The following is a 922746-nucleotide window of genomic DNA, read 5'->3' as shown; positions in this document are numbered from 1 at the left end:
AACACGTTGCAGGACACCCCCATCCACGTCACCCAGGCGCGCAGCAATTTCACGCGGGGACTGTTTACCTGGAAAAATCACAGCGTGAGCTATTTAGACGAGGAGCTGCTGTTTCACACCCTAAATCGGAGGGTGCTCTAGGATGAGCGATCGCGATCTGAGTCGTCTTTCAATGCTCGAACTTTTCTGTATGGAGGTTCGGGCTCAAGTGGCCATGCTCAATGAGGGGCTGCTCACCCTGGAGAGTCAGCCGGCTGCTCCGGAGGTGCTGGCGTCGGTGATGCGAGCGGCCCACTCGATCAAGGGGGCGGCTCGCATGGTCCATGTCCAGGCGGCGGTGGCGATCGCCCACGGGATGGAGGACTGCCTGGTGGCGGCCCGCTCCGGCGCGATCGCCCTCACCTCGGCCCACATCGACGGCCTGCTCCAGGGAGCCGATCTGCTCCAGGCGATCGCTGAGCGCAGCCTCGCAGACCCAACCTATGGGATTGCTCCTGAAGATCCCGAGGTCCAGGGGGTGGTGGCGATGCTGAGCGCTTTGATACAGCCCGATCGGCCCCAATCTTCTGAGGCAGAGCCTCTCCCAGAGGCTTTGCCAGAGGCTCTGCCGGATTCTGGCTTATTTCCTGCGACAGAGCGACGGATAGAGCCGCCTCGGACCGACGAACGGGGGCCGAGGGCCGAGGCTCCGGCGCCCCTGGCGGCCTTGCCAGTAGAAGTGCTGTCTCCCGCCGCCCCCGTCTCGCTTGGGGGGCCGCCGAGGGAGACGGGGGCTGAGCGGACGCCCCTGACGCCTGAGGTTCTCTCGCGCAGCAGCGGCGATGCCAGCGGCGCGATCGCCAATCGCGTGGTGCGCGTCAGCGCCGAAAATCTCAACCGCCTGATGGGCCTGGCCGGAGAATCCCTGGTCGAGGCCAACTGGCTGGAGCCCTTCGCCGATTCTCTGCTCAAGCTCAAAGCTTCTCAGCAAGAGCTCTACAGCCATCTTGAGCAGCTCCAAGACATGCTGCGATCGCGCCAGAGCGATCCGCGCCTCGAGGAGCAGTGCAGCCTCACCCTCCAAAAAGCCAACGACTGCCGCCAGCTCCTGAGCGATCGCCAGAGTGAGCTGGATCTCTTTGCCCGCCGCTCCTCAAGCCTGGCCGATCGCCTCTACCGCGAAGTGATCTCGACCCACATGCGCCCCTTTGGCGACAGCGGCCAGGGGTTTCCGCGACTGGTGCGGGACCTGGCCAAGCGCCTCGGCAAACGCGTGCGCCTGGAGATGATCGGCAAGTCGGTCCTGGTCGATCGCGACATCCTGGAAAAACTCGAAGTCCCCCTGACCCACCTGCTCCAAAACGCCATCGACCACGGCGTCGAGCCCCCCGAGGTGCGCCTTGCCCACGGCAAGCCCGCCGAAGGCACCGTCCGCATCGAAGCGGTCCACCGGGCGGGAATGCTGTCGATCACCATCAGCGATGACGGCGGCGGGATCGATCTCGAGCGGCTCCGCGCCCAGGTGATCGCCCGAAACCTGACCGCCCCCGAGATGGCGGACCGGCTGAGCGAAACGGAACTCATGGAGTTTCTCTTTTTGCCGGGATTTTCGACGGTGCAGGCGGTCACCGATGTGTCGGGGCGGGGCGTGGGCCTGGACGTGGTGCAGAGCGTGGTGCAGGAGGTGGGCGGAACTCTGCGGGCCACCTCCCAGTTTGGTCAGGGGATGAGCTTTCATCTCCAGCTGCCCCTGACGCTGTCGGTGATTCGGACGCTGCTGGTCGAAATTTCGGGAGAACCCTACGCCTTCCCGCTCACCCGGATCGATCGCGTGCTGATGCTGTCGCGATCGGAGATTTCCCTCTCAGAAAATCACCCGTTTTTTGTGCTCAATCGCCAGTCCGTGGGCCTGGTGCCAGCCTACCAGGTGCTCCAGCTGCCGCCGCCCAGCGCAGAGACCGAGGTGCTGACGACGGTGGTGATCAGCGATCGCCTCAGCCGCTGCGGCCTAATCGTCGATCGCCTGCTGGGCGAGCACAGCCTGGTGGTGCGGCCCATCGACCCCCGCCTCGGCAAGGTCGCCAACATCAGCGCCGCCGCCCTCCTAGAAGACGGGTCGCCGGTCCTGATCGTCGATGTCGAGGACCTGGTGCGCTCCATCGACAATCTGCTGGTCAGCGGTAAGCTGGGCCAGATCAACCCCATGACCCACCCGGCGATCGCCAAAACCCACAAGCGCGTCCTGGTGGTGGATGACTCGATCACGGTGCGAGAAATGGAGCGCAAGCTGCTCGAGAACAAAGGCTACCAGGTCGAAGTGGCCGTCAACGGCATGGATGGCTGGAACGCCGTCCGGAGTGGCCATTATGATTTAGTGGTGACCGACATCGACATGCCGCGCATGAACGGCATCGAGCTGGTTAACCAAATCAAATCCCACGCCAACTTGAAGCAAACGCCTGTGATCATCGTTTCCTACAAAGACCGCGACGAAGACAAAGTCCTGGGCCTCGACGCGGGCGCTGACTACTACCTCACCAAAAGCAGCTTCCACGACGATACGCTGCTGCGCGCTGTGATTGATTTGATTGGAGAGGCGTAGTTGCTAAAAATTGCGATCGTTAATGACTCACCCATGGCTCTAGAAGTCTTGCGGCGCTTGGTGTCGCAAACGCCTCACTACCAAGTGAGTTGGACGGCCCAGGACGGTGCCGAAGCCGTGGCTCGCTGCGCCGCCGACCTGCCCGACTTGATCTTGATGGATGTTGTGATGCCCATCATGGACGGAGTGGAGGCAACCCGCCGCATCATGGCCTCGACGCCTTGTGCGATTTTGATGGTGACCGCCAGCGTCAATCGCTACGCCGCCGAGGTGTTCACGGCCATGGGCTACGGCGCGCTGGATGCCATCAATACGCCAGCCATCGGTCTCCAGTTCGCCTCCGAGGGCGGCAAAGGCCTGCTCAAGAAGATCAGCGCGATCGCCACGCTGATCGGCAAAGCACCCCGCCGCTCCCTGCTGCGCGATACGCCGCGTCCGGCCCTGGTTTCCCGGCGATCGCGATCGCCCCTGATCGCCATCGGCTCCTCCACCGGCGGTCCCCAGGCCCTCGCCAAAATTTTGTCCGCTCTCCCGGCCACCCTCGACGCCAGCATCGTTGTGGTTCAGCACGTCGATGAGCAGTTTGCCCCGGGGCTAGCCCACTGGCTCAACGATCAAACCCCCCTAACCGTCGACATTGCCCAGGAAGGACAGGCCCCGTCTCCCGGCCATGTATCGATCGCTGGCACCAACGACCACCTCTGTCTCTCTCCCAGCGGTAAGTTCACCTACTGCGCTGAGCCCCAGACCACCTACCGGCCATCCGTGGACGCTCTGTTTGCCAGCCTTGCCCAGCACTGGCCCCAGCCTGACATCGCCGTCATCCTCACCGGCATGGGCCAAGACGGCGCCCAGGGCCTCAAGCTCCTGCGGGACGCTGGCTGGCGCACGATCGCTCAGGACCGCAAAACCTCGGTAGTCTACGGAATGCCTCGGGCTGCCTTCGAGCTGGGGGCCGTAGAGTCCGTCTTGCCCCTAGAGGCGATCGCCCCTGCCTGTCTAGACCACCTCAGTAAAATCCCTTACTAAGCTCAGAGATTTTCCCAGTGCTCTGCCGCTCAGGGAAAATCTCCCAGGCAACTGAGAAGCCCCGCGATGCGCTAGAAGCTATCGGTGGATACAGGAATTCCTGTGACTGGTATCACACGTCAAGAATGCATCATCATTGATAATCAAACAGTCTTAAAATTCCCGAAGCCATCAGAAAAATTACGATAAAAAACTCACAACACGACTCAATCGCAAATTACAAACCTAGCTTCTCCAATCAAATACTTTCTCTAAGCAAGGCTCCTTCAGTACTTCTCTGTACATCCGTATTTCTTAAATAAGCCTTAAATAGAAATTCAATATCAAAAAACCCTTAAAGCTTTATTAGAAAAATCTATCTCTTCTTATGGGACTTAATCCGCCCTTAAGAGGATATTTTCCTGTTCTAGAAAAGAAGAAACTGAGTTTTAAAAGTTTAAAAAAATTCAAAAAAATTAAACGCTAGCAAAGTAAACCCTAAAAAATAGATAATCTCAAAAAATCGCAATAATTCAGAATTAAATCTAAAATTTTTGAAAAAATCAGCAATCTCACGGGAGAAATTTAGGGTTCTATCTCTTAATCTATTAAAGTTGGAATCACACTCAATTCGCCTATTGCATTGATATGATCCACGTCCGTTCCCTGGTCAATTTGATGTTCTAAAAACTGCCTCGCCTTCAGTCTATACACCACTCTAGAAAGCCCATAAAAGACTTTTAAAGTAGTGTTTAATACAGTCTATTCCTGCGAGGTGGCAAATACTGGAAAAATGCCATATGACTCCTGGAATGCAGATTTATACCGCAGCGGAAGACCTCAGATCTGAAGCTCCCGTGAAGGCCATGCGAGGAAGCTTTTCAGATGCGAATAGCGGGTCAAAAAATGAAGTCTTTAGTACTTGCAAAACCTCTGTTCTATTGATTGATGATCAGCCAATTATTGGAGAGGCGGTTCGTCGACTGATTGAAGAAGAATCAGATATCTCCTTCCACTTCTGTAGCGATCCAACCCAGGCAATCCAAATTGCCCTAGAGGTGAAGCCAACCGTCATCTTGCAAGATCTGGTCATGCCTGACATTGACGGCCTGATGCTGCTGCGGTGGTTTCGGTCCCACCCGGAAACGCGCGACGTGCCGGTGGTGGTGCTGTCGGCCAAAGAGGAGCCGGAGTTCAAGGCAGAGGCGTTTGCCCAGGGCGCGAATGACTACCTCATCAAGTTGCCGGATCCCATTGAGCTGATTGCGCGGATTCGCTACCATTCGCGGGCCTACAGCAACTTGCGGGCGCTGGTAGAGGCGACGACGGCGGCTCAGGTCCAAACCCAGAAGCTGGAGAAGGCGCTTCAGGATCTGCAGCAGACCCAGGCTCAGCTGATCCAGACAGAAAAGCTCTCGAGTCTGGGACAGATGCTGGCGGGCATCGCCCACGAGATCAACAATCCCGTGAACTTTTTGCACGGCAATCTCAAGCACGTGGACGAATATGTCCACGATCTGCTGGATATGCTGGGTGCTTACCAGGCTGCCTTCCCGGAGCCGCCTGAGTTGGTGCAGCAGAAAATGGATGCGATTGATCTGGAGTTTGTGGCGTCGGATTTGCCCAAGACGGTGGCGTCAATGAAGATTGGGACCGATCGCATTCGCGAGATTGTGCTCTCTTTGCGAAATTTCTCGCGACTGGACGGGTCGGAGTGCAAGGCGGTGAATATCCACGAGGGACTCGACAGCACGCTGCTGATTCTCAATCATCGGACCAAGGCGGGTATCTCCATCACGAAGGAGTATGGCGATCTGCCGCTGGTGGAGTGCTTCCCGTCGCAGCTCAATCAGGTCTTTATGAATATCCTGAACAACGCGATGGATGCGCTGCTGGAGCAGGAAGATGCGGAGCGATCGAAGACTATCTTGATCCGCACGATGGTGCTGGAGGGCGATCGCGTTCGGATCTCGATCAAGGACAATGGTCCTGGCATTCCAGAAGAGATCCGCGCTAAAGTCTTTGCGCCTTTCTTCACAACGAAGCCGATTAACCAAGGAACGGGTCTGGGTCTAGCAATCAGCCAGCAGATCATCGAGAAGCACCAAGGACAAATCCAGATCTGGTCGGAGCCCAATCAGGGAACGGAGTTCTGGATCGATCTCCAAACCCACCCAGCCCAGGTTTCTGCGGCGGCCTAGAAGACTTGCGGAGATATACTTCTAGCACCGTTTTGTAGAGAGGAAGCGTGTAATCCAATACTTATGGTGAAGGCAAGCACCGGAGTGCTTAATTCATCACCTGCGCTCTACTGAAAGTAAAAACTCTTCAGTCATCTGGATAGAAATCATGTGTGCCCTAACGTTTGCGCTCACCGGATTTAGACAATTTAACTCGCGGTATCCCAGTGCAGCGTTGCTTTTAGATATTCCTTTCGTCACTAGTAGAGACATCTACAAGGCGTTCATGCTCAGAAAGTAAAAACTTCATATAAGAGCGGATGAGGTTACAAAATAGATAACCTTCTGCTAAAGTGAGCGGTTTGCCATCTGTGAGATCGATACCATGTCGTACTCCTCCACCTGTTGGCGATGAGAGATAACCATGTAGCTGGCAAGCCCCATCTAGTACAAACTTAAGAGTCGTTCCTGGGTATGCTGTTTGGAGCTCTTTTGCAATTTTGTTAAAGTAGTTTGTCTTGATCGTGCCAGAAACTAAAGAAGTACCTTTAAATGCAGTCGCAATTGATTCTAAGAGCCAAAGTGTTTCTTGAACTGCTTCGCGCGGTCTTTTTTCTTCTAATAATTGTTCGGCGCGCTCTAACGATTTTTCAAGTAGTTGAACTGAGGATTCAGCAAATTTTTGTGATGCGTCTATTACTGAAATTACTTCTTGCCTTTTATCTAGCCTCTTTAACTCCGGCGGCACAATCTGATAATTGATGCCATGTTCACAGCAAATATTATTAATTAGCTCTACATCTGGCACATCATATTGAGTGTTGTAAAAACTCTGACAAGCATCATGAAAAGCTTCTAGAAAAAGAGGTGGATGCAATGCTAATTTCCTCATATAAGATAGTACTTCTTCTTCTAAAACTTCTGTTTCTATCCAATCTCTAGAAGACTTAAGGTGTTTTGTTGAGCCTGTCGCGTTAGCTAAAAATCCCTTGAAGCATGATAGAACTAACTGCGTATTTCCTTGAGCCCCAATCAAGCCGATGAGATTGTGGAAGTCAGCTATTGCTGAATCAGAAATGGCTTCTTCTTGTAGACGTGAAAAGCGCCACGCGCTTGGGTATCTCAAAGGCATTTTCTAAGTTGATAATGTGTTTGATAGCTGACGTTGTCAATTAGTTTGAGCTTGTATAAGCACTCGAAAATCAAACTCCTAACCACCAGTAGGCAGAAAATTTCCGTTAAGATCTCTAAAATGGCAGATAGGCAGAATAACCTCGAATGATATCCTAAAGTTATTGCTTAGGCAGCCCATTGTTGCATGATACGCTGTTGAAGTCAGATGATCAAAATATTTCCGCATATTTTTAAAGCTACTGCCCTCTGATTCATTATTTCTGCCATAAAACTTGCCAATTTTGAGAAAAACAACAACTAAAAAATCAAATGCATCAAGGCTTTTCTCTTTGATTGGAAAGCTGCGATCGCAGTCTGTTGCGTATCTACTTTTCACTTGAACCCTGACTTGTGAAAACTCGTTGTTCTTGGGTTTATGGCGTGGATCTGGATGAATACAGATCAGATCATATCCTTCATTGTTGGGTGGTGCTTTGTATGCCAGGATATTACGCCTCATCAAATATCCCATTGCAAGATACTCAGAACTGGCAGATACAATAGGTAATCTCAACCATTGCCGTTCATCTTGCATAACACCTCTAAATTATTTCCTGGCTAGGCTCTGCTTATTTCTACAATATCAAATAAAGATTAAGTGTCTTTGTTTTGCAACAAATTACAGCAACTTAAGTTGCTATACATGATTCCTCTGCGACAACAAAGTTTTGAAGGTTAACCAATGACCTTTATATACTGCTCGACTTGGAAGCAAAGCCAGCTAACGCTTCTGCTCACCGGACGCAGAGATTGTATGAGCTCTTAAAACTATTTGTACTCGTTCCGGTGCAGCGAATCTGTTAGACAGCGTCATTTGTTATCCAGATTTTGTAATCCACGAAGGCAAAGGTTCACAGGCGTCTCTCCAAACTACAGGAACTCCAGCCCGTCCTGTATAACAAGCCACAATACCTCCAACAATCGCGCAGGTCGTATCTATATCACCTAATCCCTTTGCCGTTAACCATAGGGCTTCCTCGTAGTTGCCCAACTGTTGGCTTGCACACCATAGGGTATACGGAACGGTGTCCTGCGCTGAAATTCTGGAGCCACTCCCCAGCTTGGCTGCAACCCGATAGACCGATGCCTCTGTTTCAAACTCACAGGCTCGAGCAACTTTTGCGGCTACCTCACTTGCTGGAATAAAGGGCAACACCCGTCTAAGAAAATCCCATGGCGGAGGAGGAGGGCTTCCACGTAACCGGGTTGCAATTGCTGCTGCTATGGCAACAGCAATTGCGCCTGCCACAGCTTCTTCGTGAGTGTGGGTCGTGAGTGCAGAGGCGCGGGACTGCTCTACAACGGTCGACAGATTAGCAGCGAAAAAAGCACCAAGTGGAGCAATTCGCATGGCAGCACCATTACCATAGGAACCTTGTCCACCAAATTGATTCTTCGCTGATTGCACTAACTCTAAACCACTACGCGTTTCACGCAATAGGCGATTCAGTGCTGGTCCATAATCACGACCGGAATCATAACGGTCAAGGAAATCCTGCGCTAAACGATCGGGATTAATATATCTATCTCGTTGTAGTACGGCATACACTGAGAGAGCCATATTGGTGTCGTCTGTCCAGCGCCAAGGCGCGGGGGGGACAATACGTTGTTCAGCTGGTGATTTGTAGTAAGCCAGAAGCCGAAAAAACTGCTCGCCAAAGGCATCACCAACTGACAAGCCGATCAGCGAGTCATAAGCTGCATCAAGTGCTTGAGAAATAGAATTGGGTTGTTGCATCTCTTACCTTGTCTGAGCAAGAATTTCTACTCTCATCAAAGCTGTCTAACGTTTTGCTTCACCCGTTGCTACTTGGTTGGCACATGCTCGATATCTGCCACAAGACCGTAATTCTTTGCAGACTCTAGCGTGATATCTGGAAGGTTACGAAGCATATCATCCCATGTAGTCTGTGCCTGTAAAGCTTCTACAACAATTTGCAGTGGCTCAGAAAGAATTGCATGAAAATCTGCTTCCTCAAGAAACTGAATCTTGAACGCTAACTGCTCTTGGGGAGGAGAAAATCGAGCGTCAACTCCCTCTTTGTTGCCTCTTGCGTCAACACGATACCAACCAATTTCTGGTAAATGAATGGCATTGAAACCGTGTAGGCTGTACGGCGCGCCTTGATCATCAATACTTAATCGCTGATAACAAAATCCCGCAGGAATTTTGTTTGCCCGGAGTAATGCTGCCAGCAAATGGCTCTTGGCATAACAATAACCCGTTTTGTATCTAAGAACATCAGAAGCGCGCCAAGTCACGGGGTTCATCCGGTAATCAAAGCTATGACAAATTTCATCTCGTACCCACTCGAAGCACGCTTTTGCGATCGCCGTTGATGTTCCATGACCTGATGCAATTTGATTGGCAAGCTCGATGATTTCGGGATGTTGCCAATCAATAACGTCACTAGCTCTTAAGTATTCTTCCACGTCAATTTCTACAAAGCTTGCAAGGCAATTCTAAGCGATTAACTGATAACTTCAAAGGACTGCCATCATCCAGAAACGAAGCCAGCTAACTATTAATAGACTGAAGTTTTCCGCCTAAAATCCCTAAATTGGCAGATATGCTGAATCGTTCTGCATAACGCCTCAAAGTTGCTGCTTATTCTAATCTATTCAGCTGATCGCTTCTCTTGAAGCTGCATCAAGATCTGCTGATAGCGATCGCGCACGATAAGGTAAATGTGCGCCAGTTACCCAATACATCAAACTATCGCGGTAACGCTACCTCCAGCAATTTGCCAACCGCTTTTGCCTTTGCGCCAAACTCTCATATAACGGTAATCACCTGCGAAGGCATTTCCCAAGTAGATACCGCTTAAAAAAATTCGGGCCGATGCGAGAACAAAATTCTCGCTCCAAACTTGTATTTCTAGCTCCTTGGGCACAAACTCATGAAACTGAGTGCCACCCGTACGGTGCAGGTCTAAGTCCATCGCTTTAGTTGCCAGCTCACCCGTTGGCCCAGCAAAAAGAAGATCATCGGCAATGAGCGCATCTAGTTCAGAAACCTCGGATGCTGACATGGCGGCATAAAGCCGCGCCTCACACTCGCGAATTTGAGCTTCAATCTCTGAATTCATGTTTCCCTCTATAGTTCTGATTACACCTGACTACGACTCATTATCGATCGTCCCATCCAGCTGTCTTCTGCGGCTGCTCGATGCTTTGTATGATATGGCTCTATCTCACTTGGTAGTGCAGTCGCGAAACTCCATTTCCGTAAATCTTGCTGCTGGTAAGCTCTAAAGCAGTTTGCTGAATTGTTCTAGAAAAAAGTGGAATGCCAGACCCCATTAAAAAAGGGTTGATCTTGAGAATTAGCTGGTCAATTAAGTTATGAGCAAAAAGCGTTGAAGCTAAATCAGCACCACCACATAGCCAAATTCCTTTGCCTTTTTCACTCTTCAAATACCTAACTAAATCAACAGCATTTTCCGAAATAAGTTCGACATGTTCATCGGGGCTCTCTTGCATACTGCGAGAAAAGACATACTGCTTCATGTGTGAGTAAGGACTAGTCACACCATCCTTTAAGCCTATCTCGTAGGTCTTCCGTCCCATGAGAACTGTATCAAACCACTGATTCTCAGCATTAATGCCCATGGCATCACGTAAATGAGATGGAACAGTTTCAGGGAAAGAGGAAAACAGGTCTGAAAAGTATTCGCTATCTTGGGAAAACCCATCATGGGAGCCATCGAGATGAGCGATAAATCCATCAACGCTACAAGCTATATAATAAGTTAGTTTTTGCATACTTCTCTCCTTAGTGCTCGATAAGCAATCAATTCATCTGTGCAAATTGTTCAGCGTGGCACGTCTATCTCAGAAGTGGAGCATTGAATGGTACTTTCTTCGATTGCCAAGCCGCTCTTATGAGCTAATTTCAGCGCTTCTTGCCGTGATCTTCTATTTTTGATCATGTCACTACAAGCGATCGCACACAAATATGAGCTTTGTTGAGTATACTACACTATACTACAAAGCTTCAACAGGTTGAAATTTAAACCCTCGTAAATAGCCTTTAGGCTACGTTCTTGTTCCAGACTGGGCTGTACAACGGCTAGCGCTGCTGGTGGCAGGCAGAATTTAAATGAAGCTAGAAGATTGATAGCCTGTCCGATATACGCAAGGGCTAGCGATCGCTGAAGTGAGTAAATCTAGTTTTCAGAAAAGGGCTAATTTCTTGTATTAAGCAAAGCGATGGGCAATTGATTAAAGGGAGTTGCCTTTACGTTACGGGATATAGAGGGAGTTTCTTTCTGTAGTTCTCAAGGGCGATCGCCTTGGTCTCTTGTGAAGCATTGGGATTGCAGCTTACGTTGTAAATGACATCCCTCTCGAGTGTTTGTATCTTCAGCTAAATTGATGAGCGTTTCTACTGATGTATTAAGGTTGCGAGCAACCCTCGAACGAATAGCCCAATCGCTATCTGTCGCTAAGCGTGCGAGTGCTTCTGATCAGTCTGGTGCATGTGAGAAGCTGCTGGGCTTATAAGCGCGGTGGAGCGGAGGGAGGACGACGGCTCCGGGTCAGCCGGACGAGTCCGAAACCCATCACGCCACCCCACAATGGGGCGCCGATATAAGGGGGTATCCATACGCCCGGTATTGTGAGCACTTGGGCCACCACATACCACCACGGCTTTGGTGCACCACGCATGCCCCAAGCGGCCATAATGAAAGCAAAGCAGAACAAGGTGTATATGAGCGCGCAGAGCGGGACAAATACCCAGTAAGGCCACCGCGATCGCCGTGGCAATGGAGATTGGGTGTTTGGAGGTTCGCTTTTGGGCATGGTTTTTGTTGACGTTCTAAGTAAGGGGGCGAGATGAAAACGTCTTCTAAAAGCCAGCGAATCATCTGAAGCGCTGATTTTGCCTGAGTGATAGGCTGATCAGCTCCCCTGGCTACCAGTCCTGCCTAAGCTAACAGAGCGCTGACCAGAGAGAGCGCGATCGTGGGCTGCTTGAGTGAGTCTAGTGCACGTGCTCCAAAAGTGAGGTATTGGGAGTGCTCGGCTCCAACCTTATTGTGATGCAGTTTTGAAGATACAGTCATTCATTGGCAAACGCTCGCAAAGGGACCAATACCTGAGTCTACTGGTGTCGTTGCTGCTGGTACCGAACATTGATAGGTCCCTATCAAGGCTTGACCGTTTTGATTGAATTGAAAATGACGAAGCTCAACGGGAGGGGGACTTGCCTCTAGCCTAAAGGCCTCCGACTTTAGATTTTCGAGCGTCGTCGTTATACAAAAACTACGATCAGGAATAGAGTTTGTAGCGCTCGGAAGTGTGAAAATGGACAGCCTTAACTGATTATCTCTAGCGTTGGGGCTTTGCCACTCGTACCACGCACGTGCTGTACCGTCTAAGTCATAAACACCACATGGAGTCCTCTCTCCTCTTCCGCGCAAATTCATGAAAAGCCATTGAAGATGCGTAGGGGTATAGGGTTGTTGCCATGCATTCTGAGGTGATACCTCAGCGACAGCAAATGGCTGTGATAAGGCTGAAAAAATCAGAATGGTAATGCCATAGAAGAAGGATAGCTTCTGCATAAGTTTCTATTAATTGCTCTGTTGATAAAAATTTATTATGAAACTTACTCAGGTCAGCTTTGAGAACTAGAATGAAAGCTAAATTTTGATCTCACACATCTAACTATATAACAATACCCATCAACTGCTGTAGATAGCCTCTACATGCTACCGACCGCAGAAAGTGGATCGGTAGCATGAGCATTGCTAGGTGAACTTTTGACCTATTGGCAAGTATTTGTTTGCTGTGCCCCGTAATACGCTTCGCTCTCGGTGTATCCGTCTCCAGCACTCGATGAAAGTTGATTAATGAGACCTGTGCACGAGAAACCCTGAAAACTGAGGTACTGCTGTGCAGATCTTGCCGCTTGCTGGTTCCAATCAATGTTCAAGCTATCCACTGCTACAGTGGCATCGGCAACGTCATAACCATCTCCATAAGTTGATGAGAGTTGCCGAATAAGCCCACTTCGCGAGAATCCCTGGAAATTAAGATACTGCTTTGCAGATCTAACGGCATTTTCCTGAGGCCCAGTTAAATTTGCTGCCCATGCAGGTGTTGAAACAAATAAAACAACAATTAAAGCAGCAATTATTGCTGATTTCAAAAACCTCATAGTACTTCTCCATGAGTAAAAGATGTGAACCTAACCATTAATAGGGGAACAGTTTCTGCCCGAGATTCCTAAAGTTGCAGATATGCCAAGTCATTCTGCCAATATTCCAAAGTTAGTGCTTAGGCAGATTGTTTTTTGCATAATACGATGTTGAAGCTAGATAGCCAGAATCTTTCCGCATATTTTTAGAGTTGACATTAAGTATTGGTAAGCTAATATAGTCATGATTCTCGCCCAAAATTTCTTAACTTAAGTTATGGCTTTGCTTATCTTCTCATTGGTTTTGAGAAGATCTATCTCATCACTATATGTCAGATAACTGGATGCTAAGCACTAGCAGGAAACTCGATTCTGTCGTTACCAGTGATAGACTCAGTAATATAATGGTTGTAGTCAGCCGTTTCTAATCCCGTGTCACTCAAGACTAGCGGTTTTCCTTAATTCACTGCACCGCAGTTGTTAGAGTGTCCTCAACAGAACAGCAACATCTTAATCATCTACCGTTCTGTGGCTTACATGATCACTCGGCTGTCGAGGTCTCCAATAGCGCTCTCGCTTATTCCATACAACTGTTTTTAGCGAAATACTTAGAAACTCCTTTAAAACCTCCCGCGAGATTGCAGAATTATGATTCTCATTTAAATAAATAAAACGGTCACCAAAATATTTTTTGATGTTCCAAACAGCATCACTTTGATAAAGCTTCTTCTTTGAGTTGACTTGATTTAACATCCAAGCAGCAACATCTTTAGTTGTTATACTCGAGTCTATTTCAGATATTAATTCTGGCTCATTATCATTCTCCTCATTATTCTGAATCAATTCAGATAAATCAATTTCCGACAAGCCAAAATTAAACTCTGAATCCGAAGATGATATATTTTCGAGTATTTTTCTTGCGTCTTCATCATCAAACAATATATTTGGAGAAGGCTGGTTGGCTTCTTTCAGTAATTTAATTATTTCAATATCAGAAAGCTCTGATTCCATGAAAAATTGATTGCTTAACTCTTCTAGAAACTCGAGGTTTACATCTTTAAAATTGAATCCATCATTCTCGCTTGAATTCATTTACTTGCTCCTGTATTTTGTTTGTCCGTAAAACACTTTAACAATTGATGATACTAAAATCTTCTGCCTAAAACTCCGAAATGAGTAGATAGGCATAGTGATTTGGTGTCGCATCCTGAAATTAGTGCTTTAGTGTATTTTATTTACATAATATCAAATACACTATTGAAGCTAGATAGCGAGTACCTTCCCGCACGATTTTAAATTTCTTATCCAGATCAGATAGATGCTTCATTGAATACATGGTGTATCTACCTAACTTTATACGTTTGTTTGCTAGAAAAGCATTAAACACGTGTGCTCCATTCTTAGTGGCTATCTTGAGAAAGAATGCGATCGCCCTCTAACTTTTTCTACTCTATTCAACCGATCGCTTCTCATGAAGCTGCATCAAGATCTGCTGATGGCGATCGCGGGTGATGGGGTAGAGATAGGCCAGGACTAATCCTCCGATCAGCACCACGCTGGGAATCGGTGCCACGAGCCAGCGGATCATTTGAAGGGCTGACTCTGGCTGAGTGACAGGCTGATCGGCTCCGCCGGTTACCAAGCCTGACCAAGCCAATAGAGTGCTGACCAGAAAGAGCGCGATCGCCGCCCCGATTTTTTTGAGCTGCACCACGAACCCGTAGAAAATACCTTCCCGGCGGTGCCCGGTCTGGAGCTCGTCGAGGTCCACCACATCCGGCAACATCGACCACGGCACCAGATAAGCCGTCGCCAACCCTGCACCCGCCAGCACTCCCACCGCGTACATCAGCGCCACCTGACCGGGTTGCAACAGAAACAGCCCAGCCTGGGCGATCAGCGTCAGGGGAATCCCCAAACAGTAAGTGGTGCGCTTGCCCAGCTTTCGTCCGAGCCATCCCCACAGAGGCATGGTGACGAGAGCCGTTCCCTGCACCGCCAGCGCCATTTGAGTGAAGTGCTGCTCGGGTAAACCCATCCAGTTGACCACGAAATAGGGAAGCATGGCCGCCGTGACCTGGAGCCCTACCCAAGAGCACATATAAATGCCAATCACATAGAGAAACGGACGGTTGCCAAAAGCAAGGCGAATTTGCTTCCAAAAAGGCGGCATGGTGGGCCTCTCTATCTGCGATCGCTCGGTCTCAATTTCTCGAAATCGCTGATAGGTTCCCCAGACGCAGAGAAAGGCCGCGATCGTCGCGATACCCCCGCAGATAGCACCCGTTGTGAGATATTTTCCGCGCGGGTCAGAGATAGCCGCAAAGATCAGCTGCGCCAGCACCAAGCCGACAATACTGCTGCCGATGCTGAAAGCGGCCTTATAGCTCACCAAACTGGTGCGCTCGTCATAGTGGCGGGTGAGCTCTGCGGCCAAGGTGGAGTAGGGCACAATCACCATGGTAGACGCCGCATAAAACAGAAAGGCGATCGCGCTGTAGTAGATAAAAAGTCCCGTTTGGCTCGAAGTTGGCGGCACCCACCACTGCAAAGCAAACACCAGCCCCATCGGCACCGCGCCCCACAGTATCCACGGATAGCGCCGCCCCAGGGGCGATCGCGTGCGATCGCTCAGCCAGCCGACCAGCGGGTCGTTGAGCGCATCCCACACCTTACCCACCAGCAGCGTAGCCCCCGCCAGGGTTGGATTGAGCCCCGCAACATTGGTTAAAAAGAACAGCAAGAAAAAGGTCAGAACGCTGCCCGGAACTTCGCTGGACATTTCCCCCACGCCATATCCCAATTTGGTCTGTAGATTGGGGGGCTGCTGCGCTTGGGTCGAGAGGAACGGGTTCTTCATGGTGGATGCGCTAAAACGCTGCCAAGCATCCTACCTTAAACAAAGTTGAAGTAAGTTAGGGTTTTTTCCTGGTCTAAAAAATTTTTTCTGACTTTTTGAAAAGAGCAGGGGAACTGTGCAACCTTGATTTTTGTCACAGAGTTTCCGGCTTTTTCTGCGTTTCTGTCTACAGTTTGTCTATACCGCCCAGTGAGAGTTTTGCGGGTGGTTTAAGGGGATTTTCTTCGGCAGCATTTTTGCTGGGGGCGATCGCCATTTTTTCTTGTAGGTAAACCAGTATGCAAGCTCAGTTAGTGCCGATGCAGCGGCTGCTGCCGGAGGATCGGGCGGGAATGTATGCCTTGCTAAATCAGCATTTCGTGGGGGTGCGCCCGGAGGTCTTTGCAGCGGATCTCCAGCAAAAAAACTGGGTGCTCTTGCTCAAGCAGGGCGAAACCCTGCAAGGGTTCTCAACGCTGCATTTTTATGAAACGACCTTTGAGGGAGAGGCGATCGCCGTGGTCTACTCCGGCGACACCATCGTGGACCCGGCGGCCTGGACCAGCTCCACCCTGCCCAAGGCGTGGATCCAGGCGATCGACTCCCTGCACCGCGCCCACCCCACCCGCAAGCTCTACTGGCTGCTGATCTGCTCGGGCTTTCGGACCTATCGCTTTTTGCCGGTGTTTTGGCAAGAATTTTATCCCCGCTACGATCGGCCGACGCCTGCGCGCGCCCAGGCCTTGCTGGATCAGCTGATCGCCGTAGAGGCCGGGAGTGATTACGATCCGGCGCGGGGAATTGTGCGATTTTCCCATCCCCATCAGCTGCGCGATCGCCTCCAGGGCATCCCAGTGGAGCGCCAAAACGATCCCCATATTCAGTTTTTTGCCCAGCGCAATCCTGGCCACGCAGCCGGAGATGAGCTGGTGTGTCTCACCGAGATTCACCCCGACAATCTCACCCGAGCGGGCCGCCGGGTCTGGCCGGTGGAGTCTCTCTGTTTGACGGCCTAGGGTGAGAGATTGCGAGGCTAATGATGTCTGAGCGAACGTTTAACCATGGTCGGCGGTTTGTGCAGGGGTGGTACTGGGCGCTGCCGTCGCGGGATCTGGGCTGGGGGCAAGCGGTGCCGCTGCGCCTGATGGGCCGAGATTTGGCGCTCTACCGGACCCTAGACGGGCGGGCGATCGCCCTGGATGCGGTATGTCCGCACATGGGCGCTTTGCTGAGTCAGGGGCGAGTGGCGGGCGATCGCCTGCTGTGTCCCCTGCACCGCTGGGCCTTTGACCCCCAGGGGCGATGCGCCCACATTCCCGCCCAGCCCGGGGTCGAGTCCCCGGGGGTGCGATCGTGGCCCACCGCTGAGCGCTACGGCCTGATCTGGATCTGGACCGGGGAAGGGGCGCCCCTGCCGCTGCCCTACGCGCCGGAGCTGCGGGACGAGCCCTGCGACGCCCGAGTCGGGCCAGCCTTTCACAAAAACTGCCACCCCAATGTGTTGCTGATCAATGCCATTGACGCCCACCATTTCAACTCGGTGCACAACTTGCCCCTAGACATCGTGTTTCGTACCGAGGGGCTGGCCGATGGGGCGATCGCCTTTCACAACACGACGCGCGGCGGGGACGAGTCCTGGCTGATTCGCCTGATTCGCCGCTTTTATCGCGAGGCCGTCACCTACAGCCTGTGCTACTGGTACGGCAGCAGCGGCACGGTCACCCTGGGGCCGGACTTTCTGCACTTCTATATCTTGTTTGCGCTGCGGCCCACCGAGGCAGGCCATACCGAGGGGCGGACGATTTTGCTGACCCGGCGGCGATCGCGCTGGTGGGGCAAAGCCTTTAATCAGCTGGTGCTGGGGCTGACGCAGCAGGTGGGCAACTATTTTGCCAAAGGGGATACCCAGGTGTTCCAGACCATTCAGTTTGATTTTCAGACGCCGCTCCAGGCCGATCGCTCGATTCTGGAGTTTGTGCAGCACGTGGAGCAGCAGCCCGCCCTGCACTGGCAGACCTGGCAGCCCGTGGAAACCTCGCCCGCGGTGATCCCAGCCAGCGCGCCAGCTCCTGGGGCGATCGCCGAGGTTCGCCAGGGGGTGACCCCATGACGCCGGATCTGGCGGGCCTGGGCCTGCCCGCCAGCGAGTCCCGGGCGCTCCACCACCTGCTGAATCAAGCCCTGCGCCGGACCGGGGGCGATCGCCCCCCCGTGGCGGCAGTTTTGCCCTGGAGCGCCCAGCACTTTGGGCTGAACCGGGTGCAGTGCTTTCGGGCCGCCGCGGAGGCGGATCAGCAGGCCATTCTCGCAGCGGCCAGCCGCGCCCTGCTAGAAGAGGCGTATTTCATCGAGAAGGCCGGCATGGGCTACATGGCCCGCATGGTGACCCTGGCAGACACCACCGAGGAGCGCATGCTCTACAGCCTGTTTGGGGCGGATGAGGCCCAGCACTTCGCGGCGATCCGGGGGCTGCTGCCGGAGGAGCCGGTGGGCAGCGAGGACCCGTTTCTGCGGCTGCTGGCCCAGGTGGTGGCGTCCGAGGACAAGCTGCTGCTGGTCTTTGTCCTTCAGGGGGTGCTGGAGGGCTGGGGCCTCACCCACTACCGCACCCTGGCCCACGACTGCCAGGACCCGGCCCTGGGATCGCTGCTGAAAGGGTTTTTGCAGGCGGAGTCCCAGCACCACGGTGCGGGCTGCGTGCTGTGCGAGGCGGCCACGCTCTCCCCGGCCACGGAAGCCGCGATCCTAGAAACTTTGGCGCCGTTTTTGCAGATGGTCCAGGTGGGTCCCCAGCGCGTCCTGGGGGCGATCGCCCAGCAGTTGGGCGATCTATCCCGCGCACAGCGCTGCCACGTCCTCGAAGAGCTCGACACCCTGACCCACAGCGGCACCCGCCTCCAGGTGCTCCGCCAGATCATTGCTCGTCTCCATCCGGCCTTGGGCGATCGCCTCGCCGAGGCCGGTCTCTTTACCCCCTTGCCCGCCCACCAATGCGTCTAACGACCCCTGACACTCCCACTCTCTCCTGGCCCCAAACCCATACCCTGGGCGAGCAGCCCCAGCTGCGCCGCAAGCTGGAGATCAACTACCGGCGCAACCGGCAGCAAGATCAAACGGCGGCCATCGATGCGGCGGCCCAGGCCTTTCGCTACGAAGACTGCCGCCAGGAATACTGGAACCCCGAGCCTTTTTCGCTGCTCTACGGCACGCCCCTGTGGGATCAAGCCAGTCCCAGCCAGCGCCTGGTGCTCAACCATCTCTACTGGGTGGCCTACTACTCCCAGATTATTTCGGCCGAGATCGCGACGATTTTTTTCAATCAAACCAGCGCTGCCGGTCTCTACGCCCAGGAAGACTTTCGCCTGATCTGCGACATGCTAGACCTGGAGTCGGCCCAAGAGCGCGCCCATATTCACGCCTTTCAGACCGTGGGGCGTCAAACGGAAGCCGCCCTGTTTGGCGAAGGGATTTTCAGCTATCCCCAGCGGGGGCCTTTCACCGAGACGATGGTCTTTGCGGACAGCGATCGCCTGCGCCGCGGGTGGAAGCAGCTTCAGCTGCGCAGCTTTGGCCTTCTGTCGGCGGGCAACACGTTCTTGGCCTGCCAATATTTCACGGTGCGGGGCGTGCGCACCCTCAACGGCAAGCTGGTCCAGCACAAGCTCAGCACCTACTACCAAAAGCACGCCGATCCCGACCGCGCTCCCATCCCCGCCAAGATTTCCTACTATCACTTTCTCGATGAGAGCTTCCATTTCAACAGCTCCACGCTCCTGTCCCACGAGGTGGTGAACTGCCTGCCGCCGCCCACGGCCTTCGAGCGCTGGGTAGCCAATCTGGGGCTGCGGGGCTGTCAGCGCGACCACTATCACTTCTCGGCGGCCATCAACGGCATTTTTTGGTATGACCCGGCGCTGTACCCGGCGATCTACCGAGTGCTGCGATCGCCGGTGTTTGGGCTGGAGGCGGTGGAGGCGCGCCAGATGATGATCCGCTGCTTCACGGAGGAGAGCGACGGGCTCCACCACAGCTACCAGACTCACCAGGAGGCCCTGGAGTCCTACCGCGCCTACGTGGCCAACCTCGGGTTTCTCTGGCCCAGCAATCGCGAGATGTCCCTGATGGCGGCCAACTCGATTCCGCGCTATCTCCAGCACCAGCGCAACAAACTAAGAAATTTCAAGTTTACTGGCCTTTTGGAGACTGAAATGGATCAATAAAAGCTGTTAATCCATTCAGCGACGCCTCAAACATTTTTCAGGCTCGGACACCTCTATTTTTGAAAGATAAAAATGTTCTTATAAGAACATTTTGTTTTGCCAAAAACCAGAGGTTGAAGACTTCTAAAGAGTGAGTTAAAGAAAGGGAGATTTTGGGAAACCCTTGGGCTTGAAGTCTGAATTGAAGTATCTACCTTAAACAGGCTCACTTGAATAGGCAATTTGCGGCTCAAGTCCTGGCTGAATTCAGTTTTCAACTCAGATGTCCATAAGCTTCTGGGATGCTGACTCAGAGAAATCGAGCCTTGCTTGAGCTGATACCAAAAATCTTTCAAAAGAAGCTCTGAATTTAGTCAAATTCAAGCCCTTCTCCCATCAACGCCAACCACGGGGCGATCGCTGAAAGGGTCCATTTTGGAACTTTGAGGTTCTCCTCATGACGAAGTCAAAAATCGCTTTTGCCTGCTATGGAACTGCCATTTTGATCATTGCGGCGATCGCCCTCACCTATCTGTTCACGCCGCGCCTGTTGCCCTACCAAGAAGTAGCCGTAGGGGCACCCTGGGATCAGCTTTCTGTGGGCCTTCAGACCCAGTTTCTCTCGCTGCTGAAGGTGGCGGGTGGTGGCTATCTCGCCACCGCGGTGGCGCTGTTTGTTCTGCTGTGGATTCCCTTTCGCCAGGGCGATCGCTGGGCTAGGACCGCGATTCCAGCCTTGGGAATTCCAGCAGTTTTGATCGTCAACTATGCGGGCCTGACGATTATGTTGAATACCCCCGGGAAGCCGCCGCTGATCGCCGGGCCGATGGTGATTTTGCTGATGATTGCGGGCTATGTGCTGTCGGCGGACAGCCACCGCCGACCCCAAAACTCTTCCATAGAATTTTAAGGGAGTTATCGATGCCAAAAAATCCCGAAACGCTGGAGATTTTCAATCGGCCTGAGGTGGTGGCCAAGGGCTGGTATCTGGTGTGTCCGAGTCGGGCGATCGCCCGGGGTCAGGCGCGATCGTTTCCCCTGTGCGGCCAGCACATCGTGGTGTTTCGGGGGGCCGATGGCCAGGTCCGCGCCCTGGAGGCCTACTGCCCCCACATGGGCACAGATCTGGGCATTGGCCAGGTGGAGGGTAACCAGATTCGCTGCTTTTTCCACCACTGGGCCTTTGATGGAGAGGGGCGCTGCCGCGATATTCCCTGTCAGGCGGCGATCCCCGGTCGGGCGCGGCTCCCGGCCTACGCCACCGAGGAGAAGTACGGCTTCATCTGGGTCTATCCAGAGGCGATCGCCCCCCAGGGCGTGGCGGAGTTTGACGAGCTGCGGGGCAAAGCCGTGATCGCCGTGGCCGATCGCCCCCTGGTTCGCCGCTGCCACCACCACATCTGCATGATGAACGGCATTGATGCCCAGCACCTGCAAACGGTCCACGGCCTGAATGTGGATTTGAGCCTGGAGCTGACGCCCCACACCGGCGGCACCCAAATTGACTTTGTGATGCGGGGCGAGTTTCCCCGCACGACTTGGCTAGAGCGCCTGGGCGATCGCCTGCTGGGGCCGCGCTACGCCTACGCCATGCGCTACGCCGACGCCTGCGTCGGTCTGCTCACCCTGATGAAGGACGTCCGGCGCCTGCCCCCCCTGCACATGATCTACGCCTACCGGCCCACCCCCGAGGGGGCCTGGGTGCAGCCGATCTACGTGACGGAGCGGCGATCGGGGCCGTGGGGCTGGCTGGTGTCCCACGCGCTGCTGCTGCTGACGCGGCTGTGCTACTACCGCCTGCGGGGCGAGGACGGCCAGATCTACGACAACATCCAGTTTCACGCTGACAATCTGCTGGCGATGGATCAGCCCATCGCCGCCTACATTCGCTACGTCAATGGGCTTGAGCCTTCGCGCTGGTCGGCGATCGCCCGTGATCCCGGCGAAGAGCCCAGCGCTGCCCCTGCGCCCAGAACCAGCGTTTCCCAGGTCTCCCCCCGATGACGGCCCCGCTCTGCACGATTCGCTTTCCCGGCACGGCCTACCTCCCGATCCAGGTGCCGCCCCACCAGCCTCTAGCTGAGGTGCTGACGGTGCGCAATTCGCCGATTCTGTTTGGCTGCCGGACGGGGCTCTGTGGCACCTGCCTGGTCCGCGCGGCTGGGGACATGGGGCCGCCGGATGAGGACGAGCAGGAAATGCTGGCGGTGCTGGCCCCCGACTGTCCGACGGCGCGGCTGGCCTGCCAGATTGACCTAACGGGTGACATTGCCATAGAGGAATGGGCGGATCCATGAACTGGTCTGGGGCGTTAAATCTCTAAAAAATTTTGGGAATATTGCAAGCGCTGTGAAGTTTGAAGACTTTTGGTATGTGGTGGCTCAGAGTCGGGAGCTCTCGGCGAATCAGGTGCTGAGCTGCACGGTATTGGGAGAGTGGCTGGCGGTGTTTCGCGACGAAGCAGGCCGGCCCGTGGCCCTGCGCGATCGCTGTCTGCACCGCAACAGTCGCCTCTCGCGGGGCCAGGTGCGCCAGGGCCAGATCCACTGTCCCTATCACGGCTGGGTGTACGACGGCCAGGGGGCGGTGGTGGCGGTCCCGGCGGAGGGTGAGACCTTTCGGCCAGCGGCTGCTCGCTGCGCGCGGGCCTACGAGACCTGCGAGCAGGATGGCTTTGTGTATGTGCGCCTGAGCCGCCCGGAGGAGGCGATCGCCCCCTTTGCGATGCCCCACTATGGCCAGCCCGGATGGCAGACGGTGCGCCTCGTTCACCGCTTCGCCAACAGCGTCACCAACTGCGCCGAAAACTTCATTGATATTCCCCATACGGTGTCTGTGCATCCTGGGATTTTTCGGTCGGCTCGCCAGCAGCAGCTCACCATGACGGTGAAGCGATCGCAAGGCTCGGTGATCGCCACCTATCACAACGAAACCACCAATTTGGGCTGGTATCGCCGCTTTCTCAATCCCCAGGGCGGCGAAATTGATCACACCGATGCGTTTCATATGCCCAATGTGACCAGCGTGGAATATCGAATGGGGCCGCATCGCCACTGCTTTATCACGAGCCAGTCGGTGCCGGAAACGGAGACTTCAACCCTGGTGTATACCGATGTCACCTTCAACTATGGCCTTTGGAGCTGGCTGGCGCGGCCCCTAGTGTACTGGACCGCTCGCCGCATCATTGCCCAGGACGTCGAGGCCTTGGCCCTGCAACAGTCGGTAATCGAAAAGTATGGGACGCAGTTTGCCCATACCCCGGTCGATGGGATCCACTGCTTTGTGGAGTCGATTCGAGAGGCGATCGCCGCTGGCCAGGATCCGCGATCGCTGCCCGATCGCACGGTAGAAGTGACGTTTTGGGTTTAGACCACCCAATCACCCTAAAAAATGCGTGACGCTTGAACTCCAACCGGAGCCAGCGTCTCAAGAATCTCAGTCATAGGAACAATGGGCGTATTTGTCATATTTGTCTTGCTGGTGGCCTGGACCGTGGCGAGATCTGACGGGCGGCGATCGCTGATGGTGCGATCGCCCGGAGACTGGCTGCTCGATCTCCTCGGCCTGAATGTCCAAGGGCTGGTGGTGCCGCTGGTGCAGAGCGTGCTGGCGATCCAGATGGGGCGCTGGCTCTGGCCTGCTGCCCAGAGGACGCTGGTGTTGCCGGGGGCGATCGCCTTTGGCCTGAGCTTCGTCGTGGTTGACTATCTCTACTACTGGAATCACCGCTGGCTCCACAGTCCCTGGGGATGGCCGCTCCACCAAGTCCACCACACTCTTACCCAGGTCGATGTTCTGGGCACCTCCCGAAATACCCTCTGGAGCAGCGTGTTTATTGTGTACTGGTGGATACACGGTCTCTTTCTCTACTGGCTGGCGGACCCCTGGGCCTATGGCCTGGGCATGACCCTCACGGCCATGCTGGATCTGTGGCGTCACAGCGGCGCAGATCTGCCGCCGTGGCTCACGCGGATACTATCCCCCTGGCTGATTTTGCCTGCCGATCACGCGCGGCACCATACAGGGGCGATCGCCGGCAACTACGGCGCCAACTTCAAGCTCTGGGACCGTCTCCACGGCACCTACCAGACCGCTACTCCCTCCGTACCTGTGACCTCAAAAAGCTCTCTCACCCTGGCCCAAAAACTACTGTGGCCTTTTCCTATGCCCTTCGCTCACCCAAAGTCCTATGACACTCCTTAGCCGCTTACTTGCTCTATTTCCTGCGCTGATGGTGCTCCTGACGCTGGGAGCGGTACTTTACCTGTGTTCTCACCCCGGTATCCCTGCGCTGGGCCTGCTGTTGGGCGTGATCTATGGCCTGCCGGTGCTGCTCCATCGTCTCCACCAGTGGCGCTATCCGGTCAAGGAAGGCATCAGCTATCTGCGCGGGACAGACTATTCGCCGTGGTGGGGCAGCCACCAGCTCCAGGTGATCTATATTGCTTTTCCAGCGCTGGAAACGGTGCTGCGCTTGATTCCGGGGGCCTTCTCGGCGTGGCTGCGGCTGTGGGGGGCCAAGGTGGGTCAGCAGGTCTACTGGACGCCCCGCCTCGAAATTGCCGATCGCGGTCTGCTGGAGATCGGCGATCGCGTGGTGGTGGGTCACGGGGTGGGCCTCTACAGCCACGCCATCAAGCCAAAACGAGAGAATTTGCTGCTCTACGTGAAGGTAATCAAGATCGGCAGTGATGTATTTATTGGAGGGGGATCTCGCTTGGCCCCGGGGAGTGAACTCGCCGACGGGAGCTATCTACCGGCCGATAGCGATCTCTACCCCAATCGAGAAATTTCTCCAGAGATCTTAGAGACTTCAGAGATCTCCGAGATCCTAGAGATGACAGATGAAAAACTGCCACCCCTCGAAACGGCGATCGCCCCTACGCTAGATACACTTTAATCAATTCCTCCAAGATCCCCTCATTCGCCTTTTTGCTGGAGTGATGCCAAATCCCCGTCGCTAATCCCCACGCCAGAATTTCTCTTCTTGTAGAATATGGCGCTGGGGCGAGAGCGATCGCGGCGAGAGTCTCCTGCCGAGACCCTGATATTTGAGAGTTTTTGAGTCTGTGTCAAGCGCGGTAGGAGATCTCTCCAGCCCTACGGATCTAAATTTTCCTAAATCTTGACCAAGAAGAAACGTGAGAGCGTGCCAGCGCGAGCATTGACTTTGTCTGGGAGACCCTCACAGCGGGCAGCCCCCGAGAGAAGCGACTTTCGGGAGAATGGGTAGAGACTCTCTCCGAAGCTCCAGCTGAATTAAAGCTAAAATGTCAGGATTTCCTGGAAATATGGCCAATTCTGAACATTGTAAAAAATGCCGCAATTTGTGTAAGTAATTGCTCTCAAAAATGCTGAGCATTCTAAACAATTGATCCGAGCAACAAACTACCTTGACAAAGATGAAAATTATTCAAAATTTCTGCCAATGATGTGGATTCACTAGAGGGGTTGAAGGAACTCTAACTAGAGATCAGCTGAATGTCAGCGAGCGAAGCAATGTCAGAAACCCACCGAAATTCCAGCCTCTTTTCCCGGACTCCCCATGCCCTTGCCTCTTATCATCCCAATGTTGCGCAGCCAGGCCGGTTCGTCATCGAGACGGCTGAGGAAACGTTCAACCCTACCCAGCTTCAGCACAAGGAAACAGTCTTCACGCTGAGCAATGGCTACTTGGGAACGCGCGGCACCTTTGAAGAAGGCTTTTTGGGGGCCTGTCCCGCGACGTTGATTAATGGCGTGTACGATCGCGCGCCGATCGTGTTTACAGAGTTGGCAAACTGTCCCGACTGGCTGCCGCTGACGCTATCTCTGGGGGGCGATCGCTTTCGCCTCGATCGCGGAGAGGTGCTGCGCTACCAGCGATCGCTCGACCTCGTTAGCGGGGTGCTGCGGCGGGATGTCCGCTGGCGCAGCCCGTCGGGGTATACCTTCGAGCTGCATTTTGAGCGCTTTGTGAGCTTGGCTGATGACCACGTGCTGGCCCTGCGCTGCCAGGTGACCTCGGTGGACTTTGCGGGGCCGGTGACGGTGCAGGCGGCGCTCAACGGCTACGCCGACAATGAAGGACTGCTGCACTGGAACTGGATCGATCAGGGTGGCGATGGGGCGGGGGCGTGGCTGCACATGCGCAGTCGCCACTCCCAGATCGACCTGGGCATGGCGATGCGGCTGCGGTTCCAGGGTGCAGAGGCGATCGCCCATCGGGCGGGCTTCCAGGGCTGCCCGACGGTGGAGATGTCTTTTGATTTGCAGCCAGACCAAACCGTGGCGGTGGACAAGTGCGTGACGATCTACACCTCCCGTGACGGCGTGGCGTCCCCGGTGGCGACGGCCCAGGAGGCGATCGCGACCTTGCCGAGCTATGGAGAACTGCTGGCAGCCCATGAGGCGGCCTGGGCGGCGGTGTGGCGCACCAATGATGTGGTGATCGAGGGCGACGATGCCGCCCAGCTAGCCATTCGCTACAACCTGTTTCAGCTCCTGTCGGCGGCGCCGCGCCACAATGACCGCGTCAGCATCCCGGCCAAGACCCTCTCGGGCTTTGCCTACCGGGGACACGTCTTTTGGGATACGGAGATTTTTGTGCTGCCGATGCTGACGCTGACGCAGCCGGCGATCGCCCGCAATTTGCTCACCTACCGCTACCACACCCTGGCCGGAGCCCGGGCCAAGGCCAAGGCCCTCGGCTACGAGGGCGCAATGTACGTCTGGGAGAGCGCCGACACCGGGGAGGAAGTGACGCCCACCTGGGTCCCCCACTTCAATGGCAAGGATCTGGTGCGGATCTGGTGCGGCGATCTGGAGGTGCACATCAGCACCGATGTGGCCTACGCGGCCTGGCAGTACTGGCAGGCCACGGGCGATCGCGACTGGCTGCTGCGGTGCGGGGCCGAGATGATTCTCGATACGGCGGTCTTTTGGGGCAGCCGGGCCCAGTGGAATGCGGCGGGCGATCGCTACGATGTGCGCGACGTGATCGGCCCGGACGAATACCACGATCGGGTAGACAACAACGCCTTCACCAACCGGATGGTGCAGTGGCACTTGCAGACGGCGCTGGATCTGCTGGACTGGCTGCGCACCGAGGATCCGGAGCGAGCAGCGGCCCTCACCGCTCAGCTCGATCTCTCGGCGGCCCGTCTGGCTCACTGGCGCGCTGTGATCGAGAAGCTGTGGATTGCCTACGATCCAGAAACCCGCTTGGTGGAGCAGTTTGAGGGATTCTTTGGCCTAGAAGAGATTGACCTAGCGAGCTACGAACCCCGCGATCGCTCCATGCAGGTGATCTTGGGGATCGAGGGGGCCAGCGATCGCCAGGTGCTCAAGCAGGCCGATGTCTTGATGATGCTGTACCTGCTGCGCCAGGTTGCCTGGCAGCAGTCGCCAGAGGCAACGGCGGGGCTGGTGGGCTGCGATCGCGCCACCCTCCAGGCCAACTGGGACTACTACGTCCCGCGCACCGACCACACCTACGGCTCCTCCCTTGGCCCGCCCATCCACGCCGTGCTGGCCTGCGACCTCGACCAGCCAGAGGCGGCCTACGAGCACTTCATGCGGGCGGCTCTGGTGGACTTGGCAGACGTCCGGGGCAACGCCCACGAAGGGATCCACGCCGCCTCTGCCGGTGGCGTCTGGCAGGCGGTGATCTTCGGCTTCGGCGGGGTGCAGTTCACCCCCCACGGCCCCATCGCCGCGCCCAAGCTCCCCGCTCACTGGAAGCGTCTGGCTTTCCAGCTCCAGTGGCAGGGCCAAACCTACACCTTCGATCTGCGGGCCGAGCCGATGCGCCAGATCCAGCCGTCGCTATTGCCCATTCAGGGCGTGATTTTTGATCTCGATGGCGTCCTGACGGATACCTCAGAGTTTCACTATCTCGGCTGGAAACGGCTGGCGGATGAAGAAGGCTTGGCCTTCGATCGCGAGGCCAATGAGGCGCTGCGGGGGGTCTCTCGCCGGGACTCGCTGCGCCGCCTGCTGGGCGATCGCACCGTCACCGAGGCGCAGTTCCAGGCCATGATGGATCGCAAAAATCAGTACTATCTGGAGCTGATTCGCACCATTACCCCCGAGCACCTGCTGCCCGGCGTGAAAAATCTCCTAGAGGAGCTGCGATCGGCGGGCCTGCGCGTTGCCATCGGCTCCGCCAGCAAGAACGCCCAGGAAGTGGTGCAGCGCCTCGGGATTAGTCACTACATTGACGCGATCGCCGATGGTCACTGCGTTCTCCACTCCAAGCCCGCTCCCGACGTCTTTCTCTATGCCGCCAACCAGCTGGGGCTGACCTCCGCAGCCTGTGTGGTGGTGGAGGACGCCGCCTCGGGCATCGAAGCGGCGCTGCGAGCGGATATGTGGGCGGTGGGCCTAGGCCCCGTCGATCGGGTGGGCGCGGCGCATGTCGTCTTGCCCAACCTGGCTGATATCCACTGGTCCGAGCTGCTGCGACGACTCTCCTGGGTGGCGCACCCCTCCGCTCAGGGCGTGACGCTCCAGCACCTCCAGCAGCGATCGGCCCTGGCCAGCTAGCGGCGATCGCCCCCGGCACCACGATCGCGAGACGGCTTCTCCCCTGGACGGGGCGGGGCCGTCCCGTCGATCTGGGCCAAAATCTTGCGGCACAGCGGACTCTCTTTTTCAGCAAAGCCGTAGATAGCCGTGAAATGGTTCAGCCCGGGCTGCGGCAAGTATTCTCCCGCCAAGCCGCGATCGCGCCACGCTGCCAAAAAGGTTTGGGACTGACGGTGAAATTCCGATGACTCATCGCCGCCGTAGGTGACAATCAGCGGCCCCGCCGTCTCGGGAATATGGTTCAAGGGACTATTGCGCCGCACCTCGGCCCAGGTGAGCTGGAGCGCTGGCTGGAGCCAGCTATAGGGGAAGGGCGCCAGATCGAATAGACCGCTAATGGCGCAGCCGCCTTTGATCACATTTTGGGGTAGACCATAGTCGCGCTCCCACGCCGTGGCCATCAGCATCGCCGTCAGCTGTCCCCCCGCCGAATGGCCCGATACATAGATCCGCTGGCGATCGCCCCCGAAACTCTCCGCGTGGCGGTAGATCCAGGCGATCGCCGCTCGATTTTGGCGCACAATTTCATCCATCGTCACTTTGGGGCACAGCTCGTAGTTGATCACCACGACGGTCACCCCCGCTGCCACTGGCCCCTGGGCCACAAAGCTAAACTCTTTGCTGCTGAGAAGCCGCCAATATCCCCCGTGAATAAACACTAAAATCGGCGCATTGGGCTGCTCGGCTGGAAAAATGTCGAGATGCTCAGCCAAGGTCGGGCCGTAGGGGATATCTAGGTGACATTCCAGCCCCGTGCGGGCCTTCTGGCTTTCCTGTTCATAGAAATCGGCATAGATCGAGAAATCTGGCACCGATTTTTCGACATCGTACTGGGCATCAATTTCCGCCTGAGTCGTAAATTCGCGGTAAAGCACAATCTTTCTGGGGTAAAGGGCAAGCGTCTTGGGGGGCCAATTCCAGAATCAATGACTCAACGTCACCTAAAATTCCGATAATTTTCCGATACAAGAGATACATCGAGACGACGGGCTTTTCGGCTGAGGTCTCGAAAAAGTCTCTGCAAATGCCCTAAAAACTGTGTTTCTGAACGCTTTTTGGGGTATTTGCAGCGCAGAAAGGTTGTTTTTCTCAGTTGGGCTGAGCCAACAGAGAATCGAGGAGCCCAATTTGTGACCGACGAAATCTAGAAGCCCAATTTCTTCCCTACCTACGTGAATCTGCTTTCTCTTCCCTGAGACTCTATTCCGAAATAGTGGAAATTCAAAAAATAGGACGTTCAATACATAGAAATCACCCTAGAAAATTATCCCTTTGGTGAATGAGGAGAAATATCTAAAAATGCTAAAAACCCTTGAAAATTGGCTTTTACAGGCATTTTCACCCAGTTTGAATCAGCTCTAAAACTAGGCGATCGCTTTTAGGGTGTGAACTTTTGTGGGTAAATTTCCATCGATTTTGTTGATTTTATCTCTTTTCTTTTTAGAATTAACATCTAGGAACTCTTGAACCTAAGGAATATAGATCTGTGGCAACTCTTACTGCTTCCGAGCATCTCTCCGATGCGACCCTCTCAAAATTGCTAGATGCAGATGCTGATTTAGCGAAGCAAGAATCTACGCTCCAGGGCCAGCTAGACGCGATTCAGCAAAAGCGTCAAAGCCTGAGAGTCGTGATTGATATGTTTAGTGCGGGTCAAGCGCCTCCGGCTGCTGTGACCGAAGGACTCTCTGGGGTGCAGCTCAACGGCGCGATCGCCGATGCTGCTCCCGAAAAGCAGTCTGCCAAGGCGACCCCTAAATCTGCGAAGACCGCTGAAGCGGCTCCCGCTCCCGCTCGCCGAGGCCGCAAACCCAAGGCAGCGGCCGCCGCGCCAGTATCTCCTGCTCCCCGCAAGTCTCGCATCAGCAAATCTCGCAAGACAGAAACCTCTCAGTATTACCTGCGGGATGACTTTGAGGGAGTGCCGCTGAGAACGGCGGTGGCGGCGGTGCTGCACCACCAGACAGATACGGTGATGGACGTTGCGTCCATCTTGAATGCGATCTTCCGGGAGGAGATGCCCAAGGATGTCCGCAACAAGGCCCGTAACCGGGTGCTGACCATTCTCTCCAATGGGGTAAAAGAGGGGGATTGGTATCGCGGTCGGACTGGTAAGTACAGCGCCTCTAAGGATGTGGCGCAGGCCAGTCTCGGGCGCTAGACCTGAGGCGGGGTTGGAACGCCCAGATGTCAGCGGAAGCCGATCGCCCCAATCTCTTCCCCAGAGATCATCCTTTTAGGGCGATCGCCTCCCCCAGGGACTCTCCTTCAGCGATTCTCTCCCAGTGACACTAGAGAGGGGCGATCGCGGATGCCCTGGTTTCCCCCAAGCTTCTTGAGCAGATTGGGATCAACCGATCTGAGTAGCTGTTCGAAACGCTGGACCTAGGGTTTACTGGTGGCAGTGATCTGCCCCATGCGTTTCTCTATGCGTTTTCTTTCTCTTTGGGACCAGCCGTCGCCCCTCCGGGTGGTGGTGGTCTATGCGTTTATCAGTAGTCTCTGGATTTTGCTGTCCGATCACCTCATCGATCAGTGGATTGATAGCGTTGCGCTGCTGACTCAGCTGCAAACGATCAAGGGATGGCTGTTTGTGCTGGTGACGAGCGGCATTATCTACGCGATGATTCAGCGAGAATGTCAGCGTCTCCAGCGCGCCAATGCGCTGCTCCAGGGGATTATCGAGAGTACGCCCGACGCTATTTTTGTGAAGGATCTCCAGGGGCGCTATGTGCTGTCAAATCAGGGAACGCTGCAGGCGCTCGGCCTCGGGGCAGAGACTCAGGTTCTGGGCTGTGTGGATGAAGATTTTTGGCCTCAAGAGGTGGCGGCTCAGCTGCGCGCTGACGATCGCTGGGTTCTCGAGCACCAGGATCTTTTGAAAATAGAAGAGGAGCTGGTGACGGCTCAGGGGCCGCGAGTCTTTTTGACCACAAAGACCCTGTGGCGCGATCGCCAGGGAGAGGCGGTAGGGGTGATCGGCGTGGCGCGGGACTTGACGGAGCGGGTAGCCGCCGAAAAGGCGCTGCGAGAGTCGGAAACGCGCTATCGGACCCTCAGTGAAACGCTGGAGCAGCGGGTGCAAGAGCGGACGCTGGAGCTAGAGCAGGGCCAGCAGCAGCTCACGCAGATCATGGCTGAGCTGAAGCGATCGAATCAAGAACTGGAGCAGTTTGCCTATATTGTTTCCCACGATTTGCAGGAGCCCCTGCGATCGGTGGAGAGCTACACCCGTCTGCTGGCTGAGAAGCTGGGCGATCGCCTCGATGAGCAGACCCAGACCTATCTGCACTTTGTGATAGATGGGGCAGAACGGATGCAGCAGCTGATTCGCGATCTGCTGGCCTATTCGCGGGTGGGGACGACGAATCGTGGCTTTGAGCGGACAGACTGCGCTGAGGTTTTGGCGCGGGTGCTGCGCGATCTGCGGGTGGCGATCGCCGAGAGCCAGGCCACAGTGACCTACGACAATCTCCCGGTTCTCTGCGTCGACAGCCTCCAGCTGGGCCAGCTCCTGCAAAATCTCCTGGCCAACGCCATCAAGTTTTGCCGCGATCGGCTGCCCCAGGTGCACATTCAGGCCCAGTCGATGCCCCTGGACGCTCTGCCCGCTGCTGCCCTCGGGCGGGACACCCACGAGACGGCCCCCCTCAAGGCGGATGACCCGGTGTGGCTATTTAGCGTGCGCGATAACGGCATCGGCATTCGCGATCGCTATCTGGATCGGATCTTTGTCATCTTCAAGCGGCTGCACACCCGGCGCGAATTTGAGGGGACTGGGGTCGGACTGGCCATCTGCCGCAAGATCGTCGAGCGCCACCAGGGCCGCATCTGGGCGGAGTCTGAGCCCGGCGTGGGCAGCACCTTTTACTTCTGGCTGCCCGAACAGCCCGCCGATCCCCTGCGCTGCCGCTTCTAGGGCGACTGCGGCCCGCGAAACAGCCACCGGCCCAGAAGTCCGTGCACCAAGAAATTCGCTGCGCAGGGCACGGCCCAGACCAGCCCGACAAATCCAAAGACCGTCGAGTTTAGCTCGGTAAACTGCAAGCCCGAAGTCGAGTAAAACATCCCGGCACCATTGGGCGGCAGCACGATCTGAGTCGCTCCCACGATCGCGACACTCCACAAAACCCAAAACAGAAAGCTGCTCACCAGCAGTCTGCTCCACCGGGGCATTCGCCCGCGCCCCGTCAGCCAGAAGCAGCCAAAATAGGCGATCGCCGCGATCGCAAATCCCGCATTTAGCAGCATCGGCAGAGGCTCAAACCGAGCTGGACTGCTCGAAGGCTCAGCAATCCGAAAAAACAGCCACTGAGCGACTACTAGAAAAAATAAATTAACGCTCATCCACCGCAAGGTCATAGGTTCAAACTGGATCTGCTAGAGTCTTGCCATCCTGACGTTCGCTGCTCTTTGATTGAGCCAATTGAATGAAACCATTACACTTTTTGCTCGTGACAGGCTTGAGTTTGATGGCTTTGGGCTCCTCGCCTGTTTCTGCTCAGCTCCCAGATTCTCCTGAGACCCAGAGCCAAGAGACGATTAAAGACCTGATGTGGCAAGGGGCTCAGGCCTCTCTGTTCAGTGACTATCGCAAGGCCGAAGCGCTCCTACGCCAAGCGCTGGCGCTAGAACCCAAAGATCTGCTGGACCGATTGGCTATCCTAAATAATCTTGGAAATGCCGTGAGCGGTCAGGGACGCTACGCCGAGGCAGAGCTCTACTACCGGCAGGCCATAAAACTGGCACCAGAGGATGGGCTGGCAGCCTCTAGCTTGGTCAATATGTATCTGAAGCAAAGTAATCTCTATCAGCGAGAGGAGCGCTACGACAAAGCAGAGGCGGTGCTGATGCGGCTTCGAGAGTTGGATAGCGATCGCATGAATCAAGCTTTGGCAGAGCTCTATTCTTTTCAAGGGGCTCGATATCGCGACCAAGGGCGCTACGAAGAGGCTGAGGCCACTTTGCTAAAAGGGCTAGAACTTGAAAATCCCCCTGCGCTGTCCTACGCCAGTTTGGGATACTTCTATCACGTACGCGATCGCTATGAAGAGTCGATCGCTGCCTATGAGCAAGCCCTCGAAATCGACCCAAACAACCCCAATATTCGTGGGGGCCTAGAGAACGTTCGCCAAGATCTCCAGTGGCGCGATCGCTCTTCGCCGTGACATACTCCTACGCTGATACTGACGTATGCAGCGTAGGCTTCTCAGTGACCCCTGGTATCCCATCGGGCGTTTCCTGAGCTTTATTGACGATACGGGATGCCCCACCGCACCGGAACAATACAAAGAGTGTTGTTCTCTCCTTGGTACTGCTGGAATTTTACCTGCCCACAGATGGGACGACGAATCGTCTGTTTCTAGGCAGAACCCCCTATTCCAGGTTGTCAAGGTTCAAGTTTCAGGGCGGCGATTAGCTCAAACCCTTACCCTGAGTCTATCACAGCCGTTTTGCATCATGAGAGATTTGCTCGTTTCCTCCATCTCCCCTGCTCGGGCCTGCGGCATAGGTCAGAGGAGTGTCGTTCGCTCGCTCGCATTCATCTCAACGCCAAATCAAAGATGATGGCGTGAGGCTTCTGCTGCTTTGGCTAATGCTTTCAGCAGCTTGTGCCTTGGAAAGATCCTGTCTTGCAGATAGTGAGGAGTGAGAAAATTTCACGCCTCACTATCGTTTATAAAAAGTGCCCTTCAGAGGGCGATCGCTACCGCAACAGCCCGATCAGCAGCGCAATGGGAGAGATGAGCAAGATCCACATCGCGCCTTCGAGCCCTATTTGCTGAGCAACCAGCCCCAAGACCAAAGGGGCTAACCCCCCAGCAATGCCAAAAATGTTGTTTAGGGTCATTACCGTTCCGCTTTGTCCCGGCATGGCGCTGTAGAGCTGCCCTTGCAAGATCGAGTACCAGCCTGCATTGAGGAAACCCAAGCCGCTCAAAATAATGAGCTTCAGCGTCAGGCTGGGAACGAGCAGAAACGCTGGATAAAGACACAAGACCAAGCTGGTGCTGATCCTGAGATATGCCAAGCCCCGCACTCGCTCCAAAAGAGGAATCAACAGAAAGTCTCCCAGCAAACCAAAGCTGAGCCAAAGCGCGATCGCAAAGCTTGCCTGGGCTGGCGTGGTACCCAGAACATCAACAAAATACAGAGCGATAAATCCCCGCAGGACATCCAGCATCAGATCAGAAAACTGGAGGAGAGTCAGCCACCGCAGGACCGCTGAACGCCTCAGAGCGGCGATCGCGCTGTGAATGCCGTCTCTGAAACTGGCGGTGGGTGGATCCTCGGCTAGATCACCCGTGAGATCGCTGGCTAGACCGCTGGTGGCAGAGGGAATTGGATAGTTCCAAAGCAGCGCCAAAACCCCGCCCGTCAGCGCCGCGAGGGCGAGAAAGGCTCCCCGCCAGCTTCCATGCCAGGCAATGGCCCCCACCAAAATCAGCGGACCGAGGACATTCCCTAGGGAACCCGCCAGCGCCCAGCGGGCCATATTTTGCTCGTGGCGAGTGGCGTCTAGATCCATCAGACTGGCCTGGGACAGGCTCACAAAGCTGCCCGACGCCGGATACAAGATCACAAAACCAGTGAGAAATAGCCCAAAATCCTGGCTCTGGGCAATCAGATATAGCGCGATCGCAAATCCAACGCCTCCCCCCAAAATCAGGTGTCGTCGCGGCCCAATATCACCCCAGATACCCAGCACCGGCTCGATCATGCTGGCAATCAAGCTGGGGAAGGTCAACACCAGCCCAATCTCGAAGTAAGAGAGATCCAAGTCCTGACGGATCAGAGGCCAAGCCGCACCCCGCACTCCGTCCACCAACTCGTCTAAAAGTTCAATCACCAAAAAGAGAATGGTCAGTCCCACCACTCTTTTGGCTGCTTTGCCCTTGTATGGCAACGCCATCACGAAATTCTCCCATCTCTAAATTTGATAACCAAACCGGGTGATCAAATTTGCGGCCCTGCGCAAATTCTTGACTGCGCTGGCCTGGGTGGGGGAATCCATGAGCAAAACTTCCACCTGACCCGTACCGTTGAAGCGGGTACGGGCAAGAGGTGCTGAGTTCTAGAAAGTTACCAGGGTGGAAAGATCATTGCGATCAAAGAGGCTTTACTAACTGTCTTGAAAGAAATTGTAGTCCGCAAAACCGTATTTTGGGTCGCAGGTTTCTTCACAGTCATCAATCAACGACCATAGAGCGCCAAATGTCTTTGGGCGATCGCCTTTTGCCCAGTTGTTACGTCAACTAATATGCCGACAAAAATAATCCTAAGATGAAGAATATAAAAAGTTTTGATGAAGTACCGTACTCACACGTAAGCCTTAATCGGCTTCAGGTTAAATTTTGGTTAACTAAAGGCTATATTTTGCCTTCAGTGGCGTCCTGTTAAAAATATGACTCCGTAAATCCCGCAATTCCCCATGGGTTGTTTTTGCTCAAGCCATTGCCAGAATTTAGGGAGTCTCGGCTGATTTTCCGTTGATCAAATGTGAATCTTTCTCGACCTAATTTTTGATTTTTTGACATTCATTTTTAGAAAAATCTTTGCTTTGCCTGAGCATTTCTCTGCACCATTTGCTGCCTTCAGGCAAAGAAATAATAGAGAGATTTTGAGATGAAACTAATTACTCGAAAAAACAAGAATTCTGTTGAAAATAGCAATGAAGATTCAAGCTTTTTAGGTTTAGACCTAGCCTTTTATTTGGTGCTAGTGGCTGCCATTACTCTGAGTTTGGCGATCGTGGATTTGGCATTTCCCAGCGTGGGAAAGATGCTGGTTTCCGAAGATCATCTGGTCGAAAATCTCACGGCGATCGCCGCTTTTACGGCCTTTGCGATCGCCTTGGGAAGATATTTCCAGCTTCACCAAGCCGTGAGCCGAAGGATTGCTCTCGCTTTGGCGGCGATCGCCCTCATCGTCTGTCTCGATGAGATCAGTTTTGGGCATCGGCTGATTGGATTTCATCTCCCGACAACCGAGGCTGGATTCCGGGTGGATGGCGTCCACGATGTGATTGTTTTGACCAAAAGCTGGATGAGCCAGGGCTTGGCGGTGCTCCGGCAGTCTCTCTCGCCTGCTCACTACGCTGGCATCGTCGCGGGCCTCAAAGGGGCGATCGCCTGTCTCTTTTTGGGAGGCTTCATCAAGCTACTGTGGGGCAGATATTCGCCCTTGATGAGACTTTTGCAGCGAGTCCGGCAGCAGCCTCTCTATCAAATTCTCTTCGCTGCGGCGGCTCTAGTGGCGATCGCTCAAATGGCCGATATCTTTGAGCTTCAGCAGTCATTTTTAGTCTTCTTGGAAGAGGTTTTGGAGCTCAATGCTGCCTTGGGATTAGTGGTTGCGTCGGTCAGGCTCCAACGCTACGATCGCCGCCAGCAGCAGCTTTGCCAGCCCCTTGCGGCGGTCCAAAAATCTTTTCGATGAAAGTTTAAACAGTTGTCACTTTCCTGTCATATTTGTCGCGAATACTGAAGGAGATGGGACCGTTACCAAGGTACAGGACGCACCTTGTCGGCAGTAGGCCACCCTTGGCCGTCGCGCTGCTGACAAGGTTTTTTTGTGTCTGGGAAGGGAGGGCGGCAGGAAAGCGCGGGCGTGCCTGCCTGCGATCTGACCTGGGCAGGGTGATGGGTGAGGTGCTTCTAGCTCTCCAGCAGCGGCTGAATATAGCGCTGATTGGCCCGCACCAGACAGGTTTCGTTCCCCGGGGTCTCGGTCTCAGACCATCGCTTGACCTTCAGCCAAGGACGTCCCTGGACATCTTGGAGTGTGACCAAGTTAGCGGCGTCGGGCTGGGTGAACAGGATTTCGTCGGTCTCAAAGCGCGCCACAACCGGCCACTGATCGACTTCGAGGCGGGGAAGCTGGGCCCCGGTGGCCTGCCAATCTGGGGGCATCTTCTCGGACCAGCGACAGTTTAGGCCAGCGGGGTCGGTATCGACCACTTTCCACTTGTCCTGCCACACAGGCCCCGCGAAGTCGCCAGCCTGGTTTGCTTGGGGAAGTACGGGCCGCACAAAGCGCTGATTGGCTCGCACCAGACAGATTTCGTCATTGTCCCCTAGGCTGACCTTGAGCCAGGGCTGCCTGTTTTCGTCAAAAAGGGCGCTGAAACCGGCGGGGGTAATATTGGCGCGGAGGATGGTCCCTGGGGCAAAGGTTTTGACGACGGGCCAGCTGCCTACGGTCATGGGCGGTAGCTGGGCATCGGGAGAGTACCACTCGACGGGCATTTCGTCGGACCAGCGGCAGTTTAGGCCAGCGGGGTCTGGATCGACGACTTCCCAGGTGAGGTGACTGGTGCGGCGATAGTTGCCCTGGTCGTCGGTGCCGATCGGGGCGGTGCGCAGGGCGATCGCGGAGGTCGGCTGCGGGTCGACTGCCTCTTGGGCGGGAGGCGGGGTCTCTGAGTCGACCACCGGCGAAGCGCTGGGAGAGGGAGTTGCCTGAGCACTAGGAGAGGCAGACGGAGCGGGAGGATTGGGGGGGCTTTCCGGAGTGCTCGGCTGGCTAGTGCAGCCGATGAGGCCTATGGAGAGCAGGGCAATGAGGCGAGGATAAAGGCGCATGGTGTGTTGACCGAAGATGAAGAGGTGCCAGCGAGGTGAGTGAGAGACGGACCGCGATCGCGGCAGAAACGGGGCGCTGGCTTGGGCTGGGCTCGCGGCCCTCAAGGCTGTTTTCGGGCGATCGCCCGCGAGATCCGGTCTCGCTGACGCATCAGCCCCACCCAGGGATCAACTGCACTGTCTGCCTGGCCAATTCCTGAAAAGCCGATCGCCTCGAGACTGCTGAAGGGCCGGTTAACTCAAGGTTGCCGCAGCCAGCCGCCAAAGTTTTCGTCGTCGGTGCCCAGGAGAATCCCGCCCTCAGGACCGGGCAGCAGCTCTAGGGCTTCGATTTTGTGGTGCTCGGACCGGTAGAGGGGCACGAGCTGATCGATCAAGTTGAACTGGAGATTGTAGGCGCTCAGCTGCATAGTGCCGATGATGTAGACCGCTGAGGCGAAGGGGCCATCGTTGCCTTGGTCCATGGCGGCTGATAGGTAGACCACGCCGCCGGAGTCCACCCGCAGGTCGGAGAGGTGGCGCACGTCGTTGGTGGGCCAGGGCACCTGAATCTGGGTGGAATTTTGGCGCTGGAGGGTGTAGGTTGCGGGGTCTAGCTCGCCCCAGTGCAGCGTGGCGAGGCGATCGTCTTGGCCGCGATCGCCCCAAAACATCCACAGCCGATTGCCAAACACCTGGAGAGACAGCCCCTCAAAGTTGGCCCCCCGCGCCACGCTGGGCAGCCGAAAAACCCGCCGCAGGCGCACGTCCTGCTGGGCGCTGACTTCGAGGTGATAGACCTCACCCTGGCTCGAAAGGGCCATGAATCCAGGGGTGGGCAGACCCGGAATCGGCGTCAGGGCCTCTAGATCGACGGGCTGGACCGTGTCGGGCCACGGGAGCGGCGTGTACTGGGGGCGATCGCCCAGGCGGATCACCGCTAGGCGCGGCTCCTTGGCATCCCCCTTGTTGTCGTGGACCACCAGCAGGGAGAGGGTTTCGGGCGTGTGCTCGAGGACCGCCATGCCGCTGATGCCGTGGTGAATCCCGGCTCGGACGGGTATCCAGTCCTCGGCGCTCAGGGGCAGGGCCGTTACCAGGACGGTGCCAGCGGCGATCGCCCCCCAAAGCCAGCGCCAGCGGGCTTTCCACCGACGAGGCCAGAACAGATCAGCCGCCTGATAAAACGAGCGGTAACGCATCACTCACCCTTTGAGAGTCGAAGGAAAACTGGAGCCGATCACGCCGGCGTAGATTGGCGCAATCGTGGAGAAACTGCTGCCAATATGCCCAAAACAATGGCCAAACCACCAGCCGTCAGCGGCACAACGGGCGTATCGCCATGGCGCAGGGCAATGGCCACAAGCGCCCAGATCGTCACCAGATTGTACGTTACATCGCCGTAGCGCACCGTCAGAAACCCCGCAATCCCGGCGGCGATCGCCATCATGATCACGGCCCAGACGGCAGGTGTGAGGGGCGTGCCGGTCCAGCTCACGCTATAGAACGTGACGGCCCAGTTCACTACCGTTGCGACGCTGATCCAGCCCAGATACAGGCTAAAAGGACGATCCACCAGCCACTTTTCGACGCGCGACGGGCGCTCTTGGGGCGATCGCAGGCGATGGTAGATCAGCATCAAGCAGACCAAAATTCCCATCATCAAGCCGCAGCTAATCCAGAACTGCCGCGCCTCAAACGTAAACACCCAGACGCTCTGGAACAGCGCCGCGAGGGGCAACAGATAGCCCAAGCGCCGCAGGCGGGGATTGGCCGCTTGGTCTGACCGAAACTGATAGATCGCAAAGGCGCCGAGCCCCACATAGATCAGGCCCCAGATGGCAAAGGCATAGTTGGCAGGCAGCACCAACACCTGAGTGAAAAAAGCATTCGCGATATCACCCACGGTCATGCCCCCAACGGGAGCCACATTGGACCAGGTGTTGGCCCCAAAGGACACCAAAACCGCCACGAGATTTGCCCCCTGACGCAGGCGATCGCGGCCTGGGTCCACTGTGCCGTCTTGCATCCTCAACCTCCGAAGAATAAATTCTTGCCCTGATTTCATGGGGTGAAACCCGGGTTTGTCCAGCTTTCAGCCTAGCGTTTCTGGGGGAGAGCGGAGCCCCCTGGCTCCGGCCCGAGCGCTAAAATAGGGCGTGCAGCCCCAGCCACTCTACCGCTATGCCCTGGATTTTGGTTAGCCTTGTGGTCCTGTTGTGGATCAGCTACGCTCCCCTGCCCGCTCTGGCCCAGCCTAGCGGCGATCGCCCTACTCCCAGTGCCGTTATGCAAGGTCGCTTTTCCCCCGAATCTGCCCTAGCGCGTCTTTTCACCGCGTCCAGCCTGGAATCCGCCTGGTTTTCAGACAATTTCTTGCAGCAGGTGCCCCTGAGCCAGGTGCAGCAGATTTTGGCGAGTCTACAGCAAGATTTGGGGGCCTACCAAGCGATCCAGACCGAAGGCCGCAACTATCGGGTCATCTTTGAGCGGGGGACGGTGCTGGCGTGGTTGGCGCTCAATACCGACGGCCGCATCGCGGGGCTGTTCTTCCAGACGCCCCAGGCCAAGGCTGTGGAGCTTTCGGAGGCGATCGGTCGGTTCCAGGAGCTCTCTGGCGAGGTGAGCTTCTCGGTCACGGACGGCACCCGCGAAATCGCCGCTCTCAACAGCGATCGCCCCTTGGCGGTGGGGTCGGCCTTCAAGCTGGCGGTCCTGGCTGAGCTGCGATCGCGCATTGTCCAGGGAGAGGCTGACTGGGACACCGTGATTGCGCTCACGCCCGAGGCCAAGAGCCTGCCCTCAGGATTTCTGCAAACCTGGCCCGACGGCTCGCGCCTCACCCTGGAGACCCTGGCCACGCTGATGATCTCCCAGAGCGACAACACGGCCACCGACCAGCTGATCCTCTGGCTGGGCCGCGACAGCCTCGCAGCCCGCTCCCCCCGCAACACGCCCTTTTTGACCACCCGCGAAGCCTTCGTTCTCAAGGACCCCGCCAACGCCAACCTGCTGCGGCGCTATCTCCAGGGGACGCCTGACCAGCGCCGAGCCCTGCTGGCCAATGACGTGGCGCGCTTGCCCCTGCCCGACGTCGCTAGCCTGGTGCAGCAGCCCCGCGCCCTGGAGGTGGAGTGGTTCTTCTCGGCGCGGGATCTGTGCGATCTGATGGGTCAGGTGGCGGACCTGCCGCTGATGGGCGTCAACCCAGGCCTGGCCAACCCCAAAGACTGGGCGCGGGTGGCCTTCAAAGGGGGCTCCGAGCCGGGGGTGATCAACCTGACCACCTGGCTGGAGGCGGTGGACGGTCGGCGCTACTGCGTGGCCGCCACCTGGAACAACCCCGAGCAGTCGGAGGAGGCGCGCTTTTCAACGCTCTATAGCGGCGTCCTCGAGGGCCTGAAAACGCTGGAGCGCTTCCCCGAAGAGAAGTAGAGGGCGATGGGCGATCGCCCGATCGGGGCGCGGAGCAGCCAGCGGGCGATCGCTCGCTGGCTGCTGGGTGTAGATGAGGGCGTTCACCAGGGTCAGCAGGGCCAAACCCGAAAATTTGGCGAAGAAAGCAGGGCGATCGCGCATAGGAGTCGGATGGTGTAGGGGGGCAACCTTGTGGGGAGTCTATCGCTTGGGCTGCCGGGAAGCGCCGATTTCCACACATTTTCTTTTCGTTCTGCCCCGGCGAATGCAATGCCCAACCGGCTTGAAAAAAATGCCGGTTTGTCGGCTCTGCGGCCGCTGGTGGGCGTCTATTTTGTTCTTGAGGGGCCATGCTCCATAGCTGTTTAGGCGATCGCTACGACCTTGAGCGCCTGCTAGGTGAGGCTCCCGGCCGCTTGACCTTTTTGGCCTGCGATCGCGCAGCGGATCGCGCGGTGGTGGTCAAGCTGCTGCGCTTTGGTCAGGGGACGCGCTGGGAAGACCTCCAGCGGTGCGAGCGGGAGGCCCAAACCCTGGCGGCCCTGGAGCATCCGGCGATTCCAAAACTGCTGGATCACTTCGAGGTCCAGCGAGCTGATTTTCGCGGCTTTGCCTGGGTCCAGGACTACGTGACCGGCGCGTCGCTGCGGGCCTGCCTGGCGGCGGGGGAGCGTTTTTCGCCGTCAGAGGTGATGCAGCTGGCGCGCCAGGTCCTGGAAATTTTGGACTATCTCCACGGGCGATCGCCGCCGGTCATTCACCGCGATATCAAGCCTGCGAATCTCTTGATTCAGCGGGACTCCGGCGCGATCGCCCGGGTGTTCTTGGTGGACTTTGGCGGGGTGCAGGTGCTCGGCGGCGGCCAGACCCGCACGGTGGTGGGCAGCTACGGCTACATGCCCCTGGAGCAGTTTGGCGGGCGATCGGTGCCAGCCTCGGATCTCTACGCCCTGGGGGCGACGCTGATCGAGGTGCTGACGGGGGTGCATCCAGCGGATCTGCCTCAGGTGGACTTTCGGCTGGACTTTGGGCAGGGAGTCCCGCTGGCCCTTGGCTGGCGGACCTGGCTGGAGCGTATGACAGCGCCCCAGGCCAGCGATCGCTTTTTGAGCGCTCGGGAGGCTCTGGCGGCCCTCGATCGCCTGGACGCGGGGCAAACTCTGGGGGACGCGCTGGCCCTGCCCAGTGGGCGAGTGGGCCTCCGGGAAACCGGGCGATCGCGCGCGCTCACCCTCCGCCCCGCTCCTCCCAAGGTCTGGCTGGGGGTCGGGGTGCCCTTTGTGCTGGCCTGGGACATTCTGCTGGCGTCCATTGTGCCGACGGCGATCGCCCAGTCGCCCCTGCACCAGGCGATTTTGGCGGGGTTTTTCCTGCCCTTTGCCCTGGCGGGCGGCGCTATGACCCTGGGCTTGCTGCTGCTCGTCTTGGGGCACCTGCACCTCGAAGTCACCCCCGACCAGCTGATCTGGGAATACCGCCTGGGCGGCTGGGCCTGCTTTCGGCGGCGGTGGCGGCGGCAGGAGCTCGAGGCGGTGGAGTGGCGATCGCCGGGAGTCGAAACCCGTGAAGGGGTCCCGGTCCAGGTGCCCGCCACCGTGATCCTGTGCACCCCACGTCAGCGCCACCCCCTGACCACTGGCCTAAATTTGTCGGGCGATGAGGCGCGCTGGCTCGCCGAAACCCTCGGCCAGAGCCTCCAGATCCCGCTGCGATCGCTGACATCTGAACCCTAGCTGAACTCTAAAAGCCCCCGCAGTGCCTAATGCTCCGAGGACGTTTCGCCCAGCACACTGGGCAGAGACGGCACCAGTTCTTTATTGAGCTGGCCTGCTTTGACGAATTCGGCGTAGGTTTCTGCCTCAACGGCCAGGAGTTCTTCCTGGATCTGCTCGATGGCAAAATCGCGCAGTTCGGGATGCTCCTGGGTGAGCTTTTTGAGATCTTGCTCAATGTCGGTTAGCTGCCCCTGAACCAGCGCCACCTGATAGCGATAAAACTCCGGTTCTACGAGCGGTCGCTTGTGAATTTCTTCGAGGCGCTCCAGGACTCGCTTGAGGGCGACTTGGCGGGCGATCGCCTCCAGATACTCCTGTTTCAGCGGCTGGTTGCCCAGGAGGCCCAAGACCTTGAGAAAAGGCTTGGTGGTCAATCCCTGGATCAGCAGGGTAAACAGCACCACGCCGAAGACTGTCGCAATGATTTCTTCGCGGCCCGACAGAGCAGCCGGTACGCTGAGGGCCAGGGCAATGGACACCGAGCCCCGCAGCCCGCCCCACCAAAGCGCCGTCTGCTCGGGGAGACTGATGCGAGAGCCGGCCAGGGCATTGCTGAGGGCGCCGAGGCCGTAGATGGCGATCGCCCGCGTCACCAGCATCGCCACCACGCTCACCGCGATGGAGTCGAGATTCTTAGCCAGGCTCTCGAAGTTAATTTGGTCACCAATCAGCAAAAAGACAATGGAGTTGACGAAAAAGGCAAGAAATTCCCAAAATTCGCTGACAATCACCCGCGTTCGGGGATTCATGCCGATGCGCGAGCCGAAATTCCCCAGGACGAGCCCGACCGTCACCACGCCGATCACCCCAGAACCGCCCAGTTCCTCAGTGATCAGGTAGGTGCCGTAGGCCGCCACCAAGGTCAGCGACTGCTCCACCAGGGGCAGGTCAAAGCGCTGGGTGAGATAGGACAATCCAAAACCAATCAGACTGCCAACGCCAATCCCAACGCCCACCACCACTAGAAATTCCAGCACCGTTGCCCGCAGCTCAAACTGCCCGAGACCCAGGGGAATCGCGACCAGCAGCCCAAAGGCGACAACGGCTACCCCATCGTTAAACAGGCTCTCGCCTTCCAGAAGGGTTTTAGGGCGATCGCCTACCCCTAATTCTCGAAAGAGGGCAATGACCGAAACGGGATCGGTGGCGGACAGACTCGCACCGACCAGCAGCGCGATCTCCAGGGACAACGACGTAAACTGCTGCAGCCCAAAGGCGATCCCCAGCACCGAGATCACAACCCCAAAAACGGCGTAGAGCCCGATGGGAACCAGATCCCGTTTGAGGTTAGACCATTTGAGGTTCCAGGCGGCTTCAAAGAGCAGCGGCGGCAAAAAGATGGAGAGAATCAATTCTGGGGATAAATTCACCAGCCGCACATCTACAAAGGCCAGACCCGCGCCCACAATCACGAGGAGCAGCGTATAAGGAATCTGGCGCATCCAGCCGAAGATCTGGGGCAGGGTGGCAACACTCAGGGAGACAGACAGGACGAGCAGAAAGCGCTCTAGGTTTGTCTGGATGGCTGCCTCAGATGCAATGCTCTCTAGGGCCATGACAATCACATCAGCGAGTCCAAAACGTCCCCCCCACTGTAACAACCCCAAATTTCGCCCCCGGCGCGATCGCACCACCTCCTTTACTCAAGGGAGCAGTTCACCTTAAGGGGCGATGACGCAGAGAGTTGTCTAAAAAGCAAAACCCACCCGTTTTGCGGGTGGGTAGTGATGGAGTGCTGTTTTGTCTAGAGGACTTTGAGGACCAAGAAGCCGAGGACGAGAACCACCAGGAAACCCCAAGCAACCCAGTCGAAATACTTTTCGATCCAGTCCTTGAGGCGATCGCCCCCCCAAAAGATCAGTCCACTCACAAGGAAAAAGCGGAAGTTTCGGCCAATCACAGAGGCTAGGACAAACTGTCCAAAGTTGAAGCTAAAGACCCCTGACGCAATCGTAAAAACTTTGTAGGGAATGGGCGTGATTGCCGCTGTCAGCACTCCCCAAAAGCCCCAGGTATCGTAGAGATTTTGGATTTGATTAAAGACTGCTTGGTTGGGGTCGTAGGCGTTGAGAATCGGCTGACCGATCGTCTCGAAGGCAAAGGCCCCAATGCCGTAGCCGAAGATGCCGCCGAGGACAGAGGCAACGCCACAAATGGCCGCGAAGTAGAACGAGCGCTTGGGCTGGCCGACGCAGAGCGCGATCAGCAAAACGTCCGGAGGGATCGGGAAAAACGAAGACTCTGCAAAGGACAAAACAAACAGTGCAAGGCCGCCGTAGCGCGATTCACTCCAACCCGTTACCCAGTTATAGGCCCGTCGCAGCATATAGTTTCTTGGGGTGCTTCAGTCACAGATTCCGACACAATGTAGCAGCTTTTGCGATCGCCGCGTAGCGCTAACTGGGATCTTTACCCGAGGTTTGCACACAGGTCTGGACGGTTTCATCGGGGTTTGGGGAGAGATTGGTGCCCAAAAGTAGGCCCTCCAGAGTTCCGAAAGGCTGGGTAAGCAAGGCTGAATGCTTTACATCGCCCCAGCGGGTGCTGTTCTGGGCGCGGGCGACGCTGAGGCGCTCGGCCATGTCGGCGGCGGCCGCTACGGCGACGGGGCCGAGCTGACCCAGCAGGCGGGCGTGGCGGTACTGGGGCGATCGCCCCAGAGCGGCCTCTAGTCGCTGGGCGATCGCCTCTGAATCCGGGGCCAAATCCAGCAGCAGCGCGTAGTGGGGCCGGGGCGTCAGGACCGGCGCGAGGCAGGCAAAGCGGGCCGGAGCCAGATCTAGATCTGCCAGCACCTGCGCGACAAAGGCCACGGTCAACTTTTCGCCGACCAGGTCGCTGGTATCGCGCGATCGCCCCAAAAATTCTAAACAGGGCGTCGATCGGTAAACGTGCGTCACCCGCACGCGATCGCCCATTCGGTAGCGATACAGCCCGCCCGATTGAGAAATAATGAGTTCATAGACTATTCCTGGCTGAATCTCCTGGATTTGCCAGATTTTTCCCGCTTCATCCTCAAATTCAAACAGGACAGTGTCGACAAGCGGCACGCAGCCCTGAGCCGCGATCAGCGGCACCGTCATGGGTGCTTCGGTGGCTAGCAGGCCCTTTCCCTGGACCAGCGCCCCGGGAAACAGCCGCCGCAGACCCTCTGCCGAGTCCGCCGCTGTGGCGCTGTCCCAGCAGGAAATCAGCCGCAGGTGAGGCCACAGGCGGTTCCAGGCAATCTCTGGCGCAGCCAGCAGGCGATCGCGCTCTGGGGAGAGCGTCCCGGCGAGGGCGCGGCGCAGCTCGTGCTGATGGGCCTGGATATAGTCCAGCTGGGCGCTCAGGAAGCTGGGACTCCACAAAGACAGGATCTCCAGACGCTCCTCCGCCAAAAGGGCGATCGCCAGTTGCCGCTTGAACTGGGCGACGGACTGGGGCCGGTGGGCCGCCTCCGGCAGCACCCAAAAAGGACGCAGCAGCCAGCGCAGCCACGGGTCGAGGTATTCCGAATCGTCCTGGAGCCCCTGGGGATCGGGATCGGCTTCTTGCAGCTTTGGAGAAATGCAAAAGTAAAACTTGCCGGAGCTGAAGCGGGGGCCGTGGCGCAGCAAGTCAAAGGCCCACACGCAAAACAGGTGATTGAAGGCGCGGCGCAGCGATCGCGTGTAGGGAATTTCTTTGGCGGGGCCGCTGCTGCCCGAGGTCCGCTCATAAAACAGCACCGGTTCGCGAGTCAGGAGCGATCGCCCTTCGGCGCGCTGCTGCGCGAGCCAGGGACGCAGATCGTCGTAGGTGACCACCGGCAGGCGCTCCCAGTCAGCGACCTGCCGCACGCCGTGGGCTCGGCCATAGTCGCTAGCGGTCACCTGGGCCACTAGACGTCGCTGTAGGCGAGCCTGGGCAGCCGCAGGCCGATCGAGCGATCGCCCAAAGCGAGCCGCCGCCGGGGCCAAAAGCAAACTCAACGCTGAAAGCACAAAACCCATAGCAGACCCAGAAACCCTGTCTCAAGTCTTGGAAGCCGAGCCAAAGAGCGATCGCCCCTGACGGCGCGAAGCGCCACCGGAGCCGATCAGGCCAGGATTAGCGCTTGGTTGGGTCCCGGCCTGATCGAGGCGTGACTTTAACCGTATCTAAGTGTCAAAGTTGGCGTCGAAGACCAAAGTGCCGTCGGTGGAAAGCACGACGTAGCGATAGTTGCGTGGGGCAGTTTGCCAGAACTTGGAAAGTTCCTGCAAGTTGTAGCTGTTGGGTACATTGATTTCGAAATAGCCGCGCTCTGGCACCCAGGCAATCCACATACCCTTGCTGACTTGGCTGTAGCCCATGCGCTTCCAGAACAGATTGCGAATGGACTGCTCCTGCTGCCGACCGATGGGCACCTGGACGAAGCGCCAAGTGGGTGTGCCGTAGTTGCGCAGGGCATCGCGCGGTGTGCTGCTCGGCAGCGATCGCCCGACCTCGTTGTAATACCAGCTATAGCGCGCCTTCTCCGTCAAGGTCTCAAAACGGGTGCAGCCGTCATAGACCGCTGACAGCAAGCGGCCATCACTGGCATAGACCCGGTGGGAAGAGTTGCCGAGCTGCAAGAGGTTAATTGCTTCTTGTTTTTGCGGGCCGCGCAGCTGGTCAAAGTTGGCGCTCAGCGTGATGCGATCGCCCTCTAGGCGCTCATAAATTCGCTGAGTTCCCCAAGGATAGGTTTTCATCTGCTGGAGTTTTTCCCAGTTTGCCTGGACCCGGGGCTGGCTCACTTCGAGCGGGGGCACGGCGCCGGGACAGTTGGCGAGGCTGGGGGGAACCGCAGCGGCGAGATTCAAGCAGGCGGCTAGGGGCAAAAGCCAAAGAACTTTGCGGTAGGACATGGGGAGTGAAACGAGATCGGGTGAGTGAAATGGATGAAAATCTGGCCAGGACTGGCCTGAGCCGATCTACAGTGTGAAGTCCTGACCTCGCGCAAAATTCAGTTGGAAGGACAGAATTTTTTCTGGTCTGCGGCGGGCTGATTGGCGGGGAGCCAAAATTAGGATCAGCCGCTGCGCCAAGCTGAGAAATCCCCCTAGGGCGCATGGCAAATTAAAGCTTTTTCGAGATAATAAAAAGGATCCCAATCCCACAGTGCACCACCAACGGTCAGAAAAGCGCTAAGACCGGCCGGATCACTGTGCTGCCTGGACAAGTTGTCTAAAGTAAGTGCTGGTTCCCTGTTGCCTGTTGCTGGCGCGGTGGTTTCTGGCGCACCCTCACAAACATTGAGCGATCGCCCAGGGAGTTTTGGTACTCTGCCGCTGCGTCCTGACCGATTTTGACCTTCTGGGCTTATCTGCTCCCATGAACATCCCTCAGTTCAACATTTTACTGGTCGAAGATAGCCCTGGCGATGCCCGGCTTCTGCACGAGATTCTCCATGGCGTACTGGGGCTTGAGCAGATCTGTCATGTGGAGTGCTTGGAGGAGGCGATCGCCGCCTGCGGCCGGTTCTCTTTCGATGTTGTCCTGCTGGATCTCTCGCTGCCGGACTCCGATGGCCTCGAGACCCTGATAGACCTTCAGGCGGCAGGCGTGCGATCGCCGGTCATCATCCTGACGGGGCTTGAAGATGAGCAAATGGCCCTCGCCTCTCTCAAGCTCGGTGCCCAGGACTATTTGTTCAAGGGGCGCATCGATCGCTGTCTGCTGATCAAGTCGATGCGCTATGCCGTTGAGCGTGCCCGCATTGCTGAGCAGCTCCGTCAAAGCGAAGAGGGCTACCGCCAGCTCGTAGATCTCTGCCCAGACGCGATTTTGATCGCAACCGATGAGCAGATCGTCTTTGGCAACAGCGCAGCAGTGGGACTTCTCCAGGCTTCTTCCCCAGAAGACCTCATCGGGCAGTCCATCCTAACCTACGTCTATCCAGAGGATCGGGCGATCGCACGGCGGTGGATGGAGCAGGTGAGCCAGCAAGGTCGTCCAGCTGTCCAAATCGAGCAGCGCTGGGTGATCGCCGGAGACACCGTGATCAACGTGGAGACAACCGCAGCCCCCTTCGTCTATCACAACCAAGCCGCGCAGCAAATTGTGATTCGCGATATCTCCCAGCGCAAACGCCTAGAGGAAGGAATGCTCTTGGCGCTTCAGCATGAGCGAGATCTCAACGATCTCAAATCTAATTTTGTCTCCATGGTCTCCCATGAATTTCGCAATCCTCTAGCGACGATTCGCACCTTTGTGGAGCTCTTTGAGGGATACTATCAAGACCTTTCTGAGGAGCGACGTAGCCAATATTTTCGCCTGATTAAAACAGAGATCGCCCACATGCTCCACCTGCTAGATGAGGTGCTGATCTTGGGACAGACAGAGTCTGGCGGACTCCGCTATGAACCGGAATTTGTGCTTTTAGGCGATCTGTGTCAGGAACTGGTAGAGTCTCTGAAACTGAGAGTAGATACGACGCATCAGGTTGTTTTTCAGTCGGATGACTTCTCTGCACCTGTCGAAATGGATGCAGTATTGTTGCGCCACATTTTAAGTAATCTGCTCTCCAATGCGGTCAAGTATTCACCAGAAAATAGCAAGATCTTTTTTCGAGTCTTCCATCAAGAAAGAAGCGTAATTTTTCAGGTGAAAGATCAAGGCATTGGCATTCCTCCTCAGGACTATCAACACCTTTTTGAAACCTTTTATCGGGCCAGCAATGTTGGCAAGATCCAGGGCACTGGTCTAGGCCTTGCGATCGTCAAGAAGTGTGTTGATCTGCACGGCGGCCTTATCCAGATAGATAGCGAAGTCGGTCGTGGGACAACGGTGACGGTGATGCTGCCGTGGCGAGAGGCGATCGCCCCGATGCCCCACGAAAACAGCCCTCGCGAATAGCTCTCGGGTCTTTACAAACTTAAGTGAAGGGTGATTTATTCCAGCTCTTCGGCTTGCTGACGCAAAGCTTCTTGGCCTGCGCCCAGCAGCAAACCAATCACGCCTCCCGCAATGGCGTAGTTAGGCGATGTCACAGGGTTGGCAACGTCAGCATTGAGTTGGGCAACGCCCATACCCACAATGGTGCCCATAGCGCAGGTGACTACGGCGGAAACCATTACGCAACGACGATTCATAATTTTTCCTCCCCCTTAAACCCCAAAAACGGAAATGTATCGGATACCTCCATTGTTGGAGGGGTGAAGGAGCCTGAAGCAGGGATGTTGGATTTTTTTAGACTTCTTTAGCTTTCAACACAGAGCGATCGCTCTGTGATTTTGAAAGCGATCGCTCCAAAGCAATCTTCAAAACGTTCTGGATAGGTTTGCTGCTGGTTTAACTGCGATCGCTCTGCACGCCTGTGTCTATGAAGCTTAAAGAAGCTTAAACAAAAAAAGTGCATCCCGGAGGATGCACTGTCGCTGTGCTCAAACTTGTGGGGGGCGATCGCCCCCAATGCTTGATCTAATAGCTTCGAGAAGAACTCTCGCTCTCTAGCTTTGGCTGCGCCCCATCGTCTTCAGTATGGCGCGGGCCTTGAGGACGCGTTGGCTCCGTCAGCGTCTTGATCACAATGTACAAAATCGGCACCAAAAAGAGACTGAGAAACGTTGCAATAAACATCCCGCCAAAGACCGCCGTTCCCAGCGACTGGCGGCTACCGGCACCAGCTCCCGTCGCGATCACCAGCGGGAAAATGCCCACCAGTGTCGAAATTGCCGTCATCAGAATCGGCCGCAGACGCTGTTGGGACGCTTCGAGAGCCGCGCTGGTGATCGAGAGTCCCTCTTCTCGCAGCTGGTTAGCAAACTCCACAATCAAAATTGCGTTCTTGCTCGCCAAGCCGATCAGCATCACCAGACCAATCTGGCAGTACACATCATTGGCAAATCCCCGCAGCATCTGGGCTGCCAGAGCGCCCATGATCGCCAGCGGCACCGACAGCATAATGATCGTCGGGTCAATGTAGCTCTCGTACTGAGCTGCCAGCACCAAGAACACAAACACCAGACCCAGGCCGAAGATCAGGGGTGCCTGACCGCCAGACTCGATCTCTTCTAGCGAAGTCCCCGACCACTCGTAGCCCACGCCAGTCGGTAAGACCTTAGCCGCTACCGACTCCATCGCGCGGATGGCGTCCCCAGAGCTAGCCCCCGGAGCAGGACTACCGCTGATTTCGATAGAGCGGAAAAGGTTGTAGTGATTGATCGTTTGGGCACCGGTGGCAGGAGTAACCGTCACCAAATTTCCCAGAGGGATCATCTGGTCTCGCTGCGATCGCACATAGAGCTGATCGATCGTGTCCGGATTCGTGCGGAACTGGGCGTCAGCCTGGACATAGACCCGATAGGTCCGCCGATCCAGGTTGAAATCATTCACGTACTGCGAACCGAGGTAAGTTTGCAGCGTCGCGAAAATATCATTAATGTTGACATCCAGCGCCTTCGCCTTATCCCGGTTTACCTCCACCAGCAGCTGAGGCGTACTGGCCGAATAGGTGCTAAATACCGCCCGCAGATCCGGATGCTGATTGGCAGCCCCCAGCATCTGACCCATGTACTGCACCAGCATATCCAGGTCGAGATTTCCTCGCTGATCCTGAAGCTGGAACTGGAAACCGCCAAAACTTCCCAAGCCCTGAATTGCCGGTGGATTCACCGGGAAAACTCGCGCCTCAGGAATCGACAAAAGCTGCCCCTGAATTCGGCCAATGATTGCCGGGGCCGACTGAGACGGATCTTTCCGCTCAGACCAGGGCTTCAGCGTCGTAAAGACCACGCCGCTATTGGCCGTGCTGCCACTAAAGCCAAACCCCCCCACCGCAAAGGTGGCATTCACCTCCGGCAGTCCCAGCATGATCTCCTCGACCTGGCGCATCACATCGCTGGTGTAGCTGATGGAAACCCCTTCCGGCCCTTGGATGAGGACAATCACATAGCCCTGGTCCTCCTCCGGCAGAAAGGCCGAGGGCACCGTTTGGTAAAGCCAGAACGTGAGAGCCAACAGCCCCGCAAATCCCGCCAGCACCAAGTACTTGACCTGGGTCAAGAAACCTAGGATCTGGCGATAGCGATTGCGAACCCAGTCTAGGAAACGATTGAAGACCCCAAAAATTTGCCCGAGCCAGCCGCCCACCTGAACATTGGCGCGCAAAAGCAGGCCCGACAGCGTTGGCGTCAGCGTCAGTGCAATAAAAGTCGAGATCGCGATCGAAAAGGCAATGGTCAAAGCAAACTGGCGATAGAGTGCCCCCGTCGTGCCTGGGAAAAAGGCAACCGGGATAAACACCGCCATCAGCACCAGCGAAGTCGCAATGACCGCTCCCGTCAGCTCCTGCATGGCAACGATCGCCGCCTGGCGTGGCTTGAGCCCCCGCTCCTGGATCTTGGTCGCGATGTCCTCCACCACCACGATGGCGTCATCCACCACCATCCCCGTGGCCAAGGTCAGACCAAACAGGGTCAGGCTGTTGATCGAGAAATCAAAGATCTTGATAAAGGCAAAGGTACCGACCAGCGATATCGGGATTGTCACCGCCGGAATAATCGTGGTTCGCCAGTCCTGCAAGAAAATGAAAATAATCAGGACCACCAGCAGCACCGACTGAATCAAGGTCAAAATAACCTCACTCAGCGACTGCTCCACATAGTCCGTGGTGTCAAAACCAATGTCGTACTTCATTCCTGGCGGAAAATCTTCGGCCAGCGTGGCCATCTCCGCTTTCACCGCCCGCGCCACATCAATGGCGTTGCTGCCTGGAATCTGGTTGATGCCCAGGCCCACCGCCGGTTTGCCGCGGAAGCGCAGGAAAGAACCGTAGTTTTCGGCCCCTAGCTCAGCTCGACCCACATCGCTTAGCTTCACCAGCGCGCCATTGTCGCCGGTGGTCACCACGATATCCTCGAACTCTGACACGTTCCGCAGACGGCTCACAGCCCGCAGGTCCACCTGATAGCGCTGATCATCGGGGACCGGCGGCTGACCGATGCGGCCTGCTCCTACCTGGATGTTTTGTTCTCGCAGGGCGTTGACCACGTCCTGGGCCGTGAGATTGCGGCTAGCGAGCTGATCGGGGTTCAGCCAGATCCGCATCGCGTAGGTCCGTTCCCCAAAGATCTGCACATTACCAACCCCCTCGACCCGCTTGAGGGCATTCACCAAGTAGAGATCGGCGTAGTTGCTGAGGAAAATGTCGTCGTACTCGTTGTTGTCGGTGTACAGACCAAAGCCCAGCAAAAGGCTGCTGGACTGCTTACTGACCGACACGCCGCTCCGAATCACCTCTTCGGGGAGTCGAGGCTCGGCGATCGAGACTCGGTTTTGGACATCGACCGCAGCGATGTCTTGGTCTCGGCTGGAGTCAAAGGTGACGGTGATAGCGCTGGTGCCGTCGTTGCTGCTGCTCGACGTGATGTAGCGCAGCCCTTCCACCCCGTTGATTTCCTGCTCCAGGATGGTGGTGACAGCGTTTTCGACGGTTTGGGCGTCTGCTCCCCCATAGTTGGTGGTGACTGTGACCTGCTTGGGGCTGATGTCAGGATACTGAGCGACTGGCAGCGCAGGAATGCTGACAATGCCAATGAGCAGGATGATCAGCGCACAGACGGTGGTGAAAACCGGTCGCTTAATGAAAAATTCAACAAACATACGCTCAGCCGTGGGCGATGGGACGAGGACAGGCGAGGCTTATTGGGCGGCGGCGCCAGGGGGTCCCCCAGCTTGCTGGCTGGGGTCCATTTCGATGACGGGAGCCCCGTCGGAGAGATTGAGAATGCCGGAAACCACCACGCGATCGCCCGCTTTCACTCCCTCAAGCACCTGATAGCTGTTGCCCTGGATTTCCCCCAGCTTGACAGAGGTCTGGCGGACCACCATGGCCGGCTGCTTGGTCTGGGGATTTTCGCCCTGCTCCACCACGTAGAGGAAGGTCTGGCCGCCCAGGCGCGAGACTGCCGCCGTGGGTACCAGTACCCCCGGATTTCGCTGCCAGATCACCCGGGCCTCGACCCGCTGACCGTCCTGGAGTCGGCTCCCCGGATTGGGGAAAGTGGCCTTGGCCAAAACCGTCTGGGTGCCAGCGTCTGCCTGGGGAGAGATGAAGCTAATGCGACCAGTGACCAAAGGCTGGTCGCCCTGGAAGAGCCGTAGCTCCACCGGCAGGCCGGAGCGCAGGTCGTTTTGGCGTTCTAGGGGAATGGGCAAATTGAGCTCTAGGGACTGGTTCTGGGTGATGTTGGTGATCACGTCCCCAGCGGTGATGTAGTCGCCTAGCTTGGCTTCGAGCTCGCCGACGACGCCGTCAATGGGAGCGGTGACGCGGGTGTCCTGTAAGTCCTCAACCACTGCCGCAGACTCTGCTTGGGCCTGCGCTAGTCCTGCATTGGCCTCATCGAGGCTGGCGCGGGCTGCGCGGATTTGGTCTTCGGCGGCGGCAAGGGCTGCGCGGGCGGCATTGCGATCGCGCTTCACCTGGTCTAGGCGCTGCTCCGGCAGCACCCCTTCAGCGACCAGCCCAGAGATCCGCTCGTACTCGGTTTCTTGCAGCTCCGCATCAGCGGCGGCTTCAATGCGCCGCGACTGGGCTGCCTGGAGCTGGGCTTGGGAGTTGTTGCGGGAGGCGCGGGCTGCGTTGGCGTTGGAGATGGCAGCGTTGACCTCCGCTTGGCGGCGATCGGGGCTGAGCTGCACAATGGGATCGCCCACGGCGACGGTATCTCCGGCCGAGACAAACACCTGGGTAATCCGACCCTCGGTTTTGGGCCGCAGCGCGATGCCCTGCTGGGCTTCTAGGGATCCGACAAATTTGGTGCTGTCTTCGACGGTGCTGGTTTCAACGACCTGGGTTTTCACCGGCATCCCCGGCGGACCGCTCATCTGCTCTTGGGCGGGGGCACTGCCCGGGGTGATCAGCCGCCACAGGGCGAAGCCGCCTCCAGCGAGAATCAAGAGCCCAAAGAGAATCCAGGCCCACAATCGCTTGCCGCCGGGGGATGGGCTGGCAGGACCGGGTGAAGATTCCGGAGCGGGGGTTTGGGAAGGAGAAATATCCATAGGCTGAGGGAGAGTCGCTTCAGTTGTCTTGACTGGATGGGTTAGGTCAGGGGCAGCAAAGCTGGCAATGGGGAAGGTAACCAGGATGGTGGTCCGGAGGTTGGCAGGAGGGTCCAAAAAAAACGCAGGTCACAGACAGAGGTCGGTGACGCTGGGTCGGTGGGGATCATCTGGCAGGCTGAGAGGTTGACAGCGAGCGCGAGATCAAGATACCGGTTGCTGCGCTCTAGGAATTGTGGAAACTAAGAAAAAATTTAGGCAAAAATTGCTCTTTTCGGGCAGAAATCTGGTCTTGGAGTTGCCAGATGCGATCGCCCATAGCGCTTATAAAATCCAGAAGTTGTTCATCAAAATTGCCTCTCGCATGATTACCTTGCGCTAAGTTGACGACAACTTCGTCGACACTAAACTGAACTAATTTAAAGCTGAGGAATGAGCCTTCTACGCTAATGCTATTCCTGCGGCACTGTTGTCCATCTTTTGAGATGTTTTTGAGCGATTTTGAGGGCTCTAGGAACTGCTTGAGAGATATGCTGAACGTTTGGATTGTACCCGCCAATGGTGAGATTCGCCTATCACCCAGTCGGATGATAGAAAGTCGCTCGAGGCGTGAAAGCCTGATGTTGTCTGGCTTGGTAGAAGAAGATGGCGCAGGGAGAGGGCGCTAGTCGGCGATCGCTTTGGAGAGAGAAATATCGATCGCTTTCTTTTTCTCTAGATGATAGAGAAATTGGTTGGAGGAGATCTGGAGGTGAAAATAGGAAGACATTGCAGGTGGTTGGGAGAGAGGCCTAAAGAATGGGGCTCAAAAAGATTTGTCATCGCTGGGGATTTCACGGGGCGCTGTTGCTGCTGTGGATCGCGGTAGGCGCGGTGCTGCGCTTCACGAACTTGGCGGCCAAGCCCCCCTGGAATGATGAACTGGCGACGATGGTGTTTAGCCTGGGCAATAGTTTCCAGGTCGTGCCCCTGGACCAGGCGATCGCCCTAGAGACGCTGCTGGCGCCCCTGCGGCCCAATGGGGCGGCGACGGTGGCGACGGTGGCGCAGCGCCTCTTTACCGAAAGCACCCATCCACCGGTCTACTTTGCCCTGACGCACCTGTGGCTCGATTGGCTGCCGCCGGATGGAGAGCTGGTGTCGGTGGGCGCTGCGCGATCGCTCTCGGCGCTGTTTGGGGTGATGGCGATTCCGGCGTGCTTTGGCCTGGGGTGGCGGCTATTTCGATCGCGGATGGTCGGCCACTGGAGCGCGGCCCTGATGGCGGTGTCGCCCTACGGGATCTACCAGGCCCAAGAAGCCCGCCACTATACGCTGGCGATTTTGTGCGTGCTGGCATCCCTGGGCTGCGCGGCGATCGCCCTTCGGCCAGACCGCGCCGGCAAGGGACTGCGGCCGCTGCCCTGGAGCGTGGTGCTCCTATGGATCGCGGTCCATGCTCTGGGCATTGCGGTGCACTATTTCTTTGCCCTGGCGATCGCGGCCGAGGCCCTGGCGATCGCGGCGCAGCTGCTGGTGTCCTGGCACCGGGGCCGAGGGGTGCCGCGACAAACCCTGATCGCCCTGGGACTCGTGGGCGCGGGAAGCCTGGTGGCGGGGCTGGTCTGGCTGCCCCTGGTTAACCAGATCCCGGATCATCAGCTCACCCAGTGGATTTTTGACGCCAATCCCCTGACCGAGAGTCTGGCGATCCTCGGGCGCACGGTGGGCTGGGTGGTGACCATGGTGGTGATGCTGCCGGTGGAGGGGGTGCCGACGGGGGTGGCGGTGGCCAGCGGGGCGATCGCCCTCGGCTTTTTGGGGTGGGCGCTGCCCCAGTGGATCGCGGGCGGCCGCCACTGGCTGGGGGTTCCCCGGACCAAGCCGCTGATCGCGCTGCTGGGCGGCTTCATCGTGGCGGTGCTGGGGCTGTTTGCCGTGATCACCTATGGCCTAGGAGCTGATATGTCGCTGGCGGCCCGCTATCACTTTGTCTATTTCCCGGCGCTGATGCTGCTGATGGGGGCAATCCTGGCGGCGAACTGGCGCGGTGAAGGGCGATCGCGGCCCATCGGGCGGCGAATTGCGGCCCTGACGCTGGTGCTGGGGCTGCTGGGCGGCCTGACGGTGGTGACCAACTACGGCTACCAAAAGCCCGATCGCCCTGATGCCTTGGTGCCGCTGATCCAGAGCGTCTCGGCCTCCAGGCCGGCGCTGATTGCCGGAGCCCACCAAAACTATGAGCAAACCCGCGAGCTGATGGGCTTGGCCCTTGAGTTTCGCCGCTTTCGTCGCCGTCAGGCAGCGGCGGGAGCGCCATTGCCCCCGGAGCCGCAGTTTTTGCTGGCCCACCACGATCGCCCAGATCAGCCCCGGACCGTGACGGTGCTGCAACAGGTGGTGGACGACTTTCCGAAGCCCTTTGATCTGTGGGTGGTGAACTTCTTCCCGACGCCGGAGCCGGAGATCCAGGGCTGCCAGCGATCGCGCGAGGCTTTGCCCAAGCTCAACGGCTACAAACACCGCCTCTACCACTGCTCCTGAACCCAGCCACAAAAAATCTCTGGGATTAAACAGTCATCCCAGAGAAAGTGCTAGCTGCGCGGTGCGTCTATGAGTCTACGCCGTTTGCAGCTCCAGCGTCGGATAGTCGATGTAGCCCCGCTCGTCTCCGCCGTAGAAGCTGGAGCGATCGTACTCATTGAGCTCTGCGTTGACGGCAAAGCGCTGGGGCAGGTCCGGGTTGGAGATAAACCAGCGGCCATAGGCGATCAGATCAGCATCACCGGCCTCTAGAACCTCGTTGCCAGAGTCGCGATCGTAGCCGCCCGCCGAGATGATCGTGCCCTCAAAGAGAGAGCGGAAGTAGCCGCTGGTCAGCTCCGGTGCCGGGGGATTGAGGTCGGCGCGGGGCTCCACTAGGTGCAGATAGGCCAGGCCAAAGCGATTGAGGGCCTGGACCGCGTAGCTGAAGGTTTCGGCCCGCTGGGAACCGGCCATGTCGTTGAAGGTGCCGGTGGGAGCCAGGCGCACCCCCACGCGATCGCCGCCCCACACGCTCACCACCGCCTCCGTCACCTCCAGCAAAAAGCGGGTGCGGTTCTCGATGGATCCGCCGTAGGCGTCGGTGCGCTGGTTGGTGCTGTCCTGCAAGAACTGGTCGATTAAGTAGCCATTGGCGGCGTGAATTTCGACCCCGTCAAAGCCCGCGTCCATGGCGTTTTGGGCGGCCTTGCGGTAGTCCTCGACGATGCCCGCAATCTCTTCAACTTCGAGGGCGTGCGGCGTCTCGAAGGGAGCCATGCCCTCGTAGGTGGCCGCTTCTCCCGCTGGGGCGATCGCGCTGGGAGCGACCGGCAGCGCTCCGCCAGGCTGGAGAGACGAGTGTGAAATGCGCCCCACGTGCCACAGCTGCAAGAAGATGCGGCCCCCCGCCTGATGAACGGCCTCGGTGACCAGCTTCCAGCCTTCCACCTGCTCGGCGGAATAGATGCCGGGGGTGTTGGGATAGCCCATGCCCTGGGGCGAAATTTGGCTGGCCTCTGAAATGATCAGGCCCGCAGAGGCTCGCTGGGTGTAATACTCCGCGTTTAGGGCTGTCGGCGCGAGGTTAGCACCGGCTCGGTTGCGGGTCAGGGGGGCCATAACGACGCGGTTGGGCAGGGTGTAGGGGCCAACCTGAACGGGGGTGAGTAAGCGTAGATCGGTCATCGGGTGTAAAGCTCCGAAATGCAGAACGATAATCGTCAGGGTTAGGGATATAAGCGCGATAAAGAGAAAAATCAGGAGCGATCGCCCAGGGTGCGTAGTTGAGCGATCGCCCAAAATCTGTCGCGCAAACTCTATGTTTAAGTAGTCAAACAAGTATTTAACTACAGATCCTAGGCAAGGCGTCTTTAGAAGTCAAGTAGTTATTTAACAATTTCACTAAGGACGACCAGTCCGTACAATGGAAACCAGAGACCCCGTGGGACACTGTCCTGTTGATGCCTTATGTCTGCCCTCGAAGAAAGCCAATCCCCGACTTCGGTTGACCTCAGCGACCTAGAGCAGCGCGCCAAAATCTTTGCGGCTCTGTCGGACCCGACGCGCCTGCGAATTGTGGAGCTGCTGACCACCCGGGCGGAGATGAGCGGCTCGGAGGTTGCCCACCACCTGGGCATCAGTCTGGCGCTGTTTTGCCACCACTCCAAGATTTTGGCAGAAGCCGGACTGCTCCAAATCCGCCGAGAGGGTCAAACCAAATTCAACTCTTTGAATGAGGCTCTGCTGCGGGAGTGCTTTGGGCGGCTGACGCTGTCCTAGGGGACTTGCGCAGGCTGTGAAGCTCGCGCTGGAGGGTGTCCCGCAGGGCCTGGGCGGCGTCGTAGGGGCGCGATCGCCCGTTACCCGTTTGAGCTTGAAGCTGGGGCGTGTACAGCGGCTGGACATAGTATCGCAGCTTGCTGCGCAAAGCCCAGACGCCCAGGGACGGAAACAGCAAAAAGAAAATCATGCCGGGAGAAAGCGGCAAAAAAGGCATGGCAAAGGGCTTGGCGAGCCAGGCCTGGTGCTCAGCCCAGGGATGCAAAAACTCATTGCCCAGGCACACCACCGGCAAGATCGGGATTTGGTAGCGATCGCTGAGGGTAATGAAGCTGGGATGAAAGGTCTGGATTTGGTAGCGCTGGGACCAGCCCTTGCGGGGGCCGCGCAAGCCCTCGGGAGCGTAGAGCAGAACGGCGTTGTGGGCGACGGCAGCCTCGAAGGCGTCGGCCTCGGCCCGCACCCCGCCCAGGGCCTGGGACCAGCCCGGCGGCAGCCACCACACCACCCAGGGATGCTCGAACAGGGAAACCCCCGCTAGGGGCTGGATGGTCCAGCCGCGCTCGTGGCCCAGCAGATAGGCCAAGCACAAAAAATCCCACGGGAAGCACATGCCCGCATGGTTCATGGTGATGATCAGCGGCTGGTCGGGCGGCAGGCGATCGCAGTGGTGCAGCTCTGCCCGAAAGTAGCGCGTAACGATGGGGCCGAGGATCTCTTCCCGAAAGGCTCGCTGATAGTCTGGGTGAAAGCTTTCAGGAGCGGCCTGGGGCGATCGCCCGAGGGATCGCAGCCAGCGCAGCAGCAGCGCCAGATAAAATCCCCCCGGCACCAAAAACAGCAAATACTCCAGCCAGTTCCATCCCGGCGTGTCGGGGTGGTAGTGCTGCCAGTGGCGATTAAACAAAATCAGCCAGCCCGGCGGATACCAGAGGCAAAATCGATCAAACCAGCCAAAGGAATAGGGCTCAGCCATGGGATTTGTTTGAGATTCTGCTTTCCCTTTTCCCTGAGTGTAGCGGCTCCCCCTCCCTTGGCGGTGCATGTCCCCAGAAGAGACGCTCTAGGCTTGATTGAGTTAGGGAGATCTTTCCGGTAGACTTGGCTGTCTGCCCTGATGCAGACCTGATGCAGAGATGGTGGCAGCGCGAAGGCGATCGCCCTGAGCCTTGGAACCAAAACAGGGGCGATAGTGCAAAGGAACGGCAGAAAGACCGTTGCGCAATAGGAGCGAGAATGAATCAGTATTTTGCAACGGTGGCGCGGGGACTAGAGGCGATCGCCGCCGAAGAGCTAGAGCAGCTAGGCGCCCAGGCCGTGAAACCAGAGTTTTGCGGCGTGAGCTTTGAGGGCGATCGCGCGTTGCTCTACCGCGTGAATTTGTGGGCTCGGCTGCCCTTTCGGATCCTCATGAAGATCCATCACTTTCCCTGCCAGGATGCCGAGGATCTCTATCGCGGGATCCACAGTATTGACTGGTTTGACTATTTGACGCCGGATCTGACCCTCGCCGTCAACGCCACCGGCAAAAACGATCGCCTCAACCACACCCACTTCACCGCCATCCAGGTCAAAAAGGCGATCGTCGAGCAGCAGCAAGAGCGAGCTGGAGAACGCTCCAATGTAGATACAGTGGCTCCGGATGTGCGGGTGAATGTGCACATCGATCGCAGCGGCTGCACCGTCAGCCTCGACAGCTCAGGCAACAGCCTCCACCGCCGGGGCTACCGGCCTGCCATGGGAGCCGCTCCCCTCAAGGAATCCCTGGCGGCCGCGCTGATTCAGCTTTCGGGCTGGCAGCCGGACCAGATGTTTTACGATCCCTTGTGCGGGTCAGGGACTTTGCCTCTGGAGGCCAGCCTCAGAGCGCTCAATATCGCGCCGGGCCTCTTTCGCGAGCGCTTTGGTTTTGAGACATGGCCAGACTTTGACCTGCCGCTGCTCGAAGATCTCCTGCAAGAAGCAGAAGACAGCCAAAAGCATGAGCTGCCAGCGCCGATTTGGGGGAGCGATCGCGATGAGAATGTCATCCGACAGGCGATCGCCAACGCCGAAAACTGCGGCGTCGAGGAGCATGTCTGGTTTTCTTGCACTGAGCTAGCGGACGTCGTCGCTCCCGCCGACAGCGGCATCCTGCTGTGCAACCCGCCCTACGGCGAGCGCATTGGCCGCATTGGCGAGATGGCCGCTTTCTACAAGCTCCTGGGAGATGTCCTCAAGCAGCGCTTCAAAGGCTGGACCGCCTTTATCCTCAGCGGCAATAAAGAGCTAGCGCAGTCCATCGGCCTCAAGTCCTCCCAGCGCATCCCGGTCTATAACGGCGCTCTGCCCTGTCAGCTCATGAAGTATGAGCTGTACTAAGCTGCGCAAATTCTCTATCTGTGCCTCAGAATCGAGGCACAGATAGAGTTTCGGCATTCATATAAAGTCTCTTTGAGATAAATTTTGATCAGGCGGCGATCGCCTCTAAGCACCTCTAACTATCTATCTAAAAGACTCTCTGAGAGATTTTAACCAGAGATCTTCTAATCAAACTCTCTAAATCAAAGATCTCAAAAAGCACCCGCCAGCAGCGATAGAAGCCACTGTGCGGACGTGGTTCCAGACAGTCCACCACACTAGATAGTGAGACCAGATCTTCGCCCCCTCGACACTTTGCGGATCTACGTTCGCCAGACCGTCATTGAGGGGCACATTGCAGGCGATCGTGACGCCAAAGCTACCGATCAGATAAAGTAAGCTCCCGGCCAGCCAATAGATCGCGTCTGCTTGGCCCCACTGCCGGATAGCGGCGATCGCCATGTAGAGGCTCAGCGCTGCTGTCCCCAAAAAGATGCCCATAAATCCGGAATTAATCACGGTGATATTGATGGCCTGCATGGCAGCAATGCCTTCAGGTGCTGGCAGTCGGCCCAGACCCCTCATGACAAAGTTAGAGAAAGCGAAGAAGACGCCTCCCACTAGGCCGCAACCCAACACTGCTAGTAATGAGCCCCAAAAAGTCGCTTGAAACGCCACGGCTTCTTACTCTCCCGTTGCTAGGACTAGCACCTTTCATCAAAATAATTCATCTTAAAAGAAAGTTGCTGCAACTTTCTGAAAATTTCTTGAGCGACCGTCGAGAGCTAGACCTTAAAGCTTTCTGGATCTTTGTGAGAGATTAGGACTTGCGGGCTGGGATCTTTGAAGAAGCGATGAATCGATTTGTGAAGGGAAAGGATTCAGAATTTTTGGGGATAAGTCTCAATTAAAAGCGTCTAAACTGATTGAAATCTTGGATTGCAGCGCTTGCCCTACAGAAGGACAGAAACGTGCTCAACAAAGATTCTTTCTGAAGATAGAAGTGAATTATTGAGGAATGGGCTGTGCTGGGAGGTAAGCTCTAGAAAAGTGTGCTGAGATGTATTGATTTTTGGAGAGATGGTGAATTCGGCGAAAAAGGTTGGAAAAACTGTAGGGCGATCGCCAAAAGGGAAGAAAACCTTAACTTCTGAGTGTTCGCTACAAACAGTTTGAAACCAAAGAAAACCTTAATTTTTGGAAGGCTTTTGTGTTGTAGGGCATGGGTTTTCAACAATTTATTGCGCTGCGTCACAAAATCTATAAGGCGACAAAAAAGTCTCAATTCATTGATAAATTTAAGGTCAAAGATCCCCCCCTTGGGGATTGAATTCACTTTGAATACTGAAGTTTACTAACACGTGCAATCTAAACTTTGAGGAACTGCATGGCTGACGCTTTCTTATTTCGCTTTCCAACGCTGCTAGAGTCTCAGTGGATCGTTCAGCCTCATCTAGCGCTGCATATCCCAGACGGATATCTCAGCTTGCCGGTGAGCGGGGCGTGCTGGGTCTTTGCGGTGGCGCTGGTCGTGCTGTCGCTGCGCCAGGTGCAGGCTGACTATCAAGAGCGGGCTGTCCCCCTGATGGGGGTGAGTGCGGCCTTTATCTTCGCGGCGCAGATGATTAACTTTCCCATTCCGGGGGGGACGTCGGGGCACCTGCTGGGCGGCACCCTGGCCGGGGTACTGCTGGGGCCGTGGGCCGGATCGCTGGTGATGACTGTGGTTTTCATCGTGCAGGCGGTCCTGTTCCAAGATGGTGGTCTCACGGTGCTGGGCGCTAATATCTTCAACATGGGCCTTATCGGAACCTTCGCAGGCTACTACCTCTACAAAGCTGTGCGATCGGCGCTGGGGTTCCATCGGTGGCGCAGCACGGCGATCGCGACGGTAGTCGCATCCTGGACGAGTGTCTTTGTGGCAGCGGTCTTGTGCGCGATCCAGCTAGCCCTCTCGGGCACGGTCTCGCTGAATTTGGCACTTTCGGCGATGGCGATTTGGCATTTCATGATTGGGGTGGGTGAGGCCATTATTACGGTGTTGGCCGTGAGCTTTGTCTGGCGTACACGACCCGAGATGATGTTTGATCCGCCTCGTCGCAGCAGCATGCGATCGCGCTCGGCCATGTAGGGCGATCGCCGACCGAGAATTCACGCTAGTTAAAAGGTACGCAGTCCCATCGTGTTTGCGTTTTGAGTTCGGTTCTTTTCGCGGGTGGAATGGCATGAGCAAAGTATCTCGTCAGCGCACGCAAGCGCTAGTCATCACAGGATTGGGAGTGGCGCTCCTTGTGGCAGTTTTTGTCTCTCCTTTCGCGAGCTCTGATCCTGATGGCCTCGATCGCGTGGCTCAGGATCTCGGATTTGAGGCAGCAGCGGTAGAAGACGCTCCCTCCCAAAAGCTTCCCTTCTACCGAGTGTTTGAGGAGTACTCGCTGCGAGGGGTGCCAGAAACGCTACAAACCCCCCTGGCAGGCTTGGTTGGCACGTTGGTTGCCTTTGGTTTGGCGTGGGGAATTGGCAAGCTGTCTGTCAAAGGAGCCTCTGTCTCCTCCACTGAGTCTGATTTATCCGATCGCCAATCTTAGGCGAATAAGAATCTATGGCACTGCTACATGTTGGAGTATTTCAGCTCGCCGTAGATAGTCGGGGTGAGAGTTTTTGGCACCGTCTAACCCCGCGCGCTCGGGTAGTCTGTATGGTGCTATTTGTCTTTGCGACAGCTCTCACCCCTAATGGTCGCTGGTGGACCTGGGCTGTCTATGGGGCGGGACTGGCGATCGCGCTGCTGCTGAGCCGCGTGACGCTGTGGACGCTGGCGCGTCGGGTGGCCGTGGAGTTTGTCTTCATTGGCATGATCCTGTTGGGAACGCTGTTTCAGGGGACAGGAGAGATCCTCTGGCAGTGGGGATTTCTCCAGATCACGACAGGCGGTCTAACGGTGCTGGGAAGCGTTGCCCTCAAGGCGCTTTTGTCTTTGATGATGGTCAATCTATTGGTTCTCACCACGCCGATTCCGGATCTGCTCCATGCCTTTCGGGCACTCCGGATGCCTCCTCTCTTGGTGGCAATTATGGCGGCGATGTATCGCTATATTGGCGTGCTGATAGATGAATTCAAGGCGATGCAGCGGGCGGCGCTCTCCCGCAATCTGCTGGGGCGGCGACACTGGCAGCGGATGGTGCTGGGAAATATGATTGGGGGACTTTTTATTCGCAGCTACGATCGGGGCGATCGCATTCACCAGGCGATGCTGGCGCGAGGATATACCGGCAGCCTGCCCCGCGAAAGCGTCCCCCAGGAGCGGCGTCTAGATATCGTCATGGTTACGCTGGTGGCCCTTCTTATGCTGGCTGGTCAGATGATTTATCTTTTTTAGGCTTTGGGGTCTTTGGGGAGTTCGGGTTCGAGTCTCTCTCTAGAGTGTTTCTAGGCTTTTGTTGCTCATCCATATTGCGGTCTTCGCATGCATCACAATCCCATTTCGATTCAGAATGTCTTCTATGCGTATCCGGACGGCACCAACGCCCTGAGCGATATCAATTTGGCGATCGCCGCCAGTGAAAAAGTGGCTCTAATTGGGGCCAACGGCTCAGGCAAATCAACCCTTCTCATGCATCTCAACGGGTTGCTGCTGCCCGAATCGGGAGAGATGGTGATTGGAGAGCAGATCGTTGAGCCTCGAAACCTCCAGGCCGTGCGCAATTTTGTGGGCCTGGTCTTTCAGAACCCAGACGATCAGCTTTTCATGCCGACGGTGTGGGAAGACATCACCTTCGGGCCGATGAATCAGGGACTCCGAGGAGATGCCCTCAAGCACCGCGCTCACCACGCCATGATGGCGGTGGGCCTCGACCCGGCCCACTACGGGCCTCGCTGCGCCAGCCACCTGTCGGGCGGTGAGAAAAAGCGGGTGGCGATCGCCGGAGTCTTGGCCATGCAGCCCCAGGTGTTGGTGCTCGATGAGCCGACGGCTCAGCTCGATCCGCGATCGCGCCGCCAGCTCATTCAGCTCCTGCGCCAGCTCCCCCTGACCCAGGTGGTTGCCACGCACGATCTCGACATGGCCCTGGAGCTGTGCGATCGCACGGTGGTCCTGAGCCGGGGCCACATCGTCTACGACGGCCCCACCGAAGCCATCATGACCAACGATGCCTTCCTCGAGGAGCACGCCCTAGAGCGTCCCCTGAGCTATTCGCGCCCCTACTGCCAGCTCGATCACCGCCCCGTCGATCGGCCGCACCCTGCTACCCTGCCGAGCCTCAGTCACTAGCTGCTTCCCCTCGCCTCTCCTGCTCTCTACAGCGCCAAGCCACGGGTCTGTGAACGGAGAATCTCCAGCTGTACGCGAAGCGTTAGCTGGATGAGCGTCGAAGCGCCAAAATACGGAGATGGTATCAGTCTAGCCTCCCAGTTTTTGCGGTCTTTGCGAGGCTGGCGGCTGACAATTTTTCCATCCCCCTTGCCGGAGACCGTAAAATTGACATGGCTTTATCCGGGGGCTGTTACCCGTGCCCTACGGAGGCTCTGGGAATTGCGGATCTCGCTTCAATTTAAGCCGCAAAACTCAAGAAAAACTTCTTGATAAAAGCCTTTCCCTTTGCAGAAGCTTCACGTCTGGACAGGGATGGGCAACTTATGCTGGATGTGTATAGAAATACAAAAATAGGGGTCATCTTCTACTGAGTCCATTGTAGGGCGATCGCTGCTGTCTGTTCCCAATCGCTGAGTTCTACGCTCACTCCTGCTGCGCGGCTCAAACAAATTTTGTCTAGATGGCTTGCGCGGTTTCTCATTGGCCCGTCAGAAACCTCTTGAGAGCTACTCTCCCAATTTCAACAGAGTTTTTTGGGCAACGCTTCAAGCAAGGATTCCTGGGTTCAGAAGACGGGCAACCAACACATCATCCTGAGAGGGACTGAAAATCATGCGTCAAGCGACATCGTTGTTGAAAGCTGCTCCCATTTGGCTAGGATCTGCTTTGCTGGCAGGAACTGCCGCTTTCGCTCCTGCCGCAGAAGCTGCTACGTTTACATGCCCTTCAAATCTTATGGGCCGAGTCTCCGGTGCTTCGGCGTGTGAATACAGCGACACAGCCAAGCAAGACTTTTTGAATACCAGTCCGATAACCGTCAATTCTGAAGCGTTCTTTGACTTCACGGACTGGTCCTTTGGCGGCAAAATCGGCGAAAACGCTGGCTACGCGGGCAAAGGCTCAGGCAAATCAGGAGCCTGGGATATCTCCAGCGTAGTGCAAAGTGCCTGGGATGACGTCATGCTGATCTTTAAGAGCGGCAATGGTACAACTTTGACCGGCTATATGCTGAAAGACGGCGTGACGTCTGGCACCTGGAATTCTCCCTTTGCCAAGGATGTTTCGCACATCAGCGTTTACTATCGGGATGTCCCTGAAAACAATCCTCCGGCCAGAGTTCCTGAGCCCGGTTTGATGACGGGGCTGTTGGTGGCGGGTGCTGCGGTCATCGCTCAGCGCCAGCGCAAGGACTCTAGCAAGGCTTAAGCCGGTTTGGGAGAGACACGTTGTTTCTACGGGAAACAATTTGCTGGGATTTATCCTAGGCCTTGAATTCTCTAGCTTTTAGCTATGGGTTCGGCTCGATCAAGTTTTGGCTGCCCATGGTTTCATGGGCAGCTTTTTGATGGGAGATTTCTTCAGAGGGTCTTAACAAAAGCGTTAACACGCCAGGCAGACTCTACCATGAATGGTTGATATAGCAGTTTGGCGATAGACCCGTGACGGTTCCCTTTGAGCGTCAGTTTCGTTTTGACCCCAGTGCCCCACAAAATCTGGGGTTGAGAAATATTCTTGACCGCCTTTCTCAGACGATTGAGCGAGATACGCTGGTGCAGCGCACGACCCAAGAGTTGTGTGAGGGGCTCCAGGTCGATCGGGTGGTGCTGTACTACTTTTATCAGCCGTGGCGGGGACAGGTGACTTTTGAGGCGCTGCGATCGCCTGACTGCTCAATTTTGGGCTCGACCGGACCAGATGACTGCTTCAATGGCGAGTATGCAGCGCTGTATTTGGCGGGCCGGGTGCGGGCGATCGCCGATATCGAGACTGAGCCGATTAATGATTGCCACCGCGACTTTTTGCGAGATCTGGGGGTGCGGGCCAATCTGGTGGTGCCGGTGCTGGTGGCCGGGAATCTCTGGGGGCTCCTGATCGCCCACCACAGCCAGGTGCGGCCCTGGCCTGCGGAGGACATTGAGCGGATGCGCCAGGGAGCCGAGACGCTGGCCCAGTCTCCGGCGATCGCTGAAGCGCTGTTTAAAGACTGATTTGAATCCCCGGTCAGGGAGCGGCGGGAATCCGGGCGATCCGGCGCGATCGCAGGGGGAGGGGCAGGTCGTAGGCGGGAACCATGCCGTCGGCCTTGTCCAGGTAGAGCTCAGCCGCGATCAGCAGGTCCTCGGCGCTGGTCTCGGGGGAGAGATCGCCAAACAGAAAGCTGGGCTTGTGGGTGCCGACGAAGGCGATGGCGCAGGGGCGATCGCACACGCACAGACAGCCGGTGGTTTCGAGATCCAGCTCTGCTCGGCGGGGCCACTGCTGATGCAGGACTTGGAGCTGTCGCATCAGGCGCTTGCCGGGGGTGTCTCCTGGGGTTTTTTTGTCGCTGCCGCAGGCTTCACAGACGATCAGGACATGCTGGGCCATCGAAATTGTGTCTCTTTCCCTTGCTTGAAATAACTGCTTAAAGCTCTGACTCTGCGGGCCACTGAGGGCGATCGCCCTTTGATCTCACAACTGAATTTCTCTGTTTGTCGGTGACCAGCAGGCACCAATTTGGGACAGTGGTTGAGTCCAAGCACTCCTTGACTACCAATCGAGCGCAGAACAAAGAGAGAGTTAGAGCTTGTCGTCGAAGCGCTGATACCAAACCCAGTTGCCGACGATGTTTGCTCCTAGGGCGATCCCGCCGCCAGCCCAGCCCAGAGTGGGGTTGTAGCCGCCGCGCCCCAGGTTCTCCATCCAGCGGTGGGTGAGCTCGGAGGAGACGATCCAGTCCGCCACTTGGGGAAAGAGATACATCATGGCGGCTCCGACGATGAGCCAGCCCACCATGGAGGTGAGAAGAAAGATAGTTTTGGCGGTGGATTGGCTACCCATGGGCGATCGCGTCTCAAAAACTACTGTCGAGATTACCATGGGCGATCGCGCTTCGAGGGCTACTCAAAATCAGCCTCAAAGCGGGCGACGCCGGTGGTGGGGTAGTAGTGGCTGAGAATCTGGTGATAGGAATAGCCGCCTTTCGCCAGGTCGAGCGCCCCGAGCTGGCTCATGCCCTTGCCCTCGAAGGCCTCCGCCACGATGTCATCGGAGGCTGCATAGAGAGACTCCACAATGCCGCCCCGATAGCTGACAAATTCGCCTGCGGTGGCGTCCACGGCGGCGCTGGTTTCGGGGGCTTCGCGACCGATGCCGCTATAGACCTGGTAATACTCATCGGAGCCCATGTGATAGAGACTGCTCACGGGCCGGAAATAGTAGGTGAGCGCGTAGGAGCGGGCCGCGACCGCCTGGGCCTTGAGGGCTTCGGCGGGCCAGCTGGGTGAGACTTCGCTGCCCACAACGCTGTGGAGATATTCGCGCAGATTGATATAGTTGACCGCCCAGATCTCGCCTTTGTGCACGGCTAGCATCAGGCTGCCGCGATAGAGGCGATCGCCCACTTGCAGCAGTCCCCCAAAGCTCGGCTCCAGCCACACAACGCTGGGGAGCTCCGTGGAGCCCAAAGCAATCCCTGACGCGCCCATTTGGGCAGTGTAGAGTTCTTTGGCGGGCATCTCGGCCAAGAGCGCGCCGCTCTCGTCGTGGAGGGTGGCCCCGTCTGGGCTGCCGACGGTGACCACGCTGCCAGAGGCGATCGCCACCTGCATTTCCACCATGCCATCGACGGACGGAATGGACTGCTTGAAGCGCCGCTTGGCCTGCTCATTGAGCGCCTTTTCTTCGGCGGTGTACTGAGCCGGATCGACGGGCTGGGGCTTGGCTGGGGCTGGAGATGCTGGGGCCTTGGGGCTGGGAGTGGGTGAGGGCGTCGCTGAGGGCGGAGCCGGTACGGCAGCCGGGGAAGCCACGGGGGCCGGAGTCGGCACGGCGACTGAGAGGGATGCCTGGGGAACTGCGGGCTCGACTTCGGCCAGGAGCGGCAGCTGGTGACGATAGTGAAAGGCCAGGGTGAGCACTAGAGACAGAATTCCGGCTGCCAGGGGCAGTAACCAGCGCAGATGGGGACGCAGCGTTTGCATGGGAGAGGGCAGTGACATCAGGAGGGATGGTGGGCTCCGAGGCCGATGGTGCCACGGGTGACGCCGAGCTGACTTTGCAGACGGAGCGATCGCCACAGTTGGGCACCGGTGATCTCCCCGCGCAGTAGTTGACGATAGCGGGCCAGGGTTTGGTCCACCTGGGCCGGACTCTCGTCTACAAACTCGACTCGGAAGTGGCGCACGCCTTGGTCAATTAGCCGCTGGGTGTATTCGGCTCCAGTTTGGGCGATGCCATTAAAGACGGTATTGCGACATCCCGCATCGGCCTGAAGGATGTGTTCGGTGCCGGCGCGGACGCCCTTGGGCCGAATTTCATTCACCCGCAGCTTCACCTCGTGCTTCTCGCAGGGGCGTCCGCAGTTGGTGTAGTCGGTGCCCTCGGAGAGAAACGCGCAAAAAACGCAGTGCTCCATATGGAACATGGGCATGTGCTGGTGAATGGTCACCTCAAACCAGCTGGGAGGGCAGCTTTGCAGCAGGGCGCTGAGCTGATCGATGTTGAGGTCGTAGGAGGCGGTGAGGCGCTCCAGGCCAAAGGTTTGCTGGAAGTAGGCGGCGGTGAGGGGGTTGGCGATATTAAGCGAAAAGTCCCCAAGACAGCGATCGCCCGCGAAAAAGGCCAGGTGATCGTAGTTGCGAACGAGGTAGCCGTCGGCGTTGCTCTGGCGCACCTGCTGCAAGATCCAGTTTTCGCCCGGCTTGGTGATCCGGGGCGGCGCGACCCAGACTTCGGCCTGGGGAGCGTGGTCGCGCACCCAGGCCACGGCGGCGCGGTAGGCCCGAGGATCTTCAAATTCGCAGTACACTCGCTCGATGCCCGCCGCGATCGCCCCCTGCAATTGATCAAAGCGCCGCACCAAAACGGTTAGCTCAGGTTCAGTGTCCGGAGCTGGCGGGCGAGCGGGCAGCAGGTCGCGGTAGGAGGCCTCGGGGCGAAGCTGCCAGCGCTGGGGCTGCGATCGCAGGGTTTCCAGGCGCTCCACCAGCGATCGCCGCAGGCGATTGAGCTCGCTGACCGGCAGCATCACCTCGCCGACCACCGCGCTGGTCAGGGCCGCCAAGCGAAAGGGCGTGTTGCCCAGGCGGCCAAATTGCTCCTGGAGTCGCTCGGCGGTGAGGGGCTTGGTGTGGGCCTCTACCAAGGCCATGGCGGACTCCACCTGGGCCAAGTGGCCCAGCTCGTCGCGGGCGATCGCCACCAGCGGCAGCCCCGCTTCGCCGTGGACCTCGATCTCGATGGGCCGCTGAAACTGAGGCGTGTCGCCGCTGTAGGTCTGGCGCAGCTGGCGATCGAGCTCGGGATCGCTGGTTTTCCAGAGGCGATCGCCCACCCGCACCCGGCGCAAATCCAGATCTCGCCGCCCAAAGGTCAGCACCGCCTCCCGGCCCTGGAGGTCCACGGTGTAGACCCGGCCGCCCTGCTCCGCCTCGGGATGGCCGCCGTCAAAAACCACCCCATCCCCGGCCTTGACCGGCACTTCTAGGCGCACCGTCACGCGATCGCCCTGGACCCGCGTCACCTCGCCCACGTAGACGCCCCGCTTTTTACCAAAGCGTCCGTGGACTAGCTGCTGATTGTCGATGCCCTCAAACCAGCCCGTATACAGCCCCCGCGAGAAGGCCATTTCCAGGGCATAGCGCTCCTCTTGGGCCGTTGCCGCTGGGGTGGGCAGCTCAGCCATTGCCCGATCGAGGGCCTGCCGGTACACCCGCGTCACGTTGGCCACATATTCCGCCGTCTTGAGCCGCCCTTCGATCTTGAGCGAGCAAATGCCCGCCTGCACCAGCTCCGGCAGCACCGCCAGCCCCGACAGATCCTGGGGACTCAGCAGATAGCGGCGATCGCCCAAATCCACCGCTTTCCCGTCGGCGATCAGCTCGTAGGGCATCCGGCAAGCCTGGGCGCACTCCCCGCGATTGGCCGATCGCCCGCCCAGGGCCTCGCTGGTCAGGCACTGGCCCGAGTAGGCCACACACAGCGCGCCGTGCACAAAAGCCTCCAGCGGCAGCGCCACCCCGCGATCGCGCGTCTGCTGCTGAATTTTGCGGATCTCTGCGAGGGAGCACTCCCGCGCCAGCACCACCAGCTGGCAGCCCAGGGACCGCGCAAACTCCACCCCCGCTGCGCTGGTCACGGTCATCTGGGTCGAAGCGTGAATGGGAAAATCCGGTGATAAGTGGCGAATCAGGCGACAAATGCCCACATCCTGGACGATCGCGGCATCTACGCCCGCCCCGATGATGCTGCGCAAGTAGCGCTCCGCCTCAGCGAGCTCCTGGGGAAACACCAACGTGTTGAGAGTCACGTAGCCCCGCAGGCCCCGGCGATGGAGATAGGCCATCAGCGCCGGCAAATCTCCCTCAGTAAAGTTCTCGGCCCGCATCCGCGCATTAAACCGCTCTAGCCCGAAGTAGATCGCGTCGGCCCCGTTTTCGACGGCGGCCTTGGCGCAGTCCCAGGACCCGGCGGGGGCCAGCAGTTCGGGGCGATCGCGAGAGGCTTTGGCCGCAGCGGAGCTCGGGGTCGGAGAAACGGTCATGGTGGGAAGCGCCCAGGGTCAGCAAAAGAAACCTTTCTATCATAGGGCGATCGCCCAGCCGCTGCCCTAGCCCCGGTTCCCCGCCGTGAAATCACCCCTTTTCGCACCCCCTGCCCCCAGAAATCCGTTTCGCCTGGGCTGGAGTACTCCCTAGCAACATTCACTCACTTCCTTTCAGGAGAAACACCATGACTGCTTTTACCTCCATCATCAGCCTCCCCTCCCTGCGCGAAGGCAACACTGGCGAAGCGGTACGCTTTTTGCAGCAAATCCTGATCCTGCGCTACGGCTTCTCGATCCCCTTCAATGCGGTGTTTGGCCCCGAGACCCGCAACGCGGTGCGGCTGTTCCAGTCCAACCACGGCCTGATTGACGATGGCATGGTCGGCCCCAAAACCTGGCGCGAGCTGGGCTCCCAGATTGCTTGCCCCGTGCCCGCTGCCTCGGTCGACGACTCTATGATCGATGACGGGCTGAATTAAAAAAGACTGCTGGCTTCGCTATCTCAATTTCTTAAAAACCTTTCAGGCCACCGATCGCGCGATCGGTGGCCTGAAAGGCTTTTGAGGGTTGCCTGGGAGCCGGTAGGGAGCGATCGCTCCCCACAAGTTCGGCTAACCATCGTATAAATCTCCTGCGAATGACTCGTTCGGGAAAGATAGGCTCGAGACTAAACTCGAAAATGGAGATCTATGTCTTGACGAAGTCTTGGCGAAAGAGAGCGCGGCCTAAGCGACTAAAATCAACAAAATTGAGCAAAGAAAGGTAAACAAAAGCTAGAAAAGCAGTTTGAACCTGCTTGCTGAAGACGACCGTCAAAAAGAACAGAATGAAAAGCTCACTGGCCTAGAGAGTGACGGACAAAGTCCAGCCGGTGTTGGCTCAAAAAGCCGTCTTTTGCTCGCTCAAATTACTCCTTCGTTAAGTTTCTTCTAGAAGAAAGAGGTCAATGATTTTACTGTAACTTGCAAAAGATCAAGAAAATCAGGCGATTAACCTACTTTGGGGGCTTGCTAAATTGTCCTCTTTGTGGAGCGTCCATTTAGCGAAAAAAATAGGCTACACCTAAAGTAGGAAATCTATCTTTTTCAAACAGTTAAACAGTGCTCTTCTCTAGACTGGGTACTCTGTATAGAGAGAATTTTTTGATCTGATAGTGTGGATTGCCTGTGTCCTAAGGTTATGCCAAACTCCTCTAATCTCTCTGAGCCATTTATTGACAAAATTATTCAGCGCCCTCTCCTCACCTGCGACGCCAAGACTTCTCTTCAGCAGGCGATCGCGGTGATGGAGGAGACGCAGCGCAATGTCATGCTGGTCACCCAGCACCGTCGCTTGGTGGGGCTGGTCACAGATACTGAAATTCTCCAGGCCATCAAGAAAAAACCCGCCTCTGCTCAAACCCTGCAAGACTGCCTGCTCCAGCCCGCGATCGCGATTTCTCTAGAAGAGGTCAAAAACCCCTTAACGGTCCTGAACCTGTTGCAGCAGTACAGTTTGTGGCACCTGCCCGTGGTCAATGCCCAGGGGCATCCCCTGGCGGTGGTTACCCTCGACGACCTGCGGACGGCCTTGTCGCCCATGGACTTGCTGCGCTATGGCCAAGTGCGCTTGGTGCGGCCTCGGCAGATGGTCCAGGCCTCCCCGTCGGTGAGTGTCGCCCAGGCCCTCCTGCTCATGGCAAGCTCAGCCGATCGCTGCCTGGTGCTGACGGAGGCCCAGCGCCCGGTCGGGCTGCTCACGCGCCAGGATGTTGCGCAGCTCCAAGCCCTCAATCTGGACCTCGAGAAGCTGACGGCCCAGGCGGTGATGAAGCGGCCGGTGGTGACGGCGGATCTGGAGACGTCTTTGCTGGTGGCTCTGGGGCAGATGCAGTCCCACAATGTCCGTCGCCTGGTGGTTGTGGATGCCCAAGAAGATCTGGTGGGGGTGGTGAGCCAGGGGGATATTTGGCAACTGCTGGGAACGGAGCGCTTGCAGGAGGTGTGGGAGGATCTGCAAAACGCGGTGACGGCTCTGGCGGAGCCGCAGCTCGCTGGGGCGACGGTGTGGGGAGATGAGGCTGGCTTGAGCCTGCGGGAGCAGCAGTATCGCCACATTTTGAACCGGGTTCCGGATTTTATCTGCTGCTTTCAGCCGGATGGCACGCTGACGTTCGTCAACCAGGCCTACTGCGATTATTTTGGGCGATCGCCGGAGGAGCTTTTGGGGCGCAGCTTTTTGGAGCTGATTCCGGAGGGCGATCGCGCGATTCCCCAGCAGCACATCGCGGCGCTGCTGGCGGGGCAAAACAGCATTACCTATGAGCACCAGGCGATCGCTGCAGATGGATCGGTGCGCTGGCAGCAGTGGACGGACCAGGCGATCCGCGATCGCCAGGGCAACGTGGCGGAGATCCAGTCTGTCGGGCGCGACATCACCGAGCGCAGGCTGGCGGAGCTGGCCCTGCAAAACTCGGAGTCGGAGCTGCGAGCCGTCTTTGCGGCCATGTCGGACCTGGTGGTGATCCTCGATCGCGAAGGCCGCTACCGCAAGGTCGTCACCAGCGATCCGCGCTACCTCTACGATCGCGCAGCGGCTCTGTCAGGGCTGGCCGTGGCGGACGTGATGCCTGCGGATGAGGCGAAGTACATTATCCAGGTGACGCAGCAGGCTTTGGACCTGGGCCAGACCATCCATACCGAGTATGCGCTGAACCTGCCGGATCGGGGCGAGCACTGGTTTTCGGCCAATGTCTCTCCCCTGGACGCTGAATCGGTGGTGTGGGTGGTGCGTGACATCACCGAGCGCAAGCGCCTAGAAGCAGAGCTCTACCAGTATCGCGATCGCCTACAGGACTTGGTCGATCAGCGCACTGTGGCCCTCATCGCAACCAATCAGCAGCTTGAGCAAGAAGTTTCGGAGCGCCAGCGGGCTGAGGCGGCCCTCCACTTCCAGGCGCGGCTGCTGCAGATGGTCGATCACGCGGTGATCGCCACGGATTTGGCGGGCGGCATTTTGTACTGGAATGACTTCGCGGCGCGGCTGTACGGCTGGACCTTTGAGGAAGTGCGCGATCGCAAGGTGCTAGAGCTGCTCCTGAGGCCGGAGGATCAAGCCGAGGCCGAGGGGCTGCTGCTGTCGATGGTTCAAGGCGAAAGCTGGACGGCCGAAAAGCAGCTGTTGCGACGCGATGGCAGCGTGTTTTGGGCCTTGGTGACCCATTCGCCCCTGTTCAACCAAGATCATGAGCTGGCGGGGATGATCTGCATCTCCATCGATATCACTGATCGCAAGGAGGCCGAAACGGCGTTGCAGCGGGCGATCGCCGAACTGGGGCTGACCGTCGAGGCCCAGACGCGCAACCTCGCTACGACCATTGAGCAGCTCCAGCAAGAGATCGCAGGCCGCAACCGAGCAGAGGCCGAGCTACGCCAGCGAGAGCGGGAATTTCGCGCCCTGGTGGAAAACTCCCCCGACATCATCGCCCGGATCGATCGCCAGATGCGATACGTCTACGTCAACCCCAGCCTGGAGCGTGAGACCGGCGTCTCGCCCGCTAGCTTGATGGGCCGGACCGATGAGCAGATGGGCCACTCTGCGGACAAGCTGACGCCTTGGTACCAAGCCGTGCGACGGGTGTTTGAGACGGGCCAAGAGCAGTCTTACGAGTTTGAGCTCTACTCTCCCCGCGGCATGCGAGAGTGGTCAGCGCGCCTGGTGCCGGAGTGGAAAGGGGACGGGACCGTGGACTCTGTGCTGATCGTCAGCCGGGACGTGACGGCTCTCAAGCAGGCTGAGCGAGTGCTGCGTCAGCAAGCCGAGCGGGAGCAGCTCGTGGGGGCGATCACCCAGCGCATCCACCAGTCTCTCAACCTCGAAGAGATCCTCGAAACGACGGTGGCCGATATCCGCGCGCTGCTCCATACCGATCGCGTGGTGATCTATCACTTCCAGCCGGACTGGAGTGGGGATGTGGTAGCGGAGTCTGTGATCTCTCCTGACCTGGCGATCATGGGCTGGACTATCCATGATCCCTGCTTTCGTCACAACTGGCATCTCTCCTATTTGCAGGGGCACGTCGGCGTTCTCAATGATGTCAATGCGCCCCACTTGCGCAGCTGCTATGTCGATCTGCTGAAAAATTTGCAGGTTCAGGCCAATTTGGTGGTGCCAATTCTCCAAGGCGATCGCCTTTGGGGGCTGCTGATCGCCCATCACTGCACCGCGCCGCGCAGCTGGCAGTCCTGGGAGGTCAATCTCATGAAGCAGCTCTCGGCCCAGGTGGCGATCGCCATCCAGCAGTCGGAGCTCTATGCCCAGGTACAGTCCCTCAACAGCACCCTGGAGCAGCAGGTCCAAGAGCGCACCGCCGAGCTAGAACAGTCTCTCTACTTTGAGTCTGTTCTCAAGGGAATTACGGACTCGGTGAGAGATTCCCTCGATGAAGACAAGATCCTCCAAACGGCGGTGGATGCCCTGGGCGCAACCCTGGGCATCGAGTGCTGCGACACGGCGCTCTACAACGCAGACTTCACGCTCTCCACGGTGACCCACGAATATAATGTCTCTCTGCCGACCTCCCTGGGCCGATCGTCTTCCCTCATCGATCCCATGGAGGCGCAGATCTATGAGCGGCTTCTGACGGGGCAGTGCTGCCAGTTTTGCTTCACCTCTGGGACGCTGCTGCGCGGCACCCTAGAGCGCTACGCCATTCTGGTATGCCCGATCTTCGACGATCGCGGCATCTTGGGAAATCTGTGGCTTTTCCGCTACAAGCAGGAGCGCTTTAGCGAGATGGAGGTGCGCCTCGTGGAGCAGGTGGCCAATCAGTGCGCGATCGCCCTCCGCCAGTCGCGCCTCTATCAGGCCGCCCAAAGCCAGGTCCGAGAACTGGAGCGTCTCAATCAGCTCAAAGATGACTTTTTGAGCACCGTTTCCCACGAGCTGCGCACGCCCATGGCGAATATCAAAATGGCCACTCAAATGCTAGAGCTGCAGCTCCAGTCTCTGGATGTGCTCAACATGGGAGATATCTCTCGCTACTTCCAGGTGCTCAAAGATGAAGGTCAGCGAGAAATTAATCTCATTAATGATCTGCTGGATCTCACTCGCCTCGATGCCGGAACGGAGCCGCTAATTGTGGGTACGATGGATCTGTGTATCTGGATTCCCCACGTGGCAGAGCCCTTTGCGGAGCGAATGCGGGCTCAGCACCAAGATCTGGTGCTGCGGTGTCCGGGCGATCGCCCGGTGAATATCTCAACGGATTTCTCCTATCTAGAGCGCATTCTCTCGGAGCTGCTCCACAACGCCTGCAAATATACGCCATCTCACCAAAGCATTACTCTGGGCGCCCAGATGCAGGGCGATCGCGTGGAAATTGAAATTAGCAATTCTGGGGTGACGATCCCGCCAGAAGAGTGCGATCGCATTTTCGATAAGTTCTATCGCATTCCCAATCAAGATCCCTGGAAATATGGCGGTACCGGGCTAGGACTGGCGCTGGTCAAGCGCTTCGTCGAACACCTCGGCGGCCATATTCGAGTTACCAGCGATGAAAACGCGACCCACTTTATCCTCAGCTTGCCCAACGAGATTGAGGAAAATTAAAAGTTCAGTTTATTACCACGACTCTTGTCATATACAGGCATAAAGACACCTCCACACCTAAATAAGAGGTGATCAAGTGCAAAACTTGAATGGCAAAAAATAGAAGTATGAGTTTTTAATGATTTTTCTAGATATTGATTGCTTACAGAATCAATATTTAAAATCAACATGAAAATTTAAATATTAGATGTAGTTAATTTGAGTTGGTCTTGCAGATTTCTTTAAATAAATTACAATAAAAAAGTCTTCTCAAAAATCAATTTGTTAACTATGTCTCCAATAAGCACGCCCAGATTTACTGAAAGAATTTTAACTCTGGAGACTTGTTTTGAGCCAGGATTAATGAATAAAGTTTGGCGAAAAATCGTTAAACAAGGCATGAGAAATCAAAATTTACTGTGCTTGCATGATTACTTTGACTATCAGAGAAACTATGCCGCTCTTAATTTAGTTATTAGGGATCAAATTCTACGGCATGAGTATAGGCCTAAACCCCCCCATGTGATCAGACTCGAGAAAAAATATGGTGTCTGTAGACATATTCAAATACCAGCTCCAAGTGACGCAGTAGTTTTGCAGACTCTTGTTGAGCGTCTTTCTTCCCATATTAAAAATAACCAGCCTTCTCCAAAAGCTTTTTATAGTAGAAGTCATAGCAACCTTAAAACAGAAGAGGATATAGATGATTCCTTTTCCTATCAATGGTGGGAGTTGTGGCCCGAATTTCAGAAAAAAATCTATGAGTTTTCTACTTCCTTCAACTACGTAGTTGTCACTGATGTGGCTAATTATTTTGATACCATTTCATTTGATCGCCTGAGAAATGTCTTAGCAAGCTACGCAAGGTTTGATGAATGCTTGCTGGATTTTCTGTTTTTTATGCTCGACTTTTTTATGTGGAAACCTGACTATTTACCATTGTCAGGTATCGGATTGCCGCAGATTAATTTTGATGCTCCACGATTGTTAGCCCATGCTTTTTTGTTTGAGATAGATAAATATCTTGATGGAGAGACTGATGGAAATTTTGTTCGCTGGATGGATGACATTGATTTTGGAGTCCAAGATATAGAGTCAGCGAAAAAAGTTTTGAGAGGGCTTGATGAACTGTTGCTTACAAGAGGTCTTAGATTGAATTTAGGGAAAACAAAAATTTTGTCCTCGGAAGATGCGAAAAAATACTTTCTTCCAAATGAAAATAGATATCTGACCATTATGTCGAAACGAATAAATGAACACTTAGAAAAAGAACTAAATATTGAAGATGAAAAGAGAAAGGTTCGAGGTAGATTTAAAAAATTTCTAGATTTATCTAATGCTGGTAGATGGGAGAAGGTCTACAAGCGATATTTCACCATTTCATGCAAGACCAAAGATGAATTTTTAGAAGAATATGTTCCTGATTTACTTGAGAGCAGTCCAGGCTTGAGAGAAAATATACTCCGCTATTATGCCAGTCTAGGAGTTAGTGAGAAGCGATTTCATCACCTAGAAAATTTTCTGGAAAGCTATCACTGCTTAGATGATGTTGCTCCATTTTCGGTTGCAAAGCTTCTTGTGGAGTGGAAAATAACGCCTAATTCTCTAATTAAAAATAAAATCGTTTCTTTAGCAATTAAAATTTCAAATCGCTCATCATCTCACTTACTTTCAAGTATTTGGTTGCTGGCAAAATATGGTAGTGAATCAGAATTGTGCAAAATTTTAGATGCCAATGTCAATGTCTGGAAATACTCTGGATTTCTTTCTAGGCAGGTTGCAGCAACTATTCCAAGAATTAGAGATTCAAAGTATAAGGATATGGAAAAAATATTCTCAGAGACCGGACAATTAGAATCTTTAAGAATTTTATACAACTTGAATGAAATTAGAGCAAGGCCTCTTTCAAAAGGTGATATTTTGTATATACTGCATCAATCCAAGAGCGAGCTATATCCTCTAAGCAAATTTTTGATTTTGATTGATATTTTAAACTCCGAAACAATTGACTCCTTGAATCTTAAATCATTAAAAAATGAATTGTTAAATAGAATCAAAGATCCTATCTACCTATGGTATTTGCAAAATCTAAAAATTTAAATATTTTTATATTCATCATGAAAGTCAAGATTGTTTATGAAAATTTTTGCCTGAAAGTAGATAGTTACTCTTTGTCTGATTGGTGAAAATTGACATAGGAAGCTTTGTCTTCTTATGTCAATTATTAAAAAAATCCTCAAATTTTTCTCAATGGCAAGATTTAACAATCTTCGTCTAGGTGGGCATAGCGGAAGCGCAGAACCAGGCCGAGGGTAATCTCTTTGAAAATCCAGTAGAGAATTGAGATCACCACAAAGATAATCACAATGACAAAGAGAGGACGCTTGGTGGTCAGGTCATCGAGGGCGCTCAGGAGGATATTGCCCGGATCGGTCACAAAGTCCCAGCTGTTGAAGCGGCGAAAGCGGCCCAGGTAAACGCCGATGGCGCATAGGCCGTGGGTCAGCAGCTCAGAGGCGAGAATATAGGGTTTAGCGCCCTGGCGGCGCAGATAGTGTCGCTGATTGATCAAAGAGATAACGTAGGCCTCGAAGCCGCTGAGAATTGCGAAAAGATGGAGCGGAATAAAAATAAGAGTGACGATCCAGGCAGAGTAGCCAGAGCGCACCACGCGAATCAGGTGAATGATGTCGGTGAGGAGATAGGGCGCATTGGGCAAAAAGGCGATGAATACCAAGAAGCCGAGCCACCAAAAGGGCGATCGCCGATCGCTGCGGCGTCGATAGAGCCAAAAGCTCAGCGCGAGAGGGATAAAAGCGAGAAAGAGATTCCAGACAATCCAGCCGCTGTGGCGGTCAAAGGACTGGAGGGCATCACCGAGAATCGATTCCATAGGGTTTGGTTGCTTACTGCGATCGCCGAATAGAGGGCTTGGGCCGAAGAGAGCGGCTCAAAGAGGCGACTTCACCACCAGCAGCAGGAATTCCGCTAGCGTCAAGAGAGCCATACAAAACAGGCAATATCACAGCGCAAGAGCTGCCTTGGAACCTCATCCCTAGGGACGAATCTGGAGCGAATCGAAAATAAGTCTGGTGAAATAAATCTGGTGAGAACTCAATTTGGCAGCAGCTAGGTGTGAAGACGTTCTGACCGAACGCCTTCACCCAAAAGCAACCTAGATCAGCTTGACAGCGCGCAGGCCAAAGAACAGGGTCACGGCCACACCGATCATGGCGCCGAAGAACAGGAAGTAGGTGATAATTCCGGACATACAGGTTTCCCTAACACTAGCTAACAGAACTATTGAATCATTTGCCGGGGTCGAATACAGCCCGCCTGGGGAAGTTCGCGCGATCGCCCACGTCCGAAAATCCCCGAGAATTCGGGCATTCCTGAAACGCACCAAACTCGATAGGCTGATGAAAAGGCTGTTGTTTTTGCGGTGTGTGCACCATGAAATCTGTCATTACGGTTCCCTTGCCCCAGCGGGCTTACAACATTGTGATTGCGCCCGGCGGCCTCGACTACCTGGGGGCCTGGATGACGGGCGAAGCAGAGGCGGCGGCCCCCCTCAAGCTGGGCAAAAAAGTCCTGCTCGTGTCCAATCCGGTCGTGTTTGGCCACTACGGTCAGCGGGCGATCGCCTCCCTGGAGCAGGCTGGCTTCGAGGTGGCCCATCACCTGGTGCCCGACGGCGAGCAGCACAAGACCCTTGAAACCCTCCAGACGATTTATGATGCGGCCTTGGCCCACCGCCTGGAGCGCTCTTCCTGCTTGGTGGCCCTGGGGGGTGGCGTGATTGGGGATATGACAGGCTTTGCGGCGGCGACCTGGATGCGCGGACTGGCCGTGGTGCAGGTGCCCACCACCCTGCTGGCCATGGTGGATGCCTCCATCGGCGGCAAAACCGGCGTGAACCATCCCCAGGGCAAAAACCTGATTGGTGCGTTTCATCAGCCCAGCCTGGTGCTGATCGATCCCCAGGTGCTGCGATCGCTGCCGGTGCGAGAGTTTCGGGCGGCCATGGCCGAAGTGATCAAGTACGGCGTGATTTGGGATCAGGGCCTGTTTGAGGCCCTCGAAGCCTGCGATCGCCTTGATGCCATCGAGCACCTGAGCGACGATCTGCTGCAAATGATCTTGACCCACTCCGCCCAGGCCAAGGCAGACGTGGTCGCCCAGGACGAGCGGGAGGGCAACCTGCGGGCCATTCTCAACTATGGCCACACGGTGGGCCACGCCGTCGAGAGCCTGACCGGCTACACCCAGGTCAACCACGGCGAAGCCGTCGCTATCGGCATGGTGGCCGCTGGGGAAGTGGCGGTCCGCCTGGGCTGGTGGTCTCAGGACGCGTGCGATCGCCAGCAGCGCCTGATCGAAAAAGCGGGCCTGCCGACCCGATTGCCCGCCGAGCTCGACCTGGACGCCGTGCTGGAGTCCTTGACCGCCGACAAAAAAGTCAAAGCTGGTAAAGTGCGGTTCGCGCTGCCCCAGGGCCTCGGCAAAGCCGAGATCACCGACCAGGTCACCCGCGAGGTCCTGCGGCCCGTCCTCGAAGCGCTACGCTGATCGCCTTACCGAGGCCGATCTGCGCCCTGGGAACCCTGCGCAGACGGCTTCCTGGCCACTGGCGAATTTGCTGGCGGCGGGCAGCAAACTGTCCCAAAAAATCCGCTTGTATTGCTCTGCCACCTCCCGCCAGCTCAGCAAAATTCCCTGAGCTTGGAGCTGGCCCCGGCGCACGTTGTCTTCCAGGCGATCGGCCATGGCGTGGAGGCGATCGCGGCTCGGCAGCGCGCAGAAAAATCGGCTGTAGGCCGCCACGCTGTTTTCCACCGGCCAGCCCCATCCTCGGGCCTCCAGGTCCGGCGCCAGCACATCCTCGGGGGTGCTGACCACGGGCCGACCGCACGCCAGCGCCTCCCGCAGCGTCTGGCTAGCCGTCGGCCAGCCAGCGTCGGCGCTCTGGGGCGCGAGGCACAGATCGGCGGCGGCCATGTAGCGAGCGGCATCGGCGGCTGGCAGTTCCCCGTGAAACACCACGGCGGACCCATAGTCCTGGGCCAGTTTCTCCAGGGCTGGGCGGGCTGCGCCGTCTCCCACCACGTGCAGCACCGCCTGGGCGGGCCGCGATCGCCCCAGAGCTTCGATCAGAGGAGCCGCTTCCTGGAAGTCGTCAAGCTGGCTAACGTACGTAAGGACGTACGTGCTTTCCGGGAGACCGAGATCAAGCCGACACGAAAGGCGATCGCGCACCTTGAAACTGTCAAAGTCCACCCCATCTGAGACAACGTGAATAGGTTTTGAAGCGGTCAATGGGTCCTGTTTCTGCACAGCCCGCCGCGCCTGCACCGACGACACCAAAATCCCCGTTGCTGACTCCCAACCCTTCGCTGGTAGCGGGTTCTGGGATTGGGGCTGATGCCGCGCCTTGAACCAGTCGAGAATTTTGCTAGAACGGGCTAGCGGGACGATAGAAGCGCTCTCGACGCCCTGATGAACCTCAGCGAGAGTGGGACACTGGATCGCTTGGAAAGCCTCAGCCACTAGCCCGCGCCAGAGCCAGTCTCGCTCCACAATGAGGTCAAACTGCTCAGAATTTTGGTTGGCAAACTGCTGAAGCTGGCGACGATACTTTGCCTCAAGTCTGGCCCTTTGAAAGGATGCTTTGGCCTTAGCAGCGGCGTTTTTTGCCCCCTTGGGCTCGCCTGAGAAGAGCGTGCGATCGCTATGAAACGAGCGATCGCTCCAGGTTCGCTCTGGCTGAACATCCCACAGCACCGTCAGATCAAAGTCCTCGGCCAGGTAGGGCAAAATCGGCGCGGTTCGAGACCAGTGGGGCGATCGCCCTTCAGCCAAGCTGCCCAACAGAGAAATACAAATGCGAGGCCTATGCCCTTGGATCATGGAAGTCTCCATCCCTCAGCAATAAGTGAATCCTGCACGTCAAAAATTCTGAATCTTCTAACGCTTTGATATCAGCGCTGCTTTGCCCAGGTTTACCTGAACGGCAAAAATTTTTGCGCTGTCCAAGCAATCGTTAATTGTGTCTTTTAAGTATGATTACAAGAATTCTGAATGCTGGCTATCTTGCCCTGTATGATGGTTCAGAATTCTAAAGCTTGATGTCTTAGCTTTAGCGAATCTCGTCACCTAAAAGTCGAGCGTTTCATCTATTAGGTAGAGAACATCAGAGTTCTTGATAGAAAAAATAAAATCGTCTAAAAAAATCGTCAATTCTCTAAAATTTCAGCAGCAATCTAGAGCCTAGAAATTCACAAGGCTAGCTTAATTTTTCTATCTAAATAAGAATATTGTTTTATCTTTTGCTTATAAAGTTCGGCTTCATCTTCATAGAAGCTTTATAAAAAGCGATCGCTACGGATACGGTAATTGCGTAGACCGGAGCAGGAAAAAGCACTAGCCGTACCCGTGGGAATCTCGCTAGCCCGCCTAGCCCAAGCCCCCACACAGCAAAAACCCCCCTTCCCGACCGGGAAGAGGGGCCAAAAGCTTTTGAGATAGGAATTTCTCTCTGGGCAGCCGTGGAAGAGAACCCGTCAAGTCGCCACGGGGAGAGCGCTCAGGCGCATCTAGCGGGTTCCTGAGCCCCGATAGATGCGTTCCCACTGATCGGGAGAGAGGCGGGCCGAGCGGCTGGGGCTCGGAGGCGTCGAGAAAGAGACGGTGGTGGGGATCGCATGGGGGAGACGCTCCTGGGCGGCGACATCTCCAATGCTGCTGCGGGGCGGCACAAAGCCATGGCTGGCTGGGTCGTAGGCCAGGACCTCGCCGGTTTCGATGTGGTAGATCCAGGTGGCGATCGTGAGTCGTCCCTGGTGGATCTTGGAGCGAATGGAGGGGTAGGTCCGCAGGTTCTCAACCTGGGTGAGGAGGTTCTCGGCGATCGCCACCTCCAGCAGCTCTTCGCCCGACAGGTGGCTGTAGTTTTCGTTTAGTAGGACCCGCGTGGCCTCGGTGTGCTTCAGCCAGTCGTAAACCAGGGGCATGCTTGCCTTGAGCGCCTCCACCTTCAGCAGGCCTTTCATCGCGCCGCAGTGGGAGTGGCCGCAGATGATCACTTGATCAATGTCGAGGTGATGCACGGCATACTCGATGGCGGCTCCCTCTCCCCCGTTGGCGGCTCCGAAAGGAGGCACGATATTCCCGGCGTTGCGGATCACGAAGAGTTCTCCGGGCTGGGCCTGGGTGATCAGGTTCGGGTCGACCCGCGAGTCCGAGCAGGTGATGAACAGGACCCGGGGGTTTTGCCCTTGGGAGAGCTCTTCGAACAGTGCCTGATGGGCTGTGAAATATCCGAGCCGGAAATCTTGCAGCCCTTTAATGAGTTTTTCCATGACCAAGCGGCCTACTAAGAGAGATGAAACCAGGGGATCCGGAGAAATTTACCCTTGCCGCCACCGAAGCGATCGATCCCTTGTCTATTGTCGGCAAAGGAGGACTCTATGGGATAGCGGCAAACAGTTTAATTTTTTGGGCGATCGCGATAGGAAAAACAAATCAGTCGAGCCTATTCTTCGACCCGGTAGCCCAGTTCTGAGAGGCGCAGCCGCGATTGCCGCCATTTGGGCTGCACTTTGACGAACAGCTCCAGATAGACCTTGCCTTCGATCAGCTTCTGAATTTGCTGGCGGGCCGCCGAGCCGATGGTTTTGAGCATGGCGCCGCCTTTGCCGATGACGATGCCCTTTTGGGAGGGACGCTCGACGTGAATGGTGGCCAGCACGCGGGTTAGGGCATCTTCTTCGGTCACCATATCAATGGCGATCGCCACCGAGTGGGGCACCTCTTCGCGGGTGTGCAGCAGAATCTGCTCGCGAATCAGCTCTCCCATGATGAAGCGCTCGGGCTGGTCGGTGACGAGGTCCGGCGGGTAGTAGTAAGGCCCGGGCTCTAGGTGATTGATTAATAATTCTTGAAGCTTATCGAGGCCTTGACCCGTTAGGGCTGAAAATTTCACGATGGGCCAACCGTGGGCCTGGGCAAGGGAATAATAAGAGTGATCAATCGCTTCACTTTCTGATGGCTGCTGGTCAATCTTGTTGAGTCCAACGATCACCGTTACCCCTTGTCCTTTCTGGGCGATCAACTCTTCGATGTAGCGATCGCCGCTGCCTGCCGCCACGGAGCCATCAACCACAAACAACAGGACATCGACAGACTGGATGGCAATTTGGGCATTTTGCACCAGCACTTCTCCCAGCCGATGGTGGGGTTTATGAATTCCCGGTGTGTCCACAAAAATCATCTGGGCCTGGGGCGTCGTCAAAATGCCCCGCAGTCGATTGCGCGTTGTTTGAGCAACGGGGGAGGTGATGGCAATTTTTTGACCCACCATTTGGTTCATCAGCGTTGACTTCCCCACATTTGGACGTCCCACCAATCCGACGAAACCGGCCCGAAACCCTTCGGGAGCCATGGGAATCATCGATTCTCCTAGGCCCAAAAACTCATTCTCATGCTCTGTCATCGTCGTTGCTATGCGTCCTTATGGTGTCGAGAAGCCTCTGGTGTCCAGGCGCTGCCAGCGTTGCGGTTTGTGCCTGATCCAGAAGGTGGGCGATCGCGCCCCGAGCCAAAGCTCCCCTGATTCAGTCTAGTCGAGGCTCTGACCTCCATACGCCCTATTCTAGAAACCTCCTATGGAAACACTAAAGCGCATCGGTATTCTCACCAGTGGCGGTGACTGCGCTGGCCTCAATGCCGCCATTCGAGCGGTGGTGCATCGCGCCACCGGCACCTACGGCTGGCAAGTGCTGGGGATTCGTCAGGCCACCCAGGGCCTGATGTGCCGCCCGCCAGCGGCCCAGATTTTGGAACCGGCTCTGGTCGATCATTTGCTGACGGCTGGAGGCACGATGCTGGGGACCACCAACAAGGGCAATCCGTTTGCTTTTCCGATGCCCGACGGCACCTTGGGCGATCGCTCCCAGGACATCATCGACGGCTACCGCGAGCTCGGCCTAGACGCCTTCATCGGCATTGGCGGGGACGGTAGCTTGGCCATTTTGCAGCGGATCGCTCGCCAGGGCGGCCTCAACTTCGTAGCCATCCCCAAGACCATTGACAACGATGTGGGCATCACCGAGCGGTCCATCGGCTTTGACACGGCGGTGAATATTGCCACCGAAGCGATCGATCGCCTCCACTTCACCGCCGCCAGCCACAACCGCGTGATGATCGTCGAGGTCATGGGCCGCGACGCTGGCCACATCGCGGTCAGCGCAGGCATCGCCGGGGGCGCAGACATCATCTTGATTCCCGAGATTCCCTACACCCTCGACAACATCGCCCAGGCTATTCGGCTCCAGCAGGAGCGCGGCAAGAAATACGCCATCGTCGTGGTGGCGGAGGCGGTGCGCACCGAAACCAACCAGCCGGTGGTCTGCACCGATCCGGCGGGCCAGTGTCGCTTTGGCGGCATCGGCCAGTACCTCTCAGAGCAGCTCTGTCGCGTCACGGGCGCCGAAACGCGGGTGACGGTCCTGGGCCATACCCAGCGAGGCGGCACGCCGTCTCCCCTCGATCGGCTGCTGGCGACGGCCTTTGGGGTGGCGGCGGTGGATCTGATCGCCGAGGGGCGGTTTGACCACATGGTGACGTGGCAGCAGCGCCAGGTTATCGGGGTGCCGATCTCCGAGGCGATCTCGCGCTACTGCGCCGTCGAGCCCGACGGCACGCTGGTGAAGACGGCGCGGGGCGTGGGAATTTGCTTTGGGGATGAGATCCCGGACGATCGCTCTGCCGAAGTGGTCGCCGAGTCTGTCGCGTGACATACTCCTACACCGATACTGACGTATCCGGTGTCGGCTTCTCAGTGACCCCTGGCAACCCATCGGGCGTTTCCTGAGCTTTATTGACGGAATGCCCTACCGCCAAATACTTGATGTTGATCGCTGCATCGTGGTCACGGTCAATCGTCAGCCCGCACTCAGGACAGGCGTGAACCCTGTCCTGAAGTGTTTTTGGCACCTTGACCCCGCAACCAGAGCAGTTCTGAGACGTACCGCTGGGATTCACCGCAATCGTCCACAACCCGGCTCTTTCAGCCTTGATTGCCAGAATTTGTAGGAACTGGCCCCAGCCAGCATCCTGGGTCGATTTTGCGAGTCGCGTTCTCGCAATACCTCGAATATTCAGCTTTTCATGGGCGACATGCTTCCCTTTGGATAAAAGCTTGTTTGCGACTTTGTGGTGAAAGTCCTTGCGCTGATTCGAGACTTTTAGATGCGCCTTGGCAACGCGTTTAACCGCCTTCTTCCGGCGATTCGACCCCTTCTTCTTTCTCGATAGACTGCGCTGCAACCGCTTCAGACGCTTTTCAGCTTTTCGGTAGTGCTGGGGGATGGGTTCCTCTTTCCCTGAGTCGTCCACTAGGAACGACTTCAAGCCCAGATCAATTCCAGTCGTGTTCTCAGTATTGGGGATGTCGGGAGTGAGAACGGGGATTGATGAATCCTCTAGGCTGAGAGTCACGTACCAGCCATCGACTTTGTAGCTGACGGTGGCGGTCTTGATCTTGAACCCTTCTGGTAAGGGGCGATGCTGGATCAGCTTCACCCAGCCAATCTTGGGCAGGTTGATCTGTTTGCCTTGGATACAGTCCTGTTTAACTTGCGGGAAAGTAAATGAGCGATATCGGTTTACTCCCTTAAACCGAGGCTTGCCGCTTCGCTTGCCGTTGCAGTCTCCTTTGAGCCAGCGGTCAAAGGTCTTCTTCACCCGGCCAATGCAGTCTTGCAGCACTTGAGAATGAATCTGCTGGTACTCCGGAAACAGAGCTTTGGAGTTCACCAGGTCTCGTTTTTGGGAGTAGAAGTCGGGATTCTCTCGCAGTTCTGGCAAGTGGCAAATTAGCGGGCAAGCGTTGATATCACAGCGGTTTTGCTCGTACCAAGAGAACCGCTCACCGAGACGGTAGTTGTACTGTCTGCGCAAGAGTTCCAGCCATTCGCTCATCAAGGCGACTTGACTGGAGGTTGGACGCAATCGGTACTGGTAGGCAGTTCTCATTTGAGCATTTTACTGGGTGCGATTTTTCAGCATCCGTTCCCTGAGCTGGAGAGTAGGACTTTCTGACTTGGGGCAGAAGAGGGGGTTCATGACGGGGCTGGTCGCCTCTCGCGTCAAACATGGTTCACTGACTGCCCCGCCATGAACGCGCCTTCCTCTCACGCCAAATCAGAGATTATGGACTTGAGGCTTCTGGCTGAACTAGCTAAAGCGATCGCACGCATTGCGTTTTGCCCGGAGACCCAGTATTCTCTTGCTGTCATCGGGCAAACCAGTGCTGGGGGTTTTTGGTTTTGTCCTGATGACCATCGAGAAGATCCGTAACAGGGAATAGAAACTCTGCTACGGACCTCTTCCCATGAGCACTCACGCTACCATCGCCCTGTCGAGCCTCCTGCTGCTGCTTACAGTTTTGGCTCCTTGGCAGCCCGAAGGTCGTCGGTCCCTCACTGCTTCGACTGATTCGGAGCAAATGGACCACCGCGGCAGCGGCCGCGTCAGCTCCTCGACCCCGTCTCACTATCTGGCCCTAAGCTAGCGATCGCCGGTGGACTGCGGCTATTAGCCACCTAGAGTCTCTTAAATCTTTCGGTATGGATGCTGAGGTTGAACCTAGGGTCAGCTCGATGTCACCATGTTTAGTCAAATTCGCAACATTTCTCTAGGCCGCTTACTTACAAAATAGGTCTCAGTCCTTCCAGCTTCTGGGTGATTCAGCTTGGTTCGCGATCGCTCTTCCAACAGCTCCACTCGCACTTTGCAGAGTGGAGCTGTTGTTGTCTGATTGATGTTCAAAGTGAATCGAAGTTTGCTGCGAATTGGCAGTTTCAAAGGAAAAATTAAGTTAGATTAGGTACATCTTTATTTCCGTAAGAATTGCGGATTCTCAAGTCGCTATTTAGCGGAAAACCGCAATTACCCCTTATACATCGTCAAATTGAGTGCTTTAATCTAGATGTGCTGTACTTCTGCTGATTTCAATGTTCTACACCTAGTTGGTTCTTGCATCTAGGGGACATTGCTGTCAGCAGCAAGTGTGTTTTTTTTCGAAGATTGTGTAGCAAGCCTGAGTCACAACATTCTAATGATGACCAATGACATCGATCTGATCAAACGCCTCAGCCCTAGCGCAATGGATCAGATCATGCTTTATCTGGCATTCAGCGCAATGCGCACTGGTGGTCATCGCCATGGTGCTTTTTTGGATGCAGCCGCGACGGCGGCCAAGTGCGCCATCTACATGACCTACCTGGAGCAGGGCCAAAACCTCCGCATGACGGGGCATCTGCACCACATCGAGCCTAAACGGGTCAAGGTCATTGTTGAGGAAGTTCGGCAGGCCCTGACGGAAGGCAAACTCCTAAAGATGCTGGGCTCCCAGGAGCCGCGCTATTTGATTCAGTTTCCCTATGTGTGGCTAGAGCAGTACCCCTGGATGCCGGGACGTCCCCGGATTCCGGGCACCAGCCTCACCTCCGAAGAAAAGCGGCAAATCGAGGAAAAGCTGCCCTCGCTGCTGCCGGATGCTCAGCTCATTAACTCGTTCCAGTTTTTGGAGCTGATTGAGTTTTTGCACGCGCGATCGCAGGAAGATGTGCCAGCGGAGCGCCGTCTGCCGCTCAGTGAGGCCCTTGCCGAGCATATCAAGCGGCGGCTGCTGTACTCGGGTACCGTGACCCGGATTGATTCGCCTTGGGGCATGCCTTTCTACGCGCTGACGCGCTCCTCCTACTCTCCGGCTGACGAAGAAGAGCGCACGTTCATCATGGTCGAGGATACGGCGCGCTATTTTCGGCTGATGCGGGCCTGGGCGGATAAAGAAGACCAGGTGATGCGGGTGCTAGAAGAGCTGGATGTCCCAGAGGAGCGGATCGATCAGGCGCTAGAAGAGCTCGATGAGGTGATTCGGGCCTGGGCCGATCGCTATCATCAGCCTGGTGGTCAGCCGATGGTGGTCCAGATGGTGGTGGGCAAGCCGGATGAGTCGGACTTGAGTGCTGCGGATTTCTAATGCTGGCCCTGCCCCGGTCCCAAGATTTATAACAAAAGCCCCAGGTTCTTCGCCTGGGGCTTTTGTGTTGCAAGGGTGCTTGAATCCTAGGTGTTGCTGCCCAGACGAGGGACGCTGATGCCCTCGACTTCCAGGCGGAACTGCTCCACTTTTTCGTTGTAGTCGATGGGCAGGACGCAGACCACGTTTTCGTGGGGCCGGGGGATGATCACCCAGGACTCGAGGGCGGCGCCGAAGGTCTTCTCGACGGCGTCAATCCCAGCGTCCATGGCTTGCTTGACTTCGGAGACATCGCCCCGAATCAGAACGGTGAATCGGGCACTTCCCACGCGGATATACCCAACCAGCGTGACGCGTCCGGCTTTCACCATGGCGTCGGCGGCTGCCAAAATTCCTGGAAAACCTTTTGTTTCAATTGCTCCAACCGCGGCTGGCATTGTGTTTCTCCTGCCTTGTTTCTGACATGTGCAAGTATTTTACGCAGTCTGGGGGCTGCGCGGACGGGATCGGCTACAGCCGGAACATTTCGACTTCTTCGGTGTAGCTGATCGGTAAGACGCTTTCGAGGTTTTCGGGAGGGTTGGGGACGGTATAGTGGGTGACCACTTCTCCTCCAAAGACTTCCTCGGCGGCCCGAATTCCGGCCTCCATGGCGGGCTTGACCTCGGAGATACTGCCTCGAATGGCGATAAAAAAGTGACCGCTTTCGGCGATGTCGTAGGAGACGAGCGTAACGCGTCCGGCTTTCACCATGGCGTCGGCAGCTGCCAGGATGGCTGGGAAGCCGATGGTTTGGATGACGCCAACGGCAACGGGCATAGAAGATCTCCTCGATCAACGGAAGGCACGACTGCTTATTGTACGAGGGTTTACGGTCCCAGCACTACTGGGGAATCCGAAGATTCTGGTCGGCGGATTCCGAAAAAGATGAGGAAATCTTCTTTGTCCTATTAGCCTGACTAGAGAATCTGAAGATTCTGGTTGGCAGATTCCAAATAAAGGGGAAGAAGTCTTCTTTCTCCACCAGCCGATTGAGGAATTCGAAGACTCTGGTTGGTCGACTTGCCCATCATTCTTACTGTGGAATCCGAAGATTCTCATGGGCGCTAGGCGAGGGGCGATCGCCCCCGGATGGGCCGCTGTGCCAGTGGGTGACGGGGGGCGTGGTTTCCACGAGCAGGCGACCGCGAGAGATCACGTGGGTGACGACGGGCCGCCGACCCAGGGCATCAAAGCGATCGCGGGCGTCTAGGGCAATCAGGTTGGCGGGTTTGCCGACCTCGAGGCCGTAGCGATCGCCCAAATGCAGCGTCTTGGCGCCGTTCCAGGTGACCATGTCATAGCAGGCGTCGATCTCGCTGGTGCCGGTCATGTGGCAGGCGTGCAGGGCCATGTGGGCGACATCGAGCATGTTGCCGGTGCCCAGGGGATACCAGGGGTCCTGGATGCAGTCATAGCCGAGGCTGACGTTGAGGCCGTGCTGCCAGAGCTCCTTGACCCGAGTGAGGCCCCGCCGCTTGGGGTAGGTGTCGGCGCGGCCCTGGAGGGTGAGGTTGATCAAGGGATTGGCAACGAAGTTGAGGCGCGATCGCCCGACGAGGCCCAGCAGCTTGGTGGCGTAGGCGTTGTTGTAGGAGCCAAAGGCGGTGGTGTGGCTGGCGGTGACGCGATCGCCCAGGCCCGAGCGCAGGGCGCAGGCGGCCACAACTTCGAGAAATCGGGACTGATCGTCATCGGTTTCGTCGCAGTGGATGTCGATCAGGCGATCATATTTTTGGGCCAGCTCAAAGATCCGATGAACGGAGTTGACGCCGTCTTCGCGGGTGAACTCGTAGTGAGGAATGCCCCCCACCGCGTCGGTCCCTAGCCTTAGGGCCTCTTCGATCAGCTCGACGTTGCGCGGACTGCCGTAGAAGCCGTCTTGGGGAAAGGCGACCAGTTGCAGGGTGATCCAGTCCTGGACTTGCTCGCGCACGGCCAGCAGCGCGTGGAGCGCGGTCAGGCTGGGCTCGCTGACGTCCACGTGGGAGCGAACAAACAGAACGCCTTGGGCAGCTTGCTGGCGGAGGGTGGCGATCGCCCGCTCTCGGATTTCTTCGGCGGACAGGTGCCGCTTGCGCTCGCCCCAAATCTCGATGCCCTCAAATAGGGTGCCGCTGAGGTTCCAGCGGGGCTCGCCCACGGTCATCGCCGAGTCGAGGTGAATGTGGGATTCCACAAAAGGAGGACTGACCAAGCGTCCCTGCAAGTCAAGCTCTTGGGAGGCTGTGTAGTCCAGGCGGGGGGCAATCGCCACCAGCTTGCCATCGGCGATCGCGATCTCGACTTCTTCTACTGCTACCGACGGGGCGGGGGATAACAGGCGACAGCGGCGCAGCAACAGATCACAAGAGGTCATAGCGTGACTCCCAGGGCCAAAAGTTTACATCAGAGTCGCCCTGGTGCCCATTGTGACAAATTCGCCCGCTAACGGCGCAGCTTCAGCAGCTCCTGGGGCGAGGCGAGGAGCTTGACCTGGACTGAGGCTAGGGCGCTCCTGGCAGAGACCACCTCAAAGATCCAGGCCACATTCACCTTGAACAGGCGCGTTTGAACCTTGCCCTGGATGGTGATTTCAGCGCCGTAAGCTGTGGAGGCGACAGTTCCCTGATCCGGCTGAAGGACCATGCCTCGGGCTTCCTGGCTCAGGTAGGCGGCGATCGCCTCGCGGCCCTGCACTGGCTGCTCAAAGGGCGCTCGCAGCACCCCAGCCTCCTCAAACAGGCTGGCCGCCTCCGGGTAAGTTTCCCCATTAAGCGCGTCAAAGTACTGCTGGATCACCGGAAACTGGGAGGCGACCGCCGAGAGCGGCTGGGTCACCGGCTGCTGGGGGACAAGGGACTGGGTCACGCGGGCGGCCTCTGGACAAACAACGCCCCCACTGTAGGCCACCCCCTTGCTCAGACACCTGCTTCTGGGGGGAGAATTTGGCTAGGCGAGAAGGAAGAAATCAGCGTGGGCACACTCACCGCAGCTCAGATCAAAGACCAGGCCCAGCGTCTGGGATTTCACAAAGTCGGTATCGCGCCCGTCGGCCCCTGGCAAGACGGGGCCGAAGCGCGTCTCCAGGCGTGGCTGGAGCAGGGCTATCAGGCGGATATGGCCTGGATGGCCGATCCGCGCCGCCAAGACATCACCCAAGTCCTCCCCAGCGCGCGATCGCTGATTTGTCTGGCCCTCAACTACTACACCCCCCACCCGCGCCCCCAGGGCCCTGAGTACGCCAAAATCTCTCGCTACGGCTGGGGCCGCGACTACCACCGGGTGCTCCAGCGCCGCCTCAAGGCCCTGACCCTCTGGCTCCAAGACCAAGCGCCAGAGGTCGAAGCTCGCTACTACGTGGACACCGGCCCCGTCCAGGACAAGGTCTGGGCTCAGCGGGCAGGCCTGGGCTGGATCGGCAAAAACGGCAATGTGATCACCCGTGAGTACGGCTCTTGGGTGTTTCTGGGCGAAATCGTCACAAACTTAGTGCTGGAGCCGGATAAACCGCACACGGACCACTGCGGCACCTGCGATCGCTGCTTGCAGGCCTGCCCTACCGGGGCGATCGCCGCGCCCTTCGTCGTCGACGCCAACCGCTGCATCGCCTACCACACCATCGAAAATCGCAGCCCCGCCCTGCCCGAGGCGATCGCCTCCCACCTCCAGGGGTGGGTCGCTGGGTGCGACATCTGCCAAGACGTGTGTCCCTGGAACCAACGCTTCGCAAAACCATCAGATATAGAGGATTTCCAACCCTATTCCTGGAATGTAGGGCCGACCCTGGCAGAACTGGCTCAGATCTCCGAGGACGATTGGCAAGCGCGATTTCCTGCCTCCGCCCTCCGGCGCATCAAGCCGGAAATGCTGCGGCGCAATGCCCAAGCCAGCCTCCCGGCGATCGCGGATTCTTGAGCTTCCCGCAATCCTTTAAGGAATCTTCCGCGCCAGACCCGCAATTTTTTGCCAGGATAGGGGTGCTGCGATCGCCGATCGCCAGCCAATCCAGCCCCAGCAAGGCGCAGTGGTGAACCTCCGCGAAACCTGCTGTAATTTGACTGAACAACCCCTCGTACTTGAAACGGAACGGTATTGTGTTCAAACGTCTCTCTTTTCTACCCCTTCTTGTGCTGCTGGGCCTGATGCCAGTTTCCCCAGTGTTGGCGCAGGCCGTGATCACGCACACCGCCCAGCCAGACTCTGCGGACTTGGAGCAGCGGGGGCTCATTTTGGCCCAAGAGGCGGCCCAACTGGCCCAGTTCCAGCAGTATGAGTTGGCGGTGCCGAGGGCCAAGCTGGCAACCCAGCTAGTCCCCCAAAACGCCGAAGTGTGGGCGCTCCTGGGCAGCTTGTATCTAGAAGAGAGCGAGTACGATGCGGGTATTGAAGCCCTAGAGCGATCGCGCGCCCTCGACCCCGAGGACTCTGCGGTGTGGTTTGCCCTGGGCTCGGCCTACTTCCAAAAAGAAGATTACTCCAAGACCATTGAGTATCTGGAGGCGGCCCTGAAACTCAAGCCCGATACCGCTGGCGGCTGGTTTGACCTCGGCAACGCCTACTACAAGCTCAATCAGTTTCCCAAGGCGATCGCCCAGTACGAGCGGGCGGTCAAAGAAGACGCCAAATTCTGGCCCGCCATCAATAACATTGGCCTGGTCCTGTACGAGCAGGGCAATGTCGAGGGTGCCCTCGCCCAGTGGCGCGAAGCGGTGCTCCTCGATCCCAAGGCGGCAGAGCCTCAACTGGCGATCGCCGTCGCGCTCTACGCCAAGGGCGATCGCGATCAGGGCCTCACCCTCGGCCAGACCGCCCTCGAACTCGATGGCCGCTACGGCAACCTGGAGTTTCTAGAAGAGAACCTCTGGGGCGCCAAGCTACTCAACCAGGCCAAGATGTTCCTCGACACGCCGAAAATGCAGGAAACCATGGCCCAGAGCCAAACGCAGCCCTCAACTGATAACTAAGTGCGAGAGCGAAGCGCGAGAGCGAATTGACAGCCACAGCATTTGCTAGATGGCATTGGTCGACATAAAAGCCATTGTGAGCAAACAGTCAAGAATCGCTGGCAGAGGCCCGGGGAATTCCTCGGGCCTCTGTGGTATCTGCGGCGGCGAAGTCCGGTAGCTGAGCGCCCTCCAGATCGGCCTTCCAGAAACAGGTGGCCGCGCGCCGATTGACCACGGTCCCAAGGTGACCGAAGGACTGCACGCTGGCCCAAAAGGCCACCCCTGCCGCCACCATCCAGCTGAGGGCGTTGCCGTCCAGCTGGGGGGTCAGGTGGGCGATCGCCCCCGACCCCAGCAAAAAGGCGAGGCCGTAGGCGCAGAGCGTGCTGGCCGTGAGCACCACTGTTTGAGTCAGGGGGCTAGCAGAATAGCTCGTCCAGCCGCCCGCCAGCAGTCCGCCCACCACGGCCCCGGCGATCGCCATTGTGGGAGAGTTGTCCGCCGCGCTGCCGCCGTGGAAGAACCCCAGCAGCGCCCCGGAGGCCGCCCCCGACAGGACCAGCAAGACTCGTCGCCAGCGGGGCGACTGACTGCCCAAAAAGGCAGGTGGCAGGCCAGCGATCGCCAGACTGCTGTACAACGCCGAGGCGTAGGCGGCGGCAGGCGCTTCCGGAGCGCTGCCCAGGACACCAAAAATCATGGGGCCGAGGGCTGCCACCATCACGCTCGTCGCAACAATCACCGGGGCGATCGCCCCCAGCCACCGCCGCCCGGTCGTTCCCAGACGCGCCCCAGTAAAATCGGCGTGGCGCAGATCGGCGTGGCTGAAATCACAGCCCCGCAGGTCTGCCTGGGTAAAAGTGGCAAAGGACAAATCCTGGCCCCGAAAGGAGCGGTTGCGGAGGTCTTGATGGGAAAAATCGCGAGAGTCAGCCATGGTCAGCACGCAAATAACCGGTGGCGCTGGGTCGGGGCGATCGCCGGTAGCCTGCCCCTGATCGCATACGGGGGCCTGCACTTCCAGCGGCCCGAGGTCACCCCGCAACAACGGGACCTGTTTCAGGGAATCCGCTACGAGCGCCGCATCCAGCCTGCGCCCCAGCCAGTCGTGATGCACATTGTAGCCGTGGATTTAGCGGCGGGGGTGCGTCCCTTCGTCACCCCGGGACAGCCAGGGACGCCTGAGCTCCAGGCCCGCACAACCCGAGATTTTGTTGAGACCTTCGACGTGCAGGTGGCGATCAACGGCAACTTTTTCTATCCCTTTCGGGCCGAGACCCCTTGGGACTACCGACCGCGCCCCGGAGAGGCCGTCAACGCGGTGGGTTTGGGAATGTCCAATGGGGTGCGCTACTCCGCGCCCGAGCCGAGCTGGCCTGCTCTGTGCTTTGACCCTAGCCATCGCGGGGCGATCGCCCCAGACGGAGACTGTCCAGCGGGGACCCAGCAGGCGATCGCCGGGGACGAGATCCTGCTGGCCCAGGGCATCGCGTCCCAGCTTGAAGACCGCACACGCTACGCCCGCACCGCCGCCGGCCTGAACGCAGCAGGCGATCGCCTGTGGCTCGTGGTCGTCGATCACCAGCAGCCCCGCTACAGCGAAGGAATCACCCTGGCAGATCTGGCCCAAGTGCTCAAAGATCTGGGCGCGACGGACGCCCTCAACCTCGACGGCGGCGGTTCCGCGACCCTGGCAGTAGCTACGCCCACCGGCCCCACCCTCCTCAACGCTCCCAATCACACCAAACTGCCCACCCGCGAGCGGCCCGTCGCCAATCATCTGGGATTTTACGCCCAGCCCCATGTTTCACATAATTAACTCTTATCAAGAACTGGATCGTTTAGCCCTTTGCCTGATGAGTTTGCCGAAAAGCGAGGCATCTTTAGGGTAGTGAGCATTTATCCCTAGAATCTGCGAGGGTTAGGGCCATGATTTTTCACATCTTCGACTTTGGTCCCATGAGCGCGATGGTGCAGGAATACGCCGACCAAACGGGCCGCATCCCGGGCTCCGAAGAAGAGCGCTGGCAGGACTACGAATGGCCGCGAGATCAGAAAAAAGCCTTTGCAAGCACGGGCACCGGGCAAGCCACTTGGGAAGAGTTTCGGCGCAGCGCGATCCAGACGACCCAGCGCGCGCTGAAAGCGCTAGATGAGCTGCAAAGCAACTGGTAGGCTTTACCCCAGCGCCAGGACTTTCCACCGGAAATTGCTAAACCAGATATTGCTGATTGGAAAATTGCGCCTTCCTAAAGTGAAAAGCCTCTCTCTGAGCGAGTTTTGGAGCGAGGCTTTTGGCTGTGGGCGGGAAAATGGCTGGCTGCGATCGCCCCTCCCCTTGCCCATCTCCCAACCGCTTTGCGGGGTCAGCGGCGCACGGCAACGGATCTTGTAGATTGGTAGAGACAGCGATCGCGCCCGCGATTCGGCGGAAAACTGGCATACTAGCTGTCTGTAGAGCGGCCTAGGGGCGATCGCCACCGCTGGCCCTCCCCCCCGTCCATCAGCGTTCAAGGAAGTGCGAATGAAGCGTCAACCATCCACGGCTTCGGCCCTATCACTGCGGAGCGGCCTGATTCTCTCGACCTTCCTGCTATCGTTTGGGCTGTCGGTGGGGGTAGGACGCGCTCAGACCGAAGACACCGAGACGCCGGAGACCGAAGCGCCCACTACCGAAGCCGTGGACGAAGCCCCGGCCTTGGGGGGAGACGAGCGCCAAGAGCTGGAGCGTCTGCGCAACGAGCAGCGAGTCCAGGCCCAGGTCCAGGCCCAGGCCAATCAGGCCTTTAGCCGGACGACCACGCTGTTTAACATCATGCTGGGGGTGCTGGCCCTGCTGCTGGCGGCTGCGATCGCGGCTCTGTACCTGCTGCGGCGAGCGGTGATCCACGAAGTCACCGACATCGTCAAAGCGCACCTCAACGAGCTGCACGACCTCGAAAACCGAATTACCAGCGCCAACACCGAGCTGCAGGCCATGCTGCGGGAAACCGAAGCCGCCACCGATGCGGTGGATCAAGAATCGGCTGCTTTCCGGCAGGTCGTCGGGGTGGAGCGCGAAACCCTGGAGCTAGTTGTCCAGGAGGTCCAGTCCACCAAGCAAGCCCAAATTGAGGCGCTGCAAGAAATCTTGGCCTCGGCGAAGGCTACGCTCGCGGAGCGGGAAGCCGCCTTCGCAGAAAAGTTGCGGGCCATCCAGGCGGACGCAGAGGCCCAGAAAGAAACCATTTTGGCCAGCGTGACGGCCCTGGCCTCGGACTTCCGGCCCCAGCTGTCGGATCTCCAAGACGAAGCGATCGAAGAAAAAACCAGCCTGCTAGAGAAGCTGCGGGCAGCCGAAGAGAGCTTTGGCAGCGAAATTGCGGCGCTGACGGCCATGGCCCAGGAGCGGCGGACGGTGGTCCTGGCGGAGCTGGAGCAGGTGCGGACCGACTTCGGGCCAGCGGTGGAGGCCCTGCGGACCGAAGTGGTGCAAGAAAAAGAGGCCACGGTGCGATCGCTGGCTGAAGCCGCCGCGGCCTTTGGCGCGCACCTGAAGACCCTGCGCAGCGACGCGGAGGGCGATCGCGCATCTACGATTCAGCATCTCAAGACCCTGGCCAATGACTTCTCGCCCCAGCTGGCGACGTTGCAGGCGGAAGTCGAGCGCCAGCAGGCCGTGATCTTGGAGGCGCTGGCCCAGACGGAGGCAGCCTTTGGGACGCGCCTAGCCGCCCTGGAGACGGAGGCAAAAGGCCGCCAGAGCGAGGTGTTGTCTGGCCTCGAAACGGCCCAGGCCGACTATCAGCAGCACCTGTCCGGCCTCGAAACCGGCGCTCTTGAGGCGCGCGAGGCCGCTGTGCAGCGCCTGCGGGAAGTGGAGGCTGGTTTTGCGCCGTCCCTGGCGGAGCTGGAGACCCAGGCCCGCGAAAAGGCGAGTGATGAGCAAAACCGCGTCCTGGGGAGCCTAGCGGCCCTCAGTCAGTCCCTCACGGAGCAGGCGACGGCGGATCGGGAGGCGATCGCCCAGGCGCGCGAGGCCCAGATTCAGCATCTGCAAACGGTCGCAGCGGAGTTTGCCGACCAAGTGAAGGCGGATCGAGAGGCGATCGCCCAGCAGCGCGAGGCCCATTCCCAGCACCTGGCCGATCTGCAAGCAGAATTTTCCGGCCAGATCGCGGGCTGGCGGGAAGCCCTGCAAGGGCAGCAAGGCGACGTTCTCAGCGGCCTCCAGCAGCTGGAGACGGACTACCGCGAGAAGCTGGCCGCCACCCAGGCCGACCTGCAGGGCCGCGCCGATCGCATTTATCAGGGCCTCGAAACCCTCAAAGCCGAAGTTTCGAACCAGTTTGAGACTCTGCAGCGATCGCTCACCGAGCGCCAAAGTGCTGCTCTGGACCAAGTAGAGACCCTGGAGACGGCAGCCACCCAGCAGCTGGGCGAGCTGCAAACCATGGTGCAGGCCCGCAAAGACGAGACCCTGCAAACCATTGAGCGGCTGGAGCAGACCCTGGCCGACCAGATGAAGCTGGTCCAAGAAGACGCCCAGGCCCAGAAAGCCGAAATCCTCGGCAAGCTGGCCGACATCACGCCCACGGCGATCGCCGCTGAGGCCATGGCCAATGTGCTGGAGCAGATTCAGGAGTTGTCGGAGCGCCTAGAGCGCCTGAGCACCAACCATCCAGAGCTGTTCTTGACGCCCGACGACCACATCACCGAGGCAGACGCCCTCTTCCTGGAGGGCCGCTTCGAGGAGGCGATCGCCCAGTACGATCAGGCCCTGGCGGTGCGATCGGACCTGCCCGAGGTTTGGCGGCAGCGCGGCGATGCCCTCTGGGAGCTCCAGCAGTACGAAGGCGCGATCGAGAGCTGGGACCAAGTCCTGGCGGCCGAGCCCGAGGACAGCCGCTGCTGGTTCCAGCGCGGCCTTGCCCTGCGGGAGCTGCGGCGCTACGAAGGCGCTCTGTCTGCCTTCAATCGGGTGGTCGAGCTGGAGCCCGAAAATGAGCGGGCCTGGTTCAATCGGGGCATGGCCCTGGGCCGCCTGCGCCAGCTCGAAGAGGCGGTCACGTCCTTTGACAAAGCGGTCGAGCTGAAGCCGGACTACCACGAAGCCTGGGTGGATCGGGGGGTGGCCCTCGGCAAGATGCAGCGCCACAAGGAAGCCTTTGAATCCTTTGATCAGGCGGTCCAGGTGACCCCTGGAGACGCGGTGGCCTGGCTCAACCGGGGACTGGCGCTGGAGGTTCTAGAGCGTTTTGACGACGCCATCGCGTCCTATGAGCAGGCCCTGACCGTGAACCCGGATCTGTACAAGGCCTGGAACTACAAGGGCTACTTGCTGGTGAAGCAGGAGAAAGATGACGAAGCGATCGCCTGCTTTGATCAGGCCCTGGCCATCCAACCAGACTACGCCGTCGCCCACTACAACAAAGCCGCCTGCTTTGGTCTCCAGGGCCGCCTGAAGCAGGCCCTCGAAAGCCTTTCCCAGGCGATCGCCCTCAACCCGCGCTACCGAGAAGAGGTCCGCAACGACCCCGACTTCGACGCCATCGCGGACGACGATCGCTTCTGGCAGCTCCTCGAGGGCTAGACTGCGGCGGTTGGAGGCGCTGGGACCTGCGGGTCAGGGCTTTGGGCGGGCGTAGCGGGCAGCCCCGGCAGGCCCATGACCAGGCGATCGAGCTCGGTTTGCATCTGGGTCAGCACCCGCCAGTAGCAGGCCTCCACGTAGGCGCGATCGCGCGCGGCCTCCGGGCCGTAGCGCTCAAACACGATCGGCGCGCACACCCGCGTGCGGATCTGGACCGGCAGCGGAATATTGGGCAGCGGCCCCACCGACAGCCCCCAGGGCAGCCCCAGATAAATCGGGAACACCTGGGGGTCCACATCAAACAGCCAGGGCATGCCCCAGGCGTGGAGCTGTTTGGCCCAGTCGTAGAGGTCCGTCAGCACGATCAGGGTATCGTGAGCCCCTACCGAAATCGCCGGCACAATGGGCACCTGCTCCCGCAGCGCCAGCTTGATAAATCCTTGGCGATCGGCGAAGTGAATCTTGAAGCGATCGTTGTGGGGCCGAAAGACGTCCTGCGGTCCGCCCGGATACACCAGCACGCTGGCCCCCTGGCGCAAGGCCGCGATCGCCATCTTGGGGTGGGCCATTACAGCGCCCAGCTTTTCGGTGAAGTGGGCCACGGGTGGCGCCACCTGCCACACCGTCGGGTGCATCAGCCCATAGACCGGACGCCGCGTACCAAAGCGCCGAAACCAGTCATACATCATCATGAACATGTCCGGCGCGGCCAGACCGCCATTGTGAGAGCCCACAAGCAGCACTTTCTCCTGGGACGAAACATGCTCCCAGCCGTCGGTCTCCACCCGGAAATAGTAACGATACAGCCATTCCCAAATGGGCATCAGCCGATCGATCACCTGGGGATCGCGCTCCGTCAGGGACCATCCCATCTTTGCAACACCATCAGCCATACATTTCCTCAGCACACGCCTACAGGAGCTTCTAAGCCATTATCAGCGCTGAGGGAATATCTCGCCCCCCTTTGCCTGGGGCGGTTGCCTGGGCTTTGGGCGATCGCGATCGCAGGCCCGAGAAAAAATTTCTGGCAGGAGTTGTCTAGGATCAAGCAAAAGTCCCCGTGCGATGTTGCTATGTCTCAGTCGACTTCTTCCCGTTGGGATTTGGGCCGCTTTTTCAAGACCATGGCCTACTTTGGCGCGATTCCGCTGCTCAGCGAGCTGGACTGGTTTCAGCAGTGGCTAGGCAGCCGCTCCCACCCCCGTTTGTCTGTTGATGATTTGGCTCCGGATTCTGCTATGACTGCGTCTTCTCAAGTGCTGCTACTGCTCAATGGCGCGACGCCCCTGGGCCATGCCCTGGCCCAAAGCGCCCTGGCGGCGGGCTACCAGGTGCGATCGCTAATCTCAGTCCACCAGGCCCCGACCCCCACCCTGCCAGCGGGAGTCACGGCCATCCCGGTGGATTTTCACAATCCCGACTCTTTGCCCAGTAGCCTGCTGGCCCAGGTGGATCACGTGATCGTCTGTGATGATGCGTTGCCGCCGGCCTTTCTTCAGGCGCTGCTGACCCACTGGACGCCCAAAACGCCCCAGCGATCGCTGTTTGACTTTGGGCAGCCGACGGGGAATCTGGCGGAGACCTGGGGAGCGATCGACGATGTGGTGATGGGCGGCGTCAGCGAAAGCGGCCTGCGCCTGGGACCGAATTCCGCCTTTTTCACAGGGGTCGTGTCCACCGCCAACTCGGGGGGCTTTGCGTCGGTGCGCACCCGCAACTTCGAGCCGCCCCTGAATCTGTCGCCCTACGACGGCGTGGCGCTGCGGGTGCGGGGAGACGGCCAGCGCTACAAGTTTATGCTGCGCACCGAGGGCGGCTGGGACAGCGTGGCCTACTGCGCGTCCTTTGATACGGTGGCGGGCCAGTGGTGCGAGGTGCGTCTGCCCTTTCGGGAACTGGTGCCGGTGTTTCGGGCCAAAACCCAGCCTCAGCTTGGGGCGCTTGCTGCCGATCGGGTGCGGGCCTTTCAGCTGATGCTGAGCAAGTTCGAGTATGACGGCGCCCTCAATCCGCACTTTTCGCCGGGGGCCTTTCAGCTCGAAATCGAGGCGATCGCCGCTTACCGGGCGTCCCACCCCGCTGCTTGCCTGGTTTTGACCGCTCAGCCTTCTAGCGCGATCGCAGACTGCGCCCAGGCTAGCCCGATTCCCTGCACCCTCGTTCCCGCCGCCGACCCCGACGCAGCTCTCCAGCGCTGCCTTGAGCTGCTGAAAGGGCGACCGGAATAGTTACGGCTCCAAGGCCGGGGCGAGGGGGAGCCGGACGCTGAAGGTGGCTCCCTGAGCGGGCTGGCTGTGGACCTGGAGAGTGCCGTGGTGCAGCTCGGTGATGGCGCGGGCGATCGCCAGCCCCAGGCCCGCGCCGCCGGTTTTGCGGGAGCGATCGCCCCCCACCCGATAGAACCGATCGAAGATGTGGGGCAGGTTCTCCGGGGCGATGCCGATGCCCGTATCGCGCACCTGCACCAGGGCGCAGGAGTCGAGGGTTTCGAGGCTGACCGTCACCTGGCCCCCCGGCGGCGTGTACTGAATGGCATTCACGATCAGGTTTGTAAACAGGCGATAGAGCTGATCGGCGCTGCCGATCACCACGGCCTCTGAAGTCTGGGACTGGAGCTGGAGCTCCACCTCAGCGGCGATCGCCATTTCGGCAAATTCTTCTACTAAATCAGCCAAAATCTCGGACAGATGGCACCGCTCTACCTTGACGGGCAGCCCCTGCAAATCCAGGCGCGATAGAAAAAGCAAATCCTGCACCAGCAGCGCCAAGCGTCGATTTTGGCGCTGGACCGTCTCGAGGGCGCTGCGGCTCTCCCCCGAAAGGTCGGGGGTCTGGAGCGTCGACTCCACCGTGGCGCGGATCGCGGCCAGGGGCGTGCGCAGCTCATGGGCCGCATCGGCTGTGAACTGCTGAATCTGCTCGTAGGAGCGATACACCGGCTGCATGGCCACCCGCGCCAGCCAGACGCTGGCGCTGCCGATCAGCAGCAGCCCCACTGGCAGACCCAGCAGCAGCCAAGTGCGCAGGGTGATAATGTCTCGCTCAACCTCAGCGAGGCTGCGGCCGACAACCATGTAGCCCCAAGATCGGCCAGTGCGCGTCTTGAGCAGCAGCGTCATCTGCCGGTAGCGATCGCCCCCAGCGGACCGCTGCATTTGCCAGCCAGTGTCGGGAGTCTGGACCGGCAGCTGTTCGCGAGTGAGACCGGCGATCGCCAGCAGCGCGCCCTGACGATCGAAAAATCGCACGTAGTACCCCTTTTGGGGCACCGTGCCCAAGATGTGAATGCGCTCGATGGCCGCAGGCTGGGGGCAGCCCGCCGCCACCACGCACAGCCCCGGCACCAGCGCGATTATCTCGGGTTCGAGGCGATCGGCCCGCTTCAGCAAAGGCTCGATGCTGTCGTGGAGGGTGCCAGCCACCGACGCGATCTCGCGATCGAGGGTCTGGTGGCGAGCGTAGGCCAGCCAGTGGTACAGCGTGACGCCGCAGCCCAGCAAAATCAGCGCCATCACGCCGGTATACAGCCCCGCCAGCCGCCAGTAGGTCCGGCGAAACAGCCTATGGCGATTCATGGAGAATCAGGCGGTAGCCCTGGCCATGGACAGTTTCGATCAGGGTTGGGCAGCCATATTCCGCCAGCTTGCGGCGCAGCAGGCGCACCTGGGCCGCCACCACGTTGCTCACGGTTTCCGCTTCCACGTCCCAGAGCTGGTTGAGCAGCTGATCGCGGGTCAAAATCTGCTGGGGATGGCGCAGGAAATATTCCAGGAGCTGAAACTCCTTGGAGGTCAGCGGAATCACCTGCTCCCCCTGGGGCGAGGGCAGAGTGACCGTGGAGCTACCGTACTCCAAGATGAGCTGGCCTACCTGAATGCGCGCTGGCTGAATTTGGGGCGATCGCCGCTGAAGCGCCCGCAGCCGGGCCAGCAGCTCCGCCATACCAAAAGGTTTAACCAGGTAGTCATCGGCCCCCGCATCCAGGCCGCGGACCTTGTCGGCCATGGCATCTTTGGCGGTCAGCATCAGCACCGGCAGCGTGCTCCCCGTCGCCCGCAGCTGCTCACACAGCGCCAGCCCCGACAAATTCGGCAGCAGCCAATCAAAAATCGCCAGCGTGTACTGGGTCCAGGGGTTGGTGAGGTAGTGCCAAGCCTCTTCCCCATCGAGGGTCCAGTCCACGATGTACTTTTCTCGGCGAAGCGTCTTCTGAATGGCTTCCCCCAAGTCGGGCTCATCTTCGACAAGCAGAATCCGCATACCGATGAGGCTGGGCTCCCTAGGGGCGATGGCTAAAGCTAAAGCGGCCGTTGACTTTTTCGCCGTTAACGTCGGACAGAATGGCGACTTTGTACTCTCCCAGCGGGGCGTCAGGAATCTCGGCGACGTAGTGGGCTCCCTGGCCATCGTAGGTCAGGGGCACGGATTTTTGGGAGCCGTTGGGAAACTGGAGCTCGGCGGTGACCGTGGCGTTGGGGATGGCCTCGTGGGTGTCCCCGCGCTGGAGATAAAAATCGAGGTGAATTTGCTCGGGCTCAGACAGCGGCACCAGCTCTAGGTGGTAGGGGCCGGACTCGATGACCTGGCCGCCGTGCTGGGGCTGGCTGTGGTCGTCGGGGGCGGGGCTAGAGGCGATCGCGCTGGCCTCGGGAGCCGCGGGGGCCGCGCCGCTCTCTGGGGTCGAGGCGGTGGGGGCGCTGCTGCACGCCGCCAGCAGAAGGGCGATCGCCCCTGCCCAGGAGACGTTGAAAACAGTTTTGCCCATCCCGGATTTTGGCATCACAAAGTTTCGCATCACAGACATCCTCATCAAAAAAACTGGCAAGTCGAAGGGGTTAAAAAGAGGTCTCAGGCACGGAGGCGCTGCGGGTGTCGATCTCAACGGTCGATCGCTGGGGCATCAGCCAGCGGCCAAACCGCGCGTACAGAGCAGGCAGGACCAGCAGCGTGAGGGCCGTTGAGGTAAATAGGCCCCCCAAGACGACCACCGCCAGGGGCTGCAAAATTTCCTTGCCGGCTCCCGTGCCCAGCACCAGGGGCGCCATGCCCAGGGCTGAGGTCAGGGCCGTCATCAAGATGGCCGCCAGCCGCTCCATGGAGCCTTCGGTAATCACCTCGTGCAGGGAGAGGCCCTGGGCAATTTTGCTGTTGTAGTTGTCGACGAGCAACAGGCCATTGCGCACGGCCACCCCAAACAGGGTGATGAAGCCCACCAGAGAGGCCACCGACAGAATGCCGCCCCCCACCGCCACGGAGACAATGCCCCCCACAATGGCCAGGGGCAGGTTGAGCAGAATCATGATCGTGGCCGGGACTGATTTGACGGCGAAGTACATCATGACGCCAATCACGGCGATCGCCATCCCGCCGAAGAGCAGCAGGTTTTGGGTGGCCCGCTGCTCCGACTCGAACTGCCCCCCGTACTGAATGAAGTAGCCCGGCGGCAGGCTGATGCTGCTCTGGAGGCGATCGCGCAGCGCATCGACCACCGACCCCAGATCGCGCCCCGCCACGTTGGCCGACACCACGATCAGGCGCGAGACATTTTCCCGGTTGATCGTGTTGGGGCCGGTGCCGTAGCGGATCTGGGCGAGCTGGCCGAGGGGGATTTTGGGACCGGCGGGCGTGTCCACCAGCAGGTTGCGGATGGTGTCCAGGTCGCGGCGGGCCTCGGGCTCCAGCCACACGACCAGGTCAAAAAGCTGCTGCTCCTCGAGCACCTGGGAGACGACGCGGCCATTGAGGGCGGTCTCGACCACCTCCGCTAGCTCTCCGACACTGAGGCCGTAGCGGGCGGCGGCGTCTCGCTCGAACTGGATTTGCACCTGCCGGATGGGTACCTGGGGCTCGAGCTGAAGGTCGACGATGCCCTCGAGATCTGCCATGGCGGCCTGGACGCTCTGGCCCAGGCGGCGTAGCTCCGGCAGCTCCGGCCCGAAGATCTTGACGGCGATCGCGCTGCGCACCCCCGAGAGCACTTCGTCCATACGGTGGCTGATGAAGCCGCCGATGCTGGGAGCGACCCCTGGCAGCTTGGCGAACTCCGCCCGCAGCTTGGCAATGCTGCCTTCGCGGTCGGCGATGCCGACGTCGCTCAGCTCCACATCCAGGTGCCCGAGGTTCACACCGCCCGCGTCCGCGTCCCCCGGTGCCCGCCCGGATCGGAGCTGGACCGAGCTAAAGCGCGGATCGTCTTTCAGGGCGGCTTGCAGTGCTAGGCCCGCCCGGTTGGTGGTCTCCAGAGACACGCCCGGATACAGCAGCATGGCGTTGACCAGCGATCGCTCCTGGAACTCGGGCAGAAAGACGCGGCCCAGGGAGGGCAGCAGGACCAGGGACGCCACCAGAGCGCCCCCGGCGATCGCCAGAATCAGGGAAGGCCGCCCCACCGCTAAGCCCAGCGCGGGCCGGTAGAGGCGCTGGGCCAGGGCGGTGACCCAGGTTTCATCGGTGGGCAGCGATCGCCGCGTCAGCAAAATCGAGCACAGGGCCGGAGACAGGGTGAGGGCCACCAGGGTCGAAGCGAAAATCGACACCAGGTAGGCCACACCCATGGGGGCGAAAATCCGGCCCTCGATCCCCGTCAGCGTGAAGATCGGCGCAAACACCACCCCAATAATCACCGTGGAAAACAGGACGCTGACCCGCACCTCCACCGAGGTGTCGTAGACCACCTGGTCCGGCGGCAGGGGATTGTCCGCAAGCTGGTTGCGCCGCAGGCCCCGGTAGGCGTTCTCCACGTCCACGATCGAGTCGTCCACCACCGAGCCGATCGCCACCGCCAGACCGCCCAGGGTCATGGTGTTGATGCCCAGCCCAAAGGCCTTGAGAATCATCAGGCCGATCAGCAGCGATAAGGGGATCGCGCACAGGCTGATCAAAGCGGTGCGCCAATTCATCAGAAACAGCAGCAAAACCACTGACACGATCACGATGCCGTCGCGCAGGGAGTCGCGGACATTGGCGATCGCCGCATCGATGAAGTCGCTCTGGCGAAAGGTGACCGCGACCTGGACGTCCTCAGGCAGACTCGCCGTTAGCGCTTCCATGGCCGCCTCGACCGCCCGAGTCACGGTGGGCGTATCGGCGTCGGGCTGCTTGTTGACCATGACGGCGATCGCCCGCTGACCATTCCAGCTCGCGTCTCCCCGGGGCAAAGCAGCGCCCTGGGTGACCGTGGCCACATCGGCTAGGCGTACCGGCACGCCATTGCGAGCCGTCACCGCCGACTGGGCCAGATCGTCGAGGGACTCCAGCCGCCCAATGCCGCGAATAATCAGCTCCTGGTCCGGCCCGGTCAAAAAGCCGCCAGCCGCGTTCACGTTTGCGCCGGCGGCGGCCTCCGTGACCTCTTGCAAGGACACATCGAAGGCCACGAGCTTCGCCGGATCGACCAAGACCTGATACTGCTGCACATCGCCGCCGTAGGCGATCACCTGGGAAACCCCCGGCACCGCCAGCAGGCGATTGGTGATGTCGCGGTCCACGATCCGTCGCACCGTCATCAGCGAGGTCTCCTCGGCGGTGAAGGCGTACTGCAAAATAGTGCCGATGGGGGAGGAGACGGGTGACAAGAGGGGCGGCGCGACGCCCTCAGGCAGCTTTTCGCGGGCCTCCTGCAAGCGCTCGGTGACCAGCTGGCGGGCCTGATAGACGTCGGTGCCCCACCGAAAAATCACCTTGACGACAGACAGGCCGACCGCCGAGCTCGAGCGCACGGTTTCGACGCCGGGAGTGCCATTGACAGCGCTCTCGATGGGCAAGGTGACCAGAGACTCCACCTCCTCCGGGGCAAAGCCCGGCGCTTCGGTCTGGATCTCCACTTGGGGCGGCGCAAAGTCGGGGAAAACGTCCAGGGGCATGCGCTGTAGGGAATAAAAGCCCAGCAGCGTGACGACGATCGCCCCGATGACCACCAGCCAGCGCTGAAGGATGGACCACTTCAGAAGGGTGTTGAGCATTGCGGTTGTTGGGCGGTGGCCTTAGGGAATGCGGGAGGACAGGTCTTGGGGGCGGGGCTCGGCGGCGTCGAGGGCGTGCTGAACGGCGATCGCCCGCTGAATGGCGCTGCGCCGACCCACCCAGAAGGCCAGGGCAAGGCCGCCGAGGGCGATCGCCCCCAGCCCAAAGGGCTGCGATCGCGCGATCCAGCGAGGGGCTGGGGTTTCTGGCGGGTGATCGTGGGCTTCCTCGAGGGCGGTGCCGCCCCGCAAAGACTGGGCATAGAGCAGCGGTGCGCCTTGGGTCACCACGCGATCGCCCTCGAACAGGCCCTCCGTAATCTCCACTTGCTCTCCCGATTCGCGCCCCAGGGTGACGCTCACCGGCTCGAAGCTCTGGCCATTCTGGACATACACCGTCGGCTGGCCATTGGCGTCCACGATCGCCGCTCTCGGCAGGGCGATCACGGCCCGAGGCGTTGGGTCCGTGAGGATTTCCAGCGTCACAAACTGGCCTGGCTTGAGCAGGCCCGCGTCATCGCTCAGGGCGACCCGCACTGGCACCGTGCGCGTGTCGGCCACAACGGCGCCGATCAGGTCAATGCGCCCGTTCAGAACCTGGCTGCTGCCGCTGGCAGGGCGGACCCGCACGGCCTGACCCACCGAGAGCTGAGCGAGATCTTGCTCGTAGACGTTGGCGGTGACGCTGACGGCGCTGCCGTTGACCAGGGTCAATAGGACGGTCCCCGCATCCTCGACGGAGGAGCCCAGGGACACCGCCTGGTCGGCAACGGTGCCGCTGATCGGGGCAGTGAGGGTGAGGGTGCCGTCGGCGTTGGCGCTGGCCCCGAGCTGCTCGAGGCGCAGCTGATAGGCGGCGTCGCTGAGCACCCTGCGATCGCGCGCCACCTGCATATCTGAGCGGGCCCGCTGCACTTGGGTCTCGGCTTCGAGGACTTCCAGGCGGCTGCTGGCTTTGGTAAGGGCGGCCTGGGCTTGGGTGTAGGCGGACTCGGACTCGAGATACTGACGCCGGGCGATCGCGCCGCTGTCGAGCAGTTCGCGATCGCGCTCGTAGCGGTCCTGGGCGGTCCGGAGGGCGCTCTGGGCCTCCCGCAGCTCGGCGGTGGCCACCTGGCGCTGGCGATCGAGATTATTCTCGGCCAGCCGCATTTCTGCTTCAGCTTGACGCACGTCGGCCTCGGCCTCGGCCCGCTTTTCTAGAGAGTTGACTCGCAGCTCGGCCAGTTCGGGGCTGGACATCACCAGCAGCCCCTGACCCGCCACCACGGTGTCTCCGGGCTGCACCAGCAGTCGCACCACGCTGCCCTGGACGGGGTTGGTCACGTTGACGGTTTCGTTGGGCAGCGTCTCCACCTGGCCGGTGGCCTGGAGCCCCACCGGCATCGGACGGCGAGTTACGCTTTCGATCTGGATGCCGAGGCGCTCAGCGGTGGTCTCATCCACCGCGATCGCCGAGGAGCTAGCCGCTGGAGCGCTTTGAAATTCATTCCCGTGTCCCGCGTGGGCGATCGCCCTTTGGGGAGCGCCGATCGCGAGCAAGCTTGCTAAGACCCAGCTAGAAACTATCAGGGGCCGTCGATGCACAGACATGAGCGTCACACCAAGCCATAACCAACGTTTTTCGGCGCAACGGGAAGCGAAAGCAACTGCTCAAGCGCCGTTGGCCTTGTCGCCAGCATGGCACTGCGCGATGAAACCAGGATGAAATTTCTGAGCGATCGCCCTCTCAGTTTTCTGAATCTTAATTCTGTTGGTCCTTGAAAAATCTATGAAGGATTGATTGGGTTGCTTGGCGCAAATCTCTCTTGGTTTGCCCTGGGTCGAACTCCTGCCAACAGGAGATAATCTGAGAGTCCCTCCGGGCGATCGCGCCATGTCTTCCCTCACCACAGCCCTAGAAGAAATCCGCGCTTGGCTCCTCGAGCATGCTCCCCAACAGGCCAGCAGCTTGGCGCCAGGTCTCTCCCTGACAGAAATTCAATCACACTTGCGATCTTTTCCCTTTGCGCTGCCCCAAGAAGTCTATGACCTATATCTCTGGCGCAACGGCTCCGGTGAAGAAGCGGGCCTCTTTGTCTATCACCATTTTTTAGATCTTGATCTTGCCCTCACCGATGCGGCCTTGCTCAACGATGACGTTTGGGTCCAGGCCCGCACCCAGGAACAGCAGCCCGCCCACGTGTTCCCGCTGTTTGACTTTGATGGAGAATACTTTGTGGTGCCGGTGACAGAGACTGCGGTGCCAGCAGCGCCGGTCTTTCACGTGGGCTGCGATGACGGGGCGCTAACGCGAGCGTTTTCCAGCCTGACGGCGATGATGCAGGCGATCGCCGCTAGCTACCAGGCGGGTCTCTACGCCCTCGATGCCGAAGGATATCTCCATCTCACAGACCCCCAAAAATTCAGTGAAATTCGTCGTCGATACAACCCGGACACCGCGCCTAGACTCTATGCCGAGGGCTGGTGAAATCTATTTCTATCGCTTGGGGCTTTGCAGTTTTAAATAACTTTGAGACATGCCAAACAAGATAGAGGCGGCACGATGATCAAAGGCGTGGTGATTCTCCTGGGGGTTCTTTGGGGATGGCTGGCGATCGCCCTGCCGCTCCAGGCCGCCCCAATTCTGTGCCGCACCCTTGAGGGCCATCAAATTTGTGTCCTGAGCCTCAAGCGCAGCGCCAAGTATTTTTGGGAATATCGAGCAAAGGTAAGGGTCGATGGAAAAGAACGCCCCATCGAGATCTACAACTGCCGCGATCGCCTCTGGACGCGGGCTGACGGCAAGCAGATTTCCTTTGAGACACCTGAAATACCAAACGGCGGCAACTTGATCTGTCAATTGTTCCGTCGCTAGCCCCTCCGCTGACCCTAAAAAGTCGATCGAGAAACTTAAGGAGACAGATTGGCTCAAGCCTTGCTACCCAAAGTTCTAATTTTTCGCTCTAGAAAATTGGATTGAAAATTTTATGAATTCGTCTTTAAAAAGACTATCAGCTAGCTGGTTATAGGCTTGAGATGAGTCTCAGATCAACCAGAAGATCGCAAAATTATTAATCGCTTCATAATAAGTTCATTAACTGGAATATTAATAAATTCTGATTGGCGATCAACGCTAACCTCATTAGCGGCGATCGCGATTTTCCCCGAAGCTGCTTAGGGTCTAGCCTTCTCCTAGTTGCCCAAAATCTCGACGAAAAGCCTCTCCAATCGGTCATTTTGAATTTTGTGCTCAAGCTTAAATCGGTAAAAACTCGCTTGTTTTCTTCTTAGAGAGTTTCGACTATGGGCTAATCGCTGACCAAAAGCGGTAGACTCCCAGCAATGGTCATGCAACTGTCGTGATAGGTTAATCAAAAACTTTAGCAACGTACGCTAGGTAAGTGATATATGAGTTGACGGGGCTTAAACACTGAAATTTTCGGAGCGACTCAGGAGCGATCGCCCACTCATGAGCCATAACCGGCGATCGCCGCCTTTGGTTTCGTTCTCAATGCGTCTCTGCTGAAATTTTCCAAGACTCTTCGTTTGTGTTCCCCATGGTTGTCCCGGATATTTCTCGCCAGCAGAGCCCCAGCACTCCCTCTCTGTCTAGCTGGGCTGGGGCGCGATCGCCTTTTTACCGGCGTCAAATCACCCGATTGACCCTTGGCCTCTTTAGCGTCGTCATTGGCCTTGCAGCCTACGGTAGCTATCAGGTTGTGCGTAATCTGATGCTCGACAGCCTCAAGCAAAACGCCTTTTTGGAGGTGGAGCAGGGCAGTCAAACCGTTGAGCGCTGGCTAGTGGTGCTGCTCGAAGACATGGAGTCGCTCGCCCAAATTTTAACCACGCGGCCTCTAGATGCCGAAGTGCAGGCCGACTATCTTCGCAGCGAAACCGTCCGGCTCAAAGGCCTTTCGTCTCTCACCATTACGCCCCGTCAAGGCCCCAGCTTTAGCACCCATCGTGACAGCCTCAGCCTGCGGACCTACGGTTTTTTTCAGCAGGCGATCGCCGGTCAGCGAAATATTAGTAACCCCGTCGCCTTTCCGGGGCACAGCAGCCCAATTATCTTTGTGTCGGTGCCGCTCCAGGCGCGCTGGGATGTCGAGAGCGACCCCGCTGCTGTCCTCAGCGGCACCGTGCGCCTCAACTATCTACAGGCGGTGGTGGATGGCTTGAGCTACGGCCCAAACAGCTATGCCTTTGCCCTCGACGCCACGGGCCGCGCGATCGCCCATCCCAATCGCGATCTCCTCGCGACGATCACAGATGAGGACAAAAGCTGGCTCGACTCAGAAAATCCAGAGCTAGTGGCGATCGCCCAGCATATCGAACACCATCAGCGGGGCATCGATCTCCTGGACCTCGACGGCAAAAAGCAATACGTCGCCTATCTCCCGGTTCCCCAAACCAACTGGTCCATGGCCATGGTGATTCCCCGGGAAAATATCGAGAATAAGCTGCGCCTCCTCGATGGGATTGCCGCCATGGTGGTGGGTCTGTCTCTGGCGATGCTGGCGATGCTGTGGCAGTTTCACACTACAGAGCAGCTTCAGCTCCGCAAATCCAAGGAAGCGGCCGATCAGGCGAAAGAAGCCGCCGACGCCGCTAACCAGGCAAAGAGCGAATTTCTGGCCAATATCAGTCACGAGCTGCGGACCCCCCTCAATGGCGTGCTGGGATATGCCCAGATCCTCAGCCGATCCCAGAGCTGGGGCGAGAAGGAGCGCAAGGGGATTCAGGTGATTTATCAGTGCGGTTCTCACCTGCTAACGCTCATTAATGATGTGCTCGATCTCTCCAAGATTGAGGCGCGCAAGCTCGAGCTATCTCCCCATCCGGTGCATATGCTCTCTTTTTTGCAGAGCATTGTGGAGATGATCCGCATTCGGGCTGATCAAAAGGGGCTGCGCTTTATATATGACGTCGATCAGGAGATGCCCGAGAGCCTAGAACTCGATGAAAAGCGGCTGCGCCAGGTCTTGGTCAATCTGCTGGGCAATGCCGTCAAGTTTACGGATGAAGGCAGCGTTTCGCTGTCGGTGAAGGTGAGCGATCGCAGCTCGACATCCTACCGCCTGCATTTCCAGGTGGCCGACACGGGGATTGGCATTCCGGCGGAGTCCCTCCAGACGATTTTTCAGCCCTTTGAGCAGGGGGGCGATCGCCGCCATCAGCGAGAAGGCACGGGGCTAGGACTGGCCATCACCGATCGCATTTTGGCCCTGATGCAGAGCCGCCTTCAGGTCGAGAGTCAGGTGGGCGTAGGCAGTACCTTTTTCTTCGAAATCAGCGCCGCTGCGGTGGAAAACTGGCACTATGCCGTGGCGACGCTATCGGGTCACCAGGTGGTTGGCTATCAGGGATCCCGGCGCACGCTGCTGATCGTGGATGACAAGTGGGAAAATCGCTCGGTGCTGGCCCACCTCCTCACGCCGCTGGGCTTCGAGATCCTAGAGGCTGAAAATGGTCAAATAGCCCTCAAAATCCTTCAAAATCAGGCTGTCGACCTGATAATTACGGATTTGCTAATGCCCGTTCTCGATGGTTATGCTTTGATGACGCAAATTCGCGCTGAGCCTGAATGGGCGTCAGTGCGTATTATCGTTTCTTCAGCTTCGGTGTCAGAGGCCGATCAGCAACAGAGTTTGGAGGCGGGGGGAGACGCGTTTTTGCCCAAGCCGGTCCAGGCTGAGGAATTGTTTCGGCTACTTGCCAAACAGCTGCAATTGGAGTGGCGGCTGGAAGCGGAAGCCGAAAGGGCGATCGCCTCGGAGGTTCCTGCTACCCCTGCTTGCATCATTGCGCCCCCGCCCGAAGATCTCTCCCCTCTCTTAGAGCTGTTGCAGCAGGGACGCCTCAAGCGTCTGCGGGAGGCGGCTCAGCAAATCGCGGCTCGAGATTCTCAATATCTCGCTTTCACCGAAGAGATCCAGCGCCTCGCCAAAGGCTTCCAAGTCGAGCAGATCGAACGCTTTATCCGACAATATACCCGCTGAAAAGGACGATAACCGATGAGAGACGCCGAATTGATTCTGGTGGTGGATGATACCCCAGCCAACCTAGACGTCATGTCTGAGGTACTTGAGGATGCTGGATTTGAAGTGGCGATCGCAACGACGGGCGAGGGAGCACTCAAGCTGATGCCCAATATCCAGCCAAGCTTGATCTTGCTGGATGTCATGATGCCGGGAATCGACGGCTTTGAGACCTGTCGCCGCCTGAAAGCATCTCCCTCGACTGCCGAAGTTCCCATTGTCTTTATGACGGCGCTCTCAGAGGTGAGCGATCGCGTCAAAGGCTTTGATCTAGGAGCAGTGGACTATATCACCAAGCCCTTTCAGGAGCAGGAAGTCTTGGCGCGGGTCCACACCCATTTGCGGCTGCGCAACCAGAGCAAAGCCCTAGAGGCGCGCGTCGCCGAGCGCACGGCTGCTCTCATGAGCGCCCTTGAGCAGCTCAAACACTCCCAACTCCAGCTCGTTCAGCGAGAAAAAATGTCGGTATTGGGAGAGCTAGTCGCGGGGATTGCCCACGAGCTCAACAACCCCATCGGCTGTCTAGTGGGCAATATTCAGCCCGCCCAGGACTATGTTGGCGATCTCTTTCACCTGATCTCTCTCTACGAAAAACACTATCCTCAGCCGGACCCAGAGATCGACGATGAGCGCGACGCGATCGATCTAGACTATGTCCGCACCGATCTTCCTAAGCTTTTAAACTCAATGCGCGAGAGCGTGAACCGCATCTGTAATCTGAGTAATGGTCTACGCAGTTTCTCCCGCGCAGATAATGACCAGAGCGTTATTTGTGATCTTCACGAAAGTATTGACAGCACGATTTTAATTTTGGGCCACCGCCTCAAGGCAAAACCCAATCATCCCGCGATTTTGGTGGAAAAACGATACGGTGATTTGCCGCTGGTGGAGTGCTTTCCTGGCTCTTTGAACCAGGTATTTATGAATCTCCTCGCGAATGCCATTGACTCTATTGAGGAGGCCAATCGCGATCGCAGCTATCAGGCGATCGCGGCGAACCCAGGCCAGATCACCATCACTACCCAAGCCCTGGAGCAAGATCGCCAGGTTCTAATTCGCATTCAAGATAACGGTGCTGGCATGTCCAGTGAGGTCAGAGAACGAATTTTTGATCATCTTTTTACGACTAAGCCCATCGGTCAGGGGACCGGTATTGGTCTCTCGATCGTTCGCCAAATTGTGCTGGAAAAGCACGGCGGTATGCTCAATGTCTACTCCCAGCCAGGAGAGGGAGCAACCTTTGAGATCTCGCTTCCCATTCGCGCTGGCGTCCCGGCGGGCGTGTGCTGACGCTTAGTCATGCTGAGAGAGATTTGCCCTGGGAGTATTACCCTTGAGAGATGGCTATGAATCGACGTTTCTTCTTGCAGGCGGGGGGCACGACGGCACTGGCACTGCTGACTCACAGCTGTAGGCGATCGCCCGCTACCTCGGTCTACCGCAGCTCTCTCAAGGCGATTAAAGCGCGAGGCTACATGGTGGTGGCCACCGAAAATCACTATCCTCCCTTTGAGTTCTTGGTCAACGATCGCCCGACGGGGTATGACTATGATCTCCTAGAGCTGCTGCGCAAGGTCGCACCCTTTGAGATTCGTCAGGAGATCTTGCCTTGGCAGGAGATCTTGCCGGGGGTTGAGTCAGGACGCTTTGATCTGGCTCTCAGCGCCGTTGGTATTACCGATGAGCGGGCAACTACCCTAGATTTCACGATGCCGATCGCCGAGTCCTCGATCGCCTACGTCAAGCGCAAAGCCGATGCGTCGATTCGCAATCTTCAGGATCTAGCTGGCAAGCGCATTGGGGTGCAGCAGGGAGGTCTATCTCTCGCGACGGTGCCGGAGCTCCAGAAGTATCTACAAAGCCAAAATCGGGCTTTGGTAGAGATTCGGCAATATCGAGATTTTGACGCGGCCTATCTAGATCTAATTCATAGCCAGATCGACGCGGTTCTCCATAATGTTGTCTCTTTGTCCGTCTTGGTAGACGAAAAGCTCGATCTCTTTGAGATGGGCGATCGCGTGGGGCGCCGCTCCTACGCCGCCTGGGCCGTTCGCAAGGGAAATGCAGATCTGCTGGCCTTCCTCAATGAGTTCTTGGTAACGGTCCGCCGCACAGGCCAGATGGCCCAGCTTCAGGAAAAGTGGCTGCGCATCGTTTTCGAAGATCTGCCGACCCAGCCCCTGCTACCGGGCGATCGCGATCTCCTAAAGTAGGGTTTAATGGTTGCCACCCGAAATATGCAGATAAATTCTTAAATCGCTGCTTGGACAGTGAGAGCGGCTCAGGAAAAAGTAAAGTTTTGAGACTGAACGTACTGAATCAGCCCTGAGAAAAAAGACTTGACTTTCGAGCGATAATAAGCGTAAGTAGGAAATGAAACCCACTTCTTTAGCTTGGTCAGCTAAAAGAGGTGAAGCAGCCGCAAGGCTGAAAAAGGAGGACCACACAATATGACGTCCCAAGAACGGGGTGCCAGCATTCAGGCACCTTCCCTCAAGCCGTCTGTAGATTTAGCAAAGCTCGTTGGTCTGTTGGCAGAGGCTGTCGAAAATAGCCAGACGCCTTCTGATTCTAGAACCATCAAAGAGCGCTCCCTTTTCTGGTTTGACTCTGAAAGAAGCCGCTTAAGGATTTGTACCTCAGCAGTGCTGATTCGGCTCTTCTCTTCCCCAGGCTTTCAAGCTTTCAAGACTGACGCTTCTAGTAGTTTTATTCGAGACTTCGAGTCTCCCCCCTTTGGCCTCAGAGCTAAGCTAGGCGGGCAACTGACAGAAGGAAACCCTTCCCATTTGCCCACCGATGTTGACAAACTCATGGAGGCAATCAACCAAGCATTAGACCAGGCTCTGCCAACTCCGGAATCCTTATCTACTCTGCTGCTCAACGATCCGGCTCAGCATCTGACAAAGTTGGCTAAAGCTGCCGGTGCAACGTTCAAGGACCAGGCTTTTCAAGCGAATCTTCAGCCTCTCGCCTTTGACTCTAGCGCTCCCAGCAAATCAGAGCCAAAAACAGCTGTTGCCAAGGTGTTGGCCGCTGTTGAACAGGTGGAAGTAAACGACTACTTCCAGCACATGATCGATGCTGTTGGGACTCACCTAGAAAATCGAGATTGTGATGAAGATGATATAGATGATGCCATCAAGAGTCTTGAAGAGGAGCATCACCGAGCCGATAGCCAAATCAATCGCTTCCTCCGCTTTCTCGATGATGAAGCGCTATCTCGGGTCAGGCTCAGTGTGACCTTCCGCATCATGGAGGCGATCGCAGAAAATGCCCGCAGCAGTACCCAAGCTGAAAATCAGCGGTTGGTAGAATATGTAGACCGGGTATTGGCCCTGCTAAAGGCCGCCAAAACTGGAAACCTGTATGTTGATCTAACTGCTCACTACGGCCAGAATGCGGAATTTGACTTGTTAGATTATCTAAACAAAGCCACTTTCTTCTCCTGTCTGTCAGTTTGGCCAGATTGGCAAACCCAAATTTTTGAAGAAAAGGTGCGGGACCAGAATAGCTATGGAGTGAAGCGGGAAGTCAGCTATCGCTTTCGCATCAATGGTAAGAATCCTGAGCACAGCAAGCCCGCTTATGAAGCCCGGCTGGATGTGATTGAAGAAATACTTCTACAAGACGACGATTCTGGACCGCCCCCATCAGGACTTTATCGACGTTTGGCCGAACTGATCGTCTTGGATGTAGTTGTGCCGTCTCTCTCTGGTTCTGCGGAGTCTATTTCTCCTGAACAACTCTCTACAACTATTCAGGCCCGTACTGAAGCGTTGCGCCATCAAGGAAAGCCCGGGATTCAACAGTTAATCCAGTCATTGCGAGAGCGATCCCACGTTATGCAGAGTATCGCTGATGCTCTGGTTAACCTACTCAAACGCAAAGGCACCCAGATTTTCGCTCAGGCCCAACGGCGCACTGCTCAGCAGTTCATTTGCGTAAAGCGAGATATCGTGGCCTGGTCACGCCTAGAGCATGCAGCTCCCGGTGTCAAAGACCTGCTGGTCGGGTCTCAAAACAAGTCCCGAGAACAGGTGGAGTGGTTTCAGCACATTGAAATTGCTGATTCACCCGATGTTCCTAAACTCTTGTTTTCTGTGAAGGTCACTACCTATTTGACAGAGTATGACCTGGTGCTGAAGGAGACGGGGGGGCGATCGCTTCAAGCACAAAGACTATACCAGGGCAAGCTGCTACAAGTCATTTGGGTTCCCCATCAATCCGAAAAAGATCAGTTATACAAGCCCTCTGAGTCTGCAATTCAAATGAGATCGTGGGCCTTACCATCGGCCATTCAGCTAGAGTATGAAACCCGCACTCTAACTCGACGACAGGAAAAAGGTGACGATAGCACCAGGCAGTTGCACGCTGCTGCCATAACAGCCTTTACGATTCTGGCTTATTGCTGCCTATGGGCCATTATCAAACGGCTGAAAAGCCTGGATGATAAAGCGGCTGTTGACTTCACTACCTTGATACTTCGTCTCCAGGAAACTGGCAAAAATAGCAAAAGTGCGGGAGATGATTGTGTCTATGCTGCTTCCCAATCCATTGAAGCGATCCTGGCACAGGATACCTCTGTACATATGCAAGGTATTGCCTTAGACAATTTAGCTCCTAGCAACCGCTCCACCCCGTGGGTAAAGTCAGGCACCTTTGATGCGCTGGTGAGTGCCTTCCCTCTGGTGATTCAAACCGATCGTTCCCCTGATATTAAGCGAATTGGACTGATATCCTATGCTACTCGTCCTGCTGATGAGATACCAGGGCTAGATCCGGACGATCGCAATACCCTATTTCTTACCCAAAGCTATATTGCCTCAGCCGTTAGTCAACCGCTCTCAGGATATGAGCTAAGAGCTGAGCGGACTCAGTCCGATATTGTGACCTCCCCAGATGATCTACAAAAACAAAGAATTGTTCGAGAAGAAATTGGTTACCTAAAGCGCCAGGGATGTCAGCACATTATTTTGTTGTCTCACTCCTATGGCAGCCGCCATTTCAACCGCACTGCTGATCACAACTCGGCACTCGCCCCCGCCAATTTTCTAGAAGAAGTCTTTCAAACATTCCCAGATCTGACGATTTATCCTCTCTTGCGGGATGTATTTCCGGCAACGCGATTTCGCAAACGGAAAACAGGAGAAACTGCGTTTGAAATTGCCAGTGCTGGTGACCACAGTACGTTTCTGCGTAATACAGGTATGGAGCAGGTGCGGGACATTATTCCGGTTTACACCTTTGCCACCCTCCATGTTGTAGAAGAAGATAAACAGCCCCAATCGGGCTTTTGTATGTACTTCTTGGTTTCAGATCAGAGAGTAACTAACATTAACTGGACTGAACGGGCTCGCCAACATTTGCTCAACCCCCAAGGGCAATCTCCAGAACACTCATGTTTGCTGACAGTGCTTAGAGGGCTACACTTCATTGAAGCTGAACGGGGTGTCAAGAACGGACAGCTGATTCCTGTTCTAGATCCATTCAGCTGGATTTCCCCTACAACAAAAGAAGCTGCGGGAGAAATCGAAATTTTTCATTCCCGGCGGCGGGGGCGAGTCCATCTCATCTATCCAGCTGTCCTGACCCATATTGCTCAAGTGCTGCACAGGAGAAATTTGCATGGAAGATAACTTCCTTGTGCAAGCGTCCACTTGGGGGCGAATCTTTGAAATTGCTGTACAGCGGGGAGTAATTGCCCAACTGATTTATCAGAAACTTCTGTCTCCGGCCCATCCTGCCTTGGAGCCCTGGCATACTGGCCGAGTCTCTGATGTCACCAAAGGAGCTTTGAAAGCTCTATCGGTTACGGATGACAATGTCAGAGACTGGCTGGAATCCGGAGTCCGCCATCTATTGATATTTGGCTATGGATTGGGCTGGACGACGATGCGGGAGTGCTTGAAGCACGATGCCCCGAAAAACCCTAAGCTTGAAGCCCTTTGGTGCCCTCTGACTTTACCGGGTAAGGAAGATAAGTTTGAAGAGGAACAGGAAAAAACTGCGATCGCATTCCACCAAGCCTTTCAGCTTTCCGGACCCCCGGATGCAGTTACCCAAAAGGGCAGTCCGGGCAAAGCTGACTTTCTGTTGTGGCTTAAGTCAGATGCCACTGATCGGCGACGCAGTAAACGGTCCAAAGATTTTTTGCTGTGTCTAGAGTTTTCCTACAACGCCCCGGCAAAACTAGCTGACTTCAAGACTGAAGCCCCTCACTGCGCTGAGGTCAATCGCTACGCCCGATATCTCGATTCCCGCGGAGTCTTTGCACGAGTGTGCGCCGAAGTGGAAGGCGAAACATTGACCCTGAGCCATAAACTGGCTGATCACTTAGTGGCTTTTAGTGGCTCTGACAAACCACTTTATAAACTCTGTCAAGCTGCCTCCTACACAGAGAAGCTAGTACGCCAACTGTCAGCAATGGGACGATTTTCCCAGGGATGTAATGTTCGAGCGATCGCGGTTACCTCCAACGGTTTAGAAAGCCTAGCGGCTCACTTCAACGGCCAGAAGCCTGAACCAGATCCGCGAGCCCGGTTGATGACTACTTTGGGTCAAGCCTATCGGAAGGCTCGGAGCCTCTCCGATGATGCCCCGGATGCTTTGAAGCAGGAGATCCAGCTGGTCTTTCGGAAACTGCTTGGATCCTTGCCGACTGAGTTGAAAAACCAGGTCAAACCTCTTCTTAAAAGCCCAGATCCAGGCCAGCTGCTACATTTCAATTTTCAGGAACAGATTGGAGACTTCTCGAATCCCACGCAGCTTTTTTCGGTAGAAGATGTTATCTCAGGAGTACAGCTAAGCGATGAGTTCATCGAATTACTTGGCAACGCCCCTGAAGCTAATCTACGTCAGGCTCTTATTTCGCGACAGGATTCACAAGAACAGGTGACCTTGCGAGATGCTCACGCCGCCGCTGTGGTGGCAGGCTTGAAAGCGGCTCAGCCCGGTCGCCTCAATGTGCTTGCCCTAGAAGGTAACCCCGGTATTGGTAAGACGACGGCAGTCACTCAATTTCTGGCTCAACAGGAGGGTTACTGCTTTCTCTATGTCAGCCCTCGAGTTGTGATTAACCGAGATGTTACCAACAAGTTGGCGCGAGACAAAGGCAGACCCACCGGCATTTTGACCATGACATCTAATGCCAAACTAATTGATGCGGCTCCTGAATGGTATGACCAACAATCAGCCCAGTCTGGACAGAAATCGCGTCGGGTTGACAGTGCGGTGGTGGTTGATGGTATCTCAAACTTGGTTTATCCCACCTGCAACACTATCTTTGTATCACCCGAAGATGAACAAAACATTGATACCAGTATTGTCACCTCCCGTCGATACAAGCGCTCCCGCAATGAACGGGAAGATAGCGTTCAGTCCCAAATTCGACCAGGGGTTTTGAGAACTTTAGCAACCTCCGCTCGTAAGCTGTTGGAACATAATCCAGCCATTAACCGAATTGTGATGACAGCGGCGATTCAGGGCTATCGTGGTGTTCAAAACCGGACAACGATTGATGCTCTCAGCAATCTCTTTACTAAAAAGGCCAATCTCCAGGAGGGTAAGCGAGAACGGCAAATCTTCGCCCAAAAGATTCCCACTATTATTGCCATGGTCGATGAGGTGGCTGGCGATGGCGCAGGGGCTCTATTTTGTCATCGGTTAGCCGAATGGCTCCATCAGCAATTTCTTGAGCCGTTTGAAGGAGAGCCTTGTCCGTTTCGAGTAGTGCTTATTATTTCAGATGCCTCTCTCAGCAATGAGGTGGTATTGAACAGCTACTTGAATTCAGGTGAACGGGCTCCAGACAAAGTTCTCATCAGCCCTACTCAGGGCAATTCAGCTTTTCGCGTTACTGGCACTCGGATGAAAGTAGGGCCAGGGAGACATCCGGTGCTGCATGTTATGACGAATAGCTACCCAGCATCTCAGCTCAAAGTTGACTACAGTGTTCGACTGGCTCCTATCACTCCTGGCTTAACCAGCGATGGATTACCCCAATCCATTCGACAAGCGATACGAGATCAATCAGCGGAAAAGCTGCTGAACAATGCTCGGATAGAAATTGAGCGAGGTTTGGCTAATGGAGCAGAACAACTCATCTTTTTTGCTCAAGATAAAGCTTTTTTGCGACAGCTCTGCCAAAACTTGACTTTGGGAGATCGGCCTGTACTTGCTCCTGAAAAAGTCAAAGTGATCGACCAGAGTGTTCCTGAAGCAGAGCGATTAAAGTTGGTTCAAGAACCTCAGCGAGATCAGGTGCGTGTCTTCCTAATGACCTCTTCTGGAGCAAGAGGTGTTTCCTTCCCCAAAACGGATTGGATTATCGCATCTATTCCTCGCTTCAACATTGAAGCAGCTTTGATGGAGGTTGCCCAACTCATTTATCGGGGTCGGGGTTCGTATACCGATGCAACGACGGGCGAGCCAGTTCCTGGAGATAATAAGTCCAGGCAACTGGTCATGCTGATCAATGATTTTGTTATCGATGAGGGGACTGATGATAGGGACCGCCGCTGGTTACGCCAAGCCAGCGACCTTTTGACGCTGCTGCTCATGTTGCGGTCTACGATTCACACTCGCATCAAGGGAGATGCCGGTCTCAGACGTCAGCGAATAGCCTTTGTCCCAGTTGGCTTTGTCGGTGATGAAGAACTGCTCAGCTTGATGTCTGGCGACCTGCGTGATTTTTTGCGAGAAGCTCAAGTATTTATTTGTGACGCCCAGCACCCAGACGATAAAGCCTTGGTTGCGAAAGCTGCTCAGCTGACAGAGCGCCTCTTTGGCCACTTTAATCTCCGAGGCATGTCGCCTGAGAGAGGTGCGATCTCCTACGTAGACTATGGCACTACTGAAAGATTAGCAAAGGCGCTTACTCGGCCTGCCAGTCGTTTGTTGGCTCTATCTACTCCAACAGAAATGGAGACATTGGTCATTCCAGAAAAAGTAACGTGTATTGGTCCCTTTTGGATGGAAGACTGGAAGGGTCGTAATTCTGAAGAGAAGTTTAGTTTCGAAACCTGGCGAAAAGGAGTAAAAGAAGGCAGTAGTAGTTTGCTTGAGATTTTTCAGAGAATAAAGAAGAATAAAGCTTTGCCATCTAAGCTTAGACGTCCAGCACAAGAGTTATACCGATTGCTTATCCGTGAAAAGGATGCCGCTACGCGAGAATATTCTACTTTGCAAGATACTCGCACAGATAATCTTGTGATTGCCCTGCCTCTGGACTATCCTCACTTTTGGCAAAAGAGTCTAGAGGACGGAATCAGACAACAAGAAGTTGAGGATCCAAATACTTGGCGCGATGCTCTAGGACGTGCCCTGGCTTCCCAAGGAACGGTCATGCCGGTTGTTGCCAAGTACCAGGATTTTCCATGGGCAGCGGTTGTTGGACAACGAACGATGAGTCAGCTAGATCTCATTTTTGATAATCGCTATTTTATGGCGTCCAGTGAGATGAACTTGTTAAATACTCTTTTGCTGGAAGATGATTAACTCTTTTATATGGGAGAGTGTTAGCTCTTTAAGAGAGTGGAGAATAGGCAATTTGAACTCCTAACTTTTGATCGCAGGTATCTAAGCTCCATCACTCTTATTTCAAACGGGGTGCAGGCTTTTCCCAAATGCTTCCTATGAGTTCGCTAGTCAGCGCGCTCTAAAAACTGCTTGCCACAGTCCTTGCATAGATAGCGTTGCCTGTTGTAGCGATGCCCGTTCTTCGACAAGCGGTCAGAGTGACAGTAATGACACTTCATTACTTTTGTTGCTTTTTCATCCATTGACTTTGGTTCTACATGGGGGGCTAGATAGGCGACTAGCAAAGCCTTGAGCTCTTCGTAGCGCGATCGCCGTTGATGTTCCTCTCCCCTCAACGCCTGCAGCAGTAGGGCGTTGTAGCACTGATGAACCGTTTCAGCGAGGCGCTCGCTCTTCTCGATGGGCAATGCTGGATTCCACTGTCGCAAGAAGCTCGCGTATTGCTCAATCAACTGACGATTAAACGTCTCGTCAAACAGCATAAATAGCTGAGGCGCCACAAAATACTGAATGTAGACCACCTGGGGAATCGGGTCTTGGAAATAGGCAACATGCGCTTCTACCAGGCGATCGACAAACTCCGCAAACGGTCGCTTCAGATCCGCAGACTGCAATAGTTCCTGGTTAAGGACCGTCACGTTTTCCATGTGACGGGCTTCTAAAGCGTGAAAAACGGCAAGTTTATCGGGAAAAAACTGGTAAAGCGAGCCGATCGCCGTTTTTGCCCTGGCAGCAATCATGTGAGTGGTTGCGGCTTCGTAGCCGACCTCTACAAACACCTCGGCTGCGGATCGCAAAATTTGCTCAACCCGCTTTTGGCTGCGCTGCTGCTTGGGCTGTCGTCTCAGGGGCATAGAAGGCGGCTGTGGTTTGACCATGGGTGACTAAAAGACGTCTTGACAAAGATGAATAATCCGTCGTATTTTCAAAATCGAATATGAAAGTTTCGTCATAATTTTACTATGTCATTCATCCTTCCGGGCGCACCGTGGCTGATCGCTCATCGATCCATGCTGGGCATTAATCGACCCTACAAACTCTCTTTGAATGGCCAGGACTACGTCCTCTGGCAGAATTCTCAAGGGGAGGTCTTTTCCCTCAATAATGTATGTCCTCACCTGCAGGCTCCGCTGTCGGAGGGCTGGGTTTGTCAGGAGCGAAATACCATTACCTGTCCGTTTCATGCGCTGGAGTTTGATGGACAGGGACGGCTGCATCAAGCCGGAAAAGTGGGAGCGCAGCCGCTCATCGCTCCGCTGAAACTCGTGATTCAGGGGGATTGTATCTGGACGTACGGCGGCATGGATGCCAAAACTCCGGTTTCTGACTTGATTGAACGAGTGAGTCAGGACATGACCTTTGTCGGCGTTGCTGGAGAAAAAAGCATCCGGGGTCCCTTTCTGCATAATCTGCTGATCAATTACGATTACAACCATCAGAACGGGACTCACAGAGAGCTATTTGGCATCAAAGCCAATCGCATTCCTGTCTTTGAAAAGGAGGGTTACTGGGCAAAGGTTGTGCAGGAAATCGATCGCAATGATCCGACCTTTGCAGATATTTGTCGCAACCCGGTGATTCTTTCCGCACCCAAGACTTACACGAGCACATTAGAGTATGCGTTTCCATCTCTGACGACCTTTAAAACTCGCTTTGCATTGGGCGAAATTTTGCAGGTACACGTGCTGTATCCGGAAACCGAGACCCATACAAAAGCCTTCGTTTTGGTTTTTGCCCAATTGAATTATCCCGTATTGAAACCGCTGCTAAAACGATCGATATTGAGTGCGGTGGCAACGGTTGTGGAACAGGATACGCGATCGATCGAAACGTCTTATCCGCGCCAGCCTGCGAAGATTCGCTTACCCAACGAGGAGATCATGGTTCATGCGGAAAAACTCTACCGGGAATGGTGAGGCTGGTGGGTGGCGGATGAACTTCCGATGGCAATCGGGGGAAGGGATACCGAAGACCTGGGTAGTCGCTGATAACCCAAATGACTATGAAAAAGATGGCACCCCCCGCCGCTAGAAGCTAGGCAACGCCCTGAGTGTCCTGGTGAATAGGTGATCTAATTCCTAACTTGATGGCTTTGAGAGAATGGAGAATAGGGGATTCGAACCCCTGACCTCTGCGGTGCGATCGCAGCACTCTACCAGCTGAGCTAATTCCCCTGGAACGAACTATAGGATAACGCTGGAGTCGAGCCAGCGTCAACGATATCAGCCTGATGCTGTCGATTGCGCCAGCTCCTCGGCCACAATGTGCACGAGCTTAGTGACGGCGCCGGACTGACCCCACACCTGGAGAAGCCGATCGCGCATGGTGGCTAGGGTTTCTGGGTGCGAAAGATAGTGCGCTGCTTTGGCCGCGACTTCTTCGGCTTTGAGCTCTCCCAGGAGTTCTGGCACGATCTCTTCGCTGGCCAGGATATTGGGCCAGGCGAGCAGGCGCGATCGCCGCAGAAACCAGCGATTGATCAAAACGGCAAAGAGGGTGCCGACTCCTGGCAGATTCGCCAACAGGCCCGGTAGCCCATCCCAAGAGCGCATAGCGTCGATCTGCTGGGTGGGCAGCAGCACCATCATTGGCACGCCGAGGGACCCGAGCTCTGCGGTATTGGCGCCGACGGTGGTCAGACAAAGACGACAATTGGCCAAGACATCGTAGGCGGGGGAGGTGGTCCACAGCTCGACTTCCAGGCCGTTTTCGGTTCTCAGTCGGGGGCGATCGCCGCTGCCCTCCGGCGGCAAGATGAGCTGGGCTGATGAGCCTGCAATGAGCTTCACGATAGGGTTTTGCTGAGGATCGGCGAAGCGGGCGAGCTCTGGCAGGCTGAGGGTCGGGGCGACCGGCAGCACGAAGCGAGTCTGAGGGCGATCGCGGTGGAGATGCTCGGCGATCGCCAGCACCAGCGGCACGCCCTGGGCCAGCTTCGCTGCCTTGGACCCCGGCAGCAGCCCGATCCACTCAGCCTCTGGAGAAAGGGGAGACTCGGACTGATCACGCAGGACGGCTGCGGCGTCACTCATTAGGTTGCCGATCACCTGATACTTGTGGCGATAAGCTTTGGGCGCGCGGGCGGCGATGTCTTCCCGAGCTACGCCGAAGCGATCGACCCAGCGAGGCCAGCGCGCATCCCACTCGCCGTAAATCACGATGCGGTAGCCCAGACGCTTGCCAATCACCACCGGAAAGAACTGGTCGCCGCCCAAAAACAGCACAACGCCGCGATCGCGCCAGTCCCAGCTCTCGGCGGTTTTGCCTGCCAGCAGAAAGGGAAAAAAGTGCTCGGCTCCCTGGACGCGATCGACTTCGGGAAAGCGACGGGCGATCGCGGCTTCTTGGCCACTGGCGTTGTTGCAGGGAGCGAGAATCACCGAAATGCGCAGGCGATCGCGATCGTCTCCCAGCTGTCGCCGCAGCTCTCGCACCACGGGCCGCACCCAGGTAGTCACTTCCCCTGGCCCATTCGACAAAATCAGCACGTCCATTGCTGCGCTTTTCTCCGCCACCATCTCGTCTCCTCTGGGCGATCGCTCGCTACTCCGCTCCCAGCTTCACTATGCAGCGCCTTGAGCTTGCAGACAATGCCCCAGAATTTCCTTGCGAAATTTGAACAAATCTCAACAAATGTGCTATTCTAGCCTGGTAAAGCGCAAGCAACGGGATGTAGCGCAGCTTGGTAGCGCACTTCGTTCGGGACGAAGGGGCCGCTGGTTCGAATCCAGTCATCCCGATTTTTCAAACCCTATCAAAGACACCTCACCAAATGGGTTTTAGTTCAGCGAGCTAAACTCTGAGGCCAACGCTTAGATATGTGTCTTTCAATCAAGTCTTAATGACAGATCAGTAGCGGCTTCGCTGAAGCTTTGCCTAGATATAGTACATATCACTTAGGCGCTGCCGAATATCTCGCTGGCTACAGAGATCCTGGAGGGTATGACGGCGCAGCACCTCCCGAGCTTCATGGTGGGCCTGCTGCCATATCTCTCGTACGATGGCGCGATCGCCTGGCTCTATGTCTTGTCTGCTCTTATTATGTCCATGATCTTCTAGTGCATCTAGGATCTCGATCAAAGCGAGCTGCCATGCTTCCCGCGCCAGTAGGTATCCCCCTTTATTGCCGCGCTGACTCTGAATCAGGCCTGCGTGACGCAGCGCCGCAAAGATTTGCTCTAGATAGCGATCGGGAATTCCTTGGCGAGCAGCAATTTGCTTGACTTGTACTGGTTCACCGCGATCGCTGCCTTTTGATAGCTCCATCAGCGCGATCAGCGCATATTCGACCTTTGAAGAGAGTTCCATGAGCATCGGGTTATATTGTTCGGCTCAATATATACCGGTTTTCCGCCCAGATTATGTGTGATTAACAACGATCGCCGAGAAGTTGGAGGATTGAACCCTACCTTTTAGTAGTGCCAGCTGTCACCGTCGGGATTTGCCTTGCCCATGATGCCCAGATGGAGCGATCGCAATTCTTCCAGTCCTGCCCGAATTTGCTCCACGCTACCCCGCAGCTCTAGATCAAAAATGCCAGGGCGGGATGAGGGGTCAAGCGCTGCGGCCAGAATATTAAACGTGAGGCCATGGCGCAGGGCAAGACGAGCGAGAATTGGCTCACCTCGATAGTCCGTAGGAATGTGCACTTGTACGCGGACTTGGGTGCGAGAAACGATTGGGAAAACCATGTGCAGTCTCCTGCGGAAGTCAAAGCGAACACAGGAAAAATTAGGGTTTAATTAAGGTCTAATTTAGAAGCTAAACTTCAAAACCCTAACTCAGGGGCTAGATTTCGTAGTGCCAGAAGGGGGTGCGATCGGGCCGTACGACGATCTGTCGCTGGTGTCGGTGGATGAAACCCTGGCGCTCGAGGGTGCTGAGTAGCTTCGTGACCGTGACGCGCGTGGAGCCGACTAGATCGGCCAGCTCTTGGTGGGTGATCCGGAGCGCGATGCGGCGGCCATGGTCGTGCTCGTTGCCGAAGCGCTGGGCTAGCCAGTTCAGCACTTGGATCAGCGTTGCTTGGACAGGGCCCGATCGCACCATGCTCAGCAGCTCCTCGGTTTGGCGGGCGTGGCGGAGCAGGGCGTCGGTCACCTGGGGCCAATCCTGCGGCTGGAGCGAGCGAGCGACCACCTCTGTTACGCATTCGGCCTGGAGCGGATCGGCGCTCGAAAGAGGAATTCCCAACACGTCTCCCGGCCCCCAAAGACCAAGGGTGACGACCTCGCCTGCTTCGGTCCAGGTGAGGGTGCGGACGACTCCGCTGTGAATCTGCCAGAGCTGATTGGGCAGGAGGGGCAGGTTAGAGCGGCGAGCAAAAGTGCGGACGGGGGGTGCGATCGCGCCTTGAGTGGTTGCGAGGGAAAGCAGCATGGCAAAATTCGCCCCTAGGGGAGCGCTGAGGAGAGAATTGTAAAATACGGTATCTTGATAGACTAACCGTGGTTTAACGAGAAATCAAGCAATTCCTGCGATCGCCCTCTTGTTCTTTTTGTAGGCTGAGAACCTATGACGTCCCCGCATGCGCCTGCTTCACTTCCTTTTGCTAAGCTGCCGCCCGCCGAGCAGCGCCAGCGTTTGCGAGATCTGGCGATCGTGTTTCTCAAGCTAGGGGCGATCGCCTTTGGCGGGCCGGCGGCCCACACTGCCCTCATCCAGGATGAGGTCGTCACTCGCCGAGGGTGGCTGACCAGCGAAGCGCTGCTGGATCTGATCGGCGTCACGAACCTGATCCCAGGCCCTAACTCCACTGAGCTAGCGATTCACATCGGCTATGAGCGCGGCGGCTGGCGGGGACTGGCGATCGCCGGGGTGTGCTTCATCCTGCCAGCGGCCCTGATCGTGTGGGTTTTGGCGATGGTGTATGTCCGCTACCAGAGCGTGCCTGCCCTGGGCTGGCTAATGTACGGCATCAAGCCGGTGATTATCGCGATCATCGTGCAGGCTCTGGGGAAACTGGGGCGAAAGGCGGCCAAGGACTGGCCGACGACTCTGGCGGGCGTGGCTGTGATGGTGGCGTTTTTTGTCCAGATCGATGAGATTTTGCTGCTGGTGCTGGCGGGGTTGGCGGTCATGGTGATCAAAAATCGCCGGTTGCCGGGGAGCTTTTCGGGGCTGCTCTGGCTGCCGCTGCCCTTGGCCCAAATGACGGCGAGCAGCGAAGCTCTGGCGATCGCCTGGCACCAGGTGTTTTGGTTTTTTCTGAAAATCGGCTCGGTGCTCTACGGGGGTGGCTACGTGCTGCTGGCCTTTTTGCAGCGGGATTTGGTGGAGCGCTCCCAGTGGCTGACCTCCCAGCAGCTGCTAGACGCGATCGCCATTGGCCAGGTGACGCCGGGGCCGCTTTTTACAACGGCGACTTTTGTGGGGTATGTGCTGGCGGGCCACCGCGGGGCGATCGCGGCGACGGTGGGCATTTTTCTGCCGGGATTCCTGCTGGTGGGCCTGGTCAATCCCTGGGTGCCCAAACTGCGGCGATCGCCCTGGGTGAGCAGTTTTCTAGATGGCGTCAATGCCGCTTCATTGGGCCTGATGGCGACGGTGACCTACACCCTGGGCCGAGCGGCGCTGGTGGATGGCCTAACGATCGCCCTGGCAATCCTCAGCACCGTGCTGGTCTTTCGCTTCAAAATCAACGCGGTCTGGCTGGTATTGGCCGGTGGGCTGATCGGGTTTCTGAGCCAAAGCTTCTAGGCAAAGGGCGATCGCCTACAAGTAAATCTCCGGTTGATGGCCGAGGATGAGGGTGAAAAGACTCTTTGAGGGCGACCAGCGATCGCCCAGATGCCTGAGCTGATCAGGCTTTGACGGTTTTAGGTAAAATTAAACTCCTAAAAACTCATCGGGTTACTGTACTTTTTGAAAAACTTCGGATATCGTGATTCCTCATACGTCGGTTAACTCCATTAACTTGATCGGTTTACCGTAGATTTGTGAGGCAGCTTCCGTGATTGATCTCCTGAAACCCAAACCCTTTCAGCGTTTCGTTACCTTTTTTGTGTTTGGCGCGGCCCTAAGCGGGGCGATCGCCGCCTGCTCCGGGCCAGCCACGCCCCCCGAAGCCTCCGCCAGCGGCAGCTCCTCAGCCGCCGCTCCCGAAAAAGTCCAGCTCACCCTGGTGTCCTACGCCGTCACCCAATCGGCCTACGAAAAAATCATTCCTAAGTTCGCGGCCAAGTGGAAAGCCGAGCGCGGCCAAGAGGTAGAGTTTAACCAAAGCTATGGCGGCTCCGGCTCCCAGACCCGCGCCGTGATCGACGGCCTCGAAGCCGACGTCGTCGCCCTAGCTCTGGCCCTCGACACCCAAAAAATCGAGAAAGCGGGCCTGATCGAGCCGGGCTGGGAAACAGAAGCTCCCAACGACTCCATTGTTCACTCGTCGGTCGCCGCCCTCGTCACCCGAGAAGGCAACCCCAAAAACATCAAAGACTGGTCGGATCTATCGCGCGATGACGTCAGCGTGATCACCGCCAACCCCAAGACCTCCGGCGGCGCCCGCTGGAACTTCCTGGCGCTCTGGGGCGCGATCACCCAAAACGGCGGCAACGAAACGGCAGCCCTCGACTACGCAACCCGCGTGATCCAAAACGTCCCCATCTTGCCGAAGGATGCTCGGGAATCCACCGATGTTTTCTTCAAGCAAGGTCAGGGTGATGTCTTGATTAACTACGAAAACGAAGTCATTTTGGCCAATCAAAAGGGCGAAAACCTGCCCTACGTGGTCCCTGGCGTCAATATCTCCATTGATAACCCCGTGGCTGTCGTGGATAAGAATGTCGATAAGAACGGCACGCGGGAAGTTGCCGAAGCCTTTGTGCAGTTCCTGTTTACCCCAGAGGCCCAGCGGGAGTTTGCGGCGGTAGGCTTCCGGCCCGTGGACGCCTCGGTGCAGCAAGAAGTCGCCAATAAGTTCCCCAAAATCGCCAAGCTCTACACGGTGCAGGATCTGGGGGGCTGGGACAAGGTACAGCAGCAGTTCTTTGATGATGGGGCGCTGTTTGACCAGATTCAGGCCAAGCAATAAGCCTGCGATCGCCCTTTTTCTTCCCTGTTGCGCATCGCCCCTCGACTCTGAACCAGAGAAATAACGCCCATGACCCACGCTTCAACCGCGAGCGCGTCGCCGCCCAGCGCGATCGCGCGGAAATTCTCGCTCTCCTGGCCCTGGCAGGTGACCGGCTTCTACCTGACGGTGATGCTGCTGGTGCCCCTGACCGCCATGCTGATCAAGGCCAGCACCCTCCCCCCTGCCCAGATCTGGCGCATCGCTACAGATCCGATCGCCCTATCTGCCTACGAAGTCACCTTTGTTACCGCCCTAGTCACCGCCTTGATCAATGGCGTGGCCGGAGTCGCGGTGGCCTGGGTGCTGGTGCGCTATGACTTTCCTCTGCGCCGCATTTTGGATGCTGCGATTGACCTGCCCTTTGCCTTGCCGACGGCGGTGGCGGGCCTGACCCTGGCCACGGTCTACAGCGACAATGGCTGGATCGGCTCCCTGCTTGCGCCCCTCGGGATCAAGGTGGCATTTAGTCGCTTGGGGGTGGGCGTCGCGATGATCTTTATCTCGCTGCCCTTTGTGGTGCGGACGGTGCAGCCCGTGCTCCAGGAACTGGAGGCCGAAATTGAAGAGGCGGCCTGGTGCCTGGGAGCGTCTCGGGGTCAGACCTTTTGGCGCGTGATCTTGCCGCCGCTGATGCCCGCCATTTTGACCGGGGTGGCCCTCGGTTTCTCCCGCGCCGTCGGGGAATACGGCTCCATCGTGATCGTTGCGGCCAACCTTCCCTTCAAAGATTTGATTGCGCCGGTGCTGATTTTCCAGCGGCTTGAGCAGTATGACTACGCGGGGGCGACGGTGATTGGCTCGGTGATGCTCCTAGTGTCGCTGGTGGTGCTGGTGGGAATTAATTTGCTGCAAGCTTGGGGACGACGCTATGACGCCTAGAGAATTTCGGCGCGGCTCGCTGACTCAGCCGCCAGAGACCGCGACCTGGATCAAGCCCGCTCTGATCATCGGAGTGGTGCTGTACTTGGGACTTGTGCTCTTTGTACCAGCGCTCAATGTGTTTGTGGAGGCGTTTCGTGGCGGGGTTGGGCCGTTTCTGGAGACGCTGCGCCACCGCAACTTCGCGATCGCCGTTCAGCTGACGGTCTTGATGGCGGCGATCGCCGTCCCCCTAAACGCCGTCTTTGGGCTGTGCGCGGCCTGGGCCTTGGCCCGCCACCGCTTTCCCGGCCGTGCCCTGCTGATCAGCGTGATCGACCTGCCTTTCTCGGTGTCTCCGGTGGTGGCGGGCCTGATGCTGGTGCTGCTCTACGGCCGCAACGGCTGGTTTGGCCCATTCCTCGACGAGGCAGGCGTGCGCATTATCTTTGCGCTGCCGGGGATGGTGCTGGCGACGTCCTTTGTCAGCTTGCCTTTCGTGGCGCGGGAGGTGCTGCCCGTCCTCGAAGAGATCGGCCACGACCAAGAGGAAGCTGCCAAAACCCTAGGAGCCAGCGACTGGCAGACCTTTTGGCGCGTGACGCTACCCTCGATCCGCTGGAGTCTCCTCTACGGGCTGATTTTGACCAATGCCCGCGCCATGGGGGAGTTTGGGGCGGTGGCGGTGGTATCGGGCAGCATCTCCGGCAAAACCCAAACGCTGCCACTGTATGTGGAGGAAGCCTACAAACAATACCAAACCCAGTCTGCCTACGCGGCGGCGGTGCTGCTGGCGCTGCTGGCGGTGGTAACGCTGGTCCTCAAGGAAATCCTCGAACGCAAAACTCGGATCAATGATGTCGAATAAGCCTAATGGAGGCCCCTATGTCTTTTTCCGCAGAAACCCATCGCCACGGTCATACCCGCATTCGGCTGCGCATTCCCAAGCAGTATCAGCAGGAGCCCATTATTTCCAATCTGATTACCCAGCACGGTTTGACGGTGAATATTGCGGCGGCGCTGCTCAGCTCCAATGCGCGAGATGACGGATGGTTTGATCTAGAACTGAACGGCACGGTTGATCAAATTCAGGGTGGATTGCTCTATTTAAATGATCTAGATCTAGAGATCTGGCGAGAGTCGGCGGGAGCAGAGGAGACTTGGTGATGCTCGGGCGTGCTGTCAGATCGCGTTGAAGATCCTGCAGCACGCCTCGGAGTGATACTCGATACTCTGCCTTCTATGCTGGATCTACACTGCGCCGTGGCTGCGCGCCGGGCCAAGGGCACATTCGATATGATATGCCTCTAGACTCCAGCTCAAAGTCTAAATCTCGACTACAGGCTGCTAGTTAAGATTATTCTCTCAGTAGCGCCTGAAATCGCTCATCTTCTCGGATGGCATCAAAGTCACTATCGGTTCTTGCCATCTCTTTATATTTAGTGTCGAGGGCGATCGCTTTTTGTAGAGAGGCGATCGCCAAATCAGCCTGAGCTTGCAATCCATGGCAGCCAGCCTTTAAAAACCAAATTGGGTGAAAGTCTGGATCTAATTCAAGAGATCTCTCGTAACTACTAATTGCATCGTCATAATGACCTAGATTGTCAAATGAAATTCCCCGGCCGATCCAGGCCATGTGGAAATCTGATTTAATTTTCAAAGCACTATCAAGGCTAAAAATCGCATCCTCATAATATCCTAATGTATCAAGAGAAATTCCTCGAATAGTCCAGGCTAGATAGTCATTTGAATTCAGGCGTAATGTATCGTCAAAACTAATAACTGCATCTTCATAGCGGTCTAGTCTGTAAAGCGAAAACCCTCGATTGAACCAAGCTGCGCTATCATTCGGGTCCAGTTTTATGGCTTTATCAAAGCTGATAAGTGCATCTTCATATCGGCCTAAATGGCTAAGGGCAACTCCTTGATTGAAGCAAGCTGCGCTATCATGAGAGTCTAGCTTTATAGCTTTACCAAAGCTAACAAGTGCATCTTCATACTGACCTAAATAGCTAAAAGCAACTCCTCGATTGATCCAAGCTAAATAAGAGTTTGGATTCAAATGCAAAACTTTATTTAGACTAGTAATTACGCTCTTATAATCTCCTTCTAGCATAAAGAGATGACTGAGATCAAATGCAATATCGACCTGGTAATCTAGTGTAGGAAGTAATGATATGCTTTGAGTTGTTGGGGCTCTATCTGATAAATCTTCTAGGGCTTGCAAAGAGGTTTTGAGTTCCAAGGTTTTAGCAACTCGTTCTTGAAAACTCAGCTTAAAGTATTGTTCAAAATCATGCTCATCAACTAAAAATTTAGCTTCTTTCAGGACGTCTTGGGGATCGCGGGGAAAGCGAAAAAGGCCCGATCGCCAGTCCAGAAAATCCGCAGCGCGCTGGATGAAATAGTCCACCACAAAAGGCGGCACTAAGAAAACAAAGCGCGCTGGAAACTCATCGCGTAGACGTTCGCGCTGCTGGTTCAGGTGGTTCAAAATTTGGGGAACCCCTTTCCAGCTGTAGTTATAAATTTCGCTGCTGCTCCAGCCGCTAAAGCGCTTTGTATCTTCGTAGGCGTAGAGAGAATGTTGCAGCCCCTCCACGATCAGCACATCAAAGGGCTGGGCTTTCCACAGAGCAGTCAACCGATCATAGAGGGTCAAAACCTCACCCTCGAGGTGCATCTCCTCGATCCGCTGCTGGGCTAAGTCTCGACGCAGATTCGCAACGATTTTTTTGCCTTGGGCTGGGGTGCACTGCACAAAAAACAGGCCAAAACCCTGCTTGCGACGCAGTGCCCGCAGCAGTGCTCGATAGACCTCCTCCTCAGTCTCCGGAGGCAGCTCATCATCCCAGTCAAAGGAATCTGTCGTCATGCTTTTAGTTTAGCGAGTTCCTCCGCGAACCTGGGTAGCTTGTATATCAGCGGATGGGCGTCATACCACGTTAGGATTTCGCCCTCCTCGTCCAGACAGCGATACTCCAGAATGCAGCGCCGCTGGAGCAGGCCGCGATGCTCATTGTCATTGGGGATTTTGTGGCTGAGGGCAACTTGGGCGAGGCGCTCCCACTCCGACTCCTCCACAGCCCGCTGATAGACTTGGCGCAATTCCGCGATCGCCCGTTGCACCGCCTTTGCCGTGATAGGCAGCTCATCGATCCGGTTGACCGCCTCCTGCATCATCTGCATCAGCTCCCGGATGTGGCCGCCGCAGGCCAGACAAAGCCGCTCCAGCGTTTCTGCACTGTCGAAAACCTCCGTTTCCAGGTCGAGATCGGCGGCGTGGGGCTGCACCCGCACCTGAATCGCCTCTCGCAGCTTGCCCAAGCCCACTGAGTGCGGGCCGCCCGTGAGATGCTGGACCATCACCATCGGGAGAACCAGGGTTTTGCCGTAGATAGTTTGTACGTCGTTGGCCCAGCGGGAGTAGACCAGAGCAATGGGGACCGTGTAGACCATGTGGCAGTCCAGGCCCCGGAGCTGCTCGCTGCGATCGAGAAAGATCTCTTCATGATTGCTGCGGCCATTGTCCCGAAAATCAATGGGGATTCGGTCGAGGTTATCGACGATCATGGCTAGCTTTGTCTTGCCGTTGGGGAGATGCTGGCGCGCATCGGCAATAAATTCATTCAGGGCCGCTAACAGAGTCGTGGTGTGGGGATTCACCTTTTCGCGGATCTTGCTGCGCTGGGAGGGCTCGGCGCGAATGCTGGCGGTGAGCTTGGTGAAGACCGAGAGCGCCTGATCGAGGCTGATTTTTTCGACCGATAGCTCCATCTGGGCCAGATCTTTGAGCTCTTGCCAGCGGTCTTGGAGCCAGCGCCGGATGGGGCCAGCATCACCGAGGGTGTGCATCTCCTTGAGAAATCGGCGGGTGCAGGCCAGCAAAATATCGATATATTCGACATTCTGGGGATCAATATCTTCTTCGTCTGCCTCGAAATACACCACAAAGAACCCGTGCTCTTCGAGGCTTTTTTGCAGGCGTCGCAGCTCGGTAGACTTGCCGCTGCCTCGGTGACCGGTGTAGAGCTGGTAGGTCATCTGGTCTGAGTTGCGGATGCGCTTCCCGAGGTCGCTGACAATGTCTTCGTCGCCCCGCACCTCGCGGCAGTCGATGTACTGGGGGTCGCCAGCGGGCAGGGGACGAGATGGATCGAAGGAGTTGTAGATCCGGGTTAGGCGATCGCTCACTAGAGATATTCCTCACGCTGAAGTCTATTCTAGGGCCGCTGCTGGGCTAGAGGCAGACCTCGGCGGCGCGGTGCCGTCTGACACCGTGAAAACCCGTATTCTTACGATTAATTACTGGTTTATACGCAAAGAAGCTGTCAACTTCTTTGAAAAATCTTGGCAGGATTTGCAGAAGACGTAGGAATACGGATTTTTTCTTCGAACTCCGGACAATTTCTGTCGTCTTCGTAAGGGTAGCTAGCAACCTCAATGTTCAGCACCCAGCACCCGATGAACTCCTATCCTTCCACCCACTTCGTCTTTGTTGATGCGGCCCTTGACGCTCCTCAGCATTTGGTCGAGGGACTCTTGCCCAAGGGCCATGTGACATTTTTGACGCCCGATCGCGATGGTGTTGAGCAGATTGCGGAGGTCCTCGACCAGGCGGAGCGGGTCGAGGCTGTGCATATCTTTTCCCACGGAGCACCGGGGCGGCTGTTCTTGGGGACGTCGGTCCTGAGCCTGGAGAATGAAGCGTTCTGGGGCGATCGCCTGCGGCGGAGCTTCGAGCGGGCGACGGCCTCAGCGGTCCTGGTGCTGTACGGCTGCAACGTGGCGGCGACGGCCCTCGGTTCGGCCTTTGTGCAGGAGTTGCGATCGCGCCTCGGCGTGCAGGTCTTTGCGTCTACGAGCCCGACGGGCAGCGCAGCGCGCGGCGGCAACTGGGACCTCGAAGATCGTCTCTCGGGGGCGATCGCCCCTCAGATTCTCCGGCCCGAAGCGATGGCCAGCTATCCGGGTCTGATGGCGGTGCTGACGGTGACCAGCACCGCAGACAGCGGTCCGGGCTCTCTGCGAGACACCCTGGCGATCGCCCAGTCCGGCGACACCATCCAGTTTGCTCCGGCCCTGGCCAACCAGACCATCACCCTGACCAGCGGCCAGCTCACGATTAATAAAACCCTCACCCTAGACGGCGCTGGCGCTCCGGGCCTGACCATCAGCGGCAACAACGCCAGCCGCGTCTTCCAGATCACGGGCGGCACCACCGCCACCCTGCGCAACCTGATCGTGGCCAATGGCCGAGTCAGCGGCGCTGATGAAGCGACGGGTGCGGGCGGCGGCATCTGGACCGGCGAAAACGCTGTGCTCACCCTCGAAAACACCCAGGTCAACAACAGCTCGGCGGGCTTTGGCGGCGGTGTGTACATCAGCTTCCGCACCCAGGCGACCATCATCAACAGCCAGTTCACCGGCAACGATGGCTCCTTGGCGAACCTGGAGCGGGGCGGCGGGGCGATCGCCACCGACAGCCAGTGCATTCTCACCGTCCAGGGCAGCACCTTCACCCGCAACCGCGGCATCAACGGCGGCGCCATCAACTCCGTCAGTAGCCAGCTGCTGATCGAGGGCTCCACGTTTCTGGCCAATGACACCACCCCCGGTGCCGCAGGGGCCGCCACCAGCGGCTACGGCGGCGCCGTCTTCACCGACGGGGCTAACGTAGCAGCGCCCGTGGGCTCCATTGGCCGCACCATCACCATTCGCACCAGCCGCTTCGAGGACAACATCGGCGCGGGCCAGGGCGGCGGCCTGTTTCTCTACGCCTACCTGCCCGATCGCATCACCGTCGAAGACAGCGTCATCGTGGGCAACACCGTCGTGCGCAACGCCAGCGGGGACGCCCTAGGCGGCGGCCTGCGCCACGGCAACAGCGAACTCATCCTGCGCAACACGGTCTTTTCCCAAAACTTGGCCCTCCAGCAAGGCGGCGGTCTGTGGCTCGGCGAAGCCTCCCCCGTCACCATCAGCGGCAGCACCTTTTCTGAAAATCGGGCGGACGACTCGGCGGGTGGCGGCCTCGGAGGCGGCATCTTCGTGGCGACCAGCACTTATCCGGTCAACATCAGCGACACCGACGTCATCTACAACCAAGCAGGAGCCTACGGGGGCGGCTTCGCGGCGGGCTCCCAGGCGATCACCCTGGCAGGGTCCGTCGTGGCCTACAACACGGCGAATAATCCCTACAACGTCCAGCAGCAAACCACGCGCCAACTGCTGGAGGGCGGCGGCAATATCCAGTTCCCCGGACCGCTGACCAACGATCCCAATGACGTGGCCCGCATCACCGCCAGCGCTGAAATTCGCGATCCGGGCCTGCTGCCCTACCAGGATCTGGGGAGCTTGCCGGGGCCTTCGCCGCTGCCGACTCCCTTGCCGACCCCTGGGGCGACGCCCTTGGTGAGTGGCTTTTTCAACTATGTTCAGCACACCCAGTTTTTCAACCTGGGCGGGGCGAATGTTAACTTCGAGCAGTCCTTCTTCCAGACGCAGTACCTGGGGGTGACCCAGACGACGGAAACCACTGCTCCGGTGAGCTTCCGAGATTTGGTGCTGTTTGGCACTAATTTTGGTGCGCCCCAGGTCACCCAAACGACCACGACGACCACCACCACGACGGTGCTGCCCAACCCGGCGACGCCGCTGCCTTTGCTGAAGCTGTTTGACGAAACGTTTTATTTGTCCGGCAATCCAGACGTGGCGGCCGCGGTGGGGGCCGGGACGTTTCGCAGTGGCTATGAGCATTTTGTGCTGTTTGGGCAGCGGGAGGGCCGCGATCCGAGCGTTCTCTATGATGAGGACTACTACCTGAGCCAAAACCCGGATATCGCAGCGGGGGTGGCCAGCGGCGCGATCGAGAGCGGCTTCCAGCACTATCTCTACTTCGGCCAGACAGAAGGCCGCGATCCCAGCGCGGTGTTTGATGAGCAGACCTATCTCGCGGCCAACCCAGACGTGGCGGATGCGGTGACGGGAGGCGTGTTTGTCAGCGGCTTCCAGCACTATCTCCAGTTCGGCCAGGCAGAAGGGCGCGGTCCCCAGGTGATGCTCTTTGACGAGGCGTACTACCTGGGCGCTTACCGAGATGTGGCGGTGGCAATCTTGGGTGGCGTGTTCGAGAACGCCCTCGAGCACTACGTGGAGTTTGGTCAGTACGAGGGCCGCAATCCCAGCGCGGGCTTTAGTGAGGCGGATTATCTCCAGCGCTATGGGGATGTGGCGGCGGCGGTGGACGGCGGCGCGTTTGCCAGCGGCTTCCAGCACTATCTTCAGTTTGGTCGCGTGGAGGGCCGAGTCACGATCGCCTCTGCCTAGCGCGCCTGGGCAGCGTCTCTGGAGGGTTTGGGCGACGGCTGCGCACAGCGGCTGAAGGAGAACAAACCAAAAAAGCGGTTCAGCGTGCGGTCGCTGGGCCGCTTTTGCTAGGAGCGCAGGGATCGATCGCCTGGACTCTTTGTGCAAGATGACCGGATCGATCCCTGGGTGCGGACTCGTTAGCCGGGAGTCACTTGCACAATCAGAGCGCGTTTATCAAGAGATTGCACCTTGCCGGCGGGACCGAGGTCGGCCACCACCCGGTCGAGCAGCTCGGCTGCGCGATCGCGGTGCTGGTGCTCGCGGCCTCGCAGACGAATCTGGAATTTCACAGAGTCGCCTTTGCCCAACCACTCCACAGCCCGGTTGATGCGAAGGCTATAGTCAGATTCACCGACGTTGGGTCGCAGCTTCACTTCTTTGACAGTGGGCTGCGAGGTTTGGCGCTGACGTTTCTTTTGTTGATATTGATGTTTGCCGTAGTCCAGGATCTTTACAACGGGCACTTCTTTGCCGTCTGAGACGACGACCAAATCAAGTCCCACTTCCTCGGCAAGCTGAAGCGCGTCGCGGGTATCGGTCAGGCCACGATTGTTGTTTTCGTGATCGATCAAAAGAACCTGAGGAGATTTGATTTGTCGATTAATCAGTTGTTTCTTAGCGATAATCTTGTCCTCTTGTTGAATTCGATAGGGTTTGTGGATGGGTCCTGGGCTGCAAGGGGCGATCGCCGCTTTGGGGGCAATCCCGGGACTGAGTGTAACTCCATATCTCCTAGGGTAGCGTAGTGCCTGCCAACTCGCACCTGCTTCGCTTTGAGATGTGTTAAGGACGCTGGTCGCGGGGGCGATCGCTCTTCAGTCTTCACTCTAAAGCTCAAGAGCGAGACTGTAATGCCAAAATGCGATCGCCTTCTCGCAGGCCCGACAGGTAGGCTCCGTGCACGGTGGCAGCAAAATCGCCGGATGTGGCCTCTCCGGCGAAGAAAAGGCGATCGCCCACGGGCGCTGCTAGCGTGTCGTAGTCCGCTGGCGCTGCACCAGCGGCAATGAAGGAATAGGCGCCCAAGCTCCAGGGGTCCTGGGTCCAGCGGGCAATCTGCCAACCGACGGGATCGGGAACGCTGGGACCAAAAATTTGGCGCAGCGTTTGCATCACCTGGGTGAGAATTTCCCCGTCGGGCAAAAGCTCTATCTCCCGGGCCGCCGATCCAGCATTAAACGCCAGCAGAATGGGGGCGTGGTGGGTAAAGCTATAAAACTCACTCCAAACCCCTTTGCGCGCAGAGACATACCCCAAAAGCTCTGCTTTTTTGGGCCAGAAACGCTGAGGAAAGCGCAGGGCAACGGCGTTGAGGGTGCCCATGCCGAGCTTGGCGATCGCCTGCTGCTTCTCCGGCGGCAGGGGCGGCGAGAAGGCCACCGATCCGCGCTTGAGAACGCCGAGAGGCAGCGTCACCACCGCGCGATCGCCCGCAAACTCTCCCTGATCGGTGATCGCTCTAATGCCCTGAGACTCGCCTTTGATTTCCCGTACCGGATGAGAGAGATGGATCTCTAACCCGGCTGAGAGGCGATCGCAGAGAGCGTCATATCCCTGGAGAAAAAAGCGATCGCTGCCGCGAAATTCCCGCCCGCTGTCCCAGTACCAGGGAGAGAGCTCGGTGATATCTGCGCCGTATTCCTGCTCGATTTCGGAGTGGATGAGATAGTTGATCTGCTTCTGCTCCTGGGGGGTGAGATGCCAGCTTTGGAGAATTGGGGTGAGACCCTCACTCAGCGTGGCGATCGCGGGCGATCGCTCGTACTGGCGCGCTTCCCAGAGCTCGAGAAGATCTTCAAACCTCGCTTCTAGGGCGTCATGATCGCGATCGCTGATCAGCGTGCCGTCGGTGTTGTAGAGCCAGTGCTGCTCCTCGTCTATTTTTTGCGTGGCAAGATGCCACTGCTTGGCCAGCGCTGTTAGGGGATTGTCTTTGGCGCCGTGGATCCAGACAGCCCCTAGCTCTACCGGTGCCCCTGGCCAATACCGGCTCGTGAAAATGCGTCCTCCCACGCGATCGCGCGCCTCTAAAACAATGACCGATTGCCCTTGATCTTGGAGATGGCGGGCTGCGGCCAAACCGGCGATGCCTGCCCCGACTACGATGATGGTTTCACGCATTTTCTTGGAGAGATATTCTGGTTTTTTGATTTCTAAGTCAAATCATTAAAATGCTGAATGATATCTTGTTTGACACTGTCCGTGGATGTTATCTGTATTTTTAATATATTAAGAGAGAGTCCATAAAGAGACTTATTTCGAGTCCGATCTCCTTGCAGTATCTATGATGATATTAAGAAGATTAAGGAGAGTCAATCTCGAAGCTTCTAAGAGATCGAAAAATGACTTTGTTTATATTAAGAGTTCACTGAATGGATTCTGATCTTTGAAGAAGTTATCTGATCAGAACAGAAAATATGAGCTGTAATTATATTGTATCTTCTTATGAAAACGAGTCTAAGAGGCGATGAAACCGTAATGCTGCTTTGAGAGATGTTTTTGATTTTTGAACTATTCCTTTGAATTGTTTTGTGGATGGCTGGTAAGTCAACGTCATTCTTGCAAAACATGACTAATGCTAAACTGCAAGAAATAACGACCAGCCCTCGATCGCTCAAAAATCTGTATGAATCTATACAAAAGAACTCTCGTAAAACCGCTCTAATGATTTTCCACGGATTTTTTCTGAATTTATGAGCAGAGTTTGCGTGGTTTGAGCAAGAGCTGACAAATAGAGAAGGTATGATGGCAGTCTTGGGTTGGCAATTAGAAGCGTTGGTGAGGAGTATTTGATGTCTATTCCTGAAATTACCGAGAAGCTGCTAGCGGCTAAGAAAGCAAAGGATATGACTTTTGCCGATCTTGAGCAGATTCTCGGTCGAGATGAGGTGTGGATCGCGTCGGTAATCTATCGTCAGGCCAGCGCCTCGGAAGAAGAAGCGCAGAAGATCGTAGAGGCGCTGGGACTGGGGCCAGAGGTGGCGATCGCGCTGACGGATTTCCCAGTGAAGGGCTCGCTCGATCCGGTGATTCCGACAGATCCGCTGATCTATCGCTTTTATGAAATCATGCAGGTCTATGGCATGCCGATGAAGGCGGTAATCCACGAAAAGTTTGGCGATGGCATTATGAGCGCGATCGACTTCACCTTGGATATCGAGAAAGAAGAAGATCCCAAGGGCGATCGCGTGAAGGTAACCATGTGCGGCAAGTTCTTGCCTTACAAGAAGTGGTAAGAGGGATTTTTGGGAATTTAACCCGACTCTCTAACCCTTCTGTGGCACTAACTTGATATCAAGAAAGGGGCGCGATCGCGCCCCTTTTGTATAGAAGAGGAGAGATCTGGCCAGATCTCGGACTAGTGAGAGATGGTGGCGAGCCAATCGAGAATGAGAGGATTGACGATCTCGGGGCGCTCGTCGTGGGGACAGTGGCCGGTTTTGGGCAGCGCCACGAACCGCAGCAGATCGCGATCGCCCACAAATTCCTCGTAGATGCGGCCTCGCTTGATGGGCGTCCAGGGATCATCTTCTCCCCACAGCACCAGCAGAGGGCGCTCGGCCTTGGGCAAGAGATCTTCGGGGCGGGGGCCGGGCGGCGCTGCCAAGATAGACGCAAAGACTTTTTGGGCGCCGTCGTGACAGGAGGGCTCGTAGAGCAGATCGACGAGCTCGTCGGTGATGGCGCTGGGGTTGCGGTAGACCTGGCGCAGCGTGTTGCGGATGCGGTGCTTTTTGCGAACTTGATTGAACAAAAAGGGACCAATGGCTTCTGAGTTGACGAGGCCTGCGAAGCTGCCCATGATGGCCCGCAGCGGCAGGCTCAGCTCTTCGGGGCGGTGATTGAGACCGCCAGCGCAGTTGAGCAGGACCCCGCCGGTGGCGGTCTCGGGATGCTCGACCACCATCATCAAGCTCAAGAGGGCGCCGATAGAGTTGCCAATAAAGACCGTGGGAGCCTGGATGTGCTCGGTCCAGAAGTCATAGAGCAGCGATCGCCACAGGTCAAGGGAGTAGGCCTCGGGAGGCTTGGCAGAGTCACCGAACCCCAGCAGATCCAGGGCATAGACGCGATATCCCCGCTCTGCGAGCACCGGGATATTCTTTCGCCAGTGGCCGATGGAGGCGCCAAAGCCGTGGACCAGCACCAGCGGACTCCCTTCCCCCTGGATGGTGTACTTGATGCGGTGGCCGTTCCAGAGCCAGTCGTGTTTTTCGATGGATGCTGAGAGGACGGTTGATACGGCGGTCATAGTGTTCTATGAAAACTTTTGTCTTGTTTAATCATTATGAGTGGGAAAGCTATGACGCTGAAGCCTGACGCTGAGGCAATTTGGAGCCATCCTGAGGTGGTGGCGTGGACTGAGCACCTGCTGCGGAGCTATCGGCGCTGGGTGGGCCGAGATCTAATGGCTCCCCAAAAAGACGCGATCGCCCAGTCCCAGGCGCTTTTTTTGGCTCCCTTTGTGGTGGTTTCCCACGGGACCCAGGCCAGCCCGATTTTTAACTACGGCAATCAAACGGCTCTGGATTTGTGGGAAGTCCCTTGGGAGGACTTTGTGCAGATGCCGTCAAATCAAAGCGTCGAGCCCGATCGCCGAGCCGAGCGCCAGCAGATGCTGGAGGCGTGCCAAAAGCAGGGCTTTTTTGAGAACTATCGGGGCATTCGCGTTACCCGGACGGGGCGGCGCTTTGGGATTGAGCGAGTGCTGATTTGGAATGTGGTGGACGAAGGGGGCGATCGCCTCGGGCAGGCTGCGACCTTTGCGAACTGGACATTTTTGCCCGAGAGAGAGGCTCTGTCGGAGGAACTTTCTTAAAGTTCTGAAACGCGATCGCCCTGCGCGAAATTTCCCTCGGTACTCTGAAAAAAGGGCTCGTAGTTGCACATTCGCACCTCGTATTTGAGGTCATGATTTGAGGAAATGCTATGGCGAAGAAAATTTTGATGTTGGTGGGTGACTTCGTCGAAGACTATGAGGTGATGGTCCCCTTCCAGGCGCTGCAAATGGTGGGTTATACGGTCCATGCGGTCTGTCCAGACAAGCGATCGGGGCAGTTTGTGCGGACGGCGGTCCATGACTTCGAAGGAGATCAGACCTACAGCGAGAAGCCGGGCCACAACTTCACCTTGAACGCGACCTTTGCAGAGATCTCGGCCGCAGACTATGACGCTTTGGTGATTCCGGGAGGACGGGCGCCCGAGTATATCCGCCTGAATGGAGCGGTGATCGCCATCGTGCAGCATTTTGCCCAGGCGAATAAGCCGATCGCGTCCATCTGCCACGGGGCCCAGCTGCTGGCGGCGGCGGATGTGCTGCGGGGCAAGCGCTGCTCGGCCTATCCGGCCTGTGCGCCGGAGGTGAAGGCGGCGGGCGGAGAATATGTGGATATTCCGGTGACGGAGGCGATCGCCGATGGCAACTTGGTGACGGCTCCGGCTTGGCCGGCCCATCCGCGCTGGCTAGCGGAGTTTTTGCAGGTGATGGGCACCAAAGTCGAGCATCTGGCGGCAGCTCAGGTCTAGCGATCGCCTTTGCCAGTGAAATCGGAGCCGAAACCTCTAGCGATCTGCTGGGGGTTTTTGTGTTTGGCTGCCAAACTCGCCCGCCGAACCCTTTATTAAAGACGGATTAAAAAATGGTAAGTTTACGTTTTTCGTTGAAAACCAGATTAATCTTTAATGAATTGTTAAACAAACGTTGTTCTGGACTTGATCTCTGTCTTCTAGGCTGAGCCCTTGGGAAACGTCTTGCTCGGCTTTTGTCAGCAGCGAAGACGCCGATCCTTGTGAGTCTAGTGAGTCCAGAGAACCATGTCTTTTTCTCGTCGCCGCTTCTTTGCGATCGCCGGTGCCACCACCGCTTCTGTGATCCTTGCCGATCCTCTCCGCAAGCTCTACGCCCGGGAAGCCCAGGGCCTTCCCACGCGGGGCGCTGGCTATGGTCCCCTACAGCCCGATCCTAAGGGCCTGCTCGAGCTGCCACGGGGATTTCAGTATCGCGCCTTCTCTCGCACTAAAGATCTGATGAGTGACGGCACGCCAGCGCCCAGCAACCACGACGGTATGGCGGCTTTCGAAGGCTCTCAGGGCAACACGATCCTGGTGCGCAACCACGAGCTGGGCACCAGCGCCAGCGCCCCTGTGATCGCGACCAACCAATACGACCCGGCCTGTATGGGCGGTACGACCACCCTCGTGGTCGGCCCGAACCGGGAACTGGTGCGCCACTATGTCTCCTTGGCCGGGACCTTCCGCAACTGCGCTGGCGGCGCTACTCCCTGGGGAAGCTGGATTAGCTGCGAAGAAGACGTTTCCACCCCCCAAACCAACCCCCGCGTCACCAAGCGCCACGGCTACAACTTTGAAGTTCCGGCAACGGCGACCGGTCCGGTAACCCCGGTGCCCCTGGTGGCCATGGGCCGCTTCAACCACGAGGCGATCGCCGTGGATCCTCGCACCGGCATCATTTACCAAACCGAAGACCGGGGCGACAGCCTGTTCTATCGCTTCTTGCCCAACCGGTCCAGCGTCCTGACCGAAGGCGGCGTCCTCGAAGCCCTCAAGATCCAAGGCAGCGGCAGCGTCAACACCGCTCGCGGCTTCAGCATCGGCCAGCGCCTGCCCGTCGAGTGGGTGCGCATCGACGAAGTCGACCCCGCTCAGGACACCGTCCGCTACGAAGGCATCTCCAAAGGAGCAGCCACCTTTGCTCGCGGTGAGGGCATCGCCTACGGCAACGGTGAAATCTACTTTGCCTGCACCAGCGGTGGACCGCTGGGCAAGGGCCAGGTGTGGCGCTATATTCCCGGACGGATCGCCCAGGAAGGCGGCTATCTGGAGCTCTTCGCGGAGCCCAACGACGCCTCGGTGCTGGAAAACCCCGACAACGTGATCGTGTCTCCCTTCGGCGATGTCTTCCTGTGCGAAGACGGCGACGGCTCGAACTACGTGGTCGGCGTCAATGCTCGGGGCGAGCTTTACCCCTTTGCCCGCAACGCCATCAACGACTCAGAGGTGGCTGGCGTTTGCTTCTCGCCCTCGGGCCGCACCATGTTTGTGAACATTCAAAATCCTGGAATTACCTTCGCGATCTGGGGTCCCTGGTCGACGCAGCGCGGCTAAGCGCTCGATCGCTGAAGTTTCAGCGCTTCCAACAGTATTGGATCTTGCAACCGTAAAGATTGATCTTGAACGCTTGATCTTGAATGGTTGATCTTTAACTGCGCGATCGCGCAGTTGTTGCGATCGCAACAATCCTCAGCTTCAGAGTCCGGCAGGGTGCTTATCCCTGCCGGTTTTTGTCTTGCAGGGCTGTTTTTCAGGACCGTTGTTCAGCCCTGTACGGTGCCGTCTGGCATTGTGGCTCCCTGGAGATCGGCGCCTTCTAGAAGGGTGCCGGTGAGATCCGCGCCCCGCAGATCAGCCTCGTGCAGGGCGGCCCCCCGCAGGTCCGCGTAGCTGAGATCGGCGTGACGCAGGCAGGCGTGGCTGAGATCGGTGACGACGTCTCCCCACTGCGATCGCCGGCTGAGGTTGGCGCGGCACAGCTTGGCGTGGGTGAGGTTGGCGTGGCGCAGGGTGGCGGCTCCCAGGTCCGCGTAGCTGAGGTCGGCGCGGGTGAGGTCCGCCCAGCCCAGGTCGGTGCGCTGATCGGAGCTCGGGCGCAGATCGGCGTGGATCAGCATGGCCTGGGCGAGCTTGGCGCGGGTGAGGTTGGCGCCGCCCAGACTGGCCTTGAGCAGGACAGCCTCATCAAGACGGGCCTGGACCAGCTTGGCGCCGGTCAGGTCGGCTTCGCGCAGCACGGCCTGGTAGAGGTCGGCTTCGCTGAGGTCGGTCCCCCACAAAATGGCTTCGCTGAGGTCCGTTTGGCGGAGAGAGGCGCGGCTGAGGTTGGCTTTGCCGATGCGGATGTGGCGCAGGTCTCCATAGCTCAGGTCGATGCCGCCGAGGGCGACATTCATCAGTTCGGCTTCCCGCAAGGCTGCGCCCCAAAAGCGTCGTTTGCCTTGAAGGTATTGCTGCAAGAGTTCTTCGATCGTCACGGTGATTTCTGCGGGTCGTCGGGGTGCAAGGGGACTAGGAATGGACGCACAAGTCGGCGGGGCGGGTGAGCTCGGTCATCAGCTCGGCGACCGAGAGCAGGCGATCGCTCCCTTTGATGGCGGCCCCGGCGAAGATGAGGCCGTTCTCGATGTCTCCCTGGGCGGCGATCGCCAAGGCCTGGAGCAGACAGTAGGTCTGGCGGTGGTCGCGGCACAAACACGATTCTAAACAGTTGGCGATGCAGCGCTGCTCTTGGCGAAGAGAACCGGCGATCGCCCGCTCGGCGAAGGCATTGCGCAGGGCGCGGCCCGGTTTGCCGACGGGGCTGGGCACCACCATCACGTCCTGCCCCTGGGCCTGGAGGTGAAAGGCCTTGTAGCGGGGGTGGGCGTCGCACTCGTGGGTGGTGATGAAGCGGCTGCCGATCTGGACGCCGTCGGCGCCGAGGGCGAGGGCGTGGCGGAGGTCGCTGTGGTCCCAGATGCCCCCCGCCGCGATCAGGGGCAGCGTTACCTTGAGCTCGGTGAGGGCGGCCCGGACCTGGGCGATCGCCACCTGGAGGGGCTGGGCCTGGTCGTCGAGGTGCTCGCACTGGCTGAAGTGCCCGCCAATGGTGCGGCAGTTCTCGACAATGAGGGCGTCGGGGAGGCGCTGATAGCGCTGCTGCCAGGTCTGGCAGAGGGTGCGGGCGGCGGCGGCGTTGGACACCATGGGCACCAGGGCGACCTGGGGATAGTCGGCCAAATGCTCTGGCAGATCCAGGGGCAGACCGGCCCCGATGATGATCACGTCAGCGCCAGCGGCGGCGGCGGTGCGGGCGATCGCCCGGTAGCCTCGGGCGGCGGCCAGGACATTCACCCCCAGCACGCCCTGGGGACTCTGGGCACGGGCCTTGGCCAGCTCGGCGACCAGAGCGGCCTGGGTGGCCTCCCCAAAGGACCCTCCCTGGGGCGATCGCCCGCGAGGCGTCAGCCCCAGCCCAAAGGCAGAGATCACCCCCACTCCTCCCGCCTCGGCCACGGCGGCGGCCAGATTGGCCCCGGAGACGCGCACCGCCATGGCTCCCTGGAGAATTGGATAGCGGACGCGGTGGGGGCCAATTTGGAGAGAGGGGAGGAGATCAATCATTGGAAAATCGCGATCTTAACTAAATAGCGATAAAGCAGTATTTAGTATGGCAGGTTTGATTTTTGAATTAAACCAAACCTTTGTCGAGAAACTTTGAATTTCGACTGACAAAATCAAAACTTCATAACCTTGAATCTATGGAGCGATCGCCCTTGGTCCTGGCCAGGGCCAGAGCGGGCGCAAATCCCCCCTGGGAGAACTTGCAGCGCCAAAAGAAGTTGCGCAAAATCGAGACATCTGAGGGTTTTCCTCGCTGCTGCTTCGTTTCTCGGGAACTTGCTCCATGGCCTGGACTCCGTTGCGCGATCGCCTCTCGACCCTGCCGCTGGTCTTGACGGGACCGGTTCTCCGTCGGGTCGAGCCGGATGCTGTGACTGTATGGCTAGTGCTGCGGGAGCCCCACGAGGTCCGGCTGAGCGTGCTGGCCACCGAGGCGGGCCAGGGCATCGTGCCCCAAGCCGTCGTGCTGGAGGGAACGCAGACCACGACGGCGCTGGGGCCGTACTTGCATCTGGTGGCGGTGACGGCGCGGCCCCGGGGAGAGCAGGTTTTGGCCCCGGACCAGGTCTATGCCTATGATCTGACCTTTGGCGATCGCGACCTGATCACGGCTCTGACGCCCCCCCAGGAAACCAATCCCCTGCCGCCTGCACCCATCAGCTACTTTGACCACCAGCTGCCCACCTTTAGCCTGCCGCCTGGGGATCTTGACGACCTGTGCATTGTGCATGGCTCCTGTCGCAAGCCCCACGGAGAAGGCCGGGATGCGCTGGTGATGCTGGATGACTTCATTGGTCACCACGCGACGAGCGGGCGCAGTCGTCCCCACCAGCTCTTTTTGACCGGCGACCAGATCTACGGCGACGACGTCGCGGACCCGCTGCTGTGGATGCTCACCGATGCGGGAGAGACGCTGCTGGGCTGGCAGGAGGTGCTGCCGCTGCTGCCCAGCGATCGCCATCCCGAGGAGACCCTTTTGGCCTCGCAGATCCTGCCGGGGGAGCGGTGCGCGATCGCCGAACGTCAGGCGGGCTTCACGGCCATGGCCCACGGCAACGAAGAAAAGGCCAAAAGCCATCTGCTGTCCCTGGCCGAATACCTGGCCATGTACCTGTTTGTCTGGTCGCCGGTGCTGTGGCCGGAGGATCTGCCGCCTTTTTTAGATATTCGTCAGGCCAGCTCCCAGCGCGCCAAGCGCTGGACCAAGGAAAGCCGCTTGCTCAAGGACTTTTACCGCGATCTGGGGCGGGTGCGACGGGCCTTGGCCAATGTCCCCACCTACATGATTTGCGATGACCACGACGTCACCGATGACTGGTATCTGAATCGGGAATGGTGCGATCGCGTTTTGAGCAAGCCCCTGGGGCGGCGGGTGCTGACCAACGCCATCTTGGGCTACGCGCTGTGCCAGGCCTGGGGCAACACGCCAAGCCAGTTTGAAGCGGGTCAACCGGGCGATCGCCTGCTGGACCTGGTGCGCCATTGGTCGGCGAGCTGCGGCACCCGCCCCGAGCTGCTCCAGGACATCAGCCAGATCCTGGGCCTGCCACCGACGGTCACCGCCGACAGCGTCACAGAGCGCGATCGCGCTTTTCATGCCCAGACCTACATCACCGACGAAGCGGTCGAAATTCTGCGCCGCCCCCCGATCGCCGACCATGCGGTGCTCAACTGGCACTACACCGTTCGCGGCCCGCGCCACGAAGTGCTGGTGCTGGACACGCGCACCTGGCGCGGCTACCCCACCGACGGCGACGGCTTCAGCCCGCCGCGCCTGCTCAGCCCCACGGCCTTTGGGCAGCAGCTCCAGGACCCCCTCGCCCAGACACCCCCCGCGATCGCGCTGACCCTGGTGGTGCTGCCTACCAATTTGATCAGCCTGGAGCTAATTGACCAAATCCAGCTATTTGCCCTCGACCAGGGCCGGGGCTTCAGCACCGACGCTGGGGACTCCTGGAACCTGAACGCGGCGGCCTTTAGCCGGCTGCTAACGGAGCTCTTTCGCCAGCGCGATCGCGTCGTGATCCTCACCGGCGACATCCACTACAGCAGCGCCGTGCTCCTCCACTACTGGTCCTACGAAAACCGCCACTCTCCCCGCGCCTGCGTCCTTGCCCAGCTCACGGCCAGCGCCTACAAAAACGCCGAGACCAAAACGCGCCTGGTCCACACCAAGCTAAAGGCGCTCGTCCCCGAAGTGCCCCAGCAGTGGGCGGGCTGGCACCGGCCCCCCCGTCTGGTCGAGGTGCAAATTTCCCCCGAGGGCGTGCGCTATCTCAAGGCCGACCTGCCCGCAGAAGGGCCGATCCTGCGCCAGATCCATCGCTTTCGGGGCAATGAAACCCTGGCCTGGGCGATCGCCATTCAGGACCCCGACTCTCTCCCCGACTGGCAGTACCAGTTCGAGTGGATTCCCCGCCCCCCGGCCCAAGACGTCCCCTGGATGCGCTGGCCCCTCACCCAAAAGCCCTCTCGCTTGCGCCAGTGGCTCACCTGGCCCTGGCGCAACCGCTGGTTCCAGGAGGGCCGAGAAGTCGTCGGCCTCAACAACATCAGCATCGTCACCGTCCGCTGGCCCGCCGAGGGCGAAAAAGCCGTTTGCCAAGACGTCTACTGGCAGACTCCCTGGCAGCTCGATCATCTGGTGTACACCCGCTACGTGGTGCCCCTGACCCCAGCGCCCCCGCCGCCCCTGCTCAAGCTCTACGATGAGCCGGTCACGGACGAGGTGCCTGCCTTGCCCTAGGCTCGCCATAAAAAATCCCCCGTCCCCCCGTCCCCACGTAGACCCGGCCAAACACCCGGCGATCGCCCTCCAAAAATTTCACCTTGCTCAGGGTCTGCTCGGTGGTGGAAATGCGCCGCCAGGTCGCCCCGGTGGCGGGACCCGGCAGACTGGTCGCGTCGTCGGAGCGAAACAGGCCCTCCTGGCCGTTGATGATGCCGTAGACAAAGATCGTCGGGTTGGTGCGTCCGGGGGCAGGTCCGCCAAAGGCGAACTTATCGGCCTCGGCGATCTGGGCCACTTTCTCGAAGGTCTCACCAGCGTCGGTGGAGCGGTACAGCGCCTCCCCCTCGAAGCTCAGCCACAGATCGCCCCGCTGGCCGGGTCGGGCCTGCAAATGGTGCTTGTGCGAATCGGGCAAACCCTTGGCCACGGGTCGCCAGGTCGCGCCGCTGTCGTCGCTGCGGTACATGGTGCCGCCCTGGCCGTAGTGATAGAGGTAAAACACCTGGCCGTCTACCCGGTCCGAGGCGATCGCCTGACTGGGAAACCAGAGCTGGAGGGTGGTGCGGTTGGGAGCGCCCTTCACCGGCTGCCAGGTGCGGCCGCCGTCGAGGGATCGGTGGGGATACACGTCGTCCTGGGGCGCCCAGACCATCACCGGCTTGCCGTTGGCCTGGAGCGTCGCCGAAAGGGCGATTTTGCCATTGACCGCGCCGGGGGGCGGCTGCTCGAAGGGCGTCCAGGTGCGGCCATTGTCCGAGGAGTAGGCGCCGCGAGACTGGCTGTCTTCGCGGCCGCCGGGGCCTGGGAAGCTGCCGACGCGGGCCACGATCCGGGGATCGGCTTCCGAAAAGTCCAGCCCCGTCGTATCGCCAAACGTGCCGCGATCGTAGGTGTGGGTGGGCTGGCGATCGCGGGATAGGTGGCGAAAGCCGTCCATGTCCGCGACCCCGCTCAGCAGATCAGCGCCGCCGGGGACCGGCGGGCTCTTGATCACGAAGGTGACTAGCTCCTCAAGGCCCTGCATGATCGGCTGCCAGGCCCGGCGAGGCTGAGTAATATCCTCGGTCCGCAAAACCCCAAAGCCATTGGTCAGCCACACGCGCTGGGGCCGCTGGGGATCAATGGCGAGCCCGCCCATCAGGGTGTACAGGTGCCAGTCAGGCCACCAAGCGACCCGCTCGGCCTGGAGCGCGACGGGCTGCCAGGAGTCGCCGCCGTCCTGGGAGCGGTGGAGGGCCTTGGGGCTGAGGGGAAACTGGGACACCAGCAGGGTTTGGGGATTGGTGGGGTCGAGGGCGATCGCCCCGTAGTCCTTGTTGGCTTTGGGCGTGATGTCCTGCCAGCGGTCCTGGCGATAGCGCCACACGCCGCCCCCCCGATCCTTGCGCTGAAAGAACGTCACGTAGAGCGTCCCATCAGGGGCGATCGCGCTTTGCTGGGGGCGCTGGGGCTCGGGAGGACCGCCAGCGAGGCGCTGCCAAGTCTGGCCGTCGTCGCGACTGGCGTAGATCCCTTGGTTGATCACCCCCACGTAGAGAACCTCGGGTCCCACCTCCACAAAGGCGATTTGCGCTTTTTCGTCCAGGGCCGGAAAACCGGTTAGGGCCTGCCAGGAGTCGCCGCCGTTGGTGCTGCGGTAGAGGCCATCGAGGCGCGAGCCGAAGTAGATCTTTTGGGAATTTTGGGGATCGACGGCCAGCCGCTCTCCGGCCCAGCGCCACTCTTCGTTGCCGCCCATGCGGACAGGCTTTCCTGTGGGCGATCGCAGGCCAGCAGCCTCCCAGGTGCGGCCGCCGTCGCGGGACCGCAAAATATCGCTGGTGTCCTGGCGCAGGTACATGCCCGCCGCCACGTAAACCGTCTGGGGATCGGTGGGGTCGAGGGCCACGCTCTCGATGCCATAGCGCGATCGCTGCGATCGCGGCAGGCCGTCCATCAGGGCGACCCAGCGCTGCTCCCCCTCCTCCCAGCGAAACAGGCCGCCCACGTCGGTGCGGGCGTACACCACCTCTGGATCCTGGGGATGGATCACAATGCCCGTCACAAAGCCCATGCCGCCAATGGCCACGTTGCGCCATTCGTAGGGGGCCTGCACGAGATCGCGGCTGACGGGCGAAGACGCCTGGGAGGCTTCTGGTGGGCGACTTTCAGCCCAAACCTGCCAGGTTCCGCACCCCGCCAGCCCCAAAGCAGCGATCGCGCCCCAAAGCGCTTTTGATCTAGCCATCAGCTTGCCAGCAGCCGCTGAAGCTCGTGGCGCAGCTCCCCAGGGTCAATGGTCATGTCGTGGTACTGGTAGACGAAATGCTCGGAGGCATTGGAGCGATCGAGCACGCAGCCGTAGTCCAAATCCAGCAGCTTGCACAGGTAGTAGTAGCCCGCCTTTTTGTAGCCGCCGTAGAAAAGCTCCAGCACCTTCGTTCCCGGCTGGCACCACATCAGGTTGGTCAGACCAGCGCCGTGGGGAGCCACGACAAAGGCCGCCTCCTGAAACAGGCGAATCTGCTCATCCACGGTGCGCCGCCGATCGTCCACCACCTCAAACCCGAAGGACTCCAGCACCTCCCAGACGGCGTCCTGGTTGGTGATCACGCGCTTTCCCCGTCGCGGAAAAAAGAGCCGCCGCGTTCCCTGCTGGACCCCCGGCAGGCAAAAGCGCGATCGCACCAGGGCCACGTCCTCGGGGCTGACGCGATTCACCTTGGTCTGGCTGTTGGCCAGAATTAGCTGACGCGCCCGGATCTGCACGCCCTGTTGGCGGGTGTCCACGATCGCCTCCGCCGGAATCCCCAGCTTGGCCAGGTATTCCCGCTCGTAGGCCGTGTTGAACAGCGGATAGCAAACCTTGGCCTGCTGCCAAATCTCCGGCCCCAGGGCCTTCTCGATCCGGCACAGCTTGCCTAGCACCAGCGCCACGAAACCGTAGTAGGCAAAGGACGTCAGGTGGGTCCAGGGCGCGACCACCAGGGGGTACTCGACGATCTGGCGTTTGAAGGGCGATTCCTTGAAGCCGGCCACGTTGCCGAAGTCCAGATCCAGCAGCAAGCGCTGGTTGATCAGGGCGATGCCGGAGCGCGTGAGCGCCAAGCTGCGGTGGCGATCGCCCGTGGTCAAGCGCCACACCGAGTCCGGCTCAAAATAAATATCCTCTTCCCCGAGGTGCTCGGGGTTTTGCAAGTCTTCTAGGGTCAGCGAAACCTGCCGGTCCTCGGACCAAAACGGCACCGTGTCCACCGGGGTCGGCTGGACCTGATAGACCGTGTCGGGCTGCAGCAGCGCCATAGAAGCCGAGCGATCGAGAGCCTTGCGCCAGACCAGACTGGCGAGCCAGCGGGCGCTTCGCAGGGCGTATACCTTAACCCAAAAAAGTTTTTCTCTCAGGTTGTCTTTGAGGGAGACAGAGGCTCGGGGGGCTGCCTTGACTGCTCTGGCCATAGTTTGGAGAATCCTTGCCGCTTAATAGATCGATGCTGCCTTCGCCAGAACTAGGACAGCTGGGAAGAAGGCCGAAACTGGCGATCGCCTTCCCGAGAGAGTTCCCCCAGGGCCTGGAAGACAATCACCAAATCCAGCAGAAAAGCCGCCAAAACCACCGGAAACAGGGCGATCGCCAGGGGCAGCGATCGGTTTTGCAGGCTGCGGAAGCGCCGAAATACCAGCGATCGCGGAATCACCCGCCACCGCCGACTTTCTACGGCGGCCTGGGTCAGCTCGGCCACCCAGCGGGGATTGTCGCGGTTGCGCTGGGCGACGTAGGCCCCGGCAGGCTGATCCTGGCCGACGGCCCGCTGAATCTCTTCATAGATCAGGGAATTAATCGTGTTGCCGACGATCTGCCAGCGCTCGTGCTTGAAGAGGCCCTCTAGGCCGGTGTAGGCCTCAAACTGGTGAGAGGCGCGATCGGCGCGGCGCACCCGGCGGAGGTCGGTGGGCGATCGCAGGCCGTCGGTGACGACCATCATCCACAAAAAGCCATCCTCCACCCGGATGTCCAGGGGCATCCAGATCCGGCGCAGTACCTCCGCCCGCCCGCCGTAGAGCTGGCCACAAATCCAAGAAGCATTGCCGCCAGAGACGCGAGACGCCGCCATAGACAGGCGATCGCTCCAGGTTTTCTGGGCCTTGAAAAAGACATCTTTGACCGGCCGATCCGTCGAGACCCAGGCCTCGGGGGTCGTCTCCAGAGTGCCGATCACGTTCTCCAGGGTCTCCGGCTCGATGAAGAGAATATCGGCATCCATCAGCAGCAGGTACTGGGCCGCCGGGTCCGAGAACTCGTGAACAAACAAATTCCAGGCGTTGGATTTGCCGGGGCGCGTCACCTCGCACACCCGCGCCGTGACGCGGCCATGGCCCAAGCTGGTGGTGAGCTGAGCTAGCAGCCCCTCGGAGACCGTCGCCGTGGCGTCTCGGCAGCCGTTGGGCACCACCACCACCTCCACTTGCCAGGGGTGGCTCGGATCGGTGAGCAGGCTTTGGGAAAAGAGCGATCGCAGCGTCGGGGCGATGGTGTCGGCCTCGTTGTAGGCCAAAATGCCAATGCTAATTTTCAAGGGTCTGCTCCTGGATCAGTTCGTCGGCTAGCAGGTCCAGCTCGTGGCCCCGGTACACCACAAAGTCCCGCGATCCCTGGTAGCTGATCACCTTGGCCGGAATGCCCACGGCGACCGCATTGTCAGGGATGTCCTTGGTCACGACGGCGTTGGCTCCGATGGCTACGTCATTGCCGATCCGGATCGCCCCAAAAATCTTCGCGCCCGGCCCCACATAGACGCGATCGCCCAAGACCGGTGTGCCCCGCTTGTCCCCCCGACCGCCGACCCCAATGGTGACATCATGACCGAGGTTGCAGTTCTCCCCCAGCACTGCATTGCAGTGTAAAAAGATACCGTGACCGTGGGAGATCAGCAGCCCGCCGCCGATGGCCGCTCGGTTAGGCATTTCGCTGGAGGTGACAATCTCAATCACCTTTTGCCAGATCGCACAGAAAACTTTCATCAAAGGCCGCACCACCGGCACCTTGAGATGGTGATGGACCCAGTAGCTGAAGCGGTACTGGGTGCTCATCCACATGCCCTGGTCGGTGAGCACGATCAGCAGCGGGGGATATTTGCCCCCGGCTATGTAGACGTAGCGATCGAGGTCTGCCTGCCAGGCGTGCCAGATCTCAGCGGGGCTCTGAATTTTTACGGGGCTGTTCATAGATAGTTGCAGCAATAAAAGCAGCTCGGGGCCGAGGAGGGACAATCCGTAAAATCGCCCACATCCTAGCGTAAAATCACACCGAAGACTCTCCGAAAATTCTCAGATATTCCGTCACGGCGCGATCGAGAGAAAAGGTCATGGCGTGGGCCTTCAGGCGCTCGGGCGGGTCAGGCGTGGCCAGGGTGAGGGCGATCGCCTGGGCCATGGCGTCCGCGTCGCCCACCGGCACCAGTCGGCCATACTCTCCCCCCGCCAAAATCTCCGCCGGGCCGCTCTCGCAGTCCGTGGAGACCACCGGCGTGCCCGCCACCATTGCCTCCACCAGCACATTGCCAAAGCCTTCCCAGGCCGAAGACAGGACCAGCACCCCAGCGTCTCGCATGTAGATGTAGGGGTTCTCGACAAAGCCGGGCAGGGCGACGGCCTCGGTCAGGCCCAGCTGCGCAATTAGGGCCTCCAGGCGCGATCGCTCGTCTCCCTCGCCCAGGATCATCAGCCGACAGGGCCGCTGCGGGTGCACCTGCGCAAAGGCCCGCACCAGCGTATCGAAGTCCTTTTGGGCCTCCAGGCGGCCCACCGCCAGGATCACCGGTGGCTCCCCCGCCCCAAACCACGGATGATCCAGGGGCGCGTGGACTTGCTCTAGCACCTCCGGGGTCACGATGGGATTGTAGATGGCGATCGCCCGCCGGAGGCCCATCTGGCGCAGGTCCGCGGCCACCCCTTCGGAGACCCCCACCACCGCCTTGGCCCAGGGATAGAACCAGCGAGCCAGGGTCGGGGCCAGCCGTCGCTTCAGCTGGGTCGAGCTGCGCGCCTCCCGAGACAGCGTGTTGTGGACTGTCACCACCACCTCGGTGCGCACCCGCGCCAGCCGCTGAGCCCATAGGGCGATGATATTGGTGTCCTCCAGGGCCGAGATCAGCGCCGCTGGCCGCTCCCGCCGCAGATAGTTGGCCAGGGCGAACACGCTCAGCAGCAGCCGCCGGGCCTCCAGGCGCACCACCTTCACCTGGGGCGGGACCTGGCTCAGATACGGCCCCTCCGCCCGCACCAAGACCAGATGGACCTCATGGCCGCGATCGCCGAAGCCCCGGGCCAGATTCAGCATCACCCGCTCCGCGCCGCCACCCCGCAGATCCATCAAGAAAAACGCAAACTTTGCCATGGGCCTCCCCCCACCGGTGTTCTATGCTTCAGGGTTGAACTGGCTCTCCTGAGAAACCGGCGATCGCCTCACGACCGGCGGCGGCGGAGCCTCAGCCATTCGATGACGCGACACCCGCCGCATCGTCAGCCCTGCTGCCACATACAGTGCCCAAAAAAGCGAATTATGCTGCACGATTGTGCTTTCGCTGTAGTTGTAGAGAAAAAAGAAGGTCACGTAGAGAATCGGCCAGATCTCTGTAGCCGTTGTGCCCGAGCGCACCCACTCGATGCCGCGGCGAAAATTGACGATAATGCTCATGGCAAACAGCCCAAAGCCCACATAGCCAAAATCGAGGGCCATATTGATATAGCCGTTGTGGGCATGGGGAGGCCGATAGCCCACCGCCTTCCAGATATCAAACGCCTCGCCCCGAGACTGCCAGAACCCCATATAGCCATAGCCTAGCCAGGGCCGGTTGGCGATCTTCTCCAGGGCGATTTCCCACAGGTGAGTGCGGCCGCTGAGGGTCGGGTCCTTTCCTAGCCCCAGCAAGAGTCCCTCCCAGTTGCCGACGACCACCGTTGTGAGGCTGCCCATGATTAGCAGCACCGTGATGATGATGGGAATCACAATGGTTGTATTCCAGCGCAGGGCTCGGTAAAGGGGAACCAGAATCAGGAGCGCAATGAAGACCAGCAGGGCTGTTTTGGAGCCGGTGAGGAAGACCAGCAGCAGCGAGAGCCAAAACCCGCCCCAAATCCAGCGCGACGGATGCTGAGCCAGCATGATTTCGACCAAAAAGACTGCGGCGGAGAGCACTTCTACCCGCGCAAAGATATTTTTTTGCACAAAGGGGCCTCGCCAGGAGCCAGCATTGGCGCCCGCCTCAATGGCCGAGCCCGGTTTTGCCAGGGTGAACAGCAATGAGAAAAGCGCAATCAGTCCCAAGGCCCAGGTCAGCAGCCGGATTTGCTCGCGGGGCGTAAACCGGGTGGCCAAGTAGAGGCCAAAGGTGCTGGTCTGGAAAAGGGTGACCCCCTTGCGCAGGGAGTCGGTGCCGACATCAGACCAGAGGAAGGACAGCGGGGCCAGCAGGGTCAAGCACCAAACCAGCGGGTCGCGAAGCACCGTGCGAACTGAGCCGTGGGGCCTCGCGACCAGCAAAAAGAAGGTGATGCCGTACACGCTGTACTGGATCAAAGACAAGACCGGGTACAGGGGGTTGTAGGCTCCGCCGCTGTCGGCAGCGGGGTCAGGATCGACAAAGAGACTATAGACGCCGATGACGTCGCTGAGGAAGATCAGCCCGAAGATGGCAAATCGTTTCTCAAAGTAGGCCAGCATGGCAGTTACCGCTTGAGTCGGTAGTAGAGGGCGCGCAGGTAGATTTTGGCTTCTTCGCTGAGGCTGGCGGCATCGAGGTATTTGTCGATGATAGGGGTGACGCCCGGGTCGAGATCTTTGCGGCCCCAGGCCATGCTGAGGCCCGAGGCGAAGAGGCCATTGGCGAAGGTGGTCAGCTCGGGAAAGTGAGTCTTGATCCAGAAGGCGGTCAGAATGTGAATGCGAGCGCGCAGGGGACGCTTGTCAGCGCGAAAGGTGTAGGCGTTGTTGCCGTGGATGCGCTGGATGGCGAGCTCGTCGAGGCTGACGTAGCCGGGGGTGATGCCGAGGGCGATGTACTTGATGTAGTCATCGCTGGTGATGTTGATCTCTTCGGGCATGGGCAGGATGCGCGCCAAGAGCGATCGCCGCAAAGCCATGCCGGAGGTGGCGGTGCCGGGAATGGGCAGGTAGCCGCGCAGTTTGCCGCGACTCATGGGTTCTCGCAGATCATAGACGCCAGCGAGGCCGGTTTTGGCGGTGGCGGTGGCGCTGGCGAGGTTGGCGCCCTGGAAGCTAAGGGGATGAAAGCACCACTCCGCTTCGGGGTGATCGGTGAAGATCTGGGCGATCGCGGCGGCTTTGGTGGGCTGAAACAGATCGTCGGCATCTAGAAAGCACACCAGGTCGCCGCGACTGGCCTCAAAGCCCGCGTTGAAGGCGGAGGCTTGGCCGCCGTTGGGCTTCAAGATGGCCTGGATGCGATCGCGGTACTCCGCTAGGACCTCATGGGAGTTGTCGGTGGAGCCGTCGTCTACCACGATGACTTCAGTGTGGGGATAGGTCTGGGCAAGGGCGCTCTCGATGGCCTCGGCCAAAAAATTCCCGTAGTTATAGTTGTTGATCAGGATGCTGACGAGAGGGGGAGTCACGCTTTGCTGCTCCTCAGGCTGTGAATGTAGGCTTTGATTTGGCGATGGGTTTGGGGGAGAAGGGCGATCGCGCCGACGGCGATCAGGGTCCACCAGCCCAGCTGATAGACAAAGAGCCCTAGGCTGAGCCCGGCCCACCACACGCCGGCGAGGCGGTAGTCAGGGCTGCCCACGGCCTTGCTCAGGGAATAGTGAATGACGCAATAGCTCAGCAATGTCACCATCTCGGCCCAGCCATAGCCCACCAGGCCCAAGCGCGGCACCAGCACGGCAGCCGCGCCGCCAAACAGGACGATATTGGCCAGGTGGAAGAGGCTCACGTGCCAGTTGTGCTTGAGCACGTACAGCACCGAGGAGTGCATGTTGAACAGGGAGTTGCTGAGGGAGCTGAGGGCAATGAAGGGGAAAACGCTCAAGACGGGCAGCCATTCCGGGCCAAACATGACCGGCAGCAGATAGGGAAGGGCGATCGCCAGCACCACCAGCAGCGGCCCGATGGCCAAAATTTGCAGCCCCATGCCTTCATTGACGGCCTTGCGCAGGCGCTCGGTGTCATCCTGGAGGCGGGCCAAAGCCGCAATGGAGATGCGCCAAGTGACCCCTTTGACAAAGCCCAGCACCTCGACCATCCGGATCGCCAGCGCAATGTAGCCGACGGCATCGGCCCCCGCGTAGCGACCGACGATCAGCGGGTTGACTAGGACTCGGGCCTGCCAAATCCAGTAGGAGGCCGAAAAGCCGACGCTGTAGCCCAGCATTTCCCGAATCAGCTTGGGATCCCAGTGAAATTGGGGGCGGTAGCGAGCCGCCCACAGCAGCAAGATCACCGACTGGGCCTGCTGCGCCCACCAGCCTGCCACCGGAGCCCACACGCCCATCCCCTGGAAGGCGCAGCCCAGGCCCACCAGATAAAACATCAGCTGGTTGGCGAGCTCGATCAGGGCCACTCGGCGATAGTCCAGCTTTCGCTCGAGCTGGGCCATGCCGACTTGGCCCACCAGCACCAGGGGCAGGGTGAAGAGCATGGTGCGCGCCACGGGCTGGAAGGACTCTAGGCGGACCCACTGGCCGATCCAGGGCAACCCGACAAAGGCGATCGCCACGGCGCTGAGGGCCATCAGCAGGAGCAAAGTGAAGCCCTGGTCGTAGATAAATTTTTGCTCTTCTTGGCCTTCGCGCCGGACTAGGTAGACGCTGATGCCTAGCTGGCTGATGGTCTGGAGGTACCAAAAGAGGCTGTAAACCGCCGTGTAAATGCCGTATTGGTCGGGACCGATGGTGCGAGTGAGGAGCAAAACGCCCCCTAGGCTGATCACCATGCCGAGTCCTTGGCGCAGGGCGAGGTAGACGCCACCGCGCATCACCTGGGACCGCAAGCTCATCGGGGGTGCCCTCCTCTAGTGGCGATCGCCGGGAGCCCTAACGGGCGATCTTCAGCCATATGTGCGTATGCCTCTGTATAAAATTATTGCCTGATCCTGTTTTTAGCCGAGAAATCCCGGATTAGGAACCTCGCAGCAGATTGAGCAAAAAGTTGAGGGGGGAGACCAGGGGACCGACCACATCCAGCGCTCGGAAGCCGTCCTTCTTGGCCACATACACCACGTCCCCGTCCTGGATTTGGTAGGTGTCGTTCAGCTGCCGCAGGTCGAGTTCCTGTTCACTGATCCGGCCATTGTCCTCCATGCGCACAAAGCGAACGTGTTTTAGAGAACCCTTGTCCGTGGGGCCGCCTGCAATGGCGATCGCCCCAGAAATGGAGCTATTGGGCGGCACCAGCACCTCTCCGGGCTGCTTCACCTCTCCCACCACTCGCACCCGCACCCGCTCCGGCGCGATGCTCGATCGCGCGATCAGGCGGCGATCGAGGGGATCGCCCTCCGCCAGCGTCGGCACATACACCGAGTCCCCGTCCTGCAAAATCAAGTTAGAAGGCGCTTCCTCCGAGATCAGTGCCTCCCACAGATTCACGTTGACGGCGCTCACCCGGCCTCCGGGCAAGATGCGCTGCACCGTGATGCTCCGCAGGTCGGCCTCTCGGGTCACACCCCCTGCCTGGAGCAGCGCCAGACCCACCGTCGGCAGCTCAGAAATGACGGTGCTGTTCTCAAAATCCGTCGGGCTGCGCAGCTGCACCGGTCCGGGCCGCTGCACCTCGCCCGAGACATTGATCCGCACCGGGCGCAGGCGCGTCAAGCCAATACTCACCACCGGGTTGACCAGCCAGGCGCTGAGCTTCTGAGTCAGATCCTGAGCTAGCTCGTCCGGCGTGCGGTTGGCGGCCATGACGCTGCCGACCAGCGGCAGCGCAATCGTGCCGTCGGGCAACACGACGCGCGGTCCCGTGAACTCGGGATACTCGTACACATTGAGATCGACCTGATCGCCGGGGCCAAGCAGATAGCCGGAGCTGAGGCCCGTCAGCTGGTTGACCGCGCTGGTGTCAGGGATAGGAGAGGGACTGGCCGCCGGGGCGCTCAGGCGGCGGGGAAGGGGTTCGGAGGGAAAAGGCGTCACCTCAGCGGGCGATCGCCCTTCTGATGGTCTAGGACTGGGCTCGAGACGAGGCGCCGGACTGGGGCTCGGCATCGGACCGGTGGTCGGGTCAGGGGCCAGGGGCGGCAGGCTAGACTGCGATCGCCCTGCAGGGGCCACTAGCACACTGGACATCAGGGCGACGCCTGCGATCGCCCCGCAAAAAACCTTTTGAGACATAGCAATAGCACTCCCCTTGGGGGACCGGCAAAGCAAAACTGACTGCATCTAGCGCGGCACCATCGTCGAAGTTGGCGTGGCTGCTGACTCGTCATAGCCGCTGTAGAACTGCGCGTGGTGCAGATAGTTGTCTGGCTCGTTGTCGAGCATGACCCCATTGATCACCAGGCCCAAGACAGGCTGCCCGGACTGATTGAGGAGCTCCTTAGCAGCCCGCGCGGTCACCGTGTCGATCACCCCCGGCCGCGACACCAGCAAAATCCCGTCGGTCATCTTGGCCAGGCTGAGGGCATCCGCCATCAAAACCATCGGCGGTGTGTCAATGATGACAAAGTCATACTGCTGCCCAAACTCCTGAACCAGGGACTGCATCCGCTGGGAGTCCAGCAGCGCCAGGGGATTGGGCGGAATCGCGCCGCAGGTCAGCACGTCCAGATTGTCCATCACGGGGTTGACGGCCTCGGAGAGGTCCGTTTGCTTCATGATCACGTTGCTCAGGCCCGCCAAGTTGGTGAGGTGCCAGACGTGATGCTGCATAGGATGGCGCATGTCCGCGTCCACCAGCAGCACCCGCCGACCCAGCTGGGCCATGGCCGCCGCGAGGTTGGCCGACACCGTAGACTTGCCTTCCTGGGGGACGGGACTGGTCACCACGATCACTTTCAGCTCGCGATCGGGGCTCAAAAAGCGCAGGTTGGCCTGGAGCATCCGATAGTTTTCGCTGATGATCGAGTGGGGCGCTTCCTGGACGACCACCTTGGGGACGCTGGTGTTGCTGCCGGAGCCGAACCACCACCGCTTTTTCTTGGAGCGAGGAATCATGCCCAGCAGCGTGTACTGGTACAGATTGCGAATTTCCTTGGCTGTTTTGACCGTCGGATCGATCAGCTCGAAAACAAACGCCACGATCAGGTAAAGCATGCCGCCCACGACCATGCCGCCCATGAGCACCACTTTTTTGTTGGGGCCGACGGGCTTGCTGGGAAAGGAGGCTGAGCTGACGATGCGCGCGTTACCAACGTTTTGGTTCTCGATGATCTGAACCTGCTGGAGGTTGCGCGACAGGATGTCGTAGGTGGACTGGTAGGTGGCCAGCTGTCGCTCTAGGTCGCGCTGTCGCTGCTCGAGCTGGGGCAGGACGTTGGCGCGCTGCTGATACTGTACCTGGGACTCGCGCAGGGCGGTGACCTGCTCTCGTAGGCCGCGCCGCTGATTTTCTGTCTCGACGAGGTTGTTGGTGAGGGTGCGGTGCAGCTCGCCGGACTGATAGCTGGGGTTGATGTCGCTGGCGGGGGTGCCGTTGAGGACTTGGCCGACCCGCTCTTGGACCAGGCTCTGGAGGGCGGCCTGCTTGCGGCGGAGGCCCGCGATCGTTGGGTGCTGTTCTTGGTAGCGGGTCCGCGCCACGGCCAGCTCATCTTCGATCTGCTGTAGCTCCGACAGGGCCTGCTGAACGGCGGGCGATTCGCCGACGGCGTTCATGGCGATCGCCTGCCGAGCATCCATGCCCAGAGATCGCTGGAGCTGGCCCGATCGCGCCGTTGCGTCCTGGAGCATGGCCTCGCTCTGGGCGATCATGGTGCTGAGGGTGGCGATGGACTCCACGGCTGTGCGGGCTTCTTCATTCAGGGAGATGACGCCGTTTCGCTCTTTGAAGTCGCGCAGCTGGGCCTCAGCCTGCCGGAGACTGGCTTCGGTCTTGGGCAGCAGCTCCGTGATGAACTTCCGGGCAGCGGTGGCTTCAGCGCGGTTGGCCCGAATATTCTCCTTGATGTAGATCTCCATCAGCACGTTCACCACGTTGGCGGCTTCCTGGGGATCGTCGCTGGTGTAGGTGATCAGCAAAACGTCGGTGCCGCGAATGGTTTTGACCTCAAGCCCCCGCAGAAAGCTTTCGGGCTTCATGGGTTTGCCAGAGCTGCTGCGGAGCCCCATGGAGGTGATGACTTCTTCGGCGATCGGGGTCGAGCGGATGACTTCAGCCTCGGTGTCGAGGGGGGTGTCCTTGTCGCTGAGGGTGTCGAGCTCGCCGACTTTGGCGCTGGCGTCGGTGACCAAGGCCGAGGTGGTATTTTTCTTTTTCAGCAGCAGCTTGCCCTGAGCCTCGTAAATTGGCTCAGCGGTAAACGCCATGGCCGCAGCGCCGCAGACCGCCAGCAGAAAAGCTCCGGTGGCGGGGAGCCAGTGGCGCTTGAGGATCAGCCAGTACTTCTGAAAGTCAATTTCTTCTGGATAGTGTTGAAATTCCATAGTGGAAAGCTGACAGCCAAGACCCATTCAAGATTTGGTTTGAGGCCGGCAAGAAGTCCGGCAAGGGCCATTTTCAGGCCCGTGTGGTGCTCTGGGGTGCTCTACCGTGGGCATCCAACCGACGGTGTGTCTTTCAAGTTTGGCGCGATCGCCGCGGCGATCGCCCCATTCTGTCTAAGAGTTCCCCAAACAAGCGGGCGATCGCAGGTTTGCCCCGTAATTTCCACCATTTCCCTGCGCAGGTGGACTGAAATGGTTCAGCTATTTTGCGGTTGTCCCACGAAGAGATTTGCCCTTCCAGGATCTTCTAAGAAATCGGCTCTAATCGAGGGCGATCGCAAATCTTAGCGAAAATCTCTCCCATTTCAGCCTTGGAATCTATATCAATCGACAGTGGTCACCCTGAGCAACATTCTCGACCATGGGGTCAGAGTAAAGGAGATGCAGCGCCTGAAATACAGTCGGATCGCAACTAGTGCTTCCGAAGTCCTCTGAGATTCGGTGAAATCGCGGCTAGGACCTACTGCCAGTATCGCTTGATCCCCTTAGAAGCGAGGAGCGAGTTTAGCGGGTCTAAACCGGTCCGGCCCTTCGGCTAGAAGCGCGATCGCCCACCGCCCTATCAGACTGGCAACTTTGGAACCACCCGATCTGCGAAATCTGAGGATTGCCTAAAAAATACCGCACCTTCCCGGAATTTCCTCCGAAAATACTCTGGTAGCTGCACAAATCTTCTCCAAGACTCGTTCACGCTTTTCATCCATCATTTCAATCAAGAGGAATCTAAAACTATGGCTTGGCTACAACGACTCTTTGGGATTAATAAGCCTCAAAATGCTCAGGTTTCGCCCAATCCTGGCCCAGCGCCTGCTGCTACCGCAGCCACCAACACCACGGCCCAGGAAACCATCCCCCCAGAGCGCATGGGCCTGACCGGCGAGTACGACCAGAGCGGTCTGGCCAAGCGCGTTGCTCTGGCCTTTGACCAGGACGCCGAAATTGACGATATCGAGACCGTGTTTGTCGCTCAGACCGGCGGCACCGTCGTCCTCAAGGGCAAAGCTCCCAACCAGGCCATCTTGGACAAGATGGTGAACGTTGCCCGCACTGTCCGGGGGGCAACCAGCGTTGACACCAGCCAAGTTGAAGTTGGCTAGAGACGGCTAGGAGCGTTTGGGACTCCATCTTCAGGTCCAGAGAAACGCCACGGCTCTTCTCTGGGCCTGAAGGATCTATCCAGTGAATCTGAAAATTTGATTAATCAGAAAAATAACCAAGAAAACTATGGGACTCTTTGATGCCATTGTGGGGGCGATCAACAGCCCCGATCAGCAGGCCAGCCCCGATCAGCTGGGCAGCATCTTGGGCGCGGTGCAGCAGCTGTCGGGCAGCCGCAACCTGGATGCCAACACGACCCAGGCCATGATCTCGCTGGTGGGAAGCTTTGTGCGCAGCGCCCTCCAGGAAAAAAGCCAGGCGGGGGGCGAGGCCCAGGCCCAGGCGATCGTGAATCAGTTTGGGGGAACCCAGCCCAGCCCGGCGGCGGTGCAGTCGCTTTTCTCGCCTCAGCAGCAGCAGCAAGTGGCTCAGGCAACCTCCCAGGGCACAGGCCTCAATCTGGAGACCGTGCAGGCGCTGCTGCCGGTGGTGGTGCCCATTATTTTGAATCTGCTGAAGACGGGGGCGCCGACGCAGTCTGCCCAGGGTTCTAACCCGGTGCTGCATTCGTTCCTAGATACCAATGGAGACGGCAGCTTTGATGTGGGAGACGCGCTGAATCTGGCGGGGCGCTTTATGCAGCGCTAGGGGCGGTGCTCCTGTGCCAAAGTAGCATCGAGTTTCACGTCCAAAAGGGAGGCGATCGCCTCCCTTTTGTCATGGTTGGGCCCGGGCTGTGGCCTGTTCCCTGGGGGACAATGGCGGAGGGTGATGAGAGGCGCGATCGCAGCTGCCCAGCGTCGCGCCACCTCCCACCAAATTTTTAAGAAACAAAGAGAAAATACCACCATGCCACGCATTAACCCCCTTAAGGTCCGCCACCTCCACATGGCCCTAGCGCCCATCATGGCTCTGCCGCTGCTGCTGACCCTAGTGACGGGATCTCTGTTTCAGTTTGCGGAGCTGACGGGCCAAGAATCGCAGTTTTTCTGGCTGATCCAGCTCCATCGAGGCAACTTCGGCGTCGTGAACTTGTCCAAGATCTATCCCTTTTTGAATGCGCTGGGACTGCTAACGCTGCTAATCACGGGGCTGCTCATGTGGCTGCGCACCCGTCGCCGGCCCCGCGCCTCCTAGGCTGACGGGGGATGGGCAGGGGATTTTGTCGACTGGCAGGCACCCGGGCTTGGCAAACGCCTCTGTCTGCGCGGGAGGTCGGGAAGCTGGCCTTTGCGCGTCAGCATCGGGGTAGGAGTGTGTCACCATAGGGAGTTGGTGTGTCTAGCACCCCTGGTCGAACAGGAACAAAACCGAGACCAGGACTTCCAATGGCTATAGCGTGCCTGACGTTTGGCTGGGCCTTGGGCAAGGCTTGGTAGCGACGGGCGATCGCGGCTCTTTGGAGTCCAGCACCAAACTTTTGAGGGGATGATTCACAAAACATGAAGCGACGGAATTTCTTGCGCTACGCAGGTGCGAGCCTGGTGACCGGCGGCATTGTCCTGGCATCGAGCGATCGCGGTCAGGCCCAGTCCACCGGCCCGCTGTCGATCCAGTACCTCGGCCATACCTGTTTCCTCTTTAGCGGCAGCGGTCGCCGAATCTTGGTGAATCCCTTCCAGCCCATCGGCTGTACCGCTAACTATCGATCGCCCAAGGTCGACGCCGATTTGGTGCTGATCAGCAGCCGCCTCCTAGATGAAGGCGCGGTCGAAGAGGTGCCCGGATCGCCGCGCATTCTGTTTGAGCCCAGCGTCTACCAGTTTGATGGCTTCCAGGTCCAGGGGCTGCTGACGGACCACGACCGGCTCAATGGCCGCCGCTTTGGCAGTAACATCGTCTGGAAGTGGACCCAGGGCGGCGTCAAGATCCTGCACATGGGCGGCGCAGCGGCTCCGGTCACCCTCGAGCAGCAAATCCTGATGGGGCGGCCCGACGTGCTGTTTATCCCCGTGGGCGGCGGCCCCAAGGCCTACAATCCGCAACAGGCCAAGGAGGCTATCCAAGTCCTCAATCCCAAGATGATCGTGCCGACGCAGTTCCGCAGTCAGGCCGCCGATCCCAACGCCTGCGACATCGTGGCGGTAGAAGAGTTCTTGGCGCTGATGGAGGGGACGCCGGTGCGGCGCATTGGCAGCTCCATGAGTCTCAGCTCGGCCGATATTCCTGAAAATGGCCCGGTGATCACGGTGTTTAGCTACGGCTTCTAGGGGCTTTTGACCTGAAAGCACGGCGAAACGGCCAATTTTGGGGCGCTTGGGATAAGGTTGAAATACGGCGATCGCGCTGTTTTTGGCCGACCTGAGGCCCCGTTAATTTTGCTAATTTCCGTTTCCACCCTATGCACCCAGAGTACCGTCACCGCCGCGAACAGCTCATGCAAAAAATCGGCTCGGGGACCGCGATTATTCGCAGTGCTCCCATGGCCGTGATGCACAACGACGTTGAGTACAACTATCGCCAAGACAGCGATTTCTTTTATCTGACGGGGTTTAATGAGCCGGAGGCGGTCGCGGTGCTGGCGCCGCACCACGATGAGCACCGGTTTGTGCTGTTTGTGCAGCCGCGCGATCCGCGCCAGGAGGTCTGGACGGGCTATCGGGCGGGGGTCGAGGGCGCCAAGGAGCGCTACGGGGCGGATGAGGCCTATTCGATCGAGGAGCTCGACGCCAAGCTGCCGGAGTATCTCCGGGGAGCCGATCGCATTTTTTATCACCTGGGGCGCGATCGCGCCTTCAATGACACGGTGCTGCGCCACTGGCAGCGCTGCATCGCCCAGTATCCGCGCACCGGGACCGGTCCCGTCGCCCTCGAAGATCCCGGCCCCATCCTTCACGCCATGCGCCAGATCAAGAGCGACGCGGAAATGGAGCAGATGCGCCGCGCGGCGGCGATCGCGGCTGAGGCCCACATCCACGCGCAGCAGTTTGCGGCGCCGGGACAGCACGAATATCAGGTGCAGGCCGAGATCGAGCGAATCTTTCGGATGCACGGAGCCATGGGGCCGGCCTATCCCTCCATCGTCGCCTCCGGGCCTAATGCCTGCATTCTCCACTACGTCGAAAACACGCGCCAAATGCAGGACAACGAGCTGCTGCTGATCGACGCGGGGTGCGCAGTGGACTATTACAACTCGGATATCACCCGCACGTTTCCCATTAGCGGCCGCTTTACGGCGGAGCAGCGATCGCTCTATGCCATTGTCCTGGAGGCCCAGGAAAAGGCGATCGCCCAAGTCCAACCGGGCAACCCTTACAACCAGTTTCACGACACAGCGGTGCGGATTCTCGTCGAGGGGCTAGTCGATCTGGGCTTGCTGTGCGGCGACGTGGACGGGCTGATCGAGCAGGAAGCCTACAAGCCTTTTTATATGCACCGGACCGGTCACTGGCTCGGCCTAGACGTCCACGATGTGGGGGTCTACAAGCACGGGGATACTTGGCAAAGTCTCCAAGCGGGTCACGTGGTGACGGTGGAGCCTGGTCTCTATCTTGGCCCGGATATCCAGCCGGTGGAGGGACAGCCGGAGGTACCGGAGCAGTGGCGCGGCATCGGCATCCGCATTGAGGATGATGTGCTGGTGACGGCCACGGGCCACGAAGTCTTGACGGCGGCGGTACCCAAGGCGATCGCCGACCTCGAGCGCTAACCGTTCTCCCGGGCGTGGCCTCTATTTCTTTCTAAATCCCTCAAGCTGTCTATCTACTTTCTATTTCTTGTTCGAGAGAGTGGGTGGGCAGCTTTAGGGTGACTAGCAGAGCTAGCCTGTGGAAGAAACAGAAAGATTAGATCTTGCACCAAGTCAAAGATCTCCTTTTTTAACAAAAGAGGCAAGAAAAGAGAGAACTGAAACTTTGCGCTAGAGCTCTGCAACCTAAATTTCCGAAGGTGGATTTTTCTCAAGATGCGAGAGAAAGAGAGAGATTCGGAGAGAGATTTCACTCCCCTTCTCCCAATTTTGGGAGAAGGGGTTGGGGGATGAGGGCAATTCTTTGGCTTCTCAAACATCCTCTCAGGGCGATCGCCGTAGGACATCGAGATTAATTTAAGTGGGCATGACAGAGACAGATGTAATCGTGATTGGGAGCGGCATTGGCGGACTGTGCTGCGGGGCACTGCTGGCGCGCTACGGCTTCGAGGTGACGGTATGCGAGAGCCATAGCCTAGCGGGTGGGGCTGCCCACGGCTTCGAGCGGGAGGGTTTTCGCTTTGACTCTGGGCCTTCTCTCTATTCTGGTCTCTCCTATAGTCCCTCTCCCAATCCGTTGCGTCAGGTGCTGGATGCCCTCGACGAAGATCTAGCGTGGATCACCTATGACACCTGGGGATGCTGCCTGCCGGAGGGAGACTTCGAAACTTCGGTGGGGGCGGACCAGTTTTGTGAGGTGCTGCGGCGGCTGCGAGGGGAGAGCGCCGTCGCAGAGTGGCGGCGTCTCCAGAAATATATGGAGCCGCTGGCAGAAGCTGCGATCGCCCTTCCACCAGCGGCACTGCGGGCTGACTGGGGCGCTGTGGTGACCGCCGGTCGCTACGCCCCCTCTCTGCTCAAGCATCTCCCCCATATTTCCAAGCTGACGGGATCATTTCGGCAGGTGATGCAAGGGGTGATCCAGGATCCCTTTATCGATCGCTGGCTGGATATGCTGTGCTTCTTGCTGTCGGGCCTGCCTGCGGACGGAACGAGCGCCGCTGAGGTAGCCTTTATGTTCGCAGACTGGTATCGGCCCGGGGTGCAGCTAGACTATCCCGTGGGCGGCAGCGGAGCGCTGGTGGCGGCCCTGGTGCGGGGGCTCGAGCGCTTTGGCGGCAAGCTCCGGCTCAGTGCTCACGTCGAGCAGGTGCTGGTGGAGGGCGATCGCGCGGCGGGGGTGCACCTGCGCAGCGGAGAGATCCTGCGATCGCGCCGCGCCGTGGTCTCCAATGCGTCGGTGTGGGATACCCTGTCGCTGATTCCGGCGGGAGCCCTGCCGCAAAGATTCGTCAGCGATCGCCAGTCTACGCCCGAGTGCGAGAGCTTTATGCATCTCCACTTGGGGATCGACGGGCGCGATCTGCCCGCCGATCTCGCCTGCCACCACATCGTCGTGCAGGACTGGAACCTGGGCATTGCGTCGCCCCAGAATCTCGCCCTGATCTCGATTCCTTCGCTGCTCGATCCCACCTTGGCGCCGCTGGGTAAGCAGGTGATTCACGCCTATACTCCCGGTAGTGAGCCCTACGATCTCTGGCAGGGTCTGGACCGGCGCAGTGAGGCCTATCGCCAGCAAAAAGAGCGTCGGGCCGAAGTTCTCTGGCGATCGCTCGAGCGCGTGATTCCCGATGTGCGATCGCGCTGCGAAGTCACCCTGGTCGGCACGCCCCTCACCCACGAGCGCTTTTTGCGGCGACATCGCGGCTCCTACGGCCCTGCTCTGCGGGCGGGTCAGGCGCTCTTTCCCGGCCCCAAGACGCCCTTACCCGGCCTGCTGTGCTGCGGGGACTCTACCTTTCCCGGCATCGGTCTGCCGGCTGTGGCGGCCAGCGGCATGATCGCGGCCAACACCCTAGCGCCGATCGCCCAGCACTGGCAAATGCTAGAAGCCATTGGCTGCTGACACAGCGAAGGTCTCACTAGCGTCTAAGGATTGAGATAAAAACTGGTTTTCGCAGATCCCGAATCTCCCTAGCGAAAATTCAAGGGCGATCGCCCGCGCGCCAATTTGAGTGACAATGGCGATCGCGCTGCGGCGTTATGCTACAAAGCGCTTGATCAAAGTCAGAATCTATATCAGAGTCTATGTCTCTCCAAGTCTACGGAATTCCCAACTGCGGCACCTGCAAGAAAGCCTTTCAGTGGCTCGCGGATAATGGTGTTGAGTATGAATTTATCAACACCAAAGATCACCCGCCCACCAAAAGCGCGATCGCTGACTGGGTCAAGGCCCTGGGCGCCAAGGCCATGCGCAATACCTCGGGCCAATCCTACCGCGCCCTAGGTGACGAGAAAAATACCTGGACCGATCAGCAGTGGATCGACGCCTTCACCCAAGATGCCATGCTGCTGCGGCGTCCTCTTTTTGTCAAAGATGGCTCAGCCGTGCTGGTGGGCTTTCGGGAAAAAGAGCCAGTCATTCGTGAAAAACTGGGCCTCTAGGGCGTCCTAGATTCCCTCGGAGGTCTCTCTCGATTGCACGGAAGATAGTGCTGGATCATTTGATGGAGTTCTCTGAGCACGATGGGCTTGCAGAGATATTCATTGGCTCCAGCACTCAGACAGCGATCGCGATCGCCCGGCATCACCAGAGACGTGAGGGTCAGAATTGGGATATGGCTAAAATTCACGTCTCGCCGCAAGTGGCGCATCGCCTCCAAGCCGTCCATTTGGGGCATCTGAATATCCATCAAAATTAGCTCCGGCGTCTGCATTTTGGTCATATGCACCGCTTCGATGCCGTTGCGGGCGGCGATCACCTGATAGCCGCAGGACTGGAGATAGTCCCGCAGCGTTGTGAGACTCGCTTCGTTGTCCTCTGCCAGCAAAATGAGCGGCCGAAGGTGCGCGTCTGGGCAGGGCGATCGCTGGATCTGTGGCTCTGCCTCCTCCAGAGAGATTTCCCGAGCAGCGTAAAAGCCTCCCTCAAAGGCCCTGATCTCGCGCAGGGAACGCGTGAGCGGCCAGGGAAGGGAGACCGTAAAACAGCTACCCTCGTTGGGCTGGCTTTCTACCGAGACGCTCCCCTGATGGAGCTCCACAATTCGTCGTACAAGGGTCAAGCCCAGGCCCGTCCCGGAGTAGCGCCGAGACAGAGAGCTCTCGACCTGGACAAAGGGCTGAAAAAGCTGATGAAGATCTTCGGCGGCGATGCCAATACCCGTATCGGTGACCATGAGCCGCAGCAGTCCGCGATCGCGATCGACCTGTACCTCCACGGCAACCTTTCCCCCAGCGGGGGTAAACTTCACGGCATTGCTGAGAAGATTGATCAGCACCTGCTGCATTCGGCGCTCATCAACGGTTACCAGAGACGCTTCGGGCGGTATTTCCAGGCTCAGGGTGATATTTCGCTGGTGAGCCTGCTCCCGCACAAACATCAAACTGGATTCACACAGATCCTGCACGGATGTGGGCACCAAGTGGAGATCAATCTTGCCGGCTTCTACCTTGGCTAAATCTAGAAGATCGTTAATCAGCTCTAGGAGATGTTTTCCACTCTGGGCGATCGTCTCTAGATAGCGAATCTGCTGCTCGTTGAGGGAGCCATAAACCTGGTCGGCGAGGACCTCTGAGAGCCCCAAGATCGCTGTGAGGGGCGTTCGCAGCTCATGGCTCATGTTGGCCAAAAACTCACTCTTGGCCTTGTTGGCGGCGTCGGCGGCGTCCTTGGCCTGCTGAAGGGCTTCTTCGACCTGCTTGCGCTCTGTGATGTCGCTGAGGGTGCAGATCACCTGGGAAACTTCTCCCTCTTGGGTGAACTGGGGTTCTGCGTTGACCAGCAGCCAGGCTAGGGTGCCATCGGGTCTCCCCACTCCCATCACCACATTGCGCACCGACTGGCGGGTGGCGATCGCCAGCGGCGTGGGCTGCTCTTCTACACAAAACGGGCGACCATCTTCGTGCACCACCTGCCAGATCGGATCATAGATATCGAGATGGGTAATCTCGGCTTCGGTCAGGCCCAGGAGCTTGAGCGCGGCGCGGTTTGCCACCAGTACCTCAGCATTGGCTCCCTGAAGCAAAACTCCCACCTGCAATTCTTCGATGAGCGTCCGAAAGCGCTGCTCACTCTCTCGGAGAGCTTCTTCGGCCAGCTTGCGATCGGTGATGTCAAACACTGCGCTGTCGACATAGGTCGTTCCAGCCTCATCCACCGTGGCGCGACCCTTCTCATACATCCAGCGAATGCTGCCATCGGCGTGGCAGATGCGATATTCCATGATGAAGGGATCCTGGCTCTGGACAGCCTGATAGCAGACTTCTAAAAAGTGCTGCGCATCATCGGGATGGACAATATCGAGATAGGATCGAACTCTCTCTTGGATAAAGTCGCTGGCTGGATAGCCGCTCATTTCTTCGATAAAGTCGCTGATAAACTCTGTAGAAGCGCCACAGTGGAGATATCGACAGCGATGGATTGCGCCCGGGATATTAAACACGAGACGGCGAAACTGCTCCTCGCTGTGGCGCAGGGCCTCCTCCATGCGGCGGCGCAAAGTGATATCACTCATGGAGCCGATGAGGCGCAGGGGCTGCCCTTCGCTATCCCAGAGACACTGGGCGCGATCGCTCACCCACTTGTAGCTGCCGTCCGAGGCGCGCAGACGATATTCCACGTGATAAGTCGAGACTTTGCGATCGAGAAAGGCCTGACGGTGCTGGAGAATGCGATCGCGATCGTCGGGGTGGATACGCTGAAACCAGGACTCTCCACTTCTGGTGAGATCTTCGGGCGTATAGCCCAAAATTTCAAACCAGCGATCGGATCGAAAGGTCTGGTCGGTAAGAAAGTCATAGTCCCAAATGGCGTCATTGTTAGCGCCGATGGCAAGCTGCCAGCGCTGCTCACTCTGGCGCAACGCCTGCTCTGTCTGGCTCCAAGCCGTAATATCTTTGATCGCTACAATACAAAGATCGAGGTTGTGGGACTGGATCAGCTCTGCTGAAAGGAGACAGGTGCGAACCTGGCCTGCCTTGGTCTGACACTCCAGGGTGATATCTCGAAAGACGCCTTGGTGCTGGAGATACTCCCGCAAGGACTCCCGCTGCTCAGAGTTGACCAGGAGGTTGAGGGTTTGGCCGTCGCGCCCCAGAACCTCGCTGCGGCTATAGCCCAGCAGATCGCAAAAACTCTGATTGACATCGATGATCCTGCCCGTCGAAAACTGGGCCAAGACGATCGCCCCCGGCGAGGCCCGAAAGACCAGCCCAAAAAGCTCCTCCGCTCGCTTGCGCTCGGTGATATCATTGCCGACGACAAATCCGTGGGGCTGGCCCTCTAGCAAGATCACGCGCAGAGAAATCAGCCAGGTGCGAATATCACCGGATTTGGTGCGCAGGCGACACTCATAGTTGTCGAGGGTGCCGGTGGTGCGGGCCACCGCCACGAGGCGATCGCGATCGCCAGGATCGAGCCAGATATTTAGGGTGTTGCCGGTCTGTCCGAGCACCTCCGCTCGCTGCAAACCGAGCATCTGGCAAAAGCTATTGTTGACGTCGCGATATTGGCCGCTCGGTAGCGAAAATAACAAGATCGGGTAGGGAGAACCCTCAAAGAGCCAGGTGAGTTTCTCGGTGATCTGGAGGCGATCGCTCATCAGGTGATGGATCTGCTGAAGCTGGCTCTGGAGCTGATCTTCAAGCTGCTGCACCCGCTGGTGGGTCTGGCTGTGCCGATGGATCTGATGGAGGGCGATCGCCCCCTGAGTTGCGATCGCCAGCAGCGGCTGCCACTGGGCCTCCCCAAACGCCAGACCGTGCTCGTGCCGAAAGCACAAAACCCCCTCACAGCGCTCACCGTCAAGGAGGGGAACGCCGACCAGCGCCGCGCGGACACCCGAATCTGCGATCGCCTCAACCTGGTGCCGCCGGGTGGTCTGGACCCGCTGCAAAAAAGCCTCGAATCCCTCCGATCGATGGGCAAAGCCTCGGGCCGCCTCCGAGGGTTCCTCGGGCAGCTGAGCGACGATGCTCAGACCGATGGGGGTCGCGATCGCCAGCCCGGCTTCCTGAGCTCCCCATTCCTGAAGCGCTGCTTCTAGAAGCGTCTTGAAAAGCGCTGGGCGATGGGAGGCCCGGGCGATCGCCTGCATGACCCGCGCCACAGCCGCAAAATCAGGCACTGGTAAGGCGAAATCCCCGTCTGTCAAATGGGCATTGGGGAATTGACTCATGACCATGCAGAAAGCTTCTTGATGTCTAGATCGAGGAGAGTACCGCTTTATTGACCCTTGAATTCGCTTCGGACGGGGGTACGAAACGTGTTAGAAATCACCTTTTTCTCTAAGTATCCTTGAGTCAGGTGGCCTAGCTCCCAATCTACCGGCGATCGCCGTCTTTTCTGTGGCACATCTTCGCGAAAATTTATATTTCTTTAATAAGGCTCTGGCTGTCCGAGCATACTTTCAGAGAATCTGAACTGATTCTAAGTCTTTTCTCTGGGAGAACAAATCTCCTTTGTAGATTCTTCCACAGATTTAAAAAAAGGCCCTAGGCGATCGCCCAGGGCCTCTATTGATTCAGGTGTGGTGATAAAACTCAGGTGTGGTGGTGGAAAACTACCAGGAGAAAGAATAGCTCGCGCGGATCGTGCGGCCTCGAGCAGCAGAGTAGCTGGAGTCAGCAGACTGGAGCTGAGAAACCACTGGGAAATACTGGTTGTTGAAGAGGTTCTCGACCCCGAGGGTGAGAGTGCCGCGGCCTAGCTCAATGCTGCTGAGATAGTCCACGGTGAAATAGCTCTCTACCTCACCCAGACCAAAGCCGTCTCCCTCTGGATCGCGCGATCCGGAGAAGAGCGCCTGAAGCCGGTTGCTCCAGCCCGGCGTGGTGGCGTGCTCGACATAGGCCGAGATCTTCAGGGGCGAAATGCTAAAGCCGTTCAGATCGCTCTCGTAGTCGCCATCATCGTCGCTGTCGCGATCGCCCTCGGACAGGCTGAGGTTGCCCCCGACCTGCCAGCGATCGCTCGGCTGGGCATCCAGCGTTAGCTCGACCCCATAGATCCGCTGGGGATCGCGAAGAACCTCCCCCGGTGCCGTGAAGCTTGTGCCCAGGTCCGACTGGTTATAAAAAGCCGCGATGGAGCCTTGCACTTTGTCCCAGTCGCCCCGCAGGCCGATCTCGTAGTGATCGACTTTTTGGGGTTCGGGCCGCAGGGTCTCGACCGAGAAGCCCGCCGGAGCGTTGCGCAGCGCCAAGCCCACATCCGCCAGAGAGAAGCCCTGGGCGAAGTTTGCAAAGGCGTTCACTTCGTCGGTGATCCCGACCACGGTTCCCACATTAAATAGGGTCGCGTTGTAGTCTAAGTCGCCGCCGCCGATGTTGTCGCCCCGAATCGTAGTGAAGGTGTCCACATCGACGCCCACGCGCTCGTGCCGAACGCCGCCATTGATCAAGAAACGATCGCTGATGTCCCAGTTGAGCTGAGCAAACAGGCCGAGGGCTTTTTGGGTGTAGGGCGGCGTCCAGCTGCGATCGCCGATCTTCCGGAACACCAGGCCGCCGCTATTTTCGAGGGTCACCGGATCAAAGATATCCAGGGGCTGGCTGACGTCTTCGTTGTTGTAGTCCAGGCCCCACAGCAGCCGCACAGAGCGATCTTGGGTTAGCGGCGTATCGAGATCGAGGCGCGTTCCCCACTTCTCGGACTGGAGCTCCGACTGGAAGATCGTGTTGCCCAAACTGGCGAAGCTGCGCGCGTCAAAGGGGAAAAAGCGCCCCTTGAAGTTGCGGTAGTAGGCTTGACCGTGGAGGCGGCCATTGAGAAAGTCGCGGTGGGTGTAGTCGAGGTTGAGCACCGTGTTTTCGCTGCCCGCCGGGTCTTCGAGCACCAGGCCCCGCCGCGCCCGAGCCTTCTGGCGACCGGGGATCTGGTCAATGCTCAGATCGCTGGTGAAGTCGGTGTTTTGGTTGTCCTCGAAGTGCTCAAAGGTAAACTGGAGCCGCTGATTTTCGGCCAGCTCGACCCCCAGCTTGCTCAGCAGGTTGATCCGATCGGCATCAGCAAGACCGCCCTGGGCGTTGGGGTCTGGCGGCACGCGATCGCCCTGGGCATCATAAAAGCTGCCAATCCCCGCAAAGGTCGCCGACAAAACATAGTCAAAGCCGCCATCGGTTCCCGAGATCGACTGGCCAAAGGAATAGCCGATGCTGTCGCCCTCTAGGAAGGCATCGCCGCCCGCCGCCGTGTCTACGCCCACCTCGGTGGTCACCTCCAGGCGGTCCTCGCTGGCCCGCCGCGTGATGATGTTGATCACGCCGCCCGTCGCGCCGTCACCGTAGATCGCCGTCGGTCCGCGCAGCACCTCGATTCGCTCGATGGCGTCGGGGTCAATGGTGTTGAGGTCGCGGAACACGTTCCGGCTGACGGACTGGGGCACCCCGTCGATCAGCACCGAGACGCTGCGGCCCCGCAGGGACTGGCCGAAGCCGCTGCTGCTCTGGGTCGGCGGTCCGAAGCCGGGGACGAGTTTGCCGAGGGCCTCGCCCACGTCGCGAGAGAGGCGGGTCTGCTGCTGAACTTGCTCGCGGGAGATGACGGTGACCGAGCGGGGGACGCGATCGGCTTCCGTTTCGGTGCGGGTGGCGGTGACGATCACCGTGAGGGGCTGAGCGCTTTCGGAGCTAGCGTCTCCCTCGGCCATGTCCCCTTCCGCCATGTCCCCCTCGGCCATGTCGCCTTCTGATCCTGCGTCAGCCGTCGGCACGGGTGCCCCGGTCGAGAGGCCGCTGGCCACTGAAGTGAAGGCGGCGGGGGAGGTTGCCAGTACGTTCACGCCGCCCGGCACGTAGACCACTTCCCCGGCGGGCAGCTCGGCGGCGCCCTGGATGACGATGCGAACGGTGCTGTCGTCAACGGCGGTGACCTGAACCGAGGCGATCGCCGTGTTGGGGTTGGCCTGCTCGAAGGTGCTCCCTTCTGCCAGACGGAGCTGGGCTCCCCGGATCTCCACGATGTAAGCGTTCCCTTCGGTGCTAGGAACGATCTCCGGCACGCCGCTGGTTTCGAGCTGTAGCCGCACGCCATCGGCGGCTTGCTCAAGGTCAATGGCCGTGATGCTGACCTCCTGCGCCCATGCGGGCTGCACCAGAGCGGCGATCGCCGCCCCCGAAATCATCCCAGCCTGTATCCACTGACGAACCGTCATTCCTCACAACCCTTTTTGCAACAACAACAACCCGCGATCGCGCCAAGGGATCGCGCCCAAAATTTCCGGTCAAAACCGACTCGGTTTTGCCTTGCTGCTCTAGCTTATTGAAACTAATTTGCAATTACTGAGCAATCCAGATTTAGAAGATTTCGCAGCTTGTGTCAAGATAAATTTGTCAGATCTATGATCCGGCCTGGTCTAAAAAGCCCACTCTGAGGATCTTTGATGATTCTATTGAGTCAAGTGCTCAACGCACTTTGCAGAAAAAGCTGCTACAAAAATGAGTCAGGCTTGACAAGTATTTTCAATGCTATTAGCCTGCTTTAGAAGAAGTATTCTCAACTAGCTTCGGGGAATGCAATCTTCCCTTGGGAGAAGCGCTAGGGCGTCGTGAAAAGTCAGAAGAATCGCTATCAGAGGGAATCGAAGGCGGAGATGATCATGCAATCCTGGACGCGGCGTCATTTTCTGTTGGCGGCTGGGGCGGCGGCGGTGGCGACTGCGTGCGGTCGCCGCCCCGACTCTCAGGCCGTCGCGCCAACTCCCACGGGTCCGGCCCAGCGTGTGGTGGCCCTGGAGTGGGTCTATGCAGAGGACTTGCTGGCGCTGGGGATGCAGCCGGTGGGGGTGGCAGACATCCAGGACTATCGCAGCTATGTGAATGTGTCGCCGGAGCTGGGACCTGAGGTGGTGGATGTGGGCACGCGCCAAGAGCCCAACCTGGAGACCATTGCTCGCCTGAAGCCAGACCTGATCTTGGGGGTGGCTTTTCGCCATCGCGCCATTGCCTCGACCCTGGAGGCGATCGCCCCGACCCAGATTTTTGATCCCTACGCGGCCAATGGCCCCGATCCCCTGACGGAGATGCAGCAGACCCTGGGGGCGATCGCCGCTGCCGTGGGCAAGCAGGCCGAAGGCGAAGCGGTGGTGCAGCGGCTACAAACTGCGTTGACCCAGGGATCGGCTACCCTCCGGGAGGCTGGCGCGATGGAGCGTCCTTTTCTGCTGGCCCAGGTACTGTCGGCGACGCCGCCCTTTCGCCTCTTCAATGACCGAGCCCTCGCGACCCAGACCCTGATTGCCCTGGGCCTCACCAATGCTTGGCAGGGCGCTGTCGATCCCTACGGCTACAACAGCCTGGGCCTCGAAGAGCTCACCACGGCCAACCAAAACGCCAACTTTCTCTACATTGCTGCTGCTGACGCCAATTTCGAGCAGATCCAGCGCAACCCGCTATGGCAAAAGCTGGACTTTGTGGCGCAAGAGCGCACCTATTCTTTGGGAGAAGATACCTGGTTTTTTGGGGGGCCGCTGTCGACGGAGCGACTGATCCAGCGGACTGTGGCGGCTCTGGGCGCGGCAGCCTGAGGCGCGAACGGGCGATCGCCGCTTTTGCGCGGTAGCGGACCGTTTCTTAAGGAAAGATAAATCTCTAGCGCTTGGTGAGATCTTTGAGCAGAGATCTCCTAATATTCTTTGTATTCTTTCAACGTGACGGATCTCACCCGTCATCAATTTTACAAAGTTGAGATCTCTCTCGGGAGATCTATTGTGTGCTGGCTAGCAATCCAGTCTCTCACGGCGATCGCTGCTAGTTCTTTGGCTTTGGCCCTTGTTTGGTGCCCTGGTTTGCCCTAAAACCGGCGTACCTGCTTGTTTCTCATGGCATTGTTTTCAGCTTCTTTTGTTTCGACAAGATACGTTGATGGCGGGTGGCTGATGCCGAAGAGTGACAAATTTTGCCGGTTTCTCCTTGGAGAGATTCGGCAAACTGTCCATGGTGCAAGATATTTTTCGAGCATCCTAGCTCTGCATTCGACTGCATTGACTCTATAGAGTCACGCCTGACGACAGCCTGGCAAATTGGCCAACGACCTAACTGATAGGCGTTTATAGGAGAATCCATGGCAAAAGCGACTTTGACGAAACGGTGTATTGCAGAATTTTTTGGCACATTCTGGCTGGTGCTCGGGGGCTGCGGCAGCGCGGTGCTCGCGGCCGGTTTCCCCTACGGCAATGAGGCTAACCCCCTGGGAATCGGTCTGGTGGGGGTCTCCCTTGCTTTTGGTCTGACGGTGCTGACGATGGCCTATGCGGTGGGCCATATCTCCGGCGGACATTTTAATCCGGCGGTTTCTTTTGGGTTATTTGCGGCGAAGCGCTTTCCGGGGGCGGATCTGTTGCCCTATATCGCGTCCCAGGTGGTGGGGGCGATCGCCGCTTCGGGTATTTTGTATTTGATCGCCAGCAGCCAGCCAGAATTTACCTTGGCTGGTTCCAATCCCTTCGCGACAAACGGCTTTGGCGAGCACTCTCCGGCGGGCTATTCCCTGCTGGGGGCGATCGTCACTGAGTTTGTGATGACATTCTTTTTCCTGTTGATCATCATTGGCTCGACGGATCGGCTGGCGGCGAGTGGGTTTGCGCCCCTTGCCATTGGCTTTGCGCTCACGCTGATTCACCTGATCAGCATCCCGGTCACCAATACCTCGGTGAATCCGGCGCGCAGCACGGGTCCGGCTCTCTTTGCGGGGGTGGAGCTGATCGGTCAGCTTTGGGTCTTTTGGGTGTTCCCGATTTTGGGGGCGATCGCGGCGGGGTGGCTCTACTACACGCTGTTTGAGGCTCCCACAACGCCAGAAGTGGCTGAGGAGATGGCCCCCAATCCCTGATGTCTGGAGTATGGGGATTGAAACCCTGACTCTTAATGAATGTCTGAGTAGATCTCTAATAGTGTCTGAGAGGGGGATAGTCTGTGTACTATCCTTCTTTTTTCTTCTTTTTGTGATTTTCTGCGCGGGTGTCTTTGCCATCTTCGTGACCCAATGCTTGCTGTCGTGCTGGCGCTAGGGGTGGCTCTGGGGGCGGTGCTGGCGCTGCTAGGGCCACAGGGCTGGAGAATGGGCTGCGGTTTTGTATCAAACTTTGTTACTAAATTGGTTGTGGGGCTCTGAACCAAGGCACGATGAGAGTACAGCAGCCTTCGCTACGAGCATTCTAGAGGTTGCGGCTTATCCCTTCACCCTCACCTTGACCTAAGATTGCTGGCTGCTCTCACTGCGATCGACTTTTTGGAGGCTACATCATGCCGATCTCGACCCATACAATCTACGCCAATCTGAGAAATATTGATCAAGTGGATAGTGCGACTGGAGCGCTCTATCGAGAGCTGGCCCAGGAGGTTTTGGCTGATGGGAGTGTGAGTTTGGGACGACGTCTGGCGATCGCCACTCAGCTCTACCAGGCCAACCGAATGCTGGGCCTCAGCAGCGCAGGGGGTGAGGATAGCTACTAGGGCGTGAATCCCTTTCTATTATTGTTAATCTGGCTCTATGCCCAAACATATCACCCGGAGATTTCTCTGGGTGATATGACGCGATCGCCCCTAAAAGTTAAATCAAAACTATCTTTTTTCAAAACCATGTTTTCGATCCTGACTGAGGCAAGGTCCGATTTGGCAAGGCTAATTCTGTACTTTATGAAAGTATAGAACTACAAACTTATATAGTTCTCTGTTACCTATTAATGAATCTTTGAATCACCAGTAGGATCTAGCTTTAAATTGCTTCTCTCTCACTCTTCGCAGAGAGACTGCGCCTTCTCCGGTGCAATCGGAATGGGAATTGTGAAATAGAAAGTGCTGCCCTCGCCGAGGGTGCTTTCGGCCCAGATGCGGCCGCCGTGCTGCGTCACGATGCTGCGAGAGATCGCTAGGCCCAGGCCCGTACCGCCCCGGCGACGAGAATCCGAGACATCTACCTGCTGAAAGCGGCCAAAGATACTTTCTAGCTTGTCCGCCGGGATGCCGCGCCCCCGATCGCTGACAAAAAAGCGGGCGTATTCCAGACCGTCTTGGCTTGAGGGTTCTACGCCGAGCCGGATCGTGCTGTCTGCGGGCGAGAACTTGATCGCATTGCTCAGGAGATTGGTCAGGATCTGGATAACGCGATCGGGAGCGGCCCAGATCTGCATCGAGACCGTTTCTGGCTGGAGAGAGATCCCGGCTTTGTCGGCGATCGCCTGGATCGCCTCGATCGCCTGCATGATCAGCCCTGCCGCGTCGCACCACTCCCGCTCCAAAACGACCGTCGAACACTCCAGCCGCTCCAAATCGAGAATGTCATTCACTAGGCGCACGAGGCGCTTTGTCTCCGCAGAGGCGATCTCCAGCATGCGCTGAGCCTTGTCGGGCTTGTGATCGAGAACGCCCGAGACTAGCAAGCTGATCGAGCCGTGAATAGCGGTTAGGGGCGTGCGCAGCTCGTGGCTTACCACTGAGATAAATTCACTTTTCATCTTCTCGATCGCCCTTCGCTCGGTGATGTCCTGGAGCTGAGCAACAAAATAGAGCGGCTGCCCCGCGCGATCGCGCACCAGAGAGACGCTCAGCAAGACCCAAACGATATGTCCCAGCTTGTGAAAATAGCGCTTTTCGACCTCTACGGCGTCTATCTTTCCCGACAGCAAATCGTGCATATTTTGCAGACTCATTTCCAAGTCTTCGGGGTAGGTCAGCGCCGCAAAAGTCGTCATCAGCAGCTCCGCATCGGAGTAGCCCAAGATCGTCTGCACCTTGCTGTTGACCTTCACCCAAAAGCCGTCTAGATCCACAATGGCCATCCCCACCGCCGCATCATCAAAGGCGCTGCGAAACCGGCTCTCGCTCTGCCGGAGAGCTTCTTCGATGCGCTGGCGCTCCAGCAGCTCCTGCTCTAGGCGATGGTTGGTGATCGTGAGGGCTGCGGTTCGCTCCTGCACCCGCAGTTCCAGATTGCTTTTGGCCAGACGAAGGGCCTCTTCGGCCTGCTCGCGGGCGCGGCGGGTCCGCAGCATCTCCACCCCGTAGGTGATGTCCCCTGCCAGCTCCTCTAGGAGCTGGATCTCCGATGGACTAAAGGGTTTGTCGGGAGGGTGAGAGATCTGCAAACAGCCGCGATCGCCCTCAAAAGACAGCGGCAGCGCGATCGCAGCGGTCTGCTCCCCGGATGTGTGAGAGGCTGTCCCCCGGGTGCTCTGGCCGGTGGGCAGAGTGGGATTGTCGGGCAGCGCCGTCTCCACCCCGGCGTGGGCGATCGCCCGCCAAAAAGGCGCTTCGGCAATCGCTAGCGCGATCGAAACTGAGGGATAGCCGCCCACCGTGGCGATCGCCTGACAGATCTGCTGAAGAAACTCCCCTTCCCGCTCCGCCCGCACCAGCAGCTGATTGCAGGCGCTCAGCGCCTTGAGCGCCCGGTTGACCTGCTGGAGCTCCTGCTCCGCTCTCTGCCGCGCCAAGATTTGGCGATCGAGCAGCCCATAGGTCACCCAAAAAATCACCCAGTTCAGGCCAAACCCGCCTAGCAAGATCCAGTTCATTCGGTCTGCGAGAACCTCAGAGCGGGCCATCACCTGCCGCAGCTGCCGCTGCTCATGGTCGGCCATCTCGTCAATCGTCTGACGAATGCGATCGTGAACCTGTTTGCCCTCCCGCAAGAAGTCGGCCTGAACCGCTTGGTTGGCTCCCGTCTTGTAAACCGCAATAGAGACTTCCAGCAGATCAAGCCGCTCGCGCAGGAGGGCCTTGAGCTGGGTAAAGCGAGTTTGCTGGAGGCGATCGCCCCTGAGGTGCTCGGCCAGCCCTTCTAGAGAGGCAGTGAGGGACTGCTGGGCAGCAGTATAGGGCTCCAAAAAACTGGTCTCGCCGCTCAGCAGATATCCCCGCCCCCCGGTTTCTGCATCCGTGACCAAGGTCAGCACCGTCTGGAGCTCAGCCAGCGTTTCTTGGGTTTGCGTTTCCTCGTGCAAGACCTGGAGCAACTGCCGAGTGCTGTAGTGGGCGCCGAGCACAACGGCCGTCAGCGTCAGCAGGTTCACCCATAGCAAACCCCATCGCCGTTGCGTCACGCTCCTTTCCAGAAAAGGCCGAATCCCCTGTCCTTCTGGCATGAGTTCGCAGCCCCAAATTGTACCTTGACGATAACCTAGGGGCGTTTTCTTTGCGCAATCTTTCTACTTTTCCCCAAAGGAGCGGCGAAAGCATTCACTCTTTTGAGGCCCTAAAAGCTTTAAAAAAGTAAAGTCGGTGCGCCAACTCGCAAAAAGTGCGCAAACCCCTTCCCAGCAGTGAATAAATGCCGGTCCCAAAAGGATCTCCCGTGAGACAATCGAAGGGCGATCGCGCGGAGAGCGCCCATGGTTAACAATCTGAGAATTGGCAGCAAAATTGGCCTCAGTTTTGCTTTCGGGATCACTATCTTTGCCCTCATTGGCATCTCTGCCTATCGCGATGCAATGCGCAGCATCGAAACCGATCGCCAGCAAAAGCGAGCCTACGAATTTCTCACCAAGCTAGAAGAGCTCCTCTCGACTCTCAAGGACGCCGAAACCGGCCAGCGCGGCTACATCCTGACTGGCGAGGAGCGCTATCTCCAGCCCTACAAGGCGGCTCTGGGCAGCATTGATGAGCATCTACAAGAGATGCAGAAGCTCACCGAGGGTCACATGATCCAGCAGGAACGTCTCGAGCGCCTAGAGCCGCTGATCGAGGAGCGTCTCAGCATCTTGGAGGCAGCGCTGAATCTGCGGCGTCAGTCAGGACTCAATGCGGCGATCGCCTTTATCCGTGAAGATCGCGGACGCCAGACCATGACCGAAGTGCGCGCCCTGGCAGAAACCATGCGCACTACCGAAACCGAAGCCTTGCAAGATCGCCTCGAAGCCGCCGAGGCCGCCAACCGCCAAACTATCAACACGATCACCTACGGCGTGCCCACCTCCCTGGCGCTGCTGGGTATCGTTGGCCTCGTCTTGGCGCGCAATATCTCTGACCCGCTGCGCCGCATCTCCAGCGCCGCCGATCGCCTGCGAGAAGGCGACCTGTCGGTGTCTGTCTCAGAGGGCGATCGCCAGGACGAAATCGGCATCCTCTCGCGCACCTTCAATCAAATGGTGGTCTCCCTGCGCGAGAGCGCCAATCGCAATGAAGCCCAGACCTGGCTCAAGTCCAACCTGGCAAACTTTACCCAGCTCCTCCAGGGAGAGCGCGATCTCGAACGCGTGGCCCGCTTGGTTATGTCTCGCCTAGCGCCCCTTGTCGAGGCCCAGCACGGCGTTTTCTATCTGCTGGACTCGAGCCAAGACGCCCCCACCCTCAAGCTCCTGAGCAGCTACGCCTACCAAGAGCGCAAGCACCTCGGCAGCGAATTCCGCCTGGGTGAGGGCCTCGTCGGCCAGTGCGCCCTCGAGCGCCAGCCGATCTTGCTCAGCGAGGTCCCCAGCGACTATATCCGCATCAACTCCGGCCTGGGGGAAGCGCCGCCGCTGAATATCTTGGTGCTGCCGATCTTGTTTGAGCAAGAGCTGCTGGGGGTGATCGAGCTGGCGTCTTTTCAGCGCTTCAATGAGCTCTATCTTTCGTTCCTGAGCGAAGTCAGCGATTCCATTGGCGTCGTGCTAACGGCGATCGCCGCCGATATGCGCACCCAGGTGCTGCTGCGCCAGGCCCAAATCCTCACCGAAGAACTGCAAACCCAGCAAGAAGAGCTCCAAGAGCGCAACGAAGAATTGCAGCAGCAGGCCGAAGCCCTGAAAGCTTCCGAAGAGCTCCTCACCCAGCAGCAAGAAGAGCTGCAGCAGTCCAACGAAGAGCTGCAGCAGCTCAACGAAGAGCTCGAAGAAAAAGCCGAACTGCTAGAGGTGCAAAAGCGCGAAGTCGAGCAAAAAAATATCGAGCTCGAGGTGACCAAGCTCGATCTCGAGCGCAAGGCCGAGCAGCTCGCCCTGACCTCCAAATACAAGTCGGAGTTCTTGGCCAATATGTCCCACGAGCTGCGCACCCCCCTCAACAGCCTGCTGATCCTCTCGCGCATGCTGGCCGACAACGGCGACGGCAACTTGACCCCCAAACAGATCGAGTACAGCCGGACCATTCACGCCGCAGGCACCGACCTGCTCAGCTTGATCAACGACATTTTGGATCTGGCCAAGATCGAGTCGGGCACCATGTCCGTCGAAATTGACCTCATGCGCTTTGACGATCTGCGAAACGAGACCACGCGGATCTTTCAGCAAATCGCTATCGACAAAGGGCTCGACTTCCGCATCGAGATGGCAGAAGACCTGCCCGACACGATCCAGACCGACTCCAAGCGTCTCCAGCAGGTGCTGAAAAATCTTTTGGCCAATGCCTTCAAGTTCACAGAACAGGGCAGCGTCACCCTGCGGATCGCGACGGCCCGCGACGGCTGGAGCACCGATCACCCCACCCTGTCCCAGGCTGAATGCGTGGTCGCCTTTAGCGTCATCGACACCGGCATTGGCATTGACCCCGCCAAGCAGGGCGTGATTTTCGAGGCGTTCCAGCAGGCGGACGGCACGACCAGCCGCAAGTACGGCGGCACGGGCCTGGGCCTGTCCATCAGCCGGGAGATCAGCCAGCTGCTGGGGGGCCAGATTGTCCTGAGCAGCGCCGTGGGCCAGGGCAGCACCTTCACCCTCTACCTGCCCCAAATCTACGGGACCATCGTGCCGTCGGCGATTCCGCCCGGCAATTTGCTGATGGCGGTGCCGCCCGAGGCCAGATTCCCCCAGCCCTCTCCCTCGGCGGAGAGCTCCCCAGAGACGCTGGCCCTCCGCGAGACGCTGCCGCCGGAGTCGGTGCCCTTTTCGGCCAACCTCTTGCAGGACGATCGCGATAGCCTCTCGTCGGGCGATCGCGTGCTGCTGATCCTCGAAGATGACCCCAGCTTTGCGGAGGTGCTGCGAGACAGCGCGCGGCAGCAGGGCTTCAAGGTGCTGGTGGCGCTCCGAGGGGAGGTGGGACTGGCCATGGCCCAAGAGTTCAAGCCCGACGCCATCTCCCTGGATCTGGACCTGCCCCAAACCGACGGCTGGACGGTGCTCGATCGCCTCAAGCGCGACGCCAACACCCGCCACATCCCGGTCTATGTCCTGTCGGCCCTAGACGCCCGCCAGCGAGCCCTCCAGCAGGGCGCCCTGCGCTACACCCAGAAGCCCGTCGGCCCCGACGACTTGGCCCGCGTCCTCCAAAACATCCGCCAGTTCCTGGAGCGATCGACCCGCAACCTGCTAGTGGTCGAGGACAACGATCTCCAGCGCCAGAGCATCCTAGAGCTGGTGGGGGGCGGCGACATTCGCACCACGGCGGTCAGCACCGGGGCTGAGGCCCTTGGCGCTCTGCGGGGGGACCAGTTCGACTGTCTGGTGTTGGATCTGGGCCTGCCGGATATGAATGGCTTCGAGCTGATCGAGCAAATTCAGGCGACCCTGGCCCAGCGGGGGCTGCCGCCCCTGCCGACCATCGTCTACACCGGCAAAGATCTCACGCGCGCGGAGGAAACCCGCCTCAAGCGCATGACCGACAGCATCATTCTCAAAGATGTGCGATCGCCCGAGCGCCTGCTCGAAGAGACTTCCCTCTTTTTGCACCGCGATCAGGCCAACTTGCCTCGGCCCCAGCGCCAGATCCTAGAGCGCCTGCGGGAAGTAGATCCCGTCCTCGTCGGCAAAAAGGCGCTGATTGTCGATGACGATGTGCGCAATATCTTTGCTCTGACCAGCCTGCTGGAGGAGTATCAAATGGAGGTGCTCTTCGCGGAGAATGGCCGCGATGCGGTGGAGCTGGTGAAGTCGAACCCCGATCTCGACATTGTCCTGATGGACGTGATGATGCCAGAGATGGACGGCTACGAGACGACCCGCTGCATTCGCCAGCAGCCCCAGTTTCGTCACCTGCCCATCATCGCCCTCACCGCTAAGGCCATGCAGGGCGATCGCCAAAAATGCATCGAGGCTGGTGCCTCTGACTACATTGCCAAACCCGTCGATACGGAGCAGCTTATTTCTCTCCTGCGAGTTTGGCTCTATCGTTAGAGAGACTGCTCCTGCTAAAGAAAGCGCTACACTACAGGTCAACCTTTGATCTGTCGGTTGGTTTCTCCAGCGCGATCCCAGGGCTGTTGTCCTGATTTATCCTTGTTGCGCCATCCTTCTAGATCAAAGTCATAGTGGAATGAGTGTGCCGAAGTCACGACCCGACCTAGAAGACATTGAAGTATCTCTTCTGATAGAAGGTCTCTACCGCTACTGCGGTTTCGACTTCCGCAACTACGCGGTCAGTTCCCTCAAGCGTCGCATCTGGAACCTCGTCCAGGCCGAAAAGCTAAGCACCATCTCCGGCCTGCAAGAGAAACTGTTCCATGATCCGGCCTGTCTAGAGCGATTTTTGCTCGGCGTCTCGGTGAACGTCACGGCGATGTTCCGCGATCCCAGTTTCTATCTGGCTTTTCGTCGCCATGTTATTCCCATTCTTCGTACCTACCCGTTCGTTCGCATTTGGCATGCTGGCTGCTCCAGCGGAGAAGAGGTCTATTCCCTTGCCATCCTCCTAGAGGAGGAAGGGCTCTACTCCCGTTGTCAGATCTACGCGACCGATATGAATGAAGTGGTTTTGCAAAAGGCTGCGGCGGGGATCTTTCCGCTGCGCCTGATGCAGGAGTATACCCAAAACTATATTCGAGCGGGAGGAAAGCGTTCTTTTTCGGAGTACTACACTGCGAACTCGGATTCAGCGATCTTCCGGGCCTCTTTGCGAGAAAAGGTCATCTTTTCGCCGCACAATCTGGTCACGGATGGCTCTTTCAATGAGTTCAATGTCATCTTGTGTCGCAATGTGCTGATTTATTTCAACCAGACGCTGCAAGATCAGGTGCACCGGCTGCTCCACGACAGTCTGGCGCACTTTGGAATTTTGGGTCTTGGCCATCGCGAGTCGCTGAAGACGAAGGCGATCGAGTCTCGCTATAGCCAGCTGGTCAAGGGTGAGAAGCTGTATCGGAGGATCGACTAATGTCGATCCAGCTGATCGTGATGGGGACGTCCTGGGGCGGGCTAAACGCGCTGGAGACCCTGCTGCCGGATCTGCCGCCGACCTTTGCGGTGCCGATCGCGGTGGTGCAGCATCGCCACCGCCACTCTGAAGACCTGGGCAATTTTTTGCAGCGCTTTAGTCCGTTGCCGGTGCTGGAGGTGGAGGACAAGACGGCGCTGGCGCCGGGACAGGTGTATCTGGCGCCGGCGGACTATCACCTGCTGGTGGAGTCGCCCCGGCTAGGCGAGAAAGCGTGTTTTTCGCTGTCAACGGAGGCGCCGGTGCAGCACGCCCGCCCTTCCATCGATGTGCTGTTTGAGTCGGCGGCGGACGCCTATGGCGAGGCGGTGGTGGGGGTGGTGCTGACGGGGGCAAGCCGCGACGGGGCGCAGGGATTACAGCGAATTAAGGCGAAGGGGGGGTGGACCATTGTGCAGGATCCGGGAACGGCAGAAAGTGCAACGATGCCGACGGCGGCGATCGCGACGACAGAGGTGGACTATGTGTTGTCTCTAGCGGAAATTGTTCCTTGCTTGATGAAGTTGTGTCAGCCTTTGCTGAGGTAAGCCCATGCAGCCAGATGTCTTGCCCTGTGAGCCGCAGGTTCACCAGGAGAAGGTGAATATTTTGCTGGTGGATGACCACCCAGAAAATCTCTTGACCCTGGAAGCGATCTTGGCGGATCTGGGGGAGAACTTGGTGAAGGCCCACTCGGGCCAGGAGGCGCTGCGCTGTCTGCTAGAGCAAGATTTTGCGGTGATCTTGCTGGATGTGCAGATGCCGGAGCTAGACGGTTTTGAGACGGCGACGCTGATTCGCAAGCGGCCGCGATCGCGCCAGACGCCGATTATTTTTGTCACGGCCTTTAGCACTAGCAATAATCTGGTCTTCAAGGGCTACTCCCTGGGAGCGGTGGACTATCTGCTCAAGCCTCTGGAGCCGGCGATCTTGCGCTCTAAGGTGAATGTGTTTGTCGATCTCTACCGCAAAACGGCGGCCCTGGAGCGTCAGGCTCGGCAGCTTGAGATGACTCAGCGCGAGCTCCAGGTGGCCAATAGCCAGCTCAACCATCTCAATGCGGACCTCGAGCAGCGAGTGCTCCAGCGGACGGCGCAGCTGGAGGCGACCAATCGCAGCCTGGAAAGCGAGATTCGCGATCGCAAGCAGGCGGAACTGGCGCTCCAGGAGAGCGAAAAGCGGCTGCGGCTGGCGACGATGGCGGCGAATCTGGGCATGTGGTTTTGGGATCTGGCGACGGGGGAAATTGTCTTCACGCCGCGAGGCCTGGATCTGTTTGGGGTTCAGGGCCAGACCTCTATGACCTATCCGGAGTTTGTGGCGAAGCTGCACCCAGGCGATCGCGATCGCATTCAGGGGGTGGTGGCTGAGGTGCTCCGGTCGCGCCAGGAGTACAACGAAGAGTACCGGGTGCTGGAGCCCGATGGCCAGATTCGCTGGATTGCGGCTCGCGGACGGGGCCTCTACAACGCTGAAGGGCAGGCAGTCCAGATGATGGGGGTGGTCCTGGACATTACGAAACGCAAGGCCACGGAGGCGGCGCTGCGCCAGAGCGATGAGCGCTTTCGCCAGTTTGCGGACAATATCCAAGATGTGTTCTGGATTTTTGAGCTGGCGGAGGACCAGAAGCGGCTGCTCTACGTCAGTCCGGCCTATGAGCAGATCTGGGGGCGATCGCTGTCAGCGCTCTATGACGATTACCACGAGTGGCTAGACGCCATTCACCCAGACGATCGCGATCGCGTGATGCTTTTCTTGTGCGAAAACATGGTGCGAGACGAGTTCTCGGTGGAGTATCGGGTGATCCGACCCGACGGCTCGATCCGCTGGGTGCGCGATCGCGGCTTTCCGGTGCGCGACGCCCAAAGTGGTGAAGTGGTGCGCGTGACGGGCATTACCGAGGACATCACCGATCGCAAACAGAGCGAAGCCGAGCGCGAGCAGCTCCTGGCCAGCGAGCAGGCGGCCCGGGCTGAAGCGGAGGCGGCCAGCCGAATCAAGGATGAATTTCTGGCGATCTTGTCCCACGAGCTGCGATCGCCCCTCAACCCGATCTTGGGCTGGGCCAAGCTGCTGCGATCGCGCAAACTAGACGAGGCCACCACCCACCGAGCCCTGGAAACCATCGAGCGCAACGTCAAGCTCCAGGCCCAGCTGATCGAAGATCTCCTCGATGTCTCCCGCATTCTGCGCGGGAAACTGGTGCTCAACCAGACCCACGTCACCCTGCCATCGACCATCGAAGCCGCCATCGAGACGGTCCAGCTCAGCGCCGACGCCAAGTCCATCTCCATCGTCAGCGACCTAGATACGACCCTGGGGCCTGTGCTGGGCGATCCCAATCGGCTACAGCAGGTGATCTGGAATCTGCTGTCTAATGCGGTGAAGTTCTCGCCGGACGGCAGCACGGTCACCATTCGCCTCCGGCGGGTCGATGAAGACCCAGTACCGCCGGATCAGGCCGTGATTGGCATGTGGCCCACCCAGTCCATGGGCGATCGCCTTCCCTACGCCAAGATCGAGGTTATCGATACGGGCCGCGGCATCAAACCTGACTTTTTGCCCTACGTGTTCGAGCGCTTCCGACAGGCCGACAGCACCACCACCCGGGTATTTGGGGGGTTGGGCCTAGGGCTGGCCATCGTCCGCTACCTGATCGAGATGCACGGCGGGGCCGTCTGGGTCGAGAGCCAAGGCGAGGGCCACGGGGCGACCTTCACCGTGCTGCTGCCGCTGCTGTCTGCCACCAGCGAGGCGGCATTGGAGCCGCCAGACGCCTCGCTGGTGCTTGATCTGAGCGGGATTCGGGTGCTGCTGGTGGATGACGAAGAGGATACGCGGGAGGTCGTGGCCTGCACCCTGACGCAGTATGGTGCCCAGGTGACGATCGCCCAATCGGCCCGAGAGGTACTGACGATCTTGGATCGAGACCCCCCTCCCCATATCCTGCTGAGCGACATTGGCATGCCGGAGATGGACGGTTACACGCTGCTGCGATCGCTGCGATCGCGCACCGACGACCTTGCCCAGCTACCGGCGATCGCCCTCACCGCCTACGCCTCCGAAGCCGATACCCAGCGCACCCGAGACGTCGGATTCCAGCAGCACATCGCCAAACCCGTCGAACCCCTCTCGGTCATCCGCGCCATTCTTCAGCTCGTCCAGTCCACCTAGCCCAGCCCAAGAATTCCTAAGCAGAGCGACGAATCTGGATTGGCTCTTCGCGCTGCTGGAGCTGGTGCATGTGCTGAAAAAGCTGCCAGCAGTACTGCTCCGGCAGTCCGCAAGTCACGGCGCCGCGCATCACCACATTGAAGTACCAGTCATTGGGGGCGAGTTCGCGCGCGAGCTTGTTGACGACGACGTAGGTGCGCACGCTGCTGAACTGGCGTCCTCGGCACTGGACGCTGACCGTCTCGTGGCGATAGCCGCCCCGGGGGACTTCTTCGCGCTCATCGAGGCGATCGCTCAAGCGCCAGGGCAGTTTGTAGAGAACCCCCTGGACCGACGAGCGGGCATCTTTCACCACATCCAGGACGCCGCAGTCCCGAAAAGGAGAGCGGCGATAGAAGCCGAGGCGATAGCCGTGAAGACTGGCAGGCCCCAGGACGTAGGCGTGGGTCGATTCACCGAGCGATCGCTTCAGATCCACTGGACACATGCAAGAGCCGTAGGCGAAGTAATAAAAGCTGGGTTCAGCAGCTTGGCTCTCGGGGACCCATACACGAGTGGGCTGTCCAGGGTGAACGCTCATAACGCCATAACCAATGCTATGTATATGAGTCAATATCCTATCAGACATACTCTAAAAATCAATCCTATTCCGACCGACTTACTGTAGAATAAACTTTTCTTATATAAGGCAAAAATTCAAACTGACTTCCCTAAGCCTGACTTGGCATGGCAAAACCGCTGATCTGAAGTCGCTGCTGAGGTAAAAGACGCTCGACTTTCTCTCGGGTTTGAAATCTGGGAGGTCTGTATTTTGAATGTCTTTATTCAAGATTCTGAATAAAGTCTGTGTATTTAATAAGCCCATTTAGTGACCGATTGATAACAAAGGGCGATCGCAATTTTGCTGTAATTCTCTGCTGGAGGTTCGGGAGAGATATCTCCGTTGATTGACGTCGGCACTGGGCAGCTTACCTAGGATGAGGTGAGTAGTGCCGACATTCCACGGAGGAAAAAATAGAATGGCTCCGACGAACGGCAATCGATCCATTCACATTGCATTTTTGATTGAGCAAGGGTTTGAAGATTCAGAATTTCAGATTCCTTATCTGGCCCTGAGAGAGACTGGAGCCCGAGTGACCGTCGTGGGCTCCCGCATGAATAGCGAGTATCACGGCAAGCAGGGCAAAGTCACCGTCAAGCCCGAGGCCACCGCGACGGAGGTGCGATCGGAGGATTTTGATCTGATTGTGATTCCGGGGGGGCATGCGCCGGACGTGATGCGCACCAACCCCAACATGGTGCGGCTGATCATGGACGCCATGGGCCAAGAAAAGCTGATTGCGGCGGTCTGCCACGGGCCGCAGCTCCTGATCGAGGCGGACCAGCTGCGCGGGCGACGGGCGACAGGGTTCCGCGCCATTCGCAAGGATATGCAGAATGCGGGGGCCACCTACATCGACGAGGCGGTGGTGGTGGATGGCAACCTAATTACGTCGCGTCAGCCGGGCGATCTGCCGATGTTCACGACGGTGATCCTCAGCCAGCTGGGCCTGTCCCTAAAGGATACGCACCTGCCTGATTTGGGCGATCGCCAGTTTGCCTGGTGGAAGCTGGGCGAAAACTGGGGCGGATCCAGTCGCGGCGACATCATCCGAGCCCTAGAGACGGCCATCATTGGCGAACGCTATACCCTGTCTGAGTTTCGTCAATACGCTGAGCGGGCTCGCGATCCAGAGCTGACCCTGGTGCTACAAGAAGTCTGCGTCACCAAGGAGCGGAACTTGCATCGTTTGGAGTCTCGTCTGGCGGACTTTGGGGAGCGGGTGACCTGGCAGTCCACGGCCAGCGAGGCCTACGCGACGCTGCAAAACTGGCTCCAGGCCAATGACAATGACCAGATGAGTATTGTTCGGCGAGCGCTTGGAGATTTGCAGACGGGAGTGGTAGATGCCTTTCAGATCAGCATCAGCCTCACCGACCCGATCACGGCGGAGATCTTTGACGAGGTAGAGATGAATCTGGCGCTCCACGAAGAGCGCTTGGGTGACTACTACCGCGCTCGTCAGGGAGCCAATGTCCAGCCGCCCACGCCAACGACAATGGCGGGTGTGAGCTAGTTCTGGAGCGATCGCGCGGCTGGTGGGGCGATCGCCCCACCAGCCCACCAAACCGCTATACTCAGCGAGTGATGAACTATTGCGGGTAGCTTGGTTGCTATGGAAGTACGGATTGATGAGGCTCTATCTCGAGAAGTGGCGCAAAAGGTCAAAAGCAAGTCTCGAAAGCCCTTTGACAACGCCTATCGAGCAGCCTTGGCGGTGAAGGGAGCAACCTACGTCCAAGGATTTTTGGTGGCGGGCGGTGGCCGCTGCAAGCTGGTCGAGCATAGCTGGATCGAGGTGGGCGATCGCGCGGCTGATGCCCCGGATGTCCCCGAAGCTCCAGAGGCTCCCGATACTCCTGGCGTCGTCATTGTCGATCCCAACCTGCCCTACCTCAACGCCAGCACCGAAAATCTCTACTATTTCCCGGCCCATCGCCTCACCCCCAAGCAGCTCAAAGCCGCCGTCGAAGAAGCCAAAGAAGACTATCCAGACGATGATCCGCTGCCCATCTATGGAGAGATGCCCTATGAGTATTACGGAGATGTGATGCTTGGCGGCCAGGACTATCTCGTGTCCTACCAGGCAGCAGAGGCAAAATATGCTGAGCTCACCCAAGCCCGCGCCGCTCAAAACTAGGGCTCTAGGAGCGTTCTAGAGATGCGCAAAGTCCCTCCGCAGGCGATCGCTCATAGGGTCGGCGGTGGGACTTTCAGGGGAAACTGTACCCGAAATACAACCCATCCTCCTTTATTCTCCACAGCGATCGCTCCCTGGAGATACTCCGCCAATCGTTTGGTCAGCGCTAAGCCCAGCCCTGTACCGCGATGCTTCCAGGGATTGTTGTTGGGGATGCGGTAGAAGGGATCAAAAATCTTCGAAAGCTGAGCATCTGGAATCTCCACACCAGAGTTGCGCACGACGATCTCCACCCAAGGCACTGCACCCTGGGCCTGGGTCATCGCGCAGGATTCTGGCGCTGGGGGAGCCGGTAGAAGATGCGCCATCACCTGAATCGATTCATGGGCCGGCGTATATTTGCAGGCATTGTTTAGCAGCTCAGCGACGATGCGCGTGAGGCTGGCTATGTCTGATGTGCAGAGCGGTAGATCCTCGTCAATGCTGATCTCGAGGGTTTGGTGGTGGGAGCGAGCACGCTCCTGAAAACCCTCTAGCAGCTGGGGGAGCCACTCCTGAAAAGAGATCTCTGCGAGCTCGAGTACATAGGACTCTGCCTCTAGCGATCGCATATCGAGGAGATCATTCACCAGACTCAATTCCTGATCGCACTGATCTCGGAGAATAGACAGATAGCGGCTCACCGTTTCTGCTTTGGTGTTTGCGATGGTAGGGATATTTTCTTGATTATTTAAAACGGTTTCCAGCATACAAATTGCTAATTTGATATTCGAGAGGGGAGTCCGCAGTTCGTGGGACGTTGTTGCTAAAAAATCATCTTTAAGTTGGTTGAGGCGCTGTAGCTCGATGAGCTGTTTTTCCATCTGAAGCGTGCGCTCATTGGCAAGATTTCGCTCCTCGATTAGGCGCCGCTGGGTATCATCTCGAAAGACCAAAACCGCGCCGGTAATGCGTCCGCTGTTATCTCTGAGTGGGGCCGCGCTGTCAGAGGCGGGAATCGTGCGGCCATTTTTCAGGACCAATAGTGCTCCCGTGCTGAGATAAACGGTGTTCTCGTGAGCGATCGCCTCCAGCAAAGGATTGTCGATGGGCGATCGCGTTTTTTCATCTAGGAAAGTAGCGACGCTGCCAATGTCTTGATCTTTTGCCTCCTCCGAACTCCACCCTGTCAGCCCCTCGGCAACTCGATTGAGATATTTGACCCGGCACTGGGCGTCCACCACGATCACCCCATCTCCCATGCCGCGCAGAACAGTGCCCAAAAACTGCTCTCGCTCATAGCGGTTGAGGGCGGTTTGGATGGCGACGTAGAGCTCTTTCTCGCGAATGGGTTTGAGAATGTAGCCGAAGGGCGAGGTGAGCGTAGCCCGCTCGACGGTGCTTTTGTCGGAGTGCCCCGTGATATAGATGATGGGGATTTGCAGCAAATTCCAGATCTGCTCGGCCGCCTCAATGCCGTCGCGATCGCCGCGCAGGCGGATATCCATCAAGATCAAGTTAGGCTGTAGCTCGACGGCCTTCTCGATCGCTGACTCCGCCGAATCTGCGATATCCAAGACGGTATATCCCAAGGACTCCAGCCCCTCCTGGAGATTGACCGCCAGAATATATTCATCCTCAACAATCAAAATACGGACGAGACTTAACGCATTGGTAGGAGAGAGGGTGTCGGCATCCATCACAGTGAGTTTTGGGTAAAGGAAATGATAAATGTCGTGCCAGTTTGGTTGTGGATCTCTAGCTGGCCGCCAATCTGTCGAACAAGCCCCTGAATCAAAGCCATTCCCAAGGTTTTGGTTCTCCGGATATCCAAATCGACCGGCAGCCCAATACCGTCATCTCGGACCATGAGCGTGAACTTGCGCTGACTGTGTGAAGTTTCAGCCGCAGGCTGCTGGGAAAAGTGGATCTGGATTTGCCCTGCTTGATTATTGGGAAAGGCGTGCTTGAGGGCATTAGAAACGAGCTCATTGATCACCAGGCCGCAGGGAATGGCGGTTTCGATATCGAGGCTGACGTTTTCGACGTGGATGGTGAGAGCGATCTGGCGAGAGCTGATGTCATAGGAGTCAAAGAGATACACCACCAAATCCCGGACATATTGTGAGAAGTCGATATTGGCCAGATCGTCCGACCGGTAGAGCTTTTCGTGCACTAGCGCGATCGAAGCAATGCGGTTTTGGCTATCTCGCAGAATGATATTGGCCTGGGGATTTTGATTGCGGCGGACCTGCATCTGCAAAAGACCGCTGACAATCCCAAGGTTATTTTTGACGCGGTGATGGATTTCTTTGAGCAGCACCTCTTTTTCGCGCAGAGAGGCCTCTATTTGCTCCTCGGCTTTGCGGTGCTCGGCCTCCGCGAGTTTGCGCTGGGTGATGTCCTCCACGATGTAAGAAAATCGCGGTGAATCCGGCTCTTGGACCGTGATGGGAGAGACGCTGGCCGCCAGCCATCTCTGCTCGCTGTCAAAGCTGTGGCAGTACTCAAACTGGACGGGAGACTGCTGAGCTGCGGCTTGCTGACAGGCCCTGATCCACGCCTGAGTTACCTTTTGCGGAATCCCCAAGGCGCGATCGCGCTGATTTTTCATCGCTTCGGGAGTGGTCTTGAGAAAGCGCGCCGCTGCTACATTGTCGGAGATATGCAAAATCGTCTTTCCGCACAGCTCGATAATGCCCATCAACATAGCGCCACTGTTGAAGAAGCTGCGCAGGGTAGACTCGCTCTGGTGTAGCTCAGCGTTGCTTTGGCGTAGGGCGGCGGTGCGCTCTAGAACGCGAATTTCTAACTCTTCTTTGGCTCTGCGAAGCTCCTCGGCTGCTTTTTGGCGCTCTCGCTCAATAATCTTGCGCTCGGTGATCTCTTCGCATACCGTGCTGATGCCAATGACTGTTTCGCCATTTTTGAGAGGGGAAAAGTGTTCCAGCCACGTGCGCTCTACCCCTGGCTGGGAGGAGGTTTCACCACTAATCTCAACATTAAATAGTGGAACGCCTGTCTGTAATAAGGGCTCCAAGAGACCTTCGAGGGTATCTGCCAGATCAGGCAGGACTTCCCGGAGGGTTCGGCCGAGATGGGCTTCCATGGGTCGTCCATTCATTTCGGCAAACTGGCGATTGATCCGCACAAAGCGGAGATTGGCGTCTAGAACATTGAGTCCTACAGGGGCAGATTGATAGATCGCTTCGATTTCTGCGAGCTGCTGCTGGAGCTGGATTTGATTGTCGTGGAGGGTGGCCTCGGCCTGCTTGCGATCGCTGATATCTCGGAAAAAGATATTGAGTCCCCCCCGGAAGGGACAGGCATGGATTTCTAGCCACACTGCGTAGTGGGGCGGATCGTAGTAATGGTGCTCGAAATGGATGGGAACCTGATCGGCCACGGCACGGCGGTACTGGATCTCGATCTCGCTGCCCACGGAGGCGGGCCAGACCTCCCAATGGGTTTTGCCGAGGGTCTGGCTGCGGGGAATGTCGTTGTTGATGTGCTCGGCGGCCCGGTTTTGGTAGGTGACTCGCCAGTCGGCGTCCAGGGACACAAAGGCATCGTGCATGTTTTCGAGGATCTGCGTCATCCGTTCGGCGATCGCCTCTGCCTCGTGACGCGCCTCTTCTGCCGATCGCCGCAGCATCTGCTCTGCCCGGGCGGTTTCTCGTCGCACCTGGGCCATCTTCAGGTTGGCTTCGACCCGGGCCAGCATTTCACGAGTCGAAAAAGGCTTGGTCAGATAGTCATCGGCGCCCGCTTCGAGACCTTCAACGCGGGACTCTTCCCCGGCGCGGGCCGAGAGGAGAATAATCGGGATCTCGCGAGTTTGGGGACTGGCGCGCAGCTCTCGCAAGAGCCCGAAGCCATCGAGGCGGGGCATCATGACGTCTGTCAGAACCAGGTCAGGGCAGCTCTGGCGCACCATTTCCAGAGCGGCGATGCCGTCTTGGGCGGTTCTGATGCTGTAGCGCTGCTCCAGGAGATGCCTGAGGTAGTCCCGCATGTCGCTGTTGTCGTCCACCACCAGGATGGAGGCGGGGGCGATCGCCGGGGCGGCCCGCACCAAAAATGGGCCGAATTGCTGGGGCATGTCGCTGCTGTCCCAGGTTGGCGGGCTAGGGGTGTCGTTGGGGAGCCAGCGGGCCGCTTCCTCCAGGTAGGGTATGGCTCCGAGAGCCGTGGTGGCCAGGGTTCGCGTTGAGCCGATCCGGTTGGCCGGCAAGTGCGCTGAGCCGGTGGGGAGGGAGATCTGGAAGCAGGTGCCGCGACCGGGGCTGCTGGTGACGGCGATCGCCCCACCGTGGAGCTTGACCAGTTCCTGAACCAGAGACAGCCCAATGCCCGATCCCTCGAAGCTGCGGCCCTGAGACCCTTTGATGCGGTGAAAACGCTCGAAGAGACGGGGCAGCTCATCCTTGGGAATCCCAATACCCGTATCTGCGATCGTGAGCTCGACTCGATCTTTGAGGTCGCGCACGCCCACGGTAATCGACCCCGTCAGCGTGAATTTGAAGGCATTGGAGAGCAGATTGAAAACAATCTTTTCCCACATTTCGCGATCGAGATAGATCGTCTTGGCCAGGGGCGGACAGTCGACGATCAGGTCCAGACCCGCCCGCTCGATCAGCGATCGAAACGTACTGGCGAGCTCGGCAGTCAGGGTGCCAACGTCGGTCGGCTCATACACCGCCTCGATCCGCCCTGCCTCGATGCGCGAAAAATCCAGCAGGGTGTTGACCAGCTTGAGCAGACGGAGAGCGTTGCGGTGGATCGTGTGAATGCGATCGCGCTGCGCCGGTGCCAGAGGGGCGTCGGTATCTGCCAGGGCGTCTTCGGCGGGGGCCAGCAGGAGGGTCAGCGGCGTGCGAAACTCGTGGGAAACATTGCTAAAAAACAGCGTCTTTGCGCGATCGATTTCGGCGAGAGACTCAGCCCGCTGGCGCTCCACCTCGTAGGCCCGAGCATCGGCGATCGCAGAGGCAATTTGGCTGGCCACCAGCTCCAAAAACCCCTGATAGTCATCATCTAGCGCCCGCCGCGGACTAATCCCCGCCACCAACAGCCCCGTCGGTCGCGCCTGCCCGTGGGACGCCACCGGCACAATGAGCGCCGTGTGGGGCGACTCATCCCAGGGCCCGCCGCTGAGCGCCCCAAAGCGCTCGATCACCTGCTCCACGCGCACCGCCTGATTGGTCTCGATCGCCTCATGCAAAGGCCAAATGTGGGGCTGAAGGTCTCTATTTCCGGATAGATCCCCGGATAGATCAAGGGTGGTCGGGCTGGCGGGCGTGCCCGCCTCCAGCCCCGCTACTCCCACAAGGTGGGCAGACTCTCCACTTTCATCCAGCAAATAGAGCAGCGCAAAAGGGAGATCGGCCGGATTATTGGCCAGAGTCGTAACGGCAATTTTGCAAGCAACGTCAACGTCTTTGGCTTCGCCCGCTTGGGCAGCCAAGTCGCGCAGAGTGCGCAGCCGCCGCTCTCCTAGCACTTGCTTGGTGGTCTCGATACAGGCACAAAAGATGCCGCCGACTCCCCCCGTTTCATCCCGCACCGGGCTGTAGGAAAAGGTGAAATAGGTCTCTTCGAGATAGCCGTAGCGATCCATCAGCAGCAAAAAATCTTCTGCCCAGCTGGGCTCTCCGGCCGTCATCACGCGCTCGGCCATACCGCCGACCGCATCCCAAATCTCGCTCCAGCAATCTTTGCCGGACTGTCCCAAAAATTGGGGATGTTTGCTAGCGCCAAGGACTGGCCGGTAGGCGTCATTGTAGAGATTTGCGTAGTGCTTGCCCCACCAGACAAACATGGGATAGCCCGAATTCAGAATGATGCTGAGAGTGGTCCGCAGACTCTGGGGCCAGTGCTCCACCGGACCTAGCGGGGTTTTGGTCCAGTCGTGAGCGCGCATGAGGGCCGCCATTTCGCCATTTCCCGAAAACAGGCTGTCTAGCGTGTTGCATTGATTGCCCGCTTGCACAATGGTCACCTCTCGCGACGTTGGTAGTCCTTTGGCGATCGCCGATTTCCCTCGCGACCTCGCTTGAGCAATATCTCAGGAGAAAATCGGTGCCCCAAAATTAAAGACTCCCGGTTAGTAGATCGCAGCCTGTTTTAGACAGTCAAAAGCGAATATTCGAGGGTGAAGAGAGCATCAAAACGCAAAATTTTGGGTCTAAGGGTTTCAAGGCAAACAGGAAAATCTACCCTACCTTCGCTCATGTTTTAGTATGACGGAAGCCAAGGCTTTTTTCCTGAGTGAATGCCTCAGAGAATTGTTTTATCTTCGGGAGCAAATAGATTATTTTATCTTTCTCAACAATCGACCGGGCCTGTTTTTGTCACGTCACAAATAGGGTGATGCTTTGGAGATGAACAGGGCGATCGCCCTCAAGATCTCTCTGCATTACGCTTGAGTAAGTTTAGATTGAATAGAGATAAAGATAAACAAGCAATCTATAAAATTATTTGAAATTTTTAATAAATTTAAAAATCAAAGAAAGCCAAAAAATGAACTCCGAGCTTCGTGAAATTTGCGATCAATCAAGACATCAATCAAGACGACAGAGATTTGTATATTTTTCGTGCAGCTAAATTGATCTCTGACTCAGGCGATCGCCTCACGGGCGCACAAAACAATCGCTAAAAGCAATGTCTCTAAGCAAACGTTTGATGATTGCCAGATATCTGGCCAAACTGCTCCAGAAAGACAAGTGAGAAATTTGCCGCACTGGCGATCGCCTGAAGAAACCGGGCGATCGCTCCAATCTCGCGACTAAGACACTTCAAAATAAAGCGCGAAAATAAAACGCGTTGAGAGAGTGAGTCTGTCTCAGCGAACTTGCAAAAAAATCGTGAGAAAGCAAAAAAGAGCGGCACCCGCACGGGTGCCGCTGAGCCGAAGGGAAAAATCTAGGGAGTTGCAGGGGCGAGGCTGCGAGCCGGAGCCGAGCGGCTCGGCGGAGGTGGTGGGGGCTGGGTCGGGCGATCGCCCCGAGAAGTCGCCAGAGCCAGCGGCAAGAGAGAGCCGAAAATAGCCGCTGCCATGATGGGTGAAGTGAGGCAGCGAGCCAGCAACGAGAGAGAAAACAAAAGCGAGCGATGAACCGTCACGAAATATTCTCCTTGGGCTCTATAGTCCATTGAAGACGCGATCGCGCAAGCCAATGAGGAGGAGTAGTCTGTCTTGTAAGTGTCATACAGGGCTTTGGCGCGAAGATCAGGAACTCGGGCTCTGTGTCTATTCTGTAACATACCAGCGCTTTGGCCAAAAGCAACGGTAGAGTCTGGCCCCGCCGTTTTGTCCTAGAGCCTCCCTCTAGAGAGCCTAGCTTGCTTGAGTCCCGGTTTGGGCCAGTTGAGCGAGCGTCCCATGAGGCTGTCGTTGGGACCGTGGGGTTTCCTGCTGCGAGCCCCCAAATCTCAGCTTCTGGCCAAGCGCTGAAGGAGTTGTACGAAATTTTTCTTTAATTTGCACCCCTCTAAGGGATCAGCTAGTCTGACGGATATTCGACAGTTCGCGACCGTAATTGTACCGCCTGTTCTCGCTCTGCTCCCGTTCGCTTCCTCACCTCCTACACACTTTTGCCCACCGCAGGAGGCCTCACCTTGCTATCTCGCATCTCCCTCGCTGTTGCTCTTGGAGTCGCGATCGCCCCGACCAGTGCCCTCGCACAGTCCCTCACCTTTTCGAGTGACCCTCTGCTACCGCCCAATGTGGCCTTTGATCTGCCTGCTGATGTGACCGGGCTGCTGCTGGTAAACACCACCCAAGACGCCTGGGAGCGGCTCTCCCAGTATCCCATGGTGCCACCGGGGGCTGTGATTCCGCCGCTAGTGCCTTTTTTGCCGGCCAACCGGCCTTTTTCGGAGATTCAGCCCTGGATCGGCGGCACCCACGTAGCAACGGTCCTCCTGCCCTCGGATGATCCAGCCGCCGCCCAGCCGCTGACCGTCATTCCTGTCGGCAAGCCAGCGGGACGAGACGCCTACCTGGAGCTCCTGCGCCAGGAACTCTCCAAGCAAACTCTGAGCGAGCGAGAGTATGCCGGAGTCCAGATTTTGGAATGGGCGCCCTATGACGCTTGCGAAGTTGTCCCCGACACTGACCCCAGCTACGATCTCTTCTGCCCGCCTCCGTCCCAGGAGATGCCCAGCGCGATCGATGAAGAACTACTGAGGGAGCAATTCCCTGGAGACGAAACGCCGGAGGCGCTTCCGGAGGACTCCGAGATCCTGGAGGAAGAAACCCCTGAAGAGGCTCTAGAAGAGCCGATGGACCCCGAAGCGGAATCTGAGAGTCCTCAGGAGGAGCCTGTCAGCCCCGATGAGATAGCACCAGAGGAGCCTACGGCCCAGGCTGCTATGAAATCGGTCAAAGCATCTGAAGCTGAGACTCAGCGGCTGGCCCAAGCCGAGACGCCGTCTGAGGAGATGCCACTAAATCCGGATCTGCCAGAAGAGTGGCAAGGTCCTGGCTTTGGGCTTCCCATCCTTCCTGATGAGTCGCTCCCTCCGTTGCCGGCAGACTTTGCTCCCACACTCCCCCCTAGGGTTGAGCCGCCTGCGCCCGAAGTGCCAACGTCTGTGATTCCACCATTACCGGCTGGCCGCTCAGTGGTTTTTCCGGAGTCGATGACCCCAGCGCCCGAATACCCCCTTCCTTCCCTTCCCCCCATCAGTGAGCCGCGTGCGGTGCCTGCACCCCAAGTGCCGATGCCTGTGCTGCCCAGGATTCCACCCTTTCTGGATGACCGCCCAGTGGTCTTACCGCAGTCGACGACCCCTGTGCCTACGATTTCACCCTTACCGGCGAGTCGCCCATCGCAGTCGACGCCCCCTGCGCCTGAACTTTCTTTGCCAGCGACGGCTGTGCCTGCGCCGAACCCTGCATCGGCTCCCATGCCAGAGCCGATCCCGAGTGCACTGCCCGATCCGGCGGGGGAGAGCGAAGAATTTTTGCCGCCGCTGCCCGGAGAGGAAGGGTTTATTCCTGGTCCGCTGGATGAAAACTCGCCCTGGCAGTTTCCGCTGCGGCGTCCTGGCATCGCGATCGCCGTTTTGCCGGGATATCTGGTCTACTCCAGCGACAGCGGCGCGGTGGAGCGGTTCATTGACGCCTACCAGGGCAGCGGTCAGCGTCTGGTGCAGGACGCTCGCTTTCAGCGGACCCTGGTGAAGCCACAGTTTTCCCAGGCGCTGATGGTGGGCTACGGCAGCTTGCAAGGTCTGGCCGATCTGGCGATCGCCAATGCGCCGCCCCCAGCGGCATCGGTGCCCGATGTGCCGTTTTTATCGCCAGACTTTGCTCAGTCGACGCTTCAGCGGCTGCTCGAGCCCTACGATACGGTGGACTTTACGGTTTGGCCGCAGACGGAGGGAATGCGGGTTCAGAGCAGCTTTTATTACGATGCGGCCATGCCCGAGCGCATTGTGCCGGTGGGTCGTGCGGAGAGTGCGCTGCTGGGCCGACTGCCAGCGAGTACCTACATGGCGACCACGGGCGTGGATTTTCGGCAGCAGTGGAACGACACTTTGGCCTTTTTTGAGGCCGATCCGGGGACTCAGGTCATCGTGGAGGGGCTGCGCGGCATCCTCAAGAGCGGGACAGGCCTCGATTTGGATGAGGACGTCGTGGGCTGGATGGATGGCGAGTTTGGGACTTTCCTCTATCCCAGTCGCCAGGGACTGCTGACCCAGATTGACCCGAAACTTCAGGTGGGCATTGGGGTGATGTTCCAAACGAGCGATCGCGCGCGGGCAGAGTCTACGTTCCAAAAGATCGACGAGCTGATCGCCAAACAGTTTGGGTCGACGGTGAATGTGGTGCAAGAGAATGTAGACAATACGCCGGTCACCCTGTGGAAGGTGCCGGGACCCGATGGTGCGCCGACCAGTCTGGCTGCGCGGGGTTGGCTCTCGAATGACGTCTTGGCTTTCACAAGCGGCATTGAGGACTTTTCGCTGCTGGCTAAACCCTATGGCCAGCCCCTCAATGAGTTCTACACTTTCCGTCAGGCAACGGACCTGCTGCCGGATCCCAACCACGGCTATTTCTACATGAATGCGGGCTCGACTCTGTCAATGATCTACAACCTGCTGCTGCCGGGACCCCTGGCAGGGCGGGAACTACGTAATTTCCTGAGCCCTCTGCAAAGCGTCAGCGGCTCCTTTACGGTGTTTCCGGAGGGTGAGCAGCTAGACGGGTTTTTGAGCATTGCCCCGAATCGTCCTCGGGTGATCAATGCGCCTCTGGGAACGGAGGACAACTGATCCTCGGAAGCTGAGCCTGCGCTCTGGAGGGCGATCGCGTTCGTCGTAGAATGGCGATCGCGCGTTTTTGGCCTCGCTAACCATGGACTGGATCGCCCTCAATACTGCCCTCTCTGAGGATCTTGCACACTGGCAAGCCGCCGTGCAGGCCCACCCCGATGACGCTGGGGCGTGGGTCCGCTGCGGCATGGCCCATTTTCGCCTAGGGCAGGTGGCAGCCTCGATCGCTGCTTTCGACCGGGCTGAGCAGGTGCGGCCCGCGCTGACTCCCTACCTCTGGCAGCGGGGTCTGTCGCGATACTACGCTGGGGAGTTTGAGGCGGGAGCGGCCCAGTTTGAGGCAGATTTGGCGGTCAATGGCCGCGACGTCGAAGAGACGGTGTGGTGCTATCTCTGTCTGGCGCGATCGCGATCGCCCGCAGCGGCGCGCGCTGCGCTGTTGCCCGTCGGTCGCGACCCGCGCCCGGTCCTGCGTCAGGTCTATCGGCTCTTTGCTGGGGAGATTACGCCTCAGGATTTGGTGCAGGTAGGCCAGCAGGCGGGCGATCGCGGCGAATTTTATAGCGCGCTCTATGGGGGGCTCTACTGCGAAGTGACCGGAGAGGACGCCCAGGCCCAAGCGTGGATCACTCGGGCCGTCGAAAAGTGCTGCCCAGATGACTATATGTGGCACCTGGCCCGCGTCCATGGCTCTCGGCGAGGCTGGCTCTCACCCCCGAGCGGACTGCTCTCAGAGGGCGCTCTGGATCCAGGCTAGATGCTGGGGCAGCAGGCGGGACAGATCGTAGCGCTCCAAGATCGTCTCCCGGGCACGCTGGCGCAGCGTCGCCATCCGGTCGGGATGATCCAGGGCGGCCTCGACCCGATCGGCGATCTGCTCGGGCTGAAAGAAGTCCGCTAGCAGGCCGTTGTCGCCGTCCTGGATCACTTCCATGACGGGGCGCGTCGCCGAACCCACGACCAGACACCCCGTCGCCATCGCCTCCAGCATCGACCACGACAGCACAAAGGGACGGGTCAAGTAGACGTGGACCGAGGAGGCTTGCAGCACCTGTCGATATTGGCTGTAGGGTAGGGGGCCGGTGAAGTGCAGCCGCGAGAGATCGAGGGAGAGAGTCTCTAGCATTTTTTGCTTATGGGTTTTGCCATCGGGTAAGGGTCTCCCGTAGGCTACGCGATCTTCTCCCACAACGACGACCTGAACGCGCGATCGCTGCTGCTGCAAGATTTCCACCATTTTCATAAATTGGGGAAATCCGCGGTAGGGCTCCATGCCGCGAGCGACGTAGGTGATGATTTCGCTGGCCTCGGAAAGATCTAAACTGCGATCGGGCAAGACCAGCTTGGCTCCCGGCTCCGGCGCAAAGTAGGCCGTATCTACCCCATCGTGGAACACCTGAATTTTGGCGTGATATTCCGGGGGAAACTGCGATCGCTGCCAAAGCGTCGGCGACAAGCCGCGATCGCATCCGTAGAGATCGAGCAAAATGGGTGCATTTTTCACCCGAATCCGCGTCTCGTCATCAGCCATCAGCGGCTCGCTGGGGTCAAAATCTGCGTCACTCCCCCGCGCATGGTAAAACCACTCGAAATAACACAGGAGGCGCGATCGCGGAAAAATATCTTTAACAAATAGAGACGGTCCCCAGCCCGAGTGGGCATACACCACATCTGGCTCAAAGCCTTGCTCTCGAAGCTTTTGGGCCATGCGGTATACAGCCTGCCCGTGCAGCACTGCGCTCTCTAGGGGCCGCACATAGTGATGAATCTGGGGATGGGGCTCGCGGGACGGTCCGTAGATCACCTTGGTAACCCCAGGTATCTGTCCTTCGGCCCGCATGGTCCCGAAGACCACCTGATTGCTGGGGTCCTGGGCCAGCACCTGGGCCACGTGGCGAAACTGCGCCGGAAAGTTGTTGTGCAGAAACAGAATACGCACCGTCGCTCCCTCGCAATGCGCTACTGGGCTGAATCCGTCGGCTCAAAGATATCTGGCCCATCCTCAGGGTGATGGACTTTGTCTGTCGCTTGCAGCAGTCGATCAACCGCCGCCGGATCCTCTGTAATCAGATCCAGCAGATCATACTCATGCATCTGGAGGCGATGGGCGTAGTAGCGCACCTGGGACAAAATCCGTCCCTCACTCTGGCGCAGATACATTGATAAACAAGCTACAGCCTGCGCTTCTACTTTTCGGCCCAAAAAGTAGGACAAAGCCCGCAGGAGACGCATTTCGTAGTCAGGAGGAGCCTTAATGGTGAGCTCCTGAGGATGGGGCGAATCAGTCATCAATTCATTGCGCAATGACAAGCTTGGCTGGATAGTATCACAACTGCTGCCCTTGTTATTTTCTAGATCTAGTCAATAAATCTTTACTTCTCCATTGCATGCTTTTTCACATCGATGCTGAGTATTCATCCTGCTAGACATTTTCGCCCTACTTGGCAGAGTGAAGCACTACACTGATCGATCAAAAAAAGCGGATGGAGAAATATTGAAAAAACTAGCCAGTTTTTCAATATGCTCCACGGTAAATTTTCGCTGACCATGGAGAATCGCGGAAACAATTGACTCAGTTTTAAAGATTGGAACCAAATCCTTCTGTTTAAGGTTCAATTCTTCAATGAGCGCTGCTAGCAGCTCAACACCGCTCAAATCTGGAATAGATACATGCTTTTCCTCGTATTCATGGACAAGAATACCTAGCAAATTAATATATTCTTGTTGCTCTGGAGTGATCTGTCCAGAATCAAGCAAAGTGTCTATCATTTCCTGCGTTGCGAGGAACTCTGCCTCTGATTTGATCGGGCGCGGCGGGAATTTTTGTAAAAGCTCTATGTAACTGTTTGGTTCAGTGGTAAACATAGTTTATGTTTAGCTTCCGTAATGACGAAGACCCAATAAAAACTTGAATTAATTAAGATAGAAAGCTGTGTGATTAACTCAATTATACCAATCGTCTTTCTTCCAAGTATCCCTGTCATATTCTGAGTGAGTCAGGATATATCGAATGAAAACTTTTTGATATGTGTAATCGACAAAAGCAATCAGCCGGTACTTATTGCCTCCTATGTTGAAAACCGTAAAATTTCCAACCTGATCGGCAGCAGGAAAAACTTTGCGCACTTCTACAAGGCTTAGCCAAGTACTCGAAATCGTTAACTTATACCAGAGGAGTAAACTGGTCTTTGCATCAGGATGCTTCTCCCAAAACTCTACAAGGCGAGAGCGAGTAATAATGTGCATTGCGACTTAGGAAGATGCAGAACATACCAAATCTCCAAAAGAGATAGAACGTCCAGTAACTCGACAGGGAAGATACCTGGGTCACTCGTTACTCATGACTAACTCTTAGTCCGATCTATTTAAAGCTTAGCAAATTGCGAACTTGCCTGCAATTTTGGAAAAATACAGCGCCGCTGTAGGCCCTCTGTTTGAAGATGGCTTAGGAAGAGGGCTGGAGTGCTTGGGTGAGCATGGGGGCGATCGCCTCTGGGGGGACTGGGCGGCTAAAGTAGAACCCTTGTCCCTCGTGGCATCCCCGCGTCTTTAGATAGGTAAGCTGTCCTTCATCTTCAATGCCTTCTGCTGTGATGCCCAAATTTAGGTTTTGGGCTAGGGCAATGATGGCGTTGGTGACTGCTGCGCTATCTGGATTGGAGATGATGTCGTGGATAAAGGAGCGATCGATCTTGAGCATATTTACCGGGAACTGCTTGAGATAGTTCAGCGAAGAGTAGCCCGTCCCAAAGTCATCCAGCGCAAGGGAAATGCCTAGATTACGCAGATCATTCAATGTATTGATAGAGCGGCCCATATCATTCATGAGAGCGCTTTCGGTAACCTCTAATTCGAGATGGACGGGGTCTAGCTGGGTTTCTTGAAGAGTTTCCCGAACCCGATCGACCAAGTCGGCCTGCTCGAACTGGCGTGCTGACAGGTTTACGGAAAGACGAATGGGGGGCAATCCAGCGCTCTGCCACGCTTTGTTTTGGGCGCAGGCAGTCCGCAAGATCCACTCTCCCAGCGGAATAATGAAGCCATTGGCCTCGGCGATGGGAATAAATTTGCCTGGAGACACAAGACCAAAGGTCGGATGCTGCCAGCGTACTAGAGCCTCGACGGCGCGAATTTCTCCAGTTTGCAGGTCGATTAGTGGTTGATAGTGTACCCGCATTTCTTGGCGATCGAGGGCACCGTAGAGTTCATTTTCTAGGAGCATTCGCTCTTGGAGCTGCGCCGTGATTTCGGGAGAGTAGAACTGATAGCGGCTCCGGCCCTGCTGCTTGGCGGTATGCAGGGCCATATGGGCCTGCTGCAACAGTAGATCAATCCCATTGCGATCGCTCAGATGCTCGAGGGTAATTCCAATTCCGGCGGTGACGTGAATTCCGTTGCCGTGGATTGAAAAGGGCTTTGCCAAGGTACTGAGCAGCAGCTGGGCTAGTTTAATGACATTTTCAAAAGAAGGAATATCGATGAGGGCGATCGCAAATTCATCTCCTTCTAGCCGCGCCACAATGTTGTTTGGGTAGACAGTGTTTTCGAGGCGCTGGGCAATGCTGCGAATCAGCAGCGATGCGGTTTCTGGGTCCCAAGCGTGGCTCACTTCTACGAAGTCGTTGATGCCAATGAGAAGAACAGCGACTAGGCGCGGGGGAGCGGTCTCTGCTAAGCAGGCCTGGGCAACGCGATCGCGCAAAAGCTCCCGGTTGGGGAGTCCTGTCAGATCGTCGTAGTTCTGGATATAGTGAATCAGCTCATCGAGCTTGCGCAGCGTCTGCGAGGTATTGGCCATCAAGGTGCCAACCTCGTCTGCAAATTCAGTGGGTAAATCTGGCAGTTGCTGGGAGCGGAGATAGTTTTGGAGTTCTTTTGAGGTCAGGGTGACGGGCCGCAGAAGATGATGCAGCGCAAGGAGAGTCGCAACGGTGCCCGCCAACGTTGCTAATAGAGTAATCAGCAATACCCGTAGCGTCATTCCCAAGGCCATGCCGGGAGAGAGGATAAAGCTCAAAAGCAGAACTAAAAGGGGGACATGGGTCCCCAAAAAAGCAACTGCCATCACTTTGGCGATATAGCTTCGCTTAAAGACTTTGAAACGGGCTAAGAAACGGTAAAGACCAAGTTGATCAGACATTTATCCAAGTTTTGTAGAAGTTTATAAAAATTACCTCTTCTGACTAGGCTTGCCCCGAGCATCCCTTGCCTGCCGAAATGAATCGCTCAGCAGGTGTTGTTTGACCACAACTCGTCATTCAAGATGAATGCTTTGGTTTAATGCTGGTCGAGAGATTTTTTCAGTATACCGATGATGGCTTCGTTAGGATTTATACATAAGTTAAGTTTTTGTGAGTACATTAAAGCCTGGATGAAGCTAGATTCTGGTGCTGCTTGATCCCAGCTCAAATGACTAATAAATGGCCAATTTTCAAGATTCTTTGACTTTGGAAAGGCGCTCCTCTCGATCTGGATCTAGAGACCTATCTAGAGCTTTTTGGTTTGTAGCTTTTTAGCGGTGACTGACTTCTTTGCGATCGCGCTTTCGGAGGTACATGGCGGCATCAGCTCGCGTCACGAGATCTTCGAGGGAAGCGTTTTGGATGAGATGACAAGCCTCGATTCCAATACTTATAGAGATTGAATAAGGGGCTGGGGAATTTTGATTAGATTTGTGGGTCTCTTCGGTGAGACGGCTCTGGATGGCATCTGCACTGCCCAGCGAACTTGTCACCAAGACTGCAAACTCATCTCCGCCCAAGCGGGCTATGATGTCTGCTTCTTGGAAGGTATGGCGCAGAATGTTCGCTGCCTGAATGATGGCGCGATCGCCTGCATCATGGCCAAAAGTATCATTGATGCCTTTTAGGCCATCCAAGTCGGCAAAGAGGAGATAGGACTCTGCATTCATGCGCCGGGAGAGGCGGAGCTGCTGCTCTGCTAGCAAGAAAAAGCCCCGGCGATTGTATAAACTGGTCAGCTCATCGGTGAGAGAGAGACGCCGCACGGCTTCCTCGGCTTTGACGCGCTCTTGGATTTCGGCGACGAGCTTTTGATTGGCTAGCTCTAGTTCTAGGGTGCGATCGCGTACCCGCTGCTCCAGGGCCTGATAGAGCTCCACGCTTTCCATCGCGACGGCAGTGGTATCGGCGATCGCCTGAAGCAGCTTCATTTCAGCGGCCGTCGCTAGGTGCAGTTCTGCCCAGTAGGCCCCGATCGCCCCGATGGGCTGCAGCGTCCGAATCGGCACCATCGCCAGGCTCTTGACAAAGGTTTGCCGGTAGGCCTCGTAGGGAATCCGCTCGTCTCCCTGGATCTCCTCGATCGCCACGGACTGGCGCTGATCCATGACCCAGCCGCCGATGCAGGTGTTGATCGGAAAGCGGAGCCCTTTCCACAAGGGGGCGATCGCATCTTCGTCCGCATAGAAACACTGATTGCCGTCTCGCAAAATGAAGGTTGTGCCGTCTGCTTGCAGCAGCTCGCGAACCGATTGGCGCACCACCGCCATGATTTGCTCTAAACTCCGCGCCAAAGATAAGTCTTGAATCGTTTGCACCAAGCGCTCTACGGGCAGTATCGCCCCCGAGCCGGGAGTCGATTGGGAGGGATGGTTCTCTGGCGAAGGGTTTAGCATGGCACCGAGGAAATGGGGTAGCCTTGGTCCTAAGGCAACAGGGAAAATTTTTCCTGTATTTTTGAATTTTTGGGAAAAATAAATTTTTTAGCCTAAAGTATTTGATTTTTCATCATAATCTAAAGACCCTAAAAACCATTCCGTGAAATCTCCTTCAATCCCTGAAAAATTTTGTCAAGTTCATGGATCTGTTCCTTGTGGTTACGTTAGTTTTTTAGATTATTCTCTTATATTCTTAAATTTTGTCTGGATTTGATGACAAAATCAAGGGGACTCTTCGGCAGACTGGCGATCGCGAACCTTGAGAGACGATTTCTTTGCTTTCTGACCCGCGTGGCGCTGCCGCAGTTTGACTTGCAGGGATGATGGCTTGTTTGGGCCATAGTTAAAACCCTAAAAATGGCGATCGCCCTTTGGGATCAGTCATCTCAAAAATTCGGCAAAATCCGCAGAATTAGGGCTTTATTTCACCCTAAAAATTGGGCTATTTCCCTAAAGGTCGATCGTCTTTTTTCCGTCGAAACACTCATCAATACCTGCGCATCCATGAGCCGATGGCGATCGGCAGAAGATGCAAAAATGCTAGAGACCATGAGGTGATCTAGGGAGAGAGCTTGCTGTGAAAGCGATGTTGGAGCGTCTGGTAGGGCTGCACCCAAGGGTACAGAGGCTGCCTCGCTGGAAGCAGATCGTTTTAGGACTGCTAATTTTGGGCGTCTTTTTTCGGTTTTTCAACCTAGATCACAAGGTCTACTGGGGAGACGAGGTGTTTACCTCCCTGCGGATTTCGGGCTACAGCGCCTCGGAAGTGGTGCAAGAGATTTATGACGGCGATCGCCTGACGCCGGTGGATCTCCAGCGCTACCAGCATCCCCAGCCAGAGCGCGGCTGGGATGATACGCTGCGTGCCCTGCTGGGCAGCCCCGAGCACACTCCCTTGTACTACGGAATGGCGCGCCTGTGGGTCCAGGGGACGGAGACGCCGCAGTCCACCACACCGGAAATTTTTCGTCAGCAGGTCCAGGGGGCGATCGCCTGGATTCGCAGTCTGTCCGGGCTGCTCAGCCTGCTGGTCTTTCCGACCCTGTACTGGCTCTGCTTGGAGCTCTTTGGGCGGACTCGGGTCGCCTGGACGGCGATCGCCCTGGTGGCCGTGTCGCCCTTCCACGTTCTCTATGCCCAAGAAGCCCGTGGCTACAGCCTCTATATTTTGACGACCCTTTTGTCCTGCGCGGCGCTTTTGCGAGCCCTGCGACGCCCATCTCTCGAGAGCTGGTTCACCTATGGGATCGCGGCTGCTCTGGGGCTCTACTCTTTTCTCTTTTCGGGACTGGTGCTGGTGGGCCAGGGGCTCTATGTGGGACTCGTGGGCGATCGCCCCAAGCAGCTTCTCTGGCAATACCTGGGCGCGGCGGCTCTGGCTCTCGGTCTCTTCTCTCCCTGGCTCTGGGTGGTGGCGAGCCGTCTCGATACCCTGCGAAATAACGTTGCTCATCTCAACCAGGTTCAATCGGCCCTTGTAGAGACTTGGCTGCTGAATCTGAGCCGTCTTTTTTATGACGTTAACCAAGGTCCCAGCTGGTTTAACCCGCTCACCTACGGCGCCGCAGCCTTAGCAATTTATAGTCTTGTCTTTCTCTGTCACCACACGCCCAAACGGGTTTGGCTCCTGGTTCTCACCCTGATTGGCACGACAGGATCGGCGCTGATTTTGTCAGATCTTTTGCTCGGGGGCCAGCGATCGGCGATCGCCCGCTACCCGATTCCCTGCTATCTGGGGATTCAGCTAGCCGTCGCCTACTGCCTCACCCAAAAACTCACCGATCTCTCTCTATCTCTCCGTCAGCAAGCTGGGTGGCGGCGCGGTGTGGCGTTTCTAGTTGTGGCGGGAGTGGCTTCCTGCCTGATCAGCTCCCAGCAAGTGATCTGGTGGAACAAAGGACCCTCGAAAACCAAGCGAAATCCTGAAGTGGCCGCGATCGTCAACCGCAGCGATCGCCCTCTCGTGATTAGCGACAGCCCGATCGAAAAAGTCTTTTCCCTCGCCTATCTCCTGGAGCCCCAGGCGCAACTACAGCTGGTGCAGGATCCAGCCCAGCTGCAGCTCCCGCTAGAGGCGAAAGATATCTTTCTCTACCAACCCTCCGATGGCTTGCAGGCTGCCCTCTCCCAGCTGCCGAATGTCTCTCTAGAGCCAACCGAAACGCCGTGGCTGCTGCGGTTGGTCGTTCCATCGGGCCAGGATGGCAGTACCCAAACGCCTGCCAGCGCCTGAGGTGTCCTGGGCGATCGCCCCTCAGACCACCAGGCCGCGCGCTCAAAACTTAGGGCTGATTGCGGGTCTAAACTGATTTGGCTGCAAGAGGGCGATCGCCTCTAGGCCGCAAACCGTGCCGTAAAGCGAAGGTTTGTTTAGGAGGAGACGCCGTTTTGGGCGAAACATGCGACAAAGGAAAGTAACCTTTTACAGCGCAAGGTCGGGCTTATGGTGTCGTTTCATCAACCCGTCTGGGCATTGAGCGTTGACGAAGTGTACGACTCCCTGGGGAGTGCCTCAGAGGGGCTCGCCGAGTGCGAAGCCGCCCGCAGATTTGACCAGTTTGGTGCCAATGAGCTGCCCGAGCCCGCCCATCGACCGCTGTGGCTGCGCTTCACCGACCAGCTCACCCACTTCATGGCCCTGCTACTGTGGGTCGCCGGGATACTAGCCTTTATTTCGCGGACGCCAGAACTGGGCTGGGCCATCTGGGCCGTGATTTGGATTAACGCCGTTTTCAGCTTTTGGCAGGAGTTCCAAGCAGAACGGGCCTTGGCCGCCCTCAAAAAAGTGCTGCCCATGCAGGTGAAAGTTTTTCGGGATGGAGAGCTCAAGCAAATCCCCGCCCGAGAGCTGGTGCGTGGGGATGTGATGCAGCTCGAAGAGGGCGATCGCATTTCGGCCGATGCGCGGCTAATTTCCTCCGAGAGCATGTACGTGGACATCTCGGTCATGACCGGGGAGTCGCTGCCCGTGGCCCGCAGCGCCTATCCGGTGCGCCTGCGCCAGGCCGTCCCGATCCGGGGCGGCAAAACCCTCCTGCGACCGGGCGAGCAGCCCCTCCAGGAGCGCGTCAACCCAGCAGAAATCGCCAACCTGGTCCTGGCTGGTTCGACGGTCGCCGCCGGGCGCGGGGTGGCTGTGGTCTATGCCACGGGTGCCCAAACGGAATTTGGCCAGGTTGCCCACCTGACCGCTGTGGTGAAGCGAGAGCCCAGCACCCTTGAGGTGCAGATTGCTCAGATTGTCCGCCTGATCACGGCGATCGCCGTTGGTATGGGCGTGATCGTCTTTTTGCTCACCTCGCTTCTGGTGGGCATGGACGTGAGGGAAAGTTTTATCTTTGCTATCGGCATCATTGTGGCCCTCGTTCCGGAGGGGCTGCTGCCTACGGTGACCCTGGCTCTGGCCCTCGGCGTGCAGCGCATGGCCCACCGCAACGCCCTCGTGCGCCGTCTGTCGGCGGTGGAGACCCTGAGCGCCACCACGGTGATCTGCACCGACAAAACCGGCACCCTGACCAAAAACGAAATGACGGTGCGCTACCTCTGGCTGCCGTCCCAGACGTCGCCCCCTGTCTCTGGGGAGACAAAGGGCGATCCTGGGGCCGCGGCCCCAAATGGCCCTAGGCCGTCAGCTGCAACCAGCGCGATCGCGACCTTGCTGGAGGTGACCGGCGCAGGGTATGACCCTACTGTGGGCCAAGTCGTCCTGCCGCCCCAGTTCGCGGACCCCTGGAAAATGCATCTGCTGCTGACGGGGGCAGCGCTGTGCTCCAATGCGCGCCTGGTCCACCTGCAAACGCCCAGCCGCTGGCAAGAAATCGGCGATCCGACCGAGGCCGCGCTGCTGGTGGCCGCCGCTAAGGCGGGCCTCAATCTGGAGACGCTGCAACAGCAGTTTCCGCGGCGGCGCGAGGTGCCCTTTGACTCGCGGCGGCGAATGATGACCGTGGTGCTGGACTGGCAGGCGTCGTCCTTGTGGCCCAGCGAATTTCCCCTGCTGGCCTTTACCAAGGGGGCTCCCCTGGAGGTGCTGCGCCACTGCCAAGAGATTTTGCGCAATGGCGAGGTGCAGGAGCTGACCCAAGAAGATTGGCAGGATGTGGTGATGGCAAACGACGATCTGGCGCGCCAGGGATTTCGGGTGCTGGGCGTGGCTGCCCGCAAGGGAGGACCGGATCTGCTGGATATGCGGGCTCAAGATCTCGAGCAAGGCCTGGTCTTGATCGGCTTGGTGGCGATGTTTGATCCGCCGCGTCCGGAGGTGCCAGGGGCGATCGCCCAGTGCCACCAAGCAGGCATCAAGGTCACCATGGTGACCGGCGACTATGGCCTCACTGCGGAGGCGATCGCCCGCCAGATCGGCCTGATCGATCAGCGGGTGCGGGTGGTCACTGGCGAAGGCATGGGGCACCTCTCCGACGCCCAGCTCCGCCAAATCCTGAAATACCGGACGGGGCTCGTGTTTGCCCGCATGTCCCCCGAGCACAAGCTGCGCCTCGTCCAGGCCTACAAAGATATGGGCGACATTGTGGCTGTGACTGGTGACGGCGTCAATGATGCTCCTGCCCTGCGATCGGCCAATATCGGCATTGCCATGGGCATGAATGGCACCGACGTTGCCCGAGAGGCCGCCGACATCGTGCTCACCGACGACAACTTCGCCACCATCGTGGTGGCGGTGGAGCAGGGGCGGGCGATCTATCAAAACATCCGCAAGTTCATGACCTATATCCTGGCCTCCAATTTGCCGGAGGTGGTGCCCTTCCTGGCCATGGTCGCCCTCAAGATTCCCCCTGCCCTGATCATCATGCAGATCCTCGCCATCGACCTTGGCACAGACATGCTGCCCGCCCTGGCTTTGGGCTCCGAGACCGCCGAAGCGGGCACCATGCACCAGCCCCCCCGCCCCAAAGATAAACCCCTCCTCGATCGATCGCTGCTGCTGCGCGCCTATGGCTTTTTGGGCGTGATCGAGGCCATTTTGGGCATGGCTGCTTTCCTGGTGGTGTGGCGCAGCTACGGGTATGATTTGGCCGATCTGCGAGCGGTGACCCCAGCGATCTTGGCCCATACGGCGGATCCCACCGTGACCGCTATTTATGTCCAGGCAACGACGCTTTCCCTGGCCAGCATCGTTGCCAGCCAAGTGGGTAATGTCTTTGCCTGTCGCTCCGAGCGTGCACCCGCTCTGGCGATCGGCTTCTTTTCCAATTCGCTGATCTGGCTCGGGATCGGCGCTGAGTGGCTCCTGATTCTTCTCATCATCAGCGTTCCATTTCTGCAAGAGGTGTTTGCAGTAGCGCCGCTCGCTCCCTGGCAGTGGCTGCTGCTGCTGGTGTGCCCACCCCTGGTTTTCCTTCCGGAGGAGCTGCGCAAGCGATGGGTCAGGCTCCGTCAGCGTCGCGCCCACCGCCTTGTCAGTCAGCAACCGGCTGCGTAGTGGCTGATCCAGAGACTCATGAGTGCAAATCTAGATCTAAGGAATCTCTCACCAACCAGGTGAGAAATTGAGCAAGCAAGACGTCCATTCAAAGCAAAAGAGACACTCGCAGAGAGATTCGCTATAGAGAGAAATATATTTTCTCGATGACGGTCCACGGTCTAATCCTGAATAGAAAGGCTTGTATGGCTCCTAGGCGATCGCCCAGCAGCCATACAAATCTCTTCTCAACGCCCAAAAGCCTGAATGCCTGATGATCCTGGCTATCTCTACGGCCTAATTTTGAGCTGCCTAATTTTGGTAAGTGAGCGACTCCAACACTTGGATAGCCGTTTGAGCAGGGATATTTTCACAGCGAGAGAGGCTCGGCAGGACATCAGCCCCCACAAAGCGATAAAAAGGCCCTGTTTCTTCGCCCAGCCAGTTAGAGATATAGGTTGGCCCCTGGGCTGCGCCGTAGATGCCATACTCTAGGGTGCTCTCACCGAAAGTGGGAGAGTCAATGGCAAAGCTCTCTTCACCCGTGGGGATACCGCCGATGCCGCCGTTGGTTGCTTCGATCGCGAAGCAAAAATCCTGATCGGTGCTGCTATCGTAGTATCGATAAAGCAGGGCGTAGCTAACCCCGCCGACTCTGGCTTGACGACTGGCTTCTGTTATGACCTTCTCAAGGACAAATCCCCGCGGGACATAGGTCGGAAGGGCGATCGCAAGGCCGGAGGCTTCGAGCAACTGCTGCTGCGCGGGCGTGAGCGCTGACGCTGCCGGTTGGCTATCGGCCCGGGCGGTGGTCTGAGGCGTTGGTTGTTGGCTGCTGAAGAGGATACCCAGCACGGCAAAGACGCAACCGAGGCTGGCTCCGAGGGCGACTGTTTGGCGTCGCATGTTTTGATTCTCCAGTGGGTTGAACGTTGTGAGCGATCGCTACTTCAATCACGATTGCATTCGCAAGCTTATCAGGGGCAAAAGGCCCACAGACTAGATTCAACCCATTAGAGCGCCGTTTCGGGAATTATTCAGCCTCGAAAGCCGCGATCAAACTCTCTAAATCAAGGCGAATTTTGGTGTCGATGAGCTGGTCTTGGTACAGCAGGCGATCGCCCGTGATCCAGACCGCTTCGGGCGAAAACTGGTAGAACCGGCGGGGAGACGGATCTTGGTAATCCTTGGGCGATCGCGGCGTGGGCCTAGGCGATCGCTGATCGAAGAGAGCCGCGACTTCGGCAGCGCGATCGCGCTCTAGCTCTTGCGCGCTTCCCGAGAGATAGAGCCCTTCGACAGCGGCCTGGGGCACCCCAGACGCGTAGATGGCGATCGCCGCTTTGCCGGTCTGATAGATGTTTTGGGAGTGCTGAGCCACCACGGCTGAGCTCCAGTAGATCTGCCAGCGCCGGTCATAGGCAAACAGCAGCGGCGATGCCCACGGCTCTCCCGCAGATGAGCAAGTTGAAAGGGAGCAGTAGCGCGTCACGTCGAGCAGGCGGCGTGCTTGGGCGATCGCCTCGGGGCTGCGGCTTTCGAGGGTGCTGGTCCAGGCATTGCCGAGCGCTGCGGGTTCCATCATTTTGGCAGGGACAAACAACATCGTGCTTTGATCGGGCGATCGCATCTTGCCCAATTTTTTGGGGCGATCGCAAGGTATTTCCCGCTGTAAATAGATGCAAACTTGCCCAAACTTCTAAAAAGATTGAGTTAAATTTCCCTGACATTTAGCGTTGGCTTGTTCAATGGGGAAATACTGCATTGACCCTCTTCATGGCTAGTCCCCATTTCGCCTTCAGCTGCCAGAGCCGCGATCGCGCCTCTCTGGGCCTATGACCGGGCGACTCCATCGCAAAAGACCCTGCCCTTCAGACAATCCTATGGTCGTAGAAGACCTGATCGCTGGCGACGCTGTGCGCTACGTCGGCCCAGATCCGAAGATCAAAGCAGACTATGGCGGTCCTTTAACCATTGTTGCCACCGACAGGGTACAAAGACGCGCCATCTGCATCAATCCCGAAGGACGCTGTCTGGTGGGCGTTGCGGTCAGCGATCTGCAAAAGATTCGTCCCGCATAGAGAAATCGGCGATCGCCCCGCAGGGGAGACGCAGCGTAAAGCAGGTGCTGCTGCGATCGCTTTTGACCCCGATCGAGCCTCCCAAATACTCCGTCAATCCCTTGACCAGCGCCAATCCGAGCCCCATCCCGCTGTGTCGCCACGGATCTCCATTGGGCACCCGATAAAACTTGTCAAAAATCGAGCTGAGGGAGTCTGGAGAGATCTCAGCGCCCGAATTGCTGACTTCGATTTGGAGATAGCCATCAACCCAGTCTGCCTTCACGCGAATCTGTCCACCCGCTGGCGTGTACTTGCAGGCATTGGTCATCAGCTCCCGCAGAATCCGGCTCAGGCCAAACGCGTCTGTTGTAAAGTGCGTCAGCGTCTCTGCCACCTGGATTTGCAGCCGCTGCCCTTTGCGCTGGGTCTGTGCCTCGAAGTCCTCGAGAACGTGGGGCAGCCAGTCCGCCAAGTTCACCTGGGAGAGGGCCAAGGGGCGCGTGCCGGCGTCCAGGTGCTGCAGCTCCAGCAGGTCCTCGACCAAGTGCAGCTCGTGATCGCACTCCTGCTGGACAATTTTGAGGTACTGCCCCAGGGGAGTCGTGTGGACATCCAGGGTCAGCTCAGCCAGCGCAGGGTACTGATCGAGAATCAGCGCCATCATCTCCACCGCCATCTTCACGTTGGAAATCGGCGTGCGCAGCTCGTGGGAGATGGTGCTCAGAAAGTCGTCTTTGAGGCCATTGAGGGCTTCTAGGGCCTGGACTTGGCCCTGGGCGCTTTGATAGAGCTGGGCCTGGCGAATGGCGATCGCGCACTGATTGGCAACCTGCTTGACCAGGCGAATTTCGAGATCGCTGTAGGTCGACTGAGTGGGCCGAAACAGCCACAAATCCCCAAAAATCTTGGTGCCGTCCACAATCGGGCAGGCCAAAATCGCTGAGTGATTGCGAATGCTGCTAGAGGCGATCTGACAAAACGCAAAGGTCTGGCCCGCCCAGAGCTGCTCATAGATTTCGGGGCGATCGCCCAGAGGCAGCGCTTGGCCCTGGCGCGACGGGATGCCGGGCCGGGTGTACTCGTAGTCGATGACCGAAGTGAGCCGCTGGGCGTCGTAGAGGACCGTGTCGCAGCAGTCGAGGCCCAGAGACTGCCCCAGCGCCTCGACGGTGGTTTGCAGAATGTCGTGTTCATCGAGGGAGTCGCGGACGCGATCGGTGATCTGCTTGAGCAGCGTCTCGCAGTCGAGGGCCGATTGCAGCTCTGCGGTGCGCGTTTGGATCTCGGCTTCGAGCTGAGCGTTGATCTGCTGGATTTGCTGGTGCATTTCCGCCTGGTGGAGGGCGATCGCCACCTGATCGGCCACAGTCTCTAGAAACTGCACCTCGCTCTCGCGCCAGCGGTTTCCCTGGACCCGCATCAGGACCAGCACGCCCCAGGCCGCCAGCTGGTAGGTGAGGGGCACGAGCAAGTAGGTCGGGCCTACCGCAAAGCCCTCTGTCGCCTCCAGGCCGCACAGCTGAATCGACTGAGAGCGCTCTACGGCGATCGCCAAATCCGGTGAGCTGAGGACCTCGGCGATCGCCTGGTGCTCGGGCTCGCTGACCGGTGCCCAGCTCTTGATGAGTTGCCAAGCCTGGGAGGGCAGGCCTTGCAGGATCAGGACTTGGTCTGCCGCCAGGAGCTGGGCCGTTTCGCACACGGCGGTGGTGACGATCGTCGCTGGATCGAGCGACGCGTGAATCATTTTGAGCAGCCAGTTGAGGGATTGCTCTCGCTGGAGGGCCGCCTGAAGCGCAGGCTCGAAGAGGTTGTATTCTGAGCCCTGCATAAGGTTAGCGTCCAGACGACTCTTGGAGGCGATCGCTGTTTGAGATCTATCCCGCTGAGGGATATTAAAATTATCAAACAGAAAATTCGCCATGGCCATTCCTCAACCTGGTATTAGTCCTAAAAATGTCTCAGACAGAGCGTTTGTTTGCCAAAAGCGATCGTCAGAGATTTTTCGCTTCTATGGGGCCGAAAGACTGAACGGCTTCCTATGACTGGTGTTCGCAAAATTCGTGAAAAACCTTTCTTGATCTGGACAGAAAATAATTAAAAAAAGAAAAAATCTTGACACTGAGCAAAAAGCGATCGTTACCGAGAGACTAGGAGCTAAAATTGGGGTCTCTCAAAACCAACGATCGCCCTGTGATGGTAGAGGCTTTCCCTCATGAGCGCTTGGACTCTAAGCTAGAATTGGCCTCCCTGCGGGATTTCTTAAAATGTTGTTATCCACTCCTCAACAATCACACATCTAGTCACTCAACTAGGCAGTACTTGCTTTGAGGAGACGCTGCCTAAAAATGCCGATCACTCCTGTCCTACTTGGGCCTAGCAGGAAGACCTTGTTTAGGGACTGACCCCTACTAGGCTTCGAATTAGCTTGGGTTTTGCATGATAACCAATCGAAGATTTTAAGAAAAGTTTCGAGGTTTCTAGCTCAGAAAAAGATGGCATTTCCTGCCAACAGTGGCGACAAAACCAGTAAGCGCTGTTTTGTCGAATATGCCGAAGCATTTGACTAGAGCAGCAAGGGCAATTTTCCATGTTAACCTCGACAAATTGATACGAGTATCTAACAGACTGCCTGAACTTAATACAAATTGTATGTTCAGCTCTTCTTTGAGCATAGGCTATAAAGATGAAGAATTACTGAAGATATAAAAGGCGATTGCAAAAACATGATTCATTTTGCTAGCTTTATCAGCTTTGTTGACAAAAGTTCCAATTAGATTGAAAAGTATCTTTTAACACAGTTTCAAGACACAACGAATCTTCGCTGCCTGAGCGTTTGATAGAGCCTTGAGGAGCGATTGATCGAAGATCTGAGACTGTAATCTCAGAAACCTGAAAAAATTTTAGGAGGTTAAGTATTTGAGAAAATCCGCCAAAAATCGGGTTTTAGCTACGCATCAATGGCAGCGTGCCACTGCAGCGCTCGAGCAATCTGCGTGGGGAGCTCTAGCGGATTGAAGGGCTTGGCGATCGCCCCTGCGACCCCCAAGTGATCGAGCTGTCCCAGCTCAACCAAATAGGTTTTGGCTGTCAAAATCACCACGGGAATGGTTTCGGTTTCGGGGTGCATCCGCAGCCGCCGCAGAAAGGCGATCCCGTCCATTTCTGGCATCATCAAATCCAGCACAATGGCGTCTGGGCGCTCTGCGATCGCCTTGGTGAGTCCTTCTGGCCCCGAAGCTGCCGCCGAGACCTGCCACCCCGCCACGTCTCCCAGGCAGGCCTGCAAAATCTCTCGAATATTCGCTTCATCATCCACAATCAGCACGTGATGGCTCAGCATCGTGATCGTCCCTCGAACTCTCATAGGGCTTTTAACCTCGAATAAAGCAGCCCCTCTGCTCGCAGCAGGGCGAAGAAACGCCGCCCCGAGCCCGACAGAGCAGGCCCGGAAGCGGTAGATGCATGATGGAGGGGACGGCCGCTCGAAGCATTGTTGAGCGGCGCCACTCCTCAAACTACTGAAATAAAATGAGGATTCTATGAAGACCGCCGCCGCCCGGGAAGATTTCTGGCGAGTGACCTGAGGCTGGCGGCTCTCGGTCCGAGGGCACAAAAAAGCCAGAGCCGCGATCGCGGCTCTGCTGGAGGAGTACTTTCTGTCTGGCTGGGGCGTCCCTTACCAGCCCAATATCTGCTTTAGTTCTTCCACCAGCGTCAGCGGATTAAACGGCTTCGTAATCACTCCCGCCACTCCCAGGGCCTGAAACTTGGCCATATCCGCTGGCAGCACCTTTGCCGTCAAGAAAATAACCAGAATTCCCTGGGTTTTGGGCTCATTTTGCAGCTTTTCGTACAGGGTGATGCCATCCATATCCGGCATCGAGACATCCAGCAAAATCGCGTCGGGCGGTGAGGCCGTGGCCGCTTGCCAGCCAGCTTCCCCCGAGTCTGCGATCGCCGTTTGCCACCCGCCAATGTCCTCTAGGCAGGCGCAAACAACTTCCTGAATGCGCTCCTCATCGTCTATGACCAAAACGTATTTCACCATAACTTGCGTGCGGGACATGCATACTCGCGCCCTTTGCCCGATTGTGCCACAGGGATGCAAGGGAGCTTAACCCAAGGGCTACGGCCCTAGGGTGAGACCGAGAATGGGGCAGACAGCCCTTTGGCCGCCAAGCGCGATCGCCCCCGCTCTAGGCGACACAGCACCCGGGTGATCAGCTCTGGCTCTAGGATGGGTGTGCGGATAAAGTCATCGGCCCCGGCCCGAAAAAGCGCCCGCACAAAGGCGCTGTCAGTTTGGGACGTCATCACCAAAATCGGCAAATTGCCCCAGCGCCAGTCTTGGCGTACCACCTGACACAGCTCCAGGCCGCCAATCTCGGTCATCTCCTGGGCCAGGATCAGCAAGTCTGGCAGGGTGCTAGTCAGCCCTTGCCAAAAATTTTGGGGATCATCCAGGGTAAACACCTTGACCCCCCAGGGGCGCAGCAGCTCGGCTAGCGTCTGGAGGGTGTGAAGGTTGTTGTCCACGGCCAGGATGCGCGCCTCATCGGCGGGTTGGGGCGTCAGCAGCCGCAACACGGCCTGGATGACCTGATCTGTGGGAATTGGCTTGCTGAGAAAGCCCTGAGCCCCGAGCCGCGACGCCTCTAGGCGATCGCTCAGGCTGTCGCGCCCCGTGAATACCAGCACCGGCAGCTTGGGCATTTGCTGCCGAATTTCTGCCAGCAGCGCCATGCCGCCCTCCTCTTCCTCCGGAAAGTTCAGGTCCAGCAGCACCACCTCGGGGGAGCACTGGATCAGCACTTGGCGCGCTGCGGACAAATCTGTCACGACCTGAAGCTCCAGTCGATGGGCGATCGCCGCGCTCCGCAGCGCCTCCGCCAGCGCCACGTCATCATCAATCAACAAAACCTTGGGCTGAGCCTCAGCCTGGGGCTGCGGAAAGTGATCCGCCACCGTGGCCTCGGGGGGCTGGGCCATCTCCGTTTGCAGGCGTTGCAGCAGCGCAGAAAACAGCTTGGCATCGAGTTGCTCGGGAGACGATCCCACCAGCAAATGCTCGATTTCTCGCGCCGTCTTGGAGGCTGCTGGATAGCCAAACATGCCCAGAGATCCTGCCAGCTTGTGCGCCTCATGGTAGGCCTGCTGGTACAGATCTGCTGCTAGAGTGCCAGCTTGCAGGGCTTCCTGCATCTGCTCCAAAACCGCCACCTGATCCCCAAAGCTATGGCGAAAGCGCTCAATCACCTGCCTCAAGGACTCGATCCCCTGAGCGAGTCGAGCGGCTTTTTCCTGGGCTTTGGGCTCAGGCATTGTGGTGCTGGGGGCCGTGGCCAAGCGATAGCCCAGACCATACACCGTCTCGATGACCTCTGCTCGCAGACCGCTGGCTCGCAGCTTTTGGCGCAGATCCTTGATGTGGGTGGTGACAGCGCTCTCGGCGGGCGAAGCCCCCAGGGACCACAGCCGATCGAGAATCGCGCTCCGGCTAAAAACCCGCTGGGGACTGCGCAGAAAGAGCTCTAGCAAGCTGTACTCTTTGGGGGTGAGGGCGATCGCCTGCTGGCGATAGGTCACCTCACTGGAAATCGGATTGAAACACAGCTCTCCCCAGCTCAGCGTCGGCGTCGGCCGAGTCTCCTGACTGCGCCGCAAAAGCGCCCGAATCCGCGCCAAAAGCTCTGAAAGATCGTAGGGCTTGACCACATAATCATCCGCCCCGGCGTCTAGTCCTGTGATGCGATCGGTGCGGGAATCCTTCGCCGTGAGAAGCAAAATAGGCTTTTGATAGCCGCGATCGCGCAGCTTCCGACACAGACTAATGCCGTCTAGCTCCGGTACCAGCACATCAAGCAGCAGCAGATCATACTCATAGGTCTCTGTCAGCGTTAGACCCGCTCGGCCATCCTGCGCCACATCAACCGTGTAATGATGATAGGTCAGCGCTTGCGAAAGGGCTAACCCCGTTAGCTCATCATCTTCAACAACCAGAATTTTCATGGATGATATCGGGAATCCCCATCCCTCCGGCACCAAGAACACAAAAGCATGCTCAGGATTGGGATCGCTCGTCCCGCCAAGTTCCTTATCTTTGATCAAGAAGGCAAGGGGGCAGCTGTGTCCCGTCCATGGCCCAAATTCCAGAGACTCAGGGCTCAGGTGAAGAACATTGACCCAACTTGGGTCAATCCTCCCTCGCTTTGGGATTGAGCCTCAACTCCTTTGATCCTAGAAGGTTTAGGGATATGAGCGCAAATTAGCTCACAAAAATAAAGATTCACTGAAGATTTCGCAAGTTTGCTGGCTTAGAGGCTCAGAAAACACCTGAAATCAAAGCCATAACTCATCGCTCATCGCTACATGCTTGAGCGTGTTTCTCTGCTTCAGGACAAGCTATCTTTCCGTATCTCTATCTCTCTACTTCTCTAATTTCTATCTCTTTGTTTTTATCTTTGGCGCATCTCTATCTTTGCTATTTGCCTTGGTATAGTTATGGCCAAGATAGTGATGGCTAAACCCATTGACAGTCATGCTGTTTAGCCATGGCCTAAGATGGCCATGATATATGATCTGTATACTCTTATTTGTATAGCTTGATATTTTTAACCTATCTTGTTGAGGCGGAGTTGATGCTGGGAGTGCTCAGTACGACGCCGAGAGGGTTAGAGGCTGAGTTTGGAGGGCTAGGGAGCGAAAAGTAGAAGGTGCTACCCTCGTTGAGCTGGGCCTCAGCCCAGATGTTGCCGCCGTGCTTGTGGACGATGCGCTGTACCGACGCGAGTCCTACGCCAGTTCCTGGAAACTCTGTGGCGGCGTGAAAGCGCTGGAAGGGTGAAAAAAGCTTGTCGGCCTTCGCCATGTCAAAGCCTACCCCGTTATCGCGGACATAGATAATTCGGGAATTGTTGGCGTGCTTGCCCACTTCGATGGTGGCTCGCGATCGCTTGGAAGTATATTTCCAGGCGTTGGAAAGCAGATTTTCGAGCATGGTGCGCAGCAGCACCGGATCGGCGTATACCGACAGCTCTGGGTCAATGGCAACATCTACTTTTCGGGTCGGGTGCATCGCCTGCAAATCATCCAGGATCTCTTTGACCATCTGGCTGAGATCGATCATCATCGGCTGAATGGGGGACTGGGCTACGCGGTGCAGCGTCAAGATCTCATCGATCAAGCAGTCCATGCGATTGACGGCTCCGTGGAGCTGTTCGACATAGGCCAGCCCTTCTTCTCCTAGGTCGGTGGCGTGCTTCATTTTCAGTAAGCTGATCAGCACATTAATTACAGATAGAGGCGATCGCAGATCGTGAGATAGCGTATAGGCAAACGCCTCCAGCTCATGATTCATCGCCTCTAGATGGGCTGTGCGATCTTGGACCCGCTTTTCGATTTCATCGTAGATTTGGACATTTTCGAGGGCGACGCAGGTGGTATTGGCCAAAATCTCCAAGAGCCGGATCTCCTCCGGTGTGGCCACATGGGTCTCGGCCCAATAGTTGCCGATCGCTCCAATGGGAGACTCGGGCCGAATGGGAACCATGACCAAGCTCTGCACAAAGGTCGGACGATAGGCCTCGACCGGAATCCGATCGTCTTGATAGATATCCTCGATCGCAACCGTGTGGCGATTGAGCATGCACCAGCCGCTGATGCATGCGCTCATGGGGAACCGACTGCCCCGCCACAGTGGACCAATGGCATCTTCATCCACGTAGTAGCACTGGTTCCCGTCACGCAGCACAAAGGTCGCACCGTCTGCCCCGGTGAGGTGGCGGGCTGCATGACGCACAATTTTGGTGATCTCCTCTAGGGTGCGAGCCAAGGAGAGATCTTGAATCACGCCCACCAAGTGCTCCATCCCTTTTGCCCAGCGCTCTTGGGCTTGCCGCTCGGTGGAGGCGTATACCTCAGCCAGCAGGCTCGGCATGATGATCGACAGCTGAGGAAGCTGCTCGGGTGTCAGATAGGCCATGACGCCTTGCCGTAGCCAGGCTAAGCGTTCGGCTTCGTTGATTTCGGGTCCTAGCAAAATGACCGCAATTCCTGGATAGCGATCGCGCACGATGGCGAACGCGCCATAGCCCGAAAACTCTTCTGACTGGGTGTCCGCCAAGATCAGGTGGGGCGAAAACTGCTCGATCGCCGCTAGAAACTTGGAGCATGTCTCCACAGTTCGCAAAGCAATGTCGAGTTGCAGCATACTTAGCTGTTGCTGAACTTGAGAAATAGATGCGGGTTGATGCCCAAGATACAGAAGGCGAAAGGGTTTCATGGCTGCCAAGAAGCAGATCCTATATCCTACTTTATCGTGAATAAACGTGCTTTTACCCAGGTGTTTCTTAGGTTTACAAACCCTTTTGAACCTGAGCTAAGGTACTCTTCATCGTGCCCCATAGAAGCGACATTTTATTCATAACCTTGATGCTTTTTTGGATTTCTCACTAAAAGTTTATAACTCTTAATTGAATAATCTAGCCATGACCCAAAGTTTGACTAGAAACTTTCATGAAAGTCTCGCGGCCTTTCCAAAAAGTTTGGGTCTATTGCTCAGCTGATTATTGCCGTGAGCAGCATTTCATGTCTAAAAAATTTGGCTAGCAAAGTAAAAATCTAGGGCGATCGCCCCTTGAAAGGCGTAAAAGCTGGGGCGATCTTCTCCATGACCGATAGAGCGCAGATCAATTGCCTTGGAGGCGATCGCAAAGAAGTGATCGTGACAATTTGTGAGAATAGGCGGCAGGAATATCCGCAAAAACTGCGATCGCCCTATCAAGTTTGCGTGGGTGTTTTCTCGGGAAATCCAAAGAATAATCGATTCTTTAATAACAAAAAAACAGGGATATCTACGGATATCCCTGAAAGACCTGCGAAAAGATACAGAAAATTTTCAGCTAATTTGCGTTATTTACCCAAAAACTGTCTCTTTGGACTTTTGCATTTCTCGGCGGGCTACTGGCAGCGAATCTGGTCATAGAGATCGATGTACGCCTGGGCCGGATGCTTCCAGGAGTAGTCGTAGCTCATCCCCTGGAGCGCCAGCTGGCGGAATTCCTCAGGATACTCAAACCAAAGGCCGATCGCCCGATCCATCGCTGACTCCAGCGCCTGATAGTCACTCTGATAAAACACATAGCCATTGCGCTCTTCCGGCGGCTTGGTCTGGTCGTAGTCACGGTCAAACACCGTATTCACCAGGCCCCCGACGCCGCGCACGATCGGCACCGTACCGTACATCAGACCAATCATCTGGGTCAGACCGCACGGCTCGAAGTTGCTCGGTACCACGATCATGTCGGCCCCTGCATAGATCAGGTGAGACAGCTCCTCATTGAAGCCCAGCTCCAGATGCACATCGGGATTGTTGTTGAGGAAATGCTTTTCGTGCCAGAAGTGGGCATTGATGCCGGGCTCTGTGGCCGAGCCTAGCAGAACAAACTGCGCCCCGCGATGGAGCGCGTAGTACATGGCGTGGTGAACGAGGTGCACGCCTTTCTGGCCATCTAGGCGACCAATGTAGGCAATGATGGGCTTGTCTGCATGGTCGAGCATCAGGCGCTCGCGCAGAGTTTTGGTATTTTTGTGCTTCTCTTCGAAGTCCTCGCGGCTGTAGTGATAGGGAATGTAGCGATCGCCCGCCGGATTCCAGAAATCATGGTCAATGCCGTTGAGAATGCCGCTAAATTTACCTTGGTGCAAATGCAGCGTGTGGCCCAGGCCGCAGCCAACCTCCGTATGACTTGCCTCCCAGGCGTGGTGAGGTGATACCGTCGTGACCGCATTAGAGTAGACAATTCCCCCTTTCATCAGATTGAGCGAAAAGGGGTTAAAGTTGTCCCGCAGGCGATCGTAGTGGAAGTAGTGGTCGGGGCGATTGAGGCCCGTCGCCGCCAAAAGCTCATTACCCGCGAACCCTTGGTGCTTGAAGTTGTGGATGGTGTAGCACACCCGCTGACTGCCCATCCCGTGGTACTGAAAAATCTCGTAGAGCATCACAGGGACGAGGCCCGTCTGCCAATCGTGGCAGTGGATGACATCGGGACGCTTGTTGCTGTGCTGCAAGAATTGCAGAGCGGCTTTGCTAAAGAAAGCAAAGCGCATGGTGTCATCTTCGCAGCCGTAGTAGCAGCCCCGGTTAAAAAAGTTGTCTTGAGAGTGGGGCTCAATGAAGAAACACACGCGGCCGTGTACCCAGCCGCAGTACACCGAGCAATGGATCTCGCCGTCATACCAGGGCACCCACAGATCGCGGTAGGCGTCGTGAAGCCCCCAAATGTGGTCGTAGCGCATGCAGTCATATTTGGGCAGGATCAGCTCGACACAGTGGCCGCGGGCTTCCAGCTCCCGACTCAGGCCGTACACGACGTCGCCTAGACCTCCAGCCTTAATGACAGGAGCACATTCAGAGGCAATCTGCACGATGTACATTATTTGCTCCTTACCTGTTTAAAAACGGCTTTGGTTATACTTCACAAAAGTATATATTTCCCGATGAATCCTTTGCCCCGCCGTTTGACATAAACAGCGCGGAAAGTTTCTAGGTGCTAGGGTACGGCTTCTGCGCGCCGATGCAAGTATTTCAGGGGCGATCGCCCGCCAAAAATCCCTCCGCCGCAACTGTACCCATGGGCTTCTGGGCGAGAAGGATCTAGAATGCCGGGGAGCCAACCGGCTCCATTCCATTCTGGAGAACAATCCATGGCGTCATCGGTGAGTGAGCATCCCATCCTGGATGATCTGCGATCGGGACTGCCCAACCTCTGCGGCTGGGAATCCACGATTCAGCGCGTCGTCAACCCCGATCGCCCCCTCTTTCGAGACATCACCAATCTGCGCCTCTCGGACATCAGCGCTGGGTTTGCGTGCGCCCTTCACATGCATCAGCCCACGATCCCCGCTGGCCACGACGGGATGCTGATCAGCAACTTGCAGCACATGTTCGAGCATCCCCACGATGGCGACAACCACAACGCCAGCGTTTTTGCCCACTGCTATGGCCGCATGGGCGACTTTATCCCCCAGCTGGTGGCCGAGGGCTGCAACCCGCGCATCATGCTCGACTACTCCGGCAATCTGCTGTGGGGCCTGCGCCAAATGAATCGCGAGGACGTGCTGGAGAAGCTCCGCCGCCTGACGGGCGATCGCGCGATGTGGCCCTACGTGGAGTGGCTCGGGACCATGTGGAGTCACGCCGTCGTCCCCTCCACGCCGATCCCAGACATCAAACTGCATATCCAGGCTTGGCAGCAGTACTTCGCGGCCCTGTTTGGCTACGAGGCCTTGGCCCGGGTCAAGGGCTTCTCGCCCCCCGAGATGCACCTGCCTAACCACCCCGACACCCTCTACGAGTACCTCAAGGCTCTCCAGGAGTGCGGCTATCGCTGGCTGATGGTGCAGGAGCACTCCGTCGAAACCCTCGAAGGCCACGGCCTGCCCCAGGACCAAAAGTACGTGCCCAATCGCTTGGTCGCTCGCAACTCTCGGGGCGAAACCATCGCCATGACGGCCCTGATCAAGACCCAGGGCTCCGACACCAAGCTGGTGGCCCAGATGCAGCCCTACTTCGAGGCGAAGGGGCGGGGACGGCAGACCCTCGGCGAGGTTTCCATTCCGTCGCTGGTCACCCAGATCGCTGACGGGGAAAATGGCGGCGTGATGATGAATGAATACCCCCGCGACTTTTTCCGCATCTGGTACGAGCTGCGGGACCAGGGGGGCGGACGCACGGGCACGGTGCCGATGAATGGGACCGAGTACCTGGAGCTGGTGGAGGCGGCAGGTGTGAAGCCAGAAGACTTCCCGGTTTGTCAGGCGGTGCAGCAGCATCGGCTGTGGCAGCAGGTGGACCCGGAGCGGGCGACGCCGGAGGCGGTGGAGCGGGCGATCGCCGATCTCAAAGCCAGCGATCACAATTTTCATATGGACGGGGCCTCCTGGACCAACCACATGAGCTGGGTCCAGGGCTACGAAAACGTCCTAGAACCGATGAGTCAGCTCAGCGCTCGCTTCCACCAGGTCTACGATGCCCAGGTGGCGGCGGATCCAGCCGTCACCCAGCGCCCCGACTACCAAGAGGCCCTGCTCTACAACCTGCTGCTCCAGACCAGCTGCTTTCGCTACTGGGGTCAGGGAGCCTGGACGGACTACGCCCGGGAGATCTATCGGCGGGGCGAAGCGGTGCTGGCGTTGGCGTCTTGAAGGGTGGCCCGCACGACGCCCCGGGCCTGACGCGCCGGATCCACGAGGGTGGCGCTGAGAAAGCGGCTGTCTCCGTCGGGGCGATCGCCATCAGCGAAAAAGAGCTGAAACCTCGGCAGATCCGGCGTCTTGGGCGTTGAGCCCTGGAAGGTCAGAGAAAAGATGCCCGGGATCGGCTCCTGGAGGGTCAGCGTGCCCGTGGCGGGAGAGAAGGTGTACAGCGTGCTGCCGTCGGCCCGCACCAGATCCAGCCTGAACTCAGGCTCTAGCTGGCCGGTGGTGTCGCTGTAGGCAAACTGGCCCTGAAAGCGTCCATTTTGGAGATTGCTGCCGGGGAAGGTGCGCTGGTCAAACTGGCCCGTGACCACCAGGGTTTCTGCCCAGGCCGACGAGCCTAGGCCCAGGACCAGGGCGATCGCCCCCAAACCCGATCGGATCATCATTTCGCGCGGCTCCGGCTGGCCAAAAGCGCCTGGATCTGGGCCTGGAGCTCGGCGATCTGGAGCGCCTGGGCCGTCACCTGTTGCTCTAGCTGGCTCACCCGAGACTCCAGAGTCTGCGCACTGGCCGGGCGATCGCCTGCCGGTGTGGCGGTGGGTGCGGCCTGAGCAGACGCCTCGGCGTCCTGGAGGACGGTGGCGATCGCCTGCCAACTGCGGGTCTTGAGCGTGACGCCGTGGCGATCGCGCAGATAGCGGTAGGCCTTGGCGCAGGTGCCAAAGCGGGCCTTGAGAGCCTCGACGCTCCAGTCACTGGATGCTGAAGAGGAACTCGGGGCGATCGCGGGTAGCGGGCGATCGCCCTCGGCCACCGTTTCCGCCTCGGCCTGGGCGTAGGCATAGCCCGCCCGCAAAGCCGCCTCCGCCACCACCAGCGTATTGTCAGCCAGCTCTTCTCCGATGGATTGCATCTGGCGAATCCCCTGCTGAAGCGCGTTCAGCCGCTGACTCGTGTTTTTCAAAGAATCCGTTAATTTGCCCATTTGCGGTGCGTAGGAGTGAAGTGCGTGAGACGTCTTGACGCGAGATTCAAAATTTAGCGATCCAATAGCTTCCGGTTAATGTCCCTTGGACTTTCACTGCTAAACAAATCGGGTTCAGGCGGATTGGGCCCAGGTTTGAGGTCTGAAAGATCGGTTGTCAGCAAGCGCCGAGCTGCCTGGATCAAGCGCCAGAAACGCTGTCCTAGGGACAAAATATTGGTGCTTTGACTAACTTCTTCGTACACGTCCTCAAACTCACCCAAGAGGCGAGCTGTTGCGTTAACTTGCTGCGTGAGTTCATTCACCTCTCGATCTAAGTCATTCCCCCAGGCTTGTAGCTGCTCTCTCTTTTCGAGGCTGTGGCTCAAAGCCTGTTGAAGCTGAAGTTTTTCCTGTTGGACTTTGGCCAGGGTTTGATGGAGGTGATTGAGCTTGGTACTAATGGCTGTAACTCTTTCCTTAGTCTCTTGCTGGCGGCGGACTAGCTGCGCGCGGCTCTGGTTGAGATTTTTGTAGGTGCCTCGCAGATCGTGGTAGGCGCTCTCTAGCTCCTCCCGAGGCAGATCAGCCGTGTGCAGCGGAAACTCGCTCACGCTGCGATATTCCTTGAAGTCCGCCATATTTTCGCCCAATCAAATGAAACTCAGATCCAGGCTGACACAAAAAAACTGAGTCCCACAAGGGTGTTTTTGACAAAGCAAACGAAAAAAGACAGAACTGCAAAAGCTAGCAATCCATTTCGGGGAAACGATCGGGCTCTTGCTTGGACAGAGCTCTAGCGCGTAGCATCGATCCACAAAAGCTTGCAATGTTTGGTGTTTTGGGAGGCGATCGCGGCGTGGAGAAAACCACGATAACAGCTCACACACAGACTCATCGGTCCAAGGAATTTTCCTGGCCCTTCTGGCCTGCCGTGCCCCTCTACCCCTACGGCCAGCGCCGCACCCTGCGCACCGAGGTGGTGAAGGACACGATTTGGACCTTTGATCAGTTGCAGGGCATCCTGTACGTCGTGGTGCCGATCCGCATGACCGTGGTGCGCCTTGAGGCGGGCGGGCTGCTGGTCTATTCGCCCGTGGCGCCCACCCCCGAGTGCATCCGCTTGGTCGAGGAGCTAGTCAGTCGCCACGGCGAGGTGAAATACATCATCTTGCCGACGGTCTCGGGCATCGAGCACAAGGTGTTTGTGGGGCCGTTTGCCCGCTGCTTCCCCGCCGCCCAGGTCTTCATTGCGCCGGATCAGTGGAGCTTTCCGCTCAATCTGCCCCTGAGCTGGCTGGGCCTGCCGGCTCGCCGCACCCAGGTTTTGCCGACCGACAGTGGCAAAGCGCCCTTTGCCGATGAGTTTGACTACGCGATGCTGGGGCCGATCGACCTGGGCCTGGGGCCGTTTGAGGAGGTGGCGTTTTTCCACCGGCGATCGCGCACCTTGCTGGTCACCGATTCGGTGGTGGTCATCCCGGAGCGTCCGCCTGCCATCGTCAGCCTCGACCCCTATCCGCTCTTGTTTCATGCCAAGGACCAGGCCAGCGACCCGATCCAAGACACCGAGGAGCAGCGCTTGAAAGGCTGGCAGCGCATCGCGCTGTTTTCGTTTTATTTCCGTCCCAGCGCCCTGGATGTGACGAGCACCTGGCAAACGGTGCGCGATGCTTTCCAGGCTCCCGATCGCTCTCGCCGCGCTTACTTTGGGCTTTTCCCGTTCCGCTGGAAAAACGGCTGGCGACAGTCCTTTGAGTCGCTGCGCCGGGGCGGCCAGCTGCTGGTAGCGCCGATTTTGCAAACCCTGATCCTCAATCGATCGCCTCGGGCGGTCCTCGACTGGGCCGACACAGTTGCCCGCTGGAACTTCGAGCGAATTATCCCCTGTCACCTCGAAGCGCCCATCGAGCAAGGCCCCCAGGCGTTTCGGCAGGCTTTTAGCTTTTTGGAGGAGGGGGCCGCTGGCGAGCGATCGCTGCCTGCCGAGGACTTTGCTTTCTTGCGGGAGATCGAGGAAACCCTCAACCGCACGGGCATTACGCCGCCTGCTCAGCGCTCGTAACTGGGCGATCGCCAGTTTGGGACACGCCTAACGATCGAGCGATCGCCCACTGGCCGGAGCGAGGCGGGCTGTTTGAGGACGAACTTCTGTTTCGGCGCTCGGGGCCACTTTGTGCCAGTTCTGGGCCAGCACGAAGGCCGCCACCGCCAGCAGGAAATAGCCAAAGCCTTTTTGGAGGGCGCGCGCCGAAACGTACTGGGCGAGATAGCTGCCGAGGAGCGTACCGAAGCCAGCGGCGATCGTGAAGGACAGGGTCAGCTCCCAGTCAATGGTCAGCTGGCCCAGGTAGCCCAGCAAACCGGCGATCGCATTTAGAGCAATGATGACCAGCGAGGTGCCGATGGCTTCTCGCATGGGCGTGTTGCCCAGGAGCACCAGGGCCGGCACGATGGCGAAGCCCCCACCCACGCCTACCAGGCCGGTGAGTACGCCCACGCCCAGGCCTTCGGTCATCAGCCACAGCCAGCAGTGGGGGCACAGGGGCTTGGGATAGGCGGCGATCGCCTCGGGCTCGGTGCTGGCCGGACTCTTGGCGCTGCGGTAGATCATGAAGCCCGCCGCCACCAGCATCATGACCGCAAACAGCATCATCTGGAAGGTGTCACTGACCACGGGCAGGCTGGCTAGGCGCGCTCCTAAGAAAGCCCCCAGCATGGTGGTCGAACCAAAAATCGCGGTGGTTTTCAGGTTGACGCGCCCCTTTCGCCAGTGGGGAATCGCCCCGAGCAGACTGACTACACCCACGATAATCAGCGTCATGGCGATCGCGGATTTGGGCGCCACGCCCATCACGTAGACCAGGATCGGCAGAGCCAGCACCGACCCGCCGCCGCCGATCAGGCCCAAACTCACGCCGATGCCCGCCGCCAGCACATGTCCTAGAAGCCAGAGCATGGTCTAGTTTCTCCCGGCGTTTTGGTTGTAGGGGAGCTTCGCCAGGAGCATGCCCATGGCGCAGGTGTCCGTGACGCCCGCAAAGACCAGCCCCGCACCCACAAATCCGCTCAAAATCAAGAACCACGGCGACACAAAGGCGCCCAGCACCGTCCCGGTGAAGACCAGCGAACCGGCCACAATCTGCACTTGCCGAAACAGGCTGATGGGTGCTTTGCGGCTGGCCACGGTGGCGTAGCCGTCCGCTTTCCAGGCGTTCAGGCCGCCTTCGAGATGGGTGACTTCGCTCCAGCCCGCATCCAGGAGACGCTGGGCGGCTTTCTCGGAGCGCTTGCTGCTCTGGCAGTAGAGCACCACGGGGCGATCGCTGGGGACCTGCTGCGGATCAAACTGGGACAGGGGCGCAGACACCGCTTCGGCAATGCGATCGCCCGCGTATTCGGCTCCCTCTCGCACGTCGATCAGCACCAAATTGTCTTGCGATCGCCGGTGATGCAGCGTGGCGGGAGAAATGGTCTTGATGGCCTGGAAGTTGGGCGTTGTGGTCATGGCAATAGACTCCAAGGGAAAGAGAGGGAACGAGAGCGAAAAAAGTGAGATAGCAGCCAATCAGCGAGCAACGTTTCCGCAGCGCTCATTGGCCGGGACGGCTTCCATGATTTTTTTAGGGTCGGGCAAATTCAGCCCTGCCATAAATTCGATAAACTGTGCGCGATCGCGTCCTACAAAGCGGCGGTTCCACTGCTTTTCTTCGCCGATGGTGGACACCGTGAGGCCGCGATAGTCGTGACCGGGATAGACCAGCGTGCTGTCCGGCAGGCTGTACAGGCGCTGGGTCACGCTGTCGTAAAGCGTGCCTGCGTCGCCGCTCTGGAAGTCAGTCCGGCCGCAGCCCCGGATGAGCAGCGCGTCCCCGGTCAGCACATGGGTCTGATTGACCCAGTAGGCAAAGTGGCTGTCGGTGTGCCCTGGCGTGGCGATCGCCTCGATGGAGATATTACCCACCTGCAACACCTCGCCATCTCGAATAAAGCGATCGGCGCAGGCCGCTTGGGCGTTCTCGGGCACGATGCCTTGGCAGCCCGTCAAGCGGCGCAGCTCAGCGGTGCCGGTGATGTGGTCGGCGTGAATGTGGGTTTCGAGGCACGCCTTGAGGGTGAGGCCGAGCTCCTGGAGCAAAGTGCGATCGCGCTCTATCTGCTCAATGACCGGATCGACAAGCACTGCTTCGCGGCTCTCAGGATCGGCAATCAGATAGGTGTAGGTGCTGGTTTCGGGATCAAAGAGTTGGCGAAAGAGCATACTGTCACTCTCCTAGTGAGGTGGGGGCGATGTAAGCCAGAAAGGGGCAGGACTTTGAGTGTGGGTCTCTGCTTCCTTTGTATTATTATACTACTATATAGTAATACAACGTGCAAGATTTAGCTAAATTCTCTAGGGGCTCTCCGATACCCGTCTTGCTAAAAAGCCGCGATCGCCTGCACAAGGTGAAAATCTGCTAAATCCCTGAACCGCTTGCTCTGAGAAGGATGTGGGCGTGGCGATACAAAAAATGTGACCTTTATCACTTTTTAAGCTTGTCAGAGTCACTGTCTAGTGATGCTACCCGTCACAGATCAAACGCTCGACTATCACAGGTTTGGGGCCTTATCATCACCAGAAACCTAGCTCAAAAAGAAGATATTAAAGATACAGAGTTCCCAGACCGTTCGTCCTATGCAGACCCCCCTCTCTCTCATCCCCGGTGCCGTCGCTGAACTGTTTGCCTACGCTAGCCTCACCGGCAACCTCACCCTCGCCGATCGCTACGGCCTCTTGGCGGCTCTGCTCTCGGACTCCCTCACGGACGAGGAGCAAGCCTCCATCGATCGTCTTCTCTACGCCATCTACCGCCACCGAGTGACTGTCGCCGATGACCTCTCGGCCATGGACTAAGAGGTCGCTCTAGCAAAGGGCGATCGCCTGGGAACTCTCACCTCGACTTTTCGAGGGATCTAACAGACTAAAAGACCGAGGATCTTCAAAGACCTCGGTTTTTCTTTGTTAATTTATTTTCTTCGCTAATTTATGAGTACAACCTTGACCATTCTCATCTCTCTATCTTAATCAGTCTGAATCCCTAAGTGCTTCTGCAAATCTATTGACATACCTTTAACAGTTTCTAATCCTTGTACACCTTGCCAAGAAGTTTCCCCAGTCCAACGAACAGAGGAAAAATTCGCATGTTCGATATTGACACCTTGAAGATTGGCTTTAATGAGATTTGCGGCTGTCAAATCGACATTTCCTAAATCGGCACCTTCCAAATTTGCTCTTTCTAGATTGGCGCCAACTAGATTTGCACAAAATAACCTTGCCTCTTTAAGATTAGCTCCTTCCAAGCCAGCCCCTTCTAATCTTGCAGCAACCAGGGTTGCTTTACTCAAATTCGCATCAAATAATGCTGCCTCTGCTAAGTTTGCTTCATGCAAGTTTGCCTGTTCTAAATTAGCTCCTTCCAAATCGGCTCCAAACAGGCTTGCCCCTGCAAGATCTGCTTCAGCGAGATTTGTCCTAACGAGGTTGGATCCGTCTAGATTTCTGCAAACCAAAATACAGTTTTTTAGATTGAGAAATCCTAAGCATTGAAGAACAAGGCTTCTCTCTTTGAAATGACGATTCATTACTTGACCTTGAACTCTTCCTAGCCAGGTTCCAAAAACCTCTGAAGTCCACTCAATATTCACTATTTCTTGCGTATAGCGAGCACAAGCATTGAGAACTGCTAAAAGAGCTACCTCAGAGTTCTGAGCTTGGCGAGCTTCTTCCGCATAGCAGTCAGGTCTGGGGGTTAAGCACTCCATAGGCATCCCATATTTCAGCATAACCTCAAACAGTTTCGTCAAGCTTTGTTGCCAGTTTGCTACGCTCTCTTCAGGGTGGCGCCGTATCTCATTGCGAATAAATTCTAATAGATAGAAATCTATGTCTGATGGACCACACAGAGTAGCCCAGTAAATTAATGCTTCTTTCTCACCCCAGCCCTTGTTCTTATTCTGTTGATGCTGTGCAAGTTTAGAAGCGATTTCGCCTATTCCTCTAACAATACGTCGGGCTGTCAGGTACTCTCCAAAGCTCTTGTGAGTAAATTCAAATATTTTTTCTTTGCCTAGTGTATTATTCCCTTCGCGAAAGTAGAAGGCTGTCAGCAAACGAATGACCCCTGCTTCGGCCTCTTGTTGAAAAATTTCTAATGGTTTTTTAAGACCACTACGCTCACAATAGATTTTAATTTTCTCAGTCGTTGCTGCACCTCTATCTTGATCATGCCATATCGCAAGAGCAACTTCTTCTAAAATGTAGATAAACTCTTCTAGGTGTAAATCATCTAGTGTGTAGTGTCCTTGCTTGTCAGCCCATTGCCGCTCATAAACATCCTCGAGGAGATTATCATAGATGATATTTAAATCAACTGCTCTAGAAAAGACTAGACGCTTTCGCTCATAAGTCAAAGCCAACAAATAATTGAGCAGAGGCTGGGCGGTAAGTTCGATTAGATTATAACGGTCCAATTCTCGTGGTAAGCCAGTATATTCCTGGCCATTGAGTTCCCCATATTTACGCCACCACGTATGCCGCTGATCCTCGGATAGATGCCCATTATTATCTTTGTACTCTTTGCGTTGTTCTTCTGGTACAAAGTAAGGCAAAAGGTATAGAACTTTCTCCTTGTGACGTACCTTTTTGATAATTGTTTGAATCACTAGATCTCGTCCGCTAATTAGTACTTGAAGTCGAGCCTCATTCTGGTTAAAAGGAGAAACTAGCTCTTGAACTGCGTGCATAAACTGCTGCGTAGCTTCGCTGCTCACCTTGCCTGACATTGAAAACTCATCTAGGCCATCAAAAATAATTAGTAGTCTCTGTTGAGACTCATGATCTTCTGGAGATTTAAGCGGAACTATTTTGTGATAAATCTTAGCCCAAGAATTAATTGCATTTCTCAGCGAGGTCTCCAAAACTAATTTATGAAGAGGTACCCATAAGACTAATAAATGCGTTTTTTCGGCTAAATCAGCAGCTAACATCTTTGTAAAAGACGATTTTCCAGAGCCTAATCCACCACAAATTACACGTATAGTGTCTTCAATATTGGGCTTCTCTAGCCAAGCATGAATTTCTTGGGATAAGTCGACCACTTGCTTTTCTTGAAGTTTGTCCGTTGAGTTGTTATACCTGGACTCTTTGTTCGATGCAGTCCTTGCCTTACAGTTGTAATAGGCTTTAAGTGGCACATACACTTGCTTTAGGCCAAAAGCTCCAAGAAATATGGGTTCCTCAACTTGCTTTTGTAGCCAAGTCTTATACTGTTGCCACGCTTCTTCTTGGACCGCTCCTTTAGTAAAGGGCGTGTCATTACTGAAGAGTACTTCATAATCCCTTGAACGATCTCGCCACTCCTCGTCTAGAGCTATGACAAAAGTTCCTGGCAAACGAGCGCTTATCAATTGGGCTTGAACTGGATCTGCTCCGAAAACTTTTAGCCACTCACTCAAGCTACTCTGTATTTGTGGCAAAATCGATAAATTTTTTGGTTCCTCAAGAAAATTAAGAGTAATTTTAACCTCTGTCGTTTCTAGCAAATGATCAAGGCGTTCGTACAGTTTTGATAATTCTTTATCAGTCAAATTTAAAGGTACTTTTATAAAACCATGATTGTCTTGGATCAGTTTTACAATTGCCCGTTGTAGCGAGCGAAAGATTAGTAACCGTGCCACTTGCTCAAAGCTTAATTTAACTCTTACAGATGCTGCTATATCTACTAAATCTTTAGCTAGAGCGCTCCAGTTTTGAGTTCCGCCATCAATCAAAAATTTGGTCAAAGATTTAAATAAATCTTTGAGGTCTACTCCGAGATCGCGCTTCCAAATAGAAACAGGTTTTTTTATTGAACGGCCATGAAAATTACTGCTCATTGTGACAAGAAATAATAAAATACAAAGCTATTCTCTCTTAGAAGGCTACAAGAGTGATTGTCAAATTCATAAGATTATTTATGTCGCTTGGTAAGCTTATACGGAATACCTCTTCCAGATAATTTGGAAGAGGTATAATAAACTGGAAAATGTATCAATTGAAGCTCTATCAGCGTGAAAAGGAGAACCGCACGGCGCTCTTCTTCTCTATCTTTGAGCTATTGCCACACTTGATCTTGATACTCAGCTTTGCAAGTCTCCAGGATGCGCTGGTCGTTGCTGCTGACGATCTCTAGGGGCTGAAATCCTTCGATGCCGAGGGTGCTGGTGCCGCCTGCGGCGCTGGCGATCGGCTGAGTGCTCTCGAGGGCGATCGCATAGTCGTAGGTTCCCTCGCCGTAGCTATCGACAATCTTCAGCGCCATCTGCTGGCTACCGAGATCTCCGTAGAAGCAGTCAAAAGACGATCGGGGCATATAGAAAGCGCCAACCACCTTTCCTTGACGCGCCTCAAAAACCATATAGGCCTGGCCAATCTGCTCAGGCTCGGCTGACTGGCCGTAGAGATAGATACCGTCTCCCGGCAGCGTCTGGCTGGCTGCGATCGGTTCAGCTTCAGAACCCGCAACCTCTTGAGCAGCAACGGCTCCTCCTATTAAACCAACGAAAAGGAAGGAAGCCGCGATCGCTCCGCTACGCAGTCTCGAAAACCAGTGTGTTGCGGAAAAACTAGATTGGCTGTTCATCGCAGCTTCCTCCTAAAACCAACCGTACTCTCAATAAAGGGATTCACCTTCTGCACCAGGCATTTACGTAAAAGTTACAAACGTTTACAAAATGTTTCCTGATTGAAGCGTCCCTCTTTAGTCTTCGCATGCTGACGGGCTGTTTGCCATCAACCCTATGGAGAGCATTCACTCACTAGCTGGCCAGATACTCTCTTACCAAAGCGCGACGGCGACGCAGATGATCGAGCGCCTGACGCTCCAGTTGACGGACTCGCTCACGGCTGAGATTGAGCCTTTCTCCCACTTTGGCTAGAGAGAGACCGTGGCCGTCTACTAACCCAAAGCGGAGATTCAACACATCTCGCTGCTGCTGAGTCAGCTCAGACATCAGTCCGTCGAGATCGTGGCGCAGAGACTCCTGGGCGGTGTACTGCTCCGGCGACGCGCCCTCATCTTCCAGCAGCTCTTGCAGCTCCGTATCCTGATTGTCTCCCACCCGCACGTCGAGAGAAATCGGCTGGCGAGAGATGGTGAGATATTCGCGAATCTGCTCAGTCTCTAGCTCTAGGGCCTCAGCGATCTCCGCTGGGGTGGCGCTGCGGCCAAACTTCTGCGCCAGCTCTCGCTGGGTGCGCTTGATCTTGTTGAGTTTCTCGGTGATATGGATCGGCAGGCGGATCGTGCGGGCCTGCTGGGCGATCGCCCGGGTGATCGCCTGGCGAATCCACCAGTAGGCGTAGGTCGAGAATTTATAACCCCGAGAGGGATCAAATTTCTCTACCCCGCGCTCTAGGCCGAGGGTTCCTTCCTGAATCAGGTCCAAGAATTCTAGATTGCGCTTTTGATATTTCTTCGCGATCGATACCACCAATCGCAGATTGGCCTCGATCATCTTTTGCTTGGCACGCTGACCTTGCTTGAGCGCCTTGGCCAGATCGGCCTCGCTCAGCTGGACTCCCTCTGCCCACTCTTGCTGGGACGGCTCGCGGCCGAGGGTCTCGGCGATCGCCTCCTGCTTTTGCAGCAGCGCCATCATCTGCTGAACCTGCTTGCCGTAGATGATCTCTTGCTCGTGGGTCAGAAGAGGCACACGACCGATTTCATGCAGATAGGTCCGTACCATGTCAGTATGGAGGGTAGGTCTGTTTTTGTTCTCAACTGTGTTAGCAGAAGTCATCGGTCTGTGTTGGGCTCCGTAAAGCGAGTATTGAGGATGAGTAACGGACGTAGCCAGAGACAAAAGATGGGGCGGGATCAAGGAAGGAACTTGAGACTCTCTGGAAAACAAACAACGTGCGCAACTAAAGGACGGTGGAGCCACCCAACTCACCCTGCGCGCTAGGTCGTTGGGATCATAAATGGACAAATCAGTTGAAGAAAAACAACGTTCAACTGAAGCTGGAACCTCGGGCATCCGGCAAGTTTAGCTCTGCCGTTTGCGAAACGCCACACACTACTGAGGAAGTGGGCTTAGGGGCGGCAGACTGGGTAATCCAGGACTCAGAATCTCCCTTTGGCCTCTAATCCGAAGTCAGTATGAGTTTGTATTTGTATCGTAATACAAATATAGACGTTCGTAAAGACAGAAGGATTCATCCAACAGAGTGATTTAGGCACGAACTAGACTCGCGATAGAGCGCTGTGGAGCGCCCATCTCGGTGAGATGAAGAGAGTAGAAATCACGCGCTTGCTGAGGGGCAAACCCTTGCAGTGCTTGCTGTTTTGGCGGTCCGAAAAAGCAACGATTTGGCCACCTCCCTGAGCCAGAATTACTCAGTACATGATAATTGTGTACTAGTAAAAGAGAATTGAAAAGAGAGTCGCGGGGGTAGATAACCGAACTTTTGGGAGGCCCCGGCAGGGGAGTTTTCCCGCCATCGGGCAGGTGCTGGAGAAGGCGATCGCCTTTCAATGGACACCGAGCTAGGCCCAGATCGGCCGAGCGATCGCGAGTAAACCACCCTCACAGTCTTGATTCAGCGCAAAATGAAGCGTCGGGTTCCCTAGAGGCCCAGATCGGCCTTGGCGGACTCTGCGGCTTTGAGCACTGTGGCGGTGGGTAGCTCCTCCCACATGACATCCCCAATCTCAGCGTAAAACTTCTCGTCGTAGGGCCGCGTCTGTACTACTACGGGCATCGGTACAGCGTGGCCCAGGATCAGCGCCTGCTGCTTGGAGTCGAGCTTGGCCAAGACCGATCGCAGGGCCTGGGATCCCGAGACGCCTGTGAAGATCGCCTCGATATCTTTTTCGTCATTGAGCAGGGCCGTGATACGCGTCCCGATCTGAGACATCACTTCATTGTCGATGCCGGAGGGCCGCTGATCGACCACCAGCAGCGTCACAAAGTATTTGCGCATCTCCCGCGCGATCGTGCCGAAAATGGTCTGGCGCACGGTGCTCGGATCGAGAAAGCGGTGAGCCTCCTCAATGGTGATCACTAGCTGACGGGGGCGATCGCTGGGGTTCTTGGTTTGCAAGAACTTCTCGGACTTTTTCACGTAGGCCTGGTGGATCCGGCGAGCGATCACGTTGGTCGCCAACATATAAGAGAGCATGTTGGACTGGGATCCAAACTCGATCACCACGTTTTTCCCGGCTTCCAACGCATCCAAAATTTGGCCGACGTAATTGTGGGGAGAGCTTTGCTTGAGGTAGCGCAGGTCGTCGAGGCGGGTCAGCTTGCGCTGGAGCGCCATGATCGAGGACTTGCTGCCCATCTTGGTCTCACAAAACTCCTGGATCTCCTGGTTATTCATCGTCAGGAGCCGCGCGATCCAGGCGCGCCCAAACTCGTTGCGCAGAATGATCGCGTTCTCGAGACTGGCCTCGGAGAGATTCAGCTCGTTGCGCACGAGGGCGAGATCTTCGACCTCGATTTGGTCGTAGCTGATATAGAGTTCTTGGGCGTCTCGCACCCCGCGCCGCTTGGTGGATTCGGGGTCAAGCGTATAGATCTGCACCTGGCCGGGGAAAAGCTGGCGCAGACCTTTGACGGTGCTGAAGGTTTTGCCTTCGCGGGCGGCCTCCCAGCCATATTCCGAGTGCATATCAAAGATCAAATTCACGGCGGCCTGCTTGCGAATGATCCCAGACAGCAGGAGCCGGGTGAGAAAGGATTTGCCGGTGCCGGACTTGCCGAAGACGCCGTTGCTGCGCTCGACGAAGCGATCGAGGTCGAGACACACCGGCACGGCCATGTCGATGGGCTCACCGATGGCGAAGTTGCGGCGGTGGGGATCGTCTTCCCAGCCAAAAACCGCCCGAAAGTCGCGATCGCTGGCCTCAAAGACCTGACTAAAGTGGCTGGGGATCGTCTTGACCGGCAGCAGGTCGATCTCGGCGCTGCTTTGCGCCTCGAAGGAAGCGAGCCCGCTGCTGCTCTTGCCGTTTTTGCTGCCGTTGGTTGAGGCGATCGGGGCTTCGCGCGGCGTGAACATCAGCATGGGCGACAGGTTCACGGTGCCGTAGGTCCCGGAGCCCGCCAAGACCTCACGCAAAAAACCGTTGGCGGGATCGGGCGGATTGGCCAAAATGCGGGGGCTGGTGGTGCCCAGCACCACGTCAGTCAGCATGCAGAAAAAGCGCGATCGCGTCCCCTGAACGACAAGAAATTTCCCCACGCGCATCTCCTCCACCGAGACGTCTGCGTGGAGACGCACTTCCAAGCCTTGGCTCAACGAGCCCTGAACAACCGATCCCAGGGGTGTTTCCAGACTCATCGTTTTACCGTGTCTGCTTACCGTGTCTGCCTTTGGCCTATCTTAGGCTGAATTTCACGCTCTGTACTGCTACTGTACTCATCCGGAGCCCATACAGACAGCACCGAAAATTAAAAAGCAGCCCCAATCCAGAGAACGGAGGGGCTGCTGAGCTGCGCAAAAAGCGCTGCCCTAAGAGGTTTTGTGCGGGACAAGGCCCGGAAGAACCTCAGGTTCCCGAGTTTTGATGGTCTGCCGCGCAGTCAGGGTGATCTAGTCGATCACGATGCGCTTGGGAGCGTCGTCGTTGGTGGGCTCGGCAGGGGACAGGGGCGGCTTGCGGTAGTCGTCATAGAGGCGATCGCGCCACGCGAAGAAGCCCGCATACTCTGGGCTGTCGGCTAGACCGGGCACCCCTCGACCCTTGAGGGTTTCAGGAATCCGCAGATACGGCCCTGCGGGAAACTTCAGGTACATGCTCAGGCCCGCCACCGCAAAATCGGCCAGGGTGGGCTGATCGCCGATCAGGTAAGGCCGATCGAGCAGCAGCGCGCTTAGGGATTCGAGGGCTTGCTTGAGCTCTTCCCGGGCGGCCTTGGCGCCGGTGAGGTCATCGAGGGCCCGCAGCGGATCGCCAGGCACCGCGCTGACCAGATTGCGGATGATGTCCGGCGTCGACGACGGCAGCGCCGAGGTGCGGAAGCTGGGATCTTGGCTGAAGGCGGCCAGCATGGCAATGCGCCCCTTGGTGCCGATCACTTCGTCGGCCCAGGACTCCATCATCAGGCACAGCGCCCGATCGCGGGCATCTGTGGGCAGGATAGGGCGATCGGGATACTGGCGCTCGAGATAAAGGGCGATCGCCGTAGAGTCTGCGATCACCTGGGTTCCGTCCTTGAGCACCGGCACCTGGCGCTGTCCCGACATCCGGTACAGGTCAAACTGCCCGAGGCCCGGAGTTACCTCCACCGTCCGATACGCCAACCCTTTGTAGTCCAGGATGAGGCGCACCTTCTCGGAGTAGTGCGACATCTCAAATTGATAAAGCTCCAGCATGGAAATTCGCTCCTGAGATTCTGGTTCAGTGTTGGAAACTCTCCTGGGAGGGATCGTTCGTAACGATTCGCAACACAGGCGCGTCGCCTATGTCAATTCTATGGAAGAGCTGTGAAGTGACGCCTTTTGCTCAGAATAACCAGTTTTTGGGTTCTTCAGCTGCTCTACCTTTTGACATAAATCCCCTTGGTGGGGGGTTGGCATTTTTAGGAAAACTTTATAATGGCAGAGATAAACTTCACAAAACTCAATTTAAGAGTCTTTGTGAGGTCTAAAACGATTCCACTCATCTGAATCAGACTCATTTAAGGAGTTTCCATGACGAAGAAGCAATCCCAGAGCTTCCTCAAGCGTCTAAGTGCGATCGCTGGTGCCGTTGGCCTAGGGACCCTCGCTGTTTCTCCCGCCCTTGCTCAGACCAATCCCAACCCCAGCATCTTTAGCGAACCTCCCTACAACCGAGCTGGCAACAACGCAGGCACCATGATGCCTGGTGATCCTGCCTCCGAAGCAGCCCCTGCGGCTGAGATGGCCCCCTCCTACTCCAAGCCCGCAGAAGATTCCTACTCCGAGCCGATGGCTGCTCCTGAGACCATGCCTGCGGACGACTCCATGATGGAGGCTCCCGAAGACTCCACGATGGAAGCCCCCGAAGACCCCATGATGCAAGACTCCATGATGGAGATGCCTGGGGACTCGACGGAGGCTCCGGCAGAGCCCATGACCGAAGAAGGGATGGCTCCGACCTCGAGCGAAGATCCGGCAGAGCCCACGGCTAATGCTTCTATTGTGGATGTTGCCGCCTCTGCTGGCTCCTTCCAAATCCTGACGGCAGCTTTGGAAGCAACAGGCTTAGCAGAAACCTTGTCTCAAGAAGGTCCTTTCACGGTGTTTGCGCCTACGGATGAGGCGTTTGCCGCATTACCCGAAGGCACCCTTGAGGAGCTGATGAAGCCCGAAAACCGTGAGGTTTTGGCGGCTATCCTGACCTATCACGTGGTTCCCGGCAAGGTGACCTCTGATCAAATTCAGTCGGGCGAAGTCTCGACGGTCCAGGGCAGCACTGTGAACGTTACGGTTGAGGACGGCATGGTGATGGTGGATGACGCTAAGGTGGTGCAGCCTGACATTGAGGCTGGCAATGGCGTGATTCACGTGATTGATAAGGTGATTTTGCCTGAGAGCTAGGCAGACTGTGGTCTCAAAGTTGCCAACTTCTAACTCAGACTGACTCCCACTTGGTGACCCCCCAGCCTATAATCTGGGGGGTTTCTGTTTGCGAGAGCGGCGATCGCACTTTATGTTGAGCCTTTGCATGATCGTGAAGAATGAGGCTACTCGTCTACCGCAGTGTCTTCGGAGCGTCCAGGCGGTGGTCGATGAAATGATCGTGCTAGATACGGGGTCGACAGATGAGACGCCGGCGATCGCCCGTCAGTTTGGGGCGAAGGTGTTTGAAAGCACCTGGCAGCAAGATTTTGCGGCGGCCCGCAATGAGGCCCTCGCTCAGGTGACGGGTGACTGGGTGCTGGTGCTCGATGCGGATGAAACCCTGACGCCAGAGTGCGTTGGAGCGATCCGGCAGGCGATCGCCGTCGAAGATCATTTGGTGGTCAATCTCATTCGCCAAGAGATCGGGGCTGCCCAGTCGCCCTATTCCCTGGTGTCGCGGCTGTTTCGGCGTCACCCAGATCTTTCTTTTTCCCGGCCCTACCACGCCATGATCGATGACAGCGTGATCGATCTGCTGGAGCGTGAGCCCCACTGGCGGGTAGTTTCGCTGCCCCAGGTGGCGATTCTCCACGATGGCTATCAGGCGGCGGCGATCGCGGCCCGAGACAAGTCTGCCCAGGCCGAGGCGGCGATGTCCCGCTTTTTGGAGACCCACCCGACGGACCCCTACGTGTGCAGCAAGCTGGGGGCGCTGTACGTTTCCCAGGGCCGAGTCGAGGAGGGAGTTGCGCTGCTAGAGCAGGGGCTCCAGGCGCCTAATCTGGATGCCAGTTTGCGCTATGAGCTGCACTACCACTTGGGGATCGCGCGCGATCGCCAGCAGAATCTTCAGGCCGCCGCCACCCACTACGCCGCCGCGCTCAAGCAGCCGATCCTGCCCCAGCTGAAGCTGGGCGCCTATCTCAACTTGGGTAATTTGCAGCTAGCGGCGGGCGAGGCGGCGCTGGCCCGAGAAACCTATGAGACGGCGATCGCCGTTGATCCGACGCTGGCCAAGGCCCACTACAACCTGGGGATGGCCCTCAAGGCCCTGGGGCAGCTGTCCGGCGCGATCGCCGCCTACCAGCGGGCGCTGCAGTTTGCGCCGGACTACGCCGAGGCCCACCAAAATCTCGGCGTGGTGCTGCTGAAGCTGGGCCGGGTCCCGGAGAGCCTGCGATCGTTTCAGAGCGCGATCGCCCTCTACGATCAGCGCCAGTCTCCGGAGGGCGATCGCCTGCGTCGGTCCCTCCAGGAGATGGGTTTTTTGTAGAATCCGTCTCAGCGAGACGCTGAGGTCGGGGGATTTTGCACCGCTGTGGCTAGGCCCAACCGCTGCAAGAGGGCGATCGCCCACCAGGTCACGTCGATCTCCCACCAGCGCCAGCCGCACCGAGCCACTTGGGGATAGGCGTGGTGATTGTTGTGCCAGCCTTCGCCGTAGGTGAGCAGGGCTGCCCACCAAAGATTGCGAGAGTTGTCGCGACAGTCAAATGCTCGGCTGCCCCACAGGTGGGTCACCGAATTAATCAGCCAGGTGGTGTGCCACAAAAAGACCGCCCGCACAAAGATGCCGTACACCACAAAAGACCAGCCACCGACAAAGTAGAGCAGCAGCGCTAGGGGAAATTGCAGCCAGAAAAAGTATCGATTGAGCCAGCGGTAGAAGGGATCGCGCGCCAAATCCGGCGCAAAGCGCTGATACTCCTCGTAGTCAAAAAACTGCGATCGCGGATAGAAAATCCACAGGACATGACTCCACCAAAATCCCCGACGCGCAGAATAGGGATCTTTTTGTTCGTCCTCGGTGTAGGCGTGGTGGAGACGATGCCCCGCCACCCAGAAGATCGGCCCACCCTGGAGCGCCAAAGCCCCCAAAAGGGCGATCGATCGCTCCAGCCAGCGCGGCACCCGAAAGCTCCGGTGGCTCAGCAGCCGATGATATCCCAAACAGATCCCAATACTCCCAAACAGCCAGTGCAGGCCGAGCATGACCCCCAGCGCCGACCAAGAGAAAAAGGGAATGGCGAGGAGCGCTAACCCATGGACTGCCGCAAAAAACAGCACCGTTTTCCAGTCCAGCTTCAGCGTTTCGCTCGAATCAAACTCAAGTTGTGGTTTCACTCTCACACCTGTGCAAAATTGCTCACAAATAACTCAAAACTTCTAGACTGCCAGCTGCAAAGTCCAGATCTATCTTTTTTAGACCGCTCGCGAAAACCGCTGTCCAGCCTGATGGCGCAGATAGGCATCAAATACCGCTGCGATATTGCGAATTAGCAGCCGTCCTGGGGGCAAAACCTCGATCTGGCGCTGGTGAATGCGCAGCAAGCCGTCGGCTTCTAGCCTGCGCAGATCGGCCTGCTCCCGCGCAAAATACTCTCCCAAATCCAGATCAAACCCCAAGTGATACTTCTCTTCGATCGCATCTTGGGAGAGCCGGAATTGACACATCAGCTCCATGATGATCGCCCGCCGAATCTGATCATCTCGGGTCAGGGTGACGCCTCTCTCAATGGGAAGCTCGCCCCCGTCCACCGTGCGACAAAAGTCTTTCAGACGCTTGTGATTTTGGACATAGACGTCTTGCAGCATGCTGATAGACGTCATGCCAAACCCCAGCAGATCGGACTCAGGCTGGGTTGTATATCCCTGGAAATTTCGGTGGAGCTGTCCGGCCTCTTGGGCGATCGCCAGCTCGTCCGCTGGCTTGGCAAAATGATCCATGCCGATAAAACGATATCCGCGATCGGTCAGAGACTCGATGGTCATTTGCAGGATCTTGAGCTTTTCTGCGGCGCTGGGCAGCGCCTCCTGGGGAAGTCTTTTCTGGACTGGCTTGAGCCAGGGAACATAGGCAAAATTGAAAACGGCGATCCGGTCTGGATCGAGCTTGGCAGTGCGCTCGATCGTATCGCGAAACGTCTCTACGCTCTGATAGGGCAAGCCATAGATCAGATCCACATTCACACTTTCAAATCCAGCCTCCCGAATCCACTCCATGGCCCGAAACAGCATCTCCTCGGGCTGCACTCGGTTGACGGCGTGCTGTACCTTTGGGTCAAAGTCCTGAATCCCAAAGCTGATCCGATTGAAGCCCAAATTTCGCAGGAAAAAGAGATATTCTCGCGTTAGCAGGCCGGGATAGACTTCGATAGAAATTTCGGCTGAGGGAGCAAGGGTAAATTGATCAACCAAGCTCTGCCACAAAGTCTCTACCTGAGGCAGGGAGAGATAGTTGGGGGTGCCGCCGCCCCAATGGATCTGGTTGACCGTGCGATCGCCGGCTACCTGCGCGGCCACCTGCTGAATATTGCGAATCAGCGCGTCAATGTAGGGCTCTGCTGCCTCCCGGCGTTGAGTAATAACGGTATTGCAGCCGCAGAAATAGCAGGCGCTCTGGCAAAAGGGAATGTGGCAGTACAGCGACAAGGGGGTTTTTCGAAAATTTCCTAGGGCGATCGCCCGCTGAAAGTCTCCTGGGTCAAAGCTCTTTGTCAGTTCTGTGGCTGGCGGATAGCTCGTATAGCGAGGCAGGGGCTGATCGTATTTGCGCAGCAGCGCCGGATCAAATTCAACGGCTTGTAGCAGTTTAGACACCCAATGATTCCTCCAAAATGTTGCTAATAGAAATGCTGATCAAGCGCCGCTCAAGGGTTTTAGTCGACAGCCTTCTGGGCTCTCCTAGGGCGATCGCTGGATCATCTCTCGCATGGGGCAGGCTGCCTTCGGGGCTTGCGATCGCGTGATTAACTCAAAGACCTCTTCTCCGATCGCCATCCGCAGATCTGCTTCTAGGGCCTCCATGAGGTGGCAGTTGAGCGAAAAAGCTGTATTTGCCTCGTCGACAATGCGCTGCGCCGTGCTCTCATCTAGGGGTACCTCGCGCAGGGCTTGACGATAGCGCTCCTTGAAGCTGCGTCGCGCTTCGGGGGTTGGCAGTGTCGCAAACTCGTACAGGTGAGTCCCCTCTTGGGGTGGCAAATTCAGCGCGAGGCGAATGATCGATCTCAGGGCCTGTCCGCCGGAGAGATCGCCCATGTAGCGAGTGTAAGCATGGGCCAAAAGCAAGCTCGGGTCGCTGTCTGAAATGCTTTGGATACGCTCAAGGTAGACCTTGGCCGCTGGGGATGGCTCGACCTCCGATCGCCACCGAAGGCCATAGTAGAAGGCGAGATCCTGGGCTAGACCCTCAGCGCGATGGAGCTCTGGGAAATAGACAGAACCAATCACTGGGTGATGCTGGTGCCGCTGCATCTCTACTTCTAGGGCGCTGTAGACAAAGTAGAGATCAGCGAGAAACTTGCGAAAGACGTTTCGGTCGATCACGCCCTTGAGAAAACATTTCATAAAGGCTGTGCTCTCGGCGGTGGAGTGAGAGGGCTTGGTGCCTTCGCGGAGAGCAACGTCGAGGGAAAGACTCATGTTTGCGGCCTCCTAAGAGAGGTGAAACGCTTTAATCACTTTATGGTTATTAAACATGGTTTTGTCAAGTAAATGATCCAAAGGCGCGATGATTGCTCTGCTCAGGAAGCGATCGCTCTCGCGTTTTCAGGCGATCGCCCCCTTCGTTCACGCTTCAAATCTAAGTAATTGTGCTTTTCGGCGATCGCCCCTCAAAACCTGACGACAGCCCGAACAGCAAAATTTCCGCAAGTTTGTGCTTAAATAGCTATTTAGCGATTAACTGAGAAATTTATCTAATGAGCGTTTATACAGCCGACCAAGAATCTGCCCAAAAGCTCAAGGCCCTTCCCTCGGAAACCGTTCTCACGCCGCGCTTTTACACCACTGATTTTGAAACGGCGGCCAATCTGGATTTATCCGCTCAGGAGACAGAACTCCGGGCCATGCTCAGCGAGATGCAGGCAGACTACAATCGCCATCACTTCCTTCGCGATGAGGCCTTTGAGCAGTCCTGGGAGCACATCGACGGCGAAGCTCGCCGCGCCTTCATTGATTATCTAGAGCGATCGTGTATTTCGGAGTTTTCTGGATTTCTACTGTTCAAAGAACTGGCGCGCAAGCTCAAGCAGCGCAATCCCCTGCTGTCGGAGCTGTTTCACCTCATGGCGCGCGATGAGGCCCGCCACGCAGGCTTCCTCAACAAGGCCATGGGAGACTTTCAGGTGACTCTCGATCTGGCCTATCTCACCAAGCAGCGCACCTATACTTTTTTCCCTTTAGAGTGGGTGCTGTACACCGTCTATCTGTCTGAAAAGATAGGCTACTGGCGCTATATCATCATCTATCGCCACCTTCAGCAGCACCCCGAGAATCAGTTTTATCCGCTGTTTCGATACTTCGAGAGCTGGTGCCAGGACGAAAACCGCCATGGAGATATTTTTAAGGCGCTGCTGCGATCGCAGCCTCAGCTGTGGCAAGGCTGGAAAGCCCGGTTCTGGAGCCGATTCTTCTTGCTCTCTGTGTTTGCCACTCATTCCCTCACGGTCCATGAGCGCGCCAAATTTTACGAAATTCTGGGGCTCGACCCGACTGAATTTGATCGGCAGGTGATCCGGGAAACCAACGCCACAGCCGCGCGGGCTTTCCCGGCGGTTCTCGATACGGAGCATCCTGACTTCTTCCGGCGGCTCCAGCGGTGCGCTGGCTACAACCTACAGATAGCGGCGATCGCCCGCACCGGCCAGCCCCGTTTTCTCAAGCTGCTGCGCAAACTGCCCCTGATCGGCGCGATCGCCTGGAATCTGCTGTGTCTCTACTGTCTGCGGCCCGTGGATGCAGAAGCCTTGCGGGGGACAGTGCGCTGAGAGATCTCTCAGCGCGGCGATCTACTACAGGCCGTGACTATCGCAAAAAATGCGATCGCCAATCCAGATACTCACTTCCCAGGGCCATGAAAAGCACTCGATAAAAGCGTCACAGCACAGGCTGGCGAGACGGCGGGCCCTGGGGTGCTCCGGATCAATGACCACTAGCAGATCCTGGTTGAAAGTCATTACTTTGATCGCGGAGTGATCTGCCACGGTAAAGATAAATTTCTGGACTGGTGTGGCGTTGGTTAGGGCGACTTTGTCGATCATGTTACCGATAAGAGTGAGAGAAGCGGGGGAAGAAGACAAAGAAAATGGAAAAATTTATAAAGAAATTAGAATAGCGTCTCAGTAGATTAAGGGTTCTCAAAGAGCTTTCACATCATCCTTGAGAGAGAATCTGCCCGTGGAAAGCGATTGAATCTCCACGCGCCTCTGCGCCTCTGACTTTTCGAGGAGTCAGAGGCGCAAAAAGGCGATCGCAGCTAGAGGGATGGTGAGCGAGGTGACAAGCGCTGTCTAGAGAATCTCGCTCGCCAGCATCTGGATCAGGCGCGGCGTGCTCGGATCGAAGCCTGCAATGTCCCAGGAGCGAGGATCTTGGGGATCGACCAGAGAGACATTCGAGGGGACCAAGGTGACGTAGACCGCTTTGGCGTTGGGGTTCACCTTGCGGCGGTATTCTGCCAGGGCCTGACTGGGGTGCTGGCGGCCTGCCCAGCTTTCGCAGTCGGTCCAGAAGCAAAATACGTCTACTTTGAGACGCTTGCGGATGGCCCACTCGTAGGCCACGGCTGCGTCGGTTCCGCCAAAGTTTTGGCAGGTGGCCTTGGCGATCGCGCTCTGGAAAGAATCCCGAGCCGTGATCTGAAGATCACGAAAATCCGTTGCAAAGCCGCGAATGACGCAGTTCTCCTCAGCTTTGGCCGTAGCGAGGGCCATGGTCGTGGCGATCTCGCAGCAGGTCAAGCCCATGGAGCTGACGCTGTAGTAGGACATGGAGCCCGAGACGTCCACGGCGTGCAAGAACATTTTTCCCGTGGGGGCCAGCGCCTCGAAGGACAGCGCCAGCGCCCGCTCCAGAATCTCGAGTACCTCCGGCACCGGCTGCCAAGTTTTTTTGCTTCGCCCCAGCTTGCCCCCGGATTGGTAGGTCTTGAGGGCTTTCAGGACGTCGATGGGGTGAATGCGGCCCTTGCGCAGGCGATCGCGACTCGTCAGGACCTGGGCCAAGTGACGCAGATTCTTGCGGTGGCGGGGAGCCAGCACCTCCAGCTCCGTCAGAGAAGCCAGATTTCGCAGCAGGGCGCCGATGGGCATGTCCTGAAACAGAAGCTGCCACGCTTCGGTGTTCATCTGGCCCACCGGCGCGGCCATTTCGTGGGTCAGGCGACCCTGGGCGATCGCCTTCCGGGTTTGCGTAGGGTTGCGCTTGAGCCACTCGTACCACCAGATCTGGCTGAGGGCCGCTGAAGGAGGCTCCGCTGGCAGCGTCTCCCAGCCCTGGATCACCCACTGAAACAGCCGGTCATGGTCAGCGGTCGGCGGCTTCACGTGAAACAACCGCAGGGCATCCCGATGGCGAAAGCCTTGGCGCTGCTGGTATTTCAGCAACTGGTAAGCCAGCTCCCGCACGTCCTCGCGGGCCAGCCACGCTTTCCCCGCCTCGCGCACGACCTTGCCAAATCCCCGCAGACCCTTGGTGTAGCTCAGCCACTCGTAGAAATGGCTGCCGGTGCGCACCACCTGGGGGAATATTTCCTGAAAGGCGCGCTTGGCCTGGGGGCTCTCGCCCATGGACAGCAGCACCAGCGCCAGGATCGGGGCGCTGTTGTTGAGGGCGTGGCCGTCGGAGGCGTAGAGAATTTCCTGAGCGACGCGATCGGGGTCGAGGGCGATCGCCTGGTTGAGCACCGCCACAAACTCCGTCGTCAGCTCGTGCTGGTCGGCGTAAAAGGTGCTCTGGGCCGTCCCAATCAGCAGGCAGCGGCGCAGCACCGACCACGAATCCGCCTGGAACATCCAGCCCCCCGAGCGGCCCTGGACCATCTCGGCTTCGCGGCCCGGAAGTGGCTGATTTTGGGGCGTTTTGCGATTTTTTGACAGGAGAAATTGATAGTTCACGGCAGAACTCCTCGGCCCAATGGGCAATGGGTTGAAACGAATGAGTGAATTGAACAGAGAACGTGAACGAGGGAATGGGAGAGTCTGAACCGTCAGGGCTTGGGCGTCGCTCCTGAAAAGTCGACGAACTCAGAACTCTCACAACCTCTGCAAAATGGTTGGCAGGGTGGGATTTGCACCCACATCTCCCGCTGAAAAGGCGATAACCCTTATTCCTCGGCCCTCACAGGCAAAATTTGAACAGGGAAAAGGCGTTTTGCTGTTAAACCACCTGCCAGTGGTGGTGTAGCGGCGCGGGATTTGCACCCGCATCTCCGGCGATCAAGGGAGAGAATCGATTGTCAGCGATAACCCTCGATCTGCGGCCCTTTCGGGCAATGATGGCGCTCGACTGGTTGAGCTAGCCGCCACAGGCTGGGCGTTGGCGGTCCTCGGGGCGCTTCCCGGTGGGGGTGCGGTGAGGGGCCTTCGCTCGATGACCTTAGAATAGGCGGGGCACCTTCCCCCAGGCGATCGCCCCCAAAAAATCCGGAAACGCCCCAAAATCCTGCGTTGCAGACCTGGGGGAAGGCGAAAATTGGGGGGACTCCCCCAGCTTTGTGCGGCTTTCAGTTTGAGGCAGCAGTGGAAAACCGTGGCACGAGTAAGTTATGGGCCTGAGGTCAAACGGCGATCGCACCAGTTGTTCGGGGCGCTCCTGGACTATGCCAGCGACGAGTTGGACTGTGATGAGCGGGCTTTGGAGACGCTGCGGCCCCAGATCCAGACCCACTGGCAAACGGAGCAGCGGCTGGTGGTCCGCACCAAGCTGCGCTTTTTGGTGACGCTGACCCACTTGGCCGCCGCGCCCCTGAGCGGGCCGCAAATCAAGGAAGCCCTGAGCCGCTGGCAAGACTTTCTCGACATCCTCGAAGACAATCGCCCCCACCGCAGCGGCTCGGAGGTGTGGCACTTTACCCTCAGGCTGTGGCATCCCAGGCGCGATCGCGCCGCGAACCTGCGTCGCTTCGAGGCGGAGTGGGACCAGCGGCGCGCCCAGCGAACGGCTCCAAGGCCTGTCCCGGAGCTGCCGACAGACTGCCAGCTGCCTAGGGAGCCCGTGCCCGAAGGGCTGGACTGGTGGCAGCTTTGCCGCGCCAGCCTGGAGGCTCAGCAGCTACAGCGACTCACCACCAATCTGCTGACCATGAGCGACGGCTTGACCTTTGAGGTGGAAGACCTGTATGTGCCTCTGGGCCTTCTGAAGCGGCAGCACCAGCCCCGCTGGGACGATGATGATGGCACCCGGCGGGATCGGCTGCTGACGGATCTCGAGGAGTCCGAGGCGACCCAGCCTGTGGCGATCGCCGACTTTTTGGCCCAGATGGGGGCTGCGTCGGAGCCCCAGCGCATCGCCATCGTGGGGGAGCCGGGTGCCGGAAAAACGACCCTGCTCCAGCGGGTGGCCCTCTGGCTGCTAGAGCGGCGATCGCTGCCGATCTGGGTTTCCCTGGCCGATTTGCAGGGCGTCTCGCTGGAAACCTACGTGCTCCAGGAGTGGCTGCGCCAGGCGACTCGCTGTTTTCAGGTGGACCCGGCCCACCAGGCGGATCTGGTGGCCCAGGGACGCAGCGGTCGGCTGTGGCTCCTGCTGGATGCGGTGGACGAAATGGCCCTGGACGGCGGCGCTGCCTTGGGGGCGATCGCCCGTCAGCTGCGGGGCTGGATGGCGGACGTTCACATCGTGCTGACCTGCCGCCTGAACGTGTGGGACAGCGGCCACAATCCCCTCGATACCTTCGAAACCTACTGCAACGGGCCGCTGAGCGATGCCCCTGACTCTGGAGAAAGCCTGCGATCGCAGGTGATCGCTCGGTGGTTCCAGGGGCAGCCCGATCTGGGTCAACAGCTCCAGCGCGAACTCGACCGGCCGGAGCGCTGGTCCATCAAGGCCGCCGTCAAAAATCCCCTGAGGCTGGCGCTGCTGTGCCGCTCCTGGTCTCTGCTGCGGGGCAGCTTGCCCAGCACCAAAGCCAGCCTCTACGGCCAGTTTGTCGAGGCTCTCTACGCCTGGAAACAAGACCGCTTTCCCACCGACCCCGCCCAGCGCCACCAGCTCAACCAGGCCCTGGGCCGACTGGCCTTGGCGGCTCTGCGGCGGCCCGATCTGCGGTTTCGGTTGCCGAGCGCCTTTTTGCAGCAGGTGCTGGCAGAGGATTTGGCGCTGCTGCCCCTGGCCCTCCAGCTAGGCTGGCTCAATCAAGTGGGCGTTTCGGCCACCTCTGGCGAAAAAATCTACGCTTTCTATCACCCGACCTTTCAGGAGTACTTTGCGGCCCAGGCGATCGCCGACTGGCGAGATTTTTGGCGGCCCTGTCCGGAGCTGCCGATTTTTAGTCCGGCTTGGCGGGAGGTGATCTTGCTGTGGATGGGCCGCCCGGAGGGGGCGATCGCCGATAAAGAGGCCTTTCTGGCGGCGCTGTGCCAGTTCGAGGACGGCTGCGGCGGCTTCTATGGCGGGCGTGCCCAGCTCCTGGGGGTGGCGGCTCTGGCGGAGTTTCCCCAGGCGGCTCAGGCGAGCGTCTTGTTAGATCAGCTCCTGGAGTGGCGCTTTGGGGGTCAGGCTTGCGAGGGCCGGCGCCAGCCCTATCCGGTGCCGCTGGTGGATGGGGCTCGCAGCGCCCTGTGCCAGACCGATCGGGCGCTGGCGATCGCCGCTCTAGAGGCCTTTTTGGTCCGCACCGACCATCTGTATGCCCGCTGGAATGCCGCCTGCACCCTTGGCAAGACCCTAGACCCGGGAAATGCGCGGGCGATCGCCACCCTAGAGCAGCTCTGCGCCTCTCTGCGCGCCGAACCTCTGCGGTTGCAGATTGCCGACAGTCTGGCCAAGCTCGATCCTGGTAACGCCACGGCCCTGGAGACGCTCCAGCAGCTGCTCACCAGTCCCCAGGGCCGTCTGCGCCGTCGGGCCGCCTACTGCCTGGGCAAGCTGTGGCCGGACCATCCAGCGGCGATCGCCACCCTAGAGACTCTGCTCACCGACGGCGATCGCGCCTTGGCCCTCCAGGCCGCCAAAAGCCTACAGGCTCTAGTTCCCGAGCATCCCCAGGCCCAGACTTTCTTGCTGTCGTCACCGCCCAAATCCTCGGAGCGCGATCGCCCGACCCAGCGCCAGCGGCGATCGCGCCCCCTGTCCGCTGAGGCCGCCCAGCAGCGCAAACTCCAGGCCCTAGAGACCCGCCTCGCCACGGCCCCAGACCCGCACCAGCGCCAGCGGGCCGCGATCCATCTGTGTCGGCTCCAGCCCGGTCACCCGGAGGCCGTGCAAACCCTGCTGGACCTGCTGCGATCGCCCCTGCCCGACCCTCAGACCAAGCGGATTGTCGAAGTTCTGCGCGCCGTCCTCACCCCCGCCCAGATGGCCAGCGCTGTGCAGGTGCTGCGGCCCTGGTTCCCAGAGTCTGGTCCCGCCTACCAACCGGGGCCAGCGGGCGATCGCTACAAGCTCCTGTGGCACTGCGCCCAAAACCTGCCCCACGCTGACTTTCAGCGCGCCTGGGCTGGGGCGAACCCAACCTAGGGCTCGGCGGACCGCCGCTCGGCCACCACCTGATCCACCTGCGATCGCCGGTAGAGCAGCGTGCCGGTCCGCCCTGTCTGCACCGTTAGCTGAGCCGCCTGCAAGACCTGGCGCGCCTGATGGGTCGACAGGTTCAGCAGGGCGGCGGCATCCCGTAGCCGAATCCACTGGCGGCCAAACTTCGCCAGCAGCACCTCATCGGCTTCGTCTCGAATCTCTCCCAGCAGGCGCTCCGCCAGCAGCCAGCAGGCCAGCGCGTCGGCCTCGGCCCGGTGCGATCGCCCCACCCGAAAGCCAAAGTGCTGCACCAGATCCGGCAGCCGCCGCGACGGCAAATCCGACAGCATCAGCCGCGACAGTGCCACCGTACACAGGCGATCGCCCGGCTCCCGCTCAAAGACAATCCCCAGGTCCTCGTACTCGGCCTGCAAGAAGGCATAGTCAAAGCTCAGGTTGTGAGCCGTCAAAACGTGTTCCCGCAGCCGGGGCAAAAACTGCGGCCACACCTGCTCTGAGACCGGCGCTGCGTCTACCATGGCCTGGGAGATGCCGGTGAACTGGGTGATCGCTGCGGGGATGGGCACCTCGGGATTCATGAGCTGGGTGTGCTGGTTTAGGATGCCGTTTTCCAGGCTGGCCTGGAGCACCGAAACCTCTGTGACCCGGCTGGTCCGCGCGCCGTGGCCCGTCGTCTCCAGGTCCACAATGGTCAGCGTCCGCTGACTCAGGGCGCGGTAGTGCTGCAGCAACTGCCCCGAAGACGAGAGGCGATCGCCCCCCAGAGAATCCTGTACCGCCATAGCCCTTCCGCCAACGCAAGATTTCTAGCCTGTTCTAGCATGGCCGCCTCGAAGGGCGATCGCCGCTTTCGGCGGCAAAACTTCGCACTCCCGAGCCTTGCGAGCCCTCCTTGCTTTGGGGGCGCTGTTCCCTGAAACCCAAGCCGTCCTTTTTCAGTGCAGTACGCTCTCAAAAAGCGCTGTAAGCTGATGTACGGCGTATGTAGCAGACGATTATGGCGACCATCAACGATCATTACCTCAAGCTCAAAGCGGGCTACCTGTTTCCGGAAATCGCGCGGCGAGTCAACGCCTTCGCCGAGGCCAACCCCGATGCCAAAATCATTCGCCTCGGCATTGGTGATGTGACCGAGCCCCTCCCCGAGGCTTGTCGCACCGCCATGATCCAAGCGGTCGAAGACATGGGCGATCGCAGCACCTTCAAGGGCTACGGTCCTGAGCAGGGCTACGCCTGGCTGCGCGAAAAAATCGCGGCCCACGACTTCCAGTCCCGCGGCTGCGACATCGACGCCTCCGAGATCTTCATCTCTGACGGCTCCAAGTGCGACACCGGCAACATCCTCGACATCTTCGGCAAGGACAACAAAATTGCCGTCACGGACCCCGTTTACCCGGTCTACGTCGACACCAACGTGATGGCTGGCCACACCGGCCCCGCCAACGATCGCGGCGAGTACGAGGGCTTTGTCTATCTGCCCATCAGCGCCGATAACGACTTCACCGCTCAGATCCCCAGCGAGAAGGTTGATCTGATCTATCTGTGCTTCCCCAACAACCCCACGGGCGCAGTTGCCACCAAGGAGCACCTGCAAGCCTGGGTCGACTATGCTCGCACCCACGGCTCCATCATTCTCTTTGATGCGGCCTACGAAGCCTTTATCACCGATCCGGCCATCCCCCACTCGATCTACGAGATCGAGGGAGCGCGGGAGTGCGCCATCGAGTTTCGCTCCTTCTCCAAGAACGCTGGCTTTACCGGCACCCGCTGCGCCCTCACCGTCGTCCCCAAGACTCTGACGGCCAAGGCCGCTGACGGCTCCGATGTCGAGCTGTGGAAGCTGTGGAACCGCCGCCAGTCGACCAAGTTCAACGGGGTCTCCTACGTGGTGCAGCGCGGCGCTGAAGCCGTCTACTCTGAAGCCGGTCAGGCCCAAACCCAGGCGCTGATCAGCTTCTATCTGGAGAACGCCAAAATCATCCGAGAGCAGCTCACCGCCGCAGGTCTCAAGGTCTATGGCGGCGTCAATGCGCCCTATGTGTGGGTCCAGACGCCCAATGGTCTCTCGAGCTGGGACTTCTTCGACAAGCTGCTGCAAACCTGCAACGTCGTCGGCACGCCGGGTTCTGGCTTCGGGGCTGCTGGCGAAGGATACTTCCGCATTTCTGCCTTCAACAGCCGCGAGAATGTGGAAGAAGCAATGCGCCGTATCACCGAGAAGTTCAAAGCCTAGCGCTCGGGCCTGGGTTGGATAACCCATTGGCTAGCAATGCTTGGCGGCTCGAAGGGTTAGTCGCTTTGGGGCTGACCCTTCGGCTGGTTCTCTTCAGCGGCAGTCTTGGTTAGAGGTTGCCAAGATAGAGTTAGTGTGATTTTTGCGGTGATTCATGTCTTCCAACTCTCACTCCTTGGACTTACCGTTTCAGCGTCTCCGGCAGGTGCGCACGTCGTTGCTGCGGCTCCACAAGGCCCTGCTCGATCACGAAAAGATTGCCTACGAGCGCCAGTATGGCCAGATTCAGTCGCGGGGAGACTTTTTTAACCTCGTGATTAGCCATGAATGGTTCGGCTGGCTGCGGCCGTTTTCTCAGTTCATTGTGGAAATCGATGAGGCCCTGAGCACCAAAGAACCGATGACCCTGGAGGAGGCGACGCGGCTGTTGGCGGCGGCGCGATCGCTGGTGACGCTCTCCGAAGGAGATGCTGGGGGCGATCGCTATCATCAGGCGATCCAGGCATCCCCAGATATTGCCTTCATGCACGCTGAAATTGCCAATCTGATCGATTCGTGAAGCGCTGGCGATAGCGTGCGGGCGATCGCCCTAGAGAAGGCTGGGGTGCCCAAGGGGGCGATCGCCTAGAGGTCCAGACGATCTTGGTAGAGACCCTGAAGCAGGTTGTCGAGCTTTTCTTCGGAGCAGCACTCGATCAGCGCATCAAAAGCATCGAGCAGCTTGGCAGCGCTGTCGCCGAGCATCGGGCTGAGACTCCAGACGTCTTCGACCCAGTCGCGCGGCTTCGCGTCATCAAAAATGAGTCGTTCAAAGAGTTGTTTTGCCTCTTCTTTGCTCAGGGCCATGGTCGGGATGCTGCTGATTAGGAACACAAACCGTTTGAAACTCAGGGCCGCGATGGCCCGAGACACTCTATCCTAGCAGACTCCCTGGGGCCTCCCTCAGCTGCCAGCAGTGAGCGATCGCCGACTGTTCAAGGGTCTCTGCGGCGCGATCGCCGGGGGTCTTTAGTGAGCGGGCGATCGCCGCTGCCCCAGAAGATTTGTAAGTAAAAAGCCAGCAGTGAATGTATTTTTTTTAACTCATAGATCCAGTAGGTGCATGAATCCCGATCCAAAAATGGAGAGTCCGTAACTTCGCTCTAGAGACTCAAACTGGATCAGTTTTCATCAAAAAACAAATTCAGGTGATGTATATAAGCAGAAAATCGACGTCTTGAATTTGAATTGAATGGCATATTAATTCTATGAAAAAAATTTCTTAAAAGCCTAAATATCGCTAACAAAAATAGCGTATTAAAAACATATTATTCATAATTCGAGTTTCTTAAAGCTTATTCGTTCTCTCTCTAAAAGACTCAGCCCTTCTGACTCCAAATAAACTGAATCCGAAAGAAAAATCAGCAGCGATCAAGATCTGGCTGTCTGTATAAACCTGACTAGAGTCAGCTGAATGGCGTAAATTCTGGTAGAGAAAGGAAATTTTAAAGAGGTTGCGTGTTTGCACGGGCCTGCTAGAAAGCGGTTTCAAGTAATATCTGATATCGAGTGATTCCCCAAAAAAATGAGCTGAATCCCACTGGAAGTTAAGCGATCGAGCATTACGCTCTCTGAGAGCGTAAACAATCGTTAATCTCCACTATTCTGGGTCTAAAATCGGCTCATGCCTTGCCCCTGTTGATGACATGAATAGATCGCACCTCAAGGTCCTGACTTCCGAGCCAGCGCTTGGTGCTCATGTGCAACCAAAGCCCCAGCCCCATCAGACATTGCCTCGAAGCATGAGCTCGTCTGAGACCTGGGGCTTTGGTTTGAGCGGCCATTTGTCGTGGTTTTTTACGATCCCGCTAATCGCGATCGCCCTGAGTAGCAATACACCAGCGGTGATCGTCCCGGCGGCTATCCTCGGAATTTTCGTTAATCTCCAAGTACAAAAATTAGGTGAGCGCTGGCCCGAAGTGTCCGGAGGGCGGGCGAACTACACCGCTCGTCTGTTTGAAGGACTGCCCTTGATCGGGTCCTATGCTGCCATCGGCTACTGGCTGGCCTGGGTGGCGTCGGCTCCGATGAACGCCATTGTTTTGACGGACTTGGTGCAGAGCACCCTAGTGCCGCTCAATCTCCAGTGTCCCGACCTGGTCCTCAAGCTCGGCTTTACTCTCTTGCCCTATGTTTTGGCCTTTGGAGGCAGCCGGGCTTTAGCGATTTTGCACCTATTTTTCGTGGTGCCAGCGGTGCTATTTTCCCTGTTGTTTTGCCTTCAGGGTGGACTGTGGCTGGCCCTTTCGCCGGAGAGTCCGGGATTGCTGCCGGCCGATCTCGGATCGCTGGTTTGGCCTACTTTGTCCTTTGTGGACTGGACGAAGTGGGTCTTTTTTGCCCTGTGGCTGACGACCGGCTGCGAAACGGCGGCCTCCTTTGTGGCGGATAGTCGCCATCCCCACAAGACTCTGAAGGCGCTTTCCTTTGCGTCGTGGCTGATCCCGCCGATTTTTGTTGGGACTGCCTGGGTGATTATGCGATTGTCCGGCCAGACGGATCCCAATGCGGGCATCTTTGAGATTGTTTTGCGGTCGGCGGAGTCCTTTTGGGGATCGGGAACGTCGATCTTGGTGACGCTGCTGCTGACGTCCTGCTGCCTGCTGAATAATGCAACGGCTGTCTCAAATACGCCCCGGATTCTGTACCAGCTTTCTCTAGATGGGTCGCTGTCGCCAGTCTTTTCGGTGGTGTCTCGGCGGGGCGTGCTGGCCCCAAGCCTGCTGGTGGGGCTGCTGGTGGGCTGCCTGATTTTGCTATTTGGCGATGTCACGCACATTGTGGTGGTGACGGGGACGGGGTGGCTGATCAGTCTGATGATCTTTGCGCTGGGGCTGTGGCTCTGGCGCGATCGCCCCGAAGTGCGATGGCCCCTGGGCTGGCTGGGCATTGTTGCCTTCTTGGCGGTGGTGACCTTGGTCGGCGGCTGGGCCTGGGACAAAATGGATCTGCTGGCAGGGATTTTGATTCCCGGCGGCATTCTGGCGCTTGACCTTGTGAGTCGCCACCTCTCGGTGGCGTGGCTCCATCCCAACTGGTGGATTCGGCGCGATCGCCTTCAGAGCGATGGCGTTTTCCAGGACTTTGTGGCGGTCCAGGTGATCGTTTTGCTGGTGTTGGTGTGTGGCGCTGCCACCCTGAGCTGGGCTGTCAAAGCCGCCATCGACGGTGGCGTGGGCCGCCACAATAATGAGCTGTTTGTGGTGTTGCTGATGACGATCGCCTTTGTGGCGATCGCCATTGCCTGCTGGACCAGCTTGCCTCAGGTTGCCGCCATCGACGAGGCGCGCGAGCAGGCTCAAAACCTATTTATTACGGCCCTCGACACTGTTCCTGACAGCATTTTGGTCATCAATGAAGAAGGTGTGATCACCCAAAGCAATCCGGCTGCCCAGGCGCTTTTTCAGCAAAATGCCGAGGCGCTTTGGGGGGGAAGCCTGAGTCAGTACATTCCTGATCTAGATGCCTCGCCGCTGCTGTGGGACGCCAAGAGTGAGCACCTGCTCAGCCAGGCCAAAACGCCCGATGGGCGATCGCGCATTGTCGAGGCGACGGTCTCTCACCGCTCCAACACCAAGCGGCCGGAGTACATCGTTATCCTGCGAGATATCACCGACCAAAAACACGCCGAAGAAACCCTGCGCAATCAGGCAACTCAGCTCAAGCGAGCCCTCGATGACCTCCACAAAACCCAGGCGCAGCTCATCCAGACTGAGAAAATGTCGAGCCTGGGGCAGCTAGTGGCTGGAGTTGCCCACGAAATCAACAACCCCGTGAACTTTATCTACGGCAACCTCAACCACGCGGAGCGATATACCGAAGATCTCCTACACCTGCTGCATCTCTATCAGGAAGAGCACCATCACCCCTCCACGGCTCTCCAGTCTGCGGCGGAGGAAAGCGATCTAGAGTTTTTGGCAGAGGATTTGCCAAAGCTGCTCGCCTCGATGCGTATGGGGGCAGAGCGAATTCGCGAAATCGTTAAATCCCTGCGGATCTTCTCGCGCCTGGACGAAGCTGAGGTGAAATCAGTCAATATCCACGAGGGAATCGACAGCACGCTGATGATTCTCCACAATCGTCTGAAGGCAAAACCGGATCAAAACTGTGTGAATGTCATCAAGCACTATGGGACGCTGCCGATGGTGGAGTGCTACGCTGGACAGCTCAACCAGGTCTTTATGAATATCCTCAGCAACGCTCTGGATGCTTTGGACGATCGCCGCAGCCAAAAAGACTTTGATCCCACTATCACGATCACCACAGAACTCACAGACAGTCACTCTGTAGTGATTCGGGTAGCTGATAATGGCTACGGGATTCCTGAAGCCCAGCAAAGTAGGCTGTTTGATCCCTTTTTCACGACCAAACCCATCGGAAAAGGGACAGGAATGGGATTGGCGATCAGCTATGAAATTGTGACGCAAAAGCACCAGGGTAGCCTTCGCTGCGTCTCCCAAGCGGGCCATGGCGCGGAGTTTTGGATCGAGATTCCTCTGAGCCAGAGCAGGGTCAGCAATAGCCAGATCTTCTTAGCTCAGGAGGCTTAGAGGGTCTGGCTGAAGGTGCCTGTTATGGCGATCGCGCTTGGGGGCTGTGCTGGTCCATTGGCTTGTAGCGCGTCAGCCCGCAAGAATCAAGATCTGTGCTCCTAGAGGGGACTTTACGCGATCGCCTTCAGCAGCGCTCCTATTTCGTCCTAAAAAATTGGTGTACGGCGCGGCTCCACACCAGCCGCGTCGCAATCCAGCCCGGAATCAGGCAAAATCCCAGATTGAGCAGGCTCTGCCAGAGCAGTTGACCGTAGCTTGAGTAACCATAGTAGGTCTCGTATAGGAGCCCTTCGCGCCGCCACTCGCCGTAGGGCGGCTTCAGCGCTATGTCTCCTCCCACCGTTGCGCCGTACAGCATCTGTAGCGATCGATTGGCGGCGATCGCCCCCAGCATCAGCAGCACAAGAAAAATAGCGCCGAGCCAGCGGCCATAGGCCTTGCGATGCTGTAGACCTCGAAATGCCGTAACCATCATCATGCCGAGGCCCAAAACCAGCAATAGCTGTAACTGCCCGCTTGGACTTCTGCACTGGGAAGTCTCGGTGAAAAAACAGGCGGCGATCGCTGCGGCGATCGCCAAGATCGTAGAAACAATGCAGACCACCAATAGCGCCTGGGTGACCCAAACGCTGGTTGGCCGCCCTCTGGATGGCCGGGGATGCGTCATGGGCGATCGCTCTCCGACGATGGAGCAGGCGAGTTGTCCACTCTTAAGGTTCCTAAGAAAAGAATCAGGGTGATGACATACGCCAAAAAGCTCCAGGGAAATAGCGCCTCAAATAGGGTCCAGTGGGGCGGTCCTCCCTGCATCGTTTGTAGATTCTCGGTCGTGATCCAGGACTGGAGCAGCGAGTAGCAAGCGTTTCCCTGCTTGATCCCATAGCAGCTAGCAGGGCTCGTCAGCAGCGTCAGAACCTGCATCGCCGCAATGGGCAGCAGCCACAGCCGCCGATATCTCACGCGCTTGGGCTGTCGCCCAACACACCACCCTATTAGCAGCGCTAAACACAGGAGATAAAAAGGCCCCAGCAAGAAGAGATAAAAAATACCGCCAGCAATCGTGAAAGCAGCAGCCATAAAGAGGCCCCAGCTCCCTAGAGCATATAGGCCAAAGAGACCGATAAATTTCCAGAAATTCATGGGTTGAGACATCAGCGATCGCCCCACTGCTCAAACTAAAAGTTCGGGAAAATACTGCTCGGCCATGCGATCGCAGTGCTGACAAAGATTCGATCGCGCCAGCGCGAAATCAACCATCGGACTCTGATAGGGAGGCCGAATATAGTTGGCAATATATCCGTAAACCGTTGCATCTAAGGTCGTTGGCCGATCGCCCAGAAAGAAAGGTTTATCTCCCAAAAAGTCTGAAAGTGCTTGGATATCTTCACAAATAATTTGGACGATCTCTTCGTCGCTGTGGCGGCCCAGGCCGTGGCCCTCTAGCTGCGATCGCACTGAGTCGTAGATGCCTTGGGCGATCGCTTCCCACTCTGGATCAGACAGCCCCTGGCCGACGAGTTCCCTGAGCGTGTCCCGATAGGCTAGCCAGTTTTCTTCGATGCAGTAGCGAATATAGACGCCTCCCCAGTAGAGATTTTCTTTCACCATGCGGCGAAACGCGACAGAAATTGCTCGCTCTGAGGCCGTCAAATCGCGATCGAGATCTACGCTTTCCTGCTGCTTGAGCAGGGCAATAATAAGCGTTGAATCTCCAAAAAGGCGATCGCCATAGCGGATAAAGGGAAGCTTCCCTTTGGGGGCAATTTCAAAATCTTCTAACGTGGCGATCGCCGTTTGGTAAGTCAGCTTGGTCATCCGTAGCCAGGTTTCTAGCTTGAGACAGGCAGGACTGATGCTGCCTATGCCCCACTGAGGCGCAAGGGTATAGAGAAGAATCAAGTCATTGCTCCTGGGATACTTCAGTTGTGGCTAACTCCTGAGAGTTCGCACCCAGACTAACCCAAAAACTTTAATCGCGTCATCCTCTGCTATTTGTATATTTCTTACCTCTAGAATGAAGTGGCTTCAGCCTCTCACAGGCCACTTTTGGCAGAGAGGCTGATCCTCGAATTGAGCGTGGCTGTCTTGTTTGGGTGACAGGAATATCTCACCTAGACAAGACCCTTGCGCACTGCCAAAACGGCAACTTGCAGCCGTGTATCCACTCCGAACTTATTTAAAATGCTGCGAACGTGAGTTTTGATGGTGTTGAGACTCAGATAGAGCTGAGCAGCGATTTCCGTATTGCTTTGTCCTTCAACCAAGAGAGTTAAGATCTCTCGCTCGCGAGGAGATAGGCGAGGCATACGATCCGTGAAGGAAGCAGGACTCATGAATTTCACCTCAATCAAAACGTGGATTGAACTTGATATTTTGCCGATATCTTGCTGATATCTTTGTGCAGACCTTTAGAAAAGCTGCCGAAAGCCCCTAGGGCGCGACATTGACCCAAAATCCTGCCGTGATCACCTGGCCGTCTCGCTGAAATTGTCCCCAAAGCCGATAGCGACCCGGCTCAGGAAACTGCGTTGCAAAGTGAACCTGGCCGGTCGGCGCGTCTGGCAGAGCGTGGGCGTGGATATAGTGATCACGGGTGAGGGTTTCGGCGGCTTGGACAATCACCAAGTGTCCAGCTTCCCCTAAGTAGGGCTGGAGATCGCTCAAGGGCTCCTGACTGCGGGGATCTTGCAGCTCAAATTTGATAGTGACGTCTTCGCCAGCCTGGAGAGACTCTTCCGAGAAGCTCAGATTGACCACAGCATTTTCGAGGGACTGGGTGCGCGTCCAGTCTGGGGTAGGGGCTGGCGGGCGATCGCCTTTGACCTGGGCCTTCAGCACCGAGACGGTTTCGGCTTGGCCCGTGGGCTTGTAGTCGCTAAAGAGCGTGTAGCTGCCCCCCTGGGGAAAACGAGTCTCAACCTCAAAGTGTCCCTTGCCGGTATAGGTGGGGTGGAGGTGGCGAGAGTGCTGCAGATCGTCGCTAACGAGAATCAGGTGCATCAACTGCTCCTGAAAAGTGTCAAACTGCTCAACGGGACGACCTTCGGCGTCTTGCACATGAATGGCTAGAGCAGCTGGCTGATCTGTCTCCAAGGCTTCTGCTCTCAAGGATGCGAGGGGCGATCGCGAGGGAACCTCATCATCATGGGCGTTACTCCCATGGGCCTCACTATGATCTTCGCTGTGACTCCCTGACGGCGCTGGCTCAGCGGAATCATGGCTGGCAGTAAGTGAGGCTTTCTGGCTGCTGGGGGAGTTTGTGCAGCTCTGCAAAAAAATTAGGGTGGTTACCAGAACAACGGCGGTCCAAAAACGATTCATAGATGTTTAAGCGGCTCGAACAGCGGCTGGGTGAACAGGTTGAAGCCATCCTAGAGTCTCAAGTCCGCTGTAGAGTCAAGAGATTTTCTGACGATGTTCTGCCCGCTTGATCCAAAAGCCTGTACTGAAATGCTGGGACTGGCCAAAGTTCTGGAATAAGCCCAACTTTGATCCAGAAATAAAAATATTTTGCGATGAAAGCTTGAGATGTTTCCGTGGATTTACTGCTGAAGCGCTAATAATGCTTTGAATTCCTGTTTGAAAGCAGCAAAAAATCCGTCTTATTAATGCTTCATCTCCGCCATGCCAGCTTCTAAAATGCAAGTTCACAACTTTGTGAGATTGTGCTCACCCTTGCTGGGCATTCTAGAGAATACTGTTGTTATCTTCCAGTTCTTTCTTCCCTGAATCTCCCATGCTGTACTCCTGCTCTAGCAGAAATTCTCTCGGTTGCGAATTACTGTTGCAACAGTTGCTTCAGCATTTGCCGGTGTCTGCAGCCTTGCTAGATCGCGAGGGATGCTACGTGGCTGTAAGCCAGCAATGGCTTCAGGATCATGCGCTTGAAGAGCAAGATATTTTGGGGCGATCGCACTTTTGCTTTTTTCCTGATGCGACATCGATCTGGTCAAACCTGTGCGATCGCTGCTTGGAGGGACACACTGAAACTTGGGAGGAGTATCACACTTCTTCTGAGGTATATCGCTGGCAACAATGGCAAGCTCGTGCGTGGCAAAACGAAGCGGGAGAGATGGAGGGTCTCTTGCTAACAAGCCGCGATATCACTGACCAAAAACAAGCAACGAGAGATTTGGCAGCGAGCGAAGCCAGGCTGAGGGAGATGGCTGCCAATCTTCCTGGCGCTATTTTTCAATTTACCAATCGGGATGGACTTTGGACCGTTGACTACATCAGTGAAGGTATTCTGGAGCTGTCTGGCATCTCGGCAGAAGTGATGATGCAGGACTTCAATCAATTTGTCCAGTTAGTCCATCCAGAAGATCTCAATGATTACTTGTCCTCGGTGATACAGGTCCTAGAAACCCCTGCACCTTGGCGCTATGAGGGACGCTTGATTCGTGCGGATGGCGAGATTCGCTGGTGGCAAGGCAGCTCGGACCCCATTGTAAATTCCCAAGGACACACGATTTTTTGTGGAGTGCTCCTAGATATCACCGATCGCAAGCTGGCAGAGCTGGCGCTCTATGATGCTAATGCGGCCCTAGAGAGCCGGGTAGAAGAGCGCACTGCTGAGCTACAGCAGGCGATCGCCCTCCTAGAGCAGGAAAACAGCGATCGCCGCCGCGCTGAAGATAGCCTCCTGCGCTATAAACAGGCCGTCGAGAGCTGCAATGACGCCATTGGCATGGCCGATGCTGAGGGCAACCACATCTATCAAAATGCAGCCTTCAGCAAACTGTATGAAGCAGACAGTGTTGAAGCCTTCAACGCTGCGGGGGGCATTGGGGGCGCTTTTGTGGATCCACAGCAAGGTCTAGAAATCATTCAGACACTGCGCCGAGGCGATAACTGGAGTGGGGAAGTCGAGCAAACAACCTGTACCGGCCGCATCATCGAGACCTTCTTTCGCGCCAGCGCCGTCAAGGACACCCAGGGCAAAATTGTTGGCCTCATGGGAGTCTTTAGTGATGTGACTGAGCGCCGGCAAGCTGAAGCCGCCCTGCGAGAGAGCGAAGAGCGTCTGCGCAGCGTCAATACCTTTGTGCCTGGGGCCATCTATCAGTATGAAACTCGCCTTGCCACAGGGGAGAGCTGGTTTAGCTATCTCAGCCCAAAGGCCGCTGAGATTTTTGAGATTGAGCCAGAGCATCTCCTAGACTGTGCTCCCATCCTCTGGCAGCGAATTCATCCAGAGGACGCTCCCCGATTGATCGCCTCTACCAACCGAGCCATCTACGAAAGTATAGTTTGGTCAGATGAGTTTCGGGTGATCTTGCCGTCAGGTCGCGAAAAATGGATCAGCGGTCGCTCGGAGCCAGCAGAGACCGTTGATGGAGTCGCTCGACAGAATGGCGTATTTGTCGATATCAGCGATCGCAAGCGAGCAGAGCTAGAGCTGCGCGAGCGGGAACAAACCTATCGCCAAATTCTCGATGCCATCGGTGACTATGTCCTGATCAAAGGACCAGAGTCACGAATTTTGATGGCCAACAAGGCATTTCGAGACTATTACAACATGACTGCTGAGGAGCTAAAGTCCATTGTTGATGCTCCTTTCAATCCTCCCGACTATACCCAGCAATACATTCGAGATGACGCCTTTGTCTTCAACACCGGTCAGATTCTTCAGATTCCTGAAGAGCCAGTTACTCGCCATGATGGAGTTGTGCGGCTCTGGCATACCATCAAATCTCCCGTCTTTAACTTGGCAGGCGAAGTGGTTATGACCGTAGGTATCTCTCGGGATATCACCGAACGCAAGCAAGCAGAAGAGATCCTGCGCCAAAAAGAAGCGCAATATCGCAGTATCTTTGAGGCTGTGAATGACGGAATTGCCATCTTTGATCTAGAAACTGGGAACCAGATCACTTGCAACCCAGCTCATGCAAAGATTCATGGCTATACACCAGAGGAGTTTATGCAGCTCTCTCCTCAAGACTATATTCATCCAGATTCTTGGCATCTTTTCCAGCAGACGCTAATCATGGTTCGAGCTGGCCAGCAAGTTTCTTGTCAAGCAGTCGATGTTCACAAAAATGGTTCTACCTTTGATGTGGAAGTTGTGGTTACCCCTTATCTTCACGAAGGAAGAGTCTGCGCCTTAGCTGTCTTGCGAGATATCAGCGATCGCAAGCGAGCGGAGCTCGCCATTCAGCAGAGCAAAAAACAGCTAGAAGAAGCTCAGCGTCTTGCTCACATTGGCAGTTGGGACTTTGACTGTTCTACTGGCCATATCAACTGGTCCGACGAAGTCTTTCGCATTCATGGCCTTCCTGTCAGCGACCAGGCTCCCAGCTATGAAGGATTCTTGAGTCTTCACCATTCTGACGATCGTCCCTTCTTTGAAGCTGTAATTCAAAGAGCATTAACTCACGCTGAAGCCTACGACGTTGAAGATCGTCTCATTACCCCTGACGGCATTCTTCGCTATGTCAACTCCAAAGGAGAAGCAGTCTGCAATGCCGAAGGCCAAGTCGTTCGGCTCTTTGGCACCATCATGGACATCACAGAACGCAAACTTGCGGAGCATGCCCTACGCCAGTCTGAGGCAGAACTTCGCCAGCAGGCTCTTCAGCTTGAGCAGGCGCTCCGCGAACTCCAGCACACCCAAAGCCAGCTAGTCCAAACTGAAAAAATGTCGAGCCTCGGGCAGCTTGTTGCGGGAGTCGCCCACGAAATCAATAACCCTGTTAACTTTATCTACGGCAACCTCTCCCACGCTGATGAATATATCCAAGACCTGCTGCAACTGCTGTGTCTCTACCGTCAGCACTATCCCAATCCCCACCCAGAAATTGCTCAAGAAGCAGATAATATTGACGTTGACTTCCTCACGCTAGACTTGCCCAAGCTGCTAGCCTCCATGAAGGTAGGCGCTGACCGGATTCGAGGAATCGTCCAAGCGCTGCGCAGCTTCTCACGCATGGATGAGGCTGCTCTCAAATCTGTGAATATCCACGATGGGCTCGACAGCACGCTGATGATTTTGCAGCACCGCCTGAAAGAAACCTCTCTCTTCCAAGAGATTCGAGTGACTCGCGAGTATAGCGAGTTGCCGCTACTAGAGTGCTACGCGGGCCAGCTCAATCAGGTATTTATGAACATCTTTAGCAACGCGATCGACGCTCTAGATAGCTCTGGAAAGCGAGATAAAACCTCTGCAGAAGCCCCCACTCTGTCTGTCCAAACGAGCTTGACAGACAGCAGTATCCAAATCCGAATTATGGATAATGGCAGTGGCATCCCAGAAGAAGTGCGACAGCGAATCTTTGAGCCCTTTTTCACAACCAAAGAAGTGGGCAAGGGCACTGGCCTAGGACTGTCAATCAGCTACCAAGTCATCGTCGATAAACACAAGGGGAGCTTGACCTGCCAATCGACTTCTGACCAGGGTACTCAGTTCATTATTGAGCTACCTAGGAGTCGCTGATGCTTTTTCCAGCCAACTCCCATCTGTCAAAACAGAAAACTAGTAGCTGTGTCTAGACTTAGGCCTCACTTCAGGTCTCAAGTAATGTAGTTAAAGTAACAAAAGAGAATCATTCAATAGATTCTAAGATTATGCCAAAGGCTAATAGACAAAAAATTGTGGCTCCAATTCTAGCTAGCCAAATCATGATCAAAGAAATCATAGGAGTGACAACGTGAAACATGCCAAATATAGCTATCACAATGCCTGCCATTATTGCCCCGAGCAAGCCAAACATAAAATGCTTCATTAGATAGCAGGCAGCTTCGAACAGAGAACTGCGATGATCTCTTTTTTTCATCAGACACCTCGTCACTAAATTATGCAAAAATTGATAGTTTAGTCACCAATTTAATCAACAGCAAACAGCGACTCTTTACAACTGGAACTAACATCACTTTGCATCAATAACAAGAAGGTGATCGCATCTAATATTTTAGATGCGATCACCATTTTTTCAGATTTCCATAAGTTAGTACCCAATGATGTTGTTTTGTGATTTCCAGAATGCTTCTAAGGGGCTCATCGTTCGATCATGTACAGCGGCAATACTACTCCCATTGCCTGGATCCCATGCGGTAGATGAGCTTGTCACTGCGAGATGCAGGTGCCCCTGTCCAACTTTAGCGATTTCAGTTTTTCCAGCTATTACGGAAGTTCCTACTTGAACCGAGTTAGATGTATTGTGAACATACCACCAGCGTCGACCTGTCTTCTGTCCACTAGCATTTGTTTCGTCAATACCAACAACATAGCCATAGGAAGTGCCATCTTGTCTTGTACCCAAATAGGATTTCGCAACAATGCCATTTGTTGCAGCTCTAATCGGGGTTCCATTGCTAGCACCAATGTCAATGCCAGCATGATAACCAAGTCCCAGTGCAAGATAGCTCTGGTCATATGCATAGCCAGTGGTCACCTGATTGACACTGTCGAAAATGGTTTTAGATAAATCCTCGTATACTGCAAGAACAGCATCTGGCATATCTTCTTGGACTTTATCCCCAACAGTGTAAGACTCATACTTGCCGAACTGGGCACTTTCGCCACTGTAATAATCCCATTGTGATGCTTTTAACGAAGTCAGCTCTGAACGGTAGCCCATCTGAGATTTTGTAGTATTGGTTTGCATCTGATAATCAGACCGATAACCACCATAAAATTCAGACTTAACAAACTGAGTACCATCCATATACCAGGCGTAAACTTCCCCAGTACTCTTACGCCACATCAGATCAGTGTTACCGTCTGCATTGAAGTCCCCTGTTCCTTGAAAGGTTAAATCCGATTCTGCCACCCGTAGAACAGAGCGTTTTGTAGAGTCGCGGTCATACCACGCAACAACCTTGTTATCTGCCAAGCGCCAAATTACATCAGTTTTGCCATCTTTATTCAAGTCAGCAAAACCTTGGACTTTTGCGCTTGGATCATAGCCACCGTAATACTCAGACTTAACAAACTGAGTACCATCCATATACCAGGCATAAACTTCCCCAGTACTCTTACGCCACATCAGATCAGTGTTACCGTCTGCATTGAAGTCCCCTGTTCCTTGAAAGGTTAAATCCGATTCTGCCACTCGTAGAACAGAGCGCTTTGTAGGATCGCGGTCATACCACGCAACAATCTTATTATCTGCCAAGCGCCAAATTACATCAGTTTTGCCATCTTTATTCAAGTCAGCAAAACCTTGTACTTTTGCACTTGGGTCATAGCCACCATAATACTCAGACTTAATAAGCTGAGTGCCATTCATGTACCAGGCGTAAACTTCTCCGTTATTTTTACGCCACATAATGTCGACCTTGGCATCCCGGTTAAAATCACCAGTTCCTTGGAATGCGTAATCGCTGCTGACTGAGCCAATCTCAACTCGTTTAGTAGGGTCTTTATCAAGCCATAAGATAACTTTGCCGTTGGGATCGCGCCAGATGACGTCAGTTTTATCATCTCCATTAAAATCACTAATGTCGGCTACAGTCAGGTCACGAGCAGTTAAACCACCAGTCTGTTTCCAAGAATTCCAAGTTCCTGTTGGCGTGTTGGGCAAAGACCGATTATAAATTCTCTGATCTGTGCCTTCCGCAACCTGAATAAATTGGTTACCAAATACTGTCAAGTGAGGTGTGCTGAAGGTCGCACCATTGCCAACCCAAGGCGTCCAAGTCGTTCCATTCGCTGAAGAGCGGGTGTAAACCTGGTTATCTGTACCGCGGACCGTTTGGTAGAGCCGATTATTGAACACCTCTAGTTCAGGAGCGTCTAGGGTCGCACCATTGCCAACCCAAGATGTCCAAGTCGTTCCATTCGCTGAAGAGCGGGTGTAAACCTGGTTATCTGTACCGCGGACCGTTTGGTAGAGCCGATTATTGAACACCTCTAGTTCAGGAGCGTCTAGGGTCGCACCATTGCCAACCCAAGATGTCCAAGTCGTTCCATCAGTTGAAGAGCGAGTATAAACCTGGTTGTTTATGCCGCGCATGGATTGATATAGGCGTTTATCAAACGTAGTCGCCTCCACTCTAGACATCTCAATCGTTAAAGTTTGACCATCGATAAAAATAGTTGAATGATCATTCTCGGCTTTTAGAGTCAACAGCTCACCTGCATTGATAGAAATACCTCGAACCTGCTGAGAGAAAATGCTGCCTTCGTCACCAGCTGAGTCAGTGGTATTAATCTGAGCATCCATGAAGTGCCCAGTCTCTTCCAAGATGATGCCAGTGATGGCATCGACATTATATGCATTTTGGTTTAGATAATCTCTGGAAAGATAAATAGTGTTGGTTTCAGCGCTAAAAGCGCCATAGGCTCCAGTGATATCTTCCCCTGAAATAATTTTAATTTGAGGCAGTTGGCTAAAGTCTTGATTTGCCCAGGCATTGGCGAAGGAAATTGCTTCCTTCACATCATAGGTATCTCCAAAGGCAAGGTTCATAGTCCGACTGAAGTCAGGACTGCTGGCAAAGGCATTGAGATAGTGTTCCACCTTTTGCACTGCCCGATCCAGGGTCTCCAGGCTGAGGTTAGTAGTGTCCTGGAAGGAAATCTCTAGGGGAGAAGCGGTTGCACGGACAAAGTTGGATGAAACACTAGTGTTGAGATTATCTTGAGTCGGCAAACTGTCGGCAGCAGAAGAAGTAGAGAGCATAGGAGTGATCCTGTGAAGAGTACAAAAACAAGATGAATCTAGTTGATTAAGTGCATAGAGAAAGCACATCAATCAAAGCGATTACTTTGAGAATTTCGATAACCTAGCGACAATCAAGCTGTGGGTTATCTGTCCAGGCTTGAGAGGCTACCCCTGCTACCTTACTGACGACAACGAATATACTACTCATTGCAACAATTCCATCATTAGCAGTTGATAAAATAAAGGCATTCATAGCGCTAGGTGTCAGAATCGGTTCTAATAAAAAAGTTTCAGCGGCTAATCTCTGCTTTTTAGACTGGCTGGCCATAAAATTGCATCCTTGATATCAACACCGTTGATGATCTCTCGGTTCAGATTCAGAGCTTTTATGCAGCGCCACAATCTTTTACAGAAAGCCAAGTGAGAAACAGGAGATATAAAAAAGCGATCGCCTATTTCCCTTAGGGAGTAAGGCGATCGCTTTTCTGTCGCTAGCTTATGCTTTGAAAGAAAGCGCTAACAAGCTATTGGGTAGTATGTTTCTCCTTGCGGCGGCTTAAAACAAAAGCGCTCAGGATAGCGCTTGCGCTCAAGATGGCCGATGGTTCGGGTGTTTTTTCTGTAACATTAGGACCTATAGTAATAATCCCAATTGGATTAGAAATAGGTGTACCTGAAGTAGGAGGAGAATTTGTTGGGGGAGAGATGGGATCGCTTGGATCAGATTCTGGGGAACTTGTTGGAGGAGGGATAGGATCGCTTGGAGTAGATTCAGTAGGATCAGTTGCTTCAGGAATGCGTATTGCTGGGTCGGGAATCACCAGGTTGTCGAGAGGGATGACGTTAAACGAGTTATTGTTCGGCTGATTCATCCGAATTGGAATCGCAAACGGATCAATGAGGGGTCTCCAAACAGCTTGACCTCCGGGAGAGTCTATTCCTAAGATCGTGAACTCTGTCACGCCATTGGGGAAAAGGGCTGTAAAGTTAATTTTCTCACCGGGATAGTAGGCACCATAGATCTGGTTATTCACCAAGACCGCAAATGCAGCTGCTGATCTTTCAAAAGAAGTTGGATCAACTACACCACAAGGAAAATCATCGATCGCCAAGAAAGTAGTATCTCCTACGGCTCGATAGGTGTAACCCATTGTTCCAGGCGGGTCATACCATAATCCGTTATCAACATTCTCAAACACCTTGATACCATCAACCACTCGGGTAGGTTGTAGAGGGTTCAGCTGTCCTGCTAAGACAGGACAAATCTCCGGGGGAGGGGGCGGTGCAGGAGGCGTTATCAACTCAGCCTCCAAAGCAATCATGTCGTTGACGCACTCAGTGACAAGTGTTGCAATGAAGCCTGCAACAGGCAGCAGTGACCGGGCAATTCGGAAACCAAAAACGTTATAGCCCTCTTCTGCCGAGCCGCCATTGCGTAATCGGTCGAGATCAAACCCTGCCTTCGCCAACGTTTCGGCACTCATCATGGCTAGCTCGCCAATCTTATTCCCTGTTCCCTCCCGAATTGCATTCACCATCTGAGTGGAGGAAACGTCAAATGTTGGTCCTGTATAGCCAGTATAGTAGGGATCATTCCAAGCTAACTCTCCTAGCTGGGCAGAGGGCTGTCCCCGCGATACAACATTCTGATTGTTGTAGTACAAGTTCCACCAGCCAGCATTGTCTGAAGCTACACTTTTAGCTTGTACATTCTCAAACACCCCGATGGGAATGCCATTGACCTCAGAATCATTACCAGTTGCAAAGCGGATGCCGTAGAGTTGTCCTGCATCGCTAGCTGCTTTGAGACTACCTAACCCCGAAAAGTCTAGTAGCAGGTCGCCAAAGCCAATATTGCTGTTGCTAATTGGAAAGCCACTTTCTACTGCGTTAGTAGCCTGGCCATAGACTGGCAGTTTGGCCCCAAAAGCAAACCAAAGACTATCTGTATCAGGATCATCTTTGATCGCCATACCGCTGATCTCATAGACGGTGCCACCTGCGGCAACACCCCCTGGTCCATTAGGGTCAAAGGCTAGGCTGTCAGTAAGCGGATCGCCCACATAGGTAAATTGGGCAGCCAAGGAGGGTTGGGCGCTGAGGCTACCCGCTCCCATGATTACCAGAAGAGCAACTTGCAAGGACTTCGGGCACTGGAAAAGAGATAGGTGCAGAATTTGCTGCAAACTAACAGTCAATTTGACACGCGGAGCTTGTCGAGGCGATCGCAGTTTCATTTGGGTAGATGGCTTTTAGAGCTTTATTACTTGGTAAATCAAGTATTTAGTCAAAAAACTGCATAACACTGACTTACCACCACCTAGAGCAAGCAAAGCACTCAATACAAAGATGCATTAGTGGCTTTACAAGTATGCTTTTAGGTACTTTCGATTGAGGTTAGCGGAATTATTACAATTTTGATTGCCTCATATCAGTAACTTCACGTATTCTTTATGTTAAATTTGATCAAAATCCATAAAATAACTGTGAGACTTTTGTGCAGCCAAAATCAAAGAAACTGAGCTGTGCGCGATCGCTCATTCACTTTGACCCTATATACCCTCTGCCTCAAGTAACGCTTTTTATGCGAACCATCCAAAAATTTATGTTCACAGCATGATTTTTTGAGATTGGCTAGTAAATTTGGCATAAGATTGCTCGATTTTGGCTGAATACAAAGTACAGGTTGCTTGAGTTAGCTAACAACTGGTGCCTACCATGCCTGATTTTGAGGACGATGAACTCAACCGTCAGCTTCTAGAGCTGGCGATCGCAGCTCAGCGTGCTCCGGCGGATTCCGAAGCTCGTCACACTGCCTTGACACAATTGATGACGCTTATTGTGCAACCAGGCAGGCTGAAACAACCTCACCGAGTCCGGTTTTCTCAAAGTAATTATGAAGACATCTATGCCGAGGCACGTTTGAACTTATTGGCATATATCCGTGAGGGGGGAATTGATAAATACAACCCTGAGCGCGGCTCGGTGATGGCCTGGATCAACAACCTGATGCAGTATCGAGTGATTGATGCGAGCCGCAAAATCATCGGTAATCACAGCGGTAAACGAGACCAACCCTATATGTCAATGCACTCCCTTGATCAGCCCGAGTCTCAAAGCCGCCTGGAAGGGGAATTCCAAGCTTTACCTGCTTCTACCTCTGAATTAATGAGGAAATGTCTAGAAGAGGATGTGACTGGAGAATTTCGCAGTAAACATGTTGAAAATCACCCAGAAGCGTCGTTTCAGGCGATCGCGCTGAGTAGGCTGGAAAACGAATCCTGGAAATCCATCTCGGAACGCTTAGGCGTACCGTTACCCACGCTCAGTCGCTTTTTTGGACGGTATAAGCCAAGGTTCATTTCTCAATTTCGGGCCTACGGTTCGGACTATTCACAATTGAGCCTGAGAGAACTAAATGATGAGTAATCACCCCAGCATCACTATCCCCCTTGATCAGAGTGCTCATCTTTTAGCACAGAAATTTTCTCAAAGATATGTTGCCCAGCCAGCAAAAGCAGAGCAGGTTTACCACAACATCCTTTGTATCTGTGCTATTTATGACCATCTATCACTCAACGGATTTGAAGCCAACCTAGAAGATAGCGATAGCTGGGATATCGCTATTCAAACTCTCTCAGACGTAGCAGATGTTTTGGTGGTCGGTTTGGGTAAGCTAGAGTGCCGTCCTGTCTTGCCTGGGAGTCCAGCTGTGTTTGTGCCTGCGGAGGTTTGGTGGGCTGATCGCATTGGCTATGTCGCAGTGCAGCTGGATCACCCTTTGCAGGCCGCGACTCAGGCGACTATTTTAGGTTTCTTAGAGCAAGATTACTTTGAGGCATCAGAAAGTGAGCAGGTTCCCCTACCGGATCTGAAACCTCCTGAAGAACTGTTGAAATACCTGGAGTTGTTGCAGCAGCCTCAACCTGTCCGCTCCTTTATTCATCTCAGTCGCTGGCTAGAAAAGCAAGTGGAGGCTGGTTGGGAAGCGATAGAAACACTCATTCCCTCTCCAGCTGTACGGTGGGATCTCGCTTTTAGAAGTCAAGATAATGCTCCAGTTCCTATCCTGCGAGGGCAGCTGCTCGATCACCAGTTAAACCTGCAAGGGCAGTCTATCGCCTTAGTCATCGCATTAACGTCTAGCGATAATCAACGGCTCGATATTCAGGCACGGCTGTATCCAGTTGGCAGCGCCAAGTATCTGCCTCCCCATTTAAAAATTATGCTGCTTTCAGAAACTGGAGAAGTCGTAGCAACGAAGTCGGGCGAGCCTCTAATGTCAGAATCGAGGCAATATCCGCCAGATTCCTTTATTCAGCTACGCCGCTTTAAATATCCATTAGGAAAGCGATTTAGTATCCGTGTCGCACTGGGTGAAGCAAGTGTTACCCGTGACTTTATGGTGTGATCTCCTGAAGCAAATGCAGCTATGAGCAAGTCTATCGTTCTAAGTTTTGGTTCAGGAGATTTACGGTGCGGATTTCCTCAGATTCAAGTCGAGATTCGAGAAATTCATCGTCCTGCACCGATTAAGTTAAGGGCAAGTTTGCCGGCTGCTCCAGATCTGGTCGATCTATACCGTCGCTGGCAAATGCTTTATCGAGAATATTACCAGCAAATCAATCAGCGATCGCAGCAGCTAGATATTGTGATTGATCCTGATTTAGACGTAGATGACGCAGACTTGACTAATTTTTCAGAGATTGACTTTGAGGAGCTAAAACAACGCTTACCAGAGCGGCTAAACGATTGGTTGGACTCCGAAGGGTTTCGAGCCACCGAGCGTCAGCTGCGCACGTTGCTAGACCCCCAGGAAGAAATTCAGATCACCATTGAAACTGAAGATAACCAAGTGCGCCAGTTGCCTTGGTGTCTTTGGAGGTTTCTAGATGATTATGTCAATGCAGAGATTGAACTGAGTAATCTGGAATATCGGCCTTCTCTCAAAAGGGCAGAAGAGACTAACAAAGGCGTCAGAATCTTGGTCTTGTTGGGTAACAGTGAAGGCATTGACGTGACTCCCGACCAGCAAGTGATTAAGCAACTTGCTGGCGCAAAACCCGAGTTTTTGATAGAACCGTCATCGGAAGCTGTCAGCGATCGCCTCTGGAATCAAAGCTGGGATATTCTCTTTTTTGCGGGACACAGCTCCAGTCAGGAAACAGCGGGATGTTTCTACCTGAATCAAACTGAAAAATTAACGATTGATGATCTACGTCCTGCCTTGCGAACGGCGATCGCCAATGGCTTAAAACTGGCAATTTTTAACTCCTGTGACGGATCTAAACTTGCTACAGAACTAGCTGATCTGCACATTCCAGCGATTATCGTCATGCGGGAACCGATTCCTGACGCGATCGCTCACCGTTTTCTCAAGTACTTTCTCGAAGCCTTTTCGGCGGGTTTCTCCCTGCATAAAGCCTTTCGAGATGCCCGAGAAAAGCTACGCATACAGCAGAGGCGTTTTCCCTGTGCCGACTGGCTGCCTATGCTATTTCGCAACCCTACCGAAGCCGCCCCTAGCTGGATAAAGTTATTAAATCATTCACAGCAGTCTTTTCATTCAAAGCCTAGACGCCTAGGTTATTGGAAAGTTTTAATGAGCGCTTTATTAATCACTATTTTGATGCAAGAAATTCGGCAATTCTCTTTTTTTCGACCACTAGAGTTAGCTAGTTTAGATCAGATGATGCAAATCCGGATAAAAAAGGAAGGCCCAGATGATCGCTTATTCGTTATCCGAGTCACGCCAGAGAGCTTGAAGAAACTCGATAAAGATCCAAATGGCTACCTCGATGGAGATGATGTAGCAAAGATAATAAAAAAACTTACTCAGCACAAACCTTTGATTATTGGCTTGGATATTTATCGCGACAATAAAAAATATCTCAGCCCTGATCTTGAGACGCAATTACAACAAACTCCAAACTTGATTGGCATTTGCAAAGTACCTGATAAGGACAATCCCTCAACAGTAGGTCACCGTCCACCACCTGGAATACCGATGGAAAGGATTGGGTTCAGTGACTTTGCGCCCCTTGATGCAGATGACGTTCTACGACGACATCTTTTTTGGATGAAAGTTGATGAGCCAAAATCTTGTGACACCCAAGTCTCGTTTGCCACTCAAATTGCTTTAGCCTATTTCCGAGCAACAGGAAATCTTTTCGAAATTAACCAGGAGCCCTGGAAGTTTGGAGATGTGACAGTACAAGCGATGACAGGTGGCTACCCCAAAAGTGCTGACTTGGGAGGTATGCAAGGTATGATTCACTATCGTTTTTATGATGATTTAGAGGATATTGCTCCATCAATCAGCCTCAGAGAGTTTTTGAATGATGACTTTGAGCCCGATAAAATACGAGGAAGTATTGTATTGGTCGGTTACGACGTTCAGGGAGAAGATAGCGATCGCCTATCTACACCTTATCCCTTAAAGAAGAATGGGGGTGACCAGCGAACGCCTGGTGTCTTTATACATGCTCAAATTATTAGTCAGCTATTAAGTGCTGTTATAGATAAGCGCCCCCTCATTTGGTGGTGGCCTTGGTGGGGAGAAATTATTTGGATAGGTTGCTGGGCATTGCTCGGTGGAGCGATTGTTGGCATCAGCAAGAGTATTCAGCAAATATTGATTTTAAGCATATGTTCTGTCGGAATGCTTTGGCTCATATGTTGGATGGTGTCTCTTAGCGCTGGCTGGATTCCTTTTGTGCCTACAGCCCTGGCTTTGTTAGCAACCAGTAGCTCTACAGCACTAGTAACTTGGCTAGTTGCGATCCGGTTTCTATCAAAATTGAAGTACCTTTACACGTAAGAGGGTGATCATCATGAAAGTTCAGATTTTATTCAGCTTATTTGTTCAGATAGCGACAACAATCTTCGTGCTGCCGCTGGTAAGCCAACCCTCTTTAGCCAATCACCCAAGCGATCGCCCTGCTATTAAGCAGCCCCTATCCATCCCATTAATCAAACAGGTTAACCGTCTCATTTTTAATTTCAATAATGCTAAGGCTAATAGACAAACGGCTCCCGGTCGACGAGCCAGTGGAGGAAGAAGACCCAGTTCTGAAAATCCAGCCTGTTCTCAATCTTTAAATAAGGGACTAACTGCCTTAGCACCAGAGCGACAAGAAGTAACTGATAACGGTGAGGAGATGCGGTCTGTATTGGCTCTAAGCGCATCTGAGCCCCTAACGCTTTGGTTCTACGTTCCTTACACTGAGCCACTAGAAGCGGAATTAGTTCTCGTGGGCGATGAGAGTGATTATTCATACTCAGTGAAATTACCAAACCAAGACGGCATCATTGGCCTGCAACTACCTCCTCAAATTACACAGTCTTTGAGAGCGGGTCAGCGGTATGAATGGTTTTTCTCCATATCATGTTATCCCGCTAACCCCTCTGGCAATCCAGATGTCTCGGGGTGGATCGAAAAAGTCAATTCTACCGCTCTACCACCTTCAAAAAATTTGCGTCAGAAAATTTTACGCTATGCAGAGGAAGGAATTTGGCAAGATGCTCTTACTTTGTTAGCTAATCAACGTCTAATTCAGACGAATGATGCAATTGTTCAGCAAGACTGGACAGATTTATTACAAGCCGAGGATCTAGATGACTTTGTTGACGAACCACTCGTAAAAGTCTATTACCTTGATAGTCATTCACAACCAGTTACCCAATAAGACGAAAGGAGCCCAGTAGCGAGGAGCTCCAAAATTCGGGTGAGCCATTAACTCTTTTTGTGCAATTTGCAAAAGCTCAGCTTTGCTAAGAGAGGAGTTTGAGGCTTTTAATTTCTCATAAAACAGCTTCATCATCAGTGATGTAGATTCATCGTCAACATACCAAAGTGAGGCTAGGGTACTGCGAGCACCGGATTGTACAGCGATTCCTGCTAGTCCTAACGTAGCACGGCGATCGCTGTCTGAAGTTCGACAAGCACTCAAAACCAGTAGCTCAATTGGCTCTGGACGTGCTTGGCTTTGAATTTCAAAACTCTCCTTAATTTCGTTCAACTTAATCAAACCTGTCGCAGATTTAATGCCTGTAGTTTCTGGTTGAGACGTAAAATCACCGTGAGATGCAATGTGGACAATTGTATAAGGACGAGAATTGATTTTTTGACGAAATTTGCTTAATGTGAATTTTGGATTCAACAATTTGTCAGTAGGAAAGTTTTTGCTAATAGTTTCTATTTCTGCTTTAGCGTTTGGCAAACCACCTAGGCCTTCATCTGTTAGGCCTGCTGCTAGAATCAGATGTGAACGATCATAGAAAGATTGGGGGTTTTGCAACTGCAAATTCAAATTGAGAGCGATCGCATATTTTTGGATAAGATATTTGCTAGTATTGGGATCTTGCAGGACAGCCATCGGGATATTTCGAAACAATCCATCAGACACAAATATTAGTGTCTTCGTGCTTTTCAAAAATGAGTTGAATTGCGAGTCTCCTAGAGGTTGTATCAGCCAAGAATAAACTGTTTTAGCTGCTTGTTGCCCTGTTGCACTAAATCGATTTTCTTCAACCTTCATCCTTAGGTTGATGAGTTGTGCCCTAACCTCAGCTTCTGAAACTATCTGAGAAAAGTAAATCAATTGCTCTAATCCAGGCAGTTTAGCAATCACTGCAATCTGTTTTGGCAGAATGATTGGATAAAGAATGGCTGCATTATGCTGATCAGATAGACTATCTAATTGCTTAGGATTAGCAGGTTGCAATGTGCAACGTAGATAGTTCTCTAATTCCGCAAGCTGAAGAGACTCTAAAGTTCTACGCGCTTTCTCTAGCTGGAGTTGATCGGGGACAGCAACCGCCTCTAAAGGTTGTAGCAATAGCTCAATTAGCTGTCGATAAATAGGCTCTACTTGATCGCGAAAAGAGAATTGAATATCTGCATTCTTGAGGCTGATTTGATCGCTGCGGACCTGATCGAGATTGGCGATCGCCATTTCATACTCTTTGATCGCAAGGGAAGTCCGATCTTGTTGCTTGAATAGACGGCCCATCTGCCAGTGCCATTGATAGGCAATGTCTGGGGCGACTATCCCTTCTGCGATCGCGATCGCAGATTGGGTGTGCTCTTTGACTGAGAGCCATTGACCTTGAGATTCAGCCCACTGTCCTAGATATCCCTCCGCCAGAGCTTCAGAGCGGCGGTCGCCTAGCTCCTTAGCTTGCGCTAGCGTGCTTTCTAGCAAAGCCAGCGTCTGTTCTGAAGAGAGTGTAATTGGCTCAACATAGAGTTGGTCATTCGCTACTGGTAAAAGACTGTGGACAAACTGCAAACGTGTATAAAAGGCTGTATGACTGGGAGAGAGACGATGGAGCTGATCAATGAGATCAGGCAGTTGAGCCTGCTGATCAGTGAGTGACGGCTTGAGTTCCTGGCGCAAACTGGCGATCGCCTGCAAGGCATTCTCTCCCACAAAAAACTCTTCAGAGCTCTGTTGCTGAAGCTGAGTTTCTTGACCTTGGAGCCAGCGATCGAGATTGACCAATACACTGAGCTTGCTAACTTCTGCTTGGGCTTGCACTAAAGCATCAGAGCTTTGGCCAGCTTGCTCATAGGCTTGTGAGATGGCTATTAGTTGCGCCTGTAAATCTTGGGCAGGAAACTTATTCGGCTGTCGCTCATAGGTATCCTGAAGCTGACGCAACTTATCTTGAGCAGTATGGCCTAATAACAGGCTAATTTCCGCTTGCATTTTGGGAGAGGGAGCGATCGCGCGTGCTTTTTGGAAAAGAGCAGTCACTTGATCGAGGTAGCCTGTGTCGGCGGAGGGGGATAAATCTACACCACAGCGCTGTCCTAGCTCAGATAGGGTTAGCGTTTGAGGCTGTTCTGCGGTCTGAACGTCCCCAGAGCCCACAATTCGAATAGCACTCCCCAAACTTCGTAAGCAGGTGGCTTGCAAACCCGAGTCAGTGGCTAGAGCCAACGCTAGGGATTGATCCTCAGTGAGACTCAGCAATCGCTGGAGAGCTTCTCGGTGCAGTCCCGCTTCTTGGAGTGCCAGGCTGCGCCACAGTTGGCTACGAATTGCTCCTAGCTGATTTTTGGCTTGGGTATAGTATCGAGCGGCTTGATCCCAGTCTTGCGTTGCTGGTTCGAGCTTTCCCAGGCTGAAGTTCAACTGAGCCTGAGTTTCAAAGGCTTGTGCCTGCACCGATAACCACGATGGGTCCTGTTTTGCACCCAATTGCGCTAGCTGGATGCTGTTTTTGATCGCAATTTTAGCTTGCCGCCAGTCAGCTCTCGCTTGATGGATAAGAGAAAGATTGCTCCAGGCCTGAGCTTGCTGAAGCGCGTTTCCACTCAATCGAAATTGCTCGAGCGCTTGTTCTAATTTAAATACTGCCGCCCCTAGATCTCCTTGCTCATACAGCTGCTGTGCCTGCTTGCTCAAGGCTGAGCCAGAATCGACAGAAGGCTGATCAACAGATGATTGGGCGATCGCTGGAGTTCTAAAGCGAGCAATTGCTGATCCAAAATTGGGTAGCAAGCTGGGAAACAGAATAAGACCCCAGACCAGGGTAAAAATTAGAACATACTTGATCAGCCAGCTTCTGCGACCAATCACTAGAAAGGATTGAACTCGACCGAGAAATATAGCCCGTTTTCTTGCCATGTTCGCTTACTTGAATCCACCCTGATTAAAGGAATACCCCAGTCTAGACGAGCCCTAAAGTTATCACCCTGAAGTAGTTGTAACCCCAAACCGATAGCAGCCAAATGATCCGGATCAGAATTAAGGCGATTTCCTTGATTCCAGCCTATTCCTGCATCGATGAATGGAATCACTTGGACGGCTGTCTGCCACTTTGGGATCTGAGCAACCGGCAAACGAACTTCTGCCGAGGCAAAGGCTCCACTATCGGTCAGCAAAGCATCTTGACGATAGCCTCGCACAGTCCCTAATCCGCCCAAGCCAAACTGCTCTACAGAGAGTAGAGGGCGATCGGCTAACTGAATGTCGCCACGGACTAGTAAAGTAGGCGCTACAGGGAGGTTGGTCGTCGGGCGACCCAACAGCTTTACCCATTGTGCTTGTCCGCGCCAGGAAAAAAAGCGGCTGTCGGGCGATCGCTTATTGATAGTCGATCCTAGAGCGTCGAGACCAAAGCTAAATTGCGATCGCAACGCAACGGCTTGATCGCGACTGCGATGGGTATATTCCTGAAAAAAACGCAATGCGGAGACGCTTGTCTCTCCTTGATCATTAGCGCCTGGCGTAAGGGCAAAAGGGTCTCCCAGCAAAGAAGTCTTGTTGTCCGTATGAACCGCTGTTACACCTAGGGCAAACTCATTGCGAGGCTTGAGCACTAAGGGTTGGCGCAGTGTGACTTGATAGTACTTGGAGCGGGAGGTGATATCTAAAGCATCAAACGGTTCTTCGATGACCTGACTATCAGTATCACCATAGTTGAGGCTTAGGGTGCCATTGCGCGCATTGAGAGGAAGAGTATAGCTCAGGTCTGCTGCGTTACTGCCTTGGGTATTGGTATATGTCACGCTGATCCCATCTCCGAGGCCCAGGAGATTGGCCTCGGAGAGGTTCACGCCGCGCCGACTACTGCCGACACTGGGCGATCGCTCATTATCCGCAAAGACTCGGCTATTGAGCGTGTCTGCCTCTCGCACTGTGACATTGAGGATATTTGTGCCAGGTTCTACACCACTAGCCAACTCTGCTGAGATCCTCGAAATTAAGGGATCCAGTTGTAGTAACTGCAAAGCCTCTAACAGTCGGGGTTGATGCAAGGGCTTGTTCGTTGCCAGTGCCAAACGCGAGCGAACATAATCAGGCTGGAGCCGCTGCAAGCCGTTGATTCGGATCTCGCTGACCCGTCCTTCGAAAATTTGGATGATGGGCACAGCCTGCTCAGGGTTGAGAGGAGGTTGTTCTTCTGGAAGAAAGGCTCCACTAGTCAGGTAGCCCTCACGACGATAGAACTGCTCGATCACATAACTCACCCGATATAAGTCAGTAAATGTGAGTGGCTGATCTAGAAAACCAGCCTTTTCTAGTTCCTGGTTCAGCCGTTCATCGGAGAAGACCGTGTTTCCCTCAAATTGGAAGCGAGCCACTTTCACCGTTTCTTCTGCTGCTTCTCCTTCAGGACTCGGAGAGACTGAATCAGGGGTTTCATTCTCCGGAGTCTCTAAAGACGGTGCCTCGGGTAACGCAGAGGGAGCACTGGGCGTAGGGGCAGTGGGCGGCAGCGGTTGGCGTAAGTCAGCAGGCGGCGGCGCAACGATTTGAGCGATCGCCTTGGGTGACTCAGCCAGTAACTCTAACCCCATAGACGCAGGAACTGGGCGATCGCCCTTCGTCAAAGCGCTCTTTGGCATCCCTGAAACATCTATCCCATCCGTCGCTTTAGCAACAGACGGTAGAAACAGCCACCCCAACCCCACGCTGCTCAAGCCAACAGTCCAGCAGCAAACTTGAGTCCAGCGCTCATCAGGCTGGAACCCTTCTCGATTGAACGGCATCATAAACGACGACCCGATTGGCAAAATGAAAGTACGCTGCCAGAGCGGGGACCAACCAGCACCATCTCTCCCTTGGCGTTTCTTCGCCAGTCCGTTGCGGCCCCGATCGCGCTCAGCTGCGCCTCTGTCGCCCCAAAGCTTGCATCATCAGATTCTGCACCAATGTTGCCCCACGGAACCTGCACCCCACCACTTCCGACCGTATTGCCTGGACCAGGATTCACGCCCCCTTGACCAGCTTGATAAAACTGAGCTACCCCTGTCGTACTGCTAGAAATCGCTGGGTTAGGAGCACAAGCGGGTGTGATATCTGGGCCAACGAGGCGATCGTCTAACGGGGGAACCGGCTGGGGATTTTGGGTATCGACGTTTAGGGCTCCATTCTGCTGTCCATAATTCAAAAAGTCACTCAACGGCGTTTCCTCACCCTGAAAATTATTAAAGGTAAAAATTCCCGCAGCGCGTGCCGTAATGTCTCCCCCGCGGCCCTCAGGGGCATTCGCAATAATATCGCTATCCTCAGAGAGGACAGCAAAGATGAGCCCGCCCGCCTCCAAAAATAGATTGCCTCCATTTCCACTACCTAAAGCATTAGTGCGGATATCGCTGTCCCGCCGCAGCCGAATCGAGTCTTTAGCGATGAGAGAAATATTGCCCCCTTGACCCGAATTGATCGTGGCAATTATCCGAGCACCGTCGGCCATGAAAATATTGTCTGCTTGCACCTGGATATTGCCAGCATCTCCAGAGCCATTACTGCTAACGCTAATCTGCCCACGATTGGCTAGAGTCAGCTCTCCAGTGATCACAGAGATATTGCCGCCTTGACCCGAGTTAATCGTGGCGTTGAGGCTGCCGCCATTGGCGATCGCGACTTTCCCTGAGTTGACTCGAATATTTCCGGCATTTCCCAGCTCGCTGCTGCTGACGCTGATTTGCCCATTGTCAGAAACATTCAGCTCTTCAACGTCCAGACTGATATTGCCACCACTCCCAGACCGAATCGTGGCGCTCAGGTTGCCTCCTTGGGTCACCGTTGCCTGCTGTGCTCTGACCGCAACGTCTCCAGCCGTGCCAGACTCTGCTCCGCTGACGCTGATGAGAGCGTCATTACTCAGGGTCAGAGTTCTAGAATCAAGCGAGACATTTCCGCCCTGCCCGGAGTTAATGCTGGCAGTCAGCTGCGCTTTATCAGTCACCTGAATCGTATCAGCGGCAATTTGGATATTGCCTGCATTGCCAGTTATCTTGCTGCTGACGCTTAGCTGTCCACCACGGGTGAGCAAAAAGTCTTCTGCTCTCACGCCAATATTGCCGCCCCGGCCTGCATCAATGGTGGCGGTTAACTGGCCTCCATCGGCGATCGCCACGGAAGCTGACTCGACTTGGATATCTCCGGCGTTTCCTGTGCCGCTACTGCTGACCGTTACTTCTCCGCCGTTGCGAATTTGCAAATCTCCTGTGGTGATTTTGATGCCTCGGGCATTTCCAGTTCCTTGACTATCAAAAAACAGCCCGCTGCCCACCCCATCTACTTGCACCAATCCCCCTAGCGCCATCACATCAATCACGCCGCCCTGACCTGTTCCTCCAGCTCTGGCAGAGATTTTTCCACCTTGGGTTACCTGGAGCTGCGAGGTTTGGATAGTCAACCCGCCAGCGTCGCCAGATCCAAAAGAGTCAAAGGTGATGCGGCTGGGGGTACCCCCGTTGGATTGTCCGCTGACTTGCACCTGTTGAGACTGAACGGTTAATCGTCCTGCTTCCCCAGAGCCAGTTGTTCCAGCAGAGATTTGCCCCCCACCTAGCACGGACAAACGCGGGGTATTGATGGTCAAAATCCCTGCATTAGCGCTGCCAAACGTATCCGCAGATAGCTGGCTAGAGAGAGTCCCGTCGGGGGTTGTTCCTGCAACTCGGACTGAGTCGCTAGCAGTCACGACGACATCTGCGGCAAACCCACCCCTCGGACTACCCGCACCAACCGAGCCATAAACCTGCGCACCGTCTCGAATGGTCAGTTGCCCTGTTGTGATGGCTAAACTGCCCGCTGCTCCATTGCCAAAAGCGCCGAGAGAGAGAGTCGTTGGCACCACAACATTACCGGGAGCGATTTCAGAGCGGTTGTTACCAATAAACTCAACAGAGCCATTGGGCGCATTGAGGGTGATCGTTCCAGCTTGCCCCGAGCGCAGGCTAGAAGCCGAAATCAGCGAACCTCCCTGGGCTGTAAATTGGGGAGTGTTGACCGTTAAATCTCCAGCACGACCAAGACTGTTGCTGCTGGTAAAGATGAACCCTCGATCTAGGGTGACGCGATCGCTCACATTCAGCTCGATAGCTCCACCAGCTCCGCTATTGGATGGTAGAGCCGGATTTCCCGTAATTGCCGAAAGCTGCCCTGTATTCTGCAAATCTAGCTGTCGCGCATCAACGGTAATTCTCCCGCCTAGCCCTTCCCCGAAGGTATTTACCGAAACATTTGCACCATCTCGGATGGTTACCTGATTGGCATTACGAATGGCGATCGCCCCTGCATTACCCGGACCAGTCGTGTCAGCCGCTACTCTAGCGCCATTCTGAATCGTGACCGCAGGAGCTTGAAAATCAAGAGTGCCTGCCTTGCCAGTTCCGGCTGAGTTGCTGAGAATGTCGCGATTTACGACAATTCCTGTTTTGGCCAGCAGTCTGGCATTACCTGCATCCCCTGTAGTCGACGACAGATCGATCGGTGCATTGATGTTGATCGCTTGGCGGGCATTAATGGTTAATGAACGAATGTTATTACCAGCTCCATTACTGGTAATACCTACTCCCGTTGGAATTGGCGGAGTTGGAATAGTATTCAGCGCGATATTAATATCACCTCCACCTAATTGCGGATTGGGGAAGTAGTGATTAGTCAAGAAAATGACACCATTGGGTGCCTGCATCACAATGTCGCCAATATTGATATCTGCACCCGTTGCAGGAGCCGCAATGTTGGGCAGTGGACCCAGAATAAACGCCGGACCAGAACCATAATCAATATCGGTCCCATTGGTGGCGAGGGTTCCTGCTCGAATATCAAGCGTTGGAGATGCGCTGCCGTTGATGGTGATAGGGGTACCATCAGGTAGGTTAAAGGAGGCTTCGTTAACTAAAGTGCCATCCGGTAGTCGAAAGGTAGGATTGTTGAATGGGTTAATCGTCCGAGTGATATCAGGATCAGCACCGGTGATAAGAACACCACGGGGAATATTCACCTGGCCACCGGCCAAAATGTGAAGCGAGACTCCTTGATAGGCGCTGAGACTGACATCACCACTAGCCCGAATGATCGGGTCATAGGGGCTGTAGAGATCTCCTAATGTTCCATCTAGCTGCTCAATGCGGAAATTGCCGCCCGCCCAGTAGTGGGCATCTCCAGCCACTGGGTTCTGCGATCGCAATACCAAGTCTCCCCCAGCCATTAACCCACTCTCAGGATGGCTGAGAGCAAAAATATCGATCGCCTGATCCCCCTGGACTGACAGTTTTCCACCTGCTTGGATCTGTAAAGGGTTCTGCGGACTATCTCGCATTTTGACGGTATTGCCAGCCTGCAGGCTGAGGTCAATCTGTGTGAGTAACTGGCTGTCCACTAGAGTGAGATCTTGGGAAGCAGACAGCATTGCCGAACGGGCTCGCAGTTGTCTTACTTCTGCGTCGCCTGCGATCGCCTCTACTCGCACGCGGCCATTTGGCGCATTGAGCTGTCCACTGCTCGCGACACTTCCACCAACAAAGCTTAAATCTTTACCAACACTCAAGGTACCTGCATTCATAATCCTGCCTGAGCCGACAGAACCATACTGTAACCCTAGTGGAGTGCTGATTGTCAGCAGAGGAGACGCTTGGGAACTACTGGCACTAAAGGTATAGCCATTGTCAAACAGCCAGCGATCGCCCGTACTGGCCGACAGAGAGCCTGTGATATCCAAACGAGCCTGTGGCCCAAATAAGATCCCGTGAGGATTGAGTAAGAATAAGTTGGCGTCTCCTAAAACTCCCAAAACGCCCATAATTCGAGAAGGATCGCTACCTGTCACCCGGCTGAAAATGTTCAAAACCCCTGTCGGATTGGCAAAATACGCACCTGTTCCTTCGGTAATATTGAACGCTCGAAAGCTGTGAAACAGATTGTCCCCTCTGATTGCTCCCCCTTCTATTTGCACAGCAGGAATCCCGCGAATCTGCAAAGTTGGGCTAACGACCGAATTTTCAGAGCCTAGACTATTATCGGGTTGAATTTGGGCTAACGCTTTCTGGTTAGTATCTAAGACTAAACTGAAGCACAGAATTCCTGCTATGAAGAACTGCCGTTTCCCCAAGGAATTGAGACAAGCAATGAAGTTAATAAATTGCATGAAGCACCCTCGTGGCAGCGACATATTGGCTCAGTCTGAATCCAAGTATAGTGCGTAAGTATAGTTTTATTGGATACAGAGATAATTAGTAAATCTAGGCGGACTTCGCAGCAGATCTGACATTTTTTGCTATCCACTCACATCTTGCCCGTCGAGACTCCTGCTCTACTTCTCCTTCCATGACTGCTCGCTGCAAGCGCATCAGGGCACAAATATCCTCTCGATCACGTTGGTGCTGCGATAAGCACCGAAGTTGCTCCTCGACCGCAAGGGTCAAATAACCCGACTCAATAGCCTGTTGAACTAATGCATGCATTTTAAGCACTCTAACCAGAACCCCCAAACTTGTTCGCATCTTTTAATAAGACTCAGGAGGTCAGCGCAAATTTTATGCATATGTATCATTGCATTAGTAAACATATTCGACTGCTACCGATTAGATTTTTAAATTATAGAAGTGCTCATACAATTTAGCTTCTAGGAGGCTGCTTCTGAGTCAAGCCTGAGAGAGACCTATTCGACAATCGCTAAAGACCTTTCTTAACAGAAGATAGAGTCTGGCTAAATGAATAAACCTTTAGTTTGTGCATTGTATATCTAGCCCTAATCCTTGAAAAAATGGCTAAACAATAATAGGGTGAGCACTGCCCACCCTACAAATCTGTATTATAAAACTGGAGCTTGAGAGAAGACAGATACAATCTCTTCACTCCACTGCCTCAGAAAAGTTTCCCAAGAACTTATGCTCTGAGACACTTGCAGCAAGCTTGAGTCTCTCGGATTGAGTAGCAACCCTATCATGACGAAGTCATAAATGGTAGATACCAGATTGTTCTGCACTACCTAGAAGTTCTGGGTTAGAACTTGTGAACGTGCAGAACCTCTGCATCGCAGATATAGGTGATGCCCGAATAATCAGCGAAAAATTGCGCTGCGACCTCATCTGAAATCTTTAAGGCCATATCCCGATTAGAGGTGAGCACTTCAATCTTGATATTTGAGAAAGTGTCAGAAACATTAGGCTGTCCCGACGATCGCACGTTGCGGCTGCCTTTACCACCGGCGGAAACCACCGTGTAACCTGTCGCTCCGGCTTTGTCGATAATCTTGGTGATCTGTTTTAGCAGTAGCTTTTCCGTAACGATAACGAGCTTACTGGCTTGTTGGGTCATGGTGTGTACCTCCTGATGCGTTCCATCGAAACAATTAAAGACAATACTCTATGATTTTGCTTTTAGCCATGTTCTTAAGTCTATATCAAGGATTTGCAAATGCACTCCTTTAGTTACTATCTAACATCAATTGGGGGAGAGCAGTGAGAATGGTAAGCGCCATACCTACGAGACTGCTCACTGGTAGAGTCATCGAATTGAGCGTCGGCTAAGTCCTGAGAGATGGATATGACTCAAGGCAAGATCCCCAAGCTGATCGCGATTTGTAAGAGCGCAGGGCTTAGCTGATCGGATTGTTCTATGCCAACTATTGATAACCGTAGAGATAAGGATGCATAGAAGAATCTCTACAATTGCTATTCGTATTAACCAGAAATATGTGAAAAATGAGCAGTTAAAGGGAAAGCTTATGGTTTGGATTTGATATTGCGTTTCAAATTTATGTTGCCGAGGCGCAAAAATCAGTATCTTTTGGGATAGACTTAAGCACGTAAAGATTCAAATCTCAATAGACTTTAGTCTATATAAAAGGTTGCAAGATAGCGACACTTCGCGGTGTTTGAAAAGCAACTATCCCTGAACGCACGGTTGATAGATGCTCTCCTAACGCCTGCGCTGTAGGGGTGACGCGCTTTGCCCTCGCTTTTTGCAGCTTTTGTGAAGCTCACCTGTCACAAAATCCCTTGTTGGAAAAGATGGAAGGAGGTATCCGTGGATTTCTTGTCCCTTTTCATGATGGACTTTCTGGCGCAATTGCAGTCCCCGACCCTTGGCTTTCTAATCGGTGGCATGGTCATTGCTGCCCTTGGTAGCCAACTGCAAATTCCAGATGCGATCTATAAGTTCATCGTTTTCATGCTGCTCATCAAAGTCGGTTTGAGCGGCGGCATTGCGATTCGCAATGCCAATCTGGTGGATATGCTATTACCCGCGCTGTTCGCTGTGGTAATGGGCATTCTGATCGTATTCATCGGGCGCTACACATTAGCCAAACTCCCGAAGGTCAAAACGGTAGACGCCATTGCGACCGCAGGGTTATTTGGGGCGGTGAGTGGCTCTACGATGGCCGCTGCCCTGACGCTTTTAGAAGAGCAAGGCGTCGCGTATGAGCCCTGGGCCGCAGCTCTCTATCCCTTCATGGATATCCCGGCGCTCGTGACTGCGATCGTCGTGGCCAGCATATACATCAGCAAGAAGCGCAATGCTGCAAGCGAAGATCTCAATAAGCAAGAGTTTTTCAGCAAGCAACCGGTTGCGGCAGGCGATTATTCTAATCCGTCGGAGTATCCCACCACTCGGCAAGAGTATCTCAGCATGCAGCGTGGTGATGGAGGAAATCGGGTCGAAATATGGCCTATCGTGAAAGAAAGCCTCCAGGGCTCTGCTTTATCGGCGCTGCTGCTTGGACTCGTTCTGGGCTTATTAACCCGACCGGAAAGTGTCTACGAAAGCTTCTACGATCCTCTCTTCCGTGGTCTGCTTTCGATTCTAATGCTGATCATGGGGATGGAGGCTTGGTCAAGACTTGGTGAACTGCGCAAAGTGGCCCAGTGGTACGCCGTATATGCTGTGGTGGCACCGTTGCTGCATGGGTTCATTGCCTTCGGTCTTGGCATGATTGCTCACTACGCTACAGGATTCACCCCTGGTGGTGTTGTGATTCTAGCTGTGATCGCCTGCTCCAGTTCAGATATCTCGGGGCCGCCCACGCTGCGCGCTGGTATCCCGTCAGCCAATCCTTCTGCGTATATTGGTGCCTCTACGGCGATCGGTACGCCGATTGCCATTGGTATAGGAATACCGCTCTACATTGGACTAGCCCAGGCACTGATGGGCGCCTGATTCCAAATGGGTCTTGGTCTGCCGTGCTTTCCTAATGCGGCAGACCAACGCGACATACAAGGCTTACTTTTTCAACTCAAAGCTCTGCGCAGTCCATGGAGATCCTTGACTCCATGGAGATTATTTATAAAAGCCTCATCATAAAATCAAAAATTTTTAAAATTAATTGCTAATCAAATAATTTGGGCCAGTATTGGTTGAGATGTTGACATCTCATCTCAGCGATTTTTGTTAATCTGCTGCACTCAAATTTTGATGTATTAAAAGCTATGAATATAATCATGCTTTCAGATTTTCGGTCAAATCATGTAGACGAACTACTGAAATGCTATTCACTCTGAAGACTTTTTTATCTAATGAGTTATCTCTCGGTTTGAACGGCGTAAACGGTCAACGGGCTACCATCTAAGTCAATGGATTTGTACCAGACATGCTTCCTGTTTGGCAGAGGCTGAAACTCGCCCACGTAGGCTTTTTTGCCTAATTCTGTCTGGAGCGCAGGAGTTAGCCCTGGCAATGCTCCCTTGGGCACTTCGCTAGACCAGCTTGATATAAAGCCCCTGAAATTGCTCTTGCTGTCTTGGGCTACATAAGTGGCGCCTTTGAACGTGACGATATAGGTGTAGAGCGGCATGTTACTCCCTATGGACTGAGTGTCAGATTCGCTGGATAGGACTTTATACTTTTTAGTGAGTTGTGGTTAATCAATGTGCTTTTATTGAGTGCCGATGGCCTCTTGACTCTCGTTGATTATTCTTCTGTAATCGAGATGCATGCAAATTATTTTGCAGGCCGCCACTATTATTACTTGACTGTCTTTTCAAGAGAAGCTAGAAGCTTCCTGAGCAAGGAAGTTAGAGTATTTATCTCGTCGGGTGTTGCAAAGTGAGAGAGCAACTCCTGTTCGGTGGACAATAGCGCGGGAACGACTGTATCTGCTAACTGAACGCCCTTGGGGGTGAGCTGTACCATGACGCTGCGGCGATCGCCCGGATCCCTCAAGCGCTCTACGATGCCGTCCTGCTCGAGGCGATCGATGCGGTTGGTCATGGCCCCTGACGACAGCATCAGCAGGCCGTACAAATCCGTTGGCTTTAGGCGATAGGGCGGCCCTTGGCGTCGCAGCGTGGCGAGTACATCGAAGGACCAAAGGCTCAGTCCATACTCTGACAACACGGTTTCTCGCTGCTTCTCCAAGAGACGCGCAATCCGCAACACACGGCCTACGACTGCCAAAGCGGAGGCGTCTAGCTGAGGCAGTTCCTGCTGCCATTGCTCAAGGATGTGGTCGATTCTGTCTTGGTTCATGGCGTCATTATATCTTGACATAAAGATTCTTGTTATTTACCTTTATATCAACTATCTTTATATCAAGATACTTAGCTAAATGAACAAAAGCTAAAGGATAAACGATGAAAGTACTACTCACGAGCGCCACCGGCTACATTGGCAGCGCCGTCGCGAGGGCCTTGCAGCTCAGCCATCATCAAGTGGTTGGGATTGCCCGCTCCAAAGCTGCGGCCCAGCACTTAGAGAGAGCCGGGATTCACCCTCACCTGGGCAACTTGACCGACGCAGAGAGTCTGGAGCGGGCAGCGGTTCAGGTGGACGCCATTATTCATACGGCGGCGACGAATAATGCTCAGATGGCCACAGTCGATCGCCAAGCCGTCGCTACTCTCTTGGCGGCGCTGGCAGAAACCCACAAGCCTTTTGTCTATACCAGCGGAGTTTGGGTGATGGGTGATACGGGTGAAACTCTGGCTGATGAAGCGTTTCCGCTGAACCCGTCCCCGATCGTGGCCTGGCGACCTGCTGTCGAAAATGAGGTGTTGGTGGCTGCGGATCGGGGGGTGCGAACGGTGGCGATTCGTCCAGCTTTGGTCTATGGACATGGTGGCGGGCTGCTGTCGATGCTGATGCAGGCGGGGCGAGAACAAGGGGCGGTGCCTGTGATTGGATCGGGTGAGAATATCTGGTCGTTTGTGCATGTGGATGACTTGGCCACGCTGTACGTCAAGGCCATGGAACAAGCACCCCCAGGGACATTGCTAGTTGGGGCGAGCGGAGAGCAGGTGTCTGCGCGGGATGTGGCGCTGGCGGCGGGAGATGCGGCTGGTGTCGGGGCAAGCCTAAACCTGATGTCCTTGGCGGAGGGTCGGCAAATCTGGGGTGATCTGGCCAATGCTTTGGCGCTTAGCCAGCGAGTTTCGGGGGACTATGCGAAGTGTTTGCTGCGTTGGACGCCTGGGGCTCCTTCGGTGTTGGCAGATTTGACGAAGGGGTCGTATTTGCTAACGGCGATCGCCTCTTAGAGGTGTGCGGCTTGACGTCGGTCTCGACGCTCTAATCGTCTACTGAGTTTTGAGAGACGAACCCATAGACTTCATCCATTATCTAAATCATGATTTCTCACCGATTCAGTCGTTTGGGCAAGCTGGTCTGGCGATGTCAGATTTGTTTGTATTTGCTGCTAGCGCTGCTGAGTGGTGCGCTCTTACCGATTCAGGCCAGTCTGAATGCTCAGCTAGCGCGATCGCTCGGTTCTGTTCCTTTGGCTGCTGATCTTTCTTACTTGGTGGGCGCATTGGCGCTGGTTGCTGTACTGCTCACGGATCGCCTTGAGCGTCCGAACTGGTCTGGACTGGTGTCTAGTCCGCCCTGGAGCTGGGCGGGCGGTGTTTTGGGTGCTTGGTACATTTCCTCAAGCACTTATTTCACCTATACCTTGGGCGCTACGCTGACTTTGGGGCTGGTGGTGGGCGGACAGGTGATGATGGGCATCATCACCGATCACTTTGGTTGGCTAAATATTCCTCAACACCGCCTCACGCCCCATCGCCGGTTTGCGGTGGGTCTACTGGCCGTTGCGCTCTTTTTTCTGGTTCAGCCGAGGTAATCACCGATGGAAATATTGATTGTGCTGCTGACGGCGAGTTCAGCTGGTGGATTCTTGTCGATTGGTGCAGCGGCGAATGCCCGTCTGCGGCGATCGCTCCGGTCCCCTGTGGCTGCGGCCACCGTCAATTTTATGGTCGGATTTAGTACACTGACCCTACTATTGGTGTTGGGTGTGCTGGGCTCGGTTGACTTGAGCCGCTTGGCTCTGGTGCCTTGGTGGGCGTTTCTGGGTGGCTTGCTGGGAGCGGTTTTTGTCACTTTGAACACCCTGGTTGTGCCTCAGCTCGGGCTGACAACAACGACGCTGGCGGTGGTTTGCAGTCAAATGACGATGTCTCTGCTGGTGGATCAATGGGGTTGGTTTGGCCTCACGCCTCACCCGATCAATGCTTCACGGGCGATCGCGATTGTGCTGCTGTTGGTGGCTGTGGCGCTGACGCAGCTAGATCGCGATCGCCCCACAAAGTCAGCGATCGCTCCAGTCCTTCTAGACTCTCCCCCTGATCCGCGATCGGAGAGCGATCGCTAGCCTGATCAGTTGTGTTTGTGTCTGTGCCATCAGTACCCACCGATTAAACGGATGACTTCGAAGAATACCTCAGGAGAAAGTAGATGCAATGGCTGAATGAGCCTCCCCAATGGTCGGGGTCAGACAAGCAACTAATAGTCAAAACAGCTCCCAAGACTGATTTTTGGCGCATTACTCACTACGGCTTCATTCGAGATAACGGACACTTTTACTTCAGTGCGATCGCCACAGACTTCACAGTGGAGGTCACCATTCGCGGCGAATACAAAGATCTCTATGACCAAGCAGGTATCATGCTGCGGGTCGATGAAAAACACTGGATCAAAACAGGGATCGAGTATGTCGATGGGGTACAAAATCTAAGTGCCGTTGTGACCCATGTCTACTCTGACTGGTCAAGGACTCCTTTGCCTGATGCTCCTGAATCCCTCCGGTTGAAAGTAGAGCGCCGCCAAGAAACGATTCAGATATTCTATTGGGAGCCCTCATCCGGCTATATTCCTTTTAGAATGACCTACCTTCCGACGTCGGAGGCTCTCCAGGTCGGCCTCATGGGTGCGTCGCCCGAGGGAGATGGATATCTCGTCACTTTTGAAGACTATCAGCTCAAGCTCACTAGCTGACGTCTGGCGCGATCGGATGGAAAAAGGATGGTGAGCCGATTATCTTTTTAGGGAATTATCGGATAGCAGGGTGCGTGACCGAAAGGTTAATGGCTGCCTGCGGTAGCGGGGTTTGCGCGCTTCACAGCTTAGAAGATTCAGTGTCTAGAACGTTGCTCCATACATACGCGCTCGCTGTAAGGCGTAGGCGTGTAAGTCGAAATTCGCGAGGTCTTGCGCCGCATCCTGAGAGAAGCGCAAGACCCGATTAGGATGGAGTCGTCCCTGCGCCTGAAGGGCAAGCTCATACAAAATTCCGGCGTTGCCTTCTTCTTCAAAGTCTACAAGCACCTTGCGCGCACATTCTTCAGCGCGGCTCCAGTGACCCTCTGCTAGGGCGATCGCCGCCTCCGCAATCCAAGGCTCCCAATATATACTGCCGCCATAGGGCGAAGGATGTTTCGCCCGGTTCACTGCCCAAACGCGCTGCGCCTGCTGTGCCAGTTCTATTCCTTCGGACTGTCGGCGCAAGGCAATTAACAGCCACGCTTCTTTCATATAGTGGTAGTGGGAATCTCCAGAGTTGGCGTCTCGAGTTGCCTGGAGTTCTTTTTCTAAGTCAGCATCCGTCACCATACATGCCTCCTTCCAGTGAGTTCACGGTCTGGGTCTATATTCACCAATGGCTCACATCGGCGTTTGACAATTACTTTAGATCTTAAAGCTGGGGCTCACTGCACGCTGAGATTAGCCGAGGTCGACTGAGCTGATCCTGTATCGTTGCTTCATCTTTTGCAACTCAGTCGATTCTGTAATGCAAGAAGTTTACTCAAATTGGTAAAATCAATGTCAAACCTTGTCTAACTCGTATATTTTTTACCACAAAAAAGCAACTGAACGCTTACCGAGAATATAGTCGTTAAATATTGTTGAAGCCGGTTTTTCTGCCATGCCAACACACACATGAAGAGGCAGTAAATGCTCTTCGCGAGGATGGCAGTAGCGCGCTGAGGGAGCCTTTTGCCATTCAACCAGACGATGCTCCCGCTCAGACTGAGATACTGTGTCAGAACACACTTCAATTAGCCAATTTTGAAAAGCTTCATTGGCAGGATCGGGTATATTAATTCCTTGCCAAGAAAATGCTTCCATATTGTGGAATGAAAATCCAGATCCAATGACCAGAATATTCTCAGCTATTAACCCTCGTAATGCTTTGCCAAGGGCTATGTGAGCGCTCGAATCAAGGTTATGCAATAGCGAAAGTTGCATTGCAGGAATGTCTGCTTTAGGGAACATAAGCTTTAGGGGAACAAATAAGCCATGATCAAATCCCCGCTGAGAATCTATACGAGCTGGTATATTCTTCTGGGTCAGTAAGCTGGCTATTTTATTGGCAAGCTCGGGACTTCCTGGAGCTGGGTAGGTGATTTCATAAGCTTCATTAGGAAAACCGTAATAGTCGTAAAACATTGGAGGGTTTTGGGCACCTAGCAATGTTGCCAATTTTTCTTCCCAATGGGCACTGATGACAAGGATGGCATCTGGCTTCTTCAATAAAGATGGAAGCTGCAACATAAAATTAATCATCGCTTTATGATTGGCTTCTCCAAGGAGTGGCAAAGGACCTCCTCCATGGGATAAATAGACAATCTGACCCTTTTGAGCCGTCATAAAAAACGTTCCGTGGTTTCCTACAGGTACTCTAAAATGCTAACCGATGCTCTTTCAGCGATCGCGCCTATTCTATTGGACAGACGAATCAAGCTCAGTCTTCGATCGCCTCAATGCCGAGCCGCTTAAGCCGCTCAAGGTTGTCTCTCATTGCCTGAAGCTCTTGGGCGGAGTGTCCCTTCCAGTCTGTCACTTCACCGGTGACTCGCAGCGGATCCCGGGAGCGATATGACTTTGTCGGATTGCCTGGGTACTTCTTGTCCGTCAGATTGGGATCATCTTCGATCGGTCCAGTCGGCTCGACAGTGTAGATTCTGCCAGGCCCTTCGCCGAGGGCCAGCTCGGCCCCCCAGGTGGCTGCATCCAAGGTAGCGGTTAGATAGACGTAGGCTGCTTTCTTTCTCTTGCCATAGTTGGAGCTATAACCAGGCTCGATCAGATCCCCTGGCCTCAGGTCTGCCTTTGTACCATGGTAGAACTGCTGCGAACTCAGGTCATCGATGGCCGCCATTGAATTGGCTCTCATAATGCTTGGATTCACTGTTGTTCAACAATTTAAGTCGGTATTCGAATTACTAGATAGGCTGCTAGAAAGGGGAGGAGATCTGAAGTTGATTTTTTAGAAATGACAGGCAATTATGCACAAATTCAATGAACAGTAAAGTTTGATAATCGGAAATTACATCTGAGTATGTATCTCCATCCTGGAGTTTGTCAAAATCCACTTTGATGTCGATTTGATAAAGAATTGGCAGGGAAACAGGAAAATCAGCGTAGCTATACTGAAAAATAGCAATTCCCTTGTATGTAATGTCTTCTTTCTTGATTTCCATTCTGTCTCTAATGTTGTGAGAAAGAATATTTCTGATGAATTTAACAATCTTATGAAAATCACTAAACTTGTCTTGATTTTCATAAAAGAAAGTTTTGACAAATAAATCTTTTATCTCTTTTTCTTTGAGAGCTTCAACGATTGACATTGTTACTCCTCGTATCGAGTTGACTAAAATTAAGTGGCTAAATGTGTCAATTTTTTGATAATTGATATAGATGTCTCTTAGTAAATTACTAATGAGACCATTATCAAGATGATATCCGTTTTCGGGATTTTCTATATCTGCTAAAATAGGCAAGGTTTTAACACCCAACGATAAATCCGTATGTCTTGAAAATTGGCTATAAAAATTGCCTAGATGCAGCATTATAAAATACATTCTTGCTGTTTCGTAAGAATTTTTCAATGTCAACAGAGATTCTTGCCGCATAACTTTAATCTCATTTGAATACAGTTATTGTAACTATTTTGCGCCTAACTTGACTATTTTCTTGAACCAATACTCTGATTGGATAAACGAATTTTATTGAAAAACTTGAATTAATTAAAAATATCTATTCGAAAAAATTATTGATGGCTCCTAGTATGTATCTCAAGATTCGCTAAAAATTAAATCCAATTGGTAATGATAATAATGCCTGTTCAACTAAGAAGTATCGTCAGTCTTGACAAGTGTTAACTCTCTTAAGTGATGAGATTTAGTGCTCAATTATGTAAATCTATGTATTGAAGACTGGATAAACTAGATGCTTCATTTTTTATGTTATTCGATACTTCTACGATGTGAAATTAGCCTTGAAAGAATTAAAATGAATATTTTGTGAATAAGACTGAGGTTTTGGGATGTTATTTGGCAGGTCAGTGACTAAATATGGGAAGGAGAAGATGATCGATTAAAATAACTGGACAGTATTTCTGATGACTGCTGCTGTGGGAGCATGGTGCTTTGGCATTCTGGCCTTGCGGACGATGCCTGGACTGAGCGAAGCTGAGGGTGGCTGGATCAGGCCGCTATCCCGTGGCTGGTCCAGAAGCGCTGGATTTTGGCTCTGGCAGTCCTGAGGTCAGAGCACGCTGGTTTCAATAGACGGTGAATCTCGCGCGATCGCCCCTCCCGGTTCTTGAGGGTTAGGCGATCGCGCTTTTTTTTGGGCAAGAGCGCCCTTGCGGAACAGGGGCCTTGGAAACGTGAAAAAAGATGTCTATTTCTTCAGCCGATTGTTTCGATCAATTTAAAATAGAAATGTCTGCAACTCAACAAAAAAACAGCAGACTTACGCAACATCAAAGTTGTAGAAATCGCCTCAAAAAGACTTATCAATTGGGACTTGCGCGGCGTTTCAATCAGCAAGAATCTGGGTTTGTTTCTTGTAAAAACCAGAGACTCTCGAGCGGCTCCTGAGCCCTGATTGGGCATCTAATTGCTAATGTTTAGCAACTAGCTTCTTCGGTTGAGTTTTTCTTTGAAACCTACAGAAAAGCTTCAGGTTCTCCTCTAGATCTTTACAGTTCAATAAAGCTGTCCCCAAATCTTGTTAATTGGCATCGCTGAGTCTACGCGACTTTGTTGTGATCGACTGAAGCAATCAATCCCATCACCCCACTGATGGTTGAGCACTATGACCTCTTCACCTACACCAGCTGTTCGAACTCCCGGCGATGCTGAGCGCCAGTCACCGGCCAAAGCTGCCAAAGCCGAAGGCGATCGCCGCTTCAAGGCCCTTGATACGGTGATGAAACGCAACCAGCACCGGCCCGACGCCCTGATCGAGGTGCTGCACAAAGCTCAGGAAACCTTTGGATTTCTCGAAGAAGACGTCCTCAACTATGTTGCGCGGGGCCTCAAACTGCCCCTGAGCCGCGTCTACGGCGTCGCAACCTTTTATCATCTCTTTTCCCTCAAGCCCAGCGGCCAGCACACCTGCGTCGTCTGTCTGGGCACGGCCTGCTACGTCAAAGGCAGCAACAAAGTGGCAGAAATCCTAGAAAAAGAGCTGGGGATCACCCTCGGCCAGACCACTGCCGACGGCAAGGTATCTCTGATGGCGGCCCGCTGTATCGGGGCCTGCGGCATTGCGCCTGCGGTGGTCTTTGACGGGACAGTGGCTGGCAAGCAGGGGCCAGAGGACGCGCTGACCCGGATTCAGGCTTGGGAAGCGGAGTAGGGGGTACCCATGGATTTTATTGAACTGCAACATATCGCTGAGACTGTGCGATCGCGCCGAAAGCCAGTGCGGATCCACTGCTGCACCTCGACGGGATGCCGCGCGGCCCAGTCCCTCGACGTCCTCGAAAATCTCCAGACCGCTGCCAACGAGCAGGGCATGGGCGATCGCATCGAGGCCGTTGGCGTCGGCTGCATGGGGTTCTGTGGTCGGGGGCCGCTGGTCCACATCGAGAACACCGAGCACATCTTTGAAGAAGTGCGTCCCGACCAAGCCGCAGGGATCGTCAGCGTCTGCGGTGGCGGCGAAGCCACAGCCACCCGTGGGGATCTGCGCCATCCCTTCTTTGCGCGCCAGATGAAGATCGTCCGGGAGCACAGCGGCATCATTGACCCCGAGCGCATCGAGGACTACATCGCCGAGGGCGGCTACCAGGCCCTGCACAAGGCCCTCTATGAAATGACCCCCAGCGAAGTCGTAGACCAGATCAGCAAGAGCGGTCTGCGGGGACGCGGCGGCGGCGGCTATCCCACCGGCCTCAAATGGGCCACCGTGGCGAAAATGCCCGGCGATCAAAAGTATGTAATCTGCAATGGGGATGAGGGCGACCCGGGAGCCTTCATGGATCGCAGCGTCCTCGAGAGCGATCCCCACCGCATCCTGGAGGGAATGGCGATCGCCGGTTATGCCATCGGGGCCAACCACGGCTATATCTACGTGCGGGCCGAATATCCCCTGGCCATTCAGCGGCTGCAAAAAGCCATTCAGCAGGCCAAAAAATACGGCCTGCTCGGCAGCCAGATCTTCGAGTCTCCCTTTGACTTCAAGGTCGACATTCGCATTGGCGCAGGGGCCTTTGTCTGCGGCGAAGAGACCGCCCTCATCCACTCCATCGAGGGCCAGCGCGGCGTCCCCCGCCCCCGGCCGCCCTACCCCGCCGAGTCGGGTCTGTGGGACTGTCCCACCCTAATCAATAACGTGGAGACCTTCGGTAATATCACGCCGATCATTCAGCGGGGCGCAGACTGGTACGCCAGCATCGGCACCGAGAAGAGCAAAGGCACCAAGATCTTTGCCCTGACGGGCAAGGTCCGCAACAACGGTCTGGTCGAGGTGCCCATGGGGATCACCCTGCGGGAAATCGTCGAAGAGATGGGGGGCGGCGTCCCCGACGGCACCGTCAAGGCCGTGCAGACCGGCGGACCCTCGGGGGGCTGCATTCCCATTGCCCTGCTCGATACGCCCGTCGACTACGACTCCCTGACCGCCATCGGCTCCATGATGGGCTCTGGGGGCATGGTCGTCATGGACCAGTCCACCAGCATGGTCGAAGTCTCCCAGTACTACATGGACTTTTGCCGCAGTGAGAGCTGCGGTAAGTGCGTGCCCTGTCGGGCAGGCACGGTCCAGCTCCACGGCCTTTTGACCAAGCTGCTGAAGCGCGAGGCCACCGCCGACGATCTGCGGCAGCTCGAAGCGCTCTGCTACATGGTCAAGGAAATGAGTCTCTGCGGCCTGGGGATGACCGCTCCCAACCCGGTCCTGAGCACCCTGAAGTATTTCCCGCAGGAGTATCTCGATTTGCTGCGATCGCCCGTCACTGCCGATGGGCACCCCTCCACTGTGCAATCCCGATGAGGTAACCCGAATGTCAGTCAAAACGCTCAAAATTGACGGCGTGGATGTTGCCATCGAAGAAGGCAGCACCGTGCTCCAGGCGGCCAAAGAAGCGGGCGTCGCCATTCCCACCCTGTGTCACCTAGAAGGGGTCTCCGACGTCGGGGCCTGCCGGCTGTGCATGGTCGAAATCGAAGGCACCTCCAAGCTCTCTCCGGCCTGCGTCACCCAGGTGGCGGAGGGCATGCACGTGCACACCAGCAGCCCCAAGCTCCAGGAGTATCGCCGGATGGTGGTGGAGCTGCTGTTTACCGAAGGCAATCACGTCTGCTCGATCTGCGTTGCCAATGGCAACTGCGAGCTGCAAGATGTGGCGATCCAGGTGGGTATGGATCACGCGCGCTTTCCCTATCGCTTCCCCGATCGCAAGGTCGATATTTCTCACCCCATGTTCGCCCTCGACCACAACCGCTGTATCCTCTGTACCCGGTGCGTGCGGGTATGCGATGAGATCGAGGGCGCCCACGTCTGGGACGTCGCCCAGCGCGGCGAGAACTGCTACATCGTCTCGGGCCTCAATCAGCCCTGGGGCGAGGTAGACGCCTGCACCTCCTGCGGCAAGTGCGTGGACGCCTGCCCCACCGGATCTCTCTTCCGGCGCGGCGAGACCACCGGGGAGAAAGTGGGCGATCGCGGCAAGCTCGAATTTTTGGTCACGGCACGGGAGAAGCACGAATGGACAAGATAAAATTTGCCACGGTTTGGCTGGCGGGCTGCTCGGGCTGCCACATGTCGTTTTTGGATCTAGATGAGTGGCTGCTGGAGCTGGCGCAGCATGTGGATGTGGTCTATAGCCCCGTGGGCTCGGACCTCAAAAATTATCCCGAGAATGTCGATGTATGTCTGGTGGAAGGGGCGATCGCCAATGACGAAAACCTCGCCCTGATTCGGGAGGTGCGCCAGCGCACCAAGATCCTGGTCTCCTTTGGGGACTGCGCCGTCACTGCCAATGTCCCCGGTATGCGCAACCTCCTGGGCAGCGCTGAGCCGGTCCTCAAGCGCTCCTATCTGGAGCTGGCGGACAATACTCGCCAACTGCCCCACGAGCCGGGCATCGTGCCGGAGCTGCTCGATCGGGTGATGCCGGTGCACGAAGTGATCCCTGTTGATATTTTCATGCCGGGCTGTCCTCCCTCCGCCGATCGGATTCGCGCCACCCTAGAGCCGCTGCTCCGGGGCGATCGCCCCCAGATGGAAGGGCGCGACATGATCAAATTTGGCTAAGTCAGTGCAGGGGGCATTTTCTCCCAACCCTTGAGGAGACAGTAGAAAATGCCGCATCGAAGCAGAAGCGAGGACTCTAGGAATGTCTAAAACCGTTGTCATTGATCCGGTGACCCGCATTGAGGGACACGCCAAAATCTCTATCTTTTTGGATGAGGCGGGAGATGTCTCCGAAGCGCGCTTCCACGTGGTGGAGTATCGGGGCTTTGAGAAATTTTGTGAGGGGCGTCCCTTCACCGAAATGGCTGGTATCACTGCCCGCATCTGCGGAATCTGCCCCGTCAGTCACCTGCTAGCCTCCGCCAAGACCGGCGACAAAATCCTGGCGGTGAAGATCCCCATCGCGGCAGAAAAGCTGCGGCGGATGATGAATTTGGCCCAGATCATCCAGTCTCACTCTCTCTCTTTTTTCCACTTGAGCAGTCCGGATTTCTTGCTGGGGTGGGACAGCGATCCGGCCAAGCGCAGCGTCTTTGGGCTGATCGAGGCGAACCCAGACTTGGCGCGGGCCGGCATCCGTCTGCGCCAGTTCGGGCAGACCGTGATCGAGCTGCTGGGCGCCCGCAAGATCCATGCGGCCTGGACCGTGCCGGGCGGCGTGCGATCGCCCCTATCGGAGGAGGCGCGCCAGTGGATCCGCGATCGCCTGCCCGAATCCCTCGACACGATCCATCTTGCCCTGGGCCTCTTTAAAGATCTCATCGACGGAGCCTTAAAAGAGGAGATTAATATCTTTGGGCAATTTCCCTCGCTGTTTATGGGACTGGTGGGAGCCGACAACCAGTGGGAGCACTACGACGGGCGTCTGCGCTTCACCGATAGCCAAGGCCAGATCGTCGCCGATGGTCTCAGCGAAGACGACTATGAAACCTTTTTGGGAGAAGCGGTCGAGCACTGGTCTTACCTGAAATTCCCCTATTACAAGCCGCTGGGCTATCCCGGCGGGATCTATCGCGTGGGGCCGCTGGCGCGCCTAAATGTGTGCAGCCACATCGGCAACCCGGCCGCCGATCGCGAACTGAAGGAATTTCGCGATCGCTCGGGTGGGGTAGTCACCTCGTCATTTCTCTATCACTATGCCCGCCTAATTGAGATCCTGGCCTGCCTAGAGAAGATCCAAGATCTCGTCGAAGATCCAGACGTGGTCTCCAAGCGCGTGCGGTCCGAGGGCGGCGTCAACCAGCTAGAGGCCATCGGCGTCAGCGAAGCGCCCCGAGGCACGCTCTTTCACCACTACAAAGTGGATGAAAACGGCCTGATTCAAAAGGTCAACCTGATCATTGCCACGGGCCAAAATAACCTGGCCATGAACCAAACCGTCACCCAGATTGCCAAAGAATATATCCACAATGGACTGGATGAGGGAGGCATCCCGGAAGGGTTCCTAAACCGCGTGGAGGCTGGGATTCGCTGCTTTGATCCGTGCCTTTCTTGCTCGACCCACGCAGCGGGCCAGATGCCCCTCCATGTGCAGCTGATCGCGCCGGATGGCGCGGTGGTGAAAGAGCGCTATCGAGGCTAGTGAATTTAGAGCAATTAATTTAGAGCAATTAATTCAGGGCAACTAATTCAGAACCATGATGGACTATCTCATCATTGGGTTTGGGAATACCCTGCGAGGAGATGACGGGGTCGGTCCCCAGGTGGCAGAGGCGATCGCTCAGTGGCAGCTTGCCAACGTGCGATCGCGCTCGGTTCATCAGCTGACGCCGGAGCTGGCCGCTGAGATAGCCCAGGCCCAGACGGTGATTTTTGTGGATGCGACGGTGCAAGGGGAGACTGTGCAGTGGCGAGCGATCGCCGCTGGCGCAGAGGCCCCCTGCACCGCTCACTATGCAGACCCGCGATCGCTGCTAGTCATCAGTCAAATCCTCTACGGGCGATCGCCCCAAGCCTATGAACTTTTGATACCAGCCGTTGACTTTTCCTTTGGAGAAACCCTGTCTGAAACAACAAAAAACAACCTAAAAGTTGCCTTAGAAAAACTTAAGAAGATTCTTGGTTCAGACCTCCAAAAAGCGTGAATACTAAAGGTATAGACTCTTAGTAGAGATGAAAGTAAAGACTTCAAAAGATTGCAAACCCTGTTGATTTTGTCAAGGAACTAAGAGATCTAAATTCACTCCTTGAACAGCCTTGAAATTTGCAGGAGATTGTTATGGAATCTGGACGCAATAGTCATCCCACTCTCTTTGAAAGAATCCAAAGCGCAACCGAAGAAGCGCACCGAGTCTCAGAGCTCTATGGGCCTGACTCTCCCGAAAGCGCGGCCGCCTGGGATGTGGTCGAAGAGCTCCAGGCCGAGGCCGCTCACCAGAAAGATCACCCGGGGCATTTTCGCAATCCAAATAAGTCTTTTGCGGCTTACTGCGAAGAATATCCCGAGTCGTCTGAAGCCCGAGTGTACGACAGCTAAATCTGCTAAATCAGCCCTTTGCGAATGAACAAAAAGGCTGATTTTGATTGGTATTTCTTAAGATTTAGGGCGATCGCCATGCATGAAGTCGGCATAATGCAAAACACCCTAGAAATTGCGCTTCAGCATGCTGCTCAGCAAGGCGCTTCTCGCATTCATCAGATCACGCTGCGGGTCGGCGATCTCTCCGGGGTAGAGCCCGAGGCGCTGCGGTTCGCCTTTGACGTGATCACCCAGGGCACCCTCGCCGAACAGGCAACCTTGACCATCGATCGGGTGCCGGCCCGCTGCTACTGCCCCCAGTGCCACCAAGAGTTTCAGCCGACGGACTGGATCTACGCCTGTCCTCACTGCGAGCAGGTCAGTGCCGATCTGCGCCAGGGCCGAGAGCTAGAACTCGCTTCCATGGAGATTTCTTAAACCATGTGCCAAGACTGCGGATGCAGTGAAATTCAAGCCATCGCTATTAATGGGGTTGTTCAAGCCCCGCTTCCACCGGATGCTGCTGTCCCCCACGCCCATTCTCACTCTCACCCTCACCCCCACACCCACTCTCACCCTCCCGGGGATGCTGAGCCGCAAACCCTGCAGGTACACGCTGCTCTGCTCTCGAAGAACGATCGCTTTGCGGAGCGCAATCGCGGCTATTTCTCTGCCAAGCATCTCCTTGTTTTAAATATTTTGTCGTCTCCGGGAGCCGGAAAAACGGCGCTGATTGAGCGGCTGATTCGCGAGACGGCTGCTGGCGCACCAACCGGGCGATCGCCGCGGGTCGGCGTGATCGTGGGCGATCTGGAAACCGACGAAGATGCTCGGCGACTGCGTCAGGCAGGCGCTCCGGCAGTGCAGATCACCACGGGGACCGCCTGCCACCTGGAAGCCGATATGGTGGCCCAGGCCATGGAGCAGCTCGATCTGGACGCCCTGGACTGGCTGATTGTGGAAAATGTGGGCAATTTGGTTTGCCCCGCTGCCTACGATCTGGGCGAGACCCTGCGGGTGGTGCTGCTGTCGACCACCGAGGGCGAGGAAAAACCGCTGAAGTATCCTACGGCCTTTAAGTCGGCGGATGTGGTGGTGATCAACAAGATCGATATCGCCGAAGCGGTGGGCTTTGACCGGGGGCGGGCGATCGCCAATATTCGGGTGATGGCGCCCCAGGCGAGGCTGTTTGAAGTATCTGCCCGGACCGGCCAGGGGATAGAGCCCCTGATCCAGTACCTAGGCAGCCAAGGGCGATCGCCCCAGGCGGTGGCGGGAGGGCAGTCATGGCCAGCTTACGGTTAACCTGCGTCTCGGGTCTGCAACGCCTCGCGGTGCACGCGGAAGGCGTGGTGCAGGGGGTGGGGTTTCGGCCCTTTGTCTATGGGCTGGCAACGGAGCTGGGCCTGACGGGCTGGGTAAAAAATTCATCTGCTGGGGTTTCGGTGGAAGTCGAGGGCGATCGCCCGGCCCTGGAGCAGTTCATCGCTCGCCTGCAAACCGACAAGCCAAACCACAGCCGCCTGACCCAGGTGGACGTTGACTGGCTGTCGCCCTGCGGCTACAGCCACTTCGAAATTCGCGATTCCCAAGACCAGGGTTCGAAGACCGCCCTAATTTTGCCGGACCTGGCAACCTGTCCCGACTGTCTGCGTGAGATGCACGATCCGAGCGATCGCCGCTACCGCTATCCCTTTACCAACTGCACCCACTGCGGCCCGCGCTTTAGCATTTTGCGATCGCTCCCCTACGACCGGCCCAATACGACCATGGTCGGCTTTCAGATGTGCCGGGCCTGCCAGGCCGAATACCACAACCCGCGCGATCGCCGCTTCCATGCCCAGCCGACGGCCTGCCCCGCGTGCGGCCCCCAGCTTGCCCTGTGGGACCGGGCGGGCAACACGCTGGCCACCGGGGATGACGCCCTGCTGGCCGCCGCCGATGCCCTGTGCCGAGGCGATATCCTGGCCCTCAAGGGGCTGGGGGGCTTTCATTTGATGGTGGACGCTCGCAACGGCGGGGCGGTCCATCGCCTGCGCCGCCGCAAACACCGCCCCGACAAGCCTTTGGCCCTAATGTATCCGTCTTTGACGGCGGTGAAGCAAGACTGCTGGGTGTCGGAGCTGGAGGCGTCCCTGCTGACCTCGCCTGCAGCGCCGATCGTGCTGCTGGAGCGGCGGCTGGGGGCGGATTTGCCCCCGGCGATCGCCCCCGGTAACCCCAACCTGGGCGTGATGCTGCCCTACACGCCCCTCCATCACCTGCTGCTGGAGGAGCTGGAGTGTCCGGTGGTGGCCACGAGCGGTAACCAGAGCAGTGAGCCGATCTGTATTGATGAAACCGATGCCCTGAGCCGCTTGGGGGCGATCGCCGATGTCTTTTTGGTCCACGATCGCCCGATTGCGCGACCCGTCGATGACTCCATCGTGCGGGTGATGGCGGGGGAACCCGGGGTGCTGCGGCGAGCGCGGGGCTACGCGCCGCTGTCGCTGTCCCTGCCGCCGACCCTAGTCGCTGAAGACGCCGTAGTTCTGGGGGTTGGGGGCCATCTGAAAAACACCGTGGCCGTCGCCCACCACCGCACCTTGATCCTGAGTCAGCACCTGGGAGATCTGGAAAACCTGCCCACGGTGGCGCGCTTTCGGGAGGCGATCGCCCAGCTCACGGCCCTCTATGACGTCCAGCCCCAGGCCATCGGCTGTGATGCCCATCCGGACTATCACGCTACCCAGTTTGCCCACACCCTGGGCGCCACCGTGATCCCCGTCCAGCACCACTACGCCCACGTCCTGGCCTGCCTGCTAGAAAACCAGGTCGAGCCGCCGGTCCTGGGGATCGCCTGGGACGGCACGGGCTACGGCCTCGACGGCACCCTGTGGGGCGGCGAATTTTTGCAGGTGCCCGCCGCTGCGGCGGCCCCGGCGGCTGGTTTTGTTCGGTTTGGCTCCCTGGCGCCCTTCCGGCTGCCGGGCGGCGAGCTGGCGGTGCGCGAGCCGCGCCGCAGCGCCCTGGGGCTGCTGGTGAGCTGCCTGGGAGAGGCCGCTTGGTCGCTGGACCAGCTGGCACCGCTGCGGGCCTTCGAGTCGGGGGAGCGATCGGTGCTGCGCACCATGGTCGAGCGGGAGCTAAATGCGCCCCTGACCTCCAGCGCGGGCCGCTGGTTTGATGCGGTGGCTTCTGTGCTCGATCTCTGTCAGGTCAGCACCTTTGAGGGACAAGGGGCCATGGCCCTGGAGGCGGCGATCGCCGGTTACGCCACTGATGCCCACTATGCCTACACCCTAGAGGCCGATCCCCAGGGCCGCTGGCTGCTCAATCCCCGGCCCGCCATCTCCGAAATCCTGGCCGATCAGCAGCGCGGGGTGCCGGTGAGCGCGATCGCGGCTCAGTTCCACAACACCCTGGTGGCCGGTATGGTCGCCCTGGCCCGCAAGGCCGGTGTGGAGGCGATCGCCCTTACAGGGGGCTGCTTCCAAAACCGCTATCTGCTGGAGCGCGCTATCGATCAGTTGCAGGCGGCAGGTTTCGTAGTGTACTGGCATCGCCGCATTCCGCCCAATGACGGCGGCCTCGCCGTTGGCCAAGTGGCTGCGGTGCTGCGATCGCCCCGCTAGGGGGCAGCCCTGCCCGCCGGGTCCCAGTTTAGGAGTTTTCCCATGTGCCTTGCCGTTCCGGGTCAAATCGTGAGCATTGCCGAGAGTCCTGACCATCCCGATCAGCCAGACCTGTGGCGATCGGGCCAGGTGAGCTTTGGGGGCGTGCTCAAAACCATCAGCTTGGCCTACGTTCCCGAGGCCTGCGTGGGGGACTACGTGATTGTCCACGTGGGCTTTGCCCTGAGCGTTGTGGACGAAGCGGAAGCCCAGCGCACCTTAGAGGATCTGGCGGTGTTGCGAGAGAGCGCCCCCACCCCAGGCACCCACTAGTTTTCCCTGGCTGCTGCCAGCCCCGTATTTCCCGTCAAACGACACGATCAAGAGGGTCCGATCATGCGAACCAAGACCTTTGCCACCCTCGACGGTAACGAAGCCGTCGCGCGGGTTGCCTACCGCCTCAGTGAAGTCATTGCTATCTATCCCATCACGCCCGCCTCGCCGATGGGAGAGTGGGCGGACGCGTGGTCCTCGGCCAGTCAGCCCAATCTGTGGGGTACCGTGCCCGCCGTGGTCGAAATGCAGAGCGAAGGCGGCGCCGCTGGCACGGTCCACGGCGCGCTGCAGGCGGGATCGCTCACCACGACCTTTACGGCGTCCCAGGGCTTGCTGCTCATGATCCCCAACCTCTACAAGATTGCTGGGGAGCTGACGCCGGCGGTGATTCACATTGCGGCGCGATCGCTGGCGGCCCAGGCCCTCTCGATTTTTGGGGATCACAGCGATGTGATGGCGGTGCGGGCCACCGGGTGCGCCCTGCTGTGCTCTGCCTCGGTCCAGGAAGCCCAGGACATGGCGGCGATCGCCACTCGGGCCACCCTGGCCACCCGCATTCCCTTTTTGCACTTCTTCGACGGCTTCCGCACCTCCCACGAGATCCAGAAAGTGGCGCTCCTGGAGGACGATGAGCTGCGCGGCTTTATTCCGGAGGATCTGGTGCTGGCCCATCGCGCCCGCGCCCTCACCCCCGATCGCCCGGTGATTCGCGGCACTGCCCAAAACCCCGACGTCTACTTCCAGGCCCGGGAGACCGTGAACCGCTTCTACAATGCCGCTCCGGGGGCGGTGCAAGACGCGATGGACGAGTTTGCTCGCCTGACGGGGCGGCAATACCAGCTCTACGAGTACTACGGCCACCCCGAGGCGGACCGGGTCGCGGTGCTGATGGGCTCGGGCTGTGAGACAGTCCACGAAACCGTGGATGCCCTGATGGCCCAGGGGGAACGGGTGGGCGTCCTGAAGGTGCGTCTCTACCGGCCCTGGAGTCTCCAGCGCTTTGTGAAGGCGCTGCCCAGCACTGTGCGGGCGATCGCCGTTTTGGACCGCACCAAGGAGCCCGGCAGCATGGGCGAACCCCTCTACCTCGACGTGGTCAATGCCCTGGTCGAAAGCCAGCGCTTTAGCCCGCTGCCGGTGGTGGTGGGCGGTCGCTACGGCCTCTCCTCCAAGGAGTTCACCCCGGCTATGGTGAAGGCGGCCTTTGACAACTTGTCCTTGCCCGATCCCAAGAATCACTTCACCCTGGGCATCGAGGACGACATTACCCACACGTCGCTGGCCTACGATCCCACCTTCTCCACTGAGCCGGCCAGCGTGGTGCGATCGATCTTTTACGGCCTGGGCTCCGACGGCACCGTGGGCGCCAACAAGAACTCGATCAAAATCATTGGCGAAGAAACGGACAACTACGCCCAGGGCTACTTTGTCTACGACTCCAAGAAATCGGGCTCGGTGACGGTGTCCCACCTGCGCTTTGGCCCGAACCCGATTCGCTCGACCTACCTGGTCAGCCGCGCCAACTTTGTGGCCTGCCACCAGTGGGAGTTTGTGGAAAAATTTGACCTGCTGGGGGCGGCTGAACCCCACGGAGTCTTTTTGCTCAACAGCCCCTATAGCCCCGAGGAAACCTGGGCGCGCCTGCCCGCCAAGCTGCGATCGCAAATCCGCGATCGCCAGCTGTCGGTGTACACCATCGACGCTTCGCGGGTGGCTCGAGAGGCGGGCATGGGCGGCCACATCAACACCGTCATGCAGGTGTGCTTCTTTGCAGTGGCGGGGGTGCTGCCTCGCGAAGAGGCGATCGCTCGCATCCAGCAGTCCATCCGCAAGACCTACGGCAAGAAGGGCGAAGCTGTGGTCGAGATGAACCTGCGGGCCGTGGACCAGACCCTGGAGCACCTGTATCCGGTGGACTACCTCCACTACGCCACCCCCAGCACCGGCCCAGACACTGAGCGATCGCCCATCCCCGACACGGCTCCGGCCTTTGTGCGCGAAGTCCTTGGCAAAATCATTGGCCGCGAAGGAGACTCTCTGCCCGTCAGCGCCCTGCCCATCGACGGCACCTACCCCTGCGGCACCTCCAAGTGGGAAAAACGCAACATCGCTCAGGAAATCCCGGTGTGGGACCCCGACGTGTGCGTCCAGTGCGGCAAATGCGTCATGGTCTGCCCCCACGCCGTCATCCGCGCCAAGGTCTACGAGCCGGAGCAGCTCGCCCACGCCCCCGACGCTTTCAAGCACACGGCGGCCCGAGATCACGACTGGGCCGACCTCCAGTTCACCATCCAGGTGGCAGCGGAAGATTGCACCGGCTGCGGCGTCTGCGTCGACGTCTGCCCCGCCAAGAATCGGGCCGAGCCGCGCAAAAAAGCCATTAATATGGCGCCCCAGCTGCCCCTGCGGGAGCAAGAGCAGGAAAACTGGGACTTCTTCTTGGGGCTGCCCAACCCGCCGCGCGACCAGCTCAAGCTCAGCAAGATCGCCCAGCAGCAGATGCAAGAGCCCCTATTCGAGTTCTCGGGCGCCTGCGGCGGCTGCGGCGAAACGCCGTACATCAAGCTGGTAACCCAGCTCTTCGGCGATCGCATGATGGTGGCCAACGCCACGGGCTGCTCCTCCATCTACGGCGGCAACCTGCCCACCACGCCCTGGACCACCAACGCCGAGGGGCGCGGTCCGGCCTGGTCCAACTCCCTGTTTGAAGACAATGCCGAGTTTGGTCTGGGCTTCCGGGTGGCCATCGACAAGCACACCGAGCAGGCCCGCGAACTCCTAGAGAGCCTCTCGCCGCCGAGGGACAGCAGCTCTCCGCTCCCGGCGGAGCTGGTCGCCGCGATTTTGGATGCTGTCCAGCAGGACGAAGCCGACATCGTCGAGCAGCGCGATCGCGTGGAGCAGCTCAAGCAGGCCCTAGATGCCTGGACCGCCTCCCTGGAGGGCCTCGCAGCTCATCAGGCTCTGCGCAACCGGCTCCAGAGCCTCCACTCCCTGGCCAACTACCTGGTCAAGAAGAGCGTGTGGATCATCGGCGGGGACGGCTGGGCCTACGACATCGGCTACGGCGGCCTGGACCATGTCCTCGCCAGCGGCCGCAACGTGAATATCCTGGTGCTCGACACCGAGGTCTACTCCAACACCGGCGGCCAAATGTCCAAGGCAACGCCTCGGGGGGCGGTGGCCAAGTTCGCGGCAGGGGGCAAACCCGCGCCCAAGAAAGATCTGGGCCTGATGGCCATGACCTACGGCAACGCCTACGTGGCCAGCGTGGCCATGGGAGCCCGCGACGAGCACACCCTCAAGGCCTTCCTGGAGGCGGAGTCCTACCCCGGTCCGTCCCTGATCATTGCCTACTCCCACTGCATCGCCCACGGCATCGACATGACCACCGGCATGCAGCAGCAAAAGGTCGCTGTCGATTCGGGCCGCTGGCTCCTCTACCGCTACGATCCCCGCCGAACCGAGCGCGGCGAAAACCCGCTGATCCTCGATTCGCGATCGCCCAAGCTGCCCGTCGAGACCGCCATGTACAGCGAAAACCGCTTCAAGATGCTGACCCGCAGCAAGCCCGAAGACGCCAAGCGCCTTGTCCAGGAGGCCCAGGCCGACGTCAACACTCGCTGGCAAATGTATCAGTACCTCGCGGCGCGATCGCTCCAGGACGGCCACGGTAATGGCCACTCGGCCCAGCCCCAGCCTCCCTCGGAGCTGACAGCGCAATAGCTCCCGTTCCGGGACGCCCCCGCCGGGGCGTCCCCTTACCCACCTTTGGCAAGGAGAAGTTGACATGGACCTAACCACGACCTACTTGGGCCTCTTGCTGCGATCGCCGCTGGTGGTGGGAGCCGCCGCCCCGCTTACCGAGGACCTTTCCAACCTCCAGCGCATCGAGGCCGCTGGCGCTGGCGCGGTGGTGCTGCACTCCCTCTTCGAAGAGCAGATCCGCCAGGACATGCTGGATCTGCATCACCATCTCCAGCACGGCACCGAGAGCTACGCCGAAGCCCTCACCTACTTCCCAGAGCCTGAAATCTTCCACGTCGGCCCCGAGACCTACCTCGCCCACATCCGGCGGGCCAAGGAGCTGATCGAGATCCCCGTGATCGCCAGCCTCAACGGCTCCACGGCGGGCGGCTGGGTGAACTACGCGCGCCAGATCGAAGAGGCCGGGGCCGATGCCCTAGAGCTAAATATCTACGCGATCCCCACGGATTTTCATCTTTCGGGGGCCGATATCGAGCAGCAGTATCTCGACATCCTGCGGGGGGTCAAAGCCGCTGTCTCGATCCCCGTCGCGGTCAAGCTCAGCCCCTACTTCACCAACCTGGCCGCCATGGCCCACCGCCTGACCTGCGAGGGCGCCAATGCCCTGGTGCTGTTTAACCGGTTCTATCAGCCGGACATCGACATCGAAGAACTCGAAGTGCGGCCCCACGTCTTGCTCAGCACGCCCCAGGCCATGCGCCTGCCCATGCGCTGGATCGCCATTCTCTACGGCCGAATCGACGCCGATCTGGCGGCGACCAGCGGTATCCAGCGGGGGGTCGACGTGGTGCGAATGCTAATGGCAGGGGCCAAAGTTACCATGGTGGTGAGTGCCCTGCTACGCCACGGCATTGATCACTTGCGGGTGATTGAGCAGGAGCTGGTGCAGTGGATGACGGAGCACGATTATCAGGCCGTCTCTGAGCTACAGGGCACCATGAGCCAGATCTACTGCCCCAACCCCAGCGAATTTGAGCGGGCTCAGTATATGAAGGCCATTCAGACCTATCACCCCGCACCGGTCACCAGTTCTGAGCTTCGCTAGTGTCCTAGGTCTCTAGAGCGGGGCACCCGTCCCGTCTCTAGGGGGCCTATCAGTGAGACGGTTTTTATGAAAGTCACCAATTTAGAAGAGCTGCAAGCCCTCATTCAGCGCGTCAAATCGGCCCAAAATACCTTTTCGACCTATTCCCAAGCCCAGGTAGACGCCATTTTCAAAAAAGCGGCGATCGCGGCCAACGCCCAGCGCATTCCCCTAGCCAAGCTGGCGGTTAGCGAGACTGGGATGGGCTTGGTAGAAGATAAAGTCATCAAAAATCACTTTGCCTCCGAATATATCTACAACAAGTACAAACATGAGAAAACCTGCGGCGTTTTAGAAGAAGACAAGACCTTTGGCTTTCAGACCCTGGCCGAGCCCGTGGGGATCCTGGCGGGGATCGTGCCCACCACCAACCCCACTTCCACAACCATCTTTAAGGCCCTGATCGCCCTCAAAACCCGCAACGGCATTATCTTTTCGCCCCACCCGCGCGCCAAGCAGTGCACCATCGAAGCGGCTCGCATCATCCTCCAAGCGGCGGTGGCGGCTGGCGCGCCGGAGCATATCATCGGCTGGATCGATGAGCCGACGGTGCCGCTCTCCCAGGCCCTGATGCAGCACCCCGACATCAAGCTGATCCTGGCGACGGGGGGACCGGGCATGGTGAAGGCGGCCTACTCTTCGGGGCACCCGTCCCTGGGGGTGGGCGCGGGCAATACCCCGGCGGTGATCGACGAGACGGCCCATATCAAAATGGCGGTCTCCTCGATCTTGCTGAGTAAAACCTTTGACCACGGCATGATCTGCGCCAGTGAGCAGTCAGTGATCGTGGTGGATGAGGTTTACGAGGCGGTGAAGGCCGAATTTCGCGATCGCGGCGCCTACTTCCTGACCCCGGACGAGCGCGATCGCGTGGCCCAGATCATCCTGACCAACGGCCACCTGAACCCAGAGATCGTGGGCCAGAGCGCAGAGGCGATCGCCCATCTAGCGGGCCTCGATCTCACAGCGGGCGATCGCGAGGTTCCTCCCAAGGTTCTCATTGGCGAGGTCGAAGTGGTCGGCCCCCAGGAAGCCTTCGCCTACGAAAAGCTCTCGCCCATTTTGGCCATGTACCGGGCCGCGAACTTCGGGGAAGCTGTGGCCAAGGCAGAAGCCCTCGTGAACTTCGGCGGTCGGGGCCATACCGCTGTCCTCTACACCAACCCCGGTAACACCGCCCATATCCAGGCCTTCGAGACCCAGATAGAGACCTCTCGGGTCTTGATCAACACGCCCTCGTCCCAGGGCGCGATCGGCGATCTCTACAATTTCCGGCTGGATCCCTCTCTCACCCTCGGCTGCGGCAGCTGGGGCGATAACTCTGTCTCCGTCAACGTCGGCCCCAAACACCTGCTGAACATCAAGACCGTCACCGAGCGGCGGGAGAACATGATGTGGTTCCGGGTGCCGCCGAAGGTCTACTTTAAATACGGCTGTCTGCCGGTGGCGCTGCGGGAACTGGCCGGTCGCCAGCGGGCATTTATCGTGACGGACAAGCCGCTGTTTGATCTGGGGATGACCCAGGGAGCGATCGCCGTTTTGGAAGAAATGGGCCTGAAAACCCAGGTCTTTTATGATGTGGAGCCAGATCCGTCTCTTGCCACCGTCCACAAAGGATTGGCTGAAATTCAGAGCTTCCAGCCCGACGTGATCCTGGCCATTGGCGGCGGATCGCCCATGGACGCGGCCAAGGTGATGTGGCTGATGTATGAGCAGCCCGACGTCGAGTTTGAGGGACTGGCGACGCGCTTTATGGATATCCGCAAGCGGGTATATGAAGTCTCACCCTTGGGCCAAAAAGCTCTGATGGTTTGCGTGCCCACGACCTCCGGGACCGGGTCTGAGGTCACTCCCTTTGCGGTGGTGACCGACGATCGCACGGGGATCAAATATCCCTTGGCGGACTATGCCCTGACGCCGTCCATGGCGATCGCCGATCCCGATCTCGTGATGCACCAGCCCAAGAAGCTGACGGCCTACGGCGGCATTGACGCCTTGACCCACGCCCTTGAGGCCTATGTCTCGGTCTTTGCCACCGAGTTTAGTAACGGCATGGCTCTGGAGGCGATCCGCCTGCTGATGAAGTATCTCCCGGCAGCCTATCAGGAAGGCGCCGCTAATCCGAAGGCGCGGGAAAAAGTCCACTACGCGGCGACCATGGCCGGGATGGCCTTTGCCAATGGATTTTTGGGGATTTGCCACTCCCTGGCCCATACCTTGGGCTCGACGTTCCATGTCCCCCACGGCTTGGCCAACGGGCTGCTGATCACCCACGTGATCCGCTACAACGCCACCGATGTGCCCTTCAAACAGGCCATCTTCCCCCAATACAAATACCCCAATACCAAATGGCGCTATGCCCGGGTGGCGGACTACCTCGGTTTGGGGGGCCAAAGTGATGATGAGAAAGTAGAAAACCTCATCGCGGCGATCGCCACGCTCAAGCAGCAGCTAGAGATTCCGGCGACGCTGCGGGATGCGCTGGCAGTGGAGGAGTCTGTCTTCCGGGCGCGGGTGGAAAGCATGGCCGACCAGGCCTTTGACGATCAGTGCACCGGCACCAACCCCCGCTATCCGCTGATTAATGACCTGCGGGATCTCTATCTGTCGGCCTACTACGGCAGTGCCCAGGAGACAACGGTTCCTGAACCGGCTCGATCCTAGATCCTAAAGTCCTGATCTCAGTCCTGAGGAGAAAGCCGGCGGGAGATCAAACAAGATAGACCTTGAGGGCAAGCGGTATTCTCTACTCGGCGCGTGAAAGATAGACAAACTAATGCTTTCAGCGCGATCGCGAGACTCTCATTTTAAGCTTCGCTCTCTTTTCGTCTATCTCTATCTCCGGCGGCTTTCTCCTTTCCCTTTTCCATAAATTCCTATGAAATTTATCGATGAGTATCGCGAGGCAGGCCGTGCCCAGGAGTGGGCCGAGGCGATCGACGCTATCACCACCCATCCCTGGACGCTGATGGAGGTGTGCGGCGGCCAAACCCACGCCATCGTGAAATATGGCCTAGATACGCTGCTGCCGCCGGAGATCCGGCTAATTCACGGTCCGGGGTGTCCGGTCTGCGTGACGGCCAGCGAGGTGATCGACGAGGCGATCGCCATCGCCAGCCAGCCAGGAGTGATCCTGTGCTCCTTCGGGGACATGCTGCGGGTGCCCGGATCGCGGACCGAAGCGGGCCCCGAGGGGCTGCCCCTGGATCTCCTCAGCGTCAAGGCCAGCGGGGGAGATGTGCGCATGGTCTACTCGCCCCTGGACGCGGTGAAGTTGGCCCAGGCCAACCCCGATCGCTCGGTGGTCTTCTTTGCGGTGGGTTTCGAGACGACGGCCCCCGCGACGGCCATGGCCGTCTACCAGGCCCAGCAGCTCGGCCTAACCAATTTCTCCCTGCTGATTTCCCATGTCCTGGTGCCGCCAGCGATGGAGACGATTCTCTCTTCGCCCCAGTGTCAGGTCCAGGGATTTTTGGCGGCGGGCCATGTGTGTACGGTGATGGGCTATCGCGAGTATGAGGCGATCGCGGCCCAGTATCACGTGCCCATCGTGGTGACGGGTTTTGAGCCGGTGGATATTTTGCAGGGAATTTATCTCTGTATTCAGCAGCTGGAAACAGGCGTTGCCCAGGTCGAAAATCAGTATGCGCGATCGGTGCGTCCCCAGGGCAACGAACCGGCCCAAAAGCTGATTAGCGAAATTTTTGAAATCGCGCCCCAGCAGTGGCGCGGCTTGGGGGAAATCCCCCGCAGCGGCCTGGGGCTGCGCGCGGCCTACCGAGCCTTTGATGCCCGCGATCGCTTTCCCCAGTGTCGCGCTTCGGGGCACGATGCCGCCGCCTCGGAGTGCATCAGCGGTGAGATCTTGCAGGGATTCCGCAAGCCCTTTGAGTGCCCTGCCTTTGGCCAGCGCTGCACCCCCGAGCACCCCCTCGGCGCGCCCATGGTCTCCTCAGAAGGGGCCTGCGCTGCCTACTATCGCTACCGCCACCGTCCCGCCGCGATCGCCCAGGAAGCGGGAGCCGCGATATAGAATGCTCTCGTTTGCCCAGGCGCGTTTTTAGGTGTGGTGATGCTGGAGTGCCCGATCCCGATTCAACAATATCCCTACGTTTTGTTGGCCCACGGCGGCGGCGGGCGGCTGATGCATCAGCTGATTGACCGAATGTTTGCGCCGATGGTGACGTCGGGCGATCGCCCCCAGCATGACGCCGCCATTCTGACCCTACCGGGCGATCGCCTCGCCTTCACCACCGACTCCTATGTCGTCAAGCCGCTCTTTTTTCCGGGGGGAGATATCGGTTCTTTGGCCGTCAACGGCACTGTCAATGATCTGGCCATGGCCGGGGCCCGGCCGCGCTATCTCAGCGTGGGCTTCATCCTAGAAGAAGGTCTGCCCATGGAGACCCTGTGGCGCGTGGTGCAGTCGATGAAGCAGGCCGCTGACCGGGCGGGCGTGGCCATCGTCACCGGCGACACCAAGGTCGTCGATCGCGGCAAAGGCGACGGCATTTTTATTAATACGGCGGGGGTTGGCGTCCTCGAGCACCCTCTCGCCATCGATCCGGGGGCCGTCCAGCCTGGAGACGCGGTCCTGCTGAGCGGCGACGTGGGCCGCCACGGCATCGCCATCATGGCCGAGCGGGAAGGCTTGGCCTTTGAAACGACGATCGAAAGCGACTGTATGCCGCTGGCAGAGCCGGTTTTGACTTTGCTGGAAGCAGGAATTGAGGTCCACTGCTTGCGGGACGCCACGCGGGGCGGACTGGCCAGCACCCTCAACGAGATCGCCGTGGCCGCCCAACAGGCGATCGCCCTTGACGAGACGGTGATTCCTGTCCGGGAAGAGGTGCGGGGAGCCTGCGAAATTTTGGGCCTGGACCCGCTGTACATCGCCAATGAGGGGCGGTTCGTGGCCTTCGTGCCCCAAGCCCAGGCAGAAAAGGCGATCGCCCTACTCCAAGCGGACCAGCGGCGACGCGGCGATCTGGTCAACGCCTGCCAGATCGGCACCGTGCAGCCGAGCGATCGCCCCTTAGTCACCCTCAAAAGCTGGATCGGGGCTGAACGAATTCTAGAGCTCCTCAGCGGCGAGCAGCTGCCCCGGATTTGCTAGGCCCCCGAGGTCACCCTAAAAGAGTCCTGAAGAAAAAGCAGTGACGCTACAGGGGCGATCGCCTCAGCGCAAATTAACGACCTTCGGCGCTTGCTGAGACTGGCGTCGCTCTTGGAGTGCTTTGTCGATCAGCTTTGCCACTACCCAAGACACCGATCGCTCCTCTGCCTCGGCCCAGGCTTCCAGTTCCCGCTTCACCTCCGCAGGAATGTAGGCGACGACGCGATCCAAATCTGTTTTGCCACCCATAGGGTCTCCTCGCTGCTCTCCTGCTCCCAGGATACAAGAGGTGGCCCAACCTAGGCTGTGCTGTGTTGTGCTGCGCTATGCTGTGCTAGCATGGCCTAGCAGTGTTTTAAGCGACCACGATGAATCATTCCCACGTCTTGACGATGATGGGCGGCTCTGCCCCTGCCCATCGCGGTATTGTGCTGTTTTCAGAGCGAGAACTGGCCCAGATGCGGCGAGTAGGCCGCCTCGCCGCCCAGCTGTTGCAGCACCTCGAGCCCCTCGTCCAGCCCGGGGTCACCACCCAAGAGCTCAACGACGAAGCGGCCCGCTGGACCGAGGCCCACGGCGCCATCAGTGCGCCGCTCGGCTACGCGCCCGCTGGTTTGCCGCCCTTTCCGGGGTCCATCTGCACCAGCGTCAACGAGGTGGTGTGCCACGGCATTCCCAGCCCCAAGCAGGTTCTGCGCTCCGGCGACATCATCAACCTCGACGTGACGCCCATTCTGGACGGCTACCACGGCGACACCTCCAAGACCTTTTGGGTCGGCCAGCCTTCTCCGCTCGCCCGAAAGCTGGTCGAGGTGACCGAAGCCTGTCTGACGCGGGGCATCGCAGAGATCAAGCCGGGAGCCCGCATTGGCGATATCGGGGCGGCGATCCAGGAGTATGCAGAGGCCCAGGGATTTTCGGTGGTGCGGGACATGGTCGGCCACGGCGTCGGGCGGCAGTTCCACACGGAGCCCGAGATTCCCCACTACGGCCAGCGCGGCACGGGCCTCAAGCTGCGCCCCGGCATGGTGTTCACCGTGGAGCCGATGATCAACGCAGGCAAACCGGGAATCAAGATTTTGGGCGATCGCTGGACGACGGTAACGCGCGATCGCCAGCTTTCGGCCCAGTTCGAGCACACGGTCGCGGTGACGGAGACCGGGGTAGAAATTCTCACCCTGCCCTAAACCTACCTGGCGATCGCCCAAGTCCTATCGCCAGATAGAGCAATCGGGCGCCTTGGGCTTTCTAGAGTAGAAAGAAGAAAGATAGAAGTCCCTTCGAGAGCTTTAGAAAATCATGGCAGCCCAGCGAAAAGAGGAATCGCAGACTCGTGCCCTCGGTGACGCGATCGCCAATGTCGGCTTTTTGGGAGCCCTGGTTGCCAAGGCTGCTAGCGGAACCGCTCAATGCGCTGCTGAAAACGCGGCGATCGCTGCCGAAAAAGTCGGGCAAACCGTGATTCCCCCGGCCCAGCGCGCCCTTGAGCAGGGCACCGAAACGGTCGGCCGCATTGTCACCCCCATCGTCGACAATCCCTTCGTCAAGTACGCCTCAAAGGTGCCCGGCATTCGCTGGCTGCTGAGCGCCCTGGGCCAAGTGGACACCGAAGCGGTCCAGCGTGAGGTCGATGCCCTGCGCCGGACCTATCCCCAGGAAACGCCCGAGCAGCTCGCCCAGCGAATCATGGCGGAAGCCGCTCTGCGAGGCGGCGGCATCGGATTTTTGATGAACGTGGTGCCGCCGGTAGCCTTGGCGCTGTTTGCCCTTGACCTGGCGGCGATCACCGCGCTCCAGGCAGAGATGGTCTACCGCATCGCGGCGGCCTACGGCTTTTCGCTCCAGGATCCGGCGCGGCGCGGCGAAGTGCTAGCTATCTTCGGGCTGTCCCTGGGCGGGTCTAGCGCCCTGAAGGTAGGTCTGGGGGTGGTGGAGCTAGTTCCAGGCATAGGCGCTGTTGCCGGTGCCTCTAGCAACGCGGCCCTGCTCTATTCCCTGGGCTATGCTGCCTGCCGATTTTATGAAAATAAGCTCAACGGCACGCAGTCCCTGGCGGCCTAGATAGGTGACTGGGCAGAGCTTTGACAAATTTGACAATGTTTGTTGTCTGGCCAGAGTCAAAAAAACCCGCCTTGCGATCGCAAGGCGGGTTTTCGTCTTCAAATTCAAACTTTTCTTATGGCTTTGAGCGGAAGCGACGCTTCTTGCGACGGGCCAAAGCTTTGCGCTTGGCTTTTTGAAGCGGAGTCTCGAAGTGGCGGTTTTTCTTCATGTCTGCGAAGATGTCAGCCTTCGAAACCTGACGCTTAAAACGTCGAAGGGCAGACTCAATGCCCTCGTTTTCACCCAAAATCACTTGAGCCATTCTAATAGCCTCTCTAGAAACGCAATCGTACCCATCTGTCGTAAGAGCGCCATTAGAATTTGACTTCAAATGTCTCACTCAAACGGATAAGTAGCTCTTAGGTTGACTTTCCTTGGAAGGTTTCCACTAAGCTACTTAAAAAGAGCTTCTAGCAGAGCGAGGCAGTTTTCTCAGTCTGCTAAAAGCTCTTAAATTCCAGCTATTTCTCGCTGTTTAGTAGCGACGGTCGGTCCGCTTGCCGCGGTTGCCGCCACCACCACCACCGCCGCCGCCCCAGCCGCCGCTGGCGGGACGCTCTTCACGAGGCTTGGCCTTGTTGACCTTGAGGTCGCGGCCCATCCACTCAGCGCCATCTAGGGCATCGATGGCCGCTAGTTCTTCGGCGTCAGAGGACATTTCTACGAAGCCGAAGCCCCGCATGCGGCCCGTTTCACGATCGGTGGGCAGTTGCACCCGCTTCACGGTGCCGTATTCGGCGAAGATGCTGCTGACATCTTCTTCAGTTGCTTGGTAAGAAAGGTTGCCAATGTAGATTGACATAAACTCAATTCATGAAAATGGTGCAGAGAATTAAATAATCAGGGCGTTGTTTGTCAACCTAGTACAAGCCAACTGAACACCGAAAATTAAGTCTCAGCCCTCATACTAGCCTGAAATAAAAGTTTTGAGCAATTTTGTTCGTGAAGTTTGGTCTCAAGCTGGGCGGCCCTTGGGAGGATGGGTTGAGAGCGATCGCTCAAATTCAGACGCCTCCCCATTTTGCTGCCCAAGTCTTGGCTGAGGTTGAGGGCGATCGCCCATCCTGCGCTATCCCTGTCAGTTTTCCTTGACATGGCCAACTCTACCCGTCTGTTTCGGGTCAAAGGGCAGACCCGGAAGATAGATAAATGTGATTAAAGATACATCAGATATTCTCTAGATACACAAAGCCTTGGCTAGGAAGATCCTCCGCCAAAAAACACGCTAAGAAATAGCAAAGCCCTTTCGACGAGAGCAGGCACAAGCGATGTACGTTCTGATTGGTGGCGCGGGCATGATGGGACAAAATCTTGCCCAGCGGCTGTTGGACCTGGGGCACATGGTGGCGGTGGTGGACTCGGATCCGGCCGCGTGTCAGTATGCCCGGGAAAAAATTGGGGTGATGGCCTTTGAGGGGAGTGCCGTGAGCACCACGGTGCTGCTGGAGGCGGGGATCCGCAAGGCAGACGCTGTGGTGGCGACCCTACGCCACGATGCCCTAAATCTGGCGCTAGTTACCCTCTGTCGGCACTATGGCGTTGGACATATTGTGGTGCGGATGCGCGATCGCGACTTTGCAGAGCCTTACCGAATTGCTGGCGCTAACCACATCATCAGCACCATTGATCTGGCCGTCTCCAGCATGGCCAACGCCATTGAATACCCCGAAGTCGAATCCATGATGCACTTCGAGCAGGGCCAGGTCGAAGTGCTCAAGCTGCCGGTCCCCAGTCACTGCTACGTCACGGGCCGCACGGTTGCCCAGATTGCTCAGGACCCCCGATTTCCGGCTGGTTCCCTGATCATTGGTTACCAGCCCTTGCCCCACATGGACCTGATCATCCCCAATGGCAGCACTGTGCTGGAGGCCGGGTCCACCATTTTGGTGGTGACTAAACCGGCCCTCGTGCACCAGATGATTGACTTTTTGGGTTTGTGCTCGATGCCTCAGCCTACTCCTCCTCAATCTCTAGTAGTTGACGGTTAAGGTCGCTGACGTAGGCCTGAACCAGCTCCTCCGACAAGATCCGCTTGCGCAAGGCCTCGGTGACAGCGCTCTTTTCGGCCAAGAGCATCTGGCGACGAATGGCATTGAGCTTGCTGCTCGACGGCATGCCTGAACGCGCGTTGTAGAGGTCCCGCAGTGTTCTTTCGGAGGAGGCGATGCGGGCCTGGTAGGTTGCTCGCAGCTCTTCGTGGACGGCCTTGGGCAGGACACCGGATTTGAGCAGGTTGTCCAGCTCGTCCTGGGCTGCTTTGGACACGATGAGCTGAAGCTGGAGGGTTTCGACTTGCTGGAGGTGGCTGGAGGGTTTGCTGAGCTTGAGCCGCTTGACTAGCCACGGCAAGCTCAGCGCCTGTCCTAGCAGCGAGAGCAAGACTGTGCCAAAGACCAGGGCAACGATGTTTTCGCGGCCCGGGACGCTGCTAGGGATGCTGAGGGCGAGGGCCATGGACAGAGACCCTTTGACGTTGCCCAGAAACAGGACGTGCTGCCAGCGCAGGGGAATGGGGCGATCGACAAAGCGCAGGATCGCCAGAAGGGGATAGACCGAAAGGGCGCGACCGATCTGATAGATGGCGATCGCCATCAGGACGTAGGGCAGCGTCTGCCACAGCGTGATCAGATTCACCTCGAGTCCAATGAGCAAAAAGATAAAGGTGTTGACCCCAAAGCCAGCGTATTCCCAGAAGCTCAGCAGCGTGACTTTGGCCGTTGCAGAGGCATTGCGCGAGAGGCCCAAATTGCCAATTACCAGCCCCGCGACCACCACCGCAACGGCTCCTGACACCCCGACCAGCTGCCCCACCTGGAAAGTGCCCAGGGCCACAGCCACGCTCAGGAGAATATCGCTGAGGGGGTCGTCGGACTGGCGAAAGAGGCCAATGCTGAGATAGCCAGTGCCCGCCCCCAGCAGAACCCCCCCAGCAATCACCATGAAAAGCTGCTGAAGGCCGCCAATGGGTGTGAAGGTGCCGGTGAGATGGACGGTGGCAATCAGGTTAAAGAGCACCAAAGCCACGCCATCATTAAATAGACTCTCTCCCTCGACGATGGTGGATAGGCGCGAGGGAACGGGCACCTCTTTGAACACTGCGATCACGGAGACTGTATCTGTGATGGCTAAGATCACGCCGGCAAAGAGCGCGGGAATCCAGGCATAGCCGAGGCTGATTTTGAGCAGGCTGGCGGTGATCCCGGCGGCTAGAATAATGCCGGGACCAGCCAAACAGGCAATAGGCTTGATGGTGCTGCGCAGGCGGCTGATGTCTGTGTTGATAGCCGCCTCGAAGATCAAAATGGGCAAAAATAAATTCAAAATTAGAGAGGAGTCGAGACCGACCCGACGGGGCAGGAGCTCGGTGATGAACAGGCCCGCTAGCACAAGTCCGGACACGTAGGGAATCCGCAGCCGCCGCGTGATCAGGGCCACGCCTGTGGCGACCAACAGCAGAATAATCAGAATAGACATCAGGTCGGCGATATCGCCGGAGCCGTGGGGAGTGTCCATGACGCTGCGATCGAGCAAGGGAGCCTCCTGTTTGCTAAACAATGCTCTCTAGAATAGGGGGCTCGGCTGGTGCTGCCCAGTTGTTGCTAAACCCGAGAGAATAGAAAAAGATGCATTGGAGGCGATCGCCATGGCTCCACGGCCCAAAACTAAAGGTCTGCCCCCCGGCACCTTGATCAAAGTGGGTAAGTTTGCCTGGACCCAGATGTGGCATCTGATGATGGCGCGTCTTGCGCCCCGCAGCCAGTCTGGAGCCTACCAGCGGCCCGCCAGCCAGTTTCGCCAGTGGGTTGGCTCCGAGGCCTATCCTGCAGAAGCTCACCGCTACTCTCTGATCGTGGGGATGGGGTGTCCCTGGGCGCACCGGACCCTGGTGGTGCGATCGCTCAAGGGGCTAGAAGACGCGATCGCGGTGGTGCGGGCGCAGCCCTCGCCGGATCAGGGGATGTGGGTCTTTGAGGACGAGTGGGAGGGATGTCAGACGCTGCCGGAGCTCTACCAGGTGGCGCAGCCCGGGTATACGGGGCGGGCGACGGTGCCGGTGCTGTGGGACAGCCAGACTCGCACCATCGTGAACAATGAGAGCGCGGAGATGATTGTCATGCTCAATGGGGCCTTTAATGCGATCGCGGCTCACGCGTCCCTCGATCTCTATCCAGATGATCTCAAAGAGACCATTGATACCTGGAATGAGCAGATCTATCACGCGGTCAATAATGGCGTCTATCGCTGCGGCTTTGCCCAAACCCAGGCGGCCTATGAGGAAGCGTGCAGTGAACTATTTGCCATGCTCGATCAGCTCGATCAGGTGCTGACTCATCAGCGCTATCTGGGCGGCGATCGCCTCACCCTGGCGGACGTGCGGCTTTTCACGACGCTCTTTCGCTTCGATATTGTCTACTACAGTTTATTTAAATGTAATCGCCGCCGCATTCAAGACTATCCAGCCCTCGGACCCTATCTCCGAGATCTCTACCAGATGCCTGGAGTAGCGGCGACCTGTGACCTTCAGGCGGTCAAGCGAGACTATTACGGCAATCTTTTTCCCCTCAATCCGGGCGGCATTATCCCTATAGGGCCTGATATCACCCTGGATGCTCCTCACCATCGCGAATCTCTGGCTCAGAGATCTTTAGTAGAAGAGTGAGAGATTTGGCAAATCTCTACCAAGGGAGACGACTCCCATCCCAGGAAAAGAAGCCCCCGCTGTCGCTGGGGGTGAGCTGATCCAGGACGGCCAACAGCTGAGTCACCGTGCGATCGACGCTGAAAAGTTTCTCGGGGGGGACGTTGCCCTGGAAGGGTGCAGAGAGCTCAGTGTCGGTGGTGCCGGGGTGGAGCGTGACAACAATAGCTCGCGGGCAGGTGCGCCGAAACTCGACGGCCACAGTGTGCATGAACATATTCAGGGCGGTCTTGGAGGCGCGATAGCCGTACCAGCCGCCGAGCTGGTTGTCGCCAATGCTGGCGAGCTTGGCAGAGAGCGTCGCAAAGAGGGCGCGATCGCTGTGCTTGAGAAGGGGCTGGAGGTGCTTGGCCAAGAGAACCGGCCCGATGCTGTTGATCTGGAAGTAGCGGCTGAGCTGTTCGGCGTTGAGGTGGCGGAGGCTTTTTTCGGGCTGTAGGGGGCCGTCGTGGAGCAGGCCGACGCAGTTGATCACGGTGTGCAGCGCTGGCGTCTCAGCCTGAATCGTGGCGATCGCCGCTGAGATCTGGGCCTCGTCGGTGATATCCATCGGCAAGCACCGCAGGCGATCGCCCGCTAAGGCCTGCAACTCGGGAGAGGGCGATCGATGGGTGGCGTATACCTGCATTTCGGGCTTCGCCAGCAGATGCCGCACAAACCCCAAACCAATCCCGCGCCCCGCCCCCACCACGAGGGCCACAGACGGTGTCGATGATGCGGATACTGTGCGATCGCCCATAAACTCTCTCTCCTGCCAAGCGCCCCGAGTATATCACTCCCACCAAATGCCACAAAGCCCTAGCCTAGAGGGTTTCAGAGGTTCGCCGCTGACTGGACAGTCGCCAGAGTGACCCCCCAGCGCTCCTGAGCCGTCCCCAGAGCCGCTAAAATGGCCTTTCGGGCTTTGGCGGGTACCCATCCCCAGCGTCCATCACTTGCAACAACAGGGTTTGCCGCTGAATGTCACGGATTGCTTGGATTGTTTTTTGGATCTTTTTTCCCGCAAGTCTAGGGGTACTGGGCCAGGTTTTGTGGGGGCCAGATCTCAGTCACCGGCTTTTGGCTTTGGGCCTCTTTTTATTTTCGATTGATCAGGCGCGGATGGCTGTGCTGGACCTGCGCCAGGCGATCGCCGCCCAGCGTCAGACACCTGATTTCCGCATTCGGCGCTTCTACTGGGTGACCTTGACGACGATTGTTCTAGAGATAGTGGGCTTTGGGATAGCGGCTGTGTGGCTGGGTTGGGGAATTCAGCTCGTTTTGCTCAGCCAGGTCTGGTTCAACCTATTTGCCGGTATCCAGATTCAGCCGCCCGATCTAAAAATTCAGCCTTGGGGCGTGCGGGAGCGCTTGCCGGTGCTGATCGCAGATGGCCTGGGTATGGGGCTAATGGGTCTGTGGATGCGAGAGATTGCGCCGATGGGGATTGTCTTGACGCTGTGGGGAATGGCGATCGCCTATGCCTGCCTCAAGTATTTCTCTTCTCTGCGCAAGCGACCCTCTGAATCAGAGCCTTAGTATTTCTCTCTAGTGATCACCTGTGATCACTTTTTCGAATTAATCAGTGCTTTGGGAGAGATATCTAAAAAGACGATCGCCTTAGAGAAATCGCGATCGCCTTTTTGATTTAAGCTCTCTCTACAGATGCGAAATATGACGTAGATCTAGAGATACTGCACCATTTCTTCTTGCGGGAAACGAACCTTGGGCATGACGGCATACTTATCATCGGTTGCCCGATATCCCAGCGGGCAGAGCACCACTGAGGCATAGCCCAGCTCCGTCAGCCCCAGAGTTTCGTCATACTTCGCAGGGGCAAAGCCCTCCATGGGGCAGGTGTCGATGCCCAGCAGCGCCGCGCTCGTCATCAGCTGACCCAGCGCCACGTAGACCTGACGCTTGGCCCACTCTTCAAGATCGAGGGGATAGGGCGGGTTGGTCAAAAATCCCTTGACCACGTTGCCAAAACCGGCCAAATTTTCTACCGACGTCTCGCGCACGCTCGCCATGTGCTGGACATAGTGATCCACATAGGCATCATTGATCTCTTTTTTGATGGCCAGCACCACCAGGTGAGAGGCATCGGCTACCTGAGTCTGGTTCCAGGAATGGGCAACAAGCTGCTGCCGCGTTTGAGGATTTGTCACGACGAAAAACTTCCACGGCTGGAGCCCAAAGGACGACGGAGCTAGCACCAGGCTTTTCTCGAGGGCTTCCCAGACTTCCTGCGGAATCTTCTTTGTCGGATCAAATTTCTTGGTGGCATAGCGCCAGTGAAGCTGTTGCAGAAGCTGATCAGGAGAGACAACCGAAGTCATATGTGTAGTTTTGCTAAGAGCTCTCTGATTATAGAGGCGATCGCCTCAGCCAAGACATGCTGGTGTTTTCTTTGTCAGGTTTAATAGACTTGGCGTAATCCCTTGGCTGGATATAAGACGAGTTGATAGGCTCTATTTCCCGCCCTAAAGACTTTTTTTGAGAGAGATTTAATTGTTAGAAAATGCTGGGATTTGGGAACATTAAGTAAGCCCAGAACCCACTCTACCGTCTGCCAAAAAGTACTCTACTTTGGGCTGGGAGAAGACTGAGCCTTGGTATAACGACGTTCGATCAGTAGCACCATCGTGAAAATCTTGTGTATAGAGGATGATGAAGGTCTAGCCAAACTCCTTCAGCGATCGCTGAATAAACAACACTATCGCGTAGAAATTGCGATCGATGGCCAGCAAGGCTGGGAGCTAATCCAGTCCTCTGCCTACGATCTGATTTTGCTGGACTGGATGCTGCCGAGCCTGACCGGAATCGAGATTTGTCAGCGGCTGCGGGCCGGACTTCATCTTCCTTCGAGCCCCAATCAGGACACGCCGATCCTGCTGATGACGGCCCTCGATGCCGTCACCAATAAGGTGTTGGGTCTCGACGCTGGGGCCGATGACTATGTGGTCAAACCCTTTGACTTTGATGAAATTCTGGCGCGCATTCGGGCCTTGCTGCGTCGCAGCCAAAAAACGCGATCGCCCTTATTGCAGTGGGGGGCGCTTTGTCTGCATCCTAGCAGCTGCGAGGTGACGTACCGGGGTAGCCCCATTACCCTAGCTGCCAAAGAATATGAGCTGCTGGAGTTGTTTCTGCGCAATCCAGAGCAAATCTTTAGCCTCGATCGCCTGCTGTTCAATCTGTGGACCACTGGCGGCACCCCCAGCGAAGGAGCGGTGCGTGCCCATATCAAAGGACTGCGCCAAAAGCTAAAACAGGCCGGAGCCGAAGATCCCATCGATACTCTCTACAAACTGGGATATCGCCTGAAGCAGCGCCAGGACAGAAGGACCATGAAAGATGAACCGACTGCCGAAGAGCTCTCCACCCCTGAGGCCCAGGGCACTGCGTCTTTGGCAGAGGAGGCCCCTCCTACAGCCGATCGAATGACTGAGCTATCCTCGATTCCGCCAGAGTTTTTGGATGTGTGGCAAGAGTGTCGTCAATCTTATTGCGATCGCCTGCTGATCATTGAGACGGCGGTTACTGCCCTTGAGCAAGGATCTCTCACCCCCGATCAGCAGCAAAGCGCAGCCCAAGAGGCCCATACCCTCATCGGCTCTCTGGGGAGCTTTGGTCTCACCGAAGCCTCCCATCTCTCCCGGCAAGTGCAGCAGCTTCTCAAGGGTCTAGAGACCCTCGGCCCTGACGATCTAGCTCAGCTAAAGCAGCTAATTGCCCAGCTAAAAAAGCATCTGGAGCCTTCTATCCCCCTTCCTGCTGAGCCGGAGCCCCTAGAGGAGATTGCATTCTCAGAAACCCTTCCGCTTGAGTTTGGCGAAGAAAAGGGATCGCCAAAGGGAGCAGCCAGCTCGCCCTTTCCGTCGCTGCTGATTGTGGAAGATGATTGGCCCTTGGCCCAGATGCTGTCCAAAGAAGCCTCAGCCGGTGGATGGCGAGTCACGATCGCCACGACTCTCAAAGATGCCCAGCAATCATTTCAGGCATCTCCTTTTGACACCATCTTGTTAGATATTCACTTATCAGACACTGCCGGTAATGGTCTAGATTTCTTGGCTATGGTGCGCCGTCAAGCGCCTGATCTGCCGGTGGTAATGCTCACGGCTGACGAAAACTTTGAGGATCGGGTAGAGGCAGCCCGTTTGGGCAGTCGCTGCTTCTTGCAAAAGCCGATCGCCCCTGCCCAGGTGCTGACGGCCCTTGCCCAAGTCCTTCAGCAAGCTAGCAGATCAAGCGCTCATATTCTCATCGTTGATGATGATCCCGCTCTCTTGCAGATTCTCTGTAACCTGTTGCAGCCCTGCGGGTATCGCGTGACGACCCTCAGCCAGCCTCAGGCCTTTTGGCAAACCCTAGAGCAAGCTGTGCCAGACTTGCTGATTTTGGATGTGGAGCTGTGTCAGCCACCGGCCACGCTCCCGAGCACTGATGCGCTGATCCCTCCCCTCAGCGGCATTGAGCTGTGCCAAGTCATTCGGAGCGATCTTCGCTGGAACCGCGTGCCTGTCTTGTTTTTGTCTGCCTATGCGGATATCGAAACTGTGCAGCGCAGCTTTGCGGCTGGGGCCGATGATTTCCTCAGCAAGCCGGTGGTTCCCCTTGATCTGCTGACCCGCATCAAGACCCGGCTCGAGCAGCGCAAGCTTTGGCAAGCGACTGAGCTCGATGAGCTGACCGGCGTGAGCCTGCGACGCAAGGCTTTGCTGGATCTGACGCGGCTAATGCGTTTGGCTCAGCGCCAAAGCCAGCCCCTCAGCTTGGCGCTGATTGATCTCGATCATTTCAAGCAAGTCAATGACCGGTATGGACACTCAGCGGGCGATCAGGTGCTCCGATATGTGGGGCAGCTGCTGCACCAGCTGGTGCGGCAAGAGGACGTCGTCGGTCGCTGGGGGGGTGAGGAATTCATTGTCGGTATGTACGGTATTCACAAGGAAGTAGGGGTTAGGCGCCTAGAGGAGGTCCTCGGTCGGCTGCGTCAATTTGTTTTTCAAGATCAAAGCGACGAGCCTTTTCAGGTCACTTTTAGCGCTGGTGTCTCTCAGCTTCCAGAGGATGGCTCTGATTTGCAGCGGCTCTATTGTGTGGCTGATCAGGCTCTCTATCGCGCGAAGGCGGCAGGCCGAAAACAGATTTTTTCGAGCTAAAACTTGCTAGGAAAATAAGAGGTTTTCGGTGAGGATGGAGGCAGGGGAGTAATTAGCCTTGGGCTCTGCAGGCAGTCGAAGCTATTTTTCCCGGTTAGACCGATCTACGCTGGTTAAACTCCTGTTTCAGCAGGGTTGACTCGTGTTGTTTATGACCTTAGGAGATGTAGGCGATGAACCCTGAACAGAATCCAATTGAGTCCGATGTTGATGAAGGAGGTGAAACGAAGATTTGGCAGTTGCGATTGTATGTTGCTGGACAAACGCCTAAGTCGGTGACAGCTTTTGCAAACTTGAAAAAGCTGTGTGAGGAGTATCTCCACGGTCAGTATCGAATTGAGGTGATCGATTTGTTGCAAAATCCGGATTTGGCAAAACAGGACCAAATTTTTGCAATTCCAACGCTGGTGAGAAAACTGCCGCCGCCCATTCGACAGATTATTGGTGATTTATCTAATCAAGAAAAGGTTTTGCTGGGCCTTGATGTGACGCCAATTGATCCCTAAAGCGTGGGTTTATTGCTGAGTCTCAGTCATTGTGACTATAGGGATTTTCTAATGGAAAGTAAGATGCCCGAGAAGAAAAATTCTTCTGAAGAATGGATGCCTGAGGGTGAGATCTCTGAGGAACGGGCGGTGGATGAATTGGCTTGTGACGAGGTTAGCGCGTCGCCTGAGAAGGAGGATGAGGTTGACGACATTGATGTGGCGCTGGAGTTTGAGCGGGCGATCGCCCATTCTAGTGAGCAGCACTACTGTTTGCGGCTCTATATTGCGGGCGGTACCTCTCGCTCGATGTCAGCGCTTCAGCGTCTCAAGGAAATTTGTGAAACTTATTTGCAGGGGCGCTATGAACTAGAAGTGATTGATGTGTACCAGGCGTCGCCAGCGGTATTAACTGATAATGTTGTGGCAATTCCGACGTTGATTAAGCAGCTGCCGCTGCCGCTGCGACGGGTCATTGGTGATTTATCTGATACTGAGAAAGTCTTGCTGGGTTTGGATCTAGTGCCTAAATAATTCTCTTGTAGTGCCAGAAAAATCCTATGGAAGATACTCAGAAGTCCACGGAAGCGCTGCTCGCTGAGCTTCAGCAACTGCGCGATCGCCTCGCAGCTAGTGAGGCAACGCTAGCCGCTATTCAGCAGGGGGAGGTCGATGCGCTGGTCGTTTCGACTCCCCAGGGAGAGCGAATCTTTACCCTTCAGAGTGCGGACCAGTCCTATCGGCTGCTTGTGGAGGAGATGCAGCAAGGCGCGGGCATTTTGTCGGCGGACGGGCTGATTCTATACGGCAATCGCAGCTTTTCTCAATTATTAAAACAGCCTTTAGAAAAAGTGATTGGCGCCCGATTTCAGCAATTTGTGGCACCAGCGGATCGATCTCTGTTTCAGATGCTGATGCAGCAAGCAGAAAGGGGTGAGAAAAACACAAGGGAAATATTTTTAATTGCGCAAGATACAACAAAAATTCCGGTTTATCTATCGATTAATCATCTGAATTTGGGCGACTCTGCGATCAACTGCATTATTGTGACTGATCTGACTGAGCAAAAGCGCCAAGAAAAGATGCTGGCTTCTGAGCGTCTGGCCCATTTGATTTTGGAGCAGGCTGGGGAGGCGATTTTGGTGTGCGATCGCGCAGGGTCGATTATTCAGGCGAGTCAGGTTGCGAACCAGCTCTGGGGCGATCGCCTGCTGCATCAGCCCTTTGATATTGCCTGCGGATTGACCTGGGCACCGACGAGCAGCCTGTCTCTTGCTGATCGAGCAGGTGCGGAGGGGGCGATCGCCCCATCGGACCTATCACGGCTGCCATTTTCTATCACTTCTGTGCTCCAAGGAGAGCGCTACCAAGGGGTCGAAGTTGAGTTTCAGCGACCGGATGGTCAGGTCTTGAACTTGGTACTCAATGCGCGTCCTCTCACAGACATTGAGAACTACTTTCATGGGGCAGTGGTGATCTTGACAGATATTACCCGCCGCCGTCAGGCCGAGGTTGCCTTGCAGCAAAATCAGATTCAGCTCCAGCAAAAGCTAGCAGAGCTAGAGGCGATCTATCAATCTGCTCCTGTCGGTCTCAATGTTTTAGATACAGATCTACGCTTTGTGCGAATTAATGAACGCTTGGCTGAGATTAATGGTCTACCAGTAGAGGCCCATTTGGGGCGGACCATTCGAGAGGTGCTGCCAGCAATTGCCGAAACGGCAGAGGCGGTTTTGCGGCCCATCTTGGAGACGGGGGAGCCGCTGCTCAATGTCGAAATTATGGGCGAAACCCCTGCCAATCCGGGCATGCAGCGAACTTGGCTAGAGAGCTTTTGGCCGCTCAGAGAAGGCGATCGCATCATCGGAATCAGTACGGTGTGCGAGGAGATCACAGAGCGAAAGCGGATCGAGGCGGCGCTGCGGCGATCGAAAGAAGAGCTAGAAAGCCGCGTTGCGGAGCGTACCCTGGAGCTCCAGGCCGCCAATGATCGGCTCCAGCAAGAGCTTGCTCAGCGCGAAAAAATAGAGCAGAAACTGCGCCAGAGTGAAGCGCGCTATCGGGCGATCGTGGAAGATCAGACTGAGCTTATTGCCCGCTTTGCGCCTGACAGCAGCATTTTATTTGTCAATGACGCCTATTGTCGCTACTTCAAGGTGCGCCGAGAAGACATCATGAGCAAAAGCTATAACCCAGTCATCTATGAGGCCGATCGGGAAAAGGTGGCCCAGCTTGTCGAAACTCTCACCATTGATAACCCCATGGTGATCATTGAAAATCGGGTGGTCAACGGCCAGGGTGAGCTTCGCTGGACCCAGTGGATCAATCGGCTCTTTTTTGATCCCATGGGAAATCTAATTGAGCTGCAAGCTGTGGGGCGCGATATCACCGATCTCAAGCAGACTGAGCAGGCGCTGCGCGAGAGTGAGGAGCGTCTACAGCTGGCTCTAGAGGCTTCGGGAGATGGGATCTGGGACTGGAATATCGCTGCCAATGTGGTCTATTACAGTTCCCAGTATTTTCAGATGCTGGGATACAGCGCTGAAGAGTTTCCCAGCGTCTTTGGTACCTGGGTTAATATTCTGCATCCTGATGATGCGGTGTGGGTACAAGATCTCCTGGCGGCCCATCTGAGAGATCCATCGGTCCTGTATCAATTTGATTATCGGTTGCGGACCCAGACGGGGGAGTGGAAATGGATTGCAAATTATGGAAAGGTGGTCGCCTGGGATGAGCAAGGCAATCCCCTGCGCATGATTGGGACCCATCGCGATGTGAACGATCGCAAAAATATGGAAGCGGCCCTGCGTCGGAGCGAAGAGCAGCGCCGTTTGGCCCTGGATCTGAGTCGATTGGGATTTTGGGATCTCCATTTACCCACGGGCGAACTGACCTGGAATGATAATCACTTTACGCTGTTGGGCCTATCTCCTACGGCCTCACCCCCCCGCTATGAGATCTGGACGCAGTGCATTCATCCAGAGGATGTCGAGAATGTAGAGCGGACCTTTGCTGCTTCGATCGCAACCCACACCGATTATGAAGTTGAATACCGCGTTGTCTACCCCGATCAATCGATTCACTGGGTGATGGCCCGAGGACGCGCTATCTATGATGAGGAAAGTCAGCCTCTGCGGTCTTTGGGGGTGATTCTGGATATTAGCGATCGCAAGCATATCGAGGCTTCTCTACAAGAGTCTAATCGCCGCTGGCGATCACTCCTCGACAATGTCCAACTCGTCGTGATCGAAATCAACATTCATGGCAAAGTCGAGTATGCAAATCCTTTCTTCTTGGAGCTCACAGGGTATGAGCTAGAGGAGGTGATCGGAGAGTACTGGTTTGACAAGTTCTTGGTGCCCAGTCAGAAATCCTCCATTGAAATTGTGTTCCAAGAAGTACTGGAGCACAACTTTCATACCCACTATCAAAACCCGATTTTGACCAAGGCCGGAGAAGAGCGGATGATTGCCTGGAGCAATACTATTTTGCGAGATACTGCCGGTAAAGCGATCGGCTCGATTGGTATCGGGGAAGATATCACGGAGCGCTACAAAGTGGAGCGAATGAAGGCTGAATTTATCTCGGTGGTCAGCCACGAGCTGCGCACGCCCCTAACCTCGATGCAAGCCGCTCTTAGCCTGCTGAGTGACAAGATTATCGACCCGAATTCTGAAGAGGGAGAGGCGACGATTCAGATCGCGGCTGAGGGCACCGATCGCCTGGTGCGCTTGGTGAACGATATCCTCGATTTGGAGCGCCTGGAGTCAGGCAAGGTTCGTCTCGAAAAGGGGCCTTTGAATGTCAGTAATCTTGTGGAAACGGCGATCGCTCAAATGCAGGATATGGCGAAGCTGGCTGAGATTACCCTCGAGGCCCATCCTGTCAATCTCCAGATCTACGCTGATGGCGATCGTCTGCTGCAAATTCTCACCAATCTCTTGAGCAACGCCATCAAGTTTTCGCCCCCTGCCTCTACGATTCAACTGAATATGCGGACGCTTGATCCGGGAGACACTTTTGATTGCAAGCATTTGGCTAGCCTGAATGGCTCCTCTGCTCTCCTCTTTTGCGTCAAAGACCAGGGACGCGGTATCCCAATCGATAAACTGGAGAGTATTTTTGATCGCTTCCAGCAAGTCGATGCTTCAGACTCCCGCGAAAAAGGGGGGACGGGCCTGGGTCTGGCGATCTGTCGCAGCATTGTGCGCCAGCACGGCGGGGAAATCTGGGTTGAAAGCACCCTTGGCCAAGGCAGCACATTTTACTTTACGATACCGGTGACGGGGGAAGGGGGGCGGGAATCCTAGCAATAGGAGCGTTGACCCCGGATAAGGAGAAAGTATGGCCAAGCGTGTTCTGATTGTTGATGACGAAACCGGCATTCGCAAAATCACCGAGATCTCTCTCAAGGCGATCGCTGGTTGGCAGGTTTTCGAGGCGGCTTCGGGACAAGAGGGGCTGGCGATCGCCCAGACAGAGCAGCCCGACGTCATTCTGCTGGATGTGATGATGCCCGGAATGGACGGTATCACGACCTTTCAGCAGCTCCAGGCAAACCCCACGACCCAAGGCATTCCCGTGATTTTCTTGACGGCCAAAGCCCAGGTCTCGGAGCAGCGAGAGTTTGCGGAGCTGCCGATTACCGGCGTGATTACCAAGCCCTTCAAGGCCCTGGATCTGGTGCAAAAAATGCGATCGCTCCTTGGCTGGAGCGAATAGATTCAGAGGGGGTGTCCCTCGGGGATCAAGACTTTTGCAGAGCTAGGGAGCGATCGCCCCGCTTGGGCCGCGTTCCCTCAAAGGGCGATCGCTCCCTAACCAAAATTTTCTTCTCAGTTTACAAAACCGCAGAATTGACGAAACCAAAGCCTCTAGCGGACTCTAGCCCAGAGGCGTATCACTCTCTGGCTGTATTTCGCGATTATCCCCTTGAGACCTCAACCTGGGTCAGAAATGGGTGTTGAGATTCTTGATATTCACAAATTTTTCACAAATTTTTCCTACATTCAGGGTGCAGCAATCTGCGTGAACGCCGATGGTGCCTCCTGATCTCTCTCGAACCTGTGATGGTGTACGGCCTATGGCAGATACCACACCTTCTCGTAACGAAAAAGCCGTCACTATTGCCATTAGTTTGCTCAAGCACAAAAGTCCCAAAACGGTCCAGACTCTCAAGAACTTTCTCACTTTTATCCCCAACCCCAACCACGTCAAAGCAGTCCTCGCCGCAGCCGTGATCAATTTGGTGTATCACAGTCCTCGAACGGCGGCTTGGCTCTTTCAGCATCCCGAAGTCCTGGCTCCTGAAATTGACGCTAGAGAGATCATTGCCCAAACTCTCACCCAAACAGTTCGTGCCTGGGGCTATGCTTCCCACGAGTTCTACTTTGACGCTGATTATCAGCTGTTTATGAATGACGAAATCTTGGCCTACAGCCGCGAAGCGCGATCGCTAGAAGATAGCTCAGTTCTGGTGTTAATTGCTGGTCTGAGGATGCAGTAGTGCGATCGCGTCTCACGGGGTCTCATCCGAAATAATTGCCTTAGCTGCACTCTCCCCAATTGTTATGAAAACCTTAGCCGCTAGCAGTGGTATGACCCTTGAGCCCAGAGAAAGATCCGAAAAAGCCACTGTATCGCCCCAAGAAAAAGCCCTTGTCTTGGTGGTCGACGATGACCTAGGGATGCGAAAAATTCTGCGACGCCTCATCGAGCAGGAGGGATTTCAGGTTCTCGAAGCCGCCAATGGACGCGAAGCCCTGAAACTCTATCAGGCCCATGATCCCGACCTGGTTTTGATGGACGCAATGATGCCGGTGATGGACGGGTTTACCTGTTGTGCTCAGCTGTGCGAGTCTCGCCAGCCCTTCCCGGTGCCGGTGCTGATCGTGACAACCCTCGAGGACGAGCCGTCGGTGATTCGGGCCTTTGAGGCGGGGGCGACTGACTATATCACCAAGCCTATCAATCGGGCAGTGCTCCGGCAGCGGGTCCATCGACTCATTCAGCAGTCTCACCTCATGCAGCAGGTCCGCCAGATGAATGAGGAGCTGCAAAACTATGCCCAAACCCTCAATGTAAAGATTCGCAAGCGGACGGCCCAGCTCCAGCGATCGCTCGAATTTGAGTCAACTCTCAAACACATTACCGATCGGGTCCGCGACTCCCTCGACGAGAAGACGATCTTGCAGACGGTGGTCCAAGAGCTGGCCTGGGCCTTAGAGCTCAGGTGCTGCAACGCAGCGGTGTATGACTGCGATCAGCGCCTTGCCCATATCCTGTCAGAATACGCAGTTTCGGTGCCGGGCTACCACAATCGCACCATCTCCATGGATAACTACCCCGAACTTTATACCCAGCTGCTGCGGGGAGAGTCGGTGCAGTTTTGCTCGCTCTCGCCGCCTTCTGAGCGGGGATCAGCGGCCCTTTTCGCCTTTCCGATTCGCGAAGAGGAGGTGATCGGGGATATCTGGCTCATTGGTGAAGGAGATCGCATTTTAGATAGCGCAGAAATTCGTCTGGTGCAGCAGGTGACCACCCAGTGCGCCATTGGTCTGCGCCAAGCGCGCCTCTACCAAACCGCCCAGGCCCAGGTCCAGGCCCTAGAGCATCTCAATCAGCTCAAAGATGACTTTCTCAGCACGGTCTCCCACGAGCTGCGCACGCCGGTCACCAATATGCGGATGGCGATCCAGCTGCTAGAGCAGCTCTGCCAGCGGATGCAGCCCCTAGGCCAGGGAAATGTTGAGCTGTTGGCCAACCTGAACAAGAGTAGCTCGTATATCCAAATTCTCCACAGTGAGTGCGATCGCGAAATTAGTCTCATTAATGACTTATTAGACTTGCAGCACCTAGAGACGGGGCAGCAGATCCCGAGCCCGATGGAGATCTCCTTACAAGACTGGCTGCCGCCGATGGTGGATACCTTTGTGGTGCGTGCCCAGACCCGCAAACAGGTCTTTCGGATGCAGCTGATAGAGCCGCTGCCGTCCGTTGTGATTGCGCCGGTCTACCTCCAGCGCGTCCTGACAGAGCTGATCAACAATGCCTGCAAATATTCCCCCACCGATGCGGTGATCACCCTCAGCGCAAGACTGGTCGAGAGTGCGGCCCCCAAGATTCATGTGCAGGTCACGAATACGGGGGTGGGGATCCCTGAAGCTGAGCTAGAGCGCATTTTTGATAAGTTCTATCGCATCGCGGAGGGCGATCGCTGGAAACAAGGCGGCACCGGCCTGGGGCTGGCGCTGGTGAAGCAGTTGGTCCATGTGTTTGGGGGACGAATTTGGGCGACGAGTGATGTTCACCAAACCTGCTTCACGGTGGAGCTGCCGATCGAAGCTCTCCCGGAACCATCCCAAGCGTGAGACGCTGCTTTTTTACAAAAGACATCGCAGGACAATCAGAAAATCCATTGCGGCGGTGACCAAAAACGCCAAGATGACTTGAGGGGTGCGCTTTTGGGTGGAGAAGATATAAGCGCCCAGATTAGCAATTCCAAAGAGAAACCAAGAAAGAGCGCTCACTCCGGCAGTTTGACCCTGAAGCACGGGCCAGAGCTGAAAAAAGGTGGCGCTGGGCAAAATAATCGCGGGTAGCCAGCCAGCTAGGGCCTGGAGGCGGGCGGCAAGGGGAGAACCGGAGCGACGCATGGCGCACTGGGGTGAGTGAAGGAAGAGAGCCAGAGAAGTGGTCCGCTAGCAAGGGCAGACTATATCACGCGGCGGCCTGCGATCGCCTGCCGGGAAGCCCAGAAGTGCTGCCCTGCTCGCCCTGATCCCTCACGACGCTTCGGGCGATCGCCCCGAAGCTTCATCCTCGACCAGCAGCACCGGAATCGTGCTGGCCTCCAGGACGGCCTGGGACACCGAGCCCACCAGCACCCGATCCCAGGCCTGATGCCCCCGCTTGCCCAGGACGATCTCTGCTGCCTGCCGGGCGATCGCAAACTCGATGATGGTTTCGGGGACCGGGCCGGACAGCGGACAAAACTCGTGGCGAATGTCGGCTAGCGTTTGCCGGGTGAGGGCCTGGAGGGGGGCGATCGCCGCTTCGGACCCCCGGATGACCGACACCACCAGCACCGTGCCGTTGCTGCGGCGGGCCAGCTCTGCCGCCTTGGTCAGGACCGCCGCAGCCAGGGGCGAAGTGTCTACGGCGGCGACGATCACCACCTGCCGAGCCACCGAGACCTTGGTCGGGTCCACGGCCCCGCGGCTCAGGAGGCGCGGCGCAAAGGTGGGGATCGCCCACGCCCCCAGGGGAGCGGTTACCAAAATCGAGAGGGCCGCCAGGGCCAGCACGACCTCACCGCCCGCCAGTCCCTGGGCCAGGGGAATCGCGCCGATGGCGGCCTGTACCGTGGCCTTGGCGGAGTTGCCGGGCAGCAGAAACAGCCGCTCTTGCCAGGTCCAGTTGCTGCCCGCCGTGGAGAGCCACCACCCGAGCGATCGCCCCACCAGCGTCCCCACCGCCAGCAGCAAGAGCCCCGGCAGCAGGACGCTCTCGAGCACTGAGACCTCGATGCTGGCCCCCAGCAGCCCAAACAAAAGAATCTCGGCAATCACCCACAGGCCATCGAAGCCGGTGCGCAGGCGGCGGGCCAGAGGCGCGTCAAACTCGATCAGGAAAAAGCCCATTGCCATGACGGCCAGATAGCCCGAATAGAAGGGCAAACGCTCAGCGCCGACCACCAGCAGCAGAGCGGCGCAGGCGGCCAGCAGGATATCCTGCACGGCGTTTTGGGTCCAGTTTTGGCGAGAGAGCAGCGAGACGAGGCTGCGAGCGGCCAGCAGACCCACCCCCACCCCAAAGCCGATCTGGCTGAGGACTTGCAGGGGCAGGGCGACCCAGGCGCTGACCTGGAAACCGGCGATCGCCAGGGTTCCCGCGCTGCCCTGGGCCAAGAAGCGCAGCAGCAGGCTAAAGCCCAGCAGCATCAGCACATCGGACAGGGCGCTGCCCGTCAAGATGGCGTCCGGGATGCCCTTGGTGACGCCCCAGCCCAGACTCTTGAGGCGGAGCATGCCGGGGACAATGACGGCGGGGGACTCCGGTGCTAGGACGCAGCCCAGGAGCAGGCCGGTGGGCCAGTCCAGCCCAAACAGCCAGTGAGCGGCGATCGCCACCACCAGGGTTTCGCCCAGGGCCGGCAAAAAGCCCAGGCGCAGGGCCACGGTGCCTTGCTGGGCCAGCTTGTCGCGATCGAGCCCCAGACCCGCCTTCATCAAGATCACCATGACGGCTACGGTGCGCAGGGGGGCTGCCCCCGCCAGCAGGCCAGGACTCAGGACATGGGCCACCGACGGCCCCAGCACGATCCCGATCAGCACCATTCCCACGAGGGCCGGGGCTCCCAGGCGGCGAGCAATCTGCCCCCCAAAGAACCCCATCCCCAAAATCCACAGAAAACTTTCTAGCATCACGCACCTCTCTCAGACACGACGGTGAGCGTGACTTGCTGCCAGAAAAGGGATAGCGCCAAAAGCTCCTACTCTTTGGCAGCAAGCCAAACAAGTAGGAGCCATCAGCCAGTCCAAAGCCAGTTTAGAAAAAAGGTCGGCGCAAATTTTAGCGCGATCGCCGGACGGCGGTTATGGCGAGCTCCATCGCCTAGATTCTATTAAACGTCATGGGCTGGCGAGGGGGAAGAGGGGAACGGGGTGGGCGATCGCACTCGGTAGCAGTCCCGTCCCTGGGCTTTGGCCTCGTAGAGCGCCTCATCAGCCGCCTGAATCAGCATGGCAGGCGTGCTCTGGAGAGTCGGGATTACCGTGCTCACGCCCAAGCTGAGGGTGACCCGAGAACTGACCTCAGAGTGTTGATGGGCAATGTTGAGGGTCTGGACATTGCGGCGAATCCGCTCCACCACGGCGATCGCCCCCTCCAGATCCGTATTGGGCAGCACCAAGACAAACTCCTCCCCGCCATAGCGCGCCACCAGATCCGCCGTGCGCTTCAGTGCGCCTCGCATCGCCCCCGCCATCAGTTGCAGCACCTCGTCTCCTGCTTGGTGGCCGTATAGATCGTTGTAGCGCTTGAAAAAGTCCACATCGCACAAAATCAGCGACAGCGAACCACGATCGCGCGCGAGGCGCAGCCACTCCCGGCGCAGATATTCATCAAAATGGCGGCGGTTGGCCACCTGGGTCAGGCCGTCAATGCTGGCCAGTCGCTGCAGCTCCTGGTTGGCGTGCTGGAGCCGCTGGTGCAGCTCCGCCTGCTGAATGGCGATCGCCACCTGAGCCGTCAGCTGCTGGAGCAGGCCGATTTCCCAAGACTGCCACTGGCGCGGCTCATGGCACTGATGCACGCTCAGCAAGCCCCACAGCCCCTCCTGCTGCAAGATCGGCACCGCCAGGCGCGCCCGGATATTCATCGCCGCAAACGCTCGCTGAACAATGGGCGGCAGCTGCGGGCTGCTGTGGGTATCGGTGAGGCTGCTTGTCTTGCCCTGGATGTAGTGATCCACCGGCAGCAGACAGCCAAACTCCGCCGGAAAGCTAAACCCCAGCAGCGACGGAATCCCGGTCTTGAGAGACTCGGTGATCACGTGGCCGCCGCTGCTGGGATACCCCCAGTAGATAATCACGCGGTCCGCCTGGAGCAGCTGCCGCACCTCCCGCACCGTCGTGCTGAGAATTTGGTTGAGATCGAGGGACTGGCGAATGTGCTGGGCGATCGTGCCGAGGAGTTTTTCCCGCTCAGCCTGGTGGCGCAGCATCTCTTCGATCTGTTTGCGCTCGGTGATATCGCTAAAAGTGCAGAGCACCTGGCGAACGCTGCCATTGTTGCTTAGCTGGGGTTCAGCATTGACCAAAATCCACACCAGAGAGTCGTCTCCCCGGTAAATGCCCATCACCACATTGCGCACGGGCTGGCCGGTGGCGATCGCCACCGGCACCGGATGCTCTGGCGCCGGAAAGGGTGCGCCATCTTCGTGAATCACCTGCCAGCGCGGATCAAAAGACGTTTTCCTCATCATCTGGTCTTCGCTCAGGCCCAGCAGCCGCAGGGCCGCCGAGTTAAACACCAGCGCTTCGGCCTGCGGCCCCGTGAGCAAAACGCCCACCTGGAGATCTTCGATCAGCGCGCGAAACTGCTGCTCGCTCTGGCGCAGCTTTTCTTCGGCGAGGCGGCGCTCGGTCACGTCGTAGCACGAGCCGATGAAGCCTGCGAAGTTGCCCTCGATGTCCCTAAAGGGGCTGCCAAAGTCCATCAGCCAGCGGTATTCGCCGTCCCAGCGCAAAATCCGGTACTCCATCTCAAAGGCGCGTCGCTCAGCAAAGGCCTCCAGGTAGGTTCTCCGGCAGCGATCGCGATCTTCTGGGTGAACGCCGTCTAGCCAGCCGTCGCCCTGCTCCTGCTCCAGCGTGCGCCCCCGAAACTGGAGCCAGGACTGGTTGAAATAAATGACCCCGGTGGTCAGGTCGGCCTTCCAGATCAGCGTGGGGAAGGTCTCCAGCAGCGTCAGATAAAAGTCGCGCGATCGCACCACCAGCTCCTCGGCCTGCTTGCGATCGCTGATGTCGTGGCTAAAGCCCGTCACCAGCCAGCACTCGGCCTCCCCATCCCAGCGTGAGGTGAAGGTCGTTGCAATCCAGCGCAGCGAGCCGTCTTTGTGATGAAATCGGTAGGCAAAGCTGTGGGACTGTCCCGCTAGAGCCTGGTTGAGGGCCTCCCGCACGATCGGGCGATCCTCTGGAAAGATGCGAGAAAACCACAGCATGGGGCTCTCCAGCATCTCCTCGGCAGAAAACCCAAACACCACCGTGTTGCCCTGGGAGCAAAACTCGTACTGAAAGGAGCGATCGCCAAACAGCCGAAAGCGCGTAATGCCGGCGATCGTGCTGTTGAGCACATCATCAATCTGCGCCTTCGAGGCTCGCAGCGCCGTTTCGAGGGCCTTGCGCTCCGTCACGTCTGTGGCGATGCCCAAAATCTGGGATGGCCGCCCCGTGGGCTCCCGCGCAAACACCACCTCCCGCGATCGCATCCAGCGCCAAGTCCCGTCTGCCCGGCGCATGCGGTACTCGTGCTCACACACCTCGCCGTCCGCCATCGTCAGCTCGTACTGAAAAACCGCCTGGATGCCTGGTATGTCCTCCGGATGGAAAATATTGGCAAAAAACTCGCTGCCCCGGTCTTTGACCTCCTCGGGCGTATAGCCCAGGGCCGTAGAAACATAGCGATTGATATAGATATTGCGTCCTTGGTGCAGGTCAAAAATATACAAAAGCTCCGGCGAATTGTCGGTCACCTGCTCAATGAAATACTTGCTGGTGCGCAGCTCTGCCTCAACGCCCTTGGCCTCAGTGATGTCGCGCCCCTCCAAAATCAGCAGCGTCTCGGCCACATTCGGCAGGACCAGCGGCTTGAGGGACCAATCGAGATCAAGCATTTTGCCCTGACCGTTTACCAGCCGCAGCTCGTGGCGCACCACCCTGCCCGCCAGCGCCTCGGCGATCGCCTGGCGCAGCAGCGGCTCCACCTCCCCGTCCCACTGGGCCACCTCCCACAGCGATCGCCCGATCACGGCTTCGGGGGAGCACCCCAGCAGGCCCAGCAGCTGAGAATTGGCCTCCCGCAGCGTCCCGTCCGCCGCCAGCAGCCCGATCACCTGAAACGTCTGATCGAAAATTGCCCGACTGCGCTGGCGCTGGCTCAGCAGCCGCTGCTCGATCTGTCGCCGCTCCCAGATCTCACGGCTCAGCTCCCGCGCCTGCTGGCGCGCCTTGGTCGCGAAATGCATCAGCAAAAACGTGCCAACCGTCGTCAGCACCCCATTGAGCACCTCAGCGCGCAGACTCGGCAGCCTAAAGGCCGCCGCCAGGGAAGGAGAGCTGGTCTGGCTGGTTTCCCAGATCGCCGTTGCCTGACACATAAACACGTGAAATTGCAGGACGCCGGTGGCCGCGAGCCAGGGCAGCCAGCGCAGGGGCAGGGGATAAGGCCGCCCCGCCGAAAAGGCCAGTAGCAAAGTTCCAGTGCCCAGCAGAAGCAGCCCCACAGCGGACAGAATGGATACCCCCGTGAGCTGGCCCCAGCTGCCCAGGTCGATCACGCCGCTGAGGTATCCCACCAGAGCCGCGCTGCCGATGGCCACCGCTCCCACTGCCGCAAAGCTGGCGATCGCCGCACTCACCCGCCGCCGCCCCGCCGTCAAGCTAAAATTCGCCACGCCCAGCAGCAGCAGCCCTAGGGCGCTGTAGGGGGACAGCCGCCCCGGCACGCTCTCGAGCGGTCGCCACGCCAAGTGCGGCGCGGGCGGCCGCGACAGATAGTCCTCGACAAAATACTGATCAATCCCCAGGTCTATCTGCAAAAGGTGCTCTATCAGCACCAGCAGCCCCAAAACGGCGATCGCCCCGCCCAGACCCCGCGCCCAGCGCCGATAGCCCAAAGCATTGGCCGTCAGGGCAAAGCCCCCCAGCACCAGCGCGATCGCCATGTTGTAGCGGATTGGGGGCGCCTCCGGCCAAATCTGAAGCACCCTGGACCAGCGCAGATGCCATGCCACCGCCAGCAGCGCCCCTAGGCTCGCCGAGCTGAGCCCCAGGGCAATCACCCAGCGACAAGACACCGATCGAAACAAGCGGGAGATAAAGTCCATACAAAAGATACGGCAGGCAGCAAAAAGCGCGTGGATTTGGATCAAAGGAGACCCCTAGGGTCAACCGCCTGAACCGACCCCTAGGGCCGCTCCAAGAATCATTCCCCGAATCATTCCCCTTGGCCAAACCCTCGGTTTTAGGCCGTTAGCTGAGGGGGAATCTCCAGAGGCTGAAAGGGCAGCCGCAGCCAGAATTTGCTGCCGACACCTTCTTGCGACTCAAACTCGATCGCTCCTGACATCAGCTCCGCGAAGCGCTTGCACAATGACAGTCCTAATCCGGTCCCATCCGATCGCTTTCGTGCGGGATTATTGACCTGATAAAACGGATCAAAAATCCGGTCTTGGTAATCTCGGGGAATGCCAATGCCTGTATCAGTGACCGTGAAGCATAACATATGATCTAGCACGGCTAAATGAACCTCTACCTCCCCGCCGGCTGGCGTGAACTTCAGGGCGTTAGAAACCAGGTTGACTAGAATTTGAAACACTAAACGAGTCTCTAAAAGAACTAACTGTTGATGGCTGGGTAACTGATATTTGAAATGGAGATGAATCGACTGTTCGATAGCCTTTTGGGAAAGCAGCTCGATGGTTTGTTCGCAGAGGTCGACGGGGCTGGCGACCTGATAGCTCAAGTCGGTGTGTCCTGCATCTAATCTACTGAGATCTAGCAGATCGTTGATCAAGTTCAACAGATGCTGACCACTTTCGCAGATGAGCCCAATGTACTGCTGCTGTTTTTCGTTGAGATCTCCATAAAACTGCTCATGGAGTAAACGAGCAAAGCCCAAAATCGTGGTGAGGGGCGTGCGCAGCTCGTGACTGACCCCCGTCAGAAATTCGGACTTGTAGGTGTTGGCGCGCTGGGCCTCTCTCAGGGCGATCGCCAGATCCCGCGTTCGCTGCTCGACCAGGGTTTCGAGCTCCTGGCCGTAGACCTGACTGCGCCGATAGTGCTGGGCGTGCTGCCCCGCGATGGATAGCTGGTCGGCTACGTGGCGCACCAGCTCGATGTCGGCGGTTTGCCACTGGCGCTGGCGATCGCACTGATGGCAGCAGATCACCCCAAACAGCTTCTCCTCCAGATAAGTCGGCACCAAAATCCAGCTCCTAGCCCCCTGAACCAGCACATCCTCCCGCCACCCCAGCAGGTCATACTGCTCGCCGTCATTCACCACAACGACTGTATGTTTCAGGTTGCGCACAGGGCTGTTGAAGGAGCGAAAAGGACCACTGTTGCCCAAGCCCAGCGCGACGCCCGTCTGAGCAAAGCTGTGGGTGACGACCCATCCGGCAGCGGCATAGTGGGCAAAGTAGCAGCGATCGACCTGTAGGTGCCTGCCGAGCTCCTCTAGAGCCGCCTGCACAATCACATCCATATCCAGAGTGTCGCGAATGTGCCGCGTGATCTGGTGGGAGAGTTTTTCGCGGTGGGCCTGGATCTCGATCTCTCGCTGGATGGTCTGCCGCTCCCGCAGCGCCTCGGTCAGCGCAACCGCTTGGCGGCGCAGCTCCATTTGACTAATGACCTGACGACCGAGGGCTTCGAGGGCTTCGATCTGCTCAGCGCTCAGCTGGTGCGGCGCGAAGTCCAGCACGCACAGAGTGCCCAAGACTTGGCCGTGGGGGCTGATCAGCGGCGTCGCCGCGTAGAAGCGCACGTGGGGCGCGCTGCGCACCACGATATTTTCGGCGTGGACGCTGTGGGCGCGGGTGTCGGGGATCAGCAGAAATTTGCCTTCTTCGACAACCAGAGGGCAAAATCCGGGCTCTAGGGGCAGCTCTTGGAGATCCGCCATGCCGAATTTGGCCTTGAACCATTGCCGCCGCGAATCGACCAATGTAATCAGCGAGACAGGTGTATGGCAGATGGTCGCCGCTAGTTTGACAATGTCGTCAAACGCCAGCTCGGGGGGCGTATCGAGAATGTGGTAATCGATGAGGGCTTTGACCCGCTGCGGATCGTGGAGATTGTCGCTCATGTCACAACAACAACAGGGCTGGGAGGGAAGGAGGTGGTAGACAAAGCGCCTTGCAAGGAGGGGCTGGGGCGATCGCCTGCATATCTTGTCCAGGCTTGAGATTGCGCTGCTTTGGGAAAAGCAGCGGATTCAGACCGCAGAGCGTAAGCGGTGTCGAAACCCGTTTTAGGGTCAACACGCGGTCTGTTCTAGGCCAGCTTTGCCGCCAAACTCACCCTAGAGTGTTCCCATGGGATTGCCCAAATGCGATTTTTTCGGAGGGTCTGTTGCAGAATGTCTTGGCGCAAGGGGGACTCTCTCCGCGCAGGGTCTGGCAACAGTCCCCTTTAAGCCAAATTTCTAGTCAAAATGAAAATTTCTCAGGCCTGAGAACCCATAGAAGGTCACGGCCTTTCAGGAATCCTGGTCGATCGCGCTGTAGTCTTGCGGTTCTCCTTTCTATCGAATGGTTCTTAGAGACTGCTGATGCGCACGATCAACTTATTTATTGCCACGAGTCTAGATGGCTACATCGCTCGCAAAAATGGCGAGGTAGACTGGCTTTTTACCGATCAGGACTATGGATATACAGCATTTTTTGACGAGATCGAGACCCTCCTAATGGGGCGGCGAACCTACGAACAGCTGCTCACCTTTGGCGAATATCCCTACGGAACCAAGGAGGCCTATGTTTTCTCTCGGGGCCAGCGCGATCGCACTGAACAGGTCAACTTTGTTGCCCAGGAGCCGGCGTCCTTTGTGCGGGACCTGAAAGGGCGTCCGGGTGGCGATATTTGGCTAGTGGGGGGTGCGGTGCTGGTGCGCGAGCTTTTGGCGGCGAAGCTGGTTGATCGGCTCATTCTCTCGATTCACCCGGTGGTGTTGGGTGAAGGGTTGCCGCTTTTTCTGGGGCCGCTGCCGGAGATCCCGCTGACGCTGATAGACCACCATACTTTTGAGACCGGATTGGTGCAGCTGACTTATGAGTCTGCTGCGGCCTAAAGGGTTTTGCGCTGGAGTATTTCTGCTGGGATGCAGTCCGCTGTGCCAAAGCCATAAAGCGTCTGGCCAAGAAGATACAGACAATTCTTTAAAGGGGGATATAATCGCCAGATAAGGCAGTGTTGCGCGATCGCTCTTCGGTATATTTGGTCTGTTCGCGCAACAGAACGAGCGATCGCCCGTGTTCCCCAGCCTCACGACCGATACTTCCCAGCGAAATTTTTCTAGCTAGTCATAGCAGCGCAGCCTGTCCCATCGGGCTGCGCTAGTAGTTGGCAATGATCGAGAGTGTCCTCTAGCAATGGAGGGTTTCGTCGGCGATCGCTTCATATTTGTTTGCAAAATTTCGTTTATTTAAGCATTACTTACATTTCTGTTATCTCTGGGCATCCTCAAAACATCCATGGGATCTTGCGCCGGTCGAAACTATCATGAGATTCACGCGACGTCACTTTCCAGCATTGCTGACTCTCCTTTTGGGAGTTGCTCTTTCGGTGAGCACTAGCACCACCCTCGAACAGTGGGAACAAGAGCGCGCTCAAGCAGCGTTTGAGCGGCGCTCGAACACGATTACCAAAGCGCTGCAGGTCAGACTCGATGACTATTCGTCTATTTCTTATGCTTTTGAGGCGTTTCATGCCGCCAATCGAGACCTGAACAAGACGCAATTTCAGAAGCTAGCGCAGTCATTTTTTAAGCGCTATGACGGGCTCTATGCCCAGAACTGGGTGGTTCCCGTGTCTTTGAGGGAGCGATCGCAGTTTGAGCAGGCGCGCCAAGCTGAGGGCATGGACAGTTTCCAGATTTATCAAATGGATGCTGAGGGCCAGCCCCAGCCAGTCCGCGATCGCCCCATGTATTACCCGATTGCCTATGCAGAGCCTCTGCCGGAGATCGAGGGAGTATTAGGGTTTGACTTTGGGTCTAATCCTGAGCGTTTTGGGGCCCTAGTTCAGGCACGCGACAGCGGCAGGCCTGCGGTGACGGATCGGATCACCCTGATTGCCAAAAACTCTGTGGGGTTTATTTTGGCTCATCCGATCTATGCTGCTGAGTCGAGTCCGTCTACCCTGGCGGAGCGTAAGCAGAGTTTTCGGGGAATTTTTGTGGGGGTTTACTCGATCCCCGAAATTTTGGAGACGGCGATCGCGGGGCTCAATGTGACGGATCTCAATTTCCATTTGGTCGATCTTCAGGCCAAGCAGCCCCAAAACCGCTTTCTGGCTTTTTACAATGCTGAGACCCAGACGATCCAAACGATCTTGGACAAAGATTTTCCGCAATCGCCGGAGCGTACCGTCGGCTGCGATCGCTCGCTGTGCGCCACTAGGGTCACGATCGCCGATCGCCAGTGGCTGCTGCAGCTCCAGCCTACTCCAGCCTATCTTGCTGGCCAGCAGTACTGGTTTGCAGAGTCAATGCTGGTGATTGGCCTGCTGGTGACGAGCGGTTTGGTGATCTATCTCTATCAAGCAACCGAAAGAACCAGCCAGATCTCGGCCTTGGTGGCGGCTCGAACCGCCGAACTCTCAGAAGAAGTCGCGGAGCGGCGGCGCGCCGAGGCCATCTTGCGGGAGTCGGAGCAAACCCTCCGAGCGCGATCGCAGGAGCTCCAGCAGGCCCTCGATGATCTCCATCGCACCCAGGCCCAGCTCGTACAAACCGAAAAAATGTCTTCTCTAGGACAGCTCGTAGCGGGGGTAGCTCACGAGATCAACAACCCGGTCAACTTTATCTATGGCAACCTTCAGCACACTGCGACCTACACGCAAGATCTACTGTCCCTGGTAGATCTCTATCAGCAGGATAATCCCTCGCCCTCATCGAGTATCCAAGCGCTGATGGAGGAGATCGATTTTGATTTTCTGCGCATCGATATGCCGAAGATGCTGCTCTCGATGCAGGTGGGGACTCAGCGGATTCGAGAAATTGTCAAATCTCTCCGCAACTTCTCTCGCCTAGATGAGGCAGAAATCAAGGCCGTAGATATCCATGAGGGCATCGAAAGCACGCTGATGATCTTGCACAATCGTCTGCGGGCCAAAACCGATCGCGCTGAGATCGAGGTGATTCGAGACTATAGTGCGCTACCTCTGGTGGAGTGCTATGCGGGCCAGCTCAACCAAGTTTTTATGAATCTAATGAGTAATGCCATTGATGCTCTCGAGGATCATATGTATGCGACGGGCGATCGCGGCGTGATTACCCTAGAAACGCGATCCCTTAGCCCCCAGACCGTGCGCATTTCTGTATCTGACAATGGTCCAGGAATTCCCGTAGAGACGCAAAAGCGTCTATTTGAACCCTTCTTCACGACCAAACCCCTGGGAAAAGGAACGGGCTTGGGTCTATCGATTAGCTACCAAGTGGTTCAGGAAGTTCATCGCGGGACCCTAGAGTGCTTCTCGAAGGTCGGCAAAGGAACTGAGTTTCGGATTACGCTGCCGGTCAGCCAATCGGCTTTGGTTTCCCGAGTCTGAGGAACCCTGGCAAACAAGGCGCTTGTTGCCAAGGGCGCGCAGCCAAAACTGTGTGGAAATATCACGCCTGTGTGAATATCAATGGCAAAGCAATACGATTTTTCACAAAAAACCGTGATTTGATGCTTGGAGTTTGCAACCTAGGTACTTTAAGACTGAACCTTCATGGAGCGTTTTCTCGGTTAATGGCAGGGTGCTTGAGCCTTTAGGCCCACGGGCTGTGGTGCTTAAAACGAGCTAAATCAGCCAATCTTCGGGTAAGTCTCCATCATTTCGCTGACGCCAAAACCGCTTGCATTCTCCAAAATTATTTTGTAAAGCTAAAAAAGCCGTAGGAGCGATCGCCCGGGTCTGGGTTTAGGAGTGATTGGATACATCTCTACTTTTGGATCGAGAGAAGCGACGTATTTTAATTTCTCTGATTTTAATTTTTCTGATTTTCTAATCTAGAAATAGCGCAATCCTCTGGAGGTTCTCAGTAGAGCTGAAGGTTTGTTTCTATCCCAGGTAAAAGCAAAGACTATCTGTATCCTGGAGAACCAGCTGAGAGAACTGGCTTAGAACTGTCTTGAGGCGTTCTTTATTTTCTCTCTTTAGGATTTTGGGCAGGTGCAAATATTGGTTTCTTGCCGCGTTGTGTATGTTTCCTGTTCTATCATTCTTGCGAGGTGGCACCGTTGGCCACTAAGCGCATTCTTTTAATTAACGATGAGATCCATCTTCGTGAAATTGTTCAGACCTGTCTTGAGACATTAGGTGGGTGGCAAGTGATTGCAACAAGCTCTGCACAGCCCGATCTCCAAACTGCTCAATTGAGCGACGTTGATGCGATTATTTTGGATGTGGTGGCGACAGAAGTTGATGGTCTGGGTCTCTTGCGGCGGTTGCAGCTCGATCTGAGGGACCAGAGCATTCCGGTGATTTTGCTGACTGCCAAGACCTACTGGATGACGGCTGAGCAGCTTTCACGCTGGGGAGTGGTAGGGGCGATCGCCAAGCCTTTTAACTCTCTTCTGCTTGCCAAGCAAGTGTCGTCGATTTTGGGATGGAGCTTGCCCAACGCTCCTTCCTAGAAGATCCTGGGCAAGGATAGTGCTATGCAAAGCGCAATGAAACTAGGCCGAATCACGCGGATCAGCTTTGGAACCGTCATCGTCCTGATGATTTTGCTGGGGAGCATCTCCAAAATCACCATGAATCAGCTCTTGGGGGCGGTGGGCTGGGTGACGCACACCTACGAAATCAAAGAAAGCCTCGCCCAGATTGCTGAAGATATTGCCTTGGGAGATGCTGCCCAGCGTGGATATATCCTCACTGGGCAGCCAAGGTTTTTGGCGGTACGCGATGAGTCGCTTGAGAATATTCCCCAGATGATGGCAGAGGTGCGGAAACTCATCGGAACAACTCCAGGGCAGCAAGAGCGTTTCAGAGAATTCGAAGCTGCGTATGAAAAGAAAGCCGAAGCGTCTAATCGCGCCCTAGAACTGGCTCTTGCCGGAAATCGCCAAGCTGCGATCGATTTGGTGGGCTCAGACAACTTTGAAATTAACCAGGAGCTCTTGCAAGCGCTGAAGGCGCTGCTCGCGGGGGAAGATAGCCTGCTGGCGCAGCGCAATCAGGATGCTAAGGCGGTGGAGTACTGGTCTACGGTGGTTTCCCTGGCGGGAACGGCGATCGCGATCGCCTTGGCCCTGGGGACGCTGGTATTCATTAGTCGGCGGGTGATTCGACCCATCAACGAAGTCGCCAACGCGATCGCCAGCTCTTCCTCAGAAATCGCTTCCACCGTAGAAGAGCAGGAGCGCATCGCTAGCCAGCAGGCAGCCTCAGTGAGCCAGACCACCGCCACCATGGACGAGCTGTACATGTCCTCCCAGCAGTCTGCCGACCAGGCCTCTCTGGCCGCGAGCAGCGCCCAGCAGGTGCTGACGCTAGCCGATAAAGGAACCTCCGTCGTCGACCACACGCTGTCGGACATGGAGCAGCTCAAGAATAAAGTCGAAGCGATCGCCGAGCAGATTCTGCGACTGAGCGAGCAAACGAGCCAGATTGGGAGCATCTCTGGCCTCGTGGGAGACATCGCCACCCAGACCAACATGCTGGCCCTCAACGCCGCCGTCGAAGCCGTGCGAGCGGGAGAATCCGGCAAAGGATTTGCCGTTGTGGCGGCCGAGATCCGGAAACTGGCAGACCAGAGCCGCAAATCCGCCGAAAAGATCAGCGGACTTGTGACCGAAGTCCAGAACTCGATCAACTCCACCGTCATGGTGACCGACGAAGGGACCAAGACCGTCGACCAGAGCGTGCAGACCGTGCAGATTGTGGCTGACAACTTCATGAGCGTTGCGGAAGCGATCAACCACGTCGTGATCAGCAGCCAGCAGATTTCGGCCAACGCAAAGCAGCAGGCGATCGCAATTCAGCAGGTGCTCGAGGCGATGAACCAGCTGAACCAGGGAGCGGTCCAGACCGCGAGCGGGATTAGCCAGACCCGAGTGGGCACGCACAAGCTCAACGAAGCGGCGGTGGATCTGCAAACGGTGGTTTGAGCGGCTGAGCCCGTTGGTTTGCGGACTGCTGTGGGGAGTCGGCCTGGCTGGGGAGAGGCGCGATCGCCCCCCCAGACCAAACGGCCCACAATACAAACATTGCTTGGATGGATCTAGCCCAACCCTCCATACCATCAGATTCTGGGCTGAGGATAGTGCTATGCGGAGCGTAATGAAGCTAGGCCGAATTACCCAAATCAGCTTTGGAGCAGTCATCTTTGTCATGATTCTCCTGGGAGCGATTTCTAAAGTGACCGTCAATCAGCTTTTGGTGGCGGTGGAGCGGGTGACGCATACCTACGAAGTCAAAGAGCGCCTCGGGGTCTTGGGAGAAGACTTGGCGATGGGGGACGCCAGTCGGCGGGGCTACAGCCTGACGGGCCAAACCCGATTTCTGGCGGTCCACGATGAGGTGCGAGACAATGCCGCTCAGACTCTGGTGGAGTTGCGAGAACTGATCGCTGATAACCCTGGGCAGATCCAGCGCCTGGGAGAGTTTGAGGCCATCTATAACGAGAAATCCCAAATTGCCAATCGGGTGATCGAGCTGACGCGAGCGGGGCAGCAACAGGCTGCCGCAGCGCTGGTTGGCAGCGATCGCACCTTTGCCATTAACCAAGAGCTGCAGCGAAAGCTGCAAGAGATGAATGCAGTCGAAGATGCGCTCCTGTTGCAGCGCAATCGAGATGCTAAGGCGGTGGAGTACTGGTCTAGCTTGATCTCGTTGGCGGGCACTCTGATCGCGATCGCCCTCGGCCTTGGGGCGCTGATTTTTATCAGTCGGTGGGTGATTCGACCCATCAACGAAGTCGCCAACGCGATCGCCAGCTCTTCCTCAGAAATCGCCTCCACCGTAGAAGAGCAGGAGCGCATCGCCAGCCAGCAGGCAGCCTCAGTGAGCCAGACCACCGCCACCATGGACGAGTTGTACATGTCCTCCCAGCAGTCTGCCGATCAGGCCTCTCTGGCCGCGAGCAGCGCCCAGCAGGTGCTGACGCTAGCCGATAAAGGAACCTCCGTCGTCGACCACACGCTGTCGGACATGGAGCAGCTCAAGAATAAAGTCGAAGCGATCGCCGAGCAGATTCTGCGACTGAGCGAGCAAACGAGCCAGATTGGGAGCATCTCTGGCCTCGTGGGAGACATCGCCACCCAGACCAACATGCTGGCCCTCAACGCCGCCGTCGAAGCCGTGCGAGCGGGAGAATCCGGCAAAGGATTTGCCGTTGTGGCGGCCGAGATCCGAAAACTCGCAGACCAGAGCCGCAAATCCGCCGAAAAGATCAGCGGACTTGTGACCGAAGTCCAGAACTCGATCAACTCCACCGTCATGGTGACCGACGAAGGGACCAAGACCGTCGACCAGAGCGTGCAGACCGTGCAGATTGTGGCTGACAACTTCATGAGCGTCGCGGAAGCGATCAACCACGTCGTGATCAGCAGCCAGCAGATTTCGGCCAACGCAAAGCAGCAGGCGATCGCAATTCAGCAGGTGCTCGAGGCGATGAACCAGCTGAACCAGGGAGCGGTCCAGACCGCGAGCGGGATTAGCCAGACCCGAGTGGGCACGCACAAGCTCAACGAGGCGGCGGTGGATCTGCAAACGGTGGTCTAGCCCTAGGGGCGATCGCGGGCTGGCAGCAAATCAGGCGATCGCCCCAAAATGACTTCAAAAATAACTTCAAAATCTATCTAAAGACAGAAACCCTGAGCTTTAGACCCTAAGGATCCTGAAAGAGGGGAAAAAAACTCGAAAAAGGCAAAGGCCACCAAAATCCGTAATGTTACCAAATTTCTAAAAAAGCCAGTAAAATTACTGAAGCAGCCAAATCTTAAAACTTCCTTGAGAATGTGTGTATTTCGACCGTAATCATTAAAAGGTGATTGCAAGTTCAGCCACTTAACCGACTCAAATTCTCAAGTTAGAGTGGGAAACTCATAAAAATCCCATAAACATCCTGAAAATTCAAAAAATTTCACCTATGGTTGACTCAAACACCACCACCGTGTTTTTTCTGAATCAATGCTCCAGCCTGTTTTGACTCAATTGCCTAAGAAACACGGACTAGCCGCGCCGTCTTCAGAAGTCCTATATTTTTTCTGCGTACATTTACAGTATGGGCACCCATTCATCGGATCCGAACAATCTATTTTTGAGTGAGGGTGGCCCCATGCTTCTTACCTCTCCTATCCCTATGGCTGAGAGACGGCCCAACGCTTTCCTAGCGCCGATGCAGGCAACTGCGGTGGTGGTGACTCCAGATACGGACACACAGATACTGCTACGGCAAGTCCTAGAAGCGGAGGGATATCGAGTGATCCTCTGCGAGGATACGGAGCAGTGTGAGGTCTTGACAGCGTCATTGCGAGTGACCCTGCTGGTGCTGGACATTGACCCAGGGGCGACGGATTGGGAGGCGCTGTGCCAGCAAAATCAGCGATCGCCGGGCAGCGATCCCATGGCCATTGTGCTGGTGAGCGAGTCCGCAGACGACACCTGGCTAGAGCGGGGCTTTGAGCTGGGGGCCATGGACTGTCTGGTCAAGCCCCTCCGGCGATCGCTCCTGGCGCGCCAAATCCGCCGCTGGCGAGCCGATGGCCTAGTGGCCCCCTCCCATCAGGAGCGCTTGCTGCGATCGATCGCCCAGCGCGTGCGCCAAGGAGAAGTGCTCTCAGACCTGCTCGAAACAACCCTAAGTGAGCTACAGCACCTTTTGCAGGTGGATCGGCTGCTGATTTTCCAGCACTATCCCGATGGCCAGTGTGCAGTCGCTGCTGAGGTGACCGCCAATGACGTCTTCTCGGTCCTAGGACGCCGCATTGCTGACCCCTGGTTTGCGTATCATTTACTACGCCAGCGCTCCTTGGAGCCCCTTGACCTGCCGCACCCGTCCCTCAAGTCCTGCGCCGATCTGCGGCCTTCGGCCCAGACGGTGCTGCCCATCTATCAAGGAAAAACCCGCTGGGAGCTGGCGATTTGTCAGGGTGAGTCCGCTGCCCGACCTTGGCAAGCATCAGAACAGGCTTTCCTAGAGCAGGTGTGTTTGCACTTGGCGATCGCCCTCCAGCAAGCCGAGATGCAAGAGCAGATGCACGCCTTCAGCATCGCTGTCGAGCGTCAGGTTGCAACTCGCACCGCCTCTCTTGAGCAAGCGCTGCGCTTCGAAGCAACCCTAAGCCGCATCACGGACAAGGTCCGCAACAGCCTAGACGAGAACCTGATTTTGCAAAAAGCCGTTGAGGAGCTGGCGCTGGTCTTGAACATCGGCACCTGCAACGCCGCCCTCTACGATCTGGCGACCGGCACCTCGACCATCTGCTACGAAGCGGCCCGCACCATCGCGCCCTCCCAGGGCCGCGTCACCTCCTTTGCAGTGTTTCCTGACCTCTACGGCCAGCTTCTCTCGGGCCAGCCTTCGCAGTTTTGCTACATCACGCCCAATCCGGTTCGGGGCTTGGTGAGCTTGCTGGTGTGCCCCATCATGGACGATCAAGAAGTCTTGGGCGACCTCTGGCTGGTGCGATCGCGCGATCAGGGCTACGACGAGAGCGAGGTGCGCTTGGTGGAGCAAGTCGCCAACCACTGCGCGATCGCCATTCGCCAAGCGCGGCTCTATCAGGCCCTCCAGGTCACCGTGAACGAGCTCGAAAAGCGCAACCAGCTCAAGGACGATTTTCTAAGCACCGTTTCCCACGAGCTGCGATCGCCCATGACCAACATGCGCCTCGCCATCCAGATGCTAGAGCGCAGCCTGAGCCAAGCCGAAAGCACCACTGGCCGCGCCACCACCGCCTATCTCAAAATCCTCAAAGAAGAGTGTGAGCAGGAAATCACCCTGATCAATGACCTGCTGGATCTCCAGCGGCTAGAGGGGGGGCACCAAGGCCTCAGCGCAGAGATCGTCGCCGTCGAAGACTGGCTGCCAGATGTAGTGAAGTCTTTCCAGGCCCGTTTGGGCGAGCGCCAGCAAACGCTGAAATTCAACATTGACGAAAACTTGCCGCCGCTGGTGACCGATGCGTCCGCGCTGCGCCGCATTGTCATGGAGCTGCTGCACAACGCTTGCAAATACACCCCGCCCGGCGAAATCATCGCGATCTCGGCGCTGGTCAAGGGCGATCGCTACTGCATCAGCGTCTGCAACCACGGCGTCGAAATCCCGGCGAAGGAGCTAGAGCGCATCTTCGAGAAATTCTATCGGGTGCCCAATGGCGATCGCTGGAAGCAGGGCGGTTCGGGGCTCGGCCTGGCTCTGGTCAAGCGCTTGGCCGATCACCTCGGGGGCGTCATCCAGGTCTACAGCCACACCGACGAGACCTGCTTTACCCTCGAGATGCCTCTCAACCCCGAAACCAACCCTAGCTAGAGACGGATTGGGCGCCCGTGGCCCTGGTCTACTTCTTCTTGCCGCCTTTACCGCCCTCGGGCTTCCCTTTCTTGTCGCTGATCTCTTCAGGCGCTGTGCTGGGGGTCGCTTCTGGGCTGACAGCTGGGCTGGCAACGGCGGGTGCGGTGGCGTCGGGGCTGGCGACCGGGCTAGCCGCTGGGGCTGGGCTCTCAGGTGCCCGGACGCTCGAAAGCTGGTGCACGCCAACCACAAGTCCCGACACGGCGGTGATCAGGGTCGCGGCGGCGGTCATGAGACCTGGCAAGGTCTGGATCCAAGGCTGGTTGTTGGGATCGTCTGTCATAGCGTTCGCAAGGCTTAGGTGTTTTTCTCTGGTGCTTTTCTCTTTTCTTCAGGATTCCCCGATTTTCCGAACAGTTGCCAGGGGAAATCAAAAAAATTTCTAGGTTTGGCAAGGGATGAAGTGCCCCGAGGAATGCGATAAGCTTTGGTATCTTTCTCAAGGCAGCTCACCGATGGATAACACGACGATCTCTGTCTCGCTCCCGCAGGAGGTGTGGACAGCGCTGCGCGCCAAGGTAGCCGCTGGGTCTGCGGAGGAAGCGGCTCTGGTGGCGGCGGCTCTCCAGGCCTATTTGGCAGATTCTCAAGTGCCGATTGTCAGTGCGAAGTCTCTCGATCAGCTCGAAAAACAGATGCGATCGCTGATGGTCCAGGTCCAGCAGCAGCTCTCCCAGCGTCTGGCCGGGGTCGAGAATCATTTGGTGATGCTGGACTACAAGGTGAATGGGTTGCAGGCGATCGCCACCAATCCCCCCGGCGTGGACGATCTGACCCCCAGCACGACAGCGACAGCGGCCAGCGATCGCCCGAGCGGCAGCAACTTCTTCGTTGAAGAAGATGAGTACGATGAGCCGGACGAGATCTTGTATGACTTTCTCCCAGCCGATCGCCCCAGTTAGTGATTTGCGCAGGGAGATCGGACGGATTGCTGTCCTCAGGGGCGGCTAATGCCCACAAAAAAGACCCTGGAGTGTCCCAGGGTCTCAAGAGAGGAGGAAATCCGTTGTTGCTGAGAGAGAAACTTTGAAAAAAGAAAAGCTTGAAAGTGGATGGGCCGCGGTTTGTCGTTGCGAAGAACCTTGCGGCCCCCAGTTATTTACTACACGACTGCTTTAGACAATTCCAAGCACGTTCTGGAAGATGGCGACGCCGATGATGCCTGCGGTGGCGATCGCCACGATCGCGTTGGTGAAGAAGCGGCCTAGCTCTGGGTTATCTCCCAGGGCTTTGTCCTCTTGGCTGGCGGTAAAAAAGAGTGACCAGGCCTGGGTCCCGTTGACCGTTTCAAACTGGTTAAAGTCGGGCTGGAAAACCTTGGGACCCAAAAGTGCGGGGTTTTGGAAGTCGAAGTCGGTTTTCATGGTCTTACCTCTGTGAATCCCCGGGCGGCTCTGCTGGTAGGCGATCGCCGCTGTGCAGGGAGAACTGTGATTTGGTTTGTAACCTTATGTAAATTAATGTAACGATAAATTTACAAAACGTCAAGTGCTTTGCAAAATTTGCTATTGAACTGGCCCAAAACTCGGCCTCCGATGGGACGTCGTTGGGACGCTGGAACAGCGGCGACCCCTCCCGAGGAACGCCCAAGGGCGCTGGCCGCAGAAGCTCTAGAATAAGAGGGCTCATTTCCGCCGCCCTTCGTTGCTCAAGCCGTCCTTATCTATGGTTGTTCTGTCTCCCGAGCTGCAACACCGTCTGCGATCGCCCCTGTATATCGGGACAGTAGCCCTGCACAGCCGCGTTCTCCAGTCGCCCCTCTCCGGCGTGACGGACCTGGTGTTTCGGCGACTTGTGCGGCGCTATGCGCCAGACTCGATGATGTACACCGAGATGGTCAGCGCCTCCGAGCTGCACCACGTGCGCAAGCTGCCCAAACTGATGGAGGTGGACCCCCAGGAGCGACCCATCAGCATTCAGCTCTTTGACTGTCGGCCTGACTTTTTGGCGGAGGCAGCGCGCATGGCGGTCGCGGAGGGAGCGGACACGGTGGACATCAATATGGGATGTCCCGTCAACAAAATCACCAAGAACGGCGGCGGCTCTTCTCTGCTGCGTCAGCCGGCGATCGCCGAAGAGATCGTGCGCAGCGTGGTGGCAGCGGTGGAGGTGCCGGTCACGGTCAAAACTCGAATCGGCTGGAGTGACGGCGAAATTAACGCTGTGGAGTTCGGGCGACGCATGGAGGATGCGGGGGCTCAGATGCTGACGCTGCACGGGCGCACGCGAGAGCAGGGATACAACGGGGCGGCTCGCTGGGAGTGGATTGGCCGGGTAAAGGCGGCTCTCTCGATTCCGGTGATCGCCAATGGAGATATTTTCTCGGTGGAGTCGGCGGTGCGCTGCCTGGAGGAGACGGGGGCGGACGGCGTGATGTGCTCCCGCGGGACTCTGGGCTATCCCTTCCTGGTGGGTGAAATTGATCACTTTCTCAAGACGGGAGAGTATCGCCAGCCGCCGACTCCGGCGGAGCGCCTGCTGTGCGCTCGCGAACATCTCCAGATGCTGTGGGAGTACAAGGGCGATCGCGGCATTCGTCAGGCCCGCAAACACATGACGTGGTACACCAAGGGCTTCGAGGGGGCAGCAGAACTGCGATCGCGCCTGTGCCAAATCGAATCCGCAGATGAGGGCTATCGACTGCTCGATGGGGCGATCGCGCAGCTCCAGGCGACAGGCGATCGCGCTGTGGTTGCTCTGGCCTGATCTTGCTGGCAGACTCTATCCTGAGATTTGCTCTCTCTATCCTTTCTGGGCGATCGCTGCCCTCTAGATCACGCGAAATTGCCGGGTTTTTGCGTATTTTTTAGGCGCTGTAGCGGCCCAAAACCCCTTTGGGCTATGAGGCCTTTACCAGAAAAATGAAAAACTAAACTCTATCCAAAGTTGCAATTTATACTAGTAGACTAGAAGTTAGCTAGATCACAAAATCCAGCACTATTCATAAAATATCTGACAAAAGCTAGCGTATTTCTGAGGAATTTTCCTGGTTTTTGTCGAAATCGTGCGCATTTTCAAGGTTGCTGGACTTTAGCGCAGCGATTACTAATGGGCTATGTTTTGCGTGATAATACCGAACTTATCTATTTGGCGCTCTGCTCAGTGTTGTAGATACCTTCGGATTAGCGTCGCAAAGCTGTTTTCGCGGATTGTTTCCTTGTTGTCTCGGTCTATCACGTGCGAAGGTGAGCCCGCTAGGTACGGTCGGCTCTCTATTTCTTTGCATCGTAGGAGCAGAGTCTCTTCTGGGGGGTGAGCGATCGCCCTTTTGCATCTGCTAGTGCATCTGATTCAAGGGTGGTCGGTGAACTTCGGTTTGTTAATCAGCTGAACCCGCAAATTCTATTTTTAGCTCGCTTGCGGGCTCAAATTCAGCTTTGAAATTTTGGCTCCTTTGGAGCTTACAGATCCAAATTTCCCCTGTTTCTGAGAGATTTTCTCATTATTTCGCTATTTTTCGGAAAAAGAGAGTCTCCACAAGTATTACTGAGTGGCCACTTCAACTTTTTGTTGCAGAAGTATAAGGATCATTCCATGCAGGAATTCAACACTCTCATCTCTCGCCTCAATCAGTCGATGGGCCAAGCCTGTAGCGCTCTAGATGCCCAGCGCAACCCCATGGTGCAGATCATGAGAGAGGTCAGCGCCGAGCAACTGATCTATGTGCTTCAGCAATACGCTATTTTTCCGAAGGCGCTGGTGGACCTGATGGTGCTGACGGAGCAAAAGGCCCAGCAAAGCGGCTGGAGCCGGATTGCGGCGGAGCTCCAAGACAATATTGCTGAGGAACTGGGCCGAGGAACGGAGGGTGTCTCTCACTATCGACTGCTCGCGGAGGGCCTCGAAGATGCGCTGGGGGTGCCTGTGGTGGCGATCGCTCCGTCTCCTGCGACCATGCAGCTACTCGCCCACCTAAACTCGATCTTTCGCAAAGGAGGTGCCTATATCCTGGGTGCTTCCTACGCCATCGAGGCGAGCTCGATTCCAGAGCTGCTGATTGTCCAAAAAATGATTCGGTACTTGCTGCAAAAGGAGATGCCGCCGACTCTAGATCATTTCTTCACGATGCATCTCAACGAGTGGGAGCCTGAGCACGAAGCGGATTTGCGAAACGCGATCGCCCACTATCTCCAGCCGGAGGATCTACCAGAGTTTGAGGCGGGATTTTATATGGTGCTGGAGGTGATGGAGATTTGGTGGAAAGGTTTGGCGATCGAGGCAATGCTGTATCCGGCCCTAGACGGGGCGATCGCGGCTTAAGGCCTATCATGATGAGCAACGGAATGTGACGACGCGATCGGGTTTGGGCATCTCACCAAGCCCTTTCTAGATTGATTGCCCTTGAGTCCCCAACCATACCATTGCTATGAGCGCTTCTTTCTCCCAGCCTTTGACCCCCGAAAGTCTCTCTTCCCATGCCAGCCCTGGTCTGCCGCCTTTCTACTATTACAGTGAAGAAATCTTTGAGCTAGAGCGGCGATCGCTGTGGCAAAAAGCTTGGCAAATGGTCGGGCGAGCGTCGGATCTCCCGGCACCCGGTGACTATCTCACCTGCACTTTGGGAGATCAGCCCATGGTGATCGTGAGAAATGATGCTGGCGATCTGCGCATTTTTCATAATGCCTGTCCCCATCGGGGGGCCAAGATGATGGAGGGCCAGGGCCACTGCAACCGGATTCGCTGTCCCTACCACGGCTGGAACTTCGATCGCGAGGGCCGTCTGCGGGGACTGCCCAGGGCTGAGCACTTCCCCGGCCTCTCCAAGTCAGACGTCAACTTGGTGGCGGGGCGCGTAGAGACGTGGGGCGGCTTTATTTTTGCGAGCGCTGAACCGGAAGGAGAAGATCTCAAAAGTCATCTAGCAGAATTTCCGGCGTTTCTGGAGCAGTATGAGCAGCCTTGGGAAGATCTCGAAGAGATCGATCGCTGGTTTTATGAGGAGCCAGCGAACTGGAAGTTTCCCATCGAGAACTATCTCGAGTGCTATCACCTGCCGGTGGTCCACGCTCGCAGTCTGCGCTGCTTTGATCCGCTGCAAATCCAGTATGCGCCTACGGGCAGGCACTACCAAATTTCGGTGCCCTTTGTGGATGAAGCGATAGTCGAAAATCATCCGGCCTTTTCGGGCAAGCGGCGCGGCTTCTCCTATCAGGGATTTGTTTTCCCAAACTGGATGGTGAACACGGCCAAGGATAAGGTGTCGGTGTTTCGCCTCACGCCGCTCACGCCGACGACGACCCGCTTTGAGGTGATTCTCTATCAGACTCCTGCGCAAAAAGCCCTCTATCCCTATGATCGAGAGGCGTTTCGGCCTGAGTTTGACCACATGCTGAATGAGGACTTTGGGGCGGTGCGATCGCTCCAGCAAGGGGTGCGATCGCGCGGCTACAAGGTCACCCAATATGCAGAAACCCTAGAGTATGGAATCACCCATTTCCATCGCTCTCTGGCGGAGTTCTACAGTCTCTAGAAGCCAGTTACGGCTCCAAAACCTGGTCAGGCAATGACAAAGTCGCTGCGTGGCCAGGTTTTTTCGTGGCCAGTCAGGCACCCGTGGCCAAAGCGCAATGGAAGGCCAGAGGAGTTGTGGCCAGCGCTGTCAGCACGGACCCCTAGGCCATCGCAGCAGCCATCTGGCGACAGGACTCAGCGCAGCGGCGGCACGCCTCGGCGCAGCGCTGGCAGTGCTCGTGCTGGTGCTGGCTGCACTCGGCGGCGCAGCGATCGCACGCCTCAGCGCACACGCGGCACATCTGGCCATGCAGGTCGGAGTTGCGCGCCATCAGCCGCGCGCAGAGGGCGCAGGTATCGGCGCAGTCGCGACACCGCCGAATGCACTCGGCCATCATTTGGACCATTTCGCTGCTCAGGCAGGCCGTCGCGCAGTTTTCGCATTCTCGCAGGCAAGCCAAACAAGCCTGAATGCAAGGCTCTAAAAGCGTTTCGTGGGATCGAGTTGCGGTCATTGGGACATCTCCAGAAAACTTCTGGGCCATTGCTGGCCCTGTCCCCCACCTTAGAAAGCAAAAAACTCGATTCAATCTAACCATCGGAAGAGACTTGAGTAGAGCGCATGTTCTAGTGCTACGCTGGTGAGCCGTCGCGCTTGGTCCTTGGGACGATGCGAGAAAGCTGGGTCAACTTTGACCAGAAGCCGGTAAAGTGGGCTTAGAGCCATACCACTAGCTTCCCTGCTGACTAAGCAGCCCCTTTGAAGCAACATGTGGGTTAATGCCGCTCGAAAAAGGGCAGATTTTCCGCACGATGTGCGGCCCCTCAGCTGCTCTTTTTTCAGAGATTCAATTTTCTAAGGTCAATATCTGGGTAGTCGAGCTCGAGTCTGATAAGCTACTAAATAGCAAAAAGGGATCCTCTGACAAGGACCCCCAAAGCACCGGCTGGACAGACAAAGGTTGGCACCAAACTGTCTCAGCCACATATTCTTATGTTCGCCAAGGAGGCGATCATGATTGACGATAACATGTTTGGACACCAGCTTTCTCTTCCTCTCTTTGAAGACCGAGGAGAACCCCCTCAAGAAATTCCTGAAATGCATGTTTTCCGCAGAGAAATTTCTTCGGAAGATGTCCGTGCAGAGATGCTGCTCAAACTGCCGAAAAATGACCCTCAAATCAGGCATTTGCGTAATCTGCACCGCTTTGCGCGTCGGGGGCGAAAAGGTCTTGAAATTATCACTCCTGAGGCTGCTTGGCCATTGATTCCGGTGGGCAAGAGCGAGACAAGACGTTGGCTCTGGAATTTGTGCCAACGCCAACTCGGCTAGTAAACGCTTTCTAGGTGTGGAATCTAGGCCTTGAAGATCTTTCAGGGTCTAGATTCTGCTGTTTCAGCGCAGCGCAATGCTTTGGTTGAGGAATTTTGACGGACCGTGAAGGGATCAAAATTTTTCTCTCTTCATAACAAGGTTTGTCAAAAAACTCACCAGCGGCTTCTGTGTACTTGTTCAATAGAGAAAAATCGCTCCACCTTTGAGAAATCCCGCTTAGAAGCGGTTATTTTGCCATGCAAAGTTATGCTGACTGGTTCTGTAAGGTGACTGGCAAGCCTCCATTTCCGTACCAAGAGGGGCTCGCGATCGCCGATGACTGGCCCTTGGTGCTCAGCGCGCCTACGGGGGCGGGGAAAACTGCCGCTGTGGTTGTGGCGTGGCTGTGGAAGTGCTTCTGCGAGAGTTCGCGGCGGGCCAGCACGCCTCGCCGCTTGGTCTACTGTCTCCCCATGCGGACCCTGGTAGAGCAGACCTACAGCGCGATCGAGAAGTGGCTGGAAAATGCCGAGCTACAGCAAGAAGTCGGTCTCCATCTGCTGATGGGGGGCGCTGTGAGTCATCGCTGGGACGACAAGCCAGAGCAGCACTGCATCTTGGTAGGAACCCAGGACCAGCTCGTGAGCCGCGCCCTCAACCGTGGATACGCCATGAGCCGCAACAAGTGGCCGATCCACTTCGCCCTGCTCAACAACGATTGTCTGTGGGTGATGGATGAGGTGCAGCTAATGGGAGCGGCGCTGCGCACCACGGCTCAGCTCCAGGGCCTTCGCGAAAAATTTGGCACCTACGGCATGACGCGATCGCTGTGGATGAGCGCCACGCTGGATCCTGGCCTGTTAGTGACAGCGGACCACAAGCCGGGCTCGATCTGCGTTTATGGGCTGACCCCAGCGGAGGAAGATGCGGCTCGGAGTCTGGCTCAAAGCGCTACCAACTCGGCGATCGCCTCGAAGGCTCCTGAGAACGCGATCGCCGTATTGGCGAAGTGTATGGCTGCCCAGAAGCCGCTTCGCCGCGCCGAGACGGTTTGCGCCTCCAAGGGCGATCAGTACGGCGACAAGCTGGCTCAAGAGATCGCGGCGGCTCACCAGCCGGGGTCTCTCACCCTGGTGATCTGCAATCGCGTTGCCCGCGCCCAGGAGGTGTATGAGGCGCTGAAAAAGTACACAGCGGAGCCCCGGACGCTGATCCACTCTCGGTTTCGGGCGGCCGAGCGCCAAAGCCTCAACGCGCAGCTCAGGGAGGGGCTGTCGGGGATTTTGGTCGCGACCCAGGCGATCGAGGCGGGCGTTGACATCTCGGCTCAGGTTCTCTTTACGGAGCTGGCCCCTTGGTCTTCGATGGTGCAGCGCTTTGGCCGGTGCAATCGCTATGGAGAGCATTTGATGGGCGCGGCGGTGTACTGGATCGATATTCCTGATCTGACGAATAAAAGTACTGCCCTTCCCTACGATGAGGAGTCGCTCGAAAAGGCGCGATCGCTCCTAGAAGGCTTGCAAGATGTCGGCATTAGCACGCTCAAGACGGTCCCTGCTCCCTCAGAAGAGATCGAGGGACTGGTTCCACGGCGACACGATCTGTTGCAGCTTTTTGATACTTCGACGGATTTGGCCGGGCACGACATTGACGTTTCGTCCTTCATCCGAGAGGCCAATGAAACGGATGTGGCGATCGCCTGGAGAGAGTGGGACGGGAGCAGTCCGCCAGCGAATCTCGACGCGCTCCAGGCTCCGGAGCTGTGTCGGGTCAGTCTCTCGATGGCGGGCGACTTTCTCAAGGAGATCAAGAAGCAAAAACAGGCTGCCTGGGTGCGGGATGGCCGCAAGAAGTGGCAAGAGGTCAAAACCCTGGTGCCAGGAATGACGATCCTCGTGCCCTGTCAGGTGGGGGGCTACGATCCCCACTTGGGCTTCACGGGCAAAGCGGGTCATACCCCTGCGGTGCCGATTGAGAAAGCCATTGAGGCGGACCAAGACGATCGCGATCTCCTGAGCCAGGGGGCCACAGCGTTTGTGGAGCTGTCCCAGCACTCCCTGGAGGTCAAAGCGGAAATCGAAACGCTGATCCAGCATTTCTCAGATTGGGAGCTGCCAGCGCAGTCCCTCAGCCGCGCGGCGCACTGGCATGACTCCGGGAAGGCACACCCGTTTTTCCAGACGCGCCTGACCTACAACCGGGAGGCCCAACAGGGCGAGACGCTGTGGGCCAAGTCGGATCACGATTTCAAAGACCCGGCGGATCGCTACTTGGCACCCGACGATCGCCAGGGATTTCGCCACGAGCTGGTCAGCGCCCTCCTGGCCCTCCAGGAGCAAGAGTCATTTTTGCTGTGCTATCTGGTCGCCTGCCACCACGGCAGAGCCCGCATGAGCATTCAGCCGCGCCTGATTGCGCGGACCCAGGCGGTGAAGAAGCCGGACCCCGAGCAGCGGGCTGCTGCCCCCAGAGATCCGCTGGTGCTGTCGGCGCTGGGGGTGCACGAGGGCGATCGCGTCCATCACCAGCTTCCCGAGATTGACCTGGGGGGCGGCTTGGTCATCCCCAGCCAAGACCTCTCGCTCGAGTGTTTGCGCTTTGGCGAGAGCGACACTGGCCCGTCCTGGACGGCGCGCGCCCTGGATTTGCTAGAGGAGTACGGCCCGTTCAAGCTGGCCTTTCTGGAGACGCTGGTGCGCATCGCGGACTGGCGCGGCTCGGCCAAGCACGCTGATTATTGGGTGGAGTAAACCGATGCCTGAGTCAATGATTTTGGGAGGCTGTACGCCTCAGCCCCTGTCGGCCTATCTCAAGGCGCTGGGAATTTTGCGGCTGCTGGTCGAGCAAGGGCGCGATCGCCAGGCCAAGGGGTACTGGGAAAACGACGCGTTTGTCTTGGTGACCAGCCTGTCACGAGAAGCGCTAGAGACTTTTTTCCTGGAGGAGTATCAACCGACGCCCCTCGTGGCGCCCTGGAATGGCAGCACAGGCTTCTATCCCAAGGACAAGGCCCAAAAACGCCTGCTCCAGGAGATCGTGGACGCGCCCGCTGAGCGCTTCCGGATCTATGGGGAGACGATCGCGATCGCCCAAAGGCAGGTGGACGCTCTGGGGCTGACGGTCCAGCCCAAGGAGAAATCGGACAAGCGCAAGCTGCTGGAGCGGCTGAGAAATGAGCTGCCCGACGAGGCTGTGAAGTGGCTAGACACCTGTGCTCTGGTCACCTCGGAGGATCTGAGCTTTCCGCCGCTGGCTGGGACGGGCGGCAATGACGGCAACTTCGAGTTTAGCCGCACCTTCATGCAGCAGCTTCGAGAAGTGATGGACTTTGGGACGGGCAAGCCCAACCCATCGGCCCAAGCGCTGCTGCGGGCGGCTTTGTTTGACGACGTTTTGCCCAGCTTGCCCTTCAGCGGCAGGATCGGGCAGTTTAACCCGGTTGCTGCTGCCAGCGATCGGGTCAATCCCTGGGACTTTGTGCTGATGCTGGAGGGGATTTTGCTGTTTGCGGCTGGGGTGACCCGGCGCTATGAGCGGGCTGAGCAGGGCAGTCTGGCCTATCCCTTTACGGTGCGTCCCTCGAATGCGGGCTACGGCAGCGCGGCGGCGGGCGAGGAGGCGCGGGCGGAGCTGTGGGCACCGCTGTGGAGCAAACCGGCAGGCTTGCTGGAGCTCCAAGCGCTGTTTCGGGAGGGGCGGGCCAAGCTGGGTGATCGCGCGGCTCGCTATGGAATTGATTTTTATCGAGCGATCTCGACCCTGGGGCGCGATCGCAATATCGAAGAGTTTGTCCGCTATGGCTTCCAGCTTCGCAATGGGCTGTCCTATTTTGCGGTGCCCCTCGATCGCTTCCGCCCGCAGTCTGAGCCCCAGCAGGACTACCTGAGCGACATCGATCCATGGCTCGACCAGTTCCGGCGGGCGGCCCAAGACAAAGATGCTCCGGCCTCGGTGCTGCGCGCGAACCAGCGCCTCGAAGAGGCCATCATTGACTGGAGCCGCCAAAAGGCAACGCTGCTCGATGTCCTGATCGCCCTGGGGGAAGCGGAGGCAGACCTGGGGCGATCGCTGAAGTTTACGACCAGCAGATTTGTCTCGCCGGTGCCCCTGCTGCCTCGGCGGTGGCTCACAGCGTGCTGGGAGAATTCGAGCGAGTTTCGGCTGGGGCTGGCCCTGGCGAGCAACCGCCTGCGCCAGCGGCTGGGGCGCGCAAGGCCCCAGGAGAGGTCGCGCTTTTGGGTGTGGACGCCTAATGACGACGGCGTGACGACCTGGCAGGCGGGAGATCTAGAGAGCAACCTGATCCGGCTGGTGAAGCGCGAGGAAGTCGAAGCGCAAGCTAAGCAAAAAGCCGAAAAAGGCCAGAAAGCCGACTCAGACGGCTTGAAGACCCCGAAAAGCGGCCAAAACCCTGAAGAACCCGAATTTCAGCCTGCTGGTCAGGAAGACGCTCCGCCGGGGGACCCGAAAACCAGCCAGCCGGGCTCCTATCCGGCACCGCTGGTGGATGTTGTGCGCTGGATTCAGGGGGAGGTGAATGCAGAGCGTCTGGAGGCGATCGCCCGGGGGCTGAGCCTGGTGGATTTGGCGTTGACCCGTCCGTCCAGCCTGGGCTGGCCCCAGTGGGTGCCGCCGGCCTACGCGCTGGTGGCGATCGCCCATCAGCGACGCCTGTTGCTGGAGAAGATCCCCGAGTCTCCAGACCTGCAAGACCAGGGATCCCAGCCGTCCATCAAAACGGTGTCGCTGCCCAGGGTGCCGAACTTGCTAAACCGGCTGGCGATGGGGGACTGCTACGGCGCGACGACTCTGGCGATTCGGCGGCTGCGGGCCAGCGGCTGTCCTCCAGCGATGGGCCAGGGGATCAACGAGTCGGGCGATCGCACTCGCCGGATCGCGGCAGCGCTGGCCTTTCCCCTCTCGGACTCCGACGTGAGCCGACTGATCTGGCAGGTGCGCCCGCTCCCCAAGGAAGACCCAGAGGATTCGGGCAAAACCGCTCATTTTTCTAGTGAAGTTTCTAGTTAAGGATTCGTCATGAACTTTCAAGCACTACAAGATCAACCGCGCGTCCTGATCGAAGCGCAACTGAAGCCATTGCAGGGCGATCGCTTTCAGCCGACGGGCTTTCCGGATTTGGGGGCTGCGACCTATACGCTGCCTGGGGCCAAGAAGACGCGCATGCTGCTGCTGGAGTCTGCCCAGAGCGTGGCCAACCGCCTAGAAAACAGTATCTGGGATGAGGTCAATGAAACGGTGGTGAAGCCTCTGGCGGGAATTCCCTATGTGGTGGTTCACCAGGGCGATCAGGTGCTGACCAATTCGCTCCTAGAAGCCCACCGTCTCAACTCGTTCTATATTCTGGAGGGCAAAGATCGCAGCTTTTTTGAGATGCTCCAGCAGGAGCTGGATATACCCGCTGAGGGGGCGGTGGATTTCCGAAAGCTGGCGCGCGTCCTGGCAAAGTATGACCTCAACTCTCTATTGCACGGGATCTTTTTGGCGAAGAAAGAGATCGCGAAGGGACGCTTCAAGCTGGCGCGGGCGCTGTCGGGATTTATCGAAGCGTACAACGTGGAGACTGCGAATTCTGGCGGGGTCAAAAATGATCGGGTCAATCCCCAAGCAGAAGCCAAAAAGGGCGGTGGCAATGTCCCCTATCACCGTGAAGAATATACCGCCGAGCGGATCACGGCCTACTTTAGTTTGGATTTGGCGCAGATTCGCGGCTATTGCCTGGGCCGTGAGATCGAGGATCTGCTGATCGCGATCGCCTTTTACAAGATTCAGTGCTTTTTGGCGCGGGGGCTGCGGCTGCGCACGGCCTGCGATCTGGAGGTGGCGCAGATATCGATCCAGCGTCCAGTGGATTTCTCGCTGCCGTCGGAAGCGGAGCTGGCAAAAGCTTTGCCAGCTCTGGTGAAGGCGGCTTCGGGTGCCTTTGCCGATCCGCCGGTGACGGTGGTGCAGTACGTGGCGGATGAAACCGCAAAGGACAAGGAAAGCAACACAAGCAAGGGGCGTAGCAAAAAGTGATTGGACTCTCGATTCAGTTCTTGACGGGTCGCTATCACGCGACGCCCTGGAACCACCAGGTGAATGAAGGGCAAGTGGAGTGGCCGCCGTCTCCTTGGCGAATTTTGCGATCGCTGGTGTTTGCTTACTATCACTTGCCGGAGCAGCCGGAGCGATCGCTGTTTAACCAGATCCTGAGCAAGCTGTCGAATCATCTGCCGAGCTATAGGCTGCCAGCCTATGTCGCTGCTCACACTCGGCACTATATGCCGGTTTTTCGGGAAGGAAAATCGACCACGACTAAAGTGCTGGATACGTTTTATGCGCTGCCGGGGGGAGCGCTGTCGTCGGAGGCCAAGCTGTGGGTGATGTGGCCGGGGGTAGAGGCCACAGAGGAAGAAAAGAATCTGCTGCGCCGTCTGTGCGGCCAGATTAGCTATCTGGGGCGGGCAGAGTCTTGGGTCGAGATTCAGCTTCTGTCGTCGCAGGAGCTGGAGGCTGAGCAGGTCTCATTCCAGATGCGGCCCCTGGCCGAGCCAGAGTCCTCTGGTCAGGGAGAGCCGGTGAGGGTGCTGGCTCCGCTGACGACGGAGGGGCTGGAGGGATTTCGGGGGGCGCTGGCGCTGATGCCGAAGCCAAAGCGGGGCAAGGCGAAGTGGAAGATCCCGGCGGATCTGCTGGAGGTGCTGGAGCTGGATACGAGTGATCTCTATGCCCAGGGCTGGAGCGGGATTCCGGGGGCGCGGTGGGTGACCTATGGTCTGGAGCCGGTGGCGGAGCCGGACCGACTGGCCCCGTCTGCTCAGCGATCGCGATCGCTTGCTCCTACGGTGGCTCGCTTTGCGCTGTGGTCGAGTGTGCTGCCCAATCTGACGGAGGCGCTGACCCTGGGCGATCGCTTTCACAAGACGTTGACGAGTCTCAGCAATGGTGACCAGCCTCAATCGGCGGAGGCGGTTTTTAGCGGTCGCCAGTGGGTGACGACGGAGGAAGGGGAGGAGGTTGAGCAGGAAGCGAAGGGACATCAGCATGCGTGGTATCTGCCGGAGCCAAATCGCCAGGGCAAGATCGATCATGTGCTGGTCTATGCGGCGGGGGGATTCTCGGAGCGGGCGATCGCGACTTTGGGGCGTCTGAGGTATTTCAACCAAAAGGAGCAAGATCGCTTTCAGATGGTGCTGGTGTCGCTGGGGCGGGCGGAGGAGTACCGGTCGAATGGGCCGGGGGTTTCGCCGCTGCTGGGGTGGGGGCGTCGCTGGCGATCGCTGACGCCGATGGTGCTGCCGCGTCATCCAAAGTTCGATCGCCGCAACAATCCCAAGTGCATTGGCGAAACGCCGTTTCAGCGGGAGGGACCGGAGGACCAGGCGCTCTATCTGCTCAAGAATCTCCTGAAGTCGCTGCACCAAGATGAGTCGCTGGAGGGCTGCGAGAAAGTGCAGTCTAAGGAGGATGGGGAAGAGGATTGGCTGCGTTATGTAAATGCCCAAGGGAAGGAGCTGGTCAAGGTACGCTGTCTCTCTGATGATGAGAAGAAGGCTTGCAGCGACGATCCTTCCAAGCATTTGCATTGGAAGCAGTTTCGGCGGCGGCGCTACTCGGGTGAGGGGAGTCGATCGTCGGAGTGCGGATACTGGCTAGAGCTGGAGTTTGCGGAGCCTCGCCAGGGGCCGATCGCTCTGGGCTATGGGGCTCACTTTGGGCTGGGGGTCTTTTTGCCGGTCGATGGGGGCGCGGATCGGGGGATGTAGGAGGAAGAGGAGTGAGGCTGGTGGCCCAAAGCCTGACGGGAAGGGCGATCGCGCTCTGTGGCGATCCAAAAGGTCCGCGCCCTTTCTCAAAGGTTTGTTGCCTGGAAGTTTTTTGGGGTCTTTCGGGCTCTATGCTAGGCCCACCAGTCTGCTCGATCGCTCTTTTTGAGACCGATTCGCGCATCAGAACCTTGAAAACTAAATCCTCTCTGCTTTTCAGCCGCTCGCTGTCTCACCGCATTCTCAAGATGCGGCCCCTTTGAAGACGGATAGCCATCAGTGCAGGTAGAGGGAAGAACCCTGGTAGGTCTCACCGCATTCTCAAGATGCGGCCCCTTTGAAGAACAGACTTGCCTAAAATTAGGCCTAAAATCAGCACGTCTCACCGCATTCTCAAGATGCGGCCCCTTTGAAGACCAGTACGACGATGACAACGACATCGGCTATGCGGTCTCACCGCATTCTCAAGATGCGGCCCCTTTGAAGAGGAGCAGACCGCTTTGCGAGCGGGAACACAGCAACCGTTGTCTCACCGCATTCTCAAGATGCGGCCCCTTTGAAGACCTGGAGACGGCGCAGGGAGCCGATTTCGACCACGTCTCACTGCATTCTCAAGATGCGGCCCCTTTGAAGACACTTGATATAGATTGGGGTCTATCGGACTTGGGCGTCTCACCGCATTCTCAAGATGCGGCCCCTTTGAAGAGATGAGTGGGTGGTGCCGTGAAGCTGAGCGCTGAGGTCTCACCGCATTCTCAAGATGCGGCCCCTTTGAAGATTCGAGGACGACGGCTCAGGCCGCCCGACGGCTTGTCTCACCGCATTCTCAAGATGCGGCCCCTTTGAAGAGAGCGTGCACGACTTTTGGACGGCAACTGGAAGGGTCTCACCGCATTCTCAAGATGCGGCCCCTTTGAAGAAATCAAATCGATCGCCCGCTGACGCGATTGATTGCGTCTCACCGCATTCTCAAGATGCGGCCCCTTTGAAGAGGGGCACCAACCTTGGTGCGTCGAGCCGAGCAGCCAGCAGTCTCACCGCATTCTCAAGATGCGGCCCCTTTGAAGCACGGTCCTCAACTCCTTCCTCCCCTCTTATGAGGTCTCACCGCATTCTCAAGATGCGGCCCCTTTGAAGCTTCTAGCCATTTGCTCCAGATCCCATATTCAAGCTGTCTCACCGCAATCTCAAGATGCGGCCCCTTTGAAGCATCCCAAATCGGGAGATCCCCGAAGAGCGGATCATTGTCTCACCGCAATCTCAAGATGCGGCCCCTTTGAAGCAGCGGCCAAACTGGCTAATGGCACCCTAAAATGCTGTCTCACCGCAATCTCAAGATGCGGCCCCTTTGAAGCCATGGCACCTTCGCCGTCTTCATTAGCAGCTCCGATGTCTCACCTCATTTTCAAGATGCGGCCCCTTTGAAGCGTGGCACCCGAAGCCGCAGCTGCGGAGCCCCAACCGTCTCACCGCAATCTCAAAATGCGGCCCCTTTGAAGCATCAACACGGTGGACTATGCCACCTACACCCTAGGGTCTCACCGCAATCTCAAAATGCGGCCCCTTTGAAGCAAGGATCAGATCAAGGGCATCTTTCAAAGCTACCGTCTCACCGCAATCTCAAAATGCGGCCCCTTTGAAGCCGAGAGAGTGCTTTCGGACAGCAAAAAATGCTTGGAGTCTCACCGCAATCTCAAAATGCGGCCCCTTTGAAGCTGCCCCTCGGCAACGATCACCTCGCCCACTTTTGCGTCTCTCACCGCACTCTCAAGATGCGGCCCCTTTGAAGCGAGCAACTCAAAAACTTTGACTGGAACGCCAGCGGTCTCACCGCATTCTCAAGATGCGGCCCCTTTGAAGCGCTACTGGCGGCGATACCTCCCAGACCGTAACGTTCAAGTCTCACCGCAATCTCAAAATGCGGCCCCTTTAGACGCCAGCCTATAGACTGACCTGATCCTGGAGATGTCGGATTGTCCATAGATCAAAAGCGCCTGCATAGAGGAGATCCCAGATCGACTGGAGAGGCCCCTGGGTCTGGCGATAGCGAAGCAGGTGATCGATTCGCCAGTCATTCATGAGAGATAGCTTCGCTAGCTCCTCCGCAGTGGCCGTATTGAGATTGATCTTGCCAGCGTGATGGATCTCCTGGGGTGGCTCTGCTGGCGGATTTTCCGAGACCTCCTGAGGCAGCGGCACCGCCATCACCGCCGCGTAGGCATTCACGATGCCGTGGCCCAGGGGGGCGGGCTCGGAGGCAGGCAGAGACTGGGCTGTGCGCTGGAGACAGGCGATCGCCTCCGGGGCAGAAAGCTGGGGATTGCGAGCAAACATTAGCCCCAGTAGACCCGCCACATGGGGAGCCGCAAAAGACGTCCCCCAAACGTAGGCATGCTGGCCCCGAGGACTCGCGACATAGATCGCCGAACCCGCCGATCCGGCCTCACCCCCCGGCGCTGCCAGAGTGATACTTTCTGAGCCAAAGTAGGAATAGCTAGCGCGCCGATTTTCCACCGTAGAGGCCGCCACCACACAGAGCGATCGCAGATAGGGATAGCGATAGCCGTGGGCCGAGGGATAGTGGAGATCATTGGCGATCTGGCGTTCTCCAGCGCTGTAGTTGCCCGCCGATGTGACGGTGGCAAAACCCCGGCGATCGGCTTCCTGCAACGCTTCCCGGATGCCAATATGTTCTCCATTGGTCCGCCAACTGAGATTGAGAATTCCTCTCTCTCCCGGTTGCAAAAGGGCGATCGCCTGTCGAATCGCCGCCGCCCGCAGACCATACCCCATAGAGCCAGAAATCTTGATCGGCAAGACCCGACACAGCGGCGCAATTCCCCGCACGATCTCTCCATTTTCGGGGCCTTGGGCGATCGCCACACTCGTCACCTGGGTGCCGTGACTCACGCTGATTTCTTGGGGAGAGAGGGCACTTTCCGGATCGCTCAAGGTGAAGTTGAGATCGACCCTTTGCCAGTCGGGGCGCAGTACTGGGGCGATCGCCGGATGCTCTGTATCTACCCCGCTGTCAATCACAAAAATCGTCACTTTGTCTGATCCCTGGGTGAGCTGATGGGCCGCCCCTAGCTGAATGACGTCATGATTCCAGTAGCGTCCCACCGCCTCAAAGTCACTCTCCCTCCCCGCCAGATGCGTCGTATCCGGCCCAAAGTCATTCAGGCCGATTTGCTCCGGCTCCGCAAAGCGAATTTCTTCATACTGTCCGGCCAGCTGCACCACCTCCAGCACCGCTCTGAGGGGATCGGTATCGACGGGACAGCCGGGAATGACCGCCCGATAATATCCCATGGCTGCCAAGGTCTCCGTGACCGGCTCCACGAGGCGCAACTGGAGAGCCGCCAGGATCGCCTCCACGCGATCGCGCGGTGTCTCTGGCCGAAACCACAGATCGACCGAGAGGGGCACCAGATAGCGGATCATGCCCTGGGCGTCTCGCAGCGCCGGACAAATCCGCCCCGCCAGGGACTGCTTGAGCCGGTGGGGATCGACCGCTGGGGCCTCGAAGTCGCTCGCCTCCAAAACCAGAATGCGCTGGCGATCCTGGTGGATAGTCGTCGTTGCAAAGCCCGCCTGGGCCGCTTCGGGAACCGCCTCAAACTCATCCGAATCGGCGATCGCCGTGTAGACCCCAGACACGGGGCGCACTGTGGAGCGAGTGCCCTGGGGCTTGTCGAGCCACTGATAGGTCGGCAGCTCCAGCAGCTCCTGGAGCAGCACCTGGGGAAGCTGCGTCGCGATTTCCACTTCTGTCAGCGAGAAAAAGGGGCGACTTTCCTGTATGGCTTGTCTTGCGCTGTCCCCGAGCCCCGGCAACTGACGCAACTGGGCCTCTGTTAAAGAATTAGGGTTTAAGCGTTGGTCTAAAACTTTTTCGGGTTGCAGAAAGATCTGAAAAATCACCTCTAGGGCCAGATGGCTCTGGGTCTGGGCCATCAGCAGATCCGTCAGCGTGGCCTGTCGCGCGATGATGCGCTGGGCGATCGCAGGCTCAAGGCCCAGCACAAAGCTCAGCCTCGTTTCTAGGGTTACCAAAGATAGGTTCATGGAGAAGACCGGTAAAGAGAGAGCTCTAAGGCTGCGATCGCTGCTGCCAGGACCGTCGCAGGCGAAGAGCCCACAAGCCGAGCCCCAGGCCCCATTCCCCCGGGGGCGGGGACATCTCCCAGGGCGATCGCGTCCACCGTCTCCACAGCAGCGCACTCCGGCAAGATCTCTCCTGCCAGATTGGCACCGGTCACCGCGACGACCCCCGGAAGGCTGGCCGGAAACAGGATCCGCTGAGGTCCCCCATTGCCTGCCGCCGCAAAGATCTGGACTCCTGCGGCGATCGCCCGCTGAAGCGCCTGATAGATCACCCGAGAAGCGCGCGATCGCCCCAAAGGCAACACCAAAATATCGGCCCGCTGCTGCACCGCCCAGCGAATCCCTCGGGCAATGTAGTCTTCAGTTTTGGCAGAAAGCGAAGCCCGGAGAACCTTACCAAACAGCAGCGTTGCCTCCGGAGCCAATCCGCCAGACGCCTCTAACCCTTGGCCCACCAGCAGCGCCGCCATTTGGCTCCCGTGGCCTGTCCCATCGGCCAAGCTGCCCTGACCCGTGAAATCCTCGGCGATCACCCGAGCATTCCTCAACCCAGGATGTTCTCGATCCAGGCCGCTATCGAGCAGCGCCACCCGCACCCCTGCCCCCGTTCCTCCCGCCAACCGGGGAGACCAGCGGACCAGCCGAGAGTCTTCTCTCTGCCTCCCAAAAGACTGCAACAAAGCGGCAAGGTGGCAGGCCGGATCAACGAATTCATGCGCGATCGATGAAAAGCTGGAAATATTCACAGGACAAGACCTTTGAAGAGAGAGTTTGGGGAAATGGGGTGGGGAGCACAAAGGCGTGTGCTCCCCCACTATCTCTAGATCGCAGAAGCGATCGGCCTAGATATCACTACGCAGAGATATACCACTGATAGTCCACGCGATAGCGTCCGCCAAAGCCGTGGAAACGCACCGTGTTAATGGGTGACCAGGGGTTGCCCCAAGTCCCGTTGGGATAGTTCCAGCGCGCCCCAAAGGAAGGCACCGTGCACCAAGCGGTGAAGGGCTTGAAGATATCGTCCTGGAAGAGTTTGATCAGCCAGCCGACCAGCTTGTCCACGATCCAGGCAACTGCTTTGCCGATCGCTTTGCCGATCGCCGCTCCCAGTTCTGAGGAACCAAAGATCCCCCCAACCACGCCGCCAGCCGCAGTCAGGGCTGCTTCAATGGCTGCTTTTACCTGGTCTCGAACGCGTTGCCAGAGATTGTTCAGGAAGCTAGAGAGACCCCCATTATCTTTCTCTGCCAAGATCAGCGTGATCCCGTATTTTTTGGGCCAGTGCTTGCCTTCGCGCATGCTAAAGAAGTGATACTGCCAGTTGGGATAGTCTTTTTCACGACCATCTTTGAAACCGCCGCCGATAAACCGCTCACCAATGGGTTTGACGTCTCCATCTTCATCGGTGGAGACTCCGGCTAGGGCGATTTCATCATCTCCCCACCACTCGGGATTGGTTTCATCTTCACATTTGATCTTGCGAATCCAAAGACTCAATTTATCGGTGGTCGCTTGACCTTCGAAGTCTTCATTGGGGCCATCCATGCGCCCAAAAATATCGCCTTCGTAGGTTTCACCCCACACTTGGGCAAAGCGATCGCGATCGAGCACCCCTGCTTTGCCTGCTTCTGCCATGGAGTCTTGAGTGGCGCTCTCAAAGTCTGCAAAATTACCCGGCAAATTTGCTTGAGGAATCAGCAATCCCGTTGGTGTGGCGGTGATTTGAGAGACCGGAACCGAGATTTGCGCTTCTGGAAAACCCAACAGCTTCCGATCTACTTGAAGCGGTGGCAGTCCATCTTTGAGGCGCGCAAATCCATCGGTCACCACGGCCTGAGCGGGCAGCTCTCCATAGCGACCAAAGACGGTTTTTCGCACGGCTACCGGCGCTTTGACCAGCTCTACCGCTTGGGCGGTGGCGCTGGTTCTCAGGCTTGGCTGCACAGATTTAAATGCGGTTTGAAAATCAGCTTCTAGGGTATCTGGCCGAACTTTTGCATCCGGTTCTGCGGCGATCGCCGTGATGGAATATTGCGCCGCGTTCAACACGTCCTCGGCGATTTTTCGAAGTTCTCCATCGAGCTCTTCGACGGATGCATCTTCACTCATCATAGGCTTGATATTCAACAGATCAGGCTGAATGAGGAGCAGGTTTGAAAAAGTAGGCATTGAATTAATAACCAAACTCAAAAGACCTTTAAAACCTAAGTTTGATCGATAAAAATCCACAGTACCCACATGGGTAATTCAGGTTTTAAAAGGCTTTCAGGATTTAAAAAACATTAGTTAATTTCTTCTTTTAGATTCAAAGATTTCGTCTTTTATTTAAAAATTCATGACAATAAATAGTGATAGTAAATCGATCAGTTGGCTGCTTCAAGAACCACAGCAACTCAATGATGTTTAGCTAAGCTATTTAGCGCTTGGATAGCTCACAATGGGGCAAGAGGTGCGATCGCTTTCTTTAGTCTTAATAGGAATGTTGTCCCCAAGGTGGGCTGATGTCCTTAGCATCAAAGACTCAAGCCCCAAAAGACTCAAGCCCAGCGTCTAACTCATAAATTGAGAAATGAATCAATCCTAAAGAGGCTAGGAGTAGGTTCGTACCTGCTTTATGGCAGAGATCACCTGGTTATACTTTTCAGCTACTCTTTCTCGATCTTTTTCTTGAGAAGCCGCTTCGTAGTGATCCTGCAAAATCATTTCAGCCTGCTGTTCTAGGACGAAACGGTCGTGGGGGCGATGAGCGCATGAGGCAATTTGCTCTATTGCCTCCAGTAGGCGAATGATGACCCGCACATCAGCCTTTCCATAATGTCGAATTTGAGTAAACGCTACGTCCACGAGCTGATCAAATTCTACGGGTTTGGCAATAATGCGTAAATTGTTTTCATGGTCGAAACGGTAGGGAGATGGAAATTCTCGCTCTGCCAGAAAAGATAGTGTCGTGCCAAGACGATCGATACACCGAATTGCTGTAAAGGGGTCATTGATTCCGGGAGAAAGTGCCCGTACAGCAATCTCGACTAGCTGATCGATCGGAAATGAAACATCTTGTTGCTCAGTCCGCTCGTTACCCAGTAAAAAGGTGCTGTGAATCTTGTTAATCAATTGCTGATTCACTCGCTTTTCTGGATAGACTTGCACCAAAATATTACCTTCGCTCACAAACTTACCGGGTCTGGCTTGGAGACGCAGCAATAGGTCATGCTTGCAAGCCGTCTTTAAGAGTGCCTGATCGTCAATAACTTGTAGATAACCTGTATTTTTGGCTCGAACGAAGCAAACATTAGAATCAAAATCTTGAGGAATTTCGCCAACTAGCTGCTGAGACTGTAATTTGCCGTGTCCAATCTCTTTGGGAAACAGCCGTTCGATGGCGCGATCCAAATCGTCTGCAACGTCTGCAATCACATGAGAAGCTTGGATAATGGTTGAAGCGTGATGAATAAAGTAGATCAACACTCCAGTGCTGGCGATCGCAAGGCCAATCCCAATCGTCACTGAAAACTGGGGGATAAATTGGTTGTAATCCTCTCCACGAACCGTTGGCAGCACCAGAAGGCAATAAAGAAAGGTAGAAATAAAAGTACCTAATACAACCTGATTGCCTGTATCTTGCATAAAATTTCGGAGTAGTCGCGGTCCGAAGTTGGAAGCGGCAAGCTGGAGGGCAACGATCGTAATAGAAAAAGCCGTTGCTGCTACCGTCACCATTGAACCAGCAATCGTAGAGAGCAATGCGCGTGCGCCGTCCGCTCCGCCTCGATAAATCCAGTTCAGCTCCTCAGCCTCTAGCTGACTGGTGTGATCGAGAGCTAGTGCGCCAAAGGCCAGCGCCATTCCTCCTAATACCATCAAGCCAGGTAAGAACCAGTAGCTAGAACGAAGCGAATCCCACAGTTTGGCCAGCCTGATGTTTTTCATACAGATTATGGTTTGCTACCACTTTTGCAATAACCGAAGATCTCTAATGGCAGAACGTAATGACTGTGTTCTGACGATTAAGCCTTTGCCTCCAAAGTAGATAGAATGAGTTTAGGTAGACAACCGCCGAGAATGGGGCAATGACTCAATCCACTACCATGATTGATATAAGAATAATTTCTCTTATTCCCATAGCCTGAAATCCAGCCAGAAGCAGCACGATACTGTCTGTGATCTTGGAAACCTATTGCCAGCTCAGTTTCTTCTCGATAAATGTCATCTATGACTGATCTGGCAAAAAGAGAACCCTGATCTGCCCATCATGAGTATATCTAGCGATGGCGATCGAAGCAGTATCTAAGGATAGATCCGCAAAAGGCGCTGGCTGGGGCTTTGACAATCCCTTTAGATAAATTCACCTAGAAATCAAGCCCATGAATGATTAATATCTGCTTGATTTGAGCGTTGGCTTGAGGAATATTAACCCTGTTCTTGCTCACAGCGATCGCCGTGTTCAATCAAGACTGGGTTTGCTCAGGCCTGGAGCTGCGCGATCGCCCCGAATCTAAACGAGAGTCGCTGTGTAGGTGGGGACCCCAATCAGAGACAATGGCAAAGGAACTGCCGTGCAGTTTGGCCCAATTGCAGAGAAAAGTTAGGACGTTATGGAAGTAATCCCAGCGATCGACTTGCTGGAAGGGCGCTGTGTCCGCCTGTACCAAGGAGACTACGGCCAAGCCCAAACCTTTAATGAAGACCCCGTTGCCGTGGCCAAGGACTGGGAAGCCCAGGGGGCAACCCGCATTCACCTGGTGGATCTAGACGGTGCCAAAAGCGGCCAGCCCGTCAACACGCCGTCGATTGCCGCGATCGCCGCTGCGGTGTCGGTTCCCGTCCAGGTCGGCGGTGGTCTGCGCGATCGCCAGCGCGTCGCCGACCTGCTGAGCCTCGGCGTCGAGCGAGTCATCCTCGGCACCGTCGCCGTCGAGCAGCCCGAGCTGGTCGCCAGCCTGTGCCAGGAGTTTCCTGGCCAGATCGTCGTTGGCATCGACGCCCGCAATGGCAAAGTCGCCACTCGGGGCTGGCTCGAAACCTCCGAAGTCATGGCCACCGAGCTGGCTCAGCGCATGGCAGACCTCGGAGCTGCCGCCATCATCTACACCGACATCCACCGCGACGGCACCCTCCAAGGCCCCAACCTGGAGGCCCTGCGCGAGCTGGCCCAGTCCATCTCGATTCCTGTGATTGCCTCCGGCGGCGTCAGCTCCGTCAGCGATCTGCTCAGCCTGCTCACCCTCGAGCCCCAGGGCGTCACTGGCGCGATCGTTGGCCGCGCCATCTACACCGGCGACGTCGATCTCAAAGAAGCCATCCGCGCCGTGGGCCAGGGCCGCTGGCAAGACGTCCCCCCCGACCTCGGCACGATCGCCTAACTCTCCTCCAAAATCCCCTTCTCTCAACCTGGGAGAAGGGACCGGAGGATGAGGGAAATTTCACCTGAGTCGAAATTCCAGCTGCATACTTTGCTGGCTCTATTGTTTCCAAGGGAGAGGCGATCGATAGGGGTTTTCGTACATATCCAGGACTTCCCACGTTGTAGGATTGACTTGCCCTGTGACTGGGATTTCGTACCGTCGCTGCAAATCCCGTATCGCAGCAGCTGTGATCTCACCAAAGATGCCATCGACGATCGCACCCTGTGGATTGCCTAACCTCACGCCTGCGGCTCCTAAAAAGCCATTATCAAGAAGAATATTCTGCAACAGTTCCACGCTTCTGCCGCGATCTCCTTGGCGCAGGGTAGGTAAGGTCAAATCGGTGTAGGCAGTTGCGATCAGAACGGGTGATGTTTGCTGTGAAGCAAGGCTGTGTGCGATCGCTGGCTGAGTGAATGAACCTCCGAGCAGTCCTACGGCGATCGTTAGTAATCTGAAAATGGTTTGAAGTTTCATGGATTGTCCTGCTGATGGATCAGTGCTAGTTAGCATCAATTTCGGGTCAGAGTTATTACTTCATCTATATACTTCGATGACTTACTTTGATCGGTGTAGAGCAGCGCTGTCGCTAATGCAAAACTCACGGAACAATGGCAGTCACGCGGATTTCAATCCGCATCGTTGGCAATCCAAGCGCCGCGACTCCTACCTGTGTCCAAATGGGGGCATGGTTGGGCATGTAATGGCGATATAGCTGAACCATCACATCGTTAACTTCTGGGGGCAACCCGCCAACGTGGTAAGAATTGACGTGAACAACGTGCTCCCAGCCTGCACCGGCAGTTGCCAAGGTTCGCTCTACGTTCCGAAACGCTTGGGCAATCTCATCCGCGAGCGATTCGGGAATTTGCAGGTTGTCATCCCAGCCGCCTTGACCGGATGTTTCCACGCGATCGCCAATTTTTACCGCTTGCGAGTAATGCAATTCATTCAGCATGTATTCCCCATAGCCGGGGGTAACAAAAAATTCGGGCTTATTCATGGTCTTCCTTATTTCTTCCCTGGTGAAGCTTGTTCTCTGTACCAAACACGTACACATTAAAAGCAATTGATTGTAATGCCCTAACTGATCATCGCCGCATAGAAATCATTACTGACCGTCACTTCGTAGACATCGTCACTTGTGCCTTCAATCCGGTCGGGTAAAACAACAGTCTCAACATTGATTACCTGTGTCGATATACTTTCGATCCACTGATTGGTGCACTCACAGCCTCACGAGTGCCCTGAGTACGAAAGAAACTTTATCTGCTCCATTCATCCCAGGCTGCCTTTGCCATCCTTGCGATGACTTCCTCTCGAATTACATCAGCGGCTTGAGAATCTGAAACAAACACTGCGATCGCCAAATGTTGTCCACTTGGAAGCGTTACAAGTCCCACATCATTGGTTGCCGCCGTTACTCCACTCACAGTAGCCGAAGTCCCTGTTTTGTGTGCCACGACCGTTCCCTCTGGTAACAGCCCTTTGATACGCTTTAGACCTGTCGGAGTCTCTGTCATCCATTGCAACAGTAGCGCCTGACTGGATTGTGAAAGTCCTCGTCCTTCCTGCAATGTGCGCAGTAACACTGCTGCTGCATCGGGTGTGGCAAAGTTGCGATACTGCACGGCTGGATCTTGCGCTAGCTCCTGCTCCGTGTTCGCTACAACGATGTCGTTTATACCAAGGCTGCTTAAATATTCCGTGACGCGTTGCGGCTCACCAATGAGCCGCAGCAGTACATCACAGGCGGTGTTGTCGCTTTCAGAAACCATATATTGCAAGAGTTCAGACAGACTGAATCCTTTTCCTTGCGAATTCTCATCGAGTACTTGACTTCCCTGGACAATATCGCTGGCCTCGATCCGAATCTTCTGGTCTGGCTTGAGGTTCCCTTGATCGACTTGATTCAGAACCGCCATTGCGATCGGCAACTTATAAACGCTTTGCATTGGAAAGCGCTCATTCCCATTCAGAGACACTGACTCTCCAGATTCCAGCACGGTAGCTGTCATTCCAACCCGCCCTTGAGCCGCTTGAGCGATCTCATTGAGGAGATCGCGTAATGGGTCTGTGCGCTCGGTCGTGGCTGCTGTAGTCTCGCTTGCCGGCGCTGCTGGGCGGTTTGAGGTAACTTCTCTATTTCCGGCGTTAATGCCTGTGCACCCAACAGTCAGTAAAACACTTAGAAGAAACAGGCAACATGAATAGAACCAGTCTTTTTTGAGCACTCGGATCATATTTATGAAACCAGGGTTGCGAACGGCTAGAGTGATACTTGTCGATCGTCCAGTTTCAAAAGTCAGCTAAAGGCTGTTGCATAATCGTGAGCAAAGTCCTTAAACTGACGCGGCGCTTTGCCAGTCGCATCCTCTATCCCTGAAGCGATCGCTGCTGCCTCATTGCGTCGATAATGGGCGTAATCTTCGATCAGTCCATCGGCTTGCCAAGCTGGCATCCCCACGCCAGCCATTGCTTCCCGCATCTGTTCGGGTGAGATATCGACAAACGCAATCTGGCGCTTCAGGGCAGCGGAGAGATATTCTGCCATCTCGGTATGTGTTAGCGCCTGCGAACCCGTAAGATCATAAATTTTTCCTTCATGTCCCGCTTCGGTCAGAGCAGCTACAGCAACGTCAGCAATGTCGCGGACATCTACTACGCTCACCTTCGCATCACCGATCGCGGCGTAAAAGGTGTTTTGCTCAGCAATCAACGATCGGAAGTTTAACAAGCCCTGCATAAACAGATTGGGGCGCAGAAACGTGTACGCTATCCCTGAGGCTTGGATCGCCGATTCGACAGCTGCATGGTAGCGCAAAAAACGCACGGGTGAGTCAGCGTTGGCGGCGAACTGCGACAGTTTAACGATGTGCTTGACACCGCTTTGTTTCGCTGCTTCGACAAACGCAAGTTGTTGTGCTTCGACGTGTTCTGTTGAGTTGGTGACAAGGAAGGCTCGATCGACCCCTGCCAGGGCAGAGAGCAGTGTTTCAGGGCGATCGAAATCAGCCTCGACCATTTCGATGCCCAGATCTGCAATTGCCTGAACTCGATTGCGAGCACGTTCTTGGGTGCCAGAGGCATCGCGCACCATCGCGCGAACTTGAACGTTTTGCGAGGCGAGACGCTGGAGTATCTCCAGCCCGTTATTTCCAGTTGCGCCCGTTACTAGGATCATTTGAATCTCCTAATGAGATTTTGAGCATTCCTCTGCTCTACACAACAGAAGTTTTTGAAACAAATATTCGACAAGTTGCAATGGTCCGAAAACGACTAGCTTGATGGCTTTCAGTTCGCTGTGTATCCACCGTCAATCACCAGCGATGCTCCAGTAAGGTTTTGTAGGCAGTACCCACTCTATTGGCTACAACAACCATTGGGTCAGCGGATGAACCAGGTAGCGGAGCGAGAACGCCTCCCAGATCGCGCCGACGATGAACAGTGGGAGTGTGGACAGACTCAGCCAACCGAGCTGTTGCAGCCCACGAACATAACCCTGACGATGGTTCCGAGTGCCGATGGTTGCGGGGCGAACCCAAGACCGACCAAGGATGTATGCGCCAAACATCAGGAGAGCGTAAGCTTGGAGTTCGATGAGTATTGTCAGCGAGTGCGGGATCAGTGCCACCGCCATGGTCTTGGTAGTCGGAGCCATAACTAAACCGAGAGTGAACGTCTTATACGCAAATGTGGCGATGCCAGCGAAGGGAACGATCAGCGAAGGGAGTACGATCCACAGCGCGCCGGTCGCGAGGTTGACTCCTAGGATAGTCAGCGAGAACAGCCACGGGTTATTGAATAGCGATCGGACAAGATCCGCCGTTCCGTTGTCTTCCTGGATGGCTACCTGAGTTGCGTTCAGGTTGGGGAAGACCATCGCTGCTACGAACCCGATGATGACTAAGCCATACACAATGGCGTTGATGGTGAGGTAGGCGCGAAAATTAGTGCGAATGATCTGAAAGGGTTTGCGAAGAGATCGCCGAAGCGGGTGTTTGGCACTGGGAGTAAGGGGTCGTTGTGGAAACTGGTTTTGGGTAGCGTTCGTTTTGCGTGACATCTTTTAGCTCCGATATTTGGTGATGGATGCAGTGATGCTCAAGCGTGAAAACCACTGCATCCGTGGTCATAAATCGTCTGCGATCGTTTCGCTTATTTCACCTGTATCCCCATGCAGTGAGCGGCAAAAGCTCACATATCTGCCGTTTTCTTAAGAGGCTTGTCGAGGAGCTTGCCTGCACCATGTTCTGCTCGCGTCTCAATGCGAGCAAGGTGGGGAAAGAGCGGGTTCGTTTTCATCCGCCATTGATTGCACCCAGAGCCGTGGCTGCTTGAATGATGAAAATTGCCTTTGAAACTGCTTTGCCGACCAGCTCTCCTTCTGCGATCGCTTGAATTCGCGATCGCGCTTCCGGACGTTCTTCAGGCCTGAATACTGCATCGGTCAGGTGAGACGCTTGCATCAAGCTAATTAATGCTGCCATCCGAGCATCCAGCCCAACGCCTTCTAACACGGCTGCACGAACTTGCTGGACAATCTCGCGTTGAATAGATTCATCGGTTAGAAAATATCGCTGCGTTGGGAATAGTCCAAGAATGCGCTGCTCTTGTCGTTCTAAAACCCCTAAATCAACTAAACTCTGCAATATAATCGCTTGAATGCCTAGGTATCTTCGTCTCCAGCGGGTCACCCAGAACCTAGCAGTTCGAGGACGAGACGATGACAGAATCTCACTGAGGCGTTGATCCAAGAATTCATTGTCTGTGCTGCCGGCGATCGCGCCAATCACACGATTGTCGTTGTTGATCTCAAGTTTGCCTTGCAGGACTAAGTCTAGTAATAAAGAACCGACCAGGCCATAGTCCAGTGCAGAGTACCAAGAGAAGCGAGTTTTCCCAGTTTGGGGATTGAGTGCAAGCAGGATTAAGTCCTGTGAAAGATATTGCATGGTGAATTTCTGATTGAGGGATACTGTGGTTTCTTTGGAGCTGCGCCTCGGCGCTCATCGCAAGTTTGATGCCGAAAGGTAAGGATCTTAAGCGGCTTCTAAACTTGCTCATTCCTTGCTCATGAGAAGAACTTTGCCGATTGCTGCCTGTTCTACACTGGTCTTTATGCTGTGTTGCCCTAGCGGGGGTGATGACGCAGCAGCCACTGCAGATAAATTCCGGTAACGATGCCGTAGCTGAGCCAACCTGATCCATAGATCAATGCTGTTGGGAATGGTGCTGGCAGTAGCCCTGGCTGCAAAATGTATGAGACCGTTGAGCCACTTGCTCCTTCTAGGGCACCTCCTAAAGCGCTGACCAAAATCCACCAATGCGCTTCACGGACAAACTGTCTCAAAATTGGAAATTGAGCCGCGCTAAAAATAGCCAATATAATCGGCTGAATGACCAAATTCATCCAAAAAACGTACCATGCGCCAAGCGTATTTAGGAATTGGATAAGTGGGTCAAAAAGAGATATGTAATAACTCACCAGCACTTGCCCAAAAGTCCATCCCAGGGTGCTAACCACTATCCACCAAAAGGCTTTGGGAATGTACGGGCGCAAAACGAGCCATTGGGCTATGCCAATCAATAAACCTGTAAAAAATATGGTTGCTACAAACTCAAAGCCTGATGCTTCTAGTGTTCCGACGATCGCCCCCGCAACTGTAGTAGCCAATGTCCACCAAAGCCACAGGCGCGGCGCGATCGCCAACGGTCGTGTCTCATCTTGCCATTCATGCTCCACCATAATGCTCACCCCAGAGTTGCACTTCAACTCTATATCTGTACTATTCGGCTCAACCTGTATGAAAGCGGTTGATAAAAAACTTGGGCTTATTCATGGTGTTCCTTGTTCTGATTTAGATACTAAGGTTCAGGATTCACTCGCCATGTAATCACAATGATTTCTGCAAGTATTAAGACGGCTAATAGACGCGAAAACGCTTGTAAAATGGCTTCCATTGTCCAGTTCTGACTTTGAAGCTCCCAGACCGCCACAATCATGTTCACTCCAATCACCAACCAGGGCAGAGTGATTGCTGAATTCCGTCTGCGGTAGAAGCGGCTCGTCGCCTCCCGCCAAAATGGGAAGGTACTGAGAATACAAACAAAGTAGGATACTCCTGCGCTGATCAACAGGCTGGTTTAAAGACCCGAAGGCAGGTTTGGGTATCCAAGCGTGATCGCCCTCAGGCAAACTCCCGGCGCAAGATACAGGAAAGTAAACAAGGTAAATCGTTGTTTCTTCTCCAGCAAAGCCTATTCTCTGTACCACACACGCACACATTGAAAGTAGTTGATTGCAAGCCCCTGGCTGATCATCACTGGGTAGAAAGCATTACTGGTCGTCAATCCGTAGACACCATCACTTGTGCCTTCGATGCGATCGGGTAAAACAACAGTTTCAACATTGATCACCTGTATCGCTGCACTTCCGATCCACTGATTAACAGCACTCACAACATCAGAGAAAGATTCATAATCGGAAGCTCCGCCAAAGGGTCCCCGTTCAGTAATCCGAGGCGCAAAATCTTTGTACTGAATCATGTGATTTACCACCGTAAAACCGTAGAGTTGAGCATCAATTCAAGTGGTAGGCATCGCCCACTATCTTTAAAGCCTTTTTTGTAAAACCTTTCACGGTAAAGCTTTTTGGGCAGTGATAGCCCTATGAGATCTATGCCAAACCTTAAGCCAACTTTGCCGATAAACTGCTAAGAACAGAGTTAAGAACGTGAACGCTGATGTGGGCTAACATTGCAGCCTCTAGCGAATATTGCCAAAAGAGCCAGCCAAACGCGACTCCCGCAATCCCATTCAGTAACAACGCCCGAATAATCACAATTGGAGTGAGGGGAGCGATCGCGGCAGTCGCTGGCAGGTGTAGCAGTCCAAATACCAACGCGGCTAGAACGATCGCACTCTGGTAAATCCCTTGACTGGGCAGCGTAACGCCTTGTTTTAGCCCTTTCCACGCGATCCAAACAAGCAGCGACATTAAACCCCAGCGCATCAAAATCTCCTCAGTGATGCCGCCATAGGACATTGCTGTGAGCAAATTCAACCCACTTGGCTCTGTATTGGCTGCCTGTAGTGCTTCAGGTAAGGCAGGCTGCATCAGCCGATCGAGCAAGAAGAGAACGATTGCTGTCGCTGCGCCCACACCCAAGCTCCACTTTATCTCAACAACAAAAGATAGAGAATGAGCGGTATGAAACACCCAATGATCAATCAAATGAGAGCGTAATCCAACGCGATAGGCACAACCAATGCCGATTAGAATGCTGATTGCTAGTAGAACTGAATATTGTAGTCCTTGCAGAAGCATTAAAATCCCCAATGGTGGCACTGTTTCCAGTTTTTCTGGAGATAGTTTCGCTAACTGTTGCTCGATTAAAGGAATAGACGTGATCGTAAACATCACAATCCCTATACTGCCCAATACAAATAAAATCCCGAATTGTTTCAGAATTGCCATTGGTTTAATCTCCAGATGATCTGTCCTATTAGCCCGTGCTGCTGAACAACACCATCAACAGGAATGAGGGCAGGTTAAAAACGAAGTGGACGACGAGACCGGGCCAGATCGATCCGCTGCGGCGGAAGACCTCGGCAGTGGCGAGACCAGCCACCACAGCAGCGGGAAAGATGTTGTTGATCCCATGCATGAGAGCGAAGATCACAGTACTGCCCACGACCCCAACGAATGAACCGTAGCGCAGCAGCGCGTTGGTGATAATGCCTCGGTAGAGCAGTTCCTCACCAAGGGGTGAGAAGACGGAAATGAACACCGTGCTCAAAACCAGAGACAGTAACCCGCCGCGAGCGCCATCTCCATAAACATCCTGGACATTGTTCGTGTCCCCAGTGATCTGAACCCAGGCTAGGATCGCCAGACTCTTGAGCACGAAGGCAACCAGTCCTACTCCGACGCCGATCAGGAGCCAGCGTCCGGAGGTCCGACGCACGCCGAAGGCACTCAGGGAATGAATCCGCAGCCGCGCAGCCACTGCGAACGCGCTCAGCGTGGCGACGCCAGTCCATGCAGTCAAGATCAGACCGTGAACTACGGGGTCAAGACCGAATTGCTCGAACAACCGGACGCCTCCGAACCCTACGATTAAATAGACGACGAGGCCGACAACGATCTCAAGCCAGCCTGGACGGGAAACCCTGTTTGGTGCGATCGCGGCAGGGGGCTTTTGTGGGTGGTTAGAAGATACTTTAGACATGGTGATAAACTCCTTTGATCGAGTTGCTGATTCAAGTTACTGATGGGTTCATGAATCAACGGACTCACTGCCGATCCCAACTCCCAACTCCCAACAAGGTGTGTTGTCAAAAGCAATTCCTTTTGGTGCAACTATTCCAATGCGCTGCAGATCTTCCGGTGTAAGGGTAATCCGAGATTTAGCTCATTTGCCCAGTCGGTCGAACAATGATTTCATTTACATCCACCTCTAGGGGTTGCGCGATCGCAAAGGCAATCGCCCGCGCGATCGCATCGGCTGGAATCACGGCCCCACGAAATTCCTCCACCCATGCCGCTGCTTCAGCATCTGTGATCGTGCTGGCCAGTTCAGTGGCCGTCACTCCAGGCGAAATCACCGTAACCCGGATGTCGGTCGATTCTTGCCGTAGTCCCTCAGAAATCGCCCATACTGCAAACTTAGTGGCGCAGTATACGGCAGCGGTTGGATAGACGTTGTGTCCGCCGATCGAGGATAGATTGACAAACTGCCCTGATCGTTGCTGCTTAAAGAGAGGTAGCGCAGCAGCAATGCCGTGAAGGACACCGCGAATGTTGACATCAATCATGCGGTTCCATTCATCGATCTTTAGCATCTCTAGCCTGGAGAGTGGCATCACGCCTGCATTGTTCACCACAACATCAAGGCGACCAAATTTAGCTTGGGCAAACTCGACAAAGGCTTGCATATCTTCAAGGTTGGTAACATCCAGGGTACGGTATTCTGCTTCGCCACCTTTAGAGCGAATTTCGGTAGCGATCGCCTCTAGTCGATCGGTGCGCCGCGCCCCTAACACAACCCGCAAACCTTGACGGGCCAGCAATCTAGCCGTTGCTTCACCAATCCCGCTACTGGCTCCAGTAATCGCAATAACTTTTTGAGTGTCTTCATTCGCCGTCATGAGCCTTATCTCCTATTTATTTTGCGGTTATCGAGCGAACTTATGGTGCAGTGCTAAAGCGTTTTATTGCGCGGTGAAGACTTCTCTCATTGCTTGTGCCGCATCAATTGAGCGCGGAAAACCAGCCGTTACTGTGGTGAGGTAAATGATTTCTTTAAGTTCGTTTTGCGTTACGCCAAGTCTGAGGGCATAGCCCGCATGAATTTTCAGTTGTGGCAGATTTCCAGCGGCGGCAAAGGCAGCAACGGTGGCAAGCTGACGGGTGCGATCGTCTAGTTCCTGACGTGACCAGACATCACCGAGGGAATAGTCTACGATCGCATCTGCAAGAAACGGAAAATCCTGACGGAGAGCATTGAGTACGGGTTGTCCTGCTCCCCCGGTTAGCTTATTGATAACTTGATTGCCTTGCTCACGGCGGCTCTGTTCTGGTTGAGCTTGTGGTGCAATCATTGCTGGTCGAGTTTGTGCAGTAGTAGTAGCAGGTAAAAACACAACGAGTAACGTCACAAAAATGCATCCTAAAGCAGTGATTATCTTGTTGATGAGGTTTCTCGAATCCATAGTCTGTCGAGATGGTGCGATAACTTTGTTCTCATCAGTTGACATGGCGATTGTTCCTTCGCTAGTTACCTGCGATAGCGCTTACACTGAACTGCTTTCACATTTCGTAGATAGTTCAACTCAGGCTCAAAATTCGCAGGACAGAAAACATACACAATGTCCTGAGGTCGGCTAATCACTAAACGGTAAGCGGGTAGAATTTCTTCAGAACTTCCAATCACTTCAATTCTGGGAATCACTTGTGGACGAATTTGAGCCAGGGATGGAAAACTGAACAGCAGCAATAGGCCAGCTAGGATTATTGCTGAGATGACTCGTGGGGATTGTTGAAACCTGGACAGAATCTTGTTCATTTGTTCTACCCGCTTTTGAATCACATACTAGTGTGAAGAAAAAGACGAAAACTAGTCATTGACATTAGATGTCTTACGAGCGCCACCAAGCAGATTAGGCAGAATAGAGCTTAGTGATTTGCAGCGCCAATGGCTGTCATTAACTCTGTCATTCTCCAGCATCCGGTATATCGAATGCTATTAATGAATAGGGCTGGAGCCGTTGTCACTCCACTGTTTATTCCACCTTCGATATCTTTGTTGATGCGATCGACATGCGCGTGTTTAGACAAGTCTTTGAGAAACTGAGGAATATCAAGTCCCAGATCATTGGCATACTCTACAAGGTAGCCGTTCTCTAACTTCTGTTGATGGGCAAATAAAGTGTCATGCATTAACCAAAACTGTCCTTGGGCAGCGGCGGCTTCAGCAACTTCGGTAGCTCGTTGAGCATGAGGATGAATGTGTGTTTGCGGAAAATGACGGAAGACAAAGCATAAATAATCTTCGCCAAAAGAAGCACTAAGCTTTTGTTTGATTCCTTTAATCAGCTTGTAAGCATCCGCACTTCTGGGGTCTTGATAATCTCCATACATCACCAGTACTACCCTGGCACTCAGCACACCTTGCATCCAATCTTGGGTTGAAGGGGGTACAAGTAAAGGACTGTGGCTATGATAGTCATTCATCTTTCTATATCAGGCAGGGAACTCTGTCGCATATCTTCTGGTTCAACGTTCATCCCTTCAACACGACCGTATTAAAAATCTTGTCGTGCCAAGTTTGCTGCTGTTCATCGATAAAGAACCAGAGGTAACCTAAACAAAAGATCAGACCACTCAGGTAGTATCCGATCGAACCGCGCAAACCTGCTCCTATAAAAGACAAAGAAGTGTGATCAGCTTTGACAACTCGGATACTCATCATTCCCATCCCAATGGATCGTTCTCGATGACTCCAAAAGTAGCCAAAGTATAAAAAATGCTCAAGCCAGAGGACAAACAGAAATCCGATCAAGCCTATAAACAGTATTAAGTTGGGAATCTGTATTTGACTCTGTTTATAAACTCCAATAGCTAATCCAATGATAAACATCGCTAGCGAATAGAGAATGATGAGGATCGCTTGATCAATCAACCAAGCTAACAAACGCTGTAAAAAGCTTGCCTGAGGCACTTTTATACTCCTATTTAAATAATTTCTAAAGCCTATTTAAGGTGAGCTCGAGATAAGAAATCGCTCAATGTGCTTTGGCGAATTCTAATCGCCGAGTGTTCAAGATGATCCTTGAACTTACGCTGAAATGGATTTTGCGGGCAGCGAGCAAATTCACCTGAAACTGAACGAGAGAGTTGCGATCGCAACTATTCAAGCGTCCCTTTTTGATGGGGATAGTTCGACAGCTCGTAGTAGATGGCTACATCCGTCAGTTGAATGAGCGCATTGCCGCTCTGATCATCGATTTATTGTCTGACTGCATAACTGTTTGCATAAATTCAATATAGAAAATCACTTTCAAACTGTCGTCTATAGCGAGTTGAAAGTTATCTAGTAGAAATGGATAGAGTAACCTTTCTATCGCAAAGTAGAAGGCTGACTCTAACTTAAGTTAGAATCCCCATGGGATCGAAAGTGCATCCTATAAACTGACAATGCCGCGTTTGACAGCAACAATTACGGCCTGGGTGCGATCGCTCACATCTAACTTATTCAAAATCCGATTGACATGAGATTTGACCGTACCTTCACCAATACTCAAAGCATCCGCAATATCGGCATTACTCATTCCCTGTGCTAGGGAGCGGAGTACTTCTAGCTCGCGTTCACTCAGTTCTGGATTGCTGAGGCGCTGTGCCAACTTTGCGCCCACATCCGGCGGAATATACTGCTGACCTCGATGAACGGTGCGAATGGCATTCAGAAGTTCGTCTGGTTCAGTTTCTTTCAACAGATATCCTTTTGCGCCTGCCTGCAATCCCCGATAGATATCTTCGTCGCTATCATAGGTGGTCAGCACAATAATCCGGGCAGATTTAGCGATCGCACAAATTGCAGCAATGGCGGCAACTCCTTCCACTTCTGGCATTCGCAGATCCATCAGCGTGACATCCGGCTGGTGTGCCTCAAAGAGCGCGATCGCCTGTTCCCCATTTTCGGCTTGGGCAATCACCTGCATCTCTGGGTCACGGTCAATAATCGTGGCTAAACCTTGCCGAAAAATAGCATGATCGTCTGCAATCAGAACTTGAATGGGGGGTGTGGGGTGTGGAATCGTCATCACCCTACACCCCAACCACTACTACAATCTCTGTTCCCCGCCCCGGTTGGCTCCGAATCGTGAGCTGCGCGCCGATGCGCTCTGCCCGCTCGCTCATGCCGAGTAAGCCAAATCCCTCAGAGGATGGAATACTTCCAACTCCAAAGCCCTGTCCATTGTCTTTCACGCGCAAGCAAAACTGATCATGCTCATAGATTAGCTCCACTCGAATTTCGTCAGCGTTGGCGTGCTTGATCACATTGGTTAAGGCTTCCTGTACGATCCGTAGTAGGTTATTCTCGACTTCGGTAGGTAGAGAATACACTGCACCCTCAATCTCATAGTATAAAGTGGTATCCATTGCAGCCGATCTAGTCTGAGCGACGAGACGATGGAGAGCGCTCTGTAGACTGCCTTCCTCCAAAAGCTGAGGACGGAGCGCGGCAACCGATCGCCGTGCTTCAGTCAGTCCAGTTCGCGCCAATTCTTTGATCAGGTCTAGATGTGCTTGAGTTGCTTCGACATCATCTGTTAGCACCTGATTTGCCGCTCCCACCTGAGCCAGAATGCCTGTAAATGCCTGGGCAAGGGTATCATGAATTTCCCGTGCCATGCGGTTGCGTTCTTCCAGAATTGAGGTGGCTTCTGCTTGCTTTTGCGGTGTAATATCTCGCGCCAACCAAATCACCTGTTCGTGCTGAATCGGGGCAATGCGAGCCGAAAACCAGATTTCTCGTCCAGCGATCCAATCGCTGTATTCAACGGTGAGGACTTGTTGAGTTCTCACCGACTGCTGAATGTAGCTCAGAAATTCATCGGCTTGTTCTTTAGCATAAAGTTGATGCAGCGTTTTGCCAGTACACTCCTCTCCATAAGATGAAGTTCCTTTGATTGTGCAGAGCAATCGCCCTTCAGTATTGATGATACATAGCGGATCGGGAATGGCCGAAAAGAGCGCCCGCAGTTCCGCTTCAGAGGCTTGCAACGCGACTTCTGCCTGTTTGCGATCGCTAATATCTGCAATTACCCCTTCGATGTAGTCCTCGGCTGCATTCAAATAAGAAGAGAAAAGCCCCCAAAACACTGTCCCATCTCGTTTTCGCATCTGTGCTTCATAGCTTCGCACTTCCCCCTCCCGCTTCATCACCTCAATGCCTTGTTGGCGATCGCTGGGATCGACCCAATAGCCTATGGTGTGTTCAATCCCAATCATCTCTTGGGGTGAATCAAAGCCAAACAGATCGGCAAAGCGTTGATTGGCATTGAGAATTAATCCATCACCGGTGCGGGTTCGGTAGATGCCAACCTGCGAGTTTTCAAAGATGTTGCGGAACTTAGCTTCACTGCGTTGCAATGCTTCTTCTGCTTGTCTACGCTGAGTGGTGTCATTGCCAACCGATAAGATTTCAACGACATCTCCCTGATCATTGAAGATGGCTTGGTTCGACCAGGCCATCCAAACTCGCCGACCGTCTCGACACAGGTTTTCACCCTCACCTTGCGGGTACGATTGAGGATGACGAAGTAAATCATGGATCATAGGTCTTACGTCGCGTCCAGAGAGTTCGACTTCTGGAATGATGGTTTCAAATAACGTTCGCCCTAGAATCTGATCTTCTTCATAGCCGAGGAGTTTTATTCCATAATCGTTGATGTAGTGAATCCGTCCTTGCGGATCATAGCGAATGATGACTGAATTCGCGGTTTGTAGCAGGTTGCGATAATTCGCTTCACTTTGTCGTAATGCGGCTTCTGTTCGTTCGCGATCGATGATCTCCTGCTGAAGGGCTTGAGTTTGTGCTTCTACCTTCCGTTCCAGTGTTTTCGTATAGTCTTCTAACTGTTCACAAAACCGAGCATTTTCTAGTGAAATCGCTGCCTGAGCCATTAACAGTTTCAGAACCTGCAAGCGATCGCGGGCAAACACTCCAGTACTTAGGTTGCTCTCTAGATAAAGAATGCCGATCAGCTGGCTTTGCTGAAGAATGGGCATACATAGGAGCGATCGCGTCTGTTGGCGTTGAATATAAGGATCAGTGGAAAAAGACGGTTCGCTGACTGCATCCTCAAGCACCAAAGTTTTTTGAGTGCGTTCTACCGCGCGAATGACGGAGACAGGAATCGTTGCACAGTCAGTAAGAGCTAGCTTTTCCAGGTCACACGGTTTATTTCTGCTGCATTGAGCCACTACGGTGAGTTGAGCCTCTTCCAGAAGAACCAGAGCGCCGGTTTCGGCTCCTGTATTTTCGATCACCACTTGCATCAATGTGGCAATCAGCTGATCGAGATGGATCACGAAACTCCCCTCGACGAAGAACGGTTAATCCTCTCTCAAAGTATATCGCTTGCCAAAATTGAGAAAATTAAGCTTCTGGTGAATTGCTGAAGGTTTTCAAATGACTATATTTCTGTGGCAATGGAGGGGAAGATTCCAGGCAAGCAAAAAATCTCGTTAGTCCCTTCCCCTTCTCCCACATTGGGAGAAGGGGCCAGGGGATGAGGGAAATTCCCAATTTGGGAGAAGAGATCGGGGAATGAGGGAAATTCCCCCGATCTGGGAGAAGAAATCAGAGAACGAAGACCCAGCTCTAGCGTCGCTTCGTCTTGGGGCGGGGCGGCGCATGGCGCGACACCGCAGCGTTGTAGACCTTTTCGTTTTCCTGGGCCGACTTAAATAGGTCCACCACCGGATTGGGATAGTCCACGCCCAGCCGCAGATTAAAGCGCTTTTGCTCCACGGGCTGGAGCTTCCAGGGTTCGTGGACCTTCGCTCCGGGCACATCGGCCAGTTCTGGCAGCCAGTGCTTCACGTAGCGACCGTCCGGGTCGTAGTCCTTCGACTGCTTGAGAATGTTGAAAAACCGGAAGCCCCGCGCATCGTTGCCGACGCCAGCGGTGTAGTTCCAGTTGCCCCAGTTGCTGCACACGTCGTAGTCGATCAGCAGGGACTCGAACCACTCTGCGCCCATGTGCCAGTGGATGCCCAGATTTTTGGTCAAGAAGCTGGCCACGTTCTGGCGGCCGCGATTGGACATGAAGCCCGTGGCGGCCAGCTCTCGCATATTGGCGTCCACGAGGGGAAAGCCCGTTTCGCCGCGCGTCCACAGCTCGAAGCGCGGCCAGTCTTCTTTCCAAGGGATCTCGACGCCCTGGAGCCCCGCCGCCCGAAAAATCTGGTTGCCGTGCTTGAGACAGATGAAGCGGAAATAGTCGCGCCACAGCAGCTCAAAGATCAGCCAGTAGGTGGAGTCGTTGGCGGTGCGATCGTCTTCGTAGGTCAGCACCTGGTCGTGGATGTAGCGGGGGGAGAGACAGCCGAGGGCCAGCCAGGGAGAGAACTTGGAGGAATAGTCGGCCCCCAGCATGCCGTTGCGGGTTTCTTTGTAGACGCTGAGGCGATCGCTCTGCCAAAAATAGTGCTGGAGCCGCGCCAAGCCCGCTGTCTCGCCCCCCCGAAAGGCCAAAACGCCCCGCTTGTCTGGGCTGGGCGGCTCTAGGCCCAGGTCTGCCAGGGTGGGCAGCTCTCCGAGGGCGATCGCCCCTAGGGCCGGCAACGCCTTGGGGCTGGCGAAGGGCGATCGCACGTCGCTCTGGCTCTCCACCCGCTTGCGAAACTGGGTGAAGACCTCGGGAATTTCGTCAGTCCCGAAGGGCAGATCGTCGGGGGCATAGAGCGTAGCGCCCCAAAAGGACTGGTGAGCGGTGCCCTGATCCTTGAGCGCCTGGATCAGGCGCTCCTCGACGGCGATCTCCTCGGCGGTGGCCTCTTCGTGGAAATAGACGGCGGTGGCTCCCAGATCGCGGGCGATCGCGGGCACCACCTCCTCCGGCTTGCCCACGCGCACGATCAGGTCGCTGCCTCGCTTTTGCAGGGAGGCTCGCAAATCCGCTACGCTCTCGAGCAGGAACTGAGCCCGGAATGCGCCGGTTTTTGGGAAACCGTAGGGGGTTTTGCCAAAATGGCGCGGATCGAAGCAGTAAACCGGAGCGATCGCCGTTTTTTGCTTGAGGGCGCGCTGGAGCGGCTCGTGATCATGGAGCCGCAGATCATTACGAAACCAGAGAAGAATCGGGGTATCGGCCACGTTGCAGAAACTCAGGATGAAAGGTTGGGGTCCGTTGCCAAGGGTTTGGTCCAGGACTTTCTTTCAGTATTCAGAAAATCTGCAATTTCGTCAGCGTCGGCCTAGGAAGTGAGGCTGCTCGCCGCGGGCGATCGCCAGGAGCTGGCAAACCTCTTCGTCGCTGGTCTGCGCAAAGTCGCGATACCACACGCTGATCGATGAGAGATACTCGGGGACTAGCAGGGCTACGATGCCATCGACTTCTTGGATGAGCTGGTCGTAGACCGATCGGGGCATCACGGGCACCGCCACGATGAGCTGCTGAGGCGATCGCGCCTGGATCACCTGGATGGCGGCCCGCATCGTGGAGCCGGTCGCAATTCCGTCGTCCATCAAGATCACGATCTGGTCCCGCAGGTCAGGAAACGGGCGATCGCCGCGATAGACGCGATCGCGCCGCTGCAGCTCCTGCAACTCCTCCGCTGCGACCGCATTGAGCGCTGTCACCGAAATCCCCAGGCCCTCGACGATCTCGCGGTTGAGCACTCGCACGTCACCACTGCCGATCGCTCCCATGGCCAGCTCGGGCTGACCCGGCACGCCCAGCTTGCGCACCAGACACAGGTCCAGCGGCACCTGCAGCGCCTGAGCCACCTCGAAGGCCACCGGCACGCCGCCGCGCGGCAGCGCCAGCACGATCACGTCGGGTCGGCGGGCGTAGGCCAGAAGCTGCTTGGCGAGCAGGCGGCCCGCCTCTTGTCGGTTTCGGAGTCGCATGGCGATCGCGCCTACCTACGCTGGAATGGGGCAGGGGCGATCGCGCTCCAACAGATCTAAAAGGGCGATCGCCCCGAGAGAAAGATCAACAGCTTTCGCCAGGGGGCACTAGCTTGTCAGCTACACAAATTTTTTAAAAACCTCTCTCTACCTAAATCTTAGTCAGCTCCCTAGAGAGGCACCGTTAAATCTTTTAAACTTAACCTCAAAGCGAAATCTAGTCTGATTTCTCGCTTTCTAGCTGCTGTTTTAGCTGCTCCAAGCACTGTTGCTGAGCCCCCTGGAAGGTCTCGCGAATCAAAGCATCAAAGATAAAATTCGCCAGGGCATTGCGCGTATCAAACCAAAATTTCCAGCTCACCAATGTCCCCTGGTCGACTCGCTCATAGCGCCACTCGCCCCCTGCTGCGCTCACCAGCCAGCTCAGGGGTGCCTTGAGCCCTCCCACAAACTGATAGGCTTGCAGATGGGGCCGCTGAAGTCTGGTAATGATCTCTGTGAGGACCGAACCGTCTTGGTTTCGCACAATTCGCTGTCCCCCTTCACGCAGGGGCAACCCGTCATCTGTCGTGGCGCTCGCGATGCCCGGAATGATCTGATACCCCGTAAACAGTTTGGGCATATTTTGGCAATCGGTGGAGTAGTCAAATACCCGTTCAATATCCGCTTGAATGGTTGTTTGGGCCAGCGTTTGCAGAGTCATGGGGAGCGATGTCCAGCACAATGCCTCCAGAATCTCCTTTTCGCACAAATCCGTCAAATCATCCAAATTTTTGGATATTCTGGCTTGAGAGGGATCGAGTGGTTTTGGAGAAGGGTAGAGAACGGCTGAAGAGCTTGGAGAGAACCTGTAGAGAGCGATCGCTATGCAAAGCACCCTATCTTTTGGCAGTATTTTGGCTCTTTTTGGCGCAATGGTGGTGCTGGCGGCTCTGCCCAGCGTCAGCGTTTTGGCGGTTTCTACGCGATCGGCGAGCGCTGGCTTTCTGCACGGAGCTTTGACGGCGGCGGGCATTGTCCTAGGAGATCTAATCTTTATCGCGATCGCCCTTTGGGGGCTCTCTTTTTTGACGGAGACGCTGGGCGGTTTCTCGATCTGGATCAAGTATCTCGGCGGTGCCTATCTGATCTTTTTGGGCGTGAGTCTGTGGCGAGCCCAGGCTGGCTCTCTCAGGGCCTCTGAAGCACCAGAATCCTCGCTGCTCTCTAGCTTTTTGGCGGGGCTCTCGATCACTCTCGCTGACCAAAAGGCGACTCTCTTTTATCTTGGGTTTTTCCCGGCTTTTCTCGATCTCTCCCAGATCTCCTATGCAGACACGGCGATCATTGCGGCGGTGACGATCTTCGCGGTGGGCGGTGTCAAGCTCATCTATGCTTTCCTGGCCGATCGCGCGCGATCGCTGATCAGCCCCACTGCCTCCCAGTCTCTCAACCGCCTCGCTGGTGTCATCCTGATCGCCGTGGGCGCTTTCTTGATCGCCAAACCCTAGTTGAATCAGGGGCTAGCTCATGAGAAGTGTTGATAGAGAAGTTAACTATTTGTAATGAGGGGCGATCGCTAAACCTCGATATAAAGGATGTTAGCCAGAACTTTTGACGGACAGGATTAATCATCATATTTGTTGGCTAATATCCCGAAACCCCGAGCTTGTCGGTTAGGTCTTCTTTTTGATTTCTTAAAAAATGAACATTTTTCAGTGAATATGCTCAATAATATGGAAAATATAGACCTCATCTTACAGATGTTATGTCTATTGCGTAGTTGAACTGATTCTGTAGTGTCAAATCCTTAATTTCAAAACTTAAACTCAAGCTATGAGAGTATTTTTGTATGGAAGGCCTGGCTGCTTCTGTCAACCAGCATTAGAACACCTAACACAAACACCAGATGGTCATCTTGATATGAAGTTTTCTGGTGTTAAGTCTGTAATTCTTGCTAAAGAAGATATAAGATGGCTCGACTTGGTGGATGATGCAACGAGACAGAAATGGTCTCTATGGATAAATAACTCGGATGAGCGAGAGCAGCATGAGTATCCACTCAATAATTTATTCGATGAACTTCATTCTTTCTGTAATGAGAAATCAGATGTAGAACGTTTCTTTTTCAACATGTTTGTTTCAATATCAATAGAAGGTGCTTTTAGTGAACCTCCAGCCATTGGCCCAGCCTTAGTGCCGAATGTATATGTAAATTGGTACTCTAAGCCAAATGAACGAAGTAAAAAAGAAGAACCCTACATTGTAGATTTCTTGCTCAAACACAAGTCCATTGAAAGTGGTAAAACTACAATTATTGAAATAGATGGCCCCTCCCATTATGCGAAATATAATGAGAGAACGAAAAGCTATAAAGTTGATGAAGAGGGATATGCTCTTCATTGTCGCAAGGATCTATTTCTGAAACGTCAAGGATTTAATGTTATTCGTATTGGCAGGTCTGATATTAGAAAAATAATGAATTGCTCAAATAAGATAGAAAAGAAAAAAAGATTTTATGGATTTTGGAATGAAGTCTTTGAGAATACTGCTTTCATAGAGGCTATCGAATTGGAAAATGTTGATATTACTGATTTGATGCCTTGATTGTTACATCATAGCCTCCAAATTAACAGTAAAGATCTACGAGTTAGGCTCAGAAAAAGGATGATTTTTATGGGATGGGGGCGATCGCCTCTTGCCTAGGCTCGTCGTAGACGGCGGAAAGGTCAGCGCATAGGGCAATTAGCTCATCCCAGGCCAGCAACTGCGCTTTCTCGTCGAGAGCCGTGATGTCGTAGGTGGCGCAGAGCGTCCCCTGGGCATCGGCCAAGCTGCGCCGAAACACTCGGGGGTTATTGGCTGCTTGGGGCGTCTCTTGTAGAAACAGCGTGCTGGGGTCCATGGCGATCGCTCCTGAGCTAAGGGAAAAAGTCTCTGAACTGGTTTGGCTCCGCGAGACTTTTATGTAGACACGCTTCTGATATAACCAGAAATTTTCTTAAGTGTCAGTAAGAAAAAGTCAGTATATTTTCGAGGATAGGAAGTGTCTGAAATGACCGAAGCATCATCAGGACTCAGGAAGTTTGCTGAAGCTGGGGATTCATCCCTCAGAGATGAAGGGCGATCGCCCGTAAAATCCAGGTCAAGAAAGTTGAAAAGTTATTAAATTTTATACACGCCTAAATTATTTCTTCAAATTGGAGAGGAATGCTAAGAGTAGCCTTATGCTGCGGTGGTTTCCTGACAGATTTGCTGGGCAGGACGCTCACGCTTTTTCTCGCGTTTTGCTACTATGCCCTCTCTTTCCATTCCTCGCCGGCTGCGGCTGCCCCGCAAAGTCTCCCTCGGTTCCGTTCTGGTGGTGCCTTTTGTGCTGCAAGTGGCTCTGGTGGTGGGACTGACCAGCTACCTGTCCCTGCGCAATGGTCAGCAGGCCGTGAACAACGTCGCCGCTCAGCTGCGCCAGGAGACTATGGCCCGCATCCAGCAGCAGCTCGATCAGTATCTGGCTGTGCCTTTTTTGATCAACCAGATCAACCTAGACGCGATCGCCCTGGGAATCCTGGATGTCAACGATCTGCCCGCCCTGCGGCGATACTTTACCCGCCAGGCAGCGGCCTTTGGGCCTGTGGACTTCATCTTTTATGGGACAGCGGAGGGAGAGTTTGCCGGGGGAGGGTGGCCCGAGGGGCGCGACGCGCCGCTCCAGGTCCAGATCGTCAGCCAGGACCAGCCCAACCTGATTCGCTTTTATGTGGCTGACGCTGAGGGCAATCCGGGCCGACTGATCCAGTCATCTCCCAATTTCCTGGTGCGTCAGCGGCCCTGGTACACCGCTGCGCTGCGAACTGGCAAGCCGACCTGGGGCGAGATATTTACCTTTCAGGCCTTTCCCTCCATGGCGATTCCGGCCTCAGCGCCCGTGTTCGATCGCTCAGGTCGACTCCAGGGCGTGATCGCGAATAACTTTTTTCTCGAGCAGATTAGCGACTTTCTCAAAACCCTCAAAATTGGCAAAAGCGGTCAGACCTTCATCCTGGATCGCTCAGGCCTGATCATTGCGAGCTCTACGCTGGACAGGCCTTTTGTTGTGGAAAGCGGCGTCGCCAAGCGCATCGAAGCGGTCAACAGCGCCGATCCACTGCTGCGATCGACGGCTCGCCATTTGCGGCAGCAGTTCGGTGACTTCCGCCAGATTCGTGAATCGGCCCAGCTCGAGTTTCGGCTGGCGGGCGATCGCCAGTTTTTGCAGGTGCTGCCCTACCAGGACGGGCGCGGCCTGGACTGGCTGATCGTGGTGGTCGTGCCTGAGGCCGACTTCATGGAAGAGATCCAGGCCAACACCCATCGCACCATCCTGCTGACCCTGCTGGCCCTGATAGTGGCGATCGCTCTTGGCAATCTCACCGCCCGCTGGATCGCCCAGCCGATTCTCCGCCTCAATGCGGCTGCCCGCGCCATCAAGCAAGGGGACTTGCGGCAGACCGTCGAGGTCGAAAATATCCGAGAACTGGAGATCTTGGCCAACTCCTTCAACCAAATGGCCTCGGAGCTGCGGGCTTCCTTTGAGGAGCTGGAGACCCGCGTAGAAGCCCGCACCGCTGAGCTGCGCACCGCCAAGGACCTGGCAGATTCGGCCAATCGCGCCAAGAGTGACTTTTTGGCGCGGATGAGCCACGAGCTGCGCACGCCCCTGAACGCGATTTTGGGCTTCACGCAGCTCCTGCTCCATAATCCAGAGATGCAGAGCGGCAATAATGAGCTGAGCATTATTAGTCGCAGCGGTGAGCATCTACTCGATCTGATCAATGACATTCTGGAAATGTCCCGAATTGAGGCGGGTCGGCTGACCTATCAGGCGATCAACTTTGATTTTTATCGGCTGCTAGAAGCCGTTGAGGATATGTTACAGCTACGCGCCAGCTCGAAGGGCCTCACGCTGAGCATCACCCACGCCGACAATGTGCCGCGCTATCTGCACTCTGACGAAAAGAAACTGCGCCAGGTCTTGATCAATTTATTGGGTAACGCGATCAAGTTCACTGAGGCGGGGCATGTGCAGCTCTCAGTCCAGCGGATTATTTCGGAGAGCGATCTGGCTGCGGGCGATCGCCCCGAGGAAGCCGACGACACTGAGGTGCATCTCCTGTTTGAGGTGAGCGATACGGGGCCTGGCATTGCGCCGGCGGAAATAGACTCGATCTTTGAGGCCTTTGCCCAGACAGAGGCGGGCCGCAAGGCCGACCAAGGGACAGGGCTGGGCCTGCCGATCAGTCTCAAATTTGTGCAGCTCATGGGCGGCACGATCCAGGTACGCAGCGCGCTGGGGAAAGGCAGCACCTTCAGCTTCGATATCTATGCTCACACTGCGGAGTCGGCGGATCTCGATACCCAGGCCCTCACCCAGCGGGTCGTCGGCCTGGAGCCCGATCAGCCGACCTATCGCATTCTGGTGGTGGACGATCGCTTGACGAATCGTCAGCTCCTATTGCAGCTGCTGCGGCCTCTGGGCTTTGAGGTGAGGGAGGCCCAAAATGGCCAAGAAGCGGTGGCGGTGTGGGAAGCGTGGCAACCACACCTGATCTGGATGGATATGCGGATGCCGGTGATGGATGGCTACGAGGCCACGCGCCAGATCAAGGCTCATCTGCGCGGCCAGGCCACGATCATTATTGCGCTCACGGCCAGCGCCTTCGATGAGGAGCGGGCGATCGTCCTTTCGGCAGGATGTGATGATTTTGTTCGCAAGCCCATGCGCGAGAATATTATTTTTGGCAAGATGGCTCAGTTTTTGGGCGTCCGGTATATCTACGAAGAGATAGCGCCCCAGCCCGTTGCGATCGCCTCTGATGGCCTCTCGGCGGATCTGCTGCTGAGTATGCCCCCGAGCTGGATTGACCAACTCTACGATGCGGCCAACCAAGTCGATAACCGGCGTCTCTCTGAGCTGATCGCTCAAATCCCCGAACAGCAGGTAACTTTGGCGCGAACACTATTGCAGTGGGTTCGTAATTTCCGTTGTGACAAAATTATTGACTTGGTTGAGCAACTGGATGGATATCGTGCCCCATGAAACTCCCAAGGGAAACATCTTGATCGTAGATGATGCCCCTGACAACCTACATCTTCTCTCAACCACTTTGACCGAGCATGGATATGAAGTGCGAGGGGTGATCAATGGCGCAATGGCGCTGCGCGTGGCCCGATCGGCGCCGCCGGATCTCATTTTGCTCGATATCAAAATGCCCGATCTGAGTGGCTATGAAGTCTGTCGCCAGCTCAAGGAATACCCCGCGACCCAAGAAATTCCGGTGATCTTTTTGAGCGCCCTCGATGAGGTGCTCGATAAGGTGCGGGCCTTTAGTTCAGGGGGGGTGGACTATATCACCAAGCCCTTTCAGGTGGCTGAGGTTTTGGCCCGGGTCGAGACCCACCTCAATCTCCAAACGGCCAAAGCGGAGATTCGTCACCTCAATGCGGATCTGGAGCAGCGCGTCCAGCAGCGCACCGAGGAGATCCGCCAAAAAAATCAGGCGCTACAGGCTAGCGAAGCTCGCTTTCGCCTGATTGCGGAGAATATGAGCGATTTGGTGTGTCTCCAATCCGTCGACGGTCGCTATCTCTATCTCAGCCCTTCCTGCCAGTCAGTGCTGGGTTTCCAGCCGGATGAGCTTCTCAATACGAGTATCTATGACCTGATCCATCCAGAAGATCTCCAGCACGGCCGTCTGACGATCTCAGCCGATCTCCAGCCCGGTGCGCCGCCGCTAGTGTACCGCGTCCGCCGAAAGTCTAACGACTATATTTGGCTGGAGACGATCGCCCAGGCGGTGCGAGATAGTGAGGGGCGAACGATTCAGTTTGTGACGACGTCTCGGGACGTGACGGCGCGGGTCTTGGCGGAGGAGCGCCTCACCTATACAGCTCTCCATGATGCGCTGACGGCTTTGCCCAATCGGGTGCTGTTTATGGAGCGGGTAGAGCTGGCGGTGCGCCGCCTCAAGCGCCATGAAGGATACGCCTTTGCGGTGCTTTTTATTGACCTCGATCGCTTCAAGCTGGTCAATGATAGCCTGGGCCACGCGATCGGGGATGCCCTGCTGGTGGCGATCGCCCGTCTCCTCGAGAGTCTGGTGAGAGATGTCGATACGGTGGCCCGCCTGGGCGGAGATGAATTTACCCTTTTGCTGGATGAGATTGATGACTTTACCGATGCTCTCAAGGTCGCGCAGCGAATTCTAGAGTGCCTTCAGACGCCTCTTCAGGTCGAAGGCCACACGGTTTTTACAACGGCCAGCATTGGGATTGTGTTCAGCTCAGCGGAGTATCAGCACGGGTCAGAGCTGCTGCGAGACGCGGATCTGGCGATGTATCGCGCCAAGGGAGCCGGGCGATCGCGCTATGAGATCTTCGATAAAGCGATGCACGCCGAAGTGCTCCATCTGCTCAAGCTCGAAAATGATCTGCGCCAAGGCCTCCAAAAGCAAGAGTTTCTTCTCTACTATCAACCCATCGTAGAGCTGACCAGTGGTCAATTGCGAGGATTTGAAGCTCTGGTGCGCTGGAATCAGCCCGATCGCGGCTTGGTGAGCCCAAACCAGTTTATTCCGGTGGCTGAAGATTCGGGGCTGATTGTGCCTTTGGGAGCCTGGATCTTGCAGGAGGCCTGCCAGCAGATGCGAGCGTGGCAAGCGTCGCTGTCCTGCGCGGCGGATCTCTTTATGAGCGTCAATTTGGCAAGTCAGCAAATCCGAGAACCCGGCTTTTTGAACTATCTCGATCAGGTGTTGGCCCAGACGCACCTCGCGCCCCACAGCCTCAAGCTCGAGATCACTGAAAGCACGCTGCTGGAGGGAACGGATCAGATCATGATGACCCTAACTCATATCCGCGATCGCCACATTCAGCTCAGCATTGATGACTTCGGGACAGGATATTCTTCTCTAAGCTATCTTCATCGTTTCCCAATTAATACCCTCAAGGTCGATCGCTCGTTTATTAATCAGATCCAGAACAGCGCCGATCGCTTGGGCATTGTTAAAGCGATTGTTATGCTGGCGCAGACCCTAGATATGGATGTTGTTGCAGAGGGAATAGAGACCTTGGAACAATTTAACTATCTACGGTTGCTTCAGTGTGAGCTCGGCCAGGGATATTTCTTTGCGCCTCCCCTAGAGGCTGCGGCAGCAACCCACCTTCTCCAGTCCCTCCGACCCTTTAACTTGAATTAAAAGGCCCCATTTTCCCCTTTGAGGAGTTGAGAAAATGCCATTTCTTTTTTGGAGAAGGGAGCGATCGCCTCGGAACGATGGGAACAGCGCAGCGACAGTCGGTCCCCTGCTGTTTCCAGGGGTAGCGGTAGATGCTGAGGAGACATGTATTTTTTATCAAAAAAATGAGCAATGGCTTGTCAAGCGATCGCTGGCCTCTGACGATCTGTTGTGGAGTGTACCGCTGCCTGGGACGCTGCTAGCGATCATCGGGCCTCATCTGTGGCTTTTGGAGATTGGCGCTGCTGAGGCTGGGCGCACAGGGCGGCGATCGCCTGAAGCCGGGACGCCAAGACAGTGCCGATTTGTGGCCCTCAGCAGCACGACCGGCCAGATAGCCCACACCACCCCCTGGCTAACTCTCCCTTTTTATTTACCGACCTTTCGCTATGAGAGCTGCCAGGGCTCCTCGCTAGCGCTTCAAATGGGATGGTCTGAAGCAGATCGAACTTTGTGGGTCCAGATTGATCACCATAGTTGGTACGCGGGTGGAGTAGCGATCAGTCACCAAGCCTTGCGGGCCAGCGACAAACGCTCCTCTGCTTTAATCACGCTCGTTCCTGAGAGTGGACAGGCAGCTCTCGTCAAGACATCGACTGATTCTGGTAGACCTGTCTCCTCAGACAGCCTATCGATAGATAAAGAATCCCTTGCATTACCGCCCAGTTGCCAAACCAAAACCTCTATTGAACCTGACTGGCTGGCAACCAGAGGCTTGCGGCCTCTCGACTCCGCCCAGACGCTTCGCCACTACATTGTTTTGCAAGCGATTCCTGTTGATCGTCCGGGTTCTTCACTGCTCCTTTTGGAAGTTTTTTGTCGAGAGCGATCGCTTTTGCAGTGGCAGCAGTGCATCGGCACTTATTATGAGGAACCGCCGCGCTGCTAGTTTGCTATTTAGGTAAAAATTGCCGCGTCCTTAATTCAGCAAAAATAGATTCAGCTTGATTATTGATAAAGACTTTTGTGATCAATGAGAGCAGGATGTTGCAAGATTGATAGGTGAGAGATATAGAGAATTTCTATCAAGCGCTTGCTCTTGGGCAGAGTTGTTTGGTAGTCGTGAACTATTTGCTGCCTGTTAGTTTTAAATAGTGACCAAGTGGGTATAAATTTGTTAAGCAATGAGAGGCCGATAGAGGAAATACGGCGCGATCGGGTAGGCTAGGGATAAGGGTTTTGCTTGCTTGACTGGCTTATTGCACAAAATCAGTTCTGACCGGGCTTTCTCGCTTCTGTTCTGTACTCAATACCTATCGCTTCGGGGTTGTGAGGGATGGAAATAGGTTAGTGCTCAAAGCGGAAATTATAAGACACTCGGAAATTTAAATATTTCCCATGGTGCGCTGATTGAGAATAATGGCGGGAGCTGGGGCGTTTGATGTGAAAAGCCCCAGTGCGTGGGCGATCGCGGTTTAGGAGGTTCAGTGCGATGCAGAACCCAACCGAGTTATCGAGCAACGCCGGTTCTGTTGTCTCCATTCGGGGAAGCGTGGTAGATGTCCGCTTTCCCCAGCATCTACCGGGATATCTCAGTCGACTGGATGCTGGCGAAGATGGCAGCGTCATCATCGAAGTGATCGCCCACCTGAATGCTGAAGTTGTGCGGGGGATCGCGCTGACGCCCACCTCTGGCTTGGCTCGGGGAGCGCCGGTTGTGGATCTGGGGCGTCCGCTGCAAGTGCCTGTAGGACGGGCTTTGCTGGGGCGGATGTTTAATGTGTTTGGGAATCCAATTGACCAGCAGGGAGGTCTCACAGAGATAGCGTGGCGATCGATCCACCAAGCAGCGATCCCGCTGATGCAGCAGTCCACAGAGTCAGAAATTTTGGAGACCGGCATCAAGGTCATTGATGTGCTGACGCCCATCGAGCGCGGGGGAAAAGCAGGGCTGTTTGGGGGTGCAGGAGTGGGCAAAACGGTGCTCATTACCGAAATGATCCACAACATGGTCAGTCAGCACCAGGGAATCAGTCTCTTTTGCGGGGTTGGAGAGCGCAACCGAGAGGCAGAGGAGCTGTATCGTGAGATGCAGGCGGCAGGGGTGCTCGACCATACGGTGATGGTGTTTGGCCAGATGAATGAGCCGCCCGGCGCGCGGTTTCGGGTGGGGCATGCGGCCCTGACGATGGCGGAATACTTTCGGGATGAACTGCGCCAGGATGTATTGCTGCTGATCGACAATATTTTTCGGTTTATCCAGGCGGGGCAAGAGGTCTCTGGTTTGATGGGAGAGCTGCCCTCTCGAGTGGGCTATCAGCCGACCCTGGCGACGGAGCTAGCGGCCTTGGAGGAGCGAATTACTAGCACGACGACGGGAGCTATCACGTCGGTGCAGGCGGTGTATGTGCCAGCGGATGACTTCACCGATCCGGCGGCGGTGCATACCTTTGGTCATCTCTCTGCGTCGATTGTGCTGTCTCGCAAGCGGGCGAGTGAGGGATTTTATCCAGCGGTGGATCCGCTGCGATCGAGTTCTAAGATGCTGATGCCCGCGATCGCCGGTAAGCGTCACTACGAGACGGCGCTGGCCGTTCGCCAAACCCTGGCGCTCTATGAGGAGCTCAAAGACATGATCGCCATGCTGGGAATGGCTGAGCTCTCCACCAGCGATCGCCAAATTGTCTATCGCGCTCGCCGTCTAGAGAGATTTCTCACTCAGCCCTTCTTTTCGACTGAACAATTTACTAACCAGCCGGGTCGCTTGGTTTCCCTGGAGAACGCTTTGGAGGGGTGCGATCGCATTTTGAATGACGAGTTTGCCGATCAGCCGGAGAGTGCCCTCTATATGATCGGTGATATCGCAGAGGTGAGATCATGATGCACCTCAAGCTCGTTTTGCCGACAGAGGTTTTGGTCGATCAAGCCGTGCTCAAAGTTACTGCTGAAGGCATGAATGGCTCTTTTTGTTTGCTGCCTCAGCATGTTGACTGGGTTTCGACGCTGCTTCCGGGCATTTTCTCGTTTGAGACAGAGCGGGGAGAAGAGATATTTCTGGCCGTGGACGAAGGGGTATTGGTCAAACAGGGAGATAGGGTGTGGGTCTCGGTGAGAAATGCTGTGAGGGGCGATCGCCTGGAGACCTTGCAGCAGGCGGTCCAGCAACAGCTTCGTCTGCTGGATGAGCGAGAGCAGCGAGCGCGAAGTATGCTGGCGCGTCTAGAGACCAGCTTTGTGCGGGAGTTTATGGAACGGGGAGGAGCCCATGAAGTCTTCTAATTCTTCGGATCCGGAGTCCTCAGAGAAGCGCAAAGGCCGACATAAATCAACTCAGCCGGTGATATATGAGCAGCAGGTGAAAGAAAAATCAAGGCGTAAGGTACAGGCCCGAGCAGAGGGCGATCGCAGCATTTGGTCTGGTCTGGGCTTATTTGGCATGGTTGGCTGGTCGGTGACGATGCCAACGCTAGCAGGGGTTGCGCTGGGGATGTGGATAGATCGGCGCTTTCCCAGTTCTTACTCGTGGACGCTGATGGGGCTATTTGTGGGGATTGTGCTGGGGTGCTGGAGCGCTTGGTATTGGATGCAGCGAGAGCAGCAGCGCTAATAGGCTCTGATTTCTCTCTGATCTCTCCCTGATTTACTAAAACTCTATTGCTCGAAGGAGTGGATACAGACTAGACAGCTCAACTTGTATCGTCTTGCTCATATCACGCTTCTCTAACCTTAAGCTAAATCGGGATCTTGAAGGAGGATTCCCCATGGATCTTTTCATTCACAGGCTATTACCGCATATGGTGGTATTCCCCCTTGGGTTTGGCTTGGGAATCTTCTATTTCAGCTGTCTGTGGTTCACCGTGCAGCACCTGGTCCGAACTCGTCACCCTGTGCTGCTGATGGTGGGTAGTGGCGTGGTGCGCCTGAGTACTGCTCTGGTGGGTTTCTATTGGCTGGTGGATGGCCGCTGGGAGCGCCTGCTGCTGGCTCTGGGGGGATTTCTGGTGGCGCGCAGCTTGCTCATCGCTCGCTGGCGACCCCAAACATCTCTCATTGCGCTTCGACCTCTGGAGGAGTGAGATGGAAGTGAGTCCTGATAATGTGGTGTTTTATGCCTGGGAGATGATGGTTATCAATGCCACGCTGATCTTTACGTGGCTGACCATGGCGCTGCTGGCGGTGCTGTCGGGTTGGGTAACCCAGCGACTAGCCGTTCGCCCCCAGCTGCCTCCCTGGCAAGACTTTTTAGAGATGATTGTCGACGGCATGTACAGCCAGATTGGCGAGATTACTCAGCAAGATCCAGAGCCCTATTTATCGTTTGTTGGGACGCTTTTTCTATTTATTGTGACTTCAAATTTGCTGACGGTGGTTCCTGGCTATCAAGCTCCCACGGGATCTCTGTCGACCACAGTGGCTTTGGCGCTCTGTGTCTTCGTAGCAGTTCCCATTTTTGGCATTCGTCAGCAGGGCCTAAAGCGCTATTTAAAGGCCTATATAGAACCCACTCCTATCATGCTGCCATTTCAGATAATTGGGGAATTTTCGAGGACTTTGGCGCTGGCGGTGCGGCTGTTTGGCAATATTATGAGCGGCAATTTGTTGGCGGCAATTTTGCTGTCTCTAGTGCCTCTGTTTGTGCCGGTGGCAATGCATGTTTTAGGGCTGGTTTTTGGGTTGATTCAGGCCTATGTTTTCGCAATGCTGGCCTTGGTCTATATCGCTTCGGCGGCTAGTGTCCAGCACCAATCTCACTCGGTTTCTACACAGGAGACGGGTCATGAGTGATCTAGCCTTGATTGGCGCAGTTTCAATGGTGACGGCCGGTTTGACGATCGCGATCGGCTCGATCGGACCAGCTCTGGGCGAGGGAATGGCGGTGGCGAGAGCGCTGGGCGCGATCGCTCAGCAGCCCGACAAAACGAATACCATTACCCGCACATTATTTGTCGGGCTGGCCATGGTGGAATCAACGGCAATTTATTGCTTTGTTGTGTCAATGATTTTGCTGTTTGTTAATCCATTTTGGAATCATTTTTTGGGGAACTGATGTGTTAATTCAGTGGTTTACTGTCTTTGCCCAAGTGTTTAATTTTCTGATCTTGGTGCTGCTGCTGCGGTGGCTGCTCTATAAGCCGATCCTCAAGGTGATGCACAAGCGCCAGACACAGCTGGAGGAGCGATGGCAGGCGGCTGAGCGGCTGCAAGCGGAGGCTCAGCAGGCGATCGCAGTCTATGAGCAACAGCAGCAAGATCTCCAAAATCAGCGGGCTGCGCTGCTAGCAGAGGCGCAGGTGGCGGCAGACCAGGAGCGCTATCAGCAGCTGGCCCAGATTCGCCAGGAAATGGCCGATCGGCGGGCGCTGTGGCAAGCGGAGCTCTCTCAGGAACAGGAGGCATTTTTGCGGACTCTGCGCCAAAAAGTGATCTATCAAACCTGGGCGATCGCTCGCCAAGCCCTGAGCGATCTGGCAGGTGCTGAGCTAGAGCAGCAGATCGTTCGCCGGTTTTGCGATCGCCTGCGTCATCTGGAGGAGCCCCAGCAGCAGGCGATCGCCCAGGCCCTGGACCAAACTCATCAGCCTATCGCGATTCGCAGCAGTTTTGAGATGTCGCCGGACCTGCGCCATCAGGTCATGGAAGCGCTACAAGCCCAGTTTGCGATCGCCCCTGCCCTGGAGTTTGGGCTCTCCCCCAGCCTGCTCTGCGGGATCGAAATCAAGCTGCCTGGCCAGGAAATTGTCTGGAGCCTGGATACCTATCTCCAAACCCTTGAGCAGCATCTCTCTACCGCCCTCAGACAAGGGGGAGCCTCTCATGATGAACTCCACCTCTCAGCGGGTGCAGGCCGTCTGTCATGATGCCTGCGCCATCATTGCCCAAGTTTTAACCCATTACCCAGCGGCGCTCACCCTGCGGGAAACGGGACTGGTCCAGTCCGTCCGGCCCGGAATTGCCCGGGTGACGGGCCTGCCGGGGGTGCGAGCGGATGAGCTGGTGTGTTTTCCCAAGGCCGGCGCGGAGGCGAGTGGAGAGCCCCTGTTGGGCATTGCCTTCAACCTCGACCCTGAGGAGGTGGGCGTGATTTTGCTGGGAGATAGTCAGCATCTGCAAGCAGGAGATGAGGTCTATCGGACAGAGCGAGTGGTGGATGTGCCGGTGGGAGATGCGCTGCTGGGGCGAGTGGTGACGGTCATGGGGCAGCCTCTGGACGAACGCGGTGCCCTAGATATCGCGGAGCGCCGCCCTGTGGAGCGGGAGGCTCCGGCCATCCTCGATCGCGCCCCTGTCACGGTACCGCTGCAAACGGGCCTGAAGGTGGTCGACGCGCTGATTCCCATTGGGCGAGGCCAGCGGGAACTCATCATCGGCGATCGCCAAACGGGAAAAACGGCGATCGCCATTGACACGATTCTCAATCAAAAAGATAAAGATGTGCTCTGTATCTACTGTGCCATTGGGCAGCGATCGGCGGCGATCGCCAAGGTGATCGCCACGCTGCGCGAGCAGGGCGCGATGGACTACACCGTGGTGGTGGTAGCTGCGGGGCAAGATCCCCTGGGACTGCAATATATCACCCCCTACGGGGCCACGACGATGGCTGAGTATTTTGCAGAGCAGGGGAGAGATGTGCTGATTGTCTACGACGATCTCACCCACCACGCCCGCACCTACCGCGAACTCTCTTTGCTGCTGCGCCGTCCTCCCGGCCGCGAGGCCTATCCGGGCGATATCTTTTATCTCCATTCGCGGCTGCTGGAGCGAGCGACTCACCTGTCGGCTGAGCTGGGGGACGGCTCTCTCACGGCTCTGCCAATTATTGAAACTCAGGCCCAAAATATCTCAGCTTATATTCCAACCAATTTGATCTCTATCACTGATGGTCAAATCTATCTTTCGCCTGATCTCTTTCAGAAAAGTATTTTTCCGGCGGTGGATGTGGGGAAATCGGTGTCGCGGGTGGGCGGCAAAACCCAGCTACCGGCCTACCAGACGATCGCCGGAGACTTGCGCCTCTCCTATGCCCAGTTCCAAGAGGTGGAGATTTTTGCTCGTTTTGGCACGCAGCTCGATGAGCAGACCCAGCAAACCCTAGAGCGCGGCCGCCGCATTCGGGAGGTCCTCAAGCAGCCGCAGTCTCGCCCGCTCTCGGCAGCGGAGCAAATCGCGATCCTGATGGCGGTGACCCATGGACAACTAGACGCTGTCCCCCTGGATCAAATCGAGGTGGCGGAGCAGCGCATTTGTGAGGGGGTTCGGCGGCAGATGCCGGATCTGTGCGATCGCATTCATACGGGCAAACCCTTTACGGAGGGCGATCGCGACCTCCTGCTCAAGGCTCTCCAAGCGGTAATGAACGCTCCCTAAACCTCTCTATGCCCTAAACCTCTCTATGCAAACCCTGGAATCTCTCCGCAACACCATCAATAGCATCGAAGATCTGCGAGCGGTGGTTAGAACCATGAAGGCTCTGGCCATGGTGAGCATTCGTCAGTACGAAAAAGCCCGCCTATCTCTCGCAAACTATAACGAAACGGTCGAGCTGGGATTGCAGGCCTTGCTGCACCATCGACGTTTCTCTGAAACCCTGACAGGGCCGCTGCCCCAGGCCCATCTGCGTCCCACAACGGGACCGGTGGGAGTGATTTTATTTGGGTCTGATCATGGGCTGTGTGGCCAGTTTAATGAGCAAATTGTGACTTATGTCTTAGAAACGCTGGACCAGCGCCAAATCTCCCCCTCTCAGCGTCTCATTGCGGCTGTGGGGGCGCGGCTGCTGCCCCACCTGGAGATTGCCAGCCAGCCGGCCTATACCCAGTTCTCGCTGCCAAGCTCTCTCGCGGGCACTCCCCGCCTGATCCAAGACCTATTGGAGGCGATCGATCACTGGCGCTTTCGTCAGCCGCTGGAGGGATCTTCTCTGTTGGCGATCGCGGATGCTTTAGAGACGCCTCACCCGGATGTCGAACAGGTGTTGCTGTTCTATAACCGATCGCTTTCCACCACGGTCTATCAGCCGGTGATGTTGCAGCTGTTGCCCCTCGATCCACTCTGGCTATCGCAGCTTGAAAAACGTCCCTGGGATTCTGTCTCGATGCCGATGCTGAACGTGAACTGGGAGGGGCTTTTTTCGGCGCTGATTCGCCAATATTTGTTTGTGGCGCTCTACCGCGCGACGGTGGAGTCCCTCGCCAGCGAAAACGCCGGCAGGCTCGCGTCTATGCAGGCGGCTGAGAAAAATATTGAGGAGCGCTTGAGCAATTTGAATGCTCAGTATCGGCAGCAGCGCCAAAATTCGATTACGGGGGAACTGCTGGATATTGTGTCAGGATTTGAGGCCCTGAAAAAGCCAGGCTAACGCTCTAAAAACTCAAAAATAGTGAATTAAAAAATTGGCGATCGCCGATGGTTTGTGACGGGCGATCGCCTACTGCATAAGCCAGGTTTCAGGGCTCTAGTCTCTGCCGAGGGCCTCAGCACTGCGCTCAGCGGTATCAGGGTAGAGGCCAGCCCAGTCCTTGATGGCTTCGGCTGATTCTTTGCCAATTCGCTGAAGGCGATCGCCCATATTATCAATCTCTTCAGCTTCTTCTTGCCACTCGCCCGTGGTCTTGGGCCGATCAGAGTCGTCTCTTTGAATGATCGTGTCAATCCGCTTGGTAGCAGCCTTATTGCGATCGTTGGGAGCGTTACTGGTTGTCAACACCAAGAAGCCCACCAAAACCACTGATAAAATCTGTTTGATTGATAGTCTAGCCGCTATCGATCTAAAGAAGCTCATGGCTTGATTGATGCAGTTTTTCATGATCAGATATTTGAAATAATCAGAACAGTAATTCGAGAAAGAAGGGTCAAAAATTTTCCTAAAATCTATGCATTGAATGCTGAAAGAAAGTGAATTAAAGACCCGACTCATTTCACGAACACAATAAGGCTATCCACCTCAAAATCATGACTCCTCTATCAGAGGGGATAGCCTGGAAAAAAGCATAAATTTTTGCAAAATGGAGAATTTTACACTACTGCTTTTGAAATCTATCTTTTGATGTTTGTGTCTTTCCTAAGGGAAAGATAGTCATCCAAGAATAAAAAGCTATAAAAATGGGATGCTGAATTGACTAGCATCCCATCTCTGATTCAAATGGCTAGAGCAGCGAATTTAATCTGCCTAAGCTTTTTGGTTGATGGCGTGGAGACCGCACTCTTTCTTACCGGCGTCTTCCCACCACCAGCGGCCTTCGCGCTCGTGCTGGTTGGGGAGGACGGGGCGCGTGCAGGGCTCGCAGCCGATGCTGACAAAGCCGCGCTCGTGGAGCGCGTTGTAGGGAACCTCGTAGGAGCGGATGTACATCCAGACGTCAGCCGAGGACCAGTTGGCCAGGGGGTTGAACTTGATCAGGCTGCGATCGCCGCTAGAAAAGGCTCCATCCACCTGCACGACCGGCACGCTGGCGCGGGTCGAGGGGTTTTGGTCCTTGCGCTGACCCGTGATCCAGGCGTCGAGGGTGCCCAGGTGACGACGCAGGGGAGCCACCTTGCGCACGTTGCAGCACTCCGTGTGGCCGTCTTCGTAGAAGCTAAACAGACCCTTTTCGCGCACCAGCGCCTCCACGGCTCCGCTCTCCGGATAGATCACGTCAATGGTGATGCCGTAGTGCTTGCGGACTTTTTCGAGGAACTGATAGGTCTCCGAGTGCAGGCGACCCGTGTCCAAGCTGAAAACCTTGAAGGGCTTGTTGAGACGATGGGCCATGTCGATCAAGACCACATCCTCTGCGCCACTAAAGGAGATAGAGAGGTTGTCAAACAGGCTCAAGGCCCGCTCTAAAATTTTTTGGGGGCTCTGGTTGGTGAGCTCCGCCTCTAGGCTGGGGATATCGAGGTCGGACAGGGTCTGCCCAGGGATCTGCGCCATGATGTGTCTCTTGCAGGAAAGGATCGTTTAGTGCACATCACATTCTATCAAGCGGTGGTTTCTGGCAGGTGACAGACCCCGGCAACCCTTGCCAGCAGCTTGCTTGAGCGGCGAAACCCACAGAGTCTAGGACTTGCTGGGAGTTGTGACTCCCAGGCCTTCTAGCTGGCGCAGCTGCTGGGACTGGGCCGCGAGGCGATTTGAGAGGCGATCGCTCACCAGCTCGCACAGTTCAAAGATCAGCGGCTCAGCAATTTCGTAGTAGACGCTCACGCCCTGGGGGGTTCGCGACACGATGCCCGCCTGGGCCAAGATCTTGAGGTGCTTGGAGACGTTGGCTTGGCCCAGGCCAGTTTCTTCCATGATTTCAGTGACGTTTTTGGAGCCGGACTTGAGGGCGCACAGCACCTGGAGGCGGCTCAGCTCAGACAGGACTTTGAAATAATCAGCAACTTGGCTCAGGGCGGCAGGAGGCAGAGACATAGCGTTTGGCTGGGGCGGTCTAAAGGGGCAATAAAGAAATTCACTACTATAAAGTAGTATAGCTAACTAATAGAGCTTCAAGGTATCTGGTTAAACGTCAGCACGATCGCCTGCTGAGAACAACTTTCTGTGGTTAGAGATAGCGGGCGATCGCCCTCAATAATCTGTGCGTTTAAAAATAGCTAAAAAGAATCTGAAACCTGCTCAGAGCTGGGGCTGAGAGTCTTAGGCTCAAAGGGGACTAGAGTTTGCTCTGGCAGGCTCTGTTGCGAATTCTAAAAATACTTGAAGCAGGACTTACAAGTCATACTCGTTATGAGTACGATATGACAATCTGACCAAACCAATCAGTGCTCGCACCCCCCTACCACAGGAGTCACGACCAGAATGAGTGAAGAGAAAAAGCTCACAACAGCGACCGGTTGCCCCATTTTTGACAACCAAAACTCTATGACTGCCGGCCCGCGGGGGCCGCTGCTGATGCAGGATGTGCAGCTTTTGGAGCAGATGCAGCAGTTCAACCGGGAGCGCATTCCAGAGCGGGTCGTCCACGCCAAGGGGTCTGGGGCCTACGGCACCTTCACGGTGACCCGGGCGATTCCGGAATACACCAGAGCCAAGCTTTTCTCAGAGGTGGGTAAGCAAACCGAAGTCTTCTTGCGCTTCTCGACGGTGGCTGGAGAGCGGGGCGCTGCGGATGCAGAGCGCGATGTTCGCGGCTTTGCTCTCAAGTTCTACACCGAGGAAGGCAACTGGGATCTGGTCGGCAACAACACGCCGGTGTTTTTCATTCGCGATCCTCACAAATTTGCGAATTTCATCCATACCCAGAAGCGCCATCCCCAAACCAATCTGCGAGACGCCAACGCCCAGTGGGACTTTTGGTCCTTGAATCCGGAGTCTCTGCACCAGATCACGATTCTGTTTAGCGATCGCGGTCTGCCCGCTAGCTACCGCCACATGAACGGCTACGGCAGCCACACGCTTTCTTTTGTCAATGCTCAGGGTGAGCGCTTCTGGTGCAAGTTCCACTTCAAGACCCAGCAAGGGGTGAAGTGCCTGACCGGCGAGGAGTCGGCCAATCTGATCGGCGTCGATCGCGAGTCTCACCAGCGGGATCTCTTCACAGCGATCGAGCGGGGCGAGTTTCCCAAGTGGACGGTGAAGATTCAGGTGATGACCGAGGCTCAGGCTCAGACCTTCCAGTGGAATCCCTTTGACCTGACCAAAGTGTGGCCCCACAGCGATTTTCCGCTGATGGAGATCGGGGTGCTGGAGCTAAACCGCAACCCGGTCAACTACCACGCCGAGGTGGAGCAGGCGGCCTTCGGTCCGGGGTCTTTTGTGCCGGGGATCGGCCCGAGCCCGGACAAGGTTTTGCAGGCGCGGCTGATGTCCTATCCCGATGCGCAGCGCTACCGCATCGGCACCAACTACCAGCAGCTGCCGGTCAACCAGCCGCGCTGCCCGGTGATGCACTACCAGCGCGATGGCGCGATGTCGGTGGGCTACGGCGGCAGCAGCCCCAACTACTATCCCAACAGCGACGACAGCGCCCCCAAGGAGGCCCCGGAGTATCGGGAGCCCGGTCTGCCCCTGGGGGATGTGGTGGCCGATCGCTATGAGTCCCGGGATCAAGATGACTACACCCAGCCCGGAAATCTCTGGCGGATCTTCTCAGAGGAGGAGAAAAACCGCACGGCCCAGGCGATCGCAGGGGCGCTGGGATGCGCTCGCCAAGATATCCAAATGCGTCAGCTGTGCCACTTCTTCCGCGCCGATATGGACTATGGCCAGCGGGTTGCGCGGGCGCTGAATATCGAAATCGATCCGGCAATGCTGCAACAAAATCAGCAAAATCACCCTCAAGCGGTTCAGTCATAGCGTTGGCTGCTTGAGAGATCTCTCTAAAAGAGAGTTTTAAGAGAGATCTGGAAGGGCGATCGCTTTCTGACATATCAGAGGGCGATCGCCTCTAATTTTGAAAGATATAGAGAACCTTGGGAATAAACGCTCTGATCACCTGAAAGACTTACTCAACGCTTCCCTTATCTGCGGCTCTAATCGACTGAACCCATTGAGCTAGTTGAGTTAAGTAGATCAATGGGTTCAACAGAAATATGAGCAGCAGTTGAATTAATTAAGATCTAATCAATTAAAAGAAGATCTAACCCATTAAAAGGTAAAAGTACCTCGCAGAACGCCAATATAGAGAGGCTTATTGTCGGCGTTGTGGTCAGGCTGGGTGATCAGGAAAAAGCCGGGGGTAAGCGAGAGGCGATCGCCCACGGGAAAGCGGTAGAACGCCTCAATGTGTAGCGAAGTTCCGGGGTCTGTCGCGTCGTCCCCCAGACTGTTGCGGATGACCTTAGGCGGTTGACCAACCAGCAACCCTGCCAGATCTCCCTCCTGACCAATGTCCCGCACCGCTGCCATCAATGCCCACGTGAAGAGATCGGCGCTGGGCTCATCTGGCAGATCAGAGGCGATCGCCCGTGTCCAGCCCAGACGCGCCCCTAGGGTTGTCTGGGGGCTGATGTTCCAGGCGATCTCTCCCCCCAGGGAGTCACCGATCAGATCGTCGGCGTCCTCCCCAAAGGGCTGATTGGCCAGATTGCTGCCGGTGCCTGTAGAGACATTGTTGTAGGTGTGAAGGTAGCTCAGGGCGAGGCTCACCGCCTCACTGGGCTGGAGCGTGAGCTGGGCGATCGCGCTGTAGGGGCTCTGGGTCAGGCCAGTTTCGGGTGTGCTGGGGTCGCTGGCGACGTAGCCCAGAGACAGCGTGGCAGCTTCGCTGAGGCGATGGGTAATGCCCAGCCCGGCCCCTTCGCCCTGCCGCCGAATCGGATTTTCGCGGCCAAAGGTAGAGATAGAGCCGTCCTCGCTGCCGCTGAAATCGGGGTTGATCGTGGGGAGCAGATCGCCAACGCCGGTGCCGACCGCTCCCAGGCTGATCGTGGTGCGATCGCCCACGGGAAACTCATAGCCCAACTCGTCGAGGGTGACCTCATTGTCATCAGCGCCATCAAAGCCCAAATTGCCCATGGGGGTGCCGGTGACCGCGTCGAGCTCTGGAACGCTGCGGCCCTGAAGCGTGATCTCTAACTCATCGGAGCCAGAGAAGCTGGCCTCTAGGGTCAGCTCAACCCGATCGCCCAAAAAGAGATTTCTGGGAATGGCGCGATCGCCGTCATCAGCCCGCGATCGCCCCCAGATGCCCCCCAGCCCAAAGATCGCCTGACCCTCCAGCTCGGCCGTAGACGAAAAAGTCTGGCGCTCCAGAGTGGCAGCGCGCGCTTCCAAGTTAGAGACTGGCTGCCCCAGACCCGCGAGCTCTGCCGCAAATGTCGCCTGAAGTCTCTCCAGAGCCGCGAGCTCATCGGTGGTGAGCGTGGCCCCATTCTGGATCTGCTGCTCGATGCGGGCGAGACAATAGCTCAGCCCCACCGCAAAGGCGCTTCGGGACAGGGGCGCGTCGCCTGCGTAGGCGTCCGCTGGCAGACCGGCAAAGCAGCCGTGACGCTCCGCCAGCTCCCCAAACGCCTGAAACTCCCAGCTGCTGGGGGCGATCGCGTCTAGCTGGTGGACACTCTGCCAGCGATCGCGGGGGCGAAAGAGGGCTGGGTCCGGCTGAGGAATGGGCGGCCACGAGTCCATCGAGGCAAGGCGATCGGCTTCTGGAGAAAGGCTCGGTTCTTGGGCCAGGACGGTTTGGGGCAGGAGGGAGGGAGATAGACAGCCCAAAAAACTTAGGGCGATCGCGGCACGCTTCACGGTTCTAAAAATCAACCAATCGTGAGGGGACAAACGAACAAAGGAAAGAGATGGCAAAAAGAGAGAAAATCAGGCAAATGTTTAGCGACTGACAAGACTGGCTTGGAGGCGCTGTTCACAGAGGTGCAGCAGGGCCTCGGTGGTGTGTTGGCGTCCGGGAATCTGGGTGCTGAGGGAGATATGACGCACGAGGGTAAGCGTCTTGTAAACGGCGATCGCCTCGGCCAGATCGGGGCTGGTGAGACGACAAAATGACGCTGTGATGGCGGTTTCTCGCGCGAGAAAGGCATCCGGATCGCCGAGGGTGCGCAGCCCCTGCTCGGTGAGATGGGCAATGAAGTTGCCGATATCCAGGGCAGGGGATCCCTCACAGTAGAGATCTAGATCCAGCAGATAGAGGCGATCGCCGCTCACCAGCACCTGATCGCTGTAGAAATCTCGATGAATGCCGCAGGTTTTGCCTTCTCGGAGAGACTGACTCAGGGCTGCGCACTGGGCATAGATCCTGTCTAAGCGTCTCGCCCATTGAGGAAAGTCTCGGCTCACCTGGGTGAGGCGCTGCGCTAGGATCGCCAGCTCATCGGCTAGGGTATGACGTCGCTGGGACAGAATGCCGGTTTGGTGCAGCTTGTGGGCGATCGCGGCGATGGGGGGCGCAGCCCAGGCTCCCTCGGCGGTGGGCAACACCTGAGTTGCCGAAACGCCGGGAACCTTGCGCTGGAGCCACATTTCCCACGGTGGAATTATGCCGAGAGGCTCTGGGACCGACAGGCCGTCGGGACTCTGGTCATCGAAGCCCTGCTGCCAAAGGGCCTGTTGCAGCGTATAGCTTTTGCGATCGAGGCCTTTGGCGCGAATTTTTCCCAAAATGGCGAGAGTTTTGGGTGAGGTGACGTTTCCAGATCGCGAGGTAGAAAGTTCTAAGTGATACTCGATCAGGCAGCGTCTCCCGACCTTGTGGCGCACGAGGCGCGCGGCGGTGACTCGGTGGTCTGCGAGGGCCGGGATCTGCTGCTGAATCTGCGCTTGGGCGATCGCTGGATCCAGGGCATCGGCCAAAAAGGGGATGGCTGGATCGAGATTGGGGGGACTGAGAGAAAGCGTCACTAGAGCCTCCAATAGCTGAACTGAGGGCGCTGGAATCCTAAGAGGGAGCTGAGGTGCGATCGCGGCGGACCGCAGACTGCATTTGGTAGAGCGTGGCGTAGTGACCGTTGCGGGCCATGAGTTCTGCGTGGGTGCCCTGCTCCAAGATCTCTCCTCCTTCCAGATAGACAATCACGTCAGCGCGGGTGGCGGTGTGGAGATCGTGGGTAATCAAGAAAGTCGTGCGATCGCGAGAAATGCGTCGCAGCGCCTCCATCACAGCCTGCTCATTGGCCTGATCCAGGCCCGTGGTCGGCTCATCCAAAATCAAAATCGGCGTGTTGCGGATGGCGGCCCGCGCAATGGCGATGCGCTGGCGCTGGCCGCCTGAGAGCGTGGTGCCGCGCTCTCCCACGGGCGTGTCATAGCCTTCGGGGAGCGCCTGAATAAAGGAGTGGGCGTTGGCCAACTGGGCGGCGGCGATGATCTCCTCCTCGCTCACCTGGGGAATGCCGTAGGCGATGTTTTCGCGGATTGTGGCGGCAAAGAGCAAACTATCTTGCAGCACCACGCTGATCTGGGGCCGCAGACTGTCGAGGGTATAGTCCCTCAGGTCTCTTCCATCGATGCGAATGGATCCGGCAGTGGGGTCATACAGGCGCAGAAGCAGGCTCATCAGGGTTGATTTGCCGCTGCCCGAGGCTCCCACCAGGGCGACTTGCTGACCGGGCTCGACGTGAAGGCTAATGCCTTTGAGGATGTCGTGGCCCGGCTCGTAGGCGAAGCGGACCTGATCGAGGGTGATGGCTCCGTGGAAGGGCTGGGCTGGCTGGGCGCCGGGGAGATTGTAGACGTCGGGCTCCTCGTCGAGCAGATTGAGAATACGTTCGCCGGAGGCGGCGGCTTTGGCGAGGCGGCCAGTGTATTTCGCGAAATTCTGGACGGGTTTAAAGGCGTTTTTGAGATAGGTGAGAAAGACGATCACGTCTCCGGGGCTGAGGGCGTCCCGCAGGACGAGCCGGGCGCTGTGCCACAGGACCAGAGCCGTGCCGATGGCGATCACCACATCCACCGTGCGCTCGAGGTGGGCGGCGAGGCGCTTGGTCTCGACGCTTTCTTCGAGGCTGCGGCGATTTTGCTGAGAGAAGGTGTCGGCGAAGGCGTCTTCGAGGGAGAGGGCCTGGACGAGCTTGATGGCGGCGATCGCCTCGGCAGCGGTGGCGGCCACGGCTCCCTCGCGCTTGCGCTGCTGGAGCGAAGACTGGCGAATGCGATCGCTCAGGCGGGTTGCGGCTAGCCAGAAAAAGGGAAAAGTCACCAGGGACAGCAGGGTGAGATTGGCATCGAGCCAAAACATCACCACAACCATCCCCAGCAGCGTCAAAAGGCTGACCACCAGGGGCAGGGCGGCGGTGATCAAGATTTCCTGGAGGCGGCTGGCGTCACTGCTGACCCGGACGATCAGGTCGCCGCTGCGGGCGCGGGTGTGGTATCGCAGGGACAGGCTCTGGAGGTGCTGGTAAAGCTGGTTGCGCACGGTGGTCATCACCCGGCTGCCGATGATGGCGAGGCTGACGGTGCTCCAGTAGGAGGCGATCGCCCGCAGACCCGTGATCCCGACGACGCTGAGGGCCGAAAAGGTGAGCAGAACCACCGGATCTAGAGCCTCAAAGCCTGGCAACCTCGGGGAGTCGCCGCCCTGGGCCGGGATCAAAACGTAGTCGAAGACAAGCTTGAGGGGCCAGGGCTCCAGGACTCGCAGCCCGACGTCGGCCCCTAGGGCGATCGCCGACAGCCACAGCCAGCCCTTCTCGGCGCGGATGTAGGGCCAGAAGCGGTGCACCACGCGCCCAAGGCCGGGGACCGCCTGACGAACGGATGCAGAGGTTACCATTGCTTGCCTCCTGAGGCGAGGCTCGAAACCGCTGGTTGACTCTGGGCCAGGGCCAAAATTCGCTGGGCGACGGCGTCCCAGGTGTGGCGCTGGATCACGGTGCGGCGGGCAGCCTGACCCAGGCGCTGACGCAAATCGGGCGATCGCCACAGGTGCTCGAGCGTCTCGGCCAGGGCCACCGAATTCCCCGGCGGACAGAGCACACCATTGACCCCTGACTCGATCAGCTCCTCGATCTGGCCTAGGCGACTGGCCACCACCGGCAGACCAGCGGCCATGTATTCATAGACCTTGAGCGGCGAGAAGTAGAACCGATCGCCTGCGGGATAGGGCGCGATCGCCACGTCCATGGCAGCCAGCAGGCCCGGCACCGCCTCCGGCGCCACCGCCCCGGTAAACTCCACCGCCTCGGCGAGGCCGCGATCGCGAATATCGCCCTTGAGCGTCTCTCCCTCTGGCCCGTCGCCCACCAGCAGCAGCCGCGCCTCCGGCACCCGCGCAATCAGGGTTTCAAACGCATCAATCAGGTGGGGAAGACCGTGCCAGGGCTTGAGGGTGCCCACAAACCCGACGGTGAAAGCCCCGCTGGTCTGGGGCGCGGGCGGCTGGAGCGTCTGGGCAAAGCGCTGGGGATTGACGCCGTTGGGCACCACGTGGATCGGGCGATCGCCCCCGGTCCGCTCCTGGAGGTAGCGCTTCACCTCCGCTGAGACGGCGATCAGGGCCGTCGCGCTCCCAAAGGCCCGCTCCGCCACCTGTTCGGCCTCCTGGCGGTGGACCAGACCCCGGTGCTCGGCCTGCTCCTCGATCAGCGGCGCATTCACCTCCAGCAGACCGGGAATTCCCGCTGCCTGGGCGTAGGTCATCGCGCCGTAGCTCCATAGGGAATAGCGCTCATACACCAGGTCAAAGGGACCGGCGAGACTCAGTTCGAGGGTGAGATCGGGATTGATGGAGAGGGCGATTTCTTCGCGCGTGGCGCGATCGCCCCGGGGGATGGACGGCAGACGGCAGAGGGGAATATCTGCCAAATCGGGAGGAGCCGATCCCCCCAGCCGCGTCGCAAACAGCATTACCTCAGCCCCTTGATGCAAAAAGGCCCGCAGAATTTCCTGAACGTGAATGGAGCAGCCCTTTTGACCAAAGACAGGTACGCCGGGGTCAGCGCATACATAGGCAATTCGCATGATCGCAATTTCTTCTTAGATAAGTCTTGATGTGAGTCTCAAATTTGTTTCATGAGACGCTGACAGTGCTGGGAGAGGGTGCGTCGTTTAGTAGGTCGGTGGACTCGCTAGCAGCAGGGGACGCTCCCGATAGCCCAAAGCGCGATCGCAGCTGGGCCGCATTGCGATGAATGTCAAACTGAGCTTCTAGATTTTCGCGGGCTCGGGCGGCCAAAGCAGTGCGCAGAGGGGCGTCCTGGAGCAAGCGCTCGAGGGCGGTGGCGAGGGCGGCGGCGTCTCCCTGGGGCACCAGCAGCCCCGTGATCTCCGGCTGGACCACCTCCGGAATGCCGGTCACATCGGTGGCCACGCAGGGCGTTCCCAGGGCCATGGCCTCCAGCAAGACCGTCGGCAGGCCGTCGCGGTTACCGTCCTGGCCGATGATGTAGGGCGCGGCGAACACGGCGGCCTGCTGGAGGTGCTGAAAGACTTCGCCCTGGGGCCGGGGACCGAGAATTTTCACCCAGGGCGTCAGACCCAGGGTGGTGATCTGGGACTGGAGAGCCGCTTCGAGGGGGCCGGAGCCGATGATCTCGCAAGAGAAGGGAAGGCCGCGCTGCCGCAGGCGATCGCAGGCCTCGATCAAGACTGAAACTCCCTTTTTCTCCACCAGGCGACAGACAGAGAGAATGCGGGGCGATCGCGCTTCGGGAGACTGGTAGGGCAGGCGCTCGAGGGGCAGGCCGTTGTAGATGCGCTCGACCTTGGCGGCGGCCTCACCGTAGCGATCGCGCAGATAGGCCACGTTATAGTCGCTGACGGTGATCACGGCGGCGGCATCTTGGAGCTTGCGGGTGAGATCGGCGGGGTCGATGCTGTCGTGAAAGATATCTTTGGCGTGGGCTGTGAAGGTGTAGGGAATGCCGGTGAAGTGAGCGGCTAGACGGGCCACGCTGGTGGCCACGGTGCCAAAGTGGGCGTGGAGATGAGAGATCTCTTTGCGAATGATTTCCCGCGCGAGCCAAGCCGCCTGATAGACGGTACTGGCTCTCTCTCCTTCGGCGGCGGCCAGCTTTTGCCAGAACTGGGGAATGAGCTGACTGGCCTCTTGCAGCTCTGCCCAAAAATAGCTCGCTGCGGTGGGCGCATCGCTGGTGAGGCAAGGGCTGACGCGCCCCTGGGTGGGTTTGCGCAGATAGGTGACGGGGGCGCGCACCTGGGCAATGATGTCCTGAAAATGGGTATCCGACGGGGGACGCAGCGCGAATATCTCAATATCTAAGCCAGCCGCCTCATGGGCCAAGATCTCCTGAACCACAAAGGTTTCAGAGTATCGAGGATAGCGCTTGAGGACATAGCCAATTCGCGGAGAGAGAGTAGATACGCGGCTCATGAATCACTTCAAAGGTTCAAAAGGACAGACCCAAAGCGCCGGAACTCAGGAAGGAAGCCGTTTCCGACGCCGTTGGTCAACAAGAGGCTTGGGCAAAAGATCGGGGGATGAAATTAAGAGACTTCTTGGGCAGGGTGATGCTTTGCCAAGATCTGAAGAATGCGCTGGGGTAAAGCCTGCAAGCCCTGGAGATTCAGGCGATCGCGGCCTTTCGGCGTCTCTCTGGGCTGCTGGAGCCACTGGGCGATCGCCTCGGGCGTTACCCGATCCGGATGCAGCATGCTGATGAGCCCCATTTCTGTCAGGCGCTCAGCCCGAATGAGCTGCTCCTGGCGGGGCTGCACCCTGGGCACGATGAGCGCCTGCTTCTCAAAGGAGAGAATTTCGCAAACCGTGTTGTAGCCGCCCATGGCAATCACGCGATCGGCCTGATCTAGCAGCAGCGTCGGTTCCTCCACATAGTCCAGCACCCGCAGGCGGGGATTGCTCTGTCCGTAGAGAGAGATTTTTTGGCGTGCCTCCGCTGGCATGAAGGGACCAGTCACAATGATGCCGTTGGTGTTGGGTGGAAGCTGCGCCTGAGCAAAAGCCAGAGCCAGATTCGCGCCGTCTTGGCCGCCCCCAACGGTGCACAGAACCAGCTCGCCGGGCGGCAGCTGCAAACTGTGGAGCAGATCGTAATCTCGGGGGCGGGCGTGCTGGAGGCGATGCCGCTGATCGAGATATCCCAAATGGTGAACTTTGGCCGTGACATCCGCTGGGAAGCCGTAGGCGGCGGTGATGTCATAGACTTGGGCGTCGCCGTACACCCAAACCTCATCGTAGTAGGTGCGAATGGCTTCTTCGTTGGCGTCCCGCTGCCAATCTCGCTGGATGGTGCTGGGAGCGTCAAGGATGTCGCGCAGCCCCAGAATGCAGCGAGTGTGGCTGTGCAAATGCAGCCATTCGAGGGCCAAATCGAGCTCTCGCACAGCGCCCCGAGGCACATTGTCAACGATGAAGATATCGGGCTGAAACGCCTGGAGAGCGCTACAGATCACCTGCGATCGCAGGCTAATAATTTCTGCTAGGGAAATCTCGAGACGGCGGGATTGATACTGGCCGTCGGTGTGCTTGTAGAGCGCAGGAAGGGTGAGGCAGTCTACGCCGGGGGGTGTGGGCAGGCTGCTGGCGTCCCGCATGCCGCTGATCATCAAAATATCAGCCTGGAGATCGGAGTCTCCCAAGGTCTGGGCGATCAGCAGATTGCGTCGCTTGTGCCCTAGGCCCATGGTGTCGTGGGAGTACAGGGCGATCCGCCAGCGTCGGGCGGGGGAGGGGCTGTTTTGCGTGGAGCGTGGTGAGGAAGCACCTAGCCGGAGCGGCGGGCTGGAGAGAGGTTGCGGAGCGTCACAACAAACAGGGGGCAAAAGTTTGTTCATCGGAACCTCGAAATAGATAACAAAGTGGGAAAATGAGCGATCGCGGCTAGAGAAGGCAAAAGGAACCGATGGGAGATGCCGTCTGGCGGGCTGACAGGACGCTGCTGTGGCCGCATAAATCATTGGACTGGTTCACAGACAGCACGGTTCAACATCTACCTTTTTGCAGAGTTTGCTGCTGTCTGTCTCAATCTTGGGAAATAAACTAAAAATGTTGGCTTGCTGTTAGTAACCCCTTGCTTTGAAGGTTTTGTGTCGAAAGTTTTTTGTCAATTTTTCCTTGCTTCTCTCGTGTTTAAGAAGAGATTAACGTATTTCTTTGATCCCGTCTACCCAGGAAAATGACTTTAAATTTCTAATCTAGAAAAACATTTAATGCACTGGAACAAAATTGAAGAGTTGTTCGTCTAGGCGAGATTGTAAAACTCCAAAAGCTCAGTTTTACAAGGATTCTAGGCAGTAGTTCAAGTTTTAATTTTTTGAAATTTTAATTAAAGCTTTAGAAAGTCAACAATTGATAATTCATGATTGGTTGTGTTTTAATCTATTAATTGATATATCCAATCGGTTTGGGTATTGAATGTGATCAAGAGTTGATAAATTCTTATTCCTAGAAACGAACAATCTTGAAAAATATAAGAAGCTAGGGTATGGCTGCTGGTGTTGAGTTTCTCCGAAGGCCAAAGACTGCGGGAATCTGCCTGAAAAAGAGGGTGGGTAAGGCCGCGCGGTACTAGGCTGTTGGGGAGATATAGTAGAAGCGGGAGACGTGCGATCGCCCGAGTTTTGTTGCTCAGCTTGCTCAGCCTCTGGGGCTCGTCTTTTCTGTGTTCTTTGTTCTCTGGCCTTCTTACCTCATTTCCCAATGACCCAAACGCCTACTGCTGCCGTGCTGCGCGCAACCCATCCAGCGGACGACTTCCGAATGACTTTTGCGCCCCTGTCCCTCGAGGAGGTGTATCGCCTAGCGGACGATCAGGCGAACGGCGCGATCGTGGTGATGAGCGGGATGGTGCGCAACCAAACGGACGGTAAGCCGGTGGTCGCCCTGGAATATCAGGCCTACGAGCCGATGGCGATCGCGGTGTTTCAGCAAATCGCTGCGGAGATCCGCCAGTTCTGGTCCCAGGTGACCCACGTGGTCATTCACCACCGCACGGGCAAGCTCTCCATTGGAGAGGTGAGCGTTTTGGTGGCGGTGGGCTGCCCCCACCGGGGCGAGGCGTTTGCGGCCTGCAAGTATGCCATTGACACGCTCAAGCACAACGCGCCGATCTGGAAGAAGGAACATTGGCAGGACGGCTCGAGCAGCTGGGTCAGCATTGGCGCGTGTGAGCAGTCTGAGGTGGGCTGCTGAAGGGAGCGGTAGCAGTCTTGTCGCCAAGGCTGAGCCTGTATGATGTTGGGGAAAAAGGGCGAGCTGGTGACGAGTAATGACCGATCCCGAAACTGAGAAATCCAAGCTAGACCAACAAGTCGATCGCAACATTGTCAACGTTGAACCCGGTACGTTGGCCCTTGTGGTCTTTGCTTTCTTACTGCTGCCGCTGCTGCTAGCCGGCTTTTTTCTTCAGTAGAGCGCGATCGCCCCTTAGAGGAGTTTTGGGGCGTCTGGAATACGTTTGTTAGAGGCGATCGCCTTCAGGGATTCCCATTGGTGCGCAAGCCGCGATCGCCCTTATTCACTCGATGCATGGTTCTCCAGGGACCTCTGACCTGAGGCTTGGAGACTTTGGCGTGTGTGCGATCGCGGCAAATAGCCAAGATTGCCTCAATTTTGGTTTGGCTACCAGCATGGATCAAGCGGCGTATCTGCTGCTCTGTGAGAGAAGTGCGTGTTTGCTCTGTGAAAGGTCAAAAACGCTAAATCCTAACTCAGTAATTTCTGAATTTCAGTAATAGTTTTGATACTCTCTTATCGGTATTGATAAAACCAAATATAAGGCTTTGAGCAAAAAAAGAGTCAAGAATATTGTTCTTGTTAAGCTTTGTATTTTCACCCTATCTCTTTAGTTATACCTTCGAGAATTAGTGGTTTCTAGCTAAGGGTTGATTGAGAATGAATGGCAGGTGACTACTGTGAGGAAAGAACGGTCAGAGAACCTGATTTGTTCCTTCATGAGAGAAGGCAAAACTGAATAGATTTTGACAAGATTGTTCAAGTTGAATACTCAACTGAGAGAGGAGAAAAACTGTGAAGCTTTCTAATCTGACCAAGCTAATGGGTATTGGTTTGCTGTCCATCAGCCTTGGTGTGTTGCCAATGGCTCAGAGCGCCTCAGCCCAAAACGCACCTGAGGACACCACTCCTTCAGCCGATGTGCAAGCAAATGATGCTTTTGACTGGGGATGGTTAGGCTTGCTGGGCCTGATTGGCTTGGCAGGACTGGCAGGCAAGAAGCGGGATGACGATGTCCGCTATCGCGAACCTGAGGTCCACCGCACGACGGGCACTGGCACTAGCTACCGCGACTAGATTGAGCGGCGTTTATTGCTGTGACTTTGTGTTGTAAAACCTTCCAACCAACCTAAGAGGCTAACAAGCCTCTTTTTTGTTGCGTTTCTATAAAAACCATTGAACTAAATATTAAAAAATACTTGAGATATGCAAGGGTTGATATTTAATCTCGCCAAAATATATCTGTGCAGCTTTTTGCTGCCTTTGAGGAGCGATACCCCTAAATTGAATGAAACCTTATGCCCTGCTTGCTTCTTAACCAGAATTTTACTAAGGATTCTAAGTGAACCGACACATTAATTCCTATACGCCATCTGAGCGAAGAGCGATCATGGCAAATCGTGTACAAGAAATTATAGAATCTAAAGGAGGATACTTTGATAAAAGTTCATATGTAAATAAACGTACACTAATAAAAATTAAATGCTCAGAAAGTCACGAATGGGAAACCAATCCAAGCTCAGTCCTCGCTGGCTCTTGGTGTAGACAATGTTGGAATAAAAACCATGCTGGCAAACATCTGAAACTCTCTGATGGCTTGGATCAAGCTAAAAAAATTGCATCTAGCCGAGAAGGAGAGTGTTTATCAGATAACTATGTTTCTGCTGCTACCCCAATGACTTGGAAGTGTTTGAATGGTCATCAGTGGCGGGCAGCATTTTCAGATGTTAAGAAAGGAACTTGGTGCCCTGAGTGTAACTTAGGTGTTCGAGAACGCCTATGTCGTCACTATTTTGAAAGTATAACTGGCTGTAGCTTTCCAAAAATTAGGCCGAAATGGCTTACAAACTCCTTTGGAAATCGTATGGAGCTTGATGGCTACTGCGAGCCCTTAAAAATAGCTTTTGAGCATCAAGGATCGCAACACTATGACGAGGTGCCTTATTTTAGTCGATCCTTGGATGCCTTTGCTAGAAGAATTGAAAATGATCGACAAAAAATTGAATTATGCGCTCAAAACAACGTATTGCTAATTTTAGTGCCATTTTATATTGATAGAAATGATTTGGCTGCCTGGATATACAGAAGATTAAGTGAAACTTTGCCTACATCAACTCTTAAGCAAATTCATCACAATAAAGACTGTGCTTACCTCCCTAGTTCAGAGCTTAGAGAGCTGCAAGCAATTGCCCGCGAAAGAGGTGGTGAGTGTCTATCTAAACAATATTTAGGCACAACCAAAAAACATCGTTTTCGTTGTGCCAAAGGCCATGAATGGGAAGCAACAGCCTCTAACGTAAAAATCAGAACATGGTGCCCAGATTGTAAGCCAGAAAGAATTGGAAAGAGCAATAGAAAGCACTCTGTGGAAACAATGGCGTTGATAGCCGCAGAAAGAAAGGGAAAGTTCTTATCGAAAAGCTTTCAATCTGTAAATCATAAGTATCAATGGCAGTGTCAACAAGGCCATCTGTGGTTTGCTGCACCTACAGATATTATGAAGGGCACTTGGTGTCCAGAATGTTCTCGTGCTCGTCGCAAAGGATCAATCGAGGAAATGCAGCTGATCGCAAGCAGCCGTAACGGAAAATGTCTGTCAAATGTATACGTAAGTTCTCAAACAAAGCTTAGATGGCAATGTGCTTATGGTCATGAGTGGGAAGCGAGGCCTGACAACGTCAAAAACGTTGGTTCATGGTGTCCTATCTGCTTTGGCAGGAAGTAATCTTGAACATTCAAGTACTGCTGAATTTATTGCTTGAACTTTTCGGTAAAGAAATCACTTGCTCCAATACCTTATGAAATCGCGCGATTTTTAGCCTAGCCTGTTTCTTCGACGCGCTTTGCTTGGTAGTGCAGTTGCCCCAACTAAATCACCCAAGTGCACAGATTAGCTTGTGCCATCAAGTCCCTTGTGGCCTTCATTACTTTCAACGAAGCTAAGCTGAGATAAGCCATTACAGGGGTGAGTGCGATTTTATCGGTTTGAATAATGCTCTCTGGCATGACTAGAAGATGTAAACAATCAGTAACTTGTAAGCTATTTTCTAAATCCGGTCTCTTGCAAATATTTGGCTTACTCAAGCCCGACTTCTGCAAGCTGCCTAGCTGAACTAACTGCGGGACTGGACTTCGTTTAGTCGACGCTCTAGGAAGCGACGCTCACTGTCATTGGTAACCAGCTGTAGAGCCTGGGTATAGCTCTGGGCTGCTGCCTCGAATGCTCCGATGCGCCGCAATAGGTCTGCACGGGTCGCGTGAAAGAGATGGTAACTGTCGAGATCTGGGGTCAGCCTATCAATGAGATCTAGGGCTGCTTGAGGATGGTCTGCCATCGCGATCGCCACGGCCCGATTTAAGGTCACGATGGGTGAAGGCTGCGATCGCTCCAATACCTCATAGAGCCGCGCGATTTGCGCCCAGTCTGTTTCTTCGGCGATCGCCGCTTGACAGTGGAGAGCGGCGATCGCAGCTTGCAGGGCATAGACCCCCGTTCCGCCGCGCAGGGCCTCTTCGACCAAGGGTAACGCCTCAGCAATCTGTTGATGATTCCAGCGACTTCGATCCTGGTCTTCCAGCAAAATGAGATCGCCATCTGCATCTAGACGGGCTTCTCGCCTCGAATCATGGAGCAACATCAGCGCCACCAGCGCCGTGACCTCAGACGGGGGGTGAGGGGCCAGCAATTGTCGCAGCAGCTGCCCTAGCCGAATCGCCTCGGTGCAGAGATCGGCCCGCGCCATCAAATCTCCTTTGGTTGCCGCGTAGCCTTCATTGAAGATGAGATAAATGACTGCTAGTACGGCTTCTATCCGGAGGGGGAGATCAGTTGTTTCAGGCACTTTAAAAGGAATGCCCGCATGGCGAATCTTTCGTTTAGCGCGTACGAGGCGTTGCGCCATTGTGGCGGTCGGTACGAGAAACGCGCGGGCAATTTCGTCAGTTTCTAGTCCCCCCAGCATTCGTAGAGTCAATGCAACCTGAGTCTCGATCGCCAGGGCAGGATGGCAACAGGTGAAGATCAACCGCAAGCGATCGTCGGGAATCTCATCACTGTCATAGGCGGGTTCCTCGCTCGCCGTTCCTAACTCGGATGCCGCGTAGGACTCCAGCTTTTCGGCCAATCGCGTTCGTCGTCGCAGGCGATCGATCGCTTTGTATCGAGCGGTTCGGATAATCCAGGCGCGGGGAAGATCGGGAATACCGCTGGTTTTCCACTGGTTAACTGCGGCGGCAAAAGCCTCTTGGGCTGCCTCTTCCGCCAGTTCAAAGTCTCCGATTAACCGAATCAAGATAGCGACAATACTTCCCCACTCAGTGCGGTATGTGTGTGCGATCGCTTGGGTGACATCTGCCTGTAGGGGTGAAGTCATAGCTGTCACGAAAAGACATCAAAGTTTTTTGAACTGGGTGTCGACGACAAGACAGAACAGTTGTACTATATAATTTGATTTATCTAAAGCTGTCGATCTGATCTGCTTTCCTTCGACTGACTTACAAAAGAGGCAAAGCTCGATCGTACTCATTGAAAAATTTTAGCGAGCTGTCGATTTGAGCAATCCCCGCTCGACTGACTGATAAAGGAGGCAAGCGCATGAAATATTTGCTGCTGATTTATACCGACGAAAACGTCCTGAGCGAAGCCGAACGAGAGCATTGCTATGGGGAATCAACCCAGCTCGCCCAAGAGCTCGACGCCAAAGGACAGTATCTCGCAGCCACTCCTCTCCATCCCGTGTCCACGGCGACGAGTGTCCGCGTGCGTGACGGCAAACCACTGGTAACGGACGGCCCATTTGCCGAAACCCGCGAACAGCTGGGCGGATTCTTCCTCGTTAATGCTCAGGATCTCGATGAGGCGATCGCGATCGCCTCTCAGATTCCAGGTGCGCGAGTGGGCACAGTTGAAATCCGTCCTGTGATCGAAGTTGCAGGCCTGCCAGAAACGACCGCGTTTTCTCGCTCTCTTTCCCTTTAGGCTGCCGATCGCCCCGATTCACTGTCCACAATCTCTTCCGAGAACCCGAGAACCAAGGAGATCTATATGCGATTTATGCTGCTCATGATTCCCAAGGGTTACGAGAATGCCGCTCCAGGAGCGATGCCGGATGCAAAGGCGGTTGAGGCCATGATGAAATACAACGAGTCTCTACAGGAGGCTGGTGTCCTGATTTCCCTAGAAGGGCTGCATCCGCCCTCCATGGGAGCGCGGGTAACGTTCAACGGCAGCGAACCAAAAATAACCGAGGGAGCTGCCTCAAATGGAAAAGAAGTGCTTGGCGGCTACTGGATGATTCAAGTGAACTCAAAGGAGGAGGCCATTGAGTGGGCTTCTCGCTGTCCTGCCGCAAGCAATGAGACGATCGAAGTCCGCCAGGTGCAAGAGTTTGAGGATTTCCCAGAGGATGTCCAGCAAGCCGCAGCCGAATTCACAGAGTCCTTCTCTCACTCCACCCCGACTAATCCCTCCACACCCCACGAAGCTGAGATTCGCCAACTGATTGCCGATCAGCAACGGGCCATTTCCAGCAAAGATCTAGAGAAAATCATGTCTCTCTATGCTGCTGATAGCGTGATTTTTGATGTCAAACCGCCTCTCCAAACCAAAGGTAAACAAGCGATTCGTCAGTTGTGGGAGGAGTCGCTGCCTTGCTTGCCAGACTCGTTTGACATGGAAACACAAGATCTCACTATTACGGTGAATGAGAACTTAGCGACCGCCCACTGGTTATTTCACTTCACAGGAGAACCAGATCATCCTGCGATGCAGATGTGGATGCGTGTCACCACCATATGCCAGAAAAATCAGGGTACCTGGCAGATTCTCCATGAACACATTTCAGCACCGCTCGATCCTGCCAACGCCTAGGCAGTTTCCTCTCTCACTCCACGACGTTGTCTATTGGATGAAATACAGGAATAGACCATGAAAATCAACTCTTACCTAATGTTCGATGGTAACTGTGAGGCAGCCTTCAAGTTCTATGAACAATGCCTCGGCGGCAAGATCACGACGATGATGACTCACAAAGAGGCACCCTCTGAAGAGGATGTTCCTCCGGGGTGGCACGACAAAATTATGCACGCCTGCCTTGAATTAGAAGATCGCCTCTTGATGGGGTCTGACTGCCCTCCGGAACATTTTGAAATACCTCAGGGTTTCTATGTGCAGGTCAGCGTTCCTGAACCCGCTGAGGCAGAGCGAATTTTTCATGCTCTTGCAGAAAACGGCAACGTACAAATGCCGATCGCCAAAACGTTTTGGTCTGTTCGTTTTGGCATGTTGGTTGATCAGTTTGGGACACCGTGGATGGTCAACTGTGAACAGGCCGCTTGAGCTCATGCTGGGTTTTTTGTCATTGCTTCTGAGGGATGAGTGATTTGTTATTCACAAATTGGCAGCTCACCAATCACCCACAAAGGACCGGTAACGAATAACCCATGATCCCAGTTTTAGAGCGATCGCAATCCTCCATCACGCATCACAAGGAGACAAAAATGGAATCCATTCAAACTGAACAAACCTCCTCTATGCTCGCTCAGCCTCAAAAAGAACATCAGTGGCTTCAGAAACTCGTGGGTGAGTGGCGCTATGAAACCGAAGCGCTCATGGGACCTGATCAACCTCCCGTGAAATCAACGGGGACTGAGACTGTGCGCTCCCTTGGAGCAGCTGAAAACTCCTCATCGGGCGCACTTTGGATACTGGCAGAAGGGCAAGGCGAGATGCCCTGTGCGGGGCACGCGACAACCCTGATGACCCTTGGCTATGATCCGCAGAAGCAGCGCTATGTGGGCACCTGGATCGGGTCCATGATGACTTATCTCTTCCACTATGAGGGTGAATTGGATGCTTCTGAAACGGTTCTAACGCTGAATAATGAAGGACCCTCGATGTCTGGAGAAAACAAGTTGGCAAAATACAAAGATGTGATCGAGTTCAAGGATGATCATCATCGGGTGATGACTTCCCACATGTTGGGCGACGATGGGCAATGGCAGCAGTTTATGACTGCCCACTATTGGCGCCAATAATGCTCAAAAAAAGGGCTTAGTCACTAGCGCAAGGGCTTCACTCCCATCATCAGGATGGTAATGACTGATTTCAGGCTGATTTCGCTCAAAGAATGATTCCTGATAGATAGATTTGATGGGAGTGAAGCCAACAAGCGATGGCCCAAAGAACTGCACTCTATTATTTCTAAGCCCCCTTGAGGTGACCCTTGGTAAATTCATTGACCTATCGCTGGCCAAAGTTGGGCTAAGCAATGGAATCAAGGGGCATCTGTTGGTTGTTTTAATCGGGACCTATTTTTGTAGTTAGGAGCGCTTGGCTAGTTTCTTCTGGACTTTTTTGAAGAGCTGCTGGACCCGGAGGCTCCAGATACGACGAGGCGTGAGCTCTGGGATGTCGCCTGCGTGGTCGCGCTGGTAGTCAAAGAAACGATTGATGTCGGTCAAGATGTGCTCTAGGCGCTGAATGATGTTGGCGGTGCGGTACTCTGCAAAGAACGTTTCAGGGATGTCAGGGATGGGCGATCGCACCGCGTCTAGAATGCGCTGGACGTCGTAGCCGGTGGCATAGCCGGCGATTTTTTGGCCATTGAATCCTGGATCAAAGTAGTCTGAGAGACCGCCATTAACGCTGGAGAAAACTTGGCATCCGCAGGCCATGGCTTCCATGGGCTGGAGGCCAAAGCCCTCGGTGACGCCCTGCTGTGCCCAATATTCTGCGGAGTCGTAGAGATAAACCTTGGCCCGATTAAAAAGACCGGGCAGATCTTCGACATAGCTCTCGACGACCTGGACGCTGCAAACCGCTTGGAGGGCGGGGATGAGCTGCTGGAGCAGATAGGTAGAGGATTTGCGCGCCTGAACCAGGACGTCGATATCGCGGGGCTGGTGGAGGTTGCAAAACTCGTCGGAGATTTGGTTGGGGAGGTAGTAGAGCAGGGAGTGGGGCGATCGCTGTCCCCAGTAGCCGAGGGTGTTGCGGCTGACGGTCACGATGGGGATGCTGGCCGGAAGCCGGAAGCCGTAGCCTGCACTGTGGGCATGGTAGATCACCTGCTGTCCCTTGAGCCGAGCGACCAGCTTGGGCACATCAAAGCCCCAGCTCACGACAAAAATCCCGTCGTCAAGCCGCTGCCCGGAGAGCAGATCGCCCAGAAACAGAACCCCCGCCTCGCGCTGGCGGTAGGTGACCACGGCGGCCTCGCACACCTGCTGAGCCAGCTGCAGCGTTTTCAGCTCGGCCCACAGGCCGCCACAGGCAAAGGGGCCACTGGTTCCCGGCACCAAAAAGTACAGTTTCCGCATACGATCGCGCTCTTTTGCCTCCAGGTTTCTCGATCGCCTTCGCAATTCTCTTGGGTTAGGAATAAGAGAGGTGGGAGCTGCTGGGTCTGTTTTGAGATAGCCAACGCGCTCTGAGAAGGAACCGCAGTTTTCTAGCCTACAACCTTTGGGAGAGTTTCCTGTGGGTGTCTCGCCAGAATCTGAAGAGATGCGGGGTATCCGCTGCATCCGGGAAAAGTCTGTCAGAATGAGACCCTAGACTCCTGTGCCCATAGCGCAGAGGAGTCGGACTGTTGCTACTGAACGCGATCGCGCATCCACTGACTCACTATGAAAGATTGGATCTTGCCGACCTTTGGAACCTTGGTCTTGTGGGGTTTTTGGGGATTTATTCCCAAGCTGACGACGCAATACCTGACGCCCCGCAGCGCCATCGTGTACGAGGTGATTGGCAGCTTGATCATTGCGCTGATGGTCTTGATTTCGCTGGATTTCCAGCCCCAGGTTCATCCCCGCGGCATTTTGCTGGCGCTCTCGACGGGCATGATGGGATTTTTGGGGGCGCTGATGTTTTTGATGGCGGTCTCTAAGGGGCCGGTTACGCTGGTTGCGCCTCTCTCTGCGCTCTATCCGGTGATCAGCGTGTTGCTGGCGGTTTTTCTGCTGAATGAGAGCATTAACCTGCGTCAGGTCGCTGGAATCGCCCTGGCGGTGGTGTCGATTGTGCTGGTGGCGCTTTAGGGGAGGCCGCTAGTCTTGGCGACTCTCTACTGCGTGCTGCTCTAGCTCATCTAAGGAAATATATTCGAGGGCCAAAGCGTGGGTGGAAGCTAGCACGACGGGGGGCGCTGCGCCAGCGTCAAGGGCTTCTTTCCAGCGGGCGGCGCACAGACACCAGCGATCGCCCGGCTTGAGGCCCGGAAAGCCGAAGGCGGGGGCGGGGGTGGTCAGGTCGTTGCCGCGCGATCGCGTGAATTCCAGAAACGCCTCGGTGACCTGGGCACACACCACGTGGGCTCCAAAGTCTCCTGCGCCGGTGTTGCATTTGCCATCGCGATAGAAACCCGTCACAGGGTCGGTACAGCAGGTTTCTAGGGGACCGCCTAGGACGTTGCGTGCTTCTGCCATTGCTCTCTTCTCAGGGGGGCGCGATCGCCCGCCAAACGGTAATCAACTCTTTGCCCAAGTCTACAGCAATTTCTCTAATTTCTCTCAAGGAATGACTTTGAGAGAAGTTTTTAAAGATCAAGGTTTAAAGATCGAGGCAGACAATCAGCTTCTCGGTGTTGGTCATGTCGCCAATGAGTCGCTGAATGGGTAGAGGCAGCTCTTTGATCAGGGTCGGAATGGCAAAAACCTGATCTTTTTCAAGTCGCTCTGGATCTTGATAGATATCGATAATTTCTAGTTCGTATCGCCCCTCTAGGCGATCGTTGCAGAGGGCCTGAATCCGCTGAATTGCCCGCAGAGACTTGGGGCTGTGATCTGCGACGTAGAGGCGCATGATGTAGGTGTCTATTTCGAGATCTGCTAGAGAGTCAAGGGATTGCAACAGGGTGTTTTCTGGGTCATGGGTCATAGTGAGGGCATCCTTTGCGGGGGTGATTATCCTGTGGGCATCTTCGTTACCTGCCAGGTTATTTGTTGAGGGGCGTGCTGCACCGAAATCGGTTAACCCAATTGTGAATCCGATTCTTTTTGAAGGTGGGAGTGTGGAAATGCCAGCCTACCTTGATCCTAGTCACCTTGCCGGAGTTCGACTGAAAAGAAAGATTTCTTGAAGGTTGCTACAGTTTTTGAGAGAGCGATGGGCTTGTGATTCCTAAAATCTAGGAAATCTGCTTCTTTTTGGAATAGAGCGATTCTGATGAATTTCTATACGTTTTTTCGGCAAACTGAGCGACAACGGGTGAGCGACGGGGCGATCGCCCCGATTTTGGAGAGTGCGGGATCAGCGCCGCTGCAGCTAGTGATTGTGCTGCCGCAGCTGGGGGATTTTGACAGTCTGGAGTATGCCTGGTGGCTACAGCGGGAGGCCGAAAGCCTGAAGGCGGCGGGGGTTGCAGTGCGAGCGGTGGGCATTGGCGATCGCGCTTCTGGGGAGCAGTTTGGTCGCTATACGGGGTTTCCGGCGGAGCATTTGTTTGTGGATCCGACGGCGGAGCTGCACCAGACCCTTGAGCTCTATCCGGGCCTTTCTCTCAAGCTGCCTGGCCTCTCGACGGGCCAAAACGCCTGGCTCAACCTGATGCTGATGTGTGCGGGGATCGGCAGTCCGGGCACGCTGGCGGAGGTGCTTCGGGGCTATCGGGGCGATCGCCGGGCTCCCCAGCTGATCGGGGACGACGAAGTGGTCAAGGCCGCGCCGCTGCCGCCGCTGAAGGGATCTTTCTTTCAGTGGGCGGGCGGTAGAGGCTTCCAGCGGCCCTTTGAGCTGGCGACGCTGCGGCTGCGAAATATGGCCGAGGTGCTGAGCCACTGGAAAACCTACGTGCCAGATTCGGCCTATTTGACTCAGCGGGGCGCGACGTTTCTGTTTGATGCCCAGGGAGAGCTGATCTACGAGCATCGCGATCGGGCAATTTTGGGCTTTGCGGCGGATATGAGCGCTCCGCTGGCCTTTTTGCCGGTGCAGACGCCCGCAGACACGGTGGCTTGAGCCGGAGCGGGCGCTAGTGCTTGCAAATCCTGGAGCGATCGCCAGAAAAAAGGGGGCCAAAGCCCCCAGTCTTGCTGCTAGTGAGTTGTCGCTGAGGTAACTAAGAGCTGATTTGGTGGATTACCGGGACGCGGCCCCGGGCAGCTTCGCCGCTCTCCTCGGGCAGGTGCACATCGGCGATCGCCAGATCCGGCCGCTTGGTGTAGATCGAGTCCAGCAGGACATCCAGAACGCCTGCGTCGCGAGCGCGGGCGATCGCTCGGTGGGTGATCAGATCTCCCACATTCAAAATCACGTTGTCGTTGCGATCGAGGATCACGCGGCTCACCGGGCGACCCAGGGCCCGCTTGATTTGATAGTCCTCATAGCGCTGGCTGGCCTGCACCTGCCACACCGAAAACTGGCGCTGGAGATTATCCACTAAGCTGCTGGCGGTATCACTGAGCTGGCTAAAGCCTTCCTGTACCTGCTCGCGGGTCGAGGCGAAGTTATCTTTGGCGCCGGCCCGAGCGGCCTCGGATGGCGTCAGGCCCACCGCCACCAGCAGCGACTCCTCTTGGTCAAACTGGCGGGCGCGCTCAACGACCGTGCTAGTCACGATCTGGCCGGGAGCCGCCACGATCAGACCGTCGGGGGTCTGCACCGTGTGGCGCACTCGGCGACCCTTTGCCTGCTCCAGCAAGCGGCTGGCCAGGATATTGTTGGCGGCGCGGGTTAGCTCCGTCGTGAGACTGCCCCCGGCTGCCCGAAATAGATCATCCAAGACCCCGTAGCGCTCAGCTTCGCTGACCATCCAGGTAGTGACCTGCTGGCCCTCTGCGGCCACCAGGCTGCCATCGGGAGCGTAGACGTCCCGTGAGACCTGTTTGCCGATGACCAACGCCTTCTGTTCAGCGGGGTCCACCACCGCATTGGTGAGGGCGGCGGCGGTGCTGCGGGTGATGTCTTGGAGCTTCTCGGAAGCTGCGCCGCTGCTGCTTTGCAAGCGATCGCTGGCGACGCGAGTAATCTCTTGCAGCTTGCGGCTGGTGACGTCGGTAGTCTCCTGGAGGCGTCGGTTGAGCTCCTCGGTGACGCGCCCGCCGGTTGCTCGATACACCAAGTCCAAAACGCCATTCTCCTCGGCGCGGAGGATATCCTCGCTCCTTACGATCTGTCCTTCGGACACCACGAAAACGCCATCGGTCGACACCACGTTTTCATTGGCGACGCGTCCGAGCATGAAGGCTTTCTGCTCGTTGGGGTCGACCACCGCGTTGGTAAGGGAGGCGATCGCCATGCGCGAAGACTCCTGGAGGGTCCGGTTTGCCATCTCGGCGGTCTCCTGGAGCTTGGCTTGAGTTGCCTGCGCGACCTCCTGGAGCTTGCGGCTGGCTGCCTCGGAGCTCTCGGAGAGGTTCTTGTTGGTCGTCTGGACCGCTGCCCGCAGGCCGCCGAGCTGCTCGTCCATCAGATCAGCAATCTCGACCGGCACAAAGGCAACATGTTCCCCAATGTGCAGGGTTTGAGGCGCTGGCACAAAGGATCGTCCCGAGTAGGCATCGGCAAAGACACCCCCCGAAACTTCGTATCCCTCAACGTTACCGGTTTGAGGATCAAAATAGAGATCGACAATGGTGCCCAAATCTTGCCCTTTCACGGTGAGAATTCGGGTACCGCGCAAAATATTATCGCCCTTGAGAATGCTGTGAATTCGGTCGTGCTCACGGGCCGAAATAATGACTTCCCGCGAAGGAATTACCACCGCGCTGTTGCCAATAGCCGCAACGTTTTCAAAGGGAATCACGCGAGCGCTCTGGAATAGGCTCCCTTCTCGCACCAAAAAGCCTAAAATTTGGTTTCTTTCTTGGTCAAAAATGAGATCGTGAATGCGCTCGACCCGCTCGCCGGTGTCGTAGGTGACGACGACTTTTCCAAGAATATTGCTACCTCTATACATTATTTTGCTCCTGTGCGATGAGATCCTGATAGGCCAAGAAGGTCCCTGAGGGGCTCTGGGAAGTGGAGTCATCTTCCAGAGAGTTGTCTATATCCTGGACGAGACCCGGGATGTCGATCAGACCTGCGTACTGCAGCAAGCCCCCAGCCGCGATAATCAGGACGAGCGACGAAAGAATATAAGCGCCGACATTCGACTGTCGGCCTACAAGTCTAGGCATGGCCGTACTCCGTTGTGTGAAGACCGTGATGTCTATGAGCAGCGCCTTGGCAGATCTCTCTCGCAGTGGGGAGAAGCACGGGAGATACAAAATCAAGAAACGCCTGAAAAGAATTTGAAAAAAGAGGGACAAAGACGTCCCTCATAAGACAGTCCAATGGAAAAGGACAAAGAGAAATTAGATATCACTTCGATATCTGTGATGTTTCAAGCTTTTCTCTTTGTCCTGCTGTCGGAAGGGAAAGATGAAAACAATGATCTAAGTGAGGATCTAGTCGATCATTCTCTTGGCTTGATCCTTGATATTTTCGACCGTGTGGCGCGTTTCGGCCTCGGCCTGCTTGGCTTGTCCTTCGGCTTTGTCTTGGGGGTTGCCGGTGACATCGCCGACGACTTCTTGGATCTTGCCTTCGACGTTTTTGGCAGTAGCTTTAACTCTATCTTCAATAGACATGATAAAAATCTCCTTTGACTGGCACAAGCAATTGCGCTTGATGTTATTGATGATACTGAGAAGATCGGTTGAAATAATCTGCAAATTGGGGTATCTGCGGATTTACGCCGTATCTCTCAAGGGGGAAATCCTTGGAAACACGGCCATCCGGGTGATTTTGCTGAGAGATAAAGAAATTCAGACTGCCTATTTGTCTATTAGTTAATTAAATAATTTGTTGGTGGTGAGGCATAGGAAGACTGGTTGCCGTCTGCTAGCCCCAAATTCTGCTTAGGGTTGGCCAATGGCTCAGCTCACCCTAAGCCTAGTTTTCTGGTTTGGGGAGGTTTTCTGGGGAAGTGCGATCGCTGCTGAGAAGGCGCGGCTGGAGGCGATCGCAGAAAAAGAGGGTTCCTGCGGTGATGCAGAGGGGCACCATAACGAGGTTGAGGAGGGGAATGCTGACGAGGGTGAGGCAGACGAGGCCGAAGCTGGTGCTGGCGGGGCAGCTGCGGAGGATCAGGCCGAGCTTTTGGCGGAAGCGCAGGCGTCGCCGCTCGAGGGCGGGGTCGAGGAAGTCTAGGCAGACGAGGAGGGAGGCGATCGCCACGCCGCCGCTGGTGGCCACGATGGCGCTGAGGCCAGGGACGGCGCCTAGGGGGGTGAGGCCAACGCCGAGACCCAGGGCGAGGCAGAGTTTTTTTAGCTCAAATAGGAGGGCGCGGCCAATGTCTCGGACGATGCCAACTTCGATGCTTTCGAGCTGGCCGGTGCGCAGGGTTTCGAGTTTTTCGGAGAGTTTGCCGTACCAGGGTGCGCCGAGGAGGGTGCCGAACTGCACGAGCAGAAACCCGATGGCCACGAGGAGCAGCAAGATCAGCAGTCCCTGCAAAATCCAGCCCAGGCCAGCGCCGAGGCCGCCGAGGAAGGCCAGCCAGACGGGCAGGGCGGCGACCCACTGGGCCAGTCGTCCGGAGAAGGCGATCGCCCACTGGTCGATGGTGCGCAGGCCGGGGAGCAGAAGGCTGAGGTAGAGGGCGACGCCGACGATGACGTTCACGCCGATGGGCATGGCGACGTAGCCGAGGAGGGAGGGATTTTTGGTCAGGAAGTGGGCGGCGCGCAGGGGGTAGGTGGCTCCGGCGAAGAAGCTGGTGATGGGGTTGTCCATGAGGGAGGGCGATCGAGAGAGGGAGGGACGGAAGCGCTCAAAACAAAGCTAGCTCTATCATGGGCGATCGCTGTCTAGATTTTGTGCTTTCTGCATAAGGTCATAGTTGTAAAACCCATAGCGCCTCTGGATAGCGGCGATCGCCTGATAAAAACCCATCGCTGAAGATCGGAGATATTTCTGCTGACGCTGCTGCTCGGCAACACCGACGAAGCCCTCAACGCCCTGGCGAACCTGGTCCAGGCGACGACCTCCGCGCTGACGGCTCTGGCCCGAGCGATCGCGTCTCTGGAGAAAGGCGATCGGCACGACTGACCCCGCGAGACTGGCCTGAGTCCCGGTTCAGGGCACCTGCTCGTCTGATTTTAGCCTTCACCATTGGGCGATCGCCCGATGGCACACCCAATAGCAATTCTCAGACCTGGACTACAGGCTCAGCTTCTGAATAATCCCCCCCGTCCCCCCTTGAGAAAGGGGGACGGGGGGATCTTTAATCGGCAGTACCCAAATTTCCCAGCAAAAAAGAGGGATGAGAACTGATTTCTCATCCCTCGAAAATGGGAGAAATAAAGCGAGAGAAACTAGGCGGAGACGCTCTCGGCGACGGCGTCTAGGGCATTTCGTGTCGTCAGCCGCTTTCACGGTCGAAAACCAAGGTAAGCAGAACTGGTAAACCGGGTTAGCCCAAGGGGAAAAGGGATAACCTTTAAGTTGCTAAACCCTGCCTCATCCATCAGGGCAACCAATTCGTTGGGACTAAAGCAGCGGTTGCCCCAGTGCCACTGAATCAGTGAACCGAGGATTCCTGAGCGGGTCACCACCAGAATGAGGGGAGCGCCGGGCCGCAGAACTCTGAACATTTCTTTGAGCCCTTCTCTGGGGTCAGGGAGGTGCTCTAGCATGTGAGCGCTGATCACGGCATCAAAGACACTATTTTCAAAGGGTAGAGTTCTTACATCGCCGCGACATACCTGATGCTGAATGTGGGCTTTAGCCAGTTTTGCCTGCGCTGTTTTAAGCATCTCAGGCGAAAGATCAACGCCAATTATCTGTGTGTTTGGGGCGATGGTCTGAGCCAAAGCCAAGCTGAAGGCGGCGGTACCAATGCCGCAATCGCAGATATTCTTGGGTTCAAATCCATCCTGGAGATAGTCTGCTTTGCGTAGCGATCGCCAGAGCTGCCGATACGCCCGACCATAGCCCAGAAGTTGAAGATGCTGATGCCACCATCCGGCAGCCTGATTGTAGGTTTTGGTAAGTTCCGAACTGTTGGGATAAACCCGCTGGACTGAGACTTGCCACCAACCAATGGTCCATTCCATTGGACAATCTCCGAGTATTGCAACTGTAGTTACACAGTCGCTCTCTATCCCAGTTAAATCCCTAATCTAATGGATAGTTAGGAGGATAGTTGGCCAGACTTGAATGGTCTATTTACTGCTCTAGAAGCTGCTGGATGTCTTCAGGAATTGAACTATTTTCAGAGGAATTAGAGTTAGCCTTGCCGCCTCTTAACTGTCTGACTGGCCCAAGCAGAAGTGTGAGGGGAAAGGCCAGCAAGGTCGGCATAATCTGTCCTCTTATTTCCTTGAAATCCCGTTGTTGCCAGGCCAGGGTGAGCATGTGCCAGTGGGCGACGGTGTGGGCGATCGCATCTCTCTGCCCCAGCAGATGAGCCCGCTGTAGAGCCGTCCAAGCCGCCTCAAAGTCTTGCTCTGCCGTGGCCGCTTTTGCCCTAGCAAGTTCTGATTCAAAGTGTTGCCGGATCATCGCTTTCATAGGTTCCTCCGCTAACGTTCAGGTGGGGCGGTGAGCTGCTGTAGCATGAAATAGTAAGCCGGATCACCGGTCTTGAAGAGGCCAAACCATGCGTCTAAAACGGGCGCATCGTATAGATCTAGCGCTTTCAAGATGTGGTAGGCAAATTCGACTGGCGCCGTTGAATTTGCTGTAATCACGTTGTCGGCGGTGACGGCAGGCTGGTTTTGGTAATGGGCTGCCCCTCGATAGCCGGTGGCTTGCAGGTATTCGGCAGCATTGCTGGTATGGGGCCTATCATCTAAAAGCCCAGCTCGGGCTAGCCCGGCGGTCGCTCCACAGATTGCCGCAATGGGGATGTCTGCTTGCACAAAAGCTTTAGCTGTTTCTAAGATCTGGGTATTTTTGCCGTCATCCCAGGCTTCTCCACCGGGCAGAATCAGCATGGCACCGGCATCTACTTCATCGAGGGAGACATCGGGCAGAATGGTCACACCGCCGATGGTCGTAACGGGGTCACTGGTCAACCCCAAAGTTTGTACGCTGTAGCGTCCGGGATGTTTTTGGTCGGCGGGGTTGTTGATGGCTGCGATCGCATAGCCGGTCTCCCAATCGGCCAGGGTGTCGAATACGAAAAGATAAACAATCTGTTTCTCCATCGAAAATACCTCTTCTATGTCTGGAACTGCTGCCACGTTTCTCGGGTGAGCTGCCACTCAACCTGGTGCCACCCCCGCGCCGTCATCCAATCCGGGCCAGGGAAAGTGTTGATGGCCACAAATCCATACCGCTCGGCTAAGCGGGACACGCGTTGATTTTCGCTGACCGATATGCCGCGAATTTTGCTCAGGTTCAATGTGCCAAACCCGAAGTTAATCAAGGCTTGCCCCACTTCAAGAGCATAGGCATAACGGCCCCAAAACTGGGGTGCCAACTCAATTCCGAGTTCTGCCTCTCCAGAGTCACAGCCACTCTGCCGCAATCCACCACAGCCAATAAGCGCTGAATCGCGGCGACTGACAATGGCCAATTGGTAGTTATGCCGAGGGTATTCATTGGCCCACTGATTAAATTGCTGGAGCAGGTTGCGGTTAAAGCTGGGGGTTATTTCCGCAGGCGAACAGAATTCGGCAAAGCGAGGTTCGACATGGTAAGCCAAGAATGCCGCGTCATCCGCTGGGATAAAGTCGCGCAACAGAAATCTTCGAGTTTCAATTTTCATTGGATTCCCTTAGTTAGTTTGGCGAGCTCGCTTCTGAGTGCCCCTAGCTAAAAGGATAGACGTTGCATTCGTTGCCACGTTTAAGGTGGCAGCCCCAATTCCCTGGCTTTTGCGACTTCCTGGGTGCGATTGGTCACTTCTAACTTGCCGTAGATGTTGCGGGCGTGCCATTTGATGGCGGCGAGGCTGACGTATAGCTCATCGGCGATCGCCTGGTTGGTCATGCCCGTCGCCAGATAGGTTAATACCTCCAGTTCGCGATCGCTCAGTGGCTCCATCATCGCTTGCAAAAAGGTGGTGGCTTCGGCATCGGTGAAAACGAATGTAATTGCCTGTTGCCTAACCGTTCTGGATGTCCTGGCGACAGGTTGTGCCTGGTCGCTGTTGCTAAAGGGGGCGGCGACAGCGGGGGATCTTCGATCGACAGTACCCAATTTCCCAGCAAAAAAGAGGGATGAGAAACCAGTTCTCATCCCTCGGAAATGGGAGAAATAAAGCGAGAGAAACTAGGCAGAAACACTCTCTGCGACAGCGTCTAGGGCGTTTCGTACCGTGCCGAAGGCCGCTGCGTGGGGGCGATCGCCGTCATCTGCGTAGCCGTAGGTGATCAGGCGATTGCGGTTGAGGCAGAGCTTGGTGAAGCGGGGGGCCAGCATGTTGAAGAGCCGGAAGCGATCGCCCATCTCTGGGAAGCGGGCCTGGTAGTCGAGAATCGCGCGCCGCACCTGCTGCCAAAACTGCGTTTCCGAGTAGCCGTGATGGACTTCCAGGAGGTCGGCCAGATAGCGATGGTGACAGATCAGCAAGCCAGCCCAGATAAACTGGCAGAGTCCCTCGGGAGGCTCGGTGAGCAGCACGGCCCGCAAATCATCTGAGAGAGACTCCAGCTCTGGGAGGGGATGCTGACTGATATTCACATCATCCACAAAGTCTTTCATGGCCAGACGATGGGGAATGTGATCTTTGAGAACCAAAATGGTGTTTTCGCCGTGGGGTGAGAAGACGACGCCATAGCGATAGAGATAGTGCAGCAGGGGCGGCAAGATCGTGTTAAACAGGCGCTGGAGCCACGCTTCGGTCGAGAGGCCGGACTGCTCGATCAGCTGAGAAACAAAGGGTTTGCCCGCGTGATCAACGTGAACCAGGGAGGCGAGGGTGATAGCGCGCTCATCAGCGTCGATATAGGAGAGAACGCTTTCGCGCCAGAGGCATCCCAGCATCTCTTTGTACTGGTAGGGCGCGCCCGGAAGCTGGCTGTAGTAGGGGTGATCGTAGTTGATGGTGGCAATCTCTCCTGGCAAGATCAGGCGGCATTCATCGCGCAAAAAGGGATCGCCATCGCAGATACTTTTGACCCACTCGGTGACCTTAGGGGCGATCGCCGTCCGCTCTCCCGGCAACCCCCGATACACCAAGGTATTGAGAATGCTCAGGGGAAGCTTGACGTGGCGCTTTTGGGGGTGGCTGGTGTTGACGAAGGTCCGGATAGACTGCTGGGGGAGATAGGTGTCTGCGCCGCGATCGAGGGGGACAATGGTCTGGAGGGCGATCTCCTCGGTGAAGATCGGCACCAGAATATTGGTCCACTGCCAATCATGGACCGGGCAGAAGAAATACTGGTGAGGATCGAGGTCGCGCTGCTCCAGAAGCTGAGAAAAATGGGCCGCCTGCTCTCCCAGTTCTTCTTGGATTAGCGCTTCGTAGGAGAGAGAGGCGATCGCCGAAAACTGAGCGCGATCGCGGTGGACGGCGATCCAAAAAAGCTGCACAGGGGCCTGATTTTCCGGGGCGTGGGCCAAGTAGTCATCATAGCCGAAGCCGATTCGACCCTTATTAAAGGTGATCCAGGGGTGCCCTTCCATCTCTCCTTCGAGATGGGCATAGTCGGTCTGTAGGAGATCGGTTTGGCGATCGGCTTTGTGGGTTTGGATATGGGCATCGGCCAAAAGGGTATTGCTCAGTTCCTTGATCAGGTGGGCCGCCGTTTCTGGCGTCATCCCCACCTGCGTATGAATATCCAAGACAAACTGAAAGGGATTGGTGGCCAGGCTCCAAGTTTGGCCGTCCCAGCGCTCGATGGTGTCTGGGAAAACGCGATAGCTGTCGAAGAGTCGGGGCTGGGCCTGGAAGCGATAGGCAATGCCCTCGGGGAGAGGCAGGTGATAGTGATGGCGATCGCCTTTTTGCTCAGTAAGACTCGGCTGCAAGATCTCTTCGTAGAGAAATTCAGCGATCATCTTGGTGAGGAGCGATCGCCCAACGCTCTGCCAGCGCTGGGGTGTGAGAGCTTGGGTGAGAACTGGAAGGGAGGGAAAAGCAGTCATCGAAAGATCCTCTTAAACAAGATAAAAAGGGATTAACCAGACGTTCTAATTCAGCTAACTCACTTCAGAGTTGAGCTTGGGTTTGGAGCTTTCTGAAGGGGTGAGCTGAGGCGAAAACAGCACGAACCGCGCAAACAGCACATTGGCCAGACTCAGGAGACCCGCCGCAATCAGGGGGGAGGCCAGGGTATAGGTGCTGACGAGCTGAGAGGCCAGCAGCGGCGCGCCCAGGTGCCCCACATTGCCAAAGGCCGTGATCAGGCTGTAGTTGAAATGCAGTTTCTGCTGGCTGCTCTGGCTAAATAAATGCAGCTCCAGCACCGCCTGGGTGACCGCCAAAAAGAAACCGTAGACCACCCGAGAGAAAATCAAAATCCCCAGGCTCTGTCCCCAGCCCTGACCCAGCAGGCTCAGGGCCAAGCAGCCCATACCGACGGTGTATAGCAGCGGCAGCCGGGGCGGATGGGCTACCCGCCGGATAAAGGGCATGGCGGCGATCGCCATGAGACTCGGAATGAGGAAAACAACGCTGCTAGAGAGCAGGTCAATGCCGAAGGGTTCAGGGGCCAGGATATATTCGGTGAAAAAGGGGCGCACCAGATTGTTGGCGAGCTGAAAGGTGAGAATCACGACGCCCAAAATCACCATGAACCCCCAGCGATCGCCCCCAGAGGAGGGCTGAGCGGTGCTCTCGGAGCTGGGGATCTCCTGGGGGGCCGAGGGCGATCGCAGCACCCAGAGACACAGACCCAGCTGCAACAGATCCGCCAGGGCGATCCAGTAGAAGAGAAACAGCGGCGCGTCTAGGTTGACCATCCAGGCACCCGCCACCGTAGCGGCAATAATCGCCCCGTGAAACACCGCCTGATAGAGACCGGCGATCGCCGATCGCCTCTCGGTGCCTGCTATCTGGATGATCAGGGGATACACCATGAGATAGCTACTTTTGAAGAGCAGCAGGGCAATGGTGTAAATCAAAAACTGCTCCGCGCTGGTGGCGGTCGCCATCAGGGCCGTCATGATGGCCGTCCCGGCCTGACCTGCACACAGCAGGTATCTCACCGCGACTCGGCGAGAGAGCCACCCCCACAGCGGCGCGCAGATCACCACGGTCAACCGACACACAAAGATATAGTAGCCGGTGTACTGAAGGTCCTCGACCCCAAAGACCTTGCGAAAGAACTGGGGATAGAAAGGAGACAGGAGAACTTCGGTGAAGACCGCCAAAAAGACGCACAGAAATAGAGCCGTGGAGGTCAGCCGATGGGAGCTTTGCATCAGGCGACTCCGAAGGACTGAAAGACATTGCGCGATCGCACAGGATAGCGCTCTTCGCCCAGGAGCGTATTAATAATCACGGCGCTGCGGTGCGCTCCCAGACCCAGGTCCGGCGCGCCAATGCCGTGGGTGTGCAGCTCGCCATTTTGCACAAAAATTTGGTGATCAACGTCGCGGGTGAGCGCCAGACGATAGTTGGCGTCGACGCTGTAGCGGCCTTGGTCGTCCCAGGCAATCAGCGATCGCACGCCCTCCACGCAGGCCGGAATCCCATGGCGGTAGCCCGTGGCCAAAATCACGCAGTCTGCGTCATGGCTCCACCGGCTCTCCTGCTGGCCGTGGCGATAGCTGAGGCGATAGCGAGGACTGGCTGTTTCTCCCAGGGGCTCTATGTCTTCGATCTCTTTGACCTCTAAAAGCGATCGCAGCTCCACGGGGGGACACTCCCCGGCCACGGTCCGCTCATAGAGCAGATCATAAATCTGCCCGATCATGGCAAAGCTAATCCCCTTATACAAGAGGCCCTGCTGCGCCAGGATCTCATCGCGCTTGGCGGCGGGGAGATGGTGGAAATAGTGGATATAGTCGGGGGAGAAGTGCTCAAGGCCCAGCTTGGAATACTCCATGGGAAAAAAGCCCGCTGAGCGCGTGTGCCACGCCAGACGGTAGCCGTGTGCTGGCTGAGCTTGGAGCAGCTCATAAAAGACCTCGGCGGCGCTCTGGCCGGAGCCAATCACCACAATGGACTGGCCCTGCTGAGCGCGATCGCGCTTCTGGAGAAACTCCGCTGAGTGGAAGATCGTTTCTGAGCCCAGGCGATCGCGGAAGCAGGGCGGCACCTGAGGAACGCTGCCCACTCCCAGGACCAGATGGCGCGCATAATAGCGCTCCTCGGCCCCGGTCTCTCCGTTGCGCGATCGCACCTCAAAGTAGGTTTCTGCACCGTCTTCGCACAGGTGAATGGCCTCCACCCGCTGGCCAAACTGGCAGCTCGGCAACTGCTCCGCCACCCACTGGCAATAGTGGTTATACTCGCGGCGGGGAATGTGAAAAGACTCTAAAAAGTAGAAATGATAGAGCCGGGACTGAGCCCGCAGATAGTTCAAAAAGCTGTAGGGGCTGCAAGGGTCGGCCATGGTGACCAAGTCGGCCAGGAAGGGCACCTGAATGGTCGATCCTTCGATCAAAAGTCCCGGATGCCACTGGAAGGTGGGCTTTTGCTCCAGGAAGACTGCCCGAAGTTCTGCAACGGGTGCTAGCAGCGCCGCCAAGCCCAGGTTAAAGGGGCCTAAGCCCACCCCCAGCAGATCATAGATTTCTCGATTATGCATGGCCCCATCTCTCCTCAAATTTTGTGCGATCGCACATCATCAGCGCCCCGGTTTTGTCGGGCAGAGCAATCGGTTTCTGGAAGACAAAGCCGCACCGCTCGAAAACGTGGATCATCTTGGCATTGCGGATGTCGGGCTCGGCGATGATTTTTTCGGTGGCGGGGTGCTGGAGCTGGAAGCGCGTCATGGCCCGCAGGAGGGGCAGCGCGTAGCCCTTACCGAGATACTCCGGCGGCCCGATCAGCAGATGGATTCCCTGATCGCTCGCCAAGGCGGGGTAGTGCCGAGCGACGATATCATCCGCTGCCCAGTAGGACTCCCAGTAGCTCATGGGGACGCCATCCAGCAGGCCAATATAGAGCGTTTGATGGCTATCTGATAGGGCCTTTTCGAGGTGATCTTGGAACTTGCCGAGGGAGAAATTCAGCTTCCAAAAGGGGATCACGTGGGGGTGATTCATCCACTGATGGAGACGCTGGAGATCTTCGCCCAGGACGACGGGCCGAAAGGCAATGGTTTTTTGCAGGGTGCGATCGAAGGTTTCGAAGGCGATCGCGCTGCGAGTAGTGACACGAGACATGATTCTGGGTAAGAAATGGGTGAGAAATATCGGGAAATTAACGGGTCTGCGCCAGCATCAAGGGATTGTCGATTTCGACGTAGACCGACTGGGTCGCCATGGGACCCACGAGCTCGTCCATATCATGGAAGCGGGTGAGGAGATTGGCTTTGCAGCGCAGGCGCGGCTGACTCAGATTCCGGAGCAGCACCGAGTCTCCCTTGTCCCAGGGCGCGACTTCGGCCAGGGCGCGCCGCACCTCCGCCAGCAGCAACTCCTCGTCGATGAGCCCCGCTACCCCAAAGGCATTCACCAGACCCAGGAGATTATTTAAAAAGAAGTAGTAGGTGAGGCGCTCATCGGAGACTGCGTCTTCGCAGACGGTCTGACTTTGTGCACTGATACCCGGCAAGATGCTGTTCAGCAAGTGGTGGAAAGATCGGCGATAGTAATACCCCTGGTTGTCTCGGTAGAGAAACTGGGTGGGATAGCCGTCTTGGAGCTGGAGGACGCTGTTTTGCTGGTGGGCTTCTACGGCGATGCCATAGGTGAAGTAGAGCCACAAAATGGGCTTGAGAGCGATCTGAAGATAGCCCCGGAACCAGTCCAGGCTGACCTCTTGCGTAGAGCGATTTTCTTGGGCAGCGAGGGTGCGAATGATGGCCGCCAGCCGTGAACCCGAGCCGTCGATGGCGTCCTGACACAGAGAAATGAGACAGGTGGCATCGGTGTCGGGGGCTTCCCAAAAGGGATTGGCGCGCAGCACCGCCGCAAAGGCCGAGGACTCCGTTTCGCCGGGGAGGCGAACGGTGATGTAGGCCGGGTCCCGGATCACCCCAAAGTTGGGGAAGTGATAGTGGAGATCTTGGCCGATGGGGCTGTCGAGAATTTGGGAGACTTCGACGCCGCGCGCTAGCTCTTTGTAGAGATTGGTGCGGATGGAGTTGGTGATCTTGATGTTGAGGGAGAGCTTCACCATGAAGGGAGCGTCTGGGTGATAGACCGTACGCACCGAGCTGGTGGGGTAAAAGGCGCGCCCCTGGGGGCCGAGGTCTTGGAGCTGGCCGGACTGCAAGAGGGCCTCCACCTCGGGCTGATGCAGTAATTGCTGGGCCTGCCAGGGATGGACGGGAATCAGGCTGTACTCGTCCTTCTGGCAATAAAGCGCCTGAAAATTAGGGTCAACCTCGGGGTCTACGCGTAAATCGGCTTTGATCAGGTCTGTGGCGGACTGCTCGAGGGCCGATCCTTCTTCGACCAGGGAGCGATGGGCGCGAAAGTAGTGCAGGGGAAAGGCACTCTGGGTTTCGGGGGAGTAGCGATCGCGCTCTTCGTCGTCAAATCCTTGGCGGCTCTTGGGGGTGGGGTGGAGGTGGTGACCGAGGACTAGGGCCTGCTCGGTCTCGCGAAAGGTTTGGCGAAAGCGATAGAGATCCGACGCGTGGGGGCGGCGATCGCGAACGAAATGCTGGATATTTTGGCAGCTCTGGATGATCCGCAGCAGCAGCTCCTCTTGGCCCCCTGACTGTCCCTGCTCGAGGCTCAGCTCCTTGGTGACGAGGGCGGCGAGGGTGAGATAGTCCAACTCCAGCAGGCGATCGCTGCCTAGCGCGCGGTAGTAGATTGGGCAGGCGAACCGGTGGCGACCCGTGGGTGACCAGTAGCGCAGAGCGATCAAGATTTCGATGCTTTGGTGGGTCAGCTCGACCCGCAGCCCTTCCGCAGCGCCGGTTTTTTCCAGCACGGGCGCGATCGCCCGTTGACCGGCCCCGAGGCGATCGCCCCGTCCTGTTTCCCGCAGGTAGCAGTTGAGAAAGCTGTGCAGCGTGGCTTCTTCGGCGATTTGGCGATCGCTGAGGGGCTGGACCGGATCAAGGGTTTGACGAACAAGGGTTTGTTCAACCATGGGAAATCTCCAAAGTGGTCCCCAGCCGCTGGATCTCCTGAAGCAGGTCCGTCAGGTGAGCCAGCGTGGTGCGGGGGTTGAGCAGGGTGAATTTCAGATAGACGCGATCGCCGATTTGGGTTTGGGCGATCACAGCGCGGCCCTGGCGCAGCAAGGCCCAGCGCACCTCGCGATTAATCTGGTTCAGGCGATCGCGGGCGGCCGGATCCTGGCGCAGGGCCGGGGGCGCGTAGCGAAATACCACGGCGTTGATTTCGGGCCAGTTGACTAGCTCCAGGTCGGGGGCCGCGTCGATGGCCTGGGCCGCTTGATGGGCCGTAGTGATGGTGGTGTCGATCATCTCGCCGAAGGTCTGGCGACCCACGGCCTGGAGGGACACCCACAGCTTCAGGGCGTCAAACCGGCGCGTGGTCTGGACCGACTTGGTCACCAAATCCGGAATGCCCTGGGCTTCGTTGCCCTCGGGATTGAGATAGTCGGCGTGGACCCGCATCAGCTCGAAGGCCGCCCGGTCCCGGACCAGGAACGCGCCGCAGCTAATGGGCTGATAAAACAGCTTGTGGAAGTCCACGGTCAGGGAGTCGGCGGCGTCGATGCCCGCCAGCTTGGGCCGATGGCGATCGCTCAGGATCAGCGCCCCGCCAAAGGCCGCGTCTACGTGGAACCAGAGGCCCGCTTCCCGGGCGATCGCCGCCAGGGGCTCCAGGGGGTCGATGCTGCCAAAGTCCGTGGTGCCAGCGGTGGCCACTAGGGCAATGGGCCAGAGGTCCTGACAGCGCAGCTCGGCCAGCTTCTCCGCCGCGTCCTGGGGACACATCCGGAAAGCCGCGTCGGTTTTCACCGGCACCACGGCCTGCTCGCCCAGTCCCAGGAGTGACGCCCCCTGGCGGATCGTGAAGTGGGCCACCTCAGAGCAGAGAATGCGAAACCGGCGCGCCTCGGGGGGCAGGCCCTGCTGCTGGACCGACCAGCCGAGGCGATCGCGACAGGCGCGATCGCGGGCTAGCAGCAGCCCCATGAAATTTGACTGGGTGCCGCCACTGGTGAAAACGCCGTCCGCCTGAGCGCCGTAGCCGTAGATCTTGCAGAGCCAGGTCACCAGGCGCTGCTCCAGGATCGTGGCGCTCGGGCTCTGGTCCCAGGAGTCCATGGACTGGTTGGTGGCGTTGACCAGCACCTCAGCGGCTAGCGCCGGAATTAGCGGCGGGCAGTGGAGATGAGCCATGCAGGTTGGCTCAGCCACGCGCACACTACTACTGAGAATTTTTTCACCTACATTAATGAGAATTTGTTGCAAATTTTGCTCAAAAAAAGGGTCGCTAAAGCGATCGCCAATGGCCTGCTCTAGGGCGCGCGGATCCTGGCCGCTGTAGGGCTGCGGGTGATTTCTCACGTCGTCCAGCAGCACCTGCTGGGCCAGGGCGATCGCCTCTTGGTAGGCGGCCAGACTCTCGGGTTCGGCGCTCAAAAAATAGCGATCGAAGGGAGAAGTAGTCCCGGATGTTTGGGAAAGGGTATCCAAAAGCATTGTTAAAGTCTCTTGAGCGTTCTAGGCCGCTGCTTCCAGGCTTTCGGTGGCGGCGGTAACCGCGCTATGGAAAATGTCGGCAATGCGATCGATGTCGGTGGCGGTGACGATCAGCGGCGGCAAAAAGCGCACCACGCTGCCGTGGCGACCGCCGAGCTCCAGGATCAGGCCCCGGCGCAGACACTCGGCCTGAATGTGGCGAGCCAGGGCGGGATGGGCGGGATAGCTGCCCTGGAAGTTGGGAGTGGCGGCGCGGTTCACCACTTCGACCCCCACCATCAGGCCGCGGCCCCGCACCTCGCCCAGGGCGGGAAACTCCGCCTGCACCTGGTAGAGGTGGGCCATCAGGCGATCGCCCAAGGTCTGGGCCTGCTCGACGAGGTGGTGCTCCTGGAGGTACTGGAGCGTCGCGGTGCCTGCCGCCATGGCCAGCTGGTTGCCCCGGAAGGTGCCCGCGTGGGCTCCTGGCCCCCACTGGTCGAGGGACTGGTCGTAGAGCACCACCGACAGGGGCAGGCTGCCGCCGATCGCCTTGGACAGCAAGACGACATCCGGCGTGATGCCCGCGTGCTCGAAGGCGTAAAGCTTGCCAGTGCGGCCCCAGCCAGTCTGAATTTCGTCAATAATCAGCGGAATTTGGCGATCGCGGGTGATGCGGCGCAGCTCCCGCAGCCACTCCACCGGCGCGGGGATCACGCCCCCCTCGCCCTGCACCACCTCCAAAATGATGCCCGCCGGTTTCACCACGCCGCTTTCGGGATCGTCGAGCAGGTTCTCGATGTAGCGGCTGATGGCCCGGTGACCCAGCTCCCCGCCCAGGCCCAGGGGGCAGCGGTAGGCGTAGGGGTAGGGCAGGAAATGCACTTCGCCCATGAGCCCCGCGATCGCCGTTTTCGGGCCGAGGTTGCCGGTCAGGCTGAGGGCGCCGTGGGTCATGCCGTGGTAGCCGCCCTGGAACGACAGCATGCTGCGCCGCCCGGTGGCCGTTTTCACCAGCTTGACGGCTGCCTCGACGGCGTCGGCCCCGGACGGACCGCAGAACTGCACCCGCGCCCGCTGGGCAAACTCCGCTGGCAAGCTATCAAACAGCGCGCTCACAAATTCGTCTTTGATCGGCGTGGTCAGATCCAGCGTGTGCAGAGGACTTTTGCTAGCGAGGGTGCGCTGCATGGCCTCGATGACCACGGGGTGGTTGTGGCCGAGGGCCAGGGTGCCTGCCCCGGCGAGGCAGTCGATGTAGCGCTGACCGTCGGCGTCGGTGACGTAGATCCCCTGGGCCTCGCGGATGGCTAGGGGAATGCGGCGGGGATAGCTGCGGGCGTTGGACTCACGCTGGGCCTGACGTTCCAGGTAGGGCAGCGATCGCGGTCCGGGCAGGGTGTTTTCGGGTTCCGGATAGCTCCAGGGTGCGAGGGCCTCGCCGGGAGTGGGAGCTAGGGTGCCTGGACCGTGCTGAATCTGTTGCATGACAACGTACCTCGTGGGTGCATCTAAAAACCAAAAGATTGGCAGAGCAGTTGAGAATTAATTTCAACAACGACCCCACTAAGGTTAGGAGCATAGAGCTAGTTGAGAATCTATGTCAAGAAAATTGAGCGCTTTATTTGCTGGCCCCTCACCCCTAGCCTCTCTCCCTCGAGGAGAGGGGGACCGGATGTGCTCCCTTCTCCCCCTGGGAGAAGGGCTGGGGATGAGAGCGAAGAGGATGAACGAGCCTTTGCGACTGGTTGTCAAAAGATGGAGAAGCGAGTGGATTGTCCTGTTCGCAGTCGCTGGATGAATCTAGCTTTGTTGCTCAGTGGAGGAATGGGTGAATGGAGAAACAGCCCGAGCCAGAATCCCGTTGGCTGGTCAAAGACCGATTTTTAGAGCTGCGATCGCGCTGGTTGACCCTCGTTGGTGAGCACTTGCAGGACTCCCAGGGAAATCCCCTGGAATACTGGCGTGTCGAGAAAGCAGATTCGGTGGTTGTTTTGCCGATCGCAGGCGATCGCCTTTTGCTGCCCCGCCCCAGCTATCGTCCCGGCCTGGGGACCGCGACGCTGGACTTTCCGGGCGGACGCGTTGCCCCGGATCAGCCGCCTGAGCAAGCTGCGATCGCCACTTTGCAGCGAGAGCTGGGAGTGGATGCAGCGCTGGTGACCCAGCTGTGTCCTTTGAGCCCCCAAGGCTGGCCCATCAACAGCTCTTTTTCTAACCAAAAGCTCTATGGATTTGTTGCCTATTTGGAGAGCGCTGCGCTAGCCGAATCGGATGCTCTGGCTGATACTTATCCCGCTACTCGGGAGGGGCTAGAAATCCTTCTAGATCGGCTGCTGTGCTTGCAGTGTCGGGCTGTCTTGCTGACGTGGTGGTGGCAATATGCGACAGCAGCGCCCCAAAAATGAGCGCTGCTGATAGAGTCAAAAAGTTCTCGATTGCTAAGGGAAATTAGGCCGCAATTTCCGGCTTGAGAACAACCTTGATGCAGCTATCTTTTTTGTCATTAAAAATCTCGTAGCCGTGGGCCGCTTGCTCTAGGGGGAGGCGATGGGTAATGACAAAAGAGGGATCGATTTCGCCGTTCTGAACGCGATTGAGCAGGGGCTGTAGATATCGATGGACATGGGTTTGGCCGGTTTTCATGGTGAGACCTTTGTTCATGAAAGCCCCCATGGGCATCTTGTCGACAAAGCCGGTGTAAACCCCTGGCACTGATACCGTCCCTCCCTTGCGGCAGGCCACGATCGCCTGACGCAGCACGTTGGGGCGATCGGTTTCTAGGCGGGCGATCTGCTTTGCCTTGTCGTAGAAGCCCTCGAGCCCGAGGCCGTGGGCCTCCATGCCGACGGCATCCATGACTGAGTCAGGGCCTAGGCCCCCCGTCATTTCCTTGAGGGCTTCGCCCACCTCGACCTCTTCGTAGTTCAAGATCTCTGCGCCGCCGTCTTTGGCCAGCTGGAGGCGCTCCGGAATCCGATCGATGGCGATCACGCGCTCCGCTCCCAGCATGAGGGCGCTGCGAATGGCGAACTGTCCCACCGGACCGCAGCCCCAGATGGCCACTGTGTCGCCGGGCTGAATGTCGCAGTTTTCGGCGGCCATGTAGCCCGTGGGGAAAATGTCGGTGAAAAACAGGACCTGCTCATCGTCGAGCCCGTCTGGGATCTTGAACAGTCCCACATCGGCGAAGGGCACCCGAGCATATTCTGCCTGGCCGCCGGCGTAGCCACCCGTGAGGTGAGAATAGCCAAATAATCCCGCGGGAGAGTGGCCCATCATTTGCTCGGCCATCCAGGCGTTGGGGTTGGAGTTGTCGCACAGGGACCAGAGCTGGCGGTTGCAGAAGAAGCAGCTCCCGCAGGAAATGGTGAAGGGAACCACAACGCGATCGCCGACTTTGAGGTGCTGGTTTTGAATGTCTCTCCCCAGATCGACGATCTCTCCCATAAACTCGTGACCCAAGATATCCCCGGCTTTCATGGTGGGGTTCCAGCCGTTGTAGAGATGGAGATCCGAGCCGCAGATGGCGGTGGAGGTAATTTTAATAATCGCGTCTCGGGGATTCAAGATGGTTGGATCGGGAACGGTTTCAACCTTGATCTTGTGGGCGCCTTCCCAGCAAACTGCTTTCATGAATTTCTCCAAAATTAGAATCTAAATAATTTGTTTGGGCGCTTCTTGGAGCTTTTGAAACGCTCTAATTTCGTCCGCTAGTCTGCCCTTCTGTGGTGGCAATTTCCCCGGTTTCCATGATCATTTTGAAGCGCCGCAAATCATCGCCAATTTGCTGTTTGGGAGATTCTCCAAAGAGTTTGCTGAGGACATCGCCAACGACGCCTCCTAGGGGCTTGTATTCCAGGGTGATTTTGACCTGGGTGCCGCGATTGCCGGGAGCAGGCTGAAACCGAATAATTCCTGCATGATCAATGCTTGAGTCTTCTACGGAGCGCCAGGAAATCAGCTCATTTTCGCGATCTTCGGTGATCAGGGCATCCCATTCGACCCTTTGGTTGAGGGGGCCCTGGGTGATCCAGTGCGATCGCTGGGCATCGTAAACTTGCACCTGCTTGAGATGCTTCATGAAGTGCGGTAAATTTTCAAATTTATGCCAAAACTGATAAAGTTCAGCAGCTGGTTTGTTGACGGTAAGCGTCTTTTCAACCTTAATGGGCTGGCTCATAGGGATGCTCTCCAGGAGCGGCTTGGGTAGCGGTCATTCTTTGTGGCTTGGCAAAGAATCTGCGCGAAAAATAGGCCCTTGATGGCACAAGAGCAAATTTCTGATAGCCAAATTTGCCGCCTAAACTCCCTAACCCTAGGAGAGAGACGGTGAGATTGCGTCTTGCTATGGAAGTATTCGATCTGTAGAGGAAAGATGCTGAATTTTTCTGGGATTACTTTAGAGCTTTGAATTGGCTGGACTCGAAAGTTCTGAACTTCTGGTAGAGGATTGGATAGCGCATTTTGATTAATATCCTCGGCAACGGTTCAGATCGATCGAATGAATGAATATACAAATTTCAGCTGCTTGGACAAAGGTCCAAGGCATGATCCAGGGGCTGGTGACACTGCTGCCCAATCTGGTGCTGGCGCTGATCATTTTCGCCCTGTTTTTTGGGATAGCTAGCGTCATTCGCCGCTTGGTCAAAGGCTTGACGCGCGATCGCCGTCATGCTCGCAATTTAGGGCTGATTTTGGGCCGCCTTGCCCAATGGACGACGATTCTCATTGGCTTATTTATCTCTCTGTCCATTATCTTTCCGACGTTGCGGGCTGATGATCTGGTTCAGCTTTTAGGCATTAGCGGTGTGGCGATCGGCTTTGCCTTTCGGGACATTTTGCAAAACTTCCTGGCGGGCATTCTAATTTTATTGACTGAACCCTTCCAGATCGGCGACCAGATTATTTTCAAAGATTTTGAAGGGACGGTTGAGAATATTCAAACTCGAGCCACGACGATTCGGACTTATGACGGGCGGCGAATTGTGATTCCTAATTCGGAGCTGTTTACCAACTCGGTGACGGTCAATACGGCCTTTGAAAATCGTCGCCTGGAATACGATGTGGGGATTGGCTATGGAGACGATATTGATGAGGCGAAGGGGCTGATGCTAGAAGCAATGCGCGAGACGGAGGGGGTGTTGCAAGAGCCAGCGCCGGATGTCCTGGTGGTGGCATTGGCAGATAGCACCGTGAACCTACGGGCGCGCTGGTGGATCCATCCGCCCTATCGAGCGGATGTGCTGAATCTGCAAGATCGCGTTTTGACGGCGATCAAGAATAAGCTGACGGCCCACGGAATCGATCTGCCCTTTCCGACTCAGCAGGTGCTCTTTCACGATCAGACCGAGGAGAGCGACGGCGATCGCACCCGTCAGCGGGAAGGATGGCCTGCGGGCAGGCGAGAGATTCCCAAGCCCCGCAGTATTAGTGGCTCTCTACGCAAGCTAGCGGAGGCCCAATCCCACGCCAACGGCAAGGAGCAGGATAAATCCTGAAATTTACCCTAAAAAAGGCTCAGAATAGCAAACTTTAGCACCGCTTTCTGGGTGCTTTTTTTGTGGACTTGTGTAGCGAGTTTGCCCGATGGTTTGCTGCCCTTTCTAAGAAGGGTAGAAACCATTCATTGTGGCGCAAAAATTTAGGAATTTGTCTACCTAAAGGCACGAAGATCCTGATTCCGTTAGATCCCTCATTGGAGTGATGAGACCTGTCAGAAAATCTGGAGACTTGGGTTGTATAGGCCCCAAGAGAGGAGAACACCCTAATGGTTGCTAGTTTGACAAGCGACAAGCGTGCTGCGATCGCCGAGAAGCTGGCGGATATTCGCGCAGTCCAAAATCTGCTTATCGCGAATGAAAGACAGTTCTTGCAGGAGTGTCGCGACGCCAAAATGCGCGATCGCCTGGAAGAGATGTTAGAAGATGACCAGAAAAATCTCGATATCATCGAGACCGCCATCACCCAGTATGGAATTCAGGAAAGTCCCAAGCCTGAAATTCGACAAGTTCTGGACCAAACCCAGCAGATAATGCAGGGCTCTGGCCTGACACTGTATGAAAAAGTGGCTCAGCATGAGCTGCTCAAGCATGGTCAGGTGGTCTCGGGCTTAGTGGTCCACAAGGCGGCGCAGATTGCTGGATCGGATGTCGAGGCTGCTCTGGCTCCCCTGAATACGGTCAACTTTGAGAACCGCGCTCACCAGGAGCAGCTCAAAGGAATGCTGGAATATCTGGGCACCCAGGAACTGACGGGCGAAACGCCGGATCAGGGTATCTGGGGCCGCGTGCGAGACGCGATGGCCGCGATGACGGGGGCTGTCGGCAGCGCCACGACCCAGGCGTCGGACGACTCCACGGACATCATGAGCCTGATCTTCATGGATCACCAAAAGGCCAAAACGCTGATTCGGGAAATTCGCAAGGCGGATAATCCTCAGGAGGCTCGCGAGTTCTTCGGCCAGCTCTTTAAAGATCTCTTGGTCCACTCCAAGGCTGAAGAGGAGGTGGTTTATCCAGCGGTGCGGCCTTTCTATGGGGAGGAGGATACTCAGGAGCTCTACACTGAGCAGGCTGAGCTGGAGCGCGTGCTGAAGGAGATGCGGTCTCTCTCTCCGGATAATGAGACTTTTCGCAGTCATCTCCACCAGGTGAAGCAGATGGTGGGTGATCATACGCGCCAAGAAGAGAGCACGATGTTTGCGGCCATGCGCAAGAATCTCTCGGACAAGCAGCGAGAAGATCTGGCGCAGCGGTTTAAGGAAGCCAAGAAGCAGCTCCAAACCCAGATGTAAAGCTGCTTTGATGACGTGAACTTTGCCAAGGGGGCGATCGCCCCCTTGGCGTCCTGATTTTTTGGAGGATACCGATGACCCTCACCCCTGACAAAATTCCCCCCCAGACCCAGGAGCGTAAGCCTGCTCTGGAGTCAGAAATGACGCCGCGGCCAGAGTATGACGACCCCAACTATCGCGGCAGTGACAAACTGCGGGGCAAAGTGGCCCTGATTACAGGCGGCGACAGCGGCATTGGCCGCTCGGTGGCGGTGTACTACGCCAAGGAAGGCGCAGACGTTGCCATTGTCTACCTGGATGAGCACGGCGACGCTGAAGAAACGAAGCAAGCGGTGGAGTCCTACGGCCAGCGCTGTTTGTTAATTCCGGGTGATATTCGCAGCGAAAACTTCTGTCATCAAGCGGTCCAGCAGACGGTGAAGACTTTGGGCCGCCTAGATATCTTGGTGAATAATGCGGCAGAGCAGTATCTCGAAGAGAGTCTCGATGAGATCGATTCGGCCCGCTTGGGGAGTACCTTTGCGACCAATATCTTCTCGATGTTCTATTTCACCAAGGCGGCGCTGCCCCACCTTAGGCCGGGCAGCTCGATTATCAACACGACGTCGATCAATGCCTACAAGGGGCACTCGACCCTGCTGAGCTACTCGACGACTAAGGGCGCGATTTTGGCCTTTACGCGATCGCTCTCGGAGCCGATGCTGGAGCGGGGCATTCGAGTCAATGGTGTGGCGCCTGGGCCGATTTGGACGCCCTTCATTCCGGATGCTTTCCCACCGGACAAGGTGAAAGACTTTGGTCAGCAGGTGCCGATGAAGCGGCCCGGCCAGCCCCGAGAGGTCGCGACCAGCTTTGTCTTCTTGGCGTCGGAGGATGCGTCCTATATGGCGGGGCAGGTCCTCCATCCCAATGGCGGGGTGGTCGTGAACGCCTAGGGCTCTCTGAAGAGAAAGAGAAGAGAGACCGCAAATCAATCTGAAATAGGGCTGAAATCTCGCGTTGGCGGGAGCTCAGCCCGCACAGTGAAACGGCCTGTAGCGTAGTGAGGGAATCTCTTGGTTGTGCCCAAGAGTCCCTAAGCCCGCTGCAGGCCGCTATTGAGTCAGGGGTAGTGCTTAACAGTGACCCTGGGGAGAATCACTGTCCGCTCAACTGTTTGTGGCGGTGCTCGACGAGAGGAACCTGCGCTGAAGCTTCGGCACGGCCAAAGCCCAGAGCAGGAAGCTGATCACATTGTCTCGCGAGCACTGCCGTACTATTACTGTGCGTGAAATCAATAGGTAGAATGTCTCAACGTTTGTCTCACCTTTCTTGTCTCAGTTGCCTCACCTGAATGGGGGATGTGTCAGAGCGCTGAAAATGCTTTCCCAGGGCGATCGCGCCTACGACGCTCATGAAAGTTTTCCCAAAAAGTTTTCAGAGCGGCTTTTTGCAATCGATCAGGACGCCGGAAGCACTGCCAGCCCAAACGAGCTGCACGACCTGTTCTGAGCCCTTGATTGGGTGGCGGCAGCGTGATTAGGGGAGGTGGCGCTGGTGCTGGCAAGGACAGCGGCGATCGCAGGGGCGGCAACGGTGGAGAAGCGTATAAAACTCTTGGGTGAATTGTCTGCGTCAGTATTCCCTGTCGATAAAAAATAGTATCACCGGTGTATTCTGGCGTTCGGTGCAGAGTTTCGTTTTGACGCCTAGAGTGGCTTGGTCATTGCCGAGCCCCGCGACGGCCTCTCCTGCTGGCAACTGTGTCGAGTAGCGATCGCGCTATCAGGGGAGCCTATCGGAAGCGGCTCGTTTGAGCCTTCAATCAGCTTCCAGAGCGTGGTGGAACAAATATTTGTACTTTTCTGGAGGGGATTTCGTAGCAATGGTGCCGCTTTACCAGACTTTAAGTAGTATTTCTGTGTTGTTTAAATCTTAGCGAGTAAGACAGTTATTCAAGGACTGGGTTAGAAAAAATGCATCTAGATTGCGACCAATAAATACTATTTGATTGTTTTTGGTGGTTTTCCACTCTCGGTCGTTGACCGTAAATCGTTTGCCACTCAATTGAAATAAGTGCTGTTTGGGGCTTTCAGAAAACCACAGAATTCCCTTAGCGCGGAATACGTTATGCGGAAGTTGGTGGTCTAGAAACTCTTGAAATTTCTTCAAAGCCAGCGGGCGATCGCTCTGAAAGGAGACCGCCATGAATCCATCGTTGTTTAGGTGTGGATAAACTTGCTCAGGTTCTCCCTCAACTGGTTCAAAAGAGCTTGCTTTGGACAGATTGATATCCAAAATTAAGGAGAGAGGTACCTTTCCATACTCCGATCGCAAGATCCTAGCACCTTCCTTGATTGAGTGAAGATCTTGTTCTAGCGATTCGACTTTTGAACTGGTTAGCAAATCCGTTTTGTTCAATATAATAATGTCGCTATAGACAATCTGATTTAGAGCAACATTGCTGTTGTAGTGCTCCTCAGATGTAAAGGTAAATTCATTAATTAGTTTGAGCAGTTCTAGTCAGGACTCTTCAGTAATCGAGCTAGAAGATTGAGTAGCTTGTAATATAAGCTTGCTCTCCTGGTTTAGCTGATTCTCTATGCTGATGACTGTAGAAAATGGCGATCGCTATCTTCTTCCGCAGAAGTTCCAAATACACCAACGCCCCCAAGCATTCGGTTCGCCTAAGTTAGAGAGCGTAGGAATTTTAAGATTAGAGCGATCGCTTGTGAACAACGACGAAGCTAATTGTCCATGGTCAGTATTTTCGGAGCCAAAGCTAAATTTGCTACCTGGAACCACACCCAAAAATGCAAGAGCTCCTATAGTAACTAAAGTGGTAGAGGCTACAATTGCACCAGTACGATTCAACATTTTAGACAATTCCTTAAGAAGTGGATGCATTCAAAGCTTTTGTGATTTCTGTCGTGAAACACTATTGCTCTGGTGCTTCCTATCTTGTCAATTCGTTCTAGTTGTTTAAATCTATAAAACTCATATAAAATCTCATATAAATCCTATAAAATCTCATATTATGAATGCAAGATAAAAAGCATTGCTGTATGCTGTCTTTGGCTGAATCGCATCACTAATCCTGAGTGAAATAGAGCATTTTTTGATCTAGTGAGGTACAGTGACAACAATGAGTAAATCAATTGTGGATACCCTCTGAAAGAATTTGAATAAATGCCTTTTGAATGGCTTTGCCTAAGGCAGAATAACTTCTAGATCCAATGAATAGCCTTGTGCTTTGTTTGCTGTCATGACTTTCACAACTTAGGAGATTGAACACCATGGATCCAGTAACACTCATTCTCAATGCTCTAGTTGCCGGTGCAGCTACGGTAGCGGGCGAGACAGTTTCAGATACCTACAAAGGGTTGAAATCGCTCATTCAGAACCAAGCATATCCTGATTCCCTAATTAAAAAATTAACTATGACAACTCGAAAGCAATCGAGATCACCAGCGATTTATCAATTAAAAATTAAACTAAAAGATATTTGATCACCAATTTGGAAGCGAGCCTAGGCTTGTAGCGATGCAGCCCTAGCTCAACTGCATTGGGTAATTCAAATGTCGATGGTGTGGACAATTTCCATTTCTATTCCTTCAATATTCAAGGCAATAAGTACGGCGGACCAATGCACGAATTCGATTTGATGATATGGAAGTTCTTGACGAGCAACCTGTGAAACTGAGCAAAGTCATACCAGGGGAAAAGTTCAAGTTCTCCTACCTCTATGACTTTGGTGATTCCTGAGAGCACGAAATCTTGGTTGAAAAGGTATTAGAGACTGATCCAAGTTTGCACTATCCTAACTGTATTATAGGCAAGCGTGCTTGTCCGTATGAAGATTGTGGTGGTGTTTGGGGCTGTCAGAACTTCTTAGAAATCATTCAAGACCCAGAACATCTAGAACATGAGGAGATGCTGAAATGATTTGGGGTCTTCTTTGACCCAAAAGACCCTGAATTAGATGACGTGAATCCCCAGCTCAAAATAATTCCTAAATGACTTAACCTACTTCAATAGCTGAAAATACTATATGGCATGCGTTATGGCCTTAGCGTAAATTTCTGTTCCATTACTACTCAAACCCCTAATCTGTTGTTTAAAGTCCTTTTACAGAATAAATTTTCCTACAGTTTTGCTGATTGACCGATCTGCTACTGATCCCAAAGAAAGGCTGCAAGAGAAATCCTGGACTTTGTATTAAAAAGTTGGGCATTCAGTGAAGTTCTCTTTAAAATTCCTGAAACGGAGGTGAAATCATGCCGATCGAGACTGTACCGGAATCTGGGCTGCAATATTACCTAATTGCTTTTGATGCGCTAGGTCAAGAGCGAGAGGAAGCGGATGGCAAGATGAGTCAAAAGCTACTGGAAGTTCTGGAAACTGAACCGAGCACAGATATTTTTATTTTCAGTCATGGCTGGCTGGGGGATATCCCTGGAGCACGTGACCAGTACAACCGATGGCTGACCGTGATGGCAAGGCAAAAGCAGGATATCGATCGCATGCGACAAGCCAGACCTAAATTTAAGCCGCTACTGATTGGTTTGCACTGGCCTAGTAAGCCCTGGGGGAATGAGGAACTGGAGAACGCAGGCGTGAGTTTTGCTGGACCGGAAGCTGATGCAGCAACTAAAACGCCTGACTTTATTGATTCACTTGTTGAGCAATATGCCGATCGAATTGCCAATACTACCCCATCCCGACAGGCACTTCGCACAATTTTGACTGCCGCCAGCGAAGATCCCATGCCTGACGAATTGCCACTAGAAGTCCAAGATGCCTATAGAGTATTGCAGCAGGAAGCGGGTTTAACTGCTGAAGGCGAAGGGGCAGCTCCAGGATTTGATCGCGACGTGTTTGACCCAGGGCAGATTTATGAAGAGGCAGATTTTGAGAGTGATGGAGATATCAGCTTTGGCAGTTCTAGCTGGAATTTCGATCGTGTGCTGGCTCCCTTGCGAACATTGTCTTTCTGGAAGATGAAGGATCGGGCACGACAGTTTGGGGAAACGGGTGGCGCTCAGCTCCTAATACGATTACAACAAGCAACGGATAAGCAAGTGCAATTTCACCTGATGGGACATAGCTTTGGCTGCATTGTGGTGTCAGCAATGCTGGCAGGCACAACCTCAAAAAGCAACCTGCTGCGACCTGTGGATTCTGTGGTGCTAGTTCAGGGGGCGCTGTCACTTTGGTCATACTGCTCGAATATTCCCCCTAAACCAGGAAGACCAGGCTATTTCCATGACCTGATCCGCGATCGACGGGTGAGGGGACCGATCGTCACAACTCAATCTGTTCATGATACGGCGGTGCGAATTATGTATCCCCTCGGCGTAGAAGTTGCAGGGCAGTATGATTATTCCCCTGGATTACTGCCTATCTATGGCAGCATGGGTACGTTTGGAGCACAAGGGCCGGGGCTTGAAATTGTGATGATGCCGATGCTGCCCACGGACCAACAGTATGGGTATGAGATAGGAAAAATCTATAACTTGAACGGAACATCCTATATTTGCGATAAAAGTGGTGGTGGGCTGGGGGGGGCTCACAACGACATTGCTAAACCGGAAGTGGCTCATGCTGTGTGGCAGGCAGCACTTTGCAGTTAAACAAACAGTGGCTTTGATGTCAACTTAATAGGGTGTAAGCTATATGAGTACAGAGCAGTTCTTTTTCAATGGAATTGATGGGGCAACTGGCGAGTATTTGCTACCACCACTAACATCTGAGCAAGTCTCCCAAATTGCTTGTGGTGAGAAGTTTGACGAAGCACACCTCCTTGAACTTCAGAAAAAAAATCTGCACATTAAAGGTATAGAGCCAGAGTTTGCTCCTGTAGAAGGAGTAGACCCGAAAAACCTGGCAGAAACAGGTTGGGGAGTCATTTTCGCTCATAATGTTGACCCTGCAATTAAAGAAGCCCTCAGCCCGCTGCTGAATCTTCGCCGAGAGCAAGCAACAAAGAAGAATGAACATTACTATCAAGAATTTGAGGGTGTCAAAGCTTATCGTCCAGGTGAGTCAAAAGATAAGTTTCTAGCTCGTCACAAAGTAGGTCCGGGTCCCGCCGATCCAGACAAAATGCCCTACTACTTGCTTATCGTTGGCGACCCAAAGACAATTCCTTATCGCTTTCAGTACCAACTCGACGTGCAGTATGCAGTGGGTCGCATTCACTTTGACACTCCGGAGGAGTATGCTCAGTATGCTCGCAGTGTAGTAGAGGCAGAAACAGGCGAGCTCTCACTGCCTCGCCACGCTAGCTTCTTTGGGGTGTGGAACAATGCTGACAAAGCTACTCAACTCAGTGCTAACCACCTCATTAAACCACTGGCTGAATTAATGCTCAAAGACCAGCCAAGCTGGACTGTGCAAACCCTACTCAAAGATGAAAGCACCAAGGCGCGATTGGAGCAATTGTTAGGTGGTAGCGAAACTCCTAGCCTGCTGTTTACAGCTAGTCATGGTATGGGCTTTCCGAATGGCGACTCACGGCAGTTAAGCCATCAAGGGGCACTGATATGTCAGGACTGGCCGGGTCCACTCCAGTGGCAAGGAGCCATTCCAGAAGATTTTTATTTTTGTGCTGATGACGTTAGTGACGACGCTCGATTGCTGGGATTAATCGCATTTCACTTTGCCTGCTATGGTGCGGGTACGCCTAAGTTGGATGATTTTGCTCACAAAGATGCTTTCAGCAAACAGTCAACTATTGCACCTCACGCATTTGTTGCTCGCTTGCCGCAGCGCTTGCTTGGTCATCCCAAAGGGGGGGCGTTGGCCGTAGTCGGTCATGTGGAGCGAGCTTGGGGTTGTTCTTTTGTGTGGCAGAACACCGGACCACAGTTGGGAGTATTTCAAAGTGCTTTGAAGCGACTGATGGAAGGTCATCCGGTGGGATCAGCTCTAGAGTTTTTCAACCAACGCTATGCAGAACTCTCCTCCGACTTGAGTGCTGTACTAGAAGATGTAAATTGTGGTGCAGAGGTTCATCACTTGTCTTTAGCTAGTATGTGGACAGCTAACAATGATGCCCGCAGCTATACGATTATCGGCGATCCAGCAGTGCGGCTAGCTGTTGGTGATGTAATTACTGAGCGACCAGTCCTTGAATCAGTGACTTTGCAGTCTGCGCCTGCAATATCGCCTCTAAATGAGGAAGCCACCTTTGATGAACCTTTCTTGAAGCAAGCTCAGATGGACTTAGTTAAATCTCTGGAACAATTTCTAGAGAGAGTTCAGAAAGTTTCAGTCCCTCAGGCCGAAAGACTTCAGGCAACAGTGTCAGATGTAATTAATCTACTTAATAAGTTGAAGCAGCAAAGTTAATAACAGTTTTAGCAATGCTTAATGAACGCCTTTGAGATTACTAATCAAGGCAAGAGTGGCGATCGCTTCACAACTGAATTTTTCGCACCGCCAGACTTGTAAAGCTGATAAACAATCAAGAAATAAACAGGGTACATTGCATTATGAACACCTTTGAGTTCGAGATTGCCATTCAGAGCAAGTCAGGTGATAATAGCTGGCCCATTGTTATCAGGTGTAAGCAACCGGATGGTTTAACCATTCATGCCAAAGGAATTCTCCGTCTCACTCAGGATGACTTTGAAAAACTCATAGAAGAGAGCGAAAACGAGAAAGCATACGGTACACTCCTGGGCAAAGCTCTGTTTCGAGAAGAAGTGCGAGATACATTTATCCGCGCATTTTCCAAAAGCAGCCAGGACAACCGCCTGCGAATATTACTCGCGATCGAAGCATCCCAAAAAGACCAAGTAAAAACCTTGCATTGGGAAAGATTATGCGCTCCCATTGATGCTGATGGGGGATGGAATCTGTTAGCCCGTGATCGCCGCGTACCCTTTTCACTCTACATCCCTACAATTATCGATCGCTGCTTTTCTCCCATTGGACGGCGAGACTTAAGGGCGTTGATACTTGTGGCGAGTCCCTCCAATTTAGAAACATATAAATTAGCATCTTTTGATGTTGAGACAGCTTTGTCAGGAGTCAAAGAAGCGCTGGGTGAAATTCCTTATAACTTTCTAGCAAATAATGTTGAAGGTGCGCTCGGTCCACCCACTCTACAAGAACTATCCAAACAATTGACAAATGCTCCAAAGCCATACACCTTACTGCATTTTGTTTGTCATGGGAAGTTGATTGATACGGGAGAGACAGTTCTTTACTGGGCGACACCCGATGATCAAGTTCTGCCAATTACTGCCAAAGAATTGCTAGAGGAACTGCGTCATGTCGGCAATCAGAAAAATTTACCTCATTTTACGTTCCTCTGCACTTGCGAAAGTGCCATTCCCAGAGCAGAAGAAGCATTAGGTGGATTAGCACAACGGTTGGTGAGGGATTTAGGAATGCCGGCCGTAGTGGCGATGACCCGCAAAGTGAGCGTCAAGACAGCTTTAGCGATCGGACAAAGCTTTTATCGACGACTCAGAGAGTCGGGAGAAGTAGATGTAGCGTTGCAGGAAGCAACAGCGGGACTGGGAGACCGCTATGATATTACGGTTCCTGCCTTGTTTAGCCGCTTGGGTGGTCGTCCTTTGTTTAGCGATCGCCTCGAAGATCGCGAACTAACCGACGAGGAAATCGGGTATGGCATTGGGAAGCTCCAAAAGCTGATCGCAGAGCGGGCACCTCATGCTTCTGTGCTCAAGCAGAGATTTAAAACGCATGCCGAAAAACTGAATAATGTACGAGGAGCAGATTCACAGGCTGCCCGTAATGAGCGTCGTCAGGCTTTAGATGAACTCGACAACATCTGTGACCAAGTACTCGATCTCAGCTTTGATGCTCTGGCAGCCTTGGGTAAGGAACCACCAGAATACAAGGCTGAGTGCCCCTTCCCTGGCCTTTATTCCTTCGGCGACAAAAAATACCACAAGTTCTTCTTTGGGCGCGATGAGCTGATTAAAGAGTTACAAGAGGAGCTGGAAAAGGATAACTTCTTAGCCGTTATCGGCCCTTCCGGCAGTGGCAAGTCATCGGTAGTGCTAGCTGGGCTGATTCCCAAGCTTAAGGAGCAAAACCCTAGCCTACAGTGGGCTTACCTAACACCGGGTAGGGAGCCAGTCAAACAACTAGAAAGACGATTAGAAAGACTATCGAAAGTATCAGAACAACAGTCAGTACTGCTAGTAGATCAATTTGAGGAACTTTTTACCCTTTGTGAGGATAAAGACAATCGACAAGAATTCATCACAAGTTTGTTAACCTTTGCCTCCCGGCGGAAAGTCGTCATGACGATGCGGGCGGACTTTTTGGGCGAATGTACCTTTTATCCAGAGTTGAGTAAGCGGATTGAAGCCCGACCAAAATTAGTTGGGACGATGAAACCCGCTGAACTAATTACAGTAATGAAGATGCAGGCAGACAAGGCGGGACTGCGCTTTGAAACTGGCCTGAGCAACTCAATTCTCAATGAGGTACAAGAAGAGCCAGGGGCGATGCCACTGCTGCAATATGCTTTGCAGGAACTGTGGAAGCGGCGACATGGGCGATGGTTGTGTGATGAAGAGTACCAAGCCATCGGTAGAGTTCAGCAGGCAATAGCCAAAACTGCTGATGATTTTTACAATAGCTTGCCAGCTTCTGAGCAAGAGCTTGTCCGGAATATCTTCTTTCGCTTAACACGATTGGATGAGAGTGCCGTACAAGGGGAAAAACGACGGGATACGCGACGACGAGTGGAGCTAGAGGATCTGGTGCCGGAAGGTGGTGATCTGGCTGTGACAAAGAAGCTGGTGCAGCAGTTGGCCGGTGAAGGAGCACGATTGGTGGTTACAAGTCGGAACGACGCCACGGGTAATGAAGAAGTGGAAGTCGCCCATGAAGCTTTAATCCGTTACTGGTCAATGTTGCAGAATTGGTTAGATCAGAACCGCAGCAACCTGCAATTACGAGAGACTATAAGTCAAGCAGCAGAGCATTGGGAAAAACACAAGAATCAGCCAGACAAAGACACCTATTTAATTCATCAGGGGGGGCGATTACAAGATGCCGAAGATCTATTGAAACAACCTAAATTTGTGTACCTGAATCCACAAGAAACTGAATATTTAAAGGCTTGTGTGGAGCTGCGCGATCGCCAACGCAACCTACAGCGGCTGGCTACTACAGGCGTGATTGTTGTTGCTGTAATCATGACGGGATTAGTTGTCTGGCTAGGATACGCATTCCAACAGACAAAACGACAGCAGGTGGAACAGTATGCAGCAGCAGCAAAAGCTTTACTAGCTACGAATCCTACAGAAGGGTTAGTCAATGCTATTAGTGCTGTTGGACTAGCTAAGTCATTTTTTGTCCGTTTTCCCAACTACTCAATGCCAGCTTCCGCTCAAAACAGTTTATTCACTGCGGTTCAAATAAGTCGGGAACAAAATTCCTTTGAAACCAATACAGAATTAGTTAGAGCTGTTGCATTTAGTACCGATGGACAGACCATTGTCATTGTGGGAGGTGATGGAACGAGTTCTACTAGCAAGGTGCAATTATTGAACAGTAAGGGTCAAGATTTGAAAAAAACCTGTGAAGTCGCAGGTTTTGTCACGTCTGTTGCCATTAGTGGGGATGGGCAGATTATCGTCATTGCCGGACAAAATCGCAAGGTGGGACTTTGGAACCGCCACAATCAGTGCTTTAAAGAAGAATTTTCTACCCCCATAATTCCCCATTCTTCCTTCGCAAGTATTAGACACAAAGTTGCGACTCTGTCTCAGGTTAGACCTGTCGCTATCAGCTCAGATGGAACAATGATTGTTAGTGGAGAAGACGATGGCAAAGTGGGAATTTGGACTAGGCAGGGTATATCCCTTGTTCTACCATTCAAAGCCCATGATAGTACTATCACGTCTATCGTTATCAGTTCAGATGGAAAAACCATCGTTACTGCTGGAAATGATGGCAAGGTGGGACTTTGGAACCGCCTGGGTAAACCCCTCGTTACACCCTTCAAAGTCTGTGATGAGGGCATCCAGTGTTACATCAATTCTGTAGCTATCAGTCCTGATGGACAGACCATCGTTACTGCTGGAAATGATGTTAAGTCTGGGGGAAAAGGATTCGATGGCAGCGTTCGATTGTGGGATCGCCAGGGGAAGCGCCTGGTTGCAGACTTTTCAGTCCCTGCCGATCATAGTGTCACATCTGTCGCTATCAGTCCTGATGGACAGACCATCGTTACTGGGGGAGGTGATGGCAAGGTAGGACTGTGGCACTACAACGCTCGGAGCCATGAAGTTTCCCCTCTGAGTGAACCATTTAAAGGCCACGGTCTCTATATTGGTTCTGTCTTCGGCAAATATGATACAAATGTTCATAGTGTGTCCATCAGCCCTGATGGACACACTATCGTTACAGGAGGAAGCGATAGCACCGTAAAACTTTGGAGCGTTCAGGCTCAACCCCTCCCTGACTCCTTCAAAATACCTCTACCTCAAGGATACCATGAATCCTTTATCACCAATTCACTCAAGACTGCTATTACTCCCGATGGACATATTCTTGTCACCGATTACGAGGGAAATCTGCAACTGTGGAAACGACCAGGAAGAAATCCTAGAGCACCCATTTCATCGTTTACCCAAAATGAATCGCTTTATAAGCTCGCCATTAGCTCAGATGGACAAACCATCTTTGGGTTGAATACAAAAGAAAATAAGGTGCAAGAGTGGAACCGACAAGGAAAGGCTGCCGATTCACCGTTTTCCATGAAGAAAGGGATTTCTTATGTTGCTATCAGCCCTAATGGACAGACCATTGCCAGTTTGGATGACAAGCAAGTGCAAGTTTGGAACCGCCAGGGTCAGCGTATCGGTGTAGCGCCTCTCCCAAAGAGTAAGATTAGTTCTGTTGCTATCAGTCCTGATGGACAAACTATTGTCGCTGGGGGGGAGCATGGTCAGGTGATGCTGTGGAACAGACCTTGGTGGCATCCTCGCATACCATTTCTAGCCTATAAAGGGAACACTATTGTATCTCCCTCTATTTCCCGCAGCACTACTCCACCTGTTCGGTCTGTTGACATCAGCGCCGACAACCAAAGCATCATCAGTTTAAATGGAGATGAGATATACCTGTGGAACCGCGAAGGTCAGCCCCTTAGTCCACCGTTTTCCCACGAAAAAGGTATCAATTCTGCTGTCATCAGCGCCGATGGGCACACTATTGTCATTGGAGGGAGTGATGGTACTGTGAAATCGTGGGACATCCGTTTGGATACTTGGCTTAAGGTTGCCTGTGAACGATTACGCTATCACCCTGTTCTTGCTACACCTAAAACAGAGGTTGCCAAGGAAGCTAAGGCTACTTGTAAGCAATATGCTTGGAATCTTAAGCGATAAGGTATTTTAGATAATTGCAATAGGGTGGTAGCTATTTGAACAACCTCAGTGCTGATTTCAGTGAGAGCTATTCCGGAGGGAATAGCTGCGCTTCACGCCGGCTGTGCGATGGCATTGATTATCTGTACAGATCAGCAGCAGCGCTAATTGATTCATTCGTTCTCATCAAGCTCAAGAATTCTGTGCAACTACCAACCTCAGCAAAACCAAGTGACGGATGAACACCTTCGAGATTACCATCCAGCGCAAATCAGGTGCATACTGGCCGATTGTTGTCGAACATACCCGACCGGGCGTGCTTCTACCTATCCGCGCTGAAGGGTTTCTCCAGCTTACTCAGGAGGATTTTTCGGAACTCACTAGCCTACTAGGACAGCCGAGGAACTACGGTACGCGCTTGGGCAAAGCACTGTTTCGAGACGAAGTGCGCGATGCCTTTGTCTGTGCTTTACGCGACTCGACTGAACCTCTGCGGGTACTGCTGTTTATCGAAGCCGAAGACAGAGAACTGAGAAGCTTGCGTTGGGAAAGGCTGTGCGCCAACATTGATGACGGTTGGTATCTGTTAGCCATTGAGCAGCGAACGCCTTTTTCCCTGTATATCCCCGCCATTACTGATCGCCGCTTTCCTCCCATTGGACGGCGGGACTTGCGATCGCTGGTATTAGTAGCCAGTCCCTCTGGACTCGGACGGTTTAGCTTAGACTCCTTCGATGTAGAGGCGACTGTAGAGAGCGTCCGGCAAGCGCTGGGAGAAATTCCTTGTGATGTGCTGGCTACCGTTAATGGAGCGATCGGACTTCCCAACTTAGATGAACTGTGCAAGCAGCTCACCGACCGAACCAAGCAATACACCTTGCTGCACGTTGTCTGCCACGGCAAGCTGATCGAGGGAGGAGAGACGGTTCTCTACTGGGCCAAAGCCGATAATTCCGTCGAACCAGTAACCGGGACTCGCTTGTTAGAACGGTTGCGATCGCTACGAGGAGCGAGGGGTCTACCGCACTTTGCCTTTTTCTCCACTTGTGAGAGTGCTAGTTCAGAAGCAGAAGAGGCATTAGGGGGATTAGCTCAGCGCTTGGTGCGCGATCTGGGGATGCCTGCGGTGGTGGCGATGACTGAAAAAGTGACAATCAAGACCGCCCAAGCTTTGGCAAAGAGCTTTTACCGTCAACTGAAGGAGTCGGGAGAGGTAGACTTAGCTTTGAATGAAGCGACAGCAGGACTCGCGGAACGTCACGACATCACTGTCCCAGCTTTGTTCAGCCGTCTGGGGGGACGCCCCCTTTTCAGTGACAAGCTTGACCGAGACCTAACCAACGCCGAAATTCAGTTTGGTTTAGAGCGTCTGCAAAACTTGCTGATTGAGCGGGCACCCGTGCTGCAAGAGAAGTTGAAGCAGCAGGCAGATATCCTGGATAGAACACTGGGTGCAGATGCAACCGCACTAAGCAAAGAAGCACGTCAGGAGCGAAAGGAGACTTTAGAGGAGGTCAACAACCTCTGTGATGAAGTCCTCGACCTGAGCTTCAACGCTTTGGCATTGGAGCAGCAACCACCAAAATATGATTCTCGTTGTCCTTTCCGAGGGCTATCTCCCTTCCGCGTCGAAGACCAAGAGTTCTTTTTTGGACGCGATCGCCTCATTGAGCAACTGCGACAGAAGTTGACCAAGCATAACTTCTTAGCCGTGCTAGGAGCTTCCGGCTCTGGAAAATCATCCGTGCTGCTAGCTGGTTTGATTCCACAGCTACAGAGTCAACAGCCAAATTTACAGCTAGTCTACCTGACTCCAAGTAGCGAACCGCTAGTACAACTCAATGCAAGTCTTTCGCATCTGACTCCTGAGCCTTCAGTACTGCTGGTAGACCAGTTTGAGGAACTATTTACTCTATGTACTGATGAAGCCAAGCGAGTTGAATTCATCGACCGATTATTAAACCTTGCCCAGCAGCAGAAAACAATCATTACGATGCGGGCAGATTTTTGGGGAGAGTGCGCCTCCCATCGGCAGCTCAAAGAGCTGATGCAGGCAAGGCAAGAATTGATTGCGCCAATGGACTCCGGCGAACTCCGCAAAGCGATTGAAATGCAAGCATCCCACGTACATCTACGTTTTGAAGCGGGCTTGAGCCACTTGATTCTCGATGAGGTACAAGGAGAGCCAGGGGCAATGCCACTGCTGCAACATGCTTTACTAGAGCTGTGGAAGCGGCGACATGGACGGTGGTTACGCTGTAAAGAATACGAGGCGATCGGCGGTGTGAGGATGGCGATCGCAAAGACTGCTGATGATGTTTACAATAGCTTGCCATCTAATGAGCAAGACCAAGTCCGGGATATCTTTGTGCGCCTCACTCGCTTGGACGAGAGTACCGTACAGGGAGAAAAGCGACGGGACACGAGACGGCGAGTGTGGCTCGATGAGTTGGTACCCAAAGGAGGCGACCTAACGGCGACAAAGCAACTGGTGAAGCGTTTGGCAGATGAAGGAGCCAGACTGGTCGTCACCAGTACAGGCCCAGCCACCAATAAAGAAACAGTGGAGGTAGCTCATGAGGCGTTAATCCGCTACTGGCCGAGTTTACAACAATGGCTGGAGGAGAATCGCAGCAACTTGCAACTGCGGGAGGCTATCCGTCAGGCTGCACTAGATTGGGATGAAAACCAGCGAAAGGAAGAATATCTGGAGCATCGAGGCGGACGATTGGAGGATGCTGAGGTGCTATCCAAGCAAACTGGGTTTTTGAACCAACTCGAAGCTGAGTACGTAGATGCTTGTGTCGAGTTGCGCGATCGCCAACGTCGCAAGGAGAAACGTCAGTTTATGGTAGTTTCGATTTTCTCCATAGTGGCATCGGCGCTAGCCGTTTTTTCAACTATTCTGTATAGGCGAGCCGAAATTGGACAGATCACTGCCCTCCGGCAAACCTCAGAAGCCCGTTTCGCAGTCAATCGATATACAGTTGATGGGCTACTGGTTGGTTTGGATGCTGCCAGCCGCTTTCAATCACTCCTTTGGGGCAATCCGAGAATGCAGGAGGATATGCAGGCAACGTTGGCAGCAGCAGGTTACTGGACGCGAGAGCACAACCGTCTGAAAGGGCATCAAGCTACGGTTCAGAGTGTTAGATTTAGCCCAAATGGTGACAGACTTGCCACAGCCAGCTATGACAATACGGTGAATCTGTGGCACTCGGACGGCAGACTAATCAAAATCCTAAAGGAACATACAGAACCCGTAGTGAGCGTCAGTTTTAGTCCCAATGGACAAACGATTGCCTCTGGCAGTCAGGATGGAACAGTCAGGCTTTGGGATCGTAACGGCAATCCGATACGGATGATCAATACTCATAAGAACACGGTTTTCAGTGTCCAATTCAGCCCCGATGGTCAGACAATTGCCACAGGCAGCGATGATGGAACCGTGCAACTGTGGCGTACGGACGGTCAATTGCTCAACACTATCCAGGGACATAGTAACGTGGTCAGGGGAGTAAGTTTCAGCCCTGACGGAAATCGAATTGTTACAATCAGCGATGACAGGACAGTAAAGCTCTGGAGACGTGATGGAACGCTGCAGAAAATCCTCAGTGCACATACTGACGTTGTTACGAGTGCAGACTTCAGCCCAGATGGTGAAATGTTTGCAACCGCCAGTCTGGATCGAAAAGTAAAACTCTGGAGTCAAGAGGGTCAACTTCTAGAAACCCTTGACCATCCTCAAGAAGTATGGAGCGTCAGATTCAGTCGCGATGGACAAACGATTGCCTCCAGTAGCACTGATGGCAGTGTGAATCTTTGGGCGCGAGATGGCAGAAAACTTGACACATGGGCTGCTCATGAAGGACAAATTCCCAGTGTGGATTTTAGCCCAGATGGACAGATGCTTGTCACCGCTAGTAATGATAAGCTCACAAAAATTTGGCAGGTGAATCGAAGCTGGCTAACTGTGCTGGTTGGGCATAATGGTTTTGTAAATAGCGTTCAGTTTAGCCCGGATGGTAAATGGGTGGTGAGTGCAGGGTCTGACAAAATGGTAAGGCTTTGGAGCCCATCAGGTAAGTTACTCTCCACTCTAAAAGGGCATCAAAGTGAGATTTATAGTGTAAGCTTCAGCCCAGATGGGCAAACGATCGCCTCTGCTAGTAATGATGAAACTGTGAGGCTCTGGAGTGTAGAACGACAAGCACTAAAAATACTTCAAGGTCATCAAGGAGCCGTAAATCAGGTCAGCTTCAGTCCCGATGGACAAATAATCGCCTCTGTTAGTGATGATGCAACCGCAAGGCTTTGGCGCTCAGACGGTACAGAGCTTAGAACCTTTAGGGGGCATCAGGGTAGGGTATTAAGTGTCAGTTTCAGTCCCAATGGACAAATAATTGCTACTGCTGGTGACGACCGGACCGTGAGACTTTGGGGTTTAGACGGTAAAGAACTCAAGATATTTCGGGAACATACCAATCCAGTTCGACACGTCAGTTTCAGCCCCAATGGACAAATAATTGCCTCTGCTAGCAGTGATGAAAGCATCAAGTTGTGGAGTCTGGACGGAAAGGTTATTGCAACGCTGAGAGGACATACGGCTGCTGTGCTTGAGGTCAGTTTCAGCCCTGATGGACAAACCATCGCCTCTGCTAGTAGCGATCGGACGATCAAACTTTGGCGACGGGATGGAACGTTAATTACAACCCTAATCGGACATCAAGCTGACGTGAATGCTGTAAGTTTCAGTCCTGATAACCAATGGTTAGCTTCTGCTGATTTGAATGGAGTTGTCTTGCTGTGGAAAGTATCAAATCTCAATCTGAAGGAGTTGCTGGAGAAAGGCTGTAGCCAGATTCGCGATTACTTAAAAACCCAACCCAACAGTTCACACCATTTCTGCAATTAGGGGTAAATTTTGCACAGCAGGCGACCGTCTGTCCCAATTTTCATTGGGCTCCTCTCGCTACTCTACTCCCTATAAATTGAGTAGTCGCTGAACTTCTTCACGCCACTAGGCAATTCCTTCAAACCATCCGAACCTATTCGTAGAGTTCTCGTCGCTTCTGCATCTGCAATCAACACTCCTACTTCATAGGTAGCTCGATTATCAACTTCTCCACCAATAATCACTCCTGACACTTCCCAGTTGCCATTTCTATAATTAACTATTTCATCTAAGTAATATTTGCCCTCGCCTGGAGCAAAAATAAAAAGCCACAGACTCATATCTTCTTCTAAATGCTTGTAAGTACCACTGAACGTACTTCTCATAGGAACTGTGCTATGTTCAGCAGGACTTATGAGTCGCACTTCTGGTTTTTGGACTGTTAGATTCTTACGGATAACTGGAATATCTTGCTGAGAAGGGTCATGTCCCCCAAGAGCTTGTAGCCCCCTCTCAAAAGCTTTATCAAATACATCGGGTCGATTCCCTAAAGCTTCATCCCTTAACGCTTCATAAAAGCCTCGAACAAATTTGATTGCGGCATCATCCCCAATGGCACGATTCATTCCAATCACATAGGCAATGTTCTCTGCAATTAAGTCAGCGGCTTTGACTGAATAGCAAGCATTGAGGATTACACACTCCACATCAGTAAGATTGCTAAAAAATCCTGCTAGCCCCTTTGGTTCCAAGGGGTGTTTTTTGGTCTTATCATTTTCGTCATCTAGGAGAAAACTGCCGTCCTCTAAACCATGTCCACAAAAATGAACGATTTGAGGAGATTCATACCTAATTGCTTGACGAACTTTGTCAACAGTTTTAGCAGTGCGTTGATCAACATCAAAGCTCTTTGAGCCTCCTTGCATGATCTCTTCAATCTCTTCAATCTCCTTCCCTAAATCCAGATCGCTCTGCGCAGAAAATGCTGCTAGAATCAAAATCTTCTTCTTGGCTACATTTGTTCCAGTCATAGACCCAATACGCTCTAGTTTACATAGGTGCAATATGACAAATTTCCAATCGAGTAGAGATTTCCGCCCTCAAGTCAAATAGCCAGTTCTGATAGGTTCATCTTTCAAGCTGCTTAACACAGAAAAGGGGAAATCTCTTTATGAAAAAGAGACAAGATTTAAGTACTCAGTGCCAACACTTTTACTAAGGTTGCTTATTCGGGATTAGATTCGGATTGTTCATCTTCTCGACTGCCTTCTTGGATTATCTCAGGAGGAATGATAGGATTGGATTTGGGTTGCCCACCTTCTCGACTGCCTTCTCGGATTATCTCAAGACGAATGATTTGACCAAACCACTCTGTTCCATTTAGGTCATTCCTAGCACGAGCTTCACTAGATCCATCTTCTAGCTGCACATACGCGGTGTTGTCGTCACGTTCGAGTTTGATATCAATTTTTTGAATTACACCGAAGCTTGAAAAAAGCTTCCTCAAATCCCCCTCAGCGACCTGTGCAGGTAAATTCGTCACTCGGATAGTCATGATTCACCCTGTTCAATAAGCATTTTAATTTTTCTAGAAGGGAGTATGGCAAGTTTTAAAATAATTATGTGCTTACTGAAAGCTCCTCGCTATTCAATTCTATATAGAGATTCGAATATTCCTGTACTAGCTCTGTCTAAGGGAACCTAGCAAATTTAAGTTGCATTCCCAAAATCCTATCAGCCTCATATGATAATAGAAGTACTTCAAAAATTACTCAAGTTATTTTTGTAAGAGTTCTAAACAACGGTAGCACATTAGGTGACAATGAATAGTAATGGTTAGGAGCGCAAAGCGTCATTGTAATGATGCACAAAGTACCAAATTGCCCCAATGTGGTTACTCAACTTCTTGGAAAACGACAAGGTCTTGCGAACTAAGCGTCCGATTCGCTGCCGTAAGGTGTTGTTAAATCGCTCAATGTAACTGGTTTGCCCAGTTTCTTTGCTAACTACTCGATGCCGCTTCCTCGGTAGTACCTGCTGATAAGCTTCCCAAAAATCGGTGTAGCAGATCGCGCACTGACGATAAACGGCTGGCAAGGATTGCCAAAGCCCCTTTGCATCTTGCCGAGAACGCGTACCGACAAATAACCCAACAATTTCACGGCTATCAGCATCAATCGCCAACCAAATCCAGTGTTTATTTGCTTTAGAGCCAACATAGGACCATATCTCATCCAACTGAATTGTCAACCGTCCCCGGTTTTTTGGGTGACTTCGATGGTCTTCGGTGTTTGGTAGAACTTCTGATTGACATACATTTGTAGCCAGTGAGGAGAAACGCCCGTCACCCGTGCAATCGCTGCTGGGGCTAGGCGTTCGAGCAACAACTTATCAATCAGTTGGCGAGTCGACTCATCAATTGATTGTCGGGTAGCACCCTCAACAAACTGCCGTCCATAGTCTCGGCAGTGGAATCGTGGTTTGCTGTAATGGGTATGCTCGTATTTGATAATTTAAGAAGATTGGCACTTGGGGCAATTCATCGATTTAGCTGCAATGCTTGATTCTCCTAGCTTATCAAATTACTATTACCATGCATTACTACTCGTAATGGGAAACACTGCTGCATACCATCTCTGGCTGAATCGCATCACTAATTTGAGTAAAATAGGAAGTTTCCTAGTCTATTGAAATGCAGTAACAACAACAATGAGTGACCCGATGGTAGATATCCTCATGGCTTTCCAAAAAATGGAAGACCGGTTTTTGGAGTTTATGATTGCGCTGAGCATTTCCGGAAGGTTGATTGCAGGAATTCTTCTGTGAGGATGATCGCCCTTATTCCGCCTCGCCGATAAGGGTAAAAGCGGCCCAGTCCCCTGGATCGGGGTATGTTTCCATCGTGCTCAGCATCGCTTGGCGGAGGGCCTGGGCCTTGTTGGGGTTGGTTTGCAGATTTTGGTAAAAGGCCGTCATCAGGTCAGCGGTCGGCGCATCCGGGACCGCCCACAGCGAGACCAGGACGCTGGGCACCCCGGCGGAGATTAGCGATCGCGACAGACCGATCACGCCATCCCCGGTGATTTTGCCGCGGGCCGTGTCGCAGGCGCTCAAGACGACTAGCTCTGCCTGGAGCTGCAAGTCCAGAATTTCTGCGGCGGTCAGGAAGCCGTCATCCGTTGAGGACGGCGTCAGGGCGATCGCGCTTTCGAGGCCCCGCACATTGTCCAGTAGGCCATGGGTGGCTAAGTGAATCAGGCGAGCCTGCGGCATTTTTCCGACGATCGCCGTTTCCGTGCCTTGGCCCCCGGTAATTGCGTTGACCTTTAGGAGAGCGGCGATCGCCTTTGCCTCGGCCTCTGCGCCCGGCAGCGGGGACAGGGGTTCTTTCGGCTCTCCCGGCGACAGGGCCATGCTGGGCATGGCGGGATTACCCAAAATGAGCGCTTCACCCTGGCGACTCTTTGGCTGGCTAGCCAGTCGCTCTCGCTGCTGTCGCGTCAGGGCCAACACCTGGATCGAAGGCGCTGTGAGAATCGTGTGCTTTTGGATTAGATAGTCGCCCTTGGCGTCCTGGAGCGCTGGAAAAGGCACCTGAAAGAGGGAGCCTTGGGGAATAAAAATCACGTGGGCGTCGGGGTCTTGGGGCAGCAGGTCCGCAATGGGGTCAATGAGCAGCTGGTGGAGGGTCGGCCAGCTAGCGCGAGAGGGAGCAGCCGAAGCGGAGGCGGCAGTAAGGCCCTGGCGGTTGCGACCGGCCAGAAAAGCTTGGTGCCCAACCACCACATCCGCCAAGGAGGCGCTGTGCTGCTGCCACAGCGAGGAGAGATCGACGGGCCGGAAGCTGACCTGACCGTCCGGCTGGATCACCCAGATATAGAGGGCCGATTCCCGGGCTTGCCCTGGGTTCTCGCGGGCGAGGTTGTCATAAATAATTGAATACTGCACCAGCGTGGCGTTCTGGTCTTGGGCAATTTGCTGGATTTGCTGAATGCTAGGGGCTGACGTTGCTGCCTGATTCGGGAGCGATGTCTTATCGCCAAATTTCTGCGCCAGCAGCTCGACGAAGGCTCTGGCCCGTCCCCGCTCGGCGATCGCCAGGGCTGCTCCTGGCTTATTTTGGGCGATAAGAACCCGTTGCAGGGTGCGATAGCTTCTTGCTTGCTCCTCGAAGATCGATATCTTATTCTCATCGCTCAGGCCGGCCCGCAGGGATTCCCAGATTTCGATCGCCGCAACGAGGGCCTTTTCGGCAGCATCAGTCTTGCCTGACTCAAAGAGCGTCACGCCGAGGTTATTGAGCGCTAAGCCTTCGCCGCTGCGATCGCCCACCTGCCGAAAGATCGCGATCGCCTGCTGATGAGATTCGATGGCCTTCTGGGGCTGGGAGAGAGAGCGATAAGCATTGCCCAGGTTCATCAGGGCCAGGGCTTCGCCCTTGCGATCGCCGATTTGCTGAAAGATCCCGAGGGCCTGCTGATGAGCCTCGACGGCGCGCGGGTACTGACCGAGAAACTGGTAAGCATTGCCGAGATTGAGGAGCGCGCTGGCTGCGCTATTGCGATCGCCGATTTGCTGAAAGATCCCGAGGGCCTGCTGATGAGCCTCGATGGCGCGCGGGTACTGGGCGATAGACTGGAAAACGTTTCCCAGATTGGTGAGGGCCGCCCCTTCGCCGCCGCGATCGCCGATTTGCTGGAAGATCGGGAGCGCCTGCTGGTGATACTCGATGGCCTTTTGATACTGGGACAGGGCCTCATAGGCATTGCCCAAATTCATTAGGGCGAGGGCTGTGCCCTGGCGATCGCCCACCTCCCGAAAGATCCCCAGGGCCTGCTGGTGATCCTCGATCTCCCGCTCGTACTGAGAAAGAAAACCGTAGGCATTGCCCAGATTCACCAGGGCCCTCGCTTCGCCCCGGCGATCGCCGATTTGCCGGAAGATCGGGAGCGCTTGCTGATAGTACTCAAGGGCGCGCGGATACTGGGATAGAGCGCTGTAGGTCAGCCCCAGATTTGCGAGGGCCACCGCTTCGCCGCTGGGATTGCCCACTTGCTGAAAGATAGAGAGCGCCTGCTGATAATACTCCAGGGCGCGCGGATACTGGGACACAGCGCGGTGAATATTGCCCAAGCTGCCGAGGGCCGACGCTTCGCCGCTGGGATTGCCCACCTGTCGAAAGATCGGGAGCGCTTGCTGGTAGTACTCGATCGCCTTTGCGTACTCCGAGAGAGAGTCATAGGCATTCCCCAGATTCACCAGGGTCTTGGCTTCGCCATTGCGGTTTGCGGCTGCTCGGTACTGCTCTAGGGCCTGCTGCCAAGACTCGATGGCCGCTGGGTACTGGCTGGTTTGGAGCTGCTGCTCGCCCTGCTGAAAGAGGCGGTCTGCGTCTGTCTGGCGAGCGTCGGGGGTCTGGGCCTGGGCCGCAGAGGAGGCGATCGCGCCGAAGGGCAGCGGCAAAAACGGCCCAGCCGGGAGGGGAGCAAGGAGCGAAACGAGCAGGGCAATCTTTGGGGGGCGCATAGGCGAAGGCACTCTCTAGGACAAAGCTCTCAGAAGGGATACACCGCTTCGCCGTTCTTTCCCGAGGTAAAGGAAAATGCCTCAGCGGTCTGCGATCGCCCTAAACCTCCGAGAGGCTGCCTCCGTAGGCCACCACGCAGTTTCTGCCCTGGGCCTTGGCCTGGTAGAGGCTCTGGTCTGCCTGTTCGATCAGGGCTTCTAGGGTGAGGCTAGGGCTCGGCACCGCGCTGGCGAGTCCCAGGCTGAGGGTGAGGTAGGGACTGACCGCTGACTTTTCGTGGGCGATCGCCAGGGCCTGCACCTCGCTGCGGATGCGCTCTGCGACGCGCTGCGCTTCGAGCTGGCTGGTCCGGGGCAAGACCACGGCAAACTCTTCCCCACCGTAGCGAGCCACCAGATCTACGGCTCCCCGCACGCAGGACTGGAGGCACTGGGCGACGGTCCGCAAACCCTCATCTCCGGCTTGATGGCCATAGGTGTCGTTATAGGCCTTGAAGAAATCCACATCGCAGAGAATGAGAGTCAAAGGGGCCCGCTGAACAAGGGCCCGCTGCCACTCTTGCTGCAAATACTCATCAAAGCTGCGGCGATTGGCCACCTGGGTCAGGCCGTCGACGTGGGCCAGGAGCTGAAGCTGGGAGTTGGCGTCGGCGAGCTGGCGATTGGCGGCCTCTAGCTGCTCGCTGAGACAGCGCTCCTGCTGCATTTGCTTTTGGAGCAGGGTGCGCAGCGCCTCTTCTTCTTGGACGCGATGGCGCAGCTCGTCCATGACCCACTGGGTTTGCATCAAGCGCCGCACTCGCTGCCGCAGCACCGCCCAGTGAATGGGCTTGGTGACATAGTCGTCGGCCCCCACGGCAAAGGCCCGATCCACCGATTCTGTATCATCTAGGCGCGTGATCATCAAAATGGGCGGACAGGCGTCGCCAAACTGTTCGTGGAGAGCGCGACAACACTCGAATCCGTCCATTTCTGGCATCACAGCGTCGAGCAAGATGATATCGGGTCGCTGCTGCTGACAAAGATTCAAACAGTTTCGGCCATCCTGGGCCTCGATGGTTTGGTAGCCCTCCTGCTCCATAGCCCGCTGCAAGACTAGGCGCAGAGTTTTTTCGTCATCAACAACAAGCACAAGGGGCATGGATTGGGGCATGTCTAGGTTCTGGCTATCTCCTCAAGGACTTGCTGAAGCGCGCTCAGGGCCACTTCAAATTCGCTCTGCAATTGCGATGATAAAGGACTGGCTCCCGAAATATCGCCGGTACGCCCAAGCGCCTCTAGCGTTCGGCAAAAGTAAGATAGGCGCTCTGCCCCTAAGCTGGCGCTGAGGGAGTTGAGCGCGTGGGCTGCCTGAAAAAGCTGCTGAGCGTTTGCTGCTTGGATGGCGATCAGGATGCTTTGGAGGCGCTGGGGCGCTTCTTCGCAGTAACTGGTGATGACGTCGGCGAGAAACTCATCGCCCCCGTCTCCGGCGATCGCCTTGAGATCGGCCAGGGTTTGGGTATCGAGGACTTTGAGGGTCGCAGCGGGGTCGGCGTTGGCCGCTTCTGGGGCAGGGCTGGGGGCGATCGCGGGCGCAACGGGCCAAAGCTGCAAACAGGCTTGGCGCAGCGCTTTGACGAGGCCTTCGAGGCGGATGGGTTTGCTGAGATAGTCGTTCATCCCGGCGTCTAGGCACAGTTCGCGATCGCCCTGCATGGCGTGGGCCGTCATGGCAATGATGTAGGGGTCTTTGAGTAGGGTCGGATCTTGACGCCGAATCCAGCGCGTCGCCTCTAGGCCGTCCATTTCGGGCATCTGGACATCCATCAGCACCACGTCGTAGGGCTGACGCCGGAGGGCCGCGATCGCCTCGTGGCCGTTGTTGGCTACGTCGGCGCGGTAGCCCAGGCGCTGGAGCATTTGCAGCACGAGCTTTTGGTTGACCGGGACGTCCTCGACCAGCAGGATGTGCAGGGGATACTGCTCCGAGAGGCGATCGCCGGACATCAGCCGCGCCGATCGCTGGGGCAGCATCACCTGACCGGTCAGGAAAATCTGGGCCAGCACGTCGTAGAACTGGGACTGCTTGAGCGGCTTGGCCAGCAGCGCCGTGACGCCGATGTCGGCGATCGCCTCCGGTGAGGGAGACTCGATCCCCGTGCTCATGACCACAATGGGCAGGCCCTGCCCACCCGGCAGCTGCCGAATTTGGGCTGCTATGTCAAAGCCGTTGCCGCTGGGCATTTGATGGTCCAAAATCACCAGGTCATACTGGCTGAGCTGATGGAGATGGGCGATCGCCTCGGCCCCAGAAGCCGCCGTTTGGACCTGCATTTCCCATTCCTGGATCTGCCGGGCGATCGTCTCGCGCGTCGTCTGATTGTCATCCGCCACCAGGACCCGCTTGCCCTTCATCTTCGGCAACACATTCGACCACACATCCTCACTCATCGGCTCAGAAATGCTCTGGAGCCGCACCGTAAAGTGGAAGGTCGAGCCGACCCCAACTTCGCTTTCGACCCACACCCGGCCCCCCATCATCTCGCAGAGCCGCTTGCTGATGCTCAGGCCGAGGCCCGTACCGCCATAGCGCCGCGTCATCGAGCTGTCGACCTGGCTAAAGGGCTGAAAGAGGTGCCGCAGCTGATCGGGATGAATGCCGATTCCCGTGTCGTGAACGGCAAAATGCAGCTTGTAGCACCCCCCATTCGAGCAAGGCTGGGACTCCACCGACACCATCACCTCGCCCGCCTGCGTGAACTTGATGGCGTTGCTGAGCAGGTTTACCAGGACCTGGCGCAGCCGAGTCACGTCCCCCTGGAAGTGCAGCGGAGTCCCCGACGCGATCCAGCAAATCAGCTCCAGTCCCTTTTTGGTGGCCTGGGTGGCGATCAGGTCGAGGGCGTCCTCCACGCAGCGCCGCAGATTAAACCGCTGCTCCTCCAGGTGCAGCTTGCCGGACTCGATCTTCGAGAAGTCCAAAATGTCGTTGATCAGCGTGAGCAGGACCTCGCCGCTGCTGCGAATGGTCTCTACGAAGTCCATTTGCTGGGGGCTGAGCTCGGTGTCAAACAGCAGACTCGCCATGCCGATCACCGCATTCATCGGCGTGCGAATCTCGTGACTCATCATGGCCAAAAAGTCACTCTTGGACCGGTTAGCCGCGTCAGCTTCTCGCTTTGCCGTTTCTAAGGCTGCGTTTTTGGCGACGAGTTCTTCGCGCTGCTCCACCGCTTGTTCGAGGAGGTGGGCCTGGGCCAGGGCAATGCCCATCTGGGCCGCTACGGCCTCCAAGAGCTCCACTTCTTCGGTGGCCCACTGGCGCTGGCGATCGCACTGGTGCAGCACGATCGCCCCATTCGCCTCGCCCAAATAAGACGTGCGCACCCCCAGCAGCGACTGGGCCTCAGCGGGGCAAATAAACTCGCGATCGTCACAGCAGTTGGACCGATCCGAAAGGGCGATCGCGCGATCGCTCGCCATCATCTGCGCCACCAGCGGGTGAGCCCCCTGCACCGTCTGCCCCATCGACGAAACACAGCCCTCTCGGAAATACTCCGCCGCGCACAAAACAGCGGACGGACCCTCTTCCAAGCAGCGATAAATCAGGCACCGATCCACCCCAAAGGCCGCCCCGATCTGCTGGGCTGCAATCTCAAAAATCTCTCGCTGATCTAGGCTTTGGCGGATCTCCTCCGTGAGACGCTGCAACAGGAGCGTTTTTTGGAGCTGTCGCGCCAGGGCTTCCTCAGCGTGCTTGCGCTCCGTGATATCCTCGGCGATCCCCACAAACCGCAGCATGAAATCCGGCTCATCGGCCACCGGAAACGATCGCGCCCGAATCCACCGGATCTCTCCGCTGGGCCGCACGATCCGATAGGTTTCATCAAAGACCATCCCTTCTGCCTGATGGCGAGTGACCAGAGCCGCCGTGGTTCGCTCTCGATCGTCAGGATAGATAGACTCTATCCACGCGCTGGAGTCGGCATACAGCTCATCACAGCTGCGGCCCCAGATCTCCTCATAGGCTGGACTGACATAAATCATCTCTCCGGCCTGGGAGACAATAAAAAAGACCTCTCGAATCTTTTCAGCTAGCTGGCGAAACTTGGCTTCGCTCTCTCGCAGCGCATTTTCGGCCTGCTGCCGGTGAGTAATATCAATGGCCACGCCCCCCAGCAGCGGCGGGTCATCTCCTACCGTAATGGGGAACTTGTACACCAAGAAATCCTTGAGGCTGCCATCGATATGGAAACCACTCTCGATCGTCTCCAGCACCTGCCCCGTCTCTAGGACATACTGGTTGTTTTCAAAATACTGCTGGGCGAATTCTGGCGGAAAGAGATCAAATAGCGTCTTGCCCGTGATTTCATCGGCACCGACGTGGACGCTGAGGGCATAGTTATCGTTGAAATAACAAAAACGCCCCTCGGCATCCATGATCCAGGTGGCGACTGGAGTGTGCTTCATGAAGGTCTGGAAGCGGGCCTCGCTCTGGCGCAGCTCTTCCTCGATCCGCTTGCGATCGGTGATGTCTCGCACCATCACCAGCACTTCTTCGTCTCGGATCGGCACAATGCGCGTTTCTTCGTACTGCAAGCTGCCGTTGACCCAGATTTGGTGCTCATAGCTTTGCATTTGGCCGGTTTCGGTGGCTTGGCGGGCGTGGTGGAGGCGCAAGCTCGCCAGGTCCGGCGGCAAAATGTCTCGCACATTGGCCCCGGCGCGCCCCTGCTCCGGCGCGAAAACGTGGAATTCGCTGCCGACGATGCAGTCGAGGTAGGCGCCGTCGACCCGCATCCGGATCAGCAGGTCGGGGATGGCGTGAATCAGGGCGCGATTGGTGGCTTCGCTGCGCTCGAGGGCTTCCTCGGCCTGCTTGGCTTCGGTGATGTCCATTTCGATGCCGTCCCAGATCACGCGATCGCCGCCGAGCCGGCGGGGTGCAGCGCGAAAATGGGACCAGCGAATCTCGCCAGAGGGCAACTGTTTGCGAATTTTCAGATCAAAGATCGATAAAGATTGGCGCGAGAGCGCCATGGCGCGAAACAGCCGCGGCCGATCTTCCTCCACCACCATGTCAAATAGGGCTTGGGGGTTGGCCATGACCGCTTCGGGGGAGACGCCAAAGAGCCGCTCCACCCCGGCGCTGATGTAGGGGAAGTGATACTCCTGGTTGGGGCCTTCGATAAATTGGTAAATCAGGCCATTGGGCAGGTTATCTCCCAGCGATCGCAGCATTGACTCCCGCTCTTGGAGGGTGATTTCAATCTGCTTGCGATCGCTGATGTCCTTGTGAGTGCCAGCCATGCGCAGCGCGCGCCCCTCGCTGTCCCGGGCCACCACCTTACCGTAGTTTGCGATCCACTTCCAGTCGCCAGAGCGAGTGCGCACCCGATAGTCAAAGGCGTAGGGGATGGTCGGGTCTTGGAGATGGGCATTGAGAGTGTCAAATACCCAAGTCTGGTCGTCGGGGTGGATCAGCTGCTGCCAGGTCTCTAAGTGAGGAGGGACGTCGCCGGGCTGATACCCGAGCATCTCCAGCCAGCGATCGCTAAAGGTGACCTCTTCCGTCGCCAGATTCCAGTCCCACCAGCCGTCCCCGGAGCCCTCTAGGGCTAGCTGGAGCCGCTCTTCACTCTGGCGCAGGGTCATCTCCTGCTGGCGCAGGGTCTCCTCGGCTGCCTTGCGATCGCTCACATCCTCCACGACATAGGAGAACCGAGGCCGCCCGCTCTCCTCCGTCCCAACGTAATACACCGTCGCGGAGAGCCAGTGAGACTTTTGGGGCGTTATGTGCTGATACTCGAAGGTCACCGGCTGTCGGGTTTCCCAGCTTTGGCGGTAATAGCGCATCCACTGCTGGATGTGCTCTCGGGGTGCTCCCAGAGCGCTGGCTCTCTGATTGCGCATCCGCTCCACCGAGTTGCCAAAAAATCGCGCAGCCGCAGCATTATCAGACAGGTGCAGGATGTCGTCTTCTAGCAGCTCAACGACGCCCATCATCAGGGGCGACGTGTCATAGAGCCCGCCCAGGACTGCCTCCCGCTCCCGCAGCTGCGCCTCGGCCTGCTGGCTACGGCGCAGCTCCTGCTGGAGCCGCTCGTTGGCGGCGGCCAGAGCCGCTGTCCGCTCTGCGACCCGGGCCTCCAGCACTTCATTGGCTTCTTGGACCTGGCGCAGCAGCATTGCCTGCTGGATCGCGATGCCCACCTGCACCGACAGCTGATGGCTAAACTGAACTTCGGTATCTGACCAGGAGCGCTCTGCTTGATGCTGAAAAGCCAGCAGGAGGCCCCACAGGCTTTCTCCCTGGACGATGGGCACCATGAGCGCTGCCCGCACGCCCAAGTGTCGCAGGAACTGGATGCATTTGGCCGGCAGGTCCCCATGATCCAGGGTTGAAACCGCGATTCCTTGCCGCCCGATCGGCGCGCCCCACAGATCTTCGATGCACGTTTCGTCAAAGGGCTGGCCCAAAATCGAGGCGAGGGACGCGTGGGCCGACTCTACAACGACGCTGCCCTGGGCCGCAGCGCACTGATAGATCGCCACCCGATCGACCATGAGTACCTGGCGCAGCTCCTCGACGGTCGTCCCCAAGATGGTGCTGAGGTCGAGGGATGCGCGAATGCGCAGCGCCATGGTGTAGAGGAGGTGGTCCTGTTCGGCCTGGAGGCGGCACTGACTGATGCTCTCCTGGATCTGCTCTTCTAGCTCGATGGCGCGGTTGTTCAGCAGGGTGATTTTCTCGGCCTGGAGCCGGTGAACCTCTTGGCGCAGGGTTTCGATCACCACTTCGGCTTCGAGGGGGTTGATCGCTTCTAGGATGCTGCTTTGGGTCAGCAGGCCGACGAGGTGCCCCGCCTCGTCACACACCACCAAGCGCCGGATCTGGTGCTGCTGGATGGCTTGGTGGGCGAGCCACAGGGAATCCTGGGGGCGAATGGGCTGGAGCGGGTGGCTCATGACTGCGATCGCTGGCAGCGCGTGGGTATCGAGCCCTTGGCGCTGGAGCCGCACAATGTCTCTTTCGGTGAGGATGCCTACGGGCAGGAGGCGATCGCCCCCGTCTGGGGCTGGCTGCGCCACGATGATGCAGCTGACCCGGTGGTGGCCCATCTTGCGGACTAGCTCGATGACCGTCGCTTGGGGGGGTGCCCACACGGGCGATCGCACCATCACCTCTTCGACCCGCCGCAGCTTCAGCAGGTCCGACGACTGGAGGGAAGCCCGCAAACTCTCTAGGGTGACCAGCCCCGCCAGCTCCCCGGTCGCCTCCACCACCGGCAGATGCCGGATCCGATGGTGGCGCATCTGCTGCCACACCGAAAAAAGCTCATCGCGGTTGACGCTCTGGCGCGGGCGCGTGATCAGCCGGGTTTCCATCGCCTCCCCCAGGCTCACGCCCTCGATCCCGAGGCCTGTCGCCAGTCGCCGCACCAAGTCTCGCTCTGTGAAGATGCCGACGGGTCTTTGCTGATCTACCACAACCAGGCAGCTTACCTGAGCCTCAGCCATCAGGGCGATCGCTTCTGCCAAAGTTGTCTGGGGCAGCGCAACTAGAGGCTCATCAATCAGGGGCTCCGAGACGGATAAATAAGACATGAGGGCTAATACAGCAGGCAGAACACGAACAGGATCTCCAGCAGAGTTCCAGTCCCCGGCAGGTCTCGGAGGGAACCCTACTGCTCCCTAGTGTCCCCCAGGAACCGTAGCGATTAACGCCCGTCTAGCCCTTCGGACCGAAATTTCTTGGATGCAGATAGGTTTTTGGTTACTGGCCAAACTGAGGCCCAAAAAATGCGCAGAAACCCATCACCGGATTTCTACGCATCGTTTTAGCAGCGTTCAGCAGGAGTCTTGAGAGAGCCTTAGTTAGACTTGGGGGACGTTTTAACAACGATCCATTTACCCGTTACCGGGTCGCGGTAGCTCGTGAAAGGGTTCTGCTTCAAAGGCTTTTGGGAAACGCGAGGCCGTTGCATCGTCATCATTGTGATCACTCCTGGGGTCACTGAGTCCGCGGCGCGTGCTTCTGGGGACACTGCCAAGGCTAAATTCGTTCAGCAACTCCTTTCTAGGTGATGCTGGGCTGAGCCTCCGTCAGGTTTGCTGATGACATTCAACCTGAAAGATCAAAACCGGGGCCGAGTCCAAAATCAGAGAGAACAATAGAGTGCTATCTAATACTGTGCAGAAGTTGGCGAGAGTTCCGGTGATATTGAAGCGAGTCTCTCTGTGATCTTGGGATCAAATTTGAGTAATCCACATCACATTTTCTTGGGACACGAGCTGCTGCGATCGCCGCCCCACCGGATGCTAAGGGAATGGGGGGTCTGACCCCTCGGCGATCGCAGCGCCCGAATTTCCGACAAAAAATGCTGCAAAGCGCCATGACACATTCTTTTCACTTCACTGTCACGGCGCTGTCACAAGCAATTTCTACAGTAGAACTCAAGAGCAGAGATGAAAGAAGCGGTGAGTACCCTGCGGGGTTCATCTGCGTGATCACCGAAGGGCTGTGGTAACTATCAAACCACACCCTTGGTGACCTTCTTCCATCGAGCTGCCAGAACCTAATCTTGGTTGGGAGAGCCACCACACTATGGATCATCTGCATACCCACTCATTTCGTGACGGCACGTCCCCGGTCAAACGCATTGCAACGGGGCTGTCGTTGATGCTGTTGGGGGCAGGCGCCGCAACCGTTGGCCTCTATGGAATGCAAAGTTCCCGGGTCTCGGCGTGGACCCAGTCGATCGCCCAGCTTCCTCAGGCGGAGCCGCGAGAGGCCGCGCCGATCGCGCCGATCTCCGCCAACAGCAACTTCGTTAGTCAAGTTGTCCAGCAGGCAGGACCCGCCGTTGTCCGTATCAACGCCTCTCGCACCGTTCACACAGAACTGCCAGAAGCCTTTCGCGACCCGGCTTTTCGGCGCTTCTTTGGGGCTGAAATTCCCGAGGGGCCGTCTGAAGAGATTCAGCGCGGCATTGGTTCGGGCTTCATTCTCGATCAGTCTGGCCACATCCTCACCAATGCCCACGTTGTGGCGGGAGCAGACTCCGTCGAAGTCACCCTCAAAGACGGGCGCACGCTCCAGGGTAAGGTACTCGGAAGCGATCCGGTGACCGATGTGGCAGTGGTCAAGGTGGAGGCGACTGGTTTGCCGTCCGTCCGCCTCAGCGACTCGGAGGCGATCCAGCCCGGAGAGTGGGCGATCGCCATTGGCAATCCCCTGGGCCTCGACAACACCGTCACTGTGGGGATCGTCAGCGCCACCGGGCGATCCAGCGGCCAAGTCGGCATCCCGGACAAGCGAGTCGACTTTATCCAGACCGACGCCGCCATCAACCCCGGCAACTCCGGCGGCCCTCTCCTCAACAGCCGCGGCGAGGTGATCGGGGTCAACACGGCGATCATTCAGGGAGCCCAGGGCATCGGTTTTGCGATTCCGATTAGTACTGCCAAGCAGATCGCCGATCAGCTCATCGCCACGGGCCGGGCCGAGCACACCTATCTGGGGATCCAAATGGTGACTCTGACGCCGGATGTGCAGCGCGAGCTTGCCAACACGACGGATCTTCCCTTCACGGTCCGCGCCGACACTGGGATTTTGGTAACCAACGTTGTGCCGGGCTCCCCAGCGACTCAAGCCGGCCTGCAGGCCGGGGATGTGATAACGACGGTGGATGGTCAATCAGTGAAGGATGCAGCCGAGATTCAGAAGCTGGTGTCGCAGCAAAAAGTAGGCGACGAGGTGAAGCTCCAGGTCCAAAGAGGCGATCGCTCTCTTGGCCTCACGGCTCGCCTGGGGACACTGCCTGCCCAGCCCAGCTCCTAACGCTTCTGAAAACCAGACAATGAGTGGCCTATGGTTTTTGGTTTTGCCAAAAAGTCTTGATATGGACATAGGCCGCTTCTGGTGCTAATTGGCCCTGCTGCTCAAGGGTGCAAATGTAGTCGATATAGGCCGCAAATTCCCCCCGCTGCTGGGGGAGAAATGCTAAGGCTTGCTTGAGAGCGCCATCCTTAGTCCAGCGTTGATCCTGTTGGTCAAACAAAACCATAACAATCCTTGCCTCCAGCCCTTGCAAGTTTTTTTAACTAAAGCAGCAGAAGCCTCACGCCATCATCTTTGATTTGGCGCTGAGTGAATGCGAGCGAGATGACGACACCCCTCTGACCGATGCCGCAGGTGCGGGACGGAGAGGTGGAGCAAACGAGTAAAGTGTTCATGATGCAAAACGGGCTTGATAAACTCAGGCTCAGGATTTGAGCGAATCGCCGCCCTAGCATCTGACCCTTGACAACCTGGAGTTGGGGGTTCTGCCTGGAAACAGACGATTTGTCGTTGCTTCTGTGAGCAGGTAAAAGTCCAGCAGTACAAAGGATGAACAAACCTCTTTAGTATTGTTCCGGTGCGGTGGGGCATCTCGTATCGTCGATAAAGCCCAGGACACGCCCGATGGGATATCAGGGGTCACTGAGAAGCCCGTGCTCTACGCGTCAGCATGAGCGCGGGAGTATGTCACAAGATACTCTTTTCCCTCGCTTGGGCCTAGCAAGGTTTCATTTTGGCGATAGATCTTCATCTTTTTCTAGAAAAATTTATTAAGCGTTATATTTTGGCGGGCGATCGCCTAAAAAGGCCTAAAATCAGCATTTTTGCGAGCTTTAGCGCCCGCCAAAAAGAGCGATCTTTTACCCAAAATTTTTAATTAAAGTACGCTGGAAGAATGAGTATGATGCTTTTGAGCTAGAGACCACAGGACTAGGGCGTATAGTCAAAGGTGATCTCAGAAGGGGTGGTATCGATCTGGCTGACTGATCGCTGGCTAGGGAGCTGGCGGCTGTCAAGGCAGCGCTGCGAGGAGGACTGGGAGTATAAGATTTGCGGTAGATATCTCTTTGATGGGTCGCTTTGGGTGAGCGGATCTCTGACAGGGCAGCGATCGCGCTGAGGTATCTGAATTGAAGCTGTCGCCGACCCAACTGGATGATGCCAAAATCACCCGGTCGTTTGGGCTTTCTTTGAAAGCTTTTTCGCCATGATAGGGAATAATGGCTTTTGCGCCAACCTGAAGTCGGAGGCTCCACTGCAATGCAGACCTATCCCTTCCCCACTATTTCAGGCTACTGTCTGGTCGAGACGCTCTATGAGAGTCCTCGCACCATTCTTTATCGCGCGGTGCGGGAAGCGGATCAGCGGCCAGTGGTTCTCAAAAGCCTCAAGCGAGAATATCCCAGCCTGCGAGAGCTGCTGCATCTCAAAAATCAGTATGGCATTGCCAAGCATCTAGAGGGCGATCGCTTTGTCCAAATCTATGGTTTGGAGCGATATCGAAACGGCTATGTGCTGGTAATGGCCGATGATGGCAGCATTTCTCTAAGTCAGTATGCAGCGGCTCAGCCATTGGATCTAGAGATATTTTTTGCGATCGCCTTACAGATGACTGAGGTGCTCGAATCTCTCTATCAGCATCACATTATTCATAGAGATATCAAACCCGATAATATTCTGATTCATCCGGTTACCCGCCACATCAAGCTGATTGACTTTAGCATTGCCTCTTTGCTGCCCCGAGAAAGCCAGGAAATGCCCATTCCGCAGACGCTAGAGAGCAGCCTGGCCTATCTCGCGCCTGAACAAACAGGGCGAATGAATCGGGGCATTGACTATCGCGCCGACTTTTATTCCCTAGGCGTTACGTTCTATGAGCTGCTGACGGGCCAGATCCCCTTCAACTTCGAAGATCCCATGGAGATGGTCCATGCCCATCTGGCGCGCCAGCCCATCCCCATCCACCAGCTGCGTCCGGCGGTCCCGGAGGGGCTCTCGGCGGTGGTGACCCGGCTGTTGGCCAAAAATGCGGAGGATCGCTACCAGAGCGCAACGGGGCTGCGGCACGATTTGCTGCACTGCCAACAGGTCTATCAGCAATCGGGACTGGTGCCACTTTTTGAGCTGGGGGAGCGCGATCGCAGCGATCGCTTCACGATCCCAGAGAAGCTCTACGGCCGCGACGCTGAGGTAAAAACCCTGCTGTCTGCCTTCGAGCGCGTGAGTCTGGGCACCACCGAAGTGATGTTGGTGACGGGCGCTTCGGGCATCGGCAAGACCGCTGTGATCCACGAAATCCACAAGCCGATTTTGCGCCAGCGGGGATATTTCATTCAGGGAAAGTTCGATCAGTTCCAGCACAATATCCCGTTTTACGCCCTGGTCCAGGCCTTCGAAGATCTGATGGAGCAGCTGCTGAGCGAAAGCGACGCCCAGATCGAGCAGTGGAAGCGTGAGATCCTCCAGGCCCTGGGAGACAGCGCTCAGGTCATTATCGATGTGCTGCCGGAGCTGGGGGTGATCCTCGGTCCCCAGCCGCCGGTGCCGCCGCTGACGGGGGATGCGGCCCAAACGCGGTTTAATCGGCTGCTGCAAAAGTTCATCCAGCTGTTTGCCACGCCGGATCATCCACTGGTGATGTTTATTGATGATCTTCAGTGGGCCGATAATCCTTCGCTCCAGCTTTTGCAGACTCTGCTGGGCAAGGCTGAGACCCCCTATCTGCTGGTGATCGGGGCCTATCGGGATCGGGAGGTGGGCGAATCTCACCCCCTGCGAGAGGCGATCGCGCAAATCGAGAAGGCGGGCACCATGCTCCATCGGCTGCACCTTGAGCCGCTCCAGCCCGCCGATCTCAACCAAATGATTGCTGACGCTTTGCTGTGCTCGGCGGAGACCGCAGGGCCGCTGACCCAGGTGATGTATCAGCAGACGCGGGGCAATCCTTTCTTTTCCACTCAGCTGCTGCGGGCGCTGGCCGAAGACGGTTTGGTGCGCTTTAGCCCGGAGATGGGCGGCTGGCAGTATGACATTGCAGCTATCCACAATCTCATGATGAGTGATGATGTGGTGGAGTTTGTCTCGACGCAGCTCCAGCGCCTGCCCGCCGCGACGCAAAAGGTGCTTCAGCTGGCGGCCTGCATTGGGAATCAGTTTGATCTGGCGACGCTGGCGATCGTCCATGAAAAGACGCCAAGAGACACCGCGACGGACCTGTGGCGCGCCATTCAAGAGGGGCTGATAGTCCCGCGCAACGAAAACTACAAGGTCTTTCAGCCCCTGCCCCAGGGGGGCTTGCCCGACTGGGAAGACAGCGCGATCGCCTACAAGTTTCTCCACGATCGCGTCCAGCAGGCTGCCTACAGCTTGATTTTCGCCGATGAGTGCTGCCTGACTCATCTCAAGATCGGTCAGCAGCTGCTGCGCAACACGCCGCCTCAGCAGTTCGAAGAGCGCATCTTTGAGATCGTGAATCAGCTCAATATGGGGCTGGAGCTGTTGACTGAGCCATCGGAGCGAGAGCAGTTAGCACAGCTCAATCTCACGGCCAGCCGGAAGGCCAAGGGCGCAACGGCCTATGAACCTGCCGATCGCTATCTCCAGGCTGCCCTCATGCTCCTCCCCCCGACGGCTTGGCAAGAGCACTATGCGCTCATGCTCGATGTGTACCTTGAAGCCATTGAAGCCGCCTATTTGATGACGGATTTTGGGCGGGCGGAGCAGCTGGTCGAGCAGGCTCGCCAGGGGGTGACCGACCCCCTCGACCAGGTCAAGATCACCGCCAAGCAGCTGCTGATTTTAATTGCGCAAAATCAGCTATCGACGGTTTTGGCGATCGCTCGCCCCGCCCTGGCTGACCTCGACGTCACCCTGCCCGATCCGGACACCGCTCCCCAGGACCTAGTCGCGCAGCTTCACCAGGAGATGCGCGATCGCGGCCTCACCGCCATTGAGGATCTCGCCGATCTGCCTGCCATGAGCGAGCCGGCCAAACAAGAGGCCATGCGAATTTTGACGATTTTGTTTGCGCCAGTGCTGATCGGCTATCCCCATCTGATGCCACTGCTGGCTGCCAAAATGGTGGAGCTTTGCATTCGCCACGGCAACTCTCCTCTGGCTGCCTTTGCCTATGTCTTTTATGGCTGGCTGCTGTGCGGCGTGCTGGGGGATATCGAGTCTGGATATCGGTTTGGTCAGCTGGGGGTGAGCATTTTGGAGCACTTTGCGGTGAGCGAAATTAACTGCAAAGTGGAAGAGGTTTTTGCTGGGTTTGTCAAACACTGGAAAGATCCTCTGGAAACGACGCTGGAGGCCCTCCGAAAGTCTTTCCAGTCAGCCCTTGAGGTGGGCGATCTCGAGTATGCCGGCTACAGCGGCACTATCTACTGCCACAATCTCTTTTTTGTGGGCTATCCCTTGGCCGCTGTCACCCAGGAGCAGGCAAAATATATCAGCTTCATGCGCCAAAATAAACAGGCGTTTTTGATCCTGCATACCGGCATTATTCATCAGCTAGCGCTGCAGCTGACCGATCCAGCCGCGCCGCGCGATCGCCTGATGGGCAAGGGGTTTGACGTCCAAAAGCATCTCCCCATGCTCCAAGAGAGCCAGACTGTTATGTCTCTCTTTTCGGTCTATAGCTGCCAGGCTATTTTGAACTATCTCTTTGGCAATTACGATCGGGCCCAGGACTATAGTCAGCAGGCTGAGCCCTATGTGGTGGCTGTGGGCGGCATGAATCTTTCTGCGGAGTATTACTTTTATCGGGGGCTGATTTTGCTGGCGGGGTATCTGGCCCTGGCCCCAGGCGATCGTCCCGCAGCGCTGGCGGCGATCGCGGTCTGTCAGCAAAAAGTTCAGGGCTGGGCCGAGCACGCCCCCACCAACTATCAGGCCAAAGCTGACCTGCTCCAGGCCGAACGCTATCGAGTGGAGGCGCAACCCTGGCAGGCCGCTGAGTGGTACGATCGCGCCATCCAGAGAGCCCAGGGCGCAGGGTATATCCATGAGGAGGCGATCGCCTGTGAGCGAGCCGCCGAATTTTATCTCGCCTGTGGCCGCGAAAAGCTGGCTCAGGTCTATCTAATTGATGCTTATTACGCCTATGAGCGCTGGGGAGCCGCCGCCAAGGTGGCAGACCTAGAAGCGCGCTACGGTCAGTGGCTCTCCCCGATTTTGCAAAGTCCACCGGGTTCCCTTTTGGCCTCTGGTCTAGAAGCCCTCCCAGAGCAAAATAGCCGCAGCACCACGGCCGACTCTCTCGATCTTTTGTCCGTGATCAAGGCCGCTCAGACTCTCTCCAGCGAGATTCGGCTCGATAGTCTTCTCACCGCTTTGATCGAAGTTGTGCTCGAAAACGCCGGTGCCGAGAAGTGCGTGCTGATGCTGCCCCACGCGGAGGAGTGGCGCATCGAAGGCATTGCGATCGCCCCCCAAACGGGCCAAAAATCTATTACCGTTTTGCAGTCTGTTCCGGTGAGCCAGAGCGATCAGGTGCCGGTGAGCCTCGTCAATTATGTCCGGCGTACCCAAGAAGAGATGGTGCTGGAAAACGCTGCCCACAGGCTAACTTGGGCAGATGACGCGTATATTGCTCGCCGGAAGCCCCAGAGTGTTGCGTGTTTGCCCATTCTCCATCGCGGTCAGATTGCAGGCATTCTCTATTTGGAAAATAACCAGTGCGCTGGCGCATTCACGAGCGATCGCATTCAGTTTATCAACCTGCTGAGCGCCCAGGCCGCGATCTCGCTCCAAAATGCCCGCTTTTATCAGCAGTCTCAGGACTATGCCCAAAAGCTAGAAGACTCGATTCGCGAGCTGCAAGCGATGCAGATCCAGCTTGTGCAGAGTGAGAAAATGTCGGCTTTGGGCGGCTTGGTGGCGGGGGTGGCCCACGAGATCAACAATCCGGTGGGTTTCATCGCTGGCAATCTCACTCCTGCGCGGAACTATGTCGACGATCTGCTCGGCCTGATCGATCTCTATCAGGAAACCTTTCCAGAGCCAGGGCCCGATATTCTCGAAGAGATCGAGGCCATGGATCTGAACTATATCAAAGAAGATTTGCCCAAGCTCTTGGCGTCTATGCGGGAGGGCGTAAACCGGATTCGCAGCATCAGCATGAGTCTGCGCACCTTCTCGCGGGCAGACAGCGATCGCCAGACGCCCTTTCAGCTTCACGATGGCCTAGAGAGCACCATCTTGATCCTCAAGCACCGCCTGAAAGCCAACGGAACTCGCCCTGCGGTGGAGATTGTGCGAGAGTATGGCGATCTGCCGCCGATTCGCTGCTTTCCTGGCCAGATCAATCAGGTCTTTATGAATCTCCTGGCCAATGCCATTGATGCTCTTGAAGAGTCCAACCGCGATCGCACCTTTGAAGATCTGCAAAAAAATCCCAACCGGATCACCATCCGCACAGAGCTCCATTCTCCCCAGGTGGTGATTCGCATTCAGGACAACGGTCCGGGTATCTCTGAGGAAATCCGCGATCGGATTTTTGATCATCTTTTTACGACCAAAGCGGTGGGCCAAGGGACAGGACTCGGTCTAGCGATCGCCCATCAAATCGTCGTCGACAAGCACCAGGGAACCCTCGAAGTCTCGTCTCTGGCGGGCGGCGGCGCTGAGTTTACCATCACGCTGCCTGTCCAGGGAGTTGTCTGAAAAAGTGTGATAGAAGAGAAGGGCGAAGCTAGGAATCCCTTAGCGCAAAAAGGGAGATCTTGGATTGCGATAAACTGTCTCGGAGTCTCTTCATGGCGAGCATTTTGATCTCAGGCGGCACGATTTTGACCAGCGATGATGAAGGGCGAGTGATTGATCAAGGCTACATCATCCTTCGCGATCGCCATATTGTAGAAGTTGCCGAAGGCTCTCCCCATCCCGCCACGGTCCAAGCGGTCGACCAGGTAGTAGACGCCCAGGGAATGCTGGTCTGCCCGGGATTTATCAATGCTCACACCCATCTGTGCATGATCCTGGGGCGATCGCTCGGCAGCGATCGCGCTCTGCTGCACTGGCTTTCAGACTCCCAGATCCCTCTGATGCAGGCCTTCAAGCCCGAGGACTACGCCATCAGCATGGAGCTGGGTGCCCTCGAAAATCTCAAAGCTGGCAACACCACCATTTGCGAGGTGTTTTTTAGCCCCCACTATGACCAAGGCGTGGATGAAATCGCCGTCAATAGTCTCGATCGCACCGGAATCCGCACCGTCTTCTTTCGCTGCTCCAATGATGAGACTTTCTTGCAGGGCTTTGATGGCTTTATCGAGACCCGCGAAGAGATTGTCCAGCGCTCCGAGCACCTGATTTGTCGCTGCCAAAATCACCGCACTCAGATTGGTCTAGGGCCACTAATTCCCTGGGGTTCGACGCCGGGTGCCTTCATGGATGCTGTGCAGCTCTCCCAGGAGAAGCAGGTTCATCTCCATCTCCACACCGCAGAAACGCCGGAATATAACGATCTGGTGCGTCAGCGGACCGGCAAAAGCAATGTGGAAATGCTGGCGGATGTCGGGGCTCTGGGCGATCGCGTCATGCTCAACCACTGCGTCCATCTCTCTGAGCAAGACATGGATCTGATCGCCCAGACAGGCACCCACGTGATCCACGACCCCACCAGCAATATGATCCTCGCGTCGGGCGTAGCGCCGGTCCCCGAGCTGCGCCAGAAGGGCGTCAACGTCGGCCTCGCCTGCGACGGCCCCGCCTGCAATAACACCCAGGACATGATCCAGGTGATGAAAGATGCCGCGCTGCTGCACAAGGTCGTCACCCGCCAGCCGGAGGTGCTGGTCGCCCAAGATGTCTTTCGTATGGCCACTCGCGGCGGTGCCAAGTCCATCGGCATGGCTGACTCTCTGGGCAGCCTTCATCCGGGATTCCTGGCCGATATCATCCTGATTGATACCCAGGTGCCCCACATGACGCCTCTGCACGACCCCGTGGCGACGCTGGTGTACTCGGCGCGGGGCTCAGATGTGACGACGGTGATCGTCGATGGCCGGATCGTCATGCGCGATCGCCAGGTTCTCACCGTCGACGAAGAGGCGGTCCTCGCCAAGGCCCGAGAGCGAGCGATGAAGGCCCGCCGCCGCGCTAATCTCTAAACAAAAAGGCGGTTGATAATCCTATCAACCGCCTTTCTCCTTCATCTCACGCCATAACTCTGATTTGGTGTGAGGCTTCGGCTGCTCTAGCTAAGAAGTCAAAGAATTGCCCTCATCCCCCGACCCCTTCTCCCAATGTTGGGAGAAGGGGAGAAATTCCTTGGCTTGAGATACTTTTTAGATATTCTCTGAGCCTTCGAAAGGGTTAGGCCAAACCCACCAGTTTGGCGCTCAGGTCCCACATCTTCTGGGCTTTGGCGTCGTCACTGGCTTGGTTCGATAGCTCCTGCACGAAGGATTTTCCTTCTTTCTTTTGGCGGTTGCCCCAGCTCCAGTGGGCGCCGGACTGCCGGAACTCCGGATCGGCGACTACCTGAGCAACCCGCTCCCCTGCGAGCTCCTGGGACACATAGCCCCCCGTGATATTTTTCTGGAACCACGGGAAGATCTTCTGGAAGAGGGGGTAGCTGTTGCGGAAGAGGGGCGTATCAGCCACACAGCCCGGATAGAGGGAGGTGAAGGTGATACCCGTTTCGTTGTGATACCGCCGGTGCAGTTCACGAACGGTGATCATATTGCAGAGCTTGCTGTCTTTGTAGGCTTTACCGGCCTTGAATGGCTTACCGTCGATCATGGCGATCGGCGCTTTGAAGCCAGCTTCGAGGCCTTGGAGATCGCCCAGATCAGCGGGGGCCGGGATAGGAATCTTGCCGCCGAGTTCTTTGGAGTTGGCGGTGACGGTGCCGAGGATCACGAGACGCTTATCGTCAGCCGGAGATTTCTTGAGGTCTTCCAGCATGAGATTGCACAGCAGGAAGTGCCCAAAGTGGTTGGTCGCAACGCTGAGCTCGTAGCCCTCGGGGCTGCGCATGGGCTCCTTGAGCAGGGGCATGTAGACTGCGGCGTTGCAGACGAGGGCGTCTAGGGATTTGCCGGTGGCTCTGAAGTCATTGACAAACTTGCGCACACTGTCGAGGGAGCCGAGGTCAATGTGCAGGAGGGTGTAGCTGTCCTTGGAGATACCGACTTCTTGGGCAGCTTTTTCAGCCTTTGCGAGATCGCGGCAGGCCATGACGACGTGCCAGCCCCGCTTGGCCATGGCTTTGGCGGCGTATAACCCAACCCCCGAGGAGGCTCCGGTAATCACAACTGTTGACTTCCGATCGTGTCCCATTGTGTTCAGACTTGATTGATCACCATTGACTGTTTCTAGAATCTCACAGGACGTCCCTTGTTCTTGGGAGAGATCCCTGCGATCGCCTGGAATTGGCTCAGGGAGTGAAGTGTAGCCTCAGAGATGTCTTCATATTTCTTGACACTTGGGACAATTTTCTGTGTGAGTGGGTTTGAAGCAATCGCACCCAAAAAATCTCCCACCCAAAAAAGAAAAGAGAGTTCATTACTGTGTTAATTACCCCAAAGACAGGAGAGATTGGAGGGCGGGAGGTGTTGTATAGAGATTGTTTAGCCTCTCTCCTCCAAAGAAATCGATGAATCAAAGCGCTTCGCTCGGGGCTGACGCCCCTGCTGGCTATCTGAATCACGGCTGGATCTATCGCGATCGCGTGGACGCGGCAGGGGCGGGCCAAACCCTGCTCCAGTACTATACCCAGCGCTATCGCCACTCTAGCGAGCCGGAATGGCGCGATCGCATCGAGTCGGGCCAGATTCGCCTTGACGATCGGCCAGCCGCACCTGAGACGCTTTTGCAGCGGGGCCAGCGCTTGGCCTATCACCGCCCGCCCTGGGTCGAGCCGCCGGTGCCTCTCGACTTTGCGGTGCTCCACGAGGACGAAGATCTCTGGGTGGTCAGCAAGCCGTCGGGGCTGCCGGTGTTGCCGGGGGGCGGCTTTCTCGAGCACACGCTGCTGTGGCAGCTTCAGGTGCGCTGTCCCCGTCCGACTCCGGTGCCGATCCATCGCCTGGGCCGGGGGACATCGGGGCTGATGCTCTTGGCGCGATCGCCCCTGGCCAAGGCCCACCTGAGCCAGCAAATGCGCGATCGGCAGATCCACAAGGTCTATCGGGCGCTGGTTGGCCCCAACGTTGCGGGCGATCGCCTCTCTCTGCGCTATGCCATCGGCAAGCTGCCCCACCCCGTGCTGGGCTATGTCTACGGCGCGACGCCCGATGGCCTCGACGCCCACAGCGAATGCAAGGTGCTGCGGCGATCGCCCACCAGCACCCTGGTGGAGGTGACCATCTTCACCGGCCGCCCTCACCAAATTCGCATTCACATGGCGGCGGCGGGATATCCGCTCCTGGGCGATCCGCTCTACGGGGTGGGGGGCGTGCCGCACCTTTCAGCGGCGATCGCCCCTGGCAAGCTTCCGGTGCCGGGAGACTGCGGCTACCTTCTCCACGCCCACCGCCTCACCTTCACCCACCCGCGCACCCAGGAGCCCCTGGCCTTTGTGGCCGAGCCGCCGCCCCCTCTGGTGGGCTAGTTGGCGCTGGGGTTGCGCATCCGCTCTTCGAGATCGTCGAGGGTCTTGAGGACGAGGCGCTTGGCCTGGAGCCGCCAGCCCCACTGCTGGATCTTGAAGGCGGCAAATCCCGCCCCGGCGGTAATCACGAGGTCTAGGGGCTGAAAAAAGGAGATCCCCAGCAGCAGACTCAGTCCGGCAATGCCCCAAAAAACCAGAGCGACCGGCTGGCGCTGGGTTTCCACGAGCTGACTGACAAAGTCGGTGGGCATCTCTTCGAGCAGCGCCGCCTTGACCTGCTCTTGCTCTTGCCGCGATACCGAGATGCCGATCTTTTGCCGCAGCTTCTCGATCTTCCGGGCGTCGGTGCTGTACTGGGTTAATTCGTCCTCGGCCATGAGAACTAGGCGCTCTAGCTGTCCCATTGGGGCTCCTGTGGTGAGTGTTTGGGGGCGATCGCCCTTTAGGGTGGAAAAATCACCCTAGGCTGGCTGATCCCCAGCTAGGGCAATTGTCCCGCGAGGGCTGGCTGGGTGGCAACCACAGCCCCAAGGCCGAGGTTTTTTGATAGAGTCAGGCTGCGTTGAGAGATCGTTGGGAGATCGCGGGAGAGAGAGATGACAAACGCAACCATCTTGGGATGTGGCTACGTCGGCAAAGTTGTGGCGAAAGAGTGGCGATCGCGCAATCTGAAGGTCACCGCCACCACCACAACGCCGAGCCGGGTGAGCGAATTGGCGGCGATCGCCCATCACGTCGAGGTCTTGCGCGGCCACGATGAAGCCGCCCTGCACCGCCTGCTCTCCCAGCAAGAAACTCTCCTGGTCAGCATAGGCGCCCCCGCGCCAGACGCCTACGAAGCCACCTACGACCACACCACCAAGGCCCTGGCCGCCGTCGTGCCCCATCTACCAAACCTGACCCAGATTATTTACACCAGCAGCTACTCGGTCTATGGCGATCGCCAGGGCGCCTGGGTCACTGAGGAAAGCCCCGCCCAGCCATCCCACCGCAACGGCGAGATCTTGCTAGAGGCCGAAAATCGCCTCCTCGCCCTCGCCACAGAAAACCGCGCTGTGTGTATCCTGCGTCTGGGCGGCATCCACGGCCCCAATCGCGAACTGGTCAAGATTTTTCGCCCGGTGGCTGGAACGACGCGCCCCGGCACTGGAGAAGATGCCAGTAACTGGATCCATCTAGATGACATCGTGGGGGCGATCGAGTTTGCTCGTCAGCAGTCGCTCAGCGGCCTCTACAACCTTGTCCACGACACGCCTTGGACCACGCGCGACCTGCTCGATCGCCTGTGCGATCGCCACGACCTGCCCAAGGTCTCTTGGAACCCCAGCGCTTCGAGCAACCGTCCCTACAATGCAAGGGTCTCAAACCAAAAGCTCAAAGCGGCGGGATATTCGTTTATCCACCCTGAGCTCGTGGTTTAGCCCCTCTCTAGAACTTGATCTCATCTTGAGACTCAGTTTTTCTGCGATTTTAGTTTTGTTGCCCAACTTTCACCCCCTGCACTCCATGACTATGCGCCGCTCCTGGCTTCGGCTCACGCTTGTAACGCTTCTGTTCAACTCCCTCATCCCGCCGGCGGTGGCTGCCCCCCCGCGATCGCCTGACCAGACCCTGACCTGCGATCTGCTGGTGGCGGGGGGCGGCTTGGCGGGGGCGGCGGCGTCCTACGAGGCCCTGCTGGATGGCCGGACGGTGTGCCTGACGGAGATCACCGACTGGGTGGGCGGCCAGATCTCGTCTCAGGGGACTTCGGCCCTGGATGAGCGCACGACCCAGCGGGCTCAGCTCTTCTATTCGCGGGGATACCTGGCCCTGCGCGATCGCATCGAGAAAGAGTACGGCAAGCTCAATCCTGGTCGCTGCTGGGTCAGCGAATCGTGCTTCTTGCCCGAAGACGGTCACGAGGTGCTGATGTCCCTGCTCAAGGATGCCGCCCGCAAAGGAAAAGGAACCCTGCGCTGGTTCCCCAACACGGTGATCAAAGAGCTGGACCTGAACGGGTCACAGATTGCGGGGGCGATCGCCATCCAGCACCAGCCCGCTGCGGGCGCTCCGCCCCTCAACACCTTCCCGCTCTCCGAGACCATCGAAGACGCCTACACCTACGCCAACTCCGATCGCCTCGAGAAATCCATTGTTCGCTTCCAGCCCTCGCCCCCCAAGGGCGATCGCCCCGCTCCCCAAGCCTGGTACGTGATCGACGCGACAGAAACCGGCGAAATCATCGCCCTCGCAGACGTGCCCTATCGACTTGGGATCGATCCCCTCTCGGCCCGCGAACCCTCTTCCTCCAGCGTTGACGGCGATCCCTACTGCCCCCAGGGCTTCACCTACACCTTCGCCATGGAGCACACCGAGGAGCCGCAGGATCACCCGGAGCCCTCTTTTTACCAGCGCTACGCCCCCTACTACAGCTACGAGCTGCCCCGCCTCGCTAGCTTCCCGCTGGTATTTACCTATCGCCGCATCTGGAGCCCGGGCCGCGACAAAGAGCAGCCAGAGAAGATGACCTTTGGCGGCCTGACCTTCATTCCGCCCAAGCCCGGCGATATCTCCATGCAAAACTGGACCTGGGGCAATGACTACCGCCCCGGGACGGCCCAGGACAACTTGATCTATACCCGTCAGCAGCTGGAAGCGACGGGTCAGCTAGCGCCGGGAGGCTGGATGGGCGGCCTGCGCACGGAAACCCTGGCGGCAGGCGAAGAGCACGCAAAGGGGTATTTTCACTGGCTGGTGGCCGGGACCACCGATTCTCAGCTGGGGCCTGATGTGAAGCAGCCGGAGCCAAATAACCGCTTTTTGGCAGGCTTTGATGCGCCGATGGATACGGCCCACGGCCTGTCGAAGTATCCCTATATGAGAGAGGGGCGGCGCATCTTGGGACGGCCTGCCTGGGGATATCCAGAGGGCTTCTACATCTCCGAAATCGACATCTCTCGGCGAGACTACAGCGATGAGTACTATCGCGAAACGCTGCCGCCAGACATGTACCGCAACCTGCGGGCCTCTCTGGCAGGCCTAGAGGCGGGCTCGATCCTCAGCGGCCAGGTAGACCCTGAGCAGACCACGCGCCGGACGCGCTCTACGATCTACCCGGACGCGGTGGGCATCGGCCATTACGCGATCGACTTCCATCCCTGTATGACCGAGAGTCCCGCTGAGGCTCCGGGCAACACGGAGCGCGAGGGCGAGCGGCGCGGCGCAGGGCAGGCCTACCCGTTCCAAATTCCGCTGCGATCGCTGATTCCTCAGAAAGTCGACAATCTCCTGGTGGCGGGCAAGAGCATCGCGACGAGCCACATCGCAGCGGCGGCCTACCGGGTGCACTCCTTTGAATGGTCCTCGGGGGCGGCGGCGGGCACGACGGCCTCCTTTGCCCTGGAGCGGGGGGTGGTGCCCTACCAGCTGGTGGACGAGCTGCCCCGCCGAGAGCCAGAGCTGGAGGCGCTGCGCCGCCGCCTAGAGCAAGACGGCAACCCGACGGCCTTCCCCGACACGTCGATTTTCAATCTCGACTGGGATGACTGGCGCTAGAGGACTTGGGGAGTTCAGGGTGGGCTGTTGCTCGCCCTGAACCTTCGATCCCAATTTCCCCGCCGCGCTCTGATCGCAAGCTAGGGGCCTCCGCTACAATGGAGGCGGCCCTTTTATACTTTTGTAAAGATCATTTCGGACCCCATCATGGCTACGCGATTGTCAGCCGCCTCTCCGGTCAAGGCACCGGAGCGCTCGAGCCAAACCACTGCCAAGACCTACCCCAACTACAAGGTCATTGTGCTGAATGATGACTTCAACACCTTTCAGCACGTGGCTGAGTGCCTGTTGAAGTACATTCCCTTTATGACGGGCGATCGCGCTTGGGATCTCACGCTTCAGGTGCACAACGAAGGCCAAGCAGTCGTGTGGGTCGGGCCTCAAGAGCAAGCGGAGCTCTATCATATGCAGCTTCGGCGATCGGGCTTGACGATGGCTCCTCTGGAGTCGGCCTAGGGCTTCGGTCCCATGGGATTTCGAACAAAAATAGCGGCTTCGTTTCCAGAAGCCGCTATTTTTGTGGCGATCGCCTCGGATTTGGCTCCCAGATACCCCTTAGACTGAGATTGCCGTCATCTTGGATCCGCAGTCATGGGTAACGCTCCCGGAGGTCGTCTTGTCTGGAATCACTCCACCCATTTACCGGGGGTGATCCCGCTGTTGGAGCGGCTGACGCTGGCGCCGGGCATCCAGACGATTACTCCTGGAGTCCTCGGAAAGGCGCGATCCCACGTCCCCAAGATGAAGCTGCGGGTGTCGGTGCCGATTCGCGGGGGCTTCAAGGTGATCGCTCGTCAGGGCAAGACTTTCCAGGAAGTGTTTATTGTGACCTCGCTGGATCAAGCGCAGCTCGAAGCGGCGATCGCCCAGGTTCTGGAGCGCAAGTCCTAGATCGATGGCGGCAGGAGTGCGTCAGGAAGGGACGACCACGTTCCAGGTGGGCAACGCGTTTTATCGAGCTGAGAGCCAGATTTCACGGGATTTGGGGGTGCTGGCGGTGGCGGTTCAGCGCCAGCGTCAGGCGGAGTTTCGGGTGCTCGACGCGACGACGGGCTGCGGAGTCCGGGCGCTGCGCTATGTCCTGGAGGGGGGCGCGACGGCTGTCTGGGCTAATGACGCCGATCCGGAGGTCGGCCCCATTTTGACCCAAAATCTTGCTCAGCTCGCCCCAGAGCAGGTCCGGGTCACCCACTGGGAAGCCAACCGGGTGTTTGCCGATTGCCTGGTGCGGCGCGACTACTACGATCTGGTGGATTTAGACTGTTTTGGCACACCGGCACCCTATGTGAGCAGCATCCTGGGAGCAACGCGCCTGGGGGGCCTGATCTATCTCACCAGCACCGATGGCCGCACGATTTCGGGGCGATCGCCCGCTGACAGCCTGCGCCTCTACGGAACCTACGCGCGCTCCCATCCATCGTTGCAAGAGCAGGGGCTGCGAATTCTGCTGGGAGGGCTTTCGCAGCAGGCGAGCGCACGGGGTTTTGGGATTGAGCCGGTGTTTTCGCTCTATATCGGCCAGATTTACCGGGTAATGGTGCGATTGGTTTCAGAATCGGCAACATACCCCGACTGCTACGGTTTTTTGGGCTATTGTCATGGCTGTGGTGATTATCAGTGCGTCGATTGGCGTCGGCTCAATCGGGCACAGTGTCTTCACCATCCCACCCCTCAGCCTCTGACGCTGAGCGGACCGATGTGGCTGGGGCCGCTCCACGGCGCCGGAATGCTCCAACCGATGATGGAGCTGGCTGGGCGGTGGGACTGGGGCGATCGCTACCGTCTTCTAGAGGTGATGGCCCAAGAGGCCTCCCTGCCGCCCTACCTGATCCCCCTGGGAGAAATCGGTCGGCGCGGCAAAATGGACATCCCCAATCGCGATCGCCTGATTGCGGCCCTGCGAGATCAGGGATTTCGCGCCAGCCCCACCCACCTCGACTCCCAGGCGATCAAGACAGACGCCGCGATCGCCCAATGCCTGGAAATCGCCCGCACCTGCTAACTTCACCTCACCTTCCCCCAACAAACGCTTCTATGGTTCATGCTCGCCGTTTTTTGCCCGTGGTTTCAGCAGCGGCGCTCCTTGTGGGCAGCTTTACGCCGCTGAGCGCCTTGGCTTTCTCGGATCTGTCGCGAGACTGGCGCTCCACCTGCATCGATCAGCTGTTTCAGCGCAAGCTCGTCAGCGGCTATCCCGACAATACCTTTCGCCCCAATGGCACCCTGACTCGGGCTGAGTTTGCGGTCCTGATGCTGAATGCTTTTCCTGAGGTCGAGCCTACTCGCAGCCCGATCGCGTTTCGGGATGTGCCCACCACCCACTGGGCCTACCGGGCGATTCGGGACGCCTACGCTCGGGAGTTTTTTGCGGGCTATCCGGACGGACGCTTTTTGCCCAATCAGGCAATTCCCCGCGCCCAGGCCCTCGCGGTCCTAGCCAATGCGGCCCAGTTTGCCAGCGCCCCCGATCCGGGGGCTGGGCTGCGGGCGTACTTTGAGGATGCGGCCCAGGTGCCGACCTACGCCCAGGCGGGCGTGCTTGCGGCGACCCGAGGACGCCTGGTGGTCAGCAACCCCAGCTCTCGCCAGCTCCGCCCCAACCAAAATGCAACCCGGGGAGAGGTGGCGACGATGCTCTGTCAGTCGGAGGGGCTGCGCCAAACGATTTCGCCCCAGTATGTCGCGGGGGGCGATCGCCCCTTTGCGATCGCGCCGGAGCTGGGGGGCAGAGGCCCCTTCAAGGATGGGCTGGCCCTGGCGGTGTCCAAGGGCAAGTACGGCTATCTCAATACCCAAGGCGCTCTGGCGATCGCCGCTCAGTTTGACGGGGGCGCGAATTTCTCCGAGGGTCTGGCGGCAGTCAAGGTGGGCGATCGCTGGGGCTACATCAACAAATCGGGGCAAACAGTGATCCAGCCGCGCTTTCTCCAGGAGCCCGGTCCTTTCTCAGAGGGCCTCGCCAGGGTCCAGGAAGATGGCCAAACCGGCTTCATTGACTCCACTGGCAAGGTGGTTTTCCAGGTGAGCTACCCGAACGCTTCGTCCGTTGAGGTGTCTGATTTCTCGGACGGGCTGGCGCGGGTGCGCATCGACTTTGACCAAGTCGGCTATGTGGACAAAACGGGCCGGATGGCGATCGCCCCTCAGCCCTACTACGCCTGGGACTTTTCCGAGGGCCTCGCCGCGATCGCTCAAAATGGTCAGATCGGCTTTATCGATAAGACCGGCCAAATCGTCATTGAGCCGCGCTTTGCGGATGTCCAGTCTTTCTCGGAAGGTCTAGCGGCGGTGAAGGTGGGCGATCGCTGGGGCTACATCAACAAAACCGGCCAAATCGTCATCGAGCCCAAGTTTCAGGCGGCCCAGTCCTTCTCGGAAGGGCTAGCCGCCGTGGCTCAGGCAGAGGGCTGGAGCTACATCAACCCCAGCGGGGCGATCGCCATCGCGGGGCCTTTTTCCGGCGTGGTCCGACCCGCCTCGGCTTTTTCGGGTAACTTCGCGATCGCCCGCACCGGCAACACCGCTGGCATCATCGACAAGACCGGCCGCTTCGTCGTTGCGCCGGAGTTTGCCGACATTGTTCAGCTCTCGGAAGGCTTGGCCCTGGCCAACTACGCCGGTAGCTGGACCCGGGTTCTCTCCGGCGTCCAGCAAGACGGCCCCGCCTACTCTGATGAGCTGCGGGGCGGTCAGTGGGGCTATATTCGCCCCTAGACCTCTAGGCGGCAGCGCCCCTCGGCCTCGCACGACTGACGCTGGGCGACCAAAGTCTCTAGACTGGGTCGCCCGGTCAGGGCCAAGCGCCGGTCTGCCCACCAGCCATAGGCCCAGTCCGCCAGGGACCGGAGGACGGGCCAGCGGGTGGCAGCGTAAACCCACCCCAGACCCAACACGGCGTACACCTGGCGAAAGACTTCTAGGTTTTGGATCACTTGGCCATTTGCCAAGATGGCGTGGATACGACCCATGGCCGTTTCAAAGTCGATCCCGCCATTGTCCTCGGGCCGATAGTCGAGGGCGGCAATGTCTACGAAGGCCACTAGGCCCCTGCCAGCATCGAGACGCCGTAGAAAGTTGACTTCCCGCACACACAGGGGACACTCTCCGTCATAGAGCAGCTTGATACGCCAATGGGTCATGCTTTTGAGCAGGGATAAGGATTATTTGTTTTATCTTAAAGACTCAGACTATCATTGAGTGTCAAATCAAAAAAAATTGTTTTGAAGCTGGAGCGAGCCACGGCAGATATGACCAATACGCTTTCCCGTCCCTCTGAGTTGGCGATCGCCGGGTTTCATGCGCTCTCGGATCCGCTTCGCCTGGAGGTCATTGAGCTGCTGCGGGAGCGGGAGCTGTGCGTGTGCGATCTGCGAGAGGCCATGGGGATCAGCCCCTCCAAGCTCTCCTTTCACCTCAAAACCCTCAAGGAAGCCCAGCTCGTCAAAGCCAAGCAAGAGGGCCGCTGGATTTACTACAGCCTTAATTTGCCCCAGTTTGTGGTGCTTGAGCAGTACCTGGCTGAGTTTCGCCGCTACAGCCCGATTTTGCCGACGCGGACCTGCCGAGACGAGTAAGTCCTGGGCCGCCTACCTGGCGCTTGGGGGCGATCGCATGGCTGAACCTAGGCTTGATCGGCTTATTTTTTGCTTGACATAACAAGTTTTTTTGAAATATTACATAACTAGGTCCAAGAAATCTTAGGTACTGGCGGCTACCCCCCTCTCAAGCCGTTCCAGAGAGACAGGGTTTGAACCCCGGAGTTTTCAATGAATCAACCATCTCCCGAACTCTCCCCCGCCGCTGTCCAGGCCGGGGGAAGTCTCAGTTTCTTTGAACGATATCTCACCCTGTGGGTGTTTCTGTGCATCGGTGCGGGCATTCTCCTGGGCCGTCTCTTTCCAGAGGTGGCCGTCACCCTCGATGCTATGAGCATCTATCAGGTATCGATTCCGATCGCTATCTGCCTCTTTTTCATGATGTATCCCATCATGGTCAAGATTGACTTTTCTCAGGCGGCTCAGGCTGTGCGGACTCCCAAGCCGGTAATTCTCACCCTGGTGGTGAACTGGCTAATCAAGCCCTTTACCATGGTGGCCTTTGCCCAGTTCTTTCTGGGATGGCTGTTTCGGCCCCTGATTGAGGGCAGCGAAATCATTCGAGGAGTTGATGTTTCCCTGGCGAGTTCTTACATTGCGGGCACGATTTTGCTCGGCATTGCTCCGTGTACGGCGATGGTGCTGATGTGGGGATATCTCTCCTACGGCAACCAGGGCCACACGCTGGTGATGGTGGCGGTCAACTCCTTGATGATGCTGTTTCTCTATGCGCCCCTGGGCCGGTGGCTCCTGGCAGCCAATGACCTCATGGTGCCCTGGGAAACCATTGCGCTTTCGGTGTTGATCTACGTCGGCTTGCCCTTGGCGGCGGGGATGTATTCTCGCTACTGGATCTTTCGCTACAAGGGCCGCGCGTGGTTTGAGCAGCGCTTTTTGAAGTATCTCTCTCCCGTGGCGATCGCCGCTTTGCTGATCACCTTGGTGCTGCTCTTTGCCTTCAAGGGAGAGCTGATCGTCAACAATCCCCTGCACATTTTGCTGATTGCGGTTCCGCTATTGATTCAGACCAACTTTATCTTTTTGATCTCCTACGTGGCAGCTCTCAAGATGGACTTGGTCTACGAAGACGCAGCGCCCGCGGCCCTGATCGGCGCGAGCAATCACTTCGAGGTGGCGATCGCCACTGCGGTGGTCCTCTTTGGCCTCAACTCCGGTGCGGCTTTGGCAACCGTCGTTGGGGTGCTGATTGAGGTGCCGGTGATGCTGATGCTCGTGGAGGTCTGCAAGCGCACCGCCCCCTGGTTCCGCCGTGAACCCCACAAAGCCACTCTTTGCGATCCCCGCTGCGCGCGATCGCTCTCCTAGGTTTTCCAGCCAACCCTCACCCATTACTCACCCACTGGAGTCTGGTTCATGAAACGGATTATGTTTGTCTGCCGCCACAACTCCCGGCGATCGCAAATGGCCGAAGGCTTCGCGCGAAACCTGGGCGGGGCCGCTATCGAGGCTGTTAGTGCCGGTCTTGAGCCGGGTAGTGTTGATCCCCTCACGGTCCAAGCCATGGCCGAAGTGGGTATCGACATCTCTCAACAAACCTCTCAAGCCCTCTCGGAGTTCGACCCCCAGGACTTCGACGCTGTGATCTCTCTGTGCGGCTGTGGCGTCAGTCTGCCGCCCGAGTGGGTCACTCGCCCGATCTTCGAAGATTGGCAGCTGGACGACCCCGCAGGCCACTCCCTCGACACCTTCCAGCGAGTCCGCGGCGAAGTCAAAGAGCGAGTCGAAGCCCTGGTGCAAACGCTCCAGGAACCCAGCCCGAGCAAGTCCTAGAACAAGCTGGTTTGTTGCTGAAATTAACTTGGAGGATGTTTGGAAAGTGCCGCAAGCTTCGGTATTGCTCACACACCCTTCTGTTTTCCTCTCCCAAAATTGGGCAAGAGGAAAGGGATTTCAGCTCCCCTTCCCCCAATTTTGGGAGAAGGGGTTGGGGGATGAGGGCAATTCTTGGACTTCTCAGACATCTTCTTAGAGCCTGAAAAAATCAGGCTCTTTTTTTGACCAAAATTGGCGTCATCTCTCTTCCTAGTTCCTGATCTTCTCTAAATTCAGACGTTGTGACCGAAAACTGGCTGACCTGCTATGAAGAGTTTCTCAGTTGAGGGAGTCTGGTTTAGCCCTTAGAGGCCTTGCCCTGGTGGTTTTTCACGCTCCCTCGACTTCATAAATGTAGCCCCCAGGAGACGAACCCAGGAGATCCCAAGGATGCACAGTCAGGCAAAGCTGCTTTTTATGTGCGGCAAGATGGCCGCAGGAAAATCGACCCTAGCCCGAGAATTGGCTGAGAGAGAAAATGCAGTCTTGATCATTCAGGATGAATTTCTAGAGCAGCTTTTCCCCGGGGAAATCATTGCGATCGCGGACTTTGTGAAATATTCCGCTCGCCTCAGAGCCGCCCTCAGCCCCCACATTTGCCTTCTGCTCTCCAAAGGGATCTCCGTTGTCCTGGACTTTCCGGGCAACACCCGCAAGCAGCGCGCCTGGTTTCGCGACCTATTCGAGCAGGCAAAGACCGCCCACGAGCTCCACTTTATTGATGCCTCCGATGAGGTATGCAAGCGCCAGCTAAAAGAGCGCAGCAAGGGGCTACCGCCCGGTAGCGCCTGGACCACTGAGGCGGAATTTGACGCGATCACGGCCTATTTTGAGGCTCCTGCGATCGAGGAAGGCTTCAACGTCCTTCGCTATGAGCGGATATGATGCGCATATCGGGACCTATCGCCCCACTCGATATGAACTCATGAATTAACCATGGAGTCAACGTTCCTGCTTCACAAGCCAGTGATTTACGGCAGTTTTTGGGCAAATTCTGCTTTTTTAATGGTTCTTTTGGGTCACATCATTGCGGGGGCGATCGCCCCTATTGCAGCGATCGCCGCTTTCAAAGCTAGAAAGGGTGGCCGACTACACTTACAGTCCGGGCGACTATTTACAGGATCGATGATCGGCGTTGCCCTGAGCGGCATCGTGCTAGATATTGTCCGGCTCTGCTTTTTCGTCGAAGAGAACCACACCAAATACGCTGGCTACAGCATGCCCCCTACTTATCCCGCTCGTCTGGGATTCATGTTTGTGGGTCTTTGCGTTCTTTATCTTTTGCGAGAGGCCACGCCCTCCCGAGCGCCACTCTCCCCCCAAAATGCTTTGGTCGTGCCCAGCCTGCTCGTCGGCACAGGGCTCTCGCTCACAGCCATCATCGCTTTGCGACTCAATCCCTGGACAGGCGCGCTGTGGATGATTTGGACTTTCACGCTGATTGTGATCATTATGGCCCGGACTCGCTTATCCTTATCCAATCACCGCAGAACCGAAATTCTGCGTCATCGCATCGGCATGAGCTGCTTGGCTGCTTTCAGCTGGTGGGGGGCGCTTCAGGGATTTGGACCGGCGATCGCCATTGCCATCCAATGCGCTGATCTCTCCACGCGTCCCTACCTCGGCAACCAGCCTGGCCAGTTTTCGCCCGTGTTTCTCTTCTTTTTCCTCAGCTGGGCACCGTTCTTTTTCCTAGCGGCCTATCTCATCCATCGCTTTCGGAAACTGCCTTCAGCCTAGTTTTCGAAAGAACCGCAAACTTCTAGAGCTAGGTTTTTAACCCCACAGAACTGAATTTCGCTCTAAAATCAAACCGTTAATTTTCACTGATCTTTCACAAACCTTATTATCCAATGCCTTCTTTAGCCGAATGGTACATCGTTCGCTTTGATGAAAGCCGGATTGCGCTACAGGTCAATCCTCCCCACGGGAATCCCTGGTCCGACGAAATCCCGTGGCAGCACATTATTCGTATCTGCTTCAAGACGGGAGATTGGTTCGAGTCTGATGAAGTTTATATTTTTACGAATCAGCGACCCGAAAGCTACGTCATCCCAACTGAGGCAAACGGGGGACAAGAGCTGTGGTTCGAGATTTTGAAGCGAAATTTATTTGATGCTGAACTGGCAGTAGAGGCTGCAAAAACCATTGGGCAGCTATTTTGTTTCCCGATGTAGGGGCTCAGCATGGCAGAGGTCCTAGGTCAGCGAAGATCTTCTATGTTTTGTCTCAACTAACCTCTCGATTGCTGTAGAAAATTTTTGTGATTTAACGAAAACGTTCCGGAAAATGGCTATTTACGGGCCAGTTTTTAGCTTGAAGCGGCCTAGAAACTTGATTTTGCCGTGAATTTTTTGACTGACCCAGCTATTAGTTATGGGCAAGTTAAAATTTTGGAAATTTTTTGCTAGATTCTTTACCGTTCAAGGATCTTGGCGATCGCATGGCACTAGATTGTAGCTTCGCTACCTTTGTAACACTATAAGGCTGTTAGAAATATTGTTTAGTAAGCGTTTCCAATTAACAATTCCACCCACTTGGCATTTGGCTTGGGGTGAAGTTGCTGCACTGACTGAAGCAGCTTGGAAGGATGAACAAATTGCTATTTTTCGATCCCAGTCACCGGGTGGCATTTCGCCTTTAGTTCTTAGTCCTTCTCAGCGGTTTGTGGTGGCCGGAGATGTCTGGCTGAGCGATCGCCGGCCCCTGGCGACAGGGATAGATACGAATCATTCATTAGCACTATCCGATCTGCAATGGATTGCAGCAGCTTGGGAACGCTGGGGTGAGGCGACATTCACCAAATTAGTCGGCATGTTTGCCCTAGCCGTTTGGGATCGAGAGCGACAAATGTTGTGGCTAGGGCGCGATCGCACAGGCGCCTGTACCCTGTATTACACAACCAGCGGATCGACCCGCTGGGTGGCTCCCAACCTGCGATCGCTAATTCCCTACCATGCAAAAGAGCTGGATTTGGTGGCGTTGCGGGATTATCTGTGCTGCGCATTCGTCCCCGGACCGCGAACCCTGTGGCGGCAGGTGCGAGAGCTGCGACCGGGAAGCGTCCTATCGTTTCCAAGGGAGCAAATCCGCACCTACTGGCAATTGCAAGAGAAGACGATAAGCGATGACTTGGAGCCAGGAGGGGGACGCCCTCTAGAGTGGCATGGTCAAAAGTTGCGCACAGTGCTCGATCAGGTTGTGCAGGAATGTCTGCCAAAGCAGGAACCTGTAGGAGTGTTTCTCTCGGGAGGGTTAGATTCGAGTAGCGTCACTGCCCTAGCATCTAAGTTTCATTCTGAACCTGTGCATACCTACTCCATTCACTTTGGAGAAGCTTGCCCAAACGAACTGGAATTTTCTAGTTTGGTCGCCCATCACTGTGGCACCAACCACCATATTCTAGAAATTACGTTCCGCCAAATGTGGGATCAACTGCCGGAAACGATGGCGTACTTGGATGATCCCATCGGCGATCCGTTGACTGTACCTAACTTGCTAGTGGGGCGGCTAGCGAAAGAATCCGTTAGGGTCGTGCTAAACGGTGAAGGTGGGGATCCCTGCTTCGGCGGACCCAAAAATCAGCCCATGCTGCTGAACCAGCTGTATGGAGCCGTTACTCAGCAGGATTCGCTTCAGGCCTATCTGCTGGCGTTTCAAAAATGTGCCTCCGATCTCCCTCAACTGCTAAAACCAGAGATCTGGAAAGCCGTGCAACATGAACCCTCTGTTTTTTCTGAAGATCTAGATTCGTCCGCCAGCTATTTAAATCGCTTGATGGCGTTGAATATTAAGTTCAAAGGAGCGGATCAGATTCTCACCAAGGTCAATAACTTGACGCGAGCGGCGGGGGTGCAAGGGCGATCGCCCCTATTTGACCAGCGGATTGTCGAACTTAGTATGCAGATTCCACCAGAGTACAAATTATCTGGTGTGCAAGAGAAAGCTGTGTTGAAACAAGCAGTTGCTGATTTGCTGCCAGAGCAGATTTTGCTGCGCCCGAAAAGCGGCATGATGGTGCCCGTCCAACGGGGATTTCGGAAATACTGGCAGCGAGAAGCTAAGGCTTTATTGCTCAATCGTAAGGCAGCGATCGCCCCCTATCTTAACCAAGCATTGATTCGAGAATGGCTTAATTATCGGGGTGATACCTGGCAGCGCTATGGCGTGAAATTGTGGCTACTGGTGAGCCTAGAAATCTGGTTGCAGGTAAACCGAAAATAAAGAATCAGCCAAACCCACCTATGCCATCTGTTATGTAGATAGAGCCACGTCGGCCCGTTTCATCTTCAATACTTAATAGACCGCTATCTGTTTCATTGATGGTCTGGCTTCTGGCAATACTGCGCTGGAGAATTTGAATCAAAGCTTTTGGGGTAAAGGACTCTAGATCGACCCAATTCCCTGCGTCCAACCACTGCAACTCGGCCTCAGAGAGAGTTTGCCGAATTTGTGGTGCTAAATCTTGGGTGGATTGCTTGGCGTTTTGAATCGTGATGTCTTTTTTTGCTGTCATGATTTGCCGAGGTAAAAGCCCAACGTCGATAATGACAGCATTACTCTCTGCAAACCAAGCCGGATCGGTACGCAGCTGATGTAGGATTCCTATCCCGCTAGGGCTGCAATTATGGAACGCAAATACTTGTAAATCTGAGTTTCGGCGGAGCATTTGCATAACGGTTGAAAAAATTCGTTCAGGATAGCCTGAAATACTCAATACAGCGCAGTTGTTTTCAAAGTGAAAGTTATTGGCGATCAACATCTGGGCGACCTCCACACTGTCACAGACAACGAGGCGATCGAAGCTATAAACTGTGACATCCCCTGCTATGGATGTAGGCTGAATCCGAGCCGTGGACCCGGATCCTAGGGAGGGAAGTAGTTTTTCAGAAGGAGGGTTTACCTGATTCCAGCGATTGACCCATGGCCCCACTTGGCTTTGAGTAATGGACAAGTTTCTAGAGCGCTTTGGCCGTGGCTTACCCGGGATAATCAAGCTGATCAGCAACACTATAAGACCCATGACGAACAGCCGCACCGATGCCAGGTGACTTCCAATCGCTATTAAAATTCCCGCGCATACAAATACAACAAGATTTTCAACTTTTATCCCTAGAGTGAGCCCTTTGCTATAGAAACGCTTCTCTAAAAAGTAAAAAAGCTGTTTGGGTGTGAAATAGAGAGTGTTATTAGCAGATAACTCATTGAGCGCTTTTGCAAATAAAACATCAGTTAGCCGACTAGGGGTATCTCCTGCCCTCGGCTCAAAGACAAATTGATGATTGCACTTTTTGCATCGACCCTGATTGTTGGTGCGCTCTTGAAGTTTATTATCTGTACCGCATTGAATGCATCTCATAAGGTATTCACCGGAAAGCTTTGGCGAAACTGAACTCGATCAGAATACATTATTGGAATCAAACACCTGATTGGTGAGCAATACGTCATAATTTTCACGCTGACGAATTAAGTGATGATGATTTTGCCTTAGTAAAACTTCTGCTGGACGGGGTCGATGTAAAAAGTGGGATGACATCGCATAACCGTAGGCCCCCACATCCAGAATGGCCAGCGTATCGCCAACAGACAGATTTGGTAGCTGGCAGTGCCGTCCCAAATAGTCGCGCGAATAGGTAGTATTGCCGCAAACATCGGTTGAGTATAAGGGGCTAGCAGAGCGATGAAGGCTGGGAACCAGGGATATAATTTCGCGATGCCCGCCGTGAACAGTGGGTACAGAAAGATTGGCAACGGTGGTATCGGTTCCGACGATTTGTTGATGATCTTGCCACTTTATAGAGACAACGGTGGTGAGTAAGGTGGCGCAACCGGCGATCGCGGCTCGTCCTGGTTCGATCACAAGCTGGAGCGCTTTTCCGACTCGTTGCGATCGCTCCGCCAATTTTTCGGTTAAAGTCTGACCAAACTCGGGCCAATCAAAGGTGGCTCCCTGATGGTGATAGGGATAGCCAAAGCCACCACCAAAGTCTAAGTATTCCCAGTCAGGTAACTGTTGAGCCAGGTCGAGAACGCTGTCAATCACTTGCGTAAAGGCTTGAGTGGCATTGGTGCCCGTTCCCCGATAAAAATGCAACCCACTTAACTTCAGGCTGGTTGATTGGCTGTGAGCATTGGCATGGTTGGCTTGGGCCACGATCCGAATTGCATCGGGAAACTCCTGGGGACGGACCCCAATGCGACTCTCTCCTGTCAGCTTGGGATGATTCAACCGCAGTCCCAAACGGAGCGAGGGAGGTTTAGCGGCGGCTGGCAGAGCGTGATAGACCTCACAGCACAATTGCAGTTGCATTAGACTATCTAGGTTGAGTGTTGCAACTCCCCACGTCAACACCTGCGCCATTTCTTCACGGTTTAAATTGCTGCCACTGTAGACAATCGCAGAGGGCTGAAATCCTGCCTGCAAACCCAGATAAATGTCTCCGGGGGTGTTGGCATGAAGCCCCCAATTAGCCTCTCGAAAGATCCGCAGCAGGGAAAGGTTGCCATTGGTGACACTGGCAAAGCAAAACTGGGTGTGGCGATAGGGAATTGCCTGAGTGATCTGCTCAATGGTTTGTTTGAGGCGATCGCCATCATAGACATAAAGCGGAGAGCCGTAAGTCTTGAGCAGTTCCTGAGCGAGGGATGGGGAGAGGAAAAACGGCAGATCCAAAGTGTCATCGCCCATTGGATTTGGGTTAGAGGCTAGAGACATCGGTGAGTAAACCTCCACAACTGATAGGGCAGTAAAAAAGGATGGTTCCAGGATGGATTCTCTAGGGGTTCACCCAGAACGTGCGATCGCCACAATTGCCAAACAATCAATAACCAAAGGGTTTCACCAATCCGTCGCCCCTGAATCATGCCTCCTAAATTACCTTCAACAATACGCGCTGCTAAATCAGGCTGCCATCGTCCTTCTGCTTGTAAAGTACCAGGATTCAACCAGACTCCCAGCGATCGCCACCATTCATTCAAACACCACGCGGTCAAAGGAACCCCCATCCCGCGCTTTTGCCGCCACACAATCTCTGGAGGGAGCCAGGGTTCTACCGCCCGCTTGAGAATATATTTCTCGCACGCTCCCTGCAAATACAGTTCACTCGACACTTGAAAAGTCCATTGGGCAAGCGCCATGTCACAAAAGGGCGATCGAACCTGCAAGCCGTGGGCAAACGCCAGGTTAGTTGCTCGTGGGTGGATATTTTGGGCTCCCTTCAGCATCAGAGAGGCTCGGCGCAGTCGATGGAGGAGCGATCGAGTTTCGGTCGGGTCTAATGCGGGATATAACCAATCCTGAGGATTCATATCCTGAATTGCAGCATAAACAGCGGGCTGAAATACCTGTGCTTCATACCCCCAGAGGCGATGAAAGGTTCGTAGATAATGGTCGGCGAACGACTGATAATCATCGGGATGCTCCGATTGATAAATGCTGGCGGCAATCAGCGGTTTGTTCGTCCACCCCGCAAATAACTGGTCACCTCCTTCACCATTGAAGATAATGCCGGTGTCCTGACTGGCCGCCTGACAGAGCAAAGACAGGGGAACCGTGACTCCATCCCCAAAGGGTAGATCCAACGCTTTAATCGTGGGAATCAAAGCAGCCTGAATCCGTCGGGGAGTAGCATCGACTTTAATCAGAGGAATGTTTAGCCAGCTAGCAACCTGCTCGGCGTACGGAGATTCTGTCATGCCTCCGCGCTCAAACTCATCCCCAAAATCGAGGGTGTAGGCACGTACTTTCACCCCCATTTGCACCAGCAGCGCTGCCACAATCGAAGAGTCTAAGCCCCCCGACAGCAGCACACCGACCGTCTCATCAGGCAGGTCAGTGATTTGCCGTTCAACCGCCGCTTTTAAGAGAGTTTGGAGTTGAGCGATCGCCGCTTGCTCGTTGTCCACTGGGTCAGGTACTTCTCGCCAGTCCAAGAGATCGCGGGAGTGAGGAGATGCCAGGGTTCCCGCGCTCATTCGCCAAGTTTCCTCAACTCCAGCAGGTACAGCGACAACCCCTTCAACGGGGGTTAACGGCGTGGGCACATAGGAGAAACAGCTATAGCCATACAAAGCAGCAAAGTTGACGCCTGGAGAGGCTACGAGTGGCAGGAGCGTTTGTAACCGCGAGGAAAACCAGATCACCTGCTCAACCTGCATCCAGTAGAGTGGCACTCGTCCAAAGGCTTGTCGTCCCAGGGTCAAGCTCTGCTCTCCCACCTGTACCCAGATATCAGCTAAGGCAGTCTCTGTCTGTAGATCAGAGGCCAAACCAGCCGCAGACAAAACCGCCAAGGTGCCATCAGAAGTAGGCTGAGAAGTGACGGCCCAGTCTGTTTCCCTAGCTTGGGATAAAAGCCGCTTCAACGATTGCCCTAATCTTGCCGGATCGCCATAGCCCCAATACCCCACGAGCTGCTGTGGACAGGTGGCAACGCTGACGGTCATATTCCTAGGCATTTCGTCTATTTCACCACAAAGGTGGTATCACTCAGAAGGCGATCGCCCAACAACATCTGAACTTTCCACGTCCCAACCGGTGCAGCTGAGCCAATGGTGTGACGGCAGATTGTATTCCAAACCGGCGTTGTGATTTCTTTAGTTTGGTAGCGATTTTGATGAACAATCTGCCCATTGGGATCCATCCAGTTGCAAGACAGGGAGAGTTTTTGGCCCACCGGTGCATCCGATAGCGTCACCCGGTAAACCACTTCACCGCTGGTTTGTCGTAATACGGTGCTGAGGTCGCCACCATCATCTTGGACCAGAGTAATGCGATCGCGTTCCGCCGTGACTCGAGTCAGCAACTGCTGTTGAGACTGGGTAAACACCGTCACCCCCAACAGGAGCAAGGCGATCAAACCGATGACACTACCAATAATCCAGCGGCGTCGCCGCTGCTGCTCTACTAACGCCTCGCGTCGGTGCAGCTGTAAAATCGCTTCTTCTAATAGCTCTGGTGGCAAATTCAATTCTTGCAGAATGCCCTTCACCTGCTCTGCATCCAATTCTGCCTGTTGTCGCTCAGACAAGCGCTGCACTTCTGCGACAACTTGTTCGAGTTGTACCTGAGTTAATCGCTGTTTCATACCTAGAAGCTCTCTCAGAAATCGCGCTCAACCTTGCCACTTACTACTGTACGAAAACTCCTTTTTAATGCACAAGGCTGATGGAACTCACCAAATTGAGGACAAAAGCTTGCAAAGGTTTAGGGGACCATGGGGCTTTGCCTGAAATTTCCCAAGCTTTTATCTAGTGAGCACAATGATTTGACTCATGCTCAAGCGCTTGGCTTTCTGAGACACGTCTTAAACACTCTCTAAAGACCATTGACTCAACCGTTTCTCACGATTGAAATCTGAAAAATAACAACTCTAAAATGCGAGCCGGACTCACAAAAGCGCTTTTAATCAGGCTCTATTTTGAGAAAACCTGTATCTTGTATTAGAAGCTTTTGGAAAATTTGATCGGCGATCGCCCAATGGCTATTGCGGCCTAGAATATAGAAGCCGCGCGAGATTGCCGCTATCTTAAGGGCTATGGGCCATTCAAGGTTCAGGCGAATTTGCGGAGATCGAGATGGAACTGTTATCCAACACCCTCGCCCTATCGCGAATGCAATTCGCGCTAACGGCAATTTTTCACATGCTGTGGCCCGTGCTGAGTACCGGCATGGCGATCTATCTAGTCATTATCGAAGGCCTCTGGCTCAAGACCCAAAACCCGGACTACTACCGCCATGCGCGGTTTTGGGCCAAGCTCTACGTGCTTAATTTTGGCGTGGGCGTTGCCTCTGGGCTGCCCATGGAGTTTCAGTTTGGCACTAACTGGGCTCCCTTCTCCGAAGCGGTTGGCGACTTTTTTGGCAGTATTCTTGGCTTTGAGGGAGCCATGGCCTTCATGCTGGAGGCAGGGTTTCTGGGGATTATGCTGTTTGGCTGGGGCCGCGTGCATCCCGTCATTCACTATTTTTCGACCATCATGGTGGCCTTTGGGGCCAACCTCTCCACCTTCTGGATTTTGGCGGCCAACTCCTGGATGCAAACCCCCGCTGGCGGTGAGATGGTGAATGGGAAGTTCGTGGTCTCTGACTATTTCCAGGCGATTTTGAATCCCTTTATGCTCAACAGCGTGCTGCATATGTTTTTTGCCACGCTGGAGACTTCGCTGTTTGTGATTGGCGGCATCAGCGCGTGGTATATCCTAAACGATCGCCATTCGGCCTTTTTTGCCAAATCTCTCAAAATTGTCCTGGCCGCTGCGATCGCCGTTGCGCCGCTCCAGATCTATATCGGTCACCTCAGCGGCGAACAGGTCGCCCGCTATCAGCCCACCAAGCTCGCCGCCATGGAGGCGAAGTGGGAGACCAGCCTCGCCGGAGAAACCGCAGACTGGAGCTTGATCGCCCTGCCCAATCAGGGTGAGCAGCGCAACGACTGGGAGATCAGCATTCCCCAGGCCCTCGGCTATATCTTGGAGTTCAAGCCGACTCTCTCCCACGATGTGCCGGGCCTGCGCGCCTTCCAGCCCGAAGAGCAGCCCCGGATGATTCCGCTAATTTATTACGCCTTCCGGATCATGATCGCCATTGGCTTTTTCTTCGCAGCGCTGATGGGCGTCAGCGTGGTGCAGTGGCTGCGCGGCAAGCTCGCGCCGGAGGCGATCGCCCGCCAAAAGTGGCTCCTGCGCGGCTGGATCTTGGCCGCGCCCCTGGGGTATATCGCCGTGGAGTCTGGCTGGATCGTGCGCTGCGTTGGCCGTCAGCCGTGGACCGTCTATGGCCAGATTCGCACCGTGGACGCTGTCTCCAACCTGCCTGCCTCCACCGTCCTGGGATCTCTGACGAGTTTTGCAGTCATCTATAGCGTTCTGTTTGTCTCCACGCTCTACTTTGGTAGCCGCATCCTGCGCAAGGGGCCAAACCTCACCCTGCCGGTGCCGGGCCTCGAAGATCAGCCCGCCGTGGAGACCGCGCCGGCGACCCACGAGCCCGATCACCGACCCCTCGAAGCGCAGCAATAGGAGACTGTATGGACGCCCTTTTACACTTTTTGCCCCAGGTTTGGTTCGTCATTCTGGCGCTCTTTCTGCTGCTCTACGTCATGCTAGATGGCTTTGACCTAGGCGTGGGCATTCTCTCTCTCACGGCCTCCTCTGAGGAGCGCCGCAGCATTTTGATGACCAGTCTTGGCAATGTGTGGGACGCCAACGAGACGTGGCTGGTGCTGATGGGCGGGGCGCTGTTTGGGGCTTTTCCTTTGGCCTACGCCACCATTCTCCACGCCCTCTATGTGCCCATTTGGGTGATGATTTTTGGTCTGATTTTTCGGGCCGTCGCCTTCGAGTTTCGAGAGCACGCCCGCCGCAAATACTTCTGGAATGTGGCCTTTGGGGCAGGCAGCTTTTTGGCGGCCTTGGGCCAGGGATTTGCCTTGGGCTCTGTGATTGCCGGTATCCCCGTAGATGCCGAAGGCCACTTTGTGGGGGGGACCTGGGACTGGCTGACCTTGCAGAGTTTCTTGGTTGCTCTCACTTTGATCCAGGGCTATGTCTTGATTGGCTCGACCTATCTCATTTTGAAAACGGAAGGAGAGCTCCAAAAGACCCACTACCGAACCGCGAAGATCGCGGCCTGGACCACCTTGGTGGGGGCAATTTTCATCACGATCACGACGCCGATTTTCTATGAAAGCGCGCGATCGCGCCTGTTTCAGGAGCCCCTTGTCTATCTCTTTGCCGCCATTCCTGTTTTGGGAATCTTCCTGGTTGGTCTCCTGTTGCGCAGCCTCAGCCGAGCAGAAGAGAGAACGCCCTTTGTCTGGACGATTTTGATCTTTTTGCTCACCTTCATTGGTCTTGGAATGATTGTGTTTCCCTACATCATTCCGCCGTCGGTGACCATTTACCAGGCAGCGGCAGCCCCTAGCGCGCTGGTCTTCATGATCATTTTCATCGGCTTTCTCATCCCGATCATGTTGTTCTACAACATCTATAACTACATTGTCTTCCGAGGCAAAGTGACGGGAGAAGTCTATGGTGGCGAATAGACGGCTGACTGCACGCTGAATACGTTAGCTGCTCCCGCTAAAAGCTGTCCAAAATCTAAAATTTTCCATGGCGCGCTGGAATGAGATATCCATTCCAGCGCTTTTGTAGCAAAATGACAGTGCCAAGCACCGGAGGGCTATCCCCATGATTTATCGGATTTTGGGCGTTTTGTCCCTGATGGCTGGACTCTCGCTGATTCTGCGATCGCTCGAAATCTGGCAAGAGCGGCCCCCTGAAGAGCCGCTTCTTTTTATCGGTGGCACGATCGCCCTGGTCGGTCTCTGCGCTCTGATGGCGATCGCCTGTCTCTTTCCCCGCACCCATCCGGTGACTCTGCGCGGCATTGGCGCGATAGGCCTGATCGGCAGCCTGTTTTTTGTTTGGGAACAAGGGCGCGATCGCCAATTTCTGGCCCTGCTGCCCGCCCTTTTCTTTTGGCTACCGGGCTCCCTCTATCTCATTCGTCGAGGAAAGCTCCAATAAACCAAGCGAGCATCCCAGGAATTTGCCGAAAACTTATCCTTAAATTGGCTCAAATTCTAAAATAGGAATACTTTGTAAATATCCAAATGTAAATATTCAAGAAGCTATTTTCCAACTTCAAAGTTTTTTCATTTCAGCGATCTAGCGTGAGAATAAGCCAACAAAAAGGCCGGCTCTCGTCCGCTTCTACTCGTTAGCCTTGCCAAATCCTATGTCTCCTACCGATCGGCCCAGCACTTTACGCAACATGCTCCAAAAATGCCCCACCGGCATTCAAGGGTTGGACGAAATCACCAACGGCGGCCTGCCCAAAGGTCGTCCCACCCTGATTTGTGGTGCTGCTGGGTGTGGCAAAACCCTCTTGAGCATGGAATTTTTGGTGCGGGGCGCTACCCAGTATGGCGAACCTGGTGTCTTTCTATCTTTTGAGGAGACCTCGGAGGAGCTGACTCAAAACGTCGCCTCCCTGGGCTGGGATCTAGAGCAGCTCATTGCCGATAAGCTTATTGGTTTAGATTATCTCTATATTGATCCAGCAGATATCCACGAAACGGGCGACTATGATTTAGAGGGACTCTTTATTCGTCTCAATAGCGCCATCGATAGTGTTGGAGCCAAGCGCGTTGTTCTCGATACGGTCGAGGTTCTTTTCGCTGGCCTGTCCAATGCCTCCATTGTCCGGGCGGAGCTGCGCCGCCTGTTTCGCTGGCTCAAGACCAAGGGCGTCACGGCTGTCATCACCGGTGAGCGAGGCGAAAATAGTCTCACTCGCCAGGGCCTCGAAGAGTATGTTTCTGACTGCGTGATTCGCCTCGATCAGCGCATTCACGAGGAGCTCTCGACGCGCCGTCTACAGATTCTGAAATATCGAGGATCTCACCACGGCAGCAATGAGTATCCTTTTTTGATCGAAGAGAACGGCATTTCTGTCTTACCCATTACGTCGATCGGCCTCAATCACCCGATTTCCAGCGATCGCGTTTCTACAGGGATTTCTCGCCTCGATGCCATGCTGGGCGGACAGGGCTATTTTCGAGGCAGCAGTATTTTGATCACGGGAATGGCCGGCACGGGCAAAAGTACCCTCGCTGCCTCCTTTGCCGCGTCGGTCTGCGATCGCGGCGAGCGGTGTCTCTATATCGCCTTTGAAGAAGCCCCCCAGCAAATCCTGCGCAACATGCGCTCGATAGGTCTGGATCTAGAACCCTATCTCCGCCAGGGCAATCTCGATATCCAGGCCATCCGCCCCACGGCCCACGGCCTCGAGCTGCATTTGGTGCAGATTCATCGCTGGCTTACGACCTTTCGGCCTCACAGCGTCGTCATCGACCCCATCAGTAACCTGACCCTGACCGGCAGCACTCTGCAAGCCAAAGCTTTTTTCATGCGGCTGATCGACTATCTCAAGTCCCAGCAGATCACCACGGTGATGACGAACCTGATCACTGGCGGCAGTCCCCTCGAATCCACCGAGATCGGCATCTCCTCGCTGATGGATACCTGGCTAGAGGTTCGGATCATGGAGAGTAACGGTGAGCGAAATCGAATCTTGCAGGTGATCAAGTCCCGAGGGATGGAGCACTCCAATCAAGTCCGGGAGTTTCGCCTGAGCAGTCAGGGCGTTGACCTGATCGATGTCTATCTGGGACAAGGGACGGTCCTGACGGGCTCGGCTCGCCTGCAACAGGAGGCCGCTGACCAGCGAGCTCACCTCCAGCAGCAGCAGCAGATCGCCCGCCGCCGCCGCGAAATCGAGCAGCAGCGGCACCTCCTCCAGTCCCAGATCGAGGCCCTCCAGCAGCAGATGGAGGCTGAGACTCAGGAGCTGAACTATCTATGCCAGGCTGACGATGCGGAAAAGGCGGGTTTGCTGCGGGAGCAGGAGATCATCGCTAAGTTTCGCTGGGCTGATTGAGGGGGCGATCGCCCCTAGGTCGAGTCGCTTTGGCGGCTGATCAGGCTCGAGGCACCGTAGCTTTGGCGATCGCCTGCGAGCGCCCCCAGCAGATGCAGGAGATTGTCAGCCGCATAGCCAATTTCTGGAGCGGACTTTCCCTGCAGATCCGCCAGTAGCGCCTCCAGGGTGAGCCGGAGGCGCTCCGGTGGTCCCAGGCGAGCCAGCAAGTAGTACAGCAGCGGCTGCACGATGTGAATTCTTTGGGTTTCCCGCAGGGCCTCTTGGGCCTGGGCCTTGATTAGCGCATGCTGACAAAACAGTTGCAGATCGCGGCGGGTGATCTCTTCGGTCACGCGCTCAATGAAGCGATGCAGGACGTACTCCATGACCACCGGCTGCTGGGTAAAGCGATCGCCGCTTTTTTCGATCAGCGATCGCCGCTGGAGCGAAGCCAGGGACTCCAGCGCCTCCAGGGGTGGCAGCGGCATCGCCAGATTGGCCTGGAGCGTCTGGAAAGAAACCGACTCCCCGTTGAGGGCTAGCCAGTACATGATTTCCTGCTCGAGGGGCGTCAGGCGCCCAAACTGACGCTCTAGCAGCTCGCGAATATCGTCGAAAATAAACGGCCCCTGGCGCAAAAACTCCAAAAACTGCGCAATATCGCTGCCAAAGAAATCTCGCACTGCCGAAGCCACGATCTTGAGGGCCAGGGGATTGCCGCCGTAGCGCCGAATCAGCAGGCTCCAATCCTCATTGGTTGCCGAAAAGGTCCCTTTCGTGCGAAAAATCTCCCGTCCCTCTGCCTCCAGCAGCCCCGACAGCAAAAAACAGCGCACCGGCAGCGTGTGCCCCTCGAAGGTGGCCAAGCCCTTGGGCCGCTCCCGCGACGTAAACAGCACGCAGCTCTGGTGGGCGGTGTCTGCCACGTAGCGCAAAAGCTGGCCGTAGCCCTCATAGCCCGGTCGGTAGCGCCCCGTGCGATCGCCCTCCTGCAAGATCGACTCCAGATTGTCCAGCACGATCAGGCAGCGGCGGTTTTGCAAATGCTCCATCAGCGCCAGGATCTTGCCGTCGAGGTGGTTCGGCAGATCGCCCTCTGCCCCATAGCCAAAGAACTGCCCAAAATCTGCCAGCATCTCCTCCAGCATCGGCGCGTTGCGCAGGCTGCGCCACATCACCCGCTCGAAGTCTCCGCCCATACGGCGTCCCAGTTTCGCCGCCAGGGCCGTCTTGCCGATGCCGCCCATGTCCAGGAGCGCCACCAGGCGGCACCGCTCCTTGACGATCCATGACTCCAGGCGAGCCAGCTCCTCGGCCCGACCATAGAAAACGCCGGTGTCTGGGGCGTCGCCCCAGCTTTGCCAGGATCCTTCTTGGAGCGGCAAGTCTGTGATGCTGACGGCGTCCGCGATGGACAAGGGAGCGATCGCCTGCGGATCCGCCACCATTTGCCAGTTCACCTCGACTGCCTGACAAATCGCAATGAAGGTTTCTCGCCGGATCGGCCGACAAGCCCAAAATCGGTTGAGGGTTGCGCGAGAAGTCAAAGCGCGATCGCACCAAATTCCCGCAGTTTTATTCCACTGTCTTAGGCGTCTGGCCTGATCTACCAGCCTCAGACCTGCTTGAGATGCCCAAATTGAATCCGCCATGCCACCTTATATGTTCAGATATTCATTGATACGCCGCTAGGGGGCAGCAGGCTCTGAATGACTCAACTAATGTCTGCTAGAGGCCCGATCGCTGATCGAAACTATTGATAATTTGACGAGTACCGATGCCCGGTTCGTCATTTGTTTGACCAAAAGTAAAAATATTACAAGAGTGTTGAGACGCAAAAGTTAGAAATTGTCTTTTTTGATACTGAAATTTCTGTAAAATCTGGCAATTTTCCCTGAAAACCTGAATTTTGTTCCCCAATCCATTAGTCTTCTCCAAGCCGCACATATCTCAAACCTCTGACTTTCCCTCGTTTTTGAGGAGTTGACAACGCTGGAGCGCCAAGGTTTAAGAAAGCACAACTCACTATCCCCCAAGCATCACAATTTTACTGGCTCTGGAGGAGAGGTATAAATTTTGCAACAATACTCAGTCTCACTATCTAAGACAGGAGAATTTAATGCTGTTCAAGAAGGTTTATGGGTTCTAGTTGCAATAGGAGTTTAGTCGCGATATTGCCGATTTCCTTCAGGAAAAGACTGATTTTTCCATACGAGGCACCATTTCTACCCCGGGATTTTAAGTTTTATCGGCTCTCAGTATTGTCTTCGTTGAAGTGGATTGAGAAGCAACAATGGTTCGGCTGATCGGCACGCACAGAGGCGTGCTGGTCAGGGGGTCTCGGATCACGCGACTGTCAAGATCGAAGACCGCTTTGATCACGGCCTCAGTGATGACTTCCCCAGGCGTCCCCTGGGCGATCACGGCTCCTTGGCGGAGGGCCACCAGGTGGTGGCTGTAGCGACCGGCCAAGTTGAGGTCGTGCAACACCATCACAATGGTGCGCTGGGCCTGGTAGTTGAGGTCGTAGAGCAGATCGAGGACTTCGATCTGGTGGGCTAGATCCAGGTAGGTGGTGGGCTCGTCCAGCAGCAAAATTTCGGTGTCCTGAGCCAGGGCCATGGCGATCCAGGCGCGCTGGCGCTGGCCGCCGGAGAGGGTGTCGAGGGGGCGGTTGGCGAAGTCCTGGAGGTGGGTGGTGGTGATCGCCGCTTCGACTTTTTGCTCATCCTCGGCGGACCACTGCTGGAGCCAGCCTTGGTGGGGATAGCGGCCCTGGGCCACCAGCTCTCGCACCGTCAGACCTTCGGGGGCCGCCGGGCTCTGGGGCAGGATGCCCAGCCGTTTGGCCAGAGCTTTGGCCGGTAGCTGGGCGATCGCCCGTCCCTCCAGGTACACCGCGCCTGCCTGGGGCCGCAGCAGGCGGGCGAGCCCGCGCAGCAGGGTTGACTTGCCGCAGCCGTTGGGGCCGACCAGGGTGGTGATCTGCTGACGCGGAATCGTCAGGTCCAGCCCCCGCACGATCACCGCGCCGTCGTAGGCCAGGGTGAGCTGGTGAGCTGCCAAAGCTGAAGGAGCATCAGAGTCAAACATGGGAGGGGTTATGCGTTGCGATTGCGATAGAGCAGATAGAGAAAGTAAGGCGCGCCCACCACGGCAGTCACTACGCCGCAGGGCAGCTCCAGAGGCGCAAAGACCAGCCGGCCCAGGAGATCCGCCAGCGTCACCATGCAGCCCCCCACCAGCGCCGCCGTCGGCAATAGCCCTTCGTGGGAGGGGCCGACCAGCTGGCGGCTCAGGTGAGGCGCCATCAGCCCAACGAAGCTGACATTCCCGGCGATCGCCACGCTCGCTCCCGCCAGGGCCACGGCGCACAGCAACAGCAGCGATCGCTGCCGCTCCACCGCAATGCCCAAACTCTGGGCCACCTCGTCCCCCAGATGCAGCGTGTTCAGGTCGCGGGCCAGCAGCAGCGCCATCGCTCCTGCCCCCAAGAGCCAGGGCACCAGCGGCCCCACGTGCTGCCAGCTCCGGCCGTAGACGCTGCCCGTCAGCCACACCAGGGCCTGCCCCACTACGTTGATTTCGCCGAAGGTCACCAGGACATTGGTCAGGGCGCCCAGGAGGGCCGTCAGGCCAATCCCCATCAGGATCAGGCGCAGGGGCGAACTGCCGCGATTCCAGGCCAGGGCGTAGATGGCGATCGCTGCCGCCAGACCCCCGCCAAAGGCCGCCATGGGCAAGCCCACCAGAGACATCGAGGGAAACAGCACCAGGAGCAGCAGCGCCCCCAACCCCGCCCCAGCATTAATGCCAATAATTTCGGGGGCGGCCAGGGGGTTGCGGGTCAGCCCCTGAATAATCGTGCCGGCGATCGCCAGCCCCATTCCCACCAGGGCCGCCACCAGCGCCCGCGGCAGCCGCAAATCCAGGACCACAAAGGCGTGATTGGGGTCGGCGGCGGGCAGGCCCAGCAGCGTTGCCAGCACCGCCCCCAGGGGAATCGGGTACTCGCCCTGACTGACGTGGAGGCCCACCAGGAAAACCAAAAGCAGGCCCAAGCCTCCCAACACCCAGGGCGTCGGGCGACTGACCCGAAACGACACCCCCAAGGGCCGAAGCCGAACCGAGAGCCAAGGTTTGGTCAACGTCATCGTTTTACGTGGGATCGAGCAAGGTAGAGAAAGCAAGGCGCGCCCACTAGGGCGGTCATGATGCCGACGGGCAGCTCCTGGGGCTGCAAAAGCAAACGGGCCGCAATGTCGGCCACCAGCAGCAAAATCCCGCCCGCCAAAAGGGTGTAGGGCACAATCCAGCGGTAGTCGACCCCCACCCAAAAGCGCACCCCGTGGGGCACCACCAGGCCCACAAAGGCGATCGGACCGGCCACCGCCACAGCGCTACCGGCCAGCAGCACCACCGCCAGGGCGGCTCCGGCTTTGATCCAGGCAGTGGGCAGGCCTAAGCCTTGGGCGACGTCTTCGCCCAGGGCTAGCAGGGTGAGCGATCGCCCCAACAGAAGCGCCAACAGCACTCCCACCCCCCAGTAGGGCAGCACCAGCTTTAGGGCCGCCAGATCCGCCCCCGCCAGCGACCCCGCCAGCCAAAAGCGAATTTCATCGAGGGTCTGCTGACTCACCAGCAGCACCCCCGTCGTCAGCGACCCCAGCAGGTACGACAGCGCCGCCCCGGCAATAATCAGCTTCATGGGGGTCAGGCCGCTGCGGCCCAGGGAGCCGAGCCAGTACACCGCCGCCGCCGCGATCGCCGCCCCCGCCAGCGCAAAGCCCACCGAGCGGGTGCCGCCGCCGTAGAGCGCCAGCACCATGGCCAGGGCCGCTCCCACCTCTACCCCCAGCAAGTCGGGGGCCGCCAGGGGATTGCGGGTCAGCCCCTGGGTTAGGGCACCCGCCACCGCTAGGGCCGACCCCACCGCGATCGCCAGCAGCGATCGCGGCAGGCGGACCGTCCGGATGATCAGATGCTCCGTCGATCCATCAAAGGCCACCAGCGATCGCCACACCGTCTCCAGCGGGACGTCCGCCGACCCCAGAGTCACGCTGAGCCAAAAGCACACGCCCAGCAGCGCAGCCCCTACCGGCAGCCCCAGCCACAGACGCCGGGCAGAGCCCAAGAGTCCAGTGCGATTCATCGCTGCTCGTCGGGGGCTGGGGGCTTGGTAGCAATGCCCAGAGTCGCCCCCTCGATGGTCCGCAGCTCATCCATCACCGCGATCACCTGGCCATGGCTCACCGCCTCATCGGCGCTGATCACGATGACCGACTCTTGCACCTTGGCCATCTCCTGCTGGACATCGGCCTTGAGGGCCTCCAGGGACGTGGGGCGGCGGTTCAGGGCGATTTGGCCCTCTGGATCCACCGACACTGTGATCTTGGTGCGCTGCTGCATCTGGGCCGTAGCCGCCTTGGGCAAATTCACCGGCAGCGACTCAGAGCGGGTCAAAAACAGGCTGGAAATGATGAAAAAGGTCAAAATCGCGAAGATGACATCGATCATCGGCACGATATTGAGTTCAAACTCCTCTTCTGGTTCTTCAGGGAGATACATAGCTAGCCTCCTTGCCCTGTTGCAGCCGCTCATAGTGAGACTCATAGAGAATCTCCAGCTGACCGCCGTACTCCTGGATCAGCGACACCTGACGTCGATACAGACCGCGAAACAGGTTGGCAAACATCAGCGTGAAGATCGCCACCACCAGCCCCGCCGCCGTCGATACCAGGGCTTCGCTGATGCCCCCGGTGACCATCGAGGAGTTGGTGCCTACGTCGCCGAGCCGGAGCGCGTCAAAGGACGTAATCAGGCCCAAGACGGTGCCGAGCAGACCCAGCAGGGGCGAGGTGCTGATAATCGTCGCAAAAACCGTGCTAAAGCGCTTGAGATGGGGTAATTCTGCCTGTATCGCGCTCATCAGCGCGAGGTGAAACTGCTTCGGGCTCGCGCCGTCGATTTCCAGAGCTTCCAGGAAAATGCGGGCGATCGGCAAATGGACATTTTGGCGCAGCCGGGGAAACACATCCGTCGGGCTCTGGCGATAGATCCGCAGGATCTCCCGCATGAAAGGGCGTTGACGCTGGTTTAGGCGAAACCAAAAAAACAGGCGCTCCCCAATCAGGGCGATCGCCACAATCGAAAACGCTAGCAGCGGCCACATGACGATGCCGCCTGCCGCAAAAATACTTCCCATGATCTACAACTCACGCTAAACGGGCAGCTCAGGACCGCTGTTCTGTCTGGCTGTCTCTGTAGTCGCCAGCCTCTCAGCCCCAAGCACAAATAACCAAAAACAAATGACAATTACTCTCAAAACGATTGAGCCCGATCTCGTCTTCAAAGTCAAGCTTTTCTTGAGAATCTATCTTGATAAACGACAGCCAGATCTGGGACTAGAGTCAGGGGCGAAGCAAAACTTTCTGAAGAGAATCCTGATTGGATGAATGTTTTGGGGCGATCGCCCCTGACTGACCTATACTACCTGGCCGCTTAATTTTGCCAATTCGCCTGAGAATAGTTCTTGATAGCTCTTGACTGAATGAGAGCAATTGTCAACTATGATGAATAGCGTTTAAGCAGCATTTGGGAAGTAGGCAGGGGCTATGAGTCTTTCAGAGGTTTGCGCACAGCAGCACGATCGAGAGCAAGCCGCTCTGCGAAAGGTAATACTTTGGGGACTTCTGGGCTCTGTGGGGGTCCACTTGGTCGCATTTGCTCTCAGCTATCTGGGGATCTGGCAGCGACCCGTCACCGCCGAGATCACGCCTCTGGAGATCATCGTGGCGGAACCCACTGAGCCTGTGCTCCCCGAGCCTCCCCCAGAGGAACCCCTTGAGCCTGCCGAACTGGGCAGCGAGACTTTCGACCCTGAAGTTCCTAGCCTAGACGCAGCCCCAGCCTCAGACGCTAGTGCTGTCGCCCTTGACGCTGCTCCCGCCGCCGACATTGTGCCCGTGGCGACTTCAGAGCCTGCTGCCCCAGCTTCGGAGCCCGAAGCTGCCCCCCTCCCTGAGGAGCCAGAGGTTGCTGAAGCCCTCCCTGAGCCTCCTGTGCCGGAGGATGTAGCTGAACCGGCAGCCCCCGAGCCAGAACCCGTCGAAGAAATCGCTGAAGAAACGCCGCTCGAAGAGCCCGAGGCAGCAGCTGAAACTCAAGCGGCATCCGAGGTCACAGAGCCTCCCAAGCCAGAGCCCGAAGCCCCCAAAACGCCCGCAGCGCCCGCAGAGTCTCAACCAGAAGCGCCTGAAGAGCCTCGGGTTGCAGCGACAGCGCCTGACCCTTCCCAGCGCGATCGCCTGCGGTCGTTCTTGCGGGGATTGCGCGATCGCGAGACCAGCGCCGCTCGTCCTGGACCCGCTGCTCAAAGTGCCACTGCTCAAGGTTCAAGCACTGCTGCGAATGCCAGCCGCTCCGAAAGTGGGAATGGCCAAGGCGACGCTCCCGGAGGTTCCGGCACAGTGACCGCTGCAGGTTCCGGCACTCGCCCCGGCAACACAAACACTAGTTCGGGCAATGGCACTGGCGATCGCCCCAGCTCTGGTGCTGGCCAAGAAACTCGCGGGGGCGGTTCGCGGACCGTCGCTTGTGAAGACTGTGTCGAGCCAGAGTACCCCGAAAGCGCTGTCGAAGCAGGCATCGAAGGTCAGCCTCTCGTCAACGTCGAGATCAACGCGGATGGAAGCGTTCGCAGCGTTGTCCTGACCCGCTCCAGCGGCAATGCTGCTATCGATCGCGCCGCCATCGAAGCAGCCCAGCGATCGCGCTTTCAACCTGTCGAAGGTGGAGCCAGTGTCCCCATCGAGTACGACCTCAACATCGAGGGCTCTGAACGCAACCGCGCCGCCCGGGAGCGCGGTGAGCGCCGTTCTGTCGAGATCCCAACTCCGACCACTGCCGAGTCTGCGCCCCCAGAGCCCGCAGAAACCGCAACTGACCCAGCTCCCGAGCCAGTTGCACCGCCCAGCAATGATGCACCTGCGCCAGAAACACCGTCAGCCACGCCGACCCCAGAAACCACGCCGACCCCCGCAATTGAGGAACCGATACCTACCTCAGAGCCCAGCGAACCAGAGCCGATTCCACAACCTGAGCCGCAACCCGAACCGCTTCCAGAGGTCGAACCAGTACCTGAGTCAGAACCACTACTCCCCGAACCCATTCCTGAACCCATTCCTGAACCCATTCCTGAACCCATTCCTGAACCTATGCCCGAACCCGAACCGATTCCTGAGCCTCTACCAGAACCCGAGGCAATACCAGAAGAACCTGAGCCGGCTCCTGTCGAGGCATTTCCCGAGCCAGCGCTTCCAGAGGCTGATCTTCCCCCGTCTGAAGAGGTCTTATAGGTTATCTTCTCCCCTGACACTTCCGTGGCGAAAAATGCTTTTAGCTTATTGAATAGTCAATCTGCAAAGATTCACTTGTTCGTTTCGATAAGATTGACAATCCGATTAAGGATTTAATGCATCCTCGCTTTCATGGATTTGTGGATTGAGTGTTTAAGTGTTTGCGATCGAGTTGAGTTGTGGCTAGGGATGGGTTTTTATCGCATCCACTCTATCTCATCCCATCGCTCAATATCTCATCTTATTAATTCATTCAGTTCAATAATTTCTGCAATTTTTTCCAAATTAGGATGTCTGCGATTATGCCTCGAGCCAATTTCATGTTGTTCGTGGTGTTTTTCTAGCTCCGTTTTCAGCTCATCAAAGACAGCAGCAACGTGTTTTTGATTAGCGCTCAACCCATGAGTTCTCAGGAGAGTTTGAACAACAGGGAAAGAGATATACCACTTATCATTGAAAGCCCGCCCCTCTTGGCTGTTAAGAGAAATAAGAGCCTGGACTGCCCGTCGAATATGATGTAGAGCCTCCTTTTCTGGGATGCGTTTCTTTGGGGACTTTGGCGAATCAGAAACATCCACCGAAGATCGAGTTAAAGCAGGAGCGATCGCAGACTCAACCGGCCGCATCATCCGGTCGTCAACCGCTTGCTCTTGCTCCAGCTCTTGCTCTTGTCCTTGCTCCAGTTCTTGCTCTTTTTCATCCTGAAACGCATCCGTAAGCGATTCCGTTCCCAATAAGAGTTGTCTAAAAGCTTGAAGCTTCCTCCTTGCCTCATCGCACTCCTGCTTGAGCCGTTGGTTTTCAAGCCGTAGCGCCTCCCCTTGAGCAGAGACTTGTACCTGCCGTACCTGAGCGATCGCCTCATCTCGCTCCAGCTTCAGCGTTTCCACCAGTTGTTCCAGAGCTTCCATACGCTCTGTCAGCCAAGCGAGAGTTCGAGCCTGGTCCCTAATCGCAGCGATCGCCCCATCATCCGGGAGAAACTGAGACGTAGTCCTCGTGACAGCGTAGGATTGCCCCTGAGCAAGCTGCTCTAGTATTTGTCCCAGAGCAGCCTCATAGCTCAGTCCCCCCGCTCCTCCACGACCGCGGACCTGAATATTAAAAGAAGCTGCAACCGTTTTCAGAAGGTCAGGGTCAACAGAGAGCATCTTACGCCGATGTCGCACCTTAGGTTTAGCCTCCAAACGAGATGACATTTCTGTTGAAGATAGAGCATTAGCCCCTTCAGCCGCCGTAATTGGTTCATCCATCATCGTTGCTCCCTCTTCCGCCGCCGCTGCCTTCCGCCTCCTCAACACCTCCAGTACCTGGACATTGTGTTGTCCCAACTTGAGCCCTCGGCCATCCCTATCGGCCATAAAACCTGCCGTTCCACTTGCCTGGATCGCCCCCAGAAACGTCCCTTTCTCAACCTCAAGCGGACAGAACCAGTAAATAGCGATCGCCGAATACAACGCCCTCAAATCTGATACCGACTGCAGAAGCACCAAATCATCGAAAGTGCGCTCACACACCTTCCTAATCGCCGTACCCATCTCTTCTTCTGGCAGCGGCTCTAATTTCTGCCACCTCTGCCAAGCAGTGACCACCTGCCTAGCTCCCATGAGCGTTGGCACTTCCAGTCCATCAACCAGAATAGAGAACCCCGACTTCTCCTCCAACCGCTGCCCCATCAACGATTGAATCGTTCGGCCCGTCAGCAATATCAAACCCGTCACCGCCTCTGCCCACCCTTGAGCAAAGAGGAGTCGATCACCCGCACGGTAAATTAGAGCATTAACAGTTTCTAGCTTCAATGATTTGCTGGACACCGCCGCGCCATGGTCGTTCTGATTGGTTGCTTTTTCTGGTTGAAACACCTCTAACACCTCCACCCCTGGCAAACCCAACTTTACTCCTGACTCTCCAGCAACCCGATCTCGAATAAGATAATCATCATAGTTTTGTCGAGCTGAATAGTTTGGAATTTTCTGCCCATTAGTAGTCAATTTGAAATGCCCTTGGATTTCCGCCTTAAATCGATGATCGGGCACCCAATCAGGCTTGTAATAGTACGTAGCAATTTCCGCATACACCGCTCGAAACAAATGGGTATAGAGTCGTTTACCATCGTCTGTTTCCGCCTTCCGCCCTGGCACCAAATCAGCGAAGTGCTGACGACAAGCATGAGGCACCCCAGAGTATCGGGCATTAATGCGACGTTTGAGATGACTTTCTGGCAGATTAAGTGCCCTCAGATCTCTAATATTCCAAACCTCTTGCAGATGAGTGATAGCCTCCAGCACTCGATGAGCGGGAGCCAGTGTAGGAATTTCAAATTCAATTTCTATCTCGTCGCGGCGTTTGACTGCCGTGCAAAACAACAGACTGTAAGCAGTTTTTGATTTGAACTTAGAAATAAGAATTTCACTAATACGGCGACCGACCAATACTGCTAGCCCGGCCGCTACCTCGTTAGGTTTCTCACTACCTAGCAGCGCGATCGCCTTTTCTACTAATTCATTGGCTTGTTGAATAGAAAATAAATTATTGGCACGAGTATTGAGACGATTTGCCTGTTCATTATTTAACTGAGTGTAAACATCAGAAGGCAGCAGGATAAACGGAATAACTGGATGATTTGGGGTAAAAACTCTAAGAGCATTAGCGACATCGGTGCGCCGATTTTTCTGTTGCTCTGGCGTAGTAAGCTTTTTTTCTTCAAACAAGAGGTCAATTTGGTTTGCCCAGTTGGAAGCAGTTTCTTGCCATTCTGGAGATTCTGTAGTTAAGCTCCACACCTGAGGTAGTAAGTTTGTTAATGCTTGCTCAAGCCAGCATGTTTTTGCTTGGGCCGCTGCTTGACGGATAAGAAATGTATTCATAGAAAAAATAAACCTATTTCTATAAAAAATATCGATATGAAATAAATTTCTTATTTCATCTTCCTGATTTGTAAGCGATTACATAGATACGGTTTTATCTCTGACTTCATCTGAAGGAATTCACTCTTATTGTAGTTCTTTGCTCTAGTCTATTATATGTTGCTGCAAGTAAATACTACTGCTATAGTCCTTTCCAGGACGGCTTAAATAACTTATTTAATATTGATGTAAAATAAGTATAAAACTAGATCAATAAAATATTGAGATTTTTATTAATTGAGTTCTTTTTCTAATAAGTTTATTATCTGATAATAAACTTATTAGAAAAAGAACTCAATTAATAAAAATCTCAATATTTTATTGATCTAGTTTTATACTTATTTTACATCAATATTAAATAAGTTATTTAAGCCGTCCTGGAAAGGACTATAGCAGTAGTATTTACTTGCAGCAACATATAATAGACTAGAGCAAAGAACTACAATAAGAGTGAATTCCTTCAGATGAAGTCAGAGATAAAACCGTATCTATGTAATCGCTTACAAATCAGGAAGATGAAATAAGAAATTTATTTCATATCGATATTTTTTATAGAAATAGGTTTATTTTTTCTATGAATACATTTCTTATCCGTCAAGCAGCGGCCCAAGCAAAAACATGCTGGCTTGAGCAAGCATTAACAAACTTACTACCTCAGGTGTGGAGCTTAACTACAGAATCTCCAGAATGGCAAGAAACTGCTTCCAACTGGGCAAACCAAATTGACCTCTTGTTTGAAGAAAAAAAGCTTACTACGCCAGAGCAACAGAAAAATCGGCGCACCGATGTCGCTAATGCTCTTAGAGTTTTTACCCCAAATCATCCAGTTATTCCGTTTATCCTGCTGCCTTCTGATGTTTACACTCAGTTAAATAATGAACAGGCAAATCGTCTCAATACTCGTGCCAATAATTTATTTTCTATTCAACAAGCCAATGAATTAGTAGAAAAGGCGATCGCGCTGCTAGGTAGTGAGAAACCTAACGAGGTAGCGGCCGGGCTAGCAGTATTGGTCGGTCGCCGTATTAGTGAAATTCTTATTTCTAAGTTCAAATCAAAAACTGCTTACAGTCTGTTGTTTTGCACGGCAGTCAAACGCCGCGACGAGATAGAAATTGAATTTGAAATTCCTACACTGGCTCCCGCTCATCGAGTGCTGGAGGCTATCACTCATCTGCAAGAGGTTTGGAATATTAGAGATCTGAGGGCACTTAATCTGCCAGAAAGTCATCTCAAACGTCGCATTAATGCCCGATACTCTGGGGTGCCTCATGCTTGTCGTCAGCACTTCGCTGATTTGGTGCCAGGGCGGAAGGCGGAAACAGACGATGGTAAACGACTCTATACCCATTTGTTTCGAGCGGTGTATGCGGAAATTGCTACGTACTATTACAAGCCTGATTGGGTGCCCGATCATCGATTTAAGGCGGAAATCCAAGGGCATTTCAAATTGACTACTAATGGGCAGAAAATTCCAAACTATTCAGCTCGACAAAACTATGATGATTATCTTATTCGAGATCGGGTTGCTGGAGAGTCAGGAGTAAAGTTGGGTTTGCCAGGGGTGGAGGTGTTAGAGGTGTTTCAACCAGAAAAAGCAACCAATCAGAACGACCATGGCGCGGCGGTGTCCAGCAAATCATTGAAGCTAGAAACTGTTAATGCTCTAATTTACCGTGCGGGTGATCGACTCCTCTTTGCTCAAGGGTGGGCAGAGGCGGTGACGGGTTTGATATTGCTGACGGGCCGAACGATTCAATCGTTGATGGGGCAGCGGTTGGAGGAGAAGTCGGGGTTCTCTATTCTGGTTGATGGACTGGAAGTGCCAACGCTCATGGGAGCTAGGCAGGTGGTCACTGCTTGGCAGAGGTGGCAGAAATTAGAGCCGCTGCCAGAAGAAGAGATGGGTACGGCGATTAGGAAGGTGTGTGAGCGCACTTTCGATGATTTGGTGCTTCTGCAGTCGGTATCAGATTTGAGGGCGTTGTATTCGGCGATCGCTATTTACTGGTTCTGTCCGCTTGAGGTTGAGAAAGGGACGTTTCTGGGGGCGATCCAGGCAAGTGGAACGGCAGGTTTTATGGCCGATAGGGATGGCCGAGGGCTCAAGTTGGGACAACACAATGTCCAGGTACTGGAGGTGTTGAGGAGGCGGAAGGCAGCGGCGGCGGAAGAGGGAGCAACGATGATGGATGAACCAATTACGGCGGCTGAAGGGGCTAATGCTCTATCTTCAACAGAAATGTCATCTCGTTTGGAGGCTAAACCTAAGGTGCGACATCGGCGTAAGATGCTCTCTGTTGACCCTGACCTTCTGAAAACGGTTGCAGCTTCTTTTAATATTCAGGTCCGCGGTCGTGGAGGAGCGGGGGGACTGAGCTATGAGGCTGCTCTGGGACAAATACTAGAGCAGCTTGCTCAGGGGCAATCCTACGCTGTCACGAGGACTACGTCTCAGTTTCTCCCGGATGATGGGGCGATCGCTGCGATTAGGGACCAGGCTCGAACTCTCGCTTGGCTGACAGAGCGTATGGAAGCTCTGGAACAACTGGTGGAAACGCTGAAGCTGGAGCGAGATGAGGCGATCGCTCAGGTACGGCAGGTACAAGTCTCTGCTCAAGGGGAGGCGCTACGGCTTGAAAACCAACGGCTCAAGCAGGAGTGCGATGAGGCAAGGAGGAAGCTTCAAGCTTTTAGACAACTCTTATTGGGAACGGAATCGCTTACGGATGCGTTTCAGGATGAAAAAGAGCAAGAACTGGAGCAAGGACAAGAGCAAGAGCTGGAGCAAGAGCAAGCGGTTGACGACCGGATGATGCGGCCGGTTGAGTCTGCGATCGCTCCTGCTTTAACTCGATCTTCGGTGGATGTTTCTGATTCGCCAAAGTCCCCAAAGAAACGCATCCCAGAAAAGGAGGCTCTACATCATATTCGACGGGCAGTCCAGGCTCTTATTTCTCTTAACAGCCAAGAGGGGCGGGCTTTCAATGATAAGTGGTATATCTCTTTCCCTGTTGTTCAAACTCTCCTGAGAACTCATGGGTTGAGCGCTAATCAAAAACACGTTGCTGCTGTCTTTGATGAGCTGAAAACGGAGCTAGAAAAACACCACGAACAACATGAAATTGGCTCGAGGCATAATCGCAGACATCCTAATTTGGAAAAAATTGCAGAAATTATTGAACTGAATGAATTAATAAGATGAGATATTGAGCGATGGGATGAGATAGAGTGGATGCGATAAAAACCCATCCCTAGCCACAACTCAACTCGATCGCAAACACTTAAACACTCAATCCACAAATCCATGAAAGCGAGGATGCATTAAATCCTTAATCGGATTGTCAGATTTAAGATGCTCCTCGATAATTCGACTAACGTCGTCGATTGTTACGCGACAATACCATACTCGATCCGGCACCACTCGAACGTTCGGGCCCGCACTACATTGCCCCATGCAGTCACTCCCTTCAACTGTTACGTTTGGTAAGTCTACTGCATTAAAGGCTTCTAATATTTTATTGGCTCCGTTCCGTTCGCAAGAACGATATTGGCAAATGATTATGCTTCGCTTCTTCAATATGCTCACTTGCTGAATAACACTCTTGAATGAGATAAGATCAGCGCAATGGTGCCCGTTGATTAGTTAGAAATAGGAGCTAGGCGAAAAAAACGATCGACCAAACTGTTCATGGATTGTTGAAGCTGGCGTTTTCGTCGCCAAATTTGAAATGAGCGCTCAAATTCTTCTCCCTCATCTTGGGAAGCACGCCAGATATTTAAAGTTAGGCCCGCTCCCCACAGCAACAATAAAATCAATGACCAACTTAGGCCCCCACCGGTCGCCCAGTCCAGTAGGATCAAAAAGCTATTCACAATTAAAAATTTGAATAATTTCTGACGCGATCGCCTCTTCTGATAGGTTTTGAACATCCCTCGTTCTGAAAGCAGCTGTTGCTCAGCAAGCCACTCTCGCTCTGCTTGATATAAAATCTCTGATGAGATACCCAAGTCTTCGGCAATTTCTTGAAGCTGAGAACGCGTAAACTCTCCACTCATCGCCTGACGAGTGATCGCAATCTGTAGAATTGCTTGAAGATCTTCCTGACGGTAGGTATCGTGTAGCACAGGACAGCAGCTCCCAAGACTTGAGTCAGAATCTTACTAAGGGCAACAGCATAAGCAGCGCTGCCCTTAGGTAAGCATCTAAGTCGAGTGTAGCTCACAGCATTCGAGTTGGTCGCAAAGCTGCAAGGACGGATAACCGACCCTAGCGACGAGCTACTCCGTCTTGGCGAGCAGCGTGCTGGACAGCCGCTGCCACTGCGGTTGCCACGCGCTCATCAAAGACTGAAGGAATAATATGCTCGCGGTCTAAGTCAGAAGGCTTGACCAATGAAGCGATCGCCGACGCTGCCTCCAGGTACATGTTGGTTGTCATTTCCGTGGCATAGCAGTCTAGCGCTCCTCGGAAAATTCCTGGGAAAGCCAGCACATTGTTGATTTGATTGGGATAGTCGCTGCGGCCTGTCGCCATAACCGCAACTTCATTGGCAATCAGCTCAGGCTGGATCTCAGGGATTGGGTTAGCCATCGCAAACACAATCGGATCTCTAGCCATCGAGCGCACCATTTCTGGCGTCACCACACCTGGAACGCTCACCCCCAAGAAAACATCTGCGCCTTTCATTGCATCGGCCAAACCGCCTTGAGCTTCGACGGCAAACTCACGCTTTTGCTCTGTGAGGTCTGATCGGCTGTGAGACAGGATTCCCTTGGAGTCGCAGATCCAGATGGTCTGGGCACCAGCTTTGCGAAGGAGACGCGCGATCGCTACCCCTGCTGCTCCAGCACCATTGATGACAATGCGTACTTCAGTCAGGGACTTATCAACTAGTTTCAAGGCATTCATGAGTGCCGCTAGGGAAACAATCGCCGTCCCGTGCTGATCATCGTGAAAGACAGGGATGTTGAGCTCCTGGCGCAGTCGAGCCTCAATCTCAAAACAACGTGGGGCCGCAATGTCTTCTAGGTTTACTCCCCCAAACACAGGCGCGATACGCTTGACAGTCTCAACGATCTCATCTGTGTCTTGCGTAGCCAAGCAAACGGGAAAGGCATCGACTCCCCCAAATTCCTTGAACAGCATCGCTTTGCCCTCCATCACCGGGAGAGCAGCCTCTGGCCCTAGATTGCCAAGTCCTAGCACTGCGCTGCCATCCGTGACAATCGCAACCATATTTTGCTTGACTGTCAAGCGATAGACCTGTTCTGGGTCCTCTGCGATCGCCGTACAAATACGGCCCACCCCCGGCGTGTAGGCCATCGCCAAATCTGACTGACGATGGAGCGATAGTTTACTTTGAATCGCAATCTTGCCCCCCCGGTGCAAGCTAAACGTCCGGTCAGACACGCTCAGCACTTTAATGTCTGGCACTCCCTTGACCGCCGCCACAATCTGCTCGGCGTGCTCAACACTCGCAGCGTCCACAGAAATATCTCGGATAGATACATGGCGCGTTCGCTCAAGCAGTTCAACTTGGTCCAGATTGCCCCGAGCCTCGCCAATAGCTGTCATCACACTCGCCAGCATTCCGGCACGGTTGGGCAATTGCACGCGAATCGACAAACTGTAACTAGGGTTTGGGGTGAGTTCTGTCATTGCTTATTGCTAATTTCTCAGTCGTGAATCTAGGGGATGCAGACTTCTCTTTTTAAGAGCAAGAGCGCATCGCAGCCGCCGATCGACAGCTAGGGTGGGTTTGAAGTGAAACCTAAGATGATACACCGTTAGGGCGTCCTGCAAAACAATTACCCTTCAACTTCAGCAACCTGGGCCAGCGATAAGTCATCGTATCCAGATGGCCTAAAGCTGACACAACCGCAAACTCGCCGAGATTTATTCCGGGGTGCAGTCCATAGCCAACAATCAAGACAATTCGAGACTCATCCAAGACTCAAATCAAGTCTCACTTGAAACACATGAGACAATCAGAACATTCACTTAAATTCATCAAGAGTTTTTCACGAGGACTAGGGCCAGTACATTCTGTACAGAATCTTTTGGGCAAGAGAAGTAGGCAAATGACTGCGTGATCATAAGGTCTTGATGAAGATTTGGTGAAAAGATCCCTACAGAAAAGGGCAACAGGTGATTTCAGGTTCTAGCTTGGGCAAAATATTAGTGGCACGTAGAATACTTATCCCTATAATTCGAGTCTAGTCACTGTGAAGAACGCGCTCTCAACCACTCTACGAACCGCTTTGCTGACAGCTAGTCTTGTGTTGGCTGCATCAACCTCAGCAAAAGCAGATACTTTAGTGATCGATCTGACCGATCAAACAAATTCGAATACTCAAGATTACCCTTCGGTGCGAGTCACGCTCGACGATACCCGTAATCCAGGCGCGATTACGGTAAAAGTCGATGTGGTGCCTGGACCAACAGGATATATTGGCGATTTACGAGGCGTATACCTCAATCTTCCTGGCATCAGCGGCCTATCGATTAATCCTTTCGCCGGTGGCCCTTTGACAGCTATTTCGACAAACGGGGACTTTGGAAACTTTAGTAATAGTGCTGACCTACGGGGTATTCGCCAAGCTTTCAATGTAGGAGCAGAAATTGGCCGACAAGGCATTGCAGGGGGAGATGACTTTCAAACTGTAACCTTTACAATTTCTGGTCCCAATCTAGACTTGAGTGATTTTACGTCACAGAGCGTGGGCGTCCGCATGATGAGCGTGGGTTCTCCTATGGGTGACCGTGGGCTCAGCAGCAAGACGCTAGGAACTGCACCTTCGACAGTGACCGTTTCTAATCCGCCAGTTGTGCCGCCGATTGATCCGATTGAGGATATTGGGGGTGATGATCCGGTTTCAGTCCCTGAGCCAACAACTTTGGCAGGTCTGGGCTTGGTGGCTGCGGCTTTGGGAGTATCCCGCTACCGCAAGACTCAGAAAAGAGTCTAGGGAGTAGAGCGCAGAGATAAGAATCTCGCCAGATTCTTTTTCATTTAAATTACGATTTTCCCTCTTTTATTGTTTTTCTGATCAAGCTCGGACAAACAATGAAAGAGGGATTTTTTTAGGGATGATTGAACAGTGTACAAGGCTCTATAGCTAGGTCAAGTTTTGTCCGGCCCAGGCGATCGCTTGAGCAATCAGTAGATTTTTTCCAAGGCATACGAAATTAGAATTCATCTGAATGTTTCAATCAGATAGGTTGCCTCTGAAAATTCTTTGCGATCGAATTTTCGTAGTCTCTGGTTACGTTGAGCAGCGGAACTAGATAGGCATCTTGGATAGTTTCAATCAGGAGTGTTGACGATGCCCCCTCGTCTTCTGGATGTGTCATGGTGTGTACTGCTGCTGGGAAGTGCTGGATTGCTGCTGCCGGCTGAGGCATCGGCGCAGCGGACTGAGGCTTCGAGACATTGGATCGCTCAGGTGGAGATCTCCTCCTCTCTAGAGACAGGCTTTGCGCACCTGTATCGCGGGGAGCTAGCAGAAGCACGGCGCGGCTTTGAGCAGGTGCGGGCAGCGGCGAAACGCGGCGGCGATCGCTCTCTGGAGGCCGCAGCGCTGTTAGGGTTGTCGCAGGCGATCGTGTGGCAGGGAGACTATGGAGAGGCGCTGGCGCTAGCCCAGAAGGGGTTGGCGATCTACGAGGACTTGGGAGATGAGGAGGGCGTGGCGGAGGCCCAGCAGTGGGTAGCGGAGGCCTATCTGAGCCAAGACCAGATCCCGGAGGCGATCGCGGCGATCGAGCCTTCTCTGGCGGTGTGGCAAGCGCGGGGCGATCGCCTGCGAGAAGGGCGAGTTCAAGGTTGGCTGGGCGTGGCCCAAGTCAAGCAAGGCGATCCTAAAGAAGCCCTAGAGACTTTGCGAGGGGCGATCGCGCAGCTAGAGGCGCTGGAGATGTCGCCGGAGCAGGTACCCGAGCGGCAATACTATTTGGCGATTGCCTATATGTGGCAGACCAGCGCCTACTCTCAGCTTCAGGCTGCGACCGAGGCCAAGGCCTCTTTGGCGAAAACCCAAGCACTGGCCCAAGAACTCAACCACGCTCCTTTGATGGCTTCGGGTTTTCTCCTAGAGGGGATTTTGACCGAGGCATCCGATCCTGCGATCGCCCTAGAGGCTTACCAAAAAGGATTAGTCCTGGCGGAAACCCTGGACGATCGGCGCACCGAAGCAACGCTGCTGCGATCGATTGGCCGCTTGCACTCTTTCCAAAAGCGCTACGATGAGGCGATCGCCGCTTTGGAGCGATCGCTGACGGCGTGGCAGCAGTTCGACGATCCGGCCACCTCCAAAGACATTGCTTGGCTGAGCTTTAATCTAGGCAGCGCTTATTCCAGTGCAGAACGCTATCCGGAGGCGATCGCCGCCTTTCAGCAGGCAGAGGCAACATTTCGGGCGGTGGGCGATCGCGCAGCCCAGGCAGAAGTGCTGAGTCTGTGGGGATATGCGCTGATCTGGGATGGGCAGTTCGCAGCAGGGCGAGAGCGCTTTCACCAGTATCAGGCCGCAGTAACAGCGTTAGAGGATACCAAGCAACAAGCTCAAGCATCACTGAGCATCGGGCAGTCCTATGTTACCGAAGCCCAAAGTTTATTTAAGCGAGGACAATTTTTAGAGGCGATCGAAGTCCATAACCAAGCTTTGCCGTACCTCCAAGAGGCTCTGCTTCAGGCTCAAAAAAACAATCAAAAAGACCTCGCATACTCTGCCATCATAGGGATAAGCCACACCTACACGGCTCAGGGACATGCCTGGAGTACCCAAAGCCTGCATGAAAAATCGCTGCAAGCCTTTCAGGCGTCGATCAGATTTTTGGAAGCCAACGAGGAGTGGTTTCCGGCTGAGGAACTGCCCGCCTACAAGCAGACAATTTTGGGCAGCTTGGCCAGCTCCTATCGAGATAATGAGCGTCAGGAAGAGGCCCTGAAAGTCTATCAAGAATTTCTGGCGATCGCGGAGCAGCAAGGCGATCGCGCAGGAGAATTTGCGGCTCGCATGTTCATCTCAGATGTCTATCGCGAGCTAAATCAAGTGGACAAGGCCCTTGAGATTGCTCAGTCGCTTCTACCGTTTCAAGATCGCTACATTCAAGACAATAAGCAGAAAAGTCTCCTCCTCAATCGGGTGGGGTTATTGCTGACGGCGTCTAATCGCCATGATGAGGCGATCGCGTCATTCCAAGAAGCCTTAGAGCTCGCCCGAGGCAGCGATTTGATGCTTGAAATTGCCTCCCTTCAGAATATCGGCAACGTCTACACCTATCGAGAGCTTCATCTTCAGGCCTTAGAGACCTATTTAGAAGTACTAGAGCTCAACCGTAAACGAACTGAACTCATTCAAGACGGAGATCCAGATGCTTTAGTCGCTCTCTGTACTGGTTTCTCTGTAGATGGGTATGGCCGCAAATCCTGCTTGAGCTCAGTTCGCTATGCAGAAAGCATACTGCTGAATAATGTTGCGCTTGTCTATCATGACGTTGGCGAATATGCCAATGCGATCCGCGCCTACGAAGAATCTCTTGCGATCGCGCGCGAGCAGGCCGATCGACGCAACCAAGCTAAAACTCTCCAAAATTTGGGGGCAGTGTATCTCGATATGGGCCAGTATGAGCAGGCTCTATCGCTCACCCATGAGTCTATAAGTCTGGCAAAGGCAGTCGGAGATCAAGCGCAGCAGGCCCATAGCCTCAACGCTCTAGGGCAAATTTATAGCGATCGCGGCCAGTATCCTCAAGGCATCCAGGCCTATACTCAGGCACTAGACCTAGCTCGCAGCATTCCGGTAAAACGCCTAGAAACATCTATTTTAGGAAACTGGGCAATCGTGCTCCATAACCAGGGAGACCTACAAAGGGCTCTAGAGCTTCATCAACAAGCCCAGGGCTTGGCTCAAGAGGCTGGACAAAGCTTGGCTACTCCCCTCAACAATATAGGCTTAATTTATTCTGACCAAGGACGTACGGAAGACGCGCAGACAAAGCTTCAACAATCTCTAGAAATTGCTCAGGCTAATGGCCAAAAAGGAGGAGAGGCCGTTGCGCTGGGAAATCTTGCCTCCCTTTATGCGGCTCAGGCGCAGTATGCTCGAGCGCTGAAGCTACAACAGGAAGCCTTGGAGATTCATCGATCGGTGGGCGCTGTTTCACAAGAGATTGGGGATCAGCTCAGTCTCTCGTTTCTCTATCGCTCCTTGGGGCAGTACGATCGCGCCTTGGACTACGCCAATCAAGCTCTCACCCTCAGCCAAAAGATTAAAAATCAGCGTAAGGAGATCCAGAGTTTAGCTACTTTGGGATCAATCGCCTTGAATCAAGAGCGCTATGACGATGCGATGGGCTACTATCAGCAGGCGCTGCGCTATAGCCAGAGCGCAGGAGAGATCGCCAATGAAAGTCGGACGTTGCGCGTTATTGCCCATATTAATCAGAAGCAGAAACGTCCCGAAAAAGCATTGCCGCTGTTGCAAGAGGCGCTGGCCATTCAAGAAAAAATTGGATTGCGATCGGATATCCAAGAGACACTCTATATTTTTGGGCTGACCTATCAAGATCTCGACCAGCCTGCAAAAGCCCAGGAAGCGCTGCGGCAGTCGGTGGCGATCGCCCGTGAGCTCAAGGAAACTGGCTATGAAGCCAGATCGCTTTCTTCGCTGGGAAATCTCGTAGCGCCAGATCAGCCGGAGGTGGCGATCGCCTTTCTCAAGACCTCGGTGAATCTCACCGAGCAGATCCGCAAAGATCTGCGCAGTCTCTCCCACGAGGAGCAAGAGTCTTTTACACAGACCGTGAGCGATCGTTATCGGTCCCTCGCAGATCTGCTGATTACCCAGGGGCGTCTGGGAGAAGCGCAGCAGGTCTTGGAGCTGCTGAAGCTAGAGGAATTGCGAGAATTTTCTCGGGATACTCGGGCAACCTGGACCAGCGAAGGGATTCAGATGACGCCCCTCGAACAAGAGATCGTGAGCGACCACGGCAGCTTGGTGGCGCTGGGCCAGAAGATCTATACCTGTGAACAAAGCCAGTGCGACACCCTCAAAGATCTCTATCGACAGCAAGAATCTCTAGTCGCTCAGTATAACGAGCAGGTTAAAGCCTTCGAAGCAAAGGTGAGAGACAATCGCTATCGCGATCAGTATTTCAATGATCCGAGCTATCTCAGTGATGCAGCGCGAGATATTGTCGAGGCGCAGCCAGGAACCCTGCTAATTTATCCTTTCGTGACCGAAGATCGGCTGTGGCTGCTGTGGACCGGTGCTGGAGGCGTAGTCGGCCAGATCGAGGTGCCCGTGAGCCAAGAGGAGCTTGGTCAGACGGTGCTAGCGTTCCGAGAGCTGATTCAAGCGGGGCAAGCGTCGTCGCTGCCAGAGCTTCAGGCCAAGGGACAGCAGCTCTATGGGTGGCTAATAGAGCCCCTAGCGAAGGAAATCCAGCAAAACCAAATTCAGCACTTGGTGTTTGCTCAGGACCGGGTGACGCGCTATCTGCCGATGGCGGCGCTGTACGATGGCGATCGCTACCTGATCGAGGACTACGCCGTGAGTACGGTCCTCTCAGCAGAGCTCACAGATACGCGCGATCGCCTGAGCGCTGAGCCACCGTCGGTGCTGGGACTGGGCCTGTCGCAAGCAGTCTCGGGCTTCAATCCGCTGCCCCATGTTATGAGTGAACTGAAGGGCGTGATCCGACAAGATCCGGCAGATGTCCAAGGGATCTATCCGGGTGAGATCTTTTTGAATCAGGCCTTTGACTTTGAGACAATGCGCGATCGCGCCAGCGATCACCGGGTTCTCCACATTGCCACCCACGCGAAGTTTGAACCCGGCGCGCCAGAAGCCTCCTATCTGCTCCTGGGCAATGGCGATCCGCTAAAAATTACCGATATCAACACCATTGGCCGTCAGCTGAGAGATGTGCACCTCGTGGTGCTCTCGGCCTGTGAGACGGCACTGGGAGGACCTGCCGCAGACGGCACCGAGATCGCAGGCATCAGCGCCTATTTCCTGGAAAAGGGCCGCGCCAAGTCTGTGATGGCATCGCTGTGGGCAGTGAATGATGCCAGTACCAGTCTGCTAATGCAGCTTTTTTATGACCGCCTCGCGCAGCCTGCGGGCGCAGAGACGATGACAAAAGCGGAGGCCCTGCGGCAGGCTCAGCTTTCTCTGTTGCGCAGTGACTCGGCGCTGGTGACAGCAGCGAAGCGATCGAGTCTACAAGTCCAGGCGCGCGACGCGTCAGAGGCTCCCAAACTCTCATCGTTTCAGCATCCCTATTACTGGGCGCCTTTCACGCTCATTGGCAATAGTTTCTGATTGCCTCTCTCTCTGCCTTTATGACAAAGAGAGAGCCCGCGTCCTCGCGCCCTTACTTGCCTCCTTAAAGGAATGTGTGGAGGGAAAAGATCCGGCGATCGCAGCGTGTACCTTGAGGGGGAGTGCACTCTGCTTAAGAAGAATTTTTCGGCCATTTTGGGCTATTTTTTGAAATTTTCATTGTTTTCCTCCTATCTATGAAACGCCGTCATTTTTTGCAGTTTTCAGGTTCAGCCTTGGCGGCCCTGGGGCTGAGCCAGGGACAGTTTTCGCGGCAGGCGATGCAGTATGGGCGCGTCTTGGCCCAGGATACGCCCCGCAAGCGCGCCTTGTTGATTGGCATCAATGCGTATCCAGAGCCCACCACGAGTCTCCATGGCTGCCTGACCGACGTTGACTTGCAGCGGGAGTTACTAATTCATCGCTTTGGCTTCAATCCCAGCGATATTATCGAGCTCTCCGATCGCACCCCGGATAAGCCGACCCGCGCCAATATTCTCAAAGCCTTTGAGGAAGAGTTGATCGCCGGGACCAAAGCAGGAGATGTGGTCGTGGTGCACTACTCCGGCCACGGTTCAAGAATGATCGACCTTCGGCCCTTGCGATCGGATGGGCTGGTGGGCACGATTTTGCCAGGTGATCTGCTAGGACCTGGGGGAAAAGGGGAGGCGCCAGACATCAGCGAGCGATCGCTCTTTCTCCTTTCCAGGCTGATTCCGACGGAGGCGCTGACCGTAGTCCTCGACTGCTGCTTCTCGGGGTCGAGCACGCGGGGAAATGCCCTGGTGCGCTCAGAAAGTGGCCACTTTAGCCGGACAGGTTTCTCGACGCCCCTCAGCGCGGCGGAACTGGCCGACCAGGAGCGCTGGCTGGCCCGGCTCAATCTCTCCGTTGAGGAGTTTGAGGCGTTGCGGGCGAAGGGAATAGCCAAGGGGGTTGCGATCGGCTCGGCCCTGGGCAGCCAGACGGCTTTAGAGATTCCCATGGATGGCTTTAGTGCGGGGGCCTTTACCTATCTGCTGACGCGCTATCTGTGGCAAGCGGCGGGAGGGGTATCGGCAGCCGAGCTCTACGAAGCGTTGCGGCTAAATACGACGGCCCTAGCAGCGCGGCGGGGTGCGGCCCAGCCGCCTAGCTTGGGGACACAGCCGCAGCAAAACCAGGACCGGCCAGTCTACTTTTCGCCCTTGGCGGGGCGATCGGCGGAGGCGGTGGTGACTGAGCAGGCAGGAGAGACGGTGCAGTTCTGGCTGGGGGGCGTTTCGCCCCAGAGACTGCCGACAGCAACCACCCGGTTTAGCGCGGTGGATGACCAGGGTCAGCCGGTGGGAGAGGTCCAGTGTCTGGAGCGCGAGGGGCTGCGGGGCGCTGGCCGCTGGGTGAAGGGCGATCGCGCGCTGCTGCGTCCTGGGCTGCGGTTGCGGGAGCAGATCATCGCGTTGCCGACCCGTCCGAAGCTGCGCCTGGGAATTGATGAGTCGCTCCAGGACGATCGGGCGGAGCTCGAGGCGGCGATCGCGGAGCTGCCGATGGTAGAGCTGGTCCCCACAACCGATCGAACGCCCCTCGATGGCTTCCTGGGGCGCCTGACGGCCGAAATGCAGTTTCAGCTCCAGGTGCAGGAGCTGCCGACCCTACCCTCGGTGAACAGTATCGGCTTGTTTGGGCCGACCCTCAGCCCGCTGACCGAGGGGTTTGGGCCGCCCGAGGAGTCGCCAACCCAGGCCGTCGCGCGGCTGCGGCCTCGCCTGGTGTCCCTGCTGGTGGACCGGATCTTGCAGCAGCTGGAGACGGGGGCAGTATCACCGCTGCGGGTGAGCGCTCGCGTGCGCGATCGCGATTCTGGGCAGGTGATTCGGGCCGTGGCGACGCGCGGCGCCCAGGAAGCGGGGTCGCGGGTGGGGGGCGATCGCGAATCTCGCACAGCTAGCATTGGTCGCTCGATCGAGATCGAGCTGATCAATGGCGAGCCGGAAAACCTGTACATGGGGGCGATCGCCATCGGCACCACCGGCGACATTACCGTGCTGCATCCCGTCACCTGGGACGCGCCGGACGATGCCACCCTAGTGCGCCAAAACAGCAGCCAGGTGATCCCCCGCCCCGAGGACGGCGTGAACCTGCTCACCCAGGGACCACCCGGGTCCCTGGAGGTGATGATCTTTGCGAGCCGACAGCCCCTGGACAGCTTTTTCCAGGGGTTGCAGCGAGTGGCAGGCCAGCAGAAAACGCGCCGGGGATTTTTGCCCCTCAGGGGCGAGGAGTCCCTAGACATGCTCGAGAATCTGCTCCGCGATCTCGATTCCCCTCGAAGCGCTGGGGCGGGAAGTGCAGCGTCACGGCCCACTTCCACCGTGGACACGGCGGCGTTTGTCGCCCTGTCGGCCCTATGGGAGATCGGGTAGGGACCGCGAGTCGCTAGCCCCCGGAGCGGCGGGCCTCCGGCAAGATGATCATGGCGTCGCCGAAGGAATAGAACCGGTAGGCCTGGGCGATCGCCTCTTGGTAGATCTCCATCAGGCGATCGCGGCCCACCAGCGCGCTCACCAGCATCAGCAGGCTAGACCCCGGCAGGTGGAAGTTGGTAATCAGGCCGTCCACGACCCGCCAGCGATAGCCCGGATAGATGAACAGGTTTGTTTTGCCCTCGAAGGGCTGGAGCACGCCTCCGTGAGCGGCCCCTTCCAGGGAGCGGACAGCGGTGGTACCCACGGCAATCACCCGGCCCCCGCGAGCCTGAGTTTCCTGGATCTTCTTCACGGTTTCGGCGGGGACATCAATCCACTCGCCGTGCATCTGGTGGGTGGTGATGTCGTCCACCTCCACGGGCCGAAAGGTGCCGACCCCCACATGGAGGGTCACAAAAGTCCGATCGATTCCCCGCTCGGCCAGACGCTCAAGCAGCTCCGGAGTAAAGTGCAGTCCCGCCGTGGGCGCTGCCACGGCCCCCGGGCGATCGCCGTAGATCGTCTGGTAGCGCTCCGGGGCGGCCTGGGAATCAGTAATATAGGGCGGCAGGGGCATCTCCCCCAGATCTTCGAGCAGGGTCAGCAGCGATCGCCCCTCCGGCACCGCAAACTGCAGCACCCGCCCGCCGGTCGCCTCGTCCGTCGCCAGCACCTCCGCCGTCAGCGTGGGCGCCTCCTCCGGCCCAAACAGAATGCGGGCTCCCGGCTTCAGGCGTTTGCCGGGCCGCACCAGGGCCAGCCAGCGATCGCGCCCCTGCTCCTCGAGCAGCAGCACCTCGACCTGGGCTCCTTCAGGCTTGCGGCCGTAGAGGCGGGCCGGGATCACGCGGGTATTATTGAGCACCAAGAGATCCCCTGGCTGCAAGAGATCCGGCAAATCGTAAAAGTGGTGATGACGATGCTCCGTGGGAGAGGTGAGCGCCAAGAGCCGCGCGTGGTCTCGCGGTTCGACGGGGTTTTGGGCAATGCGATCCTCGGGCAGGTCATACTCGTAGGCCGCTAGCTGCCAATCGCGAGGAGATTGCGTTGAGGTCATTGCCGAAGTAGGGCGATCGCCCCCGAGATCCACGCTCACAAGTCTTGCTCCCATAACAAAAGTCCCAGCAGGCCGCGCACCCACAAAGGGGAGCTTTTTGCCGCGATTTCCCATTCTAGCGGCCTTCTACCCCGCTAAAACTTGGATTTTTTGTCCTGTAGGGCCAAATTTGGGTAAGACCCCCCATGGGACTTGGGGACTTTACCCCTACTAGGATTAACCTTTCCCAGTGAGAATATAGGTGTAGAACTGGCCTGGCTGTATTCGAGCGATATGGAATATATTCACTATCTTGCTAATGCCAGCTTAACCCTCAGGATTGTTGAGTACCTGCATCGGTCTTCGGATCTGCCGGTTGCCTTTGTAACCGTGATTCACCAAATTGACGGCTGGGTCATCCGGATCAAGATGAAACAGGCCCTCTCTTCTCAACAAGATGGAGACTTTCAGGCCTTCCTGAATGAGTTGGGCATTCCCTACGAACCGGCAATTCGGGTGCGCATGGCGCTGTGGGGACTCGAAATTGGTCTATCACCGGTGGAAGTGATGCATCGCTATCAGGTGGCTGTGGTTTCCCACGGTAGCCCCGATCGCGAAGAAATCGAAGAGTTTCGTCAACAGTTCGTGTCTGGGTTGGGCTATTGCCCGGAGACCTTGGCTTAGGGGTTGGAGCGTCGCAGGCTTGGGCGGCCCGGAGACTATTCGGGGCTGAAGGCTGCGGGAAGATACTGCTGGAGAACGAGGGACGGGGCGATCGCCCCGTTGGCAGGTGAGGCTTCGCGATAGCCGACCAGCGCTACATCGAACTGGCACGGACAGGCGGCCAGCTCGGGAAAACTGACCAGAAATGTTTGGGCAGCGCGCCATAACTTTTGCTGTTTTTGGGGCGTGATGGCGAGCAGGCCGTCAGCGTCCCAGTTTTTGGGGCTGCGGGTTTTGACTTCGACAAAGGCGATCGCGCCCGTTTCGGGCTGCTGAGCAACCAGATCCAGCTCGCCCCAGCGACAGCGCCACCGCCGCTGCAAGATTTGCCAACCCTGCCCTTGGAGCCACTCGGCCACGAGGTCTTCGCCCTGCTGGCCTCGCTGGTCTGTGCGCGATCGCCCTTGATTCACGGCTTTGCTCCATGGGGGTGCCAACACTCCTGTGCCAACACGGTATAGCATTAATGACAGCGATTTTGATAGGGGCGATCGCCTCGGGCTGGCTTTGCCGCTGGTCGAGACGGGTTGCCTACCGCTCTTCAGCGATCGCTGTTTTTAATCTTTCGTGCGTTGAGTGTGTCAGCTTGAGATGCGTTACCACCCCTTTGTGCAAAGGCTGAAGCGTGGGCTTCACGGCTTTCTCATTCTGGCGATCGCCTTGGGTGCGATCGCCCTTGTGTCGGTGCCCGCTGCCTGGGCCGACAACTACACCAAAGAGTTTTTGGTCGAAGCAGACTTTTCGGGGCGCGACCTGACCGACTCCAACTTCACCAAGGCCAACATGCGCAGCAGCAACCTCAGTCGCGCCAACCTGCAAGGGGTGAGCTTCTTTGGGGCCAATTTGGAGAGCGCCAACCTAGAGGGAGCGCAGCTCAACTACGCCACCCTAGACTCCGCCCGCCTCGTGAAGGCCAACCTGACTAACGCCATCCTCGAAGGCACCTACGCCTTCAACGCCAAGTTCGCCGGGGCGACCATCGAGGGTGCTGACTTCACCGATGCGCTGCTGCGCGATGACGAAATCGAGCACCTGTGCGAAGTAGCCAGCGGCGTCAACCCCACCACCGGCCGCGCCACCCGCGAGTCTCTGATGTGCCCCTAGATCGGCTCTAGGGAATTGGAAAATTCGCCAATCCAGGGCAGCTCCACCAGGTCGGTGAAGCTGACCAGGCGCTGGCGATCGAGCTCTTCGATGCGCTGCTTCTCGTTGTAGATCTGCTGCTGGTAGTAGCGCCCCAGCTCGATGGCAGTGGAGCAGTCGATCTTTTCCCACAGCGTCAAAAAGTGACGGCAGCGCTTTTCGCACATGACCCGCTCGATGCAGGCCGTGGCGGCGCGAATCGTTAAGGGAGCCCGCAGGATATCCTGGCGGGTTTTCTCGTCCAGCTGAAACAGCGGCACCACCTGGGTAAACTCTCGCGGGAACTCGGCGCAGCGCTGACGCAAAACGGGCAGCAGGTCCGCTGGCGCCACGTCTCCGGCTTCCTCGATGGCGAGGATCTGGCGCCACAAAAAGCGGTGGTGAGAAATATTAAAGTCGAGGTCGCGCTCGTTGAGGGAGTCCTGGACCAGGGACCGATATTCGGCGCTGTAGAGGTACAGCCGCAATAGCTGGGCCTCGGCTTCTTCCAGCAGGGTGCGATCGCCGGGGGTTTGCCACTTTTGGGAGCGGCCGTGCCAGCGCTGACCCCGGACCTGGGTCCGCAGGTCGTTTTCGAGCTGGAGGGCCATGCGGGGGTTGCCCTGGCTGAGGAGGCCCGCGCAGTGGTGGATATAGTGGGTGCGCAGGGAGGCGTTGGGGAGGTTGCCCAGCAGCTCGGCGATCGCCTGTACAGCCCCCTGAAAGTCGTCTGCCTGCTGGAGGTCTCGCCCCAGCAGCACCCGATCGATTTGCCAGTTGATCCACAGCGGCGCTTCGTCGAGCAGCGTTTGGTAGGCGTCGGCGCTGTTGGCCTGCAAAAACTCGTCAGCGTCCTTGCCGTCGGGCAGGTTGAGGACGCGCAGCTGAATTTGCCCCCGGTAGGCCAGGTCCTCGACTTCGCCGATGGCCCGCTCAGCGGCCTTGGTGCCAGCGGCGTCGGCGTCAAAGTTGAGGACGATCTGCTTGGATTCGGTGTAGCGCAGCAGCTGGCGCACCTGGGCCACGCTCAGGGCGGTGCCGAGTGCGGCGACGGCGTTTTCGATGCCTGCGCTGTGGAGGGTGATCACGTCGAAGTAGCCCTCTACGACGAGCGCTTGGTCCTGTTTGGCGATCGCCGCTCGCGCCTTGTCGAGGCCAAAGAGGGTTTTGCCCTTGTCGAATAGCTCGGTTTCTGGGGAGTTGAGGTATTTGGGCTGATCGTCGCCCAGGGCCCGGCCCCCAAAGCCGATCACGCGGCTCTGCAAATCCAAAATCGGGATCATCAGGCGATCGCGAAACCGATCGTAGTAGCCGCCCCCGCCCTTGCGCGGCACCAGCAGGCCCGCTTTTTCCACCAGCTCCACCGGATAGTGCTTTTGCTCGACCAGGTAGCCATAGAGGGTGTCCCAGCTCGCGGGCGCATAGCCGAGCTGAAACCGCTGAATGGTGCGATCGTCGAGGCCCCGCAGCCCCTGGAGATAGTCGAGGGCCGTCTGGCCCGCAGGCTGGCGCAGAGCGTGCTCATAAAAGCGCGCCGCCAAAGACAAAATCTCGTAGAGCTGCTCGCGCACCGAGAGCTGACGCTGGAGCTCCTGGCGCTGCTCCGGCTCCAGGGTCTGGACGGGGACCTGGTAGCGCCGCGCCAGGTCGAGGACCACATCCGCAAAGGACTGCTTGCCCAGCTCCATCAAGAACTTGATGGCGTTGCCGCCCGCGCCGCAGCTAAAGCAGTAGTAAAACTGCTTGCTGGGGCTGACGGTGAAGCTCGGGGACTTGTCGTCGTGGAAGGGGCACAGGCCCAAGAAGTCCTTGCCCCGCTTGCGCAGCACGACATGCTCGGACACCACGTCGACAATGTCGGCCCGCTGCTTGACCTGTTCAATTGTGTCGGGGTGCAGACGGGGAATTTCGATCAAGGGCGCAGACTGAACCAAAGAGTTCTTACCAATACCTCATTCTATTAATTGCTCCACGGGAGAGTGAAGCATTTGTACCCCTCGGCGGTGGAGAGCAGGGCCTGCGGCGGGCGATCGCCCCCGGTCCCTAAGGCTGCTGAGCAATGCTGGGCTCTCTAGTGAAGCGAAAAAGGCGGGTGCTTGGCAAGGGCGCGATCGCCGAATTGTGTCTCCTAGGCTACGAAATCAGGACGCGACCCCCTTTAGAGCGCTCAAACTTCTATCAAGAATCTTGAAGGTTTGTTGACGAGATTTTGCTAAAACTTTAAGTAAAACCTTGACCAAACAGAAGGCTAATTTCTGGCGAAAAGGCAGCTCCATTGACACAGGAAATGTGATCGTTTGATGACTTTTTCGAGCCGGGATCAAGATCAAGTTTGATTCGACTTTGATTCAACAGATCTAACCAATCTCAACGGGCGATCGCCGGTCCCAAAAAGCTCGCTTTGTCAGGTTGGTTACGTGTTTTGAGTCCTAGACGGTAATACAATGGAGCCTGCGGCGATCGCGGACTCCGAGAGGGTTTTGGTTGCTCAAGTGCCTGCCCGAAAAGGGTTTGAGCAACTGCAAAGCTGCCGCTTGCGAGCAGCAGCTGACCGACATGGGCGATCGCGTCCCTAGACTCAATCAAGATGATTGTTGGTATCAATCTGTACAAATCCATACAAAAATTTTGCTAAATTTCGGTTCTTGTTTTCTTTCCGTTTGCCCTCTTGCCTCCACCGCTGATATTTCCTATGAGCACTTCGATTCAGATTTTGATGTGTCCGCCCGACCACTACGATGTGGACTACGTAATTAATCCATGGATGGAGGGAAATATTCACAAATCCTCCCGCGATCGCGCCGTTCTTCAGTGGCAGCAGCTCTATCACACCCTCAAGGACCACGCCATTGTTGATCTGCTCGAACCCCAGCCCGGCTGGCCCGACATGGTCTTCACGGCCAACGCGGGCCTGGTGCTGGGAAACTCAGTGGTCCTGAGCCGCTTCTTTCACCCCGAGCGCCAGGGGGAGGAGCCTTTTTTCCGGGCGTGGTTTGAGGCGCAGGGCTACACGGTCCACGAGCTGCCCAAGGACTTGCCCTTTGAGGGGGCGGGGGATGCCCTGCTCGATCGCGAAGGGCGCTGGCTGTGGGCGGGCTACGGCTTCCGCTCGGAGCTCGACTCCCACCCCTACCTGGCCAAGTGGCTAGACATCGAGGTGCTGTCTTTGCGCTTGATGGATGAGCGCTTTTATCACCTGGATACCTGCTTTTGCCCGCTGGTGGACGGCTACTTACTGTACTATCCGCCCGCTTTTGACGCCTATTCCAATCACCTGATCGAGCGGCGGGTGCCCGCCGAAAAGCGCATCGCCGTCAGCGAGACCGACGCGGTGAACTTCGCCTGCAACTCGGTCAACGTGGATCGGACCGTGGTGATGAACCAGGCCAGTCCAGAACTGCGCGATCGCCTGAGGGAGCTGGGCTTCCAGGTGCTCGAGACGCCCCTGACAGAGTTTCTCAAGGCGGGGGGCGCGGCCAAGTGTCTGACCCTGCGCATTACAGAGCCGGTGCAGGTGGACCTCCACGCTGCGGCATCAGTGGAGAGCCGCGTGATCCAGCTGGAGGGCCATCTCCTCGACTCTGGCTTGATCAATCAAGCGCTGGACCTGGTGGTGGAGGGCGGCGGCAGCTTCCAGGTGCTCGACTTCAACCTCGGCGAGCAGCGCCAAAGCACCTCCTGCGCCGAGATTCGGGTGTCGGCACCGTCGCTGGTGGTGATGGACAAAATCATGGCCCAGCTGATCGATCTGGGCGCGGTAGCGGCGCCCCAGGAGGTGTGTGATACCCAGCTGGAGACGGTGACCCAGGCGGGAGTGGCGCCAGATAACTTCTATGTGACCACGATCTACCCGACGGAGATCCGGGTGGACTGCCAGTGGATCAAGGTGCAGAACCAGCGCATGGATGGGGCGATCGCCCTGTCTCGCACCGCCGATGGCGTGGTGGCCCGCTGCAAGCTCCTGCGGGATCTAGAAGTCGGTGAGCAGGTGGTGGTGGGGGTGGACGGCATCCGCACCATTCGCAAGGTGGCAGCCCGGGAAGCCCGAGCGGCCCAGCCAGAATTTGGCTTCATGGGATCGGGGGTTTCTAGTGAGCGCCGGGTGGAGCTGGTGGTGGAGCAGGTGGCCTGGGAGCTGCGCCACATCCGCGACCAAGGGGGCAAGGTGGTGGTGACGGCGGGGCCAGTGGTGATCCACACCGGCGGCGGCGTGCACCTGTCTCGGCTGATCCGCGAGGGCTACGTCCAGGGCCTCCTGGGGGGCAACGCGATCGCCGTTCACGACATCGAGCAGGCCCTGATGGGGACGTCTCTGGGCGTGGATATGCAGCGGGGCGTGTCGGTCCGCGGCGGCCATCGCCACCACCTCAAGGCCATCAACACCATTCGCCGCTGCGGCAGCATTGCCCAAGCCGTCGAAGCAGGCGTCCTGACCGAGGGGATTTTCTACGAGTGCGTTCGCAATCAGGTGCCCTTCGCTCTGGCGGGGTCGATCCGCGATGACGGGCCGCTGCCGGACACCCAGATGGACTTGCTCCAGGCCCAGACAGACTATGTCCGCCTCCTAGAGGGCGCGGACCTGATCTTGATGCTGTCGACGATGCTCCACTCCATCGGGGTGGGGAATATGACGCCAGCGGGGGTCAAGATGGTGTGTGTCGATATCAATCCGGCGGTGGTGACCAAGCTGAGCGATCGCGGCTCGGTGGAGTCTGTCGGGGTGGTGACGGATGTGGGCCTGTTCCTGAGCCTGCTGGTGCGCCAGCTCGATCGCCTCACCCGCCCCTATGAGGCGCTCCGGCTGCTCTAGCACGGGTTGGCCATGGCCGGTGTGAAGATGATCTCGGAGTTGGGCTCGGGGGCCGGGGGTCGCAGGGGCAGCTCGATCCAGAACTCTGCCCCCTGGCCCGGGCTAGACCGACAGATCAGCCGGCCGCCGTGCTTTTCCTCGATGATCTGGCGACTGATGGAGAGGCCAAGGCCGGTCCCGACGCCAGTGGGCTTAGTGGTGAAAAAAGTCTCGAAAATCTTGTCGAGGTTTTCGGGCGAAATGCCGGGGCCATTGTCGGCGATGCGAATCACCACGCGATCGCTCCCTTGGCGCTCGGTCACGATCCGGATCTCCGGGGCCAGCTGGCCGGGCTCTCGAGTTTCGGGGTTGCCCATGGCGTCGAGGGCGTTGCTCAGCAGGTTCATAAACACCTGGTACATCGACCCGGCGTAGCACTCCACCAGCGGGATATCGCCAAACTCCCGGGTGATCGTCACGCCCTGCTTGATCCGATTGTGCAAAATCAGCAGCGTGCTCTCGAGGCACTCGTGGAGATCCACCGGGTGGGCGTCTGCTTCGTCGAGGCGCGAGAAGCTGCGCAGGCTGAGCACGATCTGGCGGATGCGCTCAGCGCCGACCTGCATGGACTGGACGAGCTTGGGCAAATCCTCTTCAAGAAATTCCCGATCGATGTCTTCGGCTTTGTCTCGGACGGCGTCGGGCGGCTGGGGGATCTCGGTTTCGTAGGTGTGAATCAGGTCAAAGAGATCCTGGATGTACTGGTTGGCGTGGTCGAGGTTGCCGTAGATGAAGTTGACGGGGTTGTTGATTTCGTGGGCGACCCCTGCCACCATGCGCCCCAGGCTGGACATTTTTTCGCTCTGGATTAGGCGCTGCTGGGCGGCGTTTTGCTGTTCGGTGAGCAGGAGCTTCACCCGCTTGATCAGCTGATTGAGGGTTTTGGAGAGCTCCCCGACTTCGTCGTTGGTGGTGATGGGGATCTTGAGGCTGAAGTCGGCATCGTGGCGGACACGCTGGGCGATCGCCGTTGCGGTGGTCAGGGGGTGTACGATGGCACGACTGGTGCAGATGGCCAGGAGCGTGGCGATCGCCCCCGAGATCACGATGCTCAACAAAATAATCCAGCGGCGCAGATTGTACGCGGCCTCCCGAATTGCAAAAGCTGCTGCCATCTCAGCTTCTGAGACCTTGGCAAGGTCCAGCAAATCATCGGAAATACCGTCAAAGCGCAAAGCGACATCGCTGTTGGTAAAGTCCAGCAGCAAGCGCTGGGCCGTCTGGATTTCTGCGGGAGTGTCGATGGTCTCCACATCCAGGCGATCGAGCACAGCTGCGAGAGCCTGAAAATAGTCCTCGGAAACCCCCTCATAGCGCTCCAGAAAGGCGGGCATTTCAGTCGTGTGCAGCTCATCAGAGTGATCTGCTTCGCCAATAAAAGCGGCGGCTTGACGCCAGGCCTTGAGGACATCGACTTGGTGCGCTTGCAAGTGCTGATATTCCGCCTGAAAGGCGTCGCGATCGCGGACCAAGGGGATCAGCTGCTGCTGATGAGTGCGGGTTTGCAGCACGGCAATCTGGAGCGTGCTCAGCAAGCTCACTTCCTCACGGGCGTGGGTTTCTTGCCTCCAGGCTTGGCGCTGGTAGCGATCGCCCACCCAGATGCCCAAGGCAGTCCCCGCAATGCCAATGCCCAGCGCCATCCCATAGCCCAGGCCGATTTTCTGGCCGACCTTCAGGCGGCGCAGCCACCCAGTAAGGGGAGTCCTCTGGCCTTTGGGAAAGAGGGCTCGGGGCGACGAGGCGGTAGATGAAGACTCTAATGACATGATCCTGAAGGGTCTTGAGAGGATGGAAGACGGCGATCGCCCCAAAGCAGCGCGCGATCGCGGTGGCTCATGGGCTAGGAAATGCTTACCAGACCACTCAACCTGAAAGTTCCAGCACCTGCATATCTGGAAGTTTTGAGAGCGTTGAAACCATCAACCACAGGTTTTTTGCAAGGGTTTTGAGCGGTGAGCGGGCGATCGCCTTAGTCCTAGCGCTGGCCATCACCCCCTGTCAAGGCAGTTTTCTGGGAAATAGAGAGCGGCGATCGCAGGAGCGATCGGCCGAAATCACGCCCTAGCCAGGGAAGCTGGGAATTGTCCTTACCCAGAACGCGACAGGACGGTGACGCGATTTTCCCCACTCGCAGTTTTCCCGGAAACTCGAAAAGGCCATCACCGACGGCCCAAATTAAAATTATTTTTTAGACGCAGTATTTGTGCGCAAGATGTTTAGGCACAATGTTAAACGCAATATTCAGCCAGAGAGCCCTGCGTCGGGGCCACCCGCAAAAGCCGCTCAGGCCAGAGAGACTAGACTATTGCTGCTTGGTCATGAAAACGCGCCAGGCAATGAAAGCAGCAAAGCTCACATAGCCCAGCACAACCAAAAGTTCACGCCAATCACCGACAGCAGCAGTACTGGTTTCGAGCATCGAAGGTTGGGAAGTTAAAAAAATAGGGCGATCGCCCCTTTGTATCCTACCGGTTGGCAGCCAAAAGGCGATCGCCCGGAGCCCGAGCCTAGCAGTCGCCTGCCTGAGGCTCCTTGCGCGGGAAGACCCAGCGCTCAAAGAGATCCTTGACCTCGACGCCCTGATCTTTGAGCAGGGGGCCGTAGTCCTCTTCGGGGGAAATATAGTAAGGAGCGGTCCGGCGCTCAGCCTGGGCCATCCAGGTTCCATGAACCGTGAAACCGATGTTGAGCTTGGGATGATAGAGCTTGCAGATTGGCTCGTCTAGCGTCCGAGCGTCAAAGATCCAGATTTCATTACCGTTGGTGTTTTCTCCTTCAAAGCGATCGCTGCCATCACCGTAGTGAACGATGCACACAATATATCCATCGGTGGAGCCAGTGCGATCCTTGGCCGGCACAAACTGCGGTGAAGTGACATAGTGTCCATCGGGAAAGCCATAGGCATTGACAATTTGAGGTGCAGAATGACTGCTGCAACCATCTGTTCTAGGCGGCTCTGTATGGATATGAATAATATTGGAGCGTCGTCCCTGACGAGCTATATCTTGAACTGTGCTCAAAGATAGCTCCCGGTATTTATAGTCTTCGTAAAGATCTGTGATATGGGGAAGTAGAAGCTCTTCCCAGCAACCAAGTGATCCCCAATATAGGTCTTCAATATGATTTGGAGGTGCATAATTTGAGTGACTCCGATAAGTGAAAATTGCTGGCCCCCAAGCCCAAGACTCAATAGCTAGATTCATAGGGTTGGATGATCCTTGGTCTTTCGTCTCTACTTTTCGAGACTCAATAATGTTTCCGCTCTTTCCATCTAGAATATAGAGCCCAAGACGACTTACATCGGTAGGTCCATAGAGCACACCATATAAAGGCTGTTGTTGCTCCCGTGAGATATGCGAAGTTGAATCACTGGGATCTTGGAAATCAAACTTGGTTATGCATTCGGCGGCATCCCATCCACATACATGAGAGAAGTGTATTCGTATTTGGCTGTCTAAGTTTTTATAGTCCACCAAAAAATGAGCTGCTTCATAAGGAATAATCACTCTTTTTGCTTCGACTTTCATGCTACCTGGAAAAAGTTCGCTTCGGGGGATTATATAGACATAATTATCAGGAATTTGTTGGCGGTTAAGCATTTCGCGAATCAGTGACTCGATCCTTTCTGTTCCTTTCGTCTTCAAAGAAGGTAAAAGCTCTTTGATTGCAAACTTGAAAGCAGTGTCAACGATTAAAATATAGTCTTCTGTGATGCCAATTTGATGTGTACTTTGAATTATTTTGACTGGCTTTCCAGAATAGGTGACTTGCCATCGCTGTAAGTCATGCTTTCCATTCCAGACCAATATCTCTAGAAAATCGCCTTTAAAAAAATGAAATATTGCCTGGAAAAATTTAATTAATCCTAGCAGAAAATTTTTCAGGTGATGATTTTCAGAGCTTTTCTCTAAATCTTGATCAAAGACACTTCGAAAATTACCAGTAAGGAAGTTGATCATCACCTGGAAAAGATCAATAATTCCTGGCGTAGTCTCACTCAATGCTCTAAGAAAAACAAGCTTCTCGTGTAATGCATCATAAATACTTCCAAAGCACTTTATCTGTTTTCTTATTGCCGTTTGCAATCAGCTCCCTGTGTCGGTTCTTTACTTGATTTTGAATTGTTCTAATAACTGGTTTTAGAAGGCGATTGACGGGAAGGAGTTGAGAGAAAAAATTAGCCAAAGAGCGGCCAGTATTGACATTAAAGACTTCTCCTGTGTGAGGATCAAAGCTTGGATGAGCACAGCTCTGAACTGTTTTAAACATGGGTTCTGGCTTATGAGGAGATTTAATCAGGGGATTGATCTCTTTCCATTCGATCTCTCGGCCTACGGGTGTTATGGTTTCTAGAGTTCGGGGATCTATCTCGTAAGGTCGACCCATATCCCAACTAACTAACAGGCGATCGCGATCTTCTTCTGAAAACCGCATAGGCAAAAAGGCCGTATTGAGCTGGTTTCGAATTCCAAGAAAGCTAGACAATCGGGTAATACCAAAGTTTCGAAAACGCAAATCTTTGTTGAATCTTGGATTGTGTGAGCTCTTTTTCCCTTGGTAATCAGGACAGCGATGTGTTGCGGCATCAGCGTAGTAGCAAGGGGTTTTGACCATGCGGCTGCTCAGATAAACTCCATCCTTAGGCTGATCGAAATCAAGACGGTAGATCATGCCGTCGCCGTTATATAGCAGGGTTGTTCCATCCAGAGAAGGGACAACCACAGACTGATCAGCCTGTCCGTAGATATTTAGGGAATCCACAGAACCTACAGGCCCAACAATATAGACATGACCACACAGATCGGCAGGGATATTACCCTCACGAATTCGCAATTTCAGGGGTGGGTGAGTGGCTTGGGGGTTGTAAGAACGGGCGTTAGGAGTATCTTCGCGATCGCCAAACTCCTCACGACTGGCAAACAGTACTGATCGCGGAAAAACATGATTCATGGGGTCGGTAGGACGGGAGGAGTCAGGCATAGTTAGAGATCTGATGTAGAGCACAAAGGACAAACCCTGTATAGCTTTAAACAGGGACATCTCAGTGTTCCCACAAAACTATTGCTATGCTCACAGCTGTCTCACTTTCTGCCTATATCACCTGCAACCGGCAGCGCTCCAGATAGATTTGGGCCACCTTGTCTAGGCTGCTGTGGCGCAAGCAGTCCTCAAAGCACTGCTGCGCCTCCCGATAGCGCTGATTGCGATAGAGCAAAAACCCCTCCTCAAATCGAGACTTGGTGGCGAGCTTGGCATCGCGCACCTCGGGCAGGTCCCCATCAAAAAATTCATACACCGTCACGGCGTTCAGCTTCCCCTGGACATTCACCCGGTCCACCACCCGAAAGGCGTAGCTATCGGGCTGATTGAGCCGGAAAAACGTCTCCTGGGAAATCAGCAGAGAGACCTGATAGCGCTTGGTCAAGCCCTCAATGCGCGACGCCAGGTTCACCGCGTCGCTGATGACGGTGCTGTCCATGCGGTTTTGGCCGCCCACGGTGCCGAGCATGAGCTGGCCCGTATTGATGCCGATGCCGATGGTGATGGGCATATAGCCGCTGCGCTGGCGCTGCTGATTGTAGACCTGGAGGGCTTTTTGCATATCGATACCGGCGCGCACGGCGTGGTCGGCCTCTTCGCTAAAAAGGGCCATGATGGCGTCGCCGATGTACTTGTCGATGAAGCCCTGATTGTCGGTGATGGCGGTTTCCATGCGCGACAGGAACGCATTGATAAACCGGAAGTTGTCCTCGGGGGTCATGCTCTCGGAGAGGGCCGTGAAGTCGCGAATATCGGCAAAGAGGACCGACATTTCCTGCTCGACGTGATCGCCGAGAGCCACCTCGGTGATGCTGTCTTTATCCAGGAGCTGGAGAAACTGGCGCGGCACAAATCGCTCGTAGGCGCGGTTGAGATCGGCCAGGCTGGCGTAGTAGCGGGCGTTGCTGATGGAGGTGGCGGCCTGGGCAGACAGCAGGTTCAGCATCTCGAGCCGGTCGGGAGTAAAGGCGCCGACGGAGAGGTTGTTTTCGAGGTAGACGATGCCGCTGAGCTTGCCCTGATTGAGCAGGGGTGCGCAGAGGATGGACTTGGGCTGGTTTTGGCGAATATAGGCGTCGATGCGAAAACGCTCATCTTCGATGGCGTTGTTGAGGACGACGCTCTCACGGGTGCGGGCGACATAGTTGACGATGGCGACGCAGAGGGTGGTTTGGTCGATCTGGTGGGCGAGGACGTCGAGGGGAATCGCCTGCAGCACCTCGATGGCGCTGCTCTCGACGCAGCCCGATGCCTCGATAAAGAGCTTGCCCTTGGTCTCCAAGATCAGGTATCCGCGCTGAGCGCCCGCGTTTTCGAGCAGGGTTCCCATGAGCTTGGCCAGGAGCTTATCGAGAATAATTTCGCTGGAGATGGCCTGGGCAGCTTTGAGGACGGTGGCAAGGTCGAGGGCCAGACCGGAGCCGCCGCTGGTGGTGGTGCGGGAGGTGGTGCGCCAGGTGCTTTGGTGCTTCGAGCGCTGATGGGTGGTGGATTTGGCCAGGAAGATGGCGGGGTGGCTGTCTTCGAGGTGCTTGCACTTGGCGATCGCCCCCCAAATGCGATAGACCTCGTAGGCCTTGATCAGGTGAGTTTGGGAGACTTCTTCGAGCTGGCGGCGCTGATAAAATTCGGCGGCCCGCTCATAGGCGATCGCCTCCTCGTGGAGATAGCCGTGCTCCCGCGCGCCCCGGATGGCGGCTTCGTAGAGATCCATTGCGGCCAAGACATTGCCCTGAATTTGGGCCATCTCCGCCGCCAGCAGATCGCACTTGTGCTGAAAGGTCATGGGCGCCGTGATGGCCCAGGTTTGCAGCTGCTGGAGATAGCCGGTGATCTTTTCCCAGCTGGCCTCCTGGGTGGGGCGATCGCTCCGGGGGTACTCCGCCAAGAGCGCCAGGGCGTGATAAAAGGGCACCTGGGTAAAGATAATCAGCCCTGCGGCGCTCTGCTGATACTGAATCGCCTGCTCGGCATCGGCGATCGCCTGGGGATATTGGCCAAACAAATAGTGCAGGATCGTCTTGGCCAAATACACCGCAAACAGCGACGTATAGTTATTCGTCTCGACCAAAAAGGGCAGCAGCGTCTCGGCCTCAAACAGCTCCCCGTCCAGCTCCTCTGGCTGGGGCGAGAGGCTGCGCAAATTGCGCACCACCTGGGTCCAGATCCGAAAATAGTTCAGATGAAATTCTTGTTTGAGTTTGTGTACTAGAGGCCAATAGTTACTCTGTTTAGCCTCGGTTGTTTCTAGTCTTTCCCCAGAAACGACACTGTTAGCACACCAAGTACTGATAGCAATTGCCGCATACTCCAGATCTCCCATAGCGATGCCGTGGGGGAAATTTTGTTCTAGGACCTGGGTGCATAGACTGAGTGGTTCATGCCAGTGCTTGATGCAAGCATTGACTAGAACAGTGACTTTATATTGAACTTCGTGAGCGTTGAGGATATCAATTATTTGTGTTGCTATTTGTCCGTAACGATAGCCTTTTTCCATTTCGCCAAAGATCCCACACAGCAGCATGCCGTAGTATGCATAGATAAAGGGAGCCATGGTTGAGTTGCCGTGATGAATGCACAGACTCACGCTGGTGAAGTTGAGCCGGGGCAGCTCCATAGGGTTGGCGATGTAGGCCGGTGCGTGGAGCACCACCAAGATTCGCAGCGCCGCCAGATACTCTGGCGACTCCATGGCAGGCAGGTTAGCCAGGTTATCAATGTCCTCATACTCCGGCGGAACGCTGGTGAAGGGGACATTCAGCATCTCCAGCGCCTGGAGACCGGTGTCGAGGGCTGTCTGCATCTGGTTCTGGGCGATATAGAACAGCGTCTTAATTTCGTAGATGTAGGCCTGGTCCAGGGTGGTGTGGGTGTGGGCGAGGGTGGCCTCTGCCAGGCGCTCGGCTTCGGCAAAGTGGGTGCTGAGGTAGGCGGCCTGCATCGCTTCGGTGTGCAGGGCCAGCGTCAGATCATAGTGCGCGCTCCAGGCGTCAGCAGGCAGCAGGCTCAGGCCCAAGCTGAGATAGCTCTGGGCGGAGTCGTAGGCAGTGGCCGAGCGGGCCTTGCGACCGGCCTGGAGGTTCAGCTCAGCCAGGCGCAGTCGCTCGGTGGGGTTGTCGAGGAGAGCAATCCCTTCATTGAGCTGATCCACGATCTCAAAAACGGCCTCGTCGGAGATGCGATCGCCGCTGTCGGCGAGCAGGAGCCGGCCAATCCGCAGGTGGAGCTGCTGGCGATCGCCCTCCGGCAGCAGAGAATAGGCCGCCTGCTGAATCCGGTCATGGGTAAAGCGATAGGCCACATTCAGCGCCGGCTCCAGGCGATCGTCCAGCATGGCCTCCGACTCAGCAGCCTGGTAGAGATTGCTCAAGGGGATCACGTAGCCCTGGGCGATCGCAGCGTGCAGAGCCGCCGCCACGCTGCGCTGACGCTCCCGCAGCTCCGGCGTCCCCTCCCCCTGGACCAGCGCCAAAGTCCGCAGCCGAAACTGGTTCCCGATGCAGGCCGCCACATGGAGGGCCTGCTTGGTTGGAGCCGGCAAGCTCTGGATCTTGCCCGCCATCAGCTCCACCACGTTGTCTGTAAAATTGGCGTTCTGGATTTGGCGCAGATTCCACATCCAGCCCCGCTGACCATAGTCAAAGCTCAGCAGCCCCTCACTGTAGAGAGCCTTGAGAAACTCCCCCATAAAGAAAGGATTACCGCCGGTTTTGGCCCGCACCAGCTCCGCTAGGGGGCGCGCCTCCTGGGGAGAGCGGTGGACCGTATCGGCAATCCACTGGATCACGTGCTCCGGGTGCAGCGGCTTGAGCTCGATCTGCTCGATGGCGCACCGCTGCTTGCGCAGGTCCTCCAGGGTGTGCATCAGGCTGTGGGACGCGCTGACCTCATTGTCGCGGTAGGCCCCGATCAGCAGCAGGGCATTGTTGCCGGTGGTGGTCATCAGGGCCTGGATCAGGCGCAGGCTGCCGCCATCGGCCCACTGCAAGTCATCCAAAAACAGCACCAGAGGATGGTCCGGCGCCGCAAAGACCCGCACAAAATTCTGAAACACCAAAATAAAGCGGTTTTGGTTCTCGGTGGGGGGCAGCTCGGGGATCGCGGGCTGGGGACCGAGGAGCAGCTCCAGTTCGGGCAGCACCTCCACGATCACCTGGCCATTGTTGCCCAGAGCCGCGCTCAGCTCTTGGCGCCAGTACTGCAACTCCCCCTCACTGCTCGCCAAAAGCTGCCCAAACAGCGATCGAAAGGCTTGAATAATCGCCGAGTAGGGAACGTTGCGCTGGAGCTGATCAAATTTCCCAGAGACAAAGTGCCCCCGCTGCTCAGTGATCGGTTTATAAACTTCTCGGACCAAGACAGACTTGCCGATGCCCGAATAGCCCGCGATCAGCATAAACAGAGGCCGCACCACCGCCTGAAGCCCCGCCTGGGCGACCCGCTCAAACGCTTCTAGGAGGCGACTGAGCTCCTGTTCTCGGCCATAGAGCTTTTGGGGCAGCTGGAAGCGATCGGAGAGGTCATTTTGTCCGAGGGGAAACAGGGCGATCGCCTGATTGTGGCTCCAGGCCTCCCAGCATTGATCCAGGTCAGCCTTGATTCCCCAGGCGCTCTGATAGCGATCCTCCGCGTTTTTCTCCAGCAGCTTCATAATCAGGTTCGAGACCGCCGCTGGGATCTCGGGGTTGAGCCGGTGGGGCGCAATGGGCCGCAGCGCAATATGGGCGTGGACCAGCTCCAGGGGATCGCCGCTCGGAAAGGGCAGCTGCCCCGTCAGCAGCTCATAAAACGTAACGCCCAGGGAATAAAAATCGGTGCGATAGTCCAGAGCCCGGTTCATGCGGCCCGTCTGCTCCGGGGAAACGTAGGGCAGCGTCCCCTCTAGCTGCGTCGGGTTCTGGAGATCGGGGGCCTCCTTGGGCAGCACGGTGGCGATCCCGAAGTCGATGATCTTGACCTGCTTGGTCTCGGGATTGAACAGGATATTAGCGGGGTTGAGATCCTTGTGAATGATATTGGCGGCGTGAACAACGCCCAGAATCTCGGTGATGCGGCTGGCCATGGGCAAAAAGTCCGCCATGGCCAGGGGCGCGACCTGGAGGCGCTGGTCGAGGCGCTGGCCCCGATAGTCCTCAAACACAATCACCGGTGTACGCTGAAAGATTTCGTAGCCGTGGGCCTTGATCACGCCCTCATGGTCGAGGCTGCGGACAATTTCATACTCCTGGCGATATTTCGCAAGCTGCTCAGGAGAAATGTGAGCCTCTTTGAGAATCTTGAGAATGACGGAGCGGCCATCTGGATTCGTATCGGCGCGATAAACAGAGGTGCGCGAAGACTCAAACAGCTTTTCGCGAATCTGATAGCCGTGAATTGTGCTCATGCCGAGAGAAGACTCGTGGGAAGAACTTTAGCCGGGCAGTACGCCGTACAGGGAAAGGAGCAAAGGTCCAAAAAGGTGGACACTCTACCCAGAAACACAGGGTGCGATCGACAACAGGAAATCGATTGAGATGCCCCTTATTTTATGAACAGGCGCATCAAAAGTCTTCTAGGAAGGACTTGAAATTGTTAACATCCTTCCATTGGAGGATATCAATTGTGACGCTTTGCTGCTAAAAACCGGGATCAGTGATCCTCAGGCCGGAACGGGTGCGCTTAGTTTGTGCAAAAAAGCGGCAAATTTTCCCAAAAGTTCGGGTTTTAACGCATAAAAGCCGTATATCTCTGGTATGGGGACGCTGACGGCTTTAGAGAGGCTTTGGTTCGTCTAAAACGGCGATCGCAGATCTGGAATTTTTCTCTGGAATTTCTCAAAATCTACGAAAATTTCATACGAGAGGCTCCAAATTTTCATGGGTTTGATCACATTGGTGGCGATTTAGGTTGCCGCATCTTGGCGATCGCGCTGATTTTTTGGCAGCCTATACTAAAAAAAGACCTCTGCTTGCGGATTTCGCAACTGCCATGACCCTTCCTGATAAATCTTCGGCTTCCAGCCTCAATAGCTTTGATTTGGATGATTTGGATCGGCAGATTGTGCAGCTTTTGCACCGCGATGGGCGGATGGCCTATACGGAAATCGCAAAGCGCCTGGGGTCGGCGGAGGCGACGATTCGCTACCGGGTTCAGCGACTGATCGAGTCCGGAGCCATCACGATCCAGGCCTACCTGAACCCCGAGAAGCTCGGCTATCGTCACATCGCGCTGGTGACGCTCAACTGCACCGATCTCCACCGAGCAGAGGCGATCGCAGCGGATCTGGCCGCGATGGACGCAGTGAGCTATGTGGCCTTTACGGCGGGCTCCTATGACCTGTTTGTGGAGGTGACCTTCGAGGATCACAGCGGGCTGCTGGCGTTTTTGCAGCACCTGCGATCGCTGCCGGGGGTGGTGTCCTCCCAGAGCCAGATCGTCCTGAAACTCCTCAAAAGCCAGTACTCCTTTCACCTCAAGACGTGAGGCTTGTTTTTGATTGCGATTAAAGCAGCAAAAGTTTTTCTTTATACTAAAAGCGCAAACAAAAACCTCTAGACTGATTGAGAGCTGAAGAATTCGTGATTGAGGGAAGCGAGGTGCGTATGGCTCCTGCGGATGTGGCCCCGGCAAACCGGCTTGGAGATCCGGGCGGCGGCTGGGGCGCGCTCTGGAATGGCGGGGCGATCGCCTATACCCTGGGCGGCTACGGTGGGGGACTGGGGCTGCTCCTGGCTCCCCTGCTCTGGCAAAATGCCCTGGGACTGCTGCTGCTGACCCACAGCCTGGTGTACTCGGCCTACCTGTCCCACGAGTTCATGCACGGGACGATCTTTCGGCGGCGCTGGGGCCTGAGCGCCCGCCAGCTGAATGCCCTGGGCGGGACGCTAATGCTGTGGCTCAATGGGGGCTGCTATGCCCGATTTGCCGATCTGGCGCGGCTGCACCTGGCCCACCACGTGGACCGAGTGGACTACGCCTCGGATTTTCCCCAGTGGCTGCGCCGCTTTCCGGGACCGCTGTTTCGCGGGGTGCTGGCCCTGGAGTGGCTGTACATTCCGGCGGTGGACTACCTGCTGCACTGGCGATCGGCGCTGGCCCCCTTCACAAGCGCCCAAAGGCAAGAGGAGCGATCGCGGGCCGCTGGGGTACTGGCCCTGCGAGGAGTGCTGTTTGGCCTGCTGGGCCTGCTGTCCTGGAAAGCACTCCTGCTCTACGGCGTGGCCTACAGCGCCATGCTCCAGATCCTGCGGCTGATGGATGCCTTTCAGCACACCTATCCGGTCTTTGGGCTGGGGGAGGCGGTGCCCCGCTACACGGCGGCCGACGAGCAGCGCAACACCTTCTCCAACGTGATCTCTCTGCGCTGGCCCCGGCTCAATCTGCTGCTGCTCAACTTCGGCTATCACAACGCCCATCACCACGCCATGACCTGTCCGTGGTACCGGCTGCCCGCCCTCGATCGCCAGCTTTTTCGCGGAGATGAGCCGCACTATATGCCGCTGCCGCGCCTGCTGGGCAATTTTCACCGCTTTCGCCTCAGCCGCATTTTTTCAGATCAGGGACAGGCGCTGGATGCCGCGGGTCAGCAGCAGCTAGAAACGTTTTACGGAGCGATCGGCGTGTCGTTTCTGGTGCTGCCCTGAGGCGACTGAGGGTCGGCGGTGGGACTAAGCATGGCCTCGACCGAAGTCTTCTAGGGCGGCTATTTGTTGCTGGAGGTGGGCGACCTCTCGCTGGAGATCCGCAGGCAGAGAAGCGGGATCGCGAACCTGGTCAAACCAAGCTTGGATCTGGGGGGAGAGGGTGCGATAGAGCGTTGGCGGACAGGCCAAGAGAAGCAGCGTTAGCCAAGCGCCAAAGCTCAGGGGCGGGGGGTTTTGGGGGTCGGCGAGGGCTGAGCGAGACCACTGTCGCAGCATGGGGCTGTCGAGCGGGATCTGCAACACCTGCTGAATCTGGGAAAAAAGCGGCTGGCGCTCTAGGTCGCGGTGTAAGGCCTGGAGGCGATCGCGGCTTTGGGGAGACGCAGAAAGCTGTAGAAGCTCAAGAAAAGTCTCCGGTAAGTGCTCAATCAAGCGGGCGATCGCCTGCGTGGGGGATGGGGCATCGGCAAGGGAGTTGGGCAGGGTTTCGGCGAGATGAGGGGCGATCGCCTGGTGCCACTGCTGCGGATGGAGGCCCACTTGCAGCAGTCCTCCTTCGCTCTCGGCGCTTGGTTGCAGCACCAGATAGCCGCGACTGCGCTGAGTCACTGGATCGACCGGCTCAAAGGCCTGCCAGAGCAAAGAAACCGGTACCCAGTGAGGAGGATATTTAAACCGGGCAACATCGAGCAGCAGCACCAAATCCTTTTCGGGGTGGTAGCCCCCCACGGGGGAGAAATGCCCGTCTCCCGTTTGGCCAAGCACCTGTCGGCTGTAGCTAACGACCATGTGGACGCCGTGGGGGGAGGCCGTCACCTGCTTGAGAGTCTCGCGAAACGCCTCCAGGGTGCTGTCTGCAAAGCGATGGGCGGTGACCTGGGCTCCGTTGCAGCGAGCAATGCAGACAAACTCATCCATGGAGATACCCTGCTGCTGAATGGTCGAGAGCGGCTGGCAGCAGTCCAGCATCTCTTCGCCATACCAGCGCCACACGCCGCGCCAAATCCGGCCTGGATCGATGGCAAGGGCATTGAGCACGACAACCATGGTGCCCAAACCACAAAACGCCGGATCAGCCTGGGTATGAAACTGCTCCGCTAAAACAAAGTATCCTTCCATACCGCCTTGGGCCAGGGCTTCGCGAAAAATGGTCCGGCCCTCGGTGGAGGAGAAAGCAATGCAGTCAGGAGGAAGGGGACGACGATACAGGCCGCTGCGGAGAGAGAACATGGGGGTTGGTGATGATGAGTGAGTGTAGGGCTGCAGGCCCCAAAACATCAACTCGAGATCGAAACGGGCGATCGCGGGGCTTCCGTTGTTTTTGATACAAATGCCCCTGACATAACTCGTTATAAGTATTGGTATTCGGGGAGAACTCTTTTGCTGAGACTCCTCATTGCAGTATTAAGCAGACCTCTAGGGTTCCGGTCCATTTTTGGGTGCGGCGTCTGGTCCGAGAGAGGTCGGTTCCTAGGTTTTCCGGTGGGAAGATCCAGTGAATTACACGGCGGGATAAAAGCCCGGGAGAGCTGTCCAGCGATCGCTGCGTCTCTCCTGGGCTTTTGTTTATGTTTTCCCGAGAGCTCTCTCGATGGCTGTCCTTTATGCCCCGGAGTTTTCGAAATGATCAAGACCTATCCAGGACTTCAGAACATGTTCGAACGAGCCGTCCAAGCGGATCGGACCAGCGCCGCGATCGCCGGACCGGCCATCAAACTAGAGGTGCAAAATATCCACAAATCCTATGGGGTAAAACACCAAAAACCGCTCACGGTGCTAGAGGAGGTGAATTTTCAGATCTTTGAGCGAGAGCTGGTGTGTCTGGTGGGCTCCTCCGGCTGCGGCAAATCAACCCTGCTGAATATCATTGCGGGGCTGGTGCCGCCGACGTCGGGACGGGTGATGGTAGATGGCCAGTGCGTGACGGGCCGACCGGGCTCAGACCGGGGCATGGTGTTCCAGGGATATACCCTCTATCCGTGGTTGACGGTGGCCCAAAATGTGGCCTTTGGGCTGCAGTTTCAGAGGATGCCCAAGGCGCAGCAGCGCGATCGCGTGAGGTATTTCTTGGAGGTAGTGGGCCTCGGCCGCTTTGCCAACAGCTACCCCAAGCAGCTCTCGGGGGGTATGAAGCAGCGAGTGGCGATCGCCCGCGCCCTGGCCAATGAACCGGCGGTCTTGCTGATGGATGAGCCCTTTGGCGCGCTGGACGCCCAGACCAAGGAGCAGATGCAGCAGTTCTTGCTGGAGCTGTGGGAGCAAACCCATATCACCGTGCTGATGATCACCCACGATGTAGAAGAGGCGATCTATCTCTCGCAGCGGGTGTATGTGATGGGGGCGCATCCGGGCCGCATCGAGTCCGAGATTGGGATCCAGCTACCGGAGCATCGAGATTTGGATATCAAACTCTCACCGGAATTTGTGGAGATCAAGCGCCAAGTTTTGCAGGCCCTGCGCGGTCCCACCGCAGAAGCTTGACGCGAGATGACGCATATTGTTTGTGACTTTGTGACGTTAAATCATCTTGTGTTTCCGATGGCAAAAATCTCTAAAATAATGCGATCGCTGGGGTTGGCGATCGCGGCGATGATATTGGCGATCGCCTGTGCGCAGGAGCCCAACGCCGATAATGGGGCTCCTGACGCCGCCGCCACGGGTCCCTTAATTTCGGCAACGAACAACTGGGTTGGCTACGGCGGTCACCACGTCGCCGTCGGCAAAAATTTCTTCTCGGAAAAAGGTCTCCAAGTCCAAGATCTCTTTTTCCAAAGCGCCAGCGAACAGATCACCGCTTTCCTGGCTGGACGAGTGGATCTCGGCTGGTTTACCTCGGGGGATGCGGTCCAAATGGCCGCCAAAGATCCCTCGATCAAAATTATCTATTTAGTAGACTACTCCAACGGCTCCGACGGCATATTGGGCCGCCAAATCCAGTCACCCGCAGACATCAAAGGAAAGACCGTCGCTCGAGAAAATATCTTATTTGAAAAGGTGCTGCTGCGCGCCTACCTCGAAAAAGCAGGCCTCACAGAACAAGATGTCGTGATCAAAGACTTGGCCGCCGCCGACGCAGCGGCAGCCTTTGCGGCCCGGCAGGTGGACGCAGCCGTCACCTATGAGCCCTATCTCAGCCGCAGCGCTGAGCAGGGGGGCGGCGCAGTGATCTTTTCAACCAAAGACACCAACCTGATCGCCGATGTGGTGGTCGCCCGAGATGAACTCATTCAGTCTCGCAAGGCAGATTTGCAGGCCTATTTCCAGGCGGTGGATCGGGCGGTGAAGCTGCTGAATGCGGGGGATGCTGAGGCCCTTGGGCTTGTGGGCAAGAAGCTAGGTATCTCCGGGGAAGAAGTCAAAGAGCAGCTAATGGGGGTGAAGCTGTTTGACAACGAAGGTAATAAAACCGTTACAGTCTCGATAGCCTCTTCTCACCCATTGTCGGGACCGTCCGCTATATGCCCGTGACGGCCTTTGTCCCCCTCATCGTCATTTGGCTGGGCCTCGGGGAGCCCTCGAAAATTCTGATCATCATGCTGGGGGTGGTGCTCTACAACGCGATCATGGTGGCGGACGCGGTGAAGTTTATCCCCAATGAGATGATCAATGTGGCCTATACCATGGGGGCAAGCCGACGCGATGTGGTGTTTCAGGTGATCATCCCGGCAGCCTTTCCCAGCATCCTGGACACGCTGCGAGTCAATATCTCGGGAGCCTGGAATTTCTTGGTCATTGCGGAGCTGGTCGCGTCCCAAAATGGCCTTGGTTTCCGCATCATTCAGGCCCAGCGCTTCTTGCAAACCGACAAGGTTCTCTTTTGCATCGCGCTGATTGGCGTCATTGGTCTGCTGCTAGATTATGTCCTGAAGTGGATCTCTCGCCGACTCACGCCCTGGGCAGATCAGATTCGTCACTAGAGACGCCAAGAGACAGGACACTTTTGAATCTTACGGTTTCTCAGGAGATTGTCTTCCGGCATCTTTCAAACACTTGTCGAGTTTTGTGCGCAAAAACAATTACCTTCTCTGAACTCTACAAGAAGCTGTTTGAAACAGGTTTTGACCGCTTTAAAGGCGTGCAGTGTTTTCAGACCCTTGTCTATTGCACGCTAGAATGTGCCGACAAATTTTCACAGGTTCGCTCATACTGATTGAGATCTTCACTGACATGTGTTTTCCACTCCATTGCGCTTAGATTGCGCGTCACCCGATTGCAGATTTCATTCACCAAGCTGTCTGATGAGAGAGTCCAAACGCGTACCGTATTATCCTGACTTTCTGTAATAACGTGGGAGCCGTCCGGACTAAAAGCAACATCACGTAAGGTGCTTTCTTGCTGAAGGGAGTGGAGGGGTGTTCCGTTCTGAGTGCTCCAAACAAGAGCTGTATTATCAATACTCCCTGCGACAACTTTAGACCCATCAGGACTAAATCTCACACTGTACAAAAAGTTTTCATAGGGCAGAGAACGTAAGAGTTTACCGGTTTCGGTGCTCCAAAGTTCTACTGCATCAAAGTTCGCCATAACGAGCATGGAGCCATCTGAGCTAAAACTTAAATCGCGGATAAACCACGATTCAGGCTCAAGAGAATGTATGAGCTTACCCGCTTGAGCATCCCAAATATAGGCGGTTCCATCCCAATCTACTGCGAGCTTGGAGCCGTCAGGACTAAAAATCAGGTTATAAATAGTGTGTTCGTGCTGAAGAGATTGAAGAAGATCGCCAGTTTCCATGTCCCAGATATAGCTAGTTTGACCATACCTTCCTGTAGCAATCTTGGACCCGCTAGAACTAAAGCTTGCGCCAGATAAAGCTTCCTTAAATAGGAGAGAACGAGTGAGCTGACCAGTGTCGATATCCCAAATACGGGTTGTCAAGTCAGAGCTGCCAGTTACGAGACTAGAGCCATCTGGACTAAAGACTTTGGTATACACCTCGTTTTCGTGCTGAAGAGAGTGCTGAAGCTGGCCCGTACTGACATCCCAAATCTGCACTGTGTGATCATCCCTATCTGTCATGAGTTTGGAGCCATCAGGGCTAAGGCTTGGATTATTGACCGAGCCCTGATGCTGAAATGATCGGGGTTCTTGCACCGTCTCAATATTCCAGATGCGGGCTGTGTGATCGGCGCTTCCTGTTATAACCTGTGAGCCATTTGGGCTAAAGTCCACACGCAGCACTGCTTGCTCATGAGGAAGAGTCTGGAGAAGTGCTCCATTTTCAGTGTTCCAAATATAAGCTGTCTTATCAAAGCTGCTTGTAATGACCATAGAACTGTCGGGACTAAAATCTGTATCGAAGATATTTCCCGTGTGTTGAAGAGCATGAAGCAATTTACCGGTTTTAGCGTCCCAGAGGTTTGCAGCCCAAATGTTTTCTTCGCTGCCCCAAATCCCCGTAATGACCTTAGAGTTATCTGGACTAAAACTCACAGATGTAACTGGAATTTCGTGCTGAAGAACCTGGAGCAGTTTGCCAGTTTTTGAGCTCCAGATTCGCGCTACTTTGTCGTAGCCGCCGGTGAGAACCATAGAGCCATCTTCACTAAAGCTTACGCTTTCTATTTTTTTGTGCTGAAGAGAATGAAGGAGCTTACCGGTTTGGACATTCCAGATACGAGCTGGACTCTCCTGACTGGCTGTCATAACCATGGATCCATCAGGACTAAAGCGCGCAATTTCTAACGGCTTTTCATCTTGAAGTGTATGGAGAAGCTGACCGGTTTGAGCGTCCCAGAGGCGCGCGGTTTTATCATCGCTGCTAGTAACAACCTGGGAGCCGTTGGGACTGAAGTCTACATCGAAGATGGGACCGTCATGCTGAAGAGAGTGCAGGAGTTTACCAGTTTTGGTATTCCAAATACGGGCAATAGGCTCATCACCCCCAGTGATGAGCATAGAACTGTCTGGACTGAAGCTTACCGCTTGGACTATATCTTTGTGGGCAAGCAAGTGGATAAGCTTGCCGCTTTTGGCATCCCAAAGGCGAGCCGTATCGTCAATGCTGCCAGTGGCGACGATTGATCCATCTGGACTAAAACTAGTCGCTAAAACATTACCGTCATGCTGTAGCGGGATGGAAGGCCCGGGAAGAAAGCGTAAAGCCTGACGCAAGGCGCGGTCAGCTTCTACAGAGGATAGGTTGAGCTTGTCTAGGCGTTTTTGGGCTTCGACAGCGAGGAGCGCACCGGTGATGCTTGCTTTGTCGCTGCGGGAGGTCAGGAGCTCTGCTTGAGCCGCGATCTTGAGGGCGATCGCCTTTTGTTCGCTGAGGTATTGTATTGTTGCCAGCTTTGCCAAAGGATAATTCCTAGGATGAGAACGAGAGCTTTGACCAGGTTTGTGGGGGACTGTTTGGCGTTAGTTTGGGGGCGGGCCGAGGTTTCCATAGAAAAGAAGGTTGAGGATAGCCAAGGTCTGGGACTCATCCAAAATAGCCACCTCAAGAGAAAATAGGTGAACTTGTAAAGAAACTCAAAATCTAAGGTTTAGCCAGTAGCCTGGATTTGTTAGAAGAGAGATAGATAAGGGGCGATCGCCCCTTATCTATCTCTTCTACCCCACGGCCTCCATCAGCGCCTTAGATGTACTGACCCAGCCAATCGCCCCTCCCTCACTGGTAATAACCTCCAGAGCTGCTTGGTGCTCACTGGGGGTGAGAGCTGCGCAGCAGTCTTCTAGCAAGAGGCCATAGAAGCCCAGATCGCTGGCGTGGCGGTAGCTGCCGAGGACGCAGCATTGCGTCGTGACCCCCGCAAAAAGCAGATGGGTGATACCGCGCGATCGCAGTCTTGCTTCGAGGTCAGTCGCGACAAAAATAGACTGAGCAGGCTTATCGAGAACCAGCTCATTTTCTAAGGGCTGAAACTCCTCCAAAAGCTGCGTTCCAGCCTCTCCAGCAATCAGAAATCGCCCCAGCTTCCCGAGGCTGCCAACCGGATATCCGGCATTGATATATCGCAGCTTTTTGCTGGGGGTGAGATCTCTCAAATCTGGCCGATGACTCTCGCGCGTATAGATTATCCAGATATCTCGCTGGCGAGCCCAGGCAATGAGCTGCTGCACTCGGGGGACGATCGCCTGGAGACCTGTGAGATCCGCGTTGAGGACCTGCCCGCAGTATCCCTCCGGGTGACAAAAGTCTTTTTGCAGATCGATGGCGATCAGGGCTGTATGAGCGCCATCGAAAGGGAAAGGATGGGGACGAGCCGGGATAGAAATGTCTGAGGAAACCATGGACGCGTTAGACTTTGGGATTTCCTTGATGGTGTCGCCAAGGGGCGAAAGAGAGTGTCCGTCGTGAACGTTTCGAGCGGGCTCCACCCTAGCGACTCTCACCGATCAGGGTAAAAGCGGCCCAGGCAGAGGGCTCCGGATATTTGGCCTTGGTGGCCAGCATGGCTTGCCGCAGGGCTTTGGCCTTGTCCGGGTCTTGCTGGAGCTGCTGATAAAAAGTCACCATGAGGTCTGCGGTGGGGGCATCGGGGACGGCCCAGAGTGAGACCAGCAGGCTGGGCGTTCCGGCGGCGATCAGCGATCGCGAGAGGCCGACGACCCCGTCGCCCGTGAGCTTGCCGCGACCGGTGTTGCAGGCGCTCAGGACAATGAGCCTGGCCTGAAGCTGGAGAGTGAGGAGATCGCTGGCGGTCAGGAGGCCGTCGTCTGCGCCGCTGGGCGCAAGGGCGATCGCCCCCGGGACGCCCAACCCCCGAAAATCATCCATCAGCCCGTGGGTCGCCAGGTGAATCAGAGAGGCAGAGCGCATCTGCTGGAGCACAGCGCCCTTGGTGGCCTGAGCGCCCAGCAGCGGCTGGGTGCCGAGCAAATCGGCGATCGCCTTTGCCTCGCTCTCGCTACCGGGCAGGTTGGGCAGCGGCACCGGCGGCTCCCCAGCAGCCACAGTCACCTTGGGCATGGTGGGATTGCCCACGACCAGAGACGCAGAGGTCGCGGCCCGGTTCTGCGCCCGCAGGCGCTCCGTCAGCTGCAAAACCTGGAGAGACGGTGAGACGCTGAGGGTGTGCTTCTCGATCAGGTAAGTGCCGTCTGCGGCTCGGAGGGCGGCGAAAGGCACCCAAAAGAGCGCATCTTGGGGCACAAAGACGACCCGATCGTCCGGATTTTGGGGCAAATATTGGGCGACGGGGGCAATCAGCCACTGATAGAGCTGGTCGAGATCGCTGCCAGCGGCGCGGGTTCCTCCGGCGCGACTCGCGACCCCCAACCCGCGATCGCTCGCGCCGATGGACTGCCGACTGCGGCCCACCCAGTCCGCCAGGGTTTGGCCGTCCAGGGCCGTCGCCAAGTCCACCGTCTCCACGGCGATCGCCCCCTGGGGCGGCACCACCCAGATCAGCAGCTGGGACTCCCGCGCTTCCAGGGCCTGGGGCCGCCGAAAGGTCTGGCTAATCACAGAGTAGACAATAAAAGTCGCCTGCTGAGACTGGGCCAGCTGCTGAATCTGGGACAGGTTGGGCACCGCGCCCATCTCAATGGATCGCTCGTCGGTGGGTGAGACGCGTCGAGCCAGCAGCTCCGCAAAGGCGCGCGCCCGCGCCCGCTCGGCCACTTCCAGAGAGGCGTCAGACTGCCGCAGCTGCATCAGCACAAACTGGAGATTTTGATAGAGCGCTCGCTGGGTCTCAAAGATAGAGATCTTGTAGGCGTCATTGTCTCCTAGACGCGATCGCAGATCTTCCCACTCTGCCACCCCTTCGCGCAGAGTCCGGGCCGCGCCGGTGAGATCTCCGCGCTGAATCTGCAAGACCGCCATATTATTTTTGGCAACTCCCTGACCGCGCCGATTATTGCGCGATCGCACGTAGGTGTAATACTCCTGATAGTATTTCTCGGCGGTGGCATAGTCTCCTTTCTGGAAATAGGCGAGGCCTTGATTGCCGCGCAGGCCGTAGAGAATATCGGGGTCGCGGAGAAACTGCCAAGCCGTCTCCCAAGCCTGGTCATAGAGGGCGATCGCCCGGTCGATTTCTCCCATCTTGTAGTGAGCGCCAGCCAGGTTTGCCAAGGCCTCCGCTTCCCACTGCCGATTTTCGGCTTTCTGGGCGAGGGTGAGACGCTGCTGCTGAAACTGGACAGCCTGGGCATAGTTGCCTGCTGCATGGTACGCGATGCCCAAATTTCCCAGAGCCAAACTCTGAAGCGCTTCGTCTTGCAGGCTTTGGGCGATCGCCAACTGCTGCTGATAGAGATCTCTCGCCTTCTCACTCTCTCCCAGCGCTTGATAGACCAAGCCCAGATCTCCTAAGGCCTGGGCCTCTCCTCGGCGATCGCCGGTTTTCTGGGCCAGCGATCGCCGCTGCTGATGGGTTTCAATGGCCAAAGCATAGAGATCTGCGCCAAAGTATCCTTTGCCCAAATTTCCCAGGGCCATCCCCTCTAGAGATGGATCGGTCCCCTCTTCGCGCAGCAGCTGGTGAAACTGTTGGAGAGACTCGATTCCCTCAGCGCTATAGATCCCTTTTTGGGCATAGGCGAGGGAGAGATTGCCCAGGGCCAAGCGCTGGAGGGAGCGATCGCCAAGCTCCCGGGCGATCGCCAGACTCTCTTTGTACGCCTGCACCCCCCGCTCAAACTGTTCTCCCAAAAAGGCCTCTAGGCCCTGGTCGATCAGCAGCGCCGCCTCTTTGCGGCGATCGCCCATGGCCCGCGCCTCGGATAGTGCCCCCTCCGACACCGGCGCGCCGCTCCACGGCTCCACCGCGAAATACTTCAGGCCCTGGGCCGTGGTGTACTGCCCCTCCCAGGGAATCCGCTGCAAAGGCTGATAGATCGTCAGCGCCTGGGCCTGGGCCTGCTCTGCGGGCTGGACGACGGGCGACTGAGCCCGGCTACTGGCAACCATCAGCGGTGTGCTGCTCCCCACAGCGGCGATCGCGCTCAGGGCCACCAGCGAAGTCATCAGAGAGAGTCGAGACCAAAGAGCGCGCGCCATAGGAGTATCAAAAAAGACCATGATTTCCTAAGATGGCACGCCCTCACAGCGAATGCGGCAATCCTTCATTAACGGCAATCTTGCCGGTTCTAGGGGCGAAAAGTTTCAGTGGTGATCGGGCCATAGTCGCTCGTTTAGGTTCAGCAGCAATAGTTCCATCAAAGCGACTTGGCTCTCGTTGCCCTGGGCTTGAAAGAGTTCCAGGGCCTGTTGCAAACATGCCTTAGCCTCGGCGCGACGTTTTTGGGTGAGAAGGGCAATGCCGAGTTTTTTGTGAGTGTGGGGATCGGTGGGGTTGGCCTGGACTGCTGCCTCTAACTGGGCGATCGCCGCTGCACCTTGTTTTTGGCTCAACCGAGCCGTTTCAAACAGCATCTTCCCTTCTTGAAAAATTCCTTTGAAGCTCAGGTTGATTTTGGGGGGAATGGTGTCATCGCCCACCGCGCGGTCAATTAAAGATGTGGTGTCACCCGACGGCAAAAAAACACAGATCTTGCGGGCAATATCTCGATAGTGCTTGCGGGCGATCGCCTGCTGACGGCGAGAGGCCGACGCCACGGTCCGCCCCAGAGACAGCTTCTGAAGGCGATTGGCTTGGTAATGAACCAGCAGTTCATAGGCAATGCTGTTTCCGTCTTCTCCCCCCTGGTGCTGCTTGAGTTCCACAGCGACTATTTCAGACAAGCTGTAGTGCTGGACTCGGGTGCCGAACCGGTACAGAGCCGTGTGGACCATTTCCCTCGCCATCCGGTCAAACACCCACTTCTGCGCCACAGGCCGAAGCAGCCCCAGGCTCATCAGCGCGATGGTGCCAACTATTCCTAGGCCCAGAATGCCTACGAGTCTCCGAAAATCGCTCTGGGTGCTGAGCTCCGTCAGGGTTGATCCATACTCTTGCAGAAACTCCTGCCACAGCGCTTGGCCCTGCCACTGCCACCACCCTCCCACCAAGGCAATGACAAAAGCGAGATTGGCGAGTCCGCGCGCGATCGCCATGGGATTTTGGTGAAATCGTCCCCGGCTCAGCACCAGCTGATAGGACGTATCTTCGATGATCTGTAAGCTCTGAAGGTCGCTGGTAGAAGAAGCCATGGTTTGGGACCAAACGATAACCTTATTCTTCCCGTCGGCTTGAGCCTTTTTAGAACAAACTATTGCGCAAATGTGAAAGTTTCCGGGATATTTCTGTGGCGTCTTTAGATTGATGGAAATTGATACTGCCGTTAATAGCAGGCCACAGAATCTAACGCTATGCCAAATTCCCCCGACCCTTCAAAGCATCAAAACTCTTTCTTCAAAGAACTGGTGCTGATCAATGCTCAGGCCAATCCACCGGAAGAATGGCGCGCCAGCCTCAAGCTGCTGGTGTCGGCGCTGCTGGCGCTGATCCTTTGGGGATTTTTGGGCTATGTTGCGGTGTTCCATCTCTTGACGTCCCGCCAATTTGCACAGAAGGTAGCAGATCTCCCGGCGGCGGATCCTGCCCGCGTAGCGCAAATGGAGAAGGCAATGATCGGATTCAACAGCACGGTGCAAACGCTGTATGCGCTGCTAACCCCGCTGGCAACGGCGGTGACGGGATACTTTTTTGCGGTGTCCGGCTCTTCTCGGGGCTCTTTTGAGCTGGCCAAGCCTGCGCTGCCGGAGCGCTCCTCCGAACCGAAGCCCCCGGAAGCCTAGGGGGTGCCTGTGCTAGACTCGCTGACGCGACGACCGTTTGTGAGCTAGCTGGGATATGGTTCGCTTTCTGCACTTATCGGATGTGCATTTAGGGTTCAATCGCTACGGTAGCGCGGAGCGAACCAAGGATTTTTATCTGGCGCTGGATGACGTGATCGAGCGCTACGCGATCGCCGCTCAAGTGGATTTTGTGCTGATTGCGGGGGATCTATTTGAGGATCGGCAGATCCTGCCAGCGACGCTCAACCAGGCCAAGCTCTGCCTCCAGAAGCTCCAGGATGCGGCAATCCCCGTATTTGCCATCGAGGGAAACCACGACAACTGCCCCTACGGCACGCAGACGAGCTGGCTGCGCTATCTCTCCAGCTGGGACTACCTGGTGCTGCTGGAGCCCTACGACGGCGAGAGCGGGCCGGAGTATGAGCCCTGGGACCCAGAGAGCCACTCGGGCGGATACGTGGACCTGCCCTGCGGCGTGCGGATCATCGGCTCGCGGTGGTACGGGGCCTCAGCCCCCCAGATGATCCGAAAGATCGCAGAGGCGATCGCCGCTCTGCCGCCCGGACCCGACAAAACGATCATGATGTTTCACCACGGTCTCGAGGGCCAGATCGCCCGGTACAACGGCGCTCTGCGCTACCAAGAGTTGCTGCCCCTGCGAGAGGCGGGCGTCGACTACCTGGCCCTGGGCCACATCCACCGCCACTACGAAAAAGAAGGCTGGATTTTTAATCCGGGGTCCCTGGAGGCCAACAGCATTGTCGAAAACCAGGCCCAAAACCCCCGGGGCGTGCTCCTGGTGGAGATGGACGAGACGGGAATCCGGGCGGATCTCCGGCGCGACTACTACCAGCGCCCGATCCGTCGCCTGATTTTCAAGACCGAGAAGCAGATGACCAGCGACGACCTAGCGGCAGGGGCGATCGCCCAGATCGAGGCGGCGGCGCAGCGGGGCGAAACCCAGGGAGCCCTGGTCGAGATGGTGATCCAGGGCCAAACCGGATTCAATCGCGTCGACCTCAACCTCAAGACCCTGCGCGATCGCCTCAAGACCCTCAGCGGCGCGCTCATTCTGCTGCTCAAGTACGAAGCCGTCGGCACCGAATACCGCACCCCGGCCCTGGCAGGCACTGGAAACGCCCCCACCCGCGCCCAGATCGAGCAGCAAGTCTTTCTAGATCTCCTCACGGCCAACACCCGCTACGAGACCCATGCGCCCCGCCTAGCCGCTGGCCTGACCGATCTCAAAGACCGCGTCCTGGACAACCAGGCAGAAGACACGCTCTACGAATTTGTGCAGGATCTGCTGGATACCCTAGAGACGCCTCAGGCGTCTGGGTCCCTGGGGGCCTGAAAAATTCGGCTAAAGTCTTCGACAGGGCGAGGCAGCGGCTGGAGAGGCAGCGTGATGGTGAAGGTGGTGCGGCGATCGCCGCTGCTGACGGCGATCGACCCGCCAAGATACTCCACCAGCTTTTTCGCCAGGGCCAGACCGAGGCCCGTGCCGCCGTGGCGCCAGGGATCGCTGTTGGGAATCCGATAGAACTTATCGAAAATCCGCCCCTGCTCTGTCTCGGAAATTTCGACCCCTGAGTTGCTCACCTGAAACTCGACCCCCTCGCCTTGCCGAGCAGCAGCCAGGGTAATGGTCTCGTGGGCGGGAGTGTACTTGCAGGCGTTGCTGATCAGCTCCATCAAGACGCGGCTCAGGTGCTTGAGATCCGTCGTCAAGGGGGGCAGATCCTCGGGCGTGAGGATCTCGACGCGCTGCTTTTGCTGCTCGATGCGGCCATAGAAAGGCTCAATGAGACTGGGCAGCCACAGATGGGGCTGAATGGTCGCCAGCACGAGCGGCTCGGTGCCCGCATCCAGGCGCGACAGATCCAGCAGGTCATTAATCAGGGTAATTTCGCGATCGCACTCGTCATTGAGAATCCCAAAGTAGCGCTGGGCCGGGTTGCTGGGCTCATTGAACCAGTCCTGCTGCTTGAGCAAAATCTCCAAAAGCTGAATGGCCATCTTGATATTGGCCATGGGGGTCCGCAGCTCGTGGGAGACCGTGCTCAAAAAGTCGTCCTTGAGCTGGTTGAGCCGCTCCAGCTCCCGCACCTGGGCCTGGGATTCCTCAAACAGGCGGGCCTGCCGAATGGCAATGGCGCACTGGTTGGCAACCTGGGCCACAAGGCGCACCTCTAGCTGATCAAACCAGTCGCGACTGTGGCGAAACAGACGCAGATCGCCAATCACGCCCTGGTCATCTGCGATGGGGCAAGCCAGGATCGCCCAACGCCGCGCTAGGTTGCGGGCAGGCGTCGGCGCAATGGGACAAACCTGGAGCGGCTGTCCTTGAAATAGCTGCTGGTACTGCTCGGGATGGTCTGCGATGGAGATCACCCGGCCGCGCGCTCGAGGCAGGGTCGTGGTGTATTCGTAGCAAATGGTGGAGGTGGTCTGCTCAGCGTTGTACATTCCCGTGTCGCAGCACTCGACACCGAGGCCTTCGGCAAGGCTCTGGACGGCGCTCTGGAGGATCTTGTGCTCGTCGAGGGAGTCACGCACCTGATCGGTGATCCGCTTGAGCAGAGCCTCGAAGTCGATGGATCGCTGAAGCTGGGCAGTGCGATCGCGCACCTGCTCTTCGAGGGTGACGTTGAGGGTCTGAACTTGCTGATACAGCTCGGATTGCTGAATGGCGATCGCCACCTGGGTGGCTAGCTGCTTGAGCAGGTCAATTTCGAAGGGCTGCCAAACCCGCGGCCCCCCGCACTGATGGGCGATCAGCAGCCCCCAGAGGCGATCGCCCTGCACAATCGGCACAATCAAGTTGGCGCGAATCTGGAGCGCCTCCAGCACCTGGCGATAGCAAGGCGTGACGCTGGGGGCGCGAACATCCGCCACGGCGCTGACTCGGCCCTCGCGATAGCGCTCGGTGAAATCGCTGCGAAAGCAAGGATCAAAAAAACTAAACCCCAAAATCGACTCCCAAGGCGGGATCACCGACTCGACAATCACCTCGCCGTCGCCCTGGGCAGTCAGCCGAAACACGATCGTGCGATCGCACCCGAGAAACTGGCGCACCTCATCCACCGTGGTGTTGAGAATCTCGGACAGATCCAGAGACTGGCGAATCCGATGGGCGATCGCATTCATCAGCCGCTCCCGCTCGTCCTGCTGACGCCGAGCCCGTTCTGTCTGCTTGCGATCGCTGATATCCCGAATCACGGCCTGCACGGCCATTTGCCCCTGGTACCGATAGGCGATCGCCACCACCTCCGCATCAAAGGTGCTGCCATCGAGGCGCACCAGTTTCTCTTCGAGCAGCGGCGGCGGACCCTCCTGACAGCAGGTCTCCGCCAGATTCTGGCGCATCAGTTCCTGGTCCGCCGGATGCACCAGACTGATCACCTCCCGGCCAATCAGATCCTCGGCCCGGCTCGCCCCAAACAGCCGCAGCAGCGCCTGATTGGCCAGCACCACCCGCCCTTCCTGATGGATCAAAATCCCGTCAGGGCAAATGTCGACCAGCTGCCGATAGCGCTCCTCACTCTCTCGCAGAGCAGCCTCAGAAGCCTTTTGCTGGCTAAGGTCGCGCGTCACCCCATAAAAGCGGCCCCGCTCGATCAGCGGCGCAGCATTCCACGCCAGCCACAGGCGTTCGTCGGTTTCGAGGGCTTCTGGATTGATTGGGTAGCGGTCTATGATCCAGGCCAGATCTCGCGCCAAGCGGGTGATCCACCGGAGCAGAGGCCCCTCAACCGTCACAAGTTCGGGATGGCCCAAACTCAGCGCGCCGATCGTACGCCGCTCAACCACCAGGGGAATGCACACAAAGGTGCGAATTCCCAGAGCGCTGAGAACGTCATTGCTGCTGCACAGCTTGAGCTCATTGGGTGCGTAGGTCTTGATGATGGCCTGCTGGGTAGCGACAACGGTGCCAGAGAGAGTCTGGTGAACAGGAACTTCAAAGGATTTCCCCTCAGGCAGAGGCACACCGATTGCCCCTTCAAACACCATCACCTGTCGCGCAGCGTCATAGCGCTCGATCGCCACAATGGGAAAGCCCGTAGTGTCGCTGATTTCTTGGACGGTGGATTGGAAGGCGTCTTTCGCAGATTGCGTTCCCATGTGGGCGGTAGAAGGCGATGCAGGACCCGAAATGCTTAGGCTCTGCTGGTTAAGAATGCTTGGAATTTGCTGCTGGGGGGTGATGTCGCCAACGAGGGCAGGGGCAGCCGGATATTTCAGGAAGCTCAAGGTCAAAAAGATGCGGAAACGAGCCAGCGATCGCCTCTAGCCAGCCCTCTTGGCCAGCCAGGGGCTCACCCCAGCCCCCTGATTTCCTGAGGCGAAGTGCACCCAAAAATACTCTAGGGCCTTTCGGAAAGAAAAATCGTGTTTTAGAGCTGAATTTCCCAGATTTTGGCGCAATTTTAGACCGAATTTTGTTCAGGATTGCAGAGAAGCTCAAGGAAGATTGTGGGAGCGATATTAGACAGCTTTAGGCAAAGATGTAAATATTTTCGTCGAGAGTGGGTTGGCAGTTTTTCATAGGCTAATAGACAGTTTATGGTAGAGACCTACTTGCAGATTCCTATTCTTAGGATGCCCATTGGTAGCTGATTGTGACCTGTGGCAGGGTAGAACTCTAATGGTTTGGGTAATAATTGGTTCGCGGATTATTAGAATCGTTGGCGTTGGCGTTGGCGTACTGGGAGCTGTAGCGCTGGGACTGCCGGGACCGGTGGCGCTGGGCCAAACCACTTCGCCTCCCCCTAGCAACGTTTTACGAGTCGGCGTTAATCAAATCCGTCCTTTTGTCTTTCTGACACCGGGAGAGTCCCCCTACGGATATAGCGTAGATGTGTGGCGATCGCTCGAAAGAGAGTTAGATATTCAGGCGGAGCTGGTGCCGTTTGATTCCGTCGCGCCGATGCTGGAGGCGGTGCGCCAGGGCGAAATCGACGCGGCGATCGCCGGGATCTCGATCACCGCCAGCCGCGAAGCGGAGAACCTGGACTTTTCCTACCCAATCTACCGGGCGGGTTTGCAGCTGCTGGTGACGCGCCAGCAGTCATCCGGTCTAGCGCAGCTCCTGCGCTATCTGGGGGGCTGGCAGGCCTTCAAGGCGCTGCTGCGGGTGGCCTTGAGCAGTGTTGTGGTGGGGTTTTTGATTTGGTGGTTTGAGCGCAAACACAATCCCGCCTTTCAGCAGGGGCTGGTGCAGGGGGTCGGGCAGGGGGTCTGGTTTGCGCTGGCAACCCTGGGCACCTTTGGCTATGGCGATGTGACGCCGCTGAAGCTGCCGGGGCGGCTAGTGACGGTGATCTGGATGGGGGTCAGCTTTTTTGTCTTGGCAGATTTTATTGCCTCCATGACGGCAGCGCGGCAGCTCTATTTGCCCGTGCAGGACATCGAGGATCTGCATGGGGTGCAGGTGGGCGCGGTGGCAGATACGACGGCGATGGGATTTGCGCGTCGCTACCCGGTTCAGGAAGAGAGTTTTGAGGATCTCGATGGGGCGATCGTGGCCCTGCGGCGAGGCGAGGTAAAGGCGCTGCTGCTCGATCAGCCAACGGCTCGCTATTTTGCGGCACGCTCTTCGGATCTGCTGCTGGCGGGCGATCGCCTGAACTGGGAGGACTACGGCATCGTCGTGCGAGAGGGCAATACGGAGCTGCTCGAATCGCTGAATCGGGGCCTGCTGCGGCTTCAGGAAGACGATGTGTTTCGGCAGCTCGATCGCCGCTGGTTTGGCCAAAGCGATGCCTCCCGTGTGGTTCAATCGGATCGACCGGGCTAGAAATCCAGTCAAACTCTGGTCAAACTCTAGCCAATAGCAAACAGGAGAGAGGCCAGATTGACCACCCATGCCCTGGGGCTGACGCGATCGCTCCAAGACTATCTACAGTCGGTGTCTCTGCGAGAGCCGGAGGCCCTGGCCACCCTGCGGGCGGAGACGGCGCTCCATCCCCTGGGCCAGATGCAGATCGCCCCGGAGCAGGGACAGTTTCTGGCGCTACTGGTGCAGCTCATGGGTGCGCGCAAGACCCTGGAAATCGGGGTTTTCATGGGCTACAGCGCTCTGGCCGTGGCCCTGGCCCTGCCGCCCGAGGGACGCATCGTGGCCTGCGACAACAATCCAGACTACGGCGCGATCGCCCAGCGCCACTGGCAAGCAGCAGGCGTCGACCACAAAATCGAGCTCCATCTGCGCCCCGCCCTAGAAACCCTCGATGTCCTGCTGGCAACGGGGCAGGCCAACACCTTTGATTTTGCGTTTATCGACGCGGACAAGCGCCTCTATGCCGAATACTACGAGCGATCGCTGGCCCTCGTGCGCCCCGGTGGCCTGCTGGCCATTGACAATGTCCTCTGGCACGGCCGGGTCGCGGACCCCTCGGTCCAGGACAACCGCACCCAGCGGATGCGCCGCTTCAACGAAACCCTATCGGGCGACGAGCGCATCAGCCTCAGCTTGGTGCCGATCGGGGACGGTCTGACCCTGGCTTGGAAGCGGCCTTAGAGGTCTGGGCGAGGAGCTGGCGCTGTTTCTCCCGCAGGCGCGATCGCTTTTCCTCGGTGAGCGTGCTCGCACACCCTGGGCACGACACTCCTTCCTCGTAGTCTGGAGACGCCTTGTCCTCAGCGCTGATGGGGTGACCGCAGCCTCGGCACATTTCGTGATTGCCCAGGGCCAAGCCGTGCCCCACAGCAACCCGCTCATCAAAGACAAAGCACTCCCCCTCCCACAAACTTTTTTCGGGGGGCACTTCTTCGAGATATTTCAAAATGCCACCCTTAAGGTGATACACCTCGCGAAATCCCTGGCTCAGCATATAGGACGAAGCCTTTTCGCAGCGGATGCCGCCGGTGCAAAACATGGCGACCTTGGGATGCTGCTGGGGATCGAGGTTTTGCTGCACAAACTCAGGGAACTGCCGAAAGTGTGCTGTTTGGGGATCCTGAGCGCCCCGAAATGAGCCGATCGCGACTTCGTAGTGGTTGCGCGTGTCGATGACCACCACTTCCGGATCGGCCAGTAGCTGGTTCCACTCCTCGGGGGTGACGTAGGTGCCGACTTGGCGATTGGGATCGGCTTCGGGCTGACCGAGGGTGACGATCTCACGCTTGAGGCGAACCTTCATTCGCTCGAAGGGGGGAGTCTGCGCCAGGGACTCCCGGTGCTCTAGGTTGGCAAGCCGAGGATCGCGACGCAGGTATGCCAAAACAGCGTCAATAGAGGCGCGATCGCCCGCAATGGTTCCATTGATGCCTTCTGCTGCCAACAAAATCGTGCCGCAAATTCCCTGGCTCTGGCAGTGCTCCAGCAAGGGCGATCGCATATCAGCAAAGTCAGGCAGAGCAACGAATTGGTAAAAAGTAGCGACGACTTGCATGGTCGGAGACTGGCCAACTAGATCGAAAAGCAGTCTCTTATTTTAGTCCAGCGATCGCACCAAGTTGCGAACCCTAGCTTGTCCGAGTTCGGACAAACTATTTCACCGAGGCAATCAATTCAGGCCACTTAAATCCCTGAATCAATCACTGAATTTTTTGGTTCAGTAGTCTAGCCAGAATTCGCAGATGAATCGTCAGAGCTGCCAGATCTCTTTTCTGCTCCGACGTAAATTGGCTATAGTCGCGTGGGGCATTTTCCAGCAAGTTTTTGAGCTTAGAAAAGGCAGCTTCTGCATGAGTTTGAGTCAAATCAAGAATTCGTTCAATCTCTTCCTTTCTAGCAAAAAACTGTCTAGACTCTGCCTTGACTTTCAGAGTTGCTTGAACCAGCTTTTCACAATCTTCCTGTTCTTTTTGCGACGAAGCAAACAACATACCGCCAGTGACGGCCAAGCCAATGGCAATACCGACTGGGCCTGCCATGGCGAGGAGAGCACCTCCTGCCAACATGCCCCCGCCACCAGCAGCCAAAGTCCCGCCTCCTAGCCAAGCAAGGGCAGCGCTCGTCGCCGCAGCCCCAGATAGGGTCGAGATCGCGGTCCCAGTGGAGGCAGCACCAAAGGTAGTCGCGATCGCCATTGCCGCAGAAGGAGCAACAGCCGCAACTCCCGCCCCCACAGCAACCCCCGATCCAGCAGCAGCGATCACCCTGTTTGTCGAATCAGAAACTTGCTCAACATCATCGACTAGAAGCTCACTTTCAAAGGGTTTAGTGAGCTCTTGAAAAGTTCGATACTCAGACTCATAGAATTCAATAGCTTCAAGAAATTCTTCAGGAATATTTATTAGCAGCTTTATATAGGATTTGCAAATCTCAATCAACTTCATCGCCTTAATTCGTTGAGCATATAATTCTTCAGCTTTAAATTGTACATCTTTGAGAATTTCCTCATATTCTCGCAAAGCGGCTTCCAAATTTCTACGAGCTTTTTTGGGACAACAAGATTTCGACATTTATTTCTCCTAGGTAGAAGTCAGGGGTTAAAGCTAGGTAATTTTGTTCAAATCTGGCTTCAGATTTCTAAAAGCATTTTCTAGACGTCAATGACTAGGAGGCAAAGTCATGCAAATGCTCTCTAGAATCAATAATTCCCAAAATTTTTTAGCCACTAACGAAATCATCCAAAATTTATGAATATTAATTTCTTATAAAGAAGCGTGATTCAGGTCTATCTGGGTGATGCGATCGCGGCCTTGGTGCTTCGACTCATAGAGGGCAGCATCAGCGGCTTGCAGCAGCGTTTCTGGGGTGTGTTGGCCGGAGGGAGTGCAGGTAGTGACGCCCAGGCTGGCTGTGACATGGGCACACACCGACGAGCCGCTGTGAGGGATTCGCAGCTCGTGCAGGCGCTGGCGAATTCGCTCGGCTACCCGCAGCGCGCCATCTGCCCCCGTCTCTGGCAGCACAACCACAAACTCCTCTCCCCCATAGCGCGCCACCAAGTCCCCAGGACGCTTAATTGACGCTTGCAAAACGCTTGCAAACTGCTTGAGACATTGATCGCCCATGGGATGCCCGTAGGTATCGTTATAGATTTTGAACTCGTCTAAATCCGTCAGCAGCATTGATAGTGGCAGATGCGATCGCTCACAGCGCCGCCACTCCAGTTCCAGAAATTCATTGAAATACAATCGATTGGCAACCTGCGTCAGGCCATCCATATAAGCCTGTTTGCGAAGCTGCTGCTCAAGCTGCTTAATTTCGCTAATTTCCATCAAAATAAGACCGACTTGATTCGGCCTTTGACGAGAATTTAAAATCGGAAAGTAAGTAGCGAGCCAAGTTTTGATTTGATCGTTTGGATCCTGAATCCTATTGTTTTCCTCTCGGTTCAAAACGGGTTTTCCAGTATTCAAAACCTGGCGGTAGATAGGCTCGATTTCCGCAGCCAGATCAGGGCGAATCTCGTGGATTGACTGGCCGATGTGGGACTCGGCAGGCAGATTGTGCATGTCCGCCATCAGCGTGTTGACGCGGACATAGCGCAAATCGCGATCGACAATGCCCAAGCCCACAGGTGCCACAGAAAAGAAACCATCTAAAATCGCCTGACTTTCTCGCAGCTGAGCCGTGCGATCGCTCACCTGCTGCTCTAGACTCAGTAGGGTTTTTTCTAAGCTCAGTTCAACCGCTTTCTGCGTATTTAAAGCGCCGCCCAAGACCAAGGTAGAAACCGAACAAGCTGTAATAAAAGACTGCAAAATCACCAAAGAGTGAGTTGTCGAATTGCCGGCAAAGGTGCCCAAACTATTGGCGGTGCTGACGATGGCGATGAGGGCAATCAGGCTCACCAGGGCGCTGGTCGCAAAGTTTCCTAGGCGCAGCCCAGACCAAATCAGCACCAGCAGCAGCACATACTCAACGGGATATCCTTGGCCAAAAATGAGCCAGCAAAGCCCCAGCGTTGTCCCCAAAATGCCCATGATTTCTCGGCGAAACTGGGGACGCAGCAATGCAGCTGCCTGAGGCCCAAAGAGGAGAGTGGGCGTCAAGATCAAGATGGCGGCTACGCCAGCCGACCACCACGTCAGCCAGGAAATGCCGTAGGTTTGCCAGGGGACAATACCGACCAGGGAAGAGACCGTGACGCCGATGAAGGCGGGCAGCGTCGGCGCGACAGTGGCCGCCACCACAAAAGCAATGACGCCTTTCGTTCGCTCTAGGGAGGGCGGGGCGTGGGTGAGCCGACGGATCAGGTCGACGCCGATGACCGGTTGCAGGCTGTTGGCGATGGTGCAGGCAATGATCGCAACGATGTCGCTGGACACTGGCCAGGCCAGGTTCATGGTCAGGTTGTTCCACACCATGAAGACGATCGAGCCCAGGGCGATACTGGGCAGGGCGCGCAGACCGAACCAGATGACAAAGGCGAAGGTGAAGCCAGAGGGGAACCAAACGGCTGTTATCTTGCCGGGTAGCATCGCAAACTGAAGACTCATTTTTGCCGTGATGGCATAGATGCAGGCAATTGTCAGCGTTTGCAGCAATATCAACGCTTGAGGTTTGGTTAAATGAGTTTTTTGTAGCAGATGGTCCAGCGTGCCCTTGAGTTTGGAAATCTGGGTTTGTTTCCTTGAAACCATAGTTCCCCTGTCACTGGCAAGTGAGTTTGCGCAGTGTGTAAATGGGCTGAGCCTTTGCTCAAGAGCTCAGGTTTATCTATGGTAAAGGTTCCCTATCCCCGGAAGTTGTCACGCTTTAAACGGGCGATCGCGGGCAAGGGATGCCAAGTTCTGATGGGAAGGCACAGCCCACAAGAAAGGGCGATCGCCTGTGTCTCTATTTTTTTAATCCAACAACGCAATAATCTCTTCAACCGTTAAGCGAGAGGGTGTATTCCACGGTGAACCACCCACGGTCCGTCGTCCACCCCAGGTGCCAGAGTCAGGATCTTTCGCTTGATCCGCTTGACTCAGGCGATCGAAAGCACCTTGGGTATAGTCCAATTCATGCACTTGCGGATGGAGGGGAATGCTGCCCAGGGTGTACTGAGTTCCGCCGGTCCGATGATCGCGAATGGTCAGCGCTTCTGGGCGCAGGGGAGCTTGGAAAGAGTCGTGCGCTTTGGGCAGAGCCTGGTAGAAGGAGCGCGGATCGATCCCGTGACTGGTGCTGGTTTGATCGCAGACCGCAATATCACCGCGATCGGTCTGCACAAACCAAATTCGACCTTCGTCAATCAGCATTTGGGCATCCGCTTCAATCTGCTGCCAGTAATTATCCGCTTCTCCACTCTCTCCAGGATACGGAGACTCACCCTTAGCAGCAGCAATCAGCCAATCAGTGCCTCGACGAAAGGCCTCCGACGAATAGGCTTCCCACTGTTCATCCGCCCACGCTTTGCGCTCGTGAGGAAGCCCTAGATCAGCCGCAATTCCTTCGCTTGCAGTTTTCAGAGCGACCACAGCCTTGGCCCCAAACGCTGCATACTGCTGCAACTCGTCGGGAACTACTAGATGATCGCAGTCCCACGCGATCGCCCGCAGTTTCGCGATCGTCTCAGGGGTCAGCACTTCCCGAGGCAACTGCACCCAAGCCGCCGCACAGCAAGCATCCGCATCCACCATCGTCGTCACAAAGCAAGGTGGCTGCCCAGTAGCCCGTTCTGCCAGCAGGGTTTGCTGCTCCGGCATGGGGATCTCATCTATCTGCACATCAGCTCCCCCAGAACGATGATGATCCCAGTGCAGGTCTCCCGGTCTCGCTGACCAGCCAGGCACAGTGCCATCCACCATGATGATTTGATGATCACCAGGCAGACGATCGGCCTTGGTCGTCACGAGATAGCGCATAAAGCAATAATCGAGTGATGCCGCATTCGGCTTTAGCGTCTCACAGAGAATCGCTCTTGCTGTTTTTAAGCATCAACCTCAATGTTTTCATAAAGGCTAATGATTTCAAGTTGAGCTTCAAACGCACTCAGGGATAACGTAACATTTGGATCACCATATTCTGATAGGAGCCATTGATTAGCAGATGTTTTGACGTAGTGTTCTACGTGAATACTGTACTGATCAATGAGGAGATACTCGCGGAAGCTTTCAATGGTGCGGTAAGCAGAAAACTTTTCGCCGTGGTCGTAATCTTGGGTTGATTTGGATAGCACTTCAGCAATGAAACAGGGATTGATCACAGTGTCAGTACGCCCCGTTTGAAGCTGTAAGGGTTTTTCGACAACCATCAAATCAGGATAGGTGTAAAGCTTGCGATCGGGAATCCACAGGCGTTGATCGGCTCCAAAAATACGGTAGGGTTTGCCTCGCAAAGCAGACTTGAGCAGGGTTGCAAGATTAATGGCTAGTTCATTATGGTCAGGTGTGCCTCCCGTCATGAGTCGAATTTCTCCATTCACATATTCATGGCGTTCCTCCGAAGCCATTTCAAATTCCAGATATTCTTCACAGGTATAGATGCGTTGCTCAAGTGCCTGTGTCATTACGTGCTCAACCTCCCTTATGCTCAACGGTATCTGGCATTTGGTGGATGATTTCCATGGTACGAACGCTGACGGTACAAACCCAATCAAGCAGGTCAATCACCTTTTGTGTTCCCACTTAATCTCAATTCTGACTCATCGACAAGGTTCCGGATCTGAAGCTGGGAAAGACATTTGAGCAAGGATCTGCATTCAGGCAGGCGATCGCATCTCACCAAGTAGAAATATGATCAGGCTTCAACGGGCAAGCATCATCGAGCAGAAGATAAGTCGTCTGAGAAGACCAACCACGTTCAGTTAGCCATTGGCTTCGGGGAAAGCAGAGTGGATCAGATCGGCGATCTGATCGAAGCGAAAATCATTGACCCAGGTTGAGAGGGCTTTTTCTAGGGTTTCTAGGGAGTCAGGCATCTCCTCGATCAGCTTGAGGATCAGCAGATCACTCCCCTGACGAGCGGCGTAATAGATTTGCTGACACCAGGTTTCGGGCATCGTGCGGAGCTGAGAGATCAGCAGGGCCGTATCCGCGATCGCCTCTTCTTCGGGTGACTGGACATCATCTTCATAGACATACTGGAGATTCAGGCTGGCCCGCAGCTTATCAAAGAGCTCCTCCTCCGAAAAAGGCTTGCGAATAAAGTCATTGCAGCCGCTGTCTCGGGCCTGCTGATGCTCCTCCTCAAAGGCATTTGCCGTCAGGGCCACAATGGGCACTCGATCGCCGCCGGGACTCGCCTTGATCCGGGCCGTCGCTTCGTAGCCATTCATCACCGGCATGCGCATATCCATCAAGATCAGGTGGGGATGCCACGCCTGCCAGGCCGCGATCGCCTCTTGACCATTTTCTGCCTCGTGGACCTCGAAGCCCACCGCCGTCAGCATCCGCGTCAGCAGCAGACGACTTTTTGGGTGATCCTCGACCACCAAAATGCGAGTCGGCGGCTGATCGGGGGCCAGAGCCAGCACGCGCCGCTGGGGCGATCGCAGCGGCACCACCAAAGACTCATCCGCCAACAGCACCGGTATGACAAAAGAGAACAAAGCCCCCTGGCCGATCTCACTTTCGAGAGAGATCTTGCCGCCCATCAGCTGCACAAACCGCTGGCTAATCGGCAGCCCCAGCCCCGTCCCTTCTCCCGACTTGATGCCCAGAGCCGTTTGATTGAACACGTCAAAGAGATGCTCTTGCTCGTGGAGCGCAATTCCGGGTCCCGTATCCTGGACCTCAAAGCACAGCAGCAGCCCCGTCCCCAGCACCTCTCCCGCCTGGGCAGGAGCATTTTCGGTCCGCAGGCGCAGGACGACCTTGCCGCGCTCGGTGAACTTGATGGCATTGCCCAAGAGATTGGTCAGGACCTGGCGCAGCTTGGTCTCATCGGCTTTGATATATTGCGGCACTCGGGGCGATCGCTCGATGCGCAGCTCCAGTCCCTTCGCCTGGGCCTTGACGCTCAGCAGCGCCTCCAGCGTCTCGATCAGGTGATAAAGATCGAAATTATCCTCATTGAGAAACACTCGTCCCGCCTCGATCTTAGACATCTCCAAAATGTCATTGATCAAGTCGAGGAGACTCGCGCCGCTGCGGCTAATCACCTCGACATATTCCCGGTGAGCCGCCGAGAGAGAGCGATCGCGGTGGAGCAGCTGCGTAAAGCCCAAAATCGCGTTGAGGGGCGTCCGCAGCTCGTGGCTCATATTGGCCAAAAACTCGCTTTTCGCCCGGTTGGCGCTATCGGCTGCCTCCTTGGCTAGCTGCACCTCGATGGACTGCTGCTGGGTTTTGGCAAACAGCTCCGCCTGCTGAATCGCTACGCCCAGTTGATTACCAATTTGGGTGGTTAGAGTGATTTCGGTCTCCTGCCAGCGGCGATCGCCCCGAAACTCCGCCGCGATCAGCAGTCCCCAGCGCTGGCCGCGCGCGAGAATCGGCACGATCAGGCAGCAGCTAGTTGGGAAAGCAGTCGCCAGGGAGAGCGTGGCGATCGCCGGCGTGCCAGGGCTCTCCAGCAAAAATCGGCTCAAAGCCGAGAAATCCAGACTTGCCGCGATCGCCCCCCGCGAAAAAGGCGGCCAGGGGCTCTCGGGCGCGATCGCCTCCGCCTCGATCTGGCCGCTGCCCTCCGGCCCGCAGCGCCCCACCAGCACGCGATCGCACTGTAGCGCGCTGCGCAGCTCCTCCGTCATCGAGCGAAAAATCACCGCCGGCTCCAGGCTCTGGCTCATCCGCTGGACAATGCGGGCCACCGTTCGCTCCTTCTCGATCAGCTGGCACAGCGTCACCTCAGCGAGCTTGCGATCGGTGATATTCGTGTGAGACCCCACCATGCGGTAGGGGACGCCCTGGTCATTCCACAGCGCCGCCCCCCGCGCCAAAATCCAGCGGTAGGAGCCATCGCAGTGCGCCGCCCGAAACTCCACCTCATAGATCGGAATCTGGCGCGCAAAATAGGCCTCGATCTGCGCCAAAATCACCGCCCGATCCTCCGGATGCAGCAGCTGCATAAAAGACTCAAAGGACGGATTGAGATCCACCGTGTCGTAGCCCAGCATTTGCTGCCAGCGCGGCGAATAGTAAACCTCCCCCGTGGACAGATTCCAGTCCCAAATGCCGTCATTCACCCCCTCCAGCGCCAGGGCAAAGCGCTCCTCGCTGCGGCGCAGCGCCACCTGAGCCTGCTTTTCGGCGGTGATATCGCTGAGGGTACACACCAGCCGCTCCAGGGCGCCCCCCGCATCTCGGTGGGGGTCGGTGTGCACCAGCAGCCAGCGGCGATCACCCCCTTGGATCGGCGCTAGGCCCATCACCACATCCCGCACTGGCTCCCCCGTCGCGATCGCCCGCGCCATCGGCCACTCCTCCGGCAAAAAGGGCGTTTCGTCTTCGTGGAGCAGCTGCCACACCGGGCTCACCAGCGCCTGAAAGGACTTCCCCCCCTGACCGGTCAAATCCAGCTCGAGCAGCCGCTCGACAGCCTGGTTGGCCACCACGATCTCCCCAGCCACATTGAGAACCAGCACCCCCACCTGCATTTCTCGAATCAGCTGCCGAAAGCGGTTTTCGCTTTCGACCAGGGTCTGCTCCCGCCGCCGCTGGGCCGCCAGGCGCTGCTCAAACAGCGACGTCACCAAGGTCAAGGCCAGCAAAAACAGGCTCGCCGCCCCCACCCCGACCGCCAACAGCGACGGGGCCAGAGCCGGACTAGACGAGGGCAGCGGCCCCGGCTGCGCAAGAAAGCAGGTCGCCAGCATACCGGTATAGTGCATACCGCTGATGGCAACCCCCATCACCAAGGCGCTGCCGAGCTTGTACCAAATGAGGCGCTGCTCAGTTTGCTGTCGCAGCTGAAACGCCAGGCCCAGGGCAGCCCCCGACGCACCAATGGCGATCGCCACCGACAGCCCCACCAGGCCCGCATTGTAGGTCAGGCGCACCGACGGCCCCATCGCCGCCATTCCCAGATAGTGCATCGCCGCGATCGCCAGCCCCATGGAGAGACTGCCGCCCGCCAGCACCAGCCAGTCCATACGGGGGCGAGCCAGCAGCACCAGCCCAAACCCCGACGCCAGCACCGCCACCCCCAGCGAGCCCAGAGTCAGCGTGACATCATACTGGACCGCCACCGGCAACTGAAACGCCAGCATGGCCACAAAGTGCATGGACCAGATGCCGCTCCCCATGGCGATCGCACCCCCCACCAGCCACAAAGCCCGCAGCCACGATCGCGCCGACCTCACCCGACCGCCCAAATCCAGCGCACTATAGGACGCGATCACCGCGATCGCCAGTGACAACAGCACAAGCTCAAGGTGATAAGTACCAACCATAGGATGGGTGATGGGCATGTATGAGCAACCGTGAACGCAAGGTAAGGATCCATTCCAGCGGGAGCCTAGGCACCCAAACCCGTGCCAGAAGACACAGCAGAGGAATATCTCTAGACTGCCCAGCCCTCTAGTCTTTTTAGCTTTTTTTGGCCAGAAGGGCTCCCCCGAGCCCAGACGCCCGCAGCCCCGCAGGCGCGAGCCTCCAGTTCTCAGGAGCCTTACATTCCCTCTGTCCCAGCAAAAGCGATCGCCAGAGGAGCACCTCCAGCGATCGCCAAAAGCAGTTTTTTTGACCCGAAGCGGGCTCCCTGAGTCCCTAGCCTTGATAGCAGGCCAAACGCTGAATCAGGCGCTCTTGATCCAGGGGCGATCGCAAGGACTGCGCCGCTTGGCGAGCCGCCTCATGGCGGCCCATTTCTGCATAGCGGAGGGCGATCGCTTCGAGCAAACTCCCTCGGTCAAACTCATCATTGACCGGAATCGACGGATCGATCTGGGCCGCCGCCGCAAAGCTATTTTCGTCTGGGCCGGTCAGATTTTGGGCGATCGCCAGGGCCTGGGCCAAAATTTCCGCCGCTGGCTCAGGCTGCCCGGTTCCCCGGTAATGGTCTGCGACCTTGAGCCAAAAAGCAACTTTTTGATGGGGGTTATAGAGTTTCTCAGCGGCTTTTGACACCGCTGACAGCTCTCCCGCATCCAGCATTTGCTGCAAGATCATCTGCAAGGGGCGATCGCGCTCCTCAGAGTCCCCCAGCGCCTCTACTAGCCGGAAGGCCAGCGGATATTCTTGGGCCTTGAGAGACTGGCTCAGCAGCTGCTCCACGCTATAGGAAGTCGAGCCCTGGGGATTGAGCGCCTTCGCCACCGCCAAAGCGCGGGCCTGGGCGTCGGCAGCCTGCGATGACTGCTGCATCTGCGCAAACGTCACTGCGATCGCGCCCATGGCCTCCAGTTTCGCTGGCGAATTTTCCAGCGTTTCCAGCGCCTTCAGCGCCTGGGTGAGCTGGTCAGCGGCTCGATCGACTTGGCCCTCTTCTCGGTAGGCCTGGGCGATCGCAACTCGCCCAAGAGACTGACTGGGATAGTTGCTGTTGTCTTTGATCTGAGTGAGCAGCTGAATCGCCTGGTCATACTGCCCCGCCTGGGCATAGCCCGCAGCCAGGGACCTGAGGCTGATATAGCGCGTCTGGTTCTCCCAGCCCGGCGGAATCACCTCAGCCGCTTGCTGGGCGATCGCAAACTTTCCAGCTGCACTGGCTTCTTCAACCAGCTTGAGAAGGAGATCGTGCCGCAGGTTTTCATCTAGAGATTGGCTCAGCGCCAGCGCCAGCTCATACTGCTGATTGGCTACATACTGGCTAGAGATCTCTCGCAGCAAACTATCCCCATTATCAAAAGGAGAGATCGTCCGGGCGATCGCCGCCAAATCTGCCATGAGTGTTGTCGCGGGTTCGGGCCGATTAGCGCGATGGCTGATCGACGCGAGCTCTGCCAGCGTGCGGATTTTGACTTCTGCTGAAGAGATCTTGCCCACTCTCTCTCGGGCACTCTCCCACTGTCCGCTCTCGGCATAGGCCAAAGCGACTTCAGCCATGGCATCCGATCGCGATCCCTCCGGCAGCGTAGATAAAATATCCTGCGCCTGGGTCAACATCGTCTCCGCCGCAGCGGGGGAGCCAGCCTGGGCCAGGTGGCGCGCGATCGCCGCCAGCGTCTTTGCTTTCACCACCGGCACCTGAATGCGCTCAGCGGCTCGCTGAGCGGGCTGCTCTGCCCCGGCCTTTCCGTAGCCGATGGCGATCGCCCGATAGATATCCGCCAGATACCCTTGATCCTGGGTCTTCATGGCCTCTGTCTGCCGCACCGCTCGATCCAGCACCGCGATCGCCGCCGATTTCTCTCCCGCAGCCGCGTATCCCTCAGCCAGTGGAGCCGCGATCAGCCCGAAACCATCTCCCTGCAACCGCCCGAGCAGCTGCTCTGCCTCATCCAGCAGCGATCGCGCCTGCTCGGTCTGCCCCAGGGTCGTATAGTAGCGCGCCAGGCGGATCAAAATAGCCCGCTTGGTATTGATCACCCCATACTCACCCTCCAGCGCCTGGGTGGCCGCCGCTATCTTTGGTAACAGCGCCAAAGAAATTTCTTTCTGCTGGCTTTTAGACGCATGGAGAATCATTTGCTCCATCGTGCTGGGCTGGCCCCCTGATTCACCCGCGATGTTCGCCACCATCTCTGTTTTCGCGAAGGGATCGCCGATCGCTGGCACCATCAGCAGCGCCTGCTCGAGCGATCGCGCCGCCAGATCAAACTGGCCCGCCGCAGCATATCCCTGACTGCGATACACCAAATCCCGCGCCAGTAGTTCCAGGGTCTGGCCCGCTTCAGCATCACATTTTGCGGTCGAAGAACTCGCCGGAGGAGAGGACTCCGCCACTGCCCCAGGGATGGAGCGCATTGAAGCGGTACAGAGCAACATCAATCCCAGGCAACCGACCACCCGCCAACCCTGGTTCAAATGCATAGTGCTTGAGTCTTAGTAGCGTTAAACAGTGTTCTCTACACGCTCCTAGGACCGTCTTCCGCGAACATTCGTTCCGCAACCGCCGGGAAGTCACGCACGAGAGCAGTCTCTACTACTTGCGCAAACTCTCCCAATATATAGATGCCTGATCTAGATGCCTCATCTCTTTCGAACAGACACTGAAAGGAGAAGCAGTTTAAAAGTTTCTAAAAATTTCTAATCAGGGCGATAGCCTTCAATGCCTCGGGCAAGCAGAGAGTGCAGAACGATCGCTTTTTGGTTATGATCTGGCTCGGCGCTGCTAATTCTCAGGCTCCATAGATCTGCCAGGCGATCGCCCCTAGCAGCACCCCCAAACCGAGCGATCGCCGAAAATAGTTCACCCCATCAAAGAGCTCTTGCCATGCCCAGGTAAACAAAGCCCCAAAGGCCACCGCCGCCAAGCCTTGGTGCAGCTTGCCACTCGCGGTGCCATAGGACAGCAGCGAAGCAGCCAGCCAAACAAGAATGGGTAAATTAGGCACTTGGGCAATCACAATATTGCCCGCGTCATCTCGAAAAACGCGATCGAAAAAGCTTTTTTGCTGGCGGCCAGAGTCAATCATTATCACATTTAATCCAAAAGAAAAAAGGTAAATTCCTACGGGGATTGTATTTACAACCTCTATCCTTAGGATTGCCTGACACCCTCTTTCTTCAATCACCCAAAAGTTATAAACACCATTTTATTTTTATCCAAAAAATTAAGTATTTTTGACTTCCTTTGCTAAAACAGAAGATGTTCCCTAAAAATAAAAAAGTCCTACCTACAGCCGCAGTGGCAGGCCATGGAAGCTAACTGGAAATCCTCTCAGTTTCCTTTGATGCAGTGGGTTATCTTCGGAGCGAATAATCAAGAAACAATAACGGCAATATAATGACCCTCAGGCCTATCGCACTCAAAGACAGTTAGGAAAACAGACATTCAATTACACGCTTTGGGGTTTTGTTTGACCACAACATCACCGCTGTGAACTCTGACCTTCCTATATATCTGCTGCGTTAGCACTTCATTTCCAACACCACAGCATTTGTGGTTACCACTGCACCAGCCCTGAAATTTTCAAGGAGAATTCGTGTCTGTTCAATTATCCAGCTCTGCCTCAACCGGTGAGCAATCTCTCGTCTTAAGCTGGAGCAATGTCGCTTTTTTCAGCGCCTTCCACATCCTGGCACTCCTAGCACCCTGGTTTTTTTCCTGGTCCGCTTTAGGAGTCATGCTTTTTTTACACTGGTTGTTCGGCAGTATTGGCATCTGTCTGGGGTATCACCGCCTCCTGAGTCATCGCAGCCTTCGAGTTCCCAAGCCGCTAGAGTATACTTTCGGCCTTTTGGGGGCGCTGGCACTTCAGGGCGGACCCATTTTTTGGGTGGCAGGCCATCGCCTACACCACGCCTTCACCGAAGACGTCCACAAAGATCCCTACTCGGCGCGGCGCGGCTTCTGGTGGAGTCACATTCTTTGGATTCTGTATCCCCGGCCAGAGTTCTTTGACGTCAACACCTATCGCAAGAATGCCCCTGATCTGGCACGCGATCCTTTCTATACCTGGCTCGATCGCTATTTTCTACTTTTGCAAATTCCCCTGGCAGGACTTCTCTATCTTTTGGGAGGCTGGCCTTTTATAGTCTATGGGGTATTTGTCCGAGTCGTCCTGCTTTGGCACACCACCTGGCTGATCAACTCAGTCACGCACCTATTTGGCGATCGCACCTTTGAGACAGAAGATGGCTCGCGAAACCTCTGGTGGGCAGCGCTCCTGACTTTCGGAGAAGGCTGGCACAACAACCATCATGCCTATCCCCGAGTCGCAAAAGCAGGCTGGAAGTGGTGGCAAATTGATATCACTTGGTGGGTAATTCAGGTCCTCATAACGCTGGGACTTGCCAAGAAAGTCATCATGCCGCCCCTAGAGGCAGACACCACCCGATAAATTAATTTGCCGATCTATCCGTCTATCAGGGGATAGATCGGCAAATTAAATCTTATACTAGCGCTTAAATTTTAGGCTTTTCGGTCAATCGATTAGGATGCTGAGGCCAACCATTTTCCTCAAGCTTGCTTTGAGTCTAGTCACTGCGGGAATGGTCATTCTCACAGGAGAAGGGGCGATCGCATCTCTAGCGAGTTCAGCATCACTTCAATCCTTATCGACAACAGATTATCTCTCCAAAGCCCAAGATCTCAACCAAGCAGGAGCACACCAGTTATCCATTGGCAATGCCCAAGCAGCCCTCGAGCTCTGGAAAGAGGCTGAAGCCGCCTATACTCGAGCAGGTGACACAACCGGCCAGTTCGGGAGCCGGCTCAATCAAGTTCAGGCGCTAAAAGCACTGGGGCAGTATCGACGTGCTAGAACTTTACTCGAGCAAATCAATGCCCATTTAAATACTCTTCCCGCCTCTGCTTTGAAAGCAAGCAGCTTGAGGAGTTTAGGCATTGTGCTACTGCGAATCGGGGATCTCTCAGAAAGCAAGCGAGTTCTAGAATTTAGTTTAGAGATCTCTCAGCAGCTCAAGGAAGATCCCGGTAGCACTCTCCTTGCCCTAGGAAATCTCAGCCGAGCTCAAGCAGAACAAGATCAATCTAAGACTAGACAGACTCATTATTTTCGAGCGATCGCCCTTTACCAAGAAGCAGCAGAGACCATCAATCCAGAGACTCGACTACAAGCCCGCCTAAACCTTTTGAGTCTCCTCGCCGACAGCAAGCAAGCAGCGCACGCCTCCCTTCTGCTTCCCGAAATTCAGTCCCTGTTAGAGACCCTTCCCCTCGGCCGTTCCCGCCTCTATGCACAGGTCAACTTCGCCGAAAGTCTAATCAAATTGGCAGCCCACTCGTCTCAAAGCGCCACAGCGCCTGCTGCGATCGCTCAACTTCTGGCTGATACAGTTCACCAAGCCAAAAGCCTGGGGGATGTGCGATCGCAGGCCTATGCTTTGGGGCAGCTAGGATATCTCTATGAAACCTCAAAGCAGTGGAAAGACGCAGAACAGGTCACTCGTCAGGCTATCCAAATTGCTCAGTCAATTCAGGCCGAGGATATTGCGGTTTCCTGGCAGTGGCAGTTAGGCCGGATTCTTCACCAGCAAGGGCGAACTCCAGAGGCCATTGAGGCTTATAGTCAGGCCGTTGACACGCTTGGAGTCTTGCGAGGAGACTTGGTCGCGATTAATCCAGATGCCCAGTTTTCATTTCGAGAGCAGGTTGAGCCAATCTATCGACAGCTTGTGCAGCTGCTGCTGGAGGAGCCAACAGAAAGCCATCTACAGCAGGCACGCGCAGTTATCGAAGCCCTGCAAATTGCCGAGCTCAACAACTTTTTCCGGGAAGCTTGTCTGGATACCCTTCCCCAATCTATCGAGCAAGTCGATCCCAAGGCCGCAGTTATCTACTCTATTCTTCTACCCGATCGCCTAGCAGTGATCCTTTCTCTACCAGAGCAGCCTCTACGCTATCACTTCACTCGCTTTCCCGCCTCTTCTCAAGAGACCAGTCTCTCTCAAAATCAAGGCAATAATAGGATCATCGATCAGACTTTTGATGATCTTTTCGCCAGTTTGAGTCCCTTCATTTCCAGCGCAAATCCACTTCAGCCTCACCAAAAAATCTACGACTGGCTAATTCGACCTTTTGAGCAAGACTTGGCTAACAGTGAGACTCAGACACTAGTATTTGTCCTAGATGGCATCTTACAGGGACTGCCTTTAGCTGCCCTGCACGATGGACAGCAGTACTTGATCGAGAAATATAGTCTTGCCCTAACGCCGGGACTACAAATTTTGCCCTCAAGATCACTCACTCCGGATCAATTTCGGACCCTAGCGGGTGGGATCTCTGAGGAGCGACCAGGCTTCTCAGCACTGCCGGGCGTAGCGGAAGAAATCGAGCAGATATCGACTCTTGTACCTGCCAATGTCCTGCTAAATCAGGCATTCACAACCAGAGCCTTGAATGAGAAGTTAGCATCTGCTGCTTTCCCCATTGTGCACCTTGCAACTCATGGTCAGTTCTCTTCCCAGGTGGACAATACGTTTTTATTAACTTGGGATGGCCGTATTCAGGTGAGAGATCTAGACCGGCTATTAGAAATGGGCGATCGCCAAAATCAACCCATCGAACTGCTGATCTTGAGCGCTTGCCAAACCGCAAAGGGAGATAAACGGGCAGTACTGGGTATGGCAGGTGTAGCCCTGCGATCGGGTGCACGCAGCACGATCGCAACACTCTGGTCTGTGCAGGACGACTCTACATCTGAGCTAATGACGCAGTTTTATATACAGCTGCAAAAACCGGGCATCACTCGCGCAGAGGCACTTCGCCAAGCCCAGCTGTCACTCTTGCGATCGAGCAATTATCAACACCCCTATCACTGGGCGCCATTTGTCCTGATCGGAAACTGGCGTTAGAAAATTAGCGAAGAGGTTCGTCGGCGATCGCCTCTAAACCAACGGTTGGCTGAGCTAAGAAATCTACCCAAATTTTCGCTAAAGCTGGATCTGTAGGGCGCGATCGCCGCTCCTCGGCCAAAGCCGTCAAAGCATCATACCAAATTCCGAATTGTGCATATTCAGCAGCCTTTTCTAAGGCCGAGAGAGAGCCGCTAAGAGGCTCTGTTGGCTCAGCACGCCGAATCCAAGCCGTCACAAAAGGATCATTGGGATTGGGGCGATCGCCGCAGATCATGACTACCGCCCACTGATACACCTTGTCCACTTCCAAAGGCGGCGCATCTTCCTCCATCGAGATCCCTACAATTCCTGCCTCACCCGTAATCTCCACAAAACGCTGTGAATGCGGCTGCCCGCTCTCCTCTCTCACACTCAAAACAATTTGCCGCGCTGACGTCTCTGGCACATAAACCCAAACAGTAGGACGCTCTGCCCAGGTTAAATTAGATTGGTTAGGAGGAACTAAAGCAGTAAGCGCCAAGGGTTGAGTAGATGCACTACTATGGCTAGCCAGTGCATCTTGAGAGCAGAGGCGATCGCTACGCGATCCAGCACCCCGTGTAGGTGGGGGTTCCTCATCAGTTGGAGGCTTAAAGAGAATCTGTTTAATGGGTTTTTGTGCTTTGCTAAGATTGCGGTCTAAAGTCAGTACAGCCTCTTGGAGAAAAGATTGGCCTAGCGCAGGCACTGATCCAATCACTAGCAGAAAACTAAAAGCTATAAGTACAAATACTCGCTGAAGTTGCATACTTCTTAGCTTCTTTGCCATACATCATCCACAATCATACAGCGATATAGGCTGCCCCCATTACCACACTTAACACACCAGCATTAAAGCAATTGTTGAAACCAGACTAACAATAGAGAACAATCGGTGAGATTAGAGAAAGTGATTTGATCAGTTTTGAATTAAAGTCACTTTTGTCCAGGCTGTTTCATATCTAGGATCGATTTAACTCGACTAGATTTCTCTATTTTTAGCCATATACAAGGCTCTTTTAATGTTTCTTTTAATACACTTATATTAATAATATAAATTGAAAAATATTATTTTCCTCTTCTTTTGAAATCAAGGCATATAGATTGGTCATAGATATTGCTGCTTTGACAGAATCCTTATGTAAATTTGGGAGTTGCGTCTGAATCAAACTAGAAAAATTTTCTTTCCTAAGATTTTCGATTTTGCTAATTTTTTCTGAAATTAAATAACTTTTAATTGCCATAACGGGATTAAGTACAGTCGCCAAAACCGATGTAATTATTAGTAGTATATCTGCGATTTTTTAATTCTATCTTTTCGAAATTGATTCATACATTTCTTCTCCTTACACAATCATTTTCGGCAGAGAAACTTGAGAGTGCAGTCAGATAATTCGCTTTAACTTTATAAGAGCTGACGAATCAAGACTGCACTCTCACACTTAAGAGGCGATAAACTAGATGTTAAAAAATTGAGGATTCAGTTTTTAATTATGTGTAGCCATGCGCCTTTTTCAGAAGACATCAATTGCCCCTGAGCATAAATTTGTGCTGCGTGCTCATAGCTACTTGAAGCAACACAGTAGGCATAAACACCATAACTTGAATAGCGAACATTATCACCCGACCTACCGGGAATATACCGAGCATCAGGGAAATTAAATTCCTCCCATGGATCATCTACAATAAATCGGTATGAAAGTGTTCTAGAGTCAGGCTCATGTCCAATCAGGCAAATCACGTGACCACTTTGCGTAAACCAGCCGTGAGTAATGACTACACATCCATCATCAATTGCTTCTTTCGCATCAATTAGAGAGCCAGATTCTAGAAATTTATAACTTTTAACTCGGGATTTCAGGTAGTCACCCATCACATGAGGATCACCAGGCGTACCAATTGAATTTAACGCAGAACGAATTTCCGCAACGTTTGTTGTTCCCAGAACTTTAGCAATGCAGGCGCTTTGACAGGTATGGGCATCTGGTTGGGGAACGTAATCAAGAATCTTAGACATGACATTTTCCTCGACAGTAGTGAGAATTAAGATTTCAAAAGATTAGGTTAGGCGAGGTAATTACTTAAGTTACCCACTTTTTTTCACGCTGTATTGTCGACAATTGAGCACAGGCTTCTGAATTAGAAGATTTTCTGGCAGTATCTATGGATGCCTTCAGCGATCGCCTTTGCAGCTTTTTTTAGTAGATTCTCTGCAAGCTGCATTTAGGATTACATCAATCTCAGTTGTGTCAGGCCCACTAGCTCCTCGCTCAAATCCCTAAACACCGAAGCGATCCTTGAAAGGAGCATGACCACGCTCTAGACAAACTTTCACATTCATCGATAATGTCTCTCAAGAAATACTAGTCACGTTTCACATTTTCGACTGAAGAATAAGACAGCCTAAGTGTCTTTTCAAAATGCAAGAGCATAAACAACGCCACGATAAGTTAACTGATATCTCTGCTTTGCCGTCAGAAGTTTCTGAAAAGCTAATGCCTCTAAATCCAAAGCATTAGGGGCACAAGAATTAGAGAAATGAGAACTTAGCTGATAACAGCTACCACGATAGGTCAGACTAGTCCATAAATTACTTCTCACAAAGCATTCTGCGTTTTGAGCAGGAACAGGGATTGAGTAATCAGTGCCGCGATAACATAGTTTCATCAGAAAGTCTCCTGATTTTCAGCAATACCATTTATCTTTGACTTTTCTATCGATTTTCAATGCTCTGTAATCTCAATCAGATTTCTCTATCGCGATCGCCGTTATACGGTTAGCAATCCTCACTCACAAAATCTTTTATTGCTATTTCAACGACTCTAAAGATCTTAAAGAGCAAGATTAATAGTGGACATTTTGTTGGCAAAACCTTTAATTCAATGTTGTTATTTTGTCAGCCTCTTAGAGTTCTTTAAATCCACAAAACTCATAATAAGCTCATGCAGTTTCTCATAATTTATTTTTTAACTTCCTATTGGTGTAATTCTATACTTCAAATACTGAATTCAGCTTCAAGAACTCTTTGTTTATTAGCGCAGGCTAGATGTAATGCCAGAAACCAGTATTGAGAGATTGAGAAATTTTGATTAAATAGAGAATATACAGAGTCCAATGCAAAGACTGATTTTTTCTGAACTTTCTAGCAGATATCCTATGATTCAGCGATCGCCATTACGCATTTTCTTGTTATGGAGAGCGACTGCAATTCTTGCAGGAATGAGCTTTTTACTGGTTCATCCCTGTACAGCCCAAGTATTGCCAGACAGTAGTCTAGGTGCGGAAAGATCGGTCATCACCCCAGAGTTTGATCCCTCAAGTGGGCAAGTCGATATCATCACAGGGGGTGCTCAGCGCGGTACTAATCTCTTCCACAGCTTTCAAGAATTTAATATTGGCGGACTTCAGCGAGTCTACTTTGCTAGCCCTGGGGGAGTAGAAAACATCCTGTCGCGGGTTACTGGCCCTACTTCATCTACTATTTTGGGTACTTTGGGAGTGCTGGGTGATGCAAATTTATTTTTGATTAACCCCAACGGCATCGTATTTGGGCCTGATGCGTCTCTTGATCTTCGAGGTTCTTTTACCGGAAGTACAGCCCAAGGCATCAAGTTTGCAGATGGTACAGAGTTCAAAGCTGACAATGCTGCAAGCACGCCTCTACTAACCATTACGGTGCCTACAGGTCTTCAGTTTTATGGTACTGAGGGAGATATTCTTGTGCAGACTGGCCAAGTGGTTTCTCTCAACTCTTTTACAGAGACCAGTGATGTCGGAGAGGGTTTTGACAGCAACTCAATTATCAACGATCCAAGGAGTGGTGAAACATTTGACGCCATTTCTGGCAGCTTGAGTCGTGAGGGTGATGTAGATCTATATCCACTTTTTCTCCAGAAGGGAGAACCTTTTGTAGCTAGCACCGTAGCGGGTACAAATCTCAATACTGAATTATTTCTCTTTGATAGTAGAGGCTTTGGCATTGCAGCCAACAACGACAGTGTTGGCATTCAGTCAACAGTTCCTTTGTATGAACCATTCATTCCAGATCGTTCAGGTATTTATTACCTGGGAATTTCTAATTATCCTAATCAGCCAATTAGCGAACAAGGCTCTATTTTTGATTTCGGGGAAAATCCTCGGGGGCCGGGAGCATCCATGCCTCTCAGCGGATGGGACGGTACTCCCAGTCCGGCTATTCGCTCTAGTACGGGACCCTATACTATCAAACTGGGTCCTCGCCCAAATGGTCTACAAGTTAGACCGGGGAAATCTCTAGCCTTCATCGGAAGAGAGATCAGGATTGAAGGGGGAAGGCTAGAGGCACCAGGAGGAAGAATTGAGTTGGCAGGAATATCAGGTGCTGGCGTAGTAGAGATTGTGCAACAAGGCCAGAATGTATCCTTGAGTATTCCCGAGGGAATCACGAGAGGCAATGTAGACTTGGCGAATGATGCAGTCATCAGCGTCGCCGCTGATCAAGGTGGCAGTATCACCCTATATGCCCAAGAGGTTAATCTTTCAGACAGCAGCTTGATAGCGGGGATATCGCCTGGTTTAGGAGAAGAGGGCTTACAATCTGGCGGTATCAGTATCCAGGCAGCGAGAGCCGTTACCTTGGATGAAAGCAGTGTGGTTAATGATATTGCACCGGATGCGCGTGGCAATGGAGGTGGCATTCGAATCAGCACCGGATCGCTTTCGATCATGAATGGATCGGGTCTATATAGCAGAGTATTTGGGGAGGGAAATGCGGGTGATATTCAGATTTTGGCCCGCGATGATGTTCGGCTTGACTACTCTCTGAGTGTGAGCGCTGTTGCACCTTTTGGTAAAGGGCAAGGAGGGGATATTCAGATTGACGCTAACTCTCTCTTCGTCACCAATATTGGTCAACTTGTTGCGCTCACCCAAGGAGAGGGAAATGCGGGGAATGTGATTATTAATGCCCGAGACACCGTTCTCTTTGACGGCAAGGACAGCAGGCTCCCTTTGGCAAGCTCAGCATTTAGTTCGGTCGGCAGTAGTTCTATAGAGGGGCGGAATGCTCGGGGGCAGGGAGGAGACATTCGCATCAGCGCTCGGGCTGTCGTAGTGGCCAATGGCGGAAGACTGTTAGCCAATACAAACGCTTTTGGGGATGCCGGAAATATTAGTCTATACGCTCGTGATTCAATCCGATTTGAAGGTGGTAGTGAAGCGTCTAGTAATGTGAGTTCAATGGCACGAGGGAATGGAGGCACAATTAACGTTATTGCTGGAGACTCTTTATCAGTTCAGCGTGGTTCTAAATTAGAGGTTAGCAGCAGCGGGGCAGGGCTCGCTGGCTCTCTTTCAGCAGAAGCCGAAACAATTCAGTTGAGTGATGGGGGCGTCATTAGCGCCAACACAACCAGTGGTGGTGGAGATATTAATTTGCGATCGCCTCTTATCATTCTTCGGCGCAACAGCAGTATCACAACTAACGCAACGGGTACAGCAACCGGCGGTAATATTGCAGTCGATGCTGGATTCGTTGTTTCAGCTCCCAACGAAAATAACGATATTATCGCCAATGGCTTTGAAGGTTCGGGTGGACAGGTACGACTAGCAGCAGAAAAAACCTTTTGGATAGATCTGCGATCGCGAGAAGATTTGCAGCTGCTGCTGGGCACCACAGATCCCGCCAAACTCGATCCGCGTTTGCTCTCGACCAATGATGTGACGGCCTTCTCCCAAGCCAATCCCAGCATTGACACAGGTCGCGTCATGCTGCAAACTCCGGACCTTGATCCCACTCGAGGTATGACAGCCTTACCCGAAAATCTAGTAGATCCCGGCGACCTCGTTACAGCTACCTGCTCTGTCAATCAAAGAAGTTCTTTTGCCATGACAGGGCGGGGAGGGATACCAGAAGATCCTCGACAGCCTTTGGTTGGGCAGGTGCTGTGGCAAGATGGGCGCTCTGGAGACAGGAAAGAGAGGTCTTCAACACCTCCAGGGCCAATGTCGTCTTCCTCGCCCATCGTAGAGGCTCAGAGTTGGATGATCGATCGCGACGGCAAGGTTACTTTGGTCGCAGCGCAGCCTGATGATCGTCGAGAGACAGCCTTGAGAAGGCAAGGGTGTGCGGTATCGCAAACTTCACCTTAGATGCAGATCAATGATGGATTGATTCTCTCTTGTTTCGGATTGTCGGAGATATTCGATCGCAATGCGCCCCGCTTCGGGGTAGTTTTTCTGGGTCTCGACTAGTAGTGCAAAGGTGCGCTGAAAGCGCAGTCGATCGCTTTGCTTAGCAGTGGCAATCAGGAGGGCGATCGCCGCTCCTAGCAGGCTCAGGAAAGCAGGCACCATGGGAATCCACCAACCCGTCAAGAAAGCCAAGTAGCTACTGCTTACCAAAGTAATAAGCGCCAGCAGCATGGCAGCAGTGAGCTTGAGCGGCGATCGCAATCCCCAAGCCGCGATCGCCCCCATCCCAGACCACAGAAGCACCCAAAGCCATTCTCCCAACTCTGGCCAAACGCGAATCAGCGGTCTAGCATCCAGCGCAGCACCCAGGATTTGGCTCACAATATTGGCGTGCAGCGTCACCCCGTTAATCGGCTTAGAGGCGCCAAACCATCCCCCGTTATAGGGCGTTCGGAAGTAATCGTTCACGCTCTCAGCCACATAGCCAACAATGACAACGCGATCGCGGAACGTCTCAGCCGGCACTTTTCCAGCCAGCACCTCTCTCAAAGCGATATTTAAAAACGCTGCTTCCGTCCCCCGAAAATTGATCAGCAGTTGATAGCCGCCAGCGGCAGCGCGGATATAGCCACCGTCATTTTGCAGAAATGGCTCAAAAATCGCTTTTCCCAGGCGCAAGCGCTGCCCTGACTGATCCAGCGGTTCTAGCGTGACACCTTCTTTCTCCAAATAGGAGAGGGCGAGCTTCGCTGCCAGGCTGTAATGCAGCGTATCTCCGACTATCACGGACAAAAGCGATCGCCTCACCTTCCCGTCTGTATCTTCGATCTGATCAACAAACCCCACCTGCTCTGCCTGAGACAAAATTGGCGGCGGCGCAACCCGCCGCCCAACTACCTTTTCGATCCCAATGAGATTGGGAGTTGATCGAAAAACCTGCGCTAGCTCTGCCTGTCCCGGCGCAACGGGCAAATCACGATAGATATCTAGGCCAATGGCGCGAGGATTTTGAGCCTGGATAGATCGCAGAGTTTGCGCCAGAACGCGATCTGACATCGGATGGCCAACCTGAGTGATATCTTGCTCATCGATCGCCACAACGACCACACGGCGATCGCCCGGTTCTGGGGGTCGCCACCTGACAAATTGATCAAACATCCCCAGTTCTGCCCCTTGGAGCAGCCCCAGCGTTCGCACCAGCAACACCGGCAGCGTCGCCCCCAGCATACCTGCCAGCAACCACAGCCCCCCAATGCGCCGATTGCGCACCTCCTGACTCGCTCGCTGTCGCGCCGTAGCCAAGATTCGACTTGCCTGCTCAAAGGTTTCCAGCGTCGTTTGGACCTCTCGCTTTGCCAGCTCCTGACTTGCTCCCAGAAACTGATAATCCTCATCGCTCAAACTCTTGCCCAGCGCCCAGGTCAGCGCCTCCTGCAACGTTTGCCCCCGCAGCAGAAAGCTCTCATTTCGGGGACTCGCTGCCAGCCAAGCCTCCAGCGCGGGCGCATAGGGGCGCAGCTGCCTGAGGTGATGGCGGACCCACGCCAGATCAAACACCGCTTGATAGATTGGATTCTTGACAACCAGATATCGCTGCTGGTTACTGACCAGACCAGAGAGCAACAGCTCGATATGCTCACGGCTGCCGTCAAAGGCCACACTACCCTGCAACAAAATTTGCTGATAGAGCCCCAGCAATCGCCCCGTCAAAGAAGACGCATTCAGCAGGCGATCGCGAATGGTCCGCAGATGCTCCGGCTCGTCGTGAAACTCCCAATCCTGCACAATGAATTTTTGGACCAGATGATGAATATGCTCATTGTCCGAGAGCGATGGGGCCTCCGGAGGATACTCCACCAGCAGCCGACAGAGCTTTTGGACCAAAAATGGCTGTCCTCCAGTCCACATCAAAATCGACTGGAGGGCCCGCCGTGGATCTCGGACGCATCCCACTAACCCCCGCACCAGGGGCTGCGCATCCGCAGCCAAAAATCCCCCCAAGTCGATCGCCCGACCCACATTAAAAGGCGTCCTTTGGAGGTCAGTCATCAAATCCGACGGCGTCGTCACCCCCAAAAACGCAAAAGTCAGCCGACGATAAGCAGGCTTGACACTTCGACGGTTGTGACAGGCCCGGATCAGCCCAAAAAAATCATTCAGCGAGAAGTCCAGGCCCCGGACACTATCTACCTCGTCGAGGAAGAGTACCAGGTCGGGCTGGCTCTCTCCTGAATCCGCCACTTCCATCGCCAGAATCTCTTCAAGCAGCAGTCCTAGACGCTGGACCGGCGGCAGATCCAGATGTTCATCCCACCAGCGCTTCAAATTCATGCGCTGAAAGAGCCCGAGAGCCTGCCAGAGCTCCACCGCAAACCCCTTGTACCACTGCTCTGGCTTCAGCGTCTCAGTGCCAATTCGGGACAAGTCGATCGCGCCGCACCACACGCCATCCTGCTCTAGGCGATGCAGCACCCGCACCATCAAGCTAGACTTTCCCATCTGGCGTGCATTGAATACATAGCAAAACTCACCTCTACGGAGAGCTTGATAGAGGTCATCGTCCGCCGGTCTGACAACGTAGTAAGGATAATCCTGAGCCAGACTTCCACCAACTTGGTATTGATTCATACAGGGGACTCAGGACACTGATAAAAATTAGACATTTCTTAACTGAAAATCCCTGGGTTTTTCAGGAATTCAGCAGGCTAAATCTTCGCATTTTGCTCAATCAAGAAGCTGAAAAAATCTCTTAAAATTGGCACACATTTACTATTTAAGGAGATAACTTTAGTTTTTCTGGCAAGCAATCCATAAATCCCATAAGATATCTAATAAAAATTTCATACGATTACTCAAAAATCTTTGCCCCTCTTGCCAGAGTGCATCAAGACTCATGAACGTTGATATTCTCCTAGAAAATCTAAACCAAACCCTAGCCCTCCAGCGAGGCCGACCTCTAAATTCTGTTGAAACGCTGCTGCTCAAGGGAATCTGGCAGCAGCAGACCTATATTCAAACTGCTGAAGAAATTGGCTACAGCGCCGGCTATCTAACCAATGTCGTTGCTCCCGAGCTTTTACACAAGCTTTCGGACCTCGTGGGCAGACGAGTGACCAAGAAAAACTGTCGCATTCTTCTCGAGGCCTACGCCTCTAGTCAGGTTCCTTTAGTAGGGCCAGTATCTCCAAACCCTGCACTCTCTGCGCAGCAGCTAAGTGGAGAAATTTCTCCTAGTTTTCCGAGTGGTGCGATCGCGGCTGGTTCACCTTTTTATATCGAGCGTCCGCCCACCGAGACGCAGATATATGCAGAGCTAGGTAAACCGGGGGCCTTGGTGCGCATTAAAGCTCCTAAGGAAATGGGGAAAACCTCTCTCATTTTGAGAACCTTAGAATTTTTTAGGCAGCAGGGATACTTAACGGTTTATCTCAATTTAGAGCAAATAGATCTGGCAATTTGTGGAAACCTCAATCGATTTTTGCGCAGTCTCTGCGCCAGCATCACTCGCCAACTAGAGCGAGATCCCAGGCTGGATGACTACTGGGATGAGGACATCGGCAGCAAGGTAAGCTGTAGTCTCTATCTGCGGCAGCACCTCCTAGAGCAGCTTCAGAGTCCCCTCATCGTTGCGATCGACGAATTGAATCGGATTTTTGAATATCCCCAGGTCGCTCAGGATTTCCTGCCGCTGCTGCGCTCTTGGTATGAGGAGGGCAAGCGAATTCCGGCCTGGCGAAATCTACGCTTGATCGTTGCTCACTCGACCGAAGTCTATGTCCCTCTTCAGATCAATCAATCGCCCTTCAATGTGGGACTAGCAGTCCAGCTCGCAGGATTCACCCCAAAGCAGGTCCAGCAGCTTGCCCAGCGCTATGGCTTGGACTGGGAAAGAGATACGTCTGCCCAGGAACTAATGGCGATCGCAGGCAATCACCCAGCGCTCATTCACACGGCGATCTATCACCTTGCTCAGCGCAGGCAAACTCTCAGCGAATTGCTAGATACAGCTCTCACACCGACAGGCATTTATCACCATCATTTGCAGCGGCACTGGATCACGCTGCAACAGCAGCCCAATCTGGCAAGAGCTTTTTACCGTCTTTTGCAGACACAGGAGCCCATTTCTCTAGAGGCGGGCATTGCTCACCAGCTCACCAGCATGGGCCTCATTGACCCAGGGAGCGGGCGTGAGACCAAGATTCGGTGCGAGCTGTATCGACAATATTTCCAGGCGCAGCCGATACCCGCGATCGACTCTGTTTCTAGTTGGAGCTAGCAGCTTGGCGATCGCGAAGCTCCCAGCTGAGTTTTGAGGGATATTCAGGCGCACGATTTCACCCATCTTTCAGAAAACATGGATCGCAATCTCAGCACTCAGCCTCGGTCAGCGGCTTCGTCTGGTCTTCCTGCAGCAGGCTGGCAGGTGCACTACCGGAGTCTTCTCTGGCTGGGGCTGCTGGGCAGCGTGAGCGCTCCAGCGGCCCAGGCTATCCCTGACCAGCCAGCGCTGATGCTGCAACCTCTCCTGAGCCAGGTGCCTGCTGCTCCGCCCCCCGATATCCTGGAGCCTCCCTCCCAGCGCTTTCCAGGGCCAGAGGCCCTCCCCGCTCCCGCGTTGCCCAGTCTAGACGAGCTCTTGCGTCCGCGTGACCCACAGCCCGACCCAGAGGCCGTGGAGCAGCCCGAGAGTGAGGTGCCTACAACGATCATTGTGCAGGGATTTGAGGTGGTGGGCAGTACCGTCTTCAGCGCGGAGGAGCTAGCGGCGGTAACCCAGCCTTTCACGCAGCGGTCAATCTCTTTGCCAGAGCTTTTTCAGGCTCGCTCGGCGATCACCCAGCTCTATATCGACCGGGGATATATTACTTCCGGCGCCTATATTCCACCGCAGACCTTGCAGGATGGCCGGGTAATCATTCAGGTCGTGGAGGGGAGCCTAGAAGAGATTGTGGTGACGGGCACCCGGCGTCTGCGGCCTGACTATCTTCGCAAGCGGCTGGCGATCGCCGCTCGACCTCCTCTTCAGCGCGATCGCCTTCTAGAAGGCTTACAACTCTTACAGCTCAATCCCCTGATCGAGACGCTCTCTGCTGAGCTATCGACTGGCACCAGAACAGGCCAAAATCTGTTGACGGTCCGCGTCCAAGAGGCCAATACGTTCAGGACCGAACTTGCCCTAGACAACCAGCGATCGCCCAGTGTGGGGACATTTAGTCGTCAGATTCAGCTCAGCGAAGCCAATCTTTTGGGGCTGGGAGATCGTCTCAGCACTGCCTACACCAACACCGATGGCAGCAACACTTTAGATATCGCCTATACATTGCCTCTCAATGCGCGCAATGGCACCCTTAATTTTGCCTACGGCACTTCTAGCAGCCAGGTGATCCAGGGCCTCTTTGATCAGCTAGATATCAACGCAAGCTCGCGCTACTACGAACTGACGCTGCGCCAGCCGCTGGTGGAAACGCCTCAAGAAGAATTTGCGCTCAGCCTCAGCGCCAGCCATCGCCAGAGCCAGTCCTCCCTGCTGGGGGGAGAGATTCCATTTCCGGCCCGGGGCGCAGATGAGCAGGGACGCACCCAGGTTTCAGCGCTGAGATTTTCCCAAGAATGGACGCGCAGGAGCGATCGCCAGGTTCTGGCGGCACGCTCTCAGCTCAACATGGGCCTTGGTATTTTGGATGCCACTCTCAATGAGCAAGGCCCCGACAGCCGCTTTTGGTCGTGGCAGGGCCAGGGACAGTGGGTCAGGCTCCTGGCGCCGGATACGTTGCTGCTGCTGCGCGGGGAGTTCCAGCTAGCCGACCGACCGCTGGTGCCCCTGGAGCAGTTTGGGCTGGGAGGACACGGGAGCGTGCGCGGCTATCGCCAAGATTTGGTGCTGGCGGACAGCGGAGCACTGGTATCTGCGGAGATGCGTCTTCCGATCGCGCGCGTTCGGCGATGGGACAGCGTCTTGCAGCTGACGCCTTTCGTGGACTTTGGCACGGCGTGGAACCGAGACAGTGACTCTGTGCTCAGCCCTAGCACTCTGGCTTCGGTAGGTCTGGGACTACGCTGGCAAATGGGCGATCGCCTGAATGCTCGCGTCGACTGGGGAATTCCCCTGCGATCGACCCATGAAAACAACCGCACTTTGCAAGAAAAGGGACTCTATTTTTCTATCTTTTACAGCCTTTTCTAGCAGATAATCTCTACCTCTCTAGCTTGCTTTTTCGAGCGATCGCGGGTTATCTCTTCGGCCAATTAATGGCTCAGCATCAGCCTAAAATCAATAGGAGCAATCATCTCGGCCCAACCCCATGAGCGACCCGCAGCAGCACCTGCAAGACCTCGACGATCGCATCGAATCTAGAGTCCAAACCATTCGCGCAGAGCGGGATTGGTGGCCCTGTCAGCGCGGCTGCGATCACTGCTGCCGCCACCTCGCCCATCCCCCTGAGATCAGCCAGGCCGAATGGGACCGCGTCGATGCAGCGGTGGCTGCTCTCCCCGAGGCTGAGCGCGCTGTCGTTGAGCAGCGGATCCAGGAACTCCTGGCCCAAATTGCCGCCGACGCCGTGGGCAACGCCGTCGTCTGCCCCTACCTCAATGAAGCCGAGGGAGCCTGCCGGATCTACGCCTCTCGCCCGATTCCCTGCCGCACCTACGGCTTCTTTGTGGCTCGCGATCACGACCAGTACTGTCATCAAATCGAGCAGGAAATTCGCGATCGCCCCGATGAGGTGATTATTTGGGGCAACGCCGAAACCCTCCGCCAAGAAGTCGCCCAGATCAGCAGCGCTCCTATTCCCTTTGAGCAGCACTATTTGAGCAGCACTATGAGACCTCGCCCAGCCTGAGCTAGAGTGAAGTCGCTCTCAAGCCTGTGGGCTTTGTAGCCACTTCCTCTTCATGCTTCAGCGATCGCAGCTTATCGTTGTCAATTTTCTCATTCGATATCTCACCAACCTATTAAAAGCTAGCTGTATCGGCGCCGGTTTGGGCTTTTTTCTTTTCGGGTTCTTGCTTTTTCTACTCATGTTCAGCACTCGCCAGGACGGCTCGCTGCCTGATAATTCCCTGGCCGATCTCTTTGTCAAATTTCTGGTCACCATGGCCGATCCCAGCGGGCAAGGCAACTTTGAGGGAGGCCCCGTCGAGCTTGGGGCTGCCATCTATCTTTTCCTGCTACCCTATCTCTCGATCGCCTCGATTATCTTCACAGTGCTTCGAGAGATCACGCAAAAAGATCTCCTAGCTCGGATCACGCCTTCTCTCTCCGATGCTTTGCGGGGCGGCTTGATTTTATTTCTCTCTTTTGGCTTTATCTCTCTTTTTTTACCGCTACCAATTCCTGGAATCGCCCGTATCTTTCTTTTTCTAGTGCTGTATCTTCTGGTTGCCGTCAACTGGGTTCTGTTGGCAGGCATCCACCAAATTGGCCACAATCTCCAAGTGGCTTGCAGCAGGCGACAGGCTCAAGGCAAATTCATTGATCTCTTCAGCTGGGCGATCGCCAGTATCGGTCTGGTGATTCTTCTCCAGAGTCTCGCGCCCCTGCTACCAACTCTCTAAAGTATTTCCGCCATCGGCATACTCTGACATCTCCAGCGTGCCTCGATAGCCCGTCACAATGCGACTGCCATCGCGCAAGATATGAATTTCAATCTGATCGCTCGCCCACGAGATCTGATCCGCCAAAGCAGGATTGAAGACATGCACGCGCTGGTTACTGGATGAAACTGGCGAGTTGGGAGAATGGATCGCGAGGGACTCCACGTAGGGACCATCAATCAAGATATCTAGCTGATCGAGGAGATCTTGAGCCCCAGCCGGCGCATAGTCCGATCGCAGGTGCTCTAGGGTAAACCCCGTGAAGGCCATCACCGTCAGGCCCTGAGCCTTGAGCAGGCGAGCTAGAGCTGCCAGAGCCGGAGCCTGCCAAAACGGCTCTCCTCCGGAGAAGGTTATTCCCTGATTGCGAGGATTGGCCAGCACGCGCTCCGCTAGGCGCTCCACGGAAATGAGATGGTTAATATCAAAAGACCACGACTCCGGATTAAAGCAGCCCTTGCACTCGCGCAGACATCCCTGCACCCAGACAACAGCCCGACAGCCGGGACCATTGACTGACGATTCATCCACGTATCCCATGATGTTGAGATACCCCGGCGGAATCTCTAGCAGTTGCAAGTAGGCTTGGTTGCGATCGTGGGTAGAAGTCATTCTGGTTAGTTTTCCGTGGGAGGTTTACAGCAGTAGTAGAGAAAGTCCCCGCGATGGCGCATCGTGGGGACGGAGAGCCAGCCCTTGGGCATCGGGCTGGCGTTAGCAACACCAACTTTTAGCGAGCTTGGGCGATGTCCATGATGGTGTCCATGGCATTGCCAGCGGTCTCCACCTTGGCGATGTCCAGCGTGGTCTTCACCACGGTGTCTGGGTTGAGACTCATCGAGTCGATGCCAAGCTCCACCAAGAAGCGAGCAAACTCTGGATAGTCGCTGGGAGCCTGGCCACAGATGCCGATCTTACGACCGTACTTCTTGGCTGAGCGAATGGCGATCGCCACCATCCGCTTCACCGCCTCATTGCGCTCATCAAAGATGTGCGCCACCAGCGCTGAGTCGCGATCGAGGCCCAGGGTCAGCTGCGTCAAGTCATTCGAGCCAATGGAGAAGCCATCAAAGACCTCGCTAAACTCATCGGCGTAGATGACGTTACTGGGCAGCTCGCACATCACGTAGACCTGCAAGCCATCCTTGCCCCGCTCCAGGCCGTACTTGGCCATCTCCGCCAAAACCCGGCGACCCTCATCCGGAGTCCGGCAGAAGGGAATCATCGGGATCACGTTGCGCAGGCCCATCTCATTGCGCACCCGCTTGAGCGCCTTGCACTCAAAGGCAAAAGCATCCCGGTAGCGCTCGTCGTAGTAGCGAGACGCCCCCCGCCAGCCGATCATCGGGTTTTCTTCCTTCGGCTCAAACTGGCGGCCTCCCAGCAAGTTTGCATACTCGTTGCTCTTGAAGTCCGACAGGCGCACGATCACCGGATTGGGATAGAAAGCCGCGGCAATGGTGCCCATACCGTAGGCCAGCTTATCGATAAAGTAGGCTGGCTTATCGTCATAGAGCGCCGTCAGCTTGGCAATCTTCGCCTTGACTGCTTCGTCCTCAAGGTGATCGAAGTGCAGCAGAGCCAGGGGGTGCACCTGAATGTGGTTGGCAATGATGAACTCAAGCCGCGCCAGGCCGACCCCGTCATTGGGAATAGCGGACAGCCCAAAGGCTTCTTGGGGATTGCCGACATTCATCATGATCTGGGTACGGGTCCGCGGCAGGTTCTCAAGGGCAACCTCGCGCACCTCAAAGGGCAGCAGACCGGCGTATACTCGGCCCTCTTCTCCCTCGGAGCAGGAAACCGTGATTTCTTGGCCGTTTTCGAGAACAGACGTTGCGTCGCCACAGCCGACGATGGCCGGAATGCCCATCTCCCGGGCGATGATGGCCGCGTGGCAGGTGCGCCCGCCCTGGTTGGTGACGATGGCGCTGGCCTTCTTCATGATCGGTTCCCAGTCAGGGTCCGTCTTGTTGGTCACCAAGACCTCGCCCGCCTGGAACTGGTCGATCTTGTGGACATCCAGGATGACGCGGGCCTTGCCCTGGCCGATGGCTTCCCCAACGCTGCGCCCGGTCACCAGGACCTCGCTGCGCTCTTGCAGGTGGTAGCTGCGCAGAACGTTGGAAGCCTTCTGGGATTGGACCGTTTCGGGGCGAGCCTGAACGATAAACATCTCGCCGGTGATGCCGTCCTTGGCCCACTCGATGTCCATGGGGGTGTAGATCCCGCGGACTTCGGAGTAGTGATCCTCGATCTGGCAGGCCCAGCGAGCCAGCAGCAGAATTTCGTCATCGGTGATGCAGAACTGAGCGCGATCGCGTTCATCAACCGATACGTTCTTGGTCGACTTGGAGCCGCCCAGGTCATAGACCATCTTGAGCTCTTTGGTGCCGAGGCGCTTCTCTAGGATGGGCCGGAAACCGTCTTTTAGGGTCGGCTTGAAGACAAAATACTCGTCTGGGTTGACGGCCCCCTGCACCACGTTTTCGCCGAGGCCGTAGGCCGCGGTCACGAGGGCCGCGTTTTTGAAGCCGGTCTCTGTGTCAATGGAGAACATGACGCCAGAGGAGGCCAGATCCGAGCGGACCATTTTCTGAACGCCAACGGAGAGGGCGATTTCGAAGTGGTCAAAGCCCTTGATTTGGCGGTAGGAAATGGCGCGATCGGTAAAGATGGAGGCGAAGCACTTGTGGCAGGCTTCGAGGACGGCGCTTTCACCGTGGATGTTGAGGTAGGTTTCCTGCTGCCCTGCAAAGCTGGCGTCGGGCAGGTCTTCGGCGGTCGCGCTAGAGCGGACGGCTACGTCTGTATCGGGTCCGTAGCGATCGCACAGTTTGCGATAGGACACCGCGATCGACTCTTGGAGGTCGGTTGGGAAAGGCGTATTGAGAATTAGCGATCGCGCTCGCTTACCGCGCTCTCGCAAGTTTTGAACATCTTCAACATTCAAATCCGAGAAAAGTTCTCGCAGCTGAATTTCAAGACCTGCTTGTTGAATGAAATATCGATAGGCGTAGGCCGTCGTTGCGAAGCCATTGGGAACACTAACGCCTTTTGGCATTAACTGCTGAATCATTTCTCCTAAGGAAGCGTTCTTGCCACCTACTAGAGGAATATCAGCAATTCCAACTTCATCAAACCACAGCGTAAAGGCTCGATCCTTAGAAACGACAGAGCTTTGAGAGCCTGCAGATGGTGTGCTAACCATAAGGCTTTTCACCAATAGAGTGAGGAACCTGGTGTAGATTTGGAACTCTTTTGTTGTTTTAGTTCCTTATCTTTGAACTCACCTATTTTTGTCTCCAAGAACATCATAATCTGCCAAGGGATAGAGGGAGCCTAAAGAAATGTGTGGGAAACATACAAACAGGACATAAACAACTTTTTAAGTGTTTTATCATTAATTTCTCATCAAAATATCGTCAAAAAATCATTGATTCTGATTGATAAAAATCGCAATTAATGACTTTTTTTTTCATAGTTTTTCAGCTTGGCTTCCTCTGTCCGCCGCCTCTGAAAAATAGGGGCGATCGCCAAACCCTAATTTTTTGGTTGCGCTAAGCCTTGGGATCGATCCCCCGACCCAACAAAAAGCGATCGCCTCTGAGGACCTCAGAGGCGATCGCCTTCAACAGAGTTTTGATTGAGCAATGCCCATCTAGGCCAGAGCAGGCCCGCGCCTAGGCGGCCACCGGCTGCAAACGCGCCAGGAAATTGCGCAGGAGCTGCTTCCCTGACTGGGTCAAGACACTCTCTGGGTGAAACTGCACCCCTTCAATGTGGGGATAATCCCGGTGACGAATCCCCATGATCGTGCCGTCCTCAATCCACGCCGTGATTTCCAAAACTGGCGGGCAGGTGTCGCGATCAATTACCAAACTGTGGTAGCGCGTTGCCGTGACCGGATTTTCTAGCCCCTCAAAGACGCCCACCCCCGTGTGGTGCACCGGCGAGGTCTTGCCGTGCATCAGCTCTGGTGCCGATACCACATTTCCCCCAAATACCTGACCGATGCTCTGGTGACCCAGACACACCCCCAAGATCGGCATAGTCGGCCCCAGATCCCGGATCAGGTCCAGGGAAATGCCCGCATCCTCTGGGCGGCCGGGCCCCGGAGAGATGACGATGCCGTCGGGCTTGAGGGCGCGGATTTGGTCAAGGGAAATGGTGTCGTTGCGATAGACCTGGATCTCGGCGGCAACCGGCAGCTCCGCTCCCAGCTCACCGAGATACTGCACCAAGTTGTACGTAAAACTGTCGTAGTTGTCGATGACCAGAATCAAGGCCTTTCTCCACCAATCAAAAGGTTGCACAAGGTTGCACGTTGGGAGGGCGATCGCTCGCTGGCACCCCAGCCTCCTAACGGCAGCAAGCCGACGCCTCAGCTCGAGACACCAGCCCCTAGATCTATGATGCCAGAGTCCCATCCTGCCAAGGGTTCGCCGAAAACTCCAGCGATCGCCCCCAAAAACCAGGTCAGGCTGTATCGTGCAAAACCCTGCAATTCAAACGCAGATCTATATACTTCGGTAGGGTCGTCGGAAATAAGCTATCCAAGTCCCAGACGGACCAAAATCGGGGGCACCAGCAGCGCCAGCCCGACCAGCAGCGCCGCTAGGGCAGACACAAGCACCGCTCCTGCCGCACAGTCCTTTGCAATGCGGGCCAGTTCATGATAGGTCTGCTTCACCGTCAGGTCCACCACTGACTCCAGAGCCGTGTTGATCAGCTCCATCGCCAGCACCGCCGCCACCGTCAAGCCCAGCACCGCCACCTCAACCGGCGGTAGCTGTAACGCCAGGCTCAGGCCCACCACCACACAACCAATCACCGTGTGGATCCGAAAATTTCGCTGGGTCTGAAACGCGTAGCTCATCCCAGCCCAGGCGTACTTGAAGCTCACGAAAAGATTTACGGCAACCCGCCAAGACAACTCCCGGTTCGATCGCCCGGTTTTGAGCGGGGGAGTAGAAGAATGTTGGGTCTGGGTCGGAACTTCTTGTGCCATAGCCAGGAAACTAGAGAAGAGGGGATCAGCAAGGCGCGACAGCACGGCACAAAAGCAGCGACTGCCTAAGAATACAGATCGTAAAACCGGCCCAAAAGTTCAGCAGCCGATTTCAAACCTCAGGTTGACTCTACTCGATCCCCAACGCTAAAACCAATAGTTTTCAGCAAATTTTCCTGCTGAGCCAGCATTTCGATCAGGCTGTCATCGTCTGGATGGTCCCATCCGAGGAGATGCAGCAGCCCGTGACTGGCCAGCCAGGCCAGCTCAGTCTCCAGAGAGTGGTTTTGCTGCTGGGCTTGGCGGCGGGCGGTGTCCACAGAGATCACGATGTCTCCGAGATACACCGGCTCATCCTCCGGCATTTCTGACACGGTCGGGTAGTCGACCTCCAGCGCCGCGAAGGACAGGACATCCGTCGGCTGGTCTTTTTGACGATACTGGGCGTTGAGGGTCTGCACCTCTGCGTCAGTGGTCAGGCGCAGACTCAGCTCATAGGAGCGTTCCGGCGACATATCCTCCGGCAAGCCCTGGCACCAAGCCGTAAACCAGGTCTGCCAAGTTTCTGGGGCGATCGCGCCTCCGCTCTCCTCCGCAGCCTCGTAGTGATCTTCAATAAAAACTTCGACGGACACGTATTCTTCGCGTTTGGCAACCAGCATAGGAATGGATGGGGTAAAGACAGTTTGGCCTTAGCGGGTCAGGTAAGCGAGCCCTACGAGCAGCCCCAAAAGGCCGGTCACCGTCAGAAAGAAGTGCTTGAGAGACGTGCCTTTCTTGCGGACCATATTCCGCATGGCGAGCTTGGTGTAGCTGGCAGGGGGCTCTGCGGGAGCTGCGGGATCGGCTTGGGGGGTGTCGTCGGTGACTTGGGGCGCGGAGTCAGACATGGCCAAACAGGATGAACAACGATGGGGCAGTTCCAAAGATGGAGCTACTTAACACATCTTAACAATTTGATGGGCGGTTGAAACTGTGGCGATCGCGGATCGATCATCTCGGGGCGATCGCCACAGTCGCAAAACCAGAGCCTGCCTACACCGTAGCGGTTTCCAGCATTTGATTTTCCTGGCGCAGGCACGATTGAATAAACGGATCTAGTTCACCATTCATCACGTCCTCGATCGCCGTCGTTTCCAGATTCGTCCGCAGATCCTTCACGAGCTGATAGGGGTGGAACACGTAGTTGCGAATCTGGTTGCCCCAGGCCGCCTCGACCATATCGCCCCGAATATCGGCGATTTCCTTGGCCCGCTGCTCTTGGGCAATGATCAGCAGCTTGGCCTTCAAGATGGCCATGGCTTTTTCTTTGTTTTGCAGCTGCGATCGCTCCTGGGTACAGCGCACCGCGATCCCCGTCGGCAGGTGGACTATGCGGACTGCCGTCTCCACCTTGTTGACGTTCTGGCCGCCTTTGCCGCCTGCTCGCGACGTCGTGATCTCCAGATCTTTGTCGGGGATATCCAGGGTCACCCCGTGGTCAAGCACCGGCATCACCTCCACCCCCGCAAAGCTGGTCTGACGTTTGCCGTTGGCGTTGAAGGGCGAGATGCGCACGAGGCGGTGAGTTCCTTTCTCGACCTTGAGATAGCCGTAGGCATAGCGCCCGTCGATCTCCAGGGTGGCGGACTTGATGCCTGCTTCGTCTCCCTCCGAGAGTTCGGTCAAGTGGACCTTGTAGCCGTGGGCTTCTCCCCAGCGGGTGTACATGCGCAGGAGCATTTCGGCCCAGTCCTGGGCGTCGGTGCCGCCAGCCCCCGCATTGATGGTCAGCACAGCGCCGCTCTTGTCGTAGGGGCCCGAGAGGAGCTGCTGGAGTTCCCACTGATCCAGGTCTCGGCTGAGCTGGGTCAGGCTTTCTCCCGCTTCGATGCGCAGCGCCTCATCTTCTTCGAGCTCTACTAGCTCCACCACCGCTTTGGCATCCTCGAGGCTGGCTTGCCAGGTTTCTAGCTGCTGCAAGCTGGACTTGAGGTCGTTGAGTTCCTGGAGGGTTTTCTGAGCGCTGGTTTGGTCATCCCAAAACTCAGGCTGAGCGGCGATCTGCTCTAGATCTTGAATCCGGGCGGTCAGGGCCGGCAGGTCAAAGATAGTCCTGGGTTTTACCCAGGCGGCCAGAGAGCAGATCAATCTCGCGTTTAAGGTCGGTCAAATCCATGGGTGCGATCGCTTAAATAGTTGAATTCGAGTCGTGATCAGGCTTTGCCGTGGGCAAAGCGCTTACGTCCATCTTAAGGGCTAGGCGATCGCCGCTGGTCAGTTTTTGCCGCCTGCTCCCAACCTCCTCCAAGACGCTTAGAGCCCCCGATCGCCAAAAGGCGTGAGCCTTCGCCCACGCCTTTTCGAGACTGTCTAATTGAGAGGCGATCTCATTGAGAGGCGATCGCCCCCAATCAGCCTAGTCTCGGCCGTTGATAGCAATCAGCAGCCGCAAAATGAAAATGAACAGGTTGATATAGGTGAGGTACATCGACAGCGCCGCCGACAGGTACTGCTCATCGCGGTAAGCCCGGGGCAGCACATAAAAATCAACCACCGCAGCGCCCGTAAACAAGAACACTCCCACCCCAGAGATCGCGATCTCCAGCCAGGTAGGGTTGTAGCCCCCAAAGACGGTGAACAAAATCTGGCCAACCATCGCAACCAGCAGCGCAATGATGCCCATCTGCACGGTTTTGGCCAGCGCCAGACCATCTTGGTCCGACAAATTGGAGCCCACTTGGCGGCCAAAGATAAAGGCGGCCCCGCAGCCCAGCGCCGCAATGCCAACGCCCTGAATGCCGACCCCAGCAGTCCCTAGGGCCACAAACAGCAGGCCGCTCAGGGTATAGCCCGACAGCAAGCTGTAGGTCGCCAGCAGGGGCAGCGCCATACCGTTGTTGGCCTTCTCGGCTACGTTGCGCGCCACAAAGAACAAAATCAGCTCCAGCACCAGCGCCCCGAAGAACGTCGGCATGAAGAGATCAGGGTTGTTGCGGATGACTTGGAGGCCGCCAAAAGCACCTGCGGCTGTCAGCACCAAACCACCGCCAACAAAAGGCAACGCCTTGGCAATCACATTAGGGCCAATCAGAGACTGATTGCGCGCCTCTCGAATGGCTGCCCGGAAGTTGCTGGTGTTACTCATGGCCAAATCCTTGACTAGCGAAACATCAACGAAAATGCAAAAACGCTCTCTCAAAAGCGTTTCTCACCCTTTCATTGTCGCCCACGTCGCTAGTTTTGCCAGGTTTACCAGATTTGCCTGAGAGAGAGGGGCGATCGCCCCTCTCTCTCAAGTTCCGTCTCCGACAAATTCCAAAAATAAAAGGGACGAGCATCCCCGTCCCTTCCACTGCGCCTGAGCGCTTCTCTCTGTTCTCACGAAGATCTCACAGAAGCTGTGAGGGCGATCGCCTTTGTCCCCCTAGAGGGCAGCGGCCACACCCTTACCGAAGAACTTCGGCGGTTCTGCCAGCGTGTAGACCTCCGTTTCAGCGGCGATCGCATCCCGCACATACTTAGGTGCCTGGAGCATCCCCAGGAGAGCCGTCCCGTCCAGCAGACGGAAGCCCCCCGTCGTCTTCTCCGCCAGCAGTTGATCCACCTCCGCCGGATCGACCTGACCAGAGAGCGGCCGCGCCGACCCCAGCACAAATCCCCAGGGTGCCGGATAGCTCGGCACATAGGTCAGGTAGTGGTGAGTATGCTCAAACACCGCCTGAGTCGTCTGGGCCAGCCGCGCGTACAGCGTATAGTCCACCGGCGTCACCGATCCCGCCTGCAGCACAAAGATGCCCTCAGGCGAAAGAACCCGGCGGATCTTCTCGAAATACTCCCGCGTAAAGAGCTGGAACGACGGACCAGACTCAATGGGATCAGACAAGTCAGAGAAGACAATATCCCACTGCTCCGTGGACTTATCAAGATAGTCCAAGGCATCCCCGATCACCAGCTCCACCCGAGGATCATCAAACGCACCCTGGTGCATCTCCGGCAAATGCTGCTGGCAAGCCTTGACAACATCACCGTCAATGTCCACCATGACGACCCTCTCGACCGTCTTCCAGCGCAGGGCTTCTCGAATGGTCGCCCCTTCACCCCCACCCAAAATCAAAATGCGGCGGGGAGCCTGGTGATAGATCATCGCAGGGTGTACAAGCGCCTCATGGTAGAGAAACTCATCTCCAGTACAGGACTGCCACTTGCCATCGAGCACCAGAGCCTTGCCATAGGCTCCCGTCTCAACAATGTACATCTCCTGATAAGGTGTTTTGCAATGAGCTAGAACCCCGGTAATCCCGTGGGCATAGATATCCCAAGGCGTGCTGTACTCGCTTATCCAGAAATCTGCACGTACTTCGGTTCCTGACATGATGCCGCCTCCTCAAGCGTCGTTCTGTGGGCATTTCGCACAGCTCCATCTACCGGAAGCTGGGCACCTCGGACTTCAAGTGCCGGCCTCGGCGTCCGTCGGGGCAGTTTGCAGTAGCCGTGCTGCCCTGCTTGGAACGCTTGGACGAGAAACCGACAGGCAATTTCTGGGTCTGTATGATGACCACAGGTGAACACATCCACTGCTGCATAGCCATTTTCAGGCCATGTATGCATGGAGATGTGAGATTCAGCGAGCAGCGCAAGGGCCGTAACGCCTTGTGGGTCGAACTGGTGCGCCAGTTCTCCCAAAAGGGTGGCTCCTGCTTCTTCGGCGGCCCGACGCAGAGAGTCTTTGATAAACTCAACGTCGTTTAGCAAGTTGGATGGACAGTCATACAGCTCAAGGATGCAGTGTATTCCAACTGGAGCTAGTGACCTATCCCCCAATTGGCCAGATAGTAAATTCAACATTTCCATCTATCCCCTAATTGGCCAGATAGTGCAAAACACAAAACAGAGATAGTTCATAACACAAAATAGAGACCAAAGAAATGGGACTAGTCCTGATATCGGGCCAATCCTTTCTCAGTGTGGAAGGACCAATGTACAGGCTGCCTCTTCAAGAAGACCGAAATGCTTAACTTTCGGGCATTTCAGCCTATGTTCACGATCGCCAAAATTCGCCGTAAAAATTTTTGTATTTTTAGCTAGAAACTCATACCCTCGGGTCTCGAAGGATTGATGGGTTGGGGCTAAAAGGTCGCAAGCGATCGATGGATGGAATCGCGGCTCTCAAAATCCCAGGGCGCGATCGCCCCAAGCGCCCTCACGCCTAACCGCAAACAGGCGCATCCCGTCCTCAACCCCGATTTGAAACCCGAGGAAGCATCGTTAAACCTTCTATCAAACAGAAAAGATAATTTTTTCCCTAGTCCTGGGGCAGCAGCGCCAAAATCTGCTCCACAAACGCCTGGTGATCCACCACTGGCTTGGAGATATAGCCATCAGCCCCGCTCTGCTGCAAGAAATGCTCGCGATCGCCCTGCATCGCGTGGGCCGTCACCAAAATAATCGGCAGCTGAGCCGTCTTCTCATCCGACTTCAGCATCTGGGTGATCTTGATGCCGTCGACTGGGCGCCCCTGATACATGCTGCGCGACAGCGACACATCCATCAAAATAATGTCCGCCCCACCTGCCTGGGCGATCTCCATCACCTCTTCCACATTTTCTGTGTGGCGAACCGACAAACCGCCTCGCTTCGTGAGAATCTTCGAGAAGACGCGAGCATTCACCAAGTCATCTTCCACGATCAAAACGGTCTTCATAGTCATTTCCTTTGAGCTCAGTATCCTAAAGTCGTTGCCCGCAGTCTCGGGAACCCCATCCCACAATAAGATTTTTCCGCCCAACGAGCACCCTCACCCTAGACCAGTTTCTCAAGCCAGAGGCCACGGGCTTTCATCCCACCAGCAAGCCTTCCCTCAAGATTCTTTCTGACATTTTCAGCGGTGCTGAGCCGCGATCAGGGCTTGATTGAGCGCCACTCCCTTGTTTCCAGTCCTGTTCAGCAGGGGCCTGGGGAGCGCTTTTGGGGCGCACGGGCTCAAAGCAGTCCCTGATCCTCGATCTCATCTGTCGGCAGGTACTCTCACACCGCCCAAAAGGCCAGAGCGACCGAATACTAAGCATGCTAGCTTTATAGAATATAAGTACTATTTTCCAGATCCCAGACAGAACCACCCGTCCGAAAGGGCGATTCATCACGCAGGGTGGTACCAAATTCGGCAGTGGCTGGAGTACTTTGACAAGGAGGATAGCAAGGCCGCTAGCAGCGATCCCCGCCATTCACACAGCCCAGATCTCCTCTTGACCGCAAGGGTCTGACACACTCTCAGAGCTGGCTTGACCGTCTTGTAAGACCGCGTTGCTGCCCAAAGCTTCTCTAAGAGCTGGCAACCCAATGGCCACAACGCTTCTCAAGACAGAGCCTCGACCTGGTCGAGAGATGGGGTTGGTCGGTACGCTAGATCGCTGGAGGGAAAATCCTGCGCGCTTTGGCCGTGGGAGTGTCAAGCTAAACCTTATTGCTCTTGGATATCAGACCATTCGGTCGCAATCAGACACAGCTAGGGAACAGAACGCATGGCAGATCAGCTTAATCTTTTGGGTGAAGGACAGGTCATTCCAACCGCGCTGCACACAGAGATGCAGCAGTCCTACCTTGAATATGCCATGAGCGTGATCGTCGGGCGGGCGCTGCCTGACGTGCGAGACGGCATGAAACCCGTTCATCGGCGAATTGTGTACGCCATGCATGAGCTGGGTCTCACCCCCGATCGCCCCTACCGCAAGTGTGCCCGGGTGGTGGGCGATGTTTTGGGTAAGTACCATCCCCACGGTGATCAGGCCGTTTATGACGCTCTGGTGCGGATGGTCCAGGACTTTTCGAGCCGCTACCCGGTGCTGGCGGGCCACGGCAACTTTGGCTCGGTGGACAATGACCCGCCGGCGGCGATGCGCTACACGGAAACTCGCCTGGCGACGATCGGCCACGAGGCGCTCTTGGGGGGGATTAGCGAGGCGATCGTGGAGTTTATCGGCAACTTCGATAACTCCCAGCAAGAGCCGGTGGTGCTGCCAGCCCAGCTGCCTTTTTTGCTGCTCAATGGCTCGTCGGGCATTGCGGTGGGCATGGCGACCAATATTCCGCCTCACAATGCCGGGGAGGTGATCGACGGGTTGATTGCCCTGATCGATCGCCCAGAGCTATCCGATGACAAGCTGTTTGAGCTGATTCCAGGGCCAGATTTCCCGACGGGGGGAGAGATCATTGACCGATCGGGGGTCCAGGAGGCCTATCGCACGGGTCGGGGCAGCATTCCGGTGCGGGGGGTGGCGTCGTTTGAGGAGATTCAGCTGGGCCGCGGGCGCCATCGCCGACCGGCGATCGTGGTGACGGAGCTGCCGTTCCAGGTCAATAAGGCGGGCTGGATCGAGAAGATGGCGGACTTGGTGAATCAGGGACGCCTGGAGGGCATTTCGGATATTCGCGATGAGAGCGATCGCGACGGAATGCGGGTGGTCATCGAGCTCAAGCGCGAGGCCAATCCGCAACTGGTTCTTAACCAGCTCTACAAGCTGACGCCGCTACAGTCGAATTTTGGGGTGATCTTGCTGGCGCTGGTGGACGGGCAGCCCCGGCAGCTCTCGCTGCGGGAGATGTTGCAGCATTTTCTCAATTTCCGGGAAGAGACGCTGGTGCGCCAGTACAGCCACGAGCTGGAGGAGGCGGAGAGCCGCGCCCATCTGGTCGAGGGCCTGTTGGCGGCCTTGGACAATCTTGACCGGGTGATCGACATTTTGCGACGGGCGCCTGATGGTACGACGGCTCGCCATCAGCTTCAGGCAGAGCTGGGCCTGAGCGATCGCCAGTCGGATGCGATTTTGGCGATGCCGCTGCGCCGGCTGACGGGCCTAGAGCAGCAAAATCTGCGGCGGGAAGCGGAGACGCTGGGCCAAACAATCCAAGAGCTGCAAGGGCTTCTGAGCGATCGCCGTGAGCTGCTCAAGGCGCTCAAAAAAGAGTTGCGGGCGCTCAAGCGCAAGTTTGGCGATCCGCGACGCACCCGCATTCCCCACCCGGAGGAGCTAGCGGCAGAAGCGGAGATGCTGGCGGAGATCGTGGAGGAGGCGATCGCCGAAGAGGAGATGGTCCTGGAGTTTACCCATCGCGGCTACGTCCAGCGGCGATCGCCCAAAGCCTTTCAGCGACAGCAGCGCAGCGAAGCTGAGGCGGGCGCCATCCAGGAGCTCGACAGCACCGACGATTTCACCGTGCAGACGGTCCAGGCCCGCAGCAACCAAGAACTGCTGGTGCTCACCCGCGGCGGCAAGGCCTACACCCTAGACGTGGGAGATATTCCACCCACCACCCGTCGCTCCAAGGGAACGCCGGTGATCGCGCTCCACGAGGCGCTCCAGGGCGACCCAGACGCCATTGTCAGCCAAATCGTGCTGCCCGACGACCTGAGCGATCGCTACTTGATCATGCTGACCGCCCAGGGCCGGATCAAGCGGCTGCCCCTGAGCGACTTGAGCCGCCTCACCAGTCGGGGTCTCACCGCCCTCAAGCTCAAAGACGGCGACGAGCTCGCCTACGCCATCGTGGCCCAGGCGGGCCTACAGATGGTGCTGGCCACCTCCGGCGGACGCATGCTGCGCTTCCCCATCGACGACGAGCAGCTCCCCATCATGGGCCGCACAGCCCAGGGTGCCCCTGGCGCGCGTCTGCGTCGCCAGGAGCGCATCGTGGGCTGTGTGGCGGTGCCCGCAGGGAGCAAGGTGATACTGATGACTGAGCGGGGCTACAGCAAACGGCTGCCCATCGAGACCCTCCGCCTGGGCAATCGCGGAGACATTGGCATGCCGGCGCTGCAGTTTGAGAGCAAAACCGATACCCTGGCCAGCATCATCAGCGCCACGGAGGGGCCAGTGCTGATGGCGCTGACCAGCGGCGATCGCCTGCTGCGCTTGCCCGTCGACACTATCCCCGTCGGCAACAAAGCAGAGACCGGCGATCGCGTGATCCAGACCAAGCGGGACGAGCGAATTGTCTGGCTGGGGGCGATCGCCCCCAGCCCCTAGCCGATCTGCCTAAGCAACGTGGTTTTAGTGGTTTTAGGAGATCTTGTAGGCCCCGGTGCGGAGATTGTAGGTCAGCCCTAGCTCCGCCCGACGGCCATTAAAGACATCCGTAAAAACACGCTTGACCACCGGATTTTGCACCGCGCCATCCTCAAAATAGGCATGGGACCGGCTCACCCGATCAGCATCCGTGAAATCCAGATACACCGCGTTGGTCGCATCCAGGTTCTGAACCCAGTGGCCGAGTCGCGCTTTTTGATCTTCGCCCGTCTTTAGGCGAGAGGCAGCCAGCGCTACATCGTCCTCATTGATGGTGATGTAAAGGCGATTGCGATATTGCACCCGATTCACCCACGCCGCGTGAGCCTCATTGTTCACATCCGCCGCCAGCAGCACAATATTGTCAAACAGCAGCGTCTCGCCCTGGTAGATCGTCGACTCCATCAGCCGCTTAAACAAATAGCAGCCCATGCTGTAGACCGCCAAGTTAAAGCACTGATCGCACGCTTTGTCAGCATGCTTGCGCAGATAGGACACCAGCTTTTCAAAACAGCGATCGAGGGCATTGACCGACAGCGCTGCATCCCGGCGATCGCTGCGATAGCCAAACGTCCCCAGCCCGCCCCCATCCGAAGGCCACGTAAACAGCAGCACCTCCACGCCATAAAGCGTTTCGAGCCGCAGCCCAGCCTCGAGAGCCCCCTGAAAATCGGTATTAAAGCCATGCACAAAAAAGAGGCAGTTGCGCTTTTGCTCCCGCATTCGCGCCTGCCCCTGCAAAAAGGCGTACTCGCTGGCAAACATCAGTTCGCCCTCGACCTCTATTTGATCCGGCAAAATCTCGACCTGCCACGAAGCGCCCACTTTGCGCGCCTCTGCCAAGCGCAGTTCATTGGGTCCCCGTTCATTGAAGTGCTCCCCAAATCGACGCTCCGGCGACTCATCGGGCTGCAAATTTCGGTTCGTTACGACATACATAGACTTTGATCAATCCCTTTGGACATTCTCATTGGATATACACAGGGACGCGCTCAGGGAGAGTGGTCTAGCGCTGCGATCGATCGGGCTTTTCGCAACAAAGTCAGGACTAGGCCTTGTAACTACACCCTTGACAGTCAAAGATAGGACTTACGCAGCTAGCAACGGGTGGGGGATTTGCGTCTCCCACCCAACCTTTCACCACTCGGCAATTTCTGCTGTACAGCACCGGCGATCGCCGGTAAGGTGTCCAAGAGCAGGCTGCGCATTGGACGCCCTCTCAATCCAGCAGAAAATTGAGGCCTAGCCTGATCATCTAACTGAGCATCCTCAGCATCTCTTCTCTGTAGCGAATATTTACCACCGTGGCACAGGTCGTTCTGGAAAACGTTTACAAAAGCTTCTCGGCTCGGCGGGGCGAAGGAAGCCCAGAGTCCAGCGCTCCCGGCGTTCCGCTTCTCGAACCCGGTCTGGGCGCCCAGGACAACAGCCAGGCTCCGCGCCACGGCGTCAGTGTCCTGCGCAACATTAACCTCACCGTCCAAGACAGCGAATTTATGGTGCTGGTTGGCCCCTCGGGCTGCGGCAAGAGCACGCTGCTCCGGCTGATTGCGGGCCTCGAAGCGCTCACCGGCGGCAATATTTGGGTGGGCGATCGCCTCGTCAATGAGCTTCCCCCCAAGGCACGCGACATTGCCATGGTCTTCCAGAGCTACGCCCTCTATCCTCACCTGAGCGTCTACGACAACATCGCCTTCGGCCTGCGCCGCTGCCAGCCACCCGGCGATCGCCCCTCCAGCGACCAAGCCCGCCCCGAGTGGCTAGAGCGTCTCCTCGTCTCCAGCACCCGGACCTTGCCCAAGCACCTGCGCTACTGGTCCGCCCAGGAGCGCGCCGTCGACGAGCGCGTCCGCACCGTCGCCCAGATGCTGCAAATGGAACCCCTGCTCAACCGGCTACCCAAGCAGCTCTCGGGCGGCCAAAAGCAGCGAGTCGCCCTCGGGCGCGCCATGGCCCGCAACCCCCAGGTCTTCCTGATGGACGAGCCCCTCTCCAACCTCGACGCCAAGCTGCGCAACGAAACCCGCGCCCAAATCGTCAATCTCCAGCGAGAGCTGGGCACCACCACCATCTACGTCACCCACGACCAAACCGAAGCCATGACCATGGGCGATCGCATCGCCGTCATGAACGCCGGCCAGATCCAGCAGGTCGCCGCGCCCCTAGAGCTCTATCACCAACCGGCCAATCGCTTCGTCGCCGAATTTATCGGCTCGCCGCCCATGAACTTCCTGCAAGTTCAGCTCAAGGCTCCCCTACTCATCATCCACCCCCAGTTTCGCCTCACCCTCCCCGACATCTGGGAGCCCGTCATCCAGCGCTACGACGGCCAGTCTCTGCTGCTCGGCATTCGCCCCGAGCATCTCAGCCTCGGCGTCCCCGCCCCCAAAAATCTCCTGGTGAAAGTCCAGCGTGTCGAAGCCCTCGGCAGCGACACCTATCTGTCCGCGCTCTTGGTCGGCGCCAAGCCAACGACCCAGGAAACCACCGTCCTCCAGGCTCGCATCGAGCCCGATCGCCGGACAGCCCTGGGCGAAGAAATGTGGCTCTCCCTAATGCCCGACAAAATTCATCTCTTCGAGCTTGAGACAGGCAAAGCCATTTATCCAAACCATCCAACCCGCTCAGGGGCCATGCTCTAGAGCCCCAGCTAGCCCTCCAGCCAGCGTTTGTAACAAATCATTGCAGCAAAGCATTAATCTTGTTACATTCTTTAATAAAGCAGTCGGGTATTGTCGCTCAAGCGGTCGAAAGACACGGTCACGATGCTCGGTATCGGGGCTTCCGGAGCAAAGTATTCATTAGGTTCACTCCCGCAGCGCTTGACGCGAGAGTCAGCCCAGCCCAATTTTTGGCCTAGTGCCTTAATAGGCAAGTGTCTTTGCTTTCCGCTAGTTCACTGCTAACTCGTTAGATCTCCCTAAACTTCGATAGTTCTGCAAAAAGCAAGCATCGAAAGTCCATGCCACTCCTTGCGGAGTGGCATTTTTTTGAGAGAGATCTTGGGCTGGATACCCGCTTCAGCGACAGCTCAGATCAAAGCTACATACCCAAAAAACAAGGGTAGAGGAGCGATCGCCCCTCTACCCTTGTTACGCGTTGTTCTTACTGATTCCCGACTGAGTCCTTAGCGGATATATTCCTTCAGGACACTGTTGCGGTTGGGGTGGCGCAGCTTGCGGAGGGCCTTCGCCTCAATTTGACGAATCCGCTCCCGCGTCACGTTGAAGATCTGGCCAATTTCTTCCAGAGTCTTCATGCGGCCGTCGTCTAGGCCGTAGCGCAGACGCAGCACGTCACGCTCGCGGGGGCTCAGGGTGCCGAGCACGCTCTCGAGATCCTCGCGCAGCAGGTTCTTCGAGACCTGATCTTCGGGCGTTTCACCATCGGACTCGATAAAGTCGCCTAAACGCGAATCCTCTTCTTTACCGATGGGCGTCTCAAGAGAGATCGGCAGCTGAGCCGACTTCGCAATGAAGCGCAGCTTCTCGATCGTCATCTCCATGCGCGTCGCGATCTCTTCCTCCGTCGGCTTCCGGCCCATTTCTTGGGACAAGAGCTTGGTGGTCTTCTTGATGCGAGAGATGGTCTCGTACAGGTGGACCGGCAGACGAATCGTCCGGGACTGATCGGCGATCGCCCGCGTGATTGCCTGGCGAATCCACCAAGTCGCGTAGGTCGAGAACTTGTAGCCCTTCTCGTGGTCAAACTTCTCCGCCGCCCGGATCAGACCCAAGCTACCTTCTTGGATGAGATCTTGGAACGACAGACCCCGGTTCATGTACTTCTTGGCGATCGACACCACCAAACGGAGGTTCGACTGCACCATCTTGTCCTTCGCACGCCGCCCCAAGTGAAGGCGATGGCGGAACGCAGGCAGAGCCATATCGACTTTTTGCGCCCACTCAGCGTCCGTCGGCTCTCGCTCGAGCTGCTCCGCCAAATCCGCCCGGATACGCTCTAGCTCCAGGAGATCCGCAATTTTCCGAGCCAGCTCGATTTCTTCGTCCGCTCGCAAAAGGCGAATTCGGCCGATTTCTTGCAGATAAAGCCGGATGGAGTCTTCTGTATAGTGCTTCTTCTTTGCTTGGGCTTTGCGACGGCCAGAGCGGGCCTTTCCAGCCTTAGCGCCATCTCCGTCCTCATCTTCGATTGGGACTTCACCGTCTTCGTCTTGGCCCTCCAAAAGGAGCCCCTCTAGCTCCTCGGGTTCATCAACTAAACCCAATTCAGACTGCTCCATCGTTTCGAGTACGTTGTTGGCCTGGGTCATGCCGCGTTCCTCATGCTCCTTCAGCTAAAGAATTAAAAACATTTGCACTAATATGCTTCTCCATCCAACCAAGCTTCCTCCGGACAATTGGAGACAGCCAAGTCAATGGTCAGGTTGAAATCAGAGAGATGCACTACCTCTCGAACTTGGCACCCATCGATGCACTTTTACCCCAACTAGTTGCAAATCTTATGTAGGTCTTCACGATTGTAGCTTTTCTCACAAAAGTTGCACCCTAGCGAGTCACAAAAGTCCCGTGGCAGGCCGGTAGTCGAGTATTTTGTATATCTCCAATTTCATCATTACCCTCAGGCTAAGCTGCCTATCAGGAGACAGGGGGACCAACCTAGAAGCTGATTATCGTAACTGATGTTTCTAGTCACTAGGTTTGGCATTTTCTCCCTTTTTGTCTCGCGGTCCTTATGCGGTTTTCCCATCGCGGTCAATCTTCATAGTGAGATTGGGCGAGGGACCACAGGAACTCTACCGGTGCTTTAGGTAGGGCAGACTGGGGTCAACGCTGTCCTCTTTGGGTTTCAGGGATGAGGCCAAGTAGACTGGCTTGTTTGAGGCAGAGAGTTTTGTGATTCCGTTAGGCGGACTCTGCCAAGAACCAGTGAGAAAATCTCCATTGCCTGCCTGAATTGACGTTGAGTGACGAAGCGTTTGAATATCTTCTACTGTTGTACGTTAACTCAATTTTTTTGGGTGCGACAGATTTTTTTAGAGTTTTTCAGAGAATTTTTTATTATTTTGCTTAGAGTTGGTTCACTATCCGATGGAGGCGTCTAGACACCTCAGCCATTTTTCTGAAAAAGGGCTAATTTCTGTCCATTTTAGCGCTGAAGAAGCCTAAGAAATTAATATCTCTAATCGTTTTTCGGCTAGGTGATTATTTTTTTATTTAATTAAGGAAGCGGTATTTTCCAGCGAAAACTTTAGAGAAAGTGAACAGTTGTTTACACTTTCCTCATTTTGGAGGGAGAAAAATATTGAGTAGTGTAGCGAAAGGCGAACTAATGTTCTAATATCGACGGCGGGCGATCGCCTGTGAGGGCAGCCCATCTCCATGGATTCGAAGCAGTTTTTGGCGGCAGCGGTCTAGCAAAGCCCACGCTTTCAAGGGTGGGATGTGGCGTCGATTAGCAGCTGTTGGCTGTCGAGATCGACCCTGAGTCGACCAGACAGCAAGTCTTGAACCAGGGGATTGCGGAGATCAACCCACAGCGAGCAGTGATCTAGGGCGTGGGTTAAGACTACCGACATCCCGCGACGAATCAGTTTGCAGCCCGCTTGGTACAGATAGACGCGATGATCAGCAGGAAATTCGCCAATGCGGCAGTACAGTTCGTTACGAAAGTACATTCCCTGCTGCATGGTGTTATCAAACCAAAAGTTAAAAACAAATACCTGATTTTCAGGAATGAACTTTGGCAGCACTGGAAATTTTTGGGGAAATAGAATAAAAGTTGGGGTCATCGTTTATGACTCTGCACACTTGCACGCGCCAACGGTCTAGGAAGAGTAGATAAATCGCGGGCACGGCGATCGCCCTCTTTCTCGCAGGATCACAAGACAGTAGGGAGAACGAATTTTGGGTCCCTGACGCCTTTGAGGAGGCTTCAGGACATCGAAGCGATTGGAGTACAGGCCGCACCCAGCCTAGCCTACTTGCCCGACATGGGGAGAAAAATTCAATGCTTTGGCGCAGATTTCTGAGTATTTCTGCGGAAAGCTGGTTAGACAGCTTTGAAAGGCAATGTCCGTAGTATGCCTGATTTCACTCTAGATTCAAGCCTTTGAAGGCTTTTCTTGACATTTTTGGCTCTCCAAGAGGCGAGATTCCCACAGATCTTCTACGGTTACCCACTCATAGCCTTCTGCTTTGAGCTTGGTAATTACTTGATCAGCTGTGGCTGCGACGTCGGTACCGCCGAAGGGGCCGTCGTGCAGCACGATCAGAGAACCGGGCTGGGCTTGGCGCAAAACACGATCGACGGAGCGATGAACGCCGGGCTCGACCCAGTCTTCGGGAACGACGCTCCACATCACAGGACGATAGTGCCACTGGTGCAAATACCGGAGGGTCGCTGGCGTAAAGACTCCGAGCGGTGGGCGCACGTCTCGCACTTGGCGCTGAACAAGTTCTAGGTCCCACTGACAGGCGTGGGCGATCGCGCGCTGCGTTTTTTCGAGGCTGGCTTTGAGGTCGGGGGGCGAGAGGCGGGGGAAAGCCCGATGGGTGTAGCCGTGTAGGCCAATCCAGTGACCTTGCTGGTAAAGTGCCTGGGCGACGGCGGGCGATCGCTCAACGCATGCGCCGAGCCAAAAGAAGCTGGCTACGACATTGTGACGCGCCAAGACGTCGAGCAGCGCAGGGGTATATTTCGGGTGCGGCCCGTCATCAAAGGTCAGGGCTACGACGCGTCGCTGAGCATCACCGGTCCACAGACACTGGGGAAAAAGGGGCTTGAGCACTCGGTGCAAGACTGGATAGAGAGGCGCAAACTGCATAGACACAGAGACATAGTTGCAGGGCTTCTCTTTTGATCTTGGCGGCGATCGTCAAAATCGCCTAGTTGGCACAAAATTGTCGCGCCCAGGCAGACTGAATGAGGGAGCGCAGAATTTCGCCGCTGATCGGCTTGACGAGGAAGCCGTCCAGATCGGGGCATTCTTCCTGATGAAGCCAGCTGGGAGCGTGCCAATCGGTCAAGGCAACGATGGTTACCCGATCTTGGGTGTTGCGCTGGCGAAGCTGGGTTAGCAGGTTTCGAGACCACGACTGAAAGTCTCCCGCCAGAATCACCAAGAAGGGCGATCGCTGATCGGCGTGGACAATCGCTTGATCTTCAGAATGGGCGATCGCAACAGAGCACTGCATTTCTAGCAAAAGCGCCTTCAGTTCACCCAGCTCTTCGGCACCCTTTTCTAAAATGAGAACATTGCTCTGGGGCAGTTCCATATTCCATCGGGGTTCTACCCGCCAAACGCAAGAGGACAAAGACACGTTCAATTCCAAAGTCTTTAGGACCTAGATTTATAGTTCCTAGATTTTAGACAGGTCTATGCCTTTAACCCAGCAAATTCCGTTTTTTTTAGGCTTTAAGAATTACCTTATAAATTGCTTGATCGCGCGATCGCAAAATAACTTTAAACGAAGCGTCACAAAGCATAAATTTTAACTTTTCTCTGTGCCGGGCCATTCAATCGATTTCAGGATTCAGAGAAATTTCGGTTTGAGCAGGCAGCTTGCGCAAGTGCGGTTCTCGTAAATAAGTATTTTGCGTGCAGAGTGGGCAGTAGAGCGGCTCCAGCCGAGAGGACAATCTCTGGACCGACAAGACCTGCCTCACATTGCTCGAAGCGTCCAGTCTAAAATCACTCAAATCGCGGGCTCGTGCTTCTCAAAGGGTGATCGCCAGTTAATTTTGTAGCTTTGATCTGTCTTGAAACTGACCAATTTAAATCTTTTAGATAGAATCAAGTTCCTTATTTCATTCCAGAAAACCTGATAAATTTTTAGAATATTTTTCTTTTCGTTTATGCACTATATCTTCGAGCAAAGCTGGAGGATACACGGACTCCTTTCTTCTTCTCTTGGATACTCAGTAAGAAATTTTGGTCTTAAGCAAAAATTAAATTGATCGCGCTTGAGATTGTCGAATTAGTTTACAGATATTGGCACAAATTGGTGCAGCGGGGTGCTTGGGGCGACTCAAAGACCCTGATCAACAAAAATCGTTCAAAATCAGCACAATACCCAGATTATTTAAGGTAAATCTGGCGATCGCGGCAGCGGGTGAAATCAGGCGGCTGCTAGCATCGGCGTAATCCAGAAACGCTACCCGATACTTTCGGTCTGGAATACTCTCTCGTCTTAAGGTTTGAGGCCAAATTTTTATGTTCAATGCTCTTTCAGCCCATTTTGTTTCCCGAGCCGGCGGGGGTGAGCGGCGATCGCTGCCGTGGCTCTTGGGCGGGCTAGCCGCGATCGCCCTCAGCGGCTGCGACACCACCAGCACCGCTCAGTACGACGCCACCGCCACCACCACCTACACCTGGGTTGTCGAGTACACGACCCCCGGCACCGACAAACTTCCTCGCCCCGAGATCTTCGAGAGCACTCGCCTGGTCAATCGCAACGGTCAGCGCCCCGAGGAAGCCGTCACCGGACCCGATGACCAAGGCCTGTGGTGGCCCGCCCTGCCGCCTCGACCCACCGTCGACCAGATAGAGGCGCGGATCCAGCAGCCCCAAGAGCGCCCCAGCACTCCTCAGATCCAGAAGTCCGTCGACTACCAGGTCACCATTCCCCAGGAAGGCCAGCCAGTCACTCTGCCGACCAATGCCCAGGTCTATCGCCAGGTTGCCAAAGCCTACCCCAACCAAGCGCCCCTCACTTTCACCCTCGGCGTCGACAATCAGTCGGTCGAGAAAGCCGAGCCAGGCACAACAGGGCCCTAGACAATCAGGTTTTTCGCCCTTTCTCAGACCTCTGCGAGCAAGTCAGCCGTTTCACAATTTGCCGCCGCAAAGCGCATCCAGAGGTCTATGGGTCTGCAAGTCAAACCTTTCTTCTTGCAAACCTCAAATTTTTTTTCAAACTCAGGAATTAAACCGCAATTCCGAGCAATCATGGGTCAAACCAACGGCAACCATCATGCATTCAGGTTTGATCCGTTTCTGGCTGATTGCGATCGCTTTCGGCACAGTAGCGGGCTGTGCTCCCTTCATGCCGCGCTCGGAGTATGGCCAGCCTCTGTCAACCCAAACCACGACAGCCACTGAGTTGCGATCGCTGCCCGATTTGCCGGAAGACTGCCCCATCAAAGCTCGGGGTAGCTACCAGCGCCTCGAGAAGCTGCTGCAAGGCCAAAATCTCGACGGGGGCGATCGCCTTTTGCAAACCTTCGAGGGCGAGGCTCGCAGGCTTCTGGGTCGGCCCCAGTACTACCGGCCCAGCGACAGCGGCACCACCTACGAGTGGCCCAGCCCAGACTGCAAGGGCTGGTACATCAGCGCCAGCATGGGTCCTCGGGGCTCCAGCATTCTGACCGCCGAAATCCCGCCCCCCATTGGCGTGCTGGCTGACGCTGATTCTCGATCTCCCCTTCAGTACACTTTGGCCGGCCATCGGCGGGAGGTCGAGGCGATCGCCTTTAGCCCCGACGGCCAAGCCCTCTTTAGCGGTAGTCCCGATGGCGGCGTGCACCGCTGGCAGGTCAGCAGTGGGCAGCACCAACAGGCCCTTGATGCTGATGACTGGATTCGTGAGTTACGGGTCGATCCCAAAGGCCAGCAGCTAATGGGTCTGGGCAAAGACCTGACGGTCTGGAGCCTCGCCGATGGGGCGATCGCTAAGACCTGGGAATTTAGCCAAGGCGGCAGTACTCGCAACTTTTTTAGCCATGACCAGCGCTTCATCGTTAGCGAGATCAACGACGAACTCGTTGATCTCTGGGACATCAGTCGCCAGCAGCGAACGGCCACCTTTCCGCCCCCGCTGCCGCTCCCCCCAGGCGCTGGGCAGCCCCAGAGCGTCCAGGTCGCGCCCAATATGACCCTGAGCACCAGCAGCACCCCAGTGCGACAGTCCTCACGCCCCGGCTATCGCCTCGGGGCGATCGCCCTTCACCCCAACAACCGCACCCTCGCCGACGCCCAAAACCAGGGTCTTGGCCCCGATCAAAACGGCATTATTCTCTGGGACATCCCCACGAACCGCAAGCTACGCACCCTCGCCGGCCACAGCTACGTGGTCGAGGCGATCGCCTTTAGCCCCAACGGTCAAATCCTTGCCACCGGCAGCGCCGACACCAGCTTTGCCGAGGAAAGCGTGATCAAGCTGTGGAATCCGGACAAAGGAATCCTCATTCGGACGCTATCGGGGCAAAAAGGCGGGATTCGGGCGATCGCCTTTAGCCCCGACGGTCAGACTCTCGCCAGCGGCAGCGGAGCAGGCAGCATTGTCCTGTGGAATCTCCGGACTGGCCAGGCGCTGCAAACCCTGACCGGCCACACCCGAGCAATCACGGCGATCGCCTTTAGCCCCGACGGCCAGACCCTCGCCAGCGGCAGCAGCGATCGCACCCTGCGCGTCTGGCAGCTTCAGGGCCTACGGTGACAGGCGAGCCTTTTTCCAGCGATTGGCCTTGTACCAGGCCGCCACCGCCGGCACCCACGCCTCAAAATGCGGCCAGATCAGATCGCACATCTGCTGAATCTCGAGCTGAGCGTCGCCCTTAGCCCGCAAATCCAAAATATGCATCAGCGATCGCACATTGGCCGACATCACCCAGTGCTGGCGAACATCAAAGGGGATCAGACCCCGCGCATGCTCCTCCGCAAATCCCTGCTCGATGCGAGTCTTGTAGCGATCGCACGCCTCCAGGCACCACGCGATGTCCTGCTGACGCTGCTCAGCCGTGTACTCGTACTTTTTGCCCTGGCGATCGGCATAAAATCCCAGCGGACGCAAATAAAACACGTCCTCCACCTCTCGCTTGCCCTCCGCCACTTCCAGCAAGCGCGATCCGGTATATCGGAAAGATTGAACATCGAAGCTCACGCCCACGCGATGGGTGCGGAGCTGTTGCATGGTGCTGTGGGGGAACCAGCCGAAGTTGAGCACGATCTGGGGGTGCTCTAGGGGGCCAAAGTGGCCGCGATTGCCTGCCAACAGGTGTTTGATAATCAGTTCGCCAGCGCTTTCTTCGTCAGGCCAGCGATCGCGCTCATCCCAGACAAACATCTCCGCATAGTCCTGGTGCATAGCGGCGTAAATAACCTGTTGGGGATGAGAGGTTTGGGAAACAACCTCAACTCGAAAGCGCTCCATATCCGCGTCGTCTCTGATGCAGGGCTCCAAATTTTATCAGGTTCTCAGGGCTTAGCAGCCTTCCGTTACGAAACCGGCTGGCGCGATCGCGCCTCTTCGCGACGCTCCTGGACCGGGGAGACCGGCGATCGCTGACTGGGCGCCAAAGCCGGAGGCGACGGCAGCTGCCGAAAACTCTCCAGAGCAGCCGCTCGCACAATGGGTTCCTGCTCCCGCCGCAGCATCAACCGCAGCGCATCAGCCAGCACGCGCAGCTCCTGGGCGTCCAGGTGAGAGGCCTGGGCCATCTGGGACAGCTGCCGCACCGCCACCAGGCGCTGGAGGGGGTCCGCCGCTGCCAAGTCGGCGAAGGCGCGATCGAAGGAGGCCGGGGCGCGATCGGCGCGGCGGCCCAGAACCTGCCAGACCAGCAGCGCCAGCAGGGTCAGCGTGCCCAGCCCCTGGAGCGCGATGCCCGAGGCCAGCCAAAAACTGTCAGTGTCGCTCCAGATGGCGATCGCCAGGTAGGTGCTTACAGCCACTACGCTACCGCTTCCGGCGGCCAGCAGGACTGGCCAGTTTTCGGCCTTCAGCCAGCGCCGAATTTCAGCCGTATCTACCGGGATTGGATGCTCGCGCAGCCAGTAGCTAAGCCACCAGACAGCGCCACCTGCCCCCGCCGCCAGCATGAGCTTCCAGTCCGTCAGCAGCAGCAGACCGCCCGCGATCGCCCCCCAGCGCCAGAGCTTTGGTTGTCGCAGACGCTGGGGGGCGCGGCGCGGCGACAAAGCGCGATTTGGGTCAGACGGAACGGGCGAATCGGACGGATTGTGAGCCTGGGAAGTCGCAGGAGCCACCTTAAATTGCCTGATGAAAGGAGAAAACGAGACTAGCCATGGGGCGATCGCCCATGCCCCAGAGAAAAATCTAGGGTCACTGGCATTCATCACGTTTACATAAGCATACCCGCAGTTTCACTGCTCCGTAGACGCGCCTGCGGCGGGTCAGGCGTATCTCGCCCCGCCGTCTAGCCGCCCCTCACAACAGGTGGGGCTTGCTCGCGCTGACCAAAACCGACGGCGTGGGCACACCGGAGGACTCGGGCAGCGACGAGCAAACCTCTGGCGACACTTGCAGGTAGCGCAAGCACTCCTCAGGGGTCAGCTGGCGATCGCTGCGACCCCGGGCCAAGCGCATCAGCGAAGACCACGTCGCCGCCCAGCCGTATACTCGCCCATCCTCGGACAGAGACATCAGCCACCGGCCATCGGGCGTAAACTGAGCCTGCTGCATCGGCAGCGTCGCTCCGCCAATTCGCTGAGGACGCAGCTTGGCCTGCTGCAAGCCAGTTTTGGCGTCCCACAGAGCAGCGCTGCCATCGGTACTGGTGGTAACGATCGCCTGGCCAGTTGGGCTGTACTCCACATCCAGCAGCGGCTGACCATCCCCCGGCAGCAGTACCTGAACTTGCCCCGTTTTGCCATTCAGGACGCGGGCGACGCCGTCCCAGCTACTGGTTACCAGCAGCTGGCCATCGGGGCTAAAGGCAGCGCTGCTCACCGCGTCGGGATGGGGAAGCACCTGGATCCCTTCCCCCGAAGTGACGTCCCAAATCTGGGCAGTGCGGTCCCAGCTCGCCGTGACAAGGCGCTGGCCATCCGGGCTAAAGCGGGCCATGGCGATCGTCGCTTGGTGACCTTTCAGCAGATGGCGCAGCGTCCCCGTTTCCAGATCCCAAACCCGCACGGCCAGATCATCACCAATGGCCAGCAGATGGGCACCATCTGGACTAAAGGCCAGAGAACGCAGAACCACCGCAGCGCCCGCCAGATCGAGGTCTAGGGCAGTCGGTAAGGGCTGGACCTTTGACAGCGTTCCGTCAGGCTGAAGGGTCCGAAGCGCGATCGCACCCTCGGAGGAGGCGATCGCCAGTTGGCGCGTCATTGGGCTGTAGGCAACCCCCGTCAGCACCGCAGGGGTTGCCCCAGGGGCCTGGGGGGACAGCAGATTCATCGGTGCCCCTAGGGGCTCTCCCGCCACCACGTTCCAGCGTTGCAGTTCCCCACCTTCACTCACGGTCAGCAGGGTCGATGAGCCTGCTTGGGCCGTAGTCTGACGATAGGCTTGGGCGATGCGCTGACTGTCTTGCAGGGCGGCCAGGGTCTTGGGGGACGAGCGGCTAAAACGTGACAGCAAAGACAGCAGCGGCATCACGCGGGAGGTCTTGGCCTCGGAGTTCAGGGCCAATGCCAGGGGTGACGTGGACCACATCGCCGCTCCAAAGGTCGGTGGCGCTGAGGCCGTCGTCAGCTCTTGGTCCATCTCCACGGGGGCTGTGGGTCGCGGTTCTAGGGCCATCATCCAGCGAATCGGTCCTGAGGCCATATTGAGGGAGGGCAGCTCGCCGCCGCCATGAATCTGCCAGCGAGCCACGGTGCCCGTTTGGCGGACCGTGAGTAGGGAGGCTCCATCGTCGGCAAAACTGGCGCCGAGAATCGCGCCGTCGGCCTGGGGCAAATGGGCGATCGCCTGTCCGGTCTCGGTCTCCCACACCTGGGCTGTTTCTCCATGGTGCTTGGAGGCCGGCACAACGCTAACCAAGAGGCGGCCCCCTGCGCTGAACTGCACCTGTCGCGGCTGTTGGCTCTCTTCCTGGGCCTCAGCCACATTCCCCAGGCGGATCGGTGCCGTATTGGTGACTCTCCACAGCCACAAACTGCCTCGGTCGTCCGAAAGGGCAATTTGGGAGGCATCGGAGCTGAATTCGAGGCGATACTGTCGAGGATCCGAAGGCCGCTCATTCCCTAAAGGCAAGCGGCGCAGCAGACGGGTCGTTTGGCTATCCCAAAGCTTGATCGTGCCGTCTTCGCTGACGGTGGCGATCGCCCGCCCATCCGGGCTCATGGCCGCCTGGGTCAACGGAGCGCCATGGTTAAGCAACTGCGGCGAGGCAATTTTGGCTTTGGGGGCCGTGGGCAGCCGCCACAGCTGGGCCGCAGCGGTGCGCCCCCCCATCAGGAGCTGGCGTCCGTCGGGGCTGAAGCTCAGGCTGTGAAGAGGCTTGGCGTGGCGTGCCACCATCACCGGGGTTCCGACCTCCTCTGCCGGGCGATCGTCTAGACGCCACACCACCATTTGGTGGTCACCCACCGCCGCTAGCCAGCGTCCCTGGGGATCTAGAGCGATCGCCGTTGCCGCTGTGCGCAGGCCCTTCATGCGCAAAATTCGCTGATGGGAGACCTGCCAAAGTCGCAGATCCGCCTCATTTTTCACCACGAAGGCGACCTGATTCCCCTTCGGACCGATGGCCATTTGCTCAATGGCCGGAGCCTGATCGGTGGACCAGTCCCAGGCAGCCGCTAGCTCCTGGGTATCGATGTCCCACAGCTTGAGGTTGTTGGCTTTATCCACGGTCAAGAGGCGATCGCGCTCTGGCGTAAAAGCAGCCTGGGCGATCGCCGTCGAATCTTTCCACAGAACCTGTTGCTGGCCCAGGCGCTGGAGAGCCGATCGCAGGCTGGCCTCGATCTCCTGGGTGCGTCCTTCCTTCTCCGCCACCACTCGGCTGATCAGCAGGGCCGCCGTTGGGTCCCCTGAGCTGGTGTCCAGGATGTCTTGGGCGATCGCCGCCGTTTGGCGAGAGTTGACCAGCCGCAGGTGCTGCTCCTTCTCCACCTGGCTGCTGGCCGTCACCCGGTACTGGGCAACCGTCACGGCGATCGCCGCCAGCAGGACGCAGGGCACCATCATTTGCAGCATCCGGAACTCCTTGTGCGTCCGGCGGCTCTCGGCCTGGCTCAGCGCCACGTACTCCATCGCCAGCCCCGACAGAGACCTCGGGTACTCCGTCAAAAAGGCCTCAGCCTCCCGCAGGCGAGCCCCCGTCAGCAGATGCTCAGCCCGCTTCGGCTGGCCCCGCCGCAGCCAGTCCTGGGCCAGCCGCTCCAAGCGACGCTGGCGCAGCAGGCGATCGCGATGGGTGACCAGCCACTGCTGCATCGGCTCCCAGTGATGCAGCAGCGCCCCATGGACTAGGTCCACCGTCGTCTGGGCAATGCCCGCGGGATCTTGAATGCGATCGGTCACCACCAAGGCGCGGGCCGCCAGGTGTGCCAGCATGGCCTCCACCGCCGGGGCCTCGAAGGCTTGCCCCAAAAGCTCGTCCTTGAGAGCGCGGCGGCGGGCAACCTCCGTTTCTTCGCCCACGTACACGAGGGCCAGCAAAATATGCTGCATCAAGGCCTGCTGGGATTCCTCCAGGGTCTCCCACAGCGCCGTCGCCCATCCCTGCACCAGGCCCCGCACACCGCCAACGGCCAAGTAGTGCTCCAGGGTCAGGCGATCTGTAGCGGGCGCTTGCTGCCACAGCTCGGTCATGATGCCCTGGATCAGGGGAAACGGCGCTGGGGAGACGGTTACATCCAGCAGCAGGGCCTGGATCAGGTTCGGTTCGAGGGCGCAGTTCACGCTCTCGGCGGGGCGGGCGATCGCCTGGCGCAGTTCCTTCTCCGTCGGCGCTGCTAGGGTAATCCGAGCTTCATCTACATAGATAGATAGGGCGCGATCGCCCTGGGCCAAGGGCAGCGCCTCCGATCGCAGCGCCGCCACCACCGTAAACCAGTCCCCTGCCAGCCGCAGCGCCCCCGTCAGCAGCTCGACGACCCGCTGCCCCTCAGGGCCCAGCGCCAGAAGCTGCTCTAGCTGATCCGCCACCAGCACAAAGCGGCAGGCCCCAGGCACCGTCGGTAGCTGGGTCAGGGAGTCCGACGCCCCCGTCAGGCGACTCTGAATCAGCCGCACCAGCCCGGGCGCTCCCTCCTGCAAAAGGCGCTCTGCCTGGTGCAGCTGGTCCGCTCGCTCGACGCTGGAGGCCTCAGGATCCACAAACACCGCCGCCAGGTGCTGGAGCGGCTGGGAGGCCAGGTTTACCCAGTGCACCTGATAGCGATCGCCCCTTTGGCGCAGGGCTGGCACCAGACCCGCCCGCAGCAGCGACGTCTTGCCGCTCGCCGATCCACCCACCAGGGTCACCCAGCGGTGGTGCTGCACTCGCTCCAGCAGCTGCGCCAGCACCGCCTCGCGGCCAAAGAAACTGGCCGCCTGGGCCTCCGAGAATGGCTGCAAGCCGGGATAGGGACAGGCGATCGCCTCTGGGGCGGGCTGCGAGACCAGCGGGCGATCGCAGCGGGTCAAAATAATTTCACTGCCAGAATTTTCAAACAGCGGCTGCTGGATCTGGCCCTTGAGGCCCCGATTAACCGCCGTTGTCAGGGAGTGATTGGTCACCAAGCCGCTCTCTGTCTGGCGAGGATCGAGCCCTTCCAGCAGCGCTTGGGTAAACACACTATAGGGACTTTCCAGGGACTCATAGGCCACCTCATAGTCCCGCGACGCCGCCATGAACAGGCGATCGACCCCGGGTGAAGCCCCCGGATCCGCCTCCGCAAAATTCAGCAGCTCACCGCTATGGCAGCAGTCCAGCAGCACAATGCGCTGGCGCACCGGACTCTCCTGGAGCAGCCGCCGCAGCCAAAACAGCGACAACCCATAGAATCCCTGGGCCGGATTGGCGTCGCTGAGGGCCAAGTAGCCCTCCTGAATCCCGGCATCCTTCTGGAGGCCGTGGCCCGAAAAGTAGAACAGCGCCGTGTGGGGAATATTGCGCCCCTTTGGCTTGAACAACCGCACCAGCGACGCCTCGAGGGCCTGGAGCGAAACCGGCGATCGCGCACCCACCCGTGGCCGACCCTCCTCGATCGCCTCCGGCAAGCGCGTCACCCGAAAGTCCCCGTGGGTTTCCAGAATCTGGGCCACCGCCTCCGCATCGTGGGTTGGTGCCCGCAGACTCGGCAAAAATTGATAGCTATTAATTCCAACAATTAGCGCGTCACGCATCATTAGATCTGCACCCTGTTCCCCTGGAAAAAGACGAAAATCCTCCAGGACGGCGATCGCAGGCGATCGCCATCTAGCACTGGATATTCCCGTGGCTTATCCTCCTGTTGACCAGAGGCCCAATCAGCCCAGCGGGCGATCGCGCCTACCGGTCAGCTCATTGCCGCGAGCATCTCGGATAAGCCCATCGTTAACAGACTCTCTAAAGCCGACCTTTGACGGCGTTTCATGAAGCTAAAAATTCAGACCTAGAGCCACTAGATAGATCGGTTAACGCTTAGCATCAGCGCCACTAGCCTCTCTCATCACCAAGCCATGATGAGCTCAGAACGCCCTAGCTTCCTGGCCTCCTAGTCCGCTTGTAGACCGCGTTTGCACCACAAGCAGCGCTGGGAACTCTTTGCCAACAAGCGATCGCCCACAAAACACCATTCAGGGAACACACTGTCCAATGATTCACCAGCTTTTTTGTGAAGGAATGTGCACTACCTACCCGACTCACTACCAGTGTCTTGATTTAAGTAGTCATTGCAGCTACCACAGATTGGGGCACTTAGCAACTGCAACAACGACAAACTAGGAGCTGAGGCACTCACTAAGCAGCTGACTTTTTCAGACAACTCATTAGCAAATGCAGAAAAATAAAATTCAGCAACCCTGTTTTCTCGCCTATAAGATATCCAATCTCAAATGTTTTGTAAAAAGGGGTGAGACCCTCAATAGCAAAGGGTTTCAATCACTTTTTCTATAAATTTAGACGATTGCAAGACTCGTGTTTACACGGGCATTTTTATTTTATGCGGCGAGCTGAATTACCTATAAATATGAAGCGCATACGAAAATCTTGTGAAATTTTCACGGGTATTGCTCAAAGCCAGTCAGCTTCTTCAGCAAATACCGATACTAGTGCAGTATTTTCACGTATACGAGCTCCGAGGAATCTGTAAAGTTTTCACGGAGCCCTCTGCAAGGTGCAAATCCCGCCAAGGAATCAAGCCCTTGACGGGACATCAGCCCCTCAAAAGTGGAAGCACAGGTTTCCTAGCGTAAAGTTGCCGTCAAAGCTCGAAAAGACTACCCGATGGATGTTGTCCGCATGCAGGCCTAGAGGGGCGTTGGGGGAGACAGCGCTGCCGGATTCAGCACAGTTAGGCGAGAGCAAGGGCACAGCCGCAATCCGCTGCCCGTTGCTGTCATAGGCCATCATTTGGAGCGATCGCGAGCTGGTGACGCGGCTGCTTACATAGCGCACAGGCCGCCGAAACTTCACCTCTAGCCAGCCTTGTTTGGGCGCTCCCATCAGCACAAGATCGCCGCCATAGGTCGGAAAAGCCGGGTTGGAAGGGCGCAGGGCCACCGCATTCGAGAAGGTGACGCCCCACTGCTGAAACTGACGATCTACGGTGCTGAAGCACTCCAGGTCGCTCCACAGCAGATGGATACAGTCTGCTGGAACCAGAGCAAGCGCTGCTGTGGCTGTCTGGAACGCAGCCGGGACAGCGCGTAAGGGTGCCGCATCACGAGTTTTCGTTTCTTCGGAGGCGTAGGACGACGAAAACTGGGTGCGGGATCTAGAGGTCCGGGTCTGCTTCCGGGACGCTTCGAAGTATGACTGCTTAGGCATACCGCCCTCAACTCTTTACATTTCTGTGAGCGGCCACCACCTTCAGTAGGGAAGGTGTGTGCTGCGATTTACTGAGTAGTCCCGATGCACCCTGTCGTCAAAAACACTCTGTGTGAAGCGTTTTGGTTTGGCCTGTCCATGGTTCCACGGTGTTGGGTGGAAATTGGCTATGGCCCTGTAGCGGTAGTATAGTCTGATGTTAGGCAAGCTGCCGTGGACTTACTGATTTGATTCCCTGATTTTAGGAATTTACCTCAGCTTTCTTACGGAGTTTGCTACATACACAGAAATTTACAGCAATAAAGCCCTGATAAAAGTCTCAAAAACTACATCAAGACTTTGTAAATTATTTCCATTATGCAATGAGTGCATACTTTTAGGGTCCCCCTAATGGATCAAAGTGGGCGATCGCTCTCTATCAGTCGGCTGTAGGCCAAACGGGCGAGGCACAACTGGGAGCACAGGGCGACAATAAGGGAATGCAATAAATCTTTAGGCAACGAGTCATGTTCCAGCCACCGGGTTTTGTCCAGCGATCTATCGTCACGAGCCTGGGAACGATGGTTTACCATACGACCGCCGAGGAGGCACCTTGGGCGTCTGCAAGCTTCGACCCAGCGCCGTTGGTGTTTTTCCATGGGTTTGGTGGCGGATCGTCTTCCTATGAGTGGTCCAAGGTGTATCCAGCCTTCGCGGCGGACTATCGAGTGATTGCGCCGGATCTGGTGGGCTGGGGCCGTTCGGCCCATCCGGCCCGAGACTATGAGCCAGAGGACTACGTGACGACACTCCGGGAGTTTTTGGAGCAGGTGAGCGATCGCCCGGTGATTGCGGTGGCGTCTTCTTTGACAGCGGCCTATGTGGTGCGAGTGGCGATCGCTCGACCCGAGCTGTTTCGAGCGCTGATTTTGGTGACGCCAGCGGGGCTGTCGGACTTTGGCGAAAACTACACCCGCAGCCTCTTTGCTCAGGTGGTCAAAACGCCGGTCGTCGATCGCCTGCTGTATACCTTTGGCATCGCCACCGCTGGGGGCATTCGCAGCTTTTTAGAGCAGCGCCAGTTTGCCGATCGCGATCGCATTTATCCCGAGATCGTTGAGGCCTATCTCGCCTCGGCCAGCCAGCCCAATGCCGAATATGCAGCTCTGTCCTTCGTGCGAGGGGACCTGTGCTTTGATCTGGCGCGCTACATGCCAGAGCTGACCACGCCTACCTTCATGATTTGGGGCGAAAAGTCTCAGTTTACCGGGCCAGAGATTGGCCGCCGCCTGGCCGCCCTCAATCCCCAGGCTGTACGGGTTTTCCATGCCCTCGAAGGGGTCGGCCTCACGCCTCAGCTGGAGATACCAGCGGTCACGATCGCCTTGATTCGCAGCTTTTTGCAGGAGATCGAGGCAACGGCTGCCCTCCCGGCCTGAGACAGCCTCTCTGGATACAAAATACAAATAGGGGCGATCGCTTGCGGCGATCGCCCCTATTCAAACCAATGCATTTCATTAGGCGAGTGCAGGTTCTGGCCCACCAAAACCCCTAGTCAGCCAGCACCTACGGCTGCACCCGAATATCAATCACGCTGGCATTGAAATCATAGCCAAACCCTTCTAGGCGCACCGGCGTGCCCACCTTCATATCGCTATTGCCAAGCACCACGCCTTGATCCGTGATTTGGGCCTTGCCCGTCAGCGTGATCAGCAAATCATTGGTAAAGGGCACCTCGGGCTCTGGCGCATCCTTGACGGCGAGGGAGCCATCCGGCTGAGGAACGTACACCTTGCGGCCCAGAGGCTCCACAGATTTCACATTAATTTCGCCGAAGGGCTGGTTACGGATGATGATATTGGTCGGCTGACCGGCCTTCACCAGCTCAAAAGGTTTGCGGGCGCTCAGGCCTCGGGCCACCACATCAACTTCTACTTGCTTGACTGAGCTGCCCACTTGGGCGATCGAGGTTCCGGATTTACCAGGCACCAGCAAAATACCCGCCAGCACCATGGCAATCACCAAGCCCGCCGCTATATCTAGAATGCTGAGCTTGCCAAACAACCGACCTTTTGAATCCAAAATTGCCATGAATTTTTCCTTCTTGCTGGGCTAGGAAACAACAGCTATTTGCCGCCCCGAGCCGAGTGCGGGCAGTCCTGAGCCAGATTATCATGACTTGTTCACAGCCACACACAACAACTACAGAAAGCGCTGTATCACTGGGGTTTCACGCTCGGGCCAAAGCAAAACTTAGGCCTAAGATCTCTACATGATGGTGTCAAAGCGAGACTCATTGCGAGGACGCCAAGTCGAGCTTTGGGCGCGCGGTTTTTTGATTTCCCAAATGGTTTCGTTGCCGTCGCGGCCGACTTTTTGGAAAATGAACCCGCGTCGCTGGAAGCTGGGGTGCTTGTTAATCGTTTTGGGGGACATCTTGAGCAGCTGGCCGAGCTCGGCGGTGCTCAGGAGCCAGTGGTTGTTGCAGGCGTCTTCGAGGGCGCGCAGGTGGGCCAAGGGATCGGGAGTGGTGGTCATGCGAGAGGCGATCGCCTCCACCAGCACCGCTAGGGCAGCCTGCTGACGATCCACCGGGACCGGCGAAATCTCCTCAGGCGGCGACGGCTGAATTGCATTTTCGGGCTGATGCCCTCGCAGGTGAGGAAACTGCTCCACAAAGGACATCAGGCTTCCTCCATCGTAGATGTGATCATCGAGAGCATCCAGAATTTCTAGGTGCTCTTGGTGGATGAATAAGCCCCCATCCTGGCTTTGCGGGTAGATGTCTAGCTGGTTGAAGCGAGTGAACATTTCAGCCTCATCAACACCGTAGCGTTCTAGGAGGCTCGCAACGGCATGTCGCTCGGTTGGGGCATTCATGGCGAAGAGCGGGTTCAATCATGTTTCGCCAGCATACCGCGCGCTTCTCGCCAGTGCCAGTCGTACACTTGAACTAACTTATTGTCGGATGGCGATCGCCCAGGGCGCCCAGTGAAGCCCCGTGACGATTGGGCAAGCTTCTCTCTCTTGGCCATTGATCCACTCCCCGGTCTGAAGACGCGGGGATTCGGGACTCAGGCAGAGATAGCAGGCAAAGCCTGACTGACATCTCCTACTCCCCAGGTTGAGACCCCAACCTGCTTGATATTCACAGCCGCATTCTCATCTCGGTCATTCACCGACTGACACGCGGGGCAGCGCCACCGCCGAACCGACAGGTCCAGAGATTCCAGGATATGCCCGCAACCGGAGCACGTCTTGGAACTGGGAAACCAGCGGTCAATGTAGGTGACCCACTTCCCTTTTTTCTTGGCCACCGACTCCAGGATGGACAGAAACTCTCGGAAAGCCAGGTCACTCACCTTTCGACCCCAGAGACGCTGCATCGCTTTCAGATTCAGCGTCTCAAACACCAGTACGTCAAACTGGTCTGTCAAAGTATGGGCCAGTTTCCAGAACCAGTCTTGTCGACGATTCGTGATGTCCTCATAGCGGCGTACTAGATTTTTCCTGGCCTTCTCTCGACCACGAGACCCCTTCTGCTTCCGGGAATGGTTCCGGCTAGCTTTCTGGATAGCCTTGAGAGACTGTCTGAAAAACAGAGGTGACTCAATCTTGAACCCCTCAGAGCAGGTCAGGAAGGTTTTGAGCCCGAAATCGAAGCCCGCTATTTTACGAGGCGTGGCATCCGATTCAAACTCTTCCCCTGAGTCCACCACCACAACCATAAACAGCTCTCCCAAGGGGGTTCGCTTAATGGTCAGGGTTTTCACTTTTCCTTCGATCTCTCGGGAGTTCCAGTATTGATACACCCTCTCGCCAATCTTGACGCGGTTTCCGCCCAGGAATTTGTAGCCTGCCTGTTTGAGAGTGAACGATTTATATCGCCTCACCTTCTTAAAACCAGGTGGTCTGACACCTTTGCCGTGATGTTTGAAAAACAGCTTGTAGGCTTTGTCAATGCGCTGACAGATGTCTTGGACGGCCTGAGAGCCCACAAGCTGCCAGAAAGGATCGCGCTTTCGCAGCTTGGCAACATGAGCCTGAAGTTTTGCACAACTCAGGTGCTTGTTCCACATCCGGTAGTACCGTTTGTGAAGGGCAATGCAGTGGTTGTAGATCACCCCAGCAGCATTAATCGTCCGCTTGAGATGGCGGTTTCGCTTGTGCTGATAGAGCTTAAACTTCAAGGTTTTCACAGCTTCCATGATAGCCTATTTGCATAGGCATTGTGTAGGCAAAATGAAGAAAACGCTCAACATCAGGGTAGAAGAATCAAGGCTTCAAAAGCTACGGCAGGTAGCAAAGATGAGGAAGAAAACCATGACTCAATTGATTGAGGACTGGATTGACCGATTGCCTAATCCTCCCAAGGAGGACGCTGCCGAATAAATTCGGCTCTTCGCTTATATCCCCCGGTTGAAACGCGGGGGCTTTACGCGGCACTTCCGTAAAATGGTACTAGGATTGTTTGTCTGTCTCGATTCTTGTTCTTTTCTCGGCTGAATAACGTCATGGGCTACGGCCTCTATCTCTACGGCATCTTTCCGCCTCCCGGACCTCGCCTCCACATCCAAGGCCTCGATCAGCAGCCGGTCCACGCCCACACCCTCGATGGCTTTGTGTTTCTGTACTCCGAGGCCCAGCAAGAGCGCTACCTGGCCAGCCGCCGCAACTTACTCGGCCACGAAAAAGTTCTCGAAACGGCCATGCACGAAGGGCACCGGACGCTGCTGCCGCTCCAGTTTGGCCTGATCATCGAGGACTGGAAGGCGGTCGGGCAGCAGCTCATCGAGCCCCACAGCCCCAAGCTCCATCGCCTGCTCCAGCGCCTAGAGGGCCAGCGAGAAGTGGGAATCAAGCTGATGTGGGATGAGGGCAGCGAGCTGCAAATGCTGCTGGAGGAAAACGAGGCGCTGCGGGCCCAGCGCGATCGCCTCGAAGGCCAGACCCTGAGCATGGACCAAGTGGTCAGCATTGGCCAAGCCATCGAGCAGGCCATGCAGGCCCGCCGTCAGGCAATCATCCAGACCTGCCAGGCCGCCCTCAATCCCCTGGCGACGGAGGTGATCGAAAACGATCCCCTCTCCGACGTGATGATTTACAACGCGGCCTACCTGATTCCCTGGGACAGTGAGGCTGAGTTTGGGCAGCGCGTCGAGGAGATCGACCAGATTTTTGCGGGCCGGCTCCGCATCCGCTACAACAACTTCACGGCCCCTTTCAATTTCGCTCGTCTGGACCAACTAGACTGATATCCCCCTAGGAGTTGGGTCATGGTACTGCGTCTTTTGTTTTCGCCGGTGACCGGCATTGCCTGGATTGGTGAGCAGCTGCTGGAGCGCGCCAGCACAGAGCTCGACGAGAAGGAAAATCTCAGCAAGCGGCTGCTGGCGCTCCAGCTTGCCCTGGATTTGGGAGAGATTTCCGAAGAAGACTACGAGGTCGAGGAGGAGGAGCTGCTGCTGGCCATTCAGGCGATCGAGGATGAGGAGCGAGCCAATCGCCTGGACGCTTAGGGGTTTTGTGCGGAACGCGGGCGTTTAGGCCTGTGGTTCTTAGGGAGGCTGGCCAGAGGGGCCAGGGGCACCCTGCGGGTTCTAGCTGCTGTTGGAAGGCTGAGCCAAGGGAATTTGTTGAGAGGCATTTCTCCAGGTGCTAGGGGTTCTGTGGAAAAGTAGGAGCGAGCTGGAAGCCTTGGGAAGGGCGATCGCTCCTGAAATCGCGTCGCCGCCTGAGATCCGGGCAAAGGGCGATCGCTGGGGAACGCTGTCAGTTGTCAATTGAGCGTTCCCGTTGTTCAACCACAGGTACAAAACCGATGAAATCTTTTTGCACAGCCCTAGGCGTTTTGCTACTGCTGAGCAGCTGCGCACCTTCGCAGAGCGTTGGTGAAGGGCAAAAGCAGGCTGAGCCCTGCCCTCAGCTGGCGTCGACTCCGATTTCCCTCAAGGCTGGAGCCCAAGAGCCGCTCTACGCGCCCTTTGACTTTCACATTCAGACGATCGCGGAGGATGAGCAGTATCTGCGCTTTCGGGGCGAGAAGGTGGAGTTTGTGGTGTGTAAGGGCGATCGCACCTGGGCCGTCGTCGCCGCTCCCCCCCAAAATAAGCCCGTCGGCGAAGCAGCCCACGATGCCCGCCTAGCCGAAATTGAGAATCCATCGCTGCAATCTATTGCTCTTGATGGCCAGACTTACCAATATCGGGTCAAGCTCAACGCCAGCTGGATCAATCCAGACAATTCCCCCAGCCCTGAGATGACTCGCACCGAAGAAGGGGTTGTCTTTGAGCTGATCACGCCAGATAACCCAACGCCGCGAGAAATTCCCCTCTATACGCGGCAAGAGCTGGAAGAAGCCCAGTTGGGCTCCAGCCTGGGAGTGCCACGGGTGAGCGCCGCGATCGCGACGGCAGATAGCCTCTGGTGGGCGATCGCCGCCGAACAGGGAGAAGGAGCCAGCGGCGTGACCACCCTGATTCGCTTCACGCCCAGCAGCGGCGACCTCGACGTGATCAAGCCGGAAGGACTACAAGGAGCCCAGATCACCGATCTAGCCGTGACCGGCCAGGGTGACGACCTCACGCTATGGCTGGGGACACAGCTCAGCGGCGAGGGTAACCCTTACCTGCCCGCCATGGGCCTCGTGCGATATCGCCCCCAAACGGACAATCTCAACACCGGCAGCCTCGCCACCTACACCCCCTACAACAGCCCCCTGATCGGCGCCATTCCGGATCGGCTGCTGATCAAGGATGAGACGCTGTGGATCGCCACCGCTAACGGCGTGTGCGCCGTCCCCCATGCCCAGATCGACCAAGCCGCCTCCTGGGAGTGCTGGCGCTTCACGACGACGGCTGAGCTGCCCGCCGGTGGCGTGCCGCTGTATCCCTCGGTTCAGGCCGACCAGGCCGCCACAACCCTGACGGGCGATCGCGTAGAGGTCCTCTGGAGCGCCCCGGCTCGGGAGTCGGGCGAAAATCAGCCCTGGATCGGGCGCTATGAAGTGGTCTACGATCCGGGCTTCACCGTGAGTCTGGAGGGAGGGGCTACCCAGGCCCCCAGTCAGCTCAGAAGGCTGTTTCCCCAGGTCGAGCGCGGACCTGCCGTGGCGTGGCCCGGTGACGAGTGGCGCTGGGAGGGCGATCGCTTTGTGCGCGCCCTGGACGAGGTCAGCCTGAACATGGTCGGCGGCGGCCCGAGGGGCCTCAGAACAGAAAACCAAGAATCCGGCAATCCCTACATCCGAGACTGGGCCGCCATGCGGGGCGACCTGAGTCTGCTGGAGCTGACTGACCAGAAAACCGAAGTTCGTCACTACTCCGGCTGGGTAGACACCGACCTACTCAATCCGACCCCGACGGTCGTGCCGGCGGAGGAACCCACCCAGCGCCAGCCGAATCCCCTAGAGGCGATCGCCCGACCGACTCCCAAGTCCTAGATCCGCCACAAAGCAACAGCACCGCCGGAATCTGGTCATCCCGGTGGTGCTGTTGCTTTGCTATTTATCCCCCGCAAGCATGGGGGTGAGAATCCTGTTCTAGGCGGCGGTCAGGCCGTTGTGGCGCAGCAGCGCAGCGGTGCTCGGTTCGCGGCCCCGGAAGGCCTTGAAGACCGTCATCGGGTGCTCACTGCCGCCCAGGGCGAGCACGGTCTCCCGGAAGCGCTTCCCGGTTTCGGCGATCGCCCCTTCGTTCTCCAGGCCCGCCTCCTCAAAGGCCGCAAAAGCGTCTGCGCTCAGGACCTCAGCCCACTTATAGCTGTAGTAGCCCGCCGCGTAGCCCCCTGAGAAAATGTGGCCAAAGGCGCACAGGAAGGCATCCTCGGGCAGGGGCTGCAGCACCGACGTCGTCTGGGCAACGCGATCGCGCACATCCCAGATGGTCTCTGAGCCGCCGGACTGGTAGCGGTGGTGCAGCTCGATATCCAGCAGGCTGAAATGCAGCTGGCGCAGCATGCCGCTGCCGCTCATGTAGTTTCGGGCCGCCAGCAGCTTCTGGTAGTAGTGCTCCGGCAGGGTTTCGCCGGTCTCGTAGTGCTTGGCCATGTTGAACAAGGTGGCCCGGTCATAGCACCAGTTCTCCATGAACTGGCTCGGCAGCTCCACCGCGTCCCACTCCACATTGTTGATGCCCGCCGCGCCGGGATAGTCCACCCGCGTCAGCATGTGCTGAAGGCCGTGCCCGAACTCATGAAAGAGAGTTTCCACTTCCTGGAAGGTCATCAGGCTAGGCTTACCATCCACCGGCGGCGTCTGGTTGCAGATCAAATAGGCCACCGGCAGGCGCAGGGCTTCGCCGGTTTCGGTCCGCTGGCGAGCGCGGCCCAGGCAGTCGTCCATCCAGGCCCCGCCGCGCTTTTCGGCCGGGCGGCTGTAGGGATCGAGGTAGAAAAAGGCGATCGCCTCTCCGGTCTCATCGGAAATTTGGAAGTAGCGGACGTCTTCTTGCCACACCGGCGCTTGGCCATCGGCGGGGGTAATGGTCACCCCAAACAGGCGCTGGGCCAGACCAAACAGGCCATCGAGGACCCGGGGCAGCGGGAAGTAGGGCCGCAGCTCTTCGGCGTTGAAGGCAAACTTGGCTTCCCGCTGGCGCTCGGACCAAAAGGCCGTATCCCAGTGGCGCAGGCCGTCTGCGTAGGTCAGATCCTGCGCCGCCGCAAAGGCCTTGAGGGTTTCGAGATCGGCGATCGCCGCTTCATAGCTCGCCCCCCGCAGCTCCTCCAGCAGACCCTCCACCGCTTCCACGTTGGGGGCCATTTTTTGGGCCAGGCTCAGCTCTGCGTAGCTCCCGTAGCCCAAGATTTTTGACTGCTCCTGACGCAGCTCCAGAATCCGATCGATCAGGGGGCGGTTGTCCAGGTCTCCACTGGAGGCGCGACTAATAAAGGCCCGGTACAGCTGCTCTCGCAGGTCCCGACGGGTGCTGTACTGCATGAAGGGAATGAAGCTCGGGCCATCTAGGGTGATCCGCCACGGGCCGGTCTCTGCCGTCGCCGTCTCTGCGCCAGCGGCGCGGGCCGCCTGAGCCGCTTGGCTCAGCAGGCTCGGGGGCAGGCCGTCCGCCTCTTCCGCCGTCGTCAGCGTCAGGCTAAAGGCCTTCGTCGCATCCAGAACATGGTTTGAAAAGCGCGTCGAGAGCTCGGCCAGCTCCATCTGGATCGCGTTAAAGCGCTCCTTAGCCTCTCCTTCGAGGCCCACCCCGGCCAGCTCTGCATCCCGAATCGAGGACTCTACGATGCGCTGCTGGGCCGCCGAGAGCTGCGCCCACTGCTCGCTGGCGCGCAGGGCTTTGAAGGCTTCGTAGATGGGCTTGCTCTGACCCACGCGGGTGTAGAACTGCACCACGCGCGGCTGGACGGACTCGTAGGCTTCCCGCAGGGCGGCGCTGTTTTTGACCCCCATTAGGTGACTCACCAGGCCCCAGCTCCAGCGCAGGCGATCGGTGATGGCATCGAGGGGCTCGACCAAGGAGCTCCAGGTGGGCTGAAGGGTTGCCTCTAGCTGGCCAATCGCTTGCTCTAGTTCATCAAGCAGTCGCGTCATGCCCGGCACGACGTGGTCAGGGCTGATCTGATCAAAGGGCGGAAGACCGTTGCCAATGAGGAGAGGATTTTGGGTTTGAGTTGCGGTCAAGGTCATAGCGTTTCACTGACTTGTTGAACTAGGGAGGCGTCGGTGCCCCGACGGGCGCGGACAAGGCTTCGAGATCGCCTGAGGGTCAGAAGCGAAGGTAGCGCGAAACGGAGCTTGCAGGCTTATCAAGGCGTTTTTGAGCGATTGAGGGGCTTTTAAGGCGGCGATCGCCCTTAAAAGCGCCCAAACTTGACGAATTCGCTTCTTAGAAGGAAACCTCAGGGAACCTCTAGGAAACGTTTCGGCTGGCACGAGGCCCAAAGCAGCCTAGGAGCGATCGCCCCTGATTCTGAAGCCGCTGCCCACGCTTCTAATCGTCTCATTCCTGAGTCTAGCGAACCTGTCTATCCCTGGAAGTGCGGAAATCTCGCCATCTCTGGCCTAGCGCATCACCTCCCGCCAGGTCCGCGGCCCAAACTCCAGCTCAAATTCTTGGACGATCCACTCCAGAGTCTTGCCCTGCTTTTGGGCGATCGCCCCCAGATAGCGCTGGTAGGTCAGCTTGTCCTTGAGGGTCGGCTGCTCGCCAAAAATCGAGTATCGAGCCCAGACTTCCTCTGGCCAGCGGCCGATTTGGTCATAGTAAGCTCGCCGCGCCCAGTTGGGCGCGTGGCCCCGCTGAAACGTCCGCTGGCGCTGCACCTGAAAGAATTTGCGCAGGAGCCGCTCATCATCGGTTTGGCGCAGCTGCTCCAGGCTGACCACCTCCACCAAGTCCTCCGCACACACCGGGCGATCGCTGGGCCACTCGTAGCGACAGTGGGGACACTCCGTCGCAAAGCTCAGCACCACCGCCTGACACTGGGGACACTGCTTTTTGGGCACCTCCCCCTCCGCCGAGGCTTCCCGAGTCGAGGGCAGCGAATACTCCTGAATATCTTCGGGAATCCCCAAACGCTGGACATTGCCCGCCTGATCCAAAATGATTCCCCCCGTTTTGCCCGTTCCGGGCGAAATTCGCATCACGCGGCCAATTTGCTGATGGTGCAGCGCCACCGACTGGGTCGGCCGCAGCAGCAGGCCCACCTCCACGCTCGGCTCATCAAAGCCAATGCTGATCACATTGCACGAGGTCAGCACCAAGATCTCCCCCGCTCCCAAGGCCCGGTACAGCCGCTGGCGCTCCTTGATCGGCGTACTGCCCGCCACCACCGCCGCCGGAATCCCCGCCTCATTAAAAGCGTCGGCCACGTGGCGCGCGTGCCCCACATCCACACAAAAGGCGATGGTGCGCTTGTCCGGCGTCAGGCGCTGCCACTCCGTCACGATTTTTTGGATCAGCTCCGGGCGATCGCAGGCATTCTTGAGATCCCGCTCATCAAAATCCCCTGCCATCGTCCGCACCCCGTCGAGGTCCATCTGGCTCTCGGCCGGCATGCTGAAGTAGCGCATCGACGCCAAAAAGCCCATTTTTTGCAGCTCCGAGGGCACCGGCGACGCCACCAGGGTTTCCATGTGCTCCCCCAGCTGCTCCGGCCCCAGGCGATAGGGCGTCGCTGTCATCGCCAGATGGATGGCCTTGGGATGGGTTGTGTACATCACCTCCTGGCCGATCTGGCTAAAGACCGTCGTGTGCCCCTCGTCATAAAACACCACATCCGCCGGCCACTGCCGCCACCAGTCCCGCTTGGCCATGGTCTGAATGCTGGCGATCTGAATTGGCGCATCGGGCACCTCCGGCCAGCCCGACTTGATAAAGCCGCAGTGGAGCCCGAAGGACTGCATTTTGTCGTGGGTTTGGCCCACCAGCACATCCAGGTGCACCAGGAACAGCAGCTTGAGCCCCTTGGCCTCCGCCTGAGCGCAAATCTGGCCGCCAATCACGGTTTTGCCAGCGCCGGTCCCCGCCACGATGGCAATGCGCCGATGGCCCTGGCGCATCTTGACATACAAGTCATTAATGAGCTGCACCTGATAGGGGCGCAGCTTCGGGGCCGCAGGCCGAGTCTCCAAGTCCACCACACCAGACCTCCTCACAGCACAGGGGGCGATCGCGCCCTTTAGCCGCAGCGCTGGTAGCGCATCCCGGGCTGCTGAGTCACCAGTCCCAGCAGCTCTAGCTGCAGGAGCGCACTCGAAACTGTCCCAGGAGGCAACGCTGCTTGCTGCACAATTAAATCAAATGGCGCGGCCTCTGGCGTGATCACGGCCAAAACCTGTTGCAATCCCGGCTCTAGGTCGGGAGGCGGTGGCGCAGCAAACAGCTCTGTTTGCACCGGCTGCACCGGGTCGAGGGAAGGCATCCCGCCCAGCATCTCCAGCAGGTGGCCCTCGCTCAAGATCACCTGAGCGCCGGAGTTGATCAGCCCCAGGCAGCCCAAAGCTCGCTCATTGTCCAACGATCCAGGCAAAACATAAACATCACGGCCGTATTCATTGGCCAGCCGAGCCGTGATCAGCGCGCCTGAGCGCACCGGGGCCTCCAGCACAACCACCGCTCGACACAGCCCCGCCACGATGCGGTTTCGCTGGGGGAAATGGGCGCGATTGGCTGAGGTTCCAGGAGAATACTCGCTGAGAATCAGGCCGTTCTTGGCGATCTGGTGGTACAGCGATCGGTTGCGGTAGGGGTAGACCACATCGACGCCAGTTCCCATCACCGCGATGGTGCGGCCTCCGGCTTCCAGGCAGCTCTCGTGGGCATCGGTGTCAATGCCGTCTGCGAGGCCCGACACCACCGTGAAGCCCTGGCGGGCGAGGGCGGCGCTCAGGCGGCGGGTCCACCGACGGCCATAATCCGAGGGCGATCGCGTGCCGACCAGGGCGATCGCCGATCGCTGGCCGCGCACCTCCGCCTCATCCACCACGCCTCGGTAGTACAGCAGCGGCGGCGGATCCGCTATCTCAAACAAAAGCCGGGGATAATCTGGATGGGCAGGCGTCCACCAGCGCTCTGGCTGGGCCTGCTGCTGGTCTAGGAGTGCCTGCGGATCCACCCGCTGACGACTCTGGACAACTCGGCTCTGAAGCTGAGCGCCAATCCCCTCGATCGCCAGCAGTTCCTGCGGGTCAGCCTGCCAGGCCGCCGCCAGAGACCCAAAATGATGGTGCAGCCGCTTGAGCAGCACGGGGCCAATGCCCGGCAGCTGGGCCCAGGCCAGCCAGTAAGCCGCGTCGTTTGTCAAGCTAGCGCACCTTCTCTAGACGGGCTTACGGGAGGGCGGCTCTTGCTGCTTGAGTCGCCGAAAGAAAATCCAGTCTGCCTCGCCACAGTGCACCGAAACAAGCTGGACGTGGTCGACCAAGCGGCTGATGCTGCGATCGACTACGGAAATCCACTCCCAATGGTGGTTGAGCCGCAGAAACCGCTGAGGATCAGGGCATTCGATATTCAAAATCAAATGTCCCGGATGACCGGCCAGCTCGGCGGTACATCCTTCTAGCTGGGTCTGCGTTGCCTCGTCGAGCAAGTCCCAAAACTTGCTCGACAGCGCCTGCATTAGATCTTCTGCGATCGCCCGATCTCGTCCTCGAAGATCTGATTTCTCATCATCCACAAATAATCTGATCTTCATGCCTCACCCATTCAGTTGGTAGCCCCTGACTCATGCCCCTGAACAACCAATGACATCTCGGGCGGTTTTGGTGCTTCCTGGCAAGCTCTTGCTCCCCCAGAGCACCCCAGTCGCTCGCTGTCCTAACAATGGTTATTCCTTTTGGATACTAGTTCTGCCTCTAAAGTTCCCAATTTCCAAAAGTTTTAACCTAGCAGGATCGCGATCGCGCCAATTTCTCACAGCAGATCTCGGCGGCAAGGAGGGTGCGAAACCCGCTGAGGGAGCTGCTAGCTCCTCCCGTCAGGCTGAGAGTCCAGCAGAGCCGGGGCTCTGGCTCCTGTGACTGTCTCAGGCTCCCGCTCCCGCTGCGGAGCAGCTAAACTTTGACACCCTCCAGCTCCTCGTCGGTCAGTTCATAGAGGTCGCGCAGCCGATCCAAGGTGCCCGCCGACGGATGCCAGAAGTCGCGGCCGTGGGCCTCCAGCATTCGCCCCACGATGTTCCGAAAGGCTTCGGGGTTGGCTTGGCGCAGGCGCTGGGCCATCTCGGGATCGAGGGCGTAGGTCTCGGCGGCCTGGTCATAGACCCAGTTGTCCTTGAAGTCCGTTGTCCCGGCCCAGCCGATCAGGGCGGTCATGCGCTGGGAAATTTCGTAGGCACCGCCAGACCCCTGAGCCGCCATCGCCTCTGCCCATTTGGGGTTAAGGAGTTTGGTGCGGTACTCCATGCGCAGCAGGTCCTCTAGCTTGCGAGGGGTGGTGTCCTGGGAAAAGCTCTCGACAAAGCTGGCGGTCACTTTGCGGCCCTGGCCCATTTCAGCGGCTTTTTTCAGGCCGCCGGTGTTGGCGTAGTACTCCTGAATGTCGGTGAGGCCGTACTCGACCGAGTCGATCTGCTGAACGATGCGATCGGTGCTTTTGAGCAGGGTCTCCAGGACTTCGGGGCGGGCCTGACCGCGATCGCGGCGACCGTAGCTAAAGGCGTTGCGATCGCGCCAAGTTTTGCCCAGCTCATCCCCCGATTCCCAGTTGGCGTCGGTCACCCGGTCATTTACCAGGGAGCCAAAGTCCCCGGCCGGATTGGAAAACAGGCGGGCCGAAGCATTGTCAATCCCTTGGGCCTGGAGGGCGAGGGCGTGCTTGCGAATGAAGTTTTGGGCTTCGGGCTCGTCGGCCTCCGCCGCCCGCCGAAACAGGTCGTCCAGCAGCTCGATCAGATTGCCGAAGCTGTCTCGGAAAATGCCGGACAGGTTGGCCAGCACGTCAATGCGCGGATGATCCAGCTCTGCCAGGGGCAGCAGCTCGTAGCGGACGATCCGGCCCGTGCCCTCCTTGAGGGGCACAGCGCCCACCAGCTCCAGCAGGATGCCCAGGGATTCGCCCTTGGTCTTGATGGCGTCGAGGCCCCAGAGCATGACGGCCACGGTCTCGGGGTCGCTGCCGTGCTCGGCCCGATGCTGCTCGAGAATCTGGCGGGCGATCGCCCGTCCGCGCTCGTAGGCCGCCGGAGACGGCATCCGGTAGGGGTCTAGGGCATGAATATTGCGGCCGGTGGGCAGCACCCCTGGACCGTCCCGCAGCAGGTCGCCGCCGGGAGCCGGGGGGATATATTCCCCGTTGAGACCCCGCAGCAGGTTGGTCAGCTCGTCTGTATTTTGGGCCAGCAGATCCCGGATTTGCAGCCCTTCAGTCACAGCAGGGGCTGAGCCATTGAGGGTAAAGCGGCGCTCTAGCTCGGCGCGATCGCACCCTTCAGCGATCGCCGTCACCAGCTTCTCCGGCAGGCGCTCCCCAAAGTAGGCCCCCAGATAGCCCTCCAGTGCCTCGGCCGTCGGCGGCTCACCCAGGACGTGCAGCCCCGAGGAGAACAGCCGATTTTCGAGCACTTGCAGGTACTCATAGAGCTTGGCAAAGTAGCGGCCAAAGGCTTCGGCGCTGAACATGCGGGCCGTTTCGGGGGTCAGGGGCATCCCCAGCTTTTTGGCCTCGGGCATCGGGCAGTCGGCATCCAGGCCGGTATCGCTGATCTTTTTGACGATCGCCTCCCGCAGCACCGCATTTTTCACCGGATCTTCGCGATACTCGGCGATCAGATCCCGCAGCGCCACCAACTCCTTGTAGAGGCCGGCCCGGCCGTAGGGCGGCACATTGTGGGAAATCAGCACCCCATAGCCCCGTCGCTTGGCCAAGATCGATTCGGAGGGGTTGTTGGCCGCATAGAGGTACAGGTGGGGCAGGTTGCCCAGCAAGATATCTGGCCAGGAATAGCCGGTGTTGCCCAGGGGAGAACCGGGCAGCCACTCCACCGTGCCGTGCATGCCAAAGTGCACCACCGCGTCCGCCTGAAACTCCCGCTGGAGCCACTGATAAAAGGCCGCGTACTGGGGATGGGGCGTCAGGTCCCGCTCAAACATCAGCCGCATGGGGTCTCCTGACAAGCCCAGGGGCGGCTGGACGCCGATCCAGACATTGCCGAGCTGCACGCCCCCCAGCAGGTAGCGATCGGCCAGGGTGCGAATGCCGCTGTCAGCGAGCGATCGCCACTGTTTCTCGATGCGGCGGGTCAGCAGATAGCCCAGCCACTTCTCCAGGCGGCGAATGGGCACCGTCGTCACGGGGTCGTTCTCAAAGTCCACATGGGCCGGCATCTGGCCAGCGTAGGCCTCATCGGCGCTGCGCACCCAGTCAATCAATTCTTCGCCCGTTTCCGGCAGATCCCCCACGCTGTAGCCCTGCTCCCGCAGCGCCTGCAAGAATCGCAGCAGCGACTTCGGCACATTCAGAAGAGCCGCCGTTCCCGTCGCGCCGTACCCCGGCGGGAAGCCATAGAGAATTACCGCGATTTTTCGCTGGGCGGGGGGTTTGCGACGCAGGGCCACCCACTGGTGCACTCGGCCCGTCAGGCGCTTCACCCGCTCCGGCACCAGATAGATCTGGTCGCCCACCAGGCCCCCCAGGGGCACAGGGTCAATGGCCCCATCCAGCTCCGGCAGGGCATAGAGCACCACGCTCTGGAGGCCGCCGACCCCCTGGCGCGTCCAGGAGTGAATGTCCTGAATCAGCAGCGGCGCGGCCACCGTGTAGGGCACATTTTTGGCGCTGAGGATACGCTTGGCCACCTCTACCTGACGCCCTGCCTCCATGGAGCCCGCTGGCCCGCCCACCAGGGGAAAGCCAATGGTCGAAACGATGGCGTCCACCGCCACGGCGTCTAGAGACAAAGAGGGGCACTCCACCACGCCGCGATCGCGCTGAGCCTGCTCGTGGGCGCTGGTCATCAGATCCCGCACCGCCACGTGGCCCTCGACCCCATTGATAAAGATGGGCAGGGGCGACAGTCCCGCCGCCTCGAAGTGGCGAATCAGCTGGGGAATGTAGGGCTGATGGGTAATCACGTGCTTGCGGTAGAGCAGCAGCCCCACCACCGGGCGATCGCGCGCTTCCGGCGTCAGGCGGCCCTGGTACCAGTCCCAGTAGGCCCGCGGCGACTCAAAGTAGCCGCTATGGTCCGGATGGAGCAGGCCCACGTTGGGCGTCTCGATGGCCTCCGGAATCTCGCCCACGGTCAGCCCCAGATAGCGATCGGCCAAGAACCACAGCATGGCGGCCACATTCTCGGACCCACCGGCATTCCAGTAGCCGTAGATCACCAGCCAGTTGCGCAGATCCTGGACTTTCTTGAAGGGAATATACTTCAGCAGCTTCGGCCCCACCTTCAAAAAGCTCAGATAGCCCGCCAGCTTGTCCTCTTCGCGGCCGCTGCCAAACTTATCCAAGATGAATTTCACCGGCTTGGGCATGCCCTTGGGCTTGTCTCCCAGGACAAACTGGCCCAGGCGGGTCAGGCTCATTAGCTCTAGGGCCGATTCAAAAATTAGCCGGGTGGGAATCTCCTGCACCCGCTCCCGCAGCCACTGCACCTGATCGTAGTCAAACAGCAGGCTGGCAAAAAAGACATCGGCTCCGGCCAGGGCCGCCGCGATCGCCGCTGGCTGGCTCACGAGGTCGCGATCGCTGAACACCGCAATCTCCAGATCGGGGCAGCGAGAGCGCGCCATCTGGGCAGCCTGACGATACAGATCAGCGTTAAAAGACTCAAATCCAGCAACAAGAACGATTCGCGGCATGGCCTGGGGGTGGGGTCACTGTGGGTTTTCCGGGGAGGGCCAGGAGTCCGCGGCGGGCGGCACCTGCGCCCTCTACCTACGATCTTACGGGGGTTTCCAGAGAAAAGCCCCTCGGTACCTGCGATCGCCTCGGTGGGCGCTGTTCCTCTCCCGCTCTCGCCCCAAACACCCTTTGCAATTTTGCCCATCCATCTTCATCCAAAGGACGGAAAACGAGGGCTAAGTTTCTGATTGAGATTGATTTTAGTTAATTGCAGCAAAATTTAGGCAAATTATTCGAAATAAAGCGATCAAAAGACGCGATCGCCAGATATCTCTATCAAATCGAATTACTCTAACAGAAAACAATTTGTTTTCTATCAATCAACTCAAATGGAATAGTTTTTCTCAGGTCTCCCCTTTGAGAGAGGAGAGCTTTTTAGCGGCTTCCTAGCATGGACAGAAAGCAAGAAACTCAGCGAGGTTATTGTAATGACACTTTATAAATTCAAAGATTTCTATCCGGATTACAAAGAAAAATTTGGCGACACAGAAATTTTGAATCTTGATTCTTATTCTGTTTATGCCAGCGAAGAAAATCGAGTTGGCTCAGTTGATGATGCACTGGTCGACGAAAGCGGGCGCTTTCGGTACTTAGTAGTCGATACTGGCTTTTGGATCTTTGGAAAAAAGGTCTTGCTGCCTCTTGGTTTAGCGCGCTTTGACTACACAAATGAGCGAGTATATGTCGATGGCCTAACCAAAGACGAAGTAGAAGCGCTTCCTAATCTGGAAAAGGAAGACTACGAGGCCTATGAAGAGCAAACGCGCCAAGCCTACACGCCCCTAGCCCAGCGCCGTCATCATCAGAGCTATCTTCATACATCAGAGACGTCAGAAACGAATGCTCCAGCTTCGGTGAATCCAGGCAGCAGACAGTCTGTCGCTAGCGGCGATCGCAATCAGGCTCGAGGCTACGACTACAACAGCAATCCGCGCTTTTATGGCATGAGCGAAGCGGGCAATCATAACCCGCTGCGGCTCTACGAAGAGCGACTCATTGCCAACAAGCAGCGCGATCGCGTGGGTGCCGTTCAGGTTGGCAAACGGGTAGAAACCCAGGAGGCCGAAGTTTCGGTCCCCGTTGAGAAAGAGCGAGTCGTTGTCAGCCGTCGAACACCCAGTGAAACTAGAGCGGTGACACCGGGCGAAGCAAACTTCCAAGAGGGCGAAGTGGCCCGAATGGAGGTCTATGAGGAAACGGCGGATATTAACAAGCAGGCCTTCGTTCGCGAAGAAGTAGAAGTCCGCAAGGAAGTCGAGCACGATACGATTTCAGCCAAGGAAAAAGTGCGTCGCGAAGAGCTCGACATTAATACCGATGGCCGTCCCAATGTGCAGCGAGATCGTTAAAGATTAGGCGATCGCCGAAGGGCAGAATTTCTCCTTTGGCTGGTTTTATTCTGCTTTAGCCTAAGCCACTGGGGCTCATTCGAGATCGTCTTCTAGTCCGGAGATTTTTTATCTCCGGACCTTCTTTAATTTATCACCCTTATTTTCCTTAGAGATTATGCAAGCCGACGATCGCAACATCCTCCCAAAAAATCCAAGCCAGTCTCACTTACCTACGCCGTCTCGCTCATCCTCTGATGTTTCTGCATCCTCGCCGTCTTCAGAGTCTCTTGAATCTTCGGTTGAGACTCAAGAAAAAATGGTCATTCCGCTGCTTGAGGAGCGACTGCAAATCAACCGACGGCGCCAAAAAATTGGAGAAGTTGTTCTTCGTCGAGAAGTAGAAACTCGAGTGATTGAAGTTCCAGTCAGGCGGGAAAAATTAATCATTGAGCAAGTTAGTCCAGAGTTTCGGCAGATTGCCTGTATCGATTTTCCTGAGACTGAAAGATTGGAGCAGAGAATCAGCGCGGCTGACCCTTCAGAGCAAACCTTGACAGCTTATTACTCCACGGTCCAAGAGACAAACTATGCTTTAAAAGTTTTGAGTCAGAAGCTTGTCAGTCAATGTCGCTCAGTCAATTTGTCGATCTTTTTTCAGCAAGGCGATCGCACCGAGCAGACTTGCCATCAGTTTGAAACTTTGGTGAGAGCAACCCAGTTTCTAGACTCCATGGAGTCTTTCTTGACCCATGCTTCGCCATCCCAAGAAAGTCATGCTGTAGTGCTCAAGCTCGTTGCTCCCAAAGAAGTTTTGCACGAGGTTTATCAAGAAGGAATCGAGCAGCCCAGCAGGGACTCAGGCTCAGCTCTGGGCAAAGCGAAAAGATTTTTTCTGACCTAGCCGAGTTTGCTTGATTCGCAGCCGTTGCTTGTATTGAGAGTGCGATCGCCTAGAAGGGCGATCGCACTTTTTGCATGGGGCCTCTGAATCTCGGCAATACTCGGTGACAGCAAAATCGGCGCTGAAGGATAGTACCCGACGAGCAGAAGCCCTCACGTCAGCAGCCGCAGCAGCGAAAACAAAGTTTGGTGATGCATTAGTGTCATCTGCGGGAACTCTATAGTCAGGAATCGCTGGGCTTAGGTTCCTGCGACTCCATCGATAAACCGCTGCTGAAGCAATTCAGAGCCTGAATCAGGGGCTTTTGCGGCTTTTTCTACTCCCGGAGTTTAGTCTACGGCCCGTCCCTATCCGCACAAGTCAACAACGTTGTCGAGATCTTTAGCTCCTTCCTCAGTAATGGCGCAGTCTCCTACTATCTCCTCTTGGCATCTATCTCACAGTCCAGCCGTTGCGATCTACCGAGCAGGCCAATTCCGAGAATACTGGACCTATGCTGAGCCCAGACTTTCGGCGGGACAGAGCTCTGCGGTTTCTTCGCTACCCGCTGAGAGCAACCGAGGACTCTCTCTACGGCTCCAGAAGCTCGATCAGCAGCTCGCAGAGCAGCGGCAGGCGGGCGATCGCCCTGGAGAAATCTTGACCCTGTGCGCTTTGGCACAGCTCCATAGCCCCTACCAGCCGGGCTACGCCCTCGACTTGCTGGCCCAGGCCAAAACCCTCAGCCAAGATCTGCAAAACCGGGGCCTCGAAACGACGGTCCTCAACACCCTCAGCAGCCTCTACCTGCGCCTGGGTCAGCCAAAGCGGGCGTTTATGCTGTGCAAGACGCTGCTGTCAGTGCGCCGAGCCCTGAGCGATCGCCCTGGCGAGGCCAGCACCCTGAACAATCTCGCCCTGATCTACAGCGAACTAGGCCAGTTTCAAGCAGCCCTAGACCTGTTCAAGCAGGCGCTGGTGATTCAGCAGGAGTCCCATGACTTTGCTCGCGAAGCTTTTACCCTCAGCAACCTGGGTTCGCTCTACAGCGACATCGGTGAACCTCAGCGCGCCTTGCTGATCTATCACCCGGTCTTGCTGCAACAGCAGGCCCAGGGCGATCGCCCCGGCGAAGCCGTCACCCTGAGCAACCTCGGCTGCGTCTACCGCGATCTCGAAAACTACACCGCCGCCCTTGACCTGCACAATCAGGCCCTTGAAATTCGGCGTGAGCAGGGCGATCGCGTGGGCGAAGCCATCACCCTAACCAATATTGGCTTTGTCTACCGCGACCTCGAGCAGCCCCGCCTTGCTCTCGACCACTACAATCAGGCCCTCGCCATCCGCCGCCAGCTGAGCGATCGCGTGGGCGAAGCCACGACCCTGCTCAACATCGGCAGCATCTGGGCCGACGTCAAGCGCCACGACTGGGCCAACAGCTTCTATCAGCAGGCCCGCAAGCTCGCCGACGAGGCAGACAGTCCTGCCGTCGGTCACTGGGCGTGGCAGCTGATCCAGGGGCTCCCCCATTCCTAGCGCAAAGCCAAAATTTGGGGGGCGATCGCCAGCACACCCCCCTCCCCAGGATTCTAGACCGACGAGAATCCGTTAAGATAACGAGGCAAACGGAATCACAGCAGCGTAGGGAAACTCCGGTGAGACTCCGGGGCTGTGCGGCAGCTGTAAGGAATGGCTCTGCCGTTCCAAGCCAGAATGCCTGCCTGCTGTCGGCCATTCAACGTCCCGCCTCTCACGGGACCGGAGCCTTCAAAACATGCTATCGACCGATATTTCCCTAACCCAGACTCTACTTGCTGCCGAAGCCCAAGGCCTCCAGTCACTTCAGCTGCCGCCGCTGCCCATGCAGCGTCCCTTGTTGCTGATTGGCCACGGCACCCGTGACGTCGATGGACGCCAGACCTTCATGGACTTCGTGGAGGCCTACCAAAAGCTCGACACCTCCCGGCCAGTGCTGCCCTGCTTTTTGGAGCTGACCGGCCCGACGATCCAAGAAGGCGTCGACGCCTGCGTCGCCAACGGCTACACCGAGCTTTCGGCGCTGCCGATCTTGCTCTTCGCCGCCCGCCACAACAAATTTGACGTGACCAATGAGCTCGATCGCGCTCGGCTGCGTCATCCCCAGGTCCGGTTCCACTATGGCCGGCACTTCGGCATCACCCCGAGCATCCTGGAGCTGTGGCGATCGCGCCTCGCCGAGCTAGATCAGCCCCAGCACAATCCCCACGGCATCGATCGCGCCGACACCGTCCTGCTGTTTGTGGGTCGCGGCTCCAGCGATCCGGATGCCAACGGTGACGTCTACAAGCTCGCCCGCATGGTGTGGGAAGGCAGCGGCTACGGCACCGTCGAAACCTGCTTTATTGGCATTACCCATCCGCGACTAGAAGAAGGCTTCCGCCGCGCCCGCCTGTACCAGCCCAAGCGCATCATTGTGCTGCCCTACTTCCTCTTTACCGGGGCGCTGGTGAAAAAGATTTTTGACATCACGGCGGAGCAGCAGGCTCTGTTCCCCGAAACCTCGATCACCTGCCTGCCCGAAATGGGCATGCATCCGTCGCTGTTCCAGGTGCTGCGGGAGCGGGAAATCGAGACCCAGCTCGGCCAGGTGAACATGAACTGCGAAACTTGCAAGTTCCGCTTGGTGGCGATCGCCAATGATTCCGGCCACGGGCACGATCACGGCCACGGTCATGATCACGGGCATAGCCATGGACACAGCCACGGGCACGATCACGCCCATGGACACGATCACGGCCACGGGCACAGCCACGGACATGCCCACGGCCACGGACATGATCACGGCCATGGCGCTGTCGACCCCTACGCCAAGCCCGAGGACTACCACAACCGGATCTGGCAGGTGCCCTAGACCGTTGAATTTCGCCTAGTTCCTAGGCGATCGCGCCAATCAAGCTTGAACCCCCGCCTTTGCGCCACAGTGGCCAGTCAAAGGCGGGGGTTCAGCATCTAGCTCTAGATCAGAAAGTGCGTTCGATGGTTTGGTTGGGCGATCGCAGCCAGGCAGTTTTGCCCTGGCCGAGATCGAGCTGGACCACCACCTCCACGGCGCTACCGGGCTCCCAGGTCGGGCCGCCTCGGGCTGTGGCCTCTACAGCGTCTTGGGGCGATCGCGGCAGTTGCTCGACGGGGGTCTCCCACACCGCCTCATCCTGAATCACCCACAGCCGCCGAATCGCTAGGGCAGGCGGGGTTACACCTGAATCTTTGGAGGTCAGACGGACCGACGCCATCAAACCAGAGGTATTGGGAGAAGTCGACGGCATAAAGTCGCGCCACACATAGGCCTCTAGCTGGTAGCGACGATTGGCAAGCGTCACCTCCGTCGGCGCTGCTTGGAGGGAGTCTAGGGACGGTTCGGTGGCAGACTTGGGCTGAGCAGTCGCGTTTTGGGCCACAAGTCGCTGATACACCTCGGGAGGCACGGCCCCTCGATAGGCACCGCAATAGTACATTTTGGCCACTGCCTCGTAGGCCCAGTGATCCGTGGGCACGTCGGAATAGGGCGCAGGCAGGGTGCGAATTTGGTTGGTTGCACAAGCCTCTAGCACTTCGAGGGAAGGCGGCGGCACTTGGGCGATCGCCGCGCCCGCAAGCACCATGGGAGCAACGGTGAGCATAGCAAGAAAGCGATTCATCGGCAGACCCAACGTAATGGCTGACGAGCCGGTTTCTCCGATGAGTGAAGAGGAACGGCCCTGGAGACGAGGACTGCCGAGTTTAGTTCTAAGTTCCGGGATGCAGCTCAGCGCGCGATCGCGTGATTTCCAGGGCAATGTGCCCGCCAAAATCGGGAATCGGCGGCGAAACCTTGGTCAGCCGCACCGTCACTTCTTCTGCCACCGTGTGGTGCAGAATGTCTTCGGCGATCGCCGTTGCCAGGCGCTCGATGGTGGCAAAGCGGGCCTGCCGCACCAGGGACTGCACCCGCTGCACCGCGCCGCCATAGTCGAGGGTGTCATCAAGGCGATCGCTCGCCCCCGCCGCCCGCACATCTAGCCCAAAGACCAGATCCACCTCAAACCACTGGCCCAGCTTGCGCTCTTCTTCAAAAAACCCTGTGTAGCCGTAGCAGCGAATCCCGCACACCTGAAGGCGATCCATGGAGTCCGATCTCGAATGAAGTCCGGGTCCAGTCTCGACCAGGTCCACTCACAAGGTCAAGTCTTGGTGGGTAAAGGGTTTGGCATCGGTTCCGGCGTAGGTTGCCGCGATGTGGCCATCCCCGACCACCTGGTACTTGTAGGTCACCAGGCCCTCTAGGCCCACCGGACCCCGGGGCGGCATTTTCTGGGTGCTGATGCCTACCTCGGCCCCGAACCCGTAGCGGAAGCCATCGGCAAAGCGGGTCGAGCAGTTGTGATAGACGCCAGCGCTGTCCACCTGGGCCATGAAGTCCTGGGCTGCCTGGTCGTTTTCGGTGGCGATCGCGTCTGTGTGGCGGGAGCCGTAGGTGTTGATGTGGTCGATGGCTGCCGCTAGGGAGTCCACCACCTTGATGGCCAAAATCAGGTCGCTGTACTCCGTGGACCAGTCCGCTTCGGTGGCTCGCTCTAGGTCGTCTCCCAAAATCGCGATCGCCCCATCATCTCCCAGCAGCTTCACGTCCTTGGCCCGCAGCGCCTCCGCCACCGCTGGCAAATAGCGCGGGGCGATCGCCCGGTGTACCAGCAGCGTTTCAATGGCGTTGCAGGCCGCCGGGTACTGGGTCTTGGAGTCCACGGCGATGGTCACCGCTTTGTCGATCGCCGCCGCTTCATCTACATACAGATGGCAAATCCCGTCGGCGTGGCCCAAAACCGGAATGCGGGTGTTGTCCTGGACAAACCGCACGAAGGAGTTGGAGCCCCGAGGAATGATCAGATCGACGTAATGATCGAGCTTCAGCAGCTCCAGGGTTTCCTCCCGCGTGGTCAGCAGCTGCACCGCCTCCGGGGGCACCTCGGACTGCGCCAGCCCTTGGCGAATCGCCTTCACCAGCGCCTCGCAGGAGCGCACCGCCTCTTGGCCGCCCTTGAGGATCACGCCATTGCCGGACTTGACGGCCAGAGACGCGATCTGGACCACGGCGTCAGGCCGCGCCTCGAAGATCACCCCCAGCACCCCCAGGGGACAGGACAAACGCTTCAGCACCAGCCCGGTGTCTAGCTCCCGGTGAATCTGGACTTGGCCGATGGGGTCCACCAGCTTGGCGACGTCCCGCACACCGGCGATCGCCCCTTGGAGTTTGTCAGCGTCTAGCTTCAGACGGGCGTAGAGCGGCTTGGCAATGCCTGCCGCCAGGGCCGCCTCACAGTCTGCTTCATTGGCCGCCACGATATCCGGGGCAGCGTCCGCCAGGGCCTGGGCGATCGCCTCTAGGGCCTGATTTTTGGCGGCGGTCGGGAGCACTGCCAGCTGGCGAGCGCTGCGACGAGTTTGCTGCGCGATCGCCGTCAGCGCAGAGGAAGCCGTAGAAGAGACTGTCATAGGAAATTTAATTAGCCCGCAAAATCTAACACTATACAGGGGACACCCACGGTGCCATCTCACCAGTCTATCGAGATTCTTTGCCCCTCGGATACGGGGTCGCTCGGATAGGGCGATCGCGATCGGTTTCTAGCCTGCCGACGCCTCAGGCTTTCCCTCCGCCAGCCCTGCCAGGGTTTGCTTGGCCTGGCGCCACAGCGCGTCTAGCTCCGCCAGGGTGCAGTCCGTCAGGGGCCGGTCCGTCAGCGACTCCATCAGCGCCATCCGCTGCAAAAAGCGCCGGTTGGTCCCCTGGAGGGCCGCCACCGGATCGAGATCGTGCCAGCGGGCAATATTGACCAGGGTGAAGAGCAAATCTCCCAGTTCTGACTCCTGTTCGGCCGGAGTTTCTTCGGCCAGGGCCTGGTGAAACTCCGCCAGTTCTTCTTGAAATTTGCCCCACACCCCGGCCACGTCGTCCCATTCGAAGCCCGCCGCCGCAGCCTTGCGGGAGATCTTCATGGCGGCGGTCAGGGGCGGCAGCGTGCGGGCGTAGCGATCGAGCTGGCGGCTGAGGGGCTGCGGCGCCTCGGGGGCCTCGTTTTTTTCGGCGGCCTTGATGGCCTGCCAGTTGCGGTGGACTTCTTCGGCGTCAGCCACCTTTACGTCGCCAAAGACGTGGGGGTGGCGGCGAATCAGCTTTTCGGTGATGCCTTCGGCCACCGTCCCCAGGTCAAAGGCCTGGGACTCCTGGGCAATCTGGGCCTGGAGCACGATCTGAAGCAGCAAATCTCCCAGCTCTTCGGCGATCGCCTTCGAATCCCCGTGCTGGATAGCGTCTACGGTTTCGTAGGCCTCTTCAAGAATGTAGGGGGTGAGGGTTTGGGGCGTCTGGGCCAGATCCCACGGGCACCCCCCCTCGGGCGATCGCAGCTGGGCCACCACGTCGATCAGGCGCTGAAGCGCGGCCAAAGTTGCCGCAGAGTCGGGGGAGCTAGCCATGAAAACCGGAAAGAAACGTCTCACCTTTTCTTAGCGCGATTTTTGCCCTGTGCCAATCGCGATCGCCGTCGGCCACTCTCCGCCATCACCAGCGATCGCCAGCCGTGCTTTTGCCAGTCGCGCCGCCAGCGTTTGTAGCTCGACCCCAGCCAGTCGCTCAGGGAATGGCTCATGGCCCCCAGCTCCAGACCCAGCCCGAGGGCGATCGCCTCCTGGGGATAGCGCTGCAAGAGGCTCCACAGCCACGGCAAAGTCGATCGCCACGCCGGTTCAGCCACCGCTCGCCAGCTCGCCGATGCGCCCACCCCTTGCTGGGCGATCGCCCACAAAAAGACGCCCAAGCTCCACACCGCCCCCAGCCACAGCCCCAGATAGGCCAAGCGGCCCAGGGTTCCCAGCACCGGCCCGTGGGACAGCAGCGATCGGTGGCGCAGTCCCCGCTGATAGGGCAGCCACAGCCAGCGCAGCAGCCCCCAGCGCAAAAACTGCCGCGATCGAATGTCCAGATCCGGCCCAAACATCAGCCCCCCAAACAGATACCCCCCCGCCAGCAGCAGCGCCAAATCGCCATCGCGGGTACAAGCAATCGTCGCTCCCGTCACCAGGGGCAAACTCCAGAGGGTAATGCGATCGTGGGTTCCGCCAGAGGGCATGGAGCACCGTCGGTGCAACTACAGTCTCTGCATCCTATCAGGGGCCATTCCCAAAATTCGAACAACCGGTTGTCAAACTTTGGTCGTCTCTGCTACATTGTTTTCTCGTGCCGAACGGGCGGTTAGCTCAGTTGGTAGAGCGCCTGCCTTACAAGCAGGATGTCACAGGTTCGAGTCCTGTACTGCCCATCAGACTATCGAGAAATACAAGAAAGCGCGATCGCCTCTCCGGCATCGCGCTTTTTACTATTTTCTACTGGTTTATTTCTGGCCAATCTGCTTGGGGCAGATCTGCTTGGGGCTCACCCTTGCTGCGGGTCTAGCCCGTCTCAGGCGCTGCCCAAACCCGTTACTCCACCGGCGGACAAGCCACCGTCACCAGATAGCCCCCCGCCTCGATGACAAAGTCATCAAAGTCGGTGTCCTTGCTAGCGGTCTCCAGGCCGTCGTCGTCCCAGGCCACCCGCGTTCCCGTGACTCCCTGCTGGGTACCGCCGTCCAGGCTGCCCGCAAACAGCGCCGCCGACTCGCTGTTGGAGATCACCCGGCGGCGAGTCTGGCCCGTCGGGCTCACCGACTGCAAAAAGAGCGCGTAGCGCGTGCCCGACTCAAAGGTGTACTCGCTGTAGGGGCTAGATTCTCCGGACTGGTTTTGCATGGTGCCGCCCGCCACGGTCCCCAGGAAGTCGATCGAAGAGCCAACGTTGTTTTGGCCCGGCGCCGAAGGCTGGCGCTGACCAGTTCCAAAAGCGTCGTAGGGCTTGGTTTCCTGGAAGAGGATGGTTTCCTCACCGGTATCCAGGTTGACAACACCAAAAGCCGACTGAAACGCGCCGTGGGACTCGATAAACTCGAACTCCACCGTCGTTTCTTCGCTGAACTGGATGACTTGCGTATCGAAAATGTCGTCGGGGTTCTGGGCCTGGGCCTGAGGCGCGATCGCCAGAAAACCTGCCTGAAACGCAGCCGCCAGCATCAGCGACTGCCACCGGCTAGAGCGGCGATCGCCCTTGGCTCCCACCTGCTGGGTCCATTGCTTGATCATGGGTGAATCTCCTTTTGGGGCCTTGCCCTACCACGTCTGCAAATCAGGATTCGACCGGCTGGCCTGCACCCGATCGATTTCGGCTGCCAGCTCGTCCGCTTCACCACGCAGCTGCTCCAGCTGCTGACAGGCGATCGGCAAAGAGGCCGTTTGGTTGGAAGGACGACGGGCAAAGCGACGCGGGCCGACCGGATTTTCGCCGATCGCGTCGAGGGCCGCATTGCACGAGTTGTAGGTCGCCGTCGCTTCTTCGTTGAAGCGCTCGATCCGCTCGAGCAGCTCGGGATCGAGATCGTCCCCCGTCTCGAAAATCGGCGCGTTGTTATTCCAGATATTGGTGCCCGTGATGTCGGCGTAGCTGCGGCCATAGCTCGGCAGCGCACCCACCCAGGCCCCGGCCAAGAGCATCAGGCTCAGGCTCCAGCCCAGAGATTTGATCGTTTGCATGAGGTCACTCCTTACTCCCTAAAACTTGAATGCCATACCGGTGCCCACCACAAAGCGAGCACCATCGCCAGCTCCCGCCACATCTCGCAGAGCCGGCGTGATCGTGAGGGGAATGTTCTTGAAGGGCGCGATGGACAGACCCAAGGCCAAGTCTTGCCCGGTCCATTCCGTGATGAAGCTCACGGGCCGCACCACGCGCACGGCCAGGTTGCCAAAGACATTGATGTTGTTGTCGCCCGCCTCCACGGCGCCATTGGAGCGGAACTGGTTGCTGCCAACCCCCACGGTCAGCGCGACCCGACTAAAGGGATCGCTCAGGGACTCCTGGGTCCGGAAAACCTTGGTGACAGCGCCGTAGAGAGAATGCTCAAAGTCATTGCGGCCCACGTTCAGGAAGCCATTCCAGCCGACGGCGGCTCCCACGTCTCCGGCAAAGCGGCGGTGCAGCTTGGCGTTGAAGCCGCCTTCTCCAAAGTTGTCGTTGGCAGCCAGGGCATAGGACAGTTCGAGACCCACGGCTTTGTCAGCGTCACCGAGGCCGATCCCGATCCCCGCCGCGCCCACGGAGCCGTCGTCTTCGCGCACCGTCGGCTGGTAGCTGCCGGTCAGGAAAAGGGTGTTGTCGTCAGCGCCGTAGCCCACCGGGATGGCGATGCTCATGGCCGGGGAAGCCGCAAAGGCCTCGAAGGGCTCGGGCGCCTCGACTTCGGCGATCGGCGTTGGCCGAGGACAGCGCTCTGAACCCGCCTGGGCGATCGCTTGAGCCAGCTGGTAGGGTTCACCGGCCTTGGCTTCTTCGAGGGATTTGGTCTTTTGGGTGGCGCAGGTGGCGGGCTTGGGCGCGATCGCCCCTTCAGCGGCTTCTGCCTGAGCCGGTTGCTCAGCCAGCACCATGGGTTCGGGCGCCACCGCCTCTGCGGCCAGGATTTCTTCAGGATTGGTCTCAGGCGCAGCGACTGGCTCTAGGGCCACTGCCCCTTCCTCGGAGAGCAGCGCCCCTGAAGATCCTTCAGTCAGCGCGGAGACCTGGGGGCGATCGCCGAAGGCCACGGGCAAATCCGCTTCGAGGGCCAGGGTCTGGGGTGCAGCGATGGGCGCGATCGCCTCGGAGGCAGCGGCTTCAGCCAGTTCAGGGCGCGGGGCGATCGCCGCCGATTCGCCCTCGGGTAGAGGCTCCGGAGTCACCGGAGTTTCTGCCTGGGCAGCCATCTCTCCCGCCATCAAGACCGTCAGTGTACAGGCAGCAAGATTCGAGAAACGCATAGTTCCGTCTCACACAAGTCAAGCTCGTCCCTAGCCGGAGACCGATTCAGGAGTTACTTGAGTTACAACCCTGTATACCAAAAGTTGATTTGGCATCCGGATCAATCCCCCCTTAGGTGTCTCTTAAAGGGTCCATTTTTTGATTGATTTATCTAATGGTTTTTGGGGAACTTTTTTGGATTTGATTTCCAGTTTTTTCCGGATCCTCAGTCCCTTAGATCAATCAATTTTGGGTCGTTAATTAGACCTTGGCAACAGAACGCAGCGCAAGACAGCGGGCGATCGCAACAATCACAACTGTCACGTCAAATTCACGGTTTCGACTCGCATTTAGTGCAGCATCAGAGTTTTGATAACCGATGAATTACTGATTTTTTAATCCAGCAGGGCCTCACGATCCAGCCAAGCACAGAACTTTTACTGTCGCTCGCCAGCAAACCCTGATCGAATCAGCATCTTGGCTGTAGGCATTGCTTTGGAGGCAGTGGTTTTATAGACAAAGAGGAACTATCAATGGCCCTAACCCGTGGACCAGGAGGCTCCTCAAGCCCAGGCCAACCCGCCGCATCGCCATAGAGCGCCGATCATCCTGAGACCAGACCCCCTTTAGGAGGTGAAAAAACAAAATTTTCCGAAACTTTGGGCCTAGATCCGCCGCTTCCTCAGAAACTGAGGGGCGATCGCCCCTTACCGGGTGTCCGTCTGCCCCTAAACCTTGCCAGGTCAGGCTCTCAGCTACCGCTGACGTCCTCAGAGCGCAGCAGCTCTGGTTTCGGCTGACATCTACACTAGATTAGACCCAAAGGGGATCTAGACTCGCGCCTCAGGCCTCTTGCCGAGGGATATAGCGCGATCGCCTCGCTATCTATTCCAGCTTATGCAGCCAGATTTTTCTCAATTTATAAAATTTTATGTTTTCTAACGCCCGGCTTGATAATCAAAGCTAACTTTTTAGTCTCCAATCGTTTGTGATTTCTGACACTTCCCCAAGACCTTGACTCCTTTTAACGCTCCCCAACTTCCTCGTTTTTTGATGCAGCGTTGGCTACCACCAGCGATCGCTCTGTTGATCGCTGGCGCGGTGGGTTTCCTGAGCTGGGATATTCATCACCAGCAACAGCAGCAACTCGAGCAGCTTGTCACCCAAGAAGCCGTTGCCCTCCACGATGCGGTCATTGCTCAGCTGGACACGCGCCTGCAAGCGCTGCGGCGCATCGGCACTCGGTGGGAAGCCAGAGGCGGCACCCCGCAGGAGGAGTGGATCGCAGACGCCACAGCCTATCTGGCCGACTACAAGGGCTATCGCGCCATCCAGTGGGCGGACGAAAACTACCGGCTGCGCTGGATCGTCCCCAGCGCTGGCAATGAGCGCGTCCAGGGGCTCAATATCCTGAGCGAACCCCAGCGCCGCCAGGCGGTGGAGACTGCGCGCGATCGCCGTCAGATCGTCCTGACGCCCAGCCTGCGGCTTTTTCAGGGAGAGTTAGGGTTTTTGGGCTACATTCCCCTCTATCCCCAAAATCGCTTTAATGGCTTCATTGTGGGGGTTTTCGAGGTCCAGCCTTTCTTTGACACGATCTTGGAGCGCTTTTTGGACCGGGGCTACCGCATCGTGGTGCGCGAGGGACCGACAACGGTCTACACCAGCAACCCGTTGCAGGACGACCCCCGCCTGGAGCGCTGGCAAAAAAGCACTGATATTCGCAACTACGGCCTGGATTGGCAACTCTACATCACGCCGACCCAAGCCCTGGTGGACCAGAGCGAATCGAGCCTGCCCTGGGTGGTGCTGAGCGGCGGCTGGGCGATCGCCATTTTGCTGGGGCTGCTGCTGTGGCGCTTCCAGGACGCCCAGGTGCAAACCCAGCGCCTCAAGCGGATGAATCAGGCCCTGCGCGAGAGCGACACCTCCCTGCGCGGGACGACCACCCTCCAGCACGCGATCCTCAAAGCCAGCCCCTACGCCATCATCGCCACCGCCCCCAATGGCACCATTCGCACCTTTAATCAGGCCGCGGAGCAGCTCCTGGGCTATCCGGCTGCCGAGGTGATCGAGCAGGTCAATCTAACGGCTTTCCTCGATCCCCAGGATTTGGCTCGCCGCGCTAGCCTGCTGCGCCAAAGCTCTCAGCGGGCGATCGCCCCTGGTTTTGGCGTCCTGGTCGATCAGGCCAAAACTCGGAGCGCCCGAGAGTGGAGCCTCCTGCGATCGGACGGTGAAATTTTGCCAGCGCTGCTGTCCATTACGGCCCTGGAGGCCGAGGCTGGCAGCGAGGGGGGATTCTTGGCGATCGCCATCGACCTGACGGAGCGCCAAAACGCCGAATCCACCGCTCGGCAGCTCGCCACCATCGTTCAGTCCTCCGACGACGCCATCATCAGCACCAGCCTCGACGGCACCATCTTGAGCTGGAATAGCGGCGCCGAGACCCTCTTTGGCTACACCGCCGAAGAAGTCGTGGGCCAGCACTCCACCCTGCTGATGCCGCCCGAGCAGGCCCTCGAAGAGCAGCGCATCTTGGCTCAGCTGCGGCAGGGCGAAGCGGTCAAAAATCTTGAAACCCTTCGCTGTCATCAAGCAGGCCACCTGATCGACATTGCCCTGACGATCTCGCCGATCAAGGACGCCAGCGGCACCGTCACCGGCATCGCCAAGATCGCCCGCGATATCAGCGCCCGCAAGCGGGTGGAGCGCGAATTGCAGACCACGACTTCCCGCCTGATCACCTTGATCAACAGCCTCCAGGCCGGAATTTTGGTTGAAGATGACCACCACTGCATCGTGTTGGCCAATCAGCAGTTTTGCAATCTCTTTGGGCTCGATACGCCGCCCGGGGAGCTGATCGGCCAGGAGCGCCACCAGATCGACGCCCAGGTGCGATCGCTCTTTCTCAATCCCGAGACGGTCTTTGAGCGCATCGAAACCCTCTCGGCGACCCGCGCGACCCTTTTGGCCGAAGAAATTTCCCTCACCGATGGCCGGATTTTGGAGCGCGACTCGATTCCCATCCAGAGCGGCGATCGCCATCAAGGGCACCTCTGGCAGTACCGCGACATCAGCGCCCGCAAGCGGGCCGAAACCGCTCTCCTCGAAAGCCGCGCTCGCCTGAGCCTGCTCAACAGCATCGCCACCGGCATCACCGTCGGCATGCCCATCCAGGCAATCATTCGCCACACCCTCCAGACCCTCAAGGGCTACTTCCTGGATCTGCGGGTCGCCTACGCCACCGTCGACGCCAGCGGCAAGCTCAGCATTCTCCACTCCGAGGAGCCCGAGGGCATGCCGCCCCTGATCGGCCTCTCGACCAACCTCACCCTCGCCCCCGCTTACCTCCAGGCCCTGCGAGAGGGCGAGGTGATCGCCGCTAGCCATGTCCAGCACGACACTCGCCTGCTGCCGATCGCCGAGGCGCTGCTCGCTGGCGGCACCGAGGCCATTCTCGATGTCCCTCTGCACCACTCCGATCGCCTGGTGGGCATTCTATGTCTGGACGCGCCAACCCCGCGCCATTGGCAAGATCACGAGATCTCGGTGGTCACAGAGGCCGCCCAGCAGCTGGCCATTTTCATCAAGGAGGCCCGCGGTCAGGAGGAGCGTCAAAAGGCCAAAGCCGCTCTGCAAACCCAGCTGCGCAAAATGCTGCTGATCAAGCGCATTACCGAGGAAATTCGCCAGAGCCTCGACAGTCAGCAAATTTTCGAGACGGCGGCCAACCAGATCGGCTTTTCTTTCAATGCCAACCGCTGCTTGATTTACAGCTACCTCCTGGAGGAGACGCCCTCCGTGCGGCTGGTGGCCGAGTATCTGGAGGCGGGCTACGTCTCGATGATGGACGCTCAGGTGCCGATGCTGGGCGATCGCCACATCGAGGAGCTGATGAGCGCCGACCAGGTCCTCGCGACCGAAGACGTCTACGAAAATCCGCTATTTGAGCCGGTTGAGGCCCTGTGTCGTCAGGTGGGGCTCAAGTCTACGCTATCGATTCGCACCTCCTATCAGGGCCAGCCCAACGGCGCGATCGCCCTCCACCAGTGCGATCACTTCCGGCAGTGGACCTCCGACGAGATCGAGCTCCTCGAAGCCGTCGCGGCCCAGCTCGGCATCGCCCTCGCCCAGGCCCAGCTCCTCGAACAGGAGACTCTCCAGCGTCAGGCCCTAGCCGTCCAGAGCGAAGAGCTTTTGCTCAAAAATCTGGCCCTCGAACTGTCTAAGCAGGAAGCCGAAGCCGCCAACCGGGCAAAGAGCGAATTTTTGGCCATGATGAGCCACGAAATTCGCACCCCCATGAATGCCGTGATCGGCATGACGGGATTGCTGCTCGACACGCCGCTTAACGCCCAGCAGCGGGACTTTGTGGAGACCATTCGCTTTAGCGGCGATGCTCTGCTGACGATCATTAATGACATTCTGGATTTCTCCAAGATCGAGTCGGGCAAGCTAGAGCTGGAGAATCACCCCTTTGATCTGCGCACCTGCATCGAAGAAGTGATCGATCTGATGGTGCCGCGGGCCGTGGAGAAAGACCTGGAGCTGGCCTACCTCGTGGATTCCCAGTCTCCGACCCAGTTTGTGGGGGATGTGACGCGGCTGCGCCAGATTTTGGTCAATCTGATGGGAAACGCGATCAAGTTCACGACGGTTGGGGAGGTGGTCTTGACGGTGATGGCTCGGCCCCTAGACGAGGCGATCGCCGCCGATGGTTCGTCCCGCTACACCCTCCAGTTCGCCGTCAAAGACACCGGCATCGGCATTGCGCCCGACGCCATGGACCGCCTCTTCAAGCCCTTTAGTCAGGCCGACGCCTCGACCACCCGCGAGTACGGCGGCACCGGCCTGGGTCTGGTGATCAGCCAGCGCCTCAGCCAGATGATGGGCGGCACCTTGTGGGTGGAGAGCCGCGGCAAGATCGGCGGATACCCCCCCGAGGACATAGCCGCCGCCAAGCATCCGGCTGCCGACGCGCGATCGCTGGTTCCCTACGAGTCCAGCAGCCAAAGCGCCCCCAAACCCGGCCCCGGCTCGACCTTCTACTGCACCATCGTGGCCCAGGCCGTCAGCGCTGACCATGCCATTTTGTCCTGTCCGCTGCCGCACCAGCTCACCAACAAGCGGCTGCTGATCGTCGATGACAACGCCACCAACCGCAAGATTTTGCAGATGCAGGCGGAGTCCTGGAAAATGAAGCCCTTCGCAGTGTCCTCGGCCCACGAGGCGATCGACCTCCTCGAGCACGGCGAAAACTTCGACATTGCCATCTTGGACATGCAGATGCCGGAAATGGACGGCCTTTCTCTGGCGGTCACCATGCGGCGCTACGGCCAGTGTGAGCACATTCCCCTCCTCATGCTGACCTCCCTCGGCCAGCTCCAGGAATGTCACCAGAGCAGCGAAGCCCGCTTTGCCGCCTGCCTAAGCAAGCCCGTCAAGCAGTCCCAGCTCTATGAGGCCCTCGCCCTGGCCCTGAGCAATCAGCCCATCAAGGCCAATGTCGAGTACCGCGAAGCGCCCCCCGTCAACCCCCACCTAGCGGAGCAGTACCCCCTACGCATCCTCCTGGCCGAAGACACCGTCGTCAACCAAAAGGTCGCCCTGCTGATGCTCCAGAAGATGGGCTATCGGGCTGACGTTGCTGGCAACGGCATTGAGGTCCTAGCCGCCCTCAAGCGCCAGCCCTACGACTTGATCTTGATGGATGTCCAGATGCCCGAGATGGACGGGCTGGAAACTACGCGGCGCATTCGGCAGGGCGAAGGCTCCGACAACCAGCCGTGGATTGTGGCCATGACGGCCAATGCGATGCGGGGCGATCGCGAGCAGTGTCTCGCCGCTGGCATGGACGACTACATCAGCAAACCCGTACATATTCAGGAGCTGGAAACGGCCCTGCGAAACTGCGATCGCACGGTTCAGCGGCCCCTTTTGCTGCCGCCTCCCGCTCCGCCAGCGCCTCCCGCCAGCGCCGCCGATTCTCCCCTGAATGCGCAGGCATTGCAGTCACTCCGGGATATGCTGGGGGGAGACGAAGCTGCCCTGGCCGAACTGTTGCGTTACTACCTGACCGACGCCCCCAAAATGGTGCAGGAGATCCAAGCAGCGATCGCCGAGAGCCAAGCCCGCCAGCTTCAAGAGGCAGCCCATCGACTCAAATCTAGTAGCGCATCCCTAGGAGCAACGGCCCTCGCCCAGCTTTGTCGAACCCTAGAAACCCAGGGCAAAGACAACTGCCTTCAGGCCAGCGCCCCTGTTGCCGAAGCGCTAGTTCAAGAATTTGAGCGAGTTATCGCTGCTTTGCACGAGGAGGTGGAGAAGGGAACCCATGAATCATAAATCAGCAGAATCATCCTTGATCCTCGTGGTGGATGACGAGACCTTTATCCGGATGCAGCTGCGCATGTGTCTCGAACGGGAAGGATACCGCGTCGTTGAGGCCGAAAATGGTCGGCAGGCGCTGAGTATCTACAGTCAAACCCACCCGGACATTGTGCTGCTCGACGCCCTGATGCCCGACGTTGACGGCTTCGAGTGCTGCGAACAGCTTCAGACGATCCCCGAGGGTCGCTATACGCCCGTGCTGATGATCACGGGTCTCGAAGATCAGGTGTCCGTTGACCACGCCTTCGAGGTGGGGGCCGCCGACTATGTGACCAAGCCGATTCACTGGGCGGTCTTGCGGCAGCGGGTCCGCCGCCTGATCCAGCAGGCCCAGCTGCAAAAGGAGCTCGAAATCGCCAACCGGGAGCTTCAGCGCCTGGTGGCCATCGATGGGTTGACCCAGGTGGCCAACCGCCGCCGCTTTGATGAGTATCTTGAGCAGGAGTGGCGACGCATGGCTCGGGAGCAGCAGCCCCTTTCGCTGCTGGTTTGCGATCTGGACTATTTCAAGCCTTACAACGACACCTACGGCCACCAAGCGGGCGATCGTTGCCTGCAACAGGTCGCCCAGGCCATCGGCAACACGGTGCGTCGCCCCGCAGACCTCGTGGCGCGCTACGGCGGCGAAGAATTCGCGGTGATCTTGCCCAACACCGACGCCGTTGGCGCTGTCCAGGTGGCAGAGGCTGTCTGCGGCGCCGTGCGGGCGCTCCGGATTCCCCATCGCACCTCGCGCTCGGACTGTCATGTCACCTTGAGCGTGGGCATCGCCAGCATGACGCCGGTCCCCCACAGCAGCCCGAGCCATCTGCTGGCCAATGCGGACGTGGCGCTCTACCAGGCCAAGGCATCCGGGCGCGATCGCTTTGTGCTCCACGTCAGCGATCCGAAAACGCCTGAGGCTCCTTCTCCGATCTTTCCGGCTATTTCTTGATCAGTCGACGGGGCAGCTCGATCGGCGCAGCTCGGCCAGGGTTTGCTGAAACAAGGGTTCTTCGGCGCGCGATTCCAGAATAGAGCAGACCAGGTTCACAAAGGCCTGGTCGTTCTGAGAGTCTGCTTGAATGGTTTTGCTCGCCGGATAGTGGGCACCGTCGGAGACGAGCAGCTCATTGGTTGAGCCCGTTTGCAGCTCACACCGACGACTCCACGAGAGCGATCGCCCCCGCAGCGTGAACTGAAACCAGAGGACCTGCTCCTCACAGACCTCAAAAAACACGTCAAAGTAGGGCTCTCCCCCCTGATACCAAACGCGCACGGATCCTTCCATCCGACCGGGCTTGAGCAAGCCTGGACTGATCGGTCGTAGAGAGGCCCCTAGGGCTACAATTTCGTTTTCTTGCAAGGCATTCATTCGTGATTTGCCACCAACAGGATGTTCCGCTCCGCGATCGCGCTTTGTTAGGCGTCACTGTAGTTGCAGCGTGCTGCGCAGAGACATGTGGCCACATTGCAGCCGCGATGCTTCACCCCGTCCCTGCGGTTCTTCTGCTTTTTTCAGTTTTCCCGGCTAGACTCGCAAACCCTCGCCTAACCCCTTCGCACCCCCATCGACAGATTCACCCCGAATCGTTCGCAGCGGACTATGCCCTTGGAAGACCTCAGGTCTGGAGCAGCACGCGATCGCGGCGATCGCGCATCCTGTTTCTCCAGAGCCAGTCTCCCGAAGATTCTCCGTGAACCTACGGATTCCGCGCCTTTGAGTTAGATACGCAATATCCATATCTTTTCCGGAATCGACAGCCCATTCCGGACAGTAGAGCTGCCAGTTTCTGACCGAAAATACGGATATTTTGTGGTTCCTCGGCGCTTTTAACCCCCTTAGATTTAGCATAGAGCGCGCGCCTCCTGACTCAGCAGGACCGTGAGCGCTAGCCGCTCCCACGGCATCCTCTGCGGCTTGGCGTTCAGCGGTTCGCTGGGTAGATTTTGACACTTGGCACTTGGCAGCCTTCACCCAATTTAGGCGGCGGCCAAGACTTGGCCAGCCTGCACTGACAAGATCTGCGAGGAGTCGAGCCACTGGGCATCAAAGGCCCCCAGATGGGTCGTGGTAATCAGGGTTTGAAAGCGATCGTGGATGGCCTCGAGGAGCTGATTTTGGCGGTTGAGGTCCAGCTCGGCCAGCACGTCGTCGAGGAGCAGCAGGGGCGGCTCTCCCACCACTTCGTCGATCAGGTTCAGTTCAGCGAGCTTGAGGGCCAGTACCAGCGTGCGCTGTTGGCCCTGGGAGCCGTACTGGCGGGCTGGGGTTTGGTTGATCAGCAGCTCGATTTCGTCACGGTGGGGACCAGCCAGGGTGGTTCCCTGAAACTGCTCCGCCGTGGCGCGATCCTGGAGCTTGGCTAGGAAGGCTTCCTGAATCTGCTCGGGGTCGTCGCTGTCTGCCAGGATGTGGGGCGCATAGCGAATTTCCAGGTGTTCTTTGCTGCCGCTGATGGCCTGGTGCCACGCCTGGGCGATCGGGGCAAGCCGATCGAGGGCGCGCGATCGCCGCCGCATGACTCGGGTCCCCGCCTGGACCAGCTGCGCATCCCACAGGGCCAGCTGCATCGGGTCCATGGGCGGGGCAGAGCCTTGGCTTAGGGCGAGGCGCTGCTGCTTGAGCAGGGCGTTGCGCTGGCGCAAGATCTTGGCGTACTGCTGGGCGATGTAGGCGTAGACCGGCTCTAGCTGCACCAGGAGCGCATCGAGCCAGTTGCGGCGCTGGTCTGGCCCGCCCCGCACCAGATCGAGGTCCAGACTGGAGAACTGCACCGCGTTCAGCACGCCCAAAAAGTCTAGCTGGCGGCGCAGGGCTTCGTGGTTGAGGGAGACGGTCCGGCGGCCAGTCGGGCGCAGGATAATCGCCAAGTCGATGGCTCCCGTGTCTCGCTCCAGAACGGCATTAATCGTGCCGAGGGCCTCGTCATCTTGGACGAGGTCGCGATCGCGCGTCGCCCGGTGCGATCGCAGCGATGACAGCAGCTCCACCGCTTCCAGCAGATTCGACTTTCCCTGGGCATTTTCTCCCACCAAGATGGTCTTGGGGGCACTGAAGTGAACCTGCTGATCTCGATAGTTGCGAAACTGGCGAAGGTGGAGCGTTTTCAAATACATACACGAGCGGGCATAGGCCTAGCCGCCGGAGGACCGTGCTCGATGATAAAGCCGAATCGCCAGCTTTTCCATCTCGATCCAGACAAACATCAGGGAGCTAAAGCCGATGCAAACCAGCAGCTCTAGGCCGCTGATGTAGTGAGTGCCAAAGAAATTGCGCAGGGGCTCCACATACACCAGGGAAAGCTGCAGCAGCGTCGTCAGGATCACCGCCCCCAGGACAAAGGGGTTAGAAACGGGGTTCATCTCCACCGTCAGGCGCGAGTTGGAGCGGACGGCGATCGCGTGGCCCATCTGGGCAATGCACAACGTCGTAAAGACCATGGTCTTCCAGCGCTCGGGCCGCAGCAGATCGCTGGTGACTGCGTTGCTGTAGTTGTAGGCCCACAGCATCAGCGCAATGGTCAAAATCGCAAAAATAATACCGATGCGCACCATATAGGAGCCCAGGCCGCGCGCGAAAATGCTCTCATTGGGGCTGTTGGGCGGGCGCTTCATCACGTCGGGCTCGGGGGGCTCGACAGCCAGGGCCAGGGCCGGCAGACCGTCGGTCACCAGGTTCATCCAGAGGATCTGGAGGGGCGTCAGGGGCACACCGCCCATGGGCAGCAGGATCGGCGCGGCCGCGATGGTGAGCACTTCGCCGATGTTGGAGCCCAGGATGTACTTGATAAAGCGGCGAATGTTGGTGTAGACAACGCGGCCCTCTTCGGTGGCGGCCACGATGGTGGCAAAGTTGTCATCCAGCAAAATCATGTCGCTGGCTTCTTTGCTCACGTCGGTGCCGGTGATGCCCATGGCAATCCCGATGTCGGCCTGCTTGAGGGCGGGGGCGTCGTTGACGCCGTCGCCGGTCATGGCAACAAACTTGCCCCGCCGCTGGAGCGCCTGGACAATTTGCAGCTTGTGCTTGGGGGAAACGCGGGCGTAGACGCTGACGTGATCCACCTGGGATTCGAGGTCTTCTACGCTCATTTTTTCTAGCTCGTGTCCCTCGAGGACGCGATCGCTCGGCTGAGCGATCTTGAGGTCGTGGGCGATCGCCTGGGCCGTCAAGCGGTGGTCTCCCGTGATCATGACCGGGCGAATGCCGGCCTGGCGGCAGCGCTCGACAGCGTCGCGGGCTTCGGGACGCGGCGCGTCCAGCATGCCCACCAGTCCTAGCCAAACCAGGGATTCTTCGACCTGCTCCATCGCGTCTTCGGCGGGCAGCTCGGTCAGGGGCCGATAGGCAAAGCCCAAAACCCGCAGGCCGCGACTGGCCATGTCGTTGTTGCCGTCGAGGGTGGCGCTGCGGTGATCATCGGTGATCGGCTCGAGGCGATCGCCCACCAGCACGCGATCGCACCGCTCCATCAGCAGCTCCGGCGATCCCTTGGCAAACACGTAGTAGGTGGCTCCATCTGTTCCAGGAATGGTGAGCTGATCCGAGGCTTCCCGTTGGCACACTACGCTCATGCGCTTGCGATCGGAGGAGAAGGGAACCTCAGCCACCCGGGGCAGCTTCTTTTTCCACACCTCTTGCTCAAAGCCCGCCTTTCCAGCAAGGGACAACAGCGCGCCTTCCGTCGGGTCACCAATGATCACCCAGTGGTCTTGCTCGTGCTGGAGCAGCGCATCATTGCACAGCAGACTGCCCAGCAAGAGGGTTTGGAGCGCGGGCTGATCGTCGGAGGCGATCGCCTGATCCTGAGCATCAAAAAATTCTCCCTGGGGCGCGTAGCCCTCCCCCGTCACCCGAATGTTTTCTTGGCCCGCTTGCAGCCGCTGGACCACCATCTTGTTTTGGGTCAGAGTGCCGGTCTTGTCCGAGCAGATCGTCGTCACCGAGCCCAGGGTCTCCACAGCGGGCAGGCGACGAATCAGGGCCTGACGCTGCACCATGCGCTGGGTACCGATGGCCAGGGTCACTGTGATCACGGCGGGCAGGCCCTCGGGCACCACGGCCACCGCCATACTCAGGGACACTTCCAGCAGATCCTCGAAGCGGTCCCATCCCCCGACGGCGACGCCGCCAGCAACCACCAACGTCACCAAAACCAAAGAGCCCGTCACCAGGACGTTGCCCAGCTGGCTCATACGCTTTTGCAGGGGAGTCGGCTCGTTTTCGACCCCCTGGAGCATTGAGGCAATGCGGCCCAGTTCCGTTTCCATGGCCGTCGCCGTCACCAGCACCGTGGCCCGTCCCTGGACCACCTCCGTCCCCTGAAAGACCATATTCAGGCGATCGCCCAGAGGAGCACCCTCCTCCATCTGCTGGCTGGCGTCTTTGTCCACGCTGTGGGCTTCCCCCGTCAGGGCCGATTCGCGCACCTGGAGGTTCACCGCCTCCAGCAGCAGACCATCCGCCGACACCTGGGAGCCCGCCTCCAGCAGCATCAGATCCCCCGGCACTAGCTCCTTGGAGGAGACCTCGACCACCTGAGCGCCACGGATCACGCGCACCTTGGGAGACGAGAGCTTTTTGAGGGCGGCCAGGGCCTTTTCGGCGCGGCTCTCTTGCAGATAGCCCAGGATGCCGTTGAGAACCACGATCATGAAAATCGCCACCGCGTCCTTGGGGAACTGCTGCGATCGCACATCGAGGACCGCCGACACCACCGCCACCACGATCAGCATCAGCAACATGATGTTTTTGAACTGATCGAACAGGATCACCCAGGCGCTCCGGCCCGCCCCTTCTTCAATTTCATTGGGGCCGTAGATGGATTGGCGCTGGCTGACCTCTTCTGCGCTCAGCCCCGCCTCTCGATCGCTCCTGAGCAGTTCCAGCGCCTTAGTCGGCTCCAGGGTGTACCACGGCGTCTGGGAGAGATCCGGTGTGGACGCCTGAGCCGAAGCAGAGGAAAGAGAAGAACTCATAGGGGGAACATCCTTGAAACAGTACGCAAAGAGGCAAACAAGATCGACGCTAGGGCACCCAAACCGGGAGCGATCGCGGCAGGACTCGGAAATGGGCAGGCGTCGACGTCACAATTTCCCCATCCGTGTTGATGGGTCGCGGACGGCGCGTATGGACCTCCAGTTCTTGAGCATGGAGCAGGCGTACTCCCATCCATTTCGGATGATGACCATGATAAAGAGCCGGAAACAGCGCCAAAACTTGCCACCAGTGCTGCAATTCCAAACTGTACAGGTCTAGACGCTGATCGTGAATGGTAGCATCGTGGGCCACAGTCATGCCCCCGCCGTAGTGACGACCGTTACCGACTGCAATCTGGATCGTTTTAACGCGAATAAATTCGCCATTAACGCAAATTTCGGCCCGAAACGGCCTTGCGCGCCAAAGCACCCGCAGAGCCGTGGCCAGATAGGCCAGCACGCCCCAGCGCCGCTTGGCATCTCCGCTCAGCTGCTCGGTGATCTGCACGCTCAGGCCCAGGCTGGCCACATTAAAAAAGTAGCGATCGTTCACCTGCCCCAGATCGATGCGCTGAGTGCGGCCTTGGGCGATCACATTGCAGGCGGCCACTATATTCAGCGGAATGCTCAGGGTACGGGCGAGATCGTTGGCAGTGCCCAAGGGCAAAATTCCCAGGGGCAGCTGGGTTTCTAGGAGACCAGCGATCGCCGCGTTGAGGGTGCCATCGCCGCCCCCGATCACTGCGCCATCGACGCGCTGACGGTAGCTGACGATCAGCGGCGAAATCTGCTCGGGGGTTTCGCTGGTCTCTTCAAAGACTTCTAGGCCGAGGGACCGCAGGTAATCAGCGGCCTGGTGGGCGCGGGTCCGCCCCTGGCGGGAGTGGTGGTTGACCAGCAGCAGAACCCGGCGCGGCGGATTTTGGGTTAGGGGCTGGGCAAGGGTTTCTGGAGGGGTCGCGCTGTCTCGAAGGGAGATGTCGTCGGTCATGGGCGTAGGTGCAGTGGACGCGCTCTAGAAAGGCGATCGCCTTGGGGCGTCTCCTGGTTCGCCTTTGCGGCTCTAGCCAGATTTTGCACCCCAATCCCAGGGTAGCAACGTCCTAGCCCTTACCCATTCCTCCATTCAGCTAGTTTTTGCGGATTTTTCTCTTAACCCAGCGCTTGCAGCAGCGTCGGCGCCTGCCACAGCCCGTAGGCCAGCACGCCAAGCAGGGCCGTAATCAGGGCGGTGAAAACGTAGCAAATACACATGAGCAGGCCGTCGGCTTCGAGGGTGGCGATCGCCAGCAGCAAGATGCCCAGGGTCGGAATGGGATTGGTGAAAGGGATCGGCAGCATCAGCAAGATGGTCAGCCAAGCCATGCACAGGCCATTGATATTCCAGATGATGGGATTTTCGGCGATCGTCAAAAAGCGGGGCCGCACCAGCTTCTCGAGCCAGCCCGAAACCCGCTTGAGCTGGACCAGCAGAGAAACGCTAAAGGCCTGGGGAAAGCGAAAGCGGCTGATGTGGCCTGGCAGCCAGGGGGATCGGCGGCCTAGGGCCATTTGCAGCGACAGCAGCAGGCAGGCAGAGCCCAAAATGCTGCTAAACCCAGGCGGCATGGGCAGCAAAAAGGGCAGCACCAGCAGACCAATCACCAGACTGAATCCTCGCTCTGAGGTCTCTGCCAGCACATCCGCAAGGGTGACCGGGGTTTGGGCTGATCGTTGCAGCAGCGCTTCGAGGTCTTGGGAAAATTTGAGGTTCATGGACATGGCAGGCAAGTCAGGCGGGGGGTAAGGGGGAAGTAAAAACTGCTTTTTTTAAGAAAACAATACAAGTCTTTTCAACAGTTGCAATCAAACTTTCGGATATCTTCGATGGGAAATTTTGCATTTGCCAGCCAGGATGACTTCATCCGGGAAGGTGAAGTTTCCTGAAGAGCGAACTTTAGCAGATTTTCAGCGGCGATCGCTCGAATTTCGCTCCCAAAACACGCCTTCTTCATAACCCTGAATTTGGCGATCGCCCTCGGCCAGGTGCAGGCGCTTTTGGGCCAGGCAGCAGTAGAGGAGGTCTAGCTCTACGCCGGCGTAGCGCCGCCCCAGCTTTTTGGCCACCACCGCCGTGGTCCCCGAGCCCAAAAAGGGGTCAAAGACCATATCACCGGGCTGGGAGCTGGCCAGAATGATTTTGGCCAGAAGCTTTTCGGGTTTTTGGGTGGGGTGGTCGGTGTTCTCGGGCATGGACCAAAAGGGCACGGTCAGGTCTGTCCAGAGATTCGATGGATAGGTCAGGCGATAGTTGCCGTCCTCGGTTTTTTGCCAGTCTTTGGGGTTGCCGTGGTCGTCGGTGTAGGGGGCGATCACCCGGCGGCGCAGCCGCACCGCTTCGGCGTTGAAGGTGTAGCGATCGCCCGCCGTACAGAACCAAATATCTTCTGAGCAGTTTTTCCAGTTGTGCTTCGCGCCGCGGCCCTTTTCGCGCTCCCAGGTGATGCGATTGCGCACGATCAGGTACTTTTCGGCCAGGATCTGGATGGCGGCGGCCGATCGCCAATCGCCGCAGATGTACACCGAGGCCGTGGGTTTCAGGACGCCCAGGAGCTTGGGCAGCCAGGAGCCCAGCCAGGCCTGGTAGTCTTCGAGCGATCGCCCCCGAAACGAGCTTTGGTTAAAAGTTTTCGTCAGGTTATAGGGCGGATCGAGAAACAGCAAGTCAACCCAGCCTTGGGGCAGCCAGTCCAGCACCGCAAACAAATCTTGGTGAAGGATGCGATCGCCGAGCATCTCCGCCGACGCCGGTCCCGCCAGGTTCAGCAAGCCCGCCTGATAGTGCTGCTGCTCCTCGGGGGAGAGGGTCAAAGTTCGGTTGTTGGGAGCTTTCGGCTTCTCATCACTCATAGATTCAGCATCTGGGTGGTCTTTGGGTCACCAGCGCGATCGCCCCCGCCAAGAGAATGACCTGATACAGCAGGGGCCAGGGGTTGCGTTTATGATGACGATCGACTGCCGGAATTCTGGCTGTCGCCTGTTCTCTTCGTCCTGCTGTGACTTCGCCGCCCATGCCCGCCTTTTCTGATTCGGCCCCCGCCCAGCATCGCACAGTTTATCCTTTCGGCACCTACATGCTGCATGGGCTCGCGGCCCTGGGGCCTGGGCTTCTGTCGGTGGACGCTGTGCGGGGCTACCTGCTCAAGATTAATCCCCTCAACGACGACACGCTGATTCTCAATCCCCACCATCTGGAGATATTCCGGGACGCTGGGGGCGTGTGCCTCCAGGACGAAGTGCTCTGGTTTACGCGCGATCGCTGGGTGTATCGCTGTCGAGTGGGCGACTTTACCCCCGAGCTATTTGTCGAGCTGGATTACCCGGCGGACGGGGTAGCGGTGTGCGGCTCGACGGTCTACATCAGCAGCCAGCGCCTCGGCTACATCTTGGTCTACAGCCGCGAAACGGGGGACTATATCACGCGGTTCTATGCGCCGGGGGTAGGCCCCGAGCGGATGACCCTACGCGGCGATGAGCTGTGGGTGTGCGATCGCACCGAGCAGACCGTCTACTGCCTGGATCGGGGCACCGGCGACGTGCTCTTCAGCGCCATTACTCCCTTTGAGCACCCCACCGGCCTCGCCTTCTGGCCCCACCCAGAAACCGGCGAAGAGCTCTTGATGGTGGCCTACGCCACCGAAGAGGTCTACGTGCGCGATGACCCCAACACCGACCCGCCCCACACCCTGTCCACGCGCGATCGCACCTTCATTCATCCGCTCCACCTGTGGCGCGACCCCCAGGGACACTACACCCTCTCCAATGGCTACCTCGTCGAGATGTCCTACGTCGAAGAGCTCTCCCCCCTCGACGCCCTGCATCTCACCAACCTAGAGTGGCGCATCACCCTCCCCGCCGACACCCTCCGCCAAAAGGTCCTGCGAGTTGAGCCCGTGGGCTATCCCTTCGAGATCGAGGAGCATCCCAGCGGCCAGCGCATCGCTGTCTTTCGCTTTGGCGAGCTGCAGCCCCACGAAGGGCGCATCTTTGGCTGGCGGGCTCAGCTCGAGGTCCGCGGCATCAAGTACCAGTTCACCCCCGAAGACGTCGAAAATCCCCCCGAGCTGGCCGCCGACTTCCAGGCGCGCTATCTGGTCGATGACGACGAGCTGGCCATGGACACCACCACCATCCAAGCCGCTGCTCGCGAGGCGATCCGCAACGAAACCAACCTGCTGCGCAAGGTGATCAGCATCCGCGACTACGTCTACGATCGCCTGGACTACGCCATCAAGCCCCACATCGACACCCCCGATGTCGTGCTAGAGCGCGGCACCGGCTCCTGCGGGGAATACGTCGGCATCCTGCTCGCCCTCATGCGCCTCAACGGCATTGCCTGCCGCACCGTCGGCCGCTACAAGTGCCCCAAAGTCGGCGCCTACCAGCACCATCTCCCCCTCGAGCCCGACTTCAACCACGTCTGGATCGAGTTCTTCTTACCGGGCTTTGGCTGGGTCCCCATGGAGTCCAACCCCGACGACCTGACCGACAGCTTCCACTACCCGACTCGATTTTTTATGGGGCTGGCCTGGTACCACGCCGAAATCGCCAAAGACATCTCCTTCGAGCGCGTTCTCGCCAATGGCACGCCCATCAAGGAGCTGCCCAACCCAGTTTCCATTGGCGATCTGGCCCTCAACCATATCCGCTTTACCGTCCTGCGAGAGCTGCCTCCCCTGGTTCAGGAGTGACGCTGGCCGCTGGGCTGGATGGAGCCTGCAAACTCGGTGCGGTACAGCACGGCATCCGTCAGGTCAGCGCCGGTCAGGTTCGCCAACCGAAAGTCAGCTCGGCGCAGATTCGTCTTGGTCAAGTCCGTTTTCAGAAACACGGCCTCGGAGAAATTGGCGCTGCTCAGGTCGGCCCCCCGGAGCTTGGCTTCCGTGAGGTCGCTGCCCTGGCCCTCTACCCTGGCCAAGTGCGCCCAGCTCAGGTCGGCCTTGTGCAGCTGGGCGCCCCGCAGATTCGCGCCTAGGAAGATAGCGCCAGCGCCATGGATCTCGACCAGGCGAGCCTCCACCAAAACCGATTGGTAAAGGTGGGCTTGGTGCAGCGACGCATTGTAGAGGTTGGCCTGGCTGAGGTTGGTCTGGCTGAGGTTGCTGCCCACCAAGATCGCCTCGCTCAGGTTGCAGCGCTGGAGGTTGGCGCCGCTCAGATCGGCCCCCCGCAGACGGGTGCCGCTGAGATCTGAGCCAATCAGGTTCGCGCCCCGTAGGTCAGCATTGATCAGGCAGGCTCCCGAGAGGTTGGCCGCCACGAGGTTGGCGCCGCTCAGATCCGCGCCGCTCAGGTCAGCGCCTCGTAGATCCACTCCCACCCCGTCGGCCCCCACCAAGATCGCGTCGGCAAGCTGGGCTCCCTGGAGCAGAGCGCTGTTGAGATTCGCTTCTTTTAAAGAGGCAGCAATTAGCTTGGCGTCTCGAAGATCGGCGGCCTGGAGGTTGGCTTTGTGCAGGTCTGCACCGCGTAGGTTTTGGCCTCGGAGGTTGGCTCCGCTGAGATTTGGGGTCATAGAGGGAGATTTCGCGCGCCACTGAATCCATCTCACCGCACCGCTCTGGAGTTGCGCAAGGTGCTCTGGGTTTGCCATGGGCTTGGTTGGGGTCTATTCGTTGCGCTGGCTGGTGGAGCGATCGCGCCCCACGACGTTTTCGATCGCGGCTAGGGCGGCCTGGGACGCTGCCAAGATATCGCGTTCTTCGCCTCCCAGGTACAGCCGGCCAAAGCTGCCGACGGCCTGCACCTGCAAGATATTGATCAAGGCGGCTTTTTCGGACTCGTTGGCCGCCAGAGCGGCGTAGGCAGCGGGCTCTACTTCCAAGACGTAGAGGGTCTGGCCCGCCAGCAGCAGCTGGCCTCGGCGAGTGCGGTTGATCAGCTGGGCCTGGTAGGGGTCGATGTTGCGAATGATTTGGCTGGAGATGACCCGCGGCTTGATACATTCGCGCTCGCTGACGCCCAAGGTTTCGAGGATGGCGCGTCCGGCGGCCCGGGTTTCTCCTTGGCGGCTGGAGTGGATCTCTAGCAGGCCGTAGAGTCGCTCAACGAACTGCACGCCGGGCCGCACCTCTGCGGCTTTGAGGGCGACGTCGGTGATTCGGTTGATTTCGATGCCGGGGGACAGCTCGATCCAGAGAGAAGAGTCGCCGGGCAGGGGCAAAAACCCTAGCGCCACGGTGCCAATATACGCAGCATGTTGAGGCTGCAAGCTGTCTAGAAAGACATAACTGCGTAGTTCTACGCCCAAAACAACGTCTCCACGGGGGTTTGCAAAGATACAGGCTTTACAGCTTCTTGAGTGTACCAAGACATGCAGCGGGAAAGCCTTTTCTACCAAGAGGTTGACAGGTTGCTGGCCCCAGGTTCTGTCGCGTCAGGCAACCCTAAGAGGCCCTGCTCCCGTTCAACAATTCATTTTTTGTTTTTAGTAATTTTGCAAGTGGGCGATCGCTCACTGATTTTTTAGCCCCGCTTTCAAATCTGGTTGCAGCCATTTTGGAATTGTTTTTGGCAATTTATAGACCAATCTGCGCGATCCCAAAGTATGAACCTTAATGAAGAGTTTAGGCAGTGAGTTGCTTCTCGGGAAATCTAAATAAACCTAGACCCGAGGACATGGTGCTATGAATGCTGAGGAACTACTGCAACGCTACGAAGCCGGAGAGCGTGACTTTAGTCACGAGAATCTCATTGGGATTCGCCTAGAGCATGTTCAGCTGCCAGGAATCAATCTTCAAGGGGCGTATCTGGGCTCAGCCCACCTCAGCCGAACTTCCTTTGTTGGCGCAAATCTTGAGGGTGCCTTTCTCTACGGTGCAGACCTTAGCTACACAAAACTAATTGACGCCAATCTCAGTCACGCAGACCTCACAAAGGCTAACCTCCAAGGCGCGAATCTTGTCCGGGCACAGCTCCCCGAGTGCCGCCTCAGCGGGGCACGCCTCAGCGGGGTAAACCTGCGATCAGCCAACCTCCGTAATGTGAACCTGTGCGGGAGTAATTTGGAGGGGATTAATCTGCGATCGGCTAATCTCTCCGGCGCGAACTTGAGCTGGGCGAACCTAAACGGTGCCCGCCTGAGCGGTGTCCGTTTTGAGGGCGCTATCTTGAGCGGCATCAAGTTGGCAGGCGCTTATATGAATGGGGTCGATTTGCACGGATTTGATCTGGACGGGGTGGATCTGAGCGAGGCCAAGCTCAGCGGCTGCAACCTTAGCGACTCGGTCCTGACGGCGGCCAATCTCTCCGGTGCTCAAATGCGGGTCGCTCGGCTCATTCGCGCCAATTTGCGAGCCGCGAACCTGACTATGGCGCTGCTGCTGCGGGCCAATCTCAGTGAGGCTGACCTGAGCAAAGCCGACTGCTCCACAACGGATTTTCGGGAGGCCGACTGCTCGCAGACCAACTTCAACGGGGCCTTGCTCGAGGGAGCAGATTTCTCAGAGGCGCGGCTCTGCGGGGCATACCTGTGGAGCGCGAAGCTGCGAGATGCGATCCTGCGACGCACCAATTTCCGGGGGGCCAGTCTGCGGGGCGCAGACACCACGGGAGCAGATCAGCAGGATGCAATCTTGACTGAAGCGACGATGCCCGATGGAACTGTTTTTGCCTGATTGAAATGTCTAGAGGGCGATCGCCCGTCCAAGCTCAGAACTCGCAATTTCGTTCATAAAAGTTCGCGCCCAAATGCGATCGCCCTCACGCTTTTTTATTCATACAGCCAGTCAAATAAGACTCGAACCGATAGCTGTCAATCCTGAATAAATTCCGGCACTGACGGCAACTTCTCGGGAGTTTCAAACACTGTTTTTAGACTTTAAAAGTTTCTTTTGAACTTCAAAGGGGGCGATCGCCCCCTTTGAAGTTCAAGAATTTGGACAATCAGAAAGAAATTCCGAGTTGACCATTGATGCCGCGCACAGAGTTGTAGCCAGCGCCTACAAATAGGCGATCGGTCGCGTCTACCTGCACACCGCCCGAGAAGGCAACGCCCTCATCATCGGAATACAGCCCTACACCCACGTAGGGAGAGATCACAGGCAAACTCAAAAACTTCAGGACATCAACGCCAGTCGAGTCATCGATGGTGCCGACCTCAACACCCAGGCCCAAAGCCCTTGCGCCCACCGCCACGCTCACATCTCCATCTTGACCACCGACCGACACCCACGGGCGCGGCACGATTTGGCTAGAGGCGCGATCGGGCGTCAGAGCAACCAGCAGACCAGCCAGCGGGGCGATCGCCCCTAGCAACCATTTTTGGCTCATGACACACACTCCTTAACGCATTTCACTGGGGGGCTCAGTTGACAGCAAGCTGTCCCTGCTACTGTATCTCGAAGGCGATCGCCCAAAGCAGGTTCCCCGCCCCTCGTGAGCCATTCTATTGCCCATGCGAACCATTACCGTCAAGGTCAAGCCCCGCGCCAAAGTGCAGAAGATTACAACGGCCTCAGACGGCAGCCTGATCATTCAGCTTTCCGCACCTCCCGTAGACGGCAAAGCCAACGCAGCCTTGATCGAAATTTTGGCCGACCATTTTGGCGTTTCTCGTCGGCAAATCTCGATCAAATCGGGTCAAACTTCCCGCGCCAAAATTGTCGAAATTGACATCGATTAGAGCCAGGTTTCGCCACAATTTTGGTGCGTTTTTGTGCGCTATTTCTAAGCTGGAAAGAACGCGCTAGCGGCGGCGCTCCTGCAATTTGCGGTACACATCGCGCAGATCAACCTGATGATGGGCCAGGGCCACCAGGGTGTGATAGAAGAGGTCAGCCACCTCCCCGGCGATCGCGTCTTTGTCGTCATCCTTGCAGGCCATCACCACCTCCGCCGACTCCTCGCCGACTTTCTTGAGGATTTTGTTGTCGCCCCCCGCCAGCAGCTTGCAGGTGTAGGAATCGGGATTCGGGCGATCGCGGCGATCGCAGATCACCCCAAACACCTGGGACAGCATATCCGCCGGGGGCGGCGACACCTGGCCGTCCACCTGATGAAAACAGCTCCGCTCCCCCGTGTGGCACGCAATATCGCCAACTTGCTCCGCCGAAATCAGCAGCGCATCGCTATCGCAGTCGTAGCGCAGCGATCGCACTTTTTGGAGATGGCCCGACGTCGCTCCCTTATGCCACAGCTCCGAGCGAGAGCGGCTCCAGAACCAGGTCTCTCCCGTCTCCAGCGTCTTCGCCAGAGACTCCCGATTCATCCAGGCCATCATCAGCACCGTGCCATCGAGATGGTCTTGGACAATCGCCGGCACCAGGCCCTGCTCGTTATATCGAATTTGATCCAGTGGAATCGCGTCAGACCACATTTGCGCGTCAGGCACAGCCAACCCTCGAAACTGAAAACAATGGACAAACCGCAGCGGCAATGCTCGAGATTTTGGGTCAGTTTTGCCCTGGACCCCACACATTCGAGCCACCTTTTAGTCTATCTCGAAGGGCGATCGCCCCTCGCGCCCAGACTTGATCCCCCCATGCCATAGCTTCCGACCGGCCAGACAGGTAGGATTATCAAACGAGCCATCACACCACACAGCCTGTAACCCGTCGGGGAACAGATGGGATCTCCCCACCCCATGGATGGATGACGACACAGACTAAGGAGAGCGTTTTGATTAGCACCAGCCTAAAAACCACTAAATCAGAAGAAATTTTCAACGCTGCCCAAAAACTCATGCCGGGCGGCGTCAGCTCCCCCGTGCGGGCCTTCAAATCCGTCGGCGGTCAGCCCATCGTCTTCGATCACGTCAAAGGCGCCTACGTCTGGGACGTTGATGGCAACCAGTACATCGACTACGTCGGCACCTGGGGCCCCGCCATCTGCGGCCACGCCCACCCCGACGTCTTGTCGGCCCTCCACAGCGCCCTCGACAAAGGCACCAGCTTCGGCGCCCCCTGCGTCCTCGAAAACGTCCTGGCCGAAATGGTCATCGACGCCGTCCCCAGCATCGAAATGGTGCGCTTCGTCAACTCGGGCACCGAAGCCTGCATGGCCGTCCTGCGCCTCATGCGAGCCTTCACCGGTCGCGAAAAAGTGATCAAATTCGAAGGCTGCTACCACGGTCACGCCGACATGTTCTTGGTGAAAGCTGGCTCTGGCGTTGCCACCCTGGGCCTGCCCGACTCTCCCGGCGTTCCCAAGTCCGCCACCAACAGCACCCTCACCGCGCCCTACAACGACCTAGAGGCCGTGAAGGCCCTGTTCGCCGAGAACCCCGATGAAATCGCTGGCGTCATCCTGGAGCCAGTCGTCGGCAACGCTGGCTTCATCACTCCCGATGCTGGCTTCCTCGAAGGACTGCGGGAAATCACCCAAGAAAACGGCGCTCTGCTCGTCTTCGACGAGGTGATGACCGGCTTCCGGATTTCCTACGGCGGCGCCCAAGAAAAATTTGGGGTGACCCCCGACCTGACGACCCTGGGCAAAGTCATCGGCGGTGGTCTGCCGGTAGGCGCCTACGGCGGTCGCCGCGACATCATGGAGATGGTGGCTCCCGCAGGCCCCATGTACCAGGCCGGCACCCTGTCGGGGAACCCCTTGGCCATGACGGCGGGCATCAAGACCCTGGAGCTGCTCCAGAAGCCCGGCTCCTACGAGTACCTCGATCGCATCACGAAGAAGCTCGCCAACGGCCTCCTGGAAGCTGCCAAAGAAGCCGGTCACGCCGTCTGCGGCGGGCAGATCAGCGGCATGTTCGGCCTGTTCTTCGCTGCCGGTCCCGTTCATAACTACGAGGACGCCAAGAAGTCTGATTTGAGCAAGTTCAGCCGCTTCCACCGCGGCATGCTGGAGCAAGGGGTTTACCTGGCTCCGTCCCAGTTTGAGGCTGGATTTACGTCCTTGGCCCACACTGAAGAAGACATCGATCGGACGCTGGAAGCCGCCCGCACGGTGCTGTCGAGCCTCTAGGGCTCTTGGCTTTCTAGATCGGTTGCGCTGTGACGCGATCGCCCTTTGACTGTCTTTCGTCTGGGGATTTTCCGCAGGCCAGATAGCGTTTTGAACAAAACCCCCCGATTGCTTTACCAATCGGGGGGTTTTTTCTAATGCTCGAGGGCTCAGATTAGGAATGGCACCCGCAGCCGCTGTGACCGCAGCCGTCGCCCGACTGGTGGCCATTGGCACAGGCTTCGCAGCAGTAGTACTTTTCGTCCTTGTGAACAGCATCACTGAGGTTCACAACGCACAGGCAAGACTCGCAGGCACACTTCATTTGGGTAACAGTCGTCATGGGTTTGGCCTTCATGGGAAAGATTGCTGTCAGTCATAGACTAACACCTGAACAGATATTCAGATATTTTTTCCAAGAAATTTCATTTTTGGAAGAGTTTGGCCGGTTGATGCGCGACACAAAACTTAAAAGCTAGCCGGGAGAAATTGCCCCCTATGTATCCCAGGGGCAGCAGGACCCTTTTGGGACTAGCGGGCACCCTCAAGACCAGCCGGGGAGAGCATGGTTAAATCGGAACAGCCCGTTCAAACGACGACATGCTCCCAAAGAAGTCCCTGAAGTGGGGATGGCTGGCGATCGCCCCTTTGAGCCTTGCGAGCTGCCAAAGCAAGGTAGATCAGTGTGACCAATTTACCGACATCGCCCGCAGCGCCGCCCAGCAGGCGATCGCCATCGAGCGAGCCCTCCGCAGCAACCAAAGCCAAGAGGCCATCTCCTCCGCCAACGAACTGCTGAGCCTCTCCAATGACCTGCGGGACCTCTCTCCGCGCGATCGCACCCTGCGCAGTCTTCAGGTCGGCTTCAGCGAGATGTACCAGGGCACCAGCCAAGGCGTCCGCAACTTTGTCGCCGCCGAAAAAAGCAACCAGCTAGCCGTCGACACCGCCATCGAGCAGGTGCGCACCGCCACCAGTCGAGAAGCCGAGCTCCTCGCCCAGCTCAACCAGCACTGCCGGCCCTAGCTCACCAGCCCCTTGCCCAAGCGCGACCCAACAGCGCAACTTCCTCCGTTTTGAGCATCAAAGCCCTCCAAGTCCCACAGAATATCCAGTCCTCCGGACAAAGGCCCTCAACCAGCCCAAAAGCTTGTGATAATATGGAAAATCGGCGGATTAGCATTTAGAGGAATAAATCGAAGCCATGGCTTTGCTGCAAGTGCGCAAACAAGAAATCATCAACGACTACCAGACCCACGAAACGGACACCGGTTCCGCCGATGTCCAAGTTGCAATGCTGACCGAGCGGATCAACCGCCTCAGCCTGCACCTGCGTGGCAACAAGAAAGACCATGCTTCTCGCCAAGGTCTGCTGAAGATGATCGGTCGCCGCAAGCGTCTGCTCGCCTACATCCTCAAGCAAGACGAAACGCGCTATCGTGCACTCATTGGTCGCCTTGGTATCCGCGGCTAGTAGAGTTTGATTTGTAAAGTATGGCGTCTGATTCCCAAAACGAGACCAAAGAGCGCGATCGCCTCCCCTTCGAGCCAAGCAAAAGCCGCAAAAAGAGCGAGACCACAGCACCCAAGGGTGAACCTCGCGTCAATGCAGACAAGCAGACCCCAGCGGCTTCTGCGAGTTCTTCCGACAGTAGCCTTGATGCTATTCCAGAAGCCGTCAGCAAGCGCATGCTTCAGCGCATGGGCCTTTTTAGTGGCGTACCGCTGTTTTTCGGCATCGCGTCCTTCTTCGTTAGCTACTTCATCGTAATTGGCGATGTTTTTCCCATGCCGACCTCTGCCGTCGTGCTAGTCAGCATGGGATTTTTTGGTCTGAGCGTTTTGGGTCTCAGCTACGGCGTTCTTTCCGCCTCCTGGGAAGAAGAGATTCTGGGCAGTAAGATCGGCTGGGAAGAGTTCAAAACCAACTTTGGACGCCTCACCGCAGCTTGGCGCGAAGCACGGGACGCTCGCCGTAAAGGATAGTCACCGAAGAGACACCTCACAGGAAAGTAACCATGATTGTCGTCATGAAAAGCGGCTCTCCTGAAGCCGAGATTGCCCGAATCAGTCAGGAACTCAGAGAAAGCTGGAGTTTGACCCCTGAGCAGATCGTTGGCCGCCACAAGGTCGTCATCGGCTTGGTGGGGGATACTGCAGACCTCGACCCGCTCCAGATTCAAGAAATTAGTCCGTGGATTGAGCAAGTCCTCCGAGTCGAGCAGCCCTTCAAGCGGGCCAGTCGGGAATATCGCCACGGCGAACCCAGCGAAGTGGTGGTCCCTACTCCCAACGGTCCAGTGGCCTTTGGTGAGCATCACCCAATCGTGATCACGGCAGGCCCTTGCTCCGTCGAGAACGAAGAGATGATCGTTGAGACGGCGCGGCGCGTCAAAGCGGCAGGGGCTCACTTCTTGCGGGGTGGAGCTTTCAAGCCTCGCACCTCTCCCTACGCCTTCCAGGGCCACGGCGAGAGCGCTCTGGACCTGTTGGCCAAGGCGCGGGAAGCAACCGGCTTGGGCATCATCACAGAGTTGATGGATGCAGCAGACCTAGAAGTGCTGGCAGAGGTGGCGGACGTCATCCAGATCGGCGCTCGGAACATGCAGAATTTTTCGCTGCTCAAGAAAGTGGGTGCTCAGGACAAGCCGGTGCTGCTCAAGCGCGGCATGTCTGCCACGATCGATGAGTGGCTGATGGCAGCGGAGTACATCTTGGCCGCTGGTAACCCCAACGTGATCCTGTGTGAGCGGGGCATCCGGACGTTCGATCGTCAGTTTGCGCGCAACACGCTGGATCTGTCGGTGCTGCCGGTGCTGCGATCGCTCACGCACCTGCCGATCATGATCGACCCCAGCCACGGCACAGGCCGCGCTGAGTACGTTCCGGCGATGGCCATGGCGGCGATCGCGGGCGGTACGGACTCCCTCATGATCGAGGTCCACCCGAATCCTGCGAAGGCTCTGTCCGACGGTCCCCAGTCCCTCACCCCCGATCGCTTTGATCAGCTGGTACAGGAACTCGCCGTCATCGGCAAAGCCGTGGGTCGCTGGCCGCAAAACGCTCCCCAGCCCGCCCTAGCCTAGTCGCTACTCGGATCTTTACCCTCTACGCTAAAGCTTTATGGTGATTGACCTTCCGGGCATCACCCTCAGACCCGCTCAAGACGCTGACCTCAACCAAGTGGTTAGTCTTGAGCGGCTTTGTTTTGCCCCGACCCAGAGTGACGCCGACATTCAGCAGGCTTGGTTTAGTCAGGGGCTCAACCGCCCAGGACGGCAGCAGATGTTGGCCCTAGACGCCGCTTCTGGTGAAGCCATCGGAACCTACGCCCAGCTCGACTTACAGATCTTTCTTGAGGGTCAGGACCTGCCCGCCAAAGGCATTGCAGGACTGGCCGTCGCTCCCCATCGCCGAGGCCAGCGAGTGGCTCGCTTCTTGATCGAGCAGTCTCTCAAAGCTTTTCAGGCCGCAGGCCAGCAGGGCAACGGATCGCCCGTCCCCCTGGTGATGCTTTATCCGTTTCGCCACGCCTTTTATCGGCGACTCGGCTGGGCATGGGTGGGCCGCGTCCATCAGTACGCTGTGGCGCCCGAGAGCATTCCGGCCTATCCGGAGCGGCACAATGTGGTTCCCTATCAGGCTGAAACCCACGAGCAGGCGCTGTACGACACCTATCTGCGGTCTGCCAGTCGCCACAACGGCTGGCTGCGCCGACAGGTCTTGCAGTGGGAAATGCGTCTGCGGCCCGAGCCGGGCAAGGTGATCTATTGCTACGAGGAAGCGGGCAAGCTGCTGGGATACGTGATTTTGCAGTTTGGTCAGACGGGCGATCGCTGCACAACCGTTAGCATCCTGGAGTGGGTCGCTGTCAACGTTGACGCTTATCGAGGCATTCTTGGCTTCCTGTCGTCTCTGCGAGACCAAGTTTCTACGATTTTCTGGAACACGTACCCAGAGGACCCCTTTCCTCATCTGCTCGAGGAGCAGCGCCAAGCTCATACTCACGCGCCACTTTTTAGCATCGTGCCGCCTTTTGGCCAGATTGGGGGCGGTTTTATGTGGCGCCTTGTAGACCTGGCCGCCGCTTTTCGGCTGCGACCCGTTCATGCTGGGCCGCCTTTCATTCTGACGTTTCAGGTGCGCGATCCCATACTGGGCAATCAAACCATCACGGCTAACTTTACTGCTGGCCGGATGCACCCCGTGTCTCAGCCAGTGCCCGCCGTGGTCACCACCTCCATTGAGCATCTGACGGAGATGTTTTGCGGGATGCGGCGACCGACGGAGCTGCTGTGGACGCGGGAAATTGAGTTCGAGGGCGATCGCGCTTTGCTGCAGCGCCTCGAAGCTGCCTGGCAGTGCATCCCACCCTTTTGCTGGGACGTCTTTTAGGGTTTTTCGCCACTCTCAGGCGGCAGCTCTGGCTCGGAATGGGCGTCGTGGGCCAAGTCCTGGATTTGGCGATCGAGGTGTTGCAGGACTCGATTGAGGGCTGGCAACGCTTCTAGCGAGGCCTCCGACAGGGTCCCATCTTGCCCCTTGCTGCGCTGGCGAATCTCATTCACCGTCTGCTGAAGTCGCTGAGCAATGCGCAGCGCCTCTTGGCTGAGGCGGTCTAGACGCTGCTGCTCATGGAAGCGCAGCGCAGCCCCCCGCAAAACCTGCAAAGTTGCTTCTTCTCCCCAGGCGCCGGGCATGAGGCGAATGCGCAGCAGGACGCGCTGGCCCTGGTAGAGGCGCTCGATCTCGACCTGCTTTGGCTTTTGGACAGTGACCATGGAGGTCTGAGCCAGGCGCTTGAGCTCGTTGAGGAGAGCCTGGAAGAGGGACTGGGGTAGAGCTTCGATGACCGACTGAAGTACGCCGTCTTGGCTCCAGAGAATGCGGCCAGAATGGTCGTAGCGCTCAAAATAAAGTCGCCCGATACCGCCCAGCAGTGCTCGTCCCAGCAGCTCCTGCAAAAGTTTTTGGGGAGGTAGGGTAACCAGGTGCTGAACTGGCTCGGCCAGGTGGCTTACCTGCAATACAAGAAGCGGAATTCTGGGGTGGGGGTCGGGTGCAGGCGGTGGAGGCGGCAGCGGGGGCGGGGCGATCGCCTCAGGCTCTGGTCCCTCGGTCAAAATCAAGGTTCCCTCGTCAACAGGGGGCTCAGGGCAGGGGCGATCGCGCGGGGCCACAAAGCCATCCGTCACTAGGGTCGGGCTGTCCACGATCAGGGTTTCCCGCGTCTCTTGGAGCGATCGCGGGTCCAGGGGCGGCGCGGTGGGGTGGAGGTTTTTGTAGTGGAGATAGGCTGACAGCAGCGCGTGGTGAGCGTCGGGGGCGATCGCCTGGGGCTGAGGCGAGCAGTTCATAAACGCCAAAATTCGCCGCACATAGTCCATAGCCGCCCGATCGCTCGGATCCACCATCGCCAAGCGCAGCCGACTGCCCTCCAGAGCCACCGGAAACACCTGATGATACAGGCACGCCTCAAAGGGCAAAATGCTGTCGATTAGGCGAAACGCTTGCTCAGCGTCGACTTGGGCCGCCGTCAGGGGCGAATTTTGGGCCATCGCAGGAGACTCAGAGCGACGCGGAATGGCTGCTCCGGCAGCGGAGCAATCATCAGTGGGAGGGAACGCCATGGGTAGAGCCCGAGGACAAATGAAGGGGTATGGGACGAGGGGCTCCATGGGCTGCAATGGGATGGCAAACAGCGATCGCAAATTCGAGGCGATCGCCCAATCCCCAGCAGATCTCAAAGCCCGGTCACGAAATATCAGAAGAAAACTTGCACTAGATATGAGGCGGCACCCTGGAAGTGACCTTGACCCGGCAAAACCGGCAGTCACCTCCCGCCCCCACTTCTGTACTCAGCACAGAAGTTGATCGATGTGGATCAATACTATCCTAGACGCCCCATTGGCTAGTCCTCCGGATCGAGTTGCGAAGTTTTATCGAAAGCTGCAACCGATCGCCTGCGACGGGTCCCGCGCTGAGCTAGAAAGAGCCCAAGACTTTCCCATCACGACACGTTTCGCAAAGCTTGGGCCGCCAGGTAAAGCTTTCCCCACTCTCCCATCACTTGATGGGTTTTGAGATTGAGCTCTTTGGCGATCGCCTCTGGCTTTTGGCCCTCCTTGAGGTGCTCTAGCAGCAGCTGCTGCACCGGCGTGAGCGTCTCCCAAAACTGCTGCCACTGCTCGGGAGTCAGGCCCAAGCTGTGCTCCTGTAGCGAAGTTTCGAGCCAGCTAGCCACCAGCTCTGGCTGCCCCTTGAGGGCAAAGACGCGAACTGCGTGGTAGCTAATTTTTTCCCGAAGGCGATAAACCTGCTTGATCGGCACGCCCAGCAGCTTGGCAATGGACTCCTGGGAGCGCCCCTGGAGGTGAAGCTGCAGCCACCGTGCCGCCAGGGGGTCAACGTTTTCGACCAAATACGCCTCAAATTCTTGCTGAACGCCATTGCGCAGGCGCTGACGCTCTTCCCACTCCTGCTCCTCTTGGTATTGAGCAACCGCCTGATTGTCCAGCAGGCTAATGGGGTTTTCGGCATCGTCAGGGGCGATCTCCTCAGAAACCAAGCGCACTAGCTCGCCGCCCGGCACTTGGGTCATGCCGCCCCGCTGCGATCGCCGCAGGTAGTTCACAAACCGGTATACCAGCAGCGGCTGGTTGCGGATCGGGCGCAGACAATACTCTTCCAAGCTGGCCAGCAGCAGAACGTTGCGCAACACCGAGCTGCGCGTGCACTGAGCAATCCAGGCGATCTGCTGCTGCATGTAGCGATCGCTTTGCAGCAGTTCCTGCACCACCTCTTGCAGCACATCCATGACCGTCCGATGGCGATCGCGGCTCAGAGAGACCCAAGTCCGAATCTTGTTGCGGATCAAAAACAGGCTGCTAAGCCGCTGGAGCAGCTTTTGGTAGGCGCGATCGGGCGCTACCCCCAGATAGCGCTGGACCAAAATTCGGTAGCGGTAGTCCATGGCCTGTTGGGCGATCGCCAACTGGTCCGGGTCCAGCCCCTCAAAGCGCGTCTGATCTTCGCCTAGCAACCAGTTGACGATGCCTTCACGCACCGCCTCGCTCTGATCAGCGCAGTCTTGCTGCAAGCGCGATCGCCAACCATCAGCCAACTCTTCAGCTAATGTCATGAATGCAGTCCTGCCCTCTCTCTCAAGGTTTACGGCACCGCTCAAAGGTTTACCTCCCTGCCGATGAGACCATCGGCCTAGTTGTGCACCTCAGAACTATCAGATTCTTCAATACAAGCCACCAACTGCCGCAGCGTATCCGTTAGCTGAGCAAGACGTTTGTGGGAAGCATTTTGCGTCTCGGCCAAGGTTTGTACTGCGTCGCTGAGGGCAAAAATTTGGTATCCCTGCTGCTGCACTTGGTGAGATTGCTGTTGGACCTGCGTCGTCAGCGCATCAATGCGATCCGCCAAACGATCGACCGTTTCCGTCGTCGCCAAAACCGCTTCTCCAATCTGCTGAACAATCGACTCCAACTTCTCCAAACGAGCATCCACTCCTCAAAACCCTCTTTTTGGATAGATTACAAAGCCATTCACTGTCATTCCTAACACTTATTTATTCTCGATGCCTCTATGGACGGGGCGATCGCCACTCCCCTAGCCACAACCCGCCAACAGCGCGATCGCCTTCTCCTTCTTCTTGCGTACCTCCACTCTTACGTACTTTCACATAAAAGAGGCCCGCTTCTGACCTCCAGAATTTTGCTACCCATGGACAGAGGAGACTTTATACAAACTTCACACAGGCCCTGGATTCCTCAGAATGTCGACCAAGATTTCGCAAAGTTCGTGGTCTAACTCTATATGTCCTCCCAGAAGCGCACTATGATTTGGATTAGTTACACGTACGTGGTTATACGGTTTTTTTACAACGAAAAGCAAAGATGACCAACTCCGCCATGTCCTCGCTGATCGCCCCGTCTACCGAGATTGTGGCCCCTATCGCCAGCCAAACAGCGCACCCCTCAGCCTACTCAGCTTTCAAACGCCTTCTTGACATTGTCGGCAGCTTGGTTGGCCTATTGATCCTAGGTATTGCTTTCGTGCCGATCGCTCTCGCCATCAAGCTGGACAGCGCAGGACCCATATTATACTCACAGGAGCGATATGGACTCCAGGGACGCCGCTTCCGGATTTGGAAGTTCCGGTCGATGGTCTCCAATGCCGAAGCCCTCAAGCAGCAGGTCAAAAACGAGGCTAAAGGACTCATTTTCAAGAACGAGAACGATCCGCGCATCACCCGAGTTGGTCGTTTTTTGCGCCGCACTAGCCTAGACGAGCTGCCCCAGTTTTGGAATGTGCTGATGGGCGAGATGAGCCTGGTCGGTACGCGTCCGCCAACCCATGATGAAGTGACGCGCTACGCAGATCACCACTGGCAGCGCCTCAACGTCAAGCCGGGTCTGACGGGCGAATGGCAGGTCAACGGCCGCTCCAGCATCAAGGACTTCGAAGACATCGTGGCGCTGGATCTGCGCTACCAAGACTGCTGGCATCCGCTCTATGACGTGACGCTGATTCTGCGGACGATTCAGGTTTTGCTGAGCCGCTCTTCTGGCGCTTGCTGAGCCGAACCAAGATTGACAAAAGCCCCCATCAATCGCTGTAGAGCCTCCTGAGTTCAGGGGGCTTTTTAGTTGCAGCAGTTTATCTTAGGACAACAATGGCGATCGCCCCATCCTTGTCAGGGTGTGGGGCGATCGCTCAATTCGACTTTGACTTTACGGCGTCTAGCTCGCCTAAACCTGGGCTATTTCAGGCCTAGCTTTCCTAGCCGTGGCGGCCCTGGTGCCACTGCCAGGCGTGGGTAATGATTTCTTTCATATCTGTATATTGGGGCTGCCAACCCAGAACGCGACGGGCCTTTTCGCTGCTGCCCACCAGCATCGGCGGGTCTCCCGGACGGCGATCGCACTCCACCACCGCGATCTCGCGGCCCGTCACCTCGCACGCCGCCTCGATCACCTCTCGCACCGAGAAGCCGTTGCCATTGCCCAAGTTAAACACGTCTGTATTTCCGCCCTTGAGCAAATATTCCAGACCCAGGACGTGGGCATCCGCCAGATCGGACACGTGGATATAGTCACGAATACAGGTGCCATCCGGCGTCGGATAGTCCGTCCCAAACACCGAGATCGCCTCCCGGGCTCCCAGAGCCGTTTGCAGCACCAGCGGAATCAGGTGGGTCTCCGGATTGTGGTCTTCGCCCAGCAGGCCATTGGGAGAAGCCCCCGCCGCGTTGAAATAGCGGAAGTAGACCGACTTCAGGCCATAGGCGTGGTCAAAGTCCCGGAGCATCTGCTCCACCATCAGCTTGCTGGCGCCGTAGGGATTGACCGGGCTCTGGGGGTGATCCTCCGGAATTGGGATGGTCTGGGGCTCCCCGTAGGTCGCGCAGGTCGACGAAAAAACAAACCGCTTCACAGACGCGGCCACCATGGCTTCGAGCAGCGTCAGCGTTCCAACTACGTTGTTGCGATAGTACTTGGCCGGATCTTGGACCGACTCACCGACATAGGCGTAGGCCGAGAAGTGCATCACCGCCGCGATCGCCCGGCTTGCAAAAATCTGGTCGAGCAGCGCGCGATCGTTGGTGTCACCCACGATCAGCTCTGCCTTGAGCACCATCTCCACCAGATCCCGGTGGCCGTAAACCAGGTTATCGAGAATGACAACCGAATAGCCTGCTTGCTGGAGCGCAAGCACCGCGTGGGAGCCGATGTAGCCAGCTCCTCCTGTCACAAGAATCGTTGGTTTTTCTTGGGTCACAGCACATTGAGGATGGGGGTCGTCATACAGCTTAACGGTTCTACAAGAGAGAATTCTTGAAGTTTTGACCTTGCCGTTTATCGGGATTGGCACAAAAGCTTAAAGTCGCCAGCATCTCGATCAACCCGTGGCATGATCAAAGCCCAGCGATCGCCCTTCGGTGCCATGCTAGAAACCCTTGACCTTCACCAAAGCCTCGACAAAGAGACCTACCGCCTCCAGATGGAAGGGCTCATGCGGCAGTTGCGCACCCTCCAGAATGCTTGCTGGGAAAAGCAGCTTGGCCTGGTCGTCGTCCTCGAAGGCTGGGCCGCCTCTGGCAAGGGCGCCATCGTCAAGAAAATGGTCCAGTACATGGACCCCCGAGGCTTTACGGTCCATCCCATCTGGCCGCCAACCCAAGAGGAACAGCGCTATCCTTTTTTGTGGCGATTTTGGCAGCGGCTACCGGCCTACGGCGATCTAGGGTTTTTCTATCACAGCTGGTATACCCACGTGCTGGAAGATCGGCTGTTTGAGCGCGTTTCAGAGGCCCAGGTCCCCATCTTGATGCGCCAGATCAACGCCTTCGAGCGCCAGATCGCCGACGACGGCATGGCGATCGCCAAATTCTGGGTTCACGTCAGCCGCAAAGAGCTCCAAAAGCGCCTCAAGCGCTACGCCGCCGACCCCCTCCAGGCCTGGCGCGTGCGCCCCGAGGACTGGCAGCAGGCCAAATCCTACGATCGCTACACCGCCCACGCCGAAGACATGCTGATCCAGACCAGCACCGGCCCCGCCCCCTGGACCCTGGTCGAGGGAAACTGCAAGCGGTGGGCGCGAGTGAAAGTCCTCAGCGGCGTCGTCGCGACCATGACCGAAGCCCTCGATCGCCTCCAGAGCCAAGCTCCGCCCCTTCGGCTCGCTCCCCAAACCGAGCTACAGCCCACCGAGCCCAACCTTTTGGCCCAGGTGGACCTCACCAAAGCCCTGACCTCCGACCTCTACAAAAAGCGTCTGCGCCGAGCCCAAGTCAAGCTGCGGACCCTACAGCAGCGGATCTACGAGGAGCAGGTGCCGGTGATCGTGCTTTTTGAGGGCTGGGACGCTGCCGGCAAAGGCGGCGCCATCAAGCGCCTAACCGACATCCTCGATCCGCGCAACTATTTTGTGCAGCCCTTCGCCGCCCCTACCGATGAGGAAAAATCCCATCATTATTTGTGGCGATTTTGGCGGCAGTTGCCCACCGCCGGCACCATTGGAATTTTTGATCGCAGCTGGTACGGCCGCGTGCTCGTCGAGCGAGTGGAGGGCTTCGCAGATGACGGGGCGTGGCGCCGAGCCTACCGCGAAATCAACGAGTTTGAGGACCAGCTAATCACCGCAGGCTACGTCCTTGTAAAGTTTTGGCTCCACATCAGCAAGGAGGAGCAGTTCGCCCGCTTCACCGAGCGAGAGCAAGATCCGTTCAAGCAGTACAAGCTCACCGAGGAGGACTGGCGAAACCGCGATCGCTGGCCGCTGTACGAAGTGGCGATCAACCAGGCGATTCAGCGCACCAGCACGCCGGCCGCCCCCTGGAGCCTCGTTCCCGCAAACGACAAGCTCTACGCTCGGGTCATGGTAGTAGAAACGGTGACTCAGGCGATCGCAGCGGCCCTAGAGCACGCCCCGCGATCGCCCCTCTTCTAGGACAAACGGGCAGGTCACCGAAGCTTTCGAGGCCTTAGCGGGAGTGGGCCAGGGAGGGAGCGAGGGAAGAGGCCCGCTCCGACTCCAGGGTCGATCGCGTGGGCTGCTGGCTCCAGGGCGTCACCCCCGTCGCGATCAGGCGCAGATAGCGCCGCGTCGGATCCGACAGCGTCACCCCCGTGAACTCTGCCCCCTCAATGCGCGCCCCCAACAAATTGGCTTCCGTCAGGTCTGCATCCGTCAGATCAGCCCGAGTAAGATTGGCCCAGTTGAGATTGGCCCGTTTCAAAAAAGCCCGAGACAGGTTCGCCCCGCTCAAATTCGCCCCGGTGAAGCTCCCCCCGTGCATTTTGGCATCGCTAAAATTTGTCGCGGCCAGGTTGGCGCCGTGCAGCGTTGCGCCGCTGAGCTTGGTCGATCGCAGATCTACGCCGTCTAGGTTAATCCCATTGAGATCAACCCCATTCAAGAAGGCATCCTTCAGCTTCACGCCGTTAAGAAAGGAGCCCCGCAGCGTCGCGCCACTCAGGCGAGCGCCGCTGAGGTTCGCCCAGTTCAAGTTGGCGCCCGTCAGGTCTGCCCCCCGCAAATTAATGGCGTTGAGGTTGGCGCCGCAGAGATTGGCGTGCTGGAGATGGCTGCCGCGCAGATTGGCGCCATTGAGGTTCGCGCCGCTGAGCTTGGCCCGGTTGAAGTCGGACTTGACCATAAAAGCGCCACTCAGGTTGGCTTTGGTGAGGTCGACGTGGGTCAGGCAGCCCTCGCTGAGCTTGACGTAGCGCAAGTCTGCCCAGTTGAGGAAGGCGCCGCTCAAGTTGGCCTGGGTCAAGAAGGCCCGGCTGAGGTTCGCCCCCATGAGGTTGGCATCCGAGAGATCAACGGCGATGAGAGTTACCCCACTCAGGTCTGCTCCCCGCAAATCCACGCCTGCAAAGTTTCTTTCGCCAGCTTCATACGCTCTGAGCAGATAGTTGACGTCCATAAGTTAGCCCTACTCCGGCAATCACTCGGTTGTGCCTCTTTTGTTTTGGAGCAACGGTTCGAGGGCCAATCCATGGTTGGAGTGGGATGCCCTCAGAAACTTGCTAGGAATGGCCCAAGAAAACAAACAGAGGCGCTTTCTAAAGGTTTTCTTTCGATAATTACGATGGTACTTCAGGAGTTTGGAGGCAACGTTAAAGAAAAAAGTTGCTTTGTCAAGTAGCTTTAAGAAGTGCTCCGAATTTCTACGGGAATTGAACGATTTATAGGGCTTTTTAGGGTCAATTTTGTCAAAAATCAAGGGAGATTGTCGGGGAAGGCGGCCTAGAGGCGATCGCCCGTTTGTTTGATCGGGGCATCAACGGATTTTTTGGCAGCGCTAGCAAAATTGGCACCCGGAGTTTGAGTGCGATCGCCCAGGGACTGCTACATTAGCGGGCGTAGTCAGCGACATTCGCTAGGGAAACCCCGGAGGAGTAGAAGGTCTATGTTCGAGCAGCTCACCCGAATTTTGCTGTGGCTGCTGCTGGGGCTGTTGGTGTGGTACGTGCTGCGTCGCCTGATCAGTCCGGCGTTTTATAACGCCTTGGGCTTTGTGGTGCTGGCGCTGTTTTTGGTTCTGGCATTTTTGAACCCCACCGACAATACGGTTTCAGATATTTGGAGCATTCTTTCTCTACCTTTGACGCCCTTGGGGGTGGTGCTGCTGGGGCTGGCGCTGACGGTCCCGCGCAAGGATTTTCGGGTGCTGGCCACAAGCCCGATTGCGTGGGTTTTGGTGTTTCTCTACATTGCCAGTACGCCTTTTGTGGCTTACTACCTGTCTCAGCGGGTGGAGGCGTATGCGACCGAGCTGAACTGCCAAACCCAGACGTTTTTGAGTACTCAGGATGCCGCCAGCGTGGAGGGCATTGTAGTCTTGGCCCAAAACACAACCCGGCCCGGGCTGCCACCGCGTCCGCTGATCGAGCTGACGGAGTCGGGCGATCGCCTGCGGCTGGCGGCAGATCTGTACGATGAGTATCGGGCGCGGGTGATTGCGCTGGCGGGGGAGCGGCCCAACTTTCAGGGGGGAAATCCGCAGCAGCGCAGCGAAACGACGGACGTGGTGGAGCTGCTGGTGCAGTTTGGGGTGCCGCAAGACGCGATTATTTCGGACGATCGCAGCGAAAGCCTGCGCGAGAGCACCCTCACAACGCGGCGGCTGCTGCAAAATCGCCCCGAGCTCCAGGGCAACCTCATTTTGGTAACGTCGGCCCTCAGCGTCAATCGGGCCAGACTTGCCTTCGAAGGCGCTCTCAGCCAGTTTCGCGACGTGCGCATTTTGCCGCTCGCAACGGACTTTCAGACCACGGCGGGCAGCGGTGGGCCCCGGCGCCGGATCGTCATCCAGGACATGCTGCCCAGCGCGAAGGCGCTGGTGATCACCACTGAGATTATTCAGGAGTACTTTGGCTCCCTGTACTACTTCCTGCGCGGCTGGCTGGGTCCCAATCGCACGATCGCAGACTGCCCGAATCCGCCCACGCCTCGCAGCGCGATCGCCCCGTCCCTCGCTTCCTCGCCCGCTTCCCAGCCCGTGGCGCTCCTTGCTTCTGGCCGCTGTTCTGCGACCTAGACGCGCTACTAGCCGTCCAATCATCCCAGCGGGGTACTAGGATCAAAAGGTTGGTAGGACAGGAACATGGCTCGCACACAGCTTCAAAAGCTCGGTACCTATTTGCGCCCTCACTGGCGACAGGCCACGCTCGGCATTGGGGCGCTGCTGATCGTCAATGCTCTGGGGGTATACCTGCCCCTGGTGATTCGCAACGGCATTGACGACCTGCAAGTCACGTTCAGTATGGACCAGATTCTGTACTATGTCGTGATTGTGTTCGTGCTCGCCAGCGTTATGTGGGTGATCCGGATGGTGTCCCGCATCGCGCTGTTTGGCGTGGGGCGCCGGGTCGAATTTGACCTCAAGCAGAAGATTTTTGAGCATTTGCTCACCCTGGAGCCATCGTATTTCGCCAACAACACCGTCGGCGATCTGATCAACCGGGCCACCAGCGATGTGGACAATATTCGTCGGCTGCTGGGCTTTGCCGTGCTGAGTTTGGCAAATACGGTGTTTGCCTATGCCTTCACGCTGCCGGTGATGCTCTCGATCAACGTCAAGCTCAGTTTGATGGCGCTGATCGTCTACCCGATCATGCTGATGCTGGTGCAGCTGTTTAGTGAGCGGCTGCGAAAGGAGCAGCTGGTGGTGCAGCAGGAGCTGTCGGGCCTCAGTGAGCTGATCCAGGAGGACATGAGCGGCATTTCCCTGGTGAAGATCTATGCCCAGGAGGACAACGAGCGCAATGCCTTTGGCCGGGCCAACCAAAAGCTGCTGGATGCCAACTTGGCGCTGGCTCGCACCCGCAATATGCTGTTTCCGATTCTGGAGGGACTGGCAAATGTCAGCTTGCTGGTGCTGCTGGCCCTGGGGGCCGGGGCGATCGCCAATGGATCGGTCACCATTGGAGACTTCATTGCGCTGATTCTGTACGTTGAGCGCTTGGTGTTTCCGACGGCGCTGCTGGGCTTCACGATCACGGCCTATCAGCGGGGTGAGGTGAGTATTGACCGAGTGGAGTCGATTTTGCTGACGCACCCGGAGATTCAGAATGCGCCGGCTGCCCAGCCGCTGGATCTGGCGGCAGTGAAGGGGGAGCTGGTGGCGCGCGGACTCAGCTACACCTATCCCGGCAGCGATACGCCAGCCCTCAAGGATCTGAATTTTTCGATCCGGGCTGGGGAGACGGTGGCGGTGGTGGGGCCGATTGGCTCGGGCAAGTCCACCCTGGCCAATGCGCTGCCTCGCCTGCTGGACATTCCGGCCAATCAGCTTTTTCTGGATGACCAGGATGTGACGCAGGTGGCGGTGCAGGACCTCCGACGGGCGATCGCCTACGTGCCCCAGGACAGCTTCTTGTTTAGCACCTCGGTGAAGAATAATATTCGCTACGGGGACCCCCTGGCGGAGATGCCGGAGGTGGAGCTGTCCGCCAAGCAAGCCCAGATGGACGAGGAAATCCAAAATTTCCCGCAGCAGTACGCCACGGTGGTGGGCGAGCGGGGCATCACGCTGTCGGGAGGACAGCGCCAGCGCACGTCTCTGGCCCGAGCACTGCTGGTGAATGCGCCGATTTTGATTCTCGATGATGCGCTCTCGAGCGTGGACAACCAGACGGCTACGCGCATTCTGGGCAATCTGTCGTCGGACACCCAGCAAAAGACGGTGATTTTCATTTCTCACCAGCTTTCGGCGGCGGCGACGGCGGATCGGATTTTGGTGATGGACCAGGGCCGGATTGTCCAGTCTGGCAGCCACGCGGAGCTCGTGCAGGAGCCGGGACTGTACCAGTCCCTGTGGAATCAGCAAAAGCTGGAGGAGGTTTTGCGCTAGCGATCGCCCCAAACCCTTCCCAGGAAATATGTCAGCGGGCGCTGACCTCGCTACACTAGGGCCGAGTAGCAGGGGTCAGCGCCTTTGACTGAGCAGCGATGGCAGCTCAGGGGCTAGCTGGCGGTTCTTGCTGCCTTTGTTGGGCGCAGGTGAGGCAACCCGTGGACGCTTTTCTTTTTCTGACGGACCTGGACAATACGCTGGTGGGGGACGCCGAGGCGCTGGCCACGCTCAATCAGCGCTTGGCGGAGCACCGCGATCGCTACGGCACCAAGATCGTGTACGTCACGGGGCGATCGCTGACGCTGTATCGCCAGCTGGAGGCTGAGCAAAACCTGCTAGAGCCCGATGGGCTGGTGGTGGCCGTCGGCACAGAGATTTATGGCAGCGGTAGCCAGACCCCCGACCCAGAGTGGGCGCAGCAGCTTTCGGCGGGCTGGGAGCGCGATCGCATTTTGGCGACCACCGCCCATTTCGCCGACCTGGTGCCCCAGCCTTCCTCAGAGCAAGGCCCCTTCAAGCTCAGCTATTTCCTCAGCCCGGAGGCCGCGACTGAGGTGCTGCCGCTCCTGGGCGATCGCCTGCGGGACCAGGGCATCGACGCCCGTCTGGTCTACAGCAGCCACCAAGACCTCGACATTTTGCCCAAGGGCGGCAACAAGGGCACCGCCATGGCCTTTTTGCAGGCGCGCTACCAGATGCCCCAGACCCGCACGGTGGCCTGTGGCGACTCCGGCAACGACATCGGCTTTTTTGAAATGGGGCTCGCTCGCGGCATCATCGTGGGCAACGCCCGCGCTGAGCTGCTGGAGTGGCACCGCCAAAATCCGGATGAAAACCGCTATCTGGCCCAAGCGGCCTGCGCAGGCGGTATCCTAGAGGGCCTAAATCACTTTGGGTTTTTACCAAAATTTCCATGATTGGCTATCTCAAAGGGGCGATCGCCGGCCTTCACAAAAACGCGAACCGAGTGATCCTGCTCCTGGAAGTCAACCAGGTCGGCTACGAGGTGCAAATCACCCCCCGACTTCTGCAACAGCTGCCGGAAATGGGGGCCACGACTCATGTCTTTACCCACCTGCAAACCCGCGAAGATCAGATGGTGCTGTTTGGCTTTGGCAGCGCGGCGGAGCGAGATTTGTTTCGGCAACTGGTCGCCGTCAGCGGCATCGGCCCCCAGCTGGCTATGGCCCTCCTCGACACCCTGGGCCTGACGGACCTGGTGCAGGCGATCGTCTCGGGCAACACGCGGCTCCTGGCGCGCACCCCCGGCGTCGGCCCCAAGACCGCCGAGCGCATCGCCCTAGAGCTGCGCACCAAGCTGGCCGAGTGGCGGCAGCAGTCGGGGCTCACCACAACACCCAGCGCCGGACCAAGCCTGAGCGTCCTGGAAGACGTGGAGATGACGCTGATGGCCCTGGGCTATACCAATAGCGAAATCACCCAAGCCCTTCAGGCCGTGGGCCAGAGCGCGGTGCTCTCGAAAACTGGCGATGTGGAATCCTGGATTCGGGAGGCGATCGCCTGGCTCAGTCGCTAGCCAGCAGCGCACAAACGCGATCGCGGCCTTCCGCCTTGGCCTGATAGAGCGCCTGATCCGCGATTGAGACCAGATCATTGGCCGCCCGCTTGGGCCGGGGCCGCAGACAGCCCACGCCCAAACTCACCGTAATCCAAGGACTGACCGTGGAGGCCGGATGGGGGATCGCCAACGCTGCGATCGCCGCTCGGATCTTTTCTGCTACCCGCATTCCCCCCTTGAGGTGCGTATTGGGCAAGATCACCACAAACTCCTCTCCCCCGTAGCGCGCTACCAGGTCCGCCGGACGCTGCACCACCTGCTGAATGCCCTGAGCCACCAGCCGCAGACAGTCGTCCCCCTGCTGGTGTCCCTGGGTGTCGTTGTAGCGCTTGAAATAGTCAACATCACACAAAATCAGCGTGATCGGCTGGCCCTCGCGCAGAGCCCGCTGCCACTCCACCGCCAAAAACTCGTCAAACCGGCGACGGTTAGCCACCTGGGTCAAGCCGTCGAGAGTGGCCAGCGCTTGCAGGGCCTGGTTGGCCTGCTGGAGCTGCAAATACAGCTCCGACTGGTCAATGGCGATCGCCAACTGAGCCGTCACCTGGCGAATCAGCTCCACCTCCCAGGGCTGCCAGGGCCGCAGCGCCGTGCACTGGTGGGCCGCCAGCAGCCCCCACAGGCGATCGCCCTGCAAAATCGGCAGCACCAGCGCCGCCTGCACCGCCAGATCGCGCAGCCAGCCACCGCACCACCCCTGGGCATCCTCCGCCGTCACGTCATCTACCAAGAACAAGCGATTTTGCAAAAAGTGGTTCCAGCAGGGATGATCGGGCGACCACTGAGCTGTTACCCGGCCCTGCACCGACAAATCGGGCGATCGCACCGACTCCACCGACTCCCCCCCCGCTCCCAGGGGATCGATCACCACCCGATCGACCTGGAGCAGCACCCGCACCTCCTCCACCGTCGTCTTGAGGATGGCCGTCAGATCCAGCGACTGCCGAATCCGGGACGTGATAGCGCTGAGCAGCTTTTCCCGCCGCGCCTGCTGACGCATCATCGTCTCAATGCGTTTGCGCTCCCGGACCTCCGCGAGGAGCAGCCGATTTTGGTCTATAAGCTGGCGGCGCTGCTGCTGGATCGTCAGCTGATGACCAATGCGCATCAGCACCTCCTCCAGATGAAACGGCTTCGTGATGTAGTCCGCACCGCCCATCTCAAAGGCGCGGACCTTGTCTTCGAGCAGATCTAAGCCGCTGAGGAAAATCACCGGAATGTCTTTCATATTGCCCGACATCTTCAGCACAGAACACAGCTCAAAGCCGTTCATGCCGGGCATCCGGATGTCTAGCAGCACCAAGTCTGGCAGCTCAAACTCGATGCTTTTGAGCGCCATCTCACCACTGATCGCCTTGCGAACTCGGTAGCCCTGATCCATCAAAATGGCCGACAGCAGCCGCAGCTCATCCGGCTGATCATCAACCAGCAAAATCGTTGCTGACATCGTTGCCGCTAGCGGACACAAGGGCTCACCCTCACTGCCAAGCAAACTGTTGACAAATCCGTCAAATCCGTCAAATTCGTCAGTGACAAAGCCATCAGAAAAGTTGCATCATTCGCTGTTTTGATCTTGCCCATCTCCCGCCCCAGACGTCACGCTCACCCCTCGATCGCCTGCCGCGCTCTCGACTTCTAGGCTCTACCCCAAAAGCTCAAGAGCGCAAGCTAGATCGCGCGAGTCTTCATCATTTCTTAGGCGATTGGCCCATTGTTCCCAGAGCGCCAGCCGGAACAAGCCTTTCTAGCAAAAAGTTATTTGGCAGGGCCAGACAATGGGGTCGGTTCTTGGCAGCCCGTCAGCCAGTAGGTGGTCATTTCTCCGCGCCCTTTGATGGACACGGTGCCGCGCTCTTCAAACAGAAATTTTGTCTTGATGCGATCGTAGGTGCTGGCTGTAACCTGGATTCGACCGGGTTCTCCCGTAGATTCCATGCGGCTGGCGACATTTACGGTGTCGCCCCAGAGGTCGTAGGTGAGCTTCTTGACGCCGATCACGCCAGCGACCACCAGCCCCGTGTTGATGCCGATGCGCAGCTGGAAGGGGTCGCCATTGGGCCGTCGAAAGCGCTGAATGGCCGCTTGCATGTCAAGGGCGATGTGGGCGATCGCCTCTGCGTGGTCCTTGCGGGGCTTGGGCAGTCCCGCCGCCACCATATAGGCATCCCCGATCGTCTTGATTTTTTCGAGGCTGGCGCGCTCGGCCAAGCCGTCAAATACCGAAAAGATCTGGTTCAGCAGCGCCACCAGCTCCGAAGGCGGCAGGGCCATAGCCAGCTCCGTAAAGCCCACCAAGTCTGCAAACAGGACCGTCACTTCCTCAAAACTATCGGCGATCGTCCGGCGGCTCATCTGAAGACGGCGAGCAATCTGGTAGGGCAGGATGTTGCCCAAGAGAGACTCGGCCTGCTGGCGCTGCTGGCGCAGCTCCACTTCCATTTGGTGGCGCTCGGTGATGTCGAGGACCGTTCCCTCCAAATAGAGGATGCGCCCAGCTTCGTCGTGCACGACCCAGATATTTTCGGCAATCCAGATCTTGCTGCCGTCCTTGCGATAGACCTGGGATTCGGCTTCGGAGATCTGGCCAAACTGGCGCAGGTAGACGAGCAGCTCGTCCCGGCGCTTGGGCTGGACGTAGAGCTGCTGCCCGATGTTGGTGATGCTGCTAATCAGGTCTTCGGGGGAGTCGTAGCCGTAGAAGCGGGCCAGGGCAGGGTTGACGTCGATAAAGCGGCCTTCTATGGAGGCTTGAAAGATGCCTTCGGTGGCGTTCTCGAAGATGCTGCGGTATCTGTCTTCGGCCTGCTGGCGATCGCGCAGGGCCTGCTCTCGCTGCTGGCTTTCCTGGTGGAGCCGGTGGGTCTGGTGGGCGAGGTTGAGCTGGTGATTAACGCGGGCGATCGCCTCTTCGGGCTGGAGCGGCAGGGTGAGATAGTCCGCCGCTCCGACTTCAAATACTTTGTTCTTGCTGACAAAGTCGCTGTTGGCGCACAAAAACACCACCGGAATGTCTTGGGTGGCGGCGTCGGCCTTGAGGCGGCAGCACAGGTCGTAGCTGGGCAGCTGTCCCATCCCCAGCAAGATCAAGCTGGGCTGGAGGGCCGCCAGTTCTTCGAGCAAATTCTCAGTTTTGGTGAGCCGCTGCACCTGATACCCACAGCCCTGCAGCAAGGCGGCCACCTGCTCCGCTATATCCGATGCGCAGCCAACGATCGTCAGCAACGCCCCAGCCATCTTGGGGTCGGTCGCGCCGTTGGGGGAATCGATTTCGGAGGCAGCCTCAGGCAGTGGCTCTCCAGAAGGTGGCAAAGACTGCGATCGCAGATCGTGGTTCAAGGTCAGGAACTTGTCGTCCATCAACTTTACAAGCAAACGCGGGGGCTAGGACAAAACGCGGGGCGATCGCCCCTGGTCCCTCATCAGAGCGGCTCCCAGACTCACTATGGGGCGGGGAGCACTTCCACCATAGCGTTTAGGGACGTTCTCCAGCTTCCGTCATAAGGGCAAACTCCGCACCCCCAAAATCACCATTTTTTATGCGTCAAACGGCACACTCCTCTCCCTCCCACCTCTACGATTACCCGTCAGCCCTACCCGCAAAAATTCCCTGGGGTTTTTGGCAATCTCTCACAATCTCTGACATTGTCGCCGACACTAGTCGCCCCAGACACCATCCCCCTTTGCCCAGGGGCGATCGCGCCCCGCAGCCACGCTACAATCGAGGCGTTACCTCGATCTCAGCCCATGGCCAATCCCCTGCGTCGACTACGATTTTTGCCCTGGAAGCCCCTGATCCAGGACGCGCTGCTGACCACCCTGCTGGTGATGGCCATCGAAATCGTGCTGGTCTGGGGAGCGCTATCTCTGCCGGTGATCAATCAAAGCATTGGCCTGTTTTTGTCAGTTTTTGGCCTGATCGCCACAGCCCTTGTGGGCCTAGGAGCAGGCGCTTTGGCCGTTTATCTACTCGAGCGGGTCTTCCCCCAGGTGATCATCAACAGCGGCGTCCTGTGGGCGCTGGTGCTGTGCCTGGGCCTCAGCCTGTATCTGCGGGGCCTGATTCCTTGGTTGCCCATCGTATTTCCCCTGGATCAGCCCGAATTTCTGGGCTCAGTTTTGGGCATCTTTTGGAAAGGACGCCCCTACTGGAAACGATTTTGACGGGGCGCGATCGCGCCACCGATCTTGCAACCGGCACCGCCATGGATGACCCCAACCTAGACCTTCTGGAGTCCCCCGAGACTCGCCGCCTGAAGCTTTTGATTTACTTGTTGCCCGTTGTGGGTTTCTTCCCGGCGCTGTGGACGCTCTATCGGCGCCAGGGCACCCGAGACGAGCGCAACGTCAGCCGCCTCGCCATCGTGATGGCTCTGACCTGGCTGGTGAGCCATCTCCTGATCGAGGCTGGAGCTCACCCCGGCGACGGCGTCTCTGTGCCGCTGCTGCTGACCAGCAGCCTGGTCACCTCGGGCTATTTTTTGGGCAGTCTGTGGCTGATGTTCAAGGTGTGGCGACGCAAGCGGATTCGGTTGCCGGTGCTCAGCCGCCTGGGCGATCGCCTGCCATGACCCCCTCAGACAGAACGCTTGTGGATCCTACCCAAGCCCCTCAGGATCTCCCAGCCATGAGCAGGCCCAAGAAGCAGCTCAAGGCAACTCTAAAGAAATTGTCAGAAAGTTTCCGCCATTAGGCGCTACAAAAATTGTCCGATAGGGGCAAAAGTGGCAGTAGCCAGGGATATTCGAGCCTTTTTAGGCGCGATCGCCAACTCTGGGACCGATCGTCTGGCTCCTCTTTCACGTGAACTCCCGTGAAAACTCCAGCCAGATTACTCGAAAGCGTCGAGAATCCTGCTATAACAAGCTTGAAAAGTTGGCAAAAGCTCCTGAACACGCTAATTCTGCCGGAATGAGTGACTCAGGCAGCCGGCCTTTTAGCGATCCCTACTGGCATTGGTGTGTGAGGAAATCTGTGTCAAGCCGCAAACCCCCGACCTATCAAAGTCCCCCCAAGCAAATCCGCAAAAAAGCTCCCCCGCCTCGCAAAGCCCCCAAACGCAGTAGCAGCATCCGCTGGATGTGGATGCTTTTTGGGCTGACGGGGGTTGCCATGCTCTCAGCCACCGCCGGTGCGCTCCTGGCCGTCTCGCTGTCTGCGACTCCCCTCATGCAGCGTCAGCTCACCGCCGAGGAAGCCGAAGTCTTCACCGAAGAAGAGAGCATCTCGACCAAGATGAACCTGCGGCTGCCCGAGCTGACGCGGCCCGTCAACATCCTCATCCTGGGCACCAAAGTCCTGACTTCTGACCTCGACACAGCGCCACAGCAGGATTTGGGCTATCACGCCTTGGTCAACTCCTTTGACGGCCTCAGCGACACCATGATGCTGGTGCGCTTTGACCCTAGCCGTCAGGCCCTTGCGCTCCTCTCGATTCCCCGCGATACTCGCGCCTACATCGAGAACGTCGGCACCAGCAAAATCAACGCGGCAAATAGCTATGGCGGCCCGGCTCTCGCAGCTCGCGCGACCAGTGAGCTCCTAGGGGGTGTCGGAGTCGATCGCTACGTTCGAATCAACGTTCAGGGGGTCGAGAAGCTGATTGATGCGCTGGGCGGCGTCACCCTGTACGTCCCCCAGGACATGAAGTACCAGGACGATAGCCAGCACCTCTACATCAACCTCAAGGCTGGCAAGCAGCATCTCAATGGCAAGGAAGCCTTGCAGTTTCTGCGGTTTCGCTATGACAACTATGGCGATATTGGTCGAGTTCAGCGCCAGCAGACCTTCATTCGCGCTCTCAAGGAGCAGGCCCTCAACCCCACGACGATCGCACGTCTACCCAAAATTTTGTCGGTGATCCAAGAAAATCTGGACACCAACTTGACGGTTGAGGAATTGGTAGCTTTGGTTGGCTTTGCCTCTCGCACCGAGCGCAGCAATGTCGAGATGCTGATGGTGCCTGGACGCTTCAGCGCTGCGGATGAGTACGAGGCCAGCTACTGGATTCCTGACCCATCGCGGATTGACACGATGATGGCGCAGCATTTTGGGCTGGGCTACAGCGAGGTTGCGGCTACGCCACCGGCTTACTTGAGAGTGGCGATCCAAGATAGCACTGGAGACTATGACGCGCCGCAGTCTGTGATTGATGTGCTGGGCAATGCTGGGTTTGGGGATGTCTACGTGGACACGCCGCGCCAAGAGCCCTTGCAGGTGACTCGGATCGTGGCTCAGCAGGGCGACGTGGAAAGCGCCGAAGCCGTGCGCCAGGTGCTGGGTCTGGGAGAGGTGCGAGTGGAGAGCACGGGAGAGCTGCGATCGGATGTGACGGTCCAGCTTGGCCAGGACTGGATTCGGCGATACGGCAATTAGCCAAAGCAGCAGAAGCCTCACGCCATAATCTTTGATTTGGCGTTGAGATGAATGCGAACGAACGAACGACACTTCTCTGACCTATGCCGCAGGTCCGAGCAGGGGAGATGGAGAAAACGAGCAAATCTCTCATGATGCAAAACGGGTGTGAGATAATCAGGCTAAGGGTTTGAGCTAATCGCCGCCCTGAAACTTGAACCTTGACAACCTGGAATATGGGGTTCTGCCTGGAAACAGACGATGCGTTGTCGCATCTGTGGGCAGGTAAAATTCCAGCAGTACAAAGGAGAGAACAACACTCTTTGTATTGTTCCGGTGCGGTGGGGCATCCCGTATCGTCAATAAAGCTCAGGAAACGCCCGATGGGATACCAGGGGTCACTGAGAAGCCTACGCTGCATACGTCAGTATCAGCGTAGGAGTATGTCACGAATAGCGGCGATCGCCCCCTCACCACCCGCTCGCCCTGAGAACCCAAAAGAGAGCGATCGCCCGACGGGCGATCGCTCTCTTGCTTTTCTCTCTTACTTTTCTGGGTGTCTACAGAGCTTCAGAATCTACTGCGGTCCCTTCAGACGCAGGGAGGCAGCTGTATCTCCCAGCATCTTCCAGGGTTCGAGGAGCTTGTCTTCTGAGATGTCAGGTTCAGCCGGATCCAGGGAGAAAGGCGCGGGCTGAGCAGCCGGTGACTCTAGGATGGAGTCAATCGGCTTTGATTTCTTAGCGGCAGACTGGCTAGAACCACTAGACAGTAGCTGATCAATGCTCTTGGCGGGTGGGGCCTCGGGGCTATCTGGTTCGGCATCGGGCGCTTCGGAGACAGGCTCTGCGATCGCCTCCGGCGGGACAACAGGAGCCTGCTCCTCTATCCCAGCGACGTCTTCCGGAAAGGCCTCAGGATCGGCGGCTGACTCGGGTTCATGGTCCTCATACTGAAGTTCCTGGGAGGCGATCGCAGGCTCATCATCCAGAAACGGCTCGTCCATGAAGGGCTCTGGACTCACGTCATAGACTTCGTCCAGAAACGGCTCGTCCATGAAGGGTTCGGCAACCACAAACTCGACGTTTTCATCGATGAAAACGTCGTCAGATAGCGAGGCCGTTTCGATGGGCGCAGCGGCCTCAGGCTCAGCCAAGGACTGCTCAGCGGCAGCCGGTTCAGGTTCTGCCGCCGCCTCAGGGCTCTCCGGTTCTTCAGCAGGTTGCTCAGTCGCGATCGCCTCCGGCTCCTCTGCAACCACAACAGTCTCTGGTTCCTCTGGCTCTGGTTCCTCTGGCTCTGGTTCCTCTGGCTCTGGTTCCTCTGGCTCTGGTTCCTCTGGACTCTCTTCGGCGATCGCCTCCGGTTCCTCGGCAATCGGCTCTTCGGCCGGTGCCTCAACCGCTGAACCTGCCTCAGCCACCGGCTCTTCAGAGCTTTCTGGGTGGGCGATCGCCTCCGGTTCAGCCACGGCGTCCTCGGCGATCGGCTCTTCGACAGCTGCGGGCTCTGTCGCCTCCGCATCAGCAGTTTCCTGCGCAGGAGGCTCGGCCTCAGAAGCTTCTGGTTCTGTCGCAGCGCCCTCGGCGATCGCTGCCGGTTCAGGTGCCTCAGCAACGGCTTGATTCGTTTCTGGGGCGTCCGATTCTTCAACAGCGTCCGGTTCAGACACCTCAGGCTCTGCGATCGCCGCTTCCGGTACTTCTGGTTCCGGCTCTGCTACCTCTTCAACCGCTTCAGGTTCAGGCACTTCAGCAACGACTGGATCCGCTTCTGGGGCCTCTGGCTCCAAGGGCGCAGGCTCTGAAACCTCCGGTTCTGCGATCGCGGCTTCAGGCTCTGTCGCCACCTCAGCCGCATCCCCTTCAGCCTCAAATTCAGCAATCACTTGCTCTGCCTCTGCTGTCTCAGGCTCTGCGATCGCGGCTTCCGGCTCGGCTTCCTCAAGCGCTTCAGGTTCAGGCTCTGCGATCGCGGCTTCCGGTTCTATCTCCACCTCAAGCGCTTCAGGTTCAGGTTCAGCAATCACTGCTTCGGGTTCGGCTTCCGGTTCAGCTGCCTCAAGCATTTCAGACTCGGGTTCAGCAATCACTGCTTCCGGTTCCGCCACCTCAAACGCTTCCGGCGCAGGGGCTTCCGCAAAAACCTGCGCTGCCTCGACCTCATCTTCGGGCGCGTTCCAGGCTGAGCTCGATTCCTCAGTGCTGCTGGGCTCGGTGATTTCGACGCTCGGCATTACCCCAGCCGGCTCCTCGATTTCTTCCTCGTCCTCGTCTTCTGCCGGTATCGCCATCTGACGCGCGGGCGGTGGCTCCGCCCAGACATCGGACTCCAACAGCAGCGTTTCCTCCTCAGCAGGATCCTGCCAAGCAGAGGAAATCATGGCCTCCAAGTCGGGCAGCGTCACGGGGGGAATTTCCAGAGTGGTCCCGTCCTTTTCGGACTGGGCGCGGCTCACAACCCACGACAAAATAACCAGGTACAGGAGGAAGAGTCCAGCGGCGTCAATCATTGTGGCGAATTCTGGCGAGATAGCTTAAGACAGCACAAAAGGCGCTCGTGCTGGGAAAATTTTTCCCAAACTGACAGCCTTTACAGTCATGGTATCCCGTCAGTGAACGGATTTTTGCAAAATCCAGGCCTGGAGAATGGGGTTCACTACCTCCGGAATCTCGTCTTGGGGACAGTGCCCCGCGTTCCGCAGCGGAATGAAATTTTCCACGCAGGGATAGTTGGCGAGCGATCGCCCCAGCTCGATCGGCTCCCAAGGATCCGACTCTCCCCACAGCAGCAGGGCCGGACAGGGCAGCACCTCCAGCAAGTCCTCCGGCAGCGGCCCCTGGGAGTAGCGGGTAAAGGCCAAAAACACATCTACTGCGCCCGGATCGGCGGCAGGTTCCATCAACATTTCGACCAGCTCATCGGTCACTGCGGCCTCAGAATAGTAGGCCTGCTGCAAGATCTTGCGGACGGTGTTTGGGCGCGCCAGCTGCCGAAAGAAGATCGCCCCTAGCCAGCGCTGGGTGAAAAGCCGCTGAACCAGAGGCGCTCCGACCCGGCGCGGCCAGGACAAGCGCGATCGCCGCCGATCGTGCAGCAAGCGCAGAGAGCAGTTCAGCAGCGCCACGCCCCGCACCAGCTCAGGACCATCCACCGCGGCCTGCATGGCGACAATGCAGCCGATGGAGTTGCCCACCAAGAAGGCCGGTCCCCCAACCACTTCTTGGCAAAAATCTCGGATCTGCTGGCTCCAGGTCTCGAAGGTGTAGGGCACATCGCCCTGGGGATCTGGCTTGGCCGACTTGCCGAAACCCAGCAGATCCAGCGCGAACACTCGGCCCACGACCGCCAGCGCCGGGATATTTTTGCGCCAGTGGCCCCACGATGCCCCAAAGCCATGGATCAAGACGATGGCAGGGCCGCGATCGCCCTGAGATTGGTAGGCGATGGGCATGCCGCGCCACTGCCAGGTTTGGACTTCACTGCGAGGATCGAGGGCAGCGATCGCGAGAGGGCTCGGGGCTTTCATAGGAGTTTTGAAAATAGGGAAAAGTCTTTTTCTATTGTGCCAAGGTTTTCGTTACAAGACTTTACAGCGGTGCAATCGTGGTGCGATCGCCCAGGCACTGGGTACACTAAGACCGGCCTCCAGAGAGGCATTTGCGCCCTCATGCGCCCTCAAAGGAGCGATCGCACCTTGCGATCGCCAGCCCCCAAAACTCACCGTTTTCTAACCCCAGACGCCATGCAGCCTCCCTATCGCGGGCGCTCCTGCCCCAAAATCAGCACCATGCCCCGCCAGCGCACCGAAGCCGCCGTTCATCTACAGCTCTACAAGCTCGCCATCGAGCGGCGCCGCCTCCAGCAAGAGCTCCACGCCCTCGAGCAGCGTCAGCAGCAGATTCATCGCCAGATGTGCCTCATCGAGCACCAAATGGCCGAGGTCTCAGGCCAGAGCCCCGTTCCGCCGATTCGCCAGCCCCTCAACCCGCCAGCCCTGACCAATCTGCCGCCCCACATGCCGCCCTCGGATCAGTTCGACACTCTCTTCTTGGAGTACTAGCGGCGGGCAGATTTCGGCCCCTAGGGCTTTTGCGAGGCTAGGCGCTAGTGCAGGCGCTCAACCTGGGGCGATCGCGCCACCAGCTCCTCGATCAGCCGCAACAGCGCCTCATAGTCCGTAATCGGCTTGGTGCAAAACTCATCTGCCAGCGACACCTTCAGCAAGGTTTGGCGCTCCGACAGCATGGCGTAGGCGCTCACAATAATGATGGGAATATGGGCCGTCGAGGACTTCGTCTTCAGGCGCTGCGCCAAGTCCGCCCCGCTCACCGGATGGCCCTCCCACTGCGCCCCAGGCAGGTTGACATCCATCATCACCAGATCGATCTCGCCGGACTCGCACCGCTGAAAAATGGTGGCCGGATCGTCGGTGATCTCGACACTATGGTCGCCAAGGCGCTGCAGCAGCTTGGCCGTCCCCCGCGCCAGCAGAAAATCATCTTCCACCAAAAGAATTTTAAAAGTCATCGCTAGACTCTCTCAAACCTGGTTTTAAATTTTTTCAAGCAACTCTAAGCATGGTTGCTGTCCCAGAGCGATCCCGATTCCGACAGGATAAAGGTCACTGTCGTCCCCTGATTTTCACCGGGGCTCTCGATCCAAATGTACCCTCCCATCAGCTCAACTAACCGTTTGCACACCGTCAGCCCCAAGCCGGTCCCGCCGTAGCGACGCTTGATCGAGCCATCTGCCTGGACAAAGGGCTCAAATACCAGCTCCTGCTGCTTTTCGTCCAGGCCAATGCCTGTGTCGGCCACCGCGATCGCCACGCGAGGCGGATCGCCCTGGAGCCGCATAGCCGAGATGCACACCTCCCCATCGCTGGTGAACTTGAAGGCATTCGAGAGCAAATTGGCCAACACCTGGCGCAGCTTGATCTTGTCGGCGTAGACCTGCTCCACCCCACACACCATTTGCAGCGGGATTCCCTTCGAGCGGCTGTCTAGGCGAAACAGCTTGCACTGCTCCTCCATCAACGCCTTCAGGTCCACCTGCTCTAGGTGGAGATTCATGCGGCCCGCCTCGATCTTGGCGATGTCCAGCACGTCATTAATAATGGCCACCAGATTTTCGGCTGACTGGTGGGCGACCTGGATGTACTCCTTTAGCTCGGCTTCGTCGTCATAAAAGCCTTCTTTGAGCAGTTTGAGGTAGTTCAGGGTCGAGCTGAGGGGCGTGCGCAGCTCGTGGCTGGTGGAGGACAAAAAGTCCGACTTGAGGCGGCTGGCTTCTTCGGCCACGGTGCGAGCGGTGTTGAGCTCTCGGTTTCGCATTTCCACCAGGATGCGGTGCTCTCGCTCGCACTGGTACAGGCGGCTCTGCATCACGGCCATGGCCACGTGGGTCCCTACGGCCTGGATCAGCTCAATTTCTTCGCTGGTCCAGGGACTGGCCTGATTGCGCTTGATTTCGCGCCAGGCTTCGAAGGACTGGCGGGCTCGGTCTTGGCGATCGTCGGGGTCTAGGTAGCCTGCCCACAGGATATCGGTGTCGACGGCGTCCCGAAACAGGGTGAGGCAGCCCAGACACTGCTGACGATAGTGCAGGGGCATGATCAGCAGGCTGCGCAGGGAGGTGGGCTCAAAGGCTGGCCAAAGGGGCGCAAGGCGCGGGTCTTGGTACAGGTCAGCGATCGCCCACGACTCTGGCTTCAGGTCGCTCATCTCCAGCCAATCTCGCAGCGGCGTGTTCCAGTTTTCGACGCCGGGGCTCAGGTAAATCGTTGTCAGGCGGCCCTGCGCATCGAGCAGCGGCTCCACCCACGGGTCGCTGAGGGTCTGCTGCCAGAGGTTTTCGAGGACCACAGAGCCCTCTTGGTAGCGGCCCTCCTGGAACATGAGCTTCTGCCAAAAGGGAAATTCTTCGAGCAGCGCGGAGCCGGAGACTTCTTCGAGGGCGGGCTGCTGGCCGCAGAGGTAGAGGCTCCCGCAGGCGCTGTCGCTCATGGGCGTCAGATAGAGGCGACCGCCGGAGGCGCGCATGGCCTGCATGACCGTTTCGAGGACGATTTGCAGGATTTGCTGGGTGTTGAGGGGGGAGTGCAGGATGGTGGAGATGCGGTTGATCAGGGCTTCCCGGCGCGCCTTGGCCTGGGTTTGGCTGAGCAGGGTCGACTGGCCAATGGCGATCGCCACTTGGTCCGACAAAATCTGCACGACCTGCAAATCTTCCTCCGAGAAGGCCCGAGGCTGGGCGTGGTGCGAGACCAGCAGCCCCCACAGCGTCTGATTGGTCAGGATGGGCACCACCAGCGAAGACTGCACCCCCATCGCCGTTAGGTACGCCACATGGCACGGGTCCACCGGGCGTCGGAGCAAATCCTGGATGGGATTCGAGTCCAGGTCGGCAAGGGTCAGAGTGTGGGCCGCTTCGGGATTGTCCAGGCGGCTGAGGATCATCGCCTGGGACGACACATCGATGATGGAGCGCTGGCGGGCTTTGACAAACAGCTCCCGGCTGGTGGGGGGAATGTCTCCCGCCGGAAAATGCAGCGATCGCAGGGATGGCAAGCGCTTTGCATTCACCGACTCCGCGATCACCTGCCCCGCACCATCGGCATCAAATCGATAAATTTTGACCCGATCTGTCTCCAAAAATGACCGAATCTCCGCCACCGTCGCCTCCAGGATCGTCTGGAGATCCAGTGACTCCCGAATGCGGTTGGTCATGCGGTGCAGCAGCAGGCTGCGCAGCAGGCTCTGTTTGGACGGATCCTTACGTTTCGACGATTTTCCAGACATGGGAGGAACGGCAGAAATCAGCGCAGAGATAGGGAGAATGCGCAGGTGGCCACACTCTCAAGCGATCGCCCCTCAAAAGCGGAGCGAGACCGGCAGTCTGAGCAACGGTCACAGGTTCCGGCGGGCGAGGCATCGGAGCTGCAAGCTCTCCCCAGACCCCGCCCAGCAAAACGCCCGGTGCTCTTGCTCCCCATTGTTACCAAAAATTCTCTGCGCCAAGCTTTTGTTGAGAAGTGTCAAGCCAGTCGCCCTACTTGGGGCGATCGCCCCCCTGGTAGCGCCCATCTTGCCAAGCACTGCCCAGGCCCTGGAGAATGCCGCGACCCACCAGCCCGATGCCGCGACCCACCACCTGGGTTAGCAGGTACACCACCCCACTACCCAAAAACGCCACTGTTGCCCGCAGTCGAGGGGCGATCGCGTCCCGCGCCTCCAGGGCGATCGTCACCGCCAGCCGCAGGCCGCGCAGCTGCGACAGCTCCTGACTGCGGGGCGCATAGATCGTCGTGAGCTTGATGCCGTAGCCGCTGAAGCTGTACAGACGATAGCGGCTCTCAAAAATGGCCTGGGGTTCACGGAAATTTCGCTCGGTGCGGTATCGCCAGGACAGGTCATTGCGAAAACGCTCGATTTCCCGCGTGGACATCAGGCGGCGATCGTAGAGGGTTTCCTTGATTTCTTCCACGTCGGCAAAGTGATTGAGCAAAGGCTGCATGACAGCATTCGCCACCTGGATCACCCAGTTTTGCAGCAAGATTTCGACGCGCTCCATGGCGGCGGGGGTGCCAGCCGCCACCAGGTTTCCATTCACCGGCAAGGGCGTCTGAAACAGCAGATGCGACAGACACTCCGCCACAAAGGGAATGCGATCGAGGATGGCCGCCTCCACAATGTCCCAGTCCTGGAGCAGCACCGGCACGACGTCAACCATGCCCAGGCCGGGCAGCTGGAGCGTATAGTATTTGCCAAAAAAGTCGGTAATGCCGGACTGCCACAGGTCACGCAGGATTTGCGATCGCTTCTCTGGGAGCTGGTCCGGCTGCACATCGGACAGCCGCAGCTCATCGAGCAGGCCGTCTAGCCGCCGCAGGATCAGGTACAGCAGCTCCTGCCGCTTGGCCGCCTGCAAGATATCAATTTCGAGGGGAGTCTCCGTTTGGTTTTGTAGACCGCCCTGGATCTTGAGGTAGGTCACATCCAGCAGCATGGCCCGCAGGGACTGAATTTCGCCCCGGGGCTCCGCCTTGGGCAATGGCATAGACGCCGCGGACAGGCGATCGCCTTTAGCGCCAGATTTTCCAGCCCGAGGTGCCAAAGCCGCCGAGGGGGTCGGCAGCAAATGGCTCACCAGCCAGCGGGCCGCGCGGACCTCCCGGTAGCGCCCCGCCAGCACCGCCCGCGTCAGGGGCGAGAGCCGGGCATTTTGCAGCTGGCTGGCTAGCTGGGTCATCTGCGTATCCATCTGGCGCAGGCCCGAGGCCCGCAGGCGCTGCTGCCAAGAGAGCAGGTGCCTCGACGACAGAGCCGCCGCCGGAACCAGACTGCCCCCCGGCTCCAGCAGCCAGGCCGTTTTTCCGGCCTGGATTCGCCGGAGCGTGGCCAAAATCTGGGCAGCGTCGGCGGTGCGAGGACAGTAGCCGCTCACGCCCACCGCCTGGGCCGCCGCCAGCACCGCCGGAGTCTGGGGAACCCCCACCCACACCACCGGCAGCTGGAAATAGGTCTGCTTGATCTGCTGAGAGAGCTGCAGCGCCTCGGCGATCGCCGTTTCCGTCGCTCCGACGCCCAGCATCACAGCGGTAATCGTGCCGTCCGGCGATCGCTCCTGCAAAATCTCCAGGGCGATCGCCCCCGTCTCCGCCTCGGCAACAACCGCTAGCTCCTCAAACTGAGCCAGCCAGGTTCGTATGCCTAGCCGAAAGATTAGGTCATGGTCAACGAGTAATAGGCCCACCCCTACCTCTCCTCTCACACCATCTGAGCATCATTACGATGAGAGTCCTAGGCCCAAAGCTTGCTTAGAGCAAAAACCCTTAATCTATGCTAGCGGTTGGCGTCAGGCCAAAGGTGCACAGGCTGTCCTGCTTTTCTAGAGATTTCTGGCTAGGGAGGCGGCGGCGGCGGCGGCACGTCTTGACTGGGGGGTGGCGGCTCCTCAAAGTAGGTCGGCTCCTCCGGTGCCGGAGCGGGCGCTGGCTCGACGGGGCGAGCGCGCTCTCGCAAGATAGCATCGCGCTCTGCCGCCCACTGGCCGATCGACGCCTGGGCCTCGCCGTAGAGGGGACGGCCAGGGCCAATGTCCGAGGCCACGACGATGGCGTCGCTGAGGCGTCCCTGATTGGCCAGGGCTTGGGCCTCGCGGAAGATCGCGCGATCTTCTGCCAGACGGATCTCGTAGACCCAAGCGTCAATGTCGCCCTGGGCTTCGCCGTAGAGGGCTCGACCAGACTGGATCTTTTCGGCGGTGGCGATCGCGCCGTTCAGGTCTCCTTGACGAGCCAGCGATCGCGCCTGATCGAGGACCGGCTGATCCTCGATGACTTGAATCTGCTGGTTCCACTGGGCGATCAGCGTCTGGGCCTCGATGCGCAGGGGCCGCCCTAGCTGCACTTGCCGCGCCACGGCGATCGCCCGATCGAGGCTCTCCACCGTCGCGGTGGCCGCTAGGCGTCGAGCCAGCACCAGGAAGGGGCGATCCTCCGCCACCAAAATCTCCTTGCGCAGGTGAGCCACCAGGGTTTGGGCCTGGAGGCGGCGAGGCTCTCCCTGGGGCACCATCTGAGCTTGATCAATGGCCAAAGACCAAGAGAGGGGCGGCAAAACATCCGCCGTGGTCTGGGCCAGCTGGAGCTGGCTGAGGTTTTGCAGCTCGGTCCGCCAGCGCGCAACCTTGGCCTGGGCCTGGGGCCGCAGCGGGCTGTCGGGGGGGATGCGCAGGGCAGCGGCTTGGGCCTCAAGGAAGCCAAACCAGCTGTCTTGCCAGGTCATGGCGTCGGCGCGGGCCAGCAGCATAAAGTCATTGGCCTCGCGGCGCAGCGCTCCGGCTTCGGGCACGGCCTCCGCAGCGGCGATCGCCCCCGACAGATCGCGCGCTTCTAGACGCTTTTGGGCCAGAGTCAGCAGATCTCGGCTCCAGCGGGCGATCGACCCTTGGGCGTCGGCGCGGGCCTGCACGTCTGGGGTGACCTGGCGGGCGAGGGCGATCGCTTCTTTGAGGGCGTCGACGGTGTTGGCCTTGGCACGCTCCGCTGCTCCCTGAAGCTGTCGGCGCGCCTGCTTTTCGGCCGCAAAGTCTGTATCGAGCTGACGCCGCGCCAGGTCGCGCCAGTAGTCGTTATCCAGCTTGAGCATCGCCTCGGCGACCTCTGTGGCCTGACGCCAGTTTTGGGCCTTGAGAGCCGCTCGCATTTGGTTGGCCAGCTTTTCGCCCGCGGCCCAGTTCTTTTGCCAAGCGGCGATCGCCGCTTGGGCTTCGCTGTAGAGCGGGCTGCTAGGCGGAATCTGGCGAGCATCGGCGATCGCCTCCTCCAGGTTGCCAGCCGCCATCTGCTGGCGCGCCCTCGAGAAAATCACCTCAGACCAGATTCCCAACAATTTTTGGGCGTCGTCGTAAAGGGGATGATCCGCCGGCCAGTCTTTGACCAAATTCACCCCGGCCATCAGGTCCTGTATCTCTCCCGAGCGGGCGAGCCGCTCCGCGCAGTAGAGACGGGCCGAGTCTCCCGTAATCTGGCTTAGATCGCTACAGTCCGGCGCAGGGGGCACTTTCACCAGCCAGTAAAATGTCCCGGCCACCGTTCCCCCGGCCATGAGCAGCATCACCAGCCACACCATCGACCACAGCCAGTTGGTAGACAGCGATCGCCTGCGGCGGGGCGATCGCACAGTCCCCACAGCCTCTTCTCCCAAGGACGTCTCCGAAGCTGCTGAAGAATCTTTGGGGACAGGCGGCGTTTCCATCTCGGGTTTTGAACTTTTAGACTGCTTGCGATCCCTAAATTGACGAATCATGTTTGTCTTTCTCCCCTTCCAGCGCACCTACCCCTGGTGCCACCCCTCTTCCTCGCAGTCAAACACGCTCCAGATCGTCCGTCAAGGCTGTCGTGAGGAGTCGTAGCAATTGAGAATCAAAGAAGTTGACCACAAACAGAAGGCCCCTGCTTCCGCTATACAGAGATCACCACTCTAAAACCGGCGAAATTACTTTATCTGTTACAAAGCGTCCGTACAATTACGGATGCTATTCGTCAGTCTAGACCCGAATTTCCCAAAAAGCTGCTAGAAAAGGTTGTTAATCGCGCCTTGAGACCTTGAAAATCGTTGGCCCTTAAGCGTTGACATTTTTCGAGGCGATCGCCTGAGGTTTTGGCGTCAGTGTTTCTTTGGCGATCAGCATCTCAACATCCAATGTTTGGCGGGCTAGTCTTATTTCAGGATGCAGCAGCCTGAGCCAATCCAGCAGCAATATCAACCGCTTTTTGGGGTGGCCATTTGCTGGGAGATGATCAAAGTTATCTCGTCCGGCGATCGCTCTTCGGGTACTTACATTGGTAATCGCGCTGATTAGACTAAAAACGGCAGCGATCGCGTTTTGTCATTGATTTGACTGCATTCATTTGTCTGCATTTCTTCAGGTCGCCTTCGCTGATTTCCTGCATCCTTCGTCCCCTCTCCCATCAAACGGCATGAGTCTCGACATTCGGCACTGGTTGAGCGATCACCAACTGACCCCCGCCCAGCTACACTCGGCCCCCCTGCCGCAGATGGTGGGGATCGCCTTCCGGATCGCCCAGGACCTGCAAGGGCGGGAGCTCACCCTCTTCGACGTCAGCACCTTTGCCGAGACCTTGGCTCTGCCGCTGTCGGGGGTGCTGGCAGAGGGACCCGCCCTGGCCCAGATTACCCTGGCCCTGGTGCGGCTCCTGAGCCAGCAGCGCCCGCTCAAGCGCAACGAAGGCGTCTGGCTGGCCTACCAGGTCGCCTACCTGCGGGGGTTGCAGCAGGTGCTCAACCAGGAACTAGCGCTCAATCGTCCCTGGATCGAGCGAGCCAAGCTGCCCCTGCTGAACGAGCGAGGCACCCTCGAAGATGGTCCCCTCCAAACTCAGCTCCGGGCGCTCAAGCCAGGGCAGCTCACCGACGCTCAGGCCGAACAGGTCCTCTCGACACCCACAGACTCTTTCTTGGTCCAGCAGATGAACGGGGCGGCGATCGCCTGGTTTATGGCCAGCGGCGCCGAGGAAACCGAGGCCAAGCTGATGACCCAGCGAATTCTCAATGGGCTGGCCGGCCATCTCCTGGGCATCGTCACCGAGGCGCCCCTGAGCCTGGCCCAGATGCAAAAGTTCGTGCGGCTGGGCAATACAGCGCCCAGCGACGGCAGCGGAGACTGGAGCGAAGACTATGAGCCCATCGACACTGCCATCGTCGTGCCAAAGCCTGCCTTGGTGATTGATCTTGAGCGCGAGCGCTACCGAGCGGCCCTGCTGCGCAGCCAGAGCGAGCCGCTGCTGGGGGAAATGTTTACCCTGCGGGATCTGTACGTCTCGCTGGCAGGCACCACCCTCTCCAGCCAAAAGAACGCACCGGAGGAGGCCTTTCGGTGGGCGGCCCAGCAGCTCCAGATTCCCCAGGCGATCGCCGTGCTGGAGGGGGAGTCGGGCCAGGGAAAAACGGGCTTTTGTCAGCTGTGGGCGGCCCATGTGGCCCAGGCTGTCTATCCCCAGTGGATGCCCATCGTGATTCGGCTACGGGATGTGACGATCGGAGAAACCCTGGCCGATACCCTGGCATCGGCGCTGCCCCAGGCCCGCTTTACCGAGCCTGACGGCTGGCTGTCGGCCGTTCACCCGCCCTGCTTGCTGCTCCTCGACGGCCTGGATGAACTGCCGCGATCGCCCCAGGGCGGCAATCCGGCGGCCCAGTTCGTGCGGCAGGTCCAGCAGTTTTTGGCCCAGGAGACGCTCAGTCCCCGAGGCGCGCGCCACAAACTGCTGCTGACCACGCCCCCGGTGGTCTTCCAGGCGGCCCTAAACACGCTGACCACCGAAGAGCATTTGCCCTACTACCGTCTGCGGCTGCTGCCCATGGAGCAGGAGGAGCTCAAGCAGTGGTTCAAGCAGTGGGCCGGGCTGCAAACCAAGGCGATCGCCCAGGCCTATTTCAACTTTTTGAAAAAAGCGGGCCTGTTTCGACCGTCCCCGGAGCCGGACTCCCTGGCAGCCCGCGTTCGCCATCCGCTGATGCTCTATCTGCTGGGAATTTTGCATCGGGACGGCCATCTCGATGAAGGGCTGCTGAGCCTATCGCCCAGTGAGCTGAGCTTTGAGATGCAGGACCGCCTGCTGCGCTGGCTGACGGGGCAGACGATCGATCCGGTGCGCAGCGGCAGCCTGACGGGGCTGGTGCGATCGGGGCTGGCCCACGCCAGTCGAGGCGAGGAGACCATCACAAGCTTGCTCCTGGGGCGATCGCCCGCCAGGCTCCAGCAGCAAATCGAGACCATGGCCCTGGCCATCCAGCAGAGCCAGATCCGGCGGGTGCTGCCCACCGCGGTGACCCCCGAGGCGGAGGATGCTGGCGGCTGGTTTCCGCTGCCAGCGCTCTATTTCAGCGCTCCTGGCGGCCAGCTGGGGCAAGACACGCCGCTGGAGTTTACCCACCCGAGCTTTGGCGCGTTTCTGGGTGCCAAGGCGATCGCCCGTCAGCTGGCCACCTTCGCCCAGCCCAGCAACGGCCTGATCGAGGACCACGCAGCCCTCAATGCCTTGGCCCACTGGCTCTATCACCAGGTCAACTACCAACCCCTGCGCCCGGACATGGTGGAGGCGATCGCCGCTGATCTCCAGCGGCTCCAGCGCACCATGTCGGCGTTTCAGTTCAGCGCCCTCACGCGCCGCCTAGAAGCCTTTTACCAGCGCTACTGCCGGGGCGACTGGCTCGACCAGGGACTCCCCCAGGACGCTCGCCAAGCCGGTCAGCCGTGGCAAACGCCGCCCAATCTGCTGACCCTAGAAGCCGCTGTGGGTCTCAACGCGTTTTTGCTGCTGTGCGCCAGCCACCACGCGGCCCAGAGTATCTTCTGTCCCTGCGGCGACCCGAAGGGCGATCGCTTCGATCGCGATCGCTTCCTCCAGTTTCTCCACCGCATCAGCCCCCTCAGCCTCAACGAGTTCCAGCTGTGGGCCCAGCCCCTGCTGAGCACCCTCGACTTTAGCGGCGCCAACCTCGAGCACCTGGCGTGGGCCGAGGCCAACCTCCAGAGCGTCAACCTGGCCGGGGCACGCCTCAGCGGCAGCGATCTCACCGGGGCCAACCTCGTGCGCGCCAACCTGAGCAACGCCAACTTGAGCCGCGTCTCCCTTGCCAAAGCCAACCTCTCTGGGGCCAACCTCAACAGCGCCAATCTGCGCGGCACTGACCTGCGGGGCGCCATTCTCAAGGGCGTCAACTGGGCAAATACTTGCCTGTTCGAGGCGCGGCTGAGCGACAGCGATCGCCGAGAAGCCGAAGAACAAGGCGCAATTTTTTCCCTCGAAACGTTTCAGGCTTACACCGCCGTCCGGGCTGCCCAGGACAGCACCCCTGAGCCGTCGCCAGTGGCAGGAGACGGCGAGCTAGCGGATACAACCTTGATCGTGTCTCAGCCAGCCTCCCTATACGGCTCAGAATCTGACGTCGATCTGGGCGACAGCGAAGACGCCACGCTGTTTATGGCCGACCCATAGGCCCGGAGCCTAGAGCATTCCAAGCCCCAAAACTGCTCCCAACCAAGGCGCGATCGCCCTTCCCAGGAGCACCATGCCCGTCGGGGCCGGCAGCATTTCGCCGCGAAAATCCAGGAGCTGCACCAGCACGAGATACCCAAGGGCCAGCGCCACCGAAATCACACCCGTAATGACAGCAACAATTTTTGAGCGGTTCATAGGATCCAAAGTTCGTGAACAAGCAGCCAACCTCTAGCTGGCTTGGCCAAATCAGCCATTTCAACCAGCATAGGCCAGGAACGAAAGTCTCCAACTTTGGCTCGCGACTTGAGCACAATCGTCTTGAGGGGGCGGAAAATCCTCGCTGGTCTTGCCCACAGCAGTCGTGCGGAGGGCCCGGGACTTGCTAAACTCTTTGTCGCGACCAACCATCCAGCCAGGGTGACGTTCATGGATACCAATGCAACTCCAGCCCTTCCCGCCGCGGACGCCACGCCCGAGCAGCCTTTCGTGGTCGAAATCTACGAGCTCAGCAAGGTGTATCGGAGCGGCTTTTGGCTCAACCAAAAAATCACGCCGCTGAAAAACTGCTCTCTGGTGGTACACCCGGGCGAAACCTTCGGCTTGCTTGGCCCCAACGGCGCGGGCAAGACGACTCTGCTGAAAATTTTGCTGGGCATCGTGCGCCCGACCCAGGGGCGGGGACGGCTGCTCGGCCATCCGCTGGGCGATCGCGCCGTCAAGCAGCGCGTCGGCTATTTGCCCGAAAACCCTTACTTCTACGACTTTCTGACCGGCTGGGAATTTTTGCGCTACACCGCCGATTTGTTCCAGATTCCGCGATCGGTCCAGCGCCAGCGCATCCCCCAGCTGCTGGAGCTGGTGGGCCTCGCTCTCTCCGCCGCCCGCAAAAAGCAGCTCCGCCAGTACTCCAAGGGCATGCTCCAGCGCATCGGCATGGCCCAGGCCCTGATCAACGATCCGGAGGTGGTTTTTCTCGATGAGCCTATGTCGGGCCTCGACCCCCTCGGCCGATACCAGATGCGCGAAATCATCTTGTCTCTCAAGGAGCAGGGCAAAACGATTTTCTTCAACAGTCACGTGCTCGCCGACGTGGAGATGATCTGCGATCGCGTGGCTATCTTGGCGGATGGGGAGCTCATTTGCAGCGGCAAGCTCGACGAGCTGCTCGGGGGCAACAACACCTACTACATCCAGGGCAAGGGCGGCAGCCTCGACGTCCTCAAGAAACGCATGGTCAACCTCGAATTTCAGGACGGGCTGTGGCAGGGCCATCTCCAGGGCGATCCCTTTGATTTCCTCGCCAGCTTGTCCCTGATGGGCGCTCAGATCGTCACCATCAAGCTTGCTCGGCCTTCCCTAGAGGAATTCTTCATGGAGCAGCTGCGCAGTCGCGGCATCACAAGCAGCCACTAGGGCCAGCGCCTCACCAAAATTTCTGCTTCAAGATAGCCGACGACAGACCCCAAAAACCGGCATCCTAAGGCACAGCCCACACTGAAATTTTTTGAAATTTCTTAAAAAGGCGTGGGATGTTCTGACCCGTCCTGCTATCAACCATGAAATTCACAACGACCCTCGGCCTCATTGCTGGCAGCCTCACCACCCTGGCCTATCTGCCCCAGCTGATCAAAACCTGGAAAAGCAAATCCGCAGACGACATTTCTTGGAGCATGCTGATGATCCTGTGCCTGGGAATCGTGCTGTGGTTGGTTTACGGCATCGCGGTTCACGATCTGCCCCTGATCGCGGCCAATGTCGTCACCCTGATCTTGGCGTCGATCATCCTCGGGCTGAAGGTCCGCTACCGACGCTTGGCGCGCCTCCAAGCCGCTAGCTCAGAGCCAGAAATTGCAACAGAACCTCCTAGCGCCGAGCCCCAGACCTAGGCAGAAGCCAGAATCTAGGGCGGGGAATCACGAGGTCGGCGGCACATAGGAGCCCAGCAGCGTGCCGTTGGAGTAGTAGACGTCCAGGGGAACCTGGGTGTTGTCGCTGATGGCTTCTAGAGCCCCCTGGAGCGCCTGGATATGCTGCTGCAAGGCCACAGCATTGTTGGAGTCCCCCGCGAAGATCGCCTGCTCGTACTCCGGTGTGAGCATCACCTGGATTAGGTCATTAGACAGGGAGTAGGTGCAGATGGTGGGCGTCCCTGCACAGGTGCTCTGGAGGTCCGTGCGGGCTTCCTGGAGAGCGACAGCGGTGTTGAGCTGGCCCTCTGCCGCCTGGAGAGAAACGCTGTAGGAGTTGATCAGGGGCTGGGCGCGCTCGTAGTAGACCGTGTTTTGGGGCACCTGCTGGGCAGCGTTGATCGCCTGCCGCCAGTGGATGACCGCCTGGGTCCACTGGCTCTTTTGCTCAAAGGATTTGGCTTGGTTTGCCAGAGCGATCGCTTCGTCGTAGGTGTCTAGGGCGAGCTGCTCCTTGGCCAATAGGTCGCGCACTTGAGACATGCGGGCCTGGTAGGTCGTTTTGAGCTGGTTGGCTTCTTGGCGCGCCATGGTGCCCTGGGGAATATTCGTGAGCTGGTTGAGGACGGTTTGCCAGCTCTGCTGGGCGGCCTGGAGCCCTTCGACGCCGCGGGTGGTGCTCTGGCGCGTTTCGGCCGCAGCGGCGGCATTCTTGGCCAGGCTCAGCCGCTGCTGGGCCAGGTTTTCGGCTGTGATGCGGCGTTCAATGGCGGCCAGGTTGGCCTCGTATTCCCGCCGCTTTTCCTGCACAAAGCCGTAGGAAGGACTGGTGGATTCGACCTGGTTGAGGGTGGCGATCGCCTCTTCCCACAGGTCGCGGATCGCCTGCCATTCAGCAATCGGATGGGGCGGGTTTTGGCTCCGCTGGGCGGCTGTGGTGGCCTTGCTCTGGGCCGCTATCACCTGCTGGAACGGACCATTTTCCTGCTGGAAGACCGTCAGCAGCGCCTGGGCGTCTCGGCGATGACCCGACCACAGCGGCACCGCCCGCAGCTGCTCGGACACAGCGGCGATCTCGCGCTGAACAGCGTTTAGCTCTTGCCAAGAGGTGACGCTAGCGGCGCGCTGCTGCAAGGCTTGGGCCGTTTCGACCGGGGGACAGCCCCCCAGCACACAGGGCCGCGTGAAGGCATACAGGCTCACTGCAAAAGCAGACACGCTGATCGCCGCGCCCGCCAAAATCCAGGGCCACAGCACCCGGCGATCGCTGGGGGTAAGGGGCGCAAGCTCGTGATCGTCGGGAGTCTCGTCCTCGTCTTGATACGGATCTAATGGATTTAGTTGATCCGGATCTTGATCTAGGTTTTCTTCGCCGCCCTCGCCGATGTCCTCTCGAGGACCAGCCTTAGGCCCTAGATTAAAGTCGCTCTCGGCGTCTTCGTTGAAGAAATCAGCAGAACCGTCCTCGCGATCGAAATCCGTCTCAGAATACATATCAGAGGCGATCGCCGCTTCATCCAGCTTCGAGGAATCGTCCGAGTCCTCTAACCAGGCGTCCGTCTCAGACGCAGGGGCACTTTCCGCCAAACCACCAGAGGCGATCGCCTCTGACTCACCAAAGGCATCTTCTTCTAGATCTGGGGAATCGGTGGCTTCTGGGGCGGCAGATGGCGCGGCAGGCGGCGGCGCAACGCCCAAGGAAGGCGGCGGGGGCGGCGGGGGCGGCACCAGGCCGGGCATTGCGGAGCGGGGCGGGGCCCACGCGATGGACGCAGATTCGTAGGGCTGCTGTTCGCCGCGACGGCGCAGATAGAGGCGAGCCTTGGGGGCGATCGCGGGCCGGATCTGGCCTAGGGCCTGCTCGATCTGCCCAAATACCACTGCTGGAGCGGCCACCGGCTCCGCCGAGTCATGCTCGACCAGCACCATCAAGACACCCTGCTTGAGGGCGCACTGCACCCCCAGCGGCGTCTGGCGATCGCCCCCTCGGAGCAGTGCAGCTTGGAGGTGTTGCCCAAGCTGCTGGAGGTCACTTAGGTTAACAGCCGTTTCCATAGCGCACTACCCCTCAGTTGGCATAGTCAAACTTCGTGAAATCATTAGACCCAGCGTGACGCCCCGCCATCACGGCATGATAGGAATCATGATGGGCTTCATAGTACCCCACGAGCTCTATTTCTTGGGAAACTGCACACCCAGAATTCTCCGTCAGGATAGGCTAGCCCTGCGATTACTGGGGCGATCGCCATTGTTCCGAGATCATTAATTCTCTTCAATTAACCGCAACATCTTGCTAAAAAGGAACTTCTGGCCGCCCCTTGCGCCCCTAACGTTCTCCTAGAAGCCCAGTTGCTCATCGCTTTGAGGTTTTCATGGACATTCTCATCGTTGAAGACGAAGCAGAGATTGCTCAGCTCATTCAACTTTATTTAGAAAAAGAGGGCTTTTCCTGCCACGCCTGCCGCGACGGCCTGCGAGCACTCCAGCTCTTTCAGGAGCAGCAGCCAGACTTGATCATTTTGGACCTGATGCTGCCCGGCCTCGACGGCCTCGAGGTCTGCGCCCGCGTGCGCCAGCAGCCCGGCCCCAAAGACCCCTACATCTTGATGCTGACCGCCAAGGGCGAAGAAATCGATCGGATCATTGGTCTGTCGACCGGCGCCGATGACTACCTGGTTAAGCCCTTTAGTCCGAGGGAGCTGGTGGCGCGGGTGCGAGCTCTCTTGCGGCGATCGCTCCGCCAAGGCGGCCAGAGCGCCCTCTACCGCACCCAGCACTTCCAGGTCGACCCCGACCAGCGCTCTGCCCAGCGCCTCCTCAATGGCGACGACACCGAGCTACTGGACCTGACCACCCTCGAATTTGATCTGCTCACCACCTTCATCAGCTATCCAGGGCGGGTCTGGAGCCGCGCCCAGCTCATCGAGAAGCTCTGGGGCGACGACTTCTTTGGCGATGAGCGCGTCGTCGATACCCACATCGCCCGCCTGCGCAAAAAGATTGAGCCCGACCCAGCCAACCCAACCTTCGTTAAAACAGTGATAGGCGTCGGCTATCGCTTTGAAGACGCGATCGCATAGGTAGGAATTCCCTTGGCTCCTAGAATTGGTCTGCGGGCTCGCTTATTTTTGTCTCACCTCGTCGTGATGATCGTCGGACTGAGCACCCTGCTCGCCGTCGGCAAGCTCTACTCTCCCCGCCTCTTCTTGCTTCAGCTCTCCAAACTAGAGGGCGCTGGCTTCAACATCGGCTACGTCCGCTATCGGCTGATCGAGGGCTTCGACTCGGCCTGGAGCAAGGGAGCCCTGTGGTCGGTGGTCGTCGGCGGCACCGCAGCGGGCGGCCTCAGCTACCTGCTCTCCAAGCGCATCATGCGGCCCCTCCTGCAAATGGAGCGGATCACCAAGCAGTTCGCCTCCGGCAATCTCGACGCTCGACTGCCCGCCTCCGAGATTCCAGAAATTAATCAGCTGGCCAAAAGCTTCAATCAGATGGCGACGGGCATCGCGGGGGTGGAGCAGCGGCGGCGCGAACTGGTGGGCGACATGACCCACGAGCTGCGCACTCCTCTGACGGTCCTCGAGGGCTACCTAGAAGGGCTCGCCGACGGCACCATCGACCCGTCGGTGGAGGTGTACCAGCGCCTCGCCCGCGAGACCAGCCGCCTCCGCCGCCTGGTGAATGATTTACAAGAGCTGTCCAAGGCAGAGGCGGGCTACTTGCCCATCGACATTCGGGCCTTTGACTTGCGGCCGCTGCTGGCGATGCTGATCCAGAAGTTTTCGACCCAGGTGCTGGAGGATGGCCCGGTGTTGCAGCTCGACTGTCCCAGCGATTTGCCAGCGGTCATGGCTGACCCGGAGCGCGTCGAGCAGGTGATGGTGAACCTGCTGGGCAATGCCCTGCGCTACACCCAGGAAGGGTCCATCACGGTCAAGGCTTGGAGCTGCTCGCCCTATGTCTGGGTGGAGGTGATCGATACGGGCGAGGGGATCGCGGACGAAGATTTGCCCCACGTGTTTGAGCGGTTTTGGCGGGCGGACCGATCGCGCGATCGCTTTTCGGGGGGGACGGGCATCGGTCTGGCGATCTCGCGGCGTCTAGTGGAGCTCCAGGGCGGCGTCATCGAGGCGGAAAGCGCCCTCAATCGGGGCAGCACGTTCCGCTTTTCTCTGCCGCTGGCCTAGGCGATCGCCCCTTGTTTTTGCCTCGCTCATCCCTGGGAAATCTCCTGGGCGGGCGGCTCCTGCACCACCCAGACCGAGCAGGGCGCATGGTGGACTACGTGGTTGCTGACGCTGCCCAGCAGCAGCTCCGTCAGTCTCGATCGGCCCCGGCGCCCCACCATGATCAGGTCAGCTTTCCAGGTCTGGGCCGCTTCGCACAGGGCTGGCCCCGGCGGCATCAGGGAGCACGCAAAGTCAGCGATCACGCCCTGGTCCGTTGCCTGCTGGCAGTAGGCCTGGAGCCAAGCCTGGGCAGCTTCCTCTTCCTGGAGGGTCTGCTCTCGCCGAAACTGCTCTAGGCCGACGTCGGGGGTGCCGTAGAAGTTGAGGGTGGCGACGGGGTCAGCGACGGGCGGGTAGTCGAGCTGGGGTGCTTGGAGGCAGTGAAACAAGCGCAGGCTACTGCTGTGGGCTTTGGCCACGGCGATCGCCGCTTCCAGGATCGGGGTTGCTTCTTCTGGGCTGGCTAGGGCAACTAGGATTTTTTGTAGCTTCATTGAGCACCTCCAGAAAGTCCAGTTAAACGAAAGTTCAATTAATGGGCCGTTGCTAAAAGGGCGATCGCCTCACGCTAGGCAGGTTATCTTGCATTTCGCTCTCGCTTGTCAGAAGACTTCTTAAAAAACTTCTTAAAAGATTGTGGAAACCGGACCGGCGATCGCAATTCCCCTTGCCATACTTCAAATCAGCAGTGCTTCTAGCGTGAGGTTTCATTCATCATGAGTCGTCCCATTGGTGTCACCATCCTGGCAGTTTTGCAGCTGATTAGCAGCCTAATCGCCCTTCTGATTGGCGTGCTGATTCTTCTATTTCGCGGCTTTTTTCTTGATTCGCTCATGAACAACCCAGAGTTTCAAACTGAAGAGTTGATGCAGACCGGCATGGTGGGAACAATTGTCACGATCCTAGGCATAGGCATGGTGCTTTTAAGCCTGATTGGCCTACTGCTGTGCTATGGCCTTTTTATGCTGAAGTTTTGGGCCTGGATAATCACGCTCATTCTGCAATTTATGGCGCTTCTGGGGAATCTCATGGGCGTGCTGGCCACTCAGATGAACGATGGCAATCCGGGCGGTATTGTTCTCCAGCTGGTGATCAATGGGGTCATTATTTACTACCTGTTGCGGCGTGACGTTCGGCGATCCTTCGGTCAGGCAGCCTAGGGGCGAGAATCGCCCGTAATCACCCAACCGTAGTGTGTACAACAAAAAAATTTTCGATCGCGCTGAAAGATAGAGCCATTGACCCGCAGCGTGACCTGAGACCATTGGTTGGGTGGTTTCGGGTCATTTTTTTGGGAAATTTCCGGCGCTTTTGGCAGGCGATCGCCCCAGCACCTAGTGAAAAGCGCCACTCCCTCGGTACTCTTATGGGTAACGTTTCTTGCTCGGCTTTGGCGTCCCTCAGACGGCAGAAGCTCTTGGCAACTTTGCAGATCGATTTTTCAGAACCATGGCTGAACTTCCCCAGGACCTCGACGAGGCGATCGCTCAATCCCGGACCGCAACCCAGGCGGCCCTCGACGACGGTCATTCCCGGCTCCAGGTCGAGCTCGTCTTCCCCGAAATTGACCTCCAGGCCATTTCCATCGCCGAGCTGTTTGCGGCCGACTTTGAGGCGCGCTACGGCGATCGCTTCAAGATTCTCTTCCCCGATGCGGGGGCCGCTGCCCTCGCCAAGCACCGCTGGGGCGAGAAACCCTATGAAATTCGAGGAATTTCTGAACTAAAGGCCCAAATCCAGCCCGATGAGCAGGCTTTCTTGATGATTGCGCCCTCCTCGGTAGAAGTTGGCCCAGTCGAGAAGTTTTGCGAGGAAGCGAGCGATCGCCCCGTGGTCATGGTCAACCCGCGCCTAGAGGACGTCGCCACCATCGGCATCGGCTACGCCGGCCGCCAGCTGCGAGAGCGCTTTCTCAGCACGCTGCTCTCGTGCTACTACCTGCGGCCCTTTGAGGGTGGCGCTTTGCGGCGCTCCTATCCGGGTCCTTGGGAGGTGTGGCTGGAGACAGAATCAGGCTACGAAAAAGTCGCCGAAGAGAGCCAAAAGCCGGTCGGCGACGCCCTCGATCAGATCATCGGGCGCGTCCAGGGTGCCGAAACAGAAGGAAGCCCCGCCCCAGGCCCGACCAAGCGCAAGGGATTTTTGTCCGGCTTGCAGGAATTTTTGCGCGCCCTCAGTCAATAGTTGACACGAGAAACCATGTAGTGTTCGCTACTCAACTCCTGGGAGAAATGAGGACAAGGCGGGCATAATGAACATTAAGGAAAGGCTGGGCCTAACCCCAAGAATCGTCACCAATTAGCCAAGTTCATTCGCCGGAGTGCGCAATGCTTCACCGGGGGCTGAGAACCAAGGAAAACTATGGAGAATGAAAGCCACCGCCGAATTTTTATCGGCGATGTCCACGGTCATTATGATGGCTTAATGACCTTGCTAGCGGCGATCGCCCCAGGGGATCAAGACCGGGTCTATTTCCTCGGGGATTTGATCGATCGGGGTCCAAAAAGCGCCCAGGTCGTCGAGTTTGTCAAAGAAAGTCCTTACACCTGCATTCTCGGCAACCACGAGCAGCTCCTGCTCGACTCCTTTCCCAACAGTCAGCCCGCCATGTCCCCGCTCCAGGCTTGGCTCTACAGCGGCGGCTACGCCACCGTCGCGAGCTATGGCGACGACGGCATCCCGATCGACCACCTCGACTGGATGCGATCGCTGCCGACCCACCTAGACCTTGGCGATGTCTGGCTCGCCCACGCTGGCGTCCATCCCAAGTTTCCTATCGAGGAGCAGACGCCCCACGACTACTGCTGGATTCGGGACGAGTTTCACAGCATTCCTCAACCGTATTTCGATAACAAGCTGATCATCGTCGGCCACACCATCACCTTCACCCTTCCCGGCGTTTCCCCCGGCGAGATCGCCCAGGGAAACGGCTGGCTCGACATTGACACCGGCGCCTACCATCCCAAAAGCGGCTGGCTGACGGGCCTTGACCTCACCAACCGGATGATCTACCAGGTCAACGTTTTCCAAGATACCCAGCGGGTCTTGCCCCTCGATGAGGCGGTCACGCGCATCGAGCCTTCCCAAGTCCTAGCTCGCCGCAAGGTCTTTGGCTCTCGCTAGGGCCGACGTTGCTGCTCGGTGAGCGGCTTGACTTTGAGCCAAAATTTCTTCTGATCTGGTTTTAATCCGTCCAATTTACGCATCAGGTTCACACGCAGTGCCGATGCAAACCAAAGGCCTCCCAGAAATCTGGGAGGCCTTTGGTTGAGAGCTGAAATTTTCAACTTGGAGAAGCAGCCCCAGTCACCCTACAGCAGGCGCTGAATCTTGGCGCGGTAGGCTGCGTTGTCTAGACCGCGATCGCCCGTGACTCCCGCAGAGGAGTCAGAAACGCCACTGGAAGCTTCTTCAGAGCCGTCGAAGGTTTCAGATTGGCCGATCTGCCGACGCATCGCCGATACGCGATCTTGGGGGTGGGGGTGGGTCCGCAGGAATGCCGGACCGCCACCGCCCTGGAGTTTCTCCATGAAGGCGATCGCCGCTTCGGGGGCGTAGCCCGCCCGCCGCAGGTTCGTAATCCCCAGGTTATCGGCCTCTAGCTCGTCTTTGCGGCTGTTGGGACGGCGCACCGCCAGGTCCACCCCGATCTGCACCGCGATGCTGCTGTCAATCCCGGCGGCCTCGGTCAAACCCTGGGCGATCACCGCCTGACGCATCTGCTGGATCGCGTGGCGTCCGGCAATATGTCCCGTTTCGTGAGCCAGCACACTCGCCAACTGCGCTTCGTTTTCGGCGGCTTTCAGCAGACCCGTATTGACGTAGACGAAACCGCCCATGGTCGCAAAGGCATTCACGCTGTCGTCCCGGACCACCTGGAAGGTGTAGGGCAGATTGGGCCGAGAACTCGTCGACGCAATGCGCTGCCCGACTTGGTTGACATAGTCATTGATTGCTGGGTCTCGATAGAGCCGCACCTCGCGACTGACCAGCTGCTGGTTGATCTGGCGACCAATCTGGACCTCTTGACGATCGGAGATATTGGAGAGCTGGATCACCTGGATGCCGCGAAAGATCAGATCAAACAGCGACGCTGCCTGGCCTGCGTAGGGCGTCCCAACGCAGATACCCAGAGCAATGGTGAGGGACAGGGCAGAATATAGCCACCGACGCGGCAAAAGCTTAGTGAGCGGAGACAGAAAGTTAGCCATGATGAACGGTGTGAGGAATATGAGCAACAGCGGGACGGAGTTCTAGGTCAATTTTCGCACCGGGTCCGAAGCAAAGGGGCGATCGCGCTGAGGCCGACCTAGACCAGAGTTCCCAAAATCACTAAGCTGCACGACGCAGATTTTGCCTGGGAGGTTGCCTTTGGCCCGCAATCTTGCCCCAGAAGACAGGGAACCCCAGGACGTCTCCCCCCAGCTCTCGGCAGCGCTGCCTCGTCTCCCGATAGCCTTGCTATTCTGGGAACTGTAGCGAGAAAACCCTGCCCCAAGCATCGTCGTGCCGGACCTATGACTGAACCATCGACAAAAATTTGTATTTTGGGCGGAGGCTTTGGTGGCCTCTACACCGCTCTGCGCCTGAGCCAGCTCCCTTGGGAAAATCAGCCAAAACCCGAGATTGTCTTGATGGATCAGCACGATCGCTTTCTATTTCTGCCGCTGCTTTATGAGCTGGTGACCGGCGAGATGGAAACCTGGGAAATTGCGCCGCCCTATGCTGAGCTGCTGGCTAGCACTGGGATTCGGTTTCAGCAAGGCTGCGTGGCGAACATTGACGTCAATGCCAAGCGCGTGACCTTGCAGGACGAGACGGCCCTAGACTACGACTATCTGGTTTTGGCCCTCGGCGGCGAAACGCCCCTGGACGGCGTCCCCGGCGTGGCAGAGCACGCGATTCCGTTTCGGGCGATCGCTGACGCCTACCGCCTCCAGGAGCAGCTGCGCCTGCTAGAGGCGTCCGCAGCGGAGAAAATCCGCGTGGCGATCGCTGGAGCGGGCTACAGCGGCGTCGAGCTCGCCTGCAAGCTGGCCGATCGGCTGGGCGATCGCGGCCGAATCCGCCTCGTGGAGCTCAGCGACCAGATCCTGCGCACCTCCCCCGACTTCAATCGCACCGCCGCCCAAAAAGCCCTGGAAGAGCGCGGCGTCTGGATCGATCTAGAGACCAAAATTGAATCCGTTGGGCCAGATAGCCTTTCGCTCCTGTACAAGGGCCAAACCGACACAATTCCTGTCGATATCGTGCTGTGGACCGTCGGCAGCAAGCCGCCCAGCGTGGTTGCTTCGCTGCCTTTCGCCCGCAATCCTCGCGGCCAAATCACGACCCTGAGCACCCTCCAGGTGGTTGATCATCCCCACATTTTTGCCCTCGGAGACCTCGCAGACACCCGCGACGCCGAGGGCCAGCAGATCGCTCCCACCGCCCAAGCCGCCTTCCAGGCGGCGGACTACGTCGGCTGGAACCTGTGGGCGGCCATCACCGGGCGTCCGCTGCTGCCCTTCCGCTATCAGCACTTCGGCGAAATGCTTTCCCTGGGCATCGACAATGCGACCCTGACGGGCCTAGGCATCACCCTGGACGGTTCCCTAGCTCACATCGCGCGGCGCTTGGCCTATCTATACCGAATGCCCACGATCGACCACCAAATCAAGGTCGGCTTGAACTGGATGACTCAGCCGCTGCGAGAACTCCTCAAGCCTTAAGCCATCAACGATACGGCCAACTTTGGGGTGGGTCTGCTGTAGGATAGCGGGGAAGAATGCAACAATCGGCTGCGCTTGGGGCTCGTCCTAGGGCAGCCGATGCGATCGCTGGACGCCAGGGACTATGAAGCGACCCAAACCCAAAGTTATCTTTCTCGATGCTGTCGGTACGCTGTTTGATGTACAGGGCAGCGTGGGAGAAGTGTACAGCCAGATCGCCAGCAAGCATGGCGTGGATGTGCCGGGCCATGTTCTCGAGCGGGCTTTTCGCGCCAGCTTCCAGGCTGCGCCGCCGCCGATTTTCCCGGGGGTGGAGCGATCGCGGCTGCCCGCCGCCGAGTTTGAGTGGTGGAAGTCGGTCGTTTTCCAGACCTTTGAGCGGGCCGATGCGCTCCAGCAGTTCGTGGACTTTGCCAGCTTTTTTACGGATCTCTACTCCTATTTCGCGACGGCCCATCCCTGGGTCATGCCGCCCGATGTCCGCCCTTCTCTGGAGCACTGGCAGCGCCAAGGGATTCAGCTTGGCATCATTTCCAATTTTGACTCTCGGCTGCATCTGGTGCTCAAGGCCCTGGGACTCGCGCCCTACTTCAGCTCCATCACAATTTCCTCGGAGGTCAGCGCCGCCAAACCCGAGCCAGGCATCTTTGCAGCGGCCCTAGAAAAGCACGACTGCCTGCCGGAAGAGGCGTGGCACATCGGCGACAGCTACGACGAGGATTACCAGGGCGCAAAAGCCCAGGGCCTATACCCCATCTGGCTCCAGCGGGCGGTCGGCTAGGCATTTTTCGTTCTTTTACTCGTCGGTCTCTATGCCTATCAAGCCCTCCCAAGTTTTCGCGCTGCTGCGCCAAAAGCGAGACGATTTCAAGCAGTTTGACGTTGAGGCGATGCGACTGGTGCAGCAGTATCGCAGCGCCCTAGAGCGCAGCTCTCAGGCGTCTTCGGAGGTGCTGGCAGAGCAGCTGCAGCGGGCGATCGCCTCTAATCCCGGCGCGACGATCCTAGAGCCCTTTGAGGCCCTGCCCAACTGGGTCCTGCCGGCCAACCTGCGCTGGCAAAATCGCCAGGAAAGCTTGGCCTGGGTGCGCGATCGCCTGACCGGCATTGCGACCTTTGCGGTGGACGGGTCCCAGATTTTCCCCAGCAAGGACTGGTCGATCCCGGTGGCGCTCGTGCAGATCGGCTGGTTCGAAAATCTCCATCTCCCGAGCGGTCAGTACACCAAGGACATTGCCCTAGACGTGATGACACCCGCGGAGCTCAAAGCCAACAACAGCGGCGAGCCGGTGGATCGGCGGGTCAACATGCGGCGCTTTGAGATGGAGACTGAGCGCCTGGTCCGCTACATGGAGGAAAAGGCCCACTGCGAGGAGTGTTTGGTGTTCTTCGATGGAGCGCTGATCGCCTCGTTCGCGGACACGTTTGATGGCGAAACCCGCGACTTTTATGTCCGGTGTCTGCTCAACCTGCTGCGCACCAGCGAGGCTTGCCGCGTGCCGCTGGTCGGCTACATCGACACTTCCTACGCTCGCGACCTGACGCTGATGCTCCAGCGGCTGCACCAGCTGCCGGAGGCCCAGGCTGTCCACGATGCGCAGCTTTTTCACTGGAACATGGTGTGGGGCGATCGCACGCCGCTGTTTCTCTCCCAGCGATCGGGCATCCTCAGCGAGTACCAGGAGCAGGCCCACCAGATTGCTTTCACGTACCTCAAAACAACCCACGATGGCTATCCGGCCCGCCTGGAGATTCCCTTATGGGTTTATGAAGCGGGCTGGCTCGATCGCGTGATGGACTGGGTGCGCGGCGAGGTGATCATCGGCAGCGGCTACCCCTACGTGATCGAGACGGCTGACCAAACGGCTGTCCTCCAAAGCAGCGATCGCCAGATGTTCCTGCGGATCTTGCAGGACTGGGCCGAGCAGGAAAATCTCAACCTGCGCCTCTCTCGCAAAATGGTCAGCAAGGTGCGGCGACGCTAGACACAAAAAACCCCCAGATTTTGGTCTGGGGGCGATCGCCGTTTACGCAGTGTTTGCTAGCTGCGAGATGTCACGGTTAACGAGACTTGCGCTTGGAGGAGCGGCGCGAGGAGGATGCCCCAAAGCCTTGGGAGGAACGCTTGTCTGTACCGTTAGACTCGGCCTTGGACTGAGTTTTGGTGCGGCTGGCTTTGGTGGAGCGGGAGGTGCGGGTTGTCGACGGCGCGGGCTCAGTGGCATCAGCCACCGGTTCAGGCGCCGCCTCAGCAGGCGCTTCAGCGATCGGCTCGGGCGCAGTTTCAGCCACGGGCTCAGAGGGCGCTTCAGGAGCGATCGCCGCTGCTTCCGCAGGTGCCTCGGCTGTCGCTACCGGCTCAGGCGCAGATTCTTCAGCAACTGGCGCTTCGGCAGCGGGTTCTGCAACCGGTTCTGGCTCAGGCGCGATCGCCGCTGCGGGCGCTTCGGCAGCCGGTTCTTCTATAACAACCGCTTCTTCAGCAACCGGCGCTTCTGCGACGGGTTCTGGGGCGATCGGCTCTTCCACTGCCGCTGGTTTAGACGCCACTTCCGGCTCCGGCACAGCCGCAGGCGCTTCAGGGGTTTTGGCTTCGGGCTCTGGAGCAGGGGCTGCTGGCGGGGCGATCGCCGCCGGATCGATCTCGCGATAGTCGTCTGGGTTGGGGAACTTGGGCATAGACACTGCAGCCTCCGCAGGCGCTGGCGCTGCCTGGGACAGCCGCGCAATGCGATCGCCCGGATTCTCCGGAATCTGATACACCACCGGCAGGACCGTCTGCTGGGTCACCGCCCCCTGGATCAAAGCATCAACGTGCACGAACGGATCCACCGGTGGTCCCACCGGCTCCTCCGCCATGGCCGTTCCTGCGGGAGTCTGAGAGGACGCTGCTGGCAGAGGCTTTAGCGTCGCGGGCTCCGTTAAAGTCCCATAGGAGCGCTCCTTGGGCCACTGGGGCGGCACAAAGCGAATGGAACGAGCAAGACGGCGATAAGGCTCTAGGTAATCCGTTGTCACGATTGACCCCACTAGACGTACGCTGGACAGAATCAGTGCATAGCAGTGTGCCGTAGCATACCAAATCACAAACAGTGAGCAGGGATCAGGACAACAAATTTAAGTTTTCTTAACTTTCTGAGTAATCCTTTGCCCCATCAGCGATTGCACTCTTATCGCTCTCCAGAAGCAAAGCCTGACAGAGGGCTTTTTAGGAGCACAGGTTTTGGTAAAGTACAGGTATGTACGACGATGAAGATCTGAGCGTTTTAGACGCTGACGAAAGCTTAGAAAGTCCGCTCGACAAGCTTGGCCCGGTAGACGAGGAAACCGCCAGACCCGACCCGGATCTGATGCTGGCGCTGCTGCACTCGCCGGACAAGTCCCAGCGGATGCTAGCTGCGCGCGCCTTCTGCGAACTTCAGGACGCGCGGGCCGTTTCGCCTTTGATCGGTTTGTTGACCGATGCCTGCCCCTTGGTTCGCGTGAGCGCCGCCTACGCCCTAGGCCGCAACCCTGACGCTTCCGCCGTGGATCCGCTGATTGACCAGCTCAAGCGCGACTGGAACGGCTACGTCCGAAAGGGGGTTGTGTGGGCCTTGGGTAACTGCCGCGATCGCCGCTCCCTGCATCCTCTTTTGAACGCCCTCAAAACCGACATTGCCGCCGTGCGCCTCTGGGCTGCCAGCTCCCTCGGTCAGATGGCCGAAGTGGACTACGAAACTGCGGTTGGAGCGGTTCCTGCGCTGATTCAGGCGCTGCTGAAGGACCCCATGCCCGTGGTGCGCAGCAACTGCGCCTGGTCCCTGGGCCAAATCTGCCGCGAGCTCCCGTCTAATGCCATCTACGCAGGGGCCATTGATGGCCTGATCGAGGCCCTAGTCGAAGACGAAGACGTGGGGGTTCAGGAAGACGCCAAAGCCTCGCTGCTCAAGGTCGGTGACGCCCGAGCCCTGCAAATCATCGAAGAGCTAGAGCAGGAAGGCTTTCTCTAGAGGCACTTCTAAGGTCTTGTGGGAACAGCGGCCCTCTGGCCGCTCCGACGTGCACAAACAAACGCCTATGAACAACGAACAGGCTTCGCGACAGCGTTGAATGTCGCAGCAGGACGCTCTATGCTGTCCGATCGGGTAGTCCTGAGAGTGGGTCAGTTGCCCATGGCCTGCCCCGCTAGCCAAGCCGTTGTCCAGGCGCTTTGGAAATTGAAGCCGCCGGTGACGCCGTCAATGTCGAGCACTTCGCCGGCGAAGTAGAGGCCGGGGCACAGGCGACTCTCGAGGGTTTTGAAGTTGACTTCCTTGAGCGAGACGCCGCCACAAGTCACGAACTCTTCTTTGAAGGTGCTTTTGCCGCGAATTGGGTACTGGCCCTGGACGAGCTCTAGGGCGAGGTGATTGAGGCTTTTATTGGACAGCTCTGCCCAGCGAGCATCGAGCTGGAGCTGGGCGCGGCCTAGGAGATAGTCCCACAGGCGGCGCGGCAGGGCCACGGGGCGATGGGCACTCAGGGTGCGCTGGGGCATTTGCGATCGCGCCTCTAGCAGCCTCTGGCGAGCCGTTTCCAGGTTTTCGCCGGGCAGCCAGTTGATTTGCAGCGTGGTCTGGTAGCGACACTCGTGGAGCGATCGCGCGGCCCAGGCCGACAGCTTGAGCACCGCTGGTCCGCTCAGGCCCCAGTGGGTCACCAAGAGCGGCCCCGTCTGTTCAAATTTTTGGGTGCCGAGGCTGAGGCGCAGATGGGCCGCGTCCAGCGCAACTCCGGCCAAAGCTCGCAGCGCAGGATCAGGAACATTGAAGGTAAAGAGAGAGGGGACCGGAGGCTCAATGTGGTGCCCTAGGCTCTGGGCGATCCGGTGGCCCTGGGGCTGGCTGCCGGTGGCCAGCAGGAGACGATCGCACCGAAGGCGATCGCCCGATCGCAGGGCAACCTCAAAGCCCGCTGCTTGAGGCTCCACGGCCACTACAGGCGACCCCAGGCGGATCTCGACGCCCGATCGCCGCGCCCCTTGCCACAAGCACTCCACAATGGTCTCCGAGCTGTCGGTGACGGGAAACATGCGCCCGTCGGCTTCGGTTTTGAGGGTCACACCCCGCCGCTGAAACCACGCCACCGTATCCTTGGGCTGGAAGCGCGTAAACGGCCCCCGCAGGGCTTTGCCGCCCCGAGGATAGTTTTGCACCAGCGCCCCTGGCTCGAAGCAGGCGTGGGTGACATTACAGCGGCCACCGCCGGAAATGCGCACCTTGCCCAAGGGCTGCTGGCCCGCCTCCAGCAGGATCACGTGACGATCGGGATGGGCCTCGGCACAGGCGATCGCCCCAAAAAACCCCGCCGCCCCGCCACCAATCACAATCACTGGCTCATCAGTCTGTACCATTGCTAAACGCGTCCCCGCAGTGCTGTTAACTCCGCCAGCAGCGGCTGGGGCCGATAGCCCAGCCCAAAGGCCTGGGTACTGACCAAGGAAACATCGGCAGGCCGAGGAGCAGCCGACGCCACAGAGGCCTGGGAGCAGGGCCGGATCAAGTCCCTCGGCAGATCCATCACTTCAGCCAAGCGCTGCCCAAACTCGTAGCGCGCAATGCGTTCGGGGCCGCCCAGATGGAGCAGGCCGCTGACGCCCTGCTGGAGGGCCAGGAGCAGTCCCTGAACGGCCGCCCTTCCGCTGACCGGCGTGCGAAATTCGTCCGTAAACAGCGCCAGCTCCTGGCCCGATCGCAGGGTCTCTAGCATCCACTGCAAGAAGCTTTTGGCCACCGGCCCCGCCTCGCCAAACATCAAAGGCATCCGGCACACCGCCGCCCGCGGATAAAGGCTCAAGATTTTCTCCTCAGCGATGGCTTTTTGCTCGCCGTACACGCTGATCGGATTCACCGGATCTGCTTCTCGGTAGGGCGATCGCCGTCCGTCAAACACCAAGTCCGTCGAGGTAAAGACCAGCGGAATCGCGCGATCGGCGCACAGTTTCGCCAGCAGCACCGCAGCATCCACATTAATTCGATGCGACACCTCCGGCGATCGCTGACAGATATTGGGGCTCGACTGGGCCGCCAGATGGATCACCGCCGCAGGCTGCACAGACGCCATCAGAGCGGCGATCGCCCCCTCATCCGTCAGATCCACCGGCCGCATTTCTACGCCAGCGATCGCCACAGGGTGAGCGCCATAGGTTCCCACGACCCGCCACCGCTGGGCCGCTTGCTGACACAAATTCCAGCCCAAAAAGCCGCTGGCGCCCGTCACCAGCAGCGTCTCTTGGGGACCAGTAAACGGGCGATCGCTCCTAGATACTTGCATCGTCGCTCCGAGGCTCCTAGGCTCAAACACACAAAAGTCCGCCTAGGCGGACTTTTCACTTCTCTATTTGGGGAATGCAGCAGGCGATCGCACCCTCTTACAGGTTCTTCTCGCTCAGCTCCCGAGTCATATAGTCAAAGGGCTGGTCCACAAAGGACGTGTCAGCAATTCCGGCCTTCGCAGCCCGCTCCTTCACGATTTCCTTCATGATCTGGATGCCCTGCACCGTCGGACCGATGGGCACACCCAGAGAGTTGTAGGTTTCCCGCAGCCCTTCCAGGACGCGCTCATCGAGCACATCCGTATCGCCCGCCACCAGCGCATAGGTCGCATAGCGCAGGTAGTAGTCCATGTCCCGCAGACAAGCAGCATAGCGACGAGTCGTGTAGGCATTTCCGCCGGGGCGGATCAGTTCAGGGACGACTTCAAAAAGCTGAGAGCCTGCCTGCTTCACAATGGCAGCAGCATCGGCATTGATAGAAGCAGCCACCTGAACGCGGGCCATGCCGCTACCAAAATACGATTTCAGCGTGTCAATCGCGTCTCGGTCCAGGTAACGTCCCTTGATGTCATAGTTTGCGATCAGGCTCGTTACAGCGTCCCGCATAAAATCCTTCTCCCAACAGTTGATTCCTATCAGCAAGTTACTAATATCTGACCCCCCCATGTCTCAATCAAGTTTTCAACTGAGAACATTTGTAAACTTTGGTGAACTGGGGTCAGTTTGCCTCGGACCTGGCCTGAAACAGAAGTGCACTCAGTCCAGGGGATTCCCAAAGTTTATATCCACTTGGCGGGGGAGTGCTCTATCAACGTTAGGCGATCGCACCGCTGAAAGCTTTACCCACAGCCTTTTATCGGGTTTTTCCGCTTGGAGAATCCAGGGTCAAGTTTATCACGCGGCGTTCCCCTGATTGAGATGGTTTCAGCTTCAGAGGGATTCAAATGAATAATTGTTATTTTTCTTAAAACTGTCGAGGCTTCAGCCCGGCGATCGCCTCCATTCATTCCTATGCATCCAAGGTGGCCCGCCTACAAAAATGCAGCAGGATACAAAACCTAGAAAACCGAAATTAACCTTAAGTCGCTAACGAGCCTGATTTTCAAAAACAAGCGGCCCATCTGCCTTCACGAGCAATGGGCCGCTTGTTTTTAGAGAATTTTGTATGCAATAGCTATGGGAGTCAGGCCCCAGAAAGCAATTGCTTCTAAGCCACTAGCACATATTTCACAACGTCAAGCTAGTAGCAGAACGTGCCAGAGGCGCCGCGTTTAGGCAGAGCGCTGCATCTGAAACGAATCTCCGAAAGCCAACCATCCGAGACGGCGCTGATTGGAGCAGACAGAGAGTTCTTCGGGGTAGCGCGGCTGGGGGTCATTCTCAAGGGTAATCGGCGGCACCATCTCCGAATCGTAGGCTGCGATCACGTCAAACGTGCCGGGACGCTGCTTTAGCTCGACCCTTTGTCCAGGCCGATACTGGAGCGCTTCTTGCCGATCGATGTTGCCCAATGTCATGGGAAGAACCCCGAACTCTAAACGGTAGCCATGGCTACTATTCTAGGCAGCGATCGCCTGTTGACTCCGCGATTCTGTAAAACAAGATACATTTTTTAACTTTCTTGACCAAAAAGCCTCTAGCAGGTCCAGAGGGTTTAAATCATCTGCGCGATCGCCCTGAAGTTTTGCCGAGGCAGCCTCGTTTTGTATTGGTTGATACAAAATGTCGCCAAACCAATCCATAGGATGATTCAGAACCGTTCAATTACAACCCATGGACGGTGGGCGATCGCTCAGCGGGGCTTTTCCACTAAGCCCATCCAACCCAGCCCAAATCATCAGTCTGGGCCACGACCAACGCGGGCACTTCCTTCATCAGGTATCCCCACCGCCGATTGACAGCAAGCTCCCCTTGCTCCCAACCAGAGCAAGCACAGTCCCTCGCGACGTAGCTCATTTAATCGCTGCGATCGCCCGCCCCTTCTGTGAAAATTGCTGTTCGCTGGCGTTTCCAAAGAACGTATAGTGGATGTTTCCCTCCCTGATTGTTGAGTCAGCCCATCGATAAGGAGTAGTTCATGCCTGAAACCCCACAAGAAGTCTTGAGCCTGATCAAAGAGAAAGGCATTAAGATCATTGACCTCAAGTTCATTGACATGCCAGGCATCTGGCAGCACTGCTCGTTCTACTACGACCAGATCGACGAGTCCTCCTTTGACGAAGGCGTGCCCTTCGACGGCTCCAGCATCCGGGGTTGGAAAGCCATCAACGAATCCGACATGTCCATGGTGCCGGACCCCACCACGGCGTGGATCGACCCCTTCATGGCTGAGCCCACCCTCAGCATGATCTGCAGCATCAAAGAGCCTCGCACCGGTGAGTGGTACAACCGCTGCCCCCGGACCATTGCCCGCAAGGCCATCGACTACCTAAGCTCCACCGGCATTGGCGACACCGCTTTCGTCGGCCCTGAAGCAGAATTCTTTATCTTCGACGACGTTCGTTACGACCAAAGCGAGAACAAGAGCTACTACTACGTAGACTCCGTCGAAGGTCGCTGGAACTCCGGCAAGGAAGAGCCCGGTGGAAACCTGGGTTACAAGCCTCGCTACAAAGAAGGCTACTTCCCCGTTGCTCCCACTGACACCGCCCAGGACATCCGCACCGAAATGCTGCTGACCATGGCAGAGTGCGGCGTCCCCATCGAGAAGCACCACCACGAAGTCGCGACCGGTGGCCAGAACGAGCTTGGCTTCCGCTTCGACACGCTGGTGCGCGCTGCCGACCACCTGATGACCTACAAGTACGTCATCAAGAACGTCGCCAAGAAGTACGGCAAGACCGTTACTTTCATGCCCAAGCCCCTCTTCAACGACAACGGCTCCGGCATGCACACCCACCAGTCCATCTGGAAGGATGGCCAGCCGCTGTTCTGGGGTGACGACTACGCCAACCTCAGCAAAATGGCGCTGCACTACATCGGCGGTATCCTGAAGCACGCTCCTGCCCTGCTCGCCCTCACCAACCCCACCACCAACTCCTACAAGCGCTTGGTGCCGGGCTTTGAGGCACCTGTGAACCTGGCTTACTCCCAGGGCAACCGCTCTGCTTCCATCCGGATCCCGCTGTCGGGCACCAATCCCAAGGCCAAGCGCCTTGAGTTCCGTTGCCCCGACGCAACCTGCAACCCCTACCTGGCTTTCGCAGCAATGCTGTGCGCCGGTATCGACGGGATCAAGAACGAGATTGATCCGGGCGATCCGCTGGATGTGGACATCTACGACCTGAGCCCTGAGGAGCTGGCGAAGATTCCTTCGACGCCTGGCTCTCTGCTGGACGCGCTGAAGGCTCTGGAAGCAGACCACGAGTTCTTGACCGCGGGTGGCGTCTTCACTGAAGACTTCATCAACAACTGGATCGAGTACAAGCTCGACAACGAGGTGAACCCGATGCGTCTGCGTCCTCACCCCTACGAGTTCGCGCTGTACTACGACTGCTAAAACGTGGCAGTTTGAGTGCCTCAGCCTAGGCTGAGAGCTCCAAAAGCAGTCGCCTTCGGGCGGCTGCTTTTTAATTGGGCCTTTTTTCCCCAAGAGGCCGCGCTAGGATCAAAATGGCTGTTTACAAAAGTCCATAAAACATGACCGTTGCCTACCCGCGCAAGCTGCGCAATACCCTGAGTGCCCGTGACGTGATGGCTGGGGTCGTGCGCGATCGCGAAATTCATTTGATTACCCTGAACCGGTACCGCTACAGCGAGCAACGCAGCTGCAAAGACCTGACGAACCTGATCGAGCAGCTCAACGGCCAACCCAAGGAGCTGGTTCGCGATTTATCGCGCCACGTTTCTGATGAGGCGCGGCACGCCATGTGGCTGACTGACTTGCTGGTAGATCTGGGCGCAGAGGTCGGTACGCCCCTCGGTGCCTCCTACATTGACGAGTTTGAGCGACTGCTGGACGGGGAGGGCCAAGACCCCGAAAATCGCCTGGATGACTTTGTGATCTCGTCTCTCGCGGCGATTAATGTCACCGAAAAGCGCGGCTGCGAGTATTTCTCAGCCCACCTTCACGCCCTCAAGGCAGCACCCGACACCGCTGAAAATCAGGCTATCTACGAGACGATCGCCCGCATTCTGCCGGAGGAGGCGGGTCACGTGCGCTGGGGCAATCGCTGGCTGGCCCAGTATGCAGAAAAAAGCCCAGCTCATCGCCAGAAAGTGGAAGCCGCGAAGCAGCGCTACGCAGCGATCGAGCAGGCAGCGTTTGAGGCCGGGATGGATATTACCCTGGGGGCCGAGCTGCGGCGGGTCAGCCATTTGCTGGAAATCGCCAATACGCTACCGGTCTGGCAGCGGCCACAGTACCTGATGGAGCGCCTGCCCCAAACGCTGCTGGCGCCGGATTTGCAGATCACCCGTCTGACCGCAGCGCAGCGTGTTTGGAAGCGCGATCCTCAAGCTTTCATGGAGCGGTTTGTGCCGATGTTCCTCAATGGCCTGAAGGGGATTGAAAAGCCCCAGGCAAAGACGACGGCTTAGAAGCGGCGCCTGAGAGGGGCGATCGCTCGAGATGCCTGCGACAAGAGGGTTCTCGCAAGGCGATCGCCCCCTCCCTGAGCTTTTCAGAGGCGCCAGAGATTAGACAATACTTAAGTTCAGTCCGTCCAGTCTTGCTTAGGCTACACTGCGACTGTGTCTATACTGTCGACAGTTCTCAGTAAAAAGTCGTATGAACGCATACCAACCCGATCCAGAAACGGTTGCTACTCAAGCCCGCTCGGATGAAAGCTTGACAGAGACGCTCTTGGAAGAGACCACTGGCCAAAACCACGTCGATGTGATCGAGACCGTGATCTCTAGCCTGGAGCAAAATCAAAGCGCCATGGTGAGTCATACGGCCGATGGTTATCTGTGGAAATTCACCTACGGCAGCGTTGAGGTGTTTGTTCAGCTGACCGGCCTCACGGATGAGGACACGTTTACGGTTTGGTCCACCGTGCTGCCCTTGCCAGCCAAGGATGAAGGTCGGCTCATGCGCAAACTGCTAGAGATGAACTGGTCTGACACCTTTGAGGCGCGCTTTGGCATCTTCAACAGCTGCGTGGTCATCCTGAGCAGCCGCACCGTTGCTGAGCTCTCGCCGGGCGAGATTTCCCGCGCCATCACCGTGGTTGCCACCATTGCCGATGACAACGACGATGCCCTCCAGCATGAGTTTGGTGCTGCCTAACTGGTGCAGACACTCTGGCGCTACATTCCTCCCCTAGACGCTCCAGGGGCTATCCAAATGGCGCTGGACTGGTGGCTGCTGGAGCAGCATCGCGCAGCAAGTCATCCGCCCAGCCTGCGGTTCTACACCTGGTCGGCAGCAGCGATTTCGCTGGGATATCACCAAAAGGACTGGCCGTCGCAGTGGCACAGCTTGAGCTGGGACGGCCAGCCTCTAGAGATTGTGAGGCGCCCCAGCGGAGGCCGGGGGGTGCTGCACGGCGGTGACTTGACCTACGCTGTGGTAGATTCTGGGCGATCGGGCCATCGAATGGCCATTTATCAGAGCCTGTGCGAGTTTTTGGTGGAGGGCTGGCGATCGCTCGGGGTCGAGCTCGTCTACGGCACTGCGGGCCGAGGCTACATCGGCAATCCCAGCTGCTTCGCCACAGCGACCGGCGCCGATCTGGTCACTCGCGACGGCTACAAGCTCATCGGTAGCGCTCAGCTACGCCAAGGCTCAGCTATTTTGCAGCATGGCTCGATGCGGCTCCAGCCCAATGCCGCCCTAGAAAAGACCCTCTTCGGGGAGCAAGCGCCCACCGCAGGGCCAGAAAGCCAAGAGTTCGCGAGTTTCGATCCCCCGGCAATCATTCAGGCCCTGAGCCAGGCAGCTTGTCAATGCTGGGGCATCACCCTGCAAACTCTGCCCCTTTCGGCTCACGAGTGGGAGCAAGTTCGGGCGATCGCCCCTCGGTTTTCGGTTCAGCTCCAGCCTAGGGAGCAGATTCAGTGACCGTCTCTACGTTGGCCGTGCGGGCGATCGCCTGTAGCTGGAACCCGGGCGGGTAGCTGCCTTCTTCCTTGATACGCTTGATTTCTGCGTCGGTAATGGCCAGGTTGAGGCGCTCCGCTAGGGCGCGCACGGTGTCCCCGCGATCGATCACGCCGGCAACTGCGCCTGCCGGCGTCAGCACCGTCAGGCGCGCCAGCTGCTGATCTTCCAGCAAATTGATTACGGTTACTAGGGAAGACTTTTCTTGGACCGAGGGAATCTGAGCGAGGGGGCGGGCGATCGCGTTTAGGGTTTCGCGCTCCCACAGGCTGCGCTCAGTTTGGCGCAGATCCTCGATCAGCACCATGCCGCGATAGCGTCCGTCTGAAGCCGCAAAATACACCGGCGGACGATTTTCGCCCAGCAGATACTCATCGGCGAACGATCGCAGGGTCATGTCCGCATCCACCACCCGAAATTCGCGCGTCATCGCATCCGCCGCTGTCAGGGAGGTCAGCGCCTCTTGCAGATCCGTTAGGCGATCGTAGGCGTTGGCGTTGCGCACACCAAACCAGCCCAGCAGCCCGATCCAGGCCCACGGCAGCAGGCGACTCGTCATCAGGTAGCCAAAAATTCCCAGGGAAATGGCCGACCAGCCCAAAAATTTGCCGCTGCGAGCAGCCCAGTGTACGCCCTGAAAGCGACTTCCCGTAATTTTCCAAACAACGGACTTGAGGACCTGCCCCCCGTCTAGGGGCAGCCCCGGAATCAAATTAAACAGGGCCAGCACCAAATTGATGAAGGCTAGGCTCTCGGCAATCACGCCCACAGAGTTGGGCAGGGGGAGAAACTGGTGCCCCAGCGTCAGCAGCAGCGCGAGGGAGAAACTCACGGCGGGGCCAGCGATCGCTACTTGAAAAGCTTGTCCAGGCGTCTTGGATTCTTGCTCAATGGACGCAATCCCCCCAAACAGAAAAAGCGTAATGGAGTTGACCTTGATGCCTTGGGAGCGCGCTACCAGGCTATGGCCCAGCTCGTGGAGCAGTACCGAGGCAAACAACAAGACCGCCATGGTAAACCCAGCGACCCAGGCCAAAGTCGTGCTCCACTCGGGATAGAGCCCCTGCCAACTAAGGCTGTAGGAAAACGTCATCAGCACCAAGATAAACAGCCACGACGAATCGATGTACAAGGGGATGCCAAAAAGGGTGCCGATTTTCCAGCCTGATTTCATAAAAACGTCCTAGAGGGTGAGAGCGGCTTATCAGCGATTCCAGCCAAAATGACTTGCGCTAAGAGCGGCGGCCAGTCGATGGAGACTTTTTTCAAAGTAAAGGTCAGAGGATGAGGGCGATCGCCTAACTGGGTCAGGCTGTCAGACTGCAATTTGAGTTGGAATTTTGCAATTCAGCCAAAACAAAATTGGATCGAGCCATCATCCGTTTTGCCGTCTTAGATTCCTATCAGGAAGCTTCGACGCTCAATATCGACACAATTGATGATCAAAGCCGCCCAATAACTCTATTTTATTGGAATTTTTTGGTTCGCCTTGGCGCGATCGCCTGCTCTCATGACCAGCATTGCTACTGCCTTTGGCAGAGTTCTTCGGTCTTTTTCTCCTTTTCCAACCAGCAGCCAAACGTCATCTCTCAAGATAGAGATTTAGCCAGACAAAAGGGCGGGAAAACATCACCGCTCCTTTGGCAAGCAAAGGTCGCTCTAATGCTCTCCCACCCTTAGGATTTGGAGATGGTCTTGGATAATGGTTAGAGGCGTGAGTGCTGCTCTTGCAGGGGCTTCAAGTCAGAGCACTCCAGCATTGGCAAGGCCGAGAATGGCTCCAGCACCCAACAAGTGACCAAAGCTCGTCGTCGCGAGCAGCTCAGGCAAACCAAAGCCAGTAAAGAGTGCGGGGAGTTCTACCGGCAGTGAGGGGCCAACGCCGCGCTTTTGGATGGCGTAGCGGCCGATGACGATCGCCAGAAGATTGCAGACGATCATGACGATCGCAACACTCGGAGACCAGCTAACCGTGGTGGGAGTGGTCGACTGAACAGCTAAAAAGAGGTTCGAAATCAATTTACTAACTCCTGCCTAAAAGCTTAGGTACAAGCACTTAGGATTATAAGAAGCGCGTCGCAATTAAACGTGATTCGTTTTAAGAGTTAACAGTTATCTAAAGTTTTGCTACAAGTCCCCTGCCCTTTCCCTGGTCCTTCTCCCAAGTCTATGCGCGTCAAAATTTGCGGCATTACTCGCCCTGATCAAGGTGTGGCGATCGCTCGTCTCGGAGCGACAGCCCTTGGCTTTATCTGTGTCCCAGCATCACCGCGCTACGTCGCGCCGGAGCAAATTCGCACCGTGACTGAGGCCCTGCTGGCGGACGATCGCGGGTCGCGAGTTGAGCGGATTGGGGTCTTTGTGAATGCCAGCCTCGACGAGATTCAGCGCACCGCGGCGATCGCCCAACTGAGCGGAATTCAGCTCCACGGCACCGAGTCCCCGGAGTTTTGTCAGCAGCTGCGCCAGCACCTGCCCGAGATCAGCCTGATCAAAGCCCTGCGGATCAAAGATGCCGAGGCGATCGCGGCCATTCCGCCCTACTTTGACTGCGTTGACGCCCTGCTTTTAGATGCCTACCATCCTCACCTTTGGGGCGGCACGGGAGAAACCCTCGACTGGAGCATGCTGAAAGCTTTTCGGCCGCCTCTGCCCTGGCTGCTGGCTGGTGGCCTCACTCCCGACAATCTCCAGGCTGCGCTGACAAGCCTACAGCCTAGCGGTATCGATCTCTCCAGCGGAGTCGAAAACGCCCCTGGCGACAAAAACCTCGTCAAGGTCGAGCAGATCTTCCAGGCGATCGCCGCTTTTCAGGCAGCGGCGGCTCTTTAACGGCCACTGTTTTGGCAGCAAGAAGCGATCGCAGAACGCGCGTTTATGGCGCCCTCTGCGATCGCTCTCTTCGCTTTGCTCAGCCTGATAATGCCTCAGGCCCAAGCTGCCAAATCAGGCTTACATCAAGATCGACGGACGGTGACGAATCAGGTTGAGGAACTCCTCACGGGTCTTGAATTCTTCCTCGAAGACACCCACCATCGCGCTGGTCACTGTCCAAGAACCTGGCTTTTGGACACCCCGCATCACCATGCACATGTGGGTTGCTTCCATCACCACTGCCACACCCTGGGGCTCGAGGATCTCTTGGATCGCTTCAGCCACCTGGCGCGTCAGACGCTCTTGGACCTGCAAGCGGCGAGAATACATCTCCACAATGCGAGCGAGCTTGCTCAGACCCACCACTTTTTGGTTCGGGATGTAGGCAACGTGCGCCTTACCGATGAAGGGCAGCATGTGGTGCTCGCAGAGGCTAAAGACATCAATGTCTCGCACCAAGACCATCTCATTGTGGCCTTCATCAAAGATGGCGCCATTCACCAACTGGTCGAGGGACTGGCTGTAGCCGCTGGTCAAGAAGCGCATCGCTTCAGCAACCCGCTTGGGGGTCTTGAGCAGTCCTTCACGCTCGGGGTCTTCGCCCACCCCTAGGAGCATCGTCCGCACCGCCTCCATCATCTCGTCATGGCCCACTTCCGCAGAGCCATTGCCGTTGGCCGAGAGAGCCTGGGCCTGAGGGATTTGGGAAGTCGATGCCGAACCGTTGGATCCGTTTTGAGCAATAGTCATAGCAAGTTCCGGACAAAATTTCCGTTAGGGTGAGTGTCGAAAAGTGACATACTCCTGCACGGACGCTGACGCATCCAGTGTAGGCTTCTCAGTGACCCCTGCGATCGCATCGGGCGTTTCCTGAGCTTTGTTTTCAGTCCACGGGATGCCCCACCGCAGACTTGAACCCATACAAAAGACGGTTCAACATCACCGCCCCTTTCTCCCACGCTCATCCCCAAGCGGGTATCGACGCGGGGCTCCTCACCTAGGAGCTAAAGGGAGCGATGGTCAGCGCGATCGCTCCCTAGAAAGTTCCCACGCTGGGCATCAGCATGAGTTCTTCTACCACCGCCTCCTGAGGCATCTGCACCATTTGCAAAATTGCTTGGGCAACTACCTCAGGCTTCAGCATCTTGGAGCGATCGAAATCTGCATGGACTGTGTCGGTGTCCCACAGCGACGTGTTGACCGACCCAGGGGCGATCACCGCTACGCGCACCCCGTGGGCGCGCTCCTCCGCCGCCAGCGCCTTCGAAAACCCCAGCAGCGCAAACTTGCTGGCACAGTAGGCTCCCCAATCCGGAAACGCTTGATAGGACGCCACCGAGGCCACGTTGATAATGGTGCTTTGGCCCTGCTGGCGCAGGGTCGGCAACAGTCCCTGGATTCCAAGAAAAACGCTGGTCAAGTTGAGATCCAGCACTCGCTGCCAGTCCGCCAAGGACATTTCGCTCAGGGGGCCGGTGTAGGCCATGCCCGCCGCATTCACGACGATGTCGATTGGGCCTTCTGACGCCGCGATCGCCGCCATGCTGGGCTTTACCTGATCCACCAGGGACAAATCCAGCGGGCACACCGCAGCCTGCGCGCCCAAGGCCTCCGCCTCAGCCGCCACCGCTGCCAAAGCCTCTCGCGACCGGCTGACCAGCACCAGATCAATCCCGGCCCGAGCAAAGGCGATCGCCGTTGCTTTACCAATCCCGCTACTTGCCCCGGTAATCAGGGCACGACGTTTTTCAGTCAAAGTCATGAAGCCTATCTAGTCGCCTTCCAAGGGAGAGCATGAACCAACCATCAATACTTCAGCCAAGCCAGATTTCACGCCATCCATGGGAAAACTGTGAAATCTAGACTCTCGTAGTAGGGACCGTGCTTTCGTCAGATTGACGCAGTATCCCCTTCAGCAGACAGCCTCGATATCACCCGTCAGTTTCGATCGTGGGAACAAAGCGATCGCCTACGCAGATGACTTTTCGAAAGACTGCCTGGAGTTCCTCAAACCGTTCCAGTCAAGTTCCAGAACTGTCGGCTCTCTTTGGGAGCTTTTGAGGGCTGATGAGACATTGAGCTCGGCCAAAGGTGATGCTGACGCTGGAACTGAGACTCCTGAGAAATCGTAAAGAAACGTTACAGAGAAATTGTAACATCCCTCCGAACGACTTAGCGCCATCAAAGGGGCCTTCTCAGGAATTTTAGCCAAAGCAGCAGAAGCCTCACGCCATCATCTTTGATTTGGCGTTGAGATGAATGCGAGCGATCGAACGACACTCCTCTGACCTATGCCGCAGGCGCGAGCAGGGGAGATGGAGGAAACGAGCAAATCTCTCATGATGCAAAACGGGTGAGATAATCAGGCTAAGGGTTTGAGCTAATCACCGCCCTGAAACTTGAACCTTGACAACCTGGAATAGGGGGTTCTGCCTAGAAACAGACGATTCGTCGTCGCATCTGTGGGCAGGTAAAATTCCAGCAGTACAAAGGAGAGAACAACACTCTTTGTATTGTTCCGGTGCGGTGGGGCATCCCGTATCGTCAATAAAGCTCAGGAAACGCCCGATGGGATACCAGGGGTCACTGAGAAGCCTACGCTGCATACGTCAGTATCAGCGTAGGAGTATGTCACGCCGTTGCTTCCGTAAAGACGCCAATATTGCGGAACTTTTGGTAGCGCAGATCCCGCCGCTGATGACTCGTCAACTGATTGAGCTCATTGAGATTGCGAACCAGCGCCTCTTTCAGGATGGCGGCTGCCTTGATGGGGTCCGAGTGAGCACCGCCCACCGGCTCCGGCAGCAGATCATCTAGAATTCCCAGATTCTTGAGGTCCCAGGCCGTGATGCGCAGCGCTTCAGCCGCTTGAGGCGCCTTGCCAGCGTCCTTCCACAAAATCGCGGAGCAGGCTTCGGGGCTAGCCACGTAGTACACCGAGTGCTCAAACATCAGCAGTCGCTCGGCCACACCAATCCCCAAAGCGCCACCAGACCCACCTTCACCGATCACGGTGCAGATAATCGGCACCTCCAAGCGGAACATTTCTCGCAGGTTGTAGGCGATCGCCTCTCCCTGACCCAAACGCTCCCCCTCCGGTCCCGGATAGGCTCCCGGCGTATCAATAAACGAAATAATTGGCATGCCAAAGCGATCGGCATGCTCCATCAAGCGCATCGCCTTGCGGTAGCCCCCCGGCGACGCCATCCCAAAATTGCGCGCCACATTATCCTTCGTGTCGCGGCCCTTCTGGTGACCCAAAAACACCACCGGCTGGCCATTGAGGCGACCAATGCCTCCCACGAGCGCCGGATCATCCGCTCCCCCGCGATCGCCATGGAGCTCGATCCACTCATCCGTAATCGACTGAATATAGTCCAGCGTGCTAGGACGACGAGGATGACGAGCCACCTGCAGCCGCTGGGCTGGGGTCAAGCTACTGAAAATCTCCTGGCGAAGTTGCATCGCCCGTGACTCCAACTGACGAATTTCGCCAGAAACATCGACGTCGTTTTCCTCAGCAAGTTCACGGATTTGAGTAATTCGGGCCTCCAACTCAGCCAGTGGCTTCTCAAAATCCAAGAGAATGGGCCGACGGGTTGATGTTGCCATAGTTGCTACGCAAGTAAAGGACGGAAGCCGTGCTTGACGGATGCTTGACCAATCTGGTCCATCTTCTCCAGCGTAATTTGATTACGCCCCCAAGAAAAGTTGGTATACCACTTCTCAAACTCCAGCAGCATAGACTCTGCAAAGCAGGCAAATAGCTGGCGCGACGGAGCATCCATATTGACCAGCTTCATGATTCGCCAGTCAATGTCTAACGAGTGCTCCACAATACCGCCATTGAGAACATACACCTCTGGGTGCTGCACCAGCGTACTCAAGTTCTTGGGATAGCCGCCGTCAATCAACAGGCAGGGATGCTTGAGCTGATTGGGATCAATTTCAATCCCCTTCTGCATGCTGGCCACCCAAACAATAATGTCAGCTTGGAGCAGCGCTTCCTCAACTCCCATGATCTTGCCTCGACCTAGCTCCTCCTGGAGCAGCTGTAAGCGCTCCGAGTTGCGGGCAATCAAGATAATATCGGCCACATCTGCTCGCGCATTCAGCCAGCGGCACACCGCACTGCCAATGTCTCCCGTCGCCCCGCACACAGCCACCGTCGCCTTCGACAGCTCAATGCCGAGCCGGGCTGATGCCTGCTCCACCTGCTGCGCGATGATGTAGGCCGTGTGGGTATTGCCCGTGGTGAAGCGCTCAAACTCGAGCTTCACATTCCGGACCTGGCGAATCTGGGCCAAGTTGAAGTTTTCAAAAATAATGGAGGAAAAGCCCCCCAAAGCGGTGATGTTAATGCCGTGCTTTTGGGCATGGGCCATGGCGTTGATGACTTTGCGGGTCGCCGCCTTGATTCGCCGAGACGCCAGCATCTCTGGCAAAAAGCAGGACTCGACATAGCGCCCTTCGATGGTTTCCCCGGTCACGCTGGTGACCTTGATGGTGTCAACGATCTGGGGAGGGGCACTGCACCAAAAATCGAGCCCTTGCTCTGCGTACTCGGGATAACCGAGCTCCTCAGCCACCGACTGAGCGTGCTCTAGACTTGTGAGATGACCGATTAGACCAAACATGGACAGATAAATGCGTTCAGGAAACGGAGGGATGAGACAAGAGGGTTCGGCAGGGGTGAACCGATACACAAAGAGACCGACCAGCGCTGGGGGCGTCTGATCGGCACACGTAGAAGGAGGACCCAAAAATCGATGCGGAGGCTGCAAAGATTTTTGGTTCCGGGGCAGTCATAGCGTTTTGGAGATCTGACGGCCCGACAAGCCCAGCGGCCAATAAAGCGGCCTAAATCGTTGCCAAGCCGTAGGCAGACATGCGCATGATTTCGCGGGTGGTGAAGCCGATATTGTCGAGGGCTTCGCCGTACTGAATCATGAAGTCTTCGACGAGGGCGTCTTTTTCCATAGCCAAAGTCTTGGCATCTTGCTCAACTTGGTTGAGCATGCGCCAGACGAGGGGAAGGTTTTGACGGTTGGCTTCTTCGAGTTCTGCCTTGGAGGCTTCAAAGTTCGCTTTGAGCCATTCTTCCCCGAAGTTGAGGTGGCTGTATTCGTCTTTGACGACGCCTTCCGTGACTTTGCGCGCAAAGTCGTCTGCAACGGGGATGTAGATGTTGTAGGCGGCGATCGCGAAGCACTCGATGATGAGGGACTGGATGAGGAGGCAGGTCACGACTTTGCCTTGAGCGGCTGCTTCTTGGAAGTTTCGGTGCAGATCTGCGAAGAAGGCCTTGGCAAAGTCCATATCCGGCGTAACTTCTAGATTGCGACCACAGGCCTGGAACCCTTTTTTGTGGCGGCTTTCCATCTTGGAGAGCCGAACGAGTTCGTCCTGGTTGTCTGGCAGCAGCTCGGCGAGCTTCAGGTAGTTCTCGTAAGCTTCCTGCTCGCCTTCAATGACAATGGCGTTGATGCGGCTGTAGGCGTCCTTATAGGTTTCGCTGTGGAAGTCAAGCTCCAAGCTGGCCTCAAGCTGCGGCATAGGTCGTTTATCTCCTGAATTTACGGATGCGCCGATCGCCGATCTGAGATCGACTTCGAACTCTGAGACAAAAAGGGCAGATGTGGTCGAGATTATCTTAACAATTTACAATCAAACCTATTCTACTGAAGCATGGTATTTGCCGAGGATCGGCATATTCTGCTCGGATATACGCTCTGCTCGTTGCCCTTCTCCACGGTAGCTTAGTCTGCCCAGGTTTTTTCGATGACTCATTCAGCGTCTAAGGTGCGATCGCTCCCCCTGCCGTCTCCTGCGTCGGCCCCCCGAGAGCAGGGCCACGGGATCTGGACCGCCCTGGGACTTGGACTGGGAGCAGTGGCAGTGCTGCTGCCGCTAGGAGTAGTTGTCCTCGCGTCCCTGGCTCCGCCGGGTACGCCGCTCGGCGAGATTTTGACGCCGGACTTTTGGACCCTGGAGAACTACCAAACGGCCTGGCAGCGCGGGCAGTTCGTTTTGGCGTTTTTCAACTCTACCCTGGTAGCCCTGGGGGTGACGGCGCTGCAAATTTTGACGTCGGCTCTGGCGGGGTATGCCCTGGCGCGGCTGCCTTTTCGCGGGCGGCGATCGCTCCTGATGCTGATCTTGGCGACTCTGGTGATTCCGTTTCAGCTGCTGGTCGTGCCCCTGTTTCTGGTGCTCAAGTGGGGCCACCTGATCAACACCTACTGGGCGCTGATTTTGCCCACGGCGGCCAATGGTTTTGGCATTTTTCTGATGCGGCAGTATTTCCAGAGCATCCCTGTGGAGCTGGAGGAGGCGGCAGCCCTCGACGGCGCGAACCGGCTGCAAACGCTCTGGCACATCATGCTGCCCCTGGCCCGACCTGCCCTGATCACGCTCTTTTTGTTTACGTTCATCGGCGAGTGGAACGACCTGTTCAAGCCGCTGGTTTTCACTACGCGGCCTGAGCTCAAGACGGTGCAGCTGGCGCTGGCGGATTTTCAGGAGCAGTTCACCAGCGATTGGCCGCTGCTCATGGCGGCGGTGGTGATTTCTTCGCTGCCGGTGATTGGGCTATTTTTGCTGGGGCAGCGCCAGTTTCTGCGGGGCATTGCCACAACAGGCATCAAAAACTAGGCTCTTCTTCGTCGGAGAGGACGCGCAGCCGCACGGTGCGAGAGACCGCGTCGCCGATGGCCAGCTCGATGGTGTCACCGGAGAGGCTGTTGAGGTGGGCCAAGAGCGATCGCAGGTGAGGCGTGCTAGCGCCGCTGTCGACATACAGCCGCTCCGCCAGATTGCCGACGCGCTTCCAGGTGGTGTAGAGCTTGGCGACGGCCTGCTCCAGCTGGGCGGCCTGATTGACCAAGTCAGCGACGGTGCTTAGGCTGCCGAGGCGCAGGGCCTCTTCGAGGGCCAGCTCGAGGTTGAGGGATTCATGGTTGAGGGCGCGCACCTGGGTGGCAGATTCGAGGTAGCGCGACAGATAGCGGGCCTCAGAGGTCACCTGCTTGAGGGTGTCAACGCTGGGATCTTCGGCAATTTCTTGCTGTAGAGGCTTTTGGTGGGATTCGGGCAGTTTTTCGAGCTCTTTGACCAAGGGGGCCAGGTAGCGCACGGGCAGGGTGTGCTCTGCGGCTTTTTCGCGGACTTCTTCGGGCAGCAGGTCGGAGGTCATGGCGGTCCACTCGTCGGAGAGCTGGCGGACTTCTCGCCGGGTGATGCGATCGCCCCGCTTGGCGGCGTCGGAGACCATCTGCTGGACCTCTGCGGGGGCCTGAGCGGTTTCCACGAAGGCCCGCTTACTAAAACGGTTGACGTCCGATTCTTCTAGGTAGCCATTTTCCAGCAGAGTATCAGCGCTGTTGGCCAGTTCGATCAGGGCGTAGGCCTGACTTTTGCTGATTTCTCGGTCCTTGAGCCAGTTGAGGAAACCAAACCCTCGCCCGTCGCCGCGCTGCTTTTCGCGATCGCGCACCACCCGCAGGATCCGCCCCCGCCAGATGTCGGTCTGGAGGTCGAAGCGATCGCACACGAGCCAGGCCGCCTCAATTTGCTGCTGAAAATCATGATCAGAAATCTGCTGGTCCTCTGGATCCGGCAGCCGAAAGTCCAGAGACAGTTCGTCAGGGAAGGTGGCTAGCGATGGCATCGAGAACGATTGCACAGGAGGGCTCTACACAACGATGGACGAATTATTATGACACGTTCACCCTGGTGGCACAGCGGAGAAACTCAGGAGGTGATCGATATAGCTCAAAGCAACAGCTTTGTACGGAGCAATTGTGTCCGGAAAGGATAAAAGGCGATCGCCCTTAAAAGCTTTTTTCGGGCATTCATCGCCAAAATACAGAGATTTACTCAGTCCTATTTAGACATAAGAACCTAGGAGTTTTATGTGTAATTTTACACCTGTTTAATTTCGTAGCTTTATTGTTTTTTGAGGTCGATTTTTCTGATTTAGATTAATTTTTCAATCTTAATAAATGATTCAATCTCTACTTCAAAATCCATCTAGCGACAGAAAAGCTTCTCAAGGCAATCTAGGACTTTCACATTTGCTAATATTTACAAATAGTGATTTTCAATCAGGGATGCTTCATTCACAATCAACGGAGGGGCGATCGCTCCTGCACAATGGTTGAACTGGAATCATGGCGCTCCAACAACACCCCAGTATCGGCAATCCTGCTTCCTCAGCTGGTCGCTCTTTTGGCCAGCGTCGCATCCTACCTTCGATAGAAATTGTCGCTCGCGAAGCTGGGAAAGTTGAGGCTTTAATTCAGACCCTCGTTGATGCAAAGCTCAATCGACAAGACATCACAGCCGATGTTTTAGAGAAGAGTTCAAAGCTCAAAAACATTAATAGCCTCAGCAAACAAATTGTGCTCAATCTTTTGCGCAGCAATGATTTGTTTCGCGGCTTCAAAGTCAATATTAAGCAACACATTGTTCGACCTGAATTGCTGCTGCTAGCCGGAACGCTTTGTGAAACCTTCGACGTGATGAACACGAGCCCGTTTTATGGGTATCGGGCCCTGATGGTGGGCTGCGGCGCGCTGTCGTCCTACAGCGAAACCAAGGTAGATTCAAGCGATCTGATTGAGCGATTTTATGGCGATCGCCCGCCGGTCACGCCAGAAGTAATGCAGATTTTGGGGGCGAAGGTCACCGGGATTGAGCCCCGAGAAAACAGCAAGGCCGAGTACGAATACTCCGTGTCCTATCGCCACGTGGCCATCGGTTTTCAGCAGCTCGAAGCCTGGCTCAGCAGCAATCCTGAGTCTTTTGATGTGCTGACCTGCTTCAATCTCTTCAGCCGGCCCGATTTCTTGTTTCACTACAGCACACCCGAGCAAATCACTCAGTTTTTGCGGGTGTTGCGGCGGGCGATCGCCCCCGAAGGACTGCTCTACAGCAGCCCGCCCCTGCTGCCCGTCTCTAGCGAAAACCGCAGCATCAACGCGCAAATCTTCTACGCGGCTGGCTTCCAGACAATTTACCAGGGCTACTACTACATTCTGGAGCCAGTCCGCAACCTGCCCTAGGGCGTCAGCGCTGGCTGTCCCAGCGATAGGACCTCGTTGAGCTTGCCGCTGCGATAGCCTTCCAGATCGAGGGTGACGTAGCGGTAGCCGTAGCTCTGGAAAGTCGCCACCAAGGCCGGCAAATCCGTCGTCATCACAAATTCCTGGATCTGCTCCGGCAGCAGCTCAATGCGGGCGGTTTCCTGCTCGGAGCGGACCCGCAGATTTTTCAGGCCTAGGGTGCGCAGGTAGCGCTCGGCCCGGCCCACCCGCTGGAGCTTGGCCACGGTGATTTCCTCGCCGTAGGGAAAGCGCGAGGACAGACAGGGCTGGGCGGGCTTGTCCCACCAGGGCAGGCCCAGCAGCTTGGCCATCTCGCGCACTTCGGCCTTGGAAATGCCAACCTCAGCCAGGGGCGATCGCACACCGCGCTCTTTGGCCGCCTGGATGCCGGGGCGATAGTCCCGCAGATCATCCCCATTCACCCCGTCCAGGACGTAGGGATAGCCGCGCTCCAGCGCCAGGGGCCGGAGCGTATCGTGGAGCTCGCTTTTGCAGAAATAGCAGCGATTGACCGGATTGGCGCTGTAGTTGGGGTTGTCGATTTCGTGGGTTTGCACCACCTCATGGCGGATGCCCATTTCCGCCGCCTGGACGCGAGCGTCTTCGAGATCCTCCGGCAGCAGCGACGGCGACTCAGCCGTCACCGCTAGGGCGCGATCGCCCAACACATCCACCGCAATTTTTGCCACGAGCGTGCTATCGATGCCGCCCGAGTAGGCAATCAAGGCCTGATCCATCTCCCGAAACAAGGCCTTGACCTGCTTGAGTTTGTCTTGCACCGTTGCCATGTCTCACCAAGCCCCTAGAATCCGAGTGAATGTTCCATCTGTTTGGTTTTTCTAGCCTAGCGAATTCGCCTCAGGAGTAGGCGATTGCCCACCTGAGACCCCCGCGCAAATGCTAGGCTCGTACCGGATGGAAACCAACGTAGCTCCCTCCCAGGGCACCCTTGCGCAGTGTACTCCCATGCTCATTCCCCTAACCCGCAAAAAATTTGAAGATCTCGTCCCCCTCGTGGCATCCGCCAGCCAATATCGCTACTTTTGGGGCAGCCTCGCCGACATTTTGCGGCGCGTTTTGATCTCCATCATTAGTGTGGTGGTCGTCGGCATGATCCGCCTGGTCATTGGCGAAAACGCCGAACTGCTGATGTTCACAGGAGGAGTTTTCTGCGGGTTTTATTGGCTGTGGGGACCGATTTTCTGGGCCAGCCGCCGCAACTGGGAGTTTCGCAAATACCCCTACAGCGGCTTCTGGCAGGGCCGAGTCCTGGATGTCTTCGTCAGCGAAGAACTGGTCGGCACCGAAGAAACCGTCAACAAAAAAGGCGAGCTGGTCATCGTTGAAAACCGCGAACGGCGGATCAATCTGGAGGTCGGCGATGAAAGCGGCTTCGAAACGCGGATCCAGGTCCCCCTCAAGCGCGATCACAAAGCTATTCGCCGGGGCCAAGTCGTAGAATTATTGGTCTTGTCTAACCGGCCAGACTTGAGCACGATCACAAACCTTTCTGACGCCTACCTACCCGATCGCGACGTCTGGGTGAGCGACTACCCCTATGTACAGCGGGGGCTCTTTGTAGAAGTGAGCCGCCAAATCTATCGCGAAGCAGAGCCAGACGAAGAGCCACCCCGGGAACGCCCTCGCCGCTCGGCTCCTCGCCGCTCGTCAGGACGGCGATCGCGCCCCCTGTAGCCATGATTCATTGGCGCTCTGGTGCGCTCTGGGACTAGCCCACATTCGTGTTTTCCTGGCCGTAGGCCTGCCACGCCAGGTCCACCAGTCCCGTGACAATGGCCGCTGCCACCACAGCGCTGCCCTTGCGGCCATCGATCCGGATGTGGGGCACCAAAGAATCCTGCAAGCGGCCCTTCGCCACATCCACATCCAAAAAGCCCGCAGGCGTCCCCACGACCAGGGCAGGGCGGATCTCCTCAGCCTCGATCAGGTTCACTAAGGCCGTCAGCGCCGTCTGAGCCTGACCAATCACAAAGATGCCCTCCGGATATCGCCGCGCGAGGGTTTCGATGCCCCAGGCAGCCCGCGTCTTCTCGCGCTGGGGCCGCGTCAAGGCGTCCATACTGCAATACACGGGATTGGCAAAGGTCTGCTGAATAATCGGCGTGATGCCGACCTGCACCATCGGTACATCGACCACGATGGTCGTGCGGGCCGCCAAGGCAGCCGCCCCAGACTGGAGAGCCTGCTCCGAAAAGCGAATCAGCGACTTGTACTCAAAGTCTGCCGTTGCGTAGATGACGCGGCGGACGATTTCATATTCAGCCGGGGAAAATGTGTGCTCACCAATCTCGCGATCGATAATTCCCAGGCTTTGGGCGTCTGTAATGTGCCATTCCATAAGGCTTCTCTATAAATTTCCGTTCTTATGTGGGGTATCGAGTTCCCAGGACCTCGCGTAGAGCCGGGGATCGCCCGGGAAGTCGCTGTCACCACTTTCTCCCTGCTAAGAGAAAGATTGCTGGTTTCTCTAATAAAGCACAATACCCTTGACCGTCCTTTTGGTGGCAATTTTGGCCACAAAACGCATGGATCTGCAAGAGAAAAGCCTGCGGGGGGCGGCTCGATCTGGGCAAGCCCTAAGGAGCAATCAGCCATAAACTATGGGTCATTAGGGCGAATTGGCAAGCAAATCGTTAGTTGTAGGGGCAAAAAGGGTTCTATAGAAACACGATCGCGCCTGAGAGTCCTTTATTCATCCATGGCTCGCTCAGGTTTGGAGCTCAGAGGTGCACTTGAGAGGCTCATTGCTCCGCAGTTTTGATTTTCTATATGAAACTTGCTAATCCAGGGCTGGTTCGGCCGCGTTTTCAGGCTTCTTCCGACCTCCGGTTTATGCTGCTGATGCCCAATCTTTTTGGGTTTAAGGGCGGGGTCCAGGTTTATTCTCGCTTTTTGCTAGAGGCGCTTCTGGAGCTGTTTCCCCAAGCGACTTTCGATATTTTGCTTAAGTATGACCGACCCGAGGACATTCAGCCTTGGTTTAAGGGCGATCGCCTGCGGTTTCACTGTTTTGGCCGATGGCCACGGCTGGCCCAAAGTATGCTCATGACGGGTCAGGTGCTGCGCCTCGGGATCCAGCGGCCGCCGAGTTTGGTGATCTCGACCCAGGTGGGCTACGGGGTCGCCGGGGACTGGCTCAATCGCTGGACGGGTACGCCCTACTGGGTGGTGGGCCATGGCCTGGAGGTGTGGAATTTGCCGCCGTCGGCCATGGGTCGGGCGCTGCGGCGAGCCAATCGAGTGATCGCGGTGAGCCACTACACGCGCGATCGCCTGCTGCGAGAGCAGCCCCTCGACCCAGGCCAGGTCGGCGTGTTGCCCAATACTTTTGATCCGGAGCAGTTTCAGCTCGGTCCGAAGCCAGATTATTTGTTGCAGCGCTACGGCCTACAGCCCGACCAGCCGGTGATCTTGACCATCACGCGTCTAGGAAAATCTGCCACCTACAAGGGTTATGAGCAAATCCTGCGATCGCTGGTGGCGCTGCGCCGCGACTTTCCGACCATTCGCTACATCCTGGGGGGCAAGGGAGACGATCGCCCGCGCATCGAGGCCCTGATCACCGAACTCGGCATTGCAGAGCAGGTCACGCTGGCGGGATTCATTGCTGACGAAGAGCTGGCCGACCACTACCGGCTGTGCGATGTCTTCGCCATGCCCAGCAAGGGGGAGGGCTTTGGCATTGTGTACTTGGAGGCGCTGGCCTGCGGCAAGCCAACCCTCGCGGGCAATCAGGACGGGGCCGTAGACCCCCTAGAGCGGGGTGCTCTGGGCTGTCTCATCGACCCCGACAACCTAAGCGAGCTCCAGGCGAGCTTGCGGCAGCTTCTCCAAGGCACCTATCCCAATCCGCTGCTCTATCAGCCGGAGGCGCTGCGCCAGGCGGTGATGGAGCGCTATGCCTTTGGGCAGTTTCGCGACAAGCTGGCTCGCCTCCTGGCCGAGGAGGGCATCCAGCCAAAGGCGATCGCCCCGAGTCAGGCTGCCACCAGAAGCTAGGCCACCGGCGGCACCGGGGGCAGGTCCGGCGACGGCGACAGGCTCTCAAGATTTTCCGGCGAGATTTCGCCCTCAGTCAGGAACCGGAAGGTTTCCTGGTAGAGGCTTTGCCAGAAGCGGTTGCTCATGCCCTGGCTGACCTCTGTGGGGTCCACCATGGGGTGGGGCACCATGTCTTGGGCCGGATACATAAAGAACCGGTGCCCCTGGCGATCGCCCCCCAAGCGCTTAAAGAAGTCTTGATTGGTTTCGATGTCCGCCGCGTCCTCGTTTTCAGTCAGGATCAGGCAGGTGGGAATCTGGCTCAGGGTGCTGACGGACTGGCGATCGAGCACGTAGTCGCTGCCAAAGCGGTCCGCCGCCGTCAGGCAGCCCACCGGAAAGCGCAGGCTCGGGTCCCAGCCCGATTCGCTGATGTCGAGGGGTCCGGCCAGATTGACGTAGAGCCGCCGATCTTCCCCAAAGATTTTCAGCAGGGGGGCGTAGGCAACGACCTTGTCAATGCGATCGGGACGCGCTGCCGCTAGGCCCAGGGCCACCGCGCCGCCCACCGAGAGCCCCACCGTGAAGATCGGACCGGGCAAAGCGTCCAGCTCCTGCAAGCGCTCCACCGCGTCCTGCCGATAGCGCAGGTGCGAGGAGATAAAGTAGCGATCGAAATCCGGATCATCAGTCTTCTCGATCGCCCGGATGATGTCGGGCAGCTTGGGTTCGATCGCCATCAGGCGAGCAATCAGCGCCAGACGCTGGTGGTAACTGGGCTTCGAAAAGCCGTCGGGATTCGCCGCGAGATTGGCGAAAAAGGTCTGCAACACCGGGTCTTGCTGCACCTTTTGGCGCAGAGGCTCGGCATACTCAAGCCGCAGGTCCACCTGGGGCCACTGGGTCGTCGGCGGCACGAAGGGATGCCCCGCGATCGAGGGCTGGTAGACGTTAAAACCGTTTTGGAACAGATACTCGGTCAGGCGCCACATCTGGTGGGGCTTGGCGCTGAAGCCGTGAAACAGCATCACCGTCCCGCGAATGGGCTGGCCCGCCGGATGAAATCGGTAGTAGGGATAGGCGCCCTCGCGGCGGTAGGGGCTCTGGTCAATGCGCCGAATATAGGCGTCGATGGCGGCCTGGGTTTGGGCTAGCTGGTCGGCGGTGGGAATGGTTTGGGATTGAACAGCAATCATAGGTGTGGGGGCAAAACATTAGGAAAGATTGGGGGCACTGCGAGGGGCTGTTTGAAGCGCGATCGCCTTCTACAAAACTCATCGCCTAGCCCCCCATTTCCGAACGTTTAGAGGGTGTAGGTGAAGTCTTTGATGACCATGCCGGGGACGAGGTTGCCGCCGAGCCTGCGGCTGTCGTAGGTGCCGACGTTGGGAATGAACTCCTGGAAGTCGGTAAGGGCGATGAGATTTTCGCCCCAGAAGCGGTAGAGACTTTCGTCGAAGCGGAGATTTTCGATAGGGGCGACGATTTCGCCGTCTTCGACCCAGAAGCACGCATAGCGGGTCATGCCGGTGATGCGGCCTGCGGGGCGATCGCTCCAGTTGAGGTAGTGGAGATTGGACAGATAGAGGCCCGTGCCCAGCTCCGAGAGGATGGCGTCGCGGGAGAGGCTGCCGGGGTGGACCTGGGGCGATCGCAGGCCCTCGTGAGCCCCGGCACCATTGGCGGTTAGGCCGTATTCCTTGGCGGTGCGCCGGTTGATCAGCAGGTTGACCAGCTCGCCGTGGGCAACGATGGGCAGGGCAATCGGGGCGACGTCTCCCCAGGGGGTAAAGCGGGGAACCAGGCCCGAGCTAAAGTCCTCGGTCAGACAGAATTGGGGCGAAAGGCGTTTGCCTTCTTGGCGCATCAGGCCCAGGGCGCTGCCCCCTTGGCGCATCGAGGCTTCGCTGACCCCGCCCCAGGACAAAATATCGATCAAGTCGCCGACGGCGGCGGGCGCGAGATAGGTGCGGTACTGGCCCGGGGCGATCGCCTTTGGCGGCTGGGCGAGGCGCTGGAGCTGGGTTTTGGCTTCGGCAATCTGGGTGGCGTAGGCGGCTTCGTCCCACTGGCTACCGGCGATCGTACCCTTCACCGCTTGGCCGTCCGGCGCAAACAGCGAGTAGTCCAGGGTGTAGGAGTCGGTGACAAACCAGTGCTTTTGGCCCGCTGAGTCGGCGTAGGCCCGCACCACCGCGCCCCCGGCGTACAGCCCCGCAAAGTCAAGCTCGGCCACGGCGGCCAAAATGCGATCGGCGGCGGCCTCCGGGGCCAGCAAGTGTCCCGCGTGGACATCGTGGCTGGTGTCGCTGCCGCTGGGAACCACGGCGTAGGGGTCGGGCGGCAGCTGATCCACCTCGGCCCGGAGCTGGGCGATCGCCCCCTGAGCCTCTGCAAGATCCTGCTCGCGATCGCCCGTCAGAGGAATTTCGCAGGTGATCGATCGCTGATTTTTCACCAAGCTCAGGTGCAGCTTGCCGTCTGTAACCGTTCCAGCCTGACGCACCTTGGCGTGATTGAAGCGAACAAACTGACTTTGCTCAGCGCTCAGCTGCAGGGAAATATGCTCGTCGGCGGACTGGGGGGCGATCGCCCCTACCAGCGCCTCAAAGCTCGCCTCCCACTGAGCCACCGCCGCCTGGGAATCCTGGGAATGTTTCGTGACCGTCATGCCGCACCGCCAAAAACTTCAATGTCTGAAAACACGCACACCGGCGAGCCGTGACCCACCGTGATCGCCTGATTGGGCTCTCCCTTGCCGCACATGGGCGTCCCGTAGATTTGCCAGGTCGAGGCATCACCCACCTGGGTCAGGCTGTGCCAAAACTGGGGCGTGACGCCTCGATAGTTGGGATTGCGCACGGTTTTGGTCAGGCGGCCATTCTCGATCAGGCGGCCATATTCGCAGCCGAACTGGAACTTGTAGCGGCGATCGTCGATGGACCAGGAGCAGTTGGACTCCATGTAAACGCCGCGCTCAATGCTGGCGATCATGGCCTCCAGGGAGCGATCGCCCGGCTCTAGGTTCAGATTAGCCATGCGATCGATAGGGGGCCGGTTCCAAGACGTCGCGCGCGTGCAGGCCACTCCCTCCACCTGGGCGCGGCCCTGACTTTCTAGGCCGCCGAGACCCCGCAGCAGCTTCCCTTCGCGGATCAGGTATTGGCGATCGGCGGGAGCACCCGTGTCGTCGAAGCCGTAGCTGGCAAACTCCCCCTCGACTGTCGGGTCAAAGGTGATATTCATCAGCGGCGACCCGTAGGTCAGGTTGCCAAAGTCCGCCAGACGGACAAAGCTGCCCCCGGCGTAGTTGCGCTCGTCTCCCAGGATGCGATCGATTTCCAGGGGGTGGCCCACGCTTTCGTGGATTTGCAGCATCATCTGGTCAGGCGCCAGCACCAAGGTCGTCGTCTCCGTCGGGCACTCCTGGGCGCCCAAAAGCTCCACCGCCTGCTCCCCGATCCGCTGCACCCGCGCCCACAGATCCGCCGAAAGAAAGTGCTCGAGTCCGCCCTGGTAGCAGCGCGCGGCCCAGCCGTTGTCGCTGCGGCGCTGGACCCTAGAGCCATCCTGGGCAGTGGCGCTGTAGTCTGTGGCCACCTGCGAAAAGCTCTGGTAAATCTCGGAGCCGCTGCTGCTGACAAACCAGGTCTCCTGCACCTGGGTAAACAGCATGGCCACCGTGTGGACGACTTGATCGGAGACCTTGAGCGTGTGGCAAATCTTGGTCAGCAGCTCGTTGATCTCGCCGGGGGTCAGCGCGTCGAAGGGTTTCGCGGTGGCAGTGGCGTAGCGTCCCTGGGCGGGAGGCCGCTGCTGGGTGCTGAAGGGATGCAGTTTCCAAGGGCTGGCGGCGCGAGCTTGGTGATAGGCCGCTTGGGCGGCGGCCTGCAGGCTGGCTGGGGTGAGGGCGTTGCTGGCTCCATAGCCGATCTGGCCATCCACCAGAACTTCGACCATGGCCCCTTGCTGGTGCGATCGCTGGTTGCCCTCGGGATGCCCGTCTCGCACCGATCGGTGGGTGCTCTGGGCCTTGACAATGCGCAAACCAACCCAGTCCGCAGGGACATCGATGGAAGCCAGCAGCTTCGAAGGATCAAAAACCATGGGTGCGTTGCCGTGGAGTGGACGAAGAGAGGCGCTCAAACTCGCCTGTCGTCTCTATGGTAGCGACATGGCAGCGGGGCTACGGCGTGGTTTGGTGGGCGTGAGGCGATCGCACCAGAACCCGCGACCCCACGGTTAATCCCGGCAGCCCGATCGCCTTGGTCTCGACCAGCTCAAATCCAAGGCGTTCATAGAGTTTTTGGGCTCGACCATTCGCAATATCAACACTGATAAAAAGATCCTGATGATTTTGCTCCGCTCCAGCGATGCACTGACTCAGAAGCTGACTGCCAATGCCGCAGCTTTGGTACGCAGAATCAACAGCTAGATTGCCAATATAAAGGCTCTTTTCGGGATAGTGATGGCGCAAAAGGTGACGCAAAATCAGCCCATTGGCTAGCTTGAGTCGCAGACGCTGCGATCGCGAGAAAAGCTGCTCATAATCTGCTTCATTGTGCAGCTGCTCGGCGGGGACTTGCACAATCATTCCAATCACTTTCTCCGAGAGAGCAGCAACGCGAATATAACGATGACTGAAGCGATTGTGCGATCGCTCAACGAGCTGACTCAGGATTTCGATCGCCCTTGAACCAAAGGTGAACTGAAACAGTGGCGGAGAAGAGGTATAAATTAGTTCAGCGACGGTTTTAGAATCATGTTCGGCAAGATTCATCGGTGAATAAATCACGCCCTCAACCGACTGGTTTTTCATATTTAAATCCTCAAATTCATCAAAGATAGCCGATTAAAAACTTTGGCTAAACTTGTCAAATCTCTCCGTTGAAACTCTAAAGCAAAAAGACAAAGTTAAAGAATTAATTTAAGATTTTTAGCGCTGATTGTTGCTCTTCAATCGACCTGGCTGTACGGGGTTTAGAGCCTGCGGCTAGAAGGGTGATCACTGCCGATCGGGCAAGGCTCGGCCTGACCAAGGCTGGGTAACACCTGCAAGCATGGTGCTTCTTGTTTCGTTTGAGTCTGTAGAATTTTGCGAGAGGGGCGCTACTCTGAGGAGATAGAACTCCTGAGGCGCGATCGCTCGGAGTCTCTGCGCTGGCATTTTTGGTAGCTCCTATGCTTCTTGACGACATTACTCGCACGCTCACTGAGCTGTTTGGTAGCTCGGTTGAAACCCTGGAATCTGGGCTCTGGCAGGTTGAAACTCCGGCTTTTCGGCTGCTGATTTTGCTCTCCGAGGACCAGTCTTGGCTGCGAATGCTGGTGCCGATCGCTCCCGCGACCGAAGCTCGGCCATTCCTGGAGCAGCTGCTAGTTGCCAACTTCGATCGCACCCAGGAAACGCGCTACGCCCTCTACCAAGACACGCTCTGGGCGGTTTTCCAGCACAATCGCGCCACCCTGGCCCCGGAGGATTTTGCGGCGGCGGTCCAGCGCCTGATTTTGCTAAAAGAGGAAGGGCTAGCGGATCCGTTTCGGCAGCTTCGGGATACCCAGATTCGCCAAATTATTCGCATTGCCAAGCAGCAGGGCCAGAGCCTCGCGGCGACGCTCCAAGGCCTCGATCGCCTCTACGAGGAGGGCATGATGGGGGATATGAACAGCGGCTCGGAGTACCGCGAGCAAATCCTGGAGGCTTGGCGCTTCCAGCTTGAGCGTCTGTGGCCGGAAGTCAATGACTAGGGGTGAAGCAGTGGATATTGTGACTTTGCTGCGGGAAGACTATCAGCATTTTCCCCGCGATCAGCGCTACGAACTCTACGATCCGGGGGTGTATTTCAAGGATCCACTGAGCGAGTTTCGGGGAATTAAGCGTTTTCGGCAAATGGTGGGCCTGATGGAGCGCTGGTTTCTCAATGCCCGCATGGATCTCCACGACATCCAACAGCGCGATCGCCTGATCACCACGCGCTGGACTCTCAGCTGGAACACGCCTCTCCCCTGGAAGCCCCGCATTGCCATCTCAGGCCGCAGCGAACTCACGCTCAATGACGAAGGCCTCATTGTTTCTCACATCGACTGGTGGGACTGCTCCATCTGGGACGTTGTCCAACAACACTGGCCTTTCTCAAAAGCTTGATTCAGTGACAATGAGCCCTTGGAAACGAGTGGGCTAGAGGAAGGCGATCGCCTTCTAATTGATCAAGACTTAATAATGTTTTTCTCTAAATATCAATAGATTAATGAGCTAGAAATATTCTAACTTTAATCCAATAATCTTCTTAATTATGTATCTATCGACGTGAAACACATATACGATTTTGCAAACACAGAGATATATTCTGTATTTTAATCAGATATGGGTGCAACACATACCTGATTTGCACTACTTTAACGAACTTAAGTTGTTTGAAAATCTAAAATTTCAGATTTAACACAACAATATATCAATTATTCATTTACACGTGTAATCCATTAGTGTAGGTGTAGTGGCAAGTGAACGTGCAAAAATGCTATAGTACAGAGAAACTATCAAATTTTAAGGCAGGTGTCATCTGCCATGGATGTAACTTGCGGAGTTAGTACATGTCTAGTACACATACAGGTATTGAGTGGACTGATAAAACTTGGAATCCAATAACTGGTTGCGACAAGGTCAGTCCAGGTTGTCTTCATTGTTATGCTGAAGCCATCACACAGCGTTTTCCTAAGAACTTTCCTAACGGATTTGCATTGACTATGCATCCAGAAAGGTTAGAAGAACCACTACGTTGGCGTACTCCCAGCCGAGTCTTTGTCAATTCAATGAGTGATCTTTTTCATAAAGATGTGCCCCTCGATTTCATTCAACAAGTTTTCTCAGTTATTCATTCAACACCCTGGCACATATATCAAATTCTCACAAAACGCCATGAACGCCTGAAAGATTTAGCATCCAAACTAGATTTTCCACGTAATGTTTGGTTAGGTGTATCAGTTGAGAATCAGAGCTACGCTGAACGTCTTGACTATCTTCGCAGCGTTCCCGTTTCAGTACGCTTTGTCTCTTGTGAACCACTCCTAGGGGCACTCAAGCTAAATCTGACTGGTATTGATTGGGTCATTGTGGGTGGAGAATCTGGTCAAAAACATCGACCAATGCAAATTTCTTGGGCAGAAGATATCCGGGATCAGTGCCAAAATGCAGGAGTTGCGTTTTTCTTCAAACAAGTTGGAGGGAGAACTCCAAAAGCAGGAGGCAGATTGCTTAATAATGAGATCTGGGATGAGATGCCTGCTGTATGGCAACAACATCTTCAAAAATGGGGGAGTAATCCACTCACTGTCAAGAAATTAAAACTCATTGCTTAACTGGAAATGTAACTATTAGGTTATCCGCGAATGTACCTTTCCGGCGTTTTTTACCAATAGGTGAGCAAACAGTGATTTCGCCTTTGATTTCAAGGTTAATGAGAGCAGTTTTGTAGTTTTTGCTGATATATGGTCTGCCGACATGGTGCAGATCATAGATTTCTTTCATTCTCATAGTTTTGCCAGAAAACTTCTCTAGCAACATAAATTCTAGTTCATCAAGAGGACGAGTAAGCTCGAAGAGAAATGGTTGCTGAAGAGACGCAGGATTATACTCAAAAGATGCTACACCTTGTATTTGATCGGAACTTTCTTTAGCCATTATTTCTTTCATTATTTCATAGCCCTTGACATGCTTACTCACAAAGATAAGGTGATGGCTAGTTCGATTTCCAAGTTCATGTCTAAATCGAAATGGAAGAACATACTGACCACCCATTTCTTGTAATGATTCACAGATTGCTTCCACAACAGTTAACTCACGTTCTTGTGGACTAAGCTCTCTTAATCGCTCACGAACTTGCTCTGCTCGTATTTTTCCAAATAGCGCACTCATATGCTCTCGAACAGCGTCATTGCCTAAACCCATGTTGATACGGTTGTAGTTAAAGAAGAAGATGCAATCACAACCCCAGTTTTTGACAACTGAATTTATAAGTTGGAGAGATAACCCCTTATAACCCCAAGGATCAACAAAAAATAAAGTGGGAATTAGTCTTCGTTCTTGAAAAGTTTTAACAATCTTTTCTCCTACTTCATGATTCAATATTTGAGGGGAATAATTTAAATTCTCTATACCTGGAATTGCATCTATTGCTTGCTGAAGAGAATTAACATTTGCAACGTCAGCGTCATTGAAGATTGATACCAACATTTTTTGCATATCTGGATCTGAAATAGCTGTTTCCAAGACCTTTACAGGTGTTGATTTTGAGCCATCTTTATATCGCCCTGCACCAGCAAAAAGATCAATATATGCAATTCTCGGATTTGGAATTGGTTTTCTTGATGACTTAATTGTTGAGATAATGACCTTCGCCCAAACCCAGAAATACTTTTCGACAATTCTGGCTTTGATTAAAGATTGTTCCTTTTGTTCATCGAAGAAGGAGTTTCCAGTCATAACTTTGAACTAATATTTACCGTAAGTGAAAGGCTTTTTCAAAAGGCAGTGATTACCATGTTATTCGATTCTTATTAATGATGTCACTAGAAAAAGAATAAATATTTTTAACAACTAGAAGCCAAGATAGGATTACTTATCAAATCAGCATTTTATGCCATAGATAATTAGTTTTGATATCTTTTGAGATCGAACAAGGTGATAATGGCAAGAGTTGTTTTAACCAAATAGTTGATCAAGCGGTACTAATGTCTTTTAGTTCTAAAATGGAAGACTAACTCTACAGAGCTAAGTCACTATGACAAACCAACAACTAAACTCAATCAAAACTATTTTTCAGCGCCGACTAACCACTCTTGAGCACTTATTAAAAGTAGCTCAGACTCACTTTAACGATGATGAGTCTTTTCTTCAGGCACGCATTGCGCCTGACATGCTTCCCTTGGGCACACAGATCGCCTTCACCTGCAATCAGCCGCGCAACTTTGCCCTGTGGTGCGACGGCAAACCGATGGACAATCTCAACCCAGAAGTGACGTCCCTCGCCCAGGCCTATGACCACATCAAAAATACTCAGTCTCTGCTTGATAGCATCAACACCGAAGACGAAAAGCTAAACGGAGTTACTTGCCACAAGATAGCTCCTGGCTTTTCCCTAGAGCTTTCGGGCATTGACTACGTCAACGAATTCTTGATGCCCAACTTCTACTTTCACTTAGTCACCACCTATGACATTCTTCGGATGTCTGGCGTGGCCATTGGCAAGAAAGACTACATGATGCACCTGATGCCCTTCCTCAAACAAGAATAAATTTCTGTCGAGAGACAAAATTATTTTCGTTGGTTGGAGCTGTTGCCTCCGGATGCGGGAACCCTGATCGAGTCAGTGCGTTTCTGTCATCACGACCACAGAGGCCAGCTCCTATGAACATCTTTAATCAGCTCGGAAAAGTCGCCCAAAACTCTGGCAAGCTTTTACAAAAACAAGCAGAAAACTATCTTGTTGTCAGTCCGGCCACTCGACAAATCATCCTCAAGCCCAAAACCGTAGAGCTATTGTGTCAGCAAGCGGTTCAGCGAGTAGAGCAAATGACAGCGTTAGAAATCGCTCCTGATGAAGGCCTAATCGCAACCGTTGAACATCAAAAAGTGAAGCTCAAAGTTCACTTCACGCCGGAAAAGATCCTGCTCAAAGGCGACCTCATCGAGGGCCAACTTCGCCTCATTCACAAACCTCAAGTAGAATCGGAATCTTTTCTCTATAGAACTTTGATAGCAGGCTGGAATACGTTTCTAGGCGGACACATTCCCGCTCAAGCCCTGCCCGAGGGCGTGCGCCTGGACGGAAATCTGGTTTACTACGCTTTCCCCGTGGCGCAACTTCGCCTCATCGAAGCCCTCTTTCACAACCTAGAAGACGGCTCATTCCTAAACCTTGAACTAAAGCAAGGCGAATTAAGAATTGATAGCGCTGTTGCCATCAACTGGAGCGATCTTAATTTACTGAGCTTGATTCAACTGTTTACTGCGAGTTCAAACAAGAAAACCTAATTCGTAGCTGAGATGTCTCTAAGGGGCTGTTCTTTAACTCTAAATCGCTAGATTTACTGCTTCTACCACTAACCTAAGACTATTCTTTATTCACTGTTGAAGTTCCTGTGTGAACTCTCCCGAAGCAGAGGCCCATTGCTGGCAAGCGGAAAAGTTAACTTCTGGACGATAAGTCCATGCTTCTATTGTTGGTTTATTGCCTATCTGCTTCATCAATTCTTGAGCTTTTTGTTGATCTCCAGCTAGACAGGCAAATTTTGCATAGTTGTTGACGTACCAGGGAATCGGATAGCGCTGAATGAGATCTTCAAACCCCGTGCTCATCTTCGCCCACTGAACAGGCATCCCGCTGGATGCATCAAAGCCTAGCTCAATATTGGCGATAAACGCTGTCCAGTAGATCTGGGCATACAGACTTTGCCCTTCACACTGGCTCGTTATTCGAACAGCATCTTGTGCAAATTGCTCCGCTTCAATCACGCTACCACTCCATTTGGGTAGTAGGTATGAAAAAGCCGCATGGTAGGTGTCGTGGTAGTAGGCCTCTTTAGAAAGTGCTTCTTGCAATAAGGCTCTCACGGATCGCTTGCTCCATCCCTGATCTCGAGCAATTCCTAGCATGTTGACGTACCAGTTGGGATCAACGCTAGCGATTTCCTTACTCTTCTCTAAGATATCTCTCGCTAAGTTAATGTTTTCCTCAAAGGGTTCCCATGCCGACTGAGGCACCTGGCCTTTAAACCCCCCTCCCCTAAAATGCCACGCCCGATTGATGAGGAAATCGCTATAGACAATATAGGGAGCTGGAGAATCAGGGTATGCCTTGATCCATTCGAGGATTTTTTCTTCTGCCTTGATCCAGTTCTTTTCGTCTTTTTCGTCCCCAAAAAAATCAGGATTTAGAATCCCATCATAGAAGTACTTTAAATGCCAGCGCCCCCCTGATGTTCTGCTAGCCCTATTTCGATAAATTTTGTATTCTGCTTCTAATTGTGGAAAGTCGCTTAGTGCAAAAGCGATCGCAGACCCGGTTACAACGGATTCCCTAGCTTCTACCTCTGATGAATCAGTCCTTAATTGAGGCTTAACACAAGGCATGGTAGAAGCAGGTATGTCTGAGGCGATATGTATTGGCTTAAGTACCAATGGTATTAATGCTGTGCATCCAGTTAACGAAAGTGCTAGCAGTATAAGAAGCGTGATTCTCATAACAAGTAGAAGCTGCCACACCAGCCATATCTAAGATGAGACTAAGCTCTCTAACTGGAGATTTCAAGAGTAGTCATCAAACTGAAACATTTTATATAAATCGAGATTCTGGCTGTTGCTCGATGTAATCTTCTAAATCCGCAGAATTTCAATGATTTTGGACTTAAATGGATTAATTCTTGATTTGGATCGATCGAGCTCTAAGATGACTATCTGAGCTGAATTTGCTGAACTGTAAACTTGAAAATCTGACTTTTCATGACACTGCGCTCTTTGGTCAACCAATCCTGGCATAACGTCTGAATTGTTGCCAACCTTCCGGTGTTTGAATCTTTTAAGGAGTGTTTAGAGTCCATGAATTTGTTGAATTTGTAAACGTCTAAATTGAATTAGAAAAATGTGTTGAAAATTTCTAATTTGAAACGATTTTTTGATTTTAATTTACTCTTATACAAAATCTCGTGAACCATTTGAAATGGAGACAAATGTATTCTTAACTTCCCTGCGATAGAGGATAAGTTAGCGGTGTGTAGCGACAATAGCTCTGAGGTTGCTGTGCTTGCGAATGCAAGGCAGTGCCTGAGCCATTGTCAGAAGGGCGATCGCCCTCAAGGAGAGACGGATGAAAGGCTTGCAGGGAAAGAACGTGCTGGTTACTGGCGCGAGTACTGGCATCGGGAGGGCGATCGCCCTTCGATTTGCCCAGGAAGGAGCCAATGTTGCCATCAACTATTACAACAGCGCCGATGAAGCCGCAGAAACTCTCGAATCTGTGCAGAAAACTTGCGGTTCCATTCGCGATTGTGGCGTCGGAGATCTGGTCGTTCAGGCTGACGTTTCCAAAGAAGAAGACGTCGCGAAAATGTTTCAAACCGTTATTGAAGCATGGGGTCGGCTAGACATTTTGGTCAACAACGCCGGCATTCAAAAAGAAGCCCCTTCCCACGAGCTAGAAGCTAACAGTTTCGACAAAATTATTGGTATTAATTTGCGAGGCGCTTACCTGTGCTCGCGGGAGGCGCTGCGCCACTTTTTGAGCCGAGACGGTGGCGGCTCCATTCTCAATGTCTCCAGCGTTCACGAAATCATTCCCCGCCCCGAATATCTCAGCTACTCCATCAGCAAAGGAGGCATGGGCAACCTGACCCGCACCCTCGCCTTGGAGTATGCCAACAAAGGCATTCGCGTGAACGGCATTGGTCCCGGCGCGACGGCCACCCCGATCAATGACTGGGCCGAGCGCCCCGAAGAAGAGCAGCAGGTCGCGTCCCACATTCCCATGGGGCGAGTGGGCGAAGCTGAGGAAATGGCGGCGGCGGCGGCCTTTTTGTCATCGGACGAGGCCGCCTACATCACCGGCCAAACCCTCTACATCGACGGCGGCCTCACTCTCTACGCAGACTTCCGGGAGAACTGGTCCGCCTAGGCGCGGTGCCAGCGAGTCACGCCCCCCGCTTGGTCTAGCAAAACGATGCCTTGGGCCTGGAGCTCGTCACGAATGCGATCGCCCTCTGCAAAGTTCTTGGCTTTGCGGGCCTCAGCTCGCTGCTGGATCAGCGCTTCGATCGCCTCATCGCTCAGGCCCTCACCCGCCGAGTCGGCGCTCTCTGGCTTGGCCATCAGCCCCAACACGTCACCCAGGACGAGCAGCGTATTCCAAATCTCGCGCAGCGTCTGGGCATTCGCCTCGGCCTGGCCCTGGTGGGTGATCAGGTTGCCTTCGCGCCGCAGCTCCTTGGCCAGCTCGAACAGCACCGCAACCGCGCCCGCCGTGTTGAAGTCATCATCCATCGCCGTCTGGAACCGGCTCACGGCGTCGCTGCTCGGTACCTGGGCCGGGTCCGGCTGCCCGAAATTCGCCGATTGCGCGTCACTCCAGCCGAGGGCTGCGCCGTACTCGTAGCCAAACAGCAGCCCCTCGCGCAGGGTATCCCAGCTATTGCGGGCCGACTGGAAAGACTCTTCGGTGAAGTCCATCGGCTTGCGGTAGTGGGCTTGCAGGAAGAACAGGCGCAGCACCATCGGATCAACGCCGCTGTCGAGCAAGTCCCGGATGGTGGTGAAGTTGCCCAGGGATTTGGACATCTTCTCGCCATCGATGTTCAGCATGCCGTTGTGGAGCCAGTAGCGGGCCAGGGGATGCCCTGTCACGGCTTCAGATTGGGCGATTTCGTTTTCGTGGTGGGGGAAAACTAGGTCTGCGCCGCCGACGTGGATGTCGATGGAGTCTCCCAGGCGATCGCGCACCATGGCCGAGCACTCGATGTGCCAGCCAGGACGTCCCTGGCCCCAGGGCGATTCCCAGGCGGGCTCGCCGGGCCGCGCCCCTTTCCACAGCGCGAAGTCAAAGGGGTCGCGCTTTTTGGGGGCATCCGGATCAGCGTTGTCAACCCGGCCGCTCGCCCCCGCCTGCATGTCCTCCAGCTTGCGGCCAGAGAGCTTGCCGTACTGATCAAAGTGGCGCACCGAATAGTAAACATCGCCGTCGGAGGCGTAGGCGTAGCCCTTGCTTTCTAGCTCGTGGATCAGGCGCTTGATGCCGTCGATGGTGTGGGTGGCGCGGGGATACTCGTCCGCGTCCAGGATATTCAGGCGACGCATGTCCTCGAAGTAGGCATCGATGTAGCGCTCGGAGACGGCCTCCATGGTGGAGCCTTCTTCCTTGGCCCGTTTGAGGATTTTGTCGTCGATGTCGGTGAAGTTTTGGATGTAGCGAACGTCGTAGCCGCGCCACGCCAGGTAGCGCCGAATGGTGTCCCAGACGATGTAGGAGCGGGCGTGGCCGATGTGGCAGTAGTTGTAGACCGTGACGCCACAGCAATACATCCGCACTTTCCCGGCTTCTAGGGGCTCGAAGGGTTCTTTGTGGCGGGTGAGGGAGTTGTAAAGCGTTAGGGTCATGGGTCGTAGTGAACAGGCTAAAGAAAATTGGGGCGGCAACCGAAGGGTGCGCCGGGTCTTTCCACTAGCTTGACATGAGCGGGGGGCGATCGCGCCGGGCTGGCGTCGGAAATTCTGCTCAGCGGGTGCAGCATACCCCAGGCCCCAATCCCAGTCGCTTCTCCAGATCCGCAATAATATGAGGATAACGGCGCACTCATCAGCGTCTCATCACACAGGCCGATCGCGCCGTTGCCGTTTCCTCTATCTTTCTGACGTTTTTGACAGCCGCTCTATGCAATCAGCAGTCAATCCTGACCAATCTTCTGCGATGGAAGTCCCCAAGCACGGGCTTCCGGTCACCATCATCACCGGCTTTTTGGGCAGCGGCAAAACGACCCTGCTCAACCACATCTTGAGCAATCAAGAAGGCCTCAAAACCGCTGTGCTGGTGAATGAATTTGGGGAGATCGGCATCGATAATGAGCTGATCATCTCTAGCTCGGATGACATGGTGGAGCTGAGCAACGGCTGTATCTGCTGCACGATCAACAGCGATCTTCAAGATGCGGTGTATCGCGTCTTGGAGCGAGACGACAAGGTAGATTACCTGGTGGTGGAGACGACGGGGGTGGCAGACCCGCTGCCAGTGGCTCTGACCTTTTTGGGAACGGAGCTGCGGGACTTGACCCGTCTGGACTCCATCATTACGACGGTGGACTGCGAAAACTTCAGCATTGACCTGTTCAACAGTCAGGCTGCCACCAATCAGCTCATGTACGGCGACATCATCTTGCTAAACAAGGTGGATCTGGTGGACGAAGCAGACGTGGACGCCCTAGAGCTGCGGGTTCGCGACATGAAGCAGGACGCGCGCATTGTGCGGACGGTGCAGTCCCAGGTGCCGCTGCCGCTGATTTTGAGCGTGGGCCTGTTTGAGTCGGACAAGTATTTCGAGACGGCCCAGCAGCCAAGCGGCCATGATCACCACGATCACCATGACCACGATCATCACGATCATGGCCATCACGATCACCATGATCATGAGCATCACGCCCATGGCGCGGACCACGAGGACCATTCGGCCTGCGATCACGACCATGGCCACTGCACCCACGACCACGATCACGACCACCATCATCACCACTCCGATCACCTGGCAGTGGATGGGTTTGTGTCGATTTCGTTCCAGAGCGATCGCCCCTTTGCGATTCGCAAGTTCCAGTATTTCCTAGACAACCAGCTGCCCGAGAGTGTGTTCCGGGCGAAGGGCATTCTCTGGTTTGACGAGAGCCCCAAGCGCCACATTTTCCACCTCAGCGGCAAGCGTTTTTCCCTCGATGATGATGAGTGGAAAGGCGCGCCCAAAAATCAGCTGGTGCTGATTGGCCAAAACCTCGATCGCGAGGGGCTGCTCTCGCAGCTGGAAAACTGCCTAGGTACGGCTTCGACTGGTCGAGCAAAGGGATTCGGCAAGTAGAACCGGGGTGCTAGAGGGCGATCGCGCAGGGCGATCGCCTCGCAAGCCGCATTACCGGCATGACCCGCTATGCGTGCTTCTGGGTCAAAGACGGTGAAACCGTTGCCCCCATGGCAAATCTTCGCTTCGATGAAAGTCTTTGCCGCTTCTCGGGTGAAAATCTCGTTGCCCTCACCGACTTCCAAAAGTTCATTCCCAACGTCGGCACCTACGACAGCCGCAGACTCGGCGGCAACCTCGTCCCCGGCATGATCATCAAAGACTTCACCTACACCCTCTAATCATCCACTAAGTGCCAGCGATTTTATCTCACTTCTCCATAAACAAGTAGGAAGGCTGAGGCGAGAAATATGAATACCCAATTCACTTAGCAGGCCTTAAAATCATGTTTCTTAAAAGCAACAAATTAAAGCCAAAGTGTGAAGTTTTCGTTAGACAGGAATTATTTTAAAGTTAGCGAGTAAAATTTCCTTAGACAGAGGCTTTAAAAGTTAAAAATGCTCAGAAAAGAGATACCTGACAGTGCTATTGAGTTAGTGGCTAAACATATCAATACAAGAAGCAATAAAAATTATGGTATTCCTGTAATTGGAAATGAAGAAAATATAGAAACTCCACAATTTTTTGAGATTATTCCTTTTGATCACATAGACAGTAGCAATAGGCGTTTTTATGCAATCGATGGCAGCTACAACAGTGAACAGTTTTATAACGGTTTATGCATTGCTATTTATGCAGCTGGGTATATCTGTTTTCATAGAGGTCGACAGATTCGGATGAATTCCCTAGATGATCCAGTCATACTAGGTAAAGCATATTATCCACAAAATATTTTGATTACCCATCAAGATCACCTGATCGCTATTTACGATGAATTTTTAACTTTAGAACCTGTAAAAAATCTACTCAATTTTCTAAACGAGAAGCCAGAAGAAATCTTTCCATATAAGAAAGAACAAGTTTGCACAAACCTATCAACATTGTTGGGATTTTGCCAAGAAGTCTTAGAAATCGCCCTCATTTTGGAAGTCATTGATTTGACAGGAACAAAACCAGGAGATTTCATTTTACGAGATGGCACACTACGTCCTTTGCAAGTTAAGCAGAAGTATTTAGTGAGGCTAGGAAAATATGCCTACGAAAAAGGTGTAACAATAGTCGCTGTCACGAAGCAGTCTCCTATCAAAATGGAGCTTGCTTATACATTCAAGCAGATAGACAACTATCTACAAGATCAGCTTAAGTACGAGTATCCCTTCACGGAAAAAGATCCAAAACGCAAAAAGCTTTGTTGTTGGTTTGAGGTTCCCGATGTAATCCTTAAGTCAGCATATCAAGGTGATATGTTTATTAAAAAATCCCTTCGCGGAGGACGAGGATTTGGATTATTTTTTGCAGCCAGGTTGGACTACGTTGAAAAATTGCAAAACTATGACTGGCTCATAATAGATGCGAATATTTTCAATGCAATTCCCCAAATCGAATTAGAAAATTTTGCAAGAGATAGAACAGAACTAGATTGTATATTTAAGGAATTAACCCGCCTTACTCAAGAACATTATATTCTTGGCTATCCTTATCCGTTATGTGAAGCTCACAATTTCATATCACTAAAGAAAAATTTTAAAGAGGAAATTATAGCTCGCCTAAAATATTCTCTTTACAGAGATCAAAGGATGGACAATGTTGATATCGAAAATCTTTTTCTAGATATGCACGAAAGATTTTAGGAGAGATTGAACTATGGGAAAGGTTGATTTTGGCGTTCTTTACGGTCAGAAAACTACTGAAGATGCATTACTAATTTATTCCTCTTATGAGGATGCTAAAGCCAGTCCGCAAACTGGTGATTTCATCGTGCTAACTCCGAAAGATGAGGGAAATACAAAGTATCTCGCAAGAGTCGAGGCTGAAATCTATGACGAAGACCCGATTTTTAAGTCACAGGATAAAACTTTAATTGCTGTACATTATGCTCGAATTGCAGAAAGAGAGCTTTCTGAGCGAGATAAGCAGAAAATGTTTAGCTATACCTATAAAGTACGAATTCTAGGTACGTTTACAGACAGTGGCTCTACAATTTCCTTCACAACGGCTGTAAGAAAATTGCCAGTTGTTTCGTACATTGCGAGGCATCTGAACAAGCGTGAAATAGAATTTATTCTCAACAAAACTAATGAAAATGGTGTTGAGATTGGATATCTCTGCGTAGGAGAAACTGTCTTTAAAGATAAAGGTCCAATTCTGTTTGAGATCGAAAAGCTGCGTAACAAGCGCACAATGGTTTTCGCCCAATCTGGCTTTGGGAAAACCAATCTTGTTAAAGTACTCCTCTATCACATGACTCGTGATACGTCATACGGAAAGTTAATTTTCGATTTAAATGGAGAGTATTTCTTGCGTGGCACTCATACATATGGTTTGGGCGACATTGATGACGATCGAATTCGAAATAATGTCGTTGTTTACACTGACAAGAAACTTCCGGAAGACTATACGAAAAAGCAAAGATTTATTTCTGGCGGCAAAGTTGCTCTCAATATGCACAAGCACTTGGCAGTGGGCGATATATTAAATTTCGGAGCAGGCTTCTCTGAAGTAATGAAATCTTTTCTTCTATATCTTGATGAAGACGGTGTTTCTAATTTCATTGAAAATATTGATGATTATGTCGAAACCCCAAGCAACCTTTACAGAGACTTTTCTGATTTCTTTGGTGAGCCGAAGAAAGATGCAAAAGGAAATGTTAAAGAAGATGTTTCTGCTCGAAAAACGATCATGGCGATTCGAAAAAGGATTCGCCATCTGATCGATGAAGGTAATTTACACTCTAGAACGTCGAAGCTTATAGAAGATGTATTCAAATATTTAAAGGAAGGAAAAACTGTCATCGTTGATTTGTCGCTGAAAGACAATATGGATGCCAGCATTATCTCAACTATTTTAGTTCGTAAGCTATTTGAGAGTAACAAGGAAAACTTTACTTCAGATGAAATAGAGAAGGTTGTTAATGCCGTTGTTTTTGTGGAGGAAGCTCAAAATGTCTTATCTCAGGAGTTCGTTAAGTCTAATGCCAATCCATTTGTCAGAGTTGCAAAAGAAGGACGTAAATTTGGACTTGGATTAGTCGCCGTAACGCAACGTCCTTCTGCAATTTCTGATGAAATCCGGACTCAGGCAGAAAATTTCTTTTCCTTCCATATGGGTAACTCTGATGATATCAAGGCACTTGTGAAGTCCAATATCAACTATGATGGAGTGATCTCAAACTTTATTCAACGTGAGACGATTGCCGGTAATCTCTATATGGTTTCGTCAGACCAAGCCTTTGCCCTTCCTGTTCGAGTTACTGAATTTGAAAAGCTGGTAGGGGAGAAAGTATACCCAGAAGCTAGATTCAAAGATTAATTCAGCTTGAGGATCGTACTTCATAAATTCTCAGGCAAAACGTGATGGAAGAAAAGCAAAAGCAAGCTCTTAAACGAAAGATTCTTCAAAACTTAAGAGACTATGGAGTTATATGGAATGAAAAGCAACATCAAGTTATTGTTGGAGACTTTAGAGAGGTTCAGCGAAAATTAGCTGAGCGAACAAACTTAAAAGGCCAAAAATATAAGAGTAAGGTTCAGAAATATCTTGCACAACCATCAGACATAGATATATCTAAAATTAATCCCTACCTTGTTACAGTTGAATCCAGAGATGAACATCAACGCCTTTGGGCATATGCTACATCTCATTGGTCTGTTCCCGTTACGGTTGGTTATGGTAGACGTATTCGATATTTTGTCTTTGATCGTCAGAATAACAAACTGATTGGCATCGTTGGTCTTTGTGATCCTGTTATTGGCTTGGGTGTTAGAGATGATGAATCTATTGGATGGACAAAAGATCAAAAGACACAACGTCTATATAATTGTATGACTGCCTATATTCTTGGAGCTATTCCTCCTTACAATCAGGTTCTTAGCTCCAAGTTAGTTGCTCTCACTTTAATGTTTCCAAAAGTTCGCAAAGATTTTTATCAAAAGTATAAAGATAGTTTTTCAGTTATTACCAGAGAAAACAAAAAACCTTATCTTGCTTATATTGATACGTTAGGAGCTTTTGGAAAATCATCAATTTACAACCGCTTGATCAATTGGGAATTTATAAATTACACGAAAGGGCAAAGCCATCTTCACATAACGGCTAATGGTAGCTGGGAACTAATCAGACAGGTTGTTCAAGAAGATACCTTTGAAACTTACAAATTTGGGCAAGGGCCAAACTGGAAAATGCGTACCTTGAGAAGAGCTTTACGTGAGCTTGGATTATCAGAGGAAATGCTTAGCATTGGGTGGCAGCGAGGATATTACCGTTGTACGCTGGCTGAGAATTGGCAAGAGTATCTGTTAGGAAAAACAAATCGAGTAGTTTGGAAAAGTTTCAACCAAAGAGATTTAGTAAGTTACTGGCATAAAAGATGGGTCACTCCCAGACTTGATGTCTTGCAGGCCAGCCTAGAATCATATTCTGACCAGTAATGTTGAATCTACAGCCAGCTCATAATACTAGCTATGTTAATGCTTCCTATTAGATAGCTTTGTCAGACGATTATGGAGGTTTTATGTCCTTAAGCCTAAGTAGAGCTGCACACACTACAATCCTGGCACATTGAAGGGAGTATCAATTTATTAATTAGTAAGCAATTACTTACGTTTTTTGAAAGAGATTTTTTACCTCTAACGTTACTTTAAAACATCTGTCTCGGCTCCCAAAGCTGTACTTACATTGGATTAGCTGGCAGTGGGGAAAGAAACTAGCCATTAAGGCAGTCAAGCTCTTCACTTCTCCACTAATTGAGGGATTTCCCCAAAAACCTTTCGATCGCCAGAGCGCAAGTCAGGTTTGCTCTGTAACACTAGTCTTCAGGTTGTGAGATTGGTTGAGATCGCGGAGCGGCCTAGAAGGTATGTCTGAACAGCGAATTTCGCTTTCTCTCTCGGGATTGCTGACTGTGGTGGGGTCGGTGCTGCTGCTCGTGGTGCTGTGGCAGTTGCGGAGCCTGCTGGTGATCTTGATGGTGTCGGTAGTGCTGGCGGCCTCCATCGCACCCATGGTGGACTGGGCCGAGCGCTATCGCGTGCCTCGGTGGCTGGGGGCGATTTCGGCGTACTTGCTGATTTTCCTCGCCCTGACTGGGGTTGGGCTGGTAATTGGGCCAACGGTCTTTGAGCAGATCGAGCAGCTGATCCGCCAGCTGCCCGCCTACGCCGAAACCCTGCGATCGCTCATTGAGCAGTGGGTCTTGCGCATCAGCGACACTCGCCCCGAGCTGATCCGCCAGCTCCTCGACACCCAGTCCCTCACCAACTGGGTGATTCGATCGAGTCAGCAAGTGGTGCTGCGCTCCTACGGCATCACGCGGGGGATTTTGGGCGGAGTTTTTAGTCTGGTGCTGTCGGTGTTCATCGCGGGCTACATGCTGGCCGACAGCCAAACGCTGGTTCGGGGATTCGTGCGCCTCTTCCCCAAGCCCTGGGACGATCGCCTCGCGGCTCAGGTCGGGCCGATCAGTCAGCGGATGGGGGGCTACATTCGGGGACGGCTGCTGGTGTCAGTGGTGCTGGGCATCGCGACGACGGCGGGCCTGAGCTTTTTAGGGTTGCCGCAGTACGCCCTCGGTCTAGGGGCGATCGCCGGTGTCACCAATCTGATTCCTTTTTTGGGTCCCATTCTCGGCGCTATCCCGGCCCTCGTCGTCGCCCTTGCCCAGGGCGGATGGTTGGTGGTTTGGGTGCTGATTTTGTTCGTGATTATTCAAAACGTCGAGACCTACATCCTCGATCCGCTGCTGGTGGGGTCCTCCGTGGGCGTGCATCCGCTGTATCAGCTGCTATCGGTCTTGGGAGGGGTGCAGCTACTGGGGATTTTGGGCGCCGTGATCGTGCCGCCGTGGTTTGCAGGCGCGTCGGTCCTGGTCGAGCAGCTCTATCTGCGGCCCAAGCTGATTGCTGAGCGCCGAGCAGCCTCGCTCCCTCGCCCCCCTCAGCCCGCGCCGCCGCTACCTGAGCACTTGCCAAACTAGCGCGCCGCTTGGCAAGTTTGGAACGTTTCTGGGTTCTCTGCAATGGATCGCTGGGGATTTTTCGCAGTGCTTTGCATAGCAGCAACCAACACAGGAAAGGCAGATGCGAGGCGCGCTCAGTTCTAGGCCAGAAACTCAGCCAAAAGTCTGAGTGAAGTGTAAAGATTTATGACTTTCTACGGAGGAAACGGTTAAAGATTTTTGTTACACTAGTTAAAACAAGCAGGATAAGGATAGTTGCTCATGCCCTACACCAATGAAGAAGGCGGCCGCCTCAACAACTTCGCCAGTGAGCCCAAGATGTATGTGGCAGAGCCTCCTTCGGGCAAGCAAAAGACGCAGTATGCCCTGTGGGCAGCAGCAGCGGCTGTGCTCGTCGGCGGTCTGGTCTTTGTAGCGGTTTCCGCTTCTCAAGCAGGTTAAGAATCACCTTAAAGAATTCTGAATTTTTTAAGAATTTCGTGAAATTCATCACAGAAAGCCAGGCCGGGGAAACCCTAGCCTGGCTTTTGCTTCGTTAGAGCCAGCCCAAATTTCCCAGAGTTATCAGCAGGGGTGGGGAATGGCCAGCAGGCGATCGCCTTCCGAACAACCGTGGGGCTGTCCTGACCCGTCGGAGGTCGCAGCGAACAATACATTACCCACCACGACGCCTGCGATCGCCCCCGAGGGCTTTGGGTAGTTCCCCCGCTACTTCGTTTGCACCTATGACTCGACGGGATGCACTGGCTCCAACGGTCTCTGATTTCAATCATCAGGTCTATCAACACCTCAAGCTGACCTTGACCCTCAATCTGCGCCGACAGTTGCTGATCGCCGTATGCGACGACTTGCAGCTGCGCAACCACCTGGCCGTCATGCTGCACCGGGAGCTGACGGGGCCGCTTTCTCCGGAAATGGCCGCTGCAGTGGGGCTGCCGCCGGAGGCTGAGCTGTACCGGCGCTTTGTCAGCCTGACCCTCAATCCGGCTGACCCAAACCCCATGGCCCAAATCCGCCAGTGGCTGGTCCAACATGCCGCTGTCTTGCGCCAGGAGCAGGGTTCGCCGCCGCCGTGTTTTCAGATTTTGGGGGTGGAGCAGCTGACGCGACAGCCGATCGCGATTCAGCGGCTGTTTTTGAGCTATCTCCAGGGGGTTGGCCAAACGCTTTCTGGGCTGGAGTCAAGCGTTTTGATCTGGGTTCCCAAGCCTTGGCTACGCCTGATTCAGCAGACTTCGCCGGAGTTTTGGCGCTGGCGCAGTGGGGTGTTTGAGTTTGCTGGGGAGCCGATGCCAGTCAATCCCATGCGGCGATCGCCCCGCAAGGGGCGCCCCCGACCCCTCGGCTCTCCCGGTAGCCCAGGCAATGGGGACATCGAGCCGGACAGTCATTTTCCCAAAGGGCCGCAGGGGTCCAGCGGTCGGCGGGGGCTCCACGGTCCTGGCAGGCTGCCCAAGGCCGCTCAGCTGGAGAGGATTTCGACCGAGCGCGATCGCCTGCTGACCCTGTTAAATCAAGATTTAGCCACGCTGCGGGGAACTGAGACGGCCATCCTGCGGGAGGTTGAAGCCACCTCCGTGCGGGTGGTCACTGAAGATCCAGAGACCGCCGAGGCCCCCAGCAGCGATCGCCTGCTGCCTCCCAGCGCATTACCGGAGACCCCGGGGGCCACCGAGGCCGAAGCGATCGCTCCGGCCCGGGCTGCCGGTGCCGAAGAGTCTCCCGCCACAGACTGCTGCATCGACGAAGCGGACTGGATCGCCGTTGCCCAGGATGCTGCGGCTGCCCAGAGCGCGGCGATCGCGACCACTGCCGACGGTGTGGCGGCTCCCGCCGAGGCGGCGGACGAGACAGCGGCGATCGCTCTGGATTTGGCAGACTCCCTCCCCGAAAGCCAGTCGCTGGTTCGCCACATCCGGGAGCTGCTCCAGCAGCAAGCATCGCCTCTCACGGTCGTCTCGGCCTATCTGAACCTGTGCTATTTCTATCGCGATCGCATTGAGCAGGGAGACAGCAGCCGTCCGGTTCTTGACTTGGCCATTCAGGCTTACCAGCAAACTCTCAAGATCCTCGAAACGGGCGTCACGCCCGACTTTGATCCGCTGCTGCCCGACCTGCTCAACGACCTGGGCAACTTTCAGTGGATGTATGCGCGGCTCCTGTCGGCTCCTGAGGAGCGCATCACCTGTTTGCAGCAGGGCATCATGGCCTACGAAATCGCCCTGCTGCAAGTGGACTTCGCCCAGCAGCCTCAGGTTTATGCCCGCATCCAGAACAATCTGGGTGCCGTTTATGGCGAGCTGGCCCGCTGGCAAAATGCCGCCGTCAATCTGCGCAAGTCAATTCAGGCCTACCAAGTCGCCCTGGAATATCGCCAAGCGGCCGACGACCCACTCAAGTACGCCGCCACCCAAAATAACCTCGGCACCGCCCACTGGAACCTCGCCCAGCATGAGCAGCCCGGCCAAAACCTTCACCGGGCGATCGCCGCTTATCGAGAGGCGCTGCAGCACTACGACGCCAGCGAGCAGCCCCTCAACCACGCCATGATTCAAAACAACCTGGGGACGGCCTACTGGAACCTGGCCCAGTACGAAGACCCCATCACGTGGCTGGCCGAGGCGGTCACCGCCTACCAGGTTGCCCTGCGCCACCGCACCCTGGACCAAACGCCCACCGCCTACGCCGCCACCCAGAACAATCTCGGCACCGCTTACTGGCACCTGGCCAACCACGCCAAGGATCAGCCCGACACCCAAAAGCGCTACTACCGACAGGCGATCGCCGCCTACGAAGCCGCCCTCACCGCCGCCCAGTACCTCGCCGCCCTCAACCAGAGCGCACTGCTCACCTTTGACCCCCTCGCCACCCACAACAACCTCGGCCTCGCCCACTACCAGCTCGCCACCCACCCCCGACAGCCCCTCGACAAAACCACCCAAGCCCAGCACCTCACAAGCGCTCTAGAGAACCATCTCCACGCCCTCCAGGGCTGGCAGCAAAAACCAGACCAGTACCAAACCGCCCTCAACTACGTCATCCAAACCGTTCGCGCTTTCTACGCTGAGCAGGGCCTCGAAGGACAAAATCAAGCCCTCAGCAAGCTGCCGGGGCATCTGCTGCCAGAGCTGCTGCCCCGCCTCTAGGCCGTCGCTGCCTGTCCCAGCCTTCGCTCCCTGCCAGAGTCCCAAGGCCCAACACCAAAATCCCGAGAGATATTGCCTATCTCTCGGGATTGAGTGCTTTAGCTCGCGGCGGGCGCGGCCAAGTCTCGAAGTGTTCTAAATTGTTTCGAAATATCTCAAGATGTCCTAAAGTGTTTAGAAGTATTTCCAAACACTTCAGCTGAGTCTAGCGGCCCTCCATCTCGGGATGGAGTAGGCTGTGGGGCACTCCCAGCACAGGACAGGGGAAATTCTTGCCAAGGGCCTTGATCATGGGATGTTCGCGGGTAGGGCAACCCATCACCAGCAGCGTGGCACCTTCCGACTCCACAACCTGCCGCAGCTCTTGGGCCACCGAGCCAAAGCGAAGATGGGTCTTGAGAGAGCCTCTCCATTCGTCGGCCATGCAGCGAGCTTGCCACAAAATGCGATCGGCGTGCTCAAACTGCTCCGCTTGACCGACGGGGAGTTCAGGATGCGTCAGAAAGGGGAGGGGGGAGCCCTTGGCAGAGGCGATCGCAGCGCCTGCTGAAGCGCCTACCGCCGCTCGACGAGCGGCCTTCGCAGCTCCATTGACCTTGATCAGCTCTGCCGCCGAGGCTGGGGTCTTTTGGCGCTTGGGGGTAGGGTCGATGACGTACACAACCTGCACCGTCAAAGACTCAGAAGTAGCGAGGCGAGTTTGATGCGCGATCCAAAGGGTTAGGTCCAAAGCCGTCTGGCTGCGGGGAGAGCTGTCGTATCCGACAACCAGGTTAGTGGTGCTCGGCAAAGACGATGGGCGATCCGATCGGCCGGGCAGCAGCACCATCTGCTTGGCCAAATCCATACGTCCCATCGCGTTCTGCAAACGCACGAGCATCGTCATGAGATTCACAACAGAAACCTCGCTATTCGTACATGGAATGAGTTTGGGAAGCGGCCCACTCGACAAGGGATGATCGGGGCTCACTTCGAAGTCGCCGCTCAGCCAAGGCTCCGGGTATAGCTTGGGAGGGGCGATTGGTAGGTGTCTGTGTTGCCTAGAAAACTATCCGGGACTGATAGAGAGAGAAGGGGTAAAGACGCTTGAGTGATGCAAAAGTTAACAAGTTACCGATCGCCAAAGATGGCTAACCACGGGAGTTATACGAGGTAGACGACCCGCTCCACTAGAAGAATTCAGGTCAACTCTCTAGAGAGGAACTTACTCGTTAAGTTTATCGAATTACATCTAGCTCCGGTGTGATCTAAGCCACCAATTGAGGGACCACCAAGGGCGGGTTGGCAGCAGTCCGCCTCCGTGCTTTCATCTTGGCACCTTCTCTAGAGTATCGCCTCATCAGAAAAGTTGACGATTGCGGGCCTGCCCAACTTACGCTGGCTTCACGGCGCACCTCCTCGGTAACTTTCGCAAGTTTTCGCTAGCTGGGGACGAGTGTCTTGCAGGCTGCTGGCAGGTCGCTTGGTAGGGTTCTGGGAGGGCGCAGTATCATGTTTCTGAGAGTTGATGATGGGGCGGCGCAGTGACCAAGGGGCGATCGCGCGAGTACGGCTCGTATTTGGCGCGAATCTTCACCCCCTACCAAGCGCTGCAATCTTCCCGAAACCGTTGTCCTCCTCTCGTTTCCAGCCATTTGAGTGTTAAAGCGATTTTGCCGAAGCTTGACCTAGATACCTTATTTCCTTTTGAGCTAGACAGTTTCCAGAGACAGGCGATCGCGGCTCTAGAAGCCGAGCGATCGGTGGTGGTGTGTGCCCCCACGGGTTCCGGTAAAACCCTGATTGGGGAATACGCCATCTACCGGGCTCTGAGCCGCGGACGGCGCGTATTTTACACGACGCCGCTCAAGGCCCTGTCCAACCAGAAGCTGCGAGACTTCCGTGAGATGTTTGGGGCGGAGAATGTCGGCTTGCTGACCGGCGATGCTTCGATCAACCGAGACGCCCCTATTTTGGTGATGACCACGGAGATCTTCCGTAACATGCTTTACGGGACGCCGATTGGGGAGGTGGGAACTTCCTTGGTGGGCGTGGAGGCGGTGGTGCTCGATGAGTGCCACTACATGAACGATCGCCAGCGCGGGACGGTGTGGGAGGAGTCGATCATCTACTGCCCGCCAGACGTCCAGCTTGTGGCGCTCTCGGCCACGGTGGCCAACAGTGAGCAGCTGACTGAGTGGATTCATCGGGTGCACGGTCCGACGGAGCTGATTTATTCAGACTTTCGGCCGGTGCCGCTGCAGTTTGGCTTTAGCAATGTCAAGGGGCTGTTTCCGCTCCTCGACAACAATCAGAAGAAAATCAATCCCCAGCTGGCAAAGTCCCGTCGCGGGCGCAAGGGGGGCAATCAGCGGGTTCCCCAGGAAGAGTGTCCTGGCGTGACCACCGTGGTTGGGCAGCTCCAGGAGCGCGACATGCTGCCGGCGATTTATTTCATCTTCAGCCGGCGGGGGTGCGATCGCGCAGTCGAGGCACTCGGCGACATGGCCCTGGTCACCCCTGAGGAGGCCCGACAGCTGCGGGAGCAGGTCGATGCCTTTTTGGCCCGCAACCCAGAAGTGGGGCGAGTTTCCCAGATCGAGCCGCTCTATCGCGGCGTTGCGTCGCACCACGCGGGCCTGCTGCCAGCCTGGAAGGCCTTTGTGGAGGAGCTGTTCCAGCAGGGCTTGGTGAAGGTGGTGTTTGCGACCGAGACGCTGGCCGCTGGCATCAACATGCCCGCCCGGACCACGGTGATTTCTAGCCTCAGCAAGCGGACCGATCGCGGTCACCGGCTGCTCAATCCGTCAGAGTTTTTGCAGATGGCGGGGCGCGCAGGCCGGCGCGGCATGGACACCATGGGCTATGTGGTGACGGCCCAGACGCCCTTTGAGGGGGCGCGGGAGGCTTCCTACCTGGCGACGGCCCAGGCCGACCCGCTGGTCAGTCAGTTTACGCCCAGCTACGGCATGGTGCTCAATCTGCTGCAAACCCACTCCGTTGATGAAGCCAGGGAGCTTGTCGAGCGAAGTTTTGGCCAGTATCTCTCGACGCTCTATTTGCAGCCCCAGCAGCGGGCGATCGCCGACTTGGAGGCGGAGTACGAGCAGCTCGAGGCCCAGATAGAGGAGGTGGACTGGGATGCCCTGGCCCACTACGAAAAGCTCAGTCAGCGCCTGAAGGAAGAGCGCCGCTTGCTCAAGATCTTGCAGCAGCAGGCCGAGGAGGTACGGACCAAGGGCATGGTCGAGGCGCTGAAGTTCGCGGTGGCGGGCACTATTTTAAGCATCAAGGGCAAGGCTGCGCCCCTGCCCGCGGTCTTGGTGACCAAGGTCCACGGCTCTGGCCAGTTTCCCTACCTGGTGTGCCTGGGCGAGGACAACCGCTGGTACGTGGTGACCACGGGGGATGTGGTGGCGCTCTATGGCGAGATTCCCCGCTTGGCGATCGTGGATGATCTGGTCCTGCCGCCGGAGCTTCCCCTCAAGCCGGGTCAGGTGCGCCGCAGCAGCGAGGAAACAGCAATTATTTGTGAGCTGCTGCGCGAGCGCCTAGCGGTTGGCATTGACGATCCGTCGCTGATGAGTCTGGCGCCGGAGGTTTCTGGCCAGCTGGAGCGGGCGACGGAACTGGAGCAGGAGCTGGAGGCGCATCCGGTCCATCAGTGGCGCAATCGCGCTTCGATCCTGAAGCGTCAGCGACGGCTGTCGTCCTTGCGATCGGAAATCAATCAGCGCCAGGAAGAGCTCGATCGCCAGTCTCACCGCCACTGGGAAGAGTTTTTGAGCCTGATCGACATCCTGCAAGCCTTTGGCTGCCTGCACGGCTACAAGCCAACGGAAATCGGGGAGGCGATCGCGGCGATTCGGGGCGACAACGAGCTGTGGCTGGGCATGGCCATGCTGTCGGGCTCCTTCGATGCTTTGCAGCCGCATCACTTTGCGGCGGCCTGTGCGGCCCTGGTGACGGAGGTTTCGCGCCCCGACATCTGGACGCGCTACACGTCGTCCCCTGAGGTGGACGAAGCCCTCAATGACCTGCGAGGTCTGCGTCGCCAGCTCTTCCAGCTCCAGCGCCGCCATCAGGTAGCGATGCCCATCTGGCTAGAGGAAGACTTCATTTCGCTGGTGGAGCAGTGGGCCCTGGAAGCAGACTGGGTGGAGCTGTGCAACAACACCAGCCTGGATGAAGGGGACGTGGTGCGGGTGCTGCGCCGCACCCTGGACTTCTTGTCCCAGCTGCCCCACGTGCCCCATCTGCCGGAGGCAATGCGCCGCAACGCGTATCAGGCTATTCGGCTGATTGATCGCTTCCCAGTCAGCGAGGCGATCGACTAGGAGCGATCGCGGGTCCTGGGCGGCGCATCGCGGTTTTCGGAGACCCGTCGGGGACATAGGATCGACGGCGGGTTTTGAGGACTGGTACCCCCGCTGAGCCAAACAGCTCCCAGGGGGCCTTTGGGGTGCTTGACGAGACAAAACAGTCATTGAGGCGTCACCCGAGTCTGGGTGATATCGCCAATGGCGGACAGCTTTTTCACGGCAATCGAGCTGACCTTTCGTTGTGATGTCAGGAGCCCATGTTTCATGCGTGATTTCTTCGTTGAGGCCTCTGCGGCTGGCCGCTCGGGGGTGAAAAGTCCCGCTCTAGGGCGATCGCCACTGGCCGCCGTCTATCGGGCCGTCACAGGAGCCGTGGCAGGCCTCCTTGTGGGTGTCAGCACAGGAATCATGCCCGCGATCGCCCAGTCCAGCGAATTGACCGTGATTCGCAGCCCCGAGAACCTGTCAATCTGGCTGGGCATCACCTCGCGCCTCCAGGCCAGCGGGATTCCTTACCAGGTGCTCGAGCTCCAGGATCTCGACGAGCTGTCGGATCTGGGCGGGGTCCAAGTGCTGTTTTTGCCGAATCTCAAGAGCCTTTCGCCGGCCCAGAGTGAGGCGATCGCCGCCTGGGTCAAGCAGGGCGGTCGGGTGATTGCCAGCGGTCCCGTGGCCACCCAGTCTGCCCCCGACGTGCGCCAGCAGCTGCGCTTGGCACTCGGCGGCTACTGGGCGTTTTCGCTATCCCAGCCCGCCAAGCTCGATCGGGTGGACTGCGTCCCGACCCAGCCCTGCGTGAGCGCCTGGGCCAGCTCCACTGACAACGCTCGCGCCGCCGTGGGCGGGGTGGTGATTCCCACGGGTTTGGCCAGCCAAACGGCCGCTACCTGGGCCATGAGCGATCGCCCGCCAGCGGTTGTCACCACCGACCGCGCGACCTTCTTTGGCTGGACGTGGGGCGCAGAGAGCGCCAGCAGCGTGGCCATGGACAGCTCCTGGCTCAAGGCGGCGATCGCCCGCTACGGGACTGTGACGCCGCCCATCGCCGCCGGATCGTCCAGTCGTCCCACAACTCCCGCAGCCGCTCCCGTCACCGCACCGCCAAACCCCACAGCGCCCAGCATTTCGAGGGCAGCGACGCCAGTCCCCCAGCCAGCACCTACCGCCCAAGCCACAGCGCCGGCTCCTCGCTCCCCTTCGCCCTCTGCGCCGCCCAGCCGACCCACCACTCTGGGAGCGCAGGGCGCAGGGGCGATCACCGATCCGGCGGAACAGTCAGCGCCCCCCGGCCTGGAGGTGCAGCGCGGCTCCCAGCCGATCACCACTCTGGAGGCGATCGCCATGGGCCAGGAGCTCAATAATTTGCTGGGACGGGTCGAAAGCGCCCTGCTAGCAGCCAACGCTCACAACACCCCCATTAGCCTGGAGCGGCCCGAAAGCGTTGCCGCCAGCCCCAAAGCCCAAGCCACCGGCGATCCAGAGCCAGCGGGCACCCTAGCGGCAGCTTTACCCACCGCCGTCGCCCTCAACGGCTCCGGCCCAGCCGTCCTGCAAGAAGCGCGCCGAATCGCCAAAGCCTTCCCGGATCTGGTGGCCAAAAAGGACTACGCCACCGCCCGCAGCGAGTGGCTGCGCGCCCGTCAGCTCCTGTGGAACAACTACCCCACCGATCGCCCCCGCGCTCACCCAGAGGTCCGCGCCCTGTGGCTCGATCGCGGCACCATCGTCAAAGCCGGCTCCGAGGCAGGCTTGCGCAAGGTGTTCGATCGCCTGGCTGATGCTGGCATCAACACCGTTTTCTTTGAGACGGTGAACGCGGGCTATCCCGTGTATCCCAGCGCGATCGCCCCCCAGCAAAATCCCCTCACTCGTCAATGGGACCCTCTGGCAGCCGCCGTCAAGCTAGCCCACGAGCGAGACATGGAGCTGCACGCCTGGGTATGGGCCTTTGCGGCGGGCAATGAGCGGCACAATGCCCTGCTGAATCTGCCCGCGAGCTATCCGGGGCCGCTGATTGCGGCTAACCCTGACTGGGCCAACTACGACGATCGCGGCAGCTTGATTCCGCCCGGTCAGGGCAAACCCTTTTTGGACCCGGCGAATCCGGAGGTCCGCAGCTACCTGACGCGTCTTCTGGGCGAGATTGTCAGTCGCTACGACGTGGACGGCGTGCAGCTCGACTACATTCGCTACCCGTTCCAAGATCCCAGCGCCAATCGCAGCTACGGCTACGGCAAGGCCGCCCGGGCACAGTTCAAGACCTTAACTGGCGTGGACCCGACGACGATTTCGCCGCGCGATCAGGCCCTGTGGCAGCGCTGGACCGAGTTCCGGACGCAGCAAATTGACAGCTTCGTCGCCCAGGTTTCCCAGCAGCTCCGGCGTCAAAAGCCTGACTTGATCTTGTCAGTGGCGGTCTTTCCGCTGTCGGAGCACGAGCGGATCCAAAAGCTCCAGCAGCACTGGGAAACCTGGGCGAAGCGGGGCGATATCGACTGGGTGGTCCCGATGACTTATGCCCTGGATACCAATCGCTTTGAGCGCTTGGCGACGCCCTGGCTCGGGGCCGAAAATCTGGGCTCTGCGCTGATTTTGCCGGGGATTCGGCTGCTGAACTTGCCCACGGCAGTCACCCTCGACCAAATCCAGCTGCTGCGAGATGAGGCAGCGGCGGGCTACGCCCTCTTTGCGGCAGAAAATCTCGATGAGGCCCTCCAGGGCATCTTTAGTCGGACCCAGGGCAACTCTGATCTGCTGCCCCAGCGTCAGCCCTACGGCGCCGCTCTCGAACGCTTTGATGCCCTGCAGCGGGAGTGGAGCTTTTTGCTGGGCCAGGAGCAGCTTTGGCTGCGCGAGCCGGAGCTGACGGAGCTGCGCACCCAGGCTGAGGAGCTGCGAGGGGCGATCGCCGCTCTCCAAGAGACGCCCTCAAGTGCTGAAGTTGCCGCTGCCAAAGCGGCCCTGAGCCGCTTTCAGGCAAAGTTCCCAAGCTGGATGCACCTGCACAAGCTGCAAAACGGCTACCAGGTGACGGTGTGGCAAAATCGCCTGGACGCGATCGAGGCGCTGCTGCGGTACGGCGATCGCCCACAGAGCTGAAGCGAGCTTAATGGGCTAGCTAGAACAAGTTGCTTTGAGAAAGAGAAAAATCCGGCGATCGCCCCTCGCCTCACAATCACCCTCTAGAGACATGCCTTGGCCCAAAATTTCGGGTATCAAAAGTAACTGAGCCCAAATTTGACAGATTTTCCGCTGGGAAGCGCTGGAGGCGATCGCCTGCGTGACTAAACGGGAAGCTCCTGGCAAAGCGGGCGCAACTTTTTTGTGAACGTTTGACCCGTTGAAACCCTTGAAAGAAGATCCCGCTTTGGCTGAACCGAGGCCTTCGCTACGCCACCTTGCCCAACGGAGCAGCCGCCAAGAGTGGCGCAATGAGCTCCAAGAGCTGGTGCGCGGTGCCTCAGGCGGCTTCCTGTTTGGCATTCCCCTGCTTTACACCATGGAGGTTTGGTGGATTGGCTCCTACACCGAACCGCCCCTGATGCTCGCGATCTTGATCGGGACCTACGGCGTTATTTTCCTGATCGATCGGACCGAAGGCTTTCGGAAGCATAAAGGCCGCTCCTGGATGGAGACCGCCGCCGAGAGCACCGAGGCCCTGGCCATTGGCTTGGCGTGCAGCTTTGTGATTTTGGTGCTGCTGCGCCAGATCACGGGCGAAACGCCCCTAGACGAAGCCTTGGGCAAGCTGATTCTCGAAGGAGCGCCCTTTGGTCTGGGGGTGAGCCTGGCGCGATCGCTCCTCAGCGGCGATCGCCTGAGCAACGGCGACGATGATTCCCAGGGTTCGGGGGACAAGTCCGACGCCACTGTGACGATCGGCAAAGTAGAAATCAACTATCACGAAACCCTGGCTGATCTGAGCGCCACGCTGATTGGGGCAGTCATGATCGCCTTCAATATCGCGCCCACCGACGAGGTGCCGATGCTGGTTTCCGCTGCCTCGCCGCCGTGGCTGATCGCCATCATTTTGACTTCGCTGCTGATTTCCTACGGCGTGGTTTTTGCCGCTGGCTTCACCAACCAGCCCAAGCGCTACGCCCAGCCCGGCATTTTTCAGCGACCGGGCACCGAAACCGTCGTCTCGTACATCGTGGCCCTCTTGGCCTCAGCCCTGATGCTTTGGTTCTTTCATCGGCTGAGCTTTAGCGATCCTTGGTCGCTGTGGCTCCGCAACGTGATTGTGTTGGGCCTGCCTGCAACCATTGGTGGCGCTGCCGGACGCCTTGCGATATGACCCAGTCTTCTGATTCTTCGACCTCCCAGGCCAAGCACCAGCGCTCCTTTGCCGAGTGGGTGAGCTTTGCGATCGCCGCTGCGATCATCGCCAGCGTTTTGGGGCTCGTGGCCTACACTTGGGCCACGGGCGACACCCAGCCGCCGGTCCTCGAAACCGAGATCACCCCTGAGGTGCGCCAAGCTGGGAGCCAGTTCTACATTCCCTTCAGCGTCACCAACACCGGCGGCGGCACTGCCGAATCCGTTCAGGTGATCGCCGAACTGCGCGTGAATGGCGAAGTCATCGAGACCGGCGAGCAGCAGTTTGACTTTTTGTCGGGGGGCGAAAAAGCCGAGGGAGCCTTTGTTTTTCAGCGCGATCCGGCCCAGGGAGACCTGTCCCTGCGGGTTGCTAGCTACAGCCTGCCCTAGGGGCTAGCGGGCTCGATTCCTGCGGCGGGGGCGATCGCCCCCGCCGCGTTTTTGCTGTGCAAAGCGCCCAGATATCCCAGCACCTAGCCGTCTTTGGCTGGGAAGCGGCACTTGACCTGGACTTCGAGATTGCTGTCTGTGGTGCCATTGGCGATATAGGGAATCCCCGCACTGGCGCTGAGCTTGACCCCAAACATGAGGGTGATCTCTTCCACCTCAGCCGCCGAAAAATCCTTGAACGCGTTCAGGGCATAGGTCGCGTAGCCGCGAATCACCTGCTGCATCTGCTGCATTTTCACGCTGGGACTGCCGGCCCCCATACTGGGTCTGCCGTCCCGGTTGGGAGAGGTCGCCAACACCGGGGCGTCTTTTTCTTCCACAAAAATTTCGATGGTTTGACCATCATCGCCAACGATGTCGAGGCGCTGAAGCTGGGCCATGGCGTTTGCAAATCTCCGTCTAGGGGTTAATGAAGTTTCTTAAAAGTTTGAGTGTAGCTCAGAAAAAACCCTGACTTTAGAAAAAACTGTGGCTAGAATCGCGGGTAGCATTTATCACTTTGCCTTCTGGGCGATCGCCCTTACGCCATCCTGCCATGCCCCGCTACGCCCTCATCATCGGTATCAGCCAGTATCAGAACCTCGCCTCTCTGCCCAATGCTGCGCGGGATGCCGAAGCGGTGGCCCAGGTCCTCGAGCGTCACGGTAACTTCGATGTGGTCCGGCGCTTCCCCGCTCAGTGGAAAGCAGCCGAGAACTGCTACGAAGTGGCGGAGCGCGCCGTCAGCGCCCCAGAGCTGATCGACACGATCAAAAACTTTTTGCTGGAGCAGGCCCAGCAAGGCGAAGGGCTGATCTACTACACCGGCCACGGCGTCACCCAGACAGACCCAGATACCGACGAGCGATCGGGCTTTTTGGCCACTTCGGACTACAGCCCCCAGCAGCCCGGCCTCTCGCTCTACAAGTTCAACCTGCTGATTGGCAAGTCCCAGCTCAGCAGCCTGATGGTCTTTTTGGACTGCTGCCACAGCGGTCATTTTCTGGAGCACGACCTCCTGAGGCAAAAGCTCACCAGCTTCAACACCAGCGGGGACTACTACATCGTCACGGCCAGCCGCCAAACCGAGGAAGCCTTCTATGGTGAGGAGCACAGTGTTTTCACGGAGGCACTGCTGAAGGGGCTCGATCGCGAAAACGCGGACATCAATGGCGATATCAGCGGCGATCGCCTCTTTGACTGCGTCGGCCGGACCCTGCGCCAGTCAGGCCAGGAGCCGCTGCGCATGGGCTGGGGCCGCTACATCACGCTGCTGCGCTACCCGCCCCTAGAGCCCATCCCCTCAGAGCATCCCTTCCAGACCGCCAACCCCTACCGGGGGCTGTACACCTTTGAGCCAGAGCACGCCGACTATTTTTGCGGGCGCGAGGAGGCGGTGCGCCATCTGACGATTCGCCTCCTCGACAGCCAGGTCCTGACGGTGATCGGGCCGTCGGGCTGCGGCAAGTCTTCGCTGCTGCGGGCGGGCCTGCTGCCAGAGCTGGCGCGCGATCGCCTGCCGGGGAGCAGCCAGTGGTCCACGCGCCTGGTGATGCCGAGCACTCACAGCTTTAGCGAGATTGCGGGGCTGATCGCGGAGCTGACGCGATCGCCCCAGCCCTACGTGCTGCTGATCGACCAGTTTGAAGAGATTTTTACGCACTGGTCCCAAGACAGCGATCGCCAGCGCCTGCTGAGGCTCCTGGCCGACGAGGTCACGCGGGAGGGCAGCCAAGCCCGGGTGATCATTGCGATTCGCGGGGATTTCCTCGATCGCTGCGCCACCTACCCCGAATCGGCCACCCTGGTGAACCGCACCCAGCCGTCGGCTTACATGGTGACGCCCATGACCCTAGCCGAACTTCACCAGGCGATCGCTCGTCCGGCGACCCTCCACGGGGTCCAGTTCGAAGAGGGCCTGATCAATGCGATCGCCCAGGATGTGCTCGGTCAGCCCGGCGCTCTGCCCCTCCTGCAATACGCCCTCAAAGAGCTGTGGCAGGTCTGCATCGAGCAGGCGGAGTCTCCCACCGGCCAGCTCACCGCCGAGAAGTACCACGACATCGGCAAGGTTCAAGGCGCTCTCAACCGCCGCGCCACCATCCTCTATCGGAGCTTTTCGGAGGACGATCAGGCCCTGGTGCGCTGCCTGTTCAAGGAGCTGGTGCAGATCGGCGAGGACAACGAGACGGTCACGCGCCGCCGCGTTTCGTGGGCGCGCCTGCGGGCGATCGCCCCTGAGGCGCGGATCGAGCAGATGGTGTGCCTGCTGGCCGATCAGCAACAGCGCCTCATCATCGCGGACGAGGAGTGGGTCCAGGTCGCCCACGAGGCGCTGCTCTCCGAGTGGGACCTCCTGCGCAACTGGATCACTGAGGACCGCGACGACATCCGGCTCCAGCGACTCCTGGAAACGGACTGTCACGTTTGGCAGACCCGCTTTGGGGAATCAGAAGAGGCGCTGTTGTCGGGCGCGCGCCTCGCCAAGATCGCGGAGTGGATTGAGCGCACGCAGCCGAGACTGTTGCCAGAAGAGGAGCAGTTTGTGCAGCGGAGTTTGGACAAGCGCGATCGCGATCGCCAGCAGCAGGTCAAACTTCTCGAAGACAAGGTGATGGCCGAGATAAAACGCCGCCAAACCAAACTGCGAGCCGGAACCCTGGTTATCACCCTGATCCTCGTTCTAGCAGGCACCATCATCCACTCCATCCGACAAGTTAACCGCTCGATCCAAGAAGCCACTCTTCAATCCATAACCACCGATGCTGAGACCGCTCTTAAGTTTCAAGAACAGCTTGAAGCCCTTCAACACACAAAAAAAGCCTTAGAGTTTATTGCTGAAAAACAAGGGCCTAACACGCTCACTCCACCCAATCTACTCAAAATTGTTTCTGAAGTTCGCGAAATCAATCATTTCTCTTATGAAAATGTACTGGTTGAAGCAACTCTTAGCCCCAACGATCAACTGATTGCAGCAGGGGGAGTTGGCGGCAAGGTTAAAGTTTGGCCTATTGATAGCCCAACTAACGGACTGCCTGTCAAAACTTTTGAGAAACATCAAGAAGACGTTTGGGTAATTGACATAGCAAGTGACAATAATTTGATTGCGTCAGGCGACAAATCTGGCACAGTCTGGGTTTGGAATATTCAAGGGAATGATGAAAGGTCTTTTACACCCTTTCCAAATACAAAATCAGGAAATCAGCAGTCAGTTGTAGGCATCAAATTTATGCCTGACAATCAACTAGCATTCGTCGGCAGCAGAGGGGATATCAGGATTCAAAATCACGATCAGGTAAACAAGAATTCAATTTCATTAAAGATACCGACAATCGGACAAATTAAGGAAGTTGAATTTGACAAATTAGGTCATAAGCTAGCAGTTGCCGACGAGAAAGGGAATATATTCATTTGTCAGCTATTACCTCTTCAGCGATCTTGCAAAGCGCTTCCAAAGACATACGATAAAGCAGTCTACGTTCTAGCCTTTATCAATGGCAGTGAGAAGATGATTTCGATAGGGGAAAATGACGTTATGCGGTTTTGGGACCTTAGATTATCAAAATCCACTGAACCAATCCTGCTTAAGGCCAATGCTGGCGCTGGCGCTGTTGATGCAGCTATCAGCTCTGATGATTCAAAGGTTTTCATCTCTGATCTTAGTAAGAACCTTATGGTTTTTAATCTCGAGGATAAATTCTTTCTAAACTCAAATCCAGTACAGATCGGAACTCTTATTAGTGAAAGTTCGTCAGTTCAAATCTCGTCCGATGCTTCCTTTGCTGTTTCCGCAGGTCGAGATGACAAAAAAATTCGCTTGTGGGCCATCAGAAAGAACGAGAAGATTCGTTTTGAGAAATCAGAAAAAACACGCAAATCTCTGGATAAAATAGACGCGATACTAACATTAAAAACAAAGTAAAATTTAAGACAATGGCTAATGCCTTAAATTTTGCAGATTCAGACACAATTCAGACAAGGATTGGCAATGAACAAAATACAATTTGCTCTTTTCGTGCTGTTGCAAGAAAGCTTTCGAGAGGATGCAATGCCTGATCCCACTGAAAGCACCGAAAGGCTAGAGGAATATATACTGCGAAGATTTCAGAAAATCTATCAAGATATCAATATCACTACTGAAAACAATACGCTTAAAATTCAACTTGATAATTTTTCAAGTAATACAGCAGAAGATTTAGTCGAGATTCAAAGCAAGGTCTATGTTGACTTTACAGTTGAATTAGATGCCGAGAGTTTGGCCAGAGCTAGAGCGATTCTGAGCAGGGAAACAATATCCTCAAGCGAAAAGCAGGAAATAGTCAATACATTCTCTAGACCTCTAAAAGCTTTTGATGAAGTTAACGCAGTTCCTCATTGCCGCACAGGACCAGTATGTAGAGATTGCCACACAGTTTCCGCCATTATGGAGTTAATGCGTGAACTTCCTTAAAAGGCATAGGGTTTAGATATCAAGCTTGATTGCAGAGCTGTCTGAGAACAGGCGATCGCCTCTAGCCTGATGGCGCTCGGTGGGTATCATCCCATCGGGGATTTGGTGGGGGGATCAAGGCTGTGTGCCGCTTGTAGCCCACATTACAGACAATGGAGATCTTTCCCAAGACCCTTGCAAACTGATCCCTGTCGGCGGACACTAAGTTTGGGAACCGACCGGCAGAAGATAAGAGGTTTTTTGTGAGAAAAGTACTTGGGATCATTCTGGGAGGCGGTGCTGGTACACGCTTATACCCGCTCACCAAGCTGCGGGCCAAGCCCGCCGTCCCCCTTGCTGGCAAGTATCGACTCATCGATATTCCTGTCAGCAACTGCATCAACTCCGAAATTTACAAAATCTACGTTCTCACCCAGTTCAACTCTGCCTCCCTCAACCGTCACCTAGCCCGCACCTACAACTTCTCGGGCTTCACCGATGGCTTCGTGGAGGTGCTAGCGGCCCAGCAGACCCCCGAGAGCCCCGAGTGGTTCCAGGGGACTGCTGACGCCGTCCGGAAGTATCTGTGGCTCCTCGAAGAGTGGGACATCGACGAGTATCTGATCCTCTCGGGTGACCACCTCTACCGCATGGACTACCGCCAGTTTGTGGAGCGTCACCGCGAGACCGGCGCAGACATTACGCTGTCGGTGCTGCCCATCGACGAGCGCCGCGCCTCGGACTTTGGCCTGATGAAGATTGACGATTCGGGCCGCGTGATCTCCTTTAGCGAGAAGCCGAAGGGTGACGCGCTGAAAGAGATGGCGGTGGATACGACGCTGCTGGGTCTGACGCCAGAGGAAGCCCGCGAGAAGCCCTACATTGCCTCGATGGGCATCTACGTCTTCAAGCGGGAAGTGCTGCACAAGCTGCTGCAAGAAGGGATGAAGGAGACGGATTTCGGGAAGGAAATCATTCCGAGCGCCGCGAAGGATTACAACATCCAGGCGTACCTATTCAATGGGTACTGGGAGGACATCGGAACCATTGAGGCGTTCTTTGATGCCAACCTGGCGCTGACCAAGCAGCCCCGGCCGCCCTTTAGCTTCTATGACGAGCAGGCGCCTATCTACACGCGTCCTCGGTATCTGCCGCCGACCAAGCTGCTGGACTGCCACGTGACGGAGTCGATCATTGGTGAGGGCTGCATCATCAAGAACTGCACGATCCAGAATTCGGTGCTGGGGGTGCGATCGCGCATTGAGGCAGGCTGTGTGATTGATCATGCGCTGCTGATGGGGGCGGACTTCTATCAGCCGTATTCGGAGCGTCAGTCGGGCGAGCGGATGAGCAATGGCAAGGTGCCGATGGGCATTGGGGAGAATACGATCATTCGCCGCGCCATTGTGGACAAGAATGCCTGCATTGGCCGCAATGTCCAGATCATCAACAAGGACCGAGTGGAGGAGGCCAACCGCGAGGATTTGGGCTTCTACATTCGCAGCGGTATTGTGGTGATTCTCAAGAATGCAGTGATTGCTGACAATACGGTGATCTAAGGCTTGGCCCCACGGCTGGTGCTGATGATTGGGCTACCGGGAAGCGGTAAGTCGACGATGGCAGAGCGCCTCGCGATCGCAATTCCCGGTAGCCTTGTTGTTTCTACGGACCAGATTCGCGGGGACCTGTTTGGCGATGCGGCGGTGCAGGGGCCGTGGCCGGTGCTCTGGCGAGAGGTGGAGCGCCGCCTGCGCCAAGCTGCGATCGCCTCCCAAAGATCAGCGATCGCCGCGATCTACGACGCCACCAATGCCAAGCGCCAGGACCGACGAGCGGCGATCGCCCTCGCCCGGAGCGTCGGCTTTGGCAGCGTCATCGGGGTGTGGGTGCCGACGCCGCTGCCCCAGTGTCTCTGGCGCAACCAGCAGCGCGATCGCCAGGTGCCGCCGGAGATTGTGGTGCGGATGCACCGGCAGCTGGTGGGCGCGCCGCCCGAGCTGGCCGATGGCCTCGATGGGCTGCTGGTGAGCTGCGATCCGGACTGGGTGGCGCGATCGCTCGTGGGCCGCTGATCAAGGGCTAGTACGGACATTGCGATCGCCACCGAGGGCACAACCGAACTCAGCGGCCCCACAACCTTTGTTAATCTAGGGTCATCATTTCTTCTGGTGTGTCTGGGCCGCTCCGGCTCCGTCCCGCCCCTACAGAAACCCTTACAAAAACCGTTATGGGAGAGCGCTGATGGCCGCAACGGATTTCAAGGACTACTACGCCATTTTGGGCGTCGACAAGAGTGCTAGCGCCGACGAAATCAAGCGAGTCTTTCGGAAACTGGCGCGCCAGTACCACCCCGACATGAATCCGGGCGATCGCGCTGCTGAGGCCCGATTCAAGGAAATCAGCGAAGCCTACGAAGTCCTCTCCGACGCCGAAAAACGCCAAAAATACGACCAGTTTGGTCGCTACTGGAAACAGGCAGACCAGGGCAGCTGGCCCGGCGGCGCCGGCGTCAACATGGGCGACTTCAACAACCTTGACTTTGACTTTGGTCGCTACGGCAGCTTTGACGAGTTTATCAACGAACTGCTGGGGCGCATGGGCGGTCCGGGTAGCGCTAGCAGTAGCCGCAGCTACTACCACAGCCCCGGCGGCACGGGCTTTGGCGGTTTTGGCGGCTTCGACGGTGCTCAGTCGACTTCTAGCTCCTCAGCCCTCGATCGCGAAGCCAACATCACCCTCACCTTCGGCGAAGCCTTCAGCGGCGTGCAAAAGCGCCTCAGCCTAGGCAGCGAAACCATTGATGTGCGGATTCCCGTCGGCATCAAGCAGGGCACTCGGATGCGCGTCCGGGGCAAGGGTCAGGCCACGCCCTACGGTCAGCGCGGCGATCTTTACCTGAATATCCAAATTCAGCCCCACGGCTTCTTTCAGCTCGAAGGGGACAACCTCGTGTGTGAGGTGCCGATCCTGCCCGACGAAGCGGTCTTGGGCGCTCAGATCGAGGTGCCCACGCCCGACGGCAGCGTGACGGTGAATGTCCCGGCGGGAGTGCGATCGGGCCAGTCCCTGCGCCTGCGGGGGAAAGGGTGGCCCAAACCGGGCGGCCAGCGCGGCGATCAGCTCGTGCGAGTGGCGATCGCCCCGCCCAAGGATCTCAGCGCCACCGAGCGGGAGCTCTACGAGAAAATTCGCGCCAGCCGCACCAGCGATCCGCGCGCCCATCTCAAGCAAATTCGCCTCTAGCGCCCAGCCTCGCGTTTTTTAGGCCCCATTAACGTGCAAACCCGGAGCCAAGACGGCTCCGGGTTTTGCGTTGGGAAGCGCTAGGAAAGGGCGATCGCTGCGCCGTTACAGCACGATCTCCTCACCACCCTCTGTAAACTCCACCTCAGACACATTCCACTGAGGATTTTGGGTGAGGGTTTCGCGCAGGCTGCCAAATAGCGCAAAGCGCTCACAGCTCGACAGCGACTCAAACTGGCGGCGCGAGTCAGGCGCCAGGCGCAGATCCACCGTCGCCACCCCATTGGCCACATCCACCCGATAGCCCGCCACGCTAAAGTCCGCCGTCGCGTTCTGCTCTAGCACACGCCCCACCGCAGCCTCCATTGGCTCCGCCTGGGGCACCGCCATCTGCTGCGGCACCAGGGCCTCGCACTGGCTATCCACCTGATAGACCATGACATTGACGGTGTTGGCCGCAGCCATCGGCTGCTGGCGGGTCGCCGCACCGGGAGAGGCCGACGCCTCGGGAGAGGCAGTGGGCGATGCGCCCGGCTGTGGGGAGGGCACATCGGAGTCAGGGGACGCTGGAGCCGCAGGGGAGGACTGAAGGGCGTTGTTGCTAGGAGAGGCATCAAAGCCACTGGGCGAAGTGCCGCAGCCAGCCAGCGTCACAGCCAGCAGTCCTGCAAAACCAAACGTATAGAGATGGGTCCGTTTCATACCAAAAGAGCCGCTAAGGGCGTGATGAGAGAAGAGGCTTTACCCTCGCGCAGTATTGTGCCAAGTTGGCCCCAGGCTGATCAGTGCCGCGAGAGGGAACTTCTAAAAGGTTTGTGATCAGTCACTTCAGGTTCAGGCCTGCCCAATCCGCTTAGAACTAGGATTTTGGCGGGTGAAAGGGGGTCGCCTGATCAGGCGATTTTTCTGAAGGCTTGGGGGCGAAGCAGCCCCTTGCAACCCGATTGAGCCGCTTGGAGTCCGAAGGGGGGACTAGATCTAGTGTATCGTTGGGCCGATCGCCGTTGGGGGAGGCGGCATCCAGTATCTTATAGAACAGCAAATCTCAATGTTTTGATGCACTCGGCACACATGGCTACTCCCGCCTGGAATCGGCGACATATTCTTTCCCTGTTAGATTTCACCGTTTCTGAGTACGAGACGGTTTTGCAGACCACCGCCAGCTTCCGGGAGGTGATGGCTCGGCCGACCAAAAAGGTGCCCGCCCTGCAAGGTCAGGTGGTGACCAACCTTTTCTTTGAGCCTTCGACGCGCACCCGCAGCAGCTTTGAGCTGGCGGCCAAGTGGCTCTCGGCGGACACGATCAACTTTGCGCCCGGCAGTTCGTCGCTGTCGAAGGGCGAAACGATTTTGGATACGGCCAAGACCTATCTGGCGATGGGGACGGACATGATGGTGATCCGTCACAAGGAGTCGGGGGTGCCAGCGGCGATCGCGGCGGAAATGGACCGGCTGGGGGTGCGGGTCGGCGTCCTGAATGCGGGGGACGGCCTGCACGAGCATCCCTCTCAGGCGCTGCTGGACCTGTTTACGCTGTGCAGCCACCTCGACCCCCAAAATCCGCGTCCCGAGCTGCTTCAGGGCAAGAAAATTGCCATTGTTGGCGATATTTTGCACTCGCGGGTGGCCCGCTCCAATCTCTGGAGCCTGACTGCCTGCGGGGCAGAGGTGCATCTGGCGGGGCCGCCGACCCTGCTGCCCAAGCTGTTTGGGACGATGTACGAGGAGATGGCGGCTCAGCAGCCCTGGCGATCGGGCAAGGTGTTTTTGCACTGGTCCCTGGAGGCGGCCCTGGAGGACGCTGATTTTGTGATGACCCTGCGCCTGCAAAAGGAGCGCATGACCCAGCATCTGCTGCCGAGCCTGCGGGAGTACCATCTGCGCTTTGGCATCACGCGCGATCGCCTCCAGCGCTGCCGCCCCGAGGTGCAGGTCTTGCACCCAGGGCCGGTCAACCGAGGCGTGGAGCTGAGCTCGGACCTGATGGACGATCCCAACTTGAGCTTGATCGCTCAGCAGGTGACCAATGGTGTGGCGGTGCGGATGGCGCTGCTGTACCTGATGGGCAGCAGCAAGCTCTAGGGGCGATCGCCCTCTAGCGCCAGTCGTCCAGGGCAAAGACCTCGGGGCGATTGTGGCCCGAGCGGGGCAGGCGCTCCATGGCAACGCCCACCAGCTCGACGCGGTAGCCCGCCGCCAGCATCTGGCGGTAGGCCTGCACCCGGGCGGTGTTCACCCCGGCGCTGAGTTTCGTCAGGTTTTCGGCACTGGCCAGGGCCTCACACTGCTGCACCAGCCGATCAAAGTTCTGGCTCGCCTGGGGGCCGGAGCGCACCGCCGCAAATTTGATGTAGCAGGTGTCGCTGCCCGCCTCAGTTTGCGGGCCGCAGTGGCAAACGGCAAAGCCTGCCAAACCGGCCTCATCCCACAGCAGCACGACTTCGCCAAGGTTGTGGGCGGCGATCGCCTCGATCTCCCGCGACAGATCCAGCCCGTCGTAGAGCCCGTGGGTCAGCGCGCGAGCCGCCGCCAGGGCCTCGGCCTGCTGGTCCTCAGATAGGCGCGTATAGCGGGCCTCATCTGCCAGGGTTTGGCCAGGGGCGATCGCCTTGGCCAGCACTACCGTCAGGTGCTGGGGCCAAAAGTCGAATTTCTGATACAGGGCGTGGTGCTTGGGGCTGCGGGCAAAGGTGAACAGGCCCGCATGGGTAACCCCCCATTCATCGAGGCGATCGACCACCGCCGCCACCAGCTTTTGGCCAATGCTGTGATCCCACAGGTCCGGATGCACGCTCAAGGGGCCAAAAAAGCCAAAACTTCCCCAGCAAACCGCCACATTGGAGCCCACCAGTCTGCCAGCCTTCTCCGCCGCAAAAGCAGCGCTGGGGTCCATGTGCCAGCGGTGCTCAAGATAGGTCGCATCTCCCATAAAGTCCTGGGGATTTGGGAGACCGAGAAACGTCCCAAAGGCCAGCCGAAAAACGCGATCGGCATCGGAAATTTCGTGGGCCTGGAGCAGTCGGGTTACAAGCGTCATGGTCAGTATTCATCAACAGTGGTCAAGAACAGCAGGGCAAGCATGAATTCAGGGCATGTTCGCGATTTTTACCAGGCAGCGATCGCTAGCAATCTTTAGCTAGTCGTCGCCAGCCGGCGCGATCGCCCTTTGCAAGCGAATAGAGCCTAGAAACTAAACTGAGTTCGCAAATTACCGACAAAAATCGTCGGATTGTCATCAAAATTATTGGGATTGCCGATGACGTAGAAAGCAGGGGCGATCGCGATATTTTCCGTTAGTGGGTAAAAATAGGTCGCCTCGACCTCATATTGGGCGCCACCGTTGCCGCCCCCCGACACCAGATACCGACGACCCTCCAGCACATCAAACGGTACCCCAAAGGATAGCGTTCCCAGCGCTCCCTCCTTGCCCAGATCCGGAAAGGCCAAGCCGAGCTGGAACGACTGAGCATTGACCTCGCCCGCTGCCAAAGCTGCATTTTTGGGAAAAATATTCGTGCTGCCGTAGGCGTAGCGGCCAAACAGCCCGAGGCGATCGCCCAGTTGCCAGTCAAAATTGGCGCTGAAAGTATCCGCCGTGCTGCTGTAGAGCGGGCCGCCCAGACCATCGTCCGCCAGCCCCAGCAGCGGCTCCCCGATCGCGCCCCCCACCAAGCCACCGATCTGCTGGAGGCGCGATCGCGTATAGAGCAGCCGCAGATTTGCCCGAGGAGTCGGCGAAACCACCAGTTCCGCCGTAGCCGTATAAGTACCGCCAAACAGCCCCTGCTGAGGGTTGCTGGACGAGTTGAAAACGCTACCTGGCAAAAACTCCGTATTTTCGCCCAGATAGCCAAAATTCAGGCGAATTTTGTCGCTAATGGGCCACAGCGCCACCGCACCCGCGCCTCGATCCACTGCGTTAACCAGCGTTCCACCGCTGGCATTGAAGCTGCTGGCCCCGTTCAAAAAGAGCGTAAACGCGTTTTCATCAAAGTAGCGATACCAGTTGATCCGCGGCCCCACCACCAAACGCAGGCGATCGCCCACCGGAAACAGATACTCAAAATCCCGAACCACCACATCATTAGGCGCGCTGGGCGCTTGGTCCGTAAACGGCACCCCATAGGTGTTGTAGAGCCCCGCTGACACGTACTGATTCGCGGGCGAATCGCCATTGCCCACTGCCAGGTTGAGCCGCAGATTGTCTTTCCCCGTGAAGGAGCTATTGAGCGTCAGCCACGCCAAGGTGCTGAAGGTAATCTCCGGATCGTCCACCTGGCGCACCACGGGCTGGCCCGTGCCCGGATCGCGGGCCGCCGAAAAGACTCTCGGTCCCTCCGCCTGCACCTCGTCCCCGGCACCCGCCCCCGTCAGGTTGAAAAACACCAAGCCATTGAGCCGGGTCGTCGTCGAAAATTGCTGCGCCTCTAGCGCCGTCGTGCTCGCCTCCAGGTTGATCAGCCGGCCTCGCAAGGTCGTCAGCTCAACCTCAAACTCTTCTTGGAGGCGGCGAAGGGTAGCCAGATCCCCTGGGGAGACAAAGTCCTTGTCCGCCAGAGTGTCGATCCGCTCGGTCAGCCAGTCAAGGCAGGCGCTGAGGCCCGCCGCAAACTCGTAGCGTCCAAGGGCGCGATCGCCCCGAAACGTCCCGTCGGGCAACCCCGTCACGCAGCCATAGCGCTCCACCAGCGCCTGCAGCGCCTGAAACGCCCAGTCCGTCGGCTCTACATCCTTGAGCTGAGACACGCTCATCATCTGCTCTAGGGGCTCTGACGTCCTGGGTTCCCCAAGGGATTGGGCCTCCTCCCGGACAGCCTCCAGTTCCTCCGCCTCGACCGGCAGCATGCCTATCGCCAGCATCCAGCCCACCAGTCCCCAAAGCCCCATCATTACAACCTTGACCATACACACCTCACAGCCCAGGCCAGAAATATTACGGATCAGCTATGTTCACTCCAGCCAATTTGTGACATACTCCTACACCGATACTGACGTATCCGGTGTAGGCTTCTCAGTGACCCCTGGTAACCCATCGGGCGTTTCCTGAGCTTTATTGACGGAATGCCCTACCGCCAAATACTTGATGTTGATCGCTGCATTGTGGTCACGGTCCAGCATCAACCTACACTTAGGACAGGTATGCAGCCTGTCCTGAAGTGTCTTGGGAACCTTGACTCCGCAGCCAGAGCAGTTCTGAGACGTACCGCTGGGATTCACCGCAATCGTTAGCAACCCGGCTCTTTCAGCCTTGATTGCCAGAATTTGCAGGAACTGGCCCCAGCCAGCATCATGAGTTGACTTCGCCAGCTTGCTTCTGGCAATGCCTCGAACATTCAGCTTTTCATGAGCAACATGATTTCCTTTGGATAAAAGCTTGTTTGCGGTCTTGTAGTGAAAGTCTTTGCGCTGATTTGAGACTTTTAGGTGCGCCTTGGCAACGCGTTTAACCGCCTTCTTCCGGCGATTGGAGCCTTTTTTCTTGCGTGAAAGACTGCGCTGCAACCGCTTCAGGCTCTTTTCGGCTTTGCGGTAGTGCTGGGGGATAGGTTCCTCTTTCCCTGAGTCGTCCACCAAAAACGACTTCAAGCCCAGGTCAATCCCCATCGTATTTTCAAGACTGGGGCTATCAGGCGTGAGGATGGGAACCGATGCGTCCTCAAGACTCAGCGTCACATACCAGCCATCGACGTTGTAGCTGACGGTGGCGGTCTTGATCTTGAAGCCTTCCGGTAAGGGACGATGCTGGATTAGTTTCACCCAGCCAATCTTGGGGAGATTGATCTGCTTGCCCTGAATACAGTCCTGTTTAACTTGCGGGAAAGTAAATGAGCGATATCGGTTTACTCCCTTAAACCGAGGTTTACCGCTTCGCTTGCCGTTGCAGTCTCCTCTGAGCCAGCGGTCAAAGGTCTTCTTCACCCGACCAATGCAATCTTGCAGCACTTGAGAATAAATCTGCTGGTACTCCGGAAACAGAGCCTTGGAGTTCACCAGGTCTCGTTTCTGAGAGTAGAAGTCAGGATTCTCTCGAAGCTCTGGCAGATGGCAAATTAGCGGGCAATCGGTGACGTCGCAGCGGTTTTGTTCATACCAAGAGAACCGCTCACCAAGACGATAGTTGTACTGTCTGCGCAAGAGTTCCAGCCACTCGCCCATTAAGGCGACTTGACTGGAGGTTGGACGCAATCGGTGCTGGTAAGCGGTTCTCACTTAAACGTTTTACTGGGTGAGATTTTTCAGCATACATCCACTTAGCTGGAGAGTATGATTTTCTGATTTGAGGCGACAGAGATGGTTCATGACGGGGCTGGTAGGTTCTCGCCTCAAACATGGTTCACCGACTGCCCCGCCATAAACGCGCCTTCATCTCACGCCAAATCAGAGATTATGGACGTGAGGCTTCTGGCTGAACTAGCTAATTTCTCGGATATTCTCCTAAGGGCTTGGCCAGGAGGCAGCAGCCTTCATGAATGGAAACAAATCGTGTTTCCACGGATTCTTTCAGTAAAGATTTCAAGCTAAAACCTTTTCTGTGGAGCAAAAGATTTAACGCATCACCCCTCTACAGTTTCACCCATTTGCTACAGGTAGCTACAGAGAATTAGGAGATTTATTACCTACTTTTCACGCTCTTCATTAGAGGTTTTGCGAGCTCTCTCTAATGACAGTATCGCGTGCATAAAACGATCGAATTATTTATCTGGAGAATTTGCGAATGCAGGCCATCTTAGAACTGATCGAGCAGAAAAATCAGGAGTATGCGCAACACCCCTTCTTTGCGTATTTAGCAGACCCTGAAATTGATCCTTACCAAAAGCTTTCATTCGCGCCGGTGATTGCGCCGCTTGCCCTTGAATTTGGTGAGCTGTGCAACCGGGTTTTTAAGCAAGAACCCACGACCGATCCGCTCCAAGCGATGGTCAACCAGCATGCCGAGGAAGAGCACTTTCATTGGCAGTGGCTCATCGAAGATTTGGAGAAGCTGGGCATCGACTATTCCATGCGCTTTAGTGATGCTTTGAAGTTTATTTGGAGCCAGCATACGCGGGTGGCGCGCTCTATGTATTACCGATTTGAGCGCTACACCGAAGGAGATGATCCAATTCTCAAGCTGGTCGCGATCGAAGTTGCCGAGGTGACGGCTAACGTTTTCTTTCGGGCGACCCGGCCGATCGCGCTTCAGCTCCAGGCAACAACGGGGCAAGAGCTGCGCTACTTTGGCATGTGCCACAACCAAGTAGAAAACACCCACACGCTTCACATGCCTGACTCCATGCAGACCCTGCGCAATCTCGAGGTCTCGGAAGAGACTTTTCAGCGATCGCTGGAAGTGGTGGAGCGGGGATTTGAGTTTTTCAATGAGTTGATGCAGGAGTTTTTGGTCTACGCCCAAACTTATTCTCGCCAAGAACCCTTGCGATCGCCTGTAAACGCTGCATAAAACCAGCAAATCGGCTACCGAAAATTTAGCGATTTTTATTTGCCCTCTAGCTTCCTTTTGGAACTTAGGGGGCAAATTTCTATGAATTTAGAATTTATTTTTTTAAGGAATCAGTCAAAAGTCTAAAGATAGGTTCTTTTAGTTAAAATCTGTTGTTTCAACTGATGTTTCCCAGGGGATTTATTTGTAATGTATTACACAACTCCTGAGTTTCTATGAATTTTGGTTACGGCGTTATGCTTCCCTGTTCCCTGAAAAGTTGGCTTTATGATGGACGTGTTGATCAGTGTTCCCGGCTATACCCTCAACGAGTTAATTTACAGCAGTTCTAGAACGTTGGTTTATCGCGGGTGTCGTGAGAGCGATCAGATGCCCGTAGTCGTTAAGCTGCTCAAAAATCTCTACCCTAGTCTGGCTGAGCTTGCGCAGTTCAAAAACCAGTACACCCTCGTCAAGTATCTAAATCTGCCAGGGGTTGTTCGTCCCTACAGCCTTGAGCATTATCAAAATCGCCTCGCTTTGGTGATGGAAGACTTTGGGGGAATTCCCCTCAGAGACTATTTTTTGGTGGATGGTAAAGTGCGATCGCTGGCGGAGTTTTTCGACACTGCGATCGCGATCGCTACTATTCTAGATGGGCTTTATCAGCATCAGGTTATTCATAAAGATATTAAGCCCACAAACATTCTGATTCATCCCGTTACTCGGCAGGTCAAGCTGACAGATTTCAGCATCGCTTCTAGACTGCTCCGAGAAACTCAAACTGCAACGAGTCCAGCCGTTTTGGAAGGCACCCTAGCTTACGTCTCTCCGGAGCAAACCGGTCGCATGAACCGGGGAGTCGACTATCGGACTGATTTTTATTCTTTGGGTGTGACATTTTACGAACTGCTGACCGGTCATTTGCCATTCCAGTCAGAGGATCCCTTAGAGCTGGTGCACTGCCACATTGCAAAGCAGCCTGCTCCCATTATTTATCGCAATCCAGAGGTGCCAGCCATTCTTTCGGATATTGTCCGAAAGTTGATGGCCAAAAATGCTGAAGATCGCTATCAAAGTGCTTTGGGACTGCGTCACGACTTAGAGATTTGTCAACGACAGTGGCAGCACAGCGGCAGTATTCAAGCTTTTCCGCTGGCGGAGCGAGACGTCTGCGATCGCTTTGTGATTCCCGAAAAGCTCTACGGGCGGGAGTCAGAAGTTCATACTTTGCTGGACGCCTTCGAGCGGGTGCAGCAGGGCGCTACTGAACTGATGCTGGTTTCGGGCTTTTCAGGCATTGGCAAAACCGCCGTTATCAATGAGGTGCACAAGCCCATTGTGCGCCAGCGAGGATATTTCATTAAAGGGAAATTCGATCAGTTTCAGCGCGATATTCCCTTCTCTGCGCTAGTACAGGCACTGCGCGATCTTATGGATCAGCTGCTGACAGAAAGCGATCGCCAAATTGAGCAGTGGCAGAGCAAAATTTTGGCGGCCCTAGGGGAGAATGGTCAGGTCATTATTGACGTTATTCCTGAACTAGAGCAGATCATTGGTCCGCAACCGCCCGTTTCGGAGCTGAGCGGCAGCGCAGTTCAAAATCGCTTTAACTTACTCTTCCAAAAGTTCATTCAGGTCTTCACGTCTCAAGAGCATCCCCTAGTGATTTTCTTGGATGACTTGCAGTGGGCAGATACTGCTTCTCTGAAGCTGATGCAGCTTTTGCTGAGCGAGGCTGATAGCCACTATTTGCTAGTCATTGGCGCTTATCGGGACAATGAGGTGACGGCGGCCCATCCCCTCATGCTCACGATTGATATGCTGCGTCAGGCCGAGGTCAGCATTCGTGCGATCGCCCTATCCCCTCTCAGTGGCCAGGATCTCAATCAGCTCGTTGCAGAAACATTGAGCGAGCTGCCAGAGAATGTCCAATTGCTGACGGATTTGATTTATCAAAGAACTCAGGGCAATCCATTTTTTAGCAGCCAGTTCTTCAAGTCTCTCTATGAAGATAAGCTCATCACGTTTGACTACAGCAGTGGCTGCTGGCAATGGCGCTTAAGCGATATTCGCACCCTATCTTTCACAGAAGATGTGGTCGAGTTTGTGGCGGCTCAGCTTCAGAAGCTACCAACTCAAACTCAAGAGGTTCTAAAGCTGGCCGCTTGTGTCGGAAATCAGTTTGATCTATCGACTTTAGCGATCGTTTCAGAACGATCTTTAGCCGAGGTTGCTCAAGATCTTTGGCCTGCTCTCAAAGAGAACTTGATTTTGCCTCAGGGAGATAGCTATAAGCTCTTTCAAGAAGAAGACTTTGGCAGCCAAGCTGGTCATTTAGAGGTCAACCAGAGCCATTTCTCAAACGCCTTCTCTGAAAGTCTAGAGGCCGAATCTTGCGTTTATAAGTTTTTGCATGATCGTGTCCAGCAAGCTGCTTATTCTTTGATTCCCATAGACCAGAAGCAGGCAACCCATCAGGCCATGGGGCAGCTTCTGCTTCGGAATATTCCGGTTGCTGAGTGGGAGGAAAAAATCTTTGAGATCGTCAATCAGCTCAATATGGGAATGGAGCTGATTGAGAATGATAGCGATCGCCATCAGCTCGCTCAGCTAAATGCGATCGCCGGTCAAAAGGCAAAGAGCTCAACCGCTTACACCCTAGCCATCAAATATTTTCAGAGCGGAATCTCTCTTTTGTCAGACAATGCTTGGTCAAATCACTACGAGCTAGCGCTGACCTTGCATGAAGATGCTGCCGAAGCAGCCTATCTAGATGGGCGGTTTGAGAAGGTCAATATCTTTGCCAATCCAGTCATTATTCATGGCCAAACAGCCTTAGATCAGGTCAAAGTGCATGATGCAATTATTCAGTCCTTTGGAGCCCAAAACAAGGCTTTAGAAGCAGTTTCGATCGCTCTAGGCTTCCTGGAAAAGCTAGGCTTTAGTCTACCGCTCAACCCAACGCAGCAAGACATTCAGCAAGACCTCGAGAGAATCAATCAAATTTTGGCTGACCGGCCAATTGAGGAACTGATTGATTTGCCGATGATGACCGAGGCGCGATCGCTGGCAGCGATGCGAATCTTAGCGAGCATTACGGCCTTTTCCTATCAAGTGGTTCCCGAGCTATTTCTGCTAGTTGTTAGTCAACAGATTTATCTATCGATTCACGACGGCAACGCACCCTTTTCTGCCTTTGCCTACGCAAGCTATGGCTTGATTTTGTGTGAGGTCTTAGGCGATATCGAGGCAGGCTATCAGTTTGGCAAGCTAGGAACTGATCTACTGTCAAAAGTGTCTGCCAAGGCAGTTACAACCAAAACAATTCAAACTTTCAATGGCTTAGTTCGTCATTGGAAAGATCACCTTCAAGATACGATCAAACCCCTGCTAGAAACCTACTCAGTGGGTCTAGAAACAGGAGATCTTGAGTTTGCCGCCTACTCTCTCAGGACCTGTTCCTATGCAGCTTACTTTATGGGGCGAGATCTTTCTATTTTGCAACAGGAGATCGCCGCCTACAGCGAAGCGATCCGACAGATGAAGCAGACCGGTACGCTCTATTGGAATGAGCTGTATCGACAAGTTGTTTTGAACTTGCAGGGTCAATCAGATCATCCTTGCCAAATTACGGGGGTCGCGTACAGCGAAGAAACGATTTTGCCACTGCATCTTGAGGCAAATGATGTTTGCACCTTGATGCATTTTTACTTCTGCAAGCTACAGCTTTTCTATCTGTTTGGTGATTATGCCCAGGCTTGGCATTTCGCGGGTAAAGCCGAACAGTGCTTAGCCGGAGTCGCGGGTCAGAGCATTATTCCCATCTTTTGTTTCTATCAGTCCCTGACAGCCCTCGCCCAAATTCCAGAAGCAGCACCTGAGGATCAGGCAGCTTTATTTGGAAAAGTTGCCCAAAATCAGGTCAAGCTCAAAAAGTGGGCGTACCATTCACCCGCTAACTATTTGCATAAATACGAACTAGTTCAGGCAGAGGAAATGCGGGTTCTCGGGCAGATGGCCCAGGCGGTCGATCTTTATGACTGCGCGATCGCCGATGCTCAAGCTAATGAGTATTTGCAAGAGGAGGCACTAGCCAATGAGCTAGCAGCCAAGTTCTATCTAACTTGGGAAAAAGAGGCGATCGCCAAGGCCTATTTAGCCAATGCCTATTATGACTATGTTCGCTGGGGAGCGATCGCCAAAGTCAAGTTTTTGGAGCAGCATTATTCCCATCTTCTGACTTCGGTTTTGCAACCCGAAGAAAGCACAACTCCGGTCAGAGTTCGCACCACGACAACGGGGAGCGATCGCAGCAGTTCGACCATGTCTGAGGCCTTGGATCTGGCAACGGTCATGAAGGCATCTCAAGTTCTTTCTGGCGAAATTGAGCTTGAGAAACTGCTAGAAACGCTGATTAAAGTAGTCCTCGAAAATGCAGGAGCGGAAACTTGTGTTCTGCTTTTGCGCCACGAAGATCGATGGGTCATTGCGGCGGAGCAGACGCCCAATACCCAATCAACGGTCATGCTAAGCAGCCTCAACTGTTTCTCTGCGGCCTCTACCGAGGTATCGCTGGAAAGCTTGTCCAAGGAGACTGCTGAGAGCAGCGGCAGTATCCCGCAATCGGTGATCAATTATGTCGCTCGCACCGCTGAAACCCTGGTTTTAGATGATGCTCGAAGCGCGACCAATTTTGCCAGCGATCGCTATATTTTGACGCATCAGCCCAAGAGTTTGTTGTGCACCCCGATTCACAACCAAGGCAAGCTGATTGGCATTCTCTATCTTGAGAACAATCTCACAACTGGTGCCTTTACCCGCAATCGACTGGAAATCCTGCGGCTTCTGACGGTGCAAGCAGCTATTTCTTTGCAAAATTCTTTGCTGTATCACAATCTCAGCATTGCCAAAGTTCAGCTAGAAGATGCCAATTGCACTCTTGAAAATAAAGTCCAGCAGCGAACTGAGGAACTCCACGAAAAAAATCAGCGGCTCTCCAGCACCCTCGAAGAACTACGGCGAACTCAGACGCAGCTCATTCAGACCGAAAAAATGTCTTCCCTCGGCCAGATGGTAGCTGGAATCGCCCATGAAATTAATAACCCAATTAATTTCATCTATGGCAACATTGCCCACGCCAATGAGTACTTCAAAGACATGCTGCATCTGGTAGAGCAGTACCAGCACTATTACCCAGAGCCCCACGAGGCGATCGCCGCAGAGCTAGAAGAAATTGACTTTGAGTTTCTGCGCAATGATCTCCAAAAGCTGCTGCAATCGATGAAGCTGGGGGCGGATCGAATTCGTCAAATTATTCTGTCCCTGCGCAATTTCTCGCGGCTCGATGAGGCCGAAATGAAGCCCGTTGATATCCACGAAGGGATCGAGAGCACGCTCCTCATTTTGCAGCATCGACTGAAAGAGAAAAATCATCGATCGTCCATCTCTTTGATTCGCGACTATGGGACGCTTCCGAGAGTTACCTGCTATGCGAGCCAGATGAATCAGGTTTTGATGAATGTCTTGAACAATGCCATTGACGCGATGGAAGAGCGTCGTCACCAGGACGAAAATTATCATCCTGAAATTCGAATTCGCACCGGTCTCAAAGACGATCAGGCTCTGACAATCGAGATTATGGACAATGGCGCTGGCATGCCCGAGGAGGTCAAAAAACGGCTCTTTGATCCTTTCTTCACAACCAAACCGGTTGGCAAAGGAACAGGTCTAGGCCTATCGATTTGCTATGCCATTATCGAGAAGCACAAGGGATCGATGAAGATTAGCTCTGAGGTGGGCAGAGGAACGAAGATTCTGATCTCAATTCCTGTGCGATACAGCGCTGACAATCAGTCTGTCGCGTGATTAGTCGGCCCCTTTCGCCTACCAGGAGAAAGGCTTAGACACCGGCTATATCTTGACTCATAAGCGATCGCCTATTTGTTCTGAAGGCGATCGCTTTTTTATTATTTTGAATCGTCACGCTTAGTGAGACCCGTGATGCATAGCGCTCATCAGCAACGGATGTTTGACCGATGCTGAGAATTTTGGTTTAAAATAATTTACTTTGTATAGATTCAAGAAACGAGACAGCATGAATCAACCAGAAGCGATCGCAGGGGCTGACCACAACCCAACAGAGACAACTGAAAATAGCCGCCCGCCAGAGTCAAGCGCAGAGAAGATCCTGTGTCGCCACTGCCTAAGAACAGCCACCAATGGCATCAAATGCCAAGGGCTTTGCGTTGCCGATAGTGATTACTAATCTTCAAAAGTGCTCTATCAATCATTTCAACCTTATCTATAGATGGATTTGACGGGCCAAATTTAAAGAAAAAAATTCCTCAATTTCGCATCTCATCAAGGATGCAATATCCAAAATCTTCCTCATCGAAGATGGATCAGTAGAGGTGCCCTTTCAAATTCATTGAATCAGCGATGGCAAATCAAGACTCTGCGAGCAAAATAGGCGATCAGCAAAAAGCTTCGTGGCTCAACCGCTCTTCTTTAGGGATGGGTTGCCTGGGTTATCTAGCTGGGTTTCTCACTCTGCCAGCCGTAGTTTTTTTGATGCCTCAAGATCCCGCAGAAATCAAAGAAGACTTTCTCGACAGAAGAAGCAATCACTGTCGAGAATGCGATTTATCCAATCAAGATTTAGCGCTGCGGAAACTCCAAAACGCAAACCTATCTGGGGCCAACTTAGAATTTAGCAGCCTGGGCGCGGCTGATTTGCGCGATGCCACCTTCACTCGGGCAAAGCTGCGACAGGCGGTACTGCGGCAGGCAAACCTGACCGGCGCGAACTTTGATGAGGCGGATTTGCAGGGCGCAGACTTTAGCTGCGGCGGCGGAAGCTGCACCGCCTTGGACAATACAAGTTTCAGAAATGCCAATCTTGCGGGCGCAGACTTTAGCCGGGTGGGCTTCACGGTCGTGGGGGAAGTGGGGCTGCCGGGAGTTGATTTTACGGGGGCAGATTTGAGCGGCGCAACTTTCGACGGCGCGAGCTTGAAAGGGGCGCTACTGGAGGGAGCGAAACTGTGTAAAACGACTATGCCCGATGGCAGTATTTCGAATCGAAATTGCTAGGCCGAAAGGAGCAGGATAGAGAGCCGCGATCGCGAGACAATGGAGTCGGTAGCGATCGGGAGTCATCATGCAGTTTCGAATGGGCTGTGCCGTGTGGGCCTTCAAGGGCTGGGTGGGAGAGTTTTACCCGGCGGGCAGTCGGGCGAGCGATTTTTTGCGACTCTACGGCGATCGCCTCCTGACCGTCGAGGGCAACACGACCTTTTACTCCGTGCCCAACGAAGAAACCGTCGCGCGCTGGGCCGCCGAAACACCGCCAGACTTTCGCTTTTGCCTCAAAGTGCCCCGAGACGTCACCCACAGCGGCCTGCTGGCTCCGGCCATGACCAAGGCGATCGCCTTTGCCGAGCGCATGGCGGGCCTGGGCGAGCGGCTAGGACCATTTTTCGCCCAGCTGCCGCCCAGCTACGGTCCCGCTCAGTTTGAGGACTTGGCCGCCTTCGTGGCGGCGTGGCCCCAAGGCATTGCGCCCCTCGCCGTAGAAGTGCGCCATCCCCAGTGGTTTACCCCAGCGGGCGATCGCCGACTCAATGAGCTCCTCCAGTCCCACGGCGTAGGCCGCGTCATTCTCGACACTCGGGCCATCTACAGCGGCAGCGACGACCCCCAGGCCAACTCCCAGCGCCGCAAGCCCAAGCTGCCCCTCCAGCCCGCCGTGACCGCGCCCTTCGCGCTGGTGCGTTTCATCAGTCACCCCGATCGCCCCCGCAACCAGGACTTTTTGGCGGAGTGGGTGACGCGGGTGCGGGACTGGCTAGCCCAGGGCACCGAGGTTTACTTTTTTGTCCACTGCCCCGAAGAAGTGTATTCGCCGGGGACGGCCCGGTGGTTCCAGAAAATGCTGGAGGCCCAGCAGGTGCCGGTGCCGCCGCTTCCCTGGAACCAACCAGAACAGGCTCCTGAGCCCGAGCCAGACCAGCTGAGCCTGTTTTGAGGCCAGGGCTTAGGCCTGGACCAGCACCTGATCGCCCTCGATTTTGGCGGTGTAGGTGGGCAGGGGGCGAGTCGCCGGACCCTGGGTCACTTGGCCATCGGGCGCGAAGATCGAGTTGTGGCAGGGACACACCAGCTGCTTTTGATCCGCTTTCCACTCGACGTCACAGCCGCGATGGGTGCAGGCGCGGTCCAGGGCGAAGACGGCGCTGGCATTTTGGGGCGATCGCACGACCACCACAGACTTGCCGTTCACGCTGCCGGTCAGGGAGCCTTTTTGGTCCAGATCGGCCACGCTGCCCAGGGCCACAAAGCCCCCCGCTGCGCCCGCCGACGCCCCAGGGCTAGCACCATTTGCTTCTGCGCCTCCGGTCGCGTCAGAGGCAGTCGTTTCCCCCGGCGAACAGGCGGCCACGGCCACGGGCAGCGAGCTCGCCAAAAAGCCTAGGCCCATCCAAGATAGAAACCAGCGACGTTTCATGTAACCCTCAGAGTCATTTGGAGTCGTTGACCCTTCTATCTTGCGCCATTTGCCCCAAAAAGCGGGGTGAGGGCGATTCAGCCCCCGTCACCCTGGATAATTTGGAGAGCAGCAGGGAGCAAGAAGGCAGAGGAGGACGCCATGGACGACGAGGCAATGCGGCAACTGCTGACCCAGACGCGCACCATCGCGGTGGTGGGCCACTCGGATCGGCCCAGCCGCCCCAGCTATCAGATTGGCCAGTTTTTGCGGCGGGTGGGCTACGAGGTGTATCCGGTTAATCCGGCCCTGAGCACCATCGACGGCCAGCCCTGCTATCCTTCGCTGGCGACGGTGCCCGTGGCGGTGGACCTGGTGAATGTGTTTCGGCGATCGCCCCTGTTGCCGGAGGTGGTGACCGAGGCGATCGCCATCCAGGCTCCGGCAGTGTGGGCTCAGGTAGGCGTGACCCATCCCGAGGCGGCTCAGCGGGCGATCGCGGCGGGGCTGATCCTGGTGATGGATGCGTGCATCAAGATCGAATATCAACGGCTGATGGGTTAGGGGGCAGCAGTGACGAGGATTTTGCCGATGGCGTCTCGCATGGACGCGGTGCAGTCGCCGATTATTCCGGTGATTGGGGAGCTGATTCGCGCCCATCCCGGCACGATTTCCCTGGGTCAAGGGGTGGTGTACTACGGCCCGCCGCCCGAGGCGATCGCCCGGATCAGCGACTTTTTGGCAGAGCCCCTCAACCACCGCTACCAAGCCGTGGAGGGCATCCCGGCCCTGGGAGAAGCGATCGCCGCCAAGCTGGCCCGCTTCAATGGCATCACCGTGGGCGAGGCCACCCAAACCACCGTGGTGGTGACCGCCGGGGGCAACATGGCCTTTATGAATGCCCTGCTGGCCATCACTGCGCCGGGGGACGAGGTGATCCTGCTGACGCCCTACTATTTCAACCACGAGATGGCCATCACCATGGCGGGCTGCCAGCCGGTCCTGGTGCCCACCGATGCCCAGTACCAGCCGGACCTCGAGGCGATCGCCCGGGCCATCACTCCCCGCACCCGGGCCGTGGTCACCGTCTCGCCCAATAATCCCACCGGCGCGGTTTACCCCCCCGCGACCCTGAGGGCCGTGAATGATCTCTGTCGCGATCGCGGGCTTTACCACATCAGCGACGAGGCCTACGACGCTTTCACCTACGACGGCGTCCGCCACTGCTCCCCCGCCTCCCTGCCAGACAGCAGCGGCCACACGATCTCCCTCTACAGCCTCTCGAAGGTCTACGGCTTCGCGAGCTGGCGCATCGGCTACATGGTGATTCCCCAGGCCCTGCTCGACCCCGTCAAAAAAATTCAGGACACGATCTTGATCTGTCCGCCCGTGGTGTCCCAGTATGCGGCCCTGGGGGCGCTCCAGGCGGGAGAGGCCTACTGGCGGCCCCATCAAGAGGCGATCGCGGCGGTGCGCCATCGGGTGCTGGACCTGCTGGCTCCCCTCAAGGACCAGTGCGCGATCGCCCCGGCCCAGGGAGCCTTCTACTTTTTCCTAAAAGTCCCCACGGCCCTGCCGTCTCTAGTCGTCGCTGAGCGGCTCATCCGAGAGCACGGCGTGGCGGTGATTCCGGGCAGCACCTTCGGGCTGGCGGAGGGCTGCTACCTGCGGGTGGCCTACGGCGCGCTGCAAAGCGACACCGCCGCCGAGGGCATTCAGCGGCTGGTGGGGGGCATTCAGGCCATCTTGGCGGAGGAAGCCTGAGCCAGGGATTTTCTGGTGCTGGGGAATGGCGTAGGGTGGCTCTGGGGCGCGTTGCCAACGGCGATCGCGCCCAGCTTTTGTTTTCCTGCGATCACCATTGCGATCACCATGACGATTGTTAACCACCAGCTCAAGATCGAAACCGGCCCCGGCATCACGATTCACAACCTGACGCCCCAGCTCCAGCGCCTTCTAAAAGAGAGCGGCGTGCGCAATGGCCAGGTGCTGGTTTTTGCGCGGCATACGACCACCGCCCTCACCATCAACGAAGACGAGGAGCGGCTCCTAGACGATATCCAGATCTATCTGCGCAAGCTGGCTCCGGCGGGCGATCGCTATCGGCACAACGACCTGCACCTGCGGGACGTGCCCCCCGATGAGCCCATCAACGCCCACTCCCACCTGATGGCCATCACCCTCAACACCAGCGAGGTGATCCCGGTGATCGAGGGGGCTTTGGGCCTGGGCACCTACCAGTCGGTCCTGATGCTGGACCTGGACGGTCCCCGCCAGCGCACCGTCTGGGTGCAGGTCTCGGGCGAGTAGTCCCTAGCTGGTGATCGTGCCCGTGAGCGGCGAGCTAGCGCTGGCGATCGCCCGCACCGGGATTCGGCCCGCCAGGTAGGCCAGCCGCCCCGCCTCCGCTGCCAGTCCCATGGCCCGCGCCATGGCGGGCGGATTGGCTGCCTGGGCGATCGCCGTGTTGATCAGCAGCGCGTCGGCCCCCGCCTCCATGGCCTGAGCCGCCTCGCTGGGCGTCCCGATGCCCGCGTCCACCACCACCGGCACCCGGGCGTTCTCGATGATGATCTGAATATTGGCCAAGGTCTTGATGCCCTGGCCCGAGCCGATGGGCGAACCCAGGGGCATGACCGTGGCGCAGCCCGCATCCTCCAGATGCTTGGCCAGGAGCGGATCGGCGTTGATGTAGGGCAGCACTGCAAAGCCCTCTTTCACCAGCTGCTCAGCGGCCTTCAGGGTCTCGATGGGGTCCGGCAGCAGGTACTTGCTGTCGGGAATCACTTCGAGCTTCACAAAATTGTTGTCCTCCTGGCCCAGGAGTTTGGCCATTTCTCGGCCCAGACGGGCCACCCGGATCGCTTCCTCGGCGGTTTGGCAGCCCGCCGTGTTGGGCAGCATCCAGATCTTGCTCCAGTCGAGGGCCTCGGCCAGTCCTTCGTGGCCCGGCGCGTTGGTCTGGACGCGGCGCACCGCCACGGTGACGATTTCGCAGCCGCTCGCCGCGATGCTGGCCCGCATGTCTTCGAAGTTGCGGTACTTGCCAGAGCCGGTCATCAGGCGAGAGGTGAAGGTCCGCCCAGCAATCACCAGGGGCGAATCGGTCAGAGCAGCGGAGGAGCGAGGAAGCGTTTGCATAGGAGAAGAAGAAGGTTCAGCAAATTGCACAGGACGCGGAGAGATTGTCGGGGCAGCCGGAGACGCTGCCGACCGGAAGCGGTCCCACCGAAACGCCGTCAGCAGGGGATCGGCGTGGCCTTTTTCGACCCAGTCCGCGATCAGGCGCGCCGTGATGGGGGCCAGCAGGATGCCGTTGCGGTGATGCCCCGTGGCAAGGGTCAGGTTTTGGCACTGGCTCGGCCCCAGAATGGGGCCTTCGTCAGGGGTCGTGGGCCGAAATCCCCACCACAGCTCTTCGATGGAGTAGTCGGCTAGGGCGGGGAAGAGGCGATGCAGCCCTGCCAGGAGGGTCTGGACGCCAGCGGGGGTGTTGTGGGGCGTGAAGCCGACGTCTTCGCTGGTAGCGCCGATGACGATGCGGCGATCGCGGCGCGGCACCACATAGAGGCCAGGGCCAAAGAGCACCTGCTGGAGGGGCAGCTCGGGCAGCGTCGCGGGGACTCGCAGAGCCATCATCTGGCCTTTGCGGGGATGGACGGGCAGGGGCAGGAGCGATCGCGCCCAGGCACCGGCAGCCAAAATGTAGTGGTTGGCCGTCAGCAGTCCGGCGGAGGTGTGCAGCCCCGTGACCTGATCGTGGCGCTGCTGGAGGGCCGTCACGCTCACCCCTTCGCGAATCTCGACCCCCAGGGCTTCGGCGGTGGCCCGCAGCGATCGCGCCAGGGCTCGGTTGTCCACCTGGCCTTCTTCGGGATACCACCAGCCCCCCACCACCGCCTCGCCGAGGTTCGGCTGGTAGGTGTCGATGGCTGCGCGATCGAGCCAGTCCCCGGCGTCCTCCTGGCTCGGCGCGTCGTACACCGGCGCCAAAATGCCGCAGGGCCAGTAGCCCGTCTCGAGGCCGCTCACCTCTTCTAGCTTGCTGACCCAGTCCGGGTACAGAGCCAAGCTACCCAGGCCCAGATCCAGCATCGGCCCCGCTTCGAGGCCTTCGGCGCGGGGGGCCAGCATGCCAGCGGCGGCCTGGGTCGCCGCCTCAGCAAAGCTGCGGCTGAGGACGGTCACCGCCGCGCCGCGCAGCTTCAGTTCAACGGCGATCGCCAAGCCGGTGATGCCGCCACCAATGATCAAAAAGTCACACGTTGTACTCATCTCGGCCTAGGGCAGTTGTCACAGGGAAATTCAGGCGCAGACCGCACCAGTTCCGCCGAAAGCGTTCTAGGGAAAGCCTTCGAGGGCGCGACTGCGGGGGCAAATCCTACCACAAAGCCCGGACGCCCGGCGGACTGGGGCTAGAGCGAGGCGTCGGGGAAGGGCTGGGAGAGGGGCTCGGGGAGGGATTCGCGGGAGGCGTTGTGGCGGGGGACGACTGGACCGACGGCACCGTCGCTGGCTGGGAGGTCACAGGCTGAGTCCCTGAGGTGCTGGCCGTCATGGCCGAGGGCAGCTTGTCAAAGGCGCGGGGCACCGTCGTGCCGTCGGGACTGGCGGCGGGGCTCTGGAGGGGCGCTGCGGGGTCGGGACTTGGGCTGATCTGGTTGGCGCTGTTGCGGGAGGGATAGCGAATGGCGATCGCGGCTCCGATGAACCCAGCCAGCAGCACAAAAACCACGACCGCTAATTGTTTGGAGTTCATGACAATGTTTGCTTGGTTCGCCGCTGACAGACCACTCCCAGCCGCGGCGGGGGCAACGAGGGGAGGCTTCGGGCACCCAAGACTAGGGGATCGAGACGCCCAGCGGATCAGCCTGCTGCCTTCAGTCTAGCCCTCCGGGGTCCAGGCGATCGCCGTTCCCTGTCCCCAAAATCCGTCGTACTTGGTCACGGTTATGTCGCCCAAAACTTGCGTTTGGCAGGCTAGACGGCGATTTTGGGCCGGGGAGTGGGGCGGCAGCGATCGCCGGGCCTGATCTCGCCAATTTGCCTCGGACACCTCTCCCTCGATGGCCACCGCGCAGGTGCCGCAGGTGCCAATGCCGTGACAGTTGATCACCTTCGCTTGGCCGTTGTACAGCGCCACGCCGTTTTGCAGCAATACCTGGCGCAAATTCGCGCCGCGATCGCACTCAAACGTTTTTCCCTGGGCGGTTACCTTAGGCATTCCTTCGTTGTCCAGTTACCCTGTAAATATTCCGTCTTTGATTCTATCGCTGTCCGCTGCGGTCGCGGTTTCTGCGGGCCTGAGTTCCCCGGCGACCTGCCTTCGATAGCGCCTTTTCTGCCCCTGGGTGAGTGCCCGTCTCCGTCCGTACTCTTTATCGCTTCCCGTGGTACGCTTCATGACTTCCACGCCTCGTCGCCTCTGGCTTTACGACACAACCTTGCGGGACGGCGCCCAGCGCGAAGGCCTGTCTCTCTCCCTCGACGACAAGCTCCGGATCGCCCAGCGCCTCGATCGCCTCGGCATTCCCTTCATCGAGGGGGGCTGGCCCGGCGCCAATCCCAAGGACATCCAGTTTTTCTGGCACTTCCACGAAAATCCCCTCACCCAGGCGGAGCTGGTCGCCTTTTGCTCCACCCGTCGCCCCGGTACGACCGCCGCCACCGACCCCATGCTCCAGCCCATCCTGTCGGCGGGCACCCGCTGGGTCACGCTATTTGGCAAGTCTTGGGATCTCCACGTCACCGAGGGGCTAAAGACCACCCTGGACGAAAACCTGGCCATGATCCAGGACACGATCACCTATCTGCGCGATCGCGAGCGGCGGATCATCTACGACGCCGAGCACTGGTTTGATGGCTACAAGCGCAACCCAGACTACGCCCTGACCACCCTGCGCACGGCCCTGGAGGCGGGGGCGGAGTGGCTGGTTCTGTGCGACACCAACGGCGGCACCCTGCCCCACGAGATCGCCCAGATCGTCCAGGCTGTCAGCCAAGCGCTGGATCTCGCGCCGGACTCGGATCACCCCCGCCTGGGGATCCACACCCACAACGATTCTGGGACCGCCGTCGCTAATGCGATCGCCGCTGTCCTCGACGGCGCGCGCATGGTCCAAGGCACCATCAACGGCTACGGGGAGCGCTGCGGCAACGCCAATCTTTGCTCCTTGATTCCCAATTTGCAGCTCAAGCTGGGCTACGACTGCATCAGCCCTGACCAGCTCAGCCAGCTGACCGAAACCAGCCGCTTTGTCAGCGAAGTGGTGAATCTGGCCCCCGACGACCACGCGCCCTTTGTGGGGCTCTCGGCCTTTGCCCACAAGGGCGGCATCCACGTCAGCGCTGTCGAGCGCAACCCCCTGACCTACGAGCACCTGCCCCCCGAGACTGTGGGCAACCGTCGCCGCATCGTCATCTCGGACCAGTCGGGCCTGAGCAATATTCTGGCCAAGGCCCGCGGCTTTGGCATCGAGCTCAACAAGCAAGACCCCACCAGCCGCCAGATTCTCCAGCGCCTCAAGGTCCTCGAGAGCGAAGGCTACCAGTTTGAGGGGGCAGAGGCGAGCTTTGAGCTGCTGATGCGAGAGGCCATGGGCGATCGCCCCCGGTTCTTTGGGGTGCTGGGGTTCCAGGTGCACTGTGAAATGGTGCCGGGCAGCGATCCGTGGCAGACCCACTCTCTGGCGACGATCAAGGTGCAGATCCAGGACCAGACGTTTTTGGAAGTCGCAGAAGGCAATGGCCCCGTGTCGGCCCTCGATGGGGCGCTGCGCAAGGCGCTGCAAAACTTTTATCCGGCGATCGCCCAGTTTTATCTGACGGACTACAAAGTGCGCATTCTCGACGGCGGAGCGGGCACCTCCGCCAAAACCCGCGTCCTCATCGAGTCCAGCGACGGCCACCAGCGTTGGACAACGGTCGGCGTCTCCGGCAATATCATTGAAGCATCCTATCAAGCTGTAGTTGAGGGGCTAGAATACGGCCTCTTGCTGCAAAATCAGGCAGCTCCTGTCCTCAGTCCCCAGTCTTCTTAACGTTTTACCGTCTGGCGCGCCCATGGGTTTTCTGTCTCGTCCGAAGTTGCCGTTCGTTGCGATCGCAGCCCTGACCCTAGCAGCGGCGACGGTCGTGGGCGTCCCGGCAGGGCGATCGCGCGAGCTCCAGGTCCGACCCGATCGCTGGCTGGAGGTGCGCCAAGTGGTGGGCCAGGTCACCTTTTTGCAGCGGGGCCAGCGGCTGCCGGGCCAGGTGGGCCAGCGGCTCCAGCAGGTGGGCGACGGCCTGCAAACCGGCCAGCGATCGCGCAGCGTGCTCGCTGTGGATACGGGCATCGGCTTTATCGATGTGTCTGAAAACACCGCCCTGCGGGTCCAGGAAATGCGCATGGCCCCCGACGGGGGCCGCGTGACCCGCCTCCAGGTCTCTGGCGGTCAGGCCCGGCTGCGGGTGCGCCCCTTCAATCGGCGGGGATCGCGCCTGGAGGTGGAGACGCCCGCTGGCCTGAGCGGCGTGCGGGGAACTGAGTTTGGCGTGAGCGTGCAGCCCGACGGCAAAACCGGCGTGGCCACCCTGGAGGGCCGCGTAGACGCCTCAGCCGAGGGGGCAACGGTGGCCGTAGGGGCCAACCTGCAAACCCTGATCGTGCCCGGGGAGCCGCCGACCCCGCCCGTCCCCCTGCGGGATGATCCCCGGCTGGACCTTCAGCAGATCGAGTCGGCCCAGGGAGGCCGGGCCGCCCGCATCGTGGGCCGACTCGACCCGGTCAATCTGCTGCTGATCGAGGACCAGCCCCAGGTGGTGCCGCCGGACGGCCAATTTAGCCTGGAAGCTCCGCTGCGCAACGGTCGCATCACCGCCATTGTCATTACACCCTTGGGCAAGCGTCAGACCTATGAACTGGCGCTTCCCTAGGGACTGGACGGTCTTTCGGAAACAGGGCGATCGCCCTGGCGCAGGCACGTCCTGGTCCGAGCAGTGGCAGCACCTGCGAGAACACTACCCGATTGATATTCCCCTGGGCGTCCGGCGATCGCTGCCCGGCGGCCTCGTGTCCCTGGCGGTGGTCGGCCTGGGGGCACTGGGAGTCTGGCAGCCCTGGGAAAACGCCGTAGACCGGGTCCTGTACAGCCTGCGCGGCCCGATCCCGTGGGATGAGCGGCTGGTCACTATCAAAATTGATGAGCCCACCCTCAGCCGATTGGGCCGCTTTCCGCTGCCGCGCTCCTACTACACCCAGCTTTTGGAGCAACTAGAGGAAGCGCAGCCCAGCGTGATCGCCTTCGACGTGCTGTGGGCAGAGCCGACTCCCGACGACGAGGCGCTGGGACAGGCGATCGCCAACCAGGGCAACGTCATCCTCGCCAGCGCCTGGGACTACCAAGGACTGCCCCTGTTCCCCCGGCCCGAGCTCGCCGAAGAGGCGATCGCCCTGGGCCACATCCGCCGCCAGCAAGACAGCGATGGCCTCGTGCGCCGAGTTGACCTGATCCACCAAGGCGTCCCTTCCCTGAGCCTGGCCACCATCAATGCCTACAGCCTCACCACCGAGGTCATCCCCCTCCCCAATGTGCGGCAAATGCTGTGGGTCAACTGGCCCGGCCCCGTCGCGCGATCGCCCCACTACTCCTTTGAGGCGGTGCTGCGGGGCGTTGTCCCCCCCAAGGCCTTTCGCAACAAGATCGTCCTGGTAGGAGTCGACGCCGCTGGCATCGATGCCCTGTCGACCCCCTTCGACCAGATGCCGCCCACCAGCGGGGTGAGCCTCCACGCCGCCGCCCTCTCCAGCATCCTGCAACAAAACTGGCTGCGCCCCGTGGGCTTCCGGGCGCAGGGGATTTTGCTGCTGGGTCTGGGGCCGCTCTACAGTCTGCTGCTGATGCGCCAAAAGGTCCAGCGCCAGCTGATGCTGTGGGGCGGGCTGAGCCTGGGCTGGGGGCTGCTGAGCGCGGGCCTTTTCTTGGCAAACTACCGCGTTCCCATCGTCATGCCCCTGCACACCCTGGGCATTACCAGCATGGCGGTGATTTTTTATGAGCGAATGCAGCTCAGGGCGGTGCTGCAAGCGCGCAGCCAGTTTTTTGCGGCCATGAGTCACGAGATCCGCACGCCCATGAATGCGGTAATTGGCCTGACAGGGCTGCTGCTGGAGACGGAGCTTTCGCCCCAGCAGCGCCAGTTTGTGGAAATTATTCGCGGCAGCGGCAACGCCCTGCTGGATCTGGTCAACGAGATTCTGGATTTCTCCAAGCTGGAGGCCGGCAAGCTGGAGCTGGAGCTTCAGCCCTTTGAGCTGCGGCTGGGGATCGAGGCGGCCCTGGATCTGCTGGCCCAGCAGGCGGAGGAAAAGGGGCTGGAGCTGGCCTACATCCTGGCGGGGGAGGTGCCGTCGGTGATTTATGGAGACGCGGGGCGGCTGCGCCAGATCTTGGTGAATCTGGTGGGCAACGGGCTCAAGTTTACCCACCAAGGGGAGGTGGTGGTGTCGGTGGGAGCGAATCGGCTGCTGTTTGCGCCGTCGGGAGCCCAGCGGCGATCGCCCCCTTCCTGGGCAGCGGCAACGGATCCCTGGTACGAGCTGCAGTTTTCGGTGCGCGATACCGGGATCGGCATTCCCCCCGAGCGAATGAATCGCCTGTTTCACGCGTTTTCCCAGGCCGATGTTTCGGTCAGCCGCCAATACGGGGGAACCGGGCTGGGCCTGGTGATTAGCCGGTCCCTCAGCGAGCTGATGGGGGGCCGGATGTGGGTGGAAAGCCAGGTCAATCAGGGCTCGACGTTTTTCTTCACCCTGGTGGTGCAGGCCCCAGCAGACGCGCCGCTGGAGGACGATAACCTGCTGCAACTGCGCGATCGCCATTTGCTGGTGGTGGATGACAATCCGGTGCATCGGCGGCTGCTGGTGCTCCAGGGGGAGTCCTGGGGCATGGCAGTGACGGCCCTAGGCTCACCGGAGGAGGCGATCGCCTGGGTCAAGGGCGGCAACCTCTGCGATCTGCTGGTGGTGTCCTGCCAGCAGTCGGCCATGAGCGACGCGACGCTGATGGCCAAGCTGCGATCCCTAGTGGATCCGGGCCTGCCGGGGGTGCTGCTGCGCCCCACGGAGCAGGTCCTAGGCGGCGTCCCCGACAGCGCATATTCCGAAGGCATCAGCGTCCTGATGAAGCCGGTGAAGCAGTCCCACCTGTACGACGCGCTGGTGGGGCTGCTGATGCACGACCGGACCCGCCGCCGACCGAGTCAGGTCTTTTCTCTGAGCGCCGATCGCCAGATGGGCCAGCACCATCCCTTGCGGATTTTGCTGGCCGACGACAACCGGCTCAATCAAAAAGTCGCGACCCAGCTCCTGCGGCGTCTGGGCTACGAAGCAGACGTGGTGGACCACGGGCGAGCGGTCCTGGAGGCGCTGGAGCAGCAGGTCTATGACGTGGTGCTGCTGGACATGCAGATGCCCGAGCTCGACGGGTTCGCGGTGACCCAGGCCGTCCTGAAGCGCTGGCCCCACGGGCGGCCCCGCCTGATCGCCATGACGGCCAATGCCCTGGTCCAAGACCGCGAAGCTTGTCTGGCGGCGGGCCTGGATGACTACGTCAGCAAGCCCCTCCAGATCAGCGCCCTGGTGGCAGCCCTCAACCGCTGCGGCGTGGGGCTAGCGTCCCCGATCGCGGTCCCTGCCTTGCCTGGGGAGGGATCGATCGACCCGGCGCTGCTGGCGGAGCTGCGCGAGCTGGGCGAGGACTTTGTGCTGGGGGCGATCGCGGAGTATCTGGCCGAGGCGCCAACCCTGCTGGAGGCGATGCAAAAGGCGATCGCCGAGCAAGACGCCGCCGCCCTCCAGCAAGCCGCCCACACCCTCAAGTCCACCAGTCGCCTCGTGGGGGCGATCGCCCTCAGCCACCACTGCCAGGCCCTCGAGACCTGCGCTCGCACCGGCCAGTTCGCCGAAGCCGAGACCCACTGGCCCGCCGCCCAGCAGGAATATGCGCAGGTGGTCGTCGCCCTGCGCCACCTCACCCCGGTCTAGCGCTCACAAAGATATTGGGTCAAGCAGGCGATCCCTGAGCAGGCGATAAACTGGAAGCTTTGCTGTTTCCCTGCCACCGTTGCCAAGATCATCGTGTCCCACCGCTATTTGCTCTTTTACAAGCCCTACAACGTCCTGAGCCAGTTCACCGATCGCGAAGAAGGCGATCGCGGCACCCTCAGCGACTACATCCCGGTGCCGGACGTGTATCCGGTGGGCCGCCTCGATCGCGACAGCGAGGGCCTGATGCTCCTGACCAGCGACGGGCGTCTCCAGCACCGCCTCAGCGATCCGCGCTTTGAGCATCCCCGCACCTACTGGGTGCAGGTGGAGCGCTGCCCCGATGCTGAGGCCCTGGCTCAGCTACAGCAGGGCGTGACGATCCAGGACTACCGCACCAAACCGGCGATCGCCCGTCTGCTGCCCGAGGAGCCCCCTCTGCCGCCCCGCGAGCCCCCCATCCGCTACCGAAAAGAGATCCCCACGGCCTGGCTAGAGATCACGCTGACCGAGGGGCGAAACCGCCAGGTGCGCCGGATGACGGCGGCGGTGGGCTTCCCGACCCTGCGTCTGGTGCGCTTTGCCATCGGGGACCTGCGGCTGGAGGGCCTAGCGCCGGGGCAATGGCGCGACCTCAGCGCCCCAGAGCTAGCGGCGCTAAAGTCCCTGGGAAAGCGGCCTGTGAGCCGAGCCCGAGGGTCGCGTCCCCGGGGCGATCGCTCCTAGGGTAGATCTTGGGGCTCTGCTGTTGGTTTTGGGCGTCAACGACGGAACCCTGAGCTTGGGCAGTTCCCAAAACCGCCCCGGTCAATGGACCAAAATTCTGTTGGCCAAAAATCGCGAGTCAGCCCCCCAGCACAATACGCGCGATCCGCTGAGCCCTGCCGCCCCAAAGGCTCAGGACACTTCGGCTCTAGAGAACTCGGTAATTTGTATCTCGTGACAGAAGACTTGAGCTGGCCCAGTGTCGTAAGTTTGCCTCCATGGCCTCCCATTCCCTAGTCTCCTTTGCGAGGGATTCGGTGCTGACGACCTAGCTCTAAACACCGACCCGCATGGTGTGGCGCGCCTGAGGCTCTCGACCTGTGGCAGGTGGCTCGGGTTTCGCTGCTAGGTTCCTCGGCAAAAACCATGCAGATCGCGCTGTTGCCGGAACTTCCTTTTGCTTCGTCTGCTCAAAGCCGCTATCTGCCTGCCCAAAGATCAATGATTCCTAACCCTGTTCCCTTGTCTTGCCAGCGTACGATCCATGCCATGAGTGCTTGCAACCGAGCCATCTTGCGGGCGGAGAAAGAAGCTCCACTCCTGCAAGAAATCTGCCGTCTCTTGGTGCAGACGGGGGGCTACCGGTCGGCCTGGATCGGCTACGGGGTCGAAAGCCTCCAGGTTGTGAGCCAGTGGAGCACCAGCGGTCTGTGTTCGTTTGGGGAGGGGCTGATCTGGCCAGAAGCGGCGCTGGCGGAGCGATCGCTACAGACGCGATCGCCCCAGTTGTCTGCTTGGGGCGATCGCCCGGGATCTGGAACGGGTCCCATTGCCGTCGTCCTGCCGCTGCTGATGCCCGAACCCTTGGGAGCGCTGCTGCTCTACGCCCACCAGCCCCTCGACACCGAAGAAATGAGCTGGCTGACCCAGCTCAGTGAAGATTTGGCGTACCGCATTGGGACGATCCGCCAGCGCCAGCAGGCTGCCTCAGGACTCCAGAATGGGGGCGATCGCCGCCTCGACCAGCTCCGGCTGACAGAGCAGCGGCTACAGCAGGAAGTCAGCGATCGCCAGCACGCCGAAGGTGTGCTGCGCCAGCAAACCGAGCGCGAGCGGCTGATGATCACCCTGGCCCAGCGAATCCAGCAGTCCCTCAACCTCAATGAAACTCTGGAGCAGACCGCTGCGGATTTGCGGCAGTTTTTGGCCGTGGACCGGGTCATCATTCAGCGGATCAACAGCGACCAGAGCTGTAAGGTCGTCGTGGAGTCCATGGCCGAGGGCTACCCGTCGATGCAGGGCTGGGTGATTCGGAATGCGTGGACCGACCACCGCAAGTCCATGCGCTACTACAGCCGGGGCCACACGCGCTCCGTGGACAACGTTGCCCTCGCCCAGTTCGGCGAAGAGTCCGCCAACCTGATGAGTCTGTTTTCGATTCAGGCCCTGCTGGTGGTGCCGATTTTTCGGATCGAGGATTCGGTGAGCGCGCGATCGCGCACGCTCTGGGGCTTTTTGGCCGTGCACCAGTGCTCTGGACCCCGTCCTTGGCAGGTGCTCGAGCAGGATTTATTGCAGCAGTTGGCCACCCATTTGGCGATCGCCATCCACCAGTCCGAGCTCTGTCAGCAGGTGCGCCAGCTCAACAGCGACCTGGAATATCAGGTCCAAGAGCGCACCGCCCAGCTTCACCGCGTCCTGCACTTCGAAGAAATGCTCAAGCGCATCACCGACAAAGTGCGCGACAGCCTGGACGAAGACCAGATTTTGCACACTGCCGTCGAGGAGCTGGCCACCGGCCTAGATGTCGAAAGCTGCGACGCCAGCCTTTACGATCTGACGCGCCAGACCGCCACGGTCTGCTACGAGTGCACCATCAAGCCCCCCTCCATGCGCCGGGGGGTATTGCTGATGGCCGACAAGCCGAGCGTGTACGAGTGCCTGCTCCAGGGGGAGGCCGTGCAGTTTTGCACCCTGGGGAACTCCGACGAAGAGCGCTGCGCGGTGCTGGCGTGCCCCATGGTGGACGATCAGGGGGTGATCGGTGACCTGTGGCTGATCAAGGCCAAGGATGAGGCCTTTAGCGCGGCGGAGGTGCGGCTCGTGGGCCAAGTCGCCAACCAGTGCGCGATCGCCATGCGTCAGGCCCGGCTGTACCAGGCGGCCCAGGCCCAGGTGGCCGAGCTCGAGCGCCTCAACCGCCTCAAAAACGACTTTCTCAGCACGGTGTCCCACGAGCTGCGAACGCCCATGACCAACCTGAAAATGGCGATTCAGATGCTCGAAATTTCTTTTAGGCGCAGCCATCAGGCCGGCCCTGATGCCCCCATTTCCCCCGAGACGAGCCGCACCGAGCGCTATTTGCGCATTTTGCAGAACGAGGCCGATCGGGAAATTCGCCTGATCAATGACCTGCTGGATCTCCAGCGCCTCGATGCCGGCGTTCAGTCCCTGATTCCCGAAGCCATCGACCTTGCCCTGTGGCTGCCCCCGCTCCTGGAGTCCTTTCGGGCGCGGTTTCAGCAGCAGCAGCAGGACTTCCAGCTCAGCCTGCCGTCCCACGCCCTCGGCTTCATTTCCGATGCGCGCAGCCTGGAGCGCATCCTGACGGAGCTGCTCAACAACGCCTGCAAATACACCCCCGCTGAGGAGCATATTTCTCTGGCGGTGGAGCCGAAGGCCCAGGGCATTCTCTTCACGATCACCAATACTGGGGTCGAGATTCCGGAGGAGGAGCTGCCTCACCTGTTTGAGCGCTTTTATCGCGTGCCCTCCGCTGATCCTTGGAAGCAGGGCGGAACGGGCCTCGGGCTGGCGCTGGTGGAGCGCCTAGTGGAGCACATTGAAGGCAAAATTTGGCTAGAGAGCCACAACCGGCAAGTGTCTGTGATGGTGGAGCTGCCGCTGCGCCTCAAAACGGCGATCGAGGTTTTGGGGCGGCGATCGGGCAGCTCGTCCTAGGGCAGGCTGCGGCCTTCGAGGGCGTTTAGGAGCAAGATGGCCGCCAGGGAAATGCCGCTGAGCACCAGCACCAGGGCAAAGGCGATCGCGTCATTGCCCACCTGCACCGCCTCGTAGATTGCCATGGGCATGGTCTGGGTCAACCCCGGAATATTGCCCGCCACCATCAGCGTCGCGCCAAACTCGCCCAGGGCGCGGGCGAAGCTCAGGACCACCCCCGCCAAAATGCCCCGCCAGCCCAGGGGCAGCCAGACCCGGATCAGGACTTCCCACTCATTTTGGCCCAGGGTGCGGGCGGCCTGGAGATAGGAAACATCCACGCTTTCGAGGGCAGCGCGGGTGGTGCGGGTCATCAGGGGCAGGGTGACGATCACCGCCGCCAGCACGGCCCCGCTCCAGTGAAAAATGGGCGTCCAGCCCCAGACCCGCTGGAGCAGGCGGCCCAGAGGCCCTTGCTGGCCCAGGAGCACCAGCAGATAAAAGCCGGTGACCGTGGGCGGCAGGACCAAGGGCAGCGCCACCAGGGCATCGACGAGGCTGCGCAGGGGGCCGCGATCGCGCGCCAGCCAGTAGCCCAGAGCGCCCCCCACCCAGGCCACGATCCCGGTCGCCAAACAGGCCACCTGAATCGACAAGCGCAGCGCTGGCCACACCGATTCCATTCCTTCAGATCCTCAGCACTGGGCGATCGCCAGCAGCTTGGCCGCCACCGCCTCCGGCACCGGCATCACCGACAGCCGGTTGCCCCGCCGCACCACCCACAGTTCCTCGGGCTCAAAGGTTTGGCGCAGCTGGTCGAGGGAAATCAGGCCCGGAAACGCCGCCTGAAAGGCCAGACGCACCGTTTGCCAGCGGGGCTGGTCGGGGCTGGACTTGGGATCGTAGTAGGGGCTAGCCGGGTCGAACTGGCTCGGGTCATCGAGGGCCGTTTCGACCACCTGGGCCAGCCCCACAATGCCGGGGGGCGTCGTGTTGGAGTGGTAATAAAAGGCCAGGTCGCCCGGCACCATCGATCGCAGGAAGTTGCGCGCTTGGTAGTTGCGCACGCCGTCCCAGAGGGTCTGGCCGTCGCGGGCCAGATCCTGGAGGCTGTAGACGTCGGGCTCTGACTTCACAAGCCAGTAGGCCATAGCAAGTTTCTCGTCAGGGTAAGGGAGGCCCCCTATTCTAGCCGCCCGTTGCGCCAGTTGAGCGGCTGGCGCTTGCCGTCCTGGGTGACGAGAACCCCGCGACCGTCATACTGGCCGTTTTTGAAGGTGCCTTCGTAGCGATCGCCGTTGGGGTAGATACACACCCCCGGCCCGTTGAGGCTGCCGTTGACAAAGGTGCCCTCGCAGCGAGGACCGCTGGCGTAGGTGAATGTGCCCCGCCCCGATCGCTGGCCGTCTCGGAATTCGCCCTCGTAGCGGTTGCCGCCCGGAAACGTGCACCGGCCAATGCCGTTAAGGCTGCCGCCCCGGAAGGTGCCCTCGCAGCGAGTGGAATCAGCGTAGATGAACGCTCCCTGGCCCTCCCGCTGGCCGTCCTTGAACTCGCCCTCGTAGCGGTTGCCGCTGGGAAATTCGCACATGGCGCGGCCGTTGAGGGTGCCATTGGTAAAAGTGCCCTGGCAGCGCGTGCGATCGCTGAAAACCCAAAGCCCTGAGCCGCTGGGCCGCCCGTTTCTAAACTCGCCCTCGTAGCGATCGCCCGACGAAAAAGCGCACTGCCCCCGACCATTGAGCAGCTGATTTTCGAAGGTGCCCTGGCAGCGCGTACCGTCGCTAAAGGTAAACGTCCCCTGGCCGTGACGCAGGCCATTCTTGAACTCGCCCTCGTAGCGATTGCCGCTGGGATAAACGCACACACCGCGACCATTGAGCTTTCCGTCATCGCGGCGGCCCTCACACTGACGGCTCACCTGCGGCCCAGCCTGGGCAAAGGCCGCCGCCGGTGCCAAGAGGCCCGCAGTCGCCAAGACCACCAACAGGCCGCCACCGAGCAGGCGCGATCGCCCGGCTCCGCTCAACCCATGTCGCTCCACAGCCTTCAACTCAGCCATCTTTTTCTCTGAAATATCCTTTCAAACAGTGATGGTGGAACCGCTTACCATCAGGGGCGTCTTCCCCCTGAGTACAAACTGTCGCGAAACACTCAATAACTCTGTCTAAAACCTTGCGGATCAGGCATTATCCGGAGTGTTTGGTGAACTACACTCGCCCGTCTCCACAATTTTCGGGTTTTCTCGGCCAAAGGTAGATTCACAAAATCTATCGCTGGGACCGCTTAAGATTTGTTTAAGCTTTACCCCAAGCGCCGCGACCTGTTCTCTAGTATCCCAATCGCCGTCATTTGTTCCATGCTCTCGTTTTTGACGCTTTTGTCCTTGGCCCAAGCCAGCCCTATCGTTCCGGTTGCTGCGCCAAAACCCAAACTCGATCCCCTGCCGACCCAGGAAATCCTGCGTCCCCAGGAGGCAGTACCCACCGTAGACAGCCAGTTTCCGCCCATGGAAATTCTACAGCTTCAGGAAGTGCGGCCCCTGCCCGGCGACCTCGACGATGTCCCTGTGGTCAACAGCAACAGCCCCGAAGTCGTCAAAACCGAAGGTATCTTGCTCTCGACCTTTCCGGGCAGCGGCAAAGCTTTTCCAAACGCGCACCTCAATGTGCCCCTCGAAGGTCGCTTTGACATCTTCAGCCACCACATTTCCCGAGCCGAAACTCCGGCTGAAACGCGATCGCTCTTTCAGGGCCTGCTGGTGTTCAATCCGACCCGGCGCCCCATCACCCTCAATGTCTTGCAGGGAGCCACCTACCTCACCCGGCCCGACGCTTTGTTTGTAGAGCTGCCGGACTACGTGGATGATCCCCTCGGTACGGTGTACTCCGGCCCCGGCAGCCGCGCCATGAACGATGTCCTGCGCGGACGCCTGCGGAGCGGCTTGCCAGCGGTGGTAACCATTCCGCCCGGGGAGAGCTACATGCTGATGAATCTGCCCATTCCGGCGGGCAAGGTGACTCCCACCTCCAACGGGCGATCGACCTTGCTGCGTCTGCGGAGTAATGGGCCGGTGTACGTGGCGAGTTTGGCCATGTTTGCGCCCCAGAACCCGGACAAGACCGAGCGCATCCCCACCGTGGCAGAGTGGGAAAACCTGATTCGGACCGCGAATCTGGCAGGGCCGCGGGACATCCCGCCGACGACGCCCGGCACCAAGACGGGTCAGGTGATCTACGGTCGGGTGGCCGGCGTGGCCAAGGGCTCCCTGTGGAAGGCCCAGCTCACCGACTCAGCGAACGCCACAGACTTTACGATTCCGCCGCCGGGCCAGGCGATTTCCTACGGCCTCAGCCTCCTGGAGCGAGGCACCCTGGGCACGGGCCAGATCCAAAGTGCGCCCATGGTGGCGCGCTATGCCGACACGGCCTATTTGGCCAACGGCAACTACGGCATCGAGTACAGCCTGACATTGCCGCTGCACAATGCTCAGAAGACCGCGCAAACGGTAACGATCTCCCTGCAAACCCCCATCAAAGAAGAGCAAATTGAGGGGGGGCTCCTGTTCTTTGACCAGCCGCCCCAGCGTATCTTTTTCCGGGGACCGGTGCGGATACGCTATAACGATGACCAAAATCGGCCCCAAACGCGCTTTGTGCACATTGTTCAGCGGCGCGGTCAGCGAGGGGAGCCCCTAGTGAAGCTAACGCTGCCCCCCGATGCCCGCCGATTGGTGCACGTTGATCTTCTGTATCCGCCGGACGCGACGCCGCCCCAGGTTCTGACGGTTGAGACTCTGGCTCCTGGATCTTGAGGGGCGATCGCCCCTCGACATCGCCGTAATCCGCTGCCCCTCTAGGGCAGAATAGAAATACTTAGTTACAAAATGCTCCCCGGGGAGGCTGTGGCCTGCTGCGAAATGCTGCGCTCGTAGCGTGGCTGACAGTCTGGCCCATCCCAGCCGTGAAGAATTGGCAAGACAGGCCAAGTGTGTACTGGTGCTTATAGAAGGAGAATGCAGAAGATGTTGGAAGCGTATCGTCAACACGCGGCAGAACGGGAAGCCCTGGGAATTCCGCCGCTGCCGTTGACAGCCGAGCAAACGGCGGATTTGTGTGAATTGCTCAAAAATCCTCCCGCCGGCGAAGCGGAAACGTTGCTGCACCTGTTGCGCGATCGCATTCCCCCCGGAGTCGACCAGGCCTCCTACGTGAAGGCGTCCTTTTTGACGGCGATCGCCCAGGGCAGCGCCACCAGCCCCCTGGTCTCCCCCCAAGAAGCCGTCGAGCTGCTGGGCACCATGATGGGCGGCTACAATGTCCAGGCCCTAGTGGACCTGCTCCAGTCCCCCGAAGCGGCGATCGCCCAGGGCGCCGCCGACTCCCTCAAGAAAACCCTGCTGGTCTACGACGCCTTCAACGACGTCATCGAGCTAGCCAAAACCAACGCCTACGCCCAGCAAGTCATCGACTCTTGGGCCGCCGCCGACTGGTTCACCAGCAAGTCACCCCTACCCGAAACCATCACCGTCACGGTCTTCAAAGTGCCGGGCGAGACCAACACCGACGATCTCTCCCCCGCCACCCACGCCACCACCCGCCCCGACATTCCCCTCCACGCCCTGGCCATGCTGGAATCCCGCATGACCGATGCCCTGGAAACCATTAGCCAGCTCAAGGCCAAAGGCCATCCCCTGGCCTACGTCGGGGACGTCGTCGGCACCGGCTCCTCCCGCAAATCCGCCATCAACTCCGTCCTCTGGCACATCGGCCACGACATCCCCTTTGTGCCCAACAAGCGCTCCGGCGGCGTCATCCTCGGCAGCAAAATCGCCCCCATCTTCTTCAACACCGCCGAAGACTCGGGCGCGCTGCCCATCGAGTGCGACGTTTCGGGCCTGGAAACCGGCGACGTCATCACCATTCACCCCTACAAAGGGGAAATCACGAGCGAGAGCGGCGAAGTCCTCGCCACCTTCTCCCTCAAGCCCGAAACCATCCTGGATGAAGTGCGCGCTGGGGGCCGAATTCCGCTGCTGATCGGCCGCTCCCTCACCGACAAGACGCGCATGGCCCTGGGACTGCCCGTCAGCGACCTCTTCACCCGCCCCGCTGCCCCCGCAGACACCGGCACCGGCTTCACCCTCGCCCAGAAGATGGTCGGCCAGGCCTGCGGCCTGCCCGGCGTGCGGCCCGGCACCTCCTGCGAGCCCATCATGACCACCGTGGGGTCCCAGGACACCACCGGTCCCATGACCCGCGACGAAATGAAAGAGCTGGCCTGCCTGGGCTTCAGCGCTGACCTGGTCATGCAGAGCTTCTGCCACACCGCCGCCTATCCCAAGCCGGTGGACATCAAGACCCACCAGGATCTGCCCGACTTCTTTGCCCAGCGGGGCGGCGTCGCGCTGCGGCCTGGCGACGGCATCATCCACTCCTGGCTGAACCGGATGCTGCTGCCGGACACCGTGGGCACGGGCGGCGACTCCCACACCCGCTTCCCCCTGGGGATTTCTTTCCCGGCTGGGTCGGGTCTGGTGGCTTTTGCGGCGGCGATCGGCGCCATGCCCCTGGACATGCCCGAGTCTGTCTTAGTGCGCTTTAGCGGCAAGCTCCAGCCCGGCGTCACCCTGCGCGACGTGGTAAACGCCATTCCCCATGTGGCGATCCAGCAGGGGCTGCTGACCGTCGAGAAGCAAAACAAGCAGAACATCTTCTCAGGCCGGATCATGGAGATGGAAGGCCTGCCGGATCTCAAGGTGGAGCAAGCCTTTGAGCTGACGGACGCAACGGCAGAGCGCTCCTGCGCAGGCTGCACGATCAAGCTGAGCGAGGAGACGGTGGCGGAGTACCTGCGCTCCAATATCGCCCTGATGAAGAACATGATCGCCCGGGGCTATCAGGACGCTCGGACGCTGGCGCGACGCATCGCCAAGATGGAGGCGTGGCTGGCCAATCCCAGCCTGCTGTCGGCCGATGCAGACGCTGAGTACGCCCACGTCCTGGAGGTGAATCTGGATGAGATTCGCGAACCGCTGGTGGCCGCTCCCAACGATCCCGACAACATCAAGACGATGTCGGAGTGCGCTGGCGACCCGGTTCACGAGGTCTTCATTGGCTCTTGCATGACCAATATTGGCCACTATCGGGCTGCGGCGAAGGTGCTGGAGGGAGCAGGGCCGGCTAAGGCGCGGCTGTGGATCTGCCCGCCGACCCGCATGGATGAGCAAATCCTGCGCCAAGAGGGCTACTACAGCATCTTCGCGGCGTCGGGAGCGCGCCTAGAGATGCCGGGCTGCTCGCTGTGCATGGGCAACCAGGCCCGGGTGGCGGACAACGCGACGGTGTTCTCCACTTCGACCCGCAACTTCAACAACCGGATGGGCAAGGGAGCGCAGGTCTATCTGGGCTCGGCGGAGCTGGCGGCAGTGTGTGCGCTGCTGGGCCGAATTCCGACCCAGGAAGAGTACCTGGAGATCGTGACGAAGAAGATCGAGCCCCTGGAGGCTGACCTGTACCGCTACCTCAACTTCGACCAGATTGTGGGATTTGAGGATGAGGGTCGGGTGATTCCGAAGGAAATGGAGGCGAAGATCGAGGCGATCGCAAACGCCGGTCGCTAACTTAGCCCGCCAAAACACCCCTGTTAACTAAACCGAAGAGAGGAGGGCGATCGCCCTCCTCTCTTCGGTTTGATTGGATTAATTGGATTAATTGGATCTAGTTTGCTGAGGCTTTCGTGGCGCTCGGGAGGTCCGCAGAGGGGCTTTCGAGCCAGTCGTCTCCCACCCGGATCGTCAGGTCAGAGTTGATGTCGCCAACAGACGCCGCTTCAACGGCGCCAAAGCCCAGCATTCGCTTGAGGGCCTTCGCGCCGTCGAGGTCTCCCTGCTGCACGATGATCTGCGTCTGGCGCAGATCGTCGGGCCAGTCCTGGATGATGTAGACGTTGCGAATGCCTTGATCCCAGAGGTAATCTGCTACCTTTTCAGCCACTTCTGGTCGTCCCGTCGCGTTCTGGACGGCGATGCGCAGGGTGTCGAAGTCGCGATCGCCCTCTTGGCCGAGGAAGTCATCGCGGGCGATCGCGCTCTGGCCAAAGTACTGGGACATCACGCGATCGCGGCCCTCCGGATCCATCAGCCAGTAGCTCGCCACAAACTCGTTGGGACCGCTGAAACGCCCCGGCAGCATCACCATGCGAATATCGCTTTGATTCTCGATCTTGAGACCAAAATTGGCCAAGGCCAAGATTTCTTCCAGCGAGAGATTGGTGTCGATGTACTGCTGCATCACCTGAATAATCTTGGGCAGGCGGGGCAGCACGCTGGGGCTCGTCATCCGCTGCTGGATCGCCTTCACCAAAGCCTGCTGGCGCTGCACTCGGCCAATATCGCCATTGCCGTCATGACGAAAGCGGGCAAACTGCTCCGCCTGGTCGCCGTTGAGGGTCTGCCAGCCCTCTTCCAAGTCGATGGTCAGTTTTTGGGTCTGATCGACATACTCCATGCGCTCCGGCACAAACACCTCGACGCCGCCCAGCAGGTCCACCAGCTCGCGCAGGGCATTGGTGTTGAAGCGCAGATAGCGATCGACGGACACCTCATGCAGAGTGCGGCTCACGACCCGAGCCGCCAGCTCCGGGCCGCCAACCTCATTGGCATAGTTGATCTTGGCAATGCCCACATCTGGGATATTGACCTGGGTGTCACGAGGAATCGACAAAATGCTCAAGTTCTTCTTGCGGGGCTCTACGCGGACCAGCAGCATCGTGTCGCTGCGGCCAGCGAGCATCTCAGGAGTGCCGGGCTGAGCCTCTGGCACGCGGTCGATTCCCATGATCAGAAGATTGACGGGGCGCGTGATGCGGTACTGCAAGCCAAACTGCGTGCCATCGCGCTCAGCGACCGCCGTCGAGTTTTCGGTCGGGCCAACCCCCGGGTGGGGCACCAACAGAGCGGCGATCGCCCCTACCGTTGCCGAGGCCGAAGCCGTGATCAAAAATAAACAGCTCCACAGCAGCCAGCGGCGTGCGGGTTTGGGCTTGGGGGAGGGACGGGAAGGATTGCTCATGGAAGATGAGGACTCAGGCGCACAGCGGGCATTCGATGAAGTCGCGTCGGTATCCCTGCGTCGCTGAGTCGAGTCGGGATCAGAATTCGGAACGTGATTAACCTGCCTCACTCCTGCCACCACACCTTAGAGGGTTTGCATCACCGACAGCATATGTATACTTTCGTATACTCCTTAGCCTAGGCAATTATAGGCCCAGTCGCCTAGCAGGACATTGAGGATGATCCCACGTTAGACGAATTGTCAGCGGTTTGGCTGATTTTTACACCGCTAGCTCCTGGGAGTCCGGAGAAATTGGGCTTTAGAAAATCAGCTAGATTCCAGCATTCCGCAAGATATCAAGATTGTTTGCTCGTTAGAGCACAAGGCGATCAGGGATTGCTAGAACAAACGCGATCGCTGTTCGATGCAGGACATCTATGGTGAGCTGGACCGCAGAACAGATTTTGGCCCTTTCGCCCGACGCAAGCTCGACCAAAAACGGCAAGGGACTTGCCAGTTTGCAGAAGTGGAGCGGCTTGGGCAGGGCGGAGGATATCATCTGGGGCGAGTGCAAGGGCAGCGGCAAAGACCCCTACCGCACCCAGATCGACTGTCAAGAGCCAGCCTTCCGCTGTAGCTGCCCCAGCCGCAAGTTTCCGTGTAAACACGCACTTGGGCTGTTTTTATTGTTAGCCAGTCAGGCCTCTGCCTTTGCGGAGACCGACCCGCCGCCCTGGGTGGCGGAGTGGATCCAGGCGCGATCGCAGCAAGCGGTCAAAAAAGCCGAAAAGCAGCAGAAAGCCGCCACCGTCGACCCTGCTGCCCAGGCGAAACGGGTTGAAAAGCGGGAAGCCAAGATTCGGGCTGGCCTCGAGGACCTGACGCTGTGGATGCATGACCTGATTCGTCAGGGCCTGGGCAGCGTCCAGAGCCAGCCCTACGCCTTTTGGGACGGGCCAGCGGCGCGGCTGGTGGATGCCCAGGCCCCGGGCCTGGCGCGGCGGCTCAAAGAACTGGCCGGAATCGCCCACTCGGGGACGGGCTGGACCGAGCGGCTGCTGGCAGAGCTGGGCCAGCTGTATTTGCTGGTGGTGGGGTATCAGCGCCTTGAGGCGCACCCAGCGCCGCTGCAGGCCGACCTGCGGACGCTGGTGGGCTGGACCCAGAACCAGGAGGAGCTGCTGGCGATCGCCGCTGAGCCAGACTCGGGAGCCGAGAGCTGTCAGGACGTATGGCAGGTGCTGGGCAAGCAGGTTGAGGAAGAGGAGCGGCAAATGAAGGTGCAGCGGGTGTGGCTCTGGGGCCAAACCAGCGATCGCCCGGTGCTAGTTTTGAGCTTTGCCCACGGCAACTCTCCCCTGGACACCAGTCTGGTGCCGGGTTCTCAGATCGAGGCGGAGGTGGTGTTTTATCCCAGCAACTACCCCCTGCGCGGCGTGATCAAGGCCCGCCAGGGCGAATTGCAAGCCCTGACGGCCATGGCGGGCCACACGTCCATTGCCGATGCGATCGCCCACTACGGTCAGGCGATCGCCCGCAACCCCTGGCTTGAGCAGTTTCCCCTCCGCCTGGAGCAGGTGATTCCCTTCCAGGACGACGGCACCTGGTGGCTGCGGGATGCCGGAGGCACCGTGGCGCAGCTCAGCCCCCGCTTCATCCGTCCGTGGCACCTGTTGGCCTTTAGCGGCGGCCATCCCGTCGCCGTTTTTGGCGAGTGGAACGGGTCGGTCTTGATGCCCCTGAGCACCTGGGCCCACGGACAGTTTTGGCAATGTTAGGGCACAAACCCATGCAGCACTTCCGCAGAAGGAGCACTCGGTGAAATTTTGGGAAACCCTCGTGGGCATTGCTCTGTTGGGCACAGAGCGCCAGGGCGTCGAGCGACCCACCTCGGAGGACCCCCTGCTGGGTCTGATCGCCCAGCTCGATCCGGTCCAGCCCGAGCACACCGTGCTGAGCGCAGCCGGGGCGATCGCCCTGCATCGCCAGGCCGGTCAGCGCCCCTCCCTCAACCCCCAAGCCGCCCTGCCGATCCCCAGTGAGCCCGAAGTGTGGCCGCCCTGCCAAGGCCCTACGGTGCGTCACCTGGAGCTGGTGCTCAGCGGCGCGTACAGCGATCTGCTGCCGGAAATGGTGCAGCTCATGGTCCAGCACGGCTGGCGCGCTCCCGAGAACACGCTGCCAGACCTGCTGGAGCAGGGCCGCAACAACAGCCCGCTGCGAGAGGAGCTGCTGCACGTGGTTGGCAAGCGGGGGCGATGGCTAGCCGCCCAAAATCCCCAGTGGGAGTACGCAGCCGCAGACTGGAGCGGCCTGGAGGCGAACACATTGCCGCCAGATCTAGTTCAGGTCTGGGCCGCGAGCAATCGCACCACCCGGCAGATGCTGCTGCGGCTCTGGCGGTCCCAGGCTCCCAATCTGGCGCGCGAGCACCTGGCCGCTCACTGGGGCGCTGAAATGGCTCGCGATCGCGCCAAGCTGCTCGAAACCCTCCAGGTGGGCCTGTCTCCCGAGGATGAGGGCTTCCTGGAAGCAGCCCTAGACGATCGCAGCAAAGACGTGCGACGGGTCGCGGCAGACCTGCTGGTGCGGCTGCCGGGGTCGGCCTTCTGTCACCGCATGGTGGAGCGGGGGCGATCGCACCTCCGCCTGACGCTCGGGGGCGATCGCCCCCAGATCGCGGTCACTCCGCCCACCGCCTGCGGCCCCGACCTCCAGCGCGAGGGCCTCGACCCCAAGCCCCCCAGCGGCAAGGGCGAGAAGGCCTGGTGGCTCCAGCAGCTGGTGGGCAGCCTTCCCCTGACCTTCTGGAGCCAGAGCGCGCCGCCGGTGGCCATCGTCAGCGCCCTGCTCGACCACGACTGGCAAGGCCCGCTTTTGACGGGGTTAGCCTTGGCGGCGGAGCGCCAGGGCAGCGCCGCCTGGGCCGAAGCCCTGCTCACGGGGGCAGGCGATCGCCTCGATGCCACCCAAACCGCCGGACTGGCCGAAGTGCTGCCGAGCGATCGCCGAGAAGCTTGGCTAATGCAGCGGTTTGAGAGCACCCCGGCCAGTCCCGACGCCGACAACGCCCACTTCCTGTGGGCGGCCCAGTACCGCCGCGACTGGAGTGCTGGCTTTAGCCGCCAAATCATCGCCCGCATGGCCCACTACATCCAGCACGTCGAGCACACTCACTGGGAAATGCGGATGACCCTGCCAAAATTCGCCCGCTTCATGGCGCCCGACGCTGAGGTGATCGCCGATGCCCTGACCTTGGTGACAGCGGCGGAGGGGCGCTCTGACGGTTACTGGATCGAGCCAATGCAAAACTTTGTGGCCATGCTCCAGTTTCGCCAAGAGATGCACCACGCCTTTGGCGATCGCCCCTAGAGACCCCGCTGCCTGCTCCCTTGCCTCCACTTACCCTCTAAACACCATGCCAACCTCGAAAGCCAAAGCCAAACCCGCCCCTGAGCCCGCCACCGCTGTTTTGCGCCAGCACGCCGAGACCCAGTTTGCTGAGGAGCTGGAGGCGATCGCCGCCGTGGATACCCGCCACCGCCCGCCCAACTGGAAGCTCTCCCCCTGGGCCGTGTCCACCTATTTGCTGGGCGGCACCCTGGACAACGGCTTCGTGGTCTCGCCCAAGTACATCGGCAGCACCCGAATCATCGAAGTGGCGATCGCCACCCTCACCACCGATCGCGCCCTGCTGCTCTACGGCGTCCCCGGCACCGCCAAGTCCTGGGTCTCCGAGCACCTAGCCGCCGCCATCACCGGCGACTCCACCCTGCTGATCCAGGGCACCGCAGGCACCAGCGAAGAGGCCATCCGCTACGGCTGGAACTACGCCCGACTGCTGGCCGAAGGCCCCTCCATGGCCGCCCTGGTGCCCAGCCCCCTGATGAACGCCATGGAGGCAGGCAAGATCGCCCGCGTGGAGGAGCTGACCCGAATTCCAGCGGACGTCCAGGACACGCTGATCACCGTGCTCTCCGAGAAAACCCTGCCGATCGCCGAGCTGGGCCAAGAAGTGCAGGCCCGCAAAGGCTTTAACCTGATCGCCACCGCCAACAACCGAGACAAGGGGGTCAACGAGCTCTCCAGCGCCCTCAAGCGGCGCTTCAACACCGTGATCTTGCCGGTCCCAAGCACCAGCGACGAAGAGGTAGACATCGTGCAGCGGCGGGTCGAAAGCCTGGGCCGAGCCCTAGAGCTGCCCGCCGAGGCCCCGGCCCTGGAGGAAATTCGGCGGGTGGTGACGATCTTTCGGGAGCTGCGCAACGGCGTCTCCGAAGACGGCAAAACCAAGCTGAAGTCGCCCTCGGGAACCCTGAGCACCGCCGAAGCGATTTCGGTGGTCAGCAGCGGTCTGGCGCTGGCGGCGCACTTCGGGGATGGCCGACTGGGAGCAGAGGACTTGGCCGCTGGCATCCTGGGTGCCGTGGTGAAAGACCCCGTCCAGGATACGGTGGTCTGGAAGGAGTACCTGGAGGCCGTAGTGAAGGAGCGCGACGGCTGGAAAGACATTTATCGGGCCTGCCGTGAGTTGTCCTAGCGCCCTTTCCCTGCCCCAAGGAGCCCACGCCCATGGCTGAGTCTGTACAGATTTTTGGCATTCGGCACCACGGCCCCGGGTCGGCCCGCAGCTTGGTGCGATCGCTCACGGCGATGGCGCCGGACGTGATCCTCATCGAAGGCCCCCCAGAAGCCAATGAGGTCTTGCCGCTGGCAGCGATCGCCGGTATGCGTCCCCCGGTGGCGCTGCTGGTCTACGCGCCGGAGTCTCCCCAAGCAGCGGCCTACTATCCTTTTGCGGTCTTTTCGCCGGAGTGGCAGGCGATCCAGTACGGCCTGAAGCACCAGATTCCCGTGCGGATGATCGACTTGCCCCAAACCCACCAGCTCGCCCTGCGGGCCGCCAAAGCGCCCCCCGAGGGCGAGCCCCCGACCGAGCCCGCCGCCGAGGCCAGCGAGCCATCGCCAGACACGCCCGATGACCCAAAGGCTACCGCCGCCGAAACCGGTGAGGAATCCCCTGCCCTGCACCAAGATCCGCTCTTTTGGCTGGCCCAAGCGGCGGGCTACACCGACAGCGAGCAGTGGTGGGAAGCGCTGGTGGAGCAGCGCCAGGACAGCACCGATGTTTTTCTGGCAATTCAGGAAGCCATTACCGAGCTGCGCCAAACCCTAGAGCGCGATCACCCTTTGCCCACGGTGGATACGGCCACCACGGCAGATCCCCAGGAGCTGCGAGAAGCCCAGCGGGAAGCGTTTATGCGCCAGAGCCTGCGTCAGGCCCAAAAAGAGGGCTTCCAGCGGATCGCCATCGTTTGCGGGGCGTGGCACGTGCCCGCCCTGGCCAGCCCCCTGCCCCCCGCCAAACAGGACAGCGCCCTGCTCAAGGGCCTGCCCAAAATCAAGGTCGAGGCGACCTGGGTGCCCTGGACCTATGGCCGGCTGGCCCTGGGCAGCGGCTACGGCGCCGGCATTCACGCCCCCGGCTGGTACCACCACCTGTGGACGGCCCGCGACCAGATCACCACGCGCTGGCTGACCCAGGTGGCGCGGCGACTGCGACGCGAAGATCTGGATGCTTCGTCGGCCAGCGTGATCGAGGCGGTGCGCCTCGCCGAAGCCCTGGCGGCCCTGCGCGATCGCCCGCTGCCCAGCCTCGACGAGCTCAACGAAGCGGCCCAGACGGTGCTGTGCTTTGGCGATGCCATGCCGATGCGCCTGATCCACGAGGGCCTGATCATCAGCGATCGCCTGGGGCACGTGCCGCCGGAAACCCCGATGGTGCCGATTTTGCAAGACTTTCGGCGACTCCAGCGCCGCCTGAAGCTGCCCGATCGCACCGAACCCAAGAAGCCCCTAGAGCTGGATTTGCGCCAGCCCACGGGCCTTGAGCGGTCCTATTTGCTCCACCGGCTGCGGCTGCTGAATATTCCCTGGGGCGATCGCCAGCGCACCAGCAGCAAAGGCACCTTCAAGGAAGCCTGGCGGCTGGACTGGAAACCGGAGTTGGCGATCGCCTTCATCGAGGCCAGTCAGTGGGGCACCAACCTCTACGAAGCGGCCAGCCAGTACGCGTCCCACTGCGCCGACACCGCGCCGAACCTGCCCAGCCTGACTGAGCTCCTCGACCAGGTCCTGCTGGCGGCCCTGCCCGAGGCCACCACCCACCTGATGGAGCGCCTCCAGGAGGAGGCCGCCGTCGCCAGCGACGTGGTCCACCTGATGGGGGCACTGCCGCCCCTGGCCAATCTGCTGCGCTACAGCGATGTGCGCCAAACCGACACCCGCATCGTGTCCCACGTCGTCGATGGGCTGGTGGTGCGGATTTGCATCGGCTTGCCCCTGGCCTGCGCCTCCCTCAACGACGCGGCGGCCCTGGAGATGTTCAAGCATCTGATCACCACCCACAGCACCCTCAAGCTGCTGCAAAACGAAGAGCACCTCAGCACGTGGCGATCGCTCCTCCAGCAGATGGCGGACCAGGAAACCCTTCATGGGCTGCTGGCGGGCCGCTGCTGTCGCCTGCTCCTCGACGATGGCCTGCTCTCGCCCGAGGACACCGCCCGCCGCATGGGGCTGGCGCTGTCGGTGGCCGTCGAGCCGGTCCACGCAGCGGCCTGGGTGGAGGGATTCTTGCAGGGGAGCGGCCTAATGCTGCTCCACGACGAGGCGATCTGGCAGGTGCTCGATCGCTGGGTGATCTCCCTGGGCGCTGAGACCTTTGTGACCTTGCTGCCCCTGCTGCGCCGCACCTTTACGACCTTCCCCATCGGCGAGCGCCGCCAAATGGCCGATCGCATCCAGCAGGGCGGTTTGGCCCGCGGCCCCCAGACCACGGCCCGCTTTGACGAGGCGACCTTCGATCGCGATCGCGCCGATGCGGTGCTGCCCCTGGTGGCCCAGCTTCTCGGCCTCCGGTTTCCCTAGCTTTGGTTGACGACCTGCCCTCTTTTGGAAAGATTTCATGGACGAAAACGAACGACTCCGGCGCTGGCGCTTGATCCTGGGCGGCGATGCCGCAGGCAGTCTGTGCAGCGGCGGTCCCGGCGAGGGCGAGGGCTCAGGCGATCGCCTCAGTGAGGGCGATCGCGCCATGGATCTGGCCCTGGAGGCCCTCTACGATCGCCGCAGCCTGGGGAGCGATCGCCAGGGCGGCCTCGGCGGCTCCGCTCCCAATGTTGCCCGCTGGCTCGGCGACATCCGCACCTACTTCCCCACCTCCGTCGTCCGGGTCATGCAGCAGGACGCCCTCGAGCGGCTCAACCTCCAGCAGATGCTCCTAGAGCCAGAAATGCTCCAGGCCGTCCAGCCCGACGTCCATCTGGTGGCCAACCTGATCGCCCTGGGCAGCATCATGCCCACCGAAACCAAAGAAACCGCTCGGGCCGTGGTACAGCAGGTGGTCGATGAGCTCCTGCGCAAGCTCTCCAGTCCCATGGAGCAGGCCGTCAAGGGCAGCCTCAACCGAGCCCTGCGCAACCGCCGCCCCCGCCACAACGAAATCGACTGGCAGCGCACCATCCGGGCCAACCTGCGACACTACCAGCCCGAGTACCGCACCATCATTCCAGAAACCCGCATCGGCTTTGGCCGCAAGCGATCGGCCCTGCGAGACATTATTTTGTGCGTGGACCAAAGCGGCTCCATGGCCACCTCCGTTGTCTACGCCAGCATTTTCGCCGCCGTCCTGGCGTCCCTGCCCGCCGTCAAAACCCAGCTAGTTGTCTTTGACACCTCCATCGTGGATCTCACCGAGATGCTCCAAGACCCCATCGAGGTCCTCTTTGGGACGCAGCTGGGCGGCGGCACCGACATCAACCGGGCGCTGGGGTACTGCCAGGGCCTAATTCGCAAGCCCCAGGAAACGGTGCTGGTGCTGATCAGCGACCTCTACGAAGGCGGCAACCCCCAGGAAATGCTCAAGCGCGTGGGGGCGATCGCCGCTTCGGGGGTCCAGTTCATCACCCTCCTCGCCCTCAATGACGACGGCGCGCCCTACTTTGACCACAACCACGCCGCCAAATTCGCCGCCCTCGGCGTCCCTTCCTTTGCCTGCACGCCGGACCAGTTCCCCGACCTCATGGCCGCTGCCCTTAGTCGCCAGGACATCGGCCAGTGGGCCGCCAAGCAAAGTATCGTCACCAGCCGCGCCAAGGACTGATTTCCGCTTCCGCTCACCCGATGGAGGCGCAAAATAATTTAGCCGGGAGGCGAAATTTTTGCAGATGGCATACAGTACCCTAGAGTCTTGTCACGAAGCTGCACCGAGGCCAAACGAATGACGGTAATCCCGGAGGTCGTATTAGAAGATGGAAAGCGAGCCTTCGAGCGGTTTGCAAAGGGACTGCGCACCGGCGATTGGGAGCCTTTCCTCGAAATTCTGACGGACGACTTCACCTTCACTTTTCCTGCCGGAGCCTTTCAGGGCGTGAATGTGGGCAAAGATCGCGCTCGCGAGTTTTTTCAATACGTTTCGGACCTGTTTGAAGGGGGTCTAGAAACAGAAATACAGCGCATTACCTACAGCGGTTCAACGGTAGTTTTTGAGCTCGCGTCCCAAGGAAATTTAAAGGGCCAAGCTTACAACAATCAAGTTGCAGTTTCCTTTGATTTGCAGGGCGATCGCGTGTGTGCTTACCGAGAGTATTTTAGTCTGGCCTATCGCCCTGACTCAGGCCAGACCCAGGGCTAATTTTTTTCGCTCTAAGAGGGCGATCGCCATCCTTGATTTTTGATCTATTCATCGACACTTCAAAATCCCCAAAATAGCCCTCATCTCTGGCTTTTCTCTTCTGACAAAGGAGAGATCAACACTCAGAAATGAGGGCTATCGAGTTTCGGCTGACAATGCCTGGATCGGTGAAGGGTTTCGTGAAGGGCGATCGCCCTTCACGGGGGTTTAGCCGCTCTAGATGACGCCTGGCCCCTTGCCGCGCCGGTCTCCCTTCATGGTCAGCTTACCGTCTTCGTCGGTTTCCTGAATTTCTGCTAATTCTTCTTCTCGCTCAGCTTTTTCAGCGTCTTCTTCTGCGCGCAGATCGCCCGGCGTCTCTACATACATTTCCGGCTCGATGGCGTAGTTATTCATCAGACCTTCACGGTCCATGGTGTAGCCACCCGCAGTATCAATGCTGTCTTCATGGTCGGGTTTTTGCTTGAAGTTTTGACCTTCTCGCTCGATGCGAGCAGCCGTTTCGGCAGGCACGATATGAGGATCGTAAGTTTCGTTAGAAACGTTGTTTTCGTGAGAAGTTTTCTTTTGCTGATCCGTCATTTATGAACTCTCCTGAGCAAATTAATCGTTTTCTTTTGATGTTTACAGCATCTGATCATTCACCCCTCTTGGCATCTATCAAAGGATGAGGCGATCGGATAGAAATCGGTCGAGAAACCACCGGCTTTTAGGCAATTTGGCCAGGTTTTCAAGAAGATCATCCGTTAGAAATAGATCTTTAAGGCGCTCGCTGTGAGGGATTCACTCGCACCATGGCTGGGGGCGATCGCCCTTTTTTGTCTCCGAATTTGTAACGGCTCCCAGATTTTCTGATCAGCCTGGCTACGGTAGTGCAAGGTCCAACACCCCTTTGGCCTGTCCCATCTGACTAGAAGGCATCTAAACTCCCATGCGAAACTCAACGAAACTCTCTGCTTCCCGCATGATGTCCGCATTTCTCCTCGCGGGCGGCATGCTGATCACCTCGGGTCTGCCGAGCGCTGCTGTCCCCCTGATGCAGCCCCAGCCCGGCCAAACCGTCATCAGCCAAAAGCCCAAGGGCGATCGCCTGCCCTCCCGGCTCAGTCGCCGCGTGATCCGGCAGGCCGCCAGTGATCTGGGGATTGCCCGCCGCAACCTGAGCATCGTCAGCGCCACCGCCGAAATCTGGTCCGATAGCTGTCTGGGCATCCCTAGCCCGGTCGAGCTCTGCCTAGCGGCCATGACGCCGGGGTGGCGCGTTGAGATCACCAACGGCAGCCAAACCTGGTTTTACCGGATTCACGCCGGCGGGGGCTCCATTCGCCAAGAGCCCCCGCTGCCGACGGAGCCCGGCCCGTCCGATCGCCTCTCCGAAGAAGCAGCTCAGCGGATTCTAGAGCAGGCGGCTCGGGATGCCGGGGTCTCCGTCGATCGCCTGGGCATCAGCGCCGTGGAGTCCCGCGTCTGGGACGGCTGCTACGGCATCAGCACCGGACCAGAAACCGCCTGCACCAAGATCGCGATTTTTGGCTGGCGGGCCGTGGTCACCGATGGCCAAAAAGTGCTGATCTATCACACGAACCAGGACGCGACCGAGATTCGCCTCAACGAGATGGCCAGCCAGCTTCAGGGGCAGGGCGTCGTGCCGGGTCTGCTGCCAGAGGCGGAGCGGACCGCCAATCCGGGCGATGAAGTGGTGTTTCAGTCCATCTCGAGCGGCGGCTTCGCGGGGCAAACGCGGCAGATCATGCTGATGAATGATGGTCGCGTAGTGAGCCTCTTGGTGGGTGAAACCATTCGCTCTGCGCCCCAGACGATTCGCCAGCTCTCGCCTCAGGAGGTCGAGCGCTTCGTTCGCCAGATCCAAGAGCTGGGCTACAGCAACTTCGTGGGGCTGGACTACCCGGCTCCGGCGGGCGCAGCGGACTACTTCAGCGTGTCTCTGAGCACCATGTCGGGCACGCTGCGCTACACCGACATCAACGCGGATCAGCTACCGACCAACCTCCGGGACATCATCGCAACCTGGAGCCGCATTAGCCGCTAGTTCTGGCTTTGGCCGCTAGCATCTGGGGCCTTCTCTAGTTGATGGCTGGAAAACAGCCCAGGAGATGGCCCGCTACATCTCGCTTGCCCACTCACTTCCCACTCACCGAATCTCCCATCCCATGGTCACCTCGAAGTTTTTGCTTGGATTTGGCACTGCGATCGCCCTGGGACTGGGCGCGATCGCCTGTGCCCCCACCGCGCCCGCTGGCCCAGAACCGATCGACTCTCCGCCGGGCGCTTCTAGCCCTAGCCCCGTGGCCACGACGGCGGGCGATCGCCCCAGCACCCAGACGGTCAAAGATCCCTGGACCCAGCAGGACGTGACGCTGAAGCTGTTTGAGCAGCCGGGCGTGCCCATGACGACCTACTACGCTGAGGAAACCTTTGAGGTGCGGGCCACCAGCGCCGGGGAAGGCACCAGCATTCAGTTTTCGGGCCAAGGTCCAGAAAACGCCTACGTCCAGATCTATGTGCCGCGCGAAAACAGCAGCGTCGCCGAGATGGAGGAGCGCGTCTCTGGGGCCAATGGACTAGTAGAGACCAACGGCTGGAATGTGACAAGCACCAATGGGCCGCGCGCCTATCCCTGGGTTCAGCAGCGCGTGGACTTTGAGGCAGACTACAACGACCAGCAAAACTTTATGGGCACTGTCTACGTCGGGGAAATGAATGGTCAGGCCTTCACGGCAACGGTGCACTATCCCGCCGATGCTGGCGACGGTTTCGCGCCCCAGGCTGGCCAAATCCTTGAGAATCTGCAAGTGAGTCCCCGTTAACATCCCCACCGGGTCTATCTCGGTGATTCCCAAGCCTCACGACTGAAGTTTGCTGCATCCTGACCGCTGCCTCCCCCTGCAAGGAATTTTCGATGAAACACGCTTCTCTCGGGCGCTGGCGATCGCGCACTTTGCTCACAAGCCTAATGGCGATCGCCCTCTGGTGGCCCAGCCTGCCCAGCCATGCCCAATCCCTTGAGCCTGCCCCCCAGAGCTGCGCAGCCGAAAGCCAGCAGCAAACTGAGGAGCGCCTGCGCGATCGCTTTGAGCGAGCGATCGCCTTCCTGAAGCAGGATCCCCCGGCGCTGCTCGCCGCAGCTCCCCTAGTGCGCAAAGGGTTTGGAGACCTCGGCCAGATGGGCGATCGCGCTACCCGGGCGGCCTTTATCGAAAACTCGGTGCTGGTTAGCGAGGGAAGTGAGCCCTCGGCGCTGGGGCGCTTGGTCGAGCAGGCCAAGACCCCTGAGGAGCGCCAGGCCGCCCTAGAGACCCTCGAGCAGGTCCGCCAAACCATTCTGTCTCTGGACTCGGGCCATAGCCGCGTCAAGGCCCAAACCCTGACCCAGGTTGCCACTTATTACCGAAAACTGGATCAGCGAGAGGCGGCGATCGCCACCCTCAGCCAAGCTCGCCAAATCACAAACGCAGTTCAGGGAGCCGCTTTCAAAGCTCAGGTCCTCACGCCCATCGCCCGGGAATACCAGGCCCTCGGGGAGACGGCCGAGGCGATCGCCCTGTTTGAAGCGGCCCAGCAGTGGGTCCAGCAGTTCGAGCAGCCCAATCCGGCCCAGCAGAGCCAAGCCCTAGAGCCCATCGCCTTGGGCCTCGCTCAGCTCCAGCGCGATGAAGCCGCCCTGGCAATCGCCCAGCAGCCCGAGCTGGTGCCCTACTACCGCGCCAGCATCCTGCGCGGGGTGGCCCAGAGCTACAGCGATCGCGGTCAGCTAGACGCCGCCCAGGCGATCGCCGAGCGCATTCGCTCCGTCGAGCCAGCCCAGCGGGATATCGAAGCCACCACCTGGGCCGCCCTGGGTACGAACCAGGCCCAGCAATCGCCGGCCAAAGCGCGATCGCTGTTTGAGCAGGCCCTGGCGATCGCCGGTCAGGCCGAGGACCAGGGATACACCCTCTCCGTGGTTGCTCAGCAGGCCGCCGCCGCTGGCTTGCCGGAGCTGGCCGCCCCCACCCTGCCCCGCATTGGCGACCCCAATCGCCGCCTAGTCGTCCAAATTGCCCTGGCCCAGGCCTATAGCCGCACTGGCCAAACCGCTGACCAAAACCAGGCCCTGGCGGATTTGCGGGCCACCGCCCAAGCGGCCATCGCCAACTTTGATGACTTCGTGGAGTTCGGGCTGGCCGCCGAGAGCGATCGCCTGATCCAGGCGGGAGACTACGAGCTAGCAGCCCAGCTAGCGGTGCTGATTCAGCGGCCCTTCCTGCGCGAAAAAGCGCTCCTGGGAGCGGTGCGGGGCGCGATCGCCGCGGGCAAAGCCCCCGATAGCCTCCAGCTCCCCTCCCTCGAATCCTGGGAAAAACTCATGGTCAGCGGGGCGATCGCCGCCGGTCTAGAGCTGCGCGGCAACCCCGATCCCCAGCGCTACGACTACGTCATCCAGACCGCCCAGGCCCTCCCGGAGGCCCTGCCGCGCGCCCGCGCCCTGGCCCTGATTGCGGTGGAGGCCCGCCGAGCCCAGAATACCGAGCGAGCTGAGCAGGCCTTGGACCTAGCCGTCGCCGCCTTCCAAACTGGCAATCCCGACCCCAGCGCCCAGGCCAACGGGCTGACCACCGTCAGCGACGTCCTGATGGACGCCCAGCAATACGACCTAGCGCTCCCCCTGGTAGTTCGACTGTTCAAGGAACACCAGGACGAGCGGAAGCTCTGGGAAGTGAGCAATCAGCTGGCCACAACAGCCCGCTATGACCTCGCCCGTCAGGCCGCCACCCAGATCGAGCGGCCATCGGACCGCGCCAGTCTTCAGGTGCGCATCGCGCGCGGCTACGGAGAGGGGAACCAAAGCGAGGCCGCCCGCCAAACCCTGACCGACGCCCTCGCCACCACGGCCCAGATCCCCGGTTCTGAATCAGAGATGATGGTTGTTCGGGTCGACACCGACAGCGAGGGCAACGTGATCAGCAAGCTGGAGGTCGAAAATCCCAGCGATCGCGCCAGTCTGTATGAGGCGATCGCCCTCCTCTACCGCGATCTGGGCGATCGCAGCAGCGCCAGCCAAACCCTCCAGCGCATCGAGGACTCGGCTCTGCGGCAGCAGATTCAGCGCAAGCTGGACTGCCTCAATCCCTAGTGCGCGGCCAAAAACCCGCCCACAGCCTCCGCAAACGGCTCCGGCTCCACCAAAAACGCCCAGTGATTTCCCGGCACCACCGCCCAGGTGAGATCGCTCAAGTAGGTGCGGTAGGGCTTGAATTGCCAGTCGCGGCGATTGAGGCCCTGCTCGGGCTGCACAAACAGGGTCGGCACCGCCAGGGGCTCCGTCAGGCCCGCCACCTGCATCACGTCCTCAAAGACTTCATCCCGCGCCTGGACAACAAACTTGCTGCCCCAGGTGCCGTCCTCTTTTTGGGTCATGGCCTGGGCAAAGACCGCCTGCTGTAAGGGGCTCCAGCCCTGATACTGCTTGAGCTGCCGAATCTTGGCTTCGGCGGCTTCGTAGCTGGGAAAAGGCCCCATGGTTTGCAAAAAAGGCAGCACTCGGTACAGCAGGGGAAAGGTGACCTTCAGCCAGCCCGGCAGCGCCCCGATAAAGAAGGGGTCCACCAGCACCAGACTCTGGAAACGGGGCGATCGCTGGCGAGCCCAGATTGCCGCCACCTTGGCCGCCCAGGAGTGGGCCACGACATGGGCGCTGGACCAGCCCAGATGATCCATTAGTCCTTCGAGGTCGGCAATGATGTCCTCGCAGCGGTAGCCGGTGGGGGGCTTGCTGCTTTCGCCGTGGCCCCGCAGATCCGGCGCCACGCAGTGATAGCGATCGCCCCAGGCCGAGGCCACCTCGGCCCACACCAGCCCATGATCCCCGAGGCCATGGAGCAGCAGAACCGGCGTTTTTCCCGGCGACCATTCCCGATAGGCCAGACTGATCCCGCTGGACAGGGTTAGCTGATGGCGATCGCCCTCCGCTTCGTAGGTTGCGCGTGCTGTCACAGAACCTTCCTTTTTTGCTGCTTGCAACTTTTTTCGCATCATCCCTGCGATCGCCCCAGACAGCAAGACCGCAGTCTCGCCAACCAAAAGCCCCTCCGGCACTCAAGGCCCAAGGGGCAAAACAAATCGCAAGAAACGTTCGGGGAAAGGTTGCTCTAGCGAGCGGCCATGACGCAGTCCTCGGAGCTCTGGGGCGCGGCCGCCATACCCGCGGGCGGCACCAAGGCCACCACGTGGGGCACCGGTCGCGGCTCGTAGCCGACCAGGGACTCACCCTGATAGGCCAGGGAGGTGCTGGCCCCTGAGTCCAGCATGATGGCGTCGCGCAGGCCCGCTTCGGCCAGCATTTCACCGAGGGACACCGAGTCCACTGGCTCATGGGACACGCCGATCACCGGCTGGCCCGCCTGATTGATCCCCCAAAAAGCCCGGTGCCGCTCAGCATCAAAGTCAAACAGGCTGCCGAAACTTTCTGGGGGCTGGGGGACGCCCTGCTTGACCAGCCACGCCGCCCCAACAAAGGCGTCGGTGACATTGGGCATCTCAGCCTGGAGGCCTTCTAAGGTGTTGTGCCGATCAGGATCAAAGGGCAAAAACTGCGCGGCGGTCGGGCCAATGAGCACCAGGGGGCGGTTGCGCAGTTTCGGGTTTTCGCCCCGGTTGCCGGGGACAAATTTGCCGGTGCTCTGGCTGTAGACCGGGCCGATCATGACGTTGGAGTCCAGAAACTCCAGGGAGAAAAATCCGCCGTCCACACCGGCGATCGCCTCAGTTCCCGCCAGGATTTCGGGCACTTGGTAGCGGCTGTCGGCGTGAATCGTGATCGGTCGTCCCCCCGCAATCAGCGTCAGCGGCACGTCGTCGTAGATAGCCTGGGTGAGCTCCACCGGCGCCCCAAAGTTGAAGCCCGTGGTCCAGCGGGGGAGCGACGGACCGCCCCAGGCCTCTGCCACGACCTCTTGGATGCGCGACTGTCCGAACCGGGCGATCGCCAGCAGGCTCTCGGACTCTCCCGCAAAGCGCTCATCCCAGTCGTCCATCGTGAGGGCCGCCCGGTAGCCCGCCGCCTCCACGGCATCAGCCACCGCCTCGTTGTAGTGGCCCTCTGGGTAGGTGAAGTAATGAATGGGGCGTCCCAGCTTTGCCTCAAGGGCCTCTTTGGACGCTTTCACCTCGCGCTCCATGTCCGCCGTCTCCAGCTGCGTGAGGTCGCGGGGATGGGAAACGCTGTGGGAGGCAATGGTAATCAGGGGATCGGCTGCCATCTCCTGCACCTCGTCCCAGGTCATGCTGGAGCGCCCGAGCTGCTTGTCGATCTTGTCGGTGTAGATCGAGAAGACCGCCGGATAGCCATATTTTTTCAGCAGGGGATAGACGTACTGATAATGGCCCTTGTAGCCGTCATCAAAGGTCAGCAGGACGGGCTTTTCGGGGAGGGGAATGCCGGTGCGCAGGTGGGTGACTAGCTGATCTAGGCTGATGGGCGTCGCGCCGCTGGCCTGGATCAGCTGGAGATGGGCCTCAAATTCCTCGGGCGTCACGTCAAAAAAAACCTGCTTTTCGGGCAGGATGTCGTGATACATGAGAATGGGGACTTTGGCCTTTTGGGCGCGATCGCTGATCTGGGGCCACGCCGTCGGCGTGCTGAGGGCCATGATTTGCGGCCCCCAGTTGCGCACGATCGCTTCGACGGTGTTGATGGGGGTATTGACCCAGGTGGCGACCTCCATGATCTGGGAGGCTGCCTGCTGGACGGCCAGGGGTTTCGCCGCTGGAGCCGCACAGCTCCGGGCTGGCAGGGGCTGGGGGACATCGGTGGCTGGATCTTGGGCGATCGCGCTTCCCGGGAAAATCGTCAAGCTCAGGCTAGCTGCCGTGAGCAAAGAAATCGAGGACTGTTGTCGAGCCAAAAAGAGGTTCAGGCCGTTTCTCCAAGCAGAAGGCAACATAGGGATTGAGGAGGCAAAGGGAGCGCCGCTGTATAGATCTAGCGAATCTCAAGGGCCAAGACCGGTAGTTGTCAATACATCGGAGCAGGTTCTGGGCCAAACTACCGACCCAGGTCTACCGGTTTGTTTTGATTGCTAATTTGTCTTGATGGTCTTGATCAGGGTGATCGAGAGGATCGCGGGAATTGGGGATGCACCACAGCCAAACCCCTACCACTCTACAGGGTGCCGTGGGGTCCTGCGATCGCCCTTGGAAGGCTCGCCGTCTAGGAATTCGCTGAAAGTCCGCCCTGATCAGGGAGAAAACGATCGAATTAGAACGCTTGGTATGGACTATTGCATTGGGCTCGACATTGGCACCACCAGCACCAAGGCGATCGCGGTTTCGACCACCGGCGAGCTGCTGGGTCGGCAAGTCGCTTTTTATGAAACACGGGTCCCCCAGCCGGGCTGGGCAGAGCAAAATCCTGACACCGTTGTCGCCAGAGCCCTAGGAGCCGTCCAGGCCCTGATCGCGGAGGCAAACTTGGCACCGACCGGGGCGATCGCCCTCGGCCTTAGCTCGGCCATGCACAGCCTGATCGCCCTCGACGGCCAGGGCCGCCCCCTCACCCCCAGCATCCTGTGGTCCGACAACCGCAGCGCCCCCCAGGCAGCGGCCCTGCGCCAGTTGCCCCAGGCCCAGGCCCTCTACGAGCGAGTCGGCACGCCGCTCCATCCCATGCTGCCCCTGGCCAAACTGCTGTGGCTCCAGCAGGCTGAGCCGGCGATCTTCCGGCGATCGCACAAATTTGTTTCTATCAAAGAATACTTGTTGCAGCAGCTCTGCGGCGAAGCGGTCATCGACACGTCGATCGCTTCGGCCACTGGCCTGTTTAACCTGCGGCAAAACGCCTGGGATCGCGAAGCGCTGGCGATCGCCGGGATTGCCCCAGTCCAGCTGAGCGAACTGGTGCCGACCACCCACTGTCTTGGGGGCCTCACGGCCGCCTGGGCCAAGACGCTGGGTTTGCGGGCCGATCTACCAGTGGTAGTGGGCGCCAGCGACGGCGTCTTGGCAAACCTCGGCGTGGGCGCGATCGCCCCTGACCAGGTCGCCATCACCCTCGGCACCAGCGCGGCGGTGCGGGCCACGGTTTCCCAGCCCCAGACCGACCCTCACCAGCGCACCTTTTGCTACGCCCTGACCGCCGATCGCTGGGTGGTCGGCGGCGCCTCCAACAGCGGCGGGGTCGTGCTGGAGTGGTTTCGCGATCAGCTCGCTCAGCCGGAGGTGATGGCGGCCCTCGAAGCGGGTCAGGATGCCTACGAGGCACTGATTGCCGGAGCAGCCTCCATCGCGCCGGGGGCGGAGGGCCTGCTGTTTTTGCCCTTTTTGACCGGGGAGCGATCGCCCTACTGGAATCCGGCGGCTCGGGGCGCTTTTCTCGGCTTGGCGTCCCATCACCGGCGATCGCACCTGACCCGGGCCGTCCTCGAAGGCATCGTGCTGAATCTGGCCGCCATTTACCGGACGCTGCCGCTGCCGACCGCTGTCTCGGAGGTGCGGGCCGCTGGGGGCTTCGCGCGATCGCCCCTCTGGAAGCAGATGCTGGCCGACGGGCTGGGGGTTGAGGTGGCGATCCCGGCCGTCTACGACGCCAGCAGCTGGGGGGCAGCGCTGCTCGCCCTGCACGCTGTGGGCTGGCTGCCCGATTTATCGGCGGTTCAGTCCTTTACCCCGATTTACGAACGCTTTTCGCCGGACCCCGATCGCACTCAGCGCTACCGGGAGCTGTTTCGCCTGTACGAATCGGCCTACCACAGCCTAGAGTCAACGTTTTCGGCCCTGGCAGCCTGGCAAACTCAGGGCTAGAGCGCTATTCCACCAAGCCCGATCGCAGGGCGCGCACCGCTGCCTGGGTCCGGTCATCAGCGCAGAGCTTGTTGAGAATGTTGCGGACGTGGGTTTTGACGGTGCCCACCGTGATGTAGAGCTTTTCGGCGATCGCCGCGTTGCTGCATCCAGCCACGATCAGCTCGAGCACTTCTAGCTCTCGCTCCGTCAGGGGGTAGGCCTCCAGGATCTGCTCGTACTCTTCTGGCTGGCCCGCATCGGCGGCGATGGTTTTCGTCTCGGCAGGCACCGTCACCTCCGGCACCTTGCGGCTCTGGCTCAGCACGATGCGCGCGATCGCCGGGTCGATCCAGGCGTTGCCCTCGTGGGTCACATGGAGCGCCTCGATCAGCTTGTCAATGCTGACATCCTTCATGCAGTAGGAGTCGGCCCCCGCCGCAAAGGCAGAGAGCACGGCATCCTCATTGTCATGCATGGTCAAAATCAAAATCTTCGTGGCCGGATCGCCCTCGACTGCCCCTTCGCGAAACTGGCGAGTCAGCTCGATACCGTCCATATCCGGTAAGCCGATGTCCACCACGGCCACATCCGGCTGCGCGGATTTGAGAATTCGCAGCCCCTCCGTCGCATTGGGCGCCTCTCCCACCACCTGAATGCCGTCCCGCTGCTGGAGCGCTGTACGCAGGCCCACGCGCGTTAGGTCATGGTCTTCAATCAAGACAACACGGATGTCACTCATCGTCGTTTCTAAGGATTTTTGGGGATTTTAAGGAGCAATCTTTGAAAACCAGTCTACAGGGATTCCGAAAGTGACCCGGTATAAATATCTCTTTCGGTATAGGCAGTTTCTGCTGGAAATCACGGCTCTCTCCCAAGGGCTAGGCCAGGGGAAGGAACCCCGGTGCTAAGCTAGGGCTAGCTACAGTTTTCGCTGCCCAACTTGTGAAAAAACGCGTCACGCTTACGTTTCCTCGGCGATCGGTGCATATGCCCGTAACCTACCGCCTGGCCAAAGATTTCAACGTTGCGGCAAACATCATCCGGGCCCAGGTCGCTCCCAACCAAATCGGTAAGCTGGTGGTGGAGTTGTCGGGGGATATTGATGAACTCGATGCTGCCATTGACTGGCTGCGATCGCAGGATATCGGGGTTTCCCTCGCTAGCCGCGAAATTCTCATCGACGAAGAAATTTGTGTACACTGTGGTCTGTGTACGGGGGTTTGTCCCACTGAGGCGCTCACCCTCGATCCCAAGACCTTCCGACTGACCTTCACGCGATCGCGCTGCATCGTCTGTGAACAGTGTGTCCCCACCTGCCCAGTGCAGGCGATCGCCACAGATCTTTGACTTAGCGTCCTTCTTGCTTTCGTTCCATCATGCCCGCTGTACTCCAGTTTCTACAAAGACTGCCTTGGGTTTCTCTCCTGCTAATGCTGATCGCCTACGGCACCTTCGGCTGGTCGATCGCAGAAATCAAAATTGCCCACCACTGGTGGGCTTTGTGGCTGCCAGCCGAGCTACTGGCGGTCATGCTCGCTTTCATTACCACCTCCCCGCTGCGCACCCTCGAGCGCATCATTAATCAGTGGTTCAAGAGCAACTTGACCTCCTTTGTCGCCGCCGTGGGCGGGGCATTTTTGGTGGTGGTCATGCTCACCTGGATCCACGTCTTCGCCTACCTGCTGGTCCTGGTGGCCTCCGAAGCGCTAGTCCGCCTAGATCTCCAAACCGGCGGCTTCAACGAGCGCCAATCCTTTTGGCTGCTCATTGTCATCGCTTTTGCGGGGTTGGGGGCTGGCTGGGCCACCTACAACATTCAGTGGGTGCTGACCCACGTTCTGTGAAACGCGCTCCCAACGAAAAAGCAGCCTGGGAAGGGCTGCTGGCTCAGATGCATGAGGTTCTATAGTTTTCACGATATCGCCTGGGTCGATGGAGGTGGCGTCAGTTACGGTTTTTGATACGCCTTGGGATGTGTCTCGGGAGTGGACAGTCTGTGGACACTGTGAAAATCGGCACAAGGGCGATCGTTCCTCCAGGATCCTGAGACCAGAATGTACGTAGCGTTTAACTGTCCCTGTGCCCCGCAGCCTCCAAGCTGTGGGGCAGTTTGTTTTTGGGGAGTATGTTATCGTCCCTCCATCCTTCGAGCACTGAAATCAGGGCCAAGGAGGGGCAGTTTTTTCTCCAGACTCCAAAAGGATGCAGTACCTTGGAAAGGAGAATGGAGCCGCAAGACTTTTTATAACTTCTGCTAAAGGCATCCAGCCCTGACTCCTCGCGGTTCGAGCCCACAAGCGCTCAGTGCTGCTTCCCCCCAAGTCCTCGGGGGCTCTACAAAATCAAGCGTCTTTCTACGCTTTGACAGCAGCTTAAAACTGGAGTTTGGGGTTCGATGAAACTTCAACTACTCAAACGAGGGTTGTCCGGGCGCAGTGGTTGGGAACTATGTGTGTGTGTTTTCGGTTGATGGCGAACTCTAGCTGAGGTGATCAACGCTCTTCCAACTCCTCTCGCACAATGAAGCAGGTTTCTTTTCCTTCGTCTTTTTCCCAAGCGCTGCAAACCCTGAAGCTGGGCGATGCGATCCTGACCCTGTGCGATCGCGCTCAGATTGCTCTCTGCATCTTGGACAACCAGAGACGAATTCTGCAAACCAATCCAGGCTTTGAGGCGCTCTACGGCTGGAGCAGCAGCGATCTTGTAGGTCAACTGCTCGACGATCTGCTGGTGCTGCCAGCGGGAGAGGCCGAAATGCTGCTGGGGCTCTCTCAAGCGCCGGTGGGTTCGTCCCAGTGTTTAGAGCTGTCTATCTATTGTCGATCGGGGGATATTCGGCAAGCCCAAATGACTGCCGATCGGGTAGAGCGTGAAGGAAAGATCTACACCCTGGGGGTCTGGATGGATATCACCGAGCGCAAGCAGGCCCAGGTGTCTCTCCAGCAAGCCAACGAAACCCTCAAGCAGAAGGTAAAAGAACAGACAACGCAGCTATCGAAGGTCGTGTCGCAGCTGCGGACCGAAATTGGCGATCGCCGTCGCATCGAGGCCGACTTGCGGAAAGAGCGCGAGTTTCTCAGCGCGATGCTCGAAAGCGTCGAGGCCGGCATCGTCGCCTGCGACGCCAACGGCACACTGAACCTGTTCAACCGGGCAACTCGAGAGTTTCACGGCTTGCCCGCCGAGCCCCTGCCCCCCGATCAATGGTCGCAATATTACAATCTCTACCGGCCTGACGGTCGCCCGATGACCATGGAGGACATTCCGCTGTTTCGGGCTCTCAAGGGCGAAGTCGTCGAGAATGCCGAAATGGTGATCGCGCCGCGTGAGGGGACGCCACGAACGCTCCTGGCCAATGGCCGCCTAATCGTCGACTCGGCAGGGCAACCCCTCGGGGCTGTGGTGGCGATGCACGACATTACCCAGCGCAAGGCGGCGGAGATGGCGCTGCGCGAGTCAGAGCAGGCGCTGCGATTGCAGGCCCAGCGCATTGAGGAGACGTTGCGCGATCTTCAAAGGACCCAAACGCATCTGGTCCAGAGCGAAAAGATGTCTAGCTTGGGACAGCTGGTTGCAGGGATCGCCCACGAAATCAACAATCCCATCAACTTTATCTACGGCAATTTGGCCCCGGCCAGCCAGTACGTAGAAGACTTGCTCCATCTTATTGAGCAGTTTCAGCAGCACTATCCGACGCCGCCGCCAGAGATCCAAGAAGAGATCGAGGAGATGGATCTGGAGTTCGTGACGGAGGATCTGCCCAAGCTGGTAGCGTCAATGCGCGTGGGGGCCGACCGAATTCGGCAGATTGTGCTGTCTCTGCGCACGTTTTCGCGGGTGGACGAGTCGGAGTGCAAGGCGGTGGATATCCATGAAGGCATCGACAGCACGCTGATGATTTTGCAAAATCGCCTGAAGGCAAAGGCGGGCCAGATAGCGATTCAGCTGGTGAAAGAGTACGGCAATTTGCCCAAGGTGGAATGCTATGCGGGACAGCTCAATCAGGTTTTTATGAATTTGCTGTCCAATGCAATCGATGCGCTGGAGGAGCGAGATAGTGAGCGCTCTGTGGAGGCGATCGCCCAGGAGCCCAGCCAGATCACGATCACCACGCGATCGCTCAGCGAGTCTGCGATCGCCATTCACATTCGCGACAACGGCCCCGGCATCAGCGCCAGCGTCCAGGAGCACATTTTCAGCCCCTTCTTTACCACCAAGCCCGTGGGCAAGGGCACCGGACTCGGTCTCTCGATCAGCTATCAGATCGTGGTCGATCGCCACGGCGGCAGAATGGAGTGCCTCTCGGAGGCTGGCCGGGGCACGGAGTTCATCATTGAGATCCCGGCTTGCCAGAGCAAGAGCCTACCGGAAGCCGTGGCTTAACGCCTACGCCCCCAGCCTCCGCTCAAGATTCTGGGAAAAGGGTCAAAACCAGTTGCAGCGTGAAGGTGGTCCAGCCGCCGCCGCTGCTAGCGCGGATGGTGCCATTGAGCTGCTTGACCAAACACTTGACCAGAGCAAGCCCCAATCCTGTGCCACCCTGCTTCCAGGGATCCCCGTTCGGCACGCGATAGAACTTCTCGAAAACCCGGTTTAGGTCTGCGGGGGGAATTTCAGCCTGGTTTTTGACCGACAGAATGAGCAGGGCAGTCCCTGGAGGACTGGCTCGCCGCGATCGCCGCCCGCAAAAATGGATTTCGCCGCCCGCTGGCGTGTACTTGCAAGCGTTATTGAGCAGTTCTGCGATCACCCGCTCTAGACTGTTGCGATCGCAGGTCACCACCGGCAGGGGCCTTGTCAGCGCCACCTTGAGCCGCTGCCGATGGCCATGAATCCGCGACTCAAAGGGGTGTACCAGCGTCGGCAGCCACGTCTCCAAATCCACCGACTGACAGGTACTCGGATAGACCTCCGCCTCAAGGCGCTGGAGATCGAGCAGATCGTTGATTAGGTCCGACTCGCGGTGGCATTCAGCCTGGAGGATGTCCAGGTACTGTTCTCGTTTAGCCTCGCTAGGCGCCAGCTTGAGCATGTGGATCGCCATCTTCATATTCGAGATGGGAGTGCGCAGCTCGTGGGAGACGGTGCTTAGGAAATCATCCTTGAGGCGATTGAGCTTTTCGAGCTCCTGCACCTGGGCCTGCGAGGCCTGATACAGGCGCGCTTGGCGGAGCGCGATGGCGCACTGGTTCGCGATTTGCTGCACGAAGCGAATTTCCAGTTCGCTAAACATATAGTCTTGGTGGTTGACCAGCCACAAGTCCCCCAGCACGCCCTGATCGTCAAACATGGGGCAAGCCAGCATCGCGACTCGGCCCCGCACCGGGTTCGGCGTAATCGAGCAAAACTGAAAATACAGACCGTCGCAAAGCTGGGCGTAGATTTCGGGAAAGTTGGCCAAGCGCGTCACCCGGCCCTGGGACCCCGGAATGGAGGCCGCATACTCATAGCAAATAGTCGAAATGCCTTTCTCGAGGTCGTACATGGCCGCGTTGCAGCAGTTGGCCTTGAGAACGAGGGCCACTTCCTGGACAGCCACCTGGACAATCTGGTGCTCGTCGAGGCTGTCGCGGACGCGATCGGTCAGGCGCTTGAGGGTCGCTTCGTGGTCGAGGGACTGCTGAAGCTGAGCGGTTCGTCGCTGAACCTGGACTTCTAGGTCGGCTTTGAGGGTTTGGACCTCTTGATAAAACATCGACTGTTGAATAGCGATGCCCACTTGGCTGGCGAGGTGCCGCAGCAGATCCATTTCGAGCGGGTCCCACTGACGGGTGCTGCTGCACTGATGGGTCATCAACAGGCCCCACAACCGGCGATCGCCCACCAAGATCGGCGCCGTCAGGCTGGCCTGAATCTGAAAATCATCTTGACCGGCGCTCTGCCCCCAGCTCAGCGCCACCGCTGATGCATCGGCGATCGCCTGCACGCTCCCCTGCTGAAAGCTTTTCCAGGTGGCTGGACGCAGCCACCCCTGGGCCAGCTGCGTATTCAGCATAGGTCGCCAGTCCGGCCCCACCGATTCCACCAGAACACTGCCGCTGCCGTCCTCCTCCAGACAGCAAATCAGCACGCGGTCCATGGCCAGGAGCTGCCGAACTTCCGAGACGGTGGTAGACAAAATGGTGTTGAGATCGAGCGATCGCCGAATGCGCTGGATGACAGCCCCCATCAGCTTTTCGCGCTCCACCTGTTGATGGAGGGCCTGCTCAGCCCGTTTGCGCTGGGTGATATCCGTCAGGATATGAAAGCTGTGGCGCTGATTCTCGCCAAAATCCGCCGCTGGCACCGTCGAGAGGATGGTGTAGACCTGGCCTAGACTATCGTTGCTCCAGGCAAGCTCCACCGCGCTCCGAGCACCGCGCCGCACCTGCTCAAGATGCGCATCGAAGACCGCAAGACTCTCAGGGGCCAAGTAGTCCCGCAGCGATCGCCCAATCAGCGAGCTGCGATCGCCCCCCAGCATCTCCCGCAGCTTTTCATTTTCATAGAGCAGCTGATTGGTCGCATCGCAAATCGCAAAGCCCTCATTCATCGTCTCCACGAGCCGCCAAAACTGGTATTCACTCGCCTCCAGGGCGTGGCGCACCCGCCGCTGCTCCGTAATGTCGTGGAGATACAGCTCTAGGCCCCCCGCCACCGGATACATATAGATAGAGAGCCAGCGCTGCCGCAGGCGACAAAACTCCTCGATTTCGATCGCCACCTCCTCCACCATGCTCCGCTGCAAGGCCGCCAGGGTTTCAGGAGTCAAGTGGCCTACCAGAGCCGATCGCAGGTTTTGGTCCAGGAGATCCGAACGCGATCGCCCCAAGACCTGCTCCGCCCCAGCACTGACAAAGCGCACGCGAAACGCTTGATCCAAGGCCATAAACGCATCTTTGAAATGCACAGCCGGGCGATCGAGGTAGCTCATCACATCCGCCGGAGTAGGCACCTCTCGCCGGTGCAGTACAGCCGCCAGATGCGACGCCTCCGGTAGCTCCTGCGTCGGCACCAAAACGGTTAAAAAGCCAGTCAGATCTCCCGCAAAATCATGAAACCCCAAATGCATCATCTGTACCGGCACCGGCGTACCGTCTTGACGCCTCAAGATCCAGCCTTGGCACCACCCCGTCCCCTTAGCCAACCACGTCAGCAGTCGCTCACCATCCCGATGCGCAGCATAGGCCTGGAAAAATCGATCCAAAGGCCGCCCCAGCACCTCCATCATGGGCCACTGGAGCAACTCCTCCGCTGCTCGATTCCAGGCCACCACGTGTCGGCGCGCATCGGTAATGGCGATCGCCTGACGCAATCGCTCCACCACCGGCCCCAGCGTCAAAAAAACTTCACCCAAGCCCTCATCAGATTGGCCATCGCGCAAAAGGCGAAGCAGCGCCTCGACAAATTCGCTGTCCTGACACGCATCTAGGAGATGTTGAAGAACTTCAGGGGTCATAGGTCAGAGCAACAAGCGGAGACTAGCAATGACCGAAGGCAGGACAACTCGCAAGCAGATCTGGGCGCAGCGGGCTATCTATACCTTACCTGGAATCCTCCCAGGCAACTCAAATTCTCTCAGCAAAATTACAGAGGTTAAACCCCAAGCTGCCCCAAATTAGTTGCAAAGGGTCTTCCGGGAAAACCCCCTTGCAAGTTTCAGTTCGCTGCTGAGAGGCACCTGATGCTCTGGCACTTCAGCAAACCCAAAACGCTTCCAAACGCAAAAGCTCCCGGCAATAACCAGGAGCTTTCGACAATTTGCAGAAGTATGCGGATGGCGAGACTCGAACTCGCAAGGCTAACGCCACACGCCCCTCAAGCGTGCGTGTCTACCAATTCCACCACATCCGCGTGGGGAGACACAACAAATTTTCGCCAGCGGCGAATCGTGTCGCTTTACAAGCATAGCCGATTATCCAAAGAATGCAATACCCCCGACCCAAAAAGTCGGGCGATCGCCTCCACCCTCGTTTTCGGGAGCGCAAGTTGCCGACCACTGCGTGGTAGGATGAGCTACCGGGCCAAACCAGCGTGAATTCCCACAGGCAATGCGATCCGATGCCTTGTCAAATCTCCAGGGCTGAGCAGTTTCGCTTCCCTCGGCTGTCTTGCTCCCAGGGCCAGAGTGTCTTTGGAAGGCAGCCCGTGGAAACCAGGCGCGATCGCCCCCAACCCACTCCATCCAACAGCTTGCTGGGATCACTCAACCCAACCATTCCTTCATCGACATCTAAAAAGACTGGAAAATGCGGTTCTCAAAAATCTTGATTGCTAATCGGGGGGAAATTGCCCTGCGCATTCTCCGCACCTGCGAGGAAATGGGGATCGCAACGGTGGCCGTTCACTCCACGATTGACCGCCATGCCCTGCATGTCCAGTTGGCTGACGAAGCGGTTTGCATCGGCGATCCGCCCAGCGGCAAAAGCTATCTCAACATCCCCAACATCATCGCCGCAGCCCTCACGCGCAACGCGACGGCCATCCACCCGGGCTACGGATTTTTGGCCGAAAACGCTCGCTTCGCCGAGATCTGCGCCGATCACCAGATCAGCTTTATTGGCCCCTCTCCGGACAATATCCGGGCCATGGGCGACAAATCTACAGCTCGCGAGACCATGCTGCGCATTGGCGTGCCGACGGTCCCTGGTAGCGATGGCCTCGTCGAAGATGAAAAAGCGGCTCTCGAGATCGCGCGTCAAATTGGCTACCCCCTGATGATCAAGGCGACCGCCGGTGGTGGCGGTCGAGGGATGCGCCTCGTGCCAGAAGAGAGCGAGCTGATCAAGCTTTTCTTGGCGGCTCAGGGAGAAGCCGAGGCAGCTTTCGGCAACCCGGGGGTCTATCTAGAGAAGTTCATTGAGCGGCCCCGGCACATCGAGTTTCAGATTCTAGCCGACAGCCACGGCAACGTGATTCACCTAGGTGAGCGGGACTGCTCGATCCAGCGCCGTCACCAAAAGCTCCTAGAAGAAGCTCCTAGCCCCGTCCTCACCCCTGAGCTACGCACCAAGATGGGCGACGCAGCGGTGCGCGTAGCCAAGGCAATTAACTATGTGGGGGCGGGTACGGTTGAGTTTCTGCTGGATCAGTCGGGGAGCTTCTACTTTATGGAGATGAACACCCGCATCCAGGTGGAGCACCCCGTCACGGAGATGATCACGGGGCTAGACCTGATTGCCGAGCAGATCCGGATTGCCCAGGGAGAACCCCTTTCTCTTACCCAGGAGCAGGTCCAGCTCAACGGCCACGCCATCGAGTGCCGGATCAATGCCGAGGACCCAGATTACAATTTCCGCCCGAATCCTGGTCGCATCAGCGGCTATCTGCCGCCGGGTGGGCCGGGAGTACGGATGGACTCCCATGTCTATACGGACTATGAAATTCCGCCCTATTACGATTCTTTGATTGGCAAGCTGATCGTGTGGGGTCCCAATCGGACGGAGGCGATCGCCCGGATGCGTCGCGCCCTGCGAGAGTGTGCGATCACCGGCCTGCCCACCACGCTAAATTTCCACCAGCGCATTCTGGAGCGGCCAGAATTCATCAAGGGCGAGGTCTACACCAACTTCGTTCTGCAAATGATGCAGGATTCAGTCTGATTGGCACCCACGGGCTTGTGCCGTGGGTGCCTGGTTGCTGCGCAGCCCAGAACCTCGAGCAACGTTCTAGCAGCGAGGCCCCTACTGCACGCGCGCCATCATGGTCAGCAACCCCTGCTGACCCAGCAGGATCTCGCGCACCAGGCTCAAGATTCCGACCCACAGAATCGGCGCAATATCGACGCCGCCCAAGGGCGGAATAAGCTTGCGCAGAGGCCCTAAAAAGGGCTCTGTCGGCCACGCCACCACATTGAACGGAAAGCGGTTGAGCTCGACCTGCGGATACCAAGTCAGCACAATTCGAAAGATAGACAGGAAAATCATCAAACCCAAGAGCGGGCCTAGAATCCAGGTCGAGACAACTGCGGCATTCATAGAATTACGCTTAGAAAACGCTGAAAATGCTTTAAGGGACTGTTTCTGATTCTAGCGCCCGGCGATCGCCCCCTCGCGAGACTCCTCCCAAAGAAGGCTCTAGCTGGTCAGGAGAGGGGCGCGGGTGATATTAAAATAAGAAGCAGGCAAAACCAGCTGTTGTGTTAAGAGAGGATTTAAGGAAAATGACCGCATCTCTGGCCAATTTTATCTGGAGTCTAGTTTTGGGCCTTGTCATCGTTGTTGTTCCCATCACGGTTGGCCTGATCTTTATTAGCCAGAAAGATAAAATCCAGCGTTCATAGGATTTTTTTGAACTATATTCAGGAAGCAAAACTGCCAGCACAATTTCTTTTGAGATCAAGATTGGTAAGGACTGCTTCTATTGCCTAGCTCTGGTGCTGAGTACATAGCATCAGAGCTTTGATCTTTGGGGATCAAGCATGGCCGATCGCAGCAAAAAAGGGAATCCAAAACTCATTTTTGCGCGCTTTGCTTGAGTCCCCAACCCCAAGACCTCTACCATGCAAGCGTGGAGATTTCATCTCCAACTCGCTAAGATAGAACCGACAAAGGAGAGGGCTGATGGTCAACTTCAATCTCAATCTGGCGAGTATTGTCGGTATTGCACTGGTGATCGGCGGCGCTGCCCTGTACGCCGTTCGCACCGTGCGGCCTGAACTCGCCCGTGACTACGACATTTTTTTTGCTGCCGTTGCGCTTTTGAGCGGCGCAATCTTCTTCTTTCAAGGCTGGCGCTTTGACCCCATCATGCAGTTTGGCCAAATTCTGCTGGGGGGTTCGGCAATTTTCTTTGCCTTTGAAAGTGTGCGCCTGCGGAGCGTAACCGCAGAGCAGGCGAAACGCAACACACCCATCGTGGATGACGAGCGACCTGTCAGTCGGGTATACCGGGCAGAACTGGACAATGACTTGAGTCCGTTGGACGATCAGCCCCCTGCGCGTCGCATCCGCGGATCTCGGGGGTGGGATGAGGACTATGAGGATGAAGCTCCTCGTCGGCGTCCTGCCAGCGATCGCCTGGGTCCAGCGACCTCTCGGTCAGCCTCACGCCCAACGAGCCGTCGCCGCCCTCGCCTAGACGAGCGCCCGGCCGCTCCCGAAGAGTGGGACGAAGAGGTGGATGATGAGCCTCGGCCCTCTCGCAGTCAGCGCAGCCTGACCAGCCGATCCAGCAGCCGCAACTCTCCTCCTGCTCGGCCCCCGCGTCGATCGCGCTCTTCTGAGGACTACGGCGAGCCGCGATCGCCCGAAACGAACTCAGGCGGCTCGGACTATGTGGACTATCGGCCCGTCAGCCGCGCCAGCGAAGACGACGACGGCACCAACGATAAATTTGAATACTAAGTAAAGGCGGCGATCGCCCCTAACCCACAACAAAAGGCTGATGTCAGAGTAGACGTCAGCCTTTTGCCTATTTTGCCTGGATCTTTAGATCAGCTAGAGCCTCAGATCGCGAGCAGCGAATTCAGCGCAAACCCAGCCAGGTGAAAATATCCTGGTGGGTCACCCACTCGAGCACCAGCAACAGCACAAAGCCAATCATGGCAAAGCGGCCATTGATAATTTCTGCGTAGGGCGTCCACCCAAACGCCGGTTCTTGAGCCGGTGGCGTCTCTCCAGTTTGTGGCGCTTGCTCAGGTGCAGTGGACATCGCTTCAGTACTCCCAAAATAACCATTGGGGCGTCTACGACGGCCCCTCTTTTGAGTTTAGCGGCTGGGCCTGAACCGATTCAATGAGCGATCGCACCGTTTTGACCCCCTGGGACGGCTCAAAGCTCAGCGGAAACTTGCCATGGGCCAGCATCCTCAGGCCCAGTGGCCCCAAGCTAGCCAGCCCCCGCAAATCCCGAAACGAGTTGCCCACCACCTGCACCCCAAAGCGCCGCTCATCAATCCAGCCCCCCTCCTTCACCAGCGACACCAGCACCTTGCGGTGGCGGACCGGGCGACTCGCCTGATCATCCTTGCGCGCCAAAATTTCCTGCTTGAGCTTGCTGATTTGCTCCATCGGCGCCACGTCCATCGGACAGACGCTGTTGCAGTAGTAGCAGCGTGTACAGCCCCAAACCCCCGCTGTTCCCTGGTTGTAGTGCTCCAGGCGCTCTTCGGTCTGGTCATCCCGAGAGTCTGCCACCATCCGGTGAGCCTTCGCCAGCGCGTGAGGCCCCACAAACTCCGGGTTCACTTCCCGCGCATTGCACTCGGAATAACAAATTCCGCAGAGAATACAGTTACCCGTTTGATTGAGCTGATCGCGCTCCTGGGGCGTCTGCAAAAATTCGCGCTCCGGAACCCGGCGCGCCTCGGTACTGACATAGGGGTCGATCGCCTGGAGGCCCTGCCAGAAACCACTCATATTCACCACCAAGTCTTTGATCACGGGGGCGTTGCCCATGGGGGCGATCGTGATAGTCGGAGCCGCAGCCCCAGAAGCCCCGTGGGACAGGCGATCGAGTTCGCTCCTCACGCTTTCTTTGCAGGCCAGCGCCGACCGACCGTTGATCCGCATGCCGCAGCTACCGCAGATCGTATTCCGGCAGTTCTTGCGGAAGGCCAAAGTACCATCTAGTTCCCACTTGATCCGGTTAAGGCAATCCAAAATTGTGTTGCCCGGATCGACATCGAGGGAATAGGTCTGAATTTGAGGCGCGGAGTTTTGGCTTTGGCGAACGATCTTGAAGAGAACTTCCATAGGAAGAAACCACTACCTTGAAGCGAGCCGTTGGGAAGACAAATTTCTGCGGTCTGGTTGGTAATGCCTCTAGTGTAGTCGGTGACTTTTGGGGATCAAGAGAATTTCAGAACTGTTTCAGGTAGGTCGTCAGGAATTCGCCGCTTTTTCTCATAAGGAATGGACCAAAATTGGTTGATTCCTGACATTGCCACAGGGGTTTCAGCGGCGATCGCCCTTAGGGCGTAAACTGCTGTGAGAATCGCCTAAGCTGTGGCATCTCCCGCTCTAGCACCTTCGGAACGCCGAGCATTCAAGGGTGGCTTTGGTCTAAATCTGTCAATTTCTCCTCAAGAGGAACGCGAACTAAATCAGAATGTCCGCCAGCGATCGCCCTTCAATTTTGTTGAAGTTTTTACCGTTCTTTCTCAGTACGCTTCTTTTGACTTTCCTGAGATCAGGCCATAAATTTTGGTTGACAAAGCAAGGAAATAGTGTAAAGTATCGGAGCTACACGTCTTGATTCGGGCTATTCCCCCGGATAAAAATTAGGCTGATCGCGCTAATAAAGAGACGTGTTGAGGAAGACTTTAGCTAATATAAAACTTTCTATATAGATAAAATTAGGCAAACTCTAAAACTTTTTCGAGAAACATTGGCACGAAAGAGAATTTTAGAGATATATTTTATAAAGCCGATCTTCAAGTTTAGGCATATACTAAGCTCGAAAAGCTTGACGAAACTCTAGAGACGATGACAGAAACCGCAACAACTCCGCTAACGGGTAAAGCGCTGCTTCAAAAAGTAAAAGAACTGTCGCACTTACCGCGTCGAGAAACTGCTAAGCGCTGTGGATACTACACCACTACTAAGAACAGCCAAACTCGCGTCAATCTGACAGATTTTTATGACGCTCTGCTGGCGGCTCGGGGCATTCCTCTGAGCCCAGAAGGCACCAAGGATGGTCGGGGCCGTGAACCGACCTACCGAGTCAGCGTCCACAAAAATGGTCAGATTGTCATCGGTGCGACCTACACTCAGGCCATGGGTCTCAAGCCTGGGGATGAGTTTGAAATCAAGCTGGGCTACAAGCATATTCACCTCAAGCAGGTGGATAGTAGCCAAGATGATTTCGGGGGTTATGACGACTCTGAAGACGAATAAACTTAGCCAATTGTTTCGCTTTGGAAGTCAGGTTACAAGACACAGCAAATTAATTTTTGCTGATGTTTTGTATTCTTTCCTTGATAGGTAAGGCGTTCGTTTGGCAGTAGTTACCTTGAGGAAATGTGCTTTAGAGCACTACTTCGGGGTTGATGTTTGCTCCTCCACTTCATGGCTCGTTTTGATCGATGGCTTGAGCTTTTAGAGACGTCTTTTTTGGCGGCTCCGGCGATCGCCCGTATCAGCCTCTTTTTTGCTGCTTGGGTTGCTCTCTGGCTCCCGATCGCATTTCCGCTGGCGGCGCGCTTGCAGTGGCAATGGGGTACTCCCCTGGCACCCCACCAGAAGCTGTCGCTGGTTGCGTCCCTGTATCTCCTGGCTCCCCTCGTGCTCTATGGCGCTCAGCAAGTAGAGGGCAGCACGTGGGCTGACCTGGGCCTTCTCTGGAACTACCAGACCCTTGGGTCAGCGGGTCTTGGCTTGGGATTGGGTGCGCTGGGCATTGGGGTTTTATTTGGCGTGCAGCGATCGCTGGGCTGGATCGGGTGGCAGTGGCAGCCAGACGGACCCAGCCTGGGGCGGGCGCTGGCGAGCGTCGTTTTGCCGACGCTGGTGCTGGGAAGCTGGGTCAGCTTGACGGAAGAGGCCATCTTCCGGGGCTTTCTGCTAAACCAGCTCCAGACGGACTATGGGTTTTGGCTGTCGGCGGCGATCGCCAGTCTGATTTTTGCGGTGCTCCACCTGGTGTGGGACCCCTGGCGCGAAACCGGACCGCAGGTGCCCGGGCTGTGGCTCATGGGCATGATTTTGGTGGTGGCGCGCTGGGCCAACGGCGGCAATCTGGGCTTGGCGATCGGCCTGCACGCAGGATGGATTTGGGCCATGGCCACGCTGGACACGCTCCAGTGCATCCACTACACAGACCGAGTTTCTCCGTGGCTGACGGGCCTGGGCAACAAGCCCTTGGCCGGGGCAACCGGGCTGCTGTTTTTGGCGGGGACCGGCGCTGTGATTTGGCGGCTTGGTCTATCAGATTTTTTGTTTTAAGAGCTCTGTTGAATGCTCTAGAGCCCTGACCATGACAGTTTCAAGATCTAGCGCTGAGATGGCCCGCTTCGTTGTTGAGGCGGGCCATCGCGTTTTGGCCGGAACCTGCTAAGCGTTGGTCAGAGGGGAGAGGGCTCGGACCTTGTGAGGGTGACCAGGGTGATGGGGTTGAGGGGGGTGAAGCGCGTCAGGGAGGCGATCGCCGTGGAGCGAGCCAGCTGCACCTGCAAACAGCGCTGATGCCAGCCCTGCTCTCGGCTCCAGGCGCTGACCTCAGCCAGATGTTCGAGGGTGGCCAGGGCCAGCACCACGCGCCCACCGGGACGCAGGCGATCGCGACAGACCGACAGGATGGGCTGGAGCTGCCCCCCGCTTCCGCCGATAAACACGCGGTCCGGATCGGGCAAGCCCTCCAGGGCCTCGGGCGCGCGCCCCGCGATCGCCCGGACTTGGGGCGTCGCGAATCGGCGCGCATTGTCCTCAATCAGCGCAACGCCCGCCGCCGTTTTTTCGATGGCGTAGATCTGACTGGCGGGTCCCAAACGCGCCATTTCGATGGCCACTGAGCCCGTCCCCGCGCCGACATCCCAGATCGTGTCCGCCGGTAGCGCCAGTTCTCCCAAGGCCAGGACGCGCACTTCTCGCTTGGTCATCAGGCCCGGGCGATCGGCAAAGCTGGCGAAATAGACATCCGGGATTCCCAGCAGGGGCAGCGCCGTCGGCAAAACTGGGGCCTGGGTCTGGCGCAGCAAGATCACCACATTCAGCGGTGCAAAGGTCGTTTGCTGAGCCGCTGCCAAAGGCCACTGCTGCACTCGTTCATCTTCGCCGCCGAGGCTCTCGGCCACCCACAGATCGTATTGCCAGGGCAGATCCAAGGAGGTGAGCAGACGGGCGATCGCCCCTGGGCTATTCGTCGGATCTGTCAGAACCGCCAGCTTCTCTGCTCCCTGCTGGAGGGCCTGGGTCAGCGCCTCCAGCGATCGCCCGTGGACGCTGACTAGGCGGGCATCCTGCCAGGGCACCTTGATCCGGCTAAAGGCCAGCTGCATGGAGCTGACCTGGGGATGAAACGCCACCTGCTCAGGGGACAGATGGCTCAGCAGGACGCGGCCAAAGCCAAAAAAGAGCGGATCGCCCGACGTGAGCACCACAATCGGCGACACCCCGGCCTCGGCAGCCCGGACAATGGCCGCCAGGGCGCTGTGAAAGTCGCTGAGACTGAGGCGCTCAGCCGGATGATCGGGAAAGTAGGCCAGATGGCGATCGCTCCCCACCAGCAGCTTGGCGCTCGCCACCAGGCTTTGCAGCACCGGAGAGAGCCCCTGGGCACCGTCTAGCCCGAGGCCCACAACCTGCACCGGCATCATGGCGATCGCCGCTCCCAGGCCAGCACCAGCAGCGCATTCACGATGGCCGCTGCCGCTGGCGATCCTCCCTTGCGGCCCTCCACCCGAATCTGCGGCACCCCCTGCTGGGCCAAAGCCGCCTTGGACTCCACCACCGCCACAAAGCCAACCGGCGCCCCAATCACCAGGGCGGGGGCAACGGGGGCCGTCGGCAGAGAGTCACAGAGGGCCAGCAGGGCCGTCGGCGCATTGCCGATCACATAGATGCCTTGGGGAAAGCGCTCTAGACAGCGCAGCAGGCCCGTTTCTGTGCGGGTGCGGCCTGGCAGCGCCTCCGTGGCTTCCTCCACCGCGCAGATCAGGGGGTTTTGGAAGGTTTGCCCCACCATGGTGGCGATGCCTTGGCGCACCATGGTCACGTCTGTAATGATCGGGGTGCCAGCCGCCAGCGCCTCCAGGGCGATCGCGATCGCCCTGGGGCTAAAGCGCAGCAGATCTTTAAACTCAAAATCCGCCGTACTGTGAATCACCCGACGCGCGATCGCGTACTCCTCTGGGGACAGCGTGTGCTCCCCAATTTCGCGATCGATCGTCGCAAAGCTTTCTAACAAAATCGGATGGGGCGCCCAGGCCATGTCAAAACTCCAGGACCGGCCAATCGGGTTCGCGATAGTAGCGCGTCATGTCATCAAACTTCCGCAGCTCCACCCGCTGAATGTGCAGTTCCTTGGCCTGCTCCTGCCACTGCTGATTGATCTGCGTCAGGACGTCGGCCAGGGGATGGGCAAAGGCCGCTGCCTCCGGTGAGCCTTGCTCTAGGGCAGAGGGCACATCGCCAAAGTAGCCCAGGGTGATGTGACCGGTGAAGTGGTACTGCTGCTCGATGCCCAGGGCAACCAGGCTGGGATTTTGGTAGATCAGGCGCCGCAGCTGCACGATCCACTCGTAGGAGGTCTCTTCCCGGGGGGCCAGACAGACGGCGATCGCCCGCGGCATCACCAGCAGGCCCAGCACTTGCCAGCGAATCACCTGGCCCCGCAGCTGCATCTGGCGATACTGCTCGAAGCTCTGGGCCACATACTGGCGCAGCTTGCGCTCAAAGTCAGGATCATCTGCGATCGCGCTGCGATAGTCTCCATCCCAGATCAGGTCCGCCAGCGTTAGGTGCAAACTACTCGGCGGCACCGGCGTCAGCAAGCCCTCGGGCAGCTGCTTGAGCAGGGTTTCTTGGCACAGAACTAGGGATTCGTATAGATCCGTCGATGCGCCATCCTCGCCGTAGGGAGGCGTCGCGATCGTATAGCCTGGAAACTCCGCAGGCAGCCTGGGTTCGCCGGGAGCCGATGGCCTAAATTTAATAGAGGTTTGAATGCTTTGGAGCTGAGATTGATAGGTTTCGGGTAGGGTTAAACGAATCACCCGGTTTACGTACGTTTGATAGTTATCGTCCAAGTTCAACCGCCTTTAAAATCCAACGACTTTTCATGCCGATTTACCTTTACTGGGGAGAAGATGATTTTGCGCTGGGCCGAGCTGTAGAGGCTTTGCGCGATCGCACCCTTGATCCCCAATGGGCTAGCTTTAACTATGACAAAATTCCGCCAGACGAGCTAGAGAGCGTTATTCAGGGCCTAAATCAAGCCCTTACGCCTCCTTTCGGCAGCGGAGGCCGATTTGTGTGGCTGGTGGACACGCCCCTGTTCCAGAGCTGCTCGGAGGATCTGTACACAGAGCTCGAGCGATCGCTGTCCGCCATTCCCGAGACAACAACCTTACTACTGACTGGCCGCACCAAGCCCAACGGCCGCCTCAAATCCACCAAGCTGCTCACCCAGCACGCCCAGATCCAGGAGTACGCCGCCATCCCGCCCTGGAAAACCGATCGCCTGGTGCAGCAGGTCCGCCAAGCGGCCCAGGATCTGGGCCTAGCCCTCACGCCGGCCAGCCAAGACCTGATCGCGGAGGCCGTCGGCAACAACACCCGGCAGCTCTACAACGAGCTGGAGAAGCTGCGCCTCTTTAGCCAGAGCTGCGATCGCCCCCTCGACGTTGACGCAGTCGCCGCCCTGATCACCACCAGTACCCAAAACAGCCTGCAGCTCGCTGCGGCCATTCGTCAGGGCAATACGCCCTGGGCGCTGGAGCTTGTGAGCGATCTCTTGGGTCAAAACGAGCCCGCCCTCCGAATTGTCGCGACGCTGGTTGGACAGTTTCGGACGTGGCTGTGGGTCAAGCTGATGATGGCTGAGGGAGAGCGAGACGAGCGGGCGATCGCCCAGGCCGCCGAAGTCTCCAACCCCAAGCGGATTTACTTCCTCCAGCAAGAAGTGCGATCGCTCTCTCTCACCCAGCTCCAGCAAACTTTGCCGCTCCTGCTGGAGTTAGAAGTCAACCTCAAGCGGGGTGCCGAAGAACTCACGCTGCTCCAAACTAAGGTCGTTGAGCTGTGCCAGCTCTACAAAACCGGAGCTTTGGTATAAAAGAATACTAGACTAAATTGACTTGCTCCGTACCGTAGCAACCAGCAGCAGTCTTTTGGGATGAAACCCCAATCCGGCACATCTACCCAAAAGTCTTCCGGGGACACGATAGGATTATTTGCACTGCTGTCTGCCCTCCGCCCATCGCTGCGATCGCGATTGTCTGGAACGTTGCGGAACTTCCTTCGACCAAAACAGTTCACACTACCTAGATCTATCCACCCGCCTAGCGGGAGTGGAAAGACGGAAACTCCGTCTGTCTAGCATCTAAGTGCCTGCCATCTACCTCTGACAGAGTGCTACTCAAGTTCTGTTTCTTTTGCCACTCATCGCCATGATGACTTTATCGCGCTGTGCTTCTCAACGTTCTCTCTATCGCCGACTGGCGCAGTCCCTGCTAGTTGGCAGCCTCTCGACCATGGGCCTGTGGGCTGGCTTGGCGGCCGGCCCGACCCTCAATCTGGGGCGCCTAGAAATTGGCCAGTCAGCAGCCTATGCCCAGGACAGCTCGCTGATCAGCCGCTATGCTCGGGCGGTGTGGGAGGTCGAGAAAAAGCGGAGTTATTACTATCAAATGGTGAAGCCCCTGATGGGGGGCTCGGTGCCCGATGACGTGTGCAGCCGCCGCGGCCTGCCCGGACAAGTCCAGGAGATCTGCAACAAGTTCAACGCAGACTCAGCAGACATCGTCAACGAGAAGTATCGTCTCACCAACGAGCAATTTAACGATTTGACGCGCCGCCAGCGGGAAGATCCGGCGCTGCGCGATCGCATTCGTCAAGAACTGCTGCGAATCCAGGGTTAAAGCGCGATCGCCCCATCACCCATCGTGGGCTAGGGGCGATCGCATTTTTGTCGCTCACTGGGCAGACTTGGCCAATGAACCGGTTGTCCCCGGTCACCGCCCAGACTGCCGAGGCGGGGCTGCTGAGACTAGACGGCCAAGAAACGCTGCACGACCTCAGAGCTCAGTTCTCCTGTCGGGCCTGCGGCGACAATGCCGCCCTTTTGCATAGCGTAGTACCAGTCAGCCTGGCGCACGAAGTGCAGATGCTGCTCCACCAGCAACACCGAGATTCCTGTGGTCTGGATGATTCGCCGTACCGCCGCCTCGATCTCCAAGATAATCGAGGGCTGGATGCCTTCGGTGGGCTCGTCCAACACCAGCAGGCGAGGCCGCCCCATCATGGCTCGGGCGATCGCCAGCTGCTGCTGCTGTCCCCCGCTCAAGTCGCCGCCCATGCGCTCCAGCATCGTCTTGAGCACCGGGAACAGCTCAAAAATTTCCTCAGGGACGGTGTTTTGCTGGCGGCCTCGGGGGCGCGCCTCCAGGCCCAGCAGCAGATTCTCCAGCACGGTCAGGCGAGGAATGATTTCGCGGCCCTGGGGGACGTAGCCAATGCCCAAACGCGCTCGCTGATCGGGCGATCGCCGCACAATGGACTGACCATCCAGGACAATCTTGCCGCTGCGGGGGCTCAGGAGGCCCATGACCGTTTTGAGCAGGGTAGTTTTGCCGACCCCATTGCGGCCAATCAAGCAGACCATTTGCCCCGGCAGCACGCTCAGATCAACATTGCGCAAGATGTGGCTCTCGCCGTAGTAGACATTGAGATCCGAAACTTGCAGCATGGGTTGCGAAGGCGCGGTCGCGATGGTGGCGGCAGCTTGGGGCAAGGACTGGGACGGGGTTGAAGGATTCATGCGGCCTCCTGATGGGCTTCGGCTTTGCCCAGGTAAACCTCGACCACCTGGGGATCGTTTTGCACCTCGTCAATGCTGCCCTCACACAGAACGCTGCCCTCGTGGAGCACCGTCACCTTGCGGGCGATCTGGCGGACAAACTCCATGTCGTGCTCGATCACGATGATGGAGTGTTTTTCTGCCAAGGAAATGAGCAGGCTGCCGGTCAGCTCAGTCTCTTCATCGGTCAGGCCCGCCACCGGCTCATCCACCAGCAGCAGCTTCGGGGACTGGGCCAGCAGCATGCCAATTTCGAGCCACTGCTTTTCGCCGTGGGACAGCAGCCCCGCCGGCAGATTTGCCTTGGCAGAAAGACCAATGATCTCCAGCAGCTCGGCCACGCTCTGGCGCTCGGCCTGGGGCGATCGCCGCCAGAGAGTCCCCCAGACGCCCTTGTCCTGGTTGCAGGACAGATCGAGGTTCTCGCGCGGGGTGAGGTTGAGGTAAATCCGGGGCGTCTGGAACTTGCGGCCGATGCCCAGACACGCAATGCGGTGCTCTGAGAGCGATCGCAGATTGCGCCCCTGAAACAGCACTCGCCCTTCTGTGGGCTTGACTTTGCCAGTGATCACGTCCAGAAACGTCGTTTTCCCGGCACCATTGGGACCAATGATCACTCGCAATTCTCCGGCATCCATGGAGAAATTCAGGTGATTGAGGGCTCGAAACCCGTCAAAAACAACGCTGAGATTTTCAATTTCAAGAATTTTGCCATCCATCGCTGTATTCCTCAGTCCTCCGAGCCCAACTGCTGGCGCTCAAGCTCTACCTCCGGATCGGTTTCCAGGCTGGGATAGGTCATGACCCGTGGCCTCAGGCCCAAGAGTCCCTGAAGCCCCTGGAGACCGTCGGTCCGCAGCCAGCCCACGATGCCTTGGGGCAGCGCCATCACCACCACCAAGAACAGGCCCCCCTGGAAGAACAGCCACACCTCCTCAAAGCGCTCGCTGAGCAGGCTTTTGGCAAAATTCACGAGCAGCGCCCCCAGAATGGCGCCGACCAGGGTCGCCCGTCCCCCCACCGCCACCCAGATCACCATTTCGATCGAGAAAGCAATGGACAGCGCCCCCGGAGTCACGATGCCGGTTTGGGGGGTGTACAGGGCACCGCTGACCCCGGCGAGGGCTGCCGAAACGGCAAACACCAGCAGCTTGAACCCCGTCGGGTTGTAGCCGGAGAAGCGGACCCGGCTCTCATCGTCGCGAATGGCCACCAGCAAGCGGCCAAAGCGGCCGCTGGTCAGCCACCGGCACAGAGCGTAGGCCCCCGCCAGCGTCACCACCGTCACGATATAAAATCCACGCTGGGTGCTGGGTTCACTGATCGGCAACCCAAAAATCGTTTTGAAGTCTGTGAGGCCGTTAGCACCATTGATCAGCTGCTGCTGGCCGTTAAACAAGTTGAGAAAAATGATCGTGACAGCCTGGGTCAAGATCGAGAAATAAACGCCCCGGATCCGGTTGCGAAACACGAAATAGCCCAGGGCCGCCGCTACCAGCGCAGGCAAGACCACGATCGCCAGCAGAGTCAGCGGCAACGACTGGAAGGGCTGCCAGAGCCAGGGAAGCTCGGTGGCGCCGCCGTAGAGGGACATGAAGTCGGGAATCTGCGGCCCCGAGCCCGTGGGGTTTTGGAGCTTGAGGTACATGGCGAAGGCGTAGCCGCCCAGGGCAAAAAAGACGCCGTGGCCAAGGCTGAGCAGGCCCGTGAAGCCCCAAATGAGGTCAATGCCCAAAGCCGCGATCGCCAGGGCCAAGAAGCGGCCCAAAAGATTGAGGCGGAAACCGGGTAGCACCAAGGGCATCACGACCACGAGCAGGAGGGCGATCGCCCCCACGATGCCCACCTCCAGCCAGCGGCCCCGCTGACTGCGCCAGTTGATGCCCAAAAATTCGGGTTTGGAGTAAACAGTCTGGGTCATAGCGGCTCCTAGGCGTCGACGGTCCGTCCCTTTTGCGGGAAAAAGCCCGCCGGTCGGAACTGCAAAAAGACCACAATCAAGGTGAAGACCAGCACCTTGGACATGCTGGGCGAGTCAAACACATCGAAGAAATCGGCCACTGCGCCCAAGGGCTGGAAGGCAGCTACCAAGGTTCCGGCGCTGATGAGCTGATTGACGATGCCGATGGCGATCGCCGCGACGATGGTCCCCATCAGCTTGCCGACGCCCCCCAACACCACCACCACGAAGGTGTCCACGATGTAGCTCTGGCCAGTGTTCGGGCCGACCGGTCCCAGCAGGCTCAGGGCGCAGCCCGCGATTCCCGCTAGGCCCGAGCCGAGGGAGAAGGTCAAGGCGTCGACGGTTTGGGTGGGGATGCCCAGACAGGCGCTCATGCTGCGGTTTTGCATGACGGCTCGAATCCGCAGGCCCCAGCGCGATCGCTGCAAGAACCAGTAGATGCCCGCAACGCAGATCGCCGTCACGACGATGATGAAAATGCGGTAGTAGGGCAGCCGAAAATCGGCGATCGGCAGGCCGCTGAGCAGCCAGGGCGGGGCCGTCACCGCCACGTTTTGGGCCCCGAACCAGGGCCGCACCATGGCAGGCGCGTAGGCCTGACCCAGAAAAGCGCCGACGGCCCAAGCAAGTCCCGCCGACAGGGGCAGCAAGAGGGCGATCGCCCACTGGCGAATCTGTTCATAGTTGGGACGGCGGGCCAACACCGCCAACCCGCCCCAAAATAGGCCGCTGAACAGCGCCAGCCCGATGGCCAGCTGCCAGTTCACGCTGCGCACAAACTGCTGCAAAATCAGGCTCACGCCCCAGGTCGCCAGCAGCGTCTCCAGGGGGCGGCCGTAGAGGTGCCGAATCACAGTGCGCTCCAGGAGCAGACCGGCGATCGCCGTCACCCCAAAGGCCAAAATCAAGGCCGGGACAATATAAAACTCAAACCAGACACCCCCCAGGGCCTTGCAGCCATTTTGGACCAAGAAGGTGACGTAGGCCCCCAGCATGATCAGCTCCCCGTGGGCCATATTGATCACGCCCATCAGGCCGAACACGATCGCCAGCCCCAGAGCCGCCATCAATAGGACGGCCCCGATACTGACCCCGCTGAAAATAGCCTCCAAATAAGCAGATAGCAAACTTCCTCCTCGACCTTCGCCAACACAAAAACAGAGGGGTGGGAGATTCCCACCCCAGGGGCGATCGCCCTAAACCTTGTATTTGCCGCCCTTGGCCGGGTCGGACCAGTCACAGGCAAATCCCTTGGTATCCGCGACAAACTGGTTCCAGGGCAGCGGATCGACCGGCGCATCGGTGGCGTAGACGATTTCAAACAGGCCGTCATCGCGCACTTCGCCAATGCGCACCGTCTTGGACAGGTGATGGTTGTTGTTGAGCTTTACGGGGCCTTCGGGCGCATCGAAGGTCTGGCCGAGGGCCGCCGCGCGCACTCTCTCCAGATCGTCTGCCGTCCCTGCCTTTTCGACCGCCTGCTTCCAGAGGTAGACCATGATGTAGGCGGCCTCCATGGGGTCATTCACCACGCGATCGCTGCCGTACTCACCCTTGAAGGCCTCCACAAACTTCTGGCTGGCGGGGCTCTCTACTGTCTGGAAGTAGTTCCAGGCTGCGTAGTGACCCTTGAGGTACTCGACGCCAATGGCCTTGACCTCTTCTTCAGCGATGCTCACCGACATAGTGGGGTACTTGTCCGGGGTCAGGCCGGCGCCCTGGAGCTGCTTAAAGAAAGCGACGTTGCTGTCGCCGTTGAGGGTGTTGTAGATGACGCCGCCGTTGGGCAGGGCTTGGCGAATTTTGGTCACCAAGGGCGCGACTTCGACGCCGCCCAGGGGCAGATAGTCTTCGCCGACGACGTTGCCGCCGAGGGAGGCGAGCTGCGCCTTGATGATGTTGTTGGCGGTGCGGGGAAAAACGTAGTCAGAGCCGACCAAGAAGAAGTCTTTGCCCTTGTTGTCGAGGAGCCACTGCACCGAGGGCTCGATTTGCTGGTTGGGAGCCGCGCCGGTGTAGAAGATATTCTTCGAGCACTCTTGACCCTCGTACTGGACGGGGTACCACAGCATGTGGTTTTTCTCTTCGAAGACGGGCAAGACGGCTTTGCGGCTGGCCGAGGTCCAGCAGCCAAACACGGTGGCCACTCGGTCTTGGTCGATCAGCTTGCGGGCTTTCTCGGCAAAGGTGGGCCAGTCCGACGCGCCATCTTCGACGATCGCTTCGATCTGCTTGCCGAGGACGCCCCCAGCCGCATTAATTTCTTTGATGGCGAGCTGTTCAGCTTCGACCACGCTCTTTTCGCTGATGGACATGGTGCCACTGAGGGAGTGCAAGATGCCCACTTTGATGGTGTTGCCACTGCTGGCGGCGGGGGAGCTGGCGGGGCTGGCCGTGGGGCTAGCGCCGGAGGGGGAAGTGTTTGAAGGGGTGCTACAAGCTTTGAGCAAGAAGCTGGTGCCAAAGGCCGCAGAACCGTAGATCAGAAATTTGCGCCGACCAATTCGCCGTACCATAGCGCGGCTATTCTCCTCACGAAATGTCACAAGATGCGATCGCTGCACGCGTTCAGCTATGCGAGGCTCCGCCTGGTACCGCGCAAAGCCCGTTGCTTATGCGTTTTGCGGGCAGTGACACGGCGGTGCAAGCCCCAAGACTGCGATATTAAGACCACGCTAGGGCGCCGATTGTGTTGCTTGATACCAATTTTTTGGGGGGCGATCGCCCCTGAGCCCGCAGGCTTTGGCGCGGGCGATCGCCCGCAAAAGCCAGGATTTCGGGACTTGTTGTGGCCCTCTAGCCGCGGCAATCTGGCCAAAATCGGGCGCTGTGAGAAAGCGTCCCCGATTCTAAAGATTTGTCACGAAAAGCTGAGGCGCTATGCTGACATCAACGCTCCGATCGCGATTTCTCGGCCTTCGCGGGCTTTTCTGACGACAGAAGCGCAAAACGACCGCGCAAAACAATCTATGGAAGAACTGATTCGGCTGAGCCCGATCGATTTGGTGTGGGCTCTGGGACTGATGGCGATCGCCCTGGGACTGTCGGCGTGGCAGCGCCTGGGGCTGGAGGTGAATCTGGCGATCGCCACGGGGCGCACAGTGGTGCAGCTTTTGGTGGTGGGCTACTTTCTGGCCATCGTGTTTGCGTGGCAGAACCCCTTCGCCATTCTGGCCGTGGTTCTGGTGATGGGCGCGATCGCCACCATCGTCGCTCGCAACCGGATCAGCAAAAAAATTCCTCGCGTTCTGCCCCTGGTGGGCTTGTCCATGGCCGTCAGCACGGTTTTTATCTTGGCGTACACCAATTTGCTGATTCTCCAGCCCGCAAGCTGGTACGAGCCCCAGTACCTGATTCCCCTAGCAGGCATCGTCTTGGGGAACGCCATGGACGCCGCCGCGATCGCCGGAGAACGCTTCACCACCACCATCAACAGTAGCCACCTCGAAATCGAAACCCGTCTGAGCCTGGGAGCCACCCCCCAGCAAGCCGTCGCCGCCTATCGTCGCGACGCCATCAAGGCCGGACTGATTCCGATCCTAAACGCCATGCTGGTCGTGGGCATCGTCAAGCTACCCGGCATCATCACCGGCCAAATCCTCAGCGGCGCTGACCCCCTCGATGCCGCCTCCTACCAAATCTTGATCATGTTCATGCTGGCCGCCGCCGATCTCATCACCACCTCGATCGTCACAGCAGGCCTCTGCCGTCAGCTTTTCACCGAAGCCGACCAGCTTCGCCGCTACTAGTTACCGCCAAGCCACGCTCCAGCCTCGCTAGGATGGACTTAGCGTGATCCCCCTCAAGAGAGTTGACCCTTGTGTCACGGCTCGAATCACCCATTCAGGGGAGGGTATTGACAAAAACGCAACCGTAGTCTTAGAACAAAGGGTCAACTTTGGCCCTTCTATTGGCACCCATGCAGCTTCCTCTGATTGGTAAAATCGAACGCCCGATGCCCTGGCTGGTGGGTCTACTCGCCCTGGGCATCGTCGGGAGCACCGCTGTCACGATCGTGGCGCTGCAACGTCCCAAGGACGCCACCGACATCACCAGCCTGACGGTCCCCGTGACCCAAGAGGACTTGACGGTCCGCATCAGCGCAAGCGGCACCGTGGTCGCCAAGCGCAGCGTCAACCTCAGCCCCAAAACCACCGGTCGTCTCGCCGAGCTTTTTGTGGAGCAGGGCGACACCGTCTCTGCGGGGGAAATCGTGGCCCGCATGGAAAGCGACGACATCGAAGCCCAGATGATGCAGGCGCGCGCGGCTGTCGCTCAGGCCCAGGCGAATCTAGAGCGCCTGCGCAACGGCACCCGCAGCGAGGCGATCGCCCAGGCTGAGGCGGCCGTGCGGCAGGCCCAGGCCCAAGTCGCCGAAGCCCAGAGCCGCCTGAACCTGGCCAATGAACGGGTTGAGCGCAATCAGTATTTGGCAGAAGAGGGCGCCGTTTCGAGC

The 922746-nt window shown here is 57.0% G+C and carries 703 protein-coding genes, 6 tRNA genes, 6 pseudogenes, 1 CRISPR repeat array and 3 riboswitches (2 of these 719 cut by a window edge); of the genes and pseudogenes, 348 read left to right on the top strand and 367 right to left on the bottom strand.

Translation table 11 applies throughout. From position 1 onward, the window contains the following. The 4 genes from GEI7407_RS10880 to GEI7407_RS21870 form a co-directional block, all read left to right on the top strand. Positions 1 to 141: the 3' portion of a chemotaxis protein CheW gene (locus GEI7407_RS10880; RefSeq protein WP_015172216.1), read on the top strand. The gene continues 588 nt to the left of window position 1, outside the view; only the last 141 of its 729 coding nucleotides appear in the window; the start codon falls outside the window, past its left edge; it ends in the stop codon at positions 139 to 141. A gap of 1 nt (position 142) precedes the next feature. Continuing rightward, on the top strand, positions 143 to 2581 hold the full coding sequence (locus GEI7407_RS10875; RefSeq protein ID WP_015172215.1) for a hybrid sensor histidine kinase/response regulator: 2439 nt from the start codon (positions 143 to 145) through the stop codon (positions 2579 to 2581). Further along, on the top strand, positions 2582 to 3610 hold the full coding sequence (locus tag GEI7407_RS10870; RefSeq protein WP_015172214.1) for a chemotaxis response regulator protein-glutamate methylesterase: 1029 nt from the start codon (positions 2582 to 2584) through the stop codon (positions 3608 to 3610). Between the two features lie 920 nt (positions 3611 to 4530). After that, positions 4531 to 5790: an ATP-binding protein gene (locus GEI7407_RS21870; RefSeq protein ID WP_304412017.1), complete on the top strand. Its 1260-nt coding sequence runs from the start codon at positions 4531 to 4533 to the stop codon at positions 5788 to 5790. A gap of 220 nt (positions 5791 to 6010) precedes the next feature. On the opposite strand, the gene GEI7407_RS21050 is transcribed toward GEI7407_RS21870, so the two are convergent. From GEI7407_RS21050 to GEI7407_RS10835, 9 genes are all read right to left on the bottom strand, one after another. Continuing rightward, a complete protein-coding gene (locus tag GEI7407_RS21050; RefSeq protein WP_015172211.1) occupies positions 6011 to 6901 on the bottom strand; it encodes a hypothetical protein in 891 nt (296 codons plus the stop codon). Positions 6902 to 6979: 78 nt separating this feature from the next. Next, entirely contained in the window at positions 6980 to 7477 is a 498-nt protein-coding gene (locus GEI7407_RS21655) for a hypothetical protein (protein WP_015172210.1), read from the bottom strand. Between the two features lie 282 nt (positions 7478 to 7759). Then, on the bottom strand, positions 7760 to 8680 hold the full coding sequence (locus GEI7407_RS20160; RefSeq protein WP_015172209.1) for an ADP-ribosylglycohydrolase family protein: 921 nt from the start codon (positions 8678 to 8680) through the stop codon (positions 7760 to 7762). 68 nt (positions 8681 to 8748) lie between these two features. Further along, complete coding sequence (locus tag GEI7407_RS10855; protein WP_015172208.1) at positions 8749 to 9375, bottom strand: transglutaminase family protein; 627 nt, start codon at positions 9373 to 9375, stop codon at positions 8749 to 8751. Between the two features lie 278 nt (positions 9376 to 9653). Further along, positions 9654 to 10031 carry a nuclear transport factor 2 family protein gene (locus GEI7407_RS10850; RefSeq protein WP_015172207.1) on the bottom strand — a complete coding sequence of 126 codons (378 nt, stop codon included), beginning with the start codon at positions 10029 to 10031 and terminating at the stop codon, positions 9654 to 9656. 100 nt (positions 10032 to 10131) lie between these two features. After that, positions 10132 to 10707 carry a dihydrofolate reductase family protein gene (locus GEI7407_RS10845; RefSeq protein WP_015172206.1) on the bottom strand — a complete coding sequence of 192 codons (576 nt, stop codon included), beginning with the start codon at positions 10705 to 10707 and terminating at the stop codon, positions 10132 to 10134. A gap of 2008 nt (positions 10708 to 12715) precedes the next feature. Next, positions 12716 to 13108: an Ltp family lipoprotein gene (locus GEI7407_RS20155; protein ID WP_015172204.1), complete on the bottom strand. Its 393-nt coding sequence runs from the start codon at positions 13106 to 13108 to the stop codon at positions 12716 to 12718. A 489-nt stretch (positions 13109 to 13597) separates the two neighbouring features. Then, on the bottom strand, positions 13598 to 14179 hold the full coding sequence (locus GEI7407_RS20730) for a DUF6953 family protein (protein WP_015172203.1): 582 nt from the start codon (positions 14177 to 14179) through the stop codon (positions 13598 to 13600). 358 nt (positions 14180 to 14537) lie between these two features. Then, positions 14538 to 15947, bottom strand: coding sequence for an MFS transporter (locus tag GEI7407_RS10835; RefSeq protein ID WP_015172202.1), 1410 nt, complete (start codon positions 15945 to 15947; stop codon positions 14538 to 14540). 278 nt (positions 15948 to 16225) lie between these two features. On the opposite strand from GEI7407_RS10835, the gene GEI7407_RS10830 reads away from it, so the two are divergent. The 11 genes from GEI7407_RS10830 to pgmB all read left to right on the top strand — a co-directional run bounded on the left by GEI7407_RS10830 (position 16226) and on the right by pgmB (position 28651). After that, positions 16226 to 16942, top strand: coding sequence for a hypothetical protein (locus GEI7407_RS10830; RefSeq protein ID WP_015172201.1), 717 nt, complete (start codon positions 16226 to 16228; stop codon positions 16940 to 16942). Between the two features lie 20 nt (positions 16943 to 16962). Further along, on the top strand, positions 16963 to 18036 hold the full coding sequence (locus GEI7407_RS10825; protein WP_051030743.1) for an aromatic ring-hydroxylating dioxygenase subunit alpha: 1074 nt from the start codon (positions 16963 to 16965) through the stop codon (positions 18034 to 18036). Beyond that, the gene (locus GEI7407_RS10820) at positions 18033 to 18926 is read left to right on the top strand and encodes a hypothetical protein (protein WP_015172199.1); all 894 of its coding nucleotides are present in this window, start codon (positions 18033 to 18035) and stop codon (positions 18924 to 18926) included. The genes GEI7407_RS10825 and GEI7407_RS10820 overlap by 4 nt, the downstream gene beginning before the upstream one ends. Continuing rightward, positions 18917 to 20146, top strand: a complete 1230-nt coding sequence (locus tag GEI7407_RS10815; protein ID WP_015172198.1) for a hypothetical protein — start codon at positions 18917 to 18919, stop codon at positions 20144 to 20146. The genes GEI7407_RS10820 and GEI7407_RS10815 overlap by 10 nt, the downstream gene beginning before the upstream one ends. Before the next feature lie 436 nt (positions 20147 to 20582). Continuing rightward, complete coding sequence (locus tag GEI7407_RS10810) at positions 20583 to 21035, top strand: hypothetical protein (protein ID WP_015172197.1); 453 nt, start codon at positions 20583 to 20585, stop codon at positions 21033 to 21035. An 11-nt stretch (positions 21036 to 21046) separates the two neighbouring features. Beyond that, positions 21047 to 22129, top strand: a complete 1083-nt coding sequence (locus GEI7407_RS10805) for an aromatic ring-hydroxylating dioxygenase subunit alpha (protein WP_015172196.1) — start codon at positions 21047 to 21049, stop codon at positions 22127 to 22129. Then, positions 22126 to 22422 carry a 2Fe-2S iron-sulfur cluster-binding protein gene (locus GEI7407_RS10800; RefSeq protein WP_015172195.1) on the top strand — a complete coding sequence of 99 codons (297 nt, stop codon included), beginning with the start codon at positions 22126 to 22128 and terminating at the stop codon, positions 22420 to 22422. The genes GEI7407_RS10805 and GEI7407_RS10800 overlap by 4 nt, the downstream gene beginning before the upstream one ends. Before the next feature lie 52 nt (positions 22423 to 22474). Next, positions 22475 to 23494 carry an aromatic ring-hydroxylating dioxygenase subunit alpha gene (locus tag GEI7407_RS10795; protein ID WP_015172194.1) on the top strand — a complete coding sequence of 340 codons (1020 nt, stop codon included), beginning with the start codon at positions 22475 to 22477 and terminating at the stop codon, positions 23492 to 23494. 81 nt (positions 23495 to 23575) lie between these two features. Then, the gene (locus GEI7407_RS10790) at positions 23576 to 24328 is read left to right on the top strand and encodes a sterol desaturase family protein (protein WP_015172193.1); all 753 of its coding nucleotides are present in this window, start codon (positions 23576 to 23578) and stop codon (positions 24326 to 24328) included. Further along, entirely contained in the window at positions 24315 to 25025 is a 711-nt protein-coding gene (locus tag GEI7407_RS10785) for a hypothetical protein (protein ID WP_015172192.1), read from the top strand. The genes GEI7407_RS10790 and GEI7407_RS10785 overlap by 14 nt, the downstream gene beginning before the upstream one ends. Before the next feature lie 599 nt (positions 25026 to 25624). Continuing rightward, positions 25625 to 28651 carry a beta-phosphoglucomutase gene (gene pgmB / locus GEI7407_RS10780; RefSeq protein ID WP_015172191.1) on the top strand — a complete coding sequence of 1009 codons (3027 nt, stop codon included), beginning with the start codon at positions 25625 to 25627 and terminating at the stop codon, positions 28649 to 28651. Here the strand turns inward: pgmB and GEI7407_RS10775 are convergent. Then, on the bottom strand, positions 28648 to 29568 hold the full coding sequence (locus GEI7407_RS10775; protein WP_015172190.1) for an alpha/beta hydrolase: 921 nt from the start codon (positions 29566 to 29568) through the stop codon (positions 28648 to 28650). The two genes, pgmB and GEI7407_RS10775, sit on opposite strands and share 4 nt — an antisense overlap. 611 nt (positions 29569 to 30179) lie before the next feature. Here GEI7407_RS10775 and GEI7407_RS10770 point away from each other — a divergent pair. Both GEI7407_RS10770 and GEI7407_RS19545 read left to right on the top strand, forming a co-directional pair. Continuing rightward, positions 30180 to 30854 carry a hypothetical protein gene (locus GEI7407_RS10770; protein WP_015172189.1) on the top strand — a complete coding sequence of 225 codons (675 nt, stop codon included), beginning with the start codon at positions 30180 to 30182 and terminating at the stop codon, positions 30852 to 30854. Between the two features lie 267 nt (positions 30855 to 31121). Beyond that, positions 31122 to 32612, top strand: a complete 1491-nt coding sequence (locus GEI7407_RS19545; protein ID WP_015172188.1) for an ATP-binding protein — start codon at positions 31122 to 31124, stop codon at positions 32610 to 32612. On the opposite strand, the gene GEI7407_RS10760 is transcribed toward GEI7407_RS19545, so the two are convergent. Next, a complete protein-coding gene (locus GEI7407_RS10760; RefSeq protein WP_015172187.1) occupies positions 32609 to 33055 on the bottom strand; it encodes a hypothetical protein in 447 nt (148 codons plus the stop codon). The two genes, GEI7407_RS19545 and GEI7407_RS10760, sit on opposite strands and share 4 nt — an antisense overlap. Before the next feature lie 68 nt (positions 33056 to 33123). On the opposite strand from GEI7407_RS10760, the gene GEI7407_RS10755 reads away from it, so the two are divergent. Next, positions 33124 to 33861: a tetratricopeptide repeat protein gene (locus GEI7407_RS10755; RefSeq protein WP_015172186.1), complete on the top strand. Its 738-nt coding sequence runs from the start codon at positions 33124 to 33126 to the stop codon at positions 33859 to 33861. Positions 33862 to 34400: 539 nt separating this feature from the next. Here the strand turns inward: GEI7407_RS10755 and GEI7407_RS10750 are convergent. Continuing rightward, entirely contained in the window at positions 34401 to 35606 is a 1206-nt protein-coding gene (locus GEI7407_RS10750; protein ID WP_015172185.1) for a sugar MFS transporter, read from the bottom strand. A gap of 809 nt (positions 35607 to 36415) precedes the next feature. On the opposite strand from GEI7407_RS10750, the gene GEI7407_RS10745 reads away from it, so the two are divergent. Then, entirely contained in the window at positions 36416 to 37132 is a 717-nt protein-coding gene (locus GEI7407_RS10745; RefSeq protein WP_150109774.1) for a hypothetical protein, read from the top strand. 218 nt (positions 37133 to 37350) lie between these two features. Here GEI7407_RS10745 and GEI7407_RS19540 read toward each other — a convergent pair whose 3' ends face one another. Next, positions 37351 to 38277, bottom strand: a complete 927-nt coding sequence (locus GEI7407_RS19540; RefSeq protein ID WP_015172183.1) for a hypothetical protein — start codon at positions 38275 to 38277, stop codon at positions 37351 to 37353. Positions 38278 to 38312: 35 nt separating this feature from the next. On the opposite strand from GEI7407_RS19540, the gene GEI7407_RS21370 reads away from it, so the two are divergent. After that, on the top strand, positions 38313 to 38477 hold the full coding sequence (locus tag GEI7407_RS21370; RefSeq protein ID WP_190274127.1) for a hypothetical protein: 165 nt from the start codon (positions 38313 to 38315) through the stop codon (positions 38475 to 38477). Between the two features lie 39 nt (positions 38478 to 38516). On the opposite strand, the gene GEI7407_RS10735 is transcribed toward GEI7407_RS21370, so the two are convergent. Further along, on the bottom strand, positions 38517 to 39458 hold the full coding sequence (locus GEI7407_RS10735; protein ID WP_015172182.1) for a hypothetical protein: 942 nt from the start codon (positions 39456 to 39458) through the stop codon (positions 38517 to 38519). 38 nt (positions 39459 to 39496) lie between these two features. Beyond that, complete coding sequence (locus tag GEI7407_RS10730) at positions 39497 to 40285, bottom strand: tryptophan-rich sensory protein (protein WP_015172181.1); 789 nt, start codon at positions 40283 to 40285, stop codon at positions 39497 to 39499. Between the two features lie 155 nt (positions 40286 to 40440). Between GEI7407_RS10730 and GEI7407_RS10725 the strand changes: the two genes are divergently transcribed. After that, a complete protein-coding gene (locus GEI7407_RS10725; protein WP_015172180.1) occupies positions 40441 to 41691 on the top strand; it encodes a serine hydrolase in 1251 nt (416 codons plus the stop codon). On the opposite strand, the gene GEI7407_RS21045 is transcribed toward GEI7407_RS10725, so the two are convergent. Next, positions 41626 to 41835 carry a hypothetical protein gene (locus tag GEI7407_RS21045; RefSeq protein ID WP_015172179.1) on the bottom strand — a complete coding sequence of 70 codons (210 nt, stop codon included), beginning with the start codon at positions 41833 to 41835 and terminating at the stop codon, positions 41626 to 41628. The genes GEI7407_RS10725 and GEI7407_RS21045 overlap by 66 nt on opposite strands. A gap of 188 nt (positions 41836 to 42023) precedes the next feature. Between GEI7407_RS21045 and GEI7407_RS10720 the strand changes: the two genes are divergently transcribed. Continuing rightward, positions 42024 to 43406 carry a serine/threonine-protein kinase gene (locus tag GEI7407_RS10720; RefSeq protein WP_015172178.1) on the top strand — a complete coding sequence of 461 codons (1383 nt, stop codon included), beginning with the start codon at positions 42024 to 42026 and terminating at the stop codon, positions 43404 to 43406. A 26-nt stretch (positions 43407 to 43432) separates the two neighbouring features. On the opposite strand, the gene GEI7407_RS10715 is transcribed toward GEI7407_RS10720, so the two are convergent. The 4 genes from GEI7407_RS10715 to GEI7407_RS10700 all read right to left on the bottom strand — a co-directional run bounded on the left by GEI7407_RS10715 (position 43433) and on the right by GEI7407_RS10700 (position 48301). Beyond that, the gene (locus GEI7407_RS10715; RefSeq protein WP_015172177.1) at positions 43433 to 45004 is read right to left on the bottom strand and encodes a sodium:proton antiporter; all 1572 of its coding nucleotides are present in this window, start codon (positions 45002 to 45004) and stop codon (positions 43433 to 43435) included. A 188-nt stretch (positions 45005 to 45192) separates the two neighbouring features. Beyond that, complete coding sequence (locus tag GEI7407_RS10710; protein WP_015172176.1) at positions 45193 to 45774, bottom strand: YqaA family protein; 582 nt, start codon at positions 45772 to 45774, stop codon at positions 45193 to 45195. Positions 45775 to 45844: 70 nt separating this feature from the next. Beyond that, positions 45845 to 47422: a GH3 auxin-responsive promoter family protein gene (locus GEI7407_RS10705; RefSeq protein WP_041268393.1), complete on the bottom strand. Its 1578-nt coding sequence runs from the start codon at positions 47420 to 47422 to the stop codon at positions 45845 to 45847. Positions 47423 to 47569: 147 nt separating this feature from the next. Further along, entirely contained in the window at positions 47570 to 48301 is a 732-nt protein-coding gene (locus GEI7407_RS10700) for a hypothetical protein (RefSeq protein WP_015172174.1), read from the bottom strand. 466 nt (positions 48302 to 48767) lie between these two features. On the opposite strand from GEI7407_RS10700, the gene GEI7407_RS10695 reads away from it, so the two are divergent. Then, positions 48768 to 50291 carry an ATP-binding protein gene (locus tag GEI7407_RS10695; protein WP_015172173.1) on the top strand — a complete coding sequence of 508 codons (1524 nt, stop codon included), beginning with the start codon at positions 48768 to 48770 and terminating at the stop codon, positions 50289 to 50291. 35 nt (positions 50292 to 50326) lie between these two features. Here the strand turns inward: GEI7407_RS10695 and GEI7407_RS10690 are convergent, their stop codons facing one another. The 3 genes from GEI7407_RS10690 to GEI7407_RS10680 all read right to left on the bottom strand — a co-directional run bounded on the left by GEI7407_RS10690 (position 50327) and on the right by GEI7407_RS10680 (position 55442). Then, on the bottom strand, positions 50327 to 50527 hold the full coding sequence (locus GEI7407_RS10690; RefSeq protein WP_015172172.1) for a hypothetical protein: 201 nt from the start codon (positions 50525 to 50527) through the stop codon (positions 50327 to 50329). A gap of 328 nt (positions 50528 to 50855) precedes the next feature. Beyond that, the gene (locus GEI7407_RS10685; protein ID WP_015172171.1) at positions 50856 to 54038 is read right to left on the bottom strand and encodes an efflux RND transporter permease subunit; all 3183 of its coding nucleotides are present in this window, start codon (positions 54036 to 54038) and stop codon (positions 50856 to 50858) included. A 39-nt stretch (positions 54039 to 54077) separates the two neighbouring features. Continuing rightward, positions 54078 to 55442 carry an efflux RND transporter periplasmic adaptor subunit gene (locus GEI7407_RS10680; protein ID WP_015172170.1) on the bottom strand — a complete coding sequence of 455 codons (1365 nt, stop codon included), beginning with the start codon at positions 55440 to 55442 and terminating at the stop codon, positions 54078 to 54080. 798 nt (positions 55443 to 56240) lie between these two features. Here GEI7407_RS10680 and GEI7407_RS10675 point away from each other — a divergent pair. Beyond that, positions 56241 to 57965 (top strand): hypothetical protein, encoded by a 1725-nt coding sequence (locus tag GEI7407_RS10675; RefSeq protein ID WP_015172168.1) that lies wholly within the window; start codon positions 56241 to 56243, stop codon positions 57963 to 57965. 75 nt (positions 57966 to 58040) lie between these two features. Here GEI7407_RS10675 and GEI7407_RS10670 read toward each other — a convergent pair whose 3' ends face one another. Next, complete coding sequence (locus GEI7407_RS10670; RefSeq protein WP_015172167.1) at positions 58041 to 59132, bottom strand: alkene reductase; 1092 nt, start codon at positions 59130 to 59132, stop codon at positions 58041 to 58043. Between the two features lie 282 nt (positions 59133 to 59414). On the opposite strand from GEI7407_RS10670, the gene GEI7407_RS10665 reads away from it, so the two are divergent. Then, complete coding sequence (locus tag GEI7407_RS10665; protein ID WP_015172166.1) at positions 59415 to 59726, top strand: helix-turn-helix transcriptional regulator; 312 nt, start codon at positions 59415 to 59417, stop codon at positions 59724 to 59726. Here GEI7407_RS10665 and GEI7407_RS10660 read toward each other — a convergent pair. Then, a complete protein-coding gene (locus GEI7407_RS10660; protein ID WP_015172165.1) occupies positions 59668 to 60702 on the bottom strand; it encodes a 1-acyl-sn-glycerol-3-phosphate acyltransferase in 1035 nt (344 codons plus the stop codon). The genes GEI7407_RS10665 and GEI7407_RS10660 overlap by 59 nt on opposite strands. Positions 60703 to 60962: 260 nt before the next feature. Here GEI7407_RS10660 and GEI7407_RS10655 point away from each other — a divergent pair, with 260 nt between their 5' ends. Then, positions 60963 to 62087, top strand: a complete 1125-nt coding sequence (locus GEI7407_RS10655) for a class I SAM-dependent RNA methyltransferase (protein WP_015172164.1) — start codon at positions 60963 to 60965, stop codon at positions 62085 to 62087. A 177-nt stretch (positions 62088 to 62264) separates the two neighbouring features. Here GEI7407_RS10655 and GEI7407_RS10650 read toward each other — a convergent pair whose 3' ends face one another. Further along, positions 62265 to 62651: an anthrone oxygenase family protein gene (locus tag GEI7407_RS10650; RefSeq protein ID WP_150109773.1), complete on the bottom strand. Its 387-nt coding sequence runs from the start codon at positions 62649 to 62651 to the stop codon at positions 62265 to 62267. 802 nt (positions 62652 to 63453) lie between these two features. Here GEI7407_RS10650 and GEI7407_RS10645 point away from each other — a divergent pair. The 6 genes from GEI7407_RS10645 (at position 63454) to GEI7407_RS10620 (ending at position 68369) form a co-directional block, all read left to right on the top strand. Beyond that, on the top strand, positions 63454 to 64197 hold the full coding sequence (locus tag GEI7407_RS10645; protein WP_015172162.1) for an energy-coupling factor ABC transporter permease: 744 nt from the start codon (positions 63454 to 63456) through the stop codon (positions 64195 to 64197). A gap of 94 nt (positions 64198 to 64291) precedes the next feature. Further along, positions 64292 to 64654: a PDGLE domain-containing protein gene (locus GEI7407_RS10640; RefSeq protein WP_015172161.1), complete on the top strand. Its 363-nt coding sequence runs from the start codon at positions 64292 to 64294 to the stop codon at positions 64652 to 64654. A 20-nt stretch (positions 64655 to 64674) separates the two neighbouring features. Beyond that, on the top strand, positions 64675 to 65445 hold the full coding sequence (gene cbiQ / locus GEI7407_RS10635) for a cobalt ECF transporter T component CbiQ (RefSeq protein WP_041268941.1): 771 nt from the start codon (positions 64675 to 64677) through the stop codon (positions 65443 to 65445). An 87-nt stretch (positions 65446 to 65532) separates the two neighbouring features. Beyond that, positions 65533 to 66339, top strand: coding sequence for an energy-coupling factor ABC transporter ATP-binding protein (locus GEI7407_RS10630; protein WP_015172159.1), 807 nt, complete (start codon positions 65533 to 65535; stop codon positions 66337 to 66339). A 777-nt stretch (positions 66340 to 67116) separates the two neighbouring features. After that, complete coding sequence (locus tag GEI7407_RS10625) at positions 67117 to 67587, top strand: hypothetical protein (protein ID WP_015172158.1); 471 nt, start codon at positions 67117 to 67119, stop codon at positions 67585 to 67587. 233 nt (positions 67588 to 67820) lie between these two features. Continuing rightward, positions 67821 to 68369, top strand: coding sequence for a GAF domain-containing protein (locus GEI7407_RS10620; RefSeq protein WP_015172157.1), 549 nt, complete (start codon positions 67821 to 67823; stop codon positions 68367 to 68369). A gap of 13 nt (positions 68370 to 68382) precedes the next feature. Here the strand turns inward: GEI7407_RS10620 and GEI7407_RS10615 are convergent, their stop codons facing one another. The 4 genes from GEI7407_RS10615 to GEI7407_RS10600 all read right to left on the bottom strand — a co-directional run bounded on the left by GEI7407_RS10615 (position 68383) and on the right by GEI7407_RS10600 (position 72904). Then, positions 68383 to 68748: a DUF1636 family protein gene (locus GEI7407_RS10615; RefSeq protein WP_015172156.1), complete on the bottom strand. Its 366-nt coding sequence runs from the start codon at positions 68746 to 68748 to the stop codon at positions 68383 to 68385. A 192-nt stretch (positions 68749 to 68940) separates the two neighbouring features. Then, positions 68941 to 69240, bottom strand: coding sequence for a hypothetical protein (locus GEI7407_RS10610; protein WP_223294412.1), 300 nt, complete (start codon positions 69238 to 69240; stop codon positions 68941 to 68943). A 20-nt stretch (positions 69241 to 69260) separates the two neighbouring features. After that, entirely contained in the window at positions 69261 to 70361 is a 1101-nt protein-coding gene (locus GEI7407_RS10605) for a SpoIID/LytB domain-containing protein (protein WP_015172154.1), read from the bottom strand. Then, positions 70361 to 72904 (bottom strand): U32 family peptidase, encoded by a 2544-nt coding sequence (locus tag GEI7407_RS10600; RefSeq protein WP_015172153.1) that lies wholly within the window; start codon positions 72902 to 72904, stop codon positions 70361 to 70363. The genes GEI7407_RS10605 and GEI7407_RS10600 overlap by 1 nt, the downstream gene beginning before the upstream one ends. A gap of 188 nt (positions 72905 to 73092) precedes the next feature. Here GEI7407_RS10600 and GEI7407_RS10595 point away from each other — a divergent pair, with 188 nt between their 5' ends. From GEI7407_RS10595 to GEI7407_RS10585, 3 genes are all read left to right on the top strand, one after another. Next, a complete protein-coding gene (locus GEI7407_RS10595) occupies positions 73093 to 73386 on the top strand; it encodes a peptidoglycan-binding protein (protein ID WP_015172152.1) in 294 nt (97 codons plus the stop codon). A gap of 700 nt (positions 73387 to 74086) precedes the next feature. Further along, on the top strand, positions 74087 to 78496 hold the full coding sequence (locus tag GEI7407_RS20725; protein WP_015172151.1) for a PAS domain S-box protein: 4410 nt from the start codon (positions 74087 to 74089) through the stop codon (positions 78494 to 78496). Between the two features lie 342 nt (positions 78497 to 78838). Continuing rightward, complete coding sequence (locus GEI7407_RS10585) at positions 78839 to 80575, top strand: RNA-directed DNA polymerase (RefSeq protein ID WP_223294411.1); 1737 nt, start codon at positions 78839 to 78841, stop codon at positions 80573 to 80575. A gap of 160 nt (positions 80576 to 80735) precedes the next feature. Here GEI7407_RS10585 and GEI7407_RS10580 read toward each other — a convergent pair whose 3' ends face one another. Next, entirely contained in the window at positions 80736 to 81368 is a 633-nt protein-coding gene (locus GEI7407_RS10580) for a DUF1361 domain-containing protein (RefSeq protein ID WP_015172149.1), read from the bottom strand. 282 nt (positions 81369 to 81650) lie between these two features. After that, a complete protein-coding gene (locus GEI7407_RS10575) occupies positions 81651 to 81746 on the bottom strand; it encodes a cytochrome b6-f complex subunit PetL (protein ID WP_015172148.1) in 96 nt (31 codons plus the stop codon). Positions 81747 to 81928: 182 nt separating this feature from the next. Between GEI7407_RS10575 and aroB the strand changes: the two genes are divergently transcribed. Beyond that, positions 81929 to 83044, top strand: coding sequence for a 3-dehydroquinate synthase (aroB, locus tag GEI7407_RS10570; RefSeq protein ID WP_015172147.1), 1116 nt, complete (start codon positions 81929 to 81931; stop codon positions 83042 to 83044). Here aroB and GEI7407_RS10565 read toward each other — a convergent pair. The 3 genes from GEI7407_RS10565 to era form a co-directional block, all read right to left on the bottom strand. After that, the gene (locus tag GEI7407_RS10565) at positions 83036 to 84382 is read right to left on the bottom strand and encodes a glycosyltransferase (protein ID WP_015172146.1); all 1347 of its coding nucleotides are present in this window, start codon (positions 84380 to 84382) and stop codon (positions 83036 to 83038) included. The genes aroB and GEI7407_RS10565 overlap by 9 nt on opposite strands. 686 nt (positions 84383 to 85068) lie before the next feature. Next, positions 85069 to 85833, bottom strand: coding sequence for a carbonic anhydrase (locus GEI7407_RS10560; RefSeq protein ID WP_015172145.1), 765 nt, complete (start codon positions 85831 to 85833; stop codon positions 85069 to 85071). A 173-nt stretch (positions 85834 to 86006) separates the two neighbouring features. Further along, positions 86007 to 86966, bottom strand: a complete 960-nt coding sequence (gene era, locus GEI7407_RS10555) for a GTPase Era (RefSeq protein WP_015172144.1) — start codon at positions 86964 to 86966, stop codon at positions 86007 to 86009. Positions 86967 to 87138: 172 nt separating this feature from the next. Here era and GEI7407_RS10550 point away from each other — a divergent pair, with 172 nt between their 5' ends. Next, a complete protein-coding gene (locus tag GEI7407_RS10550) occupies positions 87139 to 88269 on the top strand; it encodes an ATP-dependent 6-phosphofructokinase (RefSeq protein ID WP_015172143.1) in 1131 nt (376 codons plus the stop codon). A gap of 7 nt (positions 88270 to 88276) precedes the next feature. On the opposite strand, the gene GEI7407_RS10545 is transcribed toward GEI7407_RS10550, so the two are convergent. Beyond that, positions 88277 to 89509, bottom strand: a complete 1233-nt coding sequence (locus tag GEI7407_RS10545) for an RNA-guided endonuclease TnpB family protein (RefSeq protein ID WP_015172142.1) — start codon at positions 89507 to 89509, stop codon at positions 88277 to 88279. Between the two features lie 358 nt (positions 89510 to 89867). Here GEI7407_RS10545 and GEI7407_RS21040 point away from each other — a divergent pair, with 358 nt between their 5' ends. Next, positions 89868 to 90047 (top strand): hypothetical protein, encoded by a 180-nt coding sequence (locus tag GEI7407_RS21040; protein WP_015172141.1) that lies wholly within the window; start codon positions 89868 to 89870, stop codon positions 90045 to 90047. Positions 90048 to 90596: 549 nt separating this feature from the next. Continuing rightward, complete coding sequence (gene hetR / locus GEI7407_RS10535; protein WP_041268935.1) at positions 90597 to 91520, top strand: heterocyst differentiation master regulator HetR; 924 nt, start codon at positions 90597 to 90599, stop codon at positions 91518 to 91520. 86 nt (positions 91521 to 91606) lie between these two features. Here the strand turns inward: hetR and GEI7407_RS10530 are convergent, their stop codons facing one another. From GEI7407_RS10530 to GEI7407_RS10515, 4 genes are all read right to left on the bottom strand, one after another. Further along, on the bottom strand, positions 91607 to 91957 hold the full coding sequence (locus GEI7407_RS10530; protein ID WP_015172139.1) for a carbon dioxide-concentrating mechanism protein CcmK: 351 nt from the start codon (positions 91955 to 91957) through the stop codon (positions 91607 to 91609). Between the two features lie 73 nt (positions 91958 to 92030). Then, on the bottom strand, positions 92031 to 92339 hold the full coding sequence (locus tag GEI7407_RS10525; protein WP_015172138.1) for a carbon dioxide-concentrating mechanism protein CcmK: 309 nt from the start codon (positions 92337 to 92339) through the stop codon (positions 92031 to 92033). A gap of 256 nt (positions 92340 to 92595) precedes the next feature. Next, positions 92596 to 93918: a cytosine deaminase gene (codA, locus tag GEI7407_RS10520; protein ID WP_015172137.1), complete on the bottom strand. Its 1323-nt coding sequence runs from the start codon at positions 93916 to 93918 to the stop codon at positions 92596 to 92598. Between the two features lie 68 nt (positions 93919 to 93986). Then, entirely contained in the window at positions 93987 to 94409 is a 423-nt protein-coding gene (locus GEI7407_RS10515) for a nuclear transport factor 2 family protein (protein WP_015172136.1), read from the bottom strand. 105 nt (positions 94410 to 94514) lie between these two features. On the opposite strand from GEI7407_RS10515, the gene queG reads away from it, so the two are divergent. Both queG and GEI7407_RS10505 read left to right on the top strand, forming a co-directional pair. After that, positions 94515 to 95456, top strand: coding sequence for a tRNA epoxyqueuosine(34) reductase QueG (gene queG / locus GEI7407_RS10510; RefSeq protein ID WP_015172135.1), 942 nt, complete (start codon positions 94515 to 94517; stop codon positions 95454 to 95456). A gap of 227 nt (positions 95457 to 95683) precedes the next feature. Beyond that, the gene (locus GEI7407_RS10505) at positions 95684 to 96505 is read left to right on the top strand and encodes a tetratricopeptide repeat protein (protein ID WP_015172134.1); all 822 of its coding nucleotides are present in this window, start codon (positions 95684 to 95686) and stop codon (positions 96503 to 96505) included. An 88-nt stretch (positions 96506 to 96593) separates the two neighbouring features. On the opposite strand, the gene GEI7407_RS10500 is transcribed toward GEI7407_RS10505, so the two are convergent. After that, positions 96594 to 97424: a pentapeptide repeat-containing protein gene (locus GEI7407_RS10500; protein ID WP_015172133.1), complete on the bottom strand. Its 831-nt coding sequence runs from the start codon at positions 97422 to 97424 to the stop codon at positions 96594 to 96596. Here GEI7407_RS10500 and GEI7407_RS10495 point away from each other — a divergent pair. The 3 genes from GEI7407_RS10495 (at position 97398) to GEI7407_RS10485 (ending at position 102059) form a co-directional block, all read left to right on the top strand. After that, positions 97398 to 98306: a phosphodiester glycosidase family protein gene (locus GEI7407_RS10495; RefSeq protein ID WP_015172132.1), complete on the top strand. Its 909-nt coding sequence runs from the start codon at positions 97398 to 97400 to the stop codon at positions 98304 to 98306. The genes GEI7407_RS10500 and GEI7407_RS10495 overlap by 27 nt on opposite strands. Positions 98307 to 98416: 110 nt before the next feature. Continuing rightward, positions 98417 to 98662 (top strand): hypothetical protein, encoded by a 246-nt coding sequence (locus GEI7407_RS10490; RefSeq protein ID WP_015172131.1) that lies wholly within the window; start codon positions 98417 to 98419, stop codon positions 98660 to 98662. Between the two features lie 349 nt (positions 98663 to 99011). Next, positions 99012 to 102059, top strand: a complete 3048-nt coding sequence (locus GEI7407_RS10485) for a tetratricopeptide repeat protein (RefSeq protein ID WP_015172130.1) — start codon at positions 99012 to 99014, stop codon at positions 102057 to 102059. Here GEI7407_RS10485 and GEI7407_RS10480 read toward each other — a convergent pair. Continuing rightward, a complete protein-coding gene (locus tag GEI7407_RS10480) occupies positions 102056 to 102952 on the bottom strand; it encodes a lysophospholipid acyltransferase family protein (protein WP_015172129.1) in 897 nt (298 codons plus the stop codon). The genes GEI7407_RS10485 and GEI7407_RS10480 overlap by 4 nt on opposite strands. Before the next feature lie 180 nt (positions 102953 to 103132). Here GEI7407_RS10480 and GEI7407_RS10475 point away from each other — a divergent pair, with 180 nt between their 5' ends. Further along, on the top strand, positions 103133 to 104287 hold the full coding sequence (locus tag GEI7407_RS10475; RefSeq protein WP_015172128.1) for a CIA30 family protein: 1155 nt from the start codon (positions 103133 to 103135) through the stop codon (positions 104285 to 104287). Here the strand turns inward: GEI7407_RS10475 and rppB are convergent, their stop codons facing one another. The 5 genes from rppB to GEI7407_RS10450 all read right to left on the bottom strand — a co-directional run bounded on the left by rppB (position 104288) and on the right by GEI7407_RS10450 (position 111613). Next, a complete protein-coding gene (rppB, locus tag GEI7407_RS10470; RefSeq protein ID WP_015172127.1) occupies positions 104288 to 105634 on the bottom strand; it encodes a two-component system sensor histidine kinase RppB in 1347 nt (448 codons plus the stop codon). After that, positions 105621 to 106319, bottom strand: coding sequence for a two-component system response regulator RppA (rppA, locus tag GEI7407_RS10465; protein ID WP_015172126.1), 699 nt, complete (start codon positions 106317 to 106319; stop codon positions 105621 to 105623). The genes rppB and rppA overlap by 14 nt, the downstream gene beginning before the upstream one ends. Before the next feature lie 19 nt (positions 106320 to 106338). Beyond that, positions 106339 to 106824 (bottom strand): hypothetical protein, encoded by a 486-nt coding sequence (locus GEI7407_RS10460; RefSeq protein WP_041268927.1) that lies wholly within the window; start codon positions 106822 to 106824, stop codon positions 106339 to 106341. A gap of 70 nt (positions 106825 to 106894) precedes the next feature. Then, on the bottom strand, positions 106895 to 110020 hold the full coding sequence (locus GEI7407_RS10455) for a CusA/CzcA family heavy metal efflux RND transporter (RefSeq protein ID WP_015172124.1): 3126 nt from the start codon (positions 110018 to 110020) through the stop codon (positions 106895 to 106897). A gap of 21 nt (positions 110021 to 110041) precedes the next feature. Continuing rightward, the gene (locus tag GEI7407_RS10450; RefSeq protein WP_015172123.1) at positions 110042 to 111613 is read right to left on the bottom strand and encodes an efflux RND transporter periplasmic adaptor subunit; all 1572 of its coding nucleotides are present in this window, start codon (positions 111611 to 111613) and stop codon (positions 110042 to 110044) included. A 283-nt stretch (positions 111614 to 111896) separates the two neighbouring features. On the opposite strand from GEI7407_RS10450, the gene GEI7407_RS10445 reads away from it, so the two are divergent. From GEI7407_RS10445 to GEI7407_RS10415, 7 genes are all read left to right on the top strand, one after another. After that, entirely contained in the window at positions 111897 to 112490 is a 594-nt protein-coding gene (locus GEI7407_RS10445; RefSeq protein WP_015172122.1) for an SMI1/KNR4 family protein, read from the top strand. A gap of 75 nt (positions 112491 to 112565) precedes the next feature. After that, on the top strand, positions 112566 to 112877 hold the full coding sequence (locus GEI7407_RS10440) for a hypothetical protein (protein WP_015172121.1): 312 nt from the start codon (positions 112566 to 112568) through the stop codon (positions 112875 to 112877). 682 nt (positions 112878 to 113559) lie between these two features. Next, complete coding sequence (locus tag GEI7407_RS10435) at positions 113560 to 116004, top strand: hybrid sensor histidine kinase/response regulator (protein ID WP_015172120.1); 2445 nt, start codon at positions 113560 to 113562, stop codon at positions 116002 to 116004. 15 nt (positions 116005 to 116019) lie between these two features. After that, positions 116020 to 117333, top strand: coding sequence for a sensor histidine kinase (locus GEI7407_RS10430; RefSeq protein WP_015172119.1), 1314 nt, complete (start codon positions 116020 to 116022; stop codon positions 117331 to 117333). A gap of 56 nt (positions 117334 to 117389) precedes the next feature. Then, positions 117390 to 118256 (top strand): transporter substrate-binding domain-containing protein, encoded by an 867-nt coding sequence (locus GEI7407_RS10425; RefSeq protein ID WP_015172118.1) that lies wholly within the window; start codon positions 117390 to 117392, stop codon positions 118254 to 118256. 237 nt (positions 118257 to 118493) lie between these two features. After that, positions 118494 to 121682: a hypothetical protein gene (locus GEI7407_RS10420; RefSeq protein WP_015172117.1), complete on the top strand. Its 3189-nt coding sequence runs from the start codon at positions 118494 to 118496 to the stop codon at positions 121680 to 121682. After that, on the top strand, positions 121672 to 125541 hold the full coding sequence (locus tag GEI7407_RS10415) for a helicase (protein ID WP_015172116.1): 3870 nt from the start codon (positions 121672 to 121674) through the stop codon (positions 125539 to 125541). The genes GEI7407_RS10420 and GEI7407_RS10415 overlap by 11 nt, the downstream gene beginning before the upstream one ends. Positions 125542 to 125687: 146 nt before the next feature. Here the strand turns inward: GEI7407_RS10415 and GEI7407_RS10410 are convergent, their stop codons facing one another. Then, a complete protein-coding gene (locus tag GEI7407_RS10410) occupies positions 125688 to 126461 on the bottom strand; it encodes a TetR/AcrR family transcriptional regulator (RefSeq protein ID WP_041268388.1) in 774 nt (257 codons plus the stop codon). Between the two features lie 84 nt (positions 126462 to 126545). Between GEI7407_RS10410 and GEI7407_RS10405 the strand changes: the two genes are divergently transcribed. After that, positions 126546 to 127499 carry a Rieske 2Fe-2S domain-containing protein gene (locus tag GEI7407_RS10405; RefSeq protein ID WP_015172114.1) on the top strand — a complete coding sequence of 318 codons (954 nt, stop codon included), beginning with the start codon at positions 126546 to 126548 and terminating at the stop codon, positions 127497 to 127499. Between the two features lie 185 nt (positions 127500 to 127684). Here GEI7407_RS10405 and GEI7407_RS10400 read toward each other — a convergent pair. Together GEI7407_RS10400 and GEI7407_RS10395 are read right to left on the bottom strand one after the other, a co-directional pair. Beyond that, positions 127685 to 127757 (bottom strand) — tRNA-Ala (locus tag GEI7407_RS10400). 48 nt (positions 127758 to 127805) lie between these two features. Next, positions 127806 to 129101 (bottom strand): lipid-A-disaccharide synthase, encoded by a 1296-nt coding sequence (locus tag GEI7407_RS10395; RefSeq protein ID WP_015172112.1) that lies wholly within the window; start codon positions 129099 to 129101, stop codon positions 127806 to 127808. A 148-nt stretch (positions 129102 to 129249) separates the two neighbouring features. Between GEI7407_RS10395 and GEI7407_RS10390 the strand changes: the two genes are divergently transcribed. Further along, positions 129250 to 129323: transfer RNA gene (locus tag GEI7407_RS10390), tRNA-Pro, on the top strand. Positions 129324 to 129459: 136 nt separating this feature from the next. Here the strand turns inward: GEI7407_RS10390 and GEI7407_RS10385 are convergent. The 3 genes from GEI7407_RS10385 to GEI7407_RS10375 form a co-directional block, all read right to left on the bottom strand. Next, entirely contained in the window at positions 129460 to 129891 is a 432-nt protein-coding gene (locus GEI7407_RS10385) for an Rrf2 family transcriptional regulator (protein ID WP_041268925.1), read from the bottom strand. A gap of 104 nt (positions 129892 to 129995) precedes the next feature. Beyond that, positions 129996 to 130274, bottom strand: coding sequence for an NIL domain-containing protein (locus GEI7407_RS10380; RefSeq protein WP_015172110.1), 279 nt, complete (start codon positions 130272 to 130274; stop codon positions 129996 to 129998). Between the two features lie 97 nt (positions 130275 to 130371). Continuing rightward, positions 130372 to 130962: a Crp/Fnr family transcriptional regulator gene (locus GEI7407_RS10375; protein ID WP_015172109.1), complete on the bottom strand. Its 591-nt coding sequence runs from the start codon at positions 130960 to 130962 to the stop codon at positions 130372 to 130374. A gap of 135 nt (positions 130963 to 131097) precedes the next feature. Between GEI7407_RS10375 and chrA the strand changes: the two genes are divergently transcribed. The 5 genes from chrA (at position 131098) to GEI7407_RS10350 (ending at position 135679) form a co-directional block, all read left to right on the top strand. Next, complete coding sequence (chrA, locus tag GEI7407_RS10370; RefSeq protein WP_015172108.1) at positions 131098 to 132282, top strand: chromate efflux transporter; 1185 nt, start codon at positions 131098 to 131100, stop codon at positions 132280 to 132282. A 253-nt stretch (positions 132283 to 132535) separates the two neighbouring features. Continuing rightward, a complete protein-coding gene (locus tag GEI7407_RS10365; RefSeq protein ID WP_015172107.1) occupies positions 132536 to 133612 on the top strand; it encodes a sulfate ABC transporter substrate-binding protein in 1077 nt (358 codons plus the stop codon). 69 nt (positions 133613 to 133681) lie between these two features. Next, positions 133682 to 134533, top strand: a complete 852-nt coding sequence (gene cysT, locus GEI7407_RS10360) for a sulfate ABC transporter permease subunit CysT (protein WP_015172106.1) — start codon at positions 133682 to 133684, stop codon at positions 134531 to 134533. Continuing rightward, positions 134523 to 135380 (top strand): sulfate ABC transporter permease subunit CysW, encoded by an 858-nt coding sequence (gene cysW, locus GEI7407_RS10355; RefSeq protein ID WP_015172105.1) that lies wholly within the window; start codon positions 134523 to 134525, stop codon positions 135378 to 135380. The genes cysT and cysW overlap by 11 nt, the downstream gene beginning before the upstream one ends. Before the next feature lie 17 nt (positions 135381 to 135397). Next, positions 135398 to 135679: an NIL domain-containing protein gene (locus GEI7407_RS10350; RefSeq protein WP_015172104.1), complete on the top strand. Its 282-nt coding sequence runs from the start codon at positions 135398 to 135400 to the stop codon at positions 135677 to 135679. 190 nt (positions 135680 to 135869) lie between these two features. Here the strand turns inward: GEI7407_RS10350 and GEI7407_RS10345 are convergent, their stop codons facing one another. Then, entirely contained in the window at positions 135870 to 137387 is a 1518-nt protein-coding gene (locus GEI7407_RS10345) for a tetratricopeptide repeat protein (RefSeq protein WP_015172103.1), read from the bottom strand. Next, positions 137384 to 138706 (bottom strand): ATP-binding protein, encoded by a 1323-nt coding sequence (locus GEI7407_RS10340; RefSeq protein ID WP_015172102.1) that lies wholly within the window; start codon positions 138704 to 138706, stop codon positions 137384 to 137386. Before GEI7407_RS10340 ends, GEI7407_RS10345 begins: the two co-directional genes overlap by 4 nt. A gap of 270 nt (positions 138707 to 138976) precedes the next feature. Here GEI7407_RS10340 and GEI7407_RS10335 point away from each other — a divergent pair, with 270 nt between their 5' ends. Continuing rightward, on the top strand, positions 138977 to 141841 hold the full coding sequence (locus GEI7407_RS10335) for a DUF4347 domain-containing protein (protein ID WP_190274126.1): 2865 nt from the start codon (positions 138977 to 138979) through the stop codon (positions 141839 to 141841). 179 nt (positions 141842 to 142020) lie between these two features. On the opposite strand, the gene infC is transcribed toward GEI7407_RS10335, so the two are convergent. Together infC and GEI7407_RS10325 are read right to left on the bottom strand one after the other, a co-directional pair. Continuing rightward, positions 142021 to 142488 carry a translation initiation factor IF-3 gene (gene infC / locus GEI7407_RS10330; protein WP_223294541.1) on the bottom strand — a complete coding sequence of 156 codons (468 nt, stop codon included), beginning with the start codon at positions 142486 to 142488 and terminating at the stop codon, positions 142021 to 142023. A gap of 229 nt (positions 142489 to 142717) precedes the next feature. Next, positions 142718 to 144004, bottom strand: coding sequence for an FAD-dependent oxidoreductase (locus GEI7407_RS10325; protein WP_015172099.1), 1287 nt, complete (start codon positions 144002 to 144004; stop codon positions 142718 to 142720). A 671-nt stretch (positions 144005 to 144675) separates the two neighbouring features. On the opposite strand from GEI7407_RS10325, the gene cynS reads away from it, so the two are divergent. Further along, on the top strand, positions 144676 to 145119 hold the full coding sequence (gene cynS / locus GEI7407_RS10320) for a cyanase (RefSeq protein WP_015172098.1): 444 nt from the start codon (positions 144676 to 144678) through the stop codon (positions 145117 to 145119). 122 nt (positions 145120 to 145241) lie between these two features. On the opposite strand, the gene GEI7407_RS10315 is transcribed toward cynS, so the two are convergent. Next, on the bottom strand, positions 145242 to 146135 hold the full coding sequence (locus tag GEI7407_RS10315) for an alpha/beta fold hydrolase (protein WP_015172097.1): 894 nt from the start codon (positions 146133 to 146135) through the stop codon (positions 145242 to 145244). 51 nt (positions 146136 to 146186) lie between these two features. On the opposite strand from GEI7407_RS10315, the gene GEI7407_RS10310 reads away from it, so the two are divergent. The 3 genes from GEI7407_RS10310 to GEI7407_RS10300 all read left to right on the top strand — a co-directional run bounded on the left by GEI7407_RS10310 (position 146187) and on the right by GEI7407_RS10300 (position 149008). After that, complete coding sequence (locus GEI7407_RS10310) at positions 146187 to 146702, top strand: MEKHLA domain-containing protein (protein ID WP_015172096.1); 516 nt, start codon at positions 146187 to 146189, stop codon at positions 146700 to 146702. Between the two features lie 110 nt (positions 146703 to 146812). Then, complete coding sequence (locus tag GEI7407_RS10305) at positions 146813 to 147409, top strand: DJ-1/PfpI family protein (protein ID WP_015172095.1); 597 nt, start codon at positions 146813 to 146815, stop codon at positions 147407 to 147409. A gap of 288 nt (positions 147410 to 147697) precedes the next feature. Beyond that, a complete protein-coding gene (locus GEI7407_RS10300; protein ID WP_015172094.1) occupies positions 147698 to 149008 on the top strand; it encodes an alkaline phosphatase PhoX in 1311 nt (436 codons plus the stop codon). Positions 149009 to 149217: 209 nt separating this feature from the next. On the opposite strand, the gene hetL is transcribed toward GEI7407_RS10300, so the two are convergent. After that, complete coding sequence (gene hetL, locus GEI7407_RS10295) at positions 149218 to 149931, bottom strand: heterocyst differentiation pentapeptide repeat protein HetL (protein WP_015172093.1); 714 nt, start codon at positions 149929 to 149931, stop codon at positions 149218 to 149220. 34 nt (positions 149932 to 149965) lie between these two features. Continuing rightward, positions 149966 to 151060, bottom strand: coding sequence for a nitronate monooxygenase family protein (locus GEI7407_RS10290; protein ID WP_015172092.1), 1095 nt, complete (start codon positions 151058 to 151060; stop codon positions 149966 to 149968). 283 nt (positions 151061 to 151343) lie between these two features. Between GEI7407_RS10290 and GEI7407_RS10285 the strand changes: the two genes are divergently transcribed. Next, positions 151344 to 153806, top strand: a complete 2463-nt coding sequence (locus GEI7407_RS10285; protein ID WP_015172091.1) for a hypothetical protein — start codon at positions 151344 to 151346, stop codon at positions 153804 to 153806. On the opposite strand, the gene GEI7407_RS10280 is transcribed toward GEI7407_RS10285, so the two are convergent. The 10 genes from GEI7407_RS10280 to GEI7407_RS10235 all read right to left on the bottom strand — a co-directional run bounded on the left by GEI7407_RS10280 (position 153778) and on the right by GEI7407_RS10235 (position 167366). After that, entirely contained in the window at positions 153778 to 156018 is a 2241-nt protein-coding gene (locus GEI7407_RS10280; RefSeq protein ID WP_015172090.1) for a carbohydrate-binding protein, read from the bottom strand. The genes GEI7407_RS10285 and GEI7407_RS10280 overlap by 29 nt on opposite strands. Beyond that, positions 156018 to 157226: a DUF563 domain-containing protein gene (locus GEI7407_RS10275; protein ID WP_015172089.1), complete on the bottom strand. Its 1209-nt coding sequence runs from the start codon at positions 157224 to 157226 to the stop codon at positions 156018 to 156020. Before GEI7407_RS10275 ends, GEI7407_RS10280 begins: the two co-directional genes overlap by 1 nt. A 50-nt stretch (positions 157227 to 157276) precedes the next feature. Then, positions 157277 to 158344: a glycosyltransferase family 2 protein gene (locus GEI7407_RS10270; protein WP_015172088.1), complete on the bottom strand. Its 1068-nt coding sequence runs from the start codon at positions 158342 to 158344 to the stop codon at positions 157277 to 157279. Beyond that, positions 158334 to 158993, bottom strand: coding sequence for a serine acetyltransferase (locus GEI7407_RS10265; protein ID WP_015172087.1), 660 nt, complete (start codon positions 158991 to 158993; stop codon positions 158334 to 158336). Before GEI7407_RS10265 ends, GEI7407_RS10270 begins: the two co-directional genes overlap by 11 nt. 76 nt (positions 158994 to 159069) lie before the next feature. Further along, positions 159070 to 160164 (bottom strand): glycosyltransferase, encoded by a 1095-nt coding sequence (locus tag GEI7407_RS10260; RefSeq protein ID WP_015172086.1) that lies wholly within the window; start codon positions 160162 to 160164, stop codon positions 159070 to 159072. Positions 160165 to 160185: 21 nt separating this feature from the next. Continuing rightward, entirely contained in the window at positions 160186 to 161490 is a 1305-nt protein-coding gene (locus GEI7407_RS10255) for an O-antigen ligase (RefSeq protein WP_015172085.1), read from the bottom strand. 5 nt (positions 161491 to 161495) lie between these two features. Then, a complete protein-coding gene (locus GEI7407_RS10250; RefSeq protein WP_015172084.1) occupies positions 161496 to 162401 on the bottom strand; it encodes a glycosyltransferase in 906 nt (301 codons plus the stop codon). After that, positions 162398 to 163783, bottom strand: a complete 1386-nt coding sequence (locus GEI7407_RS10245; protein ID WP_015172083.1) for an oligosaccharide flippase family protein — start codon at positions 163781 to 163783, stop codon at positions 162398 to 162400. Before GEI7407_RS10245 ends, GEI7407_RS10250 begins: the two co-directional genes overlap by 4 nt. Before the next feature lie 121 nt (positions 163784 to 163904). Next, positions 163905 to 165116: a polysaccharide biosynthesis/export family protein gene (locus GEI7407_RS10240; protein ID WP_015172082.1), complete on the bottom strand. Its 1212-nt coding sequence runs from the start codon at positions 165114 to 165116 to the stop codon at positions 163905 to 163907. A gap of 48 nt (positions 165117 to 165164) precedes the next feature. After that, positions 165165 to 167366: a polysaccharide biosynthesis tyrosine autokinase gene (locus GEI7407_RS10235; protein ID WP_015172081.1), complete on the bottom strand. Its 2202-nt coding sequence runs from the start codon at positions 167364 to 167366 to the stop codon at positions 165165 to 165167. Positions 167367 to 168157: 791 nt separating this feature from the next. Here GEI7407_RS10235 and GEI7407_RS10230 point away from each other — a divergent pair. From GEI7407_RS10230 to GEI7407_RS10200, 7 genes are all read left to right on the top strand, one after another. Continuing rightward, on the top strand, positions 168158 to 168523 hold the full coding sequence (locus GEI7407_RS10230) for a BON domain-containing protein (protein ID WP_015172080.1): 366 nt from the start codon (positions 168158 to 168160) through the stop codon (positions 168521 to 168523). A gap of 127 nt (positions 168524 to 168650) precedes the next feature. Continuing rightward, the gene (locus GEI7407_RS10225; RefSeq protein WP_015172079.1) at positions 168651 to 169172 is read left to right on the top strand and encodes a DUF937 domain-containing protein; all 522 of its coding nucleotides are present in this window, start codon (positions 168651 to 168653) and stop codon (positions 169170 to 169172) included. A 201-nt stretch (positions 169173 to 169373) separates the two neighbouring features. Then, a complete protein-coding gene (locus GEI7407_RS10220; protein ID WP_015172078.1) occupies positions 169374 to 169661 on the top strand; it encodes a hypothetical protein in 288 nt (95 codons plus the stop codon). A 305-nt stretch (positions 169662 to 169966) separates the two neighbouring features. After that, positions 169967 to 170734, top strand: coding sequence for an MBL fold metallo-hydrolase (locus GEI7407_RS10215; protein WP_041268386.1), 768 nt, complete (start codon positions 169967 to 169969; stop codon positions 170732 to 170734). A 131-nt stretch (positions 170735 to 170865) separates the two neighbouring features. After that, complete coding sequence (locus GEI7407_RS10210; protein ID WP_015172076.1) at positions 170866 to 172173, top strand: aminopeptidase P N-terminal domain-containing protein; 1308 nt, start codon at positions 170866 to 170868, stop codon at positions 172171 to 172173. 406 nt (positions 172174 to 172579) lie between these two features. Next, positions 172580 to 174118 carry an NAD(P)/FAD-dependent oxidoreductase gene (locus GEI7407_RS10205; RefSeq protein ID WP_015172075.1) on the top strand — a complete coding sequence of 513 codons (1539 nt, stop codon included), beginning with the start codon at positions 172580 to 172582 and terminating at the stop codon, positions 174116 to 174118. A 182-nt stretch (positions 174119 to 174300) separates the two neighbouring features. Next, a complete protein-coding gene (locus GEI7407_RS10200; RefSeq protein ID WP_015172074.1) occupies positions 174301 to 174657 on the top strand; it encodes a Spx/MgsR family RNA polymerase-binding regulatory protein in 357 nt (118 codons plus the stop codon). On the opposite strand, the gene GEI7407_RS19530 is transcribed toward GEI7407_RS10200, so the two are convergent. Beyond that, complete coding sequence (locus GEI7407_RS19530) at positions 174654 to 178397, bottom strand: PAS domain S-box protein (RefSeq protein ID WP_015172073.1); 3744 nt, start codon at positions 178395 to 178397, stop codon at positions 174654 to 174656. The two genes, GEI7407_RS10200 and GEI7407_RS19530, sit on opposite strands and share 4 nt — an antisense overlap. 378 nt (positions 178398 to 178775) lie before the next feature. Further along, the gene (locus GEI7407_RS21800) at positions 178776 to 181367 is read right to left on the bottom strand and encodes a TonB-dependent receptor domain-containing protein (RefSeq protein WP_015172072.1); all 2592 of its coding nucleotides are present in this window, start codon (positions 181365 to 181367) and stop codon (positions 178776 to 178778) included. Between the two features lie 444 nt (positions 181368 to 181811). Between GEI7407_RS21800 and GEI7407_RS10185 the strand changes: the two genes are divergently transcribed. The 3 genes from GEI7407_RS10185 to GEI7407_RS10175 all read left to right on the top strand — a co-directional run bounded on the left by GEI7407_RS10185 (position 181812) and on the right by GEI7407_RS10175 (position 184665). Further along, positions 181812 to 182738, top strand: coding sequence for an ABC transporter substrate-binding protein (locus tag GEI7407_RS10185; protein WP_015172071.1), 927 nt, complete (start codon positions 181812 to 181814; stop codon positions 182736 to 182738). A gap of 536 nt (positions 182739 to 183274) precedes the next feature. Beyond that, positions 183275 to 184042 (top strand): aquaporin Z, encoded by a 768-nt coding sequence (aqpZ, locus tag GEI7407_RS10180; RefSeq protein ID WP_015172070.1) that lies wholly within the window; start codon positions 183275 to 183277, stop codon positions 184040 to 184042. Positions 184043 to 184455: 413 nt separating this feature from the next. Next, positions 184456 to 184665 (top strand): hypothetical protein, encoded by a 210-nt coding sequence (locus GEI7407_RS10175; RefSeq protein WP_015172069.1) that lies wholly within the window; start codon positions 184456 to 184458, stop codon positions 184663 to 184665. Between the two features lie 278 nt (positions 184666 to 184943). Here GEI7407_RS10175 and GEI7407_RS19525 read toward each other — a convergent pair whose 3' ends face one another. Further along, positions 184944 to 187253, bottom strand: a complete 2310-nt coding sequence (locus GEI7407_RS19525) for an ATP-binding protein (protein WP_190274125.1) — start codon at positions 187251 to 187253, stop codon at positions 184944 to 184946. Between the two features lie 288 nt (positions 187254 to 187541). Here GEI7407_RS19525 and GEI7407_RS10165 point away from each other — a divergent pair, with 288 nt between their 5' ends. From GEI7407_RS10165 to GEI7407_RS21630, 4 genes are all read left to right on the top strand, one after another. Then, positions 187542 to 191240 carry a response regulator gene (locus GEI7407_RS10165; RefSeq protein ID WP_015172067.1) on the top strand — a complete coding sequence of 1233 codons (3699 nt, stop codon included), beginning with the start codon at positions 187542 to 187544 and terminating at the stop codon, positions 191238 to 191240. Positions 191241 to 191379: 139 nt separating this feature from the next. Then, the gene (locus GEI7407_RS10160) at positions 191380 to 192216 is read left to right on the top strand and encodes a protein-glutamate O-methyltransferase CheR (protein ID WP_015172066.1); all 837 of its coding nucleotides are present in this window, start codon (positions 191380 to 191382) and stop codon (positions 192214 to 192216) included. Beyond that, complete coding sequence (locus GEI7407_RS10155) at positions 192216 to 192803, top strand: chemotaxis protein CheB (RefSeq protein ID WP_015172065.1); 588 nt, start codon at positions 192216 to 192218, stop codon at positions 192801 to 192803. Before GEI7407_RS10160 ends, GEI7407_RS10155 begins: the two co-directional genes overlap by 1 nt. 4 nt (positions 192804 to 192807) lie before the next feature. Continuing rightward, on the top strand, positions 192808 to 195429 hold the full coding sequence (locus GEI7407_RS21630; protein WP_015172064.1) for a response regulator: 2622 nt from the start codon (positions 192808 to 192810) through the stop codon (positions 195427 to 195429). 16 nt (positions 195430 to 195445) lie between these two features. Here GEI7407_RS21630 and GEI7407_RS10145 read toward each other — a convergent pair whose 3' ends face one another. Continuing rightward, on the bottom strand, positions 195446 to 196009 hold the full coding sequence (locus GEI7407_RS10145; RefSeq protein WP_015172063.1) for a gamma-glutamylcyclotransferase: 564 nt from the start codon (positions 196007 to 196009) through the stop codon (positions 195446 to 195448). Between the two features lie 439 nt (positions 196010 to 196448). Between GEI7407_RS10145 and GEI7407_RS10140 the strand changes: the two genes are divergently transcribed. Then, on the top strand, positions 196449 to 197546 hold the full coding sequence (locus GEI7407_RS10140; RefSeq protein WP_015172062.1) for a DJ-1/PfpI/YhbO family deglycase/protease: 1098 nt from the start codon (positions 196449 to 196451) through the stop codon (positions 197544 to 197546). A gap of 99 nt (positions 197547 to 197645) precedes the next feature. Next, entirely contained in the window at positions 197646 to 198170 is a 525-nt protein-coding gene (locus tag GEI7407_RS10135; protein ID WP_015172061.1) for a hypothetical protein, read from the top strand. A 50-nt stretch (positions 198171 to 198220) separates the two neighbouring features. Here GEI7407_RS10135 and GEI7407_RS10130 read toward each other — a convergent pair whose 3' ends face one another. The 3 genes from GEI7407_RS10130 to GEI7407_RS21035 all read right to left on the bottom strand — a co-directional run bounded on the left by GEI7407_RS10130 (position 198221) and on the right by GEI7407_RS21035 (position 205274). Beyond that, entirely contained in the window at positions 198221 to 199849 is a 1629-nt protein-coding gene (locus GEI7407_RS10130; RefSeq protein ID WP_015172060.1) for a response regulator, read from the bottom strand. After that, positions 199849 to 204150, bottom strand: coding sequence for a PAS domain-containing protein (locus GEI7407_RS19520; RefSeq protein ID WP_051030738.1), 4302 nt, complete (start codon positions 204148 to 204150; stop codon positions 199849 to 199851). The genes GEI7407_RS10130 and GEI7407_RS19520 overlap by 1 nt, the downstream gene beginning before the upstream one ends. A gap of 923 nt (positions 204151 to 205073) precedes the next feature. After that, positions 205074 to 205274 carry a hypothetical protein gene (locus GEI7407_RS21035; protein WP_150109767.1) on the bottom strand — a complete coding sequence of 67 codons (201 nt, stop codon included), beginning with the start codon at positions 205272 to 205274 and terminating at the stop codon, positions 205074 to 205076. Positions 205275 to 205769: 495 nt separating this feature from the next. Here GEI7407_RS21035 and GEI7407_RS10120 point away from each other — a divergent pair, with 495 nt between their 5' ends. Together GEI7407_RS10120 and GEI7407_RS10115 are read left to right on the top strand one after the other, a co-directional pair. Beyond that, entirely contained in the window at positions 205770 to 208433 is a 2664-nt protein-coding gene (locus GEI7407_RS10120) for a DUF3352 domain-containing protein (RefSeq protein WP_015172058.1), read from the top strand. Positions 208434 to 208500: 67 nt separating this feature from the next. Further along, a complete protein-coding gene (locus GEI7407_RS10115) occupies positions 208501 to 209190 on the top strand; it encodes a hypothetical protein (protein ID WP_223294409.1) in 690 nt (229 codons plus the stop codon). Here GEI7407_RS10115 and GEI7407_RS10110 read toward each other — a convergent pair. From GEI7407_RS10110 to GEI7407_RS10085, 6 genes are all read right to left on the bottom strand, one after another. After that, positions 209164 to 210372, bottom strand: coding sequence for a glycosyltransferase (locus GEI7407_RS10110; protein WP_015172056.1), 1209 nt, complete (start codon positions 210370 to 210372; stop codon positions 209164 to 209166). The two genes, GEI7407_RS10115 and GEI7407_RS10110, sit on opposite strands and share 27 nt — an antisense overlap. A 20-nt stretch (positions 210373 to 210392) precedes the next feature. Further along, the gene (locus GEI7407_RS10105; RefSeq protein WP_015172055.1) at positions 210393 to 210722 is read right to left on the bottom strand and encodes a hypothetical protein; all 330 of its coding nucleotides are present in this window, start codon (positions 210720 to 210722) and stop codon (positions 210393 to 210395) included. A gap of 168 nt (positions 210723 to 210890) precedes the next feature. Next, positions 210891 to 211298 (bottom strand): type II toxin-antitoxin system HigA family antitoxin, encoded by a 408-nt coding sequence (locus tag GEI7407_RS10100; RefSeq protein WP_015172054.1) that lies wholly within the window; start codon positions 211296 to 211298, stop codon positions 210891 to 210893. A gap of 78 nt (positions 211299 to 211376) precedes the next feature. Continuing rightward, the gene (locus GEI7407_RS10095) at positions 211377 to 211679 is read right to left on the bottom strand and encodes a type II toxin-antitoxin system HigB family toxin (RefSeq protein WP_015172053.1); all 303 of its coding nucleotides are present in this window, start codon (positions 211677 to 211679) and stop codon (positions 211377 to 211379) included. A 199-nt stretch (positions 211680 to 211878) separates the two neighbouring features. Next, positions 211879 to 213573, bottom strand: a complete 1695-nt coding sequence (locus GEI7407_RS10090; RefSeq protein WP_015172052.1) for a bifunctional diguanylate cyclase/phosphodiesterase — start codon at positions 213571 to 213573, stop codon at positions 211879 to 211881. A 372-nt stretch (positions 213574 to 213945) separates the two neighbouring features. Continuing rightward, complete coding sequence (locus tag GEI7407_RS10085) at positions 213946 to 215070, bottom strand: diguanylate cyclase (protein ID WP_015172051.1); 1125 nt, start codon at positions 215068 to 215070, stop codon at positions 213946 to 213948. 628 nt (positions 215071 to 215698) lie between these two features. On the opposite strand from GEI7407_RS10085, the gene GEI7407_RS10080 reads away from it, so the two are divergent. Further along, positions 215699 to 217345: a glycosyltransferase family 39 protein gene (locus tag GEI7407_RS10080; protein ID WP_015172050.1), complete on the top strand. Its 1647-nt coding sequence runs from the start codon at positions 215699 to 215701 to the stop codon at positions 217343 to 217345. 210 nt (positions 217346 to 217555) lie between these two features. Then, the gene (locus GEI7407_RS10075; RefSeq protein ID WP_015172049.1) at positions 217556 to 220552 is read left to right on the top strand and encodes a cation-transporting P-type ATPase; all 2997 of its coding nucleotides are present in this window, start codon (positions 217556 to 217558) and stop codon (positions 220550 to 220552) included. Between the two features lie 291 nt (positions 220553 to 220843). Here the strand turns inward: GEI7407_RS10075 and GEI7407_RS10070 are convergent, their stop codons facing one another. Further along, entirely contained in the window at positions 220844 to 221437 is a 594-nt protein-coding gene (locus GEI7407_RS10070; RefSeq protein WP_015172048.1) for a hypothetical protein, read from the bottom strand. A gap of 127 nt (positions 221438 to 221564) precedes the next feature. Then, positions 221565 to 222137: a pyridoxamine 5'-phosphate oxidase family protein gene (locus tag GEI7407_RS10065; protein ID WP_015172047.1), complete on the bottom strand. Its 573-nt coding sequence runs from the start codon at positions 222135 to 222137 to the stop codon at positions 221565 to 221567. Positions 222138 to 222414: 277 nt separating this feature from the next. Between GEI7407_RS10065 and GEI7407_RS10060 the strand changes: the two genes are divergently transcribed. Further along, positions 222415 to 222612, top strand: a complete 198-nt coding sequence (locus GEI7407_RS10060; RefSeq protein ID WP_015172046.1) for a hypothetical protein — start codon at positions 222415 to 222417, stop codon at positions 222610 to 222612. Here GEI7407_RS10060 and GEI7407_RS10055 read toward each other — a convergent pair. The 6 genes from GEI7407_RS10055 to GEI7407_RS10035 all read right to left on the bottom strand — a co-directional run bounded on the left by GEI7407_RS10055 (position 222581) and on the right by GEI7407_RS10035 (position 230806). Further along, positions 222581 to 224425 (bottom strand): GAF domain-containing protein, encoded by a 1845-nt coding sequence (locus GEI7407_RS10055; protein WP_190274124.1) that lies wholly within the window; start codon positions 224423 to 224425, stop codon positions 222581 to 222583. The genes GEI7407_RS10060 and GEI7407_RS10055 overlap by 32 nt on opposite strands. Positions 224426 to 224988: 563 nt before the next feature. Continuing rightward, positions 224989 to 225186, bottom strand: a complete 198-nt coding sequence (locus tag GEI7407_RS21995) for a hypothetical protein (RefSeq protein WP_071880825.1) — start codon at positions 225184 to 225186, stop codon at positions 224989 to 224991. Positions 225187 to 225544: 358 nt separating this feature from the next. Next, positions 225545 to 225937, bottom strand: coding sequence for a response regulator (locus GEI7407_RS10050; RefSeq protein ID WP_015172044.1), 393 nt, complete (start codon positions 225935 to 225937; stop codon positions 225545 to 225547). 336 nt (positions 225938 to 226273) lie between these two features. After that, positions 226274 to 226645 (bottom strand): response regulator, encoded by a 372-nt coding sequence (locus GEI7407_RS10045; protein WP_150109765.1) that lies wholly within the window; start codon positions 226643 to 226645, stop codon positions 226274 to 226276. An 86-nt stretch (positions 226646 to 226731) separates the two neighbouring features. After that, the gene (locus GEI7407_RS10040) at positions 226732 to 228606 is read right to left on the bottom strand and encodes a response regulator (protein WP_041268384.1); all 1875 of its coding nucleotides are present in this window, start codon (positions 228604 to 228606) and stop codon (positions 226732 to 226734) included. A 607-nt stretch (positions 228607 to 229213) separates the two neighbouring features. Then, positions 229214 to 230806, bottom strand: a complete 1593-nt coding sequence (locus GEI7407_RS10035) for an ATP-binding protein (RefSeq protein ID WP_015172041.1) — start codon at positions 230804 to 230806, stop codon at positions 229214 to 229216. 426 nt (positions 230807 to 231232) lie between these two features. On the opposite strand from GEI7407_RS10035, the gene GEI7407_RS21030 reads away from it, so the two are divergent. Next, the gene (locus GEI7407_RS21030) at positions 231233 to 231580 is read left to right on the top strand and encodes a hypothetical protein (RefSeq protein ID WP_150109763.1); all 348 of its coding nucleotides are present in this window, start codon (positions 231233 to 231235) and stop codon (positions 231578 to 231580) included. Here the strand turns inward: GEI7407_RS21030 and glgA are convergent. After that, entirely contained in the window at positions 231556 to 233031 is a 1476-nt protein-coding gene (gene glgA / locus GEI7407_RS10030; RefSeq protein ID WP_015172040.1) for a glycogen synthase GlgA, read from the bottom strand. The two genes, GEI7407_RS21030 and glgA, sit on opposite strands and share 25 nt — an antisense overlap. Positions 233032 to 233301: 270 nt before the next feature. On the opposite strand from glgA, the gene GEI7407_RS10025 reads away from it, so the two are divergent. Next, positions 233302 to 234801 (top strand): hypothetical protein, encoded by a 1500-nt coding sequence (locus tag GEI7407_RS10025; RefSeq protein WP_015172039.1) that lies wholly within the window; start codon positions 233302 to 233304, stop codon positions 234799 to 234801. On the opposite strand, the gene GEI7407_RS10020 is transcribed toward GEI7407_RS10025, so the two are convergent. The 3 genes from GEI7407_RS10020 to GEI7407_RS10010 are packed head-to-tail and all read right to left on the bottom strand — an operon-like array spanning position 234762 to position 236403. Further along, positions 234762 to 235244 carry a hypothetical protein gene (locus GEI7407_RS10020; protein WP_015172038.1) on the bottom strand — a complete coding sequence of 161 codons (483 nt, stop codon included), beginning with the start codon at positions 235242 to 235244 and terminating at the stop codon, positions 234762 to 234764. The two genes, GEI7407_RS10025 and GEI7407_RS10020, sit on opposite strands and share 40 nt — an antisense overlap. After that, positions 235241 to 235783 carry a hypothetical protein gene (locus tag GEI7407_RS10015; RefSeq protein ID WP_015172037.1) on the bottom strand — a complete coding sequence of 181 codons (543 nt, stop codon included), beginning with the start codon at positions 235781 to 235783 and terminating at the stop codon, positions 235241 to 235243. The genes GEI7407_RS10020 and GEI7407_RS10015 overlap by 4 nt, the downstream gene beginning before the upstream one ends. Before the next feature lie 53 nt (positions 235784 to 235836). Then, entirely contained in the window at positions 235837 to 236403 is a 567-nt protein-coding gene (locus GEI7407_RS10010) for a hypothetical protein (RefSeq protein WP_015172036.1), read from the bottom strand. Between the two features lie 188 nt (positions 236404 to 236591). On the opposite strand from GEI7407_RS10010, the gene GEI7407_RS10005 reads away from it, so the two are divergent. Then, positions 236592 to 237827, top strand: coding sequence for a DUF4336 domain-containing protein (locus GEI7407_RS10005; RefSeq protein WP_015172035.1), 1236 nt, complete (start codon positions 236592 to 236594; stop codon positions 237825 to 237827). A gap of 27 nt (positions 237828 to 237854) precedes the next feature. Here GEI7407_RS10005 and GEI7407_RS10000 read toward each other — a convergent pair whose 3' ends face one another. From GEI7407_RS10000 to GEI7407_RS09990, 3 genes are read right to left on the bottom strand one after another with little or no spacing between them, the layout of a single operon-like run. Beyond that, positions 237855 to 238721 carry a sulfite exporter TauE/SafE family protein gene (locus tag GEI7407_RS10000; protein ID WP_015172034.1) on the bottom strand — a complete coding sequence of 289 codons (867 nt, stop codon included), beginning with the start codon at positions 238719 to 238721 and terminating at the stop codon, positions 237855 to 237857. Between the two features lie 3 nt (positions 238722 to 238724). Continuing rightward, the gene (locus tag GEI7407_RS09995) at positions 238725 to 239270 is read right to left on the bottom strand and encodes a rhodanese-like domain-containing protein (RefSeq protein WP_015172033.1); all 546 of its coding nucleotides are present in this window, start codon (positions 239268 to 239270) and stop codon (positions 238725 to 238727) included. Positions 239271 to 239330: 60 nt separating this feature from the next. Beyond that, entirely contained in the window at positions 239331 to 240023 is a 693-nt protein-coding gene (locus tag GEI7407_RS09990) for an MBL fold metallo-hydrolase (RefSeq protein WP_015172032.1), read from the bottom strand. Between the two features lie 414 nt (positions 240024 to 240437). On the opposite strand from GEI7407_RS09990, the gene GEI7407_RS09985 reads away from it, so the two are divergent. Further along, positions 240438 to 240656, top strand: coding sequence for a hypothetical protein (locus GEI7407_RS09985; RefSeq protein ID WP_015172031.1), 219 nt, complete (start codon positions 240438 to 240440; stop codon positions 240654 to 240656). A 167-nt stretch (positions 240657 to 240823) separates the two neighbouring features. Here GEI7407_RS09985 and GEI7407_RS09980 read toward each other — a convergent pair whose 3' ends face one another. The 5 genes from GEI7407_RS09980 to GEI7407_RS09960 form a co-directional block, all read right to left on the bottom strand. Beyond that, positions 240824 to 243676 carry a pentapeptide repeat-containing protein gene (locus tag GEI7407_RS09980; protein WP_015172030.1) on the bottom strand — a complete coding sequence of 951 codons (2853 nt, stop codon included), beginning with the start codon at positions 243674 to 243676 and terminating at the stop codon, positions 240824 to 240826. Between the two features lie 218 nt (positions 243677 to 243894). Next, positions 243895 to 244422, bottom strand: coding sequence for a hypothetical protein (locus GEI7407_RS09975; protein WP_015172028.1), 528 nt, complete (start codon positions 244420 to 244422; stop codon positions 243895 to 243897). 175 nt (positions 244423 to 244597) lie between these two features. Further along, positions 244598 to 245581 (bottom strand): RNA polymerase sigma factor, RpoD/SigA family, encoded by a 984-nt coding sequence (locus GEI7407_RS09970; protein ID WP_015172027.1) that lies wholly within the window; start codon positions 245579 to 245581, stop codon positions 244598 to 244600. Positions 245582 to 246407: 826 nt separating this feature from the next. Next, on the bottom strand, positions 246408 to 248126 hold the full coding sequence (locus tag GEI7407_RS09965) for an ATP-binding protein (protein WP_015172026.1): 1719 nt from the start codon (positions 248124 to 248126) through the stop codon (positions 246408 to 246410). A 252-nt stretch (positions 248127 to 248378) separates the two neighbouring features. Further along, positions 248379 to 249161, bottom strand: coding sequence for a glutathione S-transferase family protein (locus tag GEI7407_RS09960; protein WP_015172025.1), 783 nt, complete (start codon positions 249159 to 249161; stop codon positions 248379 to 248381). A gap of 318 nt (positions 249162 to 249479) precedes the next feature. Between GEI7407_RS09960 and GEI7407_RS20105 the strand changes: the two genes are divergently transcribed. Both GEI7407_RS20105 and GEI7407_RS09950 read left to right on the top strand, forming a co-directional pair. Next, positions 249480 to 250349: a fasciclin domain-containing protein gene (locus GEI7407_RS20105; protein ID WP_015172024.1), complete on the top strand. Its 870-nt coding sequence runs from the start codon at positions 249480 to 249482 to the stop codon at positions 250347 to 250349. Between the two features lie 127 nt (positions 250350 to 250476). Continuing rightward, positions 250477 to 251646, top strand: a complete 1170-nt coding sequence (locus tag GEI7407_RS09950; protein WP_015172023.1) for a glycosyltransferase — start codon at positions 250477 to 250479, stop codon at positions 251644 to 251646. 8 nt (positions 251647 to 251654) lie between these two features. Here the strand turns inward: GEI7407_RS09950 and GEI7407_RS09945 are convergent, their stop codons facing one another. From GEI7407_RS09945 to GEI7407_RS09935, 3 genes are all read right to left on the bottom strand, one after another. Further along, positions 251655 to 252497, bottom strand: coding sequence for a fatty acid desaturase (locus tag GEI7407_RS09945; protein WP_015172022.1), 843 nt, complete (start codon positions 252495 to 252497; stop codon positions 251655 to 251657). Between the two features lie 78 nt (positions 252498 to 252575). After that, positions 252576 to 253973, bottom strand: a complete 1398-nt coding sequence (gene hemN, locus GEI7407_RS09940; protein ID WP_015172021.1) for an oxygen-independent coproporphyrinogen III oxidase — start codon at positions 253971 to 253973, stop codon at positions 252576 to 252578. An 84-nt stretch (positions 253974 to 254057) separates the two neighbouring features. Beyond that, positions 254058 to 254798: a heme oxygenase (biliverdin-producing) gene (locus GEI7407_RS09935; RefSeq protein ID WP_015172020.1), complete on the bottom strand. Its 741-nt coding sequence runs from the start codon at positions 254796 to 254798 to the stop codon at positions 254058 to 254060. Positions 254799 to 255076: 278 nt separating this feature from the next. Between GEI7407_RS09935 and acsF the strand changes: the two genes are divergently transcribed. Next, a complete protein-coding gene (gene acsF, locus GEI7407_RS09930) occupies positions 255077 to 256144 on the top strand; it encodes a magnesium-protoporphyrin IX monomethyl ester (oxidative) cyclase (protein WP_015172019.1) in 1068 nt (355 codons plus the stop codon). 24 nt (positions 256145 to 256168) lie between these two features. Here acsF and GEI7407_RS09925 read toward each other — a convergent pair whose 3' ends face one another. From GEI7407_RS09925 to GEI7407_RS21020, 4 genes are all read right to left on the bottom strand, one after another. After that, a complete protein-coding gene (locus GEI7407_RS09925) occupies positions 256169 to 256417 on the bottom strand; it encodes a hypothetical protein (RefSeq protein WP_015172018.1) in 249 nt (82 codons plus the stop codon). Positions 256418 to 256666: 249 nt separating this feature from the next. Next, positions 256667 to 258271, bottom strand: coding sequence for a TROVE domain-containing protein (locus GEI7407_RS09920; RefSeq protein WP_015172017.1), 1605 nt, complete (start codon positions 258269 to 258271; stop codon positions 256667 to 256669). A gap of 155 nt (positions 258272 to 258426) precedes the next feature. Continuing rightward, positions 258427 to 258548 (bottom strand) — tRNA-OTHER (locus GEI7407_RS21025). A gap of 4 nt (positions 258549 to 258552) precedes the next feature. After that, positions 258553 to 258682 (bottom strand) — tRNA-OTHER (locus GEI7407_RS21020). 223 nt (positions 258683 to 258905) lie between these two features. Here GEI7407_RS21020 and GEI7407_RS09915 point away from each other — a divergent pair. Next, entirely contained in the window at positions 258906 to 261833 is a 2928-nt protein-coding gene (locus tag GEI7407_RS09915) for a HEAT repeat domain-containing protein (RefSeq protein ID WP_015172016.1), read from the top strand. Here GEI7407_RS09915 and GEI7407_RS09910 read toward each other — a convergent pair. Next, entirely contained in the window at positions 261830 to 262633 is an 804-nt protein-coding gene (locus GEI7407_RS09910) for a PolC-type DNA polymerase III (RefSeq protein ID WP_015172015.1), read from the bottom strand. The genes GEI7407_RS09915 and GEI7407_RS09910 overlap by 4 nt on opposite strands. 215 nt (positions 262634 to 262848) lie before the next feature. Between GEI7407_RS09910 and GEI7407_RS09905 the strand changes: the two genes are divergently transcribed. After that, positions 262849 to 264084 (top strand): LL-diaminopimelate aminotransferase, encoded by a 1236-nt coding sequence (locus GEI7407_RS09905; protein WP_015172014.1) that lies wholly within the window; start codon positions 262849 to 262851, stop codon positions 264082 to 264084. A gap of 154 nt (positions 264085 to 264238) precedes the next feature. After that, positions 264239 to 264643, top strand: a complete 405-nt coding sequence (locus GEI7407_RS09900) for a hypothetical protein (protein WP_015172013.1) — start codon at positions 264239 to 264241, stop codon at positions 264641 to 264643. Positions 264644 to 264708: 65 nt separating this feature from the next. Here the strand turns inward: GEI7407_RS09900 and GEI7407_RS09895 are convergent, their stop codons facing one another. Further along, positions 264709 to 264930 carry a hypothetical protein gene (locus GEI7407_RS09895; RefSeq protein WP_015172012.1) on the bottom strand — a complete coding sequence of 74 codons (222 nt, stop codon included), beginning with the start codon at positions 264928 to 264930 and terminating at the stop codon, positions 264709 to 264711. A gap of 935 nt (positions 264931 to 265865) precedes the next feature. Between GEI7407_RS09895 and GEI7407_RS09890 the strand changes: the two genes are divergently transcribed. Continuing rightward, positions 265866 to 268673, top strand: a complete 2808-nt coding sequence (locus tag GEI7407_RS09890) for an ATP-binding protein (RefSeq protein ID WP_015172011.1) — start codon at positions 265866 to 265868, stop codon at positions 268671 to 268673. 139 nt (positions 268674 to 268812) lie between these two features. On the opposite strand, the gene GEI7407_RS09885 is transcribed toward GEI7407_RS09890, so the two are convergent. The 5 genes and pseudogenes from GEI7407_RS09885 to GEI7407_RS09865 all read right to left on the bottom strand — a co-directional run bounded on the left by GEI7407_RS09885 (position 268813) and on the right by GEI7407_RS09865 (position 271769). Continuing rightward, entirely contained in the window at positions 268813 to 269343 is a 531-nt protein-coding gene (locus GEI7407_RS09885) for a hypothetical protein (RefSeq protein WP_015172010.1), read from the bottom strand. After that, complete coding sequence (locus tag GEI7407_RS09880) at positions 269340 to 269828, bottom strand: hypothetical protein (protein WP_015172009.1); 489 nt, start codon at positions 269826 to 269828, stop codon at positions 269340 to 269342. Before GEI7407_RS09880 ends, GEI7407_RS09885 begins: the two co-directional genes overlap by 4 nt. An 18-nt stretch (positions 269829 to 269846) precedes the next feature. Then, positions 269847 to 270575, bottom strand: coding sequence for a glutathione S-transferase family protein (locus GEI7407_RS21355; protein WP_015172008.1), 729 nt, complete (start codon positions 270573 to 270575; stop codon positions 269847 to 269849). A 212-nt stretch (positions 270576 to 270787) separates the two neighbouring features. Further along, positions 270788 to 271009, bottom strand: a pseudogene (locus tag GEI7407_RS09870) (LuxR C-terminal-related transcriptional regulator); the annotation flags it as partial. 97 nt (positions 271010 to 271106) lie between these two features. Next, on the bottom strand, positions 271107 to 271769 hold the full coding sequence (locus GEI7407_RS09865; RefSeq protein WP_223294407.1) for a hypothetical protein: 663 nt from the start codon (positions 271767 to 271769) through the stop codon (positions 271107 to 271109). Between the two features lie 643 nt (positions 271770 to 272412). Between GEI7407_RS09865 and GEI7407_RS19505 the strand changes: the two genes are divergently transcribed. Continuing rightward, positions 272413 to 276108 carry a PAS domain S-box protein gene (locus GEI7407_RS19505; protein WP_015172005.1) on the top strand — a complete coding sequence of 1232 codons (3696 nt, stop codon included), beginning with the start codon at positions 272413 to 272415 and terminating at the stop codon, positions 276106 to 276108. 511 nt (positions 276109 to 276619) lie between these two features. Here the strand turns inward: GEI7407_RS19505 and GEI7407_RS09850 are convergent. The 3 genes from GEI7407_RS09850 to GEI7407_RS09845 all read right to left on the bottom strand — a co-directional run bounded on the left by GEI7407_RS09850 (position 276620) and on the right by GEI7407_RS09845 (position 281421). Then, positions 276620 to 279298 carry an FG-GAP-like repeat-containing protein gene (locus tag GEI7407_RS09850; RefSeq protein WP_015172003.1) on the bottom strand — a complete coding sequence of 893 codons (2679 nt, stop codon included), beginning with the start codon at positions 279296 to 279298 and terminating at the stop codon, positions 276620 to 276622. A gap of 103 nt (positions 279299 to 279401) precedes the next feature. Beyond that, positions 279402 to 279608 (bottom strand): hypothetical protein, encoded by a 207-nt coding sequence (locus GEI7407_RS21015; protein ID WP_150109761.1) that lies wholly within the window; start codon positions 279606 to 279608, stop codon positions 279402 to 279404. Between the two features lie 196 nt (positions 279609 to 279804). Beyond that, on the bottom strand, positions 279805 to 281421 hold the full coding sequence (locus GEI7407_RS09845; RefSeq protein ID WP_150109760.1) for an XDD3 family exosortase-dependent surface protein: 1617 nt from the start codon (positions 281419 to 281421) through the stop codon (positions 279805 to 279807). A 577-nt stretch (positions 281422 to 281998) separates the two neighbouring features. On the opposite strand from GEI7407_RS09845, the gene GEI7407_RS09840 reads away from it, so the two are divergent. The 4 genes from GEI7407_RS09840 to GEI7407_RS20095 are packed head-to-tail and all read left to right on the top strand — an operon-like array spanning position 281999 to position 286968. After that, positions 281999 to 282709, top strand: coding sequence for a sigma-70 family RNA polymerase sigma factor (locus GEI7407_RS09840; RefSeq protein WP_015172001.1), 711 nt, complete (start codon positions 281999 to 282001; stop codon positions 282707 to 282709). Next, on the top strand, positions 282699 to 283691 hold the full coding sequence (locus tag GEI7407_RS09835) for a DUF1822 family protein (protein WP_041268379.1): 993 nt from the start codon (positions 282699 to 282701) through the stop codon (positions 283689 to 283691). The genes GEI7407_RS09840 and GEI7407_RS09835 overlap by 11 nt, the downstream gene beginning before the upstream one ends. 21 nt (positions 283692 to 283712) lie before the next feature. Then, positions 283713 to 286100 (top strand): CHASE2 domain-containing protein, encoded by a 2388-nt coding sequence (locus GEI7407_RS09830; protein ID WP_015171999.1) that lies wholly within the window; start codon positions 283713 to 283715, stop codon positions 286098 to 286100. A gap of 13 nt (positions 286101 to 286113) precedes the next feature. After that, a complete protein-coding gene (locus GEI7407_RS20095) occupies positions 286114 to 286968 on the top strand; it encodes a DUF928 domain-containing protein (protein WP_015171998.1) in 855 nt (284 codons plus the stop codon). On the opposite strand, the gene GEI7407_RS19500 is transcribed toward GEI7407_RS20095, so the two are convergent. From GEI7407_RS19500 to GEI7407_RS09810, 4 genes are all read right to left on the bottom strand, one after another. Then, on the bottom strand, positions 286948 to 289917 hold the full coding sequence (locus tag GEI7407_RS19500) for a CHAT domain-containing protein (protein WP_015171997.1): 2970 nt from the start codon (positions 289915 to 289917) through the stop codon (positions 286948 to 286950). The two genes, GEI7407_RS20095 and GEI7407_RS19500, sit on opposite strands and share 21 nt — an antisense overlap. Beyond that, positions 289869 to 291593: a ShlB/FhaC/HecB family hemolysin secretion/activation protein gene (locus GEI7407_RS09820; RefSeq protein WP_190274122.1), complete on the bottom strand. Its 1725-nt coding sequence runs from the start codon at positions 291591 to 291593 to the stop codon at positions 289869 to 289871. The genes GEI7407_RS19500 and GEI7407_RS09820 overlap by 49 nt, the downstream gene beginning before the upstream one ends. 191 nt (positions 291594 to 291784) lie before the next feature. After that, positions 291785 to 296173 carry a filamentous hemagglutinin N-terminal domain-containing protein gene (locus GEI7407_RS09815; protein WP_015171995.1) on the bottom strand — a complete coding sequence of 1463 codons (4389 nt, stop codon included), beginning with the start codon at positions 296171 to 296173 and terminating at the stop codon, positions 291785 to 291787. A gap of 857 nt (positions 296174 to 297030) precedes the next feature. Beyond that, a complete protein-coding gene (locus GEI7407_RS09810) occupies positions 297031 to 297345 on the bottom strand; it encodes a P-II family nitrogen regulator (RefSeq protein ID WP_015171994.1) in 315 nt (104 codons plus the stop codon). 711 nt (positions 297346 to 298056) lie between these two features. Here GEI7407_RS09810 and GEI7407_RS09805 point away from each other — a divergent pair. Continuing rightward, positions 298057 to 299187, top strand: a complete 1131-nt coding sequence (locus GEI7407_RS09805) for a sodium-dependent bicarbonate transport family permease (protein ID WP_015171993.1) — start codon at positions 298057 to 298059, stop codon at positions 299185 to 299187. A 361-nt stretch (positions 299188 to 299548) separates the two neighbouring features. Here GEI7407_RS09805 and GEI7407_RS09800 read toward each other — a convergent pair whose 3' ends face one another. Next, positions 299549 to 299821 carry a hypothetical protein gene (locus GEI7407_RS09800; RefSeq protein WP_015171992.1) on the bottom strand — a complete coding sequence of 91 codons (273 nt, stop codon included), beginning with the start codon at positions 299819 to 299821 and terminating at the stop codon, positions 299549 to 299551. A 170-nt stretch (positions 299822 to 299991) separates the two neighbouring features. Then, positions 299992 to 300495, bottom strand: coding sequence for a MarR family winged helix-turn-helix transcriptional regulator (locus tag GEI7407_RS09795; RefSeq protein WP_015171991.1), 504 nt, complete (start codon positions 300493 to 300495; stop codon positions 299992 to 299994). A 104-nt stretch (positions 300496 to 300599) separates the two neighbouring features. Between GEI7407_RS09795 and GEI7407_RS09790 the strand changes: the two genes are divergently transcribed. From GEI7407_RS09790 to GEI7407_RS09775, 4 genes are all read left to right on the top strand, one after another. Continuing rightward, positions 300600 to 301502 (top strand): NAD-dependent epimerase/dehydratase family protein, encoded by a 903-nt coding sequence (locus tag GEI7407_RS09790; protein WP_015171990.1) that lies wholly within the window; start codon positions 300600 to 300602, stop codon positions 301500 to 301502. A gap of 89 nt (positions 301503 to 301591) precedes the next feature. Next, on the top strand, positions 301592 to 302086 hold the full coding sequence (locus tag GEI7407_RS09785) for a DMT family transporter (protein WP_015171989.1): 495 nt from the start codon (positions 301592 to 301594) through the stop codon (positions 302084 to 302086). Between the two features lie 6 nt (positions 302087 to 302092). Then, positions 302093 to 302617 carry a DMT family transporter gene (locus GEI7407_RS09780; RefSeq protein ID WP_015171988.1) on the top strand — a complete coding sequence of 175 codons (525 nt, stop codon included), beginning with the start codon at positions 302093 to 302095 and terminating at the stop codon, positions 302615 to 302617. 83 nt (positions 302618 to 302700) lie between these two features. Next, positions 302701 to 303240, top strand: a complete 540-nt coding sequence (locus tag GEI7407_RS09775) for a DUF1349 domain-containing protein (protein WP_015171987.1) — start codon at positions 302701 to 302703, stop codon at positions 303238 to 303240. Positions 303241 to 303384: 144 nt separating this feature from the next. On the opposite strand, the gene GEI7407_RS09770 is transcribed toward GEI7407_RS09775, so the two are convergent. The 4 genes from GEI7407_RS09770 to GEI7407_RS09755 all read right to left on the bottom strand — a co-directional run bounded on the left by GEI7407_RS09770 (position 303385) and on the right by GEI7407_RS09755 (position 306158). Beyond that, the gene (locus tag GEI7407_RS09770; protein WP_015171986.1) at positions 303385 to 303855 is read right to left on the bottom strand and encodes a hypothetical protein; all 471 of its coding nucleotides are present in this window, start codon (positions 303853 to 303855) and stop codon (positions 303385 to 303387) included. Between the two features lie 240 nt (positions 303856 to 304095). Then, positions 304096 to 304893, bottom strand: a complete 798-nt coding sequence (locus tag GEI7407_RS09765) for a class III extradiol ring-cleavage dioxygenase (protein WP_015171985.1) — start codon at positions 304891 to 304893, stop codon at positions 304096 to 304098. Positions 304894 to 304987: 94 nt separating this feature from the next. Further along, positions 304988 to 305404 (bottom strand): NAD(+)--rifampin ADP-ribosyltransferase, encoded by a 417-nt coding sequence (gene arr, locus GEI7407_RS09760; RefSeq protein ID WP_015171984.1) that lies wholly within the window; start codon positions 305402 to 305404, stop codon positions 304988 to 304990. Between the two features lie 76 nt (positions 305405 to 305480). Then, entirely contained in the window at positions 305481 to 306158 is a 678-nt protein-coding gene (locus GEI7407_RS09755) for a hypothetical protein (RefSeq protein ID WP_150109758.1), read from the bottom strand. A 1189-nt stretch (positions 306159 to 307347) separates the two neighbouring features. On the opposite strand from GEI7407_RS09755, the gene hoxE reads away from it, so the two are divergent. The 16 genes from hoxE (at position 307348) to hypE (ending at position 327089) form a co-directional block, all read left to right on the top strand. Beyond that, positions 307348 to 307893, top strand: coding sequence for a bidirectional hydrogenase complex protein HoxE (hoxE, locus tag GEI7407_RS09750; RefSeq protein WP_015171982.1), 546 nt, complete (start codon positions 307348 to 307350; stop codon positions 307891 to 307893). A gap of 9 nt (positions 307894 to 307902) precedes the next feature. Continuing rightward, the gene (locus GEI7407_RS09745; RefSeq protein WP_015171981.1) at positions 307903 to 309531 is read left to right on the top strand and encodes a NuoF family protein; all 1629 of its coding nucleotides are present in this window, start codon (positions 307903 to 307905) and stop codon (positions 309529 to 309531) included. Between the two features lie 10 nt (positions 309532 to 309541). Continuing rightward, entirely contained in the window at positions 309542 to 310258 is a 717-nt protein-coding gene (gene hoxU / locus GEI7407_RS09740; protein WP_015171980.1) for a bidirectional hydrogenase complex protein HoxU, read from the top strand. Then, entirely contained in the window at positions 310246 to 310794 is a 549-nt protein-coding gene (locus GEI7407_RS09735; RefSeq protein ID WP_015171979.1) for an NAD(P)-dependent nickel-iron dehydrogenase subunit HoxY, read from the top strand. The genes hoxU and GEI7407_RS09735 overlap by 13 nt, the downstream gene beginning before the upstream one ends. A gap of 82 nt (positions 310795 to 310876) precedes the next feature. Beyond that, on the top strand, positions 310877 to 312316 hold the full coding sequence (locus tag GEI7407_RS09730; RefSeq protein ID WP_015171978.1) for a Ni/Fe hydrogenase subunit alpha: 1440 nt from the start codon (positions 310877 to 310879) through the stop codon (positions 312314 to 312316). A 55-nt stretch (positions 312317 to 312371) separates the two neighbouring features. Further along, positions 312372 to 312818: a hydrogenase maturation protease gene (locus GEI7407_RS09725; RefSeq protein WP_015171977.1), complete on the top strand. Its 447-nt coding sequence runs from the start codon at positions 312372 to 312374 to the stop codon at positions 312816 to 312818. 134 nt (positions 312819 to 312952) lie between these two features. Beyond that, complete coding sequence (locus GEI7407_RS09720; protein WP_015171976.1) at positions 312953 to 313210, top strand: Calvin cycle protein CP12; 258 nt, start codon at positions 312953 to 312955, stop codon at positions 313208 to 313210. Between the two features lie 78 nt (positions 313211 to 313288). Continuing rightward, positions 313289 to 313630: a hydrogenase maturation nickel metallochaperone HypA gene (hypA, locus tag GEI7407_RS09715; RefSeq protein WP_015171975.1), complete on the top strand. Its 342-nt coding sequence runs from the start codon at positions 313289 to 313291 to the stop codon at positions 313628 to 313630. 3 nt (positions 313631 to 313633) lie between these two features. Next, positions 313634 to 314497: a hydrogenase nickel incorporation protein HypB gene (gene hypB, locus GEI7407_RS09710; RefSeq protein ID WP_015171974.1), complete on the top strand. Its 864-nt coding sequence runs from the start codon at positions 313634 to 313636 to the stop codon at positions 314495 to 314497. Beyond that, positions 314479 to 316806 (top strand): carbamoyltransferase HypF, encoded by a 2328-nt coding sequence (gene hypF / locus GEI7407_RS09705; RefSeq protein ID WP_015171973.1) that lies wholly within the window; start codon positions 314479 to 314481, stop codon positions 316804 to 316806. Before hypB ends, hypF begins: the two co-directional genes overlap by 19 nt. A 42-nt stretch (positions 316807 to 316848) precedes the next feature. Next, positions 316849 to 317118, top strand: a complete 270-nt coding sequence (locus GEI7407_RS09700) for a HypC/HybG/HupF family hydrogenase formation chaperone (protein ID WP_015171972.1) — start codon at positions 316849 to 316851, stop codon at positions 317116 to 317118. A 63-nt stretch (positions 317119 to 317181) separates the two neighbouring features. Beyond that, the gene (gene nifJ, locus GEI7407_RS09695) at positions 317182 to 320847 is read left to right on the top strand and encodes a pyruvate:ferredoxin (flavodoxin) oxidoreductase (protein ID WP_015171971.1); all 3666 of its coding nucleotides are present in this window, start codon (positions 317182 to 317184) and stop codon (positions 320845 to 320847) included. A 64-nt stretch (positions 320848 to 320911) separates the two neighbouring features. Then, positions 320912 to 321934 carry a dihydroorotate dehydrogenase-like protein gene (locus tag GEI7407_RS09690; protein WP_015171970.1) on the top strand — a complete coding sequence of 341 codons (1023 nt, stop codon included), beginning with the start codon at positions 320912 to 320914 and terminating at the stop codon, positions 321932 to 321934. A 48-nt stretch (positions 321935 to 321982) separates the two neighbouring features. After that, the gene (adhE, locus tag GEI7407_RS09685; protein ID WP_223294538.1) at positions 321983 to 324637 is read left to right on the top strand and encodes a bifunctional acetaldehyde-CoA/alcohol dehydrogenase; all 2655 of its coding nucleotides are present in this window, start codon (positions 321983 to 321985) and stop codon (positions 324635 to 324637) included. Between the two features lie 214 nt (positions 324638 to 324851). Then, positions 324852 to 326006 (top strand): hydrogenase formation protein HypD, encoded by a 1155-nt coding sequence (gene hypD / locus GEI7407_RS09680; RefSeq protein ID WP_015171968.1) that lies wholly within the window; start codon positions 324852 to 324854, stop codon positions 326004 to 326006. A gap of 39 nt (positions 326007 to 326045) precedes the next feature. Then, positions 326046 to 327089, top strand: coding sequence for a hydrogenase expression/formation protein HypE (gene hypE, locus GEI7407_RS09675; protein WP_015171967.1), 1044 nt, complete (start codon positions 326046 to 326048; stop codon positions 327087 to 327089). A gap of 63 nt (positions 327090 to 327152) precedes the next feature. Here hypE and GEI7407_RS09670 read toward each other — a convergent pair whose 3' ends face one another. Then, positions 327153 to 327338: a ribbon-helix-helix domain-containing protein gene (locus GEI7407_RS09670; RefSeq protein WP_015171966.1), complete on the bottom strand. Its 186-nt coding sequence runs from the start codon at positions 327336 to 327338 to the stop codon at positions 327153 to 327155. A 119-nt stretch (positions 327339 to 327457) separates the two neighbouring features. Between GEI7407_RS09670 and map the strand changes: the two genes are divergently transcribed. Together map and GEI7407_RS09660 are read left to right on the top strand one after the other, a co-directional pair. After that, the gene (map, locus tag GEI7407_RS09665) at positions 327458 to 328276 is read left to right on the top strand and encodes a type I methionyl aminopeptidase (RefSeq protein ID WP_015171965.1); all 819 of its coding nucleotides are present in this window, start codon (positions 327458 to 327460) and stop codon (positions 328274 to 328276) included. Positions 328277 to 328388: 112 nt separating this feature from the next. Continuing rightward, positions 328389 to 329150 (top strand): hypothetical protein, encoded by a 762-nt coding sequence (locus tag GEI7407_RS09660; RefSeq protein WP_015171964.1) that lies wholly within the window; start codon positions 328389 to 328391, stop codon positions 329148 to 329150. A 115-nt stretch (positions 329151 to 329265) separates the two neighbouring features. Here GEI7407_RS09660 and rpsU read toward each other — a convergent pair whose 3' ends face one another. Then, positions 329266 to 329454: a 30S ribosomal protein S21 gene (gene rpsU / locus GEI7407_RS09655; protein ID WP_015171963.1), complete on the bottom strand. Its 189-nt coding sequence runs from the start codon at positions 329452 to 329454 to the stop codon at positions 329266 to 329268. Positions 329455 to 329667: 213 nt separating this feature from the next. Further along, positions 329668 to 329994 (bottom strand): RNA-binding protein, encoded by a 327-nt coding sequence (locus GEI7407_RS09650; RefSeq protein ID WP_015171962.1) that lies wholly within the window; start codon positions 329992 to 329994, stop codon positions 329668 to 329670. 466 nt (positions 329995 to 330460) lie between these two features. Between GEI7407_RS09650 and GEI7407_RS09640 the strand changes: the two genes are divergently transcribed. Further along, positions 330461 to 331180, top strand: a complete 720-nt coding sequence (locus GEI7407_RS09640; protein ID WP_015171961.1) for a TrkA family potassium uptake protein — start codon at positions 330461 to 330463, stop codon at positions 331178 to 331180. Here the strand turns inward: GEI7407_RS09640 and GEI7407_RS09635 are convergent. Further along, entirely contained in the window at positions 331146 to 332705 is a 1560-nt protein-coding gene (locus GEI7407_RS09635; RefSeq protein ID WP_041268892.1) for a sodium:proton antiporter, read from the bottom strand. The two genes, GEI7407_RS09640 and GEI7407_RS09635, sit on opposite strands and share 35 nt — an antisense overlap. Positions 332706 to 332835: 130 nt before the next feature. On the opposite strand from GEI7407_RS09635, the gene GEI7407_RS09630 reads away from it, so the two are divergent. Next, complete coding sequence (locus tag GEI7407_RS09630) at positions 332836 to 333852, top strand: glutathione S-transferase family protein (RefSeq protein WP_015171959.1); 1017 nt, start codon at positions 332836 to 332838, stop codon at positions 333850 to 333852. Positions 333853 to 333868: 16 nt separating this feature from the next. On the opposite strand, the gene GEI7407_RS09625 is transcribed toward GEI7407_RS09630, so the two are convergent. After that, a complete protein-coding gene (locus tag GEI7407_RS09625) occupies positions 333869 to 334630 on the bottom strand; it encodes an SDR family NAD(P)-dependent oxidoreductase (RefSeq protein ID WP_015171958.1) in 762 nt (253 codons plus the stop codon). A gap of 362 nt (positions 334631 to 334992) precedes the next feature. On the opposite strand from GEI7407_RS09625, the gene GEI7407_RS09620 reads away from it, so the two are divergent. After that, positions 334993 to 335409 carry a hypothetical protein gene (locus tag GEI7407_RS09620; RefSeq protein WP_223294515.1) on the top strand — a complete coding sequence of 139 codons (417 nt, stop codon included), beginning with the start codon at positions 334993 to 334995 and terminating at the stop codon, positions 335407 to 335409. A gap of 146 nt (positions 335410 to 335555) precedes the next feature. Here GEI7407_RS09620 and GEI7407_RS09615 read toward each other — a convergent pair whose 3' ends face one another. Further along, on the bottom strand, positions 335556 to 336209 hold the full coding sequence (locus GEI7407_RS09615; protein WP_015171956.1) for an NAD(P)H-dependent oxidoreductase: 654 nt from the start codon (positions 336207 to 336209) through the stop codon (positions 335556 to 335558). A gap of 306 nt (positions 336210 to 336515) precedes the next feature. Here GEI7407_RS09615 and GEI7407_RS09610 point away from each other — a divergent pair, with 306 nt between their 5' ends. The 7 genes from GEI7407_RS09610 (at position 336516) to GEI7407_RS09580 (ending at position 346890) form a co-directional block, all read left to right on the top strand. Continuing rightward, positions 336516 to 339035, top strand: a complete 2520-nt coding sequence (locus GEI7407_RS09610) for a response regulator (RefSeq protein ID WP_015171955.1) — start codon at positions 336516 to 336518, stop codon at positions 339033 to 339035. Positions 339036 to 339208: 173 nt separating this feature from the next. Then, complete coding sequence (locus GEI7407_RS09605; protein ID WP_015171954.1) at positions 339209 to 339541, top strand: circadian clock KaiB family protein; 333 nt, start codon at positions 339209 to 339211, stop codon at positions 339539 to 339541. Between the two features lie 51 nt (positions 339542 to 339592). Then, positions 339593 to 340054 carry a circadian clock KaiB family protein gene (locus GEI7407_RS09600; RefSeq protein ID WP_015171953.1) on the top strand — a complete coding sequence of 154 codons (462 nt, stop codon included), beginning with the start codon at positions 339593 to 339595 and terminating at the stop codon, positions 340052 to 340054. A gap of 26 nt (positions 340055 to 340080) precedes the next feature. Beyond that, positions 340081 to 343830, top strand: coding sequence for a PAS domain S-box protein (locus GEI7407_RS19495; protein ID WP_015171952.1), 3750 nt, complete (start codon positions 340081 to 340083; stop codon positions 343828 to 343830). Positions 343831 to 343864: 34 nt separating this feature from the next. Continuing rightward, on the top strand, positions 343865 to 344242 hold the full coding sequence (locus GEI7407_RS09590) for a response regulator (RefSeq protein WP_015171951.1): 378 nt from the start codon (positions 343865 to 343867) through the stop codon (positions 344240 to 344242). A 361-nt stretch (positions 344243 to 344603) separates the two neighbouring features. Further along, positions 344604 to 345026, top strand: coding sequence for a hypothetical protein (locus GEI7407_RS09585; protein WP_015171950.1), 423 nt, complete (start codon positions 344604 to 344606; stop codon positions 345024 to 345026). 64 nt (positions 345027 to 345090) lie between these two features. Further along, entirely contained in the window at positions 345091 to 346890 is a 1800-nt protein-coding gene (locus GEI7407_RS09580; RefSeq protein ID WP_015171949.1) for a response regulator, read from the top strand. Positions 346891 to 346902: 12 nt separating this feature from the next. Here GEI7407_RS09580 and GEI7407_RS09575 read toward each other — a convergent pair whose 3' ends face one another. The 4 genes from GEI7407_RS09575 to GEI7407_RS19485 form a co-directional block, all read right to left on the bottom strand. Then, complete coding sequence (locus tag GEI7407_RS09575; RefSeq protein WP_015171948.1) at positions 346903 to 347175, bottom strand: hypothetical protein; 273 nt, start codon at positions 347173 to 347175, stop codon at positions 346903 to 346905. 129 nt (positions 347176 to 347304) lie between these two features. Further along, the gene (locus GEI7407_RS09570) at positions 347305 to 348945 is read right to left on the bottom strand and encodes a cation:proton antiporter (RefSeq protein WP_015171947.1); all 1641 of its coding nucleotides are present in this window, start codon (positions 348943 to 348945) and stop codon (positions 347305 to 347307) included. 88 nt (positions 348946 to 349033) lie between these two features. After that, a riboswitch (Fluoride riboswitch) is annotated at positions 349034 to 349145 on the bottom strand. Next, positions 349146 to 353135, bottom strand: a complete 3990-nt coding sequence (locus GEI7407_RS19490; protein WP_015171946.1) for a PAS domain S-box protein — start codon at positions 353133 to 353135, stop codon at positions 349146 to 349148. A gap of 137 nt (positions 353136 to 353272) precedes the next feature. Continuing rightward, entirely contained in the window at positions 353273 to 355120 is a 1848-nt protein-coding gene (locus tag GEI7407_RS19485; protein WP_015171945.1) for a GAF domain-containing hybrid sensor histidine kinase/response regulator, read from the bottom strand. A gap of 465 nt (positions 355121 to 355585) precedes the next feature. Between GEI7407_RS19485 and GEI7407_RS09555 the strand changes: the two genes are divergently transcribed. The 6 genes from GEI7407_RS09555 to GEI7407_RS09530 all read left to right on the top strand — a co-directional run bounded on the left by GEI7407_RS09555 (position 355586) and on the right by GEI7407_RS09530 (position 365497). Continuing rightward, on the top strand, positions 355586 to 356101 hold the full coding sequence (locus tag GEI7407_RS09555; protein ID WP_015171944.1) for a dihydrofolate reductase family protein: 516 nt from the start codon (positions 355586 to 355588) through the stop codon (positions 356099 to 356101). Between the two features lie 494 nt (positions 356102 to 356595). Further along, entirely contained in the window at positions 356596 to 358581 is a 1986-nt protein-coding gene (locus GEI7407_RS19480) for a CHASE domain-containing protein (RefSeq protein ID WP_015171943.1), read from the top strand. Positions 358582 to 359249: 668 nt separating this feature from the next. Beyond that, the gene (locus GEI7407_RS09545) at positions 359250 to 359654 is read left to right on the top strand and encodes a response regulator (protein ID WP_223294537.1); all 405 of its coding nucleotides are present in this window, start codon (positions 359250 to 359252) and stop codon (positions 359652 to 359654) included. A gap of 24 nt (positions 359655 to 359678) precedes the next feature. Beyond that, positions 359679 to 361130: a methyl-accepting chemotaxis protein gene (locus tag GEI7407_RS09540; protein WP_015171941.1), complete on the top strand. Its 1452-nt coding sequence runs from the start codon at positions 359679 to 359681 to the stop codon at positions 361128 to 361130. 160 nt (positions 361131 to 361290) lie between these two features. Then, complete coding sequence (locus GEI7407_RS09535; protein ID WP_015171940.1) at positions 361291 to 362745, top strand: methyl-accepting chemotaxis protein; 1455 nt, start codon at positions 361291 to 361293, stop codon at positions 362743 to 362745. Positions 362746 to 363325: 580 nt separating this feature from the next. Then, positions 363326 to 365497 carry an ATP-binding protein gene (locus GEI7407_RS09530; RefSeq protein ID WP_190274188.1) on the top strand — a complete coding sequence of 724 codons (2172 nt, stop codon included), beginning with the start codon at positions 363326 to 363328 and terminating at the stop codon, positions 365495 to 365497. 28 nt (positions 365498 to 365525) lie between these two features. Here the strand turns inward: GEI7407_RS09530 and GEI7407_RS09525 are convergent, their stop codons facing one another. Further along, positions 365526 to 365822, bottom strand: a complete 297-nt coding sequence (locus GEI7407_RS09525) for a hypothetical protein (protein ID WP_015171938.1) — start codon at positions 365820 to 365822, stop codon at positions 365526 to 365528. Between the two features lie 172 nt (positions 365823 to 365994). Between GEI7407_RS09525 and GEI7407_RS09520 the strand changes: the two genes are divergently transcribed. Further along, complete coding sequence (locus GEI7407_RS09520; RefSeq protein ID WP_015171937.1) at positions 365995 to 366441, top strand: hypothetical protein; 447 nt, start codon at positions 365995 to 365997, stop codon at positions 366439 to 366441. Positions 366442 to 366654: 213 nt separating this feature from the next. On the opposite strand, the gene GEI7407_RS09515 is transcribed toward GEI7407_RS09520, so the two are convergent. Then, positions 366655 to 366903, bottom strand: coding sequence for a hypothetical protein (locus GEI7407_RS09515; protein ID WP_015171936.1), 249 nt, complete (start codon positions 366901 to 366903; stop codon positions 366655 to 366657). Positions 366904 to 367204: 301 nt separating this feature from the next. On the opposite strand from GEI7407_RS09515, the gene dusB reads away from it, so the two are divergent. The 3 genes from dusB (at position 367205) to GEI7407_RS09500 (ending at position 371009) form a co-directional block, all read left to right on the top strand. Further along, entirely contained in the window at positions 367205 to 368245 is a 1041-nt protein-coding gene (dusB, locus tag GEI7407_RS09510; protein ID WP_015171935.1) for a tRNA dihydrouridine synthase DusB, read from the top strand. Positions 368246 to 369073: 828 nt separating this feature from the next. After that, the gene (locus tag GEI7407_RS09505; RefSeq protein WP_015171934.1) at positions 369074 to 369799 is read left to right on the top strand and encodes a DUF3865 domain-containing protein; all 726 of its coding nucleotides are present in this window, start codon (positions 369074 to 369076) and stop codon (positions 369797 to 369799) included. A 106-nt stretch (positions 369800 to 369905) separates the two neighbouring features. Next, complete coding sequence (locus GEI7407_RS09500; protein WP_015171933.1) at positions 369906 to 371009, top strand: aromatic ring-hydroxylating dioxygenase subunit alpha; 1104 nt, start codon at positions 369906 to 369908, stop codon at positions 371007 to 371009. Positions 371010 to 371151: 142 nt separating this feature from the next. On the opposite strand, the gene GEI7407_RS09495 is transcribed toward GEI7407_RS09500, so the two are convergent. Beyond that, the gene (locus GEI7407_RS09495; RefSeq protein WP_015171932.1) at positions 371152 to 371505 is read right to left on the bottom strand and encodes a four-helix bundle copper-binding protein; all 354 of its coding nucleotides are present in this window, start codon (positions 371503 to 371505) and stop codon (positions 371152 to 371154) included. 500 nt (positions 371506 to 372005) lie between these two features. On the opposite strand from GEI7407_RS09495, the gene GEI7407_RS09490 reads away from it, so the two are divergent. The 5 genes from GEI7407_RS09490 to csb2 all read left to right on the top strand — a co-directional run bounded on the left by GEI7407_RS09490 (position 372006) and on the right by csb2 (position 380071). Then, complete coding sequence (locus tag GEI7407_RS09490) at positions 372006 to 372323, top strand: hypothetical protein (RefSeq protein WP_015171931.1); 318 nt, start codon at positions 372006 to 372008, stop codon at positions 372321 to 372323. Positions 372324 to 372562: 239 nt separating this feature from the next. Beyond that, positions 372563 to 375055: a CRISPR-associated helicase/endonuclease Cas3 gene (locus GEI7407_RS09485; protein WP_015171930.1), complete on the top strand. Its 2493-nt coding sequence runs from the start codon at positions 372563 to 372565 to the stop codon at positions 375053 to 375055. A gap of 4 nt (positions 375056 to 375059) precedes the next feature. After that, the gene (gene csx17, locus GEI7407_RS09480) at positions 375060 to 377333 is read left to right on the top strand and encodes a type I-U CRISPR-associated protein Csx17 (RefSeq protein ID WP_015171929.1); all 2274 of its coding nucleotides are present in this window, start codon (positions 375060 to 375062) and stop codon (positions 377331 to 377333) included. A 9-nt stretch (positions 377334 to 377342) separates the two neighbouring features. Further along, positions 377343 to 378341 carry a type I-U CRISPR-associated RAMP protein Csb1/Cas7u gene (gene cas7u / locus GEI7407_RS09475; RefSeq protein WP_015171928.1) on the top strand — a complete coding sequence of 333 codons (999 nt, stop codon included), beginning with the start codon at positions 377343 to 377345 and terminating at the stop codon, positions 378339 to 378341. Beyond that, positions 378338 to 380071: a type I-U CRISPR-associated protein Csb2 gene (gene csb2 / locus GEI7407_RS09470; RefSeq protein ID WP_015171927.1), complete on the top strand. Its 1734-nt coding sequence runs from the start codon at positions 378338 to 378340 to the stop codon at positions 380069 to 380071. The genes cas7u and csb2 overlap by 4 nt, the downstream gene beginning before the upstream one ends. A gap of 229 nt (positions 380072 to 380300) precedes the next feature. Next, a CRISPR array of direct repeats spans positions 380301 to 382006; the repeat unit is 24 nt; unit sequence TCTCAAGATGCGGCCCCTTTGAAG. 6 nt (positions 382007 to 382012) lie between these two features. On the opposite strand, the gene GEI7407_RS09465 is transcribed toward csb2, so the two are convergent. The 4 genes from GEI7407_RS09465 to GEI7407_RS09450 all read right to left on the bottom strand — a co-directional run bounded on the left by GEI7407_RS09465 (position 382013) and on the right by GEI7407_RS09450 (position 388105). Further along, on the bottom strand, positions 382013 to 384139 hold the full coding sequence (locus tag GEI7407_RS09465) for a S8 family serine peptidase (protein WP_015171926.1): 2127 nt from the start codon (positions 384137 to 384139) through the stop codon (positions 382013 to 382015). Continuing rightward, positions 384136 to 384924: a S8 family serine peptidase gene (locus GEI7407_RS09460; protein WP_015171925.1), complete on the bottom strand. Its 789-nt coding sequence runs from the start codon at positions 384922 to 384924 to the stop codon at positions 384136 to 384138. The genes GEI7407_RS09465 and GEI7407_RS09460 overlap by 4 nt, the downstream gene beginning before the upstream one ends. A 106-nt stretch (positions 384925 to 385030) precedes the next feature. Continuing rightward, positions 385031 to 386407: a hypothetical protein gene (locus GEI7407_RS09455; RefSeq protein ID WP_150109757.1), complete on the bottom strand. Its 1377-nt coding sequence runs from the start codon at positions 386405 to 386407 to the stop codon at positions 385031 to 385033. 360 nt (positions 386408 to 386767) lie between these two features. After that, entirely contained in the window at positions 386768 to 388105 is a 1338-nt protein-coding gene (locus GEI7407_RS09450) for a DUF2254 domain-containing protein (RefSeq protein WP_015171923.1), read from the bottom strand. Between the two features lie 665 nt (positions 388106 to 388770). On the opposite strand from GEI7407_RS09450, the gene hisA reads away from it, so the two are divergent. Next, a complete protein-coding gene (gene hisA, locus GEI7407_RS09445) occupies positions 388771 to 389538 on the top strand; it encodes a 1-(5-phosphoribosyl)-5-[(5-phosphoribosylamino)methylideneamino]imidazole-4-carboxamide isomerase (RefSeq protein WP_015171922.1) in 768 nt (255 codons plus the stop codon). Between the two features lie 99 nt (positions 389539 to 389637). Here the strand turns inward: hisA and GEI7407_RS09440 are convergent, their stop codons facing one another. The 19 genes from GEI7407_RS09440 to GEI7407_RS09350 form a co-directional block, all read right to left on the bottom strand. After that, entirely contained in the window at positions 389638 to 390057 is a 420-nt protein-coding gene (locus GEI7407_RS09440; protein WP_015171921.1) for a peptidoglycan-binding protein, read from the bottom strand. A gap of 124 nt (positions 390058 to 390181) precedes the next feature. Next, positions 390182 to 390583, bottom strand: a complete 402-nt coding sequence (locus GEI7407_RS09435; RefSeq protein WP_015171920.1) for a RidA family protein — start codon at positions 390581 to 390583, stop codon at positions 390182 to 390184. Positions 390584 to 390845: 262 nt separating this feature from the next. Continuing rightward, a complete protein-coding gene (gene bla / locus GEI7407_RS09430) occupies positions 390846 to 391628 on the bottom strand; it encodes a class A beta-lactamase (protein WP_315863846.1) in 783 nt (260 codons plus the stop codon). Positions 391629 to 391885: 257 nt separating this feature from the next. Continuing rightward, positions 391886 to 392764, bottom strand: a complete 879-nt coding sequence (locus GEI7407_RS09425; protein ID WP_015171918.1) for an SDR family oxidoreductase — start codon at positions 392762 to 392764, stop codon at positions 391886 to 391888. 186 nt (positions 392765 to 392950) lie between these two features. Continuing rightward, complete coding sequence (locus GEI7407_RS09420; RefSeq protein ID WP_015171917.1) at positions 392951 to 393646, bottom strand: stage II sporulation protein M; 696 nt, start codon at positions 393644 to 393646, stop codon at positions 392951 to 392953. 235 nt (positions 393647 to 393881) lie between these two features. Beyond that, positions 393882 to 394535, bottom strand: coding sequence for a GPP34 family phosphoprotein (locus tag GEI7407_RS09415; protein ID WP_015171916.1), 654 nt, complete (start codon positions 394533 to 394535; stop codon positions 393882 to 393884). Positions 394536 to 394714: 179 nt separating this feature from the next. After that, on the bottom strand, positions 394715 to 395329 hold the full coding sequence (locus GEI7407_RS09410) for a hypothetical protein (RefSeq protein WP_015171915.1): 615 nt from the start codon (positions 395327 to 395329) through the stop codon (positions 394715 to 394717). A 512-nt stretch (positions 395330 to 395841) separates the two neighbouring features. After that, a complete protein-coding gene (locus tag GEI7407_RS09405) occupies positions 395842 to 396129 on the bottom strand; it encodes a hypothetical protein (protein ID WP_015171914.1) in 288 nt (95 codons plus the stop codon). Between the two features lie 142 nt (positions 396130 to 396271). After that, the gene (locus GEI7407_RS09400) at positions 396272 to 397060 is read right to left on the bottom strand and encodes a CPBP family intramembrane glutamic endopeptidase (protein ID WP_015171913.1); all 789 of its coding nucleotides are present in this window, start codon (positions 397058 to 397060) and stop codon (positions 396272 to 396274) included. A 28-nt stretch (positions 397061 to 397088) separates the two neighbouring features. Continuing rightward, positions 397089 to 397814, bottom strand: a complete 726-nt coding sequence (locus GEI7407_RS09395; RefSeq protein WP_015171912.1) for a CPBP family intramembrane glutamic endopeptidase — start codon at positions 397812 to 397814, stop codon at positions 397089 to 397091. Between the two features lie 178 nt (positions 397815 to 397992). Beyond that, on the bottom strand, positions 397993 to 398733 hold the full coding sequence (locus GEI7407_RS09390) for an SDR family oxidoreductase (RefSeq protein WP_015171911.1): 741 nt from the start codon (positions 398731 to 398733) through the stop codon (positions 397993 to 397995). Positions 398734 to 398796: 63 nt separating this feature from the next. After that, complete coding sequence (locus tag GEI7407_RS09385; protein WP_015171910.1) at positions 398797 to 399342, bottom strand: carboxymuconolactone decarboxylase family protein; 546 nt, start codon at positions 399340 to 399342, stop codon at positions 398797 to 398799. Between the two features lie 418 nt (positions 399343 to 399760). Continuing rightward, positions 399761 to 400318, bottom strand: coding sequence for a DsbA family protein (locus GEI7407_RS09380; RefSeq protein WP_015171909.1), 558 nt, complete (start codon positions 400316 to 400318; stop codon positions 399761 to 399763). A 49-nt stretch (positions 400319 to 400367) separates the two neighbouring features. Further along, entirely contained in the window at positions 400368 to 400805 is a 438-nt protein-coding gene (locus tag GEI7407_RS09375) for an RDD family protein (RefSeq protein ID WP_015171908.1), read from the bottom strand. A gap of 463 nt (positions 400806 to 401268) precedes the next feature. After that, positions 401269 to 401907 (bottom strand): response regulator transcription factor, encoded by a 639-nt coding sequence (locus tag GEI7407_RS09370; RefSeq protein ID WP_015171907.1) that lies wholly within the window; start codon positions 401905 to 401907, stop codon positions 401269 to 401271. A 4-nt stretch (positions 401908 to 401911) separates the two neighbouring features. Next, the gene (locus GEI7407_RS09365; protein ID WP_015171906.1) at positions 401912 to 404182 is read right to left on the bottom strand and encodes a PAS domain S-box protein; all 2271 of its coding nucleotides are present in this window, start codon (positions 404180 to 404182) and stop codon (positions 401912 to 401914) included. Positions 404183 to 404474: 292 nt separating this feature from the next. Next, positions 404475 to 405971: a DASH family cryptochrome gene (locus GEI7407_RS09360; protein ID WP_015171905.1), complete on the bottom strand. Its 1497-nt coding sequence runs from the start codon at positions 405969 to 405971 to the stop codon at positions 404475 to 404477. A gap of 90 nt (positions 405972 to 406061) precedes the next feature. Then, on the bottom strand, positions 406062 to 406727 hold the full coding sequence (locus GEI7407_RS09355; protein WP_015171904.1) for a phosphoribosyltransferase: 666 nt from the start codon (positions 406725 to 406727) through the stop codon (positions 406062 to 406064). 217 nt (positions 406728 to 406944) lie between these two features. After that, a complete protein-coding gene (locus GEI7407_RS09350) occupies positions 406945 to 407430 on the bottom strand; it encodes an SRPBCC family protein (protein WP_015171903.1) in 486 nt (161 codons plus the stop codon). Between the two features lie 163 nt (positions 407431 to 407593). On the opposite strand from GEI7407_RS09350, the gene GEI7407_RS09345 reads away from it, so the two are divergent. Continuing rightward, positions 407594 to 408217 (top strand): LysE family translocator, encoded by a 624-nt coding sequence (locus tag GEI7407_RS09345; RefSeq protein WP_015171902.1) that lies wholly within the window; start codon positions 407594 to 407596, stop codon positions 408215 to 408217. A gap of 325 nt (positions 408218 to 408542) precedes the next feature. Further along, positions 408543 to 409313: a hypothetical protein gene (locus GEI7407_RS21005; RefSeq protein ID WP_015171901.1), complete on the top strand. Its 771-nt coding sequence runs from the start codon at positions 408543 to 408545 to the stop codon at positions 409311 to 409313. A gap of 67 nt (positions 409314 to 409380) precedes the next feature. Here the strand turns inward: GEI7407_RS21005 and GEI7407_RS09335 are convergent, their stop codons facing one another. Beyond that, positions 409381 to 409611, bottom strand: a complete 231-nt coding sequence (locus GEI7407_RS09335) for a hypothetical protein (protein ID WP_015171900.1) — start codon at positions 409609 to 409611, stop codon at positions 409381 to 409383. Positions 409612 to 410001: 390 nt separating this feature from the next. On the opposite strand from GEI7407_RS09335, the gene GEI7407_RS09330 reads away from it, so the two are divergent. The 11 genes from GEI7407_RS09330 to GEI7407_RS09280 all read left to right on the top strand — a co-directional run bounded on the left by GEI7407_RS09330 (position 410002) and on the right by GEI7407_RS09280 (position 423275). Then, positions 410002 to 412782 (top strand): hybrid sensor histidine kinase/response regulator, encoded by a 2781-nt coding sequence (locus GEI7407_RS09330; RefSeq protein ID WP_015171899.1) that lies wholly within the window; start codon positions 410002 to 410004, stop codon positions 412780 to 412782. Then, a complete protein-coding gene (locus tag GEI7407_RS09325) occupies positions 412763 to 414940 on the top strand; it encodes an EAL domain-containing protein (RefSeq protein ID WP_015171898.1) in 2178 nt (725 codons plus the stop codon). Before GEI7407_RS09330 ends, GEI7407_RS09325 begins: the two co-directional genes overlap by 20 nt. Positions 414941 to 416411: 1471 nt before the next feature. Further along, a complete protein-coding gene (gene atpD, locus GEI7407_RS09320; RefSeq protein ID WP_015171896.1) occupies positions 416412 to 417800 on the top strand; it encodes a F0F1 ATP synthase subunit beta in 1389 nt (462 codons plus the stop codon). Then, entirely contained in the window at positions 417800 to 418198 is a 399-nt protein-coding gene (locus GEI7407_RS09315) for a F0F1 ATP synthase subunit epsilon (RefSeq protein ID WP_041268878.1), read from the top strand. Before atpD ends, GEI7407_RS09315 begins: the two co-directional genes overlap by 1 nt. Then, positions 418185 to 418526, top strand: a complete 342-nt coding sequence (locus GEI7407_RS09310; protein ID WP_015171894.1) for an AtpZ/AtpI family protein — start codon at positions 418185 to 418187, stop codon at positions 418524 to 418526. The genes GEI7407_RS09315 and GEI7407_RS09310 overlap by 14 nt, the downstream gene beginning before the upstream one ends. A 187-nt stretch (positions 418527 to 418713) precedes the next feature. After that, the gene (locus tag GEI7407_RS09305) at positions 418714 to 418995 is read left to right on the top strand and encodes an ATP synthase subunit I (RefSeq protein ID WP_223294514.1); all 282 of its coding nucleotides are present in this window, start codon (positions 418714 to 418716) and stop codon (positions 418993 to 418995) included. Position 418996: 1 nt separating this feature from the next. Next, positions 418997 to 419704, top strand: a complete 708-nt coding sequence (locus tag GEI7407_RS09300; RefSeq protein ID WP_015171892.1) for a F0F1 ATP synthase subunit A — start codon at positions 418997 to 418999, stop codon at positions 419702 to 419704. Continuing rightward, complete coding sequence (locus tag GEI7407_RS09295; RefSeq protein ID WP_015171891.1) at positions 419697 to 419966, top strand: F0F1 ATP synthase subunit C; 270 nt, start codon at positions 419697 to 419699, stop codon at positions 419964 to 419966. The genes GEI7407_RS09300 and GEI7407_RS09295 overlap by 8 nt, the downstream gene beginning before the upstream one ends. A 1-nt stretch (position 419967) precedes the next feature. Then, entirely contained in the window at positions 419968 to 420777 is an 810-nt protein-coding gene (locus GEI7407_RS09290) for an ATP synthase F0 subcomplex subunit B (protein WP_015171890.1), read from the top strand. Then, positions 420734 to 422284, top strand: coding sequence for an alternate F1F0 ATPase, F1 subunit alpha (locus tag GEI7407_RS09285; RefSeq protein WP_015171889.1), 1551 nt, complete (start codon positions 420734 to 420736; stop codon positions 422282 to 422284). Before GEI7407_RS09290 ends, GEI7407_RS09285 begins: the two co-directional genes overlap by 44 nt. A 25-nt stretch (positions 422285 to 422309) precedes the next feature. After that, complete coding sequence (locus tag GEI7407_RS09280; protein ID WP_015171888.1) at positions 422310 to 423275, top strand: F0F1 ATP synthase subunit gamma; 966 nt, start codon at positions 422310 to 422312, stop codon at positions 423273 to 423275. 96 nt (positions 423276 to 423371) lie between these two features. Here GEI7407_RS09280 and GEI7407_RS09275 read toward each other — a convergent pair whose 3' ends face one another. The 3 genes from GEI7407_RS09275 to GEI7407_RS09265 all read right to left on the bottom strand — a co-directional run bounded on the left by GEI7407_RS09275 (position 423372) and on the right by GEI7407_RS09265 (position 425315). Then, positions 423372 to 423833, bottom strand: a complete 462-nt coding sequence (locus tag GEI7407_RS09275) for a hypothetical protein (protein WP_223294513.1) — start codon at positions 423831 to 423833, stop codon at positions 423372 to 423374. A 252-nt stretch (positions 423834 to 424085) separates the two neighbouring features. Beyond that, on the bottom strand, positions 424086 to 424832 hold the full coding sequence (locus GEI7407_RS09270) for a phosphoadenylyl-sulfate reductase (protein ID WP_015171886.1): 747 nt from the start codon (positions 424830 to 424832) through the stop codon (positions 424086 to 424088). A 126-nt stretch (positions 424833 to 424958) separates the two neighbouring features. Continuing rightward, positions 424959 to 425315: a helix-turn-helix transcriptional regulator gene (locus GEI7407_RS09265; protein ID WP_015171885.1), complete on the bottom strand. Its 357-nt coding sequence runs from the start codon at positions 425313 to 425315 to the stop codon at positions 424959 to 424961. A 387-nt stretch (positions 425316 to 425702) separates the two neighbouring features. Between GEI7407_RS09265 and GEI7407_RS09260 the strand changes: the two genes are divergently transcribed. Continuing rightward, on the top strand, positions 425703 to 427199 hold the full coding sequence (locus GEI7407_RS09260) for a catalase (protein ID WP_015171884.1): 1497 nt from the start codon (positions 425703 to 425705) through the stop codon (positions 427197 to 427199). A 291-nt stretch (positions 427200 to 427490) separates the two neighbouring features. Here GEI7407_RS09260 and GEI7407_RS09255 read toward each other — a convergent pair whose 3' ends face one another. From GEI7407_RS09255 to GEI7407_RS09230, 6 genes are all read right to left on the bottom strand, one after another. Continuing rightward, the gene (locus GEI7407_RS09255; RefSeq protein ID WP_150109754.1) at positions 427491 to 429104 is read right to left on the bottom strand and encodes an iron uptake porin; all 1614 of its coding nucleotides are present in this window, start codon (positions 429102 to 429104) and stop codon (positions 427491 to 427493) included. 66 nt (positions 429105 to 429170) lie between these two features. Then, positions 429171 to 430196, bottom strand: coding sequence for a phosphotransferase (locus GEI7407_RS09250; protein ID WP_015171882.1), 1026 nt, complete (start codon positions 430194 to 430196; stop codon positions 429171 to 429173). 37 nt (positions 430197 to 430233) lie between these two features. Further along, entirely contained in the window at positions 430234 to 432069 is a 1836-nt protein-coding gene (locus GEI7407_RS09245; RefSeq protein ID WP_015171881.1) for an ABC transporter ATP-binding protein, read from the bottom strand. Continuing rightward, positions 432063 to 433256, bottom strand: a complete 1194-nt coding sequence (locus GEI7407_RS09240; RefSeq protein WP_015171880.1) for a glycosyltransferase family 4 protein — start codon at positions 433254 to 433256, stop codon at positions 432063 to 432065. Before GEI7407_RS09240 ends, GEI7407_RS09245 begins: the two co-directional genes overlap by 7 nt. A 49-nt stretch (positions 433257 to 433305) precedes the next feature. Continuing rightward, positions 433306 to 434628 carry a glycosyltransferase family 4 protein gene (locus tag GEI7407_RS09235; protein WP_015171879.1) on the bottom strand — a complete coding sequence of 441 codons (1323 nt, stop codon included), beginning with the start codon at positions 434626 to 434628 and terminating at the stop codon, positions 433306 to 433308. A 113-nt stretch (positions 434629 to 434741) separates the two neighbouring features. Further along, complete coding sequence (locus GEI7407_RS09230) at positions 434742 to 435899, bottom strand: glycosyltransferase family protein (protein WP_223294512.1); 1158 nt, start codon at positions 435897 to 435899, stop codon at positions 434742 to 434744. 1015 nt (positions 435900 to 436914) lie between these two features. Between GEI7407_RS09230 and GEI7407_RS09225 the strand changes: the two genes are divergently transcribed. The 4 genes from GEI7407_RS09225 (at position 436915) to GEI7407_RS21000 (ending at position 440173) form a co-directional block, all read left to right on the top strand. Then, complete coding sequence (locus GEI7407_RS09225) at positions 436915 to 437406, top strand: molybdenum cofactor biosynthesis protein MoaE (RefSeq protein ID WP_015171877.1); 492 nt, start codon at positions 436915 to 436917, stop codon at positions 437404 to 437406. Between the two features lie 76 nt (positions 437407 to 437482). Beyond that, positions 437483 to 437626 (top strand): hypothetical protein, encoded by a 144-nt coding sequence (locus GEI7407_RS21350; RefSeq protein ID WP_015171876.1) that lies wholly within the window; start codon positions 437483 to 437485, stop codon positions 437624 to 437626. Positions 437627 to 438243: 617 nt separating this feature from the next. Then, positions 438244 to 438525, top strand: coding sequence for a WGxxGxxG family protein (locus tag GEI7407_RS09220; RefSeq protein ID WP_015171875.1), 282 nt, complete (start codon positions 438244 to 438246; stop codon positions 438523 to 438525). A gap of 313 nt (positions 438526 to 438838) precedes the next feature. Continuing rightward, positions 438839 to 440173: a zinc-ribbon domain-containing protein gene (locus tag GEI7407_RS21000; RefSeq protein WP_015171874.1), complete on the top strand. Its 1335-nt coding sequence runs from the start codon at positions 438839 to 438841 to the stop codon at positions 440171 to 440173. Between the two features lie 388 nt (positions 440174 to 440561). Here the strand turns inward: GEI7407_RS21000 and GEI7407_RS09215 are convergent, their stop codons facing one another. Beyond that, entirely contained in the window at positions 440562 to 441821 is a 1260-nt protein-coding gene (locus GEI7407_RS09215) for an RNA polymerase sigma factor (RefSeq protein WP_015171873.1), read from the bottom strand. Between the two features lie 221 nt (positions 441822 to 442042). On the opposite strand from GEI7407_RS09215, the gene GEI7407_RS09210 reads away from it, so the two are divergent. The 4 genes from GEI7407_RS09210 to GEI7407_RS09195 all read left to right on the top strand — a co-directional run bounded on the left by GEI7407_RS09210 (position 442043) and on the right by GEI7407_RS09195 (position 444483). Next, complete coding sequence (locus GEI7407_RS09210; protein WP_015171872.1) at positions 442043 to 442426, top strand: YciI family protein; 384 nt, start codon at positions 442043 to 442045, stop codon at positions 442424 to 442426. Between the two features lie 75 nt (positions 442427 to 442501). Further along, positions 442502 to 443317: an SgcJ/EcaC family oxidoreductase gene (locus GEI7407_RS09205; protein WP_255347609.1), complete on the top strand. Its 816-nt coding sequence runs from the start codon at positions 442502 to 442504 to the stop codon at positions 443315 to 443317. 57 nt (positions 443318 to 443374) lie between these two features. Next, entirely contained in the window at positions 443375 to 443785 is a 411-nt protein-coding gene (locus GEI7407_RS09200; protein WP_015171870.1) for a VOC family protein, read from the top strand. Positions 443786 to 443946: 161 nt separating this feature from the next. Continuing rightward, on the top strand, positions 443947 to 444483 hold the full coding sequence (locus GEI7407_RS09195) for a DUF1579 domain-containing protein (protein ID WP_015171869.1): 537 nt from the start codon (positions 443947 to 443949) through the stop codon (positions 444481 to 444483). Between the two features lie 285 nt (positions 444484 to 444768). Here the strand turns inward: GEI7407_RS09195 and GEI7407_RS09190 are convergent, their stop codons facing one another. After that, a complete protein-coding gene (locus tag GEI7407_RS09190; RefSeq protein WP_015171868.1) occupies positions 444769 to 445767 on the bottom strand; it encodes a glycosyltransferase in 999 nt (332 codons plus the stop codon). A gap of 309 nt (positions 445768 to 446076) precedes the next feature. On the opposite strand from GEI7407_RS09190, the gene GEI7407_RS09185 reads away from it, so the two are divergent. Beyond that, positions 446077 to 446487, top strand: a complete 411-nt coding sequence (locus GEI7407_RS09185) for an EamA family transporter (RefSeq protein WP_015171867.1) — start codon at positions 446077 to 446079, stop codon at positions 446485 to 446487. Between the two features lie 9 nt (positions 446488 to 446496). Here the strand turns inward: GEI7407_RS09185 and GEI7407_RS09180 are convergent, their stop codons facing one another. Together GEI7407_RS09180 and GEI7407_RS09175 are read right to left on the bottom strand one after the other, a co-directional pair. Further along, positions 446497 to 446874 (bottom strand): DUF2237 family protein, encoded by a 378-nt coding sequence (locus tag GEI7407_RS09180; protein ID WP_015171866.1) that lies wholly within the window; start codon positions 446872 to 446874, stop codon positions 446497 to 446499. Positions 446875 to 446998: 124 nt separating this feature from the next. Beyond that, positions 446999 to 447325 (bottom strand): circadian clock KaiB family protein, encoded by a 327-nt coding sequence (locus GEI7407_RS09175; protein ID WP_015171865.1) that lies wholly within the window; start codon positions 447323 to 447325, stop codon positions 446999 to 447001. A gap of 288 nt (positions 447326 to 447613) precedes the next feature. Between GEI7407_RS09175 and GEI7407_RS09170 the strand changes: the two genes are divergently transcribed. Then, positions 447614 to 448405: a peroxiredoxin-like family protein gene (locus GEI7407_RS09170; RefSeq protein ID WP_015171864.1), complete on the top strand. Its 792-nt coding sequence runs from the start codon at positions 447614 to 447616 to the stop codon at positions 448403 to 448405. Positions 448406 to 448505: 100 nt separating this feature from the next. On the opposite strand, the gene GEI7407_RS19475 is transcribed toward GEI7407_RS09170, so the two are convergent. The 17 genes from GEI7407_RS19475 to GEI7407_RS09080 all read right to left on the bottom strand — a co-directional run bounded on the left by GEI7407_RS19475 (position 448506) and on the right by GEI7407_RS09080 (position 465540). After that, on the bottom strand, positions 448506 to 450344 hold the full coding sequence (locus GEI7407_RS19475; protein ID WP_015171863.1) for a PRC-barrel domain-containing protein: 1839 nt from the start codon (positions 450342 to 450344) through the stop codon (positions 448506 to 448508). Then, complete coding sequence (locus GEI7407_RS21345) at positions 450337 to 450564, bottom strand: hypothetical protein (RefSeq protein ID WP_190274187.1); 228 nt, start codon at positions 450562 to 450564, stop codon at positions 450337 to 450339. The genes GEI7407_RS19475 and GEI7407_RS21345 overlap by 8 nt, the downstream gene beginning before the upstream one ends. Positions 450565 to 450834: 270 nt before the next feature. Then, complete coding sequence (locus tag GEI7407_RS09150) at positions 450835 to 451017, bottom strand: CsbD family protein (protein WP_015171861.1); 183 nt, start codon at positions 451015 to 451017, stop codon at positions 450835 to 450837. A 304-nt stretch (positions 451018 to 451321) separates the two neighbouring features. After that, entirely contained in the window at positions 451322 to 452167 is an 846-nt protein-coding gene (locus GEI7407_RS09145; protein ID WP_015171859.1) for an EI24 domain-containing protein, read from the bottom strand. A gap of 57 nt (positions 452168 to 452224) precedes the next feature. Continuing rightward, complete coding sequence (locus GEI7407_RS09140) at positions 452225 to 452476, bottom strand: hypothetical protein (protein WP_041268365.1); 252 nt, start codon at positions 452474 to 452476, stop codon at positions 452225 to 452227. 329 nt (positions 452477 to 452805) lie between these two features. Beyond that, positions 452806 to 453489, bottom strand: a complete 684-nt coding sequence (locus GEI7407_RS09135) for a class I SAM-dependent methyltransferase (RefSeq protein WP_015171858.1) — start codon at positions 453487 to 453489, stop codon at positions 452806 to 452808. Between the two features lie 112 nt (positions 453490 to 453601). Next, complete coding sequence (locus GEI7407_RS09130; RefSeq protein ID WP_015171857.1) at positions 453602 to 453946, bottom strand: DUF3703 domain-containing protein; 345 nt, start codon at positions 453944 to 453946, stop codon at positions 453602 to 453604. Between the two features lie 11 nt (positions 453947 to 453957). After that, positions 453958 to 454584: a type 1 glutamine amidotransferase family protein gene (locus tag GEI7407_RS09125; protein ID WP_015171856.1), complete on the bottom strand. Its 627-nt coding sequence runs from the start codon at positions 454582 to 454584 to the stop codon at positions 453958 to 453960. Positions 454585 to 454598: 14 nt separating this feature from the next. After that, positions 454599 to 455147 carry a GNAT family N-acetyltransferase gene (locus GEI7407_RS09120; RefSeq protein ID WP_015171855.1) on the bottom strand — a complete coding sequence of 183 codons (549 nt, stop codon included), beginning with the start codon at positions 455145 to 455147 and terminating at the stop codon, positions 454599 to 454601. Positions 455148 to 455227: 80 nt separating this feature from the next. Further along, positions 455228 to 455428, bottom strand: a complete 201-nt coding sequence (locus GEI7407_RS20065; RefSeq protein ID WP_223294511.1) for a response regulator transcription factor — start codon at positions 455426 to 455428, stop codon at positions 455228 to 455230. Positions 455429 to 455653: 225 nt separating this feature from the next. After that, positions 455654 to 457471 (bottom strand): IucA/IucC family siderophore biosynthesis protein, encoded by a 1818-nt coding sequence (locus GEI7407_RS09110; protein ID WP_015171853.1) that lies wholly within the window; start codon positions 457469 to 457471, stop codon positions 455654 to 455656. 54 nt (positions 457472 to 457525) lie between these two features. Continuing rightward, a complete protein-coding gene (locus tag GEI7407_RS09105; RefSeq protein ID WP_015171852.1) occupies positions 457526 to 458749 on the bottom strand; it encodes an MFS transporter in 1224 nt (407 codons plus the stop codon). Further along, positions 458749 to 460080, bottom strand: coding sequence for a lysine N(6)-hydroxylase/L-ornithine N(5)-oxygenase family protein (locus GEI7407_RS09100; RefSeq protein ID WP_015171851.1), 1332 nt, complete (start codon positions 460078 to 460080; stop codon positions 458749 to 458751). Before GEI7407_RS09100 ends, GEI7407_RS09105 begins: the two co-directional genes overlap by 1 nt. Then, positions 460073 to 460660, bottom strand: a complete 588-nt coding sequence (locus GEI7407_RS09095; RefSeq protein WP_015171850.1) for a GNAT family N-acetyltransferase — start codon at positions 460658 to 460660, stop codon at positions 460073 to 460075. The genes GEI7407_RS09100 and GEI7407_RS09095 overlap by 8 nt, the downstream gene beginning before the upstream one ends. A gap of 37 nt (positions 460661 to 460697) precedes the next feature. Then, entirely contained in the window at positions 460698 to 462545 is a 1848-nt protein-coding gene (locus GEI7407_RS09090) for an IucA/IucC family siderophore biosynthesis protein (protein ID WP_015171849.1), read from the bottom strand. After that, positions 462538 to 464073: an aspartate aminotransferase family protein gene (locus GEI7407_RS09085; RefSeq protein WP_015171848.1), complete on the bottom strand. Its 1536-nt coding sequence runs from the start codon at positions 464071 to 464073 to the stop codon at positions 462538 to 462540. The genes GEI7407_RS09090 and GEI7407_RS09085 overlap by 8 nt, the downstream gene beginning before the upstream one ends. Before the next feature lie 21 nt (positions 464074 to 464094). Then, complete coding sequence (locus GEI7407_RS09080) at positions 464095 to 465540, bottom strand: aspartate aminotransferase family protein (protein WP_015171847.1); 1446 nt, start codon at positions 465538 to 465540, stop codon at positions 464095 to 464097. Positions 465541 to 465887: 347 nt separating this feature from the next. Between GEI7407_RS09080 and GEI7407_RS09075 the strand changes: the two genes are divergently transcribed. Next, a complete protein-coding gene (locus tag GEI7407_RS09075; RefSeq protein WP_015171846.1) occupies positions 465888 to 466460 on the top strand; it encodes an NUDIX domain-containing protein in 573 nt (190 codons plus the stop codon). A gap of 43 nt (positions 466461 to 466503) precedes the next feature. On the opposite strand, the gene GEI7407_RS09070 is transcribed toward GEI7407_RS09075, so the two are convergent. Both GEI7407_RS09070 and GEI7407_RS09065 read right to left on the bottom strand, forming a co-directional pair. Beyond that, a complete protein-coding gene (locus GEI7407_RS09070) occupies positions 466504 to 467688 on the bottom strand; it encodes a zinc-dependent alcohol dehydrogenase (protein WP_015171845.1) in 1185 nt (394 codons plus the stop codon). Between the two features lie 64 nt (positions 467689 to 467752). Beyond that, positions 467753 to 468235, bottom strand: coding sequence for an SRPBCC family protein (locus GEI7407_RS09065; RefSeq protein WP_015171844.1), 483 nt, complete (start codon positions 468233 to 468235; stop codon positions 467753 to 467755). A 325-nt stretch (positions 468236 to 468560) separates the two neighbouring features. On the opposite strand from GEI7407_RS09065, the gene GEI7407_RS09060 reads away from it, so the two are divergent. The 3 genes from GEI7407_RS09060 to GEI7407_RS09050 all read left to right on the top strand — a co-directional run bounded on the left by GEI7407_RS09060 (position 468561) and on the right by GEI7407_RS09050 (position 471783). After that, the gene (locus GEI7407_RS09060) at positions 468561 to 469553 is read left to right on the top strand and encodes a mechanosensitive ion channel family protein (RefSeq protein WP_041268364.1); all 993 of its coding nucleotides are present in this window, start codon (positions 468561 to 468563) and stop codon (positions 469551 to 469553) included. A 269-nt stretch (positions 469554 to 469822) separates the two neighbouring features. Continuing rightward, complete coding sequence (locus GEI7407_RS09055; protein WP_015171842.1) at positions 469823 to 470848, top strand: hemerythrin domain-containing protein; 1026 nt, start codon at positions 469823 to 469825, stop codon at positions 470846 to 470848. 74 nt (positions 470849 to 470922) lie between these two features. Further along, on the top strand, positions 470923 to 471783 hold the full coding sequence (locus GEI7407_RS09050; RefSeq protein ID WP_015171841.1) for an SDR family oxidoreductase: 861 nt from the start codon (positions 470923 to 470925) through the stop codon (positions 471781 to 471783). Between the two features lie 979 nt (positions 471784 to 472762). On the opposite strand, the gene GEI7407_RS21625 is transcribed toward GEI7407_RS09050, so the two are convergent. Continuing rightward, positions 472763 to 473125, bottom strand: coding sequence for a GTP-binding protein (locus tag GEI7407_RS21625; RefSeq protein ID WP_223294510.1), 363 nt, complete (start codon positions 473123 to 473125; stop codon positions 472763 to 472765). 48 nt (positions 473126 to 473173) lie between these two features. Then, positions 473174 to 473332: pseudogene (locus GEI7407_RS21990) on the bottom strand (GTP-binding protein); the annotation flags it as partial. Between the two features lie 791 nt (positions 473333 to 474123). Here GEI7407_RS21990 and GEI7407_RS21615 point away from each other — a divergent pair. From GEI7407_RS21615 to GEI7407_RS09025, 6 genes and pseudogenes are all read left to right on the top strand, one after another. After that, complete coding sequence (locus GEI7407_RS21615) at positions 474124 to 474336, top strand: hypothetical protein (RefSeq protein WP_223294509.1); 213 nt, start codon at positions 474124 to 474126, stop codon at positions 474334 to 474336. 160 nt (positions 474337 to 474496) lie between these two features. After that, positions 474497 to 474772 (top strand): annotated as a pseudogene (locus GEI7407_RS21610) (plasmid pRiA4b ORF-3 family protein). Positions 474773 to 475104: 332 nt separating this feature from the next. After that, entirely contained in the window at positions 475105 to 476460 is a 1356-nt protein-coding gene (locus GEI7407_RS09040; RefSeq protein ID WP_015171840.1) for a hypothetical protein, read from the top strand. Between the two features lie 43 nt (positions 476461 to 476503). Then, positions 476504 to 478180 carry a C25 family cysteine peptidase gene (locus GEI7407_RS09035; protein ID WP_015171839.1) on the top strand — a complete coding sequence of 559 codons (1677 nt, stop codon included), beginning with the start codon at positions 476504 to 476506 and terminating at the stop codon, positions 478178 to 478180. A gap of 143 nt (positions 478181 to 478323) precedes the next feature. Beyond that, positions 478324 to 483213, top strand: a complete 4890-nt coding sequence (locus tag GEI7407_RS09030; RefSeq protein ID WP_015171838.1) for a CHAT domain-containing protein — start codon at positions 478324 to 478326, stop codon at positions 483211 to 483213. 217 nt (positions 483214 to 483430) lie between these two features. Then, positions 483431 to 488107, top strand: coding sequence for a CHAT domain-containing protein (locus GEI7407_RS09025; RefSeq protein ID WP_015171837.1), 4677 nt, complete (start codon positions 483431 to 483433; stop codon positions 488105 to 488107). A gap of 62 nt (positions 488108 to 488169) precedes the next feature. Here GEI7407_RS09025 and GEI7407_RS19470 read toward each other — a convergent pair whose 3' ends face one another. From GEI7407_RS19470 to GEI7407_RS19465, 6 genes are all read right to left on the bottom strand, one after another. Continuing rightward, entirely contained in the window at positions 488170 to 489117 is a 948-nt protein-coding gene (locus GEI7407_RS19470; RefSeq protein ID WP_015171836.1) for a CHAT domain-containing protein, read from the bottom strand. A 194-nt stretch (positions 489118 to 489311) separates the two neighbouring features. Further along, positions 489312 to 489641 (bottom strand): RNA-binding protein, encoded by a 330-nt coding sequence (locus GEI7407_RS09015; protein ID WP_015171835.1) that lies wholly within the window; start codon positions 489639 to 489641, stop codon positions 489312 to 489314. Positions 489642 to 489922: 281 nt separating this feature from the next. Then, positions 489923 to 490599, bottom strand: a protein-coding gene (locus GEI7407_RS20705; RefSeq protein WP_396229533.1) for an IS1 family transposase whose coding sequence is annotated in 2 segments (ribosomal slippage) — positions 489923 to 490347 and positions 490347 to 490599 — 678 coding nt in all. Because the reading frame shifts where the segments join, the coding sequence is not laid out codon by codon here. Positions 490600 to 490924: 325 nt separating this feature from the next. Beyond that, positions 490925 to 493612: a CHAT domain-containing tetratricopeptide repeat protein gene (locus GEI7407_RS09005; RefSeq protein ID WP_015171833.1), complete on the bottom strand. Its 2688-nt coding sequence runs from the start codon at positions 493610 to 493612 to the stop codon at positions 490925 to 490927. 100 nt (positions 493613 to 493712) lie between these two features. Further along, entirely contained in the window at positions 493713 to 494753 is a 1041-nt protein-coding gene (locus GEI7407_RS09000) for a diguanylate cyclase domain-containing protein (RefSeq protein ID WP_015171832.1), read from the bottom strand. Positions 494754 to 494767: 14 nt separating this feature from the next. Then, complete coding sequence (locus tag GEI7407_RS19465; RefSeq protein ID WP_015171831.1) at positions 494768 to 501202, bottom strand: PAS domain S-box protein; 6435 nt, start codon at positions 501200 to 501202, stop codon at positions 494768 to 494770. 1000 nt (positions 501203 to 502202) lie between these two features. Here GEI7407_RS19465 and GEI7407_RS08990 point away from each other — a divergent pair. Next, positions 502203 to 503438 carry an HhoA/HhoB/HtrA family serine endopeptidase gene (locus tag GEI7407_RS08990; protein WP_015171830.1) on the top strand — a complete coding sequence of 412 codons (1236 nt, stop codon included), beginning with the start codon at positions 502203 to 502205 and terminating at the stop codon, positions 503436 to 503438. Positions 503439 to 503466: 28 nt separating this feature from the next. Here the strand turns inward: GEI7407_RS08990 and GEI7407_RS08985 are convergent, their stop codons facing one another. Continuing rightward, positions 503467 to 503664 carry a hypothetical protein gene (locus GEI7407_RS08985; RefSeq protein ID WP_015171829.1) on the bottom strand — a complete coding sequence of 66 codons (198 nt, stop codon included), beginning with the start codon at positions 503662 to 503664 and terminating at the stop codon, positions 503467 to 503469. 1034 nt (positions 503665 to 504698) lie between these two features. Between GEI7407_RS08985 and GEI7407_RS08980 the strand changes: the two genes are divergently transcribed. Together GEI7407_RS08980 and GEI7407_RS08975 are read left to right on the top strand one after the other, a co-directional pair. Further along, positions 504699 to 510104 carry an ATP-binding sensor histidine kinase gene (locus GEI7407_RS08980; protein ID WP_015171828.1) on the top strand — a complete coding sequence of 1802 codons (5406 nt, stop codon included), beginning with the start codon at positions 504699 to 504701 and terminating at the stop codon, positions 510102 to 510104. Positions 510105 to 510196: 92 nt separating this feature from the next. Continuing rightward, entirely contained in the window at positions 510197 to 511549 is a 1353-nt protein-coding gene (locus GEI7407_RS08975; RefSeq protein WP_015171827.1) for an amidohydrolase family protein, read from the top strand. A gap of 205 nt (positions 511550 to 511754) precedes the next feature. Here the strand turns inward: GEI7407_RS08975 and GEI7407_RS08970 are convergent, their stop codons facing one another. Next, positions 511755 to 512723, bottom strand: a complete 969-nt coding sequence (locus tag GEI7407_RS08970; protein ID WP_015171826.1) for a protochlorophyllide reductase — start codon at positions 512721 to 512723, stop codon at positions 511755 to 511757. Positions 512724 to 513039: 316 nt separating this feature from the next. On the opposite strand from GEI7407_RS08970, the gene GEI7407_RS08965 reads away from it, so the two are divergent. Next, positions 513040 to 513996: an RluA family pseudouridine synthase gene (locus GEI7407_RS08965; RefSeq protein ID WP_015171825.1), complete on the top strand. Its 957-nt coding sequence runs from the start codon at positions 513040 to 513042 to the stop codon at positions 513994 to 513996. Here GEI7407_RS08965 and GEI7407_RS08960 read toward each other — a convergent pair. Continuing rightward, positions 513993 to 514400, bottom strand: coding sequence for a hypothetical protein (locus GEI7407_RS08960; protein WP_015171824.1), 408 nt, complete (start codon positions 514398 to 514400; stop codon positions 513993 to 513995). The two genes, GEI7407_RS08965 and GEI7407_RS08960, sit on opposite strands and share 4 nt — an antisense overlap. A gap of 192 nt (positions 514401 to 514592) precedes the next feature. Here GEI7407_RS08960 and GEI7407_RS08955 point away from each other — a divergent pair, with 192 nt between their 5' ends. The 6 genes from GEI7407_RS08955 to GEI7407_RS19460 all read left to right on the top strand — a co-directional run bounded on the left by GEI7407_RS08955 (position 514593) and on the right by GEI7407_RS19460 (position 521247). Next, positions 514593 to 515417 carry an SDR family oxidoreductase gene (locus GEI7407_RS08955; protein ID WP_015171823.1) on the top strand — a complete coding sequence of 275 codons (825 nt, stop codon included), beginning with the start codon at positions 514593 to 514595 and terminating at the stop codon, positions 515415 to 515417. Positions 515418 to 515508: 91 nt separating this feature from the next. Next, positions 515509 to 517533: an FAD-dependent oxidoreductase gene (locus tag GEI7407_RS08950; RefSeq protein ID WP_041268864.1), complete on the top strand. Its 2025-nt coding sequence runs from the start codon at positions 515509 to 515511 to the stop codon at positions 517531 to 517533. A gap of 147 nt (positions 517534 to 517680) precedes the next feature. After that, positions 517681 to 517989, top strand: a complete 309-nt coding sequence (gene clpS, locus GEI7407_RS08945) for an ATP-dependent Clp protease adapter ClpS (protein WP_015171821.1) — start codon at positions 517681 to 517683, stop codon at positions 517987 to 517989. A gap of 135 nt (positions 517990 to 518124) precedes the next feature. After that, positions 518125 to 518424, top strand: coding sequence for a DUF2103 domain-containing protein (locus tag GEI7407_RS08940; RefSeq protein WP_015171820.1), 300 nt, complete (start codon positions 518125 to 518127; stop codon positions 518422 to 518424). A 4-nt stretch (positions 518425 to 518428) separates the two neighbouring features. Next, positions 518429 to 519535, top strand: a complete 1107-nt coding sequence (locus tag GEI7407_RS08935; RefSeq protein WP_015171819.1) for a N(2),N(2)-dimethylguanosine tRNA methyltransferase — start codon at positions 518429 to 518431, stop codon at positions 519533 to 519535. Between the two features lie 32 nt (positions 519536 to 519567). After that, positions 519568 to 521247 carry a WG repeat-containing protein gene (locus GEI7407_RS19460; protein WP_015171818.1) on the top strand — a complete coding sequence of 560 codons (1680 nt, stop codon included), beginning with the start codon at positions 519568 to 519570 and terminating at the stop codon, positions 521245 to 521247. On the opposite strand, the gene GEI7407_RS08925 is transcribed toward GEI7407_RS19460, so the two are convergent. Further along, complete coding sequence (locus tag GEI7407_RS08925; protein WP_015171817.1) at positions 521244 to 521672, bottom strand: thiol-disulfide oxidoreductase DCC family protein; 429 nt, start codon at positions 521670 to 521672, stop codon at positions 521244 to 521246. The genes GEI7407_RS19460 and GEI7407_RS08925 overlap by 4 nt on opposite strands. A 108-nt stretch (positions 521673 to 521780) precedes the next feature. Between GEI7407_RS08925 and GEI7407_RS08920 the strand changes: the two genes are divergently transcribed. The 7 genes from GEI7407_RS08920 to GEI7407_RS08890 all read left to right on the top strand — a co-directional run bounded on the left by GEI7407_RS08920 (position 521781) and on the right by GEI7407_RS08890 (position 528185). After that, the gene (locus GEI7407_RS08920) at positions 521781 to 522107 is read left to right on the top strand and encodes a helix-turn-helix transcriptional regulator (RefSeq protein WP_015171816.1); all 327 of its coding nucleotides are present in this window, start codon (positions 521781 to 521783) and stop codon (positions 522105 to 522107) included. A gap of 192 nt (positions 522108 to 522299) precedes the next feature. Then, on the top strand, positions 522300 to 523454 hold the full coding sequence (gene arsB / locus GEI7407_RS08915) for an ACR3 family arsenite efflux transporter (protein ID WP_015171815.1): 1155 nt from the start codon (positions 522300 to 522302) through the stop codon (positions 523452 to 523454). Positions 523455 to 523502: 48 nt separating this feature from the next. Next, positions 523503 to 523919, top strand: a complete 417-nt coding sequence (gene arsC, locus GEI7407_RS08910; RefSeq protein WP_015171814.1) for an arsenate reductase, glutathione/glutaredoxin type — start codon at positions 523503 to 523505, stop codon at positions 523917 to 523919. 432 nt (positions 523920 to 524351) lie between these two features. Next, positions 524352 to 524846, top strand: coding sequence for an ATP-binding protein (locus tag GEI7407_RS08905; protein WP_015171813.1), 495 nt, complete (start codon positions 524352 to 524354; stop codon positions 524844 to 524846). Between the two features lie 120 nt (positions 524847 to 524966). Then, positions 524967 to 525701: a hypothetical protein gene (locus GEI7407_RS08900; RefSeq protein WP_223294508.1), complete on the top strand. Its 735-nt coding sequence runs from the start codon at positions 524967 to 524969 to the stop codon at positions 525699 to 525701. 113 nt (positions 525702 to 525814) lie between these two features. Beyond that, positions 525815 to 526138, top strand: coding sequence for a hypothetical protein (locus GEI7407_RS08895; RefSeq protein ID WP_015171811.1), 324 nt, complete (start codon positions 525815 to 525817; stop codon positions 526136 to 526138). A 367-nt stretch (positions 526139 to 526505) separates the two neighbouring features. Continuing rightward, positions 526506 to 528185, top strand: coding sequence for an asparagine synthetase B (locus GEI7407_RS08890; protein WP_223294507.1), 1680 nt, complete (start codon positions 526506 to 526508; stop codon positions 528183 to 528185). 4 nt (positions 528186 to 528189) lie between these two features. Here the strand turns inward: GEI7407_RS08890 and GEI7407_RS08885 are convergent, their stop codons facing one another. The 4 genes from GEI7407_RS08885 to GEI7407_RS08860 are packed head-to-tail and all read right to left on the bottom strand — an operon-like array spanning position 528190 to position 533047. Further along, a complete protein-coding gene (locus GEI7407_RS08885; protein WP_015171809.1) occupies positions 528190 to 529320 on the bottom strand; it encodes a hypothetical protein in 1131 nt (376 codons plus the stop codon). A gap of 39 nt (positions 529321 to 529359) precedes the next feature. After that, a complete protein-coding gene (locus tag GEI7407_RS20040; RefSeq protein ID WP_071880818.1) occupies positions 529360 to 530649 on the bottom strand; it encodes a decarboxylase in 1290 nt (429 codons plus the stop codon). A 17-nt stretch (positions 530650 to 530666) separates the two neighbouring features. Beyond that, a complete protein-coding gene (locus tag GEI7407_RS08865; RefSeq protein WP_015171807.1) occupies positions 530667 to 532406 on the bottom strand; it encodes an asparagine synthetase B in 1740 nt (579 codons plus the stop codon). Positions 532407 to 532423: 17 nt separating this feature from the next. After that, complete coding sequence (locus GEI7407_RS08860; protein WP_015171806.1) at positions 532424 to 533047, bottom strand: hypothetical protein; 624 nt, start codon at positions 533045 to 533047, stop codon at positions 532424 to 532426. A 490-nt stretch (positions 533048 to 533537) separates the two neighbouring features. On the opposite strand from GEI7407_RS08860, the gene GEI7407_RS08855 reads away from it, so the two are divergent. The 4 genes from GEI7407_RS08855 (at position 533538) to kaiC (ending at position 538404) form a co-directional block, all read left to right on the top strand. Continuing rightward, positions 533538 to 534980 carry a cytochrome ubiquinol oxidase subunit I gene (locus tag GEI7407_RS08855; protein ID WP_015171805.1) on the top strand — a complete coding sequence of 481 codons (1443 nt, stop codon included), beginning with the start codon at positions 533538 to 533540 and terminating at the stop codon, positions 534978 to 534980. Between the two features lie 8 nt (positions 534981 to 534988). Further along, complete coding sequence (gene cydB / locus GEI7407_RS08850) at positions 534989 to 536005, top strand: cytochrome d ubiquinol oxidase subunit II (RefSeq protein WP_015171804.1); 1017 nt, start codon at positions 534989 to 534991, stop codon at positions 536003 to 536005. A gap of 145 nt (positions 536006 to 536150) precedes the next feature. Continuing rightward, positions 536151 to 536489 carry a hypothetical protein gene (locus GEI7407_RS08845; protein WP_015171803.1) on the top strand — a complete coding sequence of 113 codons (339 nt, stop codon included), beginning with the start codon at positions 536151 to 536153 and terminating at the stop codon, positions 536487 to 536489. 211 nt (positions 536490 to 536700) lie between these two features. Next, entirely contained in the window at positions 536701 to 538404 is a 1704-nt protein-coding gene (kaiC, locus tag GEI7407_RS08840; RefSeq protein ID WP_015171802.1) for a circadian clock protein KaiC, read from the top strand. 14 nt (positions 538405 to 538418) lie between these two features. Here kaiC and GEI7407_RS08835 read toward each other — a convergent pair whose 3' ends face one another. From GEI7407_RS08835 to GEI7407_RS08810, 6 genes are all read right to left on the bottom strand, one after another. Beyond that, complete coding sequence (locus GEI7407_RS08835) at positions 538419 to 539933, bottom strand: NB-ARC domain-containing protein (RefSeq protein ID WP_051030719.1); 1515 nt, start codon at positions 539931 to 539933, stop codon at positions 538419 to 538421. A gap of 691 nt (positions 539934 to 540624) precedes the next feature. Continuing rightward, on the bottom strand, positions 540625 to 541479 hold the full coding sequence (locus tag GEI7407_RS08830; protein ID WP_015171799.1) for an ABC transporter ATP-binding protein: 855 nt from the start codon (positions 541477 to 541479) through the stop codon (positions 540625 to 540627). 8 nt (positions 541480 to 541487) lie between these two features. Further along, a complete protein-coding gene (locus GEI7407_RS08825; RefSeq protein ID WP_015171798.1) occupies positions 541488 to 542540 on the bottom strand; it encodes an iron ABC transporter permease in 1053 nt (350 codons plus the stop codon). Next, the gene (locus GEI7407_RS08820; RefSeq protein WP_015171797.1) at positions 542537 to 543538 is read right to left on the bottom strand and encodes an iron ABC transporter permease; all 1002 of its coding nucleotides are present in this window, start codon (positions 543536 to 543538) and stop codon (positions 542537 to 542539) included. Before GEI7407_RS08820 ends, GEI7407_RS08825 begins: the two co-directional genes overlap by 4 nt. Further along, the gene (locus GEI7407_RS08815; protein WP_015171796.1) at positions 543535 to 543954 is read right to left on the bottom strand and encodes a biopolymer transporter ExbD; all 420 of its coding nucleotides are present in this window, start codon (positions 543952 to 543954) and stop codon (positions 543535 to 543537) included. Before GEI7407_RS08815 ends, GEI7407_RS08820 begins: the two co-directional genes overlap by 4 nt. Further along, positions 543941 to 544591, bottom strand: coding sequence for a MotA/TolQ/ExbB proton channel family protein (locus tag GEI7407_RS08810; protein ID WP_015171795.1), 651 nt, complete (start codon positions 544589 to 544591; stop codon positions 543941 to 543943). The genes GEI7407_RS08815 and GEI7407_RS08810 overlap by 14 nt, the downstream gene beginning before the upstream one ends. A gap of 508 nt (positions 544592 to 545099) precedes the next feature. Between GEI7407_RS08810 and GEI7407_RS08805 the strand changes: the two genes are divergently transcribed. After that, positions 545100 to 546743, top strand: a complete 1644-nt coding sequence (locus tag GEI7407_RS08805) for a TonB family protein (RefSeq protein WP_150109752.1) — start codon at positions 545100 to 545102, stop codon at positions 546741 to 546743. 236 nt (positions 546744 to 546979) lie between these two features. Here the strand turns inward: GEI7407_RS08805 and GEI7407_RS21865 are convergent, their stop codons facing one another. Next, positions 546980 to 549610 (bottom strand): protelomerase family protein, encoded by a 2631-nt coding sequence (locus GEI7407_RS21865; protein WP_015171793.1) that lies wholly within the window; start codon positions 549608 to 549610, stop codon positions 546980 to 546982. Between the two features lie 613 nt (positions 549611 to 550223). On the opposite strand from GEI7407_RS21865, the gene GEI7407_RS21860 reads away from it, so the two are divergent. Beyond that, on the top strand, positions 550224 to 552854 hold the full coding sequence (locus GEI7407_RS21860) for a protelomerase family protein (RefSeq protein WP_015171793.1): 2631 nt from the start codon (positions 550224 to 550226) through the stop codon (positions 552852 to 552854). 437 nt (positions 552855 to 553291) lie between these two features. On the opposite strand, the gene GEI7407_RS08780 is transcribed toward GEI7407_RS21860, so the two are convergent. Both GEI7407_RS08780 and GEI7407_RS08775 read right to left on the bottom strand, forming a co-directional pair. Beyond that, positions 553292 to 553777 (bottom strand): 2TM domain-containing protein, encoded by a 486-nt coding sequence (locus GEI7407_RS08780; protein WP_015171791.1) that lies wholly within the window; start codon positions 553775 to 553777, stop codon positions 553292 to 553294. Positions 553778 to 553919: 142 nt separating this feature from the next. Continuing rightward, on the bottom strand, positions 553920 to 555311 hold the full coding sequence (locus GEI7407_RS08775; RefSeq protein ID WP_015171790.1) for a malic enzyme-like NAD(P)-binding protein: 1392 nt from the start codon (positions 555309 to 555311) through the stop codon (positions 553920 to 553922). A gap of 602 nt (positions 555312 to 555913) precedes the next feature. On the opposite strand from GEI7407_RS08775, the gene GEI7407_RS21595 reads away from it, so the two are divergent. From GEI7407_RS21595 to GEI7407_RS08765, 3 genes are all read left to right on the top strand, one after another. Then, positions 555914 to 556621 (top strand): PEP-CTERM sorting domain-containing protein, encoded by a 708-nt coding sequence (locus tag GEI7407_RS21595; RefSeq protein ID WP_223294505.1) that lies wholly within the window; start codon positions 555914 to 555916, stop codon positions 556619 to 556621. Between the two features lie 357 nt (positions 556622 to 556978). After that, positions 556979 to 561982, top strand: coding sequence for a tetratricopeptide repeat protein (locus GEI7407_RS08770; RefSeq protein WP_015171788.1), 5004 nt, complete (start codon positions 556979 to 556981; stop codon positions 561980 to 561982). Positions 561983 to 562179: 197 nt separating this feature from the next. After that, complete coding sequence (locus tag GEI7407_RS08765; protein ID WP_015171787.1) at positions 562180 to 564387, top strand: caspase family protein; 2208 nt, start codon at positions 562180 to 562182, stop codon at positions 564385 to 564387. A gap of 13 nt (positions 564388 to 564400) precedes the next feature. On the opposite strand, the gene queA is transcribed toward GEI7407_RS08765, so the two are convergent. Beyond that, entirely contained in the window at positions 564401 to 565486 is a 1086-nt protein-coding gene (gene queA, locus GEI7407_RS08760; protein ID WP_051030717.1) for a tRNA preQ1(34) S-adenosylmethionine ribosyltransferase-isomerase QueA, read from the bottom strand. A gap of 273 nt (positions 565487 to 565759) precedes the next feature. On the opposite strand from queA, the gene GEI7407_RS08755 reads away from it, so the two are divergent. Further along, complete coding sequence (locus tag GEI7407_RS08755) at positions 565760 to 566149, top strand: hypothetical protein (RefSeq protein ID WP_015171785.1); 390 nt, start codon at positions 565760 to 565762, stop codon at positions 566147 to 566149. A 35-nt stretch (positions 566150 to 566184) separates the two neighbouring features. On the opposite strand, the gene GEI7407_RS08750 is transcribed toward GEI7407_RS08755, so the two are convergent. Beyond that, positions 566185 to 566625, bottom strand: coding sequence for a YraN family protein (locus tag GEI7407_RS08750; RefSeq protein ID WP_223294504.1), 441 nt, complete (start codon positions 566623 to 566625; stop codon positions 566185 to 566187). A 154-nt stretch (positions 566626 to 566779) separates the two neighbouring features. Here GEI7407_RS08750 and GEI7407_RS08745 point away from each other — a divergent pair, with 154 nt between their 5' ends. Next, positions 566780 to 567292, top strand: a complete 513-nt coding sequence (locus tag GEI7407_RS08745) for a pentapeptide repeat-containing protein (RefSeq protein WP_015171783.1) — start codon at positions 566780 to 566782, stop codon at positions 567290 to 567292. Here GEI7407_RS08745 and dnaG read toward each other — a convergent pair. Next, entirely contained in the window at positions 567289 to 569223 is a 1935-nt protein-coding gene (gene dnaG, locus GEI7407_RS08740) for a DNA primase (RefSeq protein ID WP_041268860.1), read from the bottom strand. The two genes, GEI7407_RS08745 and dnaG, sit on opposite strands and share 4 nt — an antisense overlap. 779 nt (positions 569224 to 570002) lie before the next feature. Here dnaG and GEI7407_RS08735 point away from each other — a divergent pair. Further along, complete coding sequence (locus GEI7407_RS08735; protein ID WP_015171781.1) at positions 570003 to 572120, top strand: TIGR00300 family protein; 2118 nt, start codon at positions 570003 to 570005, stop codon at positions 572118 to 572120. Here the strand turns inward: GEI7407_RS08735 and GEI7407_RS08730 are convergent. From GEI7407_RS08730 to GEI7407_RS08720, 4 genes are all read right to left on the bottom strand, one after another. Further along, entirely contained in the window at positions 572117 to 573928 is a 1812-nt protein-coding gene (locus GEI7407_RS08730; protein ID WP_015171780.1) for an ATP-binding protein, read from the bottom strand. The genes GEI7407_RS08735 and GEI7407_RS08730 overlap by 4 nt on opposite strands. A 741-nt stretch (positions 573929 to 574669) precedes the next feature. Further along, on the bottom strand, positions 574670 to 576163 hold the full coding sequence (locus tag GEI7407_RS20030) for a carotenoid oxygenase family protein (protein ID WP_071880813.1): 1494 nt from the start codon (positions 576161 to 576163) through the stop codon (positions 574670 to 574672). A 34-nt stretch (positions 576164 to 576197) separates the two neighbouring features. Further along, positions 576198 to 577112, bottom strand: coding sequence for a carotenoid oxygenase family protein (locus GEI7407_RS20025; RefSeq protein WP_190274186.1), 915 nt, complete (start codon positions 577110 to 577112; stop codon positions 576198 to 576200). A 142-nt stretch (positions 577113 to 577254) separates the two neighbouring features. Beyond that, entirely contained in the window at positions 577255 to 582585 is a 5331-nt protein-coding gene (locus GEI7407_RS08720) for an AAA family ATPase (RefSeq protein ID WP_015171779.1), read from the bottom strand. Between the two features lie 584 nt (positions 582586 to 583169). Here GEI7407_RS08720 and GEI7407_RS08715 point away from each other — a divergent pair. Together GEI7407_RS08715 and GEI7407_RS08710 are read left to right on the top strand one after the other, a co-directional pair. Next, positions 583170 to 583664: an Lrp/AsnC family transcriptional regulator gene (locus GEI7407_RS08715; protein WP_015171778.1), complete on the top strand. Its 495-nt coding sequence runs from the start codon at positions 583170 to 583172 to the stop codon at positions 583662 to 583664. 119 nt (positions 583665 to 583783) lie between these two features. Then, positions 583784 to 584824: a fatty acid desaturase gene (locus GEI7407_RS08710; protein WP_015171777.1), complete on the top strand. Its 1041-nt coding sequence runs from the start codon at positions 583784 to 583786 to the stop codon at positions 584822 to 584824. A 24-nt stretch (positions 584825 to 584848) separates the two neighbouring features. Here the strand turns inward: GEI7407_RS08710 and GEI7407_RS08705 are convergent, their stop codons facing one another. Next, the gene (locus tag GEI7407_RS08705) at positions 584849 to 586054 is read right to left on the bottom strand and encodes a phytochelatin synthase family protein (protein ID WP_015171776.1); all 1206 of its coding nucleotides are present in this window, start codon (positions 586052 to 586054) and stop codon (positions 584849 to 584851) included. Between the two features lie 175 nt (positions 586055 to 586229). Next, positions 586230 to 586353: riboswitch (guanidine-I (ykkC/yxkD leader) on the top strand. A gap of 124 nt (positions 586354 to 586477) precedes the next feature. Here GEI7407_RS08705 and GEI7407_RS08700 point away from each other — a divergent pair. From GEI7407_RS08700 to GEI7407_RS08690, 3 genes and pseudogenes are all read left to right on the top strand, one after another. Continuing rightward, positions 586478 to 587305 (top strand): ABC transporter ATP-binding protein, encoded by an 828-nt coding sequence (locus GEI7407_RS08700; RefSeq protein ID WP_041268351.1) that lies wholly within the window; start codon positions 586478 to 586480, stop codon positions 587303 to 587305. 57 nt (positions 587306 to 587362) lie between these two features. Continuing rightward, positions 587363 to 588292, top strand: coding sequence for an ABC transporter substrate-binding protein (locus tag GEI7407_RS08695; RefSeq protein WP_150109750.1), 930 nt, complete (start codon positions 587363 to 587365; stop codon positions 588290 to 588292). Next, positions 588235 to 588741, top strand: a pseudogene (locus tag GEI7407_RS08690) (ABC transporter permease); the annotation flags it as partial. The gene GEI7407_RS08695 and the pseudogene GEI7407_RS08690, both read left to right, overlap by 58 nt. Before the next feature lie 181 nt (positions 588742 to 588922). On the opposite strand, the gene GEI7407_RS08685 reads toward GEI7407_RS08690, so the two are convergent. From GEI7407_RS08685 to GEI7407_RS08670, 4 genes are all read right to left on the bottom strand, one after another. Beyond that, positions 588923 to 591124 (bottom strand): WD40 repeat domain-containing protein, encoded by a 2202-nt coding sequence (locus tag GEI7407_RS08685; protein ID WP_015171773.1) that lies wholly within the window; start codon positions 591122 to 591124, stop codon positions 588923 to 588925. 255 nt (positions 591125 to 591379) lie between these two features. Then, positions 591380 to 592060, bottom strand: coding sequence for a cysteine hydrolase family protein (locus GEI7407_RS08680; protein ID WP_015171772.1), 681 nt, complete (start codon positions 592058 to 592060; stop codon positions 591380 to 591382). A gap of 88 nt (positions 592061 to 592148) precedes the next feature. After that, positions 592149 to 594776 (bottom strand): CHAT domain-containing tetratricopeptide repeat protein, encoded by a 2628-nt coding sequence (locus tag GEI7407_RS08675; RefSeq protein WP_190274185.1) that lies wholly within the window; start codon positions 594774 to 594776, stop codon positions 592149 to 592151. A gap of 105 nt (positions 594777 to 594881) precedes the next feature. Then, positions 594882 to 595868: a tetratricopeptide repeat protein gene (locus tag GEI7407_RS08670; RefSeq protein WP_015171770.1), complete on the bottom strand. Its 987-nt coding sequence runs from the start codon at positions 595866 to 595868 to the stop codon at positions 594882 to 594884. A gap of 159 nt (positions 595869 to 596027) precedes the next feature. Here GEI7407_RS08670 and GEI7407_RS08665 point away from each other — a divergent pair, with 159 nt between their 5' ends. After that, entirely contained in the window at positions 596028 to 596456 is a 429-nt protein-coding gene (locus GEI7407_RS08665; protein ID WP_015171769.1) for a hypothetical protein, read from the top strand. 55 nt (positions 596457 to 596511) lie between these two features. After that, positions 596512 to 597810, top strand: a complete 1299-nt coding sequence (locus GEI7407_RS08660; RefSeq protein ID WP_015171768.1) for a DNA repair exonuclease — start codon at positions 596512 to 596514, stop codon at positions 597808 to 597810. Here the strand turns inward: GEI7407_RS08660 and GEI7407_RS20690 are convergent. Then, positions 597783 to 600710 (bottom strand): GAF domain-containing protein, encoded by a 2928-nt coding sequence (locus tag GEI7407_RS20690; RefSeq protein WP_150109749.1) that lies wholly within the window; start codon positions 600708 to 600710, stop codon positions 597783 to 597785. The genes GEI7407_RS08660 and GEI7407_RS20690 overlap by 28 nt on opposite strands. A gap of 394 nt (positions 600711 to 601104) precedes the next feature. Here GEI7407_RS20690 and GEI7407_RS08650 point away from each other — a divergent pair, with 394 nt between their 5' ends. Both GEI7407_RS08650 and GEI7407_RS08645 read left to right on the top strand, forming a co-directional pair. Further along, complete coding sequence (locus GEI7407_RS08650; RefSeq protein WP_015171766.1) at positions 601105 to 602256, top strand: transporter substrate-binding domain-containing protein; 1152 nt, start codon at positions 601105 to 601107, stop codon at positions 602254 to 602256. A gap of 57 nt (positions 602257 to 602313) precedes the next feature. Next, positions 602314 to 602979: a class I SAM-dependent methyltransferase gene (locus GEI7407_RS08645; RefSeq protein ID WP_015171765.1), complete on the top strand. Its 666-nt coding sequence runs from the start codon at positions 602314 to 602316 to the stop codon at positions 602977 to 602979. On the opposite strand, the gene GEI7407_RS08640 is transcribed toward GEI7407_RS08645, so the two are convergent. The 8 genes from GEI7407_RS08640 to GEI7407_RS08605 all read right to left on the bottom strand — a co-directional run bounded on the left by GEI7407_RS08640 (position 602927) and on the right by GEI7407_RS08605 (position 615802). Then, a complete protein-coding gene (locus GEI7407_RS08640) occupies positions 602927 to 603853 on the bottom strand; it encodes a rhodanese-related sulfurtransferase (RefSeq protein ID WP_015171764.1) in 927 nt (308 codons plus the stop codon). The two genes, GEI7407_RS08645 and GEI7407_RS08640, sit on opposite strands and share 53 nt — an antisense overlap. 145 nt (positions 603854 to 603998) lie before the next feature. Further along, a complete protein-coding gene (locus GEI7407_RS08635) occupies positions 603999 to 604868 on the bottom strand; it encodes a hypothetical protein (protein WP_015171763.1) in 870 nt (289 codons plus the stop codon). Between the two features lie 192 nt (positions 604869 to 605060). Further along, entirely contained in the window at positions 605061 to 606998 is a 1938-nt protein-coding gene (locus GEI7407_RS19455; protein ID WP_015171762.1) for a diguanylate cyclase domain-containing protein, read from the bottom strand. A gap of 204 nt (positions 606999 to 607202) precedes the next feature. Then, entirely contained in the window at positions 607203 to 608207 is a 1005-nt protein-coding gene (locus GEI7407_RS08625; RefSeq protein ID WP_015171761.1) for a hypothetical protein, read from the bottom strand. 65 nt (positions 608208 to 608272) lie between these two features. Continuing rightward, positions 608273 to 608851 (bottom strand): Uma2 family endonuclease, encoded by a 579-nt coding sequence (locus GEI7407_RS08620; RefSeq protein ID WP_015171760.1) that lies wholly within the window; start codon positions 608849 to 608851, stop codon positions 608273 to 608275. A gap of 297 nt (positions 608852 to 609148) precedes the next feature. Next, positions 609149 to 612676, bottom strand: coding sequence for an MHYT domain-containing protein (locus GEI7407_RS19450; protein ID WP_190274183.1), 3528 nt, complete (start codon positions 612674 to 612676; stop codon positions 609149 to 609151). A gap of 316 nt (positions 612677 to 612992) precedes the next feature. Next, positions 612993 to 615131, bottom strand: a complete 2139-nt coding sequence (locus GEI7407_RS08610; protein ID WP_150109748.1) for a lipopolysaccharide assembly protein LapB — start codon at positions 615129 to 615131, stop codon at positions 612993 to 612995. Positions 615132 to 615505: 374 nt separating this feature from the next. Beyond that, on the bottom strand, positions 615506 to 615802 hold the full coding sequence (locus GEI7407_RS08605) for a hypothetical protein (protein ID WP_015171757.1): 297 nt from the start codon (positions 615800 to 615802) through the stop codon (positions 615506 to 615508). Positions 615803 to 616312: 510 nt separating this feature from the next. On the opposite strand from GEI7407_RS08605, the gene GEI7407_RS08600 reads away from it, so the two are divergent. Both GEI7407_RS08600 and GEI7407_RS08595 read left to right on the top strand, forming a co-directional pair. Next, entirely contained in the window at positions 616313 to 617170 is an 858-nt protein-coding gene (locus tag GEI7407_RS08600; protein WP_015171756.1) for a fatty acid desaturase, read from the top strand. 151 nt (positions 617171 to 617321) lie between these two features. Continuing rightward, complete coding sequence (locus tag GEI7407_RS08595) at positions 617322 to 619646, top strand: CHAT domain-containing protein (protein WP_190274182.1); 2325 nt, start codon at positions 617322 to 617324, stop codon at positions 619644 to 619646. Between the two features lie 4 nt (positions 619647 to 619650). Here GEI7407_RS08595 and GEI7407_RS20015 read toward each other — a convergent pair whose 3' ends face one another. The 4 genes from GEI7407_RS20015 to GEI7407_RS21985 all read right to left on the bottom strand — a co-directional run bounded on the left by GEI7407_RS20015 (position 619651) and on the right by GEI7407_RS21985 (position 622334). Beyond that, on the bottom strand, positions 619651 to 620457 hold the full coding sequence (locus GEI7407_RS20015) for a DUF928 domain-containing protein (RefSeq protein ID WP_015171754.1): 807 nt from the start codon (positions 620455 to 620457) through the stop codon (positions 619651 to 619653). A 250-nt stretch (positions 620458 to 620707) separates the two neighbouring features. Next, entirely contained in the window at positions 620708 to 620935 is a 228-nt protein-coding gene (locus GEI7407_RS20990) for a hypothetical protein (protein WP_150109747.1), read from the bottom strand. Between the two features lie 212 nt (positions 620936 to 621147). Next, positions 621148 to 621684 (bottom strand): hypothetical protein, encoded by a 537-nt coding sequence (locus GEI7407_RS20985; RefSeq protein ID WP_015171753.1) that lies wholly within the window; start codon positions 621682 to 621684, stop codon positions 621148 to 621150. 398 nt (positions 621685 to 622082) lie between these two features. Further along, positions 622083 to 622334: a DUF4278 domain-containing protein gene (locus tag GEI7407_RS21985; RefSeq protein ID WP_015171752.1), complete on the bottom strand. Its 252-nt coding sequence runs from the start codon at positions 622332 to 622334 to the stop codon at positions 622083 to 622085. A 447-nt stretch (positions 622335 to 622781) separates the two neighbouring features. On the opposite strand from GEI7407_RS21985, the gene GEI7407_RS20005 reads away from it, so the two are divergent. Further along, positions 622782 to 625796, top strand: a complete 3015-nt coding sequence (locus GEI7407_RS20005; RefSeq protein ID WP_081587303.1) for an S-layer family protein — start codon at positions 622782 to 622784, stop codon at positions 625794 to 625796. Here GEI7407_RS20005 and GEI7407_RS08575 read toward each other — a convergent pair. Further along, on the bottom strand, positions 625788 to 628466 hold the full coding sequence (locus GEI7407_RS08575) for a CHASE2 domain-containing protein (RefSeq protein WP_015171750.1): 2679 nt from the start codon (positions 628464 to 628466) through the stop codon (positions 625788 to 625790). The genes GEI7407_RS20005 and GEI7407_RS08575 overlap by 9 nt on opposite strands. Before the next feature lie 265 nt (positions 628467 to 628731). On the opposite strand from GEI7407_RS08575, the gene GEI7407_RS08570 reads away from it, so the two are divergent. The 4 genes from GEI7407_RS08570 (at position 628732) to GEI7407_RS08555 (ending at position 633395) form a co-directional block, all read left to right on the top strand. After that, complete coding sequence (locus GEI7407_RS08570; RefSeq protein WP_015171749.1) at positions 628732 to 630114, top strand: AAA-like domain-containing protein; 1383 nt, start codon at positions 628732 to 628734, stop codon at positions 630112 to 630114. A gap of 78 nt (positions 630115 to 630192) precedes the next feature. Next, positions 630193 to 632022, top strand: a complete 1830-nt coding sequence (locus GEI7407_RS08565; RefSeq protein WP_015171748.1) for a ShlB/FhaC/HecB family hemolysin secretion/activation protein — start codon at positions 630193 to 630195, stop codon at positions 632020 to 632022. Positions 632023 to 632140: 118 nt separating this feature from the next. Beyond that, on the top strand, positions 632141 to 632680 hold the full coding sequence (locus tag GEI7407_RS08560) for a YkgJ family cysteine cluster protein (RefSeq protein WP_015171747.1): 540 nt from the start codon (positions 632141 to 632143) through the stop codon (positions 632678 to 632680). A 178-nt stretch (positions 632681 to 632858) separates the two neighbouring features. Continuing rightward, on the top strand, positions 632859 to 633395 hold the full coding sequence (locus GEI7407_RS08555; protein ID WP_150109746.1) for a hypothetical protein: 537 nt from the start codon (positions 632859 to 632861) through the stop codon (positions 633393 to 633395). On the opposite strand, the gene GEI7407_RS08550 is transcribed toward GEI7407_RS08555, so the two are convergent. The 11 genes from GEI7407_RS08550 to GEI7407_RS08500 form a co-directional block, all read right to left on the bottom strand. After that, a complete protein-coding gene (locus tag GEI7407_RS08550) occupies positions 633381 to 634046 on the bottom strand; it encodes a 4Fe-4S single cluster domain-containing protein (RefSeq protein WP_015171745.1) in 666 nt (221 codons plus the stop codon). The two genes, GEI7407_RS08555 and GEI7407_RS08550, sit on opposite strands and share 15 nt — an antisense overlap. 118 nt (positions 634047 to 634164) lie before the next feature. Continuing rightward, positions 634165 to 636645, bottom strand: a complete 2481-nt coding sequence (gene ppsA / locus GEI7407_RS08545; protein WP_015171744.1) for a phosphoenolpyruvate synthase — start codon at positions 636643 to 636645, stop codon at positions 634165 to 634167. A gap of 472 nt (positions 636646 to 637117) precedes the next feature. Further along, the gene (locus GEI7407_RS08540) at positions 637118 to 637720 is read right to left on the bottom strand and encodes an aminodeoxychorismate/anthranilate synthase component II (RefSeq protein ID WP_015171743.1); all 603 of its coding nucleotides are present in this window, start codon (positions 637718 to 637720) and stop codon (positions 637118 to 637120) included. A 266-nt stretch (positions 637721 to 637986) separates the two neighbouring features. Further along, complete coding sequence (locus GEI7407_RS08535; protein ID WP_015171742.1) at positions 637987 to 638445, bottom strand: diacylglycerol kinase family protein; 459 nt, start codon at positions 638443 to 638445, stop codon at positions 637987 to 637989. Positions 638446 to 638564: 119 nt separating this feature from the next. Next, the gene (gene ybeY / locus GEI7407_RS08530) at positions 638565 to 639107 is read right to left on the bottom strand and encodes an rRNA maturation RNase YbeY (protein WP_015171741.1); all 543 of its coding nucleotides are present in this window, start codon (positions 639105 to 639107) and stop codon (positions 638565 to 638567) included. Positions 639108 to 639137: 30 nt separating this feature from the next. After that, a complete protein-coding gene (locus tag GEI7407_RS08525; protein WP_015171740.1) occupies positions 639138 to 639335 on the bottom strand; it encodes a DUF3285 domain-containing protein in 198 nt (65 codons plus the stop codon). 145 nt (positions 639336 to 639480) lie between these two features. Next, a protein-coding gene (prfB, locus tag GEI7407_RS08520; RefSeq protein ID WP_150109745.1) for a peptide chain release factor 2 occupies positions 639481 to 640603 on the bottom strand; the annotation gives its coding sequence in 2 pieces (ribosomal slippage) (positions 639481 to 640530 and positions 640532 to 640603; 1122 coding nt in all). A gap of 240 nt (positions 640604 to 640843) precedes the next feature. Continuing rightward, positions 640844 to 641572 carry a Bax inhibitor-1 family protein gene (locus tag GEI7407_RS08515; RefSeq protein ID WP_015171739.1) on the bottom strand — a complete coding sequence of 243 codons (729 nt, stop codon included), beginning with the start codon at positions 641570 to 641572 and terminating at the stop codon, positions 640844 to 640846. 279 nt (positions 641573 to 641851) lie between these two features. Then, positions 641852 to 642799 carry a methyltransferase domain-containing protein gene (locus tag GEI7407_RS08510; RefSeq protein ID WP_015171738.1) on the bottom strand — a complete coding sequence of 316 codons (948 nt, stop codon included), beginning with the start codon at positions 642797 to 642799 and terminating at the stop codon, positions 641852 to 641854. Then, a complete protein-coding gene (gene speD / locus GEI7407_RS21925) occupies positions 642763 to 643272 on the bottom strand; it encodes an adenosylmethionine decarboxylase (protein WP_190274197.1) in 510 nt (169 codons plus the stop codon). Before speD ends, GEI7407_RS08510 begins: the two co-directional genes overlap by 37 nt. A 457-nt stretch (positions 643273 to 643729) precedes the next feature. After that, the gene (locus GEI7407_RS08500; protein WP_015171736.1) at positions 643730 to 644128 is read right to left on the bottom strand and encodes a response regulator; all 399 of its coding nucleotides are present in this window, start codon (positions 644126 to 644128) and stop codon (positions 643730 to 643732) included. Between the two features lie 817 nt (positions 644129 to 644945). Here GEI7407_RS08500 and gyrA point away from each other — a divergent pair. Beyond that, on the top strand, positions 644946 to 647447 hold the full coding sequence (gene gyrA / locus GEI7407_RS08495) for a DNA gyrase subunit A (protein WP_015171735.1): 2502 nt from the start codon (positions 644946 to 644948) through the stop codon (positions 647445 to 647447). A 33-nt stretch (positions 647448 to 647480) separates the two neighbouring features. Here gyrA and GEI7407_RS08490 read toward each other — a convergent pair whose 3' ends face one another. Further along, a complete protein-coding gene (locus GEI7407_RS08490; protein ID WP_015171734.1) occupies positions 647481 to 648425 on the bottom strand; it encodes an alpha/beta hydrolase in 945 nt (314 codons plus the stop codon). Positions 648426 to 648988: 563 nt separating this feature from the next. On the opposite strand from GEI7407_RS08490, the pseudogene GEI7407_RS21980 reads away from it, so the two are divergent. Continuing rightward, a pseudogene (locus GEI7407_RS21980) lies at positions 648989 to 649417 on the top strand (ATP-binding cassette domain-containing protein); the annotation flags it as partial. 18 nt (positions 649418 to 649435) lie between these two features. Next, positions 649436 to 650128, top strand: a complete 693-nt coding sequence (locus GEI7407_RS21975) for an ABC transporter ATP-binding protein (protein ID WP_396229532.1) — start codon at positions 649436 to 649438, stop codon at positions 650126 to 650128. A 485-nt stretch (positions 650129 to 650613) separates the two neighbouring features. On the opposite strand, the gene rpoD is transcribed toward GEI7407_RS21975, so the two are convergent. The 4 genes from rpoD to GEI7407_RS08465 form a co-directional block, all read right to left on the bottom strand. Then, entirely contained in the window at positions 650614 to 651759 is a 1146-nt protein-coding gene (gene rpoD / locus GEI7407_RS08480; protein WP_015171732.1) for an RNA polymerase sigma factor RpoD, read from the bottom strand. Between the two features lie 1119 nt (positions 651760 to 652878). Next, positions 652879 to 653238, bottom strand: a complete 360-nt coding sequence (locus GEI7407_RS08475) for a hypothetical protein (RefSeq protein WP_041268345.1) — start codon at positions 653236 to 653238, stop codon at positions 652879 to 652881. A gap of 312 nt (positions 653239 to 653550) precedes the next feature. After that, positions 653551 to 654273 carry a polysaccharide deacetylase family protein gene (locus tag GEI7407_RS08470; RefSeq protein ID WP_015171731.1) on the bottom strand — a complete coding sequence of 241 codons (723 nt, stop codon included), beginning with the start codon at positions 654271 to 654273 and terminating at the stop codon, positions 653551 to 653553. Positions 654274 to 654334: 61 nt separating this feature from the next. Then, positions 654335 to 654724, bottom strand: a complete 390-nt coding sequence (locus GEI7407_RS08465; RefSeq protein WP_041268344.1) for a hypothetical protein — start codon at positions 654722 to 654724, stop codon at positions 654335 to 654337. A 938-nt stretch (positions 654725 to 655662) separates the two neighbouring features. Here GEI7407_RS08465 and GEI7407_RS08460 point away from each other — a divergent pair. Next, positions 655663 to 656226, top strand: coding sequence for a hypothetical protein (locus GEI7407_RS08460; protein WP_015171729.1), 564 nt, complete (start codon positions 655663 to 655665; stop codon positions 656224 to 656226). 196 nt (positions 656227 to 656422) lie between these two features. Next, positions 656423 to 657886, top strand: a complete 1464-nt coding sequence (locus GEI7407_RS08455) for a WD40 repeat domain-containing protein (RefSeq protein WP_015171728.1) — start codon at positions 656423 to 656425, stop codon at positions 657884 to 657886. Here the strand turns inward: GEI7407_RS08455 and thyX are convergent. The 4 genes from thyX to GEI7407_RS08435 all read right to left on the bottom strand — a co-directional run bounded on the left by thyX (position 657878) and on the right by GEI7407_RS08435 (position 666098). Next, positions 657878 to 658600 carry an FAD-dependent thymidylate synthase gene (thyX, locus tag GEI7407_RS08450; protein WP_015171727.1) on the bottom strand — a complete coding sequence of 241 codons (723 nt, stop codon included), beginning with the start codon at positions 658598 to 658600 and terminating at the stop codon, positions 657878 to 657880. The two genes, GEI7407_RS08455 and thyX, sit on opposite strands and share 9 nt — an antisense overlap. A gap of 65 nt (positions 658601 to 658665) precedes the next feature. After that, the gene (locus GEI7407_RS08445; protein WP_015171726.1) at positions 658666 to 659436 is read right to left on the bottom strand and encodes a hypothetical protein; all 771 of its coding nucleotides are present in this window, start codon (positions 659434 to 659436) and stop codon (positions 658666 to 658668) included. A 181-nt stretch (positions 659437 to 659617) separates the two neighbouring features. Then, complete coding sequence (locus tag GEI7407_RS19435) at positions 659618 to 664477, bottom strand: caspase family protein (protein ID WP_015171725.1); 4860 nt, start codon at positions 664475 to 664477, stop codon at positions 659618 to 659620. Between the two features lie 1015 nt (positions 664478 to 665492). Beyond that, a complete protein-coding gene (locus GEI7407_RS08435) occupies positions 665493 to 666098 on the bottom strand; it encodes a hypothetical protein (protein ID WP_015171724.1) in 606 nt (201 codons plus the stop codon). A 506-nt stretch (positions 666099 to 666604) separates the two neighbouring features. Between GEI7407_RS08435 and GEI7407_RS08430 the strand changes: the two genes are divergently transcribed. Beyond that, a complete protein-coding gene (locus GEI7407_RS08430) occupies positions 666605 to 667516 on the top strand; it encodes an alpha/beta fold hydrolase (protein WP_015171723.1) in 912 nt (303 codons plus the stop codon). A gap of 127 nt (positions 667517 to 667643) precedes the next feature. On the opposite strand, the gene GEI7407_RS08425 is transcribed toward GEI7407_RS08430, so the two are convergent. The 3 genes from GEI7407_RS08425 to GEI7407_RS08415 all read right to left on the bottom strand — a co-directional run bounded on the left by GEI7407_RS08425 (position 667644) and on the right by GEI7407_RS08415 (position 670276). Then, complete coding sequence (locus GEI7407_RS08425) at positions 667644 to 668168, bottom strand: DUF4330 domain-containing protein (RefSeq protein WP_015171722.1); 525 nt, start codon at positions 668166 to 668168, stop codon at positions 667644 to 667646. 177 nt (positions 668169 to 668345) lie between these two features. Then, complete coding sequence (locus GEI7407_RS19430; protein ID WP_015171721.1) at positions 668346 to 668957, bottom strand: hypothetical protein; 612 nt, start codon at positions 668955 to 668957, stop codon at positions 668346 to 668348. Positions 668958 to 669151: 194 nt separating this feature from the next. Further along, positions 669152 to 670276 (bottom strand): RNA-guided endonuclease TnpB family protein, encoded by a 1125-nt coding sequence (locus GEI7407_RS08415; protein ID WP_041268838.1) that lies wholly within the window; start codon positions 670274 to 670276, stop codon positions 669152 to 669154. Between the two features lie 315 nt (positions 670277 to 670591). On the opposite strand from GEI7407_RS08415, the gene GEI7407_RS08405 reads away from it, so the two are divergent. The 3 genes from GEI7407_RS08405 (at position 670592) to GEI7407_RS08395 (ending at position 673518) form a co-directional block, all read left to right on the top strand. Next, the gene (locus GEI7407_RS08405; protein WP_015171719.1) at positions 670592 to 671332 is read left to right on the top strand and encodes a GvpL/GvpF family gas vesicle protein; all 741 of its coding nucleotides are present in this window, start codon (positions 670592 to 670594) and stop codon (positions 671330 to 671332) included. Between the two features lie 21 nt (positions 671333 to 671353). Beyond that, positions 671354 to 671596, top strand: a complete 243-nt coding sequence (locus GEI7407_RS08400; protein ID WP_015171718.1) for a gas vesicle protein GvpG — start codon at positions 671354 to 671356, stop codon at positions 671594 to 671596. Positions 671597 to 671898: 302 nt separating this feature from the next. After that, entirely contained in the window at positions 671899 to 673518 is a 1620-nt protein-coding gene (locus tag GEI7407_RS08395; RefSeq protein WP_015171717.1) for a hypothetical protein, read from the top strand. A gap of 99 nt (positions 673519 to 673617) precedes the next feature. Here GEI7407_RS08395 and GEI7407_RS08390 read toward each other — a convergent pair whose 3' ends face one another. From GEI7407_RS08390 to bchH, 5 genes are all read right to left on the bottom strand, one after another. Further along, positions 673618 to 675720 (bottom strand): M3 family metallopeptidase, encoded by a 2103-nt coding sequence (locus tag GEI7407_RS08390; protein WP_015171716.1) that lies wholly within the window; start codon positions 675718 to 675720, stop codon positions 673618 to 673620. 375 nt (positions 675721 to 676095) lie between these two features. After that, complete coding sequence (locus tag GEI7407_RS08385; protein WP_015171715.1) at positions 676096 to 677676, bottom strand: DEAD/DEAH box helicase; 1581 nt, start codon at positions 677674 to 677676, stop codon at positions 676096 to 676098. A gap of 38 nt (positions 677677 to 677714) precedes the next feature. After that, positions 677715 to 678839, bottom strand: a complete 1125-nt coding sequence (gene dprA, locus GEI7407_RS08380; RefSeq protein WP_015171714.1) for a DNA-processing protein DprA — start codon at positions 678837 to 678839, stop codon at positions 677715 to 677717. Between the two features lie 15 nt (positions 678840 to 678854). Continuing rightward, the gene (locus GEI7407_RS08375) at positions 678855 to 679229 is read right to left on the bottom strand and encodes a hypothetical protein (protein ID WP_150109742.1); all 375 of its coding nucleotides are present in this window, start codon (positions 679227 to 679229) and stop codon (positions 678855 to 678857) included. 358 nt (positions 679230 to 679587) lie between these two features. Continuing rightward, entirely contained in the window at positions 679588 to 683337 is a 3750-nt protein-coding gene (gene bchH, locus GEI7407_RS08370) for a magnesium chelatase subunit H (protein ID WP_015171712.1), read from the bottom strand. A gap of 471 nt (positions 683338 to 683808) precedes the next feature. On the opposite strand from bchH, the gene GEI7407_RS08365 reads away from it, so the two are divergent. The 4 genes from GEI7407_RS08365 (at position 683809) to GEI7407_RS08350 (ending at position 688481) form a co-directional block, all read left to right on the top strand. Beyond that, the gene (locus GEI7407_RS08365) at positions 683809 to 684729 is read left to right on the top strand and encodes a DUF2382 domain-containing protein (RefSeq protein WP_015171711.1); all 921 of its coding nucleotides are present in this window, start codon (positions 683809 to 683811) and stop codon (positions 684727 to 684729) included. 157 nt (positions 684730 to 684886) lie between these two features. After that, complete coding sequence (locus GEI7407_RS19995; RefSeq protein ID WP_015171710.1) at positions 684887 to 685612, top strand: YsnF/AvaK domain-containing protein; 726 nt, start codon at positions 684887 to 684889, stop codon at positions 685610 to 685612. A 399-nt stretch (positions 685613 to 686011) separates the two neighbouring features. Further along, a complete protein-coding gene (locus GEI7407_RS08355) occupies positions 686012 to 687127 on the top strand; it encodes a tetratricopeptide repeat protein (RefSeq protein ID WP_015171709.1) in 1116 nt (371 codons plus the stop codon). A 66-nt stretch (positions 687128 to 687193) separates the two neighbouring features. Next, a riboswitch (cobalamin riboswitch) is annotated at positions 687194 to 687331 on the top strand. A 34-nt stretch (positions 687332 to 687365) separates the two neighbouring features. Next, on the top strand, positions 687366 to 688481 hold the full coding sequence (locus GEI7407_RS08350; protein WP_015171708.1) for a sirohydrochlorin chelatase: 1116 nt from the start codon (positions 687366 to 687368) through the stop codon (positions 688479 to 688481). Between the two features lie 109 nt (positions 688482 to 688590). Here GEI7407_RS08350 and GEI7407_RS21340 read toward each other — a convergent pair whose 3' ends face one another. The 5 genes from GEI7407_RS21340 to GEI7407_RS08325 all read right to left on the bottom strand — a co-directional run bounded on the left by GEI7407_RS21340 (position 688591) and on the right by GEI7407_RS08325 (position 692733). Then, positions 688591 to 689268, bottom strand: a complete 678-nt coding sequence (locus GEI7407_RS21340; protein WP_015171707.1) for a hypothetical protein — start codon at positions 689266 to 689268, stop codon at positions 688591 to 688593. 88 nt (positions 689269 to 689356) lie between these two features. Continuing rightward, the gene (folB, locus tag GEI7407_RS08340) at positions 689357 to 689734 is read right to left on the bottom strand and encodes a dihydroneopterin aldolase (RefSeq protein ID WP_015171706.1); all 378 of its coding nucleotides are present in this window, start codon (positions 689732 to 689734) and stop codon (positions 689357 to 689359) included. A 48-nt stretch (positions 689735 to 689782) separates the two neighbouring features. After that, positions 689783 to 691099, bottom strand: a complete 1317-nt coding sequence (locus GEI7407_RS08335) for a glutamate-5-semialdehyde dehydrogenase (protein ID WP_015171705.1) — start codon at positions 691097 to 691099, stop codon at positions 689783 to 689785. Between the two features lie 129 nt (positions 691100 to 691228). After that, on the bottom strand, positions 691229 to 692080 hold the full coding sequence (gene mazG / locus GEI7407_RS08330) for a nucleoside triphosphate pyrophosphohydrolase (RefSeq protein ID WP_015171704.1): 852 nt from the start codon (positions 692078 to 692080) through the stop codon (positions 691229 to 691231). A gap of 20 nt (positions 692081 to 692100) precedes the next feature. Further along, positions 692101 to 692733 carry a metal-binding protein gene (locus GEI7407_RS08325; RefSeq protein WP_015171703.1) on the bottom strand — a complete coding sequence of 211 codons (633 nt, stop codon included), beginning with the start codon at positions 692731 to 692733 and terminating at the stop codon, positions 692101 to 692103. Positions 692734 to 692849: 116 nt separating this feature from the next. Between GEI7407_RS08325 and GEI7407_RS08320 the strand changes: the two genes are divergently transcribed. Continuing rightward, positions 692850 to 692922, top strand: a tRNA-Val gene (locus GEI7407_RS08320). A gap of 160 nt (positions 692923 to 693082) precedes the next feature. On the opposite strand, the gene GEI7407_RS08315 is transcribed toward GEI7407_RS08320, so the two are convergent. From GEI7407_RS08315 to GEI7407_RS08305, 3 genes are read right to left on the bottom strand one after another with little or no spacing between them, the layout of a single operon-like run. Then, the gene (locus tag GEI7407_RS08315) at positions 693083 to 693778 is read right to left on the bottom strand and encodes a hypothetical protein (protein ID WP_015171702.1); all 696 of its coding nucleotides are present in this window, start codon (positions 693776 to 693778) and stop codon (positions 693083 to 693085) included. Between the two features lie 27 nt (positions 693779 to 693805). Further along, positions 693806 to 694225, bottom strand: a complete 420-nt coding sequence (locus GEI7407_RS08310) for a hypothetical protein (protein ID WP_015171701.1) — start codon at positions 694223 to 694225, stop codon at positions 693806 to 693808. Positions 694226 to 694243: 18 nt separating this feature from the next. Beyond that, positions 694244 to 695488 carry a hypothetical protein gene (locus tag GEI7407_RS08305; RefSeq protein ID WP_015171700.1) on the bottom strand — a complete coding sequence of 415 codons (1245 nt, stop codon included), beginning with the start codon at positions 695486 to 695488 and terminating at the stop codon, positions 694244 to 694246. Between the two features lie 1033 nt (positions 695489 to 696521). Between GEI7407_RS08305 and GEI7407_RS19420 the strand changes: the two genes are divergently transcribed. Further along, positions 696522 to 701816, top strand: a complete 5295-nt coding sequence (locus GEI7407_RS19420) for a response regulator (protein WP_015171699.1) — start codon at positions 696522 to 696524, stop codon at positions 701814 to 701816. Beyond that, on the top strand, positions 701806 to 702795 hold the full coding sequence (locus GEI7407_RS08295) for a PleD family two-component system response regulator (protein WP_015171698.1): 990 nt from the start codon (positions 701806 to 701808) through the stop codon (positions 702793 to 702795). The genes GEI7407_RS19420 and GEI7407_RS08295 overlap by 11 nt, the downstream gene beginning before the upstream one ends. On the opposite strand, the gene GEI7407_RS08290 is transcribed toward GEI7407_RS08295, so the two are convergent. The 6 genes from GEI7407_RS08290 to GEI7407_RS08265 form a co-directional block, all read right to left on the bottom strand. Continuing rightward, the gene (locus tag GEI7407_RS08290) at positions 702796 to 703215 is read right to left on the bottom strand and encodes a hypothetical protein (RefSeq protein WP_015171697.1); all 420 of its coding nucleotides are present in this window, start codon (positions 703213 to 703215) and stop codon (positions 702796 to 702798) included. It lies immediately after the preceding gene. A gap of 608 nt (positions 703216 to 703823) precedes the next feature. Beyond that, entirely contained in the window at positions 703824 to 704960 is a 1137-nt protein-coding gene (recF, locus tag GEI7407_RS08285) for a DNA replication/repair protein RecF (RefSeq protein ID WP_015171696.1), read from the bottom strand. A gap of 18 nt (positions 704961 to 704978) precedes the next feature. Continuing rightward, positions 704979 to 707822: a cation-translocating P-type ATPase gene (locus tag GEI7407_RS08280; RefSeq protein ID WP_015171695.1), complete on the bottom strand. Its 2844-nt coding sequence runs from the start codon at positions 707820 to 707822 to the stop codon at positions 704979 to 704981. A gap of 49 nt (positions 707823 to 707871) precedes the next feature. Further along, a complete protein-coding gene (locus GEI7407_RS08275) occupies positions 707872 to 708813 on the bottom strand; it encodes a lipid kinase (RefSeq protein ID WP_015171694.1) in 942 nt (313 codons plus the stop codon). A 161-nt stretch (positions 708814 to 708974) separates the two neighbouring features. Then, positions 708975 to 709577, bottom strand: coding sequence for an exopolysaccharide biosynthesis protein (locus GEI7407_RS08270; RefSeq protein WP_041268340.1), 603 nt, complete (start codon positions 709575 to 709577; stop codon positions 708975 to 708977). 192 nt (positions 709578 to 709769) lie between these two features. After that, positions 709770 to 710711: a site-specific DNA-methyltransferase gene (locus GEI7407_RS08265; protein WP_015171692.1), complete on the bottom strand. Its 942-nt coding sequence runs from the start codon at positions 710709 to 710711 to the stop codon at positions 709770 to 709772. 161 nt (positions 710712 to 710872) lie between these two features. Here GEI7407_RS08265 and GEI7407_RS08260 point away from each other — a divergent pair, with 161 nt between their 5' ends. Next, positions 710873 to 712552: a transglutaminase family protein gene (locus GEI7407_RS08260; RefSeq protein WP_015171691.1), complete on the top strand. Its 1680-nt coding sequence runs from the start codon at positions 710873 to 710875 to the stop codon at positions 712550 to 712552. On the opposite strand, the gene GEI7407_RS08255 is transcribed toward GEI7407_RS08260, so the two are convergent. Continuing rightward, positions 712543 to 713376 carry a pentapeptide repeat-containing protein gene (locus tag GEI7407_RS08255; RefSeq protein ID WP_223294502.1) on the bottom strand — a complete coding sequence of 278 codons (834 nt, stop codon included), beginning with the start codon at positions 713374 to 713376 and terminating at the stop codon, positions 712543 to 712545. The two genes, GEI7407_RS08260 and GEI7407_RS08255, sit on opposite strands and share 10 nt — an antisense overlap. A gap of 93 nt (positions 713377 to 713469) precedes the next feature. Beyond that, positions 713470 to 714111 (bottom strand): microcompartments protein, encoded by a 642-nt coding sequence (locus tag GEI7407_RS08250; protein ID WP_015171689.1) that lies wholly within the window; start codon positions 714109 to 714111, stop codon positions 713470 to 713472. A 376-nt stretch (positions 714112 to 714487) separates the two neighbouring features. Here GEI7407_RS08250 and GEI7407_RS08245 point away from each other — a divergent pair, with 376 nt between their 5' ends. Further along, complete coding sequence (locus tag GEI7407_RS08245; RefSeq protein WP_015171688.1) at positions 714488 to 715477, top strand: pentapeptide repeat-containing protein; 990 nt, start codon at positions 714488 to 714490, stop codon at positions 715475 to 715477. A gap of 268 nt (positions 715478 to 715745) precedes the next feature. Here GEI7407_RS08245 and GEI7407_RS08240 read toward each other — a convergent pair whose 3' ends face one another. Next, positions 715746 to 716132 carry a hypothetical protein gene (locus tag GEI7407_RS08240; RefSeq protein WP_015171687.1) on the bottom strand — a complete coding sequence of 129 codons (387 nt, stop codon included), beginning with the start codon at positions 716130 to 716132 and terminating at the stop codon, positions 715746 to 715748. Between the two features lie 124 nt (positions 716133 to 716256). On the opposite strand from GEI7407_RS08240, the gene GEI7407_RS08235 reads away from it, so the two are divergent. Continuing rightward, positions 716257 to 716484 carry a DUF167 domain-containing protein gene (locus GEI7407_RS08235; RefSeq protein ID WP_015171686.1) on the top strand — a complete coding sequence of 76 codons (228 nt, stop codon included), beginning with the start codon at positions 716257 to 716259 and terminating at the stop codon, positions 716482 to 716484. Between the two features lie 63 nt (positions 716485 to 716547). Here GEI7407_RS08235 and hisIE read toward each other — a convergent pair whose 3' ends face one another. Then, positions 716548 to 717177: a bifunctional phosphoribosyl-AMP cyclohydrolase/phosphoribosyl-ATP diphosphatase HisIE gene (gene hisIE / locus GEI7407_RS08230; protein WP_015171685.1), complete on the bottom strand. Its 630-nt coding sequence runs from the start codon at positions 717175 to 717177 to the stop codon at positions 716548 to 716550. A gap of 275 nt (positions 717178 to 717452) precedes the next feature. Between hisIE and hemL the strand changes: the two genes are divergently transcribed. Beyond that, entirely contained in the window at positions 717453 to 718778 is a 1326-nt protein-coding gene (hemL, locus tag GEI7407_RS08225) for a glutamate-1-semialdehyde 2,1-aminomutase (RefSeq protein WP_015171684.1), read from the top strand. A 154-nt stretch (positions 718779 to 718932) separates the two neighbouring features. Here the strand turns inward: hemL and GEI7407_RS19990 are convergent, their stop codons facing one another. Further along, positions 718933 to 719100, bottom strand: coding sequence for a metallothionein (locus GEI7407_RS19990; protein WP_015171683.1), 168 nt, complete (start codon positions 719098 to 719100; stop codon positions 718933 to 718935). A gap of 257 nt (positions 719101 to 719357) precedes the next feature. On the opposite strand from GEI7407_RS19990, the gene GEI7407_RS08220 reads away from it, so the two are divergent. The 5 genes from GEI7407_RS08220 to eis all read left to right on the top strand — a co-directional run bounded on the left by GEI7407_RS08220 (position 719358) and on the right by eis (position 723152). Next, positions 719358 to 719783 carry a hypothetical protein gene (locus GEI7407_RS08220; protein WP_015171682.1) on the top strand — a complete coding sequence of 142 codons (426 nt, stop codon included), beginning with the start codon at positions 719358 to 719360 and terminating at the stop codon, positions 719781 to 719783. A gap of 178 nt (positions 719784 to 719961) precedes the next feature. Then, the gene (gene rpsO / locus GEI7407_RS08215; RefSeq protein WP_015171681.1) at positions 719962 to 720231 is read left to right on the top strand and encodes a 30S ribosomal protein S15; all 270 of its coding nucleotides are present in this window, start codon (positions 719962 to 719964) and stop codon (positions 720229 to 720231) included. A gap of 20 nt (positions 720232 to 720251) precedes the next feature. After that, on the top strand, positions 720252 to 720743 hold the full coding sequence (locus GEI7407_RS08210) for a PAM68 family protein (RefSeq protein ID WP_015171680.1): 492 nt from the start codon (positions 720252 to 720254) through the stop codon (positions 720741 to 720743). 32 nt (positions 720744 to 720775) lie between these two features. Next, the gene (gene aroF, locus GEI7407_RS08205) at positions 720776 to 721843 is read left to right on the top strand and encodes a 3-deoxy-7-phosphoheptulonate synthase (RefSeq protein WP_015171679.1); all 1068 of its coding nucleotides are present in this window, start codon (positions 720776 to 720778) and stop codon (positions 721841 to 721843) included. A gap of 37 nt (positions 721844 to 721880) precedes the next feature. Then, complete coding sequence (eis, locus tag GEI7407_RS08200; RefSeq protein ID WP_015171678.1) at positions 721881 to 723152, top strand: enhanced intracellular survival protein Eis; 1272 nt, start codon at positions 721881 to 721883, stop codon at positions 723150 to 723152. On the opposite strand, the gene GEI7407_RS08195 is transcribed toward eis, so the two are convergent. From GEI7407_RS08195 to GEI7407_RS08185, 3 genes are all read right to left on the bottom strand, one after another. After that, a complete protein-coding gene (locus GEI7407_RS08195) occupies positions 723149 to 724504 on the bottom strand; it encodes a pilus assembly protein PilB (RefSeq protein WP_150109741.1) in 1356 nt (451 codons plus the stop codon). The two genes, eis and GEI7407_RS08195, sit on opposite strands and share 4 nt — an antisense overlap. A gap of 263 nt (positions 724505 to 724767) precedes the next feature. Then, positions 724768 to 725898: a HetZ-related protein 2 gene (locus GEI7407_RS08190; protein WP_015171676.1), complete on the bottom strand. Its 1131-nt coding sequence runs from the start codon at positions 725896 to 725898 to the stop codon at positions 724768 to 724770. Between the two features lie 77 nt (positions 725899 to 725975). Continuing rightward, positions 725976 to 726254, bottom strand: coding sequence for a hypothetical protein (locus GEI7407_RS08185; protein ID WP_223294501.1), 279 nt, complete (start codon positions 726252 to 726254; stop codon positions 725976 to 725978). A gap of 425 nt (positions 726255 to 726679) precedes the next feature. On the opposite strand from GEI7407_RS08185, the gene GEI7407_RS08180 reads away from it, so the two are divergent. Further along, entirely contained in the window at positions 726680 to 727348 is a 669-nt protein-coding gene (locus GEI7407_RS08180) for a sugar transferase (protein ID WP_051030852.1), read from the top strand. Positions 727349 to 727550: 202 nt separating this feature from the next. Here the strand turns inward: GEI7407_RS08180 and galE are convergent, their stop codons facing one another. Beyond that, entirely contained in the window at positions 727551 to 728549 is a 999-nt protein-coding gene (galE, locus tag GEI7407_RS08175) for a UDP-glucose 4-epimerase GalE (protein WP_015171673.1), read from the bottom strand. Between the two features lie 165 nt (positions 728550 to 728714). On the opposite strand from galE, the gene pap reads away from it, so the two are divergent. Then, positions 728715 to 730220, top strand: coding sequence for a polyphosphate:AMP phosphotransferase (gene pap / locus GEI7407_RS08170; protein WP_041268830.1), 1506 nt, complete (start codon positions 728715 to 728717; stop codon positions 730218 to 730220). Between the two features lie 34 nt (positions 730221 to 730254). Here the strand turns inward: pap and GEI7407_RS08165 are convergent, their stop codons facing one another. Continuing rightward, the gene (locus tag GEI7407_RS08165) at positions 730255 to 731202 is read right to left on the bottom strand and encodes a pentapeptide repeat-containing protein (protein ID WP_015171671.1); all 948 of its coding nucleotides are present in this window, start codon (positions 731200 to 731202) and stop codon (positions 730255 to 730257) included. A 486-nt stretch (positions 731203 to 731688) separates the two neighbouring features. On the opposite strand from GEI7407_RS08165, the gene GEI7407_RS08160 reads away from it, so the two are divergent. From GEI7407_RS08160 to ruvA, 4 genes are all read left to right on the top strand, one after another. Then, positions 731689 to 732819, top strand: a complete 1131-nt coding sequence (locus tag GEI7407_RS08160) for a YdcF family protein (protein WP_015171670.1) — start codon at positions 731689 to 731691, stop codon at positions 732817 to 732819. A 66-nt stretch (positions 732820 to 732885) separates the two neighbouring features. Further along, complete coding sequence (locus tag GEI7407_RS08155; RefSeq protein WP_015171669.1) at positions 732886 to 734634, top strand: ABC transporter ATP-binding protein; 1749 nt, start codon at positions 732886 to 732888, stop codon at positions 734632 to 734634. Between the two features lie 161 nt (positions 734635 to 734795). After that, complete coding sequence (locus tag GEI7407_RS08150) at positions 734796 to 735554, top strand: sucrose-phosphate phosphatase (RefSeq protein WP_015171668.1); 759 nt, start codon at positions 734796 to 734798, stop codon at positions 735552 to 735554. Then, complete coding sequence (gene ruvA, locus GEI7407_RS08145; RefSeq protein WP_015171667.1) at positions 735551 to 736174, top strand: Holliday junction branch migration protein RuvA; 624 nt, start codon at positions 735551 to 735553, stop codon at positions 736172 to 736174. The genes GEI7407_RS08150 and ruvA overlap by 4 nt, the downstream gene beginning before the upstream one ends. Here ruvA and GEI7407_RS08140 read toward each other — a convergent pair. Then, complete coding sequence (locus GEI7407_RS08140) at positions 736164 to 737663, bottom strand: diguanylate cyclase domain-containing protein (protein WP_015171666.1); 1500 nt, start codon at positions 737661 to 737663, stop codon at positions 736164 to 736166. The genes ruvA and GEI7407_RS08140 overlap by 11 nt on opposite strands. A 308-nt stretch (positions 737664 to 737971) precedes the next feature. Then, positions 737972 to 739573, bottom strand: coding sequence for an adenylate/guanylate cyclase domain-containing protein (locus GEI7407_RS08135; RefSeq protein WP_015171665.1), 1602 nt, complete (start codon positions 739571 to 739573; stop codon positions 737972 to 737974). Between the two features lie 387 nt (positions 739574 to 739960). On the opposite strand from GEI7407_RS08135, the gene GEI7407_RS08130 reads away from it, so the two are divergent. From GEI7407_RS08130 to GEI7407_RS08120, 3 genes are all read left to right on the top strand, one after another. Further along, positions 739961 to 740377 carry a hypothetical protein gene (locus GEI7407_RS08130; protein ID WP_015171664.1) on the top strand — a complete coding sequence of 139 codons (417 nt, stop codon included), beginning with the start codon at positions 739961 to 739963 and terminating at the stop codon, positions 740375 to 740377. After that, on the top strand, positions 740344 to 740784 hold the full coding sequence (locus GEI7407_RS08125; protein ID WP_223294500.1) for a hypothetical protein: 441 nt from the start codon (positions 740344 to 740346) through the stop codon (positions 740782 to 740784). Before GEI7407_RS08130 ends, GEI7407_RS08125 begins: the two co-directional genes overlap by 34 nt. 403 nt (positions 740785 to 741187) lie before the next feature. Further along, positions 741188 to 742588, top strand: a complete 1401-nt coding sequence (locus tag GEI7407_RS08120; protein ID WP_015171662.1) for an LCP family protein — start codon at positions 741188 to 741190, stop codon at positions 742586 to 742588. A gap of 556 nt (positions 742589 to 743144) precedes the next feature. On the opposite strand, the gene GEI7407_RS19415 is transcribed toward GEI7407_RS08120, so the two are convergent. Together GEI7407_RS19415 and GEI7407_RS08110 are read right to left on the bottom strand one after the other, a co-directional pair. Further along, complete coding sequence (locus GEI7407_RS19415) at positions 743145 to 745079, bottom strand: hypothetical protein (protein ID WP_015171661.1); 1935 nt, start codon at positions 745077 to 745079, stop codon at positions 743145 to 743147. 99 nt (positions 745080 to 745178) lie between these two features. Further along, positions 745179 to 746096, bottom strand: a complete 918-nt coding sequence (locus tag GEI7407_RS08110; RefSeq protein WP_015171660.1) for an alpha/beta fold hydrolase — start codon at positions 746094 to 746096, stop codon at positions 745179 to 745181. Positions 746097 to 746237: 141 nt separating this feature from the next. Between GEI7407_RS08110 and GEI7407_RS08105 the strand changes: the two genes are divergently transcribed. Further along, positions 746238 to 746630 (top strand): hypothetical protein, encoded by a 393-nt coding sequence (locus GEI7407_RS08105; protein ID WP_150109739.1) that lies wholly within the window; start codon positions 746238 to 746240, stop codon positions 746628 to 746630. A 44-nt stretch (positions 746631 to 746674) separates the two neighbouring features. Here the strand turns inward: GEI7407_RS08105 and GEI7407_RS08100 are convergent, their stop codons facing one another. From GEI7407_RS08100 to GEI7407_RS08085, 4 genes are all read right to left on the bottom strand, one after another. Then, complete coding sequence (locus GEI7407_RS08100; protein WP_015171658.1) at positions 746675 to 747097, bottom strand: response regulator; 423 nt, start codon at positions 747095 to 747097, stop codon at positions 746675 to 746677. A 44-nt stretch (positions 747098 to 747141) separates the two neighbouring features. Beyond that, entirely contained in the window at positions 747142 to 749370 is a 2229-nt protein-coding gene (locus GEI7407_RS08095; protein WP_015171657.1) for a GAF domain-containing protein, read from the bottom strand. A 250-nt stretch (positions 749371 to 749620) separates the two neighbouring features. Further along, positions 749621 to 751324 carry a DUF3685 domain-containing protein gene (locus GEI7407_RS08090; RefSeq protein ID WP_015171656.1) on the bottom strand — a complete coding sequence of 568 codons (1704 nt, stop codon included), beginning with the start codon at positions 751322 to 751324 and terminating at the stop codon, positions 749621 to 749623. A 149-nt stretch (positions 751325 to 751473) separates the two neighbouring features. After that, on the bottom strand, positions 751474 to 753330 hold the full coding sequence (locus tag GEI7407_RS08085) for a hypothetical protein (RefSeq protein ID WP_051030708.1): 1857 nt from the start codon (positions 753328 to 753330) through the stop codon (positions 751474 to 751476). 725 nt (positions 753331 to 754055) lie between these two features. Between GEI7407_RS08085 and GEI7407_RS08080 the strand changes: the two genes are divergently transcribed. Beyond that, positions 754056 to 757097 carry a pentapeptide repeat-containing protein gene (locus GEI7407_RS08080; protein WP_015171654.1) on the top strand — a complete coding sequence of 1014 codons (3042 nt, stop codon included), beginning with the start codon at positions 754056 to 754058 and terminating at the stop codon, positions 757095 to 757097. A gap of 9 nt (positions 757098 to 757106) precedes the next feature. Here GEI7407_RS08080 and GEI7407_RS08075 read toward each other — a convergent pair whose 3' ends face one another. Beyond that, positions 757107 to 757295, bottom strand: coding sequence for a hypothetical protein (locus tag GEI7407_RS08075; protein ID WP_015171653.1), 189 nt, complete (start codon positions 757293 to 757295; stop codon positions 757107 to 757109). 231 nt (positions 757296 to 757526) lie between these two features. On the opposite strand from GEI7407_RS08075, the gene GEI7407_RS08070 reads away from it, so the two are divergent. Then, a complete protein-coding gene (locus GEI7407_RS08070) occupies positions 757527 to 758513 on the top strand; it encodes an ABC transporter ATP-binding protein (RefSeq protein WP_015171652.1) in 987 nt (328 codons plus the stop codon). 143 nt (positions 758514 to 758656) lie between these two features. Further along, a complete protein-coding gene (locus GEI7407_RS08065; protein ID WP_015171651.1) occupies positions 758657 to 758986 on the top strand; it encodes a SemiSWEET family sugar transporter in 330 nt (109 codons plus the stop codon). 27 nt (positions 758987 to 759013) lie between these two features. Here the strand turns inward: GEI7407_RS08065 and GEI7407_RS08060 are convergent, their stop codons facing one another. Further along, complete coding sequence (locus GEI7407_RS08060; protein WP_015171650.1) at positions 759014 to 761062, bottom strand: hypothetical protein; 2049 nt, start codon at positions 761060 to 761062, stop codon at positions 759014 to 759016. Positions 761063 to 761379: 317 nt separating this feature from the next. Here GEI7407_RS08060 and GEI7407_RS08055 point away from each other — a divergent pair, with 317 nt between their 5' ends. Both GEI7407_RS08055 and GEI7407_RS08050 read left to right on the top strand, forming a co-directional pair. Further along, positions 761380 to 762087: a response regulator transcription factor gene (locus GEI7407_RS08055; protein ID WP_015171649.1), complete on the top strand. Its 708-nt coding sequence runs from the start codon at positions 761380 to 761382 to the stop codon at positions 762085 to 762087. A 66-nt stretch (positions 762088 to 762153) separates the two neighbouring features. Next, positions 762154 to 763194, top strand: a complete 1041-nt coding sequence (locus GEI7407_RS08050; protein WP_041268336.1) for a cell wall metabolism sensor histidine kinase WalK — start codon at positions 762154 to 762156, stop codon at positions 763192 to 763194. Positions 763195 to 763220: 26 nt separating this feature from the next. Here the strand turns inward: GEI7407_RS08050 and GEI7407_RS08045 are convergent, their stop codons facing one another. Next, positions 763221 to 763730: a universal stress protein gene (locus GEI7407_RS08045; RefSeq protein WP_015171647.1), complete on the bottom strand. Its 510-nt coding sequence runs from the start codon at positions 763728 to 763730 to the stop codon at positions 763221 to 763223. A 222-nt stretch (positions 763731 to 763952) separates the two neighbouring features. On the opposite strand from GEI7407_RS08045, the gene GEI7407_RS08040 reads away from it, so the two are divergent. The 3 genes from GEI7407_RS08040 (at position 763953) to GEI7407_RS08030 (ending at position 766359) form a co-directional block, all read left to right on the top strand. Next, positions 763953 to 764396 (top strand): hypothetical protein, encoded by a 444-nt coding sequence (locus tag GEI7407_RS08040; protein WP_015171646.1) that lies wholly within the window; start codon positions 763953 to 763955, stop codon positions 764394 to 764396. A 289-nt stretch (positions 764397 to 764685) separates the two neighbouring features. Beyond that, a complete protein-coding gene (locus GEI7407_RS08035; protein ID WP_015171645.1) occupies positions 764686 to 765420 on the top strand; it encodes a DUF1995 family protein in 735 nt (244 codons plus the stop codon). Between the two features lie 177 nt (positions 765421 to 765597). After that, positions 765598 to 766359, top strand: coding sequence for a metallophosphoesterase family protein (locus GEI7407_RS08030; protein WP_015171644.1), 762 nt, complete (start codon positions 765598 to 765600; stop codon positions 766357 to 766359). A gap of 188 nt (positions 766360 to 766547) precedes the next feature. Here the strand turns inward: GEI7407_RS08030 and GEI7407_RS08025 are convergent, their stop codons facing one another. After that, positions 766548 to 767447, bottom strand: a complete 900-nt coding sequence (locus GEI7407_RS08025) for a M48 family metallopeptidase (RefSeq protein ID WP_015171643.1) — start codon at positions 767445 to 767447, stop codon at positions 766548 to 766550. Between the two features lie 306 nt (positions 767448 to 767753). On the opposite strand from GEI7407_RS08025, the gene GEI7407_RS08020 reads away from it, so the two are divergent. The 3 genes from GEI7407_RS08020 (at position 767754) to GEI7407_RS08010 (ending at position 770932) form a co-directional block, all read left to right on the top strand. Continuing rightward, positions 767754 to 768947 (top strand): NAD(P)/FAD-dependent oxidoreductase, encoded by a 1194-nt coding sequence (locus tag GEI7407_RS08020; protein WP_015171642.1) that lies wholly within the window; start codon positions 767754 to 767756, stop codon positions 768945 to 768947. Positions 768948 to 769071: 124 nt separating this feature from the next. Beyond that, positions 769072 to 769728: an HAD family hydrolase gene (locus GEI7407_RS08015; RefSeq protein ID WP_015171641.1), complete on the top strand. Its 657-nt coding sequence runs from the start codon at positions 769072 to 769074 to the stop codon at positions 769726 to 769728. Positions 769729 to 769759: 31 nt separating this feature from the next. Continuing rightward, complete coding sequence (locus GEI7407_RS08010) at positions 769760 to 770932, top strand: DNA double-strand break repair nuclease NurA (protein ID WP_015171640.1); 1173 nt, start codon at positions 769760 to 769762, stop codon at positions 770930 to 770932. Positions 770933 to 771008: 76 nt separating this feature from the next. Here the strand turns inward: GEI7407_RS08010 and GEI7407_RS08005 are convergent, their stop codons facing one another. After that, positions 771009 to 771965: a hypothetical protein gene (locus GEI7407_RS08005; RefSeq protein ID WP_150109737.1), complete on the bottom strand. Its 957-nt coding sequence runs from the start codon at positions 771963 to 771965 to the stop codon at positions 771009 to 771011. A 221-nt stretch (positions 771966 to 772186) separates the two neighbouring features. Here GEI7407_RS08005 and GEI7407_RS08000 point away from each other — a divergent pair, with 221 nt between their 5' ends. Further along, complete coding sequence (locus tag GEI7407_RS08000; protein ID WP_015171638.1) at positions 772187 to 772939, top strand: HEAT repeat domain-containing protein; 753 nt, start codon at positions 772187 to 772189, stop codon at positions 772937 to 772939. A gap of 152 nt (positions 772940 to 773091) precedes the next feature. Here the strand turns inward: GEI7407_RS08000 and GEI7407_RS07995 are convergent, their stop codons facing one another. The 4 genes from GEI7407_RS07995 to GEI7407_RS07980 form a co-directional block, all read right to left on the bottom strand. Further along, the gene (locus GEI7407_RS07995; protein ID WP_015171637.1) at positions 773092 to 774321 is read right to left on the bottom strand and encodes an NAD(P)/FAD-dependent oxidoreductase; all 1230 of its coding nucleotides are present in this window, start codon (positions 774319 to 774321) and stop codon (positions 773092 to 773094) included. Between the two features lie 2 nt (positions 774322 to 774323). Then, entirely contained in the window at positions 774324 to 775241 is a 918-nt protein-coding gene (locus GEI7407_RS07990; protein WP_015171636.1) for an NAD(P)-dependent oxidoreductase, read from the bottom strand. A gap of 97 nt (positions 775242 to 775338) precedes the next feature. After that, a complete protein-coding gene (gene apcB / locus GEI7407_RS07985; protein WP_015171635.1) occupies positions 775339 to 775848 on the bottom strand; it encodes an allophycocyanin subunit beta in 510 nt (169 codons plus the stop codon). Between the two features lie 665 nt (positions 775849 to 776513). Beyond that, the gene (locus GEI7407_RS07980) at positions 776514 to 776759 is read right to left on the bottom strand and encodes a hypothetical protein (RefSeq protein ID WP_015171634.1); all 246 of its coding nucleotides are present in this window, start codon (positions 776757 to 776759) and stop codon (positions 776514 to 776516) included. 560 nt (positions 776760 to 777319) lie between these two features. On the opposite strand from GEI7407_RS07980, the gene glnA reads away from it, so the two are divergent. From glnA to GEI7407_RS07960, 4 genes are all read left to right on the top strand, one after another. Further along, a complete protein-coding gene (glnA, locus tag GEI7407_RS07975; RefSeq protein WP_015171633.1) occupies positions 777320 to 778741 on the top strand; it encodes a type I glutamate--ammonia ligase in 1422 nt (473 codons plus the stop codon). A 140-nt stretch (positions 778742 to 778881) separates the two neighbouring features. Continuing rightward, positions 778882 to 779781: a ferritin-like domain-containing protein gene (locus GEI7407_RS07970; protein WP_015171632.1), complete on the top strand. Its 900-nt coding sequence runs from the start codon at positions 778882 to 778884 to the stop codon at positions 779779 to 779781. A 190-nt stretch (positions 779782 to 779971) separates the two neighbouring features. Next, the gene (locus GEI7407_RS07965; RefSeq protein WP_015171631.1) at positions 779972 to 780472 is read left to right on the top strand and encodes a YbjN domain-containing protein; all 501 of its coding nucleotides are present in this window, start codon (positions 779972 to 779974) and stop codon (positions 780470 to 780472) included. A gap of 3 nt (positions 780473 to 780475) precedes the next feature. Next, positions 780476 to 781246 (top strand): biotin/lipoate A/B protein ligase family protein, encoded by a 771-nt coding sequence (locus tag GEI7407_RS07960; protein ID WP_015171630.1) that lies wholly within the window; start codon positions 780476 to 780478, stop codon positions 781244 to 781246. On the opposite strand, the gene GEI7407_RS07955 is transcribed toward GEI7407_RS07960, so the two are convergent. After that, positions 781227 to 782459 carry a site-2 protease family protein gene (locus GEI7407_RS07955; RefSeq protein ID WP_015171629.1) on the bottom strand — a complete coding sequence of 411 codons (1233 nt, stop codon included), beginning with the start codon at positions 782457 to 782459 and terminating at the stop codon, positions 781227 to 781229. The genes GEI7407_RS07960 and GEI7407_RS07955 overlap by 20 nt on opposite strands. A 158-nt stretch (positions 782460 to 782617) precedes the next feature. On the opposite strand from GEI7407_RS07955, the gene GEI7407_RS20975 reads away from it, so the two are divergent. Continuing rightward, the gene (locus tag GEI7407_RS20975) at positions 782618 to 782965 is read left to right on the top strand and encodes a hypothetical protein (protein ID WP_150109736.1); all 348 of its coding nucleotides are present in this window, start codon (positions 782618 to 782620) and stop codon (positions 782963 to 782965) included. A 63-nt stretch (positions 782966 to 783028) separates the two neighbouring features. Here the strand turns inward: GEI7407_RS20975 and psaK are convergent, their stop codons facing one another. After that, positions 783029 to 783304 (bottom strand): photosystem I reaction center subunit PsaK, encoded by a 276-nt coding sequence (psaK, locus tag GEI7407_RS07950; RefSeq protein WP_015171628.1) that lies wholly within the window; start codon positions 783302 to 783304, stop codon positions 783029 to 783031. Between the two features lie 150 nt (positions 783305 to 783454). Here psaK and GEI7407_RS07945 point away from each other — a divergent pair, with 150 nt between their 5' ends. After that, entirely contained in the window at positions 783455 to 784117 is a 663-nt protein-coding gene (locus tag GEI7407_RS07945) for a phosphoribosylanthranilate isomerase (protein WP_015171627.1), read from the top strand. A 120-nt stretch (positions 784118 to 784237) separates the two neighbouring features. Here GEI7407_RS07945 and folE read toward each other — a convergent pair whose 3' ends face one another. From folE to GEI7407_RS07920, 5 genes are all read right to left on the bottom strand, one after another. Beyond that, positions 784238 to 784909 (bottom strand): GTP cyclohydrolase I FolE, encoded by a 672-nt coding sequence (gene folE / locus GEI7407_RS07940; protein ID WP_015171626.1) that lies wholly within the window; start codon positions 784907 to 784909, stop codon positions 784238 to 784240. 286 nt (positions 784910 to 785195) lie between these two features. Further along, on the bottom strand, positions 785196 to 785921 hold the full coding sequence (locus GEI7407_RS07935) for an SDR family oxidoreductase (RefSeq protein ID WP_015171625.1): 726 nt from the start codon (positions 785919 to 785921) through the stop codon (positions 785196 to 785198). 869 nt (positions 785922 to 786790) lie between these two features. Continuing rightward, on the bottom strand, positions 786791 to 787771 hold the full coding sequence (locus GEI7407_RS07930; RefSeq protein WP_015171624.1) for an acetyl-CoA carboxylase carboxyltransferase subunit alpha: 981 nt from the start codon (positions 787769 to 787771) through the stop codon (positions 786791 to 786793). Positions 787772 to 787776: 5 nt separating this feature from the next. Then, positions 787777 to 788796: a long-chain acyl-[acyl-carrier-protein] reductase gene (locus tag GEI7407_RS07925; protein ID WP_015171623.1), complete on the bottom strand. Its 1020-nt coding sequence runs from the start codon at positions 788794 to 788796 to the stop codon at positions 787777 to 787779. Between the two features lie 223 nt (positions 788797 to 789019). Beyond that, on the bottom strand, positions 789020 to 789715 hold the full coding sequence (locus GEI7407_RS07920) for an aldehyde oxygenase (deformylating) (protein WP_015171622.1): 696 nt from the start codon (positions 789713 to 789715) through the stop codon (positions 789020 to 789022). 225 nt (positions 789716 to 789940) lie between these two features. Here GEI7407_RS07920 and GEI7407_RS07915 point away from each other — a divergent pair, with 225 nt between their 5' ends. Then, on the top strand, positions 789941 to 790813 hold the full coding sequence (locus GEI7407_RS07915; RefSeq protein WP_015171621.1) for a carbohydrate ABC transporter permease: 873 nt from the start codon (positions 789941 to 789943) through the stop codon (positions 790811 to 790813). On the opposite strand, the gene GEI7407_RS07910 is transcribed toward GEI7407_RS07915, so the two are convergent. Continuing rightward, positions 790803 to 791828, bottom strand: a complete 1026-nt coding sequence (locus GEI7407_RS07910; protein WP_015171620.1) for a hypothetical protein — start codon at positions 791826 to 791828, stop codon at positions 790803 to 790805. The genes GEI7407_RS07915 and GEI7407_RS07910 overlap by 11 nt on opposite strands. Before the next feature lie 733 nt (positions 791829 to 792561). Between GEI7407_RS07910 and GEI7407_RS07905 the strand changes: the two genes are divergently transcribed. Further along, positions 792562 to 793224 (top strand): hypothetical protein, encoded by a 663-nt coding sequence (locus GEI7407_RS07905; protein WP_150109735.1) that lies wholly within the window; start codon positions 792562 to 792564, stop codon positions 793222 to 793224. Here the strand turns inward: GEI7407_RS07905 and larE are convergent. Beyond that, a complete protein-coding gene (gene larE, locus GEI7407_RS07900) occupies positions 793221 to 794054 on the bottom strand; it encodes an ATP-dependent sacrificial sulfur transferase LarE (protein ID WP_015171618.1) in 834 nt (277 codons plus the stop codon). The two genes, GEI7407_RS07905 and larE, sit on opposite strands and share 4 nt — an antisense overlap. Positions 794055 to 794232: 178 nt before the next feature. Between larE and GEI7407_RS07895 the strand changes: the two genes are divergently transcribed. Then, complete coding sequence (locus GEI7407_RS07895; RefSeq protein WP_041268819.1) at positions 794233 to 794961, top strand: hypothetical protein; 729 nt, start codon at positions 794233 to 794235, stop codon at positions 794959 to 794961. 34 nt (positions 794962 to 794995) lie between these two features. Here the strand turns inward: GEI7407_RS07895 and GEI7407_RS07890 are convergent, their stop codons facing one another. After that, the gene (locus GEI7407_RS07890) at positions 794996 to 795625 is read right to left on the bottom strand and encodes a precorrin-8X methylmutase (RefSeq protein WP_015171616.1); all 630 of its coding nucleotides are present in this window, start codon (positions 795623 to 795625) and stop codon (positions 794996 to 794998) included. 494 nt (positions 795626 to 796119) lie between these two features. Here GEI7407_RS07890 and GEI7407_RS07885 point away from each other — a divergent pair, with 494 nt between their 5' ends. Continuing rightward, positions 796120 to 797286: a glycosyltransferase gene (locus tag GEI7407_RS07885; RefSeq protein ID WP_015171615.1), complete on the top strand. Its 1167-nt coding sequence runs from the start codon at positions 796120 to 796122 to the stop codon at positions 797284 to 797286. Here the strand turns inward: GEI7407_RS07885 and GEI7407_RS07880 are convergent. The 4 genes from GEI7407_RS07880 to GEI7407_RS19985 form a co-directional block, all read right to left on the bottom strand. Further along, positions 797283 to 798464, bottom strand: coding sequence for a hypothetical protein (locus GEI7407_RS07880; RefSeq protein WP_015171614.1), 1182 nt, complete (start codon positions 798462 to 798464; stop codon positions 797283 to 797285). The genes GEI7407_RS07885 and GEI7407_RS07880 overlap by 4 nt on opposite strands. Before the next feature lie 107 nt (positions 798465 to 798571). Continuing rightward, positions 798572 to 799939, bottom strand: a complete 1368-nt coding sequence (locus GEI7407_RS07875; RefSeq protein WP_015171613.1) for a TldD/PmbA family protein — start codon at positions 799937 to 799939, stop codon at positions 798572 to 798574. Continuing rightward, positions 799936 to 801375, bottom strand: a complete 1440-nt coding sequence (locus GEI7407_RS07870; protein WP_015171612.1) for a TldD/PmbA family protein — start codon at positions 801373 to 801375, stop codon at positions 799936 to 799938. Before GEI7407_RS07870 ends, GEI7407_RS07875 begins: the two co-directional genes overlap by 4 nt. Before the next feature lie 79 nt (positions 801376 to 801454). Further along, the gene (locus GEI7407_RS19985) at positions 801455 to 802087 is read right to left on the bottom strand and encodes a GNAT family N-acetyltransferase (RefSeq protein ID WP_015171611.1); all 633 of its coding nucleotides are present in this window, start codon (positions 802085 to 802087) and stop codon (positions 801455 to 801457) included. A gap of 362 nt (positions 802088 to 802449) precedes the next feature. Here GEI7407_RS19985 and GEI7407_RS07860 point away from each other — a divergent pair, with 362 nt between their 5' ends. From GEI7407_RS07860 to GEI7407_RS19980, 3 genes are all read left to right on the top strand, one after another. After that, positions 802450 to 803016, top strand: a complete 567-nt coding sequence (locus tag GEI7407_RS07860) for a hypothetical protein (RefSeq protein WP_015171610.1) — start codon at positions 802450 to 802452, stop codon at positions 803014 to 803016. 10 nt (positions 803017 to 803026) lie between these two features. Then, the gene (locus GEI7407_RS07855) at positions 803027 to 803413 is read left to right on the top strand and encodes a DUF2358 domain-containing protein (RefSeq protein ID WP_041268332.1); all 387 of its coding nucleotides are present in this window, start codon (positions 803027 to 803029) and stop codon (positions 803411 to 803413) included. 446 nt (positions 803414 to 803859) lie between these two features. After that, the gene (locus GEI7407_RS19980; protein ID WP_015171608.1) at positions 803860 to 804624 is read left to right on the top strand and encodes a DUF5131 family protein; all 765 of its coding nucleotides are present in this window, start codon (positions 803860 to 803862) and stop codon (positions 804622 to 804624) included. Here the strand turns inward: GEI7407_RS19980 and GEI7407_RS07845 are convergent. Beyond that, positions 804614 to 805747: a three-Cys-motif partner protein TcmP gene (locus GEI7407_RS07845; RefSeq protein ID WP_015171607.1), complete on the bottom strand. Its 1134-nt coding sequence runs from the start codon at positions 805745 to 805747 to the stop codon at positions 804614 to 804616. The genes GEI7407_RS19980 and GEI7407_RS07845 overlap by 11 nt on opposite strands. 298 nt (positions 805748 to 806045) lie before the next feature. Here GEI7407_RS07845 and GEI7407_RS07840 point away from each other — a divergent pair, with 298 nt between their 5' ends. Both GEI7407_RS07840 and GEI7407_RS07835 read left to right on the top strand, forming a co-directional pair. Beyond that, the gene (locus tag GEI7407_RS07840; RefSeq protein WP_015171606.1) at positions 806046 to 806558 is read left to right on the top strand and encodes a DUF1993 domain-containing protein; all 513 of its coding nucleotides are present in this window, start codon (positions 806046 to 806048) and stop codon (positions 806556 to 806558) included. Positions 806559 to 806671: 113 nt separating this feature from the next. Further along, entirely contained in the window at positions 806672 to 807298 is a 627-nt protein-coding gene (locus tag GEI7407_RS07835; RefSeq protein WP_015171605.1) for a hypothetical protein, read from the top strand. A gap of 90 nt (positions 807299 to 807388) precedes the next feature. Here the strand turns inward: GEI7407_RS07835 and GEI7407_RS07830 are convergent, their stop codons facing one another. Beyond that, positions 807389 to 808507: a hypothetical protein gene (locus GEI7407_RS07830; RefSeq protein WP_190274181.1), complete on the bottom strand. Its 1119-nt coding sequence runs from the start codon at positions 808505 to 808507 to the stop codon at positions 807389 to 807391. 622 nt (positions 808508 to 809129) lie between these two features. On the opposite strand from GEI7407_RS07830, the gene GEI7407_RS07825 reads away from it, so the two are divergent. Continuing rightward, on the top strand, positions 809130 to 809933 hold the full coding sequence (locus GEI7407_RS07825; protein WP_015171603.1) for a glucose 1-dehydrogenase: 804 nt from the start codon (positions 809130 to 809132) through the stop codon (positions 809931 to 809933). Here GEI7407_RS07825 and cysS read toward each other — a convergent pair. Next, the gene (gene cysS / locus GEI7407_RS07820) at positions 809930 to 811408 is read right to left on the bottom strand and encodes a cysteine--tRNA ligase (RefSeq protein ID WP_015171602.1); all 1479 of its coding nucleotides are present in this window, start codon (positions 811406 to 811408) and stop codon (positions 809930 to 809932) included. The two genes, GEI7407_RS07825 and cysS, sit on opposite strands and share 4 nt — an antisense overlap. 274 nt (positions 811409 to 811682) lie before the next feature. Here cysS and GEI7407_RS07815 point away from each other — a divergent pair, with 274 nt between their 5' ends. The 8 genes and pseudogenes from GEI7407_RS07815 (at position 811683) to GEI7407_RS07785 (ending at position 822065) form a co-directional block, all read left to right on the top strand. Continuing rightward, positions 811683 to 812867, top strand: coding sequence for a GTP-binding protein (locus GEI7407_RS07815; RefSeq protein ID WP_015171601.1), 1185 nt, complete (start codon positions 811683 to 811685; stop codon positions 812865 to 812867). 32 nt (positions 812868 to 812899) lie between these two features. Beyond that, a pseudogene (locus GEI7407_RS07810) lies at positions 812900 to 813148 on the top strand (TldD/PmbA family protein); the annotation flags it as partial. A gap of 216 nt (positions 813149 to 813364) precedes the next feature. Continuing rightward, a complete protein-coding gene (locus GEI7407_RS07805) occupies positions 813365 to 814597 on the top strand; it encodes a DNA double-strand break repair nuclease NurA (protein WP_015171600.1) in 1233 nt (410 codons plus the stop codon). A 13-nt stretch (positions 814598 to 814610) separates the two neighbouring features. Continuing rightward, a complete protein-coding gene (locus GEI7407_RS07800) occupies positions 814611 to 816275 on the top strand; it encodes an ATP-binding protein (RefSeq protein ID WP_015171599.1) in 1665 nt (554 codons plus the stop codon). 44 nt (positions 816276 to 816319) lie between these two features. Beyond that, positions 816320 to 817393 (top strand): Druantia anti-phage system protein DruA, encoded by a 1074-nt coding sequence (locus GEI7407_RS19975; protein ID WP_015171598.1) that lies wholly within the window; start codon positions 816320 to 816322, stop codon positions 817391 to 817393. A gap of 428 nt (positions 817394 to 817821) precedes the next feature. Next, entirely contained in the window at positions 817822 to 818937 is a 1116-nt protein-coding gene (locus GEI7407_RS07795) for an AI-2E family transporter (RefSeq protein WP_015171597.1), read from the top strand. 243 nt (positions 818938 to 819180) lie between these two features. Beyond that, positions 819181 to 819360: a photosystem II assembly protein Psb34 gene (psb34, locus tag GEI7407_RS07790; protein WP_015171596.1), complete on the top strand. Its 180-nt coding sequence runs from the start codon at positions 819181 to 819183 to the stop codon at positions 819358 to 819360. Between the two features lie 284 nt (positions 819361 to 819644). Beyond that, a complete protein-coding gene (locus tag GEI7407_RS07785; protein WP_015171595.1) occupies positions 819645 to 822065 on the top strand; it encodes a tetratricopeptide repeat protein in 2421 nt (806 codons plus the stop codon). A gap of 205 nt (positions 822066 to 822270) precedes the next feature. On the opposite strand, the gene GEI7407_RS07780 is transcribed toward GEI7407_RS07785, so the two are convergent. After that, positions 822271 to 822951, bottom strand: a complete 681-nt coding sequence (locus GEI7407_RS07780; RefSeq protein WP_223294498.1) for a universal stress protein — start codon at positions 822949 to 822951, stop codon at positions 822271 to 822273. A gap of 748 nt (positions 822952 to 823699) precedes the next feature. On the opposite strand from GEI7407_RS07780, the gene GEI7407_RS07775 reads away from it, so the two are divergent. From GEI7407_RS07775 to GEI7407_RS07760, 4 genes are all read left to right on the top strand, one after another. Then, positions 823700 to 826381, top strand: coding sequence for an RNA helicase (locus GEI7407_RS07775; RefSeq protein ID WP_041268329.1), 2682 nt, complete (start codon positions 823700 to 823702; stop codon positions 826379 to 826381). A 249-nt stretch (positions 826382 to 826630) separates the two neighbouring features. Beyond that, on the top strand, positions 826631 to 829465 hold the full coding sequence (locus GEI7407_RS07770; RefSeq protein ID WP_015171592.1) for a family 10 glycosylhydrolase: 2835 nt from the start codon (positions 826631 to 826633) through the stop codon (positions 829463 to 829465). Positions 829466 to 829715: 250 nt separating this feature from the next. After that, complete coding sequence (locus GEI7407_RS07765; RefSeq protein WP_015171591.1) at positions 829716 to 830663, top strand: TIGR02587 family membrane protein; 948 nt, start codon at positions 829716 to 829718, stop codon at positions 830661 to 830663. Next, positions 830660 to 831076, top strand: coding sequence for a TIGR02588 family protein (locus GEI7407_RS07760; RefSeq protein ID WP_015171590.1), 417 nt, complete (start codon positions 830660 to 830662; stop codon positions 831074 to 831076). Before GEI7407_RS07765 ends, GEI7407_RS07760 begins: the two co-directional genes overlap by 4 nt. Before the next feature lie 83 nt (positions 831077 to 831159). Here GEI7407_RS07760 and GEI7407_RS07755 read toward each other — a convergent pair whose 3' ends face one another. After that, positions 831160 to 831516, bottom strand: coding sequence for a CU044_2847 family protein (locus tag GEI7407_RS07755; protein ID WP_015171589.1), 357 nt, complete (start codon positions 831514 to 831516; stop codon positions 831160 to 831162). 155 nt (positions 831517 to 831671) lie between these two features. Between GEI7407_RS07755 and GEI7407_RS07750 the strand changes: the two genes are divergently transcribed. From GEI7407_RS07750 to GEI7407_RS07730, 5 genes are all read left to right on the top strand, one after another. Continuing rightward, on the top strand, positions 831672 to 835037 hold the full coding sequence (locus GEI7407_RS07750; protein WP_015171588.1) for a caspase family protein: 3366 nt from the start codon (positions 831672 to 831674) through the stop codon (positions 835035 to 835037). Between the two features lie 66 nt (positions 835038 to 835103). Continuing rightward, positions 835104 to 835565, top strand: a complete 462-nt coding sequence (locus GEI7407_RS07745) for a hypothetical protein (RefSeq protein ID WP_015171587.1) — start codon at positions 835104 to 835106, stop codon at positions 835563 to 835565. A gap of 242 nt (positions 835566 to 835807) precedes the next feature. Beyond that, positions 835808 to 837103, top strand: a complete 1296-nt coding sequence (locus GEI7407_RS07740; RefSeq protein WP_015171586.1) for a glucose-1-phosphate adenylyltransferase — start codon at positions 835808 to 835810, stop codon at positions 837101 to 837103. 24 nt (positions 837104 to 837127) lie between these two features. Next, positions 837128 to 837616 carry an AAA family ATPase gene (locus GEI7407_RS07735; protein ID WP_041268814.1) on the top strand — a complete coding sequence of 163 codons (489 nt, stop codon included), beginning with the start codon at positions 837128 to 837130 and terminating at the stop codon, positions 837614 to 837616. 169 nt (positions 837617 to 837785) lie between these two features. Next, positions 837786 to 838787 (top strand): DnaJ C-terminal domain-containing protein, encoded by a 1002-nt coding sequence (locus tag GEI7407_RS07730; protein WP_015171584.1) that lies wholly within the window; start codon positions 837786 to 837788, stop codon positions 838785 to 838787. A gap of 105 nt (positions 838788 to 838892) precedes the next feature. Here GEI7407_RS07730 and GEI7407_RS21335 read toward each other — a convergent pair whose 3' ends face one another. Next, a complete protein-coding gene (locus tag GEI7407_RS21335) occupies positions 838893 to 839489 on the bottom strand; it encodes a GerMN domain-containing protein (protein ID WP_015171583.1) in 597 nt (198 codons plus the stop codon). Positions 839490 to 839858: 369 nt separating this feature from the next. Between GEI7407_RS21335 and GEI7407_RS07720 the strand changes: the two genes are divergently transcribed. Continuing rightward, a complete protein-coding gene (locus GEI7407_RS07720) occupies positions 839859 to 840869 on the top strand; it encodes an aspartate carbamoyltransferase catalytic subunit (protein WP_015171582.1) in 1011 nt (336 codons plus the stop codon). 13 nt (positions 840870 to 840882) lie between these two features. On the opposite strand, the gene GEI7407_RS07715 is transcribed toward GEI7407_RS07720, so the two are convergent. The 3 genes from GEI7407_RS07715 to GEI7407_RS07705 all read right to left on the bottom strand — a co-directional run bounded on the left by GEI7407_RS07715 (position 840883) and on the right by GEI7407_RS07705 (position 844997). After that, positions 840883 to 841824 carry a GNAT family N-acetyltransferase gene (locus tag GEI7407_RS07715; protein WP_015171581.1) on the bottom strand — a complete coding sequence of 314 codons (942 nt, stop codon included), beginning with the start codon at positions 841822 to 841824 and terminating at the stop codon, positions 840883 to 840885. A 146-nt stretch (positions 841825 to 841970) separates the two neighbouring features. Continuing rightward, the gene (locus tag GEI7407_RS07710; RefSeq protein WP_015171580.1) at positions 841971 to 843692 is read right to left on the bottom strand and encodes an iron uptake porin; all 1722 of its coding nucleotides are present in this window, start codon (positions 843690 to 843692) and stop codon (positions 841971 to 841973) included. Between the two features lie 72 nt (positions 843693 to 843764). After that, positions 843765 to 844997, bottom strand: coding sequence for an RNA-guided endonuclease TnpB family protein (locus tag GEI7407_RS07705; protein ID WP_015171579.1), 1233 nt, complete (start codon positions 844995 to 844997; stop codon positions 843765 to 843767). A 505-nt stretch (positions 844998 to 845502) separates the two neighbouring features. On the opposite strand from GEI7407_RS07705, the gene GEI7407_RS07700 reads away from it, so the two are divergent. From GEI7407_RS07700 to GEI7407_RS07685, 5 genes are all read left to right on the top strand, one after another. Further along, the gene (locus GEI7407_RS07700) at positions 845503 to 846228 is read left to right on the top strand and encodes a hypothetical protein (RefSeq protein WP_015171578.1); all 726 of its coding nucleotides are present in this window, start codon (positions 845503 to 845505) and stop codon (positions 846226 to 846228) included. Positions 846229 to 846495: 267 nt separating this feature from the next. Beyond that, positions 846496 to 852075: an ATP-binding sensor histidine kinase gene (locus tag GEI7407_RS07695; protein WP_015171577.1), complete on the top strand. Its 5580-nt coding sequence runs from the start codon at positions 846496 to 846498 to the stop codon at positions 852073 to 852075. Between the two features lie 202 nt (positions 852076 to 852277). Then, positions 852278 to 852475 (top strand): hypothetical protein, encoded by a 198-nt coding sequence (locus tag GEI7407_RS21970; RefSeq protein WP_015171576.1) that lies wholly within the window; start codon positions 852278 to 852280, stop codon positions 852473 to 852475. Positions 852476 to 852648: 173 nt separating this feature from the next. After that, entirely contained in the window at positions 852649 to 853302 is a 654-nt protein-coding gene (locus tag GEI7407_RS07690) for a pentapeptide repeat-containing protein (protein ID WP_015171575.1), read from the top strand. 67 nt (positions 853303 to 853369) lie between these two features. After that, positions 853370 to 854236 carry a DUF72 domain-containing protein gene (locus GEI7407_RS07685; RefSeq protein WP_015171574.1) on the top strand — a complete coding sequence of 289 codons (867 nt, stop codon included), beginning with the start codon at positions 853370 to 853372 and terminating at the stop codon, positions 854234 to 854236. A gap of 9 nt (positions 854237 to 854245) precedes the next feature. Here the strand turns inward: GEI7407_RS07685 and GEI7407_RS07680 are convergent, their stop codons facing one another. Next, positions 854246 to 854716 carry a ubiquinol-cytochrome c reductase iron-sulfur subunit gene (locus GEI7407_RS07680; protein ID WP_015171573.1) on the bottom strand — a complete coding sequence of 157 codons (471 nt, stop codon included), beginning with the start codon at positions 854714 to 854716 and terminating at the stop codon, positions 854246 to 854248. 141 nt (positions 854717 to 854857) lie between these two features. Between GEI7407_RS07680 and GEI7407_RS07675 the strand changes: the two genes are divergently transcribed. From GEI7407_RS07675 to GEI7407_RS07665, 3 genes are all read left to right on the top strand, one after another. Continuing rightward, positions 854858 to 855259, top strand: a complete 402-nt coding sequence (locus GEI7407_RS07675) for a CoA-binding protein (protein WP_015171572.1) — start codon at positions 854858 to 854860, stop codon at positions 855257 to 855259. A 27-nt stretch (positions 855260 to 855286) separates the two neighbouring features. Further along, positions 855287 to 856459 carry a pyridoxal phosphate-dependent aminotransferase gene (locus tag GEI7407_RS07670; protein ID WP_015171571.1) on the top strand — a complete coding sequence of 391 codons (1173 nt, stop codon included), beginning with the start codon at positions 855287 to 855289 and terminating at the stop codon, positions 856457 to 856459. Between the two features lie 108 nt (positions 856460 to 856567). Beyond that, positions 856568 to 857005, top strand: coding sequence for a secondary thiamine-phosphate synthase enzyme YjbQ (locus tag GEI7407_RS07665; RefSeq protein WP_015171570.1), 438 nt, complete (start codon positions 856568 to 856570; stop codon positions 857003 to 857005). Positions 857006 to 857008: 3 nt separating this feature from the next. Here GEI7407_RS07665 and thiO read toward each other — a convergent pair whose 3' ends face one another. The 3 genes from thiO to GEI7407_RS07650 all read right to left on the bottom strand — a co-directional run bounded on the left by thiO (position 857009) and on the right by GEI7407_RS07650 (position 859919). Further along, complete coding sequence (gene thiO / locus GEI7407_RS21855; protein WP_015171569.1) at positions 857009 to 858970, bottom strand: glycine oxidase ThiO; 1962 nt, start codon at positions 858968 to 858970, stop codon at positions 857009 to 857011. Positions 858971 to 859076: 106 nt separating this feature from the next. Then, on the bottom strand, positions 859077 to 859454 hold the full coding sequence (locus GEI7407_RS07655) for a hypothetical protein (RefSeq protein ID WP_015171568.1): 378 nt from the start codon (positions 859452 to 859454) through the stop codon (positions 859077 to 859079). A 126-nt stretch (positions 859455 to 859580) separates the two neighbouring features. Further along, the gene (locus GEI7407_RS07650; RefSeq protein ID WP_015171567.1) at positions 859581 to 859919 is read right to left on the bottom strand and encodes a 2Fe-2S iron-sulfur cluster-binding protein; all 339 of its coding nucleotides are present in this window, start codon (positions 859917 to 859919) and stop codon (positions 859581 to 859583) included. 178 nt (positions 859920 to 860097) lie between these two features. Here GEI7407_RS07650 and cimA point away from each other — a divergent pair, with 178 nt between their 5' ends. The 5 genes from cimA (at position 860098) to GEI7407_RS07620 (ending at position 869387) form a co-directional block, all read left to right on the top strand. Continuing rightward, positions 860098 to 861735 carry a citramalate synthase gene (gene cimA / locus GEI7407_RS07645; RefSeq protein WP_015171566.1) on the top strand — a complete coding sequence of 546 codons (1638 nt, stop codon included), beginning with the start codon at positions 860098 to 860100 and terminating at the stop codon, positions 861733 to 861735. 22 nt (positions 861736 to 861757) lie between these two features. After that, on the top strand, positions 861758 to 862612 hold the full coding sequence (locus tag GEI7407_RS07640; protein ID WP_015171565.1) for a FecR domain-containing protein: 855 nt from the start codon (positions 861758 to 861760) through the stop codon (positions 862610 to 862612). Further along, positions 862593 to 865721 carry a CHASE2 domain-containing protein gene (locus GEI7407_RS21850; protein WP_015171564.1) on the top strand — a complete coding sequence of 1043 codons (3129 nt, stop codon included), beginning with the start codon at positions 862593 to 862595 and terminating at the stop codon, positions 865719 to 865721. Before GEI7407_RS07640 ends, GEI7407_RS21850 begins: the two co-directional genes overlap by 20 nt. A 93-nt stretch (positions 865722 to 865814) precedes the next feature. After that, entirely contained in the window at positions 865815 to 866447 is a 633-nt protein-coding gene (locus GEI7407_RS07630; protein WP_015171563.1) for a pseudouridine synthase, read from the top strand. A gap of 528 nt (positions 866448 to 866975) precedes the next feature. Further along, entirely contained in the window at positions 866976 to 869387 is a 2412-nt protein-coding gene (locus tag GEI7407_RS07620; protein WP_015171562.1) for a GAF domain-containing protein, read from the top strand. Here the strand turns inward: GEI7407_RS07620 and modB are convergent. The 3 genes from modB to GEI7407_RS07605 are packed head-to-tail and all read right to left on the bottom strand — an operon-like array spanning position 869384 to position 871428. After that, positions 869384 to 870049: a molybdate ABC transporter permease subunit gene (modB, locus tag GEI7407_RS07615; protein WP_015171561.1), complete on the bottom strand. Its 666-nt coding sequence runs from the start codon at positions 870047 to 870049 to the stop codon at positions 869384 to 869386. The two genes, GEI7407_RS07620 and modB, sit on opposite strands and share 4 nt — an antisense overlap. A gap of 12 nt (positions 870050 to 870061) precedes the next feature. Next, positions 870062 to 870517, bottom strand: coding sequence for an EVE domain-containing protein (locus tag GEI7407_RS07610; protein WP_015171560.1), 456 nt, complete (start codon positions 870515 to 870517; stop codon positions 870062 to 870064). A 32-nt stretch (positions 870518 to 870549) separates the two neighbouring features. Then, positions 870550 to 871428 carry an MORN repeat-containing protein gene (locus GEI7407_RS07605; RefSeq protein ID WP_015171559.1) on the bottom strand — a complete coding sequence of 293 codons (879 nt, stop codon included), beginning with the start codon at positions 871426 to 871428 and terminating at the stop codon, positions 870550 to 870552. A gap of 297 nt (positions 871429 to 871725) precedes the next feature. Here GEI7407_RS07605 and GEI7407_RS07600 point away from each other — a divergent pair, with 297 nt between their 5' ends. Together GEI7407_RS07600 and acnB are read left to right on the top strand one after the other, a co-directional pair. Next, the gene (locus tag GEI7407_RS07600; RefSeq protein WP_015171558.1) at positions 871726 to 873180 is read left to right on the top strand and encodes a DUF3370 domain-containing protein; all 1455 of its coding nucleotides are present in this window, start codon (positions 871726 to 871728) and stop codon (positions 873178 to 873180) included. 210 nt (positions 873181 to 873390) lie between these two features. Then, the gene (acnB, locus tag GEI7407_RS07595) at positions 873391 to 875988 is read left to right on the top strand and encodes a bifunctional aconitate hydratase 2/2-methylisocitrate dehydratase (protein ID WP_015171557.1); all 2598 of its coding nucleotides are present in this window, start codon (positions 873391 to 873393) and stop codon (positions 875986 to 875988) included. A 97-nt stretch (positions 875989 to 876085) separates the two neighbouring features. Here the strand turns inward: acnB and GEI7407_RS07590 are convergent, their stop codons facing one another. Next, complete coding sequence (locus GEI7407_RS07590; protein ID WP_015171556.1) at positions 876086 to 877438, bottom strand: LCP family protein; 1353 nt, start codon at positions 877436 to 877438, stop codon at positions 876086 to 876088. A 419-nt stretch (positions 877439 to 877857) separates the two neighbouring features. Between GEI7407_RS07590 and GEI7407_RS07585 the strand changes: the two genes are divergently transcribed. From GEI7407_RS07585 to GEI7407_RS07560, 6 genes are all read left to right on the top strand, one after another. Then, entirely contained in the window at positions 877858 to 879198 is a 1341-nt protein-coding gene (locus GEI7407_RS07585) for an SWIM zinc finger domain-containing protein (RefSeq protein WP_015171555.1), read from the top strand. A gap of 40 nt (positions 879199 to 879238) precedes the next feature. Then, the gene (locus tag GEI7407_RS19405) at positions 879239 to 880792 is read left to right on the top strand and encodes a DUF5691 domain-containing protein (protein WP_015171554.1); all 1554 of its coding nucleotides are present in this window, start codon (positions 879239 to 879241) and stop codon (positions 880790 to 880792) included. Positions 880793 to 880838: 46 nt separating this feature from the next. Then, positions 880839 to 881960, top strand: a complete 1122-nt coding sequence (locus GEI7407_RS07575) for an AAA family ATPase (RefSeq protein ID WP_015171553.1) — start codon at positions 880839 to 880841, stop codon at positions 881958 to 881960. 32 nt (positions 881961 to 881992) lie between these two features. After that, the gene (locus GEI7407_RS07570; RefSeq protein WP_015171552.1) at positions 881993 to 884347 is read left to right on the top strand and encodes a DUF5682 family protein; all 2355 of its coding nucleotides are present in this window, start codon (positions 881993 to 881995) and stop codon (positions 884345 to 884347) included. A gap of 37 nt (positions 884348 to 884384) precedes the next feature. Beyond that, the gene (locus tag GEI7407_RS07565; protein ID WP_015171551.1) at positions 884385 to 885581 is read left to right on the top strand and encodes a VWA domain-containing protein; all 1197 of its coding nucleotides are present in this window, start codon (positions 884385 to 884387) and stop codon (positions 885579 to 885581) included. 117 nt (positions 885582 to 885698) lie between these two features. Next, positions 885699 to 886112, top strand: coding sequence for a nuclear transport factor 2 family protein (locus tag GEI7407_RS07560; protein ID WP_015171550.1), 414 nt, complete (start codon positions 885699 to 885701; stop codon positions 886110 to 886112). 216 nt (positions 886113 to 886328) lie between these two features. On the opposite strand, the gene GEI7407_RS07555 is transcribed toward GEI7407_RS07560, so the two are convergent. After that, positions 886329 to 886694, bottom strand: coding sequence for a hypothetical protein (locus GEI7407_RS07555; RefSeq protein WP_015171549.1), 366 nt, complete (start codon positions 886692 to 886694; stop codon positions 886329 to 886331). A 349-nt stretch (positions 886695 to 887043) separates the two neighbouring features. Here GEI7407_RS07555 and GEI7407_RS07550 point away from each other — a divergent pair, with 349 nt between their 5' ends. The 3 genes from GEI7407_RS07550 (at position 887044) to GEI7407_RS07540 (ending at position 891246) form a co-directional block, all read left to right on the top strand. After that, positions 887044 to 888162 carry a hypothetical protein gene (locus GEI7407_RS07550; protein WP_015171548.1) on the top strand — a complete coding sequence of 373 codons (1119 nt, stop codon included), beginning with the start codon at positions 887044 to 887046 and terminating at the stop codon, positions 888160 to 888162. Positions 888163 to 888283: 121 nt separating this feature from the next. After that, positions 888284 to 888940: a hypothetical protein gene (locus tag GEI7407_RS07545; RefSeq protein WP_015171547.1), complete on the top strand. Its 657-nt coding sequence runs from the start codon at positions 888284 to 888286 to the stop codon at positions 888938 to 888940. A gap of 92 nt (positions 888941 to 889032) precedes the next feature. Next, entirely contained in the window at positions 889033 to 891246 is a 2214-nt protein-coding gene (locus tag GEI7407_RS07540) for a hypothetical protein (protein ID WP_015171546.1), read from the top strand. On the opposite strand, the gene GEI7407_RS07535 is transcribed toward GEI7407_RS07540, so the two are convergent. Together GEI7407_RS07535 and GEI7407_RS07530 are read right to left on the bottom strand one after the other, a co-directional pair. Beyond that, complete coding sequence (locus tag GEI7407_RS07535) at positions 891243 to 892106, bottom strand: alpha/beta fold hydrolase (RefSeq protein WP_015171545.1); 864 nt, start codon at positions 892104 to 892106, stop codon at positions 891243 to 891245. The genes GEI7407_RS07540 and GEI7407_RS07535 overlap by 4 nt on opposite strands. 155 nt (positions 892107 to 892261) lie before the next feature. Then, complete coding sequence (locus GEI7407_RS07530; RefSeq protein WP_015171544.1) at positions 892262 to 894055, bottom strand: polysaccharide deacetylase family protein; 1794 nt, start codon at positions 894053 to 894055, stop codon at positions 892262 to 892264. Positions 894056 to 894383: 328 nt separating this feature from the next. Between GEI7407_RS07530 and GEI7407_RS07525 the strand changes: the two genes are divergently transcribed. After that, the gene (locus GEI7407_RS07525) at positions 894384 to 895910 is read left to right on the top strand and encodes a gluconokinase (protein WP_015171543.1); all 1527 of its coding nucleotides are present in this window, start codon (positions 894384 to 894386) and stop codon (positions 895908 to 895910) included. Between the two features lie 4 nt (positions 895911 to 895914). Here GEI7407_RS07525 and GEI7407_RS07520 read toward each other — a convergent pair whose 3' ends face one another. Further along, a complete protein-coding gene (locus tag GEI7407_RS07520) occupies positions 895915 to 896631 on the bottom strand; it encodes a response regulator transcription factor (protein WP_015171542.1) in 717 nt (238 codons plus the stop codon). 203 nt (positions 896632 to 896834) lie between these two features. Here GEI7407_RS07520 and GEI7407_RS07515 point away from each other — a divergent pair, with 203 nt between their 5' ends. From GEI7407_RS07515 to GEI7407_RS07505, 3 genes are all read left to right on the top strand, one after another. Beyond that, positions 896835 to 897239 carry an NIL domain-containing protein gene (locus tag GEI7407_RS07515; protein WP_015171541.1) on the top strand — a complete coding sequence of 135 codons (405 nt, stop codon included), beginning with the start codon at positions 896835 to 896837 and terminating at the stop codon, positions 897237 to 897239. A 29-nt stretch (positions 897240 to 897268) separates the two neighbouring features. After that, the gene (locus GEI7407_RS07510; protein ID WP_015171540.1) at positions 897269 to 897736 is read left to right on the top strand and encodes a hypothetical protein; all 468 of its coding nucleotides are present in this window, start codon (positions 897269 to 897271) and stop codon (positions 897734 to 897736) included. Between the two features lie 676 nt (positions 897737 to 898412). Then, on the top strand, positions 898413 to 900275 hold the full coding sequence (locus GEI7407_RS07505; RefSeq protein WP_015171539.1) for a PAS domain S-box protein: 1863 nt from the start codon (positions 898413 to 898415) through the stop codon (positions 900273 to 900275). Positions 900276 to 900297: 22 nt separating this feature from the next. Here the strand turns inward: GEI7407_RS07505 and GEI7407_RS19400 are convergent, their stop codons facing one another. Next, positions 900298 to 903330, bottom strand: coding sequence for a GAF domain-containing protein (locus tag GEI7407_RS19400; protein WP_015171538.1), 3033 nt, complete (start codon positions 903328 to 903330; stop codon positions 900298 to 900300). Between the two features lie 313 nt (positions 903331 to 903643). Next, positions 903644 to 903725, bottom strand: a tRNA-Leu gene (locus tag GEI7407_RS07495). 395 nt (positions 903726 to 904120) lie between these two features. Here GEI7407_RS07495 and accC point away from each other — a divergent pair. Further along, positions 904121 to 905473, top strand: a complete 1353-nt coding sequence (gene accC, locus GEI7407_RS07490) for an acetyl-CoA carboxylase biotin carboxylase subunit (RefSeq protein WP_015171537.1) — start codon at positions 904121 to 904123, stop codon at positions 905471 to 905473. 81 nt (positions 905474 to 905554) lie between these two features. On the opposite strand, the gene GEI7407_RS07485 is transcribed toward accC, so the two are convergent. Further along, a complete protein-coding gene (locus GEI7407_RS07485) occupies positions 905555 to 905848 on the bottom strand; it encodes a YggT family protein (protein ID WP_015171536.1) in 294 nt (97 codons plus the stop codon). Positions 905849 to 906033: 185 nt separating this feature from the next. On the opposite strand from GEI7407_RS07485, the gene psbX reads away from it, so the two are divergent. Further along, positions 906034 to 906153 (top strand): photosystem II reaction center X protein, encoded by a 120-nt coding sequence (gene psbX, locus GEI7407_RS07480; RefSeq protein WP_015171535.1) that lies wholly within the window; start codon positions 906034 to 906036, stop codon positions 906151 to 906153. A gap of 280 nt (positions 906154 to 906433) precedes the next feature. Continuing rightward, positions 906434 to 907216, top strand: a complete 783-nt coding sequence (locus tag GEI7407_RS07475) for a Ycf66 family protein (protein ID WP_015171534.1) — start codon at positions 906434 to 906436, stop codon at positions 907214 to 907216. Between the two features lie 121 nt (positions 907217 to 907337). Here GEI7407_RS07475 and GEI7407_RS07470 read toward each other — a convergent pair whose 3' ends face one another. Together GEI7407_RS07470 and GEI7407_RS07465 are read right to left on the bottom strand one after the other, a co-directional pair. Further along, complete coding sequence (locus GEI7407_RS07470; protein ID WP_015171533.1) at positions 907338 to 907523, bottom strand: chlorophyll a/b-binding protein; 186 nt, start codon at positions 907521 to 907523, stop codon at positions 907338 to 907340. Between the two features lie 34 nt (positions 907524 to 907557). Beyond that, positions 907558 to 908565, bottom strand: a complete 1008-nt coding sequence (locus GEI7407_RS07465) for a succinate dehydrogenase/fumarate reductase iron-sulfur subunit (protein WP_015171532.1) — start codon at positions 908563 to 908565, stop codon at positions 907558 to 907560. A gap of 732 nt (positions 908566 to 909297) precedes the next feature. Between GEI7407_RS07465 and GEI7407_RS07460 the strand changes: the two genes are divergently transcribed. Together GEI7407_RS07460 and GEI7407_RS07455 are read left to right on the top strand one after the other, a co-directional pair. Further along, entirely contained in the window at positions 909298 to 909708 is a 411-nt protein-coding gene (locus GEI7407_RS07460) for an AbrB family transcriptional regulator (RefSeq protein WP_015171531.1), read from the top strand. A gap of 171 nt (positions 909709 to 909879) precedes the next feature. After that, positions 909880 to 910755, top strand: a complete 876-nt coding sequence (locus tag GEI7407_RS07455; RefSeq protein ID WP_041268805.1) for a CPBP family intramembrane glutamic endopeptidase — start codon at positions 909880 to 909882, stop codon at positions 910753 to 910755. Between the two features lie 119 nt (positions 910756 to 910874). Here GEI7407_RS07455 and GEI7407_RS07450 read toward each other — a convergent pair whose 3' ends face one another. From GEI7407_RS07450 to GEI7407_RS07440, 3 genes are read right to left on the bottom strand one after another with little or no spacing between them, the layout of a single operon-like run. Continuing rightward, positions 910875 to 912125, bottom strand: coding sequence for a bifunctional cobalt-precorrin-7 (C(5))-methyltransferase/cobalt-precorrin-6B (C(15))-methyltransferase (locus GEI7407_RS07450; RefSeq protein WP_015171529.1), 1251 nt, complete (start codon positions 912123 to 912125; stop codon positions 910875 to 910877). After that, positions 912122 to 912739 carry a cobalt-precorrin-8X methylmutase gene (locus GEI7407_RS07445; RefSeq protein ID WP_015171528.1) on the bottom strand — a complete coding sequence of 206 codons (618 nt, stop codon included), beginning with the start codon at positions 912737 to 912739 and terminating at the stop codon, positions 912122 to 912124. Before GEI7407_RS07445 ends, GEI7407_RS07450 begins: the two co-directional genes overlap by 4 nt. A gap of 1 nt (position 912740) precedes the next feature. Beyond that, positions 912741 to 913556 carry a hypothetical protein gene (locus tag GEI7407_RS07440; RefSeq protein WP_015171527.1) on the bottom strand — a complete coding sequence of 272 codons (816 nt, stop codon included), beginning with the start codon at positions 913554 to 913556 and terminating at the stop codon, positions 912741 to 912743. Positions 913557 to 913588: 32 nt separating this feature from the next. Here GEI7407_RS07440 and holA point away from each other — a divergent pair, with 32 nt between their 5' ends. Together holA and GEI7407_RS07430 are read left to right on the top strand one after the other, a co-directional pair. Beyond that, positions 913589 to 914584, top strand: coding sequence for a DNA polymerase III subunit delta (holA, locus tag GEI7407_RS07435; protein WP_015171526.1), 996 nt, complete (start codon positions 913589 to 913591; stop codon positions 914582 to 914584). Between the two features lie 334 nt (positions 914585 to 914918). Beyond that, positions 914919 to 915389, top strand: a complete 471-nt coding sequence (locus GEI7407_RS07430; RefSeq protein WP_015171525.1) for a DUF4168 domain-containing protein — start codon at positions 914919 to 914921, stop codon at positions 915387 to 915389. Positions 915390 to 915517: 128 nt separating this feature from the next. Here GEI7407_RS07430 and urtE read toward each other — a convergent pair whose 3' ends face one another. From urtE to urtA, 5 genes are all read right to left on the bottom strand, one after another. Beyond that, positions 915518 to 916216, bottom strand: a complete 699-nt coding sequence (gene urtE, locus GEI7407_RS07425) for an urea ABC transporter ATP-binding subunit UrtE (RefSeq protein WP_041268803.1) — start codon at positions 916214 to 916216, stop codon at positions 915518 to 915520. 68 nt (positions 916217 to 916284) lie between these two features. Further along, positions 916285 to 917046 (bottom strand): urea ABC transporter ATP-binding protein UrtD, encoded by a 762-nt coding sequence (urtD, locus tag GEI7407_RS07420; protein WP_015171523.1) that lies wholly within the window; start codon positions 917044 to 917046, stop codon positions 916285 to 916287. Between the two features lie 11 nt (positions 917047 to 917057). After that, positions 917058 to 918248, bottom strand: a complete 1191-nt coding sequence (urtC, locus tag GEI7407_RS07415) for an urea ABC transporter permease subunit UrtC (protein ID WP_015171522.1) — start codon at positions 918246 to 918248, stop codon at positions 917058 to 917060. An 8-nt stretch (positions 918249 to 918256) separates the two neighbouring features. After that, a complete protein-coding gene (locus tag GEI7407_RS07410; RefSeq protein ID WP_015171521.1) occupies positions 918257 to 919417 on the bottom strand; it encodes an ABC transporter permease subunit in 1161 nt (386 codons plus the stop codon). Positions 919418 to 919486: 69 nt separating this feature from the next. Then, positions 919487 to 920806, bottom strand: coding sequence for an urea ABC transporter substrate-binding protein (urtA, locus tag GEI7407_RS07405; protein ID WP_015171520.1), 1320 nt, complete (start codon positions 920804 to 920806; stop codon positions 919487 to 919489). A 453-nt stretch (positions 920807 to 921259) separates the two neighbouring features. Here urtA and GEI7407_RS07400 point away from each other — a divergent pair, with 453 nt between their 5' ends. Beyond that, positions 921260 to 922039: an ABC transporter permease gene (locus GEI7407_RS07400; protein WP_041268802.1), complete on the top strand. Its 780-nt coding sequence runs from the start codon at positions 921260 to 921262 to the stop codon at positions 922037 to 922039. 170 nt (positions 922040 to 922209) lie between these two features. Then, on the top strand, positions 922210 to 922746 hold the 5' portion of the coding sequence (locus GEI7407_RS07395) for an efflux RND transporter periplasmic adaptor subunit (protein ID WP_015171518.1). Its footprint extends 804 nt past the window's final position; the window shows 537 of its 1341 coding nt (coding positions 1–537); the start codon lies at positions 922210 to 922212; its stop codon lies off the right edge, out of view.

It is taken from the genome of Geitlerinema sp. PCC 7407 (assembly GCF_000317045.1).
GTDB lineage: Bacteria > Cyanobacteriota > Cyanobacteriia > PCC-7407 > PCC-7407 > PCC-7407.
This window is presented reverse-complemented; position numbering and strand designations above follow the sequence as displayed.

Excerpts from the sequence above, each read along its gene's own strand:
- GEI7407_RS21045 (WP_015172179.1), bottom strand. The coding sequence starts at position 41,835 with ATGCGCGATCGCCCTGCTTTCTTCGCCAAATTTTCGGGTTTGGCCCTG.
- GEI7407_RS08255 (WP_223294502.1), bottom strand. The coding sequence starts at position 713,376 with ATGACCCCAAATCTCAGCGGAGCCAACCTCCGAGGCCAAAACCTACGC.
- GEI7407_RS09395 (WP_015171912.1), bottom strand. The coding sequence starts at position 397,814 with ATGTCTAAAGTATCTTCTAACCACCCACAAAAGCCCCCTGCCGCGATC.
- GEI7407_RS21630 (WP_015172064.1), top strand. The coding sequence starts at position 192,808 with ATGCAGCCAGATGTCTTGCCCTGTGAGCCGCAGGTTCACCAGGAGAAG.
- GEI7407_RS09330 (WP_015171899.1), top strand. The coding sequence starts at position 410,002 with ATGCCCTCTCTTTCCATTCCTCGCCGGCTGCGGCTGCCCCGCAAAGTC.
- GEI7407_RS09370 (WP_015171907.1), bottom strand. The coding sequence starts at position 401,907 with ATGACGATTCCACACCCCACACCCCCCATTCAAGTTCTGATTGCAGAC.
- GEI7407_RS09080 (WP_015171847.1), bottom strand. The coding sequence starts at position 465,540 with ATGCAACAGATTCAGCACGGTCCAGGCACCCTAGCTCCCACTCCCGGC.
- GEI7407_RS07935 (WP_015171625.1), bottom strand. The coding sequence starts at position 785,921 with ATGACTTTGACTGAAAAACGTCGTGCCCTGATTACCGGGGCAAGTAGC.
- GEI7407_RS10730 (WP_015172181.1), bottom strand. The coding sequence starts at position 40,285 with ATGCAAGACGGCACAGTGGACCCAGGCCGCGATCGCCTGCGTCAGGGG.
- rppA (WP_015172126.1), bottom strand. The coding sequence starts at position 106,319 with ATGCGGATTCTGCTTGTCGAAGATGAGCCCGACTTGGGGGAAGCCATT.
- codA (WP_015172137.1), bottom strand. The coding sequence starts at position 93,918 with ATGACCTCTTGTGATCTGTTGCTGCGCCGCTGTCGCCTGTTATCCCCC.
- GEI7407_RS10445 (WP_015172122.1), top strand. The coding sequence starts at position 111,897 with ATGTCTTCCCTCACCACAGCCCTAGAAGAAATCCGCGCTTGGCTCCTC.
- GEI7407_RS10810 (WP_015172197.1), top strand. The coding sequence starts at position 20,583 with ATGACGAAGTCAAAAATCGCTTTTGCCTGCTATGGAACTGCCATTTTG.
- GEI7407_RS07945 (WP_015171627.1), top strand. The coding sequence starts at position 783,455 with ATGCGCGTCAAAATTTGCGGCATTACTCGCCCTGATCAAGGTGTGGCG.
- GEI7407_RS07970 (WP_015171632.1), top strand. The coding sequence starts at position 778,882 with ATGACCGTTGCCTACCCGCGCAAGCTGCGCAATACCCTGAGTGCCCGT.
- aroB (WP_015172147.1), top strand. The coding sequence starts at position 81,929 with ATGAAATCTGTCATTACGGTTCCCTTGCCCCAGCGGGCTTACAACATT.
- GEI7407_RS09400 (WP_015171913.1), bottom strand. The coding sequence starts at position 397,060 with ATGGCAATTCTGAAACAATTCGGGATTTTATTTGTATTGGGCAGTATA.
- GEI7407_RS08235 (WP_015171686.1), top strand. The coding sequence starts at position 716,257 with ATGCGAACCATTACCGTCAAGGTCAAGCCCCGCGCCAAAGTGCAGAAG.
- GEI7407_RS07460 (WP_015171531.1), top strand. The coding sequence starts at position 909,298 with ATGACAGAAACCGCAACAACTCCGCTAACGGGTAAAGCGCTGCTTCAA.
- GEI7407_RS09960 (WP_015172025.1), bottom strand. The coding sequence starts at position 249,161 with ATGCTGGAGCTTTATCAATTTGAGATGTCGCACTACTCCGAGAAGGTG.
- GEI7407_RS08220 (WP_015171682.1), top strand. The coding sequence starts at position 719,358 with ATGCTCCCAAAGAAGTCCCTGAAGTGGGGATGGCTGGCGATCGCCCCT.
- GEI7407_RS08865 (WP_015171807.1), bottom strand. The coding sequence starts at position 532,406 with ATGACCGTCAGCGTTGCCACCTGTCCACAGCAGCTCGTGGGGTATTGG.
- GEI7407_RS09285 (WP_015171889.1), top strand. The coding sequence starts at position 420,734 with ATGATGAACTCCACCTCTCAGCGGGTGCAGGCCGTCTGTCATGATGCC.
- GEI7407_RS09490 (WP_015171931.1), top strand. The coding sequence starts at position 372,006 with ATGATTGACGATAACATGTTTGGACACCAGCTTTCTCTTCCTCTCTTT.
- pap (WP_041268830.1), top strand. The coding sequence starts at position 728,715 with ATGCTAGAAACCCTTGACCTTCACCAAAGCCTCGACAAAGAGACCTAC.
- GEI7407_RS09380 (WP_015171909.1), bottom strand. The coding sequence starts at position 400,318 with ATGAATGACTATCATAGCCACAGTCCTTTACTTGTACCCCCTTCAACC.
- GEI7407_RS09095 (WP_015171850.1), bottom strand. The coding sequence starts at position 460,660 with ATGTCTCGTGTCACTACTCGCAGCGCGATCGCCTTCGAAACCTTCGAT.
- GEI7407_RS07875 (WP_015171613.1), bottom strand. The coding sequence starts at position 799,939 with ATGACGGTCACGAAACATTCCCAGGATTCCCAGGCGGCGGTGGCTCAG.
- GEI7407_RS09990 (WP_015172032.1), bottom strand. The coding sequence starts at position 240,023 with ATGCTCTTTCGCCAACTCTTTGATCCCGAAACCAGCACCTACACCTAT.
- hisIE (WP_015171685.1), bottom strand. The coding sequence starts at position 717,177 with ATGTGGTCTGACGCGATTCCACTGGATCAAATTCGATATAACGAGCAG.
- GEI7407_RS07540 (WP_015171546.1), top strand. The coding sequence starts at position 889,033 with ATGAAACACGCTTCTCTCGGGCGCTGGCGATCGCGCACTTTGCTCACA.
- GEI7407_RS08045 (WP_015171647.1), bottom strand. The coding sequence starts at position 763,730 with ATGAAGCTACAAAAAATCCTAGTTGCCCTAGCCAGCCCAGAAGAAGCA.
- GEI7407_RS09230 (WP_223294512.1), bottom strand. The coding sequence starts at position 435,899 with ATGGGCCTAGGGCACAAGCGACGCAATCTGCTGATCGCCCAGACCTTG.
- GEI7407_RS08675 (WP_190274185.1), bottom strand. The coding sequence starts at position 594,776 with ATGGCGCGCGCTCTTTGGTCTCGACTCTCTCTGATGACTTCGCTGGTG.
- GEI7407_RS09005 (WP_015171833.1), bottom strand. The coding sequence starts at position 493,612 with ATGCGCCCCCCAAAGATTGCCCTGCTCGTTTCGCTCCTTGCTCCCCTC.
- ybeY (WP_015171741.1), bottom strand. The coding sequence starts at position 639,107 with ATGCTGGTTGCCAAACGCGAAGAATACGTGTCCGTCGAAGTTTTTATT.
- GEI7407_RS08960 (WP_015171824.1), bottom strand. The coding sequence starts at position 514,400 with ATGGGACAGCTAGAGCGCCTAGTTCTCATGGCCGAGGACGAATTAACC.
- GEI7407_RS08265 (WP_015171692.1), bottom strand. The coding sequence starts at position 710,711 with ATGAGTGATGAGAAGCCGAAAGCTCCCAACAACCGAACTTTGACCCTC.
- GEI7407_RS09690 (WP_015171970.1), top strand. The coding sequence starts at position 320,912 with ATGGACCTAACCACGACCTACTTGGGCCTCTTGCTGCGATCGCCGCTG.
- GEI7407_RS10260 (WP_015172086.1), bottom strand. The coding sequence starts at position 160,164 with ATGGCAAAGTTTGCGTTTTTCTTGATGGATCTGCGGGGTGGCGGCGCG.
- map (WP_015171965.1), top strand. The coding sequence starts at position 327,458 with ATGAATCATTCCCACGTCTTGACGATGATGGGCGGCTCTGCCCCTGCC.
- GEI7407_RS09885 (WP_015172010.1), bottom strand. The coding sequence starts at position 269,343 with ATGACGCATCCCCGGCCATCCAGAGGGCGGCCAACCAGCGTTTGGGTC.
- GEI7407_RS07605 (WP_015171559.1), bottom strand. The coding sequence starts at position 871,428 with ATGGCTGAGTTGAAGGCTGTGGAGCGACATGGGTTGAGCGGAGCCGGG.
- GEI7407_RS21005 (WP_015171901.1), top strand. The coding sequence starts at position 408,543 with ATGAGAGTATTTTTGTATGGAAGGCCTGGCTGCTTCTGTCAACCAGCA.
- GEI7407_RS09520 (WP_015171937.1), top strand. The coding sequence starts at position 365,995 with ATGGATAACACGACGATCTCTGTCTCGCTCCCGCAGGAGGTGTGGACA.
- GEI7407_RS08825 (WP_015171798.1), bottom strand. The coding sequence starts at position 542,540 with ATGACGTTGACCAAACCTTGGCTCTCGGTTCGGCTTCGGCCCTTGGGG.
- GEI7407_RS09280 (WP_015171888.1), top strand. The coding sequence starts at position 422,310 with ATGCAAACCCTGGAATCTCTCCGCAACACCATCAATAGCATCGAAGAT.
- GEI7407_RS09310 (WP_015171894.1), top strand. The coding sequence starts at position 418,185 with ATGAAGTCTTCTAATTCTTCGGATCCGGAGTCCTCAGAGAAGCGCAAA.
- GEI7407_RS08765 (WP_015171787.1), top strand. The coding sequence starts at position 562,180 with ATGAAACGCCGTCATTTTTTGCAGTTTTCAGGTTCAGCCTTGGCGGCC.
- GEI7407_RS09135 (WP_015171858.1), bottom strand. The coding sequence starts at position 453,489 with ATGGAATGGACCATTGGTTGGTGGCAAGTCTCAGTCCAGCGGGTTTAT.
- GEI7407_RS10875 (WP_015172215.1), top strand. The coding sequence starts at position 143 with ATGAGCGATCGCGATCTGAGTCGTCTTTCAATGCTCGAACTTTTCTGT.
- GEI7407_RS10425 (WP_015172118.1), top strand. The coding sequence starts at position 117,390 with ATGAATCGACGTTTCTTCTTGCAGGCGGGGGGCACGACGGCACTGGCA.
- GEI7407_RS09305 (WP_223294514.1), top strand. The coding sequence starts at position 418,714 with ATGGTGGTATTCCCCCTTGGGTTTGGCTTGGGAATCTTCTATTTCAGC.
- GEI7407_RS09720 (WP_015171976.1), top strand. The coding sequence starts at position 312,953 with ATGGAATCTGGACGCAATAGTCATCCCACTCTCTTTGAAAGAATCCAA.
- GEI7407_RS08100 (WP_015171658.1), bottom strand. The coding sequence starts at position 747,097 with ATGACTTTTAAAATTCTTTTGGTGGAAGATGATTTTCTGCTGGCGCGG.
- hemL (WP_015171684.1), top strand. The coding sequence starts at position 717,453 with ATGACGACACAGACTAAGGAGAGCGTTTTGATTAGCACCAGCCTAAAA.
- GEI7407_RS09580 (WP_015171949.1), top strand. The coding sequence starts at position 345,091 with ATGAAAACCTTAGCCGCTAGCAGTGGTATGACCCTTGAGCCCAGAGAA.
- GEI7407_RS10705 (WP_041268393.1), bottom strand. The coding sequence starts at position 47,422 with ATGGGTTTTGTGCTTTCAGCGTTGAGTTTGCTTTTGGCCCCGGCGGCG.
- GEI7407_RS08625 (WP_015171761.1), bottom strand. The coding sequence starts at position 608,207 with ATGCGCTATCTCGTGACGACCAAGGCCGATCGTCTGCCTGGTGATCAT.
- hypA (WP_015171975.1), top strand. The coding sequence starts at position 313,289 with ATGCATGAAGTCGGCATAATGCAAAACACCCTAGAAATTGCGCTTCAG.
- GEI7407_RS10310 (WP_015172096.1), top strand. The coding sequence starts at position 146,187 with ATGACGCTGAAGCCTGACGCTGAGGCAATTTGGAGCCATCCTGAGGTG.
- GEI7407_RS09800 (WP_015171992.1), bottom strand. The coding sequence starts at position 299,821 with ATGCCGCTCTACACCTATATCGTCACGTTCAAAGGCGCCACTTATGTA.
- GEI7407_RS10490 (WP_015172131.1), top strand. The coding sequence starts at position 98,417 with ATGATTTTTCACATCTTCGACTTTGGTCCCATGAGCGCGATGGTGCAG.
- GEI7407_RS08020 (WP_015171642.1), top strand. The coding sequence starts at position 767,754 with ATGACTGAACCATCGACAAAAATTTGTATTTTGGGCGGAGGCTTTGGT.
- dusB (WP_015171935.1), top strand. The coding sequence starts at position 367,205 with ATGGTTGTTCTGTCTCCCGAGCTGCAACACCGTCTGCGATCGCCCCTG.
- GEI7407_RS09890 (WP_015172011.1), top strand. The coding sequence starts at position 265,866 with ATGAGCTCGTCTGAGACCTGGGGCTTTGGTTTGAGCGGCCATTTGTCG.
- GEI7407_RS09635 (WP_041268892.1), bottom strand. The coding sequence starts at position 332,705 with ATGGACACTCCCCACGGCTCCGGCGATATCGCCGACCTGATGTCTATT.
- GEI7407_RS08510 (WP_015171738.1), bottom strand. The coding sequence starts at position 642,799 with ATGTCAGGAACCGAAGTACGTGCAGATTTCTGGATAAGCGAGTACAGC.
- GEI7407_RS08425 (WP_015171722.1), bottom strand. The coding sequence starts at position 668,168 with ATGGCAATTTTGGATTCAAAAGGTCGGTTGTTTGGCAAGCTCAGCATT.
- GEI7407_RS08070 (WP_015171652.1), top strand. The coding sequence starts at position 757,527 with ATGGATACCAATGCAACTCCAGCCCTTCCCGCCGCGGACGCCACGCCC.
- GEI7407_RS08490 (WP_015171734.1), bottom strand. The coding sequence starts at position 648,425 with ATGTATGTCGTAACGAACCGAAATTTGCAGCCCGATGAGTCGCCGGAG.
- folE (WP_015171626.1), bottom strand. The coding sequence starts at position 784,909 with ATGACTATTGCTCAAAACGGATCCAACGGTTCGGCATCGACTTCCCAA.
- GEI7407_RS09910 (WP_015172015.1), bottom strand. The coding sequence starts at position 262,633 with ATGGCGGTACAGGATTCTCTGGGGGGCGATCGCCTCTCGTCTTCGGGG.
- GEI7407_RS07835 (WP_015171605.1), top strand. The coding sequence starts at position 806,672 with ATGAACATCTTTAATCAGCTCGGAAAAGTCGCCCAAAACTCTGGCAAG.
- GEI7407_RS09500 (WP_015171933.1), top strand. The coding sequence starts at position 369,906 with ATGAGCGCTTCTTTCTCCCAGCCTTTGACCCCCGAAAGTCTCTCTTCC.
- GEI7407_RS10850 (WP_015172207.1), bottom strand. The coding sequence starts at position 10,031 with ATGAATTCAGAGATTGAAGCTCAAATTCGCGAGTGTGAGGCGCGGCTT.
- GEI7407_RS19495 (WP_015171952.1), top strand. The coding sequence starts at position 340,081 with ATGGAAGATACTCAGAAGTCCACGGAAGCGCTGCTCGCTGAGCTTCAG.
- GEI7407_RS08135 (WP_015171665.1), bottom strand. The coding sequence starts at position 739,573 with ATGGACGACAAGTTCCTGACCTTGAACCACGATCTGCGATCGCAGTCT.
- GEI7407_RS10215 (WP_041268386.1), top strand. The coding sequence starts at position 169,967 with ATGAAGCGACGGAATTTCTTGCGCTACGCAGGTGCGAGCCTGGTGACC.
- GEI7407_RS09820 (WP_190274122.1), bottom strand. The coding sequence starts at position 291,593 with ATGGGGTTAGAGTTACTGGCTGAGTCACCCAAGGCGATCGCTCAAATC.
- GEI7407_RS07570 (WP_015171552.1), top strand. The coding sequence starts at position 881,993 with ATGGCTGAGTCTGTACAGATTTTTGGCATTCGGCACCACGGCCCCGGG.
- GEI7407_RS07770 (WP_015171592.1), top strand. The coding sequence starts at position 826,631 with ATGCGTGATTTCTTCGTTGAGGCCTCTGCGGCTGGCCGCTCGGGGGTG.
- GEI7407_RS10725 (WP_015172180.1), top strand. The coding sequence starts at position 40,441 with ATGCCCTGGATTTTGGTTAGCCTTGTGGTCCTGTTGTGGATCAGCTAC.
- GEI7407_RS08315 (WP_015171702.1), bottom strand. The coding sequence starts at position 693,778 with ATGATCAAGCAATGGACCCAGCAGGTGGGAGCCAAGGGCGATCGCCGC.
- GEI7407_RS09040 (WP_015171840.1), top strand. The coding sequence starts at position 475,105 with ATGCCGATCGAGACTGTACCGGAATCTGGGCTGCAATATTACCTAATT.
- GEI7407_RS10225 (WP_015172079.1), top strand. The coding sequence starts at position 168,651 with ATGGGACTCTTTGATGCCATTGTGGGGGCGATCAACAGCCCCGATCAG.
- GEI7407_RS19505 (WP_015172005.1), top strand. The coding sequence starts at position 272,413 with ATGCTGTACTCCTGCTCTAGCAGAAATTCTCTCGGTTGCGAATTACTG.
- GEI7407_RS20025 (WP_190274186.1), bottom strand. The coding sequence starts at position 577,112 with ATGAATCATGTTTTTCCGCGATCAGTACTGTTTGCCAGTCGTGAGGAG.
- GEI7407_RS08900 (WP_223294508.1), top strand. The coding sequence starts at position 524,967 with ATGGTTCTTTTGGGTCACATCATTGCGGGGGCGATCGCCCCTATTGCA.
- GEI7407_RS07845 (WP_015171607.1), bottom strand. The coding sequence starts at position 805,747 with ATGACTGGAAACTCCTTCTTCGATGAACAAAAGGAACAATCTTTAATC.
- GEI7407_RS10720 (WP_015172178.1), top strand. The coding sequence starts at position 42,024 with ATGCTCCATAGCTGTTTAGGCGATCGCTACGACCTTGAGCGCCTGCTA.
- GEI7407_RS07650 (WP_015171567.1), bottom strand. The coding sequence starts at position 859,919 with ATGCCTAAGGTAACCGCCCAGGGAAAAACGTTTGAGTGCGATCGCGGC.
- GEI7407_RS09585 (WP_015171950.1), top strand. The coding sequence starts at position 344,604 with ATGGCAGATACCACACCTTCTCGTAACGAAAAAGCCGTCACTATTGCC.
- GEI7407_RS08335 (WP_015171705.1), bottom strand. The coding sequence starts at position 691,099 with ATGACAGTCTCTTCTACGGCTTCCTCTGCGCTGACGGCGATCGCGCAG.
- GEI7407_RS10630 (WP_015172159.1), top strand. The coding sequence starts at position 65,533 with ATGCATCACAATCCCATTTCGATTCAGAATGTCTTCTATGCGTATCCG.
- GEI7407_RS08325 (WP_015171703.1), bottom strand. The coding sequence starts at position 692,733 with ATGCCCTCTGGCGGAACCCACGATCGCATTACCCTCTGGAGTTTGCCC.
- GEI7407_RS07880 (WP_015171614.1), bottom strand. The coding sequence starts at position 798,464 with ATGATTGCTGTTCAATCCCAAACCATTCCCACCGCCGACCAGCTAGCC.
- GEI7407_RS08955 (WP_015171823.1), top strand. The coding sequence starts at position 514,593 with ATGACAAACGCAACCATCTTGGGATGTGGCTACGTCGGCAAAGTTGTG.
- GEI7407_RS21985 (WP_015171752.1), bottom strand. The coding sequence starts at position 622,334 with ATGAAACTATGTTATCGCGGCACTGATTACTCAATCCCTGTTCCTGCT.
- GEI7407_RS10255 (WP_015172085.1), bottom strand. The coding sequence starts at position 161,490 with ATGCTGGCCTACTTTGAGAAACGATTTGCCATCTTCGGGCTGATCTTC.
- GEI7407_RS20015 (WP_015171754.1), bottom strand. The coding sequence starts at position 620,457 with ATGGCAAAGAAGCTAAGAAGTATGCAACTTCAGCGAGTATTTGTACTT.
- urtA (WP_015171520.1), bottom strand. The coding sequence starts at position 920,806 with ATGGTACGGCGAATTGGTCGGCGCAAATTTCTGATCTACGGTTCTGCG.
- GEI7407_RS20155 (WP_015172204.1), bottom strand. The coding sequence starts at position 13,108 with ATGAGGTTTTTGAAATCAGCAATAATTGCTGCTTTAATTGTTGTTTTA.
- GEI7407_RS19975 (WP_015171598.1), top strand. The coding sequence starts at position 816,320 with ATGGAAGAAAAGCAAAAGCAAGCTCTTAAACGAAAGATTCTTCAAAAC.
- GEI7407_RS08085 (WP_051030708.1), bottom strand. The coding sequence starts at position 753,330 with ATGGAAACGCCGCCTGTCCCCAAAGATTCTTCAGCAGCTTCGGAGACG.
- GEI7407_RS10035 (WP_015172041.1), bottom strand. The coding sequence starts at position 230,806 with ATGCTGCAACTCGACATTGCTTTGCGAACTGTGGAGACATGCTCCAAG.
- GEI7407_RS07965 (WP_015171631.1), top strand. The coding sequence starts at position 779,972 with ATGAACGCATACCAACCCGATCCAGAAACGGTTGCTACTCAAGCCCGC.
- GEI7407_RS07815 (WP_015171601.1), top strand. The coding sequence starts at position 811,683 with ATGCAATCAGCAGTCAATCCTGACCAATCTTCTGCGATGGAAGTCCCC.
- GEI7407_RS08310 (WP_015171701.1), bottom strand. The coding sequence starts at position 694,225 with ATGCAAACGATCAAATCTCTGGGCTGGAGCCTGAGCCTGATGCTCTTG.
- GEI7407_RS09300 (WP_015171892.1), top strand. The coding sequence starts at position 418,997 with ATGGAAGTGAGTCCTGATAATGTGGTGTTTTATGCCTGGGAGATGATG.
- GEI7407_RS10700 (WP_015172174.1), bottom strand. The coding sequence starts at position 48,301 with ATGTCCTACCGCAAAGTTCTTTGGCTTTTGCCCCTAGCCGCCTGCTTG.
- GEI7407_RS08830 (WP_015171799.1), bottom strand. The coding sequence starts at position 541,479 with ATGTTTGACTCTGATGCTCCTTCAGCTTTGGCAGCTCACCAGCTCACC.
- GEI7407_RS10075 (WP_015172049.1), top strand. The coding sequence starts at position 217,556 with ATGGTGTCGTTTCATCAACCCGTCTGGGCATTGAGCGTTGACGAAGTG.
- GEI7407_RS10605 (WP_015172154.1), bottom strand. The coding sequence starts at position 70,361 with ATGTCACTGCCCTCTCCCATGCAAACGCTGCGTCCCCATCTGCGCTGG.
- GEI7407_RS19500 (WP_015171997.1), bottom strand. The coding sequence starts at position 289,917 with ATGGCAAGAAAACGGGCTATATTTCTCGGTCGAGTTCAATCCTTTCTA.
- GEI7407_RS09575 (WP_015171948.1), bottom strand. The coding sequence starts at position 347,175 with ATGCGTCGCTCCGGTTCTCCCCTTGCCGCCCGCCTCCAGGCCCTAGCT.
- GEI7407_RS09810 (WP_015171994.1), bottom strand. The coding sequence starts at position 297,345 with ATGACCCAACAAGCCAGTAAGCTCGTTATCGTTACGGAAAAGCTACTG.
- GEI7407_RS08560 (WP_015171747.1), top strand. The coding sequence starts at position 632,141 with ATGAGCGACCCGCAGCAGCACCTGCAAGACCTCGACGATCGCATCGAA.
- GEI7407_RS19400 (WP_015171538.1), bottom strand. The coding sequence starts at position 903,330 with ATGACCCCTGAAGTTCTTCAACATCTCCTAGATGCGTGTCAGGACAGC.
- GEI7407_RS10845 (WP_015172206.1), bottom strand. The coding sequence starts at position 10,707 with ATGCAAAAACTAACTTATTATATAGCTTGTAGCGTTGATGGATTTATC.
- GEI7407_RS08705 (WP_015171776.1), bottom strand. The coding sequence starts at position 586,054 with ATGTTCTCTCTCCGCAGCGGCCTGTATCGTCGTCCCCTTCCTCCTGAC.
- GEI7407_RS20160 (WP_015172209.1), bottom strand. The coding sequence starts at position 8,680 with ATGCAACAACCCAATTCTATTTCTCAAGCACTTGATGCAGCTTATGAC.
- GEI7407_RS08105 (WP_150109739.1), top strand. The coding sequence starts at position 746,238 with ATGCGCCCTCAAAGGAGCGATCGCACCTTGCGATCGCCAGCCCCCAAA.
- GEI7407_RS08700 (WP_041268351.1), top strand. The coding sequence starts at position 586,478 with ATGTTCGAACGAGCCGTCCAAGCGGATCGGACCAGCGCCGCGATCGCC.
- GEI7407_RS09985 (WP_015172031.1), top strand. The coding sequence starts at position 240,438 with ATGCAGACCCCCCTCTCTCTCATCCCCGGTGCCGTCGCTGAACTGTTT.
- GEI7407_RS10455 (WP_015172124.1), bottom strand. The coding sequence starts at position 110,020 with ATGCTCAACACCCTTCTGAAGTGGTCCATCCTTCAGCGCTGGCTGGTG.
- GEI7407_RS08010 (WP_015171640.1), top strand. The coding sequence starts at position 769,760 with ATGCCTATCAAGCCCTCCCAAGTTTTCGCGCTGCTGCGCCAAAAGCGA.
- GEI7407_RS09130 (WP_015171857.1), bottom strand. The coding sequence starts at position 453,946 with ATGAAAGCGATGATCCGGCAACACTTTGAATCAGAACTTGCTAGGGCA.
- GEI7407_RS09335 (WP_015171900.1), bottom strand. The coding sequence starts at position 409,611 with ATGGACCCCAGCACGCTGTTTCTACAAGAGACGCCCCAAGCAGCCAAT.
- GEI7407_RS09105 (WP_015171852.1), bottom strand. The coding sequence starts at position 458,749 with ATGCAAAGCTCCCATCGGCTGACCTCCACGGCTCTATTTCTGTGCGTC.
- GEI7407_RS07530 (WP_015171544.1), bottom strand. The coding sequence starts at position 894,055 with ATGTTGCCTTCTGCTTGGAGAAACGGCCTGAACCTCTTTTTGGCTCGA.
- GEI7407_RS09770 (WP_015171986.1), bottom strand. The coding sequence starts at position 303,855 with ATGGTGACGGATGCTGACTTAGAAAAAGAACTCCAGGCAACTCGAGAC.
- GEI7407_RS08925 (WP_015171817.1), bottom strand. The coding sequence starts at position 521,672 with ATGACCCATTGGCGTATCAAGCTGCTCTATGACGGAGAGTGTCCCCTG.
- larE (WP_015171618.1), bottom strand. The coding sequence starts at position 794,054 with ATGGCAACGGTGCAAGACAAACTCAAGCAGGTCAAGGCCTTGTTTCGG.
- arsC (WP_015171814.1), top strand. The coding sequence starts at position 523,503 with ATGAAACGGATTATGTTTGTCTGCCGCCACAACTCCCGGCGATCGCAA.
- kaiC (WP_015171802.1), top strand. The coding sequence starts at position 536,701 with ATGTCTCCTACCGATCGGCCCAGCACTTTACGCAACATGCTCCAAAAA.
- cysW (WP_015172105.1), top strand. The coding sequence starts at position 134,523 with ATGACGCCTAGAGAATTTCGGCGCGGCTCGCTGACTCAGCCGCCAGAG.
- GEI7407_RS09590 (WP_015171951.1), top strand. The coding sequence starts at position 343,865 with ATGGCCAAGCGTGTTCTGATTGTTGATGACGAAACCGGCATTCGCAAA.
- GEI7407_RS09240 (WP_015171880.1), bottom strand. The coding sequence starts at position 433,256 with ATGCGAATTGCCTATGTATGCGCTGACCCCGGCGTACCTGTCTTTGGT.
- cynS (WP_015172098.1), top strand. The coding sequence starts at position 144,676 with ATGTCTATTCCTGAAATTACCGAGAAGCTGCTAGCGGCTAAGAAAGCA.
- GEI7407_RS08040 (WP_015171646.1), top strand. The coding sequence starts at position 763,953 with ATGAGTCGTCCCATTGGTGTCACCATCCTGGCAGTTTTGCAGCTGATT.
- GEI7407_RS19435 (WP_015171725.1), bottom strand. The coding sequence starts at position 664,477 with ATGATGCGTGACGCGCTAATTGTTGGAATTAATAGCTATCAATTTTTG.
- thyX (WP_015171727.1), bottom strand. The coding sequence starts at position 658,600 with ATGGAGCGCTTTCGAGTTGAGGTTGTTTCCCAAACCTCTCATCCCCAA.
- hoxE (WP_015171982.1), top strand. The coding sequence starts at position 307,348 with ATGACCTCTTCACCTACACCAGCTGTTCGAACTCCCGGCGATGCTGAG.
- GEI7407_RS07465 (WP_015171532.1), bottom strand. The coding sequence starts at position 908,565 with ATGGAAGTTCTCTTCAAGATCGTTCGCCAAAGCCAAAACTCCGCGCCT.
- GEI7407_RS09965 (WP_015172026.1), bottom strand. The coding sequence starts at position 248,126 with ATGAGTCTGGAAACACCCCTGGGATCGGTTGTTCAGGGCTCGTTGAGC.
- GEI7407_RS09880 (WP_015172009.1), bottom strand. The coding sequence starts at position 269,828 with ATGTCTCAACCCATGAATTTCTGGAAATTTATCGGTCTCTTTGGCCTA.
- GEI7407_RS08665 (WP_015171769.1), top strand. The coding sequence starts at position 596,028 with ATGCCAAATTCCCCCGACCCTTCAAAGCATCAAAACTCTTTCTTCAAA.
- GEI7407_RS09625 (WP_015171958.1), bottom strand. The coding sequence starts at position 334,630 with ATGGGCGATCGCACAGTATCCGCATCATCGACACCGTCTGTGGCCCTC.
- GEI7407_RS07890 (WP_015171616.1), bottom strand. The coding sequence starts at position 795,625 with ATGGAATGGCACATTACAGACGCCCAAAGCCTGGGAATTATCGATCGC.
- GEI7407_RS09530 (WP_190274188.1), top strand. The coding sequence starts at position 363,326 with ATGGCTGAGAGACGGCCCAACGCTTTCCTAGCGCCGATGCAGGCAACT.
- GEI7407_RS08610 (WP_150109748.1), bottom strand. The coding sequence starts at position 615,131 with ATGCGCTCCATCCCTGGGGCAGTGGCGGAGTCCTCTCCTCCGGCGAGT.
- GEI7407_RS09640 (WP_015171961.1), top strand. The coding sequence starts at position 330,461 with ATGTACGTTCTGATTGGTGGCGCGGGCATGATGGGACAAAATCTTGCC.
- GEI7407_RS08660 (WP_015171768.1), top strand. The coding sequence starts at position 596,512 with ATGGTTCGCTTTCTGCACTTATCGGATGTGCATTTAGGGTTCAATCGC.
- GEI7407_RS10695 (WP_015172173.1), top strand. The coding sequence starts at position 48,768 with ATGAACATCCCTCAGTTCAACATTTTACTGGTCGAAGATAGCCCTGGC.
- GEI7407_RS09170 (WP_015171864.1), top strand. The coding sequence starts at position 447,614 with ATGAATTTCTATACGTTTTTTCGGCAAACTGAGCGACAACGGGTGAGC.
- GEI7407_RS07730 (WP_015171584.1), top strand. The coding sequence starts at position 837,786 with ATGGCCGCAACGGATTTCAAGGACTACTACGCCATTTTGGGCGTCGAC.
- GEI7407_RS10825 (WP_051030743.1), top strand. The coding sequence starts at position 16,963 with ATGATGTCTGAGCGAACGTTTAACCATGGTCGGCGGTTTGTGCAGGGG.
- GEI7407_RS07980 (WP_015171634.1), bottom strand. The coding sequence starts at position 776,759 with ATGACATTGGGCAACATCGATCGGCAAGAAGCGCTCCAGTATCGGCCT.
- GEI7407_RS21350 (WP_015171876.1), top strand. The coding sequence starts at position 437,483 with ATGACCGATCCCGAAACTGAGAAATCCAAGCTAGACCAACAAGTCGAT.
- aqpZ (WP_015172070.1), top strand. The coding sequence starts at position 183,275 with ATGGCAAAAGCGACTTTGACGAAACGGTGTATTGCAGAATTTTTTGGC.
- GEI7407_RS19450 (WP_190274183.1), bottom strand. The coding sequence starts at position 612,676 with ATGGTTGGTACTTATCACCTTGAGCTTGTGCTGTTGTCACTGGCGATC.
- holA (WP_015171526.1), top strand. The coding sequence starts at position 913,589 with ATGCCGATTTACCTTTACTGGGGAGAAGATGATTTTGCGCTGGGCCGA.
- GEI7407_RS08680 (WP_015171772.1), bottom strand. The coding sequence starts at position 592,060 with ATGGTTTCCTCAGACATTTCTATCCCGGCTCGTCCCCATCCTTTCCCT.
- queA (WP_051030717.1), bottom strand. The coding sequence starts at position 565,486 with ATGACCTCAACGCAATCTCCTCGCGATTGGCAGCTAGCGGCCTACGAG.
- aroF (WP_015171679.1), top strand. The coding sequence starts at position 720,776 with ATGATTGTCGTCATGAAAAGCGGCTCTCCTGAAGCCGAGATTGCCCGA.
- GEI7407_RS19985 (WP_015171611.1), bottom strand. The coding sequence starts at position 802,087 with ATGAAAAACCAGTCGGTTGAGGGCGTGATTTATTCACCGATGAATCTT.
- GEI7407_RS09225 (WP_015171877.1), top strand. The coding sequence starts at position 436,915 with ATGACCCAAACGCCTACTGCTGCCGTGCTGCGCGCAACCCATCCAGCG.
- GEI7407_RS08430 (WP_015171723.1), top strand. The coding sequence starts at position 666,605 with ATGTTCCAGCCACCGGGTTTTGTCCAGCGATCTATCGTCACGAGCCTG.
- GEI7407_RS09345 (WP_015171902.1), top strand. The coding sequence starts at position 407,594 with ATGCAAAGCACCCTATCTTTTGGCAGTATTTTGGCTCTTTTTGGCGCA.
- GEI7407_RS08710 (WP_015171777.1), top strand. The coding sequence starts at position 583,784 with ATGGCTCCTGCGGATGTGGCCCCGGCAAACCGGCTTGGAGATCCGGGC.
- GEI7407_RS09425 (WP_015171918.1), bottom strand. The coding sequence starts at position 392,764 with ATGATCCTAGTAACGGGCGCAACTGGAAATAACGGGCTGGAGATACTC.
- GEI7407_RS09385 (WP_015171910.1), bottom strand. The coding sequence starts at position 399,342 with ATGTCAACTGATGAGAACAAAGTTATCGCACCATCTCGACAGACTATG.
- hypE (WP_015171967.1), top strand. The coding sequence starts at position 326,046 with ATGCTGGAGTGCCCGATCCCGATTCAACAATATCCCTACGTTTTGTTG.
- GEI7407_RS10025 (WP_015172039.1), top strand. The coding sequence starts at position 233,302 with ATGGCGTCATCGGTGAGTGAGCATCCCATCCTGGATGATCTGCGATCG.
- GEI7407_RS10305 (WP_015172095.1), top strand. The coding sequence starts at position 146,813 with ATGGCGAAGAAAATTTTGATGTTGGTGGGTGACTTCGTCGAAGACTAT.
- GEI7407_RS10080 (WP_015172050.1), top strand. The coding sequence starts at position 215,699 with ATGTTGGAGCGTCTGGTAGGGCTGCACCCAAGGGTACAGAGGCTGCCT.
- GEI7407_RS08735 (WP_015171781.1), top strand. The coding sequence starts at position 570,003 with ATGAGCACTTCGATTCAGATTTTGATGTGTCCGCCCGACCACTACGAT.
- glgA (WP_015172040.1), bottom strand. The coding sequence starts at position 233,031 with ATGTACATCGTGCAGATTGCCTCTGAATGTGCTCCTGTCATTAAGGCT.
- GEI7407_RS08990 (WP_015171830.1), top strand. The coding sequence starts at position 502,203 with ATGGATCATCTGCATACCCACTCATTTCGTGACGGCACGTCCCCGGTC.
- ruvA (WP_015171667.1), top strand. The coding sequence starts at position 735,551 with ATGATTGGCTATCTCAAAGGGGCGATCGCCGGCCTTCACAAAAACGCG.
- GEI7407_RS07685 (WP_015171574.1), top strand. The coding sequence starts at position 853,370 with ATGCAGTTTCGAATGGGCTGTGCCGTGTGGGCCTTCAAGGGCTGGGTG.
- GEI7407_RS09210 (WP_015171872.1), top strand. The coding sequence starts at position 442,043 with ATGAAATATTTGCTGCTGATTTATACCGACGAAAACGTCCTGAGCGAA.
- GEI7407_RS09540 (WP_015171941.1), top strand. The coding sequence starts at position 359,679 with ATGCAAAGCGCAATGAAACTAGGCCGAATCACGCGGATCAGCTTTGGA.
- GEI7407_RS10500 (WP_015172133.1), bottom strand. The coding sequence starts at position 97,424 with ATGGCTGACTCTCGCGATTTTTCCCATCAAGACCTCCGCAACCGCTCC.
- GEI7407_RS07505 (WP_015171539.1), top strand. The coding sequence starts at position 898,413 with ATGAAGCAGGTTTCTTTTCCTTCGTCTTTTTCCCAAGCGCTGCAAACC.
- GEI7407_RS09440 (WP_015171921.1), bottom strand. The coding sequence starts at position 390,057 with ATGAAACTTCAAACCATTTTCAGATTACTAACGATCGCCGTAGGACTG.
- GEI7407_RS10575 (WP_015172148.1), bottom strand. The coding sequence starts at position 81,746 with ATGTCCGGAATTATCACCTACTTCCTGTTCTTCGGCGCCATGATCGGT.
- GEI7407_RS09895 (WP_015172012.1), bottom strand. The coding sequence starts at position 264,930 with ATGGCCCTGAGCAAAGAAGAGGCAAAACAACTCTTTGAACGACTCATT.
- GEI7407_RS08455 (WP_015171728.1), top strand. The coding sequence starts at position 656,423 with ATGCATTCAGGTTTGATCCGTTTCTGGCTGATTGCGATCGCTTTCGGC.
- rppB (WP_015172127.1), bottom strand. The coding sequence starts at position 105,634 with ATGAATCGCCATAGGCTGTTTCGCCGGACCTACTGGCGGCTGGCGGGG.
- rpsU (WP_015171963.1), bottom strand. The coding sequence starts at position 329,454 with ATGGCTCAAGTGATTTTGGGTGAAAACGAGGGCATTGAGTCTGCCCTT.
- GEI7407_RS09085 (WP_015171848.1), bottom strand. The coding sequence starts at position 464,073 with ATGCTTTTGGATACCCTTTCCCAAACATCCGGGACTACTTCTCCCTTC.
- GEI7407_RS10785 (WP_015172192.1), top strand. The coding sequence starts at position 24,315 with ATGACACTCCTTAGCCGCTTACTTGCTCTATTTCCTGCGCTGATGGTG.
- GEI7407_RS21615 (WP_223294509.1), top strand. The coding sequence starts at position 474,124 with ATGGATCCAGTAACACTCATTCTCAATGCTCTAGTTGCCGGTGCAGCT.
- GEI7407_RS09790 (WP_015171990.1), top strand. The coding sequence starts at position 300,600 with ATGAAAGTACTACTCACGAGCGCCACCGGCTACATTGGCAGCGCCGTC.
- GEI7407_RS10640 (WP_015172161.1), top strand. The coding sequence starts at position 64,292 with ATGAGCAAAGTATCTCGTCAGCGCACGCAAGCGCTAGTCATCACAGGA.
- GEI7407_RS10175 (WP_015172069.1), top strand. The coding sequence starts at position 184,456 with ATGCCGATCTCGACCCATACAATCTACGCCAATCTGAGAAATATTGAT.
- GEI7407_RS07800 (WP_015171599.1), top strand. The coding sequence starts at position 814,611 with ATGGGAAAGGTTGATTTTGGCGTTCTTTACGGTCAGAAAACTACTGAA.
- GEI7407_RS09180 (WP_015171866.1), bottom strand. The coding sequence starts at position 446,874 with ATGGCAGAAGCACGCAACGTCCTAGGCGGTCCCCTAGAAACCTGCTGT.
- GEI7407_RS08190 (WP_015171676.1), bottom strand. The coding sequence starts at position 725,898 with ATGACATTAGCTGAAGAGTTGGCTGATGGTTGGCGATCGCGCTTGCAG.
- GEI7407_RS08975 (WP_015171827.1), top strand. The coding sequence starts at position 510,197 with ATGGCGAGCATTTTGATCTCAGGCGGCACGATTTTGACCAGCGATGAT.
- GEI7407_RS10480 (WP_015172129.1), bottom strand. The coding sequence starts at position 102,952 with ATGGCTGATGGTGTTGCAAAGATGGGATGGTCCCTGACGGAGCGCGAT.
- GEI7407_RS09295 (WP_015171891.1), top strand. The coding sequence starts at position 419,697 with ATGAGTGATCTAGCCTTGATTGGCGCAGTTTCAATGGTGACGGCCGGT.
- GEI7407_RS09190 (WP_015171868.1), bottom strand. The coding sequence starts at position 445,767 with ATGCGGAAACTGTACTTTTTGGTGCCGGGAACCAGTGGCCCCTTTGCC.
- GEI7407_RS19455 (WP_015171762.1), bottom strand. The coding sequence starts at position 606,998 with ATGGTTTCAAGGAAACAAACCCAGATTTCCAAACTCAAGGGCACGCTG.
- modB (WP_015171561.1), bottom strand. The coding sequence starts at position 870,049 with ATGGAATCGGTGTGGCCAGCGCTGCGCTTGTCGATTCAGGTGGCCTGT.
- GEI7407_RS09245 (WP_015171881.1), bottom strand. The coding sequence starts at position 432,069 with ATGGTAACCTCTGCATCCGTTCGTCAGGCGGTCCCCGGCCTTGGGCGC.
- GEI7407_RS07550 (WP_015171548.1), top strand. The coding sequence starts at position 887,044 with ATGCGAAACTCAACGAAACTCTCTGCTTCCCGCATGATGTCCGCATTT.
- GEI7407_RS10505 (WP_015172134.1), top strand. The coding sequence starts at position 95,684 with ATGCCAGTTTCCCCAGTGTTGGCGCAGGCCGTGATCACGCACACCGCC.
- GEI7407_RS10085 (WP_015172051.1), bottom strand. The coding sequence starts at position 215,070 with ATGCTAAACCCTTCGCCAGAGAACCATCCCTCCCAATCGACTCCCGGC.
- GEI7407_RS19540 (WP_015172183.1), bottom strand. The coding sequence starts at position 38,277 with ATGCGCCTTTATCCTCGCCTCATTGCCCTGCTCTCCATAGGCCTCATC.
- GEI7407_RS10205 (WP_015172075.1), top strand. The coding sequence starts at position 172,580 with ATGACAGAGACAGATGTAATCGTGATTGGGAGCGGCATTGGCGGACTG.
- GEI7407_RS09030 (WP_015171838.1), top strand. The coding sequence starts at position 478,324 with ATGAACACCTTTGAGTTCGAGATTGCCATTCAGAGCAAGTCAGGTGAT.
- GEI7407_RS08245 (WP_015171688.1), top strand. The coding sequence starts at position 714,488 with ATGAATGCTGAGGAACTACTGCAACGCTACGAAGCCGGAGAGCGTGAC.
- GEI7407_RS10675 (WP_015172168.1), top strand. The coding sequence starts at position 56,241 with ATGGGGCTCAAAAAGATTTGTCATCGCTGGGGATTTCACGGGGCGCTG.
- GEI7407_RS10350 (WP_015172104.1), top strand. The coding sequence starts at position 135,398 with ATGTCTTTTTCCGCAGAAACCCATCGCCACGGTCATACCCGCATTCGG.
- urtE (WP_041268803.1), bottom strand. The coding sequence starts at position 916,216 with ATGCTGCAAGTTTCGGATCTCAATGTCTACTACGGCGAGAGCCACATC.
- csx17 (WP_015171929.1), top strand. The coding sequence starts at position 375,060 with ATGCCTGAGTCAATGATTTTGGGAGGCTGTACGCCTCAGCCCCTGTCG.
- GEI7407_RS07585 (WP_015171555.1), top strand. The coding sequence starts at position 877,858 with ATGGTGAGCTGGACCGCAGAACAGATTTTGGCCCTTTCGCCCGACGCA.
- GEI7407_RS09025 (WP_015171837.1), top strand. The coding sequence starts at position 483,431 with ATGAACACCTTCGAGATTACCATCCAGCGCAAATCAGGTGCATACTGG.
- GEI7407_RS08650 (WP_015171766.1), top strand. The coding sequence starts at position 601,105 with ATGGTTTGGGTAATAATTGGTTCGCGGATTATTAGAATCGTTGGCGTT.
- GEI7407_RS10055 (WP_190274124.1), bottom strand. The coding sequence starts at position 224,425 with ATGCAGGGCTCAGAATACAACCTCTTCGAGCCTGCGCTTCAGGCGGCC.
- GEI7407_RS09970 (WP_015172027.1), bottom strand. The coding sequence starts at position 245,581 with ATGACTTCTGCTAACACAGTTGAGAACAAAAACAGACCTACCCTCCAT.
- GEI7407_RS10530 (WP_015172139.1), bottom strand. The coding sequence starts at position 91,957 with ATGCCAGCCGCGGTTGGAGCAATTGAAACAAAAGGTTTTCCAGGAATT.
- GEI7407_RS10650 (WP_150109773.1), bottom strand. The coding sequence starts at position 62,651 with ATGAGGGGTCTGGGCCGACTGCCAGCACCTGAAGGCATTGCTGCCATG.
- cas7u (WP_015171928.1), top strand. The coding sequence starts at position 377,343 with ATGAACTTTCAAGCACTACAAGATCAACCGCGCGTCCTGATCGAAGCG.
- GEI7407_RS10660 (WP_015172165.1), bottom strand. The coding sequence starts at position 60,702 with ATGGCTGAGCCCTATTCCTTTGGCTGGTTTGATCGATTTTGCCTCTGG.
- GEI7407_RS21015 (WP_150109761.1), bottom strand. The coding sequence starts at position 279,608 with ATGGCCAGCCAGTCTAAAAAGCAGAGATTAGCCGCTGAAACTTTTTTA.
- GEI7407_RS09815 (WP_015171995.1), bottom strand. The coding sequence starts at position 296,173 with ATGCAATTTATTAACTTCATTGCTTGTCTCAATTCCTTGGGGAAACGG.
- GEI7407_RS08980 (WP_015171828.1), top strand. The coding sequence starts at position 504,699 with ATGCAGACCTATCCCTTCCCCACTATTTCAGGCTACTGTCTGGTCGAG.
- GEI7407_RS07885 (WP_015171615.1), top strand. The coding sequence starts at position 796,120 with ATGCTGCTGATGCCCAATCTTTTTGGGTTTAAGGGCGGGGTCCAGGTT.
- GEI7407_RS08295 (WP_015171698.1), top strand. The coding sequence starts at position 701,806 with ATGAATCATAAATCAGCAGAATCATCCTTGATCCTCGTGGTGGATGAC.
- GEI7407_RS09120 (WP_015171855.1), bottom strand. The coding sequence starts at position 455,147 with ATGAAAATTGAAACTCGAAGATTTCTGTTGCGCGACTTTATCCCAGCG.
- GEI7407_RS07695 (WP_015171577.1), top strand. The coding sequence starts at position 846,496 with ATGATGGACGTGTTGATCAGTGTTCCCGGCTATACCCTCAACGAGTTA.
- GEI7407_RS10395 (WP_015172112.1), bottom strand. The coding sequence starts at position 129,101 with ATGGTGGCGGAGAAAAGCGCAGCAATGGACGTGCTGATTTTGTCGAAT.
- GEI7407_RS07955 (WP_015171629.1), bottom strand. The coding sequence starts at position 782,459 with ATGAAATCAGGCTGGAAAATCGGCACCCTTTTTGGCATCCCCTTGTAC.
- GEI7407_RS09090 (WP_015171849.1), bottom strand. The coding sequence starts at position 462,545 with ATGGTTGAACAAACCCTTGTTCGTCAAACCCTTGATCCGGTCCAGCCC.
- chrA (WP_015172108.1), top strand. The coding sequence starts at position 131,098 with ATGACGTCCCCGCATGCGCCTGCTTCACTTCCTTTTGCTAAGCTGCCG.
- GEI7407_RS09525 (WP_015171938.1), bottom strand. The coding sequence starts at position 365,822 with ATGACAGACGATCCCAACAACCAGCCTTGGATCCAGACCTTGCCAGGT.
- GEI7407_RS09205 (WP_255347609.1), top strand. The coding sequence starts at position 442,502 with ATGCTGCTCATGATTCCCAAGGGTTACGAGAATGCCGCTCCAGGAGCG.
- GEI7407_RS19490 (WP_015171946.1), bottom strand. The coding sequence starts at position 353,135 with ATGGACTTTATCTCCCGCTTGTTTCGATCGGTGTCTTGTCGCTGGGTG.
- GEI7407_RS08365 (WP_015171711.1), top strand. The coding sequence starts at position 683,809 with ATGACACTTTATAAATTCAAAGATTTCTATCCGGATTACAAAGAAAAA.
- GEI7407_RS08985 (WP_015171829.1), bottom strand. The coding sequence starts at position 503,664 with ATGGTTTTGTTTGACCAACAGGATCAACGCTGGACTAAGGATGGCGCT.
- GEI7407_RS07450 (WP_015171529.1), bottom strand. The coding sequence starts at position 912,125 with ATGATGCCGGTGCAGGTTGTGGGCCTCGGGCTAGACGGTGCCCAGGGG.
- GEI7407_RS09415 (WP_015171916.1), bottom strand. The coding sequence starts at position 394,535 with ATGCAATATCTTTCACAGGACTTAATCCTGCTTGCACTCAATCCCCAA.
- GEI7407_RS09055 (WP_015171842.1), top strand. The coding sequence starts at position 469,823 with ATGGTTGCTAGTTTGACAAGCGACAAGCGTGCTGCGATCGCCGAGAAG.
- GEI7407_RS10325 (WP_015172099.1), bottom strand. The coding sequence starts at position 144,004 with ATGCGTGAAACCATCATCGTAGTCGGGGCAGGCATCGCCGGTTTGGCC.
- GEI7407_RS10820 (WP_015172199.1), top strand. The coding sequence starts at position 18,033 with ATGACGCCGGATCTGGCGGGCCTGGGCCTGCCCGCCAGCGAGTCCCGG.
- GEI7407_RS08970 (WP_015171826.1), bottom strand. The coding sequence starts at position 512,723 with ATGGGACACGATCGGAAGTCAACAGTTGTGATTACCGGAGCCTCCTCG.
- GEI7407_RS10065 (WP_015172047.1), bottom strand. The coding sequence starts at position 222,137 with ATGTTGTTTGTCCCTGCCAAAATGATGGAACCCGCAGCGCTCGGCAAT.
- GEI7407_RS09615 (WP_015171956.1), bottom strand. The coding sequence starts at position 336,209 with ATGACTTCGGTTGTCTCTCCTGATCAGCTTCTGCAACAGCTTCACTGG.
- GEI7407_RS10165 (WP_015172067.1), top strand. The coding sequence starts at position 187,542 with ATGGTTAACAATCTGAGAATTGGCAGCAAAATTGGCCTCAGTTTTGCT.
- GEI7407_RS08395 (WP_015171717.1), top strand. The coding sequence starts at position 671,899 with ATGAAATCTTTTTGCACAGCCCTAGGCGTTTTGCTACTGCTGAGCAGC.
- GEI7407_RS09260 (WP_015171884.1), top strand. The coding sequence starts at position 425,703 with ATGAGTGAAGAGAAAAAGCTCACAACAGCGACCGGTTGCCCCATTTTT.
- GEI7407_RS09420 (WP_015171917.1), bottom strand. The coding sequence starts at position 393,646 with ATGTCACGCAAAACGAACGCTACCCAAAACCAGTTTCCACAACGACCC.
- GEI7407_RS09265 (WP_015171885.1), bottom strand. The coding sequence starts at position 425,315 with ATGTCTCTGCCTCCTGCCGCCCTGAGCCAAGTTGCTGATTATTTCAAA.
- GEI7407_RS07620 (WP_015171562.1), top strand. The coding sequence starts at position 866,976 with ATGAGTGCTTGCAACCGAGCCATCTTGCGGGCGGAGAAAGAAGCTCCA.
- GEI7407_RS10600 (WP_015172153.1), bottom strand. The coding sequence starts at position 72,904 with ATGACCGTTTCTCCGACCCCGAGCTCCGCTGCGGCCAAAGCCTCTCGC.
- GEI7407_RS10565 (WP_015172146.1), bottom strand. The coding sequence starts at position 84,382 with ATGATCCAAGGGCATAGGCCTCGCATTTGTATTTCTCTGTTGGGCAGC.
- GEI7407_RS21995 (WP_071880825.1), bottom strand. The coding sequence starts at position 225,186 with ATGGAAAATTGCCCTTGCTGCTCTAGTCAAATGCTTCGGCATATTCGA.
- GEI7407_RS19545 (WP_015172188.1), top strand. The coding sequence starts at position 31,122 with ATGCGTTTTCTTTCTCTTTGGGACCAGCCGTCGCCCCTCCGGGTGGTG.
- GEI7407_RS08055 (WP_015171649.1), top strand. The coding sequence starts at position 761,380 with ATGGACATTCTCATCGTTGAAGACGAAGCAGAGATTGCTCAGCTCATT.
- GEI7407_RS09485 (WP_015171930.1), top strand. The coding sequence starts at position 372,563 with ATGCAAAGTTATGCTGACTGGTTCTGTAAGGTGACTGGCAAGCCTCCA.
- GEI7407_RS10185 (WP_015172071.1), top strand. The coding sequence starts at position 181,812 with ATGCAATCCTGGACGCGGCGTCATTTTCTGTTGGCGGCTGGGGCGGCG.
- GEI7407_RS09730 (WP_015171978.1), top strand. The coding sequence starts at position 310,877 with ATGTCTAAAACCGTTGTCATTGATCCGGTGACCCGCATTGAGGGACAC.
- GEI7407_RS07860 (WP_015171610.1), top strand. The coding sequence starts at position 802,450 with ATGCTTCTTGACGACATTACTCGCACGCTCACTGAGCTGTTTGGTAGC.
- GEI7407_RS08775 (WP_015171790.1), bottom strand. The coding sequence starts at position 555,311 with ATGACAGAACTCACCCCAAACCCTAGTTACAGTTTGTCGATTCGCGTG.
- atpD (WP_015171896.1), top strand. The coding sequence starts at position 416,412 with ATGCAGAACCCAACCGAGTTATCGAGCAACGCCGGTTCTGTTGTCTCC.
- GEI7407_RS10090 (WP_015172052.1), bottom strand. The coding sequence starts at position 213,573 with ATGTCTGATCAACTTGGTCTTTACCGTTTCTTAGCCCGTTTCAAAGTC.
- gyrA (WP_015171735.1), top strand. The coding sequence starts at position 644,946 with ATGGCAGATCAGCTTAATCTTTTGGGTGAAGGACAGGTCATTCCAACC.
- GEI7407_RS20725 (WP_015172151.1), top strand. The coding sequence starts at position 74,087 with ATGCCAAACTCCTCTAATCTCTCTGAGCCATTTATTGACAAAATTATT.
- GEI7407_RS08715 (WP_015171778.1), top strand. The coding sequence starts at position 583,170 with ATGACCCTTCCTGATAAATCTTCGGCTTCCAGCCTCAATAGCTTTGAT.
- GEI7407_RS07525 (WP_015171543.1), top strand. The coding sequence starts at position 894,384 with ATGGACTATTGCATTGGGCTCGACATTGGCACCACCAGCACCAAGGCG.
- GEI7407_RS10595 (WP_015172152.1), top strand. The coding sequence starts at position 73,093 with ATGACTGCTTTTACCTCCATCATCAGCCTCCCCTCCCTGCGCGAAGGC.
- hypD (WP_015171968.1), top strand. The coding sequence starts at position 324,852 with ATGAAATTTATCGATGAGTATCGCGAGGCAGGCCGTGCCCAGGAGTGG.
- GEI7407_RS07925 (WP_015171623.1), bottom strand. The coding sequence starts at position 788,796 with ATGTTTGGTCTAATCGGTCATCTCACAAGTCTAGAGCACGCTCAGTCG.
- GEI7407_RS10670 (WP_015172167.1), bottom strand. The coding sequence starts at position 59,132 with ATGACCGATCTACGCTTACTCACCCCCGTTCAGGTTGGCCCCTACACC.
- GEI7407_RS09070 (WP_015171845.1), bottom strand. The coding sequence starts at position 467,688 with ATGAAAGCAGTTTGCTGGGAAGGCGCCCACAAGATCAAGGTTGAAACC.
- GEI7407_RS21000 (WP_015171874.1), top strand. The coding sequence starts at position 438,839 with ATGGCAAATCGTGTACAAGAAATTATAGAATCTAAAGGAGGATACTTT.
- GEI7407_RS08475 (WP_041268345.1), bottom strand. The coding sequence starts at position 653,238 with ATGACCCCAACTTTTATTCTATTTCCCCAAAAATTTCCAGTGCTGCCA.
- GEI7407_RS09555 (WP_015171944.1), top strand. The coding sequence starts at position 355,586 with ATGCGCACGATCAACTTATTTATTGCCACGAGTCTAGATGGCTACATC.
- GEI7407_RS19995 (WP_015171710.1), top strand. The coding sequence starts at position 684,887 with ATGCAAGCCGACGATCGCAACATCCTCCCAAAAAATCCAAGCCAGTCT.
- GEI7407_RS10050 (WP_015172044.1), bottom strand. The coding sequence starts at position 225,937 with ATGCTGAGCCATCACGTGCTGATTGTGGATGATGAAGCGAATATTCGA.
- GEI7407_RS07590 (WP_015171556.1), bottom strand. The coding sequence starts at position 877,438 with ATGAGCAATCCTTCCCGTCCCTCCCCCAAGCCCAAACCCGCACGCCGC.
- GEI7407_RS08635 (WP_015171763.1), bottom strand. The coding sequence starts at position 604,868 with ATGTCGAAATCTTGTTGTCCCAAAAAAGCTCGTAGAAATTTGGAAGCC.
- GEI7407_RS10815 (WP_015172198.1), top strand. The coding sequence starts at position 18,917 with ATGCGTCTAACGACCCCTGACACTCCCACTCTCTCCTGGCCCCAAACC.
- urtC (WP_015171522.1), bottom strand. The coding sequence starts at position 918,248 with ATGACCCAGACTGTTTACTCCAAACCCGAATTTTTGGGCATCAACTGG.
- GEI7407_RS10475 (WP_015172128.1), top strand. The coding sequence starts at position 103,133 with ATGTCTCAGTCGACTTCTTCCCGTTGGGATTTGGGCCGCTTTTTCAAG.
- GEI7407_RS09505 (WP_015171934.1), top strand. The coding sequence starts at position 369,074 with ATGCAGGAATTCAACACTCTCATCTCTCGCCTCAATCAGTCGATGGGC.
- GEI7407_RS08755 (WP_015171785.1), top strand. The coding sequence starts at position 565,760 with ATGGAATATATTCACTATCTTGCTAATGCCAGCTTAACCCTCAGGATT.
- GEI7407_RS07575 (WP_015171553.1), top strand. The coding sequence starts at position 880,839 with ATGCCAACCTCGAAAGCCAAAGCCAAACCCGCCCCTGAGCCCGCCACC.
- GEI7407_RS08935 (WP_015171819.1), top strand. The coding sequence starts at position 518,429 with ATGGCGGCAGGAGTGCGTCAGGAAGGGACGACCACGTTCCAGGTGGGC.
- GEI7407_RS07455 (WP_041268805.1), top strand. The coding sequence starts at position 909,880 with ATGGCTCGTTTTGATCGATGGCTTGAGCTTTTAGAGACGTCTTTTTTG.
- GEI7407_RS09410 (WP_015171915.1), bottom strand. The coding sequence starts at position 395,329 with ATGGTGGAGCATGAATGGCAAGATGAGACACGACCGTTGGCGATCGCG.
- GEI7407_RS09035 (WP_015171839.1), top strand. The coding sequence starts at position 476,504 with ATGAGTACAGAGCAGTTCTTTTTCAATGGAATTGATGGGGCAACTGGC.
- GEI7407_RS09075 (WP_015171846.1), top strand. The coding sequence starts at position 465,888 with ATGGAGAAACAGCCCGAGCCAGAATCCCGTTGGCTGGTCAAAGACCGA.
- GEI7407_RS07655 (WP_015171568.1), bottom strand. The coding sequence starts at position 859,454 with ATGAACTCCAAACAATTAGCGGTCGTGGTTTTTGTGCTGCTGGCTGGG.
- GEI7407_RS08110 (WP_015171660.1), bottom strand. The coding sequence starts at position 746,096 with ATGAAAGCCCCGAGCCCTCTCGCGATCGCTGCCCTCGATCCTCGCAGT.
- GEI7407_RS09745 (WP_015171981.1), top strand. The coding sequence starts at position 307,903 with ATGGATTTTATTGAACTGCAACATATCGCTGAGACTGTGCGATCGCGC.
- GEI7407_RS20005 (WP_081587303.1), top strand. The coding sequence starts at position 622,782 with ATGCAAAGACTGATTTTTTCTGAACTTTCTAGCAGATATCCTATGATT.
- GEI7407_RS10715 (WP_015172177.1), bottom strand. The coding sequence starts at position 45,004 with ATGGCCCTAGAGAGCATTGCATCTGAGGCAGCCATCCAGACAAACCTA.
- GEI7407_RS10430 (WP_015172119.1), top strand. The coding sequence starts at position 116,020 with ATGAGAGACGCCGAATTGATTCTGGTGGTGGATGATACCCCAGCCAAC.
- GEI7407_RS21865 (WP_015171793.1), bottom strand. The coding sequence starts at position 549,610 with ATGAATACATTTCTTATCCGTCAAGCAGCGGCCCAAGCAAAAACATGC.
- GEI7407_RS09830 (WP_015171999.1), top strand. The coding sequence starts at position 283,713 with ATGAGCAAGTCTATCGTTCTAAGTTTTGGTTCAGGAGATTTACGGTGC.
- GEI7407_RS08155 (WP_015171669.1), top strand. The coding sequence starts at position 732,886 with ATGGCTCGCACACAGCTTCAAAAGCTCGGTACCTATTTGCGCCCTCAC.
- GEI7407_RS10265 (WP_015172087.1), bottom strand. The coding sequence starts at position 158,993 with ATGAACAGCCCCGTAAAAATTCAGAGCCCCGCTGAGATCTGGCACGCC.
- GEI7407_RS08525 (WP_015171740.1), bottom strand. The coding sequence starts at position 639,335 with ATGTCTGACTCCGCGCCCCAAGTCACCGACGACACCCCCCAAGCCGAT.
- GEI7407_RS10290 (WP_015172092.1), bottom strand. The coding sequence starts at position 151,060 with ATGATTGATCTCCTCCCCTCTCTCCAAATTGGCCCCCACCGCGTCCGC.
- GEI7407_RS08620 (WP_015171760.1), bottom strand. The coding sequence starts at position 608,851 with ATGACACAGGCACTTGAGCAACGCATCTATACCTGTGAAGAATATCTG.
- GEI7407_RS09650 (WP_015171962.1), bottom strand. The coding sequence starts at position 329,994 with ATGTCAATCTACATTGGCAACCTTTCTTACCAAGCAACTGAAGAAGAT.
- GEI7407_RS08905 (WP_015171813.1), top strand. The coding sequence starts at position 524,352 with ATGCACAGTCAGGCAAAGCTGCTTTTTATGTGCGGCAAGATGGCCGCA.
- GEI7407_RS09670 (WP_015171966.1), bottom strand. The coding sequence starts at position 327,338 with ATGGGTGGCAAAACAGATTTGGATCGCGTCGTCGCCTACATTCCTGCG.
- GEI7407_RS08130 (WP_015171664.1), top strand. The coding sequence starts at position 739,961 with ATGGCCAATCCCCTGCGTCGACTACGATTTTTGCCCTGGAAGCCCCTG.
- GEI7407_RS19475 (WP_015171863.1), bottom strand. The coding sequence starts at position 450,344 with ATGTATAGAGGTAGCAATATTCTTGGAAAAGTCGTCGTCACCTACGAC.
- GEI7407_RS09795 (WP_015171991.1), bottom strand. The coding sequence starts at position 300,495 with ATGAACCAAGACAGAATCGACCACATCCTTGAGCAATGGCAGCAGGAA.
- GEI7407_RS09765 (WP_015171985.1), bottom strand. The coding sequence starts at position 304,893 with ATGACGGCTCAAAAGGGTCAGATTGTCTATTTATCCCATGGAGGAGGT.
- GEI7407_RS08400 (WP_015171718.1), top strand. The coding sequence starts at position 671,354 with ATGGTACTGCGTCTTTTGTTTTCGCCGGTGACCGGCATTGCCTGGATT.
- GEI7407_RS08035 (WP_015171645.1), top strand. The coding sequence starts at position 764,686 with ATGGCTGAACTTCCCCAGGACCTCGACGAGGCGATCGCTCAATCCCGG.
- GEI7407_RS10690 (WP_015172172.1), bottom strand. The coding sequence starts at position 50,527 with ATGAATCGTCGTTGCGTAATGGTTTCCGCCGTAGTCACCTGCGCTATG.
- GEI7407_RS21975 (WP_396229532.1), top strand. The coding sequence starts at position 649,436 with ATGGCCCGCAACCCCCAGGTCTTCCTGATGGACGAGCCCCTCTCCAAC.
- GEI7407_RS20985 (WP_015171753.1), bottom strand. The coding sequence starts at position 621,684 with ATGTCTAAGATTCTTGATTACGTTCCCCAACCAGATGCCCATACCTGT.
- GEI7407_RS07560 (WP_015171550.1), top strand. The coding sequence starts at position 885,699 with ATGACGGTAATCCCGGAGGTCGTATTAGAAGATGGAAAGCGAGCCTTC.
- acnB (WP_015171557.1), top strand. The coding sequence starts at position 873,391 with ATGTTGGAAGCGTATCGTCAACACGCGGCAGAACGGGAAGCCCTGGGA.
- cimA (WP_015171566.1), top strand. The coding sequence starts at position 860,098 with ATGACTTCCACGCCTCGTCGCCTCTGGCTTTACGACACAACCTTGCGG.
- GEI7407_RS09110 (WP_015171853.1), bottom strand. The coding sequence starts at position 457,471 with ATGACTGCTTTTCCCTCCCTTCCAGTTCTCACCCAAGCTCTCACACCC.
- GEI7407_RS09975 (WP_015172028.1), bottom strand. The coding sequence starts at position 244,422 with ATGAACAGCCAATCTAGTTTTTCCGCAACACACTGGTTTTCGAGACTG.
- GEI7407_RS07445 (WP_015171528.1), bottom strand. The coding sequence starts at position 912,739 with ATGGCCTGGGCGCCCCATCCGATTTTGTTAGAAAGCTTTGCGACGATC.
- GEI7407_RS07510 (WP_015171540.1), top strand. The coding sequence starts at position 897,269 with ATGCCCGCTGTACTCCAGTTTCTACAAAGACTGCCTTGGGTTTCTCTC.
- GEI7407_RS09905 (WP_015172014.1), top strand. The coding sequence starts at position 262,849 with ATGGCGACCATCAACGATCATTACCTCAAGCTCAAAGCGGGCTACCTG.
- GEI7407_RS08270 (WP_041268340.1), bottom strand. The coding sequence starts at position 709,577 with ATGAACCTCAAATTTTCCCAAGACCTCGAAGCGCTGCTGCAACGATCA.
- GEI7407_RS10315 (WP_015172097.1), bottom strand. The coding sequence starts at position 146,135 with ATGACCGCCGTATCAACCGTCCTCTCAGCATCCATCGAAAAACACGAC.
- GEI7407_RS10710 (WP_015172176.1), bottom strand. The coding sequence starts at position 45,774 with ATGCTGCGACGGGCCTATAACTGGGTAACGGGTTGGAGTGAATCGCGC.
- GEI7407_RS08210 (WP_015171680.1), top strand. The coding sequence starts at position 720,252 with ATGGCGTCTGATTCCCAAAACGAGACCAAAGAGCGCGATCGCCTCCCC.
- GEI7407_RS08670 (WP_015171770.1), bottom strand. The coding sequence starts at position 595,868 with ATGGCTTCTTCTACCAGCGACCTTCAGAGCTTACAGATCATCGAAGAT.
- GEI7407_RS07710 (WP_015171580.1), bottom strand. The coding sequence starts at position 843,692 with ATGGTCAAGGTTGTAATGATGGGGCTTTGGGGACTGGTGGGCTGGATG.
- GEI7407_RS07400 (WP_041268802.1), top strand. The coding sequence starts at position 921,260 with ATGGAAGAACTGATTCGGCTGAGCCCGATCGATTTGGTGTGGGCTCTG.
- GEI7407_RS10380 (WP_015172110.1), bottom strand. The coding sequence starts at position 130,274 with ATGGTTTTCCCAATCGTTTCTCGCACCCAAGTCCGCGTACAAGTGCAC.
- GEI7407_RS10135 (WP_015172061.1), top strand. The coding sequence starts at position 197,646 with ATGGAAGTACGGATTGATGAGGCTCTATCTCGAGAAGTGGCGCAAAAG.
- GEI7407_RS10495 (WP_015172132.1), top strand. The coding sequence starts at position 97,398 with ATGGGAAAAATCGCGAGAGTCAGCCATGGTCAGCACGCAAATAACCGG.
- GEI7407_RS10015 (WP_015172037.1), bottom strand. The coding sequence starts at position 235,783 with ATGGGCAAATTAACGGATTCTTTGAAAAACACGAGTCAGCGGCTGAAC.
- pgmB (WP_015172191.1), top strand. The coding sequence starts at position 25,625 with ATGTCAGAAACCCACCGAAATTCCAGCCTCTTTTCCCGGACTCCCCAT.
- clpS (WP_015171821.1), top strand. The coding sequence starts at position 517,681 with ATGGCTACGCGATTGTCAGCCGCCTCTCCGGTCAAGGCACCGGAGCGC.
- GEI7407_RS09995 (WP_015172033.1), bottom strand. The coding sequence starts at position 239,270 with ATGACCACAACGCCCAACTTCCAGGCCATCAAGACCATTTCTCCCGCC.
- GEI7407_RS09235 (WP_015171879.1), bottom strand. The coding sequence starts at position 434,628 with ATGAGCCGCGTATCTACTCTCTCTCCGCGAATTGGCTATGTCCTCAAG.
- GEI7407_RS10045 (WP_150109765.1), bottom strand. The coding sequence starts at position 226,645 with ATGGTGAAATACGTTTTGGTCATAGACGATGAGGAGCGCATTCAGGAA.
- GEI7407_RS10375 (WP_015172109.1), bottom strand. The coding sequence starts at position 130,962 with ATGCTGCTTTCCCTCGCAACCACTCAAGGCGCGATCGCACCCCCCGTC.
- GEI7407_RS08050 (WP_041268336.1), top strand. The coding sequence starts at position 762,154 with ATGATCGTCGGACTGAGCACCCTGCTCGCCGTCGGCAAGCTCTACTCT.
- GEI7407_RS10615 (WP_015172156.1), bottom strand. The coding sequence starts at position 68,748 with ATGGCCCAGCATGTCCTGATCGTCTGTGAAGCCTGCGGCAGCGACAAA.
- GEI7407_RS08060 (WP_015171650.1), bottom strand. The coding sequence starts at position 761,062 with ATGGAAACGGCTGTTAACCTAAGTGACCTCCAGCAGCTTGGGCAACAC.
- GEI7407_RS07675 (WP_015171572.1), top strand. The coding sequence starts at position 854,858 with ATGGACGACGAGGCAATGCGGCAACTGCTGACCCAGACGCGCACCATC.
- GEI7407_RS20105 (WP_015172024.1), top strand. The coding sequence starts at position 249,480 with ATGACGAAGAAGCAATCCCAGAGCTTCCTCAAGCGTCTAAGTGCGATC.
- GEI7407_RS10755 (WP_015172186.1), top strand. The coding sequence starts at position 33,124 with ATGAAACCATTACACTTTTTGCTCGTGACAGGCTTGAGTTTGATGGCT.
- GEI7407_RS10735 (WP_015172182.1), bottom strand. The coding sequence starts at position 39,458 with ATGCGTTACCGCTCGTTTTATCAGGCGGCTGATCTGTTCTGGCCTCGT.
- eis (WP_015171678.1), top strand. The coding sequence starts at position 721,881 with ATGGTGATTGACCTTCCGGGCATCACCCTCAGACCCGCTCAAGACGCT.
- GEI7407_RS09200 (WP_015171870.1), top strand. The coding sequence starts at position 443,375 with ATGAAAATCAACTCTTACCTAATGTTCGATGGTAACTGTGAGGCAGCC.
- GEI7407_RS09900 (WP_015172013.1), top strand. The coding sequence starts at position 264,239 with ATGTCTTCCAACTCTCACTCCTTGGACTTACCGTTTCAGCGTCTCCGG.
- GEI7407_RS09835 (WP_041268379.1), top strand. The coding sequence starts at position 282,699 with ATGATGAGTAATCACCCCAGCATCACTATCCCCCTTGATCAGAGTGCT.
- GEI7407_RS08260 (WP_015171691.1), top strand. The coding sequence starts at position 710,873 with ATGCCCGCCTTTTCTGATTCGGCCCCCGCCCAGCATCGCACAGTTTAT.
- GEI7407_RS10335 (WP_190274126.1), top strand. The coding sequence starts at position 138,977 with ATGAACTCCTATCCTTCCACCCACTTCGTCTTTGTTGATGCGGCCCTT.
- GEI7407_RS09185 (WP_015171867.1), top strand. The coding sequence starts at position 446,077 with ATGAAAGATTGGATCTTGCCGACCTTTGGAACCTTGGTCTTGTGGGGT.
- GEI7407_RS09925 (WP_015172018.1), bottom strand. The coding sequence starts at position 256,417 with ATGATCGACAAAGTCGCCCTAACCAACGCCACACCAGTCCAGAAATTT.
- GEI7407_RS10805 (WP_015172196.1), top strand. The coding sequence starts at position 21,047 with ATGCCAAAAAATCCCGAAACGCTGGAGATTTTCAATCGGCCTGAGGTG.
- GEI7407_RS10285 (WP_015172091.1), top strand. The coding sequence starts at position 151,344 with ATGGCCTGGACTCCGTTGCGCGATCGCCTCTCGACCCTGCCGCTGGTC.
- GEI7407_RS09060 (WP_041268364.1), top strand. The coding sequence starts at position 468,561 with ATGAATATACAAATTTCAGCTGCTTGGACAAAGGTCCAAGGCATGATC.
- GEI7407_RS08820 (WP_015171797.1), bottom strand. The coding sequence starts at position 543,538 with ATGAATCGCACTGGACTCTTGGGCTCTGCCCGGCGTCTGTGGCTGGGG.
- GEI7407_RS07995 (WP_015171637.1), bottom strand. The coding sequence starts at position 774,321 with ATGGTACAGACTGATGAGCCAGTGATTGTGATTGGTGGCGGGGCGGCG.
- GEI7407_RS07930 (WP_015171624.1), bottom strand. The coding sequence starts at position 787,771 with ATGGCAACATCAACCCGTCGGCCCATTCTCTTGGATTTTGAGAAGCCA.
- GEI7407_RS21850 (WP_015171564.1), top strand. The coding sequence starts at position 862,593 with ATGAACTGGCGCTTCCCTAGGGACTGGACGGTCTTTCGGAAACAGGGC.
- GEI7407_RS08565 (WP_015171748.1), top strand. The coding sequence starts at position 630,193 with ATGGATCGCAATCTCAGCACTCAGCCTCGGTCAGCGGCTTCGTCTGGT.
- GEI7407_RS19415 (WP_015171661.1), bottom strand. The coding sequence starts at position 745,079 with ATGATTGACGCCGCTGGACTCTTCCTCCTGTACCTGGTTATTTTGTCG.
- GEI7407_RS09630 (WP_015171959.1), top strand. The coding sequence starts at position 332,836 with ATGGCTCCACGGCCCAAAACTAAAGGTCTGCCCCCCGGCACCTTGATC.
- GEI7407_RS09405 (WP_015171914.1), bottom strand. The coding sequence starts at position 396,129 with ATGATTCAGTACAAAGATTTTGCGCCTCGGATTACTGAACGGGGACCC.
- GEI7407_RS09700 (WP_015171972.1), top strand. The coding sequence starts at position 316,849 with ATGTGCCTTGCCGTTCCGGGTCAAATCGTGAGCATTGCCGAGAGTCCT.
- rpsO (WP_015171681.1), top strand. The coding sequence starts at position 719,962 with ATGGCTTTGCTGCAAGTGCGCAAACAAGAAATCATCAACGACTACCAG.
- GEI7407_RS10005 (WP_015172035.1), top strand. The coding sequence starts at position 236,592 with ATGTTTGGTGTTTTGGGAGGCGATCGCGGCGTGGAGAAAACCACGATA.
- nifJ (WP_015171971.1), top strand. The coding sequence starts at position 317,182 with ATGCGAACCAAGACCTTTGCCACCCTCGACGGTAACGAAGCCGTCGCG.
- era (WP_015172144.1), bottom strand. The coding sequence starts at position 86,966 with ATGACAGAGCATGAGAATGAGTTTTTGGGCCTAGGAGAATCGATGATT.
- folB (WP_015171706.1), bottom strand. The coding sequence starts at position 689,734 with ATGGATCGCCTTCAGGTGTGCGGGATTCGCTGCTACGGCTACACAGGG.
- GEI7407_RS09015 (WP_015171835.1), bottom strand. The coding sequence starts at position 489,641 with ATGACTATCCGAGTGACGAATTTACCTGCACAGGTCGCTGAGGGGGAT.
- GEI7407_RS10665 (WP_015172166.1), top strand. The coding sequence starts at position 59,415 with ATGTCTGCCCTCGAAGAAAGCCAATCCCCGACTTCGGTTGACCTCAGC.
- GEI7407_RS08160 (WP_015171670.1), top strand. The coding sequence starts at position 731,689 with ATGTTCGAGCAGCTCACCCGAATTTTGCTGTGGCTGCTGCTGGGGCTG.
- ppsA (WP_015171744.1), bottom strand. The coding sequence starts at position 636,645 with ATGGTTAGCACACCATCTGCAGGCTCTCAAAGCTCTGTCGTTTCTAAG.
- GEI7407_RS19980 (WP_015171608.1), top strand. The coding sequence starts at position 803,860 with ATGTCTAGTACACATACAGGTATTGAGTGGACTGATAAAACTTGGAAT.
- GEI7407_RS08855 (WP_015171805.1), top strand. The coding sequence starts at position 533,538 with ATGGAACTGTTATCCAACACCCTCGCCCTATCGCGAATGCAATTCGCG.
- GEI7407_RS09390 (WP_015171911.1), bottom strand. The coding sequence starts at position 398,733 with ATGACGGCGAATGAAGACACTCAAAAAGTTATTGCGATTACTGGAGCC.
- GEI7407_RS07470 (WP_015171533.1), bottom strand. The coding sequence starts at position 907,523 with ATGTCCACTGCACCTGAGCAAGCGCCACAAACTGGAGAGACGCCACCG.
- psbX (WP_015171535.1), top strand. The coding sequence starts at position 906,034 with ATGACCGCATCTCTGGCCAATTTTATCTGGAGTCTAGTTTTGGGCCTT.
- GEI7407_RS07640 (WP_015171565.1), top strand. The coding sequence starts at position 861,758 with ATGGGTTTTCTGTCTCGTCCGAAGTTGCCGTTCGTTGCGATCGCAGCC.
- GEI7407_RS08555 (WP_150109746.1), top strand. The coding sequence starts at position 632,859 with ATGTTCAGCACTCGCCAGGACGGCTCGCTGCCTGATAATTCCCTGGCC.
- GEI7407_RS21040 (WP_015172141.1), top strand. The coding sequence starts at position 89,868 with ATGAGCACTCACGCTACCATCGCCCTGTCGAGCCTCCTGCTGCTGCTT.
- GEI7407_RS10010 (WP_015172036.1), bottom strand. The coding sequence starts at position 236,403 with ATGGCGGACTTCAAGGAATATCGCAGCGTGAGCGAGTTTCCGCTGCAC.
- GEI7407_RS10410 (WP_041268388.1), bottom strand. The coding sequence starts at position 126,461 with ATGGTCAAACCACAGCCGCCTTCTATGCCCCTGAGACGACAGCCCAAG.
- GEI7407_RS21655 (WP_015172210.1), bottom strand. The coding sequence starts at position 7,477 with ATGCAAGATGAACGGCAATGGTTGAGATTACCTATTGTATCTGCCAGT.
- GEI7407_RS07870 (WP_015171612.1), bottom strand. The coding sequence starts at position 801,375 with ATGGTTTTTGATCCTTCGAAGCTGCTGGCTTCCATCGATGTCCCTGCG.
- GEI7407_RS10580 (WP_015172149.1), bottom strand. The coding sequence starts at position 81,368 with ATGGAATCGATTCTCGGTGATGCCCTCCAGTCCTTTGACCGCCACAGC.
- GEI7407_RS09515 (WP_015171936.1), bottom strand. The coding sequence starts at position 366,903 with ATGAAAACCGACTTCGACTTCCAAAACCCCGCACTTTTGGGTCCCAAG.
- GEI7407_RS09620 (WP_223294515.1), top strand. The coding sequence starts at position 334,993 with ATGGCTGTGCTGGACCTGCGCCAGGCGATCGCCGCCCAGCGTCAGACA.
- apcB (WP_015171635.1), bottom strand. The coding sequence starts at position 775,848 with ATGCGGGACGCTGTAACGAGCCTGATCGCAAACTATGACATCAAGGGA.
- GEI7407_RS07830 (WP_190274181.1), bottom strand. The coding sequence starts at position 808,507 with ATGAGAATCACGCTTCTTATACTGCTAGCACTTTCGTTAACTGGATGC.
- GEI7407_RS20730 (WP_015172203.1), bottom strand. The coding sequence starts at position 14,179 with ATGAATTCAAGCGAGAATGATGGATTCAATTTTAAAGATGTAAACCTC.
- GEI7407_RS08405 (WP_015171719.1), top strand. The coding sequence starts at position 670,592 with ATGGGCTACGGCCTCTATCTCTACGGCATCTTTCCGCCTCCCGGACCT.
- hypB (WP_015171974.1), top strand. The coding sequence starts at position 313,634 with ATGTGCCAAGACTGCGGATGCAGTGAAATTCAAGCCATCGCTATTAAT.
- GEI7407_RS10155 (WP_015172065.1), top strand. The coding sequence starts at position 192,216 with ATGTCGATCCAGCTGATCGTGATGGGGACGTCCTGGGGCGGGCTAAAC.
- GEI7407_RS21860 (WP_015171793.1), top strand. The coding sequence starts at position 550,224 with ATGAATACATTTCTTATCCGTCAAGCAGCGGCCCAAGCAAAAACATGC.
- GEI7407_RS08815 (WP_015171796.1), bottom strand. The coding sequence starts at position 543,954 with ATGTATCTCCCTGAAGAACCAGAAGAGGAGTTTGAACTCAATATCGTG.
- GEI7407_RS09785 (WP_015171989.1), top strand. The coding sequence starts at position 301,592 with ATGATTTCTCACCGATTCAGTCGTTTGGGCAAGCTGGTCTGGCGATGT.
- GEI7407_RS10610 (WP_223294412.1), bottom strand. The coding sequence starts at position 69,240 with ATGGTAATCTCGACAGTAGTTTTTGAGACGCGATCGCCCATGGGTAGC.
- GEI7407_RS19420 (WP_015171699.1), top strand. The coding sequence starts at position 696,522 with ATGCAGCGTTGGCTACCACCAGCGATCGCTCTGTTGATCGCTGGCGCG.
- bchH (WP_015171712.1), bottom strand. The coding sequence starts at position 683,337 with ATGCCGCGAATCGTTCTTGTTGCTGGATTTGAGTCTTTTAACGCTGAT.
- GEI7407_RS07555 (WP_015171549.1), bottom strand. The coding sequence starts at position 886,694 with ATGACGGATCAGCAAAAGAAAACTTCTCACGAAAACAACGTTTCTAAC.
- GEI7407_RS20065 (WP_223294511.1), bottom strand. The coding sequence starts at position 455,428 with ATGATGGAGCCACTGAGCGATCGCGAACTGGAGGTATTAACCTATCTG.
- GEI7407_RS09735 (WP_015171979.1), top strand. The coding sequence starts at position 310,246 with ATGGACAAGATAAAATTTGCCACGGTTTGGCTGGCGGGCTGCTCGGGC.
- GEI7407_RS07485 (WP_015171536.1), bottom strand. The coding sequence starts at position 905,848 with ATGAATGCCGCAGTTGTCTCGACCTGGATTCTAGGCCCGCTCTTGGGT.
- GEI7407_RS08465 (WP_041268344.1), bottom strand. The coding sequence starts at position 654,724 with ATGGAACTGCCCCAGAGCAATGTTCTCATTTTAGAAAAGGGTGCCGAA.
- GEI7407_RS10405 (WP_015172114.1), top strand. The coding sequence starts at position 126,546 with ATGTCATTCATCCTTCCGGGCGCACCGTGGCTGATCGCTCATCGATCC.
- GEI7407_RS10280 (WP_015172090.1), bottom strand. The coding sequence starts at position 156,018 with ATGGCTAGATCAAAAGCGCTTTGGGGCGCGATCGCTGCTTTGGGGCTG.
- GEI7407_RS10345 (WP_015172103.1), bottom strand. The coding sequence starts at position 137,387 with ATGACGACAGATTCCTTTGACTGGGATGATGAGCTGCCTCCGGAGACT.
- GEI7407_RS21345 (WP_190274187.1), bottom strand. The coding sequence starts at position 450,564 with ATGCCTAGACTTGTAGGCCGACAGTCGAATGTCGGCGCTTATATTCTT.
- GEI7407_RS09065 (WP_015171844.1), bottom strand. The coding sequence starts at position 468,235 with ATGAGCCAGCCCATTAAGGTTGAAAAGACGCTTACCGTCAACAAACCA.
- GEI7407_RS10040 (WP_041268384.1), bottom strand. The coding sequence starts at position 228,606 with ATGAAAATTCTGGTTGTTGAAGATGATGAGCTAACGGGGTTAGCCCTT.
- GEI7407_RS08375 (WP_150109742.1), bottom strand. The coding sequence starts at position 679,229 with ATGAAGATCAGATTATTTGTGGATGATGAGAAATCAGATCTTCGAGGA.
- GEI7407_RS09435 (WP_015171920.1), bottom strand. The coding sequence starts at position 390,583 with ATGAATAAGCCCGAATTTTTTGTTACCCCCGGCTATGGGGAATACATG.
- GEI7407_RS07915 (WP_015171621.1), top strand. The coding sequence starts at position 789,941 with ATGACTCATTCAGCGTCTAAGGTGCGATCGCTCCCCCTGCCGTCTCCT.
- GEI7407_RS09950 (WP_015172023.1), top strand. The coding sequence starts at position 250,477 with ATGATCGTGAAGAATGAGGCTACTCGTCTACCGCAGTGTCTTCGGAGC.
- GEI7407_RS10655 (WP_015172164.1), top strand. The coding sequence starts at position 60,963 with ATGAATCAGTATTTTGCAACGGTGGCGCGGGGACTAGAGGCGATCGCC.
- GEI7407_RS07475 (WP_015171534.1), top strand. The coding sequence starts at position 906,434 with ATGGTCAACTTCAATCTCAATCTGGCGAGTATTGTCGGTATTGCACTG.
- GEI7407_RS10140 (WP_015172062.1), top strand. The coding sequence starts at position 196,449 with ATGGCTCCGACGAACGGCAATCGATCCATTCACATTGCATTTTTGATT.
- GEI7407_RS08595 (WP_190274182.1), top strand. The coding sequence starts at position 617,322 with ATGGTCATTCTCACAGGAGAAGGGGCGATCGCATCTCTAGCGAGTTCA.
- cysT (WP_015172106.1), top strand. The coding sequence starts at position 133,682 with ATGACCCACGCTTCAACCGCGAGCGCGTCGCCGCCCAGCGCGATCGCG.
- GEI7407_RS19990 (WP_015171683.1), bottom strand. The coding sequence starts at position 719,100 with ATGACGACTGTTACCCAAATGAAGTGTGCCTGCGAGTCTTGCCTGTGC.
- GEI7407_RS08500 (WP_015171736.1), bottom strand. The coding sequence starts at position 644,128 with ATGAAGACCGTTTTGATCGTGGAAGATGACTTGGTGAATGCTCGCGTC.
- GEI7407_RS08940 (WP_015171820.1), top strand. The coding sequence starts at position 518,125 with ATGGGTAACGCTCCCGGAGGTCGTCTTGTCTGGAATCACTCCACCCAT.
- GEI7407_RS10830 (WP_015172201.1), top strand. The coding sequence starts at position 16,226 with ATGCAAGCTCAGTTAGTGCCGATGCAGCGGCTGCTGCCGGAGGATCGG.
- GEI7407_RS08845 (WP_015171803.1), top strand. The coding sequence starts at position 536,151 with ATGATTTATCGGATTTTGGGCGTTTTGTCCCTGATGGCTGGACTCTCG.
- GEI7407_RS07795 (WP_015171597.1), top strand. The coding sequence starts at position 817,822 with ATGTCTGAACAGCGAATTTCGCTTTCTCTCTCGGGATTGCTGACTGTG.
- urtD (WP_015171523.1), bottom strand. The coding sequence starts at position 917,046 with ATGGATGGCAAAATTCTTGAAATTGAAAATCTCAGCGTTGTTTTTGAC.
- GEI7407_RS09175 (WP_015171865.1), bottom strand. The coding sequence starts at position 447,325 with ATGACCCATGACCCAGAAAACACCCTGTTGCAATCCCTTGACTCTCTA.
- GEI7407_RS08575 (WP_015171750.1), bottom strand. The coding sequence starts at position 628,466 with ATGAATCAATACCAAGTTGGTGGAAGTCTGGCTCAGGATTATCCTTAC.
- GEI7407_RS09600 (WP_015171953.1), top strand. The coding sequence starts at position 339,593 with ATGGAAAGTAAGATGCCCGAGAAGAAAAATTCTTCTGAAGAATGGATG.
- GEI7407_RS10245 (WP_015172083.1), bottom strand. The coding sequence starts at position 163,783 with ATGAGCTTGCGGTCCCAGGTGATGCGCGGTGGCGTCTACCTCGCCCTG.
- GEI7407_RS08920 (WP_015171816.1), top strand. The coding sequence starts at position 521,781 with ATGACCAATACGCTTTCCCGTCCCTCTGAGTTGGCGATCGCCGGGTTT.
- thiO (WP_015171569.1), bottom strand. The coding sequence starts at position 858,970 with ATGAGTACAACGTGTGACTTTTTGATCATTGGTGGCGGCATCACCGGC.
- GEI7407_RS21050 (WP_015172211.1), bottom strand. The coding sequence starts at position 6,901 with ATGCCTTTGAGATACCCAAGCGCGTGGCGCTTTTCACGTCTACAAGAA.
- GEI7407_RS08355 (WP_015171709.1), top strand. The coding sequence starts at position 686,012 with ATGGCGCAGTCTCCTACTATCTCCTCTTGGCATCTATCTCACAGTCCA.
- GEI7407_RS09495 (WP_015171932.1), bottom strand. The coding sequence starts at position 371,505 with ATGACCGCAACTCGATCCCACGAAACGCTTTTAGAGCCTTGCATTCAG.
- GEI7407_RS08000 (WP_015171638.1), top strand. The coding sequence starts at position 772,187 with ATGTACGACGATGAAGATCTGAGCGTTTTAGACGCTGACGAAAGCTTA.
- GEI7407_RS08075 (WP_015171653.1), bottom strand. The coding sequence starts at position 757,295 with ATGAACCGCTCAAAAATTGTTGCTGTCATTACGGGTGTGATTTCGGTG.
- arsB (WP_015171815.1), top strand. The coding sequence starts at position 522,300 with ATGAATCAACCATCTCCCGAACTCTCCCCCGCCGCTGTCCAGGCCGGG.
- GEI7407_RS09570 (WP_015171947.1), bottom strand. The coding sequence starts at position 348,945 with ATGCTAGAAAGTTTTCTGTGGATTTTGGGGATGGGGTTCTTTGGGGGG.
- GEI7407_RS08535 (WP_015171742.1), bottom strand. The coding sequence starts at position 638,445 with ATGGCACAAGAAGTTCCGACCCAGACCCAACATTCTTCTACTCCCCCG.
- GEI7407_RS08095 (WP_015171657.1), bottom strand. The coding sequence starts at position 749,370 with ATGTCTGGAAAATCGTCGAAACGTAAGGATCCGTCCAAACAGAGCCTG.
- GEI7407_RS08015 (WP_015171641.1), top strand. The coding sequence starts at position 769,072 with ATGAAGCGACCCAAACCCAAAGTTATCTTTCTCGATGCTGTCGGTACG.
- GEI7407_RS10385 (WP_041268925.1), bottom strand. The coding sequence starts at position 129,891 with ATGGAACTCTCTTCAAAGGTCGAATATGCGCTGATCGCGCTGATGGAG.
- GEI7407_RS10095 (WP_015172053.1), bottom strand. The coding sequence starts at position 211,679 with ATGCACATTATTACTCGCTCTCGCCTTGTAGAGTTTTGGGAGAAGCAT.
- GEI7407_RS21340 (WP_015171707.1), bottom strand. The coding sequence starts at position 689,268 with ATGAATCGCTTTCTTGCTATGCTCACCGTTGCTCCCATGGTGCTTGCG.
- GEI7407_RS09840 (WP_015172001.1), top strand. The coding sequence starts at position 281,999 with ATGCCTGATTTTGAGGACGATGAACTCAACCGTCAGCTTCTAGAGCTG.
- GEI7407_RS19430 (WP_015171721.1), bottom strand. The coding sequence starts at position 668,957 with ATGAATGCCCCAACCGAGCGACATGCCGTTGCGAGCCTCCTAGAACGC.
- GEI7407_RS08080 (WP_015171654.1), top strand. The coding sequence starts at position 754,056 with ATGAGTCTCGACATTCGGCACTGGTTGAGCGATCACCAACTGACCCCC.
- acsF (WP_015172019.1), top strand. The coding sequence starts at position 255,077 with ATGAGCGTTTATACAGCCGACCAAGAATCTGCCCAAAAGCTCAAGGCC.
- GEI7407_RS09350 (WP_015171903.1), bottom strand. The coding sequence starts at position 407,430 with ATGACTCTGCAAACGCTGGCCCAAACAACCATTCAAGCGGATATTGAA.
- GEI7407_RS10000 (WP_015172034.1), bottom strand. The coding sequence starts at position 238,721 with ATGCTCTGGCTTCTAGGACATGTGCTGGCGGCGGGCATCGGCGTGAGT.
- GEI7407_RS09315 (WP_041268878.1), top strand. The coding sequence starts at position 417,800 with ATGCACCTCAAGCTCGTTTTGCCGACAGAGGTTTTGGTCGATCAAGCC.
- GEI7407_RS10210 (WP_015172076.1), top strand. The coding sequence starts at position 170,866 with ATGCACCCAGAGTACCGTCACCGCCGCGAACAGCTCATGCAAAAAATC.
- GEI7407_RS07760 (WP_015171590.1), top strand. The coding sequence starts at position 830,660 with ATGACCCAGTCTTCTGATTCTTCGACCTCCCAGGCCAAGCACCAGCGC.
- GEI7407_RS08030 (WP_015171644.1), top strand. The coding sequence starts at position 765,598 with ATGGAGAATGAAAGCCACCGCCGAATTTTTATCGGCGATGTCCACGGT.
- GEI7407_RS08460 (WP_015171729.1), top strand. The coding sequence starts at position 655,663 with ATGTTCAATGCTCTTTCAGCCCATTTTGTTTCCCGAGCCGGCGGGGGT.
- mazG (WP_015171704.1), bottom strand. The coding sequence starts at position 692,080 with ATGGCTAGCTCCCCCGACTCTGCGGCAACTTTGGCCGCGCTTCAGCGC.
- rpoD (WP_015171732.1), bottom strand. The coding sequence starts at position 651,759 with ATGACCCAGGCCAACAACGTACTCGAAACGATGGAGCAGTCTGAATTG.
- GEI7407_RS19485 (WP_015171945.1), bottom strand. The coding sequence starts at position 355,120 with ATGAGCGACAATCTCCACGATCCGCAGCGGGTCAAAGCCCTCATCGAT.
- GEI7407_RS08695 (WP_150109750.1), top strand. The coding sequence starts at position 587,363 with ATGGCAAAAATCTCTAAAATAATGCGATCGCTGGGGTTGGCGATCGCG.
- GEI7407_RS08550 (WP_015171745.1), bottom strand. The coding sequence starts at position 634,046 with ATGACTTCTACCCACGATCGCAACCAAGCCTACTTGCAACTGCTAGAG.
- GEI7407_RS08470 (WP_015171731.1), bottom strand. The coding sequence starts at position 654,273 with ATGCAGTTTGCGCCTCTCTATCCAGTCTTGCACCGAGTGCTCAAGCCC.
- GEI7407_RS08570 (WP_015171749.1), top strand. The coding sequence starts at position 628,732 with ATGAACGTTGATATTCTCCTAGAAAATCTAAACCAAACCCTAGCCCTC.
- GEI7407_RS08180 (WP_051030852.1), top strand. The coding sequence starts at position 726,680 with ATGTCCTCGCTGATCGCCCCGTCTACCGAGATTGTGGCCCCTATCGCC.
- GEI7407_RS10220 (WP_015172078.1), top strand. The coding sequence starts at position 169,374 with ATGCCACGCATTAACCCCCTTAAGGTCCGCCACCTCCACATGGCCCTA.
- GEI7407_RS07745 (WP_015171587.1), top strand. The coding sequence starts at position 835,104 with ATGAACAAAATACAATTTGCTCTTTTCGTGCTGTTGCAAGAAAGCTTT.
- GEI7407_RS10105 (WP_015172055.1), bottom strand. The coding sequence starts at position 210,722 with ATGACTGATTCGCCCCATCCTCAGGAGCTCACCATTAAGGCTCCTCCT.
- GEI7407_RS08770 (WP_015171788.1), top strand. The coding sequence starts at position 556,979 with ATGCCCCCTCGTCTTCTGGATGTGTCATGGTGTGTACTGCTGCTGGGA.
- glnA (WP_015171633.1), top strand. The coding sequence starts at position 777,320 with ATGCCTGAAACCCCACAAGAAGTCTTGAGCCTGATCAAAGAGAAAGGC.
- GEI7407_RS08290 (WP_015171697.1), bottom strand. The coding sequence starts at position 703,215 with ATGAATGCCTTGCAAGAAAACGAAATTGTAGCCCTAGGGGCCTCTCTA.
- GEI7407_RS08950 (WP_041268864.1), top strand. The coding sequence starts at position 515,509 with ATGCGCCGCTCCTGGCTTCGGCTCACGCTTGTAACGCTTCTGTTCAAC.
- GEI7407_RS20095 (WP_015171998.1), top strand. The coding sequence starts at position 286,114 with ATGAAAGTTCAGATTTTATTCAGCTTATTTGTTCAGATAGCGACAACA.
- hetR (WP_041268935.1), top strand. The coding sequence starts at position 90,597 with ATGACCAATGACATCGATCTGATCAAACGCCTCAGCCCTAGCGCAATG.
- GEI7407_RS07780 (WP_223294498.1), bottom strand. The coding sequence starts at position 822,951 with ATGACGATGCTCGTGCGTTTGCAGAACGCGATGGGACGTATGGATTTG.
- GEI7407_RS09150 (WP_015171861.1), bottom strand. The coding sequence starts at position 451,017 with ATGTCTATTGAAGATAGAGTTAAAGCTACTGCCAAAAACGTCGAAGGC.
- GEI7407_RS09215 (WP_015171873.1), bottom strand. The coding sequence starts at position 441,821 with ATGACTTCACCCCTACAGGCAGATGTCACCCAAGCGATCGCACACACA.
- GEI7407_RS09275 (WP_223294513.1), bottom strand. The coding sequence starts at position 423,833 with ATGAGTCGGGTCTTTAATTCACTTTCTTTCAGCATTCAATGCATAGAT.
- GEI7407_RS10545 (WP_015172142.1), bottom strand. The coding sequence starts at position 89,509 with ATGAGAACTGCCTACCAGTACCGATTGCGTCCAACCTCCAGTCAAGTC.
- GEI7407_RS09270 (WP_015171886.1), bottom strand. The coding sequence starts at position 424,832 with ATGGCGCAGATCCCTGGGCAGACCCTGTCCGACCTCGATATCCCCAGC.
- GEI7407_RS09195 (WP_015171869.1), top strand. The coding sequence starts at position 443,947 with ATGGAATCCATTCAAACTGAACAAACCTCCTCTATGCTCGCTCAGCCT.
- GEI7407_RS09450 (WP_015171923.1), bottom strand. The coding sequence starts at position 388,105 with ATGAAAAACATCAGGCTGGCCAAACTGTGGGATTCGCTTCGTTCTAGC.
- GEI7407_RS08140 (WP_015171666.1), bottom strand. The coding sequence starts at position 737,663 with ATGTCAGCAACGATTTTGCTGGTTGATGATCAGCCGGATGAGCTGCGG.
- GEI7407_RS21800 (WP_015172072.1), bottom strand. The coding sequence starts at position 181,367 with ATGACGGTTCGTCAGTGGATACAGGCTGGGATGATTTCGGGGGCGGCG.
- GEI7407_RS07920 (WP_015171622.1), bottom strand. The coding sequence starts at position 789,715 with ATGCCGCAGCTTGAGGCCAGCTTGGAGCTTGACTTCCACAGCGAAACC.
- GEI7407_RS09535 (WP_015171940.1), top strand. The coding sequence starts at position 361,291 with ATGCGGAGCGTAATGAAGCTAGGCCGAATTACCCAAATCAGCTTTGGA.
- GEI7407_RS10300 (WP_015172094.1), top strand. The coding sequence starts at position 147,698 with ATGTCTTTTTCTCGTCGCCGCTTCTTTGCGATCGCCGGTGCCACCACC.
- GEI7407_RS10750 (WP_015172185.1), bottom strand. The coding sequence starts at position 35,606 with ATGGCGTTGCCATACAAGGGCAAAGCAGCCAAAAGAGTGGTGGGACTG.
- GEI7407_RS10485 (WP_015172130.1), top strand. The coding sequence starts at position 99,012 with ATGAAGCGTCAACCATCCACGGCTTCGGCCCTATCACTGCGGAGCGGC.
- GEI7407_RS07805 (WP_015171600.1), top strand. The coding sequence starts at position 813,365 with ATGCTCAGAAAAGAGATACCTGACAGTGCTATTGAGTTAGTGGCTAAA.
- recF (WP_015171696.1), bottom strand. The coding sequence starts at position 704,960 with ATGTATTTGAAAACGCTCCACCTTCGCCAGTTTCGCAACTATCGAGAT.
- GEI7407_RS10435 (WP_015172120.1), top strand. The coding sequence starts at position 113,560 with ATGGTTGTCCCGGATATTTCTCGCCAGCAGAGCCCCAGCACTCCCTCT.
- GEI7407_RS10070 (WP_015172048.1), bottom strand. The coding sequence starts at position 221,437 with ATGCGACGCCAAACAGTCGCCCTCGGAGCCAGCCTCGGTTGCGTCTTT.
- GEI7407_RS09325 (WP_015171898.1), top strand. The coding sequence starts at position 412,763 with ATGGATATCGTGCCCCATGAAACTCCCAAGGGAAACATCTTGATCGTA.
- hypF (WP_015171973.1), top strand. The coding sequence starts at position 314,479 with ATGGCCAGCTTACGGTTAACCTGCGTCTCGGGTCTGCAACGCCTCGCG.
- GEI7407_RS10415 (WP_015172116.1), top strand. The coding sequence starts at position 121,672 with ATGGAAGATAACTTCCTTGTGCAAGCGTCCACTTGGGGGCGAATCTTT.
- GEI7407_RS07990 (WP_015171636.1), bottom strand. The coding sequence starts at position 775,241 with ATGCAAGTATCTAGGAGCGATCGCCCGTTTACTGGTCCCCAAGAGACG.
- GEI7407_RS08720 (WP_015171779.1), bottom strand. The coding sequence starts at position 582,585 with ATGAGCACAATTCACGGCTATCAGATTCGCGAAAAGCTGTTTGAGTCT.
- GEI7407_RS09780 (WP_015171988.1), top strand. The coding sequence starts at position 302,093 with ATGGAAATATTGATTGTGCTGCTGACGGCGAGTTCAGCTGGTGGATTC.
- GEI7407_RS10460 (WP_041268927.1), bottom strand. The coding sequence starts at position 106,824 with ATGGGCAAAACTGTTTTCAACGTCTCCTGGGCAGGGGCGATCGCCCTT.
- GEI7407_RS09125 (WP_015171856.1), bottom strand. The coding sequence starts at position 454,584 with ATGGAGAAACAGATTGTTTATCTTTTCGTATTCGACACCCTGGCCGAT.
- GEI7407_RS10625 (WP_015172158.1), top strand. The coding sequence starts at position 67,117 with ATGGGCCGAGTCTCCGGTGCTTCGGCGTGTGAATACAGCGACACAGCC.
- GEI7407_RS09775 (WP_015171987.1), top strand. The coding sequence starts at position 302,701 with ATGCAATGGCTGAATGAGCCTCCCCAATGGTCGGGGTCAGACAAGCAA.
- GEI7407_RS10585 (WP_223294411.1), top strand. The coding sequence starts at position 78,839 with ATGAATAAAGTTTGGCGAAAAATCGTTAAACAAGGCATGAGAAATCAA.
- GEI7407_RS08275 (WP_015171694.1), bottom strand. The coding sequence starts at position 708,813 with ATGACCGACGACATCTCCCTTCGAGACAGCGCGACCCCTCCAGAAACC.
- GEI7407_RS10685 (WP_015172171.1), bottom strand. The coding sequence starts at position 54,038 with ATGTTTGTTGAATTTTTCATTAAGCGACCGGTTTTCACCACCGTCTGT.
- GEI7407_RS10835 (WP_015172202.1), bottom strand. The coding sequence starts at position 15,947 with ATGAAGAACCCGTTCCTCTCGACCCAAGCGCAGCAGCCCCCCAATCTA.
- GEI7407_RS08165 (WP_015171671.1), bottom strand. The coding sequence starts at position 731,202 with ATGGACGTCAACTATCTGCTCAGAGCGTATGAAGCTGGCGAAAGAAAC.
- GEI7407_RS07680 (WP_015171573.1), bottom strand. The coding sequence starts at position 854,716 with ATGAAACGTCGCTGGTTTCTATCTTGGATGGGCCTAGGCTTTTTGGCG.
- GEI7407_RS07825 (WP_015171603.1), top strand. The coding sequence starts at position 809,130 with ATGAAAGGCTTGCAGGGAAAGAACGTGCTGGTTACTGGCGCGAGTACT.
- GEI7407_RS08965 (WP_015171825.1), top strand. The coding sequence starts at position 513,040 with ATGAATCAAAGCGCTTCGCTCGGGGCTGACGCCCCTGCTGGCTATCTG.
- GEI7407_RS08860 (WP_015171806.1), bottom strand. The coding sequence starts at position 533,047 with ATGAAACAGCGATTAACTCAGGTACAACTCGAACAAGTTGTCGCAGAA.
- GEI7407_RS10230 (WP_015172080.1), top strand. The coding sequence starts at position 168,158 with ATGGCTTGGCTACAACGACTCTTTGGGATTAATAAGCCTCAAAATGCT.
- GEI7407_RS07700 (WP_015171578.1), top strand. The coding sequence starts at position 845,503 with ATGCAGGCCATCTTAGAACTGATCGAGCAGAAAAATCAGGAGTATGCG.
- GEI7407_RS10560 (WP_015172145.1), bottom strand. The coding sequence starts at position 85,833 with ATGGAAAAACTCATTAAAGGGCTGCAAGATTTCCGGCTCGGATATTTC.
- GEI7407_RS08435 (WP_015171724.1), bottom strand. The coding sequence starts at position 666,098 with ATGCCTAAGCAGTCATACTTCGAAGCGTCCCGGAAGCAGACCCGGACC.
- GEI7407_RS07755 (WP_015171589.1), bottom strand. The coding sequence starts at position 831,516 with ATGGCCCAGCTTCAGCGCCTCGACATCGTTGGCGATGATGGTCAAACC.
- GEI7407_RS08605 (WP_015171757.1), bottom strand. The coding sequence starts at position 615,802 with ATGATTGACTCTGGCCGCCAGCAAAAAAGCTTTTTCGATCGCGTTTTT.
- GEI7407_RS09755 (WP_150109758.1), bottom strand. The coding sequence starts at position 306,158 with ATGCGGCAAGAATCTCTGTTGACATTGAAAAATTCTTACGAAACAGCA.
- GEI7407_RS08745 (WP_015171783.1), top strand. The coding sequence starts at position 566,780 with ATGCGTTACCACCCCTTTGTGCAAAGGCTGAAGCGTGGGCTTCACGGC.
- GEI7407_RS09660 (WP_015171964.1), top strand. The coding sequence starts at position 328,389 with ATGGCAGCCCAGCGAAAAGAGGAATCGCAGACTCGTGCCCTCGGTGAC.
- GEI7407_RS09725 (WP_015171977.1), top strand. The coding sequence starts at position 312,372 with ATGATGGACTATCTCATCATTGGGTTTGGGAATACCCTGCGAGGAGAT.
- speD (WP_190274197.1), bottom strand. The coding sequence starts at position 643,272 with ATGTTGAATTTACTATCTGGCCAATTGGGGGATAGGTCACTAGCTCCA.
- GEI7407_RS07735 (WP_041268814.1), top strand. The coding sequence starts at position 837,128 with ATGATTGGGCTACCGGGAAGCGGTAAGTCGACGATGGCAGAGCGCCTC.
- GEI7407_RS07430 (WP_015171525.1), top strand. The coding sequence starts at position 914,919 with ATGATGACTTTATCGCGCTGTGCTTCTCAACGTTCTCTCTATCGCCGA.
- GEI7407_RS07690 (WP_015171575.1), top strand. The coding sequence starts at position 852,649 with ATGGCAAATCAAGACTCTGCGAGCAAAATAGGCGATCAGCAAAAAGCT.
- GEI7407_RS08640 (WP_015171764.1), bottom strand. The coding sequence starts at position 603,853 with ATGCAAGTCGTCGCTACTTTTTACCAATTCGTTGCTCTGCCTGACTTT.
- GEI7407_RS07565 (WP_015171551.1), top strand. The coding sequence starts at position 884,385 with ATGGACGAAAACGAACGACTCCGGCGCTGGCGCTTGATCCTGGGCGGC.
- GEI7407_RS07610 (WP_015171560.1), bottom strand. The coding sequence starts at position 870,517 with ATGGCCTACTGGCTTGTGAAGTCAGAGCCCGACGTCTACAGCCTCCAG.
- GEI7407_RS08350 (WP_015171708.1), top strand. The coding sequence starts at position 687,366 with ATGCTATCGACCGATATTTCCCTAACCCAGACTCTACTTGCTGCCGAA.
- hoxU (WP_015171980.1), top strand. The coding sequence starts at position 309,542 with ATGTCAGTCAAAACGCTCAAAATTGACGGCGTGGATGTTGCCATCGAA.
- GEI7407_RS19465 (WP_015171831.1), bottom strand. The coding sequence starts at position 501,202 with ATGTCTTATTTATCCGTCTCGGAGCCCCTGATTGATGAGCCTCTAGTT.
- GEI7407_RS08810 (WP_015171795.1), bottom strand. The coding sequence starts at position 544,591 with ATGGGAAGTATTTTTGCGGCAGGCGGCATCGTCATGTGGCCGCTGCTA.
- GEI7407_RS09465 (WP_015171926.1), bottom strand. The coding sequence starts at position 384,139 with ATGAACCTATCTTTGGTAACCCTAGAAACGAGGCTGAGCTTTGTGCTG.
- GEI7407_RS09000 (WP_015171832.1), bottom strand. The coding sequence starts at position 494,753 with ATGCCCCTTGTGCTTGTTGTTGATGACGAAAAAACTCTGCGCCTAGTC.
- GEI7407_RS10240 (WP_015172082.1), bottom strand. The coding sequence starts at position 165,116 with ATGTCTCAAAAGGTTTTTTGCGGGGCGATCGCAGGCGTCGCCCTGATG.
- GEI7407_RS10450 (WP_015172123.1), bottom strand. The coding sequence starts at position 111,613 with ATGTCTGTGCATCGACGGCCCCTGATAGTTTCTAGCTGGGTCTTAGCA.
- GEI7407_RS08240 (WP_015171687.1), bottom strand. The coding sequence starts at position 716,132 with ATGAGCCAAAAATGGTTGCTAGGGGCGATCGCCCCGCTGGCTGGTCTG.
- GEI7407_RS10420 (WP_015172117.1), top strand. The coding sequence starts at position 118,494 with ATGACGTCCCAAGAACGGGGTGCCAGCATTCAGGCACCTTCCCTCAAG.
- GEI7407_RS07785 (WP_015171595.1), top strand. The coding sequence starts at position 819,645 with ATGACTCGACGGGATGCACTGGCTCCAACGGTCTCTGATTTCAATCAT.
- GEI7407_RS19530 (WP_015172073.1), bottom strand. The coding sequence starts at position 178,397 with ATGGTCATGAGTCAATTCCCCAATGCCCATTTGACAGACGGGGATTTC.
- GEI7407_RS20040 (WP_071880818.1), bottom strand. The coding sequence starts at position 530,649 with ATGGGCGATGACACTTTGGATCTGCCGTTTTTCCTCTCCCCATCCCTC.
- hisA (WP_015171922.1), top strand. The coding sequence starts at position 388,771 with ATGGAAGTAATCCCAGCGATCGACTTGCTGGAAGGGCGCTGTGTCCGC.
- GEI7407_RS08730 (WP_015171780.1), bottom strand. The coding sequence starts at position 573,928 with ATGTCATTAGAGTCTTCATCTACCGCCTCGTCGCCCCGAGCCCTCTTT.
- GEI7407_RS10235 (WP_015172081.1), bottom strand. The coding sequence starts at position 167,366 with ATGGAATTTCAACACTATCCAGAAGAAATTGACTTTCAGAAGTACTGG.
- GEI7407_RS07520 (WP_015171542.1), bottom strand. The coding sequence starts at position 896,631 with ATGAGTGACATCCGTGTTGTCTTGATTGAAGACCATGACCTAACGCGC.
- GEI7407_RS08515 (WP_015171739.1), bottom strand. The coding sequence starts at position 641,572 with ATGAGTAACACCAGCAACTTCCGGGCAGCCATTCGAGAGGCGCGCAAT.
- GEI7407_RS08895 (WP_015171811.1), top strand. The coding sequence starts at position 525,815 with ATGCCTTCTTTAGCCGAATGGTACATCGTTCGCTTTGATGAAAGCCGG.
- GEI7407_RS09850 (WP_015172003.1), bottom strand. The coding sequence starts at position 279,298 with ATGCTCTCTACTTCTTCTGCTGCCGACAGTTTGCCGACTCAAGATAAT.
- GEI7407_RS10760 (WP_015172187.1), bottom strand. The coding sequence starts at position 33,055 with ATGACCTTGCGGTGGATGAGCGTTAATTTATTTTTTCTAGTAGTCGCT.
- cysS (WP_015171602.1), bottom strand. The coding sequence starts at position 811,408 with ATGACCCTAACGCTTTACAACTCCCTCACCCGCCACAAAGAACCCTTC.
- GEI7407_RS07720 (WP_015171582.1), top strand. The coding sequence starts at position 839,859 with ATGGCTACTCCCGCCTGGAATCGGCGACATATTCTTTCCCTGTTAGAT.
- GEI7407_RS10440 (WP_015172121.1), top strand. The coding sequence starts at position 112,566 with ATGATCAAAGGCGTGGTGATTCTCCTGGGGGTTCTTTGGGGATGGCTG.
- psb34 (WP_015171596.1), top strand. The coding sequence starts at position 819,181 with ATGCCCTACACCAATGAAGAAGGCGGCCGCCTCAACAACTTCGCCAGT.
- GEI7407_RS10160 (WP_015172066.1), top strand. The coding sequence starts at position 191,380 with ATGAGTGTGCCGAAGTCACGACCCGACCTAGAAGACATTGAAGTATCT.
- GEI7407_RS07910 (WP_015171620.1), bottom strand. The coding sequence starts at position 791,828 with ATGCCATCGCTAGCCACCTTCCCTGACGAACTGTCTCTGGACTTTCGG.
- GEI7407_RS09935 (WP_015172020.1), bottom strand. The coding sequence starts at position 254,798 with ATGAGTCTTTCCCTCGACGTTGCTCTCCGCGAAGGCACCAAGCCCTCT.
- accC (WP_015171537.1), top strand. The coding sequence starts at position 904,121 with ATGCGGTTCTCAAAAATCTTGATTGCTAATCGGGGGGAAATTGCCCTG.
- GEI7407_RS10145 (WP_015172063.1), bottom strand. The coding sequence starts at position 196,009 with ATGAGCGTTCACCCTGGACAGCCCACTCGTGTATGGGTCCCCGAGAGC.
- cydB (WP_015171804.1), top strand. The coding sequence starts at position 534,989 with ATGGACGCCCTTTTACACTTTTTGCCCCAGGTTTGGTTCGTCATTCTG.
- GEI7407_RS09605 (WP_015171954.1), top strand. The coding sequence starts at position 339,209 with ATGAACCCTGAACAGAATCCAATTGAGTCCGATGTTGATGAAGGAGGT.
- GEI7407_RS09145 (WP_015171859.1), bottom strand. The coding sequence starts at position 452,167 with ATGGACAACCCCATCACCAGCTTCTTCGCCGGAGCCACCTACCCCCTG.
- GEI7407_RS10275 (WP_015172089.1), bottom strand. The coding sequence starts at position 157,226 with ATGGCCAGAGCAGTCAAGGCAGCCCCCCGAGCCTCTGTCTCCCTCAAA.
- GEI7407_RS10790 (WP_015172193.1), top strand. The coding sequence starts at position 23,576 with ATGGGCGTATTTGTCATATTTGTCTTGCTGGTGGCCTGGACCGTGGCG.
- GEI7407_RS10680 (WP_015172170.1), bottom strand. The coding sequence starts at position 55,442 with ATGGATATTTCTCCTTCCCAAACCCCCGCTCCGGAATCTTCACCCGGT.
- arr (WP_015171984.1), bottom strand. The coding sequence starts at position 305,404 with ATGGCGGCCATCGATGACCTGAGTTCGCAGCAGTTCTACCATGGTACA.
- GEI7407_RS10525 (WP_015172138.1), bottom strand. The coding sequence starts at position 92,339 with ATGCCCGTTGCCGTTGGCGTCATCCAAACCATCGGCTTCCCAGCCATC.
- GEI7407_RS19470 (WP_015171836.1), bottom strand. The coding sequence starts at position 489,117 with ATGACTGGAACAAATGTAGCCAAGAAGAAGATTTTGATTCTAGCAGCA.
- GEI7407_RS10645 (WP_015172162.1), top strand. The coding sequence starts at position 63,454 with ATGGCTGACGCTTTCTTATTTCGCTTTCCAACGCTGCTAGAGTCTCAG.
- GEI7407_RS07840 (WP_015171606.1), top strand. The coding sequence starts at position 806,046 with ATGACAAACCAACAACTAAACTCAATCAAAACTATTTTTCAGCGCCGA.
- GEI7407_RS08065 (WP_015171651.1), top strand. The coding sequence starts at position 758,657 with ATGAAATTCACAACGACCCTCGGCCTCATTGCTGGCAGCCTCACCACC.
- GEI7407_RS09980 (WP_015172030.1), bottom strand. The coding sequence starts at position 243,676 with ATGAGCAGTAATTTTCATGGCCGTTCAATAAAAAAACCTGTTTCTATT.
- GEI7407_RS07895 (WP_041268819.1), top strand. The coding sequence starts at position 794,233 with ATGCTCATTCCCCTAACCCGCAAAAAATTTGAAGATCTCGTCCCCCTC.
- GEI7407_RS09100 (WP_015171851.1), bottom strand. The coding sequence starts at position 460,080 with ATGCATAATCGAGAAATCTATGATCTGCTGGGGGTGGGCTTAGGCCCC.
- GEI7407_RS10060 (WP_015172046.1), top strand. The coding sequence starts at position 222,415 with ATGGTCGTAGAAGACCTGATCGCTGGCGACGCTGTGCGCTACGTCGGC.
- GEI7407_RS09050 (WP_015171841.1), top strand. The coding sequence starts at position 470,923 with ATGACCCTCACCCCTGACAAAATTCCCCCCCAGACCCAGGAGCGTAAG.
- GEI7407_RS10020 (WP_015172038.1), bottom strand. The coding sequence starts at position 235,244 with ATGATGATCCGATCGGGTTTGGGGGCGATCGCCCTGGTCCTGGGCCTA.
- GEI7407_RS07670 (WP_015171571.1), top strand. The coding sequence starts at position 855,287 with ATGGCGTCTCGCATGGACGCGGTGCAGTCGCCGATTATTCCGGTGATT.
- GEI7407_RS19460 (WP_015171818.1), top strand. The coding sequence starts at position 519,568 with ATGGTTCATGCTCGCCGTTTTTTGCCCGTGGTTTCAGCAGCGGCGCTC.
- GEI7407_RS08305 (WP_015171700.1), bottom strand. The coding sequence starts at position 695,488 with ATGCGTTTCTCGAATCTTGCTGCCTGTACACTGACGGTCTTGATGGCG.
- GEI7407_RS10550 (WP_015172143.1), top strand. The coding sequence starts at position 87,139 with ATGGAAACACTAAAGCGCATCGGTATTCTCACCAGTGGCGGTGACTGC.
- GEI7407_RS10200 (WP_015172074.1), top strand. The coding sequence starts at position 174,301 with ATGTCTCTCCAAGTCTACGGAATTCCCAACTGCGGCACCTGCAAGAAA.
- GEI7407_RS10800 (WP_015172195.1), top strand. The coding sequence starts at position 22,126 with ATGACGGCCCCGCTCTGCACGATTCGCTTTCCCGGCACGGCCTACCTC.
- GEI7407_RS10130 (WP_015172060.1), bottom strand. The coding sequence starts at position 199,849 with ATGGATGCCGACACCCTCTCTCCTACCAATGCGTTAAGTCTCGTCCGT.
- GEI7407_RS07600 (WP_015171558.1), top strand. The coding sequence starts at position 871,726 with ATGCTCTCGTTTTTGACGCTTTTGTCCTTGGCCCAAGCCAGCCCTATC.
- GEI7407_RS08025 (WP_015171643.1), bottom strand. The coding sequence starts at position 767,447 with ATGGCTAACTTTCTGTCTCCGCTCACTAAGCTTTTGCCGCGTCGGTGG.
- GEI7407_RS08280 (WP_015171695.1), bottom strand. The coding sequence starts at position 707,822 with ATGAGTTCTTCTCTTTCCTCTGCTTCGGCTCAGGCGTCCACACCGGAT.
- GEI7407_RS07665 (WP_015171570.1), top strand. The coding sequence starts at position 856,568 with ATGACGATTGTTAACCACCAGCTCAAGATCGAAACCGGCCCCGGCATC.
- GEI7407_RS08390 (WP_015171716.1), bottom strand. The coding sequence starts at position 675,720 with ATGACCTTGACCGCAACTCAAACCCAAAATCCTCTCCTCATTGGCAAC.
- GEI7407_RS21335 (WP_015171583.1), bottom strand. The coding sequence starts at position 839,489 with ATGAAACGGACCCATCTCTATACGTTTGGTTTTGCAGGACTGCTGGCT.
- GEI7407_RS09355 (WP_015171904.1), bottom strand. The coding sequence starts at position 406,727 with ATGCGACTCCGAAACCGACAAGAGGCGGGCCGCCTGCTCGCCAAGCAG.
- GEI7407_RS08885 (WP_015171809.1), bottom strand. The coding sequence starts at position 529,320 with ATGAGATGCATTCAATGCGGTACAGATAATAAACTTCAAGAGCGCACC.
- GEI7407_RS10100 (WP_015172054.1), bottom strand. The coding sequence starts at position 211,298 with ATGTTTACCACTGAACCAAACAGTTACATAGAGCTTTTACAAAAATTC.
- GEI7407_RS07545 (WP_015171547.1), top strand. The coding sequence starts at position 888,284 with ATGGTCACCTCGAAGTTTTTGCTTGGATTTGGCACTGCGATCGCCCTG.
- GEI7407_RS07715 (WP_015171581.1), bottom strand. The coding sequence starts at position 841,824 with ATGACGCTTGTAACCCGACTGCTCCAGGCCCACGAAATTTCCGATGCC.
- GEI7407_RS07750 (WP_015171588.1), top strand. The coding sequence starts at position 831,672 with ATGCCCCGCTACGCCCTCATCATCGGTATCAGCCAGTATCAGAACCTC.